Here is a 922,746-nt window from a genome sequence, read left to right on the forward strand (position 1 = left end):
AGTGGGTTGAAGAAAAGCTAAGCTCGAGAAAGGACAAATTTCGTCCTTTCTTTTTTGATATTCAGAGCGATAAAAATCCGTTTTTTGAAGTTTTCAAAGTTCCGAAATCCAAAGGCATTGCGCTTGATAAGTTTGATGAGATTATTGGTGGCTTCCAGTTTGGCGTTGGAATAGGGTAGTTGAAGGGCGTTGGCAATTTTCTCTTTATCCTTGAGGAAGGTTTTAAAGACAGTCTGAAAAAGAGGATGAACCTGCTTTAGATTGTCCTCAATGAGCCCGAAAAATTTATCCGGTTCCTTATTCTGAAAGTGAAAAAGCAAGAGTTGATAGAGATGGTAGTGATGTTTCAAGTCTTCTGAATAGCTCAAAAGCTTGTCTAGAATTTCTTTATTCGTCAAGTGCATGCGAAAAGTAGGGCGATAAAAACGTTTATAGCTGAGTTTCCGACTATCTTGTTGGATGAGTTTCCAGTAGCGTTTGATAGCCTTGTATTCATGGGATTTTCGATGAAACTGATTCATGATTTGGACACGCATACGACTCATAGCACGGCTCATGTGTTGGACAATATGGAAACGATCCAACACGATTTTAGCGTTTGGAAAAAGCTGTTTAGCCAAGTCATAGTAGGGGTTAAACATATCCATAGTAATGATTTTCACCTGACAACGAACGGCTCTATCGTAGCGCAGAAAGTGATTTCGGATGATAGCTTGTGTTCTACCCTCAAGAACAGTGATGATATTGAGCTTGTCAAAATCTTGCGCAATAAAGCTCATCTTTCCCTTTGTAAAGGCGTACTCGTCCCAGGACATAATCTCAGGGAGGTAAGAAAAATCAGACTTAAAACGGAAATCATTGAGCTTACGAATGACAGTTGAAGTTGAAATAGCCAGCTGATGAGCAATATCGGTCATAGAAGACTTTTCAATCAATTTTTGCGCAATTTTTTGGTTGATAATACGAGGGATTTGGTGATTTTTCTTGACGAGAGAGGTTTCGGCGACCATCATTTTTGAACAGTGATAGCACTTGAATCGACGCTTTCTAAGGAGAATTCTAGTAGGCATACCAGTCGTTTCAAGATAAGGAATTTTAGAAGGTTTTTGAAAATCATATTTCTTCATTTGACTTCCGCACTCAGGGCAAGATGGGGCCTCACAATCTAGTTTAGCAATGATTTCTTTGTGGGTATCCATATTAACAACATCCATAATTTGGATATTAGGGTCTTTAATGTCTAGTAATTTTGTGATAAAATGTAATTGTTCCATATGATTCTTTCTAATGATGGTTTTGTCGCTTTTCATTATAGATCTTATGGAACTTTTTTTCTACAACAAAATAGGCTCCATAATATCTATAGGGGATTTACCCACTACAAATATTATAGAGCCAGATTTTTCAATATACTTCGTTATTGGGCGGTTACGATTTACTATAAATGAGTATAAAATTGAGTTTTGTCTAGCTTCTAGCTCATTCATTTGTTGTCTTAGATAACTCGCGTCCCACTTGACCATCTTTTAAACAATTAATCTCGGAAACAGCGCTATTCTTAGCCGTGTCAATACTATTTTGATCTTGGCTTGGTCAATTTGAGGTGTTGAATCGTATTCTTTGGACTCTATGGCTGCTTTCACAGCATTCTCCTCTTTCGTAAGATGTTGGATACCATTAATCGTAGCCTTCTTCTCGTTAGCTTTTGTCTGTAGTTCTTGCTTAGCCCCATCCCTATCAATTGGTGCTGTAGCTCTAACGCTATTTGTCGAGAATCCAGACTTCATTCCTTCAGAATAGACAGTATCTGTCCCTTTATGGACATAAGCAACCACTACTCTGACATCTCCTTCGCCAAGTTTTGAATCTCGGTATTCAGGTGGAACAAAATTAAAAGTTCCAGAAACGGTGACACGTGTCTTTGCTATGGTATGGTAGCCCTGAGCCTCATTGTTATAGCTATAAGGATTAGGTGAACCACCACGTACTAAATAAGCCATCAACTCAGCGCCATCTGGTGTGTTACCAGGTTCCGCTTTTACACCAATAGTTCCCGAAATTATCGGCTTAGTCTCGGCTTTACCTTCTAACTCCTTATTAGTTGTCGTAATCCTCGCATCAGGTAAAGGTCTAGCAATAGTTAGTGTATTCTGATTTGTATTTCCTGAAGAATCTGTCGCAACAACCGTTACTCTGGTGTAACCATGCCTATCAACCGGCATTCTTCCTCGCAAATCTACATATCCCAATCCATTTGTAAGAGTTAATCCTGTCGCTGATAGTCCTGTGCCTTCCAGACCATTAACTGTAATACTCCTAACGGTCTTACCACTGAAAGATTTGACGGTTATTCGGAGGTTATTTCCAAAGGCTTCACCTGTACTTAGCGTTCGTAGAGTTTCTTCGCTATATTGTGGAACACTAGTTGTACCCTTACCGAATCCTATTTTCAAGGAATTATCAACGGATCTCGCTTTCCTAGATTTAGGAATGTCGCTACTACCTTTTTCAACACCATTCTTTAATTGGGCTACCTTTTTATACTCCTCAAGTGCAGCATTAAAGACCTCCTGATTGACAAGCCCATTTTCTGATTGCCCCAATGCTTCGTTGAATTTATCATAGGCTTCCTTGAGTTTTTGGACTTGTTCTGGATTTTCAGTGCTGGTCTTCAGTTCTTGGAGGAGTTTATGAATTTTGTCCGATAGAGGATAGCTTCCTCTACCTAAATAGGAGATTTTAACTTTGATTTAACAGAGATAGAATCATAATAAGAATGATACAGCAAACTGAAGCTAGAATAGTAGACCTTGGTTTTTAAAATATTGTTAAAAATTAGTTTGAATTTCTCAACTAATTTATGCAGTTATTACTTCGTTCTGTTATAAAAAATCAAACGCTCCCTTCTCATGATGGCAAAAACAAGCATGTAATAAAAAATTAATAATTCTGACATTTTAAGATATAGAGCTTGCAATCATTGATAAAATCAGCTACCATGAGTAAGTAAGTAAGTAAGTAAGTAAGTAAGTAAGTAAGTAAGTAAGTAAGTAAGTAAGTAAGTAAGTAAGTAAGTAAGTAAGTAAGTAAGTAAGTAAGTAAGTAAGTAAGTAAGTAAGTAAATTTGTCTCGATTATGATATAATAATTAAACTAGGTGAACTTTGCTAGTAGGAGAAGCAATATTTTGCCACTAGATATAAACATGAGACTTCCTTTCCAAAATAACATGACAACATTATTAATATTTGCTAAACCTACTAGACAGTTATCCTAGTTTTTTGAATAGAATGAATAGATAAAAGGAGTTACGAATATGACGCCAGAAGAAATGTACCTGACAGAGCGATTAGATGTACAGATAGCTCATTTTTTAAAGAAAAGCGTTCAACATCGTAGACGCTATAAGGTATTAAAAATAACAGAAATTGTGGCAGGTTTCCTCATAGCTGTCTTTTGTGCTATTCCTATGCCAGGTGATCGCTACCGTTTGATTTCGGTTGCCTTGTCCAGTTTAGGCTTGCTGTGTGAAGGGATTCTCAATTTGTATAATGCCAAAGAACACTGGATTTCTTACCAAAAAACTGCGCAACTCCTGGAGAGAGAAAAATTCCTCTATCAATGTCAAACAGAGAAATATGCAGGAAAAACCAAGGCTTTTGCCCTATTTGTCAAGACATGCGAAGGTCTTATCTCAGAGGAAATCAACCAGTGGGAAAGTATCCAGTCAAAAGAAGTGGCAACTAGTGCAGAAGCTCCAGGGCAAAAAGAATAGGAGGTGGAGGAAATGTCTCAATCCAGCTACCTGTCGCCCTTGCTCTGGTTGAAAAAAGAAGCCGACAAGGAAAAGATGAGCGCAACTCAGTGCCAGATATTTTTCTTTTATTATCAACTGTTTGAACTCTTATTTGCTAGAGAAAGCGACTTGAGAGACTTATGTCTGGGAAGGCAAGGTTTTTATTTCTCGCAGTTAGAGAAAGATTTGCTTTCTGGAGTTTCCCAATTTCTAAAAAACTTGGAGGGAAAAGGGACTCTCAAGGCTAACCAAGAAGTATCAGCTCGCAAAGCCCTTTTTCTAGCCTTGACAACTAGCCAATCAGATTGGCAGGAGTTAGCTCCTGTTTTTGATTTTTATCAGACTATCGGGAGGCTTGAACATCCTTCTCTATTGAGTTCTCAGGACAGACAAGATCTGATGTGGATTTACCAGTCAGCTTTGGAGAAGGATTATAGTGTCAAGGTAATTGGCGACAAGCATTTTGTATTGAAGAGACAAGATGCTACTAAATTGACAGGGCGCCAAACTCAAACTTTGGAAGCACTGAGTCAATCAGAAGACTTGGTCAATCCTGTCTATGTTACATTAGGAGAAAAGGGGGTGCTCTTGCTTGATTAAGAGAGGAGATGTTGTGGCTCTTTATTTGCCTTTTCCAAGTATTAGTAGCGATTTGGCTGTGAAGAATCATATGTATATTTGTATTGACAACAGCATGACTAAAAACAAAGAGTTGGTTAAAAACCAGACCTTCAAACCAGCTCTCTTGACCAGACGTTTGGTCAAGAACTTTATGATAGAAGAGCCGGATCTAGCTCGTAATCCTTTTACAAGACCAACCTTGATTGACTTAGATAAGGTATTTATGTTGGATAATACGGTCATTCCGACTTCTTATCTAGCCAGACGGCGACGCAATGTCTCAGAAGAATTGTACGAGGAAATTTTGGATCACTTAGTCCAACCACGGCTGATTTCACTAAACAAGTCTGAGTTTATGCAACTCAATCCAGGAACTTATTAGGAGGTAGAAGATGACAAATAAAGCAGTAAATGACTTTATACTAGCTATGGATTATGATAAAAAGAAACTCTTGACCCATCAGGGAGAGAGTATTGAAAATCGTTTCATCAAAGAGGGTAATCAGCTACCCGATGAGTTTGTTGTTATCGAAAGAAAGAAGCGGAGCTTGTCGACAAACACAAGTGATATTTCCGTGACGGCTACCAACGATAGTCGCCTCTATCCTGGAGCGCTTCTCGTAGTGGATGAGACCTTGTTAGAGAACAATCCCACTCTTCTTGCGGTCGATCGTGCTCCGATGACTTATAGTATTGATTTGCCTGGTTTGGCAAGTAGTGATAGCTTTCTCCAAGTAGAAGATCCCAGCAATTCAAGTGTTCGCGGAGCGGTAAACGATTTGTTGGCTAAGTGGCATCAAGATTATGGTCAGGTCAATAATGTCCCAGCTAGAATGCAGTATGAAAAAATCACGGCTCACAGCATGGAACAACTCAAGGTCAAGTTTGGTTCTGACTTTGAAAAGACAGGGAATTCTCTTGATATTGATTTTAATTCTGTCCATTCGGGCGAAAAGCAGATTCAGATTGTTAATTTTAAGCAGATTTATTATACAGTTAGCGTAGATGCTGTTAAAAATCCAGGAGATGTGTTTCAAGATACTGTAACGGTAGAGGATTTGAGGCAGAGAGGAATTTCTGCCGATCGTCCTTTGGTCTATATTTCGAGTGTTGCTTACGGGCGTCAGGTTTATCTCAAGTTGGAAACTACGAGTAAGAGTGATGAAGTAGAGGCTGCTTTTGAAGCTTTGATAAAAGGAGTCAAGGTGGCTCCTCAGACAGAGTGGAAGCAGATTTTGGACAATACAGAAGTGAAGGCAGTTATTTTAGGGGGCGACCCGAGTTCGGGTGCCCGAGTTGTAACAGGCAAGGTGGATATGGTAGAGGACTTGATTCAAGAAGGCAGTCGCTTTACAGCAGATCATCCAGGCTTGCCGATTTCCTATACAACTTCTTTTTTACGGGACAATGTAGTTGCGACCTTTCAAAACAGTACAGACTATGTTGAGACTAAGGTGACAGCTTACAGAAACGGAGATTTACTGCTGGATCATAGTGGTGCCTATGTTGCCCAATATTACATTACTTGGGATGAATTATCCTATGATAATCAAGGTAAGGAAGTCTTGACTCCTAAGGCTTGGGACAGAAATGGGCAGGATTTGACGGCTCACTTTACCACTAGTATTCCTTTAAAAGGGAATGTTCGCAATCTCTCTGTCAAAATTAGAGAGTGTACCGGACTTGCCTGGGAATGGTGGCGTACGGTTTATGAAAAAACCGATTTGCCACTAGTGCGTAAGCGGACGATTTCTATTTGGGGAACGACTCTTTATCCTCAGGTAGAAGATAAGGTAGAGAATGACTAGGAGAGGAGAATGCTTGCGACAAAAAGAGTGAATGGCGATTTGTTTTCAGGACTTATCACAGATGTGGATGAGGAAATCATGAATAGCGATCAAAATCGCCTTGATATTGATACTATTGTCATCCACCATAATGGTGGGCTGAGTGATGAGGGGGCTAGAAGTACTTGGTATGTCTCTACAGGTCATGGCACATCTGCTCACTATCAGGTGACTCCTGATAAGATATGGGGGTGTGTTGGTGAAGAGAGCGTTGCCTATCATGCTGGCAACTATGAAGTCAATCAGCGTTCGATTGGTATTGAACACTTAAATAACCGTGGGGAACCTGACTGGACTATTGCAGAGGAAACCTACTGGAACTCAGCACGTTTGATTGCAGATATTTGTAATCGTTATAATTTACCAATCAATCGTGAGACCATCCATCCTCATCAAGAATTTACAGCTACAGATTGCCCTGGTGGGATTGATCTCAATCGGCTCATCCGGATGGCAGCTGAGATTCTTGCTGGAGATAGTTTCCAAGTTTCAAAAGAGGAACAGCCTCGAGATGGGGATGGACAGCGCCTAGTGCGTGTGGTGGATGATGACCTCTACATCCGAACAGGCCCAGGTCTGGCTTATCCTGACAAAGGTTTTTGTCCTCTTGGGACTTTTACCATCATGCAGGTAGAAGAAGCAGATGGCTATACTTGGGGTTTGTTGAAGTCAGGTAGGGGCTGGATCGCACTAGACTATACAGAAGAAATCAAATAGAAAAAGGAAGGAAGAAAGAATGAAACAAAAATATGAAGGAAACCACAAAGGGGAGAAGGTTTTTCGTTATTCGATAAGGAAGTACCACTTCGGTGCTGCTAGCGTTGCCGTTGCGGCGCTGATGTTTTTTGCCAATGGGACAGTACAGGCACAAACACCTGACATTTCCCCAGCGACAGAGAGCGGAATGACTAGAACCAGCGCCCTTGTAAGCGATTCCTCGGGGGGGTATCTAAAGAACTAAGTGAAGAAAGTCCTGATACAGCCCCTAGTCAGCCTGAACAATCTAAGCAAGGTAATCGAGAAAACCAAGAAGTTTCAAATGAAAACAAGTCTCTAGTAAAAGATAGCGAAGAAGGCAAGAAAGAGAACCAAGCAGAGGCAAGCCGTCCTACTGTAGATAAGTCACTTGCCGAGTCGGCACAAACCAGTCTGCAAGCTCTACTTGCCAATCTGACACTGGACTCAATGAAAGAACTTCACGCTCGTGTAGAAGCAGGTCTAGCACAAGCTAAAGCTGTTCTTGAAAATCCAAACTCCAGTCAAGAAGAGGTCAATGCCCAAGTTCAAGCCATGAAAACCTTGACTGAGGAGGTCAACAAGGCTTTGGCAGGTGGACTCACATCCCCAGCTCAGCTTGGAGAAGGAAGTGGTGCGACTCAGAGTGAACCAAGTCCGACTCCTAAACGAGGGCGAGGTCGTAGGGGGCAACTAACCCCTCCTGCCACGCCGGCACCAGCAGAAAATCAAGAAGCCAAGGAGACGGAGGAGGAAGCTACAGACTACACAAATGGTCAGGGTAGCTATCCTTTATCGGACAAAATCCATAAACTCCTCCAAGAACTGAAGACCAGCACTGAAAATCCAGAACAGATCCAAAAACTGAAAGAGGCTTACGATAAACTCAATGAAGCATTACAGACGAAAGAAGATGGACTTGTCAATCAGGATGTCTTTAATGCTGCACTTGAGGAGTATAAAAAGGCAACCCAATTAAAGAATGGTGTGGAAAAAGGTATCAGCGATAGTCCTAAATCTAGGAAAGCGAGAGCAAGCTCATCTCTGAGAGTTGGAAAAGTTAGACCTGGTAGAGATGAGTATTCCAACTATCCTGAGGATACTATTGGAGACTACAAACTCCAAGGTTATGGTGTAAGCTTTAAGGCGATGTCAGATGGGAAAACGATTCGAGAAATTAGCATTACAGGAATTGAGGGTTTAAATCTAACTGTATCCAAATCTGGCGAAGGAACTTCTGTAGCTCGTCTGAAACTAACAGGAGACATTCCTAGAACCGAGTTCGGTGTCAGAAAATATACAGTTAAGGCTGTGGATAGTTCGGGACATGAACAAATATATCAGGGAGTCTTCCGTTTTCCTGTTCCAAAAGCTAGTTTTATTACAACAAATAAGCAACTTGAGGGCAAGGCAGGAACTATTCCTCAGGACCCAACTTACCAGGATGTAACTAAGTATATTCAAGCTAAGCTTCCTGGTCCAGTAAATCAAAAAAATGTACCAGACGGAGCCGAATTACGTGTCTATCTAGTGAGAGGAGGAAGAAATTACGATGGATACGATGTGCAAATCCCACATGCAAGAGGATTTACGAAGATTGCAGATGGACTCCCAAATAGTCAAGGAGTGGTAACTTTTACTCCTGATAGATTCAAAAAATACGGTGTAGATAAATTAGGAACAGATGAGCTTAAACTAGTGGCTATGATTGTACGCTCAGGTACGGATACACCACTAGATGGAGAGGGAGCTATATCGTTGCTGTCTGATACTGGTATCCGTGCGACAGTTGATAAGAGCAATCTCTCTACCAAGACTCAAGAGCTAGAAACCGAGTTGAATAAACCAGTTTCTCTCGACGGTAAGACTGAAGACAGTAAACGAGCTTATGAGCAAGCCAAAGAGGCTGCAAAACGAGCAGTTGCCAAAGCGAAGGAAGTTCAACAAGACGGCACAGCGACTGAAGACAAGGTAAGGGAAGCAGAAAGCGGCTTAGCTCAAGCTAAGACAGGGCTTGAAACTGCCAAGAATGGCTTGAGAAATGTTGATAAGAGCAATCTCTCTACCAAGACTCAAGAGCTAGAAACCGAGTTGAATAAACCAGTTTCTCTCGACGGTAAGACTGAAGACAGTAAACGAGCTTATGAGCAAGCCAAAGAGGCTGCAAAACGAGCAGTTGCCAAAGCGAAGGAAGTTCAACAAGACGGCACAGCGACTGAAGACAAGGTAAGGGAAGCAGAAAGCGGCTTAGCTCAAGCTAAGACAGGGCTTGAAACTGCCAAGAATGGCTTGAGAAATGTTGATAAGAGCAATCTCTCTACCAAGACTCAAGAGCTAGAAACCGAGTTGAATAAACCAGTTTCTCTCGACGGTAAGACTGAAGACAGTAAACGAGCTTATGAGCAAGCCAAAGAGGCTGCAAAACGAGCAGTTGCCAAAGCGAAGGAAGTTCAACAAGACGGCACAGCGACTGAAGACAAGGTAAGGGAAGCAGAAAGCGGCTTAGCTCAAGCTAAGACAGGGCTTGAAACTGCCAAGAATGGCTTGAGAAATGTTGATAAGAATGGTAGCCAAACACCAGCTTCTCCTTCGGATACAGCTCAGTCTGGGACAAGTCCTGTGGCTCCGCCATCTGCTACAAGAAATCGCAGAACTCCTCCGCGCCGTGCTCGTAGAAGTGTAGGATTTGTAGGGAATTCCCAAACAGGTACAAACCCAACGACTGTGGACAAGTCAGAACTTCGTACTCTGGTAGAGGATCTGGAACGTCGCTTGCAAGACTTAGCAGGTCTATCTCCTGAAGTACTTGAAGAAGCACAGCGTATTTTGGGAGAGGCGCAAGCAGCTCTTGATAATGAAAACTTAACAGCTCAAGAATTGGCAGACCTCCTTGCTAAAGTTAGACAGGTTCTCAATTCTCTACAAACTGGCACATCAGCTGATAAGAGTCAGTCTGCGTCAAACTTAAATAAAGAAGCAGAAAGTACCAAGGGAGCTAAAAATGAGACAGAAGTCCCTCTATATGGTGTCTTAGGAGCTGCAGTTCTTTCTCTTCTAGGAGCTCTCCTCTTTGCAGTAGCTCGTAAAAAATCCTCTCAACTAGATAAGCTTTCAAGAGAATTGCACCAGCTTGTAGTTGAGCTAGAGGCTAGCGACAAGGATAAAAAAGTTCTAAACAAGGCTAAGAAATTAGCTGATGAAGCACGACTCTTTGTAGATAGCCATCAAAAAGATTCTCAAAAAGAAGCAGAACTAATTTCTGAAATCAAGACTGTTCTCAGTCAACTCAAAGAAGAAGTCTAGTTTTGAAGAAAACACTACTTTCAGGAACTGAGTGAGTAGCTTTGTAGCTATGATGAGGAAATAATAAAATCTCCAGATTAGGAACTATCAGTGAGTTCACTAGTCTGGAGATTTTTCAATATACTTCATTATTGGGGGATTACAAATAGTCAGATGTTTTTTTATTTTTTACAAATTTTTTACGAATAAATAGATGAGTAGAAAAAGAAATGGAGCTATTTATGAAAATCACAAACTATGAAATCTATAAGTTAAAAAAATCAGGTTTGAGCAATCAACAGATTTTGAAAGTGCTAGAATACGGTGAAAGTGTTGATCAAGAACTTTTGTTGGGTGACATTGCAGATATATCAGGTTGCCGAAATCCAGCCGTTTTTATGGAACGTTATTTTCAGATAGATGATTCGCATTTGGAGAAAGAATTTCAAAAATTTCCATCTTTCTCTATTTTAGACGACTGTTATCCTTGGGATTTGAGTGAAATATACGACGCGCCTGTGCTTTTATTTTACAAGGGAAATCTGGACCTCTTGAAATTCCCGAAGGTAGCAGTCGTAGGAAGTCGTGCTTGTAGCAAACAGGGCGCTAAGTCAGTTGAAAAAGTCATTCAGGGCTTGGAAAATGAACTGGTTATCGTCAGTGGATTAGCCAAGGGCATTGACACAGCAGCTCATATGGCAGCTCTCCAGAATGGCGGAAAAACCATTGCAGTGATTGGAACAGGACTGGATGTGTTTTATCCTAAAGCCAATAAACGCTTGCAAGACCACATCGGCAATGATCATCTGATTCTCAGTGAGTATGGACCTGGTGAACAACCTCTGAAATTTCATTTTCCTGCCCGTAATCGCATTATTGCTGGACTTTGCCGTGGTGTGATTGTAGCAGAGGCCAAGATGCGCTCAGGTAGTCTCATTACCTGTGAGAGAGCAATGGAGGAAGGGCGCGATGTCTTTGCTATACCTGGTAGCATTTTAGATGGACTATCAGACGGTTGCCATCATTTGATTCAAGAAGGGGCAAAATTGGTCACCAGTGGGCAAGATGTTCTTGCGGAATTTGAATTTTAAAAATGACCTAAGCTAGAATTCTGAGAAAAAATTAATTTCAAGATAAAATGAAGTAAATATCCCCACAATAAAACGCATCCTATCAGGTTTTCATCACTTGATATTATGCATTTTTTCTAAGTGAATCAGTAGAGTGGGGGACTTTTCTCATAGGAAGGAAAGCAATTTAGTGTAATTGAGAAAGGAGAGTTGCTTGTGACTAATCTTGGTCAGCTTATTATCAGGGAGCAGTATCGTCTCAAGTATTGCCAGTAAGGAAAAATAAATTCTTCAAAAGTAGAGATTACAAGGCTTGTTTAAGAAAGAATTTAAAGACCTTGACAGATAAAAATAAAATGGTTATTATAAAAAATGGTCTGAAATTGATGATGATACTCTTCGAAAATCTTTTTACGTCAGCTCAGCTTTGTCTTGTTGTGTTTTGAGCAAGCTACGGTTAGTTTCCGAGTTTGATTTTCATTTACTAGAAATGAAGCTGATGAGAGATAGCAGTAGACATTTGCGTCAGGATATGATGGAAAATGATAAAAAGACCTCATGAGATTGGCATATCAGACTACTAAAGCATTGAGTTTGTTAGGATTTTATACTCAATGAAAATCAAAGAGCAAACTAGGAAGCTAGCCGCAGGTTGCTTAAAGCACTGCTTTGAGGTTGTAGATAAGACTGACGAAGTCAGCTCAAAACACTGTTTTGAGGTTGCAGATAGAACTGACGAAGTCAGTAACATCTATACGGCAAGGTGAAGCTGACGTGGTTTGAAGAGATTTTCGAAGAGTATTAGCGACTAGTTAGCTAGGAAAGGAAGATATTTGTGACAAATAATAAACTGTATTCGTTGGTAGAATTTAGAAATAAAATATATGAAGAATTAGAACTCTCCAGAAGTGATTTAGCGATTTTACTATGTGCCATGCTTATCGCCTCTATCGGATTAAATATGGATTCGACTCCCGTGATTATTGGAGCCATGTTAATCTCTCCTTTGATGACACCTATTCTGGGAGTGGGACTCTCTCTAGCTATATTTGATTTTAAATTGTTAAGAAAATCTTTTAAAATATTAGCTATTCAAATTCTTGCCAGTTTAATAGCTTCAACACTTTATTTTTATCTTTCTCCCATTTCGTATGCTAGTTCGGAGATTGTTGCTAGAACCTCTCCGACTATTTGGGATGTTCTCATTGCTTTTGTAGGAGGGATAGCTGGTATTATTGGTGCTAGGAAAAAAGAGACCAATAATATTGTCCCTGGTGTCGCGATTGCAACTGCCTTGATGCCTCCTCTTTGTACGGTAGGTTACGCTATTGCTTCTGCTAATCTAAAATTTATCATAGGCTCCTCTTACCTATTCCTCATCAATTGTAGCTTTATTGTCATTGCGACTTATATAGGTGTCAGGTTGATGATGGTTAAGAAGCACTATTTTAGAGATAATGAAGAAGACTCTAAAATGCGCAGGATTTTGCTTTTAGTTGCTGTTTTGCTGATGATTCCGAGTTTCATCTCTGCAACGACTTTAGTGAAAGAAACATTGAAAAAAGAGTCCCTTAATAAATTTATATCAGAGCAGTTTCAGGGGCATAATATTTTGAAAAAAACCTATTCTAAAAAGAATCATACCCTAAAGCTAACCATTTCAGGAAATTATTTGACAGAAGAAGAACTCGATATGATTTCCAGTAAGAGGGGGGACTATGGTTTAAGTGATGTTTCTGTTCAAGTTTCACAATTGTCTGATTCAGAACAACTTAGCAAGGAAGAACTGGTAGAGTATTTCTTCCAGTATATCAAGGATAAGGAAGCAAAAGAAAAGGAAAAAGCCAATAAATTTGATACAGAGTCTGAGGAGCAATAATTTCTTGAGAATAGCTGGTTTCTCTCGTGAGTCTTCTATGTATATCAAAGGAAGACTGAGGTCTTAAGCATAAAACTTTTCTTCTATTATAGTAGCTAAGTCTTGACAGAGTTCAAAAAATGGTTTACACTTTATAAAGTTTATTACTTTGAAAAGGTGTGATACTGTGGCTACGGCAACAAAAAAGAAAAAATCAACAGTTAAAAAAAATCTAGTCATCGTGGAGTCGCCTGCTAAGGCGAAAACGATTGAAAAATATCTAGGCAGAAACTACAAGGTTCTAGCCAGTGTCGGGCATATCCGTGATTTGAAGAAATCCAGTATGTCCGTTGATATTGAAAATAATTATGAACCGCAATATATCAATATCCGAGGAAAAGGTCCTCTTATCAATGACTTGAAAAAAGAAGCTAAAAAAGCTAATAAAGTTTTTCTGGCGAGTGACCCGGACCGTGAAGGAGAAGCGATTTCTTGGCATTTGGCCCATATTCTCAACTTGGATGAAAATGATGCCAACCGTGTGGTCTTCAATGAAATCACCAAGGATGCAGTCAAAAATGCTTTTAAAGAACCGCGCAAGATTGATATGGACTTGGTAGATGCCCAACAGGCTCGTCGTGTCTTGGACCGCTTGGTAGGCTATTCGATTTCGCCTATTTTATGGAAAAAGGTCAAGAAAGGCTTGTCAGCTGGTCGTGTTCAATCTATTGCTCTTAAGTTAATCATTGACCGTGAGAATGAAATCAATGCCTTCCAGCCAGAGGAATACTGGACAATTGATGCTGTCTTTAAAAAGGGAACCAAGCAATTTCAGGCTTCCTTCTATGGAGTAGATGGCAAAAAGCTGAAACTGACTAGTAATGACGAGGTCAAGGAAGTTATGTCTCGTCTGACTAGTAAAGACTTTTCAGTGGATCAGGTAGATAAGAAAGAGCGCAAGCGCAATGCTCCATTACCCTATACTACTTCATCTATGCAGATGGATGCTGCCAATAAAATTAACTTCCGTACTCGAAAGACCATGATGGTTGCCCAACAGCTCTATGAAGGGATCAATATCGGTTCTGGTGTGCAAGGTTTGATTACCTATATGCGTACCGATTCGACTCGTATCAGTCCAGTAGCGCAGAACGAAGCAGCAAGTTTCATTACGGACCGTTTTGGTAGCAAGTATTCTAAGCATGGTAGCAAGGTCAAAAATGCTTCTGGAGCTCAGGATGCCCACGAGGCGATTCGTCCGTCTAGTGTCTTTAATACACCTGAAAGCATCGCTAAGTATCTGGACAAGGATCAGCTCAAGCTTTATACCCTTATCTGGAATCGTTTTGTGGCTAGCCAGATGACAGCTGCTGTCTTTGATACCATGGCTGTTAAATTATCTCAAAATGGGGTCCAATTTGCTGCTAATGGTAGTCAGGTTAAGTTTGATGGTTATCTTGCCATTTATAATGATTCTGACAAGAATAAGATGTTACCGGACATGGTTGTTGGAGATGTGGTCAAGCAGGTTAATAGCAAACCAGAGCAACATTTCACTCAACCGCCTGCTCGCTATTCTGAAGCGACACTGATTAAGACTTTGGAGGAAAATGGAGTTGGACGTCCGTCAACCTACGCACCGACCATTGAAACTATTCAGAAACGTTATTATGTTCGCCTTGTAGCCAAACGTTTTGAACCAACAGAGTTGGGAGAAATTGTTAATAAGCTCATCGTTGAATATTTCCCAGATATCGTAAACGTAACCTTCACAGCTGAAATGGAAGGCAAACTAGATGATGTCGAAGTCGGAAAAGAGCAGTGGCAACGTGTTATAGACGCCTTTTACAAACCATTCTCTAAAGAAGTCGCCAAGGCTGAAGAAGAAATGGAAAAAATCCAGATCAAGGATGAACCAGCTGGATTTGACTGTGAAGTGTGTGGCAGTCCAATGGTCATTAAACTTGGTCGTTTTGGTAAGTTCTACGCTTGTAGCAATTTCCCAGATTGCCGTCATACCCAAGCAATCGTGAAAGAAATCGGTGTTGAGTGTCCAAGTTGTCATCAGGGACAAATTATTGAGCGTAAAACCAAGCGTAACCGCCTCTTCTATGGTTGCAATCGCTATCCAGACTGTGAATTTACTTCTTGGGACAAGCCTGTTGGTCGTGACTGTCCAAAATGTGGCAATTTCCTCATGGAGAAAAAAGTCCGTGGTGGCGGCAAGCAGATTGTTTGTAGCAAGGGTGACTACGAAGAAGAAAAGATTAAATAAGAAGAGAGTCCTGAAAGTGAATTTCAGGCTCTTTTGGTTGGAACTTGACAAAATTCATCATTTTATGCGAAACTAGAAGAAGATTATTTTATACTCAATGAAAATCAAAGAGCAAACTAGGAAACTAGCCGCAGGTTGCTCAAAGTACTGCTTTGAGGTTGCAGATAAGACTGACGAAGTCAGGAACCATACCTACGGTAAGGCGACGTTGACGTTTTTCGAAGAGATTTTCGAAGAGTATTAATTAGGAGTAGTTATGCGTCTTATCTATCTGATAATTGGTTTTTTATCACTGGCTTTGGCTATTATTGGGGTTGTCTTGCCCTTGTTGCCGACAACGCCTTTCCTTTTGTTGTCTATTGCTTGTTTCTCCAGAAGTTCCAAACGTTTCGAAGACTGGCTTTATCATACCAAGCTCTATCAAACATATGTAGCTGATTTTCGGGAAACCAAGTCAATTGCGCGTGAACGTAAGAAAAAAATCATCGTATCCATCTACATCTTGATGGGAATTTCCATTTATTTTGCCCCTCTCTTACCAGTCAAAATCAGTCTGGGTGCTTTGACCATCTTTATCACCTATTATCTCTTTAAGGTTATTCCAGACAAAGAATAAGTAAAATTTGTAACTATTTCCCTTGATAAAATTGAAAGCATATTCACAATAATATGATATAATAAATTTAAAGTAATCTTCAAGGAGAATCAAATGGTTTACGAATTTTGTGCTGAAAATGTGACCTTGCTTGAAAAAGCTATGGAGGCTGGAGCTCGTCGAATCGAACTCTGTGATAATCTAGCAGTTGGTGGGACAACACCAAGCTATGGAGTAACTAAGGCAGCAGTTGAACTGGCAGCTAACTATGATACGACCATCATGACCATGATTCGCCCACGTGGTGGCGACTTTGTCTATAATGATATGGAAATTGCTATTATGCTAGAAGACATTCGCTTGACTGCTCAGGCTGGAAGTCAAGGGGTTGTATTTGGTACCTTAACTGCTGATAAGAAGTTGGATAAGCCTAATCTTGAAAAGTTAATTGCTGCATCAAAAGGAATGGAAATTGTCTTCCACATGGCCTTTGATGAATTGAGTGATGAAGAGCAGTTGGAGGCTATTGACTGGCTCAGCCAAGCCGGTGTCACTCGTATCCTAACTCGTGCTGGTGTGTCTGGTGACTCCTTAGAAAAACGCTTTGCTCACTATCACAGAATTTTAGAGCACGCTAAAGGTAAAATTGAAATTCTACCTGGTGGAGGGATTGACCTTGACAACCGTCAAACCTTTATCGATCAGCTAGGCGTGACTCAATTGCATGGAACTAAGGTTGTCTTTTAAAAAATAGAAAGGAACTGCTAGCTTTGGGTAGCAGTTTTCACTTATGTTTGAAATTTTTAAATCCTATCAGTTTAATAAAGAAAAAGCTCATGCCTATGGTCTTGTAGAAAATGGGGAAGTCTGGAATTATAGCTCCAAGATTTTGCAGGGTGACTTTGTCATGACAGTCTCCATCACTACTGATAATGTGAGTTTTCAGGTCTTTGATCAGGAAACGGGCGACCTCTATCCTCAAGTTCATATGGAAAGTATGACAGGAAGTTTTGTTGCAAGTGTCCGTGAGGCTTGTCTGGAGATTCTCTACCAGATTCGGAAGGTTTGTTTTGATGTGCAAGATTTTATCTGTCCTCAGACTAAGCGTATCATGGCTCAGATTCAGGAAAAATATGGTAATCAGTTGGAATATCTGTGGGAGAAATCACCTGATACGGCAGTCTTAAGACATGAAGGCAATAAAAAGTGGTATGCTGTTTTGATGAAAATCTCTTGGGATAAGCTGGAAAAGGGCAGAGAAGGACAAGTGGAAGCAGTCAATCTCAAACACGACCAAGTAGCGGACTTGCTTTCACAAAAGGGCATTTATCCAGCTTTTCATATGAACAAACGCTACTGGATTAGTGTGGCGCTTGATGATACTTTATCAGATGAAGAAGTACTGGAATTGATAGAAAGAAGCTGGAATTTAACTTCTAAAAAATGAAATATTTCAAGGATTTTCAATAACTTTCAATTAGCTAAATATTCTCTACTGAAGAAATTTTCAGAAAATATTGGATTTTTTCTTGACAAGTGCTTTTGCCTATGCTAAAATACTAAACAAGATATCAAACGAAGGAGAAAGTCAAACATGAAAACAGCTAAGTTTAATCAATTTGCTTTGTTGTTGAGGTACTCGGGCTAGTGCAAAAAGCATTAGTCCTGTTTGGCTTACCAAGCGGGAGTAAATCAACATCTCGCTTGGGTTTCTGAGCGAGATGTTTTTTTAAAATCACATTTGGAAAAGGGGAAATCTTATGCGAACAGTTGAATTTCTAGATACCAGCCTTCGGGATGGAGAGCAGACACCCGGTGTTAACTTTTCAATCAAAGAAAAAATTGCCATAGCAAGGCAGCTGGAGAAATGGAGTATTTCAGCAATCGAAGCTGGTTTTCCAGCGGCTAGCCCAGACTCATTTACGGCAGTGCAGGAGATTGCCAAGGTCTTGAAAAAAACAGCGGTGACTGGTTTGGCACGCTCTGTCAAGTCTGATATTGATGCTTGTTATGAGGCCCTCAAGGACGCCAAGTATCCACAGGTTCACGTCTTTATCGCTACCAGTCCGATTCACCGCAAGTATAAGCTCAATAAGAGCAAGGAAGAGATTCTGGAAGCTATTAAGGAGCATGTTTCTTATGCCCGTTCTAAGTTTGAAGTGGTCGAATTCTCTCCTGAGGATGCGACTAGAACAGAGTTGGATTTCCTCTTACAAGTTGTTCAAACAGCGGTTGATGCAGGGGCGTCTTATATCAATATTCCTGATACGGTAGGATTTACCACACCAGAGGAATATGGAGCCATCTTCAAACACTTGATTGAGAATGTCAAGACAGATCGTCAGATTATCTATTCACCACACTGTCATGATGACCTTGGAATGGCAGTAGCTAATAGCCTTGCTGCCGTCAAGAATGGGGCAGGACGTGTTGAAGGAACTATCAACGGTATTGGGGAGAGAGCTGGAAATGCTGCCTTGGAAGAAATTGCAGTAGCCCTCAATATTCGCCAAGATTACTACCAAGCAGAAACCAGTATTGTCCTAAATGAGACAATCAATACGTCAGAAATGGTTTCTCGCTTCTCAGGAATTCCAGTTCCTAAAAACAAGGCTGTGGTTGGTGGTAATGCCTTTTCTCATGAATCTGGTATTCACCAAGATGGAGTTCTTAAAAATCCTCTCACTTATGAAATCATCACTCCTGAATTGGTCGGTGTCAAGAGTAACAGTCTTCCGCTTGGAAAATTGTCAGGTCGCCATGCCTTTATTGAGAAACTAAGAGAATTGGCCCTAGATTTTACAGAAGAGGACATCAAACCACTCTTTGCTAAGTTCAAGGCACTGGCAGACAAGAAGCAAGAAATCACAGATGCAGATATTCGAGCGCTGGTCGCTGGAACTATGATTGAAAACCCAGAAGGCTTCCATTTTGATGATTTACAACTGCAAACCCATGCAGATAATGACATTGAAGCGCTTGTTAGCCTGGCTAATATGGATGGTGAGAAAGTCGAATTTAATGCGACAGGACAAGGTTCTGTTGAGGCTATCTTCAACGCTATTGACAAATTCTTCAATCAATCCGTTCGCTTGGTGTCCTACACTATCGATGCGGTGACGGATGGAATCGATGCTCAAGCTCGGGTCTTGGTCACTGTTGAAAACAGAGATACAGAAACCATCTTTAACGCAGCAGGTCTTGATTTCGATGTGTTGAAGGCTTCGGCTATTGCCTACATCAATGCCAATACCTTTGTTCAAAAAGAGAATGCTGGTGAGATGGGACGTAGCGTTTCCTATCGCGATATGCCTAGTGTGTAAAGGAGAATACTATGACAAAGAAAATAGTAGCTCTAGCAGGGGATGGAATTGGCCCAGAAATCATGGAGGCTGGTTTAGAGGTTCTGGAAGCCCTAGCTGAAAAAACAGATTTTGACTATGATATTGACAGACGCCCCTTCGGAGGTGCAGGTATTGATGCAGCGGGCCATCCCTTACCTGATGAAACTCTCAAGGCATGTAGAGAAGCAGATGCTATCCTACTAGCAGCTATCGGTAGTCCTCAGTATGATAGTGCAACGGTTCGACCTGAACAAGGCTTGCTGGCTCTCCGTAAGGAACTCAATCTTTACGCCAATATTCGCCCTGTAAAAATCTTTGACAGTCTCAAGCATTTGTCACCACTCAAACCGGAACGAATTGCTGGTGTAGACTTTGTCGTGGTACGGGAGTTGACAGGTGGAATTTATTTTGGGGATCATATCCTTGAAGAAAGAAAAGCGCGTGATATCAACGACTATAGTTATGAGGAAGTGGAGCGGATTATTCGTAAGGCCTTTGAAATTGCAAGAAATCGCAGAAAAATCCTTACCAGCATCGATAAGCAAAATGTGTTAGCGACCTCAAAACTCTGGCGGAAAGTAGCTGAGAAGGTCGCACAGGATTTTCCAGATGTGACCTTGGAACACCAATTGGTCGACTCAGCTGCTATGCTTATGATTACCAATCCTGCCAAGTTTGATGTTATCGTGACAGAGAATCTTTTCGGAGATATTCTCTCTGATGAATCAAGCGTTCTATCTGGCACGCTTGGCGTCATGCCATCAGCTAGTCATTCTGAAAAGGGTCCAAGCCTCTATGAGCCCATTCACGGTTCAGCACCTGATATTGCAGGTCAAGGAATTGCTAATCCTATTTCCATGATTTTATCAGTTGCCATGATGTTGAGAGACAGTTTTGGACGTTATGAGGATGCGGAACGTATCGAGCGTGCTGTTGAGGCAAGTTTAGCGGCTGGCATTTTAACGAGAGATATAGGTGGACAGGCTTCGACCAATGAAATGACGGAAGCTATTATTGCAAGGTTATGAAGTTAGACGAAAAAATTACTCTAGTCCTTTTGATTTGGAATGTCATGGTTTTCTTGATTTATGGTATTGACAAATCCAAGGCAAGGAGAAGAGCTTGGCGCATCCCAGAGAAAATCTTACTCATTTTAGCCTTTACTTGTGGTGGTTTTGGAGCTTGGTTAGCAGGAATTACTTTTCATCACAAGACTAGAAAATGGTACTTTAAGACAGTTTGGTTTCTCGGGATGGTGACCACACTAGTAGCCTTATATTTTATTTGGAGGTAATGGATGGCAGGAAAATCGATTTTTGATAAATTATGGGACCGACATGTCATCACGGGAGAAGAGGGGCAGCCTCAACTCATGTATGTGGACCAGCACTATATTCATGAAGTGACCAGTCCTCAGGCTTTTCAAGGACTGCGAGATACAGGGCGCAGATTGAGACGACCAGACTTGACATTTGGAACCTTTGACCACAATGTCCCAACGGTTAATATCTACGATATTCGAGATGTCATTTCGAAAGCGCAAATTGATAAGTTAGCTGAGAATGTTGAGGAATTTGGGATTGAACATGCGGCCCACGGTTCTGAAAAACAGGGAATCGTGCACATGGTAGGTCCAGAAACAGGACGGACGCAACCAGGAAAATTCATTGTTTGTGGGGACAGCCATACGGCAACCCACGGAGCTTTCGGAGCTATCGCCTTTGGAATTGGGACCAGCGAGGTCGAGCATGTCTTTGCTACCCAGACCCTCTGGCAGGTCAAACCTAAGAAAATGCTGGTGGAATTTACAGGTGTTCCTCAAAAAGGAGTTTATTCTAAGGATTATATTCTCGCCTTGATTGCCAAGTACGGTGTTGCCTGTGGTGTTGGCTATGTGGTGGAATATCGTGGGCAAGCGATTGATGCACTGAGCATGGAAGAGCGAATGACCATCTGCAATATGTCCATCGAGTTTGGCTCTAAGATGGGAATCATGAATCCAGATCAAACCACCTATGACTATCTCAAGGGACGCGAGTGTGTTCCCGAAGATTTCGAGGAGGCTGTGGCTGATTGGAAAACAATTGTCAGCGATGATGATGCTGTTTACGATAAGGTTATCCAGATGGATGTCTCAGACTTAGCTCCTATGGTAACCTGGGGAACCAATCCTGCTATGGGAGTTGACTTTGACAGCAGTTTCCCAGAAATTAAGGATATGAATGATGAGCGAGCCTACAATTACATGGACTTGGAGCCTGGTCAAAAGCCAGCTGATATTGAACTAGGCTATATCTTTATCGGTTCTTGTACCAATGCTCGTCTCAGTGACTTGCAACTGGCTGCGCGATTTGTCAAAGGAAAGAAAATAGCCCCCAACTTAACGGCTATCGTAGTCCCAGGTTCTCGTCCTGTCAAACGAGCTGCTGAGAAGTTGGGCTTGGACAAGGTATTTCTAGATGCTGGCTTTGAGTGGAGAGACCCTGGTTGCTCCATGTGTCTGGGGATGAATCCTGACAAGGTTCCAGATGGCGTTCACTGTGCCTCAACCAGCAACCGCAACTTTGAAGACAGACAGGGATTTGGTGCTAAGACTCACCTCTGCAGTCCAGCCATGGCAGCTGCAGCAGCTATCGCAGGGCGCTTTGTAGATGTTCGGAAAATGCCAGAAGCCCAGTAAGGAGAGGATATGGAGAAATTTACAGTTTATACGGGAACGACCGTTCCTCTCATGAATGATAACATCGACACCGACCAAATCCTTCCCAAGCAGTTTCTCAAGTTAATTGATAAAAAAGGCTTTGGTAAGTACCTCATGTATGCTTGGCGTTATTTGGATGACAAGTATACTGAGGACCCAGACTTTGTCTTTAACCGACCTGAATATCGTAAAGCTAGTATTCTCATTTCAGGGGATAACTTTGGGGCAGGGTCTTCGAGGGAACACGCAGCTTGGGCTCTAGCGGACTATGGTTTCAAGGTCGTAATTGCAGGATCTTTTGGTGATATTCATTACAATAATGAACTCAATAATGGCATGTTGCCTATTGTACAGCCCAGAGAGGTTAGAGAGAAACTAGCACAGCTAAAACCAAGTGACCAGATAACTGTGGACTTGGAACAACAAAAAATCATCTCACCAATTGGAGAATTCACTTTTGAAATCGATAGTGAGTGGAAACACAAACTCTTAAATGGTTTGGATGATATCGGTATTACCTTGCAGTATGAAGATTTGATTGCTGCTTATGAAAAACAACGACCAGCCTACTGGCAGGATTAGAAGAAAAATAGAAAAGGAAATAGAACTATGACAAAACACATTCAATGGAACGGAACACTTTCACAAGAAGGCTATGACATTTTAAAAGGTGAGGGCGGATGTATCGTTTGCCCTACAAAAGTTGGTTACATTATTATGACTAGTGACAAGGCAGGTCTTGAACGCAAGTTCGCAGCCAAAGAGCGTAATCGTAACAAACCAGGTGTTGTTCTCTGCGGTAGCATGGATGAGCTTCGTGCTTTAGCACAACTCAATCCAGAAATTGAAGCCTTCTACCAAAAACATTGGGATGAAGATATTCTTCTTGGTTGTATCCTTCCTTGGAAACCAGAAGCCTTTGAGAAATTGAAAGCTTATGGGGATGGCCGTGAAGAACTGATGACTGACGTTCGTGGTACTAGCTGTTTCGTTATCAAGTTTGGGAAAGCTGGTGAACAATTGGCTGCCAAACTTTGGGAAGAAGGCAAGATGGTCTATGCCTCATCTGCAAACCCATCTGGAAAAGGAAACCGTGGTAAGGTAGAAGGTATCGGAGAACGCATCGAAGGAGCAGTGGACCTTGTCATTGAAGCAGATGACTATGTGGCATCTATCCAACCTGACAAAACGATTGAAACACGCTACGAGCAAGGTGTGATGGTCTCTATGGTCGATAAAGACGGCAAACTCATTCCAGAACAAGGAGGAGCTCGCTCAACTTCACCAGCTCCAGTTGTAATCCGCAAAGGGCTTGACATTGATAAAATCATGATGCACCTGTCAGATACCTTTAACTCATGGGACTACCGTCAGGGTGAGTATTATTAGAATGTAGGAAGTGGGGAGAAAATAATCTCTCCTTTCTTTTGTTATTTACACAATAAAACCCGAACGATATGTTTTTATTTATAAAAATATTTGACAAAAACTGTACTTTGGTTTATAATTAATTAAGGAAACGTCGGAAAAGGCGTAGTGATGCGAGAGCATAGGTAGGTCATTACAAAAGAAACGAGACATCGATATGTTAAATGAATTTCCAATTTTTGATTACGAAGATATTCAATTGATCCCAAATAAATGTGTGATTAAAAGCCGAGCAGAAGCGGATACAAGTGTCACTTTAGGAAATCACACCTTTAAACTACCTGTTGTGCCAGCTAATATGCAGACGATTTTGGATGAAAGTGTAGCAGAGCAACTGGCTAAAGGTGGTTACTTCTACATTATGCACCGTTTTGATGAGGCAGGACGCATTCCTTTTATCAAACGTATGCACGATCAAGGGCTCATTGCTTCTATCTCTGTTGGTGTTAAGGATTATGAGTATGATTTTGTTAGCCAGCTCAAGGCTGATGCTCCTGAGTACATCACGATTGATATTGCCCATGGTCATGCGGATAGCGTAATTTCTATGATTCAACACATCAAGAAAGAATTGCCAGATACCTTTGTCATTGCTGGAAATGTGGGAACACCAGAAGCTGTGCGTGAATTGGAAAATGCTGGTGCAGATGCGACTAAGGTCGGAATTGGTCCTGGTAAGGTTTGTATCACCAAGGTCAAGACTGGTTTTGGTACAGGTGGTTGGCAGTTGGCTGCTCTACGCTGGTGTGCCAAGGCTGCACGTAAACCAATCATTGCAGATGGAGGAATTCGTACTCATGGCGATATTGCCAAGTCTATCCGTTTCGGTGCCAGCATGGTTATGATTGGTTCCCTCTTTGCAGGACACATCGAAAGTCCAGGGAAAACGATTGAAGTCGATGGTGAACAGTTCAAAGAATACTACGGTTCAGCTTCTCAATACCAAAAAGGTGCTTACAAAAATGTGGAAGGCAAACGCATTTTGCTTCCTGCCAAAGGTCATCTGCAAGATACTTTAACTGAGATGGAACAAGACCTTCAAAGTGCTATTTCTTATGCAGGTGGACGTCAGGTTGCTGACCTTAAACACGTTGATTATGTTATCGTGAAAAACTCCATCTGGAATGGGGATGCTTCCCACTAAGACGGGCTATCCGTCTAGAAAAAAACTTGTTATTAGAGCAAATTTCTGTTATAATAAAACAAGTTTCCACCCTTAGTGTAATGGATATCACGTAAGATTCCGGTTCTTGAGATGGGGGTTCGATTCCCTCAGGGTGGATGTAAACATCCTAAAAAGCCTTTAATAGGGCTTTTTATTTATTCTGCCTCAAATTTGCCCCTAATACTCTTCGAAAATCTCTTCAAACCACGTCAGCGTCGCCTTACCGTAGGTATGTTACTGACTTCGTCAGTTCTATCTGCAACCTCAAAACAGTGTTTTGAGCTGACTTCGTCAGTCTTATCTACAACCTCAAAGCAGTGCTTTGAACAACCTGCGGCTAGCCTCCTAGTTTGCTCTTTGATTTTCATTGAGTATAAAACTGAAAATCATATTTTATAGAATGCCCAAATCTCCTCGAGTCCCGTTTTAAAGTGACTCAGGGGGCTTTTTTTGATATAATAAAAAGGACTGTTATCAGTTAGAAAGAGGTTGGTATGAAAGAATTACAAACTGTACTTAAAAACCATTTTGCAATCGAATTTGCAGACAAAAACTTACTGGAAACTGCCTTTACTCATACGAGTTATGCCAATGAGCATCGCCTCTTAAAAATTTCACACAATGAGCGCTTGGAATTTTTAGGAGACGCTGTTCTACAGTTATTGATTTCAGAATATCTGTATAAAAAATATCCTAAAAAGTCTGAGGGTGATTTGTCCAAACTCCGTGCTATGATTGTTCGCGAGGAGAGTTTGGCTGGTTTTGCGCGTGATTGCCAGTTTGATCAGTTTATCAAGCTGGGTAAGGGGGAAGAAAAGTCTGGTGGACGCAATCGTGACACCATTCTTGGTGATGCCTTCGAAGCCTTTCTTGGTGCTCTCCTTTTGGACAAGGATGTGGCCAAGGTCAAGGAATTTATCTATCAAGTCATGATTCCTAAGGTTGAAGCAGGCGAATTTGAGATGATTACAGACTACAAAACCCATCTCCAAGAGTTACTTCAGGTCAATGGCGATGTGGCTATTCGTTATCAGGTGATTTCTGAAACGGGTCCTGCACACGATAAGGTCTTTGATGTAGAAGTTCTTGTCGAAGGTAAGAGCATTGGTCAAGGTCAAGGTCGTTCTAAGAAACTAGCAGAGCAGGAAGCTGCCAAAAATGCCGTTGAGAAAGGGCTCGATTCATGTATTTAAAGGAAATCGAAATTCAGGGATTCAAGTCTTTTGCTGACAAGACTAAGGTCGTCTTTGACCAAGGTGTGACGGTAGTTGTTGGACCCAATGGCTCTGGGAAGTCGAATATTACAGAAAGTCTGCGTTGGGCCTTGGGGGAGTCAAGTGTTAAGAGTCTCCGTGGGGGCAAGATGCCGGATGTCATCTTTGCCGGAACAGAAAGTCGCAAACCGCTCAATTATGCTTCTGTAGTTGTGACTCTGGATAATAATGACGGATTTATTGAGGATGCAGGCCAAGAAATCAGGGTGGAACGCCATATCTATCGTAGTGGAGATAGCGAATATAAGATTGACGGCAAGAAAGTTCGTCTGCGTGATATTCATGATCTATTCTTGGATACAGGGTTGGGGCGAGATTCCTTCTCCATCATTTCCCAAGGGAAGGTTGAGGAGATTTTTAATTCCAAGCCTGAGGAACGCAGAGCTATTTTTGAAGAAGCTGCTGGAGTTTTAAAATACAAAACTCGCAGAAAAGAAACTGAGAGTAAACTGCAGCAAACTCAGGATAATCTGGATCGTCTAGAAGATATTATCTACGAGTTGGATAATCAAATCAAGCCTCTTGAGAAGCAAGCTGAAAATACCCGTAAGTTTCTAGATTTGGAAGGTAAACGCAAGGCTATTTACTTGGATGTCCTTGTTGCTCAAATCAAGGAAAATAAGGCTGAACTAGACTCGACAGCAGAAGAGTTGGCACAGGTTCAGGAACTCTTAACTAGCTATTACCAAAAGCGTGAAAAATTAGAAGAAGAAAACCAAACTCTTAAAAAGCAACGCCAAGATTTACAAGCTGAAATGACCAAAGATCAGGGCAGTTTGATGGACTTGGCTAGTCTGATTAGTGATTTAGAGAGAAAATTAGCCCTATCTAAACTGGAATCTGAGCAAGTAGCCCTGAATCAACAGGAAGCACAAGCTCGTTTGGCTGCTTTGGAGGATAAGAGAAATTTACTAAGTCAAGAAAAATCTGATAAAGAAAGCTCTTTAACTCTGTTAGAGGAAAATCTAGTCAAAAATAATCAAAAACTCAATCGTTTAGAAGCTGAATTGCTAGCTTTTTCAGATGATCCTGATCAGATGATTGAGCTTTTGCGTGAACGCTTTGTGGCGCTTTTACAAGAAGAAGCTGATGTCTCAAACCAGCTGACCCGTATCGAAAACGAGTTGGAAAATAGTCGTCAGCTTTCTCAAAAACAAGCAGATCAACTAGAAAAGCTGAAAGAACAGCTGACTACAGCTAAAGAGAAGGCTAGTCAGCAAAAAGAAGAGCTTGAAACTGCCAAGGAGCAGGTTCAAAAATTATTGGCCGATTATCAAGCTATTGCCAAGGAGCAAGAGGAGCAGAAAGCTTCCTATCAAGCTCAACAAAGTCAACTATTTGACCGTCTGGATAATCTCAAAAACAAGCAGGCCAGAGCTCAGAGTTTGGAAAATATTCTGAGAAATCATAGTAACTTTTATGCAGGTGTTAAGAGTGTTCTCCAAGAAAAAGATCGCCTTGGTGGGATTATTGGTGCAGTCAGTGAGCACCTGACTTTTGATGTGCATTATCAAACTGCCCTAGAGATTGCGCTTGGAGCCAGCAGCCAGCATATCATCGTAGAAGATGAAGAGTCGGCAACCAAAGCCATTGATTTCCTTAAACGAAACAGAGCCGGTCGTGCAACCTTCCTTCCATTGACAACGATCAAGGCGCGTACGATTTCTAGCCAGAATCAAGATGCTATCGCTGCAAGCCCAGGTTTTCTTGGGATGGCAGATGAGTTGGTGTCGTTTGATAAGAGACTAGAAGCCATTTTCAAAAACTTGCTAGCCACGACAGCGATTTTTGATACCGTAGAACATGCGCGTGCAGCAGCGCGCCAGGTTCGTTATCAGGTTCGTATGGTGACATTGGATGGTACAGAGTTGCGCACAGGTGGTTCTTATGCAGGTGGTGCCAATCGCCAGAATAATAGTATCTTCATCAAGCCAGAACTGGAGCAATTACAAAAAGAAATTGCTGAAGAAGAAGCAAGCTTGCGTAAAGATGAAGAGAGTTTGAAGACCTTGCAAGAGGAGGTGGCTAGACTGACAGAAAGATTAGAAGCCATCAAATCTCAGGGTGAGCAGGCTCGTATTCAGGAGCAGGGCTTATCCCTCGCTTATCAGCAGACCAGTCAGCTAGTTGAGGAACTAGAAACTCTTTGGAAACTCCAAGAAGAGGAATTAAATCGTCTTTCTGACGGAGATTGGCAAGCAGATAAGGAAAAATGCCAAGAGCGTCTTACTACTATCGCCAGTGACAAGCAAAATCTGGAAGCTGAGATTGAAGAGATCAAGTCTAACAAAAATGCCATCCAAGAACGTTATCAGAACTTGCAGGAAGAGCTAGCGCAAGCTCGCTTGCTTAAGACAGAACTGCAAGGGCAAAAACGTTATGAAGTTGCTGATATTGAACGTTTAGGCAAGGAATTGGACAATTTAGATATCGAGCAAGAGGAAATTCAGCGCCTTCTTCAAGAAAAGGTTGACAATCTTGAGAAAGTTGATACGGATTTACTCAGTCAGCAGGCCGAAGAAGCTAAAACTCAGAAAACAAACCTCCAACAAGGTTTAATTCGCAAGCAGTTTGAGTTGGATGATATTGAAGGTCAACTGGATGATATTGCTAGTCATTTGGATCAGGCTCGCCAGCAGAATGAAGAGTGGATTCGCAAGCAAACACGTGCTGAAGCTAAGAAAGAAAAGGTCAGCGAGCGCTTACGCCATTTACAAAGTCAATTAACAGACCAGTATCAGATTAGCTATACTGAAGCACTAGAAAAGGCACATGAATTGAAAAACCTCAATCTGGCAGAGCAAGAGGTGCAGGAATTAGAGAAGGCTATTCGCTCACTGGGTCCTGTCAATTTGGATGCTATTGACCAGTACGAAGAAGTCCACAACCGTTTGGATTTCCTAAATAGCCAGCGAGATGATATTTTGTCAGCGAAAAATCTGCTTCTTGAAACCATCACAGAGATGAATGATGAGGTAAAGGAACGCTTTAAATCAACGTTTGAAGCTATTCGTGAGTCCTTTAAAGTGACCTTCAAACAGATGTTTGGCGGAGGTCAAGCGGACCTCATTTTGACTGAAGGAGACCTGCTGACAGCTGGGGTTGAGATTTCTGTTCAACCTCCAGGTAAGAAAATCCAGTCTCTTAACCTCATGAGTGGTGGTGAAAAAGCCTTATCAGCTCTTGCTTTGCTTTTCTCCATTATTCGTGTCAAGACCATTCCTTTTGTCATCTTGGATGAGGTAGAAGCTGCGCTGGACGAAGCTAATGTTAAGCGTTTTGGGGATTACCTCAACCGCTTTGACAAGGACAGCCAGTTCATCGTCGTAACCCACCGTAAGGGAACCATGGCAGCGGCTGATTCTATCTATGGAGTGACCATGCAAGAGTCAGGTGTCTCAAAAATTGTTTCGGTTAAGTTAAAAGATTTAGAAAGTATTGAAGGATGACAATTAAACTAGTAGCAACAGAAATCGGGATAAGGAAATTGATACAATATTTAATTTTTATCTAAACCATGAAATAAGAGCTGCAGTTGAAGATATTCTGAAAATAGTTTATTATAAAGATATAAAAAAGCGGGGTATTGTAATGGAAAAGTTTAAAAAATTGAAGAGATCTAACTATATAAGTGGTAAATTTTATTCTGATAGAGATGATTATATAGAGTATATTTCCAAGAAATATAATATTCCTAAAAACGAGGTTTTGGAGAATGACGAGTTAGTTATCGAGTTAACACAAAATTGGTTTAAGCAAGGTCAAGTTGGCTGTGGATTTGCGCAATATATGGCAGGTGATGCTGATAAATTCGGTTGGCGTTTTATTGTTGAGAAAGAATCTGAGTACACTAAATCTTCAATAAGTAAGCTATATGGTAGAATTAATGAACATTTGCAAGCTTCAGGAGATGAGGTACTATCAATATTATTTCCAAATATTGATTCTGATGTTAGATTTGCAGAGTTAATTCAGTCACTAGTAGAGTACACTCCATTTTTTATTGAAAATACTCAAGAATATTCTGAGGAATTAATATTACTTTCACTCAGACTGGATATCTCGGGTAATAAAAATAACTCATGGATAATGGCACTGGGACCGTTTAGTAATTTTCCAGCAACTAGGCAATGTCCAATTACACAAATCGTAATAAGGTTAAAGGTTAAAGATACTGGACGCATGTATCATAAGGCTAAAAATGTTAGTGATGCTCACAATGCTGATATGCCAGTAGATATGATAGAACCAAGGAAGCAAGATGCTTTATGGGAGCTTTCTTTTAAAAATACAGAGCGAGTTTTAGGACATAAGCCAGATAATTTATCTGCGGCAAAATATACATGTCCTATTCCAAAGAAGATTTATAAAAATTTATTTAAAGGGTAATCTATGAAAAAATACTTAATTAATTTAAATGGTGCAAATAATATAACTAAAAAGACGATAGGTAATAAGGCCTATTATGTAAATTTATTAGAAAAAATAAAAGTCAAAACCCCACATTCTTACGCCATTTCTTCAGAGTTTTTAATGGATTTAATAGGGAGTGATTTCTTTGATGTTAATAGTGATTCTACAAATTTGGGAAATTTACTACAGAAGAAATTAATAGATTCAAAGTATAATCCACTTTGGAATGATTTATTCAATGAGATTGAAGATGCTTATGGTGTTAATAAAAGGATTGCAATTCGAAGTACCTCATTAAATGAAGATAATACTGATACAGCAAGTGCGGGTAATTACACTACAGTGTTAAATGTCAAAATGAATCATTTTGACATAGTTAGTGGAGTAATGAGAGTATTCGAGTCTTATATAAAATACAAATATACATGGAAAGAAAAACATGTCATATTTCCGGTATTAATTCAAGAGTATATTGACTTAAAATACAATGGGGTGGCATTCTCTAGAAACCCGTTAACTATGGAAAATGAATTTATACTAGAGATAGGAAAAAGTAATAAATCTGTTGTTAATGGAGAAATTAACTATGTTTCGATATATAGCATAGATAACGAGCAAGTGGAAGAGACGCAAGAAGAAAAGCAATTTAAAGAAGATAATGAATATAAAGATAAGATTCAGGAGTTAATTTATGAAGTTGAAGAATTAGCTGGATTTAGTAAGACAGGAGTAGATTTAGAATGGGGACTTAGTCAAGATGGTCAATTATTTGTATTTCAAATACGAGCAATCACAACGAAACCTTTATTTTTTGAAAGAGCTCAAAAGGAGAAGTGCTTTTTCATCGATTTAGATTCAGACGAAGTGCATAAAATGGGGTTCCCGAAATTTCAAAAGGGGCTGATTTCTAAGCAATGGAAGAAGCGACATTGGATGAAACAAATCCTCCGTAATGCAGGTATCAACAGAGATTATAGACTTGGATTCTTAGTATTTGATAAAGTTAGAGCAAGTGAGGTTACAATTCAGAGTGAGATTGATAGGATATTTTCAAGTCAAGAATTATTACTTATATTTGAGACTCAGGATGGGAAAAAACAAAATAAGATAATAAATAGAAGTGAATTTAGCACTTCAATAGATTCAATTGCTATGTTGGGTGGGATTAGCATAGTTTGGGTAACTGAATTTCATAAACCAATTTTGTCTGGCTATTCTAAAATATTAAACCAGAACATTATAATAGAATACATTGTAGGTGATTTGATTGGCTTGAAGAATGAAGTGATAAATTATATGTCTGAGGTTATTCTTTCTGTTAATGGGATTAAAATACATGAGTGTATTTCTGAACAGAAAATACAGTATTCTTTTGATCAAACAAACAATTCGGTTAGAGTGGATTATTATGAACCGGTACCAAAAATCTCAAATGAACATTTGAATCAAATACGAGATATAACGACAACCTTAGATATAGAATATAGGGGTGTGGTCGTAGAGTGGGTATTAACTGATAGAGGGGTTTTAGTATATGATATGTCCGACGATAAATCAGTTATCAATGATAACTATCAAACTATTGAAGGGTATCGTGTGATTTCCACTGGATCTTTATCTGGAAATATTATAGAGCTGGATGAGATTTTATTTTCTAAGCTAGCGATGCAAAATAAAACCTTAGTTAGCGTTGTACCTAGTGTAAACGAAATGGAAAATGTTGAGAATAACTCTATATTGAAAGAATTAGAAATGAAAATATCAACAGTTTCCAATCCTATATTGCTAGCACCTTATCCAGATATAAGTTTATTTCCTTTATTAAATAAAGTATCGGGATTTATTTTTAAATCAGGCTCCGTGTTAGGTCATTTGAGTATTCATTTGCGTGAAAGAAAAGTACCAGCAATTATCTTAGATGAAAGAAAGATAGCAAAAGATACGATAGATTTAATTATTTAATGTCAGACAATAAGCTCACATTAGTAATACATCTGATTATAAGTGGATTATACGAGTACGAAAGATAATATTAACTCATATTGCTGATATTAATTAACGTAGTAAATTGGAGAACAAAAAGGATGAAAAAGCTGATATATACTTCTTACGATGGTGATAACATCCATTTAATTGAACTTTTTATAAGTTTTGTATTAAATACTGGCAATATTCCTGTCAATCCAACTAACAATTTGGGTTACTATTTGTCAACTACTTATTATGAGAATAATAAGTTTGAATGTGTCAAAGATTGTGTATCTCTTGAGCTAATTTGTGATGAGCTTTGGATTTTTTCTGATAATGAAAATCACCAATTACCTGAAGGTGTGATATTTGAATTTTTAGAATGGAAAGCTAATAAGGGCTCTAATGTGAAGATTATCCCGATTGATATAGTTAAAAAATTTTTTTCAGGGGAATGGGTTTTATCGCTTAATGAATTTGACTACTCATGTGACGAAGTATACAAACTATTAAATAGGGAAAAATGCAAAGAATTGGAACAGACAATTTTTCTTACAAATCAATTGAGGAGTGTCCTACTATTAGACTTGGATGACAAATATTTTAAATATGCTGATTGGGTAAAGCAAAAGGCATTTGAAGAGGGGTATGTACCTTTAATCACATGTGTGACTGTGCCAGTATATAAGTTAATCGAATGTCAGATATTTGAACCCGCAGATAAGTATTATAGCATAATAAGGAATAAAGTTAAGTATTTTAGACAAGTCGTTGAGTATGATGAAAGGGAGTGTACTCATAGATATGAAAGTGTATGGACATTACAATATTGTAGCGTCCCTAAATATGTGAGCAAGAACTGGGCTATGACAGAGATAGAAAATAATGAAAACAATGAAAACAATAAAAAAAGTTAGAGTAACTAATTATTCTTTGAGTAAATCACTGGACTGTCTTGAGAGGATGGGGAAATTATTCCCAATTGTGAGAATTGATGACAGTGCTTGTAGAATTTTTATTAGAAATAATGATACTAATTATTTATTTGAAGTCTCACAATGTGGTAATGATTTTCAAGTCACTATGCTATTAGGTGAACTAAGTGATAGTGAGACTCAGCAGATGTTTAACAAAGTATTTAGTATTTTTGATTTACATAATAATAATTATAATAAAATAGATGCTTATGCTTACGGAACAGTAGACTCCACAATATTGTTTAAATCATTAAAGGGACTCCGAATCATAAAGGATACAAACATCTTGAATTGTATAATACGAACGATTATTAGCCAACAAGTTAGTTTGAAGGCTGCCTCAAATATAGTTAGAAGATTTATTGAGTATTATGGAGATAGCATAGAATTCGAAGGAACTCACTACTTTCAATTTCCTACAGCTGAATTCATTGCTACAAGTTTAACCGTTACTCAACTAAGGGAAATTGGAATTCCCTTAACACGTGCAGACGCTATCATTAGTTTAGCTATTAAAGTACGCAAAATGGAGAAACCTTTAGATGATTATTCATATAGTGAATTGAAAGATATTGTGATCTGTATCAAAGGTATAGGTAAATGGACAGTTGAAATGTTAGGTTTGTTTTATTTTACAGCCCCGGATATTGTACCAGTTGCTGATCTAGGCTTGCATCGGGCTATTGAATATCTATATAATTTACCTGAAAGAAGTATATCCAAAATAAATGTGAATAGTGTAACAAACAATTGGAGTGGTAATAAATCTTTGCAGGTTTATTATATTTGGGAATATTGGATGTTAAACAAAGAGGAAAATTGATTTGATAATTTTGGAAGACGGAAACTTTAAATTGACAGTTTCAATAATTATAAAGAGTGGGGATGAGGTGCTTCTTCAGTTACGTGATCAGACGGGCTATATGGACGGATATTGGGATTTAGGTGTCAGTGGACATGTTAAAAATCAGGAAGAATTAAGGGATGCAGCAGTTCGAGAAGCTCATGAAGAATTAAATTTGGAAGTTGTTCCAGAAAAATTGAAATTCATTACGATGATACAAAATGTTAGAGATAATTATATTTATACTTATTTTCTTTATGATCTCCCAATTGATGGAGAAATTAAATATCGTATAAACGAGCCTAATCAAATAAAAGGTTTATTTTGGTCCAAGCTTTATAGTTTACCTAAAAATATACTTCCACAAAACAAAGTAGCCATAGAAAGCTACTTACACAATATTTATTATGAAAAGATCTATTATGAAGGAGGAGACAGATGATTCTAGCTGTAATTAAACGAAATTGGCAAATGTACAAGAGATACTTTCCAATTACTTTATTTTTGAATAGAATCTTAGATGCATTTTTTCAACTAATAGTATTTTGGTTGATAGCTAATTATATGTTTACTAATCAATCAAAGATTGGCTCTGGTTATTTTATTAAAGACTACTTCACCTACGCTGCTATAGGAATGATATTTTATAATGTGTCTGTAGCGGTTCTAATGAATGTTGGTAGGTCGCTAATTACAGAAGTCAAAGAAGGTACTCTAGAAAGTTTACTAATAACACCTTATAAAGTTAGAAAATATTACTTTGGGGTTTTTATCGAACAATTGGGACGAACTTGTATAGAATGTATGTGTACAATCCTTCTTGCTTTGATGTTAGGGGCGGAAATTTTAAGTATATCTCCTGTTGTATGGATATTAGGAACTGTGTATGTTTCGCTTATTTCGTTTTGTATGGGAGTGTTACTTTCTAATATTATGCTGTGGTTGCGAGACACATTTCTTAGTCAAAATACACTCTTTGTAGTAATATTTTTATTATCAGGTATAACATTTCCAAGACATATATTGCCAATACCATTGAGCTTTATTGGTGAACTTATTCCATTGACTCATGCACTAGAATTTATCCGTATGCTTATGACTTCTAACTATACTTATAACGACATATTTAATGTGGTTTTAAAAGGTTTGATAGGGGCAGTAATATATTATCTTGTTGGTTTATTTTACTACAAGAAAGTGGAGCAGAAAGTTATTGGATACATCTCATATTAAAAAATAAGGGGAGATAAAAGTTGTTAGAAGTAAAAAATGTAAGTAAGCATTATGTTATAAAAAAAAGAAGCAAAATTTTTAGCAGTTCTAAAATTAAAAAGAATGCAGTAAAGAATGTATCAATAAATATACCTAAAGGAAAAATTATAGGAGTTTTGGGTGAAAATGGTGCAGGAAAGACTACTCTAATTAAAATGATGACGACATTGCTTCTACCGGATAGTGGAGAAATTTTACTAGATGGTAATGATATTAATGATGACCTGGCTCTTACAAGAAAAAAAATCAATGTTATTAACGGTGGTGAACGAAATCTTTATTGGCGTCTTACAGCTATTGAAAATCTTGTATATTTTGCCTCGCTATATAATATATCGAGGGATGATGCATTAAGTATCTCAGAACCATTACTAATTGAGTTCGGTCTGTGGGAAAGTCGCGATATTCCAGTTGAACAATATTCGAAGGGAATGAAACAGCGTCTTCAAATCATTAAAGGATTACTTAACAATCCTAGCTACCTCTTTCTAGATGAGCCTACAATTGGATTAGATGTTAGTGTTTCTAGGGATCTAAGAGAAAGAATTAAAGATATTGCTAATAATAAAAATAAGGGAGTTTTGCTCACAACACACTATATGGCAGAAGCTGAAGAATTATGTGATTATATTTATATACTGAACAAGGGTAGAATTATACTAGAAGGAACGAAAGACGAAGTACTGCAGAAGCTTTCTTTAGATAAGGAAGTTATTATTAATCTTATCGAGACTGGTACAGATGATCGGTCTATACTAAATCTGAATAATATATTTCCCGAAAGTGAAATAACTGATGTGGATGGAGAGTGTGTATTTAGGCTGAAGTTAAAAGATCGAGAGGTTACAGAAGTGCTAAGTACTTTAACGTCACATGGGTACAAATTCAATAAACTACAAGTAATTGAACCGTCTCTTGAAGACGCTATAATTAAATTAAAGAAAGAGAATAAAGATGATTAGCATGTTTAGGGCTGAATTGAGGAGAACATTATTAAACGATAGTATAAATCGCTTCTATTTATTTTCACTTATTATTTGGCCACTTTTTTCTTTTATCCAGACGTTTTATAATTTGAGTTTGTTTCCTATTGAAAAATTAAAAATTGACAATATTAATTCAGAACAGCAGCTATATTATTTTATTTTTATAGGCTATTGTGTTTTTATACTATTTTCAAATGCTGTGCAAAGTTCATGGCGTCTTGGTTCGGAAAGAATTCAAGGTACATTAAGCCAAATATTTTTAGCTCCAATTAACAAAATAAGGTGGATATATATTAGAAGTTTTTCACTAGTTTTGAGTAACTCATGGTTTTTCATATTATTGTTTATTTTAGGTATTTTTTTATATAGCGAAAAGGATTTTATTTCCGTTCTTAAAATTACGTTAGCTATTATAATAATGATAGTAGCGGTATGGATTTGGTCCGCCTTCATTGCAAGCTTTTTCATAATAATGCGAGACGGGACATTATTATTTGTATTAATTCAAGGTCCACAAGATACTTTTAGTGGTGTCCAAGTACCTTTGAGCATATCCCCAAAATTTGTAAGAATTATTGGAAGCTTATTCCCTCTATCATATACAATCTCTTTACTAAGGGAAATACTAATTGGTCAATCCTTACTAAAAATATCATCAATTTTCTTTGTGTTTTTAGTAGTTAATATTTTAATAATATTAACTACAATAGTTGTGCTAAAACTTGGAGAGGCTCATTTAAGGAAAAATGGTAGTATCGATTTCTATTAATATTAACGGAAAGACTTGCCTTTTATTGCTATTTATAGTATACTTGTATAGTAATCATATATAATAAGAGTGTAGTTCTTAATTTTTAGAAAGGAGTATAGTGTATGGCAAAGAAAAAATACCAAACACCTAAAGTATCTGAGTTAAAATCAGCAGCTGGAATTAATGTTAAGGCTTAACAGGATTGTGTTATAGAGTTAATTTTAAAAACCATCTTAAGTCTAATACTTAAGATGGTTTTATCTTTTTTTAAAAAACAGGAGAAATCATTGATTAGACTAGTTTTAGCAATAATTGTTGTATTTTGGATTGCTTTGCCTCTATCTTATCAAATTCAAAGCAAAATTAGAGGTGATTTACTTTTACGTATTGTCAGGATATTAAGTATTAATATTCCATATCTAGCTATATTTCTTATTATAAAGTATCCATCATATAGTTTTTTTATAAATTATATGATTTTATTACCAATTATTTTAAGTATCATATATATTCTTATTGATTTTAAAAATTTATCTTATTCAAATAATCCTGCAATATTTTCATATTTTGGGGAGGTCAGGAAAGAACAATTATTATCACGTTTTAGCGAGGTTACCGTGATGCCTCTTATAGAGGAACTGTTTTATAGAGGAACAATCCCAATCACAGGCTCTATAAAGGAAATATTGATTATCTTTTTACTAACAACTTTATTGTTTAATCTAGCTCATTATATTGGACAGAGTAATGATATAACATTTCACTTGAAACTATTCATCCTATCTTTATTCTCATTTCTAATATACTATTTTACACATAATATTATTTATTCAATTATTTTCCATGTATTGTGTAATATACCTTGGTTTGTTACTAATTATAGAATGTACCTTTATAGCAAAAAACAAAAGAATGAGGTGTTTTAATGAATCATTTAAATAATAATGCTAAAAAATTAGCAGAAAATTTATTATCGAGATTTAGTATCTACGAGGAATTCAATATTCTTAATATAAATACAGTATTTGTTGCAGGTTCAATTTTTGAAGGTTTTGGTAATAGTCGCTCTGATATAGATATATTCATAATTTTAAATAGAATTGATGATCAAGTTCTAACAAGTTTTGTCAATCAAAATCAAGATTTTTCATTATTCAAACGTGAACATAAAAGAATGTTAACGATTACATATAGAGAGGTTGATTATGACATTGAGTTACATGAAGTAGATGCTATCCAGAATTATGCAGAGCTTGTTAATAGAGGACAAGGATCGAAATATAGTCCTTATTATGATTTTTTTCATCGATTAAAATTTGCGCAACCACTTGGTGGAGTAGAATTTTTTAGAAAATTAAAAAATTCTATAGACTATAACAAGTATAATTTGATTGTCCCTCTAGGAGTGAGGATGTATTATAGTATTAGAGTTACAGATATTCAAGGAGCTTTTGAAGAAGGAGCATATGACACTTCTCTATATATGGCATTGTCTTTGTTAGAAGACTGCATTAGTTCCTACCTTTCACTTTTTGGTGAGACTAATCCAAATAAAAAATGGTTAATTAAAAAAATACACAGACTTGAGAAATCTAACCAGCTGAATATCAGCTTAAGTGAATCAATGGTGATATCATACAATCAGATTGATTTTTCGGATGAACTAAGTTTAAAGGCTAAGACAGTCATAGTATTAAAAGAATGTCAAAAAATAAACTTAGAGTGCGAAAAATTAATTGCGCAATACACAGAATAAATCTATTTTGTGGCATTAGTGAAATAAAGTTTTTTATTAAAATATTGTAATTTAAATCATCAAAAGGAGAGGAGAACTAAGAATGTTAGAAAAGAATCCTTTTGTCACTGAAAAATATCAGGACAACAATTTATTCCTAATTTATAATAATAAGGTTCACATCCTTACAGGTATTGCTCCATTTATTTGGGAAAGCATCAGAAATGGAATCTCTAGGGAGTATTTGTTAGCAGAAATATTAAATAATTATGATGTAAAGGAGAAGAAAGCCGAAAAAGATTTAGAAAAAATTATCAAAAAATTATTGGTGTTAGGTGTCTTAACTGAAAAATAGGAATATATTCAAAACATCTAGTAATAATCTTTGTAAGCGCCCAATAACGAAGTATATTGAAAAATCTCCAGACTAGAGAACTCATTGACAGTTCCTAATCTGGAGATTTCTTATTTGCACTTTTCTTGTACAACTTTAATCCATGGTAAATAAACCTCTAAAACCTCTTTGTTTACGAGAGTTTCCTCGTTTGGAAGACATTCTAGAAGATAGGATAGATATTTTTCACTATTTAGTTGATGACGTTTAGCTGTTTCCAACAAACTCATAATAATAGCTCTTGCTTTAGCTCCTTCAAAACTTTGAGAAAACAACCAATTTTTACGTCCCATAACCAATGATTTAATGGCACGTTCAGCTAGATTATTGGAAAGGACCAGATGCCCGTCTTTCAAAATGGCCTTAAAGGTTTCTTCATACTTGAGACTGTATTCAATTGCCCTTCCTAGTTTTGAACCAGGTAAAACTGACTGACGCCGACACCAAGCAAAGAAGTCTTCCATTAGGGGGTGGAGCTCTTCTTGACGTTTCTGTAGTCGTTCATCAGCTGGCAAAACCTCCCAGTCTCTTTCCAAGGCAAATAACTGGTCACAATAAGCTAAACCTTTAGCTCCTAAGGATGATTTATCTGCTTGCTTGGGGGTCGCTTCAAAAAACTTCCTTCTCACATGTGCCCAACATCCAACAAGTTCAGCCTCTTCCAGTTGACGATAAGCTTCTAGCGGTTCGCAGTTTACCAAGCTTAGCGTCGCCTTGCTCCTAAACCTTGGACTGCTATCGCATAGGCAGAACTAGAGGACTAAAGTCCTAAGTTACTGCCGCAACATATCACAATGCACATATCCAGAATAATCTCCTAGGAATTCTTGTACTACCGAACCACTCCGACGCTGATCATGATGGTAAAGAGTGATGCCTTGTTCCTCAGTTTTCCCTGACAAAAAGGTCCAATAGTAGGTCAGATGGCTATCACTCTCTAAAACCCGATAAGAGGTTTCATCCGCATGAAGAAGAGATTGTTCTAACAACTTTTCTCGTAAAAGATTATAAAGGGGCTCCAAATAATAGTGACTCGTCTTGATATGCCAATTAGAAATTTCCTTACGTGTGATTGGTAAACCCATCTTAGCCCAATCTTCTTCTTGGCGATAATTGGGTACCTTCAGATTAAACTTCTGATGGATGGTGTGAGCGATAATAGAGGCTGAGCCAAGGCTATGCGCCAAAGGGGCTTTAGGGACAGGAGCTTTTACAATTTTATCACTTGGATTATTCTTACTGCATGCTTGGCACTTGTAAGCGTGTTGAATATGATCAACTCTTTTTAATTGCGCAGGAATAAAGACCAATTCTTGTCCTTGAAGGCTCGCTCCAATTTCTTTTAGCTCTCCCTGACAGTTAGGGCAAATGCAGACCTCTAAGCGATGATGAACTTCTTCTGAATTAAATTGGGCAAGAAGAGATTGACGTTTCCCTTTAACTTTCTTACGTTTGTAGGTGATTTCTTCTCTTTCAACTGGGTAAGTCAGAGTCTTCTTCCAGATTTTGTTCCTCCTCAAAAAGACTGAGTTGTCCAGAGGGGCAAACACTTTTCTCAGAGGATTTTCCATAGAGCTTTTGCGTTAGATAAGCCACTTGTTCACGCAGAAGGGCAAGTTCATTGGTGAGACTATCAATTATAGCACTCTGTTGTTGAATGATTTTCAATCTTCTCCCATAGACTTTCCTCCTTATTTCCTAACTTTATTATATAGTGTATTGAATCTATAACAGTACACCTTGACTGCTAAAATATTTCTATAAATTAATTTGACTTTCCTGATAGAGATGTTCATATCTTATTTCAATTCACTATACTAAAAAGAAAGTCCTCATTTCAATAGAAATCACGACTTTCTGATGAATTTATTTTGGGAGTGATAGAAAAGCCTTTCATAAGCCAGTTTACTTGTTCAGGTGTGAGAGCTTTGACATCCTTTTCTGTACTTGGCCAAGTCAGTTTACCGTTCTCAAAGCGTTTATAAAGTAGCCAAAATCCCTGACCATCCCAGTAAAGGGCTTTAAAGCGGTCTTTACGTCCACCACAAAAGAGAAAGACTTGACCTGAAAAGGGATCTAATTCAAAGTGGGTTTTAACGAGATAAGCTAGTGAATCAATGCCTTGTCTCATATCGGTTTTCCCACAAACGAGATAGACCTGCCCTAGGCTAGATAGATGAATTGCCATAGAGCAACACCTTATCCAAAAGTTTTTCTATCATTTCTTGATTGAGAGCTTGAAAAAACTGAGTTCAAGCTTTCCAATACGAACTGTAAGCAGAAGATCATTTCTCTTTTTAGAATCAAAACGATGAGATTGTGGAACCTCTACAGGAACAATAGGTTGTGGCATTACAATATCCTCCAATAGTTTTACTTTACTAATAGTATACAGGAGGTCTTCCATGAATGATAGATACCTTGTTATGACGCGCTTATGTTTATCAAGCGTCTAATCTCAAATGGATTAGGCGCTATTTGCTTTTTCTATGGTATAATAGAAGATGGATTTATTAATTGGAGTATGAAGAATTTATGATTAAACTAGTAGCAACGGATATGGACGGAACCTTCCTAGATGAGAAAGGACGCTTTGATATGGACCGCCTCAAGTCTCTCTTGGTTTCCTACAAGGAAAAAGGGATTTACTTTGCGGTAGCTTCAGGGCGCGGATTTCTATCCTTAGAAAAATTATTTGCTGATGTACGTGATGATATTATTTTCATCGCGGAAAATGGCAGTTTGGTAGAGTATCAAGGTCAGGATTTGTATGAAGCGACTATGTCTCGTGACTTTTATCTGACGACTTTTGAAAAGCTGAAAACGTCACCTTATGTAGACATCAATAAACTGCTCTTGACGGGGGAAAAAGGCTCTTATGTGCTAGATACGGTTGATGAGACCTATTTAAAAGTGAGTCAGCACTATAATGAAAATATCCAAAAAGTAGCGAGTCTGGAAGATATTACAGATGATATTTTCAAATTTACGACTAACTTCACAGAAGAAACGCTGGAAGCTGGTGAAGCTTGGGTCAATGAACATGTTCCTGGTGTTAAGGCTATGACAACTGGCTTTGAATCCATTGATATTGTTCTGGACTATGTCGATAAGGGAGTGGCCATTGTTGAATTGGCTAAAAAACTTGGCATCACAATGGATCAGGTTATGGCTTTTGGAGACAATCTAAATGACTTGCATATGATGCAGGTTGTGGGACATCCTGTAGCTCCTGAAAATGCACGACCTGAAATTTTAGAATTAGCAAAGACTGTGATTGGTCACCATAAGGACCAGTCGGTTATAGCTTACATGGAGGGCTTATAATGGCAGATATAAAATTGATTGCATTGGACTTGGACGGGACCTTGCTGACTACTGATAAAAGGTTGACGGATCGTACCAAGGCAACCTTGAAAGCAGCGCGTGATCGTGGTATTAAGGTTGTATTGACAACTGGTCGTCCCTTAAAAGCTATGGATTTCTTCCTCCATGAGCTAGGGACTGACGGCCACGAAGATGAGTATACCATTACTTTTAATGGTGGATTAGTTCAGAAAAATACAGGTGAAATCCTTGATAAGACAGTCTTTTCATATGATGATGTGACTCGAATTTACGAGGAAACTGAAAAACTAGGAATCCCCTTATACGCCATTTCAGAAGGAACAGTTTATCAGCTTCAGTCTGACCAAGAAAGTTTATATGCCCAGTTAAACCCAACTCTAACGTTTATTCCAACTGCTTTTGAAGACCTATCTAGTCAAATGACTTACAATAAATGTGTGACTGCCTTTGCTCAAGAACCCTTGGATGCAGCCATTCAGAAGATTTCTCCAGAATTGTTTGACCAATATGAAATCTTTAAATCACGTGAAATGTTGCTAGAGTGGTCACCAAAGAATGTTCATAAAGCAACAGGCTTGGCAAAACTAATCAGCCATCTTGGAATTGACCAAAGCCAAGTTATGGCCTGTGGTGACGAGGCCAATGACCTCTCTATGATTGAGTGGGCAGGGCTCGGTGTTGCCATGCAAAACGCTGTTCCCGAAGTCAAGGCAGTCGCAAATGTAGTGACTCCAATGACCAACGATGAAGAAGCTGTCGCCTGGGCTATCGAAGAATATGTACTAAAGGAGAACTAAGATATGGGATTATTTGACCGTCTATTCGGAAAAAAAGAAGAACCTAAAATCGAAGAAGTTGTAAAAGAAGCTCTAGAAAATCTTGATTTGTCTGAAGATGTTGAGCCTACCTTAACAGAAGCTGAGGAAGTTCCTCAAGAAGAAGCAGTGGTTGAAAGTTCTGAAGAATCTTTGCTCGAAGAAGAGGATAATCAAGAGACAGTTGAAGAAAGTGTGAATTCAGAGCCAGTTGTAGAAGTTTCTCAAGAAGAAGTCGAAGAATTGCCAAACTCACAAGAAGTCACAGAGGAAGAGAATTCTGAGCTACTAGAGACTGTAGAAGAAAATAATTTTGAAGTGCTTGAACCAGAAAGGCCTCAAGCAGAAGAAACTGTTCAGGAAAAATATGACCGTAGTCTCAAGAAAACTCGTACAGGCTTCGGAGTTCGCTTGAATGCCTTCTTTGCTAACTTCCGCTCTGTTGACGAAGAATTTTTCGAGGAACTGGAAGAACTGCTGATTATGAGTGACGTTGGTGTCCAAGTCGCTTCTAACTTAACAGAGGAGTTACGCTACGAAGCCAAGCTTGAAAACGCCAAGAAACCTGATGCACTTCGCCGTGTCATTATTGAGAAATTGGTTGAGCTTTATGAAAAGGATGGCAACTACGATGAAAGTATCCACTTCCAAGATGGCTTGACAGTCATGCTCTTTGTCGGGGTCAATGGTGTTGGGAAAACAACTTCTATCGGGAAACTAGCTCACCGCTACAAACAAGCAGGTAAGAAAGTCATGTTGGTTGCGGCAGATACCTTCCGTGCAGGAGCGGTAGCCCAGCTAGCTGAATGGGGCCGTCGTGTGGACGTTCCAGTTGTGACTGGACCTGAAAAAGCTGACCCAGCCAGTGTAGTCTTTGATGGAATGGAACGTGCCGTATCTGAAGGTATCGATATTCTTATGATTGACACCGCTGGTCGTCTGCAAAACAAGGACAACCTCATGGCTGAGTTGGAGAAGATTGGTCGTATTATCAAACGTGTTGTGCCCGAAGCACCTCATGAAACCTTCTTGGCTCTGGATGCATCAACAGGTCAAAACGCTCTTGTACAGGCCAAAGAATTTTCTAAAATTACCCCTTTGACAGGAATTGTCTTGACTAAGATTGATGGAACTGCTCGAGGTGGTGTTGTTTTAGCTATCCGTGAAGAACTCAATATTCCTGTAAAATTGATTGGTTTTGGTGAAAAAATCGATGATATTGGAGAGTTTAACTCAGAAAACTTTATGAAGGGTCTCTTGGAAGGCTTAATCTAATCAGAAGCAAAAATCCTGCAAGGTACAAACTTGCAGGATTTTTTTTATTCTAAACGACCATCTTGACGATAAGCGATATCTGGTTGCCAAGTCCATTTGGCATCGAATTTTTCAAGTAAGTCAAAGCTGGCTTGAGGTCCCATGCTTCCAGCTTTATAGTCATGAAGTGGGGCACCATTTTCAGCCCAGAGCTCTTCGATACGGTCAATCAATTTCCATGACGCACCAACTTCATCCCAGTGGCTAAAGTTAGTTGAGTTATTATTTAAGACATCATAAATCAATTTCTCGTATGGTTCTGGAGAAGCACCAGTTGCGGTCGCATCTGTACGGTAATCCAGTGAGTTAGGAGCCAAGTTAAATTCTTCTCCTACTTGTTTCCCATTTAGGCTAAGAGAGAAGCCTTCTGTTGGTTGGATATAGATGGTCAAAATATTTGGAGCAAGTGGCTCACCAAAGATAGAGTCCATTTGTTTAAAGACGATGTTGACATGAGTTCCTTTTTCAGTCAGACGTTTACCAGTACGGAAGAAGAAAGGAACACCATGGAATCGATCGCTGTCTACAAAGAAAGCACCAGATGCAAAGGTTTCAGTTGTAGATTCTGGATTTACATTTGGCTCGCTACGATAAGAGATGTATTTCATGCCATCAATCTTACCAGAGCGGTATTGACCACGGATAAAGTGTTCTTTAAGTTCTTCATCAGTTGGATGATAGAGGTTTTTAAAGACCTTAATCTTCTCAGCACGAATCTCGTCTTTTGTGAAGCTTGCTGGTTTGTCCATGGCAAGGAGGGAAAGCAGTTGTAGAGTATGGTTTTGTACCATGTCACGGAGGGCACCAGATTGGTCATAGTAGCCACCACGTTCTTCTACACCCAAGCGCTCTGCAAAGGTAATTTGAACATTGTCGATAAAGTCCTTGTTCCAAACATTTTCAAAAATCAGGTTGGCAAAGCGAACTGCAAAGATGCTTTGGATCATTTCCTTACCAAGATAATGGTCGATACGGAAAATTTGTTCTTCGTCAAATGTTGCTAGGAGTTCGTCATTTAACTTGCTTGCGCTTGCGTAATCTGTACCAAATGGTTTTTCAACGATTAAGCGCTCAAAACCTTTACCGTCAACAATGTTTTCAGACTTGAGGTGTTTGGCAATGGTTCCAAAGAACTGAGGTGCCATCGACAAGAAGAAGAGCTTGTTGTGTTCAGCTTGGTACTTGTCATTGAGTTCGGCCTGCAATTGACGCAAAGCAATATAGTGCTCTGTATCATTGACATCATGACTTTGATAGTAGAAGTGGCTAGCGAATTCTTGAGCCTGTTCGGCACTATCTGCCAAATCAAGGATAGATTCAACTACTACAGATTCAAAATATTCCTTGCTCCAAGGACGACGAGCAGTTCCAATGACGGCAAAATGTTTGGAAAGATTGCCGGATTTATATAGTCTAAATAGGGAAGGGTAGAGCTTGCGTTTAGCCAGGTCTCCACTCGCACCGAAAATTGTAACAATAACCTTAGATGACATCTAGCTACCTAATTTCTATTTTTATTCCTAGTCTTGCTAGGTATGAGGAAACCTCATTTCATAAACTTAATTCTAACATAATTTTCCGAAAAATCAAAAATTCCAATACGAGGTAGAAAAAAACTGCAAGGAAATCCTTACAGTTTGCGTTTAAACGTTTAAGACCTTGTCCAAGAAATCTTTCAGACGTGGGTGTTGTGGGTTATCAAAGATTTGATCAGGTGTTCCGTCTTCAAGGAATTCACCATCTGCAGTAAAGATAACGCGGTTAGCAACCTGACGAGCAAATCCCATCTCATGGGTTACGATAATCATGGTCATACCTTGCTCAGCCAATTCCTTCATAACGTTTAGTACGTCTCCGACCATTTCAGGGTCAAGGGCAGAAGTTGGTTCATCAAAGAGCATGATGTCTGGATTCATTGCAAGTCCACGAGCGATGGCTACACGTTGTTTTTGACCACCTGACAGGCTATCTGGACATGCCTTAGCCTTATCTGCTAGCCCAACCTTGTCAAGCAACTCCATTCCCAATTTTTCAGCTTCTTCCTTAGTCATCAACTTGTGCTCAATAGGAGCAAAGGTGATGTTGTCCAAAACGGACATGTGTGGGAAGAGGTTGAAGTGTTGGAACACCATTCCGATATTTTCACGGACGTGGTCAACGTTGGTTGTTTTTTCAGTTAAGTCATAACCGTTCACAGTGATGTGACCGCTAGTAACTTCTTCCAAAAGATTTAGGCTACGGAGGAAAGTTGACTTACCAGAACCTGAAGGACCAATGATACAAACCACATCTCCTTCATAGAACTTAGTCGTAATTCCTTTTAGGACTTCATTTTTTCCGTAGCTTTTGTGTAAATCATTTACATCAATTTTTAGTTTTGCCATTAACGAATCCTCTTTTCTAAGCGTTTCGCTAGTTTAGTCAAAAGTGTGATAATTACAAGATAGAAGATAGCAAGGATTGCATACATCTTGAAACTTTGGTAGTTACGGGCAATGATAATCTTACCAGTTTGGAAGAGTTCAACCAAACCGATAGCAGAAACGATTGTTGTATCTTTAAGAGCGATAACGAATTGGTTGACAAAGTTTGGCAACATCAATTTAGTTGCTTGTGGCAAGATAATCTTGCGCATGGTTTTTCCATAAGAAATACCCAAGCTTCGGCTGGCTTCCATTTGACCAACTGGAACAGCCTGAATACCACCACGAACGATTTCAGCGATATAAGCAGCCGCATTGAGTGAGAGGGCAATAGTACCAGCTACAAAGTCGTTAATTGGGCTTTGTTGGCCTGTGATAGACTCGATGAAGTTTGGAATTCCCCAGAAGATGAAGGCTGCAAGAATCATCAAAGGAATACCACGGATAACGTCAACGAAAATCTCAGAGATCACACGAAGAGATTTGTATGGGCTAACGCTAAACATACCGAAGATAATCCCGATAACAATAGCAATAGCAAATGAGATAAGAGCTAGAGCAAGAGTGATACCAAGGCCGCTAAGGAGTTGTTTGTAGTTGTTTTGAAGCAAGCCCCAGATAGTTGTCTCATCAACAGTGCTTGTTGAAGCAGTTGAAGATTCGCTAGCTAGGTATTTATCAAGAATCTTTTGGAATTCACCGTTTGCTTTAAGGTTTGCAAGTCCGTTGTTGAACATTTCAATCAATTCTGGATTTGTGCCTTTTTTAACAGCAAAAGCTGTTTCACCGATTGGAGTTCCAGCGATTGGAGTTTTCAATTTTTGTCCTTGGCTGATAGAATATTTGAGGACAGGCTCATCATCCATAACGGCATCGATTGCCCCAGTATTTAAACTGTCATACATTGAAGAACCATCAGCGAAGGTTTTGATTTTGTAGCCGTATTTGCTTTGATTTTCTGTTAGGAAGGTTTGAGAAGCAGTTCCGTTTTTAACACCAACTGTTTTCCCTTTCAAATCTTCATAAGAAGCAATGGTACTTGATTCTTTGACACCAAGGATAGTATTGGCAGTGTAGTATGATTCTGAGAAGTCAAAAGTTGCCTTACGAGCATCTGTGACAGACATACCAGCAATGATACCATCAGCTTGACCAGCTTGAACAGCACTGATAGCAGCATCAAAACCAGGGTTGGTGATTTCAATTTCAAAACCTTGGTCTTTAGCAATTGCCTTAATCAATTCCATATCAATACCAGTGTATTGGTTGCTTGAATTTTGGAAAACAAAAGGTGCAAAAGAAGAATCGCTGGCAATGATGTATTTAGCTTTAACAGGAATAGCTTTTAAGCCTGCTAGAGTAGTTGTGGTTGGCACTGCTGAAGATGATGAAGCAGTCCATTTCTTGATGATTTTATCAAGACTACCATCTTTTTTCATTTCAGCCAAGGCTTGGTTAAATTCAGTAACTAGGTGCTCGTATTTGCTACCTTTTTTAACACCGAAAGCAAAGCTACCTACAGCTTCACCATCCATTTCAATATGGAGGTCTTGACCTTGGTTAATGGCATATTCGATAACAGGTTTGTCATCCATCATGGCATCGATGGCACCAGCACTCAAGCTGTTGTTCATCAAATCACTAGTGTCAAATGTTTTAATAGTAAAGCCGTATTTATCTTTAATCGTTTCTAGGAAACGTTGAGCGGCTGTTCCGTTTTTAACACCAACAGTTTTACCAGACAATTGGTCGTACTTGCTAATCTTGTGTGCCTTTGTAGTTGCAATGACAACTTTTGTATCATAGTAAGTATCAGACATGGTAAAGACTTTTTCACGTTCTTTCGTCTTTGTCATCCCTGCCATGATAGCGTCAGCTTGACCAGCTTGAACAGCATTGACCGCTGCGTCAAATCCAGGATAGGACATCTGAATGTTCCATCCTTTAATCTCAGCGACTTTATTGATAATGTCAACATCAATTCCTTTATAAGTTTGATCTGAATCTTTAAACTCAAAAGGTGCATAGGCGGTATCAGAAACAATCTTAATAGTTTCTGCTTTGGCAATACCTAATGAGAAAATTGGGAATAAAATTAGCAAAAATGCTAGAAATTTTTTCTTCATTTTTAGTCTCCTTTTCCGAATATTCTCTCATTATATCAGAAAAAGTAAAAAAAGGCAAATTTTTATATTTTTTGTGTCAGAAAATATAACATTGATTTTTTCTTTTCTTTCTTGAATTGTTATCACAAAGTGCTATAATAATAGTATATAATAGAAGAAAAGAGGACGAGGATATGAAGAACAAAAGAATATTTAAAGACTTCCAAACTTCAAAAATGAGTTTAAACATTTACACAAGCCCCTTGTTAGCCTTTGTTTTTGTCTTCATAGGAGAGTTTGTGGCTTTTACTTTGTATGGTATTGGCTTGTTAGCTCTCATCGGACTTGCTAGAAATTTTGGAGAGGCTGGTCAAAATCTTGCAACCTACTTGCAGACCTTGCATCAGAGCTTGACGGATAAAACAAGTGACTTTCGTTTAATTTTAGGATTACTGGCCTTTGGTTTTATTCTTAACACTGTGTTCAGATGGACAAGAAAAGTTGAGAAAAGACCTATTCGAACCTTGGGATTTTATAGAGAGAATTTCCTCAGCAATCTTCTGAAAGGATTTAGTCTAGGTCTGGCACTTTTTCTTCTGACCTTGTTAGGTTTGGTGGTCTTAGGTCAATATCGTTTGGAATCCATTCACTTGAATCTTTACTCGCTTGTCTTTGTAGTCTTTACTATCCCTTTTTGGATTTTACAGGGGACAACAGAAGAAGTGGTAGCCCGTGCTTGGCTCCTTCCTCAATTGGCCTCAAGAACCAATCTAAAACTGGCTATTCTTATATCTAGCGTACTTTTTACCCTGCTTCATGTGGGAAATTCTGGTCTAACACCTCTATCTCTAGTGAATCTCTTCTTATTCGGAGTTGCCATGTCCCTATATCTTCTTAAAACAGATACTATATGGGGTATAGGTGGTATTCATGGAGCTTGGAATTTCGCACAGGGAAACCTCTTTGGAGTATTAGTTAGTGGTCAGTCTTCAGGAACATCAATCATGAAATTTACTCCACAAGGCAATCAAGGCTGGTTATCAGGAGGATCTTTTGGGATTGAGGGTTCTATCATGACAAGTCTAGTATTGCTACTGCTGATTGTCTATCTCGCCTATCAATTAAAGAAAGAAAATGAAAGGATGTGACTTTGGTCCGTCCTTTTCTTCGTGAAAATGCTACAAGTATGCTAAAATAGGAATAACACATGGAGAGAGGATTATTATGATCAATCGTATTACAGATAATCAATTTAAACTAGTATCAAAATATCAACCATCAGGAGATCAACCACAAGCTATCGAGCAGTTGGTTGATAATATCGAGGGTGGAGAAAAAGCTCAGATTCTGATGGGGGCGACTGGAACAGGGAAGACCTATACCATGAGTCAGGTCATTTCCAAAGTCAATAAACCAACTCTGGTCATTGCCCACAATAAAACGCTAGCAGGCCAGCTCTATGGAGAGTTCAAGGAATTTTTCCCTGAAAATGCAGTTGAGTACTTCGTATCTTACTATGATTATTACCAACCTGAGGCCTATGTCCCTTCTAGCGATACCTATATTGAAAAGGATAGTTCTGTCAATGACGAGATTGACAAACTTCGTCACTCAGCGACTTCAGCCCTTTTGGAGCGCAATGATGTTATTGTAGTGGCCTCAGTCTCTTGTATCTATGGTCTGGGTTCGCCCAAGGAATACGCTGATAGTGTCGTTAGTCTCCGTCCAGGTCTTGAAATTTCCCGTGATAAACTCTTGAATGACTTGGTGGATATCCAATTTGAGCGAAATGATATTGATTTCCAACGGGGAAGATTTCGCGTTCGTGGGGATGTGGTGGAGATTTTCCCTGCTTCCCGTGATGAACACGCTTTTCGAGTGGAGTTCTTTGGTGATGAGATTGAACGTATTCGTGAAGTTGAGGCTCTGACAGGTCAGGTCTTGGGAGAAGTGGATCATCTGGCGATTTTCCCAGCCACTCACTTTGTGACCAATGACGACCACATGGAAGTTGCCATTGCTAAGATTCAAGCAGAGTTGGAAGAGCAACTAGCTGTCTTTGAAAAGGAAGGCAAATTGCTTGAAGCCCAGCGCTTGAAACAACGGACAGAGTACGATATCGAAATGCTGCGTGAGATGGGCTACACCAACGGGGTTGAAAACTATTCACGCCACATGGATGGACGTAGTGAGGGTGAGCCTCCTTATACGCTCTTAGATTTCTTCCCAGATGATTTCTTAATCATGATTGATGAGAGCCACATGACCATGGGACAAATCAAAGGCATGTACAATGGAGACCGTTCTCGTAAGGAAATGCTGGTGAATTATGGTTTCCGCTTGCCATCAGCTTTGGACAATCGTCCTCTCCGTCGGGAGGAGTTTGAGAGTCACGTTCATCAGATTGTTTACGTTTCAGCGACACCTGGTGACTATGAAAATGAACAGACTGAGACAGTGATTGAGCAAATCATTCGACCAACAGGTCTTTTGGATCCTGAGGTGGAAGTTCGTCCGACTATGGGACAGATTGATGACCTCTTAGGTGAAATCAATGCCCGTGTTGAAAAGAACGAACGAACCTTTATCACAACTTTGACTAAGAAAATGGCAGAGGACTTGACCGACTACTTTAAGGAAATGGGCATCAAGGTCAAGTACATGCACTCAGATATTAAGACCTTGGAACGGACGGAGATTATCCGTGACCTGCGCTTGGGTGTCTTTGACGTCTTGGTCGGAATCAACCTGCTCCGTGAAGGAATTGACGTTCCTGAAGTGAGCCTCGTAGCGATTCTCGATGCTGATAAGGAAGGCTTCCTACGAAATGAGCGTGGCCTCATCCAGACTATTGGACGTGCTGCTCGTAATAGTGAGGGACATGTCATTATGTATGCGGACACGATTACCCAGTCTATGCAACGTGCCATCGATGAAACTTCTCGCCGTCGGAAAATTCAGATGGCTTATAATGAAGAGCATGGTATCGTACCACAGACAATCAAGAAAGAAATCCGTGACCTGATTGCTGTGACCAAGGCAGTTGCTAAGGAAGAAGACAAGGAAGTTGACATCAACAGCCTCAATAAACAAGAGCGCAAAGAACTCGTCAAGAAACTAGAAAAACAAATGCAAGAAGCAGTTGAAGTGCTTGACTTTGAACTAGCAGCTCAGATTCGTGATATGATGCTGGAAGTCAAGACGTTGGGGTAAGGGAATTCGTAAATGTAGTGTGATAATGAATTAGCCAATTTTTACTGATATAAAGCCCCATTTTTAATATACTGGGGGGCGTATCTTGCACTGAGTGAAAATTTGTTGTATAATTAAAATGGCCGTAATTTTTTTACGATTAATAGGAGGTATGGAAATGTTACAAAAATTTAAGGTAAAAGGTTTTAAAAATTTTGCATCACAAATTGAGTTTGATTTAACAGCTGGAAATTATTCATTTAATGATAGTATTGTAAAAAATAATATTCTTACTACTGCAGTTATATATGGTGATAATGCTTCGGGCAAATCAAACCTAGGTTTAGCTATAATGGATATTATAACTCATCTGACAGATAATGAAAAAAATATTAATGATTATAAAAAACATTTTTTAAATCTAGAAACTACGCCTGAGTATGCCAAATTTGATTATACCTTTAATTTCAATGATCACATTGTAAAATATAATTATTGTAAAAAAGAGTATGATGTGATTTTATATGAAGAATTATTCATAGATAATGAATTGATTGTTAAATACGATAGGCAGGAGCAGATAAAAATAATAAATTTGAAAAATGGTGGTGAAATAAATTTTGAAAAATTAAGAGATGATCAATCACTGGTAAAACTTGCCTATGTTTATTCGACAGGTGGTGATCAGGAAGAAGATACAAAAGATGCTATTTTTGATAGATTTATTAAGTTTGTTGATTCAATGTTATCCTTTGATTCAATTTATGGAAATCACTATCAAGGATATACGACAGGACGTGGACAAATTGCTGAAATGATTATTAAAAAAGATAAGGTTAAAGACTATCAACAATTTCTTTCTGAGGTTGGTATTCATTATGAATTGTTTGAAAAAGAGATTGATGATTCGAAACATATTTTTGCAAAATTTCCATCGGGAAAAGAGGCTAATTTCTTTAATATTATGTCTAAAGGAACTCTAGCTTTATCTTTGTTTTTCATGTGGTATATGCAAATAGTAGATGGAATTCAATTTTTGTTTATTGATGAATTTGATTCTTATTTTCACCATAATGTATCTAGAGTGTTAATAAATAAATTAAAATCCTCATCGGTTCAAGTTGTTTTAACTACACATAATACTGCAAATATGTCTAACTCTATTTTAAGACCTGATAGTTATTTTACTATTTCTAATAATAGAATTGCTAATATTGCGAATCGTTCTGGTCGTGAAATACGTCAAGCACAAAATATAGAAAAAATGTATCGCGCAGGTAGTTTTGATAATGAGTAATATATTATTTATTGTTGAGGGAGCCAAAGACGAACCGAAATATATAGACCAATTTATTCAATATCACAAAGAAGTCATGGAGCAAAACGGAAATGATGTATCTCCGATTATTGTCCAGAGCTACGGAACATTGATTTATGATCTATATAAAAGGATTTCTAGTTATCCAGAGGAGGATGAATTTGAAACGATTCCTGTCCTACTAGAAATATTAAAAGATAAGTCCATAGAGTATAGTGATGAGCTAGAAAATCATGAAAAGTTCTCGGATATTTTTCTATTTTTTGACTTAGATGCACATTACCACTACAAGAAAGATAAAAGGAATGATCAGGTTTATAAAGAGATTAATAAACTTTTGTCCTTTTTTAATGAATCAACTGACAAAGGAAAGCTACTAATTAGTTATCCTATGTTTGAAGCTTTAAAATGCTTTAAAGATGATTTTATAAATGGGAGTAATGTATTGTGCCATTTGTTTAATATTTATGAGGTCAAGAAGAAAGGTAGTAGTACAACATTCAAAAGAAAATATAAGTGTATATCTTCAGAGTGTTATAAAAATTCGGATTATTCTAAAGAGAAGATTGAAAAATTAGTCCAATATTTTATATTGTGTTCTTTCTATTTGGTTGAAAATGCAACCGATATTTCCAATTCTGAAACTATATTTATAAAACAATATGAAAAATTAATTAATCAGAGGGAGCAGGTTCTGATTTTATCTGCTTTTCCACATTTTATAATTGATATTTTTGGAATAGAGCGATATTGTGAAATTTGGGATTGGACTTTTACATTTAAAAATATTTCTGAGTATAGTTAAAGTTCCTTATATTATTGATTGTCAGAAGTGATGTTACAGTAAAACTACTGTCAATTAAGAAAAATCTAACTAACTTGGATAGATTTAGCATTTTTATTGACTAGTGCTATATTTATCGTATTACCTTATGTGAAAAGGATTGATATTACACAATTAGGTTCAGTGGAGTCTAGAAGCGGTGAACAAACTTCAAAAGAGAAGTAATAGAATATTATCAGAAACAACTTACTATTTTAGCCTTACTGAATAGATAAAAGGAGGACTATAGGCATCATGAGCTTTTACTCCGTGACATCAATGTCGGTGGAAAAATCAAGGTTGTCATGTCTGATTTGAAGACGGTTTGGCTGAGTTGAATTTTGAAAATCCAGTTTTCTACATCAATAGTGGCAATCTTTTCTTTGATAGCGAGGAGCAAAAGGAGAGGATTCGGGAGATTTTTACGGCTTGTTTCAGCCGGTCTTCTGATTTTCCTCTGCCTTTTGTCCTTGTCAACTCTTCCATACTTGAAAAGGAAACAGCAAATCTACTTACATGGTGGCAGGCTGAAACAGCCTTTCAGCTAGACGTTCTCTTTTATCTGCTCAAGATTGACAGGGAGAGTGTTCAAGAGCTGGCAGGTAGTCGGGCAAATGACAGGGAGCAGATGCACTTTGGGCAGGCTGCTTTCTTTTATAGCAATGTGGACCTATAGGACTATCTCAAGTCCAACTACCATAAGAAACTACGCAAGTCCAGTTTCTACAAGCAACTAATTTTCCGAAATGGTAAGACTTTCCAGAAGATAGTGGAGTTGGTGAATGAGAAGTAAGAGAAACAAGAAAAGTAAAAGTTCAGGAGAACAAGTTTAGTCTTTAGTTGGAAAAACATTGGATAGTAGAAGCTTTTTAAAATTATTTAGTCTTAATAGTTGTTGCGATTAGTGTCGGATATTTAACTTTTGGTAATGAGAGCATTCCTGCTTCACTTCGTTATTTTAATTATATTAGTCCTTTATATGTATACTTGTTCCTCTTGGTGCTTATTCTTTATTATTTTCGATTTGGTAGCCTGATTAAATAAAGATGGAAATGTTTTTTTCCATCTTTAATCAGTTTTGATTCCCGCTATGTTTGCTTTCCAATTGTTACCTATCTAATCTTTTTCTTCACCCTATTATTTACTATGGTGATTTTAAAATATAATAAAAAAGGAGAAAAAAATTACCGACGTAAATTTCTCAAAGGTATTTTCATTTAAAACACTCTATCTGAACTTCCTAACCTTTGAAATTTTTCATTTGATTTTGTTAGTTTTAGGTCTATCCTTTACTTCGGTCTTGTGGAATAGATGGTTTTTTATTCTTTGTTTGACTTTCTTTATCCATTCTTGGATAGTCTTTTTTAGGACAAGAGATTTTCATTGATATCATCTCATTTTTGAATTATTCAATGCACTAGTCGCACTTTATACTCAATGAAAATCAAAGTGCAAACTAGGAAACTAGCCGCAGGTTGCTCAAAACACTGTTTTGAGGTTGTGGATAGAACTGACAGAATCAGTATCATATACCTACGGCAAGGCGAATCTGGCGTGGTTGGCTCTTTGATTTTCGAAGAGTATTACTTTTGGTTTTCGGCATTCTTGCTTTGTCAATCATTCCGAGTTCAGCCATTTCCATTAATATAGACTATCATATACAAAATAAAGAAATTATCATTGTCAGAGGTTTTGTGGCAACATCATGAATTGATCAATTCCTGTATCATGAAGTCAGAAGTAAAATACAACGAAGATATGTTTTAATAACTTAGAAAGCGAGTAAATTTATGTCCCGTTCCCAATTAACGATTTTAACAAATATTTGTCTGATTGAAGACCTAGAAAACCAGCGCGTGGTGATGCAGTACCGCGCTCCTGAAACCAATCGCTGGTCTGGTTATGCCTTTCCAGGAGGTCATGTAGAAAATGGCGAGTCTTTTGCAGAGTCAGTCATTCGTGAAATCTATGAAGAAACAGGATTGACTATCCAAAATCCTCAACTTGTCGGTATTAAAAATTGGCCACTAGATACAGGTGGGCGCTATATTGTCGTTTGTTATAAGGCGACTGAGTTCTTTGGTACCCTTCGCTCTTCAGAAGAGGGAGAAGTTTCTTGGGTGCAAAAAGACCAGATTCCAAACTTAGATCTGGCCTATGATATGTTACCATTGATGGAGATGATGGAAGCTCCGGACAAGTCAGAGTTTTTCTACCGCCACCGTACAGAAGACGATTGGGAAAAGAAAATTTTCTAGTCTTTTACTAAATAACCGAGCTGATCCAAGGCCTCCTCTATATAGTGGAGGTCTTGTTGTGTTTCCTGTATAATAGTAATAATGGATTTGGAAAAAATATATGTACTCTGAAATAAATTTAAAATATTTTTAGAAAAGTATTGACAAATCAAAAGAAAACGTTTACTATAGAATAAGGGAACGGTTCCACAACGTAAGAAGGAGGAATGATGACTACAATAAAACAGGTTGCTGAAGAAGCTGGAGTATCAAAATCAACGGTTTCAAGATATATATCAAAAAAAGGTTATGTTGGAGATGATGCGAGAGAGAAAATAAAAAATGCGATTAAAAAATTAAATTACACACCAAATGTATTAGCACAATCTTTGAAAACCAAAAAAAACCAAATGGTGGGACTCTTATTGCCAGATATTTCAAATCCCTTCTTCCCAAGATTGGTTCGAGGAGCTGAATCATATTTGAAAGATAAAGGTTATAGAATTATGGTTGGTACGATTTCAGACCAAGAATCTTTGAGTGAATATGTTAACTTACTGTTGAAAACAAATGCTGCTGGAATTATTACTACACATGACTTCACAAAAGAATATCCAGATTTATCATTACCTGTTGTTGTGGTTGACCGGATTAGTAAAGATACAGGTTACGGTGTTTTTTCTGATAATCAGTCAGGTGGTCGTTTGGCTGCTGAAGCAATCTGTAATGCAGGTGCTAAACAAGTTCTGATTATTAAAGTTTTAGATGATAAAGCCGAGAATATCGCGGAACGGTTTGAAGCAAGTTTAAACTATTTGAGGAATAAATCTTTAGAAATTTGTATTGAAGAAAGTGAAACGTTTGACTTTGAAAAAATTCAAAAAGAAGCTAAAGAGAATCTAAAAAGAAATCCAAATATCGATAGTATTATAGCACCTTCTGATATTCATGCGATAGCTTATATTCATGAAATTTTAGCAATTGGTAAAAAAATTCCAGATGATATTCAAATCATTGGTTATGATGATATTGTACTTAGTCAATTTATTTACCCTTCTTTATCAACTATTCACCAATCATCATATAAAATGGGAGAACAGGCTGCAAAGCTAATCTATAATATGGCAAATAAGTTCTCTATAGATGAAGCTAAAATTAAACTACCTGTTAGATACGTAGAAAGAAATACATTAAGGAGAAAGTAATGAGTAAAATTGTTGTTGTTGGAAGTATTTCAATGGACTTAGTTATGAGAACAAAAAGGATTCCAGAAGGAGGTGAAACGATTTTTGGGGATTCATTTAATATAGTTCCAGGTGGAAAAGGTGCAAATCAAGCTGTAGCTATTGGTAGATTATCCAGTGTAGAAGATCATATTTACATATTTGGAAACGTCGGAGAAGATATTTTTTCAGCAGATTTACTAAGTAATCTGCAAAATAATAATATTTCTACAGAACATGTGGGAACGGTACCACAATCTACAGGAGTTGCACAAATTACTTTATATGGAGGTGATAATAGGATTATTTATTATCCCGGAGCGAATAATTTAGTTAAAACAAATGATTGGAAAAATGAGTGGGAATTGATTAGTGATGCAAGTATTGTTGTATTACAGAATGAAATACCACATGAAGCCAACCTATCTATAGCTAAATTTTGCCAAGAAAATAAAGTTAAGGTGCTTTACAATCCTGCACCAGCTAGAGAAACAGATATAGAGATGATTCCTTTTTGTGATTTTATTATTCCTAATGAGCATGAATGTTCAGAGCTTTTTCCAGATAAGAAATTAGAAGAAATTATTAAAATTTATCCTAATAAAATGATTGTGACATTAGGAGTTGAAGGTTCCATTTATTATGATGGGGCAGTAGTTCAGAAGATTCCTGCTATAAAAGCAGAAGTAGTTGATACTACAGGAGCAGGAGATACATTTAATGGTGCTTTTGCTTATGCTATCTCAAAAGGAAAAGAGATGAATGTTGCATTGTCCTTTGCAACGATTGCTTCACATCTTTCTGTTCAAAGATTTGGAGCGCAAGGAGGCATGCCGAGTTTGAAAGAAATAAAGGAGCATTCAGGATATGAAGAAATATGGGATTTTAAATAGTAATATAGCAAAACTAGCTGATGATTTAGGTCATATGGATTTGGTTTGTATCGGAGATTTAGGATTGCCAGTTCCAAAAGGTGTTGATAAAATTGATTTAGCATTAAGAAAAGGTAGTCCAAGTTTTTTAGAAGTTTTAAAAGAATATTCAGATCATGTACTTATTGAAAAAATTTTCTTAGCAGAAGAAATTAAGGAAAAAAACAAAGAACAGTGGCAAGCAGTTCTAGATCTTTTAGGATCGAATATAATTATTGAATATATTAGTCATGAAGAATTGAAAGCTATGAATACTAAAGTTAAGGCAGTTATTCGCACTGGGGAAGATACACCATATTCGAATATAATCTTGCAATCAGGAGTTATTATTTAGAAGGGGGTTGCCTATGAAAATTGAAATGAAGAACATTTCAAAATCTTTTGGGAATAATCGTGTTTTAGAAAGTATTGATTTGGTTCTTAATTCAGGAGAAGTTCATGCTTTAATGGGAGAGAATGGTGCAGGCAAATCAACCTTAATGAATATTTTAACTGGACTTTTTCCAGCTACTTCAGGAACTATTTTTATTGATGGAAAAGAAAAAACATTTTCTAATCCTCAAGAGGCAGAACGTTTTGGACTGAGTTTTATTCATCAAGAAATGAATACTTGGCCAGATATGACTGTACTTGATAATCTTTTTTTAGGAAGAGAAATTAAAAATTCGATTGGGTTTCTAGATAAAGCTAGTATGGAAAGGAAAGCTAAAGAAGCATTTAAACGTCTTAATATCTCTATTCCTCTTGATGCAATCATTGGTCAATTATCAGTCGGACAACAACAAATGATAGAAATAGCAAAATGTTTATTATCAGAAGTTTCCTTGTTAATTATGGATGAACCCACAGCAGCTTTAACTGATCGTGAAACTGAAACACTTTTTAAAGTGATAGAAGGATTAAAATCTGATGGTGTAGGTATTGTGTATATTTCACATCGGATGGAAGAAATCTTTAAGATTACAGATCTTATAACTGTTATGAGGGATGGGTTTGTAATTGATACCAAGAAAACGAACTTAACTAATGCGGATGAATTAGTTCAGAAGATGGTAGGTCGTGAATTAGAAGATTATTATCCAGAAAAAAAGGCTGAGATTGGGAATATTGTTTTTCAAGCTAAGAATCTTTCTGGTGATGCTTTTACGGATATTTCTTTCTATGTACGTCAAGGGGAAATTCTTGGTTTTTCTGGTTTGATGGGTGCTGGTCGTACTGAAATAATGCGAGCAATTTTTGGAATTGATTCTTTAAAATCTGGTCAAATTATAATAAACGAAGAACAACTGATAATTAAAAATCCTTTTGAAGCAATTAAGCATGGAATTGGTTTCTTAACAGAAGATCGTAAAGATGAGGGATTGATTTTAGATTTTTCTATTAAAGATAATATGACTTTACCTAGTACTCGTGATTTTGTTAAAAATGGCATTTTTGATAATAAAACAAGTGATATATTTGTACAACGTTTAATTGATAGGCTACGAATTAAATCAGGTTATCCAGATAAGGAAGTTGGAACACTTTCTGGTGGTAATCAACAGAAAGTAGTTTTAGCAAAATGGATAGGTATTGCTCCAAAAGTACTGATTCTAGATGAGCCAACTCGTGGGGTAGATGTTGGTGCTAAGCGTGAAATTTACCAATTAATGAATGAATTGGCTGAACGAGGTGTGCCGATTATTATGGTATCTTCAGATTTACCAGAAGTGATCGGAGTCAGTGATCGCATTATGGTCATGCATGAAGGAAGAATTAGTGGAGAATTAACACGTCAAGAAGCTACACAAGAAAAAGTTATGCAACTAGCTACAGGAGGACAATAGTGTGAAAAATACTATGAAGTATATGTCAGAATTGACAACAGTAATAGCATTGATAATTTTAATGGCTGTCATCACTATTATCAATTCAAATTTTTTAACAGCAAATAATCTGTTAAATTTACTATTGCAAGTAACATCAAATGCACTGATTGCTTTTGGAATGACTTTTGTTATTCTAACAGGTGGAATTGATTTATCAGTAGGATCAATTTTAGCCTTATCCAGTGCGCTAACAGCTGGTTTATTAGGATCTGGAATGCCTGTTGCGTTAGCAATTCTCAGCTCTTTAATTTTGGGTTGCATTCTGGGGATGATGAATGGGTTATTGATTTCCTACGGGAAATTAGCTCCATTTATCGTTACTTTAGCAACTATGACTATTTTTAGAGGCGCAACACTTGTTTATACAAATGGGAATCCTATTACAAAAGGATTAAGTGATACATTCTTATTTCAATTTTTGGGGCAAGGTTACATAGTCGGAATTCCATTTCCTGTAATTATTATGTTTATTGTATTTATTGTTTTATATGTTTTACTTCATAAAACAGCATTTGGTAAATCTGTGTATGCTATAGGGGGGAATGAAAAAGCAGCATATATATCAGGTGTGAAACTAAATAAAGTGAAAATTATCATTTATTCAATTTCAGGTATGATGGCTTCAATTTCTGGATTGATTATAACATCACGCTTAAGTTCTGCTCAACCAACAGCAGGTGCTAGTTATGAAATGGATGCTATTGCAGCTGTTGTTCTTGGGGGAACCTCATTATCAGGAGGTAAAGGTCGTATACTGGGGACTCTAATAGGTGCTTTAATTATTGGAGTTTTGAATAATGGACTTAATATTATTGGTGTTTCAGCATTTTGGCAGCAAGTAGTAAAAGGAGTTGTAATTTTAATTGCTGTTCTGATTGATCGTTTTAAAGTTGTAAAACAGTAGAATCATTTTCAATTTTTTTGGAAATAGTAACAATTTATTAGATGACGAACAATAGTCGGGATGGAAACTATCCCTATAGATATATATTACGAGGAGTAATAACATGAAAATTATTAAAAAAATTAGCATTTTTGCTTTGTTTGTAACATTTATTTTTGCTTTAGTAGCTTGTGGAAAAACTGGTTTAGGAAATTCATCAAATGATAATAAATCTACGACTCAAAAGTCGGCAAAAGAATTAAAATTAGGAGTTTCTATTTCGACTACTAACAATCCCTATTTTGTAGCTATGAAAGATGGTCTTGAAAAAGCCGCAGGAGAAAAAGAAGTAACTTTGAAGATAGCAGATGCACAAGATGATGCTGCTAGACAAGCAGATGATATTCAGAATTTTATTAGTCAAAATGTAGATGCCTTACTAATTAATCCAGTTGATTCTGATGCAATTGTTACATCTATTAAAGCTGCTAATAATGCAAATATTCCAGTAATCTTAATTGACCGCGGTAGTAATGGTGGTGAAGTCTTGACAACTGTTGCTTCTGATAACGTAGAAGCAGGTAAAATGGCTGCCGAATTTATTACCAAGCAATTGGGAGAAAAAGCAAAAACTTTTGAATTATCAGGAGTCCCTGGCGCTTCTGCAACTGTAGATAGAGGTAAAGGATTTGAACAAATTTCAAAGACAAATTTAGATGTTCTTTCTAGTCAATCCGCTAATTTTGATCGCGCAAAAGCTTTGAATACAGCGCAAAATATGATTCAAGGAAACAAAGAAGTACAAGCAATCTTTGCACAGAATGATGAGATGGCGTTAGGAGCTGCACAAGCAGTAAAAGCAGCTGGTCTTATCAATGTATTAATTGTTGGTATTGATGGTCAACCAGATGCACATGATGCTATTGCAAAAGGTGATATTACTGCCACTATTGCTCAGCAACCAGCTAAGATGGGTGAAATTGCTATTCAATCAGCTATCGATCATTATCAAGGGAAAAAACTGGAAAAAGAAACAGTTTCTCCAATTTATCTTGTGACTAAGGATAATGTTGATCAACATAACTGGTGATATATTTTTAGTAAGCAAGTAGTTGTTAATTTTCATTCAATGTAGTTTTTAAATATCATTGTTACTATTTGCGCTATTGGATTCAAAAAGACCAGATTCCAAACTTGGATCTGGCCTATGATATGTTACCTTTGATGGAGATGATGGACGCTCCTGACAAGTCAGAGTTTTTCTACCGCCACCGTACAGAAGACGATTGGGAAAAGAAAATTTTCTAATCCTTTACTAAATAACCGAGCTGATCCAAGGCCTCCTCGATATAGTGGAGGTCTTGTTGCGTTTCGGCTTCGATTAGGTGGTAATGGATGCCATCTGTTAATTCAGACAGAGGTCTAAAATCTGAATGCTCGACTTGTTCTAGAAAATGTTGCACATCTCTGCGACAAGAAAGTTTGAGTAGAGTTTCAATTTCTCCGTAAACAGGATGATCAATCAAGGTATTTTGAACACGCCCTCCATTATCTACGATAGCAAGAAGTTCCTGACCGATTTCTTCAACTTCATGTTTCACCTTGAAAAGTTTATGGACATAAGGATTGGTATCAATTTGCTTATAGATGTAGCCACGATTAGTAGATAGGATAGGAGCGCCATCGGCTCTCAAAATTGCAATGTCCTGCACAATGACCTGACGTGTGACATGAAAATGTTCCGCCAAACTTTGGCCATTGAGGGCTTTAGGAGCTTCTTTCAAGAGTTGGAGCAGAGCTTGTTTGCGATCTTTTGTCATAGCTTTTCCTTTTTAACGGCGTTTTCGAAGCACTTTATAGACAGCTAGTGCTAATGTATAGTCTACCATACTATGGATAATTGTGCCAAATCCAACTAGCACAAATAGAACGTAAAACATATTTTCTACATTGGTACCGGAAGTTGCATAAAAAATGACACAAGCTAATACTTCAGCAAGGGCATGAACGACAGCCAAAACAAAGTTGAAAATCCAGGAAGCTTTTGGTTTATCTAGGGTATCGGGGAATTTTTGTAGGTAAAGAGCTCCCAAAGTCCCAAAAAAGATATGGGAAAAAGCTCGAAATACGATAACCATGGGATAGCCAGCCATCAAAAATCCAAAACTAGAGGCTAGGATGACAAAAACTGCCATCAAGGGCGACAAGAACATGGCAATAAAAATAGCGATGTGGCTCCCCAAAGTGTAAGAAGCAGGTGGAATGACAATCTTGAAAGGCATAACAATTGGAATCAAAATTGCGATAGCCGTTAAGAGGGCAGTCATGGTCATAAATTGTGTTTTTTTCCGTGTATTCATAAGAATCTCCTTTTTAGCTGTATATACACTAGTATAGTACAATAAACCAGACAATAAAGCAAGGATTTACTTGGGTTTATAGATCATTTTTTAGTTAAAAGTTAGTAAAGATTTCACTAAAAAGAAACTGTATAGAGCAAAATCTCCACCTTCAATCTTGAAAGCGGAGATTGTTTTTATTTCTTCAAGGTTTGTAGTCGTGGAACAATGGCTAGGGTTAGAACTGCGGAAATAACTAATTCGGCAATGGAGTTTGTTGAGATAACGGTTGCCAGGAGTTTTTGGATATTACCATCAAAGACATTTCCAAAAAGGTAGAAAATTCCACCAAGGACAAAGACTGTGTTGGTAAGTGAACCAAGGGCACCAGCTAAAATAAGACCAGTTTTATTTTTCATCAGTTTATAGACTAGATACGGAGTTAAACCAATCAAAATACGTGGGACGATGGCAATGATAGCTGAGTAGATGTTTCCGTTTGGTACAAAAGGTGAGAAGAGGTAGCTTGTTGGTAGAATTGTAATCGTATTAACTGTCAAGCTAAGTAGTCCCATTAAAAATCCAAGTGTAACCCCAACTCGTGGACCGTAAATAATGCTGGCAATAATGACAGGAATATGAACGATAGTCGGTTTGATTGGGAATGGAAAAAGGTTAAAGATAAGCGAGCTCAGAAAGTGTATCACGAGCATGGTTGCAAAAAAGATAGCAATGGGTGCAATATTAGAGCGTTTTTTCATCGAGAGTTTCCTTTATTCTTTCTAAAATAATTGTGAGGTCGGCTAAAGCTCCTCGTCCGTGGTCTCCACAAGCTAGTAGGGATTCCTTAGGAGCAATCAGCTGATAGCCGTAGGTTTCTAATGTTTTTAGATTAGCCTGAGTTGCTGGATGGTCATACATTTTTGTATTCATAGCAGGAGCTATTAGTTTAGGAATATGACTGGGCAAGGCTAGAGCTGTACAAGTTACCATGTTGTCCGCAAAACCATGGGCTAGTTTTGCAATAGTGTTAGCTGTTGCAGGGGCCACGATAAATAAATCCGCCTTTTTTCCAAGTTCGATATGATTGACTTGATCAGGATAGGGTTCCTTCATAACATCCAAGTGGACAGGATTCTGCGATAAGACCTGTAGTGTTAAAGGTTGGATAAACTCTGTAGCAGCCTGAGTCATTAAGACAGTGACTTGATGACCTTGTTTTTTTAGAGAACTGACTAAATCTGCCGACTTGTAAGAGGCGATTGAGCCCGTTACAGCCAAGAGAATGTTTGCCATAGCTTTCCTTTCTACGAATGATAGGCTTGAATTTTTTCAAGGAGGAGTTTTGCAATTTCTTCTTTAGTGTTAACCGTTTGAAGATAATCTTTCTCAACAAAGATTGCACGATGCTGGTTTGCTGAAATTTGAGTCAGGTCATTTGCGATAATCAAGTCTGCTTGGTTCTTGATAAGACTTTTTCTAGCAATGTCAACCAGATGATCTTCGGTAACATCAACCAGCAGCTTAAAGCCAATCAGATGAATAGCAGGATTCCATTCCTTGACTAGAGAGATGATTTTGGGAGTCTTTTTTAGGAACAAAACCTGAACCTCATCAGTTGAAGAAATCTTAGCTTGATGATTTTGCTTGCTTAAAAATTCTTCTAGATTGGAGCTAGCCTGAACTTCTTCCAGCCCCGTCATATAAACAGGAGTGTAGTCGGATACGGCCATTGAGTGAATCAAGACTTGATAATCCTGAACATGTTCTTGCATTTCTAGTAGAAGGTCCTTGGTATTGTTAATTTCTCGAATGCTTAGGTTGGGATGGGCTTCTGGCTTCACGGCTCGTTTTGTCGTTATCAAACAAACTTCATGCCCAGCAGCAAGCAAGGTTTCAGTGATGATTTTCCCCAAGCGACCTGTGGAATGGTTAGTGATAGAGCGGACGCTATCGATAGCTTCACTGGTACCGCCCGATGTAACTAAAATTTTCATAGCACTATTGTACACAAAAATAAACGGTAAGTAAAATGAAAGTGATAAAAATTTGGTAAAAGGAAAGAATATAGTTTCAAACTATAAAGCCATATAAAATTTAAGAAAGGGCTCTAAAAACCTTAAAAACAGGGATATTTACGAACGTTTAGAGAGTTTTCGGATGTTAAAAATCTTGTTTTGTGTTATAATGAATTATCATAAAAGAGGTTAGAGGAGTTTTGAATGAAAACAGATATTGAAATCGCACAGAGTATTGAGTTGAAGCCAATCGTTGATGTTGTAGAGAAACTGGGCATTTCTTACGATGATTTGGAGTTGTATGGAAAGTACAAGGCTAAGCTCAGCTTTGATAAAATTCGTGCAGTTGAGAGCAATCCAGTTGGGAAATTAATCTTGGTTACTGCCATCAACCCAACACCTGCAGGTGAAGGAAAATCAACCATTACCATTGGTCTTGCGGATGCCTTGAACAAGATTGGCAAAAAAACCATGATCGCTATCCGCGAACCATCTCTTGGTCCAGTAATGGGTATCAAGGGTGGTGCCGCTGGTGGTGGTTACGCTCAAGTTCTGCCAATGGAAGACATCAACCTCCACTTTACTGGAGACATGCATGCCATTACAACTGCCAACAATGCTCTTTCTGCCTTGATTGACAACCACTTGCACCAAGGAAATGAGCTTGGAATTGATCAACGCCGTATTCTCTGGAAACGTGTAGTGGACTTGAACGACCGTGCTCTTCGCCATGTGACCGTTGGACTTGGTGGCCCTCTAAATGGTATTCCACGTGAGGATGGCTTTGATATTACAGTTGCTTCCGAAATCATGGCAATTCTTTGCTTGGCAACAGACATCGAGGACTTGAAACGCCGTTTGGCTAATATCGTTATCGGTTATCGCTATGACCGTACCCCTGTTTCTGTAGGTGATTTGCAGGTTGAAGGTGCCTTAGCTTTGATCTTGAAGGATGCTATTAAGCCGAACCTGGTTCAGACAATTTATGGAACGCCTGCCTTTGTACATGGTGGTCCATTTGCTAATATTGCTCATGGATGTAATTCAGTCTTGGCAACAAGCACAGCCCTTCACTTGGCTGATTACACAGTTACTGAAGCTGGTTTTGGTGCAGACCTTGGTGCTGAGAAATTCCTTGATATTAAGACACCAAACTTGCCAACATCTCCAGATGCAGTTGTTATCGTCGCAACCCTTCGTGCCCTTAAGATGAATGGTGGTGTAGCTAAAGACGCTTTGACAGAAGAAAATGTGGAGGCGGTTCGTGCAGGTTTTGCTAACTTGAAACGCCACGTTGAAAATATCCGTAAATTTGGAGTACCTGCAGTCGTAGCAATCAATGAATTTGTCTCTGATACTGAAGCAGAAATCGCAGCCTTGAAAGAGCTTTGTGCCTCAATCGATGTACCAGTTGAGTTGGCAAGTGTCTGGGCTGATGGTGCAGAAGGTGGAGTAGCGCTTGCTGAAACGGTTGTCAAGACTATCGCTGAAAACCTAGCTAACTACAAACGTTTGTATGATAATGACCTTTCTGTCCAAGAAAAGATTGAAAAGATTGTTACTGAAATCTACCGTGGTAGCAAAGTAAACTTTGAGAAGAAAGCTCAAACACAAATCGCTCAAATCGTTCAAAACGGTTGGGACAAATTGCCAATCTGTATGGCTAAAACTCAATATAGTTTTTCAGATAATCCAAATGCCCTTGGAGCACCTGAAAACTTTGAAATTACCATTCGTGAATTGGTACCAAAATTAGGTGCAGGCTTTATCGTTGCCTTAACTGGTGATGTCATGACCATGCCAGGACTTCCAAAACGACCAGCAGCCCTCAACATGGATGTTGAAAGCGATGGAACCGTTCTAGGCTTGTTCTAATAGTTTAATTGAATTCAAATGAGTTTGGAAATACTATCCAAGCTCATTTTTTATCAGACTGCAAGCAGTTCATCAATAAGATTTATATAGTGTATTGAATTTAGAATGGTACATCATAGTTTCTAAAGCATTATTAGGAATTACTTTAAAATTTCCTTATCAATTTGTTCACAGTCTATTTCAATCTACTACACTCTTCGAAAATCTCTTCAAACCACGTCAGCTTCCATCTGCAACCTCAAAACAGTGTTTTGAGCAACCTGCGGCTAGCTTCCTAGTTTGCTCTTTGATTTTCATTGAGTGTCAGTCCTCTTTCCCTTGGGAAGAGGTTTTTTAATACTAGGAAAAGGACAGTTAGAATCTTCTGTGTTATACTAGAGATATGTTAGATTTGAAAGAATACGGTATCGTTATGTGGCCAGAGGAGAAGATTATTTCTTTCCGTGAGAAACTTCTCAGTTGGTATGATGAAAACAAAAGAGATTTGCCGTGGCGTAGGAGTAAGAATCCTTATCATATCTGGGTATCTGAAATCATGCTTCAGCAGACCAGGGTGGATACAGTTATCCCTTACTACGAACGATTCTTGGACTGGTTTCCAACAGTAGAAAGTTTGGCAAATGCTCCCGAAGAAGGTTTGTTGAAGGCTTGGGAAGGTTTGGGTTATTATTCTCGAGTTCGTAATATGCAGGCTGCGGCTCAGCAGATTATGGCTGACTTTGGGGGTCAATTTCCAAACACCTATGAAGGAATTTCCAGCTTAAAAGGAATTGGACCTTACACCGCAGGTGCGATTTCCAGTATTGCTTTTAACTTGCCTGAGCCAGCTGTAGATGGTAATGTTATGCGTGTTTTGGCCCGTCTGTTTGAAGTCAACCATGATATTGGGATTCCAAGTAATCGCAAAATTTTTCAGGTAATGATGGAAATCTTGATTGACCCAGAAAGGCCTGGTGACTTTAATCAAGCTTTGATGGACTTAGGATCTGATATTGAGGCGCCTGTAAATCCCAGACCAGAAGAAAGCCCAGTTAAGGACTTTAGTGCGGCATATCAGAATGGCACAATGGACCGTTATCCAATCAAGGCTCCCAAGAAAAAGCCGGTCCCTATTTATCTTAAAGCCTTGGTGGTAAAGAATAGTCAGGGACAATTTTTGCTTGAAAAAAATGAAAGTGAAAAGCTCTTGGCAGGATTTTGGCATTTCCCCTTGATAGAAGTTGATGACTTTTCGCAAGAGGAGCAGTTTGACCTCTTCCATCAGGTTGCAGAAGAAAGTGTGAATTTTGGCCCCAGTCCAGAAGAGAGTTTTCAGCAGGACTATGACCTAGATGTTGATTGGCTTGATGTTTATTTTGAGACTGTCAAACATGTCTTTAGTCATCGTAAATGGCATGTTCAAATTGTAGCAGGACAGGTGAGTGACTTTCATGACTTTTCAGATAGGGAAGTTCGCTGGCTTTCACCAGAAGAGTTCCAGGATGTTCCATTTGCCAAACCCCAACAAAAAATCTGGCAGACTTATGCACAAGCCAACTTAGACAGTAGTAAAGACTAGCTATTGTGTCTTCTTGCTATTTTTTTGGTATAATAGTAGAGAAAAAGGTGAACATATGAAAAAAATACTAATTGTAGATGATGAAAAACCAATCTCGGATATTATCAAGTTTAATATGACCAAGGAAGGTTACGAGGTTGTAACTGCTTTTAATGGTCGTGAAGCGCTAGAGCAATTTGAAGCAGAGCAGCCAGATATTATTATTCTGGATTTGATGCTTCCAGAAATTGATGGTTTAGAAGTTGCTAAGACCATTCGCAAGACCAGCAGTGTGCCTATTATCATGCTGTCGGCTAAAGACAGTGAATTTGATAAGGTTATCGGTTTGGAGCTTGGGGCTGATGACTATGTAACCAAACCCTTCTCAAATCGTGAGTTGCAGGCGCGTGTTAAAGCTTTGCTGCGTCGTTCTCAACCTATGCCAGTAGATGGGCAGGAAGCAGAAAGTAAACCTCAGCCTATCCAAATTGGGGATTTAGAAATTGTTCCAGACGCCTACGTGGCTAAAAAATATGGCGAAGAACTAGACTTAACCCACCGTGAGTTTGAGCTTTTGTATCATTTGGCATCGCATACAGGTCAAGTCATTACGCGCGAACACTTGCTTGAGACTGTCTGGGGCTATGACTATTTTGGTGATGTCCGTACAGTTGATGTGACTGTCCGACGTCTGCGTGAGAAGATTGAAGATACGCCCAGCCGACCAGAGTATATCTTGACGCGCCGTGGTGTAGGGTATTACATGAGAAATAATGCTTGATTTACTGAAACAAACCATTTTTACCAGAGATTTTATCTTTATCCTGATTTTGTTAGGTTTCATCCTTGTTGTGACTCTCCTATTACTAGAGAATAGACGTGATAATATTCGATTGAAGCAAATCAATCAAAAGGTTAAAGACTTGATTGCAGGAGATTATTCCAAGGTTCTTGATATGCAAGGTGGGTCTGAAATCACCAATATTACCAATAATTTGAATGACTTGTCGGAGGTTATTCGTCTCACTCAGGAAAATCTAGAACAAGAGAGTAAGAGACTAAATAGTATTCTGTTTTATATGACAGATGGGGTCCTTGCGACCAATCGTCGGGGGCAGATTATCATGATTAACGATACAGCCAAGAAGCAACTGGGGTTGGTTAAAGAAGATGTCCTGAATAGAAGCATTTTGGAAGTACTCAAGATAGAAGAAGACTATGAATTGCGTGATTTGATTACCCAAAGTCCAGAATTGTTGCTAGATTCCCAAGACATCAATGGCGAATATTTGAACCTTCGAGTTCGCTTTGCCTTGATACGTCGAGAGTCTGGCTTTATTTCAGGTTTGGTGGCTGTTTTGCATGATACGACGGAGCAGGAGAAGGAAGAACGCGAACGAAGACTCTTTGTTTCCAATGTTAGCCATGAGCTACGGACACCCTTAACCAGTGTTAAATCTTATCTTGAAGCCTTGGATGAGGGAGCTTTGTGTGAAACTGTAGCACCAGACTTTATCAAGGTTTCTCTTGATGAAACCAACCGTATGATGCGCATGGTGACGGACCTCCTTCATCTTTCACGGATTGATAACGCGACCAGTCATCTGGATGTGGAACTGATTAACTTTACTGCCTTTATTACCTTTATCCTCAACCGTTTTGATCAGATAAGAGGGCAGGATGAAGAGAAGAAATACGAACTGGTGAGAGATTACCCCATTACCTCAGTCTGGATAGAGATAGATACAGATAAGATGACACAGGTGATTGATAATATTCTCAACAATGCCATCAAGTATTCGCCAGATGGTGGGAAAATCACAGTGACCATGAAGACGACTGATGATCAGATGATTTTATCCATTTCAGACCAGGGATTGGGGATTCCCAAGCAGGATTTACCACGTATTTTTGACCGTTTCTATCGTGTGGATCGTGCTAGAAGTCGTTCCCAAGGTGGTACAGGTCTAGGACTGTCTATTGCCAAAGAAATTATCAAACAACATAAGGGCTTTATTTGGGCCAAGAGTGAATACGGTAAGGGATCAACCTTTACCATTGTGCTCCCTTATGATAAGGATGCAGTGAAAGAAGAAGTGTGGGAGGATGAAGTAGAAGACTAGAATGAGTGAAACAGGCTTTAAATACAGTATTTTAGCGTCGGGTTCCAGTGGAAATTCCTTTTATCTGGAAACCCCAAAAAAGAAGCTTTTAGTGGATGCTGGCTTGTCTGGTAAAAAGATTACTAGCCTACTTGCTGAAATCAACCGCAAACCAGAAGATTTGGATGCCATCTTGATTACGCATGAGCATTCAGACCATATCCATGGAGTGGGCGTTTTGGCTCGCAAGTATGGTATGGATCTTTATGCCAATGAAAAGACCTGGCAAGCTATGGAAAATAGTAAATATCTTGGCAAGGTGGATTCTTCGCAAAAGCATATCTTTGAGATGGGCAAAACCAAAACCTTTGGAGATATTGACATCGAGAGTTTTGGTGTAAGTCATGATGCAGTCGCACCGCAGTTCTATCGCTTTATGAAGGATGACAAGAGTTTTGTCATGTTGACTGATACAGGTTATGTTAGTGATCGTATGGCAGGAATTGTCGAAAATGCAGATGGCTATCTTATCGAGTCCAACCATGATGTAGAGATTTTGCGAGCAGGATCTTATGCTTGGCGACTCAAACAACGAATCCTATCGGATCTAGGTCACCTTTCTAACGAAGATGGTGCCGAAGCCATGATTCGTACCTTAGGAAATCGTACTAAGAAAATCTACCTAGGACATTTGTCTAAAGAGAACAATATCAAGGAGCTGGCTCACATGACCATGGTCAATCAGCTAGCACAAGCTGATCTGGGAGTCGGAGTAGACTTTAAGGTTTATGATACCTCACCAGATACCGCAACACCCTTGACAGACATATAGAAAGAACGCTGAGAAGGTGTTCTTTTTATATTGACTGAACACCTAAAAAGTAATACAATAGTGTTACCATTAAAAAAGGGAGTACAAAAGATGGCTACTATTACATTAAAAGTTTCTGAAGCTGATAAAACATTTATGAAAGCAATGGCTAAGTTTGAAGGAGTTTCCCTGTCGGAACTGATCCGCACCAAAACTCTCGAAGCTCTAGAAGACGAATACGATGCTCGTGTGGCAGATTTAGCCTATCAAGAGTATTTAGAAGACTTGGAAAAAGGAGTTGAACCCATTACTTGGGAAGAAATGATGCATGATTTAGGCTTGGAGGATGAATAATTTGTATAAATTAGTTCCAATAAGACGTTTCATCAAGCAATTGAAAAAATTGGACCGTTATACGCAGAAGCTAATTACAAACTATTTACAAACCAATGTTTTGGAAGACCCAAGACGACACGGAAAGGCTTTGGTTGGTAATCGCGTTGGTCAATGGTGCTATAGAATTGGCAATTATCGAGTTATCGTACAAATTGTAGATGATGAATTAGTCGTTGCTACTCTAGAAGTTGGTCATCGGAGAGATATTTATTGAATTACTTTTTTCCAAGTAAATTTTCATTCTTTAAAATATGATATAATAGGGATTACAATATAAGAGAGGTTGCTTATGACAATAGATATTAGTGAAGAAAGTTTATCTAAAGAATCGGCTGACTTATTAAAAATTCTTTTAAAAGATCGAACGACAAAGAAATCAATTGTTTGGGCTACGCATTCTTATGAATTGTTAGGAAAGGGATTTGCTCCAAGTGATCGCATCAATCCAAGTAAGGTGACGGGAACCTATGCCAACTTGATTCAACCCAGATCTGAAAAATCCAAATATGAACAAAAAGATCGGACAAAAATAAGGGCAGAAGTGTTTACACCAACGTGGTTGGTCGCAAAGCAAAATGGATATGTAGAATCAGAATTAGGCTCGTTAAGTCTTGAGGAGTATGTGGACTTACGGTGGTTAGAGGTAACTTGTGGTGAAGCACCTTATATGGTAACGCGCTATGATACCGTAACTGGTGAGGAAATTCCATTATCTGAACGAGTTGGTTTTGTAGATAGAAAATTGCAGCGCATTAGTCGTGAGGTTTCGAACGAAGCTACCTTCTATGAACTTGTAAAAAAAGCTTATCGAGCTTCTTATGGTTATGAGTATCAAGGAGATTCTCTCCTTTTGGCGCGTGAAAATCTTTTAGCAACATTTGAGGACTACTATCTTGCAAAGATTGGAAATCAACCAACCTTAGAGCAAAAGAAAGAAATTGCGACTATTATATCCTACAATGTCTTTCAGATGGATGGATTGGAAAAAAATAGTCCTTATTCAGCTAGCCAAGGACAATCTCAACAACTAAGCTTGTTTACAGATGAGCTAGAAATTCAAGAAGCAGAAGAATCTAAAACCCAAATCAAAGACTGGAAAAAGAATAAAATGATAGGTTTTGAGCGCCTATCTAGTGAGGAAAGTGAAATGAAATTTGATGTCGTGATAGGAAATCCGCCTTACCAAGAGGAGGCGCAGGGAACAAGTACAAAGGATATGCCTATATATCATAAATTTATTTCAGAATCATACAAAATTTCTAAAAAAGCATCTTTAATAACTCCTGCTAGATTTTTATCAAATGCTGGAGGGACTCCAAAAACTTGGAATCAACAAATGTTGAATAATCAACATGTAAAGGTATCTTTTTTTGAACAAAAAAGTGGCAATGTTTTTCCTGGAACTGATATTAAAGGTGGGGTAGCAGTTACTTATTATGATACTGAACAAGAATTTGAACCAATTGAAGTTTTTGTTCCCTTTATAGAAATGAATTCAATTAGAAAAAAAGTTATTAAGAAAAATTTTGAATCTATTGATCAATTTGTTACTAATAGAGGATCATATCGATATTCTGATTTGATTTATACAGATTTTCCTAATCTTATGAAGAGAGTTTCAGATAGGAGAGTTGCTTCTAATGCTTTTGAAAAATTGCCTGAATTATTTTTTGATGTTAAACCTGAAGATGGAAATGAGTATATTAAAATATATGGGCGTTTTAATAATGAACGTGTATATAAATGGTTTAGAAAAGATTATGTAACATGTCCATCAAATTTTGAAAAGTATAAAATAATTCTTCCAAAAGCAAATGGAAGTGGGGCGATTGGCGAAGTCCTATCGACCCCCGTCATCGGGTACCCCGTCATCGGGTACACAGAAACGTTTATTTCTGTTGGTGAATTTAATTCTTTAGAAGAAGCCGAGGCTTGTTTAAAATACATTAAATCTAAGTTTTTGCGCACAATGCTTGGAGTTTTGAAAATTACTCAAGATAATACGAAAGCAGTATGGCATTATATCCCACTTCAAGACTTTACGGTCAATTCGGACATTGATTGGACACAATCAGTGGCTGATATTGACCGTCAGCTCTATCAAAAATATGGTCTTTCTCCAGAGGAAATTGCCTTTATTGAGACTCATGTAAGGGAGATGGATTAGAGAAGTATTTTTATTTGACAAATAGCGCTCAGTGATCTATAATAGACACATAGGATTAGGTCAGGAAGCATACGATGCCCTGACCCTTTTTATTTTATAGGAGATAAGTTTGAAGGAACATAAAACATTTAATCAACAGTTAACAATCTTAAGAAATAGGGGTGTTGTAGTCCCAACGAATGGAAAGCCAAAGAGATTTTTAGAACAAGAAAACTATTACAATGTTATAAACGGTTATAAAGATTTATTTTTAGTAAAGGACAGCAATAATCGACCTGTTGAACCTGAAATTTATCAAAAAGGAACCCACTTTAACGAACTAAAGGCCTTGTTTTTATTTGATAGAGAGCTAAGGATATTATTATTGAAATATTTATTGATATTCGAAAATTCAATAAAGACCACAGTTGCATATGAATTCTCTAAAAAACACCCTCGTAAGAATGCTTATTTAGATATTGCAAATTTTGTAGACAATGATCCTAAAAAAGTTCTTCAACAAATCTCTATCTTAACCAAGACGATTCATGATAAGGTAGATAGAACTGGCGCTATTAAACATTACATTGAGGAACATGGGGAAGTACCACTTTGGGTTTTAGTTAATTTTCTTACAATGGGAAACATTGCTAATTTTTACAATATTTTAACGGATAGTACAAAGAATATCATTGCAAAATTTTATACAGATAAATATAGAACACAAAATAAAGACAATACATTTAGACTATCTAGTGCAGATTTAAGTGCATGTTTGAAAGTGGCTAATCTAGTTAGAAATATCTGTGCACATGATGAACGACTGTATAATGTTAATTTAAGAAATGTCAGAATATCTCAAATAGCAAATCATTTTGGGATAAGGAGATATGATAATAAACGTTTTATAGTGGTTATTCTATTTTTAAAAATTGTACTTGATAAGAAAGATTTTCAAAGATTATATAAAGCTTTAATGAATCTATTCAATCAGTATGCTGATGAATTTAAAACTGTAGTGTTTGATGACATTTTAAACACGATGGGAATCGATTTAACAGAGTTAGAAAAATTATCTTAGTTTTTTAAAAAAAGGAATACTTATGCCAGTAGAAATTAAAACAACTAAAGAAATTCATCCTAAAATCTATGCCTACACTACACCGACGGTAACCAGCAATGAGGGCTGGATTAAGATTGGTTATACGGAGCGTGATGTCAGACAACGGATTAAAGAACAAACGCATACAGCTCATATTGATACAGATGTCTTATGGACTGGAGATGCGACCTATACAGAAGATCCTGATAAGGGTAAAACTTTCAAGGATCATGATTTCCACCATTTCCTTTCTTTTCATGATGTGGAGCGTCGTCCTAAGACGGAATGGTTCTATTTTAATGGAACTCCTGAAAAATCCAAAAATCTCTTCGATAAGTTTGTTAAGCATGATTTATCAGGTTATCAGCCTGGACAAGGACAGGACTATACCTTGCGACAAGAGCAGGAAGAAGCAGTTGCTAATACATTAGCTTATTTCCAAGAACATGCTGGAGGCAAATTTCTCTGGAATGCCAAGCCACGATTTGGTAAAACCTTGTCTACCTATGACCTAGCTCGTCGAATGGAAGCTGTTAATGTCCTAATTGTAACCAACAGGCCTGCCATTGCTAACTCATGGTATGATGATTTCGAAACATTCATAGCAGGTCAAACGACTTATAAGTTTGTTTCTGAATCAGACAGCCTTAAGAGTCGTCCAACCTTGTCACGTAAAGAATTTGTTGGTATTTTAGATGACGATGTAAGACAACTTGCTTTTATCAGTCTCCAAGACTTGAAAGGCTCTGCTTATCTAGGTGGAGAGCATAACAAACTTAAATGGGTGACAGATCTCTACTGGGATTTATTGGTTATCGATGAGGCTCACGAAGGAGTTGATACCTTTAAGACAGACCAAGCTTTTAATAAGATTCGGCGGAATTTCACTCTGCATTTGTCAGGTACACCATTTAAGGCATTGGCCAAAGGAGATTTTACAGAGGATCAAATCTACAACTGGTCTTATGCGGATGAACAGTCTGCTAAATCGACTTGGTCTTCTGAGCAAGAAGAGGAAAATCCATATGAAACCTTACCTCAGTTAAATCTCTTTACCTATCAAATGTCTCAGATGATTGGTGAGGAGTTAGAAAAAGGTGTTCAACTGGATGGCGAAAATATCGACTATGCTTTTGACTTGAGTGAATTTTTCGCCACAGATGATAAAGGGAAATTTATCCATGAGCAAGATGTCAGAAATTGGTTAGATACTCTATCGAGCAATGAAAAATATCCATTTTCAACTAAAGAACTTCGAAATGAACTCAAGCATACTTTTTGGCTGTTAGAACGTGTAGCCTCAGCTAAAGCTTTAAAAGCTCTACTAGAAGAACATCCCATCTATGAAAATTATGAGATTGTGTTAGCTGCTGGCGACGGGCGTATGTCTGAGGATGACGATAAAGTCAAACTCAAATCCTTAGATTTGGTTAGAAAAGCGATAGCAGAGAATGACAAAACCATCACCCTATCCGTCGGTCAATTGACGACAGGTGTCACTATCCCTGAATGGACGGGCGTATTGATGTTATCAAATTTGAAATCACCTGCACTTTATATGCAGGCCGCCTTCCGTGCTCAAAATCCTTACTCATGGACCGATAACAAAGGAAATCACTTTCGCAAAGAAAGAGCCTATGTATTTGACTTTGCGCCGGAAAGAACCTTGATTCTCTTTGATGAGTTTGCCAACAACTTATCGCTTGCAACTGCAGGAGGCGGCGGGACTTCGACAACTCGTGAAGAAAATATCAGAGAATTACTAAATTTCTTCCCTGTCATAGCTGAAGATAGTGCTGGTAAGATGGTTGAAATTGATGCTAAGGCGGTTCTAACCATTCCTCGCCAGATAAAAGCTAGAGAAGTTCTTAAACGTGGCTTTATGTCCAATCTCTTATTTGATAATATCAGCGGTATTTTCCAAGCTAGTCAAACAGTTCTAGACATTTTAAATGAACTCCCAGTTGAAAAGGAAGGGAAGTTACAAACATCATCTGAACTATTAGACTTTTCAGATGTTACAGTAGATGATGAGGGCAATGCAGTAGTTGACGATGAAATTGTAGTTAATCAGCAAATGCGACTTTTTGGTGAAAAAGTCTATGGACTTAGTCAATCTGTGACAGATTTGTTCACTAAGGATGAGGACAGAACTCAAAAACAGCTGGTTAATGATTTGAGTAAGACGGTTTCTTCAGTGATTGTAGAAGATTTGAAAGGTGAATACAACCTAAAAACTCGGGAAACTGAGCAAATTAAGAAACAAATTACAGTAACATTTGAGAATGAAATTCGAAAAAATGATATCGAAAGAAAAATTTCTGAAGCTCATATCAGGGAAGAATTGCAACAACAAATCAAGGAAGCGGTTGATAAGGAGCAAAAGGATAAGATTCAAGAAAATTTTGAAAAACGTTTAGAAGAAAACAATCTCATTCACAAAGAAAAACTAGAGCAAACACTCAAAAAAGAAGTGGAAAAAATGCCTGAGAAGTTTATCGAACAGGTTGAGATAAAACGTGTTGAGCAGCTGAAACAATCAGCCCAAGATGAAATTCGGGACCATCTTCGAGGATTTGCACGAACAATTCCAAGTTTCATCATGGCCTATGGTAATCAATCTCTAACACTTGATAATTTTGATACCTTTGTTCCTGAGCATGTCTTCTTTGAAGTGACTGGTATTACGATTGACCAATTTCGTTATTTGAGAGATGGTGGACAAGATTTTGCAGGGCATCTCTTTGATCAAGCAACATTTGATGAAGCAATCCAAGAATTTCTTCGCAAGAAAGAGGAGTTGGCGGATTATTTTAAAGATCAAAAAGAAGACATTTTTGACTATATTCCACCGCAGAAGACCAACCAAATTTTCACTCCTAAACGAGTGGTGAAAAGGATGGTGGATGATTTGGAAAAGGAAAATCCAGGGATTTTTGATGATCCATCTAAGACTTTTATTGATTTATATATGAAGTCAGGCCTCTATATTGCAGAATTGGTTAAACGCCTCTATAATAGTGATGGTTTGAAACAATTATTTCCAGATTCTGAAAAACGTTTGAAGCATATTTTAGAGAATCAGGTTTATGGATTTGCTCCGTCTGAGATTATCTATAATATCTCGACTAATTTTATATTTGGCAATTTTTCTAAATATATCAGTAGGAAGAATTTTGTTTTAGAAGACACTATTCCAGCAGCTAAAGCAGGAAGAATTCAGGAGTTGGTTGATTCCTATTTTGAAAATAATTAAAAAGAAGGCCGAGTCAAAATTCTTTGAAATCAGAAAAAACGCATAAGATAAGGTATTGACAATCCTTGGTATTATGCGTTTTATTGTGGGAAGATGTATAATGGATTGAAATAAGATATGAACAAATCGATTAGGAAAGGAAAATTGATTTATAGAAATATTTTAGCAGTCGATACGTACTGTTATAGATTCAATGAACTATAAAATCTGAAGAAAGCAATTTTTAACCAGATCTTAGAAGCAGTTGTGTACTACTCTAACTTCAACCTACTATAATACAGAAAAAACAACTCCCTGATGATTCAAGGAGTTGTCTATAGTTAAATTAGTTTTTTGAAGCTGCTTGGAATTCTGGGTTTTTCCATGCTTCGTCAATGATAGCTTGCAATTCTTTAGCAGATGCTTGCATTTTTTGAGTTTCTGCGTCGTTCAATGGGATATTTACTGGACGAACGATACCATGTGCACCAACAACAGCTGGTTGACCGATAAAGACGTTCTCAACTCCGTATTGACCTTCTTGGAATACTGAAAGTGGAAGTACTGCGTTTTCATCGTCAAGGATTGCTTTAGTGATACGAGCAAGGGCTACTGCGATACCGTAGTATGTTGCACCTTTTTTATTGATGATTGTGTAGGCTGCATCACGAACACCTTCGAACAATTCAATCAATTCAGCTTCTTGAACATTTTGAGTGTCTTTAAGGAATTCTTCAAGGTTTACACCAGCGATGTTTGCGTGTGACCAAACAGCGAACTCAGAGTCACCGTGTTCACCCATGATGTAGGCGTGCACTGAACGAGCATCCACATCCAATTTTTCAGCAAGTGCTTGACGGAAACGAGCTGAGTCAAGTGAAGTACCTGAACCGATAACGCGTTCTTTAGGGAAACCAGAGAATTTCCAAGTTGAGTAAGTCAAAACGTCAACTGGGTTAGCAGCAACAAGGAAGATACCTTTGAAACCTGATTCAACAACTTGAGTTACGATTGATTTGTTGATAGCAAGGTTTTTACCTACAAGGTCAAGACGAGTTTCACCTGGTTTTTGAGGCGCACCTGCAGTGATCACAACAAGGTCAGCGTCTGCACAGTCAGAGTATTGAGCTGCATAGATTTTTTTAGGTGAAGTGAAGGCAAGGGCGTGACTAAGGTCAAGCGCGTCACCAACAGCTTTTTCATGCAATTGTGGAATTTCGATAATTCCAAGCTCTTGTGCAATTCCTTGGTTAACCAGTGCAAAAGCGTAAGATGAACCTACAGCACCATCTCCGACAAGGATAACTTTTTTGTGTTGTTTAGTTGAAGTCATTGTTCTAAACATCTCCTTAATTTTATTAGGGGATTTTCCCCAGATAACTTCATTCTATCACTTTTAAAAAACTTTGTCACGAATATGCCTTATAGTTCTCAATGTAAACGTTTTAGTGGTTTAGAGGCTGAAATAGATGGGAATTTATGGTATAATGTTGTTACTTACTAATTGTGAAATGAGGCATTTATTAATGCAGGATAAAAATTTAGTGAATGTCAATCTGACAAAGGAGATGAAGACGAGCTTTATCGATTACGCCATGAGTGTTATCGTAGCCCGGGCTCTTCCTGATGTTCGAGATGGCTTGAAACCTGTTCACCGTCGCATTCTCTACGGAATGAATGAATTGGGTGTTACTCCAGACAAACCTCATAAAAAATCTGCTCGTATTACAGGGGATGTCATGGGTAAATATCACCCACACGGGGATTACTCTATTTATGAAGCCATGGTCCGTATGGCTCAATGGTGGAGCTACCGTTACATGCTTGTAGATGGTCATGGGAACTTTGGTTCCATGGATGGAGATGGTGCTGCCGCCCAGCGTTATACTGAGGCACGTATGAGCAAGATTGCTCTAGAAATGCTTCGAGATATCAATAAGAATACGGTTGATTTCGTCGATAACTATGATGCCAATGAACGGGAACCCTTGGTCTTGCCTGCACGTTTTCCAAACCTTTTGGTTAATGGAGCAACTGGTATCGCTGTTGGGATGGCAACCAATATTCCACCTCATAATCTGGGTGAAACCATTGATGCAGTGAAGTTGGTCATGGATAATCCTGAAGTGACTACCAAGGACTTGATGGAAGTCTTGCCTGGGCCAGATTTTCCAACAGGTGCCCTTGTCATGGGGAAATCAGGCATTCATAAGGCTTATGAAACAGGTAAAGGTTCGATTGTCCTACGTTCTCGTACAGAGATTGAAACGACTAAGACTGGTCGTGAGCGCATCGTTGTAACAGAATTTCCTTATATGGTCAACAAAACCAAGGTGCATGAGCATATTGTTCGCTTGGTTCAGGAAAAACGGATTGAGGGGATTACAGCAGTACGTGATGAGTCAAACCGTGAAGGGGTTCGATTTGTTATTGAAGTCAAGCGCGATGCCTCAGCCAATGTTATCCTCAATAACCTCTTTAAGATGACCCAGATGCAAACCAACTTTGGTTTCAATATGCTTGCTATCCAAAATGGTGTACCGAAGATTTTATCCCTTCGTCAGATTTTGGATGCTTATATCGAGCACCAAAAAGAAGTGGTTGTTCGTCGGACACGTTTTGATAAGGAAAAAGCGGAAGCACGCGCTCATATATTAGAAGGTCTCTTAATTGCGCTAGACCATATCGATGAAGTGATTCGTATCATCCGTGCTAGTGAGACAGACGCAGAAGCACAAGCCGAGTTGATGAGTAAGTTCAAGCTTTCTGAACGTCAAAGTCAGGCTATCCTAGACATGCGCCTTCGTCGTTTGACAGGTTTGGAACGCGATAAGATTCAGTCTGAGTATGATGACCTCTTGGCTCTGATTGCGGATTTGGCGGATATTCTTGCTAAGCCAGAACGTGTTTCTCAAATTATCAAAGACGAATTAGATGAAGTTAAACGTAAATTTTCCGATAAACGTCGTACAGAGTTGATGGTCGGTGAAGTCTTGAGTCTTGAAGATGAAGATTTGATTGAAGAATCGGATGTCTTGATTACGCTTTCTAACAAAGGATACATTAAACGTCTGGACCAAGCTGAATTTACTGCTCAAAAACGTGGGGGTCGTGGTGTCCAAGGAACAGGTGTTAAGGATGATGATTTTGTTCGTGAGTTAGTGTCAACTAGCACCCATGATCACCTGCTCTTCTTTACAAATAAAGGACGTGTCTATCGTTTGAAAGGTTATGAAATTCCTGAGTATGGTCGGACGGCCAAAGGACTGCCAGTAGTTAATCTCTTGAAATTAGATGAAGGCGAAAGTATTCAGACTATTATCAATGTTGAGTCTGATCGCAGTGATGATGCTTATCTCTTCTTTACAACCCGTCACGGTATTGTGAAGAGAACCAGTGTTAAGGAGTTTGCTAACATTCGTCAGAATGGACTTAAAGCACTGAATCTTAAGGATGAAGATGAGTTAATCAATGTCTTGTTGACGGAAGAAGATACGGATATTATCATTGGTACCAAGTTTGGTTATGCAGTTCGCTTTAATCAATCAGCCGTTCGTGGTATGAGCCGTATCGCCACTGGTGTGAAAGGTGTTAATCTCCGTGATGGAGACACAGTAGTCGGAGCGAGCGTAATTACTGATCAAGATGAGGTTCTTATCATTACTGAAAAAGGATATGGTAAGCGTACAGCTGCTACTGAATATCCAACAAAAGGTCGTGGTGGTAAGGGAATGCAGACAGCTAAAATTACCGAAAAAAATGGCTTGCTGGCCGGTCTTATGACTGTTCAAGGGGATGAGGATTTGATGATTATCACTGATACAGGTGTCATGATTCGAACCAATCTTGCCAATATTTCACAAACAGGACGCGCAACTATGGGAGTTAAAGTAATGCGTCTGGATCAAGATGCTCAGATAGTGACCTTCACAACGGTTGCAGCGGCAGAAAAAGAAGAAGTTGGGACAGAAAATGAAACAGAAGGTGAAGCATAATGTCTCAAAAAAATAATAAGAAGAAAAACAAACGAAAAAATCTGCTGACAAATATCCTAGCAGGATTTCTGATATTACTGTCACTGGCTTTGATTTTTAATGCGCAAATTCGAAATATTTTCATGGTCTGGAATACCAATAAGTATCAAGTTAGTCAAGTATCAAAAGAAAAAATAGAAGAAAATCAGGATACAGAAGGAAATTTTGATTTTGATTCGGTCAAAGCGATTTCTTCGGAAGCTGTTCTAGCTTCTCAATGGGATGCTCAAAAATTACCAGTTATTGGGGGAATTGCAATTCCTGAATTGGAAATGAATTTGCCGATTTTTAAAGGACTTGATAATGTTAATCTCTTCTACGGCGCTGGTACAATGAAACGCGAGCAAGTAATGGGAGAAGGAAATTATAGTCTAGCTAGTCACCATATCTTTGGTGTTGATAATGCTAATAAAATGTTATTTTCTCCTTTAGATAATGCTAAAAATGGTATGAAGATTTATCTAACCGATAAAAATAAAGTTTATACTTATGAAATACGAGAAGTCAAACGTGTGACACCAGATCGCGTTGATGAGGTTGATGATAGAGATGGGGTCAATGAAATCACATTAGTAACCTGTGAAGACCTTGCTGCTACAGAACGTATTATTGTAAAAGGTGATTTGAAAGAAACAAAAGATTATTCACAAACATCTGATGAAATCCTAACAGCTTTCAATCAACCGTATAAACAATTTTATTAATACAAATCAGTGAAATCCAGAATTTCACTGATTTTTTTAAGATTTTCATAAAAATAAACTTTTATGAAATGCGGAAAACGCTTCCTAAAATCTAAAGTTTGTGATATAATTATCAAGAAAAAAGATTTAGGAGTTTATTATGGTTTCTTCAGAATTTATCTCAAAGATTGAATTTGCTTGCAAGAAGAAAGAAAGTCTTTATAGCCAAAGCAAATTTAAGTATGCGATTCGTTCTATGTTTGCAGGTGCATTTTTAACTTTCAGTACAGCTGCTGGTGCAGTTGGGGCTGACTTGATTAATAAAATTGCACCAGGTAGTGGACGTTTCCTCTTCCCATTTGTCTTTGCTTGGGGATTGGCCTACATTGTTTTTTTGAATGCCGAGTTGGTAACATCAAACATGATGTTCTTGACTGCAGGTAGTTTCTTGAAAAAAATCTCTTGGAGAAAAACAGCTGAGATTTTACTTTACTGTACCTTCTTCAACCTTATCGGGGCTTTGATAGCAGGTTGGGGCTTTGCCCACTCGGCAGCCTATGCGAATCTGACACACGATAGTTTCATCTCAGGTGTTGTTGAGATGAAGTTAGGCCGCTCAAATGAATTGGTCTTGCTTGAGGCGATTTTGGCAAATATTTTCGTAAATATTGCGATTCTTTCATTTGTTTTGGTCAAAGATGGTGGTGTCAAACTTTGGCTCGTTTTATCAGCGATTTACATGTTTGTATTCTTAACAAACGAGCACATTGCGGCGAACTTTGCTTCTTTCGCGATTGTAAAATTCAGTGTTGCTGCTGATTCAATTGCTAACTTCGGTGTTGGAAATATGCTTCGCCACTGGGGTGTAACCTTCATCGGAAACTTTATCGGAGGAGGCCTCTTGATGGGGCTGCCATATGCCTTCCTCAATAAAAACGAAGATACTTATGTAGATTAAGAAAATGAGCACGATTGAGTCGTGCTTTTTTCATTTTCAAAATAAGGTAATAGCTATTTCATATACCAAAATATAGAAAACTGATATTTGTAAACTATAACTCAAGGTGCTACAATATCCTTAATCAAACTATATGGAGGTCGCCTTATGACTCGTGATTTTAAATTTGAAACTTTGCAACTACATGCTGGTCAAGTTGCGGATCCAGCTACCAAGTCTCGTGCAGTGCCGATTTATCAAACAACATCTTTTGTTTTTGATGACACGCAGGAAGGTGCCGATCTGTTTGCCTTGAGAAAACCAGGGAACATTTATACTCGTATCACCAATCCTACAACGGCTGCTTTTGAAGAAAGAATTGCAGCTCTCGAAGGTGGTGTCGGAGCTCTTGCAACAGCATCAGGTATGGCTGCAGTGACTTATACGATTTTGGCTCTTGCCCATGCTGGTGACCATGTAGTGGCTGCTTCGACTATTTACGGTGGAACCTTCAATCTCTTGAAGGAAACCCTTCCTCGTTATGGTATCACAACAACCTTTGTTGATGTGGATAATTTGGAAGAAGTGGAAGCAGCGATCAATGACAATACCAAGCTTGTCTTGATTGAAACCTTGGGTAACCCCTTGATTAACATTCCAGACCTGGAAAAATTGGCTGAGATTGCGCATAGACACCAGATTCCACTCGTTTCGGACAACACTTTTGCTACACCATATTTGATTAACGTCTTCTCTCACGGTGTAGATATTGCTATTCACTCTGCGACTAAGTTTATTGGTGGGCATGGTACGACTATTGGAGGAGTGATTGTCGATAGTGGTAGTTTTGACTGGGTTGCTTCAGGAAAATTCCCTCAATTTGTTGAGGAAGACCCAAGCTACCACAATTTGAGCTATACTCGTGATGTGGGTGCAGCAGCCTTTATTATCGCTGTCCGTGTTCAATTGCTTCGTGATACAGGTGCAGCCTTGTCACCATTTAATGCCTTCTTGTTACTCCAAGGACTTGAAACCCTTTCTCTTCGTGTGGAACGCCATGTGCAAAATGCAGAGAAAATTGTTGATTTTCTCGTCAACCATCCTAAGGTAGAAAAGGTAAATTATCCAAAACTAGCAGATAGTCCATATCATGCCTTGGCTGAGAAATACTTGCCTAAAGGTGTGGGTTCAATCTTTACCTTCCATGTCAAAGGTGGGGAGGCAGAAGCACGCAAGGTAATTGATCATTTAGAAATCTTCTCTGATCTTGCAAATGTGGCAGATGCTAAATCGCTTGTTGTCCATCCATCAACAACCACTCACGGTCAATTGTCAGAAAAAGATCTAGAAGCAGCAGGTGTCACACCAAACCAAATTCGTTTGTCAATCGGACTTGAAAATGTAGAGGATTTGGTCGAAGATTTGCGCTTGGCCTTGGAAAAAATTTAAAGTAACAGAAGATAAACAGTGGGTTTTGACTCACTGTTTTTGATTTTCCCTCAGGCATGATATAATGGTTACAGAAGCCTAGAAAGAGGAACGATATGAACGAAATCAAATGTCCCAACTGTGGGGAAGTCTTTACAGTAAATGAAAGTCAGTATGCTGAACTTCTGTCTCAAGTGAGAACGGCAGAGTTTGATAAGGAACTACACGATCGGATGAAGCAGGAACTGGCGTTGGCTGAGCAAAAGGCCATGAATGAGCAACAGTCTAAACTAGCTCAAAAAGACCAAGAAATTACGCAATTACAGAGTCAAATCCAAAACTTTGAAACAGAAAAAGAATTGGCCAAGAAAGAGGTTGAACAGACAAGCCATCAGGCTCTCTTGGCCAAGGACAAGGAAGTACAGGCCTTGGAAAACCAATTGGCTACCTTGCGTTTGGAGCATGAAAATCAACTACAAAAGACCCTTTCTGACCTAGAAAAAGAACGGGCTCAGGTCAAAAACCAACTGCTTTTGCAGGAAAAGGAAAATGAGCTTTCTCTTGCTTCTGTTAAGCAAAACTATGAAGCCCAGCTCAAGGCAGCCAGTGAACAAGTCGAATTTTATAAGAATTTCAAAGCCCAACAATCTACAAAAGCTATCGGGGAAAGTCTGGAACAGTATGCAGAGAGTGAGTTTAACAAGGTCCGTAGTTTTGCCTTTCCAAATGCCTACTTTGAGAAGGATAACAAGGTCTCTGCGCGTGGGTCTAAGGGTGACTTTATCTTCCGTGAGTGTGATGAAAATGGTGTTGAAATCATTTCCATCATGTTTGAGATGAAAAATGAAGCGGACGGAACAGAGAAGAAGCATAAGAATGCAGATTTTTATAAGGAATTGGACAAGGACCGTCGGGAGAAAAATTGTGAATATGCCGTTTTGGTGACCATGCTTGAGGCTGATAACGACTACTTTAACACAGGGATTGTTGATGTCAGCCACGAGTATGAAAAGATGTATGTGGTTCGTCCTCAGTTCTTTATTCAGTTGATTGGGCTCTTGCGTAATGCGGCGCTTAATTCCCTAAAATACAAGCAGGAGTTAGCACTTGTTCGTGAGCAAAATATTGACATAACTCATTTTGAGGAGGACTTGGATGCCTTCAAGCTAGCTTTTGCTAAAAACTATAATTCAGCTTCGACCAACTTTGGAAAAGCTATTGATGAAATCGACAAGGCCATCAAACGTATGGAAGAGGTCAAGAAATTCCTGACAACATCTGAGAATCAACTTCGCCTTGCAAACAATAAATTGGAAGACGTTTCCGTCAAAAAATTGACTCGAAAGAATCCAACAATGAAAGCAAAGTTTGAAGTGCTGAAGGGGGAGTAGAAAGCGACGTATGAACGGTATTATCAACTTAAAAAAAGAAGCAGGGATGACCTCGCATGATGCGGTTTTTAAACTGCGTAAGATTTTGGGAACCAAGAAGATTGGTCATGGTGGGACCTTAGATCCGGATGTGGTGGGTGTTTTGCCCATTGCGGTTGGCAAGGCGACACGCATGGTCGAGTTTATGCAGGACGAGGGTAAGGTCTATGAGGGGGAGATTACTATCGGTTATTCAACGACAACTGAGGATGCTAGTGGGGAAGTGGTCGCAGAGACACCTGTTTTATCGCCCTTGGATGAAAAGCTTGTCGATGAAGCAATCGCCAGTTTGACTGGGCCTATTACTCAGATTCCGCCTATGTATTCGGCTGTCAAGGTCAATGGTCGTAAGCTTTATGAGTATGCGCGTGCTGGTCAGGAAGTGGAGCGTCCAGAACGTCAGGTGACCATTTATCAATTTGATCGAACAAGTTCGATTTCTTATGAGGGCGAACTTGCACGATTTACTTTTCGTGTGAAATGCAGTAAGGGGACTTATATCCGTACCTTATCAGTTGACTTGGGAGAGAAACTTGGATATGCTGCCCATATGTCACATCTGACACGGAACAGTGCGGCAGGTTTACAGCTAGAGGATGCCTTGACCTTGGAAGAAATTGCTGAAAAAGTGGAGGCTGGGCAATTAGACTTTCTCCATCCTCTTGAGATTGGGACGGGTGACCTTGTCAAAGTTTTCCTAAGTCCAGAAGAGGCTACAGAAGTGCGCTTTGGTCGCTTTATCGAGCTCGACCAAACAGAACAAGAATTAGCTGCCTTTGAAGGCGATAAATTGCTAGCCATTCTAGAAAAACGGGATAATCTCTACAAACCAAGGAAGGTTTTTAGCTAGTCTAACTGGGGTGTCGGGATTGGAATTGTTTTCCCTAGACTATCCAAACTAGACTATAAATTTTGCTAAAAATGTGATAGAATAGACGACGGATAAAAAAACGGAGGATAGCATGCAAAATAGACCAATCATTATCGGAGTGACAGGTGGTTCTGGTGGTGGTAAAACCAGTGTTTCAAGAGCCATTTTATCGCATTTTCCTGATGAAAAGATTTCCATGATCGAACATGATTCATACTACAAGGATCAGTCTCACTTGACCTTTGAAGAGCGTGTCAAAACCAACTACGACCATCCTTTTGCCTTTGATACAGACTTGATGATCGAGCAGATTAAGGAATTGTTGGCAGGGCGTCCGGTGGACATTCCGACTTATGACTATACAGAGCATACACGAAGTAGCAAGACTTATCGTCAGGAGCCTCAAGATGTCTTTATCGTTGAGGGGATTTTGGTCTTGGAGGATAAGCGTCTGCGTGATTTGATGGATATCAAAATTTTTGTGGATACGGATGATGATGTGCGCATTATTCGTCGTATCAAGCGTGATATGGAGGAGCGTGGCCGTAGCCTTGATAGCGTCATTGACCAGTACTTAGGTGTGGTTAAACCAATGTACCACCAGTTTATCGAGCCAACTAAGCGTTATGCTGATATCGTCATTCCTGAAGGAGTTAGCAATACAGTGGCTATCGATTTGTTGACAACCAAGATTGCTAAGATTTTGGAAGAAGCTCGAAACAGCAAATAATCAGATGTGGAGGCCTTGCCTCCTTTTTCTATTTTTCCCTCATAATGGTACATAAATGGAGATTTTTAGGCATATTTTTGGTATAATAATACCCATGAAAGAGCAAGTAAATGAATAGTAGGTGGAGATGGAAAAGTATTTATCGGTAACAACTTTGACCAAGTATCTGAAAATGAAATTCGATAAAGACCCTTACTTGGAACGGGTCTATTTAACTGGTCAAGTTTCCAACTTTCGTAAACGACCTACTCACCAATATTTCTCCCTAAAAGATGACCATGCAGTTATTCAAGCGACCATCTGGTCTGGAATTTATCAGAAATTAGGGTTTGACCTGGAAGAAGGGATGAAAATCAATGTGATTGGGCGTGTGCAGGTCTATGAACCAAGTGGTAGCTACTCCATCATCATTGAAAAGGCTGAGCCTGATGGGGTTGGGGCGCTTGCGATTCAGTTTGAACAACTCAAGAAAAAATTGACAGAAGAAGGCCTGTTTCAAGAACGTTTCAAGCAACCTCTGCCCCAATTTTCTAAGAGAATTGGTGTAGTGACCAGTCGCAGTGGAGCCGTGATTCGAGATATTATCACGACCGTCAGCAGGCGATTTTCAGGTGTTGACATTCTTCTCTATCCGACCAAGGTTCAAGGAGATGGAGCAGCAGAGGAAATAGCACGGAATATTGCGCGTGCTAATCAACGGGACGATTTGGACTTGCTCATTATTGGTCGTGGTGGAGGTTCCATAGAGGATCTCTGGGCCTTTAACGAAGAAATTGTGGTACGAGCCATTTTTGAATCTCGTTTACCAGTTATCTCTAGTGTGGGGCATGAGACGGATGTGACCTTGGCAGATTTTGTGGCAGATCGACGAGCTGCGACACCAACGGCTGCTGCTGAACTAGCAACACCTGTGACCAAGTTGGATCTATTAGCTCATTTGCAAAATCAGGAAAAACGGATGGCAACGGCAGTCCGAAATGTCCTATCTAAGAAACAAGAAGCTTTGAAAAAATGCAGTCAGTCTGTTATTTTTAGACAACCAGAGCGCTTGTATGATGGTTATTTGCAACGCTTGGATCAATTGCAACTGCGCTTAAAACAAAGTTTGCGAACACGGATTTCTGATAACAAACAAGTCGTCCAAGCAAGTACGCATCAGCTAGTCCAATTATCGCCTGTTACCAAAATTCAACGCTATCAGGACAGACTAGCTCAGTTGGACAAGCTCCTCCGTAGCCAAATGGCGCTGGTTTATGATGCTAAGGTTGCTGAAGTCAAGCGACTTTCGGAAGCCTTGCTGATGTTGGATACCAGTCGAATCGTGGCGCGTGGCTATGCTATTGTCAAGAAAGAAGAGTCCGTTGTAGATTCGGTTGAGAGTTTGAAGAAAAAAGACCAAGTGACGCTTTTGATGCGAGATGGTCAAGTAGAATTAGAGGTTAAAGATGTCAAAACAAAAGAAATTTGAGGAAAATCTAGCAGAACTGGAAACCATTGTCCAAAGTTTGGAAAATGGTGAAATTGCTCTGGAAGATGCGATTGCTGCCTTTCAAAAGGGTATGGTCTTGTCAAAAGAGCTCCAAGCGACGCTGGACAAGGCTGAAAAGACCTTGGTCAAGGTCATGCAAGAAGATGGAACAGAAAGTGATTTTGAATGAAGAAGCAAGAAAAATTAGCTCTTGTCGAGTCAGCCTTGGAAGACTTTTATGGAGACCAGCAGTTTGCCTCTAATTTGCGAGAGTCTGTTCTCTATTCCATTCATGCTGGTGGCAAGCGTATTCGACCTTTTCTCTTGTTAGAAGTTCTGGAAGCCTTGCAGGTCGCTATTAAACCTGCTCACGCACAGGTGGCTGCGGCTTTGGAAATGATTCATACAGGGAGCTTGATTCACGATGACCTTCCTGCCATGGATGATGATGATTACCGTCGAGGGCGTTTGACCAACCATAAGAAATTCGGTGAAGCTATGGCCATTTTGGCTGGAGATGCTTTGTTCCTAGATTCTTATGCCTTGATAGCGCAGGCAGATTTGCCAAGTCAGATCAAGGTGGACTTGATTGGCAACTTATCTCTTGCTTCAGGAAGTCTAGGCATGGTAGCAGGCCAGGTTTTGGATATGGAAGGCGAACACCAGCACCTGTCTTTGGAAGAACTCCAGACTATTCATGCTAATAAGACTGGAAAACTACTAGCCTATCCCTTCCAAGCAGCTGCTATTATTGCTGAATTGGCTCCTGAAATGCAGGCAAAACTGAAAACTGTTGGCGAATTGATTGGGCTTGCTTTTCAAGTTCGAGATGATGTACTGGATGTGACTGCCAGTTTTGAGGAAATCGGCAAGACGCCTCAAAAGGATCTACAGGCAGAAAAATCAACCTATCCAGCCTTGTTGGGTTTGGAAGAGGCAATTGTCTTTTGTAACCAAACCTTGAATCAAGCTAATGCCAAATTAGAAGAAATTGCCCAGCAAGTTCCTTTTGAGATAGAATCAATTGTAAGTGTAGTAGAAAGTTTGAGAATCAATGGCTAAGGAAAGAGTGGATGTACTAGCTTATAAACAGGGCTTGTTTGAAACGAGAGAACAGGCCAAGCGTGGTGTAATGGCTGGCCTAGTTGTGGCAGTCCTTAATGGAGAGCGGTTTGACAAGCCAGGAGAGAAAATTCCAGATGACACCGAGTTAAAACTCAAGGGGGAGAAACTCAAGTATGTTAGCCGTGGTGGTTTGAAACTGGAGAAGGCCTTGCAGGTCTTTGATTTGTCAGTAGAAGGGGCAACAACGATTGATATTGGGGCTTCTACTGGAGGATTTACCGATGTTATGTTGCAGAATGGTGCTGAGTTAGTTTATGCAGTCGATGTCGGCACTAATCAATTGGCTTGGAAACTACGCCAAGACCCACGAGTTGTCAGTATGGAGCAGTTTAATTTCCGCTATGCTGAAAAGACTGATTTCGATCAGGAGCCGAGCTTTGCCAGTATTGATGTGAGTTTCATTTCCCTCAGTCTGATTTTGCCGACCTTGCACCGTGTCTTGGCTAATCAAGGTCAGGTCGTGGCTCTGGTTAAGCCCCAATTTGAAGCAGGACGTGAGCAAATTGGGAAAAATGGAATCATTCGTGATGCCAAGGTGCATCAACATGTCCTTGAATCTGTCACAACTATGGCAGTAGAGGAAGGCTTTTCAGTCCTTGGCTTGGACTTTTCTCCAATCCAAGGTGGGCATGGAAATATTGAATTTTTAGCGTATTTGAAAAAAGAAGAATCAGCAGGCAATCAGGTTCTTGCTGAGATTGAAGAAGTAGTAGAGAGGGCGCATAGTCAATTTAAAAATGAATAAAAAAGAGAGACTTGAAAAAATTAGACGATTTGTGACAGATTATCAAATCGGTACACAAGAAGAAATCGTAGAACATTTGAAAGAGGCAGGTATCACTGCCACTCAGGCAACGGTATCACGAGATATCAAAGAGCTGGGGATTGTCAAAATTCCTTTGAGAGATAACACCTATGTCTATGAATTACCAAAATCAATCGTGAAAAGTTTGCAACTAGCTGAAGACAATATAGAATCTGCTGAATTGATGGACAAGATGATCAATCTCCAAGTCATTCCAGGAAATACGGCTTTTGTAAAAGCTCAGTTAACCGAGACTTTTGCGGACAAAATTTTCAGCTGTTTGGCTGATGATAGCTCGATTTTGGTCATTGCCAGAAGTGAAAGTCTAGCTGAGGAAATCTTTGAACAAGTAAAAAATTGGTAGGTCTATATGTTACTTGAAATTTCGATAAAAAACTTTGCCATTATTGAGGCTATTTCCCTCAATTTTGAAAAGGGGATGACTGTCCTGACTGGTGAAACGGGTGCAGGGAAGTCGATTATCATTGATGCCATGAATATGATGTTGGGAGCTCGTGCGACGACAGATGTTATTCGTCATGGTGCGCCAAAGGCAGAGATAGAGGGGCTTTTCTCAGTTGAGAATAGTCGCCTTTTACAGGAAATTTTTGATGAGCAAGGTTTGGAATTGGGTGATGAAATCATCATCCGTCGGGAAATCTTGCAAAATGGTAGGAGTATCAGCCGTGTGAATGGCCAGATGGTCAATCTGTCTGTTTTGCGTGCTATTGGGCAACATCTGGTGGATATACATGGTCAGCATGACCAAGAAGAGTTAATGCGCCCTCAACTTCATATTCAAATGTTGGATGAATTTGGCGATGCAGCTTTTTGGGACTTGAAAGAAACCTATCAAACGAGTTTTGATGCCTACCGTAAAATGCGTAAGCAGGTTCTGGAAGTCAAGAAAAACCAACAGGAACATAAGGCACGTATCGAAATGTTGGAATTTCAAATGGCAGAGATTGAGGCAGCAAACTTACAAGCAGGTGAAGACTTGGCTCTCAACCAAGAGCGAGAGAAACTCCTCAACCATAAAAACATTGCTGATACGTTGACCAATGCCTACAGTATGTTGGACAATGAAGACTTTTCAAGTCTGGCCAATGTTCGTTCAGCCATGAATGACATGGAAAGTGTCGAAGAGTATGACCCTGAATACCGTGAAATTTCAAGCTCTCTGTCTGAGACCTACTATGTCTTAGAAGATATTAGCAAGCGTCTGGAAGCTATTATTGAGGACCTTGATTTTGACGGCAATCGTCTCATGCAGGTTGAGAATCGTTTGGATCTCCTTCATACTATTACCCGCAAGTATGGTGGGACTGTAGACGATGTCTTGCTTTATTTTGCCAAGATTACGGAAGAATACAATCTTTTGACAGGCAACAACCTTTCTTCTGAAGACATGGAAGCAGAGCTTAAGAAGTTAGAAGTCAATCTTGTCGACTTAGCAGGTCAGCTTGCCTCTGCTCGTCATGACTTGGCTCAGCAGCTAGAAGCAGAGATTAAACAAGAACTACAGGATCTGTATATGGAAAAAGCCCAGTTTCAAGTTCGTTTTAGCAAGGGTAAATTCAGTCGTGAGGGCAATGAAATGGTCGAATTTTACATTTCAACCAATCCTGGAGAAGACTTTAAACCTTTGGTTAAGGTTGCATCTGGCGGAGAATTGTCTCGTCTCATGCTAGCTATCAAGTCTGCTTTTTCACGTAAAGAAGGCAAGACCAGTATTGTCTTTGATGAGGTGGATACGGGAGTTTCAGGCCGTGTAGCTCAGGCTATTGCACAGAAGATTCACAAGATTGGTCAACATGGTCAGGTTCTAGCAATTTCCCACTTGCCACAAGTGATTGCGATTGCGGATTATCAATTCTTTATTGAGAAGATTAGCAATGACCATTCAACAGTTTCGACTGTTCGTCTTTTGACGGTTGAAGAGCGAGTGGAGGAAGTTGCCAAGATGTTGGCAGGTGATGATGTGACGGAAGCAGCCCTGACGCAAGCCAGAGAATTGTTGAGAAACAGGGAGAAATAAGATGACAGACTATTATGTAATTGGAGATGTTCACGGAAAAGCTGGGATGCTGGAAGACCTTCTCAAAATCTGGGATGGTCAGACCCAGTTGCTCTTTCTAGGGGATTTGATTGACAGAGGTGAGGATAGTCGCCGTGTTCTTGAAATGGTCAAGGACTTGGTGGACAATCAAGGTGCTATCTGTTTGTCAGGAAACCACGAGTATATGTTTTTGACATGGCTAGATGACCCAGAAGAAAGTTATGACCACTATCGTCGTAATGGTGGAGATACAACCATTAACTCTATACTAGGTCGTCCCTTGGATGCACCAGTTGATGGAGTTGAGGATGCCAAGCGTGTTGCTACTGAAGCGGCAGACTTGGTCAAATTTATTCGTCAAATGCCATTTGTAGTAGAGACAGACAAGTATATCTTTGTACATGCTGGTATTGATTTGACCTTGGATGACTGGCATGAAACTACAGATTACAAGAAAGTATGGCTTAGAAAACCATTCCACGAAGCCGAAAATCATACTGGAAAAACCATTGTCTTTGGTCACACACCAGTTTATGGTTTGTTAAAGCAAGAGCGAGGTACAGCTGAGCTTTGGACTACAGAAGATGGTAAGATTGGGATGGACGGAGGAGCTGTCTATGGTGGTGTCCTTCACGGAATTGTCTTTACAGACCAAGGAATGACAGAACACCACTTTATCGAAAATGACGGCTTTGTCGCTGAAGATTAGTACTCCTAGCAGGGTATGGTCTTGTCAAAATGTCAAAAACAATTTATAATAAATAGATACCCTGAAAGGAAGAGAATCATGAACTTAGAAGAATTGAAAAAACGACAGGAGAAGATCCGTAACTTCTCTATTATTGCCCATATTGACCACGGGAAATCAACTCTAGCAGACCGCATTTTGGAAAAGACAGAGACAGTTTCCAGTCGTGAAATGCAGGCCCAGCTTTTGGATAGCATGGATCTAGAACGGGAACGTGGGATTACCATTAAGTTGAATGCCATTGAGCTGAATTACACTGCAAAAGATGGGGAAACTTATATTTTCCACTTGATTGACACACCAGGACACGTAGACTTTACCTATGAAGTTTCACGTTCACTAGCTGCCTGTGAGGGTGCTATTTTGGTGGTCGATGCTGCCCAAGGGATTGAGGCTCAAACCCTTGCCAATGTTTATCTGGCCTTGGATAATGATTTGGAAATCATGCCAGTCATTAACAAAATTGACCTACCAGCTGCATACCCTGAGCGCGTGCGTACAGAGATTGAAGATGTCATTGGTTTGGATGCCAGTGAAGCAGTCTTAGCATCTGCCAAGGCTGGTATTGGTATCGAAGAAATTCTCGAGCAAATCGTAGAAAAAGTGCCAGCTCCAACAGGTGATGTGACGGCGCCACTTAAGGCCTTGATTTTTGACTCAGTTTACGATGCTTACCGTGGGGTTATTCTCCAAGTGCGTGTCATGGACGGAGTGGTCAAACCTGGTGATAAGATTCAGCTTATGAGTAATGGCAAGACCTTTGATGTGACCGAAGTCGGTATTTTTACACCGAAAGCAGTTGGTCGTGATTTCCTTGCGACTGGTGATGTTGGTTATATTGCGGCTTCTATTAAGACGGTTCAGGATACCCGTGTGGGTGATACCGTTACCTTGGCAACCAATCCTGCGGCAGAGCCATTACATGGTTACAAGCAGATGAATCCTATGGTTTTTGCGGGTCTTTACCCAATCGAATCAAACAAGTACAATGACCTGCGTGAAGCCCTTGAAAAATTGCAACTGAATGATGCCAGTCTTCAGTTTGAACCAGAAACATCGCAGGCACTTGGATTTGGTTTCCGTTGTGGATTTCTTGGACTTCTCCATATGGATGTAATCCAAGAACGTTTGGAGCGTGAGTTCAACATCGATCTCATCATGACAGCTCCATCCGTTATCTATAAGGTTAATTTGACCGACGGTGAGTCTATGGATGTGTCTAACCCATCTGAGTTCCCAGACCCAACTAAGATTGCGACCATTGAGGAACCTTATGTTAAGGCGCAAATCATGGTACCACAGGAGTTCGTCGGAGCAGTAATGGAGCTGGCTCAGCGTAAGCGTGGGGACTTTGTGACTATGGACTATATTGATGATAACCGTGTCAATGTTATCTATCAAATTCCACTTGCTGAAATCGTCTTCGACTTCTTTGATAAACTCAAGTCTTCGACACGTGGTTATGCAAGTTTTGACTACGAATTGTCAGAATATCGCCCATCTAAGCTGGTCAAAATGGACATCCTTCTCAATGGAGACAAGGTGGATGCCCTCAGCTTTATCGTTCACAAGGACTTTGCCTACGAGCGTGGGAAACTCATCGTTGATAAGCTCAAGAAAATTATCCCTCGCCAACAATTTGAGGTGCCAATTCAAGCAGCTATTGGACACAAGATTGTGGCTCGTACTGATATCAAGGCCCTTCGTAAGAACGTACTTGCTAAATGTTATGGTGGTGACGTTTCTCGTAAGCGTAAACTCCTTGAAAAACAAAAAGCTGGTAAGAAGCGTATGAAAGCCATCGGATCAGTAGAAGTTCCTCAAGAAGCCTTCCTCAGCGTCTTGAGCATGGATGAAGAATAAGTTATCAGAAATGCCTTTCCTTGTTCACAGGAAATTTATATAAGAATCAATAGTAAAGCAGGCTTTAATGGCCTGCTTTTTTAGTTTTTATACTCTTCGAAAATCTCTTCAAACCACGTCAGCGTCACCTTGCTGTAGATATGATAACTGACTTCGTCAGTCTTATCTACAACCTCAAAAGCATGTTTTGAGCTGACTTCGTCAGTCTTATCTACAACCTCAAAAGCATGTTTTGAGCTGACTTCGTCAGTCTTATCTACAATCTCAAAACCATGTTTTGAGCAACCTGCGGCTAGCTTCCTAGTTTGCTCTTTGATTTTCATTGAGTATTAGAACAGAAAAAATGCTGGTAGTATTTGTTTGTGTGTTTATTTTTATATAACAAACTATAAATACAACAAAAATATAAAAAAAGAGACAAAAATCAACAGAAAACTATTGACAACGATTTCATATAGTGTTATACTTATGGCATAAAGTTAATGGAAAGAAGGGAAAACCTTATGGGATTAGATTATTTCTTTGACAAAAACCTTGTGTTTTGCTTAGAAGCGGATAATCAAGAACATCTCTTTGATCAGGTTGCAACTTTATTGGAAGAACGAGAAATCGTAACTCCGACCTATCGTGAAGCCTTGATTACGCGTGAAAAGTCATTTCCAACTGGCTTAGATATGGAATTTTTAGGTAAGGATTTGCCGAATGTAGCTATTCCTCACACAGATATTGTTCATAATCTGGCTGAAAAAGTTGTGGTCGTTCGATTAGAGAAACCGGTGACTTTCCACAATATGATTGCGCCAGATAAGGAAGTAGAAGTATCCTTGCTCTTCTTTATTATTAACAACTCAAGCTCAAGTCAAACTAACATTCTTGCTCAGTTGATGGACTTCTTCACAGGAAATGGCCATCTTGAAGACCTATCAAAAATTTCTGAACCAGAAGCCCTCTATGCTTATATCGCTGAAGCAATCGCTTAATCTTGTCTATTAAAAATATTAAATCGGAGGAGATCCATATGATTAAAATTCTTGCTGCCTGCGGTGCAGGTGTTAACTCAAGCCACCAAATTAAAAGTGCTCTTGAAGAAGAACTTTCAAACCGTGGTTACGATGTGCACTGTGATGCAGTCATGGTCAAAGACGTTAACGAAGACCTTATCAAAGGTTATGACATCTTCACGCCAATTGCTGCGACAGACCTTGGTTTTGACCCAGGTATTCCAGTTATCGAAGCTGGACCAATCTTATTCCGTATCCCAGCTATGAGTGCTCCAGTATTTGACAATATTGAAGCAGCCATTAAAGAACACGGGTTAAGCTAATTTTAATTTGTTAACATTCATATAACATAAAAAAGGGAGGAACTGTTATGGATGCAATCTTTGACCTAATCAAAGGCTTTTTCACCCCCATCTTAGATATGGGTGGACCTGTCATCATGTTAATCATTTTGACAGTATTGGCTTTACTTTTTGGAGTGAAATTCTCCAAAGCGCTTGAAGGTGGTATCAAACTTGCCATCGCTCTTACAGGTATCGGTGCCATCATCGGTATGCTAAACACTGCTTTCTCAGCATCACTAGCAAAATTCGTTGAAAACACTGGTATCCAATTGAGTATCACTGACGTTGGTTGGGCACCACTTGCAACAATCACTTGGGGATCTGCTTGGACACTTTACTTCTTGCTCATCATGTTGATTGTCAACATAGTGATGCTTGCTATGAAGAAAACAGATACACTTGACGTTGATATCTTCGATATCTGGCACTTGTCTATCACAGGTCTTTTGATTAAATGGTATGCAGATAACAACGGTGTGAGTCAAGGGGTTTCACTCTTTATTGCTACAGCAGCTATCGTCCTTGTTGGTGTGTTGAAAATTATCAACTCTGACTTGATGAAACCTACATTTGATGACCTTCTTAACGCTCCAAGTTCATCACCAATGACATCAACTCACATGAACTACATGATGAACCCAGTTATCATGGTTTTGGATAAGATTTTTGAAAAATTCTTCCCAGGTCTTGATAAATACGACTTTGACGCCGCAAAATTGAACAAGAAAATCGGTTTCTGGGGTTCTAAATTCTTTATCGGTTTCATCCTTGGTATCGTTATCGGTATTATGGGAACTCCACATCCAATTGCAGGGGTTGAAGATGCAGATAAATGGCGTCTTGTTATCAGAGGATGGTTGTCTCTTGGTTTGACTGCCGGTGTATCTTTGGAACTCTTCTCACTTATCGGTTCATGGTTCATCGCAGCCGTAGAACCACTTTCACAAGGTATTACAAACGTTGCTACTAAACGTCTTCAAGGACGTAAATTCAACATCGGTCTTGACTGGCCATTCATCGCTGGTCGTGCTGAAATCTGGGCTTGTGCCAACGTACTTGCACCAATCATGTTGATTGAAGCTGTGCTTCTTTCAAAAGTCGGAAATGGTATCTTGCCACTTGCAGGTATCATCGCAATGGGTGTTACTCCAGCTCTCTTGGTTGTAACACGTGGTAAATTGCTCCGTATGATTATTTTCGGAACACTCTTGTTGCCACTTTTCCTTCTTTCAGGTACACTTATAGCACCATTTGCAACAGAACTTGCTAAAGGTGTAGGTGCCTTTCCAGCAGGTGTGAGTGAAACTCAATTGATTACTCACTCTACTCTTGAAGGACCAATCGAAAAACTTCTCGGTTGGACAATTGGTAACACTACAACTGGTGATATCAAAGCAATCCTTGGTGCTGTAGTCTTCCTTGTATTCTATATCGGTATCTTTGCTTGGTACAGAAAACAAATGATCAAACGTAACGAAGAGTACGCAGCAAAAGCAAAATAATGCGCTCCTATAAAGTGTAAATTGTTGAAACTAGGTTGTCATACCTTTTAGGAGTGACAGCCTAGTTTTTTATAAACTATCAAGAAATCGGAGAAAATAATGGTAATTGAATTAAAATCAGAACAATTAAGAGTTCAATTTAACAGTTTTGGTGGAGCTCTTTCTTCTATAAAAGATGCCGAGGGACTTGAGTATTTGTGGCAAGGGGATCCCACTTATTGGAGTGGACAAGCTCCTGTTCTCTTCCCCATTTGTGGTTCTTTGAGAGAGGATACAGCCCTCTATATAGATGAGAAGGGGCAAGAAAGTAAAGGAAAGATTCCTCGTCATGGTTTGGTTCGTAAGAAAGAATTTGAATTAGTTGAACAGACAGACAAGAGTGTAACTTTTGCAATTGAAGACGATGAAGATAGCTATCAGAACTATCCTTATCATTTCCGCCTAGAAATCACTTATAGCCTTACTGGAAAAACAGTACGGACTCAATACAAAATATTTAATAAAGAAACTAGCAAGGTCATGCCTTACTTTATTGGTGGCCATCCAGGATTTAATTGTCCTCTACTGGATGATGAAGTCTATGAAGATTACTATTTAGAGTTTGAGAAAGAAGAGACTGGCTCTGTTCCACGTCCTTTCCCAGAAACAGGGATGCTGGATTTTCAAGATAGAAGTCCATGGCTAGAGGGTCAAAAAGAAATCGATCTTAGTTATGATCTTTTCAGCACAGATGCAGTGACTTTGGATGAATTGCAATCTCGAACAATTGCCCTTCGTTCCCGTAAACATGATAAGGGATTGAAAGTGCACTTTGCAGAGTTTCCAAACCTCATCATCTGGTCAACTTTGAACAAGGGACCTTTCATTGCCTTTGAACCATGGTCTGGCTTGTCAACATCCCTTGAAGAAGGAGATCATTTAGAAGATAAGAAGAATGTTCGTCTCTTAGAAGCCAATCAGGTTGAAGAATTAGGGTTTGAGATAGAAGTTTTATAAAAAAGTAAAAAATAAATAACAAAAACAAACACAAACTGTTGACTTTTTCAAACAATAGTAGTATATTATGTTTGTGAGGACTAATTGACTGTTTTTTAAAGACAGCCAATACACTGCTGGAATCCAGCATAGAAAAAATAAAAAGGAGTATACAATATGTCTATTGTTATCGGTGCAGATGCTGCAGGTTTGAGATTGAAAGAAGTTGTGAAAGACTTCTTGGAAAAAGAAAATTTCCACGTTGTGGATGTTACAGCTGAAGGTCAAGACTTTGTTGATGTGACTCTCGCTGTTGCTGCAGAAGTAAACAAAGAAGAACAAAACCTTGGTATCGTGATTGATGCTTATGGAGCTGGTCCATTTATGGTCGCAACAAAAATCAAAGGAATGGTTGCTGCAGAAGTTTCTGATGAACGTTCAGCTTATATGACTCGTGGCCACAACAACTCACGTATGATTACTATGGGTGCACAACTTGTCGGTGATGAATTGGCTAAAAACATCGCTAAAGGATTTGTTAACGGTAAATACGACGGTGGTCGTCACCAAATTCGGGTCGATATGTTGAACAAAATGTGCTAATACTCTTCAAAAATCAAGATAATCTGTCGTCAGCTCACTTTAGCTAACCTCAGTTATGCTTGCAGCTCGCTTCCTAAGCTAATCTTGATTTTTCTTGAGCAAGGATAAATGATATGAGATTTATATAATTAATCGGAGGGAATAACTAATGAGAATTGCAATTGGATGTGACCACATCGTAACAGATGAAAAAATGGCGGTTTCAGAATTTTTGAAATCAAAAGGATATGAAGTCATTGACTTTGGTACATATGACCATACACGTACTCACTACCCAATCTTTGGTAAAAAAGTAGGGGAAGCTGTAACTAGTGGTCAAGCTGATCTTGGAGTATGTATCTGTGGTACTGGTGTTGGTATCAACAACGCTGTAAATAAAGTTCCAGGTGTCCGTTCTGCCTTGGTTCGTGATATGACAACAGCCCTTTATGCTAAAGAACAATTGAACGCTAACGTTATCGGTTTTGGTGGTAAGATTACTGGTGAATTGCTCATGTGCGATATCATCGAAGCTTTCATCCATGCTGAATACAAACCATCTGAAGAAAACAAAAAATTGATTGCGAAAATTGAACACCTTGAAAGTCACAATGCTCAACAAACAGACGCAAACTTCTTCACTGAATTCCTTGAAAAATGGGATCGTGGAGAATACCACGACTAAGAGGTGACTTATGATTTTAACAGTCACAATGAACCCATCCATTGATATTTCCTATCCCTTGGATGAGTTGAAGATTGATACTGTCAATCGTGTGGTAGATGTAACCAAAACGGCTGGTGGTAAGGGACTCAATGTTACCCGAGTACTTTCAGAATTTGGGGATTCTGTTCTTGCTACTGGTTTAGTGGGTGGCAAACTCGGTGAGTTTTTAGTTGAAAATATTGATAATCAAGTAAAAAAAGATTTCTTCTCAATTCAGGGGGAAACTCGTAACTGTATCGCTATTCTCCATGGAGACAACCAAACAGAAGTTCTTGAAAAAGGTCCTGAAGTATTGGAACAGGAAGGTCAAGACTTTTTGGAACATTTCAAAAAACTCTTGGAGTCAGTTGAAGTAGTAGCTATCTCAGGTAGTCTGCCAGCTGGCCTTCCAGTTGATTACTATGCGAGCTTGGTAGAACTTGCTAATCAAGCTGGCAAGCCTGTTGTTTTGGACTGCTCTGGTGCAGCACTTCAGGCGGTTCTTGAATCACCACATAAACCAACAGTCATCAAACCAAATAATGAGGAACTGTCTCAGCTTCTAGGAAGAGAAGTTTCTGAGGATTTGGATGAATTAAAAGAAGTACTTCAAGAACCTTTGTTTGCAGGAATTGAATGGATTATCGTTTCACTTGGTGCTAACGGTGCCTTTGCCAAACATGGGGACACTTTCTACAAGGTGGATATTCCTAGAATCCAGGTAGTCAATCCTGTTGGATCTGGAGATTCTACTGTGGCAGGAATTTCTTCAGGACTACTTCATAAAGAATCAGATGCAGCATTACTCATCAAGGCAAATGTCCTTGGTATGCTCAATGCTCAAGAAAAAATGACAGGTCATGTCAACATGGCCAACTATCAAGCTCTATATGATCAAATAATAGTAAAAGAGGTATAAAATGGCTTTAACAGAACAAAAACGTGCACGCTTAGAAAAACTTTCTGATGAAAATGGTATCATCTCAGCTCTTGCATTTGACCAACGTGGTGCGTTGAAACGCCTCATGGCTCAACACCAAACAGAAGAACCAACTGTAGCTCAAATGGAAGAACTTAAAGTTTTGGTAGCAGATGAATTGACTAAATACGCTTCATCTATGCTTCTTGACCCTGAGTATGGACTTCCAGCAACTAAAGCTCTTGATGAAAAAGCTGGTCTCCTTCTTGCTTATGAAAAAACAGGTTATGACACAACAAGCACAAAACGCTTGCCAGACTGCTTGGATGTTTGGTCTGCAAAACGTATCAAAGAAGAAGGTGCAGATGCAGTTAAATTCTTGCTTTACTATGATGTAGATAGCTCAGACGAACTCAACCAAGAAAAACAAGCTTACATCGAACGTATCGGTTCTGAGTGTGTGGCTGAAGATATTCCATTCTTCCTTGAAATTCTTGCTTACGATGAAAAAATTGCTGACGCAGGTTCTGTAGAATACGCGAAAGTAAAACCACACAAAGTTATTGGTGCTATGAAAGTCTTCTCCGACCCACGCTTTAACATTGATGTATTGAAAGTAGAAGTTCCTGTTAACATTAAATATGTTGAAGGCTTCGCTGAAGGTGAAGTGGTTTATACACGTGAAGAAGCAGCAGCCTTCTTCAAAGCACAAGATGAAGCAACGAACTTGCCATACATCTACTTGAGTGCTGGTGTATCAGCTAAACTCTTCCAAGATACTCTTGTATTTGCCCATGAATCAGGTGCAAACTTTAACGGAGTTCTTTGTGGCCGTGCAACATGGGCTGGATCAGTTGAAGCATACATCAAAGATGGTGAAGCAGCAGCTCGCGAATGGCTTCGCACAACTGGATTTGAAAATATTGACGAACTCAACAAAGTTCTTCAAACAACAGCGACTTCATGGAAAGAACGCGTGTAAGAAAGTCCTCCTAGGTTAGGAACATGAAACTAAAAAATTTTTAAAAAAAGTTGTATGTAAAGGTTTACAAAATAACTTACTTGTGCTATACTTAAATCACAAGTTAATACAAGGTGAGTGTTACTAAGTAATATTAGGCATGATCACAGGTGAATTAGGAATCGGATGATTTTCTAGTTCATTTGTGGTCATTTTTTGTACTCATATACCTTTAAGATATAAAAGGAGGTTGACATGTATCGAATTCTAAATCCAATGAATCACAATGTCTCGCTTGTCAGAAATGATAAGGGAGAAGAGGTGATTGTAATTGGTAAGGGGATTGCATTTGGAAAGAAGAAGGGAGATTTGATTGCTGAAAATCAGGTTGAGAAAATCTTTCGGATGAAGACCGAAGAGTCCAGAGAAAACTTTATGGCTCTCCTCAAAGATGTTCCGCTTGATTTTATCACAGTGACTTATGAGATTATTGATAAGCTTTCCAAGAAATATCATTATCCGATTCAAGAGTATCTCTATGTAACCTTGACAGATCATATTTACTGTTCTTACCAAGCTCTAGCACAAGGAAGGTACAAGGATAGTAATCTGCCAGATATTTCTGCTAAGTATCCTGTCGCTTTTCAAATTGCAAATGAAGCTTTTGAAATTTACCGTCAGAAGCTAGCAGATCATTTTCCTAAGGACGAAATTATTCGGATTGCTTATCATTTCATCAATGCCGAAGGTGAAAATGAAGTGGAACTTGTGGAGTCGATTGATAAGAGGAAAGAAATTCTCAGGAATGTTGAGGAAGTTCTAAAGGAATATGCAATTCAACGAACCAAAGAGAATACCCATTTCTATGATCGCTTTATGATTCATCTGAATTATTTCTTGGATTATTTAGACAGATCTAGAGATGATAACCAATCGCTTCTGGATATGGAAGACCATATCAAACAATCCTACCCAAAAGCCTTCGAGATTGGTTCCAAGATCTATGATGTGATTACGCAACATACGGGTCTTGATTTGTATAAAAGTGAACGAGTTTATCTAGTTCTACATATCCAACGTTTATTGTCATAAAAATTTATTTAAAACTATATAAGGAGAATTCTATCATGAATAGAGAAGAAGTAACATTGTTAGGTTTTGAAATCGTAGCCTATGCTGGCGACGCTCGTTCAAAACTATTGGAAGCCTTGAAGGCTGCTGAAGCTGGTGATTTTGCAAAAGCCGATAACCTAGTTGAGGAAGCTGGCAGCTGTATTGCTGAAGCTCACCACGCTCAAACAAGTCTATTGACTAAGGAAGCTTCTGGTGAGGACTTAGCCTATAGTGTGACCATGATGCATGGCCAAGATCACTTGATGACAACTGTCTTGTTAAAAGATTTGATGCACCACTTAATCGAACTTTATAAGAGAGGAGTTAAATAATGAATAAACTAATTGCATTTATCGAGAAAGGAAAACCTTTCTTTGAGAAATTATCTCGTAATATCTATCTTCGTGCTATTCGTGATGGTTTCATTGCAGGTATGCCTGTTATTCTCTTCTCAAGTATCTTTATCTTGATTGCCTTTGTACCAAACTCATGGGGCTTTAAATGGTCTGATGAAGTTGTAGCCTTTCTGATGAAACCTTATAGTTATTCTATGGGTATTCTGGCTCTCTTGGTAGCTGGTACAACAGCTAAGTCATTGACCGACTCAGTAAACCGTAGCATGGAGAAAACCAATCAAATCAACTATATGTCAACATTGTTGGCAGCAATTGTTGGTTTGTTGATGTTGGCAGCTGATCCCATCGAAAATGGCCTAGCTACTGGATTCTTGGGGACAAAAGGTTTGCTTTCAGCCTTCCTTGCTGCCTTTGTTACCGTAGCAATCTATAAGGTTTGTGTTAAGAACAGTGTCACTATTCGAATGCCTGACGAAGTTCCACCAAATATTTCACAAGTCTTTAAAGATGTGATTCCATTCACTCTATCTGTTGTTTCTCTTTATGCTCTTGACTTATTAGCACGTCAGTTTGTTGGTGCAAGTGTGGCAGAATCAATCGGTAAATTCTTTGCACCATTATTCTCTGCAGCTGATGGCTATCTTGGTATTACCATTATCTTTGGTGCCTTTGCCTTCTTCTGGTTTGTTGGTATCCATGGTCCATCTATCGTTGAACCAGCTATCGCAGCTATTACCTATGCCAATGCCGAAGTCAACTTGAACCTTCTCCAACAAGGGATGCATGCAGACAAGATTCTTACTTCTGGTACACAAATGTTTATCGTTACCATGGGTGGTACAGGTGCGACACTAGTTGTTCCTTTCATGTTCATGTGGTTAACAAAATCAAAACGTAATCGTGCAATCGGACGTGCTTCAGTAGTTCCAACATTCTTTGGTGTAAATGAACCAATCTTGTTTGGTGCACCGCTTGTATTGAACCCGATTTTCTTCATTCCATTTATTTTTGCTCCTATCGCAAACGTTTGGATCTTTAAATTCTTTATTGAAACTCTTGGAATGAACTCATTTACTGCTAATCTACCATGGACAACTCCAGCTCCACTAGGTCTAGTTCTTGGTACTAACTTCCAAGTTCTATCATTCATTCTTGCTGCTCTTCTAATCGTGGTTGACGTTGTCATTTACTATCCATTCCTTAAAGTTTATGACGAACAAATTCTTGAAGAAGAACGTTCAGGTAAGTCTAATGATGAATTGAAAGAAAAAGTTGCTGCAAACTTCAACACTGCAAAAGCAGATGCTATTCTTGAAAAAGCGGGTGTAGAAGCAACACAAAATACTATCACTGAAGAAACAAATGTCCTCGTTCTCTGTGCAGGTGGAGGCACAAGTGGACTTCTTGCAAATGCTTTGAACAAGGCAGCAGCAGAATACAATGTTCCTGTGAAAGCAGCAGCAGGTGGATATGGTGCTCACCGTGAAATGTTGCCAGAGTTTGATTTAGTTATCCTTGCTCCTCAAGTTGCTTCAAACTTTGAAGATATGAAAGCAGAAACTGATAAACTCGGTATTAAACTTGCGAAAACAGAGGGCGCTCAATACATCAAATTAACTCGTGATGGAAAAGGTGCTCTTGCATTCGTACAAGCGCAATTCGATTAAGGCTAGGAACTGTGAAACAGTCTCCTCTCGTTACGGAAATCGCTATGGCGAATTTCCTAATCTCCTTGTTAATTTGTCGGTAAAAAGACATCGTTTTTACCTCCTCATGTCACAATTCGATTAATAATAGGGACTCTGAAATAGTTTCCTCTCGTTACGGAAATCGCTATGGCGAATTTCCTAATCGCCTTGTTAATTCGTCGGTAAAAAGATATCGTTTTTACCTCCTCATGTCACAATTCGGTGACTTGGTACAAGAAGTGAGATGGAGAAGGATGGCTCACTGACTCCTCTCCTCTCACTTTTACTTTATTTAAATCAAGAAATAGGTGAAAAAAATGACAAAAACATTACCAAAAGACTTTATTTTTGGTGGCGCAACAGCTGCCTATCAAGCAGAAGGTGCTACACATACTGATGGTAAAGGACCAGTAGCGTGGGATAAATATCTTGAAGATAACTACTGGTACACTGCAGAACCAGCCAGTGATTTTTACAATCGATACCCAGTTGACCTCAAGCTAGCAGAAGAGTATGGTGTCAATGGTATTCGAATTTCTATTGCTTGGTCACGTATTTTCCCAACCGGTTACGGTCAAGTAAATCAGAAAGGTGTCGAGTTTTATCACAATTTATTTGCAGAGTGTCACAAACGTCATGTTGAGCCCTTTGTAACTCTTCATCACTTCGACACGCCAGAAGCTCTCCACTCAAATGGAGACTTCTTAAACCGTGAAAATATCGAACACTTTGTAGATTACGCCGCCTTCTGTTTTGAAGAATTTCCAGAAGTAAACTATTGGACAACATTCAATGAAATTGGACCAATTGGTGATGGTCAATACTTGGTTGGTAAATTCCCTCCAGGTATTCAGTACGACCTTGCCAAAGTTTTCCAATCGCATCACAATATGATAGTGTCTCATGCACGCGCGGTAAAATTGTACAAAGAGAAAGGCTATAAAGGTGAAATTGGAGTTGTTCATGCTCTGCCAACTAAGTATCCTTTGGATCCTGAAAATCCTGCAGATGTTATTGCGGCAGAGTTGGAGGACATTATCCATAACAAATTTATCTTGGATGCAACTTATCTGGGTCACTACTCTGAAAAGACTCTGGCAGGGGTAGAGGCTATCTTGGCTGCCAATGGTGGTAGCTTAGATCTTCGTGAAGAAGATTTCGAAGTATTAGAAGCCGCAAAAGACTTGAATGACTTCCTAGGAATTAACTACTATATGAGCGACTGGATGGAAGCCTTTGATGGAGAAACTGAAATCATCCATAATGGTAAAGGTGAAAAAGGAAGCTCTAAATACCAAATCAAAGGTGTTGGTCGTCGTGTAGCTCCTGATTATGTACCACGTACGGACTGGGATTGGATTATCTACCCTCAAGGTTTGTATGACCAAATCATGCGCGTGAAGAAAGATTATCCGAACTACAAGAAGATTTACATCACTGAAAATGGTCTTGGATATAAAGATGAGTTCGTTGATAACACTGTTTACGATGATGGTCGTATTGATTACGTGAAGCAACACTTGGAAGTATTATCTGATGCGATTGCAGATGGAGCGAATGTAAAAGGTTACTTCATTTGGTCATTAATGGATGTCTTCTCATGGTCTAACGGTTATGAAAAACGTTATGGTCTCTTCTATGTAGACTTTGAAACTCAAGAACGTTATCCTAAGAAATCAGCTCACTGGTACAAGAAAGTAGCGGAAACTCAAGTAATTGAGTAGTAGAATGAGTCATTAGATATAGAATTTTAGTGAGGCAAAAGATGTTCAAAGATTTTATCAAATCTATTTATGAAAAAGTTTATATTATAAATTTCGACAAATGTTCTCAAATACCGTGTTTGACGAATGAAGAATTGAAAAGTTTCGGAAAATGGTATGTCTCGACTGGTAAAGAATGGATTTGTCATTCAGATTATGAGCTGGAAGAATTTAAAAATCTGTTTTTAAATTTTATCAATCCTGAAGAATGGGATAATATCTCCTTTGATTCAGATTTTATGCCGTTTCAACAATCGTAACCAATTTCCAAAAAAGTTAAATCTTATATCTAGTACTCTGCAAAACTCTTATCTAATCACGTTGCTTATACTCAATGAAAATCAAAGAGCAACTTTAAACTAGAAAGCAAGTCGCAGGTTTCTCAATGAATCGCTTTGAGGTGGCAGATAAAGCAATTGGGAAAAAGTCTTTGATACAGAAAAACGCATAATATCAGGTGTTGAAAAAACTTGATACTATGCGTTTTATTATGGGAAGATTTACTTCTGAAATTGAGTTGTTACCCAGAATCTTTCAGTTTATTAAGGCTTGATAACTTTAATATGTTTAGATAGCTCAAAAAGGATTGAATCACTTAGTTTAGAATCTGAAACAATAGTATCAAGATTTGATACATTATAAAAAGTATAAAAATCAAACTTATTGAACTTACTATGATCTGCGAGTAAATATTTTTTATTAGAATTATTTAAAGCGATGCGTTGAGCCTCTCCCTCTTCCTCGCTAAAAGTAGCTAGAGCTCCGTTTTGAATACCATTACAGCTAACGAAAGCTTTAGAAAATTGGAGATTAGAGAGATTTTGTAGGGTCAATGTGCCAACAAAAGCACCTGTAATTTCGCGATAATTTCCACCTATTAAAATCAAATCTGTTAATTTTCGTTCGCTTAAAATCAGAAAAACAGGTAGACTGTTGGTCACGACGCGGATATTGTCAATAGGCAACTCACGCGCAAAAAATTCTAATGTTGTTCCTGGTCCAATAAAAATAGTTTCTCTTTCTTCTACTAGACTGCCTGCAAAACGGGCTATTTCTTGTTTTTCTGCCGTTTGGAGGGCTTGTTTTTCAATATTTGATCGCTCATTAGTCAAAAGGGAGTTGGTTCGAAGTTTTTCAGCTCCACCATGCACACGAATCAGCAAATCTTTATCAGCTAATTCCTGTAAATAGCGCCTTGCAGTCATATCTGAAACGGCTATTTCGTCCATAATCTGTTTAACCGTTATGGTTCCTTTACTATTTACTATCTCTAAAATTTTGGCTAATTTTTCTTGTTTGAGCATATTATCACCTCGTTTCCTACTACTATCTTACCATAAACTAGCTCATCATTCAAATACAAAAACAACAAAATAAAACAAAAACAAAAATATCGAGGTTTGTTTTCAAAACTTCGATATTTTATTAGATTATTATTTTGTTGTTTCAAGTTTACTTTTTGATGGTTAAGAGTATTAGTCCAAACCGTAGTTGTAGTCATCATCTTGCATGGCTTCAACTTCACCAAGAAGGTAACCATTTCCGACTTGAGAGAAGAAGTCGTGGTTGGAAGTTCCTGTTGAAATACCGTTCATAACGATTGGGTTGACATCATCAGCTGAATCTGGGAAGAGTGGATCTTGGCCTAGATTCATGAGAGCCTTGTTAGCATTGTAGCGAAGGAAGGTTTTGACTTCTTCCGTCCAACCAACACCGTCATAGAGGCTTTCTGTGTAGCCTTCTTCATTTTCATAAAGAGTATAGAGTAGGTCGTACATCCATTCTTTGAGTTTTTCTTGCTCTTCTTCAGGCAATTCATTGAAACCAAGTTGGAATTTGTAACCAATGTAAGTTCCGTGAACAGACTCATCACGAATAATCAATTTAATAATTTCTGCAACGTTGGCAAGTTTGTTGTTACCAAGATAGTAGAGGGGAGTGAAGAAACCTGAATAGAAGAGGAAGGTTTCGAGGAAGACACTGGCAACTTTCTTTTCAAGTGGGCTACCGTTGAGGTAGATTTCGTTGACAATCTCAGCCTTCTTTTGTAGGTAAGGATTGGTATTGGTCCATTCGAAAATTTCTTCAATCTCAGCCTTAGTATTCAAGGTAGAAAAGATTGATGAATAAGATTTTGCGTGGACAGATTCCATAAATTGGATGTTATTGAAAACAGCTTCCTCATGTGGTGTACGGATGTCTGCGCGAAGGGCTTCAACCCCAGTTTCAGATTGCATGGTATCAAGAAGGGTTAAACCACCAAAAACTTTTCCGACCAAGTCTTTCTCTTTGTTAGATAGTTTTCTCCAGTCATCCAAGTCATTTGACAAGGGAATACGTGTATCGAGCCAGAATTGCTCCGTCAGTTTTTCCCAAGTTGATTTATCGATGACATCTTCGATGGCATTCCAGTTAATGGCTTTGTAGTAAGTTTCCATTTGAAATCTCTTTCTGTGTTTAGTATTGCGAACTCACAATTATCTCTATTTTATCATAATCCTAGAGTAGTTTCGCACAAAAAGTCGGAAGCCCGACTTTTAAAATGTTACATAAATTATGTTATGACATAGTGGATTTGATTTTATCAGTGCTGCTTAGGGAAAAATAGTGTTTCTATACTAGAAACTAAATTACACAGCTTTCACACTGGTTGGCACCGACTTCTCCACCATCATCAGTAAAGGTACGGACGTAGTAGATAGACTTGATACCTTTGTTAAAGGCATAGTTACGAAGGATAGACAAGTCACGTGTCGTTTGCTTATTTTCCTTCTTCCATTCGTAAAGACCTTTTGGAATGTCACTACGCATGAAGAGTGTGAGTGAAAGTCCTTGGTCCACGTGCTCAGTCGCAGCAGCGTAAACATCAATCACTTTACGCATATCCATGTCGTAAGCAGAAGTGTAGTAAGGAATGGTTTCTGTTGACAATCCAGCAGCAGGGTAGTAGATTTTCCCGATTTTCTTTTCTTGACGTTCTTCGATACGTTGCGTAATCGGGTGGATAGAAGCAGAAACGTCATTGATGTAACTGATCGAACCATTTGGAGCAACAGCTAGACGGTTTTGGTGGTAAAGACCATCTGCTTGAACCTTGTCGCGAAGTTCAGCCCAGTCAGCAGCACTAGGGATAAAGACATCTTTGAAGAGTTCTTTAACACGGTCTGATTTTGGAACAAACTCGCCAGTTATATACTTATCAAAGTAGCTTCCCTTAGCATAGTCTGATTTTTCAAAGTTATGGAAGGTAATACCACGTTCACGCGCGATATTGTTTGACTCAACCAAGGTCCAGTAGTTCATAAGCATAAAGTAGATACTTGTAAACTCAATAGACTCAGGCGATCCATATTCAATCAATTGTTGGGCAAGGTAGCTGTGAAGTCCCATAGCACCAAGACCAAAAGTATGAGCTTGGCTATTTCCATAGTCAATCGTAGGTACAGCCACGATGTGTGAACTATCTGTAACGAAAGTAAGGGCACGAACCATAGCACGGATAGAACGACCAAAGTCAGGTGAGGTCATCATGTTGACCACGTTGGTTGAACCAAGGTTACATGAAACATCTGTTCCCATTTGAAGGAATTCTTGAGCATCGTTGATCAAGCTTGGTTCTTGGACTTGAAGAATCTCAGAACACAAGTTACTCATGATAATCTTTCCATCAACAGGATTTGCACGGTTAGCCGTATCAATGTTGACGACATAAGGATAGCCAGACTCTTGTTGCAATTTGGAGATTTCAGTTTCCAAATCACGCGCCTTGATTTTTGTCTTGCGAATATTTGGATTTGCAACTAGTTCATCGTATTTTTCAGTAATATCGATGTAGTTGAATGGCACACCGTATTCTTTTTCTACAGAGTAAGGGCTGAAGAGGTACATTTCTTCATTTTTACGAGCCAATTCGTAGAATTTATCTGGTACAACGACACCAAGTGAAAGGGTCTTGACACGAACTTTTTCATCGGCGTTTTCTTTCTTAGTTGAAAGGAAGGCGATGATGTCTGGGTGAAAGACATTGAGGTAAACCACCCCAGCACCTTGACGTTGACCCAATTGGTTGGAGTAAGAGAAGCTGTCTTCGAAGAGTTTCATAACTGGAACGACTCCAGAAGCTGCTCCTTCATAGCCTTTGATAGGTGCACCAGCTTCACGAAGGTTGCTGAGGGTAATTCCCACACCACCACCGATACGTGAAAGTTGAAGGGCAGAGTTGATTGAACGTCCGATAGAGTTCATATCATCAGTGACTTGGATCAAGAAACAAGATACCAACTCTCCACGACGAGCACGTCCAGCATTTAAGAAGGAAGGAGTAGCAGGTTGGTAGCGTTGGTGGATGATTTCATTGGCAATATCGATGGCAATAGCTTCATTCCCATCAGCAAAATAAAGAGCGTTAAAGAAGACACGGTCTTCCATACTTTCAAGATAGTATTCACCGTCATTAGTCTTCAAGGCATATTGATTGTAAAATTTATAAGCAGCCATGAAAGACTTGAATTGGAAGTTTTGATCTTTGATAAATTGTGACAATTCTTCCAAAAATTCTGGACGGTATTTCTTGATAAAGGCTGTTTCGATGTAGTTGTGTTCAATGAGGTAGTTGATTTTATCTTTAATTGAATCAAAAACCATAGTGTTTGGAACCACATTTTCTTTAAAGAAGGCATCCAAGGCTTCCTTATCTTTATGAAGCATGATTTGTCCATTAACAGGACGGTTGATTTCGTTATTAAGACGGAAGTAAGTCACGTCTTCAAGATGTTTTAATCCCATAAAATTTCCCTTATCTAATTACAAAAGAAAGGCTTCTAAGTTAGCCCTAGAAGCAGTTTCTTCTGGATGATGTACTAAGCTTATGCTAATTGTTTCAATTTTCCTGGTTGGAAACCTGAAAAGACTTCAGTTGGTGTTTGGATAACAGGAGCTGCGCTGAAACCAAGCTCTTTAACTTGATCGATGTACTCAGGTTGCTCATCAAGATTGATTTCACGATAAGAGACATTATTACTGTCCAAGAAACGCTTGGTCATTTTACATTGGACACAGTTGTTTTTAGAATAAACGGTTACCATTGTGTAACTCCTCTTCAAAATTTAATACTATCTTAGTATATCAGAAAATAAATTTTTGTCAACGATTTGAACTAAATATAGTGGTGTTCTTTTGTTGTTTTTATATACAAACACAATATATAGTGTTTGTTTTATAAAACAGCAATGATTATCCTATAAATCGTTTTTAAAGAAACTATATCCTGTGTTTTGTTATCTAGGATAGAAGATTTTCAGCAAGTTATCTGAAAGGAAATTGAAGGAAAATCCAGAAAATGCTTGAAAAAAATCCTAGAAGATGGTATAATACCAAATTGTAAGGGTTATCACATATAACTCAAAAAAAGAAAGAACAAAAGGAGAGTCAAACTATGGCTTCTAAAGATTTCCACGTAGTGGCAGAAACAGGTATTCACGCACGTCCAGCAACATTGTTGGTGCAAACTGCTAGCAAATTTGCTTCAGATATCACTCTTGAGTACAAAGGTAAATCAGTTAACCTTAAATCAATTATGGGTGTTATGAGTCTTGGTGTTGGCCAAGGTGCTGACGTAACTATCTCAGCTGAAGGTGCAGATGCAGATGACGCTATCGCTGCAATCTCAGAAACAATGGAAAAAGAAGGATTGGCATAAGGGAAATGACAGAAATGCTTAAAGGAATCGCAGCATCTGACGGTGTTGCAGTTGCAAAAGCATATCTACTCGTTCAACCGGATTTGTCATTCGAAACTGTTTCAGTCGAAGATACAAACGCAGAAGAGGCTCGTTTGGATGTTGCTCTTGAAGCTTCTCAAAACGAGCTTTCTCTTATCCGCGAGAAAGCTGTAGGTACGCTTGGTGAAGAAGCGGCTCAAGTTTTTGACGCTCATTTGATGGTTCTTTCTGACCCAGAATTGATTGGTCAGATTAAAGAAACAATCCGTGCTAAGAAAGTCAATGCAGAAGCAGGTCTTAAGGAAGTGACTGACATGTTCATCACTATCTTTGAAGGCATGGAAGACAACCCATACATGCAAGAACGTGCAGCGGATATCCGCGACGTGACAAAACGTGTCTTGGCAAACCTTCTTGGTAAGAAATTGCCAAACCCAGCTTCTATCAATGAAGAAGTAATCGTGATTGCGCATGACTTGACACCATCTGATACAGCTCAATTGGACAAAAACTTTGTAAAAGCTTTTGTAACAAACATCGGTGGACGTACAAGCCACTCAGCTATCATGGCACGTACACTTGAAATTGCAGCTGTATTGGGAACAAATAACATCACTGAAATCGTCAAAGACGGTGATATCCTTGCCGTTAACGGAATTACTGGTGAAGTGATTATCAACCCAACAGATGAACAAGCGGCAGAATTTAAAGCAGCTGGTGAAGCTTATGCTAAACAAAAAGCTGAATGGGCACTTTTGAAAGATGCTCAAACAGTGACTGCTGACGGTAAACATTTCGAGTTGGCTGCTAACATCGGTACTCCAAAAGATGTTGAAGGTGTTAACAACAACGGTGCAGAAGCTGTTGGACTTTACCGTACAGAGTTCTTGTACATGGATTCTCAAGACTTCCCAACTGAAGATGAGCAGTATGAAGCATACAAGGCTGTTCTTGAGGGAATGAATGGTAAACCAGTGGTTGTTCGTACAATGGATATTGGTGGAGATAAGGAACTTCCTTACTTCGATATGCCACACGAAATGAACCCATTCCTTGGATTCCGTGCTCTTCGTATCTCTATTTCTGAAACTGGAGATGCAATGTTCCGTACACAGATCCGTGCCCTTCTTCGTGCTTCTGTTCATGGTCAATTGCGTATCATGTTCCCAATGGTTGCCCTTTTGAAAGAATTCCGTGCAGCTAAAGCAGTTTATGAAGAAGAAAAAGCAAACCTTCTTGCTGAAGGTGTTGCAGTTGCGGATGATATCCAAGTTGGTATCATGATTGAAATTCCTGCAGCAGCTATGCTTGCAGACCAATTTGCTAAAGAAGTAGACTTCTTCTCAATTGGTACAAACGACTTGATCCAATATACAATGGCAGCAGACCGTATGAACGAACAAGTTTCATACCTTTATCAACCATATAACCCATCAATCCTTCGCTTGATCAACAACGTTATCAAGGCAGCTCACGCTGAAGGTAAATGGGCTGGTATGTGTGGTGAGATGGCTGGTGACCAAAAAGCTGTTCCACTTCTTGTCGGAATGGGCTTGGATGAGTTCTCTATGTCAGCAACATCAGTCCTTCGTACACGTAGCTTGATGAAGAAATTGGACACTGCTAAGATGGAAGAGTACGCTAACCGTGCCCTTACAGAGTGTTCAACAATGGAAGAAGTTCTTGAACTTCAAAAAGAATACGTTAATTTCGATTAATGTCATTAACCTTGTAACCTAGTTGCAAGGTTTTTTGACGCATTTTGGGAAAGTATAGTCTAATAAACTCCACTTTTCAATGAGTCAGAGGCATGATATAATAGGGTAAACAAATAGAATAAGAGAGAAACCATGTCTAAAGAAATTGATATTGAGTATTACCATCAGCTAGCCTTGCAAAAGCAGAAGGAGCATCGAAAAGTTTTAGCCAATCTAAAGAAAAAACCTCCTAAAAACCTAGACAAGATTGCCCAGCAGATTCACCAAGAAGTCTTTGCGGAGATTGATTGTACTGCATGTGCTAACTGTTGTAAGACTTTGGGGCCTGACTTTAAAGAAGCGGATATTACACGAATCGCCAAGTATTTTAAAATGAAATTACCTGCTTTTGAAGCAGAGTTTTTGCAAGTAGATGAAGATGGGGACAAGGTTTTTAAATCCATGCCTTCCCCACTTTTAGGAGGAGATAATCTCTGTTCTATCTATGATGTTCGTCCAAAGGCCTGTCGTGAATTTCCCCATACGGACCGTAAAAAGATCCATCAAATCAACCATCTGACGATTAAGAATACCTTGACCTGTCCAGCGGCCTATCTCTTTGTGGAGAAATTAAAGGATAAGTTGTAGAGATTTATTATAAAGATACTGTTCTAACTCTGTAGAAATCATTTCTATGGAGTTTTCTCTTTATGGTCTATTTTTGAGAAATCATCAATTTATTTTTATAAAAAAGCAGTTATAAGGATTTTTTAAGCAAGTGAACGTATACTTATACAAACAAAAAGAAAGAGGTACAGCTATGAATTATCTAGTTATTCCAGCTTATCAACCTGATTTTAATCTGCTAACACTGATTGAAAAAATTCACAAGAAGGGTGATTTTTCTATCATTGTGATTGATGATGGTAGTTCTCCTGAATGTAAAGAAATATTTGCTCAGGCTGAAAACTATGGGACTGTACTTCGTCATCAGGTCAATCAAGGTAAGGGTCAGGCTTTGAAAACGGCTTTTGCTTACATTCAATCCCTCAAGATGCCTGGAACGATCGTTACAGCAGATGCGGATGGTCAACACAAGATTTGGGACATACTCCGCACTAGTAACAAGGCGAGCGAAAACCCTAGCGCTTTGGTTCTTGGTGTTCGTGCTTTTACTGGCAAGGTTCCCTTGCGTAGTCGCTTTGGAAATAGCTTGACACGTATCTTATTTAAAATCCAAACAGGCGTAGCAGTTTCAGATACACAGACAGGACTTCGTGCTTTCACGACAGACTTGATTCCTTTTATGATGGAAGTGGAAGGACAACGCTATGAGTATGAAATGAACATGCTATTGGAAGCCAGCAAGCAATATCCGATTTTGGAAGTTCCTATTGAAACAGTCTATATAAACGACAATCAAGCTTCTCACTTCCGACCTATTCGAGATGGTTTAATGATTTACAAAAACATTTTGAAATTCGCTCTTTCATCATTGAGTAGTTTTATCGTGGATTATCTAGTTTATGCTTTTTCGATTCTTTTCTTGAGCTTTATTCCATCAGGTTTACACCTCCTCCTATCAAATGGGCTGGCTCGTGTGACCAGCTCTATCTTCAACTTTTCGACTAATAAAAACTTGGTATTTAAAAATAAAGCAAGTAATTTAAAAACAGGTGCAGGTTATTTAACCTTGTCTGTTGTTCTCTTTTTCTTAGATACTCTCCTAATTAGCCTTTTTAATACAGATTTCGGAATCAATTTATTCATGGCTAAAATTTTTGTAGGAATGCTTCTCTTTGTGGTATCTTGGACTGTTCAAACACGATTTATTTTCAAAGAAAGGACTTGTTATCCAGTATGAAATTTTTTAAGAAAGCTTATCTATACGCCTCGGTCTTTAGCTTGCTTCTGACAAGTTCCATTACCTATTCGATGTTAAAGACATTTGTACTAGCAGAGACTATCTCCACTGTATCTAATACTAACTCGACATTTAACACAGCAGTAGCAAGCCAAGCAGCAAAAAATGCCCAAGTAACGGATACTAACTATTCAGATGGAAATATCAGTGTCAATCTAACAGAAAAGACGGTGAATGATACGCAAATCTATGTGGCGGATGTGACTCTGAGCTCTGCAGATTATCTGAAAACAGCCCTAGCTCAAAATTCTTATGGAACCAACGTCACAGCTAAAATCTCCGTGACAGCAGCTGAAAATAATGCTATTTTAGCTGTCAATGGCGACTACTATGGAGCTAATAGCTCAGGTTATGTTATCCGTAATGGTGTTGTCTATCGGGATAGCGTCCGTGAAGACGCCAGTAATGGTGACCTTGCCATTTACAAGGATGGCTCTTTTAAAATCATTTACGAGAACCAAATCTCAGCTGACCAGTTAGTTCAAGATGGTGTAGTTAATCTACTGGCATTTGGTCCGTCTCTAGTTGAAAATGGTGAGATTTCTGTCGGTATCAATACAGAAGTTGGTCAGGCTATGGCTTCAAATCCTCGTACAGCTATTGGAATTATCGATGAAAACCACTATATCATTGTTGTTTCAGATGGTCGTACTTCGGAGAGCAAGGGCTTGTCTCTTTACCAGATGGCAGAAGTGATGAAATCTTACGGAGTGAAGACGGCCTACAACTTAGATGGTGGAGGTTCTTCAACTCTCTACTTTAATGGTCAGGTAATCAATAAACCGACTACAGGTGGAAGCAAAATATCAGAAAGGGCGGTGAGTGATATTGTCTACATCGGTTACTAAAAATAAAAACAAACGCCTCCAAAAGACGCTAGTCGGATATAGCATTCTTACTATTTTCTTTTTAGTATTTAGCCGTATCTATGAGTCTTTCAGTTTTGGGGAAACCTCCCTTCATATGCACTATCTTTTTATAGTCCCCCTAGTAGGGGGCGTCATTCTGGCATTACTGTTGAAAATCATTCCAAACTTAGGGCGAATCAGTCTAAACTTATGGAACTCGTCAGTAGCTGTTCTAACAACTGGTATGCTTTTTCGCGGAATCGTCAATCTATCAGGTCGTTCAACGACCCTAGAACAACCCTACTGGTATGTTGGTATAGCTTTTGCTATCTTAGCTATAGTATCACTTTTCTTTCAGAAGAAAAACAGTAAGTAATTAGCTTAAAAATGAAAAAACTGGTTGTTGAGAAAAACAGCCAGTTTTATTGTGGTATAATGAAGTAAGAAAACACCTCAAGCTACTTGAAAATGAAGGGAGTACTCCTGTGCCTAGACCGAAAACAAAAGAGGAGCTAATGCTGACCTCTAAGGAAAATTATGAAAAGCTCAACCTCTTCATCTCCCAACTAAGTGAAGATGAGCTACAGACTCCATTTGATTTTTCAAGAGACCCAAAGAAAAAAGAAGCTCACTGGAAAAGGGATAAAAATCTGCGGGATGTCTTGATTCATCTTTATGAATGGCAGCAATTACTTTTAACTTGGGTACATTCTAATCAAAAAGGTCACGAAAGACCTTTTCTCCCTGAATCTTATAATTGGAAAACTTATGGACAAATGAATGTCGCTTTTTGGAAGAAGCACCAGAAAACCTCCTTAGAAGAAGCGACTAGACTCCTAGAACAATCACATAGAGAGGTTTTAGAGTTGATAGAAGTTTTTAGTAATGACGAACTCTTTGCCAAAGGTATCTATAAGTGGACGGGAGGGACAAGTCTAGGTTCTTACTTTGTTAGTAGCACGTCAAGCCACTATGATTGGGCTCTGAAAAAACTCAAAGCACATCAGAAGAATTGTAAAGGATAGATGGACTATTTGAAATAGAAAGAATGAGTTCTTTTAAACGTAATACTCTTCGAAAATCAAATTCAAACTGCGTCAACGTCGCCTTGCCATACTCAAGTACAGCCTGTGGCTAGTTTCCTAGTTTGCTTTTTGATTTTCATTGAGTATAAGATAAAAACAAAGGGCCATCAAGTGATGTAGCCCTTTTGAGGTATACAAGCAAATTACCATGCAAAAGCTGTCGTTGAAGCATTGAGAGCTTCTAACCATTGTTTATTTTTTACAGGGCAAAGAGTTACGGATATACCTGCCATATCCAGACTGGTCATAAATGTTCCTGATTTTATAAAGGTAATAGTGACTCCTTCAATTTCTAAGAGTTGAAGGAGATCATTGATAAATATGCCCATTTCTAGGTTGGTAGTAGTGCCTAGATTATTTACAAGCAATATAAATTGATCACCACGTTTCCAATGATAGTGCAATCTTAATTTGCTTATAATTTCATTTGCAAGGATTTCCGATGATTGGAATGGGACGATACGATAGCCTTCTTCGCCATGTATCCCAATACCATAGGAAATATTTCCTTCTTCCAAGTTAAATAGTGGAAGGATGGCTTGGGGGAGACTAGCAGCTTTCGTTGCAAAGCCAATTGTTGCGATTTCGGGAGCAAGTTCATGACCTAAATCAGTTAGTTGCTCGATGTCGGCACCATTTTGAGCTGCATATCCTAGAACTTTATGAAGTAAGATTGTCCCTGCAAGCCCTCTTCCTCTAATTTGAAATCTATTGTGAGGTTCAATAGAAATATCGTCGTGTGCTAGACTATAGCCGACCTTGATTCCTTCTTGTCTAGCAGTGTTAATGGCTGAGCTAAATTCTTTGATGTCTGCTTCGAAATTTTTTACAATGATGAAGACACCGTGACCATTGTTTAAAAAACGAATGGACTCTAAGATTTCAGTTCTTGTAGGAGGAGTAAATAATTGGCCGTAGATAGCAGCGGTAAGCATTCCTTCTCCCACATATCCAATATGAGCAGGTTCATGACCTGAACCTCCACCCGACAATATTGGAACCTGATGAGGATTGCGATTTTTTTGATAGACTAGTGGTAAAGTAGGGTGTTTTTCTAATTCAGGATGACTGCTGACAGTTGCCGAAATGTAACTTGAAATAATTTTCTGTTTATGATTTGAAATAAATGTCATTGTGGTCTCTTTCCAATAATTGTCATGATTAGAAAGTCTGGTTGTGGAACTGGACTTTTTTTATTGACGTAAACCTTCACGATTTCTGCTAGAGCATGTGAATGATAGTCTAACAAAAAACAAGTATAAGCAGATGAATCGATATCAATCTGACCGTATTCTCTTAAAATTTTTGATACAAGCAAGCGACAGTAGCTGATAAAGTGGTCATAGAAGTTATTTTGCCCTTGAATATCAAAAAGTTGAATATAAAAGTCACGCTCTTGTTCGAAATAAAAAAATAATTCTTGTAATAGTTTTTGGCCTGAAATGAAGTCCAAGTTATTGGTAATATACTCGGTTAAGTCAGTTTCAAATATCCAGTCTAGCAGTTCATATTTGTCAAGAAAGTGATTATAAAAGGTCTGTCTACGAATGCCAGCTGATTCCATGATATCTACAATAGAGATTTTGTCAAATTCTCTAGTAGCTAATAGGTCTCTAAATGCCTTGGCAATCCGTTTTTTTGTAATGAGTGATGATGCCATAGGAAACCTTTCTTTTACTTACTTCATTTTACCAAAAAAATGTTTTAAACGGGTTTAAAAGGGGACAAATAATAGAATCTGTCCCTTATCAGCCAGCGATAAAAAATATATAATGAAAACGAAAACAAAGGTAGATGCCGAAAGGAGTTTCTCATGAAAAAAATTATAAATGAACCGACACAAGTTGTTGATGAAATGTTGCAGGGATTGTCATTCATGCATGATGACTTGGTAGAACGCTTAGATGGTTTTGATGTCATCGTTAGAAAGGCAGAAAAGACAGGAAAAGTTGGACTTATTTCAGGTGGAGGTTCAGGACATGAACCAAGTCATGCTGGATTTGTAGGAGATGGAATGTTGTCTGCTGCCATTTGTGGAGCAGTCTTCACTTCACCTACTCCAGACCAAATTTTAGAAGCCATTAAGGCGGCTGATGAAGGTGCTGGAGTTTTCATGGTCATCAAGAACTATTCTGGTGACATTATGAACTTTGAAATTGCACAAGAACTTGCTGAAATGGAAGGTATTGATGTAGCAAGCGTTGTGGTTGATGATGATATTGCTGTTGAAAATAGTCTCTATACCCAAGGGCGTCGAGGTGTTGCAGGTACTATTTTAGTCCATAAAATTTTGGGGGCTGCAGCTCGTTCTGGTAAATCATTGGCTGAAATGAAGGACTTGGCCGACAAACTTGTCTTAGAAATTAAAACAATTGGATTAGCTCTATCTGGCGCTACTGTTCCAGAAGTTGGGAAACCAGGTTTTGTTCTAGAAGATGATGAATTTGAATATGGAGTTGGTATTCACGGTGAGCCAGGATATAAAAAAGAGAAAATGCAACCCTCAGCACTATTGGCCTCAGAATTGGTTGAAAAATTATCTGAAGGTTTCCAACTTAAGGCTGGTGAACGCTATGGGCTTCTCATCAATGGTTTAGGAAGCACGCCTCTTATGGAACAATACGTATTTGCAAATGATGTAGCTAAATTACTCCATGAAAAAGGTGTTGAGTTGGCATTTAAGAAAATTGGAAACTATATGACATCAATTGATATGGCTGGATTATCATTAACATTGATTCGATTGGCAGATGATGAATGGTTGGATGCTCTAAATGCACCTGTTACTACACCAGCTTGGTAAGACTCAAGGAGGAAATGTCGCATGAATGTTGAACAAGCTCTTGAATGGATGAAGCTTTTTAATGAAAAGATTCAAGAACAGAAAGATTACCTTAGTGAGTTAGACACTCCTATAGGAGATGGAGACCACGGTGGAAATATGGCGCGTGGCATGGCTGCAGTTATGGAAAACTTAGAAGGAAAGCAATTTGAGACTAACAGTGATGTGTTTAAACTTGTCTCAATGCAATTACTGAGTAAGGTAGGCGGTGCTTCTGGTCCCTTGTATGGCTCTGCTTTTATGGGCATGGCCAAGGCTGATTCAAATTCGAAATTAGAAGAAATCTTACAAAGTGGTTTGGATATGATTATCAAACGTGGGAAAGCAGAAGTTGGAGAAAAGACAATGGTTGATGTTTGGACTCCTGTTATTGCCGCTTTGTCTGCTGGTCAATTGACTCAAGAGGTTATTGATAAGGTAGTGAATGCTACCAAAGATTTACTTGCAACTAAAGGAAGGGCATCTTATGTAGGAGAACGTTCTCTTGGACATATTGATCCTGGATCATTCTCATCAGGATTACTCTTTACTGCTCTTTTAGAAACTGGGGTGGTTTAATGGGAAGTATTGGTCTTGTTATCGTTTCACATTCCAAACACATTGCACAAGGTGTTGTTGAACTGATTAGTGAAGTAGCTAAAGATGTTCCGATTACTTATGTAGGAGGAACCGAAGATGGAGGAATTGGAACAAGTTTTGATCAAGTAGATAGGGTTGTTTCCGAAAATCCAGCAGATACTTTATTAGCCTTTTTTGACCTAGGTTCTGCTAAAATGAACTTAGAAATAGTGGCTGATTTCAGTGATAAAAGTATCATCATCAATAGGGTTCCAATTGTAGAAGGTGCCTATACTGCAGCTGCTCTTCTTCAGGCTGGTGCAGAACTGTCAGTTATTCAAACACAGTTGTCGGAGCTTGAAATCAATAAATAAGAAATTTTACTATAACTCTTTTTATAGGTGGGCTATTGATTATCTCAACTATAAAATTTTAAGTAAATAATTTCAAAATCAGAAAGGGATTGCTTGGGCAGTTCCTTTTTAATGTAAAAGGAGTAGAATCATAGCGTTTCTAAATTGTGAATCAATCAAAACTGATTGTGATGGGACCATTCTAGCTTTAGAATCCTTCAAAAATTAAAATTTAAGGCAATCAATGGCTTAGAATAGTGCAAAAACATTTAGTTTATAGGAATTCTAGGTCTAGAATAACATAGATATTTATGAAGTTAGGGTGTTCGATAGTTAGGATTGTTCGATTCTGAAAGATTTAAGCTGTCAATCTTCTAGAATAGCAGTTTGCCAATGAATTTTGTTGAAAGATTGCTTGTTTTATGGTAGTCTAAAGTAAAAGAAAGCCTTATCATTATATTTTCATTTGTTAACAATGTATTTCGACTTTATCTAATGTAGAAGAAAGAAATATCATGAAACGTTTATGACTTGTTGGAAAGAGAATGTGAGCTAAAAATGGATTCTCTTTGCATATTAGGAGTAGGTAGATGAGTAATCTAGAGTCAATTCGTAAAGCGCATATCATCGTGTGGGGTGTCTATCTATTTTTATCATTAAGGGCTCCGCTAATTAGCAGCACGGAGTATTTCTTGCTTCTTTTTTTAGCGTTTCTCTATTCGATAGTATCGCTCCCTATATATTCAGCGAAAAATAAAATAGTATCTATCTGTCTAGCCATAAATTCGATTCTGTTAATGAGTTTCCCGATTTTAATCAATAAATATTTCCCAGGAAAGGTTTCTACTTATATCGTATTAATAGTTATTTTTATCCTGGAGTTCTTAATCTTTAATATAATTGGTAAAGATTTTGATACTAGATTAGCTAGCGAGTATAGGAAAATCAGTCAGTTTAAAAGTAAGATGTCTCAATCTCCTTGGATAAAATATTTAGAGATTTCTAGTTTTATATTAACTATATTTCCATTTATTCTTCATGGTACAGTTGCTAATCGTGTATTTGCTCTTATCTTTTTGATAAAAATTTGTGTAGATACTACGATAAAGATTCTATTAAACAGAATCTTTAAGAAAAGTAAGGTAATGAAAAGGAGGATATTTTCTCTTTTTGTACTAGATTTGATGGTCTATTTATTTTTAGGCTATGTTTTAGCAATGCAAAAAGACGGATACCTATTTTCAATTCTACTAATTTTTTCTAATTTCTCACTTCCCTTTATCAGAGAAAAAGAGTATGAGTTATTTAAAAATAAGAAATGAGATAGATATGGTTAAATCTTAGTTCTCTTTAAAATCAAATAGTGAAAGGATATCTTATCTAGCTGACGAAGAGAAAAAAACGAAGTTGTCTATCGTTAGGACACTATCCTATCCATGCCACGTTAAAGAGGAGAAATCTTATGAAACTCGTATCACCAAATAATTATACTGCTATTGAGTAAGAAGAGATGAGGTGTCTTGATGGAGGCTTATCTCTACATAAAGACGGGGGAATGTTACAGTAAACGTAGCCACTGCTTATTTTATGGGGAATTAAATATGTTTAAACTAAGTGATAGAGTCAGAGTGGTCTTTGCTCTTTTAGGAGTAAGTTCCATATTGGTTAGTATGTATCTTATACCTTTTATTAAAACTGAGAATAAATTTTGGGAAATACTTTTATTTATATTAGGTGTATTGCTAATTGGAATTGCGTTACTAAATCCCCCAAAAATGAAATTTTGGAAATAGCGTTAGTGAGTAGGTAATCATTTCTTGATTGGATTTTTAATGCTATTGATGAATGGGATAGAAAAAGTGACAATAAATTAAGAACAGGATGATAGTATTATGATGGTTGTTTTAATTTTGATGGTTGTGGTGTTTCTGTATTATGTAATTACAGAGTATTTTCAGAATAGTTATATTGACTGTATACTATTTCTAACATTGCTGATTTCTCATTTGATATGGGATTACTATTTTTTGCCCATTGAAGTCTTAGTAGCATTAAGTGGAGTAAATTTGTTGTCAAGATTTTTCAAAAAAATGAGAAGTCAATAGATTTGTTAGTGGATTATAAAGATGAAAGGTAAAATTGGGATATTTTAAATGAAACATTTTTTTGCTGGTATCGGAGAGATAAGATTTAGTAGTTATCTATTGTCTCTATGTGTAGGATTAGCCCCTCTTTTTTATATATATGTCATAGGTTTGGAAATGAGTTTTGTGAAGATAGTATTATCTATTTTGGGAGTCATATTTGTATGTATTTTAACTATTACTCGAATTTATAGGAGATTTTTCTATAATTCACTAGAATAGTATGGATTAGTTAATCAATTGGAACGATTATTCTTTGTGATACTATACCACTTTTAAGTTTTTACATTAAACAGCTGACTGAAGTGAAAGTTGTTTATCTTAGAAAGGAAAACTCTCAAATTGTCCTACAAATTTCTACTCTTCGACCTCGACCACACCTTGTTTGATTTTGATGCTGCTGAGGATGTGGCTTTAACGCAACTTCTAAAAGAAGAAGGGGTTGCGGATATTCAGGCTTATAAAGACTATTATGTTCCTATGAACAAGGCTCTCTGGAAGGACTTGGAACAAAAGAAAATCAGTAAACAAGAGCTGGTTAACACGCGCTTTTCTCGTTTATTTGCTTATTTTGGACAGGAAAAAGACGGTAGTTTTCTAGCCCAGCGTTACCAATTTTACCTTGCCCAGCAGGGACAAACTTTTTCAGGCGCTCATGAACTCTTGGATAGCCTTATCGAGCGAGATTATGAGCTGTATGCTGCGACAAATGGAATAACTGCCATTCAGACAGGGCGTTTGGCTCAGTCTGGTCTAGCACCTTATTTCAATCAAGTCTTTATCTCTGAACAGTTGCAAACACAAAAGCCTGATGTTCTTTTTTATGAAAAAATCGGTCAACAGATTGCTGGATTTAATAAAGAAAAAGTCCTAATGATTGGAGATTCCCTAACCGCCGACATTCAAGGTGGCAATAATGCTGGAATTGATACGATTTGGTACAATCCTCATCACCTCGAAAATCCCACACAAGCCCAGCCAACCTACGAAGTCCATTCTTACCAAGACTTGCTGGATTGTTTAGATAAACTGTAAAAAGTGGTTTAGATAGCCACTTTTTGCTATAATAGAGGCAGTACAAACGAAGGAGTCGGCTATGGAACACTCGTCTTGGCATGCTTTGATTAAGGCGCAATTACCTGAGGGCTATTTTAGGAAAATCAATCAGTTTATGAATCAGGTCTATGTTCAGGAGACTGTTTATCCACCCAAGGAAAAGGTTTTTCAGGCTCTCTTGACAACACCGCTTGAAGAAGTTAAGGTGGTGATTCTAGGGCAGGATCCTTATCACGGGCCAGGTCAGGCGCAGGGCTTGAGTTTTTCTGTACCTGACTCTATCCCAGCTCCGCCATCCTTGCAAAATATCTTGAAAGAATTGTCAGATGATCTTGGTGTTAAGAAATCCCATGATTTGACAGCTTGGGCTGAGCAAGGAGTCTTGCTTCTTAATGCTTGTTTGACGGTTCCTGCTGGACGGGCCAATGGTCATGCTGGGCAGATATGGGAGCCCTTTACAGATGCTGTGATTCAGGTGGTCAATCAATTAGATAAACCAGTCGTTTTTGTACTCTGGGGAGCTTATGCACGTAAGAAGAAGGCCTTAGTTACCAATCCTCATCACTTGATTATCGAATCAGCCCATCCCAGTCCTTTGTCAGTTTATAGAGGATTTTGGGGTTCCAAGCCTTTTTCCAAGACCAATGCATTCTTAAAAGAAACAGGACAAGAGCCAATCGATTGGCTTAGATAAGGAGAAAATATGCCTCAGTTAGCGACAATTTGCTACATTGATAACGGGAAAGAACTGCTTATGCTCCACCGTAATAAGAAACCCAATGATGTCCATGAAGGGAAATGGATTGGTGTGGGTGGTAAGCTGGAGCGTGGTGAGACACCTCAGGAATGCGCGGCGCGTGAAATCCTCGAAGAGACGGGACTGAAAGCCAAGCCAGTTCTAAAAGGTGTTATCACTTTTCCTGAATTTACGCCAGATTTAGACTGGTACACATATGTTTTTAAGGTGACGGAGTTCGAGGGTGACTTAATTGACTGTAACGAGGGAACGCTAGAATGGGTTCCCTATGATGAAGTTTTGAGCAAGCCAACTTGGGAAGGTGACCACACCTTTGTTGAGTGGCTTTTAGAGGACAAACCCTTCTTTTCAGCCAAGTTTGTTTATGATGGGGATAAATTGTTGGATACCCAAGTTGATTTCTATGAATAAAGGAGAAAGCAGATGCTACTAATCAAAAATGGTCGTGTAATGGATCCCAAGTCTGGTTTGGATCAAGTGTGTGATGTCTTGGTCCGAGATGGGAAAATTGTCAAAATTGCGCCTGAGATTAAAGAAGAAGGAGCAGAGATAATTGATGCTACTGGTCTTGTAGTTGCTCCTGGCTTGGTCGATATTCATGTTCATTTCCGTGAACCTGGACAAACTCATAAAGAAGATATCCATACGGGTGCCCTAGCAGCCGCTGCAGGTGGTTTTACAACGGTTGTCATGATGGCTAATACTAGTCCAACCATTTCAGACGTGGAGACTTTGCAAGAAGTTCTCCAGTCAGCTGCCAAAGAGAAGATTAATGTTAAGACAGTTGCGACCATTACTAAGAATTTTAATGGGCAAGATTTGACTGACTTTAAGGCGCTGTTAGAAGCTGGTGCGGTTGGTTTTTCTGATGACGGTATCCCGCTTGAAAGTAGTAAAGTTGTCAAGGAAGCCATGGAGGAAGCCAAAAAGCTTAATACCTTTATTAGTCTCCATGAGGAAGATCCAGGATTGAACGGTGTTCTTGGCTTTAACGAAAATATTGCTAAAGAACATTTCCATATCTGCGGTGCAACTGGGGTGGCTGAGTATGCTATGATGGCGCGTGATGTCATGATTGCCTATGCAACCAAGGCCCATGTTCATATTCAACATTTGTCTAAGGAAGAAAGTGTTAAAGTAGTGGAGTTTGCTCAAGGATTGGGAGCGCAAGTCACAGCAGAAGTAGCGCCACAGCATTTTTCTAAGACAGAAGCACTTCTTTTGACACAAGGTAGCAATGCTAAGATGAATCCGCCGCTTCGTTTGGAATCAGACCGTCGTGCCGTAATTGAAGGTCTCAAGTCAGGTGTCATCACCGTTATTGCGACAGACCACGCGCCTCACCATGCGGATGAAAAAAATGTTGAGGATATCACCAAAGCACCATCTGGTATGACAGGTTTGGAAACATCTCTTTCTCTCGGATTGACTTATTTGGTCGAAGTTGGTGAGTTAAGTTTGATGGAATTACTCGAAAAGATGACATACAACCCAGCCAAGCTTTACAACTTTGAAGCAGGTTACTTGGCTGAGAATGGTCCAGCAGATATCACTATTTTTGATGCCAAGGCTGACCGCCTTGTGGACTCCCATTTTGCTTCCAAAGCAGCTAATTCACCATTCATAGGTGAAACCTTAAAAGGGCAGGTTAAATATACCATCTGTAAGGGACAAATCGTCTATCAAGCTTGATAGGAGTTGGAATATGAATTATTTTCGAAAACGTAGGGAGAGAAAAGCAAAATCTAATAGCGGAATTTACTGTCCCGCATCTAATCGTTCTAAAATTCAATATGAAACTAAAGAAAAAGCTGACCATGCGGTTCAATATGATAATGGAGGTTTAGTTAGAAGCTATTATTGTCGTATATGTGCGTGTTGGCATACTACTTCAAAATCTAATAACCCTCCGCTAAGTTTGAAAAACTATGGTCTGAAACTCTTTGGTTTAGATAAATCAGAATAGAAAGAGAAGTATGTATAAGACAAAGTGTTTACGAGAGAAGTTAGTATTATTTTTAAAAATTTTCTTCCCTATCCTGATTTATCAATTTGCCAATTATTCTGCATCCTTTGTTGATACGACTATGACTGGCCAATACAATACCATGGACTTGGCTGGTGTGTCTATGGCAACCAGTATCTGGAATCCTTTTTTTACATTCCTGACAGGGATTGTGTCAGCCCTGGTACCCATCATTGGTCACCATCTTGGGCGAGGCAAAAAGGAAGAGGTTGCGTCTGATTTTTACCAGTTCATCTATCTGGCCTTGGGTCTATCTGTGGTCTTGCTGGGGATGGTGCTTTTCTTGGCACCACCAATCTTGAATCATATTGGGTTAGAAGCACCAGTGGCGGCAGTAGCGGTTCGCTATCTTTGGTTTTTATCTATCGGGATTATCCCCTTGTTGCTCTTTAGTGTCATTCGTTCCTTGCTGGATTCGCTGGGCTTGACCAAACTGTCTATGTATCTCATGCTTTTGTTACTTCCTCTCAATAGTGGATTTAACTATCTTTTGATTTACGGGGCCTTTGGTGTTCCAGAACTGGGAGGTGCTGGTGCTGGTTTAGGGACTTCTTTGGCCTACTGGGTCTTGTTGGGAATTTCTGTTCTGGTTTTATTTAAACAGGAGAAGCTCAAAGCCTTACACCTTGAGAAAAGAATTCCACTTAATATGGATAAAATCAAGGAAGGAGTTCGTTTAGGTCTGCCTATTGGGGGGACTGTCTTCGCGGAAGTAGCTATCTTTTCCGTGGTTGGCTTGATTATGGCTAAGTTCTCGTCCTTGATTATCGCTAGCCACCAGTCAGCCATGAACTTTTCAAGTCTCATGTACGCCTTTCCTATGAGTATCTCATCGGCTATGGCGATAGTCGTGTCTTATGAAGTGGGAGCCAAGCGATTTGATGATGCGAAAACCTATATTGGTCTAGGAAGATGGACAGCCCTTATTTTTGCGGCCTTCACCTTATCTTTCCTTTACATTTTTAGGGGAAATGTGGCTAGTCTTTATGGGAACGACCCAGAATTTATCGATTTGACAGCACGTTTTTTGACTTATAGTCTTTTCTTCCAGTTAGCAGATACCTTTGCGGCACCGCTTCAGGGAATTTTACGGGGGTATAAGGATACCGTTATTCCTTTTTACCTTGGTTTGGTTGGTTACTGGGGGGTGACACTCCCAGTAGCTATGGTATTCGACTCTCTAACAGATTTTAGAGCTTATTCTTACTGGATTGGTTTGATTATTAGTCTAATCGTGAGCGGGGCTCTCTACCGTTGGCGTTTAACTGTGATTATGAAGAGATTTGAATCCAGAAAAGCTTGATTTTTAGAATTCCTACAAGCAAAAATATCCTTCCTTATCTGCATTATTTTAATTAGTAGTAGGTAGACGAGAACTTCAAAAAGATAGAAACAATTGATATTCTACGCTACTTTACTGGTATCAGATATAAAGAAAAAGAAGTTGCTTATTTTTAGCAGCTTCTTTTTTTGATAAATATTTTACATAAGTTATATTACGTAAAATCACAAACTATCCAAGGCATTTTTTTGTTCATCATTGACGATATGGGTATAGAGGTCAGTGACTTGTGTACTGGCATGTCCTAGCTGATGGCTAACCAAAACTTGCGATTTAGTCGCATCATAAAGCCTAGTTGCTAGGGTATGTCGTAGTTTGTGGGGGGTTACACGCACTTTGAAGTCCTCAGAGTACTTAGCAACCATCTTTTCCACACTGGAAGCATCGATACGATTGGGAACCCCTCTGTAGAGTGTCAAAAAAAGGGCTGTATCTGTTTTTTCTGTCTTATAGCGTTGATTACGAATGGCTAGATAATTCTCTAGATAAGGTTTTGCAAAGGCAGCGACATTGACTGAGTCACGTTTGCCACCTTTTCGAGTGACATCAATAACCATCATTTTGAGATTGAGATCCCTTAAATCCAGATTAACAGCTTCAGATAAGCGGACACCAGACGCCAAGAGAAGGGCAATAATTGCTAAATCACGTTCCTTGTTCTTATTAAATGATGAGAGAGCTCGATTGGAGAGCTGTTGTGGGTACTCTTGGTCGATATAAGTTAGAAAACCTTCTGTTTCATCACCAAGAAAGAGTTTTTGCTTGATGTTTTCAGCTCTTGCAGCAAGAGTTTCTTTCTTTTTCTTGGTTGAAACTTTCTTCATTACATTACGATAGAAATAAGGTTCGCCCTGGTCGTTTTCAACCTCCTCGGTCAGATACTTGTAAAGACTAGAAAGTGCTGACAAAGTCCGATTGATGGTTGTCTGAGAAACTCCTTGCTTGGTTGTATTAGCATTCAGCAAAGGACGTTCACGTAAGTAAAGGATAAAAGATTCCATGTCTTTCTTAGACATATTTTCCAAGACAGATAAAGGAATATCAGACATTTTATCAGCGTTTGAAATACCAGACTCCAAAACCCAGTTAAAAAATCGATCGTATTCCTTGAGGTATTCGTACAGGGTTGTAAAACTGTAGGGCACAGCCAGCTTAGATTGGTAGTATTCCAGAACATACCAGGGCATGATTTGTTTTAGTTTGTCAATTCGTTCCAATAAAATCTCACGTTTCATGTATTTTCTCCATAAATAAGTCTACTAGTAGTATAGCATAGGCTTATATATTTTTCAAGAAAATTATAGTTTTTCGGAAAGATGTTGTAGAGATTTTTAAAAAAGATTTAGACCTGTGTAATACGGATATAAATCTTTGGAGTTTCTATTGTGAATCATTAGCTAGTGCTTTTTCTAGTTTCCAAATACTAAACCAGAATGAAATAGTCAACAGAATAAGGAAAATAAAAAAGAGATTATCAGTAACGATACTTCTGTTCATTCTACATAATTGAAGATATATATAAGGAGCTATGAGATACAAAATGCATTGTATAATTGCTATCGTTTTCTTTTTCATGATTTTAATCTTACTGTACAGATTTGATACAGTAAACTCCTTTCTAGCTTTATACTTTATCATTTCTAACTTGATTATAGTCTTATTTTTACCAAAGTTCAATTATTTGTATGAGAAATATCTTATCTGTAAAAAATAACCGATCTCATTGCTGAAAATCGGTTTTCTAATGTATTTAATTAAGAAATTCGTTTTTACATAATAAAAATTATGTAAACAGAGTTTATAACAGCAAATCTTTGACTTTCCCAATTTCACTTTTTGGAATAACTAGGTGAATCATATCTCCGAGATACATTCTGGTTGAACCATTAACTGTTTGGCTCTTACCATTATGGACTTGGGTGGTGATGAGTACGTTATGTGGTAGGTTGAGTTCATGTACTTGTTTTCCTGCTATTTTATCTGAAATAGGGATTTCAATAAGTGTGACTTCTCCTTCATCTGTCGCTTCTTCTGGCAGCATTTTTTCCAGCATGGCTTCATAGACTGGTGCACCCTTGAGTAAATCCATGATAATATAAGAAACAAGAGTGACAAGACCAAGTGGCATGAGGTTGCGAATATCTCCTACCATCTCAGTTACGAGGATCATGGCGGTTAAGGGAGCTTTTGATATGGCTCCAAAATAGCCACTCATTCCTAGAATGACAAATATAGGGAATTGCTCTTGACTGACAAGTCCAATATTCACACAAATGACACCAACTAGGGCACCAAGTAAGGAACCGAGAGCCAAAATGGGTAAGAAAATTCCTCCTGGAAGACCACTTCCATAACTAATCATGCTCCAGATAAAGCGAATTAAAAAGTAAGCTAATAGAACTTGAAAACTAAAATCTTGCTCAGTTAGGGAAAGTACCAGCTGATTTCCACCACCAAGGATGTGGGGTAAAAAAATTCCGACTGGTATGATGAGAATGAAGGCCAGAATTGGATAATAAGCTCTATCCAAATGGATTTTTTGACCAAGCCAGTCATAAACTCTTCCGACGTTTAATACAGCTTTCTCATAGAGAAAACCGGAAAGTCCAAGGAAAATTCCCATGACGAGATATATCCAATACTGGTCTAGGGTCATGAGAGGGATATTATCAGGCATATCCAGTACTGGTGTCAAACCGAATATTAGGAGCGAAACAAAGTTTGCTACGAGACTGGCTGCTAGTGTAGAAACCCAGAAAAAGCGTGAAAAGTGATGATAGACCTCTTCTACCACAAAGAGAAGTCCAGCAATCGGTGCATTAAAGGCTGCTGCTAGACCAGCGGCAGCTCCACTTGCAATCAAGGAACGTTCCTCCACTGGGCTGGATTTGAGCCATTTGGCAATACCTTTACCACCGACTGCTCCCAGTTGAATACTTGGCCCTTCACGCCCCAGCATGAGTCCACTGGCAATAGCTAGAATTCCTAGAATATATTTTTTCCAGAGAATGCCCCACCAGTTGAGGGTCATGAGGCCTTTCAGTTCGGCTTCGACTTGCGGAATTCCTGAGCCTTTGATATCTTTTTCAGAGCGTGTCAGTTTAGCACTGAGCCAGCAGATGATTAGATAAAACAGGGCGATAATAAATAAATTAACAAATAGGTGCGCTTGATCTTGATAAAGCCCTTGTATCAGGTGGAAGCCTTTTTCAATTAAGAAACGAAAGGATCCAACAATTATCCCTACGACGAGACCAACAATGATTCCTCGACCAACTTGGGATAGTATAGTGCTGGATGCAAAGGCGAATTCTTTCTTAGAACGGACTATTTCCGACTGTTCCTCCATGGTATCTCCTTTCAATTAACTGTTTTCTTTTTCTGCAACTAGTGATTTAATAGGTTCAAAGCTGGTTCGGTGAATTGGGGTAACTCCTAGTTTTGTGAGGCCTTCCAGATGTTTAGCTGTCCCATATCCTGCATTAGTAGCGAAATCATAGCCAGGGAACTGCTGATCGTATTCTTTCATCAATTCATCACGTGTTACCTTGGCTACTATAGAAGCAGCTGCGATCGAGAGGGAATTGGCATCTCCTTTGATGATAGAGGTTTGCGAAATGGGCAACTCCAGTTTCATGGCATCTATCAAGAGATGCTCAGGTTGAGTACTGAGCTGGGAGATAGCTTCCGTCATGGCTAGTTTGGTTGCTTCATAGATATTGACTTGGTCGATGATCTGATTATTCATGATACCAATTCCGATTGACAGGGCTTGGTTTTGAACGGCTTTGAAAATCTCCAGATGTTTCTTTTTAGGGATTTTTTTGCTATCGTTGAGACCTCTAATTTTACAATTTTTAGGTAAAATAACGGCTGCAGCGACTACAGGACCAGCAAGAGGACCACGACCAACCTCATCAACACCTGTAATTAAGGTCAATCCTTGCTTATAAAGTTCTTTTTCATAGGAAAGCATGGATTCCAAGCGAAGATCCTCATCCAATTCTGCCTGAATAGCTTTTTTACGCTTGCTGATTTCTTTTTGAACTCCAGAGCGATTGTCCTTTTCAAAATCTAAAAAAATAGGGCTTTCTAACTCCTTGACCGTAGCAAGGAGTTCTTTGATTTCTTTAATCGTCGCCATCGAGGTCTTCCAATGTATCTAAGGTATAGTTACCGAGTTTGCCATCACGGACTTCCTTCACGAAGAGACTGTAAAAACGGTCATAGTCGTCACGGAAACCGAGGGCGCGGGTCATGTCCATAATAATCACAGGCGCTTCTTCTTCAATTTTCATTTGTTTGAAGCGTTCAGCCAACTTTTCTGGATAATGTTCTTTGAAATAATTAAGACCAAAAATAGTTACCTCATCCATAGGAAGCAACTGGTCTTTGATAGCTCCAGTCAAGGCTAGTTTCAGTGCAACAGTTTCATCCTCAAACTTAGGCCAGAGAATCCCCGGTGTATCCAATATTTCCAGGTCTTTATTGGTTTTAAGCCATTGTTGTCCCTTGGTAACCCCTGGTTTATTGCCGACAACGGCAATTTTCTTACCAGCCAAACGATTCATAAGAGTTGATTTACCAGCGTTTGGAATTCCAATAATCATGGTACGCAAGGTTTCAATCTGAATCCCACGTTCTTTCTGGCGAGCAATCTTATCAGCCATGAGTTTTTTAGCAGCATCAGTTACAACTTTTACGGTTACTTGCTCTTTAGAGTTGATAGCTAGCGTCTGGATTCCTTGTGATTCAAAATACTGACGCCATTCTTTGGTCATTGCTGGATCGGCCAAGTCTGCCTTGTTTAAAATCAAGAGTTTTAGTTTGTCACCAACAATTTTGGTCAACATAGGATTTTGACTAGATAGAGGTAAGCGTGCATCCACCAAAATCGTTACAAAATCAACAAATTTTAAATTTTCCTGCACCTGTCGACGAGCCTTAGACATGTGACCAGGAAACCATTGAATAGTCGCCATTGAGTTTTTTCCTTTCGTAGCAAGGGTTTAGAGACCCTATTTTATTTTACTATCGTTTGAACATAAAGAGTTCTCAAATGAATGATGTTCAAACAGTTCTTGTTTTATGACATAGAAATCTACTTTATATTATATCATGCCTTCTTTATTTTGTCCGATGATAGCCTTTCAAGTACCCTATATAGAAAAAAAGCCATCAAATGATGACTTTTCAGAGGGAGCAAAAACTGTCCTCTTTATATTTTAAACATTTAAATGTCTTCTTTAAACAGTTTATTAAAGAAACCGTCTGTGTTTTTTAGTAGGGCTTTAAAGACTTTAGATTTCAAGTCCACTGTATTTTTGAAATGATCTTTAATTTTCGGATCTGACAGACCATCAAGATCTTTTTGAACAGCTTCAGCAAATAAAGTTTTCAACTGAGCATAATTTGTAATTTGACGACCATCAATTTCAATAGTTTCAAATCCTTTTTCTGCTTTTGACTTAACATCTTTGAAGTATTGTTTCTTCCACTCTTCAAGAGTATTAAATACACCTTTAGATACCTTCTTAATAATGAAATCATCACCTAAGAGACCTTTATTGTCGTTATTAGCGGCGCCTTGATGTTTGCTTGAAACATAATCAATGAATCCATGTTCGTATCCATAGTAACCCCACATACGGAAGGCATTATGTTTGAATGATAATGAACCTGGGGCACCTTTACTTGTATTACCACCATAAATACCAGCCATCATTTGAACATTAACATATGCTGAATTAGGCGTAAAGTCCTCTGGTCGGAACACACGATTGCCAGGATTATTATGTTTGGTCATAAAGTTATTATCAACCAAATCATCAATACTTGACAATGGCTTAGTTTTCTCTCCATCATTTAGGTCACGAACTTTATCCCATTGGTGTGGAGCGGTTAATTTATTTAAATCATCAACATGTCTATCAACCCTGTCAATTTTCTTGAACCACTTGCTATTATCACCATTCAATTGTGGAAGTACGGCGTCTGCTTCTACATGATCTAGCATCATCAGTGCTTCATTATAGTTTTTCATATATCGATCGATGTCTTCACGAGTTTGTAACTTGTCAGGATTATAATTGTACCATTGGTCACCATCATTTTCACGATGATAAGCCATGTTCAAACCTAAAGCACCATATTCACCATTAGTTGTTGATTTATCAGGTGTTTGCAACATACCTTGCGCATAGGCTTCGACGTCTGTACCTTGACGATGTCTATGACCACCGAAGTAAAGCATTCTATCGTTCACGTGTGTTGTTTCGTGAGTAAAGGCTGAAATGCCAAACTGACTAATCATATCAGTTACCATGAAATAAACTTGGTCATTATTATTAGGATCTGTGAAAATAGATGCCATAGCTCCCATATACCAGTTGGTATCATGGAATTTCCAAGTTGGTCCATATAATTCACGAATAGGTGCAATTGGTTTATTATTCTTATCATAACCCATACGATTCACACCTTCGACGTTATGATAGTTTTGGTTATCCCATACAGGTGTTGGAACCATATTTTGACTCTTAAGCAATCTATCACGAACATTAGATAATGATAAACGTGACCAGAAATCTAAATAAGTTTGTTGAGCATGTGCAACTTCATCAATCTTAGTTTTGAACTCATTACGAGCTTCTTCTGTATGTTTTCCATATTTCTCAAATGAACTGTACGCCATCGTGTTATATGTTGAAATTAAGAACATATGGGCATCTTTAAGCGTTAGAAGTGGTAAAATCATACGACCATGAACACCGTTATCTAAACCATCAAAGACTCTATGACGTTTATTGACAAAGTCAGGATTTGTAGTTTTAGGTTCTGACACATAAACATTCTTAGCTGAGTGGATAAACCAATCATTGATGTCTTTATCCTCTGTAAACAAACGCATGTTGTATTCTAGGAAGTTACGAAGACTACCTTTACCAGTATTACTTGCAATGATTTCACGATAAGCATCCTGAGTTCGGTCACCCTTTAAGTTCTTCTCGCTAGACCCGATGTTAATCAAGCGATCTAACACACTTGGTGTTTTACCGTAGAAGTCAGGTTTAAATATCATAATGTCTTTGATACTCATACTGTTGTCAGTATACTTAATGTTATAGTAACGGTTCAAGTAAGATAGAGCCATCATAATTTTCGCTTTATTATCGTCAATTTTCTTCACAAGTGCTTTCATCGCAGCTTCGTCACTATTCAATTGATGATCTTCATTTTCGACTAAAGCTTTCACAAATTTATCAAGATTGTCTTTGACGTCAGTAAAGCTTTCTTCTAGATACAAATCAGCTGGATTTCCAATAATTTTACGAACATCTTGCGAATCGTATGTGACTGAAGATAACTTCTCTTTCACATCTGCAATCAGTTTGTCTCGATTTTTAACAACCATATTCGATGTATAAACAACATCACCAAGACCAGATACGCTATATTCACGCACTTGTTGGACTTTAGAATCCTTGAGTGTGACCACCATTTCTTCTTTAGTGCCATCTGCATAGTGAATCATTATTTTATCAATATCTGATAAATCGGTCACGAATTGACCATCCTTCATCCCCGTAACAGAAAGGACTTCTTTCTTAGCTAAGTTTGAATCTTCTGCAAGTTTGTTACCTTGGTTGACAATCCATTCTTTATTATAAAATGGTTGAAGTTTCTCAATATTACGATAAGCTAAATCACGTTCGGATTTGTAGTCTTGAGTTGATTTGTATTCCTCTGATTTTGGTGCTGTACGGTTAAGCGTATCTTCAGGAAGAGCACTAATTTCAAATCCACTAGCTGTTATATTGTACCCTTTAATTTTCTTATTAGCTTCTTCTAAACTAATTTCTTTAACACGTTTAGAACGTTGATATGAAGAGGCTCCTGTACTCATATCACGAACAACGAAATCATTTTCAAGTCTATTACCTGAGAAGTAACCACCTTCGTCATCTATATTTCTTGAACCATAGAAGATCTCACCTTTAGAAACTTTCACCATTGATACGTTATCTTCAATTTGCCCTAATACCCAGTTAGAACTGATAAACCCACCAACATCAACTGGATTATCAATGTCAATTGTACCTTTAGCAACTGAATGACGAACAGAGCCCTCTTTTCCTACAGTGAAATTATCCATACCATTATCAGATTTCGCAACAAGTCCAGCAGCTCTAGCTCGTTTACCTGTGATTGTTACATCAGCATATGCTCTATCTAAGTTACCTTTCCAAATTTCACCAGCAATACCAGCTAAATTCCAATCACGATCACCAACAGCCTGCAATTTACCGATAAATGCTACATTTCTTAACAGGCCACCACGATCAATCTTATTAACAATACCAGCAATACTATTGTTTCCAAGAATGCTACCAGTAACCTTGATATTCTCAACTGTCGCATTTTTAACAGTCTTAGCAAGTGCTGAAATATCATTAATCCAAGGCATATTGATATTAACGTTTGCTAAGTTAATATTTTTAACTGAACCACCTTCGATACCACCGAATAATTGACGTTTCATGTTATGAATTGAATACTGATTACCTTCTACACTGGTCAATGTACCTCTAAATGTCCCAGGTACATATTCTTTATTAGGCGTTGGTACATTTTCTGCATTCAAATCTGCACCGATTTTAAATGTACCGTTTTTATCAGCATTCATAGCATCTACCAATTCTTTAAAGTTATAATAAACGTTATCAACTTTTGGAACTGGTTTTTCAATGTAATGAATGTATTCATTTCTAGTCTTAGATGGATCAACATGTTGAATTAAATCTTGAGCGGTTGCTGTAATTTTATAAAGTTCTTTTTCTTTTTCAGTTACTAACTCAATTTTATCAACTGCTAAACGTGTTACTTTATTATCACGACTAGTGATTTTTAAGTACATTTTCTTCACATCTTCATCAGAAGGTTTTTCGCTCATGAAATCACTAGGTGTTTCAGTACCATCATCATTTACCTTCACTAAATTAGTAGATGAAATATTTTTAATTTCAACTTTTTTCAAATCCAAGCGAAGTGGTTTCTCTTCTAATGTTGCAGTTTCTTCTCCCTTGCCACGGTCATAGGTCATAGTGGTCTCTATCTTATAGTCCTTGTAGAATTTTAAATCTTCTACCTGCTTATTTAACTGCTCTGAAGTCAAATCTACTGTTTTGACAATTTCATTTCCATCTTTAATTATCGCAGTAATTTTATTGATTGTGACTCCATCTGTATTAACCAAATGATAAGAAAGAGTTGCGGACCGGTCTAATACATTCGTATCTGTTCGCTCCAAAGTCAAAACAGGAGCCGTTTTTTCTTTAGGTTTTTCTTTTGTACCCTTTACAAGAATTTCAGGCTTCATTTCTTTCAAAATTGTTACTGTTTCAACTGGATCACTGATTTTTTTGCCATGTAACTCTTCATAGCTAGTAACAATTTGACGTTCGCCATCCTCACCAACTTGTCTAACAGAATCATCGCCTATAAATTTGCTAGGATCAGATTCTTCTATAGTGGTTTTAGGAATAGTCTCTGTCCGAATATCGGTATGTAAAGAAGGCAACTCTTCTCTTTCTGATGCAACTTCTGAAACTGTAGATATTGGTTCAGTATACTCTGGAATGTCGTTAACAGGTGGTTCAATCAAGTTTCCGTTTTCGTCCACTCCTGTTGTACCTACAGGTTCAGTGTATTCTGGAATGTCGTTAACAGGTGGTGCAATCAAGTTTCCGTTTTCGTCCACTCCTGTTGTACCTACAGGTTCAGTGTATGCTAGTTTCTCATGAACTTCAGGCTCAACAAGGTTTGCACCTATTGGTTGCGTATAGTCAAGCTTCTCATGAACTTCCGGTTCGCCTTTGTCAGTTACAACTGCTTCGGGTAAGGCTGGTTGTACTTCCGGTTCCCCTTTGTCAGTTACAACAGCTTCGGGTAATTCTGGTTGAACTGCAGGTTCAACCTTTTCTGTGACTACTGCTTCGGGTAAGGCTGGTTGAACTTCAGGTTTGCCTTTTTCGGTTACAACAGCCTCTGGTAAGGCTGGTTGAACCTCAGGTTCCCCTTTCTCTGTTACAACTTTGGGTTGCTCAACTGGCGAAACAGTTGATGCTGGAGAAACTGACGAAATAGCTCTATCATCAAGCTCCAAGTAACCAACATATCTGTAACCAGAAATTTGCAACACACCATCACGTCCAGACTCATGGATGTTAGCATTCAAATTAAGTGCTGAAGCAGTTGATAGTGTAACTAAACCTGTCGCCCCTACAATCAAAAATGTAGCTATTTTTTGTCTATTTTTATCTTTTGTGATAATCACAATAAGACTCCCGATAGCTAACAAACCCAATGCAGTCATAATAGATTGAGAACTTCCTGTGTTTGGTAATACGTCTTTTTCATAAACCAAAGCATATGACTCTTTTGATTCATCAGGTATACCTTGTTTGAGTTGATCACGTTCAGTTTGTGTCAAAGTACTATAATCCAAGTAATGATAAGTCGATGCACCAACAACTGACGGTGCAAATAAAAGACTCCCCAAGAATACCGAACCAACAATACCCTTTATTTTCCGAATGGAAAATTTATCTTTTTTAATAATGACAATTCTAATCCTCCACATTCACTTTTTATTTCCTAATAGTAAACACTATTTTTTATTCTCAAAAATTGATCTTCTAAAATCATTTGTTTGGTCAAGATAGGCTTTAAAGATTGCTTTTTTCAGTTTAAGAACTCTACTATTTGTATCAGGATATAATTGTGCTGTGAAATCTTCTGCATCGCCTCTTACCGCTTCGGCAACCATTCTATCTAGTACACTTATATCCGTAACCGATACATTTCGTTGACGGCTCAATGGATTATTAGGATTAATAAAGTTAACTCTATTTAGTTTACTAAATTTATTTTCTCTTTCCTTATACATATCCTTCTTGAATTCTACCCAAGTTCTATATCTATTATTAAAGACTTTTTCAAGTACTAATTTATCTGTAACTAAACCTACTTCTTTACCATAAGAATTAATCTTACTTCCCGCCACTTTTGCATCTTTTTCATATTGATTTGAGATATAAGGTACCATGCCCTCTTTATATCCTTTTGCAGCTAATAATTCGAATGCTATACGGCGTCCCATTAAATCTCCTGGAGTCCCTTTCTCTCCACTAAGAGCTGAATAGATCGGTGAAAATAAATCAATTGTATAATAACCATTTCTCTTATATTCTTGGTCTTTGTACCCTCTGCTAGTAATAATATCATTTTCAATTAAACTATCAAAAGAATTTAATTTATTAACTTCATCCATCGTTAATCTTCGAACAACATTTGTCGCGTATACATTATTACCGTCTTGATCAAGATCAAATTTATTTTCAATTTTTCTTAGTAACTCATATTTTTGATTTGTTTCTAAATTAGCTACAGCTTTTCCTTCTAAATATTCTAACATATAAATTACATCAAACATATTATGCATATAATTATGTAGGTCTTCTGCACTATTAAATCGTTGAGTTGGATCGGCTACTTGAAGTCTTGTTGAATTTTCTGAATCCTCATATTTCAATATTGAGTTAATCGTAATAGTAGGATCATCAGGATGGTCAGGAGCTTGAAGTAATCCTTTCGCATAAAACTCTGGTCCTAATCCGCTTCTTCTTCCATATCCTCCAAGATAAATCTCTCTATCTGAGTTATGTGTCATTTCATGAGTATAAGTTACCGCTCCAGATTTATCTAACATACGATAAGCCATATAGTAGAATGCATCACCCGTAGCATAAGCACCATGTTGATTATGAACTACATTGTTTCCTGCTGGCCCAAAGAAGTTTTTAATAGCTGGATGATCAGTTTCAAAAGTAGCTTGGTATGTATCTTTATCTACTTTTTCATCTGTACCAAATCTAAATGCATCATAAACTAAAATACTTCTATATAATTTTTCTTTATTTTCTTTATCTAGAATTTTATACCAATAATCATAATGATCTCTAAATCGTTTAGCCGCTTCTTTGGCGTTATCTTCTACAAATTTGTTTAACTTTTCTCCCTTAGGATATTCAAGACTTCTATATCTATCATAAGCACCAAAACCTATAGTTGAAATATTGGCAATCATGAACACCATTTTTTCTTTTGGTAAAGTTAATAACGGTAAGACCATACTTTGATATTTCCAAGATGGACTTGTTAATCTATCATATACCCCAATAGAATACTCAGTTCCTTCTTTCTCTTGTTTTTCTCTTACTTCTTTAATATTAGATTTTTCTTCAACAATATAAGCTTTTGATTGTTTTTTGAACCAGTCGTTATTAGAAACGTTTGGTAAGAACACTTTTCTATAACCTTCTAATGCTTTAAACAAACTTTCAGTTCCATAATTTTTCGATAATAATACATTATATGTAATAACATTATTTTTAGCTAATAAATTGTTAAATCCAGATTTACCTAACTCAATAACATTATCTAGTGCAGAACTATTAGATTTACCAAAGAAGTCTAAATAATATAATACTAAATCTTTTGCACTTACATTATCGTATTTAAAATTATACCAACGTTCTAAATATGTTAAACCTAAAAGTAACGCTTCCTTATTATTCTTAATTTTTTCAATTACATAATTATCTATTATCTTATTGTTATTTTCAGCTACTGCCGCATCTGCAGAAAGAAGTTTTGATAAACTATCTTCAATGTTTGCTTTTGTTTTTTCAAATTGTTCATCTAGATATAATTCTGTTAATTTTATATCATTTGAAATATCTAATACTTTTCTAACCGCACCTGAATCATATTTAACAGATTTCAGATCATTTAAAACAGTTTTTACAATATTATCATAATTATGTAATAGTGTATTAGGAGTATATAATAATCCTTGACCCTCTATATTATACTCAGCAACTTTAGAGAAATCATCTTTATATGTAATATTTAATACTTGTGATTTATTACCTTCAAAATGTAACAATAATTTATTGATTTCGCGTTTATTTTTATTAATATCAGTTATTACTTCATTATTTTTCATAGGAACAACTGATAGTAGCTTTTCAGTAAATAAATCACTGTTATTCTCTACTAAATTACCATACTTAATTATTGTTTCTCTATTATAGAAAGGAAGTAATTTTTCAATATTTTTATACACTTGTTCTCTTGACTGCTGATAGTCTGTTACTTCTTTGTAGCTAGTAGTGTATCTCGAAGTAAAGTCAAAATCTTCTACTTTAGTACTATGTTTAGAAACCAACTCTACTTTTTTAGCATTCACTTTATCCGCTTCTAATACAGTACCTCTTTGTTTTTCTGAATCTTTAGTCACAAGTTCATCATCTACTTGAACTACACTAACCACCTTGTTATTTTTATTACTATAGGTATTAGTTGCTTTTATTCCTGTAAAATCATAACCAGCTATAGCATTACCGTTTGTAACATTAACATCACTTAAGACATTAGATAGTTGCCCAGATTTCTCTTCACCTGATATAGCATCCCAAAGATTACCTACAACTCCTCCTACTTTACCAAAATGCTTCACATTGTTAAGATTTCCTTCAACGTAACTATTACTAATTCTAGCACTTCTATCAACAACCCCAGCTATACCACCAACTGTTTGGTCACCTTGATTAGCATTTGTCGCCATATCAATAGATGAAATTGATTTTTCTATTAAAGCATTATCACCTGAAAGTTTCCCTACTAATCCTCCAATTTGGTAAGTTGATTTTGTATCATACGTATTAGTTATTCTACCAGTATAACTACTATTCAAGATTCTAGAATCTGTAACTTGTGAAACTAAACCACCAATGCTATGTTCACCAGCAATTACACCAGATGAATGAACGTTAGTAATGTTAGTACCATTTTTCGCTTCTTTAGCAATTGTAGCAGCATCATCTTTAGAAGAAATATTTGCTTCTTTTATTGAAATATCTTTTACTGTAGCACGGTTTAAAGTTCTAAATAATGGTTTTTTCAGATTATATATAGCGTAATACTTACCTTTGTTTTCACCGATTAATCTACCACTAAACTCTTTCTCAATATAACTTTCTTTACCATCTTGAAGTTCTACCTCACGAGCATCCATAGTTGCTCCTAAACGAAACTCTCCAGAAGGATTACTATTCATTGCTTCGACTAAATTTTTGAATGATGTATAAACGCCATTTTCACTTTTTATCACCTTAGGTAAGTAGTATGTATAATTTTCTAAAGTACTATTGTTTTCGTGTTGAATTAAATCATTAGCTTGTCCTACAATTTTGTATACATCTTGATTATCTTTTCTAACACTCTCAATACTCTTAACTGGCAACATAACATCTTTAAAATTCTCCGATTTTACTTTCATAAAGTAGTTGCTAGGATCATTCGGAACCGCATCAAATGAGGTTACATGTCGATATTTATTATTTTCTACTGTAAACAATTCCACATTTGAAATATTTCTAAGTTCTAGTTTCTTGTCGACTTGTTTTTCTTCTGCTTTTGGTGCTGAATCTTCTTTTCCTGTAGATGTTCCTTCTGTTGACGCTGTTGGTTCTGATCCTACTTGTACAGTTGGTTCATCACCCTGTGGTTTTTCTGAATCTGAATTAGATGATTCTGAGTTTCCCTTCTCAGTCGAAGCCTCAGTATTTTGTGAATTTGGTTCTTCTTTATTGCCTTCTATTACTGAAGGTGATGACTCTGAATTACCTGAATCATTTGTAGCATCTACAGGAGGAGTAGTTGAAGTTTCTGACGTTGATTCGGATTTATCTTCTTCTCCAGCTGATTGCGTAGCTGGTGACCCACCTTCAGAGACAATTGATGGTTCTGTTGAAGCCCCTGATTGCTCATTAGCTTCTTTCTCTTCTTTTCCCTCATCTCCTGATGTTGTTTCTGAAGCTTCTCCTGTTACTTCAGTTGCTGATTCTGCTCCTGAATGCGATGTCTCAACTGATTGCTTACCAGATTCTTCTGTATTTGTCAAGGTTTCTGGAGCTGGTGTATCTCCTGTAGCTGAACCCTCAGTTGACGGCGCTGACGCTTCTGAACTTGGATTCGAAACTACAGGTTGATCTGTAGTTCCTGTATCTGAAGGGGAATTGTCTGTTACTGGAGTTGGTGTTACAGCTTCTTCAGTTTCTTTTACTTCATTTCCTGCTGTTATTCCTGCTTCTTTTGGAGCTGGTTTCGCTGCCTCGGACTCTGTTACTTTTGGTTCTGGTGCTTCTGGTGCACCTGGTTGTTCTTCTTTATTTTCCGGAGTTGTAGGTGCTTCTGTTTTTGGTTCAGCCAATTCTGCTGACTCTTTTCCTCCAGCTTTATTTGCCGCTGATTCTGTTGAAGCTGGTGCTGATTCTGTTGGTTCAGATGTTGATGGTTTATTTTCTCCTGTAACTTCTGCTTTCGGAGCTGAACTTCCTGATTGTTCTGTAGTTTCATCATTTGAAGGAGTAGCGTCTGTTACCGGAGTTGATTCAACTGAATTACTTGTTGTAGCTGATGAAGCCGTACCGTCTGTGGCAGGTTGTTCTTCTACTTCTGTTTTTTCTGATTCACCCTCGTTAGTATTCTCATTTGTAGAGGTTGCTGCTGGCGCTGATGTTGCTGTTTCCGTAGCTTCAGATGTTCCTTCTGGAGCTGGTGTTACAACTTCCTCAGTTTCTTTTACTTCTTTTCCTGTTGCTTCTGAAGTTCCTTCTTCTGTTGCATTTTCTTTAGGTGTTGCGTTTGCTTCTGATTTTTCAGTCTCTTTCGCTTCTGTTCCTTCAGCACCTGTTTCTTCTGATTTTGCTGATGAATCATCAGAATTAGATGTCCAAGTTACAGGTTGGTCTACTCCTACAGTTCCCCCTTCTGTTCCTTCAGCTCCATTTGCCGCTGATTCTGTTGAAGCTGGTGTCTCTGGTTTTGACGGTGCTGGTGTATTTTCTGATGTTGCTTCTGGCAACTCTGGTTGAACTTCTGGTACGCCTTTATCACTTACTACAGCTTCTGGCAACTCTGGTTGGACTTCTGGTACACCTTTATCGGTTACTACAGCTGCTGGTAATTCAGGTTGAACTTCCGGCTCACCTTTGTCGGTTACGACTGCTTCTGGTAACGCTGGTTGGACTGCGGGTTCAACAATAGCTCCAGACTGTACGTCCTTATGTTCTACACCAGTCTCAGGTTGGTCCTTTATAACTTGAGGTTTTTTTGTACCTTTTTCGACTATTCTTAAAACAGGCGCAGTCGTTGAAGTTGAAATAATTTCTCTAGAAACTTTTTCCTTGTTTACAGAGAATATTCTGATGACTTCAACTTTCTTACCTAATTTACCTTCTTGTTTGACTCTTACAGTTCCTTCAGCTAAATCAGGATTCTCCTGAATTTCTTCTTGAAAATCTATTTTTGTCTCTATAGCTTCCTCACGATATAAGAGTTCAGGTTTGTTCAACTGACCTGATAAAACTTCATCCTGTGGATTTAGTGTATTTACCCCAGTCTTTTCTTTTGGAGAAACCTTCTTGTCTTTATTCGTTTTTAGATTCTTATGTTCGGCTAATTGTTCTTGAGAATTTGAAGATTGTTTCTCTTCTTTTGTTGGATTGGTTAATTCTGTAGAGAGAGGTTTTTCAACTACTTGGACTTCTGTGGACTTAGTTGAAGAAACAGGTTTTTCTTCCTGAATAGTTTGTACCTTTGATGGATTCTCTACAAAATTTGGTGTAACATTGTAATCTACCTTTTGTTGATTTTTAGAAGTAGCTACTGATTTCTCTTGATTACTTACTTCGGAATCAGAAGTAGTTTTCCCCTCTTTGATATATCCAATATAAGTGTAACCTGAAATCTCTTTAGGAAGAGGTAATTTTTCTCCTGAAGTTAATTCATAGTCCGTATTGTAATTCAGTAAGAGATTATTTTCTAAAGCATGAGCTGAAACTAAGACACCATTTCCTATCCCTGCAACCAATACTAAATGTAATACCGTTTTATTCTTAACTTTTTTCTTAGAAACAGCAAAAACTAAAATCCCCAGAGCTGCTAAGCTAGCACCAGCAACTAAGGCTTGCATCTCATTCTTGCTTCCAGTATTTGGCAATTCTCCCAATTGATTTTGGGAATTTAATTTATAAACAAGATAATAAGTCTCATCATTCTCCGTGTATGTCGGAATATCATAGACAAGTTGCTTCTTTTCATCTGATGATAGCTCTGACTCTGTCACATATTTATAGTGAACACCTTTAGTCTCTTGAGCCTCTACAGATGAACTACCTAATACAGACATAAAAAACAAACTTGAAATCGTAGCAGATACAAGTCCTACTGATAATTTTCTAAATGAAAAACGCTGCTGTTTTTCACCAAAATACTTTTCCATGATTCCTCCTTGAAATAAAATTTATATTTATGTTACGAAGGCCTTTAATATATTAGTGTATTATCTATAAAAAAGGCATCACACTTTAATTATACTCTTAATTTACCAAAAAGTCTTAAAATTGAGTTGCGTTTTCATACGTTGTTTTATATGCTTTGTTTTATATTATTTTTGGGATACAATAACACCTACCATGAAACTTCCACGGTAGGTGTTACTCATATCACTAATCGTTCTAAAAATGGTTTGAGGCAGTTGAGGAGAATTCCTTCTATCCAGCTTTCTTGTGCTGAGGAGAGATGATCTGCTGGGAGGCTTTCTTTTAAAAAGTCTCGGACTTGTTCTGGTGCGATTTCAAACTCAAAGGCTTTCATTTTATAGAAAAAGTCGAGCAGATGGTCTGATAAGTATTCAGTTGAAAAGGGGACTTCTCCACTTTTTCGATATTCTAATAAGAGCCGAGCAAATCGGGATTTTTCTTCAGGAAGCTCACGAAAATAGGAATTGAGGAGCCAGGTCTGCTTCTGCTTTCTTTCAATTGGATCCTGACTGGCAATTCGTTGGTCTTTTTCCAGCTCTTTTTGGTATTGTTTGGCCTTGATAGCCCGTTCTGTTCTATTTTTACCAAAAAGAATTTTCTCCCACTTGCGTTCTTCTTGGGTTAGGGTTTCTGTAAAGCCAAAGTAATCTTGGTAGGCACGCTCTGCTGGTCCCATGGCTAGAACCAGATTGTCTGCATACTGCTTGGCGATTTTATCCCTCTTCCTGCGCTCTTTCTCAGCCTGGATACGCAGTTCTTGTTCGTAGTCAATTTTCTCCTTACCTAGCTTGACAAGGTAGAGTTGGTCATCTGGCTTTCCAAGTAAAAAGGGTTTGATACACTTTTCAAGGACTTCTTCCATCCGAGCCTTTTTCTTTGGTTCCGCCTTAGTCCAACTCCCGCCTTGAAAGACTTCTAGGAAAAGCTGGTAGTCTCTCTCAGGTGTGAACTGATTGCCACGATTGGGCTTGAAAACACCTTTTTCCCAGAGCCACTTTAGAAGTCGCTCGTCAAAGTCACTTTTATTGACCTTGATTTTTTCTTTTTTCTGGGCTTTTCTGGTAAGATTTTCAACCTTTCTGAGTAATTTTTCTTCCTCTTCTAGTTGCTGGTCAAGGGACAATCGATGAAAATGACGAACACAGTCGCTGCCGATTGGAAAGAGGCGTTGGCCTGTGACACCATTAAAGAGTTCGTAGGCGTATTTGATGGCATTTCCACAGACACAATTGCTACGGCCGATACCGTTAAAAATCAAGGAAACTTCATTCCATTCCTTGGTAGCTTGTTCCCAAGTATCAGCTTTTGAAGCCTGTAAAACCGCATCGTGCAGGGGTTTTCTAACTGGAAGTGTCATGAGATCTCCTTTCTAATATTCAATGAAAACCAAAAAGCAAACTAGGAAGCTAGCCGCAGATTGCTCAAAGCACTGCTTTGAGGTTGTAGATAGAACTGACGAAGTCAGCTCAAAATACTGTTTTGAGGTTGCAAATGGAAGCTGACGTGGTTTGAAGAGATTTTCGAAGAGTATAAATTATACCTTTACAACTTGAACCTCATCTTTACCGAGTAAAATCAAGTATTTTTCAATATTTTCAATCGAATAGGCTCGAGATAAAGCCTCTCCGTATAGGGCTAACTGACCGCGATAACGGTCTATGAGTTGACTTGGTTCATCATAGCGGTCTGTCTTATAGTCGAACAGAATAATCCTATCCTCATAAAGCAGATAGCCATCAAGGATACCACGCACAACAAAGTCTTCCTGACTCTTTTGGTCTCGTTTGAGCATGGAGAAAGGTTGCTCGCGATAAAGATGGTTGGTATTAGCGAGAATTTCCTGACCGAGTGCTGTGTCAAAGAATGCAAGAATTTTAGCAAGATTGATCTTGTCCCTAACAGCTGGTCTGGTTTGAACTTGTTTGAGAGTTTCCGTCAGGCTAACAAGTGTTGGTCGCTGACTGAGGTCCATTCTCTGCATGAGTTCGTGGGTGGCACTACCAATCTCAGCTCCTGTTACCTTTTCTTTGGTTGAAAAATCTGGCAAATCAAAGCTAATTTTCTTGTCTACTGACTGGCCTTGACCTGCAATCTCAACACCTTCCATATCCATAACTGGTTCGTAGAATTTCTTGATTTGACTTGGGGTTTGAACACTAGGCAGTTCAATGGCTGCCCGGTGAAGAGTATTATAAACCTCCACCTCTTTCAGCATTTCAAGGGCTTCTTTAATGCTTTCAGACTGGCGATTGTCTGCTTGGGAGCTATCTTGGAGAGGACTTTTGTTTTCCAATTCTCCGATAGCTTCTCTAGTCAACTGGTCTTCACCAACAAAGCGATAGCTAAAGTTGAGATTGTCCTTAGTAAACACTTTACTGATAGCCCAAAGCCAATCTTGGAAATTCTTGGCTTGCAGTCTAGTATTGCTATTTAGTTTTCCATTTTTAGCTGCTGGGTATTCCTTGGCTTCCAGTTTTTCACGAGAACCCTTGCCGACAAGATAGAGCTTTTTCTCAGCCCGCGTCATGGCAACATACAGCAGACGCATTTGTTCTGAGTAGCTAGCCAGCTGTAATTCTTCTTCATTCTGTCTATAGGTCAGGCTAGGAATAGAGAGCTTGATGGTTTTAGGATAGTGAGTTTCTACTGCTCCTGTCTCCATTTTGGCAATATATTTGACACCAAGACCATTCTGACGACTGAGAATGACTTCTGACATAGAGTCCTGCTTGTTAAAGTCTTGATCCATATTGAGGATAAAGACGTAAGGAAACTCCAGCCCTTTACTCTTGTGAATAGTCATGAGTTCTACAGCATCCTTGGGCGGTGCGACGGCCACGCTTGCAAGATCGTGCTGGGCTTCTAAAACTTGGTTAATCATACCAATAAAACGAGACAAGCCCTTGAAATTGCTCTTTTCAAATTGGTCTGCTCTTAAAGCTAGGGCATAGAGATTGGCCTGTCTAGCAGGACCATTTGGCAAAGCTCCAACATAATCATAATAAAAACGGTCGTTGTAAATCTTCCAAATCAAGTCATAGAGAGAGTGGGTTTTGGCATACAAGCGCCAAGAAGCCAATATATCCATGAATTGCTTTAGTTTCTCAGCTAGAGCTGTGTGAATCAAGTTTCTATGGCTGCTTGCCAGTTTTTGAGCATTGACCAGTTTCTCATAGAGATTTTCATGGACTTTATCCTCTGCTTTCTGAAGGGACAAACGTGCCAACTCGTCCTCATCAAATCCAAACATTGGAGACCTCATAAGAGCAACTAGGGCATAGTCTTGCAGGGGATTGTGAATGACACGAAGGGTGTCCAGCATGACTTGCACTTCTAGGGACTGGAGATAATTGTTTTGCTCTCCGTCGGTTTTGACAGGAATTCCATACTCAGATAGGGCGAGAAGAATCTGGTCATTACGACTGCGACTGGAGGTCAGAAGGGCAATTTCCTTAAAGGCAACACCTTTTTCCTGATGAAGTTTAAGGACTTCCTTGATGACCAGGCGCATTTCACCAGTAAGTTTAGTGTCAGCTTGGCTCTCTTCTTCTTCACCTGTGTCGTCCTTATCATAGAGGAGAAATTCTGCCTTGTTGTCTGGATTGGGAGTCAGTTTGGTATTGGCAAAAACAAGTTGGTGCATGTTATCATAGTTGATTTCACCGACTTCTTGATCCATAAGGCGCTCAAAGACATCATTGGTTGCTGACAGAACTTCTGAACTACTACGGAAATTTTCTTTGAGGAGAATCAGCTTGCCTTCGTGTGGATTTTGCGCATAGAGTTGGAACTTTTCATTGAAAATCTGCGGGTCTGCCTGACGGAAACGATAGATGGACTGCTTGATATCCCCTACCATAAAGCGATTGTGGCCATTAGAAAGTAATTCCAGCATCCGTTCTTGAATATGGTTGGTATCCTGATACTCATCGACCATGACTTCATGGAAGCGCTCCTGATAAGCCTCACGGACTTGAGGGAATTTCTCTAAAATCTCAATGGTGTAATGGCTGATATCAGCGAATTCAAAGGCATTTTCCTGGCGCTTACGTTCACGATAAGCCTCCACAAAATCGCTCATAAATGTTTGGAAAGTCTTAGCTAGTTCCCAGGTCTCTCCATGATAACGTTCTTGATAGTCGAGAATGGTTATCTGGCCTGACAGTTGTCCTAGTTTAGCAAACTGGGTCTTTCTCTCTTCGTTATAGGCATCGGCCAGTGGCTTCAAATCAGCCTTACGGCTGGCATTAGTCAGAGCTCGACCGTTTTTCTCTTTTGAAATGGCGACAACACGCGCAAGCACTGCTTGATAAGCCTGACTATCGGACTCCTGATTTAAGGAGTCAATTTCATCCAGAACTAACTGAACATTTTCTAAATAAGCAGCCTTGGGAAACTCCTTAGCATCGTTATCCAGATGATAACGGAAAAAGCTTTCCAAATCCCAAAGGGCTTGCTGGATTTGCTCAGTCAGTTTTTCTTTTTCACTGGTAAAATCAGCTTTTTCAAAGCCTTTGAGGAAAGATTCACTCAGCCACTTTTGAGGGTTGCTGGTGGATTGGAGGAAGTCATAAATTTTGTAAACTTGCTGGCGCAGACCCCGTTCGTCCTTGCCACGCCCTGCAAAATTTTTCAGCAAATGACTAAAGGTCTCTTTCTGTTTACCTTGGTAATGGGCTTCAAAGACCTCATGAAAGACTTCGTTTTTTAGAAGAAGTTGCTCGCTCTGGTTTTGTAAAATACGGAAATTAGGCGCAATATCAATCAGATAGCCATGTTTACCAAGGAATTTTTGTGTGAAAGAGTCCATGGTTCCGATGGCAGCGTTGGGTAGGTCTGCCAACTGACGACCCAAGTGTTGTTTGAGCTCGACATCATCCGTTTCTTGGATTTGTTGGCTGATTTTTTTCTCTAAACGTTCTTTAAGTTCAGTCGCAGCCTTGACGGTAAAGGTTGAGATAAAGAGTTGACTGATTTCCACTCCACGCGCCAATTGATCTAGAATGCGCTCGGCCATGACAAAGGTTTTTCCAGAACCAGCAGACGCTGAGACAAGTATATTCTGACCAGAAGTGTAGATAGCTTCAATTTGTTCGGCAGTTTTCTTTTGTTCCTTGCCCGAATTTGCTTCTGCTTCTTGCAATTTTTGAATTTCCTTCTCAGTTAAAAAGGGAATAGGCTTCATCGATTCAACTCCTCTCTTATTTTTTCAAACCAAGCTTGCTTGAGTTTTTCTCCGACCAGACGCTTGCCGTCAGCCAAGTCTAACTTTTCTAGAAAACGGGCTTGGCCTAAGTGGTAATTGGCTTCAAAGCCAGTAATGGCTTGATGCTGCTGAACGTAGGGGGCAATGCTTCTACCATTTTCGGTATAAGGATTGATAGCGAACTGACCTGCTAAAATCTTCTCAGCCGCTTTCTTGTAAAGATGGGCATTGTAGTCCAGTAGGAGCTGGAATTCCTCATCTGTCAGCTGATTAGACTTGTTTTTATTGTAAAATTCGCCCAAATGACTGCTTTCTTTTTCTAAAAAGAGTCCTTGGTATTTCATAGACTTGCTGGCTTCTACTACTGCACCTGCCAGACTTTTAACGGCCACCAAAGATTGGACAGGTTCAGCCATTTCCAAGTACATGGCACCAAAAAAGTTCTGCTCTCCTTCTCTTTTTAAGGCAGCTAAATAGGTTGGCAACTGGGAATTGAGTCCATTAAAGAAATGGGGAAACTGGAACTGAGTTAGACTGGATTTGTAGTCTACTACTCCTATCGCTCCATCGGCTTTCAAACGGTCAATCCGGTCCACCTTACCTCGTACAAAGACACTGCGTCCATTGTCCAATTGAATAAAGGCTTGGTCTTTGCCGCCAAAATTTGCCTCTTCTTTGATGGTTTCAATAGCTGGATTGTGTCGGAGAATGTGGCCAGTCGTCCGTGCAACATCAAGCAGAACTTCCTTGGTAAACTGGGCTTCCAAACTTTCCTGATAAATTGCTTCAAATTCGCGTTCTTTACTGGTTTCTTGAATAGCTTGTTCTAGACGTTTGTCAAAGGAATCTTTGTTAGGCAACTGCAAGGCACGTTCAAAAATACGGTGCAAGAAATTTCCATGACTGCGAGCATCCGGACGCAAACGTAATTCTTCCTGCAAGCCTAACACGTAGCGAAGAAAATAACTGTATTCATTGCGATAAAACTCCGTCAAACCAGAGGTAGACAGGTAAAATTCCTTGTCAGCTGGATAGAGAACCTGTAAGGTATCCTTGGTCAACTGCTTACTGCTTGGACTGGTTGGGAGGGCTGGATTTTCCAAACCTTGCTGTTCTAGTTTTTTACCCATGACACGTGACAGAACCTTGATAAAGGTCAAATCTTGCTCAGTCTCGCTCATCTCGCCCTGCTGGTGATAGGCAACCAGACTGGACAAAAGGCTGTGATATGAACCTATATCTTCCTTAGACAGCCCTTTGTGATTCATCCTCTTCTCTTTCCGACTAAATCCAAAATGGACCAACTCTTGAAGATAGGCAGATTCCTTACTTTCACTTTCATTAAAGAGGCTTGGAGACGACAAGACCAACTCTTTACGAGCAGAATTGACCAAGGAAAGCATAGTGTAGCGATTTTTCTTGAGATTTTCACTGCTGGCAATCAGCAATTGCGTCCCTTCTTCTGTCGCTTGGTTTAGGTTTTGCCTTTCTTCATCTGTCAAAAGGCTGGTGCTTTGCGCAATTTTTGGTAAATTGTCCTGAGTTAGCCCAATGGCGTAGACAAAGTCAGCAGTCAGTGGTGCAATCAAATCGTAACTCTGCACCAGAACGGTGTTCACTGTCGCTGGAATGGTACGGTATTGAGATAGGCTCATTCCAGAATGGAGCAAGGCTAGAAAGTCCTCTAGACTAACCTGCGAACCAGCAAAAACGGTCGCAAATTGTTCTAAAACATGGCAGAAAGCCTTCCAAACTTCAGCTTGTCTTTCCTGTTCTACAGCTTCCATAGTGGCTGTCAAATCTTGTAACTGCTTGGTCACAGCTCCTTCTTTTAGAAAAGAGTTCCACTTTTGCAAGATATTTTCAGCCTTCTGTTTTCGACTGGCAAAGAGAGTTTCAAGAGGTGTTAAAATACGCAGACGAAGGGCATTTAAACGTTCTAAATCAAATTTTCCATGGTGGGATTTGGTAAAGGTTTGCTGAAAGGCTGGCAAGCCATTGATACCAAGATAGCGAAGATATTGCTCAAAAGCATCAATATCAGCCTGACTAAGGTCGGTATATAGACCTGTTCTGAGAAGGTTTATCAAATCCTCCTGACGGAAACGATAGCGTTTTAAAGCTAAAATAGACTCGACAAACTGAGTCAAAGGGTGGTGTGCCATGGACTCGCTTCTACCAAGATAGAAAGGAATCTGGTACTGGTCAAAAATGGTTTTAAGAGATAACTGATAAGAAGCCACATCCCCCAAGAGAATACGAAAATGCTTGTAACTCAGATTTAAGTTCTCGTGTAATTTCTGACGAATGCTACGGGCTACTAGCTCCAACTCCTCCTTTTGCGTCAAGCAAGACCAGATTTGTAAGTTTTCACGATCCTTCTCATCGACATCTAATGTTAATTCTGAAAAGTCATAAGAAGACTCCAGCAAACGAGAGGCCTTGTCAAAGCTATCCATCTGCTCATGAGTTTGAGAACAGTCCAGAGCAGGTGTTTGGTATTTAGAGGCTAGATGATGGAGAAACTCCACGCTGGCTTGGTAGAGATTGCCCTCGCTAAAGGGACTGGTATAAGCTTTCTTACTAGCATAAGCCCCAATGACAATCTCAACACCCTTGCCGTGAAGTAAGTCCACAATTCGCTCTTCTTCGGCAGAAAAACGTGTAAATCCATCAATAACCAAGGCGATTTGAGTAAAATCACTACTTACCTTGTCATTCTCGATAGCCTCAATCAAATGAGACAACTGACTTCCCTGAGCTAACTGCCCTTGGTTAAGATAGACCGTTACCTTCTCAAAAATCAAGACTAAATCGGCCCTCTTGTCCTCATCCGTCAAACTCTCCAAGTCCAAAAAACTCATCTGAGCTTTGGTCATCTCGTGGTAAAGCTCAATCAACTGCTGGATAAATTGAGGGTCCTGCTTGATAGCACCATAAACACGTAAATCCTTAGGATCAAGTTCAGCAAGACATCTGTAAAAGGCCATACCAAGACCGATATCATCAAGACTGATCTTAGCTGGCAAATCATTCAAAATCAGGTAACGAGCCATCTGCGCAAAGCGCGTGACGGTAATCGCAAAAGAAGCCTGCTGGGACAAGCATTCCAGCACGGCGCGTTCCTTTTCAAAAGAAAGAGAGTTGGGGGCGATGTAGAAGACCCGCTTGCCAGCAACAACTAACTCTTCCGCCTCTCTGGTTAGAATTTCTGTCAAAGAAGTCCGAATATCAGTATAAAGTAATTTCATCTCAGCCTCGTTGGAATTTTTCATTACTTTTTATTATACCATGATTAGCCTCGTAAATCCGTTAAAATATTTAGGCCATCTCTTTTCTTCATCATCTGCTAGATCTTAAATACTTAGCTTTACTTGTATTAGATAGAATAAATCTGCCTACTGAAAATCACATAATGAAAAAAGCCTCGGTAACAAGGCTTTGAGTTTTATGATTGTTCCTTAGGTCCAGAGTAGACTTCAATGTGTTGTCCTAGTACCTTGATGTCGACTGGTAGATTATCTGATTTATCACCATCGACATCGGACTCTAATTCGATATCAGAAGAAATTTTAATAGTACGTGCCTTTATATATTCAACATTTTCATTCTCTACAAGATCTCCTTTTAACAAATCTGGAATCAAAGATAATTTAGAGAATATAGAAGCATCTTTCAAAATTAGAATATTTGCATATCCATCCTTGTTTTCTTCAAAGATTTTTTTATCTGCAAAATAATTTGTTAGAAGTACTAAAACATGACTTGCTTCCCCAAGGTAATTTCCATTTTCAGTTTCGACTTTAATGTTAAAGACTTGATCTGTCATGACAGACTTCAGGGTATTAACTGCATAAGCCAAGATACCAAATTTCGTTTTATCTTCAATTTCAACATTATGAATGGCTTCAGGGAGAGACCCGATACTAAAGATATATCCAAAATAGTGATCATTTGCTTTTCCGATATCAATCTTATCAGTTAAATTGAAATCCAGATCTTCAATAGCTCCGTCAATATCTTGATTGATTTCTAAAAGTTTTGTAATCAGGTTACCAGTACCACCTGGTATAATTCCCAGTTTAGGAATATAGTCCCTTTCAGCAATCCCTGAAATAACTTCATTGACTGTACCATCTCCACCAAAAACTAGAATTGATTCATATCTTTCTCTAGCAGCTTCTTCTGCGAAATTTGTAGCATCTTTGGCTTTTTGAGTAATTTTAGTTTCCACATCATCAAAATACTCTCTTGCTTTATTCTCCAGCTTCTCTTTGTAATCTAAAGCTTTTTCTCCTCCAGAAGTTGGATTGATAATTAGCATTATTTTTTTCACTCTGTATTTTCTCCTTAAAATTGAAATAGAAAGGTTATTCTCGATGAAAATCAAGGCGTAAACTAGGGAACTAGCCGTAGACTACTCACGACACTGTTTTGAGTCTGTATATTAGCCTGACGTGGTTTAAAAAGATTTTCTAAGAGTATTAACCTGATGACACATGATATTTGCGTATATTGCTATTATACAATGAAATGTTAAAAAATAGAAATAAATTGCTTTTAATATCGGTTTTTATCTCATATTAAAAAATGATCTATTTCTTACTAGTAGGTTGTTCTTAATCATCCAAACTAGTCTCTCTCCTCCACACGATGGAATATAGTTCGTAGATATTATTGCTATTTTCTAGTTCCGGATAAAGATAAAACTCACTTGAAAGAATATTTTCCCCATATATAAGTCAGTCTTTGTCTGACTAGCTACTAGCAAATAGATGAGTTAATGTTTATTGTCTATTTATGAAGATGAAAATACTTCAGAGGCAGGCACAGCTAAGGATGGAAAAAACTCAATTTTTAAGAGAATATGAAATAATACTCAATCAAAATCAAATAGCAAACTAAAAAGCTAGCCACAGCTTGCTTAAAGCAGGACTTTGAGGTTACAGATCAAACTAACGCGGTCAGCTCAAGACACTGTTTTGAATTTGTAGATTAGACTGACATGGTTTGAAGAAATTTTTGAAGAAGATGAATATCTCTATAATAAAAGGCATCTTATCAAGTGTTTGGAGTACTTGATAAGATGCGCTTTCCTGTTTGTTAAGATTTTTCTCCAACTTTATTATCATTTAAGATAAGACGCTTCCATCATGTTTTGTATCATCATCAACAAACTGTTCTTTTACCAAATCCTTGATATCACTTTTGATACTTTTAGTATCTATAATAGAATCTTCACCGAGTTGGTGAAATGTCGCTTTATCTCTAATAGTATATTCTTGGTCATCGTCATATTTTTTGGTTATCAATCGAATCATCTTTCGTCGTAAAGATTTTTCCCCTTTGATGTTTCCTCTTTCTTTTATCCATGCCACTGCTAAAATGACCAGCATTAGACAACCGACATAACCTAAAAGAGGATACATAATAGATACCAATTCTTTAAACCCCATAAAAGATAAACCATATCCTATAGCGACCGTAGCGATTAGAATAGGGTAAAATCGCTTAGGTTTGTTTGAAGAGAAACGTTTTGCCAAGGCATAAAATAAACTGAAAGCTGTATTAAAAATAAGTCCAAAAATAATTAGAGCATACAGCAAAGAAAATAGAGGATGAATCTGCTCCGCAATTGTTAACATAGGAATATCAACAGTTGAAACAAGTTTTATATTAGCGTATAAAATACCAGTTGCTACAGTAATAATTAAACTAACTACAAGTCCACCTAAGAGACCACTTTTTTCCGCAACACCAATTCTCATGACAGAACCTCCTAAGACAAATGCCATGGATACACCAGTCATAACAGTTAGTGCGAAATAGTTTAGTAAAGAAACCCAGACATTGGGCATTGGAGAAGACAGTGTAGCTGTGATTGCTTCTAACTCTTCAAAATCAAAACTTTTCCCTACGAACGTATGGACTGCCATAATGATAATCATGACAAAGACCAAAGGAGTAAATATCCCAAGAACGCTGGTAATCTTTTCAAAATTAAGAAAACTGACAATAATGACCAAGATAGCACAAATCAATCCTCCCAACCAAAATGGCAAACCAAATTGTTGGTTAAGATTTGAACCAGCTCCTGCAATCATAACAAAACCAATTACAAAGCAGGAAACAATTAAAGCAAAATCAAGAATCTTATTAGTAATAGGCCCGGCAATTTGGGAAAGAACTTCAAAATGATCATTTGAACGGAAATAGCTTCCTAAGGTAATGATAATTTTACCAAAAATAATACTTATGATTCCAAGAACAATCGTTCCAATGATACCCCATTTACCAAAACTAACAAAGTATTGCATTAAATCTTGGCCTGAAGATAGTCCAGCACCAATAACAACGCCTACATAAGCCAATGCTATATTTAAAATACGTTTTAACACTATTTTCTCCTAACCGTTATCACTACAATCAATGATTGTCTATTTAGTATACTATTTTCTTATATTATTGTCAAAAATATAGGTATTAGAACCATGTACATAGAAATATTTCTGTACGATATAGCAAGATAACACAAGGACTAGTCAGCTACTAATCAAACTTCTATCCTCCTAAATTGTTTGGAGATATTAGCTGCTCTTACGTCAGACAAATATCACAAAGATAGCAAGACATTAGACATCCACACAACATTCAACCGATACATTCCAGATGATGACGGTACTAAGACTTTTGCAAGATTTCGAACTACCCACTTAACTAAAAGAGAAATTGAGATACTAGACAAAATGATTGAACTGAACCAGCTCAGTGAAAATACTGACCTAAATTGGTACAAAAGCACTCGTATATTCGTCACAAACACTGATAAGCTAATCCATAGTTCAATTCTAAGCAAATCTCTCCAGCGAGCAAACGAACGCCTTAAACAACCAATCCCCAAACATCTGTCCCCTCACATCTTCAGACATACCACTATTAGCATTTTAGCTGAAAATAAAATTCCGCTAAAAACAATCATGGATAGGGTTGGACATTCTGATTCTGATGTTACTACTTCCATCTATACCCACGTCACGAAGAACATGAAAGATGAAGCAATCAATGTGCTGGACAAAGTGATGAAAAAGATTTTTTAAAAAGTTTTGCCCCTTTTTTGCCCCCTGAACAGAAAAATAGCCCTTCGGATAAAATCCGAGGGGCTAGAAACGTTGTTAAATCAACGGCCGAACTTTTGAGTTTCAAGGTTCGGGATAAAATAGTTCACTGAACTATTTTATTTTTTCAAATTGTAGAATGATTTCAATCCACGGTATTCAGCTACTTCACCAAGTTGGTCTTCGATGCGAAGCAATTGGTTGTATTTAGCGATACGGTCTGTACGTGAAAGTGAACCAGTCTTGATTTGTCCTGCGTTAGTTGCAACTGCAATGTCAGCGATTGTTGAATCTTCAGTTTCACCTGAACGGTGTGATACAACGGCAGTGTAACCAGCTTCTTTTGCCATTTCGATAGCGTCGAATGTTTCAGTAAGAGTACCGATTTGGTTAACTTTGATAAGGATTGAGTTAGCAGCACCTTCTGCAATACCTTTTTCAAGGTAAGAAGTGTTTGTTACGAAGAAGTCGTCACCAACCAATTGAACTTTACCACCAAGACGTTCAGTAAGAGCTTTCCAACCGTCCCAGTCATTTTCATCCATACCATCTTCGATAGTGATGATTGGGTATTTGTTTACCAATTCTTCAAGGTAGTCGATTTGTTCTGCAGCAGTACGTACAGCTGCTCCTTCACCTTCGAATTTAGTGTAGTCGTAAACTTTACGTTCTTTATCGTAAAATTCTGATGAAGCACAGTCAAATCCGATAAATACGTCTTTACCAGGAACATATCCAGCAGCTTCGATAGCAGCAAGGATAGTTTCAACTCCGTCTTCAGTTCCTTCAAAACGAGGAGCAAATCCACCTTCGTCACCTACGGCTGTTTCCAAACCACGAGATTTAAGGATTTTCTTAAGAGCATGGAAGATTTCAGCACCCCAACGAAGAGCTTCTTTGAATGATGGCGCACCAGCAGGTACGATCATGAATTCTTGGAAAGCGATTGGAGCGTCAGAGTGAGAACCACCGTTGATGATGTTCATCATTGGAGTTGGAAGAACTTTAGTGTTGAATCCACCAAGGTAGCTGTAAAGTGGGATTTCAAGGTAGTCAGCAGCAGCACGAGCTACAGCGATAGACACACCAAGGATTGCGTTTGCACCCAATTTACCTTTGTTAGGAGTACCGTCAAGAGCGATCATAGCACGGTCGATAGCTTGTTGATCACGTACATCGTAGCCAATGATAGCTTCAGCAATGATGTTGTTTACGTTGTCAACAGCTTTTTGTGTACCAAGACCACCGTAACGAGATTTGTCACCGTCGCGAAGTTCAACTGCTTCGTGTTCACCAGTAGAAGCTCCTGATGGAACCATACCACGTCCGAAAGCACCTGATTCAGTGTAAACTTCTACTTCAAGTGTTGGGTTACCGCGTGAGTCTAGGACTTCGCGAGCGTAAACATCAGTAATAATTGACATTTTTTACTCTCCTTATGAGTTAAATTTTTTACACCTCTATAATACCTTAAAACCCCTCCTTTTTCAAGAAAAAACGTTATCTTTGTGCAAATTTTCCTTAACTTTATAAAGTAATCGCTTTCTTTTGTCTGTTTTATTCTAACTTTTATGATATACTATTTTCATGACAGATTTATCAAAACAATTACTTGAAAAAGCTCATGGTGGGCCAAAACTAAATCCTGATGAGCAAAGACGCTATCTTGGTACCTTTGAAGAAAGAGTTCTTGGATATGCAGATATTGACACGGCAAATAGCCTTCAGCTAGAAAAAGGCTTTTTATCTATTTTAGAGAACCTTCAGGAAAAGGCTGAGCCACTATTTGTGAAGATTTCACCAACTATCGAATTTGACAAGCAAGTTTTCTACTTGAAGGAAGCCAAAGAAACCAATAGTCAAGCCACCATAGTATCTGAAGAACATACTTCTTCTCCTTTTGGTCTGATTATCCATAGCAATGCACCAGTTCAAGTAGAAGAAAAGAACCTTCGACTTGCTTTTGCAAAACTTTGGGAAGGTAAAAAGGAAGAACCTGCCAAAACATCCATCTGGAAGAAATGGTTTGGCTAAATCTTACTCAGACTTAATAAACGCCCAATATTGGCAGCCGTGTGCTCCAAATAGAGACTGGCATTTTTCAAACTATCTTCCAAAGGTTCGCTTTTCTCTAAAATAGAAAAGGCAGCTTGGATATTTTCAAATGGTAGGGATGGTAAATCTTCAGCAAGACTACCACAAATAGTAATGACAGGAACTCCGACAGGGGTTCTTTTTGCTACGCCTATCGGCGCTTTCCCAGCAAAGCTTTGACTGTCCAGTCTACCTTCGCCAACGATAACTAAATCAGCATCTGCAACTTTCTTATCAAAGTTGATTAAGTTCAAGCAGGTATCAATTCCAGACACGATACTTGCCTGAGCAAAGGCACACAAACCACCAGCAAGGCCTCCACCAGCTCCTGCTCCTTTAATTTCCAATGTTGCAGGGGAGACTTTTTCATAAAAATCTTGGATCGCTTGATCTACGGCCTCAAACATAGTAGAATCTAGACCTTTTTGTTTGCCAAAAGTATAGGTCGCACCTTGATGACCACATAAGGGACTCACGACATCTGCTAAAATACGAATTTGAACATCTTCAGGAATTTCATAGCGATTTTCTGTTGAAACAGAAGCTAAGTTTAATAAGGACTGACCGCAAGCGGGCAAGACATCTCCATCCCTATCATAAAATTGATAACCTAAAGCAGCAGCAATCCCAATTCCTCCGTCATTACTGGCCGTACCACCAACGCCAATATAGATATCTTTAATCCCTTGAGCAATGAGATGGCGAATCAACTCTCCAATACCACAAGTTTGGATTTGAAGTGGATTTCGTTTCTCTATCGGAATTTTTCCAAGGCCAACCAAATCAGCTACTTCAAATAGTGCCAGTTCCCCTTTTTGAAAATAGCGCATGGCTTCTTTTTGTCCAAAAGGGCCTGTCACTTGGATCCATTTTTCTTCAAGGTCAAGAGAATGTCGGATAGCATCTACAGTACCTTCTCCCCCATCACCAACAGGGCAGAGGAGACAGTCTACATCTGCTATCGATTGTTGGAAGCCTCTTTTTATTGATTCAGCCACCTCTTCAGCGCTTAAGCTTTCCTTAAACGAATCCGGTGCAATTACAATCTTCATATTTTCCCTCATTCTAAAAATTCAATCAAAGGCAGAATTTCTAAAAAATCCCTCTTATCAACATGATTCGGTATTTCCTGTTTCAGCACTTCTTTGGCACAAAAAGCAATTCCCAATCCTGCTGATTTCAACATCAATAAATCATTGGCCCCGTCACCGATTGCAATCGTTCTTTCTTGAGAAAGTTTTAGTTCCTTTCTCCATTGTTCCAGAGTCTCTTTTTTAACCTCGGGACAAATAATTTGTCCAACTAATTTTCCTGTTAGATGACCGTCTTTGACTTCAACTTGGTTGGCAGAGAAATGGGTAATACCAAGGGATTTTGCTAATCTATCAACTATTGGTTTAAAGCCACCAGACACCAGACCAACTAGGATGCCGTTCTTTTGGAGAATAGAGATAAATTCCTGGGCATTTGACGTTAGACGTTAGATGAATAGTGTTGAAGACTTTATCAAAGACCGAAATAGGAAGACTTTCCAACAAGGAAACTCTTTTTCGTAAACTGCTTTCAAAGTCTAACTCTCCTCTCATTGCCCGACTTGTAATCAGCGAAATTTCCTCCTCACGACCTGCCTCTTTACCCAAAAGATCAATCACTTCTTCTAGGATTAAGGTTCCATCAACATCCATAACACACAAATCTTTTACTTGAGACATCAGTTCTCCTCTCTAAATAGCCCAAAAATCGTATGAAGTCATCATACGATTTTATCTATCAATTAACTAAACTATGGTACAAGTCAAGGTATGACCTGCAGGCTGTATCCCATGAGAAATCACACTCCATAGCTTGTTTTTGTAGATTTCTCCAAACATCAGGATGGTTTCTATACAAGTCCAAAGCTGTTTGGAAAGTCCAATTTAACCAGTAAGGAGATAGATTGTCAAAGCTAAAGCCAGTACCGCTTCCTTCGATTGGATTGAAAGCGCGAACGGTATCTCGCAAGCCACCAACTTCATGGACCAATGGCAAGGTTCCGTAACGCATGGCCATCATCTGAGACAAGCCACATGGTTCAAAACGACTTGGCATGAGGAAGAGGTCACAAGCAGCGTAGACTTCTTGAGCAAGTTTGACATCAAAAGTAATATTTGCTGATAGCTTGTCTGGGTAGATTTGAGCAAACCATGAGAAAGCTCCTTCAAAGGCTGGATCGCCAGTTCCCAAAAGAACAATCTGAACATCATTTTGCAAGATATGGTGAAGACTTTCAACCACCACATCAAAACCTTTTTGACGTGTCAAACGAGAAACAATTCCCACCAGTGGAACGTCGGCTCTAACTGGCAAGCCAACTCTTTCTTGCAATTTTGCCTTGTTTTGGGCCTTCCCAGACAAATCTTCCTGATTAAAATGATAATCTAATAGGGTATCCGTCTGAGGATTATAAAGATCAGCATCAATCCCGTTCACGATACCAGATACTTTACCAGACTCCATTCGAAGAATTTGATCCAAGTTACATCCGAACTGACTGGTCATAATTTCATGAGCATAGCTAGGCGAAACAGTTGAAACACGATCCGCATAAAGAATACCAGCCTTCATCCAGTTCAGACAATTGTTCCAGCGAAGGGTACCATCAGCATAACGCTCAAAGCCAACTCCAAACAAATCCCATAACATTCCTTCTGAGAATTGTCCTTGGAATTCCAAATTATGAATGGTTAAAACAGTTTTTATTCCTTGATAGGCTTGAATCCAACGGTATTTTTCCTTTAACAAGAAAGGAATCATAGCTGTATGGTAGTCATGAACATGGAGAAGGTCAGGAATAAAGTCAATTCTTTCCATAGCCTCAATGGCAGCCAGTTGGAAAAAGGCAAAGCGTTCTCCGTCATCAAAATCACCGTAAACATGACCACGGAAGAAATAGTATTGGTTGTCAATAAAGTAGAAGGTCACACCATTTAGTACTGTTTTCTTAATCCCACAGTACTGTCTGCGCCAACCAACACTCACCTCAAAATGAAGAACATCTTCAATCTGATTTCCAAATTTAGCCTCTACCATGTCATAGTAGGGTAAAATCACTGCAACTTCATGCCCAGCTTTTACCAGTGATTTAGGAAGAGCGCCAATGACGTCTCCCAAACCACCTGTTTTTGAAAAGGGTGCACCCTCAGCTGCTACAAATAAAATTTTCATGAATGAATATCCTCTGTTACTTTGCTACCTTTCTTAACGACAACTGGATGTTCTGCAGTTCCTCGAATCACAACACCAGGCTCAACTTCAACACCCTTGTCCAAGATAGCATATTCGACCTGAGCTCCTTCTCCAATAACAACACGAGGGAAGAGCAGGCTATCTTTAACCAAGCTATCCTTGTGGACATGAATATTACGTGATAGAACAGAATTAGCCACTTGACCTTCAATGATACTACCAGAAGCAAACTGAGAAGTACTTACCTTAGATGTATTGGCATAGTAAGTTGGCTCTTCGTTTTTAACCTTTGTATAAATCTTTTGATTTGGTGAGAAGAGAGAGTAGAATTTTTGTGATTCAAGCATATCTTTGTTAGATTGATAATAAGACTCTACAGAGTGAATATTTGCCAGATAACCTGTGTACTCGTAGGCAAAAGCCTCTTCTTTTGCAGCCAAATCCCGTAAAACATAGCGCAACTTCTCTGGATGTTCTTTCTTAGCTTCTTCTTCTAAGCGTTCAATCAACCAAGGTGTATCAACGACAAAGATATCTGTAGACATGTTATAGATTTGATCTGGTAACTTGCTATCAAAGAGTTTATGAGAACGAACATGGTCTGTTTCATCCACTTCCAAGATTGCGTTTACTTCTGAAATGTCTTTCTTAGCTAGTTTTTTATAAACTACAGTGATAGGCCCTTTTGTTGTACTATGTAGATGGAAAACTTGGTTCAAATCAATATTAATCAAAACATCACAGTTGAGGGCAACTGTTTGGTTGGAGCCAGAACGTTTCAAATAAGTAAGAAGCTGTTGGTAGTATTCTTTTCCAACTGTGCTACTTTCTACACGGGTATTGTAAATACCTAGATAATAGTGACTGAGAAGAGTTGATAAGCCCCACTCACGTCCTGAACGGATATGGTCAAAGACAGAACTGATATTATCTTGTTGGAAAATACCAAAGATACTACGGACACCTGCATTAGCAAGACTTGAAAGCGGGAAGTCAATCAAGCGATATTTACCACCAAATGGCAAACTAGCTACTGGACGGTGGTCTGTCAGTGTTGACATATCATGAAAACCAACTGTATTTCCTAAAATGGCTGAATATTTATCAATCTTCATCTGTTGCTACCCCCACTACTTCATTATATCCTACAACTTGTACTTCTTCTGTTCCATCAATTTCGACACCGTCAGAAATAACTGCACCTTCACCAATAATGGCACGTTTAATTTTAGCTCCCTGACCAACAATTGCACCACTCATGATAACTGAATCTACTACTTCTGCCCCTTCGCGAACTTGCGCACCTGTTGAAAGGATAGAATGTTTAACAGTTCCATCTACAAAACAGCCATCAACAACCAAGGAATCTTCCACATGAGCATTTGCCCCAAGGAAGTTTGGTGGTGAAATTAAGTTTCTTGAGTAAATCTTCCATTGACGGTTACGGCTGTCCAAGGCATTCTCTGGAGAAATGTACTCCATATTTGCTTCCCAAAGTGACTCAATGGTACCAACATCTTTCCAGTAGCCATTAAACTCATATGCATAGACACTTTCACCTGACTCAAGGTAATTTGGAATGACATTTTTACCAAAATCTGACATATCTACATTGCTCTTTTCAGCAGCAACAAGCATATTGCGCAGACGTTGCCAATCAAAGATGTAAATACCCATAGAAGCCTTTGTAGATTTTGGTTGTGCTGGCTTTTCTTCAAATTCAACAATGCGGTTATTGGCATCTGTGTTCATAATACCAAAACGGCTAGCTTCTTTTAGAGGAACATCAAGAACTGCTACTGTCAAACTAGCATTATTATCCTTGTGTGACTGGAGCATATCATCATAGTCCATTTTATAGATGTGGTCCCCAGACAGAATCAAGACATACTCAGGATTGACACTGTCGATATAGTCAATATTTTGGTAAATAGCGTGACTAGTCCCTTCGAACCAACGATTTCCTTCACTTGCAGAATACGGTTGAAGAATAGAGACACCAGAATTGATACCGTCTAGTCCCCAGCTTGAACCATTCCCAATATGGTTATTGAGAGCAAGAGGTTGGTACTGTGTAATGACTCCAACATTGTGAATCCCTGAGTTGGCACAGTTTGAAAGAGCAAAGTCAATGATACGGTAGCGCCCACCAAATTGCACAGCTGGTTTTGCAAGGTTTTGAGTGAGTTTTCCGAGACGAGTTCCTTGCCCACCAGCAAGAATCAAAGCTAACATTTCATTCTTCATTTTCTACTCCTTTTTGGTTTTTATTTGTGACGGTTTTTGCAGATTTCAAGCGGCGTTTGATTTTCCAAACACTTGCTCCCATAGCCGGTAGGGTAAAGGTCAAGGTCTGCTCATAATCTTTCCATAGTCCTTCTTGCGTTTGAACAGTTTGATTATGTTCTTTCCAAACGCCTCCCCACTCTTCTAACTCAGTATTCCAGACTTCTTCATAAATCCCTGCAATAGGCAGTCCAATTGTAAAATCTTTTCGTTCAACAGGTGCCATATTAAAGACGCAGACTAGCATGTCGCCCTTCTTACCCTTACGGATGAAGGAAAGAACACTCTGGTCTCGATTATCCGCATCAATGATTTCAATACCATCATAGCTGGTATCAATTTCCCACAGACAGCGGTTGTCTTTGTAAAACTGGTTTAGCTGAGAAGTGAAATACTTCATCTTAGCATTCATTGGGTCTTCTAGGTTAGACCATTCTAGTTGTTCTTCAGATTTCCATTCTAGGAATTGACCGTATTCGCTACCCATGAAGAGCAATTTCTTACCAGGGTGACAAATTTGGTAAGTGTAGAGATTGCGTAAGCCTGCGAATTGATTGTAACGATCTCCCCACATCTTATGCATCATACTCTTCTTACCATGAACCACTTCATCGTGCGAGAATGGCAAGAGATAGTTTTCATTGAAAACATACATAAAGCTGAAAGTCACCAAATTAAAGTCATATTTACGATAAATCGGATCTTCTTCGTAGAAACGGAGGATATCATTCATCCAGCCCATGTTCCATTTGTAGTCAAATCCTAGACCACCAAGCTCTTTCATTCCCGTAATCTTGGTTGCAGACGAACTTTCTTCTGCAATCATCATCACATCTGGATATTCTAACTTAATAATCTCATTCAAGCGTTGAAGGAAATAATAACCTTCATAGTTGAGATTTCCCCCATCTTTATTAGGTGTCCATGGAGCATCATCATAGTCCAAATAAAGCATGTTGCTAACAGCATCCACACGAATACCATCCAAATGATAGACATCGATCCAATGCTTAATACAAGAAATTAAGAAGGACTGGACTTCATTTTTTCCAAGGTCAAAATTAAGGGCACCCCAACCATAGTTATGAGCCTTATTATGGTCTTGGTATTCAAAAGTCGGTGTCCCATCATAATAGGCTAAGGCATCATCGTTGATGGTAAAGTGACCTGGTACCCAGTCCACAATAACCCCAATATTATTGATATGACACTCCTCTACAAAATCTTGAAACTCCTCTGGTCGGCCATAAGCATACTCTAAAGCGAAGCAACCCATAAGCTGATAACCCCAACTCAAACCTAGTGGATGGGACATCAAGGGCATAAACTCAATATGAGTATAGTTCATTTCAACGAGATAAGGAATGAGTTCATCCTTGAGCTGGGCAAAACTATAAGGACTGCCATCAGGATTTCTTTTCCATGATCCAGCGTGAACTTCATAGATATTGACAGGACGTTCAGCAAAGCCCCAACGTTTTCTTCGTGCCAGCCAAAGTCCATCCTTCCATTTCTTTTCTGGAAGCTCTGTTACGATTGCCCCTGTTCCTGGACGCGCCTCATATCTGACAGCAAAAGGGTCAATCTTCATCAGTTGATGACCATTTTGACGTGTGACATGATATTTGTAAATATGCCCTTCTTGAGCCATGTTGGTAAAGACTTCCCAGACCCCAAAGTCATTTCTTACCATTGGAATCTGACCCTCAATCCAGTTGGTAAAATCCCCCACCAAGTGGACAGCCTGAGCATTGGGAGCCCATACACGAAATGTATAACCATACTCTCCATTTAGCTCTTCCCTATGTGCTCCTAGATAATGCTGAAGGTGAAAATTTTCTCCTGTCATAAAGGTGCGCAAAGCTTCTCTTTTATCCATAATACCTCCCCTTTTCTGTAAGCGTTTTCTATGTTTTTATTATACTACCTTTTTAGAGAAGATTCAAGTAAATTACTATACTTCTTTAAAATTATTTTGAAAATCTACAAAAAGTTCACTTTCTCGTTCAATTGTAAAGCAATATTTTTTCAAAAAAATGTGAAAACGCCTTTCTTTTCTCTACTATAATACCAAAAAGTTCGTATTTTTGCTACCAATATTATTTTTTTATAGCAAAAAATAAAACCAGGAAAATAATTTCCTGATTTTACACGTTTGATGAAAGTATTTATCAAATTTTCTATACAAGTGAGTTGTTAGCTAAGCTCTTTCTATTCGTTCACTTCCAATGATGTGTTAGAATAGCGAGATAGATGGTCTTTATAAAACACTCAAGACGGCTAGACTAATATCATCTAAAACATTATCTTCTTTTGAACGACTATTAGTTACCAACATAGCTAAATTTCCTGCATTTTCAAATTGATAGGGTTCTGATTTAGCATTCACAACCACCAAGAGGTGTTCTTTCCCATGAACTTCATAGATAAGGCAGCCGCTATGTTCAATCGCGGAATGCACAAAGACATGATGGTAAATTTCATCATAGCTAGAGTAAGAAAAGGCACCAGTTTTTGTCTTCAATCGGATGACTTGACGAATAAATTCAATACTGTCTTGACGCTCATTGATCAAATCCCAGTTGACTTGGTTCACACTGTCAGGAGCATTATAGCTATTCATCGCACGCTCTCTATCATCATGTGTCAACTCACCATTCTCACCAGTCGCAACCAGTTTGGTACGACCAAATTCTTGACCGATTTCCATAAAGGCCATCCCCTGCATGAGTAGATTCATGGCTGTGGCTGTCTCAACCTTGCGCATGATTTGTTCTGAACTTTGGTCTGGATGAAGGGTTGCCAATAAATCGTGAAGATTGTAATTGTCATGGGCTTCCACATAGTTAAGCACCTGATTGGGATGTGTATAGGTTCCTAATTCACGACTTCCTAGGATTGCTTTAGCTAGAATTGGCTCTGTCGCAGCACCACTGACAAAACCTGACTTGATAGCACCGTAAACTTCTCCACCTTTGACAGCATCACGCTGATTGTCATTAAAGAAACCAATATTTGGCATTTCGTAGGCGTTGTCTTTCTTAGCCTTATCATAAGGGGCAAGGCCTGTTCCCATATCCCATCCTTCTCCATAGAGGATAATGTTAGGGTCGATTTCATCCAAGCTCTGACGAATCATCTGCATGGTCTTGACATCATGAATCCCCATCAAGTCAAAACGGAAGCCGTCAATATTGTATTCCTGCACCCAGTATAGAAGAGAATCAATCATATACTTGCGGAACATTTCGTGTTCACTGGCTGTTTCATTTCCAACACCCGTTCCATTCTGGAAGGTACCGTCTGGATTCATACGATAATAGTAATCAGGGACTGTTGTTTGGAAAGGTGCATCAACAACTGAGAAGGTATGGTTATAGACCACATCCATAATAACACCAATACCCGCATCGTGGTAAGCTTGAACCATGGTCTTCAAATCACGAATGACCTGAGCTGGATCCTCTGGATTAGTTGAAAAACTAGTTTCTGGCGCGTTATAGTTTTGTGGGTCATAACCCCAGTTGTAGGTTACATTCCCGTCCTCATCGTATTCTTTGTGACGGTCTGCAATTGGTTGCAACTGAACATAATTGTAGCCCAACTTCTTGATGTGATCAAAAGCAGTTGACTGATCGTACTGGTTAACCGTTCCAGTCTGAGCAGCACCCAAGAACGTTCCTCGAAGATGTTCATCCACACCTGAGGTCGGTGATTGGGTCAAATCACGAATATGCATTTCACAAATAACTGCCTTACATGGATTTTCCAAACGCCAAGCAGCATCAGAACCATGCTTGACCTCGAAATTTTCAACCTGCTTTTCTGCATGGTTCAGAATAGCAGAACGTTTGCCATCAGGACTGGTCGCAATGGTGTAAGGATCGCGTGTCAGTGTTTGGTGATGAGGGAATTGGACCTGATACTGATAAGCCTTACCAGTCAAATCTTCCTCAACATCCAAACTCCAGACACCAATAGTATTGTCCTTATGGTTATAAGAGTAGCGATTGCCTCTCTCCATATCAAAAGTCTTCCAAACAGGTGCATCATTAGTAGCTGATTCATAAACCACAACCTGCACTGCTGTCGCTGTTGGTGACCAAAGGGAAAAATGAGCCTGATTGTCCTCTACACGGCAACCCAATTCCCCTTGGTAGCCCCAATGATGGTCAAAACTAGCACTGTTAATGGCCTTATCAAAGGCAAAAGGATTTTGATTTTTATAGAAAGAACTGGCAATAGCAGGATTTTCAGAGTAATAAATCCGATCATCGCCTTCCAAAATCCAGACCTCTGTTAATAGGGGATAGTGATTAAAACGGATAGCATATTCTTTACTAGTTTGACCTGTATGAACCACAAAATTCAAACTTTCTAAGGGATGAGCGCTTGGGTGTTCAAAGCTAAATAAGGCTCCAAAATAATCTTCTTGGTAAGTTAGTAAATCAATTCGTTGATCCTTACTCTTTACAAAAGAGCAAGTGTCATATTCACCATTCTTGCGATGGTAATGAATGCGCATAGGGTAAGTATACATTTTTATTTTTCCTTTTTATTTTATTTCTGTTTCACTAATAAATTCTTGACCAATCTCGTCTCAATTAACAGACATAGTCAAATGATCCAAACTCTGTTTTTAAACGATCATTACAAACTTTCTAGCCATGCCTCGTCTCTAACCTCAATACCAAGTTCTTGTGCCTTTTGAAGTTTACTTCCAGCATCTGCTCCTGCAACAACAAGATCGGTCTTTTTAGAAACACTGCCTGTTACTTTTGCACCCAGACTTTCGAGTTTACTTTTAGCTTCTGAGCGCTTGAGACGTTCTAATTTTCCAGTCAATACCACGGTCAAGCCTGACAAGGCTGCATCCGCTACTACTGTCTGACCTTTATAATCCAAATTGACCCCAGCTTCTTTCAATTCTCTGAAGAGAATTTCAGAGCCTTCTGTCGCAAAATAAGTCTGGAGACTTTTGGCAATCACGCCACCCAGACTTTCAATACTAGCCACTTCCTCTGGATCTGCCTGAGCCAGATTTTCAATTGAATGGAAATGTTGAAGTAAGAGCTGACTGGCCTTGCTTCCTACATGGCGAATTCCCAAACCAAATAAGAGCTTCTCGGCAGAATTTTCCTTAGATGCTTGAATGGCCTGATACAGTTTAGAAGCAGACTTTTCCTTGACCCCCTCTAAAAGAAGGAAATCTTCTTCTTGTAATCGGTAAATATCCGCCACATCCTTGACTAGATTGGCAGCAAAAAGCTTCTCAACAATAGATGGACCAAGGCCTGTAATATTCATAGCATCTCGAGAGGCAAAGTGAATCAAACCTTCCATGATTTGAGCAGGGCAACGCGGATTGATACAACGCAGGGCCACTTCATCTTCAAAGTGCAACAAGTCAGAGTCACAACTTGGACAGTTTGTAGGAATATCTAGTTTCTCTTCAGAAACCCGTTTGGACTCTACCACGCGTAAAACGGCAGGGATGATGTCCCCGGCCTTATAGACGATGACCGTGTCGTCTTTACGGATATCTTTTTCAGCAATATAATCCACATTGTGCAGGGTCGCACGACTAACTGTTGTACCAGCTAGCTGAACAGGAGTCAGATTTGCAGTTGGGGTTACAACACCCGTACGGCCAACTGTCCAATCAACTGATAAGAGTTGAGCTTCTTTTTCCTCAGCAGGAAACTTGTAGGCTACTGCCCACTTTGGAGCCTTAACGGTAAAACCAAGTTCTTCTTGACTTGCCAGGTCATTGACCTTAATCACCACACCATCGATATCATAAGGCAGATTGTCCCGTTCCTCTCCTACTTCTTGGATAAAATCCCAGATTTCATCTATGTTTTCAGCCAAAATCCGCTTAGGATTGACTACAAAACCGAGCTGTTCTAGGTGCTTCAAAACCTTTTCTTGGCTGTCACGAGTTGAAGGGCTGACTTCCTGATAGAGAAACGTTGCAAGATTACGCTTGGCTACTACTGCTGTATCCAACTGACGCAGGGTGCCTGCTGCCGCATTACGAGGATTGGCAAATTCAGGCTCTCCATTTTCTTGGCGAGCTTGGTTGACCTGGTCAAAAGAAGCGCGTGGCATGTAACATTCCCCACGAACGGTGATATCTAGTTCTTCTGGCAAAGTTAAGGGAATATCCTTGACGCGTTTGAGGTTTTCTGTGATATTTTCACCAATTGAACCATCTCCACGTGTTGCCCCAGCAAGCAAAATCCCCTTTTCATAAGTTAGCGAGATAGATAAGCCATCGATTTTCAGCTCACAAATATAGGTCGGATGAGCCACTTCCTTACGAACACGCGCATCAAAAGCTTCAAGCTCCTCACGTGAAAAAGCATCCTGCAAACTATAAAGAGGATACTGATGACTGTATTTTTCAAAACAATCTAAAACCTTGCCACCAACACGATGGGTCGGACTATCTGCTAACACTTGATCTGGATAGGCAGTTTCTAACTCGACCAACTCACGGTAAAGACGGTCGTACTCACTGTCTGAAACCGATGGATTATCGCTGGTATAGTACTCAGTCGCATAGCGATTGAGTAAGGCGACTAACTCATTCATTCTTTTATTCATAAGACCATTTTACCATAAACTAAGCCCTCCTCACAAACGAGAAGGGCGGAAAAAACACTTAGTTTGAAATTATTTTTGAAACTCAAGCAGCCTTATATCAATTTTTCAAAATGAGTTCGAACATATCCGAGAGCTAAGAAAGATAAGACTACAACTCCAAGTCCAATAATCAAGAAAGAATAAAGATGAACACTTGGAAGAAAGGTCATCAAACCTGTTGCAATTGGCATAAAAAGTATAGCTAAGGTATAAATCGAACTGAGAACTCTACCAAGATATTCACCTTCAACCTTGGTTTGTACCTGAGTAAAAAAGTGAATATTGAAAATCGTCATAAATAATTCACAAATGAAATTCCCTGAAAAAGTCAGATAGGATGGGAGAGTGAAACCCATTATCATCACTCCAAGTCCAGTCAAAGCCAATAAAAACAGAAGCATTTCCATACTGGCTTTAATCTTACTAGCTAGTAGGGCCCCAACAATAGAACCGATAGCACCCATTGTTAAAATAGTGGCATAGGCACCTTGTACTCCATAGAGCTGATTTGAAAAGGGAAGGAGGTAATTAAAAGCTGCAAAGAAAAAATTGACACTTGAAGCCATGACTAGTAAAAAGAAGATTTCCCTTTGCTTCACAATATAGTGAACTCCCTCCTTGATATCAGCACAAATAACTTTGAATGTAAGTTTCTTCTCCCCCAAAGTTTTATCTTCTTTTTTTGGAAGCAAGGCTACCAAACCAAAAGCGAGGAAAAAACTAAAGGCATCTAATACCAAAGTAATGCGAAGACTTGCAAATTGTAAGACCAGAAAAGAAAGCACAGGGGAACTCACACTGACAACCTGCATCACCAATTCCAAACGAGAATTGTAGAGGACCAGTTCATCCTTCTCTACCAATTCTGTGATAATGGCCTTATTTGCTGGTCTAGAAAAGGCAAAGGCAATCGCCTGCACAATATTAGCCCCAATCAAAGCTCCAATCATCCAGCTGTCATTCCTTATAAAAGAAATAGCCAGACAAAGAATCCCACAAACAAGGTCTGCCACCATTAAAATCTTACGACGAGAAAAACGGTCTGAAATGACTCCGCCAAAGGGATTTACGAGAATAGATGTGACGAGTTCAGAAATTTGATACATTCCTAAAACAGTCTGGCCGATGGCCCCCATGGAAGCCAACCAGACACTATTTCCATAATCATAGAGCATATTCCCTATCTTGTTAACAGCTCCACGACTAATCAGCTGTACTGCATAGCGATTCATATAAAAACTCCTCTCAAATTTTGAAACTATTGTATCAAAACCGAAAGGAGCTTTTTATTTTTTCCCTTATTTGGGAAAATTAATCTTTGACAAATTTTTCGTAGTGTTCCTGATAGTAGGCTACTTGCTCTGGAAGACCTAACACGTCAAAAATATGCATGGCCTCTTGCATTTGCTTACAACCTTCTTTACACTGTCCTTTTTGGTACAAGGCAAAACCTTTTAAGTAATGTAAAATATTTCGTTCATAAAGACTAATGTTTTTACCAATAATCTTCTCTGTATAAGTCTCAAAATAGCTTGCATTGTCAAAAGAAAAATGCTCTAAACAATGCTGGTAACAATTGAGGGCCAAAATCAACACTAATCTCTTATGGCGACCAATCTCTAGGTAAAATTCCTCCCTCTCCATAACTTCTCTACCAATCCGAGTGACATAGTCCACATCGTAGAAACTATAGAGGTTACCAAACAGAATCAACTCATACATGGTCCATTCTTCTGTTTTAAAGAGATAATCTGCTACCTTATCCAAATCATCCTGCTTCATCTCATAACTCGAATCTCTTTGACAAATCAAACCTTGTAACAAAATCCAGTTCAGCTCAAAATAGAGGGGAGTCGTCGAACTCTTAGCCTTTTCAAGTTGTTCTCTTTGAAGCTTTTTAAAACCTGCAATATCATTTGAGTAGTAAAGTGGGATAATCTGCGCCATCATAGATACATGTTCATGATTGTGAAAATTCCTAGCCTTGTCCATGAAATTTTCGATTGTTACATGAATGTTATCCAAAATCTCAAAGAAACGCGAGACTGCTAGGTCAGACTCCCCAAGCTCAAAGCGAGATAACTGAGAAGTTGAACAGGACTCCCCTGCCGCCTCCTTTAAAGAATAATTTCCACTTGTCCGAAATTCACGAAATACTTTTCCAAGATGTTCCATTTTACACCTGCTCTGATAATTCTTCCCACTCAAGCATGGCTTCTTCCTGACGATGGCTGATTTTGTCCAGTTCAGCCTGCAATTCCATCAGTTTGCTGGCATCGTTTGTTTCCAACATTTGTTCAGAAATGGCTTGACTTTGACTTTCTAGCTCTTCAATTTCAGCTTCTAGACTTTCGATTTGTCGCATGAGTTTGCGAACTTCTTTTTGACTTTCTTTCTGAGCTTGATAGTCATTAACTGAGCTTGCTTCTTTTGCTTGATTGCTAGTTGAATCTTCCTCAGTCTGACTCATTTCTACTTCTGCTTTCTTCTCGACATAGTAGTCGTAATCTCCAAGATAGAGAGTTGATCCATTCTCGGACAATTCCAGTACATGAGTTGCTACACGATTGATAAAGTAACGGTCATGGCTGACGAATAGAAGAGTTCCATCAAAGTCAATCAAGGCATTTTCTAGCACTTCCTTGCTATCAATATCCAAGTGGTTGGTTGGCTCATCCAGAATCAGGAAGTTGTTGTTTTCCATAGACAATTTAGCCAAAAGCAAACGCGCTTTCTCGCCACCTGACAACATGCCAACTGATTTTTTAACATCCTCTCCTGAGAAAAGGAAGGAACCTAGACGGTTACGAATTTCAACTTCTGGTGTCAGTTTAAAATCATTCCAGAGTTCATCCAGTACAGTATTACTTGGTGTCAGCTTGCTTTGGGTTTGGTCATAGTAACCAATCTCAACATTAGCGCCAAAGCGCTTTTCACCCTTGATAAAAGGAATCTGATCCACGATTGATTTGATAAAGGTTGACTTGCCAATACCATTGGGACCAACGATAGCGACAGCATTCATCTTACGAAGGTCTAGGTTAATCGGTTGTGACAAGACTTCCTCGTCATAACCAATAGCCGCATTTTCAACAGTCAGGACAACATTGCCCGACGTTTTTTCAGACTGGAAAGTCATGTTAGCAGATTTCTTACCAGCTTCAGGCTTGTCCAAACGCTCCATTTTTTCCAGTTGTTTGCGTCGAGATTGGGCACGTTTGGTCGTTGAAGCTCGGACTAGATTACGATTGACAAAGTCTTCCAGAGCTGCGATTTCCTTCTGTTGCTTTTCATAGTTTTTTGCTTCAGTTGCTAGTTTTTGATCCTTTAACTCGACAAAACGAGAGTAATTACCCACATAGCGATCCAAAGAATGCTTGGTCAAATCTAGCGTAATTGTCGCAACCTTATCCAAGAAATAACGGTCGTGGCTGACGATAATAAGGGCACCACTATAGTTTACCAAGTAATTCTCTAGCCAGGCAATGGTTTCAATATCCAAGTGGTTGGTTGGCTCGTCCAAGACCAATAGATTGGGCTTTTCAAGGAGCATTTTGGCAAGCGCCAGACGGGTATTTTGACCACCAGAAAGCTCAGCAATTTTCATCTGCCACATAGACTCGTCAAACTTGAAACCATTCAAAATCGCTCGAATATCAGCTTCATAGGTAAAGCCACCTGCTTGGCGAAAATTCTCAGATAAGCGGTCGTAATCTGACATCAGCTTATTCAAGTCCTCACCAGACTTTTCACCCATCTCCAGTTCCATCTGACGAAGTTGTTTCTCAGTCCGACGCAAGTCATCAAAGACATGAAGCATCTCATCGTAGATGGTATTTTCAGACTCAAAACGGCTATCTTGGGCTAGGTAAGATAGAGAAATATCTTTTTTCTTATTGATTTCTCCGCTAGTTGGCTCCTCTTCTCCAACTAAAATCTTCAAAAGAGTAGACTTACCTGCACCATTTTTCCCAACAAGGGCAATCCTATCACGTTCATCAACCTGCAGGTTGATATTATCAAAAAGAACTTCTCCTGCAAAAGAACGTTCAATTTTATTAGCTTGTAAAATAATCATACAAGTAGTATAGCATGTTTCCCTAAGGCATTCAAGATAATCGTAAGTCTTTTAGTACAATTTTTGTAACATAAAATAAATTATGTATATTTCATGTTATATTCCTTCGCTATCTTGTTGGATTTTCTAACCAGCTAATCTTGCTTCAAATAGTTATCGCACAAGTCTATTATTTAATTCTTTTCATTATATACGTACGTATAGCAAATTGAAATAAGATGAGAACAAATCGATTGGGAAAGTAAAATTAATTTCTATAAATGTTTTAGCAATTGTTTCGTACTATTTTAGATTCAGCTACTATATATACAATATTTTCGGAGCATTCAACTTTTTAACTCTATTTATTACTAGATTTCATAATTAAAAAGCCTACTGACCAAGCTAGAAAACTTGATACAATAGGCTTTTTAAAGGCTGATTATTTAACAGCGTCTTTTTGTAAAGGATATACTTCATAGCTATATATTGGAAGAAAGTTTCGAAAAATAAGTATAAATACGTTTAAAAATAAATTTAGTTCTAGGGGAGAAGATATATAAGTTTTAAACTTATGCCCTAAAAATGCCCCAAATCTAATTTTTAAATTTTTGGGGCATATCAAATCCCCCCTATTCTTCATGTAAACGCTTTTTTGAAGAATAGGATTGTGATTTTGGTTTCTAATCGTTCAAAATGCGTGTTTTTGCAAAATAGAAATACAAACTCTAATTTTGTTAACGTCAACAAAATTGGCAACCAAGCGCTTTATAAAGCTATTTGTTGATGTCAACAAGTCAATTTCAGACAAACAAAAAAACCGCAAGCCTGAGCCTGCGGTGAAAGAACAATTTAGAAAGTTTCCTTTCTATTTATTTAACTGTAATCAAGCCTTCTGGCTCTACTGTGAACTCTGGCTTGTTTGCCATTGTTCCGTCTGGTTTGATGTAGTACCAGCCTTGACCTGCTCTGACGAATTCATTAGATACCATGTTTCCGTCCTTACTATCTAGGTAGTACCATGTGTCCTTATACTTGACCCATCCTGTCTTCATAGCGCCCTCTGTGTCAAAATAATACCACTTATCAGCGATTTTCTTCCAGCCTGTCGCCATTTCACCTGACTGGTCAAAGTAGTACCAGTTGCCGTCCGTGTGCTTCTTCCAGCGTTCTGCGAGCATATAGCCTGAGCCGTCGAAGTAATACCAGGTTCCGTTGATTTTCTCAAACTTGTCTTTTGGATAAGAGCCGTCTGAGTGTACGTACCAGTAGCCTGTATCGTTCTTCTTCCAACCTGCTTCAACGCTCAAGCCGTTTTCAATGTCATACTTGAATTGTTCACGGCTGATACCCCAACTTGCAAGATAAGGATAAGGGTCAACGTGGTCTGAACGGTTATCGGGTTGATTATTGGTACAGTATTCATGCGTTTTGATACCTGCTAGGTCGTCTGTATCAAGAGTTTTTGGCAATCCTGCTTCATCTGCTAGGTTTCGAAGCAATTCGATGTACAGACGGTAATCTGTCATGAACTCTTCTTCAGTTGAATGGCTTTCAATCAGTTCAACTGCTGCATAAGTCTCCGCATTCCAACCTCCACCGACGTCCCACGAGCCGTTATTTACAGGTCCTACTTGCATAACTCGACCATTTCCGACCACATGAGAAAAGAACCCTAGTTCAGGGTCCTTTCTCCAATGATAGTCAGCTTCATTTTGTACGGTTGAATTGCGGTTTCCAGTTGAGTGGGCATGTACTTGACGGTATGGCGCATAGCCAACTTGAGGCAAGTCTGTACGTAGTCTGCTTGTATCGATATCCATATTACTCCTCACTTGGTTTCTTATATTCAAGCGCTCGTGTGCTGTCTGTAATACCGCTTGTTGTCGGGTCATTGACCAGACCGATAGCAGTCAAGAACACGAATACCGCATTAACAAGTAAAATCAGCTTGTTGCCGATATCACCTAAATCAAGATGATATCCAAAGACTGCTGCACCAGCTTGCAAGACAAGCAAGAAGGCTGGAATTGCAGTCAGATAAAAGTATTTATTTTCTAGTCGTAGTTTCCAGTTAATCATATATTTTTCCTTTCCATTATGGCAACGTTGTAGGCCAAGGGTCGTCTGTTAGGTATGAAATAGCACTTACACGGATATCACCAATGTCTCGGTCGGTTGGTACTGGGTTTAAGAACTGAAACCTTAACTGGTTTTGGTCTGCAGCTCCTCCTACATACCATGTACCGTACACGATCCCATTATCGTTGTATATAGAGCCGATTAATGAGTTGGGAGTCCTAAAACCTTGCGGTATGCCATTATAATATATGATGAACACGTTTCGTTCCCTATCGCTTTCTTGAGATTGATAGCTTGCTCCATTACGTCTTTCAATCCCAAACCATCCCCATTGAAGTCCTCCAAATTGATATGTCACTAGATTGTTAACACGTCTTATTTTTACGAACGAATTTCCTAATCTTGAAACTGAGTTAAGTGTCCTCCAACCAGTATCACCTATCAACACCTGCCAACCTGTGTTACCGTTCCCACTCTCTTTAATCCATTTCAGAGCGCCGTTTGTGGCATTGACATCTACATAGGTTATTCCGATTTCAGCAACTATACGGCCTTCTGGTGAGCCTGTACCACGGATTTCTTGCCCTACGTTATCTGGTATCGGCAGAGTGACATGATTACCCCCGACAATGCCGAGGGTATTTCCAGTCAGTGTCAGCATTGGCTCAGGCTTTTGATTTAGCGCCTTGATATCCTTACCGATTTCATAAGCTAATTGGTCAACATTATTAAAAAAATTATGAGCCATACAATCACTCTTTTGCATTGTTATAGGTTTCCACTAGGTCAACAGTGGTAAACTCGTCAATACGACGGCCGAGATCAGCCAATTTCTGCACAACTGCGCCTTCAGTATCGCCGCTCATGCTGGCGATCATCGTAGCAATTTCTTTCAAGGTATCAAGGTTCTCAGGCGTTCCTTCACCCAAGATTTCAGCCTTAACCTCGGATTTAGCTTGAGTAACTGCCTGTGAGATAGCTTGATTCATTGCTGAAGTCTCCACTTTAGTGCTGACGCTTTGCTTCACTTCCTTGATATCTGCTCCTACTGCTTGTGCAAATGCTGTTAATTTTGTAGTATCCATTTTGTGTTACACCTTTCCTAAATTGTAATAAAAGAGTAGGTCTGGCAATTCCTGACCTACTGGGCTCTCGCCTACAGTTCTACCTGCAAGCTGTTTTTCGACTTCTTTTGCGATGTCCAGCTCCTTTAAAGCATGGACTTCTTCTGTGACCAATTCCTTATCTGAGGCAACTATCTGGATATGGACAGATTTATCACTGGGGAAAACATAGCCTCCAGCCGTGATTTCCAAGCGATAGCTCCCAATCGGCAAGATAGCGTCCAGATGAAAACTCACACCTTGACTGGTAACAGCTACCTGCTTCTTCCACTGGTAGCCCTCCTTGGTCAGACTGATCAGCGCCTCCTCCCCTTCCAGAGAGGAAATCACTTGGTAGTCCTCGTCTAAGAGGGCAAAACCAAAGGTAGAAGCCAAGTCCCCTTGTTTAATCAGGTGACCTCCGTCAATCTGTACGAGATTGGTCATATTGAGATTACAGACCATTCTGCACCTCTTTCTATCTAATCATCTACTAAGATGTCTTCCTTAATCTCCAATTTTTCAAAATCGTTGAATAAGCGGTCTATGTAGCCATTACCTCCTAAAGCCTTGTAGCTTTTGTGCAGACTTTCCACTAGGGAAAATTCGTCTTTTGAAGTGAACCCTCTACGAATAGCCCGTCGCATATCACGGTCAAGGCGCAACTTCATGGTATTTAGATGCGCCTCATCGTGAATTTTTAATTTTTCTTGCACTTCGTCGATTTTGGAATTGCTATCTTTAGCGGTAGTCTGGACATCTTTAATCTGTTTCTTAACATCGGTTAGTTCCGAAACGATTTTCTCCGTCTCTTCTTTGGCTTTTTTCGGCAATTTGTAGCTAAGCCAAGCGATAATAATCGGTGAAGCCGATGGTAGCACGTTCATGAAGAAATGTTCTATTTGTTGTAAGACGTCCATAGTTACCCCCTGTTATTAGTTAGGTGCAACTGTTGTAGCAGAAGGTTCTGTTGCTGTAGGCGTCACGGTAGCTGTCGTAGAAACTGTAGCTGCTGGTGCAACATTCGTAGGCTCATTTTGTTCTTGAGGTTCGTACTTCCATGCTGCGCCTGTTCCGCCCATTTCAAGACGACCATTTCGGGCAAAGTCGCTGACTGGTTCGCCATTGTAAGTAAATTCCTTATTCAATTGAACTAAGATACGCTTACCTTCTCCATCTACCTCAACGTGCGCTGGGTCTTCAATGGTAATCAAGTCATGTGCCAAATAACGTTTCCCAACCTCAGCCAATGGAATCAACTCTACCAATTCCTTGTAGATAGTTCCATAAGCGATTGTCTTGCCTGCTACAGCATTTAAAACGACCGCATGGATAATCTTTCCATAACGGTCTGTCTCTGCTTGATTGTGTTTAACAGCTTCATCTGTTGCAGTCTGTTTAGCTTCTGTCTGAGCCAATTTCTGTTCTGCTTGTTCCAATTTAGCTTGGGTTTCTTGCAATTTAGCTTGATTTTCTTGCAGTTTAGCCTGTGCTTGCACGATTGCGCTTGTAGGGTCAAGCTCTGCATGAACTTGCTCTAGGACTGCTTGGATGATTTTCTCATCAGAATCTCCTTGACGATCTCCATCAAGCTCACGAGTGTAATACGTGAAAGGTTGTTCCTTGCGGATAGTTACTACTGTTTTGTCAACTCGAAAAAGTTTGTTTTCTACTAAAAATTCCATGTTATTTACTTCTTTCTATAATTTATTTTTTGAACCATGCGTCGATAAGAATCATGTCGTCCGATACTGGATACGAGCTGGTCGTTGCAACAAGCTCCTCTTCGAAAAATAAAGATGCGTCATCTTGTGATAAAATTCCGTTTTTTCCTTCTCGATATAAGTGACTTAATCCATTACCTATTTTATAGTGTCCTCTAAAAGATGCGATGGAGTAAGATTTTACTTTAAATTGGTATTCTTTTGGAAAATAAAACAATTTTTTTTGCCCTGAACCAATTGTATTTTTTGATTCGTTAATCGAATCTTTGTCAATAAATGCCCTGAGTATGACCATATCGCCGATTATAAATAGTTTATTATCGTCAATTTCAGCCAGTTTCGAAGGAAGGATTCCATCAGCAAATTCCAAAGGAATCACTTTCATATCCAGCCTGGGCAACACCTGCCAACTTCCCCAAATACCATTGACTTTGGTTCTGACAGCAGTAAATGTATTCATGTTATCTACTGCTTGCTGCATGACGTTTTGACCATCGATTTTTGTTACGGTCACATAGAGCGGAGAACGTGAGCCTTTGGGTGAATTTGTCAGACCTGCTCCTGTATACATGCCTGATTCCACATAGCTATCCCAATTTCCTGCAGCAGTTTTAGCACTGCCATTGTCATTTGTCAGCTTGATTAATTGAGCGTTATTCCATCTGTTCTTATCCACGCTTGTTACGTGAATAGTCGAATTTTGCGAATGAGAATTAAATTCGCTCTTACTCGCTTGTTCAACGTTGACTACATTCCCTAGACCAACCTGTGTCTTTGTAACACCGTGAGGATTATTCTTGTTCCCTGTATGATCTGACAACGCACGACCATCTGCCTTACCATTCCAAGAGGTTCTCTCTTGTTGAGTAATGTGTTTAGTCGTATCTCTTGCGTGAGCGTCAAAATCGGTCTTGCTGGCTTGTTCTACGTTCATCACATTTGCTAGACCGACTTGGGATTTCGTCACATTATGCGGATTGTTACGATTAGTAGCATGAGCGTTGAACTCTTGCTTGCTAGCCTGTTCCACGTTTGTCACGTTACCCAATCCTACCTGTGTCTTCGTGACACCGTGAGGGTTGTTATGATTTTCTAAGTGATGTTGAAAATCTTGCTTACTTGCTTGCTCAACATTCGTGACATTCCCTAGCCCCACTTGTTGCTTAGTGACACTGTGTGGATTGTTTTGGTTGTTGATGTGACCAGTTAGGTCAACTTTCTCAGCCTTACTTCTGGTGAACTCGTCAATCTTTTCAGGCAGACCGTCGATATCTGCAACCTTGTGCCTGTGATTTAAGTCGGCTTTGTTTTCCCATCGTTGCGCATCCTCGGCACCGATGATATCTCTTGACCTCCAGATTTTAGCCATCTGTTAGCACCTCCAGTCTATATTTGAATCATGTTGTTGTTTCAATCGGAACGTATACATCAATAACAGACTGAGGTACATGTGAAGCGTCTAACAACTCAATCTTATTGATTTCTCTGATTGAGTCTGGTACCAAGAAATCAATCAAAACAAAACGTTGCTCTCGTTGTTTCTGTATCGTCACAATTTGATTATCGTTCAACCTTGCTTTGTTGATTTTAGCTAGTACGGTTTCTGTAACTGTATTTAGTAACGTTTCTTTAATCATTGAATAAAACCTCCTCTTGTGGCCCTTCATATTCAAAAGGTGTCACTCCTACAACTGCATAACCTGCTCTAGCGAAATCTACCGAAGTCTTGAATAACCGTTCTTTCAGCTTGACTCGTTCTGTTACTGTCGGGATATGTGTATATCCCATATTTGCTGGTTTGATTGCATTGACAAAAATAACTGACTCTCTGAAAAGTCCGCTCGTTTCTGCTCCAGACTCAATCAATAAGACCTGATTAGCGAAATCTACTGAAGCCTTGTACTTTCCTTTTCCGAAAAGGTCGTCTAATTTGCGAATTAAAAACCACCATGAAAATGGTGGCCTCATATTGATCCGCAACAAAACACGCTCTCTTCTCCACTCCAACGTATCGTCGGCATGAGCAACAATACCGTATACTTCTTCAAATTTCGTTAACGTAGGAACATCGCAGAGCATAATGAACTGATTCTTGATGAACTACTCTAACGAGATAGTACCGTCTTTAAACAGAGTATTTTCAACCCGAACCAGTTCTTTCATATCTTTGACGCCCTCGTAGTAATCTGGAACGTATTCAGATAAGTTTACTTCTTTCACCATTAAACCATCCTCACTGTTCCTTTATACGGCAATTGTTGTAATTGTCCTGTAAAAACAAGTGCTAAATCAGCTTCGCGGTTATTCAGTTTCATCTTATCCACGTTAGCAACACCGTTAATGGTCAATAGCCTGGCCATTAACTGCGAGCGATAGATTTTCATACTGTAGGTATTAACATCTGAGTATTGCGCCCAGTTCTTTCTCAAATCCAAGAAATACTGGTCTAAAGCCTTGTCTACCAGTTCTTTTACTTGATTTAGCTGATATCCTGTCATCAACTCAAGTTTAAACTCAATATCAATTGGGAAGCGTGTCGCAGTCGTAACCGTCACACGATGATTGATAGGAGCAAGTCCAACGCCTTTTCCAGTATATTCTAGTGGATCCAGAACGTTTTGTACTTTCTTGATTGTCTCAGTAGATGCCAAGTTTAAGTCGTTGTCTAAAACAACCACTTTAACTGTTCCTGAGCCATTCCAAACTGGATAGACCTGCACTGCGCCAACACCGTCAATTTCACGAACACGCTGAACATACTCAATGAAGTTGCCGCCAAAAGGTTTCTCATTGACGTAAATCAAGAAACGCTTCCGCAATTCATCGTCAGTTTCTTCATCTTGCCCAGATGTAACGATTTCCCCTAAGACTGCAGTAGCGAGGTTTCTGTAGTTCTCCAAGGGCAAGATATTGCCATAGTAGCGATTTCCGACAACGCCAGTTGTCTCACACTCTACTTCATACTTGCCAGCTACATTAGTTGCACGAACTACCTTGTAGATGAGTGCAGCATCGTCAATTGTCGCAAAACGAGAACCCAAAGCGATTTGTACGCCTTCTTTTCTCTCATTTTTAAACTCCGCAAAGCGTACCGCTTTTTTTGACGGATAACGATGTAGACCGAACTCTTCAACCTTGTAGTCTAGGTATTGGCCAATAGCAGTCTGTGGAAATGTATCTAGCAGTAGATTTTTCAACTGCAAATAAAAACCAGCTAACTCGTAACAAGCAGGCGCTAATGCGTCATAGATGATAGAACCTTCCCGTGTATCAATATTTTCATTGACACGAGAAAGAGCGTCATTCATCAGATAATCAAACGTGTATTTTTCTAAGAAATCACCTATCATTAATCAGCGTCACCTCCTTTTCAACTTTAAATAAACCAGATATGGTATGGACTTCAAAGACACAAAGCAAGCTATCCTTGGTTTGTTGCTCGATGAAGAAATTTTGAACACTTTTAATTCTTGTATCAACTAACAAGGCTTGAGAAATTGTTCTCTCAAGGTCAGCTTTTACAAAATCATAAGGTTTTCCAATCAAGCGCTCTAATTCTACTCCGTAGTTTGAAGAGTAGATGACCCACTCAAACCGTTCTGTAAGCAAAATCTTTTCAACTGCTTGCCTCATGGCCTCTAATCCATCTATATATCCGTGTATTCTGCCATTTTTCACTTGATAAGTGTAGGATGGCAAAACAACTTCTTCAATGTTTCGTATATCTACCATCTTCACTCCATCCTTTGTAAAACGTAGTATAATTGCCCGTTCTGGGCTTTAATCATTAAGACTTTGTCTCCTGCTTCAAGATCACGAAAAACAATCCACCTCTTGTTGTCCCCTTCAGTATCTCCAGTACGTAGTTCTTTAACCATCGGACTTAGAACTAAAAAGGACTCAGGGATTTCAAGTTTATTATTAACCTTGATTGTTAAAGGAGAAACAGATGTGACAGAGCCAAAAACAATATCTGTCCTGTCTGTCCCATCATCTACTCCTTGCGCCAAAAGGCGTGCTAATAACTCTCCTGCCATTATTCCAGCGTCCTCAATTCTAAATCCATTGTATGCACCTTATCCCACTTGTGGGTACATTTAGAGATGATGCCAAGACTGTTCTTCTTAATCCCTTCAGACTCTAAATCAGCAAAATCCAGTACAACACTGTTGCCTGCACTGATTCCAAGATGTCCTAAACAAGGAACTTTAAAGGTCTTTTTAGGATGATTCTTAGCTTTCAATAAGAGTTCAGCCTTCTGTTGAATCTGACTCTCATTCATCTTTTCATCCACTTTTTCGTGGTACTGCAACTTGCCCCAAAGAGCAACGTTTTTAGAGTCTTTCACAACGTAAACTTCACGCTTCTTACTCTGCTTGTTGTCTTTAGTCAGCTTCACATAGTTGTAACTGTCATCGATAGAGCCTTCATAGTCAAAGTCTGTCGCTACGCTATCATCACCAATCACTAAGTCAGTAATCAGCGAATTTAAGGCTATATGCTCGACTGTACCAAAGTTATCTCTGATGATGTACCACATGCCACCATGAATCAATGTTAAGTCCAAAGCGTTCTGGATCATCGCAAAATAAGTTTTCTTATCTTCGATTTTCTCAGGACACGTCCAGTTTCCCTCGTCAACAACTTTGTACTCAAGTTCTGAGATTTCGCAAATCTTACTAAAGATTTCATGACTCTTAGAGGCTTCAAACACGATTGTGTCAGTGTTTTTCAGATATCTCATTCTGTCATAAGCAGTAACCGACCATTTCTTAGCTGATTTCCGCTTTTTCTTGAAAACTTTTCCGTAAAAAATGCCCTTATCATCTACTTTGAAGCGGATGACGTCTCCAAAGTTACAAGCTACCTGTGAGTCTATGATCATATCAAACTCAAGTTTTCCCGGCTGAAAATCAATACTGGTTTCCCATTTGACACCTCCGACCAACTCAGTGATATCAAAGACTTTACCGTCATTCACATCTTGAATCAGAAATTCCATCATAGGACTTGTACCGAATCAGCAGTAACCCAACCACGCCAACCACCATCCAACATGGTAACGTGATAAGGATGCGACCCTTTCATATTGATATAATTGACAAGTCTAGTTGCGTTTGACTCAGTTTGACCAGGCCCCTCTCCGTAACTATCTCTATGCAGCTGCCCATTGACGAGCACCTTTGCACCGATAGTCACTTCTTTTTTAGTTGAGGGAGCTTGCTCTTTCTGAGGCTGACTAGCTTTCTTCTCTTCTGATACCTTCTTTTCGATTTTTACAAACCGAGCCTTGGCCATCTTGTACTCTTTGAAAGTGATGTCGTAGTAAACATCCTCATGAATACCAGCTTTTCTTTGTTGCTCAAAACTCTCAACTGTCGCAAGCATATTGATACCCACGCCAGAGATAATCAAGCGACAAGGTTCTTTCCCGTCCATGATTTTCTTTAAGAGTCGGACATAGGTTTCAGGCGTTCCTGATTTATTAAGAACATAAGAGCGGAAAGTGTCTCTAGGGAAGAATGAAGTGAAAGTAACCTCAGATAGTTTGGGAAAACTCATCTGGGTTATTTCTCCTAGCGCAATACTCGTTGCTGACTCGTTATTTGCGCTATTCTTCGTTTTTAGCTCTTCTGGATTGACAGGAAGTTGTGTGACCTGACCTTTGTACTCTACGAAAATACCAATCGCCATTTCCTTCTACCTCCTACGCAATTCCTAGGTCGCTATCGACCAAACCGATAATCTTTTCTTCAATTCTGTCAACCAAATCGTCGATATCCTGTTCAGTAGCACTATTTTTAGACTCATATTTAACACTAACTTGAGGTGTTAGAACTTGGTAATCAATGATGTACTTGCGCTCTGCAACATCACGCATCATCTTAATATCTTCGTCTTTCAGCTTGACTTCATCTTCAATCTTACCGACGTTACCAATGTTCTTGCCTTTGCCTAGCTTGTCGCCAAGACCACCAGCACCACCAGAAGGAGCACCAGCCCCTGCCGGTGTTTGGTTCATTTGGTCAAACTTAGAAGCAAGTTCGTCTTGGCCTTTCATCTTATCAGCGAAGCCTTGCATAGCATCACCAACACCTTGACCAAAAGCCTTAGTACCACTAAAAGCATTGCCAGCAGTTGAGAAAGGATTTTTCATCCCATCCCACAAACCGCCTGGAGTCATCATATTGGCACGCATGCCGTCAAAAGATTCATAATCATCAGGAGCCTCTCCTGGATTAAACATCTCTCCCATAGCACGGATACCATTGGCAAAACTACCGTCATTGGACATGTAGCCCATTTCGCCAACTTTTCCTAGATTCACTCCTGGTATTTTGTTTAAAGCGTCAATAATCCAGTTGATAGCTTTAATAGCCATGTTTGCACCGGCTATAAAAGCATTACCGATAGATTGCGCTACATTGACCACCCCATCAACAAACGAAGCAAAATAATCTAATACAGTTCGAATAAGATTATAAAATAACTTTCTGATGGAATATATCGGGTGCTTAAAGACATTTCTCAAAAATTCTGCAATTGCTAAACCAATATTGTAAATACCTATGAAGAGATTCACAATCGGTGCAATCATATACATTACAAGATTGATAACGAACATAATGACGTCATAAACTACCGTTCCGACAAAGACAAAGGCTGCAACGATAGCAGCTGCAACATCTAAGAATGAAATCCCCATAGCATTTAGAGCCATACCGATTAATAGCGCGATTCCAATTACACCTATCAATATTAGCATCAGCCAAGCCCAAGGAGCTCCTGCCATCAAACCTGCTACAAACATTGCAATACCTGCTATAAGAGCAACTGCTGCAAGAAGTGTTAATGCAGTCATGACTATATTGATGTTCTCAGTAACCCAGTTCCAGCCTGCAACGAAGAGATTAAAGAGCCATAAAGCTATCTGGCCAATCGCAAACATAGCAGTCTCTAAACCTGCCATGAAGTTTTGTCCAGCGGTACTATTAATAAACTCTTGCCATGCTTGAATCAAAGGCTGAAATGCGTATGAAGCTACGTTGCCAATCTGAGTCATCATATCAGCAAAGGTCATCGGCATTTTCGCAAACTCAGCGTTTGTTTCAACTGCTGAACCAAGCAAGGCACTCTTAAGGATATCTCCTGTTAATTGCCCATCTTTAGCCATCCCCCTCAGTTGACCAACGCTGACACCAAGATGTCTAGCTAGTTTTTGGGCAACAAGCGGAGCGTTCTCCATCATAGAGTTGAACTCATCACCACGAAGAACCCCTGAAGCAAGCGCCTGTGTGATTTGAAGCGTCCCTGCTTTTTGTTGCTCTAAACTTGCACCACCGATTTTATACAGCTTGTTCAACTGCTCAGCGAATGCAATAGCTTCATCATTACTTTTAAAGGCTTCTCCAGCTTGTGAGCGTAGTTTAGCCACTGAGTCTGCCATGATACCGAAGCCAGTCCTTGAGCGTTGTGCTGCCGCCATGATACCGTCTTGGAGTTCTTGGCCTGTCTTTGATCCATCTTCTATCGTCTTAAGCCTTGCCATGGTCTGAATATAATCATCGCCTGACTTAATCAGACCACTCATTAAATTAGCCATTTGCCTCAAGGCTTGAATAGCAACCATGAAATTCAAAGCACGAGAAATAGAAGTCATTCGACCAAGCATGGATGTAGCAACGCCAAGGCCGCCAACAAGAGGCCCAGCCGAAGGAAGTTTAGGAGCGATAGGTGTCGCCATTTTAGGCACTACAGGGCTAGTAGCTTTGGGCGCAGTTAAATTCTTAGGCATATCTGCTTTGACTTTAATCGTTGCAGTTTGCGTCATCTTCTTGACACGTCTATCCAACTCGCCGAACTTAGCAATAGTCCTGTTGATTGTGCTATTAATTCGATTTAAAGGGCTTGAGAAATTATCTCTAAGCGCTAGTGTTTGCATTAATGTAGTCATCTTCTACCGTCTCCTCCTTCCTCTGCTTTTCCTTTCCATTTCTTTGTGTTCCTTTTCTTCTGCCTCTACTCGTATATCGATAAAGGCAAAAATCAAGGCTTTTTCACGCTTGGACAAGCTATCCAAAAAGGACGGAGTCCAGTTGAATTGATGCAAACAGTAGTAAGCATAACTCAACTCTGCATCCCCGTCCTCTAGTCGTTTTTTGCTTCTTCAACAAGATCATTGATATCTTCATCAAATCCGTTAAGCGACTGGATTTCTTGCATTAGGGTAGCATATTCCCCAATCTTCAACATAGTTTTCAAGGTTGCTGCTTCATCCCCAACTGTACGATAAGACTCTTGTAGTTGAGCGTCTTTTAGGTCTGGCGTAACAACGCAAGCAGACATTAAGGAGTCAATGTACTTATCGTTGTTGAACTCAGGGATAGCAACACCTTGACGATTTTTCTTCTTGATTGTCGCACGTTTCTTCAATGTATCGTTTAGACTTTCGTCAATACTTCGAATGACAAAAGGAGATTTGAAACGCTTAAGGTGTACTTCCTTTGTTTCTTCCTGCTGAACGTTTTCTAGTAAAAAGTCTGAAATTGCCATTTATCTATCCTCTTTCTAACCTAATTTAGGCGCATTAAATTTTTCCAAGATATCAACATCTTCAAAAGTAAAGTTGACTTCTTCTTCCAAGAAATCTTCTTCAACTTTTAGTTGACCCATCACAACTTCATCAAGGTTACATTCACGCAAGATAGTTGTTTGACGACCGATTGAACTTGTCGCATCGTCATTGGTAACTTGGATATCAAAGAATGTATCACGACCATTCTTCATGTAGTCCAACATCATTTCCTTGAATGTTGAAGTGACACCGTAGATGGTCATCTTACCTTCACCCTTGAAACCAGTCGCCTTCACTTGCGTACCACGTTTGTTAAGGGTGCGGACTTCTTCTTTGTTTTTCTTAACTGTCGCTTCAAGTTCCTTGATATAGAACATGAACTCATTTTTTCCGTCGATGTGAATAAAAGCGGTACCTTCCTGACCGCTGATTACGTCACGACCTTTTAAAAAAGCCATACTATCTCCTTTCTTACTCTACTGTAACTGTCATGTACAGTTTTTCCATGCTGTCTACTGGTTTCACTTTAACGTTAACCACTACAGACTCTTTCAACTCACCACGTAGCACCTCGATGTCTTCAACTTTGAAGTCTTCGATAGCACCGCGAGCTTCAAGGTCTTTGAAGTAGCGAATACGGTTCGCTTTGAACGCTTGACGTCCATCTTCGTTGTTGCTTACTTTACCAAGGAAATACTCAGAGAAAGCATAACGAGTATCGTTCACGATATCGTCCAAAGTGCGCAAGATACGGTTTTTACGGAAGTCCTGGTTCTTCTCAATCGTGAAGCTGACGTGTGAGTTGATATCTTGTTCAACTACTGCACGGCCACGACGAGCAGTAAAGACGAATTGCCCTTTCAAAAGCGCATCTTCTGTTTCTGTATGGCTCAAACGTCCCACAACATCAACAGAGTCTTCGTACTTCTCATAAGTCAACGATTTCTCAACGCCAGCATTTGCGCTTGCTGCTGCAACCCATACAGTCGCTTTAGTCTTATCAATGACTGTCTTATCAGACAAGATAACGCCATTTTTAACATTGATTACCGCTTCACTGTCTGCGTCAGAGTCCGCAACAACCAATTGAGCGCCAAGTCCTTCGTCTTCACGCATACGTTTGATGAAGTTGATAGCTGCTTTCTTGATAGAAGCGTCTTCTACTGGCAAGGCCATATAGTTAAATTCAACTGTTTCAAGCGCTTTGAAGTATTCTGAGTAGTCTTGGGTTGAGACTGCACCGTCAGTACCACCAGTAAGTTTAGCACCAGCCACCGCTTGCAGTTCGCCAGTTCCTGAAAATTCAACTAGATCATTGTTTTTCAAGTCAGCCAAGACTTTTACAGTTTGCGAGTCCATGACCACTGTATCAAGGAATGTGACAACATCAAATGAACTTGGGTCGTCTACGTTTGTTTTGACCGTTACTGTAATGTCATTCCCACGGACACCGCTATATTTAGCTTGAGCCGTTACGTTGTCTGAAAGGCTTACGTTTGCTTTTTCGCCTGTATTTAGACGATAAAGCAAGACTTCGCTAACACGCTTGAATGCCTCGTTCAGCAACAAAAGCTGTGGGCTTTCTTGCTCATAACCTAGCTTCTTAAATAGGTCTTCACCACGTCGGATTTTCATCAATTTCTTTGATTGACCGAAACTGAGTGCCAACGGTACTGTTACGACACCGTCACCGCCAAGGCGAGTCATTGCGATGTCTTTTGATTTGACGTTGATGTAAGCACCTGGTCTTACTTTATTTTGGCGTTTCCAAATTCCACCTGCCATTACTTAATCTTCCTTCCTAGTTCATATTCTAGTTTTGCTCTTGCTTCTTCCAAACTATAAGACTCTTCTGGGTCTAAAATAGCCCCCAAAATGTCTTTTTCTCCGTTGGTAAAAGCGCTACTTTCCAAAATGTCCGCAGTAGGGAACACAATTCCGTCTACATTATCCATCTTTTACCTCTTCTTTCACTTTCAATTCACGTTGTTTGATATCTTCCTCTTCTAACTTCAAGCGTGTGCTTGCGTTAAAAATACAATGCAGAACGTTGTCAACCACTTCATACTGACGGTCAAATAAATGAATCGTCGGTAAGTGTAAGAGTTTATAACTCAATTCTTCCTGCATTGCTAAACACTCGCTACGCTTTTTCTTAGGAGGAAAATAAGACAAATCCACTTTAGAACGTACTTTCACATACTTGTTAGCTTCTGGAGTGTACTTAGTATCAACAACATGGATAAAAAAACAAGGCTCTTTAAAACCTTGCTCTACTTCATCCAGATAAATCCTGATGTCAGGATATAACCCCTTGATGTGACTAACTAACTCCTCGACTAACCGAAAGCCTTTATTTGCCATTTCCTAACACTACCTTTCTCATGAAGCCATCATACTTATCACGGACACGATTTTCCATATCGCTTTTAGTATCTTCAACCGTTTTATGAAGGAAAAACTGCCCTGGAACAAAGCCACCATTGACTGTCTTATGCCCATACTCAACGTGTGGGGCATAGTAGACTTTGTTATAAACTTTCTGCTTATAAGTCCGTCCAGATACTTCAATACGGCTTTTAGACCAGCTTTTTTGCAAGGTTCCGCCTTGTTTTCCATGAGCGCTTGCCCAAAATTTGACGTGTTTGCCATCTTTGGTAGTGAACTCCACCCAATGGTCCGTATAAACACCGACAGGTGTTCTCTCTTTCACTTTGGAATTTAGTTCTGTACCTTCATAATTCAAGGTCTGTCTCATAAATCGGTCTACTTTCGCTTGATTTGCATTCCTGTTGAAGTTGTTAGCAAACTTAGCAAAACTGCGATAATCAAAACTGCCACTCATGACTTGCCCTCTAGCTTTATAGCAATTTCTTGATGTGACCAATACTGATCAATAGGCACATTAGACCGTGTAAACACTTTAACGTGCCCATTTCTATCAGTCACCTCAATCTTGCAACCTGCAGGAATATCGTAGACAACAGAGCAAAAGAGTTTCATATCATAGCCATTAGCTTGATAGTCGCTCCCGTTCGTTGAACTATTGTTCATTTGCGAAATCCTGCAAGGAATGTCCTCTAATAGCACGCTTTCTGACATACTGGTCAAACCGTCTATCTCTTGCTCTGTATAACCTTTAACCGTCATTTTACAGTCATACAAGCAATCAAAGACTGTCTTAGCACATTCGGTCATAGTAGCTTCCTAAAACGATTCAACTGACGCTTGTAGCGCTCAAGTGATGACGGCACTTGTTTCATTCGTTGAATCATTTCGTAAGGACTAACCTTTTCGATTGTCGTATCACCCATTTTGATACTCTTAACCGAAAAGTCGTCTGCGTCTGCTTTTTCAGCAAGCACACTTTGCTCCTTGACCTTGTCTAGTAAGTCGTTGGTCATGTCTATCCATACGTTCTCTAAACGTCCAGGCACACCGTCTTGGTGAATATAATTCAAAATCTCATTTTCTGCTTGAGTCAAAGCGTAGTGGAGAACTTCCATGTCATTGAAATAATTATCCTGACGCATTTTACGAACGCATGAGATCAAGTACATTGTGTTGTCTTGTTTCAATTCTTGAATCATATTCTGTTACCCAATCTATTTGCCAATTTTGTGTTTCAGAGCGATAATACCGATGTTCTTAGGCTCGTAAACACGTTGCCAGTTCTTGAATTTAGCCAAGTCAGCGTTTGATGGAGTGATGTTTCCAGCATCCACTTCTGCGCCAGTCCATTTCACGCCGTAAGGGTGCATAACAAGGGCGCGACGAGTGTAAATCATGTCGTTGCCTTTAGCGGCTTCACGAGAAGTTTCAAATGTAGTCAATCCTGATGGATTTCCTGTATTGAGACCGATTGAACCCGTGCGGAAAAGGTATGATGTATAAACATCTCCTGTCGGTTTAATGCCATCATCGATAATGACACGGTAACCAAGGTAGGTAGGGATGTTGATAGTCGCAGTTGTTGGCTGGATGTATTGAATCAAGTTGTCTTTTTGTAGTTTAGTGTAAACCGCTGAGTTCATAGCAATAGCAGTAACTTGATCAGCAGAATCTCCAAGCAATTGTTTGGCGTCAAGTACCATAGCTGCATCGATACCAGTAGACGCTTTTGATTGGTCTGATACGTGAGTTTCTTCAAGCGCTCCTTTCTCACCACCTGTTCCAGTAGCAAAGATACCATTCAAGGTAGCAATCAAGGCTTTTTGGTCTTCACGTAGCCAATAAGCACCGATACGGTTCAAGATAGCACGGACTGGGTCAGAACCAGCTACAATACCAGTCAATTCGTTGGCAGCCCAACCACGTCCACGATAAAGAACGCAGGCAATGTCTGCTCCAGCAGTAATTTTCCCAGTTTCTAGGGCTTTGTCGCCATTTCCGAGAACCTCAGAATCACCAGTAAGGTCATTCCAGAAAGGCATGTTGACCAAAAGACCACCAGATGTAATGTTTTTAGAGACACGCTCATCTGATACTGCGATACCACTTTGAACGAAAGCAGATTTAGCAGCCGTGTACTGTTGCATGTAGGCATTGTACTGTTGAGGTGTAATCGTGTCTAGAATTTTTGTAATTTCATTAGCCATTAGTTATTTTCTCCTTGTTGTTCTAAAAATTGAGTTAGGTTGACGTCGGGATTGCTCATGGCAATTTCCCAATTCCCTAAATTAGCACCTTGCCCATCGCCTTGATTTGGCGTGTATTGGGCTTGTTTCTCCCCGTTAAATAGATATGGACTCTTAGCACGCTGAGCTTCGATTTGCTCAGTCAAGCCAATCAATTTGCCATCTTTTACAGAGATTTCGTCTTTGTTTAAGATTTTTCCAAAAATTTCTGCGTCTCGAACGCCAGCTTTTGTCAATTCAGCATCGATTAAGCGAGATTTGTTCTCATCTGCTAGTTTCGTCTCAAGCGCTTCTGTATCTTGTTTGTACTTAGCTTGTAAGTCCTCTAGCTTTTGCTGAATATCTTCAACATCTGCGCCTTTTTTCTTCAAATCATTCAAGTCTTTATCACGTTGTGTCAGCTGTCCACGCACGCTCTCTAATTCGCTTTCTTTACTTGCCACATCGTCCTTAAATTTTTGGACAGAAGCACCATACAAAGCGAAGACTTGAGAAATTTGGTCTTCAGTTAAGCCGATGTTTGCCAGTTGTTCTTTTTTCATTTTGAAAATCCTTTCCTCTACGCTAGGCTTTTTAGGTGTTCTCCATCACCAGACGCTCCGCTTTTGTTAGGACTACGGACTTGTCCAATAGTTGAACCTTTTAACGCCATGTTCAGGGCATAATAAAACCGTACGGAATTCCATACGGTTAGAGATAAGAAAACCGCCTCGATTTCGATGCGGTTAGGTTATTTATTTTTCAATTGTTTCAGTTTCTTTCTGAATTCAATTCCGACTTTTAGAGTTGAAATTACTGCTGAGATTACTTCGAATAATTTAATTATTACGAACAAAATTAATGCAAAAAATATAATCCAACCTAGTAAAGTTGATACCCAATTCCATATAAACATGTCTTTACTCCTCTACTTTTTCGTATGTTTCTTTAAAAATGTCAGGTTTGCATGGATAGTACTCGCCCTGAACTCCTTTAATAATGTAATCCCCTTCTGTCGCAATCATCAATCCTTCAAGCGTTTCGATTTTTAAAAGAGGATTTTTTAAGTCAGCGTAGTCAATCCGTACTGGGTCTAGTCCAAAATCGCATAGTTCATCTATAGCTTCTTCTGTATCCAAAAACTGCACGGCCTCAATCACTACTGGTTTTTTACGGTATTTCATTCCTCAATCCTTTCCGAACACGAAAAAAGCACTTAGATTTCTCTAGGTGCTTATTCATCTAATTGGTAAGCCTTTTGCGTAAGCTTCTTTAGCCTCCGCAAGTGTCATTTCATTAGGACCGCCATCTATATTAGTTTCTCCTGTATTTTGCCACTGACAGACGTCACAGATGTCATACACTGCTGTAACAGTTCCACATACTGGACAATGTACATATTCGCGACCATCAATGATCATTAAATTCTCTTTCCCAGTCTTGCTCATAATAATCAACTCCTTTTTTCGGTTTCAATATTGTTGTAATACGTTTACTACGATTATCGCCTAAAACATATATATTATTTTCTAAATCATATCGCACTCTACGCATTTCTGTATCGTAACCGAGTATATTCTCGTTTATCGTCTTAGACAACAAATTCTGTCCGATATGAAGATAATCCTCTTTTGTGATATCTCCGAACTCGACTCTATGTTTTTTATAATGACCATCAAAAGATTTCTCAGTAGGAAACTTGGACTTTGTCCATCTGATGCGGTCTTTTAGTTCCTTGTATCCCTCAACATCATTATACTTCAAATCATAAAAGCCTGCAAATGTTTTGGGCATATTTTGAGAACCTAAAACCTGTCTATAAGCTATGAACTGCTCCTTGGTTCTGCGTACTCTGTCCTTTTCCAATCGTTCAGCTTGTAGCTTGTCTTTGATAGCAGTCTGACCATACTTATCAAGCTGCTGCTTTCGCCAATCCTTGAAGGTCTGACCACTTTCAACCTCATAGCCTTTTCCTGTTTCAATATCTCTTGCATAGCGTTTCCCACCTTTTTCTAAGGCAGGAACCGTCGTACATCGACAATGAGGGTGCATAGTAGGATAATTCACACCCTTTTCTGCATCCTTAACAAGAAATACCTTGCCGTCCAACTCGCCACAAATAGGGCATGTGTGAACCTCTAAGGTCGCCAGATATCTGTACTTCTTGATATTATCGTCCTGATATTCATCCAGCGTTGCCTGAGCCTGAATACCGTTCGTTTCCGTCTGCAAAACAGTCACTGCACGATTACGAGCACGTTCAAACTCAATTGCTAGAAGTTTACTGGACTGGTCTATCGGATAGCCTCGGTTTAAATCGTTGGTTACAAGCGACTCTACTCTACTAACCAGTTCGTCCATATTGCTACCCCAAACACGCTCAGAGAACCGCTTGCCTTTGAAGTTTTCGTTGATTGCCTTTTGAAGATACTCTTCTTCTAGACGCTCAGGCTTGAAATTCGGTTCTCTTTTGGTCTGTTTATGGTAGTTGTAAGCACGATTTAAGTAAGTTTCTTGGTAGGTTTGTTTGAGATGTGTTTCTATTCGCTTGTTGATTTTACCAGTCATTTCAGCGATATCCATCTCAACACCAGCAAACAAGGCGTTTGCATTTGTTTTGACCTTTATTGACCTTGACCACTCTGTTAAATCAGGATGTTTCTTAACAAAACCAGCAATCTCTTGCTTGCTTTTCAATTGGTCAGTCTTAGTCAGGGATAACAGATAAAATGGTAATGAGTCGCTACGATTTTTAGATACCCTCTCGAACGACTCTAAACGACCTGCAATGAGTTTTAGTGTTCTGAGGTATAAATCATCGATGTAGTCTATTATCTCGCTGAGGTTGTCAATCTGATCTAGCTCATATAGCAATCTGTCTTTCTCTTCTCGGTTGAGGTCATCAAGAGATTCGATGAAAGCAATCTTCTCTTCTTTATTCAGTTTCCGACTCATGCTCTACCTCTTCCATGTCGTAGAGTTTTTCAGATTGTTCCTCTTGGTCAGCTTTCTGCAAGCGTAGTTCATCCTGCCAATCTTCTACAATTGGATTCGATTTAGCTACGTTCTCTCTTGAGGTGATAGTTGCAAGAGTAGAAACTACTTGAGCCATTTCTGTGTCGTTATTGATTGAGTTCCGTGTCCATGTTTGCTTGATTTTGAGTTTATCGGATAACCCTAGATGTTTCAAGATCATCTTAACAAGCGTGGCATATCCACTCCTGAACTGAGTTTCCATGTTTCCAGCTTTTAACTCTAAAAGAGAGTAAAGGAACTTCAAAGCAACACCAGAACTGTTCCCCAACTTATCTGTTTCAGGGTTAACCCCTTGGCCACTAATAAAGATTTGTTTCTTAGTTCGCTCTAAAATCAGATTTCTAGCTTCGGTTGGGATGTCAATCGCAATAGTTGTAACTCCTGACTGGTCTCCCATACCGTCGTTGTCCATCTTAATCATCTTGTAGCGTTTCAAATCTTCAAGAAACTCTTGCTTGTCCTGTCCACCGTAGTTTGTAAGAACAAAGATAACCTCTTGAACATCGTCTGTATCATTGACGAATCCACTAAAGACCTTGTCGTAAACATCAACTAGGTCTTTGATTGGTTTCAAGTCGTTGGTCTCGATTTCATTGTTTTTGAATGGAATAAAAGGAACAAGGTCAAAATCATGCTTGAAGCTATTGTCACTAGATCGGTCTCCATTCATGGTATCAATCAAAGAGATTGCTTGGAATGTTTCTAATTCTTCCAGTGGCTTATTTTCTTCGCGCCGATAGAAAGAGCACTCTTTGTCGTTCCAATATTCGTAAACAGTGTAATTTTTACCATCTGTTTCATCAATGCTAGAGTAAACTCGCAGTACCCCAATCAACTTTTTATCCAAAGACTTTGAGTAGATTGGTATCACTTCTTTTGAGTCCACACAAGCATATCTAAACGAGTTGTCACTAGCGTCTTTCCAAACGTGAAGCCAAGCGATACCAGCATTTCCTGCATTCACACAAAGTTGCTTGCTGATACGTTCATAATCGTCTCCTAAGACGTCTACAATCTTATCATTAACGCTTTTATCGTCCACATCAAATGTAGGCGGATAGGTCAACGCATAAGCCTTTTTCTGGTCAAGCAATAACTGGTGCCAGTTGTGACTAATACGGTTGTCAGCGTTACGAAACGCATTATCTTCTGCTTTCGCTTCGTTCTCTGCGCCTTTCTTGTCGGCAGGCTTACGCTTTCGTTTAATATCATTCTCGTTACGATAGTATTTCTCGGCTTCAGCTGCTTGTGAGACAAACTTTCCATGTTTGACCATCTGCGACGAGATTATATTTTTAATTACTTCTATTTCCAAACAGTCATACCTCCTGACTTGAATAATACTGTATAGCAGAAATAACGTAGAGCGTCCATTGCGTGGTCGAACTGTTTGATAGGCTTGTCCTCGCCATTCGCAGAGGCTTTCTCGTCCCAGACATAAGCGTGGAACTCTTTCAACGTATTCACACAGCTCTCATGCACTGCTATTTTCTCTTGGCCTAGCATAGACCCAACAAAACGAATGCCTTCAAGAACATTATTTCTAGCTTTTTTGATTTTATATCCTCGCTTCTTCAATTCAGCAATGAATGAAGCAGCAGACGGGTCAATAATGATTCGTTCGATGTTCGTATCTCCTAGCCAAGCAGTTAGATCATCAGCATACTCAGCATTGGTTTTCTGAACGTTCTCGTCACGACCTGAGTAATAATATTCCCTTGTTAAGTAATACTTGCCGTTGATGTCTTTTTCCCACAAAAGAAAAACGGTCGCATTCTGCGTACCGTAGTCGACCGAAACATATTTGCCCAGCTTGCTCATTTCTGGCAAAGTTGATACAACATGCTTATCCTTACTGAACATATCGTAGACAATACCTTCTGCAACCGTCCAAAGACCTTGGATATAGCGCTGATAGAAAACACCTTGATATTGACTTCTATAACGCTTCTTGATGTTCTCTGAAAGAGAAAGGTTGTCGTCCATATCAAAATGCAGATAAAGCATATTCTTTGTTTCTGCTTTGTCTATCCAGTTGACTTTAAACCAATGATAAGGCCCGTCTGGGTTGCAGTTGAACCACCACTTAGAACCTGTCACAGAGCACCGCCCTGTGCCCTGGTTAACAAAAGACTCAGGCATAAGCGCTACTTCATCGAAAAAGATACCTGCTAGCGTTAAACCTTGAATAAGATCCTGTGAACTCTCGTCCTTACCACCAAAGATATAGAAATCATTCGACACGTCGCCTTTTGTGATTTCTATCAAGTTATCCGTCCGATGATAGACGTAGCTAAAACCTCTTGACTGTATCATAACCAATAACAGTTTCAGGACGTTACGATTGAAAGAGCCAATTGTCTTACCACACATCGCAAAGTTCTGATGGTTGAATGATGTCATCGCCCAGATAACGAAAGCTAGACTCATAGAAACAGTCTTGCCAGAACGGATAGCGCCATCAGCAATAATGCCTTCTGACTCATGAACTGGAGAGTTCCAAAGCCACCAACTTAGCACCTTATTCTGCTTTCTGCTAAAAGGTTGGAATTCGAATGTACTGGTCTTTATTTTTCTTCTCGCCACGTTTCTTCGACTATCCCTTCTAATGCTTTGATAAAACCATCATCATGAACGTTCTCAGGTTCATTGTCAGGCAGTTTAGATTTCAGAATCTCAATTCTCAATCTCTGCTCCTCTGTAGCAAGGCTTGAGCGAGTCAGTTCATCATATGTTTTAATCATATTTCTAAGTTCTGACTGTATTCTTGCAATTGCAGCTAAAGCCTTACCCTGCTTATCCCAAGCAGTGTGAACTTCATAGCTTTCTCCGCCTTTTGCTGTGCTTGCAATAAGCATAGTGGTTGTATCATCAACGTCCTGAACGTACAGAATGCGCTGAGCATGCAAAAGATTAGCATAGGTTAGCTGAATGTTCTCCCAAAGAATATCAATTGGTTGCTTATCTGCCAGTTGCTCGTATATCTCATGCACTCCTTGCGGTAGATACTTAGCAAACAGACCGTGTTTAAGGGCGTTTTGCGAGCCTTTAGGCGCCCCATGACCAACTGCGTTCTTATTCCCTTTTGGTGCACCTCTTGGATTTTTGGGTGCACCCTTTTTTGTACGAGTCCAATTATGCCTACGTTGCCATGATTTGACTGTGTTGATTGAGACATCATGCTTAGTAGCAATGTCTTTGTACTTCATGCCTGCCTCATAGTCTTTGCGTGCTAGCTCGCTTTTTTCCATGCCCTCCTCCCTGATTTGTTTATTTTGTAAATCAAAAAAAGCCACACGATGTGTGACCTTTCTGCAAGGCGACTACAACCTTGCGTGTTAATTAGAAATAAAATTTCTGATTTATTTTTTGTAGTCTTTAACGGCGACGCCCGGAATCGAACCGAAAAGTTTGAAAATACATTGGAGAGAAAATCACTTTACGCCTGTCGTCGCCAAAACGAGGCCGAAACCTCGGAAAAATATAATAAAGTATAAAGGAGACGTCAATGAACGAAATAGAGGGAGGGACTCGAACCCTCAACGCCCTTTACGACACCCTGATTTCAGGTAACCATCTACCAAATTCTGAGACCTCTATCTCTAATTATTGACAATACTATTTTACCATGTAAAATAAGCCATTTCCTAGCAATTTACTTGCAAATATCTCCCAAAAATTTACGAAAGACAATCAGCTTACCTTTTCGATAGGCTTCCGCAAATTCCAAAGCACCTCTGCTAAGCATGCGGTAGAACTCACTTTCAGAATAGCCTAAGTCCATATAGATAGCCTTGTCTGATAATTGGATTTTCATATCCATGTACTTCTTTGCAATTACCTGCCGAACGTATGGATCCATGATACAGTTCACAGCTCTCTCAATCTCCAAAACCTCTGCCTCTGCATCCACATGGTCGATAACCATATTCTCAGTAGCTGTGCTCTTACCAGTAAATGTCTTTGGTTCAAATGAGTAGGTCGTTGTGATTTTAGGCAAATACTCAGCGCCTGCCATTCGGACATACGAGCGATAACTCTCTAGAACGTCATATACATTTTTCTTGGTGAATTGCACATCAACTCTTTTTAATAACCTCACAACATCGCTCCTTTATGATATAATATTTTTAAGGAATAATTCATAAAGAGGGTCAGTTGTGTGCTGGCTCTTTTTTTATATCTAAATCCCAAAGAAAGTACAAATGTCTTCTGCCTCACATTCGGAAATTTCCAAACCTTTCTCCCAACAACTTATGATTGTTGAAGAATGCCCTAAATACTTTGCTAATTCTGTACGAGAAAGTCCTCGTTCCAAACGTTTTTCTTTCAAGAGCGCATTAAGATTTCCAATCTCACACTTCTTGAATAAAACATCTCTGTCCAATCCTAACTCTTTTGACAGACGTTCTTTCTGACGATCACTTGGTATCATACCTCGTTCCCAATTTGAAAATGTCCTTGGACTAATACCAAATCTCTTTGAAGCTTTTGTTAAAGATAGACCTTTACCAATTCTCCATAATCTAATTTGTTCTGAGAAAAATTTCCTATCCTTCATGTTCCATCTCCTCGATAAGCCAGTCAAGATTCTTTCTGGCTTTCTTCAGGTCCTCAAGACCGTTTTTCTTCTGGTGTCGTAGTATATACTTCAAGCTGTTACCCATATAGAACCCTTTCAGCTGTTCTGGTGTCATGAAGTTTCTTAGAGCATCGATAGATTCCATACCATATCGACCTTGGTAGTGGCTTGGTTTGTTTATGTTATCTGTCATGTCAATTCCTCCCATAATGCTTACTTACTCCATGTAAATAATAAGTGCCATCTTTGCGCTTGTTCACGTAATACGTGTACTGCCCATCTGGACTAGCGTAGGAAATCTGCTTCTCTCCTGCCCAGCAACCGTTATCACGCATCATGTGGCAATTCTCCATAATCCATTCTACATCAGGCATCTAGTAACTCCTTGTTCTCGAATACATTCCCCACAACCTCACAATCAGTATGTCGTAACCACAATTCACATCCGTGTTGTTTAGATTCAAGACGATATGCTCCACCACGGTGTCTTACAACTTCGTAATAAGTCGGTTCAGAATAGACATCCTTAGACATTTTGACTATGTCGCCTTCAAAGATAATCCTGCCATCCCTATCAACCATAGCTGTTGATTGCATGAGTTCTAAATCTTCTGCTGAAACCATGTAAGTAATTCCATCTCCAATACAATATAACTCATCTTCAAGCCAACTGATGTGGTCAATTTCATTATCCATTTCTTGCCTTTTCTTTAGCCATGCTCTAAATTTCAGTATCATCCCAAATCCTCCTCTTTGACAAACGTGCCGTCAATCCAACGACCTTTGCGGTCTTTGATTTCTTGGTAAGCCAGTTCAAAACATTCTTCGAAATCATAACCGAGTGCGGTGCTGATTGATTTTAACGAATCAATGGAAAATGATAGATACATCTTACACATAGATTTTTCTTCCCAACTGTAAGACCTTTGAAAGCAGCTGATATTTTTATTTAAATCTTTAAAATAATCAGGCACATCTTCTTTAAAAATCACTATAGAATCATCAAATATTTCTTGGACATCTACCTTTATCAGCAAAGCCAAACCGACAATCACGACTGCACAGTCTCCGATACTGTCCTTGGTCAGTTGCTCATTCTTCTTAAGATAGCCTGCGCATAACTCACCGAACTCCTCGCTAAGTTTTAGTGACTGCTTGTCCAGTCGTCCACCATTTTCAAGATCACGGTCAATAAACCATTGTTTTACTTTGTCTATTGTGTTCATGATAACTCCTATCTATTTGTCAGTTTTGGTACAATTTCATTTACGATAAATAAGTAGTTTGGTGCTACAAGATACCGACCAATATTGGAAGAAAAAGCCAATATCAATGCTAGTGTAATACCAACAATTAGCTTTTTTATAGTTCCTTTAGAGTTTTTAAGGTTCTCCTTTGTAAGTTTCTCTGCATATTCAAGCTTAGTAAAACCTTCTGGAATATACCTATAACTCAAACTATCGGAATCTACCTTGGTTCGAACTACTACATACACAAGAACTCCTGTTAGGATAGCACTGAGCAAAATCATAGCTATAGAGGTATTATCAAGTACATTGTACAAAGTCCATTCTCTCATAAGCTGTTCGTAAATCTGTGGTGCATTCCCTTTAAATGTCGTAAGCAAAGAGCTTACTTCATCAACTGTCATATTCAGCATTTTTGCTAAAGCTTGTAAAATATCGTCCATTATAGTAACACCTCATCCCCAACTTTCACTTTATCGTATTGCTCCTTCGTAACCACGAACACCCCGTAATCACGTATCGTAAGCGTGTATAGCTTCCCATGTCGTTCTTTCTCAAGGACTTTACCAAATATCTCAGCGCCTGCGTTATCTGCCTTGTAGATAACCATCGGCTTCTTCTCTTCCAAATCTCGAATCCTGTCCATCTGCCAGATATTCAATCCAGCAGATAATAATATCCAGATTGCGATAAAACGTCTCATTCTGTGTCCTCTCTTCCGTGTTCTTTCAACCATCTATGGAATCCTTTAATAGCATCTTCATGTTTTTTTAATTTAAAAATTCCGCTATATTTGTCATCGCAATATTTACAATAATCGATATAGGTTCCACCGTAAAACGACATCACTCAACCTCCTCAATCTCAATCCCTGGGCAATCGAATACCCAGCCGAACCCAGCTTCTTCTAATCGCTTTCTAGTAAAGCTTTCAAGATCGCCATACACCATTTCAAAATCAAGATGATCGCCACCCTGTCTGTACACAGTTTTCAACGACTGTCCATTGCGCAATATCACTTCATACCGCTTCTCTTCCTCGACCTCGTAGCCGTCAAGCCATGCACGGGCGAAGAGATCTCTGTTGGATTTCTTTTGATACCATTCTGTAAATTCCTTAGTTCCGTTACCCCAAGTGTATTGAAGCGCATCTTCTAGTTCTGGACTATGTTCTCTTGCTCCTTCAAGCACATCCGCCACACACTGCGGAACTTTGACTTTTTCTGGTTTGTTTAACTTCTCGTATTCTCGGATAAGGTTTTTTGCGCCTTGATAAGAGTAAATATGTCCAAGTTCACGCATTCTTTCGATTAATTCTGTTATTTGTTTTTCATTCATCTTCTAACTCCTCAACTAACCTTGTGGCTTTCCAGATTTCCAAATTCTTGGCCATGGTTTACAAAATATGAACCAATCAGGATAGCGTCAGCTTCATCGTCTTTGACGTTCAGGCCGAATTTAGCCGCAACCTTAGCAACGGCCTGCAGCTTCATTGATTTTTTACTTCGGTCCTTGTAACTAAACTTCCAGTACTTGCGCCAGGTCGACACGTTCACGAAGTACACATTGTCAGCAATCAGTCGGCCAAGAATGATACCTGTCACAATTCCAATACTGATCATAGACTGCTGATTTGGTCCCATGACTGAGTTCTTCTCGACCACAATCGATTCAAAATGGCAGTTGTACTTCTGGAGCGCTCTCGATTGAATTGCTCGCAGTTCGCTAGCCATGAAGCGCCCACGTTCAAAGAAAGATTTGCTTTTATGTTTTAAGACACCACTCTGGACAAGGTCAGAGCCGTAAAATACGGCCCATCCTGTCGCAGTAGTTGAAATGTCTAACGATAATGTCAGAGATTTCATTGCAGTTCTCCCTTGAATCCACAGAGATCAAATAGGTTTCGTTTATTACTCTCAATAAACTCAAAGAACTTCTGAAGTTCGGCCAAGTGGCGCTTTTCTCTCTTGATTCCAAGGCTCGTATGATACTCTGTCGGCATTTTCGGTGTCACCTTAATATCTAACCAGTAGAGAGGCTCAAACACGTCGCCACTTGTATCAAGAGAAGCATCTGCATCTGTATTTCTAAAATGCATCTGCATATCATATTCAATTTTATTGGTGATCGTGATGGTCTTGTCCACGATTTCAAGTGTGATATCTGTTCCTGGAATATCGATTTTGTTTAGCATTTATTTTCTCCTTTTAAAAAAGTGTTGTTTGCAAAGGGTACACATCTTCAAATGGCACTCCGACTCTTAGACAGTCTCGTTTGATGTCCAGTGTAGAGATGACGTATTTGACACCATTATTTTTCTTGTCATAGTGTGGATAAGTGTAGCCATCATTTTCTATTTTTTCGATGATTTCAGACTTTGTTTCAGGACAGATTTCTGTCCAGTTGATCCATTCCATTTTTATCCTCCCACGATACCGTGCCAGAGATTAGACACTCTTTATCCAACCTGCTAGCAAGTGTGGTTCGATTGTAAATGCCGTGGCTGGTTTCGATACAGTCACTGTAAATATTTTTAATTTGTACAATTTTAAAAAATTCTCCATTTTTTAAAACTTTCACGTAATCGCCTTTTTCAAGTTTCATATTTCTGACCAAACCCCCACGCCTGCCAAATTGTGAGCAAGGCAAGCGTGAGTGAAATTCTTTGCGTCATTCGTCCAAGGTCACATGACCTTTACTGACGTTTTCTAGTTCGCAGTTTTACAAGAATGCCCGGCTTGTTGATTTTTGAGTTGTTTCCAAAATGGAAATAGTTGGTTTTTGATTATTTCCCCCTCTTAAAAGGGCAATAATTGAATGACAATAAAATCTTCCGATGTTTTTTTAACATCACAAACATAGGCATTAAGTAAGGATTCCTCAGTTTTGTATGTTGTTTGATTTTTAACACTTTCATTCCAACGAATAAATCGAGGTTTTAGTCCGGGCCAACCAGAACGACCAAACAAAGCAATACACTCATCTTTATCTTGATGTATTGCAAATGTGATACCATGAGGACAACCTGTGTCGTGAGTTTCTAGTATGTCTTTTACTTGTTTACTCATCAGACCACCTCCACACGCTGACTCAACGCTTTCGTTTTGCAGTATTCACAATGACCGCATGGCTTTGCCTCTTCTTTCCCTTTTTTTACATCGTCAAGACGCTTTATAAGCATAGATAACTCAGATAACTCGTAATCAAGTTTTTCCTGAGATTGAAAAACAATCGCTCGGGTATCAGGAGTAGATTCTTTAGTCACGGCATAGATAACAGGGGTAAACTCCTTGCCATACTGCTCTTTCAGCATTTTCTTATAAGCCGCCATCTGAAGGACATATCCCCAAGCTTCGAACCAGCGGACTTGAATATTTCGTCCGCTTGCTTCATCCTGAACCCAGACCATGCTGTCAATGTCTGATTTTGTGGTCTTAATGTCTACGAAATAGCCCTTTTCGACATTGAGGCAATCAATCTTGCCTTTAAATTCCACTCCTTCGATTTCGCCTGTGACAGCAACCTCTTTCTGGCCGACATAGTAATCCATAAATTGCTTGTCAGCTTCCAATCGCTCAATCATGCGCTGACCAACTAAGAAGTCAGATTTTAACTGACCTTTGGTTTTCCCAGATTTCGAAATCATGGCATCTGCATTTTCATCCATAAACTTCTTATGTGCTTCTGGACTTTCAAAATAGCTGTGAACCATGTTACCAACCAAAAGAGCTGTGTTATCTCGTTGGTCTTCCCACTCTCCCTCTAGCTCTGCCAATGCCCGTGCTTCACACTCTCTAAATCGCTTGTATTGCGAGATAGACCAATATTGACGTGCAGAAGCTGCTGAGTAGTAATCTTCTCCAAGTAAATCCATTGTCATTCCATCTCCACCTTTACTGATTTTGTTCGTGGCTCAAATTGAACGCCGTGAGCATTGAGCCATTCTTTGAATTGCTCCTTTATTTCCTTTGCATTTTCTGCTGGGAAAATTAAATCTACAGTAAATTTGTAACCATATTTTTTAACCCCCTCCTCAAAAGCCATATTTTGCGACTTTCGGCCTGTTTCTTGCTCTATGGTTGATTTACCCCCTGAACTGCTTTCTGACCCAAATTCAGGCTGATTTTGGGCGTAGAATCGACTCTGAGCATCTTGTTCCGCTTCTGCTTTAGTCCGTCTAAGCTCATCTGCGTCTGCATGTAAGATATCGATAGTATCCAAAGCAGAGCGACCCTCTCTTAGCAAATCAACGTACTTTTCAGGGTTCAAACCTTTAGCCACCGCGATAGCAGTCATTTCATCAATACGCTTTTTTAGCTCAGTTTCCGCTTTAGCTCGTTCAGCTAATGCCTTATCATCAAGAATTGCTTGCAAAACATCAACAAGTTTCGCTCCCTGGTCATAACTGCGAATGTAGACAGTAGGTCCGAGACCAGCTTTAGCTGCCGCTTCTGTAATCTGGATAAGTCCAGCTTCACGTTGTTGCTTCTTAGTAGCTTCTTCTGCAACCAAACCGACAATCATCTTAGAAGTAGCTTGATTGATTCGCACATTATCGGCCATAAAACACTTCTTCTTGCTGAAATCATCAAAGTAAATAGCAAATAATTTGATGTCAAGTTCTGTACCACTTTCTGCGATTGCAGATTCAAAAGCTTCTCTGACCGTTTCCTTTCGGGCTTCTGTTTCTCTCTCCTCAAACTCCTTGATTTGATTTTTTATGTCTGTCTGCAAAGTTTTGATAGGGTCTAATATGCTTTCAACCCAAGCCTTTGCTTCATCAAGAGGTTTAGAGTATTCTGAAAGCTGATTTTTAAGTTCTTGTTCAATCTGACGCTGTACTCGTCCCAACTCGTCTTTGACTTTAATGTCATCTGATAAAGTTTCTTCTGTAACGATATAGCCAGCGTATTTCTTTTTGTAAGACTCTAAAGCTTGCTCCAAAACTTCTTTGCCTTGGATTTCGATTTCAGCAGCTTTTAGAACAAAACCAATCTCTAAATCTGTTACTGGAACGAGTTCTAGACTATCCGTTACATCTTTTAATTCTTCAACCATTTTAGAAATCCTCCCCTTCTAGCATGTCCATTTGACCATTTTCTGGCTCTTGGTCAATTACTACGCCTGTTTCTTCGTCAAAGTCTGGAGTTTCATTTACTGAGGAGCTTGCATCTGTGGTTGTCAACTCCTGGTTGATAACCTCTTTTTTTGGTTTTTCAGTCACTTCTTCAGAAGCTCCAAGGATGCTATCCAATGTTTCAGCCTCTTCTCTCACTGGTTCAGCTTCTTTCACTTGACGACCATTGTCATACTCATCAGCAATTGTGTTATTGATTGCTCCGGCGAACAAGTCGCTGTCATTGCTTGTGTTGATAAACATTTTAGCCGCACGATTGATAACCGTTCTCATAGCCATCTGATCAGGGAAATCTATTTGAACATTTTTCGTTTTCGCTTTAGACCAAGACTTGTCAATTTGTTTTTTAGTCATGACTTCAAAGAACTCTTCTCCATCCGTTCGAGTGATGATGCAATAAGCAGCAATTATTGGATTATCTGCGTTCCGCCAATCTGTCTCATGCTTGACTAACTTTTTACGCCCGTTTTCAACTGCTACATCTAGCGTATCACCTTCATAAACAACATTGGCAGTAACATCTTTCACCTCTTGCAAATCTTTAGTAACTTTAATGGTCCCAAAATAAGACATTCTCAATTGGACGTCAGAGCCGTATTTGATAAAGTAACATTGCTTTTTAGCCGGGCTTAGTCCTTGGGTTACCATTTCTAACAATGCATTATAAACGCTGTCTTGAGTGCATTGCTGGAGCAAATTCCCACTACTGGAATTTTTTAGAGCATAATATGCCGAACTCAGTGCATTGCTAACGCTATAATTCGGTGCAATTAGTAGTCCTTCGCCCTTCATTGCTTCAATTCGTGTTGCAACATTTGATGTAACCTGCTTCTGTGTTAGTTCGTTTGTCATTTCTTTCTTCCTTTCGTCTTTTTCAAATTCCAATTCTCACGTTTTATACGTCTATTTTCGTTTTGTAGTTTCAAGATTATATTTTGTTGTTCGTTAATGATTTGCCCCAGCTCGAGCCCAAGATGCATATACTCAGCTCGCCAGTTATCGATTTCTGCAAGTAGTTCCTCAATCATATTTCATCACCCACATATCGATACTGCCCACATCCAACATAGATGTACTGGCTAGGGTCAAGTTCTTCTCGTTCTTCAGGCGGTTGCATTATATCTCTGTCGTAATCAAACATGAGCATACACCTTTCCAAGTTCCAGCACTCGTTTCACATATCTGTCCTTGGAGGTTAGCCCAAGATCCAGCAATTCGTTTTTTTCCTCATGGCTGGCCAAAAGCCACACACGGTTTTCAAGTTCAATTCTAGTCATCAGCGTCTCCTTTGCTCTATCCAAAACGCTTTGCATAGCGTGATCTTCGTGGTTCTGGCAAGGCTAATGGCTCAGGTCGCAATCCTTGAGGCGGTTCGTTGTCAAATGTGAAGCCTGGAAAATCTCTGCGAATGTTCTTGCGGATTTGTTCTCTTTCAATCTCACGACCCATTTCAAGCAATTCATTACAAGTTCTAATCACTTGCGTATCATACTCTTCTTGAAGTCGTTTTTCTTCCTCTTTTTGCTTCTCCAACTGATGAACTAGGATTCCTGCGCTGATAAATCCCAAAATCACTGCGCCAGTTCCTAAAAGCTGATTAATTAATGGTGGTTCAAACATTTCTTCTCTCCTATACCCCAAATTGTTTTTCTTTCTTGATATTCTCAAGCATTTCTGATAAAGTTTCTTTCTTCGTACGATAGCGATTACGACTTTTCCATTTGACGAACATGCGAAATCCTTCGTAATCGATAAATACAATCTTATGAGTTGGGTTATCGATGAACTGCTTGAAGTCTGGATGTTCTCGCATTTCACCTGCCCAGACTTTTGCAGTCCCGGGAGTCAACCCTTCCCACCTCTGACAAAGATGTTTGTAATCACCATGCGTAGCTTTTTCGTTCACATCAACTGGCTTATAAGTAATTTCTGTTTTCGGCATGCAATTTCCTCTCTTTCGTGTTATAATTTAGTTAGTTTTTTTAGTATGCGCCTGATTGCCGTCAGGTGCTTTTTTGTTTTATCTTAGTTCATCTGTGCTGATTTCTAATGCGTCAGCGATTTTCTTAACTGTGTCAAAATATAAATCTTTTACCACTCCATCCCTTAAACGATAGATCCCAGCTGTACCAACACCAGCTTTTAAACAAAGTTTATAAACTGTCCAATTTTTCTCTGAAAGTTTTTCAGATATTTTTTCCCAGAGCATGGTTGTTTCCTCCTTATCTGACTTTATTTTTATAGTTTTTATTTCTTTGTATGTCTTTTTACAACATATTGTGCCTTTTGCGACTTTATCTTTCGAAAAAACACCATATATTGACAAACATTGTTTTTTATCATACAACGAAAGTGTGACTAGGACCTCTCACGTTTTAGTCAAAATTCTAATAGAAAGGAGGAAAAACATGCAAAGAGAATATGTTGCATCTACTAATGTTCGTAGTGTTGGTTGGCAGGACGGAATCTTAGAAGTTCAATTTAATAACGGTAGTATTTATCACTACCATAATGTTAGTGAATCAGAGTACAGCTCTGTCTTGATTGGATCTGTAGGCTCTAATATTCATAGACTGTCTAAACGCCATCCTTACACACGAATAAGCTAATCCAGTAGAGTTTCATCAAGTGGGTGAAACTCTTTTGTTTGCTCTAAATAAACTCCATCTGCTGAAATAACAATCTTTGAATGAAAATCATTTTTTTTAAGGTATTTAGCATGATCCAGCAATCTATCTAAGTTTGTCATCTGTCGCTTACACTTATTAGCTTTATAACTTGTTGTTTCTTCAGCTTTTGAACTTCTAACACAATCGGCAGTTATCTTGACTTCAATCTCACTAAGTCGATCGATTGCTTCTTGCAATTCTTCGGCTTTTTTTGATACTTCTTTACAGGCTTCCTTGAATTTTTCAATACCAGAAACTCCAACATTAAGCCGATATCCTATTGGTCTCATTTCCTTCTCCTTTGTATTTATTTTTCTACCCTCTCTTTTATTTATTTAGAGAAGTAGGACTTGTTGTCTTTTAATATTTATTGTTAGTTAATACTTGTTGTTATTTAATATTTATTAGTGCCCAAAATCTGACATCTCACTTTCTGACATCTCACTTTCTGACATCTCACTTTTTGGAATGTCAGAATTATAATTCATAGACGCCTTTTTGATAGACAGGTTTAATCTCTGTTTCATAATATCGAATTGGAAATCAGATATTTTTACATCTGAAAAGAATCTGAATATATGACTCCCTCCATTTCCAGGAGGTTTTTTTCTGATTTTTCGCAAATATCCAGCTTCTTCAAAGATTTTGAAATACTTATCAATTGTCTTCCGGTTAACACCTTTTCGCTTGGCTATCTCCTCTGGATAGACTTGCCAGTTTGGGTGATTAGCCAGCACCACCATCATGATGCCAACCGCTGTAAAATCTAGCGCAGGATCGTTAATAAAGCTATTACTAACAGCAGTATAATTTTCAGTCGCATTCTTGAAAGATAAATTGACAATCTAAATTTTTAAAGTCTGTCATACGCTCTCCTTTCTCTTCGCTTATTTCAATCACTTTCATCCTTTTCTAACCTGTTAGACATTCCTGATTAAGGAACTTGTTGATAAAGTACTGCTGTCCTTTGCCTGTGACCTTAGTTGTTGTGTTGACAGTGGTGTGACCATCAGCATGATTGATGTTTGTCTTTTTCAACTCAAATAGACCTAACTGCATGCTTTTCTGTGTTGGTTGGTTCCAAGACTCTCCACGTCGACTAATGATGTAGCCGTTAGAGCGTAACCACTGGAAGAGCTTGTTTTGACCAATGTCAATTCCATTCTGTTTCAGAATTTTAGCTAGTTCACCGATTAGACAAGATGACTTACTTGCACTTACTGCGTCTGCAAATAACACCTTAGGACGGTCCGCTTCAATCTGCGTCTCCAGTTTATGAATCTTCTTATCCGCCATGAGCAAGGCTCTTGCCATAATCTTCTCAGGACTGTTGAAGTCTTTTTCGACTTGGATGAAGTACTGTCTGACTTCTTTTCCTTTGTCAGTTCGCTGAATCATGGCGATTTCTTTAGCCATGTCTAGTTTGATGATGTGGTCTACTTTGTTGTGTCCACCTCGGCCTGTTTGCTGCTCATTTTTGAGAAGCAAAAAATCTTGATTTTCTGTAAAGCCGTATTCAATCATTCTATTGAACCAGTCGGCATATTTTGTTTTGACTCCCAGAGCTTCATGAAGTTGCCTTCCAGAAACAACAGGCTCATGATTGTCATTCACAGTCACTTTAATAACTTCGTTCATGTCATTCCTCCTATTCCTCAAATCTTTCCGTTGAGTATCTGGCTTTGCTAGGTGCTTTTTGTTTTATAATTCTGGAAATTCCTGTTTTAATTTTGTTAGACGGACGTTGTACCTATCCAAAAAGAAATTTTTAAATTCGTTATATGTTTCCAAAGCATTTTGAAACTCATCATCTGTCAAATCTTTTATTACTGTTGCACCATGTAGAGATAAAACAAGAGATTTCAATTGTTCATGGATAAGGGAGGAATAAAGATTTTGTTTCGAATGATAGTAAATTCCTCTTTTATTCATCAACCTGTTTGTTAAAAATATTTTAGAGTCACTACCAATATTACTATCCCAACGGATCCCTGTTATGATTGGATAGATTGCACTACCTATTTCTCTCTTATAAGGATTTTGAAGTAAATCAAGAACTTTAGGATGATTGTTATTTACGATACGAATATCTTCATCAGTGATAGCGACTTGACCAAAATCTTTTCTAACCTTAACTATTTTATTGGCGACTGCTTCAGCAATCATTTCTTGTAATTCACGTTTACTTATTGTAATTACTTCTTCCATTCTCCTACTCCTCAAATTTCTCCCACGACTCGCTGATTCGCAACTTCTTGTTAATGCGAAGCTTCAAGTCATCACTTCCTTTACCATCTTTGAATAATTGCGTGATGGCTGACGGACTAACACCTACGACGGTAGCCAGGTCCGTCTGCGACCACCCACGTTTTTCAATTCTCTCTTTTACAAGCTCAATCCATTTAAGATGTTGTTGGCTCATGCGACCTCCTCCTTTTTGAAAATAAAAAATGCCCTATCTAACTGATAGAGCATGTGATATAATAGTGACGGCACTAACGATATAGCCTCTGAAAGGAGGTGAGTCCCATTGGAATTACTTTTCACACTTATCCTTGCCCCGCTCTTAGTCAATTTAGCAACTAAATTGATCAGCGACTGGCTGGATAGCAAGCAGGACAAGGACAAACGTTAGTGTCCAGCCCACAAAAAAATCCCCTGGTATTTGCGGTACTAGGGGATTTGTGTTCCATTGGAACTACTTTTCAATTCCCCTATATTATCTCATATCTATTTTCAGTTGTCAAAGAAAACCTCTAACAAGCTGAACTATAAATATGGTATAATAGTGACGGCACATCTGCCTTAGAAGGGAGGTGGAGCCTATGGTAGATTACATCTTCACAAATATTATTCTACCCTTGGTGGTCGGTATCGTCCTGATAGTCATCGAAAAATGGCTAAACAAGAAATAGCGACCAACCCACCTTTCTAGCGTAGACTAGAAAAAGCCCTTGCTTTTGTGGTTATCAGCAGGGGCTTTTTTGTAGTTATAGTAGACTACATCTTCACTTCCCCTATATTATCTCACATGCTCTATTCAATTGTCAAGGAACAAAGTTAAAGAGCTAGTAAATTATTTTATAAAACGCTTGACAGCTTTTAGCGTATCTGCTAAAATGAAAGCATAATTAAAAACCTTGATAAAACCTTATATCTATCAACTTACTCGCTCGCTAAAGCTATTTATTTTTAGATAAGTTTTAACTTCGTTTTTTACTAACTCATTAACTTACAAAAACTATTTTAGCGTAAACGCAAAATAATGTCAACTAATTTTTGCGCATTTTATAAAATATTTTTTGTCATGTCTTAGAAAGGCTGATAAATCAATGTTTTCTACTTTTGAAATCGTAAAAGATTTATGTGAAAAACAAGGGATTTCGCTAAATACTTTAGAAGATAAACTAAAACTAGGCAAAAATTCTTTGTATGGGTTGAAGAGGAATCAACCTTCTGCCGAACGGCTACAACAAATCGCCGACTACTTCAACGTATCCACCGACTACCTGCTCGGACGAACGGATAACCCTGCTATTGCCGGGAGTGATGAATTTGCTCAAGTAAACGGGCAAATCATAGACTTACGTAAAGCAGCAGCCAACACCATGTTATTTGACGGGAAACCACTAAATGAAAATGATATCGACTTCATCACATCCGTCCTATCCGCCCACTTCAAAAGCAAAGGAGAACGCTAATGACTATCACTATCAACTTCACAGAAAAAAATTCCTACATCACGGACTACCTAAACAAACACGGTATCGACACAACGACCATGGATTTTGACGATTTCATGGCACTCATGGAAGATATAGAAGACGCACGAGCAGCTGACCAAGCCTATATGGAGTATTTAGCCGACCCAGTTACTTATACCATGGATGAGGTCTTGGATGAACTAGGACTAACTCGAGAGGATATTGCTTAATGTATCGGCTAGATATTGATAAAAAAGCTCTCAAGCAACTTAAAAAACTAGATACCCCAACCAGAAAACAAATCCTATCCTGGCTTGCTAAAAACATTGAAAACACGACCAATCCACGACAACATGGAAAAGCATTAAAAGCCAACCTTGCAGGTTACTGGCGATACAGAGTAGAGAATTACCGCATCATCTGTGATATCCAAGACGATAAACTAGTCGTCCTAGCCGTGGAAATCGCCCACCGCAGAGATGTTTATAAATAACGAAGGAGAACTATGACACTCGCTAAACTCTGCGAAGAATATCAAGTAGAACTTTGTCTCTTCGACGGTTCAAACTGGCACAGTAGCGGTTTCTACAATCCAGACACAAACGTACTCGCTATTGACCACAACTTGACTCCTGAACAACAAATCCAAGTCGCCCTACACGAACTTGGACACAAAGACCACACACGCTCAGAGTACCAGAACGCCCGTCTACGCTGTGAAAACGAAGCTGATAGGAATATGATCCATCATCTCGTAAAAGACGCACTAGAAAACTTAGACGACCCCACAGAGTTTGATTACCTCAAATTCATGTCTTACTACAATCTAAAAACCATGACAAATGAAATCATGGTTAAAGAAGAGTATTTAGCATTAGTAAATTAAAAAGGAGGAAAATAATGAAAGAAATTATTTATTTAGATACAAAACTAGTCAATTCATTGTTAGCTCAGCAAAACTCAGGTCTCATAACTAAGTTAGTGAACGAGGATGGAGAAAGCGACTCTAGAACTGAAGGAAGCACAGAGCAAACAACCACATCCAGTGACGTTGGTCTCTCTGCTCTATTAAAAGCGGCAGGAAGCTACTCTAATACTAATGTTGATAGTTACAATTTTGTATTTTCTAAGTCAAATAAAAATCTAGTAGAAACTGCTCTTGATGATTATTCATTAGATTTGCTTATCACTGGTCTTGAGGCGAAAAATCTTATAAAACACAGCGATTACCAAGATGGTGACTTAATTTCTGTATCTGGAGAGTTGACGGCGTTTAATTTTGAACAATTAGCCGAAACAAGTGATTTAGAAGAAATAAGTTTCCTGCTCCCTGGTTATGACGAATTCAAATCGCTGAAATCTGAATATGGAAAAATTAAAGGGAGAGACAAATATCTACCTAGAGCTAAAGAAATTCAACAAGCACTATCGACAAACGGTTGGGACGTTTTTGAAATGATCAAACATATGTCGGTATACCTAAAAAAATTATTACCTGAAACAAATCTAATCAAAATCAGCAATACATTCAGTATACTTCCTCTTGAATTTCTTAGAGTTCAAAGTGTTCAACTGAGTTTTATGCAACTCGGAAAGAGAAAAATAAAAATGCTAGGTATCTGCTCATCAACTTTTGACGAACAAGTACCTAGCGACTTCTCACATATGGAAGATAGTAACTTGATGTTAAAATACGCTCCAACAACTATTTTAAATATTATACTCGGTTCTTTTGGGATGATAGATAAGGCTGATCACCTAGTAAGACCTATTGCTATTTATTTCGAGGACTAAATAGATGTCCGTAGCGTTGATTAAAACACTCTCTTTTTAAATCGAGTTCTTCCTCGCCTGTTTTAATATCCATGCGGACTCTATCAGCAAACTCCCTGTGGCGCAATTCCATTTCTTTTTTAGATTGCTCCATCTTTTGACGCTTTTGATTGATGTGAGTAAAAAAAGAAAACATATTATCGCACCACCTTTCATCACTATTTTACAACGAATAATAGTAAAAATCAACTGTTTCCATTTTGGAAACAACTACTTGACAAAAATTAAAAAAAGAAGTACACTAATAATGTCAAAAGCCTTGTTCGTCAAGGATACGATATTTATTTATAAAGCCTTGTTCGTCAAGGACAAAACTGTCTGGTGTACTTCTAAGAGGTACACCTTATTTTATTATCTGGAGCATTATATGAAATTTCAACAAGGCGAAGTTTATCTAATCAACTTCCCACAAAAAGGTGGGAATGAATTTTACGGAAAACACTACGCTATCATCTTAACAACTCCTGACAAAGCCGATGGGACACTCCTAGTAGCACCTTTAACTGGTAAAAAATCAGGAAAGAAATATCGTGGTGGTATCACGATTGAAAATAGTAAATATCAAAACACTCCTTCCAAGCCAAAAGCTTATGCTTATGTCCGAAAAATCCAAGAAATCGACAAACGGAAAATCGTCTATAAAACAAAGAAAAAGACTGATAGCGATGGACAAGTAATGCTAGATGCAGCAGGAAAAGAGTTATATGATAAAGTTTATAGACCAGCTTACAAGCTAGATACAAACGACCATAAAAAACTATTAGACAAGATAAAAGAAGTTCTTGGACTAGATTTATATTAAATAAAAAATTGACTTTTTTTAAAATTAGGGTTAGAATTAAATCATAAAGTCGCTTGACGACAAAATAGATGATACTGTCCCAAGAGGACAATTCTAGCCCTGCTCTTATGAGTTGGGCTTTTAATTTTTTATTTAACATCTATTCCTATTTTGGAAATAGTTACGTAAAACGGAAATAAAAAAATGTGCAATAACTGATCCACATTAAAAGCTGAGAGAGGTTTCATTATGAATGAAGAACGCAAAGTTTTAGGTATTTTGGCTATTATTTTCGGAGCAATCGCTCTATTTGGGTCTTGGATGCCTATTATTAACAATCTATCTTTTGTTATTGCTATCTTAGCGCTTATATTAGGCTTGATAGGTCTAGCTATCAACAGAAAAAGGCCAAAAATGTTGGCTATCATTGGTACAGTCTTAGCAGTCGTATCAATGGTTATTGTTATCGCTACGCAATTGATGTATGCCCGTGCTTTGAATAACGTTGCTAAAAACGTTGAAGAAACTGTCAGCTCAGTAAGTTCTTCTATCGAATCATCACAAAAAGAAGAGGATGCTAAATTTAACTGGACAAAAGAACAGTTTGATGCTCTTCAGATGGGTGACATCACGAATTATGGAGCTGGTGGAACTAACTACGATGATATTGTTAGCGTTCATGGAGAACCAAATAGCATAAACACTACTACTGTTAATGATCATGAAAGCAGAACAATTTCATATTCTTCAGCAGGGACAAAACTCCGAAGTATTACTTTGACATTTAGCAAACAAGAAAATGGTGCTTACTTATTGACTGCTAAAGTCGGCATTGGATTGGAATAAATTTATTTTCATGATATAATTAAGTTACTTAGAGGCAAGCCCTCATAATTTTAGACTTTGAGCCTTTGCGCTCCAGGGGAAGTAACTTAACTGTTACTTCCCTTTTTAAAAACTAAAAATCCCCACGCTCTCCGACGGCCATCTTTGAGTGTGAGGATATCCTGTATAGTAAACGGCATTAAAAAGCCTGCTTTACTATACCTATTTTATCAAGAAATGAGGTGAAAATCAATGTGGGTAGAACAACATAAAAGCGGAAAAGTAAATTTTTTTGAGAGATATAAAAATCCTTACACCGAAAAATGGTCTAGAGTTTCAGTTCTCATGGAAAAAGATACTCCTCGCATCAGAAAAGAAGCTCAGAAACAACTTGAAATAAAGATAGCAAATATTCTGAGTGAACTAGAAAGCTCAGAAATGCTTTTTACGGAACTTTTCGACCAGTGGTGGTCATTCTATAAACAAGAGATTAAACGTTCTTCTATCGCTTCATTAAGCGGAAATATCAAAGAGATAAAAGATGACTTCGGAATTGGTATCAAAGTTTCTAAAATTGATCCAAAATATGTTCAATCATACCTAGATAAACTCGATTGCTCAAGGAATAAAAAAGAGCGAAATAAGTCCATGCTAAATCTTGCTTTTGATTATGCAATAGACCTTGGCATTATTAAGGATAATCCAGCTAGGAGAGCTAAGCTTCCAAGAGTTCAAAAGACATTAGAAGATTGGAAAAAGGTAGGACAGAAATATCTTGAAGAAGATGAAATCAAACTACTGCTTAAAGAGTTGTATCGTAGGCCAAGCACCTATCGAATCGGACTACTCTCTGAATTCATGAGCCTGAATGGTTGTCGTATTGGAGAAGCTGTGGGGATAGAGCCTCATAATGTTGATTATGAATCTAACACCCTGCAGCTTCACGGAACCTACGACCACACGAATGGATATCAAAAAGGTGAAAAAACTTCACCAAAAACACTAGCATCCTATCGTGAAACCGTCATGACCACCCGTGAAAAAGAGATATTAGAAGAGATGGAGTTCATGAATGAACTGGAGAAGAATACCAATCCTCGCTATAAAGATATGGGCTTCATTTTCACCACAAAAAATGGAGTTCCTTTGCAAACAAACTCTTTTAATCTAGCTCTAAAGAAAGCTAATGAAAGACTTGAAACACCAATCCAGAAAAACCTTACTAGCCACATATTCCGTCACACGCTGGTAAGTCGACTTGCTGAAAACAATGTACCTCTTAAAGCTATTATGGATCGTGTGGGGCACTCCGATGCAAAAACAACCACTCAAATATATACTCACATCACAAAACAAATGAAATCAACGGTAGCAGATGTCATGGAAAAGTATTAGTCTATGCCCCAAAAATGCCCCAAAAGCAAAAGAAAAGCCTGTCACACAAGCTCAAGTGCTTGATATGACAGGCTTTTTGAACGCCAATTATTTAACAGCGTCTTTAAGAGCTTTACCAGCTTTGAATGCTGGAACTTTAGAAGCTGCAATTGTCATTTCTTTACCAGTTTGTGGGTTGCGACCTTTACGTTCTGCACGCTCACGAACTTCAAAGTTACCAAAACCGATCAATTGAACTTTTTCACCAGCTGCAAGATAGTCAGCTACCGCTGCAAATACAGCTTCAACTGCTGCTGCTGAGTCTTTCTTAGTCAATTCTGTAGCTTCTGCTACTTTAGCGATCAAATCTTGTTTGTTTGCCATGTTAACGATTCCTCCAAATAATTTCTAATTAACAAATATAATCATATCCTAAAATCCCTTTTAGGTCAAGTTAAAAACGCTATTTCTTCCCATTTTCTTTATTTTTTTAGGAGTGGTAACGTACCAAAATAGCCCAAGCATTCTCACCTGTGTGCGTTTGAATAATGGAACCCGTTTCCAAAACAGAAATTGGCTTTTCAACATAAGCTTGTAAGCTTTCTTTCATCTCTTTTGCCCAATCATCACTACCAGAATATGAAATTCCAATCTCTGCTACAGAACGTTCAGAAAGCGATGTTATCAACTCATCTAACCATTTTTTAAAAGTTTTAGCTCCACGACCTTTAACCATTGGCTGCAATTCATGGTCTTTCATTTGCATGACAACACGGATATTGAGAAGGGAGCTCAACAATCCAGTTACACGGCCAATTCGTCCACCTTTGACAAGATTTTCCAAAGTTGAAACGCCAATATAAAGTTCTGTGTTGTTTTTAACCTCTTCTACATGAGATAAAATTGTCTCCATATCTTTGCCTTCTTGTGCTAATTTAGCAGCTTCGACAACTTGGAATTTCAAGGCTTGGTCAGTGAAGGAACTATCAACAACAGTCACATCTGCAGTAGATAAACTAGCACCCTGGCGTGCTGCTTCTACAGTCCCTGAAAGAGCATGGGACATATGAATAGCAAGAATCTGGCTACCATCCTTGCATAGGTCTTCAAACACTTCAGCAAAGACACCTACAGGCGGTTGACTTGTTTTCGGAAGATTCTTAGCTTCTTGCATCAACTGAAGAAATTTACCTTCTTCTTTCAAATCAGCATCAGAATAAACAACATTATCAATCATTACAGATAATGGAACAATTGTAATATCTAATTGCTTTACTAGTTCTGGTTCAATAGTAACAGATGAATCGGTTACAATCTTAATTTTTGTCATAGTATCAATCTTTCTATTTTAGGATTCAGATTGGTTTTCTTACTTCTAATTATATCAAAAAAAGATTAAAAATCCTAATGGAGTCACTCAAATTTTCCTTAAAAATTTGATATAATCTACTTATAAGAAAAGAGGTGTCCTATGATTAAAAAAATTTACCCCATTTTAACCATTTTATTAGGAGCTGCTATTTATGCTTTTGGTCTAACTTATTTTGTAGTTCCTCATCATCTCTTTGAAGGAGGGGCGACAGGCATTACCCTTATCACCTTTTATCTTTTTAAAATCCCTGTTTCGCTCATGAACTTGCTGATTAACATTCCCCTTTTCATCCTAGCTTGGAAAATATTTGGAGCAAAATCCCTCTACTCTAGTTTACTAGGAACCTTAGCCTTATCCGCCTGGTTGGCCTTTTTTGAACGTATTCCCCTTCATATTGATCTTCAAGGTGATTTACTAATCACTGCCCTTATAGCGGGAATTCTATTGGGAATCGGTCTTGGAATTATCTTTAATGCTGGAGGTACAACTGGTGGTACTGATATTCTAGCTCGTATTCTCAATAAATACACCCATATATCCATGGGGAAACTGCTCTTTATCTTAGATTTTTGTATTCTCATGCTCATTCTCCTTATCTTCAAGGATTTGAGATTGGTTTCCTACACGCTCTTATTTGATTTTATCGTTTCTCGTGTCATTGATTTGATTGGCGAAGGTGGCTACGCAGGTAAAGGCTTTATGATTATCACAAAACGTCCTGACCAACTTGCTAAGGCGATCAATGATGACCTAGGAAGAGGTGTTACTTTCATCTCAGGTCAAGGCTACTATAGTCAAAAAGATTTGAAGATTATCTACTGTATTGTCGGTAGAAATGAGATTGTGAAAATGAAGGAAATGATTCATCGAATCGATCCTCAAGCCTTTATAACCATTACAGAAGCCCATGAAATCCTTGGAGAAGGATTTACCTTTGAAAAAGAATAAAAAGAGGTAATGTCGTGACCTCAAAAGTTAGACTTATTCATCTATCTTTTGGGTTACAAACAACCTCTTTTTTAATTACTCAAACTCTTATGACCAATTCCGAGCTACTTCTTCATCAGCCTTTAACTGATCTACTAATTGGTCAACTGAGTCAAATTTAGTCATATCTCGAATGCAATCAAGCCAATAAACCATGACGGTTTCCCCATAAATATCTTGATTAAAATCAAAAATATTGACTTCAAAACGTGCTTCTTCTCCATCAAAGGTCACATTTTTCCCGACACTAGCCATAGCACGATACTTCTGTCTTTGAATCTCAACATCAACGACATAAACGCCATCTGCTGGCATATAAGTACGGTCTAAAAGCACTAAATTAGCTGTTGGATAACCAATCGTACGACCACGAGCATTACCATGAACCACCATACCTCTGGATGGAAGCGGTGCCCCCAAAAGTTCTCCTGCTTCTTTCACATTTCCATCTAAAATAGCTTGACGGATACGAGTTGAACTAATCTTTCCTTTCTCATCTTCTACAGGTGGAACAATGATAACTTCTCCATCAAAGTAATCCTTTAAATCTTCTGCTGTTTTTTTGTCAGAACCAAATGTATAATCAAAACCTGCAACAATAATTTTGGCATTCATAGCCTTGATATAAGTTGCAAAAAATTCTTCTGCCGTGAGACTAGCGAATTGACTACTAAAATCAAGGAGATATAATTCCTCTACACCTTCACGCTTTAATTTTCTTTCACGTTCAGCAGGATTTAAAATATGTAAAAACAAATCTGGATGATAAGGCTCTAAAGCAATCTTTGGTGATTCATTAAAGGTCATAACCACGATAGGCAATAAATCCTTTCTCGCAGCCTTATTGGCAACACGAAATAATTCTTGATGCCCCTTATGTATGCCATCAAAATAGCCAAGAACAACGACTGAATCAGATGGTGTGCCAATATCTTTTTGGTTTTTTATAGGAATAGTAATAATCATAAACTAATTATATCATAGCGATAGCTATTTCTGGAACAGAAAATCTGAAATGTCGTTTTTTTAACCTGAAGTGTACCTGTTTTCAAAAAGCTCTTCACTCTATCGTTGCTTAACTATGAACTTTGCAATATTCTTCTCAAAAACTTGTAGGCCATCTTCAAAAGTTTGAAAGGAGTGATTAGACTTGTTCAGTAACCATAAAGTGTCATACTATGCTTATGTATGAAAAAGCAATGCAACTAACTCCTGAGAACTTTAAATTACTAATTGGTGCCGAAAAGGTAGAATTTAGAATCGAGGTACACCTATGGCTGTAAAATTTACAAAACAAGACAACTTGGGCAAGATGTTTGAAGAGTTTCCTAAACTCCCTGATTTGAAGCAAGTCACTTTCCCTGATGACAAAGAAAAAAGCCAAAGCAGTAAAGAAAAACTAGATGACTGCTTTCCAACAACTCTCATCTAGTATGCTTCAGACTGGCGCTATTTTTCTCTCCATCTGTTAGCTTGGATTCTCAGACAGTTTCAGCTAAAGAATATCTTTTCCCTCATCAGAAGGAACGAATCAAGCCATTCAGACAAGTGAAGGGACGACAAGCCAATATTTGAAACCAGATACCAGTTCTTATAGTCAATTGAAATAAAATCTGAAGAAATCGAGTAGGAAACTCAAATCAATTTTTAACAGTGTTCTATTCCAGATTCAATCCACTATACATATTAAAAAGTATGGGTATCAAAACAAAAAAATAGGCTCTCCGAAAACTCGGAAAGCCTTATTTAATGCTATTTCTAGCTTCCTCGCCTTTACATTTCAAGGCTCAGGATAAAAAGGTTCACTGAACCTTTTTATTTAGCGATTGGGTAAACAGAAACTTGTTTTTTATCGCGTCCTTTACGTTCAAAGCGTACTACGCCCTCAACTTTAGCGAACAAAGTATCGTCTCCACCACGTCCAACGTTTACACCTGGGTAGATATGTGTACCACGTTGACGGTAAAGGATTGATCCACCTGTTACAGTTTGTCCGTCAGCTGCTTTAGCTCCAAGACGTTTTGCTTGTGAATCACGTCCGTTTGATGTAGAACCTCCACCTTTTTTGTGGGCGAAAAGTTGCAAGTTGTTAAGAGTCATTTTTAACATAATGTTTTCCTCCGTGTTAGTTTTCTGTGATAACTCTGGTTTGGACGAACTCAGAAGAGTTCTCCGATAAGTTTGCCATACCTAAGAAAAATGATTCAAAGAATAACTGGGTCATTTCTCTCTGGTGTGAAGGCAGGTCTTTTGGAATCTCAACCATCAGATAGCCACCTTCATCTTCGTTTAATTCTAGGATTGGTTCATAGCCTGCAAATTTCTCAATGGAATTGATAAAGTTAATGGCAAGCGTAGAAACCGATGCACACACGACATCTAAGCCGTATTCGCCACTCTCGGCGTGTCCAGTAATTTCCGCACTCCTCAGCTCGCCATCTTCGGCTCTCTCAAAGACTGCCTGTATCATGTGTTCTCCTTAAAATTAAGCGTTAATTGCGTTGATGACAACTTTTGTATATGGTTGACGGTGACCTTGTTTACGGTGGCTACCTTTTTTAGGTTTGTACTTGTAAGTAACAACTTTCTTTTGTTTTCCTTGTTTTTCAACAGTTCCAACTACAGTAGCTCCAGCAACAAGTGGAGTTCCGACAACAGTGTTTTCACCACCAACAAGAACAACTTCGTTAAAAGTAACTTCTTGACCAGCTTCAACGTTCAATTTTTCAACGTAAACTGCTTGACCAACTTCAACTTTAACTTGTTTTCCGCCAGTTTTGATAATTGCGTATGTGCTCATTATGCACCTCCTATGATTTTTATGGGTTTCCCCGATTTTTTGTGAAGACTCGCCTAGCATCGTGGGACGAACCACTTAAACTTGAATAATCAAGCAACGATGTTCGTGCGGTTGCACAGGAACGTGCATAGTCAACTCTCTAAGTATAGCATATCTCCTATTTTCTTACAAGTAATAACACCTAAAATGAAGCTTTTTCTTTTACTTTTTTCCGCCACGAGGCAAAAAGCATACTGAGATAAAAAATGCTCATCATAATAGGAACACCAAGAATGGTCTTTTCATGATAGAAAATCGTCAAATAAGCTGAAAAGACAACACCAAGGACAAAACTACTAAGCAGGCTAACAAATATGAACCCTTCACGCAAAAAAGGTGTGTGCTTGGTTCGGAAATAATCCCCAAAAGCTAGCATGGTTCGTTTGATATTCCCTGTCATAAAAGCGTTATTGTAGGCAATACCCGATACTTCTCCAAAAGCAGTTGTCACCAGTCCCATACAGAAGGCCAAGGGCGGCACTAGATAGATATTATCTACAGTCTGCGGAACAAAACCAATAATGATTGATAGGATTGCCAAAGGAATCAGTGACAGAATTGGCTTTTTTACAATTCTCAATTTTTCCTTATAAATGGTTAGTAAAAAAACTCCCAGCATAAACGCTATTAAGGTTAAAAGCTTATCCCTAACATCCGAAACATTATTCTGTATTAGCTCTACCGAAAGAAAGACAACATTTCCAGTTTGTCCAGCTACAAGGGTATTCCCACGAACAATAAAAGTGTAAGCATCCACATATCCAGCACAAAACGTCAAAAAAAGTGCTAACCTTTTAGACTGACGTGATATTTTTCTTATAGGTAATAACCTCATTTTCCCTCCCATTGTATTTTCTCTTAGAATATTGTACCATTTTCTTTCTAAAAAATCGTAGGCTACCATTTAGATTTTACTATTAGCATAAAAATAATAAACAACTATTTTTCCAAAAATAGATAGAGGTAACATATTGGTAAACAAAGCATACGAACCTTTAGTAAAATCATTTCCATGAAACTAGAATAGAGCCCCTCTTAGCAAAAATCATTATTTTAATTTATTTCTAATTACTCCTTGACATAAATAACTCTTACCAATAAAAGACTATGTCTTAAAAAAATGATATAATAAAATCAATACTTGGGCTTGATGGCTATGCTACTAAGAACAATTAGGATAGAAAATCAGGCACTTGTTAACAACAAGGATTATCCCCTTGAGATGAAAGGAACTTTAGAAATCTTATGATGAACATGCAAAACATGATGCGCCAAGCACAAAAACTTCAAAAACAAATGGAACAAAGTCAAGCTGAACTTGCAGCTATGCAATTTGTTGGCAAATCTGCTCAAGACCTTGTCCAAGCGACCTTAACTGGAGATAAGAAAGTTGTCAGCATTGACTTTAATCCAGCTGTCGTTGACCCAGAGGACCTTGAAACTCTTTCTGATATGACCGTTCAAGCCATCAACTCTGCTCTTGAACAAATCGATGAAACTACCAAGAAAAAACTGGGTGCTTTCGCTGGGAAATTGCCATTCTAAAAACAAGGACCTAGAACAATACTTGTCGATAACAAAGGCTAAGAAAGGTGCAAAAATTATAAAAAACGCATAATAGCAGGTGTCAAAAACACTCAATATTATGCGTTTTCTAATGAAAAAATTCTCTTTTCATACTCATTTAATACTCTTCAAAAATCAAATTCAAACCATATCAGCGTCGGCTTGTCGTACTCAAGTACTGCCTGCGCCTATCTTTCTAGTTTGCTCTTTGATTTTTATTGAGTATAAAAAGCCTCTTCCCAAGGGAAAGAGGACTAAATCTTATTGATGAACAGCTTGAGCTGCTGTGATAAGAGTCAAATTGTAAACATCTTCTGCACTACATCCACGTGAAAGGTCATTAACTGGCTTATTCAAACCTTGTAAAACAGGTCCCACAGCTGAGAAACCACCGAGACGTTCTGCAATCTTGTAACCGATATTTCCAGCTTCGATACTTGGGAAAATAAATACAGTTGCTTGTCCAGCAACTTTACTTCCTGGAGCTTTTAAAGCTGCCGTTTCAGGGTGGAAGGCAGCGTCAAATTGCAATTCCCCATCTATTTCAAGATCTGGGCGTAGTTCGTGCGCACGTTGTGTAGCTGCTACTACCTTATCAACGTTATCACCAAAACCAGAACCTTTACTTGAATAGCTCAACATAGCAATTTTTGGTTCTATACCAAACATTTTCGCAGTGATTGCTGAATTAATCGCAATTTCAGCCAAGGCATCTGCATCAGGATTGATATTGATAGCACAGTCACCAAATAGGTAACGTTCTGAACCACGAGTCATTAGGAAGGCACCTGAAGTACGAGTAACATTAGGACGAGTTTTAATGATTTGAAGGGCTGGACGAACTGTTGCAGCAGTTGAGTGAAGTGCACCTGAAACCATACCGTCAACCAAGCCCATATATACTAGCATTACACCAAAGTAGTTAACGTCTTCACGTAAGAGTCTAGTAGCTTCTTCTTCTGATATCTTACCGTTTCGACGTTCAACGAGCGCAGCAACCATTTCGTCAAACTTAGCGTAGTGGTCAGGATCGATGACTTCATAACCCTCGTGAATCCCTTCAATTTCAAGGTAAATTTTAATTTTTTCTGGTTTACCAAGCAAGACTGGAATAACATCTGTTTCTTTTACCAAGCGTTTCGTAGCTTGAAGAATACGAGGTTCTTTTCCTTCAGGTAGAACGATGCGGACATTTTTACCAACTAGGTTGGCTCTTAGACTTTCAAAAACTTCCATGAGTTTTCTCCTTTAAAATAATAAATTATACTCTAATATATTTTATTGAGTATTAGTTGATAACTGTTTAATAAGGTTACTGAAATCATCCGGCAAGAGACTTGATACCTGCAAGTCTTGCTCTAAAAATGGATGATAAAAGGATAGGTAATGGCAATGCAGGGCCTGACGTTGAATGCCGTCGTCCAGACTACCTCCGTACAAATCATCGCCCAACAAAGGGAAACCAATATGAGAAAAATGGACTCGGATTTGGTGGGTACGTCCAGTATGCAGGCGAATGTCGACCAAGTGGATATTTCCATAAGAAGCGACAATCTTGTAGGAAGTATGGGCGTACTTCCCACCTTTAGCTACTCTTCTAGTGATAATAGAGTCTTCATCACGCGCAATCGGAGCAATAATTTCTCCTTCAGGCTCTAAATATCCATCTCCTTTAACCAGAGCAAAGTAGCGTTTTTCAATGGACTTCTTCTGCAACTGCTTGTCTAATCGTGCATGGGCATAGCCGTGCTTGGCAAAGAGCATCAAGCCAGAAGTATCTCTATCAAGCCTGGTTACAATGTGAACCTGCTGATTTTCATAATTTTGCTTGACATAGTAACCCTTGATAAAATTGGCAATGGTATTGGAGTGGTTGACACTAGGAATAGACGCCACTCCATAGGGTTTATTCAAGACTAGAAAGTGGTCATCCTCATAGAGAATATCCAGTGAGCGCTCGATAGCTTCCAGAGTTTCAAAGCCTTCCTCAGCGGGAATATCAATAGTAACGCGGTCCCCAATATCCAATAGATATGTTGCATTTTGCGGTTGGTCATTGACCAGAATAGCCCCACCTCGAAACTTAATCTTGGCCAGCAGCCCCTTAGAAACCTCGTGCTTTTTCAAAAAGGTCTTAACCTTGACATGTTCATCTGCGATAAATTCAAACCTCATTCATCCACCTCGCCGATAAAGGCATCCTTAACGCGGTTCCAGAAGCTGGTATGGCTAGGAGTCGCGACAAAGTGAATCTTATGATGATCAATTTGATACTCGATTCGCTCGATACTACGAAAAGAATAGACACTATTGTCAATCGAAATGGTGTGGTAATCATTTCTTGTTGGAATGAGTTCAATCTTATCCTTCTTAGGCACAATAATGGAAGAGCCCAGCGTTCGATAGACACGATTATTGAGGCTGGCAATTTCTGTCAACTGCAGAGCTTCAATGGTAGGGTGTAAAACAGCACCGCCAAGAGACTTGTTATAGGCAGTACTACCAGTCGGTGTCGAAACTGTTAGCCCGTCTCCACGAAAACGCTCAAAGGGAACACCATTGATGACAATATCTGCCACCATGGTTCGATCGGATCTGCGAATGCTGGCTTCGTTGAGGGCACGAAAAATCTTGACCTCTCCATTTCCAAGAAAAACCTTCACATTCAAAACCGGATAAGAAACCCTTGCTCCGGTATCCAGCTGCAAATTGGTCATTAACTTATCCAACTCAAAATCACGATAATCGGTATAAAAGCCCAGGTGTCCTGTATGAAGACCGATAAAGCGTACCTTATCAAGTTGGTCTTCGTACTTATGAAAAGCCGACAAGAGCATGCCATCTCCACCAATGGAAATGACAATGTCCGGACTGCTGTCATTGAGTATAAACTGATTTCTCTTCAAACGATCTCGCAATTCATACAAAACCCTTTGACTCTGCGGTTTTCTATTGGCTATCAAGTCAATTCGTTTACCTGTATTCTTCATCTGTATCGTCACTGTTTCCTACACCGTCATTTAATTTTCTACTCAAGGGATCAAAAAGTGCCTGGGCTTCTTGGATATCATCTCGAATTTTACCCATTTCTTCATCCAACTGATGGGCGATTCTAGCAGTAATTTCCAGTCGCTTCTTAATCTCCTCTGGGAAATCCCCTTGGTACTTGTAGTTGAGAGAATGTTCTATCGTTGCCCAGAAATTCATGGCCAAAGTACGAATTTGAATTTCTGCCAAAATAGTCTTGGCTCCATTGATGGTGTCAACCATATATTCTACTACCACATGATAGGAACGGTAGCCTGATGCTTTTCGATGAGTAATGTAATCTCGCTCCTGTATGATTCGCATATCCTGACGCTTACGCAAAATCTCCACCACTTCTCGGACGTCATCTACAAACTGAACCATCACACGTAAGCCAGCAATATCCTGCAAATCGTGTTCCAAGGTCGCATAAGTAATGCCACGACGAGCCATTTTTTCCTTGATACTTTCAATTGGCTTGACTCGACCGGTCACAAACTCAATCGGAGAATGCTTATTTTGCTTACGATATTGCTTACGAATACCACGTAGTTTAATCTTTAACTCACCAACAGCTTGAATGTAAGGATCTAGAAATTCTTCCCATTCTAAGGTCATATATTCTCCCTTGTTCTCATATTATCCGTCAAAAATATCTTTGATTTTTTCTCCAGATTCATATACAATAAATACAATGCTTATTATACCATAAGTGAAAAACGTTTACAAATAGTTGTCATGGCTTTTCAATAGTTGAGTTTTTACTTATTTTTCATTAAAATCATTTTCGTTAATTGCTATCATTTTTTTTAATCGTATTCATCTTCGTATTCATTTTTACAATCATCTTTGCCCGTATAGTTGAGAAGGTTTCAATTTACTTCTAATAGTTTACAAAAGGATCAGTGACTCATTTCACTGTTTTTATTTTTAATAAAACACCTCTCTATTCTTCATGTAAACGCTTTTTTGGACAATAGGACTTCTATTTTGGTTTCTAATCGTTCAAAATGCGTCTTTTTGCAAAATAAAAAACCGCAAGCCTGAGCCTGCGGTGAAAGAACAATTTAGAAAGTTTCCTTTCTATTTATTTAACTGTAATCAAGCCTTCTGGCTCTACTGTGAATTCTGGCTTGTCTGCCATTGTTCCGTCTGCGTTGATGTAGTACCAGCCTGTTCCGTCTGCGGACTGGACGAAGGCATTTGATACCATGGCACCTTCTTTACCGTCAAGATAATACCAAGTCTCCTTGTACTTGACCCATCCTGTCTTCATAGCACCCTCTACGTCGAAATAATACCACTTCTCAGCGATTTTCTTCCAGCCTGTAGCCATTTCACCTGACTGGTCAAACCAGTACCAGTTGCTGTCTGTGTGCTTCTTCCAGCGGTCTGCAAGCATGTAGCCTGAGCCGTCAAAGTAGTACCAAGTGCCGTTGATTTTCTCAAACTTATCTTTTGGATAAGAGCCGTCTTCTTTAACGTACCAGTAGCCAGTATCGTTTTTCTTCCAGCCCGCTTCAACGCTCAAGCCGTTTTCAATATCCTGCTTGAACTGTTCGCGGCTAATGCCCCATTTGGCTAGATATGGATAAGGGTCAATGTGGTCTGAATGGTTGTCGGGTTGGTTATTGGTGCAGTATTCATGCGTTTTGATACCTGCCAAGTCGTCTGTATCAAGCGTTTTAGGCAAGCCTGCTTCATCTGCTAGATTGCGTAAGAGTTCGATATACAGACGGTAGTCAGCCATGAACTCTTCTGTAGTTGAATGGCTTTCAATCAATTCAACTGCTGCATAGCTTTCCGCATTCCAACCGCCCCCAACATCCCAAGAGCCGTTGTTTACAGGGCCTACTTGCATGACACGGCCATTCCCAACCACATGAGAGAAGAACCCAAGTTCAGGGTTCTTTCTATAGTGGTAGTCCACCTCATTCTGAGCTGTTGAGTTGCGGTTGCCTGTTGAGTGGGCGTGGACTTGTCTATAAGGTTGCACTCCGACTTGTGGCAAGCCTGTACGTAGTCTGCTTGTATCGATATCCATTACTCTTGTCCTTTCCATGCGTCATTCATCTGCTTGACGGCTGACTCCACAAAGGTGTCCAAGTCTTTGTCCGTCATGCTGATGTTGTATTTGGTTAGCTCTGCACGAATTTTAGCACGAGCCTGTGCCAGTTTTTCATCGCCCTTGTAGCCAGTTTCAGCAGCCACCTGCTCCACGGCATGAACTGCGTTCTTGGCTAGGATTTCAGCGATAATAACCGCTTTTTCTCCGCCTTTTCGCAAAAGATAATCTTTTACTGTTTTTACCATGCTGCCTGCGACTACCGCTAAAAAGCCTGTCGCAAAGGCAATGATGAGTTCGTTAAATTGTGTCATGTGTTTTTTCCTTTCTATTTTGGTTCATACACATCATAGATAGTATTGGGGTCTTTCGTTCTGATAGCTTCATATTGAGCCTTTGTACCAACCCAATATTTCAAGGCTTGCCCACCGTTTTGGTTGATGATGTTTTGGCCAGGCGCACCATCTGCTCCTCTAGGCCCTTGAATGCCCTGCAGTCCTTGTTGCCCTCTTTCGCCTTGGACACCCTGCGGACCACGTTCTCCTGCAGCGCCTCGTTCGCCATCGTTGATATTATCCAAATGAGTGAAAGCAGAGGCTTTTAAACCTCTGTAATTCACTTCAATACGGACTTCAAACCAGCCACCAGAGCGCTGAGTAGCGTTCCACTGACCAAATTTACCATTTGCATCAGGCGTTTGATTTCTCAAAACACCCCAGCTATTATTCCCAAAACCACGGTAGTAATAATCAAGAGTATAGCCACTCGTGACTGCTTCGCCATCGTAGAATACATCCGCAAACAGATTCAATTGGCTAGTAGAGCCATTCTTATAAGACCCCTCAATACGAACGCTGGCATTCAAACTATGCCCATTTTCCCCTTTTAAGCTTTCTCTCTGGCTGAAGGTCAGATTGTCAAATGATGGACGATTTTCCAAGGCGGAAATCCTAGCCTTGATGGGGATATCATTGTATAACTCCCATTTTTGAGCGTAAGTAGACAAGTCTTGGTGGGAGGTCAAGTAGCCTTTCTCTTCCAGCTCCGCTTTTGTAACAAGGGTTTCTGGATTGACTCTCGGTCTACTCTCAAGGGTGTCCAGTCTTTTCTTAACCTCCCTATCCTTTAGCTCTGAGTCTTCTTTGATCGCCTTGACATCCTCGCCGATTGCTCTTGCTAGATTTTCAAGGTTATTCATAGACTTCACGCTTTCGCTGCGTTATAAGTCGCTACCAAATCAAGATCGGCAATCTGGTCTACACGTCCGCTGACTTCAGTTACTTTGCCAAGAAGTGCGCTATTTTCATCTTGTCCCATGCTCGTGATTTTTTCCGCGATTTCTTTCAAGGTATCAAGGTTCTCAGGCGTTCCTTCACCCAAGATTTCAGCCTTAACCTCGGATTTAGCTTGAGTAACTGCCTGTGAGATAGCTTGATTCATTGCTGAAGTCTCCACTTTAGTGCTGACGCTTTGCTTCACTTCCTTGATATCTGCTCCTACTGCTTGTGCAAATGCTGTTAATTTTGTAGTATCCATTTTGTGTTACACCTTTCCTAAATTGTAATAAAAGAGTAGGTCTGGCAATTCCTGACCTACTGGGCTCTCGCCTACAGTTCTACCTGCAAGCTGTTTTTCGACTTCTTTTGCGATGTCCAGCTCCTTTAAAGCATGGACTTCTTCTGTGACCAATTCCTTATCTGAGGCAACTATCTGGATATGGACAGATTTATCACTGGGGAAAACATAGCCTCCAGCCGTGATTTCCAAGCGATAGCTCCCAATCGGCAAGATAGCGTCCAGATGAAAACTCACACCTTGACTGGTAACAGCTACCTGCTTCTTCCACTGGTAGCCCTCCTTGGTCAGACTGATCAGCGCCTCCTCCCCTTCCAGAGAGGAAATCACTTGGTAGTCCTCGTCTAAGAGGGCAAAACCAAAGGTAGAAGCCAAGTCCCCTTGTTTAATCAGGTGACCTCCGTCAATCTGTACGAGATTGGTCATATTGAGATTACAGACCATTCTGCACCTCTTTCTATCTAATCATCTACTAAGATGTCTTCCTTAATCTCCAATTTTTCAAAATCGTTGAATAAGCGGTCTATGTAGCCATTACCTCCTAAAGCCTTGTAGCTTTTGTGCAGACTTTCCACTAGGGAAAATTCGTCTTTTGAAGTGAACCCTCTACGAATAGCCCGTCGCATATCACGGTCAAGGCGCAACTTCATGGTATTTAGATGCGCCTCGTCGTGTACTTTCAACTTCTCTTGTACTTCATCGATTTTGGAATTGCTATCTTTAGCGGTAGTCTGGACATCTTTAATCTGTTTCTTGACATCGGTTAGTTCCGAGACGATTTTATCTGTTTCTTCCTTGGCTTTTTTCGGTAACCGATAGCTTATCCAAGCAATGATTGTTGGAGTTAGCACTGGCATTACGCTAGTGAAAAAGTGTTCTATTTTCTCAAAGACATCCATAAGCACCTCGCTAGCCTGCCAGATGGCTCAGACCACGTCGCTTCAATTCCTTGCGCACACGGTCTTTCCAGCGTTTATGTACCCATGAAAAGTCAACTGCTCCACGTTCCAGTAGGTTGATGTACATATCGATTTTTGCTTGGTCTAGTGTAATCTTACTCATCGTTGCTACCTCCATTGTCTTCACTAGGGCTCTCTTGGTTTGTCGTTTCAGAAATGTCATCTTCTTTCTCGCTTTCTTTGTTATCTTCTACCGCTGGGGTTGGTTGTGCAGGCGCTTCTGCTACTGGTTGTTCAGTAGTTGGCTGCGCTGGGGCTGGTTCTGCCTCTTCAGCTTGGTTTTCTGTCTCCGTAACCTGAGGGGCGTTCTCTTCTGCCTCCTCTTTCTCCCCCTGGTCAGGCTCTCCTTGAGCTTCCAGCTCTTCCAATCGCGCTAAGATATCCTCAATATCCTGAGCATTCTGGAGATTGACCTTCTGCATACCATCCATGAGCTGATTGGCTCTCTCCAGCGCTTCCGTCGTTTTAGCCCATTGTTCTTGGTTCTTGACAATGGCACTAGTCGGGTCAAGTTCGGTGCGAACCAATTCTAAAACCGCTTGGATAAGGGCGTCCTCACTATCCTGTGTATGGTCACCTAGCAATTCGCACTGCTCATAAGAATAGCGCCCCTTGTTTTCCATCTTGATGGCGACAACTGTTACATTTTCCCCACCTTTCAAGTAGGGCTTGATTGCAAGTTCATAGCTCATTTGTTACTTCCTTTCATTTTTGCTTGCATTTCGTCAAATAGTTCTTTGAGGGCTGGTTCATATTCCAGCACGGCTTTAAAGCCCCGTAATTCAGCTAAAGCCAGCGTATAGTGCGCTTCTAAATGCGCACGATTCAATTCGCCTTCAGCCAAGCGGTTAGCGAGCGACTCAGCGACTAGCTTGTCGATTGTGTTATTATCCATGTGTGTTCTCCATTTCTTTGATTTTCTGGTCTAGTTCTTGGACAGCCTTCAGCAAGTAGGGTATGAATTTCGAATAGTTGATAGACAGATAAGATGTTACCTCATCTGTTTCAACTGCATGAGGGACTACCTCTTGTACTTCCTGCGCAATCAAACCAACCTCTTCATGTTTCTGGCTCTCGATAAAATCAAAAGAGACCATGTTCAATGCTTGGATTTTATCCAAGGCATTAACTGGACTCTCTTTAATATTTTCTTTCAAGCGCCTATCTGAACTCGAAGTAATACCTGCATAGCCTCTCCATTTTGCTGTAGTGATTTGATTCCACCAGACGACGGCATTCTCTCCTCCAGCTGGGTTTGATCCAGCACCATAAATATCTGCATTTCCTGTCCAGATACCTTTATTAGCATTAATCTTGCTATAGAAATTAACGTTTGTAGAGCCAGAAAAGTCAACATTCCCATAAAAACTAACTGTATTCTTACAATACATCTGCCCATCTGTGTCCACATGCCAGGAGTTCGGTCCAGCTTGGTTCCAGTTATCGCCCCAATTAGCCCAAAAAGCTGTCTTAGTACCATAACCAGCACCATTACCCATACCGACCGAGAATTGATTCACTCCAGAAATCCAGCGACCGCCTCCATTATCAAACTGACCCAAGGTAAAACCTCCAATTTCACCTTGATAGGCTTGTAAGAAGGTTGAACTAGACACAACAGATTCAATCTTGGTTGTGAAGATTTGCTTGGAGGTCAGCTTGTCAATCAAGGCATCTCTAGCGGTCAGGTTCCGAATCAGGGCATCGTCTACGCTGATTTTATCCCCTGTGATGGCACCTGCTTGTATATGGTCAGCAGTGACAGAACCAGCGGCCATCTTCCTAGCTGTTACAGCACCATCTACCAACATATCTGACTGTACTCGAACGTGTGGAGCGATGATATCCACACCTCTAGGGCTTGCGGAAATGGTAGAGGCTAACTGCTCACCAGTTAGAGTAGTAGCGCCGATAGTAACACCTTCTGGCGTAACTTGTACCCTAGCACTGTTAGCAGCATCTCGCACTTCCTGCCTGATTTCTTTAGCAGTCTGAGCGATGGCGCTCTTAACATTCGTATCAAAGAATTGGGTCAGCGCCCCTTGGTTATTCTGCTGGATTTTGCCCCACAGGGTGCTGTTTGGGTCTCTCAATTCCAGTTCAATAGAACGCATATCCTTGAAGAGACCTGACAGGGTACGTTGCGTTACAGTAGGCTCCACGAAGCTAGTCGGGAAATCCCCCTGCTCCAGCTGAATATCCGTCAGCACCGTGTCACCCACACAGCCCATATGATGGAGTTTCAGCAGTTCATCTCGTGTCCGTGGCTGAAATACCTTATAATACCGTCCGTTATGCTCAAGAGCAGGCGAACGAACGTTTTGAATAGTAATATCCATGTGTTAGTCTCCTATTTTTCTATAGAATGGAATGTCTATATAAGTGTATTCTTGAGGTTCAGTGCCACCTGCTGGAACCCAGTTGTAGTAACCGTAAACATAATCGCTATTTTTTTCAAAAGATAGTTTTGCTAAAAAGCCAACAAAATTTGATAGTGCTGTTTTCACGACTGTTTTTACGAATGGATATTTCAGTCCATGTTCTCTTGATTTTAAATAATAAATACCATTCACCAAAGCATCGGAAGTGTCAAGATCTCTAAAATAAACAGTAATAGTTTTTTCATACTCGTTTTTTACCATGGAACAAGAAAATGTCCCAACTAATTCAAAACGAACTTTCTCCCAAACAAGCCTATCACCTACATACCGCTGGATGATTTCCTTGCCACCCACGTAAATTCCTTCTCTAGCCATACTACCTCCTACGTACTACTGTAGATATCATAGATAGTATTACTATCCTTGTTAGGAATCGCGTCATATTGAGACCTTGTGCCAGCCCAATATTTCAGCGCTTGTCCACCATTCTGATTGATGATGTTCTGACCAGGCGCTCCAGCTGGCCCCACTGGGCCACGTTCTCCTGTGGCACCTCTCGCGCCTGCTGGACCTGTGTTTCCTTGAGGTCCTCGTTGACCTTCTGGGCCTCTCGGCCCTACTGCGCCTGCTGGGCCTGTTAGGCCTGCCGGACCTCTCGCACCCTGTGGGCCTGTTGGGCCTGCCGGACCCTGTGGGCCTTGTGCACCTTTTAAGCCCTCCCTCTGTTGACTCGTCAGGTTCTCGAACCGCATAACACCGTCCGCTCCTCGTGGTCCTGTTTCCCCACGTTCTCCACGATCACCTTTTGGTCCCGTCAGATATTGAAGAGCTGAGAATCGGTCACGGCCATTTCCGACCTTGACCTTACCTGTGTCGCTCTCTATACCTAACTCTCCATCAAGTAAGACCAGAGTGCTACTTGCCCAGTCACTCGCTGACATACGCTTGTGTTGAACCCTTACTGGGATTGTCTCTGTCATGTTCTACCTCCATCAAAAATAAAAGTTGGACTCTCACTCCAACTTCCCTCATATCTAGCATGTTGCCCATCAGCAACCGTCTTATAGACTGGCGCTAGTTCAATCCGTCTTGTCTGATTGTCAATCGTCACAGACTGCTCTACATTCTGATACCAGTCCCCTGAGAAGGTCAGTCGATAGGCACCGTAGTAGACCGCTAAGACCTGCTCCTCTTTCTGGACAAGGTCTTTATCAATCGCTGGCATGACCTCATTGGCAGGTGCTAAATGGACGTGTCCACCATAAAATGGATTCTTATTGACTACCACAGTCACATCTGTCTTACCGTAAGGCGTACAGGTTGCTGACCAGCTGATGACGTACTGTTTGCCGACCTCAAAACCGTCTCCATTATGACCGACCTCTACAAAATCCGTTCCATAGCTGATTTTCTTAGCCGTCCCACCATTCAAACGGTTCTTGTTGTACTGAGTAGTCCCGTCACCACCAATCAAGCTCGCATTGACCCTTGCAGTCTCGCTGACCTGTTCCAGTTTCTTGCTTAATTCAGCGATTGAGTCCGCATCACTCATCAGTTCTTCACGGATACGCTTCACGAACTCAGGACGCTCTTTCTCTATCTCCTCATGGATTTTAGCGCCCATTTCTTCGGCATTTGCTTTGTATTTTTCGATTGCATCATCAATCACTTTTTTACGTTTCTCAAACTCTGCTTCAAAGGCTGCGTCTGCTGCTTCTATCTGTGCTTGGATTTTCGCTTCAATGCCATCTTGTTGCTTAATCTGCTTGGTAATCGTACCCTCGTAAGAATACTGAGTATCGTTTCCAGCCTTACTATCTGCACTGATACGACCTCTCAGACCGCCTTTAAAAGTAAAGCTCTGACTTAACACAGGAACTTTAAAGGTTTCTTTCTTGTTGGTCTGAATGGTTACCCACTGCCCAACCTCAAGTAACAAATGTCCTTGGTAGTTGAGATTATAAGGGTAGTAAGTCAGGTTTTTCAACTTGTAATACAGGTCATTTAAAGCGCTCTGGGTCATGAAGACATTGTCCATTTCCAAAGACCGACCTGTCTTCATACCGACTGTCAGAGACTTCTTATCTGTCTTACAAGTGATACCAGCTATCTGATACTCAATCTCACTCTTGGTCAAGCCATGTAAGAAGTAACTGTCAGCGTTGATCGTGATATTTGACTCAGTTAAATCACGGATTTCCATCTTACCTTCTCGGTTGAAGAAGCAAGACATCCCAATCATCTGAGTCATAGCACTCAGCATATCCCTAAAGGAAAGTTTCTTACCTTCAGGAACTTGCTCGACATGGTAACGCATAGCACTGATTCCGAAATAGTCATTCGCTAACTCAATGCCCGTTTTTAGGCAGATTTCCTGAATAACCTCTCGTACCTCAGCCGGAAAATGCAAGTCCGTCACATACTCACGATTGAGCTTAAACATACCGTCCATGAGCTCCAGCGTGGTAGTGTTTCGGTTTCGGTCAATCTCAATATCGTTGATGAAGTATTCCCCCATCTTGACCCACTGGTAGGTATCCCCAACAAGTAGACCAATCTCAGGGTGTAGAATATCCAGCTTATTGAACGTGGTAATGATACTGGTAAAGGTAATCTTACCGCTACCAGCACACGTTCCACCGGGCTTGTATGTATCACCTTTGATGTAGCCATACTCAAAGCTAGCCTCTTTGATATCTCGTGAAGCATAGTCTCCAACACGGATAGCCAGCGTCCTTTCCTTGGCAAACATGGCTCTGTCAAATTGTCGTCTAGTTAAAGCGTCCATTTTCTTACCTCTCTACCAGATTAAATTTAGCGCCAGACCAAGGTTTGAACTTCTCAGTAAAGGTATAGCTTGGAGCTGTCCTATCACCGACGTAGAAAGTCCCAGTTGTCTGACCTTTAACGGGGTCAGGGTAGGAAACCTCAAAAAAGACTGCTGACACGGCATTTAAAAGCTGACTCATTTCTTCTTGAGTCATCATACCCCATTCACAGTCTAACTTACGCTTAGTCGTAATACGGTCACGCACCATATCGCCATTGGCATTACGCCCTGTTTCTCCATCGATATCTTGAATACCGACCTGAAAAGATTTGGGAGGCTTCACAGCCACCCCATTGATTGTCAATTGTGCCATTTAACCTCCTAAATCTTGAGCAAGGTTTGACCTGCTCGTTCATGTTCCTTGTTGATTTCTTGGATGGCTACCCGTCCGAACTCATGTCCTGCGATTTGGATAACGATGTCGCCGTCACCAGAAAATCCACCTTGTGGACTTACACCAGCCATGGCATTTACTACCGCACTGCTGACAACTCGCCCAAGTGTTTGGATAAATCCTGTATTTTCAAGTGGTACGACCGCCTCTTTACCTGCTTCACCAATCATGGCAATAGTTGGACTATCAACGATACCACCACGGGCAAGACGAGGGAGGCTAACTGAGCTTACACTTCCAATCCATCCCAAACCAGGCAAGTTTCTGACAACATCTAAAACACCATTAATCATTCCGATGAAGCCATTGACTACATTTTCAATCGTTCCAAGAACCGCATTGACAGCACTCTTAAACGCTCCACCTACTGCCTCACCGACCATCTGACCAGCGTTTACGAAGATACTTTTAACAGTATCCCAAACACCTTTAAAGAAGTCACCGATAGAACTGAAAGCATCTTTTACAGCGTTGTAAGCATTAGTGAACATCTCACCAAACCAGTTTGAAACACTGGATAACGCATTAGTCACATCTGCCCATCTCTCGCCAAACCATGAACCTAGTTTGCTAAAGATGTTTGTTAGACCAGTCCATGCTTTTTGGAACATATCCGTAAACCATGCTCCAATATTAGCCAAAGCATTAGTCACATCTGCCCAACGTTGTCCGAACCATGAGCCGATTGGTGTGAAGATATTAACGATAGCATCCCATGCACCTTGGAATACACCAGAAAACCACTCTCCGATACCAGAGAATATGTTTACAATGGCGTCCCATGCTTGCTGGAATTTCTCGCCAAACCATTGACCTATCGGCTCAAAGATTTCTTGTAGTTTCGTCCATAGACCGCTGAAAAATTCGCCAATCGCTTGACAAATACCACTGATAAAATCACACAGTCCTTGCCATGCAGTTTTAGCGAACTCGACAACAGTATCCCAGTTTTGGTAGAGCAAGACACCGATAGCAATCAAAGCTGCAATAGCAGCAATAACTAAGGTTATCGGGCTGGTCAATACCGCAATAGCTCCATTGAGCGCCCATGTTGCGGCTGCTGCAACTCCTGCTGCAACCGATTGAGCGATTTCTGCGGCTGCTGCAAGTCCCATTTGTGCTGCATGAACACCCCACGCTAGTGCTGATTTACCAAGTTCTAAAGCAGTTTTTCCTAGCTGTGCAATTGTTTTACCTGAATTGACCACAAAATCTTTTGCATATAAGGTATTCAAATACACGCTTTCTGCAAAATCTTTTATCTTATCAACTGTTAATCCTTTTACCGCACTAACTAAATCAGTGAAAGCTCCACTTAATTTACCAATTCCTGCTGCAAGACCACCAGCCTGCTCAGCCCAAGACATGAATTTAATACCTTCCCAAGCTGTCGATACCAGACCGATTGCAGTGGCCATGGCTGAAACTATCTCTCGGTTATCCTTGCACCAATCGGAAAAAGCAACGAAAGCATCGCTAACGACTTTTACTGTATCAGCTAGAATTTTTAAAGCCTCTAAAATAGCTCCGCCTAGCACATCGGCAACTTCACCAATGCTGATACCGAATGTATCGGCTAAGAACTCAGCAAAAGGTTGCATATTATCTTCCCAGACTTGTTTGAGAACATCAACCAGTCCTCCAAAAGCTTGACTTAAAGAATCAATAGCTGGACCGATATGATTGTTATAGACATCTTCAAATCCATCAGAGAATCTTTGAAGTGCTGGAGTAACATTGTTGTCAAAACTGTCTAAAAAGACTGATACAATTTGAGAAATACCGCTAGAAAGAGTTGTTATAAATGGGCTAACATGCTCATCATACACACGGCTAAACGCATCTCCAAAACGGTTCACTGCTTTCTCTATTGTTTCGAATACTGGAGCAATCGCATCTAAAGCTCCCTGTAAGGAACTTGATAATTTCGGAGCGTTATCTGTCACAATGCGTTCTAAGCCCTTGAATAAATCACCACCAAGTTTGCTTCCAATCTCAACAGCTTTTGAACTCAAACTCAAAAATGTTGACACAATAGCACTACCTATACGAACCGCACCAGTTGAAGTAATGACGTCGTAGAAAGCACTAGAAAAGGCCTGAGCGATGTTTCCTACTGCCTCTGCAATGTTACCAATATTATCAAACAAAGCGACTAGCGCTCTGGTAATGCGTTCTTTTTGCCTTCCAAGACCATTTGCAATACTTTCGGCAAGGAAAACACCGATACCTAGACCGATAGTAGCTATTGAGCCTGTCACTTGCCCTAAAGCATAAGCGATTTTCTCAGCCATTCGGTTAAAGGCATTCACAACTCTTGGATCAGTGGCGATTTCTCCCATTGTCTTAGCTATTTGGTCTAAGGCGGTCTTAATGCGTTCAATACCTTCTGGTCTAAAGGCTGCATCAAAACCTTTTTTGAAGAGGTCAAACAACCCTTTCAACTTATCCCCAAGACCATCGAAAATGCTCTTGAACTGGTTGTCCATGTCGGTCAACTCGACTTCTGGCAAGATGTCTTTGAAAGGTCCGCCACCGCCTCCCTTTCCTTTACCACCTCCGCCTCCTCCTCCAGAACCGCCTGCGTCATCGTCTTTTGGTTTTTGCAAGATGTTAATCTCATCAAATCCCATTAGACCAAGCAATTCTTTGGCGGCCTTCTTAGCGTTTTTGGCCGAGTCTCCAAGATTATCAGCAAGTCCTCCTGCTGAATCTCCAGCGTCATCTACTGCGTCAGCAAGGTCTCCTGCTCCGCCTGCAGCGTCTTTCATGGCGTTACCCATGTCTCCAACTGCTCCACCGACACCATCTTTCACTGTTGCTTTCTTGTTGAACATCAAAGCGATAAACTCAGCTAGTTTTGCCGTAACGTTCTTCAAAACCATAGCAAAAGAGTTCAAGACAGGCATAATGGCATTGATAATCGGTAACATAGAGTTACCAAGGTTCAATGCTGCGTCCTTCATCAGCGACTTAAACAGGCTGATACTACCGTTGACTGAGTTGGATAAGGTATCTCCATACTTGGCTGTAGCCTGTTCCAGAATAGCCATAAGGCGGATTTGTTGCTGGGTTTGGTAATCCAACTGTTGCCAGCTTTGTCCGTTTGCGAACTTCTTGAAGGCTTCAGTGGACTCAATCATAGCTACATTGACGTTGATTCCTAGGTCTTCTATCGCTTCCGTGTTCCCTAGTAAACCTGAGCGAATCCGCTCCATAACGTCTGTAATCGTGCGCCCTGAACCTTCAGCAACAACTGCCGATGTCTGCAACATCTTAGCAGTATAGGCGCTTAGCTTGTTGGTATCTTTTATAAATCCAGAAAATAAGTTTGAGTAGACTGCACCGTAGTTGGTCGCCTCACCCACACCCATGTTCATAGCGTTGGCGTTATCGTTAACCCATTTTAAGAAAGATTGCGAACTCTCGCCCATCTGTCGCTTGATTTGGTTCATAGACGCTGCTACTTCAAGAGCCGTCTGCGTTGAATACATCCCAACATCAAGCAATTTCTTACCAAGGATTGCAAAACCAGCGAACTTAGCTAGCTTGCCAAACGCACTACCGATTGAGCTCGACTGTTCACGAACTTTAGCAGTGGCATTCTTCACTTGGTCAGATGTCCCCTTGACCTGATTCTCGACTTCTTTCATCTTCTTCCTGAAAGGCGCTATCTCAGCGTCAATCATGACCTTCAATTCATCAAGAGTTGCCATTTACTTCCTCCTTCCTTTTTCGATTGTGTCTCTCTGCAAAATCACGCATCCGTTCCTTATGCAACAAAAACGCTTGTCTCTGCCGTTCCTGTTCTACCGCTTGTTGCTCTTCTACAAACAACTCAGGCGCATATTCCCAGAACTCAAAGACCTTGGCATCTTTGGATAACAATAAGGAAATGTGGTTGGATATCATCTGCGAAAGTATGTACGAGTCAATAATCTTTTCTTTACGCTCTTGGATTTTGACACGGTTGTAGCTTTCAATCATTTCCCTGATTTCAAGCACCGTTAAATCCCAAAAATCAAGAGGCTTACCCCCGATGTCCAAAAACATAGGATAAAGCCTCTCAATAATCTGCGTTACCGTTAAGATTACTCGACTACTGTCATTTTCTTCTTGGAAGTTTTCTTGCCCTTGCTTCCTCGTGGAGTAAAACCCGACACTTCAAAGAGTGGCATTAAAACCTCTGTCATGAAGGTTGTTTGGTCTCCACCATTATCCACGTATTCATCGTATAGATCGTAGACATCCTCAAAGGAATACCCATGTTCATACTGCTGCAAGGCTCCATGAACTAACAACAACATAACTTTCAAAGGCGGTAAAGTGAATTCTTCACCAGCTTCAGGCATAAAAATCTTTAACAAGTTCATGCCGATTTTTTCTTCCACAGTTGCAGCTTGATGAGATGTCAAACGTAGCTTCAACTCTTTTTCATCAGTAACTTTCCAAGTTGTGTATTTTAACGCCATTTAATTAACCTCCAAGACCGTCTACAAATTCCAACTCTGACTGCAAAGCAATTTTAAGGGTGAACTCGATAACGGCATTGACACCGCCACCACCAAGCTTAACAGATACTTGACCTTCAAAATGAACTTTAGTGTTGTCTGGGTAAGTTTGTTCAAAGAAGAGTTTCGTCTTGTTGTCTGCCGCTTTACGCAATACGCGATAAGGTGCGGTTTCTCCGTCGTTCTTATAAGCGAATTTGTACTCCAATTCCCCTGCGTCGCCAATACCGAATTCATACTTTTTAACTTTGTCTTCAAGAGTAGTGTTCTCTACTTTTTCAGGCTCAATACCAAACTCTGGTACTTCTTTCAACCCAGCAAGTTTAGTATAAGTTCCTTTAGCTGTACCATAAGCTAACGTAATTCCATTTGCTAACATGTTTAATTCTCCATTCTAAATTGAAAAACAAGCTCTGAGTGTAAGTCAACAACACCTTCAAAACGCATGACCTTATGTCTCAAATGTGACGGGTCTGGTACGTCTTGGCAGTCGGTTCTTCGCAAACCTAAAGACTCAAAAATCTGATTGATTTTAACAGCTAACTCACTAGTGCTGGTATCATCAAAGATATCCACCTTGTAGCGGATAGATGATTTTTGTTCCTGGTCGTCAAACCACTCTCCGGGCTTGTTTTGTTCTTCCAAAAAAATAACGACTGGAAAAGTCTCCCAATCGCTAGGATAAGTATCAGTCACATTATCTGCGACCTTTTGCAATTCTTTATAAATAACAGGCTTGATATTGATCATTTTATTTGTTCTCTTATCTTTCTACGCACATAATTCGAAATATTCTTAGACACACGCTCTTGATTGTCTCTCAAAGCTGGATAAAGATAAGGCTGTGCAGGTTGACCATACATCTTGTAGAACTCCCCAATCTTTTGAAAGTGGTAAGGCCCTACATTGATTTGGTCTTCATGCACATACCAAGGATTAGACTTGTAAGTCACGCTGACTTCTGGAGAGATACCAGAATGGCTAGCCTGACCCTTAGGTCCCGTTCCAAACTCAACGTAAGGAGCGTATTTAAGGTTGGTGTAAACTTCGCCTATAGCCTTATCTCCGTCCATTTTTGCTCTAGTTTTGATACTAATTATAAGTTCTCCATCTCTCGCTGGTGCGAGTCTTCTTGCATCAGCTTGGACAACCTTTATAGCAGCATTGTGTACCGCACGTAAGACGATATCCTCGCCAGTTTTTTTACTAGCCAATCGTCTACATTTAGCTATAAGTCTATCTGCCCCTAGTAGCTCTGACACGCTCTAACTCCAAAACTTGATGATGTGTGTAGACCTTTTTAGAAATAACCCTGTGAGTCACTTCTGTCTGGCTATCGATACACACACCATCTTTCACTTTGATAGTAGCTGACTTGTTGGCATTTGCGTTCAAAATGTCGTTGACACGCTCGCCATACAATTCAGATTGTAGCTTACTACTAGCTGGCCACAATTCAAGACGGACTGTCTCAGCTTCCTTGGCATATCCTTCTTTTGCGACACCCTCCTCAGTGACAGTCTTTTCAAACCGTCGCATTGGATAAGGTTTCAGTCTACTCTGCTTCAAAAACATGACCTGCCACCCTTGCTAGTCTGTGCATGCGTATACGCTGTAAAAGACCCGTAGACAGGCCGTTTTCTCCGTAGACTACTGCTATGCCACCTTCGGTTCTAGAATGCTCTCCTTCCGCTCCTGAGCGGTTGTGGAGCTCGATAGCAACCTCAGGTATTAAGAGACTTAAAGCAGGTGTCAAAGATGTGCGATTAGTCTCTGACAAGATAAGATTTGTAGCCCTCGTTTGGAGCAACATGAGAAGCTGAGTATCTTCTTCGCCTGTTAATTTCTTCAGCAACTCTATAGACATATCAATCCTCTTCTAAGAACTCAGGTTCAGGGAGGATTTCCTCAAGAACATCTGAGATAGCGACACCGTTACTGGCGAAATTGTCCGCCAGCTCAGCATAGCGCTCCTCAGTAATCTCAAGTTCCTCTCCTGCCAGTCGTTTCACATTTGATTCCCAATCATAGAAATCTTGTTTGATTTTAAATTTCACTTTTTAAATCCTCCAACACCTCTATAATTTCGGCTTTTGATAACTTATAGGCACCAGTTATGCCAGCTTCCTTAGCTAGATTCTTCAACTCTTCTAAAGTCTTATTCTCTAAATCAGAATACTGGCTAGCCTGCTCCTCTTGGATATAATGACGTCGTAGCAATAAGCTCATATCGTCACCTCTTACTCACCGAATTTTACAACTCGTGTAGGGTCGTATAGGTAAACGCCGTAGTGTTCATCACCAGTGATAACCGTTGTCTTTTTAATGATGTCACGGTCTGTTTCGATAGCTACGTCACGTTTCATCATGATAACAAACGCACCGTATTTATTAGCGTCGTCTGTCTGAGTTTGGCTAGGAGAGACTTTGACGATAAATCCTTTGCCTTCATCAACTTTTTTAGAGCGGACGATTTGCACACCGGCAACTTCACCAAAGGTTCCAGAAACGACCATATCTGCACCAATCTCTGACCCCTTAGTCCATTCTTTCGCTACTGCAGTTTTTAGCTTAATAGCATCTTTAGGGTTGATAATAGCAACATATCGAGCATCTTCTTCATCCTCAAAAATATCAAGAGCTTTATCGATTGCCTCAATAGTTGTAGGAGCGTCTGCAACGTGTTGTGTTGCTGTTTTCGCTACTGCCACCAAATCGTTATCAATTTTATTAGCGATAGCCAACCCAAGCTGATAAGTAGCTTGACCTAGTGGGTCACCAAGACCTGACAAAAGAGCTTCATCGGTAATTTCATAACCTTTAGCAGCCTTTTTAATAGTCATTTCTTTTTCTTTTGTTGATAGTTGGTCTAGAGTAATAGCTTGACCTTCTCCAACCTCTGCAGCATCTCCTGCATACTCCCATGCTGGAACTTTTAGAGTATTCCCTGGTCGGCCTTGGAGTGCTGTTTCCACATAAGCCAGTGAAGTGAATTTAATCAATTTAGGTAGTTTAGCGGAAACCATGTCCGCCATCACTTCTGGGTTAACCATAGTGGCTAATTTAGTTTGTCCTGCTGTCATTTATTTTAACCTTTCAATTTCTTATAGAGTTCTGGGTTATTTTGATAGAGTTCATTTCGACTCTGATAACCCATACGAGCGAATTCTTCTTTTGTGATACCGTCACTATCGACTGGTGCTTGCTTCATAGGAGCTCCACCTTTTAGCTTTTCTTGTACGCCTTTTTGCACGGCTTGTTCCCATGATTTCTGCAATACAGCGACAGACTGCGATACCGTCTCTGCACTTGTCAAATCGACTACATTCACTAACTCAACAGGTAAGTCACGTTCACTTAGCATTGCTTTAGCTTCTGCGGTCAATTCCTTGCGAGCAATCGCCTTTTCACGGTCAGCTAGTTCTTGCTCACGCTGATCCAACTGATATTTCTGTTTCTCGTCAGCGTTCATCTTGGCAAGTTTCTTAGCTTCGTTTTCCTTGGCTTCCTGCTCAGCTTCCCATTTAGAGCGTTCGGCAGATAGCATCTTACCGATTTCAGCACGAGTGAAAGTTCGTTCGTGCTTTTCTTCTTGCACCGTATCAACATTTTCTTGAGTGTCGACAGTCTCAGTTGATTCAGTAGATACAGTTGCATTGATTTCTTCTGACATAATTGTCCTCCAGCGATTACGTCGCCACTCGATAATCTCGCTTTACGTCCGGCGACGGAACAGTACAGCTTTTAATGTCATCGGTACAGTTTGGACAATATAAAAACCGTACGGGATTCCATACGGTTAGAGCATAAGAAAACCGCCTTGATTTCGATGCGGTTAGGTTATTTATTTTTCAATTGTTTCAGTTTCTTTCTGTATTCAATTCCGACTTTTAGAGTTGAAATTACTGCTGAGATTACTTCGAATAATTTAATTATTACGAACAAAATTAATGCAAAAAATATAATCCAACCAAATAAAATTGATACCCAATCCCAGATAAACATGTTTTCACTCCTCTACTTTTTCGTATGTTTCTTTAAAAATGTCAGGTTTGCATGGATAGTACTCGCCCTGAACTCCTTTAATAATGTAATCCCCTTCTGTCGCAATCATCAATCCTTCAAGCGTTTCGATTTTTAAAAGAGGATTTTTTAAGTCTGCGTAATCAATCCGTACTGGATCTAATCCAAAATCACATAGCTCATTTATAGCTTCTTCTGTATCTAAAAACTGCACGGCTTCAACCACTACTGGCTTTTTACGGTATTTCATTTCTCGCTCCTTTCTATTCATCATTTTCGAGGCTTAGCATTCTTGTCCACCCATTCTTTGAAAGCATCAAAAGTATCCATGTTTTTAAGAGACAAATACTTTTCAACTTCTTCAACGGCTTCATCAACTTTATCGTCATGAAAACAATAACCATTACCCGATAAATCAAAAATTTTATTTTGTTTCTTCTTATCAACAATCCACAAATTTTTTCCAGTCCAAGCACTCCGTGAGTCGTAACATTCCTTCGATTGTATTTCAAGTCCGTTATCTTCAATCAATTCTATCAATTTTTTATACTTGTTCATTAAAATTTCCTTTCTGGGCACGAAAAAAGCACTTAGATTTCTCTAGGTGCTTTTCTAAATCGTTTCAAGTTTTAGATTCTTGACAAATTCATCCCATTCGTCATCTAACTCCTCAACAGTTTTGTTTTTATTTCGTTCATAGGCTTTTTTTAACAATTCATCCAGATTGTCGTCTTCGGCTTCTGGCCAATCATAATCATACTTCTCAATCATGTCAATCAATCCTTCCAAATTCAAATTCAAACAGATTAGAAAACATTTCAAGCGTTTTCTCTTGTGCTATAACTTCATTATAACCCATTTTTTTGAATTTTTCAATTTGGTGAGAGTATTTTGAGAGTGCTATTTTTGGTATCCTCTTATTGGGTCTGGTATACCAATACACGCTTCCATCGTGGCCTATCGTTAAACCATATTTTACAGTATTATTTTTATTCCGTTGTTGTAAGGAAGCAAAGTCACTGAGCGAAGGAGGATAACCAGATGGATGATTGTGAATCGAAATAAGACTTTGTTCAGATTGTTCTTTAAAAGCCCTTCTGACTTGGTCATTATAAACTACACCTTTTGTCTTTCTGGCTTTATTTGATAATGCAACAACTCTTCCTGTATCTGCATTAAGCAAATAGTAATCTTCAAATGGAGTTCCGTTTCTATGCTGCAACATCTGTCTTGAAACTCTTGCGATAGGTTCGGATAGATGTGAGGTCTTTGGGTGATTTTTTAATTTGTCAACAAATTCATCGCTTCGCACATAATCAAGGTCTGCTCCAAATTGCCTACCACTTAATTCTCGTTCTCGTGGTTCCGCAACATACTTTCTATACCACTCTTTATAAGTCATATCAGCAGGCACATACTCGACTTTACCAGTCTTAGGGTTCCTTGCCCTACGCTTCAGTTTGCTGTAGTCTGCGTCCTCATCGTATCCGACAGTAGTAGACCTACACCACGGGTGCATAGGCGGACAATTGACACCAGGGACAGCCTTATCCCTGTCGTAGACTTGATTGTCATGCTTCTGACAAATACGTGATGTACGCTTGTCTAAGACGGCCACAAAGATATACTTTTCTATATCTGCTTCTTCATAGCTGAGTAGTTCCATCTGGTTATGAAAAAAGGCTGATTCTGTCCGAACCAAACGCCTTGCATCATTCTGACCTACATTGAATCGCTCAGCAATTGCTTGTGCAGTTCCTCGTATATCTCGGCCTGTCATAAGGCTTATGAGTAATTCATCTTTTATGCTAGAAGTGAGCTTTCCTGTATTCTTCCAGATATCTGTAGAGTACGTGCTTCCGTCATCTAGCCAACTAAAAGACTGTAGATGTTTTATCTCGCTCTCAGGAAGCCCAGAAAAGCCGTATGCTAGCCCTGTCTGCTGTTGCAGGTCAAAGGTAGCCTTGTAGTAACTATCCTTCATAAAGTCGCTATAAAAGGCGTCTGAGCCCGTCTTCTCTGAATGATAGATAGATTCACGCATACGATCTAAATCGTCGCTCAAACGCTCTAAGCGCTTCATACGGAAAGAATAAGCCGGACTATCTAAGTCAGCCAGTAGTCTTTGGATATTTGGGTCATTCGGTCTTGCTTTAAGCACCTTGCGAAGTTCCTTCAAGTCTTTCTTGTCTTTCATGTTCTTCAAGACTTGTCTAGCATCTACCTGACTTAAACCATAATCACGTTGGAACTTATCAAAAATCTTATTGATTTCCTTATCTAAGTATGTCTTAGCTTCTTGATAGACCTTATCGAACTTGTCTGCCTGCTTTTCGGCCTTGTCCATCTGTTGGTAAATCAGATTGGCTTTCCTCTTCGCCCAATACTCCTGATTCTTCATCCTCTACCTCATCTTCGGGTTTCGTGTTGTCTTGGTTAAACATCGGCATGTCTTCCATGTTCTTCTTTTTCTCTTCTTCCAAGGCTTCCAGCTCAGCGTCAGGGTCTTCCACAAACGGCAAGAGAGAAATAAGCTGTCTATTGGTCACTTTACCTTCCAAGTTGTTCACAATCTGAGAGATTTCCAACAAGTTCTTAGGCAAACCACGGCTAAACTGTGGAACTATTGAATGAGACTCTAAAGCAATCTGCTTCATACCCAAGTAATGAGCAAAAATCGCAATACGCTGACGCAATCCACGCTTGTAGTTCGCTTCCTTGGTCTTAGTAATCATCTCAAGACCCATTAACTTGAATTCCATGGCTACGCCCGACGTATTCCCTGCGAAATTCTCATCAGTCAGATTAGGCACATGGCTGAATGTGTAGATATCCTCTTTCAATGCTGTGCGCAAAATTTCCGTAGCACTTTCATCCAGCGTGTTCTTCAAGAACTCAGCCCTTGCACTATCGCCTGGCAATTCCAAAAGACCTTCTTCAGAAAGAATCTTCATCGCTACCTTAGCGTCTTCTGGCGTGTCTGCTAACTGCGTACCATACAATACAAGGATAGACTCTACTGCCTGTTCCTTGTCATTGACACGGTTACCCATCAAGGAATTATAAGCATCTATCAAGCTAATCTGTTGCTCGTAGTCTCCAATCGAAAAGTGATTGTTGCGATACTCGATAATTGGGATTTGGCCAAGATTATGAGGTGTTGCCTCTTCAATCTGAGATATTCCCGAATCTGTACTTCTTAGCACCATATGATAGTGCAAATTTTCGGTAAAGACTTCTGCCTGATACTTAGTAGTATCTTTCGTATCGTCCTTGACTTGATAGTAGTAGACCGCAAACAAAGGCTTCCGCTCAATGCTATCATCGTAGACCATGAAGGCATTCTCTGGATCAATACTAGTTGAGTCCAACTCAGTCAATCCCTCTTTGGCATAGATGTACTCGTAAGCACGACCGTAGATAGCCATGTTCAAAGCATTCTGAGCGTCTACTTGGTCAATCTCAGCGCCATCAAAAGCTGTCAGTAGTTCATCGATATCACCTTCAGCAGTGTTATTGTACTTGATAGGATTGCCCATAAAATAGCCCGTAGCCGTGTCTGCGATGTCCTTGGCATGATTGGCTACCGTTTTGTAATTAGGTGCATTCTCGTTGCGTCTCTTGTGATCTAAGATAGCATGCTCACCCAAGTAGTAGCTTTTAAGCTTCTTCAACCGTGAGCCTTCAGTGCTATGCTTCGTTATCAATTTGTAAATCAGGTCTTTCTTCAAAGAACCCTCATCATATCCATCTCGTGGGTAGGTTAAATATTGGTACATGTCTTTCCTCTCTATAAACCATAATCAGAACGTCTGCGAACGGTTGCTTTCCCACCTTCGATACATTGAAGACTGTAGCGCAAAGCATCCATCAAGTGGTTGTTTTTATCTTCTGGTTTATTCAGCCAGTTTCCTTCTTTGTCTTGTTGATAACAATAGCTATAAAATTCATCCATGATGTTTTTACAATCTGGATGCACATAAATAGCGTATCCTTGTAACTTGGACACGCCTGCCATAATACTATCCTTACCTTTACGACTCTCTTTAATTCGAGTTATACCATATTCTGACCTTAGTTCCTCAATCAATCGTAATTCAGCGCTATCAGCGATAATCCGTGAGCGGTGATAACCTTTGTCTTTTATCATCTTAGCAACTTCTTTGGTTATCAATCCGACTTTATACGCTTCGTCAAAAACATAAATCTCTTTCGTTGTATCGTTTATGAGCGAACAACACAAAGCAGTTGGGTCGTGAGTGAAACCAAAGTCAAGACCAATACATAATTTATTAGATGAATCTTGTAGTAATTCATCTTTATTGAACTCTTTGACAGTCACGTTCTCGTAGATTAAACCTTCAGCAACTCCCCATTCGCCATCGCAGACGATTCTAGCACGTCTGGGGTTCGTATGATATAAATCCTCATAACGCTTGATATCGACTTCATCCAGCCACTCGTTGCATTTATAAGTAGTCGTAGTAGCGAACGTGTCAGCTCGTCTCGTTTCTTCATCAAAGAAGACACGCTTGAGCCAGTGCCTTTCATTCCACGGGTTAAATGTGACTGTGATTTGTTTAAAGAAACCAGGTACGTCTAAGCTACCACGGATTGACTCAACAACCGTACTGAATTTATCTTCAGTCTCAATTTGATATGCTTCCTCGAACCATGCCCAACAAAGAATACCAACATCGACCGTGATAGATGTGATTTTTAGTTCATCATCCAAACCACGGAACAGTATTTTTTGACCAGTCGCTTTTACAGTTATTTCTGGTAAGGACTCATTAAATTTAAACAAATGAGTCACACCCAACACATTACACGCCCATTTAAAATCCGTATAGGTAGATTGCTTGTTCGTATTCGAATATCTACGAATGACAAGCAAGTTAGCCCAGGGATATTTCAAAAGACGTACGACGTAATTTAATGCAGTTGTCTTGGACTTCTTCGAACCACGGGACCCTTTGACTACACGATAAAGACTTCTTGAGCGCCAGAACTGTCCGTATCCCCCGCCTACTGTCTTAGGTAGGTCAACAACAATATCATTCTGTTTAATCTGGTATTTCTGACTCATTTGCAAACACCACCGTTCCAGAAACATCAGCCTCTACCTTGTCTGTCCAAAGCCTATGCCGTTTACCAAGGAGTTCGGCTGCCTTGATTCTATCTTTTGCTCCGACATCAATATCCGTAATCGTTTGACCTAATTCTCCTATGCTTATCAAGGTCTGTTCTTGCGTCTCTCCTCGCATTACTGATGTTAGATAACTAAGGACCTCTTGCTGATCTGCGATTTTTTCAGAATCAAGTTGTTTCAGTCGTTCATCTATATAGCTTTTAATCTTAGGATTCTTTAGTAACTTATGCCCTTCAACGCCTGCCACTCTATCACTAGAAACACTATAACCTGCTTTCTTATAAGCTTCCGTCGCATTACCTGAGATGATGTACTCATCTGCAAATCTCTTTTGTTTTATTCTCAATCCACTCAATTTTCCATCACCACCTTTCAAAAAATCAAAAAAAGCCACACAATGTGTGACCTTTTCAAGACCTCTCACTGCGAATTAAAATCGCAATTGGAACGACAGGACTCGAACCTGTGACGTCTCAATTCCCTAAATAGAACTTAATCCGTCTACCATATATCCATTAACCAGCATGAGACTACTGCTTTAAGTGAGTGACTTTTGATAACTTATTGTTTATTATCTTGTCCACAAATATTCCTACTTGTATCACTCATGCACGATTGGTTAGACCAATCACTCCTTACATCACAAACTACTAAGCCATTTTTCAATTAACGAAGACCCCGCTAAAAGTCTAAGCTGCTTTACTCTTTGACTTTACTCTTATCCTTGCGAGACTTGAGCAGGCAATCTAATTGCCGAAGTACACTTTCGTTTACGACGGGCGATGACTTTTGCTTTTTTTGAGTTTTTTCTATCTTGAATAGCTTTTAAAATATAAAAATCATCTTTCATCTATCACAGACACGCATCGCCATGTGTTTCATTCTCTTTTGAAGAACAAAATGCACAGCGCCTGCTTGTTATCGATTGTTTTGCGGACAATCAACTCACCTTACATACTTTTGGGAGGCGCCCAATTTTTGTAAGATATGGTATTAAGCTCTTGTTGCACCTCGAACCAAACACCTCTTTCCTCTTATAGACTCGTTTCACAGCCAAACTGCCACGTTTGCATTTCCTCAGCACCTTGCCGTTGGAATCTCCCTGCTTTAACTTCGCCCACCTATTCCAAAATTGAAATAGTTAAGATTAAATTGCTTAGATTGACCATTTCTGGCAGGATGTTTGATAGATTTAAAAACATCCTTTTCCTGAGTTACCACAGATTATCTAGGCTAAGCCCTAAAAATGCAAAGCGACTACTACCTTGCGTGTTAATTAGAAATAAATTTTCTGATTTATTTTTTTGTAGTCATTTAAAACCTCTGAGGGAATCAAACCCTCTAGCTTATAACTTACCTAGGATATAAGTAGCTACGCAACCATGCGAGGTTCGGTCACTTCTGCAACCATTTTTAAGTTAATGAGTGATATATGAATGCTAAGCCTACTGCCTACCCCATTCTGGGACACAAACACTCAAATGACAGTAGCTGGAATTGAACCAGCTGGTCAGCAGTAAAACGTACGCTTGGTAAAAGTTTCAAGGAGACCCAAACAACCTGCTAACCTGTCCTTACTGTCTAAGAGGCCGAAGCCTCTGTATTTTTAGGAGTCCTCATGACTGTTCGTTGCCAATCATTGGATAATACTATTTTAGCACCTTTTTCCGTTCCAATTCTCCCAAGATTTTCCCAGATTTTTCCCAAGATTTTCCCAGAAATCACTTATAGACTAAAAGGTTGCTGGCTTGATAGGACTCTGCAAACTCTAATAGAGCTTTGTTCAATATCCGATAATACTCACTGGATGAGTAGCCTAGTTCTGAATAAATACTGTAGTCTTCCCTCCTTTTCTTCCTGCAATATCGTTCGATTAGGATACGTGTGTATTCCATATCGGAAAGATTGTTGATTGCTTTAGCGATTAGTTCTAAGTCCTGCTGTGCTGATACTCTACGCAAGACCATGCTTTCTACCTGCTTACTTGTCTGACCACTTGATGATCTTGGCTCCAGCGAGTAGGATATTGTGATTTTCGGAGCGTATTCTTCTCCAGCTATCCGTCTCAGACGACTGTATTTTTTTAGTACTTTGATAGCTTCCTTTCTGGTTTTCTTTTCATCGATGATATCCAATAACTCTATTTGCACACGAACTCCTCCTCATGATATAATAGTTATGCGAAACTATAACACGAGAAGTCAGCTGTGCTGGCTTTTTTCTTGCCTTACTCCCTTTTTAGGTGTATACTGGATGTATACAAAATAAAGGAGAAACAAATGAATACTGTTAAAACTCGTAAGGTTGGGAACTCTGTCACTGTGACCATTCCGAAAACACTCAATGTTCCAGAAGGTCAGGAAATGTTTGTCTACAAGGGTGTAGATAATGTCATTGTCCTAGCTCCAAAAATTCCAGACCCATTTAATGGAGATGCAGACCTACGCATGGAAGATGACTTTGAGGGGGTAAGATTCCTTGACAGCGAAATATGATTACATTCCAGAAAAACAGGACATCATCTGGATTGACTTTGACCCGTCTGTTGGACGTGAGATTCAGAAGCGCCGTCCTGCTATTGTCGTCTCTCGTAGAGAGTATTCGGAGCGGACAGGATTTGTTGCTGTATGCCCTATTACACACGGTCAAAACAGACTAGAAGAACAAGGTCTGCTCGTTCCAGTGCGTTCCAATAAGGTAGATGGCTCTGTCAATCCACTCCAACTCTATACTTTTGACTTTAGAGAGCGAAAGGCTCAAAAAATCACAACCATGGATACAACCAGTTTTCAGAAGGTTGTCCAACTCTACAACTTCATCTTTGAAGCCTAGTCCTTATGGATTGGGCTTTTTTATTCCTCCAAAAATTCAGGGTTTTCGTAGATGTTGCCGATGACTTCTTCATGCTCAGTCCACGCATATCCTTCTCCCAAGTCTTTTAGGTATACAGCTGGCATTCCACCTATGAATGTACCACCATATTCTTTTTCTAAATACACTTCATGTGGACATCCTCTTGTGCATTTGATAATATCTCCGACAAAGACCTCTTTGCCGTTCTTATCCTTGAGTCCTGTTGATTGCATGATAGAGTCATAATCATCAAAATGTAACCACTTTTTTCTATCTTCAATCCAAATGACAGGACAAGTCCAGTTTTCATCATCTGTGTCACAATTGCCTACCATGACTTTGTAATTCATTTCTTTTCGCAGTCTATCCCACGCTCTAAATTTTGGTATCATAACATCACCTCATCCCCAACTTTCACTTTCTCATACACGTCCTTCGTAACTACAAACACCCCGTAGTCACGAATGGTAAGCGTGTATAGCTTCCCCTGTCGTCCTTTCTCAAGGACTTTACCGAATATCTCAGCGCCTGCGTTATCGGCTTTATAGATAACCAGCGGTTTCTTCTCTTCCAAATCTCGAATCCTGTCCATCTGCCAGATGTTCAATCCAGCAGAGACAAGAATCCAGATAGCTATGAATCGTTTCAATCTGTGACCTCCTCATTCATAATTTTGTTGAACTGCTCTTTGTCAATAAGGCCACGATTAATCATGGTTTTGACTGTCAACACAATCTTGTTCAATTTGTTAAATTCTTTGTCGGGCAATGTAATCATAGTAATCCTTTCCATCACTCCACCTCCTCAATCTCAATCCCTGGGCAATCGAATACCCAGCCGAAGTTGGCTTCTTCTAGTTGTTTGCGGGTGTGAGTTGTACGAAATTTTTTATCTAGTGTTATATTTTTTAACGTCCAAGCGTGAAGGTGCTTAATCAAGGTTAAGTAACTATATGAGTCTTCAATCCATTTAAACCTTACATAATACTTTTTCTCTTCCTCGACCTCGTAGCCGAATTGGTGCATGTTGACAAGGGTTTGAATAGGTTTATTATCTACGTCGTTTAACCAAAAAGCGAACTTACTATCAATCTTTCCCGACTCGCTTTTTGAAGATAACCAATCCCACACATTGTACTCAAATTCGTCTTTGTGTTCCTCATACCAATCCGCCACAAACTTCTTAACTTTGACTTTTTCACGTTCAACCATACCTTCAAGTTTGCCTTGCTCATAACCTTCACGCCATTTTGCATGACTAAAATCCTGTTTAAATTCACTCATGATAGCCTTTAGCCAAACTTCACGATCATGGTCTGGCAGTTCTCGTAATCGTGCTAATATGTTCTTGAGATAGCGTGGAGCTTCGTCTGCATGACCTGTTTCTGGTTCGTCTAAACGCTTCAAATCGCTTATTATACCGTCTGTTGCTACAACTTTAAAATTATAGCTATTTTTAAGCAACTCATATTTCGAAATTAATTCTTGTTTATTCGTTCTTAATTCCTGCTTATTCATCTTCCAACTCCTTCACTTTCTGTTTCAATTCTTCATTTCTCTTTCGTGCATCACACGGCTTCGAATACTCGACTATCTTTTCTTCGTTTTGCTTAATTGTGCGTTTCAGTCCGTCTATGACTGTTTGTTTATCATACTTCAACTAAATACCTCATCAAATTTCATGACATCCTCATTCCACTTGAACGGTTCGTGTGCCAGTCTTGCGAAACTATTCTTATCAACTCCATTCGGTCTATCTGTGGCATATTTCAAAAACAATGGTTGTTTACACACATAACATCGAACCGATTTCCAATCTGATCCAACATATCTCACGAAGCAACTTCCGCAAAACGGACACTGTACGTCTGTTCTTAGTTTATTCATTTTTTTCCATTTTTTACAAATAAAATTTAATGCAACCGTGCAACCGATAGAAATCAAAAAGTAAAAAGTAAATTTTAAGAATCCTTATTTAATAGGCTTTCTCTTTATATACTATTATTAAATATACTTTTTATAAAATATCGGTTGTATCGGTTGCATTATATAAAAATAGTCTAAAAAAACCAGTAATATCAAGGGGTTAGGGGTGCAACCGTTCTTTCATTTTATCGGATGCATATCGGATACATGCAACCGTTCTTTTTTTAAAGTGCATCCGATGCAACCGATAGAAATCAGAAACGTATCCGATCTACTTTTGTATAATTCTCTTAAAACCTTTTGTATTTTTTCCACCGATTCGAAACTGCCCCTTTTGCCAATCGGGATGATTGTCCATAATCATATTGATTTTAGTCGAGAGTTTCTTATCATTTGAATTTCTCATAAATAGGTTATACATGATTTCCCGAGTTGAAACTTTCGATAGTTTTTCAGCGCCAGGTTCGAACTCGCCATTGTTATCAAAATACTTAAAGGTATATTGATGTTGCTGCTGCATGGACCAATTATGCCAATTTTTAGGCACAGGCATATCTAAATATTCAAGTACCTGCAATTCAACTTCATCACGATACATGAACCGTTCTCGATAGATGTTCAGTTCTTCTTCTGTCTTTTTATCAAACATCAAATCAACACCAGTTTTATAGATTGTGACAGCTTCGCCCCAAATCTGCTCAATTGTCTCAGGTTCGATTTCCATCGGGTGTTTCTTCTGCTTGCTAGCATCTGCCATCACAGATAAGAACCGTCGCTCCCCAGTCTTATCCTTGAGGTATTCTTTCTGGTTCGTCGTCCTTGCTAAGATGAAGTTCTTAGCGAATTCTTCTGTACGCTTCATGTAAGGTTTACGATAACGTAAGCTTGTTTTTGAGATAAAGGCTTTCGTTTCAGCAAAACTCATTCGATTACTAGCAACCATTTCATCATCATTGACAATCAAGGATTTTAGCATGATGTCGTAGTTGTCTTTGTTTGTAAAATCAGTAACGGCATCGGTATACCAGTCACCACCTAACTTTTGGAGAAGAGAGGTTTTCCCGACACCTTGACCACCTACCAAGTCCAGAACATAGTCAAATTTAACGTAAGGATCATAGACTTTAGCAACTGCACCAACTAACCATATTTGAGCGATTTTAGAAATCAAGGGGTTATCATCAGCACCGAGATAGACCTGAAGCATTTGGTTAATACGCTCACGACCATCCCACCTTCCTTCTGCTCGTTCCATGTATTCTAGAACCGGGTTGTAGCTTCTTTCTGAGAAGAAAGTCTCCATACCGTCTAGCATGGCTTGATTGGTAAAAGCTACGCCCAAAACACTTTCAAAATAAACTTTTACAACTGAGTCAAAATTTGAAGGCAATTCCCCTTTTTTGAAAAGGGTGTTGCCTATTTTGATATCTTTTAGGAGTTCATGTTCTTGTGAAAATTCATTGTGTTTCAAATAAATACTAAGCTGATCATCTGCCTTAAAGGAAAGTAACACATTGCTGGGACTGTTCGATTTAATCGCACCTTTATCTGTTAGTATCATCGTATCTTGTGAATTAATACTTACAACATTACCAATTGCTCTCACCTCCTATCTTTCTTAATCATACTTTCAATTGTTCGCATCATTTCTTTGTCAGGTAAAGGATTTGGACTATTGACATTCGCTAATCTAGCCAACTGAACAACAACTTCATCATCAACCGCTCTAAACAAGAGACCACCGACGAATTTTGCTAATTTGTCATTTCGTCCACCCTCATCACCAAAACCAAGGGCTATGGTTTCAAAGAGTTCGGTCGTTTGTGTCTTCTCCCTGGTTTGTGACCGCCTAGCTAAATCCCTCAGACCATCTTTACCATCGTATCTATAGCCGTGAGTTTCACCGTACTGCTTCTTAATCGCTTGGATCAAATCTCTGGAAGGAGTGACGATTGTCCCACCTTCCTTTGATTTTTCTAAATCCCACTCATACTGACCTTTCTCGGTCGCTGAAGGAGCGACTAAGACAAAGTTATTCTCATGAGCCTTGATATCGACACCAGGCAGAAATTTGATCATCTGAGTAATCGGCTCATCTTCTCGCTTAAAGTAGAAGAGATGCTTACCACCACTAGCGGTTTTGGCTTGTAGCGTCGGTTCGATTAAATCCAGATGTTTCCATTTTTTCAACGACTCAAAGCCGTTCTCTTTGCCATGCTTGTCGATATCGACTACAAAGAAATTGGTTGTCCTTAATGCGATATTGGCATTAGGAAAGCCGTCCCAAAAGGTTTCAATTTCACTTGCAGTCATGGTAGGCTTATCAGCAAATTCAATCAATGGCATCTTATTTTTAGGATTGATTGGAATAACTGAGAAGCCTAATTTTTGATACTGCAAAGCGTATTCTTTCATTGACGGCATATCTTAACTCCTTATTTCTTAGAATGGCAAACCATCATCCTCAATTTCTTCTACATTTACAGGCTGCATGGTATCTTCTTCAAGGTCATAGCTACGGAACTCACGACCATCTTTACCTTTAGTTACAGTGATAATCAGATTGAAATAAGAGCCAACTGCTTTACGTTGAAGCGCCTCTTCCATGCTCTTCCCGTCTACGAAATCATCGGTCATAACCTGGTCACCACTTAATACAATTGTTTTTTGGAAGAATTTAATAGTACGTTGTACTGCCCATTCAAGACTCTTACCTTTCCACTCTGTCAAAGTCCCGAATGTGGCAAATTCAGAACGCCCGATATGGTCTCCGCCTCGAATTTCGAACTGATAACCCAAACTCTCCCAACCGCTATCTGCGACGTTAAATGTTGCTTTTTTCAATACTACTGGGTAAGTTCCAGCTGGAATCGGACCGGGTCCGTTTGCGCTGTCTTTACGTGGGTCAAAGCCTTCTTTTTTGATTGATTTTGCGATATCTAATAAACTCATTTGTTTTCTCCTTTAATTCTTAAAATAATTCTTTAACTGCTGCATCTTCGTTTTTTTCTACTTTGGCAGTCGGTTCAATTTTTGGTACTTCTGTTTTTTTGACTCGTGCAGGTTCAACTGCACCACGGATGGTTGTCAAGATTTTCAAAATCTCTTTATCATCAACTTGGTCTGCATAGTAAGTCTTACGTTTGCGGTCAACCTCACGGTTATAATTGCGACCAATTTTTTCAGTATGGATCATCAAGTCCGAATTACCGTTGATAAGGTTAACGTACTTATCTTTTAAACTTGGTTTATCTTTGGTTGCATTACCATTGTCGTCATATTCAGAAATCTGACGACTGATATAAATCACGTTCATCGGTAGAGCCTTCAAGTCAATAACCAACTCGGTTACTGCTTGATTAAAGAAATCGTACCCTTTGCCATATGGAACTTCTGATAATGATTTCAGCCTTGGTTTACCAGCTGGTGTCAATTCATCACAAGCTGCGATTTTAATCATCTCAATCACATCATCGATAACATCAACAACGACTGTTTCGTACGAATGTTTTTGAGTTTGAAGGGCCAAAAGGATTTCTCCCAATTGCTTAATGACTGAGTTCGTAATTTTACCAGTCTGGTCTTTTTCATTCACCAACTGAATACTTGGTACGCTGTTTGCCTCAGCATTTCCGTCCGTATTCAAAATGATTGGGTTCGGAAACTCATTTGCTAAATAGGATTTTCCACTCATGGTTTCGCCATAAATGAAATAGTTTCGAGGTGTGTCCCGTGGGACTCGAGGTTTGTTTTCTGGTAACTTAAACAAATTCATACTCCTTTAAAATAAAATTCAATTACATTTACATCGTGCTGCTGCCGGCTTCCTGTTATGCGCCACAGCAACTGTCGATAATCATCATATTCTCCAGAACCTTCTTCTACAGGATCCAGAACAACGATGGTTTGGTATTTGTGTTGTAGGCCATCCACTCCAACACCTAAAACTTGACTGGTAGCAACGACCACTTTATTATCAAGACCGTCTTGAATATCCCCTGTCCAGATGCCAATATCTGGATGGCGTTCTCGGATAACATTCACAATCTGCTTGGACTTACTAACAATCAACATGTCGTGTGGCGCTCGTTCGATTAGTCCATCTAATTTTAATAGCAGGGGCGTATCAGCATTGACTGGCTTTAGTTTTGGAAAATCGATTTCTACGCCTGTTTGATTCAGATAGCGCTCAAAGGTCTTTCTTCCAAATGATTGCTTGGCCATAGCGGTCTTGCCGTCAACTGTTACAAGATTTAGCTTTCTAAATTCTGTAAGCTTGTCGGTGTTTCCTGATTCTACCTTAACTGGATAAAACTTAATCTCAAAACCGTTGTTTTCAACTGCATTTTCGATTTCTTCGATTTCTTCCCATCTGAAGAAATTTGGTAAATCTGAGATATATTTCTCATAATCTCTAAAATCTTCCCACTTCTCCTTTGAATAACTAAATGGATCATAGACCATTTTTCCATGAGTCTTTTGCCAGTCAAATTTATTGTTGGGTGTTGCCCATCCGAAAACTGTTTTTTCGAGTGGGTAGAAATTCTGACCTTTTTTTCGGATTGGAGTCGCTGAAAGACCTATCGTATATTTCCGCTTTATTTTGCGATACAAGGCCACTTGCTTATCAGACGACATATTCTGCCACTCATCTATTATCAGCACATCACAGGTTAATTTATGACCCTTTTTGACCTGATTTTGAAGATACCTGTCTGTTTGGATGATAACCTCAACATCATCATCAAATTTCATAAATTTAACGGCATCTATCCAACCATTTAAAATGGCTAATCGGTTATTTGTGATGATGATTTTCTTTGCTTTCTTATGCTTTGCAATCGATAAGGCGCATATAGTTTTACCTCTGCCCCCAAGAGCCTCTAAAAAGATTCCATTTGATAAGTGGTCGCTTCTTTTAACTGCTTCAGCTTGCCACTTTCTTAGCCTTATCGTGATACTCGCTCACCACCTTTCCTATATCCTGAATTACTTCTTCAACATCATTCCTCATAGCCCAAAATAGACCTAGTCTTGCAGCTGCTCGAATGTCTTGATGATGGCTTTTCTCAAACTTCCAAAGACCTAAGATTTTTAAAAGATCGTCTGGAATATCTGATTTATAGCCTGCATTGAATTGAAGAATAGCCTCTGGATAACAAAGCTGGATATAAGCGATAGTTTCTGCTACGCTATTATCTTTTGATTTATCATTGTCTCTTGGTTTATATTCCTCGACTATGACTACATCAAATTCAAGACTCTCTCCGATTTCATGGAACCAATCAGCGAAACCTCGCATACCATAAGATACTGCCCAGCTATCGACTAATCTCGCATTGTCTAATAAGACAATTCCTGTTGTTGAAGTTTCAATTTTATTACTACTCGGGTCAATCGCTAAGATTTTGGTCATTTATTACCTCGATAAGATTTTCCAGTAAGTGTCCGAACCCTTCCATTTGCTCATCTCTAACATCGTAATCATCGATTTTAAAATCTAGTTCGATGCATTGTAGAGCTTGTTCGAAAGTTAAAAAACTATACACTTCACATAGATTACGAGCATGCAATACAATTCGTTCCCCTGGGAAATCTATATTTTCCACCCGTGGTTTTTGGTCGAATAAAGTTCCCATTATTTAATCCTCAAACTTCTACTTTCTTGCAAGGTAGCCCCCTTGACTTTCTTACCTGCATTCAGCAATTCCTTGATAGCATTTTTGTCAGGTTTTTTTGCAATCACAAAATATTTCTTAGGTAGCAGATCCTCATCCACAATGACTGAAGGTTGATTTTTAGCCATGTAAACAGTGAAAAGTAAACCTTTAACTTTTTCATGCCCTGTAATTTCAAATGCTTCTTGCATACTTCTTTTAAGCCATACGACATCATTATCTAATGATTTATAACGAGCAGTTAGACGATCAATTTCTTCTTTGATCAGCTTTTTGCTAGCTTCTTTATTTTTGATAACTTTAGCAGTATTTTCGACTTTTTCTTCGAATTCGTTTGACCAATCTATCGACTCTAAAGTGTCAGCTTTTGTCTCTTCGTCTAATCCTTCCGTGTCATTGATTCGTTTAAAAGTCCCAGTTAATTCATAAAGTGTTGTCATTACTTGGTCACCTCTTTCATCAATTTATTTGCTTCTTTAATTAGCAAACGCATAACGTTGCTGTCTGTTTCTTTCTCTGCTGCTCGTGTCAACATATCTACCCACTCGCGTCTAGTGTCATTCTTCCAATCAACTAGTTCAATGAGTTCTTCTGTTTTACTAAAGTAAGGTAAGTAGTCAAGAGACTTATCTTCTAATCGGACACATCTACCTGCCTTCATATCTTTAGATACATTCGCCCTCACAATGCTATTTGTTGTGTTGATAGCCTCAGCAACTTCATCATACGAGGCAGTAGGGTGGTCTTTGTAATATTCCCTAATTCGTTCCGCTTGAGTCATTTGTCCTCTCCTTATACTTTCATATTCATGTTTGAACTTGCATCTTCAACCAATGCCTTCAAATCGTTTTGGTATTTATCAATCAGTTATCTGTTGTTGTTTACGAAATTAGCAACAACCTGTCCAAGAAATTCTTGCGTTGGAATTCCTTTAATATCAGCCAGTAACTTTACAAGCTCTTTCTGTTCCTCGGTCACTTCTGCTCTGAGAAATGACTTTCCTCTATGATGTAAATCTATTAATCATACGCCCTTCCCTTAAATTCATACTTGATTTCCACACTCCCACATTTCACACATTCGAGAGGTGGATAACTATCGAACCAATCAAACTCATGTCCACACTCTGAACATCCACACTTCCACAAATACATCATTTCCTCCGTAATTTCAGTTGGAAATTTTCTGCTTCTAATCTCTTTCTTAAAGATTGTTCTTGTTGCAATTGTTTCTTGAGATCATCGATTTCATGTTGCATATGCGCCATCATCTCAAGATCACGCATCTTCTCTCTACGCTTGCAAGTGGACAAATCCCACGCTTGTCTATCCCATACGATTTGCATATCGTACACTCCGTGGCTCTGGCAAGGCTAGATGCTCAGGACGCAAGCCTTGAGGCGGTTCGTTGTCGTAGGTAAAGCCCTTGAACGGACGACGAATATTATCACGAATTTCTTGACGCTGTGCCTCTCTACCACGTTCGTATGCATGGTTGTAGCCTTGGATAATCATAGACGCAAATTCTTGCTCTTCTCGCCTCTCTTCTTCATTCTGGCGGATTTTCTCCTCTTCCTGCTTATCCATCTGACGAGCTAGAAGCCCTGCACCGATAAATCCTAAAATCACTGTGCCAGTTCCTAATAATTGGCTAACTAATGGTGGTTCAAACATTTTTATCTCCTTACGCTCTTAATTTTCGTACTTCTTTCTCTAATTCCAAAATTTCATAAACATCATTGACATCGTACATAATATCTTTCCCTTGCTTACGAAATCTTAATCCTTTACGTTCTAACTTTTTGATATAGCCATGAGTGAAGCCAAACTTCTTCATCAAAGCCTGTTGATTGATTGGCATGCGATCATTCTCTAACTGCTCCTTGACTTGCTTTTCAGCAAAGGCCAATAATTGATTCGTGAACAATTCAGCACTTTCGCCGTCCAATCGTAATTGTAACGTGATACCTTCCATTTTCTACATCCTCTCAACTATGCGGGCAAGCATTTTTGTGATATAATGGTTTAAATTGTTTTAGTATGCGCCTGATTGCCGTCAGGTGCTTTTTTGTTTTGCCTTAGACAGAAAGTCTAATCATTGACAAGCTTGGCTTTTAATTCAACTTCAATAATACTAAGTCGATCGATTGCTTCTTGCAATTCTTCGGCTTTTTTAAATACTTCTTTACAAGCTTCCTTGAATTCTTCAACACCAGAAACTTCAACATTAAGCCGATATCCTATTGGTCTCATTTCATACCCTCGTCTTACTTTCCATCGCCCTGAGTTCAATCTCATGACTGACTTGTTTCAATAGCTTCTCACACGCTATTTTAGCTTCTCTGTACGTTGTGTTTTCGCTGATGAAGTAATCAGCAAGTTCAATGATTTTATCTTCCATTCAACCTCCTATATCAGTCTCAAGACTGATGTAATATCCTCCTAAATTGCTATAATACTCTTGACTAGGACCTCTCACCGTTTTAGTCAAAATAATCAATAGAAAGGAGGAGATCTAATGACACTATCTGACAAAGAAATCGCTTTAGAACTTACAAAAATTACCGTCGAACACTTTAATACTCGAGTTGCACATAGTGTTCCAAAGTCTGGATTAACAGAAGAAGCCATTGAACAATTCTACAAGCGATTCTATAAAACTGTTACGAATTTAAAAGGTGATCATCCAGAATCGTAACATCTATTTGAAGCACATCTTCTGGATGTGCTTCTTTAATGCGAGCTATTTTTTCAATAGCGTCATCTACAGACGTACTTCTTAAAGAGATATTCAGTTTTGCCATCCCTCTGTCTTCCTTTCTATTTTTAATTTCCATTTCTGCTATAATATAGTCAGAAAGGAGGTGATATTATGACTGAAATTCACGCATGTCTTTGCGGAAATTGGGTGAATCTATCAGCCGAAGACGATTGTGTAATGGGACCAAATATGGCTAGTCCTTACATTTGGTGGGAAGAAAATGCAGAACTCTACTCACCAATTTCTAAACCTGAAGCAAACTCGATGTACCATCAGGATTATATCTACATTCACTATCGTGGTGCTGACTATCGTATCCATCCAATCTTTATTCAAATCGTTTCTAGATAACTTTTTCTAGTCTTTTAGAAATGATTTCTAAATCTAAGTCGTCCAGTTTCAACTGGTCGGCTTTTTCATTTAAACGTGCTTCGACAACTTGGTTAATTTCAAACCATTCTCGTTTTGTAAATTGACTTCTGAATTTTAGAAATTCGTTTATTGTTTCTTTCATTTCCTACTCCTCAAATCTTTCTGTTGATTATCTGATTCTGTCAGGTACTTTTTTGTTTTAATTACACAATTACGGTTAAACCGCAACGTCGGGCAAAAAAATAATATCATCCACTGATACTTCGAAAACACTAGCGATTTGATATGCTTTTGAAACACTTGGTTCTGTTATTCCTCGTTCCCAATGTCCCCAAGTATCAACTGATACATTCACAGCTTCTGCTGCATCACTTTGTCTCCAATTCTTGAGTGTTCTTAGTGTTTTTAAAGTCATTTTTGGCACATTCCCACCTCCTTATCTAAGTTCATCTAATCTGACTTTCCATCGCCCTGAGTTCAATCTCATGACTGACTTGTTTCAATAGCTTCTCACACGCTATTTTAGCTTCTCTGTACGTTGTGTTTTCGCTGATGAAGTAATCAGCAAGTTCGATGATTTTATCTTCCATGATTGTCTCCGAAAATCAGTCTTAAGACCGATGTATTGTTTTATATAAACTGCTACATTAGCAGTAATTTTAAGAAACGAGGAATTCCTAATGGATGATTTATTACCAACAATATTAACTTCTTTTGCAACTACTATGGCTACAAAAGGGGCGGAAGCTCCCGCTCACACTTTTAATGAAGCGTGGAAGTATTTTTTTGGTGGAGTAAATAGCTTCTTGATGAGAGCTAATTTAAAACGTGAAGTCAATGACGTGAAATACGCACAATCCTTTATAAACAAAGCTTTCAAAATCCCTGATGAACAACTACAAGAACCAAAGCTTAGTATAATCGGTCCTGCTCTAGAAGCTTCAAAGTTTTATATTGATGAAGAAGAAATCAGAGAAATGTTCGCGTCTTTATTAGCTGCATCATTTGATAGCTCAAAAAATGATATTGTACACCATTCGTATATTGAGATTATTAAACAATTATCCCCACTAGATGCTAAAAACCTCAGGTTTATTTTTGATAATAAAAAGTATCCTATAGCTAAGTATTCAAGCAACACTCCTGGAACATATGCTTACAAAGATTTAAAGACAAATGTATTTTTACCAGAACACGATGTTTTATCAAATGAGTTAATCAAAATTATAGATAATAACTCATCTTCAATTTCAAATTTAGAACGCCTAGGTTTAATATTTGTTAATCGCATCAATCCATTAGCAGATGATTCTTTATATCACAATTTAGAACACAATCAATTGGTAGATTTTTATAAAGAATTACTCCACGAAGAAAACTTGGAATTAGATATTACAAAACAAAGCGTTTCGTTGACACCTTTTGGTAAAAACTTTTGCTCTATTTGTATTTATTAGCAATTCTATCCATTGTATCTAAAACAAGTTTTCGTAGCTCTTTTCTTGCTTGCCATTCCTCGTTGAAGAAAGTTTCAAGCATTTCGGTCAATCTATTCGAATATCCTCGCAATAGCATTGCCGTCGCCAAAAATGAAGTAATTACTGAGACGAGAATCGCTGAAAGAACACTATCCATTTTCCTACTCCTTATCTTTTTTATCACATCGGTATTCCACTATCTTACGAATAGTGAAAGATACAATCACAAATCCTGCTAAGATTATCAAACCAACATTTTCATCCATTGCTTTTCACGGCAAATGATGGTACACTATCAAGTAGAGGTTGGGGCATTGCCCCTTTCTCTACTTTTTATTTTGAAGCTTACGTTTGTGTTCTAAGATTTGTTTGTGCCACAAACGTGCTTCTCTGGTTAAGCCTAGTACCAAGATGACGGTTGCAGTGTCCTTGGTTGCTAGGCTTTTTATGATGTGTTCCATCATTCGCCTTACCTCCTTTCCCTTAAGCTTGATTATATTATACTGCGGTTAAACCGCAATGTCAAGTGTTTTTTGCGTTTTTTTCGTAATTTTTTATTTTATTCTTTACTTTTTTGCGTTTTTGCCGTAAAATATACTATGTAAGGAGGGGCGGAAATGAAAGTCGAAAACAAAGAAATTTTTGCCAATAATCTAAGTTTTTACATGGAGCAAAAAGGAGTAGATAGAAATACATTATGTGCAGACTTGGATTTGAAATACACTACAGTTCGCGACTGGCTAAAAGGAATAACTTATCCTCGGATTGGTAAAATTGAACTTTTGGCAAACTATTTTAATATAAATAAATCTGACCTTATCGAAAACAAAATTTCTACTGCTCAACCGTCAGACTCCCTTTTAGAAGAAATCACAAACACCGCTCGAAAATTATCCCCTGAAAATAAAAAAATCGTTCTACGAACGTCTGAGGATCTTCTGAAAGAGCAGAACGAAGATAAAACGAAGGTAAACGAAGTATCGGAAAATATCATCAGACTGGACGACTACAGACAGACTACTTACCGACGTGTTACTGGGGTTGTCTCTGCTGGGAGTGGTTCGATACAGGATGACGATTTAGATATGGAGGTTTCATTCTATGAGGATGAAATCCCAGACAACTACGACGCTATCGCTTATGTCGTCGGCAACTCTATGGAGCCAAAGATAAAAAATGGCGACTACCTCTTTATCAAGAATACCCCACAGGTTGACTATAACACTATCGGTATCTTCCAAGTAGACGGCGCCAACTATGTCAAGAAACTACGTCAAGGGTATTTAGAAAGTCTTAACCCTGATTATGAGGATATACACCTAGACGAAAGCAACGACGTCCGAACTATCGGCGAAGTCGTGAGTATATACAGAGAAAATTAAAATAAATATGTGCAACAACTGATCCACACTAAAAGCTGATAGAGAGGTTTCATTATGAAACAAGAACGCAAAGTTTTAGGTATTTTAGCTATTATTTTTGGAGCGCTGGCTCTACTTGGCTCATGGATGCCTATCATCAATAATTTTTCATTCATTCTAGCTATTTTAGCTCTCATCTTCGGTTTAATTGGTTTTGCAGTAAACAGAAAACGACCAAAAACGCTAGCTATTATTGGGACAGTTCTAGCAGTCGTGTCTATTGCTATTGTATTAGTAACTCAAGCAATGTACGCTAAATCATTGAAAGAACTAGGTAAAAACGTTGAAGAGACTGTTAGCTCTGTAAGTTCTTCTATCGAATCATCTCAAAAAGAGGAAGATGCTAAATTTAACTGGACAAAAGAACAGTTTGATGCGCTTCAAGTTGGTGATATTATCAACTATGGAGCTGGTGGAACTAACTACGATGACGTTGCTAGCGTTCACGGAGAACCTAACAATGTAACAACTAGTTCAGTAAATGACCACGACAGCAAGACAGTATCATACACTTCTACTGGTAGCAAATACAAGAGCGTTATTCTTTCGTTTTCAAAACAAGACGACGGTTCTTTCTTGTTGACTTCTAAAGTTAGTTCAGGTCTAGAATAAAAACCAACTGTTTCCATTTTGGAAACAACTCAAAAAAATCCCCACACTCGCCATCGCCAAACTTTGAGTGTGAGGATTTAACTTTCCATCAAGCAAGCAATGGAAAGGATGATAAAAAAATACACCTATAGTTTATCATAAGTTCTACACCTTTTCAACTATGCGGGCAAGCAATCGAAAAGAAAGGACTTTTTATGATAAAAAAATATATTACAAAAAAAGGAGAGACTAGATATCTCTTTCAAACATATCTGGGTATAGACCCTGCAACTGGAAAAGAAAAACGCACAACACGACGTGGTTTTAAAACCATAAAAGAGGCCAAGGCAGCCGAACGTGACCTACTCTTAGATGTTGAAGAAAATGGTTTTTCAAACAATGAAGATTTCCAGAATCCTACTTTCGCTGAAGTCGCTGAGTTATGGCTTGATAGCTATAAAAACACTGTAAAACCAACAACCTATCAGAACGTTAAGAAAAAACTTAATATTATGATTGACTCATATTTTACAGATATGAAAATCCAGCAGATCAGTGTAGCTTATTGTCAAAAGGTTGCTATCAAGTTAAGTAATCGCTATATCCTCTATGCCAATTACTACTCTGTAATCAGCCGTATTTTCAAGTATGCCACTTCTATTGACATTATTAAGTCAAATCCCTTAGACAAGATTATCAAGCCTAAAAATAGGCCCTTAAAGGCCAAAGAGAACCACTATACAAAACAGGAGCTAACAGAGTTTCTTAAAGTTTGCAGAGTAGATTGCAAGCCTGTAGAGTATACCTTTTATCACTTGCTAGCTTTTACTGGTTTGAGATGTGGTGAGGCGCTTGGACTCATGTGGTCAGATATTGATTTTGAAAATAAACGATTAAGCATTTCTCGGACAGCTATCGTTGTTAATAAAAAACAAACTGTTCAGGACCCTAAAACCAAAATGAGTAAGAGAGTGATCACCTTGGATGACACTACTCTGAACGTTTTGAAAATCTGGAAGCGTCAGCAGATAAAAGAGTATTTTCGGGCTAGTGTGCCTTACAAACATGATTCGAATTATATCTTTACGAATAGTTTCGGAGGATGGATTTCGCCTTCAGCTGTTAAAGAGAGACTTAGAAGATTCTTTTGTGAACATAAGGATGTCAAAAAAATCACTCCTCACGGTTTCAGGCACACACACGCTTCTCTCCTCTTTGAAGCAGGCGTTACAGCCAAAATCATTTCAGACAGATTAGGTCATAACAATGTTCAAACGACCCTTGATATGTATACCCACATCAATGATAATCAACGTTTTGAAGTCGTTGATCAGCTTATGGATTTCATCCGTTCCAGCTAAAAGTCATGCCGTATTCAATCTCGTATTCACTTTTGGTAGACATGCTAGAAATCCACTGATTTCAAGGGACTAGGAAGAGGTGAGCAGTTTATACCATAATCCGCTTTCAACGATAAAGAAAAGGTAAGAAAAATGAAACATTTAGAAATTGAATTGAAAACACTCTTGAAAAAAGATGAGTATGATCGTCTAAAAGACCAGTTCACAGGTGTCACTCCTGTTCTTCAAAAAAATTACTACATGGACACACCTGATTTTGAACTGCGAGAAAAGAAAGTTGCTATGCGCATTCGAACCTTTGAAGACTGGGCAGAATTGACACTCAAAGTCCCACAAAGTGTTGGGAACATGGAATACAACCAAAAATTGCAACTAAAAGATGCTGAGAACTATCTGAGTAAGGAAGAACTTCCTCAAGGGCTGGTTCTTGATGAATTGGCTAAACATGGTATCCAAACTAGTGAATGGCAGGTTCTTGGTTGTCTAACAACGCTTCGCTATGAAATGCAAACAGCTATCGGTCTCATGGCTCTGGATGAAAGTCAATACTTTGATATGACGGATTACGAATTGGAGCTTGAAGTGGAAAATCATGAGCAAGGCAAACAGAATTTCCAGCAATTTTTAGAGAAAAATCAGATTTCTTATCAAAAAGCTCCCTCAAAATTGGTTCGATTTGTCAAAAGTATGAAAAATAGCTGAAATAATCTCCATTTTTTGGTAAAATAGAAAAGATAAAAATACACAAATCCCAGTTCATATAGGTAAGGCAAATATCACTAGGATTTAAAAAGTTTACAGAGGACGGTCTATAATGTCAGATAGAAAAAACATGAAACTTTTCGCACTCAACTCTAACCAAGAGATTGCACAGAAAATTGCTGAAGCTGTTGGTGTCCCACTTGGAAAACTATCATCACGTCAATTTTCAGACGGAGAAATCCAAGTAAATATCGAAGAAAGTGTCCGTGGTTATGATGTTTACATCATCCAATCAACAAGTTTCCCTGTTAACAACCACCTAATGGAATTGTTGATCATGGTCGACGCTTGTGTGCGCGCAAGTGCCCACAGTATCAACGTTGTCCTTCCATATTTTGGCTATGCACGTCAAGACCGCATTGCTTGTCCTCGTGAGCCACTTACAGCAAAACTAGTTGCCAATATGCTGGTTAAGGCTGGGGTTGATCGTATCCTGACTCTTGATTTGCATGCCGTTCAGGTTCAAGGTTTCTTTGATATTCCAGTGGATAATCTTTTCACTGTTCCCCTATTTGCAAAACATTACTGCGATAAGGGACTACTCGGTTCAGATGTTGTTGTCGTTAGCCCTAAAAATTCAGGTGTCAAACGTGCGCGTAGCTTGGCTGAGTATCTTGATGCTCCTATCGCCATTATCGACTACCCTCAGGATGATGCAACTCGCAACGAAGGTTATATTATCGGTGATGTTGAAGGTAAAAAAGCCATCTTGATTGATGATATTCTGAATACAGGACGTACCTTCTCTGAAGCTGCTAAAATCGTTGAACGTGAAGGAGCTACAGAAATTTATGCTGTTTCTAGCCACGGCCTCTTCGTCGAAGGAGCTGCTGAACTTCTTGACAATACTAATATTAAAGAAATTCTTGTGACTGATTCAGTAGCAACAAAAGAAAAAACTCCTAAAAACGTATGCTACATCACTGCTAGTGAGTTAATTGGTGATGCTATCGTCCGTATCCACGAAAGAAAACCAGTCAGCCCACTCTTTGCCTACAACAAAAAGAAATAAGGTGATTCTTTGATTTATTTGGACAATGCTGCAACGACTCCTATGTCAGCAGTTGCTATTTCAGCTATGACCGAGGTTATGCAAGAAACCTATGGAAATCCTTCTAGTATTCATGCTCATGGTCGTCGAGCTGGCAAACTATTGCGAGAAGCCCGTCAGGAGCTAGCTCAGTTACTGGGGACAAAACCTCAACATATCTTTTTCACTTCTGGTGGGACAGAAGGCAACAATACTGCTATCATTGGTTACTGCCTTCGTCACCAAGAACAAGGAAAACATATTATCACAACTGCTATTGAGCACCATGCTGTCCTTGAAACAATTGATTACTTGGTTCAACACTTTGGGTTTGAAGCAACCATTATCCAGCCAGAAAATCAAGAAATCACCGCCCAGCAAATTCAAGAGGCCTTACGTGACGATACGATTTTGGTTTCTACCATGTTTGCCAATAATGAGACTGGAAACCTACTGCCCATTGCTGAAATTGGCCAAATACTCAAGCAACACCCAGCCGCCTATCATGTCGATGCAGTTCAGGCTATTGGTAAAATCCCTATACACCCAGAAGAATTGGGCATTGATTTTCTCACTGCTTCTGCCCACAAGTTCCATGGTCCTAAGGGAATCGGTTTTCTCTACGCATCTAGCATGGATTTTGATTCCTATCTTCATGGCGGAGACCAAGAACAGAAAAAACGAGCCGGAACTGAAAATCTAGCTGCCATCGTGGGTATGGTTGCAGCCCTAAAAGAAGACCTAGAAAAACAGGAAGAACATTTTCGACATGTACAAAATTTAGAAACTGCCTTTCTGGCAGAACTAGAGGGCATTCAATATTACTTGAATAGAGGAGAACATCATCTCCCTTATGTCCTCAATATTGGATTTCCTGATCAAAAAAATGACCTCTTACTCCTTCGGCTAGATTTAGCTGGAATTTCAATCTCTACTGGCTCAGCCTGTACAGCAGGCATTGTCCAATCCAGCCATGTTCTTGAAGCCATGTACAGAGCAAATTCAGACCGCTTGAAGGAATCCGTTCGTATCAGTTTGTCTCCACAAAATACTGTTGAAGACCTACAAACCCTCGCAAAAACCTTAAAAGAAATTATCGGAGGTTAGCCATATGGCATTTGAAAAAACCATTCAGTTAAAAAATTGTCGTTACGACTACACTCTTAGCCCTTCTGTTAAAAAATTCACCCTCAAAGACAATACTTTTTTTGAGACAAAGGTTGGTAACTATGAACTAACTCGCCTACTTGAAAAAGTGCCAAACAGCGGTGAAGGCTTCCAACTTAAAATCATCATTAACAAGGAACTTACAGGGGCTAAAATCAATATCACTGACAAGTTTGGGCTACGTCTAGTTGATATTTTCAAATCAGAAGACCACCACATTCATCAGGAAAAATTCTACTTCCTCATGGATAGCTTGGTAGAACGTGGTGTCTTTACAAAATCAGAAAGATAGAGCTAAAATGTTTGAACTGACCTATAAGGACAGCTATCATGTTGAGCGTACTCTCAAGTATGAGGATTATGAAGCTCTCATGCTAGCTCTGTCAGGATGTGTAACCCTACCAGATACACTGTATGTGACTTCTTTGACTTTTGAGGGACAGGAAGTTTACCAAGGACTGGTCGGAGACCTCTACCGTTTTCTATCACATGCAGATTTTTTACAACAAAACTAAGATTTTTCTTAGTTTTTTCTTGTTTTTGTTGATTTTTTCACAATGTTTCTATAAAATAGAAGAATAGAAAGGTTGTGATTTTGTGAAAGATAAACAGTCTGCTATTCCAAAAGCTACAGCGAAAAGACTCTCTCTCTACTATCGAATTTTTAAGAGATTTCATGCAGAAAAGATTGAACGTGCCAACTCTAAGCAAATTGCAGAGGCCATTGGGATTGATTCAGCGACCGTACGTCGGGATTTTTCCTATTTTGGTGAACTAGGTCGGCGTGGATTTGGATATGATGTCAAAAAACTGATGACATTTTTTGCCGATTTGCTCAATGATAACTCCATCACCAATGTTATGCTGGTAGGTATTGGAAATATGGGCCATGCCCTTCTCCACTATCGCTTCCACGAACGTAACAAGATGAAGATTATCATGGCCTTTGATCTAGATGACCACCCTGAGGTCGGGACCCAAACTCCTGATGGGATTCCCATTTACGGAATTTCTCAAATCAAGGATAAAATCAAGAATGCTGATGTGAAGACTGCTATCCTGACCGTTCCCAGCGTCAAGTCACAAGAGGTTGCCAATCTCTTGGTAGATGCTGGCGTGAAAGGAATTCTCAGTTTTTCACCAGTACATCTGCATTTACCAAAAGACGTGGTCGTTCAGTATGTCGATTTGACAAGTGAACTCCAAACCCTCCTCTACTTCATGCGAAAAGAGGATTAGAAAGCGAAAATCATTTTATGAAAAAACCAGTTATTGGGATTACAGGAAACGAAAAAACTCATCCAGATGATGACATCATGATGAGCTACGCAGCAAAAGGCTTTGTTGAAGGCGTTAAAGACGCTGGAGGGATTCCCATCATCCTACCGATTGGTGATCAAGAAATGGCTAGCCACTATATCAGTTTGATTGACAAGCTCATCTTGACAGGTGGACAAAATGTTGATCCAAAATTCTATGGCGAACTGAAAACCATTGATAGCGATGACTACCACCTTCAAAGAGATATCTTCGAACTGGCCCTCATCAAGGAAGCCATTAAACAGAAAAAGCCTATTTTCTCCGTCTGTCGTGGGACTCAGCTTTTTAACGTTGCCATGGGCGGAACTCTGTACCAAGATATCGAAGATCATTGGCAGGATTGTTCTGCCGAGTACACAACTCAACGCTTGGTGACAGAACCTGATACTGTTCTCCGAGAAATCTATGGAGAAATTTCCCATATCAACTCCTTCCACCATCAGAGCATTAAGGATTTAGCACCAAATTTAAAGATTGCGGCTCATGATCCTAAAGATGGTATCATTGAGGCTGTCATGAGTACGGATGATGTTGCCTTTCTCGGTGTCCAATGGCATCCAGAGTTTCTATTTGAAAATCGTCCCAAAGATAAAAACCTCTTTGACTATGTCGTTAATGAACTTTAGATTAAATCTGTCTTTTCACGGTAACTAAAGTAACTAGATTGTGAGACAATCAAATGGTCCAAGAGGACAATCCCCATCAGTTCGCAGGCTTCTTTGACAAGTTTTGTAACCTGATCATCATTTCGGCTAGGGGCTACCGCTCCCGAAGGATGATTGTGGACCAAGATGAGAGAAGTCGCCATATGCTTGATAGCATAGTGAAGAATCTCTCGCGGCTCAGCGATACTACGAGTTGCAGAACCGATAAAAATGGTCTGTTGATGGATGATTTGATTTTGAGTATTGAGATAGAGCGCCACCAGGTGCTCTTGTTTTTTATCCCCCAATTCCTGTTGCATCTTCTTAGCCAACTTTTGACTGCTGAGAATACTTTCCATCTCAATAGTCTCATGTTTATGAATACGATGTCCCAGTTCAATCATAGCTTGCAACTCTATAGCCTTAACACGACCGATACCAGACAGACTCTGCAATTCCTGCAGGGTCATTCTTTTCAAATCTGTTAGGCTTGAAAGGTTGTTCAAGACTTTCTGGGCAATTTCAAAAACGCTGGCTTGACGTGTTCCTGTCCTAAGTAAAATAGCTAGCAACTCTTGATTACTGAGCGCTTCTACTCCTTCTTGGGTCAGTCTCTCTCTTGGTAATAATGAATCTTCTTGGAATGAAATACTGTACATAAAAATCCTCCTCACTTTATTATTCGTGAGAAGGATGAAAAATTAGATTTTTTTCTCAATTGGAGCCACACTGGCTAAAAGTTTTTTCAAACCTACTTCTGGGAAATTGATTTTTAATTCCTGAGTAGCACCGCTACCTGAAACTTCCAGAACAGTTCCCTCTCCCCATTTCTTGTGGAGGGCAATATCACCAATGGACCAATTTGACTCACTAGACGCTGATTTTGCCCCAGCTGTAAATTGACCAAATGGAAGACCGCTTGACTGGATAGATTTTGGGGCTGCACTGCGTTTACGGTCTTGAAGAGCCTGAGCCAAACTCATTCCTTGACCGAAGGAAAGGCCACCACTACTATATGATGCTTTAAAGCTTGTATTTGCTGGACGAGCCAGACCTTGATACTCAAGCAAGTCTGAACTGATTTCGTTAATAAAACGAGTCGGACGGTTGTAGTTGGTACGACCAAAAAGCAGGCGTGAGTTGGCATTTGTCAGATAGAGGATTTTCTCTGCACGCGTGATACCTACATAGGCTAGACGGCGCTCTTCTTCTAATTCATCTGGATCTTCAGCCGCACGACTAAGTGGAAAGACATTTTCTTCCATCCCAATCAAAAAGACAACTGGAAACTCGAGACCTTTGGCAGCATGCAGGGTCATCAGGGTCACTTCTGATGTCTCCTGACTACCTGAATCTGTATCCGCAATCAAGGCCAAGTCATTTAAGAAACGACTCAGTTTATCCAGACCAGTTTCCTCTTCTGGACCATCAGAGGTATCATCAAAGTTTTTCGTCACAGAAAGGAACTCTTCAATATTTTCAACCCTAGCCTTGCTTTCTAAAGTCGCTTGAGCATTTAAAATATCGACGTAACCTGTTTTTTCAAGGACAGCCTCAACCAACTCTGTAATATTTAATTGGTCTAGCTGCTCTCGTAAATCTAACATCATATTTGCAAAATCCCAGATAGACTGAGCTGCCTTACCCTTGATACCAGACAACATGATGTTTGCAGAAGCATCTAGCATGGACATGTTTTGCATATTCGCAAAATCACGGATTTTCTCAACTGTACCTGGCCCAATTCCACGCTTCGGTTCGTTGATAATACGTTCAAAACTGATATTGTCACTCAAATTGGCAATAAGATTAAGATAAGCGATAATATCGCGGATTTCCTTACGGCTGTAAAACTTTGTCCCACCGACCATGGTATAAGGGATATTTGACTTGAGCAGGGCTTCCTCAATAGTACGAGACTGCGCATTAGTCCGATAGAGAACTGCAAAATCCTTATGAAGGAAGTTTTGACTGCGACTAAGTTCATCGATGGTTCTGGCTACAAATACAGCCTCATCCAGCTCATCATCGGCACGATAGTAAACGATTTTCTCCCCATCCGCATTTTGAGTCCAAAGATTCTTAGGACGGCGGTTTTTATTGTTTTTAATTACCTCGTTGGCCGCTTGAAGAATGGTTTTAGTTGAGCGGTAATTCTCCTCCAACAAAACAACCTTGGCTTGGGGATAATCTTTCTCGAAATCCAAAATGTTCTGCATATCAGCACCACGCCAACCGTAGATAGACTGATCCGCATCTCCAACCACACAGATATTTTTAAAACGGGAAGCCAATAGTTTGACCAATTGGTACTGAGCGTGGTTGGTATCTTGGTACTCATCAACATGGATGTACTGAAATTTCTGTTGATAGTAAGTCAAAACATCAGGATTTTGATCAAAGAGACGCAGGGTCAGCATAATCAAATCATCAAAGTCAACCGACTCCGACTGACGCAGTTCTTTCTGATAGGCTGTATAACACTGGGCCACGATTTGCGTATACATATCGCCAGCTTGGGAAGCATAAGCTACATCATCAATCAAATCATTCTTAGCATTGGAAATGGTCCCCAAAATAGTTCGTTCATTCCATTTTTTAGGATCCAAGTTCAATTGTTTGAGAATGCGTTTCATGAGCGTTCTCTGCTCCCCTGGATCCACAATAGTAAAATTACGGTTGTAGCCAATATGATCCGCATCACGACGCAAAATACGCACACACATGGAGTGGAAAGTCGCAATCAGACAGTCCTGAGTGGCTGGATTAAGGTTATAAGCACGCTCTTTCATCTCACGCGCAGCCTTGTTGGTAAAGGTAATGGCCAAGATATTCCAAGGATTGACCAGCTTTTCATCAATCAAATAAGCGATACGGTGGGTCAAAACTCGAGTCTTTCCAGAACCAGCCCCCGCCATGATTAACAAGGGCCCTTCTGTCGTTTGCACCGCCTCAGCCTGACGATCATTCATTCCATTTAATAATGCGTTCATCTTCTCTTCCTTACTCTTGAAGTCAATATTTCTATTATATCAGAATTCAGGGAAAATAGAAACTTTACGGGGAGTAGCAAAATATAGTGGATTGAAACTAAAATACTACACTGTGGGTTTCTAAAACACTCGACTTTTTCACTCAATTTTTTCATAAACTAGCTCAATACCTCAATATAAAAAAGTAAATTTAAGATTGGCAATACGAACGTTAAACAGGATTCCATTTCTCTTTTTAGAATCAAAACGACAATATTGTGGAACCTCTACAGAAACAATAGATTGCGACACTAAAATATTCTCCCCTAGTTTTGCTTTACTAATAGTATATAGGAGGAGAGCTCTGAATCCTAGGCCCTTTGTTATGATGTGGTTACAAACAGAGTTGGAAAAAATCTTAAAATCAGAAAAACGCATGATATCAGCCCCTAATACTGATACAATGCGTTTTATTATGAAAAGATCTACTGGATTTTTTATCAAAATAAACTTCCAGTAGTCTTTTCACTTTTTATTAATAGGTTCCTTCTTCACCTTGGCTAGTCAAGATTACCGGACCATCCTTAGTAATGACAAATTGGTGTTCATATTGACAAGATAGTCCACCGTCAATAGTCTTATGGGCCCAACCAGTCTTCATATCTGTATCAATTTCCCAGTCACCTGTATTGATCATCGGTTCAATAGTCAAGACCATTCCTTCACGGAGACGGAGTCCACGACCAGCAATACCATAGTTAGGAACCATTGGTTCTTCGTGCATGGTTGGGCCAACACCATGACCAACCAAATCACGCACTACACCGTAACCACGACTTTCAGCGTATTCTTGAATGGCTGCACCGATATCACCAATACGGTTCCCAACAACAGCTTGCTCAATCCCCTTATACATGGCTTCTTTAGTTACATCCATCAGATTTTTCACTTCTTCGGACGGTGTACCAACAGCATAAGCCCAACAAGAGTCTGCTAGACCACCAGAATAGCTCTGAGTGTATTTCTTCATTTGGTCAACATTGTTGAAGTTTAATTTTGAGACATTCAGGTCAGATTTAGCAATAGGACCTCCCAAAACCATATCAACTTTGAGCAAATCACCATCTTTCAAGATATAGTGACGAGGGAAAGCATGAGCCACTTCATCATTAAGAGAGCAGCAGGTAGCATAAGGATAGTCCATCATAGCACCGTCAACACCAATCTGAAGCGGAAGGAAATTTTCTTCCTTACAACGACGGCGAACATATTCTTCAACTTCCCACATATCTACGCCAGGCTTAATCAAATCACGTAAGCCGATATGAATACTTGCTAGAAAATCACCGGCCTTATCCATAGCTTCGATTTCACGAGCTGATTTTAATGTTATCATTTTTTCTCCTAGTTTCTAATTAATTTTAACGGTTACATTTGCTTTTGAAACAATCTGGTGACCATGATAAATATCGTAGTCAATAATAGCTGATCGTCTCGTATGATGAATAATCCGTGCTTGAATGCGCAGTATATCATCTATCTGAACAGCCTGCAAAAAGTAGATCAGCATTTGCTCGATAATGAGATTGCGGCCACTATTCACAACCAAATCTTGGGTCATGTGAGTCAGTATCTCCGCCAATACACCGTTAGCTAAAACACCGTTTTTCTCAAGCATAAAGGGTTCCACTGTAATCACTACTTCATCATGGTGATAAGAAAGTTTTTGTCCAATCTGCTCAGAAAAAGTCGGTAGAGCCGAAACTTGGGAACGGCTCATCTTCTCCATGACATCTCGTCGTGTCACAACTCCAAGCAAGGTTTGATTATTCCGAACAACTGGTACCATTTCAAAGTCTTCAGCAATCATCCGTTGACTAACATTGGCAATATTTGTCGATAATCCAACTAAAAATAGACTACGCGACATAACCTTGTCAATTGTGGTACTTGGTGACTTATCGCCCGCATCTCTCATAGTTACAACTCCAACGACAACCTGATGTTGGTTAATAACTGGAAAACGACTGCTTCGATTCTTACGAACTAAGTCCAAATAATCTTTAACAGTGTCTGTCTCTCTCAGAAAACCATACTCATGACTTGGATGATAAAGCTTCTCAACTGTCAAAATATCAGTCTTGATTTGGACATTTGACAAGGCTTTATTGATCATGGTCGCGACAGTGAAAGTATCATGCTTGCTTCTCAGAACAGGAATCCCTTTTTGATTGGCCAGTTTAAGTACATCATCATGAACCTGAAATCCCCCTGTAACCAGAACTGCATTTTCATTTTCCAAGGCTAGCAACTGAATACGGGTTCGGTCTCCGACAATCAAGAGCCCCCCATCGTGAAGGTAGGACAGGATATTTTGTTCAGTCATGGCACCAATTGAAAACTTACTAAATTCTCTATCTAAACCTTCTTGCCCAGCCAGAACCTCAGAAGAAGTCACTTCTGCAATTTCAGCAAAAGTTAATCTTTCAATCGCAACTTTCTGGGATTTGACGCGGATTGTTCCACTTCTAGGACGGGTCTCCACAATTCCACGGTTTTCAGCTTCTTTAATGGCCCGATAGGCAGTTCCATCACTGACTCCCAGATGATTTGAAATACTACGAACACTGACCCTTTTACCAACGGGTAATTCTTCCAAATAGCTTAGAATTTCTTGGTGTTTACTCATTAACTTCTCCCTTTACAAAGCGAAACTCAAGATAATCTCGCATTTTCCTTGTGTAGCGATCACTTCCCTTAAACTGACGAATCAATCGAAATCCAGACTTAAGGGCAACCCGTTGACTAGCTTCATTTTCAAGGTGGGTAATGATGGATAATTGTTTTAAGCCAAATTCTTCAAAAGAAAGTTGACAAATTTTTCTAACAACCTCTGTCATAAATCCTTGCGACCAAGCATCTTTTCTCAAAAAATAGCCAAGTTCTGCTTCTTTTTTAATTTCATCTAACTTTTCAAACTTAACAGAACCAATCATTTTTTCAGTTTTCTTGTCACAAATAGCCCATACTCCCAAAGGGGACTTCATAAAGTAATTGGTCAGTGCATATTGACTTTCTTCCAGACTTGCCTGAGTCGGGAAAATAAATTGAAGATTTTCTGGATTTGAGGCTATCTCATGGAAGTCTTGACTATCACTAAAAAAGAAAGGACGCAAATACAAGCGATCCGTTTCAAAAAAAGAAAACATTGCTAATTTGGTCCAAATATTCATAAACACCTCTACGGTTTAATCCTCAACAAGTGTAATATCCGCTCCTAGATTACGTAATTTTTCAATAATATCAGAATAACCACGTAAGATAAACTCGATATTTGTAATTTCAGTTTGTCCCTCGGCCATCAAACCAGCAATAACCAAAGCTGCACCAGCTCTTAAGTCGGTCGCTTTAACACTGGCTCCACGCAAATTACGTCCACCCGTGTACAAAATATGACCATTTGTTGTCGAAATATCCGCATCCATCTTTGCTAGTTCAAAAACATGATTTACACGTTTTTCGTAAATTGTATCAACAATTGTACCACGACCATTCGCTCTTAGTAAAAGTGGGGTAATCGGTTGTTGCAAATCAGTTGCAAAGCCTGGGTAAGGAGCTGTCTTAATATTGATTGCTTTCAAATTAGACTGCTCTTCGACAAAAATGCTGTCTTCAGATACAGTCATTCTCACTCCCATTTCTTCCAACTTAGCAATAAATCCTTCTAGGTGTTCGTAAAGAACATTATTTATACGAATCCCCTTGCCGACTGCAGCAGCTAAAGAAATATATGTTCCAGCTTCAATACGATCTGGAATCACCTGATGACGGGTTCCATGTAATCTTTCAACACCATCAATAATGATGATATTAGTTCCTGCCCCACGGATATGGGCACCCATATTATTCAAGAGAGTAGCTACATCAATAATCTCAGGTTCACGGGCTGCATTTTCAATAATAGTACGACCATTCGCTTTAACCGCAGCAATCATCGTATTGATCGTTGCCCCTACACTAACCGTATCCATGTAAATACTTGCGCCATGGAGTCCTGTATCTTTAGCAGATAACTTCATGTTATCTCCCTCGTAGCTAACAGTGGCACCCATAGCTTCAAACGCCTTAAGGTGTAAGTCAATCGGACGAGGACCAAGATCACATCCTCCCGGTAAACCAACTGTCGCTTCACCAAAACGGCCTAAGAGGCTCCCATAAAAATAGTAAGATGCACGAAGACTGTTAATTTTACCATAAGGCATTGGAATATTTTGAACACCTCTTGGATCAATCTCCAAGACATCGTCATAACGTTTAACAGTAGCTCCCATCAATTCCATGATTTCGACAAGACTTGCTACATCCGAAATATCTGGAACACAATCCAAAGTCACCACATCATCAGCCAAGATAATAGCCGGAATTAAGGCCACAACACTATTTTTAGCACCACTAATAGTGATTTCACCTTGTAGTGGTAATCCACCATTGATAACAATTTTTCTCATTCTAAGTTTTCAATACTCTTTCAAGATTTCTAATAAGGTCTTTAAAATAAATTATATCATAAATGCAACCTTTTTTCCATCCTTTTCAATTTTATTGGATAAATCAGAGTTGACGAGTTAGTAACTGAATTACTTAATACTCAATGAAAATCAAAGAGCAAACTAGGAAACTAGCCGCAGGCTGCTCAAAACACTGTTTTGAGGTTGTAGATAGAACTGACGAAGTCAGTTACCTATACCTACGGCAAGGCGATATTGACGTGATTTGAAAAGATTTTCGAAGAGTATGAATTACTAATCTTTCTCGAATCGCTATTGCCCTTTTTTGTCCCCTGAAACCAAGTAGGAGCTAAGACTAGCTCCCTTATCTAAGTATCGGAATACGGCTGTTCAACTAAATTTTAACAAGAACTTCTCCCCCTTCTCTCAGTTCACAGAAGCGTTTGATACATACCGTCCTATATTTCATGAACAAGACGTTTTCAGGCTAGCATCCTATCAGACAATCTATTTTAAAAATAACCGTGACTCAGGATTACTTCTATCTGTCGTTTTCCCTGATTCAATAAATGTTGCGACTTTCATTTTTTATCCTTCTCTATTTATCATAAACAGGACGTGTCAATCCTTGAGTATCGGGGTCTGCAAGACCTATACTTTCTCTATTGAGGTAAGTTGGATCAGCAATCATTTTGACAACAACGTCTGCCATACTTTGACGTGAGCCGGAGACACCGACATATGATTCTCCTTTGTGCGTAATACTGTATTTCAGCTCATCACGGTCATTTAACCAAGGCAAACGTAAAGTGGTGTAATCTAAACCTGATTTTTCTAACAATTCGTCAGAACGTCGAGCTCGATTGAGTCCTGCTTACGTAAGCATTTCTGTATTCCAACGACCATATTCTCCAGGAACTTCTCCATAAATTCCTAAAACATTTGAAGCTATAAGACGTTTAACATCATTTTTAATCATTGCTGCAATAACACCTTGAGTCAGTTTGTTATCAGGGTCATGGTCAACATTTGAAATAAAAACAATATCTTGTCCTTGAACAGGCTTGTCCAACATTTCTTGGTCGTGAATGTCAGCATCTACTATCCTTACACGCGCAGGATTCATAGCCACTAAGTCATCAACACGATGACTTTTTCGTAAATAAAGTGTCAATTGAACATCATCTTGTTCGCCCAAAAGACGCTTCGCTACAATCCGTGCAATTTGTCCATTGGCACCCAAAATTAAAACATTTTTCATTTATTATTCCTCAAATAATCTTAAAAATTAATCATTAGCATGAATGTCATAAACTGACAAGAGATAATCTCCAACACCTGGTGCGTCTGGGTCATGAACACCTTTTTCTTTATCAAGGGCACGAATCTCTGCCATTTCTTCAGCGGTCAATTCAAAATCAAAAATATTTTTGCTTGATGCCATGCGAACTTTCTTGGTTGATTTTGGCAAAACAATGATACCTTCTTGCACTTCAAATCGCAAAATAATTTGCCCAGCATCTTTGCCATATTTGTTAGCCAAAGCTGTGATGATTGGTTCAGCAAATAAATCTTTATTTTCTTGTCCGAGTGGCGCCCAAGCTTCGATTTTAACATCATCCTTTGCAAGCAAATCACGTAGAGCTTTTTGTTGGAAATATGGGTTGAACTCTACCTGGTTAACAGCTGGAATCGTATTGAAATGTGGAACAAATTGATTACAAAAGTTTGACGTGAAGTTTGATACACCGATTGATTTGATTTTACCAGCTGATTTGGCTTCTTCTAGAGCTTTCCAAGCTTCTTCGACTTTGCCATAAGGTTGGTGAAGCAGGTGGAGGTCAAGGTAATCAAGCCCCATTTTTTCCAAGGTTGCATCAATGATTGCTTTAGCAGTTTCGTAAGCATAATCTTGAATCCAAAGTTTACTAGTGACAAAGATTTCATCACGTGGAATGCCTGAATCTTTGATAGCTTGTCCGACTTCTTTTTCGTTAAAATAAGCTTGTGCTGTATCAATATGACGGTAACCAACTTCTAAGGCTTCCTTAACAGCTGTATAGGTCGAGCCGTCTGCAGGAATTTGGAAAACACCAAATCCAACTGCTGGAATACGATTGCCATCATTTAAAGTAATTGTTTTCATCTTTAGTTTCCTCCATTTTTTCTCTGTTCAATCAAACGCAAGAACATGTCAACTGTTGAAGCATCTTGGTGATTGAAAAACAGACTTTCTTTTGTATCAAGTTCTGCAATGGCTGTCATATCTTCATCCGTTAAGTTAAAATCAAAAACATCAATATTCTCAGCCATACGCTCTGGTTTTACTGATTTTGTCAAGTAGACGATACCACGCTCCACCTGCCAACGAATCATAATTTGAGCTGTGGACTTACCATATTTTTCCGCAATCACCACTAGTGTCGGATGAGAAAAGATGCCATTTCTACCTTCTGCAAAAGTAGCCCATGACTCCATCTGAACATTGTTTTTGATCATATTCTCTTGTGCGAAAATCTGTTGATTAAACGGATGAGTTTCAACTTGATTGACCTGTGGTGTGATTTCATTAAAAGCCACCAGATCACTCAGACGATCGGGATAGAAATTGCTGACACCAATGGCACGCAGTTTACCTTCTTTATACAAGTCCTCCAAGGCACGATAAGAACCATAGTAATCTGAAAAGGGCTGATGACGGAGCATCAAGTCTAGATAATCTAAGCCATGACTTCCAATGAATGTAGAACAGCTTTTCTCGTTTTCTCATAACCGTAATGCTCTAGCCAGACTTTGCTAGTAATGAAAAATTCTTCCCTTGGCAAACCTGATTCTGCGATAGCTTCACCAACTTCTTTTTCATTGGCATAAGACTGAGCCGTATCAAAATGACGATAGCCAACCTTAATAGCATCAAGTACGGCCTGCTTGGTTTCACTGGCAGGAATTTTGAAAACACCAAATCCAAGAATTGGCATCTTCACTCCATTGTTCAAACTAATGTGTTTCATAGGATTCATCTCACTTTCTAACCTTATTATAGTCCTATTTTGTTTAGCTGTACAATAGCAAAGAAAAATAGCAGTATTCATTTTTTTTTAATACTACTATCTATACTAAACCTAATCCTCCTTCAATTGCCTTAGAATCACAAGAACTACCAGAGTCAAAAGAACGGAAAGAAGCATGGCTGGCGGAAAAATAGTAGCTGCAAGACAAGACCGACGACTTTCCCAATCGTATCAAAGAATATCCATTTCTTCATGTCTTCTATTCGTTGTTTTAAGAGAAGATTATTTGGATCATCTTGATAAAGCGAACGATAAAGCTCTCTGTTTGAAACCGTAATGAATAAGACAATCAAGCCATAGACAACTTGTGCTAACGAATCGGTAAAATTAGTTGAAACAATAGCCGTCACATAGAGGAATAACGAGGAGGCAAAGAGAAGAATCATCACCCACCAGACAGTTTTACTGGATATTTTTTGAACATAGAGCCATTCATTATGAATGATGATCAGCATACTGCCTAACCATAAAAATGAAATAATGTAGGCAAAGAAATTATTTCGCAATGCCCAAAGCCGTGTAGGAAAATCATTGGTACCTCTGTTTCATCCTCTGGAACTTGATAGAGAACGTTGGCATGGTCAACGTGAGAAGTCTGACCGGCACTGGTTTTCTCCCATTGATTAGCTGGATCAAAAGTTCCTTCAGAAGTTGTCACAATCCCACCAGCTGAGAAAATTCCTTGATCCGCGATTCGAAGTACAGTACTATCAATATTCGCTGAGCTTGCAGTCGAATTGCTGGTCGAATTTGCTTAGCAAGCAGCTAGCAAAATAGTTGCAATCGCTGTTGTTGTAAATAATTTTATTTTTCTTGAGTTCATTTCTATACCTCTAAATCTTTTTTCTTGTCCTTTGGACATGATTTTGTATAAACGATAAAAACTCGTGGGTAAAATAGTGATTTTTGATAATAGTATTTAGAATGTGAATACTAAAATAGATTTAACTCTTCTCCGTCAACTATATTTATTCTGTTCCTGAGAATGTTAAAAATATTTTCAAGCTTCCTCACCGCATTTTCATATTCATTGATTTTACTATTTAACTGATTTTGAATACCTTCAATCTCAGATTCTACCCGCTCAATCGTTAGCTACTGCGATAAGTTTAGCTTTGAACGCTCATACTTAGCTAGTCGCTTAGTGTCTTGATTCTCACTTTGTAAGTTAACAACGACTTCCGCCATCTTGTTTAGGATAGCATTTTTTCTTGTAAGTTTGTTAAATCAATGTCTAGCTGTGCAATTTCTTCAACCAGTTCATCTTTTAATTCAAAAAAGGATTTATTTTGAGTGTGCAAGGTCATCAATAAATTGATTTCTTCTATTTTTTGTTGAAGGCTAGACAGACTTATTCGTCTCATATAAGGCAGAGACTTATTGTCAAATGTCAGTTGGCGAATCAAGTCCATTCCTTTCATATGTCGATTCTTTTTTGAGTTCTCTTTATGATAAATGAAATAAGAAGATGTTTCTCGAATAAAAACCTGATACTGTTTCTTATTTTCTTGTTCTAAAATATTTAGTTGATGATTTGGAATGAAGATTAGTCCTTCTTGTCCAATCCCCATCAAAACCTTAATGAAAAGTCCATCTGAAACCACCTTTTCAACCTGCTCTTCAGCAATCTCAACTTCAAACTCATGTACAGCATCTCTCTTAGTTTTATACGTTTTCATAAGCTTCGGTTATTTCTTCTACAGTCAATACGTCTGAATACTGTTGCATTTCAAATTTTTCAAATTCCGTTTTTACGTCACTATTTTGAAGCACTTCAACCACATCAAGTTCCTTGAAGTAGGTTTCAAAATACGCAGTATCATAAAGATTTTTCTTTCTTAATAACTTATTTGGTATGGAAATGCAGCTTTTTCCATCAGTAAGAACAAAATCTATCATTTTTATCTTGCTCTTCAATTCCATTCCCAGTAACTGAGCTTTCTCAACTAAATCATCAAATGAGTTGGATCTTGGCAACAAAAATTCTAAAATCTGTTCAATCTTTCTCTTAGCAAAGTAATGTTGAAAATATTCTTTTGAATAGGGTTCTCTCTTATTCAGCTTATCTCCTCGGATGACTTGTTTCATATTCCTATCTGTCATAAAAAATCGGCTATGTTTCCTTGAGAAATCTACTTTAACATCTAGTTGCTCAGCTTTTTTCATAAAATCATTGAAGTCAATTGAATGTTCCATGAGAAAAGATAACCTCTGCTTCAATTCGTATTTGTGATTAGAACAGCGATAGACCTCGTAATCCCTATGAGAATAGCATTTAATGGGAATAATTTTTGCACCAGCTACTTTAGAAATTCTATCCGAAATCATTTGTAAATTTCTTTCAAGAGCGTAGTCTCACTTCAACTTTTTTTGAGATTAGCAGGCGATTGAGTTGATAATAATGTAATTATGACAATGATCCTGATCAACATGAGTGGCAACAATGAATTTATAGTGAGCACCTGTCAACTCTTTTATCGTTTCATAGTCAATACGATTGATTTCCTTTGGGCTTAATGTATCTTCAGTTGAGAAAGATTTAATAATATGATGAGCATGTGTTTTCTGTTGCTTTTTCTCTTGTCTATCAAACCGTGAATCGTAGAGTTGGTCATTTGAAAGGAAATTATTTTGATACATCTTTACCAGTTCCACATAGTCAGGAAAATCAAGATAATTATTCATCCCAAAATCTGAAATCAACGATAAATTCCTTATTTTCTTAGGATTAAGAATATATTTAATTAATTGACGGTGGTATTTTTTCCCATGAACAGCATAGTGCTTAGTGATGACCATAAAATTCTCTCAATCGTTGACACTTTATGTCAAAATCTTGTTGTCACTGTTTTTCTAACTCAGCTATACCGAGCTACAATTCTTTTACTTGTTGTAGACTTAATAGGTGGCTTTGATTTACCGCACGTGCAATCTGGTTTATATTATTTCCAATCCTACGAATTTCAAAAATCAGGTCTTGAAATCCTCTTGTATCGATTGTGATAAAATTCATACCAGAATCGAGTAAGGTTTTTCTGGCATAATGAGAAAAGTTTGGACATGGGCTATAAGCAATATTTTTGTTGAGGATAATTAATTCTTGGTCACTCAAATACACTTTTTTCAAATTGGTTCGATAACGATTTTCCATAATAACTTACCTCATGTACTTGTCTTTGAATGAATGGCTTAATAGAATACTTATCTCAATTTCCTTCATCAAGTTTTTAACACAGGTCAAAATGATTTCAAGATGTTCTATTATAACGGTTTGTGACGACTTTGCTAGAACAAGTAGCTCATGTAGATCTCGATAAATCTGTTCTACTTTTTGGTGCTGTAAATATTTTATCCAATCTTCAAGTTGCGGGGATGATTGACAGTTTGGTTCTAATAATTTACCCCTAGCAAAAGGGGAGAATTGCTCATATCCATCCTGTATCATCAAATTTTGTATTTCTTGATACTCTTTTACTGAAAAATTGATTTCCTTGCGTATCTCTCTAACTAAGTTTCCCATCCTGAATTCTCCTAGTTCTTTATTATCGGTACATCCCCGCACTCGTATTAGACACGGCGCTGCATAATATCTTCCTTTCAGGTCTTCGCGAGCTCAGATATTGTGTCCACAATATCCCTAAAATCATATCGCCAGCTAATCAAAACCTACCAGTTTTGATCAGCTAACGATAAGATAACTTGGTGGCTCAGCCCCCAAACACCTAGTAGAAAATCAAAAATTGATTTTCTTGGAATGATATAAGGATATCAGGGATGATTTGGAAAAGATATCACATTATCAAAGTAATGGTGAGAAAAAAGAGAGCCTAACAGCTCTCGAAGTAAATTATTATTGTCCTTGTAATTCACGCACATTTTTATACTGGATATCAGGTTGAGGATTTGAATTAGCAAATTTATATCCCATAAATAGCGCATTCTGATCACAATAGGTTGATAAAATAATTTGATATTTTTCAATAATACCATGACGTAAAATCTCGATAAATGATAGTACATTCATCGCATCCATATCCTGAATAGGGTCATCTATCATTAAGAAATTCAAATTATCAGATAGCTTGAACATCGTATTCAAAGAAAGAGTAAATGCAAGCGAGACAACTGCCAGTTGACCTGTACTTAATTGATTCATTGCATCATGGTCATTACTAGAATCCGATTTAAACCTAATAATCATCTTCTTAGTAGCGTCGTCCTCACTCGTTTTTCTATAAGTTAAAAAAATTCCCATTCCCTGTTGATAGTTTTGCAACATTTTTGCAGAATAGATAAAAAATGGAATACGCAGCTGTTTTACAATACTTATTTTAAACTGCCTCACCTCTTCTTTATATACCATGTTTAATTCTTTCAATCTTACTTCAGTTTTTTCTAATATATCTATCTGATGAGATAAATCTTGGAACCGCTGATTTTGAACTAAATTATGTTGCTTATTGAGGTAAAGTTTTTTCTGCTCCAGAGCTTCAATACTAGTACTCTCTAACAGTTTAACGTCATTTTGAAAATACATAGGAAAGATATTCTCAGTATCCATTATCAGATTCTCATTGATTGCATACCTATCATCAATTTGAGAGTTAATATATTGTTTCAATTCAGATAACCTTGTATCAAGCATAGATTTACTTATTTTTTGATTCGGTATTTGATTCAACTGGTATGTCTCTAATTGTAATTCAGGAAATTCTCTTTTCAATTCTTCAAATCTGTTTGTAATTTCTTGATTATTAACATCTACTACTAAACGGTAAATGTCATCATCAACTACTAAATTAGATCGGAATTCTTGTAAGTTAAACTGATACTGCCTATTATAAACTTCAAATTCCAAACTCCCCAACGGATAAGGTAATATGGCTGTATACAGCTGAATAAAAGTTTTAAATCCATTAATATTTTGAGAATAACGTTCATATTTATCATGTAATTCTTGTAATTTAGCTAATAGCCTCTCATCTATGTCGGTAGTAAGGTTGTTTATTTCAGCGGTGATTTTTTGTTTAACTTGCTGAATTGAGGAGTCTATTGATAATTGAATTGCTTGCAATTGTTGACTACTCTGAGATGAAATACTAGTTAGGTACGCATTATAATTATCGTAAGATTTCTTTAAATCTTCAAATGATTGAAACTGGGAATCACAAAACGGACACTTATTCTCAACAACATGGTGATGTTGACGTAATTCATTAAATCGATTACCTAAATTCTTCCTAAGTTGCGTTAAATCATTTAAATTTTTATCAACTTGATTTGCTTGACTTCTTAAATCCTGATATCTTTCAAACTGTTGTTTTAGTGATTCAAAATCACTTGCTAAACTATCCCCCTGAACATAGCCAAAAGACTGTGCTGTCATCTGATTGGTGTCACTTGACAGATTCCTCAAATATTGATTCAATTGTTCTCTTCTCTCATTTTCACGAGTAATAGACTCAAATGATTGAACATAATTTTCTAGAAGCGTATATTCAAATAATATCGGATTATTTAATATATACTTCTCCCACAGCCATTTATTCTCAAATCCATTAATAATTGGAAACAAAATTGAGTAATATAAAACATCCTGACTATTAGTTATTTCTTGTTTTTTATGGTCACGTTCATTACGCTTTTTATATTCTGAAACTGAAAAATTCCGCTTAAAATTAATAATGCTCTGAACAGTAGCTTGAAAAGTTGTCAATTGTTCAAGATTCTCACTTGAAAATGGAGCTTGTTTGTCAAAGTCAAATTCATGATGAGTAAATAGCCTCTCATACAGAACATCCGCTAGCTTACGCTGAATTAATGTTCTCTGTGTTACTTGCAGATTATCTAATTTACTATTAATTGCTCGAATTATTTTATCAATTTTCTCTATTTTTTCTTCAATTTCATCAGTTTTTACCAAAAATGATAGACTATCACTCCTCTCTTGTTCAGTTTGTTTTAGAAAAAATGTCGTCTCCTCTTGTTGAATATAATTAAATAAATTAAAAATCTTTTCTATCTCATATTTTCCTTTAACACCCAAAAATTCATCAATCGAACTTTGGGTAAGATCAGATAGTCTAATATTATCTATTTCAGTAAAATTAGTATCATCCACCTCGTCTTGTCTTGATAGTTTAAACTGACTTGTTGACTTAAGAGGGGCAAAAACTTTTTTACTGTTAGGAGAATCATTCACTAAGCTTCTTACAATTACAAGTTGATTACCTTGCTCTTTCTCTAACCATAACTTTATAACTACTGGATAACCTAGTTCATTTTGAAAGAAAGGTTTATTATATGCAATATTTTCACCAGTTACTTTATTAATACGGGAAAGGTTACCTGTCAGTCCCAGCTCAATTGCATCAAAAATTGTTGTTTTTCCAAATCCATTTGGTCCTACTAAAAACGTGATATCTTCACTAAAGTCAATAACTGTTTTATGCCTAAAATTCTTGAAATTATAAATTAAAATCTTTTTAATCTTCACAAACTCAGTCTCCTAAAATTTGATATAAACTAGCCAATATACTATTCGTTTCATCTCCAAGTTGTTCACTAATTTTATTTTCATCAAATAAATCTAAGATTTGATCTACCTGATTTTCCTTATCTATTAAACCTTCGCGTTCAATGCGAGTTTTAATTCTATCTTCAATCACTTCGAAGCGATTATCTGAATGAGGAAGAGAAATAAATGGTAACTTGACAATTAATTGCATAGCGATAAAATAAGCATCATCAAAAAACATATTATTTTCAAATTTGTCAAATAAACTTTCATTTTCAGAACTCTCAGATTGAATATAATTCAGCAAAGATTGAGTACTAGGCTCTATTTTACTGAGCCCATCTTCAGTATAGAAAATAACATATTTTCTGAAATAATATTCGTCCTCTTCTATTTTCATTGTTATATTTTTAAATCTATTATAATCTTCTTCAAGATTATCAACTCTCACGGTTATAAATAAAGAAGTATTTTTTTGATTTTTTGGTTTTGAATTTTTTCAAATTCATAAACTAAGTTATTCGTTTGCTCACAGGTAAAAAAATTTACATCCTTTTCGATATTTGATCGAAGCATTTCTTTATCATATTCTTGAATCAAAAAAAATTCATTGCTATTTTCCCAAAATTCAATTACCTTACCGTATGATCTATAACCATGGTTTTCTATAACTTGCTTTATGAAATTATTCATCACTGTCTTGATCCTCCTTCAATTTTCGAACAGTATTTTCATAATCGATATATTCCAAATTGGATGAAAATATATTGTCCTTCACCTCTCCTACAAAACCAGACTCCAATTTTTCCTTCCCTTCTTCATGAATAGGGTGCTCTTCAAAAAATTTTCTACCATCAATATTCATATTGATTAAATAATCTGTATCAAAAATAGTTCTTATAAGTCTAAGTCCTATATTTTGCATAATACTATCTTTTACTTCCCCAGCAGCCGCTTTTGGTGCATTGATCAAACTTAATCTAAATGACTCCTGATTAGTTTGATAATGCAAATTATCTAATATGAATTTTTCTTCTTTACACCATTTTAAAAAATTATAAAAAATATATTTAATGCTATATCTATCAACTAAATTATCCAGATTGTTAATTTTTTTTAGATCTAAAATTTTCCCATCTGGATGTAAGTCAATTAATAGATTTTCAAAATCGTCTTCGGCTAAGTTTAGAATTTCATTTATAACTGTATTATCAGCATCATTATCCAAATTTTCATTCCAATAAAGTGCAAAGAGATTTTTCGCTCTTCTAATAGACCGCCTTTGACGCTTTTCTGTTGAAGTTATTATTTTATTTAGCTCTTGAAAATATATAACAGGATAAACGCCTTTTCCTGCATTATGTGCCTTACTAATTCGTCTGGAAACCAATTCATTAATTTCTAATAATGTCTCCTCTATGTGATCCTCATCATTACTTAAAGTAATATTTGAATGTTTCAATATTTCTTTAATATCTGCAATACAAAAATCATCAATTGGAGAGATTCTACCACCAACTAAATTGCAATATTTTTCACCATCCGGATAAGTATATAATTGAACTTTACTCTTATTAGGGACATACTTAGCACCACTGTAACTCTTTTTAAAAGTGCTCTTATCCATGTCCCAACCATTAACTTCACAGATCACGTGTAAATATCTATCTTGATTTGTTGTCCCCAAAATTTGGTATCCTGTGCGGCAATTTTCAGAATTTATAGTTCTAACATTTGCATAATCGTTTGGATATTTTCCGTCTTTCTTTGCTTTTACCTGATGCCTTGATACGACAGCTGTCGAGTAACAAATATCAACATCTTCTCCACCATTTTTTTCGAATATTAATTTATATTTTGAATAATCCTCTCTAGCATCAGTTAACTTTTTAAGTTCTCGAATAGCTAAAAAAATCCCTACTTTTCCTTGATGATTATAACCACTCCAACTAGATACTGCATTTCTTCTATCTACTTTCATTATTCACCCCATTTTCAATCAACTCCCTCAGTTGTTCTTTCCCCACCTTCAGCATCTCCTTCTCAACCTTACTCCATTTCCCAAAGAGGCAGTTTTGAAGAGCTTCTGCTGCGGTACCTTTGTCCGATTCAGAATCGTAGATACAAGTCCTATCTCTTTGGTAAATTTGGATACGGTCAAAGAGTTGTTCACCTTCTAACTCTCGTAGGTTATCAACCAAATGCCCTACAATACCATCATGATATTCTTTAGGGGTTGCTCTAGCCTGATTGGGATCTATGGCATAAAGTTCTTCATAACGAATCAAGGTGCTGAGATAAGAAAGATCTGGTTTGATGCCAATTACAGCTAAAGAAACTTGGTAACTTTTAGAAGTTAATAATTGAGCAGTCTGACGAGGAACTTGAGTGGTACGCAAAGTCCCTTCAATTAACAAATGGTAGCCTTGAGTGCTGAGTTCGTCAACCAGATGCTCTACCATTTTTCCTGCAAATCCCTTGGTATAGTCCACGCTGTCTTTACCATACTTTTCTTGCAAGGCTAAGTAATTGGGATGCTGAGAACGATAGCTGTAACCATCGATGATAATGATATTGCCTTGAAATTTCTTTTGCTTAATACGATGAGTAGTCGTCTTACCTGCTCCGCTTTGCCCACCAAGTAAAATGGCTTTCGGTTGATACGGAATCGTCTTGCCACGAGTTAGGGCCCGAATAGTTCGCTGCAAAGCCTTCTGAAATTCAACCTCACTAAATTCTTCCAATCTCATTAAGTCACCATCCAATAATGTACCATGTCTAGCATCCGCTCGATACCGTCTAAATAGCCATTATAACGCTCGATCTCATTGAAAGTATCGACAAGGTAAATTTTCGTATTGATCAATTCAGCCAAATCATCACTCATCAAAATCCAAGGATTGGTTTCATCATCAAAAGCAATATCTTGACTATCCTGGTATCTATAAAGCTTTGATAAAATGGCTGCTCCACGTTCTTTTATCACTTCTACTTTTAAAGTCAGATGATAATCTTCAACAGGTGTTAACATCTTGTCCTCCCCTACAATATCGACATAAGAAACATTAAATTTTTGACAAATACGGTCGATGAGTTCTGTTGAAACTGTACTAGATCCATTTTCATAACGACTTAGGCTATTGCGTGAAATCCCAACCATTTTCGCAAATTCTGGCTGTGTTAAATCGTGTATTTGGCGTAGTGATTTGATATTGTCTCCAATCATAGATAAAGACCTCCTCATATTTGCTTTCATTATACCATAAAAAACGAATAATGCACCAAATATGGTGCGTTATCCGTTTTTAGGCTTCTTCGATTGCTTAAACTGCTCTATTCGCTTCTCCAACTGCTCAGTATTCAGTTTATTTTTAGCTTCCTGGGTTGACCTATCAAGACTTTGTTCCTTAGTGGTTAAAATGTTCCGAGATATTTCTACTCTCTCACTAGACTTGAAACTTGGATCAAAGACCACATCTAAGAGTTGTTCTACTTTGGTTAGCTCAGTATCTGACATCTCTGATAGTCGATGAATCAGTCGTTTAAATTGATCCTGATTCTGTGTTTTCTTTTGAAAAAAATTCATTATCTTCTCCTTAAATTGTAAAAAGGTAGCCTGCATAGGACTACCTGACTTATAAATCATCAATGGCTACTGAAATAGCCTGCAACTTTTTATTTTGGATTTTCTTTTCATCAATCAATTGATGAAGTTCTTCAATTTGCTTCTGACAGGCGGAAATATCCTTGTTGTTTTGTTCAATGGTATCTGCCAAGTGTTGTTTATAGTCACTTGTGATATTTACTTTCTTCGGCTGAGTTTGTTTAACTTTTGATTCAGGCGTTTGGGCATCTTTAGATTCTGACTCTTTTTGTTTATGTTCAAAAGCAGCTACATAATCTACTTCTTCAATTGGTTTATCATCCTGTTTATGGAAAAGTGCTGCAATTTTTGCTCGTTCTTCATGGGACGATGTTGATTTCACATCATCTAGTGGCTGATCAAAATTCCATGTTTTACTCATTCTGTATCCTCATTTCTATAATTGGGTTGTAGTGGGGTTTCTTTACCAAAGGTTTGCTCTAGTGCTTCATAAAATGACAACTGACTAGATTGTTGCCGTTTGATAAAGGTACTATACATAGCTGTTTGTAGTTGGTCACGATAGTTTTCCAATTTCTCAGTCTCACGTGAGACCTTTTCTTCTTGTCTAGCTACTTTTTCAGCCAGACGTTCAATCACACTCATAGGGTGTCCTACTTGTCTCTTTCTAGATTATGATAGCGGACTTGATTTTGTTATCACAATTCCAAAGTGTGCTCTCGTTTAGGTGGAGGATGATTCTTAATGACTTGTGCTTGAGCTGTTTGGATAAAATCACTTAAAGATTTTTCCTTCTGTTGTTTCACAATATCATTCCAATCTGACTTTGTTTTAAGTCCCTGTAATGGTGGTAAATCCTGAGAAATAGGAAATCCTTTATCTGACAGTTTCTGACAAAATTCTCTTCCTGCTTCATCGTTATCAACAGCCAATGTTAACACGTTTGAATGGGTTTGGAAAAAGGTTGTCGTCTCTTGGATTGCTTGAAGATAATGGCTAAGTCTGCTAGGTTTTACTGTATCTAGAAATGCCAATTTCCCTTGTTCCTCTGCCGCTAGCCGCAAGATCTGATAAGCAATTACGGAAAGTTTTAACCCCTCCATTGAAACAAGGCGAACATCCGGTAATTGCTTTTGATGAAGCTGATAATAATTCATCATATCAATAACCGATTCGCAAAAAATGAGTCGCTTGGGATTGCCAATATCAAGACTAATACCTACGTGGCCATGAGAGCTTTTCATGATTTTCTTCAAATAACCCCGTTTGTGTCTTTCTTCATCTTTGACAATGCCTTGAAGTCTTGCTGCCTGTAAGCTTCCATTATGGTCATAACTTTTAAAAACCAATACAGGCTCCGATTGATGAGTAGCTTGTGCAAGTAATCCCTTTATACCAAAGGCATTAATCTTCTTATCAATTAGACCACGGACATCATTCAAGTAGGTCCGTGCTTGTCGAAAGGGTTCTTCAAGCAAATAATACTGAAACGGTTTAGAGAACTCTTCTATCACTTTAGCTTGTTCAAAATTTCCAGTTTCAAGATAAGACACAGCCTCTTTGAAAGTAACATCTGCCACTAACTGAACAAAGTCAATCACATCTCCTTGTATATCTCTTGAAAACCACTTGAAAGTATTGGTATCGGCAAAAATCCGAAAGGAATCATGTTCTGGGTGTTCATAAATTTGTCCTGATAAACGTCTGAAGGAATAACCCAGACTTACCGCCACATCTAAAATAGACTTTTGTTTAACTGCTTTAATTCGTGTCATCTAATCTTCCTATCAAAAAAAGCAGAAGAATGTCTCCTGCTAGTTGTTCCTTGGATCGTTGGTATGCTGGAATTAGCAACATTTGCGCCTTCTTTCATGTCCTCTAGTTTCCCATTCCAAATGCTCAACTGATTAAGAAGAAGCTTGTCAGAAACTTTGGAGTAGGATAACATAACCGTCTTGGTTTCTGTCTGAGTGGTTCACTGTTGTTGCTTACTCAAGTCAGACACATAGGTCTCTTGATAGGTAACTTCCGCAAGTGCAACATTACGTTCTTTATTGACATAAATACTAGCTGATTCAAATCGGTAGTCAAGCATATAATCTTTATAAACTCGATTGATCGCTTTATTCTGATTTGCTTCCTCTTCTGAAAATGCCGAATCCTTCATGTAGGGCTTGATACGAGCGTTATTTTCACCCAACTGAACTTTGTATAATATTGAGTGAGAAATTCTTTGACAAGTTCATCTAATAATAATATCGCTCTTTCTTCCTGCTTTTCTTTTGACACAAGTTTATTTGCTTCTGCTCGGATTTGGTTCTCAGTTTGCTTTGAAACAGATTGTGAGCCAATCGTATAGCCAATCATAACCATAAAACTTACTGCGATTAAACCTCCTACTCCAATTAGAAATCGAGCCTTTACTTTATTCAACATGACTTACTCCTTTATTAGTGATAACCACATCATATCAAGATTAGCTTGGAAATTTTATCACAAGAAAAAGGACTACCAATTGGTAATCCAATAACTGTTATTAAGAAGCTTCTATTTTATAATGTCAACTATTCAAGATATAAATAATTTTCAAAAATTATTTTTTCTACCTCTCTTTTAATTAATTCTTTTTCACAAATACCAATCATTACGCTATCGTAATTTTTAAGTTCTTCATCAATACCATCTAAATACATATCTAGTGTCAATTGATTTCTCTTAAGATGATTAAGTAACGAAAACTTAAATTCTTTTTTAAAATCTTTATCATTAACAAGTTTTAAATATTTATTCCCTTGGCCTTCTGTCAATTTTAAGGTAAAAAATTTCAAGAGAGAACCATAGAAGCTATATGTATAACCCTTTGATTTATACTCAGCTTCTTCTTTGATAAGATTAACCATAAATTCTTGTTCATCATGCTTTTCCTCACTTCCCCATTTCCAACGTAAAAGTTGTTCAAGTAACAAAAGTGAACTTAAAGGTAACTGACTAAATTCATAGGAGGGCAGTAATTCTATATTTTTCATCAATAATTCACTCATGGTAGAATTCAAAGTCTTATAATCATCGGTGTAGCTAGGAAATATATTAGGAGTTATGGAAAGACCTCTTATATATTGTTCAACTAAATCTCGTTTTTCCCACCTGTCTTGCAGCTTTATACTTCTAAAACCATATATATGAGTAGACAATATACTTTGAACTACAATGAGTTTTAATTTAGGGATACCTTTAAATTCTTTCAAAAACTCATCATCAATAAGTTTAACATCCCTAGTATCAAACACCTTTTTAAGAATCTCTACACCAACATGCTCACCATATTCGACGGTATCAATTATTGAAATCATGTCGTTATAAAGTTTTTCCTTTTTTTCTTTACTAGACTTAAAAATTTCCACTAAAATTTCAATATATTCTCCATCACTTGAATCCCAGTCTCTAGTTTCTGGATAAAGCAGTTGGTATAATGCAAATGCCCCACGATAGTTAACAGACATCGTTTTTACGATTTCTAATAAATTGGAAAAATTTGAAATCTTACTATCAATACAACTATAATTATCAGTGAGATACTTGAAGCATATTCTAGAATAAGTGATTTTATTATCATAATCTCGAACAATTATTTCATTGCTGCCTCTAAAAAAATCTACTACAACTTCAGGTTCTCTTAAATTGGGGAGAAATACATTTGAAATATCATTAGAATTTTTGTATTTATCAAAAAGAATATTCCAGACCTCCCCTTCATATTCATCATAATAGTCTTTTATCTGATTACGTTTAACATAATGCTGTCCGCCATCGTTGAAATAGAAATCAATTTTTATTATGTTTGAATGCAATGAGATATATACACTATCAGTATCAGAATGAGAGTCAATTTCAGGATAGGTTGAAGAGTAAAATACATCTATCTTCTCGATTCTTCTAAAGTCATCTTTAGAAATCCGAAGATTGGAATCAGAAATTGACTTTTCAAAAATAAATAATTTATCTGTCCTATCCGTTTCCCAGTAAGTGCCTCTGGTAATATTTTGGGTAAATCTATCCTGAATTAGATTTACCAATTGAAAAATGGTTTGTTTGTTTTTAGCCATATCCGCCAAAACTTTAAATATACAGATATGTATGTTGTTTATTTTACTATATTCAAACCAATTAATTCCTCGTCTTCTAACTTTCTTATTGTGCTCTATACCTAAAATAGTTTTTTTCTAAAAATCCCTGGAGATTCGAAACTATAATCACTCTCTATCCAACGTATATTCTTTTTAATCAATTTATCAAATATCTGGGAATCTAGTTTGAATAAAGAAATAGCAAAAGAAATCAATACTTCGCTTTCAAAATTAATATGAGATATTAAATCATATTTCTCTTTTATAAAACACTTATAATTGACAATATCTCCCACCTCAAATTCCTTTGAAATTCCAATAATTTCTTCACTAGAAATATTAAAATAAATAAATTTTAAAAATTTAATTTTATCTTTAGCATTGTCAATCTTAGATAGATCCACTCTAACTTGCTTAAAATAACTCTTTCTAGCTCCATCGGAAAACTTTTGATTGAGTAATTTATTAAAATATTTGTTATACCTATTTTTTATATCTGATTGAATAACTTTTTTCAATCTTCCATCAGTATTTTTGTTGATAAATATAGTTGTTTTAGCCACTTCTAAGCTAAATTTCAAAAGAAAGATAAACAAAATCAATAGGAACCCAATTATAGCCTGCCAAATATATTGATAATGAATACCTGTAGATGCATTAAATTCAACTATAAGAGGAATAATAATTGATAGCAGCAAAGAACCAACGAACTCCCAACTATTTGTTAAATGATACCAAACATTGCTGTCTGTTAAAAAATCCATTTTTTGATAGCCTAAGTAAGTCCCTTTTTCTTTATTGTCATAACCAACCATAAATTGTAAAAATCCAACATAAACTCCGTAACACGCCCATATAGCTAAGACTACAGAAAATAAGGATGCTAGATCTAAATCATCACTTTCAAGTTTAAATAATGAAATTTGATATTGATAACATAACCAATAAATATAACTCACGATTGAGAAAAATAATATATGGGAAAAATATTTGATTTTATCACCTGAAATTAATTCATCTATAAAGATTGTAACCCTAAGTCTCCCAAAAAACCTCAGAATATAGGACAATACAAAAATAATTATTGGGGAATATAGAATTAATTTTTCAAACAAGCAAAACACCTCTTCTTTTTTTCTAATTAATAATGATTATACCTGATATATAGAAAGCACACAAATACTAATATGAGTTTGTTTCAAAAATTACCTATAGAAATAGGACTACCTAAAATCAGGTAGCCCTATTTTCATGCCATTCTACTTCTCACAACTTTTGTCACAATACCAAGTGCCAGCAGAATATTAAAAACAATAAAAAATCCTGTAAAACTCCAAATACCATTAGTGGCTAAATCTTCAATATAGAGGTATCTCTCTGTGAAAAAGAGGTAAATTCCATAGATTTCAATAAAGACTAATCCACTGATGATTCCGATAAGAAACAAAGCATCTGAAACTTTCACAAGCTCATAAAGGACAAGCAGTATCAGTCCAATTACTGCGATAATCAGAAGGCTTTGTAGAATTTGTTCCAACATCTTATACCTCTTTCTAAGACAAGTACTTACGGTAATAGTTAGCTTGTTCCTGGTCAAGTTCATCTAGTTGGGCAACCAAATCAAGGTATTCTGCCTTCGTCACCTCATCTAAGCTTGGAAAATCATTCTCACGACTTGTGATGATGAGTTCCAGCTGTTCAGTGATTTCACGCTTTGAAAAGCTATCATCAAGAGTTTCATCTTCATACTGTTCCTTTAAAGCTTGGTAGTTGGCTCTATCTTCTGGGCTTGTAAATCCTTGTGCCAACCATTCTTCAAGTTGATAACGTATTTCTTCTACTGTTTTGGTCATGGTCTGTTCTCCTTTTGTGATTTCTTGACTTCATTTTACCGCGTTCAAAAATATTTGTCAGCCTTTTTTCTTATATCTCAAGTGCTATTTGTTGATTCATTTTGGGTGATGTATCTTCACTAAACTTGGCCAAAGCTGCATCTATCTCCTCAATCTCTGCTTCTTTTTCAACCAAGGGAGCCAAAACATCATATTTAGCCTTTACAAGCTGATAGTCTTCTTCCTTGGGAAAGACTTTCTCAACTTCTACTTTGGCTACTTGAAGCTTATCTTTTAAATCCTTTACCAGCTCTTCCGTCTTTTCTTGCTCATCCATAATATGGTCGATGGCATTACTAATCCGTTGAATGGTTCCCACGTCTGATTTCAAATCAAGAGCGACAGTATATTGGTTATCACCTACAATCATTAAAGAGACAGTCTCTGGCAAGGGCTCACTAGGATCTCGTGTAGTCATTTTTAAATCAAATCCTCTAAAGCTGGCAAGTGTCCTGACTTCCTTGGTCTCTGAGCGATTATAGGTAATGAGTTTACGCAGATAGTCCCCTGCTTCTGTGCGATTATCCATTTTCTGATTGTCAAATCGCATGACAAAATCTTGCGACTTTGTTGCCAAAGATTGGGCAATATCTTTATCATATTGACTCAACCGTTTTTCCATGATAGGGAGGTGCTTCTCGCTATAGGAAATGGTATGGCGATACTCGTCTTTGGAGCGATTAAAGGCTCGCTTTTGATTTTCTAATACCGTTAGTTCATTTTCCAACTCCATTTTGAGTTTGAGGTAAGGGTTTCCAGTTGCCAAGGCCTTAAAGTCTGAGGCAGTCATGGTTTGTTCATCAATGTCTTCTGCTGATCTCACAGGATCTTTTGATGTCATAATCTGGGTGATATACTTGAGCTTATTCTCCTGCGTCTGCCAAAGATAATTGTCGAAACTCCCTTTTGTAATATAGTGATAAATATCTACCTCCTGGTGCATGTTTCCCTGACGAATCAATCTACCATTTCGCTGGACAATATCAGAGGGACGCCATGGAACATCTAAGTGGTGAACAGCTTTCATGCGTGATTGCACGTTTAGGCCCGTTCCACCTTTTTCAGTCGAAGCCATGAGAATCCGCACTTCACCACTATTGACCTTTCGTGAGAGAGAATTTTTCTTCTCATCAGTATTAGCATCATGCACAAAGGCAATTTCTTCTTTTGGAATCCCTCGATCAACCAGCAAAGCTTTCAACTCATTGTAAACATCAAAGCCTTCTTCCTTACTTTTAGGAGTTCCAATATCAGAGAAAATCATCTGAGTGGCTTTGTCTTCAGCTCCTTCACTGTAAATCCGCTCGACATTATCGACTACTTGAAGGATTTTCTGATTATCCGATAATGAATAAGCAGGGTCAATCAATCGCATATCAATAGCTAGTTTTCTGGCTTCACCTGTGATTTTAAGCATGTTATCTCTACTTGGATCAACACTGCCTGACTTGATAGCGTCTGAACGCTCTACCAGTTCTTATAAATAGTATTTCTGAGCTTGCATTAACTCGCTTTCCACCGCAATAATTTTAGCTTCAGGTACAGGTAAATCAAGCATATCTGAAGTCTGAATATCGGCAGTTTCCTTGTAGATTCGCATGAGTTCAGGCAAGTTCACAAACTTCTTAAACCGTTTCTTAGGTTGGTATTTATCACCTGTCGGGGCTAGTTCCATAGAGTTTTCGATATTCCCAAAAGCACCAACCCAGGAATCAAAATTGGATACCTGGTATCGTTCCAAGACATCAGGTTGAATGTAATTCATCATAGTGTAAAGTTCACTAATGGAGTTAGAAACTGGTGTTCCTGTCGCAAAAACAACATTTCTATCGCTATGCTCTGCCTGAACCTGTCTCACCTTCATCTCCATGTCTACGTTCTTTTTTGAAGTGGTATTGGTGATTCCCGCGACATTCCCAAGTCCAGTGATTGGACGGATATTCTTGAAGTGATGAACCTCATCCACAAAGAGAAAATCAATTCCAAGGTTTTCAAATTCGATAAAGGTATCTCTCTAGTTTTTGGAGTTCTTCTAGTTTGTGTTCCAATTCCTTAATCGAACGTTCCGCTTCTTTCACCGTATAATCGCTATCACTTCCTAGTTTAATTTCTCTGAGTTGCTCAAGTTTGTCATTGATATAGGTGACCTGTTTTTCACAACTCATCGGTATTTTTTCAAACTGGGAATCCCCAATGACAATGGCATCATAGTCCCCTGTAATAATCCGAGACACAAACTGCTTGCGTTTGGCTTTGGCAAAGTCCTTCTTGGTGGTCACATAGACTTTCTTGGCTGGAAAGAACTTCATAATTTCTTAACTAAACTGAGCAGTCAAACTAGAAGGAACTACATAAAGAGGTTTATGCACCATTCCGAGTTCTTTCAGTTTGAATCCTGCCCCAAGCATGGTCAAGGTCTTTCCAGACCCTACCTCATGGGCTATTAGAGCACGTTTCTCTTCCACAATTCGTTTAATGGCATTCTTTTGGTGAGGACGTAAGGAAATATTCTGGGCAAGTCCATCAATGGTTAAATGACTACCATCATAGGTCTTTGATACTGTACGATTATAGAGACTGTTATAGGTGTCTTCAATCATCTGTTGGACTTCTGGATACTTTGCTACAAAACCTTTAAAGAGTTCTTGTAGGTGTGTTTCCTTAGCTCGCAGGACTGTTGTTTTCTTCACATCCGTCACATTCTTTTTCTTATCCCCTTCGACAACTTGTTTTGTGATGGTTGATTGATTGGAATTCAAGAGATTTTCAAAGATTTTTCGACCACTATCATAGCGTGAAGCAGGGACACCTAAACTCCTATCCGTTACGTTGGAATAGGTGTAGGCAAATTTAGATTGGTAAGTGATGATCCCGTCGATGGGACTAACTTCAAGGACTGTCGCTACTTCTTGGTCTGACAGTTCATAGGCTTTCCCCATAAAGGTTTCTTGGGCAAATTTTCCGTAAACAGACAAGGGAATCCAGCGTGAACCGATTCGATAATCAATGTCTGCCAAAATAATACGTGATGGTTTGACCGTCTCTAGTAGCCCTGCATAATGTGACCAGTTAAAGTCCTGATTGCCTTGTTTTACAAATAGATCCTCCACTTCTAACTTGGTAACCACATCACCTGACAGAAAGTCTTGGCGAGAAACATAGGTCAATTCCCCATCCAAATACTTCTCAAGATCAAGCATAATGAGGTCACCTAATTCCTCAATCAAGGTCATCTTTGATTCAACCTGATAGATAGAATCGAAATCAACACCACGTCCGTCAGCCAAGCTGGAATTTAAGGCATCAAGGGCAGTATGTACCTTTTTAACCTCTTTTTCGGAACACACCAGAGCCTTCTCAAAGGCAAGGGATTTAGTATAGATAACAGACTTTCCACTTGGATACAGACTTTCATCTTCTAAACTAGCAAGAAGCGAATACTTATCATCACTATCAAAAAGATTACTGACCCAGATTCTCCCTCATTTCAGCTGGAATGGAGGTATCAATGACTTGTTTGATCAACACATTTGGATTAATGATGACCTCATTTCTATCAATCTCTCTTGGGGCCTTAACGTGATTTAGAGCAGTTTGGACACTTGCAATCAAGTCATGACTAGTCCCCTTAACAGAAAGTGTTCCGCCGTTAAAATTTCTGACCTCGTAGGTTCCTAGCACTTGGCTATTGTATTCTCCATCAAAGTAAGGATTGAGCCAGATACGACTATCCTTTTCATAACGAACGGAATCTGAAAAGGCTAAGTCGTCTGTCACATATGCCTTGTCTAAGTGTTTCTGGAAAAATAACATATCCGTTGTGACAGTGGTTCCTGCAATGGCCTTAAAGGCAGAATCAGGCAGGCGAACCCCTCCAAGAAATTCAGTTGTCTCACGAATATCTTGGAAGATGTTTTCTGTTCGCTTATCCATGGTTCCTGTGGAAGAGATAATCGCCACTTGCCCACCATCATGGACCAAATCAAGAGATTTTTTGACAAAGTAATCATGAATCATATAAGGCTTATCGTACCTATTATCCGCAATTCGTATATTGGCAAACGGCACGTTTGAAATCACCCAATCAAAACTATTGTTGTTAAAAGCCACTGTTTCAAAACCCTTAATTTCAATACGACTATTCGGATGTAGGTGTTTGGCAATAGCTCCTGTAATGGTATCTAATTCCACACCATACAACTCACACTTTTCTCTTAAGTATTTGGGCATTGCTGCAAAAAAATTCCCTGTTCCCATGGAAGGATCTAGGATTTTGCCACCTGTAAAACCATCTCTTTCCAATTTATCCCACATTTAACGGATAAGGGCTGGGTCTGTATAGTAAGCTGTCAGGGAGGACTGTTTCATATCTGAATATTCTTTATCTGTGACTAGGCTTTTCAGTTCTTCTCGTTCCTTAGAAAATTTTGGATTATAGCCATTAAAGAAATCATTAGCAAGCCCACCCCAGCCTACATATTTTGCAAGGAGTTCTTGTTCACTTGGTAAAGCATTGCGGTGCTCTACTTCCAAATTTTTTACCAACCGAATTGCCACGATGTTTGTCTCAACCTTATCTCTAGCAGTCTTAGGATAAAAGTCCGTCATATCTTCTGGAAAATAAAAATCCGTTACAGGACTATCTGGAATTGATTCCTCTCTCTTCTCAACAAGACCTTGGTTGTTTGGTTGGTCAACAACATCATTGTTAGACTCATCTACACCACTTGGTTCCAAGAGACCGACAGTCTGAATAGGATGTTCAGTAGCTGATTCCTCTTCCAGAAATGAAAAAAGATTTAATTCTTGCTCTGCTTCGTCTAACTCTATTTGTGGTTCTGCCTTTGTCTGATGAAATGCTTGGCTGACTTCTTCCCAGATCCTCACATAAAGAACTGGATTTTGTTCAATGATATCCGAAAAATCATTGACTAACTCAATCCGAATCAAACCGTTCAATTGAGCATCGCTGACTGATATGACTTCAAAGTCCGGCCCCTTATAGGAAACCAATGACCCAAGAGGATAAGTGTCCAATACTCTCTGAACCAGTGGATTTTCCGCAAATTCTTCATCAATCACTACTTTCGTCTCAGCTTTCTCTAGCTTGCTTTTCCAATCTCTAAGAGTTAAATCTGGTTGATTGCCTTTATCTTTTTCAAATTGCTCCGCGTATTCTCTGCTGAGTTCTTGGTGTAAAAAGGCGTAGGCAACTTGTCGCAACTCTTCAATGGAAAGCTGGCTACCAAAGAATAATTCAGCCATTTCATGACTTAGCCCCATTTGGAGTAGTTCTGTCGCAAGGGCTAGTTGAGTTACCGAGGCTTTGGGATAGCCACCTAGTAAAGCAAGATCCGCATTTTTCAAACGAAAACGACCTACCGCATCCAATAAAATACCGACTTGGTCTGGGTCAAACCGAGATAGCTCAATCCCCACTTGAGTCAATTTTTCTTGATTTTCTGCCCTAATGGCTTGTCCAATTTTTTCTAATTCCTTTTCTTCTACTCTAGTCAACATTCGTTTCAACTCATAGGGACTACCATCATCCTCTAGATAGGCGAGAAACTCCTCGCCATCAAAGATTGGTGTCATTTCTATCTCAGTATCAAAATTACCTCGTCTAAAACTTGAGTACTTGGAACGTTCATTTCGAATTTTGTCAAAATATGTTAGTATCTCAAATTTACGTCGTAAAGATAACTCTTCATAAGCTAGCAGATGACTTGTTTTTCTAGTTCGGATATCCAGTTGAGACAAATCCACATCCAAACTAGCAATAACCAGAGAGCCCTCTTCTCGAAAAGATATTGCTTGATGAACACTTGTTTTGTGATCATCAACAGTTTCTTCATTTTCTTGAACAGTTTCATCAACTCTTGTTTCAAGCTCAGGCTCGTAAGTCAAGAGAAACTGTTCAATATCTCGGCTGATCCGATCCGCTAAATTATTAGCCACACGATAAACATTGACCAAATTAGCTCCCCTACTCTTTTGTAAGAGTGAATCCGGCGATATAGTTTGGTAGTGACCATTTGAGTCTAATAGTTGAAAACGAGTGGCCAGATTGAACAAGGCCACTTCAATCACCAAGTATTTTTCAGACGGCGATAGTTTGTCGAGTTTTTGGAGACCAGTTTGGTCGAATACTTGTATATAGGTCAATAGATCATGAGCAGTATCATAAGGACTAGCCTGGACAAAAGCTGAAACATCTGTTCCAAAGTGAAGTATCTGAACAGATTTATTAATTTCTTGCCTATTGGTTAAAAACTGACGAATAAAACTATCCCAATCCTCATCAAAATGCTCTGCTTGGTAATATAAAAATACCTCAAGCAAGACTCTATCACAAGGAATGGTTGCTCTCATCATTTGTAGTAAGACTTCTTGATTCATTTTTCCCTCCCATTTTAAAAGAGTCTGTGACAAAATAGTTCTCAACCACAAAAAGCTAGAGATTTTCAATTGTGGAACTCTAGCTTTTTAATTTTGAGTCGTTCTCTTATTGTATTTTAAGAGGTTATTAGCCATAAGTACCAATCCCATGTCAATTCTCACTTGACGCTTGCCCCTCAGATTACATCTCTTGTAACCCAAACAAGCCTTTATCTGCCCAAAGACAGGTTCCACATCAATCTTACGTTGAGCGAAAATCTGTCTACCTTCAGGAGATAAAAGCGCCTGACATTCTTTAGCTTTCAAGTTTTGATAGCGTTCGTTCATATACAGTCCCTTTTGAGGGGCTGATTTAGGTTCATCAGCATAGTAAACCTTGATTTCCTGTTGAAAGTCCGTCTGTGTTTTCTGATGTTTGATATGGTGAAAACGATAGCACCAGCCATCAGGATGTGTGTAGCTATCCTCCTTGTCATTATAGTGCCAATTCGATAAGTTTTTAGCTGACTGTTTATACCTTCTCTTTTGTTCCTTATCAAACACGGCATATTTAATCAGATGGTTTACCTGCTTTTCATCTAAACGAAGGAGGTTCTCTTCACTTCCATATCCAGCATCTGCGACAACTGTCTTCAAGTCATGCGGATAGGTTTCAAGGAAGGGGAGAAGAGTCTTGGTATCTGTCGGATTTGAAAAGACATCATAGTGAAGAACAAATTGGTTTTCAGTAGCGATTTGAAGATTATAAGCAGCCTTGAGTTGGCCATTTTTCATATGGTCTTCTTTCATTCTCATAAAAGTGGCATCTGGATCGGTTTTGGAAAAACTGTTACGCCCTTCAAATGTCTCCTGATAGTTCTCATATTTTTCAGCACGTACTGAAAAATCCTCCTTGACTTTACGCAAGACTTTCTTGAGTTTACGACGCTGGGTTTTACGTTCATCCTTTCCTTTAACGGGTGTCTCCTCAATGTCCTGGTTCAGTTTTTCCAATTCTTCTTCAAGAACTTGAGCGAATGCAAGCAACTGCTCTGAAGAAATTGGTTCTTCTTCATCCAGCTTAATAGCCTGATGGATAAGGGGTGTGATTTCTTCTTGAAAATAGATCTGTATCTGTTCTTGAAGTTTGGCGGAGAATTTCTCTGTCGCTTTCTTCCACACAAAACTATACTTGTTGGCATTAGCTTCAATCTTAGTCCCGTCAATAAACAGACAATCTAAAGTCACTAATTCTTCCATTTTTAAACGAAGATTGAGGTCGATGAAAAGATTACGAATGAGTTCTTCCATCCCTTCAGCGACTCGAAAACGATTGATGGTGCGGTAGCTGACAACTAACTGTCCTGTTAGGTACTGCATAGCCAGATTTTCAACCATCATTTTTTCAATTTTTCGTCCAGAGAAAATCCCTTGTGAATAGGCAAATAGAAGAGCAGATACAAGCATTTTAGGGTGATAAGACGGGCGACCAAAGGCATGATAGAAGGCGTGGAAATGACAATCCTCCAAGGTATTTACCACTCTTTCAATAGTAAAGACGAGATGGTCTTGTGGCAAGAAAGAACTGATTTCTAGTGGTAAAGTTGTTTGATTTGTGTTATAGTGAATATGCATGGGATAGCCTTTCTAAATGGTTTATTAAGCAATTCTATTTTACCAAGACTATCGCAACCATGCAAAAAAGCAACGGCAAATCCGTTGCTTTTTTGGGACATAAGAGACTATTGTCCCAGACTCTTTGCGTTAATCTAGGACCAATGCTCGTTGGTCTCTTTTTTGTGAAATTCCTCCCATTACAGTTACCACATAATGTTGTAAGAAATGACTTTTCTGGTCTAGTAAGTCTCTTTGCAAGGCAAGTTGAACCAAATCTCCAAAATAATCCCGACTGGAAATGGCCAAGTCCTGTTGAATCATGGCCTGTAAGGTTTCAAGGCTAAGTAGTGAGTAATCGTCACTATCCAAAACCTCATATTGTTACAAGGTGTTTGAAAGACTATTTGAGGACATTAAATCCATAATAAAACTAGAGCCTTCACCTGTTCGGTACAGCTTTTCCAGAATATCAGTCATATCAGCTCTTACTTCATCCTGATAACCATCCACTTTAACTCATAGCTCATCACTTATCAAGGACAGGTCATCCTCATCCATATAATCTTGATAAACTTGATTAAGGATTGTTCTATCAGAAATACTTAATTCCAAAGAGAGAAAGGCTTTGATAAACTCTTGGTAATCGACCCTCTCCATTTCGGATAAAGACTCTTTCATAGTGTCAAAGTTCCAAGCTATCACACAACTCCTTTTGTGGAACTAGTGGTGAATGTCCAGATTGCAGCTCCTCTAAATCAGCTTGACCAGCTCCATCTGAGTCAATCGCATGCGGATTAGTTCCCAGAGCTAATTCCTGAGCATCTGTCAAACCATCATGGTCTGAATCCTTTTCATAAATGATTTTTGGATTCATCTACTTCTCCTCCTTTTTCTTCAGTCCATAATCCGTACCAAGTAGAATACCAGCTCCAATCAAGCCCAAAAGGGATTCCTGTTCCCCTGTATTTGGTAAAACGCTTGCTGGAACAGGTGGTTCAATAGTCTCAATTGGTGGTTGAGGTGGTGTGGGTTGATTTGGGCTTGGTTCTTCAGATTGAGGTGTATGTGTTACAACTGTATTTGAGCTAATGACATAGCCATTCACTGTATGGAGATAGGAATTTTACACCTGACCAGCCGCAATCCGTTTCATCTGAAGGTAAACATCTACCTGAAATAGTGATTCATCAGAGATAGTCTCTAAGAAGGATTGATCAAAAGAAATTGATACTGAGCCCTTTACTGTATCCACTTGTTGCAAGGTATATTTTGTAACTTCTGTCCCCTCTTTTAAGATAGAACCATCTTTGAAGGTGACATCCGTCATCAGATAGCTGCGATAAACACCATTATACTCATCATGCTTTTCATCATAGTTATCTTCAAAATCATATTCAAATAAATCTGTCGCACGATTGATTGGAATCATCGCTCCAACTAAGCGATAGTTAAAGGTTTGATGCAAGGCCACTTCTTTCCCATCAAGGCTGTCATCTTTATGAGACAAGTCAATCACCACATCTTTTTGTGGATCTAATTTTGGAACATTATTGACCACTGTTTCCGTGACATAGGCCAAGCCAAAATCAATCTGATAGGCTGTATTTTCATACTGACCACCCGTTTTGTTCAGCTCATTTTTAACCGTCATTAGAAGGGTTACAACTAAGGTTTGACCAGTCTTCACATAGGTCTCATAAAAGGCTTTTGGATTATCGCTACTAAGAACTTGAATGGCTCCTTTAGGTGTAAACTGACGTTTAACCATGGCATCTTGAACGACTTTTGGAGCTTCTGACAAACTAGCGTAGGTGCTGACAGAGATACCAGATACACGATTGCCATCCTTATCCAAAACTTGAATACTATCAGGATTTAGGGGTAGGGCTTCTTCTGGGTAATCGTCCACAAAGAAGAAGACTCGTGCAATTGTCTATTTAGCAGAACGATCTCCCTCATACTGGTCCAAATCCCACGTCAATCGGTAGTGGTTGGTCATACCAAGGGCTACTACTGTATCATTTATGAGAACACCATCCGCATTTTTATTGTTCTTGTCAGGTGTAATATGAGTAGTTGTGTCTCCATCAACTGGTGTACGAACCGTCACAACATTTGAAGTGACTGTATAAGCATTGGTCGTACCCTTGTTCTAACTATTGGAATAGATTACCCCATCATTTTGAACAGAACCATAGAGTTTTGGAGCGGTCAATTGATAAACTTATTTACCTCCTGCAACAAGTTTTCCTTTGCGGTCAAGGTCACAAAATTCTTAGTCTCATCAAAGCTAAGGACATAGTTTCCTTTCTCTTTTTGTGTTGTTTCCTTATCAAACAAATAACCGGCAGGCAAATAGTCTTCAAAAATGAGATTAGTCGTTTGAGCACAATTGGGCGATAAGACATCAACTGTTAAGGGATACATCACCGTTGAATCTTTTGCGACAGTTTTCTCATGAAGATTAGCTTGGTCACTATTGACCACTTCTTTCATAATCTCTGGAGTTGTCGTCAAACGGTATGCATGATAATGGACTGTCGGTACTTCTAGTGGCGTTGGAAGTTCTTTTGGAATAGGTTTAACAGGTAAGGTTACCTTGGTCAAAGTTAGACTAGGCTGCACTACCTCTTCCAAAGGCTTTGGCGTGAAGGTCACAGGCTTTTCTGGTGTAAAGGTTTTTGGTATATAGACATCAGGTGTTACCGTAATAGGCTCTGGAACAGGTTCAAGTTCCACCGTTACATGAGGTTTGAGACTATAAGGTGTTACTGTACATGCAACTGGTAGGGTATTTAAGACAAACCAGTACGATAATCCAACATTCTGTGGCATATCCGCCTTGGCCAAAGGTTACTGTATAGGTATTACCTGATTTGACCGTTGAGACAATAGCCCCTTTATAAGCATAACGACTTGATGTAGTATCCCATTCCTCAGGTAAATTCAAATCACTTGCACGGTTGTAACCCAAAGAACGAGCCAGACCTTCATTAGTCACTTGAACGGTTGAGGCATTAATCGGCATAAATTTCCCAGATGAATCTTTGACATATTCTAGACCAATGTCATTATGATTGAGGGAAGAATGTGTGAAGACACCTGGTTTTTCTTTGGAGAAGGTAACTTGCGAACCGTCTTCCAAGAAATACTTGGCAACTACACGAAACCCCATCTTGTCTGTTCGCAAGTCAGCATTTCCGTCATTTCGATAGGCAATGAAGCCCTCGGTTGGATCAGTTGGAACAACCAGCTTCACGACATCGGTTCCAGCTTGTGATACAAGGTTGGTAATATCGTAAGTCACACGACTAATCTTTTTCCCATCAAATCGTGCATTTTGAAGATTTTGATAGTTAAAACTAAGGGTCTCACCTGTTTTGAAGTTACCATAGACAAAAAATCCTGTTGAATCCAAAATTCTTGAGTAACCACCCAGCATAGCATCACCAGTTGAAATGATTTGATTAGGATTTCGGGTAATGGCTCCATGTTGTGCTTGGGGCTCACCGTTATTGATATTGAGGGCTTGAGCAAGGGCTTCAGAAATATAACCTTCTTCACCTTTTGAAATTTCGGCCAAGTCACGTTGATAGCGTTCCAATTCTTTGGCATTATAGGTTTCAATCGCTTCATTCTCTTTTCTGGCTGCGACTTCTTTTTCTAGATTTGTCTTCAATCTCAGCTGCACGATCTGAAACGAATTGTTGTTTCTCCTGATTAGCTTGATCTACTGCGGCTTGACTTGCACGGTTTTCAGCATCAACTGCCGCTTGACCTTTCTGATTACTCCTTTCAATGGCTTCGTTATCTGCTTTTGCCTTAGCAAATCCAGCTTCATTTTCTTTTTGAATTTCCTTATTTTTCGCAACAATATCATCTGCATTGGTTTTCTTTGTTAAATAATCCGCTACAGCTTGTTCGTTAGTTGATTGAATGGTTTCAACAGCCTTGCCATAGTTTGTATAGTCTAGTACAGATGTCCCATTTCTTGATAAAACTACTTGTTCTTTTACTGTCACATCAGCATCTGCATACTGAGATTTTAGCTCATTAACTTTGGTATCAACCCAAGCATTTGTATCTTTACCAGTTTGGTCGGCTCCTTCGTAGGCCTGTGACAGCTCCTTATTTTCCTGTTCAATGCGAGCTTTTCCATCCTCATAAGCTACTTTATCAGCTTTGTAGATATCAGTGACTTCATAGATAACCTCAACCTGTTTTTGGGTATCTGCTTATGCTTTTGAAATTTGTTGGTTGGTTTCTACCGCAGAAGTTGTATTTCCCAAGTCCATTAGACTATCTTCAATAGTAGAAATACCTTCAGCCTTTGCCTCTTCAACTGCTTGTGTTAGCGTATCATGTGATACAGTGACAGCAATCGCACCGTTAGATTGTCCAGTTGAAGCTATACTTTCAGTTTGTTCAGAAACAGGGGTTGGCTGTACTTTTGGTAAATTCGTGGCTGGATTCTTCGTTCGTTGAATGGTTGTATCAACTGATATTGCAACTTCATCAGCATGTGCAACCGTTCCTCTCCAAGCAACAACAGCCGTCACCATGGTTCCAAGGGAAACGGAACATAGAGTACGATATTTTTTACTCTTGCGAAAGACGTGTTTCTCGCCTTTTTCCTGATTGACAAGAAGGTGATGATTACATGTTTTTGTCATAAATAGTCCTTCTTTTCTTTTATTCTCTAGCAACAAACTGTTACTCTTTCCTCATCATAAAAAAGAAGGCTTGATTTTGTTATCACAATAAATTTAGGGAAAAGAAAAAAAGCTATCGGTAGCATAACCGATAACCTCCAAGGAATACTTAAAAATAAAAAAGGAGGACTGACGCATCAGACCCTCCCAGACGTGACTAGCACGCCCCAATTCGATACAACAATAATACCACTAATTTCGTTTTTCGTAAATAAACTTACTCATTTATTGAATTGACAACTTCTATCGTTATACTCTATTACAAAACTAAAATGAAGCCATGACGTGAACACAAATCTACAAAATTAGTATTTCTAGACTTTCGGAATATACTTTTTTAACAACTCTATATGATTAAATTATGGCGAAATACTTCATTTATGATTTTTTTAGTTTCTACTTCATCTATTCCAAAATATTGGAGTTGCATAGCTAGAACAATTTGTTCAAGGAACACCACATCTAGCAAAGACTCATTTATAAATTCCTTATCTAAATTTCCATGAGCAAAATTATTTCTTTGTTTGCCTATTCGCTCTGCAATTTCAGAGTGATTATAAGAAATATTGTTTAATTTATATATGGATTGTCCAAATAAATCCAATACAGATGCACCGTATTCTTCATATATTTGACCAATCTTTTGAGAAAGAGATAAATAGGATACAACTGATTTTTTCAAATCTTTGTAAATTTTTTTCAGCTTACCTGTTGAATTTTCAATCAAACGCTCTAATTCTTTACTAGCTTCTTCTTCTAGTTTTTTTCGTTGCTCGCTTTTCCATTCATCTTCTGAAAATAGTCTACTAAACTCCCATTCAAATGCAGCGGTTCTTAATACAAAACTAGCAGCATCAATTATCCGACTATCCCTAAAACTCTTACCCAGATGTCTGAGATATAGATTATTTTCAGCTATGTCATCTAATATCTTTCCCTCATAACCAGCAATATATTTTTGTTGAATATATCTTCCGTCTTTCAATGGCTTCATCTCAATCTCAATACTATCTTCAATCACATTGAATTCCCCAACCTTTCCTTGATTATTTGACAATCGAATGTCAGTAAAACTAACATTTCTTCGATTACAAAGAAATTGGATAAACTCCTTTGCGATACGATATAACTCTCGTACAAAAGAATAATCTTGAGTTTCTTCAAATTGAAAAACCATTGACGATGATAACGCTAGAGGTGGCTTTTCGATCGATAAACTTGTTGTTCTAGTGACACCGAAATAAACTTGAACCTCTTTTCCAAAAACATTAAACTTCTGTTCATCTGTCGTTGTTGAGTCAAAACCATAGGTACTAATATTTATTTTTCCATCGTGTTCTTCAGGTTTATACGAAATTTCAAAAGTACGATTAATTGGATGAATATAGTTTAGCTCTAGTCCGCTAAATGATATTCGACTAATCCTAGGTCTGTCAGAATAACTAAAAAAATAGGCCAAAATCGGCACTGTAATGATACCGTTATTTTCCTGAAGTTGCGTGTGTCTATTTGTTAGAAATGTAATAACTCGATTTGTTTCATTTGTCCGTCCATAAAGAAAGTCTTCTTCTACGAATTTAGGCTTCCCTAGCCAAGAAAAGGTTCCTGTTCCTAATTTAGTATAGAACCAAGAATACCTAATCTCATCTTTTTCCCCTTCTTTGGGAATCAAGGATAATATTTCTTCATCGAACGTAAAGAAAAATTCATACCCCATCATCTGTAAAGTTCCTGTCAGCATACAAAACTAAACCTCCAAATGATTTAAAATAATTGCTACTACGTCCACAGATTCCTCGAAACTAGTTTCACTAGCATATCTGAATGATTTTTGATAACGAGACCAAAGCTGTTTCTGATAGTCAGAGCGACGGAGTACCTCTAATTGCTCTTCCCAATGTATCAAAATATCTAAACTTTCTCTTTTTTTAGCAGTATTGTGCAAAGCAGTATTCAATATGTGTACATCAATCTCATCTTTTCGAAGATGGTACAATGTATAGAGATCATAGCGATCACGAGGTCTAGTTGAAGCAGCTCCTCGACTTATAATGGTTTCTAATTTTTCAGCAAGAACTGTTTCTAAATTATAAGTCCAAACTTCTAGCTTATCCTCTGAGAAAATGGATTGTAATTGGTATGTAATTTCTCGTGGCGTAATATGGTCACCTGTCGTTATATCAATAAAGACAACTTCACGTAAGGTGTCAAATGTCGCATTTAGTTTAAGGGAAAAACCACCATATTCGTCATCTTGTCGAATTGGCTCTAACTTATCAATTTCAAATTGGAAACCTTCAGAAGGTCGATTAATTATTTCTTTGAAGATTGATTGAATATTTTCTTCGTTAAGAGGTTGACCTTTCAGGGTAACATCTAAATCCATTGTTGTCCGTTTATCTAAGCCAATCATCTGTCCGATAAGAAATCCACCTTTCACAATGAAAGAATCTTTATACTTGCTCTCTGAGATGAGTTTTAAGACTTGTTCAATCAGAAAATTTTGCTGAACTTGTTGAGCAGGTATCCCTTTTTCTCTTGCAATATTCTTGACTTTGGCTTTGAAACTATTAGCATTTGAGAATTTCAAGACAAGACCTCCACATATGATTGTAGTTTTTCAGTAACTTTAAATAGTTGTGCATAGTGATACAACTTACTGTAATCTACAGCTTCTTTTTTGAAGTAAGCTTGAAAAGCTGGAGCAATAACTTGAATATCGACATGGTAAGCTGTTCTCAAACACTCCACTAATGTTCGTTCCATATCATATACTGAGATAAACTGTCCAGCCTGTCGCTCCAGTTTAATCATACCGATTTCATGATACTTTCTAGCGACAATTGGCTTGACACCAGCTTCTTTCATTGGCCTCGTATTTGTCCCGAAAGGAAAAGTCATCACAGGCTCAAATGGAATGGTAAGGGACAGACCATATAACCAAAGTGCTGTTTCTAAGGAATAAATTCCTTTTGGAAAACGGTACTGTAAACTAAAATAGTCATCGATATAGGTATCTGGCAGATGATAGATACCTCTTTCAATTGATTCCACTTTCCCTTTTGAGACTAATTTATTCAGTTGCTGATAAGAAAAGTTAAGCTCTTCCATATCACGAAAAGTTATTACTCCATGATTATTTTTAATATAATTATAAACGGGTTTCTCTAACAAATCCATATCACCACCTCCAAAACAATATGCTAACACTTTATAACAATGTTAGCACATTGTTATAAAATAATCAACGATAAACGAAAATAATATGCTAACAAATCCGATTATTGTTAGCATATCCTTTTTTATTTCGTCGTATAAGCAAAACCCAAACTACTATCCACTCCAGATAATTTACGTAAGGTATAGTTTGGATTATCATTGTAGTTGGTTTCTGAGATAAGAAATGAACCGTCTGGGTAGACTTTCTCCACAAAAGCCACATGTCCATATTCTGTTGGTGTACCATGTCCTCCTCCCGCAAAGGAAAGAATAGCTCCTGCTTGTGGACTTGTCCCTGTCTCTCCACCGAGACTTGTGGCTGTACGCACCCAATCTTGGCCATTGCCCATGGTACTGATAATTGGAATCTTCTCTCCATTCTTACCTTTGAGTTTTAGACCCAGTTGGTTGATACGGGCTGCAACTCCCCAAGTACATTGGCCGTAAGCATATCCCATACCGTCACCACCTCCTGTAATAGAGTTCTCAAATAGTTCTCCTCGAACAGCTTCAAGTGCTTTTGGATCACTTTGTGCTGTCCCACCGTTGGGTTGACTAAAGCCTTTTTCAATTTGGTAATACCACTCACTGGCCCGTGTCTGACGTTCAAGTAGTTTATCACCACTATTTCCTCTCCAGTAAATGAGAAAGAGTTGGGCAAGACTAGCTGGACTTCCTGGATTTTTGAAGAAGTCCTTTAACCAGTTGGTGTAATAAGGACTATCCCCATTCAACATGAAATTCAGTTGTAATCCCTAAGTCATACTATTTTTGATGTTTTCCTTTGGCATATTCCAACAATAAAGTATGTCTGCGTGACCCATCCGCGGTATCTGTCCATTGGCCTAAGCCTAAACCACGTTTGAGAATATTTGGGTAAAGTCCATTGTATATAGTTGGACCATTAAGCGAGAGCCAGCCCTCATCATCCCACGAACTGTCTGTCGTACCAATAGTGGGAGATAGATAGGCGCCCTCCGCACGCTTGGGATTAATAGAGGATTCTACCGACCAATTTCCTAAAATGGCTACGATAGCTTGATTTGTCGCACCTTTGCTTTTGAGATAGTCATAAATCGCCTTGGCTCTCTCGAACTCATCGCCACCAAACTGACCGATAGTTAGAAGAATGGTTGTCTGAACCTGGATTACTTTTGGAAAGTAGAAAGCTGTATTGACATAGACCAACTTATCCATGTCATCATTAACCTTTTGATAAGTGACTTTTAGACCCGTTCCGTCTTTGGTCTGACCAATAATATCTCCTGCCAAGACTTGTTGATTTTCACTCACTCTGCCTGAATGAATGCCAAACAAGGTTAGTTTAGTCTTATTCACTCCCTTATCAGAGGTCAAAATAACGTTCTCTCCATTAAGAGATACATTGCCATCTATCGTAGCCACAATGACTTGCCCTTCTTTTGCTTCTAAGATGATATGATAATGAAGCGTTGGTTTCTCATCAATGATCTCATAACCATATCGGTAGGTCATGTTTAAGCTATTCTCATCAGTCTGTCCCTGAAAGGGATTGTCCAATTCTTGAAGGGCTAGATAATTGCCTTCTTCGGTCAACTTCTTTAGTTCTTCCTGGTCCTCCTCAGACAACTTGTAAGCATGTTCTTTATACAAGTCAGACATGGATTTAATAGAATCACCACCATTTAACTTCGTCCACACTTGACTGAGAAATTATTTGTAGGTCGCACCACCTGTTTCCATGAAATCGTCAAGCTTGTAGTATTGGTATTGATGATTCATGTAAACCATGACCTCATCAATCTTGGTGTAATAGGTAATCCCCTTTTCGTTGGTTCTCGTATATTCCGTATCTTCCCACGTCATGTGGGTATAGTTCTTACTCAATTCTACCTCATCTTGTTGAATGACACTGCTTCCTGAAATACTCATGAAAAAGCTCATCATCAAAAGGAGTATCAAAAGAATGCCTGAGCCAATCCAAGTCAAAGGATTTCCCACAATTGCAGAAAAGAAGGTCAGACTTCCTTTAATGGATTGGACAATCCCCTTAATTCCTGCTAGATTGTGCTTTCTAGCATGCTTTAAAAAGTCTGGTAACGTCTTCTTGATTTAAGAGGTTTCTGGCGTATGAATCCTCTTCCCTTTTTGAAATTCTGGAATCGTTCCTTTCCATAAGAAAATTTTGTTTTGGTAAACCGCACACCAGTCTGTCCACTTTTCACCGCCACTTTACCTGCTTGATAGGTGAACCTGCCATAGCATCTGGCTTTCAAGCTAGTATACTTTAAGGTTCTTAGACCATCTAAATCATCATCCTGTGCTACCAGGTCAAGCGATTCAGATGCAGCTAAGCCTAATCCAACTTTGACTTTGGTAGAGTTTTTCTTAGACTTTCGGACTTTCTTGAGTTGTTTGACCTCACGTTTGACAGAACTTACTTCTTTTTCTGTACTTAGTCGATCAAATGATTTTTCTTAGTGAAACTGAAAACGAGGCTTCAAGGAAGACTTTTCTTTTTGGAAAGTAAACTTGGGATTAACTGCCTTGTGCTTTTCACTTAGTTTCACGTCTGACAAATGTTTTCTTATCGTCCGCAAACGCTCTTGAGCTTGAGGAAGTCGATAGTTCTTGATTTCCTTTACCTTCAACAGTCTAGGAGAAACATAGGTAATTTCCTTTAGAAACTTCTCTTCTGCTTCCTTTTGGCTACTGAGTAGATTTACTTTTAACTCTGTTTTCTTTCCCTGAAACAGAGAATTTTTGGCTGATTTTCGAAATCTTCCATTATTAGGAACAGTCTGTCTTAAGGCTCTAACTTCTTTCCGATAATACATTCGGGCTGATTTTAAGTTGCTTCGAAAGTTTTTCCTATCCTGTTTGACTAGCTTTTTACCCTTTTTCATCTCATGTCCTCATTTTTTCAGGATCCGTACTCATGATGTCAAAAGGCTTTGTATGTTGTGGAATTTTATTCTTGAAAGGAACAACGGTGGAACCGGCCTTGATAAGTCCTGCCCCTTTTTCAGGATTGATTAAGTACTTCTCCAGCTCTTTAGAAAGCCCAAGCATATGCACCAATTCTTCTCGATCCCTCTTAGCCTGTTTTAATAGAATCATGAACTCGCTATTGGCAATAATGCGTCTGCCGTTGGCATCCAATGGAAGTGTCTCCACATTTTGAGTAATGCCTGTCGGTATCGCACCATACTTACGGACACGACTCCAAAGTTTGAAGAAGAAATCAGAGGCATGCTTGTCCAATAAGAGTAGCTGCATTTCATCAAAGTAAATCCAGGTCTTCTTCCCTAGTTTTTGATTTTTCACCACACGATTCCAAATCTGGTCAAAGATAACCATAAGGGCAATTTGTTTTAATTCATCGCCTAGCTTTTTGACATTGTAAATCAGGAAATGACTGTCTGTTTTAATATTGGTCCGATGTGAAAATATGTCCAGCGACCCTTCCACATAGAGTTCCATATCCAGTGCCAAGTCCTTAGCTTCCTGTTCAGGTTGTTGAGCTAAGACAAAGACCCATTCGACCAAGGACGGTCTGTCAAAATACTTATAAGTGAGTATTGTCACACGGTCAATCAAGGACTTTTCACGACCATCCATTTTACGGTTCAAGAGCTTTCCAATCCAAGACAAGAGAAATTCAGACTTGACCTTAACCGGATCCTCATCCATATTCTCATCAAATAGATCTAAGACATTTAAGAAGGTGGTAGAATCTGGGGCAATATCAATACTCTCCCCACCAAAGGCTTGACCGATAATACTGTACTCATTTTCTGGGTCAACAATAATAATTTCAGTATCACTATCTGATTCCTTTAGCTTAGTAAAGATGATTTCATGTTTTGTCGCCATCCCTTTTCCAGCTCCAGAAGTCCCTAAAATCAAACCTGACGGGGTACTTAACTTGCCACGGTCAATACTGATAATATTACTTGAAATCTGATTAATGCCATAAAATTTCCCACCCTTGTCCTGAATATCTACGGAAGTCCAAGGTGCATTCACGGCAATATTTGAAGTCGATAGAGACTGAGAGACACCTTCAAGATAGTTCTTACCAAATGGCAAGAGACTATTAAAAGCAGCTTCTTGCATGTAGGTCAAGTTATCGATAATCATATCATTAGACCCAGCCACTTGCTTGATAATATCAAGGGACTGCTTGAGTCGGTCTTCAGTATCCGCCAGCACGCCAATTAGAAATACGGTGTCAAACAGTTTATCTCCTGTTTGGGTCATGGTTTGAAGAAGAGCCTAAGCTTCATCGATGTTGTTCTCAAGAACATGGCCGACCTTCTCCAAATAGATGCCTGTCCGTGCCATCTTTTGTTGTTCCCCAATCTTTTGCGATTCCATCAAGGTCTTCTTAGTTCGTAGCTTGGTCATTGTTTCAGACTTAGTAGAGCCTTTAGCATGTAGGCTAATCATCACTTCTAAATCTGACTGCATTAAGTCTCGAATAAATTTATCCCCTAGCTCCATACCATAGTCACGAACATAGACAATCTGTAATAATCGATCGTCCAATTCAATATGATGCTTGTGGTTAAAGAAAAGGTAGGTTGGGGCAATAAAGTGTTTGGTGGATTGACCTGAGAGGGACAAATCCTTGTAAGAGAACGATAAATAATTTTCACCTCGTAACATCTCCGCAAGGACATTCACTCGCTCCTCTCCACCGAGCAGACCAAGAGATACATCAATCTCTAAAAAGCCACTCTTGAAATATTCCCCAATTTGTGGCAGAGAACGAAAAGCTAGTTTTGGTGTTTGGTCGCTCTTGCCAAATGAAAGAAACTTGACGGCTGAAAAGTTGTTCTCACCAGCCTCTAAGTTGGCATTCATCATGTGATTTAATTCATCACGATAAGCATCAAACCCATCTTCCTGTAAGGGCTAGAGAATACTCTTACGGAATTTTTCTCAACAATTGCTCCCTTATCGTCTAAGCCAACTGTTTGATAATTGACATCTCCTAAGAGATAGGTTTGTGAGAAAAAACTTGGACTGACCTGCATGAGTCCATTTTGAAAAAGTCCCTGACAGGATAACGTATTTACGGTAGAAGGTCTAATCTCCTGCTTCTGTGTTTTAGTCTTTTACTTTTTGTCATTAGAAGAGGTCTTTGGTTTCATTGAGTGTTTTAATTTTTTCACGTTGATCTCCTTTTCTTCCAGTAAATGTACGATCTGGTACTGTTAGTTCATAATGAAATCGGTACTTGAGGTAGATTTCAAATAGTAAATCATTAGGGCGATAGACACCAAATAACATGAGTGGAATGGTAAAGCTAAAAACAAAACCATAGACAAACCAATCCCCAAATTGCCAGTAAAATAGGTTCAAGCCCAATACCAAAATGGTTAGGGCGATGGCTGGAAATACAAAAACAATCTGTTTAGTTGTAAATCCCAGCCATACCCTATGTTGTACCTTTGAGATGTCCTTAAAGACACGTGTATTCATAAATAATTGCTCCTTCTTTGATAAAAGGACTAAGATGAAAATCTCAGTCCAGTTTGAAGTACGACGCGCATGTCGTATATCTGAGGTGTAAGTCCTCGGTGGGTATCCGCTACCGGTGAACCCAAAAGCGATTCCCAAGCCTGACTATCGTGAGGTAGCGGATTAAAACGGTCTGGGGATAGAGCGTTTTAAGTCTGACGCTGGAAATAAGAATCAAACAATTTAATTTTGAAATTCAAATCAATTTATAACGATATTTTAGAAGATATGCTGTGCTATTCCAGATTCAGTTTGCTATACATGCCCGTCGTACCACAAAATCCCGTGTCTGATGAGGCACGGGATTTTTTAGCTTCTTTACTGAGATGGATTTTCCTTTTTAGTTCGTGCCAACCTGAAGGCACGATTTGGATTGAGACGATTAAATAGTTCTTCCAATTTCTTTTCATTCCAAACGTCTGCGGCGGAAACAAAATTACCATCTGCATCTCGGAAAGATATCGGTTTATCTCCCATACCAGTCTCCTAGTCTACAAATTCAAACTCAAATTTACCAATGCGGACCAAGTCTCCATCCTTAGCACCACGCGCACGAAGAGCTTCATCAACCCCCATACCACGAAGTTGGCGGGCAAATTTCATGACTGATTCGTCACGATCAAAGTTTGTCATATTAAAGAGTTTCATGAGTTTTTCACCAGAAAGTACCCATGTCGCATCGTCATCACGGCTAATTTCAAAGGCTTTTTCTTCTTCGTCAAATCCATAGTAGGCTTCTTCTTCCATATCAGACTCGTCATAGAGCAAGAATTCTGGTGTCTTGTCTAACAATTCAGCTGTAGCATCCAAAAGCGTTGCCAAACCTTGCTTGGTCAATCCAGAAATTGGGAAGATAGCTGGTAACTCTTCAAATTCATCGTAGTTTTCAGCCAATTTCTTCTTGAATTCTTCAAGATTTTCTTGACTCTCAGGCATGTCCATTTTATTGGCTACGATAATCTGTGGACGCTCCATGAGGCGGAGGTTATAAGACTCTAACTCCTTATTGATCGCTAGGTAGTCCTCATAAGGATCACGGCCTTCGCTAGCTGACATATCAATGATATGGAGGATGACACGTGTACGCTCAATGTGGCGGAGGAACTGGGTTCCCAAACCAACACCTTGACTAGCCCCTTCAATCAAACCTGGCAGATCGGCTACTGCAAAGGATTCACCTGATTGGGTACGAACCATACCAAGATTTGGTACAATGGTCGTAAAGTGGTAGGCGCCGGTTTTAGGTTTAGCTGAGGTAATAACACTGAGCAGTGTTGATTTCCCTACAGATGGAAATCCTACTAAACCGACATCTGCCAAAATTTTTAGTTCCAATTGTAACTCACGTTCCTGACCTGGTTCTCCATTTTCAGAGATTTCCGGTGCAGGATTTTTTGGTGTCGCAAAGCGGATATTTCCACGTCCACCACGACCACCGTGGGCAACGATAAATTCTTGACCATGTTCAATCAAATCTGTCAAGACCTTGCCAGTCTCTGCATCACGCACAGTCGTACCTTGTGGCACTCGAACTCTAAGGTCCTCAGCGCCACGACCATGCATCCCTTTGGTCATTCCTTTCTCACCAGAATCAGCCTTGAAATGACGATTGTAGCGGAAATCCATGAGGGTACGTAGTCCTTCGTCTACAACGAAAACCACATTACCTCCACGTCCACCATCACCACCCCAAGGACCGCCATTAGGGACATATTTTTCACGGCGAAAGGCAACCATGCCATCACCACCATTTCCAGCCTTGACCTTGATCTTAGCTGTATCTAAAAACATACTCATTTTTTCTTCTCACTTTAAAAAAGGGCTGGGAAACCCCAGTCACTAAATTTTCTTGAATCTATTTTATAGATTACTGAGGGCACCAATTGCAGTTGCAAAAATTCCCAATAAACTTGCTACTAGCATGATAATCACGATAAACAAGGTTATTTTCTCAAACATAGTTTTTTTACGATTTCCATTATCTCCAAATGCCATTTTTTTCTCCTTCGTTACATTCTATTTTCTATTATCTTAGCATGAATTGAGCTAGTTTTCAATAGTCACTTGCTACAGGTGCGATAATCCATAAAATGATATAAGCTACAATTCCCGCTCCGTAACAGCAAGCAAGGACACCCCAAATGACTCGAACGATAGTTGGATCCATATCTAGATAATGAGCCACTCCGGCACAAACACCCGCAATCTTTTGATCACTACCACTTCTCATCAATTGTTTTTTCATAGCTATTCCTCTTTCTATTCTTCATGGTCTTTCCAATAATCTCTGATGCTGATTAACTGTGTTTTTGAAGCCTTCAGCATGCGTCTAGAGCCTTTTACCGGTACAGCGACTACCTTTTGCGGAAGATACAAAACTGTTTTAAAAATACGCTGACTGACCGTATCATCTTTTGCTAAATCTTTCTGGAAATTATTTGAAATAATAGCATCAAGATAAAACTCATGCACCCGTTTCCCAAAGTTCTCAGCCGAAATCTCGTACAATTTTTCTGATAAGGTATGCTCATTCATGTCTGGTGTTGCAATCAAGGCCTCTAAAATAGCACCAGCCAAATCATGTTCTCCATAGTACAAGGTTCCAAACATCTTGTCATTGATGAGATTGTCCAGATAAGGATTTCCATGAGCAATGACAGGCGTCCCACTAGCTAAGCTTTCCAAGTAGGTCAAGCCTTGGGTTTCACTTGTCGATGCCGAGATGAAGAAATCTGCCGCCTTATAATAAAGAGCCGTCTCACTAGGAGCAATCATACCTGTAAAGATAACGAAGTCTTGAATCTCTAGTTTCTGGGCTTGCTCTTTGAGGTCATCCAGATAAGGCCCATCCCCAGCAACTACCAGTTTCACCTTGTCTTCCTCTCTCAGAACTTCTGCAAAGGCTGCTAATACTGCTTGAATATTTTTTTCATAGGAAATTCTGGAAAGACTAAGCAACATCTTTTCATCATCTTGAATCCCTAATTTACTACGCAGTTCTTTCAGATTTTCTTGCTTGATTTCTGGACGTTCAAACTTGGCTAATTCAATCCCAGTTGGAATAACTCTCTTTTCCACCTTGACCTTATAGTCCGATAGCAAGTCTCGGACAATCTCACTCGGGCAAATGACTCCATCCACATCATGCAAAAAACCTCTAACCAGATACTTGACCATACTAGGACGAATCAACATCCCCTTGGCAATATAATGGACATAGTCTTCATACTGGGTGTGATAGGTATGGATGACTGGAATCTTCAATTCACGCGCAATCCAAATCCCCAACAAGCCTAAAGAAAATTCTGTCTGGGTATGAATAATATCCAGCTGATATTGTTTAGCAATTTCAAGCGCCTTACTGAATCCTCGATAGGCAAAGCGGCGATCTTTAAAAGCAAAGAAGGGAACACTTGGAATGCGGATAATTTGCCAATCTTCGTAGCGATTGACATCCTTATCTGTCGTCGTAAAGATAAAAACAGCATGCCCCTGCTTTTCAAGTTCTGTTTTCAAGGTTCGAATACTGGTCGCAACACCTGAAACCTGAGGAAAATAGGTATCTGTAAATAAACCAATTCGCATAGATTACCTCACTTTTTATTTTCTCCCTAAAGCGGCTTGTTTCTCATAAAAGTCCAACCAGATTTGCAACAGATGCTCTTCAGAATACTCTCTAGAAATATTCTTAGCCTTTTCTTTCAAATCTTTTAAGGTAGCAGGATTTGCTTGATATTCCAGAATAGCCTCTTTCATCTCTTCTCTATCTGCTGTCGCCCGATAATTTCCCTCCAAAATTACCTTATAAAGATCTAAATCACGCAACATTATAGGAGCTTCACAACTGGCAGCCTCTAAAATCGTCATCGGAAAGAGCTCATTATAACTAGGTAACAAGAAAAGATTTGCTAGGGCATACAACTCGCGCATTCGCTCTGGTGAGACAATTCCTGGAAAAATCAAATTTTTAGGGGGATTCTCCATCATTTTCTTGTAACGTTCATAACCATCTGTCATACCACCAAAAGAGAAACCACCAGCCCAGATAAAGGTAATTTGCGGCAATTCCTCAGCCAGACGGATAAAATCATCAATCCCTTTACGTTTCTGAACTTGACCAGCACCTACTACGATAAACTGATTATCACTAAGACCTAGCTCTGTTCGCAGTCTCACTATCTCTTCTTGTGGAAGTGGATGCCATTTTTCCTTGTTGACAAAGTTAGGGATATAAGTCACTTTTTCACGTGGAATACCAGCCGCCACCAAATCCTCAATGAACATAGGATTGACCACCACCAAGTGCTCCATTCGGTTGTAAAAAGAAAATACATAGCGTTTCACAATTCCCTTTAAGAAAAATGGAATTTTCAAACTCCCCTCAAGTGTGTCAGGTAAGAAATGCACATAGCCAATTTTCCTTCCCGAGCGTTTCTTTTGGAATGTTGATAAATAATAGGGGAAATCAATGGTATGAAAGTGAGTCACATCTGCCTCTACTGGAAGATTTTCTGTAACAATCAATTGGTCCTTGGCATCACGATGAAGAAGACGAACTAATTCACGGTAGGCACCTGAAACTCCTTGTCCTGCTACTTTCTCACTTGAACTCAACATATTGATGCGTAATTTCTTTTTTTCCATAGCTACTATTATATCATTTTCTTTGAATAAAATCAGCAAAAGAAAGGAGAGAGTAAAGGAAAAGAAGAGGAAATTTCCTCGCTTTTCCAATAATCTCTCACATGTTTTATATGTTTACTTAATGCCTAGGGCAATGCGTGCATAGCGACTCATTTTTTCAACGGTCCAGGCTGGATACCAAACCAATTTGACCTCAGTATCCGTTACTTCTGGAACCTCGGTCATGGCATCATAAATCTGGTCCGTCAAAAGGTCTGCTAGGGGACAACCCATAGTTGTCAACGTCATATCAATCTCTGTTTGCCCTGTGTCGCCGTCAAAACGAATCTCATAAATCAAACCAAGATTGACAATATCGATTCCCAACTCAGGGTCAATAACTTCTTCCAAGGCTGTTAAAATCCGTGTTTTGATGTTTTCAATTTGCTCTTCTGTATAAGCCATATTTATCCTCACTCTTAGTCTTCAATAAAATCACGAAGCGGTTTGCTGCGACTTGGTTGGCGTAGTTTTCTCAAAGCTTTAGCTTCAATCTGACGGATACGCTCGCGAGTCACGTTAAAGACTTTACCCACATCTTCAAGGGTGCGCATTTTCCCATCATCAAGCCCAAAACGTAGACGCAGAACATTTTCTTCACGGTCTGTAAGAGTATCCAAGACCTCATCCAATTGCTCACGCAAGACGATACGAGTTGTATAATCCACTGGATTTTCAATCACTTCATCTTCGATAAAGTCCCCAAGATGGCTATCATCCTCTTCACCGATTGGTGTTTCAAGAGATACTGGTTCTTGGGCAATCTTCAAGATTTCACGAACCTTGTCAGGAGTCATATCCATACGTTCAGCGATTTGCTCAGGTGTTGGATCTTGTCCCAATTCTTGAAGGAGATTCCGCTGTTCACGAACCAATTTATTGATCGTTTCAACCATGTGGACTGGGATACGGATGGTACGAGCTTGATCCGCAATAGCACGAGTGATTGCCTGACGAATCCACCAAGTTGCGTAAGTTGAGAACTTGAATCCTTTAGAATAGTCAAACTTGTCAACTGCCTTCATCAAGCCCATATTTCCTTCTTGAATCAAGTCAAGGAACTGCATACCACGACCGACATAGCGTTTGGCTATAGAAACAACCAAACGAAGGTTGGCTTCCGCAAGACGTTGTTTGGCTTCGATATCGCCAGCTTCAACTGCTAGTGCTAATTCTTTTTCCTCTTCATTGGTCAAGAGAGGAACGACCCCGATTTCTTTCAAGTACATACGGACAGGGTCGTTGACCTTAGCCGAAGTTGACCCAATCAAGTCCTCATCGCTGAGTTCTGGTTCTTCTTCATTGCTAAGAACACGCGCACTTGGATTTCCTTCGTTATCTGTGATAGAAATTCCTGCATCCTGGATTCGTTGCAAGAGATCTTCAATCCCATCAGCGTCCAAGGTAAAAGGAACGACAAGACTAGCATTGATTTCATCATCTGTTGCTGTCCCTTTTTGCTTATGATTACGGATAAATTCTGCTACTTGTACGTCAAATGTTGTTACTTCTTTTTGTTTTGTTGCCATTATTACTCCATTCTTCTCTTTTGGGAAATTAAACGTTCCAATTCTTCTAAGGCTGTGTCTGTATCTCCTACATGGCTAGCTTCCTGCACCTTCTTTTTGATTCTCATATTGTCCTGATTCAAGAGAGCCTTGTTTCGAGTCATTTCTACTTCACTAAGTTCCTGCGGTGACATCTCAGCAGGTAAATCCTGAGCTAAAACTTGGTACCAAGCTCTTTCAACTCCCTCTGTCTGTTCTGCTAAAACTTCTGGAGGAAGATTTCCATACTGGCCAAGCAAGTCATATAAGACCTGAAATTCAGGTGTATCAAATGAAAAGTCTTCCTGCAATCGGTAATCATTCAAAACAAGAGGGGATTCCATCATTCTATAAAGTAGATGGGCTTCTGCCCTCATAATAGCCGATAACTGCTTGGTGACAGGCATTGTAATTTGCGTCGGTCTGGAAATTTCTTCCATGCGATTCTGCCTTTGTGCCTGACGGCTCTCATTAACAATCTGCTCAATCTGGGCATAATCAAAGGACGCCAGACTGTCAGCTAAAATATGAATATAGCTATTTTGAGCAGTGATAGACTTTTCTTGAACAATCAAGGGAGCTATTTTTTCAATAAACTCAATCTGGGCCTGCAGATTTTCACTATTTTCAGGCTTGTACTGGTGAATGTAGAACTCAATCGGACTAATACGAGTTTTCGTTAATAGATAGGCCAAGTCTTCTGAGCCATTTTTTTGTAGATACTCATCTGGATCCAAGTTATCAGGCATGCTGACAATTTGCACAGGCATATCACCAATTTCATCCAGTGCTTTCAATGTCGCAGCTTGCCCAGCCTTATCGCCATCGTAAACAAGAACCAACTTCTTGGTTAACCTTTTCAGATGCTCAACATGCTCACGACTCAAGGCCGTTCCCATAGATGCCACAGCGTTTTCGATTCCAGCCCGATAGGCTGCGATGACATCCATGAATCCTTCCATGAGGTAAATCTCACTGGCTTTTCCAGAAGATTTTTTTGCCCTATCCATATGATATAATTCGTAACTTTTGTTAAAAATTGCAGTCGATCGGCTATTTTTATACTTAGAAGTTTGTGAATCCGTTTTCTGCCAGATACGACCTGAGAAGGCAATAACCTTTCCCTGGTCATTTGTCAGGGGAAACATAATCCGATTGTGAAAGGTGTCTACAAATTGATTGGCATCCGAGAGATAAAACAGTCCTGAATCTAGGAAATCCTCATCACGATACTGACCAGACAAACGTTGATAGAGATAGTTTCGTTCTGGAGGTGCTAAACCAATCCGAAAATGCTTGAGCACTTCATCTGTCAAACCACGCTGATAGAGGTAATTTCTGGCCTCTTCCCCCATGGTCGTTGTCATGAGAATAGCATGGTAAAATTTGGCTGCATCTTCGTGCATATCATAAAGAGCTTGGTGGGGTGAGGCTGGCTTTTGTTCACTATAAAGCGGTTTTTCAACCTCAATCCCAACACGCTGACCTAAGATTTGGACAGCTTCCATAAAAGGAACCCCTTGGTACTCCTCGATGAACTTAAAGACATCACCAGAGCGACCACAACCAAAACAGTGGTAAAACTGCTTGTCCTCCACAACGTTGAAAGAAGGTGTTTTTTCACCATGAAAAGGACAGAGCCCTAGATAGTTCCGTCCTGCCTTTTGTAAAGAAATCACATCTCCTATGACTTCCACAATGTTGGCATTGTTTTTGATTTCTTCAATGACTTGTTTGTCAACCATACACAATACCTCCATGTTATCATAGTTTACTTTATATAGTATACTTTATTTCAGAAAAAAAGTAAACCATTTCACTCATTTTCCCTACTTTATTCAAAGAGTTGATAATAATCAGAGATTTTCATTTTTGATTTATCTTCTTGGTTCAAATCTTGGATAATTCGTCCTTCTTTCATGACAATTAAACGATTGCCATATTTGAGAGCATCTTCCATATGGTGGGTAATCATAAGCGCTGTCAGCTGGTCTTTCTTGACAAATTCATCCGTCAATTCCATCAAGGCCACACTGGTCTTTGGATCAAGGGCTGCAGTATGCTCGTCTAACAAGAGTAATTCAGGACGCTTCAAGGTTGCCATCAAGAGACTCAAAGCCTGTCTTTGCCCACCTGATAAGAACTCAATCGGTGTATTCAAGTGTTTCTCAAGACCGTTTCCCACTTTTTCAATAGTTGCCTGAAACTCATCCTTATAGCTAGCCAGACGCCTTGGTAACAATCCACGCTTTTCACCACGAAATTTGGCAATCAAGAGATTCTCTGCCACTGTCATACGAGGAGCTGTCCCCATCTTTGGATCTTGGAAAACACGAGACAGATACTTAGCCCGCTTCTCTGGTGAAAACTTGGTAACATCCTCACCTAAAATACGGATAGTTCCACTGGTTAGTGATAAAGTTCCTGCAATAGTGTTAAAGAGGGTTGATTTCCCAGCACCATTTCCACCTAAAATCGTGATAAAGTCCTGTTCAAAAATTTCTAAGGAAACATCATTTAAAATAATCTTTTCTTCATCAAAGCCATTTTTAACGACTTTGGTTGCATTTTTTAATTCTACAATTGCTGTCATTTGCTTAACTTGGCTCCTTTCAAGATTGTTTGCTTAAATGTTGGAATCATGAGGCAGACTGCTAAAATCACGGCGCTGTACAAACGAAGGTAACTTGTATTAAAGCCAAGCGCAATAACTGCCCACACTAAGAATTGATAAGCGATAGAACCTACAACGATGGTAACCAGACGTTCTGCCAAGCTCAAACTCTTGAAGATAACTTCTCCAATAATCAAACTTGCAAGCCCCACAACGATAACCCCGATTCCTCTAGATACATCGGCATACCCTTCTTGCTGGGCAATGAGAGCTCCTGCAAGGGCAATCACACCATTTGATAAGACCAAGCCCATAAGCTCCATGCGTCCAGTATGAATCCCGAAACTTCTAGCCATATCAGGATTGTCACCTGTAGCAATATAGGCTTGTCCGAGTTTGGTATCCAAGAAAAAGAGCATGAGAGCAATAACAAGACTGACAAAGATAAGACCTGTCAAGAGTTGGTTCAAATCTGAATCAAAAGGCAAGGCATCCTGGATTTGCTTGGTTCCAAGCAGGCCTAAATTCGCACGTCCCATAATCAAGAGCATGATTGAGTGACAAGAAGTCATCACCAAAATCCCTGAGAGCAAGGTTGGAATCTTCCCTTTTGTATAAAGAAGTCCTGCTACCATTCCAGCCAAACAACCTGCTCCTACAGCAAGTAGTGTCGCTAAAAAAGGGTTCACGCCTTTGGTTATCAGAGTGACAGCAACAGCTCCGCCAAGAGGGAAAGAACCTTCTGTCGTCATATCTGGAAAGTTTAAAATCCTAAATGTCATAAAGATTCCCAGACCTAGAATAGCCCAGACAAATCCTTGAGAAATAATGGAAACAATCATATTTTATTTAATCCTTTCTATATTCATCTTTTTAAAAAATGGGAAGAGTCTCCTCCTCCCTACCTTATTTATTCGATGACTTGTCCTGCTTCTTTGAGAACAGACTCAGGAATCGTAATACCTAGTTCTTGTGCCAATTTTTTGTTAATTACTGACTTACCAGTTGAAAATACATTGACTGGAGTATCCGCTGGTTTTGCACCTTTCAAGACTTGTGCAATCATTTTACCAGTTGCCACACCGAGATCATGTTGGTCAACTACAACGGATGCCAAGCCACCTACTTCTACCATAGCTGTCGCGCTTGGATAAATTGGTTTCTTAGAACTTTGATTGCTAGAGACAACCGTTGGAAATCCTGATGCAATGGTGTTATCAATTGGAACCCAAATAGCATCTACCTTGCTAGTCATAACAGTGACAGTTGAGGCAATTTCATTTGTTGAAGGAACTGCAAATGTTTCCACTGTCAGACCTGCTTTTTCAGCATAAGCCTTAAATTCTTCGACCTGTGTTTTTGAATTGTCTTCACTACTTGAGTAAAGAGCTCCGATTGTTTTCACATTCGGTGTCAAAGCTTTGATGAGTTCAACTTGTTGTTGAGCTGGATTGTGGTCAGAGACCCCTGTAACGTTGCCACCTGGTTTTTTCAAATCTTTGACCAAGTTAGCACCAATTGGGTCTGTAATAGCAGCCATGATGACCGGTAGGTCTTTTGTGGCACTAGCCAAGCCTTGAGCAGCTGGTGTTGCGATACCAACAACCAAGTCATTGCCGTTTGCAACCAATTGTTTACTCATTGTCGCAACCTTACTTTGGTCTCCTTCTGAGTTCATAAAGTCGATTTTAACTTGGTCATCTTTATAACCTTCTTCTGCCAGTCCATCTTGGATCCCTTTATAAATCAAATCAAGAGATGGATGGCTCACAAACTGAAGAACACCAACTTTGGCAACTTTCTTTTCATTCTTAGCTTCTGGTTTATTCATTGAAGAGTAAATCAAGCTTCCTGCTACTAAGACTGCTAATGCAGCAATAATTCCAATTAAACGTTTATTTTTCATTCTATTTCTCCTTTTTTATTCCTTTAAAATACTTCACTTATCTAATACTCTTCGAAAATCTCTTCAAACCACGTCAGCGTCGCCTTACCGTAGGTATATGATACTGACTCTGTCAGTTCTATCCACAACCTCAAAACAGTGTTTTGAGCAGCTTGCGGCTAGCTTCCTAGTTTGCTTTTTGATTTTCATTGAGTATAAACAAGCGACGCCATCGTTTTCTTTCCATACTAACCTCCATCAAAAAGTCCTCACACAAAAAACTTGTGTGAGGACGTCGATGCGCGGTACCACCTCAATTATAGGGAATCTCCCTATCGCTCTGTCTCGCAATAACGAGATGCACTGTAAGGTGTGCTCACCGAATTTTTATGATTTCAAATTCTAAATAACATTCAGCCCAATTTTCATCATCACCACTTATCTGTTTTCAGCTACCACAGACTCTCTTGAAAGTTTGTACGATTACTTTTCTGAATGGTTAAATTATATCATTTTTAAACTACTTGTCAATAGTCTATGAGAATTTTTTTCATCTTCACTTTTGAAAATGATTAGCCTGAATTACGCAATCCTGTCGCAATTCCGTTGATGGTGATATGAATCAATCGTTCTTGATCACTGGACAATTCTCCACGACGTTGGCGTTTAATCAACTCTAACTGAATATAGTTGAGAATATTAAAGTAAGGCATACGGTAATCCAGACTAGCTTTTAGATATGGATTGTCAGCTAAGAGTTCGTCATGTCCTTCAATAGCCAAGATAACGTTCTTAGTAACTTGCCATTCATTTAAAATAGTCTCATAGATGGCCTTAACTTGCTCATCTTCACAAAGTTTAGCATATTCAAAAGCAATATTCATATTTGATTTTGACAAAACCATATCAACATTTGAAAGAAGCGATTGGAAGAAAGGCCAATTTTGGTACATGTCTCGTAAGATAGCAATATTCTCTGGATTTTTATCGATAAATTCCTTGAAGCTTGAACCAACCCCATACCATCCAGGGAACATAACACGACTCTGTGACCATGAGAATACCCAAGGGATGGCACGCAAACCACCGATTTCAGTAATCGTCTTACGAGCGGCTGGACGAGAACCAATATTAAAACTTGAAATAGCCTTGATTGGACTTGACTCGAAGAAATAGTCATAGAAATGCTCATTACCAAAGACCAAATCACGGTAGATATCGTAACTACGGTCCACTACTTGATCCATAATGGCTTCATAACGATTTGAGGTGTTGGTATCGCTCTTCTTCTGAGTAATCATACGGTTAATAGCTGCCGATACTAGCATTTCAAGATTATAGTAAGCAGCGTCTTTGTTACCGTATTTATTCCCAATTACTTCTCCTTGCTCCGTCAAACGAATGCGATCCTTGATAGACTTGAGCGGTTGAGATGTGATGGCTTCATAGGTTGGCCCACCACCACGACCGACAGTACCACCACGGCCATGAAAGAAAGTGACCTTAACGCCAAATTCATCTCCAATAGCAGTCAATTGTTGTTGAGCCTTGTAGAGAGTCCAACATGATGATAAGTAACCACCATCTTTATTACTATCAGAGTAACCAAGCATGATTTCTTGGTAGTTATTACGTGAAGCAATCCATTTTTTGGCAAGGCTAAGAGAAAGATATTTTCTCATTGTTTCCTCTGAATGATCCAAGTCTTCAATTGTTTCAAAAAGGGGAACAATCTGAACACGCGCCCTTTCCGTATCCACCAGTCCTACTTCTTTTAATAAAATAGCTAATTCTAGCATATCAGAAAGGCTGGTTGCATGTGAAATGATGGTCTGACGGATGACATCATCTCCCAACTTATCTTTCAAAACACGAGCCGTCTTAAAAATAGCTAGTTCTTTTGCTAATAGTTCTGATTTCTCTGCGTGAGTCGCAGAAAGAATTCGGGGATCTTCTTCTAACTCTTTCAAGAGAAGGTCACACTTTTCTTCTTCGCTCAACTCGCTATAGCGAGAATGAATTCCTGCGGATTTCAAGAGTTCTGCCACACAGGCTTCATAGACGCTAGAGTCTTGTCGCATATCAATTGATGCTAGGTAAAAACCAAATATCTCTACTGCCTGCAGTAATTCCACAAAATCACCTGAAATCAAGGACTCTCCCTTATTTTCTAGTAGAGAATCTCGAATGGCAATCAAATCCTTGTAGAAATCATTGGCGGTTTCATAACGAGTCCCAACTTCCTTATCCTCAATCAAATAAGTTTTTGTTGCTTGGATTTTTGATTGAATATCAAACAAGGCACGACGGTAAAGCTCTTTTTCACGGTAAATCGAGTTATCCTTAGACTGACGAGCCATTTCTCTGACTTGCTTGCTGACGTTGACAATACTAGTTGAAAGAGAAAATTCACGATAAAGTTGGTAAATCTTTTCATCATAATAGTTCATGATGACTTCACACTGAGTGAGTGCAGACTGTTTCAAGGTATCTGCTGTAACAAAGGGATTACCATCACGGTCTCCACCAATCCACATACCCATGGTAATTGGCTTAGCCTGTTTTAAATTCAACCCATGCGCTTGCGCTAAGCGCTTATACTCCGTCGTCAAGTGAGGTACAGCTTTCAAAAAGGAGCTGTTGTAGTATTCCATAGCATTCGTGATTTCGTTAGTCACTTTTAATTTTTTCTCACGAATCATGTCTGTCTGCATGATAATTTCGATATAACGGCGCAAATCATTGTGCCATTTTTCTTTATTGATCAACCCCAACTTAACATCACGGTATTTACGCAAAAGACTATGAATGTGATTTGTTAAATCCAACATACTTTTTCGTTGCACTTGTGTTGGATGGGCTGTCAAAACAGGGACAACATTCAAGTGTTCAAGAATTTCAACGGCTTTTTCTTTTTCAGCAACCATTTTGATCGTTGTAGATAATTTACCTAAATAGTCCTGATCAATATTATTTTGATGATTGATTTCATAAGCTAAATCCACATCCTCTGAAATATTAATCAAAAGAGGCAAGATAGAGAAATAGCGTGAAATATAGACCATTTCATCATTTGATAAGCTAGTCACTAGACGGTTTAGACCTTGATAATCTTCCTGCGTTGATAATTCTTTCAACTGCATGATTTTTTCAAAGGTCTCTGGGGCAAGCATATTTTTAGTAATATCTTCCAGCAATTCTGTTAGAATCAATACTTCTTCTTGCACAACACTTTTATTACTATAATTTTCTAATTTTTGAAGAGACATAGACTATCCTTTCTTTATTCTACTTCACAGAAGGTTCATTGGTTGATTTTCCAATTCTCGGTACAACTTAGCGCGTTTTTCACTGGCATCAATATTTAAGACAAAGGCCACTGCCACTGACAAGACTAGAAGACTATTTCCACCCTGGGATAAGAAGGGAAAGGTTACTCCTGTAGATGGAATCAAGCCCGAAATCCCTCCGATATTGACAAATACCTGAACCAACATCATCCCTCCGACACCGAGTGCAACCATGGCATTGAAAGGATTCTCCGCTCGGATACCGACCAAGATAATCCGCAGAATCATGAAAAACAAGAGAGCTAAAATAAGACTGGCACCAACAAAGCCAAATTCTTCAATCACGATAGAAAAGACAAAGTCTGTATGAGCTTCTGGTAAATAACCTCGTTTTTCAATCGAGTTTCCAAGACCTAGACCAAACCAACCGCCATTGACCATGGCAAAATAAGAATTAGATAACTGGTGACCCGCATCCGCACGATCGGCAAAAGGATTAAAAAAGGCACTAAAGCGCTTGGCTACATAGCCAAATACTGGGATTTTTGAAAAAGTCTCAACACCGATTAGGCTGATAGTGGTCAAGATAAAGACAGAAGCGGCAGATACGAGCGCCAGAATGGTTGAAAACCAGCGATAAGCGATTCCACTAACTGTATACATAATCAAGGAAACCAAGACTAAAATAGTCGCATTTCCTAAATCAGGGAAAATTCCCAAACTTCCAATCAGAACTAGGAGAACGAATCGCCAATCATTAAAAGCACGGGGAAGCCATTGATTTTGAGTCAAAACTTGAAAATCATAAATAGCTATTTCTTCTTGCTGTTTGGAGAATCGGTGAGCCAAATACCAAATAATAATGATTTTCAAGTACTCAGCTGGCTGAATAGTTACTCCTGCAACCGAAATCCAACCGTATGCCCCGTTTACGGAAATACCAATAAAACGAGCTAAGAACAATAAAACCATTTCTATCAATATAACTAAAATAATTAGTCGCTCATTTCTCAAAAAATCTAGTCTCAATTTATAAATTAAGGCAATCAGTATCAAACTAACAATCCAAAAGATTCCTTGGTTTCGAACCAATTGCAAGGCGCTCTTGCCTTCTTCAATTAAAATAGCACTGGTGGTCGAATAGACCACAATCAAGCCCAAAATAGATAAAAGCAAGTAGGGAATCAAGATGGAATAATTTAATAAGTGCCTCTTACTAATCTTCATAGTATCACCACTCTACTAGGATACAGACAAATCTGTTCCAAATTCCGTTTTATTTTCTAGTTTTGATTGCTATTATACCATTTTTTCAGAAAGAAAAAAACTCTTACCTTACAATCCTTCGAATTTTACTGTTTTTACAGAATTAAGGCAGAATTTGAAATCCTAAAACCATTTTGAATAAGAGTTGCTTCAACCCATTGACTCCGACGAATTAAGTTGCTTTCGTGAATGCCAAAATCAGCCGCAATTTGTTCATAAGTACGCTATTCTCGCATGTATTGAATAGTTACCATGAGGAGATCGTCTAGGCTTAATTTGGGTTTTCGTCCACTTTTGCGCGTTTACGTTGATAAGCTGTTTTTAACACAGCTAACATCTCTTCAAAAGTCGTGCGCTGAACACCTACAAGGCTCTTGAAACGGCTATCGCTTAATTGCTGACTTGCTTCATCATTCATAGTTTTATTGTATTGTATTTTTGTTTCGCAGAAAGTCTATTATCCCTTTCGTTCAAAGGTTTTTACGCTTTTACAAGCAAAGCTACACACTCCACGTGATGTGTCTGCGGAACTCAAAAGGTTTGGGGAACCTTTTGAGGATTAACTACGTTTCTCCAACAAGCTTACACATTCGACATGATGCGTCTGGGGAAATAGGTCAACCGGCTGTACTTTCTTCAACTCATATCCCAATTCTTGGTAGAGTTTGATATCACGCGCCATGGTTGCGACATTGCAGGAGATATAGGCGATGCGATCAGCTCCTGTTTGGGTACTAGCTTTGATAAAACTCTCGGTGAGTCCTTTTCTTGGTGGATCCACTAGGATAAGGCTTGGTTGAATTCCTTCCTTGAGCCAATTTTTCATAGCATTTTCAGCTGTGTCGCAGACATAGTAGGCGTTAGTAATGCCGTTCAAGCTAGCATTTTTCTTGCTATTTTCAACCGCTTCTGGAATGACTTCAACACCATAAACTTCTTTGACATGTTTCGCAACGGAGAGGCCAATCGTCCCGATACCAGAATAGGCATCAATGACCACATCATCTTCTTTTAATTCAGCAAAGTCAATGGCTGTTTGATAGAGTTTTTCAGCCATTTCAGTATTGACTTGGTAAAATGCTGGTCCAGCGATCTGGTAGTCATTTCCCAACATCTGATCCGTAATATAGTCTTGTCCATAAAGTGTGCGCCATTCCTTACCAAAAATCGCATTGGTATTCTGGTCGTTGATATTTTGCATAACAGACACAATCTCTGGGAACTGCTTAATCAGTTGTTCAATCAATTGGTCAACACGAAAAACTTTGGGACGAGTTGTTACCAAAATAACCATAATTTGACCTGAATAGTGTCCGCGACGCACCACAAGATTACGAATCAAGCCAGACTGCTCCTTTTCATCATAAGGTTTCAAATCATAACGGCGGAGCAAGTCGCGTAGGGCTACTACTAGCTCGTCAATTACAGGATCCTGGATAAAGAAATCTTCCAGTGGCATGAGATCGTGGGAATTCTTACGGAAAAACCCAGTTTCCAAGACACCATTTACTCGACGAACAGGGACCTGTGCCTTGTTGCGGTACTTGATTGGATTTTCCATACCAAGCGTCTCAGCAACCTCTACATCAGCAATCCCAGCAATCTTGTATAGACTATCCTTGACTTGCTTGGTTTTAAACTTGAGCTGTTCTGGATAGGCAAGATGTCCTAAATCCGCGATTCCTGAACGCAGGTAAGCCAAATCTACGTCTTGGTTACGGTGTGGTGACTGGATAAGGTATTCTTCAACCTTCCCAAAACCAATCTTTTTATTAACCTTAAGGACACGCATGAGGATTTTTTCACTCGGTAAAGCATTCTCTACAAAAAAGACCAAACCATCCACCTTGGCAACTCCTGCACCTTCGTGGGTCAAGTCAACAATTTTAACTTCTACAATATCATTTTTCTTTAACATTCTCTTCTCTTTCTATTGGCCGACAAAAAAGACGGCAACGTTACGGTTACCATCTATTATACCATGAAATTTCTTAAGAACCAAAACTCTTGAAGAAGTTGACAATGGCTTGCCAGAGGGCGCTTAGGAAATTACCGCCGTCCTCTAGCGCCTTATCAGCATCAAAGTTAAGGTTGATATTTTTAAAACTGTCGCCAGCTTGTGAAACAATACTTTGTTTAAGGTCATTTAGGGTTTTAGTGAAATCTGCATTGCTGAGGATATCACTCTTTGAGAGATTTAAAGCAAAATTGATGATGATATTGATCTGGTTTCCTGTTATCACCTGATCAAGTTTGTAATTTTTCAAGGTATCTTCAACGATTTTACGGACATCTTCCTCTGTCAGATTTCCTTTGTTTTCTTTAGCTTTGGCGAGTCCTGACTTGATATCAGCTAGGGCAACGTTTAATTTATTAGCATCATAGCCTGTTTTGTCCTTGTTTTCAGCATTAATATCTGACAAAGCCTTCAACTCTTCTTGAGCCAAATCTTTGTTGGCTTGTGGCACCTTGGCTCCATTAGCCTCTAGCGAATAGTAAATCCCTGCTAGGGCGCTCTCACCTGTAACTGGAATAGGTGCTGCTACAGTAATTTTGGCATGTTCCACACCCAAGGTTACGGCTGCGTTTCGGTACATATCCTGGGTCACCTTAGTGATGTTTTCTGGTGTTTCAATCTTGACCTCAAGTGGCGACTTGTCACCTAGTTTTTGAATCTTGGCTGATGAATACAACTGTAAACTAGAGTCATTGGCCACATTCATGATTTTAGAATAGACATCAGGTGTCATGGTCTTGAGTTCTTTGGTGTCTGTGGAGGCATTGTAGCCTAGTTTTTTTAGGGTTTGATTTTTTTGGTCTTCAGATAGAGAAGAACCTAGGACATATTCAGGTTGAACATAGGTTTCGTCAATGACTTTTTGAACATCTGTTGCTGCATGGGCGCTATTCATAGCTGTTACTGCCCACAAGACCGCAGCACTAGTCAGAAAGAGTTTGTTTCTCATAGGGAATTTCCTCCTTTACCTTTCTAGAGTAATATATCTATCTTAAAGAAAACTTATATCAAAAACACCTGGACTAGCCAGATGTCGAAAAGAGAGTGAAACATTTGATGATGTAAAGGTTGAGATGAACCTGTCTAGAATAATAATAGTTTCCTCCATTTACATAAAGTTCAGCACCGTGAAAAATAGAAATGGGATGAATATAACTATAAGTCTTCCCAGTGGTATTGCCAAGCAAGGGAGCAACAGTCTCACGAGAGTACTGTTCGGCCAGAGCCAAGGTGTTTTCCTTGCCATTTTGGGCGATAAAATCGATATAGGCAGGTCCAAAATTATAGGCTTGAACAGCTGTCCAGACATCAACACCCTTCTTCTGGGCTAGATAGAGATTATCTGTCAGAGTTTGAACGCCTTGCCGAATGCTAGAGGCGTTATCATTGATGGTGTTGGTGGAACCACTGGCAGACTCACTAGACTGCATGACGTCGCCTTCTTTTCCTTTTGTTTCGGTATAAATCATAGCGAGCACGAGCTCTTCGTTTGCTGGGGTGTCTTTTTCACTCAAGATTTCGCGCACCATGGGTTGATAGGTCATGACTTGCTTGACATCTTGATGAACGCGGTAAGCTTTATAGCCAGCAAAAAGGAAGACTGCTAGTACAAGCACTCTTCGAATTCGTTTAAACATTATTTACTTTGGATATCCTCGATATTTTTGATTAAGATAGAGTAGGTTCCATTATCATTTTGGATAAACTCAACAGACTCGGCGTCTTGATAGACGTTATTGGGAACGATGAGCTCAATTCCATTTGACAAGGAAAGTTTTTGGTTTTCAAACTTTTTAAGCTGGCGACTGGCATCAATTTCATCAAACTGAACTGGCTCTGGTACCGCTTCTTTGACTTGGTCAATAAAGCTTAGACGAGCTGTCAGATTGTTGTCAAACAGGTCATTGGCCAATTTTTCAGGTGATAATTCATTGCTTTCTTCCAGATTGTTGAAAATCGCTGATTTGACCTTGGATTGAAATTGAAAATCATCTGTGTTAAAAGTCTCAGCAATTCTCTGGGCCGTTTTTTCCAGCTCCTTGATGGATCTCTTAGGAGAAATCTTAGGAGCGACAGCAAGAAGATTATCTGAAAAATAGTTCAAAAAAGTCCCGTTGTACTTAATTCGTTTTTCAATCAAGTGATACTTACGACTCTGAAGATTGACCACCAAGGCCTCGTCAGCACCCGTTCCAAATCCAGGCAGGTTATTCTGAGTCAGCTTGATTGGATTGTCAACTTCTCCACCGAGGTGGGTCAGGGTCTCACGCAGGGCAATTCTCAAGAAAGCGAAATGTTCCACGCCTTCTTTAGAAAATTGCACAAAAATCAAGTCATTGGTCTTGAGATTTTCTGAAATGCTGAACTCCTCTTTCCAGAGATTAGCCAGCGTCACTGATGTCTCCAACAAATCGTCTGTGATATGATTGAAGAAGGGATTTTCTTCCTCGAAAATCCCAGTCTTGGCTTCATCTGAATACACACGTTCAATTTTTCTACGCAGGTATTCTTCGATTTTTGGAGTAATATTGAGAAGCTTATCCGCTAGGAACAGCTCGGTATCATCCGGACTGAACTGGTGAATAATGGCTTTCTTAATATAAATGTCCATAAAAGTTTTAGTCCTCGTATAATGGGAAGGCATCTGTCAATTCTTTGACTGCACTTCTCACTTCTTCTAAGACAGCCTCATTTTCTGCATTTTTAAGGGTTTTAATGATCAATTCAGCCACTTTGCGACTTTCTTCTTCACCAAATCCACGCGCAGTAATGGCTGCAGATCCGATACGAATCCCACTTGTCTTGAATGGTGACAAGGTTTCGTAAGGAATTGAATTTTTATTTAGGGTAATATTGACTTCATCCAGCAAGTTTTGAGCAACTTTTCCGTTTTCTACAACCTTAGTCACATCCACTAGGAAGAGATGGTTTTCAGTCCCACCAGAAATGATACGGAAATCAGGATCTTGCAAGAAGACTTCTACCATAGCCTTGCTGTTTTTGATGACATTGGCAGCGTATTCCTTGAAAGCCGGATCTAATATCTCTTTAAAGGAAACAGCCTTAGCGGCCACAACATGCTCCAAAGGACCGCCCTGAATACCAGGGAAAATAGCTGAATTGATCTTCTTAGCTAGGTCTTCATCATTAGTCAAAATCAAACCACCACGTGGTCCACGAAGGGTTTTGTGGGTCGTTGTTGTGGTGATATGAGCGTATGGTACTGGGCTTGGGTGAAGACCAGCAGCAACCAAACCAGCGATATGAGCCATATCTACCATGAGCTTAGCTCCAACAGCATCTGCGATTTCACGGAATTTTGAAAAGTCGATAATTTGAGAATAGGCTGAAGCACCTGCTACGATCAATTTTGGTTTTACTTCTTGGGCTTGTTTCAAGATAGCATCAAAATCCAAGAGTTCCGTTTCAGGGTCAACACTGTAAGAAACAAAGTTGTAGGTTTGACCTGAGAAACTAACTGGAGCTCCGTGGGTCAAGTGTCCACCTGCTGCCAAATCCATTCCCATAACGGTATCACCTGGCTCAATCAAGGCCATGTAAGCCGCACAGTTGGCTTGGCTTCCTGAGTGAGGTTGGACATTAGCGAATTTAGCGCCGAAAATTTCTTTTGCACGTTCAATAGCTAGACTTTCTACCACATCTACCACATCAGTTCCACCATAGTAACGGCGTCCTGGGTAACCTTCGGCGTATTTATTCGTCAAGATAGACCCTTGAGCTGCCATAATAGCCTTGGAAACTACGTTTTCCGAAGCAATCAACTCAATGTTGTTTTGTTGTCGTTCTTCTTCTTTGGCAATGGCATTCCAGAGATCAGCATCATATGCTTTAAAATCATCTTTGTCAAAAATCATAGGTCTTCTCCTTTTATTGTGTGACTAGTCCATTAGTTTAATTTTCTTATTAGAAAATCAAACTAAAAGATGCGAATAAACCGTTTCTGCATTTTATCACAAGTATAACCAACTTTTTCATAAAATGCATGAGCACCCAGACGATGATCGGCAGAGTTTAAGCGGATAAACCCATAACCACGTCTTTTTGCTTCTTGATCCAACCCTTGTAATAAGCTTTTACCAATACCTTGACCTTGCGCTTGAGGTGAAACTGCCAAAGCTAGAATATTAAATCCTGCTTTAGAATAAAGTGATTCATAGACCTCAGCGTGGACATATCCAAGTAAGACCTGACTAACTGCATCCTCATAGCCAAGTAGGAAATGATGGGAATCCTGAGACAGTCTAGCTAGTTGACTAGCTGTGTCCTCTGGACTAAAAGAATAGCCCAAAGCCTCTTGGTTGATGTCACAAATAGCTTTCACATCTGTTTCTCTTAAATTTCTTAGCATTTCATGCCTCCTCAAAAGAAATCTCTGGCAACCGAGCAAGAATATCTTCTCGCTTAATGGCCCCTTGGCGTAAGATTTTCACCTTGTCTCCAGACAAATCCAAAATAGTTGAATCCTGTCCAGTTAGAAAAGCATCGTCTTCCAGCCCCAGAACCTCTTGGTCAAAATCCTTCAAAATTTGATCAAAGGTCACTCCACTTTCCTGACCTGAAATATTGGCAGACGGTCCAATCAGGGGTCCTGTCATTCGAATTAAATCCAGTGTGATAGGGTGACTGGGCATCCGAAATCCAACAGTCGCGAGGCCAGAATTGACCCAATAGGGAACTCGGTCATTAGCTTCGAGAATAATGGTCAAAGGACCTGGCAAAAAGGTCTCTACAAGTTTTTGTAGATAAGTTGGCTGATTCTTTGAAAAGTGCAAGATGTCCTCGAGAGAATCGATATTGAGATTGAGTGCCTTGTCTCTAGGACGACGTTTGAGTTGGTAAACATGGTTAACTGCCTTTTCATCTAAGGCCTTAGCAAAAAGACCATAAACAGTCTCTGTAGGCAGAACAACAGCTCCACCCTTTTCCAACTCTTGCCTAATCCTGTCCATCATCAACCACAACCATCCTATCTTGACCAAATTGATCCTTAAGCGTTCTTACACGTTTTTCAGGAAGATGCTTCCTAAAAAGTTCAGGAACACTTTGACCTTGCTTGTATCCAATTTCAAGGTAAATCTTACCACCATCTTTGAGATAGTCTTTTGCATCTTCCGCAATTCTACGGTAAATAGCTAGGCCATCCTCGTCTGCAAAGAGAGCTAGATGAGGCTCCGAATGCAAAACATTCAAGCCTACCTCTGACTCATCTTCACGAGAGATATAGGGTGGATTGGAAACAATTATATCATATTTTTCAGAAATTTCTGTAAAACAGTCAGATTTTTTTAAAAATATTTGAAGATTTTGCTTTTTAGCATTTTCGTTAGCTACATCTAAAGCATCTTGGGAAATATCTGCTGCTATCACTGACCAAGCTGGTCTGTTTTTTGCTAGAGCGAGAGCAATAGCTCCACTACCTGTTCCAATATCCAGAACTGAAAGATTTGTCTCAGGATTTTCAGCTAAGATAAGCTCCACCAACTCCTCTGTCTCTGGACGAGGAATCAAAACCCGCTCATCCACTTTTAACTGCATTCCATAAAAATCTGCCTGTCCGATGATATACTGTGCTGGTTTATGAGCTGCTAACTGTTGGAAAATTTCTTTTACAAATAATTCTTCCTCTTCCGTCACTTCCTGCTGGAGGGCAAAAACAAAGTCTGTAAACGTGAGGTCTTTCAGACTACGATAGACAAAAGAGAGGCTTTCTGCTTCCTCTCCTTTTCTTATCAACTCTTCTTCAAAATCTGAAAATAATTGAGCTAATTTCATTATTTGTTTAATTCTTCTAATTTTTGCGTTTGGTCATAGAGCACCAAGGCATCCACAACTTCATCCAACTTACCAGACAAAATGGTATCTAGTTTTTGGAGGGTCAAGCCGATACGGTGGTCCGTGACACGGTTTTGTGGGAAGTTATAAGTACGAATCCGTTCTGAACGGTCACCAGTACCGATTGTCGACTTACGCTCAGCGTCTTGTTCATCTTGTGCAATCTGAGCAAAGTGGTCAGCAACACGCGCACGAATGATTTTCATGGCCTTCTCACGGTTCTTCTGCTGGGTACGTTCTTCCTGCATCTCAACCTTGATATTGGTTGGCAAGTGAACGATACGAACGGCAGTCGCAACCTTATTGACGTTCTGTCCACCAGCACCAGAGGCGTGATAGATGTCGACACGAAGGTCTTTGGGATCAATGTCGTATTCAACTTCTTCAACTTCTGGCATAACAAGAACTGTCGCTGTCGAAGTATGAACACGGCCTTGGCTTTCTGTCACAGGAACACGTTGCACACGATGGGCACCTGATTCGTACTTAAGCTTAGAGTATACAGACTGACCTGAAACCATGGCAACCACTTCTTTGAAACCGCCAACACCGTTCATAGAAGCCTCCATGACTTCAAAGCGCCAGCCTTGGGCTTCCGCATACTTTTGATACATGGTCAGAAGGTCACCAGCGAAAAGAGCTGCTTCATCTCCACCAGCGGCACCACGGATTTCAAGAATGATATTCTTATCATCGTTTGGATCTTTAGGAAGGAGCAAGATTTTCAGTTTTTCTTCGTATTCTTCTTTTTCAGCCTTGGCATCTTTGAGTTCTTGCTTGGCCATTTCTTCCAAGTCAGCATCTCCACCTGATTCCTTAATCATTTCTTCAGCGTCAACGATGTTTTGAAGGACTTGTTTGTACTCACGGTAGGCTGTTACGGTATCACGAGTTGAAGCTTCTTCTTTTGAAAGCTCCATAAAACGTTTGGTGTCAGAGACCACATCCGGGTCACTCAGCAATTCTCCTAATTCTTCATAACGGTCTTCTACAGCTTGTAGTTGATCATAGATGTTCATTTTTCTTCATTCTCCTTATTGATTTCAGGCGCAAAATAATGTTTACGGCAAACCGAGATATAGGTTTCATTACCACCGATCTGGATCTGTTCTCCATCATAAACGGGCAGTCCATCCTGTGTTCGCAAAACCATAGTCGCCTTTTTCTTACAATACTGACAGATGGTCTTGATTTCGTCAATCTTATCTGCTAAGAGCAAGAGATATTTGGAACCTTCGAATAGTTCATTGCGAAAGTCATTTTTCAAACCAAAGGCCATGACGGGTATGTCTAACTCGTCTACAACACGAGCTAGGTCATAAACATGATGACGTTTGAGAAACTGGGCTTCATCGACCAAAACACAGTATGGTTTCTCAGGTAAATCTCGGATAAATCCAAAAATATCTGTTGACTCCTCAATTGCAATGGCAGGGCGTTTCATGCCAATACGACTCGACACATAGCCAACACCGTCACGAGTATCCAGAGCCGAGGTCATAATCACAACACTTTTCCCCTGCTCCTCATAGTTATAGGCCACCTTGAGAATCTCGATTGTCTTTCCAGAGTTCATGGTCCCATAACGATAATACAACTGTGCCATGTTTCTTGCTTCACGTCCATTTCTAAATTTTTGCTACATTCTAGTATATCATAATTTTCTTAAGCTTTAAACGGCAAAATGTGGTAAAATAGAAGAAATCAAAAACTAGTGGAGGAAGCTATTATGCCATTTGTACGCATCGATTTATTTGAAGGACGCACGCTCGAGCAAAAGAAAGCTCTTGCTAAGGAAGTAACAGAAGCTATTGTCCGTAACACTGGAGCCCCTCAATCTGCTGTCCATGTCATCATCAACGACATGCCAGAAGGAACTTACTTCCCACAAGGGGAAATGCGCACCAAATAAGCTAGCTTAAGCAGAATTGCTTAGGCTTTTTCAATCCCCAAGTAGCATCCATTGAAGAAATAGTTCAAATTTGTTACAATTTGAAAAGAGACTTGGAAAAATTTCCAAGAAAAGAGCTATTTATTAAAGGAAACATTATGATTACACGTGAATTTGATACCATCGCTGCTATCTCTACTCCATTAGGTGAAGGAGCTATTGGTATTGTCCGCCTGAGCGGAACAGAAAGTTTTGCTATTGCGCAAAAAATATTCAAAGGAAAAGACTTGACCAAGGTTACCAGCCACACTCTCAACTATGGACATATCGTCGATCCTCTGACTGGTAAAATCATGGATGAAGTTATGGTCGGGGCCATGAAGTCTCCAAAGACCTTCACTCGTGAGGATATTATCGAGATTAACACCCACGGTGGGATTGCGGTGACCAATGAAATTCTCCAACTAGCTATCCGTGAAGGAGCTCGATTGGCAGAACCTGGTGAATTTACCAAACGTGCCTTTTTAAACGGTCGCGTGGATTTGACACAGGCCGAGGCAGTGATGGATATCATCCGTGCCAAGACTGACAAGGCCATGAACATTGCAGTTAAGCAATTAGACGGCTCCCTTTCTAACCTCATTAACAATACCCGTCAAGAAATCCTTAACACACTTGCCCAAGTTGAGGTTAATATCGACTATCCTGAGTATGACGATGTTGAAGAAGCGACTACTGCTGTGGTCCGAGAAAAGACAATGGAGTTTGAGCAATTGCTAACCAATCTCCTTAGAACAGCCCGTCGAGGTAAAATTCTTCGAGAAGGAATTTCAACGGCTATCATCGGACGCCCCAACGTTGGAAAATCCAGCCTCCTCAACAATCTCTTGCGTGAGGACAAGGCTATCGTTACAGACATTGCTGGTACTACACGTGATGTCATCGAAGAATACGTCAACATTAACGGTGTTCCTCTAAAATTGATTGACACAGCTGGTATTCGTGAAACGGATGACATCGTGGAACAAATCGGAGTTGAGCGTTCAAAAAAAGCCCTTAAGGAAGCTGACTTGGTTCTACTGGTGCTAAATGCCAGTGAACCACTAACCTCCCAAGACCGCCAACTCCTAGAAATCAGTCAGGATACTAATCGCATTATTCTACTTAATAAAACAGACCTGCCTGAAGCGATTGAAACTTCAGAACTACCTGAAGACGTTATTCGTATTTCAGTCCTTAAAAACCAAAATATCGATAAGATTGAAGAGAGAATCAACAACCTCTTCTTTGAAAATGCTGGTTTGGTTGAGCAAGACGCAACTTACTTGTCTAACGCCCGTCACATTTCCCTGATTGAAAAAGCAGTTGAAAGCCTACAAGCTGTTAACCAAGGTCTTGAACTGGGGATGCCTGTTGATTTACTTCAAGTTGACTTAACTCGTACTTGGGAAATCCTCGGAGAAATCACTGGGGATGCTGCTCCTGATGAACTCATCACCCAACTCTTTAGCCAATTCTGCTTAGGAAAATAAGAAAAATCCATGATCGTTCTTGCGGTCATGGATTTTATTGTCTTATTAGTAATCTGGTCTTAAGACACCTGTTACAGTTGCCTTAGTCGCTTCGTAGTCGCCATCTACGACAACCTTGATAATGCGTTTAGCATCTTCTTCTGGTGCTGGAACAAGAGGTAGACGAGTTGGTCCAGCTTCAAATCCCATATAGTTAAGAACTGCCTTAACTGGAGCAGGACTTGGATACGAGAAGAGGGCATTGACCTTAGGAATGAACTTGCGCTGAATAGCTGCAGCTTTCTTCATATCACTTTCTGCAATGGCAGTAAACATCTCGTGCATTTCATCCCCATTTGTATGAGAGGCAACAGAAATAACCCCGTCAGCACCAAGGTTCATAGCATGGAAAGCATCTCCATCCTCACCAGTATAGACCAAGAACTCTTCTGGTTTGTGCTCAATCAAGTAAGCCATATTTGCTAAACTAGTACATTCTTTGACACCGATGATATTTGGATGGTCAGCCAAACGAAGCATGGTTTCTGGAGTCAATTCGACAACCACACGACCTGGAATATTATAGATAATAATTGGTAGGTCAGAAGCATCTGCAATGGCTTTAAAATGCTGATACATTCCTTCTTGAGAAGGTTTGTTGTAGTAAGGAACAATAGCAAGACCAGCAGCAAAACCGCCGAATTCCGCTACTTCTTTGACAAATTCGATAGAGTCACGCGTATCATTGGTACCTACACCCGCAATCAAAGGAACGCGTCCATTGACAATCTTTTGTACAGCTGCAAAGAGTTGCAACTCCTCATCATGGGTCAAGGTTGGACTCTCAGCAGTCGTTCCAGCTAGAAGAATGCCGTCTGTATGATGGGCCAATAAATGCTCAATCAAGGCTGGAATGGCATCAAAGTTAATGGAACCATCCTCGTGAAAGGGGGTAATAAAGGCTGTGATGATTTTACACTCTTTTAAATCTTGATAAGACATGAAAACACCTCTCTATTTCAAAGAAGGAGTTCATCTGAACTCCTAAACGATATGACTATTTTAATTCAAATTTCAATTCGGCAGTTGGACGAACCAAGCCACGTTCGTGCAAAGTTTCAGCAATCTGAACTGAGTTCCAAGCAGCACCTTTGAGAAGGTTATCTGAAACAACCCACATGTGAATTCCTTTTTCTGCATCCAAGTCTTTACGGATACGACCAACAAAGGTATCGCGTGAACCAACTGCATTGATGGCTTGCGGATAGATTTGATGAGCTACATCATCTTCGAGAACAGCACCCGGGAAGGCTGCGATAGCTGCTTTGACTTCTTCAATTGGAGCCACTTCTTTTGTTTCGATATAAACTGACTCAGAGTGAGCTGACAAGACTGGAATACGCACACATGTTGCAGATACTGCAATGCTATCATCTTCCATAATTTTCTTAGTTTCCTTGGTCATCTTCATCTCTTCGTAAGTGTAATCATTGTCAGTGAAGACATCGATTTGTGGAAGAGCATTAAAAGCGATAGGATAATGTTTCTTGTCACCACCTGAAGGCAAGATTTCGGCATGCAAATCACGTGGGTTTACACCATCATTCAAGACTTCACGAAGTTCACGTTGTGTTTCAAGAATCGCTCCCATACCAGCACCTGAGACGGCTTGGTAAGTTGAAACGATGATACGATCCAAGCCCCATTTTTGGCGAACTGGCTCAAGAGCTACCATCATTTGGATTGTTGAACAGTTAGGGCAAGCAATAATCCCGTTGTGGGCATCAAGTGCGTGAGCATTGACCTCTGGAACAACCAAAGGAACGTCTGGATTTTGACGGAAGTAAGATGTATTATCTACTACTACCGCTCCAGCTTTAACTGCGTATGGTGCATACTTAGCTGATGTAGAACCACCTGCTGAAAAGAGAGCAATGTCAACTCCTTCAAAAGCTGTTTCAGTCGTTTCTTCAATCGTAATATCTTGGTCTTTAAATTTTAAAGTCTTGCCTGCTGAACGTGCAGAAGCAAGTAAATGAATTTTATCGATTGGAAGTGTTGATTCTTCCAACATTTTTATCATCTGAGCACCGACAGCACCTGTCGCGCCGACTACAGCAACTGTATATCCCATAAATAACCTCTTTCGGAATTTTCTAAAAATTTCTATAATAGAAGTATTATACTACTTTTTCCATGAATTGCAAAGCTTTTTCATCATTTTTTGAAAAATAAAAGTCCCCAGTCGCTAGACTAGGGACTAAGAGGCATCTTCATGTGATGAGCAGGTTCACACAACTCATCAAGGTCCGCTCCTGCGTTATGACCTCCTTATGCTCAATAGTAGTCCGAAGACTACCTATCGACTCATCGCATCTACTATTCTACTAAAGAGAATGACTTTTGTCAACAGCCAAAACGCTTTAACTTCATTTATACAGGTCAATAAGAAAAACCTTAGTCTCCCAAGGTCATTTTGTTTCTATCATGCTAATTGCCGGGATTGAACCGGCGACCTCATCCTTACCATGGATGCGCTCTGCCAACTGAGCTAAATCAGCTTACTCAAGAAGTATACTATAATCAGAAAAACTTGTCAAGTTTCCTTAGAAATTTTCTATAAGAAAAAGCCAGATAAAGGCTACCTAGCTTGTCCTGTTCTATTTGCTCAAATCGATTCGACGACCAATTTTACCAATAATAATCGCTCCAATAATCAATGAAGCAAATTCACCGATCCCTGTTGTAAACCAAGTAAGGAAGAATGGTAATTCTGCTACAATATTTAACTCTGCAGCGATAGTAAACATGGAAATTGAAAAGAGGATTGAAAAGAAGAAATGATCTTTTCGAATCAATCCGTTAAAGAGGTAATCCTTGCTGTATTTTGCAAAAAGCCAAACACCTAAACTGAGGAATACCAAGGTTGATCCACCACCAACAAAGACATCTAGTAGTCCGAAGCTAAAGAAATTAGCAATCATACAACCGATAGTAACTCCGATGATGTACTTAGGATTGTAAAAAGCCATAAAGTTCATCATTTCTGAAATACGGAACTGATAAGCACCATAGCTAATGGCATTTAGAGGTGGTGTGACAGTTAAAACGACATAGATAGCAGCAACGATTGCAATGTCTGCAACATCACGAATAGTTAATTTTTTCATCTTTTCTCCTTTAGCGGGTTATCCGCGTGTAATATGCTTGGTGAAAGAAGCTAAGCACCAAGGGTTGCTTTATTCAACCTTACTAGTATAGCACAATAGCCTGCTTTATGCTATACTTAAAGCATGAAAATTCGTATTCAAAAATTTTTTAACAATGAAATCTTAGCCTATCTCTTTTTTGGCCTTACAACAACTCTAGTTTCGATTCTCTCACGACTAGTCATTTATCAACTAAGTCATCAGGAACTCCTTGCTACTGCCCTAGCAAATATTATTGGTATTCTATTTGCCTTTATCACAAATGATAGGCTTGTATTTAAGCAAGCAAGGAAGAAGCGACTTATCCGTTTAGTGAAATTTTTTCTTGCCCGCCTTTCTACTTTTCTGTTAGACTTGCTCTTTACTTTTCTGTTTGTGACTCAATTCCCTCATATCATAGGGCAATTCGTAAATGAAAATCTTGATAAAGTAAATGCAATCGAAACGATAATTGCACAATTATTGATAATTATTCTTAATTACATTTTAAGCAAGGTCTATGTTTTTAACAAATAGAACTTCTGAGCATCTATCTTGCAAGCTTTTCTTAATTAATATATAATAAATAGTAAAAATTTTTGAAAGGATATTATGAAAATGTTAAAAGATCTTAAAGCATTTTTGCTTCGTGGTAATGTTGTTGACCTTGCTGTCGGTGTGATCATTGCCTCTGCTTTTGGTGCTATCGTAACTTCACTTGTAAACGACATTATCACTCCTCTTATTTTAAATCCCGCTTTGAAAGCTGCTAAAGTCGAACGTATCGCTCAACTTTCTTGGCATGGAGTCGGCTATGGTAACTTTTTAAGTGCTATTATCAATTTTATCTTTGTCGGTACCGCCCTCTTCTTTATTATCAAGGGTATTGAAAAAGCACAGAAACTGACTGGTATAAAGGAAGAAAAAACTGACGAAAAAAAACCAACCGAATTGGAAGTCCTTCAAGAAATCAAAGCTCTTCTTGAGAAAAAATAATCGTTTAAAAGGATCTAGCACAAAGCTAAATCCTTTTTTCTTTACTCTTTGGGTAACTTGCCTGCTTTTTCTAACATCTTCTTAATAAGATAAGGCATCTTGACATTCTCCCGACCTTTTTTCTCAATCAATTTTTTCACAAATTCTGGCATTTGTAAATCTTCAGATTCAGCCAAAATGTTTTTCGTCTCGTCTGAAGGAACTAACTCATCAAAGGTTTCTTCTTCTGGGAGAAATTCCTTAAACTCTTGATCTTCATTGGCTCTGACTGTACTAATCAAGGCATCAATCAAACGAGAATCCGTATTTGGCATTGGTGGTCGATGGTAGTTCACACCCAATTCTTGACACAAGTCATAACATTCCACATCGTTGTCAAACAAGACTTCAATATGCTCACTAATGAAGCTGATAGGAACAAAAATATAATGGTCTGGATGTTCTGTCTGTTCTCTGAGATACTCCAAAACATCTGGTTTAATCCATGGAATCCCGATATCACTCTCACTTTGCCAAGTGTTAGTATATTGCTCTGAACTCAAGCCTAGTTTTTCAGCAACTAACTTGCTATTTTCGAAAATTTGGTCAATATATGGGTCACCAAAATCCAAGGCAAAAATGGGCACACTGTGAGCTGAAAAGATGACTTTAAAGCTATCCTGCTTTACTTCTTCTTTTAAAATTTTACCAATTTCATCTGCCCAATAGTTTAAGAGCGCTTCTTCTTGATACCAGTCCTTAATAACTAAAAATTGAATTTGCTTGCTTTCTAAAAATTTTTCATAGCCCATGACAGAGTAAAAAGAATAATGAGGCTCCAAAATCAAACAAATACATTGCTCGATTCCGTCTGCTTCCATCTGACCAATCACATCTGGGATAAAAGGTCTAGAAAACTTATTAGCAAAATAGACACTATATTCATTTCCTAGCCTAGCTTCTACCAAGGCAACTTCTTCACGAGTAATTCTTTGCAGAGGCGTGCCTCCAATTCGTACATAATTATCATAGAGAGTTTGAATCTCGTGGTCTTGAGGTCTCACTCCACGACGAATATTTGTGAAAAAATCAGCTACACCTTCAAAGGTAATCTCTTCTGGCGAACCGAATGTCATCATTAAAATTGCTTTTTTCATAACTGCTTCCTTGTGATGTTTTTATCAAGTTTATTTTATCATTTATCCATTAATAAGTAAACGCCAACATAGCGAATTTCCCGAACTTCTGTCTTTTGTTTTTCTCTTCTTTCTATGATACAATGGAAAAAATGAATTCAAAAGGAGTTTTTTATGACTTATCCAAATCTCTTGGACCGCTTCTTGACTTACGTTAAGGTCAACACGCGCTCTGATGAACACTCTACTACTACTCCAAGTACGCAGAGTCAGGTTGACTTCGCAACCAATGTTCTTATTCCTGAAATGAAACGTGTTGGATTACAAAATGTTTATTATCTACCAAATGGTTTTGCAATTGGGACCTTACCAGCCAATGATCCATCTTTAACACGTAAAATTGGCTTTATATCTCACATGGATACTGCTGACTTTAATGCCGAAGGAGTCAATCCACAGGTAATTGAAAACTACGATGGTGGTGTGATTGAACTTGGAAATTCTGGTTTCAAACTCGATCCATCTGACTTTAAGAGTCTTGAGAAATATCCAGGACAAACGCTTATCACAACCGATGGAACAACCTTGCTGGGGGCTGATGACAAGTCAGGAATTGCTGAGATTATGACTGCCATTGAATATCTAACTGCTCATCCTGAAATCAAACACTGTGAAATTCGTGTTGGTTTTGGTCCAGATGAAGAAATCGGTGTTGGTGCCAATAAATTTGATGCAGAAGATTTTGATGTGGATTTTGCCTACACTGTTGATGGTGGCCCATTAGGTGAGCTTCAGTACGAGACCTTCTCAGCAGCTGGTGCTGAATTGCATTTCCAAGGCCGTAATGTCCACCCTGGTACTGCCAAAGGGCAAATGGTCAACGCCCTTCAGCTAGCAATTGATTTTCACAATCAACTTCCAGAGAATGACCGACCTGAGTTAACGGATGGTTACCAAGGGTTCTACCATCTTATGGATGTAACAGGTAGTGTTGAGGAGGCAAGTGCTAGCTACATCATTCGCGATTTTGAAAAAGATGCCTTTGAATCGCGTAAAGCAGCTATGCAGTCTATCGCTGATAAGATGAATCAAGAATTTGGTAGCGACCGTGTTACCCTAAACTTGACAGATCAGTACTACAATATGAAAGAAGTCATTGAAAAAGATATGACTCCAATTACCATTGCTAAAGCCGTTATGGAAGATCTGGGTATCACTCCTATTATCGAACCAATCCGTGGAGGGACAGACGGCTCTAAGATTTCCTTTATGGGAATCCCAACTCCCAATATCTTTGCTGGTGGCGAGAACATGCACGGTCGTTTTGAATACGTCAGCCTTCAGACTATGGAACGTGCAGTTGATACAATTATTGGCATCGTAGCTTATAAAGACTAAAAAGACGAGGTAGCTCAGCTACTTCGCCTTTCTTTTTATTCTGCTGGTTTTTCTTGATTTCCAGTAGCTGTAGAAGATTCTGTTGTTTCATTTTTTGAAGTTGATTCAACAGGTTTAGAATCTCTTGTATTGGTTGGTTTGTTTTCGTCGCTAGCAGTTTCACTGTTAGATTCTGCAGTTGCGTTTGGTTGGTTCTCAGCACTGGTATTATCACCATTTGCCTCGGCATTTCTTGCTGGACTTGTTTCTTCACTTGCGCTAGCTTTTGACTGGATTTGGTGATTCAAAACTAGAATAGCTTTTGTCAATTCAAGTAAAGCTGCTTTGTCTTTACTCTTAGCAGAAAGTTGATCTAGTAATGCATCCACTTTATCAAAGTCATCATCAGAACCATTATTACTTTCTAAATAAGAGTGAAGCGATATGAGAATATCGTAGAGTTTTTGATAGAGTACAAGTGTCTGAGGATCTTGTTCAGCATTTTCCTTCTCTTGTTGAAGGGCGCTAGCGATACGAGTCAAGACATCTTTTACCTGGCTATTTACTTCATCCAAGTCTGCATCAGCCTTGTTTGTGGCAGCTTTGAGATTTTCTACTTCTTCTGCCAAGAATTGTCTGATTCCTTCTTCTTGGATTTGCTCCAAGAGTTGATTTGCCTTGCTCAAGAGGCTTTCTACTTCTTCCTTGCTAACATGATTGACATGCTCTTCTTTTTTAAGATCAGGATAAAGATCTTTCAAAAATTCATAAATCGCTTGCTTAGCAGATTGGTTATCAACTGTTTCTTTATCTAGAACTGTTTCATTTACTTTTGTAGAAGCTGGCTGATTTTTCAAAGCCTCTTCTACTTCTTGTTTTGTTTGATAAATGCTTGGGAACAGTTTATTCAAGTCCACAGCCTTACGGAAGGATTGGGATTGATATAAAGTAAAAGTCAAATTAGCTACTTTATTACGAAGCTCATCACTTAAACGACCATCATTTACATTCTCATAGAAGTACTTGATATATTCCACTGTTGTATCGCCAGTACGATCATTAAAGTCTTGAAGAGCTTGAAGTTGTGATTCAACCGCTGCTAAACCAGCCTCATCTTTAGCCAACTTAGCTTCCTGGAGTCGAACGAGAAGGTCTTTCTTAGGAAGTCCATAAGTGTCTGTATCTAGCGTATTGATTTTATCAATCAAGGATTGATATTTCTTATCTAAAGCACTTGTTTCAACAGGTTTGACACTTTCATCAATATGGATATATTGCTTATCAAAGAGATCAAGTGTCGCAAGATAACCTGCTGTAGAGTTAGTTGCTAGTTTCTTCATATTTTCAGTAAACTGTCCTAAGGCTAACTCAATCTGTCTTTGTTTGATTGGATCGTCTTTATAGACGTTTCGACTTTCAGCAAGAAGTTGATCTACTTTTGCTAAAACTGTTTTCTCATCAAAGGCCCCAGGCTGATAGTTGGATTTCAGGGCTGGAATCTTGTTTTTCAAGGCTACTTCATAGCCCTTAGTTTGAACCTTGATGTAGTGATTGTGGTCTCCATGAGGGATCACAAAACTGCCGTTTTCAACCTGCAAACGATAAGGTGATACGCGATCACGTAAGGCAGTCGTATAAAGTTCATTTAGGAAATCAAGTTCAGGATTTCCAGTTTGGAGTGGAAGTCGAACGTGTTCCTTACGAACAGCATAGGGATGGATATGAGTTGGATCGTAGGCTTGGTCAGGATTATTAAATACAAAGAAACCTTTTGAAATTCTAATAGCTTCAAGTGGAACCCCATAGGTCTTAGAAATATAAGCTATTTTTTCTTCATCACTAGCATCTTTAGAGAATGATTCAACAGATTTTGCAAGTGGTTGAACAGGCTCTGCATCATGATGTGTTTTCAAATGATCCTGAGCTTCCTTAATTTGTTCTGGTGTCAAGTCCTTCTTGAAGAAGTAATGATTGTGGTCTCCGTGACTCATGACAAATCCTTGATCATCCTCACTAATGACACGATCGGCATCAAAACCGTGATCGTGATCTTCACCATGATGGTGGTCATGCTCATCGCCATCGTGATCGTCATCATGAGCTGGATTTGGTGTAGCTGTATTTGCCCCTTTCAAGTGGTCTTGCGCTGCCTTAATTTGCTCTGCTGACAAGTCCTTCTTGAAGAAATAATGATTGTGGTTACCATGACTCATAATAAAGCCTTGCTCATCTTCAGCAATAATACGATTGGCATCAAAGCCGTGTCCACCTTCTTCATGTTCCTCATGTGAAACACTAGGATTGGCTGCAAGAGACGGCGAAGGTGCTACTAGACCATTGTTTGGAAGAGTCGGTTGCCCAATTACGGTCGATTTTGGAATGTAATGGAAATGATCACCATGTCTTACAATATAAGCTGTTGCTGTTTCCTCGACAATATCTTTAGGATTAAAGATATAACCATCAGATGTTGAAGAGATAGGCTTATTTGTAAGTAATGAGGCATGATTCAAAGTAGATGGACTACTTGAAAGACTTCCTAGACTAGACGCTGCTTCATGAGGTTTTTCATTTGTAGAGACCGTAGAACCAGTTCCACCGATAGGCACCATTCTAGCAATCTTTTCTTCTAAAGGAGAGAGTTTGCTGTAAGGAATAAAGTGATAATGGTCGCCATGTGGAATCGCAACTCCATTTGGTGTACGACTGATAATCTTAGCAGGGTCAAAGACCAAGCCATCTGATTCACTGTAACGTTGGTCGCTAGGTAAATCATAGAGTTCTTTCAATAGACTCTGGAGATTTTCAGCTTTATTTGCTGGCTTGCTAGTTGAGCCTTGTGCTACAGATTGCGTGTTATTGTCACTAGCTGTTGAAGAATAGCTTAACTGGCTCGGTTGCGTATTTTTCCCAGCTAAATAAGCTTTTGCTGCTGCTAATTCACTAGCAGACAAATCACTTTTTGGAATGTAGTGATAGTGACCTCCGTGAGGAACGATATAAGCATCACCCGTATCTTCGATAATATCAGCTGGATTAAAGACATAACCATCATCTGTCGTATAACGTCCCTGAGACCTTGCTACAGCGACATCTGAGCTGACCTTCTCATTATCTTTGACATGTTCTTGTTTTTGACGATTGATTTCATCTTTGGTTCGAATATTATCAGCATGAGCTGCATCTTTCAGGTAGACATAATATTTTCCATCGATCTTGATGATATAACCACCCTTGACCTCATTGACAATATCAGCGTCTTTAAGTTGATAGTTTGGGTCCTTCATCAAAAGTTCTTCACTAAAGAGGGCATCATAAGGAACTTTCCCATTATAGTAATGATAGTGATCACCGTGTGACGTTACATAGCCCTGATCTGTAATCTTAATGACAATTTGCTCAGCCTGAATTCCTTCTTTTTGGCTAACCTGGTCTGGTGTCAAGTTTTCAGTTTTCTGACTTGACTGACTGCCATCCACATAAGAGACACGATTATTGTCCTTATTTTCCTGCGAACGATGCTGGTTTAGTGCATATGCACATAGACTCAAGGATACGATAACAGCTGATCCAGCTGCTATATACTTTTTACTGAATTTCATAAATCCCTCATTTCAATAAATGATGAAGCTTTTTCTTAACTTCTTTTTCTCGGTTAAACATTTTTTCTAAACTGGTTATTTAACCATTTAATTAACCAGTAAATAGTTTACCTTTTTTAAGTTTATCTGTCAAGATTTTTATATCATTTAAAAAAATAAAAGCCAGTATTACTACTGACTCTTACATTATATCGATTTAATAGGATAAACTTATGCTTCTGGCTTCGTCTCAATTGACTCACTACCTTTTAACAAAGCAAGTAATTTTTCTGCCTCTGTCATGATGTCATTATTATCCATGGTTTGCAGGCTCAAGTTACCTCGTAAACTAGCCAGGGTTTCAGTCGCAGTAGCTTTCAGACTAGCATCCGTTACTTTATCAAGTAAAGCTTCTACTTCTTTGAGTTTAGCTTCTACTTTTGCAGTCTCTACTTGATGGACTTCTGGCTCTTCTGTAGTATCTTCAGCTTCTTCCTCTGTCTCGTCTTCATCAGTGCTCGGTTTATAAAGATTATCTGCTGAAGGATTTAAACCAGCGTGATTCTCTTTTTCATCAGATTCAGAGCGAGTTGGCTCACTTACTTCATCATGTTCCTTATTTTCATCAGGTTTACCGTCTTGGTCTGCCTTATTTTTACGAACATGGTCGCTAGCATTACCCCAACCATTATCTGAATGAGGACGTTGGTCCGGATGTTCAACGTAGTATTTTACAGTCGCAAATAAATCTTCTAAGGTATAACCCTCAGGTGCCTTATAGAGTCCTTCGTCAAACCATGCAAGCTTAAGATTATGATAGTGATCAAAGTGAGGAATTATAAAGTAACCATTCTGTACAGCTACAGTATACTGTAAATGATTTGGTATTTTTTCTAATGGTACCTTGTTCTCAGCTGTTACGCGGTTATAGATAGCTTCTGTCCCTGTTGCCTCTGGTTTTGCTTCAGTAGAATTTGGAGCTTGTAAGCCTTTTTCTTTAGCATAAGCCTGAGCTGCTGCCCTTTCAGCTTCAGATAAGCTGTCTTTTTTAATCCAGTGGCTATGGTTCAAGTGTGGAGTGACGTAGGCATTTCCTGCATCACTTTCAATATCATGTTCGTCAAAAATGTAGCCATCTGAGGTTGTATATTTACCTGCTAATTTCGCTAATTTAATTTCATCGTTTGTATAGGCAATTTGAGCATTTGGTTTGCCAAGGCGTTCTGGGTGGGTAATCGGTGCTAGAAATGCCAATAAATCATCTACCAATTTTACTTTATTATTAGAAGATTCATTATTCAAGCGTTCTGCTAATTTGTCTAAGGCTTGAAAATCAACAGCACGCCCCTTATTTTCAGACAAGGCTTTATGAGCCTGGGTTAACAGATTATAAGCTTTATCATAAAATTCTTTGTCACGAGAAGAGACGTTTTCTTTCTTCGCAACTAGAGCATGTGTCTCTTGAGTTTTCTTAGACAAGAGATTTTCAATAGCATCAATCTTATCCTTAGCCAAGTCTTTAGCAAAAACATAGTGACTGACACCAGCAATTTCCACAACATATCCTTTTCCAACTTTTCTAACAACCTGTTCTACTGCAAAATTAGTTTGTTTTTTCTCAGTTGATGGTTGAACTTGCGGTTTTGGTGCTGGTTTCAAATAATGCATTCCTGGCACGACTGCACCATTTTGCCCTTTTAACAGAATCATTCTTGCAATCTTCTGCTCTAAATCAGACATTTGTGAATAAGGGATAAAGTGATAATGATTTCCGTGAGGCACAGCAACACCATTTGCTGTACGATCTGTTATTTGTGCTGGGTCGAATACCAAGCCATCCGATTCCACATGTCGTTCTGACAAAGGTTTGGCATACAATTCACGTAAAAGGCTTGAAATATCTTCCCCTTGATTCTGATGATAAGTTGGAGTGACAGTTAGATTGTGGTTCTCTGACAAGCTTGGTTGAGCTGGATTTGCATTATGACTAAAACTTGAAGAAGGACGAGACCCCTGCTTCCCATTCCAATAGGCTTGGGCTGCAGCCAATTCCCCTGCAGACAAAGCGCCTTTTGGTATATAGTGGAAATGATTGCCATGCGGTACAATAAAAGCGTCTCCTGTATCTTCAATCACATCTGTCGGACTAAAGACATACCCATCATCCGTTGTATAGGCGCCTCCAGTTCCTCGATTCGATGCTTGCGTATTGAGATTAAAGTTTGGTTTAATGGTTGAACTTAGTTTATCTGTACTGCTTGGTTTCGTATTATCAGAATGCTTTTGAACTGGCTGACCTCCAATTGGTAGATTTCGAGCCAATTTTTCTTCCAAAGCAGACATTTGTGAATACGGAATGAAATGGAAATGATCCCCATGAGGAACTGCGACCCCATTTGCAGTACGTTTTATAATTTGTGCTGGGTCAAATACCAATCCATCAGACTCCACATGACGTTGGCTAAGTGGCAAAGCGTACAATTCTTGAAGGAGACTAGCTAAATCCTCACTTTGACTTTCAGAATCTGTTGCAGGATTTTGAGGTGTCTCAGATTGACTCGTTCTCACACTAGATCTTGTTTCTCTCCTGCTAGAACGATATTCAACCGTACTTAATTGACCGCCTTTTCCAGATAAGAAGGCTTGGGCAGCAGCTAATTCACTGGCAGACAAATCACTCTTCGGAATATAGTGGAAGTGATTGCCATGAGGAACGATATAGGCATCACCCGTATCTTCTATAATATCAGAGGCATTAAAGATATAACCATCATCCGTTGTATAGCGTCCTTGGGCTCTGGCTGCAGCAACAGCATTATCTGTACTTGAATTATGATTATGACTATGTTCCTGCTTCTGACGCTTAATCTCTTCTTTTGTCCGAATATTGTCCGCATGGGCGGCATCCTTGAGGTAAACATAGTATTTCCCGTCTACCTTAATGACATAGCCACCCTTGATTTCATTGACAATATCTGAATCCTTCAACTGATAATTAGGATCTTTCATCAGCAGTTCTTCACTGATAATAGCATCATAAGGAACCTTGCCATTATAGTAATGATAATGGTCTCCATGAGAGGTCACATAACCTTGATCCGTAATCTTGATGACAATTTGTTCGGCGTTGATTCCCTCTCTCTTACTGACTTCATCTGGTGTCAAATTTTCTGCCTTTTGACCAGCCTGATCACCGTCTATATAAGCAACTCGATTAGACTCTTTCTTAGCCTGACCAGCTTGGTAACGACCAAGTTCATAGGAACAAACACTTAGGGCAAGGACTGCCACCGAACCTGCTACATATTTTTTATTGATTTTCATTCTTTCCTCACTTTAATTCTTCTGCTAAAACACTTATATTTTCTTCAAGATTTTCTAGGTAAGTCTTGTCATTTTGTGGGTCTGCCTCTAAAGGATTCAGAGTTTTAAGACCCACACCTGTTGATTTGACAAGAGTTTCAGCTACTTTTGAAGAAGCATTACTTTCCATAAAAATTGTTTTAACCTTATAGGTTTTAACAAATTCCTGAATTTCAGTTAGTTGTCTTGGACTTGGTTCTTGTTCAGGAGAGATGCCTGCAATACCAAGTTGATTGAGTCCAAATCGCTTAGCAAGATAAGAAAAGGCTGTATGTTGTGTTACAAATGTTTTCTGAGTCGCTTTTTCAAATTTAGGCTGGAATTTCTTAGTCAATTCCTGAGCTTTTTTGATAAAGGCTTGCGCATTTTTTTGATAAGTTTCTTTATGTTCACTATCCACCTCTGAAAGTTTATCAGCGATAATTTGCGCTTCTTCACCAGCTTTTTCAGGATCTAGCCAAGTGTGAGGGTCATAGAGCGTTTTTTCATCAACTCCATCCCCTGCTTCCACATCCTCTAGTCCAGGGACACGTTCCAAGGTCATTCCCTCAGAAGCCTCTAAAACCTTCACTTTGGATTTTTTTAGATTAGGATCTAAACTTCCTGCCCAAGATTCGAGCGTATGAGAATGGTAAACAAATACATCTGCATCATAGATGGCTGCAATATCATTTGCTGAAGGTTCAAAGGAGTGAATCCCACTACTTGACTGAATCATCCGAACATCATTCAAGTCACCAGATACTTCCTTAACCATAGCGTAGATAGGATAAAAACTGGTCACAATTTTCATCCCCTTTCCTGTCTGGCTTTCCTTTTGACTACAGGCTCCTAGCAATAAAAGAAAGACACTTAACAAGACTAAAAATAAATTTTGTTTCTTCATGAACAACTCCTTAACTGTTTAATTAACTAGTAAACATTCTACTCCTAAAAACTTAATCTGTCAAGATATTTTTAGAAAAAATTTGAAATTTCTTTCACATATAAAAATCTGCTGAGTTTCAACAACTCAACAGATTCTCACTTTATATACTCAATGAAAATCAAAGAGCAAATTAGGAAGCTAGCCGCAGACTGCTCAAAGCACGACTTTGAGGTTGCAGATAGAACTGACGAAGTCAGCTCAAAACATGTTTTTGAGGTTGTAGATGAAACTGACGAAGTCAGTAACCATACATACGGCAAGGCGAAGCTGACGTGGTTTGAAGAGATTTTCGAAGAGTATTATTCTTCTATGGTAGAATGCTTATAACCATAAGTGAAGTAAATAATACTTCCTATCAACAATGCAACTAGGAAAGCAAGCCAGGTTTCCATATTATACTGTAACATGAAGGATAGACAAATGATGATTGATAAAATCGGTAATAAGGGTACCAATGGTGTTTTAAATTCGCCTGCTTTGGGCATGCCTTTTTCTTTCCGTAAGCGAATCAGGCCGTAAGCTAGCATAATCAAGTAGGCTAAGGTACAAATATTTAAGAAGGCTGCGATACTAGCAAGAGGGAACATTCCTGCTGCTACTGCTGAAGCTAGACCTGTTAAAATAGTAGCATTCTTTGGTACCTTGCTAGTCTTCGTTAGTTCTTTAAAGGCGGCAGGCATTAAGCCATCGCGCGCTAAACTGTAAATCATACGCGATAGGGCATAGGTCATCGAGATACAAACTGTAATCAAGGTCAAGATAGCCACTAATGACACATAGTTGGCTGCCCAACTGATCCCAACGCTACGAAGGGCAAAGGCAACGGCATCATTGACATTTAAATGACTATAGTGAACCACACCAGTCAAAACAAGCGTCACCAAGGCATAGAGAATGGTTACGATAGAAAGCGATAAGACAATCCCTCTAGGAATATTTTTTTGAGGAGTCTTGACCTCATCTACAGCCATAGAGATGGATTCAAATCCCAAAAAACCGAAGAACATTAAGGAGGCACCAGCCATAATACCAGTACTAGCACCATAGATTTGTCCAAAACCATAAGGAGCAAAATTACTCCAATTATCAAGTTTGATATGCCAAATTCCTACTAAAACAAAGAGAGCTAAAGCCGAGAATTTCAAAATAACTAGAATAGAATTAAAGCGTAAGGCTGCTTTAGCATTGAGTAAAACAAGCGAGGTCACCAAGACCAAGACAAGAATAGGCAATAAATCAACAAATGTCCCTGCTTGAGGATTAAAGGTACCATTTAAAGGCTGAGGAAGGGCTATCCCGTATTGAGAGAGCAAGCCTTTAAAATAAGCTGCCCAACCCGAAGCTACGCCTGATATGGCTGTCATGAACTCCATCATGGTTAACCAACCAGCCAACCAGGCTGGGAATTCTCCTAAAATAGCATAGAGATAACTGTAGGCACCACCTGTAGCAGGTACTCGTGAAGCAAATTCTGCAAAAAAGAGGGCTGATAATCCCACACACAAGGCAGAAATGACGATTGAAATCACTAGGGCTGGACCAGCAAGTGTGGCAGCTGCAGTACCTGTAATTGTAAAGATGCCTGTCCCTACCATGGCTCCGATACCCAGCAAAATCAAATCCCATAACTTCAAATGCCTGTGCATCTCCGTTTTATCCAAACTTACATTCTTTGTTCTAAATATATTCATATTTCTTCTCCAAATAAAATGATGATTCTATTTTACCATAAATATAGGGGATTTGTGACTATTTATAAAATAATTTTCTAAAAAAATCTGACTACATCTTGTAATCAGATTTTTATCGATTCTAGTTCATTTCTTTAAATGCTGCTTCTGCATCCGCATTACTGATAGCACCAAATTGAATCTTTCCAATCTTTCCTTGACTATCAATTAGGTATTCTGTAGGAATGCTTCGAATTTGATAAGCTTGGAAGGTTGTTGCTTTAGTATCATAAAGAACTGGGATATCTTTATATCCTTGTTCTTGGAACCATTGTGGGAATTGATTAACAGTTTTTTCACCTTGAATTCCTGGTGCAATGACAGTAAGAATTTCAAAATCGCGATCTGGTTTTGCAGCTAATTCCATCAACTCAGGCATACTTTTCTTACATGGACCACACCAGGAAGCCCAAAACTTCAAGTAAACCTTTTTACCCTTAAAATCAGATAACTTGACTTCTTTACCATCCATGGATTGCAAGGTGAAGTCTGGAGCATCTTTCCCAACAGCAATTTGCTGTACAGGCGTTTCTTGTTTTGGCTGTTGTGGGGCTTGAGTTTTTTTAGTTTCTTCCTCACCACAGGCTATCAATACAACTAATGACAAGAGACTTAAGCCAGCAAACATTACTTTTTTCATCATTTTCTCCTTTATTCAAAAATTCCAGCTAGAACATTTACTTGTCCTAATAGTAACAAAATTCCCATTAAAATAATGAGGAAACCACCAATTTTCTTCATTAGCATCATATGACGTTTGATTTTACTAAAATAAGGCATGACTAGACCTGAAGCTAGAGCCAAGACCAAGAAAGGAAGAGCCATCCCCAGAGTGTAAATAAGAGTATAGATAGCACCTTGCCAAGCTCCATTGCCTCCAGAAGCCGCAAGCGCTAAAACAGAACTTAAAACTGGACCAATACAAGGCGTCCAACCAAAGCTAAAGGTAATACCGAGTAAAAAGGCTGACCAATAACGATTGGCTTCTGATTTCTTAAAAGTAAAGCTTTTTTGAACCTCTAATTTCTTAAAATGAAAAATTTCCATCTGGTGAAGACCCAAAATGATAATAATAGCTCCCATGACATATCGAAACCAATTTGCATAGAGAATATGACCAAAGTAACCAGCACCAAATCCTAGAATAAAGAAAATGAGAGAAATACCTGCGATAAAGCAAAGCGTTCGAATCAAACCGGACCAAAGAACCTTTCTCCCAAACAAGGAAAAACTTTTTGCACTTTCCTGATCATCCAATAAAATCCCAGCATAAACTGGCAGAAGTGGAAAAATGCAAGGAGAAAAGAAGGACAAGACCCCTGCTAAAAAAACGGAGATTGAAAATACTAGCGTTTCCAATAAAGAACCAACTTTCTTAAGATTTCTAATCCTATTTTACTATATTCAATTTAATTTGTATGCTTTCTGCTACGCAAAATCGTATCGGCTACTATTGACCAATCTTTTCTTTTGCTAGTCAAGGCGGATCTTGTCCCCAAAATAGCCAAAAAGCAACGACAAGGGTTACTCGTCGCTGCTTTTGTGAACGAAAATGTCTTTTAGGTCTGACATTTCATAAATTATGTTTTACTTGAGTTTGGCAAGGATTGCTTTAAGCTCCTCTACTAGTTTAGCTTCTGTCTCTGCTGAGCCATTTTCTTCTTTCACGAAATCAAGGGTTTCTTGGAGAAGGTTTTGGGCTTTGGCAAGGACTTTTTTATCTACTTTTTCTGCATCTAGCTGTCCGAGAACCTTGGTCAATTCCGTGCTTAATTGCTGGATTTCTGACTCTTTCTTACGGCGAACCAACCAGAAGGCAATCACGCCTAGAAGGGCGAGTAGACCGACTACAGTCACTCCTGCTGGAACTGAGTTTGTTTCAGTCATCTTATCTGAATCCTTACTATCTTCCGTTCCTTGCTTAGTATCCTTCTTGTCCTGTGCAGGCTTGCTGTCGCTAGCATTTGCTTTCACATCTTTGAGAGAGTCCAAGGCAGCCTTCACAGACTCTACTGCAGTACGCAGACCTTGCTCTGTCAAGGCACTATCTTCCAGAGCTTTTTGAGCATCTAGGAGGACAGCCTTGGCTGCATCGATTTTCGAATCAGATACTGTTGCCAAAGCTTTCAAGCGTTGATCTAACTCTTGAGTCAAGGCACGAAGTTCAGACTTATCAACTTGCTCTTGAGCTGGAGCTTGCGTGCTCGTTGAGCTAGCTGAAGAACTTGCTGCCGCTCTAGGAGCTTGAGTCGGAGCTGAACTTGGAGCTGGAGCAGGACTTGCAGGTTGACTCGGAGCAGTTGGTTGAGATGGTTGAGGAGCTGGCTCAGATGGAGCTGTTGGAGTCTCTGTGCCTCCTTGGTCTGGCTGAGTAGGAGTAGAAGGTTGAGGTTGAGGCGTAGGAAGCGGACGTGGAGATGGTTGTGGATTGATGTTCTTGATAGCATCGATTCCTGCCACTTTTGCCTGTTCTACATCCTTATTTGTTACGCCCTTGTCCACCGCAATCTTAGCATCCTTAGCTTCTTGATCCACCTGTTGCAATGCTCTTGACTTGTCCTCAGTTGTCAAATCAAAACGATTCGAAATTTCTGTTTTCTTAGCCTCTGCTGCCGCATTGATCGCTTGTGTCGCTTCTGCTTTCTTCGTACCTGTGACTGGAACTGATGAAATTGCGCCTAAGCCTGCAGTTTTAGCACTTTCTACGCCAGTATTTGTTGTAGCTTTGCTAATATCTGAAATTGCTGCATTCGCTTTTTCCGTTACTGCTGTGGTAGCTGTAGATTTTTCTTCGTCTGTTAACTCTGTTTTCTTCGAAATTTCTGTTTTCTTAGCCTCTGCTGCCGCATTGATCGCTTGTGTCGCTTCTGCTTTCTTCGTACCTGTGACTGGAACTGATGAAATTGCGCCTAAGCCTGCAGTTTTAGCACTTTCTACGCCAGTATTTGTTGTAGCTTTGCTAATATCTGAAATTGCTGCATTCGCTTTTTCCGTTACTGCTGTGGTAGCTGTAGATTTTTCTTCGTCTGTTAACTCTGTTTTCTTCGAAATTTCTGTTTTCTTAGCCTCTGCTGCCGCATTGATCGCTTGTGTCGCTTCTGCTTTCTTCGTACCTGTGACTGGAACTGATGAAATTGCGCCTAAGCCTGCAGTTTTAGCACTTTCTACGCCAGTATTTGTTGTAGCTTTGCTAATATCTGAAATTGCTGCATTCGCTTTTTCCGTTACTGCTGTGGTAGCTGTAGATTTTTCTTCGTCTGTTAACTCTGTTTTCTTCGAAATTTCTGTTTTCTTAGCCTCTGCTGCCGCATTGATCGCTTGTGTCGCTTCTGCTTTCTTCGTACCTGTGACTGGAACTGATGAAATTGCGCCTAAGCCTGCAGTTTTAGCACTTTCTACGCCAGTATTTGTTGTAGCTTTGCTAATATCTGAAATTGCTGCATTCGCTTTTTCCGTTACTGCTGTGGTAGCTGTAGATTTTTCTTCGTCTGTTAACTCTGTTTTCTTCGAAATTTCTGTTTTCTTAGCCTCTGCTGCCGCATTGATCGCTTGTGTCGCTTCTGCTTTCTTCGTACCTGTGACTGGAACTGATGAAATTGCGCCTAAGCCTGCAGTTTTAGCACTTTCTACGCCAGTATTTGTTGTAGCTTTGCTAATATCTGAAATTGCTGCATTCGCTTTTTCCGTTACTGCTGTGGTAGCTGTAGATTTTTCTTCGTCTGTTAACTCTGTTTTCTTCGAAATTTCTGTTTTCTTAGCCTCTGCTGCCGCATTGATCGCTTGTGTCGCTTCTGCTTTCTTCGTACCTGTGACTGGAACTGATGAAATTGCGCCTAAGCCTGCAGTTTTAGCACTTTCTACGCCAGTATTTGTTGTAGCTTTGCTAATATCTGAAATTGCTGCATTCGCTTTTTCCGTTACTGCTGTGGTAGCTGTAGATTTTTCTTCGTCTGTTAACTCTGTTTTCTTCGAAATTTCTGTTTTCTTAGCCTCTGCTGCCGCATTGATCGCTTGTGTCGCTTCTGCTTTCTTCGTACCTGTGACTGGAACTGATGAAATTGCGCCTAAGCCTGCAGTTTTAGCACTTTCTACGCCAGTATTTGTTGTAGCTTTGCTAATATCTGAAATTGCTGCATTCGCTTTTTCCGTTACTGCTGTGGTAGCTGTAGATTTTTCTTCGTCTGTTAACTCTGTTTTCTTCGAAATTTCTGTTTTCTTAGCCTCTGCTGCCGCATTGATCGCTTGTGTCGCTTCTGCTTTCTTCGTACCTGTGACTGGAACTGATGAAATTGCGCCTAAGCCTGCAGTTTTAGCACTTTCTACGCCAGTATTTGTTGTAGCTTTGCTAATATCTGAAATTGCTGCATTCGCTTTTTCCGTTACTGCTGTGGTAGCTGTAGATTTTTCTTCGTCTGTTAACTCTGTTTTCTTCGAAATTTCTGTTTTCTTAGCCTCTGCTGCCGCATTGATCGCTTGTGTCGCTTCTGCTTTCTTCGTACCTGTGACTGGAACTGATGAAATTGCGCCTAAGCCTGCAGTTTTAGCACTTTCTACGCCAGTATTTGTTGTAGCTTTGCTAATATCTGAAATTGCTGCATTCGCTTTTTCCGTTACTGCTGTGGTAGCTGTAGATTTTTCTTCGTCTGTTAACTCTGTTTTCTTCGAAATTTCTGTTTTCTTAGCCTCTGCTGCCGCATTGATCGCTTGTGTCGCTTCTGCTTTCTTCGTACCTGTGACTGGAACTGATGAAATTGCGCCTAAGCCTGCAGTTTTAGCACTTTCTACGCCAGTATTTGTTGTAGCTTTGCTAATATCTGAAATTGCTGCATTCGCTTTTTCCGTTACTGCTGTGGTAGCTGTAGATTTTTCTTCGTCTGTTAACTCTGTTTTCTTCGAAATTTCTGTTTTCTTAGCCTCTGCTGCCGCATTGATCGCTTGTGTCGCTTCTGCTTTCTTCGTACCTGTGACTGGAACTGATGAAATTGCGCCTAAGCCTGCAGTTTTAGCACTTTCTACGCCAGTATTTGTTGTAGCTTTGCTAATATCTGAAATTGCTGCATTCGCTTTTTCCGTTACTGCTGTGGTAGCTGTAGATTTTTCTTCGTCTGTTAACTCTGTTTTCTTCGAAATTTCTGTTTTCTTAGCCTCTGCTGCCGCATTGATCGCTTGTGTCGCTTCTGCTTTCTTCGTACCTGTGACTGGAACTGATGAAATTGCGCCTAAGCCTGCAGTTTTAGCACTTTCTACGCCAGTATTTGTTGTAGCTTTGCTAATATCTGAAATTGCTGCATTCGCTTTTTCCGTTACTGCTGTGGTAGCTGTAGATTTTTCTTCGTCTGTTAACTCTGTTTTCTTCGAAATTTCTGTTTTCTTAGCCTCTGCTGCCGCATTGATCGCTTGTGTCGCTTCTGCTTTCTTCGTACCTGTGACTGGAACTGATGAAATTGCGCCTAAGCCTGCAGTTTTAGCACTTTCTACGCCAGTATTTGTTGTAGCTTTGCTAATATCTGAAATTGCTGCATTCGCTTTTTCCGTTACTGCTGTGGTAGCTGTAGATTTTTCTTCGTCTGTTAACTCTGTTTTCTTCGAAATTTCTGTTTTCTTAGCCTCTGCTGCCGCATTGATCGCTTGTGTCGCTTCTGCTTTCTTCGTACCTGTGACTGGAACTGATGAAATTGCGCCTAAGCCTGCAGTTTTAGCACTTTCTACGCCAGTATTTGTTGTAGCTTTGCTAATATCTGAAATTGCTGCATTCGCTTTTTCCGTTACTGCTGTGGTAGCTGTAGATTTTTCTTCGTCTGTTAACTCTGTTTTCTTCGAAATTTCTGTTTTCTTAGCCTCTGCTGCCGCATTGATCGCTTGTGTCGCTTCTGCTTTCTTCGTACCTGTGACTGGAACTGATGAAATTGCGCCTAAGCCTGCAGTTTTAGCACTTTCTACGCCAGTATTTGTTGTAGCTTTGCTAATATCTGAAATTGCTGCATTCGCTTTTTCCGTTACTGCTGTGGTAGCTGTAGATTTTTCTTCGTCTGTTAACTCTGTTTTCTTCGAAATTTCTGTTTTCTTAGCCTCTGCTGCCGCATTGATCGCTTGTGTCGCTTCTGCTTTCTTCGTTGTTCCTGTTAGAGCTACATTTTGAATATTGCTGATTCCTTCTGTTTTAGCCTTATTCAAATCCGTTTCAGTTTGAGCATCATTTATTTTGGTGATGGCACTATTTTTAGCTGTCTCTGCTAAACCTTTTACTTCAGATTTTTCTTCATTAGTTAAACCATTATCGCTATCTATTTGACCTGATTTAGTAGTGAAGGCGTCGTTAACTTCTTTCGTAGCACCAGTCTTATCCACTGTAGGGATTGGTAAGTCAGGAACAGTCTTTACTGTACTCCAATCACTTTCGCTAAATTCTGGATTAACTGAATTCCCATATGCATCTGTCGTTAGACTATCTGAATACGCTCGTGCCTTAGCTTCAATTCTATCTCCCGGATTAAAACCATTAGAGTTTTCATATCGTGCTTCTCCGTTCGTCGCCACTATCCAGTCAGTTTCTACTCCGTTAACTCTTAATTTAACTTGCGAATGATTCCCCTCAAGAGTTTTTGCAACAATTTTTGTATACCTACCGCTCTCTTCTGGTATATCTAAAGTAGGCGGTGTTGGTTTAACTTCGATTGGTAATTCTACAGTCGTTCTAGCACCTACTTGATATTCATTAATATTAATCAAGAGATTGTATTTACCAATCATTTCTTTTGGAATGCTACCCTGCAAATAATAACTGTAATATCCGTCATTAGCAAATTTTTTTCTATCACCTCTATAAGGATTAGAAGATTCTAATCTCACTCCCCCTGCTGGTGTCGTCACAATTTGTATACGTGGTTTATCTCCAGTCTGTGATTTCTCAAAATACAATTTAATATTCACATAAGTATCATAAGGACTAAGTTGCTCTCCTTGATTATATACTCTTTTTCCATCCGCTTCTGCTCTCCACCTAGTAGACGCTGCTCTAAACCCACTACCTTCTGTAAAAGTAGTTCCATTTAAGCTATGATTATGCCCTGCGATATTGGTACCGTTTGGTTCTGTATTTTCTGCCTTTAGACCGACTGTTGCTTTGCCGTTTGTTGTATCAAGTTTAGGAGCCTTAGGTTCTATATCCTTCTTAACACGTTTTAAGCCAGTATTTTTATAACTTACTAATGTTCTAAAGGCTGCATCTACTTCTGTTTGATTTTGCGCCGTTGCAAGGACTTGTCTCGCTTCTTCGGCTTTTGCTTTTAAGGCTGCTACTGATTCTTTTGTGTAGTTTTCTGTTTTTACGGCAGCAATTTCACTTAATAGCGATTCTAAGTTCTGAGTATTTAGTTGTCTACTAAGTTCAATATTTGTTTTCGGTTGATCTTGTTTTTCTGCTATCTCTTTATTTGATTCTAATTTAGAGTTGCCTTCAGTACTCGTTTCCTCAACCTTAGCTTTTGCTTCACCATCTTTAGATGAAGTTCCTGGCTCTTTTTTCTCTCTTCCTTGAGTCTCTGCTTCAGTTCCTGCTTGTCCTACGCTTGGATTTTGACTGCTTGTCTCTGATGGGCTTAGGGCAGATGAATTGTCAGGCTTGACATCCCTATCCTGAGCGACCACTTCTGTACTTGATTCTGCCGCCTGCACTTCTGTCGCTGGATTAGCCACAAAAAAGACTGACCCTAGCAAGACTGAGGCTGCTCCGATTGAAAACTTGCGTATAGAAAAGCGTTGGCGCTCATTCATTTTAAACTGTTTCATAGTTTTTCCTTTCTTTCTACCCTGTCTTTGCTCCTCTAGCCATGTTCATACAGGCATCAACTCGCAATAAAAACAGGAAAACATGACCTTTTCTCATCTTGAACAAATGACAAAAAGCCCATTGTTTACTGACACTTAATTATATCAACTTAGTTCCCTTCCTTCAACCTCACTTTGTTTTAGAAAATCGATAATTATATATATATATATATGCACGTTGCTTATTTTAAAGGATTTAGAGGCGCCTTATTTGTAAATTTAGTATATTTTCCATTATTTTCAGAAATTTTAAATTTATATGACATTCAAACGAAACTGTTCGTCTTGCTATCCATCGCCAGAAAGACCTATCCTAGACTCAGCAAATAAAAAAACAGGCTCTCCGAAAAATCAGAAATCCTGAGATATTATTTGATATAACTCCTATCCCAAATCACTTGATGTAGGCTCTCCCAGCTTTGTCAAGTAGCAGAGGTAGACTAACCATGACAAAAATCAGCCATAGCCTGACTCGTAAAAGCACAGATAAATATAGGAAAGAAGCAAAGAGAAAGGCCGATAGCAAAATCATACCCAAAGTCTCTCCAAAATTCCTGCAAATAAATAGAAGCCAAAGGAGAGATAAATGATAAAGAGACTAAAGCAAAAACGCTTGCCTGTCTTTTTAGTTCCAAGAACCCTATCTTGACCAGATGATTTTCCTGAATGTTAGTGCTGATTTTACAACAATGTCTCAAACTCAGTGACAGTCATTTCCAATTGCTGACTGGCAACCTCAGAAGTCAGAAGACCTTGACGAACTAGATTTAGTAGCATGGACAAACTTCCTTCGACTTTCCCACGTTCAAGTCCAAGTTCTAAGCCCTTTTCCTCTGCTTGTTCCAAAGCATAGTCCTGTGCTAACAAGGCCTGTTCTTCTCGCATACGTAGTTGGCTAAACATCTTCCTGTCCTCCTCGGACCAGCTCTGATAGTCCAGCAGTTGGTCTGCTTGGCTGATGGCTCGCTCGGGGTGCTGGGTAAAGGGTTTATTCCCGAAAAACTCCAACCATGGCTTGCGAACCTCGTCTTTGCTGGTTTCTCTGTATTTTTTTAGGTCTTATTTATGATGGTTCTTCAATAGCGCTTCAAACTCAGCCACGGTCATGCCTAACTGCCGGCTGGCAACCTCAGGTGTTAGAAGACCTTGACGTACTAGATTTACTAAACCTACTTTTAATCCCTGTTCGATGCCTTCAGCTCGTCCACGTTCAAGTCCTTGTGCTAAACCTTTTTCGATGCCTTGTTCAATCCCCTCTGCACGGCCACGTTCAAGTCCACGCTCTAAACCTTGTTCAATACCCTCTGCACGACCACGTTCCAACCCTTTTTCCTCAGCTTGTTCCAAGGCATAGTCCTGCGCTAACAATGCTTGTTCTTCACGCATACGTAGTTGACTAAACATCTTCCTGTCCTCCTCGAACCAGCTCTTGTAGTCTAGCAGTTGGTCTGCTTGGCTGATGGCACGCTCAGGTTGCTGGGTAAAGGGTTTGTTGCCGAAAAACTCCAACCACGGCTTGCGAACCTCGTCTTTGCTGGTTTCTCTGTATTTTTTTAATTCCAAGAATGCCATCTTAACCAGATGGTTTTCTTGTCCATTATTTGTGATGGTTAAGACTTCACCTGTCGTATCTTCTCGCATACTAAAGCTGTGAAAAGCCAAATCGTCCGAGAAGTAGTTGCTATCTACAATTGCGATTGCGTAAACTGGTGCGATGTGTTTGTAGCTTTGGTGGGTATCACCTTCACGCTGGCGAATTTTTTCAAGATTTTGATTGACCTGACTGCACAGGTAAGCCCACAGGCGATTGATGAAAAAATTCTGATGATGTACCTGAATCTCAATGATAACTTGGGTTCCATTGTCCAACTCTGCCAAGACATCTATACTGGTATAGAAATCCTGCGCTGAGTAAGGCAAGGAGGGCAAGACATGAATATTGCTTCCCTCCAAAATGGTCACACTTTTGGCTGGTAAATCCAGCATATCGCGAATAAATTGACAAGTGATTTCTGGATTACTAAAGATTTTCTTAGCAACCAAATCGTTAGTTGGGCTGATGCCCGGATGACGTACAGTCATATTTTTTCTCCTTTCATTATAGCACATTTTTTAATCTAATTTACTAGATTTGATGCTTCTATCTATTTATTCGGAAAAGAAAGTGAAAAGTTCAAACTTTCCTAACAAAAAAGATAGCTAATCTCTTTTCCATCAAGAAATTTAGCTATTCTTTTTAATTGTTTTCATATCGTATAATATTTACAGATTTCTCACTCATGTCTTGCCAACAATGCTTCAAACTCAGCGACGGTCATGCCTAATTGCTCACTTGCAACCTCAGGTGTTAGAAGACCTTGGCGAACGAGATTTAATAGCATAGACAAACTACCTTCAGCTTTCCCACGTTCAAGTCCACGCTCTAAACCTTTTTCAATACCTTCTGCCCTAGCAGTTTCCAAAGCATAGTCCTGCGCTAACAAGGCTTGTTCTTCTCGCATACGTAGTTGACTAAACATTTTCCTGTCCTCCTCGGACCAGCTCTTGTAGTCCAGCAGTTGATCTGCTTGACTGATGGCTCGCTCAGGTTGCTGAGTAAAGGGTTTGTTGCCAAAAAACTCCAACCACGGCTTGCGAACCTCGTCTTTGCTGGTTTCTCTGTATTTTTTTAATTCCAAGAATGCCATCTTGACTAGGTGGTTTTCTTGTCCATTATTTGTGATGGTTAAGGCTTCACCTGTCGTATCCTCTCGCATACTAAAACTGTGAAAGGCTAAATCGTCCGAGAAGTAGTTGCTATCCACAATTGCAATGGCGTAGACAGGAGCGATATGTTTGTAACTCTGGTGAGTATCTCCTTCACGTTGACGGATTTTTTCAAGATTTTGATTGACCTGACTGCATAGGTAAGCCCACAGGCGATTGATGAAAAAATTCTGATGATGTACCTGAATTTCGATGATAACTTGGGTTCCATTGTCCAACTCCGCCAAGACATCTATGCTAGTATAGAAATCTTGGGCTGAATAAGGCAAAGAAGGTAGTACATGAATATTGCTTCCCTCTAAAATAGTTACATTTTTTGCTGGCAAGTCCAGCATATCGCGAATAAATTGACAAGTGATTTCTGGGTTGCTGAAAATTTTCTTAGCAACCAAATCGTTGGTCGGGCTGATGCCCGGATGACGTACAGTCATATTTCCTCTCCTTTCATTATAGCACATTTTTTAATCTAATTTGCTAGATTTGATGCTTCTATCTATTTATTCGGAAAAGAAATTAAAAGTCTCCTAATTTTTAATCAATTCTTTCTAATGGATATATAGAATAAAGGAAACTTTCCAATTTCTAGTACTATTTTAGAAGTTATAGTGTAGCATTCCAACTTCAAAGCACCATAAAATCAATTGAAACAAGAACAATACAAACAATTCTCGTAAACGAATTGCAACCACAAAAAAGCAAGCATTCACAAGAATACTTACCTATCATGGGAGGAACAACCGTTCCTCTTTTTTATTACTAAAATTCAAAGAATTCCAAAGCTTTTTTCAAGAGCAAATCCGTATATTCTGGATCTTCTTGGGCTACTTCTATTTCCCACTGAACCTTTTCCAAATCATCTGTAATCACTCCATCTACTCCTAAGTGAAGAGATTTGCTGATAGCTTCTGAATCATTGACAGTCCAGATATAAAGTTTCTGGTCCGTTGTCCATAGTTTGCTTACAAAATATTCATCCAAGGTCGAGTACTCCATAGTATATCCTGTCGCCTTTGTTTTAGGAAAGACAGAATTGTAGGGCATGATGAAATAAACTGGCAGTTCGGCATCATACTGTCTTACTTTTTCGACAACATGGTAGTCTAAAGATTGGATTTGATGTCCATAAATCTTGAGCTTTGCAGCATAACGGGCTAAAAAGCGGTCCATCATGTCTGGACTATCTTTTTTACTGGTTTTGATTTCAATTAGTAATTTTTGACCAAGTTCGTTGGCTCGACTGAGATAATCTTCAAAGCTTGAAATTTTAGTCTGGTAGCCATTTTCAAAAATATCAATCCCTTTAAGCTCCTCCAAGTTTAAGTCTTGAGGACTTTTATTGATACCTGCTAGATTTTTCAAGTTAGCATCATGCATCATGACAAACTGCCCATCTTTTGTCTCCTGCACGTCCGTCTCTACCAAGTCTGGTTTGAGTTGTGCTGTAGTTTCCAAGGACTCTACTGTATTTTGAATCCCATTTGCATTGGAAACCCCTCGGTGAGAAATAAGCTGAGGTAAATGAACCATGGGAGTCTCCAGATAAATATAACCTTCTAAGGCAAAGAAAAGACTGGCACAAATCATGACTCCCCATCGCATGATGTGATCTTTTTCTCTCCTAGGAAGCATATCCAGCTCCTTTCCTGTCAAAAATGAAACAAATTTAACCAAAAAGTAAGTCAGAGCCATATAATAAAGATTTTTAATCACAACAAAATTCAAAATACCAAGAATCAGAGACTCTCTCTGAGTGATGTCATCTACCAAAGTTTGAGCCAATAACAAAGGAATCAAAGGAAGATAAAATAATAAATTTGCCTTGAGCAAGATATAAAATAAATTCCAAGCATAAAAAGCAACTCTCTTCTTGGTTTTCTCCAAACTAAACATCACTGCTTCTCGAACAGTCAGCTGATCATATACAATCTTCGGAAGGGCAAACATCAATCTGACAGAGACATAGAGAAAGATAAGAGATAGAAGTAGGATGCTCAGCCACCACATCCAATATTTATCTTCTAAATAATCTTGGATAAACTCTGGAATGACGATTTTATTGAGATAATAAATCTTCAGCATTTTCCGTATAAAAGGAAAAAGCATAGCTATATAGAAAAAGATAAACAAGGCTTTGGCGCAAGTTAGCTTTTTCATAAATCCAAAACTTTCATGGAAAACCTTGCGGATATACTCAATTAGCCTTCGCTTTTCATGATAGAGGAGATGACGAGCACCAATAAAGAGGAGTCCTATTTGAAAATAAGCGACCAGCAGGTTAATGATGATCAAGGCCAAAAAAGCTAGACTAATCAATGGAGAATGAGTGAGGATGGCTAAGACATTGTTATAGGAAATAAAAAGATAACCTGTCTGATCTAATAAGAAGCTAGCCAACCATGAATTGAATGGGACCCACAAATACTCCACTATCATAAAAATTAAGAAAAAGAGAAAGAGGATTTTATCAAGATTGAGGTAAATCTGTTTAAAACCCAATTTTTTAGGTTTTTCAGGTTTCATAGGCACTCCTAGTCAAATAATTGAGATAAGTCCAAGCCTCCAAAAGGATTGTTTGATAAGCTACTTTCTGTCTCTAACAATTCTCTAGCTTGATCTGACTCTAAGAAGGACTCGTAAACACGCGCCGTCATCCGAGCATCCTCTAAACTATTATGGGACTGTCCTTGAAATCCAAGAAATGAGGCAACAGTTTGCAACTTGAGATTGGCAATACCATGTAAATCTGAACTACGACGTTCAAAAGCTTCATCATACAAATCCACCTTGTACTGCTGGCTGTAGTCTAAACCATGCTCTGCTAGAATAGGCAAATCACTTTTAACAGCATTGTAGCCTATCATCGGCAAAGAACCCACAAACTCTTGGAATTCTTTTATGACTTCCTCCACTGGGGGAGCATCTTTTAGAGTCTCGGCTGTAATCCCAGTCAAACCATTGATAAAACTTTTTAAGGGAACACTGGTATTGACATAGGAATCATAGGCATCGATTTCCTGACTATCTCTAAAACGCACTGCCGATACTTGAATCAAGTGTGTTTGTCCTTCGTGCTGATTAAATTCTAAGTCAAAAGCAATGTAATCTTCTAATCGTTCCATTTTCTACCTCTCCTATACTATCTCTGTTCTAATCAACTATACTATTCACAAACAAAAGAAGCCATCAGGTTAGCACATAACCTAAACAGCTCCTTGATTATCCTCCAAATAAACGAGCAAAAAAGCCTTTCTTAGTGGATTGGACTTCTTCTTTTGCTTGGTCCAGCTCTAGCTTAAGATTTTCTTGATCCTTCATTGCTTGAAGGGTCAATTGTTGCTGCTGATCCAGTTGTTTATCTTTCTCAGCAATCTGACGGTCTTTGATGCGCATCTGCTCATCTTTTTCTGCTAACTGACGATCCTTGGCTTTTAATTGTTCATAGAGACGAAGAATTTCTGCATTCTTCTCATCAACCAGAATCTCCATCAGTTCACGTTGCTTGACATCTTCACTGACAGGCTCATCTTCAAAAATCGTTTTTTTATAGATTTCTTCTAGCTTAATCAAGCCACTTCTGGTAACGACTGTTACCCCTTTGTCATTTTTATCTGTGTCTTCTTCTGGTAATTCTTTGACACGGTTATTGATTGCTTGGCGAGATAATCCTAAGACCTCTGCAATCTCACTGACGGTCATTTCAATACTCATAATATCCTCTGAAACGTTTTCTAGCTTTTCTTTACTTAAATCTTATCATAAGCTAGAAAAACTGTCAAATTTTCGCTTAATTTAAGGCCTTCAAAAAGGCTAATAAGACTTGGGCAGAGCGACGTCCAGCTTCGATAATAAACTCATCAAAAGAGATGTTTGCTTCATGGTTGGCATTGTCACTCATAGCTCGAATGACTAAAACTGGAAGATTAAGAGCATGCGCTGCCTGAGCAATAGCTGCCCCCTCCATCTCAACAGCCAAAACATCTGGAAAATGAGACTTAATCGCTTCTATCTTATCATTTCCTGCGACAAAACTATCTCCTGTAGCAATCAAACCAAGATGCCAGTTTTGATCCAATTGAGATAAACTCTCTTGGATTTTGGCAACAAAAGTTTTATCTGATTCAAAATAAAGCGGTTGTTGCGCCATTTGCCCATAAGCATAGCCAAAAGCTGTAACATCCACGTCATGATAGGCTAACTTGTCAGCAATTACAACATCCCCAACAGCGATACCCTCTGCTACTGCTCCAGCAGATCCCGTGTTAATCAAAGCATCCACTTGGAAATGATCAGCCAAAATCGCCACACTCATAGCAGACATGACCTTACCAATTCCACTTTCTACAAGAACGACTTCATGCGAGGCAATGGTGCCTGTATGATAGGTATTTCCTAAGACAACTTGCTCTTGGGCATTTTCTAAATGCTGGACCAAATAAGCCAGTTCTTCTGGCATTGCCGCAATAATTCCTATTTTCATTTCAATTCCTTTTCTATTACAAAAGTTTCATTGCTAAGACAAGCAAAATCAAGAGAAAGATGACTGCGAATAAAATCTTATTCAACTTAGAATTGAAGACATTTCTCTTGGTATTTTCAATGCGACGGCTTTTATGAATAGACGGTTCGACCTGAATCTTCAAGGTTTCCTGGCTAAAACCATGATCCTTAGGATTGGCATAACCAAAACGGGAAGAAGAGGTTGGTAAAATCTTAGTCTCCTCATTATCATCTAGCAAAGGAGGACCTGAAATTTTTTCGCCTCTATTAGCTCTTTCAATCATTTCATCCGTTAATAAAGGTTTACCCATGCTGACCTCCTCTATTTTTTGTGCAATTCCCAATACTGAACAGCCATAATTGTCTTGGCATCACAAATATGACCTGATTGGATCAATTCCTTGGCTTCTTCTAAGCTCACTTCAAGGACTTCCAAGGTCTCATCTTCATCCTGTGGACGCGGATTTTTCACCTTTGTCAAGTCGCTCGCTAGGTATAGTTTTAACTTTTCATTACAAAAGCCAATGGCTGAGTAAAAGTCGTACAAGAGTTCTAATTTTCCTGTATAAGCTGTTTCTTCCTCTAATTCACGCAGAGCTGCTGCAATAGGGTCTGTATTTTCTCCTACTTCCAATTTTCCAGCTGGAATTTCGTAAGAGACAGCCTCAATAGCTTTGCGGTACTGCTTGACCAAGATAAGTTTTTGCTCATCCGTTACTGCTAAAACACAAACAGCTCCATTGTGGAAAATCAAATCCCGTTGGGCAGTTCCCTTGCCTTCTGGTAATTCAACCTGCTCTTGGACCAGTTTAAATATTGGTCCTTGATAGATTTCTTTTCTGCTAAGCGTTTTTTCTTCAAATTCCATGATAGGCTCCTACTGATTATTAGGATGATGAGGAAGACGTGTTGCATATTCGTCTTTATTGACCTGACGACCGCGACCAATAGCAATAGCATCCGCCGGCACGTCTTTAGTAATAGTTGAACCAGCACCAACAAGAGAATTGTCACCTAACTCAACTGGCGCAATAATGGTTGAATTCGAACCAACAAAGACATTGTTGCCAATGATTGTCTTGTATTTGTTTTTGCCATCATAGTTGACTGTAATGGTTCCTGCACCGAAATTAACCTTGCTACCCACTTCACAGTTTCCGATATAAGTCAAATGACCAGCCTTGGTATTCTCACCGATAGAAGAACCTTTCACCTCAACAAAGTTTCCAATATGTGCTTGGTTAGCGATACTTGAACCTGGACGAATGTGGGCATAAGGACCGACTGTCACGTCGTCTGCAACACTACTTTCCTCAATCATAGAATTGGTAATGATCGCTCCTGCTCCGATAGTGCTGTCCACTACATAAGTACCGTTTGTCAAAACAGTCTCAGCACCAATTTTCGTTTGCCCCTTCAAGGTAACATTGGCTTCGATTTGAACTTCGGGAGCAATCTCAACATCAATATCGATATAAGTTGCTTCTGGATTGACAAAGCTAACACCATTGATCATGTGTTGATGATTGATGCGACGACGCATAACCGACTCAGCAGTCGCAAGAGCCACACGATCATTTACCCCAAGACTTTCATCAAAATCTTTCAAAGTATAGGCTCCAACTTTTTCACCAGCTTCACGGAAAATGCCGATGACATCAGTTATATAGTATTCACCTTGAGCATTGTTGGTATTGATATTTTTCAAAGCCTCAAACAAACGTTCGTTGTCAAAAACGTAAGTTCCAGTGTTAATTTCCTTGATTTGCTTTTCAAAATCTGTAGCATCCTTCTGCTCAACAATGCGAAGAACCTCAGCATTGTCATTACGTACAATTCGCCCATAGCCAAAAGGATTATCTGTTTCAGCAGTCAAGATAGTGGCCACATTTTTATGATTGATGTGGAAATCAATCAAGTTTTTCAAGCTTTCACCAGTGATTAAAGGAGTATCTCCTGCAATGACCAAGGTGTGACCGGACAAACCTTCCAAGATAGGCTCTGTCATCATAACCGCATGACCAGTCCCCAACTGTTCAGATTGAGTCACAAATTCTGTCTGTCCAGCCAAGACCTCCTCAACCAATTCTGCCTTGTGTCCGACAACTGTTACTGTCTTTTCAGGTTGGATAGCTCCCACACTACGGAAAACATGTTCCAACATAGAAATACCCGCAACCTTGTGCAAAACTTTTGGCAAATCAGATTTCATGCGAGTCCCTTTACCCGCTGCTAAAATAATGGCAAAATTTGACATAATCTTCTCTTTTCTGTAGAAATTCCCTTTTATTATACCATATTTCAAATCATTCCGCGCCCTTGAATGAAAAAATGCTCCAAAGTCTCTTCTTTAACCCATTTTTTTGATTTTTTTTGATTTTTAGGGTAGAATTATAAGATATGAGAAAACAAATTCATCCACTTATTTTATTTAGTTTTTTTGGGATCATAATTTTCATTTTAATCATCAATCGCCCACTTAATGACAACCAATCGTTTAAAACAAAATCCAACATAGCGCAGATTGAAGCACAGGCTTTGAAACACTTAGACAAACCGATTATTGACCTCTCTGGCTGGCAGCGTCCTGAGGAAATCAACTATGACGCCCTCTCACAAAATATTTCAGGCGCTATTGTTCGCGTCCATAGTGGCGCTCAAACGACAAAAGAAAATGATGCTTCCTTTATCAATGGAATAGACAAGGCCTATAAAAGTCATATCACTGAACTTCAAAAGCGGAATGTCCCAGTTGCTGTCTACGCTTATGTAGCTGGAAAAAGTGTCCAAGAAATGGAAAAAGCCGCTGAGGTTTTCTACAATGCAGCCTCTCCTTACAGCCCTAGTTACTACTGGCTAGACGTAGAAGACAAAACCATGTCCAATATGAACGAGGGTGTTGAAGCCTTTCGAGCAAAACTAGCATCACTAGGTGCTAAAAACATCGGAATCTACGTTGGGGTCTATTTCATGGAAGAACATAGTATTGATACAGGCAAGTTTACCTCTGTTTGGATTCCGTCCTACGGCTCTAACTCAGGATTTTTGGAGAGCAGTCCTAAAACTGACTTAGATTATGACATTCACCAATACACATCTAAAGGAAAAATTGCCGGCTTTGACCACGATTTGGATATCAACGTCATCTCTCCCTTAAAAAACAAAGAAGAAACCTTTAGAAAAATCTTTTTAAAACCTTAAAAGCATTTGTTTATCATTTGCTTTTTCTTTTTGTGTTTGATTGTGATACAATATAGTAAGGATTTTTTGAAATAGAAATAGTTGGAGGAACTATATGCTCTCATGGTTAGCGCGCATTATTAAAGGGATTGTGATTGCTCTTGGATTTATCTTACCGGGAATTTCCGGAGGGGTTCTAGCAGCAATCTTAGGAATTTATGAACGGATGATTGGCTTTCTTGCCCACCCTTTTAAAGACTTTAAAGAAAATGTTTTGTACTTTATTCCAGTTGCCATCGGTATGCTTCTGGGAATTGGCCTATTTTCTTACCCGATTGAATACCTGCTTGAAAATTATCAGGTCTTTGTCTTATGGAGCTTTGCGGGTGCCATCATTGGTACGGTTCCTAGCCTCCTCAAAGAATCAACTCGAGAATCTGACAGAGACAAGATTGATTTGGCTTGGTTCTGGACAACCTTTATCATTTCTGGACTAGGACTCTATGCCTTAAATTTTGTCGTTGGAACCTTAAGTGCTAGCTTTCTTAATTTGGTCCTAGCAGGTGCACTGCTGGCTCTTGGCGTATTGGTGCCTGGCCTCAGTCCATCAAATCTACTTTTGATTTTGGGTCTCTATGCTCCCATGTTGACTGGTTTTAAAACCTTTGACCTCTTGGGAACCTTCTTCCCGATTGGAATTGGTGCAGGTGCAACTCTCATCGCTTTTTCAAAATTGATGGATTATGCCTTAAACAACTACCACTCACGCGTCTATCATTTCATCATCGGTATCGTCCTATCAAGTACCCTTTTAATATTGATTCCAAATGCAGGAAACGCTGAAAGTATCCAATACACAGGACTTTCACTTGTCGGTTATGTCATCATCGCCTTCTTCTTTGCACTGGGAATCTGGCTTGGTATTTGGATGAGTCAATTGGAGGATAAATATAAATAATGGCAAAAAAAGTTAAAATCAAAAAAACATTGGTGGAACAAATCCTGTCTAAAGCAGGTATCCCACATCAGGGAATTCAAATCAATGCCCTGGAAGGAGAGCTGCCTCAAGGTTATGGACGAGATCAGATTTTCAAAACCTTGGCGCTTCTGGGAGACAAGACAGGACCGATTATCGGAATTGTCCCTATCACCCAACACTTGTCTGAAAAGAAACTAGCTAAAATTTCTGGCAATAAAAAAGTGAGCATGATTCCACAAAAAGACTTGGAAAAAACAACTGGTTATATTCATGGAGCCAATAATCCTGTTGGTATTCGTCAAAAACATAATTACCCCATTTTTATCGATAAAATCGCTCTCGACTTGAATCAAATGATTGTTTCTGCAGGAGAGGTCGGTCACAGCATTATCGTCTCGCCACAAGACTTGGCTAGCTTTGTAAAGGCAGACTTTGCCGATATTTTGGAGGACAGCAAGTAATGAAACTCTACTTTGTCCGCCACGGTCGTACTGTCTGGAACCAAGAAGGTCGTTTTCAAGGTGCTAGTGGAGATTCTCCCCTTCTTCCTGAATCCATTGAAACCCTAAAACGACTTGGCCAATATCTCAAGGAAATTCCTTTTAATCAGATTTATGCAAGTGATTTACCTCGAGCGGTCAAATCTGCTGAGATTATCCAAAGTCAACTCAAGACACCCTGTCCTTTAGAAAGTGTTCCGAATCTCCGTGAATGGCAACTGGGGAAGTTAGAAGGTTTAAAGATTGCAACCTTGGAAGCTATTTACCCGCAACAAATCCAGGCTTTTCGTTCAAATCTTGCTCAATTTGACACTCAAATGTTCGGAGCCGAATCCCTCTATAGCACAACACAACGAACTATCCAATTTATCAAATCATTAAAAGATAGTCCAGCTGAGCGTATTCTAATTGTCGGTCACGGTGCTAATCTTACTGCTAGTCTTCGTACTCTTCTAGGTTATAAAGAACCACTTCTTCGTAAAGAGGGCGGTCTAGCAAATGCCAGCCTAACCATTCTAGAAACCCATGATTTTGAAACATTCACTCTCGATACGTGGAATGATACTTCCTATCAATCATAATTATAGCCTAGTCTTCTGAACTAGAACAATAGGAGATATAGTCAGTTGAAACAAAAATAAGACAAAAGAGCCTCGTAAAAAGGTATTGCAACTTGCCAATACCTTTTTGATATGAACACGTGTCTTCTCAACAGGATTGTAGAGCAAAATGAAATAAGAACTGAATAATGTGATTTGAGAATTTAAATCAATTTATAAGAATTTTTTAGAAGCAGTGATGTACTAGTTCAGATTCACTTTTCTATACTAATACTCTTCGAAAATCTCTTCAAACCGCGTCAACGTCGCCTTGCCGTACTCAAGTACAACCTGCGGCTAGTTTCCTAGTTTGCTCTTTGATTTTCATTGAGTATAAGATGAGTAGGGAGGAAGAGGTAAAATTTTATGTCCAAACTCTTCACATAAGAACTCTAGCTTACCCATTCTATGGAATCTTGCATTATCCATTAAAACTTCCAACTAATACTCTTCTAAAATCTATTCAAACCACGTCAGCTTTACATTATATATGTTGGTGACCTCATAAGTTTTGTCTGCAACCTCAAAGCTGTTCTTTGAGAAGCCTACAGCTAGCTTCCTAGTTTAATCTTTGCTTTTCACTGAGTATTAAGTTAAAAAATGAGGCTAGTCAAAAAGTCTTTAAAATCAAAAAACGCATAATATCAGGTATTGAAAACCTTGTACTATGCGTTTTATTGTGGGAAGATTTACTTCATTTTTTCCTGAAGTCGAGTTTTTTCCCTGACTTATTGATTTGGACTATTCTTTTGATGCACTACTGCTTGAGCTTGAATCTCCGCCACCGATATATTGGGTAAAAATATTTTGGAAGGCTTGGTCCTTAACCTTGATATTGGCTGCTTGCAATTCTTTTCCGATAATGCTTTGAACAAATGTTGAATCATTTTGTTTTTGAGTCAAGATAACAGTTTTTAATTTTTCTTTGTAGTCATCAATATTAGATGATTTTTCTGTTTTCTTAATGAGTTTTACAATGTAATATTGGCTACTGTAGGCTTGTGTGCCAGTTGCTGTAATCACATCAGAAATGCCATTTACATCTAAAGCGAAAGCGGCTTTCTTGACTTGCTCAGGTACTTCCGTTGAAGCAGAATCAAAGGTAATTTCTCCACCATTTGCTTTAGTTTTCTCATCAGTTGAGTTATCTTTGGCTAATTGAGCAAAATCAGCACCTTCTGCCTTGGCTTTTTCGAGAACTTCTTTGGCCTTATCTTCATTATCAAGACGGATGATTTGCGCCGTTACATCTGGAGTGTATTCGTCAAAGGCCTTCTTGTAAGCATCATCTGTCAATTCAGCTTCTGCTGCCTTCTTAACTGCCAACTCAACCAATTTACTTGTACGAATTTGAGCTTTACGTGTTTCAAGAGTCATGCCTGCTTGTGACAAGACACGTTGGTAGTTTTCTCCATATTGTTTTTCTTCTTCGGCAATAGTATCATCAACCTCTTTATCATCAAGCTCTGAGCCATATTGTTTTTCAAAAACTTTTTGGATGGTCATATTTAACAAGACTTGTTGGGCTGAAGGGTTGCTTTTCACTTGCTCATAAAATTGATGTTCTGTGATGACATCCCCTTTCATGCTGATAAGGTCTGCCCCTTCTGAACCTTTCGAACAAGCTGCTAAAGTTGCTACTGATAATAGTGTAATGGCACCTGCCAATAGTTTTTTCTTCATGTCTACTCCTTTGAGATAAGTGTTACTCTATCTATTTTACTATATTTTCTTAAATTTTTCTGAAAATTATTCGCTGTCAGGCAATTGAACATCTGCTACATTTTTACGAAGCATGAGAATGCCGTCACCCAGAGGTACTAGTGTTGCGGTGAGTCCTGGATTGTCTAAGGTTGCATCAAATAGTCTTTGAAGTCCTCGATAAATGGTTCGCTGGCCACGACGAACTTCCATAATGTCCTTGGCAACATCACCACCTTGGAAAATATCATCCAAGACAACCACACCTCCAACTTCCAAATGTTTGAGGATTTCTGGCAGAAAGACGATGTATTTAGACTTGGCAGAATCCATAAAGACGAAATCATAGGATTCTGTCAGTGTAGATAAGACGTCTACCGCATCTCCTTCTAAAAGCGTGATTTGCTTGCGACTATCAAACTGGGCAAAATTTTCCTTGGCAAAACCAATCATTTCTGGATTGCGATCAATAGTTGTAATCTTGGCCTTTGGCGCATGTTCTGCCATCAAGAGGGCAGAAAAACCGATAGCCGTCCCAATTTCCAGAATGTTTTTAGGTTGCATGGTTTCCATAAGAAAACGGAAATAAGCAACCGTTTCATGGGGGATAATGGGAATATTTTCCTTACGGGCAAAATCTTCCAATCCTTTCAAAGATCCTGTGACTTGCTTTTGACGCTGACGCATCAAGTCCACAATTTCTTCCTTGACGACAGGGCGACGCATGTTATGGTTGGCATTTTTACTATACGATTCAACCATCTTATGCCAATCCCAATTTTTCAACAAGGGCTTCAAACTCATTTAAACGGCGTTCAAAGACTGCAAAGGCATCGTTGAGGTAGTCTTCCTTCTCCATATCAACACCAGCTTTTCTCATGACATTGAGTGGGTAGTCAGATTTACCTGCCTTGAGATAATCGATATAGCGGTCACGGTCTTCTTGACTACCATGGACAATCTTTTCAGCCAGGGCTGAGGCTGCTGCAAATCCAGTTGAATATTGATACACATAGTAGTTATAGTAGAAGTGTGGAATGCGTGCCCACTCGTATTGGATTTCAGGATTGTCTTCCTTACTCAAACCATAATACTCTTGGTTCAAGTCTGCGTAGAGTTTATTTAGGAAATCGCTTGTCAAAACTTCCCCATTTTGGTCTGCTTGGTGAATGGCGTGTTCAAACTCGGCAAATTGAGTTTGGCGGAAAACTGTTCCACGGAAACCATCTAGGAAGTTATTGAGAATAGCAAAGCGCGTTGCGTCGTCTTCCACTTCTTCCAATAATTTCTCCGTCAAGATATTTTCATTGGTAGTTGATGCAATCTCAGCCAAGAAGATAGAGTAATCTCCATAAACATAAGGCTGAGTCTCGCGAGTATAGCTAGAATGCATGCTGTGGCCTGTCTCATGAACAAGAGTAAAGAGACTGTCAAGATTGTCCTGCCAGTTAAGGAGCATAAAGGCATTGGTATCGTAAGAACCACCAGAGTAAGCCCCTGAACGCTTGCCTTGATTTTCGTAAACATCAATCCAACGCTCGCTGAAGGCACGTTTAACACGGCTCAAGTAATCCTCACCCAAGACTGACAAAGCATCTTCTGCCTTTTTCAAGGCTTCTTGGTAGGTAAAACTGTATTCAACAGATGAAAGTGGTGTATAGACATCGTACATCTTGAGGTCTGAAATCCCCAAAATCTTTGAACGAAGCTCAAGGTAACGATGCAAGAGTGGCAAATGCTTGCGAACTGCTGCTACCAAATTGTCATAAACACTCTCTGCAACAAAATTCGCCGCTAGAGCTGCATGACGAGCACTCTTGTAGTTGCGAACTTTGGCACGATAGTTTTGAACCTTAACATTGGTTTGCAAGGTTTTGGCATAAGTGTGTTGGAATTGCTCATAAGTCGCATAAAGGGCTTGATAGGCACCACGGCGAACCTCACGATTTTTAGACTCCATCAAACGTGTGTAAATACCATGAGAGAGCTGAACTTCCTTACCATCATCGTCAAGAACATAAGGAAAAACAATATCCGCATTATCCAAGATAGCGAAGGTTTCACTTGCCGAACCAAAGATTTCTCCAGCTCCAGCCAATAATTCTTCTTCGCGTTGTGATAGAACGTGATCCTTGCTTTGCAAGAGCTTGTCAAAATAGTGTTGATAAACCTGCAGCTTTGGTTGAGCCTCTAAAAAGTCAGCATACTGCTTTTCGCTAATATCCATAAATTCAGGCTCATAGAATGAAAAGGCTTGGTCTAGCTGACTGTAGAGAGTCATGGCCTTGGCATAGTACTCTTGGTACTTGGCTTCACGTGTGTCTTGGTCATTCTTCATATGAGCATAAACGTAAAGCTTCTCCATTTGGCGTTCCATTTCAAGAGAAAATTCAGTAATTTCGAGTAGGCTATCCGCACTATTCAAGAGATGGCCTTCATACTGGGCTACTGTCTCCAATTGTTCTGTTAAATCTTTTAAGGCTTCTTCCCAAGCCTGGTCAGTTGGGTAGATCGTTGATAGATCCCATGTATCTTTTTCATTTATTTCATGTCTTTGTAATACCATTAGATTCCTCCATCCTTTCTATTCTACCATATTTTTTAAGAAATATTGCTGATAAAAGGCTGGTGGATAGAGCTTTTGCCAATCATTTTGAGGATTTTCTTGATAATAGGTTTGAAAATACTGATAATAGCGAGTCAAATCTTTCTCAATTTGGCAAAAATTACCTACTAATGGTCGAATTTGTGGATACCATTCTTTTAGCCCGTAAGTCAGGAGATTTTCCCCCTTCTGGTAGGCTTCTGCTTGTTCTTTCATCCAAATAGGATTTTGATAATAGAGTTGTTGCCGGATATAGCGACAGATGTCCTTATCCTGAGAAACTGTAAAATAAGATATTTTTTGTTTCTTATAGGGAAAACGTAATATCTCCAGTAGACTAGCTTGACCATAGGGAAATTCCTTAATCTGATAATAGAGTTTACCACGGAGGTCTTGGTGAATCAGGTATTTGAGTCTTAAAACTTGTTTTTCCTTGTCTACTTCCCAAACATAAAAGCCCATATTTTGACTGAAATAAAGAAAACCTTCTTGCAGACGGGTCAAACGCTCCTTGAGCCAAAGTTTTTGACCCAGCAACCACAGTACTTGGTAACCCTCACTACGATAACCCTCACTACGCTCTTTAAGAACTTTTTGAGGCAAGGGACTACACTGAACCTCTAAAGCTAGATTGCCATTTACAAATACATCCGCAATCTGTTTAAGCTCTGGAAGAGGGTATTCTAATTGTACCTCAGCCTCTGTTTTCAACCAGTGATAAAGGGATTCTTTATTTGCCAGATGTTCTGGACTTTCATTTTCAGAGGAAAAATCACAGTCTTTTAAGGTTTTGTGGGCAAAATGGGTCCGGACACTTGGTCCTTGACGCAAACGGAGCTGACCTCCACAAGCTGGGCAAGTGTAGGCTTGCTTCTCAAGCTTATCCTCTAACACATTTACCAATTCTCCCCTAGTATCTCTCGCAACAAACATGATTTCCCTCCTTTTCTATATTATTCGAAAAAAAGAAAAAAGATCAGGAAAATTCCTAATCTTCATTCATGTTTATTTAATTTTTTTAGCTAGCATGGTCGCAAAGCGTAGTTGAATACGATTGCCATTTTCGTCACGACGGTGCAAATGGCCTGGATTTTCATTGTACTTAACCAATTCCCAGTCCTTGTAATAGTCTGCCAATTCCCCTTCTTTAAAGGTAAATGGGAAGTTCACAGAGCAAGGGTAATCTTCCGTATCCATAGCACAAACGATAAGATTATAACCACCGACCGTGGTATGCTCCTGCATATTTTTGATAATTGCAGGAATGCAGTCTGCTTGTAAAAACATCAAAACAACAGTTGATACGATAAAATCATACGCTTGCCCAATGCTAGCTGAATTGATATCGTAAAGACCAACAGGCATATCTAGGTCTTCCTGTTCCACAATGCTTTGCAAGATTTCAAGAGCCAGTTCATTTTGATCCACAGCTGTCACATCAAAACCTTGCTGGGCTAGAAAGAGTGCATTGCGGCCTTGACCACAGCCCAAATCTAAGGCTTTCCCTGGTTTTACTGTCTGCATAGCCTCTAGGACCTCTGAATGAACAGGATTGGTATTGTATTTCTTAGGGAAATAATCCGCAGGTTTACAATAAAATTCCAAATACCATTCTACATCGTCTGTTACAGCCTCCACTCGGTGCCAAGCTTGTGGTTGTGCCATTGGATTGTCAGCCCCTGCTTCAAAGAGATGTTCAGCTAGAACCTCACCATCCTCTGTCAATTCAATAAACTTGAGAGTTCCTTTTAAAACAGTAATCTTGCCCCAAGTCCCAACCTTGGTATTGTGTTTCTGCTGAACAGCCTCTGGCATGGTTTCTTTAGTCCACAAAGGCATACGTTTATAAGCAACTAGTTTTTCCATCTTCATTTCCTCTTTTTATCGCTGATTAACAGCTTTCATCACGCGCGCAATGTCGCGGTTTTGCTCACGACGTTTAATAGACTCCCGTTTATCATAGTCATGCTTCCCTTTAGCTAAACCTAAAAGGAGCTTGGCATAACCATCTTTAATATAGACTTTAAGAGGAACCAGCGTCATTCCTGTTCCTTTAGTCTCTTGTTCTAATTTTTGGATTTGCTTCTTATGGAGTAAGAGTTTGCGACGGCGTTCTGGTTCTTGATTCCAGATATTACCCTCTTCGTAAGGAGCGATATGAACATTGCTCAACCAAACTTCTCCATTTTTCACTTGGGCAAAGCCATCCTTGAGATTGATTCGAGCAGCTCGCACACTCTTGATTTCAGTTCCAGTCAGGACCATTCCTGCCTCTAGCGTATCTACGATTGTATAGTCGTGGCGCGCCTTTTTATTTTGCGCGACGACCTTTCCCTCGCCCTTTGCCATGCTTGGCTCCTTTCTTAGCTACTTCCTTGTAAAAAGGTTTCTTTCCTTTTTTCTTCTTGTCTTTTTGTGAATGCTTGCGCTTATCATTTGAGCGTCCTGATTTTCTCTTATCTTCCTTCTTATCTGAACGACGACTTGAACCACGCCCTCTGTCACTATGACTAGACTGTTTCAAGCCCTTCTCAATCACATCAAACTCACTTGGAATATAAGAGAAGTCGATTTCACCGGTCATCTTATCCGCTCTTTCAACCCGAATACGAATCTGCTGACCAACTCGGAAAGTGATACCTGATTTTTCTCCACGAAGAGTCAAATCCCGCTCATTGAAATGATAAAATTCAGGTAGATTTGTGATGTAAATCAATCCTTCAACTGTATTCGGCAATTCAACAAAGAGACCAAATTTGACAATACTTGATACAACAGCATCATACTCTTCGCCCACGTATTCTTCCATGTATTCAGCCTTTTTCATGGCTTCTACTTCACGCTCGGCCTCGATAGCACGACGCTCCCGGTTGGAAGACTGGGTCGCAATCTCTGGAATCACTTGCTCAAAATGCTCTGCTATTTCCTTAGAACGGTCGTAATCCCGAATCATACGGTGAACAAGAAGGTCTGGATAACGACGAATCGGACTAGTAAAGTGAGTGTAATAGTCAGCCGCTAATCCATAGTGGCCGTGATTGTGCTCAGAATAGCGAGCCTGCTGCATAGAGCGAAGAAGCATCATGGACAATACATCTGCATAAGGTTCTCCCTCAACAGCACGCATGATGTCTTGGAGAGCCTCCTGGCTAATCTCACTGGCAGTTCCATAAATGCGCAAGCCAAAACTCGAAGCATAATCAATAAACTTTTGAACCTTTTCAGCCTTAGGCTCCTCGTGAATCCGATAGATAAAAGGCAAATCCAGCTTGCTAAAATGCTCAGCAACTGTTTCATTTGCCATCAGCATAAATGATTCAATCATGCGCTCGGCAACACCACGCTGACGAAGAACGATATCAACAGGCTTTCCTTGTTTATCTACTAAAATCTTCGCCTCATTGGTATCAAAATTGAGGGCACCACGTTTCACACGCATGTTTTCTAGAGTTTCATGGAGCTTAGCCATAAGTTCGATACTAGGAACAATTTTCTGATATTCTTGTCTCTTCTCCTCGTCACCTGCTAGGATATCATTGACATCACTATAGGTCATACGGAAACTTGTCTTGATAACAGTTTGGGTAATAGTGTAATTAACCACACGACCATGTTTATCAATCTCCATAATGGCAGACTGGGTCAGACGGTCAACTTGAGGATTGAGGGAGCAGATGCCATTTGACAGTCGTTCTGGAAGCATTGGAACCACACGGTCTGTCACATAAACAGAAGTCGCACGATTAAGGGCTTCCTTATCAAGGGCAGACCCCTCGGTCACATAGTAGGAAACATCTGCGATGTGAACTCCAAGTTCCAGATTGCCATTTTTCAATGCTTTGATATGCACCGCATCGTCCAAGTCCTTGGCATCCGCACCGTCAATGGTAAAGGTAATCTCATCTCTTAGATCCAGACGGCCTTCCATATCCTTTTGAGACGGAGCATCCGGCACACTTTCTGCTTCCTTGACAACGGCTTCTGGAAATTCTGAGACAATGTCCATTGATTCCAAAACCTCAAGGACATCAATTCCGACATCCGTCGAATGCCCCACCACATCGAGGACACTCGCGACAAAGAAATCATGTTTCTTGCTTGGGTATTTATCGATAAAGACCTTGAGAACTTCTGTTCCTTCTAGTTTTAGAGCTGGTTTCTTAACATAAATCGGTTGACTGATTTTCTGATTTTTCGAACGGATGTAGCCAGCATACTTGGGCTTTTCCTGATCTAGAACGATTTGGCCGACAACTGTTGTCAGGCTGTGTTCTAAGATATCGATAATTTTGGCTTCTGCTGCTGTTCCCTTATTGCGGTCAGCGACTTTCTTGATGACGACCTCAACGGTATCACCATCAATAGCATAGTTGACATCGTTTTTTCCTACAAAAAGGTCGTCCTCCTCACCTTCCAGACTAACAAAGCCAAAGCCATTTTTATGGGCATGAAAAATCCCCTTGAGGGTAATCTCATGTTTTTTCTTGGCTTCCAAGGTCAGACTGCCATCTTCTTCAAAGCGAATCTGGTGCTTTCTTTCCATTAAGGACAAGGTTTTAATCAACTCACGAAAATCCTTGGAACCGTCTTTTCCCAAAGCCTGAGCCAAGTCATTGACAGTTACCTTTCCCTTATCTTGCAAATATTCTTTTATTCTATCTTTCATATTTTCTTTCTAGATTTTTAATTTTCTTTTACTGTAAAACCTTCTCAAACATCCTTTAAAAATAAAAAGAGGCAAAGACCTAGTCCTGCCCATTATTTTCTTATCTACTTGATAATACCGTCAATGCTAAGGCAATGGCTAGCCAGAAAAAGACTAAAATCCCTGTCAAACGCTGCATTACAGCTTCGAAACCGCGTGCTTTACTGCGTTCAAACAAATCACCTGAGCTGGCATCAAACACATTGCTGGATTGGTTTTTAGTTGGTTGCATGAAAATCGCAATCACAATCACAACAGATAATACTAATAAAATGGTTAATAATAGGTTATACATATCAAACTCCTTAAAATCCCTATTATTTTACCATAAAATCTACTTAGATTCAAGATGTAGGGTTACTTTTCTTTCCTTGGGACAATACTTTAAAACCTCAATCTTGTCTGGATGGGTTTTTGAATTTTTACTGGTTAGGTAATTGATACTGCCACAAGAGGAGCATTTGAGATTAATTTTTACTCGCACTAGATTTCCTTTACTTTTAATAATGTTCGAAATTGAATCAGGTTAAAGAGACAACTAAAGGCAACACAAAGGCTTGTCGCATAAAAGACAGCATGGTAGCCAAATTGACCTGCTACTGCAGAACCTGCCATAGGCCCAACGACACCTCCCAGATAAAAGAATACCTGATTAAAGGCAAAGACCCTCGAAATACCGGCTTTGGGTGTCATCTTACTGAGAAGGGCATTAACTCCAGGAATCAAGGCACCGGTTCCCAAGCCAAAGAGGAAACGATAGAGTCCTAGTTGAAGGGGGCTAGAGGCATTAGCACAGAGGAGATAGATGATGACTGAATAAAACTGGGCTACAACTAAGAGGCGATGATTACCCACTTTATCACCTAGCTTGCCCATGACTCCTGCACTCATCATACTGGAAAAGCCCATACTGGATACAATCAAACCAGAGACAAAAAGAAGATTCTCTGTCTGCCCTAAGTCGCGTACATAAAGAGCCAAAATAGGGCCAATCGATTGAGCTGAAAATTGGATGACAAAACTGGTCAGAAAGAGGTTGACCAAAAGATAGGGATATTTAACTGATGTAAATAATTCCTTGGTTGGGATGACCTTTTCCTTGGCTACTGGTTGAAAATCTTCCTTGATAAAGCAAATAGTCAAAACAGCAGCTAAAAATAGAAAGCTACCAACCAGTAAAAAGACAGTACGAATGCCAAATAATTCTGCAATAAAGCCACCGATAAAGGGACCCGTTAGAGTACCTGCAACTACGCCTGTAGACAAAGTACCTAAGGCAGAGCCTGATTTCTCCTTGGGAACCTGACTGGCTATCAGGGCTGTTGCATTGGGAACAAAACCCGCAAATACACCATTCAGTAAACGAAGAAAGATTAACCAATAGATATTTGGTACAAAGGCTAAGCCTCCCATAGTAATGGTCATGGCAAGCCCAGCTCGAATCATCATGGGCTTTCGACCGTATTTGTCAGCAAGGATGCCCCAGATAGGAGAAAAGAGCGCTGCGGAAATAGCAGAGACAGAAATAGCTAAGCCTGCATAAAAAGCGACTTGCTCACTCCCTACACCTAGATTTTCCACAAAGATGGGCATAAAAGGTACAACCAAAGAAATACTGGCTCCTGTCAGAAAATTACCAAACCAGGCAATGCGCAGATTATCCTTCCAGTTAATCTCTGTCATCTTGCCTACCTCCCTCAAGAAGGATATGCACTTGATTAAGAAGCAGGTTCTGATTGCCATTATTATCAAGAATATGGCTGGCCAAATCTTTCTTTTTTTCTAAAGGCCACTGGGCTGCCAGACGAGACTCAGCTTCATCTTTGGACAAGTGGTCCCTTTTCATTAGACGTTCTACTTGGACATCTCGGTCCACATAGACCAACCAAGTCTCATCAAACCAAGAGACGTAGTCCTGCTCAAAAAGTAGGGGAATATCCATGAAGAAAATCTCTTCTGTCTGAGCCAACTGGTCTCTCAAAGTAGCCAGTTCCTCACGGATAATCTCCCCTTGAATTTGCTTAGACCATTCTCGTTCTTCAGGATTTGAAAAGATGAGACTAGCTAGGAGAGGGCGATTGAGTTCTCCATTTTCTAAGATAATTTTTTGACCAAAGTGCTGGACTAGAGCTTCAAACAGACGACCACCAGGTTTCTGTAGTTGGTGGACGACTGCGTCGGCATCCACTACTTGAAATCCTTGCTTTCTTATAAAATTTGTCACAGTTGACTTACCAGAGGCAATTCCCCCAGTGATTCCGATGATTTTTCCCATCAGTCCCTCCTTTGACAGTTTGGACAAAAGTGGGTGCCTCGTCCGCCTAGTTGGATTTTCTCAATGATGGTGGCACAACGTGAACATTCTTGACCAGCCTTATCATAGACCTGATGAAAATCCTGCATGGTTCCATCTTCCCCAAAGGCATTGGTATAGGTCCGAATGGTGGAACCACCTTTTTCAACAGCCTGGCCCAAAACAGCAATGGTCTGGTCATGAATGGCAGTCGCTTCTTCTGCTGTCAAAGTCTGGGAAGGTCTAGCTGGATGAATCTGAGCTCGCCAGAGAACCTCATCCACATAGATATTGCCAAGTCCAGCTACCAAAGTCTGGTCTAAAAGATGGGGTTTGATAGGCTTTTTAGAGTTAGCTAGAGCTACTTGAAAGACCTGCAAATCAAAGTCTTGTTCGCTTGGTTCTGGTCCTAGTTTTTTAGAAAAAAAGTAGGCTTCCAAAAGGTCAGGAGCCAAGAGTTCCATAGTACCAAACTTGCGTACATCCTCATAAACAAGCGTGCCACCGTCCTCAAACTGAAAGAAAATATGGGCATGCTTGCGTTCAGGAACCTGATCTGGATAGTAAAAATACTTGCCCTCCATCCGCAAATGGGAAATCAAGACCTTGTCTGTCAGGTAAAACAGCAAATATTTGCCACGACGTCCCATTGACTCAACAATCTGACCAGGCACTTCCTTTCGAAACTCGTCCAAATCCGTCTTAATCATCTTGGTATAGCGAATTTCTACACTCGAAATCTTCTTACCCAAAATCAATTTTTCTAAGCCACGACGAACGGTTTCAACCTCAGGTAATTCAGGCATACGTCCTCCTTCTGTAAAAACAAGAAGCAGGCATGAGCCCACCTCTACTTAGTATTCTTTTTCATTATAGCCAAAGTCAGCCAAATCTAGCTTTTTATCACGCCAATTTTTCTTGACCTTGACCCATGTTTCTAGGAAGACCTTATCTCCTAGCATAAGTTCGATATCACGACGGGCCATGCTACCAATTTTCTTAAGCATAGCACCACCTTTACCGATGATAATCCCTTTTTGACTATCACGCTCGACCATAATTGTTGCACGGATGTGAACCTTGTCTGTCTCTTCGTCTCGTTTCATAGAATCCACAACTACTGCGACAGAATGAGGAATCTCTTCACGAGTTAGGTGCAAGACTTTCTCGCGAACCATTTCTGAAACTAAGAAACGCTCTGGATGGTCTGTGATTTGATCAGACGGGAAATACTGGAATCCTTCGTCCAGATTTTCACTCAAAATATCCACTAGACGAGAGACGTTATTCCCTTGAAGAGCTGAGATTGGAACGATTTCCTTAAAGTCCATCTGATTACGAAAATCATCAATCTGAGACAAAAGCTGGTCTGGATGGACCTTATCAATCTTGTTCACAACCAAAATCACAGGAACCTTGGCAGCCTTGAGACGCTCAATAATCATGTCATCTCCCTTACCACGCGCTTCATCAGCAGGCACCATGAAAAGAACGGTGTCCACTTCGCGAAGGGTACTGTAGGCAGACTCAACCATGAAATCTCCGAGAGCTGTTTTAGGTTTGTGAATCCCTGGTGTGTCGATAAAGACAATTTGCTCCTTATCAGTCGTGTAAATTCCCATGATTTTATTGCGCGTTGTCTGCGCCTTGTCACTCATGATGGCAATCTTTTGCCCCATAACGTGATTTAAAAAGGTTGACTTCCCAACATTGGGACGTCCTAAAATGGCTACAAAGCCTGATTTAAAAGTCATAATTTCCTCTTACTGTTTAAAATATTAAGTCCCAGATTCGTGGGAGAAAAATCAATGCGCCTGTTAAGGCTGCGAAAAGAGAGACCACTAATACCGCGCCAGCCGCCATATCCTTGGCATTTTTAGCCAGCATGGAAAAGTGATAGTGGCTGGCCAAATCCACCACATTTTCAATAGCAGAATTGATAATTTCAAAAGCTACTACCAAGAAAATGCTCAATAGGAGAAAGAGCCATTCGATTCGTGACACCTGAAAAACAAAACCTGCAAGGATGACTACTAAAGCCGTCACGGCATGTTTTCGCATATTTCGTTCTTCCTTGATGGCAGTAAAAATTCCTGTGAGAGCAAATTCTAAACTGGATATCAGGTCACGATTTTTCCATTTTCTTTTATTGTCTTGTGAGTCCATAGGCTGTCAAAATTTCTTCTTGTAAACCGAACATCTCCGCTTCTTCTTCCGGAGTGTAGTGATCATAGCCGTTGATATGTAAAAAGCCGTGTACTGCCAAGAAGCCCATCTCACGCTCAAAGCTATGGCCATATTCCTCGGCCTGCTCATGAGCCTTATCGATAGAGATGAATAGTTCCCCAATATAGGCATCAAACTCAGACATCATCTCTGCCAATTCTGGATTTTCAAGTAAATCCTCTTCGTCAAAGGCAATTTCCAACTCTGGCTTATATTCAAGGCTGATAACATCTGTCGGACGGTCTGTGTCACGGTACTCCAGATTGAGTTCATGGCTACGCTCGTTGGTCACAAAAGTGACTGCCATTTCCTTGTCTTCTTTTCCTAATTTTTGGGCTGCAAATTCCAAAATTTCTTGGGTTTGTTGCAACATTTCTTTTGAAACTTGACCAGTTTCATCTACCATTTCAATATACATGTGCTTCTCGTTTCTCTTTACTTGGCTTTATTATACCACATTTCCATGATTTTATTCTACCTTTTTGATATAATACTATGGAATACTATCACAAGGAGAGAACGATGTCATTTGACGGATTTTTTTTACACCACATGGTTGAGGAATTGCGAAGAGAGTTAGTGAATGGTCGCATTCAGAAAATCAATCAGCCTTTTGAACAAGAATTAGTCTTGCAAATCCGTAGCAATCGCCAAAGTCATCGCCTGCTCCTTTCTGCCCATCCAGTTTTTGGACGCATTCAGCTGACCCAAACAACTTTTGAAAACCCAGCCCAGCCTTCTACCTTTATCATGGTTTTGAGAAAATATTTGCAGGGTGCCCTGATTGAGTCGATCGAGCAAGTGGAAAATGACCGTATTGTGGAAATGACAGTTTCCAATAAAAACGAGATTGGAGACCATATACAGGCTACCTTGATTATCGAAATTATGGGGAAACACAGTAATATTCTACTGGTTGATAAAAGCAGCCACAAAATCCTCGAAGTCATTAAACACGTCGGTTTTTCACAAAATAGCTACCGCACCTTGCTGCCTGGGTCTACCTATATCGCTCCGCCAAGCACGGAATCTCTCAATCCTTTTACGATCAAGGATGAAAAGCTCTTTGAAATCCTACAAACACAGGAAACGACAGCTAAAAACCTTCAAATCCTCTTTCAAGGTCTGGGACGCGATACGGCAAATGAATTGGAAAGGATACTGGTTAGTGAAAAACTTTCCGCTTTCCGAAACTTTTTCAATCAGGAAACCAAACCATGCTTGACTGAGACTTCCTTCAGCCCAGTTCCTTTTGCAAATCAGATGGGAGAACCATTTACCAGTCTTTCTGATTTGTTGGACACCTACTACAAGGATAAGGCTGAGCGCGACCGTGTCAAACAGCAAGCCAGTGAACTCATTCGCCGTGTTGAAAATGAACTTCAAAAAAATCGTCATAAGCTTAAAAAACAAGAAAAAGAGTTACTAGCGACAGACAACGCTGAAGAATTTCGCCAAAAAGGGGAATTGCTGACAACCTTCCTCCATCAAGTGCCTAACGACCAAGACCAGGTTATCCTGGACAACTACTACACCAACCAACCTATCACGATTGTGCTGGATAAGGCTCTGACTCCCAACCAGAATGCCCAACGCTATTTCAAACGCTACCAGAAACTCAAAGAAGCTGTCAAATACTTGACTGACCTGATTGAGGAAACCAAGGCAACCATTCTCTATCTGGAAAGTGTAGAAACCGTCCTCAACCAAGCTGGGCTGGAAGAAATCGCTGAAATCCGTGAAGAATTGATTCAAACTGGTTTTATCCGCAGAAGACAACGGGAGAAAATCCAGAAACGCAAAAAACCAGAACAGTATCTGGCCAGCGATGGCAAGACCATCATCTATGTCGGACGCAACAACCTACAAAATGAGGAGCTTACCTTTAAAATGGCCCGCAAGGAGGAACTTTGGTTCCATGCCAAGGACATCCCTGGAAGCCATGTTGTCATCTCAGGAAATCTTGACCCATCCGATGAAGTCAAGACAGACGCGGCAGAACTAGCCGCCTACTTCTCTCAAGGGCGCCTGTCAAATCTGGTTCAGGTGGATATGATTGAAGTCAAGAAACTCAACAAACCAACTGGTGGAAAACCCGGCTTTGTCACTTACACAGGACAAAAGACCCTCCGTGTCACACCAGACCCCGAAAAAATCGCATCTATGAAAAAATCCTGATTCGACTTGAAATCAGGATTTTTAGCTTATACTCTTCGAAAATCTCTTCAAACCACGTCAACGTCGCCTTGCCGTATATATGTGACTGACTTCGTCAGTCTTATCTACAACCTCAAAACACTGTTTTGAGCAACCTGCGGCTAATTTCCTAGTTTGCTCTTTGATTTTCATTGAGTATTATACTCAAATCATATCCAATTATAGGACTAATCTTTGCCACCTAGTTTCTCATTGATTTTCATCATCACACTAGCAATTTTCTCGCCCCAATAAGGGTCTGAGGCATATTCCACATTCATACCCGATGCCTTGTTTCCAAGGAAAGTTCTGCCCCTATCGATATAATTTTCCTTAATCCACTTGGTTGCACCTAAAATTCCCTTATCCACATCATCAAATGTCTTGGCAGAAAGGTAAGGGGTCGTATCATAGGCTGTAATTCCAAAGAAATTATTCTTATCTTTGGCAATCTTACTTCGTCCCCAATCACTTTCTAAAGCACTATGAGCAAGAAGATAGAGGGCATTGATATGGTAATGTTCTTCGGCTTCCTTAAAGGTAGCTCCCTTATTTTCCAAGAGACTATTGTCAATATTTAACAGACTAAATACCTTATCCAAATCTTCAGCACTGTAGTTTGTAGCCTCTGTCAAATCTTTGAAAAGGAAGGGATTTTCAAGCTTAAAACCATCAAAATGCAACCCATCTGCCGAATAATATTTCTTGCCTACTTCCATATCAGAAAGATGAGAAGCTACTGGGATACTAGCATTCTGAGCCACATAGTGATAAAAACGATGTCCATCACTCTCATAATAAGGGATAAAATCCTTACTAGCATCTAGTGCTTGTAAATCTTCTGTTTTCATATAGCCTGACAAACCAGAGACAGTAATAGCCAGGCGCTTATCATCACTCTTTCTGTCCTTGTCTAGCCAGACGACACTGCCTTGTGATATATAGGATAGCTTTTCACCATCTGCATTATAAATATTGGCTGTGACAGGCACTACTTGATAATAAGCAGCATTTTCATTTGTAGCTTTTTCTCCAAGCCATTTACCATCGCTTCCAAGCTGATGACCATCAATAGTCTCGTTTTTTGCCATATAGCCGCCGGATTTGAAGTAGTACCAGGCTTGACTTTTAGCATCGTATAACCATTCTTTATCAGCCATTTTGCCATCAGATTTGAGGTAAAACCATGACTCTTTATCCCAAATCCATTCATTGACTGCCATATAGCCACCGGATTTTAGATAATAATAGTGACCATTTTCGAAAATCCATTCTTTCTCAGCATGATTTCCAGTTTCTTTGATGTAAAACCAAGATTGGTATTGTTTGTCAAAAAGCCAACCTTGCTGTACTTTGGCGCCACTGGCATTCACATAAGCCTGGCCAATCCACTGACTTGTCAGTAAATAACCACCAGATTTAAAATAATAGTCCTTCCCTTTAATTTTAAGCCATTCTTTCTCTGCGTGTTGTCCATCTGCTTTGATATAAAACCAAGAGTCATATTGAGAATCAAATACCCAGTCTTCTATTACCTTGGCACCTGTTGCACCGACATAGGAAGCTCCTAGCCAAGCATTTCTTTTCATCTTTCCATTTTGGTCAAGATAATAGAAGGCTCCCTTGTCTTCTACCCATTCTGACTTGGCCATATAGCCACCAGATTTTAGGTAAAAATAATCATCACCTTGTTTCAGCCATTCATTTTCAGCATAGTTGGCATCTGATTTTAAATAAAACCAAGATTGATAATGAGCATCAAAAACCCACTCATTAGTTGCTTGACTACCATCCGCTTTCAGGTATTGTTTTCCTTGCCAAGTACCATCACTGGCCATTACACCCTCTGGACTAGCTAAGAAAAATAGCAGAGCTAAAAAAATAAATCTTACTTTCTTCATTAACCTTCTTCCTCTGTTCTTATTTATTTTATTGTACCAAAATTCTCTGAAATTCATATTACAAACTAATAAAAAATCAAGAACAGATTGATTGCAGTTTACTTCAGAGATTCTTTTACTTCCTTGCGTAGATCTTCTAGACTGCTAATAGCGTATTTGTCCATGACTTTTGGCAGATTTTCAATAATATCAGGACAGGCATATGGATTGGTAAAGTTAGCTGTTCCAACTCCGATGGCAGAGGCTCCAGCTAGATACATTTCTAGGGCAGCTTCAGCCGAATCTACTCCCCCCATTCCAATGATGGGTAGGTCTGTTGTTTGAGCTACCTGACGGATGAGTTTGAGGGCTACTGGAAAGACTGCTGGACCAGACATGCCACCTGTTCCATTGGCCAAGATTGGTTTTCTTGTTTTGAGGTCAAAGCGCATACCAACAAGAGTATTAATCATGGTTAAGCCACTTGCCCCTGCATCTTCTGCTGCCTTTGCGACGGTGACAATATCCGTCACACTAGGGGTTAGTTTGACATAAACTGGCACATCTGACGCCTCCACAGCTGCTTTCACCACATCATATGCCAGATCTGGATCTTGACCAATCAAAAGTCCGTGATTACAGTGATCTACGTTAGGGCAAGAAATATTGAGCTCAATAGCTTTCACATTAGCTGCCTTGGAAATACCATGAGAAACAGCCGCATACTCTTGTTTTGAAAAACCAGCTACATTGGCGATAATAGGAAGATTTGGATACTCTCTTTCTAGCCAAGGTAACTTTTCAGCCAAAACAACTTCCAAACCAGGATTTTGCAAACCGATTGCATTGAGCATACCAGCAGGCGTTTCTGCCACCCTTGGAGTAGGATTGCCAAAACGAGGTTCAAGGGTCGTTGCCTTAATCATAATGGAGCCCAAAAGGTCTAAATCATAGTACTTGGCATACTCTTGGCCAAAACCAAAACAGCCTGATGCTGGTATAATAGGATTTTTCAAATCCAAGCCTGGTAGAGAAACTTGTAAACGATTTCTAGTCATGATTTTCTCCTTACAATACAACTGTTCCAGTACGGAAAACAGGGCCATCTTCACAGACACGTTGGCTGACGGTTTCACTATCTGGGACTTTTAGGACGCAGGCATAGCAAGCCCCCATCCCACAAGCCATACGAGATTCCAGAGATAGATAGGCTCTTGGATGGTCATAAAAGGTTTGATTGATAAACTTCATCATTCCAGGCGCCCCACACGAATAGACGGCGTCAAAATGAGTATCTAAATCATTAATGACAACTGAAACATTTCCTTTAGTGCCATAAGAACCATCATCTGTCGTTACAAAAACCTGACCATATTGGGCTAATTCCTTTTCGAGAATAACAGCATCCTTGTTGGCAAAACCGAGAACTGTCACTACTTTCACTCCACGTCCATACAATTCCTTGGCCACTTCAAGCAAGGGAGGAACACCAATCCCCCCTCCAACAAGGAGAACCTGGCTCTGCTCATCTAGGTCAGACAAATCAAAACCATTCCCCTGAGGACCCATCACATCAAGAGTATCTCCCTGACTTAATGCTGAGAAAATAGCGGTCCCAGCTCCTTCAATCCGATAAATGAGATGACACTGCTTGTTTACCTTGTCAATAGATGAAATTGAAATAGGGCGGCGCAAGAGATGAGCATCATCGGGAACACGCAGATGAAGAAATTGGCCTGCTCGCATGGCTTCAACCATTTCTCCTTCTAGGACTAATTCAAAGATTGCTGGCGCAATTTCCTCCTGTGCAACCACCTTCATGGTTTCCAAGCGAATAGCACCCAAACGTTTCTTACATGTGGGATTCATGACTTTTCCTCCTTAAATTTTAAGGGGACCAGACAAAGAAAAGACCTTGCTAGTGCAAGGCCTCAGTTAAAATCGTACAACAGAAGAGAGCACACTCAAAAAGTCTCCTCTAGAAAATTGTACTATTCTTTTATCTGACACCTTGTGAGTCTCTCTGGACTCCCCTTAAAGGTTAAATTTTTATTAGTATACTCTTTCAGCTAAAAAAAGTCAAGTAGAAAATGAAGATTCTACTTGACTTGACGAGATTATTTTTCACGAATAACTTCGACCTTATAACCATCAGGGTCTTTGACAAAGTAATAGTTAGGTGCAGTTCCTGGTAGACCATTTGGTGCAGTCACTTCATAGCCTTTTGCACTGTGCTCTTGATGAAGAGCTTCAAGATCAGGTGTACTGAGGGCGATATGAGCAAACCCATCTCCTACCACATAAGGGCCGTGATCGTAGTTATAAGTCAACTCCAACTCATAGTCGTCACCTTCAAGTCCTAGATAGACAATCGTGAAGGCATGATCTGGAAAATCTCTGCGGCGCAATTCTTTAAAACCAAAAGCATCTTGATAGAATGCGATTGATTTTTCAAGATTTTCTACTCGCAAGCAAGTGTGTAGCATTTTTGAAGCCATATTTTTCTCCTTTATTTTCAAAAAGACTGGGACAATCCTGTTCCAGTCTCATCAATTATTATTTAGCAAGTTTTGCTTTAGCTGCATCTGCAAGAGCTGTGAAAGCTGCTGCATCGTTAACAGCCAAGTCAGCAAGCATTTTACGGTTAACTTCGATCTCAGCCAATTTCAAACCATGCATCAATTGTGAGTATGAAAGTCCGTTCATACGAGCTGCCGCATTGATACGAGTGATCCACAATTTGCGGAAGTCACGTTTTTTCTGACGACGGTCACGGTATGCATAGTAGTAAGAGTTCATTACTTGTTCTTTTGCAGTACGGAACAAGATGTGTTTAGCTCCATAGTAACCTTTTGCTAATTTAAGAATACGTTTACGACGTTTGCGTGATACAACGCCACCTTTAACACGTGCCATGTTTTATTTCCTCCAAATATTTCCTAGAATTGTTTACTTACAGTCAAGCTATTATTTCAAGCGAGTAAGCATTGCTTTGATACGTTTGTAATCTCCTGAATGCACCATAGATGCTTTACGAAGATGACGACGTTGTTTCTTAGTTTTTCCGTGGAAACGGTGAGAAGTGTAAGCACGGAAACGTTTAAGTCCACCAGAACCTGTACGTTTGAAACGTTTAGCTGATGCGCGGTGTGTTTTTTGTTTTGGCATGATTTTTTCTCCTTTATTTAACTTTCTGACAATTATTTTTTGTCAGTCGCTGGCGCCAATTGCATGAACATTTGACGTCCATCCATTTTAGCACGTTGTTCGATGATTGCAATATCTTGAGTTGCTTCAGCAAACTCGGCTAAAACTTTTGCACCAATCTCTTTATGGGTAATCATACGACCCTTAAAGCGAATAGATACCTTAACTTTATTTCCTTTTTCAAGGAATTTGCGTGCATTGCGAAGTTTTGTATCAAAGTCACCCTTGTCAATCGTTGGACTTAGACGAACTTCTTTGACAGTAACAACACTTTGTTTTTTACGTTGTTCTTTTTGCTTCTTCTGGTACTCAAATTTGAACTTACCGTAGTCCATAATTTTTGCAACAGGCGGTTTGGCTTGGGGTTGAATCAATACTAGATCAACATTAGCGTTATCAGCCAAAGCTTGTGCTTCACTGAGTGGCTTGATGCCTAGCTGTTCACCTTCAAGACCAATCAAGCGAACTTCACGTACACGAATCTCATCATTGATGAATAAGTCTTGCTTTGCTATGGTTTTCACCTCTTTTGTTTTATTAGAGAAAAACAATAGCGGACTCGTAAATATACAAGCCCGCACGTTATGATAGCGTTTCTTAGAAACTTTTCATCCGTAGGGCCAGGCAACTTGATGTCACAAGGCGAGAAGCTCTCACTTCTGCTTTTCTCAACTTTTATATGATACCAAGTTTTCTATCCCTTGTCAAGATAAAAAGTTATTTTTTTGAAAAGTTTGTGTTTATATTTTAGATTGGTTTCCACATCAAAGAGAGAGAACCAAATTGATTCCCTCCCTATATTAGTTTTTCCTTATCTTCATCTTCCGTATAGGAAAGCTAAAGTCTATTAAAAAATTCTTTTTTATGTGAACTTCCCCATCTTTCGATAAATAGAATCCCCACTAACAAAAGGATAATCAGGCAAGGAAGTAAAACTAGCCCCATGTCCCAATTTAGATTGACATTATCAATTTGCTTAGGTAATCTTCCAGATAAAATCTCCACTGAACGCAAGTAAGTAAAGGGAATCAGATGTGCAATCCTTTGAAGAGGCTGAATTGTTTGGATGCCAAACAATAAGCCAACAATCCCAATGAGTGAAAGAAAGAGTACAGGCATTTTTTGCTTGAAAAAGTAAGCAATCAAATACACAACTTCCACAATGACGATAAAGGCTAAGAAAGCTAAGAACAAGCCAGGAAATAACACATCCTGTATCTTTCCAATAGTTACCTCTTGATTCGTTAAGTTATAAATCGGGTAGGGATAATCTAACTGTCCAAAACCACTTATCAGACTTCCCACTAGAAAAGAAAATCCACTGATTCCGATAAACAGCACAGTTACATAACCCACTCCAACTCCAAGAGAGGACATGGCAAATGCCACTTTTGAAAAAGGATATAACTGAGCTATGTCCAGATGATTTTGATATCTTTCTGCAAATAGTTGCGTTAGCATAAAAATAATAGCAATCACAAACAAGGTTGGGATAATAGCCTCTAAAATCCAGACAATCTGATCAATCCCGTGGGTCGGATAATCTAAATTGTGCGCTTTTATGTTCAAGGGATATAGGGCTTGGTAAGTCTTTCGTTCGCGGTCAACCGCCATTTTTAAGTCAGAACTAGCAGTCGGTTCCTTTGATAAAATTTCATAACTCTTCTCTACATCTTGCCACTGCAAATAGTAGGCTTCTTTCCAGCGTCCTTCTTTTAACAAAGCCAGAATTTCTTTCTTTTGCGTCAAAAGATTTTTTTGCGATTCTAAATTAATTTTAGCAATCTGGTATTCCTCCGAGTTGGTATCAGAAATTTGGGAGAGTTCCTCTTCATATTCATTGATGACTCTCTCATCTTTTACAAGACGGGTTTCCAACTCGCTCTCCAAGCTGACGGAGTTTGCAGTCTGACTATTAAAATAAAAGGTAACACCGAGTCCAGATACAAATAAAGCTAAGATAATCCAGTTTAAGCGACTTTTGAAAACTTTTTTTAATAAAAATAGACTAACATCTTTCATAAACTAAACCTCTTCTATTTGCCCCTGATGAATGGTTACTACTCTATCGCAGACATCAAGCAACTCTTCCTTATAGTGGGAACTTAAAAGAACCAGCTGTTCTTGTCTATCGATTTGTGCTAGCCTATCAAAAAACTTCTGACGATAATACTCATCTAAGCCATTTGTAATCTCATCCATGAGCCAGCATTTGGCCTGACTGAGGAAATACATGGCAATCACCAAGCGTTGCTTCATGCCTAAGGAATACTTGCGAATGGGAAGTCTGACATAGTCCGACATTTCCCAGTAATCAATTTCATCCCTCAAGTTTAGGTCTGACTTCCAGATGTTTTTGATAAGGCGAAGATAGTCCATCCCACTTAAATTTTCATCCAGCCATTCAATGCTTTCATAATAAAATAAAGAAGGAGGGGCTACAATATTTCCACTACTTATAGGAATTAAATTGCTAATGGCGCGGAACAGTGTCGTCTTTCCAGAGCCATTGATAGCAAGAATACCATAAATCCTACCCTTTTCAAATGTAAAATCAACATCTTGTAAGATGACTTGTCGCGTTTTTAAGGTCACATGAGTAAGCTGCAACATATCTAGCCCTCCTTTTTATCACTCTTTAAGAATTAATAGCCTCCGCTGTAGTAGTTTAGTACCTCATAACGATCGTAATTCCAACCACTACCAACTGGATACTCAGAATAGCTATAATAACGAAACCATGATGGATCGTTAGTATAGCTATATCTGTGGTAATTCATACTAGACTTATAGTAGGTATTCCAATCATACCGATAAGTTTTAAGAACGCTCACAGCATATATACTGGACTGAAAAAGACCAATGGATTATAAACTAACTAATTAAACGATTTTTGCTAATTTTTAATGGTTTTATATCATTAAAAATGAAGACGTTTTCATTATATCGTTTTTATCATTATTATGCAACAGATTTTTAGTTTATTTTACTAATATATAATATTTGTCCTTCCTATCGAACGCTTTCGATTTTCCAACTTTTCCAACCTTTAAAGCGTATAGCTCCTTGTTGGTCAGTTCGATATACTTTGCTATTGATACCTTCCAGTCGTGTCAAGGTTTCCTGATGGGGTAGTTTCGTTCGATTGTTCTTTCCAACTGAGATGAGAGTGATCTCTGGTTTGAGCTGTTCTAGAAAGACTGAACTTGATGAATTTTTAGAACCATGTTGACCAGCTTTCAAAACATCCACTTCTAGGTCAAGATACTTCTTCAACAATTCCTTCTCTCCTTTCTCCTCCAAATTTCCAGTGAAGAGAAAGTGCTTATCCAAGAGTTTTCCATACAGAACTAGGGAGTCTTCATGACCTCCATCTCCCATTTTTCTTGGAGATAGGACTTCTAACTGGCTTCCGAAAATTGGCAAGTTCTCTCCTACTGTCACACTACGCACCTTGGTTTGAGTAGTCTGTAGTTCTGCCACAAATTCCTTCTGCTTCAGACTGCCTTTTGATACTAAAATTTCACCTATATGGAAAGCCTTGGTCACCTCCAACAAATCACTAACATGTTCCTTGTCCGTATTGGTCAAAATCAGCTGGTCAATCTTGGCTACTCCTCGACTTTTGAGATAGGGTATCAAGGTTCTCTGGGCATTGCTGGTCGTCACCTTTTCTTGCCAATCCTCAATTTTCTTGCTAGACTCTGCCTTACCACCCACATCTATGAGAATGGTTTTCCCAGTTATATCCCGTAGGAAAATACTTTCGCCTTGCCCCACATCCAGCATGGTAATTTCATTTTCCAGTGGATGCTTGGTAAGGAAAAAGAGACCTGTAATCAATAAACTCAATACTGCTAGCCTTTTAATGTTTTTCCTCAAATCATAGACTAAAGCCAAGGAAATTAACAATAAAATTAAAAGCCATACATTGGGTTGTCCAAAGACCATAGGCCTACTTGCCAGCTGCGATACCAAGCGAATCATCCCCTCCAACCATTCAAAAATAAAATTCAGCTGAATGACTGAATAGAGGAAGGAAAGGGCAAATAAGATAGACAAGAGCGGTAAGAAAACCAAGTCAAATAGAAAGGAAAAGACAAAGGTCAAAAGAATAGACCAAGGCTGAAATTCTGCAAAATAAAAGGATAGAATGGGTAATATTCCCAAGGAAATGACTAGACTTTCTCTAGCAACAGCCTTGAGCCCCTCTCCTTCTTTGCTGGTCATGGTCAAGATAAAAGCATAGGCGCAGGACAAGACACCTCCTGCTGTCAAGAAAAAGTTGGGCATGACGATAAAGAGGACAAGCACCGTCAAGGCAAAATTATCCAAGCCTTTAACCCCATGTTGAGCCAGTAGCTTCTGCAAGAGACTTCGAATGACCGATGCTGAAAATCCTGTCAGCCCTGCATAAATAAGGGAAAAGGGATAAGTCAGCCATTTCAACTTTTCTTGGGTCAAGCCCAATCGCAAAAGAAGCTTCTTAAATCCATCCATGAAAAATCCTACCTGCATACCGGACAAGGCAAAGAGGTGGATAATTCCTAGACTGGAATAAAGCTCATTCATCTCCTCAAAATCTGTGTCCAGATGTCCCAGCAAGAGCCCCGTCATGTAGTTGCGCATAGGGTCTGGAAAGTGCGTCTTAATCCAAACTACAGCCTTTCGACGTAAACTAGACAGGTTTTCACCTATATCCCAACTGCCAACCTTTTGAAGTGACTGGATTTTTTTGATATTGAGAGTCTGGTAAATTCCCTGAGTCTTCAGATAGGCTTGATAGTCAAAACCACCAAAATTTCTCTGCCCTTCTGGTTCTGAAAGTTTTCCTTCAAGTTCTATCTCATGAAGATCTGTTAAGACTTGAAATTGTTCTTTTTCATTCTCGGACTGAAGCTTATAGTAAACTTGGAAGGTACGGCTGTCAGCCTTGCCACGAAAGGATAGACTGTCACCATTGACCTTAATAGTGTCAGGCAAAATCCGCACCCTCTCAACAGAATCCGCTAAGTTTTGACTCGCTTGACTCTGTTGCCAATTTTGAAACAGAAACCAGAATCCAAAGATTCCGCAAAGCAGTAGAACTTTACTAGCTGATTTCCACGAAAATTGGAAAAAAAGACAGACTAGCAGAAAAACGAACCCCAACAAAGCAAGATAGGATGCTGAGAAAATAGCGTAGTAAAGCCAGAGCAATAGAAAACTCAGATAGATTAGGGGAAGGGGGAAATTTTTAATCCACTGCAACATAGTCTTTTAACTTTTCTATAGTCTTGGCACCAATGCCAGAGACCTTTTTGAGCTCGTCTACTGACTTGAATTTCCCATTTGACTCACGATGGTCGATAATGTCCTGAGCTCGTTTTCCTCCCAGTCCCTTGACCTGTTTAAGCTCTTCCAGACTGGCCTTGTTGAGATTGACCTTCTTTTCCTTGCTTGTTGAAGAAGCCGTCCCAGAACCTGCCTGCTGACTAGCTGATTCTTCTCCCTTAGTGGGAACGTAAACCAGAGCCTCGTCACTAACTTTCTGAGCTAGATTAAGCGACTTGCTGTCTGCTTGCTCTGTCAAGCCACCCGCCTTTTGAACGGCATCATTGACCCGACTACCTACGGGCAAGTCATAAATTCCTGGCGATTTGACAGCACCTTTGACATCTACTGTGATTAGATCTTGTTCAACCGGTTCTTCCTTCACTTCCTTTTCGGTCGATGAATCCTTGGAAACAGCTGCAACTTCTGCCTGCAAATTCGTTTCTTTGACAGGTGTGTGTGGAGCTGGCTTTAGTAGGAAAAATCCGCCAACAAGCAGGCCCAGACCAGTACAGATGACAATGATTTTATACTCTTTTATTTTCTCGATAATTGCTTCCATATTTTCTCCTCTCTTAGATTATTCGTAGGAGGAAGAAAAAACAGTTGAAAATTTCTTCTCAACTGCTTATTTATTTGCAAAATAGTCTTCCTTGGTCAAAACATAATGAACTCTTGTCACGATTCTGCCTTCTTCATGCTGGTCCATACAAGCATATGGTTCTGCATATAAAAAACGCATGCCTGATTTCTCCATGATCTTTCCAGATGCAGGATTGTCCTTATCGTGAAGGGCGGTCAACTTGTTCATTCCGATTTTCTCAAAAGCTAGCTCAATTACGGCACGATTGGCTTCTGTCGTCAATCCTTGATTCCAATATTTTTTATTGATAATGTAACCAATAGCTGCCTTCTTAAGAACAGAATCAATCTTGTGCAAGTCAATGGTTCCAATAAATTTGCCATTGCATTTCAGTTCTATTCCCCAACTCCCTAATGGATTGGCTAAATAAAACTGAGCAATATTATTTTTAGTTTCTTCTAAATTTTGATTGGTTAGAAAAGTGTAACCTGTATTATCCTTATCCGAGGCATACTCAAACATAGCTTCCGCATCATCCAAAGTTACAGGTCTAAGCAATAAACGCTCTGTCTCCACTATCGGATACTGGGCTAGTTTTAAAAAGATTGATTCCATAGGATTCCACCACTTGAAAAGTTTCTAACTAATATAAGGATATTTAATGAAACATTTAAAAAGCAAATTTATACTTAGCATTGAGATAACTTTAAGTACAAAAGAACTATCCTTCAGACAGAGGTTGAGACTCTAATCCTTCACTCTCTTCTTTTTTAACCGGTACTGGTTCATAAGCTCGGATAATCTGAGCGACAACTGGGTGGCGAACCACATCCTTAGCTGAAAAATGAACAAAGTCAATCTGATGGATGTTCTTTAGTTTCTCTTGGGCATCAATCAAACCTGACTTGACATTGCGTGGCAGGTCAATCTGACTGATATCTCCATTGACAATCATCTTAGAATGAAAGCCTAAACGCGTCAAAAACATCTTCATCTGCATGATAGTCGTATTTTGCGCCTCATCGAGAATGACAAAGGCATCATCCAAGGTTCGTCCACGCATGTAGGCAAGAGGTGCAATCTCGATAATTTCACGTTCCATGAGACGAGTCGTTTGATCTTTTCCCAGAATCTGATACAAAGCATCATAAACAGGTCTAAGGTAAGGATCTACCTTCTCCTTAAGGTCTCCCGGAAGAAATCCAAGACTCTCTCCAGCTTCTACTGCTGGACGAGTTAGGATAATTCGCTTGACCTGCCCACGTTTAAGAGCTGTCACTGCCAAGGTCACTGCAAGAAAGGTCTTCCCTGTCCCTGCTGGCCCAATTCCAAAGGTCACATCGTGCTGTTTAACACTATCCACATAAAGTTTTTGACCCAAGGTTTTGACACGGATAGGCTTCCCAGTATTGTCTTTGATGATTTCTTCTTCGTAAAGGGCGACAAATTTATCAATTTCATCGTTTTTGACCATGCTAATCGCAGTCACCACATCTGGCGTACCAACGGTCATCCCACGATTTACCAAGACCATGAGAGCTTGAATAACCTGACGGGCTTCCTCACAGGCAGTCTCTTCTCCCAAAACCTGCACAATCTCCGTACGAGCATGAATCACCACATCCAGCTCTTCTTCCATCAAACGAAGATGGCGTTCATTGGAACCAAAAAGATGAAACAGGTCATCTGGATGACTCAGTTGAATGTCTATTGAATGTTCCTTCAAATAAAGAACCTCTCTAATCCTTTTATTTCTTTTTATTATAGCAAAGGGGTGGAGAAATTACTAGCCCAAACCCAATGAATCATGCTAGTGTTCTAAGTATTCTTGCCAGATAGCGTCAAAGTCTCCTAGATTGAAAGAGAAACTGGCATGTTCTTCCAGAAAGCGACTCACCTCATCAAAATCATCTGTGTGTTTTGGAAAGGCTGATTCTTCAAAAGCGAGGTCTGCCAAGATAGCCTTGGGACTGTTACTTTTAGGATTGCGCTCGGTCATGAGCCAAGTGTAAAATGATTTTCTCATAAGTCACCCAAGATCAACTCTGTCCCAAACTGGTCTTGCTTGATTTTACCAGCCTTCATCAAGCCACCAAGTGCTTTCTTGAACTGACCTTTAGAAATACCAAAGGTTGCCTTGATATCCTCAGGGGATGACTTATCATTCAAGGTCATAAAACCGCCATTGCTTTCCAAATAAGTCAAAATCATCTGGGCATCATTTTCCAACATTTCAAAAGAACGTGGTTTGAGGGAGAGGTTCAACGTGCGGTCCACTTCACGGAAACCAATAACGCGCGCATCTAATACTTGCCCCAAACGTGGCTCTGCGTAGCGCTCGCTAGGATGGATAAAGCCAAGCATGTTATTTTCTGGTAGGTAGACAAAGGTTCCTGACAGCTTGAGTCGGTAAACAATGGCTGGCCAGTTTTGGTTCTGCATGTTGTTGTAGGCAGGACGAGCCAGACGTTGAAAGTCTTCTTGATAGGCCAAGAGACCCCAGATACGGTCTTTCTTGTCCACTTCAAGACGGATGTAGAGTTGGTCTCCCTTCTTAGGCCAGAGTTCCTTAAGCTCAGGGAGAATATCGAGTGACACAACGATTTCCTTGTCAGGAAGGCCTGTATCTACAAAGACACCCAAGTCCTTACGAACTTCTGTGACACGACCCCAACCAAATTGATCCTGAGTAGCAGTCACTTCTAGAGTGGTCAAGCGTAGTTTTTGCTTCATATCCGTATAAGCAAAACCTTTGACCGTATCCCCTACTGTATGTTGACCTTCTTCCTTGGAAAGTGCATAGGTCTGACCATCCTTTTGCACAAAGTAGAAACGGTCATTTTCATCGATGATGAGTCCAACGATAAAACTTGCAAGATTTGTATTCATATTTCCTTCTTTCGAATAAAACTCAGCCAGCAATGCCAACTGAGTTTTTCTGTTTATTTTTAGACTTCCAAAAGTTCTTTCTCTTTGTTGGCAGTCATGTCGTCGATGTGTTTGACAGCATCGTCTGTTACTTTTTGAATATCTTTTTCAAGAGTCTTCAATTCGTCTTCAGTGATTTCTTTTGCTTTTTCTTGTTTCTTGGCTTCATCCATAGCATCACGACGGATATTGCGGACAGCCACTTTAGCATTTTCGCCGACCTTCTTCACTTCTTTAGCAAGGTCACGACGAGTTTCTTCTGTGAGAGCAGGGATAACCAAACGAATGACTGAACCGTCGTTAGCTGGTGTGATACCAAGATCAGAAGCGTTCAAGGCACGTTCGATGTCTTTCAATGAAGACTTGTCAAATGGTGTTACCAACAAAACACGCGCTTCTGGAATGGTAATTGAAGCGATTTGGTTAAGAGGAGTTTCTACTCCATAGTATTCTACATGTACACGGTCGAGCAAACTTGCGTTGGCACGACCTGCACGGATACCACCAAATTCACGAGCAAGTGATTGGTGAGACTGGGTCATTCTCTCTTTAGCTTTTTCAATAATTGCGTTAGCCATAATCTTTCTTATTCCTTTTCTTCGATATTATTTGAAACTGTTGTTCCGATATTTTCACCAAATACGACACGTTTGATGTTGCCTGGTTGGTTCATGTTGAAGACAACCAAGTCAATGTCGTTATCCATTGAGAGGGTTGAAGCTGTTGAGTCCATGATACGAAGACCTTTATTGATAACGTCACGATGGGTCAATTCTTCAAACTTAACGGCCGTCTTGTCCTTCTTAGGATCGGCATTGTAAACACCGTCGACACCATTTTTAGCCATAAGGATAGCATCCGCTTCGATTTCAGCTGCACGAAGGGCCGCTGTTGTATCGGTTGAGAAGTAAGGTGAACCAATTCCGGCACCAAAGATAACGATACGGCCTTTTTCAAGGTGACGAAGGGCACGTCCACGGACATAAGGCTCTGCCACTTGTTGCATAGCAATAGCTGTTTGCACACGTGTATCAACCCCAACTTGTTGCAATGAATCTGCCATCACAAGAGCATTCATAACAGTCCCAAGCATTCCTGTGTAATCTGCCTGAACGCGGTCCATTCCTGCTTCTGCAGCAGGTTCACCACGCCAGAGATTTCCTCCACCGATAACAAGGGCAATTTCGATACCTAAGCTATGAACTTCTTGAATCTCTTTTGCGATTGTTTGAACTGTTTGGATATCAATCCCTACGCCACGTTCACCGGCAAGGGCTTCACCTGATAACTTGATTAAAATACGTTTATACTTGGGATTCGCCATTTTCACTCTCCTTTTTTTATCCTACCTATTTTATCACAATTTCTAAGATTTTTATAGTATCATGAGCAATTCTTTCAAAAAAATTAGACTGTTAAAAATTCCTCTAAATCACTGAGGGCACGCTCAGCAATTTTTTCATAACGAGCCTTCTTATCACGGATACGCTCGCCTTCTAACTCCTTGATAATACCGAAATTGACATTCATGGGTTGGAAATGTTTGCTATCTGCATGAGTGATGTAATGAGCTAGGCTTCCAATCGCTGTTGTCTCTGGGAAAATAGCCTCACTTTCACCTTTGAAGAGTCGAGCCGCGTTAATACCTGCAACTAAGCCTGATGCTGCGGACTCTACATAGCCTTCCACACCCGTCATCTGACCAGCAAAGAAGAGATTTGGTTGTTTCTTAGAACGGTAGGTCTGTTCAAGGAGATTTGGTGAATCCATGTAAGAATTGCGGTGCATGACACCATAACGAACAAACTCCGCATTTTCAAGGCCTGGAATCATTTGGAAGACACGCTTTTGTTCTCCCCATTTGAGGTGGGTCTGGAAACCGACGATATTGTAGAGACTACCAGCCGCATTGTCCTGACGAAGTTGGACAACCGCATAAGGTGTTTTAAATTCGCCATCACGAGGTCCTGTGTAGTCGTCCGGATACTCAAGACCGACTGGTTTCATAGGTCCATAAAGCATGGTTTTAATACCACGTTTAGCCATGACTTCGATAGGCATACAGCCTTCAAAGTACTTTTCTTTTTCAAAAGAATTAAGCGGTGCTTCTTCCGCATTGACCAAGGCTTCATGGAAATCCATAAACTCTTGCTTGGTCATTGGAGCGTTGAGATAAGCGGCTTCTCCCTTATCATAACGAGACTTGAGATAGACCTTGCTCATATCGATAGTGTTGACATCGATAATAGGCGCTGCCGCATCGTAGAAATAGAAACCATCGCCGTCATTAAGAGAATGAATCTTTTCAGCCAGGGCATCACTAGTCAAGGGACCAGTAGCGACAACCGTAATAACATCTGTCGACAATTCTGTAATTTCATCACGAACCACTTCAATCAAAGGATGGTTGGCCACTTTTTCGGTCACCATTTGGGAGAAACCATCGCGGTCCACCGCAAGCGCACCTCCTGCAGGAACACGTGTAGCTTCAGCAGATTCCAAAATGACTGAACCCAAGCGACGCATTTCTTCCTTGAGAAGCCCGACAGCATTTGTCAAGGCATCCCCACGAAGGGAATTAGAACAAACTAACTCAGCAAAATTGTCTGTTTTGTGTTGAGGTGTTGACTTGACACCACGCATTTCATAAAGTTTAACTGGAATACCACGTTCTGCAATTTGGTAGGCTGCTTCAGAACCTGCCAAACCAGCACCGATAACATTGATATAAGATTGAGACACGACACTAATACCTCTTTGGGAGTGTAAAGACAAGGTTCACATTGAAAAAGCCAACCGAACTTACTCGCTTTCGAATTTCTAGGCTCAGGCTGAAAAAGTCCCCCGGACTTTTTCACTCCCACAAATCTTTCTATTTTTTTCTTCTACTAGTATAACAAAAAAAGGGAAGAAGGCAAACTTCCCTGTTTAGTCATTTTCTTGATTTTCTTCCCAGTCGTGGTAGGCAGCGTAGAGCTGGCTTTTATTCCACTGGTAAATCTTAGCAACTTCCTTAATAGCTTGGTTTTTCTTCATGCCTTGCTGGATGCGAGATTGGATTTCTGAAAACAAGTCCTCCTCGTCCTTCTCCTCCACATCTTGGCTGGCACCCTCAACAATGAGAAGGCATTCGCCCTTGAGTGGTGTTTCAGCTATGTTTTCCAACAATTCAGAGATCTTTCCTCGTTGGTATTCTTCATAGATTTTGGTCAATTCTCTGACCAAGACTACCGAACGATCACCGTAGACTTCTAGCATATTTTCCAATGTATCTGCCACACGATGGGGCGATTCATAGAAAATTTGTGTTTCAGGATAGTCTTTTTTTGAGTCGAAAAATTGTTTTTGCTGGCCTGATTTTCTCGGTAAAAAGCCGTAAAAGATATGGGGCTGCGGCGCTAGACCACTGGCAATCAAGGCAGAAATTCCTGCAGAGGCACCTGGAACAGTCACAACCGCAATTTCTTCCTCAATGGCTGCCTTAACTAAATCATGACCAGGGTCTGAGATGCTAGGCAGACCCGCATCAGAAACCTGAGCAATACTTTGCCCTGCTTTCAGGAAACCAATCAAATCAGGAATTTTTTCCTTAGCATTATGCTCATGAAAACTGATCTGCTTTGTCTGAATGTCGAAATGCTTGAGCAAAAGACCTGTATTGCGCGTATCCTCAGCTGCAATCCAGTCCACTTCTTTCAAGGTCTGAATAGCTCGAAATGTCATATCATCTAGATTGCCAATCGGCGTTGCTACTAGGTACAGCTTGCCATAGGGAGACTGCCCCTTAAAACTTTTTTGAATCTGCATGCTTACTCCCTGTATAACAACTCATCACAGAACATACATTCTTCGTCCTGCTCTCGACGTTGTCCATAAAAATCATTACACACGTGAAAACCATCTTTATAAATCCGACGGACACTTTCACGAACATGCTTGGCCTTGACGGGAGCGTCTGCTTCCACCTCACCCAAGCGTTCCCGCAACTTACTATTTTCCAAACGAAGAGCTGTATTTTCCTCTACCAGGCTCTTGAGATTTTTCTTGATGGCTTCCACATCGGCCAAGGTTACCAATAACTGTTGGGAAAAATCATCCAGCGCGTCAAATAATTCTTTTTTGTCCATAAACCAGCCCTTTCCTTTCTTTATCGTTCATTTTTGAGTTCATATTTCTTTCAAAACCAGATATTCCATGGCATTTTGAAAGCTGACATTAGCTTGCCACATTTTTCTAGCTTCTAGCAAATCTTGTAGAATCACTCTTACTCTTGCTTGTAGGATATCTTGCCCACAGAGGACTTCAAGAATCCGTAAAACCTGATCTTGTTTTTCCTTGTCATCTACCAAACTAGCCAATTTAGCAACTTGCAGATAACTTTCTTTTTTCTTAGCTACTAACCAAGTCAGCAGGCGTTCACTTTCATCGACCAAGGTCCAAAAACTTGCCTGATTGGCCAACTTTTCTGCTTCAGCTCGCGATTGACTAAACTGGGCTAAAAGAGTCGCTTTTTTCTTAACCAGTCCCATTTGTTCTAAGAGCAAGATGAGTTTTTCTTCCTGCTTTTTAAAGTGGAAAATCTGGGTCCGACTTCGGATGGTCGGTAAGATCTTTTCTTCATCACTGGTCAAGAAGAAAATGTAAACCTCACTCTGGGGTTCTTCGATGACCTTAAGCAGAGAATTAGCTGCGTTAGGATGCATTTTCTCAGCTTGCTCGATAATAAAGACCTGTTGTTGGCTTTCAATCCCTGCTTGAGAAAACTGTCCCACCAATTCCCGGATGCGTTCTGTCTTAATGACCTGATTGACTGGTTTAATCAAGGTGACATCGGGAAATTCTCCCTGTTCAATCAGCTTACAATTTCGGCATTTCTCACATGGTAGAACGCCTACCTTATCCGTGCAAAAGAGACTTTTAGCCAAAAATTGCGCCATTTCCAAGCTTCCAAAGAAACCTGAAAAGAGGTAGGCATGATTGAGCTGGTCTTGCTCCAAGATACGGACAAAGCGGTCAAACTGTTCTGGCTGCCAGACCTTTAGTTGATCTTGTTTCATTTAGCTAATCCCATTCTGTCAAACAAGACAGCCTTGGTGGTTTCCACAACCTCCTCCAATGGAAGACTGGCATCAATCTTGACAATGCGATTTCCCTCTTTATTCAGAAGAGAAAGATAGCCTTTACGAACTTTTTTATGCAAGTCCAACCCTTCCAAGTCCAAACGATTGACCTCACGATTACTATTCGCAGCAATTCGAGCCAGTCCTTCTTCCACCTCGATGTCAAAATAGAGTGTCAAATCAGGTTTAAGGCCATCTGTCGCAAACTGATTGAGCCAATCAATGGCTTCAATGTCCAAACCACGACCAAATCCCTGATAGGCAACGGAACTATCGATGAAGCGGTCCATAATGACCAACTTACCATCTTCAAGTGCTGGAAGAACTTTTTCCACCAAGTGCTGTCTGCGACTGGCGATATAGAGCAAAAGCTCTGTTTTAGAATCCATCTGAGTATGACTTGGGTCCAAAATCACTTGACGAATCTTCTCCCCAATCAAGACTCCGCCAGGTTCGCGGGTCGTCAGCACCTCTACTCCTTTTTCCTCTAAAATTGGGAGCAAAGCCTCTAAAACACTGGTCTTTCCTGCTCCCTCTGGTCCCTCAAGAGAGACTAAAAATCCTTTTGACATGTCTAACTCATTTCTTTTTTACTACTTCTATTCTATCAAAAAAATAGGGGTTTGTGACAATCTTTTTTGTCTTCCTATTTAATACTCAATGAAAATCAAAGAGCAAACTAGGAAGCTAACCGCAGGTTGCTCAAAACACTGTTTTGAGGTTGCAGATGGAAGCTGACGCAGTTTGAAGAGATTTTCGAAGAGTATCAACCACCATAAAAGAGGCAGACAAAGCCACCTCTTATTTACCAAGTTTTTTAGTTCGTTTGTAGGCTTTAGTGACTGCCTCCATGACCGTTCCTCGAAAAGCATGCGCTTCTAAGCTTGCTACACCAGCGATAGTCGAACCGCCTGGGCTACAAACTTGGTCTTTCAAGACTCCAGGATGCTCTTGGCTTTCTAGGACCAATTGCCCAGCTCCTACCACGGTTTGAGCTGCCATTTTCAGTGCTATTTCTCGTGTTAATCCTGTCTGAACGCCCGCATCTGCCAAGGCCTCAATAAAGAGATAGACAAAGGCTGGTCCACAACCTGCAAGACCTGTCGCTGCATCGATTAAGCCTTCCCCAAGTTCAACCAAAAGACCAGCTTTGGCTAAAAGCTGACAAAAGAGCTCACTGTCCTCAGCCCTGCAATTAGGAGACAAGGCATAGCTAATCACTCCTTGACCAATAGAAGCAGGGGTATTTGGCATCATGCGAATAATTCGGTGTTGACTTGGGATAAGACTTGCTATTTTTTCTAAAGTCAATCCAGCTGCCATGGAAATCAAAAGAAGACTTTCTCTTTTTTCAAGGATGGTCTGGTATTGAGATAGCAAGTCTGAGAACTGAGCTGGCTTAACACCTAGAAAAATCACATCTGCTTCTGCAAAAATTTCTTCGTTGCTGGAAGCCTGACCACCAAAGTCTGCAATGAAAACATCTACCTTGGCTTGACTACGATTGGCAAGGAGAATCTGATCACCCGTCTTGGCCTGCAAGACAGCCTTGGCCAAACTAGCACCCATATTCCCCAAGCCGATAAATCCAATCTTCATCTCTTACTCCCTTATCTGCCCATCACCAGCAACCACATACTTGTAGCTGGTCAACTCTTTTAATCCCATTGGACCACGCGCGTGCAGTTTCTGAGTAGAAATTCCCATTTCACAACCAAGTCCAAATTGGCCACCATCGGTGAAACGAGTTGAGGCATTGACATAAACCGCTGCAGAGTCCACTTGATCTGTAAAGTAAGCCGCAGCTTCAGCATTTTCCGTCACAATGGCATCCGAATGATGGGTACTGTGGGCTTCAATATGCGCGACCGCTTCTTCTAAACTGCTCACAACCTTAACAGCTAGGACATAGTCTAAAAACTCGGTGTCAAAGTCTTGAGCCTCAGCTGCTTGACCTGAAACAAACTGACTTGCTTTCTCATCCAAGCGGAATTGAATTGGTTCCAGACCAGCTTCTTTTCGATCTGCAACCAGCACTTGCTCCAAGCGAGGAAGGAAGCTTGCTGCCTTGGCTTCATGAACTAGCAAAACCTCCATGGCATTGCAGACAGAAGGACGACTGGTTTTGGCATTGTTGATGATAGACAGAGCCTTGTCTTCATCTGCATCCTTATCCACATAGACATGGACAATCCCAGTCCCCGTCTCAATAACAGGTACGATAGCATTCTCAACCACGGCATTGATCAAGCCAGCCCCTCCACGAGGAATGAGAAGGTCTAGATAGCCCTTGGCCTTCATCATGGCATAGCTGCTTTCTCGGCTGGTATCTTCCACCAGTTGAATCACATCCGGGTGAATAGTAGTCGTTTCCAAGCCCTTCTTCAAGGCTATGACAATGGCATGGGCAGATTGATAGGCATCCTTCCCACTACGAAGAACAACCGCATTTCCACTTTTAAGAGCCAAAGCAGCCGCATCAGACGTCACATTTGGACGGCTTTCATAGATAATACCGATAACGCCCATAGCCACACGTTTCTTTGTGATAACCAAACCATTTTCAAGCTGATTGGTTTCTAAAACTTCACCGATTGGATCTGGTAAGGCAACCACTTCACGAATCCCTCTTGCCATCGCTTCTATACGACTTGCATCCAAATAAAGACGATCCAGCATCACATCTGAGATTTTACCTTTGGCCGCTGCCATATCGAGGGCATTAGCCGCTAAAATTTCCTCTGTAGTAGCCACTAAGTAATCAGCCATAGCTAGCAAGGCTTGGTTTTTCACCTCTTCACTAGCTGTGTTGATCGATTTTTTAACAGCCTGTACCTGTTCAAATTGTTCTTGTGTACTTACCATAGTTTACCTCTAAAATTCTGTAAAGAGTAGTTGGATTTCAGGCGTAATGGAAATCCAGTCATCACGGTGAATCAAGACACCCTTGGCTTTTTGAGAACGCAACATATCCTCCAAAGCAGATGCTCCGAATTGCACGCGTCCTTTTCCAAGTGATTTTCCACTTTCCTTGTCAAATACTGTCACAATATCACCGTAAGAAAAGGCGCCTTCTGCTTCAACAATACCAGATAAGAGAAGACTCTTGCCATGTTGAGAGAGAGCTTCTGCAGCTCCTTTATCAACCCAAATAGAACCTTGACTCTGAGCATAGAAGGCCAGCCATTGTTTCTGGGTACGCAGCCCCTTCTCTTGAGCAACAAAGTAGGAACCATCCTTGGTATCCTCAGCTGCCTCAATCATGGCATCCACCTTCAAAGATGAGCAGATATAAACAGGAACCCCTGATTCTGTCGCAATAGTTGCAGCTTTGATTTTGGTTAACATACCACCTGTACCATTAGACGAACCGGCTCCACCGGCCATATCAATAATCTCACGATTGATGGTCTCGATTCGCTCCAAGCGTTTGGCTCTTGGATCTGAATTAGGATTTCCAGTATAGAGACCGTCCACATCTGTCAAGAGAACCAAAAGGTCTGCTTGGACCATGGCCGCTACCTGGGCACTCAGAGTGTCATTATCCCCAACCTTGAGTTCATCAATGACGACACTATCATTCTCGTTGATGATAGGAATCGCACCACGGCTAAGTAGAATTGACAAAGCCTGATGGGCATTTTTATAACGGCGCTTATCCACAAAGTCATCCTGGGTCAGCAAGATTTGTGCAGAAACGATTTGGCGCAAGAGAAGATTGGTCGTGTATTCTTCCAACAAAAGCCCCTGTCCTACCGCTGCTGAAGCCTGTTTATCAGCAATCTTAGTCGGACGTTTTTTAAATCCTAAGGCTCCAAAACCAGCAGCAATGGCACCCGACGACACCAAAATCAATTCATGACCAGCCTCGTGCAGCATAGCCAACTGTTGGGTAATAGCTTTTACTTTACTACGTGATAAGCTTCCATCCTCATTCGTCAGAGAAGAAGTCCCCACCTTAAAGACAATCCGTTTGTATTTCATAGTCTCACTCCGATTCTTCATATTTATCCATTATAACATGAATGACAGGAAATAGAAAAGAGTTGATAGGAAAAAGAAGGCCCTAAAACCTTCTTTTTTACTACTGTTCTGATTCCGATTTGTTTGCACTCGTTTCAGAGGTTTTGGAAGTTGATGATGTCAAATCTTGACTAGTTGAAGAACTTGCAACACTTTCATGTTGACTCGTTTCTTTATTTTCAAGATCCTTTTTCACTACTTCATTAGATTCTTTTATTTCTGAATGACTTGTAGTTTTAATTGTAGCAGATTTTTCGACTGGAACATCCACTAACCAGGCACCACTTGAATCAACAGTATAGCCTTCTGGTGTCTTACCGTTCACAAGCAATTGACCATTTTCTTTCAAGAAGTACCATTTATCCTTGTCCTTGATCCAACCCACAGCTCGTGAACCATCTTCCTTGTAGAAATACCAAGCATTTGCCTTTTTAAGCCAACCTTGCTTCATAGCTCCTGAATCTTCTAGATAGTAATGATGACCAGCAACTTCTATCTCGCCTGTCTTCATGATACCAGTAGAATCCATATAGTACCAGGTTTCTTTATCTTTTACCCAACCCGTTTTCATTTCTCCTGATGGGGCAAAGTAATACCATTGGCCCTTATATTGAAGCCAACCTGTTTGCAGCGAACCATCCTTGGATAAATAATAATTCTGACCTCCAGTATTTACCCAACCAATTTCCATCTGATTTTCTTTGTTAAAATAATACCAGATTCCATCAATTTTCTTCCAATTTTTAGCAGAAGCACCAGAGTCTGTCAAATAGAACCAATGATTGTTCCATTTTTTCCATTGATTCTGTAACAAGATACCCGTTTGGTTAAAGTAATACCATTCACCTTCGATTTCATTCCAACCGACAGTATACTCTCCTGTAGAATCAGGCGCTTGATACCACCAGTTCCCATATGCACTCTTATGCCAACCAGCTTGAAAACTTGGAATCGGATTGTAGGAAGTTGAAATGTTTACTAAACCGTCTTGTCGAATATCAAAAACTGTTGCATCATAGTCTTTGCTGGCTGCGTTGATTCTCTCAATTCCTCGTTCTTTAAGCCAATTGACATACTCACTATCAACACCATTTTTCCAAGGTAAACTATCCGAGGTTTGAACAATCAAACTCGGACTCAAATGTTTAATGAAATCCTTGGTGTTTGATTTATTGGTATCACGGTGATGGTTAAACTTCATCAAATCAACTTTTCCAATGAGAGAACCGTACTTGTCTTCCGCTCCATGCACATTATCTAAGTCGCCCCCAAGGTAAATTTTCTTGCCATTGACTTTCACTACACTAATCAGGGAATTGGAATTGTCATCCCAAATTTTCTTTAATTCACCTGATGAATCAGTTTCATTTTCATAGTTATAGAGTTGAATATCCATGTCCCCAAACTGAAAATGAGCATCTCCTTGTGTGATGTTTTGAATAACTGAAACACCTTTTTCGGCGGCAGTCTGTAAAACCTGATCATAACCGTACAGATTATCCCATAAACGTTCAGAATTAGTAATACGATTATCACTATATTTTTTAAGATAGACTCGGTCAACTGGATAGGTAGACAGTAATTCATCAACATTTCCAATATGGTCACTGTGAGTATGGGTCACCAAAATAAAATCAAGTTTTTGGACACCCAATTCCTTCAAACGACGAAAAACACGGTCTGTTAGAACATGCTTATAAGACGTTTCAATTCCTTCTCTCCATGGATAGCGAGAATCACTACCGTCTGGGAAGTCATAATCTTCTCCTGTATCCACCATGGCAAAATGCCCATTGCTTTCAAGAATAATCGCATCACTGCCACCTTCTTGAACATTGATAAAGTGAATTTTATTTCCTGAACTTTCTTGAGCTTGAACATTCCCATACCATGACAAACCTAAAAAAGCGCCTGCAAGTGCTAAACTAATCAATTTCTTTTTCATTATTGCTCTATTAGAATTCCTTTTTGATTAAAATAATATCTTTTTCCATCAATTTCGTTCCAACCGATAGAATAATTTCCTGTAGAATCTGGTGCTTGGTACCACCACTCGCCATTAGATTTCTGATGCCATCCCGAAACAAACGATGGTATTTTTTATATTGTTTACTTATATCAGCTATGCCATTTTGTCTAATATCAAAAACAGTTGCATCATATTCTGTACTAGCTGCATTTATTCGCTTTATCCCTAAACTATCTAACCATGCTATATATTCAGGGTTGTCTACAATAGGACTATCATAAAAACCTGGAACAGCATCACTTGTCTGCACTATGATTTCTGGAGATAGATTTAATATAAAGTTTTTTGTATTTGATTTTTCGGTATCCTTATGATGATTAAACTTCATCAAATCAACTTTTCCAATAAGAGGACCATACTTGTCTTCTGCTCCATGAACATTATCTAAGTCGCCCCCAAGGTAAATTTTCTTGCCATTGACTTTGACTACACTAATCAAGGAATTGGAATTATCGTCCCAAACAGGTTTAAGATTTCCATTCTCATCATATTCATTTTCATAATTATAGAGCTGAATATCCATGTCTCCCATTGTAAAACGGGATTCTTCATTTGAAATATCTTGAATCAATTTCACCCCATTACGATTTGCAGCTTTAATCGCATTATCATATCCGTAGAGATTATCCCACAAACGATTTTTATCAGTTATACGACTATCATCATATCTTTTCATATAAATACGATCAACAGGGTATTTATCTAATATTTCATCCATATTTCCAATATGGTCACTGTGGGTATGGGTTACCAAAATAAAATCAAGTTTTCGGGCACCCAATTCCTTCAAATGACGGAATACTCTATCGGTCATTACATGCTTATAAGAAGTACCGATTCCTGGTCTCAAAGGATATTGAGGATTACTACCATCAGGAAAATCATAATCTTCTCCTACATCAATCATGGCAAAATGACCATTACTTTCCAAAATAATAGCATCACTTCCTGCAGTCAGTACATTAACAAAATGTATTTTATTACTGGAAAAGCCAAAATATTTTTCTAGCGTTAACCCATTATATATATATATATATATATATATTATGATTAAGATTGCAGTTACCATAATTATACTGGACTTCTTTTTACACTTCATTCTTACTTTCTCAATCTCTCCAATGTTTCCTTAAAAATCTCTGGGATATCTGCTGTAAATTCCATGGTCTCACCTGTTCTCGGATGGGTAAAGCCTAGAGTCTTGGCATGGAGAAATTGTCCATGTCCTTTCAAAGTCTTGCGAGGACCATAGACCTCATCACCAGCGACTGGATGGCCAATATAAGCCATGTGAACACGGATTTGATGAGTGCGTCCTGTCTCTAGCTGCAACTCTACCAAGCTGTAATCACCAAAACGTTCCAAGACGTGGAAACGGGTCACTGCAGGCTTCCCTCTAGCAGTCACAGCCTGTTTCTTACGGTCTTTTTCACTACGGCCAATCGGAGCTTCAATCACACCACGATCATTAGGCAGATTTCCATGAACAATAGCCCAATATTTGCGGAGAGACTTTTTATCCTTGAGTTCTTGGGCAAGTGCTAGATGCGCCTCATCGTTTTTAGCAATCATGAGAAGGCCAGACGTATCCTTATCAATACGATGAACAATTCCTGGGCGTAGAACCCCATTGATACCCGACAAGTCCTTAATATGATACATAAGGGCATTTACTAGAGTTCCACTAGTATGACCAGCACTCGGATGCACCACCATCCCCTGAGGTTTGTTAACGACGGCCACATCCTCATCTTGGTAGATGATATCTAGCGGAAGATTCTCAGCTACATACTCTAAGACCTCTGGTTCTGGCACATGGTAAGTGACGACATCGCCCTCTTGGACAGTGTATTTAGCTTTCTTGACTTGGCCATTGACCAAGACCTGGCCTGATTTGATTTGTTCATTCGCGAGACTGCGTGATAATTCTGTCAAATCGGACAAAGCCTTATCTAAACGCAGGCCACCAGTTTCAATTTTAATTTCCATTTATTTCCTCTTTTAGCATTGCAATCAATAAAATAATCACTCCAACCGTCAGATAGCTATCTGCTACATTGAAAATTGCAAAATTGATAAAGTCAAGGTGGAACATATCCACAACAAAACCCTGACTCACCCTGTCAATAAAGTTCCCAAGACCACCTGCGATAATCAAGGTCAAACCCAAGACCATCCAAAGTGAGTTCTCCATGTGTTTATGTAGATACCAAATGGCACCTACCACGACAACCAGAGTAATGACAGCGAATAAGAACTGCTGATCTTGTAAGATAGAAAAGGCTGCCCCTCGATTTTGCAGGTAGGTCAAGCTAACGAAATTGGGAATCCAAGAACGAACTTCACCCAGTGGAATCTGTTGGACGATATAGGATTTAACCAACTGATCCAGACCAATCAAAAGCAGTACAACGACTACCACTATTCCTCTTTTTTTCATGATTTCCTCTTTTGATCAAAATATTCTTGCATGACTTCTACGAAGAGAGTCCCAGCTTGACTGAGCTCCACTTCTTCACGTTTAACATAGACCATGCGATTATCTAGGTTATCCTTGAGACGAATAACTGTAATCCCATTGACACTGTCACTATCTAAAAATCCAGAACCTGTCGCATAGGCGTCCGTCCGCTCCAAAATACCATTCAAGGTAGCACGGTCTGTCACATTAAACATCTGTGAGCTCGCACTAGTATCAACAAAGTTCTCTGAATAATAAAGGTACTCATCTTTCTCTTGAGTGAAACGAACCGTTGGTAGATCCGCTAAATCCTCCATAACCAATTCCTCTTTCTGAGCCAAAGAATGCCCCTCACGGAGATAAATGTGGGTATAGAAGGGAATCAATTCAATGACCTCCAGGCCTAGCTTTTCAACCCGTTGCATAATCCCCTTTTTATTTTGATTGTTGAGGTAGATAATCCCAATCTCACTGTGCCCCTGAGCTACTTCATCAAGTATTTGAACTGTAGTAGACTCAAAAATACGGAAATTTTTGTAATCAGGATAGCGCTCTGAAAAGGCCGTAATAGTTGGTGGCAAGAAGTCATAGTGCTGGCTAGCAATGGAAAATTCATCTTTTTCTTCTTCAGGATTAGCATACTGATTTTGAAAAATATCAAATCCTTTAACCAATTCTTGCGCTTTTTCATAGAATTCCATACCACGACGAGTCAAGAAAGTCCCTGAGCTGGTCCGACGGAAAATCTTAAAACCCAACTCTTTTTCCAAATCACGAACAGAAATAGATAGACTCGGCTGGCTTACATACATCTTTTCAGCAGCTTCACGGAAAGTACCACTATTGGCAATGGCAACAACATAGCGTAATTGTTGAATGTTCATCTTCTACCCCCAACTTCTTTATCTTTTCATTATACCATATTTTAGAAGTTTTCCAAAAAGGAAAAAAGAACATCCTATTCTTCTTCACTATCTTCACTATCTGCCTTTCTCAAGCCAATCTTATTTTCAAAATCAATTCAAAAAAATAACTGGCTACACACCACTCCAGTATCGGAAAGAAAAACGATGACTATTTGTGAAAAAAAGAAAATGCCGGAAAATTCCGACATTGTTTTAGTAAGCTAACTTCCTGAAAATAGGAGTAACCACACATTCCAGAAGGCAGCGATATTGATGAAAATATGAACTAGTATTGGATAGTAGAGACTTTTTGTCATGCGATACAATAGAGCTAAAATAAGCCCTCCGCTAGCATAAATGAAAAAAGCAAGAGGAGTTAAAGCAAAATTGATATGAATATAACCGAAAATAATAGCAGAAAGCAAGACATCTCCGTACCAAGGCGAGTTTTTGAAAAAGGTTGTCATAAGCACACCGCGATAAATCAATTCCTCAGCAATAGGGCCGATGAAGCAAGCTATGAGCAAGAAATAGGGTAATTCCTGTCTTCCTATCATTTCTATCGTTTCATTCAAAGAAATTTGATTTGAAGACGAGGGTATGAAATAAGACAAGAGGAAGTCCGACATATACGAAATGATGTAGCCCAGTAAAAGATAGATAAAATACCTCAGCTGCCACTTGAAATGAAAAATTTTCTTTCCTGCAAAAACTAGTAGATAGATAACTGCTGACAAAAGAACTCCACTCTCCATCAAAAGCAGAATCTGAAAAAATTCACGACTTGCTGGTAGATAGGGCTTTGCGAGATAATTGAAAAGCCCCCAAAACCAAGTTGATTTGTAAAAAATTAGGGACAATGCTAGTAAAATCTGAATAATCCGTTTTTTCATATTAAATCCTCTGTTTTCCTTGACTAGCTTATTGAATAGAATGGTTTACTTAACTGTATAACAAATTTAGTATAGCATATCTTTTCCAAATATCCTCTTCAAATCTTGAATTGTCATCAAAACATCCTAAACTGTAAAATCAATTAGCCCCAAGCTTTCTATCAATTTCTTCTCCAAAATATGCTATAATAATACCAAAAGATAAAGAAGGAAGTCTTATGATTAAACTACTAGCCTTGGATATGGACGGAACCCTCCTCAATGAAGCCAAGGAAATCCCACAAGCTCATATTACTGCTATTCACCAAGCTATTGAAAAAGGTGTCAAACTGGTTCTCTGTACAGGTCGCCCGCTTTTCGGTGTCCTCCCCTACTATAAAAAATTGGGACTTAACCTCCAGAATGAATATGTTATTGTTAACAACGGTTGTTCAACTCACCAGACCAGTGATTGGAGTCTGGTTGATTGGCAAGAACTTAGTCCAGCAGACATCAAATATCTCTATGACCTAGCTGAAAAAAGTGATGTTCAGTTGACTCTTTTTGACGAGACACATTATTTTGTCCTCGGTGGCAAGCCCAATCAAGTCATTCAAAATGATGCCAAACTAGTCTTTTCAGACCTGACTGAAATTTCTCTTGAGGAAGCGACTAGTGGCAAGTTTCGTATGTTCCAAGGTATGTTTTTAGGAACAGAGAGCCAAACAGACGATTTTGAGCAACGTTTTGCTGAGGAACTCTGTCAACGATTTAGTGGAGTTCGTTCGCAGCCTGTCATTTATGAAGCTATGCCACTTGGTACGACAAAGGCTACTGCTCTTTCTCGACTAGCAGATATTTTGAAGATTGATTCCTCAGAGATTATGGCCATGGGCGATGCCAATAACGACATTGAAATGCTCCAGTTTGCCGGCCTCGGTATTGCTATGGGAAATGCTAGTGACCATGTCAAATCTCTTGCGGATGCTGTTACAGTAAGCAACGAAGAAGACGGTGTTGCGCGTGCCATTGAGAAATATATTTTATAGTAAAGAAGCCCAGTTCATATCAACTGGGTTTTGATATTTAAGAATTCCTAAAACTTTAGAAACTCTTTAGAAATGCTTGAGCTTTCTTTGATTTCTATGCTTTATACTAAAGTTATCAAAATAAATCAAAAGGAGAGAATCATGAAAACAGTACTCGACATTCATGGATTGTCCAAAAACTTTGACAAACAAGCTATCCTTCAGGATCTTCATCTAACGATAAGAGAGGGAGATATTTATGGACTTATTGGGAAGAATGGAGCTGGGAAAACCACCTTAATCAAAATCATTACGCAACTACTCTTTGCGGATAAAGGAACTGTTTCCCTCTTTTCTAGTCAATCGGAAAATGAGTGGACCAAGGCCCTATCTCGAGTAGGTTCAGTGATAGAATCACCTGTAGCTCATAATCATTTAACAGCCTACCAAAATCTGAAATATTACTGTATGATTCGTCATATTCCAAATGCTGATCAAGTCATTCGTGAAACCCTGGACTATGTAGGTTTGGCAGATACAGGTAAAAAAGTCTTTCGTGATTTCTCGCTAGGAATGAAACAAAGACTTGGTATCGCCATTGCCCTTCTATCCAAACCAGACTTCCTAATCTTAGATGAACCTATCAACGGTCTCGACCCAATCGGTATCAAAGAGTTTCGTCTGATGATTCAACGGCTCAATCAAGAGAAAGGGATCACCATTCTCATCTCTAGCCATATCTTGTCAGAACTCTATCTCCTAGCTAATCGCTTTGGTATTTTAGATCAAGGCAAGGTTATCCGTGAAATCAGCAAGGCTGAATTTGAAACACTAAGTGAGGATTACATTGTTCTTAAGACAGCTGATCAAGAGAAAGCTTGTCAAGTATTGAAAGAACAAATCCAGCTCCAGTTCAAGGTTGTTAATCCTGAAAATGAAATCCATATCTTTGGTCAGGAACAAGATGTCAAACAGATTCTCAAGGAATTAACCTTGGCAGATGTTGCCATTGACGAGATTTACTATGCTCGTCAAAACCTAGAAGAATACTTCACTCAATTGGTCGAATAGGAGAAAAATCATGATACATACCATTCAAGCAGACTTTTACCGTCTTTTCCGTTCCAAAGGATTCTGGATTACAGAGTTCATTCTCTTTTTACTCATGTTAATGGGGGCTATTTTTGGGGCTACGGGTCAACTAATGGCAATCCAGACAGAAGAACCAGATATACCAATCCAAGGTTGGAATGGTATACAAGCACTTATTAACGCGTCTAGTCAAGGTTCAAACCTCGTTTTTCTCTGCATCGTCCTAGCCTGCCTCGTGCTTGGAGTTGATTTAATCGGCAAACTCTATAAAAATAATTTAACAGTGGGTGTTTCTCGTACCGAGTTTTTCCTTGCCAAAGCCTTTGTATTGGCTTGCATTGGACTTTCTCAACTCATCATCGGTCTCGTGATTGCCTTTATTCCAGCAACTATCTTAAATGGATTGGGAACTATGCCTGATGGCTTTATTGGCAATCTACTGATAACCATTTCCCTTCAATTCCTTTGCCTCCTTGCTTGGCTTTCCATTGTTTCCTTTATTCTCTATGTGAGTCATTCTTATCTTGCAGTATTTATTGGTTATTTTGTCAGCTCTATCTTACTTTCTATGCCAATGCTCTTTTTTCCAAATATCAAAATTTTACCATATTTGTCCTTGCAATTTTCCTATGCTATGACTGCTAATAGTGAATCCATTTTCTATACACTTATAGTTACCTTAGCTGTTATTGTAATCTTTAATATAGGTGGACTGACAGTTTTCAAAAAGAAAAGTCTATAAAAAATGACCTCCTCTAGCCTACAGAGGAGGTTTCTTTTCTTTAAAAGTAAATGAAAACCGACAACCATTGCCCATCTGTTCCTAGTTTCATCTCTGCACCGAGAAGATGACATAATTCCTCAGTGATATAAAGACCTAAACCAGAGGATTCTTCCGTATCAGATAGATTTTCAGAATAAAAACGGTTGCTGAGATTTTCTATTCTTCTGATGGGCTGTTTGACAAGGTTTGCAATCTCTAAGACAAGCTGTTCCTTTTCCTTTCTCAAAGATAGCCGCGCTTCTTCCTTGCCATGTTTGAGGACATTTCCAAGCAGATTTTGTAAAATTCTATCCAGCAAGTCTTCATCAGTCCTCATTTTTAAATCATCTTCAACCTTAAAATCAAGCGTGATATTTGCCGCCTGAAAAACATCATAATAAGCCAGAGTCTTTTTGGTGATAAAAGCTGAAAAATCCACTTCTTCCAGTTTCGGTTTGACAGCTCCTTCCATCAAACGACGGTATTCTAGGAGAGCCTCCAAACGTTTGGAAACTAAATCAAGATGCTGGGCTATTTTTTGTAAGGTTTCTGCTTTGTCTTCAGGAGACTTTATCAATTGTTGGGTGTAGCCTGAAGCGATAGTCAGAGGGGTCCGAATATCATGGGCAATATTGCTGATGGCCATATCCAGAGTCTGTTTTTCCCTTTTCATAACCAATCGAGATTGTTCCACTTCCTGAAATAGATTCTCAATCTGCTGATAGAGGTGTAAAAAATGTTTGGAAAAAATGCTGACTCCGACTCTTTTCATACTACCTGTGAGAATCTTGTCTTCAATCTGTTGACTCAAGTTTTTAAGTGCTAGATGGTAGCGAATCAATGTAATCGATAAAATAATTAGGAGTACTAGTAGGACAAAAATTATCATGTAGGTCATTGCTTGTCTCCTTTTAATCTTACACCAACTCCCCAAATGGTTTCAATATATTCTTGAGTTGGATCCAGATGGTTAAATTTTTTACGCAGATTACTCAAATGCGTATTGAGGGTATTATCTCCAGGTAGATAGCTATCCTCCCAGACCAATTCATAAAGTTCTTCTTTTGTAAAAATTTTCTTAGGGTGTTTAAGGAGAGTTTGGAGAATCAAGCATTCTTTCTTGGCAAGGCGAATGGTTTCCTGACTATTTTTGATTTCAAAACTTTCTGCATCAAACTGGATATTTTTCAAATTTTGTGGCAGATGTTCAGTTTTTCCTATTTCCATAGGATGTTTTTCTACACTTTGGCGTAATTGAACAGTAACTCTGGCAAAGACTTCGTCCAAATCAAAAGGTTTGACTATGTAATCATTGGCACCGTCTAAGAGGTATTGACTGATTAGCCTCTTATCGCTCAAAGCCGTTAGCATAATGACTGGAGTTTGACTTTGTTCCCTGATGGCTTTTAAAACCTGATCTCCATTTTTCCCAGGAAGCATGATATCTAGCAAAACGAGGTCAATCCCACCTTGGTCAAAACGCATGATTCCTTCAGTTCCTGAAAAGGCTTGAATCACCTCATGCTCCTCAGTAAGAAGTGTCCGCAAAATCTCTTGAATGTCACTATTGTCTTCAATAACCAATATCCTAGCCATAAATACCAACCTTTCTGCAACTATTATAGCATGTTTTATTGATAAAGCTTAAACAGAAAAGCTCCTCGCATAAAAACGCGAGAAAGCCTTAGAGGGTTAAAATATAAAATCCACTTACTAGACAACATAGTATCCTTATAGTTAAAAATAAGAAGTTAATCTAGCAGAATGAATCTCTCATTTCTCTCCTACTAGTCCGTAATTCGTTGATACATTTCGGGTCTTCTATCTCGAAACAAGCCCCAGTTTAGGCGTTCGCTTGCTCCCTTGTCTAGGTCATAAGTGGCTAATAGAACAGCTTCGCCTTGTCTTTCAGCTTTCTCTAGAATAGCTCCTGTTTCATCCGTTATAAAGGAGGAACCGTAGAAGTCAAGACTGGAACTCTGTCCACCATTTTCCTCACTTGGAGTGACTTCCTCTAATCCATAACGATTGGCTGCGATGACTGGAACAATATTTGCTGCTGCGTGTCCTTGCATGGTACGTTGCCAATGACCACAACTATCTGTATCCAAAATCGGCTCTGAACCGATGGCTGTAGGATAAAAAAGCAATTCAGCACCATTCAATGCAAGACAGCGGGCCGTTTCGGGGAACCATTGATCCCAACAGATACCGATACCAATCTTGGCATAGCGAGTATCCCAGACCTTGAAACCAGTGTTGCCAGGTGTGAAATAAAATTTTTCTTGATAATAATGGTCATCTGGTATGTGGGTTTTCCGATAAACGCCCAGCACTTCCCCATCTGCATCAATAACGGCAATAGAGTTATACAAGACATTGCCATCTTTTTCATAGAAACTGATCGGTAAAACGACCTTTAGCTCCTTGGCAATGGTTTTAAAATGCTGAATAGCTGTATTGTCTGTCACCGACTGGGCATACTGGTAGTAGTCATACTGACGTTCCTGACAGAAATAGGGACGTTCAAACAACTCGGGCAAGAGAATAATTTGTGCACCTTGTTCTGTAGCCTGACGTACTAAACGCTCTGCGGTTTGGATATTTGTTGCCACATCCTTAGCGCATTGCATCTGAATGGCTGCAACTCTTACATTTCTCATCTTTTTCTCCTATTCTGGGATTTGTTGGGTGATACAGTGGATATTGCCACCACCTAAGAGAATATCTCTGGCTGGAATTCCGACAACTTTACGGTCTGGGAAACACTTACTGAGGATATCTAAGGCCACTTGATCGTTTTGATCTTGAAACTGGGGAACCAAGACTGCCTTGTTGGCGATATAAAAGTTTACGTAGGAAGCTGCTAGTCGTTCACCTGCGTATCGCTCTTCTTCTCCTTCTTCATAGATGTAGCCTGGCAAATCCTCTTCTGTCACAACTTGTCGAACTGCAGGGATAGGCAATTTATGAATGGTGAAGTGACGACCTTTTGCATCTGTCTCTTGTTCTAAGAGCTCGAAATCTGCTTTTGACATGGCATATTGAGGATCACTTTCGTCGTCTGTCCAAGCCAAGACAAGTTCTGCAGGACCAACAAAGGCTGCAACGTTGTCAACGTGTTCATTAGTTTCGTCCTGATAAATACCATAAGGAAGCCAGATAACTTTGTCAGCGCCAAGGCACTCTAATAAGGTATTTTCGATTTCTTCCTTACTAAGATGAGGATTGCGACCAAGACTGAGAAGGCAACTTTCAGTCACAAGAATGGTTCCTTGACCATCGCTATGAATGGCTCCGCCTTCAAGGACGAAAGGCTTAGTATCGTAAACAGGCATTTCCAAGGTCTCAGCAAAACGACTGGCTACTTGGTCATCATCTTCATAATCTTTATAAAGACCATCAACAGCTCCACCCCAAGCATTGAAAGACCAATCCACGGCTAATTTCTGGCCTTTATCATTGACAAGAATAGTCGGACCTGTATCACGCGCCCAGGCATCATTGGTGGGAATGTCTAAATAAACAACGCTATCTCCAAGGTAGGATTGGGCTTCAGCTAAGTAGTCTTGATCCACCAAAAGATAAACTGTTTCCCCTTCTGCTATGGTCTTGATAATCTGGCTGAAAGCTCTTTTGGCAGCCTTTCCTTGAAAGGGCCATGAACCTGGTCGAGTCGGCCATATCATGAGGGTACCATGGTGTGGTTCGTACTCTGCTGGCATGCGATAGACTAATTTTTTTGGACTGTCCATCATGATAATCTCCCTTTAAAGTCTTGATAACCAAAAGATTTGACTAAGCTGCAGTCACCCTGCTCGTCCATGAGATAGAGACTTGGCAATCCAATACCATTAAAGGTATTATTTTTGACAAAAGAATAAATGGCCATGTCTTCGAAATAAAGTCTGTCTCCGATTTGGACTGGATTTTCAAAGCTATAATCACCAATCACATCGCCCGTCAGACAAGTATTGGAAGAAAGTCTGTAGGTATGGGCTTTTTCCTGTGCCTCAAAGCCATTTCTCAAAGGTGGACGATAGGGCATCTCAAGTACGTCAGGCATATGGCAGGTCGCAGAGGCATCTAAAACCAAGATTTCCATACCGTTTTCGACAATATCTAATACCTCAGTTGCTAGATAACCTGCATTGAGCGCAATAGCTTCCCCGGGCTCGATATAGACTTCAAGATTGTAAGTTTCTCGGATACGCTTGATTTCTGAAATCAGCAAATCCACATCGTAACCTTCTCTTGTGATGTGGTGACCACCACCCATATTGAGCCATTTGACCTCATGTAAGTACGAACCAAACTGCGCTTCTACTGCTTTCAAAGTTGTCTCTAAATCATCCGAGCCTTGCTCGCAAAGGGTGTGAAAATGAAGGCCGTCAACCAAATCCAGCAAATCACTAGGAATTTTATCTAGTGTAACACCAAAACGAGAACCAGGTGCACAAGGGTCATAGAGCGCGTGGTCACCCTGTGTTGAACATTGAGGATTGAGACGTAAACCCACGCTTACACCAGCCTCCCGACAACGGGCCCCATGTTTACGCAATTGTCTCTCAGAGTTAAAAACGATATGGTCCGTTATCTCCAGCAATTCCTCCAAGTCTGTATCCTTGAAAGCTGGCGCAAAGACATGGACTTCACCAGGAAATTCTTCCCTTGCCAATTTGGCTTCATGAAGACCACTGGCAGTTGTACCAGATAGATACTGGCTAATCAAGTGATAGGTTTTGTAGAGAGAATAAGCCTTCTGGGCAAGCAAGACCTTGCAGCCGGTCTCTTCTTGTATATATTGTAGAATGCGGCAGTTTGCTTCTAACTTGGCCAAGTCAATGACGTAAGCTGGTGTTGGTACTTGTTCTAACTTCATTAGTCCACCATTTGTGGATTTTCAACCACAACCCATGGCAAACCATACTCATTCAAAGCTTCCATGAATGGATCTGGATCCAACTCTTCAAGATTATACACTCCAGCTTGTTTCCAAGTACCGTTCATAACCAATTTTGTCCCAATCATGGCTGGAACGCCTGTCGTGTAAGAAATAGCTTGTGAACCAACTTCTGCGTAACATTCCTGATGGTCGCAGACATTGTAGATGTAGATGGTCTTTTCAACGCCATCTTTTACACCTGTAAAGATACATCCAATATTGGTTTTTCCGACTGTACGTGGACCAAGGCTTGCAGGATCTGGAAGTAGCGCTTTTAAAAATTGAATCGGAACGATGTCTTGACCATTGAAATTAATAGTATCCGTACGAAGGAGCCCTACATTTTCCAAACATTTCATATGCGTTAGATAAGATTGACCAAAAGTCATAAAGAAACGAATACGTTTGACACCTGGAATGTTCTTAGCCAATGATTCGATTTCTTCGTGGTGAAGGAGATACATATCTTTTTGTCCAACTTGAGGGAAATCATACTCGCGCTTGATAGACATGGCTTCCACTTCGACCCATTTTCCATCTTCCCAGTAAGAACCTGGCGCAGAAACCTCGCGTAGATTGATTTCTGGGTTGAAGTTTGTCGCAAATGGATAACCGTGGTCACCACCATTACAGTCTAAAATGTCTATATAGTGGATTTCATCAAAATAGTGTTTAAGTGCGTAAGCAGAAAAGACACTAGTCACACCTGGGTCAAAACCAGAACCAAGAAGAGCAGTCAAGCCTGCTTCTTTGAATTTCTCCTGATAAGCCCACTGCCATGAGTAGTCAAAGTAGGCTGTAAAACCAAGTTCCTTACAACGTTTCTCATAGATGGCACGCCACTCAGGGTCTTCTGTGTCTTCTGCTTCGTAGTTGGCCGTATCGATATAGTGAACTCCAGTCGCCAAACAAGCATCCATGATGGTTAAATCTTGATATGGTAAAGCTACGTTCAAAACAGCTTCTGGTTTATAGCTTTCGATCAAGGCAATGACTTCTTCGACCTTGTCAGCATCAAGTGCAGCAGTCTCAATCTTTGTACTTGTTTTACCTTCTAGCTTCGATTTCAAGTCATCGCATTTTGACTTAGTACGGCTAGCAATCATAATTTCTTTAAACGTTTCGCTATCTTGGCAAATCTTTGAAATAGCAACTTGGGCAACGCCCCCACATCCAATAACTAGTAAACGACTCATTTTTTTCCTTCCTCTTCTTCTAAAATGTCCTCAACATACTTGGGTAACATAAAGGCTCCCACGTGTAAGTTTGCAGTGTAGTATTCTGTGAAAAGCTGGCGTTTTTTCCAGCCTTCCTTGTCAAAATCTTTGACAGGGTGATATTTTTTCGAAGCAAATCCAAACAACCAATAGCCAGCTGGACTGGTTGGAATGTGGGCTTGGTAGACACGACTAATTGGAAAGGCTTGATTGACCTTGCGGTGCATGCTTCGGCAAGCCGACTCATCCTCGTCAAAGAAGGGACTCCCATGCTGGTAAATCATGATACCGTCTTCTTTCAAGGCTCTGTAACTGTTACCGTAAAATTCCTTGGTAAAGAGCCCTTCCGTATGTCCAAATGGATCTGTCGCATCGTTGATGATAATATCATAGTCATCTTCACAGTTTCGCAAAAAGCGTAGCCCATTTTGGTAGTAAATGGTGACACGAGGGTCATCTAGCCCTGCAGCAAAATCTGGGAAATACTCACGACAGACTTCAACCAACATCTCATCAGGTTCCACGATATCGATTTGTTCCAGTTCAGGATAGAGTGTCAAAACTTGGGCAACACCACCGTCGCCACCTCCAATAACCAAGACTTTCTTGGGATTTGGGTGGACAGCCATGGGAACGTGGACAGTCATTTCATTGTAGACAAAATCATCAGCATCTGAAAATAAGACGTGCCCATTTAAAATCAAAATCTTTCCAAAAGCTGGCGTATCTAAGACTTCGATATCCTGCCATTCACTTTTTCCAGCGTAGAGTTGTTTGGCAGTTCTCAGGGACAATTTCACATCTGGAGTATGAACTTCAGAAAACCATAAATCCATCTAGTTCTCCTTTCTCTTAATGACGTTGATGTGATTGACCTCAGGATCTTCCGTCCCTTGGAGGGAGCAACCACGTTCCTTGGCAAATTGGATATAATCGACAATTTCTCGTGTAATGCGTTCTCCAGGAGCCAAGATAGGAATCCCTGGAGGATAGCACATGACAAATTCCCCACAGACCTGTCCAACAGATTCGTCTAAAGACAAACTTTTTCTCTCTGAATAGAAGGCTTCTTGTGGAGATAACACCAACTCAGGCTGGATATATTCTCCAGCTATCAAGTCCTTCCCATCTCGTGAGTATAGTCTCTTGATGTCTGCTAAAGCACCTACCAAGCGCTCGATGTCTTGGATGCGGTCACCAATTGAAATATAGGCCAAGATATTGCCAATATCACCAAATTCAATTTGAATATCGTATTCGTCTCGTAGGAGGTCATAAACCTCGATACCTGTTAAGCCAATACCCTGAGTGTAAACTGACAACTTGGTCACGTCAAAATCGCAAACCGACACTCCGTCTATTAACTCTTTTGAGTAAGCATAGTAACCGCCAATGGCATTGATTTCACGACGAGCATACTCGGATAGCTCAATGACTTTCTCAAAAGACTCTTTACCACGAAGGGCTAGATTACGACGTGAAATATCCAGACTAGCCATCAACAAATAAGAGGCGGATGTTGACTGGGTAAGATTGATTATCTGACGAACGTACTCAGGATTCATCTGCTCCCCGATTAAAAGAAGCGAACTTTGGGTCAAACTCCCACCAGATTTATGCATGGAGACTGCTGCCATATCAGCACCTGCATCCATGGCAGAAATTGGAAGTTTATCTGTAAAATGCAAATGCGCTCCGTGGGCTTCATCTACTAAAACCAGCATGCCAGCTTCATGAGCCATTTCTGTCAAACCCTTTAGATCTGAACAGATTCCGTAGTAAGTAGGATTGTTAATCAAAATGGCCTTGGCATCTGGATGGTCCTTTATGGCCTGGGCTACTCGGTCATTTTCAAGACCTAAAGTGATACCAATCTTAGGATCTACACTCATCTCGATATAGATGGGAATAGCGCCACATAGAACCAGCGCATTGATGGCAGATTTATGGACATTTCTCGGAAGAATAATCTTATCTCCCGCCTTGCAGGTTGACAAAATCATAGTCTGCACCGATGAGGTTGTTCCCCCTATCATTAGAAAAGCATGGCTAGCTCCAAAAGCATCTGCAGCCAATTCCTCTGCATCCCGAATAATCGAAATGGGGTGACCAAGATTATCCAAGGGTTTCATAGAATTGACATCAATGCCAACACATTTTTCACCTAAGAGTTCGACAAGTTCTGGATTTCCTCGTCCACGCTTGTGACCTGGAACATCAAAGGGAACAATCCTTTTCTTGCGCAACTTCACCAAGGCCTCATAAATTGGGGCTTGGTTTTGATCTAACTTCTTCAAGACTTACTCCTTTACCGTATTTTTAGTGCCTCAAGAAGATAAAGGCAACTAAAGGTTAACTCATGAAAAAAGAGCAGGTTTTCACCTGCTCTGCAATCTTCTGACGTTTTTATGTTTGTTTCTGTTGAGTATGTCTGTTCCCGATGTTTCCTAACTCTCTAGTAGCAAATATTACGTACTTTATTGATCGTTTCACAAGATGACGTGTGCTTTCACCACACTAAAAATTTATGAATTAGGACAAGTGTCCTAACATCAACTTATAAAAGTAGGCTTTTAACCCTATCAATAATGTGGTTTTTCAACCACGCTTCGGCATTCAACCCTGCCTGTCCGTAGGCATTTTTTACTCGGGTTTATATTTGCTAGAAAACATCATCTCATTTTCTAAGCTTTATTACTATATCATGTTTCCAAGAACTTGTAAAGTGTTTTACGAAAAAAATATAAAAAAGTTCGTAAAATAGTTGGATTTTATTTGATTTCACACTAATTATTTTCTTGTAATCGATTATAAAGTGAACAAAATGATTATCGTATTTAATTTTAAATTTTTTATGCAATTCTATACTCATTACCCTCGGTGTTTGATTTATCAGAAAAAATGCTGAAATTTCTACATCATTAGAATCGTGCAACTTTTTTCAGACAGTTTTAAAAGATTGATTTCCTTATATTTTTCCTTTATACTGGATAAAAAGGAGAATAATATGTCAGAAACAAATCACGAAATTGATTCAAATTTTGCAGGTCGTTTAAATATCCTGCGTGCGGGTGTTCTTGGTGCTAACGATGGAATTATTTCCATTGCTGGTGTGGTTATCGGGGTTGCCAGTGCCACGACCAATATCTGGATTATCTTTTTATCAGGCTTTGCGGCTATCTTGGCTGGTGCTTTTTCAATGGCTGGTGGAGAATATGTATCCGTTTCAACTCAGAAAGATACAGAGGAAGCAGCCGTTGCGCGTGAGCAAGTCTTGCTAGACCAAGATATGGAACTAGCCAAAAAATCCCTCTATGCTGCCTATATCCAAAATGGAGAATGTGAAACCTCTGCCCAGCTCTTGACCAACAAAGCATTTTTAAATAATCTGCTCAAGGCTTTGGTAGAGGAAAAATATGGGATTGAGTATGAAGAGTTTACAAATCCTTGGCATGCTGCTATCTCTAGCTTTATTTCTTTTTTCCTTGGTAGCTTACCACCAATGCTGTCAGTAACTATTTTCCCAAGTGAATACCGCATTCCTGCTACTGTCCTTATCGTCGGTGTGGCCCTTCTTCTCACTGGTTACACTAGTGCCAAACTTGGAAAAGCCCCAACCAAAACAGCTATGATTCGGAACCTAGCTATTGGTCTTTTAACCATGGGAGTTACCTTTCTGCTAGGACAACTTTTCAGCATTTAATACTCTTCGAAAATCTCTTCAAACCACGTCAGCTTCACCTTGCCGTATATATGTTACTGACTTCGTCAGTTCTATCTGCAACCTCAAAACGGTGTTTTGAGCTGACTTCGTCAGTTCTATCTACAACCTCAAAGCAGTGCTTTGAGCAACCTGCGGCTAGCTTCCTAGTTTGCTTTTTGATTTTCATTGAGTATAAAATACAAGAAATACCTCGATTTTGAAGTCGAGGTATCTTTTTTTACATTTGCACAATCTTACGATAACTTCTTGAAGTAATCATAAAAATCAGCACATAGGCGATGAGGAAGATAGCGCAGATAGACAAGGTCACAATCAACATCATATTCGTATCTATTACACCAATCACTTTTAAAATCAAGCTAAGCATATGGTAGGCAAAGGCTAGATGTATGAAGGCAAAAAGCAAAGGAAGGAAGAAAACAGTTAAAACCTGTTTGTTGATGGTTTGCTTGATTTGCTTTTGATCTAAACCGACTTTCTGCAAGATAATAAAACGCTCACGGTCTTCATAGCCTTCAGAAATTTGTTTGTAGTAGATGACCAGAACGGTTCCGACCATAAAGATAATGGATAGGAAAATACCGATAAAGAATACTCCGCCAAAGAGGACACTCATTTGAGCACTAGCATCTGCTAGATTGCTACCATACACATAGCTATCTTCTGTGTTTAATTGAGCATTAAACTGATTGAGGTAGTTTTCATATTCTTCAGCTACCTTGAGTTGTTCTTCTTCACTGATATTTACATTCATACCACCGTAAAGCTGATTATAGATAGCCGAATCTGGGAATTGGTCTAAAAATGCTTGCAAATTAGGAACAACAAGGTAATTGTAATCAGTAGTAAAAATATTAAACTGATTTGGGACATGGTTGACAATAAAATCTTTATTAAATTCTTCTTTGACAGAAAATTGATGATCATTTAGAGTTAGTACTTTCTGTCCTTTCAGTCCGTCATTTTTGGCAAAGAGACCGACCTCATTTCCTGATAGAGACAGTTTTTGACCAGTCATATTTTCATAATCTTTTTGGTCAAATACCATGAAAACTGTTTTTGGTTGGACACGGTTTTGTCCTTTTTCAAAAATAGTTAACTTGGTTCCTTCTTGATTTGCAATACCAAAGTTACTGTAACGAAGAACTTCTTTCTCTTTGACACTATAACCTTTGTCACTTGCAAACTGGCTCAAGAGTTTGTCCAAATCTTCTTTTTCAACATTTTTTCCAGTAATTCCAAAATCATGCGGATTCATCACTTTTTTAAAGGATTCTGAGGCATTGAAAATGCTTGTCGCTGCTGACATGGTTACCAAAACCATTGTTGACAAGATAGCGATAGTGGCTAGTCCAACCGCATTTTTCTTCATACGAAAAATCAAATTGGAAACAGAGATAAGATTATTTGGTTGGTAATAGTATTTCTTATTTTTCTTTAAGATTTGGAGGAAAACGGTAATCCCTGCATTGAACAAGAGATAGGTCCCAAAGATAACCAGTAAAACAGCTAAGAAGAAGGTTGTTAAGGCTGTCAGAGGATCTTTTACAGTAAGGGAAAGATAATAGCCAATCCCTAAACTAATCGAACCAAGAATCGTTTGGAGAGGTAGGAAACGACCTTTTTTCTCACCACTAGCTTTTTCACGAGAAAGCTGGAGGGCATTCATACGGGCGATTCGAAGAGCATTCAGAAACATGAGGCCTAGGAAAATCAAACCAAAGACAACAAGTACTGTAATGACAACTTTCATCTGGAAGGTAGCGACTAGTTCTACCTTTAATTTCATCAGTTTGAGCAAGAAAGCGAAAATTAACTTGTCAAACAAGGCTCCAATACCGATACCCGCTCCAACAGTTAGAATCCCAAATACCACTAACTCCTTAAAGGTCATACTGATTAGATGGCGCTTCTCCAATCCCAACATGCCATAAATTCCCAGTTCCTTGGAGCGATTCTTCATGACAAAACTATTGGCATAGAGGACGATAATGGCTGACGCAAGGGTAACGACAAACATACCAAATCCAAGTGTAGCCTGAATGGTTGTTCCTCCACGGATTTCAGCAATCTTGGGATTGAAAGTTAGAGAGTAAAAGAGATAGGTGACAGTGACTGCCAAAAGAACAGCCAGTGCAAAAGGATAGTAGAGTTTGCGGTTTTTAATCAAGTTCGATACCGCTAACTTATTGGTTAATCGAAACATACTAATTCACCTCGCTTGCCATGACAGTCAAGGTATCAGAGATTTCTTGGAACATCTGACGCTCTGTCTTCTCTCCACGGTAGATTTGGTTGTAAAGAATGCCGTCTTTGATAAAGAGTACACGTTTAGCTCTGCTAGCTGCTGCCGTTGAGTGGGTTACCATGAGAATGGTTTGGCCGCGCTCATTGATTTCATCAAAGACATCAAGTAAGGCTGCAGAGGACTTGGAGTCAAGGGCTCCTGTTGGCTCATCCGCAAGGAGAATTTCAGGTTCTGTGATGATGGCGCGGGCTACTGCTACACGCTGTTTCTGACCACCAGAAATCTCGTAAGGGTACTTCTCTTGCAATTGGTTGATGCCTAGATTCTCAGCTGTCACCACCAATTTCTTCATCATCTCCGTAATAGGTCTTCTTGACAAGACAAGCGGAAGCAAGATATTATCTTTTACAGATAGAGTATCTAGCAAGTTAAAGTCTTGGAAGACAAATCCCAACTTCTCACGACGGAAACTAGAAGCTTGTGAATTTTTAATGGTTGCGGTGTCAGTTCCATTCAAGTAAACCTGACCACGAGTTGGTTTATCCAGCATAGCTAGAATATTGAGAAGAGTTGATTTACCAGAACCAGACTCACCCATGATGGCAACGTAGTCACCTTTTTCCACGGTAAAGTGAATATCCTTGAGGGCCTCTACTTGGTTGCCCTGAAAACGAGTTTTATAAATTTTTTGAACGTGTTTTACATCTAAAAGTGTCATGAGAATCTCCTTTCTTAATATCCCATCAAATGAAATGTTGCTTGCATCATAGCGCATCCCAGCTGAACACGCTCGATATCTTTGTGACTTGGTTTTCTTGTTTTCTTCTGTAAGATTTGTTTCATGATGTTACTCCTTTGTTCTTTATGAGTCTAGTTTACATCAAAAAAAGACCGCTTGCCATAACCTAACCTTACAAAAAAGACTTTAATCTTACATTTTTGTAAGATTGGGGGAATGTAGGCAAAATTACTTATAAAATGATTTGATTTTCTATTTTTAAAATTGTAAAATATAAGTGTGAAAAGGCTTACTTTTGAAAGGAGGAAGCGGGAACTAACATTTGAGTAAGCTTACCTAGATAACATACCATTAAATTTAACACTTGCAAGTCGTTCAACCTATAAGGAAAGAAGGTGCTCCTTAATGAAACACAAAGAACATATACTCATCGGAATTCTCTATCTCCTCTCTCCATTCATCGGTCAGCTCTTAGTTGAAAAAACATACTTTATCGGTACAGAATTTACAGCTACTGCTTATGCTATTTGCTGGCTATCAGTTGTTATCAGCATCCACCATTTTTCAAAAAACGTATTGTCTCAGCAGCAAAACAAAGATTAAAAAACTGAGTTTAAATTACTGCTTTTAGTTTGTGGATGAAGCTGGCGAAATATTATTAAAAGTAAAAAAGCTTTAAATCAAACAGTTTAGACTATTGATTTAAAGCTTTTTGCTTATTCCAAATCTTTTGTTAAACCTCACCAAAACCAGCCTTCATTATCGTCAATAGCTTGGGCTTCTTTGCGTTTACGTGGGCCTGTTCCGTACATTTCTGCTTCGATTTCTTCCTTGGTTGGCATGACAGAAGCTAGGATGATATAGATAATCACGCCAAGTCCAAAGTTTGCGACTGTAAAAATAGCAAATAGAAAACGAACAAGGGTAACATCAAAGTGCCACTTGTCTGACAAACCTGCCAAAACTCCTGAAATCATGCGATTTCGTCTCATTTTATAAAATTTACTGTTCATGATATTTCCTCTTTCTGCTAGGTTAGACATAGTATATCACAGGTAGACTCCGCTTTCATCAGTCCTCAGGCTGATTTATCAGTAGCAATTTACCTCGACAAAGTCCACAGCGATAGCGTTTGGTATCAATCTTTCGCTTGCGATGATAACTTTGCTGGCAGGATTGGCAACGATAGAGCTTGATTGGGTTAGAGTTGCTATTGGGTAAGGCTGGCACAAAGCGTAATCCATCCACTGCTTTCAACAGTTCCTTAAAATCCCGATCCTTGTGTTGATAGCCCTTTCCTTGAAAATAGAGGTGATAATGACAGAGTTCATGTCGGACAACTTTCCTAAAAACATCCAGACCCAGTTCCTGATAAACCTTGGGATTAAAATCCAAATGCCCATCTTTGGGGAAAAATCGCCCACCTGTCGAACGTAGACGAGAATTCCACTGAGCTTGATGGATAAAAGGTCTGCCGAAGTCTTCTAGCGAAACTTGCTTGACGTAATCAGTCAGTTTCATTTGGAGCTAGAAGCGACAGATTGACTTTTTCACGTTCAGTATCGATTTTCTTAACCCAAACCGTTACCAAATCACCAACGGATACCACTTGGCTAGGATGTTTGATAAATTTGCGGCTCATGTGGGAAATATGAATCAAGCCGTCCTCGTGAATCCCAATATCAACGAAGGCACCAAAGTCAACGACGTTACGCACAACACCCTCTAGCTTCTGACCAACCACTAAGTCTTTGATATCTAGGACATCTTGGCGAAGCACAGGTGCATCAAAGGAATCACGGAAATCTCGACCTGGTTTGAGAAGGTCAGCAATGATATCTTTAAGGGTTTCTGGACCAAGGTCTAGCTCTTGCGCCATTTCCTTGATTGAAAGCGACTTGAGTTTACTTTGGGCTTCTTCATTTAGGTCCTTGATGTCCAAGCGTTTGAAGAGTTCTTTAACGGCAGCGTAATTTTCTGGGTGAACTCCAGTATTATCAAGAATATTGCTACTTTCAGGGATACGGAGGAAACCAGCAGCCTGTTCAAAGGCCTTGGCTCCCAGACGAGGAACTTTCTTGATTTGGGCGCGTGAAGTGATTTTTCCTTCTTCTTCACGGTATTTGACGATATTTTCAGAGATGGTTTTATTGAGTCCAGCTACATGGGAAAGAAGAGCCGGGCTGGCCGTATTGATATTGACACCGACTTGGTTTACCACTGTATCCACGACAAAGTCCAGACTCTCAGATAGTTTCTTCTGGCTGACATCATGCTGGTATTGACCGACACCGATTGACTTAGGATCGATTTTGACCAATTCGGCAAGAGGATCTTGCAAACGACGGGCGATAGAAATAGCCGAACGTTTTTCAACGGTCAAGTCTGGAAACTCCTGACGAGCAAGCTTGCTGGCAGAATAGACAGAAGCACCACTTTCATTTACGATGACATAACTAACCTCAGGAAAATCCTTAAGGACTTCTGCCACAAAGGCTTCACTTTCACGACTAGCAGTACCATTTCCGATGGCAATAATCTCTACACCGTATTGACCAATCAAGTCTGACAGATCTTTCTTGGATTCTTCGATTTGACGAGCTGATGCTGGTTTGACAGGATAAATGACCTGAGTTGTCAGCATTTTACCCGTTGCATCTACGACAGCTAGCTTGGCACCTGTACGAAATGCTGGGTCAAACCCAAGAACCACGCGCCCTTTCAGCGGAGCAACCAAGAGGAGATTGCGTAGATTGTCAGAAAAGAGTTGGATAGCTCCTTCTTCTGCTTTTTCAGTCAATTCTGTCCGAATACGACGCTCGATAGCAGGCAAGACTTTTTTCTTAACAGATTGCTGAACGACTTCATCAATATAGGAATTTTTCACCTTGAAACGAGCAGCAAAGAAAGCTAGAATACGATCCGTCGCATGTTCAAAACCGACCTTCAAGACACCTAGCTTCTCCCCACGATTAAGGGCCAAGGTACGATAACCCTGCATATTTCCAACTGTCTCAGAAAAATCATAATAAATCTGAAAAACCTGCTTTTCATCAAGACTTTCATCCTTGACTTGGGAAGTGAGTTTGGAGTGTCTCAGCACCTCCTGATAAGTCATGGAACGCAAGGTCACATCTTCCGATAAAGCTTCGACCAAAATATCAACTGCACCAGCCAAGGCCTCCTTACCAGTCGCAAATCCTTCACAGACAAACTTTTCAGCCTCTTTCTCTAAGTCCGCTACATTCTGCAAAATCAAGCGAGCAAGTGGGAAGAGTCCAGCTTCACGGGCAATGGTTGCCTTGGTTCGACGTTTTTCCTTGTATGGAAGATAGAGTTCTTCTACATCTGCTAATTTTTCGGCTGCTAAGATAGCTTCTTCCAACTCCTTGGTCAGCTTGCCTTGTTCTTGAATTTTAGCCAAGACAGCTTCCTTGCGGTCATTTAGATTTGTCAGACTTTTATCCAAGTCAATAATGGCCTTAATCGCCACCTCATCCAGACTACCAGTCATGTCCTTGCGATAACGCGCGATAAAGGGAATAGTCCCCCCTTCGACTGTCAAACTTAGAACAGTATCAATTTGCTTTAACGTCACTCCCAAATCCTGGGAGATTTTTTCATATTTTTTATCCATAAACCTATTATACCACAAGCTAGAAGGCTTGCTCCAATCCTTTTCATACTCAACCAAAATAAAAAAGCAAACTAGGAAGCTAGCCGCAGGCTGCTCAAAATACTGTTTTGAGGTTGTAGATAAGACTGACGAAGTCAGCTCAAAACACGGTTTTGAGGTTGTGGATAAGACTGACGAAGTCAGTTACCTATAACTATAATATATACGACAAGGCGAAGCTGACGTGGTTTGAAGAGATTTTCGAAGAGTATCAACTATCGAAAACAAATTAAAAAACTCCCTTTTCCTAAAAATAATAGTATAATAGAGGTAGAATTTAGAATCGAGGTACACCTATGGCTGTAAAATTTACAAAACGAGACGACTTGGATAAGATGTTTGAGGAGTTTGCGAAACTCCCTGATTTGAAACAAGTTACTTTCCCTGATGACAAAGAGAAAAAAGCCAAAGCAGAAAAGAAAAACTAGATGACTGCTTTTCAACAACTCCCATCTAGTGTACTTCAAACTGGAGCCATTTTTCTCTCCATTATCATTGAAGCCCTTCCCTTCGTTCTGATAGGAAGCATTGTCTCAGGGCTGATTGAGGTTTATATCACACCTGATAAGGTTTATCATTTTCTCCCTCGAAATCGTTGGGGGAGAATCTTTTTTGGCACCTTCGTTGGGATACTTTTCCCTTCTTGTGAATGTGGAATCGTCCCCATTATCAATCGTTTTCTGGAAAAGAAGGTTCCCAGTTACACGGCTGTTCCCTTTCTTGTGACTGCACCAGTTATCAATCCCATTGTTCTATTTGCGACCTATTCTGCCTTTGGCAATTCCTTCCACATCGCCCTGTTACGAGCTTTGGGTTCCATTGTTGTGGCTGTGATACTTGGGATTTTTCTAGGATTTTTCTGGCAAGAACCGATTCAAAAAGAAAATCGGTTGGCTTGTCATGAGCATGATTTTTCTCACTTAAGCCCTGCAAAAAAGGTTTTTCAGGTCTTTGTGCAAGCAATTGATGAATTTTTTGATACGGGACGTTATTTGGTATTCGGCTGTCTCTTTGCCTCTGCTATACAGGTCTATGTTCCGACACGGATTCTGACCTCTATCAGTGCAACCCCTATTTTTGCCATCCTCCTCTTGATGCTTTTGGCCTTTCTTCTTTCTCTCTGTAGTGAGGCGGATGCCTTTATCGGGGCTTCTCTTCTCTCAAGTTTCGGCTTGGCACCAGTTCTGGCCTTTCTCGTTATTGGCCCAATGCTGGATATCAAAAATATTCTCATGATGAAAAATTACTTGAAAGCACGATTTATCAGTCACTTCATAACGATTGTAACTCTTGTCGTCTTAGTCTATTCTCTCTTGATTGGAGTCATCCTATGATTCGATTTTTAGTTTTAGCTGGCTATTTTGAACTGACTATTTACCTCCATCTGTCGGGCAAATTAAACCAGTACATCAACATGCACTATTCCTATCTGGCCTATATCTCCATGGTGCTTTCCTTTATTTTGGCAATTGTTCAATTGTATATCTGGATGAAGCAAGTCAAAATCCACAGTCATCTGAACAGCCGATTGGCCAAGATGACAAGTATTTCTCTTCTGGCTATTCCACTTGTCATCGGCTTAACTTTCCCAACTGTTAGCTTGGATTCTCAGACTGTTTCAGCTAAAGGCTATCATTTCCCCTTATCAGAAGGAACGAATCTGGCCATTCAGACAAGTGAAGGTACGACGAGCCAATATTTGAAACCAGATACCAGTTCTTATTTTTCAAAAACAGCCTATGAAAAGGAAATGCGAACTGCGGCGGATAAATACTTGTCCCAAGATAGTATTCAGATCACTAATGAAAACTATATGGAAGTTATGGAGGCTATCTACGACTATCCAGATGAGTTTGAGGGTAAGACAATCCAGTTCACAGGCTTTGTCTATAATGACCCCAGTCATGCCAATAGCCAATTTATGTTCCGCTTCGGCATTATCCACTGTATCGCGGATTCAGGTGTCTATGGCTTACTGACCAAGGGAAATACCCGTCAATATGAAAATAATACTTGGATAACAGCCAAGGGAAAACTGGTCAATCACTACCATAAAGAACTCAAACAAAACCTTCCAACCTTGGAAATCGAAAGCTTTACCAAAGTCGATAAACCAGAAAACCCCTATGTGTATCGAGCTTTTTAAGGAAAATAAGATAAAAACGAACAAGTTCTCTTCTGAATAACAGAAAAGAGCCTGTTCGTTTTTTGTTGAGTATTGTATAGTAGAATATAAATTGCGATTTTTAAAATGATATATAACTAGTGAACAATTCACAAATCAAATACATTTTCATTCTCTACTTAATACTATGCTTATTCATCTTTTGTTCAAAAATAGTTGTGATAATCTGACGTAGTTCTTCTCGTTCTTTTTCTGGGATTTCACCACTTGTTTGAGCTGCAGCGTAGAGTTCAGGGTGTTCAATTGAAATGCGTTTAATCGTACGTGTCGTAGCATGTTTTCTGACGAAAAATGGGATTCGCTTAATCAAGTCTTGTGGGACGAGTGCAAGAATTTTCTCAGCAGTTTCCTTGTCACTAATCTTAGACGTAGTCAGCCCCTTCTTAATCATTTTCTGTTCTTTTTCTGTAAAATCTTTTAATTCCATCTGATTAGTCCTCCTATTTTCTCTAAGTTAAATTATATACCAATCTGGATAAAACTACAAATGGACTGTCTGGAAATAGGTGCAATACTGTAAAGAAGATTCTGTTCTTTAATTATAAATCTTCCTCCTCAGTCACTTCCCATACTTCTGATTGATAGCCTTCCCCATCAATATCGTATCTTTGAATATAACCTATAAATCTTTCATTTTTTCCTGGTTTTCGACTGTTAATTATCGTACTCACCCATATACCTATCAAGAATAAACATAAAATGCCTAATACTATATCCATGTTAGATTACCTCTAGATATTAACCCACTTATCATTATCCATGATAAAAGGCTGAGCCAGTCCCTCGCCTGTATAATCTGCATACTTGGTGCCCAAATACTTATAGCAATCTTCCTTGCTGGCAAATTTAATCGCTTGGTAGGGCTCTTCGAAAGTCAATTTCTCTACAAATAAGAAGCCATCATCAGCAGGCACTAAGACGCCAACATGTCCAACAAACAGATGCTCACCATCCAGATTATCATGCAAGACTACAGATAACATTCGAGCTTTTTCATTGAATTGAAATTGTGAGAAGAATGTTTCCATCTTTTCAGCGTGAACCTTGACATCTGTAGTTGCCTCAGTTGGAACTCTCGAAAATAGAATATCAAACTCTTCCTTATCTTGTGAATCAAAGACCTTTCCCTTATCAATCGCATCATTATCTAGGAAAAGCAATTGGTCATTCTTTTCAAGCTTGGGAATGGTAACTGAATTTTTCAAAAGACAATAACTATTGATACGGCAGTTGGTCCCAACAAAATCGCCCTTCTCTTGATTCCAAAGGTTGCTAATTTTCTCAACATCGTATTCGGTGTGAGTAAAGGAAGTGAAATATCCTGATAAGCCAGTTGACCCGACAATGGTATTGTAATCATTAACGAGATTAAAAAAAGCATCAACACTTTTTGGATCCAAATGGGCTGATAAGAGAGATTTGACCTCTTCTGTACTTACCTGATTGTTTAGGTTGGTGTATGAAGCTTTCCATGGCACTTTCGTTGAACTACTTTGCCTTTGACTCGTCTCATTCGAAATTGTAGCATCTTGTTGACAAGCAGCCAAGCCTAAAAACAAGGCAGAACAGATTCCTAATGTGGCTAATTTTCTTGATTTCTTCATCTTTTTCTCCTAAATGTCTTGGATTAAAGTTTCTTTAACTACTGCTTTACAGATATTGATTACTTTCTCATTTAATGTGTTCATCGTCTTTCCCTCTGATTTGTTTTTTTTTGTTATTTCCTTAAGCTTGATTTAATTATAGTAGGCGTTTCGTGCTCTGTCAACAAATTTTTTATGAAAACACAACAAAGTTTTCATTTTCTTGGATTTCGTGTTATGCTTTACTTACAAAAATAGAAAACGATTTCATCCGTGGATAAAGAAGAGATTGCGATTGTTACAGGCTAAAAATAAAACAATATAGACTAGTAAATAGTTGGATTCAATAAAAATTGGGTACTAAGATAGGTATAAATAAAAACGCCATTGGAAATTATGAAAAAAGGGTTAGGTCTACTAAGAAAAATACTATATTTGACTTAGCTAAAGTATTCAGTAGCTTGATTGATGCCCTCTTTCCTCCAGTTCAAAAGGATTCTCCTAGCGATATCCAATCCATCTACGACCAACGGGCATCACCCAGACAAGGTAAAATCCTGACCTATGCCGAGAGGCAACTGTATAAGCAGAAAAACGAAGATAAACGAAGTATCGTAAAAATCATCAGACTGGACGACTACAGACAGACTACTTACTCTCGTGTTAGGTGTGGTTTATATATGCAGGTAGCCGCTCGATATAGGACGACGATTTAGATATGGAGTTTCCATTCTATGAGAATGAAATCCCAGACGACTACGACGCAATCGCTTATGTCGTCAGCAGGTCCATGGAGCCAAAGATAAGAAATGGCGACTACCTATTTGTCAAGAATCCCCCACAGATTGACTATAATGCCATCGGCATCTTCCAAGTAGACGGCGCTAACTATGTCAAGAAACTCCGCCAAGGCTACCTCAAAAAACTCAATCCCGAATACCCCGACGTCCACCTAGACGAAAGCAACCATATTCGCACCATCGAGAAAGTTATCAGGCTGTATAGGGAGAATTAAAAAAGGGGGAGAATGGCGATATAAAACAAACAGATTTTAAAAGATTCGAAAAACTTTGAAAAAGTTCATTCTACATTTCAAAAAAAGAATAAGTACCCTAAAGCAGATTAGATTTTGTTAAACAATAGTGATATGTCAATTTAGAGAAAGGCATTTAAGATCACTTTTCAAAAGGCAAATACTAAACTAGCAAAACCGATAAACCAGCCCTTAGTTCCCATATTTTCAGGCACACACTCCTTAGTACACTAGCTATAGTGGTTAGAGTGGAACACAAAGACGCTAAAACAATAAATAATATCTGCACTCACGTAAGTAAAAGAATGGAGCAAGCTGCTTTGGAGGTTTTAAATACCATATCATTAAATCGAAAATATATCAGATCGAATCTAAACAATTACATTACGATTGCTAAAACATTTGTAGAAATTCATTTGAATTTCCTAATCAATTTGTGCATATCTTATTTCATACTCAATGAAAATCAAAGAGCAAACTAGGAAGCTAGCCGCAGGTTGCTCAAAGCACTGCTTTGAGGTTGTAGATAGAACTGACGAAGTCAGTAACATATATACGGTAAGGCGACGCTGACGTGGTTTGAAGAGATTTTCGAAGAGTATCAATCCATTATGAAAGTTTTGCCTCTTTGCTACCCTCTATACAAAAAAAGCCTATCACACAAGCTCTAAAGCTGGATATGATAGGTTTTTATATTTTTCTTAACGTACTGTGCGGATACGCATTGTGTTTGTGCGAACAGCTTCTCCTACTGGCACACCAGCAACGATAACGATATCATCGCCTGACTCAACAAGACCTGCTTCTACCGCTTTACGTTCAGCGATTTCAAACATATCGTCAGTTGAAGATGGAGCATCTGTCAACATTGGGATAACACCCCAGTTCAACATCAAGCCACGTTCTGTCAATTCATCAAATGTCAATGCCAAGATGTCAGCATTTGGACGGTATTTAGAAATCAAACGAGCAGTATGACCTGTCTTAGTAAGAGTTACAACCAATTTGATATCCATTGAGTTAGTCGCATCTTTAACAGCAGAAGCCATTACTTCTGTCTTAGAGTTACGCTCAAATGAATCTGAATCCAAACGTCCGTATTCATTAAGAAGAGTTTGAGCGTTCTTGTCGATTGTAGCCATTGTAGTTACTGACTCGAGTGGGTATTTACCGTTTGCAGACTCGCCTGACAGCATTGTAGCGTCAGTTCCGTCGATAACAGCGTTAAATACGTCTGATACTTCTGAACGAGTTGCACGTGGTTTTTCAGTCATTGTTTCAAGCATGTTTGTTGCAGTGATAACAACTTTACCTGCAGCATTGACTTTCTTGATAATCATTTTTTGGTAAACTGGAACCATTTCGAATGGTACTTCGATACCCATGTCACCACGAGCGATCATGATACCATCAGCTGCTTCAATGATTTCATCCAAGTTATCGATACCTTGTTGGTTTTCGATTTTAGCGAACAATTGAACATGTCCGTTTCCAGTTTCTTCACAGATTGCACGAACTTCGTTCACGTCTTTTGCAGTACGTACGAATGAAATCGCGATGAAGTTGATACCTTGTTCAAGACCAAAACGGATATCGTCGTTATCACGTTCAGCAAGAGCTGGGAAAGGAATTTTAGTGTTAGGAATGTTAACACCTTTTTGTTTAGCAATTACGCCATCATTTTCAACTTCAACTTCAAACTCACGAGTTGCATCATCTTTAGCAACCACACGAAGACCAAGTTTACCATCGTCAACCAAAACTTGACGACCAACTTCAACATCATCATAGATATCAAGAGCGCCAGCAACGTTCAATGCAATCACATCACGAGTTGATTTGATTCCTTGTTTAGTCGCAACACGGATTTTTTCACCAGTTGTGTAAGAGTACTCTTTTGCATCTCCTTCAAACAATTCAGTACGGATTTCTGGTCCTTTTGTATCAAGAAGGAAACCAACTTTTTTACCTGCAAGTTTTTCAGCAAGTTTAACAGTTGCCATACGGTCACCTTGTTCTTGGTGGTCACCGTGTGAGAAGTTGAAACGGAATGTGTTAGCACCAGCTTCAATCAATTTAGCAATGTTTTTAGCTGAAGCTTCAACATCAAGTTTTTCACCCCAGTATCCGTCATCACCGAATTTTTTACCACCACGGATTTCTACCGCAGGACCCAAAGTTGCAACGATTTTTACACGTTTGTTCATGATTTTTTGTGACTCCTTTATATATATGACCTTTTGGTCTTATTAACTAAATTATGAATTATGACAAGCAATTGTTCAATTGTGACAGGTCAAGATCAGCTTTGTGTGGATTATTTACAATAATCTTACCGTCTGCTGCCAAACTAAACAATGCTCCTTCTTCTGCAGTACCAAGAATTGGATTTTCAACCATTTTTTCGTTACGAATACCTACCGCAACACCACCGATACCTTTTTTAAGAAGTTTAACGGCATGGGCACCCATACGTGACGCCAATACACGGTCACGCGCAGTTGGAGAACCACCACGTTGAATATGTCCAAGTTCTGTCACACGAAGATCGGTCGTATCTCCAGCTTCTTTTAGTTTTTGAGCAAATTCATCTGCTGACATAACCCCCTCTGCCAAAACGATGATATTGTGTCTTTTACCACATTCATAGCCAGCTTTGATACTTGCTACGATATCTTCAATTTTGAAGTCTTCTTCAGGGATGATAATTTCATCAGCACCAGTTGCGATACCAGCCCAAAGAGCGATATCACCAGCGTTACGCCCCATAACTTCGATGACAAAAGTACGACGGTGACTTAATGATGTATCACGAATCTTATCGATAGCGTCCATAGCAGTCGTAACCGCTGTGTCAAAACCGATTGTGAAGTCAGTACCAACGATATCGTTATCAATTGTACCTGGAAGACCGATAGCTGGGAAACCATGCTCAGTCAAACGCATAGCACCGTGGTAAGATCCGTCACCACCGATAACAACTACACCTTCAATGCCGTGTTTTTTCAATTGCTCAATCCCTTTAAGTTGCCCTTCAAGTTGAGCGAACTCTGGGTAACGAGCTGAGTGAAGGAAAGTACCACCACGAGAAATGATGTTTCCTACTGAAGCCGCATTTAAGGGATGAATTTCACCGGCAACCATACCAGCATATCCGTCATAGATACCAAACACTTCCATTCCTTCTGAAATTGCTTGACGAACAACTGCACGGATAGCAGCGTTCATACCAGGGGCGTCTCCACCACTAGTCAAAACAGCAATACGTTTCATATTGGTTTATGCTCCTTTTTCTTTTAACATTCTTCTTGATTATACCACATTTGATTTTAAAATTCTTCTATTTTCCGTATTTTTAGCGATAAATCGTTTTCATAACGATTTCATTCAATTTCGCTTCTAATTCATTGGATTTAGCTACAAAATGATGAGGGGAAACGATTGTTTTCTGTTCTTCTTCATACCTGATGATGACTGGGATTGGGCCTTTATATTGGTCTAAAATACGTGAAATTTCTTGATCCGATTCATGATTTTTTACCTGTATCCAAAAGCGTTCAGCAACTGCTTCTCTTATTTCTTGTGCAATCATTTGCAGACGGCCATCACGTGACTGGATTTTTCCTTTTATATAGTAGAAGGCTCCCTCTTTTATTTCCTGCCCAATCTGACGATATAAGTCTGAAAAGAGAGTAACATCCAATTTTTTTTTACTATCATCTACCTGTAAGAAAGCCATGTTTTCGCCCTTTTTGGTACGAATTACTTTTATTTTCTGAACTTCAACCAAAATAATAGCGTAGCTATTTTCTGACAAATTCCCAATTGGAGTAATCGGGTAAATAGCCTTATTTGCAATAGCTTGTAGGGGATGTTTGCTGACACCTATCCCTAAAAGCTCTTGTTCCATATAGAATTTTTCTTGTTCCGTCCAATCTTCCGATTCCTGCCAACTATAAATAGTATCTCCAAACAAACTTCCTAACTCTTTTACAAATTCAAATAGATTAACTAAATTATTGAATACTTTTTGACGATTTCTTTCAAATGAATCAAAAAGACCAACTTTTACCAAAGGTTCTAGCAGAGGAAGTTTCAGATAATTCTCAGGTAATTTAGCTACAAAATCTTCAATGCTAGAATAAGGTCTATTTTCAATAATCCAAAGCGCCAAATCCTTGCTGACTCCTTTAATCGATTTCAAACCTAGATAGATAGACTTGTTCGCAATTTTATCGTGATAGGGAATGGTGTTGATGGACAGAGGCGCTACTTCAAAGCCTGCTTCAAGTGCATCTATTAAGTAATCACTGTTGGCAGAATTCAACATGACCTGATAAAAAATGGCTGGATAATGCGTTTTGAAATAAGCCAACTGGAAGGCCAAGGCTGAGTAGGCATAGGCATGTGACCTGTTAAAACCATAACCTGCAAACTTCTCCATGACATCAAAGACCTGCTCTGCTTTTTCCACAGTATGACCAGCTTCTAATGAACCTTGAATAAAGGAAGCCCTCATCTCATGCATGGCAGAGGCATCCTTTTTCCCCATAGCCCGGCGCAAAATATCAGCTTTCCCAAGACTAAATCCAGCAAAACGCTGGGCAACCTGCATAACCTGCTCCTGATAGAGCATGATACCATAGGTTGGAGCCAAAATATCCTCCAGTACTGGATCCAGAACAGTCACTTCTTCCTGCCCATGCTTTCTTGCCACAAAATTATTGATATAGTCACTAGCACCTGGTCGATTTAGAGAAGTAGTTGCTACGACATCTTCAAAACAGACTGGTTGCACACGTTTGAGCAAGCGAATGGCGCCAGGTTGTTCAAATTGAAAGATACCTTTTGTATTTCCAGAGGCAAATAAAGCTAACGTTTCTTTGTCTTCCAGATCGATTTCTTCTATTTTCAGATGAATCCCTTCTGTTTCAGCAAGCAACTCTTGCATCTTCTGGACAAAGGTCAAATTTCGTAGTCCCAGAAAGTCCATTTTCAAAAGCCCACTAGCTTCAACTCCATGAGCATCATATTGAGTCAGTGGAATTTCATCACCGTGCTTCAGAGGGATGTAGTTGGTCAAGTCTTGGTCACTGATCACAACACCAGCCGCATGGACAGAGGTTTGTCTTGGATAGCCCTCTATCTTGCAAGCAATCTCAAAGGCTTTTTGGTATTCTAACTTACTATTTATTTGCTGACGAAACTGGAGATTGCCCTCATAGGCTGATTTGAGATTATCACGAAAACTGATTTTCTTGGTAATTGCAGATAATTCATACTCTGGCACACCAAAACGTTTCAAGACATCTCGAAGAGCTTGCTTAGCTCCAAAGGTAGAAAAAGTAACGATTTGTGCAGCATGTTTACTGCCATATTTATTGCCAACATATCTGATAAAATCTGGACGATAAATATCTGGGATATCAATATCAATATCAGGCATGGTATAGCGTTCACGATTAAGAAAGCGTTCAAAAATCAGATTTTTCTCTACTGGGTCAATCCCTGTAATATCCAAGGCATAGGAAACCAAGCTACCTACTGCAGAACCCCGTCCCATTCCCATATAATAGCCATTCGAACGTCCAAAACGCAGCAAATCCCAGACAACCAAGAAATAATCGTCAAAGCCCATATCATGAATAACAGCCAATTCTTGGTCTAGTCGATCTTGATATTCTTTACTAGTCAATCCCTTCTGAGCAAGCCCAAGCTCAGCGCGTTCTCTCAACTCTTCTACTGCTGGTCTAGCTGGGTTAAAACGAGGCAGTTTCAGACTCGTATCCAAGTCGTAAGAAATGCCTGAAATCAGCTTTTCTAAATTGTCTAAGGCTTGCGGAAATCGTTCTAGGAATAATTTCTCTAAAGAACTTGCTGATATAAGGACATCTTGTCGTGAGCGCAAAGGGACTTCTCTGAGCGGTAGGTTTTCTTTAATCGCTGTTAGCACTTGCAGAACTTCTCTATCCCTACTTTCAAAGGCATTGACTCGATAAAGTGGTAAGATAGGATGATGAAATTCGCTTGTCAGTGTTTCTGGATAAACCCCAATATAATAATCATATCCTAGATTTAGCGACTCAATCTCTTCAAAATAAGGCACAATGACCGCAATATCCTCCAAATACTGGGACAGGACTGACCAAGTTTTCTCCCCCTGCATCTTGGCTGTTGAAAGCTTCATCAACTGCTGATAGCCCACACTAGATAGAGCTAAAAAGCGCAAATTCACTTCCTGCTCATCCACAAATACAATCATTTCAAGCCCTAGTAAAGGATGAATACCGTATTTTTTTGTAATCTCTAGAAAGTCGAAAGCACCGTAAAGATTATCAATATCCATCATAGCCAGATGAGTGTAGCCGTATTCTTTAGCTGCTCTCACATACTTGTCAATCGAAATGACGCTCTCCATAAAACTATAGACTGTTTTTGTATCTAGTTGTGCGATCAATTTACACTTCTCCTCTATCCTTCTCACTATATTATACCATTTTCACCTATAAAAGGCTTCTCTTGAGAAACATTTCATCAGCGTACTAATTTACTTTTTATTCATTTGTGTTTTTGTCATTATTTTTTATATTTATACTATATTATATATAAAATAGAAAACATACAATATAAATCTCCTAGAATTTTTATATTATACCCATTACGTCTATTATTACACTGTTCTCTATATTGAATTTAGCACTTTATTCATTTTTATTGGATTATTTCCTTTTGCAGTTAACAATTCCCTTTCTGCTTTTTTTTTGATATAATAACCTTAACTATCATTCTATATGGAGGTTCTATGCGTTTTAATCAATATAGTTATATCACTTTTCCAAAAGAAAATATCTTATCTGAACTAAAAAAATGTGGCTTTGATTTACAAAACACAGCCAATCCCAAGGAATTACTGGAAACTTTTTTACGTCGCTTCTTTTTCACTTATGAGAACACCGACTATCCACTCTCCTGCTTGGCTATAGACAAAGAAACTAACATATTAACTTTTTTCAAATCTGATAAAGACTTGACAGCAGATATTTTTTATACTGTTACTTTTCAACTTTTAGGCTTTTCTTATTTGGTTGACTTCGAAGACAGTGAAGCTTTTCGTAAAGAGACTGGATTTCCTATTGTATACGATGACTTGATTGAAAATCTCTATCAGTTACTCAATACTCGCACCAAAAAAGGGAATACCCTGATTGATCAACTGGTAAGCGACGGTCTTATCTCTGAGGATAATGACTATCACTACTTTAACGGCAAAAGTTTAGCAACTTTTTCCAGCCATGATGTCATTCGTGAAGTCGTTTACGTTGAGTCTCGTGTCGATACTGACCAAAAAGGTCTTCCAGACTTAGTCAAGGTCAGCATTATTCGTCCTCGTTTTGATGGAAAAATCCCTGCCATCATGACAGCCAGCCCTTATCATCAGGGAACAAATGACAAGGCAAGCGATAAGGCTCTCTACAAGATGGAGGGCGAGCTTGAGGTAAAGCCTGCTCATAAGATTGAACTAGAGGAACCTCAACTCAATCTCGTCCAACCCCAAGGCCAAGCTGAGCTTGTGTCGGAAGCTGAGGAAAAGCTAAGCCACATCAACTCTAGCTATACTCTTAATGACTATTTCCTTCCACGAGGTTTTGCCAATCTCTATGTGTCAGGTATTGGTACCAAAGACTCTACTGGTTTCATGACTAATGGAGACTACCAGCAAATCGAGGCTTATAAAAATGTCATCGATTGGCTTAATAGCCGTTGCCGTGCCTTTACTGACCACACGCGCCAACGTCAAGTCAAAGCTGACTGGTCAAACGGAAAAGTTGCCACAACTGGACTTTCCTATCTTGGAACTATGTCCAATGGGCTTGCGACTACAGGCGTCGATGGTTTAGAAGTAATCATTGCTGAGGCTGGCATTTCTTCATGGTACAACTACTACCGTGAAAACGGTCTGGTAACTAGTCCAGGCGGTTATCCCGGTGAGGACTTTGACTCCCTTGCTGAGTTAACCTATTCTCGTAATCTCTTGGCTGGCGACTATATCCGTGGCAATGAAGCTCACCAAGCTGACTTAGAAAAAGTAAAGGAACAACTAGATCGCAAGACCGGCGACTATAACCAGTTTTGGCATGATCGCAACTATCTGCTCAATGCCCATAATGTAAAAGCAGAGGTTGTCTTTACCCACGGTTCACAGGATTGGAATGTCAAACCACTTCATGTTTACCAGATGTTCCATGCCCTTCCTAATCATATAAACAAGCACCTCTTTTTCCATAATGGTGCCCATGTTTATATGAATAACTGGCAGTCCATTGATTTCCGTGAAGCCATGAATGCCTTATTGACTAAAAAATTACTGGGACAAGATACAGATTTCCAACTTCCTACTCTTATCTGGCAGGACAATACAGCTCCACAGACTTGGCTATCACTTGATAACTTCGGTGGGCAAGAAAACTTTGAAACCTTCTCACTTGGGCAAGAAGAGCAAGCTATTCAAAACCAGTACCCAGATAAGGATTTTGAGCGTTATGGTAAGACCTACCAGACCTTCAATACGGAACTCTATCAAGGGAAAGCCAATCAGATTACTATTGACCTGCCTGTGACTAAAGATCTCCACCTGAACGGTCGCGCTCAGCTTAATCTTCGTATCAAATCCAGCACAAACAAGGGGTTCTTATCTGCTCAACTACTGGAACTTGGTCAAAAGAAATACCTACAACCTTATCCAGCTATTTTAAGTGCTAAAACCATTGATAATGGACGCTACCACATGTTGGAAAATCTCTGTGAATTACCATTTAGGCCAGATGCACAACGAGTCGTGACAAAAGGCTACCTTAATTTACAAAATAGAACTGATCTACTGTTAGTAGAGGATATTACTGCAGATGAATGGATGGATGTGCAATTTGAACTGCAACCAACTATTTATAAGCTAAAAGAAGGAGATACTCTTCGTTTAGTCCTCTATACTACTGACTTTGAAATCACAATCCGTGACAATACCGACTACCACTTGACTGTCGACCTCACTCAGTCCACACTTACAATACCTTACTAAAAAAGGAGTTAAATTATTATGAATAAATCAGAACACCGACACCAACTTATACGCGCTCTTGTCGCAAAAAACAAGATTCATACACAGGCTGAATTGCAGTCCCTTCTTGCTGAGAACGACATTCAAGTGACCCAGGCAACCCTCTCACGCGACATCAAAAATATGAACCTATCAAAAGTCCGCGAAGAAGATAACGCTTATTATGTTCTTAATAATGGTTCCATCTCAAAATGGGAAAAACGTTTGGAAAACTATATGGAAGATGCCCTCATCATGTTGCGACCTATTCAGCACCAAGTCCTACTCAAAACTCTTCCTGGTCTAGCACAATCGTTCGCTACAATTATTGATGCTCTTGATTTCCAATATATTATCGCAACCCTTTGTGGTGATGATGTTTGCCTTATCATCTGTGAAGATACAGATGCTGCTCAAAAGTGCTTTGAAGAACTGAAAAAATTCGCCCCACCATTTTTCTTTGAAGAATAATAAATGACTACAACTAACAATTATGCTTTAAAAAACCTGGTAGAAAGTCTTTAACATCAGAAAACGCATAGTATCAAGTGTTGAAAACCCTTGATACTATGCGTTTTGCTTTATCCTAGGAAGATTTATACTCTTCGAAAATCTCTTCAATCCCCGTCAACATCGCCTTGCCGTAGGTATGGTTACTGACTTCGTCAGTCTTATCTACAACCTCAAAACAGTGTTTTAAGCAGCCTGCAGCTAGTTTCCTAGTTTGCTCTTTGATTTTCACTGAGTATTACTTCATTTTCTCCTGCAATTGAATTCTTGCTCGGCTTTTTGTTTTCTATTTCTTTAAAATCAAAGTAGCTCTTTTGTTAATAACTCGATCAACAAACATCGTGGTACAAGTATCTACTTTGAAATTTATCAGCCACTTAACAACTGATACTGTATTCTAGGAAAACGATGACATTCTTCCTAATAAAACTTCTCATATATAACATAAATTTCTACTCTTTTTAATTTTAAATGAGTCTCAGCATGGCAATCACTTTAGAATTTAAGCCACTTCTCCAGCTCGATTATTGATAAGTTCAATGGTTTGAACAATATTACGAAGTACTGGTAGTTGGTGTTGAAAGAGTAGTTGAACAGATCCATGAGATTTAAACGGCTCTTGCGTTAACACTTTCATCTCTAAGCAACCATTTTCTACAATGTAGTCTACAATCAATTTTACAAATGAAATCTGCCTGGCATTAAGGTTCTCATCCGACAAAAATTTAGAAAAAATACGATTGGCAGACTCTCTATCTAAGCCAATAATCTCACGCACCAATCTCGGAATTGCCTTATTTTCATAATGATGTTGGTAGTCTGATTTGCTACCTAATTTTTCCCAGAGCAATTTTTCAAGTGCAAGCATATCATCAGATGTCAACTTTTCATTATGGTATAGCTTAGAAATGGACTCTTCATCCAGATGAGTTTTCAAGTAATGCTCAACTTTTTCATTATAAGATCGAAGATCGTTGACCTGTAAAAATGCTGTGGTCTCGTGAACAGTGGAGAGTATACGATCTTCAAAGTTAACATAGTAGGGTTTACGGTCTGTTTTATCCAAAAACTGTAATAAATCTCGAATAGCAAGACGAATTTTTTCCAAATCAGACAAGTTAACTTCTTTCCAAAATTCAGGCTCCTGTACTTTCCTGATAATTTCAGCCTGCTCAAAAACCTGCGGGATATTGCCAATAGCAGAAAGAGCTCTAGCCGTCTTCATCACTTGGGAAATATGAACAGTGGAAGATTTAGCTGTCAGTTGCCCCAACTGAATATGAAGTAAGCACAAATCAAATCTCCTCGCCATCTCATCTTCTTTATCTTCATCAAATAAAAGCGGAGAGAGATTTTTTTGAATGGTTTCACTTGTAACAGCAGTTAGATTCTGCCAACTTTCCAATTTCCTATAGCTATAAACTGTGTCTAAAACCATACGAACCCTGAAGTCCAACTCATTTAAGCTCTCTATACGACCTTGAAGTTCTGAGACAAGCTCCTGACGGTATGCTCTCGCAAACTGATCTTCTTGGTATTGGAGTCCCTGAAGTTCTCGAATCAAGTCCACTTTGATATTAAATAAACGCTGAGTCAACGAAACAATGTGACGACCCTCTCCATCTCTTGGATCTGCACGAAAATAATCAAAATTGTCCCCATAATCAAATACCAAGAAGTTTTCCTTATCCTGTTCAGGTCCAAATAAATCTTTACACAGACGGGTTCCTCGACCAATCATCTGCCAAAACTTAGTTTTAGAGCGTACTTTCTTGAAGAAGACTAAATTCACAACCTCTGGTACATCAATACCTGTATCTAACATATCGACAGAAATCGCAATTTGAGGATACTTCTCCTTAATTTTAAAATCATCAATCAAGGTCTGATAATGCTTAATACTATAATCAATCACCTGAGCATAGTCGCTCCCTTTTTCAGGATAGCGGTTGTTAAAAATACCTCTGATATATTCCGCATGGTCATGATTTTTAGCAAAAATAATAGTTTTACCAATTTCATCACCCGAGGCTGTCTGAATTCCTCTTGTCATGAGTTCATTTAAAACAATTTCTACTGTACTTTTATTGAAAATAAAGGAATTAAACACACTCCCATCAATATCTTTTTCACAGCTATCGTCTTCAAATTTGCTATCAAAATGTTCCTTTTCTTCTTCGGATAAATCATCATAATGTAGACCATCCGTAGGTAGTTTCAGTTTGGTTTCGATAGAATGATAGGCTACTAAATATCCGTCTTTAACAGCCTCTTCCAAATCATATGCATATGTTGGAACACCATTCTCCAAATTAAAGAATCCATAGGTGTTTTTATCTAAATCTTGACGCGGAGTAGCTGTTAAGCCTACAATCCTTGCATCAAAATAATCAAAAATGGACTTGTATTTCTGATAAATAGAACGGTGAGACTCGTCAATTATGATAAGGTCAAAATGCCCAACAGTGAAAGGGCGTTGATTTACTTCTTCTTGACCACTAATCGCTCCAATCATAGTCGGATAAGTTGAAAAGACCATGCGACTTGATTGAGCTCCTTCTTTATCTTCTAAGAAGTTACAAACGGAAAGATCTGGGAGTAATTTTCTAAACGAATCATATGCTTGCTTAACCAAGGAAGTTCTATCGGCTAAGAAGAGAACGTTTTTTACCCAGTTATGACGTGATAAGATATCAACTAGAGAAACTGCTGTACGAGTTTTCCCAGCCCCAGTTGCCATAACCAAAAGTGCCTGTCTACGATGATTAGAGAAAGCTTCACAAACGCTTGCAATCGCATGTTTTTGGTAGTGACGCCCGGAAATATCGTCTCTAATTTTACTAGAAATATCCTCAAGTGGTTTTTGAAGATGACGTCTATCCATCACTAATTGCAATTCTTCTTGAGAGTAAAAGCCTGCAATCTGGCGGCGGTTCGGACCATCAAGTATATAGTGCTTCAACCCATTTGTAATAAAGCAAATTGGCTGATAGCCGATATGTTTCTCCAAAGCTTCAGCATATTCTTTGACCTGTACTTCCCCTACTTCTGGATTGACAGAGGCTTTTTTAGCCTCTACAATCGCTAAAATTTTCCCATTTTTACCATAAAGTACATAGTCACAGTAACCAATTCCTGAACCGTGCTTGAGACCATCAACAGCTATCTCAACACGACAGTTTTCTTCAAATATCCATCCTGCTAGACGGAGATCGATATCAATAAAGAGCTTTCTTGTCTCTGCCTCAGATAATTGATCAATATGGAAAGGCACATCTTGCCGTTGCGCTGCAGTCTCACGTTTTTCAGTATAAGTCTCTTGAACTTCTACGGACTGAGCAGCCATCTGTTCATGAAAATCAGGCAGTTCTGGTAAACTGTCTTGTAACTTTATCATAGATTGTGGAGTTTCTCGGTATTTAATGTTTGCTGAAAGTGGTAAGCACTTCTCATCAAAATAACGCTCCACAAACTCATTGCTGTAACAATAATCGATAAAATTAACAAACTGATACAAATGATGCAAAGCTAAAATCGCTTCTCGTTCCTTAATTTCACCACCATGAGCAGCATGGTTTCCCCATCGAATCAACAGAACTATCTGCTTGTGGAGTTCAGAATCTACGATATCCCTAAAATCATCATCCCATACTAAAGAAGATAGAGTAGCACGATAGGGAGCTTCTAAATATGAATCGTGACTATATATCCAATGGACAGCCTGCTCTAAAGCACGACGCGCCATAAAGGCGGTAGCCACAGTTGATGTAGCAATCATATTCTCAGCTTCAATGCAAGGTTTTGAAAAAGATTCATATTCGTCATTTTTTAAAAGAAAGCTAAAATTTCCCATTTTTTTCTCACTTTAAACAAATAGTTTAGCTATATTATACTAAATTTCAAGCTATTTCTCCACACTTTTATAGCTATCTCACAAGCAAATTGTGATTTGTCGACCTGGGCTACAAAGTCTGCGAACTCATTTTGGAGGGCTAGAGGGGGGAGGGGGATGGAAATATTTTTGATCATCGATAAGTTAAAATTTTTTTGACGTACGCCTCTTTGTTGATTCAATAGCATTGATCTTAAATTTTGAATTACATAATAAACATATATAGTATTCGTTATTTTATCATCTAATTTTGCAAAAGCAATAGCTTGATTGCAAGATATTACTTTAGTATTGATCGATGATTTTAATCCCGCAGTATCATACATACCCAGTAATAAACTACCTTTTTCAATTATTTTTGCAGAACTACATTCAATTGCCTTTTCTGTAATTTTTTCAAAAGAATCTTCAATGTATTTATGTTCTAGTTCTCCTGATGTAATCCAAGGAATATTTCCTCTAAAAAATTCTTCTTCATTTCTTTTAGGAGTTCCACCGCTTTTCCATATTCCAAATTCCTTCAAAGCATGTTTATCCCAACCCATTTCATTCAAAACCGGATCCCCAAACATCTCGTTAAATCGGGATTTTACAAGGTTTGAGAGTTCACTAAGCTGCTTATTTCTATTTATTATTTGATACTCTAACCTATCCAATATATCTACTATTGTATTTTGATTTTCTATAGTTTCAATATTAACTTTGGTTTTATTTAAATAGTCAGCTAACTTTAAATTAATAATTCCAGTTGTTTGATTTTGAAATTTTAACACCTTCTTTGTGTCATAAAGATACTTCATTAAATAAAATATATATTTAGAATTATATCCTGGTTTAACTCTTAAAATACTAGTAAAGTTATTTGTGAAATAATCTTGATCTGTAACATCGAAATATACAACACGTCCAACCGGTTGATTTGGACTACCTCCTGATTTTTCAATTATAATATCACCAGTTCGTAGAATTTTGTCGCTGTTTTTATCTTTATCAATTTCACGACATACAATATTATCTAGATTTAGTCTTCCAGAATTTAGAAAATTTGAGGTTCTAATTACTGCTGTCGCCTCTCCTTTGCCACTATCTTCATTACCCCATTCACCATTTATAGATTTTTCAAATATATTCTGTAAAAAAATGATTGTCATGCAACCACCTCCTCGGAATATCGGGATTTGCTTTTAAGAGATGAATTTTTGGTGTGAATGCTTGACATTATTTTGATTGACCATGGCATAGGCCAGGGTTGTGTCAATCTTGCTATGACCTAGCAGTTTTTGGACTTGTTCGATAGGCATACCTTTATCAATTGCCTTAGTCGCTAAAGTTCTTCTGAACTTATGTGGGTGAACCTTTTGTATACCGAGTTTGTCTCCTAACTTTCTTAAGCGAATCTCTACACCAGCAATTCCAAGCCTCTGGACTTTTCCAACTAACGTTACAAAAAGAGCAGGGTGACTATCTTTTCTGTCGTTAAGATAGTTTCTTAAATGAATTTTCGTCCGAGCGTCAAAATATACTGGTCTCTCCTTCTTTCCTTTACCAAAGACAACACACTCTCTGTTTTCAAAATCAATATCTGAACGATTCAACTGTACAAGCTCCCCTACACGCATACCTGTCGATGCTAGTAGGTCTATTATTGCCAAATCTCTCAAATTTTCACAGTTATCGCGCATAATTTCCAAATGTTCATCAGTATAAGTTTCCTTCACATTTTGCTCAGTCTTAATTTTCTTTATCCGTCGAATGGGATTTTTAATGATATATTCCTCTTGCTCAAGCCAAGCAAAAAAAGAAGACAATATACGCCTAATATTGTCTAAATTCGCCTTACTACAATCCTTTTCAGACTGGTAATTTGCTAAATAACTCCTTAAATCATCTGTTGTGAGTTGTGTCACAGACTCCTTAATAGCATTAAACAAGTTTTCAATCGTCCTCTGGTAATAACGAATTGTTTTTGAGCTACAGCCCTCTACCTGTTTGGCGGTGATAAAGAGTTGCAACAGGTTATTATTCGAATACTTCTGCTGCTTTTTTCCGTCTACTAGATGATGTTCTAAACTCTCTCTCAATGCTAGTAATTGTTCATTATTTAAAAGAGGTAACATTTCTTGCATGATAATTGTAACTTTTGATTCCATAATTTTTCACTTTCTTATTCATCAATAAAAAGAGACAATATCAGTTTCTGCATTACAGAATTCTAATATTGTCTGTTCATTTATTTTCTTGTGCCCATTCAAATCCAGCATACTAGGTTACTTTCTGACCTTTTCTCTAACAGAATGTTCAGAAACCCATTTGGAGTAGCTTATCATTTTTTCATCAGTTAAAGCTTCTACTGCGATGGTTACACACATTTTTACTGCTTCTTCTACCGTTACAGAAAAACGATAGCCATTTAATTGTAAAAATTTGACCAAAACGAAGAAAGAAGTTCTTTTATTAGCATTAGCAAAAACATGCTTCTTTATCAATTGGACAAATAGTATCGTTGCTTTATCAAAAATTGTTGGATAAAGAGGCTTCCCAAAGACAAATTGTTCTGGTAAGTTCACAATCATATTTAAGGCAGAAGGACTAACTGTTTGAATTTTCTCATTTGGAGAATACCGTTGAATTGCTAAAGCATTTATTTTTTCAATTTGCTTTTCTGTCAGATAGATTGTCATTTTTCCACCAAAGCTTTGAAAACATCGTCGTATTCGTCAAATATTTTATCTAAATTTAAGTCAAAGGCATCATCAGATACATAAGAAACCTGCTGCCCCAATTCTTCAGGAGTAAAGATAATCTCACCACTTGGTAACAATTTCGCTTCGTATTTAACACCACTTGGAATATTAAATTCACTTGGAATCGTAATGGTGATTGAATTTCCTTGTTTTCTTGTTTTTACTACCATCTGATTTCCTCCTTTGAAGTATTATAACAAATCATTACCGTAATTACAATGGCAGAATATCAGCCAAAATACTCCTGCATCAGAGATTTCTTCAAAGTTTCAAGTTCTTCCAGAAATTTTTGGATTGCCAATTGTGATTTGTCGACTTGGGCTACAAAGTCTGCAAACTCATTTTGGAGGGCTAGTGGGGGGAGGGGGATGGAAATATCTAATAAATCTGATTTGGTTAAACTAGGTATTGTTACAGCCTTATTTAACTTCTCAAAATTGTATAATTGACAAAAATAGAATAAATATTCTGAGTTTATTTTTTCTAAAACAGGCTCTAATCCAAATGCTGTATCTACATTCCAAAAATTTTCTCTAACTAAAATAGGTTTATTTATATTTCCTTTACGTCCAATAATAACTGAATTTTTCTTCACTATCCAATCTTTAGCATATCCCATAATTCCCCCACTTCCATAAATAGGAAATTTCCCATCAGCATCTTCAACCTGTTTTTGATTTTTACCATTTCTTATTGTTAGAATCTCGTTCCATTTGCTAACTTTCCATTCTTTTTCATTTAGAATAACATCCCCAAACATCTCGTTAAATCGGGATTTTACGAGATATTCAAACTCAATCAATTGTTCTTTTCTAGTATAAATAAGTTTATCAATTTTTTTTAGAACTTTAACTTGTTTCCTCTGTATATCATACGTTGGCAAAAAAATCTCAATATCAGATACTATACTTTTAGATATTTCCTTGAATGTTGCTCCTCGCCCCAAAATATTCAAATAATTTTTTCTTGCTTTAAAAAAATAATATAAATACTCATTATTGATTTTATTTGAGCAGATAAAATTTTTAAAACCTTGATTACAATACATCTCACATCCTGAAATTGCAACTTTACCAATCGGAGCACGAGATGATAACAAAACTGTTCCCGTAGGAAATGATTTCAAGCCCGTTTCTTCAATTCCTAACTTAGTAATTTTCCGTTGTGTGTCAAAAACGATAAAATCATCATCACTAATTTCTGCAGGAGTAATCCATTTGTATTCTCCATTCCAATAATTTGGATTACTACTCTTTGGAGTTGAACCTGTAACTATTTCACAAATTTCCCCTAATTTCACTTTCTTCATGCAACCACCTCCTCGGAATATCGGGATTTGACGAACAAGTTTAGTTCATCTAACTGCAATTTTCTTTTAGTAGTAAGCCTTTTAATCGTATTAAGAATACAAATAATGTTCTCTTGTTCTTCGATACCTAGCAATTCTAATTGTAAATCAAGTAATATATTCTTGTTTAAATGAGGAATTGTTGCACCTGTTGAATGATCTCGTAAATACTGCGATTTACTTTCCAAAAAGACTCCCAAGTAATCTGATATAATTTTTTCTTTGTATCGCTCATTCTTTTTTAAGACCGTAATTGTACTACCAACAGCTCCCGATAACCCATAGCCAACTGTTCCTGCATTAGCACCATCCCATGCTATCAGAATATCATCTGGAAGTGCTTCAGTCATATTTAAACTTTCAGTGAATTTTAAATTATTATTATTTCTTAAATCATCTATTTGAATATAACGTTGGCTTAGGGTTGTTTGTTCAGCAAGTACAGTGGCTTTCTTGCCTTTTTTTAGAGATAAGACTTCCCCCAACTTCACTTTTTGCATACAGCCACCTCCCTACTTGAGTAATTTTTCTAATTCAGCCAAGCCAGCTTGAATTTCTTTTTCTAAATCATTGATTTTCTTCAAGATGACCTCTGTTGGTTCATACTCAACTTTTTCATACTCAATCTCTTTATATTTATTGATAGACAAATCATAATCATTTTCCTTTATCTCATCAACTGGAACAAAGAAAGATTGATCCGTTCTCTGACGTTCTGCTTCTTTTTCAAGATGATGAAAGCGTTCGATAATATCTGGAATATCATTGTCGCTAATCGGTTGTCGCTTATCATCCAAACTTAAACCATCCGCTTTCATATCGTAAAACCAGACCTTGTCAGTACCACCATTGCCAGTTTTTGTAAAGATGAGAATGGCAGTTGAAACTCCAGCATAAGGCTTGAAAACACCACTAGGCATTGAGATTACAGCATCAAGCTTATGGTTCTCTACAATTTCCTGACGAATTCCTTTATGAGCTTTCGACGAACCAAAAAGGACACCATCAGGTACGATAACTGCTGCTCGTCCACCTGGTTTTAAAGTTCGCAAGAAAAGAGAAAGAAAGAGTAATTCTGTTTTTTTGGTTTTTACGGTTGCAAGAAGGTCATTAGAGGTTGAATTGTAGTCAAGTGAGCCTTTAAAAGGAGGATTTGCTAAAACCAAAGTATATTTATCGGCTTCTTCATTATCTTGAGACAGCGAGTCAAGGTAACTGATTTGTGGATTTTCTACTCCATGTAGCATCATGTTCATCGCCCCAAGTCTCAACATAGTCGTATCCGTATCATTTCCATGAAACATCTGATTATGAAAATGATTGATATTATCTGTATTGGTTTCCCATTCATCTTTCTTACGCTTTAAGTAACGGCTAGCAGATACTAAGAAGCCAGCAGAACCCATAGCGGGATCTGAGATGATATCTTTGATGGTCGGTTGCATCAACTCAACCATCATATCGATGATGTGACGAGGTGTACGGAACTGTCCATTTTTACCTGCGGTCGACAATTTTGATAACAGATATTCATAGATATCTCCGATATCAGTAATACTTTGTTTGTCATTATCAAAATCTACATCTAATCCCCTAGTTGGAAAAACATCTAAGATAGAAATTGCCTTTTGAAGCGTAGCAGGTTTATTTATTTGAAAAATAGCTTCTCGCATATATCGTGAAAAGGCTGTATCATCTGTATCCCCCTTGAGATTTTTAATAAACGGAAAAATCTCCTGAGTCATTAAACGATAAACTTCCTGAGCATCTCCTATATTTTTAAAAGTTGACCAACGGTATTCAGGTTTATCTTTTGGAAAAACTCCCTCATAAGGAATCCCTAAAAATTCAGCATCACTTTCACGTCCAAGCTCGACACTATCCAAATCTTTCATAAATAAGAGATAAGTCAACTGTTCAATATTTGTTAAAGGATTTGCATTTCCTTCTGTCCAAAGAATTTCCCACAGCTGATCGATTTTATTTTTTAATTCGCCTGTAATCATATCTTCCCTTTTCTTTAGTTTTTAAAACTTAGTAATATCATTATTTTATCAGATTTCAAACAAAGCTTCAATTAACTATATCTATGCGTCACCTGAATATTTTAATAGACTTGTTTAGTATCTTGAAAACTATATCGTATAGGTGTCGTCATGGATCCTTTTAGCTGATTTAAGGATACGAAAACACAATACTATGACTCAATTGAAATGTTAAAATTCAATTTCTGACCACCTAATCCTGCTTCAAATAGTTATCAAACAAGTTTTATGATAGCTATCTTGTTAGGATGCTCTTATTTTTTATCAGACAAAACAAAAGGATTAAGGGAGTGAATTTCCTTAATCCGATAGTCTCTTAAGCCTGACGTTGTCCGAAATCAGCAATCATCTGCTCCATTTTTTGTCGACTCGGAGTTGTCAGCATATAAAGGTAATCTCCTTGAAGTTCCGCAAAGGCTGCAGGCATGATTTTTTTAACCTTGAACTGCTGGCTATATTTGGCAAGCAAGTCCTCCTCAGAATAGACATAATGAGCATTTGCACGGCGAGAAGTAGCCAAACAATACTGAGGTTCAAAGTCTGACACTGGGAACTCTTCTCCTGCGACAATGGCTGCATATCCACGATAGAGGTCCAAGGAATGAGCAAAGTTATAAACATCAATGGTGAAACCACCTGCAGGGCGGTTATTGTACTCAATGGCGATGTAATCATCCCCTTCGCGGAAAAACTCAATATGGAAGAACCGTTCTTTCATACCAAATTCTTTGACAATGGCCTCACCATATTTACGTAATTTGGGATCCATATCCTTGAGCACATAGTAGGAATTGTCCATCTTGTAAATCATGAGATCCAGCGGTGTATAGGCGTAGTCGAAGGTCGTTGAAAAGACAATCTTACCATCCTTGTCTACGAGCCCGTCAAAGGTACAGATTTCGCTGGAAGTGACAAATTTTTCAAAGAAATAAAGGGTTGAATGGTCCCACTCTTGCTTGAAGTGATTGATATCGTCTTCTGTCTCAAATTTAAAGGTGGCGGCCGCTCCCACTCCATTGTCAGGTTTGGCAATCATAGGAAGACCGATTTCTTTCACAGCTTGATCCACATCTGCTTCAGTCTTGATAACAGCTCCAGGTACCACAGGGACACCTGCTTTTTTGAAAAGCTTCTTCATTTCAGACTTATATTTCGTCTTTTTGAGATCCTCTGGTTTGGCACCAAAAACATTGAATTGCTCACGAAGACTTGCATCTAACTCAAGCCAGTATTCATTATGGGATTCGATGCGGTCAATCGGGCCATGTTTATAGAAAAGGAAAGCAACTGCACGTTTGACTTCATCTATATTTTCAAGATTATCAACACGGAAATATTCGGTCAAGCTATTGCGCAAGAGCTCATCCAATTGCTCGTAAGGCTCTTGACCAATTCCCAAGACAGTTATGCCTTTATTGGCTAGTTCTATGGTAAACTGTTGAAAGTTTTGTGGATAGTAGGGAGAAATAACAAGGTAATTCATAGGTAACTCCTTTTATAAATAGAAATTGCCGAGGAAATAAGGCATTTGTTTGCGCCACCATTCCCAGTCGTGGGCGACATCGTGTCCCCATTCAGCAAACCAGGCTGGAATTTGTTTCTGGTCAAAGGCTTCTTTAAGCTTGTAGAAGGATGGCAAGCCATCTTGTTCCCAGGCACCGAGACCCGTACACAGCACAATCTCTGCCTGACGGTAACGATCAATAAACCAGCCGTCGTTCTGGTTCCAGATATAATCTACTGGCGAGTTTTGGTAAATAGCATCGTCATTGTAGTAATCGCCGACAAAGAAACGTGCATCGTAAACACCACTAAGAGCTATCACCTTGGTAAAGACATCTGGATGCTGAAGGAAGAAATTGACAGCATGGTAGGCGCCCATTGAGCAACCTGTCGTCATCATTCCATCAAACCAACCTGTCTTGTGCTTGATAAAAGGAATGGCCTCCTCAATCACATAACGTTCGTAGGCACGGTGCATCTCTGCTTGGTCGTGACCGTTTTTCCAAGTGGCCAACCAGCTCTCACTGTCTACACTGGATAGGGTAAAGAACTGAACACGGCCTTCCTCGATAAAAGAGGCACAGGCATCAATCATGCCAAAATCATAGTATTCGTTGTGACTCCCACCTGATGAAGCAAAGACCACAACTGGAATCCCAGCATGTCCATAACGGTTAAGGTACATTTCACGATTAAGATTGCCACTCCAGTGGCTAAGATGTTCAATATGCATATTTTCTCCTTTCTTACTTTACCAGTTTTCTGCAAAAAATCTCAGACAGTCTGGTAAATTCTCCGACCAAGGGATTTCACTATGGATGGCACCAGACTGAACTTTCAAAACAAGATTGCCCAAGTGTACTCCCCCTGCTATCAAATCATGGTAATAGCGAAGCGATGAGTCGATATAGGCTTGTTTGATATTGCCAGCCATCAAGGTCTTGTCTGTATCATCCGCTTCTTCCGTTCCCACATAGATGAAGATGCGCTGGTCAGGCGATAGTTGCTGACGCTCGATATAGCGGTTAAAGGCTTCTTGGTGGAGCCAGTTGGCAGATGAAAAGACGCCCAAGCAACCAATTTGGTCTTGGTATTCCAAACCGATAAACTGGGTAATATTCCCTCCTAATGAGGAACCAATCATGGCTGTATGCTGGCGGTCTGCTTTTGTACGATAAGTTTCATCGATAAAAGGCTTGACCACCTCCATGACAAACTCGGCATACTCCACACCCTTACCGCCAAACTGCTGCCCTGGGATAGGAGATTCTTGGAACTTCCATGCCGCATACTCATTCATCCGCCCCATACCATCATTGTCAATAGCAACGACAATCATGCGACTGATATCCGGATTTCGTTTGATGGCTGGGATAATCTTCCATGAGTGTCCAATGAAAGACTCTTTGCTATAAAAAACATTTTGCCCGTCATGAAAGTATACAACAGGATAGGAGCGGTCCGTGTCTTTCTCATAATCTTTAGGTAGAAGAACACGCACACGGCGCTCCTTACCTGTATAAGGAACCTTGAGTTTGTGTTCTTTCATTTTTAGATAAAAGTAGGATTGATTCATTGTCAGAAAACTCTCTATATTCAAAATTTTATCTCATTATATCATAAAAATAGAAAGAAAGTCAGTTTTTTACCTATTTTTTAGATAAAAAACTAACTTTCTTTCCTGAATTTCGCTATTCTTTTGGATTTTCTAAATTAGAGCAGATTATCAATCAAGTCATCGACTTCATCTTTTTCAGCTTGAGGTGTAATCTCAGTAATCATAATTCCAGCCACTGCTCGCTCAACTAAGCCTTCAACATCCATACGTGCTTCATACTGCTCTGCATTCTTAATCTTAGGATTAGTCTTTGGACGATCTGGCGCAAAAATCGTACAACAGTCTTCAAACGGTTGGATTGAAATGTCAAAGGTATCGATTTCCTGGGCGATGTCAATGATTTCCAACTTGTCCATGGTAACCACAGGACGAATGATGGGAGTGTTGGTCACAGCGTTAATAGCCTGCATGCTTTCCAAGGTCTGGCTAGCTACTTGACCAAGACTTTCCCCATTGATGATAACCAAACCATTTCGTACCTCACGAATACGATCGGTAATCCGCATCATAAAACGACGGGTCAAGGTCATGAGATAGGCTTCTGGCGCCTTGGCCTTGATTTCCTCTTGAATCTCTGTAAAAGGAACTTCGATAAATTGGATATTTCCACCAAACTTGGTTAATTTACGGGTCAAATCTTGGGCTTTTTTAAGAGCACCAGGACTGGTGTAAGGTGGACTAGCAAAGTGAACTGCCTCGATATCCACCCCACGTTTCAAAGCAAGATAACCTGCTACAGGTGAGTCAATTCCCCCTGATAACATGAGCATGCCCTTACCAGAAGTTCCCACTGGCAAGCCACCTGCCCCACGAATGGTTTCATAGGAAAGATAAGCCGCTTCCTCACGAATCTCCACCTGAAGATTGATGTCAGGATTTTTCATCTGAGCTTGTACGTTTGGAATGGCTTCGAATACAGCCCCTCCAAGCGTTTGGTTGAGTTCACGACTGTCAAGTTCAAAGTTGTGGTCGCTACGCTTGCTAGAGATTTTAAAGGTCATGCCTTCCTTGTAGATGTCCTGCATAATCTCTTGGACAGCGGACTTCAGAACTTCTACAGATTTTTCAATCTTATAAACAGGGGAAAAGTTTTGAATCCCAAAGACTTGCTTGAGTGATTCTGCTACTGCTGTATAATCTGCTCCATTGAGGTAAGCGTGGGCACGGTCGCGATCTGCCCTTACCTTAACTTGGGGATAGATAGACAAAACGTCTGAAATATTATTGCGAAGTTTATTGATGAAACGCATACGGTTTTTGCCCTTGGTTGACAGCTCACCGTAGCGAATCATAATTTCTGAATACTGCATGAATGCTCCTATCTTACTTTTCTAGTTTGATTGTAAATTAATTTTAGCTTGGTCAAAAACTGCTCGACCTGACTCATATCATTTTCAAGGTCTAGGCTAAGACGCACAGCTGACTGGGCCTTATCTTTATCCACTCCCATGGCAATCAGGGTTCCAGCTGGTTTTCCTGCCTTGGACGAACAAGCAGATGTCGTTGAGATGAAAATATCATAGTCTTCAAAGGCGTGAACAATGACCTCACCACGAACACCCTTAATTCCAAAAGTTAGGATATGAGGGGCAAAGTCTTCCTCATCTGAAAAGACAAAAATATCTGGATAGTCCAGAAGTGCTTGACGAATCACTGCCTTCATCTGCCCAGTCTTGCTAATAAAGATATCTAGCTTTTCCATAGACAAGCGGAGAGCCTTGGCTGTAGCTGCAATTCCTGCCACATTTTCAGTTGTCGAACGATAATCTCGCTCCTGACCACCACCTGTTAAAAGAGGCGTAATCTTCTTGCCATACTTGATATAGACAAAACCAACACCACGAACTCCGTGGAACTTGTGACCAGAGAAAGTCGCGAAATCCACTCGTTCTGTCAGATACTTTTCAGTTGGAATCTTAGCAAGTGCTTGAACCGCATCAACATGGAAGGAAATAGTCGGCTTATCTGCCAACAGTTCTGAAATAGCTTGAATAGGTTGAATCGAGCCAATTTCATTGTTCACAGCCATGACGGAAACGAGGGTCGTATCAGGTCTTATCAAATCTGCTAACGCTTCAACATCCACAAATCCTTTGTTATCAACTGGAGCAAAATCCACTTCAAATCCTTGACTTTTTAACCAGAGGGCTGACTCTTTGACTGCCGGATGTTCAATGGCTGATACGATGATGTGCTTGCCAAACTGGGATTTTTCAAAGGCCACACCCTTGATAACCCAGTTATCACCTTCTGTTCCACCAGATGTAAATAAGATTTCATCACTTTTCTTACCGATTAAATCTGCAATCTGTTGACGGGAAGCATCTAAAATTCGTGTTGCCTGGTCTCCCAAACGATGGAGACTAGATGGATTTCCTAAAATTTTTGAAGCCACCTGCATATAGGTTTCAAGGGCTTCAGGATAGGGCTTGGTCGTCGCCGAATTATCAAAGTAAATCATGTTTTCTCACGCTTTCTAAAATCACTCCTTCTATTGTATCATGAAACGGAGCTTGCGACAAGAAAGGGCAATTCCTCTTTTTTTAAGATTTTTTTAAAGAAATGCGGTATAATAAGTTTTAATCAAAGGAGAGAATGCATGTCTAATTATCGTAGAACTTCAAAACCAAAAACAGAACACATCAAAAAAGGCTTTACGGTCTTTCAAAAAACTGTTGCCACTATCGGTAGTATCCTTGGCTTAATTACCGCAAGTATCACGATTATGAACGCCTTGGATAATAACAAAAATACTAAAAAAGAACCTACGACAAGCCAGACGACAACCATTGTCAAAGAAATTCAAAAGGAATCCCCTCAGGAAAACACTAGTCCCAATAAGGAAACTAACACTACCCAAGAAAAAACACAACAAGAAGAAACACCAAAATCTAGCGTCAAGGAAGAGAAAAAAGAAGAGCAGAAAACAGCAACTCAGGACTCTACTACTCCTGCTCCAAGTAAAACTACCACTGAAAATGAAAAACAGTCCAATACTCCAACTTCAGAAAATAAAACTAATCAATAGTCAGTAAAATAGCTTCCCTCCAAACTTGGAAAGAAGCTATTTTTTATTGTTGCAATACTTTTCTTGGTTTGGTACCTTCAGCTGGACCAATGACACCTGCCATCTCAAGCTCTTCCATGAGACGGGTCGCACGGTTAAAACCAACTGACAAACGACGCTGAATCATGGATGCACTGGCTTTCTGGGTTTCGATTACCAAAGCCTTGGCTTCTTCAAAAAGCGGATCTCCACCAGATTCACCATCTGAAAATTCTCCATCATTTTCAGAAACCTCACCTGGATCAAAACTCTCATCGTAGTCCGCATCAGCCTGAGCCTTGATGAAGTTTACGATGCGTTCGACATCATCATCCGAGATAAAGGAGCCTTGGAGACGAACTGGATGATTTTCATCAATCGGTTTAAAGAGCATGTCTCCTCGACCAAGCAGTTTTTCTGCTCCATTTTCATCCAAAATCGTACGGGAGTCTGTCCCTGATGAAACCGCAAATGCGACACGAGATGGGACATTGGCTTTGATTAGACCAGAGATGACATCAACCGATGGACGCTGGGTTGCAAGAATCATGTGGATACCTGCAGCACGTGCCTTCTGTCCGAGACGAATGATAGCGTCTTCCACTTCCTTGCTGGCAACCATCATGAGGTCAGCCAACTCATCCACAATCACGACAATGAGCGGTAGCGGAACCTGCTTGTACTCAGACTGGGCATTGAACTCTTCTACCTTAGCATTAAAGCCTGCAATGTTCCGAACTCCCACCTTGGCAAAGAGTTCATAACGATTTTCCATCTCATCCACGACCTTTTGCAAAGCCTTGCTGGCCTTACGTGGATTGGTCACGACTGGAATCAAGAGGTGGGGAATATCATTGTAAACAGACAACTCAACCATCTTGGGATCGACCATCATAAATTTAACTTGATTGGGTCTCGCCTTCATGAGGATGCTAGCGATAATGCCGTTAACAGCTACTGACTTCCCTGAACCCGTTGAACCTGCAACTAGCAAGTGGGGCATTTTAGAAAGGTCAAAAGCTCTTGCAGTTCCATTAACAGCCTTCCCTAAAGGAATTTCCAAGAGATTTTCTGCTTTCGTTTGAGATTGTTCCCAAAGTTCTCGGAAAGATACAGTGGCAATCTCGGAGTTGGGTACTTCGATTCCAACTAAGGATTTCCCTGGGATAGGTGCTTCGATTCGGACATCCTTGGCCGCCAAGGCTAGAGCGAGGTCATCTGCTAGATTGGAAATGCGGTTGACCCGTACACCCACTGCTGGCTTGACTTCATACTTGGTCACTGATGGTCCAATTTCAGCCCGTTCAACCGTTACCTTGATACCAAAGCTGGCAAAGGTTTCTTCTAAGATTTTGATATTTTCTCTGACAATTTTCTTCTCTTTAGACTGGTCTTTTGGTTTATCTAGGGCAAAGAGTTGTAAACTTGGAAGTTTGTATTCAAGGGCTTCCTTGGCTGAAAAATCGACCTGAACATCTTCGTCATCTGAGCCATCTTCCTGCTCAGGGAATTCAAGTTCAGCTTGAGGCAGGATGATTTCTGGTTCTACCCACTCTTCTTCTGGAACAGGTGGAACATCAAGCACAACATCTTCTGTCAGAATTTCACCCGTTTCCATATCAACAGGAGGCATATCGAGTAAGGCTTTTTCAGCCTCTTCTTTTTCTAATCTAGCCTCTTCCTCAGCCTTTTGACGAGCTTTTTCTTCTTGTTTGACAAAGCGTTCCTCTTTTCGACGCTCATACCCTTCCCGCCATTTGGCAAAGCCTCTACTGAAAAATTCAGCAATATCGTAAACAGACCAAGGACTGACTAGGAGAGCACCCACTAAAATCAAGATAGAACCAATAAAGTAAGTGCCGATATTTGAAAAGAGAAAGGCGGTTGGAATATAAAGAGCGACCCCAATCAAGCCCCCTCCAGCAAAACTGGTCGTTCGAAAACCAGTCAAATCCGTCACAACCTGAGCCATGGTTCCTTTTAGAACGGACTTGTCCAAGCCATATTTCCAAACCAAGTAGGCTTCAAAAATCAAGAGCAAGCCAGCAAATATGGTGAAAAATCCTGATAAGAGCCCTTCCTGTTTTCGTATCCACTTGAAAAAGAAGAGGTAGAGCAGGATACCAAATATTGCTAGATAAGCTAGGCTACCCACCAGCAAGCGAATTAGATTGTAAAAGGTTATACCTGCAGCCCCTAATTTAAAGGCTGCGAAAATCAATAAAAGCGCGATTCCCAACGAAATCAACATTCGTTGAATCGCTTCTTTTCTTTCGAGTTCTGCTTTAGACGGTCTCCGTCTTGTTTTACTTGTATTCTTGTTTGCCATTCTTCTATTATACCATATTTCACAGGCATTTCGGGAAGAGAAAAAGACTGCACCAAACGGTACAATCTTCTTTATCATGATTATATTCAAAGTAATTGTTATTATATTTAAATAATCAAAGTCTCAAAGTTTAGATTTTTAAGATTTCACTTCGAAATTTGTATTTTTTATTTCTTGTTTTCTATCTATTTCCCTATCCGCAACTTCCCAAACACAATCGAAATGTTTTTCCATCATAGATATGAAATCTATTTCATCATTATTAGTTTTAAAAAAATCATCCTTTTTAGTAGTTTTACGTTCACCTATAAACACGAAATTGGTCTCCCAATTATATGGAGGCAGAGTAACTCTTAAAAAAGCCTTTGTCGTCTTCATATTTTTCTTTCTTTTATAAGCCAATATAAATGGCAAACGATATTGTGTTGAATAATAGCGAATTTCCATTTGTCCACTTTCTATATATTTACTATATTTTTTAGTCACATCTTCAATTTCGATACTAATATTTGTGTCAGACTTTCGCAACCCTTCTTTATCCTCAAGTTCCTCTAAATCTGATAAAAAATTGGTATATATCTGAGAACACAAAAAACGAATTTTCATTCCATTATTCATAGCATTCTCTAATACAGTTCTATTTTCCGAAAAAAATCAATACCTGATATAAAAAGTAAATCCAATCTTTTAGTATTTTTACATAACTTTTTAATCTCTCTAGTCGAATGCTTTTTCTTTGCCACTACACCTTTAAATCCATACGATTTCATTTCTTCTGCAATACGAAAATCTCTTGTAATTTTTTTCGTCACTAAGTAACCAAAACCACCGATTATTCCAGAAGCTAATAGAGCTGATAAAATTGATTCTACTATCTTCTTCCAATCCAAATCCAGAATAAATTCAATTATATTCATTTAAAACACTCTCATTATGTTTTTTCATTTCTATGAGTTTTATTTTAGAATATCATTCAAAAACTTGTTTGTCTAATTCTTTAAAAAAGACTGCACCAAACGGTCCAATCTTTTCATTTTTCTATTTTTTATGCTTGGGGTTTGCGTAGGTAACCATAGACAACACCACTTACGATTGCTCCTACCAAGACAGAAACGAGGTAAAGGAGAGCATTTGAAGTAAGGGCAATCACGAAGATTCCTCCATGTGGCGCCATGAGTTTGATACCAGTAAGACCAACGAGTCCGCCTGCTACTGCAGAACCAAGGATGAAGCTTGGAATCGCACGAGCTGGGTCAGCGGCACCAAATGGAATAGCTCCCTCAGTGATGAATGACAAGCCCATGATAATATTTGTCAAGCCAGAGTTGCGTTCTTCCTTAGTAAATTTGTCTTTAAAGAGAAGTGTTGCGACAAAGATGGCAAGTGGTGGCACCATTCCTCCAGCCATAACTGCTGCCATGGCTACAGAACCACCTGAAGAAACAGTTGCTGCAAGTGTACCTGTACCAAAGACATAGGCAGCTTTGTTGACAGGTCCACCCATGTCAACAGCCATCATTCCACCAAGGACGATACCGAGAAGGACAGCTGAACCGCCTCCAAGACCGCCTAGGAAATCATTCATAGCAGTGTTGATCGCTGCCATTGGGATGTTAACAGCTAGCATGACAAATCCCGTCAAGATTGTTCCAAGAAGTGGCAAGAGAAGGATCGATTTAGCACCTTCGAGTGAACGAGGAACTTTAACGTATTTCTTAATAGCAAGAACTAAAGCACCTGCGATAAATCCACCAACAAGGGCACCTAGGAAACCAGATGAGACACCTGCAAGAGTTGAAGTTGCTTCACCACCTGCGGCATAAGGAATTTTACCAAAGGCAAAACCTTCTTTGGCAATAGCACCAGCTACGAAACCTGCTACCAAACCTGGTTTTTCAGCAATAGAGTAGGCAACATAACCTGCAAAGACTGGGAGCATCAAGCCAAAGGCTGCACCACCAATTTTCATGAACATAGAAGCTAGCTCATTGTAAGAACCAAGATTACCAAGGTTTTCATTTGGAACACCCAAAGCACCATCAATCAAGAAGGCAAGGGCAATCATGATACCACCACCGATAACAAATGGCAACATTTGGGATACGCCACTCATCAAGTGTTTGTAGAAGGCACCACCAAGGCTTTGTTTTTCGTTAGAGGCTGTTGCAGCTTTTGTTCCATTAGCAGCACGGTAGACTTCAGCATCTCCTGAAAGAGCCAAGTTAATTAACTCTTCTGTCTTACGGATACCGTCAGCAACTGGACGATTGATCAATGGTTTGCCATCGAAACGATCCATTTCAACTGCCTTGTCTGCCGCGATGATAACAGCTTTAGCCTTACGAATGTCTTCCGCAGTTAGTTGGTTACCAACACCGCTAGCACCGTTGGTTTCGACCTTAATGCCAACCCCCATTTCAGCAGCCACTTTTTGAAGGGCTTCTTGGGCCATGTAAGTGTGGGCAATACCTGTTGTACAAGCTGTAACAGCCACGATGAAGTCATCAGAATCATTTGCAGGAGCTTGAGCTGGTTCCTCAGATTTTTCTGAAGCTTGGTCAAAAAGTTCGATAACTTGGTCAGCTGATGTTACTTGACGAAGTTTGTCAGCAAAACCGTCTTTCATCAAGTATTGAGACAATTCTGCCAAGGCAGCCAAGTGAGTATCATTGGCACCTTCTGGAGCTGCAATCATGAAGAAGAGGTCAGTTGCTTGCCCATCTAAACTTTCATAGTCAACACCCTTGTTTGACTTAGCAAAGAGAACAGTCGCTTCTTTTACAGCAGCATTTTTGCTGTGAGGCATTGCGATTCCGTCACCCAAACCAGTGGAAGTCAAAGCTTCACGCGCCAAAATTCCTTCTTTAAAGGTTTCAAAATCTGTCACATAACCGTGGTCTGTCAAACTTTTAATCATCTCGTCGATGACAGCTGTTTTTTCAGTTGCCTGCAAATCCAGCAACATGATATCTTTTCTCAATAGGTCTTGAATTTTCATCGTTTTTCTACCTCAACTTTTTCATATGTTTCTTTAATAAATTCTGCTGTTGCCAAGTCATCTGAGAAGGTCGTTGCTGTTCCACAAGCAACTCCCCATTTGAAGGCTTCTACTGCGTCTTTTGATTTGACAAATTCACCTGTGAATCCGGCAACCATAGAATCACCAGCTCCGACTGAATTTTTCACTGTTCCTTTGATTGGTTTAGCGAAATAAGCTCCCTCAGATGTGACAAGAAGAGCACCGTCACCAGCCATAGAGATAATGACGTTTTGAGCACCCTTAACCAGTAACTCTCGAGCATATTTCTCAATTTGGTCCAAACTGTCAAGTTCAACCCCAAAGATAGCTCCAAGTTCATGATTGTTTGGTTTGACCAAAAGTGGCTGGTGGTCCAAACTATCAATCAAGGTCTGCCCTTCAAAGTCACAAATCACTTGCGCACCCGTCTGACGCGTCAAGGCAATCAAATCCTTGTAAATGACATTGCCCAGATTTTTAGCACTTGAACCCGCAAACACCACCGTATCTTCTGCTGTCAGACTAGATAAAATAGCTTTCAATTCTTCTAGCTGAGCTGGTTCCACATTTGGACCCGTTCCGTTGATTTCTGTTTCTTGGTCTGCTTTGATTTTAACATTGATACGAGTATCTTCTGCCACTTGGACAAAACGCGTCTCGATTTCTTCCTCTGCCAGAGTATCTGTGATAAATTTACCAGTAAAACCTCCGATAAATCCCGTCGCTGTATTTGGAATATCCAAACGTTTCAAGACACGACTGACATTGATTCCTTTCCCACCAGCAAACTTATCATCACTGTCCATACGATTGACACTACCGACTTGGACTTGGTCCAAGCGAACGATATAGTCAATGGATGGATTGAGTGTGACTGTATAAATCATACTTCTATTACCTCCGTTTTCTCCTTAATAACCTGCAAGAGCTCATGCCCTTTACTTGTGATAACAATAGCTCGTTTGAGTGGTGCTACCTTGGCAAAGCAAGTTTGTCCAATTTTTGACGAATCCACCAAGACATAGATCTGTTTGGCATTCTCCAAAATAGCTCTCTTCACAGCTCCCTCCTCCATATCTGGAGTCGTATAATAGCCATCGTCCACACCATTCATCCCTATAAAGGCACGGTCAAAGTGCAATTGGTTAATCTGGTTAAGAGCAACGCCCCCGATGCTAGCATCTGTCGCCATCTTGACACTTCCTCCAACCATGACCGTTGGAATCTGCTTTTCAACCAACTGTGCTGCATGGTGAATCGAGTTGGTTACTACAGTAATATTCTTATTAACCAATTCATGAATCAAAAAAGCAGTTGTTGTTCCAGCATCGATAAAGATGACATCTTGTTCCTTGATGAGAGAGGCTGCTTTCTGAGCTAACAACTTCTTCTCTTGAAGGTTTTTGACAGATTTTTCTTGAATGGTTTCTTCTTCCTGCAAGGAATGGGGCAATTCTGCTCCACCATGCACGCGACGAAGCTTGTTTTCCGCTTCCAACTCATCCAAGTCTCTTCGAACCGTTGATTCTGACGTTTCTAGCAAACTAACTAATTTCTCTAGAGAGACTACATGATGTTGATTCAACTCCTCTAAAATCAGTTGCTTCCGCTCTGTTTTTAACACTGAATCACCTCCTGTTATCGTTTACACTATTCATTCTATCACACTTTTTTTCAAAGTCAAGCATTTTTTATCATTTTCTTTCAAATTCTATCATTTTTCTTATTTCCAGAATTTTTATTGCAAGATAAGAGCCTTTATGGTAGACTATTTGAGTAAGTATTGGAAGATTACTCAAGAGGCTTAAGAGGCCGTGTTGGAAACGCGGTAGGCGTGTAACAGCGTGCGTGGGTTCGAATCCCATGTCTTCCGTTTATTTTAAAAAAGATACCCAAGAAATCTTGGGTATCTTTTTTCTTATATGCTTGTTTTATAACTCGGGTGAATTTCTTAGAAAATATCAAATAACAATTTCACATTGAGAATTGTTAAGATAATGGAAACGATATAGCCAAGGATGGTATTCCATTTGGCATTGGTAAATTCTCCCATCAGTGATTTCTTAGAAGTTAGATAAATCAGTGGGAAGATTGAAAATGGAAGAGCAATCGAAAGAAAGACTTGTGAATAAACCAATAACTGATCTAATGTTTTTTCCTGATGACCAAACAGAACCGCTACAATCATGACAGGCAACAAGGCAAAGAGACGAGTTGCCAAACGAATGAACCATTGAGGTAATCTCATATGCAAGAAACCTTCCATAACGATTTGTCCAGTCAAGGTACCCGTAATTGTCGAATTTTGACCACTGGCTAATAAAGCCAAGGCAAACAAGGTTGATAAGGTCGAGCTAGCTATAGCTCCTGCAATAGTAGAATCCTGCAAGGCATTATACATTTGAGAGAAGGCAGAAATCTCAGATGCATGGCCGAAAAAGAGAGCCGCCCCGAGAATTAATAGAAGGGAGTTAACCACAAAGGCCAAGGATAATTGGAGATTTGAATCCCAGGTCATAAAGCGCACGGCTTTTCGAACATCATTCTTGTCCTTGTGATTGATTTTCCGAGTTTGTGACAAGGAAGAATGCAAATAGAGGTTATGGGGCATAACCGTTGCTCCCACGATCCCTAGTGCCAAGGTTAATTGACTTTCATGCCCTGGCAAGGGACTTTCAAATAAGGTTGCATTCGGTAGATAACCCTCAACGATTCCTTGGAAGCTTGGATGTGACAAAGCTACCAGATAGGTAAAAATTGCTAGAATGGTTAAAATCAGTGTTGTCACAATAGCTTCAATCTTCTTAAAGCCAAATTTCATCAGAAGCAATAAGAGAAAAACATCCAACACGGTCAAGAGAATTGCTATCATAATCGGAATCTTAAAGAGAAGATTGAGAGCAATCGCTGAACCTAGAACTTCTGCCAGATCTGTCGCCATCAAGGCTAATTCTAAAATCACCCATAGACTATAACGAAGCCATTTAGGTGAATGATGAGCCGTTGCTTGAGCCAGGTCCATCTGGGTTACAATACCAAGCTTTCCTGCCACCTGCTGAAGTTGCATGGCAATGAGAGATGAAATCAAGATAACAAACAAGAGACTATACTTATAGGAAGCACCACCGACTACACTGGTAATCCAGTTTCCTGGATCCATATAACCAACTGCGACAAGAGCACCCGGACCTAAAAAGGCATTTAAATTTTGCCAGAAATGATTGTTATTTGGAGTATCGATAGATTGATTAATCTCAGAGAGTGACACTTTTTTATGAGAAGACATAGATACTTACCTCTTTCTAAACCTACTTTTTCATTATTTTCTATTAGAGAAAAATAAGATTGACTTTAAACTATTAAAACAATGAAAACTATATGAAAAACATTTAGTTTTTTCATTATTTTTCTTAAGGCACCTTAATATTTTTCTTAAGGCACCTTAATTATAACACAAAAATGAAAACTATATGAAAAACATTTAGTTTTTTCATTATTTTTCTTAAGGCACCTTAATATTTTTCTTAAGGCACCTTAATTATAACACAAAAATGAAAACTATATGAAAAACATTTAGTTTTTTCATTATTTTTCTTAAGGCACCTTAATATTTTTCTTAAGGCACCTTAATTATAACACAAAAATGAAAACTATATGAAAAACATTTAGTTTTTTCATTATTTTTCTTAAGGCACCTTAATATTTTTCTTAAGGCACCTTAATTATAACACAAAAATGAAAACTATATGAAAAACATTTAGTTTTTTCATTATTTTTCTTAAGGCACCTTAATTATAACAGAAAATATGATAAAAACTTAAGAAAATTCAGGACTTGATTTAATATTTAGGATACAACAAAATGTTGTATTCTTTTTTTGCAAAAGAATACCAAAGAATAAAATAAAAAACGTTGTAAAAACAACGTTTTAGAAAGATTTACAAAACAATGTAAATTATCAATGGAGCCGGTGGGAGTCGAACCCACGTCCAAACATCTGCTAACATATTTGTCTACAACCATAGGTTATGTATTCGTTTAACAGTCCCTCGACACATAACTCAAGCCTAGAAACCGCGAGTCTATCAATCTCTTATCAAGCCGCTAGACAAGACTTGATCGTATCTCGCTAATAATAAGACCTGTCATTGAACACGAGCAATCCAAATCGGGTCACGCCTGCTGGTTTTTAGGCAGCTAGAGCGTAAGAAGTGTTATTTTTTGCAGTTATATTTAACTGAGCGTTTACGTCGCCACACGAGTCGCAAAATATGCCTCATAATGCCTGTCGAATCCGTAACGACCCCAAAAGACAATAGAACCATTATACCTCATCTAACTCAAAAATGCAAAAAAGAAATCACTTACCTAAAAAAGATACTATTCGAGAAATTTAGCAAACTGGGAGACTAACTACAACTTTCTCAGTGCATAACTTTACGATTGTGAATAGAGCTTACGAAATCCAATTAACACATACCTAAGATGAAGCTATCTGTTTTGAAGAAATTCACGAAGAGAATTTTCTTACTCTCTTTGTTTCAATTCGTTTGCGTTTAAAAACTATAAAATCAATCCTTATATTATTCGGACTACTTTTTACTTGTTGTGCTAAAATAAATAGGTTTCATTCGAACTTTAATAGACTATGAAAACCAGTGGAACTTACCCTGACACGGAATTCCACTGGTTTTTTCGATTTTTATCAGATTAACTTCTACTATTTTTAGCTGTGAAAATTAGTTTAGGACTTTAACTTATTTTCAATCTTCTAATCTAAAGGCCACTTCCAGTAAAGAAAAATCAGGGTTCTCCTGACTTTTACTTAGCTAATTCTCTTTCTCGTTCTTTCATTATTTTATGATTTTCATACAAACGGGATAAGAACTTAGAAATTTCTTTTAAGATAGAATAGGTTGGCACTGCGACAATCATTCCAACTACACCATAGATATTGCTTGACAACAAAAGTAAAACCAAAATCGTGATTGGATGAACCTTCATAACACTTCCTACGATTCGAGGATATAAGATATTACCATCTACCTGCTGAACAACAAGCATATAAATCACTGCAATCAGCATTCTATGGGGATCAGTGAATATATTTGCGATGATCATAGGAATCAAGCCAATACTTGGTCCCACATAAGGAATTAAATTGGCTACACCAGAAAAAATAGCAAAAACTAAAGCATATTTTAAACCAATAATACTATAGCCAATATAAGCCAAACAACCTATAATGATTGCGTCAATCGAAACTCCACTAATATAGCGAGCAATCGTCGCATTTAAACTCTTTAATAAGCCTGCAATATGCAAGCGATCCCTCTTTAGAATCGTTCTTTCAAGCATGGGCAAGAATTTATGTCCATCTAGTAAGAAATAAACCAAAAAAACTGGAGTCATAATCAAAATCAAAACAGTACTGATAAGAGCTGACAAGACGCTCCCCACACTATTTGATACGCTATTTAGGATATTTTGAAGAATATCAACATAGGATAAGTTTAGTTGCTGAATTGTAGCTTCTACATCCAAATTCTGGAGTGCAGGATAATTAGATAAGTCTATGATTAAGTCTTGTACTCGACTATAAATAGTTTGACTAGATATAATCAAACTAGATAACTGATTAATCAAAATAGGTAAGAGATAGACAACACCTATGACCATTCCCCAGACCAAAGCACACAAGGTAATTAAAATACCAAGCAAACGATTGAGTTTACAGACTTTATTTAAGAAAGTAACAATAGGGTTTGTCAAATAATAAAGAAAGCCCCCTAATAAAAATGGAATCATAATTGTATTAAGCACGCTAACAAAAGGGTTAATCAAAGACCCCATCTGTCTCCATAGGTAAAAGATGATGGTTAAGAGTAAAATTTCTGTGGTCCAAAAAAATAATTTATTTCTACGAAACATGAGTTACCTCCCTCACTCTATTTTACCATATTTTCAAAAAGCTTAACGGATGAATTATTAAAGCAAGAATATTTTTTTTCTTTATGATAGAATAAAACTACTATGAAAAAAATATGTTTAACTTTATTAACTGTCTCCCTTTTAGGAGGCGCTTCTACTGTTGCTGCTCAAGATTTTAATATTGCTGCAAAACATGCCATTGCTGTTGAAGCAAATACTGGTAAAATACTTTATGAAAAAGATGCAACTCAGCCAGTCGAAATCGCTTCTATTACAAAATTGATTACGGTTTATCTTGTCTATGAAGCTTTGGAAAACGGAAGTATTACACTATCTACCCCAGTAGATATTTCAGATTATCCTTATCGATTGACAACAAACTCTGAAGCAAGTAATGTTCCTATGGAGGCTCGTAATTATACCGTCGAACAACTACTGGAAGCAACCCTCGTATCTAGCGCTAACAGCGCAGCCATTGCTCTAGCTGAGAAAATTGCTGGCTCAGAAAAAGATTTCGTCGACATGATGCGGGCAAAACTCTTGGAATGGGGAATCAAAGATGCCACGGTTGTCAATACAACTGGTCTGAACAACGAGACTCTAGGAGATAATATTTACCCAGGGTCTAATAAAGATGATGAAAATAAGCTCAGCGCTTATGATGTTGCTATCGTTGCTCGTAACCTCATCAAAAAGTACCCACAAGTCTTGGAAATCACCAAAAAACCTTCCTCTACTTTTGCTGGGATGACAATCACTTCAACCAACTACATGTTAGAAGGTATGCCTGCTTACCGTGGTGGTTTTGATGGGCTAAAAACAGGAACAACAGATAAGGCTGGAGAGTCTTTTGTTGGTACTACTGTCGAAAAAGGCATGAGAATCATCACAGTTGTTTTAAATGCAGACCATCAAGACAATAATCCCTACGCTCGGTTTACAGCTACATCTTCCCTAATGGATTATATTTCTTCTACATTTACACTTCGCAAAATCGTTCAACAAGGCGATGCCTATCAAGATAGCAAAGCCCCTGTACAAGATGGAAAAGAAGATACGGTAACTGCAGTGGCTCCAGAGGATATCTATCTAATCGAACGTGTTGGGAGTCAATCTTCCCAATCTGTTCAATTCACACCTAATTCCAAAGCAATCCCAGCACCACTTGAAGCTGGAACAGTGGTTGGACATCTGACTTACGAAGACAAGGACTTGATTGGTCAAGGTTACATCACCACAGAGCGCCCTAGTTTTGAAATGGTAGCAGAAAAGAAAATTGAAAAAGCCTTCTTCTTAAAAGTTTGGTGGAATCAGTTTATCCGATTTGTTAATGAGAAATTATAAAAAAATCGCGGTTTAAAATCGCGATTTTTTATTACAAATTCATCTTCAAAGTCCTTGATTTTGAGTATATCTAAAATCAAATTTTACCCAACTGATCCTTCCATCTCATAGCTAATCAAACGGTTAAGTTCAACTGCATATTCCATTGGAAGTTCTTTTGTAAAAGGCTCTACAAATCCCATAACAATCATTTCAGTTGCTTCTGATTCTGACAATCCACGGCTCATGAGGTAATAGAGTTGCTCTTCTGAAATCTTAGATACCTTAGCTTCGTGTTCCAAAGCGACTTGTGAGTTGTGGATTTCATTAAATGGAATGGTATCTGACGCTGATAAGTCATCCATGATAATAGTGTCACACTCGATGTGAGAAACAGATTTCTTAGAGTTCTTGTTAAAGGTGACTTGTCCACGGTAGTCAACCTTTCCTCCACCTTTAGCGATGGATTTAGACACGATAGACGAGCTTGTATGTGGAGCGTTGTGGATCATCTTAGCTCCAGTATCCTGGTGTTGCCCAGCATTAGCAAAGGCGATCGAAAGCATGGTTCCACGCGCCCCTTCTCCATCAAGGTAAACAGATGGGTATTTCATGGTTGTTTTGGCACCCAAGTTTCCATCAATCCACTCAACTGTCGCATCTTTCAAGGCTTTGGCACGTTTTGTTACCAAGTTATAAACGTTGTCAGACCAGTTTTGGATGGTTGTATAACGCATATAAGCTCCGTCCAAGGCAAAGATTTCTACGATGGCCGCATGCAAGCTGTTGCTTGAATAAGTTGGCGCTGTACAGCCCTCTACGTAGTGGACACTTGCTCCCTCATCAACGATAATCAAGGTACGTTCAAACTGACCTGTATTTTCGTTGTTGATACGGAAGTAAGTTTGAAGAGGAATATCTACCTTGACCCCTTTTGGTACGTAGATAAAGGTTCCACCTGACCATACTGCTGAGTTGAGGGCAGCCAACTTGTTATCTGTCGGCGGTACCAACTTAGCGAAGTATTGTTTAAACAAGTCTGGGTATTCTTTGAGAGCAGAATCCGTATCTGTAAAGATGATACCTAACTTCTCAAATTCTTCCTTCATGTTGTGGTAAACTACTTCTGACTCGTACTGGGCAGAGGCACCGGCTAGATAGGCACGCTCAGCTTCTGGAATTCCGATACGTTCAAAGGTTTCTTTAATTTTTTCAGGCACATCATCCCAAGAACGAGCTGGCTTATCAGATGGTTTTTGGTAGTAGATCAAGTCATCAAAATCAATCTCTGACAAGTCTGCTCCCCAAGTTTGCATGGGCATTTTTTTAAAGGTTTCATAAGACTTCAAACGGAACTCTAACATCCACTCAGGTTCTCCCTTGGCAGCTGATAGTTCACGAATGACATCTTCATTCAATCCTTTTCCTGTCGATAGGACAGGCTCTACATCATCATGGAAACCAAATTTATATTCACCAAGATCAATTGGTTTTGGTTCTACTCTTTCTTCAGCCATAATATCCTTTCTTTCATTCTTCATTTCTACTAATTCATAAGACAAAAGAAACTTGTCTTAGTTATTTTCTTGATTTTCAATTGTTTTCTTAAGGGCATTCCAAGCTAGAGTTGCACACTTGATTCGTTGAGGGAATTTGGCAACGCCTGACAAGAAGGATGCATCACCAAGTTGGTCTTGACGATCATCTTTTTGCCCTTGAACCATTTCAGAAAAAATGGTCGCCAGTTCTAAGATTTCTTGCTTGGTTTTTCCTAAAACTGCATCTGTCATCATACTAGCAGAGGCAGTTGAAATCGTACATCCTGAGTTTAGAAAAGCAATATCCTCCAAACGATCCTCTGCATCAAACTTGACAGAGAGATTGATGACATCTCCACAAGTCGGATTGTTGAGACTGATTTGCTCAGCATCTTCCAACTTCCCTTGGTGGTGTGGATTTTTCGAATGGTCTGCTACCACTGCCATATAAAGGCTATCTAGTTTAGAAAGTGCCATTGAAAAACTCCTTTGTCTTTTGTAAGGCATCAACTAGCTTGTCGCAATCTGCCTTGGTATTGTAGATATAAAAACTTGCACGAGCTGTTGCTGGAACATCCAAATACTGGAGCAAGGGTTGCGCACAGTGGTGACCCGCACGAACTGCCACACCTTCATAATCCAAAGCCGTTGCAAGGTCGTGAGGATGAAGGTCGCCTAGGTTAAAAGCAATGACACCTGAACGTTGAGCCAAGTCCTGTGAACCATAAATGGTCAGTCCTTCAATCGCCTGTAATTTCGGAAAGACATAGGCAATCAATTCCTGTTCATGAGCTTCAATGGCATCCATACCAATCGTTTCCAGATAATCAACTGCCGCAGCAAGTCCGATTGCACCTGCCATATTGGGAGTTCCTGCCTCGAATTTCCAAGGTAATTCCTTCCAACTAGCAGATTGCTCATAGACAAAATCAATCATCTCACCGCCAAATTCAAGGGGTGACATTTGTTCTAAATACTTCTCTTTTCCGTACAGAACACCGATACCTGTCGGGCCAGCCATCTTGTGACCTGAAAAGGCAAAAAAGTCCACATCCAAGTCCTGAACATCAATCTTCATATGAGGGGTAGATTGAGCACCGTCCACCACCATGATGGCACCAACTTGGTGGGCCAATTGAGTGATTTCTTTGATTGGATTGACCACACCAAGAACATTTGAGGCGTGAGCAAGGGAGACAAACTTGACTCTATCAGTCAATTTAGCTCGCAAATCATCCATATCCAGAGCTCCATCCTTGAGATAGACATAAACAAGCTCTGCTCCAGTCTTGCGACAGGCTTCTTGCCATGGAATGATATTGGAATGGTGTTCCATGACAGAAATCAAGACTTGGTCACCCTCAGTTAAGATTTCCTCTGCAAAGCGTGCCACCCAGTTAAGGCTGGTTGTCGTTCCTCTAGTAAAGAGAACTTCTTTTGTCGAACCTGCATTGATGAACTTACGAATGCTTTCACGAGCGGCTTCATAAGATGCTGTCGCTCGTTCTGCCAAAGTATGAACACCACGGTGAACATTGGCATTGTCCTGCTCATAGTAGCGGTTGATTGTTTCCAGAACTGCTAGTGGTTTTTGTGTCGTCGCAGCATTGTCCAGATAGACCAGAGGTTCATCGTTGACAATCTGGTCTAAAATTGGAAAATCCTTGCGAATCACTTCTACATCTAACATAGGCTACCCCTTAGCGTTTTGACAATTTTTCTTCGATAGTTGCAATCATTTCATCACGAACTTCCTTGACTGGAATCTCAACGATAACGGAGCCAAGGAAACCACGGACAACCAAACGTTCTGCAGTTGCCTTATCTAAACCACGGCTCATGAGGTAGTACATGTCTTCTGGATCCACCTGACCGATAGAAGCTGCGTGACCTGCAGTAACATCATTTTCATCAATCAATAGAATTGGGTTAGCATCTGAACGAGCCTGGTCAGAAAGCATGAGAACACGGCTCTCTTGTTGCGCATCTGCTCCCTTGGCACCCTTGATGATGTGGCCGATACCATTGAAAGTCAAAGTTGCTTTTTCAAGAATAACCCCATGTTGAAGGATATTTCCGATTGAGTTACAACCATAGTTAGTCACTCGAGTATCAATCCCTTGTACCTGACGACCACTTGAAAGAGCTACAACTTTCAGGTCAGCATGGCTACCGTTACCAATCAAATCGCTATCAAAGTCCGCAACGACGTTCCCTTCGTTCATAACACCAATCGCCCAGTCAATGCTTGCATCGTTGCCTAATTTACCACGACGGCTAATGTAAGCAGTAACATTTTCACCTAGACGATCAATGGCGGCAAACTTCACCTGAGCACCAGAACGTGCAATTACTTCTACTGTGATATTAGCAGTTGCTTTGGCACTTCCTTCACCGCGTGACTCTAAACGCTCCAGATAACTAATCTTAGAATTTTTACCAGCGATAATCATAATATGCTTGTTAAACGGCACATCGCTATCGCTGTCTTGATAGAAAATTCCTTCGATTGGTTCAACAATTTCCACGTTATCAGGAATATAGAGAACAGCACCACTGTTAAAGTAAGCTGTGTGGTAGGCCGCCAACTTGTCATCGTCATACTTAACAGATGACATGAAGAATTCTTCGATCAGCTCGGGAATTTCTTCTAAAGCTGAGTGGAAGTCTGTAAAGATAACACCCTGTTCAGCCAATTCAACTGGAATTTGCTCAAAAACAGTTTGGGTTCCTACTTGCACCAACTTCAAGTGGTTATCTAGTGCAGTGAAATCTGGAACATTTGCTGATGGCTCACTTTCTGTAATCGTTCCATCACCCAGATTCCAACGGTGAAATTTCACACGCTCAATAACTGGTAATTCCAAAGTCTCAATCTTGTCAAAAGCTTTTTGACGGAGATCAGCCAACCAGCTTGGTTCAGCGTGCATTTCTGAAAAAAGTTTAATATTTTCTTTAGTCATTTACTTCTCCTAAAAGATACGAGGGAATTACAATTCTTCCTTGTAGTCGTAGCCAAGTTCTTCAGCTAGTTTTGCGTATCCTTCACGTTCCAAACGCGCAGCCAATTCTGGACCACCTGAAAGGACAACACGACCTTCCATCATCACATGTACCACGTCTGGTGTGATGTAGTTCAAAAGACGTTGGTAGTGAGTGATAATCATAGCACCAAAGCCTTCACCACGCATAGCATTCACACCTTTAGAAACAACTTTAAGAGCGTCAATATCAAGACCAGAGTCAATCTCATCCAAAAGGGCGAAAGTTGGTTCCAACATCAAAAGTTGAAGAATTTCATTACGTTTTTTCTCACCACCAGAGAAACCTTCGTTGAGGTAACGCTCTGCCATTTCTTCTTTCATGTTGAGCAATTCCATTTTTTCATCTAGCTTAGTAATAAACTCGCGAACTGAAATCTTCTCATCGTCTTCTTTACCAGCATTCATGGCTGCACGAAGAAACTCAGCGTTGGTAATTCCAGGAATTTCTGATGGGTATTGCATAGCAAGGAAAAGTCCCATACGCGCACGCTCATCCACTTCCAACTCAAGGATGTTTACGCCATCAAACAAAACTTCACCTTTGGTCACTTCATAGTTAGGATTTCCCATGATAGCGGCAGAAAGAGTCGATTTACCAGTACCATTTGGCCCCATGATAGCGGCGATTTCACCTGTTTTCAGGGTCAGGTTAACCCCTTTTAAAATTTCTTTTCCTTCAATCTCAACGTGAAGATCTTTGATCTCTAATACTGACATGATAGTTCCTTTCTTTTTCAAGGCCTTTACAGTGCTTACTAGAAACATACTTGATTTCCCTAGAAAATACGGTAAAAGGTCAATAAATATACTTTTATAGTATAACAAAAAAAAGCCTAAAAGGCTTTGATTTTGTCTGGAAGCTGAGGGCTAGTCTTTCCTATTAAAATGCTGATCGATGACATCAACGATTTTGCCCATCACATAACTGACTCGGAAATTTCTGAAGAGTAAAATTGCCCAAAAGGCTGCCATAATATAGCGACCAGTCATCCAGGCTTCATTGAAAAAATAGGTTTCAGCAGCTGTAAACAGCGCCATAATAATAAATTGTTGTTTATTCATAAACTTATTGTATCATGAAATCTTTCTTTAGTCTTCCTCTACCTTCACTTTATCAGCCAAAAATTCAAATCCTTCTGGAATCAGGCTTTCTTCTGCTTCTTTTTCAGTTTGAGAAGATTTGGCTTTGGCTGAAAAGGCTGCGCGAACTTCTTTCCATTCCTCCATGGAAATGGCTAAAATCTCAGGTGAAAAACCTGCTGCCTGACTGAGGATGTTGCCAAACATGGTGTTGAGATTATCCCGTTTCATGGTTTGACCAGCATTGAAGTTAGACTCAAAAGCAAGAATAGCATGGTGTTCATTGGCCGCAACCGGTTGAGAACCAACTAGCAAAGCTTTGTCCGGCCCACCAAGACTTTCAATCACCTCTCCCCAGGCATTCTGCAAACGAATCAGATTTTGACGTGCTAAATCAGGATTTTCGACAGCCTCTTGTAAGATAGATTGAACTTTATTGCGATCCACACGATAGACGGTCTTGCCTGTTGCTGGGCGACTAGGAGTTGGACTAGTTGGCTTGGGCGCAGTTCCCACATTGGCGAGTTCTTGTTTGAGACGTGTCACTTCCTGTCTCAGCGAAGCAATTTCATTTTCAACCGCTCCTGAAAGAGATGGCTCAGGCTTAATCTCCGCCAAACGGATGGTCATCATCTCAGCATAAATCTTGGGCTGCAAACTAGACTTAATATCTGCTAAACTGATTGTCGCTAAGCGAATCATTTCAAACAGATTTTCTTGAGGAAGATCCAAATTCTCCACAAAGACTGGACTATGATGAATGTTTTCTCCACCTGTTTGAACAATTAACAAATCTCTTAAATAGTGCAAAAGGTCGGTCACAAAACGAGTCATGCTCTTACCATTATCAAAAAGAAGATTTAAGCAAGACAAGGCCTTGGTAACATCCTGTTGAGACAAGGCAGCCACATAATCATCCAAGGCTGATAGGCTAATGGTGCCAGTAATTTCTTCAGAGATGGCAGTCGTCAATTCATTTCCCTGTGTCAAACTCAGAGCTTGATCCAAAATAGACAAGGCATCCCGCATTCCACCTTCCGCCTGTCTGGCAATGATTTCCACAGCCTCTGGTTCAGAACTAATATTTTCTTTTTCTAAGATATAGTGGATATGTTCCTTAATATCCTGTGTCTTAATTGATTTAAATTCAAAACGTTGCACACGGGATAGAATAGTCGCAGGAATCTTGTGCAATTCAGTAGTGGCCAAAATAAAGACTACATTCTGTGTTGGCTCTTCCAGCGTCTTTAGGAGGGCATTAAAAGCCCCTGTAGACAGCATGTGAACCTCGTCTATGATATAAACCTTATAACGAGCAAGACTAGGGGCATAGGTAGATTTATCACGAATTTCACGGATTTCATCCACCCCATTATTAGAGGCCGCATCCATTTCAATGACATCTTCTAAACTACCATCCGTCACTGCCTGACAAATATAGCAGTTATTGCAAGGTTCGCCACCCACTTGATTGGGACAGTTCATAGCCTTAGCAAAAATCTTAGCTACACTGGTTTTTCCTGTTCCCCGTGGACCAGAAAAAAGATAGGCATGACTTATTTTCTCTTGCTCTACTGCTTGTTTAAGAGTCTTAGCCACAACTTCTTGACCAACCAACTGGGAGAAGTTTTGACTTCTATATTTTCGATAAAGTGCTTGATACATTAAGATTTTTCCTCAAACATTGTAAAGTCCCATTCCGTCTTTTCAAGCAAAATCGCGACAAATTGTTCCAAATAATCTCGATCCATAGCATCGTAATCCTCAATCTCTGAAGAATCCAGATCCAGAACTCCAAGTAACTGACCATTCTTCATCATCGGCACCACAATTTCACTTTTAGCTAGACTGTCACAAGAAATATAGTTGGGATAGGTCGTCACATCTCCAACAATAACAGTTTCCTGAAAGTGAGCTGCCTCACCACAAACACCCTTGCCTAGTGCAATACGGATGCAGGAAACACCTCCTTGGAAGGGACCTAAAACCAATTCCTTTCCATCGAACAAATAAAAACCTGCAAATACGGTATTAGGAAAACGTGATTTTATGAGAGCACTGGCGTTGGAAAGATTAGCCAAAACATTGGTTTCGCCTTCCAATAGGAAGGACAATTCTTCATTTAACATTTGATAACGTGATTGTTTTTCTGATTTTAACATAGAACTATTATATCAAAAAAGGAGCCGAGACAAAAGAAAAATCCCTTGTTTAGTAAACAAAGGATTTTGTGAATTTTCAATTTGATTAAAGTTCGATATCACCAAATAAATCAGCCATTGAGAATCCTGTTTGTGTTTCTGGAAGTTCAAAATCACGTTTTTCTTGACGTTTTGGACGACGTGGACGAGCAGCACGTTTTTCTTCTTTTTGTCCTTCTTCTTGAGCTGGACGCTCTTCAAGAGCTTTAATAGAAAGTGATACGCGCTCTGCATCTGAGTTAACTTCAAGAACTTTAACTTGAACTTCTTGACCTACTTTAATAGCTTCTTTTGGATTTTCAATACGTTTGTGTGAAATTTGTGATACGTGAACAAGTCCATCAATACCTGGCAATACTTCAACAAATGCACCGAAGTCAGTCAAACGTTTAACTGTTCCTTCTACTACATCACCTTTAGCCAATTTTTGCTCAACGCCATCCCATGGTCCAGGTGTTGTTGCTTTAAGTGAAAGTGATACACGTCCTTCTTCTTCGTTAAGATCAAGGATTTTCACTTCAATTTCTTCACCAACAGTTACAACTGATTTTGGTGATACGTTACGTTCATGTGACAATTCAGTCAAGTGAACCAATCCATCAACACCACCAAGGTCGATGAAAGCACCAAAGCTTGTGATACGGGCAACTTTACCAGTTACAACATCACCAACAGCCAATTTACCGAATACTTCAGCGCGAGCTGCTGCTGTAGCTGCTTCAACAACTTCACGACGTGAAAGGATGAAGCGGTTTTCTTTAGCGTCAACTTCTTTGATTTTAGCATCAAATTCTTGACCTACAAAACGCTCAGTGTTACGTACGAAACGAGTATCCAACATTGAAGCTGGGATAAATCCACGAACACCTTCAAATTCTACTGAAAGTCCACCTTTAACGGCACGAGTTCCTTTAACAGTAACAACTTCTTCTTCGCGACCAACAAGTTTGTCCCATGCTTTGCGAGCTTCAAGGCGTTTTTTAGATACAAGGTATGTAACTGTATCAGTATCTTTACCAACTACTTGACGAAGTACAAGAACATCCAATACTTCTCCTACTTTAACAAAGTCATTGATATCTGCATCGCGATCGTTTGTCAATTCGCGAAGAGTCAAGACACCTTCAACACCAGTTCCAGAGATTGCAACGTTAGCTTGAGTCGCATCAACTGTCAATACTTCAGCACTAACAACATCACCAGTCTCAACTTGGCTAACGCTATTTAGCAAATCTTCAAATTCGTTCATCTAAAAAATCCTCCAACAATCAAGTTTTTCTTAAACTTGACATACTTATAATTTTTTTCCTAAGCACCCGCAAGGACATGTTCATATCATTCACGTCTTTCAATTATAAAAATAAAATACCCTAAGATATTTTGCTTTTTATCTTGATTATTACCTAAGAACTGGGGTAGCTGGATTCGAACCAACGCATGAGGGAGTCAAAGTCCCTTGCCTTACCGCTTGGCTATACCCCATTGATAAAATGGAGAGAGAGGGATTCGAACCCCCGAACCCGAAGGAGCGGATTTACAGTCCGCCGCGTTTAGCCTCTTCGCTATCTCTCCTACAATCAACATGGACTATTATATCATGAAAATTTCAAAAAAACAAGACTTATTTTGCTAAATTATAATTTTCAATCAAAATTTCCACAGCTTTTTCCAATTTTTTATAAAAACTATCGACATTCCCATTCTTTATGATGGCAAATTGTCCATCTAATTCGGCAATTTCTCCGATAACTTTTTTACCAATGGTCAAGGTATAACCTTCAAAACTGTCTTTTCCTACATTAACCTTGGCATCTGCTACTTGAATTTCGATTTTTTTATCTTTCTTACTCATTTCATACCTCTCTTCACTTTTTCTATTTTACAAGAAAATCCTAAAACTAGCAAGAAAAAACTCTATATCAGGCTTGTCTGACATAGAGTTTTATGTAAACAACCTCAATCAATTTAGCATAGCTAATAGTTAGTAAACAAGCATAATTGACTATCCTTTTTAGGTTATCAGTGAGTCTCACCACCTACTAACTGCAAATCCTTATCTTTGTAGTCTACAATAGCTTCAATAGCTACCTCTATGCCTCTTACAATATCACATAGACTCATTCCTGCAGTATTCGGCTTATTTACTACTTGTTCCATCATATATGGAATATGCATGAAACCTGCTCTCATATTAGGGAATTTTTTATCCACTAAATAAAGAGCTTGGTACATCAAATGATTGCAAACAAAGGTTCCTGCACTATTGGATACAACTGCCGGAAGTCCCTGTTTTTTAATAGCTTGTACCATCGCTTTGATAGGTAAACTACTAAAATAGGCCGATGCTCCATCAATACGAATCGGTGTATCAATTGGTTGATTGCCTTCGTTATCAGGTATGCGAGCATCATCTTGATTAATAGCCACTCGTTCAGGTGTTAAACCTGTCCTGCCGCCTGCTTGTCCAATACAAAGTACAGCATCTGGTTGATATCGTAATATTTCTGCCTCTAAAACTTCTGACGACTTATAAAAAACCGTTGGAATTTCTACCCAGCGAACTTCGGCCCCATTAATCTCAGATGGTAATAATTTTACAGCCTCCAAAGCTGGATTAATCTTTTCACCTCCAAAAGGATTAAAACCTGTAACCAATATTTTCATTTTATTTTCCTTTACTAAAATGCGAGAAAGTACATTAAGAATATGTGAATAACAATCATTACTAGCGCAACACCTGCTTGAGCCTTTATAACGCCATTCTGATCTTTCATATCCATCAATGCTGCTGGTAGAGCGTTAAAATTAGCAGCCATTGGGGTCAATAAGGTCCCACAATAACCTGCTGTCATGGCAAGAGCACCAGCCACAATTGGATTAGCTCCCAGAGCAAATACAAAGGGAACTCCAACACCTGCTGTAATAACGGTGAATGCTGCAAAAGCATTTCCCATAATCATTGTGAATAGAACCATTCCAAGAACATAGGCCAAAACTCCTATAAAGCGACTATCTGAAGGAACAATACCGCTAATCAGATGAGAGATAACATCACCAACACCTGCTACAGTAAAAATAGCCCCCAAAGCCCCTAATAATTGGGGAACAATCCCACTTGTTGAAACTTGCTGAGTCATTCGATTATTTTCTGATAACAAACTCTTAGGGTGACTATTGGTAATCACAAGAACAGAAATTGTAGCAAATAAGGCGGCAAGGCTAATCGAAATCTTGCTAAATTCTGGAATCATTTGCGCTAAGACCAACGCAAGTATTGCCATCAGCATAACTGGAATAAAAATTTTATTTTTCAATCTGTTAGATTCAATATTGGCTTTCATTTCATCTAAGGATGGCAAGGTTCCGATACGGACTTGCTTAAACAATGTTAACAGCGATAATATGATTACAATAATACCAATACTCATATTTGGCATATAGGAACCACCTATAAACGTAATAGCCAATAGAGTCCAAAATGCAGATGTTCCAAATCGGACTGGGTTTGTTTTATCTTTATAACTACAATAGGCTGTATGGAGAAATTGACAACCAATCACAATATAGGTCAACTCTAATAGTTGCTTTGCCAACTCTGTCATTTTTGTTCTCCTCCCCTAGTCTTTTCTGATGTCAATTTTTTATCAAATAAATAATTATAAATCCCCACTACAATAAGTGTTATAACAGCAACAATAATAGATGCAGAAGCAATCCCTGCATAATTACTTTCATAGCCTAACTGATCTAATGTTCCCCCTATCAAGAGGACTCCCCCAGCACCTACAAACGTATTTTGAGCAAAGAAATTTCCAAAATTTTCATTTGCAGCCGCACGCGCTTTTATTGCCTCATCTTCAACCTCTGTTAACTTTCTACCTAATTGAGACTCTGCTGCTGCTTCTCCCATAGGTTGAACCAAAGGTCTGACAAACTGAGGGTGTCCTCCTAGACGAATTGAAAAGAAACCAGCTAACTCTCGAATAAAGAAATAAACTGTATAGAAGTTTCCAACTGTCAGACCTTTAATCTTTCGAATCAAATCAATTGATCGTTGCTTGAGTCCAAAGGTTTCTGACAGCCCCACAAGAGGCAAGGTAACCATAAAAATCGTGAGCACTCGCTGATTGCTAAATTCTTTTCCCAAAATCTCCAAAAATTCAACAAGAGAAACACCTGAAACTAAAGCTGTAACCAAACCAGCTAAGACTACTGTTGCAATTGTATCAAACTTTAAAATAAAACCCACAACAATGATTGCTATTCCTATTAGTTTAATCCACTCCATATCAAACTCCTTTATATTCAAAATGACAGTATTTTTTAAATTTTATCAAAAGCAATACCATTCCTTATTTAATGTGTTTTTCTAGTTCTTTTTGATATTTGCTATTGGATTCCAATTTTTCTTTTTGCCATTTTTTAAGAGCTTCGTCATATTCTTTTGTTGTAACAATATCTTTTTGCAATTTCATTCCTTTAAAGATATATGGATCCCCCTTAATACCAACTTGTGAGTATGGTTTTGAGAATGGTACTACGTTACTTACAACTGGAGAACCACCAGATGAGGCTGTTGGCATCAATAATGAACTATCTGTCAACCAAGCTTGAGCTTTGGCATATTTTTCATATCTCTTCTCTAAGTCAGTGGTCTCAGAAACAGCATCTTCTAACAATTTCTTATATTGATCCAAACCAAGTTTAGCGACAACATCCTTATCTTTTCCTTTCGTAATACCAAGGTGTTTCATGGCAGAACCAGATTTTGGATCCATAATATTCAAGTAAGATGCTGGATCTTGATAGCTTGGAGCCCATCCTGTACTGTTCAAATCATAGTCTTTTTGAGAAGGAACACGCGCTTGTGATGTAATCGTTTCTTTTTCATTATCTGTCATTTGAAGTACATCGATGACAACATTTTCAGCACCAAGAGTTGATTCAATAGACTGTTTGAAAGAGTTGCTTTGTTGAACGGCGATAGTATCTGTTTGTTCAACCGGGACATCCAAGTGAATTGGGAAGGTTACCCCTTTAGATTCCAAGTCTTTCTTAGCTTTTTCGAAAGCAGCTTTAGCCTTGTCAGGGTTGTAGATAGAATCCTTACCGTCAACTAGCTCAACACCTTTCCATTGGTCACCATAGTTCACCAACTCTGCTTGGGCGATTTGACCAAAGTTCTTACCACCTGCTTGTACGAAGTTATCTGGAACAAGGCTGTTACGAATAATCTTGTCCGCACCATCTTCACCGTTTAGCTGGGCAGCATACGAATGACGGTTGAAGGCAAAGTTGATAGCCTGACGGAAGTCCTTATTGAGCATCGCTTCTTTTGTAGAAGTCTTTTGCTCTTCGCTTGTTTTCGCAGTTTTATTGTATGACTGACGATTTACGTTAAAGGTGAAGTAATAACTGCTTGAGTCCTGTGGGCTATAAGTGATTTTATCTCCGTATTCTTCCAAAGTTGAAGCAAAGTTTGAGCTGCTTGGGAAGAGACGGGCTGTCGTATAAGCACCAGAGGAGAAGCTACGGATCAAAGACTCCTGATCTGAACCATCGTAGTAGGTCAATTTAATCTTCTCAATTTTAACATTTTCTTTATCCCAGTAATTTGGATTTTTTTCATATTCAATCAAAGATTTAGAAGTCAATGTTTTTAAGAAATAAGGACCATTGTAGAGAATACCTGCTGGGCTAACCTCTCCGTAATTCTTTCCTGATGCCTTTAAAAACTCTTCATTTACAGGCAACATCGTCGCTGTAGTCACTTTTGAATTCCAGAAACTTTCTGGCGCATTCAATGTATACTCAACTGTGTAGTCATCCAAAGCTTTAACACCAACTGTAGAGAAATCATTGGTTTCACCAGTCATATAGGCGTCCAAGCCTTTGATTGAATTTTGGATGAGAGAGACACCGTCTGACTTACCGTCAGCAACGTGTTTCAATCCTGTTACAAAGTCATGGGCTGTTACTTCTGCGTATTCTTCACCTTCAGAAGTGTACCATTTCACTCCTTTACGAAGTTTATAGGTATAAGTCAGACCATCTTTTGACACGGACCAATCTTCAGCCAAAGAAGGAATAACATTACCATATTTATCATTTTCCATCAAACCATCAACGACATTCCCGATAATATCTGTTGTGGATGTACGCGTTGCTATGCTGTAGTCCAAGGATGCTGGATCCACTGCATAGACATAAGAAAATGTTGTCGGAGCATCTGCTTCTTTATCAGCTTTTCCACAGGCTGCTAAAAGAGCTGTTGTGCTCAGGACCACTCCTGCTGTTAAGAGCCACTTTTTCGATTTCATAAAAATCTCCTTTAATATATTTTTAATCTACTTTTACAATCCAACCTTCTGGCGCTGGAATATCACCAAACTGAATTCCTGTCAGTTCATCATAGAGTTTACGAGTCACAGGTCCTACTTCTGTTTCACTATAGAAAACATGGAAATCATCACCGTGTTGAATACCTCCAATTGGAGAAATAACCGCTGCTGTACCACAGGCACCTGCCTCTACAAAACGGTCAAGGTTATCAATTGGAACATCTCCTTCAATAGGAGTTAAGCCCAAGCGATGTTCTGCCAAATAAAGTAAGGAATACTTGGTAATAGATGGCAAGATAGATGGACTCAATGGCGTTACAAATTCATTATCAGCTGTAATTCCAAAGAAGTTAGCTGATCCAACTTCTTCAATCTTTGTATGTGTTGATGGATCTAGGTAAATAACATCTGAGAAATGACGTGACTTGGCCAATTTCCCTGGCAAGAGGCTGGCAGCATAGTTCCCACCAACCTTAGCCGCACCTGTACCATTTGGAGCCGCACGATCGTATTCATCCTGAATCAAGAAGTTGGTTGGAACCAAGCCACCCTTAAAGTAATTTCCAACTGGCATAGCAAAGATAGTAAAAATATACTCCTCTGCTGGTTTTACCCCGATAATATCTCCGACACCAATCAAAAGAGGGCGAAGATAGAGGGTTCCACCTGTTCCGTATGGTGGTACGTATTCTTCATTCGCACGGACAACTGCTTTACAAGCTTCTACAAACATGTCTGTCGGAACTTGTGGCATCAAGAGACGGTCACATGTACGTTGCAGACGTTTGGCATTTTCATCAGGACGGAACAGTTGAACACTGCCATCCTTAGTACGATAAGCTTTCAAACCTTCAAATGCTTGTTGTCCATAGTGGAGACTTGGAGAAGACTCTGAAATATGCAAAGTTGCATCCTCTGTAAGCTCTCCTTGATTCCATTGTCCATTTTTAAAATGAGCAATATAGCGATAAGGTAATTTCATATAGGAGAAACCAAGGTTTTCCCAATCAATCGTTACTGTCATATTCCACTCCTTATTCTAAAAACCTATTTCTTATATTCTACACTATTTTTCTAAAATAGCAAGTATATTTTGTAATTTTCAGAAAATTTCTTCAATAAAAAGAACCAGCTCTTAGAACTGATTCTTCATTTCACTTATTTAGCTTCAGTAAATACTTCTTTAAGATAAGCGTCAAAAACTTCTTCATCAGAAATCGTGTCAGAGATGAAGCTACCGTTACTTGTGCGTTCTGACAGACTCAAGTCTTGCAATCGGCTTTCATAGATTGTTCCTTTATTGGATTGAACAAGTAGAATTTGGTCGTTCACGTCCACTTCTGTACTAAATAGGTCACCAACGAAGCCTTGTTCTGCAACTGCTCCTGCCAAGAAGACACGGTGCGGTTTGTTTTTCAACTCACGCAAGACTTGTAAACCACGTTTGGCACGGCTGGTTGCTGGAATTTCGTCAATAGAAACACGTTTCAAACTTCCACGCTGAGTCAAGAGGTAGAAGGACGAGGTATTACAGATAAAGGCCGATTGGAGGACATCATCTTCTTTCAGGTTCATAGCCTTGACACCTGCAGCCTTGGCACCGACAACAGGAACCTCTTCGATATTGAAACGCAGAGCATAACCGTTTTGGCTAATCAAGAAAACATCATCCAGTTTAATCGGAGCCACTGCTACAATCTGGTCTGTCTCATCTTTTAGTTTAGCATACTTGACAGACTTAGACTTGTAGGTTCGCCATGGAGTGAATTCTTTGCGTTCTACACGCTTGATTTGACCGAGACGAGTAGCTGCAAAATAAGTTGTCGCATCATCAAACTGATCCACGACTTCCACATAAAGAATCTCTTCGTTAGTTTCAAAGTTTGTAATGGTCTGGCTCAGATGCTCTCCGATGTCCTTCCAGCGAATGTCTGCCAATTCATGGATTGGTCGATAAATGACATTTCCAAGCGTCGTGAACATCAAAAGGTGCTGTGTTGTCTTGACAGCTTGTACAAAAATCAAACGGTCATCATCACGTTTGCCAATTTCTTCCAGGGTTGAAGCGGCAAAGGAACGTGGGCTAGTACGCTTGATGTAACCTGCCTTGGTCACGCTGACATAGGTATCCTCCTCGGCGATAAGACTAGCTGTATCAATCTCGATTGCTTTTGCTGTGTCTTCTAAGCTACTCAAACGAGGAGTCGCAAACTTCTTCTTAACCTCACGAAGTTCTTTCTTCATGAGATTATACATAGTCCGCTCATCACCGATAATAGCCGCCAGCATGGCAATCTTTTCACGAAGTTCTGCTTCTTCTTCCTGCAAGACAACTACGTCTGTATTGGTCAAACGGTACAGTTGCAAGGTAACAACGGCCTCAGCCTGCTCTTCTGTAAAATCATAGCTGACTTTGAGGTTTTCCTTGGCGTCAGCCTTATTCTCAGAAGCACGGATAAGAGCAATGACTTCGTCCAAAATCGAAATCACGCGAATCAAACCTTCGACGATATGGAGACGCTTCTCAGCCTTTTCCTTGTCAAAGCGTGAACGCGCCAAAATCACTTCACGACGGTGGGCGATATAGCTAGACAAGATTGGAACGATCCCAACCTGACGAGGCGTGAAATTGTCAATCGCCACCATGTTAAAGTTGTAGTTGATTTGCAGGTCTGTGTATTTGAAGAGATAGTTGAGAACCAGCTCCGTATTGGCGTCTTTCTTCAGTTCGATAGCGATACGTAGACCATCACGGTCAGACTCATCACGAACCTCAGCAATACCTGCAACTTTGTTATTGACACGAACATCATCGATTTTTTTGACCAGATTAGCCTTATTGATTTCATAAGGAATCTCAGTAATAACAATTTGTTCCTTACCACCTTTTAGCTTTTCAATCTCAGTCTTGGAACGAACAACTACGCGTCCTTTTCCAGTTTCATAGGCCTTCTTGATTTCATCACGACCTTGGATGATAGCTCCTGTCGGGAAATCTGGTCCAGGCAAGAATTCCATGAGTTTGTCAACTTTGGCAGTTGGATGGTCAATCATGTAAACCGCCGCATCAATTACTTCAGCCAAATTATGTGGTGGAATATCTGTGGCATATCCAGCCGAAATACCAGTAGATCCATTGACCAAGAGGTTTGGAAAGGCTGCTGGCAAGACTGTCGGCTCTTTCTCTGTATCGTCAAAGTTCCAAGCAAAAGGAACTGTCTTCTTCTCGATATCCTGAAGAAGATAGCCAGCAATTTCAGACAGACGTGCCTCAGTATAACGCATAGCCGCAGGCGGATCTCCATCCATAGAACCGTTGTTACCGTGCATTTCGACCAAAATCTCACGGTTTTTCCAGTCCTGTGACATACGAACCATGGCATCATAGATAGAAATATCACCGTGTGGGTGAAAATTCCCCATGATATTCCCGACAGACTTGGCCGACTTGCGGTAGCTCTTTTCAAAAGTATTGCCATCCTTATTCATAGAATAAAGAATGCGACGCTGAACCGGCTTCAATCCATCACGAATATCTGGCAAGGCCCGGTCTTGAATAATGTACTTGGAGTAGCGACCAAAGCGCTCTCCCATGATGTCCTCTAGGGACATATTTTGAATGTTACTCATATAGGATACAAAGCCCGTAAAATACCAAGTGAAAATAGAAAATTCTTGAAGTAAGAAAGCTAACAAGAGAATTTATCTTTTTCACACAGCATCTAGGGCGTGTTCAACTCCTTTCAAAGAATGTAGAGTAGTTTTATCTAGAAAAAGGATTTCAGTTACGATAAGCAACCAAACTATCCTTTCTGTAGTTTAATGTATTTAAAATGCGTTGCTTTAGTTAATAAGAAATTTCACACAGCATTAAGGCGTGTTTAATTTCTTTCAAATTTTATATAAGTGGACTAGGTTGTAACTAAAAAACGATTTATCTTTTTTACACACCGTTTAGTCCGTGTTCAGTTTTTACATGCAAGTTGAAAAGAATGATCTCACAGAAATAGACGTGTTTGGATAATAAAAAATAGATTATTCATATTCTTGTTTTAATGCATCCTTAACTTCTTCTTTTAACGAATCCAAAAAATACTTTTTAATTTTAATTACTTCATCTACAACAGAATTGTCTAAATAGAAAACTCTACCAGTCTGTTGTTCATGAAGTTTTTTTAATAAATCCTTTTTATTTGGCCAAATAAGTTTTCTTGCTGCTGGAATGAATGCTTTATGCCCAGTGAACGGTAAAGTGAAACTTTGACCTTTTTTAAATGACTTATTAATTATCGTTAAGGTAGCAAAGCCCATAACCTCTTCACCGAGCACAACAACAATGAATGGTCTAATATCATATTCATTTCCTTGATTGGAATAATAACAATACTCTTTAGAAATATTATATTTATATTTCTTACCTTCAATTTCTGTCGATTTAAATTTTAGAACTCGTAAATTATCAGGTTGCAAACCATGACTAAAAGTATTTAACTCAATCTTATTATCATCCTCTGAATAAATCAAATAGACTGTTGGATCATCTCCAAAATCACCTTCAAATTCAAAAGACTGAAACACATAATAATTATATTTATAGTCATTTCTTGAAGTAATGGTCATTTTAGAAATCACAGGGGGAGTAATTACCAAATTGTCTATTTTCGATTTTTGAATATATGCTAGTTGAGTATCATGTTTAATATTATTTTTAAAACCAAATTCTTGCAATTGTTTTAAGAGTTCCTCTATTGAGGATACTATTTCAGAATTCGATTCTTTAATAACATTTGCTATAACAGCAATATCTGACTGAGAAAACTGAGACATTTTTCTAACTAAGTCAATAAATTTTTTATCTAGCTCATCCATCAAACTAATTGAAAAACTTTTATTGAAAGTCTGAGGATACTGATCCTCCAAAGCGTTTTTAAAATCATCATAAGTAGCAAACGTGCTTTTCAAGTGATATTCAATCATCAAAATTTCTTCAACAATATGATTTGTCTCCCAAAATCTTAAAACCTCTTCAAAATACGGATTATCTTTATGACGGTCTATCATATAATTTCGATAATCTTCGATAAGTTTTTTTAAACTCTTTTTATCAGTCTTCTCTTGCAAACCTAATGAATCATAAAATCTATTCCAAGAAAAATCCGCTATTTTACCAAACAAATATGAAGTAATTCCTAAATCTAAAAACATTATAATCCTCCTAAATGTTACTAAATGGCTTCATCCTTATCAATGAAATTCTAATCTACTACATTTAAGCATATTCTTTCCTCAGCATACTGAATCATCTTCTCCGCCACTTCCATATCATAGTCAAATCCCATCTTGTGAGCAAGGGACTGAGCCTCTTGGTAGAAAAGTTGCATCGTAGCAAACAAAGACTGAGTGATTTTATCTATACTTGAAAAATCAAGCAAATCTGAGAACTCCTTTTCTTTCTCAGTGGGTAAATAGTTAAAAAGATACTTATAATTCTTGCCGACGTCTACTGTTCCCTTATCACTTGCTATCTGCCAAGCTAAGACTTTTAATAACTCTTTCTGACAAATACCATAGAGATGGTCCAGTGCATAGACGACTTGCTTGCGACAAATTCCTTTGACAACGTAGGCTGATACCCACCAAAATTCATTTCAGGAATTTTCAAAATCCATTTCAATAGCTGGGGTTATCCAGTAACGCTCTGGATTTGGGAAATAAGGTTCAAATAAATTTTCTGGATCTTCTAAAACAGTGAATCCTGCTTCACTGTCCACCCACTCTTGAATGTATTCTTTAGGGCAAAGAGTCAAATCAATGCGGTTACCATCTTCAAAGAGCATGAGATAGAGACGACGATTACCAAGACTAACTTCTTGCTCGATAATGCGTTTCCCGAAATAGGCCAACCAAGAAAGGTCACTCGTCAGATTATCCAAATCATCCACAATATAGACCACATCGTAGTCTTGAAATTCATCTTTTGGAGCTTTTGGACAAGCTCGCGAACCAGATAGAGCCACGGCTTCGACTTTTAAAGTTTCAGCAGTCTGTAAAATCAGATTCAGCATTTCTGTTTCAGTTCTCATGTTAATACCCATTCGTTAAAAACCGACTTAAAACACTGTCGCTTCTTCCAGCGTAAACTTGACATTATCTTCAATCCACTTACGGCGTGGTTCGACCTTGTCTCCCATGAGGACATTGACGCGGCGTTCAGCACGTGCTAGGTCTTCGATTGTAACACGGATGAGGGTACGGGTTTCTGGGTTCATAGTTGTTTCCCAAAGCTGATCCGCATTCATCTCACCAAGACCTTTATATCGTTGGAGTGTTGCGCCTTTACCGAACTGCTTGCGGAGTTCTTCTAGCTCTCCATCTGTCCATGCATAGGCCACTTCTTCTTTCTTGCCTTTACCTTTGGACATCTTGTAAAGAGGCGGAAGAGCGATATAAACATGTCCCGCCTCAACTAGTGGACGCATGTAGCGGTAGAAAAATGTCAAGAGTAAAGTCTGAATGTGGGCACCGTCTGTATCCGCATCGGTCATGATAATGATCTTGTCATAGTTGGCATCTTCAAGGGAGAAGTCTGCTCCGACACCCGCACCGATGGTATAAATCATGGTATTGATTTCTTCATTTTTGAGAATATCCGCCATCTTAGCCTTGGCTGTATTGATAACCTTACCTCGAAGAGGCAAGATAGCTTGGAACTTGCGGTCACGACCTTGCTTGGCAGAACCGCCGGCAGAGTCCCCCTCGACTAGATAGAGTTCATTCTTAGCAGGATTTTTAGACTGGGCTGGGGTTAACTTACCAGAAAGCAAGCCCTTGTCTTTCTTATTTTTCTTGCCATTTCTGCTCTCATCACGCGCTTTGCGGGCCGCCTCACGGGCATCACGCGCCTTGATAGCCTTGCGAATGAGATTCGAAGCCAATTCTCCATTTTCCATGAGGAAGAAGGTCAACTTATCAGCCACTATGACATCCACAACTGGACGAGCTAGTGGGCTTCCCAGTTTATCCTTGGTCTGGCCTTCAAACTGCAAATGTTCTTCAGGAACCAAGATAGAAAGAACGGCCGCTAGTCCCTCACGATAGTCGGAACCTTCAAGATTTTTATCTTTTTCCTTGAGAAGCCCCGTCTTACGCGCATAGTCATTCATGACCTTGGTAATAGCAGACTTGAGTCCTGTTTCATGCGTTCCACCATCTTTAGTACGAACGTTATTGACAAAGGATAGAATGTTATCTGAGAATCCATCATTATACTGAAGCGCAACTTCCACTTGGAAACCATTATCTTCCCCTTCAAAGTACAGAACTGGTGTCAAGGTTTCCTTGTCTTCGTTCAGATAAGAAACAAAGTCCTGCACCCCGTTCTCATAATGAAACTCAATCGCTTCATCTGTACGCTTGTCCGTCAAAGACAAGGTCACATTTTTCAAGAGAAATGCTGACTCATTAAGGCGCTCTGAAATGGTATTGTACTTGAAGTCTGTCGTAGAAAAGATGGTCGCATCGGGCATAAACGTAACTTTGGTACCTGTTTTAGACTTGGGCGCTGTACCAATTTTCTTCAAAGTCGTAACAGGTTTGCCACCATTTTCAAAACGTTGCTTGTAAACTGCGCCATCACGGGTGATTTCAACCTCCAGCCAACTAGATAGAGCATTAACAACGGAAGAACCCACCCCGTGAAGTCCACCTGATGTCTTATAGCCTCCTTGACCGAATTTCCCTCCGGCATGAAGAATGGTAAAGATAACCTCAACTGTTGGGATTCCCATAGCGTGCATACCAGTTGGCATCCCGCGACCATGGTCTTGAACCGTTAAACTGCCATCTTTATTGATGGTCACATCAATACGGTCACCAAATCCAGACAAAGCTTCATCGACCGCATTATCGACGATTTCCCAGACTAGGTGATGGAGGCCAGCACCATCAGTAGATCCGATATACATCCCTGGACGTTTTCGGACCGCATCCAACCCTTCTAGCACCTGAATGGCATCATCATTATAATTGTTAATATTGATTTCCTTTTTTGACACAAGGAACCTCCTATTCGTTCATCTTTACTATTCTACAGGTTTTCCAAGGATTTTGCAAAATTTTTCTTTCTCCGGTGTGACAATTTCAGAAGAGATTCTCTGCCTTTCTTCTCCATTTCATGATATAATAGGAGTATGATTACAATAGTTTTATTAATCCTAGCTTATCTGCTGGGTTCGATTCCGTCTGGTCTCTGGATTGGACAAGTATTCTTTCAAATCAATCTGCGCGAGCATGGTTCTGGTAACACTGGAACGACCAATACCTTCCGCATTTTAGGTAAGAAAGCTGGTATGGCAACCTTTGTCATTGACTTTTTTAAAGGAACCCTAGCAACGCTTCTTCCGATTATTTTTCATCTGCAAGGCGTTTCGCCTCTCATCTTTGGAGTTTTGGCTGTTATTGGTCATACCTTCCCTATCTTTGCAGGATTCAAGGGTGGTAAGGCTGTCGCAACCAGTGCTGGTGTGATTTTCGGATTTGCGCCTGTCTTCTGCCTCTACCTTGCGGTTGTTTTCTTTGGGACCCTCTATCTAGGCAGTATGATTTCACTTTCCAGTGTCACAGCATCTATAGCAGCCGTCAGCGGAGTTCTACTCTTTCCACTTTTTGGTTTTATCCTGACTAACTATGACCCTCTCTTCATCGCTATTATCCTAGCACTGGCTAGTTTGATTATCATTCGTCATAAGGATAATATCACACGCATCCAAAATAAAACTGAAAATCTTGTCCCTTGGGGATTAAACTTAACTCATCAAGATCCTAAAAAATAAAACGCCAGTTTGAACAGAACTGACGTTTTTTTGTATACTTATTTTGATTTGATATAGTTGATACCATCTGCTTTTGGTGCGACTGCTTTTCCAAAGAAGGCTGCCAAGACCAGAATAGTCAAAACATAAGGTGCGATTTGAAGGTAAACCGCTGGCACTCCTTGTAGGAATGGCAATTGAGAACCGATAACGGCCAAACTTTGTGACAGCCCGAAGAAGAGACTAGAAAGCATGGCGCCGATTGGATTCCATTTCCCAAAAATCATCGCAGCAAGGGCGATAAATCCAGGTCCAACAATAGTTGTCACTGAGAAGTTAACTGAAATCGATTGAGCATAAATCGCTCCACCAATTCCACCTAGGAAACCTGAAATGATTACTCCTAGATATCTCATCTTGTAGACATTGATTCCCAATGTATCCGCTGCTTGAGGATGCTCACCTACAGAGCGGAGACGAAGACCAAAACGAGTCTTGAAGAGGATAAACCAAGCAAGGAATGAGAAGGCAATCGCGATATAACCAAGCAGACTAGTTGACTTGAAGAAGATATCACCAATCACTGGGATATTTGCCAAGACTGGGAAGTCAAAGCGTCCAAAAGTCTGACTTAGGTTGTCGGTTTGTCCTTTGTTATAAAGAACTTTCACCAAGAAAACAGCCAAGGCTGGCGCCATCAAGTTCAAGACAGTACCGCTGACAACATGGTCTGCACGGAAATGAACCGTCGCTGCTGCGTGGATGATAGAAAAGATTCCCCCTACCAATCCTGCTACAAGCAAGGATAGCCATGGAGTTGCTGCTCCAAATTGTTCCGCAAATTCAAGGTTAAAGACAACTCCAGAAAAGGCACCCATAACCATAATTCCTTCAAGGCCGACGTTTACGACACCACCACGTTCAGAGAAAACACCACCAATACTTGTAAAGATGAGGGGTGCTGAGTAAATCAGCATAGAAGACACCAAGAGGGTGAGCAAGGTTGTAATAGACATCTTTACTTACCTCCTTTAACTTGTTTTTTCGGTTTGACAAAGCGTTCGATAAGGTAATGAACACTGACAAAGAAGATAATAGACGCTGTCACAATGCTGACAAGCTCAGACGGTACCTGCGCCGCATTCATACCAGGAGCTCCAACTTGGAGAACACCAAATAGGAAGGCTGCAAAGAGAATACCAATTGGTGAGTTGGCTGCAAGCAGACTAACCGCCATCCCGTTAAATCCAACAGCCAATGACGCCCCTTGAACATAGACGTTCTGGAAGGTTCCAAGTCCTTCAACGGCTCCACCAAGACCAGCCAAGGCACCTGAAATAATCATTGATAGAATAATAGTCCGTTTTGCAGAAATACCAGCATATTCTGATGCATGTAGATTAAGACCAACTGCACGAATTTCAAAACCAAGAGTTGTTTTCTTGAGCATGAACCAAATAACTGCAACTGCAATGATGGCAAAGAAAATACCAATATTCATCCGCGAGTTACCAGTCAACTCAGCTAACCAAGGTGTCTGATAGGTTGCATTAGCCCCAACACGAATGGTCGAATCTGTACTTTGCATAAAGTCTTTAGGGAAAGCATGGATAAAGGCATTTCCTACATACAAGACAATGTAGTTCATCATAATGGTTACAATAACCTCTGACGTCCCTAGATAGGCTCTCAGAATACCTGGAATGGCACCGACAATTCCACCAGCAATCAAGGCAATCACGATAGTCGCTAAAATCATCAAAGGACGTGGCATATCTGGATGCGATAAGGCAAACCAACCACTGAGAATCCAACCTGCCAAAGCCTGACCAGGAAGTCCAACGTTAAAGAAACCAGCACGACTGGCAACAGCAAAACCAAGACCAATCAAGACCAAAGGCCCCATTGCACGGAAGATTTCCCCAATCCCGCGTAGACTACCAAAGGCTGTATAGAACAATTCTTCATAGCCCCAAATAGCATCATAACCGAAGATCCACATGACAATGGCTCCAAGTAAAATTCCTAGGAAGACAGAAATCAAGGGAACCGAAATTTGTTGTAATTTTTTAGACATCACTCTTCTCCTTTCCCAAGTTTCCACCAGCCATCAAGACACCAAGTTCTTGTTTATTGGTTGTTTCTGGTGATACAATACCTTGAATCTTACCATCGTGAATAACGGCAATACGGTCTGAGACGTTTAAAATCTCATCTAGTTCAAAGCTGACAACAAGGACAGCCTTTCCATTATCACGCTCTTCAATCAAGCGTTTGTGGATATATTCAATGGCACCGACATCCAACCCACGAGTTGGCTGGCTGACGATAAGGAGATCAGGATCTCGATCAATTTCACGAGCAATAATTGCTTTTTGTTGATTTCCTCCTGAGAGTGCAGCTGCAGGAACAAATTCGCTGGCAGCACGAACATCAAACTCTTCCATTAGCTTTTTAGCATAAGAAGTAATATTTGAATAGTTCAAAATTCCATTTTTACTATGTGGTTCTTTGTAGTAGGTTTGAAGGGCAATATTTTCAGAAATCATCATTTCCAAAATCAAACCATCACGGTGACGGTCTTCTGGAACGTGCCCAACACTCAACTCTGTAATCTGACGTGGGTGCAAGCCTACAATTGAATCTCCTTTTAGCTCAATGCTACCAGATTCAACCTTGCGAAGACCTGTGATTGCTTGAATGAGTTCAGACTGACCATTTCCATCAATACCCGCGATACCAACAATCTCTCCCGCACGAACATCCAAGGATAGATTTTTCACAGCTGGGACACCGCGGTTTTCATTGACCACCAAATCTTTGATTGACAAGACCACTTCTTTTGGTTGAGAAGCTTGTTTCTCTGTTTTAAAGGAAACGGAACGTCCTACCATCATTTCAGCCAAATCAGCATTGGTAGCCCCTGCAATTTCGACGGTTTCAATTGATTTCCCACGACGGATAACTGTAACGCGGTCAGAAACTGCACGAATCTCATCCAACTTGTGGGTAATCAAGATAATTGATTTTCCTTCTTTGACAAGATTTTTCATAATAGCCATTAACTCCTCAATTTCTGATGGAGTCAAAACAGCCGTTGGTTCGTCAAAGATAAGAATATCAGCCCCCCGATAAAGGGTTTTTAAAATTTCTACACGTTGTTGGGCCCCAACTGAGATGTCTGCCACCTTGGCAGAAGGGTCCACAGCTAAGCCATAACGTTCAGAAAGAGCCTTGATTTCTTTACTAGCTCCAGCGATATCTAGCACACCATTTTTAGTCAATTCACTTCCTAAAATAATGTTTTCAGCCACCGTGAAAGCCTCTACCAACATAAAGTGCTGGTGAACCATTCCGATTCCCAAGCCAGCTGCTTTAGATGGCGAGTCGAGGTTAACAACTTGACCGTTGACCGCGATTTCACCACTAGTTGGTTCAAGAAGGCCTGCTAACATGTTCATGAGCGTGGACTTACCAGCCCCATTTTCTCCTAAAAGTGCATGAATTTCACCTTTTCGTAGGTGCAGGTTGATTTTGTCGTTGGCAACAAATTCACCAAACACCTTGGTAATATCACGCATCTCAATGACATTTTCGTGTGCCATGTGCTCTTCCTTTCAGAGTCTTATTTTATTTCAATAAAACTTGCTAGTTTGTCTAGTAGCAAGCTTTACTGAGACAAAATGACTTTGTCTCAACTCTTAAAAAGCGGCCGAGGGCCGCTTCCTAAGAAATGACTTTCATCCATTATTTTTCAGGAACTTTTACGCTTCCATCAAGGATTTTAGCTTTAGCGTCTTCAACAGCTTTTTTACCTTCTTCAGAAAGGTTAGTTGTTACCAAGTCAACCCCTTTATCTTTCAATGAGTAGACAATGATTTGACCACCAGGGAATTCACCTTTTTCTGCCTTGTTAGCAATATCTTTTACAGTTGTACCAACTTGTTTCAATGTAGATACAAGAACAAAGTTTGATTCTTTGCCATCTTTAGAAGTGTATTTACCTTCTGCTTCTTGGTCACGGTCAACACCGATAACCCAAACTTTTTCATTTTCAGGACGGCTTTCGTTGAGTGATTTTGCTTCTGCAAAGACACCAGCACCTGTACCACCAGCTGCTTGGTAAACAACGTCTGCACCAGCTGCGTATTGTGCTGCTGCAATTGTTTTACCTTTAGCAGCATCACCAAATGAACCAGCATAGTCAACTTGTACTTTGATAGATGGGTCTACTGACTCAACACCAGCTTTAAATCCAGCTGCAAAACGTGAGATAACTTCAGATTCGATACCACCTACAAAACCAACTTGTTTTGTTTTAGTTGTTTTAGCTGCTGCAACACCTGCAAGGTAAGCAGCTTCGTTATCAGCAAATGTTACGCTAGCAACATTCTTTTTATCTTTAATCACATCATCAATCAAGACATAGTTCAAATCAGTGTGCTCTTCTGCTGCATCTTTAACTGCATTGTGAAGGGCAAAACCAACTCCGAAGATTAGGTTGTAACTTCCAGCCGCTTGTTGCAAGTTGTTAGCGTAGTCAGCTTCACTTGTTGATTGGAAGTAAGTGAAACCTTTATCTTTTGCAAGATTGTGTTCTTTACCCCAAGCCTGCAAACCTTCCCAAGCTGATTGGTTGAATGATTTGTCATCAACACCACCAGTATCAGTGACGATTGCTGCTTTTGTCTTCATATCAGAAGATGAATCTGCCTTACGAGAAGAGCGGTTACCACATGCAGCAAGTCCAACTGCTGCCACTGCAACTAGACCAAGGCCTAGCCATTGTTTCTTGTTCATTACTGAACCTCCTAAATAAGATGTGCAACGATGTTGCAAGTATGGATTGATCGGTCACAAGGACCGTGCCACTCAAAGAGCGACTCAGACTAGTTTAAGTCTGTAAAAGAGTATGGAAGTAACTCCCCGACCGTCATCTCGACCGTCGATTTATCTTTTGCGACTAAGGTCACTTTTAGATCTTGTTCAAAAAATTCAGCCATCACTTGGCGACAAGCACCACATGGCGAAATTGGTTTTTCAGTCTGTCCATAGACAATCAATTCTGAAAACTCTCTTTGGCCTTCAGATACAGCCTTAAAAATGGCTGTTCTCTCACCGCAATTGGTCAAAGGATAGCTAGCATTTTCGATATTCACTCCCGTGTAAACACTTCCGTCTTTGGCTACTAACACTGCTCCAATAGGAAAGTGAGAATAAGGGACATAGGCATTCTTGCTGGTTTCAATTGCCAGTTCAATCAACTTAGTAGTCGCCATCTGCCAATTCTCCTTTTAAAATAGCTACACCAGCTGACGTTCCGATACGTGTCGCCCCTGCTTCCACAAAGGCAAGAGCATCTGCATAAGAACGAGCTCCACCGGCGGCCTTGACACCCATATCAGGTCCAACAGTTTCACGCATCAATTTGACATCCGCTATCGTAGCGCCACCAGTTGAAAAGCCAGTAGATGTTTTAACAAAGTCAGCTCCCGCTTTTTGGGCTAATTGACAAGCTTCAACTTTTTCTTGGTCGGTCAGAAGACAAGCTTCAATAATGACTTTCACTAACTTGTCACCACTTGCTTCTACAACAGCACGGATGTCTGATTCAACCAAATCAAGATTCCCTGATTTGAGGGCTCCAACATTGATCACCATATCAATCTCATCTGCGCCATTTTGGATAGCTTCTTTGGTTTCAAATGCTTTCACGGCTGAAGTTGTTGCTCCCAAGGGGAAACCTACTACCGTGCAGACCTTGACATCTGTACCTTCAAGCCTTTTTTTAGCATGTTCAACCCAGGTCGGATTAACACAAACACTGGCAAAATCATACTCTCTAGCCTCAGACAACAAACAATCAATTTGTTCTTCTGTCGCATCTTGCTTCAAAAGCGTATGATCGATATATTTATTTAATTTCATATCCGGATTCTCCTGTCGTTTATGAGATGATTTCTATAATTTCTCGTAAACTTTGCACCCTATCATTTATTTTAACATATTTTTGAAAATCTGTAACTAGCTGAGGAGAAATTTTTCCATTTGTGTATACTTTTGCCACAATTTCTCCCTTTTGAACGGAATCTCCAACTTTCTTTTCAAAAACAATTCCAGTTTCATAGTCCAAGTCATCAGTCTTGACTGCACGACCAGCACCCAGTCTCATAGCATAAAGACCAAAGTCCATAGCTGGAAGAGCTGAAATAACACCCGTTTCCTGAGCAGGGATTTCCACCACATGGGCCACATTGACAGGACGATAGAGATCTTCTAAGTCCCCACCTTGGGCTTGGATCATCTCCTCAAACTTAGCCAGCGCTTGTCCATTTTCAAGATGTTGGCGAACTTCTTCAACTGTCTTATTTACATTTGCCAGACCAAGCATAATTTGAGCCAATTCACAGATAAAGTGGGTAATATCCTGACGACCTTGTCCTTGTAAAATCTCAAGTGCTTCAAGGATCTCCAGACGATTTCCAATCGCTCGTCCCAAGGGCTGGCTCATATCCGTAATCACTGCGACTGTCTTCCGACCAACAGCCTTACCAAGTTCCACCATGGTTTGAGCCAATTCGCGCGCCTCATCAACCGTCTTCATGAAGGCTCCCTCACCGACAGTCACATCTAGCAAAATAGCATCCGCCCCTGCCGCAATTTTCTTGCTCATCACCGAACTCGCAATCAAAGGAATCGTGTCGACAGTTGCGGTCACATCACGGAGGGCGTAGAGAAGCTTGTCAGCCTTAACCAGCTGGTCTGATTGCCCAATGACGGACACTCCAATGTCCTGCACCTGACGAATGAAATCTTCTTGACTGCGCTCCACTTGATAGCCTTTAATGGACTCCAATTTATCAATGGTTCCCCCAGTATGACCAAGACCACGACCACTCATTTTAGCCACAGGCACACCAAAGCTAGCAACAAGAGGAGCCAAAATCAAGGTTACCTTATCACCAACACCACCGGTAGAATGCTTGTCAACCTTAACCCCATCAATAGCTGATAGATCAAACTCTTGCCCAGTCTTAACCATATTCATAGTCAAATCTGAGATTTCTCGTGTCGTCATTCCTTTGAAATAAACAGCCATAGAAAAGGCAGACATCTGATAATCAGGAACAGTTCCTGACACATAGCCTTCAACTAACCATTCAATTTCACTTGAAGTCAATTCTTGACCGTCTCGTTTTTTTTGGATTAAATCAACTGCTCTCATTCTTTCACACTTCTAAGGATATAGTATCCCTTATCTTTTTTGATGACTTCACAATTGCCAAACACATCTTCCATCTTAGACTTGGCACTTGGAGCCCCTTGTTTTTTCTGGATAACGATAGTCAAATCTCCACCAATTTCCAAGAAATCTTTACTTTTCTCAATGATTTCATGAACCACTTGCTTACCTGCACGGATAGGGGGGTTGGAAATGACATGGTCAAATTTCCCTTCAACTTGTTCATAGATATTGGACTGGAAAATCGTCGCTTCTACTTTATTTCGTTCAGCATTTTGTCGTGCCAAATCCAAGGCACGATTGTTGATGTCGACCATGGTCGCCTGAACTCCGTAAGCCTTGACCACGGACAAGCCCAAAGGCCCATAACCACAGCCTACATCAAGAACAGTTTCTCCCTGATTGACCTCAAGACACTTGAGCAAAAGCTGACTTCCAAAATCAATCATTTTCTTACTAAACACACCTGCATCCGTCAGAAAGGTCATTTTTTCTCCCAACAATTCTACTCGCAACTCATGTATGTCGTGAGCAGCGTCAGGATTTTCTGCATAGTACATTTTATTCATAACCCTATTCTATCATATTTTGGATTGAATTGTAAATCGTTTACATATCCAGAATAAAACAAAAAGATTGAAGGAAGTTGCGTTACAATAGCTCCCCTTCAATCTCTTTCAACCTTTATAAGCAACTTGTATTTCATCTAGGACTACAAGTATCATTACCATGATAAATCACATAACACAAAGTTTATGGTCTATCATAAGGCGCATTTTGATTCCTATTGCTTAACCTTCAAATGCTTAATCATCAACAGGATTCCCAACAAAATGTTTAGATAAAAGCCCAACTGATAAGTTTGTGTCAGAATTTCCAAACTTGTCCAAAGGCGTACCAAATCTTCTAGTGACATGCGGAAGAAATAACCCTCTGTCGCAATCCACAAAATCAAGAATAGATAACTTCCAGCAGCAAGCCATTTCGTCCACCGTTTTTTTAGTAAGAAAGCAATTAAGAGCGAACAAAGAAAGACAACTGTTATAATGGCATGTTCCATCAAAAAAGTAAAACCGTAATAGATTTCCACAAAACGTCTACCATTATCCGCATTGGCTCCTTTTATAAAAGGTAGTGCAAAACTTAAAATAAAACAAAGTTCCAATAAGTAACGTTTCAAGATTTTCATAGTACACCTCCTATAAGTTATAAACCCAAAAGCCCCCTTTATAGCTGATAAGTCAGGAGAAAGTAGCTCCTACTTCATCAATAAATTGTTCATCCTCTATCTACTTATATTGTATACTATTGACTTACCACATTCAAGAAACCGCTTTATTTTTTTAACTTTTTATGGTATGATAGACAAAATATCTAGGGGAAAACAAATGACCAACGAATTTTTACATTTTGAAAAAATCAGCCGCCAGACTTGGCAATCGTTACATCGAAAGACCACACCTCCTTTGACAGAAGAAGAATTGGAATCTATCAAGAGTTTTAATGACCAAATCAGTCTTCAAGACGTTACAGATATCTATCTCCCCTTGGCTCATCTGATTCAGATTTACAAGCGAACTAAGGAAGATTTAGCCTTTTCCAAAGGAATTTTCCTCCAACGTGAAAGTAAATCTCAACCTTTTATCATTGGAGTTTCTGGGAGTGTTGCCGTTGGAAAATCAACAACCAGCCGACTATTGCAAACCCTGCTTTCTAGAACTGTAACTGATGCTAGTGTTGAGTTGGTTACAACTGATGGTTTTCTCTATCCCAATCAAACCTTGATTAAGCAGGGGATTTTAAATCGTAAAGGATTTCCTGAAAGCTATGATATGGAAGCTCTTCTCAACTTCTTGGACCGCATCAAAAATGGACAAGATGTAGATATTCCTGTCTATTCTCATGAAGTCTACGACATCGTTCCTGAAGCAAAACAACGAGTAAAAGCTGCTGACTTTGTGATTGTCGAGGGGATTAACGTCTTTCAAAATCCACAAAACGAGCGTCTCTATATCACTGACTTCTTTGACTTTTCCATCTATGTAGATGCTGGAGTGGATGATATTGAGAGTTGGTATCTGGACCGTTTCTTGAAAATGCTGAGCCTAGCCCAAAATGACCCTAATAGCTACTATTATCGTTTTACACAAATGCCGATTGGGGAAGTGGAGTCCTTTGCCCATCAGGTCTGGACCAGTATCAATCTCACAAATCTACAAAATTATATTGAACCAACTAGAAATCGTGCGGAAGTGATTCTTCATAAAAGCAAGAACCATGAAATCGATGAAATTTACTTAAAAAAGTAATTTTCCCTTGTCAAAACGTAAGTTTTCAGATATAATGGTATAGTTAGTAAATATGGAGGTAAGAACATTGGCAAACATTAAATCAGCTATCAAACGCGCTGAATTGAACGTTAAACAAAACGAAAAGAACTCAGCTCAAAAATCAGCTATGCGTACTGCTATCAAAGCTTTCGAAGCAAACCCATCTGAAGAACTTTTCCGTGCTGCTAGCTCAGCTATCGATAAAGCAGAAACTAAAGGTTTGATTCACAAAAACAAAGCAAGCCGCGACAAAGCTCGTCTTTCAGCTAAACTTGTTAAATAAGAAACAGTCCATAGAGGCTGTTTTTTTGTCTCTAAATAGGAAAAGGTAGAAAATGAAAATCGCAATTATCGGATATTCTGGTGCTGGTAAGTCAACTCTAGCAGAAAAGTTATCTCACTACTACTCCATTCCAAAACTGCACATGGACACACTCCAATTTCAACCTGGTTGGCAAGACAGTGACCGCGAATGGATGTTGACCGAGATGAAAAACTTTCTCACAAAGAATGAATCTTGGGTCATCGATGGAAATTATTCTTGGTGCTATTACGAAGAAAGAATGCAGGAAGCTGATCAAATCATCTTTCTCAATTTTTCACCATGGACTTGTCTCTTTCGGGCTTTTAAACGTTATCTCAAATACCGGGGAAAAGTAAGAGAAAGTATGGCAGATGGTTGTCAAGAACAATTTAATTGGGAGTTTATCAGATGGATTCTTTGGGATGGGCGAACAAAAAATGCTAAGGATAGATACCAATACTTAAACAATACTTACCCAGAAAAGATGCATATTCTCCATTCTCAAGCAGAGATTGATTGTTTTTTGCGATCTTTAAAAAAGTAAACAATATAGTAGCATTTCATTAAAATCAGCATGTACTGATTGACTAAAAAAGGAAGTTTTTCATCCAGAAAGTCTTCCTTTTTTCCTTTTATTCAACAATTAAAAATAACTCGAGCAATTTATAAATCAACAATAAAATTCCCCTAGAAATGAAGAGAATCTTGTTCATAGTTTCTGAGTTCGTGATACAAAAAAACTGAAGGAAGTATAATCCTACTTCTTTCAGTTTTTTATTGTCTCAATTTAGAAAAAACTTCTCCAATCTTACCTTCGATAACTAAATCAGCTTGGCTGTCTTGAGGAGTGCTGGACTTGTTGATAACAACAAGATTTGACCCTGAAAAATAATTGACTAGACTAGCTGCAGGGTAAACAACTAAGGAAGTTCCACCAATGATCAACAAATCTGCTTGCTGAATGGCTCGAGCTGCGCGACTAAATACATCCATATCTAGCGCTTCCTCATAAAGGGTCACGTCAGGTTTGACCACCTTGCCACAATCTAAACAGTAGGGAACTGGATCTTCAAATTCCAAAAAGGCAGTCAAATCATAAAAGCGATGACAGCCCAAACAATAATTACGATCTGCACTACCATGCAGTTTCAAAACTTTCTGAGATCCTGCCATTTCATGGAGACTATCGATATTTTGCGTCACAATCGCCTTTAATTTACCTGTTTTTTCCAACGACGCTAGATAATCATGTGCTAAATTCGGCTTGGCATCAGGATAGACCAGATACTTTTTGTAGAAATCAAAAAAATCCTCTGGATAGCGCTCAAACATAGTGCGTGAAACCAGTTGCTCGGCAGTAAAATGGCGACCTAGTTTCAGACTATATATACCATCTGAACTACGAAAATCTGGAATATTAGACTCTGTAGAAACCCCTGCACCACCGAAAAAGACAATTCTCTGACTTTGATCAATAATACCTTGTAATTGTTCAATCTTATCCATTTTGTACTCCTAGGAATTTTCAAGTTAAAAAGTTTAAAGTCTTGACTTCTTGTCAACTTGGCTTCCAACTTTATTTGATTATGATTTAGATATTAAACTGACTAGTCTCGGTCCTTTGACACAATTAAGCTTCCTTCAATTTCCTTATTCTTACCTATTTCAGGATTGATTCATTGTTGATAGTTATCATTTTGAGAACAAGAGAAACCATTCTGAATATAGCCTACCTTTAGTCTGCAATCAAGGTTTCCAAACCAACCTTCATCATATCGGTGAAGGTATTTTGGCGTTCTTCTGCAGTAGTATCTTCATCTGGATTGACCAAGCTATCTGAGATTGTCATGATAGCTAGCGCATCAACATGATGTTGGGCAGCAAGATAGTAAAGCGCTGCTGCTTCCATTTCCACAGCTTTAACTCCCCATTTACCAAGCTCGATGTTCTTTTCAAAGTAGTTTGAATAAAAGACATCAGATGACAAGACATTTCCCACATGAGTAGTCATGCCAAGTTCTTTAGCGATATGATAAGCCTTATCTAGCAAGTCAAAGCTAGCGATTTGTGGAAAATCGTACTGTGGCCAGTCATTGCGGATGATGTTAGAATTTGTTGCAGCTGCCTGCGCCAAAACCAATTCACGAACGTGGACATCTTCATTCAAAGAGCCTGCAGTTCCCACACGAATCAATTTCTTCACACCGTAGTCAACAATCAACTCACGCGCATAAATCGAAATGGATGGCATTCCCATCCCAGTTCCCATAACAGATACACGGTGACCCTTGTAAGTACCAGTGTAACCAAACATGTTACGCACTTCGTTAAAACAAACAGCATCTTCAAGGAAATTCTCCGCAATAAACTTAGCACGAAGAGGATCCCCAGGAAGAAGAATTTTATCAGCAATTTCACCCTGCTGAGCAGCAATATGGATAGACATAATTTATGATACAAAGAGCGACAAGAAAACGACTGAAAATTAGGAATCTGACGAGAAATCCTAATTTCTCAGTCAGATTATCTATTTTCCGAGTTTTCCGCTCGTGTTCAAATCAAAACACGCGCTCTACCTTTCTTTTTAATTTTATTCTCTCACAGAGATCTACCTGAGTCCTATTCGAGCTCAGGTAGTTATCTTATAAACTAAATTATCTAACTATCATTGTACCATCAACTTACAAGACATCGTTATCAGAAATCTTAGAATTTAATGTTGTTCCCCAATGGGTAATTTTACGGTGGGGTTGAGTTAAAATTGGTCTGTTTTCATAGATTGTTTGCCATCTATTCCATAGTAGACCTGTCTTTTTCTCAATCTTAATTCGCAGATTTCTCATGTTTCCTTTGATTGGGAGGTTGAGGACAAATCCTGCAGTCTGGTTACGACCGTTTCCTTCCCAAGAACGACTACGAACAACTTGGTTTCCATCTTTATCTACTGTAACTTCTTCCCAAGTTATAGAGTAGCGAGCAATGTAAGCTCCGCTATGTTGAATTGTCAATGTTTTATCTTTGGCAGGAGTCTGACTGATTGGTTGAACTGGCTTAGAAATTTGTGTCGCCGTCTCACCATTCGTAGCGATAAAGCGGAAAACTTCTACTTCTGCAAGACTGAGGGCTTGATTGTTCTTACGTAGTTGCACACGAACACGGCGTCCCAATTTCCCATTTAATTGAACATCCAAGCTCGTTCCGTCAAGTTTAGAAACATACTGTCTAGCAACTTCTGTTCCTTTTTCATCATATAAAATCACATCAAAGTCTGACAGACGTTTAGAAAGCTCTCCATCCCCACGGTTATGAAGGCGAACAAGTCCTACCTGTTCTGTACGACCTAAATCAACTTCCCACCAAGGTTGATTTTCAAACTTAGTATGAGTGATAGATTGTTGACTATAACTACTATTGGTATTGCCATCCAAGGCACGACTAGCATCTCCACCAAAATCAGTAGAACTTTGCTTAGCTTGTTTTTTCCAAGCGATATTCTCAGCACGATATACTTGGACTTCTGCAAGACTGAGGGCATTATAGCCTTCTAGCTCAATCCGAACATAGCGCGCTTTTTTATGGTTAATCGCAATTTGTGCTGACACATCTTTAAGAGATGTTATGCGTTTTCTCTCAATTTCTTTACCAGAACTGTCTAAAAGAATGACATCAAAGTTTGCCAATCTATCCTGGGCAGTGTCTGTTCGGTTGTAAATATTGATTTGGCGAATGGTTTCTTCTTTAGCCAAATCTACTTGCCACCAAGGTTTAGATTGGAAGTTTGTATGAGTGACAGAATTGTGACCATAGTTACCATCGACTTTGCCATCCACAGCTCTTCTAGCATCTCCTCCGAAAGCTGTCGAACTTTGAGTAACCTGTTTTCCTAAGGCAATATTTTCCATTGGTTCAGCGCTTGGTTGACTAGAAGATTGAGGCAGAGCCTGTTTCTTAAAGAATCGCACTTTATCCAATTTCGGATCACGATAACCATGTTTGTCTAAGGTAGCTCGTTTACCAATATTAAAGTTAGGAATATCATTCATTCGACTTTCAAAATAGCCACGAGAACGGTGTTTAAAGCGTGAATTACCTGTAAATGTAACAATATCACGATCATTATGAATCAAGGGAGTCACAACATTATCATTATCAACCACATAATGCTTAATTTTTCCGCTAACAGCTAATTTACGGCTTTCCAAACCAACATCCCAGAAACCATTCTTAGCATTCCAAACAGTTCTGGAAGTAATCACTTTAGGAGCACTGAAAGTCGTCACTTTCCGTAATACATGGTTATAAAAATCAGGATATTTTTGGTAAGCTTCAACCGCTGCAATCTGAGCTAGGTAGCCTCCAAGAGAATGGCCTGTCATATACAACTTGGTAATACTTGTATCCTTGGCTAATTCCCCAACAACCTTGCGGATATCATCCGCTTGAGCTGGTTTATTTCCACCTAATAAAACCAAATCTGCACTTAAGTCCTTGGCGTCATTAACTCGCGTTCCACGAATAGCCAACATGTGCACCGTTCCATCTTTGAGATAAGGAAGGTCGCTCTTGGTCTCAAATAAGAAAGCATCCAAGCCACTATCTGTATGGTAGGCTTTTTTCATCTTCCAGAAAGGAGCCAATTCATTGTGCATGAGTTTGTATTCTTGACGGTCAAGATAGAGACTAGGGAAAGGATTCTTATGATCTAAAATTTTCTCAATATAATCATCGTCTCGATAGGCTAACTCCATAAAGAGAAGAGAATCACGATCTGTGACATACCATTCTTTCTTATTGTCGTCTTCCCCATCTGCCAAACCATCCCCATCACTGTCTGCTAGCAAGGGATGACTGTTATATCCTAGATAATCCTTACCATCTTTGTTGTAAACATAAAGTTCATCTTTGTTTTTGATGCCATCTTGGTCATCATCCCCTTCCAAATCAAGAACTTTTTCACCGTAGAGAGATTCATCAATCAAATCATTTTCTAAATGCAATTCCCCTTTAGAAATCTTCACCAAATCTTCTGCTGTTAAAGAACGAGTATTTGTTGGTTTTTCTGTCACAACTTCTTCTTTACTTTCTTCTACAGGAGCATGAATAGGCGAGTCTTGAGCTGGCTCTGTCATCTCTACTTTTGACTCTTCCCTTTTGTTTTCAAGAACTTCACTTGCTTCTGGAAGCGTTTGAGGAGCTAGTCTTGGCTCCTCTCTAAGAGGAGTTTCTAGTTTTGGAGCATCATTTTCTGGCTCTCTCAATTCCTCCTTAGAATCTAGCACTCTTGTTGCAACTTCAGATGTTACATCTTGCTTTAGTTCATTGGCTGAAATTCCAGCTGGAGCTAGAAATGCGAAGCCGACTGCAACAGATACAACTCCGATACTTAATTTTTTTATGCCAAAGCGCATAATTCGTTGACCAATTTTCATTATTTCTTATCTTTCTTTTCGTTTATTTGTAAGCAGACTCAAGCGAAATCTCCTTGTCCTCTATATAGGACAAGGCTAAGAAATTCAGAAAGTAATACTCTTCGAAAATCTCTTCAAACCACGTCAGCGTCGCCTTACCGTAGATATGGTCACTGACTTCGTCAGTCTTATCTACAACCTCAAAACTGTGTTTTGAGCAACCTGCGGCTAACTTCCTAGTTTGCTCTTTGATTTTCATTGAGTATAAATTCATTCTTATCTTTCCTTATCATCCTAGTCTGCTTGGTAGGAAGCTAATGCTAGTATCCTAGAATCTTGTCTTTCACAATGCTGGCTATCAGACTCTTTCAGGTACAAGAGTGGGAAGAAACCCATAGTCTACCTATGTTTCTTCTTTGTTCCGAATAGCCAGTCAATCATGAAAAGGTAGAGGCATTCCCCCTTTTAAATCTTTTTTCTTACAATTCTGCAAGAATCGCTTTCAGCAAGCCTTTAAAGTCACCTTTAACACGTTCGGTTACTTCCACAACTTCTTCGTGGTTGAGTTCTTCTTGGAAACCAGCCGCAAAGTTAGTAATACATGAAATTCCTAGAACTTTCAAACCTGAGTGGGCTGCTACAATAACTTCAGGAACCGTAGACATACCGACTGCATCAGCTCCCAGTGTCTTATAGGCACGAATTTCTGCTGGTGTTTCATAAGTTGGACCAGTAACACCGATATAGACACCTTCATCAAGCTTGATACTAAGTTTTTTAGCAACTTCATGGGCAGTAGCACGATATTCTGGAGTGTAGGCCTTAGACATATCTGGGAAACGAGGACCAAAATCATCCAAGTTTTCACCCATCAATGGGTTTTGCCCCGTCATATTGATATGGTCTGAGATAGCCATCAAAGTACCAGGGCCATATCCAATACCACCAGCAGCATTGGTTACAATAACACCTTCACATCCAAGAACTTTCATGACACGTACTGGGAAAGTCACGACTTCCAGAGGATTTCCTTCGTAGAAATGGAAACGCCCTTGAAGAGCCAAAACCTTGCGACCTGCAAGTTCACCATATACTAATTTACCAGCGTGACCTACTACTGTAGAGCGGCCCCAGTTTGGAATCTCAGCATAGTCTACTACAACAGGATTTTCGATTTCTTCTGCCAATTCTCCAAGACCTGACCCAAGGATTAGACCGAACTCAGGCGTTTGGATTCCCTTTTCTTTCAGGAAAGCAGCTGTTTCATTGATTTTGTTTAAAAATGTCATTGTGTATTTCCTTTATTATTTTTAAGCATTTGACCGATTTTGTCAAAGGTTTTTGCATTGCGAATGGTAATGCAGTGATAGAAAGGCATCTTGAGCAAGTACTTGTGATAGGCAGTCTTAGAGTAGGATTCTCCAGAAAATTTCCCCCAGAAAATACCAAGTTTCCCAAAATGAAGAACTTCATCTTCCAGTTTCAAACTATCTACTTTCTCAATGACCTGGTTCACATTCAAGCCCTCAGTGTAAAAGAGGACATCTTTTCGTGCCAAGTCTTCGTTCCACCAAGCTGGGAGATTTTCCACTTCTGCTTCATAGTCTTCTTGACTCAGTAGGGAAAAACTCTGAATAAATGGATAACGAGTCCCAAAGAAAGTCTCTAATTTTTCAACCAATCGAGCTTTTGGTTCTGTCGAAGTAAAGAAAATGTTACCACTGTTGATGTAGGTCTCAACCTTTTCAATTCCCAACTCTGTCAATTCTTGCCGAAGCTCAGCCATGACGACCTTATTCTTACCACCAACATTGATGCCTCTCACCAGCAAAGCATAGCGTATCATCTTATACCAATTTATCTAAGAAACTTTCCCCAATCATGGCAGTTTCCACACCAAAGTTATCGGCAACAGTCGCTGAAATATCTGCAAAATGTCCTACTGGAATGACACCATTTCCTTTAAAAGCAGGACTGTAAGCCAACAATGGGATATATTCGCGAGTGTGGTCTGTTCCTGCGTAAGTTGGGTCGTTCCCGTGGTCCGCAGTAATCAAGAGAAGGTCGTTCTCTCGCATGGCTGCGATAATTTCAGGTAAGCGTTCATCAAACTCATGCAAGCAATCACGGTAACCGTGAGCATTACGACGGTGGCCGTAAAGGGCATCAAAGTCAACCAAGTTTGTGAATGAGAATCCTTTTTCAAACTCAGCAAGGCCCATGGTCTTCAATAGTGTATCAATTCCATGGCTGTTTGACTTGTTGTGGCCCATGTCATGGTTGATACCAGCACCGTTAAAGATATCGTTGATTTTACCAACAGCATAAGTATCGATACCAGCTTCATTCAATTTATCCAAAACAGTCGGTGCAAATGGAGATACCGCCAAGTCACGACGGTTGGCTGTACGAGTGAAGTTACCTGGTTCACCAACATATGGACGAGCAATGATACGACCTAGAAGGGCAGGGCGCTCAAGTGTAATTGAACGAGCGTATTCACAGATACGGTACAATTCATCCAGAGGAATGATGTCTTCGTGAGCAGCAATTTGCAAAACAGGGTCAGCTGAAGTATAGATAATCAACTCTCCAGTTTCCATCTGACGTGGTCCAAAATCATCGATAACGGCTGTTCCTGAGTAAGGTTTGTTAGCTTCACGAATGACCTTACGTCCTGAAAATTCTTCGATTTTTGTCAAGATTTCTTCTGGGAATCCGTTCCAGAAAGTATCGAAGGGCTCCGTAATGTTGAGTCCCATGATTTCCCAGTGTCCAGTCATGGTATCCTTACCAAGGGATACTTCTTCCAATTTTGTTGCATATCCTGTTGGATTGCTTTCAGCTGGAACAGTCTTAAGAGGAGTTTCACGAGGAATATTTCCAAGACCGATTTTAGCCATGTTTGGGACATTCAAACCAACTGTTTTTGAAATGTGTCCCAGTGTGTCAGAAGCTCCATCTGGAACCCCTGCATTGACAAAGTTATTAGCATCTGGTGCAGCACCGATTCCCACAGAATCCAGTACCACCAAATGAATACGATTAAATTTAGACATCTTATGCCCCCTTCTATTTTCCTTTTTTTGAAGTTAAAATCTGAACCCCATCTCGTCCAGCAACGATGACCTTATCCACCATTTGGTTGAATAAACCGTGCTCTACGACACCAACGACATGATCCAATTCTTGCCCAAAAGCAATTGGATTTTCAATGACATCCAAGGCGAGGTCAATGATAAAATTCTGCATATCCGTCACAAAACGTTGACCATCTTTTTCACGGAAACTTGGTTTGTAGCCAGCTCGTTCAAAATGACGAAAGACCTGCTCTGCACCATACTGAACCACTTCTACTGGCAATTTAAAAGCACCTAGTTTTTCGACCAGCTTGCTTTCATCCACCACCCAAATGTATTCTTTTGATGGTGTTGCGACCACCTTTTCCATGAGAAGGGCACCACCACCGCCTTTGATTCCGTTAAACTGACTATCCACTTCATCCGCGCCATCAACCGTCACATCGACAAAGTCTACTTGGTCAATAGACTTGAGCGGGATGTTAAGGCCTTCAGCCTGTTTACTAGTCACACTAGAAGTCGTTACAGCTGTAATCTGCAATCCTTCTTCCTTGATACGACGACCGATTTCTTCGACAAAATAATAGGCAGTCGAGCCTGTTCCAAGTCCAACGACCATTCCATCGCTCACGAACTCAGCAGCCTTGATACCTGCCATTTTCTTCAGATTTTCCACCGATTTACCTCCATCATTCTCAGTTCTTATTTTACTATGAAACCGCTTTTTATTCAAGCAAAAAGATCAAATTTACATTTTTCATCAATCTTTCTTTGAAAATATGCATTTTCTTTTTATCAAACGAATAAAAATGAGTTTATCTTTTATGTATTTGCTTTGTTCATCTCTTTCCAGTTCCAAAAACAAGACCTTAACTTTGATACGTCTAGTTTAGCATTAAAGCAGGCGCATTTCAAGAATCATAAATTAAGAGAAGGAAGTAGATTTATCTGTCTATTTTAAACGAGTTTATCTTTGCTTACCCTCTCTTTTTGACAAATAATTTTCATTACTTTAGGAAGACAATTACTAATCTCCGTCGGCAAAACCACATACTGTTCTTGAGCTAATTCTTGGGCTATGGCTGAATGAAGATGAGTCGCTACGCTTACACGCTCGTATAGACTAGCTTGTTTAAACTGGCCTGCAAATCCTGCAATCATCCCAGCAAGCGTATCTCCCATTCCCCCAGTCGCCTGATAGGGACCGCCAACCTGTAACTGGTAATAATCAGATTGGCCAGCTTGCCAAATACGAGTAGCTGGACCTTTCTCAACCAAAATTGTTCCTTGAGGAAAGGAACTCAAAGCACTAGCCGTTGCATCTTCCTTTTGCTTTTCAATAGCAATACCAGACAGCTTTTCCCATTCTTTTTGGTGGGGAGTTAGGATAAGCTGGTTAGACGGAAACGACAAACTTGTCCTAGAAAGAATGGTCAGGGCACCACCATCTACAATCAAAATCTGATTTTGGCTTAAATTAACAAAGACTTGTTTTACTAGATTTTCTCCAAAAGCATCGTCTCGTAAACCAGGCCCCAGCAAGATAACTTCTGCCTTCTCCAATTGCTCTTTTAACAATTGCTGGTCTTGAAGAGAAAAGGCCATAGCCTCAGGTAAATGGCTGTGCAGAGCTGGAATATTTTCCCTGTCCGTTCCAACGGTCACCAATCCTGCACCGCTTTTTACAGCTGCTAAAGTAGCCATGATAATGGCACCACCATAAGGATAAGTCCCACCCAGCAACAGCAGACGGCCATAGTCTCCTTTATGACTGGTACGAGAACGTTCAATAATGACTTTTTCTAGTAAGGTTTGATCAATCACTTTCATCCTTTTTTCCTCTCACTTTTATTATACAACAAAAAGGAGGCGCAGACCTCCTTATTAAAAATTAAAAAATTTAAAATTTATATTTAGTTACTAATCCAACAAACTGGGATTTGTTCTTAAGCACATAATGTATTCTTCGATTTTTCTCTCCAGCTCATCTTTATTTTCTTCCAAGGCAGGATAAAACCCTGTAACTCCGTATCCAATCATTTTGTACAGAGCGATAAGGCGGTAACTATTTTCCGATTTTTTATTTACTATATCAGATTCATTTGCAATCTCTTCCATATTGCATAGTTTCTCAAAAGTTTGTCAGTTTGCAATTTTTTGATAAGACTTCCACATTTCCTCTTCTGTTTTATCGCTTCGGTTAGGCGTTGACCAAGCCTTTTTCATTTGTGATATCCGAATATTTTTATCATCCTTGCTGCTAAAACTTATCAGTGATAACAACACATTCTTCCCGAAAGCTATACAAAAAAATCATATTTAAAAACTAATTCATAGCCTAACCGCACCTCATATTTATAGTCGAATATTTTAATATAAAGAGGAGTATAACAACAAACTATTCTATTTAATGGAACAATTACCCCTTTAACTTCTAATTTTCAATTTTCATTATCTATACCCAAAAATAATAAAACATTTTTCAATATCATCATATTCATAAGGAATACTAAATTTATTAAGCATACACTCTATTTCTGTTTTTTTATCAGTAACACATATCTTTGGCTCAATTAAACGTCCTTGACCAAGAACTTTCTCAAATTTACTTCTAATTTTAAACCATTCAACAATTCTCATATTCATATAAAAAAATGTTCATCAGCATCAATCGTCCAATATATGCTAGGCTCTTCTTCATCAAAAAACGTCTTATATTGTATCGGGATGTCTCTCATGTTCTCCATGATGGAATCTATCAGTTCTTTCCATTTTGTATTGTTCATAAAAGAGGTTAGATTTCTTTCTTCAAGAACCTGTTTAATTTTTTCTTTTTCAGTTTTTTTGTTGTTATATTTCCCATTTTCAATTTCGTCTATAATGTGTTGCATTACAGATAACGCTCTATCATCTATTCTTTGATAAACATAAGATGGCGATATACATTGTTTATCTCTTTGTACATAATACCACCCGTAATGCACCCAACCAGTAACTATAAAATGGAAATCTCCCTCCCAACTTATATCGAAATAAATTCTATCTTCATCATTAGAACTACTTATTTTGATAACTCCACTTCTCGGATTTAGTTTTTCACATAAAATATTATGTATTGATTGCATCTATCACTATTTCTCCTTACACCTTCAAATTTACCAGTCTGTTTCTAATACAAACATTTTATTCTTCAAACTTTTCCTCAACATTAAAAATCACTTCACAATCGCAACCAGCACCATTTTCTCGCAAAAATTCTATAACCTTTTCAATATCCGCATTTTTATCTTTCAAAAACTCATTTGTTAAAGAAAAATCGTGATTACACTCTACCGTTTCTGATTTATCATTTAGATAATCAAATAATTCATAAAATAATTTCTTTTCCATCGGTAAGTTCTCTTCAAATTCTTCCATTTGTTTGACTTGATATTCTTGTAACAATTTTCTCTTCTCTAACTTGTTCATGAGCTTTTCTCCTTTATTAAATTGTTTTTTCAAATCGTTTATTTTTTTACCTTATACACCATATCTCCGCTATTCCAAATATACATAATTGCCGTCACTGGTCGTTTCCCATCTTCCCGAAGCCATCCTGTATATGTAGTTGTATTGCCATAATATCCTTCAATAATGATTTCAAATTCTGAATCTGTATATTCATCCATAAATTGTTGTAAACCAATAGACTTTCCATTGAAATGTCCTTCACTCAAGATTTTGTTAAATATCAATACATCACACAGGTCGATATCACATTTTTTAAAACATATTTCACCTGGGTATGATTTTCTTTCACCTTCCACAAATTCATATATTTTATTAACTTTTAACGTCAAAGTTTCGTTGTGATATTTGATTTCTTTCACCCTGCTATCATGAAGGCTGAAAAGAATGTTGCTACTTCTATCGTGTATAAACTTCATACTGTTCCTCATAATTTCACCTTAAAATCTAGTTATTTAGCTACTTTTTTACATAAAAGGTCGCTCTTCCTTTGCCATGTCTTTCAATGTACGATTCCTCAGTTAATTGCTTAAGCATATTTTCAATTGTAGCCTTTCCTACACTTGGAACTAATTCCATCATATCGCTTTTAGTAAATTTACCTAATTTCCTATCAATTGCATTTCTAACAAGTTCAATTGTAGGCACTTTTTCGTCTACATAATCAACCCTTTCTTCAAAATCAATATAAGCAGCTAATATCGTTCTAAGAATATATTTTATAAACGGCACAGAATCTTCTTTGTTTTCATGCCAACCTATCCCACTTTTTTCTAAAGCTATATAATAACTGTCTTTATTTTTTTCTATTTTACTTTCTAAACTGATATATTTCCCAATTACATATCCTTGTCTGTATAGCAAGAGGGTTGTTAATAAACGACTCATCCTTCCATTCCCATCATTGAAAGGATGAATACAAAGAAAATCATGAATAAAAATTGGAATTAAAAGTAACGAATCCACATCTTTTTTGTCAAAAGCTATATTCAATTCATTACAAATTTGCTCAATTGCGCCTGGTGTTTCATATGGAGATAGTGGCTTAAACCTTTCGACAGCATTACCCTCTTTATCTTTTTCCACAATAGAATTCTGCGTATTTTTATATCGACCACCAATTCCTTTTTCACTATACTTAAATAGTTCTCTATGAAGTTGCAAAATATAGTTACTGCTGATTGGAATATATTCATAATTTTCATGAATTGTATTTAGTACATCTCTATATCCAAGAATTTCTTCTTCATCCCTATTTCTAGGAGTTGTTTTTTGATTCATTAACTCTTTTATTCTGACTGCTGTAGTAACAATTCCCTCTATTTTATTAGAATCCGCTACACTTTGAATTTTAGCAATCTCTACTAATTTATCTAAAACAGCAGGCTTGCGTGTCAAAAAAACTTCTTGTTTTCCTTTGTGCTCATGAATTTGTGAAAGAAGATTTATAATTTCACTATCCCACTTACTACTTGCTAGATTTTCATAACTAAAAAATCTCATTCGCCTACCCCCTTTTCGTTTCGCCTAATTATATCCTATTTTTAGGCGATTATTTATACTTACCCAAGTTGTAAAAAAATGAGACAAAAAACATCGTTATTTTCTGTTAAGATTGTTTCATCACCCCTATTTGACAAAGAGCCATTTTACCATAGAAGGCTTGATTTAAATTTACAGACTTTTTATCATACGCTCTATTTTATTTTCTTATAAATCTAAAAAATATACAGTCTCTGGTTTTATTACACCTTTTTCAGTATAAATCATCCAATCACTTACATAATTTATAGAATATGTCCCCACATCACCTTCATGTAAATCTGGAATATGATATGGTTCTTGAGTCAATACTGCCTTGAAACTATCTCCTTCCATAGAAATAGCTTCAAACCAAATATGTTCAAGATTTGTACTATCCAAATTACCTTCTTCATCTATTGTTTCAAGTCCTAATTTAATAATAATAGTAATATCTTCATTACCTTCTTGTTTTTTCTTAAGCATTCTTTCAACATAAGAAAATCTTTCTCTAGCTAAATCACTCATTCTAGCAGTTTCTTCAGTACTTAAGAACATTAATGGGTTATTATCAAACTTTTCTGTAAATTTTGAAGGTAAACTTACAATGTTGTTATTATAATCTTCTTCACTTTCATATAGGAAAATTATATTTGTTTTAGAATTATGGGATTTTTTTCTGTCTTCAACCCCTCCAATATTAACATTAGGATAATATTTCAAAGCATCAATCCATTTTTTAGATGTAGCGACTATTGGCTCTCCATCATCAAACATTCCTAAATGTATCTCTTCTTCATCTTCATTAGAATAATTTCCATCTATCATTATAGAAGCGTAATTAGAAAGTAAGCTATGATATGATTGGTAATCTTTCTTATTTGAATCCAATATCTCTATTTCGTGAAGATTACATCTACATAATCCATGAGTATGTAACCAAACTTCATTCTCATCACAAACAGCTTGAACAGTATATAGGCTTGATGGAGAAGGAAGTACATTTGATTTCGCTGCTAATTCAACCCATTTTTTATTTAACATTCTTTCAGCACTTTCATCACAAAGAGCAACCATTTCAGGAACCATAGCATATACAAGCTTAAGCTGTAAATGGTAACATTTTTTAGCATCTCCTTCAAATTTCATATAAACAATTAAGGCATTCTTTGAATTTAAAATATGTTCTTTTTCTTCTTCTGTAAAATATTGTAATTCCCATTGATACATTTCTTCTGCATAAAAATCTCCAAGATAGAATCTTACATCAAAATCAGTTCCTTTATATGATAGAACAATCTGTCCAGGGAAATCTTCACTTGGAAGACTTTTTTCTTTAATTTCAATACCATCTATAGCTTTAATATTTTCAAAAATATCTTCTGTAAGTGAGTAATTATTAGGTACTAAAGCTAACATATGTGAAAATTCTTCCCAATAAGCAAGAGGTGCTTCTTTAATCTTAGAATACTCTTCATTTTTTTCCTTTGAACTATTAAATAATCCGTTAATAACTTTTTTATAAAAACTCATATTTTTCTCCTTTTAAAACATAAAATATCACTGGCATCATATCACAATAATTAGGTAGTTTTAATTGTTTTTTACACTGAATCATTTACGCCTGATTTGTAAAATAAAGTGAGACAACATAACATCGTTATTTTCTATTAAAATTTTTTCATCAACCTTATTTAACAAAGAGCTTGTTGAAATCTATATTTTTAAGGACGTTTTCATCTCGCTTCTTCTCTTTAAAGTGCTATTTCACGCTACTTCACAATATGGCATGCCCAGCCATCATATTCCCCGTCAAACTCTTCTGCTAGATCCATAAGATACCAGACAGTTTCATCAATATCTTCAAAAGCATCTTCCCTGCCTATGACAAGTTCATATGGATGTTCCTTATCTATAGCTTCATTGTTGCTCAGATTTTCTGATGAAAGTTTTGTAAAACCGTCTTCCATTACTTTGGTTAAAAATGCTTCCCCATTTTCTTCTGTTGTAAAGAACAGGCAATGTTCGAGTACTCTCGGCACCATACTATCACCATTACTTTTAATATTCTCGATGAGCCTCATATTCATAATGCTTTGGCATTCATATCTGTCAGGATACAGTCCATTAAAATACATTTCCCAGTCCTGATCTTCAAACGCTGCAAATGTATAGGCATAATCAGGGAATTTTTCAGCCATCATCTCAGAAATTTCATCGTAGTACCCCAACTCATTCTTAGCATAGGCAAAAATATGTACCCGTTCATCACATTTCGCAACGCCTGCTAACATGTCTCCATGTTGTTCAATAATCTCTACTACAGCGTCTTCTATAGAATATACATACTCCCCTTCTTCTCTTGTAGGAAAACCGTTGTCATCAGCATTCTTATATAATATTTGTAATTGAAGCCTTTTAGGGTAGTTTGCAGTAAATTCAAAATTCATAAGAGCTAAATTGGTTCGAACCACAGCCGGTAAGTCGTAAGCAAATGCATTGCATAAATAGATACACCAGTCTTCGTCAATTTCGGCAGTTTCTTGATAGATTACTTTCTCAGTAGCCACATTGGCTCTTAAAGCTCTTTTTTCTATTTCTTCTTTACACTCTTTTACTACTTCCAACGCATTCTCTTCCTCAGGATCTAACTCCGCCCAACGCAAGGCATAAGGAATCGCTTTTTCTTCCTCATGAGTCAAATATTGATAAGCATACGCCATACGCATGTTCCATTCAGCCTTATCTTTCCCCTCTTCTCTAACCGAATTCAAAATATCTATAGATTTTAATAAAAATTTATCGCCAATAAAACTAGGTGTTCCTTTATCATCATTGCCGACAATCGCGAAGTTTTGATAGGTACGAGCAATCTGATACCATACTTTGTAATCCCGTTCTTCCATAGGGATGTTTTCCAACGCTGTGATACATTCTGTATATTTATCTTCATCTATAAGCTTTTCTATATACGCAAAAAATTCTTCGCGATTTTCTGAATTCCATTTCATGTTAAGTTACCTCCACTTTTATCGTTTATCTAACATTAAAAAAACAACACCACAAATCGTAAGCAACAATCCACATATTCCTATAAAGACTCTATATCCTTTATCACCCCACACTTCAAAAATAAATGCGTGTCTTGCTTTATCTCCGACTGTAGCTTGATATACCCATTTCCAATCTCTTATAGCACCGATTAAAAATATTAATCCGCCTGCTATCAGCACATACTGATAATATGCTTTTAACCATTCAAATACTTCATCCATATCGTTTGCCTATTTCCTCCATCAAGCATTTCTCTAATGATTTCTCTTTTTCACATGCTAAAGATTCTTCACTTAAGCACCTCTCAATTTTTTAGAATATTTTTTTCTTTTTTAGCGCCGATTGTAAAAGCTCTCGTATTCTCCTTCAAATACAAACTTTTCAGGATGAGATTTGATGTAGTTTAGTTCGTTTTCTTCACCTTCATAATCGTAAATGAAATCATCGGCTTCACCTAAAATCTTAAAAAATTCCTCTCCGTATTTTTCTTCCAATATTTCTAGCATATGGTATCTTTCTTCTTTACCAAAAGATATTGTCCCACCACAATAGTCTACAACTTTTTGAAAATTACCTGCATATTCGTTCATTCCAAAATGTTTGAAACCTTTTATCGCATCTTCCCAAACTATCCCTGTAGGATTATATAAAAACTGGTAATGACCTCCATTACTTACTTCTGCAAAATACCAAGTAATGGCTAATAAATATCTTTGCTCTAAAGTGAAAGTCTGCGCTGATTGAATATACTCATCATATCCATCATAAATACTAATTGCTTCCCACATTGGATCAACAATATCAAAATAAGAGTTTTCATCTAAACTTTTAATATTTTCTATGGTAATCTTTGCGTATGTTAATTTCTTTTGTGTTTCACCCATTTCATTTGTCTCCTCTATATTTGAATACATTTCAACTTGTCTTCATTACTTAATTTTCTAAATTCTTCTTTCGTTGGTTTCATATTTTATCTCTCGTAATTAATAAACTTATGCAAGTTCTAACTCACAGATAACTCTTTTGTTATCCAGTTCGTCTATAGCAGTAATTTTTATATAATCAAATCCATTTCTCTTCACTTCTTCAAAAGAAATTTTTTCTCCATTAATAGTTTCTGTAAAGTCATCTTCATCAAATTCAAAATATTCTTTCTCTTCATCAAAATCAATGCTATAGGTAAAATCTATTTCAATTTTAGAGTTTGGAATTTCTAATTTAGAAAGTGGACGTTTTTTGATATCTTCTAAATTTATCTCATCACAGAACATAGGGTTGTATCCATATCTAGCTTCATCATAGAGTAGAATTTCTTTTCCTGTATGTATATATTTTGCTACTATCATGCAAGGATCGCTAATCTCATTTTTTTCATCATACATACCACAAATCATATATTCTTCAAAAAGTGAACCATAAAAATAAATTTCATACAGTTCGTTGGTATCTCCACTTTCTAATTTGTTGCAAATACTAATACTTGTAAATGTATCATCTATATTTATTATATTGTAATTTTCTTCTTTAATATAAGTTGGTACTCTCATTTTGTTTTCTCCCTTAATTATTATATCGTTATTAAATACGTCATCATTTCTACAAAATGTTTCAGATACCCAAAGCCTCATATGTTTCCTGAACTAACCTAATGACTAAATCGTATATCTATTATAACTAATTGTCAAGCGATATTCGCTATTGTATTCTTACTATAAATTATGCATTCGTTATAATTATAGCATGCTTTTTTGTTATTCTACTTCATTATAGGTACGCTACTACTAGCTTTTTCTTAACTGTATTTAAGTATCATAGTAACCACTATCCCATAACGGTTAATTCACTCATTGTACATTATTGCAATACATTGAAAATTATAACATTTTAGAGTTTGTTAGTGTAAAATGTTTGTGGGAAAATAAATAAGAAAAAACAGCAAACCTTTGTGATTTACTGTTTCTAAAATTGTTCTATTCAATTGGACAAACTGGAATTGTTGAACTTCATCTTATACGCATTAGCTTTCCCACGCAATGTTGCTATATTCAAAATCAGAGTGAAACTCAACACATAATATCTGGTCGTAGCCTAATGTAAAATCCACCACAAATGTTTGTTCATCTTCAAAGCCATGGCTTGCCATGCCTTCGAATTGCAAAAGATTTACCTTGTCTGCAAGAATAAGAGTTTTCGTCTTGTATGCTTCAAATACCTCTGGCACTTCTTCTTCAAAAAACGCAAAATATTCTTCTACATCACTGTCTGCGCTATTTTCGATGAAAAGTTTTCGGCAATATGTATTCCAGTAAACAGCCTTGTCAAAAAATTCCCCTGCTTTTTTCAGAGCAGTATCATTCGTGATTGTGTCTTTGCTAATAAACAAAGACACTTCATTATCAAAGCCCTTTGGCACAGTTTCATAAAGTCCAAAATCTTCATCTTCTGGGATTGTTAAATTTGAAAACAATTCACTTTGCAGTTCTTTCATGACAATCACCTTTCTACTTGCAATTTAAGTAAATTTACCTGTCTATTTCTAATACAAACATTTTATTCTTCAAACTTTTCCTCAACATTAAAAATCACTTCACAATCACAACCAGCACCATTTTCTCGCAAAAATTCTATAACCTTTTCAATATCCGCATTTTTATCTTTCAAAAACTCATTTGTTAAAGAAAAATCGTGATTACACTCTACCGTTTCTGATTTATCATTTAGATAATCAAATAATTCATAAAATAATTTCTTTTCCATCGGTAAGTTCTCTTCAAATTCTTCCATTTATTTGACTTGATATTCTTGTAACAATTTTCTCTTCTCAAATTTGTTCATGAGCTTTTCTCCTTTATTAAATTGTTTTTTTAATCGTTTATTTTTTTACCTTATACACCATATCTCCGCTGTTCCAAATATACATAATTGCCGTCACTGGTCGTTTCCCATCTTCCCGCAGCCATCCTGTATATGTAGTTGTGTTACCATAATAGCCTTCAATAATGATTTCAAATTCTGAGTTTGTATATTCATCTATAAATTGTTGTAAACCAATAGACTTTCCATTAAACCGTCCTTCACCCACGATTTTGTTAAATATCAATACATCGCACAGGTCGATATCACATTTTTTAAAACATATTTCACCAGGGTATGATCTTTTTTCACCTTCCACAAATTCATATATTTTATTAGACTTCCTACAAAACTAAAATCCTAGTTCACGGTTGATAATAGCAGCAACTAAATTCATTCGTAATTCGAAGCGTTTACGATAATTTCGATAGGTTGTTGAGAACATTTTAAACGTTTTTACTTTGGCAAAAATATTCTCAACCTTGATTCTTTCTTTAGATAGCGCATGGTTATAGGCTTTATCTTCAAGAGTTAGGGGCTTAAGTTTGCTTGATTTCCTCGGAGTTTGCGCTTGTGAATACCTCTTCATGAGTCCTTGATAATCACTGTCAGCCAAGATTTTACCAGCTTGTCCGATATTTCTACGACTCATTTTGAACAACTTCATATCGTGGCAATAGTTCACCGCAATATCCAAAGAAACAATTCTCCCTTGGCTTGTGACAATCGCCTGAACCTTCATAGCATGGCATTTCTTTTTACCAGAATAATTCTCTAATTGTTTTTTTAGGACAATTGATTTTTACCTCTGTTGCATCCACAATCACCGTATCCTCAGCACTAAGGTGAGTTTTTGAAATCGTAAAACCACTTTAAAGAAGAGTCACTTCAATCCATTGACTCCGACAGATTAAGTTGCTTTCGTGAATGCAAAAATCAGCCGCAATTTGTTCATAAGTGCGGTATTCTCGCGTGTATTGAAGAGTGGCCATAAGAAGGTCTTCTAGGCTTAATTTAGGTTTTCGTCCACCTTTTTCGTGTTTAAGTTGATAAGCTGTTTTTAACACAGCTAACATCTATTCAAAAGTAGTACGCTGAACACCAACAAGGCGCTTAAACCGAACATCAGTTAATTGTTTACTTGCTTCATAATTCTATTGTATCATATTTTTGTTTCGCAGGAAGTCTAGTGGATGAACGCCTTTTTAGAAGAACTTTCACAAGTTTATCCAGATGATTATCTTTTACTTGTCATGGACAATGCTATATGGCATAAATCAAGTACCTTAAAGATTCCGAGTAATATTGGCTTTGCATTTATTCCTCCACACACCAGAGATGAACCCCATTGAACAAGTGTGGAAAGAGATTCGTAAACGTGGATTTAAGAATAAAGCCTTTCGAACTTTGGAAGATGTCATGAATCAACTTCAAGATGTCATACAAGGAATGGAGAAGGAAATGATAAAGTCCATCGTTAATCGGCGATGGACTAGAATGCTGTTTGAAAACAGATGAGTATAAGTTAGAACAAGGAAAACATTACAATGTAGCCATCATTCACCTTGCAAAAAAACTTATCAGAATGCTGTTTTATCTTCTCAAAAACGAGCTACCCTTTGACGAACAAAAAGTGATGTAACTTCTGAATTTGACACAGGAACACCTTTGAAAAAATGGATTTTTTCAAGGGATTTTTGACGTGCTCTAAAATCAGCAAATTTGAAACAAGAAATATTTTAGATAAAACTATTGACTTTTCTTATAGTTTGTCTTTTTTAATCTTATATCTAAAATTTAATATTCATTTCTGCCATTTCAGATATAGCTATAGAAAATACACTCTCTTCAGCGATTTTTCTCTTATTTTCTATCCAATGTTCGAAGTGCTGCTTGATAGGTTTGCTCCATCAGCATAGTAATGGTCATAGGACCGACACCTCCAGGAACTGGCGTAATATGGCTAGCAAGTGGGGCAACTGCCTCATAATCAACATCCCCACAGAGCTTACCATTTTCATCTCGGTTCATCCCAACGTCAATGACAACCGCACCTGATTTGACAAAGTCAGCAGTCACAAACTTAGCACGACCGATTGCGACCACAAGAATATCTGCTTTAGCAGCCACCTTGGCAAGATTGTGAGTCCGTGAGTGAGTCAAGGTAACTGTAGCATTCTTTGCCAAAAGAAGCTGGGCCATGGGTTTTCCAACAATGTTTGAACGACCGATGACCACCGCATTTTTACCTTCTAAATCAATTCCATATTCATGAAACATTTCCATAATTCCTGCAGGTGTTGATGGAATCATGACTGGATGACCAGACCAAAGGCGTCCCATATTTAGAGGATGGAAACCATCCACATCCTTTTCTGGGTCAATAGCCAATAAAACCGCCTCTTCATCGATATGTTTTGGTAATGGTAACTGAACCAAAATCCCATGCCAAGCTGGATCTTGATTGTATTTGGCAATCAAGTCTAATAATTCCGCTTGGGTAATGGTATCTGGAACTCGCACTACTTCGCTACGGAATCCAGCCGCAAGGGCTGACCTCTCCTTGTTACGAACGTAGACTTGGCTGGCAGGGTTGTCCCCAACCAAAATCACTACCAAACCAGGCACTATACCTGTTTCTTCCTTTAATTTTGCAGTCTTTTCAGCCAACTGCCCCTGCAATTTGGCCGCTAAAGCTTTCCCATCAATAATCTGTGTCATATCATTTCTCTTTTCTTTCAAATATCTTCCATTATACCAAAAACTGCTAGCACCCTCTAACACTTCTTTCCTAGGCAATCCTATAGTTTCAAACTATAAGAAAAAGCTCGGGTCGAGCTTTTCACTAATCTTGTCTTGAAATTTTAAAATAGATTATAAAACCTTACTCAAGAAGTCTTTAGTCCGTTGTTCTTGGGTTTGTTCAAAAATCTGTTCAGGTGTTCCATCTTCAACAACTACACCGTCTGCCATAAAGATAACACGATCTGCCACCTCACGGGCAAATCCCATCTCATGTGTTACGATAACCATGGTCATTCCTGATTTGGCTAGATCTTGCATAACAGCCAATACCTCACCTACCATTTCAGGATCCAAGGCTGAAGTCGGCTCGTCAAAGAGCAAAACATCTGGTTCCATAGCCAACCCACGCGCGATGGCAATCCGTTGTTGCTGCCCACCTGACAAACTCTGTGGATAATCATCTGCCTTATCTGGCAAACCAACTTTTTCCAAAAGCTCTTGGGCTCTCTTCTCAGCCACTGCCTTGCTCTCACCTTTGGTCTTGATAGGTGACAAGGTGATATTTTCCATCACAGTCATATTAGGAAAGAGATTGAATTGTTGGAAAACCATCCCCATCTTCTCACGCATGGCAAACAGGTCATTCTTCCTGTCCGTAATATCGACTCCCTCAAAGATAACCTTCCCATTTGTTGCCTCTTCCAACAAATTCATAGAGCGAAGCAAGGTAGATTTCCCGCTCCCTGAAGGACCGATGATAACGACAACTTCTCCTCTTTTAATCTCGAGGTTGATGCCCTTCAATACTTCATTCTTTCCAAATGATTTATGTAAATTTTCAATTTTTATCAAGGTTTCTGTCATTATTTCTTATCTCCTTGTCCCATACGTTTTTCAAAAGCTTTCAAGGCTACGGTCAAAATAGAGGTCATAATCAAGTAATAAAAGGCTGCAAATAAAAGTGGTGTTAAAGGTAGATAGGTTGTTGTAGAAACTGTTGTAGCTCCGTTCCACAACTCCATGACACCGATAGCTGATAAGAGGGAACTATCCTTGATAATAGTGATAAATTCGTTCCCCAATGCTGGCAAAATATTTTTGATAGCTTGTGGCAAAATCACATAGCGCATCGCATTTTTAGGACGAATCCCTAGCGAATAAGCCGCCTCTAGCTGACCTTTTGGAACTGCATTGATTCCGGCACGGACAGTCTCAGAAACATAAGCACCACTGTTCATAGAAATAATCAAAATCCCTGGAATCAGACGAGACAAATCAACACCCAAAATCCCAACCTGAATAGTCGGGGCATTGATATGCATAAGAGCAAAGGCAATCATAATCTGAACCATCATAGGTGTCCCACGGAAAATCCAAACGTACAAGTTGGCCAGCCAAACAAGCGGTTTAAACTTTGAACGTTGCCCAAAAGCCAAGACAACACCCAAAATAGTTCCCAAAAAGACAACACAGATAGAAATAAGAACCGTCACAACAGCCCCATAGTTAAAATAAGGTAAATACTTAGGTAAAAAAGAAAAATTCATAGTCACACTGCTTTCTAAAATAGAGTACTGTATGATTATAACATGTATTGAATTAAAATTCAAATCTTTTATCCAATTTATTTAAAAATCTTTAAACTAGCAGAATTAGCGAGAAATCTTAGTTTTTTCTAGTCAAGTTGGCCTCCTTTATGGTAAAATAGTAACGATAAGAAATGAAGGAGAATCAAAATGGAATCACATTTGGTTAGAATCATCAACCGCCTTGAAGCAATGGCAAACGATGGCGGAAATTTAAAACGTAATTTTGAACGCGAAGGAGTTGTTGTTGCAGAAGTTGCGTACAGCCACGACGAAGAAAACGGCTCAATCTTTACCCTTCGTGACGTAGAAGCTCGCGAAACGTATACGTTTGATAGCATTGACTTGATTGCAATGGAGATTTACGAACTCCTTTACTAATACAAAACAAGCTGGGATTGTCCCTGCATGTCTAACCAAAATCCTTTTTGTCTCACAAATAGGATTTTTTTATAGTCCAAATTCACAAAGATCTTCATTGTAATAACTTCTCAAAGCTACAATCTTTTTACTTGCTTTACACCCCAATCCTGTTATAATGAAAGTATAGAAATTTGACTATTTTTGACCTTTAAACAGGTCAAGCTAAAGAAATGAGGTAGATGTATGCTTTGTCAAAACTGTAAAATCAACGACTCAACAATTCATCTTTACACCAATCTCAATGGAAAACAAAAACAAATTGACCTCTGTCAAAACTGCTACAAGATTATCAAGACTGATCCTAATAACAGTCTCTTTAAAGGCATGACGGATCTGAACAATCGTGACTTCGATCCCTTTGGTGATTTTTTCAATGACCTAAACAATTTCAGACCTTCTAGCAATACTCCTCCTATTCCCCCAACCCAATCAGGTGGAGGTTACGGTGGAAACGGCGGTTATGGTTCCCAAAATCATGGATCCGCTCAAACTCCACCACCAAGCCAAGAAAAAGGGCTGCTGGAAGAATTTGGTATCAACGTAACTGAGATTGCCCGTCGTGGAGACATTGACCCCGTTATCGGGCGCGACGATGAGATTATCCGTGTCATCGAGATTCTCAATCGTAGAACCAAGAATAATCCTGTCCTTATCGGTGAACCTGGTGTCGGAAAAACTGCTGTTGTCGAAGGCCTAGCTCAGAAAATCGTTGATGGCGATGTTCCACATAAACTCCAAGGTAAACAAGTCATCCGTCTGGATGTGGTTAGCTTAGTTCAAGGAACGGGTATTCGTGGACAATTTGAAGAACGCATGCAAAAACTCATGGAAGAAATTCGCAAACGTGAGGATATTATCCTCTTTATCGATGAAATCCATGAAATTGTTGGTGCAGGTTCTGCGAGTGATGGTAATATGGACGCAGGAAATATCCTCAAGCCAGCCCTTGCTCGTGGAGAACTGCAACTGGTCGGTGCTACTACCCTCAATGAATACCGTATCATTGAAAAGGATGCTGCCTTAGAGCGTCGTATGCAGCCTGTTAAAGTCGATGAACCAACAGTGGACGAAACAATCACTATTCTCAAAGGGATTCAAAAGAAATACGAAGACTACCACCACGTTCAATATACCGATGCTGCAATTGAAGCAGCTGCAACTCTTTCCAATCGCTACATTCAAGATCGCTTCTTACCTGACAAGGCCATTGACCTCCTAGATGAAGCTGGTTCTAAGATGAACTTGACCTTGAATTTTGTCGATCCTAAAGTGATTGATCAACGCTTGATTGAGGCTGAAAATCTCAAGTCTCAAGCTACACGAGAGGAAGATTTTGAGAAAGCGGCTTATTTCCGCGACCAGATTGCCAAGTATAAAGAAATGCAAAAGAAAAAGGTCACAGACCAAGATACTCCTATCATCAGCGAGAAAACTATTGAGCACATTATTGAGCAGAAAACCAATATCCCTGTTGGTGATTTGAAAGAGAAAGAACAATCTCAACTCATCCATCTAGCCGAAGATCTCAAGTCTCATGTTATTGGACAAGATGATGCTGTCGATAAGATTGCCAAGGCTATTCGCCGTAATCGTGTCGGTCTCGGTACACCTAACCGCCCAATCGGAAGCTTCCTCTTCGTCGGACCAACTGGTGTCGGTAAGACAGAACTTTCCAAACAACTAGCTATCGAACTCTTTGGTTCTGCTGACAGTATGATTCGCTTTGATATGAGTGAATACATGGAAAAACATAGTGTGGCTAAGTTGGTCGGCGCTCCTCCAGGTTATGTTGGCTATGATGAGGCTGGACAATTAACTGAAAAAGTTCGCCGCAATCCATATTCTCTTATTCTCTTGGATGAAGTAGAAAAAGCCCATCCAGATGTCATGCACATGTTCCTCCAGGTCTTGGACGATGGTCGTTTGACAGATGGGCAAGGACGTACCGTCAGCTTCAAGGATGCCATTATTATCATGACTTCAAATGCAGGGACAGGTAAGGCTGAAGCCAGCGTTGGTTTTGGGGCTGCTCGCGAAGGACGTACCAACTCTGTTCTCGGTGAACTCGGTAACTTCTTTAGCCCAGAGTTTATGAACCGTTTTGATGGTATTATCGAATTTAAGTCTCTCAGCAAAGATAACCTCCTTCAGATTGTCGAGCTTATGCTAGCAGACGTTAACAAGCGCCTTTCTAGCAACAACATTCATTTGGATGTAACTGACAAGGTCAAGGAAAAATTGGTTGACCTCGGTTATGATCCAAAAATGGGGGCGCGCCCACTTCGTCGTACTATTCAAGACTATATTGAGGACGCAATCACTGACTACTACCTTGAAAATCCAAGCGAAAAAGACCTCAAGGCAGTTATGACCAGCAAGGGTAAGATTCAAATTAAGTCTGCCAAAAAAGCTGAAGTTAAAACTTCTGAAAAAGAAGTATAAATCCTATAGAAAAGGAGTAGAAAATGAAAATTTTCTGCTTCTTTTTACTAAAATAACTGTAATTTCTTGACAGCTTGGCCTTTGTCCATTATGATAATAATAACGATACTAGATAATGAGGAAAATGCAATGGCAAACCCAACTTTCGGAGAAAAAAAAGCGAATACAGACTATGTTTCACGTTACGGTGTATATGCAGTTATTCCTGACGCTGAACAAAAACAAATAGTTTTAGTTCAAGCTCCTAATGGTGCTTGGTTCTTACCAGGTGGCGAAATTGAAGCAGGGGAAAATCATCAGGAAGCCCTAAAACGTGAATTGATTGAAGAACTTGGATTCACTGCTGAAATTGGTACCTATTATGGACAAGCTGACGAATATTTCTACTCTCGTCACCGTGATACCTACTACTACAATCCTGCCTACCTCTATGAAGCGACTTCTTTCAAGGAAGTTCAAAAGCCACTAGAAGACTTTAATCATATTGCCTGGTTCCCTATTGACGAGGCTATTGAGAACCTCAAACGTGGTAGCCATAAATGGGCCATCCAATCTTGGAAAAAACAGCATAAGATTGACTAATACTCTTCGAAAATCTCTTCAAACCACGTCAGCGTCGCCTTACCGTAGGTATATGATACTGACTCTGTCAGTTCTATCCACAACCTCAAAACACTGTTTTGAGCAACCTGCGGCTAGCTTCCTAGTTTGCTCTTTGATTTTCATTGAGTATAAATCAAGCGACTTTATTCAAAAAGTGCTATAATAGAATTAGAAAATCGGAGGAAATATTATGAAGCTTATCAATACAACAAACTCACACTCGCAACTTGTAAAAAGCCAGCTAGAAAGTACCGATGCAACCCTTGTTGAGGTTTACTCAGCAGGGAATACAGATGTTATTTTTACCCAAGCTCCGCTTCACTATGAAATCCTCATCTCAAACAAACACCGTGCTATTCGTGAGCCTGAAATCGAAACCATTCAAGAATTTTTCTTGAAACGTAAAATTGATAAGGACTCTATTGATGAAGCCAATATCAAGACACTCTACTCAGAAAAATTAATTGGAATTTCAATCCCAATCAAGTAAGGAAATTGAGTAAAAACTCGACTTGAGCGAAAGTCCAATAAGTCTTTCCATAATAAAACGCATAGTAGCAAGAGTTTCTACACCTGCTATTATGCGTTTTTATCATTTTGAAATCTTTTGCTCACGATACTACTATAGAAAAAGATTTGATTCTGCTCCTCACACAATCAAATCTTTTTTTATTAAAAACGAATCGTTTCACGTGTTTTCTCATATGAGGTAACAAAGCGATTGGTTACACCAGGCTCTGCCACTTCCAATGCTTGAGAAATCTTGTCAAATGAAGCGTGATAATCAAATTCTTTTTCAAAAATATCTAAAGCTTCGTTAAATGCTTCTTGAATGCGTTCATCAAATGAGCGATAGCGGTTAGAATATTGCAAGAGTTGCTCTGTTAAGGTTGCATATTGTACAATATTATAAGTTTCCGTTTCTAAAGCTTCCATATCATTCGTTGCAATTTCAAGAACTCGGGTAACAGATTCAATGTTAATCATTTTCTGTTCTAACTCAACCATTAAATCCTCGGTATTATTGCTTGCCGTAAAGAATAACTTCAAGAAAGTTTGTGGAATACCTGGCAGATTGCGTTTTTCCATGTATCGCTTGATAGTATGGAGACGATTGACATAAACATTGGCCTTTTGACGTGCATTGATATCATCTTTCTCAATTTGTGTCAGGCGCTCACTAACTGAAATTTGCTCATCTTCAATATCTTTAAGATTTTCCTGTAAAGATTCAAGATTTTCTTCAAGAATTGAATAAGCTTGGGTTGGTTCTTCTTGATTTGAAGTTACCTCAACAATAGCTGCCTCAAAACTCTCTAATTCTGTCTGAATACGACGAACATGGCTTGCAGCTGTCTCAGGAAGTAAATAGGTCTTGCTCAAACGTGCAATATCTTCTCCCAATAAAGTATTATTCTCTTTCATATGTTGAAGGTAAGTTGGAAGAGTTGCAAGTAGATTTTCCACTACTTTCTGAGCAGCAATTTCTCGAGTAAAAATATCATACAAGGCATTGATTTCCTCTTGTGCCTGTCCATTCTCATATTCGGCATTATCTAATTCCAACTGACGAATATTCTCTTGGTTTTTCTTGAATGCTTCATAAAGCAAGTGGAAACGCGCTTCAATATCCGTTTCAACAAAATGATAATTAGTATCTAATAGCTTACGATAACCATCTTCTAAATCTTCTAGTTGATCTGGTAGCTCTTTAGATAATGTTGTTACAATTGCTGGTATACGATCAACAATATGTGTCAAAGCCAAGATATGATTTTCAGCATTATCCAAAATCACTGCGGCTTCCACAGGGTCACCCGATGAATTCAAGGTTACAAATTGTGAAAATTCAGATTGGATATTTTCTAATTGTTTTTCAATTTCATCCAAGGCTTGACCATACTGTTCTGAATTTTCAGCAACTCTATGCTGAAGTTCCTCAAATAAATCCAAAGCATGAAGAACACGACCACTATTTTTAGATTCTTGCTTCTCTAAGTCTGCCAAAGCATTGCGAATTTCAGCAATATCTTCTTCAATCAAAGTAATTTGACTCTCAATTTGGTCAATTTGATGACTGGCCTTGAGAAAACGAAATGAATGGTTATAGCCTTCTGCTTCAAAGAGATTATTTTCAATATCGGCAAAAGAGTTGAGAGATAAATCGACCCATTTTTGATTCCATTCACGGAAAGCCACTTGACTTTGTCCAATCAAGTGCATATTTTTTACAGCTTCTACTTCATCATTTACTGGAAGATTGTATAGTTCTTCTTTTCTTTCTTCTAGCGCTTCTAATCTTCCCTCGTTTCGCTTACGTAGAAAGATTGCCACTACATAAGCCAGAACTAAAATGACTGCAATTGCAACCATTAAATAAATTAGTTGTCCATTAGACATATCAAACTCCTTTTTTTACTTGAAACAATCGTAATGATTATATCATATTTTTTAGACCAAGGGAACTACTTCTCCCGATTTTTTAGACATCAAGTGTACTATAAACGGCATTTTCCTCGATAAACTCACGACGAGGTTCTACTCGATCCCCCATCAACATATCAAAGATTTTATCTGCTTCTGCAGCATCATCCACAGAAACTCTAGCCATCAAGCGATGTTCGGGATCCATGGTTGTTTCCCACAACTGATGATCGTCCATTTCACCTAGCCCCTTATAACGCTGAATAGTTGGTTTGGCACGTCCTTCACTATGGTGAGCCAAGGCTTCTTGGAGTTTGATTTCTTGATCTGCACCTGGCTGGATGTATTCTTTAATCTCGCTTCCAACCTTGACACCATAGATTGGTGGTTGGGCGATATAAACATAACCAGCTTCTAGGATTGGTTTCATATAACGATAAATCAAGGTCAAAAGAAGGGTACGAATGTGGGCTCCATCGACATCGGCATCGGTCATCAAAACGAGTTTTTGGTAACGGGCTTTCGAAACATCAAATTCTGCGCCAAATCCTGTCCCCATTGCTGTGAAAAGACTACGAATTTCTTCGTTAGCTAGAATCTTATCCATACTTGCCTTTTCAACGTTCAAAATCTTACCGCGGATTGGAAGAATTGCCTGAAATTCACGGTTACGACCAGATTTTGCTGATCCACCAGCTGAATCTCCTTCGACGATGAAGAGTTCTGTTTCAGCAGGATTGTTAGAAGAACAGTCTGCTAGTTTTCCTGGAAGGTTGGAAATTTCCAAACCAGATTTTTTACGAGTGACTTCACGCGCACGCTTGGCAGCCACACGAGCCTTAGCAGCTAAAATCCCTTTTTCCACGATACGTTTGGCAATCTGTGGATTTTCCATGAGGAAATCAGAGAAAGCATCACTGAAGAGGCGATTGGTAATCTTGACCACTTCGCTATTCCCCAGTTTGGTCTTAGTTTGTCCTTCAAACTGTGGATTTGGGTGTTTAACTGAGATAACTGCAGTTAATCCTTCGCGAACATCTTCCCCTGTCAGGTTGTCTTCATTGTCTTTTAGTAACTTATTCTTACGTGCATAATCGTTGATGACACGTGTCAAGGCTGTACGGAAACCTTGTTCATGCGTTCCACCTTCATGGGTATGAATATTATTGGCGAAACTCATAACATTTTCATGATAACCCGTTGTGTACTGCATGGCTACTTCAACTGTGATATCATCCATCTCACCGTCTGTATAGATTGGTGTATCAAAGATTACATCCTTATTCTCATTGATATATTCAACATAACTAGCAATCCCACCTTCATAGTGGTAATGCTTAGTTTGTTCCAAACCTTGGCGCTTATCTGTGATGGAGATTTGAAGACCGCGATTTAGAAAGGCCAACTCTTGAATCCGTTTATTTAATTTATCAAAATCAAAGGTTGTTGTTTCCGTGAAGATTTCTGGATCCGGAGTAAAATGAACCGTTGTTCCTGTTTTATCCGTATCTCCAACCACCTCAAGGTCTGCGACAACATGACCACGACGGTATTCTTGGTAATGAATTTTTCCGTTTTTGTGGACATGAACGTCTAATTGAGTAGAAAGAGCATTAACTACTGAGGACCCCACACCGTGAAGACCACCTGAAACCTTGTATCCGCCACCGCCGAACTTTCCTCCAGCGTGAAGGACAGTAAAGACAGTCTCAACGGCAGGTCGACCTGTTTTTTCCTGAATATCGACTGGGATCCCACGTCCATCATCGACAACAGTGATCGAATTATCTGGCTCAATAAAGACTTGAATATGGCTGGCAAATCCTGCCAAGGCCTCGTCAATTGAGTTATCAACAATTTCCCAGACTAGATGGTGAAGACCTTCTTTTGAGGTTGATCCAATGTACATCCCTGGACGCATACGAACAGCCTCTAAGCCCTCTAAAACTTGAATTTGACTGGCATCATAATCCTGTGCCTGCAGATTTTTGATTTCTTCTGTCATCTTATTCCTTTTTCTTATATGTCTAATACTTGTCTTAAATTCACGATACTGGTAAATAAGTGGGTATCGAGTCCAGCAGCTTGCCCTGCTTCGATATCAATCGGTCGATCACCAATGACAAGACCAGAGCTAATCTGATACTTTTCTCTTAAATAAAGCATGGACTCAGGATTTGGCTTTCTCTTAAAGCCTGAGCTAGAAGTCACTACTTCCGTAAAATAGGTTGCTATAGAAGTTTTTTCTAAAATTTCTAAGACCTGATTATTTCGATGAGAGACCAAAAAATGACGTCCACCTTGTTTTGAAATGTCTTCCAATAGGTCAGAAACTCCTTCAAACAAAATCGGGTGTTCAAGCTCTCTGGCTTCATTTTCCTTGTATTTTTCTAAAAAATTCTCTAAATTGGGAGCGAATGTCTCAATCGCAAAAGGAGTAGAAACCTTTAAAGCTTGATAGACACTGTCATGGTCTTGTGTGACGCCATACAGTGCCAATGTTTCAACAAATGCGGCTGTTGAAGTTTCATAATTATCCAGTAAAGTTCCACCTAAATCCCAGATATAATCGTGATATTTCATACCCTTCATTATAGCATTTTTTTATGAAAAAAGCGATGATTTCCCTGATTTTTCCACATAAAAAACGAGAGAATAACTCCCGTTTTACTGATTTTTACCAAAGACATCTCGATAGAGCATTCCTGTTCGTAAACTCTCTTCGTCCCCTCCTAGTTGCTCCACCAACTCGTAGGCAAAGGCAAGAGCTGTCGAAGGGCCTCGACTGGTTGTCAACTGACCATCTACCACTACTGTTTCCTTGACATATTGACCATCAAGGATTTGCTCTTGAACGCCGTCATAACAAGTAAACTTCTTGTTTTTCAACACTCCTGCTTGATTGAGGGCAATTGGTGCCGCACAAATGGCCGCCAGTTTCTTCCCTTCTTGTTCGAAATTTTGCAACTCTTGCATCAAGGCCTGATTATCACGTAAATGTGCAGAGCCAGGCATCCCTCCAGGAAGAACAATCATGTTATAGTCTGATAAATCACCATCAAAGACACGATCTGCACTTACTTGGATTGCATGCGAACCCGTCACTTGCTCTTCAAACCCAACCATATCACAAGTGATATTTGCACGACGCAAGACATCTACAACTGTCAAGGCTTCAATTTCTTCAAAGCCCTGAGCTAACATAACTGCTACTTTTACCATGATTTTCTCCTTATTTGATTTGTTTTAATACAACCTTTTTCCGTTTGAATGGGACTTTTCCGCTCTTTTCTTCAGCTAGATTAGTCTGGTAACTCATCGATAAAAGCAAGCCAACACCAATCAGATTACTGATAATAGCTGATCCCCCTTGCGAAATGAAAGGCAAGGGAATCCCAGTCAAAGGAAGTAGGCCAGTCACAGCACCGATATTCTCAAAGATGTGGAAGAGTAACATCATAATCAAACCTGTGGAAATATAGGTGTAGAACTGGTTATTTGATTTGAGAGTAATCTTCAACATACGATAAATCAACATGAGATAGAGGGCGATAACAAGGACAGAGCCAATAAAGCCAAAATCTTCTGCAATGACCGTGAAAATCATATCCGACTCTCGAACTGGGATAAGCAGATTAGAAGCATTAAAACCTTGACCAAATAAGCCACCGCTCCCAATGGCAATCTGCCCTTGAGCCTGCTGATAAGTCGTTGTTTGGGCAAACTCAAAGGGATTGAGCCAAGCCAAAATCCGATTGATTTGGTAGGTCGGCATTCCAATCTGGTGAAGAAAAGCTCGTCCGTCCTTGCTAATAAAGATAGCTAAGAAACCAGCAACTCCTGTTACCGCAGTCACAAATACTGGGATAATGATTTTCCAAGAAACCCCTGATAATAAAACGATTCCTGAGAAAATAGCCACAAAAACCAAAGCCGTCCCTAAGTCACTTTGAAGTGCTAAAAGAACTAGTACTGGAATAGTAAAGAGAATCATCCAAAAAATTAACAAAAAGTCCAGCGGAACCGTGCGTCTCCATTCCTTATGTTTTTTAGTAAATTGGACAATGACACGAGCCAACATGAGGATATAGGATATCTTCATAAATTCTGACGGCTGGAACAAGGTAACACCATTTACCGATACCCAGTTTTTGGCACCCGTTGATGCAACTAAGCTTGGATTATAAAAGACAATCGGCAAGACCATAAGTCCCAAGCCTAAAATATACAGAAAGGGGGTCACTTTCCAAAGAAATTCTGTATTAAAGAGCATGACCACAAAACCAATCACAAGCCCCAAGGCAATCCAGGCGACCTGCTGCCCTAAAATGGGCAGAATATTGTTTGGATAATCATGACTAACAGCTATATAGATAGCCACCACGCCGATAACCAGTAGAAAAAATACTGGTAATAGCAAACTATAATCGACTCTAGAGTCGAGAGAACGTTTCATATACACTAACCTTATACTTTCATACAATACTATTTATCAAAGCTCATTTAAAAATCTATCAATAGCCTCATTAACTTCGGATCGAGAGACGGTTTTAACGGTCGCTTCTTTTGCTAGAGAAGTCACAATTTGTTTGCCATATCGCTTTCCGACAATTCTCCTATCCAAAATAAGAGTTAAGGAACGTTGGTGTTCACGTCTCATACTTCTTCCCAAAGCCTGTTTTAAACGAATAATGGCCATTGGCAACTGATAATCATAAAAGGCATTTTTCCCTTCTTGATTCAGTTCCTGATTAATCTTTTTCGTCAAGGGCTCTTGAGGATTTTGGAAAGGAAGTCTTGGTACAACTTGAATCACAAAAGGATGACTTGAAAAATCAACTCCCTCCCAGAAACTTGCTGCACCAAGCAGGATTTGTTGTTCACCTTTTTCAAAGCGTTTCTTAAGCTGATGAACATCCCCATTTTTATACTGAGCCAAGTGGCTAACTGGAAGTAAATCCGATACTGCTAGAAGCATGTCTTTAGCAGTAAAGAGAACTAAAATCGGTTGCTGGAAAGCTTGAATTTCCACTAGTAAAGCAGCTACCTCTTTGGCATAAACTTCTAAGGAGGTTTCTGTTACCAAGGGGAAATCTTTGACCAAGACCACTTCTTGATCCTGTTTTTTACCAGCTTCAACCTTGACAAATTTAGCTTCAGGATAACCCAAAAGGTCTGCCAAAGAAACTCTCTGACTAATCTCAAGAGTAGCCGACACTCCCAAGACTTGACATGAATTAGGTATTAAAGAAGATAGAAGAATACGTCCTGATTTTGTAGAAGAAATCTGAATTTTCTTTCGACTCGTTTCAGTTGCTTCAAGCCAGTAATCTCGGTCAGCTGTAAAATAGCGGACCAGTTCCCCAAAGCCTTCTACTTCTAATTCTGAAAAATACTGGTGGAGATTGGCAAGAGAATCTAAGATATTTTTCTTAGATTTTCCAGACTGAAATTGTTCTATCAAGTAGATAAACTCAAAGCGAATACTTTCTAGTATTCGTTGTTGAATCCTGTTTTGTTCTTCTACTAAAGCCTTATCAACTAAAGCAATAATAGACTGGATATCGTAGGTCTCTTGAAGCAGATTTTCTAGAGCCAACAAAACTTTTTGGACTTCATCAATAATCAATAAACGGTCGCTGACAAATTCAGGATTATCTTCAAGTCTGGTTACAAGATAGGCATGATTGGTCACTAAAAGCTTACAGGACTTTGCCCTTTCTTGACTACGTTTCCAGAAATCTTCCGTCACAAATAAGCTTTTAGAAGACAAATTTCCATCATGACGAAGATCTGTCAGAAAATGTTGGTAACGGTAGAGTTGACCAATCTCATCCAAATCTCCTGTCTCTGTCTCTGTCAACCAAACCAAGAGTTGCATTTTAAAGCGTCTAAATAAGCGATTTTCATCATTTTCCTGCAAGGAATGATAAAAAGCATCCAACTTCAGATAATTGTGTGGTCCCTTTAAACTATGAATATCTATATGGAACACTTCCTTGAGACGTTTACCCTCTTCTTCCATGATTTGATTTTGAAGAATCTTTGTCGGAACGCTAAGGACAATCTGACGATTTTCCACTTGGGACAAAGCGGGTAAGAGATAGCCATAGGTTTTCCCAATCCCTGTCGGTGCTTGAATCAGAGATACAGGCTCCTCCTTCAATAGCAAGCCGACCTCTTTAGCAAAACGTTCCTGCTCCTCCCTCACTTCAAGGTTCAACAGAGAAATATTCTTAGAAAAATCTTGGGATAGTTTTCGTGGCTCCAGGGGGGCTCCAGTTTTCTTGAAATACAGTTCTTGAACTTCGATCAAGTCCGGAGAACTCAGGATAGATTGGCTGCGATAAATTTCTTCAATAACCAGGTAGGACTCATATAAGAGGGCGTCAGCCATTTCCAGCAAGCGTTCCAAGAGTCCTTTAGGAAGTTGGGCCATCTTTTCCCGTAAAAACAAGAGTAATTCTGCTGTAGCTTGAGCATCTGAAAGGGCTGTGTGAGCATGTTTTAGAGGAATTCCTAATTCTCGACACAAAATCGGCAAACTATATTTTTCCAGTTCTGGGAAAAAGACTTGGGCCAATTCGACCGTATCAACACGAGGATTTCTTAGTTCATAGCCTTCAAAAAATAAATTTTCCGCCAAAAGATTGGCATCAAACTGAACATTGTGGGCTACAAAAATCCCATCCTCCACCAAGTCAAAGATTTTTCTGGCAACTTGCGAAAAATCAGGCGCTTGCGCCAGACGTTGATCAGTCAGTCCTGTCAGTTCTTTGATATGAGCATCCAAGGGTTCATGTGGATTGACATCCGTCGTATAGTGATCAACGATTTTTCCGTCCTCAATCACGACAATTCCCACTTGGATAATTTTAGCCTTACTACCTGTGCTAGTTGCCTCTAAATCCACCACAACATAGCGATTACCAATCGTTTTCATTATAAAAAATTATACCAAAAAAAGGGCCATTTGGCACCTGCAAACATGGGATAATTTTCAAACTCAAGAAGGTTACTTGTATTAAAAATCCCAGCAAACAGAGCATCCTAGCCTACTTATTTTTTTGAAATTATTGGAGAATAAGAAAAATTGAGAGAAGAAATGTTTGCATCTTCCTTCTCTCAACGAATCATTTACTTTATTTAACCATGTCAGGATCGTAGTCATAAAATCCTGTATCAAGAAAACGGTTTTTAGGGTGTAACTTGCGTACTTCCTCATCCAGCAAGAAGGCTTGGTCATGGCTAAAGTTGCCCTCTTGGATCAAGCTACGGGCTTGGATAAAGAGTTTTGCAATCTCAACAAAGTTCTGACCTGGAGTGTAGAGCCCTTCTAGTTTCCAGTGAGTGAAACCATGCTCCACCAATTCTGTCAATTTGGTCATCAAATCAAGGTCATTGTTGGCAAAGATGTGGGTACCATGATTATCTTCAAAAATGGAATAGTGGCTCTCTGGGTCACTTGGCTCAGCCAAGAAAAGGTCACGCTTGCGGGTCTTTTCATCATCGATATGCGTAAAGTTATAGTAGTTTTGCAAGAGCGGACGTTTAGAATGATGGATGACACTGGCACCGTAAACCAAAACTTCAGCAGGAATTTCCAAAATCTCTGGCATTTTGAAAAGTTCAGCTGATGGAATTTCACGCGCCAAAACAGCCTCAGAGGCGCCAGCCTTTTGTCCCCAGAAGTTAATCTGGCGACTGCTTGTTACCATAGTTGAGGCATCGTAGATGGTTTTAAAGGAATAACCATCGCGGTTGACTACGTAAAAAACACCTGCATCCCCAATCGTAATGTAATCGGTCTTGATTTCTTCCAAGAAATCGAGGAAAGGCTTGATACGGTCCATCATATCTTGGTGCATGAGGGCATTGACCGCAACAATCAATTCCTTACCAGCATCATGAACCAGCTTAGCGATTTCACGCAATTGGTCATGACTAAAGGTTGTTGGTAGACGAAGGCCAAAATCTTTCTCACCGACATATATACGGTCTACGCCAGCTTCGAGCAGTTGTTTAACTTGTTCAATACTTTCAGCAGTTGCTGTAATAATAATCTTTTCCATAAGGAAAATTATACCACAATTCTCAAAAATCAGCCATTCTTTGAAAATGAAAAGGGACTTTATTCTTTTTGTAACCTTTCTGTAATAATTCTCTGCTGAAAAAATGATAAAATAGGTATGTACTGTTAAGGAGAGAATCATGCCCGTAAGAAAATTACAATCCTATGAGGTAGACTATCAAGAAGAATTAAACCAGCAACTTCCTCATTATCAAGCTTATACACCTGAAGCACAAGCTGATAGCAATCTCAAAGAAATTTTATTTTTTATCAATATCGCTGTTTTTTGTATCTGCATTGCCATCTTTAGTTTTATCTTTTTATCACTAAAATTAACAACTGTGCTCGCCTTACCTGCAGCAATAGTATCCAGCTTACTTGTTTTAAAAGTCCAACGCTCTCTTATCAAACGAAAACTTAAAAAATAAACATATCGCCCCATCCGGAGCGATATGTTTATTTTTTCTTTTTAGATGGTGTGTGGATGGCAATCTTCACTTCAAAGATTGTTCCCTTGGGTTTATTATCTTTAACAGTAATGGTTCCTTTTAAGGCATCTACAATTTGCTTGGCTAGGGATAATCCTAAACCAAAACCACCTTTTTGACGAGTTCTAGCCTTGTCCACTCGATAAAAACGATCAAAAATTTTCTTCTTATCTTTTGTGGAAATACCGACTCCATTATCAGAAACAAGTAAATACAGATTGCGATCAGTCGCCGAGATAAGAAAATCGATTTCCCCATCCTCTTCAGTATACTTAACTGCATTATCAAATAGAATGGTCATCAGTTGTTTCAGAAGAAGCTGATCTGTGACAATCGGACGATGGATACGATTTTCAAAACGGAAGACACGATCATTTTCCGAAGCAATCATCTCATAGTTTGTAAAAGTCGTATTGAAAAAGCTAGTTGGAACTTCTGCAAGTTCCGGCTTAATCCCATCATCTCTACGAGCTAAGTTCAGCAAGTTTGTCGTCAAAAAACGCATATTTCGGACCTCTTCCAAACTCGATGCAATGCTTTCACTCACATCCATAATGGTAGCTTCTGGCTTACGAAAAAGGGTCTCTAAGCGATTTTGCAAAACTGCGAGTGGAGTTCGTAACTCATGACTGGCATTTTCCACAAAGGACTGTTGCTTCTGCATGCTCTCAAGCAGGGGCCTAACACTGACCCTAGCTAGATAGAGACTTGCAAGTAAAGATACAATCCAGAAACTTGCCATCACAATCACAATCAATTTCTCGTGCTTTTGACTGGCCTGCTCCAACTGACTGGTATTAATCAAGATAGCTGCATACTTGATATTGGTTGAAACCGAACTGATATTCGTTTCCATCAAGATCATGCGATAGGTTTCTTCTTGTCCATAGCTATTAAAAACCTGAATCTGATAGATATGGCCTAGTTCTTTTTTCTCTAACTTAATCTTATCCAATCCCAAAAATCGATTTCCAGAAAGGAGCTGTGTAAAATTCTTATCAAAAAGAATAACCTCCGTATTGGAACTGACATTGGGTTTTATCTCAGTCTTACTAGTATCTGTAGCGGCATTCTCTAAATCTTTAATCTCTTCTGTTGCCCTATTTACAGCAAGCTGAATAACTGCCTGAGGATTTTCACTTAGTCCGTGGAGCTTATCATCCACCGAAGTATAGAGACTCGAATGCATGACTTGCAAAATAATCAGAGTCATGGTAGAGAAAATCAGAGTGAATACACCAAAGTTACGGATAAAATAACTAAAGTCATCTGCATACCATGTTTTTTTTAGTTTACTGAACATCTTTTAAAATATACCCAACACTGCGCAAGGTTTGCAAATTCTCTGCAAAAGTGGTTCCTTTTAATTTCTTACGGACTTTTGAAACATAGACTTCGACAACCGAAATCGTTGTATCACTATCAAATCCCCATAGACGATCAAAAATCTGAGTCTTAGGCAAAATAACATTTTGATTTTGAAGGAAATAGACTAATAAATCAAACTCTTTCCCCAGCAATTCGACAGGAGTATCTTCGACTTTAACGGTATTGGTTGACAAATTAACCACAATATTTCCATAAGTCAAGGTGTTTTCATTAAACTTGCCTGAACGTTTGAGAAGGGCTTGAATCCTCATTTTGAGTTCTTCTAGGTAGAAAGGTTTAGTCAGATAATCATCCGCTCCCAGTTCAAATCCATGTCCCTTGTCATCCAAACTTTCCTTGGCAGTCATGATCAGAACTGGAGTCGTAATTCCCTTTTCACGCAATTCTTTCAAGACTTGGAAACCATTTTTTTCTGGCAACATCAAATCTAGCAAAATCAAATCATAGACGCCACTTTCAGCTTCGTAAAGACCTTCTTCCCCATCAAATACCTGCATGACATCCGCAAAATCGTCTAAAAAGTCAAATACTGAATTTGACAGGCCTAGGTCATCCTCAACTAATAAGATTTTTATCATGAGAAACTCCTCCTTATTAAAACCATTATACCAAATTTGCCTTAAAAAAAACTCAACTCTCTACATTTTACATGAGAAAGCTGAGTTTTCTTTTTATTTTAGGCTTATTTATGCGTTTCCGTATTGAAGAACGACTACTTCCACTGCAGTTTTTTCACGGTTAATCAAGTCAACACGCGCTGCAATTTCCTTGATTCCCATACCGATGTTACGGCTAAGAGCAAGGTCAGAAAGTTGCGGTTCAAAGAATTCCTTGTACTCTGCCAAGCGTTGCTGAGTCTTAAATACGTGAGCAGGAAGGATAACAAAGCTATCAAAGCTCATATCTCCACCAAGAGCTGCCTTAATCCAAGCCCAGTTTTCACGAGCCCAAGACCAAGCTGTTTCCTGAGTTGCTTGATGAGCTAGGAATTGGTAATACCAAGCAGACAAGTCTTGTGGTTTAACCACAAATTTGTCCTTCCATGAGCTAATCAAGGTTTGGATATTATTCGCATCTGTACTGTAGGCGAGAGCTGCTGCCAACTGGCGTTTAAAGACAGCATCTGTTGCGTGAGTATAAGTATCAAGATAAAGTGCTAACAAGTCTTTAGTCTCATGATGTTTCATCTCATTAATCAGAACTTGTGAGCGAATAGCTGCTGGAAGTCCGGCAAGATTCTCCTTGTGAGCCTCGAAGATTTGGCTAGCGGCTTGGCTAGCTTCTGCATCATTTGAGCGAATCATCATAGAAACAGCCAATTGACGAACCAATTCATCCTCATCTGATTCGCCATCTTTAGCTTCAAAACCAAGACGGTCATAGTTGTGACGAGCCAATTTAGCAACCAAGGCTTTGAAGGCTCTTTCAGCTTCAGTTCCTTCATCGATAAAGCGCTCAAGGGCAGAAATGACTTCAGAAACAGCTGAAACGACAAGGTAAGATTCTTCCTTAGCAAGTTTATCAAGAACTGGGAGCAAGTCAGCATAAGAAATGTGCCCTGACTCAGCAAGCAAACGACGTTCTTGGACTATTTGCAATTTGCTTGTGTTATCAAGATCAACTAGGTCAGCAAGAACAGCATCTAACAAGTCTCCTTGATAGTCTGTAATGTAGTGGGCTGTATTTTCAGTGTTGAGACGAAGTGCTGTTTTGTTTTCAGCAAGAAGAGCTGCGTAGCCTGGAATTTCGATGCTTTCAGTTTCAAGTGTATCAGGCAAACCTTTCCAGTTGCTATTGAGTGGCACTACCCAGAGACGGTTCTTATCTTCGTGTTCACCGATAAAGAATTGTTTTTGTGAAATCTTCAAGACATCATTTTCAACTTTGACAGTGAGAACTGGATAACCAGGTTGTTCCAACCAAGAATCCATGAAGGCTGCGACATCACGTCCAGACGCTTGACCAAGAGCATCCCAAAGGTCACGACCAATTGTATTTCTGTACTGATGTTTTTCAAAGTAGGCATGCAAACCTTTGGCAAAATCGGCATCACCTAGCCAACGACGAAGCATGTGCATGAGGCGACTTCCTTTGGCATAGACGATAGCTCCGTCAAAGAGCGTATTGATTTCATCTGGATGTTTAACTTCGACGTGGACAGACTGAACACCATCAGTCGCATCGCGTTCAAGAGCGTGAGGCACTCCACCTGTTTGGAAATCTTCAAAGATATTCCAGCTTGGTTCAATAGCATCCACACAGACGTACTCCATCATGTTAGCAAAGCTTTCATTGAGCCAAAGGTCATCCCACCATTTCATAGTAACAAGGTTACCAAACCACTGGTGAGCCAATTCATGGGCCACAACAAGGGCAACTTGTTGACGGCTAGCAAATGTTGAGTTCTCATCCACAACCAAGTAAACTTCACGGTAGGTCACAAGACCCCAGTTTTCCATAGCACCAGCTGAGAAGTCAGGGAGGGCGATATGTAGAGATTGAGGAATTGGGTACTTAACTCCATAGTAATCTTCGTAAAACTCGATAGAGCGAACAGCGATATCCAGTGAGAAATCAAGGTTTGATAGTGGATGAGCTTTGGTTGAATAAACACCGACGAGAGTACCGTTTTTAGTTTTAGCCGTCACACCTTGCAAATCACCCGCAACAAAGGCTAACAAGTAAGAAGACATACGAGGTGTTGTCTCAAACTTCCAGATACCTGTTTCCTTACGGTTTTCAACTTCGATTTCTGGCATATTAGACAAGGCCAATTCACCTTCCGCTTGGTCAAAACGTAGAGAGAGATCAAAAGTTGCTTTGGCTTCTGGCTCATCCACACATGGGAAGGCTTCGCGCGCAAAATGGCTCTCAAATTGAGTAGACAAGACTTCCTTCTTGACTCCATCAACTGTGTAGTAAGATGGGTAAATACCTGTCATGTTGTCTGTAATTTTTCCTGAGAAAGCGATAACCACTTCAACTTGACCTGGTTCCGCAAGTTCAATATGAAGGGCTTCATTGTCATGGTCAACTGTAAATGGACGAGCTTGACCTGCAACTTCTACAGAAGCGATTTCCAAGTCTTTTTGGTGGAGGGAGATGCGTTCACTCTGTGCTTGACCAGTGATGGTCACCTTCCCAGAAAACGTCTTGGTCTCACGACTCAAGTCTAAAAATAAATCATAGTGTTCAGGAACAAATTGCTTAATAAAATGTTCAACAGCTTGCATAGTTTTCTCCTATTCTAAGTTTAAGAGCTGCTGCTCTTCTTCAAACAAACTTATTATAACATGTTTTGCTCAAGAAAAAAGGATTGGACGGCGATTTCTAAAACTTTCTTCCGTCTAGCAGTCTACAGAGGGTAGACCTTGCGAAATTCTTCTAAAACAACCTTGCTTTCAGGTGTAAAAGTCATTCCTGCTTCCCTCATACACTCCGTAAAAAAGTCTTCATGAACCTGACGCCAATAGGCTAAAGATTTGTCTCCCTCACCTTCCTTGTAGGCATGGTCAGCTGACACTCGATTGAAGGGCTGGACAGAAACCTTTGTAATTTCGACAATGCAGACAGCCTGATTTTGACTATCTAAAATGACATCGAAGGTCCCTTCTTGCGGAAGGGGGTCATCTTCTAGTGCATAGAGGTCGTAGGCTGAAGCTGTTGCCGTCTTTTCTCCTTTTAAAACCAAATCTGCCAAGAGATCGGCTTCCACTCCAAAAGCCCAAGCATCGATTTCATATCCAATCGAAGGATTGATTTTCTTGTAGGCATTCCACATTTCTTGCGGTGTCATAGGTATCTCCTTTGTAATTTTTTACTTTCTTCTTTTATGTGTTTAAGATGATCTGGATGGTCAATTTCTAAATCAAAAATATCTGGAATAGAGCTGTAATGGAGAATGCATTCGATATCCATCTGATTCATTTTTTGTATAAAAGAAGTATTCAGATAGCCTGCTACAGCAAAATCAATCTTGTTCTTCCTTGCTTTATCCTGCATATCTCTTAGCATATCTAACATTATTGGACTTTCCATATCATGCCATTGACTGTTTCTCACAGTCGCAAAAATAAAAGAAGTCAAATCATTCATTCCAACTACAATCTTTGAAATGCCCGTTTCCAGTATCCTATTCAAGTCAAAATATGCTGACGGTAATTCAATCATCGTGCCAACTTTCCCAGTAAAACCCTGCTGACGCAATACTGTAATAGCTTGCTTTAACTGCTCAGCATCATTGACAAAAGGAAAGATAACAGACAGATTGGGATTGATTTGATAAACTTCTGTAACGACATGTGCTTCAGCCTGAAATTCATCCAGACACGCCAGTAAACGCCTAGTCCCTCTATAACCAAACAAAGGATGGCGTTCATCAAAATACTCTTTAGTCCCCTTTAGACAATTAGCTTCTGTATTCGTTAATTCAGAAAAACGATACCAAACTTCTTCATCTGAGTACAGGGAGCAGATAGTCTCTAGATAATCATTTACAAATTGCTGACAACTTGATAATAGGATGTTTTGATTAAGCTCTCTCAACAAGTATTCCCCACGAATCATTCCAATGTGGTGAAATAGTTGTGGGTAAACTTTTTCATCAAGTTTTTCGCCACTAAGGGCAAGTTGGTTTCTCATCATTCACCTTCCAATTCATGTAAGAAGTCTTATCCAGTTCTGGAAATCCTAATAATTCAGACTTAACCTTCAAGACTAATGGCGATGCATTTTCTTCTGTAATCTCTTGAATATCTATCCAAATATATCCAAGTGAATCATTCGCACCATCAGACACAGCTTCCGAAATCGTAACTTGAGGTGCACTCTCATTCATTTCAACATCATACAAGGCCATGACATGGTGAATCATAAAGTTTTTTAACTCTTCCCTGACGAAAACATCGTAGATTCGAGGATTAGAGTAGTTTCTAACAGTAAATCCCGTCTCTTCCATAACTTCTCTAGTCAGCGTTTCCGTCAGTCCTTCACCAAGTTGCTGACTGCCTCCAGGTAGATCATACCGATGTTGATAAGGGCCTCTCGTTTTTTCAATGCAGAGTAACTTCCCATTTTCTAAGCAAACAGCGTAGACTCCAAAGTGATTTTTGATTTCCATCCAAATCCTCCTATTTCAAAGACCAGCCGCCATCTATTGTCAAGATTTGTCCCTGCATGGCAGATGCCTTTCCACTGGCCAAAAAGAGACTGACTTCTGCCACTTCCTCTGGTTTAATCCAGCGCTTGATTGGTGTTTCACTAGCAACCCAGTCAGCTAAGCCGCCTGGCTCAAAATCCGCAGCGGTCATAGCCGTCTTGACTGCTCCCGGAGCGATACCAAAGACCTGAATCCCAGCCTCAGCATAGTCTAAAGCCAACTGCTTAGTAAAGCCAGCCAAAGCATGCTTAGAGGAAGTATAGGCGTGACCACCTCCACCTGCTAGGCTAGAAGCAATAGAACACATATTGATGATGATTCCCTTTTTATTTTCCAGCATTTGTGTCAAATAATAGCGAGTCAACTCAACAGGAGTCACATAGTTAATTTCAAAAATCTCTTGAATTTCCTGGGCTGATTGTTCCAATAGGGGTTTATAAGCATCCAACACTCCAGCAGTATTGCACAAAATATCTACCTGAGGACACCAGTCAAAAATTGGCTCCAAGTCCAAGGTTAAATCTCTCTGTAAAAAGTGAAAATCACCCTCTAAGAGTGGATTTTTATCTTGGTCAACTCCATAAACTTGATAACCATTTTCTAAAAAGAGTCGAGCCTGAGCCAGACCAATGCCTGAACTCACTCCTGTAATGAGTACACGCTTAGTCATGCACTTCTACCCAATCCGTCGCCAAAACATCACAAGGTGTCGGGCTCCACATGGAAAATCCTTCTCCTTCGCCAGAAACGTTAATCAAAAAATAAGGAGTTACCTCTAAAGCCACACCATTTTGCTCGATGGTATCAAAGAGTTGGACATAGTTTTCAGCACCTCCCCAACCAGTACGTACATATTTTTTCTTAGCCTTTAACCCAGGTAGAATTTCTTCAAATGTCATGTTTATCTCCTTTAATATCAATAATTCTTCCCTTCATTATAACAAAAAAACCGCTTTAAAACGGCTTTTTGACTGTGATTTATTTACATCTGCTTCTACTTACGGCAAATTATTCCCTGCAGCAAGATAAATTTCATACCATTCTTTTCTTGTTAAATTAAAGTTTGTCGCTTGGCTAGCTTCTATCAAATGCTTAGGATTGGTTGTACCTACGACTGACTGCATTTTTGCTGGATAACGCAATATCCAAGAAATGGCAATAGTTGAAGGAGTTACTCCATATTTAATAGCTAAACGATCAAGTACTTGATTTAAAGCTTGAAATTTCTCATTTCCAACAAAATTCCCTTTAAAATATCCGAACTGCAAGACTGACCAGGCCTGAATAACCATATCGTTTAATTTGCAGTATTCAAAGACGCTTCCATCACGCAAAGCTGCCTTGTTGCCTTCCATATTAACATGAAATCCTGCTTCAAAACCAGGTGTGAAAGCTGCACTTAATTGTAATTGATTGATAGATAGAGGTTGTTTGACTTCTTTCTTCAGCAATTCCATCATCATGGGATTTTGGTTGGACACACCAAAGTCTCGAACTTTACCTGATTTTTGTAGAATTTCAAATGCTTGAGCCACTTGATCAGATTCCATCAAAGCATCTGGTCGATGAAGAAGCAAGCTATCTAAATAATCAACCTGCAATCTTTCTAAAATCCCATCAACTGATTGTAATATATACTCTTTTGAAAAATCAAAATAGGTAAATTCTTCTATGCGAATACCACATTTTGACTGAATCCACATCTTTTCTCTTAAATCTGGACGATTTTTTAGGACAAGACCTAACAGTTCTTCACAACGACCACGACCATATATATCAGCCGAGTCGAAAGCATTGATTCCAACAGAAAGTGCTGTTTCTACAAGCTCTTCAACTTCTTTTACAGACTTATCTTTGATTCTCATCATTCCGAGAACAATTTCTGATAATTCTTTGTCATCTTGACCAAGAGTTATGTATCTCATCAAATTTTTCTCCTTAAATTTCTAACATTCTTCCCTTCATTATAACAAAAAACCGCTTTGCAACGGCTTTTTGACTATATTTCACTCCATTTTATCTTCTTAAACCCACGGAACAAGAGAAAAATGCCAATAAAAAGAACAGCTAAAGGAATGAATTTTGTAAGGAAAACATTTGAAATGCCCATCCACGCATAATAACGGAGCAGAGACCCTACCACAAGATGGGCAACAATCATACTGACAAAGGGACGAAAGACCGCTTCTTTCCAATTCCAAATACTGATGACTAGAGAAAGCGTAAAGACAAGGAAACTATCCCAGGGAGCAGGAAGATAAAAGGCTCCTTCTTGTATGAAGCTTGCCATTCCTACATACCCCAGAACAACTAGAAGGACAAGAATCCCAACGACAATATAAGTGCCAATTTTCATCTTAGGAGAATCTTGAACTAAACCCCAACGTAAGATTGTAGCCACAAGTCCAAATCCAATCAGAAAAAGAAGAAGTTGCCCTAAAAATGTGAGCAAATTGACTGTTAAGAGAGGACCTTTAGAAAAATCACCCAGTAGATGATAGTAACGTAATATCGCTAGGACAAAAATTGGTGTCAAAAGGGACTCCTTGATAGAACTGCGTGGTGCTTCCTTGAGAATCTCTTTCATTATTTTTTTAGGATTCTTACCTAGATAATCCTCTGCACTCATGCCATCTCGTTCTGCTTCTGAGAAATCTAACATCATCAAATAAATTTGCTCTCTGAGATAGTCCTCATCATAGAGAAATCCAGCAAGATTAAAACTTTCCCACAGCTCCTCAAAATACTGCTGATTGTCCTCAGAAAACTCATGCAACAAATTGTTTGTTTCTTCATAATACTTCATTTTCTTCATGGTTTAACCCCCATTCTTAATCCCTTCTACTTTTTGACTCAAATCGTCCCATTGTTGCCAAAAGACCGAGACACGCTCTTCTCCTTCTTTGGTTAACGAAAAATACTTCCGATCTGGGCCATCTGGCGACGGACGCATGTCGCCTCTTATCCATTGATTTTTTTCTAACTTTTGCAACAAAGGATAAATAGTTCCTGGAACGATAGTATCAAATCCAGCATCTCGCAAAGTCTGAACCAACTCATAACCATATCGCTCTTTTTGAGCAATCATATCCAAGACACAACCTTCAAGAACACCTTTTAATAGTTGAGTTTCTTTCATCACTTCTCCCTTCTAATCTATTTTGTAATACCTACTAGTGGCTTCACCTATAGTATACTACTTTCATACTAGTTTGTAAAGCATATTAGTTACTACTCTTCTAAAATCTCTTCAAATCACGTCAGCGTCGCCTTAGGGTATATATGTGACTGATTTCGTCAGTCTTATCTACAACCTCAAAACAGTGTTTTGAGCAACCTGCGGCTAGTTTCCTAGTTTGCTCTTTGATTTTCATTGAGTATAAATAAAAAAACAGAACTAGCCTGAACTAGTCCTGTCTATTTTTACCCAATCACACTTCCATTTGGTACAGCTGGATCAACTGTGAGAAGGGTTAATTGTCCATCATGTTCAGCTGAGAGGATCATTCCTTGGCTGACATATTTTTTCATCATTTTACGCGGTTTGAGATTGGCAACGATTTGGACTTTCTTGCCGACCAATTCTTGTTCATTTGGATAGTACTTAGCAATCCCTGAGAGAATTTGACGGTCTTGACCATCACCTGCATCTAGGCGGAATTGAAGTAACTTATCAGAACCCTCTACTTTAGAAACTTCTTTGACTTCTGCGACACGAATTTCAACCTTGTCAAAGTCCTCAAACTTGATTTCTTCCTTGTTTAGTTTGAGTTCAACTTCGTCTGGATTCCATTCTTTTTCGACTGCTGGTTTGTTGCCTTCCATTTGTTCTTTGATATAGGCGATTTCTTCTTCCATATCCAAACGTGGGAAGATTGGTGTTCCTTTGGCAACTACTGTTACACCCTCAGGGAAATTAGCCAAACTCAAGTTCTCAAGACTCGCTACTTCTTCCAATCCAAGTTGACTCAAGACTGCACGACTGGTTTCCATCATAAATGGCTCAATCAAGTGAGCTACGACACGAAGGCTGGCTGCCAAGTGGCTCATAACACTTGCCAATTGGTCACGATGCGCTTCATCCTTAGCCAAGACCCATGGAGCAGTCTCGTCAATGTATTTATTAGTACGAGAGATAAGAGTCCATACTGCTTCTAGGGCACGTGGGTAGTCAACTGCTTCCATGTGTGTATGGTATTCAGCGATTGATTCAGCAGCTACTTGAGCAAGAGCATTGTCAAATTCTGTCACACCTTCCACATAGGCTGGAATTTGTCCATCAAAATACTTGTTAATCATGGAAACCGTACGATTGAGGAGGTTGCCAAGGTCATTAGCCAATTCGTAGTTGATACGGCCTACATAGTCTTCAGGAGTGAAGGTTCCGTCTGAACCGACTGGAAGGCTACGCATGAGGTAGTAACGAAGTGGATCTAGTCCATAACGCTCTACCAACATCTCAGGATAAACGACATTCCCTTTTGACTTAGACATTTTGCCGTCTTTCATGACGAACCAACCGTGAGCAATCAAACGATCTGGCAATTTGATATCTAACATCATAAGAAGGATTGGCCAGTAGATTGAGTGGAAACGAAGGATGTCTTTTCCTACCATGTGGAAGACTGTTCCATTCCAGAACTTGTCAAAGTTACCATGTTCGTCTTGACCGTAGCCAAGAGCTGTCGCATAGTTAAGAAGAGCATCAATCCAAACATAGACAACATGCTTAGGATTAGATGGCACTGGCACACCCCATGTAAAGGTTGTACGAGAAACAGCCAAGTCTTCCAAACCTGGCTCGATGAAGTTGCGCAGCATTTCATTCAGACGACCATCTGGAGTGATAAATTCAGGATGGGACTTGAAAAATTCGACCAAACGATCTTGGTATTTGCTGAGGCGAAGAAAGTATGATTCTTCAGATACCCATTCAACCTCGTGACCTGATGGAGCAATACCACCAGTTACCTTTCCAGCTTCATCACGGAAAACTTCCGCAAGCTGGCTTTCTGTAAAGAATTCCTCATCTGAAACTGAATACCAACCAGAGTATTCACCTAGGTAAATATCATCTTGGGCAAGCAAGCGTTCAAAGACCTGTGCGACTACTTTTTCGTGGTAGTCATCCGTTGTACGGATAAATTTATCGTATGAAATATTTAGTAATTGCCAGAGTTCTTTAACTCCAACTGCCATTCCATCAACATAGGCTTGTGGTGTAATGCCAGCTTCTTCCGATTTTTGTTGAATCTTTTGACCATGCTCATCAAGACCTGTCAGATAAAAGACATCGTAGCCCATTAGGCGTTTGTAACGGGCTAGGACATCACAGGCGATGGTTGTGTAGGCAGAACCGATATGAAGTTTCCCAGATGGATAGTAAATCGGCGTTGTAATATAAAAATTCTTTTCAGACATAATTTTTCCTTTCCAGGCAAATGAAACCTGTTTTTCTAACACTTCATTATATCACATTTTTAAGGATTTTCGATAGGGAAATCTATACAAAAACAAGATAGACAAGCGTCCATCTTGTTGATCTTATTCATATCGAAGGGCTTCGATTGGATCCAGTTTCGATGCCTTGTTGGCTGGCAAGACTCCAAAAACGATACCCACACTAGCCGAAACTGCAAGACTAAATAGGGCAACTGGAATTGATACTCCAACTTCTATACCCGCAATCAAACCTTGCAGTAACAAACCTGCTAAGGCAGTTAAACCACTTGCAATTGTCAAGCCAATCAAGCCACCTAACAAGGTCAAAATCATGGATTCAATCAAAAACTGAATTAAAATATTGGCACGAGTTGCACCCAAAGCCTTACGGAGACCAATCTCACGGGTACGCTCTGTAACAGAAACCAGCATAATGTTCATAACACCAGTCCCTCCAACAAAAAGTGAAATTCCTGCAATGGCACTGATAATCGTCGTCATAAAACTAAACGATTGTTGAACTTCTGCAAATGCGGCGGACTCATCTGCTACTTGATATTCTCCCTGTTGCAAGCCAGCAAGCTCTGTCATTTTTCGTGCTAATTCTGGACCCAGAGTTTGAGTCAAGCTTGTGTCATTCACTCGAAAGACAATATTAGCTATTTCATCTACATTAAAATTCGCAGCAAGGGAGATATTTGTGGTAATAGGTAAGCCACCAAAACCATATATTTTTGAATTTTTAGATTCTGGGCTAGTATAAACACCAATGACTCGATAACTAAAATCATTAACTTCTACAACCTTGTTAATAGCCTCTTGAGGAGATCCAAATAGACTAATGGATAATTCTTCATCAAGCAAAATGACACTTGCAAATTCTTTGAAATCTTGTTCTCTCAGACTACGTCCTGCAAGAATTTCATTATTAACAGCCTCCATATAAGTTCTGTTTCCACCTGTCAAATTGGCATTTTCAACCTTTTTATCTTTATAAGTCAAGATGGCGTTCGTTGAGTTGGTTACATAGTAATTATCCACTCCCTTGAGTTTGGCTGCCTCCTTGACCCAAGATTCTTGCGGTTTTGGTGGTTCAACATGAACTTCCTCTTCTTTTCCAGAAACCGTAAAAGCTGATTGTTTCTGAGTAAAAGACCCATCTTTACTTTTTTTAGAAGAGAAAAAGACACTGATATTTTTCTGAGATCTGGTCATGTTTTTATTGAGATAGCGAGACATGGAATCACCCAGAGCCATAATCACAACAACCGATGAAACACCGATAATAATCCCAATCATGGTAAGCAAAGAACGCATCTTGTGAGCCATAATAGATGAAAAGGCAAATTTCAGATTCTGCATCTTAGTTTTCCTCCTTTTCTAACTGAGCACTATCAGATGAAATAACTCCATCGCGAATGACAATCTGACGTTTGGCATAAGCAGCTATTTCAGGCTCATGCGTTACCATGATAATGGTTTTTCCTTCTTTATTCAAGTCAAGCAATAGTTGCATAATTTGATTCCCTGTTTTGGTATCCAAGGCTCCTGTCGGTTCGTCTGCTAGGATAATAGAAGGATTGTTTACCAAGGCACGCGCAATAGCCACACGTTGCTTTTGACCACCAGATAATTCCGAAGGCAAATGGTGACTACGTTCTGTCAATTCAACCTTATCTAAATACTCCTCAGCCAACTTGCGCCGTTTTGAAGCCGAAACTCCCGCGTAAATCAAGGGCAATTCTACATTTTGCAGAGCATTAAGTTTGGATAGAAGAAAGAACTGCTGAAAAACAAATCCGATTTGTTGGTTGCGGACCTTGGCTAGTTGTTTTTCACCAAGTCCAGCTACTTCTTGGCCTTCAAGATAATATTCTCCACTGGTTGGTGTATCCAACATGCCAATCGTATTCATCAGCGTAGACTTACCAGAACCAGACGGTCCCATGATGGCAACAAACTCACCCTCATTCACTTCTAGGTTGATGTTTTTGAGAACCTGCAGTTCTTGGTCACCATTACGGTAACTTCTGCAGATATTTTTTAGACTAATTAGTTGCTTCATCAGCCTTCACCTCTTTTCCTTCCTCTAGAGAAGACGTTGGGTTACTGATGACCTTGACTCCATTTGTCAGACCTGAAGTGATTTCTTGGTTGTCTGCATCAGCATTGCCCAAACCAACTTCCACTTTCTTGGCCTTTTTCTGCTCGTCAAGCACCCAGACATAGTTCTTATCATTTTCAGTCACAATACTTGTTAGAGGAACCAAAATAGCTTTACTCTTATTCTTGACCTCAACACTTACTGAGAATCCTTGTTTCAAATCACCGATTTCACTTGTAACATCAATAGTATATGGATATTTAGAACCAGAATTACCACCTGCTGCGGCAGTAGCTGCACTTGCTGCTTCACCATTGTTTTTAGGGTAGTCAGAAATGTAGCTAATCTTACCAGTCCAGCTCTTATCTTGGTAAACTTTAGAAGTAAAGGTTACTTCTTGTCCTACAGAGAGGTTGGCAAGGTTATATTCAGATAGTTCCCCCTTAACTTGCAAGTTTTCATTGCTAACGACATGAACTACCACCTGGCTAGCTCCAGTTGGAGATTTAGAAACATTACGGTTGACTTCGACCACAGTTCCCTCTAAGGTACTGAGAACCGTCATTGCATCCAACTGACTTTGAGCCTTGCTTAATTGCGCTGCTGCATCTGCACGAGCATCACGAGCATCACCTAGTTGTGCATCAATAGAGGATACCGAATTTCCTGAGACTGGAGCTGCAGTTTGGGCTGCAGCTCCTTCTCCTCCTGCTGGTACTGGTAACTGGGGAGCTGAAGCAGCTTCATTTCGTGCTTGATTGAGTTCGTTGATATGACGATCTGCCTTAGCAACTGCTCGACTCGCTGAATCATAGGCCGCCTGGGCTTCTGAACTACTGTACTTGACTAAAGCCTGTCCTTCACTGACTTTATCACCCACAGAAACAAGGATTTCATCTAAATCACCCTTACTAGCATCAAAATAAACATATTGTTCATTTTTTGCTGTTACTGTCCCTGACAATAAAACAGAGGATGCCACGCTTCCTTCCTTGGCAACAACAAGATGAGTAGCCTCATCTTTTACAGCAGTCTGAGAAGGTTGTCTAAAGAGTAAAATCCCCCCAGCACCCAATACAACTACACTTGCAGCACCGATTGCTGCATACAATTGCCACTTTTTAGATTTACCATTCTTTTTCATAATGAAACTCCTTTTTGATTTAAAGTTCTTAACAATATTATACAAAAATTATCAATTTGAAACAATAACATTTCAGAACGAAATAATGACATTTCAGGATTTAATTATTGTTCGGAATTTATTTCGCAATCATTGTACTAGTTATATAATACACTTTATTTTTCTTTTTTGCAAGCCTTTTCTTTAATTTTTTTGAACGTAGCAGATTTTTGCAATCAAATCAAAAAAAAGATAGAATATGACTATCAAAAAATGATACTCTTCTATTTAAAAGAGTACAAAGGAGTTTTCAATGAGAGAATACGATATCATCGCTATCGGTGGAGGTAGCGGAGGAATTGCTTCCATGAACCGTGCTGGTGAACACGGAGCTAAAGCAGCCGTTATTGAGGAAAAGAAACTAGGTGGAACCTGTGTCAATGTCGGTTGTGTTCCTAAAAAAATCATGTGGTACGGGGCGCAAATCGCTGAGACTTTCCATCAATTTAGAGAAGACTACGGCTTTAAGACTACTAATCTTAACTTTGACTTTGCAACCCTACGTCGCAATCGTGAAGCCTACATTGATCGCGCTCGTTCTTCTTATGATGGCAGTTTTAAACGTAACGGTGTAGACTTGATTGAAGGCCATGCTGAATTTGTAGATTCTCATACTGTCAGCGTAAATGGTGAACTGATTCGTGCTAAACATATCGTGATTGCTACTGGTGCCCATCCAAGTATTCCAAATATTCCTGGTGCTGAGCTAGGTGGCTCTTCTGATGATGTATTTGCCTGGGAAGAACTTCCAGAGTCAGTCGCTATTCTAGGCGCTGGTTATATCGCCGTTGAATTGGCTGGCGTACTTCACACCTTTGGTGTCAAGACAGACCTCTTTGTTCGCCGCGATCGTCCTTTACGTGGTTTTGATTCTTATATCGTTGAAGGTTTGGTCAAGGAAATGGAAAGAACAAACTTACCACTTCATACTCACAAAGTCCCTGTCAAGTTAGAAAAAACTGCTGAAGGCATTACCATTCATTTTGAAGATGGTACTAGTCACACAGCTAGCCAAGTTATCTGGGCTACGGGTCGCCGTCCAAACGTTAAGGGCTTGCAACTTGAAAAAGCTGGAGTCACTCTGAACGAACGTGGCTTTATCCAAGTGGATGAATACCAAAATACTGTTGTTGAAGGAATCTACGCTCTAGGTGATGTAACAGGTGAAAAGGAACTGACTCCAGTTGCTATCAAGGCTGGGCGTACTTTATCTGAACGTCTCTTTAACGGAAAAACAACTGCTAAAATGGACTACTCAACTATTCCAACCGTTGTCTTTTCACACCCTGCTATCGGAACGGTTGGATTGACCGAAGAGCAAGCTATTAAAGAATACGGTCAAGACCAAATCAAGGTTTACAAATCAAGCTTTGCATCTATGTACTCTGCCGTTACTAGCAATAGACAAGAATCCCGTTTCAAACTCATAACAGCTGGTCCAGAAGAAAAAGTTGTCGGACTTCATGGAATTGGCTACGGCGTTGATGAAATGATTCAGGGATTTGCTGTTGCTATCAAAATGGGAGCAACCAAGGCTGACTTTGATGCAACTGTGGCGATTCACCCAACTGCATCCGAAGAATTTGTAACCATGCGTTAATCAAAACAAAAGAAGCAGAGCAAAAAACACTTCTAAATATCAAAAAGCGAGTATTTCCGTAGTTGGAGATACTCGTTTTCTTATGTCTTATTTTATAGTATGTTGAAATAAGATATGCAAAAATCAATTAACAAACCATAGCAAAATACAAGGATTATAATACAATCATTTGTTCTTTTCTTTAAAAGATTCATATATTTTTTTATATAACTCTTTTATATCTTTTTTCTGAGAATTCAACTCTTCTTTACCGTAGTCAAAGTTTGCTACCACAAATCCCTCGTCAGCATCAGAAAAAGTAAAAAACTCTATTTCAATTAGTTTATTATGCTTAGAGTCCTCTATAGTGTCTCCTAAATCATTATTGAATTTCTTCACTTCTTCTTCACGAACTCCGAATCCCGTAGCAGCTCCATTTGCAATGATGTTTGAAAATACTTCTTCAGAAGACTCTGATTCTTTCACAGTTATGAAGTATATAGCCTCTTCCGTTTCTACTTGTCTCACTTTATTCCATTTTTCTGTATCACTAGAAGAAAGCGTATAGACTGTTAACTCTACCGTTGGCTTATTGATATTTTCTTTTGTAATCATTTGTTTTCCAAAAAAGAAGAAGGCAAGTAACCCAGCTACAAAGATCAAAGCAATATAAATTATCTTTTTCATACATTATACCCTATATCTTTCATGTCAATTATCACATCAACTTCGTTATAGACAGCTGGATCATGCGTCGCTATTATAACATATTTATCTTCATCTTTTTCATTTAATAACAAACGAATGATTTCTTTTCCAATCTCACCATCTAAAGCTCCTGTGGGCTCATCTGCTAAAATAATTTTACGTGGTTTCATTAACATTCTGGCAATAGCTACACGTTGAGCCTGCCCACCAGACAATTCGTATATTTTTTGATGTAAATAGTCACTTGACAGTCCTACTTTTTCAAGTACGTCAGTTATTGTTTTTTTGTCTTTAGTGATAAGGCTCAGATTATCATATACTGTTTTGTTATCTATTAAAGAATAATTCTGAAATACATATCCAACAGTATTTTTAAAAAAAGTTCTTTCTTTTATCTTCCAAATATCTTGTTTATCAACTAAAACATTCCCACTGTCAATTTTTTCTAATCTTCCTATAATATTAAGAAGGGTACTTTTACCGGAGCCAGAACCTCCAATCAATGCATAGCTTTTTCCAGATTCAAATATTAAATTTAAGTCTGTAAAGATCTTCTTTGAGCCGAAACTCTTTGAAACGTTCAAAAGGTCAATTGTCATGATTCATCTCCTTTTAAAATTTTAGTGTAGCTTTCAGATAATTTCCTAAAACTCATTATGATTGACAACATCAAAACTAGCAGAGAAGCCACTCCAATATATAGCAACTCTATTTGCCCTGTCATAAGAAATGTAAATAGAATAACCATTGTAATAGTCATCATAAAATATTTGAGACTTGAAATTGCTATATATGTTTTTGACAGACCCAAAATGATTTTTTTCACATATTCATTCTGTTTTAGAGTAATAAAAAGTTGGACATATTGATAAATGAGTATAAAGACAATACTGTAAATTATCTTCTGCAAGATTTGTGATAGTAGAATTTGGTGCTCTAAGGATTGAATCTTTAATTTCACAATTTGGTAAACATCTACTGGATTCATTGAGAAATTCAACGGGACAGTCATCTCATTTATTTTTTTTACCGCTTCAGGACTAAAAAGAGATTTATATAGTATGTTACTAGCCAAAGAAAACTTATTATTTTCCATCATTTTGTCCGTATCTAACACAACAACTATATTATCTTTGCTATCTGCTACATTTGCCAGCGGTAAAATATCTTTCATTTTAAGATTATTATCAGCATCTTCATTAAAATAAAAAATTTTTTCCCCATCAGGAATTATTTGTACTGCAAGCTGTTCTTTTGTATAATTTGTTCCAATAAATTGTTCTGCTACAACTGTATTCTCAATAGATTTCTGGTTTTCTTTCCACTTCTCAGGAATATAGATAGTTGCTATCTTATTATCTAAAAGATGATAGTTTGTTCCATTCACTTTATTTTGTAGGTTAGCACCTGTTTGGTTGATATAAATTAACTCTTTATTTATTTCTGGATTCGTTATCCCATCATTTTCTAATTGTTTAGAAAAATTTTCTATAACATGCGAAGTTTTCATGAAATCTGGAACATATGCCGAAGATCGTTCTATATATAAGAAATCTAAGTTTTTTAAGGCAGCAACTATCTGTAGATACTGACCATCTGAATCATTAACTTCTCCATTTTTAGTAGAGTTACTTTCAATTCCAAGGAACTCAATCCTTCTCCAGTCTTTTACTGTATCCCATGGTACTAAATTCTGTATCTGTATGTTAATACTAGATTGACTACTCTTTGTTTCTTGTAAAAAAATTCCTGAGACAAGGATGATAATCGAAATAATAGCAAGCCATACGACAAAAATAAGCTTGTTTTTTGCCTTGTTTTTGATAATTTCAATGGGCTTTTCAATCTGAATCGTCAACCAAAATAAAACAAAAGTAATAAGATCAATGATTTGAAATAGTATAAAATTCGTTAAAAGCAGAGAGAAAAATAACTTAGAACTATAGGTGAAGAAACCATTACCCAAAAAAGAACTGTAAGAAATCATCAATAAAGCCATCATAATCAGTTCAAAAATAAGAGAAATGACATACTCTCTTCTAAGGTCGTATACAGGCAAGCCCAAAGAACGTCGTATCACTCCTTCTTTGATCTGCCTCGTCCTAACAACAAATAAAACAACTAATAAAGTTAAGTAAATTGAACCCATTAACAGTATTCTTAAAGTTCCAGTAAATTGTAATATTCCTCCTATATACCAAGGATAAGCCATATATACTGTTTGTAGTCCAGTCATCGTAAGTGGTTTCAAACTGTCTACATCTATTTTCCCAAGTGTGTAATACATCCCTACTATTGGTGCTGACTTTAATTGTTCATTATTTACATCATCAAAGTTTACATACTTCAACTGACCCGAACTCTGAACGATTGGCTTGTAAATGGTAACCTTTTCCGTTTTTGATAAGTCACGAACCATTTCGTATATTTCGTTATTAGAAAGATTACTTTTTCCTTGGATAGAAAAAGCACCATCAATTGGTAAAGGTATGGGGATTTCGGTATCACTAATAGTGACCAGACCAATTGTAGCAATCAAACAAAAGAAGAATCCAATGATACATAATTTTAATTTCATAAGCAATTACCATATGACAAAAGACTCTATTTTATAATTGGGTCTCTTGTTTTCATAAATTATTTTTTAAAATCTATAATAATCCCAATATGCATTTAAGCGAACATCGTTCCAAGATTTTGTTGCACTTGAATATGTCCATCTATAATCTTTTTTATCGTGAACTTTAACTGTTCCCCAAAAATTCGTTACTGAAGATTTTGATCCAATATTATTTGAAGAACTAACAAAGTAATTCGAATAACCATAGTTATCATTTACACCATATTCCCATACATCAATAATGGGACTTGGAGCAGGGTGTGCTGTAGTTTCACTACCAACACTAGCTGTAGTAGCAAATCCAAAACTGAAAAAACTTGTAGCCAGCAAAATGAACTTCTTCTTAGTAAATTTTTTGTATTTTACTTCTCCTTGAATTATAATATTTGACAAAAACTCAGTAATAATTCTCTATTTTAAAATTGAACACATTTATTTGTAAGCGTTTATAATATTAATTTAATACTAATATTTTAGTTTGTCAAGTATTTATAGTATATTTTTTATTGATAAAATGAGATTATCTATAAAGGCGATTTACAAATCGATAAAAAACAATTATCCAACTTCTCTTGTGAATCAAATCGTCTGTTACAATTTTTGTTACCTTGTTTTTAAAAATAGGTTGACAATGATTCCTCTACGAGTATAATAGTTACTATATATCAGAAAAGAGGTTAACTATTTTGAAAAAAGCTCACGTTTATGCCATCCCTGCTATTGGGGCTGCTCTCATTGCTGTTTTGGCACAAATCAGTCTTCCAATTGGACCCGTCCCCTTCACTCTGCAAAACTTTGCTATCGGCTTGATTGCTACTGTCTTTAGACCAAGAGAGGCTGTACTTTCTGTTGGACTCTATCTTCTTCTAGGTGCTATCGGTCTTCCTGTCTTTGCAGGAGGTGGGGCAGGATTGCAGGCGTTGGTTGGTCCTACTGCGGGTTATCTTTGGTTTTATCTTGTATACTCTGGACTTACTTCCTCCCTAACTAACAGCAAGAGTGGTGTTGTCAAGATTTTTCTTGCCAACCTCTTGGGTGATGCCCTTGTCTTTATCGGAGGGATTCTTAGCTTGCATTTCCTAGCTGGAATGGCATTTGAAAAAGCTCTTGTTGTGGGGGTATTTCCCTTTATCATTCCAGACCTTGGTAAACTTCTGGCTATTAGTTTTATTAGCCGTCCACTACTTCAACGCCTTAAAAATCAGGCTTACTCTGCTAACTAAAAAAGGATATCGAGTTATCATGACTCAGTATCCTTTTCTTTCATTTTGAAAACTTAGTTGCCTTTAAAGGCATCCACCATCGTTTGAAATTCTTCATTAGAGAGAGTAATTCCTTTGCCCATTTTAGTATGATCTGGACTCCAAGCACGAATATCAAACTTTGCAGGGGCTCCATTAAAGCTCACACGGTTGATTTCCTTGGTCCAACCTTTTTCGTTTTCAGAAAGAGTCAACAAGTGCTCTTCGATTTCAAATGTAAATTCTGCCATTTTCTTCTCCTTTTTTAGCTTTCATTAGTTTATTCGTAAAATCTTGTAGATTTTAGGAAAATTTTATATAATATTGATATAAAAGAAGGGAGGCCAATATGAGACATAAATTCCAGCAAGTTCTAGGTAAAATACATGACTTTTTAAATGGACATGAAGAACCAGATCAGACTGAAAGCAACTCCCTTACAACCACTATTGAAGAGGCTATCCAGAAACAAACCGCTGTTCACCTTATCTTGTCTGAGACAAGCTTTACAGGTGACATCATCAAATACGATCAGCAAGGACAGCAAATTATCGTGAAAAATTTTGCCAAAAATGTGACCCGTATTATCCGCATAAGCGATATTCAACGCCTGCGATTTGTCCCTTCAACTGTCCAAACAGCCCAAAAAAATAGATTTAAGAAAGAGTGAGATGTAGTTGCTTCATCCCACTCTTTTTTCTTAGCGAATTTGTTCAAAATGTAAATGAACTGCGATATGATCTCCATAACCACTTCTTTCCAAGTCACGTTGTAGACGATAGGAAATGTAGTGTTCTGCAATGGTAATGTAACCTGCACCCAATAAACGATGTTCAACCATAGATTGAATCATACTGATAGTCGCACGTTCCACCTTGGCCTCTTCCAAATCCAAAACCACTTTCTTAGTGACTTGTGCAAGGTTTTGACGCAAATCATCTGTCAATACATAGACAGTCTGGGCTGCCTTTAAGATGGCTTGGTAAATCTTATCTGGATTAAATTCAGCAATTTCTCCATCACGTTTGATTACTTGCATAGGTTTCTCCTTTATTCTTTGTTTTCTTTGATTTCTGCCAGCATTTTTTCTTCTTCTGCTGTCAGTTGATAATGTTCAAGCAAATCCGGTCTGCGTTCGTAGGTTTTCTTCAAACTCTCATACAATCGCCACTGACGAATCTTTTCATGGTGCCCGCTCATCAGAACATCTGGGACAACCATGCCTCGATAATCATAAGGGCGTGTGTACTGAGGGTATTCGAGAAGGCCTGAAGAAAAACTATCATCTTGGTGGCTAGACTCCTTGCCAATCACTTCTGGAATCAGGCGTACCGTAGCATCAATCATGGTCATAGCCGCCAATTCCCCACCAGTCAAGACATAGTCGCCCAGGGAGATCTCATCTGTCACCAAGGTCTTAATGCGCTCATCATAACCCTCGTAGTGCCCACAGATAAAGATTAGCTCTTCCTCTTGAGCTAAATCCTCAGCATAGGCCTGATCGAACTGTTTCCCTGCAGGATCGAGAAGGATGACGCGAGGATTTTTCTTTTCAATAGCATCAAAGGCATCGAAAATAGGTTGGACTCGGAGCAGCATCCCCTGACCGCCTCCGTAGGGCTCATCGTCGACATGGCGGGCCTTTTCAGCATTTTCTCGAAAATTATGATACTGGATATCCAAGAGCCCTTTTTCACGAGCCTTTCCAACAATTGAGTGCTCTAGCGGAGAAAACATCTCTGGAAAAAGGGTTAAAATATCAATCTTCATCGTCTAACCCTTCTAAGATTTCCACATCGACGCGGTTATTTGGAATATCAACATTGAGAACCACTGGTGGGATATAAGGCAATAATAAATCACGCTTGCCTTTTCGCTTGACCACCCAGACATCGTTGGCACCTGGTTGCAGGATTTCCTTGATGGTTCCAATCAAGTTATCACCCTCATAGACTTCCAAACCGATAATCTCGTGATAATAAAATTCACCATCGTCTAGGTCATTCAAATCTTCCTCAGCAACCTTGAGACTGTATCCCTTGTACTTTTCGATAGCGTTGATATGGTACATATCTTTGAATTTAATAATGTCAAAGTTCTTCTGTTTACGGTGACTAGCGATGGTCACTGTTTGAACAAACTGATCTTTTTCATCAAACAAAGCCAGCTCAGTACCTTTTTTAAACCGTTCTTCTGCAAAATCTGTCACAGACAAGACTCGCATCTCACCCTGTAACCCTTGCGTATTGACGATTTTCCCAACATTAAAGTAGTTCATCTTGTCTCCTGTGCTCTCCTTTTTTCCATCTTATTCTGACAATTCTCGAATAATAGCCGCAATTTTTTCCGATTCTGACCATTGTAAATAATGGTGATTCCCTCCTAAAATGAGTTTAGTATTGGAAGTACAATATTCTGATTCTCTGTACTCTTTTTCTCTATAAGGCTGACAAAAAATAAATACAGGGATATAAGATTCTATAGATACATTCTCAAAATCTTCCTCAGTAATCTCTCCAGATATCTGAAATTCTGGATTTTGCTTTTCCAACTCTAAGCCTTTTTCTTGCATTATTTCCCAGATTTCTTTATTCGTTTCAGGACTAAATGTTGCTTGAGTTAAGTTCTTAAAATAAAGTTCAGGACCACACTCCTCAATCAGCCTCATCTGCTCTTCCATTTCTGGATAAGGATTTTCTGAAAAATCAGCAAACATGACGTTTTTAGTTGTCGGTTCAATTGCTACTAAAGCCTGACACTTAATTGGTTTGTTGAGCAATTTACAAGCTAAAATTCCACTCAAACTATGTACACAAAGTATATATTCAGAAATCCCTAATTCTTCAAGTACTTCATAAACTGCATCTACAAGATTATCCAGATTTTTGTCAGATTGGTCATGAATCGGACTCCTACCTGTGTTCGGAAAATCAATTGTCAAATAACCAATTGTAGGAGGAAGTTTTTCAAGTATAAGTGAAAAATTTTCATAACTTGGTAGCAAACCTGCGCCACTTAAACAAACTAGCATTTTCTTTTGCTTTTGATAAGTAACAGAGAGACTACCAATTTCTGTAGATACTTCAATCCTCTTCATAAAGAAATCCACTCATTCTATATAATGAATTATTAAAAATCCTTATCCTTTATTTTATCACGTTCCAAAGATTTTCTCAAGTTGGAGGAAGGGGACAACATCTCTACTTTCCATTCAAAAATCCTTCCAAATCACGTTCATGTTGGTACTTAATGGATGCAATTTTACACTTCTCGCAAAAAAGCGAGACATTCGTCCCGCTCTTCTTATTTTTCATCAATAACGATTCTTACTTTTTTGTCTTCAGTTGGGACAGAGTAGACAATCGTTCTTATCGCAGAAATAGTGCGACCCTTACGACCGATTACACGACCCACATCGCTTTGATCAAGATTCAAATGATATTCCAAAAATTCTGGTGTATCTTCAATCTTGATAGTTAAGGCATCTGGTTGTGAAATCAAGGGTTTCACAATCGCAATAATGAGATTTTCAATCGTATCCATCTGTCAACCTACTTTAAACTTATTTTGCGAATTTAGAATCGTGGAATTTTTTCAATACGCCTTCTTTTGAAAGGATGTTGCGAACTGTATCTGAAGGTTGAGCTCCATCAGCCAACCATGCAAGAACGCGGTCTTCTTTCAAAGTTACTTGGTTTTCAGCAACAAGTGGGTTGTAAGTTCCAACTGTTTCGATGAAACGTCCGTCACGTGGTGAACGTGAATCTGCTACGTTGATACGGTAGAAAGGTTTTTTCTTAGAACCCATACGAGTCAAACGGATTTTAACTGCCATTTTTAAAGTCTCTTTTCTTATTTTTTATTTCGGTGAAATAGCTGAGCTATTTAGCACATGTTCTATTATAGCAGATTTCTGACAGGTGTCAAGAAAAAAACTTGACAGACTATAAAATTCTTAAACCATTTAGAAATTTGTTAGAAGTAGGAAATAAATGTTTGAAAGAAGCTATCCGTGAATACTATTTTATACTCAATGAAAATCAAAGAACAAACTAGGAAGCTAGCCGCAGGCTGTACTTGAGTACGGCAAGGTAAAGCTGACGTAGTTTGAAGAGATTTTCGAAGAGTATTAGAAACATTTTATAAAGACCACCAAGTTAAGCCCTTCATCTCTCCTGAACGTGATTTGGATGCTTGACTTCTAAATCCCAAGCCCGTTCCCAAACGAAATATCAAGGATTTTAAGAACGATATCTACTAATTAATTTATAAAATATGAATTAATAGATTCTAAATAGGAGAATAATTTAGTTCTGTAAAAATTAACTTCTACACCTACAAAGCTTATTCTGAAAGACTTTATAACAGTCTAAGAAAAAGTAGAGATTCATACAGTATCTAGATTTTCCAAAAATTCTTTATCATCAAATATTATTAACGAAACTATCCAAACCAAATCCGATGCATTGCTTCAAAGAATTCTTTAGTTGTTTGACTAGCGAGGATTTTTATTAAAAAATTTTTTCAAATAATTGCCACCTTGGCACATAAATTCTTGCTTTCTAAATTTAAATGTGATATATTTATAACATAAAATTTAAGTGTTATATATTTATAACATAAAAAAGGAGTCTATCATGAAAAAAAGTCAAAAAATGCGTGGCCTCATTGCAATGATTGCCGTAGCTCTCGTTATTGATTTTATTGTTTTATTTGGTTCTAATCTTAGTTGGGAACCCAAGTTAGTTATTACTGGTATTTCAGTGTCAGGTCAAATTATAGCTATTTGGAGCTGGCTACATATGAAACTATGGTCTCATAAGAGTCAGAAAGGTAAGGGAAAGATTATTTTTAACTTGTCTGCTAAGCTTTACACGATACTTTTGTTTGCAGCAAGTATTTTTTATACAGTAGGAATTTGGGTTGCGACCCCAAGCGAAAGTTCTGGTATTAAAGAATGGATTTTAGGAATTGGCCTCGTTATTGAAGTGATTGTATTTGGTTTTTTCTGTTTGAAAAATGTCAAGGAAACTCCGGACGAACGCTTTTATGCTAATTTAGCCAAGGCAGCTAGCTTGATGTTTGCTTTTATACTAGGCGCACTGATGATCCTAGCAGTTATCATTGGGTATATGGGGTCTCTCACTCTTTACATGGGACAGATCTTTATTAGCATAGCTGCCTTGATTTGCATCTTTGCGGTTGTCTATTTTATCTTGGAACGTAGAGGATAAGCATGGCCAAAGAAAGCAAGATTATTACTAATCTCAAATCTGTTCGTGAGTCCACAGGTATGACCCAGCAGGAGTTAGCCGACCTCATCGGCATGCGACGCGAGACAATTCTGCACTTGGAAAATAACCGTTACAATCCTTCGCTGGAAATGGCTCTTAAAATTGCTCAAGTTTTTAATCTAAAAGTAGAAGACCTCTTTGAACTCAGACAGAAAGAGGAAACATAATTCTTTTCGAGACCTAGTATTCAGTTCATTGATTCATTAGGAATTGAAGCCAAAAGAAAAAATCCTTTGAAAATGTGCTCTTTTAAAATATAGTAATTCTTTCGAATTACGTTTGCTAATTGTGATGCTTTACGAGCTTTCTTAAGATCTGGTTCCCTAAATACTTTGAGTACTCTTATGGCATTGATGCCTCAAAAAATTTAAAAACGCTTGTTGAAAAAGGTTATGCAATCATTGAAACGGCTTTTGATTCACTTGATCATCTAAATGCTACCATGAAAATTAATATTAAAAGCAAGGGAATTACAGGACTTTCTAAAATGAAGGCTACAAATTTGGACCAAGCCCTTCATGAGCATTTTTCAGAAGAAGAATTAGCAATCGTGGCTACAAATTGACTCCAAAGGGGGAGCAGATACTGGAACAATACAAGGGAATTATCCGACCGTCATCCAAAGAAAAATCTCTAAGCAAGCGATTTTTGGATTGACTTTCTCTAAAACTACCTTGTCACTAATATTTGAAATCCACTTCCTTTTAGGGTACAATGGTAGAAATGAATTTTTGAGAGGAACAGAATGAAAAAACTAGCAACCCTTCTTTTACTATCAACTGTAGCCCTAGCTGGGTGTAGCAACATCCAACGCAGTCTACGTGGTGATGACTATGTTGATTCCAGTCTTGCTGCTGAGGAAAGCTCCAAAGCAGCTGCCCAATCTTCCAAGGAATTAAACGATGCTTTAACAAACGAGAATGCCAACTTCCCGCAACTTTCTAAGGAAGTTGCTGAAGATGAAGCCGAAGTGATTCTACACACAAGTCAGGGTGATATTCGCATTAAACTCTTCCCAAAACTCGCTCCTCTAGCGGTTGAAAACTTCCTCACTCATGCCAAAGAAGGCTACTATAACGGCATTACCTTCCACCGTGTCATCGATGGCTTTATGGTTCAAACTGGAGATCCAAAAGGAGACGGTACAGGTGGTCAGTCCATCTGGCATGACAAGGATAAGACAAAAGACAAGGGAACTGGTTTTAAAAACGAGATTACTCCTTATCTCTATAACATCCGTGGTGCTCTTTCTATGGCTAATACTGGTCAACCAAACACCAATGGCAGCCAGTTCTTCATCAACCAAAACTCTACAGATACCTCTGCTAAACTCCCTACAAGCAAGTATCCAAAGAAAATCATTGAAGCCTACAAAGAAGGTGGAAACCCTAGTCTAGATGGCAAACACCCCGTCTTTGGTCAAGTGATTGACGGTATGGATGTTGTAGATAAAATTGCTAAAGCCGAAAAAGATGAAAAAGACAAACCAACGACTGCTATTACTATTGACAGCATCGAAGTGGTGAAAGACTACGATTTTAAATCTTAAAAACCAAAAATACAGTATCCACATTCGGTACTGTATTTCTTTTATCCGTATTTTTAAGTTAGCTTGTTAAAATCCCAGATTTGGTCCATCCAGCCTTCATAAAAGTCTGGTTCGTGACAAACCATAAGAATAGATCCCTTGTATTCTTTAAGAGCACGTTTGAGTTCATCCTTGGCATCCACATCCAAATGGTTGGTCGGCTCGTCCAGCACTAAAACGTTGTTTTCACGATTCATCAAAAGACAGAAACGAACCTTGGCTTGTTCCCCACCTGACAAGACCTGAATTTGGCTTTCAATATGCTTGGTTGTCAGACCACAACGGGCAAGGGCTGCACGGACTTCTGCTTGGTTGAGGGCTGGAAAGGCATTCCAGACAGCTTCAAGAGGAGTTTGGCGATTACCACCTTCTACTTCCTGTTCAAAATAACCGAGTTCTAGGTAGTCACCGCGTTCCACTTCCCCAGCGATTGGCGGGATAATTCCCAAGAGAGACTTCAAGAGAGTTGTTTTCCCGATACCATTAGCACCGATAATGGCAACCTTTTGATTGCGTTCAAAGGTAAGATTTAAAGGCTTGGTCAGAGGACGGTCATAACCAATTTGCAAATCCTTGGCTTGGAAGATAAAGCGTCCTGGTGTACGAGCTGGTTTGAAATCAAAGGATGGTTTTGGTTTCTCACTTTGCAGTTCGATAATATCCATCTTATCCAATTTCTTCTGACGGGACATGGCCATGTTTCGTGTTGCAACACGGGCTTTATTACGAGCGACAAAGTCCTTGAGGTCCGCAATCTCTTTCTGCTGACGTTCGTAGGCTGCCTCTAGCTGAGATTTCTTCATAGCATAGACTTCTTGGAACTGGTAGTAGTCACCAGAGTATCGTGTCAACTGTTGATTTTCCACATGGTAGACAATATTGATAACGTCATTTAGGAATGGAATATCGTGCGAAATAAGGACAAAAGCATTCTCATAGTTTTGGAGATAGCGCTTGAGCCAATCAATATGCTCAGCATCCAAGTAGTTGGTCGGCTCGTCCAACAGCAAGATATCAGGCTTTTCAAGGAGGAGTTTAGCCAAAAGTACCTTGGTTCTTTGCCCACCTGACAAAGAGGTTACATCTGTATCCATGCCAAAGTCCATGACACCAAGGGCGCGAGCTACTTCATCAATCTTAGCATCCAAGGTGTAGAAATCACGACTCTCCAAGCGGTCTTGGAGTTCTCCCACTTCTTCCATGAGGACATCAACATCCGCACCGTCTTCAGCCATTTCCATATAGAGGTCATTGATACGAGCTTCAGCTTTGAAAAGTTCATCAAAGGCCGTACGGAGAACATCGCGCACCGACTGCCCTTCAGCAAGGACGGAGTGCTGATCCAAGTAACCAGCAGTCACATATTTAGACCACTCAACCTTTCCTTCATCTGGCAACATCTTACCAGTCACGATGCTCATAAAAGTTGATTTGCCTTCACCATTGGCACCGACCAGACCAATATGTTCACCCTTGAGGAGACGGAAGGACACATCTTCAAAAATTGCACGGTCACCAAAACCGTGACTCAAATTTTTAACTTCTAAAATACTCATTTTAATTCCTTATCTTGTTTTTATACTCTTCGAAAATCTCTTCAAACCACGTCAGCTTCACCTTGCCGTATATATGTGACTGACTTCGTCAGTCTTATCTACAACCTCAAAACAGTATTTTGAGCAGCCTGCGGCTAGCTTCCTAGTTTGCTCTTTGATTTTCATTGAGTATTATGTAATCGTTTATAAAGTAGCCAAGCCAGATAGCCACCCAAGGTATTGGTCCACAAATCATCAATCTCAAAGACGCGATTGAAATCAAAGAAAAAATCCAAGACTAACTGCGTACACTCGATTCCAAGACTCACTAGAAAACTGATAAGAAGGACCTTTGTTGTTTTCCGCAAGTTTGGAAAGAGATAAAGGAGTTGGAAAATCAGAGGAAAAAGCAAGAAGACATTTAAAATGTTCTGCAAAAAAATCCAAATGACTTGCCCCAAACTAGTCACTTCACCCAGTTTCCAGAAAGAATTAAAAGGAGTCAAAAGAAAAACCAGGCGTCCAAGATGCTGAATACCTGGAGTTTCCACCCCCACGGGAGATTGTTCTTGAGGAGTAAAGCAAAAATAGACAATGCAAATGCTATAGAAAATGACTCCCCAGACCAAAACATGATTATAACTCTTCTTCATCATTAAGGATTGACTGCTGCAACTGCTTTCTGGCGGTCACGTTTCATTGTGTTAGAGCGCAATTGTCCACAAGCTGCATCAATATCTGTACCATGCTCTTGACGAACAACACAGTTAACCCCTTTTTTCTTAAGCGTATCATAGAAAGCCATAACGCGCTCTTTAGGACTACGGCTATATTGGTCATGCTCACTAACTGGGTTATAAGGAATCAAGTTTACATAAGACAATTTCTTGATATTCTTGAGCAATTCAGCCAATTCCAAGGCTTGTTCTACACCGTCGTTGACTTCATTGAGCATGATGTATTCAAAGGTCACACGACGATTGGTTGTTTCGATATAGTACTCAATAGCAGCAAAGAGTTTTTCAATCGGAAAGGCACGGTTAATCTTCATGATGCTTGAGCGCAGTTCATTATTAGGTGCATGAAGGGAAACGGCAAGATTGACCTGAACTCCTTCATTAGCAAAATCACGAATTTTATGGGCCAAACCTGAGGTTGAAACCGTAATGTGACGAGCACCGATGGCCATTCCCTTATCATCATTAATGGTACGAACGAAATTCAAGACATTGTTGTAGTTATCAAAGGGCTCACCGATTCCCATGACAACAATATGACTGACGCGTTCATCCTGACCACGCTCATCAAAGTATTTCTGAACCAGCATGATTTGCGCTACGATTTCACCGTTATTGAGGTCACGTTGTTTCTTAATTAAACCAGAGGCACAGAAGGTACAACCGATATTACAGCCGACCTGAGTGGTCACACAGACAGATAAACCGTAGTGTTGACGCATGAGTACTGTCTCAATCAGCATTCCATCTGGCAATTCAAAGAGATATTTAACGGTCCCATCAGCAGACTCTTGCACGATACGCTGTTTCAAGGGATTGACCACAAACTGATCATTAAGCTTAGCAATCAAATCCTTGGAAAGGTTGGTCATCTCTTCAAATGACTGGACACGTTTACGGTAGAGCCATTCCCAGATTTGATCTGCACGGAATTTCTTTTCTCCTTGCTCCAAAACCCATTCCTGCATGGTTTGACGTGTTAAACTATAAATTGACGGTTTCATTTCTACTCCTTATTCTCTACTCACTTCTGACGAATGACAAAATGACGTTGCCCCTTGTCCTCTTTCTGAGAGTGCTGGTCTTTCTGACGACGTCTATTTTTCTTATCTGCATTCGGTTTTCGTTTTGTTTGAGCCGGTTTCTTTCCTTTTCTAGAAGGTGTTTCTTCTTCCTTCTTACGCATTTTCTTGTCAAATGATGCTCGCTTAGGGGCTTCATTTTCTAAGACAAAATAGGCACAACCATAACTACAATACTCTAAAAGATAGTCTTGTAAACGACTGATTTTTTCAAGTTTTTCATCTGTTCGGTCATCCTTGTAAAAACCTCGTAGGCGAAGCTGTTCGTTGCTCCAGTCTCCCACGATATAATCAAACTTGGTTAAGACTTCTGAAAAACGCTGATTAAAAGCCGTCACATCAAAGGCATCCTTGATATTTTCCACCAAGGAAAAAGCTATCCCTTCCGTTTCAATCTTGTCCCCATGTAAATGGAACTCAGGACCAGGAAACTTGTTATAGTTGTATAATTCAGGTGCAATTTCTTTTCGCATAGATATCCTTTTTTCACGATTACTTAATACTTTATTCTACCATAATTTCTAGCAGTTAGCACGTTTCTCATAAAAATGAAAAAAGTCTGACGATTTTGTCAGACCAAAATAATATAACCTTAAAAAGAGAAGAACAATTCTTCCCTCCAACTATCATTATTTAGCAGCTGCGTACAATTCATCTACTTTGTTCCAGTTGATCACTGAGAAGAAAGCTTTGATGTAGTCAGGACGCACGTTGCGGTATTTCACGTAGTAAGCATGTTCCCAAACGTCCAAGCCCAAGATTGGTTTTTTACCTTCTGAGATTGGTGTGTCTTGGTTTGCTGTTGAAGTCACTTCAAGTTTACCTTCTTTGTTGACAACCAACCATGCCCATCCTGAACCGAAACGAGTTGTTGCGGCTGCAGTAAAGGCTGCTTGGAATTCTTCAAATGAACCAAATGTTGCATCGATTGCTGCTGCAAGTTCTGCTGATGGAGCTGTTTTTTCAGGAGTCATCAATTCCCAGAAAAGAGCGTGGTTCAAGTGTCCACCACCATTGTTAATAAGCGCTTGACGGATATCGGCTGGAATAGATTCTACATCAGCAAGCAAGGCTTCAAGATCTTCACCGATTTCAGGGTGTTTTTCAAGAGCTGCATTAGCATTGTTGACATAAGTTTGATGGTGTTTGTCATGATGCAAGTGCATTGTTTCCGCATCGATGTATGGTTCCAAAGCATCGTATGCATATGGAAGATCTGGTAAGATAATAGCCATCTGTAATACCTCTTTTTCTTTCTATATGAAAATGATAACGCAAACATTCACTTTTTTCAAGTTTTTTGCTTATAGATGAAAAAATCACTGAAATACTTTCTAATAATACTCTTCGAAAATCTCTTCAAACTGCGTCAACGTCGCCTTGCCGTAGGTATGGTTACTGACTTCGTCAGTTTCATCCGCAACCTCAAAACAGTGTTTTGAGCTAACTTAGTCAGTTCTATCTACAACCTCAAAACAGTGTTTTGAGCTGACTTCGTCAGTTCTATCTACAACCTCAAAGCAGTGCTTTGAGCTGACTTCGTCAGTTCTATCCACAACCTCAAAACAGTGTTTTGAGCTAACTTAGTCAGTTCTATCTACAACCTCAAAACAGTGTTTTGAGCTGACTTCGTCAGTTTCATCCGCAACCTCAAAAACATGTTTTGAGCTGACTTCGTCAGTCTTATCTACAACCTCAAAGCAGTGCTTTGAGCAACCTGCGGCTAGTTTCCTAGTTTGCTCTTTGATTTTCATTGAGTATAAAATAAGCAAATCAGCAAGAAACCCACGACAAGATAATGTTGACGCGGGTTGTAGTTTCAAAAAAATGTCAATTGACCTGACTAGCAATCTGTAGGAGTGCCTTTTCAAAAAGGAAACTCTTTTCATAAAGACCTGTCTTAATCTGATAGTCTGTCTCAATCAAATAAGAAATAGCTTGCTTCAAAAAGCTAAAGGAAAGTCCTCTTGAATCTCTCAGCGCAAACTTGATTTGATAGGGATTAGGATTGCGTCCGAGAAAACTTCCTAGACTACTTGCAATCTGAGACTCTGTTTGCCCAGACTCTGCCAAAATCTTCACCTGAGTAAAAGTCCGAAATTGTCCTAGCATGACAGCTATGAGCTTAATTTCGTCTTCCCCTTGCAAGGTCAAGTCTCTAACCAAATCTCGCGCCCGGTCCATCTTTTTAGTCAGAATAAACTGAGTTAAATCAAAAATATTGTCCTGCAAGGTCTTGGGAATAGCATTAACAATATCCTCTTCCTCGATAACAGAGTCTTCCTTATAGGACTGTAAAAAGAGCAGATTTTTCTGGATTTCGCTAAATTGAAAACCCGACTTGATGAGGAGATTTTCAAAAGAATGATTGGTAAACTGCAGACCTTGTTTCTGGCTCCACTTTTGGAAATACTGGCGCAATTCTTGTTCTTTGGCTTCTACTGCATCAAAGACCTTGGCATCACGCTTAAGTAATTTAACCAACCGCCTTTTGCTATCCAGCTTTCCTTCAGCAAAGATTATCAACTTGGTTGTTGGTGAAGGATTGTCAAGGTATTCCTCAAATGACTTAAGCTCATCATCTGTCAAAAAGCGCTTTTTAGCAGTCGTGACATCGACAAAATGATCCAATATCACGATTTTCTCATCCGCAAAGAAAGGAAGGCTGACCAACTCCAGTTCTACATCTTTGTAAACTACTTCTTTCATATCACAGTAGGCAAAGTTGAGGTCAGCAGAATCATACCCAATCTGTTTCAACACTTGGCTCTTCATCACTTCAAACTGACCCTGATCTGTCCCTGTAAAAAGGCTCAAACTCGGTAAATTTGATAAAGTCAACTTCTGGCTTTCTTCAATGGCTAGCATCTTATCTCCTTTCTTCTGATTTTTCGATTTAATTTAGTCAATATAGCGCAATTTCCCACGGAAATCTTCTAGGCTCTTGTACCCTTTTTCCGCCATGATTGCTTTCAGTTCATTGGTAATACGATCAAAAGCACCAACTCCTTCTTTGTGAAGGGTGGTTCCCACCTGCACCATACTGGCTCCACAGAGGATATGTTCAAAGGCATCACGACCAGTCAAAACGCCACCTGTTCCGATGATTTGGATTTGAGGATTGAGACGTTGGTAGAAAGCATGAACATTGGCTAGAGCAGTTGGTTTGATATACTCTCCACCAATGCCACCGAAACCATTTTTGGGACGAATAACGACGGACTCATCTTCTATATATAGGCCATTTCCGATAGAGTTAACGCAGTTGACAAACTTGAGCGGATACTTGTTGAAAATAGCTGCCGCTTGGTCAAAGTGAACAATATCAAAATATGGTGGCAATTTAATTCCAAGAGGTTTGGTGAAGTAGGCAAATACTTCTGTCAAAATCCGGTCTGTTGTCTCAAAATCATAGGCAATCTGAGGTTTTCCTGGAACATTTGGACAGGAGAGGTTTAGCTCAGTCAGACCATGAAAATCACTCTCTTGGACTTTTTTCAAGATAGTATGGGTTTCCTCTGGAGACATGCCAACTAGAGATAAGAAGAAAGTCCGGTTCGGCTCTTTTTCCTGCAGATCCAAAAGGTAGTCCAGATAGTAGTCTAAGCCCTTATTTGGCAAACCCATAGAGTTGATAGAACCAAGTGGAACATCCTGATAACGTGGCTCAGGATTTCCCTGACGAAAGTCCAAGGTCGCAGTCTTCGTAACAAAAGTACCTGCCGCTGAGTTTTTGACTCCTTCAAGCTCCTCTATCGTCATACAAGCCACACCTGCTGCATTCATCAAGCAATTGTCAAACTCAAAACCAGCAATTTGTGTTTTCGTTGATACCATGATTCTAATCCTCCGGATTCCTTTTATTGCTAATATTATACCACAGTTTTAATTCTAGGTTTACTAGATTCTATGGTTCTATCTATTTATTCGGAAAAGAAAGTCTAGTGCAGAAGTCATGCTATGGAAACAGCTAGTATATTGGAAGTTTGAATAAGACTTGGGTCACAGACTTTTGAATGAAATCCAAGCAACAAGGAGAAATCTCAACCATGAGTCCATTCCATGACTCTATTGCTCTAGAAAACCTTGCAATAGTCAAGTGATAACGAATAAAACTTTGGATTGAAATATCCCCATGATTATCTATTACGAGGAGAAATCTCAACCTTTATCATTTTTAAAGAAATACATGTAAATCTCTACTTTCGCAAAATGGATTTTCAGAACCGTATCCCAGTATAGTTAAAAACTAAAAAAAAGAGAGGAAGTTCCCCTCTTAAGATTTTATTTGACTGCTTCTTTTAAAGCATCTACCTTGTCCAAACGTTCCCATGGAAGGTCAATATCTGTACGTCCCATGTGTCCATAAGCTGCTGTTTGACGGTAGATTGGACGTTTAAGATCCAGCATTTGGATAATCCCTGCAGGGCGAAGGTCAAAGATTTGACGAGCTGCTTTTTCAAGCTTACTTTCAGCTACTGTTCCTGTACCAAAGGTATCGATACGGACAGAAACAGGCTGGGCAACACCGATAGCGTAAGCCAATTGTACTTCCGCCTTCTTAGCAAGACCCGCTGCAACAATATTCTTGGCAATATAACGAGCTGCATATGAGGCAGAACGGTCCACCTTAGTCGCATCCTTACCAGAGAAGGCACCACCACCGTGACGAGAGTAGCCACCATAAGTATCTACGATAATCTTACGACCAGTCAAACCTGAGTCCCCTTGAGGTCCACCGATTACAAAACGACCAGTAGGATTGATGAAGAATTTTGTTTGCTCATCCAAGTAAGAGGCTGGAATAACCTCTTTGATAACCTTGTTAATGACATCATTGTGAATTTGTTCGTTGCTGATTTCTGGATCGTGCTGAGTTGAAATAACGACTGTGTCCACACGTACTGGACGGTCATTTTCATCGTACTCAACCGTAACCTGTGATTTGGCATCTGGGCGAAGATAGCTAATTTCCCCAGACTTACGAAGTTCTGCCAGACGACGAACCAACTTGTGACTGAGTGAGATTGGCAATGGCATGAGCTCTTCTGTTTCATCAACTGCAAATCCAAACATGAGACCTTGGTCTCCAGCACCAATCAAGTCCAGCGGATCTTGGTCTGCATTTCCACGAACTTCCAAGGCTTCGTTAACACCTTGGGCAATATCTGGTGACTGCTCAACAAGTGACGGATGGACTCCTACAGTTTCAGCAGAAAATCCATATTCTGTATTGGTATAACCAATCTCTGCAATGGTATCACGAACCACACGGTTAATATCCACATAGGCATTTGTAGAAATTTCACCAAAAACGTGGACAGAACCAGTATAGACAGCTGTCTCAGCAGCAACGTGAGCTTCTGGATCCTGTTCTAAAATAGCATCCAAGATAGCATCTGAAATTTGGTCTGCAATCTTATCTGGATGCCCCTCAGATACAGACTCAGACGTGAATAATTTACGTTCTGACATAAAAATGTCCCCCCTTAAAAATAGTGTTATAGAGTTACAAAGTACTGATAGGTATTTTCATTTTCTAAGAGTTACAACGCGTAAGAAATAAAAACGATACTTTTTTATTTCTGAAGCTAGTAAGGCGCATAGGGTGACCGCCTTATAGCGGCAACCGTAGAATGACGAGCGACTACTTTGGAGCCGTCATTCTTTGCGAGTTGCGACTCGCAAGAAAAAATAGAAATTTCTACCATCTTATCGGGACTATATAACTTTATCATTATACCATTTTTAAGCGCAATTTGCAGTCTTTAATGTAGTGTTTCTGTTTAGATAGTTCGTTCTCGTAAATAAAAAAAAGTTGGAGCTTAGTACTCCAACAATTTCTATTAAAATGTTTGACGTTTTGCTTTACGCTCTGCACGACCGCGAGCACGATTTTCAGCACGCTTGGTTTTACGACGTTTTTCATCAACCGCCCATTGAATCTTCTTCTTATAGCCTGGTTTGACTTTTTTCTTTTTCTTTTTGACCAAACCAATCATCTCAATATCAAGCTTGTCCTGCTTCTTCTCACGGTTGGCACGACGATCACGGTCATAAGTATCTTGAAATTCCCCGTCTTTGACCATCTTCGGAGTAAACTTGATTCCCAATTTCTCCAACTCACGGATATCCGAGTCATCACTTGGCTGGTAAAGGGTAATAGCTGTACCTGGTAGGCCATTGCGTCCGGTACGACCAACACGGTGCACAAAGAAAGATAAGTCTTGCGGAATGACATCATTGATGACATGACTGACACCTTCAATGTCAATCCCACGCGCTGCCAAGTCTGTTGCGACAATGTACTCAAAATCCAGATTTTTCACCTGATTCATGATTCGCTTACGTTCACGAGGGGCAATATCTCCATGAATCTTCGCTACCTTCAATCCTTGAGCAGTCAGATATGAATGCAATTCATCAGCACGCGTTTTAGTGTTGACAAAAATCATTGCCAAATAAGGCTGCATCAACTGAGTCAACTGATAAATTTGAGCATTCTTGTCACGTCCCTTAGTAGAAATCAACCAATTATCAATGGTATCAGAAATGACCGTTTTGGTCTTGATTTTCTCCATGACAGGATTTGACAAGTATTTTTTCAAGAATGGTTGCAGTTTTTGTGGAATAGTCGCTGAGAAGACCATGAATTGCAGGTCTTTTGGAAGGCTGCCAGCAATCTTATCAACAGTTTCTAAGAATCCCATATCCAAGGTCATGTCTGCCTCATCGACCACAAAGGTCTTGGCCTTGTGAATAGCCAGATCACCGGATTTAACCAAGTCGTAGATACGGCCTGGTGTTCCAATAACAATATGAGGCTGGTTACTTGCCAATTTCTCAATCTGGCGAGCCTTATCCGTACCACCCACATAATTAACCACACGAACTTCCACTTCTGAGTGGGCAGCAATCTGACGGGCTGCTTGGTAAATTTGAGTAGCCAACTCACGGCTCGGTGCAGTAATCACTGCTTGCACACTATCGCTAGCTTCATCTAATTGCTGAAAAATCGATAACAAGAAAGTATGAGTCTTACCTGAACCTGTTTTTGATTCACCGACTAGGTCACGACCTGCCAAGACAATAGGAATCAACTTATCCTGTACCTCTGTTGGAGTTGTAAATTTTAACTCCTCCAAGGCTTCTCTAATATAGTTTTTAAATTGAAATTTCGTAAATGACATAATACCCTCGATTCTATCTATCTTATCAATTATACCATATTTTATTTCATTTCAGTAGTCTCACTTATTTAGCCTATTTCCTGGAGCTTTTCTAGTCAGAAAAAGGCTGGAATTTGAGAATCCCAACCTCTTTTCAATCTTTATTTCCAGTTTAAAATAGCACTCAAGCCATAGTGATCACTGACTTGCGGACTCTTGTTACCATCAAATACGACATGTAAATTTTCCACCGCTAACTCTTTGGTAGTAAAGACATAATCGATTCGAAGGGGTTCAGTGTTCCCTTTCCAGCCATCAATTTCTGGTGGAACGGTATAGCTACCACTTTTCTCTTGAGCAACTTCAAAAGCGTCTTGTAAGCCCAATGGACTAGCTAAAATAGCTTGGTAGCCTTCCTTACCGGCTGGGTTGTTGAAATCTCCAGCTAGCAAAAGTGGCTTATTCAATTCTTTCAAGACAGCTCCAAATCGTGCCCATTCTTCTTGGAAACCTTTATCCCACCAAGAAAGGTGGACACTTGCAACTGCAAGCTCCTTACCATCAACTACAGTTTCAGCCAAGGCAACACGGCGAGTATGATAGTCTGTTGGATCATCCACATCTGAAACCAAAATTTCTCTGGCTTCAATAGGTGTTTTAGACAAGATAGCTACACCTTCATGGTAGCGATCATAGCCGATATGGTTATAGGCCCAAGTCCAGTAGTAATCTTTCCCTTGCTCTGACAACTTTTCAACCAAAAGTCTAACATAATGGTCTTGGTGAATAGGCTCAGCTGCTGGCAAAGCTTTATAGAGATCATTAACTTCTACATTAGGCGAGGTAATCTCCTGATTGATTTCTTGGAAACAAATCAAATCATAGTCCTTTTCAAGAATATCCTCAAGCAAAATCTGGAATTTTTCCTCAGCTTCTTTTTCCATCCAACTGTGAGTATTGAGTGTTAAAAATTTCATTCTTTTCTCCCAAAATAAGAGGTTGGAATACAGCTTCCAACCTCAAGTATATTACAATTCTACTTTAGCAACTGCTGTTTTAGCTGCAAGAGAACCTGTTTTTTCTAATTTAACTGATTTAATTGCATCACCATTTGTGAAGACAACTACTGTTGAAGTTTCACGTCCTGCTGCACGGATAGCATCCAAGTCAGCTGTGACAAGGAGATCTCCTGCTGCAACTTTTTGTCCTTCAGCAACATGAACTGTAAATGGTTTACCTTCAAGACTTACTGTGTCCAAACCAATGTGAACCAATACTTCAAGACCTGCTTCAGTCACAATACCAAGAGCATGTTTTGTTGGGAAGATGCTTGATACAGTACCTGAAACTGGAGATACAATGTTTCCATTTGCAGGTTCTACTGCAAATCCATCACCCATCATTTTTTGAGCAAATACTGGATCTTTTACTTGTTCCAAAGCAATAACTTGACCGTCTGCTACTGAGTAAACTTCCTCAGTAAGACCTTTGAAGTGAACAGTGTTTTGTTGTGCTTCAGTCATTTGGCTTGGAAGAGTTTCAGGAATGATTTCACCTGAATCAAGGATATCTTGGATATCAGATTTCAATACGTCAGCTTTTGGACCGTAGATAGCTTGAACCCCTTGTCCTTTCATGACAAGACCCATAGCTCCTTCTGCTTTCCATTGCTCTGCATTTCCTACTTTATCTGCATCTTTAACAGTTACACGAAGACGAGTCATACATGCGTCAACATCAACGATGTTTGCACGTCCACCAAGAAGGTTAATAATGTTTACAGCTTGAGAACCTGCTGCAACTTTCACTTCGCTGCTAGCTTCTTCTGAACCTTCAGCAGTTTCGTAGTTTCCGTTACGCCCTGGAGTTGCGTAGTTGAATTTTTGAATCATGAAGTTTGCGATAAAGTACATGATTACGGCAAAGAGAACAGTTACCCAAACGAAGTTAATGATATCCATACCGATACCAGCACTGATTGCAATAGGTGTACGAGTCAAGAACTCGATTGAACCGAATGAGTGCATACGTAGGTTTACGACGTCAGCCATAGCAAAGGCAGCACCTTGAACAAGTGAGTAAACAAGATACATAGGTGTTGCGACGAACATGAACATGTATTCGATTGGTTCAGTAACCCCTGTCAAGAATGTTGCAAGAGCTGTCGCAATCATCATACCTTTGTATTTATGTTTCTTGTCAGCATCAACATTACGGTAGATAGCCACAACCACACCCATCAAGATACCGAATGAACCAATCATTTGTCCAACTTTGAAACGAGCTGGGTGAACAGTATCTAACAAGTGTTGGTATTGACTAGCATCAGTACCTTTAAGGTTTACAAGGTCTGTTACCCATGCAAGCCAAAGTGGATCTTGACCAAATACTTGGCTACCTTTTGCTGCACCAGTTAAGACCTCATAAGTACCACCAAGAGCTGTGTAGTTCATTGGGATAGTCAACATGTGGTGAAGACCAAATGGCAAGAGCAAACGTTCCAATGTACCATACAAGAATGGTGCAAGGATTGGAGCAGTTTCTTGTGAGTTAGCAATCCAGATACCAAAGCTATTGATACCAGTTTGCACAAGTGGCCAGAAAGCTGAAAGTACAATTGCAGCAATTATTGAACGAAGAATAACTACAAATGGTACAAAACGTTTTCCGTTAAAGAATGAAAGTGCATCAGGAAGCTTACGGAAGTTATAGTATTTATTGTAAGCAGTTGCTCCAATAAAACCAGAAATAATCCCTACGAATACACCCATGTTAAGTGCTGGGGCTTCCATTACACTAATGAAGTAATCAGCAACTTTGATTTGCCCACCCAATAGTGTTGAAACCATAGCATCTGGATTTTTCAACATATCGCCTGATACACCAAAGATTGTACCAGTGATACGGTTAATCAAGATGAAGGCAAGACCAGCGGCGAAAGCACCACCAGCGCGTTCCTTAGCCCAGCTTCCTCCAATAGCGAGGGCGAACAAGATATGAAGGTTAACGATAACTCCCCAACCGATTTGCTCTAGGACACCACCAGTAATAACGAGTGGTGCAAAGGTTGGGTTAATCATCACGATAGACTTACCGATTGAAATCATCAAACCGGCAGCCGGCATAACCGCGATAACCACCATCAAAGCCTTACCGAATTTTTGCCAAAATTCGAAAGACAAGACATTTTTGAATGTATCTTTCATCATTCAAATCTCCTTTATTTTTATTTAGGCAAACGTTTTACGAAAACGTTTGCACCTTTTATGATTTAATTATACCACTTTAATTTTTTTTGTAAAGGCTTTTACAAAAAATTTTACACTTTTTTCAAAAAAATTTCTAGTGCCAAATTTCAAGTTCAAATTAGCCATCAAGAAGTCTTCTCTGGGGGACTTCTTGATACTCTTCGAAAATCTCTTCAAACCACGTCAGCGTCTCCTTACCGTATATATGTGACTGACTTCGTCAGTCTTATCTACAACCTCAAAACAGTATTTTGAGCATCCTGTGGCGAGCTACCTAGTTTGCTCTTTGATTTTCATTGAGTATTAGAAGTCCCTTTTCAAAAATTCCTGTAGCAAAAAAGGAGATTTTGCAATCTCCTCATAAAAGTATCTATTTTACCTAAATCTTCAAGAATCGGCGCATGGAAATTCCTGACCCCAGTGAACCAATAAAAATTCCAATCACAAATAGTAGGGCAATCATCAAAGGACTAAATAAATCTGGACTAATCATGGATAGATTTTGCCCTACCAACGATTTGTTGACAGATTGGTAAACCATTTGATAAACAATAAAGACTAAAACAGATGGTGCGATAGCTCCCAATAAACCGATAAAGGCTCCTTCTAACAAGAACGGTCCACGAATATAACTGTTTTTAGCTCCAACCAAGCGCATGATTTGAATTTCGCGACTGCGGGAAATAATGGTAATACGAATGGTATTTGAAATCAAGAAAACTGCGACAAAAATTAACAAAGCAGCAATCCCTAGTCCCCAAACACGGATAAATGAAGCTAACTTGAAGAGTCTTTCTGTATTGGCACCGCCATCTTGAACTTCAGAGACACCTTCAATTTTTTTAGCATCTTCGGCTATAGTTTTTACATCATTTGGAGTATTTGCCTCTACAATATAGGCATCATAGAGAGGATTGGCATCTCCTTCAAAGATTTTCCAGTTATCTCCCATTGTCTCGGTTAATTTTTCATATTGTTCTTCTTTACTTGAAAAGGTAACACTCTTAACCGTAGACATGTTCTTCAAAGAATCATATACCTTGTGGTAGTCATTATTTGTAACAGTTTGACCTTCTTTTTCAATTGTCTGACTGTTATCTTCCACATCCTTTCGGATATAAACTACTACACGGACATTATTTTCAATATCTGTAGCTAGTTTCGCTGTATTGAAAATAACAGAAGCAAATATTGCCACCAAGGTCAAAGTAATCATGACTGAACTGACAGCAGCTACTGTCATCCAACCATTTCGTTTCAAACTTTTTAAGGCTTCAAATAAATGGCGAAAAAATCTACTAATCATCGTATCCATACTCTCCTTTTGATTCGTCACGAACGACACGGCCATTTTCAATGGCAATGACACGGTGGCGCAAGGTATTTACAATCTGGCTATTATGAGTCGCCATCAAAATAGTTGTCCCTTGTAGGTTAATCCGTTCCAAGAGATTCATAATTTCCCATGAATTGTCAGGATCCAGGTTTCCTGTTGGTTCATCGGCTATCAGTACTTTGGGATTATTTACAATGGCACGCGCAATCGCAATCCGCTGTTGCTCTCCACCTGAGAGCTCATTTGGGAAAGAACGAACCTTGTGCTTCAATCCAACCAAGTCTAAAACTTCCATCACACGTTTTTTGATATTACGGCGATTTTCACCGATTACTTCCATAGCGTAAGCAATATTTTCATAGACAGTTTTCTTTGGCAAGAGTTTATAATCCTGGAAGACAACCCCAACACTACGACGTAGAAGCGGGACGTCTTTCTTTTTGATCTTAACCAGATTAAAACCAGCAACTGATAGGCTTCCTTTATCGATTTTTACTTCACGATATAGAGAACGAATGAAGGTTGACTTCCCTGCTCCTGAAGGTCCTACGATGTAAGCAAATTCCCCCGGTTGAACGCTGACCGAAACACCGCGTAGGGCAGTCGTTCCGTTGTCGTATTTTTTGACGACATCTCTCATTTCAATGATTGACATGTGACTTCCTTTCTATATTAGCTAATTCGCCACTTGAGATAGGCATCGATAAAACCATCTAGGTCCCCATCCATAACCTTATCTACCTGAGCAACTTCAAAGCTAGTTCGGTGGTCTTTTACCATAGTATAAGGTGTGAAGACATAAGAACGGATTTGGCTTCCCCATGTGATTTCCTTTTTCTCACCCTTGAGAGAATCTACCTCCGCAGCCTTCTTCTCTTGCTCCATTTGATAAAGCTTAGCCTGCAACATCTTCATGGCACGATCTCTATTTCCATACTGGGTCCGATCCACTGTTGATTGGACAACAATTCCAGTTGGAATGTGGGTTAAACGTACACCTGTTGAAACCTTGTTGACGTTTTGTCCACCGGCACCACCTGAACGGAAGGTATCCATCTTGATGTCATCTTCCCGGATTTCCACTTCAATAGTATCATCCAACTCAGGCATCACTTCTACAGATGTGAAAGAGGTATGGCGACGTTTGGCAGAGTCGAATGGTGAAATTCGCACCAAACGGTGCACACCCATTTCTGACTTGAGAAGACCATAGGCATTAGGTCCTTCAAATGATAAGGTTACTGACTTGATACCAGCTTCATCTCCTGCTTGGTAATCCAATACTTCCACTTTAAAGCCTTTAGCATTACCATAACGAGTATACATACGAAGCAACATATCACCCCAGTCCTGAGCCTCAGTACCACCAGAACCTGGATGGATTTCCAAGATGGCATTATTATGGTCATAAGGTTCTGACAAGAGCAAGGTCATCTCGTAACTGGTCATCATCTTATCAAGTTCGGCTAACTGCGCTACCAGTTCTTCTTGAACTGACGCGTCTTCTGCTAAGAAGTCCAATAAAATTTCGACTTCATCCTGTAACTCTTCCATTTTGTGGAAAGTGTTATAGGTGTTTTTTAATTCATTTAATTCTTGCGACGTTTTTTGGGCCGCGATATTATCGTTCCAAAAATCAGGTTCTGTCATCTTGTTTTCCAAGATGGCAATCTCTTCCTCTAGCCCTTCGAGGTCAAAGAGACCCCCTGAAAGAAGCTAATTTTTCACGATTTGCGTCAATTTTCTGACGAATTACTGAAATGTCCATAAATACTCCTTTTTGCATCATTTCATTATAGCATATTTTATCATTTCTTTCCATCTTTTGCTATAATCCCTTTTTTATGAAAAAAGAAGCCTTTCGGCTTCCCTTCTTACAAGACTTTTGCTGAAGTGCGAGTGATTTCTTCCACTTGAATACCATTTGCTTCAAATTTTTCTTTCAAAGCTGGTAAATCAATTGATCCATCGATTTGCACTTCGATAATGACCTTACCATCCTTACGCGGAATATTGACTGTATGGGAGATATTCAAATTTTCTTCAACGATTAGAGAAACAATCTTACCAAGAACGCCAACTTCATCTTCTGTAACAAAGCGCACACGAATTCCTTCCTCACCATAACCAGCAATTTCGAGAAAGGCTTGGAAAACGTCACGATCCGTAATAACACCATAGACTTGATGATTATCTACTACAGGAAGAATACCAATCTTGTTTTTCAACATCAGATAAGTTGCATCTTCTAAACTAGCATAGCCTGAGACAGTGACAACATCGCGAATCATGACATCTTTTACTTTTGTCTTATTCAGAAGATAATTCATCTCATAGATAGAAAGACTTGTTGCTTTCGATGGACTTGCTTGTGCAATGGTTCCCTCAGTCACCAAACCAACTAATTGATCATTTTCGATAACAGGCAAGCGATGCAACCCTTGCTCTCTCATCAAATCTGCTGCATAAGATACTGTTGTATCTGGACTAATATAAACTACCTTGCGGGTCATAAAATCTTTAACTGCCATGAGACTTCTCCTTTTCTATTCTTATCCCTATTATACAATCTTTTTGCAAATCTATCAAACGCTTACATTTCTTTTTCAAAATTCAGAAAAGTATGAATAAGCTAGCAAAAAGAGCTCTGAAATCGAGCTCTGTGAATGAAGGTAAGATACGTTTCATTCGATTTTATTTCAATTATTAGAAATTCATCTTTCAGTGTAGATCTAGATTTGTTTGCAATCTAAATATGCCAACTAAAATAATCCACTGGATAAGATAATTGCTTCGCAATCTTTATCTACAACCTAAACTAGTCTCCCAGACTATGCTATGATTGCTTCGCAATCTCTATCCACCGATTAAAAAGGTCCCCCGGACCTTTTTAACCACCCAGATATGCTTTTCTGACTTCTTCTGATGAGGCGAGTTCTTTTCCTGTTCCGGATAGGACGATTTTCCCTGTTTCCAATACATATCCTCGGTCAGAGATTGCGAGTGCTTTATTGGCATTTTGTTCAATCAAGAGGACAGTTGTCCCTTGCTTCTGAATATCTTGAATGATATCAAAAATCTCTTGGATAAAGATTGGGGCAAGTCCCATTGATGGTTCATCTAAAAGAAGAAGTTTTGGTGTTGACATAAGAGCGCGTCCCATGGCAAGCATTTGTTGCTCACCACCTGAAAGAGTGGCTGCGTCTTGGTTCTTCCGTTCTTCAAGACGAGGAAAACGTGAGAAAACTTTTTTCAAGTTAGCTTGATTTTCTTCACGATTTTTCTTTAAGAAAGCTCCCATCTCAAGATTTTCCATAACAGTCAAACCAGGGAAAACATGGCGTCCTTCTGGTACTTGTGAAAGACCACCTGCCACGATTTTCTGAGCTGGCATTTTTTGGATTTCTTGACCTAAAAATTCAATCTTTCCTGAACTTGGTCTAACCAAACCAGACAAGGTACGGAGAATAGTTGTCTTACCTGCACCATTGGCACCGATAAGGGAAACAACTTCTCCTTCATTCACTTCAAAGCTTACATCACGGACTGCTTGGATCATACCGTAATGTACAGAAAGATTTTCAACTTTTAACATAGACATTAGGATTCACCTCCTAGATAAGCTTCGATAACACGTTTATTGGTCTTAATTTCGTCTGGAGTTCCTTGAGCAATCAAACGACCATATTCAAGTACGTAGATACGTTCTGTTACTTCCATGACCAGATTCATATCGTGTTCAATCAGCATGATCGTAATCTTAAATTCATCTTTGATACGACGAATTAACTCAGTCAATTCGGCTGTTTCCTGCGGGTTCATACCTGCTGCTGGTTCATCTAAAAAGAGAATTTTAGGTTCCGTAGCGAGGGCACGAACAATTTCCAAACGACGTTGTTGGCCGTAGGCAAGATTTTTAGCAAGAGTTTCTGCATCACCATCTAAATCAAAGATTTTCAACAATTCCAAAGCCTTAGCTTTTAATTCTTTTTCACTCTTGTAAAAAGCTGGTAAGCGTAAGAAACTAGCAAAAACATGTTGTTTGTGATGGTTACCAAAAGCAATCAAAACATTGTCCAAAACTGTTAAATCTTTAAAGAGACGGATATTTTGGAAAGTACGTCCAAGTCCTAAAGAAGCAATCTTATAAGGTGACTTCCCATTCAAAAGGTGACCATCTAAGGTTACTGTGCCCTCACTTGGTTCATAAACACCTGTCAAAAGGTTGAAAAGGGTGGTTTTCCCAGCTCCATTTGGACCGATTAGTCCAACCAATTCCCCTTCGTTCAATTCAAGAGTCACATCTCCAACAGCTGTTAGACCGCCAAAATGTTTGGTTAACTGTTTTACTTCAAGTAATGCCATTAGTTTTGTTCCTCCTTCTTAGATTTTTTAAAGAAACGTGATAGGCTCAATTCCCATGTTCCAAGAAGTCCACCTGGTCTGAAAATCATTACCAAGACCAAGGCCAAAGCGTAAATAATCATACGCACGCTGGCAACATCTTGGAGAAGCATATTCAAAATTCCAAGAACAATAGCTGAAACAATGGCACCTGTAATGGAACCAAGTCCACCAAATACAACAATGATCAAAACGTTGATTGAGTTGATAAAAGTGTAATCTTTCGGTACAACTGAACCGATAAATCCTGCCTGAAGTGACCCTGCAATACTTGCAGTAATGGCACCAAAGACAAAAGCGATGATTTTAATTTTAGTTGTATTAACACCAACTGACTCTGCAGCGATTTCATCCTCACGAACGGAGAGGGTTGAACGTCCAATTGGACTACGCAAGAAGTTCAATGTTGCAATGGTTGTGATCACGACAAAGAAGTAAACCATTTGCCAAGTTGTAAAGTTAGGAATTCCCAAGATACCTGCCGCACCATTTGTAAGGCTTCCGCCATTGATGATAAAGATACGGATAATTTCAGAAACACCAAGAGTCGCTACCGCAAGATAGTCCCCCTTCAAGCGCAAGGTTGGAATTCCGACAAGTAAGGCAACTACTCCTGAAAGCAAAGCCCCTATCAGCATAGCTCCAAAGAAGGCACCGTAGGTCGGTGATTTAGAACCAATAATAGCTGCTGCATAGGCACCAATCGCCATGAAACCAGCATGACCAAGTGAAAATTGTCCTGAAAAACCAACGATTAAGTTGAGACCAACAGCCAGAATAATATTGATTCCAATTTGTTGTAAAATCTGTACATAGAATAGATTGAGTACTCCAACTGAAACCAATACACTAATCAAGCCATAGCCAGCTAGCAAAAGGAGTAACCATAGAATATTAACTTTTAAATTTTCTTTCATCGTTTACACCTTCTCTTTCACATTTTTACCAAGGATACCAGCTGGGCGGACAATCAAGATCAACAACAAGATCCCATAAACAATGGCATCACGGAAGTCTGACATCCCAAAGGCTGTCGCAAAGGTTTCCAATAGACCAATCACAAAACCACCAAGAGCCGCACCAGGAATAATTCCGATACCACCAAGTACTGCGGCAACGAAAGATTTAAGACCTGGAGTAACCCCCATCAAAGGCTCAAAAGAGTTATAATAAAGGGCAATCAGAACACCAGCCGCACCCGCAAGAGCTGAACCCAAAGCAAAGGTAAAGCTGATCGTACGGTTTACATTGATCCCCATCAATTGCGCTGCATCACTATCTACGGATACTGCACGCATGGCTTTCCCCATCTTGGTCTTTTGGACAATGACTTGTAACAAAATCATCAAAATCAAGGAAATGGCCAAGATCATTAACTGCACGTTTGTTAGGCTAACTGGTCCCAAATCATAGCGAACTGTTTGAATCGCTTGAGGGAAGGCACGGGTATTGGCACCAACCAGATAGACCATGCCATACTCCAATAGGAAAGAAACCCCAATAGCTGTAATCAAAACAGCAATACGAGTAGAGTGACGCAAAGGTCGGTAAGCAAGGAACTCAATCACGACACCAAGAATAGCTGTCGCTAGCATAGCTACAATAAGAGCTACAAAGAAATTCATTTGGAAAGAATTGATCAAGAAATAACCGATAAAGGCTCCCATCATATAAATATCACCGTGGGCGAAGTTGATGAGCTTGATAATTCCGTAAACCATGGTATATCCTAGGGCTAACAGCGCGTATACACTACCTAGAATCAAACCATTTACTAGTTGTTGGAGCATAAGATTCACTCTTTCTATTTATAATTCCGAGGGTTTTCCCTCACTTTTTGATAGGTTCTTAAACATCGAAACAGGGAGTGAGTCCAAGGCTCATTCCCTATTTCAACATTTTTCTATTATGGTTTTACAACTTCTGCTGCTTCAACCTTACCATTGTTCATGGTCATCATGTAAGCAGTTTTGACTGTGTTGTGGTCTGCATCGAAGCTTGTTTGACCAGTTACACCCTCAAAATCTTTTGTTTTAGCAAGGTTATCCTTGATTTCACCTGAGTTTTTAGCACCTTTTGCTGCATTTGCTACAAGATGAACTGAGTCATAAGCCAAGGCTGCAAATGTTGAAGGCTCTTCATTGTACTTAGCACGGTATGCATCAAGAAAGGCTTTTGCCTTAGCTGAAACTTCTACAGTAGTTGAGAAGCCTGAGATAAAGTAGATGTTTGATGCTTTTTCAGGAGTTGCTTGTTGTACAAACTCTTCACCGTTGAATCCATCACCACCAACGATTGGCTTGTCAATTCCCATACCACGCGCTTGGTTTACAATTTTACCAGCTTCAGTGTAGTAACCAGGAACAATGATAGCATCAAAGTCTTTCCCTTTCATTTTTGTAAGGGCTGCTTGGAAGTCTGTGTCACCTGCTACAAAAGTTTCATCTGCAACGATTTCACCCTTGTAAGCTTCACGGAAAGCTTTAGCAATCCCTTTAGCATAGTCGCTGGCATTGTCAGTGTAAAGAACGACTTTCTTAGCTTGCAATTTATCAGTAACATAGTTTGCAATAATTTTTCCTTGGAAGCTATCTTGGAATGTTCCGATAAAGAGGTAATCTTGACCTTTAGTCAGTCCATCTTGAGTCGCACTTGGTGAGATCAATGGAACACCTGCTTTTGTAGCGTTCGCTACCGCAGCTGCAGTTGCACCAGATGTCGCAGGTCCTACGATTGCTGATACTTTAGATTGGGTTACAAGGTTAGTTGTTACTGAAGCCGCTTCAGCTGTTTCAGACTTGTTATCTTTATCGACTACTTCGATTTGTTTTCCGTCGACACCACCTGCTGCATTGATTTCATCAACAGCCAATTGGGCACCTTTTTGTTCAGATGTTCCGTAGGCAGCTACGGCACCAGTTTCTTCGAAGTTAAATCCGATTTTAATTGTCTTTTCCTCTACTGAGTTACCAGCAGTGTTGACTGCTCCAGACTTCACTTCTCCACAGGCTGCAAGAAGTGCTACACTTGCAAGCGCCACAAACGATAGGGCAAATTTTTTCTTCATCTTTTTTGTCTCCTTATTTCTTAAATAGTCTGTTAAGAATATACCGAATTATCAGAAAATTGTCAACACTTTTCTTTAAATTTTTATCTGATAACGTTTTCTTCTCGGTAAAGGTTGCCCACAAAGGGTGTTTCCAGTTCTTGGATATGACAAACTCTGACTTTTTTGATAAACTTTTCCTTGCTCAAGCGCCCGACCAATTGCTCCACTTCTTGAGTTGGAACATAAAGTTGTAAGTAACGATGTTTCTTGGAATGATAGGTAATATCTCCATAATCCTGCAGTTTTTTGGCATCACGATTATAGTAAAGATAGATAATCAAGCCAGATCGATTGACTTTTTCAAACATGATAAATCCTCTTTCTAAGAAATCTCTCCCTATTATACCAAAAAAAGCAAACCCAGTCGAGTTTGCCTTCTATCATCATTAGTTCAATGAATTGTTGGCCATGATTTCATCAATAAAGCCATATTCGAGTGTTTCTTGGGCACTCATCCAGTTATCGCGTTCTGCATCTGCATGGACTTTTTCGATTGACTGACCTGAATTTTCAGCCAAGATTTTTTCCAAGGTATGACGAGTTTTAAGCAAGTGTTCTGCAGCGATCGCCATATCAGTTTGTTGAGTACCTCCACCTGTACCGCCCATTGGTTGGTGAATCATATACTCTGCATTTGGAAGCATGAAACGTTTGCCTTTTGCTCCACTTGATGCAATGACCGTCCCCATAGATGCAGCCATTCCCATAACGATGGTTTGGACATCTGCCTTGATAAAGTTCATAGTATCAACGATTGCCAAACCAGCTGAAACAGAACCACCAGGTGTATTGACATAAAGGTAAATATCTTTTGTACTATCTTGGGCATCCAAGAAAAGCAATTGGGCAATAACAGAGTTGGCCATATTGTCTTCAACGGGACCTGTCAGCATAATGATGCGGTCTTTAAGAAGACGTGAGTAAATATCGTAAGAACGTTCTCCACGGCTTGTTTGTTCAATAACTACAGGAATCATTCATTTCTCCTTTTGAGTTTTATTTTTGTTGGTCAAATGACAGAAGATAAGACTATTATAATATCTTGGTCAAAAAAGGTCAAATTTTTGCTCTGTTTTCATTAGACAGAAACAAAAACTCAACCTCCTTTCGTGACTGGAACTTCTTTTCCAAGTCATTCTTCTTTTCGATCTTATTTCGTACCGAACAAGCGGTCCCCAGCATCTCCAAGACCTGGAACGATGTAACCGTGTTCGTTCAAGCGTTCATCCAAGGCTGCTGTAAAGATTTCTACATCCGGATGAGCTTCTTGAAGGGCTTTTACACCTTCTGGAGCAGATACAAGGCAGACAAATTTAATATTTGATGCACCACGTTTTTTAAGTGAGTCAACGGCCAAGATTGCTGATCCACCTGTTGCCAACATTGGGTCTACTACAAAAATTTGACGTTGGTTAATGTCCTCAGGCAATTTCACCAAGTATTCAACTGGTTGAAGCGTTTCTTCATCACGGTACATACCAATGTGACCAACTTTAGCAGCTGGAACCAAGCTCAAGAGACCATCAACCATCCCGATACCTGCACGCAAGATTGGAACGATGGCCAATTTCTTACCTGCCAATTGTTTTTGAACTGTTTTTGTGATTGGTGTTTCGATCTCCACATCTTCTAGTGGAAGATCACGAAGTACTTCATACCCCATCAACATTGCAATCTCATCTACTAGCTCACGAAAAGCTTTTGTAGAAGTATCTGTACGACGCAAGATTGACAATTTGTGTTGAATCAGCGGGTGATTAATAACTTCAATTTTTCCCATTTTTGGAATTCCTTCTTTCAATTTATTCTTCTTATTATACCAAAAAACGGTTTAAAAATCTTTCTAAACCATTTATTTTTGATAATTTTTACATTAGATCTGCCTCTTTAAGAGCTGCCTGTACTGTCTCAAGTGGTAAATGGGTTAATTCTGTTCCCTTTTCTTGATAAAGGTATTGGGCATAGTCGTCCATTCGATACTGGTTAATATAAACCACGCGCTTGCAACCAACCTGCAGCAATTGTTTTGTACAGTTCAGACAAGGAAAATGGGTTACATAGGCTGTAAAGCCTTTAGGAACACCACGTTCTGCACCTTGAAGGATAGCATTGACCTCAGCATGAAGGGTGCGAACACAGTGTCCTTCAATGACTAGACATTCGTGGTCAATACAATGCTCGGTTCCTGATACCGAACCATTGTAACCAGTGGAAATAACCTTATTATCTTTTACCAGAATCGCACCCACTTTGGCACGTTTACAAGTGGATCGATTGGCAATTAGTAGGGCTTGGGCTGCAAAATACTCATCCCATGCTAGTCTTTTTTCAGTCATATCTCTTCTCCTTTTTCTCTATTTTTTAAAAAATGGTAACCGTAAATCCGCTATCTTTTCAGCAGGTACCTTCATGCCATCCTTGATCCATTTTAAAAGAACAGAGACGATGGCCGAGCTCCAAAAGGAATGAAGATAAGAGCTGACACCTTTTGATTTTCCATGGTATTTTTCTAAAAATTCCTGCATGGCTTGGACAAAGATTTTTTCTAAATGGTAATCCAAGGCCAGTTGAATCACTCTGGCTTCCTTTCTTGCTTCTCGGAAAAGGTGAACCCAGACCAGATAAAGGTCTGTCTTTAAATCGTAATGATGCAGCTGTTTCATAATATTGTGGACAGTTCGTTTAAAGACGCTTTCTAAAATCTCCTCTTTGGAATCATAATTGCGATAAAAGGCTGCACGCGAAACGCCTGCACGTTTGACCAATTCAGAAATACTAATCTTGGTCAAGTCCTTTTTTTCCAAGAGTTGTAAGAGGGCTGTTTCAATGGCTTCTCTGGTTAATAAATTGGATTCTTGGTTTGATTTTCTGAGATTTTCAAGAGACTTTTCAGAGATTCTACGTTCAGACATAACATTTTCTTTCTACTTGTCACAACAGACGGATGAGGCTTTTGTTTCAAGGGTTTTCATGATATAATTGTAAAAAAAGACAGAACCTTTGTCAATGTATAACTGACAAAGATGGAGAATTTCTATGACTTGGAAGATTATTGCTGACTCTGGTTGTGATTATCGTCAGCTGGCAACACCAGCTATTGACACAACCTTTGTAAGCGTCCCCTTAACCATTCAAGTAGCTGATCAGGTCTTTGTTGATGATGCCTGTCTTGATATTGACCAAATGATGGAAACCATGTATGCAACCGCAGAAGCTTCAAAATCAGCTTGTCCAAGCCCAGATGATTATTTGCGAGCATTTGAAGGTGCCAAAAATATTTTCCTAGTAACCATCACTGGTACTCTCTCTGGCAGCCACAATAGTGCTCAACTAGCAAAAAATATTTATCTGGAAGAACATCCTGATACTAAAATTCATGTAATTGATAGTTTGTCTGCTGGTGGGGAAGTTGACTTGCTCGTAGAAAAATTGAATGACTTGATCGACCAGGGCTTATCTTTTGAAGAAGTGGTTGAAGCTATCACTGCCTATCAAGAAAAAACCAAGTTACTTTTTGTCCTAGCCAAAGTCGATAACTTGGTGAAGAACGGCCGTTTGAGCAAGCTTATCGGTACGGTCGTTGGCCTTCTAAATATCCGTATGGTCGGAGAAGCTAGTGAAACTGGAACCCTTGAATTGCTACAAAAAGCAAGAGGACCAAAGAAATCAGTTCAAGCAGCCTATGAAGAGCTAGTGAAAGCAGGATATACTGGTGGCCGTATCGTCATGGCCCAACGTAATAACGAGAAATGTTGTCAACAGCTCTCAGAGCGAATTCGCGAAACCTTCCCACAGGCGGATATTAAAATTCTCCCGACATCTGGTCTCTGCAGTTTCTATGCAGAAGATGGCGGTTTGTTGATGGGATATGAAATCAACTAAGATCATTAGCAACAAGAGATGTCGAGCATCTCTTGTTTTTTGTGGTACAATAGATCTATGAAACATTTTGATACTATTGTCATCGGTGGAGGGCCTGCGGGCATGATGGCTACCATTTCCAGTAGCTTTTATGGTCAGAAAACTCTTCTCATCGAAAAAAATCGGAAACTCGGAAAAAAATTAGCTGGTACTGGTGGTGGTCGTTGCAATGTAACCAACAATGGTAGTTTGGATGACCTGCTAGCTGGAATTCCTGGAAATGGACGCTTTTTATACAGTGTCTTCTCCCAGTTTGATAACCATGATATCATTAACTTTTTTACGGAAAATGGGGTTAAACTTAAAGTCGAGGACCACGGACGCGTCTTTCCTGCTAGTGACAAATCTCGAACCATTATCGAGGCCTTAGAAAAGAAAATCACTGAGCTAGGCGGCCAAGTTGCTACTCAAATAGAAATCGTTTCTGTTAAAAAAGTAGATGATCAGTTTATCCTTAAGTCCGCAGACCAAAGCTTCACTTGTAATAAACTCATTGTCACAACTGGTGGGAAATCCTATCCTTCTACTGGTTCGACTGGTTTTGGTCACGAGATTGCCCGCCATTTCAAACATACCATCACCGAGCTTGAAGCTGCTGAAAGTCCTTTGTTGACAGATTTTCCACACAAGGCCTTGCAAGGAATTTCATTGGACGATGTGACCTTAAGTTATGGCAAGCATGTCATCACTCACGATCTGCTCTTTACCCACTTTGGTTTGTCTGGCCCTGCTGCCCTGCGTATGTCTAGTTTTGTCAAGGGTGGGGAAATTCTCTCACTGGATGTTTTGCCTCAACTTTCTGAAAATGACTTGGTTGCATTTCTAGAAGAAAATAGGGAAAAATCTCTAAAAAATGCCTTAAAAACTTTGCTTCCAGAACGCTTGGCAGAATTTTTTGTGCAGGACTATCCTGACAAAGTCAAACAATTGACTGAAAAGGAACGAGAACAACTTGTCCAGTCCATTAAAGGACTTAAAATTCCTGTAACTGGTAAAATGTCCCTCGCCAAGTCATTTGTTACCAAGGGGGGTGTCAGTCTCAAGGAAATCAACCCTAAAACCCTTGAAAGTAAGCTGGTACCTGGACTCCACTTTGCTGGCGAGGTACTGGATATCAACGCCCACACAGGTGGCTTTAACATCACTTCTGCCCTCTGCACTGGCTGGGTGGCGGGATCAAATTCATTCTAAATCTAAATTATTCAATGGCTAAATCAGCCCCAAAAGAAAGGAAGTCCTTTGGAACATATTATCTTGTTAAGGGGAGTGACTCCTAATGGAAAAAATGCTATCCCTAAAATGTCTTATCTAGTAGATATCTTGACAGAAGCTGGTTTTCAACAAGTTCGAACCTATATTCAAAGTGGGAATATCATTCTTGAAAGTGACTTAGATTTAGAAAAAATACGAGAACGTGTTCATACTCTGATAAAGGAAAATATTGGGGCCGACTTAAAAATGGTAATCAAGAACAAAAGTGAGTTTACAAAAATTGTCCAAGAAAATCCGTTTGGAGAACACTATCTTTATGACCGTATACACGTGATTTTTTATCAAGAAGCTATTCAAAGTCTCCCTTTAGAAAAATTGAAAATTGATTACGGCGAAGAAGAAATTTATGTCGGTAACCATTGTCTTTACCTCTATCTCCCTAGAACTGCAAAACAAAAAAAGCTCAATACCAACTATCTTGAAAAGCTTTTCAATGTAGATTTGACCATGAGAAAACTAAATGTAGTAGAAAAATTATTAAGCAAGTAGTGCTTGAATTTAGTAAAAATCGGAAGATCACTCCTCCGATTTTATTTTGTCTGAGTTTGGACATAGTGGGCAATCACATCTGATGTGTACTGGGCAGTGCCAGGTCCAAATTTGTCAATGTTTTCCTTAAATTCTGGGTTATAGACGTAGCCTTTACCGATATGACCGAATACTTCAATAGTACAATCAAATCCATAAGTCCGGATGGCTTGCAAGAGTTTAGCGGTTTCTTCTTGATTTTCGGTTGCTGTTACAGGCAGTCCAGCTTGAAGATTTTGTGCCAAGGTTTGAAAAACTTGGTTGAAGGCAGCCGTAGCTTCGTCTTCGTGACCTTTTTGGCGCTCGAGCGCTTGATCCATCACTTCTTGTCCATATTTCTCTACCGCCTCTTGGTGGTATTTTTGATGGTCTTGGTAGTTAAATCCAGCAAATTTCTCTTGAATGCTCATTTCTCTTTCTCCTTTTTGTTCTTGAATGGTTTTTTGCAAGGTTGAAATCAAAGTATCCAGATGTTGCCTTTCTCGAGTTAGATAGTCCAACTGCCTGGTCAAATGAGGCAATAAATCTGTCCTTTCTTCCTTTAATAGCTCTGCTATTTTTTCTAAAGAAAAACCTAGATATTTGTAGTAAAGAATGACCTGAAGGCATTCCAAATCCTCCTGATTATAGGTTCGATAGCCGTTTTCCGACTTTAAAGGAACCAAAAGCCCTATCTTGTCGTAGTGGTGCAGAGTCTTGACAGAGACACCCGAAAGCTGGGCAGCTTCTTTTATATGGTACATGATTTCCTCCTTATACTCAATGAAAATCAAAGAGCAAACTAGGAAGCTAGCCGCAGGTTGCTCAAAGCACAGCTTTGAGGTTGCAGATAAAGCTGACGTGGTTTGAAGAGATTTTCGAAGAGTATTACAATGATAGTATAACCCCTCCCCTTAGGTTAGAGTCAAGCGTTTTTGCGAAATTTTTTTACTTTATCATAACATGAAAATGGTTTTCTTGACAGACCTTAGAAAACATGATAGGATAGTCAAGTCTATCAATCAAAAGAAACGCTCACTTTGAGTACTGATGAGGCTATTTGTCAAGGGCAGTAGCTTTTTCTTTTGTAACACTAATTTTAGGAGTTTAACTATGTCTGAAAAATCGCAATGGGGTTCTAAACTGGGCTTTATCCTAGCATCTGCTGGTTCAGCCATCGGACTTGGAGCCGTTTGGAAATTCCCCTACATGACTGCTGCTAACGGTGGAGGAGGCTTTTTACTAGTCTTTCTCATTTCCACTATTTTAATCGGTTTCCCCCTATTGCTGGCTGAATTTGCTCTCGGCCGAAGTGCTGGTGTCTCAGCTATCAAAACCTTTGGAAAACTAGGCAAGAATAGTAAGTACAACTTTATCGGTTGGATTGGTGCCTTTGCCCTCTTTATCCTCTTATCTTTCTACAGTGTTATTGGAGGCTGGATTTTAGTCTATCTAGGCATTGAGTTTGGAAAATTGTTCCAACTTAGCGGAACTGGTGATTATGCTCAGTTATTTACTTCAATCATTTCAAATCCAGTCATTGCCCTAGGAGCTCAAGCGGCCTTTATCCTATTGAATATCTTCATTGTATCACGTGGGGTTCAAAAAGGGATTGAAAGAGCTTCGAAAGTCATGATGCCTCTGCTCTTTATCATCTTTGTCGTCATCATCGGTCGTTCTCTCAGTTTGCCAAATGCCATGGAAGGGGTTCTTTACTTCCTCAAACCAGACTTCTCTAAGCTGACAAGTGCTGGTCTCCTCTATGCTCTGGGACAATCTTTCTTTGCCCTCTCATTAGGGGTTACAGCCATGCTGACCTATGCTTCTTATTTGGATAAGAAAACCAATCTAGTCCAGTCAGGGATTTCCATTGTAGCCATGAACATCTCGGTATCCATCATGGCAGGGCTAGCTATTTTCCCAGCCATGTCAGCCTTCAATATCCAATCTGAAGGGGGACCGAGGCTGCTCTTTATCGTCTTGCCTCAACTCTTTGACAAGATGCCTTTTGGAACCATTTTCTACATCCTCTTCCTCTTGCTCTTCCTCTTTGCGACGGTCACTTCTTCCGTCGTTATGCTGGAAATCAATGTGGGCAATATCACCAACCAGGACAACAGCAAACGTGCCAAATGGAGCACCATTTTAGGAATCTTGACCTTTGTCTTTGGAATTCCTTCAGCCCTATCTTACGGTGTCATGGCGGATGTTCACATCTTTGGGAAGACCTTCTTTGACGCTATGGACTTCTTGGTTTCCAATCTCCTCATGCCATTTGGAGCTCTCTGCCTTTCACTTTTTACAGGCTATATCTTTAAAAAGGCTCTTGCAATGGAGGAACTCCATCTCGATGAAAGAGCATGGAAACAGGGACTGTTCCAAGTCTGGCTCTTCCTTCTTCGTTTCGTCATTCCAATCATCATCATCGTGGTCTTTATCGCCCAATTTATGTAATCAAAAAGGACTTGAGTATGAACTCAGGCCCTTTCTTTTTTATGGATGACTAACAATCAATTCCAAACCTTGCCCTTCCAGAGTCCAAGCTTCAACATCACTTGGTAGGATAAAGTGGCTGCCTTTTTGGATTGGATAGTTTTTTCCGTCAACAGTCAGTTGACCTTGACCAGCTAAGACACTGAATAAGCTGTAGTCAGCTGTCTTTTTGAAGTCAACTTTTCCAGTAATTTCCCACTTGTAAACTGCAAAGAAATCATTGGATACAAGGAGAGTGGAACGCAAATCATCTGCTTTAACAGTTACAGGACGGCTATTTGCAGGCTCACCAATGTTCAATACATCAATGGATTTTTCAAGGTGAAGTTCACGCAAGTTGCCCTTATCATCCTTACGGTCAAAGTCATAGACGCGATAGGTGGTGTCACTAGATTGTTGGGTTTCAAGGATCAAAATTCCTGATCCGATAGCGTGCATGGTGCCGCTTGGTACATAGAAGAAATCTCCAGCTTTAACTGGTACTTTTGTCAACAAAGCATCCCAATTCTTGTCCTTGATTTGCTGGCGGAGTTCTTCTTTTGATTTGGCATTATGCCCGTAGATAATCTCTGAACCTTCATCCGCTGCAATAATGTACCAGCACTCTGTTTTACCTAGTTCACCTTCATGTTCTAACCCATATGCATCGTCTGGATGAACTTGAACACTGAGCCAGTCGTTGGCATCGAGGATTTTGGTCAAAAGCGGAAATACAGGCTCTGGACGGTTGCCAAACAATTCGCGGTGTTCCGCATACAAACTAGCTAGATCTGTTCCCTCGTAGCGACCATTGGCAACTTTAGAGACTCCATTTGGATGGGCTGAGATGGCCCAATATTCTCCGATTTTTTCACTTGGGATGTCGTAGACAAACTCATCACGTAGCTTGGTTCCCCCCCAGATTTTTTCTTGCATAACTGATTGTAAAAATAATGGTTCTGACATCTTGATCTCCTGTCTGATTTTTCTTCCTTCATTATAGCAAAAAAAGAGTTCGAATTGAACTCTTTTTAACATCTTATAAAGTAGGGAGAATATTTTATAAAAATAGTAACGATATACTTTTTTCTTTGATAGAGACGAACATAAAAGACTCTCGTAAAGCTAGCTGTCACTGGACTTTTTCCCTCAACTCTCATTCAAAAATTACTTTAATGAAGCATCTATTTTCATAAACGAACAAAACTGAAACCAGTCTTCTTTTTAAATCAATGCCGTAATAGCTGTTACTAAACCAAAAACGATACCTGGTGCATTAGCAGCTGCAAGTGGAATATCTCTTTCCTTCTTGAAAAGACCATAGTAAACCCAGAGACTACAGTTGATAGCTGCGACTAGGGGTTGAATGAAGTTGCCTTTTTGACCGGCAAGATTATTCATGATTTGTGGGAAATATGACACATACATCATAACAGACATAAATGTCGCTGCCCAGCCCAACACTTTCATTTGTTTTTCAGACATTTTCAAAACCTCTTTTATTCTTTTATACTTTCTATTTTATAATTTAATACAAAAATAAGCAAGACTTTAAGACTTTTATTATAAAAATGTAAACTATCACAGTCTTGTAATAAGAAACAGACCGGATTGCTCCGATCTGTTTGATCCATAAAATGTAAAAATGAATAGCTCTTGTCAATCAATGGATAGATTGATTGATTATCAGCAAGCCGTGGTTAATGATGTCAGCAATATCTTCAAGACCATGCAAAATAAAACTTCCTATAATCAACCCTATAATAATTGAACAGATAATCATGGTCACACAGATTAGATAAACATCCTTTTTTTGCATCTCTTTCCTCCTAACGAATTAAGAAAATTCACTTACTACTGCTGTTTAAAAAATATTTCTCCTTTCCATATCAGTTTTATTTTCTACTGTTATATTTTTATTATAAGACTTTAAGAAAACGCTGTCAACTATTTATATGCAATTTCTTTATATATGCAATTTCTTTATATAAAAAGACCGGATTGCTCCGATCTTTCAATAGTTCCTATCCTCAATTTCTGTTTTAAGAATGGTTAAGGTTATCTTCAAATGACTAAGTATCCTATTTCATACGATAAAAATCAATCACTAGACCAGCAGGACCTTTAACTAATAAGGACTCTGTTCCCCAATCGGTTACAGCTGGACCGTTTAAAACCTGGATACCAAGCTCTTTCAACCGTTGGTAGTTCTGTTCGACATCCTCAACCTCGATATGAAGAATGATCCCTGACTGAAACTCTTCCAAAGGAATCAAATGATTTTGGGATAACATCAGACAGTGACTGCCAATCGTAAACTGAGCAAAACTGTCATCAACATAATCGGACTTTTTATCCAAAATACGCTCCAAGTCAGCACAGACTTGGGGAACATCTGCAACGATAATATCTAATTGATTTAAATTCATTTACTCTCCTCCATAAAAAGACCGGATTGCTCCGATCTTTTCAAGTTCCGCTCTAAGAAAATCAAAGAATAAAGTCTACAAGTTTCATATTTGATTTTCGACGAGAGAAATTATTTAATTGCGCGTGATTGCAATCCTTCTTCTTCCAAGAAGAGACGGAATGGTACGAGTTCTTCTGCTTCGTATTTTTCTTTGAAGGCTTTGATTGCTTCTTCTGAGTAAAGTTTTGGATCCAATTCAAGTACTTCTACTGGAAGTGGACGGTGTTGACTGATGCGAGCATCGATAACAACAGTTTTACCTTCTTTGTTCAATTTAACAGCTTCTGCAACAACTGCATCGATGTCTTCGATACGGTCAACTGTAAATCCAACAGCTCCTTGCGCTTCAGCGATTTTCGCATAGTCAGCATTAGGGAAGTCACAACCAAACAAGTGTTTGTTTGTGTCTTCGTATTTGTCCTTGATGAAGGCATATTTACCATTTGAGAAGACAACGTTGATAACTGGAAGGTCGTATTGAACGTTTGTGATAACGTCTGGGTAGCACATGTTGAATGCACCGTCACCCATGATGTTCCATACTTGGCGATCTGGATTGTCTTTCTTAGCAGCGATACCACCAGGAAGTGCAATACCCATTGTCGCAAAGAGTGGAGATGTACGCCACATGTTCTTAGGTGTCATGTGAAGGTGACGAGTAGATGTTTGAGTAGTGTCACCTACGTCGATTGAGTAGATAGCGTCTTGATCAGCATGTTTGTTGATTGCATTGTAAACTTGGTACAATTGCAATTCACCCTCAGTTTTACCTTCGAGTTTGTTCATGTAATCACGCCAGTTTTGGTTGTTCTTAACGTTTGCACGCCACCATGGAGTAGATTCAACTGGGTTCACTTTGTCAAGGATAGCTTTAGCTGCTTGACCTGCGTCACCAAGGATTGAAGCGTCAAGGGCGTGACGTTTACCAAGTTTGTAAGGGTCAATATCAACTTGGATGAATTTTTCAGTGTTCTTGAATGCTTCGTAAACTTCAGCAAATGGGAAGTTTGAACCAAGGAAAAGAACTGTGTCTGCTTCAAAGACCACTTCGTTGGCTGGTTTCCAACCAACACGGTAAGCAGAACCTGTCAAACCTTCATAGTTCCATTCGAAAGCTTCAAAGTTTTTACCAGTTGTGATGATTGGTGCTTTGATTTTACGTGACAATTCAGTAATCACTTCACCAGCTTTAACACCACCGTAACCAGCATAGATAACTGGACGTTCAGCATTGTTCAAGATTTCAACAGCTTTGTCGATTTCAACTTCGTTCAAAGCAGGAGCGATGAATGAACGTTCGTATGAACCTGAACCGTAGTATGAGTTTTCATCGATTTCTTGGAAACCGAAGTTTACTGGGATTTCAACAACAGCTGGACCTTTTTTAGAAACTGCAGCACGGCAAGCTTCGTCGATTACTTTTGGCAATTGCTCAGCGTAAGCTACACGTTTGTTGTATACAGCGATACCGTTGTACATTGGGTTTTGGTTCAATTCTTGGAAAGCATCCATGTTCAATTCGTTAACTGGACGTGATCCAAGGATCGCTAGGAATGGAGTGTTATCCATAGCTGCATCGTAAACACCGTTAATCAAGTGAGTCGCACCTGGACCACCTGAACCAACTGCAACCCCGATTGAGCCGCCGAATTTAGCTTGCATAACCGCTGCAAGAGCACCTGTTTCTTCGTGGCGAACTTGCAAGAAGCGGATATCTTTGTCTTCAGCCAAAGCGTCCATCAATGAGCTGAGTGTTCCTGATGGGATACCGTAGATTGTATCTACGCCCCATGTTTTCAATACGTTAAGCATTGCTGCAGATGCAGTAATTTTCCCTTGAGTCATAGTGATAACTCTCCTTCAATTTTTTTAGACTTGGAGAATACGATTACATAGAATTGGAAACGTTCTCCAAATTTTTACTATTCCACTGTATCATATTTATGCTGACTTTTCTAAAAATCTGCTCAAAACTCTCTATTCTCTATTCTAATACAGTTTTGAAAGTGCTGTCATTCCTGTTTTATAACAAAGAAATCTAGTCATTACTTTTAGTCTATTTTAGTAAAGTTTAAGAGAAGAGAACTGGTCAGAACAGATACAGAACTAAAGGCCATAGCTAGACCTGCTAATTCTGGATTGAGAGCCAGTCCAACACCTGAAAAGACTCCTGCTGCAATCGGAATTCCGACGACATTGTAGATAAAGGCCCAGAAAAGATTGAGCAGAATACGATGAAAAGTTTTCTTACTCATATCAAAGGCACGAACCACTCCTAAAAGATTATTGGTTGTCAACACTAAATCTGCTGACTCGATGGCAATATCTGTTCCAGCTCCCATAGCAATCCCCACATCTGCTACACTGAGAGCAGGAGCGTCATTGATACCATCCCCAACAAAGGCTACTTTTCCAGTCGCTTGTAGTTTATGGATTTCATGGGCTTTTTCTTCTGGTAAGACACCTGCAATGACCTCTTCGATTCCGATCTGATCGGCAATAGCACGCGCCACACCTGCATTGTCTCCTGTCAGCATGACTGTTTTAAGACCTCGTTTTTTCAACTGACTGATGGCAAGCTTAGCATTTTCCTTAGGGATATCTTGCAAAGCAAGCAAGCCTTTGATTTCATTGTCCACAGCCAAAAACACAACTGTCTTAGCTTCTTTTTCCAGTTCTTCTAGTTTATCTTGATAAGTGCTAGAAATATCCATGCCATCCAGCATTTTAGCATTTCCAAGTAAAACTTGTTTTCCATTGATTTTCCCTGAAACACCTTTTCCGTGCAAGGCTTGGAAATTTTCCACAGTGTGAAGCACAAGTCCAGTTTCAGTCGCTCGCTTAACAATAGCCTCAGCCAGTGGGTGTTGAGAAGCTTCTTCCAAGGAAGCTGCCAATCCAAGCACTTCTACTTCGTCGCCGATGATATCTGTGACCACAGGTTTCCCTTCTGTTAAAGTCCCTGTTTTATCAAAGACAAGAGTTTGAACTTTCTGGATTTCCTGTAGAACCATTCCATTTTTTAGGAGAACTCCCATCTTGGCACTGCGTCCTGTCCCCACCATAAGGGCTGTCGGTGTTGCAAGTCCCAATGCACAAGGACAGGCGATAATCAAAACCGCCACTCCGTAGAGAAGCGAAGACACAAAGCTCGCTCCAAGCACGACTACACTATCCCTGAGCAAGACGAACCAAATCCAAAAGGTCACAATCCCTAAAATGACAACTGCTGGGACAAAAATGCCTGAAATTTTATCCGTCAAGTCCTGAATCGGCGCACGACTGGTCTGAGCTTTCTTCACAAAATCGACAATCTGAGCCAAAACAGTCTCTGAACCAACTTTTTCTGCTCTAAAAACAAGTGTTCCACTGTTATTAATGGTTGAACCAATGACGGTATCTCCAACTGTCTTGTCCACTGGTAGGCTCTCACCTGTCACCATGGATTCATCAATACTGGACACACCTTCGACTACAACACCATCAACAGCAATCTTTTCACCGGGACGCACTCGAATCAGGTCACCTACCTTGACTTGCTCCAAAGGGACTTGAACATAGTTATCCTCACGCAAGACTTCTGCAGTTTTAGCCTGCAAGTCAAGTAATTTCTCCACAGCTTGGGAAGTATTTTTCCGCATTTTCTCCTCAAAAACGGCTCCCATAAGAACGAAGAAGAAGATAAATGCAGCACTTTCAAAGTAAACGGGGAGGCCAGCGAAGAGGGCAACTAAGCTATAGAAATAGGCCACTAGGGTTCCCAGAGCAACCAAGGTATCCATGTTGGCATTGTGCTTTTTAAAACTAGCCCAAGCACTTTGGATATAAGGACCACCTGCTACTAGCATAATCGGTGTTGTGGCTAAAAAGGTGCCCCAACGCATGACTTGGTGACTAATTCCTCCTGTCGACATCCCAATCATGAGAATCACAAGAGGCACAGTAAAGATACTAGTAATCCAAAAACGCTGTAAAAGTGATAGAGATTTTCGAGTCTTCTCAACTACGGTATAACTCCCCTTTTGCATCTTCATGCCACAAGAAAATTCATGTTGGCCTAATTCTTGAGGTGTAAAACGAATGACTTTCTCCTCATCCACGCCGATTGGTTCCAAGATGCCTTCTTCTTCAAAAAGAATTTCCTTATAACAGTTTGAAGGAGTAGCACGATGAAAGATAATCTCAGCAGGAACTCCTTTTTGCAGTTGAATGTGGGCTGGATGGTAGCCTTTGTCTGCCGTGATACGGATTTTTTGAACACCATTTTCAAGACTTGCTTTTACAATTTCAGTCATATCATTCTCCTATTCTACAATCATCTTGCCGTGCATCATATTCATGCCACAAGAGAAACCATACTCTCCAGCCTGCTCAGGCGTGATTTCCACTACATACTCTTCACCCATTGGCAGGTCCGCATGTACACCAAAATCTGGAAAAACAATTTGGTCCAGACAGGGTGAAGGATCCTTACGGTCAAAGACAATGCGGGCTGGTACTGATTTCTTGAGGATAATCAACTCAGGCGTATAGCCTCCCATGACTTCCACTCGAATCTCTTGGTAGCCGTTTTTTTGCTGGGCCTTTTGTCCAGATTTTTCAGGCTTTTTGAAAAACCAAAACAAGATAAACGCGATAAGGGCAATACAAATAATGGTTACAATACTATTTAACATGACGTCTCCTTTACATACAATTACATTTTACTTCTGTTACAGCGCTTGATTTCTTCTCAGAAATCACAGCTTCCAAGTCTTCCAAATCAGCCAGAGTAAAATCACATTCAGCAATCAAATCAGCCAACAAGTTCTTAATCCTACGGGAACAAACCTTGTCTTTAATATCTTGGACAAGTAAATCTCGACTTTGATCCAAAGTTAAAAGGGCTGAATAGACAAAGGACTTGCCTTCTTTTTTCCTTGTCAGACACTCTTTCTCAACCAAACGAGCCAAGAGAGTTTGAATGGTTGACTTGGACCAGTCGAACCGCTCCGCCAGAACCCTGATCAAATCTGAACTGGTCTGCTCCCCCTGCATCCAAATAATCTTCATGACCTGCCATTCTGCATCTGAAATCTGCATCATCACACCTCCAAAATCTACATTTGTCAATTACAGTTATTAGTATACTTCAAAAATCTACATTCGTCAATCATAAAATCAATCTTTTTGTCGAAAAATAGGATTTTAATCATTTGAAAAGCGATTTGCAGTCAAATATTACTATATAAACAATAAAAATATGCTATACTAAAGAAAAAAGAAAACAACCACTAGGGGTGCGTAAAGCTGAGATTAACGACTGTTAGACCCTTTGACTCAATCTAGGTAATGCTAGCTGATGGAAGTGGAAATGATAATGGGGACTAGCAGTCTTCTATTGCCTTCCTGAAACAGATTAGCTTGTTCTTAAGAATACAAACTTCAGTTGGTTGGGAGGTTTTAGATGACTTATTTACCCGTTGCTTTGACCATTGCAGGAACTGACCCAAGTGGCGGTGCTGGCGTTATGGCTGATTTAAAGTCATTCCAAGCGAGAGATGTCTATGGAATGGCCGTTGTGACTAGCCTTGTTGCTCAAAATACCAGAGGTGTTCAGCTAATCGAGCACGTTTCTCCTCAAATGTTGGAAGCCCAATTGGACAGTGTCTTTTCTGATATTCCACCTCAGGCTGTAAAAACTGGGATGTTGGCAACTACCGAAATCATGGAAATCATCCAACCCTATCTTAAAAAACTGGATTGTCCCTATGTCCTTGATCCTGTTATGGTTGCTACAAGTGGAGATGCCTTGATCGACTCAGTTGCTAGAGACTATCTCAAAACAAACTTACTACCTCTAGCAACGATTATTACGCCAAATCTTCCTGAGGCAGAAGAGATTGTTGGTTTTTCAATCCATGATCCTGAAGACATGCAGCGTGCTGGTCGCCTAATTTTAAAAGAATTTGGTCCTCAGTCTGTCGTCATCAAAGGTGGGCATCTCGAAGGCGGTGCCAAGGATTTCCTCTTTACCAAGGATGACCAATTTTTCTGGGAAAGCCCAAGAATTCAAACCTGTCACACCCATGGTACTGGATGTACCTTTGCTGCAGTAATTACGGCTGAACTAGCCAAGGGCAAGACTCTCTATCAGGCAGTTGATAAGGCCAAGGCCTTTATTACGAAAGCCATCCAAGATGCTCCGCAACTCGGTCATGGTTCTGGCCCAGTCAACCATACAACTTTTAAAGATTAAGAAAAAACTCTCTAGTTCCCACTTTAAGGGAATTAGAGAGTTTTTATACTCTTCGAAAATCTCTTCAAACTACGTCAGCTTCCATCTGCAACCTCAAAACACTATTTTGAGCTGACTTCATCAATCTTATCTAAAACCTCAAGGCAGGGCTTTGAGCAACCTGCGGCTAGCTTCCTAGTTTGCTCTTTAATTTTCATTGAGTATTAGTTAGGAAATAATGTCATCCAGCTTTGATAAAAAGGCTTGGGTTTTTGCCTCAATATCTTCTGCCTGCATCAGATCGCGTACGACTGCTACTCCAGCTATACCCGTGCCGATAAGTTGGTCAATATTCTCTGAAGTCAAGCCTCCAATAGCAACTACTGGAATGGCAACCGTTTGGCAAATTGTTTTCAAGGTCGATATCAGAGTGATGGGCGCATTTTCCTTGGTGGTAGTTGGGAAAATGGCTCCTGTACCCAAGTAATCTGCACCTGATTTCTCCGCTTCCAGAGCTCTTTTAACCGTTTTAGCGGTGACACCGAGGATTTTGTCAGGGCCCAAGACTTGTCGGGCAACCGAAACTGGTAATTCATCATCTCCGATATGCAGACCTGCTGCATCGACTGCAAGACAGATATCCAACCGATCATCGATTATCAAGGGTACCTGATAGGCATCTGTTATTTCCTTGACTTGTTTTGCCAGTTGATAATATTGATTGGTTGTGAGATTTTTTTCTCGTAATTGGACTATGGTAACCCCTGAACGGCAGGCTGTCTCAACCTTTTCAAGAAAGCTTTCCACGGAATCTTGATAGCGATTGGTTACCAGATATAGTCTAAGTGCTTCTCTATTCATAAACATCTCCTTTGATGGCATCTAACCAGTTTTTATCTCTTCTTAGAAGCGAAAGCTGATTGAGTACTCGGTAACGAAATTCTTCCAATCCCATTCCTTGAACAACTATTCTCTCAGCAGCAATGTTAAGATAAGAGACTGCTAAGCAAGAAGCTTCAAAACCAGTCTTTCCTTGGCTGAGAAAAACGGCTGTTAAGGCTCCAACCAAATCTCCTGTCCCTGTTATCCAGTCTAATTCTGCACAGCCATTTCCCAGTACAGCAACTTGATTCTCCGAAACGATGAGATCTCTGGAGCCTGTGACTAAGAATGATATACCAGGATAGGTCTGACACCAGTCTTTCAAGACTTGAAGTAAATCCTCAGTTTCTTGGTCTTTAGCACTCGCATCGACCCCAACGCCGTGATGTTTTAATCCAACAAGACTTCGAATTTCTGACATGTTTCCTTTAAGGACCGTAGGTCTATAGTCTAAAAGGTCTTTAACTAAGCTCTTACGAATGGGCGACGCTGATACACCAACCGCATCTACTACCATTGGGAGAGAAACTTGAGTTGCATAAGAAGCTGCCATGCGGATTGCTTTTTCCTTCTCAGCTGACAAATGCCCTAAATTGATGAAGAGAGCCTGGCTTTGCTTAGTAAAATCAAGAACCTCACGGGGATCATCTGCCATGACAGGTTTGCATCCCAGAGCCAAAATCCCATTTGCCAGCATCTCACAAGAAATCTCATTGGTAATACAGTGAATGAGGGAACTAGAGCCTATAGGAAAAGGGTTTGTAAATGCCTGCATCAGTCTATCCTTTCAGCAAAGAAATATCCCTGCACTTTTTTAAAGAATTCCTGCTTGATTAAAAATCGAAAGGCAATAAAGGAAATCGCTGTACCAATCAAGGTCGCTCCGAAAAATCGAGGCGTGTAGATAAACCAGCTAAGCTTAGCAGCCGATCCTGTAAAGAGTACCATAACAGGATAGGAAACAATAGAACCAATAATACCTGTTCCCAAAATTTCTCCTAGAGCGGAATAATGAAATTTTCGACCATACTTATAAAAGAAACCTGCAAGGAGGGCTCCAAAAGTCGCTCCTGTGAGAGCTAAAGGTGGAATCCCTTGAGTAGTCATACGGATAAAGGCTGTCACTGTAGCCATAACCAAAGCATAAACAGGTCCCATCATGATTCCAGCTAGAATATTGACTACACTGGACATCGGTGCCATTCCCTCAATTCGAAAGATAGGCGTAAGGACTACATCAAGGGCAATCATCATAGATAAAATGGTTAATTTGTGAACTTGTAGTTGGTGTTTTCTCATATTCCTATTCTTCTCCTTTTTCTAAAGACTGTAAATCGCTCTTCCATGTCTGGTGTTGGTAAGCCATCTCCCAAAACTTGGCTTCCATGTGAACACTGATGTGGAAGGCATCTAGCATTTTTTTCTTGTCTGTCTCGTCACTTTCTCGATAGAGCTGATTGACCAGCGCTCCCTCCTCTCTGATCTGTTGCTCTAACTCATCCGTAATATAAGTTTCAATCCATTGTTGGTAGAGAGGATTTGGTGATGGTTTAAGATTAAGTGATTTCCCTATATCATGGTATAACCAAGGACAAGGAAGCAAACTTGCAAAAGCGATGGCTAAGTTTGGCTCTGCAAATTGACGATAAATGTGCGAAATGTAATGATAACAAGTTGGAGCGATTGGATGTTGCTCCATTTCCTGGTCGCTGATTTCCAATTCCTTGAAAAATTGTTGGCGGATAAATAACTCACCCTCCACTAAACTCTGAGCATTTTGTTTCAAGAGTCTTTTCATCTCTTGGTTTGAAGTCTTATCAGCCAAAAGGTGATAGATTTCTGAGAAGGCCTTCAGATAGTAGGCATCCTGAATCAGGTAATAGCGGAAAATGGCAGGTTCTAAATTTCCCTCTTGCAACTGTAAAACAAAGGGATGATGAAAGGAAGCCTGCCAAGCTTCCTTGGATAATTCCATCGCAATATCTGTAAATTCCATAATAACTCCTTTATAAAAATAGACTGGTTTGAAGCAATAAAAAGAACAGCAGGTAGATGAATAGTGTCCTTTGAGGAATATAAAAAGTCCGATAGCTATTCTCCACCTGTGCATGTTCGTCATATCCATGCGCCGATAAGGCTCTCAGGTAAAGATGGCGCCACCTAAAGACTGTCATCAGAACCTTGCTGTAAATCAAGGGCGACCAAAAATGCAGTTCTTGACCACGTAATAGGCAAGCTTCTTTTAGGGACTTGATTTCTTGCTGAATGAGGGGGAAGGAATTGAATACCACAATCAAGGCATAGGACCAAGAGCGTGATAGCCCCTTTTGAGCCAAGTACAAGAGAAGCTCTTTTAGTGAAATAGAGGAAATAAAGACAAGTCCGATACAAACGGTCACAAAGGCCCTCGTTCCAAGTATGACTGCCTGCGAAGCATCCCCATGTAACTGAACTGCCCAGTAGTTGGCAAAGGATGGCAAAATGGCAATCAGAATCATCCAAACCAATACTTTAAATCGACGGCAATAGACCATAAAGAGAATACAGAATGCGACTACCGAAAGATTCAGAGCAATCGAAGGAATGAAAGATGTTTCCAAGGATAAAATCAGCAAGAAGAGACTGATAATCGGTGTCTGGGTTGCTACTTTGACCATACTATCTCACCTCCCCTTGGATATTGCTACTCTGAGATGTAAGTGGTTTGGTAATTGTCACTTCTTTCACATGACTGAGCCCCTGACTAGTCATCTCAATCCAATAATCAACCACAGAGATCAAAGGATCTAAACGATGGCTAATGATCAGAAAACTTCTTCCTTGATTGCTCTCCTCCACAATCCACTGACAAAAATAATGGCAAGATCTATCATCCAAACCTGCAAAAGGTTCATCTAGCAAGATCACAGAAGCCTTGCTGGTCAAGATGGTCAAGAGCTGAAAAATCTTTTGCTGGCCACCACTTAATTGATAGGGACTCTTATCAAGAGCCTGCTCCAGATCAAAATATTGTAAAGCTTGGAAAATTCGCTGATTTCTTTCAGAATCAGGTCCATCTAATTGAAGTTCCTCTCGCAGACTGACTCGGATAAACTGTTTCTCAGCTTCCTGAACAACACCCGTCAGGTCACGGTACAAACTCTTTTTCTTTTTCAGGACTGTCCCCTTCCAGGTAATGCGCCCCTTATACTTTTGAAATTGAAGAATAGACCGAAAGAGGGTTGATTTCCCGACACCATTATCACCCAAGATACAAGAAATTCCTTGGTAGAATGTAAAATCCGCAATCGAAAAGAGGGAGCGCTTATCCAGCTCACAAGTCATTCGATCCATATGGAATAGTTCTGGACTAGAAGCAACATTCTTTGAAGAAATCTGTGTCATCTCAGAGGAAGGGATTTGAAACACTTCCCTTAGTTGTCCGTCTCTTAGCTCCACCATATGGTCGATATAGGCTTCATAATCAGATAAATCATGGTCGCACAAAATAACTGTCTTCCCATTAGAGACCAACTCTTTTAGAATCTCCAATATCTCTATCCTACTCTTGCGATCAATGGAAGCAAAGGGCTCATCTAATAGATAGACCCTAGGATTCATAGCAAAGAGAACAGCCAAAGCAGCCTTTTGCTTTTCTCCACCTGATAAGTGATGGATGGGACGGTGCAAGATGTCCTTGCAACGACATTGCTGGACAACCTCTGCTATTTTAGAATCAATTTCCTGAACGGGATAGCCGATATTCTCCAAGGTAAAAATCAGCTCCTCAAACAAGCTCTCCATGGTAAATTGATGATTGGGATTTTGAAAGAGAATGCCAACCGTCTGGACACGTTTGACGATAGAAAGCTGACTGACCTCGCTCTCATCTATCAGAACTTGACCGCTATAGGGAAGAGAACTGACTTGGGCAATCATTTGAAAGAGACTCGATTTTCCAGAACCACTGCTCCCAACTAACAAGGTAAAGGCTTGCGCATGAAAAGTAAAATCAATCGGCTCAAAGAAGATTGGGGACTGAATCTCCCGTAATTCCAGCCCCATCTATGCCTTTCCTCCAGTTGCAAACTGATGATAGAGTTTGACAATGGCACGAACCAAAATGGTACAGAAGAAATAAACAGAAATAAAACGTACCACAAGCAAGGAAAGGACAAACGGAAGTGAAAAGGCGTAGTAACCTAACTTAATGTATTCATAGATAAAGCTAACAAGCGTAATCCCAATACTATTAGCAGTTAGAGAGAGCCAACTTTCATAGCGATTTCTAGTTACGATAAAACCAAGTTCACTTCCCAAACCTTGAACCAAGCCGGACAAAAGGGCACCTAGACCGAATTGGCTACCATAAAGGACTTCAGCAAGCGCAGCTAGCACTTCTCCAATCGTTGCACTTCCGACTCTCGGAACAAAGATGGCAGCAATGGGCGCAGCCATACACCAGAGTCCAAAAAGGATTTCATTGGCAAAAGCCTGTAAACCAAGAGGTGTTAAGAGTAGGCTGAGAATATTATACACATATCCTGAACCAACGAAAACCCCACCAAAAAAGATAGACAAGAAAGCAAGCAAGATAACATCTTTTAACTGCCATTTTTTCAACATAAAAAAACTCCTTTTTTAAAGAAAAGTGGGGTGCTCAAGGTGAGCTACCAAAAGGCTTTATAGCACCTTCATCCAGTTTCGTAAAAGAAAAAACTCTAATTACAGATAGGAATTAGAGTTTAGCTTACAAGATTAGACCGTTCTTTTCGACATACGAAAAAAACTTTTCACATTTCCCTTCGCCAGTCTTAACTGTATCAGGTTCAATGGGTATCATCTCAGCCTAAAGCACCCCAAATGTCTTTATTATTTAATTGTATGATTATTATAACACACATTTTATACTAGTTCAAGAAATTGAACTGGAAATACAGCCTTGCACTCACAAAGACAGCAGATCTTTCTTTTGCAAAAACCAAATGTCTTGTTTGATAGATTAGCTATTTAAACTGAATCTGGACATATCTTTTTAGAAAAGGAAAACTTCCACTTACTTAGAATCCAAGGATAGATACCTATTGTTCACTCATTTCTCGAACAGTTTTTTCTATATTTTTTGCATACGATATTGCTGAAATGATTGAAACACCGTCAACATTGGTCTTCATAATGTCTTTAATATGTTGCGTCTGTATCCCACCAATTGCAACTAAGGGCATTTGTGGCAATAGTTTTCTCATCAATTTAAGACCTTCATAACCTATAGCGCCACCAGCATCATCTTTTGACTGGGTATCAAATACAGGACCAACACCAACATAATCTACATATTCAACTTTTGACTGTTGAAATTCTTTCTCGTTTTTTATAGAAAGACCAATTATTTTATCTGGCATCAATTTTCTAATTTCATCAACTCCAAGGTCATCTTGTCCTACATGTACGCCATCAGCGTCAATTTCCATCGCCAAATCAATATCATCATTAACAATAAACGGAACATTGTATTTTTTACAAAGATCCTGTAGTTTAATTGCTAATTTAACTTTTTCTTTACCTTCCAGGGCTCCCTCACCTTTTTCACGGAATTGAAATAAGGTTATACCACCTTTTAAGGCTTCCTCAACGACTGTATATAGATCTTTTCCTTGGCAAGTAGTCGTTCCACAAATAAAATATAGTTTTAGTAATTCTTTATGAAACATCTTACTTCACTCTTTTGAATTTCTTTACATCTTCATCTGAAATCTCGTATAAGGCATTCATAAATTCAACTTTAAATGTTCCAGGAAGATGTCCATTTGGACGTTTTTCTGCCATTTCTCCAGCGATATTGTAAACCAACATTGCTGTTTCTAATGATTTCAATTCTTGACCTTTTTCTAGTCCGATAAAGCTTGCTACCACTGCCCCTAATAAACATCCTGTCCCAATGACTTTTGGCATCATGGCACTACCATTATGAATCGTTACCACTTCTCCATTAACAGCAATCGCATCAACTTCTCCAGTCACTACTATTGGAATATGAAACTTAGCGTTGGCTGCTAGAGCAATCTCATCAATATTATCCACACCAGCACTATCTACTCCTTTAGATGCCACATTTATACCTACTAAAGAAGCAATCTCTCCAGCATTCCCCCTAATCGCAGCTAGTCTGTAATTGTTGATTAAATCATCTGCTACTTTTTTTCTATATTCTCCTGCTCCACAGGCTACAGGATCTAAAACTGCTGGGACATTATATTTCTCTGCAATTTTCAGAGCAACTTGGTATAATTTCCAATTATCATCCGTTAAAGTCCCAATGTTAATCAATAATCCTCCAGCATATTTTAATAAATCTTCTAAGTCTGCTGGGTACTCGCTCATAGCTGGTGAGGCACCCAGTGCTACTAATCCATTTGCTGTGAAATTTTTTACTACATCATTGGTTATGCAAATGACCAAAGGTGCTTTTTCTTTTAATAATTTTAAACTTGTCATATTGAATTCCTTTCTTTTCACTTTATACGATCTATTGATTTCGATTTATCTCTATCTTTTGTTAAGAAATTTTTTTCATTTACATTGAATGATTTACCTCATCAAATTTGTAACTATCCTAAACCTTCTCTAGGCGTCATAACCAATATCAAAAAAGGCTAATTCTAAAGCGACCGCTTGATTCCAGCGTTGCTGAAGTTCTGTCAAATCTTCTCGACCTTTCCCGACACGATTGAGTTCGTCAACCAGAAATTGAACCCACTCTGCAAAGAAAGGACCTCTGTGGAGATTGATCCATTCCGAATGAATATAGGCTTCAGGTAGAGCCAAATCTTTAGAACCCCAATCTAAATAGAGACCTTCTGCAATGACCAGCATGACCAAAAGATGAGCATAGTCTGATGATGACACAGCAGAATACATAAGCTCCTGAAAGGCTTTTGTTACAGGGTGCAAGCTCACTTCCAGATAGTCATTCTCAGATACTTTTAGCTCTTTGAAAGCCTTTTGGAAATAACCATCTTCATCTGCTTCAAGAAAGCCTAGTTGCTTGGCAAAACGAAGCTTGGATTCAAGCTGGTCTGCGTGAGCTACGCAGGCACCCAGCATGGATAAGAAGGCATCAAAGAAGTGATAATCTTGAATTAGGTAGTCTTTTAAGACCTTATTCTCAATTGTCCCTTCAAAAAGTTCCTTGACAAAACGATGATTGATTGCAGCCTGCCAATCCTTCTGACTATTTTTTAATAATTCTCCAACAGTCAAACCTGGCTGAAATGCATAAACCTGTGTTTCCATATTTATTTTTCCTCTCTTTACTCCTTAGTAATCAATAAAATACCAAGAGATACCAAGCAAAATCCTAGTTTCACTTGATCCTTTTAAAGAACATCGAGGGCATTTACAGAGAGCTACCTAAACAAGCCTATCCAGTTTTATATAAACAAAAAAACTCCAATTACAATCAAGAATTAGAGTTGACTTATGAGATTAAACCGTTCATTTCGCCATACGAAAAAAACCGTTCACATTTCCCTTCGCCAGTCTTAACTGTATCAGGTTCAATGGGTATCATCTCAGCCTAAAGCACCCCAAATGTCTTTATTATTTAGTTACTGCACCAGTATAGCAAAAAATGAAAGCCCTAGCAAGATATTTGATTAGAAAATATATTTGTATTGTTTTTAATGGTGATTTATTCTTCCTATAGACGAAGAAAAACCTCCACATTATGTGGAGGCAAGCTGTTTTATCAATACAATTTTAAGTCACGTGGGTCAACTGGGAAGGTTGGGTTGTATGGGTTGTGACGGAGTTTGAAATGTTTGACATCTTCAATGGTCTGAGTTCCAGACAATTGCATGACTGTCTTCAATTCCGCATTCAAGTGTTCAAAGACTTGGCGCACACCGATACTACCACCGAGAGCCAAGCCATAGATGACAGGGCGGCCAATAGCTACCAAGTCTGCACCTGAAGCCAAGGCTTTAAAGACGTGTTGACCACGACGAACACCTGAGTCAAAGACAATTGGTACGCGTTTGTCGACTGCTTCTGCTACTTCTTGAAGTGAGTCAAAGGCAGCTGGTCCACCGTCGATTTGGCGACCACCATGGTTGGTTACCCAGATACCAGAAGCACCTGCAGCAAGCGAACGTTCAACGTCCTCACGGCATTGTGGGCCCTTGACATAAACAGGAAGTCCAGAGTATTCAGCGATAAATTCTACATCTCGTGGAGATAGGCGTTGTTTAGCTGATTTGTAAACAAAGTCCATTGATTTTCCAGCACCTTCTGGTAGGTATTCCTCAACAATCGGCATGCCAACTGGGAAGACAAAACCATTACGCTTGTCCACCTCACGATTGCCCCCCACAGTAGCGTCTGCCGTCAAGACAATCGCTTTATAATCTTCAGCCTTCACACGGTCCATGATGTGGCGGTTGATACCGTCATCTTTGCTAAAATAAAATTGGAACCAGTGAGGTGTCCCTTGAAGGGCTTCTGTAATTTCTGGAAGATCTACAGTAGAGTAAGAGCTAGTTGTGTAAAGAGATCCAAACTCATGCACACCACGCGCAGTCGCCACTTCACCCTGTTCGTTTGCTAATTTATGAGCTGCAACAGGCGCCATAATGATTGGTGAAGACAATTTTTCACCTGCAAATTCAATCTCTGTACTTGGATTTTCAACATCACAAAGAGTATGAGGAACGATGAGTTTGTGGTTAAAGGCACGAATATTCTCACGTAAAGTGAAGGTATCTTCCGCCCCACTAGCGATATAGCCAAATGCTGCTTTAGGAATCACTTTTTGCGCCATTGGCTCCAAATCATAGGTATTGATGAAATCTACATGACCTTCTGCATTGCTTGTTTTGTATGACATAAAATGCCCTCCTTGATTAAGTAAGCGTTTGCTTTTTACTATACAACTATAATAACTCTTTTTTCAATCATTTTCAAGAGTTTTGCTTAAAAACCATCTTATTTTTTCATACAATATACTATCCTTACTTTCCTTAAACTCTAAACTTTAGTCTATATTAAGTGAATCGTTGAGATCTTTTGCTGCCAGGCATTTGAACTACTTTTTTATTTGCTGATTCTATCTACTAATGCTATAAAAAACAAGTGAATAAGACACCAGAACATCCTCTAATAGGGCCTATGGACTTATAGCAGTCCCATATATACTGTTTAAGCAAGATACTATCCTAGTTGACGCTAACTTCCTATCCCACTTATTAATTTTTATTTATAGTGAATCTGAACAAATCAATTGGGGGATCCAAGTCAATTTCTAGTACTTTTTGAAAAGTTTCAGCGTACTATCGTAAAATGAAATAAAACATGCGCAAATTGATTAGGGAATTTAAACCAATTTCTAACAATGTCTTAGAAATCAAAGTGTACTATTTCAACTTCAATACACTATACTTCATTTTCTCCTTAAATTCAGTCTCTTTTTTCATCAAAAAATCCCCTGGCAAGTACCAGAGGATAAGAGCTTATTTCATTGTTGGGAAGAGCAATACGTCACGGATAGTAGTTGTATCAGTGAGGAGCATGCAGAGACGGTCGATACCGATTCCCAAACCACCTGTTGGTGGCATACCGTATTCAAGGGCCTCAATGTAGTCATAGTCGATGCCGGTCGCTTCATCGTCACCAAGTTCTTTGGCTTTAGCTTGGGCTTCAAAACGGCTAAGCTGGTCGATTGGATCGTTGAGTTCAGTAAAGGCATTACCGTATTCCTTAGTCATGATGAAGAGCTCGAAACGGTCAGTAAAGCGTTGGTCTTCAGGATTTTTCTTAGCCAGTGGAGATACAGCTACTGGATGTCCATAGACAAAGGTTGGTTGGATCAAGGTTTCTTCAACAAACTCTTCAAAGAAGGCATTGATAATGTGACCAACCTCAGTGTAGTGTTTCTCAACTGGAACTTTCTTCTCAGCAGCGATAGCTTTAGCTTCTTCCAAAGTCATATCTTGCCAGAAATCGACACTAGTAATTTCTTTGATAGCATCCACCATATGAACACGTTTAAATGGTTCGTTGATTTTGATTTCAGTTCCTTGGTAGTTGACTGGGCCGTCGCCTTTGACTGATTTAGCAGCATGTTGGATAATGCCTTCCGTCAAGTCCATGATGTCTTGGAAGTCTGCATAAGCTTGGTAGACTTCGATAGAAGTAAATTCAGGGTTATGAGTGGCATCCATTCCCTCGTTACGGAAGATACGGCCGATTTCATAGACACGTTCCATACCACCGACGATAAGGCGTTTCAAGTGAAGCTCAGTCGCGATACGAAGCACCATATCAATGTTTTGGGCATTGTGGTGGGTGATAAATGGACGGGCAGAAGCACCACCAGCTTCGTTGTGAAGAACAGGTGTTTCCACTTCAAGGAAACCTTTTTGGTCAAGGTAACGACGAATTTCAGAGATGATTTTTGAACGAGTGACAAAGCGTTCAAAGCTTTCACGATTCGAAATCAAGTCAAGGTAACGTTTACGGTAAATGGTTTCAACGTCTGTCAAACCGTGGAATTTCTCAGGAAGTGGGCGAAGTGCTTTAGACAAGTGAGTGATGTGAGTAGCCTTGATAGAGAGTTCTCCCATATCCGTACGCATCACTTCACCTTCGACACCAAGGAAGTCACCAAGGTCTGCTTTTTTGAAGATTTCATAGTTTTCTTCACCGACAGCATCCTTACGAACGTAGATCTGGATTTGACCTTCGCGGTCTTGAAGGTGGGCAAAACCTACTTTACCTTTACCACGTTTGGTTACCAAGCGTCCTGCGATAGTAGCTGTTTCGTTTTTATCGTGTAATTGTTCTTTATCGAGGTCGGCATATTTATCTTTTAATTCTTGTGAATTTGCAGTACGTTCAAAGCGTTTTCCGAAAGGATCGATTCCTTGTTCACGGAGCGCAGCCATTTTTTCACGGCGAACGATCTGCTGGTCATTTAGTTCTTCCATATGTTCTGTTGACATGGGATCCTCCTAGTTTTACTCAAAATTGAATACGATGAGTCATTTTTTGCGATACTCCCATTTTATCATAAATAAGCAAGAAATTCACGGATAATCTTTCAAAACTAAAAAGAACTTGACGCTAAAATCACTGAAAAGACTGGGATAAGCAAGAAATTCCAACATCTCAGAAAAGGAAATCTGACCATGTTTATGGATTATACTTTAACCCTTGTAACTTTCATGACGTGTGCTACTTTTTATATAAGAGCAAGCCAAGCAAATCTAAAACTTAAACAATTGACGTAAAAAACATTAACAACTTGAATCTTGTCATTCATACACCTGATATGACAGAATAGTATAATTTTTAACCTTTTAGTCTTTTGATTTTTTACACCTCTTGCCAATTCTCTTGGTCTTCTTTAAAGCGTTTTAGGAGATCCAAGCCTTCTGGTGTGATATAGCCTTCTTCTTGGGCTAGATGGATAAGCTCGCTATAGTTTGAAAGTGTTACCAATTTCACACCAGCATCCGCAAAGTTCTTATCTGCTTTTGGCAATTGATAACTGAAAATCGCCACAACACCAAGAACTTCAGCTCCTTCTCGCTTAGCTGCGGCTACGGCTTCAAGAACAGAACCACCAGTTGAAATGAGGTCTTCAACCACTACCATTTTTTGACCTTGAGCTACACGGCCTTCAATTTGATTACCAGCTCCGTGGTCTTTTGGTTTGCTACGGATGTAGGCAAAAGGCAAGTCCATCTTATCAGCAATGATAGCTCCGTGTGGAATCCCTGCTGTCGCAGTTCCTGCAATCACTTCTACATCTGGAAAGGCTTCTTTGATAGCATCCACAAAGCCATTTTCAATTAGGGTACGAGTTTCTGGATAGGCAAGAGTTACACGGTTATCTGTGTAAAACGGCGACTTGATACCAGATGCCCAAGTAAAAGGCTCCTCTGGTTTGAGGTAAACGGCTTGGATTTTCAAGAGGTGGCTAGCGATATCTTTAGCAAGTGTCATGGTCTTCTCCTTTTATTTTTCTAATCTAGTTCTTTAATTCCAGTTCTGTGTCCATTCATCCTTGATGGCATAATAAGCTGCAACAGGATCCTCAGCTTGGGTAACGGGACGTCCCACTACGATATAGTCACTACCGATTTGATAGGCATCTGCTGGCGTCATCACGCGTTTTTGGTCTCCAACAGCAGCTCCCTGAGGACGAATGCCCGGTGTCAGACAGATAAAATCTGGATTGGTGGCCTGCTTGATGACTTGCACTTCCTGAGCCGAGCAAACAACACCATCCAAACCCGCTTCAGCTGTCTTCTTGGCATAGTGAATCACTGACTCTTGCAGACTGGTTTGGATGTTTTGAAACTCCTGCATCTGAGCTTCTGATGTTGATGTGAGCTGAGTGACAGCGATCAATTTGGCTTGACTTCCAAGACCTTCACGCGCAGCCTTCATCATCTCTACACCCCCAGCAGCATGAACATTGGTCATGTCCACACCAAGCTGAGACAAGACCTTCATAGCTGACTTGACTGTATTAGGAATGTCATGAAGTTTAAGATCCAAAAAGACACTATGCCCCAAGCCTTTCAAGTAAGATACAATCTCAGGCCCTGTTGCGTAATAGAGCTCCATCCCTACCTTGAGATAAAGGCTTTCTTCTGCTGGGAAAAGAGCTAAAAATTCCTTGACTGCCTCAAAACTAGGAAAATCAAGAGCAATAACTGGACGATGTTCTCGCATAGGTTTCTCCTTTTACCTTTGCTAGTGAGAGAGTCTGACCACAAGAAGTCACGAAAAAAGGAACCTGCCAACAGCAAGGTTCCACGAAAAATGGGTAGTCTCCACCCTTTCACCGTCTAACCTTAGCTGCCTCTCTGGACTGCTTTAAAGGTTTTCTATTATTCTATTATTTCTACTAGCACTTGTCAAGTAAAAACATGGAAACTAAAGGGCTATAGGAGAAAAGCTAAACCTAACGACGCGATGAACGCTGATTTGTTTGATTTCGATTGCTCTCTTCCTCTTGTTTTTTCTGTTCTTCTTCTAAACGTTTACGTTCTTCTTCCTGCTTTTTCTCGGCTTCCTTAGCCTCTTGTTTGGCTTTTTCCTCAGCCTCCATAATTAATTTATCCGCCACAGTGTAACTGTAAATTCCAGCTTCCATGTCGACCACACTTGGTTCTGACAATTGTGGCTTAATCTTGCTGTAATAAGGCAATTTCTTACTCATTTCAGAAAGGGGAACCAAGATTTCGTCCGAATCATTCATGGTCAATCGAATTAAATCGGAAGTCACCTTGCTTGGGGCTAGTTCCACCTTTTGGATCTCTGCCTTGAGTTCTGGGCTAATTTGAGCAAGTTCTGAGACAAAAGCCTTGATTTGTTCGCTGTCATTAAAGAAAACTGATATATAAGTTTCTGGCAGACTGACCAGGCTCACAGAACTAGTCTCAAGCTGACCGCTGGAAAGAATAGGATAATGATTTTCACCAGAAACATAGTAGGCCACAATATCGTATTCCTTGACCTTGATAGTGAACTTGGTTGGAAATTGATAAACAAGCTGAGCTGATTCAACCCAATAGTTAGACTTAATCTGCTCTTCATATTTTGCCTTATCTAGCAGAAGGTTAATCGTATAATCCGAATCCTGAATGCCTGAAGCCTGTCGAATATCATCAGCCGTAGTTTGCACTGTTCCCTCAACACGGATATCCTTCATAGTCGCATAAGGGCTGAGCAAGTAGGCAGAGACAATCAATAAAAGCAGACTTGGAAATAAAATCGTTAAGGCTCGTAAGATATGGATGCCAGGAATCTTTGCTTTGGCTGTTTTTTCCTTAGTAGCCTTTTTAACAAGCTTTTTATCCTGTTCCTCCTTCTCTTTAGACCCTGATTCTTCTATCTCTTCTTCCTCTTTGTCAGCCTCTGAGGATGCTACTTTTTCGTCAGACTCTCCCTTAGCTGATTCTGGGTCTTTTGGATCAAATTCACTCTTCTGGTTCTCAGTTTCATCTGACTCTTCGGATTTTGAAGCCATTCGAGCTTGTCTTTCCTTTTCCTTCTCCTCAGCTAAGGCTGCCTCTTCTTCAGCCTTCTTTTTTAGGTATTCTTGGTTTCGTTTCTGCCATTCTGATAACTCTTTCAATTCTTCGAGGATTTCTTTGCCCTCATTTTTCTTATCTTTTGACATTTACTTTCCTTATGATAAATCTTTTTTCAACAATTGATAAAAATCTGCTAGAGATTTCAATTCCTTTGAAGCCTTCATCTTGGCTTGGTAATCTTCCTTGTGACTTAGTAAGTGAGAAAGCTTCTCTTCCAAACTATCCAAGGTCAAATCGCTTTCTTGAAGCTCTTCTGCATAGCCTTTTTTTACAAAGTAAGCTGCATTTTCAATCTGGTCACCACGACTAGCTTCACGACCAAGTGGCACAATAACATGCAATTTTGCCATGGCCAAGAGCTCAAAAATCGTATTGGCACCACCACGTGTCACAACAATATCAGCCAATTCCATCAAGGGTTGATAGAGATTGGTCACGTAGTCGACACGAAAGAGATTTTGGCTCAACTCGTTCAGACTAGAATCTCCAGTTAGATTGATAATATTGTAGCGTTCTGTCAGTTCTTTCTTATGGTCTGTCACCAATTGGTTAAAGACACGAGCGCCCGCAGAACCACCGACAAACAATACAGTTGGCAATTTAGGATTAAAGTGGGTTTGAATATCCACCAATTCATCTGGTTCTGGATTTTTTTGGTCTGAAACCTTGGTAACTGCTCCCACATGCTCGACCTTAGACAAACTTGAAGCTTGTTCGAAGGTTGAATACATCTTCGTCGCAAATTTATAGGCGATTTTATTGGCCAATCCCATAGACAGGTCCGATTCGTGAATAAAGACTGGCACTCCTGACACACGCGCTGCGATAACAGGCGGCACTGAGACAAATCCTCCCTTTGAAAAAAGAGCTTGTGGACGAAGTCGCAACATGATAAAGAGCGATTGGACAATTCCCCAGCCAACTTTGAAGACGTCCAGCATATTTTGCCAAGAGAAATAGCGACGCAATTTTCCAGTTGCAATGGAATGGAAGGTGACATCCAAGCCCGACTTGAGGATTTCTTGGTGTTCAATACCACGCTTGTCCCCGATATAGTGGACTTCCCAACCATCTTCGATGAACTTGGGCATTAACAAAAGATTGAGGGTGACGTGTCCAACCGTCCCCCCACCTGTAAAGACAATTTTTTTCATATTATTCCTTTAACTCCGCTACTGTGTCGATAAAGAGGTCGCCACGTACTTCAAAGTTAGCATACATATCCCAGCTGGCATTGGCAGGACTGAGAAGAACCACGTCTCCTTGAGTCGCAAGTTCATAGGCCTTGCGGGTCGCATCAGCAATATCAGTCGCATCCACATAAGACACACCAGCCTTGTCTGCTGCCCGTTTGACACGTTCTGCAGACTGACCAAGGATGACCATCTTCTTGAGTCCAGTAATATCTGGAACCAGTTCGTCAAACTCATTGCCACGGTCCAAACCACCTGCAATCAAGACAACCTTGCTGTTGTCAAATCCTGACAATGCTTTTTGAGTAGCCAAGATATTGGTTGACTTACTGTCGTTATAAAATTTAACACCCTTGATTTCATCCACAAATTGGAGACGGTGTTTGACACCACCAAAGGCTGAAAGAGTTTCCTTGATGGTTTGATTGTCTACACCACGAAGCTTGGCTACAGCAATCGTCGCAAGAGCATTTTCCACATTGTGGCTACCTGGAACACCGATTTCATTCGCTGCCATGACCACTTCACCACGGAAGAAGAGCTGACCATCTTCCAGATAAGCTCCATCAACCTTTTCCTGTGTTGAGAATGGTACAACGGTAGCTTGTGTTTTTCTTGCCAATTCTTTTGCCAAGTCTTGGTTAAAGTTCAAGACAAGGAAATCAGCTGCTGTCATCTTGTTCTGGATATTCCACTTGGCTGCTACATATTCCTCAAAAGAACCGTGGTAGTCGATATGAGTTGGCATGAGGTTGGTAATAACCGCAATCTCAGGATGGAATTCTTGAACGCCCATGAGTTGGAAAGAAGAAAGTTCCATAACAAGAGTGTCCTTGTCTGTCGCTGTTTGAGCAACCTGACTGGCAGGATAGCCGATATTTCCTGATAAAAGACCATGTTGCCCAGCAGCAGTCAAAACGTCCCCAATCATAGTCGTTGTGGTCGTTTTTCCATTTGAACCTGTGATACCGATAATGGGCGCTTCTGAAATCAAGTAAGCCAATTCCACCTCAGTCAAGACTGGAATACCCTTTGACAATGCCTTTTCAATCATGGGATTGCTGTAAGGGATACCTGGATTTTTTACCATCAGAGCAAACTCTTCATCCAAGAGTTCCAAAGGATGGCCACCTGTGATAACCTTGATCCCTTCTTCCAGCAAACTTTGGGCAGCTGGATTGTCCTCAAAAGGTTTCCCGTCATTTACTGTCACAATAGCGCCTAGCTTGTCCAACAAACGAGCTGCAGATTCACCAGACTTGGCCAAACCTAAAACAAGTACTTTCTTATTTTTAAATTGATCTATTACTTTCATGTCTCAAACTCCATTTCTACTCTTACTATTTTACCATTTTTATGGAAATAAAAAAGCCACAAAGTGTGTTTGTGACTCTTTCTTCTAACTGATACTCTTCGAAAATCTCTTCAAACCACGTCAGCTTCGCCTTGCCGTACTCAAGTACAGCCTGCGGCTAGCTTCCTAGTTTGCTTTTTGATTTTCATTGAGTATGAATCTTGCCATATCACCTATGTGATAAATCGGTAACTCGAATGACTTGGTCCACTTGCTCCCAAATCAGAGGATTGTGGGTCGCAATAATAATGGTTCGATTCGGATTTTTTAGAGATTCTAGGATGGAAAGTAATTCCTCAGAGTTTTTGGGGTCTAGTGAAGCGGTTGGTTCATCTGCGAGAATCAAAGGTGGATCCTTTAAAATTATCTTCGCTAGTGCAACACGTTGTGCTTCTCCTCCTGATAATTCAAATATAGGTTGCTTTAAATCTAAATAAGAGAGGTTAACACGGTTTAGAGCTTGTTTCATCAAAGAAATTTTCTCTTTTTCTTTCAACTTTTTACCAACTAAACCCAGATTGAGGTTCTCTTTGACGGTTTGGCTTTCAATTAAGCCAAAATCTTGAAATAGGTATCCTAAGTAATCTCTAAAGAAAACAGAAGGCTTGATGTCCTTAAGAGAAGTACCATCATAGATGATTTGTCCTTTGTCATATGGCTCTAATCGTCCAATCATATTCAAGAGTGTTGTCTTACCGCAGCCACTTGTACCGATTAAGGCATAAATTTTCCCACCTTCAAAATGAAGATTGGTATCTGAAAATAGCTGACGGCTTCCAAATTTTTTAGATATATTCTTTAGTTCAATCATCCTATTTTCCTTTCATAATTGTCATAGAAACACGAGATTCTTTATGGGCTTGACGGTAAAGCGTCAAAACTGCACTAGCTAGAAAGACTAATAAAGTGAGCAAGCCAATCACCAAGTCTCGACTGCTTAAAATAAAGAGACTAGCACCAAATACAAAACTGGCAAATTGGCTAACCATATACTGAGCATGTGTTTCAAAAAATCGTAAACCTGAAATTCGTTTAATCAAGATATCTCGGCGGAATTGCTCGAAATATAGAAGATTGACAGAATAAAAGAGTAACAAGGAACTAGCTATTCCAACAATAGCTCCTAGGATTAAAGTTGCTGTTTCAGTTTGAACTTCATTATAACGAGTTAGATAAACACTTCTTCCTTCTTTAAGATAGGATACTTGCTCATAAATCCCAGCTTTCTTTAAGAGTTCTAGCCCACTCTCATATCCTTTGATAAAGAGTTGTTTTCCAGCATTGATAGACCAACTAGATTTGGAAATGATACTATCACCTGTAGATGTTGGAGTAAATACAACTAAAATTGGATCGGTTAAGTACTGGATGGATACTGGGCTTTCACCGTTATTATAAATAAATCGCTTCTCTCCAGTTGGAAGATAGCTAACAATCGCTCTCATTTCATACTCTAAAGGAGCACTTGCCTCCTCACCAGATTTTCCATAATAACTCAATCTTTCTTCAAAAACTTTCTTAAGTTCTGCTTCTCGAGAGCGCAAATGTTCTGGGAGCAAGAGGATAAACTCACCTTTTTGGAGATGGGCTAACTTCTGTTTGGTCTCAGCATCTACCACGACCTTTTCCTTATCCAAATAACTTGGACTGACATAGAGAACATTAGCATCTGGACTATAGGTATCCAGTGTCTCTCCCTGTTCATTTTTTCCTTGAGGATTTGCAAAATGAATGAGATTATCTTTTACAAATAGAGCCTGTTCTTTTTCAACTGCTTCTTTGGAAAATTCATACCACTTATTCAGATTTTCTGTATCTTTTCCTCTATCACCTAAGCCAAAAGAAATTTGATAATAATCTGCTCTATCCTTCCATGCTTGTTTTGAAATTTCAAGTTCTTTCAATCGTTGGTAAGACGTCAAGCCTGTCTTAACAGCGTAGCCTACTGTAAAAACAGCTACTAACTGACACAATAGGGTTAAAGCCATCAAGCGTTTAAGGGGTAATCTCCCCTTAATAACAGGAACTAATGCTTTATAACTCAAACTCATTAGATAAAGGAGCATTAGTAAAATTGAAATACCCAATAAAAACAACAGATAGAAACTAATCCCAAAACCATAGGTGGCTAACAAGATAGGATAAAACAAACCTTGACTAAAAAGAACGACTCCCCCACCTAGGAAGGAAAGGAGGGCTGATAGAAGGAGCCATTTGATATCAGTAGATAATGAATGCCCCATAATGGATAAGAGAGTCTGACCAGAAAAGAGTTTTATACCTGCTGCTCTCATTTCCTTAATCCGAGTGATAATCACTAAAGCAAAGAAAGATAAGCCAAATATTGCTAAACTAATTAAAATAAGGGGATTTAGTAACATTCGAAAAGCAAGAGAATAGGGAGGTGTCTTTCGGTCAGCAATTGCTTTATAACCCAAATCTCCTAATTTATCGGCAAGCTTTTCTTTTGTCAAGGAGCCTGATAAAAGGAGATAACTATTTAGTGGATCACTACGTTCACGACTTTCTTGACTAGCTTCTTGGAATTCTTTTGGTAAAGTTCCCTGACCATAAGTTGCATAAGTAAAGTGAGTTGTCCCATCCTTACTCGGCTCTACAATTCTCCTAGCTATTAAACTCTGTTCTGAGTTTGCAAAATTCTCCAATTCCTGTTCAAATACCTCACGCGTCGGCTCCTGAGTATCCTTTTTGACACGAAGTAAGGTGACGGAATCATAGCTTGCATACAAATATTGTGGAGCACGTAAGACAATAATCCAAACAAGGAAGAAGCTGAGAAAAAAAGTTGATAATAATATGAATAGTTTCTTCATAGTAGACTCCTTGTAAACAAAATTCCCCCTGTAATTTCTTACAAGGGGAATTATCTAAGAAAACTAAATATTAGTCATAGTCATAGTAAAATGATACTTGTTCCCCAAATTTAGTCCAAATCCAAGCCTCTGAAGTTTTCCCTGCAGGTGCTTCTCCTTTATCTGAATGACTATCCCATTTACTTACAAGAGAAGAATAATGATATTTTTTACCATGATAGTAATTTGAAAAAGCCCAACCACCTCCTGAACCTTCTCCATATGTCCATACTCCTCCATCTGGATATTGTACAGCAGCTGATGCAGCTCCCAATAATGTAAAGCTTGAAATAAGAGCTAGAGCAAGTAATCTATGTTTTTTTGTTTTCATTTTATTTTTCCTTTCAAAAAAAGCACACCCTGAGCAACAATGCAACAAAATAAATCCTCCTCTCTCTTTTTTGAAACCGATTTCTTATATAATAAGAATAGCATTTTTATTATTTGTTGTCAAGGAAAAAATTGAATTTTTTAGATATTTTACTATATCACCTATATGAATAATATTTTTATGTTACCTATATGAATAATATTATATAGTAGTTTTATTTCAAAATAATATGCAACCAGTACTAACCAAATATAAAATAGATGTCATTAACGAATTTTATTCCAGTTTTTCCCATTCATATTATCCAAGCAAAAGAGATGATGTTATAGTAAAAAACAATTCAAACTATTGTAAAATTCCTACCAAAAAAAGAGAGCCGAAACTCTCTTTTTATCTTCTTTTACTTTTTTTGACTGGCATGAGTGTGATGTCTCTCACACTAAAGTAAGCTAGGATTAACATGGCTATTGCTAGGAACATTTCTGTTGGTAATTGAAAAATTTTCAGAAAAGATAGAGCCAACAAAATTAAGAGTGCCACTAAAATACATACCATAGCGACGATATTGACTGTCCCTTTAATGCTTTCTGGTGTCGCAAATACATAGAGTAGGAGCAGTAAAATCCCTAGGACTAAATAGACCATCTTTCTCTCTTTCTAGCTCTTATTCAGCTGATTTTTTCTTCTTGTTAGCTTTCTCACGCTCTGCTTTGTTAAGGATTTGTTTACGCAAACGGATAGACTCAGGCGTTACTTCCATGTACTCATCGTCGTTCAAGAACTCAAGAGACTCTTCAAGTGTCAAGATACGAGGTGTCTTGATAACAGCTGTTTGGTCCTTAGTAGCTGAACGAACGTTAGTCATTTGTTTTGCCTTAGTGATGTTAACTGTCAAGTCATTTTCACGAGAGTTTTCACCGATGATCATTCCTTCATAAACCTCAGTACCTGGGTTGACAAAGATCGTACCACGTTCTTCGATAGACATGATGGAGTATGTTGTAGCCTTACCAGCATCGATAGAAACAAGGGCACCACGGTGACGACCACCAATTTCACCTGGAATCAATGGCAAGTATTGGTCAAAGGTATGGTTCATGATACCGTAACCACGAGTCATTGACAAGAACTCAGTTGAGTATCCAATCAAACCACGCGCTGGAACAAGGAAGACCAAACGAGTTTGACCATTACCAGTTGAAATCATATCCAACATTTCACCCTTACGTTCAGAAAGGCTTTGGATAACAGACCCTTGGTATTCTTCTGGAGTGTCGATTTGAACACGTTCAAATGGTTCGCATTTAACACCATCGATTTCTTTTACGATAACTTCTGGACGAGATACTTGAAGTTCATATCCCTCACGACGCATTGTTTCGATAAGGATTGACAAGTGCAATTCTCCACGTCCTGAAACAGTCCATTTATCTGGTGAATCAGTTGGGTCAACACGAAGGGAAACGTCTGTTTGCAATTCTGCCTGCAAGCGTTCTTCCACCTTACGAGAAGTCACCCATTTACCTTCTTTACCAGCAAATGGTGAGTTGTTGACCAAGAAAGTCATTTGAAGAGTTGGCTCATCGATGTGTAGGATTGGAAGAGCTTCGACTGCATCTGTCGGAGTAATGGTTTCACCGACAAAGATATCTTCCATACCTGAAACGGCAATCAAGTCACCTGCTTTTGCTTCTTGGATTTCACGACGTTCCAAACCAAAGAAACCGAAAAGTTTTGTAACACGGAAGTTTTTAGTTGTGCCGTCAAGTTTAGAAAGGGTAACTTGGTCCCCAACCTTAACAGTACCACGGAAGACACGACCGATACCGATACGCCCAACAAAGTCGTTGTAGTCCAAAAGTGACACTTGGAACTGCAAAGGCTCATCTGAGTTATCTACTGGAGCTGGGATGTGGTCGATAATTGTGTCAAAGATTGGCGCCATAGTCGCTTCTTGGTCAGCTGGATCATCTGACAATGAAGAAGTTCCGTTGATCGCTGAAGCATAGACCACTGGGAAGTCAAGCTGGTCGTCATCAGCCCCAAGCTCGATGAATAGTTCCAAGACTTCGTCCACTACTTCAGCTGGACGAGCTGATGGTTTATCTATTTTATTGACAACCACGATTGGGACAAGGTCTTGTTCCAAAGCTTTTTTCAATACGAAACGAGTTTGTGGCATTGTTCCTTCGTAGGCATCTACGACCAAGACAACACCGTCAACCATTTTCATGATACGCTCAACTTCTCCACCGAAGTCCGCGTGTCCTGGTGTGTCCATGATGTTGATACGAGTTCCGTTGTAGGCAACGGCTGTATTTTTAGCAAGGATGGTAATTCCACGCTCTTTTTCGATATCGTTTGAGTCCATAGCACGCTCAGCCAATTCAGTACGTGCATCAAGCGTTTCTGATTGTTTCAATAATTCATCAACGAGGGTTGTTTTACCGTGGTCAACGTGGGCGATAATCGCAATGTTACGGATATCTTCTCTTAATTTTGTCATGATTTCCTCTATAGTATTCAAAATTTATTTTCTAACTGAACGATTATACCATATTTTCAAGTAAATAACATAATTCAAGCAAGTGTAAATGTTTTCACTCCGCTTTTCTTTTCACGTCAAGCCTTTTCAAAGCAAGCGACTTATGATAAGATAGGCACAGTATGCGTTTAGATAATTTATTAGCTCAAGAAAAAGTTAGCCGAAAGGCCATGAAACAAGCCTTACTCAAAGAGGAAATTCTAGTCGATGGTCGCCCAGCCCGCTCCCTAGCTCAAAATATTGATACAGGACTACAAGAACTCCTTTTTCAGGACCAAATCATTCGAGGTTATGAGCACACCTATCTTATGCTTCATAAGCCTGCTGGTGTCGTTACAGCCAACAAAGACAGGGAACTTCCGACCGTCATGGACCTCCTTCCGCCTGACATCCAATCTGACAAGCTCTATGCCGTCGGCCGACTGGACCGAGATACGACAGGACTCCTCCTCTTGACTGACAACGGTCCCTTGGGCTTTCAGCTCCTCCATCCCCAGTATCATGTCGATAAGACTTATCGAGTTGAGGTTAATGGACTTCTGACGCCTGACCATATCCAAGCCTTTCAAAAGGGAATTGTCTTTTTAGATGGCACTATCTGTAAACCTGCAAGATTAGAGATTCTATCAGCAAGTCCTTCCCACAGCCAAGCCTCCATCACCATTTCAGAGGGGAAATTTCATCAGGTCAAGAAAATGTTCCTCTCGGGTGGTGTTAAGGTGACCTCCCTCAAACGAGTTCAATTCGGTGATTTTACATTAGACACAGAACTAACAGAAGGCCATTACCGTCCTTTGAATCCAGAGGAATTGGAAATCATTAAAAATCACTTAGAGAAAAGTGGATAAAAGAAAAAAGCTTTATGTTTAAAGCTTTTTGTTTATTGCTTATCTAAAAAATACTGCGACGGCTACAATCCAGTTAAGTACAGAAACCACAAGTCCTACGATGTTGAGAATTTTTTCTATTTTATAGTCTAGTCCAGATTCTTTTTGGTATGAAAAAGCCAAGACCAATCCTATGATCCCCAAAATCAGACCTACAATTGGAAATAGCAAACCGAGCACAATAGATAGGATACCTAAAACAAGAGAGTGTTTTTTCTTTTCTTGCATTTTTTAAAAACTCCTTAAAATGATTATTAATTTAGTATATTAGACCGACTATATCAACTTTTTACAGAATATTAACTAGTCTTCACTTTCCCTTTCCAAGAATCCAAGCCATAAGAAAGGATATAAATCTCAGAAAAACCTTGTTTTTTCAAGTAAAGGGTCGCATTTGTGACACGTTGCGCACGTTGGTTTTCGTAGAGAAGGACAGGTTTATCCTTACGAAGGGCTGCAAGACTAGTCTTCAACTGACTTGAAGGAATATTGCGGGCCCCAAGGATATGTTTTCTGTGGAATTCTGCTGGGTCGCGCAAATCAATCAATTGACCCGTACGAATCAAGGCTTCAAACTCCTCATTGTCTACAATTTTAGCCGCACGGCGAATACGAAGATAGTTAAAGCCCATCCACGCCAACATTGCTAGTATAAGTGCCCACAAAATCCAAGTAACCATTAGTTCTTTTCTCCATTTTTCTCAATATAATCCAATTCTACCTTGTGCTCTCTGCGTAGAACCGCTTCCGCTTCCAGATAATCCAGTTTGTCCATCAGCCCTGCATCGTAAATCCGAGAGAGTTCCAACTTCATCAGCTCAATATCATATAAGCGTTTTCCCATGTAAACAATAATACCAAATCGTTTGAGGAATTGCTGCACATCATAGAATGTTTTCATAAGACTCATTCTAGCAAAATTTTGTGTTTTTTTCAAGAAGAGACTTACACAAAGCTCCTGATTTTCCTATCTTCTTTGGCGATTCTGACGCAAGTGTGGTACAATAAAAACATGAGAATTCAACAATTACACTATATTATCAAAATCGTCGAAACCGGCTCCATGAATGAGGCAGCCAAACAGCTCTTTATCACCCAACCGAGTCTTTCCAATGCCGTGAGAGATTTGGAAAATGAAATGGGCATTGAAATCTTTATCCGCAATCCCAAGGGTATCACCTTGACCCGTGATGGGATGGAGTTTCTCTCTTATGCCCGTCAGGTTGTCGAGCAAACTCAGCTTCTGGAAGAACGCTATAAAAATCCTGTCGCCCACCGCGAACTCTTTAGCGTTTCCTCCCAGCACTATGCCTTTGTAGTCAACGCTTTTGTCTCTCTGCTCAAGAAAAGTGATATGGAGAAATACGAGCTCTTCCTTCGTGAAACTCGGACTTGGGAGATTATCGACGACGTCAAGAACTTCCGTAGTGAGGTCGGTGTCCTCTTCTTAAACAGCTACAACCGTGATGTTTTAACCAAAATGCTGGATGACAACCACCTGCTGGCTCACCATCTCTTCACAGCCCAGCCCCATATCTTTGTCAGCAAGACCAATCCTCTGGCAAAGAAAGACAAGGTCAAACTGTCTGATTTGGAGAATTTCCCTTACCTCAGCTATGACCAAGGAACTCACAACTCCTTCTACTTTTCAGAAGAAATTCTTTCTCAAGAGCATCACAAGAAATCCATCGTAGTCAGTGACCGTGCCACCCTTTTTAATCTCTTGATTGGTTTGGATGGTTATACTATTGCGACAGGGATTTTGAACAGCAACCTCAACGGAGACAATATCGTTTCTATCCCACTTGATATTGATGATCCAATTGAGCTGGTCTATATCCAGCATGAAAAAACCAGCCTATCTAAGATGGGCGAACGCTTTATCGACTATCTACTAGAAGAAGTCCAGTTTGATCGTTGATAAATGATAAGAACCAATATGTAGGCTAGCAACAACCTGCATATTGGTTCTTTTTACTTATAATTAAAAGTTTCCCCTGCCAACTTATCAGCTAGCTTGGGAAAGAGAGTATAAAACTTATGGGCTAGGTTCAACAAAATCGGGAGATTAAGTTCTCGTTTCTTTTTTCCTATAATCTTGACAATCTTTTTAGCCACTGCATCTGGCTCTAGCAGGAAACGGTCAACAGATTTGAGATAGCTTCCATCTGGGTCGGCTTGGTCAAAAAATCCTGTACGGATTGGTCCTGGATTGACTGTTGTCACATAGACTCCATATGACATAAGTTCGAGGCGTAACGCATTTGAAAAACCAATGGTCGCAAACTTGGTCGCTGAGTAGAGACTGGACTTGCCAGTAGCGATTAAACCTGCCATGCTGACGATATTGATGATATGGCCTTTTCGACTCTCTTTCATACGAGCCGCAAGGCGTCGAGACAGATTCATTAGGGCAAAGGTATTGACATCGAACATCTGATGAATATCTTGGTCGGAAATCTGGTCAAATTCCTCAAAGATCCCGTAACCAGCGTTGTTTATCAAGACATCAATCTTGCCATAACGGAGATAGAGGTCTGCTATCAGAGTTTCTAAAGCTGAGTCATCGGTAATGTCTATTTCAATCAATTCTGCATGAGGATGATTTCCATAGAGTTGGGCTAATTTTTCCTTATTTCTACCTAACAAAATCAGTTGGTCATTCGGCAAAAGTTTGACCATTTCTTGGGCTAGGCCACCGCTAGCTCCGGTAATGAGAATAGTAGGCATACTTATCCTTTCTGTGACTGCTAGATTTCCACTTCTTCCAAATCCTTGACCACATGGACGTTTTCAAAAATCGTTGCCGCATCTTTCTTGAGCTGACTAATATCTTTTGAAAGGAATCGGGCACTGATATGGTTGAGCAATAGTCGTTTGGCACCTGCTTCTACCGCTACTTGTGCAGCTTGCATGTTAGTAGAGTGACCATGATTACGAGCAATTATTTCATCGCCCTTGCCATAAGTCGATTCATGAACCAGGACATCAGCATTGACAGCCAGACGCACACTGGCACTAGTTTTACGAGTATCACCAAGAATAGTGATAATTTTACCTGGACGTGGCGCTGAGATATAGTCTACTGCCTTTATTTCAGTACCATCTTCGAGAACAACGTCCTGACCGTTTTTAATTTTTCCAAAAAGTGGGCCAAATGGGACACCTGCCGCCTTGAGTTTTTCAGCATCCAGCGTTCCTTCCAAATCCTTTTGCATGACACGGTAACCAACACAGAAAATAGTGTGATCCAATTCTTCCGCGTACACAGTGAATTTATCGGTCTCAAGGATTTTTCCTAAAGAATCTTGGTCAAACTCATGAAAATGAATGCGGTAAGGCAGGCGCGAACCTGACACACGAAGGCTGGTTAAGACAAAGGACTTGATCCCTTGAGGTCCATAGATTTCCAAATCTGTCTGCTCTTCATTGGCCTGAAAGGCACGGCTAGAAAGGAAACCTGGCAAGCCAAAGATGTGGTCTCCATGTAGGTGGGTGATAAAAATTTTGCTGATCTTACGTGGTCGAATTGTGGTCTCAAGAATGCGATTTTGCGTACCTTCTCCACAGTCAAAGAGCCAGACTTCGTTAATCTCGTCCAAGAGTTTCAGGGCGAGACTGGAAACATTGCGGGCTTTAGAGGGCTGACCTGCCCCCGTTCCTAAAAATTGAATATCCATTCGATACTTTCTAATTAATCAATATATAACATGGCTGTGCGGTTTTCCGATCGGAAATAGCGCTTGCCAGAAAAAGCAGTGGCTTCTTGTAATAAATCCTCTTGGCTGTAACCTTTGAGACGTTTACGACCATCCGCTAAGCTTTCCAAATCAGTCAAAGCTGTGAGATTTTCCACACTAACAACTTCCTCATCTCCAACAGCCTTCATGTAAATCTTACCAGACTCCTCAAAGACTAGTTGATGGGGAAAAATTTGTGCAATTTCAAAGAGCAAGTCTTCTGAAATAACCTCTTTCTTTTCAGGGAAAATTCGACCCAGACCCTCACTCTCATAGCAAAAACCAAAGGATTTGCCAGACAGATTAAGTCGAATAAAAGGCTTGTTTTCGAGGGTGAAACTTGGTTCAGCATTGTAGAGATTCAGTTCCTGACTGAGTTCCGCAAAATAATCCGTCGCAGCCTCAGGACTTTTTTTCTGGTATAGCTCTGCAAAGTAGGCATTGACCACACTCGGCGGAGGTGTGATGAGAGCCAACTGCTCTTGCTCTGTTCTACCAGCTAGAAGCTGATCCAGATAGACCTTGTCCAGACTTGTATAACCTCCATACTTTAGAGCCAAAGTTTTAATATCAGTCATAAAATTCTTCTAACCTCCATTTATTTTTCTCAGAAATGTAGCCTGTAATCACTTCGCCGTCCTCTTGATAATCGCGTTCTTCCAGAATCGCAACACTTTCTAAATCATGAATCTTGTAGGACTTTGAAAAAGGCACGCGCAGAGTAAAAGATTCAAAAATATCCTTGATTTTCTCTAAAAATAGTGCCTGCAAATTCTCACGACTATCCTCAGACTTGGCAGAAATGAGGGCATAAGGTGTTTGGGTAGGTGTAAAGTCCTCCACCAAATCCGCTTTATTATAAAGGGTCAGGCGAGGAATATCTTCCATGTCCAAGTCTTTCATGATAGACAGGACCGTTTTTTCATGCTCCTCGTGGTAAGGATTGCTAGCATCGATAACATGAACCAGAAGATCCACATGCTTGCTTTCTTCCAAGGTTGACTTAAAACTGGATACCAGCTCTGTCGGCAAATCTTGGATAAATCCCACGGTATCTGTCAAAGTTACTTGGAGATTGCCTCCCAGATGGATACTCTTAGTCGTCGCATCCAGAGTCGCAAATAGCTCGTCCGCTTCATACTGAGTCTTACTTGTCAAGGTGTTCATGATGGTTGATTTCCCAGCATTGGTGTAACCAATCAAACCAATCTTAAAGATGCTGGACTCCAAACGTTTTTCTCTGACAGTCGCCCGATTTTTCTCAACCACCTTGAGTTGGCGCTCGATATCCGTGATTTGGTTGCGAACACTACGACGGTTCAGCTCCAGCTGGCTTTCACCAGGTCCACGGGAACCAATTCCCCCTGCCTGACGGCTGAGCATAATTCCCTGACCAACCAAACGAGGCAAGAGATATTTGAGCTGGGCTAGGTGAACTTGGAGCTTCCCCTCATGGCTTCGAGCTCGCATGGCAAAGATATCCAAAATCAACTGCATACGATCAATAACCTTAACACCCAGAACTTCTTCTAAATTGACATTTTGCCTTGGCGTCAGACGGTTGTTGACAATGACAGTGGTGATTTCTTCTGCATCCACCATAAGCGCAATCTCTTCCAACTTACCAGAGCCGACGAAGGTCTTAGAATCATATTTTTCACGTTTTTGTCTGTAGCTATCTACAACGATTGCCCCAGCTGTCTTAGCTAGACTGGCCAATTCTTCCATAGAAAGGTCAAAATTGTCCATGCCCTGCAATTCCACACCAATCAGCAGGACCCGCTCCTCTTTTTTCTCCGTTTCAATCATCTAAAAACTCCTCTATCTGGCTTAAAATGCGGTCTTGCACACCAGACTCTCCAATCTGATAAAAGGTGACCTGCATGCGATTACGGAACCAGGTCAGCTGACGCTTGGCAAAACGACGGGTCGCCTGTTTGAGACTCTCACTAGCTTCCTCCAAGTTCTGCTCTCCACGGAAATATGGAAAGAGTTCCTTATAGCCAATTCCCTTAGCAGCCTGCACATCTGGATAATTATCAAACAACCACTTGGCCTCATCCAAAAGCCCAGCCTCAAACATCAAATCCACTCGGCGATTGATACGCTCATAAAGTTGACTACGTTCATCATCCAAGCAGATAATCAATGGTTCATACAAGGTCTCTTGATTTTCCAAATCCTGACCAAAATGGGCAATTTCCAAGGCACGCATAGCACGACGACGATTAAACTGGGGAATTTCAAGGCCTGCTTGCTCTACCAAATGGGCTAATCCCTCATCCGTATAAGGCTCCAAGCTAGCCCGATAGGCCAAAATCTCCTCATGGGGAGTCTCCCCACCCAGGTGATAACCTTCTAACAAGCTCTGGATATAAAGTCCAGTCCCACCGGCGATAATTGCTAGCTTGCCACGGCTGTGAATATCCTCAATAGCCATCTTAGCTTCTGAAACAAAATCAAAAGCCGAGTAAGACTCGGTTACCTCTCTAACATCAATCAAATGATGAGGAACAGCTGCCTGCTCTTCTGGACTAGCCTTAGCCGTCCCAATATCAAGTCCTCGATAGACTTGCTGGCTATCTCCACTAACCACTTCGCCATTAAAACGCTTGGCCACTTCAATGGCTAGAGCCGTCTTTCCAACTGCAGTCGGTCCAACAATCACAATTATTTTTGTTTTCATCTTTTTTCCTTGAAAAATTCCTATTTTTTCGTTACTATTATTATAACACAAAAAGGTCAGTCAGAAAAATGTGACCTCTTGAGGAGGCTGGCTGATTGAGAATATAAAGGAGGAAGACTCATGGCTAAAGGATTCGCTAAAGGTCTTGTAACAGGTGTCGCAGGAACTGTCGCTGCCGTTGCAGGTGCAGTATACGCATTTAAAAAGAAAGTAATCGAACCAGAAGAGCAAAAAGCAGCTTTCATCGAAGAAAACCGTAAAAAAGCAGCTCGTCGCCGCGTATCACGTTAGGAAATAAAAGAAGTTGGGATTATTCTCAACTTCTTTTTTCTATTCTTTTATACTAACTAAGAAGCTAGCCACAGGTTGCTCAAAGTACTGCTTTGAGGTTGTAGATGAAGCGACGCTGACGTGGTTTGAAGAGATTTTCGAAGAGTCTTAAATAGCTAGGTCAAACTTCAACTGTGGCTTAACAGGGTCATAATCCACCAACTCAAAATCTTCTGCTTTAATATCAAAGAAATTAGTCCCATCTGGTACATTCAAGACCAAACGTGGTTGGCAGTTTGACGGCTCTCGACGAAGCAATTCCTGAGCTTGTTCAAATTGATTATCATAGATATGGAGGTTGTTGATAAAGTAGAAGAACTTCCCGACCTTCCAGCCAAAATGCTTGGCAATCATCATTTGAAGAGCCACGTACTGCATAGCGTTGATATGGTGGGCCACTAGCATATCGTTAGAACGCTGGGTCAAGGTCGCATCCAGATAGATTTCCCCATCTACACGGCGGACATCAAACATGGTCTGAAAGGCGCACGGAAGAAGGCCGTCTGTCTCCTCAAAAGCTTGGTAATCCCAGAGAGAGATAATATTGCGGCGGTTCCAAGGGTTGGCTTCCAACTGCTTGAGAAGCTTATTGATGATGTCGTGTTTCTTAACGACCGCCCCGTAACGCTCACCAATGGTTCCTGTATCACCCACTTCCCAGTCATTCCAGTAGTGAACATTGTATTTGCTATTCAGCACTTCTAGGCTATTAGACTGGTCTTGGTAGATCCAGAGAACTTCTTTGATGGCGGATTTGATGGCAATGGGACGCAAGGTTGTGATAGGAAATTCTCCTTTTGCCAAGTCATACTCTGCAAAGGCACCAGTTACATACTTAGAGTTAGCAACAGTCCCATCCTTGTACTTAGGACGAGCCTGCTCAGAAAAGACACCGTCTTTGAGGATTCGTTCAATATTCTCTTTAAAAATCGTATCTGCTTTTGTCATTTACTCTCACCTCATTTATTTCCTAACTAGTATAGCATAAAAAAAGAAAGGAGGAAAATCACTCGCTTCTGGAAAGCAATTTTCTCCTTTTTTATCTTATTGCAATACAAGTGATGCTGCTCCGATAACTCCAGCGTCATTTCCTAGAGTTGCAAGAGCTAATTTAGTAGATGTGCGTACTTGTGGGAAACTATTTTCATCGTAGACTTTTTGAACACCTTGTAGAAGGAATTCTCCCGCAGCTGACACACCACCACCGATGACGATGGTTGATGGGTTTAGGATTGATCCGATGTTAGCACAAGCAATTCCCAAGTAACGTGAGAAGTTACGGTAAACGATCAAGGCAAGGTCGTCTCCTTCTTTTGCAAGATCAAAGACAGTCTTAGCTGTCACTTCTTCTCCGTTATCAATCAAGCGTTTCAAGGCTGCATCGCCTTCGTATTCATCAGCATAGCGACGAGTCAAATTGACAATACCTGTTGCTGAAGCAACTGTCTCAAGGCAACCTTTCTTACCGCAGGTACATGCGATTGGTTGGTCAAAGTCAACAGTGATGTGACCAAGCTCACCTGCTGCACCAGCCACACCGTGAAGCAATTTGCCTTCTGCGACGATACCGCCACCAACACCTGTACCAAGTGTCATAAAGACAACATCTGGTTGGTTATCACCAGCACCCATCCAGCGCTCACCAAGAGCAGCAACGTTGGCATCATTATCGATGAAAAATGGAATGCCCGAGGCTTTTTCAATCTTTTCTTTAATTGGTTGAAGGGTTTTCCAGTTGAGGTTGTAGGCACCGATAACAGTTCCTTTTTCACGGTCAACCACACCTGGTGACCCCATTCCAATACCTTGGAAGTCTGCTGCTGCCAATCCAAGCAAATCCAAACGATGTTGAATAGACTCAATCATATCATCAACGATATGACTTCCCTCATCCAAAATGTTAGTCTTGATAGACCATTTTTCTTGGATTTCTCCTGCTGTTGTTAAGATTGCAAATTTGATAGAAGTTCCACCAAGGTCAATCCCAATAATCTTTTGACTCATCATATTCTCCTTTTTCATTGTATAATAATTGAAAATGCTTACAGTACTAGTATAACAAAATTCATTTACTTATGCAAAGGTTTGCATTAACTTTCTGGATTTTATCTGATTTATGGTTTCCAGAGACCTGAAGCATCTACGTAGTAACGTCCACCATCAACTCGCTCATTCTTAGCCATTTTACCATCTGATTTCAAATAGTAATTTCCTTGCCATGCACTATAAACATAAGATCCATCGGATTGCAAGTAATACCATGCTTGATAAGAATCATCATAAATCCATTCGCTCTGGGCCATTTTCCCGTCTGCTTTCAGGTAATAACTTCCCTGCCAAGCATTTTTCACTGGATTTCCATTTTCATCAAAGTAGTACCAAGCACCGTCCTGCTTAACCCAACCACTTGTTGTTGCTGAACTTGTATCAGTTTGAGTTGTAGTCTCTTGTTTTGCTTTAAAGGCGCCCTTAGGGGCATTTTTCAATTCGCAAGCCACACCATCATGATCGCGGTCTAACTTGGCAGAATAACCAGGGTCTCCCTCATGAAGATCTGAATAGCCATTAGCCCAAGCTTCCTTACAGCTAGAAAAATGGATGTTTTCTTCTGCTAAAACTGGTTGTGAAAACAAGGCTAAAACTGGCAAGGTAGCCAGACTCATTTTAAAAAATAGACGTTTGTTCATTACTTTCTCCTATAGGAATGTTATCGATTTCAATATTATTTTATCAAACTTATTTCAGCAATTCAAGGAAACTTCTGGTATTTTCTACAAACTCCTTTGGTTTTTCCTTATTCAAGACATGAGGGCCGTCTGGGATAATCTGAAATTGGGATTCTGATATTAGTTTATGAAGACTTCTCATAGAACTAAGATTCGGTTTATCTTTGCTACCACAAATTAGCAAGGTTGGATAGGGGCAAGTCTTTGCAATCTCCCTTAAATCAAGTGTTTTTAATTCTTCGGAAATACCAACCATAAGAGCCTTATCTGCCCCCTGTTTTTCAAATACCCTTTTGGGAAGCAATTTAAATATCAGCAACTGAAGATAAAATAGGATATTACCGGACAGTTTAAATGGACATCCTGATAGAACCAAAGCTCGGAGATTTGGTAAAGCATAACTGGAAAGTTCTAGTGCCAGAGCAGCACCTAAGGACAATCCAACCAAAATAAAAGGTTCTGTCTCTTGAGCTAGATGCTGATAAACTCGCTCCTTAGCTTTTTGATAGCTACTAACTCCAGAAGGAAATAAGTCAATAGCCTCAGAAGGATAATCTGTCAGTAGATTCCGAACCTCTTTCCAAGACTCTGCTGACTGCCCCAACCCATGCAAAAATATCAGTTTCATCTAGTTCTCCTCAAGGCTTAGTTCATACAAGCCTCTCACTGCATTACAGGCATAAATAGCTTCTGCTTGGGCTAAGTCTGCCAAGGTCAAGACTTTCTCTTCTACCTGTACTGTTTCCAGCAAGTGCTGACGGTAAATTCCTGGCAAGATTCCAAGTCGGACTGGCGGTGTATAAAGTTTTCCAGTGATTTTCAAAACCAAATTTCCTATAGAGGTTTCAAGTAGTTCTCCTGACTTATTGTGATAAATTTTCTCTTGTTTCCCTAGGCTCAAGTGAGGTCTGTGGCTTGTTTTGAAGTAGGTAAAGGCATGTTGCAAATTAGCTTCCTGAAGGCAAAGTTTGGCTTTGCAGAAGGTCGGACTGAGAGGTTCCAATACTTGACGATCGACTTCTATCTCTCCAGACTTGCTAAGGCTAATTCGCAAGCAGTAATCTTGATTAGCATCACAAGTCTGACACTCTGCTTCAATCCTTTGTCTCAAAATTTCTGGGTCAAAAGGATAAGCAAAATATCGACTAGCTTTTCTCAGTCTTTCCAAATGTTGTTCTTCAAACAGCAAGCACTTCTGGCTGATTTTCCCTGTAGTAATCAGTTTGAAACGAGCTTGTTTACGATAGAGAACAGCTGCCTTTTGATGAACCTCTCGATATTCATATTCCCAAGTGCTATCCCAAGTAATGCCTCCGCCAACTCCATAAATGGCTTGACCTTTGTGAAGTTGAATGGTACGAATGGCCACATTAAAAATCCGTCGTCCATTTGGAAGCAAGAGACCAATCGTTCCACAGTAGACTCCACGCGGTTGTGGCTCCAAGTCCTTGATAATCTCCATAGTCGCAATTTTGGGAGCTCCCGTTATGGATCCACAAGGAAAGAGAGAGCGAAAAATTGTAACTAAATCAACATCTGCTCGCAACCGACTCTTGATGGTCGAAGTCATCTGCCAAACAGTTGAATACTGCTCTACCTGACACAGACGCTTCACGTGCTCACTCCCCACCTCAGAAATACGGTTCATATCATTGCGCAAGAGGTCCACGATCATCATATTTTCAGAGCGATTTTTGGGGTCCTGTTCCAACCAAGCTGCCTCCTCCAAGTCTTCTTGGTCAGTCATGCCACGCTGAGTCGTTCCCTTCATTGGTCGCGTTGTCAACTCGCGGTCATTTTGCTCAAAAAAGAGCTCTGGGCTCATGGAAATCACTGCCATCTCGTCATGTTCCACATAGGCATTATAGCCTGCTTCCTGCTCTACTACCATACGATTATAGATAGCAAAAGGATTGGCGCTTAAATCTTGTTTGAGTTGGACGGTGTAGTTGACCTGATAGGTGTCCCCCTGCCGCAAATGATGGTGAATTTGAGCAATCGCCTTTTCATAGTCCTCTGCAGGCGTTACTTCCTGCCAATTTGAAGGCAAATCAACCTCATCATAAGTCAGAGGAATAGGGGAGGTCTCCACCCTATCGTGAACAGTAAAGTAAAGTAAATACTCGTCCAATAAAGGTGCCTTGTGAACTGCTAATTTTTCCTCAAAAGCAGGTGCAGCCTCGTAGCTGACATACCCCACCACATAATAGCCTTGCTCTTGGTAGCTTTCCACTTGTGCCAGCAAGGCTGTTACTTCCGCTAAATCTCTGGTTTTTAACTCTTTGATAGGCTGGGTAAAGATGTATCTCTCCCCTAAAGCCCTAAAATCAATCACTGTTTTTCTATGCATACCTTAAGTATAGCATAAAATAAGAAAACCCTCATCCGTAAAGCAGATGAGAGATTTCAATTATTTAAAGATTGAAGTTTTAAAGCTATTTGTTTGTTGAAGAAGTTTTTTATAAACTTTTTCTTTTACTTGCACAAGTTTACCATTAACTTTATTAGTAACCATATCTTCTTCAAGAGCTTTGGCAAATAATGATTTTAATTCATCATAGTTATGAATAGTCTCACCATCAATAGTAAAAGGATTAAAACCAGCGTTGGCTTTTTCTAACAATTCTTTATAATATTCTTTCTTAAAATCAGCAAATGATTGGAATCTGCCGTCAGATATTTTTTGTATAATATATTGATCTCCAAATTGTTTCCCTTCTTTATTAGCTTGAGATTTTAATTTATCTGAAGCATATCCTAAGAATCCTTTATCATAGCCATAATATCCCCAGAGTCTAAATGCATTATTCTTAAATGTAACAGCACCAGGTGCACCCTCACTTGTGTTACCTGCATAGATACTATTCATCATTTTAATTCCTACATAGGCAATACCTGGATCAAATACTTCTGGCTTATAGATATTATTATTCATCATACGATTAGTCATCAGATTATTATCAACTAAGTCATTAACACTGTTTAATGTTATTCCTTTCCAATCATCAGAACTCATATTTCGAACCTTGTCATATTGATCTTTTGACCCTACAGTGCGTTCAATAGGATCAACTTTCTTAAACCACAGTTGATTTAATTTATCATCATGTTTACTAATGACTGCATCACCTTCAACATAATCAAGAAGAGACAAGGTATCTATATAACCTTTCATATAATTATCAATGTCTTCTCTTGTTTTAAGAGTCTTCGGATCGGTAATATACCACTGATTTCCATCATTTGGACGATAGAAAGTCATATTAATTCCCAAAGCACCGTATTCATCAAACCATGTACTTGGTACTGGTGTTTGTAACATTCCTTGTGCATAGGCTTCTGCATGAGTCCCTGAGCGACGTCCATATCCTCCTAAATAGATTGCACGATCATTAACATGAGTAGTTTCATGTGTATACACAGAGATTCCAAACTCATCAATCATACTTAATGCAATATAATTTACTTCTGTTCGCGTATCCAAAGGATTATCCCAAATAACTGCATAAGCACCTGTTCCATTGTTACCATAATACTTACCAATAGGTCCAAACAATTCTCTCAATGGGGCATAGTCTTCTTTATTATTCCTCTTACCATACTTATCAGGCCATCCACCAGGTGCTTGATAACCTTCCCAAAGAGGAGTTACTGTATTTTTGACTAGCATATTCTTAACCTTATCTAAAGATAATCTATACCAAAAATCAAAGTAATTTCGATAACTGTCCGCTGCTTTTTCGATCTGATTTTTTATTCCATCGAAGGAGCTATGCCCTAACTTTTCTGCTGTTCCAACAGCCATTGCACTATAATTCGAGATTAAATACACATGTGATTTATTTAGATTTAATAATGGGAGTATCATCTTCCGATGAGTAGCAGACTGTAAATTATCCCAAACTTTGTATTTCGCTGCTTTAATTTCATCGACTTCCGAAGCACGCTCCGCTATATAGACATTCCCTTCTGTAGCTTTCTTAAACCAATCATAAATATTTACATCTGCAGTAAATAGTCGACGATTATAATTTAAAAAGTTTACCAAATTTTCTGATAAGGTTGTCTTAGAAATAATCTCGCTGAAAGCATCATATGTCCGATGACCTTTTATATTATCTTCTCTTGAACCGATTTCAATAAGCCTGTCTAAAACATCAACCTCTTTCCCATAAAAGTCTGGTTTGAACAGCATTAATTCTTTAATATTAACGTCACCGAATTTAACACCGTAGTAACGGTTTAAGTATGTTAAACCTAATAATATGGCAGCTTTGTTTTTCTCGACTTTATCACGAAGCATTTGACGAGCAGCTGGAGAATCATTTAACTGGTGTTCTTCATTTTGAACTAATTTTGTGATTAGGTTTGTTAAGTTTTCTTTAACAGCTGTGAAGCTTTCTTCTAAATATAAATCTTTGATTGCATTAACTCTATAGTCACCTAATCGATTTAGATGTTGATACATCGGTTGAGACTGAAGCTCTACTGATTCTAAAATAGATTTTATATCATTAACAAGAGTAGTGTTATCTTTTTGAACGATATTAGGTGTATATTTAATTCCTAAGTCAGTTATAGTATATTCTTTTACATTACTTAAACCTTCGCTACTAGAAGATAAGTTAAAGTAATCTTTTGTACCGTCCGCATAGTGAACAATAATTTTATTAGCTTCATCTAGGTTAGTGATAAACTCATTGTTGTTCATCGCTGTAACAGAAAGAACTTCTTTAGTATTTAGAGGGTGTTCTTTATTTAATTTATTACCTTGGTATACAATATAATCTTTATTGTAGAATGGTATTAATTTTTCAAGGTTTTTATAGGCTTGGTTATATTCAGCCTTGTAATCTTGAATACTAGAATAAGCTTTTTCTTCATTAAGTTTTGCAAGGGGAGATAGCTCACTTTCTAATTTATCAGCAGTAATATTGAAAGTAGCAACTTTAGCATCAGCCTGTTCTCTAGTTAATTGTTTTATTTTTTGCGGATTAGTGAAGTTATTAGATCCGCTGCTAGCGCCGTTGACTCTATAAATATCAAATAAGAATTGGCGTGCATCTCCATCATTAATTTCGTTTGAACCATATACTTCTTCACCTTTAATTACTCTAGCATAGGTAACAATATCTTTTATAACTCCCCAAGGCCAAGTTTTAGCAACAACACCACCAACAAAACGAGTATTTTTAACATCTAAAGTTCCTTTAGCAACAGAATTGGTAACTTTTGACTTAGTTCCAGACTGATAGCTATTTAACATATATGTAACAAAAGGAACTAGCATACTTGCGCTTGCGTTAGTGGCAGTAATGTTAGCCTCAACATAAGCTTTATTAACAAATCCCATGTAGTTCGAACCAGCAATTCCTCCGACTGTAGAATTGTTACCAACAGAGTTGATATTACCTATAAATGCTACGTTTTCTAGAGCAGCATTTTCTTTGATATTGTTTACAAATCCAGCAACGTTATTTCTAGCTGTTATCGTTCCAGTTGCTTTGATGTTTTCTATACGTGTAGCTCCGTTGATCTCATTCGCAATTGTCGCGATATTATCTTGATTAGATACATTAATATCAATATTTTCAAAATTTATATTTTTAACAGTTCCAGCTTTAATCTTGTCGAACAATGGATGTTCCAACTCAGTAATAGCAAATTGTTTTCCTTCAGAACTTAAAAGTTTTCCTGTAAATTCTTTAGTGATATATGATTTTCCATTAGGAACAACATTTCTAGCACTCATTGATTGTCCCAGACGATATTCTTTTGAAGGATCGTTTTCAATAGCTTCTATTAATTCTTTGAAGTTATAATATACATTATCTTCGTGGGCTTTAGGTTTTTCAATATAGTGAACGTATTCTTCTTCAAATTTATTATCAGCAGTTCTAGAGACTAAATTGTCTGCGATTGCCGTAACTTTATATACAGATGTTCCGTTAACTGTAGTCTCTTCTATATTTTGAACCGCTAGTAATGTAGTTTTTTGATTATTTGAAGTTATTTTTAAATAATAATTACTCTTATCATCAGGAATAGTTGTTATTAATGATTCATTAGTTTCTTTTCCATTTTCGTATTTGATTAAATCTGTACGTTTAATATCTTTAATCTCAACTTTTTTAAGGTCTAGTTGTATTGGTTGATTATCTAAGATTTCTGTTACATCACCGTCACCTCTATCGTAAACCATCGTTGTAGATAGGGTATATTCTTTGTAGTACTCTAGGTTCTTAAATGCAGCGCTTATAGTTTCATTAGTTACATCATCGCCTGTAAGCTCTACAGTGCTAACAACTGTTTCTCCTTTTTTCAGAGTAGCTGTGATTGATTTAATTTTTGTTTTATTTTGGTTTTCTAGAGAATACTTAGCAACTGCTTCACGTTCTAATACTTTCTTATCAGTCTCAATAAATGTTAATACCGGTTTTTCAGTTAATAGAACTAGGTTATTGATAGCTTCTTCTACACTTCTAGTAGCTTCGTCTACTTTGCTTTGAGTAGCAGTTTCATCTGCGTTTACAGGAGTTACTTCTGTAAGAGTATCTTCTAAAGCTTTCCATGTTTGAGTAGTGTATTCTTCTTTACGTTTGCTGTTAGCTGTGTTAATAGCGTTTTGTAATACAGTTTTATCTACAGCAAGAGCTTGAAGAGCATCTTGAAGAGCTTTAGTAGCTGCATCTATTTCACTTTGTTTAGGAAGTGAAGTAGTTTGGTTGTTGATTTCTTTAGCTTTAAGTTCAGCATTTTTGAATTCGTTCCAAGTTTTAGTGCTATAGTCAGCTTGTTGTTTTTGTTCAGCAACTGTTAATTGTTCCTGTAATTTCGTTTTATCAACATTAAGAGAATCGATAGTAACTTTAAGTTTATCAGTTGCATCCTTGATTTGAGCTTGAGTAGCTTTGTCGTTGTCTTTTACAGCTTGAGCGTCAGTTTTAGCTTCTTCTAAAGCGTTCCAAGATGTAGCACTGTAGTCAGTTTGAGTTTTTTCGTTTGCAAGGTGAAGTTGTTTTTCAAGTTCAGTCTTATCAGTATTCAAACCAACGATAGCGGATTTAAGTTTTTCATTAATGTGATTAATTTCACTTTGTTTTGCTGCTGTATTGTTTGTAACATTTTCAGCATCGGCTAAAACAGTTTGAAGATTTGCCCAAGTTGCATCACTGTAGTGATCTTTAGTTTTTGATTTCGCGTCAGCAATAGTTTTGTTTAATTCAATTTTATCAACGCTTAGAGCAGCGATAGCGGATTTAAGTTTTTTAGTAGCATCGTTGATTTGGTCTTGGGTCGCTGTGCCGTTATCTTTTACTTCCTGAGCTTTATTTTGAGCTGTACTCAAAACCGTCCAAGATCCCATGCTGAAATCAGTTTCAGTTTTCCCCTGTGCAATCTTAAGTTGATTTTCGAGTTCAGCTTTATCTGTATTTAATCCAGAAATTGCTGTTTTAAGACTTGCAGTCTCAGAATCTACTTCACTTTGTTTAGCATCCGTATTAGCTGCAACTTTTTCAGCTTCTGTGACTTCAGTTTGAAGGTTTTGCCAACTTGTATCACTATAATGTTCTTTTGTCTTTGTTTTTGCATCTGTAATCGTGCTATTTAATTCTGTCTTATCAACAGTAAGAGCTTCAATAGCTGTTTTTAACTTATCAGTTTCAGAATCTACTTGTTCTTGTTTAACTGATTCTGAAGAGTAGGTTGTTTTTGCAGCTTCTAAAACAGATCCAAGAGCATTGTAACTTGCTGTAGAATAATCAGTAGGAGAAACTGAACTAGCTTTATCAATTTGATTCTTTAACTCACTTTTATCAACTGGTTCTTTAGTACCAATACCTTTTATTTCATCTACTGGCTTGGTTGTTATTGTATCCTCTAATACTTTACTAGACTGTTTTCCATCAATAGTAGTGACTTCAGTTAAAATAGTACGTTCGCCAGCAACACCTTCTCGAATAACCCTTGTTTCTCCCTTAGCGAGGTTCTCATCATCTTGCTCAACTGTCTTAAAAGGCACAGGCTCTTTAGTTACTATAACTTCAGGCTTAACCTCTATTACATTTAACACACCTTCTTCAGGAGTTGTTTTATGTTCTACTGCTGGCTGTTCTACTTTTGTTTCTTCGTCCTGATGTTCTGCTGGTTGAGCAGCTGGTGAAGTTTCTGTTGGTTGACTTTCTGGTTCAACTTGAGCTTCTACTGGTTGTTCTTCTTGTTTCGGTGTTTCTTCCGCAGTCTTCTCTTCTTTAGAAGCTTCTGGTTGCTTTTCTGGAGAGACTGGTGCCTTTTCGTCTTCACTTGGCGCGACTGGTTCACCTGCTTGTTCAACTTTTGGTTGTTCAACAGGTTGATTAGCAGCCCCATCTTTTGTTTCTACTACTTCTGGCTGTGCATCTTCTTGTTTCGGTGTCTCTTCCGCTACCTTATCCTCTTTAGGATCTTCTTGTTGTGATGATTCTTTTGGTATACTTGGTTGCTCCGGTTGTGTAGGTTGCACGGGTTGTTCTGGGACTTTTGGTTGTTCTACTGGAGTTTCAACTTTTGGATCCTCAGCTTGTTTGTCTGATGGTTGACTTTCTGGCTTGACTGGTGCTTTTTCCTCTGTTGTTGACTCAACTACTCCACCTACTTCTTCAACTGGAGCTAGTTCTGCTGAAGATTCTTTTTCATCTTTTCCTTTAGGGAGGGGTTCGTCAGTAGGTTTCACCTCTGTTTTTAGTTCTTCCTTTGGATTTTCTTCTGCTCTAGGTGCTTCTTCTTTTGGAGTTTCCTCTTCTACTGCTTGGTTTTCTGGCTTAGCTTGCTCCTGATTTGTTGTTACTTGGGGATTCTCAACTTCGACTACAGTCACCTCTCCAGGTTTAGCTGAGGCTTCTTCTAAAACAGTATCCAAGCCAAGCGTTTTGAGGATGTCACCTGATAGATAACCAACATAGCGATAACCCTCCATTTCAACAACACCCTCTCGACTAGCCGGTGCTAGGGTCGCAACTGGGTCTACAGCTCCTGCACTAGGAAGAACTACCAATCCCATAGCTCCAACTAGAAAGACGCTGGCAATTTTCTTTCTCTTGTAGATTAAAAGCAAGCTCCCAACAGTCAGCAAACCAAAAGCTGTCAAAACAGATGCTTCTGTCCCTGTTTGTGGCAGCTGGTCTTTTTGATATACCAAACCATAGACAACTTCATTTCCATCAGGCTTTCCTGTCTGGATTAAATCTTTAGCTTCTTGTGAAATAACCTCTTTATCTACATAGTGATAGGTGGCTGCGTCCACTACAGAAGGAGCCATCAAAAGGCTTCCAAGAAATACAGAACCTACAACTCCCTTAATCTTACGAATTGAAAAACGGTCTTTTTTAAACACTTTCATCTCCTTTATTCATTCTCACGACTTTCTAATAGAATCTCGCGGATAGTGCGCACGCGCACCTCCGACTAATTTTGGACGACTAGCCAGCGCCGTTACGTGGGCATGACCAATCTCTCTCAAAAGAGGACGAATCGGAACCTGAACATGCTTAACATGCATGCCAATTGCAGTGTCTCCGATATCCAATCCAGCATGAGCCTTGATAAATTCAACCTCAACTGGATCTTGCATAAACTTGAAGGCTGCCAACTGACCTGAACCTCCTGCATGAAGGGTAGGAAGGACATTGACAATTTCCAGACCAAACTGCTCTGCCACCTGACGTTCAACAACGAGGGCACGATTGACATGCTCACAGCCTTGAACTGCTAAATGGATACCTCTACTACCTAGAATACCCAAGATAGTCTCCACTATCAGCTCACCAATCTCTTGACTGGATTGTTTCCCAATCTGACCACCTATCACCTCACTAGAAGATAGACCTAAAACAAAAAGGGCACCCTGCTTCAAATTGGCCTTTTCTAAAACATCTTCTAATACCTGACGTGTTTCTCTTTGAATCTGTGTCTCGTTCATCTCTGCCACCTCTTTTGTCACTATCTATCATACCGTTTTTTCTTGTTTTTAGCAAGATAGACAACCTAGAAAGCTTGCCCAATTACGCATAAAACTCCCAGAATTGACTGGGAGTTAGCTAGTTTCTATTCTATTTATGTATATTTCCACTTTCGTCCCTTTTTGGGGCCTAGAATCAATCTTCATCTGGTAATATTCTCCAAAATGAAGTTTGAGCCGTTGGTCGACATTTTGCAGACCAACTCCTCCACGTTTGAGGTTACTTTGACTACTATCGCCAGCAGCTTGGAAGCCAACGCCATCATCCTCAATGCGGATGACCAAGCCCGAATCCTGTTTCTGGACAGAAAGTTTAATATGTCCCTGACCTTCCTTCTCCTTAATGCCATGGTAAAGAGCATTTTCCACCAGAGGTTGTAACACCAACTTGGGCAAGACTAGATGATCAAAGGTAGGATTTTCCTCAATCTCGTATTCCAGCTTATCTCCATACCGTTGTTTCTGGATAAAGAGATACTGGCGAACATGATTGATTTCATCAGACAGGCAAATCAAATCCTTGCCTTGATTGAGTGCCAAGCGGAAATAGGTTGCCAAGGACTTGGTCACCTGAACCACACGCTGACTATCCTGAAATTCAGCCATCCAGATGATGGTGTCCAAGGTGTTATAGAGGAAATGAGGGTTAATCTGACTTGATAGGGCTTGAAGTTGGTACTGACGGGTCGTTTCTTCCTGGCTACGAATATCTGCCATCAGCTGATCAATCCGATCCAACATGGCATTAAATTGGCGAGTCACTTCTCTCAGTTCATAGGCACCAGTTTCCTTGGCACGAAGATTCTGACCACCAGAAGCAATTTCCAGCATGGTTTCTCTTAAGTCACTTAAAGGAGCAATCCAGCGTTTGAGACTGAACCACACCAAGCAGAGACAGACAAGAAGAGATGTGATACTAGCCCCAAGCAAGGTCCACAAGAGTTGATTCCTAACCTGATCTAACTTCTCCAGCGAAGATACGCCAAGTACCGTCCAATCAGTTCCTGCAATCTTTTCTTGACTGACGTAGGATTTGTGACCAGAAGTATAGCCCTGACCCGTCTCAATGTAGGATTTCATGGCCTCCATTTCGCTAGACGAACTATAAACTGTGTGTTGAGGATGATAAACAAATTCATGTTTTTCATTGATAATGAAAGCAAATCCCTGCTGACCCAACTGAAGCTGGTTGAGATAGGCTTCCAGAGTTTCGTAGGAAATATCCAAACGAAGCACGCCCAGATTGGCTCCCTTTGCATCAACAAGTTCTTGAGTGACAGAAATGACCCACTGACTGTCCGATTTACGAGCTGGGTTCAAAACTGGCATGGCTCCCCGATGAATAGCCTTTTGATACCAATCTTCAGCCATCATATCAGAGGATGTTTTCATCTGCACACTGTCATCTGTAGAAATGACCTGACCTGATTTGGTGACCAGTACAACAGCTTTCAAATCTTGGTCTGCCTTCAAGATAGTCAAAAATAGATTTCGGATTCCCTTGACCTTGTCTTGACTGGGATTCTCAGCATAGGTCAGGACATCTGCCTGCTGGGTCAAACTAGTCGAGGTGGTTTCTAATTTTTTGATATAAGACTGGATAAAGTGGCTAGTCTGGCTGATAGTCGTCTGGCTATTGCCCTCAATGCTAGCCTCAATGGCTGAAGAACTAGATTGATAGTAGAAAGTCCCAACCAGAGCTAGGAGAATGAGAAAGACCAGAAAGATGGAAATAACCATTCTGACTAGGAGAGAAGAACGCTTCATCGGCCTTCTCCCTTCTTAAACTGACGAGGTGTCACACCCGCAATCTGCTTAAAGCGTTGGGTAAAATAGTTCATATCTTCAAAACCAACCTTCTCTGCGATCTCATAAATCTTTAAATCCGTGGTCAAAAGCAAAAGCTTGGCTTGTTTGACACGTTCTCTCACCAGATAATCCTGAAAAGGCAGACCCAACTCTTTCTTAATCAAAGAACTCAGATAAGTCGGACTAAATCCCAAGTCACTGGCCAAAGACTTTAAACTAAACTGGCTATCAGCCAGATGGGACTGGATTTTCTGGGCCATGTTTCCTTCAAACTTATCGGTCAGTAAATCTTGTAACTGCTCTTCTTTCTCTTCCTTGTCCAACTTTTGCTTGATTTTCCTCAACATTTCCTCAATATCCTGACGAGAAAAGGGCTTAAGCAGGTAGTCATCCACACCGAGTTTGACAGCAGACAAGGCATAATCAAAATCATCGTAGCCTGTCAAAAAAACTAGATGAACCTGAGGATAGGTTTCTCGTACCAGACTGGCCAACTGGATGCCATTTAGCTGAGGCATATTGATATCGGTTAAAATAATATCTGGTATCTGCTTTTGAATTAGCTCCCAAGCCTGCCTTCCATTTTCAGCCTGACCGATGATTTCCATATCGTAGGCTGCTACATTGACCAACTTGGTCAAGCCTTGTCTTACCAGATATTCATCTTCTACGATTAAGATTGTGTAGGTCATGCTTCTCTCCTTTGTCACTTACTAGTATTAGTATAGCAAAATTCTCCTCTAACTGCTTAGGAAAGACTTCTTAATCGACATAATCTAGTAAATAAGCATAGCCTTTTTCTTCCATTTGGTCTTTGGGAATAAAGCGGATAGAGAGGCTATTGATACAGTAGCGCAAGCCACCTTTGTCCTGTGGACCGTCCGTAAAGACATGCCCAAGGTGAGAATCTCCTACTCGACTCCGCACCTCCATACGCGTCATATTGTAGGACTTATCTTCCTTGTAGGTGGCAACATCTGGACTGATTGGTTGGGTAAAACTAGGCCAGCCACAACCAGACTCAAACTTATCCTTTGATGAAAAGAGGGGTTCACCAGTTGCTACATCCACATAGATACCAGATTCAAATTTATCCCAGTAGCGGTTTGAGAAAGCTCGTTCTGTTTGATTTTTCTGGGTAACTGCATACTCCTCAGGTGACAGGGTCTTTTTCAATTCATCATCACTTGGTTTTGGGTATTTGCTGGCATCGATGACGGGGTAGGCTGCCTGATTAACATTGATATGGCAGTAGCCATTTGGATTTTTCTTGAGGTAGTCTTGGTGATAATCCTCAGCCACTACGAAATTCTGCAAACTCTCCTTTTCAACTGCTAGAGGTTGGTCGTATTTCTTAGCAACTTCATCAAAGACCTGGTTGATTACCTCCAAATCCTTGTCATCTGTGTAATATACACCGGTACGGTACTGGGTTCCCACATCATTTCCTTGTTTATTTTTGCTGGTTGGACTGATAATGCGGAAATAGTGAAGCAGGATTTCCTTGAGAGAAATTTGATTAGCATCATAGGTAACATGAACAGTCTCCGCATGACCTGTTTGGTTGATCAATTCGTACTTGGTTGTTTCCCCTCTACCGTTTGCATAGCCTGATACGGCATCTGTCACTCCGGGAACGCGGGAGAAGTATTCCTCCACTCCCCAGAAACAACCTCCAGCTAGATAAATTTCGTGCAAGTCTGCGTCTTTACTAATTTCTGTTTTTTTCACTGTTTTTCCTCCTTGGCTGACTGCCGCTTTCTCAATTTGCGAGGCATCTGTCTGCCCTGCATTTCGCATCAATAGAAAATAGAAACCGGTTATGGCTAGGAAAAATACTCCTAGCAACAAGATGATTTTTAGCTTATCATTCATAGAACACCTCCTAGGCTAATTCCTTTAAAGTTTGCAAAATCGCATCTTTTTCCATGAATCCTGGTTGGGTTTTGACCAATTTTCCTTCACCATCTATAAAGGCTTGAGTTGGGTAAGAACGAACACCATAACTTTCCAAGAGCTTACCTGACGGGTCAACTAGGACTGGGAAATTTTTATAATCCAAGCCCTTGTACCAATTCTTAAAGTCCGCTTCAGATTGCTCTCCCTTATGTCCTGGTGACACTACCGTCAAAACTACATAGTCATCGCCAGCTTCTTTAGCAATTTCATCCGTGTCTGGAAGACTAGCCAGACAGATGGAACACCAAGAAGCCCAGAATTTGAGATAGACTTTCTTGCCCTTGTAATCAGATAAGCGGTAGGTCTTGCCATCTACTCCCGTCAGTTCAAAATCTGCAACTTCTTTCCCTTTAGCTGCGCTTGTTTTACTAGCTGTCTGCTCCATCTTCATTTCATCTTTCATTTGGTGTTCACTAGTCATGGACTTGCCTGAACAAGCCGTCAAACAAAGGAGCGAACCTGCTCCAAGAACACATGTTTGCCATTTTTTCATACTGATATTCCTTTCCATTTTATTCAAATAGTTGACTTAAAATTGAAGCATTTCCAAACAGAACCAAGATTCCCATCAGGATAATGAGGAAACCACCCACTTTTTTGAGGGTTCCGAGATAGGGATGGAGTTTTCGAAAATGTTTCAAAATATAACTAGAGGCCAGAGCTAGAAGTAAGAATGGTAGCGCCAAGCCCAGCGTATACACCAACATGAGACCAGCTCCCTGCCAAGCACCTGAACCACCTGAAGCCGCCAAGGCCAAAACAGATCCCAGAACCGGCCCCACACAAGGCGTCCAAGCAAAACTAAAAGTCAACCCCAGTAAAAATGCCTGACTATAGCCGTTGGCGTTTTTTCCCTGTCCTTGCAGTTGTAACCTCTTTTCCTTATAAAGCCCCTTAAAGCGTAGAATCTCCATCTGGTGCAAGCCTAAGAGAATGATAACCGCACCCGTCACATATTGAAACCAAGATGCATAAAGCAAATCGCCTAAAAAACCAGCTCCATAGCCCAACAAAATAAAGATAAAGGAAATTCCTGCTATAAATGCCAGCGTTCGCAATAAACTAGTAACTGAGATTGAAAATTTGCCACTAGAAGCCTGAGCACCATCTTTATCATCTAGTAACACCCCTGCATAGACTGGTAACAAGGGTAAGATACAAGGAGAAAAGAAGGATAGAATCCCTGCCAAAAAGACACTTAGAAAAAAGAAAATATGACCCATAAAGTTCCTCCTATCATTTTATTGATAGGTTTATTATACTCCTTCCATTTTCGAAAAAACAGGGACGATGATAGGGAAAAATAGGAATTTAATCAGATGATTTAGAAATCTTGGACAAAAATTATACAAAAACTGTCAAAGCACAAAAGCGCATAGTATCAAGGCTTTATAGAACCTTGATACTATGCGCTTTTGTAATAGATAAATAGTTAATCTTTTCTAAAGCTCGGATCTTTCAAACTCTGCACACTGGCATTGATAACTGCGCCTAGGATAACAATTTTAGCAATCAAGATAAACCAAAACATCATAACAACAAGAAGAACAGAACCTAAAATTCGGACGTCCACTAAATGATGGACATAGTAATTGAGATAACTAGAGAACAGAGTTAGTAAACCTAAAATCACTAAGAGAACAAAGGCACTGCCTGGTAGGGTATAACTAAGTTTCCTGTTAGATAGATTGGGAAGAAAATAATAAAGCATGACCAAGATAGCAAAGAGGAGGGCGTAAGTCAGAGGACCTGCCAACCCTTGTAAAGCCTGATAGATAATGCCATCTTTTGTCCAATAATGAGCAAGTAAATCCAAAATCATCTGCCCAAATAAGCTCAAAAACAAGGCAAACGCAAAGAGGAGCTGCAAGCCAAAACTGACTAGGAGACTCACCATCTGATGGGAAATAAGTCCACGACTCTTTTCGACGCCATAAGCCTTGTTAAAAGCTTTTTGCAAGAAATTCATAGATTTTGAAAAACTCCATAGCGCCGACAAGACAGAAAAACTCAATAAACCTGTTGAAGGTTGCGTCAAGACTTCTCTGGCTATTTTTTCCACACCTTCATAGAGGCTTGGGGGCAGGACGTCTTTCACAAAGCCCAGAAATTCTCCCACAGGAATCTGAAAATAGGGGAGAATATTGACCACCACCAAAAGAAGTGGAAAAATCGAAATCAACCAATAGTAGGCTACTGCGACACTGGTCAACTCACTATCTGATGCTTGATAATAATGCAAAAAAGCTTTTACTAAAGGCTTGTCTATCAGCTCGTTCCACCCTTTTTTCATGTCACACTCCTTCACTTACAATCTTATACTCAATGAAAATCAAAGAGCAAACTAGGAAGCTAGCCGCAGGTTGCTCAAAGCCCTGCTTTGAGGTTGTAGATGAAACTGACGAAGTCAGCTCAAAACACTGTTTTGAGGTTGTGGATAGAACTGACGAAGTCAGTAACCATACCTACGGTAAGGCGACGCTGACGTGGTTTGAAGAGATTTTCGAAGAGTATTAACTAATTTCTTCTTACCAATTCCACCATATCATAAGGCAGGGTATTGGCAGCTTCCTTCAGAGAATAGTTCTCTAAGTTATTGACATTTTGTCGTAACTTCTTGGCATACTTGGTCGTAATCAATCGTTTTTCTTCGTATTCAAAAATCAACTTGCGCTCCAGATAATAGCCCCTCAGCATTTCATCGATATTGTTGGGCTTAACGCGATTGATAACCCGTTCGACAAAGGCACCACTGCTGATAATAGCTGTTTCACGAAGACGAGACTCCTGCATAAAACTAATCAAAGATCGTCTATAGACTCCCTTCAGGTTTTCCAAACTTTCAATAATCATCTCTGTATTGGCAAGATAGAGCTCTGCAATTTGGTCATAATCAAGAGCACGGAGACGGCTTTGCTCCTTGTCCTTCCAGCTACGGAAAGTCTTTCCGAGAGTAAAAACTTCATGAAGGAGAAAACGTAAAATCCGCAAAGAAACAAGGAAATAATAGGTCAATCGTGACGCAAATTTACGATTGATGCCTCGTTCTATATTTTTCAGATAACGTTGGTAAACTCGGTAAGCACGATTGCTAATGTTTCCCTCTTCATAGGCCTGTTCCAATCCATCACTTTCAATACTAAGAATCAAGAGTTTCAAAGCAGCCCAGTCTTCTTGAGCCCCCTTATTTTCTTGACTCAGGATGAGATTTTCAATACGTCCATGGTAATTGTCAATGGCTGCATAGAGAGGAAGCTTATTTCTGGTATCTTCCAACTCTTTTTCCAACTCTAGCGTTACTTCATTCAAAATGGCGATATGCATGAGATAATCCTTGCTTTCTTCCTCTTCATCAGAAAGATGAGGCAGAACCAAGAGACCTGTTAAAAAGCTGACAAGCGTGACACCTGCGACAAGGAAAAGTAAGATTGGATATTCCTGCTCTAAATTACTCGGTATCAAAAGGATCGTAGCAATCGACACGGTTCCCTTAACACCTGAGAAGGTCAAGAGAAGCATATCCTTCATATACTTATTTAGCTTTTTCTTGAGGCGTCGTGTTCTGTAGGCATAATAGCCATAAATCATGACAAAACGAATGGCAAAGAGGACAAAGGTAAGGGCTATAAGAGATGCCAATAACAGTAAGGGATTATAGATTGGATTGGTTAAGATAGGCTCTGCTATCATTTCCAACTCCATCCCTAAAATCACAAAGACAGAACCGTTGAGCATAAAGTTCACTGTGTGCCAGACCGTCTCGGTCACCGTATCCACTTGGGCTTCGAGGAGCGTGATTTTCTTGAAGCGACTTGCCTTTAAAATCCCCGCAACTACGACGGCAATAATCCCTGAAACATGGACTTCTTCTGCCAGAAAGAAGGTCACCAGAGGCAAACTCAATTCTAATAAAAGTTCGCTGGCAATATCCGTTGCTCTCACACTTAGCAAGAAGCTATGGAGGAAACGGTTGGTCATGGCTGTTAAAAAGCCAATCAAAAAACCGCCTAGAATTGAAAAGATGAGCGAACTACTCGCTTGCCCAAGGGAAAAGGCTCCTGTTGTCCAAGCTGTCAAAGCTACCTGAAAAGCCACCAAACCAGAAGCATCATTCAAGAGTCCTTCACCCTTAAGAATATTGGACACGCGCTTAGGAAAGCTAAAGCGCTCCGAAAGAGAGGCAAAGGCTACCAAATCCGTAGGTCCAAGGGCTGCCCCAACAGCTAAGCAAGCTGCCAAGGGAAGGCTGAACCAAAGAAGGTGGGCCAAGCTACCCAAACTCAGGGTCGAGATAAAAATCACTGGAAATATGAGATAAACAATGATTCGCCAGTGTTTTAAAATAGCCGTAATATCTGCTTCTTCGGACTCTCGGAAAAGCAAGGGCCCGATAACCAGGGCCAAAAACAACTCTGTATTGAGATGAAAATCGGTATTGGGTAAAAAGAGACCAATCACAATTCCCAAAAGAATTTGCACCAAAGGGAGAGGCAAAAAGGGCAGGAGCTTATTGGTTGTACTTGAGACAATCAAGACCAGTAAAAATAGGATGAGGTAAATCAGTAATTCCACGCACGACCTCCTTAATCTTTTTTACAACAGGATTCAAATATCTCCTTCTGCTCTTTAATTTTTTGGTCAATCTTGGAACAGTCTTTGTGCTCAATTTTTCTCTGGCACCGTTCCATTTCAAGAGCAACTAATTTTTTCTTGATTTTAAGCATTTTTTTGCTCATGTGTGCTTGGTCTAACACACCCACTGCTCGTTCGTGGTGGGTTGATTCAACAAAATTCTGGCGCATGGCATCCAGCTTTTCACGTAGGTATTGTTTATCCATGTCTATATCTCTCTAATTTTTCAATCATCACTAAAAATGGCGGGTTGTTGACTTGGTTTAAAGTTCTGTAGATGGCAGCTGTGTACTCTTGTTGGTTCAACTGGCTAACAAAATCCAAGACAGCATCCCTCTCGAGGTCGCCTCCTTCATGACCATAGTAGATCATGATAGCAATCCGTCCACCTTTGACAAGCAAATGGCATAACTTTTCTAATGCTTCAATAGTCGTCTGAGGTTGGGTAATGACTGACTTATCAGCTGATGGTAGATAGCCCAGATTAAAAATCCCTGCCTTGGCTTCTGTTACAAACTGGTCCAGTGTCTCATGGCCTTGCAAGATTAACTGGGCATTTGTCAGGCCAGTCTGATGTAAACGTTCTTGGGTCTTTTCCAAGGCTTGCTCCTGAATATCAAAAGCATAGACTTGCTTGGCTAGCTTGGCCAGAAAAAGCGTGTCATGGCCATTTCCCATAGTCGCATCCACTACGATATCCTCTTTTGTCACTACCTCAGACAAAAAATCATGTGCCATCTCAAGTGGTCTTTTCATTTTCAAACTCCTGTTTTACAGCCTTGCATCCTTGAACGCTTCCACGACGTCGCATCTCCGTCTCAATACTATTAAGGACTTCCCATTTATTGAGGCTCCACATAGGCCCAATCAGCATATCCCTAGGTGCATCTCCCGTGATTCGATGGATGACGATATGCTTGGGAATGATTTCCAGTTGGTCACAGATGACCTTAACATATTCGTCCTGGCTCATCAACTGCAAACGTCCCTCGTGGTAATCTCGTTGCATACGCGTATTGGTCATCAGGTGAAGCAAGTGCAATTTAATCCCTTGAATATCGTTATCCGTGACACAGCGGCGGACATTTTCAATCATCATCTCATGGGTTTCACCAGGCAAGCCGTTGATCAGATGGGAAACAATCTCAATCTTGGGATACTTTCTCAAACGCTTGACCGTTTCCACGTACAACTCATAGGAATGGGCGCGGTTAATCAGGTCAGAGGTTGTTTCATAAGTGGTTTGCAAGCCCAATTCAACCGTCACATGCATGCGTTCCGATAACTCAGCCAAATATTCAATGGTTGCGTCTGGTAAACAGTCTGGGCGCGTTCCGATATTGATTCCTACCACACCTGGCTCGTTGATAGCCTGTTCATAGCGCTCTCGAATAACTTCCACCTTTTCATGGGTGTTGGTAAAATTTTGAAAATAAACCAGATACTTCTGAACATCCGGCCACTTACGATGCATAAAGTCAATTTCCTTATAAAATTGCTCACGGATAGGCGCATCTGGTGCTACAATAGCATCTCCAGAACCAGAAACCGTACAAAAAGTACAGCCTCCATGAGCCACAGTTCCATCACGATTGGGACAATCAAATCCCGCATCAATAGGGACTTTAAAGGTCTTTTCTCCAAATAGTTTTCGATAATAATCATTCAAGGTGTTATAAGATTTCATAACTTTCATTATAACAAAAAACACCCACAATCTCAAAAGCCTGACTTTCCTATAAATTCCTCTGTTTCTCGTTTCCATTAGCCATTTTTTATGATACAATATGGGTATGATTTTAATGAAATTAGCCTCTATTTTATTATTGATACTGACCTTAGTCGTCTGCATTATCATAAGCAAACTTTTTAGATTAAAAAAACTAGGACGAAATTTTGCGGATTTGGCCTTTCCAGTTTTAATATTTGAGTATTACTTGATTACAGCTAAAACCTTTACCCATAATTTTCTCCCTAGACTGGGACTAGCCCTCTCACTTCTAGCCATTATTCTCGTTTTTTTCTTCCTTTTGAAAAAACGTAGCTTTTACTATCCTAAATTCATCAAATTCTTCTGGCGTGCAGGATTCTTATTAACCCTTGTCATGTATATCGAGATGATTGTTGAATTGATGGCTCAGAAATAAAAAACTAAATCGAAAACACCTCAATCAAACTAAAATACAATGATTGAAGTGTTTTTTCTTTATATCTTTTTTAATAATTCTTATACTCAATGAAAATCAAAGAGCAAACTAGGAAGCTAGCCGCAGGCTGCTCAAAGCACTGCTTTGAGGTTGTAGATAGAACTGACGAAGTCAGCTCAAAACACTGTTTTGAGGTTGTGGATAGAACTGACGAAGTCAGTAACCATATATACGGCAAGGCGAAGCTGACGTGGTTTGAAGAGATTTTCGAAGAGTATTATTTTCCTTCTTTATCAGGAAGGAGGTAACCAATACCTACACAGGCCAGCACACCTGCTCCAATCACCAAGCCACTTGAAATTGGCAACAGGTCCAAAATTGCATTTGCGATGATAAAGGCAATAATCAAACACATCAGACTAGCCTTGTAGTCTTTTTTCAAAAGATTCTCTAGAGTGAAAAATAGGAACAAGCCTACCGGAATCAATGACCAAAGGTTAATGTCCAAACTTGGCCAGCCAACAGAACCAAAATACACTACTGTCGCTGCTGCTACTAAAAATACAATCCCCAATAATTTTTTCATTTCTTTATCTCCGATTTCTTTTTTAGGAACTTGAGTTATCTGATAGTGACGCCTCCTGTTCCTTACAAAAATCATTATAACAGAGGTCAGTTTCAAGAACAAGGTCTTTTGCCTATCTGGTCTCTATACCGGTATAAGTGGTTAAATAATGGCGATAAAATAAGGAAGCAGGTGAAAAACTTCCTTCCAAATAAAAAGGAATTAAGCAACCAAACGCTACTTAATTCCTTGAAATTATCTCATCACCTCTATTAGCCTTTAAATTTTGATAGACTCTATTTTCTAATCAATGTGACCAATATTGTCAATACTAACCCTTTCAATCAATTCATTAGTTGTCGAAACTAAGTCTATTAATAAATCCAAAAAGAGTATCAATAGTAAAGTAAACTAAATAATTGAGTTATAAATGGCTATTTTCACAAAACTGTTTCATCATCACACTATCTCAGTACATAAACCATTTTTTCATCTATAGCTTTTGTCTTCATCTTAATCTTTTTTCTTTAATCCAAGAAATGTGCCTACGGTAAACAGTATTCCAGCAACGAATAATGTAAAGACTCCGCTAACTGTTCCGGTTTTTGGTGACTTATTAAGATTGTTAGTAGTTAATTTGCTATCGATATTGGTGTCTTTATTGGCTATGTTCTCTGGTTCATTAGGATAAACTTCAGTCTTATTTTCAAAGTTTTTATCATTTCTACCAGGAACTGTAGCTTTGACATCCTTAGTTAAATCAGATCTTTGACTTTCATCTAATTGACTATAATTTACTTGTACAGGAACTGTAGCTGTGACACCCTCAGTTGAATCAGATTTGTGTGAATGATTTTCTCTTTGGAAATCCTCTTTTCTGTGACTTTCATCTAATTGATTATGATTTACTTGTACAGGAACTGTAGCTTTGACACCTTCAGTTGAATCAGATTTATGGGAATGATTTTCCCTTTGTAAATCCTCTTTTCTGTGACTTTCATCTAATTGATTATGATTTACTTGCACCTTATTTTTCTTTTTGGATACATCAAAAGTAGGTTTATTTTCTTCCTCCTTTTTCTCCTCTATTTTCTTGAATACAGGTTTTATAAAGGTATCTTTTGATAAATTAAGAACATAGCCAGCATCTTTTTTCCCTTCGAAACCAGCAATTTCCCAACCATCAAATTGATAGCCTTTTTCTAATTCACCCTCATAGACAGGTAAAATGAAATCTTCTTCCGACACTATCGTTGAACTCATTTCTTTTCCATTTTGAATGGTCACAGTTACCCTATGAGGTTTTAGTTCTCTTACCTCTCCCGTATCTTTGTTTAAAATGAATTCTTTTACGGTTGTATTTCTTGCGAAATCTTTTACAAGAATCTTAATATTTAGTGTCTTATCTGTTAGTTGTTTAATATCATCAAATGATTTATATTCTTTTCCATTTACATAAATATGTTTGTCTTGAATCTCACCATTGAATCCATTATCTCTTTTATCATTGATGTTAAAGACTACAGATTTTCCATCAGCATATTCGATACTTGTATTTCCCTTGGGATCAATGTTTACTTCTGGTTTAACATTATCATATAAAAATTGATAGTGTACTCCAACCGCTTTCGCATTCAAATTGCTATAGCCAGTTTGAAGATAAACATTTCCATCCATATCTGTTACCTTATCTGGAAATCCGTTTGCTTTATAATCTTTCATCCCCCAGTCCATGATGTCACCGTCTTTAACATTAAGCTTAACGTTAAAATCTCTAGTGTTATCAATGTGTAAATCTCCGTAGATTAAATAATTATCTACAACCGATTCATTAACTCTCAATTCCCAGTTAAAACCACCCTTATCAGAAATCTTACCTCTTAAATAAAATTCTGGATTTCGTACATAAATTTTATTAGATTTAGATGGATTAAAGTAGTTCTTATCCATTGAAAGGTTTACTGGTTTGGTATCAATAAATAACATGGAGCCATCTTCTTTTATAGCTTCTACATTAGAATATTCCTCCCCATGATACTCTTTATTATCTTTACCAAATAATACAAGTTTAGAGGAATCTGTCACAAGATTTCCATCTTTATCGATTGCCTCCCCTTTATCATTCATGTTAAAGGTAAACACTTGATATCTTACAATGTTAAAGCCATCCAAAGCCGACATTAATACTGATTGAGTGCTTCTTCCATCTTTAACATTTCTACTATCAGCATAAATTATTTTTTCTGAAAGGACTCTTAGATTAGGATTGGCCTTTTGTATTTTTGCTATATCTTCATTGCTATAGACTCCATTTCCTTCTAACATATCCGTTTTTCCAGGATTATAGGTAGTCACTTTTAGTGCATAGCCTTTTCTCAGAATGATATTATCCTTTAATAGATATTGTTGTTTTTCTGAATCAGAATAGATTTTACCAGATTCCATTTCAGTTAAATTGTTTGGTTTGTTTTTTGAAAGATCACCTTCTCCTAATTCTATTACATTCCCATAACTTGATGCATAGGGATATTCTGTTTTAGTTTCCCTATTTTTTTCAGGCATTCTAATTTTAGTTTTAGCTTTTGTTTTACCCTTATCTTTTACAAGGATATTCATATCACCCGTAAAGGATAGACCATCGACTACATCATTTGTATTTGCAAATAAGTCAAAGGTTAGAGTTTTAGTTTGTGGGTCGTATTTACTTGCCTTAATTTCTATTAATTTGAAGCCATTGCCATAGTAAGCCTTAGCATTTTTGGATACATTACTTACTTTTCCAAGAATTTCAAAATGTCCATCCTTTGATGGGCTTAATACACCACCAAGCTTTGATTTAACATCATCAAGTTTCTCAGTCTCATATTCTAGAGCACTTCCATCCACATAGGCAGTTATATTTCCCTTAGTATCATATTGATAATCAAGCTCTACTTTTCTTTTTCCGCCATTTACAAAGTCTTCTTCTTCCTTATATTTCTTTTTAATTAGTTTCTTTAGGTCTTTATTTTCAAAGTTTCTTACAGTAGAGATTTCTTTGTCTAACTCTAGAGTTGAAGGTCCCTCTATAGGTTTTTCTTCAACAGTCTCTTTCTTTTCTTCTACGTTATTTGAGGCTTCTGGACTTTGGGCATTTTTAAGTTTATCTTCAGAAATTTCCCCTAGTTTTTTGTAAGAAGAAGCATCTTTGTCAGGATCTACTAGGTAATAAGAAATCATTCCATTTTTGTCAGCCTTATCAGCAAATTTAATTCTATGGATTTTGGTAAAGTTGCTTGCGCCATCTAGGGCGATTACTTCGATGATTTTTCCTCTTAAATTTCCTGCTCCGCTAATTTCGTAGATGGTATTTCCGTCTTTGTCAAGTTTTCTATTTCTTCCTTCACCCTCTCCGGCGTAAGTTACATCAAGATTTTTCTCAACATCTCCATACTTATCGACAAGAGCTGCACCTGCATACCATACTTCGTTGGCTACTTCTTCAAATTTCTCAGGATGTTCTTTTTGGTCTCTAGCAAACAAGGTTTCGTGTTTGTACTCATCCTTTACCTTGTGGTAGGTATCTTTTGCAATCAATTTAATTTTATCTGGATTAGAAAAATCAATTGAAATAATTCTTGGAGCTGTATTATCAATTTTTACTGGTATATAAGAAACCTGCCATGGATAATCCTTGGTTAATCTATATTTGAATTTATAGAAATATTGACCTTCCGCAATCGGTTCAAATTGACCTCTTATCCTAGTAGCAGGATCTTGATTATCCTTACTTTCTGGTGCATTTTCTTCTCTACCTCTAGGATTATAGATGAGCCCATCCCACTTCAAGTCACCCCAAACTTTTAGTTTAGATGATTTGATTCCCTTTGCATCATTGCTTTTAGAATTTAAAATTCCTCTAATAAAGTGTTCTCTCGAAATGACTTTTAAGTCTCTTTGATTTTCTCCCTCTTTATTTATATTTACTATTGAAATCAATCCTTCTTCTGCACTTCTTAATACAAGTGGAGAAGGTGTTAATCCTCTTTCTAGTGAAACACTTTGTGGTTCTCCCTTTGAGTCAAGTGGATATACCCTAGCAACATTAGATCCACTAGTGGATTCTGCATGAATACCTTGGTTGTTAAAGGCAAATAAGTCTGGGTCTTGGTCTAGTGATGTAATATTTTTATCTTTTCTGTTTTGAATAATAGCTGCTGGATTAAATTTATCTATACCATGTTCTCCACCAATACCCTTGTTCAAGGTTCCAGGAATTTTCGGTTTACCATCATCATCATAACCTTCCATTGTTTTTGATTTTGATCCTTCTTCCCAAGCCCATTTATCAAGGATTGGTTCGTGGTTCCAATTCCCAGCAAATCCCATTAGAGGCATCGACAAAGAAGGTTGGAAGTTTATTTTCTTCCCGTTAGAGTTTAGAGCTTCCATTTCTTCCACTGACTCAAAATGAATAAATGATTCTACAAATTTATTTTTGTCTTTAGCCTCTCCAACATTTATAACCGCATTCAAATCAAAGCTAGAATTTGCGCCTATAGTGAAAGTATCATGCTCAAATGTGATATTTGCTCCTTTGATTTTTTCTGGATGGATTTCTGGAACAATTTGCTTCCCATCTGGAGATTTTTCATCTTTATATGTTTCATCCAGTTTTAATCTGTCAGTTAGAGAATCTGTAGTTATCGCTGATGCTGAAACTTTAAAGGTTAAAGGTCTGTCTGATGTATTGTGAAGCTTAACTGTAAAATATTTTTCTTCTCCTTTTATTTCTTTAAGAGAAATAGAACCATAAGAGTTTACCAAACCTTTAGAATCCTTGTTTTTGAAAGTCGCTACAACTTCATTTCTCAAAGCATTGGCAACATTAATTAGCCCCGCTCCCTGTTGTCTAGGTGATGCAAAGTATTGGCTTTTTTCTTTCCAAGACGTTGCGTCCATCATAGGTCGCGCAGTATTTTGTAAAGCAATTTTTGTAAGACTTGTAAGGTCTATTTTGTCATCTCCCTCAAGATTTTTCAATACAGGTCTTTCAAGCATTTCCTTTAACTTCGGTCTAATCAAAACAGTAGAAGCTGCTACGATTGGAGTTGCCATACTAGTTCCTGACATATAGCCATAAGTTGATTTCCCATTAATGACATTGAGAGTAGATTTAATGTTTTTACCAGGTGCTGAAACATCGGGTTTTAAAAGTAAATCTACTCTTGGCCCCCAAGATGTGGATCCTGCTGGAACGATGATATCTTCTTTATAGAGTTCTTTGTCTGTGTCAGGTGCAAACTTAAAGTCAATCTCTTTTTCGTCACCTACATTCGGTTTGTTGGAATTAAAACTTTCCATATCAATTGGATAGTATTGCTCCAACTTATCTTTAAAATCTTCTTTATTATTTCTTTTGACTTCAGTTTTTTTATCAGGATTAATCATGTTCCATAGCTTTACACCATCATCTCCTGAAATTGAAAACACTTGACTTTTAGTAGCTTCATCCGCTTCATATCCCATAGCTGGAAGCTCTGTCCAATTATCTCTATTGTAGTAATTGACAGTATTTACAACCATAATGGCGCGTGCACCCTTATTCGTTGCTCTTTTAAAAGCATCTTTTAAATCCTTTGTATAAATTCTATCCATTACTGCAATTTTGCCCTTAAGATTCAAACCTATCAACTCTTGGTCTTGGCCCTTGCCTATATATACAAATTTCAATTTATCAGGAGCTTTTGAACCATCTTCATTTGTTGTGATTTTATTCTTATCGAAAAAGGCTCCTATATTTCTGTATTTAAAACTTTTTCCTCCAATCTTAACTTTATCAAATTCAACTGTTTGATTTTTAGCAGATGCAACCGCTATCGCATCTTCATGTGCTGCTGTTCGCGTTACATTTCCAGTGTCGGTCATTTTCAGATGATTATTTGCCACTAAATCCCAAGAAGAACTTGAAGCAGAAGTCGCATAGTTACCCGTAGCGACAACCATTGGAATGCCTGCTTTTCTTAATGCTCTAATAGCTTGCCAATATTTCTCACCTACAAGACCTGTTCCTGTAAAACCAGATGATACAGAAACAACATCAACGTTGTGTTTGATGGAATCTTCAATAGCATGAAACATTGTTTCATCCCCTGCGAACCCAGATCCTGCGTCAGAGTACATTTTATAAGAGAAGATCTGTGCATTAGGAGCAATTCCATCTATTCCATTAAAGTTCTTGATGTCTTTTTCAGTATCATTTCCCGCAAGAATCCCTGCAATATGCATTCCATGTGGATCAAAATAATCACTTCCATCATCAGCTTTTTCTACAGTTATTTTACCACCATTATAATAATTGAAAGCATGAGGAATCTTATCACTCAACCAGAAATTTTTATCAGTACCTTTTAAGTCTTCTTTTTTAAATCTCATTGAGTCTTTGGCATCATCATCAATCCTCATGGCCTTATGCCTATAATCTGTCCCGGTATCGATATTTGAAATGACCATACCTCTACCATCAAAGTTTTTCCCAAATTGAGCATTAATGGCCTTTAGGTAATCGATAGCCTCCTCAACTCCAATTTCCTTTCGGGCATGATTCATCATGGGTTGGAGTTTTTGTGACCGTTCAACCGATGAAATACCTTCTATTAGTTTAATTTTATCCAGATTATCTGGAGTTGTTTCTATTGAAACACCATTAAAAATCGTATTATAGGTATATAAAACGTTTGTATCCTTAAGATTGGATAATTCCTTGATTGCTTTTTCTCCAGATTCTTTATCTTTAAATTCAGCAATATAGACAAGTTTATCCTCTTTTTTGGGACTTTCTGGGTCTTTACTTGCAGACGAGTCCGCTTTATCTTCTTTGGATTGATTGGAATCTTCTTTGATTTTTTCTTCTTCATTGCTAGTTTTGTTATCTATCACAGATTCTTTACTAACAACTTCTTTTTCCTCAATAATTGTTGTTTTCTTTTCTTCAGTATCCTTTGAAGTTTCTATAGCATTATGAATATCTTCATGTTTCTCTTTATTTTCTGTTTCCTTATCTACTACTACTTCTTCTTTATCAGATATATTTAAAGCATCTTCAGAGTTAGATGTGTCTGCTAAGACTACCTCATTAGGGGCATAGGCTGCTAAAATAACTGCAGCTGTGGTTAATGACAATACTGTACTTTTTTTCATTTTAATCCCTTACATATTTATTTAACTTCCAATAGATAGAAAACTTTAACTTTGCTAGCCTTTGTTATAAAAAGTTTTACTAAGTATTATCTAGGAAATAGAGTAGTACATTTATATATAATTGTTAGCTCTCCATAAAAATAGTATATCATTTAAAAAATTTAAGTCAAGAAAAATTAACATGCGTTAATTTATTTTTTAACACGCATTAAAAATATAGAGTCCAAAACTTTCGTAGTTATCTGGGGTATATTATCAGAACATTCACACCATCAAAAATAGTAGCAATCAACTTAAAGCACTAGCAGCATCACAAAGTCAAACATCATTGATGAAATATCAGCGCTATTAAACAATATAAATAACCGCTAAGAACGAGGCTTAACGGTTATTCCTACATATCTATTTTTTCAAATCCTCAGTCCTATCTTCACCTGTGACCTAGGCTTTACGAGTGTCTTGCTCTAGCAACTAATACTCAATGAAAATTAAAAAGCAAACTAGGAAACTAGCCACAGGCTGCTCAAAACACTGTTTTGAGGTTGTAGATAAGACTGACGAAGTCAGCTCAAAGCACTGCTTTGAGGTTGTGGATAGAACTGACGAAGTCAGCTCAAAGCACTGCTTTGAGGTTGTGGATAGAACTGACGAAGTCAGTAACATATATACGGCAAGGTGAAGCTGACGTTGTTTGAAGAGATTTTCGAAGAGTATGAATACTCACGTCCCTTACAAAAATCATTATAGCAGAGGTTAGTTTCAAGAACAAGCTCTTTTGTCTATCTGGTCTTTATCTCGGTCTAAATGGTTCAAATAATTAAGAAAAAAGAAACCCAGTAGAATGAGCTTCTTCACTTTGCCGATTGCAGGGATCGAACCTGTGACCTAGGCTTTACGAGTGCCTTGCTCTACCAACTGAGCTAAATCGGCTATTACACTTACAGTATAGCACTCTGAGAATAGATGTCAAGGAATTTTCATCTCTATTAGAAAAAGCCTGTCCTAAGACAAGGCTTTGAGTTTCTTCATCTTAGGACCCAGCACTTTCATAAGAATCCAAGCCCCTGTCCCAGAGTTTAAGGGAAATGACAAAGAAAGCGAGGGAAATCAACATCAAACCTCCGATGTTAAAGATTACATCCTTGTCCTGCAAGAAATAGCTGGCAGGATAGTAGGCCGTAAAGGCAAAAGGTACAATAAAACTGATTAACCACCGAAGAAGAGAATTGTAAATAGAAATGGGATACTTGGCAAAATCATTGAACATATAGAAGATGTAAATCATGGCGCCTGACTGTTTGGTCCAAAAAGCGATACTAGCTGTCGCGATTTTAAGAGAAGTATAAATCAAAGTCGCAAAAGGAATGCAGACTAGGAAAATCAGGAATTTTGGAAGAGTCCAATCAATGCTAGTCACTGTTGTTCCCAGTAGGATACCACCGACCAAAAGTTCGCCCAAGGCATCAATCTGAAAGGTCTCAACTAAAATATGGAAGAGAGGATTGATAGGACGAGTCAGATACTTGTCAAACTCTCCTTTTCGCACCAAGCGCTGTCCCAGTGCCCATAGATTGTCAAAAAAGAGATGGTCCAGTCCCTTTGGAATCAAGGAAAAACCATAGATAAAGGCAATTTCTTGAAAGGTCCAACCTTCTAGGGATGGGATGTGTTGAAAGATGACATTGAGAAACAAGAGATTCAAGCCTTGAGTCAAGAAAACTCCCAGCACACCAACCACAAAATCCACCTTGTATTCCATAATTTGTTTGATGTATTGTCTGATAAAAATCAGATGCATGCGTTGATATTTTTTCATACTAACCTCCCTGAATGGTAATGAATGACTGGACTCGTTTCCAAATCAACTGAGACAAGCCCACCATCACTAAGAGCCAGAAGAACTGCAAAAGGAGTGCCTGAAGCATCTGATTAGCATCGTATTTCCCAACAATGATCATGACCGGAGTGTAGATCAAAGATGAGAAAGGCAAGAAGGACAGAATATCTGCAACAACCTTTGGAAAGAAAGCCAAGGGAATCAAACTTCCAGACATAAAAGCCACTATGGAAGTCTTAAGTAGATTGGAACCCCATAGATTTTTAAACACAAAGGCAGAAAATCCAAAGCAGATATTAAAGAAAAAGTTGATTAGGTAAGCTAGCGTTAAGCTAAAGAGATAAAGGACAGTTAAACCCAACACCTCTACAATGCCTTGACCAGATATGATTTTCATTAAAACAATGACACTTAAAAATGGAAGGCCAACGCTGATAAAAATCAACCACTTGGATCCAAGCTCGGTGAAAAGGTAAGAGGCCGCAAAATGCACTGGTCTCAACAATCGCATGATAATGGAACCATCCTTGACCTCCTCCCCGATCATAAAGGACGAATCTGACCTAGTCAGAAGATTTGTCACAAAACTCATGATGATGTAGAGGGTGATATCTGCCATACTAAAGCCCTGAATCAAAGACTCCTGGGAGGAATCAAAGACTGCCTTCCAGAGATAAAAGGCCACAAAAGCCCCCATGACATCCCCAATCCGATAAAGAATAAAGTTGACTCGATAGGTGATCAATTCCTGAACACCTGCATTGATAAAGGGTTTATAACGTCTCCACAATTTGACCATCTTAGAGCTCCTTTCGGTAGAAGCGACGGATAATGTCCTCGATATCCGTATCCACCATCTTCAAATCGCGGATTTCAAAATCAGACAGGGTTTGCTTAATAATATCAGCTGATTGGTAGCGAGAACTATCGAATTCAATGTTGAGGCTATTCCCCTGTCTATCAATAATCATATCAGGCAGGCCTTCATAGTGAGAGACGAGATGACTTTGACCTGGTAGCAGTTCAAAGGAGAGCGTCTTCATCTTGCCAAAGGTTTCCTTGAGCTGGCTAACCGTCCCATCAAAAATCTCTTGGCCCTTATCAATCATGAAAATCCGATCACAGAGTTGCTCAATGTCGCTCAGGTCGTGAGTGGTCAAGAGAATGGTGGTTTCTTCCTCCTGATTGATCTGAGTAATAGCCCGACGAATGTTATCCTTGACCGAAACGTCCAAACCAATGGTCGGCTCATCTAAAAAGAGTACCTTGGGATTGTGAAGCAAGGAAGCTGCGATGTCTGCACGCATCCGTTGACCCAGTGAAAGAGTCCGCACGGGATCCTTGATAAAGTCCTTCAAATCCAAGACTTCATTCAAAAAGTCCATGCGCTTATGAAAGAGCGAGTCTGGCACATCATAAATCTCTTTTAAGACCGTGTAGGTCTCTTGCAGAGCCAAATCCCACCATAGCTGGGTGCGTTGTCCAAAGACTACACCAATATCCTTGACATAATCTTGGCGATTATCCTGGGGAATCTTGCCGTTAATCCGACAAAAACCAGATGTCGGTTTCAAAATCCCAGTCAGCATTTTAATGGTTGTCGACTTCCCAGCACCATTTGCCCCGATGAATCCTAAAATCTGCCCCTTGGGAACCTCAAAGGTCAAATCCTTGACCGCTTCAAAGGTCTGCTTTTCAGGATGAATAAAGGAGCGCAAAGCCCCCTTCAAGCCCGGTTCCTTAACAGTCTTCACAAAATTTTTCTGAAGATGTTCCACTTCTATCATTGCCATATCTATCTCCCTATGGTAAGGAATTGCAACATTGTCTTTTGACTACAAATATTCTAAATCCTTACTTTCTACACCTTCTACATTTTATTACTACAGAAGGCTTTATACCAACCTATTATAATCTAATAAAAAATAGAATGCAAGCGTTTGCCTAAAATTTGTGAAATTGAAAATTTTTCTCTTAAAATAATACTTTTAATCAAAAATTCTGTTTGATAGTTTAAATTACCAACCTACCACCCTTCCTACTAAAACAGCCCTTGACTTTCTCGATCTTTTTTTGTAATGTATATGTAATACAATATCATTACAAGGAGAAATGCCATGTCAAGACTTACACGAGACCGAGTTTATAACTTCCGCGTCAATACTCAACTATTTGAAGAAGCAAAAACCATCCTAGAAAGCCAAAACATCAGCCTTTCAGATGCCCTCAACCTCTTTGTAGAACAAATCGTCCTTGAAAAAGGTCTCCCAATTAAAACAGCCGACCAACTCAAAGCAGAAATCTTCCTAGGCGAACTCAAGGCAGAACTAGATAAAGGCTACCAAGACATCATCAAGGGGCGTCTCTACGACGCAGACGAGGTCTTTTCAAAGTATGGACTATAAAGTACGCTTCACAGAACAAGCTAGACAAGACTTGGACGATATTTTCATCTACTACTCCACAGAGTTCAGTGAAAACATAGCCAAGAAAGTCATCACTCGTCTCCAACAAATTACCAATCTACTCACCTTCTCACCAGAGGGCGGTATTAACTTTGACCATAAAATCGGATACTCCCTCTATCCAGAAAATATGCTCAGAATGATTGTCTCTAAACAATACCTACTCTTTTACCTCATTCATGAAAAAGAAGTCCATATCCTGAAAATTATCAATTCACGCACCGACTACCTAAACCAACTCGACCACCTCTTTCAACATATCCAAGACTGAGAAGTAAGCTCTCAGTCTTTTTATCTACTACAAATCGATTGCATATGAAAAAGCATAAACAAGGATTTTTTAAAACTCCCAATCCTCTAACATATCGAGGAGCTCCCCAACGTTCTACTCATGCACAAGCTCACGTTTGTAGAGAACAGTAATCAAAGCATGGAAACCATTCTCTTTTTAGACTCAAAATGACGAAATTGTGGACCTCTACAGATCCAATAACTTTTAACATTATAGTTGATTGAATCTGGAATAGTCCGCCGAGTTTTCTAAAACATTGTTAGAAATTGGTTTAAATCCCCCAATCAATTTGTCCATTTTTTATCTCATTTCACTATACAATAAGTGAGGCCGAAAAAGTCTGTAAAATTAAAAAACGCATAATATCAGGTCTTGAAAACTTGATACTATGCGTTTTATTGTGGCTTCATTTTATCCTGAAATGAAGTTTTTGCCCATCCTCATTAAGAACAATCTGTTCATTGCAAACAAATTATACCCATTAGAAAGATTAGTCCTCTTTTTTCTTACGAGCAAGAAGTCCAAATCCACTCAAAGCTCCAAGAAGTCCAAGCGCTGCTAGACTAGCGTTAGCTTCTGTACCTGTGTTAGGCAATTCTTTTTGACCATCAACATATTTAGGTGTTGCTGGCATTTGAGGTTTAGATGGCTGTTCAGGTATTGCTGGAGTTGCTGGCTCTACCGGTTGTGCTGGTTGAGTCGGTTCAACCGGTGTTGGAGTTGGCATCTCAACTTTACGGAAGATATGTCTGATATTTCCATTTGAATCTGTCACAGTCTTCACATATTCGTAACCTGGAATTGTTCCCGGTTCTTTAGAACCTGGCTCACTTGGTTTCAATGGATTTCCATTCTCATCAGTCCAAGTAGTTGTATTTTGCTTACCTGGATTTGGTTGAGGAACAGGTGAAGGTGTTGGAGCTGGTGGTGTTACTTTTTCATAAACATGAACAGTATCTCCATTTGACAGTTTCTTCGTTTCTACGAATCTGTATTCTGGAATGTCTTTCTTATCGACTGTTCCCGGTTCACTTGGATAGTTAGGAATTTCGTTTCCTTCTTTATCTTTGAAGAAGGTACTTACTTTTTCGTAGATATATTCAGTATCACCATTTGGTAATTTCTTAGTCTCTACGAATCTGTATTCTGGAATATCTTTCTTATCGACTGTACCTGGCTCACTTGGATAGTTTGGAATCTCTTTGCCTTCTTTATCTTTGAAGAAGGTACTTACTTTTTCGTAGATGTGTTCGATATCTCCATTTGACAGTTTCTTAGTCTCTACGAAGCGGTAGCCTGGAATATCTTTCTTATCTACTGTACCTGGCTCACTTGGATAGTTTGGAATCTCTTTGCCTTCTTTATCTTTGAAGAAGGTACTTACTTTTTCGTAGATGTGTTCGATATCTCCATTTGACAGTTTCTTAGTCTCTACGAATTTATAACCTGGAATCGTTTTAGCCGGGGTTTCTCCTTCTTCTGTTGATTTCACAGGGTTGTTATCTTTATCAACAGTAATAAGATTGCCTTCCTTATCCTTGAATGTTGTTGTTACTTTTTCATAGATATGCTCAATATCGCCATTTGGTAATTTCTTCGTTTCTACGAATTTATAACCTGGGATCGTTTTAGCTGGGATTTCTCCTTTTTCCGTTGATTTCACAGGGTTGTTGTCTTTATCAACAGTAATAAGATTGCCTTCCTTATCCTTGAATGTTGTTGTTACTTTTTCATAGATATGAGTAGTATTACCCTTGCCATCAACTTTAGTTTCAACAAATCTATAACCTGGGAAGTCCTTCTTATCAACTTTGCCATCTTCTGTAGTACTTCCTGAAACAACATTCCCATCTGTATCTTTAAACTCCGTTACAGGACGCACAGTTGGAGTATAAGTTTCAGAAACTACTTTACCATTGACGTCTTTCACTTGAACTGTTACTGGAGTTGCCTTGCCTACAAAATCTTTTTCTGGTGTAAATTCAACGACTCCATCCTTAAGTACATATGTTCCTTCTCCTGGAACTACAACTTCTTTCACTTCTTTACCAGTTTTATCAACTAATGTTAGAGTAGACTTATCAAGTTCAACCTTTTCATGACCTTTATTAAAGTTCACTGTTGTATTATCTTGATCTGGCGTATCAAATACTACAGGAGATGTTTGAATAGTTCCACGAGCTCCTTCAGTAACCGATGAAGCACCTGTTGGAGTCACAGCTGTTACCGTTGGGGTGTAAGTCGTTGTTGTCGCTATTCCGTTGGCATCCTTCACTTGAACTGTTACTGGAGTTGCCTTGCCTACAAAGCTTGAAAGAGGTTGGAAGGTGATGGTGTTGGTGTCTTTGTTTAGACTATAGGTACCTTGATCTGCCACTGTGACAGTTGTAGTTTCTGCTCCATTGGCATCAAGAAGCGTTACCGTTCCTTTATCTAGCTCAACAGACTTCTCAACAGTTTCAACCATAGCACTACCTTTAGTAAAGTTCACAGTGCTAGCGTCTGTATCTGCAGTATCATACTTAATAACTGAAGTCTGGGCTTGTCCTTGCGGTCCAGTTGTCTCTGAAGCTTCAGAGCTTGGTGTTACTGGAATAACTGTTGGGGTGTAGATAGCTTCTTTCGTAATGCTTGCAGTTTCATTCTTGGCATTTTTAACAGTCGCAGTTGCTTCAACTTTGATGGCATCTGGTGTTCCCTTATACGCACCATCTGGTTGGAAGGTTACTTTACCTGTCGTTGAATCAATTGTATACTTACCAACTGATTGAACAACTACAGATGTTTCATCTGTCGCTTGGCCTGTAGTTGGATCCACAAGTTTATAGCCTGTGATAGTCGTTGTTGCTTCTGCTCCATTTGACAAGGCAAAGGTTGGAGTTCCTTCTTGTTCTGCCCCTTGAATATCTTTCGATGTCACATCAGTCGACGTTAGAGAAACTGGAGTAATTGTCGGAGTGTAGGTAGCGGTTGAGGTTTCACCATTTGAGTCCGTTGCTTGAACAGTAACACCTGTCCCCTTCTTTTTATATGATGGATCTGGTACGAAGGTCACAAGACCTGTTGTTGGTTCAATTGTGTATGTTCCTTCATTTGCAATTGTAACACTAGTAGTTGGTTGCATCGTTGATGGATCAAGCAACTGACGTGTTGCAATCGTTACTGATGGATCTGATGTTTCAAATTCTGGAGTTCCACTTTGAGTAGCCCCTTGAATACCAGTCGATGTAGCATCTTCAGATGTCATAGTCACAGCTGTTACCGTTGGAGTGTAAGTCGTTGTTGTCGCTGTTCCGTTGTCATCCTTCACTTGAACTGTTACTGGAGTCGCCTTGCCTACAAATCTTGAAAGAGGTTGGAAGGTGATGGTGTTGGTGTCTTTGTTTAGACTGTAGGTACCTTGATTTGCCACTGTGACAGTTGTAGTTTCTGTTCCATTGGCATCAAGAAGCGTTACCGTTCCTTTATCTAGATCGACAGACTTCTCAACAGTTTCAACCAGAGCACTACCTTTAGTAAAGTTCACAGTGCTAGCGTCTGTATCTGCAGTGTCATACTTAATAACTGAAGTCTGGGCTTGTCCTTGCGGCCCAGTTGTCTTAGAAGCTTCAGAGCTTGGAGTTACTGGAATAACTGTTGGGGTGTAGGTAGCTGTCGCAGTTGCAGTGAGTGGGTTGCCAGTAGTATCATTAGCAAATGTTACTGTCAAACGTACTGTAACTGCTGGTGCTTCCCCTGTAAAGTCTTTTTCAGGAATGAAAGTGACCAATCCTGTATCTTTATCAATCTTGTAAGTACCTATTGTCTTACCATCTTTTGTAGCCGTTACAGAGCCATCTATCGCTCCTTCAAGGCTATAGAGTTTTGTTCCCTGATCAATCTCTTTCTCAGTCTCAGTTTCGGTATCTGTTTTAAACTCAAATGTTGGGTTACCTGATTGTGGACGTCCTTGAATAGCCAATGATTTCGTAGGTTGACCCTCTATATCCAGAGGAGTAACAGTAATAGTGTAGACTGTTCTTGCTGTGGATGTGTTTGCACCATGATCTGTCCCCGCTGTTGTCTCACCAACGTTTGTCTCATCAACTAGGTTCGTATTACTATCCATAACATCTACTGTAACCGTATAAACACCAACTTCTGTCAATTTTAAGCTTGTTGCATCTGGGTAATTATGAACATCACCAGTCTTTGTGTAAGATGCAACCACCCCACCATTTGGATCAGTTACTGTAATAGTTGTTATCTTGGTATTGTGACTAGTCTTGAAAGTTTTCTCAGCATCACTTGTAGATGGAAGTGAGTCATCTTCTGCATCAGCTACTGTCACATGAGCATCAGTTGTTACCGTACTTACTCCGTCCAAACTGCGATCTACTAAGTCTACAGTTGTATTCATCTTAGTTGTATAAGAAGTCGAAGTAACGGTTGGTTTTCTATTGATAATCGTAGCTTCATCCGTTGATTCTGCTGTAGTAGCCTTAACCACACCAGAAAATCCTGATGAAGTAGATACTTCCCAATGATCAGCATCTGTCTTTGTAGCTGTCACTACTGACTGATCCGATGACGACCATGTGTTCGTAGCTTTATCATAAGAAACTGTTACATAGGTTCCATTCCCAACTGTTGTAGCTAAGGTATTTTCTCTCGCATAAACTGTTTCTTTACGTGTCACATCATTAACTGCTGTAACCTTTCCTGTAGCATCATAACTACGGTTATAGGCATAAATATAGAACTTGATAGAGCCATCCGCTTGCACAGAGGTGTAAACTTCTCTATTCGTTACATCATAAGTACCATCTCCGTGATCGGTTCTAACAGTCGCATATTCAGCTGGTAGTTCCCAACGTCCACTTGTTTTATTCAAGGTTGCAACATGTGACGAGTTATCATTATCTTGGAGTGTGACAGATGAACGCATCAAGGATGCTGTAGCAGCTTCTGTTTTAGCATAAACTGATATCTTATTTACACCAGCTGTTGCTGTCATTTCACTTGTAACTTTTAATTTAAATTGTTCACCAACTGTTCCGACTAATTCACCAGCTGTCACTGCTGTATTTGTAGTTCCCTCCGCGGCAACATACCACTTGCCTTCTCTATTTTCAAGTGCTGTGACACTTCCATCAGGCATGGTTACCTTGGCATAGGTAGCTCCTTTAGAGATAGTCACTGGGACTTCTGTTCCATATGCAGCAATGTTGAGGACATCAATTTTCGGTGCTACCTTAACTGTGATACCTGCATGGGTTTCTTGCCCCTGGGTTGTCCAACCATTCGCACCCGTTGGCTGGTTCCAGTCCTTAGCATAGGCTGTAACATAATAAATACCAGCTTCCGTTGGAGTCCCACTAATCAAGGCCTTCCCTGTATAACCCGTAGTCACACCGTCAGGACTAGTTAAGGGTTTACTACCATCTAGTGCATAGGTCAATCCCGGAATCTCTGTATCCACGGCACGAGCTGTTCCAGTAGCTGTCACAATATTACCCGAGATTCCTGTAGTACTTGGTCCGTATTGATTACGGACTGTAACATTCGTCCCATCTGCTAGCGTATAGCTAACATTAGCACCGCCAGACATAGCACGAGAACCTGAAGTATCTGAGTAGTGGATATCAATACTATTTGTAGAGTGACCTTGTTCATTGGTAAAGCTACTTTTACCAACCTTTCCTTCAAAGACCTCTCCATTGGTTCCAATGTTTGGTGGAGTTGTATCTTGCCAACCAATCCAACCCCCACGAAGATTTCGGTACACTGCACGTACAGTAGCATTGGTCTGTTTATTGGTATAGGTCACATACATCCGCGTATCATATACCCCATTTGCCAGACCATCTGTCACAATCTTCCCCTGAATAGTATCTGTAGCTTCATTATAGGTTAAACCTGTTGGTAAGTTTGTCGGCTCTACCTTTGAAACCTCCCAGCCAGCTGTGGCTGCTTTCTCTGTCACACTAAATCGTCCCTTTATCTTTTCGATATAGACACGGTCAGTACCTTGCTCATAAACATAATGATAGATGTGGGTTGCAAGGTATTCATATCCTCCTCCTGCACCAAAAACTACATTATTACCTGTTGAAATTGTTGACCCATCTGCACGGAGTTTTCCTTTCCAGAGGGGAGCTTCTGCAGCCAAGGCTTCTGCTTGTTCCTTGGTTAGAGGAAAATCCACTCGACCTTTATTATTATTTCCTTGACCTGAGTTACCAGGATTCGTATCGGTACCTGTCCGTTGGTGAGAGTACACGACTGCTTCCAGAGTCCTAATATCTCCACTGATTCTATCCGTTGAGACATCTCCTCTTGTAGCGGCAGTTGCACCAAAGGTATAGATATCCTTACCTGTTGCAGAGGCTTCTGCTGTAGCTGTTGAAACTATCTTATAAGTGCCATCACCCTGCGGAATGGATATATAATCTTTGGCATTTGGTTGTACAATGACACCACCAGCAGGAGCTGCATCGTCCAGGGAAACTGAAAACTCTTCTTTGCCTGCTTTACGGAGAGTAACATAGACAGCTTCAATAGAGGACTGTAATTCTGCCATCGATTGGTTAAGGGCTTGGGCACTCGCATCACCATTTGCTAAAGCAGCCTTTGCTTCTGTAATTTTAGCAGCATTGCTGGCTATGGCAGCTCTAATAGCACTCTTGACATCTTCAGAAAGGCTTGAATCATTTGCTTCTTTTTCCAAAAAACTATTTGCTAAACGATTGGTTACATCCGCCTCTGACACTCGCTTTTCTAACTCTACTTTTTCAGATGATTGATTTGTTTCTGCTGTATCGACTTGATTAGCTTGTGCTTGACTAGACGCTTCTGCAATTACAGTAATAGCATTTGTTAGGGCTTGGACTTGCTGAGCGACCTCTTCTTGACTTGGTTTAGCTTCTAAAACCGCTTGCGCACTTGTCAATGTTTGATTAGCAAAGTCAAGAGCTAGACTGTCTGTCCCCTTAGTAGCCGACTGGATTGCAGTACGTAAGGTCAAAATTTTCGATTGTAGTTCCGTCTTATCTGCAACTGTTTCTTTAGAGGAGCTAGTTGCCGCTGCTTCGGTATTCTCATCGCTAGCTTGGGATGAGGCAGTATCTTCACTAGCGTCCCTAGTTAGGACTGGCTCTGCGTCATAAGTAGTGGGTTTAGATGAGTTAGCACCTTGATTAGCACCCTCATCGCCTATGATCGGTGTTGGAGTCGTTGTTGAAGATGTTTCATTAACTCCTTCTACTTCTGTTGCTGATACCGCACCAGCTCCAAGAAACATCAAACCAGCCGCAATTGCCACTGATGCTGCCCCAAAACTATACTTACGAATACCATACCGAAGGTATCTTTCAGTTCTAAAATCTTGTTGACCTCTCTTCATGAGATTCAACCTCCTTGATTTATTTTATTCGTGTTGATTTAAAGCATTAGGGCAAATAAAAAGCCCCCCTTAAATTTTTTAGTAATATTAAGAGGAGAATATCTTAAAAAGATTGCTATATGATTGTAAACACTTTAATTTATTATAACATTTAGATTTATAGCATTCAAGTATTATAACTGATAATTATTGAGTTTGAATGAGTGTTTTTTTAATTTTATTAGAGATCTTTCTATTTTTCATTAACGATGATCAATACTTTAGTATAAAACCAATTTAAATATTCTTAAAGAGTATTGTATTGAAACACGTGACCCTAAGAATAACAGCAGTAACTTAAATTTATACTCTTCGAAAATCTCTTCAAACCACGTCAGCTTCACCTTGCCGTACTCAAGTACAGCCTGCGGCTAGCTTCCTAGTTTGCTCTTTGATTTTCATTGAGTATTACCTTACAAGAAGATATTTTGAAATCAAAAAAAGTTGAGACATAGCGTCTTCAACTTTTTTACATTACTTTAACTACTGATTAAAGTGAGTTTACGTCAACTTTGATACCAACACCTTGAGTAGTTGTGATAGTCAAGTTTGTTACGTAAGTTCCTTTAGCTGTAGCTGGTTTTGCTTTTTGGATTGTTTCGTTGAAAGCTTTGAAGTTTTCAACCAATTTTTCAGCTTCAAATGATACTTTACCGATGATTGCTTGAACGTTACCTGCACGGTCAGCACGGTAAGTGATTTTACCACCTTTAGACTCTTCAACTGCTTTAGCAACATCCATCGTTACAGTACCAGTTTTAGGGTTTGGCATCAAGTTACGTGGTCCAAGGACACGTCCAAGACGTCCAACAAGAGCCATCATATCAGGTGTAGCGATAACTACGTCGAAGTCCAACCAACCGTCGTTGATTTTAGCAACAAGGTCATCTTCACCAACAAAGTCTGCACCAGCAGCTTTTGCTTCTTCAGCTTTTGCACCACGTGCGAAAACAAGAACGCGTGAAGTTTTACCAGTACCGTTTGGCAATACCATTGCTCCACGGATTTGTTGGTCAGCTTTTTTAACGTCGATGTTCAAGTTGTAAGCAACTTCTACAGTTGCGTCAAATTTTGCAAAGTTAGTTTCTTTTGCAAGTGCTACAGCTTCTTCTACGCTGTATGCTTTTGTGCTGTCGATTTTCTCAAGAGCAGCACGAAGTTGTTTGCTTTTTTTAGCCATTTTCTATTCTCCTTGTAAGTGGTTCAATCGATTTTCATCTCCCACGTCACTCCTCGAAATGATGAAGTCTTGCGGGTTTTCAGTCTATTACTTTCCTTTTCCTACGGCCTTAACTTCCCTTGCTGTACCCAAGTACAAGTATCAGTCACTTGCCTAGTATGAAAAGCAACTAATAGACTGCTGTGAGATTTTCTACTGTGTTATTGATTAGTCAACAACAGTGAATCCCATAGAACGAGCAGTACCTTCGATCATACGCATTGCAGACTCTACGTTTGCTGCGTTCAAATCTGGCATCTTAGTTTCTGCAATTTCTTGTACTTGCGCACGAGTAACTGTAGCAACTTTAGTTTTGTTAGGTGTACCTGATCCTTTTTCAACACCTGCAGCTTTTTTCAAAAGAACAGCAGCTGGTGGTGTTTTAGTGATGAAAGTAAATGATTTATCTTCGTAAACTGAGATAACAACTGGAATAATCATACCAGCTTGGTCAGCTGTACGAGCGTTGAACTCTTTTGTGAATCCCATGATGTTGATACCAGCCTGACCAAGAGCAGGTCCAACTGGTGGAGCTGGTGTAGCTTTACCAGCAGGGATTTGCAATTTTACAAGTTTTTCGACTTTTTTAGCCATTTTTAAATCCTCCTTTGTGGTTTTGGCGGTAATTAGAGATTTTTACCTCCCACAAGTATGCTTTTCACATACCCATCTATTATACACTATTTATCTGGAATTGCAAGAGAAAAGTTTATTTTTTAATCGACGTAATCTCCGCCTTCAAAGCCATAGTATTCTTCCAAACTGAGACCACTCTCAGCAATTTCTTTAGCTTCTTTTCCGACATAACGAAGGTGCCATTCCTCAGCCATATAGCCTGTTTCCTTTTCCTTACCTTTGAGATAACGGACAACAAAGCCATAATCAGCCGCATGGTCCAAGAGCCATTGGGCCGCTTTTTCTTCTGTCACCAAATCACCATCAGTCCCAATCACATCAAAGGCTAAACCTGTCTGGTGCTCGCTATAGCCAGGACGGGCAGAATAACGGTCGGCAGCTTCTTTCCCATCTTGATTGACATAATCTTGATAGAGCTTAGTCTGAGTTTCATAACTTCTAAAGCCACTGTAATGATCACTGATTGGGAAACCTGCCTCTTGCATCGCTTTGATGAGTTTGACCAACTCTGCCTTGGCTGTTGGATTTTCCCCTGGGTTATAGTCCTTAGACAATGGATAGTGTTTATTGGCTACGATGATTTCATCGTATTTTCCTTGGATGCTGTAGTAGTCTCCTTTATTGACCACTTCTGCTTTCTTCTGGGCAGCTCCTTGAGACTTACTTCCTACTGTTCCATCAGCTTTGGCTGTCTGTTCTGTCTTAGCTTCTCCATCTTCATTTTTTGCTTTTTCTTGTGAACAAGCTGCTAGACTCAAGGCTAGCAAGGCTGTCAAAACAAGGTATCTTTTTTTCATTTCTACTCCTTTATTTCTAATAGTTTATCTACTTCTAACGATAAACGTTTGACTAATCTTTTAATCTCATCCGGTTTTGCTTGGCAGGTTTCTGCTGTCATTTCTTCAAAGGGGACCCACCAGACTGGCCCACGTCCATTGAGACCGTGACCATTCATGTCACCTCTTCGTCTAGGAAAAAGATGCCAATGAAGATGGGCATCGCCATTTCCTAAAAGTTCAATATTCATTTTCTCAGCAGCAAAGGCCTTGGCAACCGCCTCTTGGACTAGACTCATTTCTTCGAGAAAACGTAGTCTTGTCTCCTTTTTCAAATGGTGCAATTCGGTGACATGTTCCTTGGCTAGAAAGAGACTATAGCCTGCAAAATACTGGTGGTCTCCAATGACCACATAGCCTGTTTCCAACTCTTTGACAAAATAGGGATTTTCTCCAGCTTTGATGAGGTCAATTCTCTGGCAAATCAGGCACATATTAGTCTACCAACCCACTCTTAAGATAAGCATCAACCATACGCTCTGTTGCGGCCACCGAGTCAATATGAGTACGCTCATAAGAATGACTAGACTCGATACCAGCACCGAGAAGGGCGTGTTTAACCTCTGCCCCTGCGGACATGGCTGCTGAAGCGTCCGATCCATAAAATGGATAGATGTCCAACTTAAATGGAATATCTTGCTCTTTCGCCAAGGCAACCAAATGTTGGCGGAAGTCATAGTGATAAGGCCCTGAGGCATCCTTGACACAAATAGACACTGTGTACTCATCTGTTTGCTGGTCATCTCCCATAGCTCCCATATCCACAGCCAGATATTCTACTACCTGATCAGGAATGTTAGAATTAGCACCGTGTCCCACTTCTTCAAAAACTGAAAAAGCAAAATGGGTTGTTACGGGCAATTCAATCTTCTCTTCCTTATAAATACGAAGCAGATCAAGCAAAATCGCTGCGCTGACCTTGTCATCCAAATGACGAGACTTGATAAAACCTGTCTCTGTTACGACAGTTCGTGGGTCGAAGCTGATAAAATCACCGACCTCAATCCCCAAGGCACGAGTTTCTTTTTCATTTGTTACTTTGGCGTCCAAACGCACTTCCATATTGTCCTGCGTGCGTTCTGCAGTTCCTGCATCCTTATAGACATGGCAAGAAGTTTGGTGGATGAGGATGGTACCTGATAGCTTTTGACCTGTGCTAGCCACATGAACGGTACAGTTTTCTCCTTCAATCATGTTCCAAGGAAAACCACCGATACGGTCCATTTTGAGACGACCGTCTGGTTTGACAGCACGGACAATGGCACCCAGCGTATCTACATGGGCAGTCACATAGCGGTGTTGTTCATCTTTTTGACCTTTAATGGTCACATTGACACCGCCCTTGGCCGTGCGAACCGGTTGGTAACCAAAACCTTCTAGAGTCTTGACTAAATAGTCCGAAATCTCCCGAGTGAAGCCCGTTGGCGACGCAATGGCTGTCAGTTCTTTGATATATTCTACTGTTTGATTCATTTCTTCACCTCTTTTGCTACCTATTATAACACATTTATCATCGGATAAAAAAAGAAAATCACTCCTGTAGACTTGGCTACAAAAGTGATTTTATACTCAATGAAAATCAAAGAGCAAACTAGGAAACTAGCCGCGGGCTGTACTTGAGTACGACAAGGCGACGTTGACGCAGTTTGAATTTGATTTTCGAAGAGTATTAGTGATTATTCCATTTCAAAAACATCACTTTCTTGCTTGTTTGGTAGAACCAATGAGAGCAAGATTCCTACGATGGCTGGCACCAACCATGGGAGAGATGCTTTAGCAAAAGGAAGAGCGTTGACAAGGTTTGCAAGAAACTCAACCTTAAACGAACTTCCTAGTACGCTTGCAATAGCAATAGCTGTAACAACAGCAATTGTCAACTGCATACCTGGTTTTGAAAGGGCAACAAATTTGTTGACAATGACAATCATAACGATAGCAATCGTGATTGGGTACAAAATAACCAGTACTGGAATTGAGTACTTGATAATCGCATCAAGGCCCAAATTAGCAATGGCAAATCCAATCAAGGTAAAGGCTGTCGCATAAACCTTGTAGCTGATTTGTGGGAAGCGTTCATTAAAGAACTCAGCTGTTGACACAATCAAACCAACTGTTGTTGTGAAGCAGGTTACGGTAACCATAGCTGCAAGGAAGAGTTGGGCTGTTGAGCCAAAGATTTCTTGAGTCGCTTGTGACAAGATGTAAACACCTGGTGTTCCACCCTTCATCGCTTCAGCTGGTACTGGGAAATGATTTCCAAGGAAACCTAAACCGATGTAAAGAGCGCTGAAGGCAAGGGCAACAACGATACCAACAACCCAAATAGTTGAAATGTATTCTTTCTTACTTGAAAATCCAAGTTGTTTCAAGGTTTGAACTGCGATTACGCTAAAGGCAACTGAAGCAAGGGCGTCCAAGGTATTATAACCTTCTAGGAAACCTGTACCAAAGGCAGAAGCTTGATAAGCTGCTGAAGCAGCTTGAGGACTTGTTCCACCGTATTTGAAAGCTCCCAGAACAACCAAGATAACAATCAAAATCGCAAAGACTGGTGTTAAAATACGGCCGATACGGTCCAAGATTTTTGATGGATTAAGCGAAATCAAATAGGCTGCCACAAAATACAGAACCGTAAATACAATCAAGCCAAGTCCTTTATTTGCATCCGACAAAAGGGGGCTAATCCCTACTTCGTAAGCTGTTGTAGCTGTACGTGGGATAGCAAAGAATGGACCGATTGACAAGTAAAGAACTGAGAGGTAAAGAGTCGCAAACCAAGGCGCTATCTTCGTTGAAATCTCATAGATATATCCTTTAGGATTTAGCGTTCCAATAATAAGAGTCAAGACGGCGATACCGACACCTGAAAAGACAAAACCTGCGATGGCAGGAAGAAAATGTTCTCCAGATAGAGCACCCAGAGAAGGCGGAAAAATCAAGTTCCCCGCACCAAAAAATATTCCAAACAGGAGCAAACCTGTTAGGGCACCTTTTTTAGCCATGAAAATCTCCTTCATATTTATAAAATACTGACCTAGTATATCATGAATAGGAGTATGAAAAAAGCTTCACGAAGTAAATATTGAATGTTTTCAAGATTCTCAAAAATGAGAATTGTCTAAAAATAAAATTCTCCTACCCAGTCCACACCAAGCAGGAGAAAATTCTAATGTTTAAAGTTCTTCAAAAGCCATCATGCCACCTTGGACATTGATAACCTCATAACCTTGTTCTGATAAGAATTGGCAAGCACGCGCCGATCTCATTCCAGATTTGCAAATGACATAATGTAACTGGTCCTTGTCCAACTGATCAAAGGTATCAGCTAATTGACTCAGAGGAAGATTCTGGGCGCCTTCTAAATGAAGAGTTTCAAACTCATCCACTTCTCTCACGTCCACTAGAGAAAGTTGGTCGTTTTGGTAAAGCTGGTAAAATGCGTCAAAGGAAATTTCTTTCATTCTTTTTCTCCTAATACTCTTCGAAAATCTCTTCAAACCACGTCAGCGTCGCCTTACCGTAGGTATGGTTACTGACTTAGTCAGTTCTATCCACAACCTCAAAACAGTGTTTTGAGCTGACTTCGTCAGTTTTATCTGCAACCTCAAAGCTGTACTTTGAGCAGCCTGCGGCTAGCTTCCTAGTTTGCTCTTTGATTTTCATTGACTATAAAATAGTTTTAATTCTTTTTTTCAAATCCGGCACCACTTCTGCCTCAAACCAAGGATTTTTGGCCATCCAGATTTGATTGCGCGGCGAGGGGTGAACTAGTGGAAAATAGGTTGGCAAGTAGTTCTGGTAGTGTTTTACCCGTTCTGTCACCTTGCCACTGATTTTCTCCTGTAAATAGTAGGCTTGGGCATATTGCCCAATCAAGAGGGTCAATTGAATATCTGGTAATTCTTTCAAGAGCTGCGGATGCCATTTTTCTGCAAAACCTGCTCGTGGCGGTAAATCACCTGACTTGCCATGCCCTGGAAAGTAGAAATCCATAGGCAGAACAGCAAAATAACCTGAATTGTAAAAGGTATCTTCATCCACACCTAGCCAGTCTCTCAGGCGGTCACCACTCTTATCTTTCCAGTAAAGGCCTGCTTCTTGAGTTTTAAGTCCAGGTGCCTGACCGATGATATTGATGCGAGCAGTCTTTGGCGCTGCAAAGAGAGGCTCAATGCCACGCTCTGTATAGCTGGCATTCTGCGGATCTGCCATGATAGCCTGCTTAATTCTTTCGATTTGAGACATCTGTTTTCCCTCCAAAAAGAAGTCCAAGCATAAAATCTCAGACTTCTATCGTTTTATTTGATCAATTCGTAAATAGCTTCGGCATAGATTGCTGCTGCGCGGAAGAGATCGTCCAAGGCGATAAATTCATTGGCTTGGTGCATGGTATCAATAGAATCTGGGAACATGGCACCGTAGGCAACCCCACGCTCAAGCAAACGACCAAAAGTTCCACCACCGATAACTTGCTCATGACCTTGTAGTCCTGTTTGTTTTTCATAGACATTCAACAAGGTTTGCACAAGTGGATCTTCCATTGGCACATAGTGAGGGGTGTGACCGTGCTCAGAAAGGTTAACAGAAGCAACTGGCAAGTTTTCAAGGATTGACTTGATTTGTTCTGGACTTGTTCCTTTTGGATAGCGGATGTTAAGGGCAATCGTATTGTCAGCACTTGTTTCATCGAAGCGGAAGACGCCGGCATTCATAGAAAGAGCACCCATCTTTTCATCCACATGAGCAATCTTGAGATTTTCACCCTCATGGTCGTTCAAAAGAATCTTACCAGCGATATCGAGGTAGTCTTTTGCAGGACCTGCAAAGTCAAACTGGCTGAGGAAGAGGGCGAGATAAGTCGCACCATTGACACCTGAAGCAGGCATAGCACCGTGGGCTGATTTACCAATGATGGTCACCTTGTATTGACCAACTTCTTCTTGAATTTCTCCTCTAAGTTTGTGTTCTGCAACAAAGGCATCTAGTTTAGCTTGCAAGTCAGCCAAGTCACCTGAAACGACTGCTGTTGCTGATTCAGGTACCATATTTTCACGCAATCCACCTGTGAAGCTGTGAAGACGGGCTGCACCTGTATTCTCACCTGCAAAATGGAGGTATTCAGTGATATTTCCTTTTTCACCGTTGATGATAGGAAACTCAGCATCTGGAGAGAAACCAAAGTCTGGTTTCGCAAGTCCTACGTGCTCGAAGTAGTAGTCCATGTCTGCCCAGCCTGATTCTTCGTCTGTTCCGACAATAAAGCGAACTTTCTTAGAAGTTGGAAGACCCAATTCTTTGATGATTTTCAAACCATAGTAACAAGCTGTTGTAGGACCCTTATCGTCCGAAGCCCCACGCGCATAAAGGCGACCGTCTTTGATAGTCGGTGTGTAAGGATCTGTATCCCAACCGCTACCAGCTGGCACCACATCCATATGGGCAAAGATGCCGAGAACTTCTTCTCCATCACCAAACTCAAAATGTCCTGCGTAGTTATCAACATTTTTAGTTGGGTAGCCATCGCGGTCTGCGATTTCAAGGAATTTCTCCAAGGCTTTTACTGGACCAGGTCCAAATGGATGCTCAGCATCTGCCTTACTGTCATCACGTTCTGAGTTGATTTCCAAAAGGCTAAACAAGTCAGCCAAGAGGTCTTCTTTGCGTTTTTCTACTTCTGCTGTAAAATCAATTGCTGTCATATTATCTTCCTTCTATCTTTTCTCGATGATTTCATCTACTGGCAAGCGGTAGCTTGGTTCCAATTTCTCGTCTGTGTAACCCACTGTAATTAAGAGTTCTGGGCGGAAGCGGTCTTCGATATCCAAAACTTCATTGACTTTTGATTTGTCAAAACCAAGAATTAGATTTGATCCGATTCCTTGGTCTGTAAGAGCCAGAACCAAATTCATAGCAACCAAACCTGCATTAAGGGCTAGGTAGTCGCTGACTTGTTGTTCATTGTAACGGGCAAATTCAGCTGGCAAATTTTTCATGAAGTATTGAAGTTGTTCTTCTGAGAAATTGTTAGCACCACCGACACGGGCGATCTTACGAGCGCGTTTGGCCAAATCTGTATCTGTAAACAAGGCAATAGTTACAGGCGCTGATGATACCTGTTCAAAGTTTGAACCGTAAGCCAATTTTGCTAGTTCGGCATTTTTCTCACGCACCACTACAAATTTCCAAGGCTGGCTGTTGTGGGCACTTGGTGCCAAGGTTGCAATTTCGATATCCGTACGCACATCTTTGGGATCAACTGGCTTATCAGTGAAATGCTTAGTCGCATGACGTTTTTTATTTAATTCAAGAAATTTCATAATCGATTTCCTTTTCTAATTCTACTGCTTCCATTCTACCATAATTTGAAAGAGCTTGCAGGGATTTTTCATGATTAAGTTTTTTTATCACAACCATAAAAAATATATATTGGTTCATCAAGACAGTTTCTGATAAACTAGCAAGTACTTTACATTTGAATGGAGACATTATGAAAAAATTTAGCCTTTTACTACTCATCTTCCCATTTTTAGTTGCCTGTGGAAATCAAGCCACACCTAAAGAGACCAGCTCTCAAAAGACAATCGTCGTTGCTACAGCTGGCGACGTGCCACCATTTGACTACGAAGACAAGGGCAATTTGACAGGTTTCGATATTGAAGTTCTAAAGGCAGTGGATCAAAAACTCAGCGACTACGAGATTCAATTCCAAAGAACTGCTTGGGAGAGCATCTTCCCAGGACTTGATTCTGGTCACTATCAGGCTGCGGCCAATAACTTGAGTTACACAAAAGAGCGCGCTGAAAAATACCTCTACTCACTTCCGATTTCCAATAATCCTCTCGTCCTCGTCAGCAACAAGAAAAATCCTTTGACTTCTCTTGACCAAATCGCTGGTAAAACAACTCAAGAGGATACCGGAACATCAAACGCTCAATTCATCAATAACTGGAATCAAAAACACACTGACAATCCCGCTACGATTGATTTTTCTGGCGAGGATATCGGTAAACGAATCCTAGACCTCTCTAACGGTGAATTTGATTTCCTCGTTTTTGACAAGGTATCCGTTCAAAAGATTATCAAGGACCGTGGTTTGGATCTTTCTGTGGTTGACTTGCCTTCTGCTGATAGCCCCAGCAACTATATTGTTTTCTCAAGCGACCAGAAAGAGTTTAAAGAGCAATTCGATAAAGCTCTCAAAGAACTCTATCAAGACGGAACACTCGAAAAACTCAGCAATACCTATCTAGGTGGCTCTTATCTCCCAGATCAATCTCAGTTACAATAATACTCTTCGAAAATCTCTTCAAATCACGTCAGCTTCGCCTTGCCGTAGATATATGTAACTGACTTTGTCAGTCTTATCTACAACCTCAAAGCAGTGCTTTGACCAACCTGCGGCTAGCTTACTAGTTTGCTCTTTGATTTTCATTGAGTATAAGATATATTAAAAGCGATTGGACCAGCCAATCGCTTTTTAGTTTGCATTAGTTATTTTAGGAAACTTTTACAAAAAATCAAAAAAATCCTTCACATCCTCTACATACCCATGCTTTTCTATTAAGCTGGCTAAGAGTTCCAGATTGTGCCCCTGATAGTTATCTTCACGACGTAGCTCTTCATACATTTCGATAAAGGGAAGCCCCTTGGATTTGGCCAATTCCAACTCCGCTTCATAGTCATAAGCGACTTTACGAAATAGGATATTTACCAATTCCCCATCTTCAACTTCTATCACGACATACTGGGCACGGTGATTTTTTAACGCCTCCCAATTAAAATAGGGCATGCCAATCGAACCTGGATTGATGATTTGTTGCCCTTGACTGCCATAACGAAGCAACTGCTTGTGAACATGACCATAGACTGCCACGTCAACTTCATCATCTAGGAGTTGGTCAAATTTCTCTGTATCATTCTCAACCAGTAGATCCCCACCATAATTTTTGTCAGGTAAATTATGAGAGATAGAAAAGCGCAGCCCCTCAACTTCTTTCTTTTCCAGCATAGGCAAGCTTCGTAGCCAGACAATCGTTGCAGGATCCATTCGCTCCATCAAGAACTGAGTCATTCGCATGAGCTGGATTTCTTGCGGATTTTCCAAACCGTATTGCCCATCCAAGACCTCCAGGACACAATCATCCCAATTGCCTCGAACACTGGCTGTGATAGGAAGGTCCTTTAGCAGGGCGACTAAGTCATTTGCGCCTGGACCAGGGAGAAAAATGTCTCCCATAAGCCAGTATTCACTGACTCCTTGATTTTTAGCATCTGCAATCACTGCTTCTAGCGCCGTCGCATTTCCATGAATATCTGATAAAATTGCGATTTTATGGTTCATTGTAGTTTCCTTCCGTTTGGTAATCTACTCTTTCTTCTGCCACTTGAGGCAAGGCTTCTGACTCCTGCGGGTTCAACTTCCTCTGCACAGCCTCTGCGACTGCTCTAGGCACACCGACTTCGACAATCTCATCCACACTTGCTTCCTTAATTTTGGTCAGAGACTTGAAATGCTTCATGAGATTTTGCTTGCGTTTAGGTCCCAGACCGTCAATTCCATCCAGTTGTGAAGAAAAGGAATTTTTGGAGCGCAGTTGGCGATGGAAAGTAATGGCAAAGCGGTGCACCTCATCTTGAATGCGTTGGAGGAGGAAAAATTCCTGAGAATTGCGAGACAACTCCACCACCTCAAGCGGATCTCCAAAGAGCAATTCATGGGTTTGGTGCTTATCATTCTTTTGCAGACCTGCAATGGGGATATCCAAGCCCAACTCCTCTTGGATTACTTGCTTGGCGATATTGACCTGACCTTGCCCCCCATCAATGACAATCAAATCTGGCGGAGTCAAGCCGTCACGTTGAACTCGACCATAACGCCTGCGAATGACCTCTCTCATGCTGGCATAATCGTCTGGACCGACAACCGTTTTTATCTTGTACTTACGATAATCCTTCTTACTTGGTTTACCGTTGACAAAGACCACCATGGCTGAAACAGGACTGGTTCCCATGATATTGGAGTTATCAAAGGATTCGATGCGGACTGGTGTCGGGATTTGAAGCAAACGTCCCAGATTTTCAATAGCCCCTTGGGTCTTTTCAACAGATTTCTCTAGCAGGTTAAATTTCTGTTCTAGGCTGACTCGGGCATTCTTTATAGCTAGATTGACCAGTTGTTTTTTCTCACCACGCTGGGGTTTGATAATCTTGGTATCCACCAAGGCCTTGACGGCTTCTTCATCGATATCCTGCGGAATCAGTACCTCATTGGGAACCAGGTGAGATTTTTCTTGATAGAATTGTCCTACATAGGTTAGAAAATCCTCATCTGGATCATTGTAATAAGGGAAAAGATTGACATCTCGCTCAATGAGTTTTCCCTGACGAACAAAGAAAACCTGAACACACATCCATCCCTTGTCCACATAGTAGCCAAAGACATCCCGATTTTGGAGATCCTTAGCCATGACCCGTTGCTTGGTCCGAAGCGTTCCAATGGACTGAATCAGGTCACGGTATTCCGCCGCACGTTCAAATTCCATAGTCTGGGCTGCCGTTGCCATCTTGCCCTTGAGGTCATCGATAATTTGATCATCCTGCCCTTTCAGAAAATCAGAAACCTCCTGAGCCATAGACTTGAAATAGTCCTCATCCTTCTTACAGATGGTATGGGCCATACATTGGCCGATATGATAGTAAAAACAGACCTTAGACGGTGGATTGGTACACTTACGAAAAGGGAAAATCCGATCCAGTAGCCGCTTGATTTCATTGGCTGCCCCCACATCGGGATAAGGTCCAAAGTAGAGACCTCCGTCCTTTTTGACCTGTCGGGTGATAATTAAACGAGGATAGCGCTCATTAGTAATTTTGATGAAAGGATAGGACTTGTCATCCTTGAGCATGATATTGTACTTAGGCTTATTTTCCTTGATCAAGTTGATTTCTAGGAGAAGTGCCTCAATATTGGACTCCGTAACGATAAATTCAAAATCTACAATTTCAGACACCAAGGCCTCTGTTTTGGTATCATGACTTCCACGGAAATAAGATCTTACGCGGTTACGCAGATTTTTAGCCTTTCCTACATAGATAATGGTGCCGTTTTTATCCTTGTGAATGTAGCAACCAGGGCTGGTTGGCAAGAGCTCTAGTTTTGATTTAATCAAGTTATTCATAGTTCCATTATAGCAAAAAAGTAGGGAAAGATAGTCCCCTACTCATTGGTCTCATATAATTTTCGAAGTCTTTCAACATCCTCTTCCTGGATACCATAAAAGGAACCTGCTGGTTGCATGACAGACTTCTCATCTGTATGGTCCAAGCCAATCGCATGACCCAACTCATGTTCTGCCGTATGGACAAGGCGCTCATAGGAATAGCCATAGTTAGGATTGGACAGATAATAGTGATTCAACCGCACCGTGACAGACAAGAATTGTCCTGTTAAGAGATTGGTCTGACTTTCCGCCTCTCCTGCCACAGGAGTACCTCCGTCATTCATCTCCGTAGCCATAATATCTGCCTTGCCGGCCTCAGTCACGAGCTCAAAATTAAAAGCACCTGTTTGATTCCAATTCTGAATCGCTTCTACATAAGCTTCTTGAAAGTGTGAATCCATCTGGGGATCCAAGTAAATACGAGCAGAAGCCTGTGGCCATCTTCCTTCAGAATGCTGGTGGCTATCTGTCTGATTCAACTTAGGCAGTTGCCCTGTTTTTTCCCATTGGTCAATACTTTGTTGACCAATCTTGACTGACCGCTCTGCTTGCTTTAGCGCTCCTTGAAAATCTCCGTTAAGATACCAGAGAAGTCCGAAAGCAAGAATACATAAGAGCACAACTAACCAAACCAGGCGCCAAAACAAACGCCAAACAAAAGAAAAGAAAGCTCCTATCAAACGAAAAAGCCAGCGCATTTCCCTCCACCTTTCTAGAAAATAAAGACTATTTTACTAAAACAAGCTGAAAGAAAACTAAATACTGGCTTTTTCATCTTATACTCAATGAAAATCAAAGAGCCAAACTAGGAAGCTAGCCGCAGGCTGCTCAAAACACTGTTTTGAGGTTGCAGATAGAGCTGACGTGGTTTGAAGAGATTTTCGAAGAGTATTAACGTCCTACTATTTTTTTGAATAACTGAATAGCTTTGTATTTTAAAGGTGATGGATGGTAACGGAAAGTTCCTGCTTTGCGTACAATATAGCCATTAAAATTTTGTTTAAAACGCAAAACACCATCACTTCCATCAAAAATCCCTTGAATCCCTAGGAAGTTGTATTTAGGTATTCCACGTTTTATACTTTCCAACATAATATATTTTTGAAGCAGTGCAGGGGCATAGAATTTATTAAACTCAGTGTAGGAACCACTAAAGAGATAAGTCGTTTCCTGAGGCATATAAACAAATAAACTCCCGGCTAAAACAATATCTTCTTCTCCATATTTTTCAATCAAGTCTCGCGCTTCTGCTTTTCGAACTTCAAACGTTTCAAATTGACTAGAATATTCTCTCAGTTGATTTTGTTTTTTTTCAGAATGAGGATTTTTACTCAAATCAAGTCGTAACTTGTCCAAGATTTCTTCTAGTTTACTTTGCTCACCTTGCAATTTGCTCATATAGTCCGAAAAATTCAAGCTTGCTATGAGAAACTCCGCTTGTTCTCCAAAAGCATCATAAAAATGCTCATAATATTCTAAACTTTTATCACTATATTCTCTACGTTCAGAGGTTTCTTTTGTGATATTCTTAAAAATCGATAGTTCTTCACGTTTTAACTTTTTCAACCGAATGCCAAAGGTTTCAGCCTTTTTCACCAAGGGTTTACCCTTTTTGCTAAAACTTTTAAGCAAATTCTTTTCAGTTAATTCAGTCAAATCTTTATAATATAACCAATCCGGTTCTCCACCTGGATACCCTGTCGTCAACCCATCAAATTGATACCCTAAATCAGTCAAACCTTGAATAATACTTTTTTTCTCAGCATCTATTGGATTACCTTGGCTATCAAAAGTTTGGTAAGTTTCATAAGGTTTTACAAGCAACTCTAATACACCATTTTGCTTGGCATATTCTTTTAACTCCGCATAAAAAGCCGGAAGAGCATCTTGTTGGGTATAAATCGGACCCGAATTGATCTCCATATGCAGACCACCCAGCATGGGCAAGCTATAAACCAGAGCTGCAACTTGAATCTCTCCTTCTTGTTTCAAAGCAAGATAAACAATTCGAGCCCCTCTTTTTTCTAGCAAATCCCCCATCTGGACAGATTGCATAAAGGAACGAGAAGAAACCTGATCAGAATAAGCCTGAAACTCTTCTTTCGTGAGTGTAGTTAGTGCCATATACTTACTTTCTATGTTTTTTTCTTAATGTTTTACGGAAATCAAGAGCAAGTCTTAACAGAGGATAGAGAGGATGGGTAGGTATTGTAAATTCACCCAAGTATTCTTCAATCGTTGGATTAAATTTTTCCTTAAAATGATAAAGTCCACCATTGAGAGAGTTTTCAACACCACCTAAATTTTGCCAGACCATACCTCGCTCAAAGGCATAGCGAGCCGTTTCATACCAAGTTAAAATTGGTGCATTGTAACGTTTAAAATCATCATCCATACCAGCATATAGATTGACAGAGGTAGTACCAAATTCCAAACTCAAAGTAGCCGCTAACGGAATGTTTGATTTTCCCATATTCATATATCCCTGCAAGAAATCTATTTCCTCTTCTAAACGTTCTTTTTCTTTTATATTTTCCTGAACTTTTGAAGGTTTGGTTGCATCATTAAATTTTTCTGCAACTACTCTATTTTTTTCTAACTGTTCTTCTAATTCTCTTAAACGCTTAGAAACATCCAAACTCGTTAGCGTGATATAGGAATCTTCTTTGAAGTTATCTAATAACTTTTTATAATAGGCTTCATTCCTCAAATGAATCTCTTTTCGCTTCTCGGTTTTTTTCATCAAAAAGGAAAAAGACTCCAATAATTCAGTTCCACCAAATTGAATCTCTACCCCCTTATTCCGTGCTGTTCGAATAGCCTGTTTTGTTGACTTGGAAAGTTTATCTTCTTCAAAATTTTCCTTATATATTTTCGCCTGAATACGAGGTTGAATGGTGTCTCCCATTTCCTCTGTTTTTCCTGACCACCTTACTCCCATTTGTTGCAAACTATCAATAATAGCCAGATTTTCAGGAAATTCTGTTTTTTCCTGATTGATTAAACTTTGAGATAGGCAAATACTTGGGTCAAAAGTCACAAAAATCGCTCTCTTACTGCGAGCATAAGACTTAATGGACTGAATGACAAAACTCAAAAGTTCTGTATCCCCATAATCCAATATGGGTCCTCTTGGGATGTAAAACATTTTATAGCCTAGCGGAAGAGCTCTAATCAAAATACTAGCTGTCGCCAGTAATTTTTCTTCCCTGTAAACACCAAACTTCTCATGTTCCCAGTCAGACTTAACTTCCTCCCAAGCACTACTTTGTAATACATTGCCTAATTCATGGTCTTTGACAAACTGATCATATTCTAATGTGGGAATGCCAATTTGATAACGGTACATTTCCTACTCTCTTTCCTCCAGTATCTTATTACTATTCTACTACTTTCGTTTGAAAAGTCTAGTGAAAACATATTTTATTTTAGTTCTACTCCCCCTATGCTGAAGTTCAAACTAAGTCAATCTCTCTTCTAATTTGAAATCAATCGGTAGGGTTGCTAAAAAAACTTCCAATTGTTTTTCCCAGTAATACCATTCGTGAGTTCCAACGCTATGGCTATAGGTCACATCAAAACCTAATTTTTTGAGATTTTTCACTGCTAGATTATTGGCTTCATACAAGAAATCCTGCTCGCCACACCAAGCCCACAGCTTGGTCTTTTTGTCCGATTTTTTAGCCAAACTTTCAAGAGAATAGGAACTAGCTGTCCAATCTTTAATCTCCCCAAACACACCTCTCCAGTAAGCTGGTGTCCCCAGATTTTGGCTTTCAGGAGAAAACTCTTGAAAGCTAAGGGCGCCTGAAAAGCTAGCTGCACGAGAGAAACGATTTGTAGCAAGAGCCAGTTTAAAGCAGCCGTAGCCTCCCATAGATAGACCAGCGATAAAGGTCTTTTCACGCTTGCTAGTCATATTAGGGAAGAAGCGTTTCAGAACCTCTGGCAATTCCTCTGCTAGAGCTGTATAATAGTCAAAACCATATTGGGTATCGGTGTACCAACCGTTGCTGGTATTGGGCATGACGACGATGAGGTTGGTTCCTCGAAGCAAGCGTTCTACATTGGTACGCTTGAGCCAGCTATTATGGTTGCCAGACATCCCGTGCAAGAGGTACAAGACTGGAATGTCTTTACAATCTGGTTCTTCCACTCGATTAGCATCAGGATAGAGGACATTCACTCCCCACTCCATATCCAAAACTTGTGAGTAATACTCGATTTTCATTACTGCCATAATTTTTTCCTCTATTTTTCTATAAGAAAAAGCCGAAACTCGACTTTCTCTCTGTTTATTTCAAAGATTATTTTGCTTCCATGACTACTGGTAAAATAGCTGGACGACGCTTAGTCTGGTCAAAGAGATACTTAGTTAAATTATCACGAACCTTCCCTTTAAGGTCTGCCCAGTCAAAGTCATCTCCTTGCAGATAGTCTTCTACCGTCTGGTTAATCAATTCTGAACTTTCACGGAGAATATCGCGGCTCTTCTTGAGATAAACAAATCCACGCGTGTGAACACGAGCCTTGGCCACAATTTTCTTCTCACGACGGTTAACGGTGATTGCGACGATGAAAATACCATCCTCTGACAAGACCTTGCGGTCACGAAGAACCACATTTCCAACATCACCAATGGCATTCCCGTCAATCAAGACATCCCCTGCCGAAACCGCTCCAGCTGGGACAAAGTCCCCATTCTCATAAGCCATGCTGGTTCCCTTTTTAGGAATGAAAATGCGTTCTGGCAACATACCTACTGCCATAGCAGCCTTAGCATGGGCATCCAACTCGCGGTATTCCCCTTGAATTGGGAAGAGATACTTAGGTTGCAAGAGATTGATCATCAACTGCAAATCACGCGCATTTCCGTGCCCTGATACATGTAAACTTTGGGTAATCAATTTGACAACCCCTCCTGCCTGATAAATCATATTTTCCACACGCGCAACGAAGGCTTCTTTAGCAATAGACGGAGCCGTAGCAATATAGACCAGGTCCCCATCCTTGATTTCTACATAACGATGGCGACCAATCGACATCTTACGAAGTCCATTGATAGGTTCACCCATACGACCTGTCTCAAGAATAATCAACTCATGGTCTTCAAAGCGAGACATATCTTTCGGCTTAATCAAGAGAATTTCGTTGGCTAAAGACAACTTCTTGAGACGAATCGCTGTGCGGACGATATTTTCAATATCAAATCCTGTCAAGACGATACGTCGACCTGTTTTATCCGCAGCGTCAAAAATCTGCTGGATACGAGAAAGGTTACTGGAAACAGCTGCAACGATGATACGACCTTCCCAGTCAGCAATGGTTTGGGTAATTTCATCTCTAACTTCACTTTCACTAGCCACCTGAATATTGCTGTCCGCATTGGCCGAATCACTGAGGAGAGCCAGGACGCCGTCACGACCGATTTCTGCCAAACGAGCGAAGTCTGTCGCATAGGATTCACTAGCTGTCTGGTCAAATTTGAAGTCACCTGTATAAACGATGCTCCCTTCAGCTGTCTTCAAGACAATTCCCAGGCTCTCTGGAACGGAGTAAGTCGTAGGGAAGAAGGAAACCACTGTCCCACCAAAATCAATCTCCGTATCTTCATCAATAACATGAAAATCATTAAATTTCTTGACTGCGTCATTTCCTTTGACAAAGAGTTTTGCCAACTCAATGGTCAACTCAGAGCCAAATACAGGTACCTTGGCTTCAGCCAAGAGATAAGGCAGAGCACCAATAGCATCTGCATGTCCGTGAGTTAAAAATACCCCAGCAATTCGATCTTTATTTTCAAAAAGGTAGTCCATCTTTGGAATCACCACATCGACCCCTAATTGTTCATTTTCGGGATATTTTAACCCTGCATTCAAAACAAAAATGGACTCTCCAATTTCAGCAATGTACATATTTTTCCCATTTTCACGTACACCACCAAGTGTTGTTAAACTAATATTACTCATTTTTCCTCCAAAATCTTAGTTCATCTTGATTATAGGGTTGCTTGCCCTTTTATTCTAAAAGCACTATTACTTTTAGCCGAATCTTTTCTTACCATTATACCATTTTTTTGATGATTTTCAAAATGAAGATTTGTTTTCAAAAAAGAGCTGGTTTCCCAACTCTTTCCTATGATCTACTCTTTTTCCATTAAAAAGTCATAAATTTCTTGCACGGTACCCAGCGCCATCATTTCTTGGTCTTTGACGGTTTGTTTGAGATTCTGGTAAATTTGACTTTCTCCGATTTCCCGCTTTGGTGCCTCTTTATTCACTGTCATGACACCATCTTTGATCGTCACAAAGCCTAGCTCTTCAAATACTTGAATCATCTTGACCAGCAAGATTTGTTGGATATTAAGATAAGCTGCCAAATCTTTCAGCTTGTAGCGAATATCAAACTCTGGAAACTGGTAAATGGTCTTGTACAATTTGGCAAACTGCTCTCTAGTCCCATACCCTGTCAGATAGTAGGCCTTGTCAATATCATTTTTGAAATAGACAGCGGAAAAATTCTGTTTCTGAAAAATGGTCTTCAGCAGGGTAATATCCTCAGGAATGGTTTTCACGACAATAGCTTCACTATCCGCAAGATTTGGCAGTTCTCCAGAAAAATCCAAGACTGGAACTCCTTCTGGCAAGACTGCATTTTTCCCACGAATGTTAAAGAGTTGAACACCCTCCACACGCGCATCTACCATCATCAACTGGAGAGCAGTTTGACCATTCCATTGATTGACAGACAATTTAACCGCCAACTCTAGATTCTTGGTTTGGGCAAATTCTGTTGCCCATCTACCTTGTCCAAAGGCTACCACTTCAAAACTAGCTTCCCCCTTAGAGATTTTCAGTTTGAGATGGGCATTGCCTGCCCCCATAGTACGGGCACTTTCGACCTGAAAATCCTTGATATAAAAGACAGGTTTCTGATTATCCATTCCAAAAGGTGCCAAGCGCTCAAAGTTCTTGACTGTTTCAAGACTCAAAGTCTCCAAATCCAACTCTTCATCTAGGTTTAACTTATTCTTGCCAGCAGCATCTGCACCTTTTTCACGAACATAATCTTCCAAGACCTGAGATAAATCTGAGAGTTTCTCCACTTCCAGCGTCATCCCTGCTGCACCAGCATGTCCACCAAAGGCGATAAAAAGATCTCGATGAGGATCCAGAGCCTCAAAAATATCTACTACTTCCACACTACGAGCACTGCCTTTGGCACGACCGTCTTCTATATTAAGAACAATGACTGTCTGTCCCAATTCTTCCAACAAACGACCAGCCACGATTCCTAGAACCCCAGGATTCCAGCCTTCCTTGGCCAAGACTTGGACCTTCTTTTCAGGATCCACCATGGTCTTAGCTTCTTCATAAATTGACTGGACGATTTCCTTGCGCTCTTCGTTTTTCTGATGAATCATAAGGGCAATCTCGTGAGCTTCCTCGTCGTCAAATCCAGTCAGCAAATCAATGGCTGGATTGGGATCGTCCAAGCGACCTAAGGCATTTAAACGAGGAGCAATCTGGAAACCAACTGTCTCTTCTGTCACTTCATTGGCAGCAATCCCAGCCATATCCAGCATTTCTTGTAGACCAATACGCTGAGTATGTCCCAACATTTCCAGACCATACTGAACCAAGATACGGTTCTCATCTGTCAAACTAACCATATCTGCAACGGTACCAATAGCGACCAAATCAAGCAATTCCACTTGCACTTCTTCTAACAGGGCACAAGCCAGCTTGAAGGCCACTCCACAACCCGCCAAATATTTGAAAGGATAGTCCGCATCTGGATGTTCAGGATGAACGATGGCATAGGCATCAGGTAAGGTTTCAGGCATGGAATGATGGTCAGTCACAATGACATCTACTCCCATAGACTGGGCCAATTCAATAGCCTCGTGACCAGCAACCCCATTATCCACCGTCACAATCAAGGAAATTCCTTCTTGCTCGATAAAATATTTGTAAACACTGGCATTAGGTCCATAACCGTCGGTAAAACGATTGGGAAGATAAACCCGGCACTCGGCACCAAGCTGTTCCAAACTTTCCTTAACAATCGAAGCCGAAGTCATACCATCCGCATCATAATCACCATAAACGAGAATATTTTCCCCTTCTTCAATGGCATGACGAATCCGTTCCACCGCCTTGTCCATATCATGGAGCAGATAAGGGTCGTGCAAGTCCTCCAAGGAAGGTTCTAAAAACTTCTTCAGACTTTCTTGGTCCTGAATCCCTCTCTCAAATAATAACCGAGCCACCTCAGGACCCAATCCAGCCTTCTTGGCTATCTTTGTAAAATCCGCATCTTCTACTTGCGGGGCAAACTGCCATTCATAAGTAGGTGTTATCAAAAAGACATCCACTCTTTCTAAGAATTCTATCGCTTCATTATAACATGATTTAGGCTTTTTCTCTATCCAGATTGCTTTTTTATAACATTTTAGTGAATTTTTTCAGATATGATTTGACAAGGCAATTCTTTTGGTGTAGAATCGTGTTATAAAATCTAACACAAAGGAGATTCCTTATGGCTTTAGTAGAATTTGAACACGTCGAAAAATATTACGGAGACTACCACGCACTCCGCGACATCAATCTCCGTTTTGAAAAAGGACAAGTCGTTGTCCTACTCGGACCATCTGGTTCTGGAAAATCCACTCTTATCCGCACCATCAATGGTTTGGAGGCTGTTGACAAGGGAAGCCTTCTAGTCAATGGTCACCAAGTTGCTGGTGCCAGCCAGAAAGATTTGGTGCCTCTTCGCAAGGAAGTAGGCATGGTTTTCCAACATTTCAACCTCTATCCGCATAAAACAGTGTTAGAAAATGTAACACTAGCACCTATAAAAGTTTTAGGAATTGATAAAAAAGAAGCTGAAAAAACAGCTCAAAAATATCTGGAATTTGTAAATATGTGGGACAAGAAAGATTCATATCCAGCCATGCTTTCTGGTGGACAAAAACAACGGATTGCCATCGCACGTGGCCTCGCTATGCATCCTGAACTCCTCCTCTTTGATGAACCAACATCTGCTCTTGACCCTGAAACCATCGGCGATGTTCTAGCGGTTATGCAAAAATTGGCCCACGATGGTATGAATATGATTGTCGTTACCCATGAAATGGGCTTTGCCCGTGAAGTTGCTGACCGCATCATCTTTATGGCTGACGGAGAGGTTTTAGTAGATACCACAGATGTTGATGACTTTTTCGACAATCCAAGCGAACCTCGTGCCCAACAATTTCTCAGCAAGATCATCAACCACGAAAGTGACAAAGTCAAATAAGGAGGCACCTATGAAAAAGAAATTCTTTTTATCCGCATTATTGATTAGCCTTTTGGGCCTTGCTGCTACAAAACCAGTTCAGGCTGATACTAGTATCGCAGACATTCAAAAGAGAGGCGAGCTGGTTGTCGGTGTCAAACAAGACGTTCCCAATTTCGGTTACAAGGATCCCAAGACAGGGACCTTTTCTGGTATCGAAACGGACTTGGCCAGGATGGTAGCCGATGAGCTCAAGGTCAAAGTTCGCTATGTGCCTGTTACCGCACAAACCCGTGGACCACTCCTAGACAATGAACAGGTCGATATGGATATCGCAACCTTTACCATCACAGACGAACGCAAAAAACTCTACAACTTTACCAGCCCTTACTACACAGATGCTTCTGGCTTTTTGGTCAATAAATCTGCCAAAATCAAAAAGATTGAGGACCTAAACGGCAAAACCATCGGAGTTGCCCAAGGTTCCATCACCCAACGCCTGATTACTGAACTGGGTAAAAAGAAAGGTCTGAAGTTTAAATTCGTCGAACTTGGTTCCTACCCAGAATTGATTACTTCCCTTCATGCTCACCGTATTGATGCCTTTTCCGTTGACCGCTCTATTCTATCTGGCTACATCAGCAAACGGACAGCACTACTAGATGATAGTTTCAAGCCCTCTGACTACGGTATCGTCACCAAGAAATCAAATACAGAGCTCAACGACTATCTCGATAACTTGGTTACTAAATGGAGCAAGGATGGCCGTTTACAAAAACTCTATGACCGTTACAAGCTCAAACCATCTAGCCATACTGCAGATTAAGGAGGATACCCCATGACAGATTTATCATCTTGGACAGCCTATTTTCAGGATTTTGGACAATTTTTCAATGGATTCCTCTTCACTCTTGCCCTAGCTATCGGCTCCTTTATCCTAGCCATGGTTTTAGGCATCTTCTTCGGAGCCATGTCAACCAGCAAACGTCCAATTTTGCGCATTTTATCTCGCATCTTTGTGGAGTTTTACCAAAACACTCCCCTCTTGGTGCAGTTTGTTATCGTCTTTTATGGTCTACCTCTTATCAGTGACCACACCATCATGATTCCGATTTATTGGACAGCTGTTCTCTGCGTAGGGCTCTATCACGGCGCCTATATCGCTGAGGTTATTCGCTCAGGGATTCAGTCCATCCCTAGCGGTCAGATGGAGGCCGCCTTGTCGCAAGGTTTTACCTATATCAGCGCCATGCGCTTGATTATCTTACCTCAAGCCTTCCGTATCATTCTCCCTCCTTTGACCAATCAAATCGTCAACCTCATCAAGAACACCTCGACAGTCGCTATCATTTCTGGAGTGGACTTGATGTTTGTGACCAAGTCCTGGTCAGCACTTAACGGAAACTATATCCCAGCCTTTCTAGGCGCTGCCCTTCTCTACTTTTCTCTCTGCTTCCCTGTTGCCCAGTTTGGTCGCAAGATGGAGCAAGCCAACAAAAAAGCCTATTCACTTTAGGAGGTTACTATGGAATCCATTTTAGAAGTTTTGACCCCAGATAACCTAATCTTTATCTTTAAAGGATTTGGCTTGACTCTCTACATTTCTCTGATTGCCATCATCCTCTCTACCTTTATCGGTACGGTGCTAGCCGTCATGAGAAATGGCAAAAATCCTGTCTTGCGAATCATCTCCAGCATTTATATCGAGTTTGTGCGTAACGTTCCTAACCTCCTCTGGATTTTCACTATCTTTTTGGTTTTCAAGATGAAGTCCACTCCAGCAGGTATTACAGCCTTCACTCTCTTTACATCAGCGGCCCTAGCTGAGATTATTCGAGGCGGTCTCAATGCCGTAGACAAGGGACAGTACGAAGCAGGAATGTCGCAAGGATTTACTTCTGCACAAATCCTCTACCACATCATTCTCCCACAAGCCATTCGCAAAATGTTGCCAGCCATCATTTCTCAGTTTGTAACCGTGATTAAGGATACCAGTCTTCTCTACTCTGTTATCGCCCTACAAGAACTCTTTGGAGCCAGCCAAATTCTCATGGGCCGTTATTTCGAACCAGAGCAAGTCTTCAGCCTGTATATCCTGATTGCCCTCATCTACTTCAGCTTTAACCTAGCCATTTCTAGCCTGTCTCATATGCTAGCCAAACGTTGGCAACAAGCTGCAGAATAATACTCTTCGAAAATCTCTTCAAACCACGTCAGCTTCCATCTGCAACCTCAAAACAGTGTTTTGAGCAACCTGCGGCTAGCTTCCTAGTTTGCTCTTTGATTTTCATTGAGTATAAACAGTAACTCTCCAGTTAAATTGGAGAGTTTTTTGATGAGAGTAGATATTTATAGACCTCAATTTGACACCATACTTTTTCTATGATAAAATGTAACAAATTTGTTTACAACAAATCAAAATCTTAATGAAATGGAATTTTTTATGAAATCAATCAAAGGACTACTCTTTATCATAGCTAGTTTTGCCTTGACTATGTTGACTTGGATGAGCACTTCTCCCCAATTCATGATTCCAGGACTAGCTTTAACAAGCCTATCTCTGACTTTTATCCTAGCCACTCGTCTCCCACTACTAGAAAGCTGGTTTCACGGTTTGGAGAAGGTCTACACCGTCCACAAATTCACAGCCTTTCTCTCCATCATCCTACTCATCTTTCATAACTTTAGTATGGGCGGTCTGTGGGGCTCTCGCTTAGCTGCTCAGTTTGGCAACCTTGCCATCTATATCTTTGCCAGTATCATCCTTGTCGCCTATTTAGGCAAATACATTCAATACGAAGCTTGGCGATGGATTCACCGTCTGGTTTATCTAGCTTATATTTTCGGACTCTTTCACGTCTACATGATGATGGGCAATCGTCTCCTTACATTTAATCTTCTAAGTTTTCTTGTTGGTAGCTATGCCCTTTTAGGCTTGCTAGCTGGTTTTTATATCATTTTTCTATATCAAAAGATTGGCTTCCCCTATCTAGGGAAAATTACCAATCTCAAACGATTAAATCACGATACTAGAGAAATTCAAATTCATCTTAGCAGACCTTTCAACTATCAATCCGGACAATTTGCCTTCCTAAAGATTTTCCAAGAAGACTTTGAAAGTGCTCCGCATCCCTTTTCTATCTCAGGCGGTCGCGGCCAAACGCTTTACTTTACTGTCAAAAATTCAGGTGACCATACCAAGAATATCTATGATAATCTTCAAGTCGGCAGCAAAGTAAGCGTAGACAGAGCTTACGGGCACATGATCATAGAAGGAGGACGAGAAAATCAGGTTTGGATTGCTGGAGGCATTGGGATTACCCCCTTCATCTCTTACATCCGTGAACATCCTATTTTGGATAAACAGGTTCACTTCTACTATAGCTTCCGTGGAGAGGAAAATGCAGTTTATATAGATTTGCTCCATGACTATGCTCAGAAAAATCCTAATTTTGAACTCCATCTAGTAGACAGTAGGAAAGACGGCTATCTTAATTTTGAACAAGAAGAAGTGCCCAAACATGCAAGCGTCTATATGTGTGGTCCTCTTTCTATGATGAAGTCACTTGCCAAACAGATTAAGAAACAAAATCCAAAAACAGAGATTATTTACGAAGGATTCAAGTTTAAATAACCACTCATACTCTCCTGGAATTTCCCAGGAGTTTTTTATAGTCAAATGAAACAAGACCGGAGCGATGGAATTTTGGTATTCAAATCAATTGATAAGAATGTTTTATAGTGAAATGGAATAGGATACGAACAAATTGATTAGGAAAATCAAATGAATTTATAGAAATCTTTTAGCAGTCATGGCGTCCTATTCCAGTTTCAAAACGCCATAGAAGAAGCATTGTGCTAGTCTAGTTTCAGTTTACTATACTAAAACGAGTAGCTTGAAATCAAAAAACCCACCCAATGGGCAGGTTCTGTATGTATTATTCAGCTAGATTAAGCTTTACCTTCTGAACCGAATACGTCGATACGTTCTTCAACTGATGCTTGGATAGCTTTTACACCGTCAGCCAAGAATTTACGTGGGTCGAAGAGTTTTTTCTTGTCGTATTCTGCTTCGTTTGCTTCGTAGTCACGAGCAAATTTACGAGTTGCGTTAGCAAATGCGATTTGGCATTCTGTGTTAACGTTAACTTTGGCAACACCAAGTTTGATAGCTGCTTGGATTTGCTCATCAGGAATACCTGATCCACCGTGCAATACGATTGGGAATCCTGGAAGAGCTTCTGTCAATTTTTGCAAGTGGTCAAGGTCAAGACCTTCCCAGTTTGCTGGGTAAGGACCGTGGATGTTACCGATACCAGCTGCCAAGAAGTCGATACCAGTTGCAACCATTGCTTTAGCGTCTTCGATTGGAGCCAATTCACCTTTACCGATGATTCCGTCTTCTTCACCACCGATAGTACCAACTTCAGCTTCTACTGAGATACCTTTAGCGTGTGCTTTTTCAACAACTTCTTTAGCCAATTTAAGGTTTTCTTCAACTGGAAGGTGTGAACCATCAAACATGATTGAAGTGTAACCAACTTCGATACACTCAAGTGCATCTTCGTAGTGACCGTGGTCAAGGTGGATAGCTACTGGTACAGTGATACCCATTGATTCAACAAGGTTAGCGATCAAGTTGCGAGCAACTTTGTAACCACCCATGTATTTAGCAGCACCCATTGAAGTTTGGATTAAAACTGGAGCTTTTTTAGCTTCTGCTGCGCGCAAGATAGCTTGAGTCCACTCAAGGTTGTTTGTGTTAAATCCACCAACTGCATAACCGTTGTCACGAGCTGCTTGGACAAATTTTTCTGCTGAAACGATTGCCATTTTATCAGGCCTCCTGTATATTTTTATGGGTCATCCCATTTACATTGTTCATTTTATCACTTTTTGACAAAAAAATCTAGTTTTTCCCGCAGTTTCGATTGAATTTCTTCTAGCTTCATCTATGTAAACCCTTTCTATATCTAGTCTTGGGCGACTTTTGGAAAAGCTATAAAGAAGGTTAAACGATTCTCCTTCATCTCAAAACGATAAGCTAATTTTTCATGTTCTAATAGACTCTTGACCACAAAGAGCCCCATCCCAGACCCCTTGGCCTTGCGACTAGCATTGTCAGAAAAAGACTGGGCTAGTTTTTCTTGTTCCTCTGAGCTACAGCTATTTTCGATAAAAAGTTCCCCTTCTCTTTCTCCAATGCCAACCAAGCCGCCTGGAACAGAGTGCTTGATGGCGTTGCTGATGAGATTAGACAGGATCAACTTCATGACTGATGGATTTAGATAGGCCTGCTGATGGGACAAGCTATTGTCTATCTGAAGCTCTCTTTCCTTGGCTAGCAAGGCATAATCCTTAACCAGACTTTGCGTCATCTGGTGTAGGTCAATTTCTTCCCTATCATCTCGTAATTCCTGTACAGAAGAGAGAGAAAGTATCTGGAGAACGTGATGATTGAGCTCATCCACAATCCCCAAGGCAACTCCCAGATAGTGATCTCTATCCTTATAACGACCGATGTTTTCTTTCATGTTTTCAATCAGGATTTTCAAACTAGCCAGAGGTGTTTTCAATTCATGAGAAGCCCCTCGTAGGAATTCGACCTTCATCTTTTCCAGCTGGAGAATGGCTTCATTCTTGTCATGCAAGTCCGCAATGACAGTCAAAAGATGCTGGTAAAGGCTATTGATTTGTTCCTTTAGATCACCAATCTCATCCTTGGAATCCACGCGCAATCGCACTTGGGCATCCAAATCCATCATTCTACGAGTCACCCGCTTGATTTCCAAAATCGGGGCCACAATGGTCCGAGCATAGATGTAGGCCACCAAGAGGGAAATTAGAAAGGATGCCAGCAAGGTATAGGGGAGAAATTGGAGACTGATCTGCTCTGCTTCCTTTTGCAAGTCCATGGAAGCTAAAAATTGCAGGGTCATGGTGCCACCGTCTTGCGTTTTCACCTCACGCTCCTCGATAAAAAGAGATGTTGTCTGACGTTCCGTATCCAGAGGAAGACTGCCCTTGACTTCTAACTTGTCCTCGGTCATCTCTCCCTTGACTGTCCCCTTGATCTCACTGGTCTGAGAATACAAGTCTAATACTTGCTCAATGCTTTGTCTATCCTTTCCCTCTAGGGATTTAGCAATGGCTGTTGCCTTCTGGCCAATGGTTTCCTGACGATGGCTCAGATAAGTCGAGGGAAAAAGAAAATAAATGGCTAAATGGAGACAGACGACTAGAACACTAAAAATCGAGAAGGTATAGATAAATATCTTTGTAAATAAACCTGTTCGTTTCATTTTCGCTCCAATTTATAACCAACATTGCGCACAGTGAGGATGCAGTCCAGGTCTAGCTTTTTCCGCAGTTCCTTGATATAAACATCAATGACTCGGTCAAAGGGAACCTCATCTGTCGCCTTCCAGACTGCATCGATAATCTGAGAACGAGTCAAGGCTCTTCCTTCATTTTTCACCAAATAATCAAGAATTTCTAACTCTTTGGCATTGATAGCTACTTCCTCACCTGCGAGGCTTGCACTGTAGCTTTCAAAGTCCACCTTGGCATCCTTGTAAGAAAAGATTCTTCCCGTATCATAATAGCGCTTGAAAATCGCATCCACCCTCACTTTTAAGAGGGAGAGGGAGAAGGGCTTTTCCAGATAGCCATCTGCTAGCGAAGCAAAGGCAGTCATCTTGTATTCTTCATCCTGAAAGGCAGTCAACATCAAAACAGGAACCTGACTGGTTTTACGAATTTCCGCTAGGACTTCTAAGCCATTGAGCTTTGGCATCTGGATATCCAGTAAAACTAAGGCTACTTCATAGCTGGAAAATTTTTCTAAGGCTTCCTGACCATCCGCCGCCTCAATGGTTTCATAACCACAATCCGTCAAATAATCACTGATCCCCTCACGGATCATCTCTTCATCTTCTACAATTAAAATTTTCATACTTTAACTGCTCTCTATTTTTTATTTTTCTTAGAATAACTACCTACTCTACTTTTATTATAGCCTCTTACTGACCTTTTGTCTGTAAGCAACTGACCACTAGATAAAACAAAGAGAGCCTATCGCTCTCTCTGCTTGCATTTCACTCTCTGTGGAATGAAGGTTATTTAGCTGCTTTTGAAAATGTTACAACGTAATTATAATCTTTCCCATTAGCTTGATAGACATAGTCCTCTTTGAAAGTATAGCCGCGTTTGCTCAACTCTTCTTTCTTAGCATCAACTTGGCTCTTGACAGCTGCTTTAACCTCTTCATTTGTTGAACCAGCTGCGACTTCAAGAGAAGTTCCATCGATATATCCTAGGAAACCTGCAATATCTTTCATTTTATCAAAGTTATAAAATACATTTACTTTGACCTTTTGAGGAGCTGGCTGTTCTAGACTTCTACGATTTCTGCTAGCGCGTGGTTGAACTGCTGGAGCCATCCTGAAACCTGTGGTTCCTGTAGTTTCCTTAGTGAAAGTTACTACGTAATTAAAGTTTTTCACATCAGTATCTTGCTCAAATACTATTTCTTTTTTTACTGTATATCCACGTTTATTTAATTCTTGAACTTTAGCTTGAATTTTTGCTTCAACTAATTCTTTTGCCCGCTCTTTACTTGTTCCAGCAGGAATCGTAACAGTATTGTCTTCACCAGGATCACCAAAGAAACCTGGAATATCTTTCATACCATCAAAATTATAATAAAGTGAAACTGTGTTTTGAGGTTCCTCAATACTTCTCCGACGACGAGTTACTCGAGGTTGGTAAGTTCCTGCACTTCGGAATCCTGAGTTACCAGTTGTAGAACTGTCTGACGTTGCCGCAGGTTGTGTTTGTGATGAGTCTTCAGATGAGGACGGCTGAGAAGATGGATTGCTAGAAGTTAGTGCGCTGTTTGCTACTGTACTATTTTCATCAATAGTTGTTCCGCCAGCATGGCTTTCGATTGGTTTAGTATAATCTGCTGCCCCTTCTATAGTCGCTCCTGGAGTTTGAATACTTTGACTCAAAGTCTCATATTCATCAACTAACTGAGTTTGTTTTTCAAAATCTGTCTCCTCAGCTAGTTTTTTATAATAGAGATTTGTCAGTTCATTTAATCTATCTCGAGCCTCTTGTTTTTGAGTATCATCTAAATCACTAGTAGAAATAGCTTCCTCAGCTAGTTTTTTATGATCATCAATCGCAGCTTTATTACTATCTTCAGTTTCTTTCTCTAGAGACTTCTCTGAACCATCATGTTCTTCAGCTGGTGCATCGCTTTGTAATTTTTCTGAGTCTGAATTAAGTGACTCTGAGTTTCCGTCTCCAGTCGAAGCTTCAGTATTTTGTGAATTTGTTTCTGCGTTATTATCTTCTGTTACTGAAGTTGATGAATCCGCTCCTGAATGCGATGAATCAACTGATTGATTTACAGTTTCTTCTGTATTTGTAGAGGTTTCTGGAGCTATTGTATCTCCTGTAGCTGAATCCTCAGCTGACGGTGTTGTCGCTTCAGAACTTGTATTTGAAGCTTCTTCTGTTGTTTCAGATTTACCTTCTTCTCCAACTGGCTGTGTAGCGGTACTGGTCTCACCTGAAGTACCTGTTTCTTCGCTTTCTGTACCTGAAACAGTTGATTCTACTTCTTTTGATTCTGAAGATTCTTCTACTTGTTGACCCTGATTTCCTGAAGTTGTACCCTCTGACGCTGGTTCTAACTCTTCAACTTTCGTAGTTTCTGATTTCTGTTCAGATTCTACATTAGCTCCGTCTGTTCCTTCAGCTCCTGTAGTTGTTGCTCCTGATGTCTCTGAAACCTCTGCTGTCGGCTCTGTTGTTTCTGCTCCCTCATTCGATACTTCTGTACCTGATGATTGTTCTTCTGCTTTTGACTCTTTTCCTTGATCACCTGTAGTCCCTGCTCCTGGTGTTTCTGAAACCTCCGCTGTTGGTTCTGCCCCTGCTTCTTCAGCTGGTTCATCGCTTTGTAATTTTTCTTCATTAGAGGTTGAATCGCTTGAGCTAGAAGTCGCTTCATCAGAAGCTCCTTCTACTGGTTGACCTGATTCTCCTGAAGCTTCTCCTTCTGAGACGGTTGTTTCTGCAGTTGGTGTTTCTTCTGTAGATTTCGTTGTTGATTCTGAAGGGACTTCACCTGAACCGTGACCTATTGCTGTACTATCACCATCAATTGTAGTTCCATCATTTCTACCATTCGACAAACCTTCTTTACTATAATCTGGCCCATTGAATTCCTCTCCCGGAACTTCAAAACCATCAATTTCATTTTGATAATATTCTGTAACGCTAATTACTTTCTCTTCATCATTCGCCTCTGTTATAGCTGCTACTGCTTCATTTTTTAAAGCTTCTAATCCCCTTTTTAAGTCATTTTTTTTGTTTTCATCAGAAAGTTTATTAATTATTTCTAATTTCCGATTATAAACAGTCATTATATTTTCGTTAATACTATCGTCTTTAGCTTTTTTAACAGGATCTTCTTTATCTACTGAATTTTCTCCATTTTTTTCTGGGTTCCCCGTATTTGTTCTGTCTGTTTCTTCTTTTTCTGCTACAACTGTCTCGTTTTCTTTAGCTGGTTGATTCAAATCCGGAGTTCCTGTTGTGTCTTCCGTTGGTTGCGCTGGAGTTGGTTGTTCTGTTGCTCCCGGCGCTGCTGGGGATTCTTCCGCTGGTGCCGCTGGAGTTGGTGTCTCTGTTGTTCCCGGCGCTGCTGTGGTTTCTTCTGTTGGTTTCTTTGGCGCTGGAGTTTCTGTTACTCCTGGCGCTGCTGGGCTTCCTTCTGCTGGTGCCGCTGGAGCTGGTTGTTCTGTCGTTCCTGGCGCTGCTGGGGTTTCTTCCGCTGGTGTCGCTGGCGCTAGCGTTTCTGTTGTGCCTGACGTTGCTGGGTGGTCTTCCGCTGGTGTCGCTGGAGTTGGTGTCTCTGTTGTTCCTGGAACTGCTGGGGTTTCTTCCGCTGGTGCCGCTGGAGTTGGTGTCTCTGTTGCTCCCGGCGCTGCTGGGGATTCTTCCGCCGGTTGTGCTGGCGCTGGCGTTTCTGTTGTTCCTGGCGCTGCTGGGGTTTCTTCCGCTGGTGCCGCTGGAGTTGGTGTCTCTGTTGCTCCTGGCGCTGCTGGGGATTCTTCCGTTGGTTTCGTTGGCGCTGGAGTTTCTGTTGTACCTGGCGCTGCTGGGGATTCTTCCGTTGGCTGTGCTGGCGCTGGGGATTCTTCCGCCGGTTGTGCTGGCGCTGAGGTTGATGGTTCTTCCACTTTCGGCGATGATACTGCTGGTGTTTCCACAACTACTGGTGTCGTTTGTTTAACAGTAGTAGTTTGCTCTCCAGTTACAGTATCTGTCTTTGTTTCAACTTCATAACTTTGACGGCTACCAGAATTATCAATCGACACTTGCTGTCTTTTTACTTCTGTATTTCCATCTTTTAGAAAAGCTTCTTCGCTAAAATACAATTTATTATTAGCAAAAATCAAATCTCTATTTGCAATACGATTTATCTCAACCAAACTATCAACAGATAGCCCCGTTGCCCCACTAATAGCACTCAGTGTATCTCCCCACTTAATTGTGTAGTGTGATAAATTGTTTATATTTTGAATATCAGCTTTTACTTCTGCAACTGTTCTGGCTACCCAGACACCATCTTGTTCATTAGCTGATACAGTTGGAGCTAAAAAGCCCAGACCTAGTAGAATCACACCTGTCGCAACAATTGCACCAGTTCTCAATTTTCTAAAACCACGGAGGGACAAGCTTCCTCTAACATTTGTTTGTCTCATAATGTTTATTTTTCCTCACTATTCTATATTTTCCAAAGTAAACCCTGCCTAGGTCTACTAGCCTATGTTTGCGATATGGATAGGCTTCTACAGATTTATCTATCTATTTTCAAGATAAGATTTCTATAGATTTTTATGCACAATTCCATATATAAGTTGTGAAATTCCTTTCTAATAAATTCCATAGCTTTAGTATATCATATTTAAACACTAAAGTACAAAGAAAGCAACTGAAAGCAATGATTTTCACCACTGCTTTCGGCTCTATTTTGTATTGTTAAATATCCATTCTCTATCCACCATTCTGGAATAGAAAAACAAGATGCAATCTTTATTCCAGACTAATTTTTTCAAACTTATTCACTATCCAGCAAGAGCTCTTTTGGTTGTTTTCTGAGGAGATTGCTTGATGCAAGCGCCATAACGAGAACGACTAGAACTAAAGCAAGAACAAAAACGAGGATAAAGTCTGATGTCTGAATGGAAATATCTAGGCTCGACAAGGTCTTGCTAAAGCCATCTACTTCTGCACCACCACCAAGGTTAGAGGCCTGAGCCGCCTTACTAGCCTGTTTGGCAACACCTGAAGTCACATTGGCAAGGACAGTATTTCCGATTGCACGCGCTGTGTAAGTAGCTAAGAAGTAAGCAGAAACAAGAGCAGGGATGGCAATCAAGATGGATTCAGTGATGAATTGACCCAAGATACTTGCCTGCTTGAGACCGATAGAGAGGAGAATTCCCACTTCCTTGCGACGGGCATTGATCCAAAGGCTGAGCAAGAGGGCAAGGAGAAGGACTGAGAAGCTCAAGCTACCCCAGAAGAGGAGATTGGCCATCTTGTACATACCAGATATGGATTGCTCAAGAGCTGGGTAGTTAGAGGAGCTCTTCACCAGTGTATAGCTCTTCCAGTTGATACCACTGATGCCATTCAACTCTTTCATAACATCATCCAAGTTCTTGTCCGCTGTTACAAAGAAGGTAGCGTCCCCGTAAATAGCTGTGTCTTCTGTGTATCCATAAAGTTTTGCAGCAGTGTGAATGTCTGTGATAGCTGTATTTTCATAGAGTTCTTGGGAGTAGGTTACTGCTGACTTATTGTGGCCATCAAAGAGTCCCTTGATTGTCACTTCGACTGTTTCCTTGGCTCCTTTTTCATTGTCTGCATCGTAGATATTAGAGTCTAGTTTGACCTTGTCCCCTACTTTCCAGCCGTGTTTGGCTGCCAAGTCCTTGTGCAGGAGAATCTTGTCCTTGTCATCGTTGGTTAGGTGCTCACCTTCGACCAGCTTATAAGAACCAGAGACAAACTTGTCTTCTTTAGAGGAGTCATTGACACCTGTAATCATCAAGCTACTTCCAAAATGTTTGGCACGGTCAGGTGTCAGATTTTTCTTGGTTTCTGGAGTTTCGATAAGTTCATATCCAGTCAAATCTCCGATAGCGTTGATGCGTTTCACATAAGACTCAATGGCCTTGTTTTCGGTGATTTTTTTGATATCTTCACCCTTGATATTCCCAGCACCACGTGGCGTTCCTTGATTGACGCGACGATTGATTTGCATGGAGAAGCTATTGGTGATATTTTTAAAGGTCTCCTGAGAAGCCTTGGCAGTAGCTCCCTTGATCGACAAGCCGACCAAACTCAAGCTCGCCATGAGGAGAATAATCAGGAAGATGACAATCGATTTGAAAAACTTCCTTGTAACATAGGCAAATGCATTGTGTAACATAGGTTCCCTTTCTAGATGTTGTTCTATTTTATAGTTCTAACAGAAAAAGCTCGTATTATTTCGTAGTATTGCGAGTTTCAGTCAGTTTCTTATCCTTCAACTCAAGTGTAATGTCTGACGCTTGTGCCACTTCTTTGCTGTGGGTGACGACGATAACACATTTACCTGTTTTCTGGGCAAGTGATTTGAGCAGTTCGACAATATCTCCAGCAGTTTTAGGGTCCAGATTTCCCGTTGGCTCATCAGCTAAGATAACTGGAGCTTCTGATACCAAACTACGTGCAATGGCAACACGTTGCTGTTGACCACCTGATAACTGAAGAACATTCCGCTTAATCTGACTTTCATCCAAACCAAGCTCAAGCAGTGTATCCTTGCTTGCCTTTTTATTGACCAAGCGGATATTTTCCAGTGGAGAAAGATAATCTATCAAGTTATAATTTTGAAAGACCAGGGAAATATGGTGCATGCGATGGTAAGAATAGCCCTTCTTACGAATATCCTCTCCTTGAAAAAGGATAGAACCTTCAACAGGACTATCTAGACCAGCCAGTAGAGACAAGAGAGTGGATTTTCCTGCTCCTGACTCACCAATAATACTGTAAAATTTCCCGGGTTCAAAATGATAATTAATCTGATATAGGACTGCTTCAGCAGTGTTTTTATAACGATAGGTAAGGTCTTGTAATTGTAATAAAGTCATGATTTCTCCTTCTTATACTCAATGAAAATCAAAGATTAAACTAGGAAGCTAGCCGTAGGCTGTACTTGAGTACGGCAAGGCGAAGCTGACACGGTTTAAATTTGATTTTCGAAGAGTATTAACTAATAGATGATAAAATTTCTTTCGGCGATTTTCTAAATAAAAATAGGAAACAAAGGGCTACAGATAAGCAACTAATCAATAACAGAAAGACATAGGATTCTGCAAAAGATAGGAGGCTGGTTGATAGACTGCTTGCTTTGGCTAGTGTATCTTGTAAGCTTGCCTGTTCTCCACTTGCTAGTAGTGTTTGGAGTAGGTAAGATGTGATGACGTTTCCTGCAACAAATGCTGGAAGCAAAGCTCCAAGAGATACCAAAACTACCTCTAAACAAAACTGTAGGAAAATCGAGCTCTTGCCTTTTCCAAGTGCCAGTAAAATTCCCACTTCGTAGACCCTTTCTCTCAACCAGAGAGACAAAACCAGAATTAAGGCTCCTGCTCCTGCTATCAACATCCCATAAAGGAAGATGGTCAGGAAGATTTGGAAGGTTGCAACTGAGTCTTTGATTTGTTCAAAAGCCTTGTTTTCCTTTTCGACTTGGTAGCCTTGATTTTCCAAGGCCAAGTTTTCTACCTGCTTCATGAGTCCGTCCATTTCCTTAGGATTTTCTACATAGAAGCGAGCTGCATTAACTTGAGGTTCACTATTGCCCAAAAGGGTTTGGCTACTTTCATAGTCTGTAAAGACCTGGTTTTCACTGAAGTCGGAAGACAAGCCTGTAAATTTCTCTTGTTTTTTACCAGAGAAGATTCCGACGATTTCAAACTCTACTGTTTGCCCTTTATCAGATTCGGACTGTCCGGCATCCAAGCCAATCTTGTCATGAAGGGAAAGACCGTTCTTCTTAGCCAACTCTTCGTGGATGATGATTTTCTTGGAATCCCCTTTTTGAAGGTGTCGCCCTTCTTTTAGGTTGAAAGCTGAGCTAGTAAAGGTGACATCTTTGGATGAATCCTCAAGAGCCGTTAAACTAACCAAGTTCTTGTCCGCAGCTGACAAATCATCACGCTCTACGCTCTGCTCACCACTCACTGCTTCCTTGTCTTTTAGTTTTGCAATCGTTTCGAGTTCAGGAGAGACATTTTCCAGTCCCTTAATCTTGCTAACGGATGCTAGATCTGACAACTTGAAAGTCTGACCGTTTTCTATCTTTTTAATAGAAAAAGATGTATTGAGTGATTTGTAAAGATTGCTTTCTACTGTTTTGTTGGACTTCATCAGCGTCAAACAGGCTGAAATTCCTGCCAATAGGACCAATAAAATCAGAAATAAAATAAAACTTCTCAGTCGTTTTCTGCTGACATAAGCCCAAGCTCTTTGGATTGGATTCATTTGTCACCTCCATATTTGTAAGACTATTATAAAACCTAAATATGAAATGTTTATGAAATACGAAAAAATTTCAAAAAGAGCAACGGCTTTCACCGTTGCTCTTTCGAGTACTATTCTAGCTAGTTTCCGACTAGTCTAAGCTTAACTTATCTTAACTGAGTAAGAATAGCTTTGAGTTTCTCAATCAACTCATCTTCTGTGTGGTCAGACTCTTTCTCATTGGCTAGGAAGGCAACTGCTTGAGCGAGAGTTTCTCGTGCTTTGTCGAGAACTTTCGCATCTACACTTGTAAGATCGCTTTCTTGCAGAACATTAGTCAATTCCTTGGTCAATTTCTTGAGTTCTGACTCTTTCTTGCGACGAGCGATGAGGAAGAGAAGGAGACCAAGAAGGGCGAGCAGGCTGCCAATCATCGTACCGTATGGAAGATGACCTTGTTCTTTGCTTGTTTCTTTCGTTTCTTCTTCATCCTTAGTCGCTTGCTTACCTTTCAAGGATTCGAGTGCTTCTTTGACCTTGGCAGTCATCTCTTTCAAGCCTGCCTCTGTCAAGTCAGTATTTCTAAGGGCTTCTTGACCCTCTCCGAGAATGATCTTAGCAGCGTCGATGACAGATTGATCAATACCATCCAAGTCTTTCAAACGAGTTTCTAGTTCTTCAACCAATCGTGCAAGCTCAGACTTGTCAACAGGACGAGTCTCACTAGGAGTCACTGTAGTGCCTGAATTGTTTGAAGTGGATGTAGAAACTGGTGTTTCTTGAGCTGGAGTACTTGCTTGAGCCTGTCCAACAGTAGATGATGGAGTAGCAGGATTGCTATTGCTACTATCGTCGGTCGTCACATCAGGGGCTGGAGTGTTGCCACTGTTACCTGGTGTCACACTGTTGCTATTGCTGTCAGCAGGGGTAGTAGCACCGTCGTTGTTAGTGTTAGCACTATTATTAGTGTTGCCACCATTGTTAGTGTTACCATCATTACTTGGTACAGAAGTTGGTTTATCTACCAAGCCGGCTTTGGCTTCCGCAAGTTTTTCCTTAGCTTCGTCTACTTTCGCTTTCGCATCCGCTACGTCTTTGTCTGTAGCGCTCGCGTTGCCAATCACTTCCTCAGCTTTTGTTACGGCTTCGGTAGCTTTTGTCTTCGCGTCTTCGTAGGCTGCTTTACTTGCTTCTGTCTTACCGTCTGTATTGGCACCTTCGTTGATGGCTGTATTCAAGGCATCTTTCGCTTGTTTAAGAGGTTCCTTGTCTACGTCTACCAAGCCGGCTTTGGCTTCCGCAAGTTTTTCCTTAGCTTCGTCTACTTTCGCTTTCGCATCCGCTACGTCTTTGTCTGTAGCGCTCGCGTTGCCAATCACTTCCTCAGCTTTTGTTACGGCTTCGGTAGCTTTTGTCTTCGCGTCTTCGTAGGCTGCTTTACTTGCTTCTGTCTTACCGTCTGTATTGGCACCTTCGTTGATGGCTGTATTCAAGGCATCTTTCGCTTGTTTAAGAGGTTCCTTATCTACGTCTACCAAGCCGGCTTTGGCTTCCGCAAGTTTTTCCTTAGCTTCGTCTACTTTCGCTTTCGCATCCGCTACGTCTTTGTCTGTAGCGCTCGCGTTGCCAATCACTTCCTCAGCTTTTGTTACGGCTTCGGTAGCTTTTGTCTTCGCGTCTTCGTAGGCTGCTTTACTTGCTTCTGTCTTACCGTCTGTATTGGCACCTTCGTTGATGGCTGTATTCAAGGCATCTTTCGCTTGTTTAAGAGGTTCCTTATCTACGTCTACCAAGCCGGCTTTGGCTTCCGCAAGTTTTTCCTTAGCTTCGTCTACTTTCGCTTTCGCATCCGCTACGTCTTTGTCTGTAGCGCTCGCGTTGCCAATCACTTCCTCAGCTTTTGTTACGGCTTCGGTAGCTTTTGTCTTCGCGTCTTCGTAGGCTGCTTTACTTGCTTCTGTCTTACCGTCTGTATTGGCACCTTCGTTGATGGCTGTATTCAAGGCATCTTTCGCTTGTTTAAGAGGTTCCTTGTCTACGTCTACCAAGCCGGCTTTGGCTTCCGCAAGTTTTTCCTTAGCTTCGTCTACTTTCGCTTTCGCATCCGCTACGTCTTTGTCTGTAGCGCTCGCGTTGCCAATCACTTCCTCAGCTTTTGTTACGGCTTCGGTAGCTTTTGTCTTCGCGTCTTCGTAGGCTGCTTTACTTGCTTCTGTCTTACCGTCTGTATTGGCACCTTCGTTGATGGCTGTATTCAAGGCATCTTTCGCTTGTTTAAGAGGTTCCTTGTCTACGTCTACCAAGCCGGCTTTGGCTTCCGCAAGTTTTTCCTTAGCTTCGTCTACTTTCGCTTTCGCATCCGCTACGTCTTTGTCTGTAGCGCTCGCGTTGCCAATCACTTCCTCAGCTTTTGTTACGGCTTCGGTAGCTTTTGTCTTCGCGTCTTCGTAGGCTGCTTTACTTGCTTCTGTCTTACCGTCTGTATTGGCACCTTCGTTGATGGCTGTATTCAAGGCATCTTTCGCTTGTTTAAGAGGTTCCTTGTCTACGTCTACCAAGCCGGCTTTGGCTTCCGCAAGTTTTTCCTTAGCTTCGTCTACTTTCGCTTTCGCATCCGCTACGTCTTTGTCTGTAGCGCTCGCGTTGCCAATCACTTCCTCAGCTTTTGTTACGGCTTCGGTAGCTTTTGTCTTCGCGTCTTCGTAGGCTGCTTTACTTGCTTCTGTCTTACCGTCTGTATTGGCACCTTCGTTGATGGCTGTATTCAAGGCATCTTTCGCTTGTTTAAGAGGTTCCTTATCTACGTCTACCAAGCCGGCTTTGGCTTCCGCAAGTTTTTCCTTAGCTTCGTCTACTTTCGCTTTCGCATCCGCTACGTCTTTGTCTGTAGCGCTCGCGTTGCCAATCACTTCCTCAGCTTTTGTTACGGCTTCGGTAGCTTTTGTCTTCGCGTCTTCGTAGGCTGCTTTACTTGCTTCTGTCTTACCGTCTGTATTGGCACCTTCGTTGATGGCTGTATTCAAGGCATCTTTCGCTTGTTTAAGAGGTTCCTTGTCTACGTCTACCAAGCCGGCTTTGGCTTCCGCAAGTTTTTCCTTAGCTTCGTCTACTTTCGCTTTCGCATCCGCTACGTCTTTGTCTGTAGCGCTCGCGTTGCCAATCACTTCCTCAGCTTTTGTTACGGCTTCGGTAGCTTTTGTCTTCGCGTCTTCGTAGGCTGCTTTACTTGCTTCTGTCTTACCGTCTGTATTGGCACCTTCGTTGATGGCTGTATTCAAGGCATCTTTCGCTTGTTTAAGAGGTTCCTTGTCTACGTCTACCAAGCCGGCTTTGGCTTCCGCAAGTTTTTCCTTAGCTTCGTCTACTTTCGCTTTCGCATCCGCTACGTCTTTGTCTGTAGCGCTCGCGTTGCCAATCACTTCCTCAGCTTTTGTTACGGCTTCGGTAGCTTTTGTCTTCGCGTCTTCGTAGGCTGCTTTACTTGCTTCTGTCTTACCGTCTGTATTGGCACCTTCGTTGATGGCTGTATTCAAGGCATCTTTCGCTTGTTTAAGAGGTTCCTTGTCTACGTCTACCAAGCCGGCTTTGGCTTCCGCAAGTTTTTCCTTAGCTTCGTCTACTTTCGCTTTCGCATCCGCTACGTCTTTGTCTGTAGCGCTCGCGTTGCCAATCACTTCCTCAGCTTTTGTTACGGCTTCGGTAGCTTTTGTCTTCGCGTCTTCGTAGGCTGCTTTACTTGCTTCTGTCTTACCGTCTGTATTGGCACCTTCGTTGATGGCTGTATTCAAGGCATCTTTCGCTTGTTTAAGAGGTTCCTTGTCTACGTCTACCAAGCCGGCTTTGGCTTCCGCAAGTTTTTCCTTAGCTTCGTCTACTTTCGCTTTCGCATCCGCTACGTCTTTGTCTGTAGCGCTCGCGTTGCCAATCACTTCCTCAGCTTTTGTTACGGCTTCGGTAGCTTTTGTCTTCGCGTCTTCGTAGGCTGCTTTACTTGCTTCTGTCTTACCGTCTGTATTGGCACCTTCGTTGATGGCTGTATTCAAGGCATCTTTCGCTTGTTTAAGAGGTTCCTTATCTACGTCTACCAAGCCGGCTTTGGCTTCCGCAAGTTTTTCCTTAGCTTCGTCTACTTTCGCTTTCGCATCCGCTACGTCTTTGTCTGTAGCGCTCGCGTTGCCAATCACTTCCTCAGCTTTTGTTACGGCTTCGGTAGCTTTTGTCTTCGCGTCTTCGTAGGCTGCTTTACTTGCTTCTGTCTTACCGTCTGTATTGGCACCTTCGTTGATGGCTGTATTCAAGGCATCTTTCGCTTGTTTAAGAGGTTCCTTGTCTACGTCTACCAAGCCGGCTTTGGCTTCCGCAAGTTTTTCCTTAGCTTCGTCTACTTTCGCTTTCGCATCCGCTACGTCTTTGTCTGTAGCGCTCGCGTTGCCAATCACTTCCTCAGCTTTTGTTACGGCTTCGGTAGCTTTTGTCTTCGCGTCTTCGTAGGCTGCTTTACTTGCTTCTGTCTTACCGTCTGTATTGGCACCTTCGTTGATGGCTGTATTCAAGGCATCTTTCGCTTGTTTAAGAGGTTCCTTATCTACGTCTACCAAGCCGGCTTTGGCTTCCGCAAGTTTTTCCTTAGCTTCGTCTACTTTCGCTTTCGCATCCGCTACGTCTTTGTCTGTAGCGCTCGCGTTGCCAATCACTTCCTCAGCTTTTGTTACGGCTTCGGTAGCTTTTGTCTTCGCGTCTTCGTAGGCTGCTTTACTTGCTTCTGTCTTACCGTCTGTATTGGCACCTTCGTTGATGGCTGTATTCAAGGCATCTTTCGCTTGTTTAAGAGGTTCCTTATCTACGTCTACCAAGCCGGCTTTGGCTTCCGCAAGTTTTTCCTTAGCTTCGTCTACTTTCGCTTTCGCATCCGCTACGTCTTTGTCTGTAGCGCTCGCGTTGCCAATCACTTCCTCAGCTTTTGTTACGGCTTCGGTAGCTTTTGTCTTCGCGTCTTCGTAGGCTGCTTTACTTGCTTCTGTCTTACCGTCTGTATTGGCACCTTCGTTGATGGCTGTATTCAAGGCATCTTTCGCTTGTTTAAGAGGTTCCTTGTCTACGTCTACCAAGCCGGCTTTGGCTTCCGCAAGTTTTTCCTTAGCTTCGTCTACTTTCGCTTTCGCATCCGCTACGTCTTTGTCTGTAGCGCTCGCGTTGCCAATCACTTCCTCAGCTTTTGTTACGGCTTCGGTAGCTTTTGTCTTCGCGTCTTCGTAGGCTGCTTTACTTGCTTCTGTCTTACCGTCTGTATTGGCACCTTCGTTGATGGCTGTATTCAAGGCATCTTTCGCTTGTTTAAGAGGTTCCTTATCTACGTCTACCAAGCCGGCTTTGGCTTCCGCAAGTTTTTCCTTAGCTTCGTCTACTTTCGCTTTCGCATCCGCTACGTCTTTGTCTGTAGCGCTCGCGTTGCCAATCACTTCCTCAGCTTTTGTTACGGCTTCGGTAGCTTTTGTCTTCGCGTCTTCGTAGGCTGCTTTACTTGCTTCTGTCTTACCGTCTGTATTGGCACCTTCGTTGATGGCTGTATTCAAGGCATCTTTCGCTTGTTTAAGAGGTTCCTTGTCTACGTCTACCAAGCCGGCTTTGGCTTCCGCAAGTTTTTCCTTAGCTTCGTCTACTTTCGCTTTCGCATCCGCTACGTCTTTGTCTGTAGCGCTCGCGTTGCCAATCACTTCCTCAGCTTTTGTTACGGCTTCGGTAGCTTTTGTCTTCGCGTCTTCGTAGGCTGCTTTACTTGCTTCTGTCTTACCGTCTGTATTGGCACCTTCGTTGATGGCTGTATTCAAGGCATCTTTCGCTTGTTTAAGAGGTTCCTTATCTACGTCTACCAAGCCGGCTTTGGCTTCCGCAAGTTTTTCCTTAGCTTCGTCTACTTTCGCTTTCGCATCCGCTACGTCTTTGTCTGTAGCGCTCGCGTTGCCAATCACTTCCTCAGCTTTTGTTACGGCTTCGGTAGCTTTTGTCTTCGCGTCTTCGTAGGCTGCTTTACTTGCTTCTGTCTTACCGTCTGTATTGGCACCTTCGTTGATGGCTGTATTCAAGGCATCTTTCGCTTGTTTAAGAGGTTCCTTATCTACGTCTACCAAGCCGGCTTTGGCTTCCGCAAGTTTTTCCTTAGCTTCGTCTACTTTCGCTTTCGCATCCGCTACGTCTTTGTCTGTAGCGCTCGCGTTGCCAATCACTTCCTCAGCTTTTGTTACGGCTTCGGTAGCTTTTGTCTTCGCGTCTTCGTAGGCTGCTTTACTTGCTTCTGTCTTACCGTCTGTATTGGCACCTTCGTTGATGGCTGTATTCAAGGCATCTTTCGCTTGTTTAAGAGGTTCCTTGTCTACGTCTACCAAGCCGGCTTTGGCTTCCGCAAGTTTTTCCTTAGCTTCGTCTACTTTCGCTTTCGCATCCGCTACGTCTTTGTCTGTAGCGCTCGCGTTGCCAATCACTTCCTCAGCTTTTGTTACGGCTTCGGTAGCTTTTGTCTTCGCGTCTTCGTAGGCTGCTTTACTTGCTTCTGTCTTACCGTCTGTATTGGCACCTTCGTTGATGGCTGTATTCAAGGCATCTTTCGCTTGTTTAAGAGGTTCCTTGTCTACGTCTACCAAGCCGGCTTTGGCTTCCGCAAGTTTTTCCTTAGCTTCGTCTACTTTCGCTTTCGCATCCGCTACGTCTTTGTCTGTAGCGCTCGCGTTGCCAATCACTTCCTCAGCTTTTGTTACGGCTTCGGTAGCTTTTGTCTTCGCGTCTTCGTAGGCTGCTTTACTTGCTTCTGTCTTACCGTCTGTATTGGCACCTTCGTTGATGGCTGTATTCAAGGCATCTTTCGCTTGTTTAAGAGGTTCCTTATCTACGTCTACCAAGCCGGCTTTGGCTTCCGCAAGTTTTTCCTTAGCTTCGTCTACTTTCGCTTTCGCATCCGCTACGTCTTTGTCTGTAGCGCTCGCGTTGCCAATCACTTCCTCAGCTTTTGTTACGGCTTCGGTAGCTTTTGTCTTCGCGTCTTCGTAGGCTGCTTTACTTGCTTCTGTCTTACCGTCTGTATTGGCACCTTCGTTGATGGCTGTATTCAAGGCATCTTTCGCTTGTTTAAGAGGTTCCTTGTCTACGTCTACCAAGCCGGCTTTGGCTTCCGCAAGTTTTTCCTTAGCTTCGTCTACTTTCGCTTTCGCATCCGCTACGTCTTTGTCTGTAGCGCTCGCGTTGCCAATCACTTCCTCAGCTTTTGTTACGGCTTCGGTAGCTTTTGTCTTCGCGTCTTCGTAGGCTGCTTTACTTGCTTCTGTCTTACCGTCTGTATTGGCACCTTCGTTGATGGCTGTATTCAAGGCATCTTTCGCTTGTTTGAGAGCTGACTTATCTGCAGATCTCACTTCATACGGAACGTTGATAATTTCCGTACTATTATCTGCATAAGTCACTACCACTTCGATAGTATGAGTTCCAAGAGCAATTGGATACGTCGTACCATCTTTTAAGGCTGCTGACACTTTATCAGCAACGGTTACAGCATCCAGCAATTCTTCATTTGTAGGGGTGCTTCCGCCAACTACTTTGCTAATTTTAGTCGTTGCAACCTCATGTTTTGGAACAGTAACAGTATAGTCACGTGCGGAACTTTCTGCTTCTCCTGTTCCCTTTGTTGCTGTAATTTGAACCGTACGATTCGTAGTTCCTAATGTTCCATTCGGAACTACAAGTTTATCTCCGACTTTCTTAACAGCAGTATCTGTAGACGCCCAGCTGTTTTCACTTGTAAGAGTGACAGTCTTCGTTCCATCATTTTCTGTAGGAATATTAAATGTAATCTTATCTGCATCTGTTGGAACAGTAAACTCATAATCACCATTCATTTTTGCAGTTGAAGTCAAGTTTGCTGGTTTTGGATGTTTAACAACTACTTCTGAACTACTATCAGATTCCGTTCTATCCGTTCCAGATGTGTACACCACTTTGGCTACAATTTTCGCACCTGCAGTCAATGATTTACCTGCTAGTAAAGGAACTGTTACATTATCTTTTTTGTTAAACTCTCCCTCTTTAGCAACGGTTGTTTCACCAATCTTATTAGGTTGTGCTGGATTTGACATGTCATACAGCTCTACAGTTGTTCCACTGTTCACGTTATTGACTGTCAGACTTGTTGCAGTAGATGTTGCCCCTTCTACTGTCGGTGTTAACGGTTTGACTTCAAATGTTACATCAAATTTTTCAAAACGTTTCCAATTTATTTGATCGTTATCTCCTGCCATAAAGACTTGAATGCTATCTTTATACTTACCAAGATAATTTGCTTTTTGTTTTTCAGAAGTTCTACTATAGCTTGCATATTCTGAATAACCGTTACCTGATGTTGACTTCCAAGCAGAAGATGTCCTTGGTGAATTAGACGTAAAGTAAGTCTGAGCATTATTAGTCGTTCCACTAAAATCTGTTCCAAAAGTAGTCGTCACATGTATTGTAGTAGGAGTAGCATGATAAACTTTCAGATTGATATCAATAGTTTTCTCAACACTTCCTTCTGTTCCATCAGCATTTGTAACACTATAAGTAACTGTTACGCTACCTTTTGTATTATTTCCTGTAGCATCCGTCTGCTCTGTTGTACTTGGTTCAGTACCCCATGCTACTGTCACACCGTCTGCCGGTTTGTTTACATTAGTACTATTCTGACCTTTAAACTGCACATAATTTTCAGGCTGTGTTCCTTCAGGCAATTCTCCATTTAACAGTGTAGTAAATTTATCTTTTTTAGCCTCTGCTGTTGGATATACTGCTACTGGGACTGTCACTTCTGTTACACGTCTTGTTTGATTATTGGTTCCTGTTTTTTCAGAAATAACAAGCGTTGCAGTACGTGTACCTACCGTCGTAAAGTCAGACTCCTCTTTCCAAGTAGCAGTCAAGTAGTTTGGAAGAGTTGTTGTTTGACCATTTTCTTGATAATTCAAGAGACGTTCTGGATGATTTTTCAACTCAGTTAATGCAGCATTTCCTGCGATTTGCTTAACTGGTTTACCTGCAAAAATCTGAGTCTTAGCTACTGATCGTTCTGCAGCATCACTTGTCGTATCAAAGGCTGTCTGTGTAACCTTAACAGGCACATTTGAGTAAGATGGCTGATTAGCTTGTTCTGTTTGTCGGAGATACTTACCTTCAGGAAGAGTATAAGACCAACGTCCGTCACTAGGTATAACCTCGTCCGATGTTCCATCTTGGAAATGAAGTGTCACCTTAGAAGCGCTTCTAATAGCCGTACCTGAAATCGTACGATCTGTGTCTCTCAGTTTATCACCAGAAGTTGCAGTGATCGTCGGAACTTCTGGTTTGGCTACTTGACTATGTGCGATAGGAAGTGTTGAACCATCCACAAAACCGACAGTAACTGTATTCGCTTTATCCGTTCCAGTTTCTTTACTATAAGTAACCCCTGTCGCTGGGATATTCTGATTATCTCTGTTTAATTCTTGAAGTTTATCTTTGAAACGATCTTTTGCACTATCAAGGAAATTACTGTTTGAAATATCATTATTGCCAAAGGTTACTTTTTCTGCATCCGTTGGATAGTTCAAACGTGTGCGATAATACTCTGCAAATGTCTGAATCGTAACCTTCCTTTCAAGAAGAGCTGATTCTGTACCTGTAGCATCACGAGTAGATAAAACAAGAGTATAATCACCTGGATCAATTCTACCTCGACTATTCGTTCTGATAGATGTCCCTTCGACACCATGAGTTATATCACGTCCTCTAAAGAGACGAACACGCAATTTATCGCTGTCAGACGCTGGTTTTCCTACTGTCTTACCTGTAGGTTTTGCATTATCTTCTGCATCACTACCTTCAAAATACCCTTTAAGATCATCAACTGTTGGAGATGGAATTGTTTGTCCATCTTGAATTTCTTTTCCATTTTTCCATTTAACAGTCGGAGCTGTATTGATTGATTCAGCTGATAAAATCCAGTCATTATTTTGAGATTCTCCAATTCCTATTGGACCATTTATATTAGCACCGTTATAGAAATGTCCTCTGAATTTAACAGCACCCTCTCCTGTAGGAATTGTAAATGGTGGATTTTCAAGAGCGGAGTCTCTAACTCTCAAAGTGATGTCTGTAATTGATTTATTAGCAGTATTTTGACTAGCAATCAACTCAATCTTGTCATTTGGACTATATAACATCCAATTTCCATCTACCTTCTTGAGGCCGATGTCTACTCCACCATTAGTAATATTTCCGCCAATACGGACGTAGCCTCCTGCTTGGTCGTGCGGTACATGAACCGTCAACTCTCTACCTGCTGCATAAGGGGTATCTACTGTTGCTTTTCCAAGGACAACTCCTACAATCTTTTCGTCGGAGGCGACACCATTTTTAACCTGTACAGCTTTTATACGGTTTGTGCTATAACTTGCATTTGTATTATTAGCCGTCTGTGTTAGGTATTCGCCATCTGCAAGTGTATACGTCCACCTACCATCTGCTCCAACATTAACGTCTTTCTCACTACCATCTTGTAAAGTCAATTTAACTTTTTCTGCACCTGCTATAGCTTGACCAGAAATAGTTCGAGAAGTCGAACGTAAGCCTTCAGTCCCCATAGCACTTTCTACATTATCAATTGTTGGTGCTTCTGGTTTAATCTCATAGTTAAAATAGTAATGTTGGCTATGTCCATAAGCATCTGTCACATCAATCTTCGCTACATGTCTACCTGGATTTTGAGTTGCAGCGACACTGCCACCTAGGCTTGAACTCATGTATTTATTGTTTTCGGTTGCTCCAGTCTGTGCTGTGAATTGATCTCCAAATTTAGTTGTTGTAACCCCTGATGGTAAATGTTGAATAGACAGACTGCGGATAGAACCCGTATCATCCCAAACTTTTAAAGTTGGAGGATTGAAAGTTTGTCCTCTGGTCACACTATAAAGTGGCTTTGTGGCAGCTGCTTCTGTAGTCGGAAGAAGGGTATCTCCAAGACTGACTTTTGGCGCACTGCTGTCTGCAGGAACCTGATAAGTACTTTCAGTACTGAAGTTCGTGTCTGCCGCTTTTTGCTTGGCTTTAAGATCAGTTCCTAGTTTGGCTGTTCCAAATGGGATGTGAATCGTAGCTGTACCGGTATTTCCTGTATCTGCTGTTACGGATATCGTAGTATTTTGGTTTACATTGTCTTTTTCCCAATTGTTTCCGTTTTTGCTAAAGGCAACTGTATGCTCTGTTCCTGTTCCATCTGTATAGCGCAATTCTGCCTTGTTCGCATTTAGATGACCAATCTTAGCTGTAAATCCAGTCTCATCACGCCCAAATTCTGGTTTTTTAGCAAAGTTAGGCAAGCTTGCTTGGATGCTTCCATCACTAAGGGGACTCTTCATATCTCCGTAGAATGGATCTTCTGTTCCTTTTCTCACAAAAGCAGAAACTAATCGAAGCTGATCTGTTCCTATTTTATCTTTTTTATAGCTTGTACTTGTAAATTCAATCGAACCATTTGCATTTATAGGCGCAGTAGCAATAACTTCGTAGTTAACAGCTTCTCCTATAAAGCTCTGTTGGTTGTTATTTCCGCCTTTTACTAGAAAGGCCTTCCACTCATAGTCTACATTGTCAATTTTTTTTGATGCCAATCCAGACACAGTAGTTGCTCTAATAGGTGGTTTTTCATTTGCTTTTCCGTTTAAGTTGTTAGTAGTTGTGCTAAAGCTTGCTTTTGCTGGCGGAATCACAAGACTAGATGTATAGGTTTGTGTTTGATTATCATCTGTTGTTGCGGTTATGGTTAATGGATATACTCCTGCTTTGTTTGCTGCAAAACCAGAAGCCCCAGACTCAGCTCGAATGGTTGCAGTTGTTGAATCGATACCTCTCGTTGCCCATGTAACTCCTAGATTGTCTCCACCGCTAATTGTTAAGCTTTTAATTGGGCGTGACCCTCTCACCATGAACTTAATGGAGTTATTCGTTACCCGTTGGTTAGTTGGGTATTTTATCACACGCTCATCTTTGATGTCACGTTCATTCGTCGTAACTCCCATTTTAAAAGGTTTTGTTTTTCCGAGATTTGATGCGTCTGATTCTACAGTTTTATGAAATGAATCATTCCCTTGAGCATCTTGGTTTTTATAATCTATCCATTCGCCATCTACTACTGTTTTTACAAGGTATTCTCCAAGTTTCACATCAACATTTTCAAAGGTTGCACGTCCACCTACTCCAGCAACTTTTTCAGCCAGTTTGGTCAAACTTCCATTCGGCTCTTTTTTAAACAGAACCATTTTATAACCTTCTGTCCCATTGCTAGCCGTGATGTCATGGCGTCCCTCATCTAGTCTGCTAAAGTCTGTCTCTAACACAGGTGTTTTCGGTTTCGTGACAAAGTGAATAACTCCTTTATCTTGCGAACCATCTCTGAAATAACGTCTATAGTTATAAGTGTGAACACCTGGCTTAGTCGAAACTTCAGTTGTTATTTCCTTAGTAGTAGTAGTAGTAGTAGTACCTTTGTAAAAGTCAAATCTTTGACCTTTAGCTTCAGCGTCGGTATAGCCGTTTCTAATATTAGTTCCAGACTTGTCTTGGTACGTACCGTAGTTTCTAATGTCAAAACTATTATAACTTTCAATACGGTTAGGAGCACCCTCATCTATATAACTAATAATTCCTTTCACACGTGAATCTGTAGCGTCAAAATCCCCAATCGGTACAGATTGGTAGGTTCTACCGTCTTTATTGATATTATAACTCCATGCTTGTGTTCCAAACTCTGCAGCAATGTTATCTTGATCTACTTGGAAATATCCATTTTGTCTAAGTTCAAAACGAAAGTTCCCTGCACTTCCGACTTCTTTATCTGTACGCGCATGAATTTGCAAAGCTAATATACGATGAGGGTTATCTTCACGGTCTACACCTTTTATACTAGACATATAAACCAGCTTAGCCCCGTCATTCCCCCCTGTTGTTTCAAATTCAATCCGGTAAGCTGTATTACCTTCTAAACGTCCGTAATAAGTGTTCCCAGAGGAGTTTACAACTAACTGTGCTTTTTCATTACTTCTATCTTGCTCTGCTTGGTTTTCAAAACCATTCGTTGCATTCGCTTCCCTAGGATTTCCTCGATTGTAAAAACCGCCTCCTACTTCATCACGAATCCACTCTAATACGCTACCAACTTTATAGTCATATTTCGAACGAAAAGCCTGTGTTGTTCTAGGCGCATTTGTCTGATTAGGCGTTCCTTTACTTACTTCTCCAAATCCAGCAGCTTCCATTGTAGAAACTAACTCATCTTTATTACCGCTCGCTGCTCTATTAAAAGAAGTAGATCCTTGATCCGTTTGTTTGGTTATGGTAACACTATTTGATTTTAGTATTTGCCCCGATGGTATGGTAAACAGAAAGCTTAGTTTGTCGAGATTTTTACGCGAAGGGTTAACGGTTATTCTCCATCTAAAACCAGTTGTTGTTTTTTCAACATCTTCTTTTAGATAATTTATAATATCCGCAACATCATCAGGTTTATCGGGACCGTTCTCACGCTTTTTATTCCAATAAACGTAGGTGTAATTTGAATATGGTGACGTGATATCAAAGCCATTGTCAAAGTAGTGCCTTTTGACATCGGTAAAACTACCATTAGCAGCTCTATCAGCCGAACGTGCATTACGTGTTCGTACTCCTGCTGGCACATTGCGGAAACCTGACCATCCTCTAGTGTTGGTGCGCGGTTGGATAGTTACATTGTTTTCGCTTGGAGTTGCAGACTCGGCTGGATTTACAGGTCCTGTTACTTCTCCTCCATTAGCCTCATTTTCAGAGAGAACTCCTTCGATTAAATCCCGAGATTTTTTCAGATCTGCTAAGGCAGCATTAAAGTCTTCTTGGCTAATGGTGTCGCCTTTAGAAAAGGCTTCATTGAACTTATCAGCAGCTGCTTTGGCTGCTTGGATTTTATCTGCTGATGCTCCGTTAGCTCGGAGTTGGTCTGTGATAAATTCTAATTCAGCTTTTAGTCCATCAACACCATTTTTACCTCCTGTATTTGTGTAAGTTGGGAGTGCCTGTGGAGTCGTTTGAGAGCCAGCTCCAGAACCTGTTGAGTCTCCTCCAGCAGATGGCCTAACTTGATTTTCATCTGATGTAGGCTCGCTCAAAGTTCTTCTACGACTCTTCCCTCCACTTGCTTGATTAGTCACAGCTCCTTCTGGACTAGCTAGTCCAGTAGATGTCAGACCTGTAGATGTTAGACCAGCCCTTTCCAAGATTGTTGGAGTGTCTAAACTAGGTGTCAAGGCTTGATTGACACGGCTTGTAAGTTCAGCCATCAGTCTTGCTTGCTCATCAACCTGCTCTTGCGTCGCTTTTGGATCTTCCAAAATTGCCTTAGCTGCTGCTAGGCGCGCTTCCACTTCAGCATGGAGTTCCTGCATTGAGCTAAGCGTTAGGTTTGCCAACAAAGCTTGCAGATTGCCTTGAGTCGATTTGGCTGCCTCTGTATTAGCAACAGCAGCTGGCTGTTCTTGCTCTTTTTCTCCCTCTTCTTGAGGTTTCTCTTGAGCAAACTCTGGCTGAGCAGAGTCCGCCCCTACTTCAGCAGGTTCAGCTGCTGCTTGCCCTTGTTCAGCTTCTTCAGCTGGCGCTTCTTTTGCTTTTAGCTCATCGGCTGGTTTGAGTTCAGCTGGCTGGTCAGTCAGAGCTTTCTTGGAGTCTCCTTCATCCGAGGGCTCTGGTTCTCTATCCGCCTTGCCATCAGGAGTCGCTACAACAGCATCACTTGCCGTAGTTGGAGTAATCGTTTCACTCGCTGCCACAGCTCCGTTGGTAAAAAACATCAGAGCCGCTACCGCAACACTGGCAGCACCAAAGTGATACTTACGAATGGAATAACGGAAGACCTTTTCCCCGTTATCATCACGATATGATTTTTTCATGATTGAATTACCTCTCGTTTTTTCCTTTCTGGAGGTACTAAAAAATACCCCCCCTTAAATATTTTAGTATTTAAGGAAAGGATATGTTTTTTTCTTTTTGTTCCCTAGCTTGTCAAAAGACAAGTTTTGAGACAATAATATTATACACTATTTTCGCAAATTTGAACAGCAAAACGCGAAGTTTTTAGCAGTCTCGTGGAGACGTTAAAAAAGTAGCAAAAAAGCTGATATAACAGTATTTTCTTACGATTATATATATATATATGCGCACCTTTATATATCAGCATTATTATGGATAATATTTTAAATTTAATATAAATAAAAAACAGACCCTATCTATAGAAAGATACAATCCGCCATTTTTTCTATATAAAATCAGCAGAACCATTCTGCTGAAAATAGTGAAATACGATGTAAGTTTCCTAGCACTCTGATAATATTTTAAGAGAAAAGCTAGATACATCCCTTAACTTACAAAAGCGCCTCAAACTCAGCCACGGTCATTCCCAACTGCTTACTGGCAACTTCAGATGTTAGAAGACCTTGACGAACGAGATTTAGTAGCATAGACAAACTTCCTTCAGCTTTCCCGCGTTCAAGTCCTTGTTCGATACCTTCCGCCCTAGCTGTTTCCAAGGCATAGTCCTGTGCCAACAAGGCTTGTTCTTCTCGCATACGTAGTTGACTAAACATCTTCCTGTCCTCCTCGGACCAGCTCTTGTAGTCCAGCAGTTGATCTGCTTGGCTGATGGCTCGCTCAGGTTGTTGGGTAAAAGGTTTGTTACCGAAAAACTCCAACCATGGTTTGCGAATGCTATCTTTGCTGGTTTCTCTGTATTTGTTAGATCTTATTTATGATGCTCTTTCAATAGTTCTTCAAACTCAGCCACGGTCATGCCTGATTGCTCACTCGCAACCTCAGGTGTTAGAAGACCTTGACGAACCATATCCAGAAAGGCAAAAAGTTTTCCTTCTTCCCTTCCTTCAACTTTCCCGCGCTCCAATCCCTGTTCAACTCCCTCAGCTCGTCCACGTTCTAAACCCTCTGCACGACCACGTTCCAACCCTTTTTCCTCAGCTTGTTCCAAGGCATAGTCATGTGCTAACAAGGCTTGTTCTTCGCGTCTGCGTTGTTCACTAAACATTCTCCTGTCCTCCTCGGACCAGCTCTTGTAGTCCAGCAGTTGGTCTGCCTGGCTGATGGCTCGCTCGGGGTGCTGGGTAAAGGGTTTATTCCCGAAAAACTCCAACCACGGCTTGCGAACCTCGTCTTTGCTGGTTTCTCTATATTTTTTTAATTCCAAGAACGCCATCTTAACCAGATGGTTTTCTTGACCGTTATTGGTGATGGTTAAAACCTCACCTGTAGTGTCCTCTCGCATGCTAAAGCTATGAAAAGCCAGGTCATCTGAGAAATAATTGCTATCTACAATTGCGATAGCGTATACTGGTGCGATGTGTTTATAGCTCTGGTGAGTATCACCTTCACGTTGACGAATTTTTTCTAGGTTTTGATTGACCTGACTGCAAAGGTAAGCCCACAGGCGATTGATGAAAAAATTCTGATGATGTACCTGAATTTCAATGATTACTTGGGTTCCATTATCCAACTCCGCCAAGACGTCTATACTGGTATAAAAATCCTGCGCTGAGTAAGGCAGGGAGGGCAAGACATGAATATTACTTCCCTCCAAAATCGTCACATTTTTTGCTGGCAAGTCCAGCATATCGCGAATAAATTGACAAGTGATTTCTGGATTACTAAAGATTTTCTTAGCAACCAAATCGTTAGTTGGGCTGATGCCCGGATGTCTTAGAATCATCCTTTTCCTCCTTTTATTATACCACAGTTTTATACTCAATGAAAATCAAAGAGCAAACTAGGAAACTAGCCGCAGGTTGCTCAAAACACTGTTTTGAGGTTGCAGATAAGACTGACGAAGTCAGTCACATATATACGGCAAGGCGACGTTGACGTAGTTTGAAGAGATTTTCGAAGAGTATTAAATCTAGGTTTGCTAGATTCACTGCTACTATCTATTTATTCGGAAAAGAAAGGAGAAAGTTAAAAATTTTTAGACTTCACAGGTTGAAATTTACATAAAAAAGCAGCTGATTCTTTTTTTGATTCTACCATATTTCTAGCGATTACTACTATAAATAGGATACATTCCAGTTTCTAGTAGAAAAGGACTCTGAAAAGCAAATAAAACCCAGTATTAGGAAGAGTTAAATCTTATCTGAAAATGACTAGCTCTCAAGCTATAGTTTTGTGTCTAGATATAAGTATCACTAAGAAAAACTCCATAAGTAAACATACCGAAATTGGATGTTCCTACTATTCGAAAACCTCTTCAAACTACGTCAACTTTGCCTTACCTACAGCTTCAAAAGGACGTTTTGAGTCATCTGCTGGTAGATTTATTCATTGATTTTCAATCTTCTAATACTAAACAAAAATCAAACAACTATAGTAAAATAACATAAAATTTGCATAAATAGATTAGGAAAATCAAAGCAACTTCTAAGAATGTTTTAGCAATCGCAGTGTACTTTCCCAGTCTCAATCCACTATAACTCTGCACATAAAAATGGAGAAGATGGAAATCCTCTTCTCCAAATATTAACTTCTTTACAAACCAACTATAGTTGACAAAGAACCTAAAATCAATTGATAACACAGAGTCAGGTCGGTCAACTCCTTCAACTGTAGCCCTGTCAATTCTTCCCACTTATCAATCTTGTATTGGAGAGAATTGCGGTGCAGATAGAGTTTCTGGGCTGTTTTAGTGAGAACAGCACTATTTTCCCAAAGAGAGAGGATGATTTCCTGAATCTGATCTTGATCCAAAATCATCTGGTGTAGACATTCCTTGATTGGCTTCAAGTCTACAATTCTTTCCCCCATACTCCAAAGATAGAGTTGTGAAAAGGTATGAACACCTTGGTGACCCTGACGCCACCAAGTCTTAAACAAATCCCGCTCCGCTTTAATCAAGTCTGATAGGGCTTGATAGCCTGTCTGAGACCAAACCTGACCCAACATGATTGACAGACGAAGTCCAAAGTCATACTCAACCGCTTCAATCGTATCACTTAAAATAGCTCGTACAGAGGTGTATTTGTCTTGTTGAAGCACGAAAACATAATCCTGAGCTCCGACCTGAAGCACCGTCTGACAGTTGGGAAAAAGAGTCCGCATCATATCTAGCCAAGAAGCCAGATTTTCCTGCTGAAAATAGGAAAGATGACAATAAACCAGCTGAATTTTTTTAAAAGATTGCGGTGCCTGACCCTTGCCCTCAATCAGATAGGAATACCAAGGATTGAGCGAACGAGCCTGCTCCTGTTGGGTCAAGAGGGCAACCAACTGCTTTTCACGCTCACTGAGACCAGATTTCTCCAGCAAAATCCACTGCTGAGAAGCTAAAGGGAGCGTGAGATAACCCTCTTTCTCTACTGGCTGGTCTGAAATCTGAGCCTCAGGAAACCAGTCTTGTAGTTCTTTTGCCATCATGTCCTATCCCTCCACTTTTTGGATGCACCACGAAATCAAGCTCTCAAGACGTTCCAGATTTTCAGTCATATGGAGATAGCCCATCACTGCTTCAAAACCTGTGGACATACGGTAGGTCACCACATCAGCATTTTTAGCTTTGGTATGGCTATTGGTATTGCGACCACGTTTGTAGATTTCCTCTTCTTTTTCCGTCAGGATTTGCTCCTCCAACATGAGAGTAATCAGGCGAGCTTGAGCCTTAGCTGAAACATACTTGGTCGCTTCTTGGTGGAGTTTATTGGGCTTGGTCATGCCTTTGAGGATGAGGTGACGACGAATATACATAGAATACACCGCATCTCCCTCAAAAGCTAGCGCAATCCCGTTAATGAGATTGACATCAATCACGTGTCCACCTCACTCCATCCTTGGTGTCAAGGAGCTTAATTCCTTGAGCAGCCAATTGGTCACGGATCTGGTCTGCTGTGGCAAAGTCACGATTAGCACGCGCTTCTTGGCGTTTTTGGATCAAGTCTTCAATCTCTGCATCCAAAACTTCCTCAACAAAGACAATTCCAAAGACCTCTAACATAGCCGCAAGAGCTTCCTTAACACTTGCATCATAATTACCTGAGTTAATCCATTTGGCCATTTCAAAAACAACTGTGATACCGTTGGCAGAGTTGAAATCCTCATCCATAGCTGCTACAAACTTATCTTTAAAAGCTTGCAACTCTTGAGCATCTACAATTCCAGTAAATGGTTGTTCGTAAGTATTCTTCAGATACTTGAGATTAGTCTCTGCATCACACACTGCTTTTTCTGTGAAGTTGATTGGCTTACGGTAGTGTTGAGTCGCAAAGAAGAAACGAAGCACTTGGCCATCAATGGTTTTAAGAGCATCATGCACGGTGATAAAGTTACCCAAGGACTTAGACATCTTGACATTGTCGATGTTGACAAAACCATTGTGCATCCAGTAGTTGGCAAAGGTCTTGCCTGTTTTTGCTTCTGACTGGGCAATTTCATTGGTATGGTGTGGAAACTCTAGATCAGCTCCACCACCGTGGATATCAATGGTATCACCCAAAATCTCTGTCGACATGACCGAACACTCGATATGCCAGCCCGGACGACCAGGTCCCCAAGGGCTATCCCAAGAAATCTCGCCTGGTTTGGCAGATTTCCAGAGGGCAAAGTCCACAGGATTTTCCTTACGAACCGTTTCTTCATCGGTACGACCTGAAGCACCCAGCTCCAAGTCTTCCAAGGTTTTATTAGCCAATTTGGCATAGTTATGAGATTTTTCCACACGGAAATAGACATCTCCTTGGCTCTCATAAGCAAAACCTTTTTCAATCAAATCTTCCACAAAGCGGATAATGTCAGCCATAAACTCCACCACACGCGGATGGCGAGTTGCAGGCTTCACGCCTAAGGCCGTCACATCTTCACGAAAGGTAGCTATGTATTTGTCCGCAACCTCCTGAGGCGTAATACCTTCTTCCTTTGCACGGTTGATAATCTTATCATCCACATCCGTAAAATTGGAAATATAGGCAACCTCATAACCACGATACTCAAAATAGCGACGAATGGTATCAAAAGCCACCGTTGAACGGGCATTCCCCACGTGAATATAGTTATACACGGTTGGCCCACAAACATACATCTTTACCTTGCCGTCCTCAATTGGGACAAATTCTCGCAAATCACGAGACATGGTGTCATAGATTTTAATCATAAAATAATAGTCAGGAAAACTAAAATCCAAGAACAGTTAGTCTCATCACTGAGAGTTCAATTGAATTTCAGTCCGAATGTCTCTACATTTCGGAATCCCTTGCTCCTTTCTCATTCAGATAAACCACCTGAGTCTGTTTGACAAAGCCAATCTTTTCATACAAACGTTTGGCACCTACATTGCTATCTTCCACGGCAATCTGAAACTCCTTGTCATTTTGCTCAATTAGTTGGTTGACAAGGGATTTTGCTAAGTAGCTCCCATAGCCTTTCCCACGTTCAGGTTCTGATATTGCTAAACCGTAGAAGTAATTCGTATCGCTCGATAAATCAATCGTGCAAGTTCCAATAACCTGACCGTCTTTTAATAAAATATATAAGCGACTTTCTGGATCCTTCAGAGCTTCAGCGACATATCTATCCACAATCTCTCTAGACTCATGTTCCTCTGAGAATGCCTGAAATTTTAACTGACTAATTTGCTCCTGATACGAACTATCTGCTAACAAAACTTCCAGATTGGAAACATTTGCTAACGGATAAGGTCTTCTATCCTTACCTAACCAAGTTTCTGTCTCTTCATCCTCGATTAGTCCCCAGTTACTGGCAAAGTCAGGATGGCGGTCTAGAAAAACACGCTCTGTCTGAAAAGTGACTGAATGAATCGGAAAAGAAGCTGTTTCTCTCTCAAAACTAGTAAACAATGCACGCGCGATTCCCTGACGGCGATGATCTGGTTGAACCAGTATCGTCACTTCTACATCTTGGTCATCTGCATAGACGGTTAATAGACCAACAAGTTCGCCTTTTTCATAATAAAGGAAAAAGGCGGGCATGTTTGGGTCAAAATTCAGTATGTTAGAGAGATAGGGATCACGATAGGTACCGTCATAGTTTTGACAACAGTTAATTAGTTTTTTCGCCTCAGATAGCTCCTCTTGGCTTAACTTGTTTCTTGCTTGAATCATATAGGTATCCTCTACAAACCAGACGATCTGTGACTGGCATCTTTAGCCTGCTCGAGTTTATTGACATAATACTCTCGCTTTTCTTCAACCTCATGAATAACCGGCTCATCCTTCTTACCATGAAGGCGGACAATCTTGGCCGGAATACCGACAACCGTCACATCACTAGGTACGTCTGCCACGACAACTGCTGCTGCACCGACTTTGGCATTTTCACCGATTTCAACGGGTCCAATGACTTGAGCATGAGCGGATATTAAAGCTCCCTTTCGAACGGTCGGATGGCGTTTGCCACAGTCTTTCCCTGTTCCCCCAAGAGTCACCCCGTGATAAAGAAGAACACCTTTTTCAACAATCGCTGTTTCCCCAATCACCAGACCAGAACCGTGGTCGATAAAGACACCTGAATCAATCTGGGCACCTGGATGGATTTCAATCTGAGTCCAGAAGCGCCAAAACTGACTGTGCATACGAGCCAGGAGTTTGAAGCCATGCTTCCAGAGAAAATGCGAGAGACGGTGGGCCGCCAAGGCCTTGACACCTGGATAAGTCAGCAAAACCTCCAAAGTGGTGCGGGCCGCTGGATCATTTTCTTTTACGATATCAATGGTTTCGCGCCACCATCCCATACATTTCTCCTTTTCTTATTCTGAATCTTTTGGTGTTTCTGTAAATTCTTTCTTAGGTTTGTGATCCTTGTGATGACGTGGGCGTTGAGGACGTTCTGATTTTTCACCTTTTTCATCACGTTCAGGTTTTGGAGGACGAGGAAGAAGAGCTTTCATAGAGGCATCGATACGACCTTTTTCATCAATCTTAATAACCTTAACATCGACTTCATCTCCGATTTCTACCAAGTCTTCTACACGGTTAGTACGTGTCCAAGCCATCTCAGAGATATGAACAAGGGCATCTGTCTTATCAAAGAGGTTAACAAAGGCACCAAATTTCTCGATACGAACGACTTTAGCACGGTAAACTTCGTCCACCTTAGCTTCACGGACCAAACCAGCAATAATTTCTTTAGCACGGTTAATAGCATCTTGGTCGCTAGAGTAGATAGACACATTTCCTTCTTCGTCGATATCAATCTTAACGCCTGTTTCGGCGATAATCTTGTCGATGGTTTCTCCACCCTTACCGATGACAATCTTAATCTTGTCCACATCAATCTTGATGGTATCAATTTTCGGAGCAGTTGGAGCCAATTCTGGACGAACTTCTGGAATGGTTGCTTCAATCACATCAAGGATTTCAAAACGCGCTTTCTTGGCTTGGGCAAGAGCCTCAGTCAAGATTTCTGCAGTAATCCCTTGAATTTTGATATCCATTTGTAGGGCTGTAATCCCGTCACGAGTTCCTGCAACCTTGAAGTCCATATCTCCAAAGTGGTCTTCCAAACCTTGGATATCTGTCAAAACTGTATAGTTGTTTCCATCTGAGATAAGTCCCATGGCAATACCAGCTACTGGCGCCTTGATTGGCACACCACCAGCCATAAGGGCAAGAGTTCCTGCACAGATAGAAGCCTGAGATGAAGAACCGTTTGATTCCAAAACTTCTGCTACTAGACGGATAGCGTATGGGAATTCTTCCAAACTTGGCAAGACTTGAGCAAGGGCACGCTCACCGAGAGCACCGTGACCGATTTCACGACGACCTGGCGCACCGTAACGACCAGTTTCCCCTACAGAGTATTGTGGGAAGTTATAGTGGTGCATAAAGCGTTTCTTGTACTCTGGATCCAAACCATCAATGATTTGAGTTTCACCCATCGGAGCCAAGGTCAAGACTGAAAGGGCTTGAGTTTGTCCACGAGTGAAGAGACCTGAACCGTGCACACGAGGAAGGAAGTCAACAACCGCATCCAAAGGACGGATTTCATCGACCTTACGACCATCAGGACGTACCTTATCTTCTGTGATCAAACGGCGCACTTCAGCGTGTTCCATTTGTTCCAAGATTTCAGCCACATCTCGCATGATACGGTCAAATTCCTCATGGTCTGCATATTTTTCTTCGTAAACGGCAGTAACTTGGTCCTTAACTGCTTGAGTTGCAGCTTCACGAGCCAATTTTTCCTCTACTTGGACCGCTTTTTGGAGGTCACTGTTGTAGGCTGCGATGATTTCAGCTTGCAAGTCAGCGTCCACATGAAGCAATTCTACTTCTGCTTTTTCTTTACCAACTTCTGCAACGATTTCTTCTTGGAAGGCAATCAATTCTTTGACTGCTTCATGCCCTTTAAGAAGAGCTTCCAACATGATTTCTTCTGACAATTCTTTGGCACCAGACTCTACCATGTTGATGGCGTGTTTGGTACCAGCTACTGTCAATTCAAGGAGAGATTGCTCTGCCTGTTCTTGCGTAGGGTTGATGATGATTTGGCCATCTACATAGCCCACTTGTACCCCAGCGATCGGTCCATCAAACGGAATATCTGAAATAGAAAGCGCCAAGGATGAACCAAACATAGCTGCCATCGGTGCAGAAGCATTTTCATCATAAGAAAGCACGGTGTTAATCACTTGCACTTCATTACGGAAACCTTCCGCAAACATCGGACGGATTGGACGGTCAATCAAACGCGCTGTCAAAGTCGCATCTGTTGAAGGACGTCCTTCACGTTTCATAAAGCCACCAGGAAACTTCCCAGCCGCATACATTTTTTCTTCGTAGTTGACTTGAAGAGGGAAGAAATCCCCAGTTGCCATTTTCTTAGACATAACGGCAGCAGTCAAGACAGTTGACTCACCGTAACGCACGACAACAGAGCCATTTGCTTGCTTAGCAACCTGACCAGTCTCTACAATTAACTCACGACCCGCAAAAGTCGTTTGAAACACTTGTTTTGTCATTTTAATCCCCTTTGGATTGATGAAATTATACGCCTTGCCTACAAAGATCAAGATACTAAGGGCGTGAAGAATCCCGTATGAAAATAGGAGATTGACGCAGTGTGCGATGCGCACCAAGAAATCTATCTTTTTCACTAGGGATTTAGCCCGTGTTCAATTACTCAAGATATTTTGGACGTCAAAAGCAAAGTAAAAATAGGAAACTGACGAAGTCTTCGATGAAGACAAGACAGTTTATCTTTTTTACACAGCTTTTCGGCCGTGTTCAATTACTCAAGATACTAAGCCGTTAAGCAACTCAAAGGAAAATAGGAAATCGAACGACGGAGCGAATGCTCCTAGGTAGATTTATCTTTTTCCACAGAGTTGTAGGTGTGTTCAGTTACTCAATATATTTTGGACGGTTCGGCTTGCCGAATATTTCTGTAGAAAAATAGGAAGGTGACGCCGCACTCGATGAGTGCTAGTAAGCTTATCTTTTTTCCTAAGAAATGAGGCCAAAATTCAATTAAGTATCTTTTTGATATTTCCCTGAAATAGTGCGGACGGGAGGTAAAATTATCCAGTGGATGATTTTAGAAATCCAATGGAATTTCAATGGTAATTTTTAATTACTTCGCCTTCTCATTTCTATGCTCAGGCTAAAATAGTTTCCCGAACTATTTTACTCTCAAAAATCCCGTCTTAGATAATAATATTGTTATCATCTAAGATACCACGATAGCGTGAAATATCTTTTAAATACTCACTCTGTTCGTGTTTTTTGAGACACACATTATTAGATTTTGTTTAAAAAATAATCAACTTTAAACAAACTTCTACAACCTAAATACCCTCATCTTTGTATCAAGTACGTACAGAGTCTATTTTATCATATTTTTCTTAAAAAGTGCGGTCTTTACCATTAAAAAGGAACCATTCCCCTCACCTGAGAAGAATGGTTTGCTTTTTATTATCCTAGAGACTGATGATTAAACAAGGCATGTGTTGCTTGATGGATGTATTTTGCTGTTTCAGCATTGTTCATAGTGTAGAGATGCACACCGGCAACATCCTGAGTTACCAAGTCCACAATTTGGTCCACTGCATAGGCAAGTCCTGCTGCTCTGAGCGACTCAGGGTCATGCTCATACTTGTCTAAGATGGCTTTAAATTTGCGTGGAAGATGGATATTCTCACAAGTCTTCAAGAGGCGGAGAGCCTGATTTCGATTCAGAATTGGCATAATCCCTGCATGAATGGGTACATCAATCCCAGCCAAGATGCACTTGTCTTGGAAATCATAGAAGCGCTCATTGTCAAAGAAAAGCTGAGTTACGAGGCTCGAACAACCTGCATCTACTTTCTTCTTAAGATTTTGAATATCTAAAATCTGATTTGGTGAATCTGGATGACCTTCTGGATAACAAGCACCAACAATATCAAAGTGAGGGGCTTGTTCCTTGATGAACTCGATCAAGTCAGTTGCGTAGCGAAAATCCTTTTGTGGTTCCACATCAGGAATAATATCTCCACGAAGAGCCAAGATTTTCTGCACTCCAACCTTGTCCAAATCAGCAATGGTTTCAGCAACCTTGTCCTTGGTCAAATAGATGGCTGGCAAGTGAGCAATAGTCGGAATCGCCAAGTCATTTTGGATAAAGTCGGCCAAACGGACCGTTGTTTCCTTGATATTAAATTTATTATTGCTGGCAGTCACACTGATAAAGTGGGGAGCCAACTCCTGCATATCTTGAAGAGCAGAAATAATGTTATCATTACCCACGGCTGGGTTGGGAGGGAACACTTCAAATGAGAGTGACGGTGTTTGGCGTGACATAGTCATTATCCTTTTCTAGTTGATTTTTTCGTTAGCTGGATTCCTAGAATCCAAGTGAAACAGGCAGAATGACCAAACAGCGCTTCTTGAGAAATCCTTATCTTACAATTTCTCACGCGCAGCTTTCGCTGCTTCAACAAGGCGGATCAAGCTTTCTTTTGTTTCTGGAATACCACGTGTTTTCAAACCACAGTCAGGGTTGATCCAAACTTTCTTGCTTGGCACTTTAGCAAGGATGGCTTCGATTGTATTGTCGATTTCGCCTTCATTTGGTACACGAGGTGAGTGGATATCGTAAACCCCAGGGCCCACTTCTGTTTGGAAGTTTTTCGCTTTGAGTTCGTCCAAGATTTCAAGGTTTGAACGGCTAGCTTCAAAGGAAATAACATCTGCATCCATGTTGTCGATAGCTGGGATGATATCAGTAAATTCTGAATAACACATGTGAGTGTGGATTTGAGTATCTGGCGCTACTGTTGAGTGTACCAAGCGGAAGGCAGGAATTGCCCAGTCAAGGTAGTCTTCGTACCAGTCGCTACGACGGAGTGGCAATTTTTCACGAAGAGCAGCCTCGTCGATTTGAATGATTTTCACACCAGCAGCTTCAAGGTCAAGTACTTCATCCTTGATAGCAAGGGCGATTTGAAGAGTAGAATCCTTGATAGAGATGTCTTCACGTGGGAATGACCAGTTGAGGATGGTAACAGGTCCAGTCAACATACCTTTAACAGGTTTATTTGTACGGCTTTGTGCATAGCTAGACCATTTAACAGTGATAGGGTTAAGACGAGTTACATCACCCCAGATGATTGGTGGTTTCACCCCACGCATACCGTATGATTGTACCCAACCATTTTTAGAGAAGAGGTAACCTGACAAGTTTTGACCGAAGTACTCAACCATGTCGTTACGCTCAAATTCACCGTGAACAAGGACATCAAAGTCGATATCTTCTTGCCATTTGATCCATTCATCGATCGTTTCAGCAAGGAAAGCATCGTACTCTTCTTGAGACAACTCACCTTTACGATAAGCCAAACGTTTAGCACGAACTTCTTTTGTTTGAGGGAATGAACCGATAGTTGTTGTTGGAAGAGCTGGAAGTTTGAAAGCTTCTTCTTGGATAGCTTCACGTTCTGCAAAGGCTGGTAAACGAGTGTAGTCTGCATCTGTCAAGCCAGCGATACGCGCACGAAGTTCCGCATTTTCACCAACACGCTCAGTCGCAAAGAGTTCTTTGTTAGCTGCAAGTGCTTCTTCACCTTGACCATTGCGGATAGCATCCAAATCACGAATCTCATCCAATTTTTCAACTGCAAAGGCAAAGTGGTTCAAGATTGCTGGTTCAAATTCTTCATTAGCAGTTGTAAATGGCACATGAAGAAGTGAGCATGAGCTTGTCAACACAATGTTTTCAGCTGGGATTTGCTCAAGAACAGCCAAGCTCTTTTCGTAGTTGTTACGCCAGATGTTTTTACCATTGACAATACCTGCATAAAGAGTCTTGTCAGCTGGGAAGCCACCTTTAACCAATTCAAGAGTTTTCTTACCTTCAACGAAATCAAGACCGATAGCATCTACTGGCAATTTCACAAGGTCAGCGTAAACGTCACGAACGTCACCGAAGTAAGTTTGAAGCAAGACTTCAAGACCTTTTTTGTCAGCCAAGAGTTTGTTGTAGAGGTTCAAGAAGAGAGCTTTTTCTTCGGCTGTCAAGTCTTTTACAAGAGCCGCTTCATCCAATTGGATGCGAGTCGCACCAAGTTCAGCCAATTTTGCAAAAACTTCTTGGTAAGCAGCAACTAAGCTGTCTACGAAGTCTTCTGCTTTCACGCCTTCTTCAAAGTCTGACAATTGAAGGAAAGTGAATGGACCTACAAGGACAGGACGAGTGTTGAGACCAAGTTCTTTAGCTTCTTGGAACTCATCAAAGATCTTGTGACCTGCAAGTTTGACTTGAGTGTCTTTTTCAAATTTAGGAACGATGTAGTGGTAGTTGGTATTGAACCATTTTTTCATTGGAAGGGCGCGAACGTCTCCTTTTTCTCCTTGGTAACCACGACCCAAAGCGAAATAGCGCTCAAGGTCAGACAAGTCCAAATTTTGAACTGAAGCAGGTACCACGTTGAAAAGGAAAGCTGCATCTAGGAAGTTGTCATAGTGAGAAAAGTCATTTGATGGAATTTCAGTGATGCCTTTTTCTTTGACAATGTTCCAGTGTTTAGCACGCAAGTCTTTTGCGGCTGCCAAGAGTTCTTCTTCTGAGATTTCTTTTCTAAAGTATTTTTCAGTTGTAAATTTTAATTCGCGGAATTCGCCCAAACGAGGGAAACCGATGATTGTAGTTGACATGATGTGTCCTCCAAAATTTGTTGTTGAAACTATCTTAACAGAAAAGAATGCGTCTGTATAATTGTAAAAAATTAGGCTTTGATATAGTTTGAAACTATATCTCTGTTTTATACAAAAGAAAAAGACTTGAAACAAATGCCTCAAATCCTTTGTGTAGCTTGTTTTTTAACTATATTTCCGTTAGACTGGCCAAACGCGTTATTAGTAATTCTTATAAGTGACTATGACTTGTTATTAGAAAAGACTATAATACTCTTCGAAAATCAAATTCAAACCGCGTCAACGTCGCCTTGCCGTACTCAAGTACAGCCTGCGGCTAGTTTCCTAGTTTGCTCTTTGATTTTCATTGAGTATGAGTCTACTCTAATCAACTCTTTTCCTGTTCAAGGGGGACGACTGCTAGTGTCTTTCCTAAACTGGCTAAAACTTTCAAGACTGTATCCAACTGAGGACTTGTCTTGCCTGTTTCCATCCTAGCTATGACAGGCTGGCTTACTCCACTGAATTCTTCCAGCTTTTTCTGGCTGATTCCTTGGTCATGCCTAGCCTCAATCAGCTCACTCATGATAGCCACTCGCATATCACTTTCAAGAATTTCCTCCTTTGTAAAGAGTTGAGATCGGACATCCTTCCAGTTACTCCCAATAGCACTATTCTCCATCACTTAGCCCTCTTTCTTTTACGTCTATGTATAATGAGCGAATTATGATTCGATAGATTGACCAGCGGGTTTAAAGTTGGAACTAGCTTGTTTCTTAAGCGCTTTTCCTTTTCTAGGATAGAGCAGATCCTGTTTTGATAATCCTAATTTTCCATGATGAATCCAATAGTAAATGGTTGAAATTCCCACGTTAACGCCCTTAGCCATCACCATCATTTCAGGCGAAAATTTTTGGTTATGATAGTGGAGAATCTTTTCCTTTAGTTCCTTGGTCAAGCTTGATTTCTTGACCGAGCGCTTGCGATTATTTTCATAAAATTGTTGAGCGTAGTCGGCAGAGTAAAGCTCTTTACCCCCCTTTCCCAAGACATTTTCGGACTGTCCCACGCTTGATTTCAGTATGGATGTTTGAGGAGCTTTTCCAAATAGAGAGGCAATTTCTCTATTTGATTTTCCTTCTTTTTTCCATCGTTCGATTAAGCAACGACTATCGATTGTCAAATGTTTGCCTTTTGTAGTATAATTGTCTTGCATTTCTGTGCCTTTTAATCATTTCAATCTTAAATTGGACTTTTTTTACTTGGGTTGTACTTAATCTATGAGGAAGACAAGAAAAAGAATATCAATCAAGTAAAGTCACAAAATCACATTAGCTCCGAGCAACCATTGCAAATTGAGGTACTCATACAATGATTAAAACATTTCTTTCTGCCCTTTCTGTCATTCTCTTCGCTATCCCTATCATAGCTTATTCTTTTTTCCCATCTTCTAATCTTAATATTTGGCTATCTACCAGACCTATCTTGGCACAGATTTATGCCTTCCCCTTAGCTACTGCAACTATGGCTTCTATTTTAAGTTTCGTATTTTTTTCCCTATCTTTTTACAAGAAAAATAAACAAATACGGTTTTACTCTGGCATTTTGCTCTTATTATCGCTCATATTACTATTATTCGGAACAGATAAAACCCTTTCTTCCACATCAAATAAGACTAAAACCTTAAAATTAGTAACTTGGAACGTCGCTAATCAAATAGAAGCACAACATATTGAGCGAATTTTTAGCCATTTTGATGCTGATATGGCTATATTCCCTGAACTAGCTACCAATATCAGAGGTGAGCAAGAAAACCAGAGAATCAAACTATTGTTTCATCAAGTTGGACTTTCTATAGCCAACTATGATATTTTTACTTCTCCACCTACTGACAGTGGAATAGCTCCTGTGACTGTGATTGTCAAGAAAAGTTATGGTTTCTATACAGAAGCTAAAACTTTCCATACAACACGGTTCGGGACAATTGTATTACATTCGAGAAAACAAAATATACCAGATATCATTGCTTTGCATACTGCTCCTCCTCTGCCAGGTTTAATGGAAATCTGGAAGCAAGACTTAAACATCATTCATAATCAATTGGCTTCAAAATATCCAAAGGCTATTATTGCAGGTGATTTTAATGCAACTATGCGTCATGGAGCACTTGCAAAAATAAGCTCTCATAGGGACGCATTAAATGTACTACCACCTTTTGAAAGAGGAACTTGGAATAGCCAAAGTCCAAAACTTTTTAATGCAACGATAGATCATATCTTATTGCCTAAAAACCACTACTATGTTAGAGATTTAGACATTGTAAGTTTTCAAAACTCTGATCATAGATGTATTTTTACAGAAATCACATTTTAATTATTTTATATAAAATCACCCCTCTAGTGTTCATAAACTAGAGGGGGAATTTGTATCATACTATCGTTTAACGCACTTCTGCATTCACTTTTTCTTCGAGCGATGCTTGGATTTTTTCCATATAGCGTGCGACTTCTTCGTCCGTTAAGCTATCTTCTGGATTTTGGAAGGTCAAGCTATAAGCCATTGACTTCATACCAAGTCCCAATTTCTCACCTGAGAAGACGTCAAAGAGTTTGATATCTGTCAAACGTTTCACGCCGGCAGCTTGGATAGCATCTACAACTTCTTGATGAGTCACTTCTGCCTTGAGGAGAAGGGCAACGTCACGGCTGACTGCCGGGAATTTGGTGATTTCTACAAATGGAGTCGCTGGCTGAAGCGCAGCTTCGATGGCTGAAAGGTTGAGCTCAGCTACATACGTTTCTGGAATATCGTAGGCCTTGGCAGTGACTGGATGCACTTGGCCAAGGAAACCAAGAACTTGGTCACCGAGTGAAATCATAGCTGTACGACCTGGGTGGAGGCTAGCAATTTCAGATGTTGCTGTATAAGTTACTTGGAGTCCCAAACGAGCAAAGAGGGCTTCAAGGATTCCCTTAGCATAGAAGAAATCAACTGGAACTGCTGCTGTTTGGAAATCTTTTTCAGCAACCAATCCTGTCAAGGCAAAGGCAAAACTGTTGATTTCATTTGGAAGTTCTTCTTTTGGATTACCTGTTTGTTCAAAGACTTTTCCAATCTCGTAAAGGGCCAAGTTTTTGTTCTTACGAGCCACGTTGTAAGCAACTGTATCTAGGATACCTGAAATCATATTTTGACGGAGAACAGAACGGTCCACTGTCATTGGCCACATGAGTTCAGTAAGGTTGCTTGGTTGAGCCGTAAACTCAACTGCTTTTTCAGGAGTTGTTAGAGCATAGGTGATGATTTCTGTCAAACCTGCTCCTTCAGCAATGGTACGAACTTGACGGCGAAGTTTTTGTGTCGCAGTCAATTCACCAGCTGTACCGTCATCTTTTGGAAGACTGGTTGGCAAGCGGTCATAACCATAGATACGAGCGATTTCTTCAAAAAGGTCTGCTTCGATGGTGATATCCCAACGACGACGTGGTACGCTGACTGTAAAGCTGTCTGCATGTCCAGAAAGACCAAAGCCAAGACGACGGAAGACGTCTTCTACATCCGCGTAAGAAAGTTCTGTACCAAGGACACGGTTAACATCAGCAAGAGTTGAAGAAACTTCCACATCAGAGGTATCAAGCTCACCCGCTGAAACGATACCTTTACGCACCGTCGCACCTGCAAGTTCTGCAATCATGCTAGCCGCCGCATCAAGGGCTTCGTTAACAGTTGCCACATTAATCCCTTTTTCAAAACGAGAAGATGACTCAGAACGAAGGTTAAGACGACCACTTGTCTTACGGATAGATTTGCCATTGAAAACAGCAGCTTCAAGGACAACACGACTAGATTTTTCAGAGATTTCTGTTGCTTGACCACCCATGACACCTGCAAGGGCTACTGGCTTGTCTGCGACAGTGATGACTAGGTCATTCACGTCCAAGTCACGTTCTTCACCGTCCAAGGTCACCAATTTTTCACCAGCACGCGCTTCACGCACACGGATGTCAATCCCTTCAAAGGTATCCAAGTCAAAGGCGTGCATTGGTTGACCAAAGTAGAGAAGGATGTAGTTGGTCACGTCCACTACGTTATTGATTGGACGGATTCCTTCATTCATGAGAAGGTTTTGCAACCACTGTGGACTTGGTGCGATAGTCACATTGTCCAAGATACGAGCTGCATAGTAAGGCGCCTTGTCTGTCTCAATGCTCACAGAAAGAGCATCTGCTGCAGCTTGGTCAGTTTCTGAAAGAGTAAATTCTTTAAAGTTGACTGCCTTGTTATAGATGGCTGCCACTTCGTGAGCCACCCCACGCATAGAAAGGGCATCTGCACGGTTAGGTGTAATTGAAAGTTCGATGATTTCATCATCCAAGTCTAGATATGAGAAGACTTCCTCACCTGGAACGGCATTTTCTGGCAAGATTTGGATACCATCTGCAAATTCCTTAGGTACAACGGAGTCAGAAATGCCCAATTCACCAAGTGAACAGATCATCCCGAGTGACTCTAAGCCACGGATTTTTCCTTTTTTGATTTTGTAGTTGTCAGCGATACGAGCTCCCGGAAGTGCCACCATAACCTTGATACCAGCACGCACATTTGGGGCACCACAGACGATTTGACGGGCTTCTTCTTCGCCAACGTTAACCTGACAAACATGGAGGTGAGTTTCTGGCACATCTTCGCAAGACAATACCTCACCGACGACAATTTTTGAGAGACCAGCAGCTGGTGATTCGACACCTTCTACCTCGATCCCTGTAGTTGACATTTTTTCAGCCAACTCTTGTGATGGAACATCAATATCCACCAATTCTTTTAACCATTTATAAGATACAAGCATAATTTAGTTCTCCAGAATGACAGTTGCCACTCTAGTTCTTTTCCTTTCCTATCATTTCAATAGAAGAATCATCTTCTTACCTTAATTTCTTTCTCAGTAACCAATCCGTATCTACTTTTTGACCAACCATAAAATGATGTTGGCTAAATTTTTCAAAACCATATCGATTATAAAACGCTTGAGCTTTTGTATTATGTTCCCAAACACCTAGCCAAGCCCAGGAAAAACTATTTTTGGTAGCAAGTTCAAGAGCAAATTCAAACAGTTGCTTACCGAATCCAAATCCTTGGAATTTTTGTAGCACATAGAGGCGTTGAATTTCAAAAGCATCCTCTAATTCTCTCTCACTCTGAGCACTTCCCCAGTTGACTTTGAGAAAACCAGCTATCTCCTCTTCATGCATAATGAAATAGGTTTCAGATTCTGGATTTTCCAACTCAGTTGACAAAACTCTCAAACTATAAGCATCTTCAAAGTATTCCTGTAACTGCTCTTCCGTATTATCATGAGCAAATGTTTCACGAAAGGTTTGTTTGGCAATTTTAGCCAACACCTCAACATCTGCCATTTCTACTTTTCTAATCATTATTTAAACTGCTCTGAGAAGCGAACATCTCCTTGGTAGAAGCCACGAATATCGTTGATTCCGTAACGGAGCATAGCTACACGCTCTTGTCCAAGACCAAAGGCAAATCCAGAGTAAACAGTCGCATCGATGCCACTCATCTCAAGGACACGTGGGTGAACCATACCGGCACCCATAATTTCGATCCAACCTGTTTTCTTACATACGTTACAGCCTTCTCCACCACACTTGAAGCAAGAAACATCCACCTCAACAGATGGCTCTGTGAATGGGAAGTAAGATGGACGCAGACGGATCTGACGCTCTTCACCGAACATTTTTTGCACAATCAATTGAAGGGTTCCTTGAAGATCAGCCATAGAGATATTTTTCCCAACAACCAAGCCTTCGATTTGGTGGAACTGGTGACTGTGGGTTGCATCGTCCGTATCACGACGGAAGACACGCCCTGGTGAGATCATTTTCAAAGGACCTTTAGAGAAATCATGGGCATCCATAGCACGCGCTTGAACTGGAGACGTATGGGTACGGAGTAAGATCTCTTCTGTGATATAGAATGTGTCCTGCATATCACGAGCTGGGTGGTCTTTTGGAAGGTTCATACGTTCAAAGTTATAGTAGTCTTGCTCCACTTCAAAACCATCCACGACTTGGTAACCCATCCCAATGAAAATATCTTCGATTTCTTCACTAGTTTGTGTCAAAACATGACGGTGACCAGTAGCAACTGGACGACCTGGAAGCGTCACATCGATACTCTCGCTAGCTAACTGTGCAGCGACTTTCTTTTCTTCCAAGAGCTTAGCTGTTTCTTCAAAGGCTGCTGTCAAGACATCACGAGCCTCATTGACGTGTTTCCCAATGATTGGACGCATCTCAGCAGAAACATCTTTCATCCCTTTGAGGATTTCAGTGAGCGAACCCTTTTTACCAAGGACAGAGACACGCAAATCTTGCATCTCTTTTTCATTTTCAGCAGTAATCTGCTTCAAGCTAGCCAGCGTTTCTTCACGAAGCGCTTTTAATTGTTCTTCAATAGTTGACATAATTCCTCCATCAGTCGCTCGTAGATAAAAAGAAAACCACATGCCAAAAACTCCACTCGGAGCGTTGACACGCGGTACCATCCGTTTTCATCTGACAAGTCAGACCTTCATTTCTAAATCCATGCGCAAGTGAATTCACCCAGCTTTCATATAGAGAGCTTACAGTCACGGCTCTCCTCCCTGATATACTTCCCTTGAGTTACTAGTCTTGCAGATTTCTATTCAATTACTACTTAGTTTATCAGATTTTTACCATTCTTGCAAGACCTATCTCACTTCTGCTTGTTAGCTTATTCTTATCTAAATCAACTATTTATAATTTCTGTAACAAAATTAAATTAATTAATCCCCCTATAAAATAAAGAGGTTTAGAATTTGATGTCTTCCAAACCTCTTTATTTCATATTTAATGAGATGTTGCCTTAACCGTGATAATATCTAATCATCAATAAACAAACTATTTGAATAAGGATTCTCCATTTGATTCAATCACTTCTTTATACCAAGTAAAGGACATTTTCTTATATCGATTGAATGTACCACTTCCATCATCGTTTCGATCAACATAAATGAGACCGTACCTTTTAGAAAGTTGTGCAGTGGACATAGAAACACAGTCAATACATCCCCAAGACGTATAGCCCATAATTTCAACACCATCCTGTAGAGCTTCAGCAACTTGCAATAAATGTTCTTTCATATACTGAATTCTATAATCATCTTGGACGGTTAAGTTATTAAGTTCATCTTTTATTAGTTGATCTTTAGCACCTAATCCGTTTTCCACTATAAATAATGGGATTTGATAACGGTCATAATATCTATTTAAAATTATACGTAGTCCAATTGGATCAATTTGCCATCCCCACTCAGAAGACTCTAAATAAGGATTTACTAAACCACCAATAATATTCCCTTGTCCTGAATTATACTGTGTTGGAAGAGCAGATTGAGTCACACTCATGTAATAGCTAAACGATAAAAAATCTACAGTATAATTTTTTAATAACTCTGCATCTTCAGCTGCAAACTCTATGTTAATGTCATGTTCCTTGAAATATCTTTTTGCATAATTCGGATAATAACCTCTAACATGCACATCTGAAAATAGATAATTTAGATTCTCATACTCATGAGTCGCCCATACATCTTTTGGATTTGGAGTCATTGGATAAGCTGGCATAGCTAATACCATACACCCCACCTTAAACTCTGAATTAATCTCACGAGCAATTTTTGTAACCAAACTCGAGGCGACTAATTCATGATGTATAGCTTGATATAATTCTTGTTTCGAAAGATTCTCCTTAGGTATATCTATTCCTCCACTAGTAAACGGTAATTCCAAAACAGAGTTTACTTCGTTAAATGTAAGCCAATATTTAACTTTATCTTTATACCTTTTTAAAACTGTTCGAGCAAATTTTTCATAAAAATGAATCATTCTCCTATCAATCCATCCATGATATTTTCTTGATAAATATAATGGAGTCTCATAGTGTGAAAGAGTTACAAGTGGTTCTATCCCATGAGCATGTAGTTCATCAAATAATTCATCATAATATTTCAAACCAGCTTCGTTAGGTTCTTCCTCATCTCCTTTTGGAAAAATTCTACTCCATGCAATAGAAGTACGAAAAACATTAAAGCCCATTTCAGAAAACAAGGATATATCTTCCTTATATTTATGATAAAAATCAATACCTATCAATTTTAAGTTATCTTCTGTAGGATTTTCTGTTGCTTCTCCTAATCCACCTTTGGGTAACACATCCTGAACTGATAAGCCCTTACCATCTTCATTATATGCTCCCTCTACTTGATTAGCTGCAACAGCTCCACCCCAAAGAAAATCATCTGGAAAAATGGTCATAACTTTCCTCCATTATAATATTACCAGTAATTCCTTAGAATGCTCGATTGTCTGATTATTAGGTAATACTAATACATCTAGAAAATCATTGGTATTCGTTACAATTACTGGTGTAACGGTTTCGTAGCCTTTACTCTTGATTAAATTCAAGTCCATTTCAAAAATCAACTGATTTTTGAAAACTCTGTCTCCTTCTTCTACATGACTAATAAAACCTTGACCTTTTAGCTCAACAGTATCTAATCCAATATGAATTAGTAACTCAATACCCTCATCACTCTTCAATCCAATTGCGTGCTTAGTCGGAAAAATATTTGTAATTTTCCCATCGAATGGTGCATAAACCTTACCTTCACTTGGGATAATCGCTACTCCGTCTCCAATTAGTTTATCTGAAAAGGTTTTATCCTGGACATCGCTTAACGGAATGATTTCTCCTGATATAGGAGAAAATATCATTTTTTTATTTGAAACTCCAGCTTCAACTTCTAAATTACTAGAACTCTCTTCTTCATCGATTCCAAATATATAAGCTAATACAAAGGTAATAACAACCGAAATGACCGCCACAATTAAAGCATTTACAATATTTGATGGTGCATCAGAATAAATAAATTGAGGCAACGCTATCAAAGATGGGACAGCAAATAGATAGGCTTTAACACTAGTAAGACCTGCAAATAATCCCGCTAATCCACCACCAATCATAGCTGCATAAAGCGGTTTTTTATATTTTAAAGTCACACCATATAATGCAGGTTCGGTAATTCCTGCAAGTAAGGCTGAGAAACCTGCTGCAAAAGCAATTTGTTTTGTATTATTATTTTTACTCTTTAATGCAACAGCCATCGAAGCAGCCCCTTGAGCTAAGTTTGACCCTAACATTGCTGGAAGAATTAATACGTCTGGAGTAGCAATAGATGCCGCCAAAAAAATAGGTGCAAAAGCCCAATGCATTCCAGTCATAACAATAAATGGCATAATAGCACCAAGAATAGCTAATGTAAGCCATCCAGCTACACCATACATTTGCCCAACTAGATTTGATAATCCTTCACCAACAATTACTCCAATAGGTCCGACTACAACTAAGGCAATAAAGCTTGATACTAATAATACTAGCGTAGGTTGCAAAAAACTCTTAGTAACAGCTGGTGTTAATTTAGCAATCATTTTTTCAATATATTTCATCAACCAAACCATAATAAGAATTGGAATGACTGATGAACCATAACTAGCTGGTGTCACAGGTGCACCAAATAAACTAAGAGGATTCCCTGATTGCACCATTTGAACAAAATTTGGATGGAGAAGTACACCTGCTACAGACATAGCTAATGTAGATGTTACTTTTAATTTTTGTGATGCAGAATAAGCTAATAACAGCGGTAAGAAATAATATGGAGCATCACCAAAGAATGTCAAAAAAGAAATAGTCTGAGAATCTGATTGCAATATACCAAGCATTGGTAAAATGATTACCAAGACTTTCAACATACCTCCCCCTAACATTGCTGGAATGATTGGAGTCATGGAACCAGCGATATACTCAATGATTCGTTCTAAAATATTCCCTTTGTGCCCTTGATCAACTGAATCTGTTTCAAAATTGCCAAGTTTAATGAATTCTTTATAATAATTGGCTACATCATTACCAAGTATAATTTGATATTGCCCATTCTTTTTCATAATACCTATTACACCTGGTATCTTCTTCACATCATCATCATTGACTAAATTTTCATCTTTTAATTCTAATCTTAAACGTGTTACACAATGGGTAACTCTATTGACATTTTTTTCGCCTCCAATTACATCGAGGATTTTTTGTACCGTATCTTTATAACTCATGGTATTCTCCTATTCTATTAATCTAAATTTTTTGTTAAGCGACGAATATGAGCCATCAAATAAACTAATTCACTAGAAGTCAGCAAATAATTGTACTCAGTTTGTATAAACATTGCCACCTGTTTACCACATTCATATTCCCTAGGATATTTATTTTTCATTAATGCTAACAAGTCTTCATCATCATCGTCACAATAAGTTGTATTTTCAACCAAACGATGGGCAAATAATTTTATATGAGTTATGAATCTATAATAATCAATAGAATCTTGGTTAAACTCAGTACAATAGAAATCTTGAATGATTTTCTCAATTCCCATAATTATTTCAGTGATTTTATACGACTCTTGAAAATTATTTTCTAAATTAGCATTAACAAAATGTAGCGCTATGAATGCAGCTTCGTCAATTGGAAGTTCAATACCTAACTCTTTTTTTATTATTTGTAAAGCCCTTTTCCCAAGCTCAAATTCTTCTTTATAATATTTCGAGATTTCCCAACGTAGGGGATTCGAAATAATAACTCCTTCTTTATAACGTTCTATACTCGAAGAAATATGATCCGTTAGATTTATATAGATAATCTCATCAAAATTATTACCCAATGTTATTTTACCGAGATTAATTATTTTTTCGGTGATGTACACCAACTCCAAAGGAACGTTAATAAACATCTCTGTAAAACGGGTCATATTATCTCTATTTTTGAGAAAAAAACTTTTCTCAATATCAATTGGATTTACTTTATCTCCAATTTTTCTTCCAAAAGCTATTCCCCTTCCAAAAAGAAGAATATCGATATCTTTTTTACTTTGCGCAATTACAGCATTGTGGTTTAGTATTCGTTTTATGATCATAAAATTTCCCTTTTAAAATAAAAGGAACCTACTTAAAAACATCAAGAAACTTCTTCCGATGTGATTAAATAGGTTCCTGCTCACTTGTATTAGTGATAACATCCTTTTATTTCAATTTTTAATGGTGACATGAAGCTTAAATAATTAATAACTCTGCAACCATTTTCATTTTAAGATATTTCAATCTATTTGTCAAGTACTTGTAGAAATTTGTATGTGTCGTAATTTTTGAGAAATCCTAAATTTCCATATAAATATATGCAGATACACGAAAGGGCTAAACATTTTTGTATGCTCAGCCCTTGACAATGATTTTTTCTTATGCTATCATTTTAGTTGACTGAGTAATACAAGTTGGGTTTGTGTTACTCTGCGGAGTTGGAGGCTCATTTCCAACTCCTTTTTTCGTTGTTTTTATATCTCTATTATACCAAAATCAGGATAAATGTCAATTATTCCACGCCAAAAAAGCCCAAATCTCACTAGAAATTTTTGCTTATTTATATTTGTGTTTTCGTTAAAATTAGCACTTAAATTATTTCATCTTAAATATCTTTTCTATATTTTTATGTAAACGGGGAAGTTTGTAGTCTTTAGAGTCATTTTTAGGTCGAACACTATCCGCACTGATATGATCCAATGACGTATACTTATCATAGTCCTCCTTCCATTCTCCAAAAAATAAATCTCTTAATTTTCCTTCACGCTCTAACAATATCATATTCGCTACGGCTATCCCACCTTCACTTGTCCAATACATTCCTCTATGCTTCATCCTATAAGTTATTTTTCGATGCTGGCTCTCCATAATCCCAATACCTGACTTTGGAAGTCCTCTCATCTCCGCTGGTTTCGTATACTGAAAATTTCTAATTAATCTACTCGAATAATATTCAAATTTTTCTTGTCCTTCTTCACTACTAACCAAAGATTCTATAGTATCTAGTGAACGCCTTAATAATTTCTTATTATGCTCTCTAATAGCTTGAAATAAGTCTTCTCTCAACTCTCTCGGATAAGACTTTGTAAATTCTTTGATTTCTTTATTCAAGTGATATTCGTCCCAAAAATGCTCATGCCTCTTAACATTAAATGATTTAGCAATTTCAGTAAATACATGTGGAGTATAGCCCTTGCCACAGTCAGAATTAGTAACTAGTACAGTCTCATTTGTAATTTCATATTCATTTTCCAATAAATCTAACAATTCTCTACGAGCTGAGCGATTATCCAATCGGATAAGCTCTTTTTTATTTTCTAGCTCAAAACGATTTGGGCCAATCTGTTTTGAGCCTGTATGAACTACAAAATGTGATAAATCCATATTCTTTTTTTCAGAACCATCTTCAGATGTTTTCACATATACACCATCTCCCTCTATGTAGATGATATCTGCTTTAATTTTTTCAATCTTCTTCTCTTCTTTAAAAAATCGATAATCATCCTTTTCTTCTAGTAATTGATTGGCTAATTTGACGACCTTATTGACGGTATCTTTAGTGACAGTTACATTATAAACCATCTCAATTGTCTCTCCTACCTGACGATAGGGTAGTTTTGTAGCTAGAACCGCAGCTTGATACAATAGTTCCTGTGAATGACGTACATTTTTTTCTAAGCCTAACATTTCATCAACTGGTACTCTACATTCACCATTCTTATACCAACGTTTTCTAGAAAAGGTCACTTCTCCAAATGTAAAAGCTACGGTACGTTCAGCTTGATTTTTACAACGATATCCTTTTGATCTCATACTGGAGCTTATCGACTCATCATACTGTGCAATATGCTGTAAAAAATTTTGTTTTGTCTTTTCTTGTTCCTGACTACTAAATCTCAATTCATCAAATTGTTTCATACAATTTTTCATTTCCCTTTCAATTCTTATGAAAATTGTATGATTTTTAAAACAAGTCATCAAATTTATTTTTGTTCCAAGAATAAAATAGGCTGTTTCTTTAAATTAAAATCAACGCCCTATTTATTATTGAAAAATACTAAAGTGATTTAGTTGAGTATCAGAAGTTCAACTGTTTCTATTTCAAGGTAAAATAAAAGCCTGATATAAGAACCAGGCTCAGGACAGTTGTCAGAATCATCATCTCACAACTAATAGAAGTATTTTACAACAAAAAATAACAGACTTTATAATTATATTTATAGTTGCAATTATGTTTATGTTTGTAAATATAATTATAATTACTTTTTTAAGGGATGACTTTCTTCTCTTAGCTTAAACTGTTGCACCTTTTCTTAGAATTTATCTGACTTTTTTATGAAGTCCCCCTCTTTCTCATCATTGATAGCTCCTTCAAATCCTTTATTTTTAAGATAATTCGTATAAAAAAGTTGCTCCGATTGGAAATAATCAAATAATAGCTGTCTGTTATCATGAACCTGAAAGGCTTCAAGTGCTGAATAATAAGTTGCCTTATTCGTATCGTCCACAATAAAGGGGGTAAGCCCTTCTTTTAAGCATTGTTTATACAAGAGCAATCGACCTATTCGACCATTGCCATCTGCAAAAGGATGAATCCTTTCAAATTGTGCATGAAAGCTTGTTAAGTAATTCAAATCTTTTTGTTTTTTCAAATCATAGCCAATCAGTAAAGAAAGCATCTCATCTTCAGTCTGTTCAACAGAAGCTGTCGCAATTTTTCCTACCTCATTTTGCAATACTTTATAACGACCAACTGGAGCTATCGGGTTATGCTCAGAACTTGTTCCACTTTTTAGAATACGATGCAGTGTTTTAATATAGTCCTCTGTCAGTGGCTCGTTAACGGTATCTAAGATATAATCAAAACATTTAAAATGATTATTCATTTCCACCAAATCATCAATTTTGATTCCTTTTGCATCAATATTTGCGATTGTCTTTGTCTCATAAATTAAGCTAGTCTGCTCTTCTGTCAGACGACTTCCTTCAATTCGGTTAGAGTTATAAGCAAAGCGTTTCTGTGTGATATCATAAATACCACCGTGTACTTTCCCTTCTCTCTCTGCTAAGAGCCTTGTAATTAAATCCATTATTTCTCCTTGTAGTAAGCAGTTGTAGTTATAGATATATTTATAGTTATAAATATATCTATAACTATAGTTTCTCGATTAATTTATCAAGATAATCTGATGCAGACTTTGCACCAGCTGCTTTTGCAACTTGATCTAACTTTTTCCGATTACTTGGCTTCAATGTAAACTGGAATTGCTTTTTGCGTTCAAAACTTTCAAAATTGGCTACCTCTGAAATCTGCTCAGGTTGATGGGTTGCTTCAATAATCTGCGAAATCTCTTTTTCTCTTGGTGTGAATGCCATAACAATCTCCTTCTAATTATATTTATAATTGTATTTGTATTTATAAACATAATTATATTGTATCATAAATTTTTGAAAAAGTCTGTTCCAGCTCAGTGAAAAACTTTTTGTGTTTTTGATAAAGCTCTGGATTTTCCTCCATATCTGCAATAGAGATTTTATCAATCGTGGAATGATTGAACAACTCTTTTGCTGGTACAATCCCTAGAAGGTTATCTGTTCCCTTTTCTTTTGCTTCAAGTCCCAATGCTTCCAGTAATTCTCTTGATGATCCATAGTTTGGTCGGATCATATTTGCTAAGAAATATAATTCAGCAGTAATGTATGATTCTCTGGTACGATAGTCGATCACATCCTTTCTGAATGCTTCTAACCGAGTTGATAAATTGAATTTAGCATTATAACCAAACTCCGAAGGAGTCAAGGGACTAATAATAGCGTGACTGACCGCTACAGCATTTTTTGTAGCTGTCGCAAAGTCTGGTCTACAATCAATCAAGATACAGTCAAACTGACCCAACTTCTTCTTTTCGTAGTTATCCTCTAGCCAAAGATAAAGTAACATATTTTTCTTATCGCTATTCTCCAGATCTCGTTCCACCGAGTCCAGCTGAACTGAACCTGGAATTAGACTGATATTTTCCTTGACTTGCTTAATATCCACGTCGCCTCCTTTGAAAGCATTCGCAATCGTATTCTGACTTTCGTAAATATTGTAGCACTGAGTCAAATTACACTGATGGTCTAAATCTATAAAGAGAACCTTATGACCTTTGCGAGCCAACCATTCTCCATAATTAAATGTCAAAGTTGTTTTTCCAACACCGCCTTTGATAGCGGCAAATGTGATAATCTTCATTCTATTTCTCCATCCTTTTTCTATATTTCTATTATACCATTATAATTATATTTGTCAACATGTTTATAAATATAATTATAATTATTTTTTTACAATGAAGTTTCTATTTCCTTTCGCTGTTCCACATTTTTCTCAATATCTTGATGTAACTTATAATCTTTTGTAATTGCTTCTACTCTCTGATACAAAGCCTGACGCTCAAAGGTCGCTTCTTTAATAAGTTTATCAATCTCAGTTTTTCGAGTACTAGGATCTACTCTCAAATCTTTCAAAATGGAAATAGCTAGTTTCACTTCTTGAGGATTATTGGATTCCAGTGCAAGAAATGCAGACTGAATTTTATTAAGATCACCCAAGCGTTGATCTAATTTATCAAGCAAGTTATCTACTTCTTCTAGTTCCTCTTCAAAACGATTTAACAATTCATCAAATTGCTGTCCTTCTGTCACTCCATGAGCGGATAGATAGTTATATTCACGAACAAGCTGATCCATAGTTGAGATTTTAGGATTTTTTCGGATAATCATTTCTCCATTATCATACGACAACTGGGAAGCGACTGTTTCTCCCTTCATATAACGATTCTTATCAGCGTGTTCAGGATTAACAAAATAATAGAAATCGTTTTTCCTAATAAAAATTTCATAAGAGCCACCTTCTGCTTTTTCAATCTGATGAGCAGGAATCAGAATAGTTCCCTTATTTCTAATCCCAAATTCCATTTCAAGATAGATTCCATTTTTTGTTTCTTCCATCACCTGCCATTCTTCAACTGTGATTCTCATTTCAAAATCATCTTCTCGTTCTGCTACCATTTTTTCATATTCGGATTTTATTTCATCAACAGATAAGGTTACCTCGTTAGCAACCACTCTCTCAGAAATTTTCTCTAAAGAATAATTTCCTTTTTTTGATAAAGTGCGATCCCTAACATTTCTGGTTTGATCTTGGTCAGTCAGACGATACTTTATTTCCTTTCCTGAAGTATCAACTATCAGATTTAAAGCTCGTGCCTTAGACTTGAAATCTTCTAAGGAGCTTGAATGTTTTAAAAGGAAATCTAAACGAGATTTAATCTCATAACGAAATGAATTTTTCTTTCGGTAAGCATGATACGTTTTTCGATTAGTCCATAATCTCTCTTTGAGAATTTTAGCTCCAGCTAGGTCAGCGTACTTATTGGAAATATTAAATAGACTTCTAGCAGTATTTTTCTGCCAACGAAATTTGTTTAAGGTAACAGAGTTAGTTGAATTGAAAATAATGTGATTATGAATGTGTCCCTTATCCATGTGAGTCGCTATGACAAATTCATGTTGCCCACCAGTTAATTCTAAAATCGTTTTTCGACCAATCTCATGAATTTCTTGTGGAGTCAAATCATCTTCAGGAGAAAATGATTGAATGATGTGATGAGCCAAAACCCGATTCGGATTTTGAATATCAGATAGTTCTTTTGTCCCTGCTCGTTGAGCCGCATTCTTTTTGGTCAAAAGAAATTCTTCTGTCGCTGTGCTAGCGTCTGTAATTCCATAAGTAGATACCAGTTGCTTGACTACTCGGCCATCTTTAACCACTGCTGGAAATTCAAACTGTTCATCTTGTTCTAAAAAACTCGTTTTAGATGGATTCTCAATATAGCGTAAAGCATTATTTAAACTTTTTGTATCAGTCAGCTCGACCGTCTTTGCTTCATCCTCAATATATTTTGTAGACCGTCCTAAAGAAGCTACACCCTTAATCTGAAGAACCTTTGTTACAACCATCGCTCTTGATCCTTTGTTTGATTTTCCTGTTTTTGGATAAATTGGCTGACTGTATCTTTCAAATGTTTCTGCAATTCAAGAATCTGACTCAATTCATTTAGACTAGCCTGCTCATCTTCGTTTACCTTTTTTGCGACCTGATTTATATTGACCCCTATCCGATTTATTTCCTTACGTAGTTCTCTCAATTCTTCAAAATTTAAGATTTTGACCTCACCCATAATCAACATAATTCGGGCAAAGGCATTAAAATTTGTCATTCCAGATTCTGCAATCTTTGTTGAAATGAACCGTGCCTCTTCTTCCGTTAAACGAATTTTTTTCTGAATCATTCGTTTTCGCTTTTCTCTATTTTTCAAAAAATCTTCACCTCTATTCTGGCAATTTTGCTTAAGGGGCTTAGAGCCCTTTTCTTCTGGCAAGATTAGCACTTGGGTACCCAAATGCTGTTTTTAAAAAGGTCAAAGATGGTCAGCGTGTGCACCTGACCATTCTTGACTTTTTAAATCTTTGGGGAAATCCCCAATCCCCTAATCCCTGCAAGCAGGAATCTTGTTCTATCACGAGGGAAAAGTTTGACTAAACTTTTAAGTCTTCCTGTAGAAGTTCCATTGTATCAACCATCTCCGTTTTAAGGATTTCGTCTTTTAGTTGCTCAAATCGTTCATCACTCATTCCCTCAATTTCTTTAAGTGCAACGGGATACATTTCTACTTCTTCTAACTCATAGTTTGTTTTTACTCGCATATCTCTACGAAGAATATAGAGGCATTCTTTACGTGAAATGTGCTGGTTGACTTCATTCACTTTTGGCGAATCTGTAGTTTCATCTATAAAAAATATCTCCATTAAAAGATTAAAAGTTTCTTGTTTTAGATGTTCAATCATCTTCTGTTTCTCCTTTTTTGTTTTTCTTCCTACGAACTAATGCTTCCATTATTGAGGGCTGCTCAGGGACTTTTTTTCTTCCACCTGCTTTACAGCCTCCGCCTTTTGATTCCCCAACTGCTCAGATTTTTCTTTTGCCTGTTTGAGTTTATCAGCAAACTTATCTTTCGTCACAGTTTTATTTTTCACTAATTCTAACTTAGCATCCATCCGATCAATCAAACTTTTTGCTTCCCTCTGAACAACCTGCAGTTGTTCTACCATATCTTCAAAACCATTTTTATCTTTTGCCCAAATAGCCAAATATCCAAAACTGTAGCTACTCGTATCAAAACCAAAATGATTAGCCACGACATAGGCGACACTTTCAGCTTGTAATTCTTGCTTACGATATCGGTCGTCCCCATATTGGGCATTGCTTTCTCTATGTAAATCTGCATGAGCCATTTCATGAAAAATGGTTTTTAAAATCTGTTCTTGACCCTTTAATCCTTTTGAAATAACAATTCGATTTTCATCTGGAGAGTAATAACCATTTGTGCTCTCTCTTTTAATTTCTTCAAAACTGATAGGAACCTGATTATCCATTGAAACAGCTTTGGCTGCTCGGTACAAATCTTCATAATCTTTAACATCTCCAGTCAATTCATTAATTGCTTTTGGCAATTCTTTTCCTTCTGTTTGAGATACATCAAAGACATTCCCTAACTTGAATCGAGTAACAGTGACTTCCTTCTCTCCCATTTCATTTTCAGCTGGAGTAAAATCTAACTCCTTTTGATGAACAGGAATACTGGTTTTCACTTGATACGGAACCCAAATCTTCAGAGCTTTTGAACCCTTTTTAACTGTTCTGTCAAAATCTGTTTTCCATTTATTGAAACTAGCAACTTGGGAAACATTAGGATTTTGCATCTTCAGCAAATGAATATTGTTGAGTGAGTAGTTGTGAAACTTACTCATCGTATCCAAGAACGATTTAAACTGTTCTGAATCCAAATAGTTCTTCATTCCTTCTTTCAAATGTTCAGCTAAAGCTTTTGTATCTTTATTTGCGACTAACTGGGAAATGGTTTGTTCTGAACTTTTAGCAGCAATTGCTTCGGTTATAACAGCTCCTGCAGCCACCTCAGCATCTGTCCTTCTTTCTCTATCTTCCTGCCTTTTATGAAGGTTAGAAGCACTGTTGTATGGATCTGTTCCTTGCAACATCTCATCGGAGTTGGAAATACCATCACCATCCAAATCACGATCCCTCTCATCTTTTTGGTTATACTGATAAATTTTTTCGTATGGATTATCTGGTGTATTTTGTAAATTTTTGACTTGCGATTTCTCAAATTCTTCTCGAACTGTGGCGATCGTTTGTTCAACTTTTTCTGATAAACTTTTGATTTCTTTTTGCCATTTTTCTACAAGAGCTACTTGTTCCAACGGAGAATCCTTGACTCCTAACTTCTCAAACCAAGCAGATAAATTTTCGACCTCAACACTATCCATTCCATCAAAAGAGATAAATCCAAGACGAGCATCATGACTACTATCTGTAAATCCAATTGGACTATTTTCCAAATCTCCAAATGGGAGTTGGGATAGCAGTTGATCTGCATACGGAATATCTTCTAAAGCGTAGCTGAACTGAGAAATATCTAGTTCACTCGCCAATCTCTCCAGATGATACTGAGTGAATATCGCCCCATCTATCTTCATCAACTCTGAATGCTCTCGCATTTCTCGTGTACCAAGTCTTTCTTTGTTAGCGATTGGGTTAATCTCATCCCCAATATCGTAACGAATGCCATCCTGAATCAGTTCACCATCAGGGCTGTACAAGGCAAATTGAACCTTTGTAAAAGGGATATAGGAAGCACCTTCTACCTGGTTCATTCGATCACTTACACTCGCATGATATTTGTCGTAATAGATATTATTCTGCTTATATAGTTCTTTTGCAAAAGACTGATAATCCACCAACTCTGTTTCGCTAAAAGGTAAAATTGGCCCACCATCATGCTTTTCTGCCCATTGAAGGCGGACATTGTAGTTGTTTTTGTCAATCTCATTTGGTTGAATTGCCTCAAACAAGCCATTTGCCATAATCGATTGCAATTCTTTGCCCCCATCCTTAATATAATCCTCGTTAATCGATAACTGTTCAATATGGCCATCACGTTCACGGAAAACACCAAGAATAACTTTTTCCTTAGTTTTCTCTACATCAACTCTTAGATCTCTCTTAATTTTCATGAGAGATGCAGGGACACGTTCATCTCCTATATCTTTGAAAAGAAGTAAGAAATCCTCGTCTTTACTCTTAATAGCTTCTGAAAAGTTAAGTCGTTGTGCAATTCTTACTTCATCTAAATTATCCAAAACAAACGATTTAGGATCAAGAATATCCTCTAACATAGGAATAACTTGTAATTTTTCTTTTAGACTATTACTAACCAGTATTTGATTATAGTCTCCCCTTCCCTCAGCAAAATCGACTACAAAATCTCCAGCATTTCTACCTGGAACAACTGGCCTGATTCCTGTTAAGTGTAAAAAGTTTTCTTGTTTAAAACTAACATCTAACAAATTTACTTCTCCATTATTTGAGTAGAAATAATAGACTTTACTATTTGCCAACTCTTCTAAATACCATTGAGAAGACCTCTGAATAGAGCCTGCATACTGATTCATTTTTTTTAAATCAGCTTGTGTAATTGGATGATATTTTGAATATCTTCGTTGCACTTCTTCAAAATTTGTGCTAAACTGTAAGTAACGATAGGGTGATGTCGGGTGACTGGTAACAGTTTGCTCAAAGGTTGCTGATGATTCAGCTTCAGGTTCGGCACTGCCCACAGCATCAGGCTGTGAATAGCCCTCTCCACCACTGGCCCTATCATTCATTTGCTCCTGAGTACTCTCAGGAGTTTTTTCTGTGCTCTGAATTTGTTCCTGCGCTTCATACTTAGTTCCATTCTCGTACGATTCCGACATACTATTTTTTCTCCCTCTTTCTTGATTAATGATTGTTTGATATTTTTGACGGACTTCTTCCCTTGTCAATTGTCTATCTGACACAAAGACTTTTACATCATCTGCAGTTAGCTCTTGCGCTTTTGCAAGAGCTAGTTCCTTCTCAAAAAAGCCCTGGTAATGCCAGGACTTTTCATCTACTGTATAAACATGTGCTAACTCTTTAGGAGTGTTATTCCCTCCCTTCAGAAAGTCATTCCAATCTTCCTTCTCCTGGTCTCTATGAAGGATAGGTGGTATCTCAATTTGTACTGGAATTCCCTTTTCCTGCAGACTAGTTATAAATTTATGGCCAGCCATATCATTATCTACAGCCAAGGTAATCATATCCTGATGCTGACCGTCTTTAAAATAGTTTGTTGTTCTGGCTACTAATTCTAGAGCTTTCCCAGTATTCTGATTGATTTGATAGGATTTATCATTTATCTCTGCGTACAATTCCATAAACCGTCTACTAATGATTCCTTCTTTTACTCCATCCATAGCTACTAAGCGAACATCCTGAAGCCTATCCTTATGAAGCTCATAGTAGCTCATTAAATCGATTGGAGCTTCCGCAAAGACCAAACGTTTTGGTGTTCCGATATCAATTGAAAAGCCTAGTTGTCCGTCTGAATTTCTCATAATTTGTTTTAGGCGTCCACGTTCAGGATAGTGCTCCCGATTCTCTACTATTCCCTGAAGACTCGCTCCAGCTAAAAAGCCTGTGTTGTCCTTATACTTAAAGACAATCACAGGCTCAAAATAGTCTCCTTTTTTTCGGATTGCTTCCGCTATACTCCCTTGGCTAATAAAGAAGTTAATCGTATCATCTGAAAGGCCTCTCTGTGCCTTCAAATAGCTTCTAGAAGCGCTGAAATCCTGACGCTCATATCTTTCCAAGTAATAGCTAAAAGGCTCTTTTGAAGCTGTCTGAGCTTCTACATCGACTTCCTTAAATTCTCCAGTTTCTAAAAAATGCATCGCCTCCTTGTAAGAAACACCTCGTATGGTTTGAACTAACTGAATAACATCTCCAAATTCAGTTCTTGAATTCCAGTGAAATTCATTTTTCCTTGTATCGATTACAAATGAATCGTGCTCTGTCCAGGTATAACTATAGCTACCCGTACGCTTTAACTCCATACCTAGCTGCTCTGCAACAGAAATAATAGATAATCTTTTGGCTTCCTCTTTGCTTAATGTCATCTGTTACCTCCCTACAATGAAAATTCTGGCTCTTCTTTTTCTGCTACTATATCTTGTGTCTGTTCTCTCTCAAGTTCTTCTGCTTCTACAAAACGTTTTAAATCAGGAATATGAAGTTGGACTTGTTTCAGCTTATCCTGAACTAACAAGTTCTCATCGATATGATAGACCGCTTCCTGATGGCCATTAAATCCTTTCTCTAGATCAATATCCTCAAAGCGGATAATAGCCAACTCTGTTAAACTTCCCTTATACCAAGCTCCAATCTCACTTTCAAGATAGAAGCGAACAGATTCTCTATCTTCCGTCTTTGTATCCCGTAAATAAGCTAGTTCCCAGCTTTCACCTTGAGAATAACCAACGACCTCTTGAACGATTAACTCCTGATTGTTCGTACTTAAAATCTGATTAATATCACCTAAACGTGGTACTAGAATTTCCTGTGCTAGTGAGATGGCTTCTGTACGATAGTTGAAAAACTCATATTGTTCTCTATCTTCTACATAGTTCCTAACGAAATCTGAATAATGAGGGAAACGCTCCTGAAAACTAGCTGAAATCATTCCATAGATATAGGCTTGTTTTACTGTTTCAAACTGGGCTATTTGATAATATGAGGGGTCAAGCTTGCCCTCTTGATTCAATAGTTCCTTGATATTTTCTGGAAGTTGAATCGGTTCTGAATCTGGCCAAGTTTTCTTAGAATAGTTGATTACTTCTTCGTAAAGAATCGTATCGATCTCTGGATTCTCCATTTCAAGCAAAGTATCTACAATTTGAGCATATTCTGAAAGATTGGAACGATAATCAGTAATCAAGCCATCTTTACGAACCTCCCACTCCTCAACCTGAGCATTTTCTGGAGTTCGTAGTAACAATACCTCCTCAGCTTCCGGATCAACTCCAATGACCTGATCGCCATTGGGTAGCTGATCCATCTCCAATTCCCGAATCCTAGCATCTAATTGATGATTGACCTGAAGCAAGTCTTGCTTCAAGTGAAATAATTCTTCTGCATTGGCTTGTAATTCTTCAAAATACTCTCTGGAGATTTTCACTGGTTGAACCAATAAATCTTTCTCTCGTTGCTCTCGAGGGTAAGAAAACAAGTAGGGAGCAACTTCTTTGAAGTCCTGGTAATTCATCCATTTTATAGATTCTGTAACAATCATATTCTGGACATCAATGACATCTGTATGAGGAGTGATCCAGCCAGATAAAGCCAACTCTTTTACTGCTTCAGACAGGGGGTAAGAAGGGATATGTTCTAAAATCCCCTCAAAATAACCAATCCCTCGAGCAGTTTCTTCCTCAACTTCACGCTTCATTCGTTTAAAGTGTTTTTGTGGTAGTGTATTCATTCTATTTCATTTCCTTTCTTTCCATTATCTGGTCCGTAAAAGGTATCTACGATACCTGCAGAACGTAAAGCAGATTCCAATGCCGATCTCGCTAGCTCAGAAGCTGCAATACCTCTTACCTTCAATTCCCATAACTCTTCCTCTTTTTCCTTAATTAAATTATCCATCCAAGCATTGTCTTGCACAAGCTCATCTCGCCGTTGCTTGAGTTCTTCTAAATTCATACTTTATCCTTTCCATCAAAAAAACAGCTCTGTTTTTAGAACTGTTTCATTACCTGCTATTTTTATTTATTGAAAAGTCTTTGCCAGATCAAAAATAACATTGAGAAAATGACCAGTTTTCTCTTAATAATATTCTCTTGAAACCAAACTTTAGTCTTAATAAATGGCTTCAGAATTGGGCTAGATTTTATCTTTTCAATCCAGCGCTTGATTGCATCTATCATGATAGATTTATCCTTTCTATTCTATGTGAAATAATGATAAAATAAAATAAAAATTATTAGTGAGGTAATTATTTATGTCTTTTCAATCTGCTTATAGTTTAGAATTAAAACAACACGTAACCCCAAAAGAAGCCTTTGATTTTTCCTGTTCTCTAATCGGAACTCCTAATCATTTAACTGATGCCAAAAAATTTCAATGTGGAGAAAAATGCTCCTTCAAATTAACCTTAGCTAACTTCAACAATCCGGGCTTTAATAAAACTCCTTATTTTACTCCTGGAGCAAGAAATCAAAAACATGACCCTAATAATTGTCAACGTATGATTGAACATTATCAACAAAGGGAACAAGAAGTAACGTCTGAAAATCATATCTCTTTTTACCGTGAGAAAAATAAACTGATTGTTGACTTAGACCTTGTTAAAGGGATATTGGCTACTGTAACTAATCCTAGACAGAAAGACGAATCCAATTTTTCTTCTGAGTCAAATAAAGATGAAATGCATCGTCAGAGCTCTCATTCCTCTTGTACTGATGAGGACAAGAGGACTTTCCGTAGCCATGTGAAACAACTCAGAGACTTAGTCAATTATTTTTTAGAATACCAGTCTGGAGAGAAGTATACATTCTATGATAAATATAAAAGAGAAATCCAACTCGAAAGATACTTTGTCAATCTAAAAGAAGCAAACCAAAGAGGAATAAACCTGGAAGATGTTCATATCTATTATGATACTGCAACAGTAAAGTCTATTGATAACAAAGAGAACCCTGAAAAAAGTTATTTTTTAGTTAGATTCCATAGTTTATGCACAATTGATCAAGACTCTAATTATCCAACTATAACGATTAACAAAAGTCTCGCTAGCCATCATGGAGTTAAAGGAAAGCTTAAAATATTAGAAAAAGCATCAAAAGATGAACAACCTCTTAAACTATTTTACTTTGGAAAGTTTGTTAAGCATAGTTCTAAGAAATACATTAATCCCGACGTAAGCTATGAAGATATTTTGGACTATTTAGTCATCAGTTAATATTTCAAAATCTAACAATTCTTGATAAGTGAACTCTATAATTTTGTATGAACCAATAAATCTAAAATTCTCTAGAAAATGATTTTCAACAGCTTCCCTAGCTTCCTCATAACTATTAAAAACCCTTGTCCCACTAATTTCATCTGACCAAGCTAGTTTCCCACTTTTTTGTGGGACTAACCAGACACTTTTCCCAATATTTATTTGCATAAGGACAGCGTAATATTTTTGTTCCATATTCTTATTTTCACCTTTCTAATTATTCATAGTACCTACTTATATTTTTATACCAATGGCTTATCTCTGATCCTCATGCTTCTTATATCCTTTCCAAATAAATGAAACCTTACTTTTCGGCCAAACACTTTTTAGTAACATTAAGAAGGCTAATGGTAGCCTTTTCGTTTTGATTTCATTTCCAAAGTTATCACATATAGTTATCTTGAAGAGCGGTACAAACCAGATTGCAATCAAGATAGTTCCAACCACGCCATGCACAATAGAATTTAAAAATTGATGCATACTACCTCCTTAAACATATTTCAATCTTTGAAAAGCTGTCTCGGCCCACTTACTTAGCCTTACCCTTTTAGTCATTTATGGCCTCCTGGATACCTTTCTCATCTGCTACAATCTTTTCCTCTGAATCCCTCGAAGCATATAGATATTTCTTTATTTTTCCCTTACGAATCTTGATGATAGTTGCAGCTTTTTCAATCTGGTTCCTAGTTTCTATATAGCCAAGTTCATCTGTAGAAAAACCAACAATCTTATAGAAACCTATGGCTCCAAAAGTTTCTAATAAATGAGTTTCCGCTACCCTTTTAGCTGTATTAAAATCACGGAAAAAACCTGCATGAGCAAAATTTTCATGCCAGGTTATTTTTTCGCCTTCCTGATGTAGCCACACATACTGATCCCAATTTATAGCAATTAAAACGCAATAAGAGTCATAAAATTCCATTAGATTTCCTTTCTTTTCTCACTCACTTTGAGAGGAACTTCCTCAACTTCCTTAATCCCAATATGAATAACATTTTCTTCCCCAACCTGGGCTTTCCACTCATCAATATCGCTCAAATAGCGCTTGTATCGATACCAGTTGTCATCATTCGGGCCATTACTTAAGAGGTAAGCTCTCGGATGCGTGTCCAGGTTAAATTTTTGATCTCGAAAGACATTTTGTTTGGATAGAAAGAGTAAGGCTTCTGTTGTTCCAATCGTGGCAACCTCATGCGGTGTCAACAATTCCCGACCAATTTTAGAGTTCTGCTTAGAACTACTGGCATTTCTTCCTCTGCTCTCACTATAATTCTGATCATTCAAAGTTTGCTTCCCTGATCGCTCAGATAGGTACTTAAGCGTGTCCAAGTCATTGGAACCTAAATAAAGAATAGCACCACAGTTATTGATAATCGTCTTCGTATTTTCTTTACCATATAACACTTCAATCTGACTTTGAGATTGTACCATCATCTTGATAGAAATCTCTCGAGAACGAATAACAGAGATAATTGGCGGTAAATTAGGAATCTTCCCAATCTGACCAAACTCATCTGCCCACACCTGTAGATGTAATAGGTCTTCCTTAGTCTTTGTTGGATACTCACCTAATATAACTGCATCTGCAGTCTTTATCAAAACATCAAAAATGGTACTAAAAAGAAGGGCAGATAAGAACTGATAAGCTGGATCCACTTCTGGAATATGAATAAAAACTGCTGTTTTCTCAATATTCCATTTTTCAATCTCCAGTGTATCCTTTTCAATAATCTTTCTTAGTTGCTCATGGTCAAACACTGAGAAGGTAGTCGCAAAGATAGCATAAACAGAAGCCCGTGTTTGGCCATCAAAGTTTTTATTGAATAGATCCCACTGCCTACTAGCATAATTCCCTGGGCTCCTTCTTTCCAGATCTTCAAACATCAATTCAACAGGACTCTCCGCTTCTGGATGATTCCGTCTCAGTTCTCGAATCATATCTGTAACCTGCCCTAAATTAGGCAGATAGTGATCGAGCTTACCATCAAAATAAAGATAGCCAATTAGAGAACGCATCAGGAGTTTATTGGCTGCTGGCCAAAAAGGATCTCCCTCATGACCATTTCTGTTGAGAGACTCTGTAATAGCCTCTGCCACTCGGTCTATATCCATTTCATTATGAATATATCTAAAAACATTGAAGCCATCTGAATTCAGGAAAGTAATCAAATCAAAAATCTTCATCTTATAACCCTTTTCTACAAGTGATTTCCCTGTTTCATGAATCAAAATCCCTTTGGTATCTGTAGTTACAAAACTAGAGTTAGCTTGTAATATATTCGGTTTTACAGCACTACGTGTCTTTGAATCCCCTGTACCTCCATACACCAGAATATTTTTATTAATCTGATTTTCAAAGCTCAAGCGGTTATTAAATAGTCCCATCTGACTGTTCTGGGTAAAAATCATATTCTTTTCAGGTTCTTCGTCTCGGAATCTCATCAACTCTTCTCTTGTCGCAAAACGAGCTGATCCATGTTCTTCTCCATAGCGGTAAGTCCCCGTATCAGATACTCTCAAATACAGTAGAAAAGCAATCAAAAATCCGCCCAGACCAATTAATAAAGAAGCTGGAGTAAATTGAAAATCAAACCAAGATTTATCGTTTAGATGGTCATTCATCCAGTTAAGCTTTCCAAATCCAAATACATCCGTTACTGAATCAGTATCTGGTGCTAACAGCCATAGTTTAAAGAACCAATGAAAGAGGTAGAATAGACCAATTCCTAACAACAAATACGGTCTAAGTCTCCGTTTCTTCTTTTCTGTAATCACTTCATTTTTCCTCCAATCTGTGGTTCGATATTTTCTGGAAGAACAAACTCCTTCGTATGAATGTTTACCTGGAGGGAAGAAATTTTCTCTTGTTCAACTGCTTTGAAATGTTGCAATTTCTCCGCAAAAGAAGTTGTTTTCCTATTTTTAAGGTTCCGCTCATTGAATCCTCTCGGATCTCTTGTGATTCCTTCTAAGACATCCTTAAAGGCTTGTTCGACAACTCCTTTATCTTTTGCATTGAAAGCAAGAGTTGTCTTACCGTCAGGATGTGTATAAAAAGAAAAGCCAATCCCGTATTGACCAAGTTCTTTTCGAACTGCCTCGAGATTGACTTCATTGTGTAGTAATTGCTGGACTTCTTTCGTATCTGCCGTTGCCATGAATTTATTCCAGTCTGTCTCACCAGTAAAGAGGACATTGTCCCCTCTGGCTTGATACATTTCAACCGCCTTAGAGCTAGCCAGGAAGAGTCCTTTTAAGATGATTTCTCCTGTCACAAGAGTTGCCCGTCCTAATTGAGCTACCACTTGTTCTTGTTCCATTTTAGCTCACCTCTTCAATTTTGAAATAAAGATCCTTCAATTGAGTAGCTTGAGAGTCTTTCACAAGAATCTGTTGTTTCAACTCATCGATCCTATTTTGGCACTGAGCAATTTCCTCATTTGCTTCCTTGATAAAATCTTCGTTAGATTTGATTTTATTTTTAATAGATTGCTTATAAGTAACCGTCTGAGCCTCAAAGCTATCAATAACCTCTGAAGGTAACTCTACTGTCGTCGCATGAGAAAGAGAGAAGGAAGGCTCAACGTTCCCCTTATCTTCTTGTTTAACAGGAAGAGATTGATTCTCTTCCTGAATTGATTTTTCAACAATAGAAACTACTTCTTGTGTAGGCATAGCTTTTGCAGGTTTTCCTCGTTCTACCTCTTTTGCATCCAATCTACTGAAATGATCTGTAGTCCATTCACTAGAAGAATAGGTAATTTTATCTTCCAAAGGCACTTCCTCTCCAATATCATTCTGAGGCTTTTTAGCCACCAGCTCCGCAATCCTTTGTCGATTCCTATCTGCTTCTTTCTTTAACGTTAGGTCTTCTCGTTCAGGCTCTGGTTGAGATTGGAATTCTCGTTCGACTGGTAAGGAAGTCTTTTCTTTATGTTTTTCTAAAAAATGAAGCAAACCTTTCTTTTTCTTTCCAGCACTCATACCAAAATTTTCCAACAACTGATCAATGATGCCAACAAAAGGTATTTCAAGACTTTCTTCTTGTAGGATTTCACCTTCAGAATTGAGAGAATAAAGTCGATAGATTCCGTTTATTTTATTACTCTTCATTCGCTCATTGATGATTTCTAGCCTTGATAACAAGTCATCTCGGTGCTCAAATATTTCCTCTTGATTAGTCAGTTGATTGATAATTTTATACATGGTTCACTCCTTGGTTACTTGATTGTGATGGAAGAATGAGTTCCTTCATTTCCTGATAGGATAAGCCACTTTCTTCTGATAGAGCAACAAAAAGCTGTGCTTCCAAATCTTTTTCTTGATTTATGTAATTCTTGATTTTTTTATCTGCTTCTTCTTTTTGTCGTTGCACTTTTTCCTTATCTTTCCTCACTTTCTCAAGTTTACCTTCAAGTTGTTCTATTTTTTTATTCATTCAATTCTCCTTATTGGTTACTACTAGTTGCGGTTGTTGGTTCAGAAGATGTCGGTGTTGCCGTTGATGTAGAGGAAACTGTAGTCGAGCTTGAACTGCTAGTATCTGAATAGGTTCCTATACTTTGCCCCTTTGCCTCAGTCAAGACAATAGGTTCAATTTTATTGACCAATAGTTTCCCTGCTTTTTCTACATAGGTCAACCGAATTGTAGTCTTAGTGCTACCAGTAAGCCCCTTAGAAGCCCTATTATCTTTCTCTGTTAGGGTGGTACTAGTATATTGAACCTGAGCTAAAGCAATTTTATGTTGTTTATCAATGTATATAGATCCCGATTCAAAAGCTTGGTCAACCACATACCCCTTATAGGTCTGATTAACTGGTTTCTGTTCTTCTTGAATAGTTTCCTGATACATGGAATCCGTCATAAAAGGCTTATAGCGTGGTCGATTCTCTTCTAAATCCTTTTTGGTATAGTAAGCAATTAGGAAGTCCTCGACCTGCTGTTCAGTAAGAGAAAGTTGTTCCTGCTGTTTCTCTTCTTTATCTTGCTTCACCTCTTCCTGTCTTTGACTAGTCTGTCTCAAATTCTGTTGTACTTGAGAAATAGAATAACCCAATACAATACATAAAACGGCAATGAATCCCATAAAGAGTCCCTTTACCATTTTGATTAACTTTTGATTATACATTCTTTTCCTTTCTTATTTAGGGGTAACAAAATAGATACCTGATTGTGGTTTCAAGGTACGCCAACTTGATACATATAAACCACCAAAATTCATTTCTGACATTAAGAAGCTACCATCGCTATTAACGTACTCACAAAAAGCAACATGACCATAGATTGGCGATGCCCCAGCTACACCATTCATGAATACAGCTGCAGAACCTGGTTTAGGAGTCGTTGAAATGTCATATCCTTGCGCTTGGCCACTATCAACCCACTGATTGGCATTTCCTAGATAGGGATGAATGCCAACTCCAATTTGAGCAAAGCGATTATAGACATACCAAGTACAATTCCCTAGTTCATAAGCGTTACCTGAATATCCTTGTCCTTCTAAAAGTGCTTGATCGGTAGGTAGTCCATAAGGTAGCTTATCTTTATATTCTGCTGGAACTTGCTTGCTAGAAACACCTGTCGAACCTCCTCCTTTATTTTTTAAGAAATTCAACCATTGACGAGCTGCATTTTGTCGTTCTAAGAGCTTATTACCTGGTACTCCCAACCAAGCGTTCAAGAAGTCCTCCGTAAGAGCTTCTACGGATCCAGTAGATGTTACAATTCTTCTGAATGCTGCACGTCTAGTTGGATCATCTTCCTCCAGAAGAAATTTTGTTTGGACTTCTGCAGACCAAATATCTCCATTCACAGCTTTTGCAAAATTCCACAATGCAAGAGCACGAGGACCAGTAAATTGGCCAATCCCAATCCCTATATAGTGTAAACCGTTGACTAGATAACCTCTTTCATTTAGAGGCAAGGTAGGGTACATAGCTTGAAAGGCTCCCCAGTTGCCAACTAGATTTTCTGCAGTTGGCTCTTTAGCAACTTTATCAAACTGATTATTGGTTAGAAAGTCTGTTTCATAGCGTTTAAAGGTGATGGAACTCTCAATATCAAATCCTCCCAAAACGGCTGCGATTCCTTCATCTGTTGCTTCTGGTATATTTTTTTTGATTGCATCCGCAAAAGCTCTTGCACGTCTTCCTTTATCTCCAGATGTTTCAATATTACTGACAACAGACGTTGCTTGGGTATATTCTACACGCTGGAAGTAAAAACCGACATTAACATAAGTCCAGCTCTTCTTGATGTTCCCATCTTTATCTTTCTTATTTGATCGATCAGGTTCTAGCTTTTGATAATAAACGGTTTGATTTCCTTCAGGTGCTACCTTTCCAATAATATCTCCAGCTTTGACGTGATCGCCTGTTTTATAGCGAATCGTATCTACGTTCTTATACAGAAACTTAGAATCCTGATCACTAATTTCTATGTCACTCCCCTTAACTTCAACTTTCCCATCTAAAACAGCTAACAGAGACTGACCTCCTGAGGCCTGCAAAACAGAGCCATTAAAAACTTCCGTTTTCGTTTTATATCCAAAACGTTCAATAATCTGAAGGGGAGCTTCTGATTCAGGCTGATCTTCTGTATAAAATGGATTATCTAGTTCTTGAAGCAACATATATTTTCCGCTATCTCTAGCAATTTCTAAGAGTTCTTTATACTCCTCTAACTCGTCCTTATCAAGCTTATAGAGATTATTTTTAGTATAAAGCTCTTCCATCGTTTTAAGATTGTCTTTATCCCCATTCAAATTCTTCCATAAGGTATCTAAGTAAAGTTTTCCACGATTCTGTTGTGAAAAATATTTATTCCCGTCTATACGAAGCTTATCTGAAATATCATCATACTTATAATTCAAGTACAGAAGTGGATCGTCAATATTTGTCCAATAATCTACCTTGTCATCCGATTTTTCACGATCCAATTTTGAAAGATACAACCAAGTATCATTCAAATCAAATTCATCTTGACGGGTAATTCCTGAACTACCAATACCAAGTATAGCTAGAAACAAAAGCAGACCAAAAGCAATCAGATAAGCCTTTAAGCTAAATGGATTTTTGATAATAGCTTGAAGCGGTTTAGAACCTACACGATAGAACTTCCTCGCTTTCTTAGCCACTTTCCCTGTTTTAGAAGCAGCCAAGCGTTTCTTATAATCCTGAATACGACGAGAGAGTTTTCCTTCCCAAGAAAATTCTCTTGGAGTTCGAGTGAAACCTCTTCCTTTAGCCTTATTGTAGGCTCTATTTCCAAGGCTATAGCTCGATTTAACCATTCCTTGGCCAATTTTACCGCTATACTTCCCAATCGTTTTGATCCGTTTCCCTTGAATCTGAATATCCTGATACCGATATTTAGTTCGTGCTATATCTGACAGTGTATCATCCTGATGCGCTGCAGAACTAGCTTGTTGACTCGCAGAACGTTCTAAAGCCTGTTTAGTAGCACGATAAAACTTCTTCTTACGTGAATCACCGTTAGCCTCTTGAGCAACTTTAAAAGTTCTTTTAGAAGTTTTTTTCTCCAGTTTCGCCTTATCTAATTCCTTCTTAAGGAAGGCCTGCTTTTTAATTTCCTCTGGACGAAGTGCCTTTCCTTCTTTTTCAAGGTTTTTTCCTTGTTTCTGGATATTCTTGTACTCTTTTTGTATCTTCTTGACCTTGTTCTTAGAAGCTCGAAATTGGCTCCGACTCTTCTTTACCAACTGACGTTTAGAGTGAGTCTGAGATTGTAGCTTCGTAAGTTGTTTTGCGCTATCTTGTTGAACCGTTCGGTAATTCTTACGAACCGTCTCCAGTTTTTGATCTAACTTATGACCGATTGTTTTTGGTCTGCCTTTCTCCTGATCCATAGTGAGACTCCTAAGCGTCTGTTGCGACTAAGTTATACAACTTAGTATTCTTTGGTATTGGATTTTCAAATGGCACCACAACTGGCCCAGCTACGATTAAGCCAGTACCTTTAGCTTTTGGTTTGGCTAAGTAGCGAATCTGTTTATCGGTCAGATTGACAATCTCTTTTAGGATAGCCAAATCTTGGGGTTTTTGTTTGAGTAAAATCATAAACTCACTATTTGAGAGCAACTTCCGACCTTCTTCAACAGCAGCTAGTGTTTCTACGTTCTGTGTAATTCCTGTTGGAATCGCACCGTATTTCCGAATCCGTGAATACAGGGTAGTAAAGAAATCAGCTTGTGCCTTATTTTTAAATAAAATCTGCATCTCATCAAAGTAAACCCATGTAGTACATTTCCCTTGATTCTCTACAATTTGATTCCAGATATAATCCTGAATCACCATCAAAGCGAACGGCTTCAATTTGTGCGACAACTTCTTCAGATTAAAGATAACAAAGCGATGATTGAGATCCACGTTGGTATTGTGAGCAAAAATGTCCTGAGAACCAGTTGTATAGGTCTCTACTGCTAAAGCTAAGTCTTGTGCTTCGGGTTCGGGTTGTTCTTTCAAGACCTGGTGCCACTCTTTTAATGTTGGGGTAAAATTCTCCGTCAAATAGCGTTCATAAGTCATACCTGTCACTCGGTCAATAATTCCAATCTGTGCATCTGTCACCTCTGACAGAATCGATTCAAACAATCCCATCAACAAGTTTGCCTTATCTCCAATCGGATCGTCATCCTCATCGTCCAAACGATCCAGATCTGGTAGATCCAAAAGATTGATATGTGTTTTAGAACCGATTGAAATATCCACCATCTGAGCACCGAAAGCACGGCCAATATCAGAATATTCATCTTCGGGATCCACGATGATAACTCGGTCTTCTGGGTATTTCAGCAAAGTCGGAATAACCTCTCCACCCTTGATCGTAGTAGACTTACCAGATCCAGAGGAACCCAGCACAACACCTGAACCAGTATTCAAATCACGTTTTCGATCTAGTGTAATAATATTGTTTGATAATTGATTCTGACCATAATAGCGAGCAAGCGAGCTGTCAGACTTCAAGTCCACGTTGGTAAAAGGGACTTGCGTAGCAATATTAGCTGTCGTCATCTTTCTCATAAAATTCTTCTTCACATTCAAGAAGCACTCACCGATAGGTAAAATCGTATTCAAAGCCTCTTCTTGATAATAATAAAGATCCTCAAACTCTACCCCTAATTTACGGCCAGCACGCTTAATCTTCTGTTTGTTACGTTGTAGTTCTTCTTGGCTCTCTGCCTTAAAATACACTGCAATCAAACCAGAAAAGATTTTCTGATCATACTCAGTAATCTCGTCTCGCCACTTCTTAGTAGCCTCTGAAATTTCTTGGTCACGACCAGCCACAACCGCATCATCAAAAATACCAGATTTAGCGGCCTTACGTTTAGAACGAAGTTTCCCAATTTCAGCATCTGTTTCAGCATCGTCAATTTTCTCTAAGATTTCAACATTCTCATAAGGTTCTGCATGGATAGTAATAGCTAGTTCAAATCCTAGTGTTGTTAAATCCCGAATAAGTCGATCAGACATCCAGTTTGGATAGCGGTGCGCATAAAGTACCTTGACCCAACTATCATCTATAATCATGCGTTTTTCTTGAAATTCAATCCTGTTTGGCGCAATAAATGATTTAGTAGATAAACCTGTCAAAGCAATTTCTTTGTAATCGAAATTGACATACGGGTTACCTCGTAGTAACTCAGAAAAGACTTTTAGACGATCCAAACCATTCATATCCCTGAAAATAATATCAGATTCCTGAAATTGAGTTCCTAGGGAAACTCCAATATCTTGTAGGATCAACTGAGCCTGTTTTCGGTCATCCGCTTTGGTTGAAATGGTCACATACTTATGTACCTCGAAGTTGTTAGCGTGTGTCGTAAATCGCTCCTTGATCATCTTATTTAGCTCTTCACGATAGTCGTCAAAACCATCATTTGTTTCTTCAAACAAGATATTCTGCAAGGAGTTATCCGATACTCGACGGTTAATCACTAAGAGTTGATAGTTACTACCCTCATCCAGTGAATTAAGAGCATCCATCGTTGTATCGATGATACTCTCTTTTTCATCTTGTTGAGCTGTCGAGTAAGAAGCATCTCCCAACATAAAGCTACGAGAATATTTCTCACGTGCAACGTGCATCAATCCATCTTCATGTAGAAGTGTGTAATTGATCGTATTTTGCGTCGTAGGTTTCATCTGACGACGCAAGCGCTCAATTCTTTTCTTTTCTGCGTTTTCTAGTTTTTCTCTTTTGCTTTTGAATAAACTCATCTTTCGTATACATTCCTACCTTTCCAAATTCTGTCTCATAGGTTCTTTGTTGGATTCGGAAAAAGAAATTGATTTTTTCTTTAATCCGCATTCTTTTTGTCATGCCTGTACCGTACATTGCACCAGGAACGACAAATAGAGCATCCCACAGATAAATGTACCAATCAGGCAAACCAAAGAAGTATATAGCAATTGTCCCTGAGACAGCTATTATCAAACACACGTATAGAACAATCATTCTACCTGTTAATCCAAATAGAATGGGCTTGTCCTCATTTTCAAATTCTCTTAAAAATTCTGATCCAATTTTTTTCAATTAGTTTCCTCTCATACAAACTCACATCGATTAATTCTAATTTTTCTACACATGGATTACACTCCTAAAAGTTGCTTAGCTTTTCGACTAGTTCCAACAAGTGTAAAGATGTATATAACACCTTTAGCGATTGAAGCAAATGCTGTTCCCCAACTTCCACTAGATCCTGCCGCAACTTTTAACATATCTGTAGTGACTAAACCACTATATACAACAGATACCACAATTAGAATAACTCCTATAAAGGCTGACGCTGCAAAATATTTCAGGAAGTTAATCGTAACAGATCGTAAAGAATCCATCATAAAGAACGCCACCAATAATGGAGCTAAAGCCTTAAGCATATACAAGTCTAAATACCTTAGAAATATGATGATTCCAAGTATTATATTAGCTATGAATTCAGTTAGTCCACCGACGAGACCAAAAATCATTTTTTCAAACCAACCTTTGACAGCACCTTGCGCATATTGATATTTATCAAGTTGTGAAGGTACTACATGAGCAATTACCTTTACAATAATATTAAGTAATTCCAGAATGGCATCGCAAATTTGAGATGAGGCAGAAATCATGATGAAAGCAAATAAATACTTCATCAAGGCCTCTAACCATATCTTTTGGGTTAGCGAACCTCCTCTGGACTTGACCATTTGTGACCATGATGCCATCTCAAACCAGAAAAAAAGACCTAAAAGGATATACCCAATAGGTCTGACTGCATCAGCCATTATGTTTACAGCTTGGTTTGTCGCAGAGCTGTAACTAGAAAGAGAGCTTGTCAGCTCTCTAATATCTAAATTCATAGGCTACTCCTAAAATTTTAGCTGAGACAGTGATGCAACGACTGCAGCCGCAATCCCAGCAGAAGCAACAGCTAAAAATGCACCATTAATCATAGAATCAGACCCATCATCTTGTCTTTGCTTATCTTTATTCTTTCTTCCTTGAATATAATCAACAGCACCATTCCAGATCCAGATAAGACCTGTGATTGTTCCAACTACACCTAGACCAGTAATAATTTTTGTAATAATTTCCATTTTGTTTTACCTCTTTTAATTTCATTTTTTATAACAAAAGGCACTGCAGAGATTTCTACAGTGCCAAACACAATATTATTTTTATAATTCATCAAATTCTTCACGATAAATCGTCCGAACAGTAGCTAATAGAAGAGTAAGTACTATCATAATCGGAATCTCAATATGTGGATAGGGGAGGAAATTAGTTCCACCTGCAGGTATTGGAAATTCATGAACTGCGCCATCAATCCAAGCACGTTGAACAAAACCCATAACATGAATTCCGTACCATCGGAAAAAAGCATCTCCTACCGAAGGAGTAATCCAGTGTAAGATATCAATCAAAAGCCAAAAAGGCAAAAACAGAACTAATCCAACACAACATTTAGATACAATCCAAAGTATGACAACTCCAAACGCTGATTTCACAACATTAATACACCAAAGAACGATATAAAAGGGAGCTGTAAAAATCCTAATGATAGCTACCCATAACCAGGAAAAATCACTCCCTAATTTCATAACTCTACTCCTCCACGATTTACCGTTATTATAGCATAAATCGACAACCTTAACAATATTTTTATATTGTTTTTACATTATATTTTACTACTTTTTATTTAATTTCCTATAGATTATTACAGAGATTCCTAATGCTATTCCAATGATTCCTGTCAAAGTCAAGAAATTGGATAAACTAGTTCCCGTATTAGGTAATACTTTTTCAGCTTGGGTGCCTACTTCGATAATTTCATTTACAGGATCTACTTTTTCAAGACTCGGTTTGTTTTCTTTTACCTCTCCTGTATCTGGGTCAAGATAATAAGTTGTCGTAATTGTTTCTCTACCTTTAACACCAGCTTGAATAATTTTTTCTTCACCTTTCTTTAAATCTTTATTTTCTCGTTTTTCAGTTTTAAATTCTGTTTCCCTAATTTCAACTTTGGGCTTAGTCCCTACTGAAATCACTTCGTCTACAGATTCAGTTTTTTCAACCTTTGGTTCATTTGCGGTTACTTCTCCTGTTTCAGAATTAAAACTATAGGTAATCGTGGTTGTTTCATGACCTTTGCTACCTTTTGTAACAACTGTCTTTTTACCTGCTTCTGACTCTTTGTCTTCAACATATTTTGTTTTATAATCTAGTTCCTTAGTCGCAACAGCTGATTTGCTGCCTCTAGCTACTACTTTATCAACAGCTTCTTTGAGGACTTCCTCTTTTATAGATGGTTCATCTTTCGTTCGAACTCCTTTTTGAGTTACATAGGTTTTAGTAGTTCTTTTAACCCCTACAACACCTTCAGTTACAATTTTTTCCTGTCCAAACTCTAACTCAGGATCCTCTGTATAAACAGTCTTAAAAGCTATATCAGACTCTGCAACATCTACATCTTGCCCCTTTGTACCTTTTGCAATTACTTTATCAACGGCTTTTTTAAGGATTTTCTCTGTGACAGCTGGATCCCCTACACGTTTGCCTGATTGAGTAACATAAGTCTTTGTTATTTCTTTTTGACCTACAGCACCTTCAGTTACAACTTTGGTCTGTCCAATTTCTAACTCAGGATCCTCTGTATAAGTTGTGTTAAAAGAGATGTCTTCTGTTTTCACCTCAACGTCTGATCCTTTAGTTCCTCTAAGAACAATGCGATCAACTTTAGGTTTTGTAATAGTAGTTGAAATAACTTTACCACCTTTTAAAGAAACCAATTGTGAACCTTCACTACCAGCTTGCTTTTCTTTCTCTTGACCAGCAGCCAGCGATGGATCCTCTTCATATTTGGTTTCAAAAGCAATTTTTTCAGGTCTGAGAATATTGATTTTTTCATCTACTTTTTTACCATCTACTGTTACAGAACTGCGAATACTACGTTCTACAGACGGTGTACCAGTAAAGGTATAATTAACAGTATAAGAACCATTATCTAAATCACCTGACCAAGAAACGGTATTATTGGTGATAGTTAGAGGAGTTTTTTGACCATTAGGAGAAACTAATTCTGCTGATGTTAATGTCAAGTCTGCTTCAGGACTAATAGAGACTGTTCCTTTTTGTTTCACAGAAACTTTCTCTTCTTTGATTTCCTCAACAGCTGTTTTAGCAAACTGAGCATTAATTGCTTTTTGTCTTTCTGATTCATTCGTAGAGTCATTAGATATAAAAATATTATTATGACCTGCCGCCTTCATAACTTCAACAGAGTGGCTACCCTCATTTGCATCATAGGTAACTGTATAAAATGTTTTAGCATGATTTTTTGCCCATGTCGCATAATGAATATCTATTGTTTCTGTACTCATCCAGTCATCAGTAAACTGAATTGTTGAAACATAAGAATTCTTTTTTCCGCTATAATTATCATATATTTCTGAAAAATCTTTCCCGATACTATCTTCTGATATATTCCAGCCTTCTTTTCTGAATAAATCTATAAAATCATACCTTTTGATTTGCTTATTTTCTAATAATTTAATAAGATTTTTCTTATTCATCGGCTTTCCAGATGCAATTCCAGTATCTTGAGCTTTATAAGAATCTGAATAGTTTCCACCATAACTAAACAACCAAATTTGATCTTCGTCAGACATTGTTGAAATCAATGACTTCAAATCTGAAAGCATTTTAGTAAAATTATATTCATTCGAAGGTGAAAAATCTAACAAAACCAATAAATCCATCGGCTTTATCTTCTTCTCTGTAGTTCGATTGATTTCTTCTCTAGACTTAGCCGTAAAAGTTAGAGTATTACCATTTACGTTACTATTCTCTTGTGCATAAACCTTTGTGGTCTCTACAAACGGTGTAACAACTTCAACTAAATTCGCAAATCCTAGAACTGTTAGTCCTAGGATTACACTACAACGCTGTTTCCATTTTCTCATAATTTTTTAACCTATTCTTCCTTCTTTTTTCGCATAGATAAAGCTAAAGCGATTGTTCCCATAGTCATTCCAAGAAGAGCTAAATTGTTAGAACGACTCATACCAGTATTAGGCAATTCCACTTTTGAAACTTCTTCTTTTGGTTTCTCGTGTTTCGGTTCTTCTTTCTTTGGTTGTTCTGGTTTGACTTCTTCTGGAGTATGAGTCACAACCATGTTAGATACAACTTCCACACCATTAACCGTATGACGATATGTATTTTCTACTGTTCCTGACTGAATACGTGTCATTTGTAGGTATACTTCTGCTTGAAATACTGAAGTTTCTAAAATTGACTTCAAGAAAGTATTATCAAAGCTAATATCTACTTTACCTTTATCCTTGTCTACTACCTGACTAGTATATTTAGTTAATTCATCACCAGCTTTAAATTTTTGGCCATCACTTGTTTCAAAATCTACAGTCGCAAACACTTGATAAATACCTTGATACTCATCATGTGTTTCATCATAATCATCGCTAAACTTATACTCAAACAACTGCTCCGAACGATCCTTTGGTATCAGGGAACCAACTAATTTATAATTAAATGTTTGATTCATCTTGACCTCTTTTCCATCTAAACTTTCTTTACTTAGATGGTCAATCACCACATCTTTCTTTGGTTCAATCTTCGGAACATTATTGACTACAGTTTCAGTAACATAAGCCATACCAAAATCAATTTGATAGGCTGTATTCTCATACTTACCACCTGTTTGACCCAATTCCTTCTTAACAGTCATTGGATTGGTAATAGTCAGAACTTCTCCAGCTTGCACATAAGTCTTGTAGAACTCCTCTGGATTCTCTGCCTCAAACACTTGGATAGCTCCTTTTGGTTTGAAGTTGCTTGATTTAAGAGCTTCTTGAACTCCAGCAGGTGCTTGATCTAAACTGTCATATTGACTTACTCTCAAACCTTTAACAAGCTGACCTTTAGAATCAGTCACTTGAACACCGTCTTGATTGATGGTAACAGCTTCTTCTGGGTAATCATCAACGATATAGAACCCTTTGCCAATACGATCTTTATCCGCTTCAATTCCCTTGTATTGACTATAATCTGCCGTTACCTTATAGTAGTTGACAGAACCTGCCAAGACCTGTTTCCCATCGATGTTCACACCTGCCTTATTCAAATTCTTCTTGGTTGGTTTCACAGTAGGAACATTATTTACAACTGTATCAGTTTGATAACCGTTACCAAAATCAACTTGATAAGCTGTATTTTCAAATGATTTCCCTGTATTTCGCAGTTCTTCCTTAGTTACCATTGGATTAATAATTGTAACCGATTTCCCTGATTTAATATACTGGTTAAAATAGGATTCTGGATCATCCACTAAAAATACTTGGAAAGCACCTTTGGGCTTAATTTCAGAACTAGCAAGAAAAGCTTTAACCTTATCATTATCAACGGCATCTATAGAATCATACTGATACACCGAGATACCAGAAACTTCTTTTCCTTCATTATCAATATAACGAATATCCGATTGATTAATCGTAACAGCCTCTTCTGGGTAATCATCAATTGCTCCAAATCCTTTTAGAATAGCGGATGGATCTGCCTTTATTCCCTTATACTGATCATAATCCAAGGTAATATGGTAATAATTTGTCGAACCTGCTAGAACTGGTTTACCATCAATGACAACTTTATCCTTATTGTAATTATGTTTAAGAGGTTGAATTAAGTTATTATTCGGATTGTCAGGATCATTCGGTTTACCAGGTGTTGAAACCTGAACAATATTTGAATAGCTTTCGTACTTATTATTAATTTTTAATTGGAAGTTATTCTTATAGGTCGCACCATCATTTATAACTTTTCCTACTAAAATTGGAGCTGGAACCAGCACTTCTTTACTCAAATCCTGATTTAGTTTAGATTTCAAGTTTTCTAAACCTTTAATTCGAACAACATGGCTCGATTCGTCATAAGTTAATTCAAAATCTGAGCTAGCCTTCTTTGAAGCTTCTACATCTAGTACAAAACCTGAAGGCAAGGCATCCACAATCTCAAAGTCTGTAGTAGCTTCACGATTAGCTGGAAGAGGCTTAGTTGTTAATTCCCACTGTACCGTTGAAAGCTTAGGCACATAGCTTTTATCAATAGATTCACCAGAAGGATTTTTTACAAACTTTTCTAGGCCAGGTATTGTCTGTAAGCGTGCATATCTGACCCTTACTGTTGGAGGAGACACTAAAGAGGGGAGTTCTTTTTCCTTTGGCTCCTCAGGTTTAGGTGGGAGTACCTCTTCAGTTTTTCCAGTTGGAGAACTTGGTGGAGTAGTTTCCTTCTCATAGATTGGTTCAGTGATACGCTTGATAGGTGTAATACTTTTCAACTCTGTCCCCTCCCCAAGAATTGTAAAAACAACGTTTTGAGCATTTCCACTCGCATTCTCTGCATCCCATTCAGCAGGAGTTCTTCCCTCTGTCGAAGCAGGAGATGATGTGTGGAGATACGTTAAACTAGAACCATACCCTACTGAAGCAAAGGAACCCTTAGGAATATCTGAGGTATCATTAACACCATTTTCTACTCCCTTCATAACGCGACCATCAAAATCCAAACCTGAACCACTTGGATTAAGAACCATTCCACGACCAGACGAGCCATAACTCAAATTTGAACCTTGACCCCAATCTACATCGGTAATAACTGTTCCAATTAAGAGGGAAACAGGAGTTGTCGTACCTTCAATATAAAAATCAAAAATCAACTCTAAACGTGTATGATTATTATAAACAAAATAAAGACTACCACCATCTCCACTCTTGAGGTAGATATCTGAATCTGTCACAGGAACACCATTTCGAACTTCTCCCTGATAGTCTCCTAAATCCGAAACCATGACTTTTGCCATGATCTTTCTACCATCTGTCAACGTTCCAATGTTATGAATATAAAATGTATCTCCAAATGTTGGAGATTTAATTACATCGTAAGTTCCCGTACTATCCTTACTAACTCGAGTTCCTGTGCCTCCTGTTACATAGGTATCTGCATGATAACCTAAAAAACCACTCAAACTCTCTACTGGTAGATTATCATCTGGTACTATTGTAAAATCATTATAATAGTCTAAGCTCCCGCGACCAGCTGAATTATAACCTCCATAAACTTTGAAACCTGTTTCAGATCCAAATAAAGGCTTACTTGTTTGAATTGCCTCTCGTTCAGCTTTAATAGTTGCTAGCTTCTTTGTATAGTCTGTCAAAGAGCTCTCATAAGCTACTCTCTTGGCTTCATTTCGTTTTCGGATTTCTGCATTTTCTTGATTGATACGATCAATTTCTGCCTGATTAGCCTTCTGATTTTTCCCATTCTCTTCACGGATTTTTGAATTTTCCTGATTGATACGCTCAACTTCAGCTTGATAAAAAACTAAATCCTTTTGATATTGTTCCTTCTTCGCAGCATTTTCATCTTGGATTTTCTTTCGTTCCGCTTGATTCTGTTTCTTATCTTCTATATATTTTTCAGTAGCTTTCTCAATACTATCTGCTTGTGTGCGATAATCGCTTTCGACTTCCTTTTGCTTTTTGTCCAACTCAGAGGCTGTACTTGCGGTTCCTTTATCTACTACAGAATCAAATTCCACCTTCAATCCAGCTTCTTGTGCCTTTTTAACAGTTTCAGCTAAACTGGAATGAGAAAAAGAAATTTCTATCCTTCCTATTTTTTCTTCACTCTTTCCTTGATTTTCAGTAGAAACACTGCTTGGACTCGTCTGGGCATAAGGCGCATTTGTAGCTGGATTTTCAGTTCGTTCATCTGCCATAACTGGGCTTATCATACTTAAAGCTGCTAAACCTAGTATCACTCCACAAGTTCCATAAATTTTTGATTTCCGAATAGATCCATATGTTTTTGTTTCTCTTACTTTGTGCATTCTATCTCCTTATCTAAAATATCTAGCAATATAAAACCTCAAATGTTGGCGCCCGAGGTCTCTTATAATATAAAATCATCTCTTTCCTTTCCAAAAGAAAAAAGCCAGCTTTCACTGACTTTTCTATACAATATTGTAATGAATTTTTTAAGAAATCCACTTACCAGAATAATCTAAACGATAACCACCAATCGTCTCATTTTGTGCCATCTTACCATCTGCTTTCAAATAATACCAAGCACTTCCGTCCTTGAACCATTGATCTCTCAGATAACTTCCATCTGATTTGAGATAGTACCAAGCTTTATAACTGGAATCATATAGCCACTCACTTTGTGCCATTTTTCCATCTGACTTAAGGTAGTAACTTCCTTGCCAGCTATTTTGTGCATAGCTTCCATCTGACTTGAGATAGTACCAAGCTTTATAGCTGGAATCGTATTGCCACTCACTTTGTGCCATTTTTCCATCTGACTTAAGGTAGTAGCTTCCTTGCCAGCTATTTAGTGCATAACTCCCATCTGACTTGAGATAATACCAAGCTTTATAGTTTGTATCATAAATCCATTCATTACGTGCCATCACACCATTTGATTTGAGATAATAGTTTCCCTTCCAACCACTGACAAGAGCTTTCCCTGCATGATCAAAATAATACCAGTAACTTCCATCTTGTTTCCATTGGTCACGCCAATCAGATGTGTTTTCAATCGGTTTAATAGGTTCTGCTTTCTTAGAATTATTTTCTTCTACAGTACTTTTACCTGTCTGGTTCTCCAGCTTACTTTTTAAATCTTGATAAATTTTCTCTTTATTTTTGTAATCAATTTCTAATTTTTTTACAGCCTGATAACGATTTGAAGATCTTGGATCCGTTACTGAAGCTGTACTGAAATTAGATTTCGTTGCTCGATTAATATTTTCCTGAGAAATAGTGATGAAATGAGCAGAGCTTACTGAGGAAAGACTAGAAAATGATAATCCAAAATAATCTTTACTTGATGGATTCCCCCAGTTCAATCCTGCAATTGCTTGAGCATGTGCCCATTCTGTCCCACCGACCATAAATTCAACCATACCATCATAAATAGCCTCTTTCAATTGAGACTTAGTAGCTGTTTTAAAACCAGGTAGACGAGAAGCTAAATTTTCATAATTTTGCCCACCTTTTAGCTCTGATTCTGCATTAGATGTAGGTAATCCATACTCTCTCGCCACACGATTGATTCCAGTTGCATCATGTCCTGAACTTCCTGAGATATTCATTTTATCCCATCCCCAGTTATCTTGAACATATGCTTTCGCCACCTTATCCGCAAAATCAATCGCCGAGCTAGAAACACTGACACTAGGAGTCCCAACCTGAGAACGAACTTGGTTAATTAAATCTTGGGCAAAAAATGACAACTCCTGACGAACAACTAGCGGTAGAGTGTTGACATCAAAATACTCACCTTGATCAACTGAATCTTTTTGGAACTTGTGCTGATTTTTCAATTGAGCACTCTCTGACTCAAGAATATACTGTGCCTTATCACGTTCAGTCTGGCTAATATTAAAATCAGAAAAAGCCGTCTTCAAAGCCTTTATATACTTATCGCTCAGTGTAATCGTATTGCTAGGTGCAGATGATAAAGCATTGTCATAGATACTTTTGGCTTGTTCATATTCTCTCTTAGCTTTAATCAATTCACTTTTTAAATTCTCTACCTGACTACTCGTTGTACTATTCGCATACACAGGTTGACTATTTCCTAACCCAAGCAAAGTTACGCTGGCAGTTGTTGCCAAGATAGTTGTTCTCAATTTCATAATCTTATCTCCTTTTTGTTTAAAAACGTTCTTAAAACATTCATTTTATACTTTTATTTTACCATTTTTAGAGGGTTTTCTCAATTTTTTCTTGATTTTCATTCATCTATCCGCTTAATCAAAGATAGGACATTTAGAACAGTTCAGATTTCCTCTCCTTGATGAAACAGATAGATGAGGCTCTATCTGTTTAATGCTTGGTTGGACGATGATATCCTTTACCAGTCAGCAGTAAACGATTGGTATTTCCTTGTTTAATGCGTCTAGCCACTAGAACATCACCACGTTTGATGGTGCGAATCTCTTTGTAAATTTTTGAATATTCTACAATCATCCAGACCGTTTCTAGTTTACCTGCTAGATATCCGTTTTTAGATACCAAACCATATCTGCTGGTTAATTTGATTTCATCGCCATTATCAAGTCTTGCGGTTGCATTTCCTTGATTTCCTAAGCGTCTAAGGTCAGCTAAAGTGACCTCTGTAACTAATTTTGATTGATTCATCTTGTCTCCTCCTTACTGAATCAAGGCTGATTTACAGCCATGCCGAGGTATAACGTACATACCTGCTGTATTTTTTACACACGGTTTTAAGTCTAGAAACCGCAAACTCCTTCAGCTTAGGCTTTGCCTGCTTTTACGTGGTGGAACAGCACTAGATATCCTTTTCTAGCCTACACACCGCCCTTGTTCTTCTTTTTATGCTTAGTTCCGCTAATCAGGACAGTGGGGGTATTCAGTTGTCAATGTACATCAGCAGTTTACCGACTTGCTGAGGTCAAGGGATTAGCTATAAGACGATTTTTTATAAATCGTCACATTGCTGAGAGGAATGACATAAATGTCCCCATTTTCAAAAGTCTCCTCCGTGTTTTTCTTTGTCTAGCTATTAGTCACCTCTACTGGATGATAAAACTCAACCCATTCTTTCACTGTTTCACGAGAGATACCTTCATCATCAGACACATCTAAAACAGCCTGAATCAAACACTCCAACATTTCTTCCGTCCAATTTCCTCTTGAACAAGCATGCTCACCAAGCCCATTTGGCAACATTCTAAATGTGAAATCAAATCCGCTGAACTCATCCCACAAAGAGTCTCCTCCTTCTTTCTGCATACTTTCACCCCCCATACTGCTCCTGCGCCCTCTTATGAGCATTCAACTTGACTTCTAACTTTCTCTCAGCCATCAAATTCTCAATGGACGTAACCAGATAAGCATACGGACTCTGACAATCTTGAGGAATCCGTTCAATACAATGTAAGACTTCTGAACTAGTTACCCAGCCAGTCTCCAAAAAGCTACCAATTTTCATTTTCTGACGATGGGTCAGATGGTAAGCATTATCCCACGGTAAATGATCAAAGTAGCTATCCGCAATTTCCTGCAAGAGAGAATAGACTTGAGGTTGGATAAATTTCTTCCCACTTGTTTTTTGAGAAGGAGTGTCACAAGTTCTAGCAGTCTGATCCAATTCGTTAGAATTGGAAGCAGGCTTTCTAGAACTATGTCTAGTACTATTATTCTCAGTATGACTCTTCTCAGTCTTAATAGGGTTAAATTTTTTTACTTCCGGAGGTAAAAAAATTTGACTTCCAGAATTCCTTGATTTAACAACCTTTTTTGGAGGTAAAGATTTTTGACTTCCAGAATTGGTTGATTTGACAGGCTTTTCTAAAACAGATTCTTCTTCACTATTTGGACGTTCAATTTCAAACAAGACACAACCTTTGTAATCTAAAGTTTTTACATGATGGTAGATTACAGTTCCTTTGTCACGTCCTTTTTCTACGACTTCAGCATCATAGTGTTCATATTCTTGTAATTCAGCATTCACATTTTGAAGATACAAACGATTCGGACGATTCTTTCCTTGTTTCACTTCACGAAGCAAGCCAAGCTCTTTCAATTCTTTCTTGATTTTCAATACAGTTGGCTTACTGCGATCTAAAATTTCCATTAAGTCCTCAACCGTATAGACAAGAAATACTGAACCATTCTCATCAACATAAGTCAGTTCACCGTTTCTGTAAGAATGAATACTTAACATACATCGATCATAGAGTACTCCATAAGCAATCTTGCCATCATTTGATAATTTCTTGGCATAGACACTCGTCATCTTGATTTTCCCAGTAGGTTTCCCTTCAGCAGAAAACTTTTTCTTAACATTTACCATGAAAATTTGTGGGATTTGATAGAATGTCTGTGTCGCCACTTGATTTACTGTAATATCAGCCATGTTATCACACCCCCATCATCACAGTACCATTTCCCACATAGAACAGAACTCCTTCTCTCTCTAATTCTTCAATCGCCTTAACAGCACGTTTTTTACTCATTCCTGTCTTTTTCATCACTTCGTTAACAGCTGCTTTTTTTGAAAATTGCACAAACATTTCTTTAGTCATTCTACTATCTCCTTTTTCTGTTTCACTAATTTAAGTTCCTTTGAAAAGCAACTTGGACATTCAGATAGACCAAGCTGAAAATCCAAATGGTCAAATAAAAAGTTACATCGCTCACACTCCACTGTGCTTCTAAGTATTGTTTCACCTAACCATTCTCTTTCTACAACATCTAATACATCTCCACATTCAGGACAATGAATAGGTTTGAAAATATCATCTTCTTCCCATTTTTCCTCATAATCACAATCAAAACAAACGATTGTTTCCAACCACATGGATTAACTCCCTTCCAATGTTCCTTCTAATTCGCCAAGTTTTAACTTAAATTCCTTGATTTTCTTTCTCACAAGATCACATTCTGCACTCATCAGTTGTACCTCACTTATCTGTTTGATAATCTCTCTTTCCTTTTTATCAAGTTCTATGTATTCCTGTAGGAGTTTTGACTTTTTTTCACTGATAAAAGAAAGTTTTTTAACAAACTCTGTCAATATTGTTGCGTTTGGTTTATCGACCGTAGAGTTCTCTTCATAACCGAGTAGATATGGGATAGATACTCCTAAATATTCTGATAGTAATTGCGCATTTTTAGCATTCGGACTTCTACTTCCTTGGTTGTAATTTCCAAGTGTAGAGTATCCTATACCAGTTGCCTCACTTATCTCCTTCAGGGATATCTCTTTATCTCTAACCAGTGACTGAAATGGGGTCATCTTTTTGCTTCTATCAATACAAGAATCATCATCAAGTCCTAGTAAATATGAAAGTGTTACACCAAAATATTCTGATAAAATCTGAGCATTTTCTAGACTAAGATTTGTTTTTCCATTTTCGTATTTTCCGTATTGAGACTGGTTAGTATTCAAAACTTTTGCTAAGTCAGCTTGAGTTAGCAATTTTTCTTTTCTTAGATTTTTAAGCCTATTAGACATAACTACTCCTCATATATATTGTGTTATAATAATTTTCGGTAGGTGGTCATGGAGGTGACATGCTAAACAAAAATAATAACCAAACTCATTACGGACATGGAAATCAATACATCGATCAAAGTGTTACAACAAATATATTTTTAACATACGGTGATCCTCAACCTAGTAGCTCATCAGATAATTCAGGTATGTGGATTATCATTTTTCTAGTAATTGCACTATCTCTAGGAAACTTACTTCTAGGTTTTATTCAAGAACATAAACAAGTAATTACTATGACTCAAATCATTCTACTTATCGTTGTCAATTGCTATGTTTATTTCAAATCAAAAGACATGAAACTACTAATCACTGAAATGGTTCCTTCTGTCCTAAGTACTCTAACGACAATATTCTCAGTTAGTAATCAAATCCCAGCTAATTTTCAATCAATATTGGATAAGATGAGTACAAATCCCGATTTATCCTCTTGGAAAACTGCTGTAAATAGTTTTTTCAGTAGCTTAATACCAAAAGCTTTCGAACTTTTATCGGATTATCCTAGCTATAATATAGTTCTTACCGCTTTCTATATCATTTTAGTCCTATCAACCATTCTTAGCCCTTTGTTGATTGGATTTAATGCATTCTTTAGGAAATCTATTAAGAACTCTCTCACTTATGTATTCACTATCGCCTATTGGATTTTTTTCTTTGTTTTAAAAATGATTCAATAACCGTACAGCAATAAATTAAGGCGGTTACAGTTAAACTAATTAGTATTAAGGACAATAAAGTTTGACCTCCACCTACCAACCTAATCATAAATAAAGCGTAACCTAAAAAAGTATACATGGTCACTTTAGTAAATATTTTTACTAATGGTTTCATTTGTTTCCTCCTTAACCTGGTTAGATGCCAGGTTTTTTGATATTAACAAAGTGTAGAATTAAGATATATCATTTATTTTCCTACACATACCCCATCAATTCTGGATTAAACTCTAGAGTCAACCACAGGGATTCATCATAAGTCAGTTGGCTAGTTTGTCCCCATGTTCCATCTCTCGCTCTCCTGGAGTACGGATAAGTGCCAAACTTAATTCTAGGCTTTAGTTCATGAATAACATCATCTTTAATAACTTCCCAAAGTAGACTAGAGGGCTTATAATAATACCCTTTCACAAGCCAAACTCTATTGAGGTCATCGTATGAAGATACCTTTTCTTCAGAATTTCCTTCAGAGACAAGATCAACTATATTTTCATTCTCATTAAGATCTATTACATCGAAAATTTCTAACGAATCAATATCCATAATAATTTCAATATTATCTGACATTTTTCCCCTTTATTTAATTTTGACAACGAAAAAAGAGAACGGATTTTCTCGTTCTCTACATTTATTTATATGCTATCTACATTTCTCAAAACTCTAGACACTTACTAGAAATTTTTTTATTTTGTGTGATTCGAATGTGAAAATGTCATCACTCTCACTAAAGAAATGAAAATCATACATAGAAATTTTTAAAAATTTTCTCTATCGTAAACCTGCCACTAGTTCAGAAGCTATACTAGCTGATTCCAAACGTAATATGGTCTTTTCATCTACCTTCCCTAATAATGGCATTGCACCATACCAAACAATGGTCTTGTTTACCAAAAGAATAGGCGTTACTATTTTCGATTGAGTAAAAGATACTTTAATTTTCTGGCTCTTCAACTGGTCTAGCCATGCTTTATTTGCAACCGTCTCTGGTATACATATCTCAATTTGACTAATCCTAAATTCTTTTAGAAAATTCATCAGTTTTGTCTGGTGCACATAAGGTAAAATAAGCAGACATTCCTGTCTTTCCCCTGCTAAGTCCTCTCTCAGCACATTCTCATATCTACTATCAACATAAACGAATGGTTTCTCCTCACCCTCAATGGCACGATAATCCATCTTTCGATAAGCTACTTGTCGTTTCTGAAACATCTTTTCTAAATAAGGAACATGAATATCCACATAATCGAAAATCCGTACCAAAGACTTATCCTTGTAGTTTCTATGAATCCGACCTGCATACTGAATCAAATTATTTTTCCAAGAAAAGGGTGCTGCCAAGATAAGCGTGTCTAGCTGAGGTAAGTCAAAACCTTCGCCAATGTATTTTCCAGTAGACAACAAAACAAACCCTTTATCTAACTGTTCTAACGTCTCCAGTAAACTCGTTCTCTCTCGGACTTTGGTTTTTCCGCTAATAATGTAACAGTCATCAACCTCTTTCTCTTTCAATAACTTTTCAAAGACATCTATCTGTTGAATTCGATTAACTAGAACCAAGATATTTCGTCCTTCTGCCACTTGGGCTAGAATATCCTTGAGAATCAACTGATTCCTCACTGAGTCAGTAGCAATCCAATCACTGAGCTGTATAAAATTACTTGCTTTGGTCTTTTCAATTTCCAGATGACCAAAAGAAGTGAATCTTAATTGCAATTGCCGTTTAAAATCCGTTTCCCTCTTATCAGCAGTATGGAGTATCTCACCAATTCTCTGAAAAACAATAGGCTCATGACCATTCTTACGCTCAGGCGTAGCCGTCAAACCGTAAAGATACTTCCCTCTAAACTGAGCAACAACTTTTTCAAACATCAAGGCAGAGACATGATGACACTCATCCACAATCATCATCTCATACTCATCCAAAAGACTTTGACTATTTTCCAACTTAAATAGAGATTGAATCATAACAACATCAACCAGTTTACTCAGCCATTTCTTAGTCCCACCGTACTGCCCAACATAGCCTATTACCTTTTCACGACCTGATGCCGTATAACGGGTAGCTTCTTCCTCTTCGAAAGTCAAAAAATGGTTTAAACGATCCAGCCATTGGTCTAAGAGTTGCCTATTATGGACTAGAATAATTGTTTTTGTTTTCCGTTCAGAGATAAGAGCAGCACCTAAAACGGTCTTCCCAAAACCAGTCTCCGCATGAAGTAAACCATTTTCTTTGGAAATCATATCTGACAGGGCTAACTCTTGCTCAAAAGTGAGTTCTCCCTTAAATGCTACTCTAATAGATCTTTCTACCTTTCTCCTATCCTCCACAACTACCTGCTTAAATTTATCTTGCAATGGATACAGCAAACCTCTTGGCAACCATAAATAATGATCGGATTCTCCAAATAAATACATTCGCTCAGGAATTTGATAGGTTAGTTGTCGCATAGCCTGCTTTAAATAAAATTCGGGATTAGAAAAGGAAGCCATATTTTTCAAGAAAAACAGTGTCTTGGGTGTCACAGACGATTTTTCAAGTTGGATCATATTGGATAAGACGACCTTCAACTCCTTATCCAATTCTTGCTTGCCTAACTCCTCTTGGATTAACAGTGCCACTTTAGCAGTTGAAACCCTCTGAATCTCTTGTAGATACCTCCATTGGTCTTCATAAGGCTGAAATTGTTCATCCACAAAGACCGTTCGCCCTTGATGATAAGCGTCTCCTTGAAAAGGAAGGGCAATCAAATTACCAAATCCCCCCTTAGGAAGGACATCCTGATTTGGAAACATGCGATCAAAAGAATCAAAGGACAGTTGCATACTTTCCTGCATAGCCAATTCTAATAGTTTCTTTCCAAATAAGCGAGCCTCTCGACTCGGAATCGCTTCCTCAAAGAAGAACCAAATATGGAGTCCGTGACCCGAACGAGAAATCTCTAAATGGGCTTCCATCTGGCGTTCCCTGGCTATTCTTCGAATGGTTAAACCTGCTTCTTTCCAATCTCCTTCATCAAAATCCAGTACCAAAAAATAACAGCTATCATCTAAGTGCATAGGAAAGATACCGATAGCTGTCTCCCCACGAAAATGAGATTTCAAAACGGAGTCCGTCAATGTCTGGAAACTCCGTTTTTCAGGTGGCAACTGCTTCCAACCATAATCATAGGAAGGAAAATACTGAATTTTCCCTTGATCATTGATAAAACTCTTAGCATAAACATCATAACGGCCAGCAAACACGGAGGTAAACAATTGTAATTTTTCTTGCGTCGTCAAGTGACTACTTTGAAGTTGGAACATCTCCTCGAACCGAGAGCGTTCCATAACAAACTGACTCTTGTCTTTAAGACGTTTACACAAGAAAAACTCACTTTCCCCATTAAAAGAAGAAAAGACATCAAGTACTTCTACCACAATTCCATCCAAAGACACAAAAACAGCCATAAGAGTCACCTCCTTGATTCCTATAGGCTGATTATAACAAGAATGGCTGAAATTGTACACGAAAATAAAATCCGAATAGCACTCATTTTGTATGTGACTAATATTCCGTCTCGCTCCAGAATGTACGAGGTAAATAGAGTTTAAACGAGCAGTCTATAAAATTCAAAAAACGCATATTATCAAGCGACCTAAAACTTTGATGATATACGTTTTCTTGTGAGAATATTTACTTCATTTTTGCCTAAAATTCAATGTTTACTCAGTATTTGGATTATGAAAAATCGAGGTCTAAATCTAGATACATTTTTTCTGAAGACAAATCATTTTGACCACCGAGCAAGAGATTTTCAAAAAAAGCTGTTAAAAACTCAGGACGTCGCTGTAAAATCTTTGCATTATCTAATACCAAGGCATCACGAAAATATTTGGAATGTTGCTGAAATGGTGTATTATCAATATCAAAACCAAACTCACGAAGATACTGAATCAAAAAGACCGTTACTGTCCGAGTGTTTCCTTCGCGAAATGGATGAATCTGCCAGATTCCTGAAATAAAATGCTGGATTTGTTTAACCACATCCGCCTGAGTTAGTGTCGCATATGCAACTTGTTTTTCCTGATTAAAATCATAATCTAAGGTCATTTGAATCATGGAGTAATCAGAGTACACAACACTTTCACCATTCAAAACAGGTTCATTCTTTGTGATATTGGTCTGACGAAATTGCCCCACCGGAATAGAGGGTTCAAATATATCTTGAAACAACTCCTTATGAATAGCAAGTAAGGTCGCAGGACTAAAGCTAAAGCCTCTTCGAGACAATAGTTCTACAATACGTAGAGAAACCAAGTCTGCCTCTTCCGTACTTGCATCAATAGTATGGTGATAAGCCGTTGCATCCTCATAAACCTGCTCATAAGTCAGTTCTCCCCGGGACTGTTTCTCAGCCAAAGATTCCATATACGCTGATGGCACTAGATTGTCAACTTTCTGCAGACCAAAACCTATCCGCCATAAATCACGCTTAGCTTCATAAGACAAGTTTGGATTGTCAATGTTGTAAGTTGGTTGCATAGAAATATCCTTTCAATTGTTTTTCTGCGTCATCGGTAAATGGTGAAATGGGTATGGAATTGGAGCAAATTATAAAAAGTCCTCATAATAGGTTCTATGAAATATATACTTCATCTTAATAGTGAACAAGTTATACTCAATATGTCATACAGTCATATGGAATGTTCTTTGACTGATAATACGATTATTGAGATATATCTGGATAAATGGGCTAGTAAGTCTGACACGCATACTTATCAAATTTATTGGCATACACCACTCTGAACTCGTTGGTCTGTTCAAATCCCAACTCAATTCCCCCAACACCTGAGGAGAATGCTGCAAACTTGTACTTCTAAGAGCGGTTGTTATGTAGTAATCCGCTTTCTAGAATATAAAATAATACTTACTAAAATACGATGTATACTTTTATGTTATAAGCTTTGAACTATAATTTAATTCTTTTGCCAAATTATATCGTCTATTATACTGGGTATGGATTTTTAACAAAATAATATAGTCTATGAATTACTTGAAATCAGTATTAATTCTAACTTTTTTAAGTATATACATTTGTTAAAAACTTTATTTTTTTAATTTAAAAACATTAGTTGGAAATTTTCCCCTCAAAATAAGATATCAAACTAGGAAAAATACTTGCATGCTTTGCAAGATGGGATAATAATATTTCATCAGAGGAATTTAGATTTAAATTTGTCTTACAATTATAAACATACTCAACCTGTTTAAGAAAATAAATTAAAAATTTAAAATCTTCTTTTCCTCTAAAAAAATAATTAATATCTATACACTCTATTCTTTTATAGTACTGTATAATTCTAATAATTCCTTTTTTTCTAGAACTAAAACGACTTAATATTTTCCTGTGATAATCAGTATCTTCGTTTTTCTCTTCTAATTTACATATTTTTCTTTCTAATTGTATTTCAAATCGAGAAATCAAATATTCAATATCTACGTTATCTAATTGTTTACCATTAATACCTGCATTCATAAATTCAATAGTTAAATTATTCATTTTTAGACAACTGAAAATATTAAACTCATCAAATTTTAACTGAAAATCATATTTTAGACATAGCATATTAAACAGATTGTAATCTGTTAATTTATCAATAAATATCTGATGTAAAATATTATATTTAGATATTATTTCATCAAACTCAGTACTTCCCTGATTATATCCAATTTCATCCATCAAAATTTTCTCAATGACTTGAGTAAAAGTATAAAAATTCTCTACTGAATAACAATCGGTTTGATATACTCCTTCATAATGATGTTGCAATGAACCGATATTTTCGTAATCTTTATCTATCAAAAATAACAATTGCTTTTTTGGAAAAATTGATTTCTCTTCACAAATTTTTTTATGTACTTTTAAAACTTCTTTTTTTCCACCACATTCATACTGATTATATGAAGGATAATCATTCATTAATCTATAATAGATTTCTTTAAATTTATTAAGATAATAGAATCTGTCATAACCTTCAAAAAAGAAGTGGTATTGATCCAAGTTATTTTTTTTCTGAGAAAACTCCAACCATGCAGATGATGCATTTTTAGATTTTTCTCTCATCTTCTCTGCTCGACTATTCTTCGTCATAATTCTTATCCCCACTAAAAACTTCAAAATCAGAAACATTATCAAATAGGTTTTCAAATATGAAAGGAGAATGTGTAACTGCAACTAGAAAGAATAAGGAATTAGAATTGGAGATGTCCACTAGGAATTCCTTTTGCCATTCAATTGACAATGACAACTCTGGTTCATCAAATAATACAATAGTTTCTTTATCTTCCAATAGTATTTTTGAAAAAATAGATACCAATTGTTTTTCACCAGAAGATAATTGATTTAATTCAATTTTTTTCTTCTCTCTGGAATAAATAGCTATGTCTAAAGAGGACTGATCGTAAACAAACTCTTTGTTAATGAAGTATTTGTTCACAACATCAACAAATCGTTTAATTCTATTATCTATATCACTTAATTTTGAATAATTTTCCAAAATTTTGTTTAATAGATTCATAAGATACTTATCTTTATCCTCTGAAAAACTATCTTTTTCAAATTTATCTATAATAATATCAATTGTTCTCTCTTCAACTTTACTCCCTAAACGACTCAATGCAATTCTAATTGTTTCGGAATCAGATTTTTTAAGTTCTGAAAATTCAAAAGCATTGTCAGTAGTATATTCATTTAACAAACCTGTTGTCATTTGTTCATAGTTTTGGCTTGTAACTGTTTTTATACCGTATAAAATATTATCAATCTGTTTTTTTACATCTTCCATTCCAAAATTTATCAAATTTTCTTTTATTTCTTCACGGAATGGCAGGTCGGTAATATCATTGCTTGCAAAAATCTCTTCTTCAATTCGCCTATAAGTTGGGAAGTACAATATTTTTTTATCTTTTTTAAAAGCCTCTATTCTACTAACAAAAGTTTTAAAAGGATTCTCATACTCACTAATACTTGAATGACTTATATGTGAACTATCATATATAGTGGCTATACAATATACAAAATAATTATAAGGCATATTAGATGTAACTCTATTTTTAAAGTGCAATTCTCTGAGATTTAAATCTTTAAAATTAGTAGCATTTCTTACTTCGTCAATAATTAATTCATCTATATCACTTACCCATCTCTCAAATACAATATCATTACCACGGGTACTTTTTGCTTTTAGTACTCTACTGAAATCTAGATTTCTAAATTGCCATAATGAATACTTCAAATAAATCTCATCTTCATAAGGAGAATCAATATAATCCAATACTTCATCTTTAGAGAATTCAATTATCTCATTATCATTAAATTCAATAGAGATTGTTGTAAAATCAAATTTTTTAAGTTCAATATAGTTACCACTTAGTAAATAATATAAAATATTTAAAACAGTAGTCTTACCAACACCATTCTCTCCTACAAAAATATTAACAGCATTATTAAAATGTATACTTACCGTCTTAGAATCATGTAATCCTTGTATTTTAAAGCTTCTCATATAAACCTCCATTCGTCCTATTATACCAAAAAACACGGCATTACACCGTGTTTCTGTGTTTATTTCACCAACTTCTTCATCTCATCAATACGTGCTACGGTCGCATCGTATTTAGCTTGGTAGTCGGCTTGTTTGTCGCGTTCTTTTTGGACGACTTCTGGTTTGGCGTTGGCTACGAAGCGTTCGTTAGAGAGTTTCTTACCAACCATATCCAGTTCTTTTTGCCATTTGGCGAGTTCCTTGTCGAGACGAGCCCGTTCTTCTTCGACATTGAGGAGGTCTGCGAGAGGCAAGTAGATTTCTGCTCCGGTGATGACGCTTGACATAGCGAGTTCAGGTGCAGGGATGGTTGATGCGATTTCCAAGTGTTCTGGATTTGTGAAACGTTTGATGTAGTTGACATTGCTGTTAAAGAAGGCTTCCAAGTCGCTATCGCTAGTCTTAACAAGGATAGTGATAGGTTTGCTTGGTGCTACGTTTACTTCCGCACGCGCATTACGAACGGCACGGATCAAGTCTTTGAGGCTTTCCACACCAGTGTGAGCAACAAGATCTTCAAAGGCTGGATTGACAGTTGGGTATTCTGCTGTCACGATAGAGCCTTCTGAGATTTGTCCAAAGATTTCCTCTGTCACGAATGGCATGATTGGGTGGAGAAGGCGAAGGATCTTGTCCAAAGTATAAAGAAGGACAGAACGTGTGATGACTTTCTCTTCTTCATTATCGCTGTAAAGGACTTCCTTGGTCAACTCAACGTACCAGTCCGCGAACTCATCCCAGATGAAGTTGTAGAGGATGTGCCCAGCCACACCAAATTCAAACTTGTCAAAGTTGGCAGTAGCTTTGCCGATGGTTTCATTGAGGTTGTGGAGAATCCAGCGGTCTGTGACATTTCCAGCTTCCTTATTGGCAACTTTTTCCACATTGGCAGTTGCTTGCTCAAGGGTCAATCCTTCATTGTTCATGAGGATGTAGCGCGAGATGTTCCAGATCTTGTTAATGAAGTTCCATGAAGCATCCATTTTCTCGTAAGAGAAGCGCACGTCTTGGCCTGGTGCAGAACCGTTTGAAAGGAACCAACGAAGGGCATCGGCACCGTATTTCTCGATGACATCCATTGGGTCAATCCCGTTACCGAGGGACTTAGACATCTTGCGTCCTTGCTCGTCACGAATGAGACCGTGAATCAGCACGTTTTGGAATGGCTGACGACCTGTGAATTCCAAGGATTGGAAAATCATACGAGACACCCAGAAGAAGATGATATCGTAACCTGTTACCAAGGTTGAAGTTGGGAAGTAACGTTTGAAGTCTTCTGAGTCGACATCAGGCCATCCCATGGTTGAAAATGGCCAAAGGGCTGAACTGAACCAAGTATCCAAGACGTCTTCGTCCTGAGTCCATCCGTCACCTTCTGGAGCTTCTTCACCGACGTACATTTCACCCTCAGCATTGTACCAAGCAGGGATTTGGTGACCCCACCAAAGCTGACGAGAGATTACCCAGTCGTGGACATTTTCCATCCATTGGAGGAAGGTATCGTTGAAACGAGGCGGGTAGAATTCTACCTTGTCTTCTGTATCTTGGTTAGTAATAGCATTCTTGGCCAATTGGTCCATCTTGACGAACCATTGCGTAGACAAGCGTGGCTCAACCACAACACCAGTACGCTCTGAGTGACCAACACTGTGGACACGTTTTTCGATTTTAACGAGGGTACCGATTTCTTCCAACTTGGCAACGACTGCCTTACGAGCTTCAAAACGGTCCATACCTGCAAATTCGAAGGCAAGCTCATTCATAGTTCCGTCGTCGTTCATGACGTTGACTTGTGGCAAGTTGTGGCGTTGACCAACCAAGAAGTCGTTTGGATCGTGAGCAGGTGTTATTTTAACAACACCAGTACCAAACTCAGGATCTGCGTGTTCGTCGGCCACGATTGGAATTAGTTTATTAGCGATTGGAAGGATGACGCTTTTTCCGATCAAGTCCTTGTAGCGTGGGTCTTCTGGATTTACCGCAACCGCAACGTCCCCAAACATGGTCTCAGGACGAGTTGTCGCAACTTCAAGGGCGCGTGAACCGTCTTCCAGCATATAGTTCATGTGGTAGAAGGCACCTTCTACGTCCTTGTGGATAACTTCGATATCAGAAAGGGCTGTGCGAGCTGCTGGGTCCCAGTTGATAATAAATTCACCACGGTAGATCCAGCCTTTCTTGTAAAGGTCCACAAAGACCTTACGAACAGCTTTTGACAAACCTTCATCAAGAGTGAAACGCTCACGAGAGTAGTCTACAGAAAGCCCCATCTTGCCCCATTGTTCCTTGATAGTAGTGGCATATTCGTCTTTCCATTCCCAGACCTTGTCGAGGAATTTTTCACGACCTAGGTCATAACGCGTAATGCCCTCTCCACGCAAGCGCTCCTCAACCTTAGCCTGAGTGGCAATACCAGCGTGGTCCATACCAGGAAGCCAAAGCGTATCAAAACCTTGCATCCGTTTTTGACGGATGATGATATCTTGAAGAGTCGTATCCCAAGCGTGACCAAGGTGAAGCTTACCAGTTACATTTGGTGGTGGAATCACGATTGAATAAGGCTTGGCTTTTTGATCGCCTGAAGGCTTGAAAACATCAGCATCAAGCCATTTTTGGTAACGACCAGCCTCAACCTCGGCTGGATTGTATTTAGGTGAAAGTTCTTTAGACATGTGATTGTCCTTTCTAGTTAATATCTTTAAATAAAATTAGTATGTAGAAGATAGGCCTTGATTCAGCACATCTGATTTTTTCAGTATCTTCTATTAGCAAAAAAGAAACTATATAAAAATTTTACATTAACTTTCTCTCATTATCTTCAGAATATGTTTATCAAAGTCCGATAGAATTTTTTGAGTTCGGTTAAATTTTTCATACTCTTGGATGGCTTTTGAGTCTGCTTGTTTCTTGGAAATACTTCCTTTTCCTTCTAAAATTTCGTACTCATTAAAAGATAGAAAACGATCAATACTATCTGCCAATCCTCGCATTGTAAAAGTATTACGGCGCTCAACCAAACCCTCAATATAATCAAAATAGGCTGTAACAGTTCGCTCTAGTTGTCGAATTTCTTTTTCTTGCAAATAATTTTTGGCTACCGTTACATCTGATTTGAGAACTCGTCCATCAGGTGCATTCTTCCAAGTAGTTAATCCCATTTTTTCTTTACTAGCATCGGCTTGCTGATAGATAATTTCTGCAGCAGTACTTCCAGTAATTGCATAATGAAATTTATTTTGCACCATAGCATAGAAATTTTTAGTAATATCTGAGTTTTGATCATAATCTATGGCACATTCAGCAAAGATATCCGTGATTTGTTGATAGATTCGGCGCTCGCTAGAACGAATAGAGCGAATTCGTTCTAAAAGTTCACGGAAATAATCTTGTCCGAAAACTGTCTGTCCTTGTTTCAAGCGTTCATCATCTAAAACAAAACCTTTGATGATAAATTCTTTCAAGGTCTTGGTTGCCCAAATTCTAAATTGAGTAGCCTTGCTGGAATTTACGCGATAGCCAACTGAAATGATAGCATCCAGATTGTAATATTCAAGTTCACGCCGAACAGCTCTATTCCCCTCTTGTTGAACCTGTGCAAATTTTGCACAAGTTGACACCTTATCCAACTCACCACTATCATAAATGTTTTTTAAGTGCTTTGTAATGACACTTCGTTCAACTCCAAAGAGCTCTGCAAGACCTTTTTGAGTCAACCAAAGATTTTCATCTTGTAAAAGGATATCTAGCTGAACGTCGCCATTTGGTGTAGTATACAGGATGAAATTAGAAATTTCATTCAAGACAATTTCACCTCCCCCCTTCCATAAACAATTACTTCTCTTTCTTAAACTTTATGCCGTTTTCTTTCAGCTTTTTAACGGTTACGGGACCAATCCCCTTCAAAGCAAGAACTTCTTTTTCAGTCCATTTTTTGAAATCTGAAGACCTACGAATCCCATTTTCAACAAAGATGTGAACAAAATCCATCCGAATTCCCTTCATTTTTTCCTCGCTCATAAAGGCGTACCAGTCGTTTACCTTGGATAAATTTCTTATCATACTGGAATGATTCGAAAATACTGGTTTACGACAGAACTTCTTGGCCTCGTTTGTTAGAAATTTTGTTAAAATAATATTTTCTAGTAAATAATCAAACAGAGGATACAAACTAGCTTGTAGCGATTCAACTGAATTTGGACAATAGCATTCTTGATCTTCTATATCTATAACTTTGAATTGCCAATCTTCCTCTATAAAGAATTCAACAGCTTCATCATTGATTTCCACTAATTTTGCAAATAGCTGACTTGCTTCCTCAATTTTTCCTTGAGAAAAAGCAGAGATGATGGCATGAATAAGAATCGTATCATCCCGTTTCCCTTTATTCAATTCTTCACGATAGAAACGCTCAACCTTTAGTTCCTGACCAGTAATATGATACAAGGAAAGCATACAGAAGACAAAATTAGGAGGAAAACGGTCTGGTCGCTTACTCAAATATAGGTTAATCAATTCTATAGCCTTAGAATTGAAGTTCTCCTTCATATGATACTCAATCAGAAACATCAGAGCAGACAGGATAGGGCGGGCTTCAAAATAATTCCAACTATTGTATCCATTCATTTTCCATTTTTCTAAAACTAGAACTTCAAAATCCAATACTTTTTTAAAAGTTGACAAATCAAAATCTTCAACTTCTGATAAGAATAAATGAAAATCAGCAGCAAAATAATCTGGATTTATTTTTAAAACTTGCTTTAACAGTTTATTTCGCTTCTGTGTATTCGGAGTATGCATAGCTTCTCTAAATATGGCATGATCCTGATTCCAATCAAAAGTCCTATTTTTCAGTTGGTAATTGATTAGCTGAACATCTGGATACTCTCCGTGTTCATCAGCATATTGCATCACTGCTGTATGTAGTTCATCGAAATTTTGAATGGTACGACGTTCTACAAAAGTTGGATTTTTGGCCATGATTTCTGTCCAAGCAGCCTCTTCTTCAGAAATAACTTTGATATCCAACTTTTGCTGGCGTTTTAATTCTTTTTTTCTATTTTTCTTTTTAGCCATCTATTTTCTCCTCTAACTCATTCTTCAATAGGTCCTATCTCAACTGTATTGAATATTCTTACAGCCTCGAATACAGGTTTTAATGGTAAATCTCAGCTTCTTTGTGATTCATTTGCTTTGAAGGTTGTACCCTAGGTGTGATTAAGGTAGAGTTTTCTAGTTACGTTTGGTGGTAGAATCACGAACGAAAAAGGTTGAGACTTTTGAACTTCTTGAGTCTTGAGAACGTCTTCATGAAGTTGTTTAGATATGTGTGTGTCCTTTCTCTATTGTATTCATTTTATCTTGAATCTGCTTAGCAGCTTCTTTTGCAGTCAAACTCGTATTATTTATTTTAAAGTAGTGGTGCAACTCATTCGGTTGATGTTGGGAATTTAATTGAAGGGTTTCAGCTGTCTCTAAAATTTCTCTTTCAGATACCTCAATATGTCGTTTTAAAGGTTTGTGCTTTAATCGATTCTCCGTTCGATTTCGATGTAAGCGCTCCTCAAGACTTGTTTCCAACTCCACAAAAAGAATCTCTTGATGATAGTCATCCAACAAATCCTGAATTTGCTTCAAATACAACAGCTGGTACTGATTTGAAAAATCAATTACGTCTGTTAAAATTACTGATCGCTGATTTCTTACACTTGCTCCAAGGAAAGAAAAGGTCATTCCACGAACAAATTCCCACATTTCCTCTGTAAAGTCCTGATAGATTTCTAGTGCAAAATCGATGGCTTGATGGTTATAAAATAGGGTAGCATCCGTCAGTCGAGATAACTCTTGACCAATCGTCATTTTCCCAGAAGCCGGAGCACCAATGATGAAAAGATGCATTAAATCACCTCCCACTCACTTCTCAGCAAACCATATATCAGACTGTCACAGCGGTTTCCTTGAACATCCTTTCTGTCTCTTATTCGAGCTTCGAGGGTAAATCCAAGTTTTTCTGCGACTCGTTTACTTTGGAGATTGTAACCAAAGCAAGTCAGCTCAATCTTATGAAGACCTAGTTCTCGAAAAGCTAGATCAATCAATACACGAGCTGCTTCTGGCACATAACCACGACCCCAATAGTCTGGATGCAAGGTATAACCAAGCTCTAGCACATCATCCGCATGGCGATGGTTGAAGTCAACAGAACCAATGACTTTATCAGTCCCTTTGACGACAAGCCCATAGCCAGCTGGGAGATTTTCCTTTTGATTGCGTTCTGGAAGAATATGCTCCAGATAATAAATCTCATCTTCCAAGGTCTTGACGGGCGGAAATCCTGCTGGATAGGCGACCTCTGGGAGACTAGCGTAGGCATGAATATCTTCGGCGTCAGTCACTGTACGAACTCGTAGGACGAGTCGTTCGGTTTCTAATTGTTCTGGAAGTTCAGTTATTGTCATCCTTATACCTCGCTTTCTACAAAAAATCGCCCCTGCCATCTACATGACAGGGACGAATGTGTTTATCCGCGGTACCACCCAATTTCGGGCAAGGCCCGCAACTCTTGTCTTTAAAATAAAAAGACATAATTTTATTTCATTTTCATCCATCAGCAACCAGTTTTGACACATTTGTGGACTTCTCAGCACCGCCACTTTCTGTAAAATGTGGGATTCAAAACACCTCTGATGGCTTTATTGTAGCAAGATTTTTTCGGAAATGCAAGGCACAAGAAAAATTACTTGAACCTGATGCCATTTTCTTTCAATTTCTTGATGGTAGCTGGGCCGATTCCTTTCAAGGAAAGGAGTTCTTTTTCAGTCCAGTTTTTAAAATCTGACGCAGACTTGATTCCTTCATCATAGAAAGTTTTGGCACGATCAAGTGGAAGTCCGCCCAAGTTTGCTGCAAAATCTTCTACAGAATTGGCTACTTTTTGAGCTTGCTCTTTGGTAGCTTCTACTGCTTGTTCAACTTTTTTAGAAACAGCCTTACCAGCTTGGCTTGCTGACTGTTCTGCACGTTTTACGACTTTTTTTGTCTCTTCTACAACCTTCGTCACAGTACTTGAAAAAGCACCTGCACGACGGAGGCTATTTCGTAATTGTTTTTTACGATTGAGTTTCTTTGACATGATAAAATCCTTTCAATAAAAAACCCCTGTTCTGACAAGGATTTAATATAAATATTCTATCAAGATTTTAGTAAAAAATCAAGAATCTATCTCGTTTAATAATTTCGCTCACCAAACAAGCCATCTGGTAAATCATGGAATCCCTTACCTGCCTTGAAATTTTCAAACTTACCAAGCAAGAACTGATAAGCATCCAAGCGGCTTTCGTAGCGAATCATGGCATCTTTGGCACGCTCGTCTTGGTCCTCTTCGTAGACTTTTTGGCTTTCCTTATGCGCCATGTCGTTGATCATGATTTGGGTATTGACCCAAGCTTCAAATTCCTTCATAAACTCTTGTTCGTAACTCATTTTTTCTCCTTATTCTAATCCACGGAAATAATCCGTATCAATCTCACGGTAGGGCTGAATATCCTGAACATACTCCAGCACGCCTTGGAATTCCCCGTTCTCATCGTGTACTGCTGCGTAGGTGATGTGGACAAACTTGCCTCGCGACTCAGACTTGAACCACATTTCATACTTGTCTTTGCTTCCCTCACGAAGTCCCTTCATGATGGTTTTGACCTTGTCCAAGTACTTAGGTGGATGACAAAGTTCAACATTGCGTCCGACTTGGGACGGCGTCCGTTTGAAAATCATCTCATCAGCTGGCGTATTGTCATTGTAATACTGGAAAATATCATCTTTATTGACAAAGGTAATCTCCATAGGGAGGTGATTGAGGATGAGATTGGCCTGCTCGACCGAGAGATAGCCATTCCCAAAAATCTGTTGACTATAGCGGTCCAACACTGCTTCCTTTTCCTTAGGGGTAAAGGTAATGGTAAACTGGCCTTCTGGCGTATCGATAACTTGCTGAACTTGCCCCTCTGCCGTATCTAGCTGTACAGACTCCTCTGTACTCTTTTCCTCAACAAAACTCTGGCGTTCTGGCACCCATTTCTCAGACGGACGGATGATGGCATAGCCGTAGGTATCGCTCTCCTCCGCAATCTGAAGCCAGTCATCCTGAGTAAAGGACTCAAGGAGAATCATGAGAAGGATGGACTCTTCCTTGAAAATCATACTTTCAAACTCTGTCGCAAAGGCTTCAAAATCTTCTTTTACAGTGGAAATCGGCACTTCAGGTAGTGACTTAGCCGTCATTAGAGCTGTTTGAAAGAGTTCCCTGATCTGATCATCCACTCCCCACATAACTTTCGGAGGTGAATCGTGTCCATAGCGCTCCATGATAGGGAAGAAGAGTTCTTCTTTACGTTGGTAATGGATGTCAAATTGCCCCACAAGTCCCATCTGACGCACCAAACCCTTACGCATCTCCGCCAGCATTTCTTCATCTTCCATGGACTCATAGGTATCTAACAATCTCCGAATGCGAATCAAGGCCGCACGGAGGGCCAGATTTTCTTCCTTAAAGACCCGAACTGGGTGACCTGGATGCTCGGTATCCTCTACTTCGACATCCTTAACAGCATTTTTAAAAAGATTGGCATGGACATCACAGAGTTCCATGACATCTTCAAAGGGTGACACCTGAGTCTGAGTTCATCAGTTCGTGCTCCATAAGGGAAATCTCGATGGCTGACACACCCGTAAAGGTCGCATCAAAACGCTCCTGAACCGACTCAGGAGAGGCGCCATTGTGCAATTCTAACAAAATATCCCGTAGGATATGAATCCGTTCATCTGCCATTAGTCTAACCCAATCACTTCGTAGCCGTTTGCTTCCAGCGTGCGGACAATCTTGTCCATAGGGGTTCCTTCAAGCTTAGAACCCTGTTTGAGCGATACTTTACGACCAACTGTATTGCGCATTAAGGGATTAGCAAGGGGTTTAAAACCCAACTCCACTAGAATCTCTAAGACCTCTGGATGCTTGTCCACCACTTCTGCAACGGGAATTGACACATCGATGATATTGTCCATGACGACCTCCATTGTATGTTCTAAAATGATTTTACTGCTTATATTATACCATATGGAGAGAGATTAAAAAACTAGCAGTACATACCTTGCTAGTTCTCTGAAATATGAATTAAGACCTAAAAAAGTTTAAAGAGCCAATCCAATATCTTAAATAATAGATTGTAAAACAGCAATTGGACTGCAAAAGAGATAATCATCCAAAAGAATTTCACAATCCCAATAATCGGTTTAATAAAAATAATAGCAAGAAGACCCCAAAAAAATTTCATTCTCTCTCCTCTGGCTTGATGAGCCACCGAGCCGTATCCATTAGCTTATCTGCAATAAAAAGTTTTCCCAGACCGACAACGGCGTGGTCATCTTTCTTTATCGTTTTCATTACTTTTACACCTTGCATGGTCAAAAAGTAATTCCCATAAGTTTTAGCTAGAATTTTTATGAGTCCCATATTACTCTCCTTCGATGATTTCAGCCTCTTTTCGGATTGTTTCAACATCTTCTTGATATTGAACTTCACTATAGTTGACTAGCTTGGATAATTCTTTCTGCAAGCTTTCACCCATCGGTTTCATAGTTGCAAAGGTTAAACCACCTGAAATGATACCTCCCAAAATAGGAATAAATTTCCCCATTCCTTTGGCCAGCCCTCCCTTGGTCAGATTCACACCAAATATTTTTAAGACTTTTTTCAAAATAGGGTACCAAAGCGTCTTTGTTACAGCTTTATTAGGTACTGTTTTCATTACCTGTTTGGCAATTGTTATACCACCTGCACGTAGCAAAGCAGCGGTTCCATTCACCCCCAACATGACACCTAGATAAAGCAAGAGGGTATTTTGAGCATCTTCACTCAACTCATAGCGTGAAGTCCAAAGATCCTCATAACCATAAATATAACCTAATTCTTGGGCTAATTTTAGAGAAAAAGCATAAAATTGAGCCACATCCGCTGGAATGGTAATTGCCATAGCAATCCCTCCTGGTAATCCTGCAACAACAGACGTTCCACTCGCCAATAAAACATTATCCCGAATACAAGCATTAGCTACACGATCTAAGATTTCTTGAGATAGAAGAGTCGTTGGACCTTGTTCCAATAAGGTAGGAATGTCCTGTGGATCCAATTCTTTGGAAAACTTATCCACTAAAAATTTCGAACGATCAACCTTAACAACTGGTAGTTTTACCACTTGTTGCAATACTTGCATAGCTAAGTCTTGTTCAGCCATATACAAACTCCTTTTACTTCTGTAAGTTATATTCCATGATAGCATACTCTTTTAAAGTATGTTTCAAATTCTCCTCAAAAATTTTCAAAAACTCCTTAGCAACTTATTTGTTAAAGATTTTTAATAGTCTTTGTAGAGACAGCTAGAATATTCAACTCCTACCTTTACAACATGATATTCTATCTGTGAACGATAGTCTATTATTGTTTCACCTAAAATGTTCCTTGAATACACACTAATACTCTTCGAAAATCTCTTTAAACCACGTCAGCGTCGCCTTACCGTACCCAAGTACAGCTTGCGGCTAGCTTCCTAGTTTGCTTTTTGATTTTCATTGAGTATAACTATGAACTTTCGAGATTCATCTTATAAATCCATAATTTCTTTTTTCTTTCGATCAAATTCTTCCTGAGATAATATACCTGCATCTAAAAGAGATTTTAGTTTTGTAAGTGCTTCGATTTGCTCATCTAATGATAGACTTGGTTTCATGGCTTTTTCATCTAAACTTTGAGCCATATTCATTCCAAATATCATTCCAGCACTATCACCTAGACCATGTTGCTCCACTCCTGATGCAATTTTTTGTTGTGCTGCAATATTAGAAGCTTTCTGCGATACATCATCATAAGCTTTTAAATTCATCTTATTTGATGAAAATTGTTTAACCAATTCCTTAGATTCTGGTGAGAACTCAATATTAGCAATGGCAACTTTTACAATCTCAAATCCAAAACGTTCTTTCCAAGTCCCTGCATACTGTCCATCATTTGATACTTGTTCTGCAAGAACTGCAGCTTGTGAGGGTAATTGTGAAATACGATAAGTTGTTGACAAAGAATTAAGTGCAACAATAAAAGATTGAAGAAATTCTGTTACTATTTGTGATCTAGCTTGAGCGCTATCAAAGGTATAATAAGTCACATTGGCAGGAAGAAAGTTTCTGATAAATTGCTTAGCATCTGTAATTTGGATAGAAAATGTTCCAAAAGCACGTACTTCTAAATCTGTCCCATAAAACAAATCATTATACATGACTGGACCGCGAGTCCCAAATTTAATATCACGAATTTCTCTCAAATTAACAAAACAAATCTGTTTTTGCTGATCACTTTGACCACCGAATCCAACACGATTAACAACATTGTCAAACAGTGACTTTTTCAATCCATCACCATTAAAAACACTGCTCTCACCATTTTGGTATTCATATCCACCTGGTTCTGTAACAATTTCCTCGATACCAGACTGACTAAAGATAAAGGCTGCAGTATTTTCTGGAATAAAAATCTTGGATCCGTTCGAAATAACACCTACAGATCCCTTCGTATTGACACCCCTACCATTATTACTTTCTTGAACAATACCTGGACTTACAGCTGTATGTTCATCAAAAGCTTGAACTGTGATAATTTCTTTCCACTGATCTGCAAATGTCCCACCAATAGAATCTGTGATTGCTTTTATCAACCCCATCTAATTGCCCCCTTATAAACTCTGCTCCATATCACAATAGGCACATCTTACTGTTTGCTTCACTTGACCTGACAAAGGTGCTCCACAAAAGCTACACTTGGTTGAAATCTTTTCTGGCTCTGCATCCTTAATCCCAAGCCCTGCTTTAAAAGTGTCAAATGTATCCTTAAATGTTTCTGCCAAAACATCTGCTCCAAACAAGCTACTATCTCCCAAGGTTTCAAAATTACTTGTATCACCTGAAATCAATTTAATAATGTTCCTAGCCCATTTGTCAGTATCCTTAGTATTATTAAATGCAAAGATAGCTTGTCCGCCATTATAATAAATTTCCAGCCGTTTCACACCATTGGTTTTGGTTACTGAAACTTGAGGTTTCCCTTCAAAAATTTTAATCTGGTTAATGGGTATGGTAACTTGATCTTTTTTTCCTCCCCACAAACCTTTTTTGATATATATTAAGTGTAGATTCGTTAAAATTAATTCATCTGTAGACAAACCATTTTTCCCAAAACTCACATGGTCACTATTCATAACCATGTATTCATGTGGCAATAATTGATAATCCATCTTGAACCCCACTCTTCCTATTAAAGACTAGCTTTCCACTGCTCCACTTGCTCATGTAGATTATCACGATAATCTTTTAGAGTCTTAATCACTTCTTCCTTCCCTTGAATCGGTGCTTTCTTTAGTGGACCATATTGTTTTTTCAGATCTTCCATTTCTTTTTTAGTGCTATCTTTTAGTTCTTGGATAGCAGCGCTATCTTCTAAAACAGTTCCTTTAAAGGCTTCGTCTGCTTCTGTATAGTAATTATCGATTATTTTCTCATTCATAATCAAGTAATCTTCATAGGTTTTTATAGACTCAATTGTCGTATCACTAACATCTTGTGGGTTAAAATCGCTTGAACTGAGTTTTTCTTTTGCTTTGGCAAACAATCCTTTCTTCTCAGAACCACTAGATGAAGCTTCTGTTTGATTCTCACTAGAAGAGCTGCTTGTTTTGTCAGAAAGAGAACTACAAGCAACTAGAGTAGAGACGGAAAGACATAGCAAAGCTAAACGACAAACTTTTTTTATATTATTCATTGATAGAATCTCCTTTTATTTATGAAATCATCATATCATATTTCCTAAAAAAAAAAAGCATTTTCTGATTAGCTAACATTTAAAAATACAGAATCCCTTTTTTAAAAGAATATTTTCCCATTTCAAATTCCACCTATTTTCACCCACCAAAAAAGAGGGTTGCCCCTCTTCTTAGTTCTTATCCAGATTGCGTAGCATCTCGTCAATCTTGTTTCCATACTCGATGGACTCGTCTTTGACGAAGGTCAAATCTGGGATTTTGTACAATTTCAAATTGCGACCAAGTTCACGTTTGATGGTACCAGTTGCTTTTTCAAGCCCAATTTGGGCTTTTTGATTATCTGAAGCAAGGTTACTCAAAATGGTGTAGTAAACCTTGGCAACAGACAAGTCACCCAGCATCTGAACATCTGTGATGGTCACGCCTTGGACACGCGGATCACGGACTTTCTTTTGCAAAATCTCATTGACTTCACGCTTGATTTCCATGCCCACACGATCCGTACGGAAATGATTTGCCATGATATTCCTTTCTCTACTTTGAACCAAAAGCTAGGCCAGCAGACCTAGCTATTTTTATTAGATAGAGGAACTAGAGCCATTTGAATCTAGGAAACAAGCCTTAGATAGAACTGAGGGTTCATCAAGGCGCTGTTGACGACGAGTCAAATGAGCTATCGTTTCTCTATTATCTCTTGATTTCTTCCATGACATAACCCTCAATCACATCATCCATCTTGATATCATTGTAGCCATCGATCATCAATCCACCTTCACGACCGTTTGTAACTTCTTTGACGTCGTCTTTGTAGTGTTTCAAGCTTGCGAGTTCGCCATCATAGATAACGACACCGTCACGGATAACACGGACTTTAGAGTCACGGGTAACCTTACCGTTGATAACCATGAATCCACCGATAGTTCCCACTTTCGACACCTTGAAGGTTTCACGAATAACTGCTTCACCGATAACTTTTTCTTCGAATTCTGGATCAAGCATCCCTTTCATGGCTTCTTCCATCTCTTCGATAACCTTGTAGATAATGCTGTGGAGACGGATTTCTACATCATCAGCTTCTGCTTGTTGACGAGCTTGTGGTGTAGGGCGTACGTTGAAACCAACGATAAAGGCATTTGAAGCTTCGGCAAGAGTCACGTCTGATTCGTTGATGGCACCGACCGCTGAGTGGACGATGGTAACTTTAACACCTTCCACATCGATTTTCTGAAGTGAGGCAGAAAGGGCTTCAACAGAACCTTGTACATCGGCCTTGATGATAACGTTAACTGACTTAAGCTCACCAGCTTTAAGGGTATCAAAGAGGTTTTCAAGGCTGACACGTTGGGTAGCTTGACGTTGTTTCATGAGGGCACGTTTGGCACGCTCTTCACCGGCTGCACGCGCAGATTTTTCATCTTCGTAAACGGCAAAGTGGTCACCCGCCATCGGCGCTTCATTCAAACCTGTGATTGAAACTGGTGTTGATGGCCCTGCAACCTTAACACGACGACCAAGGTCGTTGGTCATGGCACGGACACGACCGAAGGTATTTCCGACAACGATAGGGTCTTGGACATTCAAGGTACCTTGTTGAACAAGGAGGGTTGCGACCGCACCTTTTCCTTTATCCAAGCGTGCTTCGATAACTGTACCGATCGCACGCACTGTTGGGTCTGCCTTGAGTTCTTGGATTTCAGCTACAAGAAGGACTGTTTCCAACAATTCTTCGATGTTTTGGTTGAATTTAGCTGAGATTTCAACAAATTCAGAATCTCCACCCCAAGCAGTTGACATAACACCATGCTCTGCCAATTCACCGATAACGCGTTCTGGGTTAGCACCTGGTTTATCAATCTTGTTAATGGCTACGATGATTGGAACGTTGGCCGCTTTTGAGTGGTTGATGGCTTCGATAGTCTGAGGCATAACCCCGTCATCTGCCGCTACGACCAAGATAGTAATATCGGTAACAGAAGCACCACGCGCACGCATAGATGTAAAGGCCGCGTGTCCTGGTGTGTCAAGGAAGGTAATCTTCTTACCATTTTCCACGATTTGGTAGGCACCGATATGCTGAGTGATCCCACCCGCTTCACCTGTCGCAACACGAGAGTTACGAAGGGTATCTAGGAGTGTTGTTTTACCGTGGTCGACGTGTCCCATGATAGTTACAACTGGTGGACGCTCTACTAATTCATCTTCATTGAGATAACCATCTTCGACAAAGAAACGTTCGATATCGGCATTATCCACTTCAACTTTTTGTTTAGCTTCGATACCATAATCCACCATGAGGAGTTCAATTGTTTCCCCATCCAAGGATTGGTTTTGTGTGGCCATGACACCCATCATGAAAAGTTTCTTAACGATTTCAGCTGGTTCACGTTTGATGCGTTTTGCGATTTCCGCAACGGTCATACCATCTGTATATTCAAATTCTGTTGGCAATTCATGGAATTTACGCTCCGTAACAGGTTTTGGAGTCTGATTGCGGTTGTTCTTGTTATTGCCTTTTTTGTTCTTTTTGTTGTTATTCCAGTTACTATTCTTTTGATTTCTCACTTGATTTTGACTACTTCGATTCTTTTGTTGTTTTCTAGGACCATCTTCTTCATGATCATAATCGTCACGATTTTTGTCTGGTCGAGCTTGTTTTTTACGACGTGTATCCACTGCAGGTTCTTTTTTCTCAGGGACGACTTCAACCACTGCTTGAACTTGCTGTGCTTGTTGCGCTTGTTCAGCTAACTTAGCCGCTTCTTCAAAGATTTCCTCTGGTTCCTTGCGTTTGTTAGCTTGAGCCAAGGCTTCTTTAGCAGCCTGATACTGCTTGAAGCGTTCCTCACTTGAACGTGCGTACTCTGCATTTTGTTCTGCTTTTAGGGCTGCTGCACGGGCTTTAAAGTCAATACGTGGAGCCGCTTGATTTGAACGTTTGTCCTCTTGCTGACGGCGCTCATTTCTACGATTTTGCTGACCTTGCTGCTTCTTAGCTTGGTCATTAAAGCGACGATTGTCGCGGTTGCCTTGACCTTGTTTCCCACCATTACGACCGTCGTTTTTCTGACGGTTTCCGTTTTGTTGTTGGTCACGGTTATTGCCCTTATTTTGCTTGCGTCGTTCTGCCTGCTCTTTGGCACGTGCTTCACGCTCAGCCTTGAAATTACGACTTTGCGGTTTAGCCGCTACTTTTTCTGTTTTCGGAGCGACTGGCTCAGCTGGTTTTGCCTCTTCCTTAGCTACAGCTGGTTTAGCTGGCTCAGATTTTTCGGTTTTCTTTTCTGCACTTACTTTTGGTGCTGCAGGTTTTGCTTCTACTTTCGGAGCAGCTGCAGGCTTAAAGCTAGCAGCAATTTTTGCAGCGACAGATTCTTCCACACTTGATGAGTGGCTTTTCACATCCAAGCCCAACTCTTTTGCACGCGCTACAACTTCTTTACTTTCTTTTCCAAGCTCTTTTGCGATTTCGTACAATCTTTTCTTAGACAAATCATGTCCTCCTCTTCTATTCCATAAGAGACCTCATTTTCTTTGTAAATCCAGCATCTGTTACAGCCAAAACCTTTCTCGATTTTCCGACTGCTATGCTTAATTCCAGTGTTGAAAACACGGTTACAATTTCTACTTGATAATAATGACTTTTATCTTGAATCTTCTTGGTCAGATTGGGTCCAGCATCATGGGCTAGAAAGACCAACTGGGCCTTGCCGTCTTGAATGGCCTTAACCACCAATTCCTCACCCGATATGATCCGCCCTGCTCGCTGAGCAAGCCCCAAGAGATTGCTTATCTTTTGCTTATTCAAGTCCTAACTCTCTTCTTTTCACTTTGTGATCCACATAAGCGATCAACTCGTCATAAAAGCTTTCTTCCACTTCCATGCTAAAGCTGCGGTTAAAGACCTTCTTCTTTTTCGCCTCTAGGGCTTCTGCGTTGTCTAGCTTGATATAAGCGCCACGGCCATTGGCCTTGCCTGTCGGATCGATAAATACTTGTCCTTCTTTGTTTTTGACAATGCGGAGCAAATCCCGCTTATCAATCACTTCATTGGACACAACAGACTTGCGCAAAGGGATTTTTCTCGTTTTCATCTTTCCCTCCTCTAGCAGCTTTTATTCTTCTACAGTATCGTTTTCTGCTTCCAAATCTACCGAACCAGCTTCTTCCATGGCTTCAAATTCGCTAGCAGACTTGATATCGATACGGTAACCAGTCAAGTGAGCCGCCAAGCGAACATTTTGCCCACGACGACCGATAGCAAGAGAAAGCTTGTTATCAGGAACAACCACCAAGGCACGTTTGCTGTCGTTTTCGTCAAAGATAACTTGGTCAACCTCTGCAGGAGCGATGGCATTGTAAATAAATTCAGCTGGATCTGCTACCCACTCGATAACGTCGATGTTTTCTTCGATTGGTACCATACGGTCATTTTTGGCATCGTAACGAGCTGGGTGGAATTTGCTAGTGATTTTCTTGATATTGGCTCCACCGCGTCCAACGATTGTACCGATAGCATCCACGTTTGGATTATGACTGCGAACGGCAACCTTGGTACGGTCACCAGCTTCACGAGCCACGCTCATGATTTCAACAGTTCCGTCATAAACTTCTGGAATTTCTTGCTCCATCAAGCGTTTGATCATTTCTGGATGGCTACGGCTAACAAAGACGTTGACACCACGAGGGTTGTCTTCAACCTTGTAAACATAGACTTCGATACGATCATGAGAAGCAAAAACTTCACCAGGGATTTGGTCTTGTTTTGACAATTGGGCTTCGATGCTGCCAAGGTTGACATAGATAAAGCGGTTGTCAAAGCGTTCTACAGTACCAGACATGATTTCTTGTTCATGCTCTTTGTAAGTATTGTAAGTGATGGCACGTGTTTGCTTGCGCATTTTTTCCATGATGGTTTGTTTGGCAGATTGGGCTGCTACACGACCAAACTCAGCAGGCGCTTCTTCAAACTTGATTTTGTCACCAAGTTCATAGGCTGAATTGATGGCAAGAGCATCTTTCAAGCTGATTTCCAAACGGCTATCAAATACTTCATCAACCACTTCACGGACAGTATAAACTGTAAAGTCACCTGTTTTTTCGTTGAAATCAATAGCTACGCTGTCTGATTGACCATAGCGTCTGCGATAAGCGGAACGAAGCGACTCTACTACTGCGTCGATGATATCTTCTTTTTTGATTCCCTTGTCTTCTTCCAAAATGCGGAAGGCCTCTAGCATTTCTTTACTCATGTTTTCTTCACTTTTGAATCCTCAAAAGCTATCCTTTCTTTTTCTATAATTTAACTGCTAAACGTGCTTTTGATACTAAACTGTATGGAATTTGGACAGTTTTCTTACGCGTCTTGTCCATATATTCCATAGTCAACTCGTCCTCTTCGAAGGCCAACAAGGTTCCTTCAAGGACCTTTTGCTTATCGATGGCTTGGTAGAGCCCGACATGGATGTATTTCCCAACCGCTCCAGCAACGGCATCCTTGGTTTTCAAAGGACGTTCCAAGCCTGGACTGGTAATTTCTAGGAAATATTGTTCTGGGAAGGGATCTGGCTTGATGGTGTCTAGGACAGGACTGATCATTTCTGTCAAGTCTGCCGTGTCGTTCAAGGTAATTCCTTCAGGTTTATCTACAAAAATACTGAGAATCATGTCACTGCCAATCTTTCCATACTCGATATCCACGAGTTCGAAAGGTGATTGAATGACAGGTTCTACAACTTCTCTGACTAATTCTACGATTGTTGCGATTGCGTCCACCTCCTCATAAGCAAGAGGCGAAGATATTTCCCCGCCTCTCTTTCTCATATTCTTACCCTTAGTATAGCACATTTGCTAACTTATGTAAAGCAAAAGCACTTATACAGCCTGATTTCAGGCTATTTCTTAAAATTCTGCCTCAACTCGGTAGATAACTTGCCCCTTATTGGAGAATTTTTGCTCGTATTCTGTCATGACATTGCCTTCAAAATCACTGGCATGTAAATCAAGCCAGACACCATTGAGCTTCATGCCATACTGAGAAAAGCTCACTAAACTGTACTCAAACAAGCCACGGTTATCCGTCTTGAAATGAATTTCTCCATTTTCAGGTAAGATACGTTTGAAGGTATCCAAGAAGGTTTTGTAGGTCAAACGACGCTTTTCATGGCGTTTTTTAGGCCAAGGATCTGAAAAGTTCAGATACAAACGATCAATCTCACCGTCTTCAAAGTAGTCAGTCAAGTCAGAACCATCTACCCACAAGAGCTTGATGTTAGGCACTCCAACTTCAAGCACCTTGTCCAAAGCGTAGCTCAAAACAGACTTTTGAATATCAATCCCGATATAGTTGATGTCAGGATTTTGCTTAGCCATACCTGAAACAAAGGCACCCTTTCCACTTCCAACTTCCACATGAATGGGATTGTCATTGCCAAACAAATCCTGCCATTTCCCCTTGGCTTCTAAGGGATTGAGGACCACATACTGGGGATTTGCCTCTAGTAATTCTGTCGCCCCTTTACGATTTCTAACTCTCATCTTCTCTTTCCATACTTGTCTCGGAAGTGACGCAAGCCATGGATCTCCCGATTGACATTTTCTAAATCTTGGTTCATATAATACTTGGAAATCTGGCTCAAATAAGACAATTGACCGTACCAATACAATTTATTTAATACCGTTTGATTGTACTTATAGCCGTAGTAGGTCAACCATTCCTTCCACTGATGTTCTGGAATATAATGGCAGAGCATATGGGCCACATCAAACATGCGATCGGTCAAGCGAACCGAATCCCAATCTACCAAATAAATCAAGCCACTGTCTGTCTCAATCCAATTACTATGTCGTACATCTCCATGGACAATGGTCGCATGGTCCTCCCTAAATCCTGGAATAGTTTGACGTAAATCAGCCATCACCTCACTGATAAAATGATTTTTACGCAAGGCATCTGGAGCCGTTTCTTGCCAAGACTGCAGTAAATCTACAGGTGTTTCCATGGCATATCCCAAACGACTCAACTGTGTCATCAAAGGACGTGAGCGATGAAGGCGGGTTAAAATATTGACAATTTGCTTACGATTCATATCATAGGGGGTCAATATCTTGCCTGTCAACCATTCTTGAGCACACATATCACGCCCATCTGCCAAACGGCGACTCCATAATAATTGTGGAGCAATTTGTTCTCTAGCTAGACCAGGTAGGATTGGAGAGGTGTTCATTTTTACAAAGATGCGCTTCCCATCAGGATAGCTACCCATATAAGCCTTGCCACTTTTCCCAGGTATGGGAGTCAGTGTTAGCTCATTATCACCCAAATCCATTTCTTTCCTCCGTATAAAGTTTCCTTACTATTCTACTAGTTTTTGGCCTATTCGTCAACCGCTCCACACCCGATTCTCAAAGAAAAGCCTCTGGATTGGCTTGGGTATCATTATAGAAAGAAAAAGGCAAGCACCGTCTTCTGCTTACCTTTCATGATTTTTATAAATAATATAAGAGTGGCCAAGCATTGTAAAACATGTGAACTAGAGTAGAAACCCATAGGTTTTGGCTCTTTTTATAAGCAAATCCCAGTAACAAGCCCCCAAGTAGATAAAAAATAAACGAAGGGACATTAGAAGGACCATGCATAAAAGAAAAGAGAGAGGAAGTTAGCACAAGCCCTAACCAAGAATTGTCAAAAACCGCACCTTGAAGAAGTCCTCTGAAAATGAGTTCCTCCTGGATGGGGCCAAAAACTGAGGAAGTCAAAATCAAAGACAGAGAAATTCCTCTGCTGACTTCCGCCAAGTGTTGAACTCCTGCGCCAGAAGAAATAGCGAAGAAATGAATATAAACCAGCGTCTCAAGTACACTTAGAAGAAAGATTGCAATGAAAAGCAAAAGGTCTTTCTTGCTTAACATCCCAAAAGAAATCATATCAAACTTTCTAGCATAAGCAACGCTCAGCGAGGTTACTAGAAGACTTACAAGAATCAATGCAAATTCATTTTGAAAAAAGTCCCCATGGTTAATCGTATAAGGAACTGTAATGACGATTATTAGTACTAAAAATCCAAAGCACAAGGCATGAAATTTATCAAAAAACTCCATAAAATTATCCTCCTCACCAAACAGACTTCCTACGCGTCATTCTTTAGTTCTAGCCTTTCCAAAACAAACCATTTTAGTAACCAAAATCCAACCACATAGCCAGCTCCTAAGAATATAGCCATTAAAGATAGCATGGGATTCAGAAAATAAAACATCACAACAGATACAAAGGTTAGCACAAAAACATTAAAGGCAATGGTGTCAGAAGCCAAGACCAGAATATAAGGTGTCAACCAGTCTAAGGTTTTTGAATCTAGGAAAAATAAGTGTTTATACATGATAACCTCCTCTATGGCTGAAAAGCAAGCCTTTTGTTTTTTTACCCCAAGACCCTATGTAGAAAAGTGAGCAAAAATGGTAAGTTTGCAATGATATTATTAACAATATGAATCGAATAAGAAGGATAGATACTCTTCGTATAACGTGTTAGCCAGGCAAATAGACAGCCCACTGCCGTATAGACAAAAATATCTGCGAGACTTGGTAAGCTAGAAAAGTGGGGCAAGGCAAATAAGAATGACGGAAAGAGAAGATCCAGCCCCCACCTCGAATTCTTAAAGAAGGCATGTTGAAGCAGTCCTCTACACACCAATTCTTCCATCAGAGGTCCTAGCACGATTAAGGTTAGGTAAACACCAAACTCCGCAAAATTGGTCTCACTATAGGCAATAAACAAATTCCAACCTTCATTGGTTCCCTGAACGTGTTTAGCTGTCAGATAGTTAAAGCATATCAGCACAACAGCGGCTAACACCGTCAGAACAGAATAGCTCAACCACTTTTTCCTAGGGATGCGAAAGAGATAAGCATGGCCCGACCTGACCAAAATCCAAACCATCAAGCCGATAAAGAGAAGGCTGATGATGTTTCGAATCCAGATAATATTTCCTACCCAAGACGAGAACTCCCAATAATTGCTCCAAAATTGGGTTGTCCAAAACAAGCCAAAAAACAAAAACAAATAAGAAAGAATGGCACTCGTTTTGAAAAGAATAGGATATTTTTTCATAGAAATCCTCCTACTATCTACAAGACAACGACTAGCCTAGTACCTCCCCTTGCCAGACCATAGGTTAGTCCCATATAAAACAAGCTACTTTTTATAATACTTCAAGCCCCAAATGAGTAGAAGCATGATAAGCAAGCAGAGAATAGCGCCAATATAGGCAATTAATTGTTGATAAAATTCTCCTGCTGTGATACCCCTATACAAACAAATAATAGACATAAAGCCTGTCAAACCAATGAACATAAGTTGATTGGTTCTAGGACTAACCAAATCATCATCTTCAAACTCTCTTATTCTCATTTCTCTAGTGAGGTAAACAGTGACCAAAATAGAAGCCAAGTTAATAACCACTAAAAGAAATTGGAAAACCAAGGAAAAATTTAAAAACTGACGAGATAGAAATAGATAAGTGGAGACAAGCAAGGGCAACTGACCTAGGAACAGTCTCGTAAGGAAGATGTTCCGTTTTTTAGCAAGAAAAGTTTTCATTTCTTTGCTCCTTTCTTTTTAGTTAAAGCAAAATAGATCACAACCGCAATCATATAGGCTATGGTATAAAATAGCTGATACCAAGTACTCTCCCTAAGCGGATAAAGAAAGATGGACATGATTAGATATAGAACGAAAATAATCAGTATTTTTTTCTTCATAAAATTTCCTCCTAAATGTTTGTTGAGCTACAACCTTTACACTATTAGTATAGCACTTATTTTGACCTTGGATCACTCAAATCACAAATGGTCATCAAAACATCTTGAATTGTTAAAAAATTTAAAAAGCAAGCATGAAAAACATACTTGCCCTAAGGAAACTTAACAATGTGAAAATACAAAATCGAAAGCTATTCAGCCTTACTTCCGTCTGTTCTGATAGATTCTCATGATTGCAACCAGTATACAGGCTGTCCCACCTGCCAAAACCAGGAGGGTAATGATAATGTTGAGAATTTCAGGCGTCCTCTCTATTCTGTTGATAAGACGGACTAAGGACAATACTGTTAATAAGAGTAAAGCTACTGACCCTGTCCGAATTAAAGAAGCCATTCGGTTCTCAACCGCATATAAAAAGGATGGTAACATAACACAGGCTATAGCAATCACAAACAGATTACTCCCCGTTTCTTCTCCCTTATTCACCACGGAAATCATGAGAAGATTCGATGCTATGATCAACGTAGAACAGATGATAAAAAAGGATTTCTTATTCATATAGGATACCTTAAATACTATGGCATTTTAATTGATAACTGCATACAGTACTTCTTTACGCAAGTCTTCTAATCATCAACCGGCAACAAGTGAACCGTTAAAACCTGACGAAAGATTTGATTTTTGCAGGTGGTATTGAGACTGGTATTGGGATGGCTTTCCACAATTTTCATGACGGTATAGAGACCAACTCCTCTCTCCTCCCCTTTAGAACTGGCTCCAAAGGAGAAGATTTCAGAAATATCGATGCCCTCTTCTTTGATGGAGTTTTCAATGATAAAGGTCTCCTGTTCTCCATTTTTTAAAAAGGCGATTGAAACATGAGGTTGACTAGCTTCTACACTAGCTTCAATAGCATTATCACAAAGGATAGACACAATGGTTAGAAAATCAAGCAGGCTCATCCCTTCGACCTGAATCTCCTCAGGAACTTCGACATTAAATACAATCTTCTTATCCCTAGCTTTTAGAAATTTCCCTGCTAGAAGACTTTTGAGGGCTTTATCACGAATATTCACCAATCTGCCCAGGTCATATTTATTGTCCTGCAATTTTTCACTAGAATCCTTTAAGACCGAGTCGTAGACCTCTTTTATCTGCTCCATATCCTCCTCTTCAATGCCCAGACGTAAGCTGGTCAAAAGGTTGGTGTAGTCATGGCGAAAACTCCGCACTTCCTTGTAAAGCTCCTCTATATGCCGACTATAGCGTTCCATATCTCTGTAGCGCAAGGCCAGCTCTTGGTCCAGTCTCTCATGGAGTTTGTCCTTCAAATAGGTATCCAATTTCTTGATAATCCCCATAAAAAAGAGCAAGTAAAACACTAGAATCAGATGGCGAACAGTCTTTGATTGGATATCGTATACATATTCAAAGTAAGACAGATTTTCCATGACTAGAAAGTAAGCTCCCATTATCCAGTTAATCTTAGTCAGGGACTTTTGAAAACCTTTATCGAGAATCTCCTTTCTCAAACTAGTAAAATCATAGTTCAACCATTTCAAAAAGGCTAGAGAAATGAAGAAATTGAAAATTATTATACACAACCAAATCAAAGAGTAATCATCATGTACTTGCCCTTGTCCCAAAAATGGAAGCACAAAATAAGAAATACCTCTATAAAAGAGATTCACCAATATCATTGGAAAGAGACCATAAAAGAAAAGGAGTTTTTTAGGAAGCCCTCTTAACAATAAGAAAGACAAGCCTATGCCGTACAAGGGGTCCATAAAATAAGATAGGTAATTATTTCCTACTATATAGCTAATCGTTACAAAAGCAACTGCCAAAAGTATCTTAAAAAGAAAGGACTTAAAAACTCTCTCCAAAGTGAGACCAATTCCATCTACCTTAAAAAATATAAACAACTCCAATCCAACTATCAAAAATGTATAAACTATTTTCCAAGCTATTCCCATTACATCACCTCACTTAGTGCAAGTTATTGATAGCTTCAGACACTTCCCTGACCTTATAACGCGCGATCATACAGCTTCCACCATTGGGAAAGTAAAGAAGTTTTTCTTTCTTATCCAAACGAACCACATTGGCAGGATTGATGAGAAAAGAGCGATGGCACTGCAAGAGACGAGGTTCCTGCTTGAAAACCTCCTCTAAACTCGCTGTAAATTCCAACCTGTCCGTCTTGGTATAGAGAATAACACGATGGGCTCTGGGCGACGTTTCGAGATAATAAACCTCTTTAAAAGGATGCTGGAATTGGGCAAATTTTGATTTAAAGTAAAAACAATCTTCCGCCAGACTTTTACTATCTTGACTATTGGCATAGAGGAGGGCTGTCTCGATACGAGATTCAAATTTCTCTGCCGAAAGGGCCTTATCAATGTAGTCCAAAGCTGACACTTGGTAGCGAAAGGACAGGGGCATAAACTCCGAGTGAGTCGTCACAAAGACAATCAGGGCATAGGGGTCTCGATCCCGAATCTTTCTAGCCACTTCCAGACCCTTCATCTCCTCATTTCGAATCTCAATATCCAAAAAGAATAGCTGATGCGCCCCCTTCTCATGCACCTCTGCCAGCAGCTGGTCTGGCTTACCAAAAACTTCAAAAGAACTGGGAGTGATATGATGTTCCTTCAAAAGTTTCTCAATCGTCGTTTCAATCCTAGTCTGTTGGGAAAAATCATCTTCTAAAACAAATATTCTCATCTTCTTACTCTCCTTGTTTCGATTTCTTCCTAAAAAGAGGATAGCAAAAATACTATGATACAAGTCCACCAAATCCTAAACAGGCCTTCAACGCTCCTGAAAGGTAGCTTCTTCCTCAAATAAGCATGATAATCTTACCACTATTTTATCATAAAATCTTAACAGTACCATTCAAGACATTTCAAGGACAATTAAAGATTTGAAGGTGAAAAAGGAGATAAAAGTGATAGACTAACAGTATCAAAACACAGTTGCTAGAAACAAGACTGGCACCCAGATTAAAGGAGGCATTCTCATGACAGATACAGACCCTATCAAAAGAGCTCAGACTTTGATTACTGACTTAAACAAAGCCTACCAAGCATGCAGACAGGCAACCGCTGACGACGTCCGCTTTCAGGAGCAATTAAACTCTATTCTTGGCTTTCTAGCAAAGGCTGAGACAGTGGATAATCGAGTCTTGATTGAACTGGAAAAATTTTACCAGACTTCCAGTCTTCTCATGGGACTCAGCGCTCTTGATCCAGATGCTCCCACTCGCGCCGCTTGGCGGGCCTATGATCGCTTTCACTTTGACCAAGTCAAGACCAAGTTGAGTCTCTACGGGCCAACCATTATCCTGTAGAAAATAAAAGAAGTTGAGACAAACTGAACTCAACTTCTTTTTTAATATCATATAAGCAAGTTTTAGTCCTGCATCTGACGTTTTACCTGATAAGGTAAGTACAAGACTAGTAAAACCAAACCAGCTCCCAGTAAGGCTAGAAGGGCCAGTTTTTCTTGGAAGGTAATCAACCCAACAACTAATTCCACAAGTAAAACAAAACTGGTCAATCCTCGGACTACAACCTGTAAGCCTTTTTCCTTTTGCCCCTTGTTCAGTGGAAAAAGTTGGGTCAAATACTGGTAGTCAAAGGCATGATAGAGGGCCAGTAACTGGAAGAGCAAGAGGTAGTTAAAGAGAACCACCACTGCTGTCGCAATCCAAGCTTGCTCGATAAAAACCTGCGCCAGTATGGAAAGCAAGAGCAGACGGAGACTGAGCGCAAAGAGGTCTCCATTTCGCAGATAAGAACGCAGATAGAGATTTTGCCAAATCTTCCCAGGCACCTTCTGAACAACCTTTAGGATAAAGTCCAGATAGGCACGACGCTTGACGCTGTTTGAAATTCCCTTGACCTGCGTAAAGAGGGCAAAGAAACGAAGCAAGACTTGCTTACGCTTGCTTTCTTGAGAAATAACATAGTCCCAGTCCAGCCCAGTTTCAGTGAAAAATTTGCTGGCCTTTTGACGAAAGAGGAAATATTTTCCTACCCCCAATAAAAGCACATAGACCAGAAAAACAGGCAAGCCATAACCCATTGCCAAAAATAAGGGCGCAAATAACAGCAAGAAAAGGGTCTGGACAAAGAGCCAAAAGACTAGGGAAATGCCAGTTTGACGCTTGAGATGGAGTTTGATTTCCTCTTCTCCGACTAAGAGAAAGAGCTTGTCTGGAGCCTCCATATAGGTGGCAATTCCTCCCCAAAGCAACAGTAAAACAGACGTAATTCCTACAAACAAAAGGATAGGCCAATAATTTTCAGGAAAATGCTGCAAGAGTTGACTGTACTGGTAGGCCAGAAAGCCCAGCAGGACAAGCAGGAACAAGACAAAGTGGTCATTGAGAACATAGCGCAGATAACCAAGACACTCCTTACGAAAAGCCTGCTTTCTCTTTAAAAACAAGTCTTTCATAGCTCCTCCTCTTTGGTCAGAGCCAAGTAAATATCATTCAAACTAGCCTCAGGCATGTTAAAGGCTTCGCGCAGTTGTAGGAGATTTCCCTTAGCACGCACCTCTCCCTTGTGAAGAATGACAAAGGCATCACACATCTTCTCCGCCGAATCCAACACGTGGGTACTCATGAGAATGGACTTACCCTTTTGCTTTTCCACTTCCAAAAGTTGGATCAAGTCCGCAATAGCCAGCGGATCAAGACCAAGGAAAGGCTCATCCACGATAAAGAGACTTGGATCCACCACAAAAGCACAGATAATCATAACCTTCTGCTTCATCCCTTTGGAAAAATGAACAGGAAACCAATCTAACTTCTGCTCCAGACGGAACATTTTTAACAAAGGTTCTACTCGATCAAAAGCTACATTTTGCTCAATACCATAGGCCATGGCAACCGTTTCGATATGCTCTCTGAGAGTCAATTCCTCATACAAGCTAGGTGTCTCAGGAATGTAGCCAATTTGCTTGCGGTAGCTAGTCGCATCTTCTTGCAGGGTCAAGCCATTGATATTGATGGAGCCACTATAAGGTGTCAACAGGCCGATAATCTCATTGATCGTCGTTGATTTCCCAGCACCATTGAGACCAATCAAACCGACCAACTGTCCACTTTCAACGGTAAAGGACACATCTTTCAAGACAGGGACATGGACATAGCCACCTGTCAGGTTTTTAATTTCTAACATATTTTCTCCAAATCTGGTATAATGTAGCTATATTATATCAAAATTCAATACAGTAGAGGTAGATTTTATGTCAGATTGCATTTTTTGTAAAATCATCGCAGGGGAAATTCCTGCTTCAAAAGTATATGAAGATGAGCAGGTTCTTGCCTTTCTTGATATCTCTCAAGTGACACCAGGACACACCTTGGTCGTACCCAAAGAACACTATCGCAATCTTTTGGAAATGGACGCTACTAGCGCCAGCCAACTCTTTGCCCAAGTACCAAAAGTAGCTCAAAAAGTCATGAAAGCTACCAAGGCTGCTGGTATGAATATCATTGCCAACTGTGAAGAAATCGCTGGTCAAACAGTCTTTCATACCCACGTTCACCTCGTGCCTCGCTACAGTGCGGACGATGACCTCAAGATTGATTTTATCGCCCACGAACCAGACTTTGACAAACTCACTCAAGTCGCCGAAACTATCAAAAACGCCTAAGGAGTTGCCATGAAATTATCCAATCTACTGCTATTTGCAGGAGCTGCAGCCGGAAGTTATCTGGTTACAAAAAATCGCCAAACCATCACAGATGAAGTCTTGAATACCACTGACCGCGTTCAAGCTATCAAGGATGATGTGGATATTATCCAAAACAGCCTGCAAATCATTGACCAACAAAAAGAACTCATCAAGGAATACCAAGAAGACCTAACTTACAAGTTTAAAGTCTTGGAAAAAGATATCCAGACTAGACTAGCTGTGATCAAAGAAACACAGGAAATCGAAGATAAGTAAAAGAGCCCGACGGCTCTTTTTTAAAAGGTAAACAAGTTATATCCCATCAACTATACATCACAATTTAGACAACTCATTCACCATTTCATAACTAAATCGAAGTCTTTCCGCCGTAATGAAAATACCTGAAACAGCTTAGTTTCAGGTGTCCGGAAACTTTGAGACCTATGCTCAAAGTTTAGGTATGGAACTTCGAAGAAGATCGCTACCGTCCGTCATTACTTAAGGAAAGTCTTAAAAAATCTATAAACAAAAAGAGCCCAACGGCTCTTTTTGCTTTATTCTCCTTCAAAGGCATCTTTAATATGGTCAAAGAATCCCTTTTTCTTTGGATTGACTTTTAAATCACCTGCAGCTGCGAATTCTTTAAGCGCTGCTTTTTGGCGGTCGTTCAAGCCTGTCGGCGTTACGACATTAACGGTAACATATTGGTCACCAACTGCACCACCACGAAGACTCGGAGCTCCTTTGCCACGTAGGCGGAATTTCTTACCAGTCTGAGTTCCCTCTGGGATAACCAATTCAACATCACCGTGAACAGTTGGAATATCTACTGTATCACCAAGAGCTGCTTGGACAAAGTTGAGGTTGAGATTGTAGAAGATAGTAGTTCCTTCACGTTCAAACTTATCGCTGGCTTCCACAGAAACAACCACGTACAAGTCACCATAAGGTCCACCGTTAAATCCAGCTTCACCTTGACCAGCTAGGCGAATTTGTTGACCAGTTTCCACACCAGCAGGAATTTTGACATGTACGCTATGGGCTTGTTTTTCATGCCCTGTTCCGTGACATGTTGTACATGGATCTTTGATTTCTTTTCCGCGACCATGACAGACATCACAGGTTACTTGACGACGCATCATACCAAGCGGAGTCTGCGTATCGACGTTAATGACACCAGCACCATGACAGCGTCCACAAGTGACTGGACTTGTTCCTGGTTTAGCACCTGAGCCATTACATGTACGACAGCTTGCTTCACGATTGTACTTAACCTCTTTTTCAGCTCCAAAAATAGCTTCTTCAAAAGTCAAATTCACACGGTATTGGAGGTCATCCCCCTGACGAGGAGCATTTGGATTGCGTGAAGCACCGCCTCCACCGAAGAAGCTTGAGAAAATGTCCTCAAAGCCACCGAAACCACCTGCCCCATTGAAACCGCCAGCTCCACCACCGAAGCCTCCAAAGCCACCATTGGCACCAGCCGCACCATATTGGTCATAGGCAGCCCGTTTTTGGTCGTCACTCAAAGTCTCATAGGCTTCTTGAACTTCCTTGTACTTTTCCTCAGCACCAGGCTCCTTGTTGATATCTGGGTGGTATTTTTTCGAAAGCTTACGATAAGCCTTTTTGATCTCGTCTGCCGAAGCGTTTTTGGACACCCCCAGACGATCATAAAATTCAGTATTGTTCATACAAGATACCAAGACCGTAAAATTCGACTGAAAAATAGGAAATCTGACGCTGGAGCGATGCTCCTAGACAGATTTATCTTTTTTCCGAGAATTTAGGTCGGGTTCAATTCCTTTCTTTTATATTTAGTAAGAAATTCTGGAACCCGTGTTCAATTCCCTGAACACCTTTGTTCCTTTCTGTTATTGTTGCGGAACGAAACCACGATTTAGGTCGGGTTCAATTCCTATATTTCATATTGATGAGACAAACCCCAAATAAATCAGGTTTAGGCCCTTTTTATCGAAAAACAGAGGCTGGGTTGCAACCTCTGCAAATAAGTAAATTAACTTTATTTTGATTTTAAATATCCTATAAGTACAGAAATATTTATATATTTTTGTCTCTTCTTAGTATTGGCTATAAAATTCCAATAGATTAGAAGGAATACACCGACAACCCAAATCATGCCCATTATAAACGATATTATAAATTCTGGTTTTTGTATTGTTACTGATACTAGTGATGATACTAACGCTGACAACAATACTGAAGTAACAAAATTCCTTACCGCTTCATCATTTTTGACACAACTATCATGTTCAGCTAATACAGTTTCTCTATATCTAGCCAAATATACTGCTGGAATATTATCTATAAAATCTTTTGCAGACTCATAACTATCAGCTTTATTACAGAAATCATTATAAACTTTTCTTGTACTTTTTAGATACTCTTCTGTTAATACTTTCATCTTACTTTTCAGTAAACTCTCCGTCTACGACGTCATCGCCTGCGTTTCCTGTTGCTTGTGCGCCTTCTGCTCCTGCTTGAGCTTGTTGGGCTGCTGCGGCTTGTTCGTAGAGTTTAACAGCAAGGCCTTGAGCTTTTTCGTTCAACGCTTCAAGTTTTGCTTTCATTTCGTCCAAGTTGTTGTCTTCTTGAGCTTTCTTAAGGTCATCAAGGGCAGCTTGGGCAGCATCACGTTCTGCATCGAAGCCTTTACCTTCAGTTTCCTTGATTGTCTTTTCAGTCGCAAAGATAGCTTGGTCTACTTCGTTACGAAGGTCAACTTCTTCTTTACGTTTCTTATCTGCTTCAGCGTTAGCTTCTGCATCTTTCATCATGCGGTCAATTTCTTCATCAGTCAAACCTGAGTTAGATTGGATTACAATTGTTTGTTCTTTTTGAGTTCCAAGGTCTTTGGCCTTAACAGACACAATACCGTTCTTATCGATGTCAAATGTCACTTCGATTTGAGGAATTCCACGAGGTGCAGCTGGGATATCTGTCAATTGGAAACGTCCAAGAGTCTTGTTATCTGCTGCCATTGGGCGTTCACCTTGAAGAACGTGGATATCAACGGCTGGTTGGTTGTCTGCTGCTGTTGAGAAGACTTGTGATTTAGAAGTTGGGATTGTTGTGTTGCGGTCGATGAGTTTTGTAAATACCCCACCCATTGTTTCGATACCAAGTGACAATGGCGTTACGTCAAGAAGGACAACGTCTTTGACATCACCAGTGATGACACCACCTTGGATCGCAGCACCCATAGCAACTACTTCATCAGGGTTTACTGATTTGTTTGGTTCTTTACCAGTTTCAGCTTTCACAGCTTCTACAACGGCTGGGATACGAGTTGAACCACCAACAAGGATAACTTCGTCGATTTCTGACAAGCTCAAACCTGCATCTGAAAGGGCTTGACGAACTGGAACTTTTGTACGTTCTACAAGGTCACGAGTCAAATCGTCAAATTTCGCACGAGTCAAGATCATTTCCAAGTGAAGAGGTCCAGCCTCACCTGCAGTGATAAATGGCAAGCTGATTTGAGTTGAAGTTACACCAGAAAGGTCTTTCTTCGCTTTTTCAGCTGCATCTTTCAAACGTTGCATTGCCATCTTGTCAGTAGACAAGTCAATACCGTTTTCTTTCTTGAATTCTGCTACCAAGTGGTCAATGATTTTTTGGTCAAAGTCGTCACCACCAAGTTTGTTGTCCCCTGCAGTTGACAATACGTCGAAGACACCGTCACCCAATTCAAGAATAGAGACGTCGAATGTACCACCACCAAGGTCAAATACCAAGATTTTTTCTTCTTTATCAGTCTTGTCCAAACCGTAAGCAAGGGCTGCTGCAGTTGGTTCGTTGACAATACGTTCTACTTCAAGACCAGCGATTTTACCAGCGTCTTTTGTTGCTTGACGTTGAGCATCGTTGAAGTAAGCTGGAACTGTGATAACTGCTTTCGTTACTTTTTCACCAAGGTAGTCTTCAGCGTAGCCTTTCAAGTATTGAAGAATCATAGCTGAGATTTCTTGTGGAGTGTATTCTTTTCCGTTTGCAGAAACTTTTTCAGAAGTTCCCATCTTAGATTTGATAGAGATAACTGTATCTGGGTTTGTGACTGCTTGACGTTTCGCAGCGTCACCAACGATGATTTCGCCGTTTTTGAATGATACTACAGATGGAGTTGTACGGTTTCCTTCTGGGTTTGCGATGATTTTGCTTTCAGTTCCTTCAAGAACTGCAACTGCTGAGTTTGTTGTACCTAAGTCAATACCGATAATTTTAGACATGTGTTTTTCTCCTTAAATTTTATATTCTATTTTTCTTTTAGATACTCTTCTTAAGTGGCGACGCCGTCAGAGCTTGACTTCGTCAATCTCTTTGACTAAACTTTGAGCCTAAGGTCTCAAAGTTTGCGCAGATAGCGCCACGGCGAAGAGTATCGTCTTTGGTTCGCTTCGCTCACTATTGCAAAGCTGAACTACTTTTTTATCTTTCTTCATAGTTTATTGTCGTTTCGGACAAGTTTTCTATTATGTAAATTGCGACACGAGAAATCGAAATCGATTTTATTTCGACGACGAGTTAGTAAGGAGGCTAGGTAAACGCCATAGCGATTGCCGTTTTCTGACGAGTTGCTTTAGCTACCGTCAGAATTGCCTAGTTGTACACCACTACCATGGCTGGGCGTAGGATGCGGTCATGGAGTTTGTAGCCTTTTTGGAAAACTTGGGCGATGGTATCTGCTGGATGTTCATCGTCTGCTGGGAGAGTTTGGATGGCCATATGGTAGTTATGGTCAAATTCACCGTCAGCTGCGATTTCTTCGATTCCTTCTTCTTTCAAAGCGTGAATCAAGCTTTCTTGCACCATCTCCAATCCTTTTTTGACATCGTCTGTCAATCCTTCAACCGCGAGTGCACGCTCAAGGTTATCCAAAGAAGGGAGAATCGCTTTTGCCAAGTCCTGGCTACGATAATGTTGCAAGTTTTGACGCTCTTCATTGGCACGGCGTTGGATATTTTGCATTTCTGCATGAGCGCGAAGGTATTTATTTTCGAACTCATCTGCACGTTCATTTGCCAAGTCCAACTCAGACTTCTCAGGAGTCGTTTCTTCAGTTGTTTCCACAACTTCCTCTTCTTGAACTTCTTGAACTTCTTCTACTTCTTCATTTTTTATATCTTGGACCATTTTCGCCTCCTTTAATGATTTCAATCTTAATGTACTTCGTAATGATTACTACTAAGGTAGCGGTAAAAATCTGTCAACTTCATGGTCAAAACACGGTTGACCACATTGACTTGGTTGATTAGCTGTTGGTAATCCAGATTGACTGGACCGATAATGGCTAGAATTCCAACTCCCCGATAAGGAATGAGGAACTTGCTACTAATCACCGCTAGGTCAGCTAGACAGGACTCTTGACTGTCCGCAACACGAACATTTTGCATCTGATCTTCATGCAAACCCTCACGAATCTCCAGAGCCACCTTTTGCGGTTGATCAAAGAACTGATAGGCTGCTAGATTGGCAAAATTCAAGAGATTAACCTTGCCCGCCACCACAATGTTTTCGTTGAACATTTCCTTAAAGATATGTTCAAAGAGATCGATAACATTGTCCGTTGTTGTAAAGTAACGCTGGATAATCTGCGGAATCTCCGTCCGAATCTTGTAGTGAATATCTAGCACGGTGTGGCCGAGAAAACGTTCCTGAATAATGTTCTTCAGTTTCAGCAAATCCTCCTGCAAGAAGTTCCTTGGAATCAGAAATTGACTGGTAACCGTTCGAGACTCGTCTAGGGTGAATACCGCCAAGGCTGTATGTTGCCCCAAAACAACGATATCAAAGGCTGTCAATCGTTGTCTGCTCGGCTCAACGTCCAGTGCTACTACCGTACAGCCACTCAGGTCTGTCAGTAGATTAGCAGCTTCTTGCAGAATATCTTCTAGCTTGAAGAATTCCTGATCAAAGGCTTTGACAATCTCGTAAACCTCATTTTCAGCCAGTCGGTCAAAATCCAGTGAGTGTTTTACATAGTACTGAAAACCAGCAACACTTGGCATCCGACCACTTGAAGTATGAGCCTTCTCAAGCAAACCTTGCTTTTCTAGAGCCGCCATGTCATTACGAATGGTTGCACTGCTAGAGTTAATAGACTCTTGCAAGGCTTTGGATCCGACAGGTTCGTGCGTTTTGGTAAAGATGTCAATAATCAGATTTAGAATATCCTGCTGACGCTCTGTAACCACCTCATCACTCCTCTCTGTCTGATCGATTAGCACTCGACACACTCAAGTGCTAACTTATGATTCTATTATACACCCTTAAAAGAGAATGTCAAGACAAAAACTCAAAAAATTAGCACTCTTTTATCAAGAGTGCTAAAAATCAGTCTAAAGACCTAGAACCCTACCTCCCATCTACTTGGTATTTCCTTTTAAGTCTGAAAAAACTATGGATTAGATAAGAAATCATAAAGGAATATAGAGCAAAAATGACAAAGAAAGATTGCGACAGTTCTTCTCGAAACAAACTCATACAAACAACAAGACCGCCTGAGAAAGCAACTGTACATGAACGAAATCTATATCGCATAACTTCCCATCTGAGCCCCTTACTCATATAGACTTGATCCTCTGGAAGTAAATTAGAAGACGATTTACGAAGAATCGAACAAAAACCTCTTTCTATCAATTCCCAACCTCTATTTCTAAAATCTTGCAGTTCATGCTTATATTTTTTAAGAAATCTAGAATCATAGATACAGTAGATGACATCGTCTGGTTGACATTGGTCAAAATAGAACAAACCAAAACGACTCGTTCTATATCTCCAACCCTTCAAATGCATCTCATGTAAATATTCTTCTTCCTTGTCCAAATCAACAATGGTGAAAATCCGAAATTGTACTTTGCTATTCATTACCTTACCTCCAAATCAGAAAACATACATAGTTTTATTTGTCAGATAATTCTTTCCACTTTTGAAACAATCTCCCAAAAATATAAGAAATCTGAATCGAATGAACTATCAATAAAACACCATCTATTATAACAATCAAAAACATTTCCCAACTGAAAGAACTACCTCCAGCGACAAACTTTGAGAAAACCGGTAGTAGAGCTAAAAAGAGAAGCAAAATAGGAAGCATCCGCATTGTTAAAATCCGTTTGACCATAGCTAGCTTCCCGGCCGCGTCATTATAAATTTCAAACTCGGCATCCGACTCAATTCCAGAATGAAGTTTTCTAAAGTAGGAAAAACCATTAAAGTCTGTAATATGCTCCCAGCCACAGTCTTTAAATAATTGTAAATAGGAGGCTCTATCGGATTTTTTCATGGGATAAAAGTCCAACTGATAAGACACCTGCTCCGGTTGGCACTTTTCAAAGGTATACTTAACTGCAACTACTAAGTTAGAGTAGGTTACCTTCTTGAGTTTCCAGCCCTCAGCATGCATTTTTCTAAGATATAAAGCCTCTCTATCATAATCCGCAATGGTAGCAATTCGATAAACAATTTTCTTTTCCATCATCCTTCCTCCCGACTATTTCTGTAGAGGCGTTCAATACGTTTCAATTCAATATCTAAGACTTTGCGTCCCAAGTCTGTAATCTGATAGATTTTCCGTTTTTCCTCTTCGCGGACAAAGGAAATCAAACCATCCTTTTCCATTTTTGACAAGGTCCCATACATAGTTCCAGGACTAATCGAAACTTGCGAATCTGTCATCTCCTTGACCTTTCGCGTAATACTATAACCATGACTTTCCTTTTGCAGACAGAGCAAGATATAAAAGCCCGTTTCCGTCATCGGAAGATAAACTCGACGAATCTTATCCGTCAATTCCATTTATAGCTACCTCCTATCCAGTTCGATATATCGCACTTCGTTATATAAAATATATCACACCTCGATATAAAATACAAGAAAAAAAGATCATCCTCACGGACAATCTTCCTTCTATATTAGTATTAGTAAAGGTCTAAATAATTATCAATTTCCCATTGTGAAACGAAGGTTGCATAACTTGCCCATTCGATTCGTTTGGCCTCAAGGAAACTAGTATAGATATGTTCTCCAAGAGCTGCTCTGACAACCTCATCTTCTGTCAAAGCTTTCAAAGCGTTGTGAAGGGTTGATGGAAGGTCTGTAATACCAGCTTCCTTACGCTCTTCTGCTGTCATGATGTAGATATTTTCTTCGATAGGAGCTGGTGCTTCGATTTTGTTTTCAATACCATGCAAACCAACTTCCAACAGAACTGCCATAGCGATGTACGGATTAGCCATTGGATCCACTGAACGCAACTCAAGACGAGTTCCCATACCACGTGAAGCAGGCACGCGCACAAGTGGCGAACGGTTACGACCAGCCCAAGCAATGTAAACAGGCGCTTCATAACCCGGAACCAAACGTTTGTATGAGTTAACCGTTGGGTTCATGATAGCAGTATAGTTATAGGCATGCTTGATCAAACCACCAAGGAAATGGTAGGCCGTTTCTGACAACTGCATTCCTTTTGGATCATTTGGATCAAAGAAGGCATTGTTTCCTTCTGCATCAAACAAGGACATATTACAGTGCATACCTGATCCAGCAATACCAAATTTTGGTTTGGCCATAAAGGTTGCGTAAAGTCCGTGTTTGCGGGCAATAGTTTTAACAACGAGCTTAAAGATTTGAATCTTATCACAAGCACGGAGAACTTCATCGTACTTGAAGTCAATCTCGTGTTGTCCAACCGCAACCTCGTGGTGACTGGCTTCTACTTCAAATCCCATTTTGGTCAAGACATTGACAATCTCACGACGTGTGTTGTCCGCAAGGTCCGTAGGTGCCAAATCAAAGTAGCCACCCTTGTCATTCACTTCAAGTGTTGGGTCCCCATTTTCATCGAGCTTGAATAGGAAGAATTCTGGTTCTGGACCAAGGTTGAAGGATTTGAATCCTACTTCTTCCATGTGACGAAGAGCACGCTTCAAATTACCACGAGGGTCCCCTGCAAATGGTTCACCTTCTGTTGTATAGACATCACAGATCAAACCTGCAACACTTCCATTTTCATCTCCCCAAGGGAAGACTGTCCATGTATCCAAGTCTGGGTACAAGTACATATCTGACTCATTGATACGTACAAAACCTTCAATAGAAGATCCATCAAACATAGCCTTATTTGACAAGACCTTATCTAATTGTTCATCTGTAGCAGGAATTTCGACGTTTTTCATGGTTCCCAAAATATCTGAAAACATGAGACGAATAAAGGTAACATTTTTTTCCTTGACTTCACGACGAATATCTGCAGCTGTGATTGGCATGAGTTTTCTCCTTAATGTATGACTACTTGCGGTTGCCTAACCGCGACCAAAAGGTGACTGTACTGAAGCAAAGCGCCCCTGTTGGAGGAGTTCATTATGAAGTGCACGACGTACTTCGGTCTGACTCACCGCTTTTTTGGATTTCGCTTCACGTTCAGCATATTTTTTCTTAATGGCAGCGATATTATAACCTTCAGAGATATAATCTTTGATTTCAAGCAGACGATCCATGTCATTCAAGGAATACATGCGACGGTTCCCTTCGTTTCGATCAGGCTTAATCAACTCTTGATCTTCATAATAACGAATCTGGCGCGCCGATAGATCGGTCAACTTCATAACACTGCCGATAGGAAAAACAGCCATATTTCGGCGAAATTCTTTTTCCTTCATTTACAATTTCCTTCTTTCTGTCTATTATAGTCTAAAAAAAGACAAACGTCAATTGATAATGTTATAAAATGTAACATTATTTTTCTTTCTTCTCTAAAAAGAGTCGAATGCGGTCGATATCGTAATTTACGAGAATTGCGACAAAAACTCCCATAAAAGTTTCCGATACACGCGCAAATACGTACAAAATTGTTTCTCCACTCGGAATTGATAGGGTAATGATTAACATGGCTGCTACACCGCCAATAACACCTGCTTTGTTATTCATGGCTACATTTGTCATAATGGTTAACATGGTGCAGATTGGAACAACTACCAAGGTCACCCAAAAGGCTTCGTGGAAAAAGGTATTTAATAGGAAGAAGAGGAGGGCATAGAGGCCACCGATACTATTTCCTAGAATACGCGAAGTCCCAAAATGGACACTCTTATCAAAACTCTCCCTCAGACTAAAAACAGCTGTCAAAGCACCGATTTGAAGACCTTTCCAACCAAAAAAACCAAAAATCAAGAGAACTAGAAAAACAGCAATACCTGTTTTAAAGGTTCGCATACCAAGTTTGAACTGGGATTTATCGAATTTATATTTTTTAAAATAACTCATAATCTCAACTTTCTATTTCCATTTTATCATAAATTGGCTGATTTTATGAGCAATAGTTGAGAGGAAGCGTTTTTATTTTAAGCAAAAGAAAAGAGGAACCTTCATCCCTCTCTTCTTTGATTCATTTATGAAATCTTATTTTTCTGTCAAGGCTGCAAGTCCTGGAAGAACTTTACCTTCAAGAAGTTCCATTGATGCTCCACCACCAGTAGAGATCCATGAGAATTTGTCTGCACGACCAAGGTTAATCGCTGCGGCAGCTGAGTCACCACCACCGATGATTGATTTAACGCCTGGTTGTTTCACGATAGCGTCCATCACACCGATTGTACCAGCTTGGAAGTCTGGGTTTTCAAATACACCCATAGGTCCGTTCCATACAACTGTTTTGGCACCAGTCAAAGCTTCGTCAAATTTAGCGATAGATTTTGGACCGATGTCAAGACCAAGGAAGCCTTCAGAAACTGCTTCACCTTCAGTGTCACGCACTTCAGTGTAACCAGCAAATGCGTTAGCTTCTTTAGAGTCAACTGGTAAGATCAATTTTCCGTTTGCTTTTTCAAGAAGAGCTTTCGCAACATCCAATTTGTCTTCTTCTACAAGTGAGTTACCGATTTCGATACCTTGTGCTTTGTAGAATGTGTAAGTCATACCACCACCGATAAGGACTTTATCAGCTTTTTCAAGCAAGTTTTCGATAACACCGATCTTGTCTGAAACTTTTGAACCACCAAGGATAGCTACGAATGGACGTTCTGGAGTTTCAACTGCTTCTTGGATGTAGGCAATTTCGTTTTCAAGAAGGAAACCAGCAACTGCTTTTTCAACGTTTGCTGAGATACCAACGTTAGATGCGTGTGCACGGTGAGCTGTACCGAATGCATCGTTTACGAAGATACCATCTCCAAGTGATGCCCAGTATTTACCAAGTTCAGGATCGTTTTTAGATTCTTTTTTGCCGTCAACATCTTCGTAACGAGTGTTTTCAACCAAGAGAACTTGTCCATCTTCAAGAGCGTTGATTGCTGCTTCCAATTCAGCACCACGAGTGACACCTGGGAAAACAACATCTTGACCCAATTTAGCAGCCAAGTCAGCAGCTACAGGAGCAAGTGATTTACCAGCTTTATCAGCTTCTTCTTTCACACGTCCAAGGTGAGAGAAAAGAATTGCACGTCCACCTTGTTTGATGATGTACTTAATAGTTGGAAGAGCTGCTGTGATACGGTTGTCGTTAGTGATTACGCCATCTTTCAATGGTACGTTGAAGTCAACACGAACGAGGACTTTTTTACCTTTCAAGTCAACGTCTTTAACAGTAAGTTTTGCCATGTTACAAAAACCCCTTTATTTATTTTATTCGAAACTATTATATCACACTTTGGAAATATAAGGAAAGATTTCACAAGATTTTTCGATATTTAATCTTTGTGGCATGCTAGAGTATATTATTTTTGCTTTTTCTAACGAATTTTCTTTCTAAAATCTTAGCTTAACACTTGTTAGATTTACTTTTATCCTTTAAAATAGAATAGGAGAAATTCCGTTATTATTTTTCGGAGGAAAAAGAAATGTCCATTAATTGGCAGGAAATTTTATTTCACTTTTTAGGTGGTCTGGGGCTATTCTTATATAGTATCAAGACCATGGGAGACGGTTTACAACAAGCTGCTGGAGATCGCCTTCGTTTTTACATTGACAAATATACTAGTAATCCTTTCTTTGGAGTTCTGGTTGGTATTGGGATGACTGCTCTAATTCAGTCTAGTTCTGGTGTAACAGTTATCACAGTCGGCCTGGTCAGTGCCGGTCTCCTAACCTTACGTCAGGCTATCGGGATTGTCATGGGAGCTAATATTGGGACAACAGTCACATCCTTTCTTATTGGATTTAAACTAGGTGACTATGCCCTGCCTATGCTCTTTATCGGTGCTGTCTGCCTCTTCTTTACAAAAAATCGGACAGTCAATAATATCGGACGCATCCTCTTTGGTGTCGGTGGTATCTTTTTTGCCCTCAATCTTATGAGCGGTGCAATGGCTCCACTCAAAGATTTACAGGTCTTTAAAGACTATATGATTGAGCTAAGTAAGAATCCTGTTTTGGGTGTCTTTGTCGGTACCGGCTTGACCTTACTGATTCAAGCTTCCTCGGCTACCATCGGGATTTTACAAAACCTCTATGCCAGCAATCTCATTGACCTGCAAGGAGCTTTGCCAGTTCTATTTGGTGACAATATCGGGACAACCATTACAGCCATCATTGCCTCTTTAGGTGCTAATATTGCAGCTAAACGGGTAGCAGGAGCTCATGTTGCCTTCAACGTTATCGGAACAGTCGTCTGCGTTATTTTTCTAGTTCCTTTTACAGCCCTGATTCATTGGTTTGAATCTACGCTAAATCTAGCACCGGAAATGACCATCGCCTTTGCTCACGGAACCTTTAATATTACCAATACCATTGTCCAATTTCCATTTATCGGAGCTCTGGCTTACTTTGTAACCAAGATTATTCCTGGAGAGGACGAGGTTGTCAAATACGAACCCTTATATCTTGATGAACATTTCATCAAACAAGCCCCATCTATCGCTCTCGGAAATGCTAAGAAAGAGCTCTTGCACTTAGGAAACTACGCTGCTAAAGCCTTTGACCTTTCCTATAAGTACATCATTGACTTGGATGAAAAAGTTGCTGAAAAAGGGCATAAAACCGAAGAAGCCATTAACACCATCGATGAGCAATTAACACGTTATCTCATCGCCCTTTCAAGCGAAGCTCTCAGTCAAAAAGAAAGCGAAGTGCTCACCAATATCCTTGATTCCTCCCGTGATTTGGAACGGATTGGAGACCACGCGGAGGCTCTACTCAATCTGACTGACTATCTTCAACGTAAAAATGTTGAATTTTCTGATGCCGCCTTGAAAGAATTAGAGGAAGTTTATCGTCAAACTAGTGACTTTATCAAAGATGCTCTGGATAGTGTGGAAAACAATGATATTGAAAAAGCACGCAGTCTTGTAGAACGTCATGAAGCAATCAATAACATAGAGCGTGTTCTCAGAAAAACTCACATCAAACGCCTCAACAAAGGCGAATGTTCAACACAAGCCGGGGTAAACTTTATCGATATCATCTCACACTACACTCGTGTATCAGACCACGCTATGAACCTTGCTGAAAAGGTTTTTGCAGAACAAATCTAAGAACCAAAAAGCTATCCTGAATGGGATGGCTTTTTGCTTTTCCTAAGCAAGACTAGGCTGAATGAAACTGAAAGAGTATTCTGCAGATATAGTGGATTAAATTAAAAAAGTATAGTGTATTGAATCTATAACAGTACACCTTGACTGCTAAAATATTTCTATAAATTGATTTGGCTTTCCGAATTTAATTTGTTCAGATTTTATTTCATTTCAATATACTGATAAATCCATTCACTAGCACAGGGCAAGAGGGAGTCGCTATTGATTTCAACGGTAGCAGGTACACACAGAGGACGCCTAACTCAGATATACTGCAATATCCATCGTATGCAAAAAAACCTCTGAGATTGTTCTCAAAGGTTCTGATTTTGCTAATTGCTGTTCTCAACCGCTGCAGTAATAAAGGCAGTGTAGAGCTCTTCTGGGCGGTTTGGACGGCTTGACAGTTCAGGGTGATACTGACACGCTACAAAGAATTTATTTTCTGGAATTTCCACGATTTCTACCAGACGATTGTCTGGAGACACTCCTGAGAAGACAAAGCCTGCTGCCTCAAACTGCTCACGGAAGGCATTGTTAAACTCATAACGGTGACGGTGACGGCGTTGCACCACTTCTTGATTGTGATAAGCAGTTGCTGCCTTAGAGCCACGTTTCAACTTAGACGGATAAAGTCCCAAGCGAAGGGTTCCCCCCATATCCTCAACATCAATCTGATCACGCATGATATCAATGATAGGGTATTTTGTTTCTGGTGCAAGCTCTGCAGAATTGGCACCTTCAAGACCCAAAACGTGACGAGCAAACTCGATACAAGTCAACTGCATTCCCAAGCAGACTCCCAACATTGGAACATCATTCTCACGCGCATAGCGGATAGCTTGGATTTTCCCTTCAGTACCACGTTGACCAAAACCTCCTGGTACAATGATTCCGTCCGCATCAGACAAGAGCTCTGCCACATTCTCTGCTGTCACATCATTGGCATTGATCCAATTGATTTTAACTTCTGCGTCGTTGGCATAACCAGAGTGTTTCAAGGCTTCAACCACAGAAATGTAGGCATCTTGCAATTCAACATACTTACCGACAAGGGAAATTTTAACTTGTTTCTTGAGGTTCATGACCTTGTCCACCATAGCTGACCACTCTGTCATATCTGCTACTGGTGCGTCTAATTTCAAATGGTCACAGACAATCTGGTCCATACCTTGTGCCTGCAAATTCAACGGAATTTGGTAAAGATGTTCAACGTCTAAAGACTCGATAACGGCTTCTGGTGCCACATCACAGAACTGGGCCAGTTTGTTTTTAATTCCTTGACCAGCTGGCTCTTCTGTACGAATAACCAACATATTTGGTTGGATTCCCAATCCACGCAATTCTTTTACAGAGTGTTGAGTTGGTTTGGTTTTCATTTCACCAGCTGCCTTGAGATATGGAAGCAAAGTTGTATGAATGTACATGACATTATCTGCACCCACATCTGCCTTCATCTGACGAAGGGCCTCTAGGAATGGCAAGGACTCGATATCCCCAACAGTTCCACCGACCTCTGTGATAATGACATCAGAGTCAGTCGTTAGAGCGGCACGCTTGATTTTTTCTTTCAAAGCATCTGTGATATGAGGAATGACTTGAACAGTTGCCCCAAGGTATTCTCCACGGCGTTCTTTACGAAGAACTTCACTGTAAATTTTACCAGTTGTCACGTTGGAATATTTGTTGAGATTGATATCGATGAAGCGTTCATAGTGACCCAAGTCCAAATCTGTCTCAGCTCCGTCATCTGTCACAAAAACTTCCCCGTGCTGGTAAGGGCTCATAGTTCCCGGATCGATATTGATATAAGGATCAAACTTTTGAATGGTTACTTTGAGACCACGATTTTTCAAGAGACGACCCAGACTCGCTGCCACAATCCCTTTCCCAATAGACGATACCACACCACCAGTTACAAAAATATATTTCGTAGACATAGATTCCTCTTTCTAAAATCCTCAAGGTCTTGTTAACTACGAGGGGACATAGAAAACAAGACCCTACTAATAAGAATAATCTGGGACGACTGCACCAGATTCACAACTAAAATACAAGAAGATAACTTCTTGAAAAAACAAAAATAGCTCCCTAAGAACTAGGGAGCCCCGACCTCTAAAAGAGGTGCCCGAACAATATGATACCTAAAAATAGGATAATTGTCAATAGCTAACTTTTATTCCTCGCTGGTTTCAGCATCATCATCTGAAAACTCGTCGTCGTCTTCGTTGAGATCCACGTCTTCACCCAAGTCATCTGGGGCGATTTCGTTGATTTCTGCATCATAAGCTTCCACTTCATTTTTCTCATCATCTGGATTTTCATCATCATATGAAAGAGCTGGATCTGCTTCGTATGCATCTTCGTCTTCTGGATCATCTGCATTGTAGTCAATAGCATCTGAATCGCCATCCATGAAGGCATTGACACGTTTTTTCTTAGCTTTTGGTGCTACTTCATCGTCGTCATTTTCTTCAAGAGCGATGATTTCTTCGTCGATTTCGTCCACACCATACCATGAACGAAGCCCCCATTTGTTGTCTCCAAGTGAGATGAAGCTACCGTCAAAGTTCAACTCTGTGTAGAACAAAGGCAAGGCTTCGCGGATATCGCTGTTTGATGTTCCAAGGTAGTTTTGAATTTCGTTTACAAGATCGCTAAAATGCATCTCATGGTCGCGACCACGAAGTTCCAAGATAGCACGCGCTACCTCAATCATAGATAGTTCACTTTTTTCTTGCCCAGCAAATACTTCTAATTCCAAAGCGTTTCTCCTCATTTATACTACTATCGCCAGAGCGAACAGACTCTGACCTCATTTTATCATTTACTCTTTATTTTACGATAATTTTACGGAATAGTCAAAGGTTAAGGGGGAGAAAGTGGCAGGATTAGACTAATTTCAATACAAAACTCCTTCCTTTTTCTGTTGTTCCATCTTCCACAAATCCAAGCGACTTGAAACACCTCCTAGAAGCATGATTGTAGGTGTAGATTTCCTTGACTTTCAATTCTTTCCATCCTTTTACTCGAGCCAATTCAATCAAAGTACTTAGAACCTTTTTCCCAATCCCTCGATGTTGGTAAGCGGGATTCCCAATCACAATGGGGAGATTATCCTGAGATAGTGTAACATCCCCAATTGGAAACCATTCTCCCTTCTCCTTGACTTCAATCCAAAAAAGCTCACCATGCTGATCCAAATAGGAATACATGGCTTCCAAAGTTTCTTGACTATAAGGTCTCTTCACACCATCTACGAGGTGAACCAAGTTCACATCCTGATACCAAGCAAAAGCTTCTTCACAATGATTGACCTTATCATAAGGAACAAGACGCAGTGAATTATCTATTTGTAGGGTCTGTTTCATCTGCTTTCCTTTTCAACAAAAGAGTTGCTGCTTGATTAAAACCATCACACCAGTTATACCATTTTGCTTCATACTCATCTTGAGGTATGATATGATTTTTTAAATCCAGAACAGAGTAGATTTTTCTTTCTTCGCAGGCTTTCGCATAGAGATGATATAGTTCATCACCACCATCTCTATCCCACTCAGCAGAAATCGTATCCCGACCTGCCAATAAAGCCTGATAAGCCCTGTGATGTCCATCTGTAATCAACAAGCAATTTCCAAAGGCAAGAATACTGATCGGATCGACTTGGATTGTTTCTGCCGACTGGTAAAGCATCTGGATGCCTGCTAGTTTCTTTTCTGATAAGTATAGTTGAGTCGGATGGAGAGCTTTTATGTTGACTTTCATTTCTTTCTCCTCAAGAGAATTTGATATTCACTTCTGCTTACCTTTAAATCGCCATTGGAAGCGGAGCTTGTCATAAAAGGGAAATTCAATAAACAGGACTCCCAAACCCACACAGAGACTGGCAAGGACATCTGATGGATAATGAACTCCCACCCAAAAAGAGACAATAGTTCATACTACTATTACTCTATTTTCATTGCTCTCACAATCGCTAAGGCAGTCAATACAAAAATAAAAAGTGGAAGCACTGTGATTTTTAGGTTTGTAGCACTCGCTAAGGCAACGATGATCATGCTAAGAATTCCTGGTACAACAACATTGAATACTCCAAGCACTGACTGGATGGTTCCCATGACTTCTTCTGGAACCATCGAGAATACAAGGTTGAAAATCCGAGGCCCCATCATTCCTACTGCAACTGCGCATAAGAAGACAACTACCAATAAAAGGAGGAAATGATTGGTCAACCAAGAAAAGAGAATACAGAGATGCATAATTTCTTCAAAGTAGACAATCATTTTTATGGGAATATTTTTTAGGATACCTCCACTCAAAAAACTTCCCACAATCGTTCCTGAAAAAATAACCACTGACAATGCTGCAATGGATTTCCCAGTGTCAAAGAAGATAAATGGATGATGGATTAACATCAAGGTCGTTAAAGGGGTAATAATGCTTAAAATCACTTGGTTCATAGCTGCAATGAATATTAATTTGATAATTGCTGGAAAACTTGACAATATCTTCATTGAATGGAGGAAATGCTCTCCAAAAGATTTTGCGGTTAATCTTTTACTAACCTCCATCTGTCCCTCAATATCTCTCAAAGAAGTACGAATAAACACCACACCCAACAGTGCAAAAAGAAAGGTCAAAGCATTCAAACCTACAAACATCTTAAGACTGATAACCCCAATCAAAACTCCACCTATAAGGTTGCTGAGAATATTAACTACGCCAGCAGTTGCCTGTCTAAACCCCATAGCATCTGTCATATCATCTCCGATAATCCTCACATACAAAGGAGAAATCATAGCACCTGCAAAATAACTCATGGTATCTGATAAAAGATTGATTCCGCAAATAAGGAGAACCATCCCCATAGAGAAGTTCTTATCCGCTACAAACAGTGTCAATAGAGTATAAAGCAGAAACTTACTTGCCAATATAGCAATATATTTTGCAACACGATTTTTTTGAAAATCGGCAATAACACCTGTGAACAACTGAGAAATCTGTGGCAAAGTCTCCGAAACTGTTATACAAAGAACAGCTAATGAAGCAAATTTATATTCCGATACATACGAAATAAAGGAAATATAAAACAGCGTATCACCAAATGACGAAACCCATTGATTAATCAGCAACATTCGATAACTTTTATTAGTCAAAAAAGTATTCATTGGTTTGCCTCCTTCTTCAGTTCAAAAGGAAATTGAAATCCTAACAGTGCCCAATATATTCCCAAAGTTCCAATACCAAAATCAAAATAATCGTAATTTCGATTCTCACTTTGAAAAACAAGAAGTTCATCATACTTTCTAAAAGACTTAGTAAGAAGCAACTGAACTATATCATTCTTATCTTTATATCCAAATACATACGCATAAGTTTGTAACAGACTAGCAATGCCATGGCAATAACATGTTTCCATACTCAGGTGGTGGTTAAGAATCACCACTCTAGCCTCCGAAATTAACTTGGAGTATTTTAGAGGTTCGACCAAACAAAGATATAGAATCAATCCTGATAGTCCATCACACCAAGATAGCTCTAAATTATTATAGCTATTTTTATTTTTCAAAATTTCTTGTGACAATATTTTTGCAATTTCTTCTGTAAAAATACTTATTATGGAATCATATTTCTTACTATCAAATAAAATTTTATATTCATTCAAAACATATGCTATTCCTGCTTTTCCATGAGCAAAACTATAATCAAACAAGGAATTATATTGTGAAAAATCCTTACCGATTTCCTCTTCAAGTTCAGAAATTGCAGTATGGATAAATTCTTCGAGATAGGCGGTTTCTTCCAACTCATAATACCTCATAAGAGATAGCAAAACACCTGCCTTTCCTAAAACAAAATCCTGCTTACCAATGTTGTCATAATCTAACAATATCTCATTTACTAGACTAGTAGCTTTATTTTTATAAAAAATATCACCTGTTCTTTCAAACAATAATATTAAAGCCCATAAAAATCCTGACACACCAAAATACAATGAATTTTGATACAGATAACTCTTGCTACCTCTTGTTATTTCTATCTTTTGAACCCATTGCTTAACTAACTTCAGTTCAGAAGACGATAAACATTGAGTAACAAATATTATATAACCAGACAGTCCGTGCTGAAAAGATATCGGGTTAACAAATTCTCCAAATTCATTTGAAGGTAAAAGACGACCTGTGCTATCAATATTTTGTGATAAAATAAAATGTGCTACTTTCTCAGATTCCTTTTTAAAATCATAACAACTAACATTAAAATCCACCTCTGACATATCAATATTCAAAATTTCAATTTCATTAATTTTCTTTATTATATTAGTAGATTCTTTCGCTTCACTTAAATTCAACAGATAAATCAACCAGTAATACACACTCTCTGATATATATTCCATATTTTTAGCGATTCGTAACGCTTGTTTTATTTTATCAATACAACTAATATCGTATAGATTGTCTCCCGACGAAAAAACTAATGTTCTACCAACCAAAATAGCAAAACTAGTCATGGCTACAGCAAAATAATCTTGATTAATCGAACTCTCAGATAGGTCATTATCTGGATTTACCATAAAAGGGGTTTTTACATATCGTCGTACATCTTTTATCAGAGATACATTCTCTAAATCTATTAAAAATATAGAACCATCTTCTCTATAAATAAAATTTGTAGGCGATAAGTCTACAATCTTATATCCTAAACTATGAATAGAATTAACAATTGATATTAAATTATCTATTAATTTTAATTTTGTTCTATAAGAAAACCTTTCTTCCCCAATTAAATCAAAATAACTATATCCTTCAATAAAACTTTGAACAACAAAATAGTCTCCATCAACTTCAAACTCATCTATAAAGTTTGCCGTATAAAGCTGAGAATCTAATGTCTTCAACATATTAACTTCATTTTTTATCTCATCGATAGCAAAATGCTTCCCCTCAACATCGTTGCTGACAAAAGGGCGCACTTGTTTCATAATAACTTTTTCCCCAGTATCTTTCTTTTTAGCTCTATATACATTCCCTCTGTTAGATTTTTTTAATATTATTTCAAATTTATAGTTATTTATTAAATGATTCTCAGGTATTTTCCCTATCTCTCCAAATAACTCCTGCTTCTCTTCTGGAGTAAAAAGATCCTCCTTCCAATCAGGTATCACAGGAAAATTTTTACGAACATCTTCTACCCAATTCCCCTCCTCGTTTTTCAACAAATAAATAATTTTGTGATTTTTTTCATCATATTCTTGTATTTTTTTAAATGAACCAAATCTATAGTGCAGTGGTGAATATTTTCCACATTGAAAATCAGACAATATTCTTGGAGAAAAATATATAGCAAGTTTCTCACGTAACGCTAATATTATTTCACGAGCTTGCTTGTCATTTGCAGGATAAATTGCCATAAATTTATTGGCTATAGGTGACGTTTCTCGTGGAGAGTTAATCTTTTTTAAACTTTCAATATCCTTAACAACTTTAAATGAACATTCAATTTCGCGTAAAAAAGATGCTACTAGTGTAAAGATACTAACCGCATCTTTCATTTGTGAACTTATGTGAATTTTCCATCCCGAATCTGATAAATTCTTATTATAGCTAAAATAAACCCAGTCAGAAGAAACATACTTAACTTTAGAATCAAATTGTTGTATTGAATTCTCAAGAACATCCATTAATTACTCCTCGTATATAAAGAAGGAGAAGTAGACTAACCCACCTCTCCTATATAATTAAACTATCTTAAACTATCTTAAACTATCTTAAACTATCTTAAACTTTCGTAAATAATCTACAATTGATTAAATACATGAAAGCACCTGTTAAACGTGAACTTCTTAAAAATGAACTGTCAAACTATAAAGAATTATGAAATATTTTATATGCAGACATCAACATTTCAATAAGAAGAGGTTCTAAAAGCATTTAAGACTAACCGACTGTAACCGAGCATGTAAAGTCACATAATCTTTCTACTTGCGTAGGAAGAGGTGCAACTGGTAACATCTCAAGATTTGACAATGTTTCCATGGTAATTCTCCTAATTTTATTTAGAATTCTTTTTCCGGAAAGGAAAATTCTATAAAGCCTTTATAAATATAGTTAAAAAGTTTTTTAGATAAATCTCACAAGCAAAACTTCAACATCCAGATAAATGAAGTCTCAATACACTAATACAACACTTAAGGGCTAAATCCTCCATCAGAATCTGATTTATTTTTGAAAGTAAAACTCAATCCTGTTTATGAAGCGATATATTGGATATCTTTAAAGTGAAATTCCATATGCTGGTCCTGGATCAACTCCTCTAGTTGTTACAGATAAAGAACCACTTAACACATTAAATAGAAATAGAAGCAATAAAGCAATTAATATACATCGCTTGACAACTTGGGATCTTTTCATCTTCTAAACCTCCTTAACTATTGATGGTATTCTAACACATCAATTTTAGTTTGTCAATAGTTTTATATCATTTTCTTATTTTTTTAGAAATATGGATTAAAGTTATCGAAAAATACAAATCTTTTTCTTAATCTTCACTTTCCAATAATTTCATTTCCTTCTCAATTTCCAGCATCATTCTCTGGTTGTCTTCATGCTTGTAAAGCTGGTAAGATACTTGATAAAAACCTAGTATCCTATCCTTTTCAGCAAAGCCCACGCTTATATTTCCCAATAAACAATACAAATCTGCTAATCGATAACTGCTATTATATCTTTTACAAATAGCTATTGTTGCTGTAATCTCTTCTATAGCTTCAGATGTTCGTTCATTCAACCACAAATATCTACAATAGTTATATCGGAATTTAATCATCAGTTCTAATTGTTCCAAATGATGGACAGATAATGACTGGATGTTCTCTTTTAAAAGTTGATAGAGCTCCTGATATGTGTCTTCCTGCCCCATATCAAAATAAAAATTAGCCAAGGTATTTCCCAGTTGTAGATAGTAAAAATCAGATTTTTTCAGAGATAACAGTATTTTTTCCAATTTCGCAACTGCCTCTGTTTGATGATTTAGATAACGGAATTGAACTAACGTATCAATCCAGTCTAAATAAATCTGGTCTTTAGCAGATAAACGAGCACGTTTAGATTTTTCAAGTTCATAAATGTATTTGAGAGATTCATATTCCCTCTCATCCAAAAACTTCTTAGATAGTTCTTTAAACTTGTCAATATTTTCTAAACTAGAAACCTCAGTCTCTTCAAAGAAATAATTCATACTCACCTTCAATCGCTTAGATAGCTGAAAGAGTAATTCTGACCCGGGTGAGTATTTACCTTGCTCCATACGGCTAATCTGTCCTTGCTCACAAATCCCCTCAGCCAATTCCTTTTGAGATAATTTTAATTCCTTTCTCTTATTTTTTAAGCGTGTCGCTAACAACATATCCACACTTTCTTCCTCCTTGCTTTATGTATTAAAGTATATCAAGTTCCAAAACATGTTTCAAGTATATATTTTATGTTCTTCTGTTTGTATTTATATAATCTTTTATCTTTTTCATCACTTCTGCTTGCCTTTAAATCGCCATTGGAAGCGGAGCTTGTCATAGAAGGGAAATTCGATAAACAGGACTCCCAAACCCAGACAGAGACTGGCAAGAACGTCTGATGGATAATGAACTCCCAGATAGACCCTTGATACCAGCACACTGACTAGGTAGAGGCCTAGCACGATTTGTACAATTTTTCTCCAGACCGGATTTTTCATCCGTTGACTGAGAATGACAATCAGAGAACCGACCATCAAAGTTACAGCCAGAGAATGCCCACTTGGAAAGGAAAATCCCTTCTCCTCAACCAAGTGTAAAATAGCTGGTCGTGGGCGCTGGTAGATGTTTTTAAAAGTCACGATTAAAAGACCCGCTAAAGCCAAATTCCCCAGCATAAAGAAACTTTCTATCTTCCATTTCTTACGATAAAAGATAAAAGCTACCAGCATAACCCAAGTGATAATTACTGGGATATCAATCAAGCGTGTGATGGCTCGGAAAAGAATAGTCAAGTAATCTGGCAAGTCTCCTCGAACAACAGTCTGTATCGGTTGGTCAAAACCGACCAGCGTGTCAGGGTAAAATTTGACCATGTAGCCAAGAATAACGAAAAGTAAAAGGGCAAAACTGCCCTTCATTAAAAATGTTTGTTTATCTCTCATAATGTTTTAAGGTTGGTTTCAAGAGAACATACAACAACCAGAATGAAACGGCAAAGATTACACCCTCAATCAAGTTAAAAGGTAATACCATGGTCATTAGGTAGTTGGAAAGTCCCAAAATTTTTCCAATATCAAAGTTAGCAAACTTAGCGTACAAAGGAACAGCATAAACATAGTTGAGAACCAACATTGCCACGGTTAAACCAATAGTCCCAGCTAGAGAGCCTAGCAGGAAACGAAGAGTTGTCCGTTCCTTTTTCCAAATCAAAGCAAATACGATGACAAAAACTCCCAAAGCTACGATATTCATTGGCAAACCAATGTAAGTATTCACTCCCTGGCTGTTAAGAAGCAGTTTCAAGAGTGAGCGAAGCAAGAGAACTCCTAGAGCAGCAGGCAAATCCATGACCACCAGACCCACAAGGACTGGCAAGATACTAAATTCGATCTTGAGGAAGGATGCCGCTGGCAAGAGCGGAAAGTCAAAGTACATCAGCACAAATGAGATGGCTGATAGAATTGCAATGGTCGAAAGTCGACGTGTGTTTGTCATAACAGGTTCCTCCAATTTTCTATAAAATCAGAAGAAGTTAGAAAGGATTCCTCTATCTATTCTCACTTTTTATATCCCAAATCTTCCCTCTCACTCTATTAAGAAAATTCAAGCAAGCGGTTACAGTTTAGCTATAAATCTATCAGAACAGACAAAGCCATTCTTTCGTCTTCTCCCATCCAGACTATACTGTCGGTTGTGGAATCTCACCACATCAGCTTGCGCTCGCGGACTTATTTGGCTAAGATATTTTAGATTTATCTAGGCGTCGCAGTCGAAGATAATACTTAAAGTATATCGAGACAAGACAACGACGAGAAAGCTAAAATAGATAGTCAAATTTACCGCCGGTCGGGAATTTCACCCTGCCCTGAAGACTCTTTTATCATAACAAAAAACGCTTGCAAGCGCAAGCATTTTGTTCATTTTCATTTTCATTTTTTATTTCAATTTATCCACTTCATAGGTATGAACGAGCTCAAGACCTGCAAAGTTCTGCTGGCGGAGGGCTTCGTAGACAATCATGCAGACGGTATTAGACACATTGAGACTACGGACATGTTCATCATTCATGGGAATACGGAGAGCCTTTTCAGGATGTTCTCGCATAAAGTCCTCCGGCAAGCCCTTGTCTTCACGTCCAAATAGAAAATAATGGTCCTCGTCAGTCGATAAATCCACATCAGAATACACTTTCTCAGCAAATTTTGAGATCAGATAGAGTTTGCCCTTCATCTGAGACATGAAATCCTCCAAACTCTCGTAAAAATAAATCTCTAGTTTATCCCAGTAATCCAATCCAGCTCGCTTCATCTTGCGGTCATCAATAGGAAAGCCCATAGGCTTGATGATGTGGAGGGGAGAATTGGTCGCAGCGCAAGTACGCGCGATATTGCCTGTATTTTGTGGAATTTGAGGTTCAAATAATACAATGTGATTTGTCATGACTTGCTTCCTTTCACCATTGCAAAAAAATAGCCACACTGCCCGGAGTCAAGCTCAGCAAACAGCGTGGTTAAGGCATCGTTAACTTACCTCACAACAGGTTTGAAGTAAATCAGCGAAACTACTTTCTTAGTATAACACTTTCAGAATCATTGTCAATAGAAACGACTTGATTTTTTCAATTTTTTCAAGCTATTTCCAAGGGTTGTAAAATCGTCCCTGATTCTGCAAGATAAGTAGTAAACTAGCTACTAAAAACAAGGCTGCCAAGAGCAAGGTAAGATAGTCTCCTTTTTTCAAGGCCTGATAACTATACCAAGTGCGTTTTTTCTCTTTCCCAAAGCGACGAAGCTCCATGGCGGTCGCGATAGTATCAATGCGTTCTAGCGAGCTAAAAATCAAGGGCGTAATAATGCGCAGATTGCCTTTGATTCGTTTCATAAGAGAAGCTTTCTTGGATAATTCCATCCCACGCGCTTCCTGAGACATCTTGATAGTAAAGAATTCTTCCTGCAAATCTGGAATATAGCGCAAGGTCAGGCTGACAGAATAGGCAATCTTATAGGACACACCGATTTAATTTAAACTGGAAGCAAACTGACTAGGGTGGGTTGTCATCAAAAAAATAATAGCCAGAGGAATGGTACAAAGGTACTTAATAGCCAAATTTAGCAGATAAAAGAGCTCTTGGCTGGTCAGAGTGTAGGCACCGATTCCCTGCCAAATCACACTTCTCTCTCCGTAAAGTCCAACCCCATACTCGGGAGAAAAGAGATAGACCATCAAGACGTTTAAAACGGCAAATACCGTCGCAAAAACTGCCACAAAAGAAACATCTTTGAAGCGGATCTCTGACAAATAGAGGAGAAAGACCGAAAAGATGGCAATCAGAACAAGCAGTCTGGTATCATAGCTAATCATGGCCGCCAATGACACGAGGATGAAAAAAAGGAGTTTAGCAGCTCCTGACAAGCGATGAATCACAGTATCTCTATGCTGGTAACCAATTAATTTAGCTTGCATCCTTCTCTCCTTTCTTTGTAAAATGCCGTTAAAGCAAGTGGATCCACGTCTAGTTTCTTGGCCAAGTTAAAGATAGAGGTTTCTTTTAGATTGGCTTTTACTAACAGCTCAGGATTGCTCAAGAGACTAGCTGGATCGGTATCGGCAATCAATTCCCCATCCACCATGACAAGGGCCCGATCTGAATAATCCAGCATCAATTGCATATCATGCGTAATCATGACAATGGTATGACCTTTTTGATGCAGTTCTTCAAGAAATTCCATAATCTCAGTATAGTTCTTCTGGTCTTGACCAGCAGTCGGTTCATCTAAGAGGATAATTTCAGCTCCTAAGACCAAAATTGAAGCAATGGTGACACGTTTTTTCTGACCAAATGACAGAGCAGAAATGGGCCAATTACGGAATTCATATAGACCACATATTTTCAAGGTTTCATAGACTTTCGTTTCAATTTCCTGCTCGTCCACACCTCGCAAACGAAGTCCCAGAGCCACCTCGTCAAAAATCATATTGGTTGAAATCATTTGATTAGGATTTTGCAGCACATAGCCTACTCGTTCCGCCCGCTCTGTAACAGAATCTCCTTTTATATCCTGCTCTTCCCAAAGATAGCGGCCTTCCGTCTGGATAAAGCTACTTAAGGCCTTGGCAAGGGTTGATTTCCCAGCCCCATTTTTCCCGACAATGGCAATCTTTTCGCCTTTTTTGATGTTCAGATGAAGAGATTTTAAAATCGGTCTATCATCATAAGAAAAAGACACGTCCTCTAATCTAAAGAGCGACTGTAAATCTGGGGTTTCTTTTGCCAATTCCGTCTGTAACTGAACCTGACCTTTTGAGATGGACAAGTTATCCAGATCTGCTAATTGTTCTTCCTTCTTTAAATCCACACCCAATTGACGGAGAGTCGTTAGATAAAGAGGTTCTCGAATTCCATTTTGTGTCAATAAATCAGTCGCCAGTAGCTGGTCAGGGCTCCCATTAAAGAGGATACGACCATCGTTTATCAAGACAATCCGATCGACAGGGCGATGCAGAACATCCTCCAAACGGTGCTCAATAATAAGGGTCGTCGTCCCCTCCTCCTTATGAATCTGGTCAATCAATTCGATAATATCCTGACCTGACTTGGGATCCAGATTGGCGAGCGGCTCATCAAACAAAAGAATCGGACTTTCATCAATCAAGACACCAGCCAGACTGACCCGCTGCTTTTGTCCACCTGACAAATCCTGGGGACGCTGATTCAGTAAAGGAAGAAGGTCCAGCTTTTCAGCCCATTTATGAACACGGCTTTTCATCTCTTCTAGTCCTGTTACATCATTTTCCAGAGCAAAAGCCAAGTCCTCTGCCACAGACAGGCCGATAAACTGCCCATCTGTATCCTGCAAAACTGTACTGACTAAATGAGATTTATCGTAGATGCTCATATCAAAGGCCGCTTGCCCCTTAATCAAAAATTCTCCAGACATCTGACCCTTGTAAATATTTGGAATGATTCCATTTAAACACTGACCCAAGGTAGATTTACCTGATCCAGATGGGCCAACAATTAAGACTTTCTCTCCCTTGTAAATGGTCAAATTCATCCCTTGCAAGGTCGGTTCTTGTTGTGTTTCATACCGGAAAGAGAAATCCTTCCACTCAATTATAGCTTCTTTCATCTTACTCTCTTCATTCGCTTCTTAGACTTCTATTTTATCATAAATCGAACCCTTCTTGCAGTCTCTTCTCTTAAAATCTTAGCACCAAAAAGAGTCCTATCCTAGCTTACTTGCCTAACTAATCTATAAACATCGAAAAAGACTGGTTGCCCAGCCTTCTCCATCATTTTAGTCCTTTTTCAAACTTCCTGCACGAGTTTGAGTTCCTGCATAGGCAAGTAAGAGAAGAGTTCCTGCAATAGCTACAGATACACCATTAGCAATTCCCGCAACAATCCCTTGGGCAAATACTTTTTCTGCGGCTTCTTGATAAATCACAACATCTCCAAGTGGTGCCAAGACACCCCAAACAAGAGCATTTGCAAGTAGTTGAATGAGGTTAAAAATAAGAATATCTTTCCAGTCAAAGACACCATTGATCACGCGAACATACTTTCTAAATAGCCCCACAGCTAGACCAAAGAGACCACTAGCAATAATCCAAGTCCACCAAAGGCCGTAGCCAGCGAGAGAGTCCTTCACTGCATGACCAATTAAACCAACAAGTAATCCCACTAGAGGGCCAAAAATGATAGACAAGAGGCTCTGTACCGCATACTGAAGCTGGATGCTTGTATTTGGAACAGGTGTCGGAATGCTGATCATTCCGATGACAACAAAGAGCGCAGCTCCAACACCGATAGCAACAACTTGTTTAATTGATTGATTTTTCATCTATATTCTCCTATTTTATGATTCTATTTTCTTTATTTCAATGGTCCAAGATGAACCGACACCCACATTATAGGCCTTGGCAAAGGAACCTTGGTTGATAGCCAGACCTAAACGATAGAGAGAATTGATGTAAAGGATGGGTTGCCCAATTCTCACATCTGCAAATGATTTGCCATAAACAACCTGATTTTGATAGACCAGCATATCAGCATGATAGATGGTCACTTCAAAACGGTCACCAAATTCTGGTTCCAACTTGTAAAATTCTTCTCGTGTGATAGAGGTCCAAAGCGAGCCGAAACGCACATCCAGAATATCAATAGCTCCCCTTACCAGATGATCTTCAATGATTGTCTCTACGACTGGAAGCTCCACAATCTGATCCACACTGAGCTCTGGCCCCACTTCCTCAAAAGTAATGTGACCGCTGGCTAGTTTAGCACCAGTATAAGCATAAACATCACGACCGTGGAAGGTATAAGAATGCTCTGTATTTTGACGTCTATTGGCCACCTCAGAAATCTCACGAATGGCTACAATGCCAACGTGTTTCTTGATAAAAGAAAGCGTTCCATTGTCTGGCGTGACAATGTATTGATTTTTTGCAGTCTTGGCAACTACACTCTTACGTTTCGAGCCGACACCTGGATCGACCACCGATACAAATGTCGTTCCCTCAGGCCAGTAATCCACCGTCTGAAAGAGACGGTAACTCCCCTCAAAAATATTATAAGGCGTGATATCGTGCGTCAAGTGATGAATTTTTAAGGTTGGAGATTCTTCTAAAGCCACTCCAATCATAGCCGATACCGCACCATCAACCAGACCAAAGTCTGATTGTAATACCAGTAAATTATTATTCATTTTATCTCCTTGTATATCCTTTATCATACCATATTTCAGAGAAAGGTGCTAATAGCTATTTCAATTGATTAGGGTATAGTTTTACCTTATAGCAAATTTCCTACTAAAAGCTCTTGTTATTAGCTAGTAGGTGCATTTTTTCTTGAAAAAAGGTATGATAGTTACATCATGAAAAAGTAGGTTTTATTATGAAAATTATCCTTGTCGGAGGGGGAAAAGTTGGTTTTGCCCTCTGTCGCTCCTTGGTTGCAGAAAAGCATGATGTTTTGCTGATTGAGCAAGACGAAGCTGTTCTCAATCATATTGTTAATCGCTTTGATATCATGGGTATCCTTGGTAACGGGGCTGATTTTACCATCCTTGAGCAAGCCAGTGTCCAGGATTGTGATATCTTTATCGCCCTGACTGAATATGATGAAGTGAACATGATTGCAGCCGTTCTAGCCAAAAAAATGGGAGCTAAAGAGACCATCGTTCGGGTGCGGAACCCTGAATATTCTAACTCTTATTTCAAGGAAAAGAATATTCTCGGTTTTTCTCTTATCGTTAACCCTGAGCTCTTGGCTGCCCGCGCTATCGCGAATATCATTGACTTCCCCAATGCCCTCTCTGTCGAACGTTTCTTTGGTGGACGGGTCAGCTTGATGGAATTCACTGTTAAATCCTCCAGTGGTCTTTGCCAAATGCCCATTTCTGATTTTCGGAAAAAATTTGGCAATGTCATTGTCTGTGCGATAGAGAGGGATCATCAAATTATCATTCCAAGCGGTGACATGACTGTACAGGATAAGGATAGAATCTTTGTCACTGGTAACCGTGTTGACATGATGCTCTTCCATAATTATTTCAAGTCTCGTGCCGTGAAGAGCCTTCTCATCATCGGTGCAGGTAGAATTGCCTATTATCTACTTGGTATTCTCAAAGACAGTCGTATCGATACCAAGGTCATTGAAATCAATCCCGAAATCGCTAGCTTCTTTAGCGAGAAATTTCCAAATCTTCATATCGTCCAAGGAGATGGTACTGCAAAAGATATCCTGCTAGAAGAAAGTGCTCAACACTATGATGCCGTTGCGACTCTAACAGGAGTCGATGAGGAAAATCTGATTACTTCGATGTTCCTTGACAGGGTAGGTGTACAGAAAAATATTACCAAGGTCAATCGTACCAGTCTCCTCGAAATTATCAATGCGCCTGATTTTTCAAGTATCATCACACCTAAAAGTATCGCTGTAGATACGATTATGCACTTTATTCGTGGTCGTGTTAATGCCCAGTATTCAGACCTTCAAGCCATGCACCATCTAGCCAATGGCCAAATCGAAACCCTGCAATTCCATATCAAGGAAGCCAATAAAATGACTGCCAAACCTCTTTCTCAACTCAAACTGAAAAAAGGGGTTCTCATAGCAGCCATCATTCGAAAGGGCAAGACTATTTTCCCAACTGGGGAGGATATGCTGGAAGTTGGAGACAAGCTCCTAGTAACAACCTTGTTACCAAACATCACCAAGATTTATGACTTGATCGCGAGGTAAGAAATGAATAAAAGTATGATTCGCTACCTCCTTTCAAAGTTACTTTTGATTGAAGCCGTTCTTCTTTTGGTTCCTGTGTCTGTCGCTGTCTATTACCGTGAATCGAGCCAAGTCTTTACAGCCCTCTTTACAACGATTGGGATTCTCGTATTACTAGGCGGTTCAGGAATTTTACAAAAACCAAAAAATCAACGGATTTATGCCAAGGAGGGAATCTTGATTGTGGCCCTCTGTTGGATCCTTTGGTCTTTCTTTGGTGGTCTCCCCTTTGTCTTTTCTGGACAAATCCCTAGCGTTATAGATGCCTTTTTTGAAATCAGTTCTGGCTTTACAACTACTGGAGCAAGTATCTTGAACGACATTTCGGTTCTCAGCCGTTCCCTCCTCTTCTGGCGAAGTTTTACCCACTTGATTGGAGGGATGGGAGTGCTTGTTTTTGCACTTGCTATTATGGACAATGCCAAAAATAGCCACCTAGAAGTGATGAAGGCTGAGGTTCCTGGCCCTGTTTTTGGCAAGGTTGTATCCAAACTCAAAAATACTGCCCAGATTCTCTATCTTCTTTATCTAGCTCTCTTTTCCCTCTTTGTCATCATCTATTATCTAGCTGGTATGCCCCTATTTGATAGTTTTGTCATTGCCATGGGAACAGCAGGTACAGGAGGCTTTACCGTCTATAACGACGGAATTGCCCACTATGGTAGCTCACTGATTACCTATCTGGTTAGTATCGGAGTTTTGGTTTTTGGGGTAAATTTCAATCTCTACTACTACCTTATGCTCCGTCGTGTCAAGGCCTTCTTTGGAGATGAAGAACTTCGAGCTTACTTGGTCATTGTACTGCTTTCTACAGGCTTGATTAGCCTCAACACCCTCTACCTCTACCCAGAGTTTTCAAAGAGCTTTGAAATGGCCTTCTTCCAGGTTTCCAACATCATTACAACAACTGGTTTTGGTTACGGAGATATTACCAACTGGCCCCTCTTCTCCCAGTTTATCCTCCTCTTCCTCATGGCAATCGGTGGCTCTGCTGGATCAACTGCAGGTGGACTCAAGATTATTCGAGGCCTCATCCTTTCAAAAATTGCTAAAAATCAGATTTTGTCAATCCTATCACCCCACCGTGTTTTGACCCTCCATGTTAATAAAACGGTAATTGACAAAGATACCCAGCATAAGATTCTCAAGTACTTTGTCATCTATTCTATGATTTTGCTAGCACTTATCTTTATTGTCAGCCTAGATAGCAATGATTTTCTAGTTGTGACCAGCGCTGTCTTTAGCTGTTTCAATAATATCGGGCCTATTCTAGGAACCACTTCTAGCTTCTCAATCTTTAGTCCTATCTCAAAAATTCTCCTCTCCTTTGCAATGATTGCAGGTCGATTGGAGATTTACCCAATCCTACTTCTCTTTATGAAGAGAACTTGGTCCAAGAGATAAAATACAACCACACCTTGTTCCTTACAAAGTGTGGTATTTTTATTTTCAAGTACCTCCCGCAACTCAACAAGTATCTTTGAATCTCGGTCAGACATTTCAGTACCTGACTCAAGGAATTGAAGAGCCCAAAAAACAACCCTCAGTCGATTGACCGAGGGTTCCTTATTTCATTATTCAAGAACTTGATTAGCTCAATGCGTCCAAGGCATCATCCATTGAAAGCACTTCATGGAAGACACGTTGTGTCAATTCAGTTTTTTGTTCTGGAGTGAGGTATTTAGTGTTTACACAGTATCCAGAGATACGTACGATAACGTCTTCACCTGACATGATTTTTTCGTAAACATCGTTCAAGTCCATAACGTTCAAGTTAACGTGTTGTCCACCGTTTTCGAAGTAACCATCAAGGATTGTTACCAAGTTATCAACTTGTTCGTCACGAGTCTTACCAAGAGCGCGAGGTGAAACTTGAGTAGTCAATGAGATACCATCAGCTGCATAACTAAAGTCAAGGCTAGAAAGTGAGTTCAAGTTTTGCAACCATCCACCTTTAGCTTTGTTAGATGGGTTAGCACCTGGTGAGAAGAATTCAAGTTTAGACAAGTTCACAGAACCATCTTCGTTGAGGTATACACCTTTGTGGACTGGTGAGTTACCAGTTTGTTTAGAGTAAGCAACGTTAGATGTGATAGTCAAAAGTGAAACTGTAGCTTCTGCGTCTTTGTAAAGTTTGTGGCTACGTAGACGAGTTGTGTAAGCTTCGATCAACCATTCTGCCAATTCGTTTGAACGTGGGTCATCTTCACCCCAACGTGGGTATTCACCGATTGTTTCGTAATCGTAGATGTAGCCATTTTCATCACGGATTGGTTTAACTGTAGCATATTTGATAGCTGACAATGTATCAACAGTGTTAGCAAATCCACAGATACCGAATCCCATGTTTGCACGTTGTTTAGTTGGCAAGAAGGCCATTTGAACAGCTTCGTAGTTGTACTTATCAGTCATGTAGTGGATGATGTTCAAAGCGTCTACGTAAGTGTCAGTCAACCAGTCAAGAGATTTTTCAAAGTTAGCTTTAACTGATTCAAATTCAAGAACTTCGTCACGGATTGGTTCGATGTCAAATACTTTGTAGTCTTTGTGAACATCGTCGTAACCACCGTTCAAACCAGTAAGAAGGGCTTTCAATACGTTTACACGAGCACCGAAGTACTGGATGTTGTGGCGTTGTTCTTCATTTTCTGGGTCAAGTGGAGACACACAGCATGAGATACAGCTCATTTCACCATATCCGTCTTTAGCCATTGTTGTTACACCTTCGTATTGGATAGAAGAGTGTTTGTGGCTCATGTGCATACAGTAGCGACGGAAGTTGTATGGCAATTTGTCAGTCCAAAGAACTGTCAAGTTTGGTTCTGGTGAGTTACCGATGTTGTCAAGAGTGTTCAAGAAACGGTAGTCCATCTTAGTAACACGGTGACGACCGTCGTTACCCATACCAGCCATAGAAGTTGTGATGAAAGTTGGGTCACCTGAGTACAATTGGTCGTAAGCTTTTGTACGAGCAAATTTAACTGTACGAAGTTTCATAACGAAATCATCAACGAATTCTTGGATTTCTGATTCAGTAAATGTACCACGAGCAAGGTCACGTTCTGCAAAGATGTCCAATACGATTGGTACACGTCCTAGAGATGTAGCAGCACCGTTGATAACACGGCAGACAGACATGAAGGCGATGTTAACCCATTGGATAGCTTCTTTAACGTTCATCGCTGGTTTGCGAACGTCAACTCCGTAAAGGTCACCCAAGCGAACAACTTGTTGCAATGCTTGGTATTGAAGGTTGATTTCTTCACGAAGACGGATTGTTTCTTCATCGATTTCTTCGATTGCATTCCAATCGTTTACTTTTTCTTGCATCAAGTAGTCTGCACCGTAAAGAGCAAGACGTGCGTAAACACCGATGATACGTCCGCGTGAGTATGCATCTGGAAGACCAGTTACAGTGTGAGCGTGACGAGCGCGACGAATGTTTGAAGTGTAAGCACGGAAGATACCGTCGTTAACTGTTGTTACGTATTTAGTGAAGATTTCGTGAACAGCTGGGTCTGGTTCGTATCCATTTTCTTTCAAAGTAGTTTCAGCCATACGGATACCACCTTTTGGCATGAAGTTCAATTTGAAGAGTTCATCGTTTTGGATACCGAAGATAACTTCATTTTCTTTATCGATAAATCCTGCTGGGATATCAGCGATAGATGTTGGACGAGTGTCCATTGGGAAACGAGTTTCTTCGTAGTGAGCCTTAGTTTCTTCTACAATTTTTTTGATGTGAAGTGAACGTTCTGTTGGTCCTGCGAGGAAGCTTTCGTCTCCATCATAAGGTGTGTAGTTAGCTTGTACAAAGCGTGATACACTTGCTTTTTCTTTCCAATCTACGCCTTTGAAGCCTTCCCAAGCTTTGTCAAAAATATCTTGTGCTTCAACAACTGTCTTAACAACCATGTTAATGTCCTCTTTTTTCTTTCTAGTAACAACCATCTGTTACATTCATGAGTCAAGTATACCATACAGTAACCGATTTCAACAAGTGAAAATTCCCTATTTTTACACTTTCTTTTCTAAAACAGTCTATATTTTACTCCAAACTGTATTATATTTTTGAAAAAATTATACCCTTTTTTCCTTTTTTCAGAAAAAAGGGTATAATAAAAGAAAATAAGCTGTAAAAAGGTGCTAGGCATGTTGATTTTCCCCTTATTAAATGATTTGTCAAGAAAAATCATCCATATTGACATGGATGCCTTTTTTGCTGCGGTAGAAATCAGGGATAATCCTAAACTCAGAGGAAAACCTGTCATTATCGGAAGCGACCCTCGGCAAACAGGTGGACGTGGTGTCGTTTCCACTTGTAGCTATGAGGCTCGAGTTTTTGGTGTCCATTCAGCCATGAGTTCTAAAGCAGCCTATGAACGTTGTCCCCAGGCCGTCTTCATCTCAGGGAATTATGAAAAATACAAGACTGTGGGACTCCAGATTCGAGCTATCTTTAAGCGTTATACAGATTTGATTGAACCCATGAGCATTGACGAAGCCTATTTGGATGTAACAGAAAATAAACTCGGTATCAAGTCAGCGGTCAAAATCGCTCGCCTCATTCAAGAGGATATCTGGAAAGAACTTCATCTAACTGCTTCTGCTGGCGTTTCTTACAATAAATTCTTAGCTAAAATGGCCAGTGATTATCAAAAGCCACATGGTCTGACAGTGATTCTACCTGACCAGGCTGAGGATTTTCTCAAACAAATGGATATTTCCAAGTTTCATGGAGTAGGAAAAAAGACAGTCGAACGTCTTCATCAAATGGGAGTTTTTACTGGCGCTGACCTACTTGAAGTCCCTGAGGTAACACTAATAGACCGCTTTGGCAGACTGGGCTATGACCTTTATCGAAAGGCTCGTGGCATTCACAATTCCCCAGTCAAGTCCAATCGTATCCGTAAATCAATCGGCAAGGAAAAAACTTACGGGAAGATTCTCCGTGCCGAGGAAGACATTAAAAAAGAGCTGACTCTTCTATCAGAAAGAGTCGCTCTCAATCTACATCAACAAGAAAAAGCTGGAAAAATTGTCATTTTGAAAATCCGCTACGAGGACTTTTCAACTCTTACTAAACGAAAAAGTCTAGCTCAAAAAATACAGGATGCTAGTCATATAAGCCAAATCGCCCTGCAACTCTATGAAGAGTTAAGTGAGAAAGAAAGAGGTGTCCGCCTGCTGGGGATTACCGTGACTGGATTTTAAAACCTTGAAGAGTTGCCCCTTCAAGGTTTTTCTTATACAAATAAACGGACAAAACTGTAAAGTAGCAAAACACTACCAAGCACGATGCGGTATTTACCGAAAAGGGTAAAGTCGTGTTTTTTCACATAGCTGGTCAAGAAGCGAATAGCGACCATGCTGACTGCAAAGGCGACTCCCATCGCAACCAAGAGCAAGAACAATTGCCCAAAGCTCAAGAGTTGTCCTGCTTTTACAAATTTGAAAATCTTTAAGGCGCTAGCGCCAAACATAACAGGAATCCCTAGATAGAAGGTAAATTCTGTCACAACAGAACGACTAGTTCCATTCAACAAACCACCGACAATCGTTGCTCCAGAACGGCTTGTCCCTGGCAAAAGGGCAAGAACTTGGAAGAGCCCGATATAGAAAGCTGTCGTATAAGGAAGTTTGTCCAACTCTGTTACACTTGGTTCAATAGCACGAGCTTTATTGCGCTTTTCCAAATAGATAAAGGCAATCCCGTAGATAATCAACATGAGGGCAACAGAAACCATGTTATGGAAGTGGGTATCAAACCAATCATCAAATTTAAAGACACCAAGTAAAGGTAAAGTAGCAACCAAGACCTTCAACCACAATCTCCAAGTCTTACGAACTTCCTGCTTATCCTTAGTCGGTTTGAAAGGATTGAGTTTGTTAAAGTAAATCACCATAACCGCTAAAATCGCTCCAAGCTGAATCACGACATTAAACATGGACATAAAGGCTTCATTCTGATTTTGGTATTGGATAAATTCCTCTGCTAAAATCAAGTGACCTGTACTGGAAATCGGTAACCATTCCGTAATTCCTTCAACAATCCCGAAGAAGATAGATTTTAAAATTTCAATAAGATACATAGATTACTCCTTTTTTCTATCTTCCATTATAGCATATTTTTTCAGCCAGTGATAGCTCTCTTTAAAAGGCGCCGATACTGCCGCCACCTCCGCCTCCAGAGAAGCCACCGTCAGAACTTCCACTTCCAGAAGATACGGAGTAGGTACTTGCTGTATTTGCGACACTAGCATAATGGCTCATTTGCGCGCTTGAATGATAAAACATACTATGCCAACCATAAGCTACATAGAGGTTGATATCTGGATTTTCCACTTGAATATGGTGAACCTTCATCAAATGGCTGACCTTGTCCGCATAGCCAAATAAGGTTGCATAGACCAAGAGGCGATTCCAGACCACAATACTTTCCAACTCTGCCTGATCCAATCGTGCAATCTCACGCAACATATTTTCAAAACTGGTCCAGAGATAGTAGACTTCTGCTCCTGCTTCATTTAGGACACCATCACGATTATCTAGTCGAAGTTTCCAATAATAGAAAACAGCCAAAACCAAACCTAGAAAACCAAGTATTGGCAAGAGGAAGTAAAGATAGCCATAAACATCCAAACTGTACAAGAACAAACCAAATCCGATAAATAGGGGCAGGATAGTCAAGACCCCCATACCCACTTGCAAAGCCTTTTCCCCACCAGTTAAAGGACGATAGTAATCTGGAAGCCCCCAGAAGGTAACTCGATTTCTCACTCCTTCTTGCATCTGGTTCAATACTTCCTCAAAAGAAGATTTGAGCTGACGCCCCTTTGCTTGAATCCGTTTTTCATCAGAGACTTTTGCTCTACGATAAAGACTATCAGATACCTTGTAATCCGCAAACAAATTGGAAAGAGTTTCTTCTTTTTTGCCTGAAAAAGCCAGATTTAGACAGTCTTTCTCAAAGCTTGACAAACCATCTTCTTTTACTAGCCTCAAACCAACTGCATCTCCTTCTGAAATGATAGAGACATTTCCACGGTCTATCACATCTAGCAAGGTAGCTTGAATAAGTTGATCAAAGGTAAATTTACCTGCTCCTTTTGTTAGAGGACTCACTTCCTCCAAGGAGGTCGAGTAGACTGCTTCTGATAAAACCATAGGCTCTAATTCCATTGGTGGTTCATAGAGACGATGATTTTTGGCATATTTGACCGAAGGAGTGGTCTTTCTTCTATAAATAAAATAAAAGCAGACACTCAATAACAAGGAGATGGAAAGTATGGCAGGGAAGACCCAAGTAAGGAGTTGTTTACTTTGCTCTTTTTCTTTAACAATCGAGTCTTCTATCTTATTAAACTCATCTAAACGATTCCCTTTCAATCCCTGATCCCTAGCGCTAGCAAAATCGGTCCGAGGCCAATAGGCATGCAACTCAACTCCACGCTTAGCCGAAAGATTGTCTAAACGGATAGTATAATCAAGGTTACTCTTTTCAATCGTTCCCTCTCTAAAAAGTTTCCCTGTATGGAAAAAGAGTTTTTCAGCCCCCTTGTCTCCCCTTACATGAAATTCAAACTTGCCAATAGCCCCTGAACTATCTGTCAGAGGTTGCCAATTTAATTCAGCGATATCATCATAAAGGAAAAGCAAATTCTTTAAGTTCCAGATAAGGTCAACTTCAACTGTGTCGCCTTCCTGGCCTGGATTATAGACTTTAACAGTATAACCATCTGCTCCTTCTATCACTTCGCTAGTAACGTCTGCTAGTTCAGCACCATTTTTCGCAGCCTGAACCTTTGGATGAGGATCAATGTCAAATCCGCTAGGCATCTTGCCAGCACGTCCAAGTCCCACGATTTGCCCCTTAAAGTCCTCCTCAAACTGGTAAACTATCTTCTGTCTAAATTCTGCCGTATTGTCTGCATGAATATACAAATCACCTTGATAAGAGTTTATCTTGAAATCAATGGCGAAAACAGAAAGTGGCAGAAGGCAAAACAAGCCAAACATCAGTAAGAAAAAAGTTTTTTTCATCAACTAAGCCCCCTTTTTATCTTTGCTATCATTATATCATTTTTTCTCAAGTAAAGGCTTACCTATATTGAAAAATAGAGTTTTTTTCGATAAAATAGGAGACAGTTATTTTTTAATAGATTAGAAATAGGAGAAATCATGAGAAAAATATACTTATCTATTTTCACAAGTCTCTTGCTGATGCTAGGACTTGTCAATGTTGCTCAAGCCGATGAATATTTACGCATCGGGATGGAAGCAGCATATGCTCCCTTTAACTGGACTCAGGACGATGATAGCAATGGAGCTGTCAAAATCGATGGAACCAACCAGTACGCCAATGGATACGATGTTCAAATCGCCAAGAAAATCGCTAAGGACTTAGGGAAAGAACCTTTGGTTGTTAAAACCAAGTGGGAAGGTCTAGTCCCTGCCCTTACTTCTGGTAAGATTGACATGATTATCGCAGGTATGAGTCCTACTGCTGAGCGCAAACAAGAAATTGCCTTTTCAAGCAGTTACTACACTAGCGAACCAGTTCTACTAGTCAAAAAAGATTCTGCCTACGCAAATGCAAAATCTTTGGATGACTTTAATGGTGCAAAAATCACTTCTCAACAAGGTGTCTACCTTTACGATTTGATTGCACAAATCCCAGGCGCTAAAAAAGAAACAGCCATGGGAGACTTCGCTCAAATGCGCCAAGCTCTTGAGGCTGGTGTCATCGATGCCTATGTTTCTGAACGCCCTGAAGCACTGACTGCCGAAGCCGCTAACTCTAAGTTTAAGATGGTTCAAGTAGAGCCAGGTTTTAAAACTGGGGAAGAAGATACAGCTATCGCTATTGGACTTCGTAAAGATGACAATCGTATTAGCCAAATCAATGCCAGCATTGAAACCATTTCAAAAGACGACCAAGTTGCCTTGATGGATCGTATGATCAAGGAACAACCTGCCGAAGCTACAACAACTGAAGAGACTAGCAGTAGTTTCTTTAGCCAAGTCACTAAAATTCTTTCTGAAAACTGGCAACAACTCTTGCGTGGTGCTGGTATCACTCTTTTAATCTCTATCGTCGGAACCATCATAGGTCTCATTATCGGTCTTGCCATTGGTGTTTTCCGTACTGCTCCTCTCTCTGAAAACAAAGTCATTTACGGCCTACAAAAACTAGTCGGCTGGATTCTCAATGTCTACATTGAAATTTTCCGTGGTACCCCAATGATCGTTCAATCGATGGTTATCTACTATGGAACTGCCCAAGCTTTCGGGATCAACCTTGACCGTACACTAGCTGCTATCTTCATCGTTTCAATCAATACCGGTGCCTACATGACTGAAATCGTCCGTGGTGGTATCCTAGCGGTTGACAAGGGACAATTTGAAGCTGCGACTACTCTTGGTATGACCCATAACCAGACCATGCGTAAGATTGTCCTACCTCAGGTTGTCCGCAACATCCTACCAGCAACTGGTAATGAATTTGTCATCAATATCAAAGATACATCTGTATTGAACGTTATCTCTGTTGTCGAACTTTATTTCTCAGGAAATACCGTGGCAACACAAACCTATCAATACTTCCAAACATTTACAATCATCGCCGTGATTTACTTTGTCCTCACCTTCACCGTAACACGTATCCTACGCTTCATCGAACGCCGCATGGACATGGATACCTATACTACAGGTGCTAACCAAATGCAAACGGAGGATTTGAAATAATGACACAAGCAATCCTTGAAATTAAACACCTCAAAAAATCCTATGGACAAAACGAAGTGCTAAAAGACATTTCTCTGACTGTCCACAAGGGTGAAGTCATCTCTATCATCGGAAGCTCTGGAAGCGGAAAATCAACCTTCCTACGCTCCATTAACCTACTTGAAACGCCAACTGATGGACAAATCCTTTATCATGGACAAAACGTCCTCGAAAAAGGCTATGACCTCACGCAATACCGTGAAAAACTAGGGATGGTGTTCCAATCCTTTAACCTCTTTGAAAATCTTAACGTTCTCGAAAACACAATCGTCGCTCAGACAACAGTCCTTAAACGCGAACGCACAGAAGCTGAAAAAATTGCCAAAGAAAACCTAGAAAAAGTCGGCATGGGAGAACGCTACTGGCAAGCGAAACCAAAACAACTCTCAGGTGGTCAAAAACAACGTGTGGCCATCGCTCGCGCCCTTTCAATGAATCCTGACGCTATTCTCTTTGATGAACCAACATCAGCTCTCGATCCAGAAATGGTTGGAAAAGTCCTCAAAATCATGCAGGACCTAGCTCAGGAAGGCTTGACCATGATTGTCGTAACCCACGAAATGGAATTCGCCCGTGATGTCTCTCACCGTGTTATCTTTATGGATAAGGGTGTGATTGCTGAAGAAGGCAAACCAGAAGATCTCTTCACCAATCCTAAAGAAGACCGTACAAAAGAATTCCTTCAACGCTATCTCAAATAAAAAGAAAAGGCTGCCTCAACCGTGCAGTCTTTTTGCTGTCCTCAAAATGAAAAGGCAGATTCTCTATCTCTACTACTTGAGGGTCAAGAATCCGCCGTTATCCAAAGATTAATCTTCAAATTTTTCATGATTTTTTTCATAGAAATCAATTAGGCCTAGGGCTGTTTCAAATGAAATATTTTTTACTTTTGCACGACCCTGCGCCAGAGCAATGATAGACATTTCACGCGCATTCGTTTCCTTAGAGATACGGTAGCCTGTGATTTTCTTATCACGAACCCAGCCAACAACTGATTCTACTTTTTCAAAGTTTGACTTAGCCATGTTTTTCTCCTATTTTCTTCTTTACAATACTTAATTGTATACGTTTTTACTACTTTTGTCAATAAAAAAACATATATTCAATAAAATAAATGACCCAGAATCTTCTTACTTCCTTTTTAAAGCCGATAATATATAGTTTTCCGCTTACTATAACCCATCAGTATGCTCCTAAAAAACAATTGCATTATTAAACTTTAAATTTGTAAAAATATTCACGTATGCTGAATACCAGTTTCTTAATAGGATAGACAGGATTTACTATTTCATTCTATCTATTCCTTTTAAATCAACAAGCCCACTAAAGATAGTCTTTCACTCCTCACTATCTCTAAATCATTCCGTTTTCTTTCTCCTTCTTTGGTTCCTTTCCTGTCCTTATCTATATCTTATCCATTTCACAACCGGTACTACTTACTTTGTACAATCTTGCATCTTCTGATTACATACCCACTTTCCAGCTAGTCATTTAAAATCAGTATCACTAGCTATTGCATGTCTAGCACTATTGTCTATCTCACGAGTTTTTCGACCAACTCACCTAGCAGTCATCTCACAAACATTGATTATTTTTTTTGATTCCTATTATATTTAGAGAAATCTCAAATTAGGGATATATACAATTGGGGATTTCAAAAAATTTCCTTATATATAGTAAGTAATTCTGCCGCCTTAATATAAACAGAATCGAAAATAATAGGTGTTATAGTGAGTTGTAGTAGAAATAGCACGATAAGCTTCCTAAAACCATAGGAATCGCCCCCTTTCTTCACTATCATTATAACACCTATACATTAGTTGTGCAAATAATATGATATTTTTTTATTAGTCCTCAGACAAGCATATTATAGAGCGTTTCATTCCCATTTAAGTTAATATAAGCTGGATCAAAACCTTCCATTCGACGAATTAAGCCTGCATAATCATGCTTATCTGCCAAAGCGATCCCAATCAATACTGGACCTGTTCCCTTACTAGCTCGCTTGATATACTCAAAACGGGTGATATCATCATTTGGCCCCAAGATATCATTTACAAACTCACGCAAAGCTCCTGGACGCTGTGGGAAATTGACCACAAAGTAATGTTTGATCCCATCATAAATCAAGGCACGCTCTTCCATTTCTGGCATACGGTTGATATCATTATTCCCTCCAGAAATGATACAACAAATGGTTTTCCCCTTGATATATTCAGCTAAAACCTCTAAAGAGGCGATACTAGCTGCTCCAGCAGGTTCTGCAACAATCCCTTGCTTAGAGTAGAGGTCAATCAAAGTTTCAGAAATCAATCCCTCATCGACACCTACCAAAGTTTGAACATGTTGACGCGTTGCTTCATAGGTCAACTGTCCTACCTTTTGCACAGCAATCCCATCCGCAAATTTGTCAATTTCTTTGAGTTTAACAGGTCCACCAGCTTCAAAAGCAGCTTTCATGGAACGCGCTCCATTAGCCTCTACCCCAATGACTTCAATTTCTGGACTTGTTTCCTTGATATAGGTAGAAACCCCGGCAATGAGACCGCCACCACCAACAGGGACCAAGACAGCATCAAAGTCAATCGATTCTTTTCGAGCTTCTTCTAAAATCTCATAAGCAACTGTTCCTTGACCCGCTTGGACATGAGTATCATCAAAGGGAGCAATAAAGGTACGATTTTCAGAGACTGTAAATTCTTGAGCTGCTTTGGCTGAGGCATCAAAGGTATCTCCAACTAGTTTAATGGTTACAAAATCCCCACCAAAAAAGCGAACCTGACCAATCTTTTGTTGCGGAGTGGTAATGGGCATAAAAATAGTAGCAGGAATTTTCATCTCATTACAAGTATAGGCAACTCCCTGCGCATGATTTCCCGCAGAAGCACAGACTACCCCACGCTCACGTTCTTCCTTGCTGAGCTGAGAAATAGCATAATAGGCACCACGAATTTTAAAGGAACGAACACGCTGGGCATTTTCTTTTTTCAAATAAATCTTAGCACCATACTTCTCCGATAAATAATGGTCGTAATCCAGTGGGGTATTCACAACCACACCATTCAAGACCTTATGAGCCTTGATAATATCTTTTGAACTTAACATATAAAACCTCTTTTTCTATAAAAAACAGTCACTAATGACTGTTTTTTTAGTTATTCATCTCCAAAAACTTCAGCAACACTTTCATGATATTTATGAGCCATACGAATTGAAAACTCTTTAGGAAGTTCATAACGATTTGTAGAAATCCAATCATATAACCATTCTGCCAAACTTTCTTCACTATCATTACGATGGAAGATAAAATAGTTTAAAATTTCTTTATATTCTACATCATTCAAATCCAGCGTGTCTACAAATTGACTACGAGGAACAAAATTAGAATCTAATTTTCTTAGTTGATCTGTCAATTCTCCCAATTGTAAATCCAACTGAAAAAATAATTTTTGCAGTTGCCTATCAGTCTCATCACATCCTGTCTTGATAGAAAACAAATTGGTAATGTTCATATGATTTCAACTCCTAAATAAGTACATCTAATATCCCACGAATAGCTGAAGCTACTATTTTAGCAAAATTCTTTGCTTTCTAATTAGTTATAGATTTTGAATGCATCATCGTCGTTTTTACCAACGAAAGGCATTGCTTTACGCAATTCTGCACCAACTTTTTCAATTTCAAGGTTAGCTGCTTGTTCACGGTAAGCAGTCAATTTTGGACGTCCAGCTTTGTAGTCATTGACAAAGTCATTTGCAAATTTACCATTTTGGATGTCTGCCAAGACAGCTTTCATATTTTCTTTAACTTGTTCAGTGATTACACGTGGACCTGATACATAGTCACCGTATTCTGCAGTGTTTGAAATAGATTGACGCATTTTCTTGAATCCACCTTCGTAGATCAAGTCAACGATCAATTTCATTTCGTGAAGAACTTCAAAGTAAGCCAATTCTGGAGCGTAACCTGCTTCTGTCAAGACTTCAAAACCTGCTTCGATAAGGGCAGTCAAACCACCACAAAGTACAGCTTGTTCACCAAACAAATCTTCTTCAGTTTCTTCTTTATAAGTTGTTTCAAGAAGACCTACACGAGCTGCCCCAACACCTTTACACCAGTCCATAGCAATGTTTTTCGCATTTCCTGTTGCATCTTGGTATACTGCGTAAAGAGCTGGAACACCAAATCCTTCTTCATAAGTACGACGTACCAAGTGTCCTGGTCCTTTAGGAGCACACATAAAGACATCCACATCCGCAGGAACTTTGATAAATTCGAAGTGAATGTTGAAACCATGAGCAAATCCAACTGCATTTCCAGCTTCCAAGTTTGGAGCGATTTCTGCTTCGTAAAGTTCTTGTTGGATTTCGTCTGGTGCCAAAATCATGATAACGTCAGCCAATTTAGTAGCTTCTGCTACTGTGTAAGTGTCAAATCCATCTTCTTTTGCTTTATCAAAAGATTTACCTGGACGTACACCGATAATAACGTCACGACCTGAATCACGCAAGTTTTGAGCATGCGCATGTCCTTGTGAACCATAACCGATAACGGCGATTTTTTTACCGTCAAGTGCTGCTACTTTAACATCTTTTTCGTATTCCATTTGAACTGCCATAGTTTTTTCTCTCTTTTCTATTATTTATTGCCTTTTAGGCTGGTTTAACAAAATTAAGTTTTTTTATACTCAATGAAAATCAAAGAGCAAACTAGGAAGCTAGCCGCAGGCTGTACTTGAGTACGGCAAGGCGAAGCTGACGTGGTTTGAATTTGATTTTCGAAGAGTATTAATCGCGGGTAAATCCAGTTGCTCCGGTTCGAGCAATATTGCGAATACCGTATGGTCGAATGACTCGCAATAGAGCTTCACTCTTTTCAGCATTTCCTGTCATCTGAATGGTAATCGAGCTTGGCGCTACGTCTACCACCGTTGCACGGAAAGGTTGAATAATCGCTAAAATCTCAGCTCGCTTCTCAGCTGGCGCTGACATCTTAACCAAAATCACCTCGCGCTCCAAGTGAGGCTTGTCTGTAATATCTCGAATGCGAATCACATCAATCTGACGATTGAGTTGCTTAATGATTTGCTCCACCTCATCATGTGAAGCTACATCAATAATAATGGTGATGCGCGATACATTCGGATCTTCTGTTGCTCCAACAGAGATACTTTCGATATTAACCTGACGACGAGACAGGACACCGGTAAAGCGATTGAGGACTCCTGATCGATTTTGTAGTTTTGCTGTTAACATTCTACGCATGGAACTTCACCCCCAACATCTCATGATTACTCTTACCAGCTGGTACCATTGGTAACACCTGTTCCTTACGAGAAATATCTACCTCGATTAGCATAGGAATATCCTCAGTGATCACTTCAAGATCTTGAGCTAAGGTCTCAGGATTGTCAAATTTATAGTTTTTAATACCGTAAGCTTGTGCCATCAATTGGAAATCGGGAAGAGTATCAAAGACTGACTCAGATGTTCTACCTTCATAGAAGGATTCCTGCCATTGGCGAACCATTCCAAGTGAGTGGTTGTTCAGCATAACCACCTTGATTGGCACCTTATAAATGTTCAAAATAGCCAATTCCTGGTTGGTCATTTGGAAACCACCATCCCCAACAAACAAGACTACTTCCTTATCTGGGTTAGCAATTTTAGCACCGATTGCTGCTGGAATTCCAAATCCCATCGTTCCCAAACCACCTGAAGTCACTAACTGACGTTCGTTTTGGTAGGGATAATACTGGGCTGTCCACATTTGGTGTTGACCAACGTCTGTTACCACAATGGCATCTCCATTTGTCAATTCACCAATTCGTTCAATAACAGCTTGCGGTTGAACCACACGCTCTTTCTTATCATAAGAACGAACACGGTTCTTGTCTTTAGTAACTTTCTCAATCCATTTTTCAGTATTGTTATGAACTGTCGGTTCAGCCAACAACATTTGCAAGGCCTTCTTAGCATCTCCAACTACAGGAATATCTGCACTGATAATCTTGCCGATCTCAGCTGGGTCAATATCAATGTGGGCAACCTTAGCATTCTTAGCAAAAGTCTTTGGATTTCCTGTTAAACGGTCATCAAAACGAGAGCCAATACTAATCATAAAGTCCGTCTCTGTCATGGCAATATTCGCTGCGAAAGAACCGTGCATCCCCCCCATTCCAAGGAAGAGTGGATGACTCGTTGCAATTGTTCCTTGACCCAAAAGGCTGGTTACCACTGGAATTTGATAGCGTTCTGCAAATTCATTTAATTCTGCAGCCGCTTCAGCATAACTAATTCCACCACCAGCTAGCAAGACTGGCTTTTTAGCCTTGGACAATTGCTTCAAGATTTTCTTGATTTGCATATCATTTGGCTCAAGAGTCGGCTGATAGCTTGGTAGGTTCACTTCTGGTGAATAGATGAAGTCTGTTTCTAAAGCAGATACGTCTTTAGGTAGGTCAATGACCACTGGGCCTGGTCGACCTGTAGTTGCGATATGGACAGCTTCCGTAATGATACGCGGAATATCAGCTGTCTCACGAACTTGGTAATTGTACTTAGTGATTGGCATGGTAATTCCCACGATGTCTGCCTCCTGAAAGGCATCCTTCCCAATACCTGCTCGCGCCACCTGACCTGTAAAGACCAAAAGGGGAACGCTATCGCTCATGGCATCTGCAATCCCTGTAATGGCATTTGTTGCTCCCGGTCCGCTAGTGACGACGGCAACACCCAACTTTCCAGTTGATTTGGCATAACCTTCAGCTTCATGCAGACAACCTTGCTCATGGCGTCCTAGAATGTGGCGAATGCCTTTAAAATTATATATCGCATCATAAAAAGGCAAGACTGCACCACCAGGATAGCCAAAGATGGTATCAATTCCTAAATCACGAAGTGTTTCCAAAACTAGGTCCGACCCCGTCTTAGGAGATTCTAAACTGATTTTCTCCATTGTTCCCCTTTCTTTCCTCTTAAAAATAACTTGTTACTATCATACCACTTTTTCAAAATTTTTCAAGACAAAAGAAGAAATTTTCTGAATTTTCTATTTTAACGTTTATTTATGAATGTTATTTTTGTTTTTATTAAAAAGATACCGATTTCATTTACTAAAAAAGAAAAAAGAACTGATTTCTCAGTCCTTTATTAATCTTATTCTACACTAAATAGGTATGGGTAAACAGGTTGTTGGCCTTGGTGAATCTCAACTTCAACGTCTTCGAATTCTTCTGCGATTTCTTGAGCAATTTCATTGGCAAGTTCTTCGCTTCCGTCTTCACCGACATAGAAGGTTACGATTTCACTATCTTCATCCAACATATGTTTCAAGGTTTCAGTCAAGGTTTGGTGCATATCAGGGTTTGACACGAGGATTTTCCCATCAACCATACCAAGATTATCGTTTTCATGGATTTCTAAACCATCAATGGTTGTATCACGAACAGCTGTTGTGACGCTTCCGCTAACGACATCGCTAAGAGCAGCAGTCATACGCTCTTGGTTTTCTTCGATAGACTTGCTTGGATCAAAGGCAAGAAGACTTGTCAAACCTTGTGGCAAAGTACGAGCTTCCACCACTACTGCTGGTTGTTCCAAAACTTCTGCTGCAGATTGAGCTGCCATGAAGATATTTTTGTTGTTTGGCAGGAAGATAATATTACGAGCGTTGACCTGTTCAACAGCCTTGATAAAGTCTTCTGTTGAAGGGTTCATGGTTTGACCACCTTCGATAACATAATCCACACCTTGAGAACGGAAGATATCTGCTAGACCTTTACCAGCTACTACAGCAATCAAAGCATACTCTTTTTCTTCAGCAGGCTTGCTAACTTTAGTAGCTTCTTTCTCAACCTGTGCTTCGTGTTGGTTACGCATATTGTCAACTTTTACCTTGACCAAGCTACCATATTTGAGACCTTCTTGCATAACAAGTCCTGGATCTTCTGTATGGACGTGGACTTTGACAATTTCATCATCGTTGACAACGAGGAGAGAGTCTCCAAGCTCGTTCAAGTAGTTACGGAATTCTTCGTAGTCAAAATCTTTAGCATAGGTTGGACCTTGCTTAAGAGCTACCATGATTTCAGTACAATAACCAAAGGTAATGTCCTCAGTCGCTACATGACCAGCTACAGACTTGTGGTGCTCCGCATTGATCATTTCACTCATATTAGCAGGAGTGGCTACAAAGTCCTCAGATGCAATATATTCGCCAGTAAGGGCTGAAAGGAAACCTTCGTAGATAAAGACCAATCCTTGACCACCTGAGTCCACAACACCAACTTCCTTCAAGACTGGAAGCATGTCCGGTGTTTTAGCTAGAGCTGTTTTAGCACCTTCCAAGGCTGCGCGCATGACTTCAACAGCGTCATCTGTTTGCTCAGCCTTTTTCTTAGCACCGATAGCAGCCCCACGAGAAACTGTCAAAATCGTTCCTTCAACTGGCTTCATCACTGCCTTGTAGGCAACTTCCACACCTGATTGGAAGGCAAGAGCCAAGTCTTGACCTGTTAACTCATCCTTATCCTTGATGGCTTGTGAAAATCCACGGAAAAGCTGAGACGTAATAACTCCTGAGTTCCCACGCGCGCCCATCAAAAGACCTTTAGCAAGAATACTCGCTACCTCTCCAACAGTAGAAGCTGGCTTGTCTGCAACTTCTTTAGCTCCATTTTCAATGGTCATTCCCATATTTGTACCAGTATCTCCATCTGGAACTGGGAAGACGTTTAATGAATTGACATATTCAGCTTGCTTATTCAAGCGAGTTGATGCAGCCTGCACCATTTCTTGAAATAAGCTAGTAGTAATTTTTGACACGGTTATTCTCCTACAACTTTGATATTTTGAATGTAGACATTTACAGTCTGAGCAGTAATTCCAAGTTGGTTTTCCAAACTAAAACGAACACGCTCTTGAATGTTTTTTGACACTTCGCTAATCTTTGTTCCGTAGCTCAACACGGTATATACATCAACTGCAATACTGCCATCTTCGGCCGCCTTTACGACGACACCTTTGGAATAATTTTCCTTACCTAGAAGGGCTTGGAAATTATCTTTGAGGGCATTTTTACTAGCCATACCGACCACACCAAAAATCTCAGTTGCTGCTCCACCTACGACGGTTGCAATCACTTCATCTGTTAGTTCGATTTGACCATCTTTTGTATTAATTTTTACAGTCATCCTTTTTACCTCAACTAGTTGATACTCTATTTTATCATATTTCAGCCCAAGTGTAAAAGCAGAATACTGTATCAGCGGATATTTACTCTATTTTTCAAATGATTTTATATCTACAGTAAAAGAAAAAAGACCCTAAGGTCTCCTTACTTCTATTATTAAACGCGTTCAACTTTACCTGATTTCAAAGCACGAGCTGAAGCCCAAACTTTTTTAGGTTTACCATCGATAAGAACAGTAACTTTTTGAAGGTTTGGTTTTACGGCACGTTTTGTTTGGTTCATCGCGTGTGAACGGTTGTTTCCTGATACAGTCTTACGACCTGTAAAGTAACATACTTTAGCCATTTGTGTTTTCCTCCTATTAGATCTAATATAGCGGATGTGCTAGCACCACATACCGTACTATGTTATCACACTTTCTTCATTTTTGCAAGGGAATTGGAAGATTTTTTTATTTATTTGTGATTCGAATGTGATCATGTCTTTAGTAAATCGAACGTGAAAATGTCCCATTTGGTAGAATAGTCATATGAAAAGGATCCAGCTAAATATGAATGAAATGAAAAAATATCTTGTGATAAAAGCTATAGCCCAAAGAAAAAACAAAGAAACTAGCCTGTGTCGAACTTAATCTTTCTGAAAGACAACTCAATCGTCTGCTACTAGCCTATCAACAGAAAGGAAAAGAAGCCTTCAGACACGGAAACAGAGAATTGGAAGATTTTTTATTTGTGTCTTAAATCAGATTTTACGTGACATTTTCTGCTCCTCACATGTCATTGTTGATTAACAAAAAACAACATTGAAAATAGGTGTATAAAAATCATCTCTAACTACTACTCAAGAGATACCTGTTAAGTCTAAGTACCACAGCTCATCTATCGGTTTTCTTACGATAATATCCAAGTCTAAATACAGTACACAAACCTCACTTACATACTTAGGGATAAAATACCTAAATAAGGTAGCGTAAGAAAGTCCCTCAAAGGGTAAACGATAATCTTTCAGAATACTACTGTCAATCGGAAGATCATCATTAAAAATATAAAACTTCCGATTATCATAATGAACACACAGGGATTTTATTGTTGTTTCAACTTTATTCATACTGAGCATTACCTGCGCCTAAGACAATCGCTTTTTTCTCTTCTTTCACTCTTTATCTCATTTCTTTTTATTCCCATCATATGTTTCTACGTAAGCATTATTTTCGCCCATTCGTTCGTAAAACTATACCAGTGGAGATTTTAGATGAAGTCCCATTACGGTTTACGATTTTCACATTACGACACGGAGTTTTGCAAATCAATTCTATTTGCCAAACGTAGTTAGTGAGGCAGGTAGCTAGACCGCTCACTACCAGTTACGACGTAAAGTTTTACGAATCGATATTATTCGAAAAACTTTACTAGTGGAGCGCCTAGCCAAGTTCCATAGAAACTTGGCGTTAGTTACTTAGATTGTTACACAATCAAATAAATTTACTGAACTACGACACGGAGTTTTACAAATCGATTCCATTTGTAAAACTCAGTTAGTGAGGCAGGTAGCTAGTTCGCCAAATAGCGACTAGCGTCCAACAATTAGGAACTTTAGTTCCAATTGTTGGTACTGAGTCACATTTTTTCTTCCAACTCTACATCTGGATACTTGTCCGCAAACCAACGGAGAGCAAAGTCATTTTCAAAGAGGAAGACTGGTTGATCAAAGCGGTCTTTGGCCAAGATATTGCGACTTGATGACATCCGTTCATCCAAGTCCTCAGGCTTAATCCAACGAACGGTCTTTTTACCCATTGGGCTCATGACCACTTCTGCATTGTACTCTCCTTCCATACGGTGCTTAAAGACTTCAAACTGGAGCTGACCGACAGCCCCTAGCATGTACTCGCCTGTTTGGTAATTCTTATAGAGCTGAATCGCCCCCTCTTGCACCAATTGCTCAATACCCTTGTGGAAGGATTTTTGCTTCATGACATTCTTCGCAGAAACTTTCATGAAAATTTCAGGGGTAAAGGTTGGCAGTGGTTCAAATTCAAATTTGTTTTTCCCAACTGTCAAGGTATCCCCAACCTGATAAGTGCCTGTATCGTAAACCCCGATAATATCACCTGCCACGGCATTGGTCACATTCTCACGACTTTCAGCCATAAACTGAGTAACATTAGACAGCTTGGCGCCCTTACCAGTACGAGGAAGATTGACACTCATGCCACGCTCAAATTCACCTGATACGATACGGACAAAGGCAATACGGTCACGGTGACGAGGGTCCATGTTGGCTTGGATTTTAAAGACAAATCCTGAGAAATCCTTGTCGTAAGGATCCACAATTTCGCCGTCTGTTTTCTTATGACCATGTGGTTCTGGAGCAAACTTGAGGAAGGTTTCAAGGAAGGTCTGCACACCAAAGTTAGTAAGGGCTGAACCGAAGAAGACAGGTGTCAATTCTCCAGCCAGAATAGCTTCCTCTGAAAACTCATTCCCAGCTTCATTTAAAAGCTCAATATCATCCTTGACTTGCTCGTAGAAAGGATTGCTACCAAAAAGTTTGTCCCCATCGTCTAGGCTAGCAAAACGCTCATCCCCTTTATAAAGTTCTAAACGTTGGTTATAGAGGTCATACAAGCCCTCAAAGGCTTTCCCCATCCCGATAGGCCAGTTCATAGGGTAGCTAGCAATGCCCAAGATTTCTTCCAATTCTTGCAAGAGATCCAAAGGCTCACGACCGTCACGGTCCAGCTTGTTCATAAAGGTAAAGACTGGAATGCCACGATGTTTCACAACCTCAAACAATTTCTTGGTTTGCGCCTCGATACCCTTGGCAGAATCCACCACCATGACCGCAGCATCCACCGCCATCAAGGTACGATAGGTATCTTCTGAGAAGTCCTCATGCCCTGGGGTGTCGAGGATATTCACGCGCTTACCATCGTAGTCAAACTGCATCACAGATGAGGTCACCGAAATCCCACGTTGCTTCTCGATATCCATCCAGTCAGACTTGGCAAAAGTCCCTGTTTTCTTCCCTTTTACCGTACCAGCCTCACGAATCTCGCCCCCAAAGTAGAGCAGTTGCTCAGTGATGGTTGTTTTCCCCGCGTCCGGGTGAGAGATGATGGCAAAGGTACGACGTTTCTTAATTTCTTCTTGAATATTCATAAGTTCTCTTTCTTTGATTCTCTATTTTTCTTGTTTCATATAGCTAAGAATGATTTCTACATTGGATTGTACCATTCCTTTCAACACTCCATTATATCGGATTTTAGCATTTTTTTCAATTTCTATTTCTTTTCAGTTCCCCCTCCCTTATTTATAGGAAAATATGGTAAAATAGAACAGACTAAAAATCATCATTTCACGAAAGGATGCAAGATGAAAATTACGCAAGAAGAGGTAACACACGTTGCCAATCTTTCAAAATTAAGATTCTCTGAAGAAGAAACCGCTGCCTTTGCGACTACCTTGTCTAAGATTGTTGACATGGTTGAGTTGCTAGGCGAAGTCGACACAACCGGTGTCGCACCTACTACAACCATGGCTGACCGTAAAACCGTTCTCCGACCTGATGTGGCCGAAGAAGGGACAGATCGTGATCGCTTGTTTAAAAACGTACCTGAAAAAGACAACTACTATATCAAGGTACCAGCTATCCTAGACGATGGAGGAGATGCCTAATGACTTTTAACAATAAAACCATTGAAGACTTGCACAATCTCCTTGTTTCTAAGGAAATTTCAGCAACAGAATTGACACAAGCTACGCTTGAAGATATCCAATCTCGCGAGACAGCTATTAACGCTTTTGTTACCATCGCTGAGGAGCAAGCCCTTGCTCAAGCTAAAGCTATTGATGAAGCTGGAATTGACACTGACAATGTCCTTTCAGGAATTCCACTTGCAGTTAAAGATAATATCTCTACAGACGGCATTCTCACAACTGCTGCCTCAAAAATGCTCTACAACTATGAGCCAATCTTTGATGCGACTGCGGTTGCTAATGCAAAAGCTAAAGGCATGATTGTCGTAGGGAAAACTAACATGGACGAATTTGCCATGGGTGGATCAGGTGAAACTTCTCACTATGGCGCTACTAAAAATGCATGGGACCACAGCAAAGTTCCTGGTGGCTCATCAAGTGGTTCAGCCGCAGCTGTAGCCTCAGGACAAGTCCGCTTGTCACTTGGTTCTGATACTGGTGGTTCCATCCGCCAACCTGCTGCCTTCAACGGGATTGTTGGTCTCAAACCAACCTACGGAACAGTTTCTCGTTTCGGTCTCATTGCCTTCGGTAGCTCATTAGATCAAATCGGACCTTTCGCACCAACTGTTAAGGAAAACGCCCTCTTGCTCAACGCTATTGCCAGCGAAGATGCTAAAGACTCTACCTCTGCCCCTGTCCGCATTGCCGACTTTACTTCAAAAATCGGCCAAGACATCAAGGGCATGAGAATCGCTTTGCCTAAGGAATATCTTGGCGAAGGGATTGACCCAGAAGTTAAGGAAGCCATTCTAAATGCAGCTAAACACTTTGAAAAACTTGGCGCTATCGTCGAAGAAGTCAGCCTGCCTCACTCTAAATACGGTGTTGCCGTTTACTACATCATCGCTTCATCAGAAGCTTCATCAAACTTGCAACGTTTTGACGGTATCCGTTATGGCTACCGCGCAGAAGATGCAACCAACCTTGATGAAATCTATGTAAACAGCCGTAGCCAAGGTTTTGGTGAAGAAGTGAAGCGCCGTATCATGCTAGGTACTTTCAGCCTTTCATCAGGTTACTACGATGCTTACTACAAGAAGGCTGGTCAAGTTCGCACCCTCATCATTCAAGATTTCGAAAAAGTCTTCGCGGATTACGACTTGATTTTGGGTCCAACTGCTCCAAGTGTTGCTTATGACTTGGATTCTCTCAACCACGATCCAGTTGCTATGTACTTGGCTGATCTCTTGACCATCCCAGTCAACTTAGCTGGTCTCCCAGGAATTTCGATTCCAGCTGGATTCTCTCAAGGTCTACCAGTCGGTCTGCAATTGATTGGTCCTAAGTACTCTGAGGAAACCATTTACCAAGCTGCTGCTGCTTTTGAGGCGACAACAGACTACCACAAACAACAACCCGTGATTTTTGGAGGTGACAACTAATGAACTTTGAAACAGTCATTGGACTTGAAGTCCACGTAGAGCTAAACACCAATTCAAAAATCTTCTCACCGACTTCTGCCCACTTTGGAAATGACCAAAATGCCAACACTAACGTGATTGACTGGTCTTTCCCAGGAGTTCTGCCAGTCCTCAATAAAGGTGTTGTTGATGCCGGTATCAAGGCTGCTCTTGCCCTCAATATGGACATCCACAAAAAGATGCACTTTGACCGCAAGAACTACTTCTACCCTGATAATCCAAAAGCCTACCAAATTTCTCAGTTTGATGAGCCAATCGGTTATAATGGTTGGATTGAAGTCGAGCTAGAAGACGGTACGACTAAGAAAATCGGTATCGAACGTGCCCACCTAGAAGAAGACGCTGGTAAAAACACCCACGGTACAGACGGCTACTCTTACGTTGACCTTAACCGCCAAGGGGTACCTTTGATTGAGATTGTATCTGAAGCCGATATGCGTTCGCCAGAAGAAGCCTATGCTTACCTAACCGCCCTCAAGGAAGTTATCCAGTACGCTGGCATTTCTGACGTTAAGATGGAAGAAGGTTCTATGCGTGTGGATGCCAATATTTCTCTTCGTCCTTATGGTCAAGAAAAATTCGGTACCAAGACTGAGTTGAAGAACCTCAACTCCTTCTCAAACGTTCGCAAAGGTCTTGAATACGAGGTTCAACGTCAAGCTGAAATCCTTCGCTCAGGTGGTCAAATCCGCCAAGAAACACGCCGTTACGATGAAGCTAACAAGGCAACCATCCTCATGCGTGTCAAGGAAGGCGCTGCTGACTACCGCTACTTCCCAGAACCAGACCTACCTCTCTTTGAAATCTCAGACGAGTGGATTGAGGAAATGCGTACTGAATTACCAGAGTTTCCAAAGGAACGCCGTGCACACTACGTATCTGACCTTGGTTTGTCAGACTACGATGCTAGCCAGTTGACTGCAAACAAAGTTACATCTGACTTCTTTGAGAAAGCTGTTGCTCTTGGTGGTGATGCCAAGCAAGTCTCTAACTGGCTCCAAGGGGAAGTCGCTCAGTTCTTGAACGCAGAAGGCAAGACACTGGAACAAATCGAATTGACACCAGAAAACTTGGTTGAAATGATTGCCATCATCGAAGACGGTACTATCTCTTCTAAGATTGCCAAGCAAGTCTTTGTCCACCTGGCTAAAAATGGCGGTGGCGCGCGTGAATACGTGGAAAAAGCTGGCATGGTTCAAATCTCAGATCCAGCTGTCTTGATTCCAATTATCCACCAAGTCTTTGCGGATAATGAAGCCGCAGTTGCCGACTTCAAGTCAGGCAAACGTAACGCAGATAAGGCCTTTACAGGATTCCTTATGAAAGCAACCAAAGGCCAAGCTAACCCACAAGTCGCCCTTAAACTTCTTGCACAAGAATTAGCGAAGTTGAAAGAAGATTAATATGTAAAAGAAACCAGCCCTGAGGTTGGTTTTTTCTTGACAAATATATAGAAAGCGTTTACAATGTTACGTGTAAAGTTTCCTAAAAGGAAAACTAAAAATCTCAACAATAAGGAGTTATTCATATGGCTACTATGAAAGCAGCTCGCTGGCATGCAGCAAAAGATGTTCGTATTCAAGAAGTAGAAATTCCTGAAGTACTTCCGCACCAAGTAAAAGTTGCAGTTAAATTCACAGGGATTTGTGGTACTGACCTCCACGAATTTTTAGATGGCCCTATCTTCATCCCAACAGAAGAACATGTCTATTCTGGTCAAAAAGCCCCGGTAACACTTGGACATGAATTTTCTGGTGAAATTGTAGAAGTCGGAAGCGATGTTACTCGTGTTAAAGTTGGTGATCGTGTTGCTGTAGAACCAATTCTAGCTAAGAATAACTTAGTTGGTAATTATAATTTGGATCCAAACCTTAATTTTGTCGGTTTGGCTGCAGACGGTGGATTTGCCAAATATTGTGTTTTAGACGGTGACTTAGTACATGTCATTCCAGATAGCTTAAGCTATGAGCAAGCTGCTCTCACTGAGCCAGCTGCTGTTGCAGTTTATGCAGTTCGTCAATCAGCACTAAAAGCTGGTGATACTGCTGCTGTCTTTGGCTTAGGTCCGATTGGTCTCTTAATTGTAGAAGCCCTTCGTGCAGCGGGTGCTTCTAAGATTTATGCTGTTGAACTATCACCTGAACGTCAAGCAAAAGCTGAAGAGTTAGGAGCTATCGTTGTCCGTCCGGAAGAAGGTGAAACAGCTGTTGAAGCTATTCATCGTTTAACAAACGGTGGTGTAGATGTTTCCTATGAAGTAACGGGTGTGCCAGTAGTTTTAGGACAAGCCTTAGCTGCCGTGCATAAAGCAGGTGAGTGCATGGTGGTCTCTATCTGGGAACGAGAAGCAAATATTAATCCGAATGAATTTGCAATCCAAGAAAAGACACTAAAAGGAATCATTGCTTATCGACATATCTTCCCTAAAGTATTAGAATTGATGGAACAAGGCTACTTCTCTGCTGAAAAATTAGTTACTAAGAAAATTAAATTGGAAAATATCGTCGAAGAAGGCTTTATCGAATTAACTCAAGATAAGTCACAAATTAAAATTTTGGTAGAACCAGAATAAAAATCAATCTTTTTAAGACAATACTAACAGGTCGGAGTAAGCTTACTTCGGCCTTTTGAAATATAATACTCTTCGAAAATCTCTTCAAACCACATCAGCGTCACATTACCGTATATATGGTTACTGACTTCGTCAGTTCTATCCACAACCTCAAAACAGTGTTTTGAGCAGCCTGCGGCTTTCTTCCTAGTTTGCTCTTTGATTTCCATTGAGCATGAGAAGAAATATAGTGGATACTCTTTAACATTAACCACTCCACCTGACTAGGCAATATTCTTTTTCGCTCCTACCATCTCCCAATAACTATTTTGGCTTTATTTCCAGAAGATTTTATGGTAGAATGAAGAGTAATAATATTTATTAAAGAGGTAAAAACATGATTGAAGCAAGCAAATTGAAAGCTGGTATGACATTTGAAACTGCAGACGGAAAATTGATCCGCGTTTTGGAAGCTAGCCACCACAAACCAGGTAAAGGGAACACGATCATGCGTATGAAATTGCGTGATGTCCGTACTGGTTCTACATTTGACACAAGCTACCGTCCAGAAGAAAAATTCGAACAAGCTATTATCGAGACTGTTCCAGCTCAATACTTGTACAAAATGGATGAAACTGCCTACTTCATGAATACTGAAACTTACGACCAATACGAAATCCCAGTCGTAAACGTTGAAAATGAATTGCTTTACATCCTTGAAAACTCTGATGTGAAAATCCAATTCTACGGAACTGAAGTAATCGGTGTCACTGTACCAACTACTGTTGAATTAACAGTCGCTGAAACACAACCATCTATCAAAGGTGCTACTGTTACAGGTTCTGGTAAACCAGCAACTATGGAAACTGGACTTGTTGTCAACGTTCCTGACTTCATCGAAGCTGGACAAAAATTGATCATCAACACTGCAGAAGGAACTTACGTTTCTCGTGCCTAATCTCTAGAAAGAGGTCATTCTATGGGAATTGAAGAACAATTTGGCGAAATCGTTATCGCTCCACGTGTACTTGAAAAAATCATTGCCATCGCAACTGCTAAAGTTGATGGTGTCCACTCATTTTCAAATAAATCCGTATCTGATACCCTATCAAAACTCTCTCTTGGTCGTGGCGTCTACTTAAAAGAAAGCAACGAAGAGCTAACTGCTGACATCTATCTCTATCTTGAGTACGGTGTGAAAGTACCTAAAGTCGCTATGGCTATCCAAAAAGCTGTTAAGGACGCTGTTCGTAATATGGCTGATGTGGAACTTTCTGTTGTCAATATTCACGTTGCGGGAATCGTTCCGGATAAAACTCCGAAACCAGAGTTGAAAGATCTATTTAACGAGGACTTCCTCAATGACTAGTCCATTATTAGAATCTAGACGTGAACTTCGTAAATGCGCTTTTCAAGCTCTTATGAGCCTTGAATTCGGCACAGATATGGAAACAGCTTGTCACTTTGCCTACACACATGACCGTGAAGATGCTGATGTGCAGATCCCTGCCTTTCTTCTGAACTTGGTTTCTGGTGTTCAAGCACAAAAAGACGAGTTGGATAAACAAATCAACCAGCACCTCAAGTCAGGCTGGACAGTTGAACGATTGACCTTGGTCGAAAAAAACTTACTACGCTTGGGTATCTTTGAAATCACATCATTTGATACACCTCAGCTGGTAGCAGTCAATGAAGCTATTGAACTTGCCAAGAATTTTTCAGATCAAAAATCAGCCCGCTTTATCAACGGACTGCTTAGTCAATTTGTAACTGAAGAAAATGAATAATCGAAAAGGTGTTTGGTCTTCCAAGCACCTTTTGGCTTTCCCCTCTGCACAGAGTAATACTCTTCAAAAATCTCTTCAAACCACGTCAGCGTCGGCTTGTCGTATAGATGTTACTGACTTCGTCAGTTCTATCTGCAACCTCAAAACAGTGTTTTGAGCTGACTTCGTCAGTCTTATCTACAACCTCAAAACGGTGTTTTGAGCAGCCTGCGGCTAGCTTTCTAGTTTGCTCTTTGATTTTCATTGAGTATAAGAAGCACATAAAAACTAGAACTGACTGCCAGTTCTAGTTTTTATGTATTCTGAGGTATTAGTATTTTCTAAATCTTTGATAGCGTTCTTCCAACAACTCTTCTAGCGGTTTTTGTGAAAGTAGAGCTAGCTCAGCTTGGAGTTCTTTTTTGACACTCTTAATCAGTTCTTTGCTAGAAAGTCCTGCTTCAGAAATCACCTTATCCACCACGTCCATTTCTAACAGTTCATGCGAAGTGATTTTCATCAGTTCTGCCGCTTCCATGGCACGACTGCCGTCCTTCCATAGAATGGAAGCAAAACCTTCTGGACTGAGAATAGCATAAATAGAATTTTCCAGCATCCAAACACGGTCTGCAACGGCTAGAGCCAGAGCTCCACCTGAACCACCTTCACCGATAATAATGGCGATAATAGGAACTTTCAGGTCACTCATTTCCATGAGATTGCGAGCGATAGCTTCCCCTTGACCGCGTTCTTCCGCTCCGACACCAGGATAGGCACCTGCTGTATTGATAAAGGTCACAACTGGACGGCCAAATTTTTCAGCCTGTTTCATCAACCGTAGAGCCTTGCGGTAGCCTTCTGGATGCGGTTGTCCAAAATTCCGTTTGAGGTTGTCTTGCAAACTCTTGCCTTTTTGGATACCAACCACTGTTACAGCTTGGTCTCCAAGCCATCCGATACCACCAACAACTGCACCATCATCTCGAAAAGAACGATCACCGTGTAATTGGATAAATTCATCAAAAATGCCTGTCG

At 39.5% G+C, this 922,746-nt stretch carries 867 protein-coding genes, 6 tRNA genes, 1 other RNA gene, 39 pseudogenes, 5 riboswitches and 3 other annotated features (1 of these 921 only partly in view); of the genes and pseudogenes, 222 read left to right on the forward strand and 691 right to left on the reverse strand.

Going from position 1 to position 922,746, the window contains the following annotated elements; genetic code table 11:
- Window positions 1-17 precede the first annotated feature (17 nt).
- Together SP4011_RS04910 and SP4011_RS04915 are read right to left on the reverse strand one after the other, a co-directional pair.
- Window positions 18-1,274 (reverse strand): ISL3 family transposase, encoded by a 1,257-nt coding sequence (locus SP4011_RS04910; RefSeq protein ID WP_173217988.1) that lies wholly within the window; start codon window positions 1,272-1,274, stop codon window positions 18-20.
- 252 nt (window positions 1,275-1,526) lie between these two features.
- Complete coding sequence (locus SP4011_RS04915; protein ID WP_173219031.1) at window positions 1,527-2,603, reverse strand: DUF1542 domain-containing protein; 1,077 nt, start codon at window positions 2,601-2,603, stop codon at window positions 1,527-1,529.
- Between the two features lie 712 nt (window positions 2,604-3,315).
- Between SP4011_RS04915 and SP4011_RS04920 the strand changes: the two genes are divergently transcribed.
- The 35 genes from SP4011_RS04920 to SP4011_RS05090 all read left to right on the forward strand — a co-directional run bounded on the left by SP4011_RS04920 (window position 3,316) and on the right by SP4011_RS05090 (window position 39,291).
- A complete protein-coding gene (locus SP4011_RS04920; RefSeq protein WP_173214605.1) occupies window positions 3,316-3,774 on the forward strand; it encodes a DUF4231 domain-containing protein in 459 nt (152 codons plus the stop codon).
- Window positions 3,775-3,786: 12 nt separating this feature from the next.
- Window positions 3,787-4,395, forward strand: coding sequence for a hypothetical protein (locus SP4011_RS04925; RefSeq protein ID WP_338620146.1), 609 nt, complete (start codon window positions 3,787-3,789; stop codon window positions 4,393-4,395).
- Window positions 4,388-4,798 (forward strand): hypothetical protein, encoded by a 411-nt coding sequence (locus SP4011_RS04930; RefSeq protein ID WP_000595751.1) that lies wholly within the window; start codon window positions 4,388-4,390, stop codon window positions 4,796-4,798. Before SP4011_RS04925 ends, SP4011_RS04930 begins: the two co-directional genes overlap by 8 nt.
- A gap of 10 nt (window positions 4,799-4,808) precedes the next feature.
- Window positions 4,809-6,224 carry a cholesterol-dependent cytolysin pneumolysin gene (ply, locus tag SP4011_RS04935; RefSeq protein ID WP_173214609.1) on the forward strand — a complete coding sequence of 472 codons (1,416 nt, stop codon included), beginning with the start codon at window positions 4,809-4,811 and terminating at the stop codon, window positions 6,222-6,224.
- Between the two features lie 9 nt (window positions 6,225-6,233).
- Window positions 6,234-6,980 (forward strand): N-acetylmuramoyl-L-alanine amidase, encoded by a 747-nt coding sequence (locus SP4011_RS04940; RefSeq protein ID WP_173250101.1) that lies wholly within the window; start codon window positions 6,234-6,236, stop codon window positions 6,978-6,980.
- A gap of 19 nt (window positions 6,981-6,999) precedes the next feature.
- The gene (locus tag SP4011_RS04945) at window positions 7,000-7,224 is read left to right on the forward strand and encodes a YSIRK-type signal peptide-containing protein (protein ID WP_338620149.1); all 225 of its coding nucleotides are present in this window, start codon (window positions 7,000-7,002) and stop codon (window positions 7,222-7,224) included.
- Window positions 7,225-7,448: 224 nt separating this feature from the next.
- The gene (locus SP4011_RS04950) at window positions 7,449-10,301 is read left to right on the forward strand and encodes a hypothetical protein (RefSeq protein ID WP_338620150.1); all 2,853 of its coding nucleotides are present in this window, start codon (window positions 7,449-7,451) and stop codon (window positions 10,299-10,301) included.
- A 221-nt stretch (window positions 10,302-10,522) separates the two neighbouring features.
- Complete coding sequence (gene dprA / locus SP4011_RS04955) at window positions 10,523-11,371, forward strand: DNA-processing protein DprA (protein WP_173212512.1); 849 nt, start codon at window positions 10,523-10,525, stop codon at window positions 11,369-11,371.
- Window positions 11,372-11,964: 593 nt separating this feature from the next.
- The gene (locus SP4011_RS04960; protein WP_240149563.1) at window positions 11,965-12,117 is read left to right on the forward strand and encodes a hypothetical protein; all 153 of its coding nucleotides are present in this window, start codon (window positions 11,965-11,967) and stop codon (window positions 12,115-12,117) included.
- 68 nt (window positions 12,118-12,185) lie between these two features.
- Window positions 12,186-13,229, forward strand: coding sequence for a TIGR00341 family protein (locus SP4011_RS04965; protein ID WP_173212514.1), 1,044 nt, complete (start codon window positions 12,186-12,188; stop codon window positions 13,227-13,229).
- A gap of 166 nt (window positions 13,230-13,395) precedes the next feature.
- Window positions 13,396-15,483, forward strand: a complete 2,088-nt coding sequence (topA, locus tag SP4011_RS04970) for a type I DNA topoisomerase (protein WP_173212517.1) — start codon at window positions 13,396-13,398, stop codon at window positions 15,481-15,483.
- Window positions 15,484-15,739: 256 nt separating this feature from the next.
- Window positions 15,740-16,099 (forward strand): YbaN family protein, encoded by a 360-nt coding sequence (locus SP4011_RS04975; protein WP_001237210.1) that lies wholly within the window; start codon window positions 15,740-15,742, stop codon window positions 16,097-16,099.
- Window positions 16,100-16,192: 93 nt separating this feature from the next.
- The gene (locus SP4011_RS04980) at window positions 16,193-16,825 is read left to right on the forward strand and encodes a copper homeostasis protein CutC (RefSeq protein WP_173212518.1); all 633 of its coding nucleotides are present in this window, start codon (window positions 16,193-16,195) and stop codon (window positions 16,823-16,825) included.
- Between the two features lie 43 nt (window positions 16,826-16,868).
- A complete protein-coding gene (locus SP4011_RS04985; protein ID WP_338620154.1) occupies window positions 16,869-17,525 on the forward strand; it encodes an MmcQ/YjbR family DNA-binding protein in 657 nt (218 codons plus the stop codon).
- A gap of 313 nt (window positions 17,526-17,838) precedes the next feature.
- The gene (locus SP4011_RS04990; protein ID WP_338620156.1) at window positions 17,839-19,401 is read left to right on the forward strand and encodes a 2-isopropylmalate synthase; all 1,563 of its coding nucleotides are present in this window, start codon (window positions 17,839-17,841) and stop codon (window positions 19,399-19,401) included.
- An 11-nt stretch (window positions 19,402-19,412) separates the two neighbouring features.
- Window positions 19,413-20,450: a 3-isopropylmalate dehydrogenase gene (gene leuB / locus SP4011_RS04995; RefSeq protein WP_338620158.1), complete on the forward strand. Its 1,038-nt coding sequence runs from the start codon at window positions 19,413-19,415 to the stop codon at window positions 20,448-20,450.
- Window positions 20,447-20,716, forward strand: a complete 270-nt coding sequence (locus tag SP4011_RS05000; RefSeq protein WP_049539794.1) for a DUF1294 domain-containing protein — start codon at window positions 20,447-20,449, stop codon at window positions 20,714-20,716. Before leuB ends, SP4011_RS05000 begins: the two co-directional genes overlap by 4 nt.
- Window positions 20,717-20,719: 3 nt before the next feature.
- Window positions 20,720-22,102, forward strand: coding sequence for a 3-isopropylmalate dehydratase large subunit (gene leuC, locus SP4011_RS05005; RefSeq protein ID WP_338620159.1), 1,383 nt, complete (start codon window positions 20,720-20,722; stop codon window positions 22,100-22,102).
- Window positions 22,103-22,111: 9 nt separating this feature from the next.
- Complete coding sequence (gene leuD, locus SP4011_RS05010) at window positions 22,112-22,705, forward strand: 3-isopropylmalate dehydratase small subunit (protein ID WP_000410620.1); 594 nt, start codon at window positions 22,112-22,114, stop codon at window positions 22,703-22,705.
- A 27-nt stretch (window positions 22,706-22,732) separates the two neighbouring features.
- Window positions 22,733-23,512 carry an L-threonylcarbamoyladenylate synthase gene (locus SP4011_RS05015; protein WP_000160498.1) on the forward strand — a complete coding sequence of 260 codons (780 nt, stop codon included), beginning with the start codon at window positions 22,733-22,735 and terminating at the stop codon, window positions 23,510-23,512.
- Between the two features lie 196 nt (window positions 23,513-23,708).
- A complete protein-coding gene (locus tag SP4011_RS05020; RefSeq protein WP_173278661.1) occupies window positions 23,709-24,695 on the forward strand; it encodes a GMP reductase in 987 nt (328 codons plus the stop codon).
- Between the two features lie 66 nt (window positions 24,696-24,761).
- Window positions 24,762-24,833, forward strand: a tRNA-Arg gene (locus SP4011_RS05025).
- A 377-nt stretch (window positions 24,834-25,210) separates the two neighbouring features.
- Window positions 25,211-25,909, forward strand: coding sequence for a ribonuclease III (rnc, locus tag SP4011_RS05030; protein WP_338620161.1), 699 nt, complete (start codon window positions 25,211-25,213; stop codon window positions 25,907-25,909).
- Entirely contained in the window at window positions 25,900-29,439 is a 3,540-nt protein-coding gene (gene smc / locus SP4011_RS05035; RefSeq protein ID WP_338620163.1) for a chromosome segregation protein SMC, read from the forward strand. Before rnc ends, smc begins: the two co-directional genes overlap by 10 nt.
- Before the next feature lie 142 nt (window positions 29,440-29,581).
- A complete protein-coding gene (locus SP4011_RS05040; protein ID WP_000410458.1) occupies window positions 29,582-30,379 on the forward strand; it encodes a hypothetical protein in 798 nt (265 codons plus the stop codon).
- 3 nt (window positions 30,380-30,382) lie between these two features.
- Complete coding sequence (locus tag SP4011_RS05045) at window positions 30,383-32,365, forward strand: PEP/pyruvate-binding domain-containing protein (RefSeq protein WP_000760348.1); 1,983 nt, start codon at window positions 30,383-30,385, stop codon at window positions 32,363-32,365.
- A gap of 122 nt (window positions 32,366-32,487) precedes the next feature.
- Window positions 32,488-33,288, forward strand: coding sequence for a hypothetical protein (locus SP4011_RS05050; RefSeq protein ID WP_000734059.1), 801 nt, complete (start codon window positions 32,488-32,490; stop codon window positions 33,286-33,288).
- Window positions 33,257-34,171 (forward strand): DNA-3-methyladenine glycosylase family protein, encoded by a 915-nt coding sequence (locus SP4011_RS05055; protein ID WP_000855624.1) that lies wholly within the window; start codon window positions 33,257-33,259, stop codon window positions 34,169-34,171. Before SP4011_RS05050 ends, SP4011_RS05055 begins: the two co-directional genes overlap by 32 nt.
- Window position 34,172: 1 nt before the next feature.
- Window positions 34,173-34,634, forward strand: a complete 462-nt coding sequence (locus SP4011_RS05060; RefSeq protein ID WP_000584689.1) for an NUDIX hydrolase — start codon at window positions 34,173-34,175, stop codon at window positions 34,632-34,634.
- Window positions 34,631-35,425, forward strand: a complete 795-nt coding sequence (locus SP4011_RS05065) for an ABC transporter permease (protein WP_000599441.1) — start codon at window positions 34,631-34,633, stop codon at window positions 35,423-35,425. Before SP4011_RS05060 ends, SP4011_RS05065 begins: the two co-directional genes overlap by 4 nt.
- Window positions 35,426-35,445: 20 nt before the next feature.
- On the forward strand, window positions 35,446-36,426 hold the full coding sequence (locus SP4011_RS05070) for an ABC transporter ATP-binding protein (RefSeq protein WP_000895179.1): 981 nt from the start codon (window positions 35,446-35,448) through the stop codon (window positions 36,424-36,426).
- Window positions 36,419-37,219 (forward strand): ABC transporter permease, encoded by an 801-nt coding sequence (locus SP4011_RS05075; RefSeq protein WP_338620169.1) that lies wholly within the window; start codon window positions 36,419-36,421, stop codon window positions 37,217-37,219. Before SP4011_RS05070 ends, SP4011_RS05075 begins: the two co-directional genes overlap by 8 nt.
- A gap of 269 nt (window positions 37,220-37,488) precedes the next feature.
- Window positions 37,489-38,127 (forward strand): type II CAAX prenyl endopeptidase Rce1 family protein, encoded by a 639-nt coding sequence (locus SP4011_RS05080; protein WP_000620476.1) that lies wholly within the window; start codon window positions 37,489-37,491, stop codon window positions 38,125-38,127.
- A complete protein-coding gene (locus SP4011_RS05085) occupies window positions 38,127-38,957 on the forward strand; it encodes a hypothetical protein (protein WP_001016194.1) in 831 nt (276 codons plus the stop codon). Before SP4011_RS05080 ends, SP4011_RS05085 begins: the two co-directional genes overlap by 1 nt.
- An 82-nt stretch (window positions 38,958-39,039) precedes the next feature.
- A complete protein-coding gene (locus SP4011_RS05090; RefSeq protein ID WP_000890592.1) occupies window positions 39,040-39,291 on the forward strand; it encodes a PqqD family protein in 252 nt (83 codons plus the stop codon).
- Between the two features lie 110 nt (window positions 39,292-39,401).
- Here the strand turns inward: SP4011_RS05090 and SP4011_RS05095 are convergent.
- From SP4011_RS05095 to SP4011_RS05110, 4 genes and pseudogenes are all read right to left on the reverse strand, one after another.
- Window positions 39,402-40,820 (reverse strand): annotated as a pseudogene (locus SP4011_RS05095) (IS66 family transposase).
- Window positions 40,804-40,998: a transposase gene (locus SP4011_RS05100; RefSeq protein WP_014017266.1), complete on the reverse strand. Its 195-nt coding sequence runs from the start codon at window positions 40,996-40,998 to the stop codon at window positions 40,804-40,806. Before SP4011_RS05100 ends, SP4011_RS05095 begins: the two are co-directional and overlap by 17 nt.
- Before the next feature lie 169 nt (window positions 40,999-41,167).
- A complete protein-coding gene (gene tnpB, locus SP4011_RS05105) occupies window positions 41,168-41,518 on the reverse strand; it encodes an IS66 family insertion sequence element accessory protein TnpB (protein ID WP_000974360.1) in 351 nt (116 codons plus the stop codon).
- Window positions 41,499-41,683, reverse strand: a pseudogene (locus SP4011_RS05110) (hypothetical protein). Before SP4011_RS05110 ends, tnpB begins: the two are co-directional and overlap by 20 nt.
- Before the next feature lie 182 nt (window positions 41,684-41,865).
- On the opposite strand from SP4011_RS05110, the gene SP4011_RS05115 reads away from it, so the two are divergent.
- Genes SP4011_RS05115 through ftsY form a run of 3 tightly spaced genes read left to right on the forward strand, consistent with a single transcriptional unit; the run spans window position 41,866 to window position 44,768 of the window.
- Window positions 41,866-42,657: a Cof-type HAD-IIB family hydrolase gene (locus SP4011_RS05115; protein ID WP_000594095.1), complete on the forward strand. Its 792-nt coding sequence runs from the start codon at window positions 41,866-41,868 to the stop codon at window positions 42,655-42,657.
- Window positions 42,657-43,475 (forward strand): Cof-type HAD-IIB family hydrolase, encoded by an 819-nt coding sequence (locus tag SP4011_RS05120; protein ID WP_338620173.1) that lies wholly within the window; start codon window positions 42,657-42,659, stop codon window positions 43,473-43,475. Before SP4011_RS05115 ends, SP4011_RS05120 begins: the two co-directional genes overlap by 1 nt.
- A gap of 3 nt (window positions 43,476-43,478) precedes the next feature.
- The gene (gene ftsY, locus SP4011_RS05125) at window positions 43,479-44,768 is read left to right on the forward strand and encodes a signal recognition particle-docking protein FtsY (RefSeq protein ID WP_338620175.1); all 1,290 of its coding nucleotides are present in this window, start codon (window positions 43,479-43,481) and stop codon (window positions 44,766-44,768) included.
- A 44-nt stretch (window positions 44,769-44,812) separates the two neighbouring features.
- Here the strand turns inward: ftsY and zwf are convergent, their stop codons facing one another.
- From zwf to SP4011_RS05140, 3 genes are all read right to left on the reverse strand, one after another.
- Complete coding sequence (gene zwf / locus SP4011_RS05130; RefSeq protein WP_338620177.1) at window positions 44,813-46,300, reverse strand: glucose-6-phosphate dehydrogenase; 1,488 nt, start codon at window positions 46,298-46,300, stop codon at window positions 44,813-44,815.
- A 150-nt stretch (window positions 46,301-46,450) separates the two neighbouring features.
- Entirely contained in the window at window positions 46,451-47,191 is a 741-nt protein-coding gene (locus SP4011_RS05135; RefSeq protein ID WP_023936216.1) for an amino acid ABC transporter ATP-binding protein, read from the reverse strand.
- Entirely contained in the window at window positions 47,191-49,356 is a 2,166-nt protein-coding gene (locus SP4011_RS05140; RefSeq protein ID WP_338620180.1) for an ABC transporter substrate-binding protein/permease, read from the reverse strand. The genes SP4011_RS05135 and SP4011_RS05140 overlap by 1 nt, the downstream gene beginning before the upstream one ends.
- Window positions 49,357-49,529: 173 nt before the next feature.
- Between SP4011_RS05140 and SP4011_RS05145 the strand changes: the two genes are divergently transcribed.
- The 8 genes and pseudogenes from SP4011_RS05145 to SP4011_RS05185 all read left to right on the forward strand — a co-directional run bounded on the left by SP4011_RS05145 (window position 49,530) and on the right by SP4011_RS05185 (window position 56,926).
- Window positions 49,530-50,483 (forward strand): CPBP family intramembrane glutamic endopeptidase, encoded by a 954-nt coding sequence (locus tag SP4011_RS05145; protein ID WP_338620182.1) that lies wholly within the window; start codon window positions 49,530-49,532, stop codon window positions 50,481-50,483.
- Window positions 50,484-50,559: 76 nt separating this feature from the next.
- Entirely contained in the window at window positions 50,560-52,548 is a 1,989-nt protein-coding gene (uvrB, locus tag SP4011_RS05150; RefSeq protein ID WP_338620184.1) for an excinuclease ABC subunit UvrB, read from the forward strand.
- Between the two features lie 157 nt (window positions 52,549-52,705).
- Window positions 52,706-53,824: an AAA family ATPase gene (locus tag SP4011_RS05155; protein ID WP_112443750.1), complete on the forward strand. Its 1,119-nt coding sequence runs from the start codon at window positions 52,706-52,708 to the stop codon at window positions 53,822-53,824.
- A complete protein-coding gene (locus SP4011_RS05160; RefSeq protein WP_112443749.1) occupies window positions 53,817-54,650 on the forward strand; it encodes a hypothetical protein in 834 nt (277 codons plus the stop codon). The genes SP4011_RS05155 and SP4011_RS05160 overlap by 8 nt, the downstream gene beginning before the upstream one ends.
- A gap of 323 nt (window positions 54,651-54,973) precedes the next feature.
- Window positions 54,974-55,461: pseudogene (locus SP4011_RS05165) on the forward strand (DUF1697 domain-containing protein).
- A 390-nt stretch (window positions 55,462-55,851) separates the two neighbouring features.
- Window positions 55,852-56,052, forward strand: a pseudogene (locus SP4011_RS05175) (hypothetical protein); the annotation flags it as partial.
- 200 nt (window positions 56,053-56,252) lie between these two features.
- Window positions 56,253-56,435, forward strand: a pseudogene (locus SP4011_RS05180) (hypothetical protein); the annotation flags it as partial.
- 23 nt (window positions 56,436-56,458) lie between these two features.
- Complete coding sequence (locus SP4011_RS05185) at window positions 56,459-56,926, forward strand: NUDIX domain-containing protein (protein ID WP_112443748.1); 468 nt, start codon at window positions 56,459-56,461, stop codon at window positions 56,924-56,926.
- Here the strand turns inward: SP4011_RS05185 and SP4011_RS05190 are convergent.
- Window positions 56,923-56,991, reverse strand: a pseudogene (locus SP4011_RS05190) (DNA-binding transcriptional regulator); the annotation flags it as partial. The gene SP4011_RS05185 and the pseudogene SP4011_RS05190 overlap by 4 nt on opposite strands.
- Before the next feature lie 144 nt (window positions 56,992-57,135).
- On the opposite strand from SP4011_RS05190, the gene SP4011_RS05195 reads away from it, so the two are divergent.
- The 7 genes and pseudogenes from SP4011_RS05195 to SP4011_RS05225 all read left to right on the forward strand — a co-directional run.
- Window positions 57,136-58,110, forward strand: a complete 975-nt coding sequence (locus SP4011_RS05195) for a LacI family DNA-binding transcriptional regulator (protein WP_000207600.1) — start codon at window positions 57,136-57,138, stop codon at window positions 58,108-58,110.
- On the forward strand, window positions 58,110-59,021 hold the full coding sequence (gene rbsK, locus SP4011_RS05200; RefSeq protein WP_112443747.1) for a ribokinase: 912 nt from the start codon (window positions 58,110-58,112) through the stop codon (window positions 59,019-59,021). The genes SP4011_RS05195 and rbsK overlap by 1 nt, the downstream gene beginning before the upstream one ends.
- Window positions 58,996-59,394 carry a D-ribose pyranase gene (gene rbsD / locus SP4011_RS05205; protein WP_000759835.1) on the forward strand — a complete coding sequence of 133 codons (399 nt, stop codon included), beginning with the start codon at window positions 58,996-58,998 and terminating at the stop codon, window positions 59,392-59,394. The genes rbsK and rbsD overlap by 26 nt, the downstream gene beginning before the upstream one ends.
- A gap of 13 nt (window positions 59,395-59,407) precedes the next feature.
- Window positions 59,408-60,886, forward strand: a complete 1,479-nt coding sequence (locus SP4011_RS05210; protein ID WP_112443746.1) for a sugar ABC transporter ATP-binding protein — start codon at window positions 59,408-59,410, stop codon at window positions 60,884-60,886.
- Window position 60,887: 1 nt separating this feature from the next.
- Window positions 60,888-61,832 carry an ABC transporter permease subunit gene (locus tag SP4011_RS05215; RefSeq protein ID WP_000799270.1) on the forward strand — a complete coding sequence of 315 codons (945 nt, stop codon included), beginning with the start codon at window positions 60,888-60,890 and terminating at the stop codon, window positions 61,830-61,832.
- Window positions 61,833-61,935: 103 nt separating this feature from the next.
- Window positions 61,936-62,901 carry a substrate-binding domain-containing protein gene (locus tag SP4011_RS05220; RefSeq protein WP_000691494.1) on the forward strand — a complete coding sequence of 322 codons (966 nt, stop codon included), beginning with the start codon at window positions 61,936-61,938 and terminating at the stop codon, window positions 62,899-62,901.
- A gap of 77 nt (window positions 62,902-62,978) precedes the next feature.
- Window positions 62,979-63,119 (forward strand): annotated as a pseudogene (locus SP4011_RS05225) (DNA mismatch repair protein MutT); the annotation flags it as partial.
- Here SP4011_RS05225 and SP4011_RS05230 read toward each other — a convergent pair.
- From SP4011_RS05230 to coaB, 5 genes are all read right to left on the reverse strand, one after another.
- Entirely contained in the window at window positions 63,116-63,631 is a 516-nt protein-coding gene (locus SP4011_RS05230; RefSeq protein ID WP_100104466.1) for a transcription repressor NadR, read from the reverse strand. The pseudogene SP4011_RS05225 and the gene SP4011_RS05230 overlap by 4 nt on opposite strands.
- 12 nt (window positions 63,632-63,643) lie before the next feature.
- Entirely contained in the window at window positions 63,644-64,171 is a 528-nt protein-coding gene (locus SP4011_RS05235) for an ECF transporter S component (RefSeq protein ID WP_049515422.1), read from the reverse strand.
- Between the two features lie 176 nt (window positions 64,172-64,347).
- Window positions 64,348-64,911, reverse strand: a complete 564-nt coding sequence (locus SP4011_RS05240; RefSeq protein ID WP_000747412.1) for an ECF transporter S component — start codon at window positions 64,909-64,911, stop codon at window positions 64,348-64,350.
- The gene (gene coaC, locus SP4011_RS05245; protein WP_112443744.1) at window positions 64,895-65,446 is read right to left on the reverse strand and encodes a phosphopantothenoylcysteine decarboxylase; all 552 of its coding nucleotides are present in this window, start codon (window positions 65,444-65,446) and stop codon (window positions 64,895-64,897) included. Before coaC ends, SP4011_RS05240 begins: the two co-directional genes overlap by 17 nt.
- Window positions 65,447-65,457: 11 nt before the next feature.
- On the reverse strand, window positions 65,458-66,147 hold the full coding sequence (coaB, locus tag SP4011_RS05250; RefSeq protein WP_112443743.1) for a phosphopantothenate--cysteine ligase: 690 nt from the start codon (window positions 66,145-66,147) through the stop codon (window positions 65,458-65,460).
- A 225-nt stretch (window positions 66,148-66,372) separates the two neighbouring features.
- On the opposite strand from coaB, the gene SP4011_RS05255 reads away from it, so the two are divergent.
- The 10 genes from SP4011_RS05255 (at window position 66,373) to SP4011_RS05300 (ending at window position 79,393) form a co-directional block, all read left to right on the forward strand.
- Window positions 66,373-68,043 carry a formate--tetrahydrofolate ligase gene (locus SP4011_RS05255; RefSeq protein WP_338620198.1) on the forward strand — a complete coding sequence of 557 codons (1,671 nt, stop codon included), beginning with the start codon at window positions 66,373-66,375 and terminating at the stop codon, window positions 68,041-68,043.
- Between the two features lie 382 nt (window positions 68,044-68,425).
- Complete coding sequence (mutY, locus tag SP4011_RS05260; protein WP_338620200.1) at window positions 68,426-69,601, forward strand: A/G-specific adenine glycosylase; 1,176 nt, start codon at window positions 68,426-68,428, stop codon at window positions 69,599-69,601.
- Window positions 69,602-69,656: 55 nt separating this feature from the next.
- Entirely contained in the window at window positions 69,657-70,361 is a 705-nt protein-coding gene (gene yycF / locus SP4011_RS05265; RefSeq protein WP_050223087.1) for a response regulator YycF, read from the forward strand.
- Window positions 70,354-71,703: a cell wall metabolism sensor histidine kinase VicK gene (vicK, locus tag SP4011_RS05270; RefSeq protein ID WP_000886220.1), complete on the forward strand. Its 1,350-nt coding sequence runs from the start codon at window positions 70,354-70,356 to the stop codon at window positions 71,701-71,703. Before yycF ends, vicK begins: the two co-directional genes overlap by 8 nt.
- Window position 71,704: 1 nt before the next feature.
- Window positions 71,705-72,514 (forward strand): MBL fold metallo-hydrolase, encoded by an 810-nt coding sequence (locus SP4011_RS05275; protein WP_000004964.1) that lies wholly within the window; start codon window positions 71,705-71,707, stop codon window positions 72,512-72,514.
- A 90-nt stretch (window positions 72,515-72,604) separates the two neighbouring features.
- Window positions 72,605-72,847, forward strand: coding sequence for a type II toxin-antitoxin system RelB family antitoxin (gene relB / locus SP4011_RS05280; protein WP_050223090.1), 243 nt, complete (start codon window positions 72,605-72,607; stop codon window positions 72,845-72,847).
- A 1-nt stretch (window position 72,848) separates the two neighbouring features.
- Window positions 72,849-73,103, forward strand: a complete 255-nt coding sequence (locus tag SP4011_RS05285) for a type II toxin-antitoxin system RelE/ParE family toxin (RefSeq protein ID WP_338620205.1) — start codon at window positions 72,849-72,851, stop codon at window positions 73,101-73,103.
- 75 nt (window positions 73,104-73,178) lie between these two features.
- On the forward strand, window positions 73,179-75,056 hold the full coding sequence (locus SP4011_RS05290) for an Eco57I restriction-modification methylase domain-containing protein (RefSeq protein WP_338620207.1): 1,878 nt from the start codon (window positions 73,179-73,181) through the stop codon (window positions 75,054-75,056).
- 109 nt (window positions 75,057-75,165) lie between these two features.
- Window positions 75,166-76,116, forward strand: a complete 951-nt coding sequence (locus SP4011_RS05295) for an Abi family protein (protein WP_000658133.1) — start codon at window positions 75,166-75,168, stop codon at window positions 76,114-76,116.
- A gap of 22 nt (window positions 76,117-76,138) precedes the next feature.
- Window positions 76,139-79,393 (forward strand): DEAD/DEAH box helicase family protein, encoded by a 3,255-nt coding sequence (locus SP4011_RS05300; RefSeq protein ID WP_338620209.1) that lies wholly within the window; start codon window positions 76,139-76,141, stop codon window positions 79,391-79,393.
- 325 nt (window positions 79,394-79,718) lie between these two features.
- Here the strand turns inward: SP4011_RS05300 and SP4011_RS05305 are convergent, their stop codons facing one another.
- The gene (locus SP4011_RS05305) at window positions 79,719-80,705 is read right to left on the reverse strand and encodes an L-lactate dehydrogenase (RefSeq protein ID WP_000204726.1); all 987 of its coding nucleotides are present in this window, start codon (window positions 80,703-80,705) and stop codon (window positions 79,719-79,721) included.
- 193 nt (window positions 80,706-80,898) lie between these two features.
- On the opposite strand from SP4011_RS05305, the gene gyrA reads away from it, so the two are divergent.
- The 15 genes from gyrA to lepA all read left to right on the forward strand — a co-directional run bounded on the left by gyrA (window position 80,899) and on the right by lepA (window position 97,553).
- Entirely contained in the window at window positions 80,899-83,367 is a 2,469-nt protein-coding gene (gene gyrA / locus SP4011_RS05310; RefSeq protein WP_338620211.1) for a DNA gyrase subunit A, read from the forward strand.
- A complete protein-coding gene (gene srtA / locus SP4011_RS05315) occupies window positions 83,367-84,110 on the forward strand; it encodes a sortase SrtA (RefSeq protein WP_050261547.1) in 744 nt (247 codons plus the stop codon). Before gyrA ends, srtA begins: the two co-directional genes overlap by 1 nt.
- 139 nt (window positions 84,111-84,249) lie before the next feature.
- The gene (locus SP4011_RS05320) at window positions 84,250-85,047 is read left to right on the forward strand and encodes a formate/nitrite transporter family protein (protein WP_338620214.1); all 798 of its coding nucleotides are present in this window, start codon (window positions 84,250-84,252) and stop codon (window positions 85,045-85,047) included.
- Between the two features lie 147 nt (window positions 85,048-85,194).
- Window positions 85,195-86,475, forward strand: coding sequence for an O-acetylhomoserine aminocarboxypropyltransferase/cysteine synthase family protein (locus tag SP4011_RS05325; RefSeq protein WP_338620216.1), 1,281 nt, complete (start codon window positions 85,195-85,197; stop codon window positions 86,473-86,475).
- A gap of 95 nt (window positions 86,476-86,570) precedes the next feature.
- Complete coding sequence (locus SP4011_RS05330; protein WP_338620218.1) at window positions 86,571-87,845, forward strand: DUF2130 domain-containing protein; 1,275 nt, start codon at window positions 86,571-86,573, stop codon at window positions 87,843-87,845.
- 10 nt (window positions 87,846-87,855) lie between these two features.
- Window positions 87,856-88,734, forward strand: coding sequence for a tRNA pseudouridine(55) synthase TruB (gene truB / locus SP4011_RS05335; RefSeq protein WP_338620220.1), 879 nt, complete (start codon window positions 87,856-87,858; stop codon window positions 88,732-88,734).
- Window positions 88,735-88,846: 112 nt separating this feature from the next.
- Window positions 88,847-89,485, forward strand: a complete 639-nt coding sequence (gene udk / locus SP4011_RS05340) for a uridine kinase (protein WP_001181376.1) — start codon at window positions 88,847-88,849, stop codon at window positions 89,483-89,485.
- A gap of 127 nt (window positions 89,486-89,612) precedes the next feature.
- A complete protein-coding gene (xseA, locus tag SP4011_RS05345; RefSeq protein ID WP_262082229.1) occupies window positions 89,613-90,953 on the forward strand; it encodes an exodeoxyribonuclease VII large subunit in 1,341 nt (446 codons plus the stop codon).
- Complete coding sequence (locus SP4011_RS05350; protein ID WP_000043226.1) at window positions 90,931-91,143, forward strand: exodeoxyribonuclease VII small subunit; 213 nt, start codon at window positions 90,931-90,933, stop codon at window positions 91,141-91,143. The genes xseA and SP4011_RS05350 overlap by 23 nt, the downstream gene beginning before the upstream one ends.
- On the forward strand, window positions 91,140-92,015 hold the full coding sequence (locus tag SP4011_RS05355; protein WP_338620225.1) for a polyprenyl synthetase family protein: 876 nt from the start codon (window positions 91,140-91,142) through the stop codon (window positions 92,013-92,015). Before SP4011_RS05350 ends, SP4011_RS05355 begins: the two co-directional genes overlap by 4 nt.
- Window positions 92,008-92,823, forward strand: a complete 816-nt coding sequence (locus SP4011_RS05360; RefSeq protein WP_338620227.1) for a TlyA family RNA methyltransferase — start codon at window positions 92,008-92,010, stop codon at window positions 92,821-92,823. Before SP4011_RS05355 ends, SP4011_RS05360 begins: the two co-directional genes overlap by 8 nt.
- Complete coding sequence (locus tag SP4011_RS05365; protein ID WP_001034401.1) at window positions 92,816-93,247, forward strand: arginine repressor; 432 nt, start codon at window positions 92,816-92,818, stop codon at window positions 93,245-93,247. Before SP4011_RS05360 ends, SP4011_RS05365 begins: the two co-directional genes overlap by 8 nt.
- A gap of 6 nt (window positions 93,248-93,253) precedes the next feature.
- Window positions 93,254-94,921: a DNA repair protein RecN gene (gene recN / locus SP4011_RS05370; protein WP_338620229.1), complete on the forward strand. Its 1,668-nt coding sequence runs from the start codon at window positions 93,254-93,256 to the stop codon at window positions 94,919-94,921.
- 1 nt (window position 94,922) lies between these two features.
- Window positions 94,923-95,651, forward strand: coding sequence for a metallophosphoesterase family protein (locus tag SP4011_RS05375; RefSeq protein WP_338620231.1), 729 nt, complete (start codon window positions 94,923-94,925; stop codon window positions 95,649-95,651).
- A gap of 78 nt (window positions 95,652-95,729) precedes the next feature.
- Window positions 95,730-97,553 (forward strand): translation elongation factor 4, encoded by a 1,824-nt coding sequence (gene lepA / locus SP4011_RS05380; RefSeq protein WP_338620233.1) that lies wholly within the window; start codon window positions 95,730-95,732, stop codon window positions 97,551-97,553.
- 80 nt (window positions 97,554-97,633) lie between these two features.
- Here lepA and SP4011_RS05385 read toward each other — a convergent pair whose 3' ends face one another.
- Window positions 97,634-97,876: a hypothetical protein gene (locus SP4011_RS05385; protein WP_338620235.1), complete on the reverse strand. Its 243-nt coding sequence runs from the start codon at window positions 97,874-97,876 to the stop codon at window positions 97,634-97,636.
- Between the two features lie 180 nt (window positions 97,877-98,056).
- Between SP4011_RS05385 and SP4011_RS05390 the strand changes: the two genes are divergently transcribed.
- The 13 genes from SP4011_RS05390 (at window position 98,057) to SP4011_RS05450 (ending at window position 109,723) form a co-directional block, all read left to right on the forward strand.
- The gene (locus tag SP4011_RS05390) at window positions 98,057-98,533 is read left to right on the forward strand and encodes a PTS sugar transporter subunit IIA (protein WP_000522067.1); all 477 of its coding nucleotides are present in this window, start codon (window positions 98,057-98,059) and stop codon (window positions 98,531-98,533) included.
- Between the two features lie 38 nt (window positions 98,534-98,571).
- A complete protein-coding gene (locus SP4011_RS05395) occupies window positions 98,572-98,877 on the forward strand; it encodes a PTS sugar transporter subunit IIB (RefSeq protein WP_000590549.1) in 306 nt (101 codons plus the stop codon).
- 47 nt (window positions 98,878-98,924) lie between these two features.
- Window positions 98,925-100,400, forward strand: coding sequence for a PTS transporter subunit IIC (locus tag SP4011_RS05400; RefSeq protein ID WP_164226240.1), 1,476 nt, complete (start codon window positions 98,925-98,927; stop codon window positions 100,398-100,400).
- A 99-nt stretch (window positions 100,401-100,499) separates the two neighbouring features.
- Complete coding sequence (locus tag SP4011_RS05405; RefSeq protein ID WP_338620238.1) at window positions 100,500-101,396, forward strand: aldose 1-epimerase family protein; 897 nt, start codon at window positions 100,500-100,502, stop codon at window positions 101,394-101,396.
- A gap of 156 nt (window positions 101,397-101,552) precedes the next feature.
- The gene (lacA, locus tag SP4011_RS05410; RefSeq protein ID WP_000029277.1) at window positions 101,553-101,978 is read left to right on the forward strand and encodes a galactose-6-phosphate isomerase subunit LacA; all 426 of its coding nucleotides are present in this window, start codon (window positions 101,553-101,555) and stop codon (window positions 101,976-101,978) included.
- 148 nt (window positions 101,979-102,126) lie between these two features.
- Window positions 102,127-102,642 carry a galactose-6-phosphate isomerase subunit LacB gene (gene lacB / locus SP4011_RS05415; protein ID WP_001216910.1) on the forward strand — a complete coding sequence of 172 codons (516 nt, stop codon included), beginning with the start codon at window positions 102,127-102,129 and terminating at the stop codon, window positions 102,640-102,642.
- A 10-nt stretch (window positions 102,643-102,652) separates the two neighbouring features.
- Window positions 102,653-103,582: a tagatose-6-phosphate kinase gene (locus tag SP4011_RS05420; RefSeq protein WP_338620243.1), complete on the forward strand. Its 930-nt coding sequence runs from the start codon at window positions 102,653-102,655 to the stop codon at window positions 103,580-103,582.
- A 1-nt stretch (window position 103,583) separates the two neighbouring features.
- Window positions 103,584-104,564, forward strand: a complete 981-nt coding sequence (gene lacD, locus SP4011_RS05425) for a tagatose-bisphosphate aldolase (protein WP_001229114.1) — start codon at window positions 103,584-103,586, stop codon at window positions 104,562-104,564.
- A gap of 234 nt (window positions 104,565-104,798) precedes the next feature.
- Window positions 104,799-105,635 (forward strand): transcription antiterminator, encoded by an 837-nt coding sequence (locus tag SP4011_RS05430; RefSeq protein WP_338620245.1) that lies wholly within the window; start codon window positions 104,799-104,801, stop codon window positions 105,633-105,635.
- A 35-nt stretch (window positions 105,636-105,670) separates the two neighbouring features.
- Entirely contained in the window at window positions 105,671-105,988 is a 318-nt protein-coding gene (locus tag SP4011_RS05435; protein WP_338620247.1) for a PTS lactose/cellobiose transporter subunit IIA, read from the forward strand.
- On the forward strand, window positions 105,988-107,679 hold the full coding sequence (locus tag SP4011_RS05440; RefSeq protein WP_338620249.1) for a lactose-specific PTS transporter subunit EIIC: 1,692 nt from the start codon (window positions 105,988-105,990) through the stop codon (window positions 107,677-107,679). The genes SP4011_RS05435 and SP4011_RS05440 overlap by 1 nt, the downstream gene beginning before the upstream one ends.
- A gap of 338 nt (window positions 107,680-108,017) precedes the next feature.
- On the forward strand, window positions 108,018-109,424 hold the full coding sequence (gene lacG, locus SP4011_RS05445; protein WP_338620251.1) for a 6-phospho-beta-galactosidase: 1,407 nt from the start codon (window positions 108,018-108,020) through the stop codon (window positions 109,422-109,424).
- Window positions 109,425-109,465: 41 nt separating this feature from the next.
- The gene (locus tag SP4011_RS05450; protein ID WP_338620252.1) at window positions 109,466-109,723 is read left to right on the forward strand and encodes a DUF3884 family protein; all 258 of its coding nucleotides are present in this window, start codon (window positions 109,466-109,468) and stop codon (window positions 109,721-109,723) included.
- Between the two features lie 282 nt (window positions 109,724-110,005).
- On the opposite strand, the gene SP4011_RS05455 is transcribed toward SP4011_RS05450, so the two are convergent.
- The 4 genes from SP4011_RS05455 to nrdH all read right to left on the reverse strand — a co-directional run bounded on the left by SP4011_RS05455 (window position 110,006) and on the right by nrdH (window position 114,547).
- Window positions 110,006-110,767, reverse strand: coding sequence for a DeoR/GlpR family DNA-binding transcription regulator (locus tag SP4011_RS05455; RefSeq protein ID WP_338620254.1), 762 nt, complete (start codon window positions 110,765-110,767; stop codon window positions 110,006-110,008).
- 171 nt (window positions 110,768-110,938) lie between these two features.
- Window positions 110,939-111,901 (reverse strand): class 1b ribonucleoside-diphosphate reductase subunit beta, encoded by a 963-nt coding sequence (gene nrdF / locus SP4011_RS05460; protein WP_100104525.1) that lies wholly within the window; start codon window positions 111,899-111,901, stop codon window positions 110,939-110,941.
- A gap of 187 nt (window positions 111,902-112,088) precedes the next feature.
- Window positions 112,089-114,248 carry a class 1b ribonucleoside-diphosphate reductase subunit alpha gene (nrdE, locus tag SP4011_RS05465; RefSeq protein WP_338620256.1) on the reverse strand — a complete coding sequence of 720 codons (2,160 nt, stop codon included), beginning with the start codon at window positions 114,246-114,248 and terminating at the stop codon, window positions 112,089-112,091.
- Between the two features lie 80 nt (window positions 114,249-114,328).
- Window positions 114,329-114,547 (reverse strand): glutaredoxin-like protein NrdH, encoded by a 219-nt coding sequence (nrdH, locus tag SP4011_RS05470; RefSeq protein WP_000259247.1) that lies wholly within the window; start codon window positions 114,545-114,547, stop codon window positions 114,329-114,331.
- Between the two features lie 350 nt (window positions 114,548-114,897).
- Here nrdH and SP4011_RS05475 point away from each other — a divergent pair, with 350 nt between their 5' ends.
- The 7 genes from SP4011_RS05475 (at window position 114,898) to SP4011_RS05505 (ending at window position 120,676) form a co-directional block, all read left to right on the forward strand.
- Window positions 114,898-115,161, forward strand: coding sequence for a phosphocarrier protein HPr (locus SP4011_RS05475; protein ID WP_000146947.1), 264 nt, complete (start codon window positions 114,898-114,900; stop codon window positions 115,159-115,161).
- A gap of 5 nt (window positions 115,162-115,166) precedes the next feature.
- On the forward strand, window positions 115,167-116,900 hold the full coding sequence (ptsP, locus tag SP4011_RS05480; protein ID WP_338620261.1) for a phosphoenolpyruvate--protein phosphotransferase: 1,734 nt from the start codon (window positions 115,167-115,169) through the stop codon (window positions 116,898-116,900).
- 132 nt (window positions 116,901-117,032) lie between these two features.
- Window positions 117,033-117,527 carry a YkgJ family cysteine cluster protein gene (locus SP4011_RS05485; RefSeq protein ID WP_338620262.1) on the forward strand — a complete coding sequence of 165 codons (495 nt, stop codon included), beginning with the start codon at window positions 117,033-117,035 and terminating at the stop codon, window positions 117,525-117,527.
- A gap of 172 nt (window positions 117,528-117,699) precedes the next feature.
- Complete coding sequence (locus tag SP4011_RS05490; RefSeq protein WP_338620263.1) at window positions 117,700-118,743, forward strand: bifunctional glycosyltransferase family 2/GtrA family protein; 1,044 nt, start codon at window positions 117,700-117,702, stop codon at window positions 118,741-118,743.
- Window positions 118,740-119,651, forward strand: coding sequence for a phosphodiester glycosidase family protein (locus SP4011_RS05495; protein WP_338620264.1), 912 nt, complete (start codon window positions 118,740-118,742; stop codon window positions 119,649-119,651). The genes SP4011_RS05490 and SP4011_RS05495 overlap by 4 nt, the downstream gene beginning before the upstream one ends.
- Window positions 119,632-120,027, forward strand: a complete 396-nt coding sequence (locus SP4011_RS05500) for a hypothetical protein (RefSeq protein WP_225203980.1) — start codon at window positions 119,632-119,634, stop codon at window positions 120,025-120,027. The genes SP4011_RS05495 and SP4011_RS05500 overlap by 20 nt, the downstream gene beginning before the upstream one ends.
- 109 nt (window positions 120,028-120,136) lie before the next feature.
- Window positions 120,137-120,676 carry a ClbS/DfsB family four-helix bundle protein gene (locus SP4011_RS05505; RefSeq protein WP_338620266.1) on the forward strand — a complete coding sequence of 180 codons (540 nt, stop codon included), beginning with the start codon at window positions 120,137-120,139 and terminating at the stop codon, window positions 120,674-120,676.
- Window positions 120,677-120,879: 203 nt separating this feature from the next.
- Here SP4011_RS05505 and dhaQ read toward each other — a convergent pair whose 3' ends face one another.
- Window positions 120,880-121,869, reverse strand: coding sequence for a DhaKLM operon coactivator DhaQ (dhaQ, locus tag SP4011_RS05510; protein WP_338620267.1), 990 nt, complete (start codon window positions 121,867-121,869; stop codon window positions 120,880-120,882).
- Entirely contained in the window at window positions 121,866-122,396 is a 531-nt protein-coding gene (gene dhaS, locus SP4011_RS05515; protein ID WP_338620269.1) for a dihydroxyacetone kinase transcriptional activator DhaS, read from the reverse strand. The genes dhaQ and dhaS overlap by 4 nt, the downstream gene beginning before the upstream one ends.
- 153 nt (window positions 122,397-122,549) lie before the next feature.
- On the opposite strand from dhaS, the gene dhaK reads away from it, so the two are divergent.
- From dhaK to pdrM, 12 genes are all read left to right on the forward strand, one after another.
- Window positions 122,550-123,539 (forward strand): dihydroxyacetone kinase subunit DhaK, encoded by a 990-nt coding sequence (dhaK, locus tag SP4011_RS05520; protein ID WP_247928887.1) that lies wholly within the window; start codon window positions 122,550-122,552, stop codon window positions 123,537-123,539.
- A 21-nt stretch (window positions 123,540-123,560) separates the two neighbouring features.
- Complete coding sequence (gene dhaL, locus SP4011_RS05525; protein ID WP_338620271.1) at window positions 123,561-124,136, forward strand: dihydroxyacetone kinase subunit DhaL; 576 nt, start codon at window positions 123,561-123,563, stop codon at window positions 124,134-124,136.
- The gene (dhaM, locus tag SP4011_RS05530; protein ID WP_055356826.1) at window positions 124,136-124,510 is read left to right on the forward strand and encodes a dihydroxyacetone kinase phosphoryl donor subunit DhaM; all 375 of its coding nucleotides are present in this window, start codon (window positions 124,136-124,138) and stop codon (window positions 124,508-124,510) included. Before dhaL ends, dhaM begins: the two co-directional genes overlap by 1 nt.
- A gap of 569 nt (window positions 124,511-125,079) precedes the next feature.
- Window positions 125,080-125,811, forward strand: a complete 732-nt coding sequence (locus SP4011_RS05535; RefSeq protein WP_175880749.1) for a hypothetical protein — start codon at window positions 125,080-125,082, stop codon at window positions 125,809-125,811.
- A 570-nt stretch (window positions 125,812-126,381) separates the two neighbouring features.
- Complete coding sequence (locus tag SP4011_RS05540; RefSeq protein WP_338620274.1) at window positions 126,382-126,594, forward strand: hypothetical protein; 213 nt, start codon at window positions 126,382-126,384, stop codon at window positions 126,592-126,594.
- A gap of 48 nt (window positions 126,595-126,642) precedes the next feature.
- Window positions 126,643-126,855, forward strand: coding sequence for a hypothetical protein (locus tag SP4011_RS05545; RefSeq protein WP_338620275.1), 213 nt, complete (start codon window positions 126,643-126,645; stop codon window positions 126,853-126,855).
- Between the two features lie 120 nt (window positions 126,856-126,975).
- Window positions 126,976-127,668, forward strand: a complete 693-nt coding sequence (locus tag SP4011_RS05550; protein ID WP_338620276.1) for a YjjG family noncanonical pyrimidine nucleotidase — start codon at window positions 126,976-126,978, stop codon at window positions 127,666-127,668.
- Between the two features lie 61 nt (window positions 127,669-127,729).
- Window positions 127,730-128,383 (forward strand): uracil-DNA glycosylase, encoded by a 654-nt coding sequence (locus SP4011_RS05555; protein ID WP_338620277.1) that lies wholly within the window; start codon window positions 127,730-127,732, stop codon window positions 128,381-128,383.
- Window positions 128,384-128,392: 9 nt separating this feature from the next.
- On the forward strand, window positions 128,393-128,857 hold the full coding sequence (locus SP4011_RS05560) for an NUDIX hydrolase (protein WP_001135768.1): 465 nt from the start codon (window positions 128,393-128,395) through the stop codon (window positions 128,855-128,857).
- A 12-nt stretch (window positions 128,858-128,869) separates the two neighbouring features.
- Window positions 128,870-130,138 (forward strand): dihydroorotase, encoded by a 1,269-nt coding sequence (locus SP4011_RS05565; RefSeq protein WP_338620279.1) that lies wholly within the window; start codon window positions 128,870-128,872, stop codon window positions 130,136-130,138.
- A gap of 13 nt (window positions 130,139-130,151) precedes the next feature.
- On the forward strand, window positions 130,152-130,412 hold the full coding sequence (locus SP4011_RS05570) for a hypothetical protein (protein WP_338620281.1): 261 nt from the start codon (window positions 130,152-130,154) through the stop codon (window positions 130,410-130,412).
- A 10-nt stretch (window positions 130,413-130,422) separates the two neighbouring features.
- Entirely contained in the window at window positions 130,423-131,775 is a 1,353-nt protein-coding gene (gene pdrM / locus SP4011_RS05575) for a sodium-coupled multidrug efflux MATE transporter PdrM (RefSeq protein WP_338620283.1), read from the forward strand.
- Window positions 131,776-131,978: 203 nt separating this feature from the next.
- Here pdrM and xerS read toward each other — a convergent pair whose 3' ends face one another.
- From xerS to SP4011_RS05630, 11 genes are all read right to left on the reverse strand, one after another.
- Window positions 131,979-133,049, reverse strand: a complete 1,071-nt coding sequence (gene xerS, locus SP4011_RS05580; protein ID WP_338620285.1) for a tyrosine recombinase XerS — start codon at window positions 133,047-133,049, stop codon at window positions 131,979-131,981.
- A gap of 563 nt (window positions 133,050-133,612) precedes the next feature.
- On the reverse strand, window positions 133,613-135,163 hold the full coding sequence (locus SP4011_RS05585) for a ClC family H(+)/Cl(-) exchange transporter (protein WP_338620287.1): 1,551 nt from the start codon (window positions 135,161-135,163) through the stop codon (window positions 133,613-133,615).
- A gap of 15 nt (window positions 135,164-135,178) precedes the next feature.
- A complete protein-coding gene (locus SP4011_RS05590; RefSeq protein ID WP_338620289.1) occupies window positions 135,179-135,958 on the reverse strand; it encodes a ribonuclease HII in 780 nt (259 codons plus the stop codon).
- The gene (ylqF, locus tag SP4011_RS05595) at window positions 135,945-136,796 is read right to left on the reverse strand and encodes a ribosome biogenesis GTPase YlqF (RefSeq protein ID WP_338620291.1); all 852 of its coding nucleotides are present in this window, start codon (window positions 136,794-136,796) and stop codon (window positions 135,945-135,947) included. Before ylqF ends, SP4011_RS05590 begins: the two co-directional genes overlap by 14 nt.
- Before the next feature lie 251 nt (window positions 136,797-137,047).
- Complete coding sequence (locus SP4011_RS05600) at window positions 137,048-142,441, reverse strand: SIALI-17 repeat-containing surface protein (RefSeq protein ID WP_338620406.1); 5,394 nt, start codon at window positions 142,439-142,441, stop codon at window positions 137,048-137,050.
- A 42-nt stretch (window positions 142,442-142,483) separates the two neighbouring features.
- Window positions 142,484-149,224: a ZmpA/ZmpB/ZmpC family metallo-endopeptidase gene (locus SP4011_RS05605; RefSeq protein ID WP_338620292.1), complete on the reverse strand. Its 6,741-nt coding sequence runs from the start codon at window positions 149,222-149,224 to the stop codon at window positions 142,484-142,486.
- 218 nt (window positions 149,225-149,442) lie between these two features.
- Entirely contained in the window at window positions 149,443-150,621 is a 1,179-nt protein-coding gene (locus SP4011_RS05610) for a hypothetical protein (RefSeq protein WP_338620293.1), read from the reverse strand.
- 177 nt (window positions 150,622-150,798) lie between these two features.
- On the reverse strand, window positions 150,799-154,449 hold the full coding sequence (gene addA, locus SP4011_RS05615) for a helicase-exonuclease AddAB subunit AddA (protein WP_338620294.1): 3,651 nt from the start codon (window positions 154,447-154,449) through the stop codon (window positions 150,799-150,801).
- Window positions 154,446-157,721: an ATP-dependent nuclease subunit B gene (gene rexB / locus SP4011_RS05620; RefSeq protein WP_000772391.1), complete on the reverse strand. Its 3,276-nt coding sequence runs from the start codon at window positions 157,719-157,721 to the stop codon at window positions 154,446-154,448. The genes addA and rexB overlap by 4 nt, the downstream gene beginning before the upstream one ends.
- A 197-nt stretch (window positions 157,722-157,918) precedes the next feature.
- Entirely contained in the window at window positions 157,919-158,806 is an 888-nt protein-coding gene (locus tag SP4011_RS05625; protein WP_338620296.1) for a diacylglycerol kinase family protein, read from the reverse strand.
- A 796-nt stretch (window positions 158,807-159,602) separates the two neighbouring features.
- Window positions 159,603-160,868 carry a hypothetical protein gene (locus tag SP4011_RS05630; RefSeq protein ID WP_262078603.1) on the reverse strand — a complete coding sequence of 422 codons (1,266 nt, stop codon included), beginning with the start codon at window positions 160,866-160,868 and terminating at the stop codon, window positions 159,603-159,605.
- A gap of 348 nt (window positions 160,869-161,216) precedes the next feature.
- Between SP4011_RS05630 and SP4011_RS05635 the strand changes: the two genes are divergently transcribed.
- Window positions 161,217-161,567, forward strand: coding sequence for a tyrosine-type recombinase/integrase (locus tag SP4011_RS05635; RefSeq protein ID WP_338620298.1), 351 nt, complete (start codon window positions 161,217-161,219; stop codon window positions 161,565-161,567).
- 137 nt (window positions 161,568-161,704) lie between these two features.
- Here SP4011_RS05635 and eno read toward each other — a convergent pair whose 3' ends face one another.
- Window positions 161,705-163,009, reverse strand: a complete 1,305-nt coding sequence (gene eno, locus SP4011_RS05640) for a surface-displayed alpha-enolase (RefSeq protein ID WP_000022821.1) — start codon at window positions 163,007-163,009, stop codon at window positions 161,705-161,707.
- Between the two features lie 163 nt (window positions 163,010-163,172).
- Here eno and SP4011_RS05645 point away from each other — a divergent pair, with 163 nt between their 5' ends.
- Entirely contained in the window at window positions 163,173-163,619 is a 447-nt protein-coding gene (locus tag SP4011_RS05645; protein ID WP_176139198.1) for a DUF1694 domain-containing protein, read from the forward strand.
- On the opposite strand, the gene SP4011_RS05650 is transcribed toward SP4011_RS05645, so the two are convergent.
- From SP4011_RS05650 to SP4011_RS05965, 64 genes and pseudogenes are all read right to left on the reverse strand, one after another.
- Window positions 163,616-164,731 (reverse strand): glycerate kinase, encoded by a 1,116-nt coding sequence (locus tag SP4011_RS05650; protein ID WP_338620301.1) that lies wholly within the window; start codon window positions 164,729-164,731, stop codon window positions 163,616-163,618. The genes SP4011_RS05645 and SP4011_RS05650 overlap by 4 nt on opposite strands.
- Before the next feature lie 8 nt (window positions 164,732-164,739).
- Window positions 164,740-165,391: pseudogene (serB, locus tag SP4011_RS05655) on the reverse strand (phosphoserine phosphatase SerB).
- A 58-nt stretch (window positions 165,392-165,449) separates the two neighbouring features.
- A complete protein-coding gene (gene glgA, locus SP4011_RS05660) occupies window positions 165,450-166,883 on the reverse strand; it encodes a glycogen synthase GlgA (protein ID WP_101781913.1) in 1,434 nt (477 codons plus the stop codon).
- The gene (glgD, locus tag SP4011_RS05665; RefSeq protein WP_338620303.1) at window positions 166,880-168,019 is read right to left on the reverse strand and encodes a glucose-1-phosphate adenylyltransferase subunit GlgD; all 1,140 of its coding nucleotides are present in this window, start codon (window positions 168,017-168,019) and stop codon (window positions 166,880-166,882) included. Before glgD ends, glgA begins: the two co-directional genes overlap by 4 nt.
- Window positions 168,009-169,151: a glucose-1-phosphate adenylyltransferase gene (locus SP4011_RS05670; RefSeq protein ID WP_000787247.1), complete on the reverse strand. Its 1,143-nt coding sequence runs from the start codon at window positions 169,149-169,151 to the stop codon at window positions 168,009-168,011. The genes glgD and SP4011_RS05670 overlap by 11 nt, the downstream gene beginning before the upstream one ends.
- Complete coding sequence (glgB, locus tag SP4011_RS05675; protein WP_338620304.1) at window positions 169,141-171,069, reverse strand: 1,4-alpha-glucan branching protein GlgB; 1,929 nt, start codon at window positions 171,067-171,069, stop codon at window positions 169,141-169,143. Before glgB ends, SP4011_RS05670 begins: the two co-directional genes overlap by 11 nt.
- Before the next feature lie 381 nt (window positions 171,070-171,450).
- Window positions 171,451-173,730, reverse strand: coding sequence for a type I pullulanase (gene pulA / locus SP4011_RS05680; RefSeq protein ID WP_338620306.1), 2,280 nt, complete (start codon window positions 173,728-173,730; stop codon window positions 171,451-171,453).
- A gap of 110 nt (window positions 173,731-173,840) precedes the next feature.
- Entirely contained in the window at window positions 173,841-175,799 is a 1,959-nt protein-coding gene (ligA, locus tag SP4011_RS05685; RefSeq protein WP_338620308.1) for an NAD-dependent DNA ligase LigA, read from the reverse strand.
- A 92-nt stretch (window positions 175,800-175,891) separates the two neighbouring features.
- A complete protein-coding gene (locus tag SP4011_RS05690) occupies window positions 175,892-177,070 on the reverse strand; it encodes an MFS transporter (RefSeq protein WP_119919504.1) in 1,179 nt (392 codons plus the stop codon).
- Between the two features lie 79 nt (window positions 177,071-177,149).
- On the reverse strand, window positions 177,150-178,013 hold the full coding sequence (locus SP4011_RS05695) for an XRE/MutR family transcriptional regulator (protein WP_119919503.1): 864 nt from the start codon (window positions 178,011-178,013) through the stop codon (window positions 177,150-177,152).
- Between the two features lies 1 nt (window position 178,014).
- Entirely contained in the window at window positions 178,015-179,916 is a 1,902-nt protein-coding gene (locus SP4011_RS05700) for an ABC-F family ATP-binding cassette domain-containing protein (RefSeq protein WP_338620312.1), read from the reverse strand.
- A gap of 851 nt (window positions 179,917-180,767) precedes the next feature.
- Complete coding sequence (locus tag SP4011_RS05705) at window positions 180,768-181,718, reverse strand: N-acetylmuramoyl-L-alanine amidase family protein (RefSeq protein WP_338620314.1); 951 nt, start codon at window positions 181,716-181,718, stop codon at window positions 180,768-180,770.
- A gap of 1 nt (window position 181,719) precedes the next feature.
- Window positions 181,720-181,977, reverse strand: a complete 258-nt coding sequence (locus SP4011_RS05710) for a phage holin (RefSeq protein ID WP_338620315.1) — start codon at window positions 181,975-181,977, stop codon at window positions 181,720-181,722.
- Between the two features lie 16 nt (window positions 181,978-181,993).
- A complete protein-coding gene (locus tag SP4011_RS05715) occupies window positions 181,994-182,725 on the reverse strand; it encodes a hypothetical protein (protein ID WP_338620316.1) in 732 nt (243 codons plus the stop codon).
- 4 nt (window positions 182,726-182,729) lie between these two features.
- Window positions 182,730-183,062 carry a hypothetical protein gene (locus SP4011_RS05720; protein WP_338620318.1) on the reverse strand — a complete coding sequence of 111 codons (333 nt, stop codon included), beginning with the start codon at window positions 183,060-183,062 and terminating at the stop codon, window positions 182,730-182,732.
- A 6-nt stretch (window positions 183,063-183,068) separates the two neighbouring features.
- Window positions 183,069-183,545: a hypothetical protein gene (locus SP4011_RS05725; protein WP_338618263.1), complete on the reverse strand. Its 477-nt coding sequence runs from the start codon at window positions 183,543-183,545 to the stop codon at window positions 183,069-183,071.
- 17 nt (window positions 183,546-183,562) lie between these two features.
- On the reverse strand, window positions 183,563-184,000 hold the full coding sequence (locus SP4011_RS05730) for a hypothetical protein (protein WP_338620319.1): 438 nt from the start codon (window positions 183,998-184,000) through the stop codon (window positions 183,563-183,565).
- Between the two features lie 15 nt (window positions 184,001-184,015).
- Window positions 184,016-184,765, reverse strand: coding sequence for a hypothetical protein (locus SP4011_RS05735; RefSeq protein ID WP_338620320.1), 750 nt, complete (start codon window positions 184,763-184,765; stop codon window positions 184,016-184,018).
- Between the two features lie 22 nt (window positions 184,766-184,787).
- On the reverse strand, window positions 184,788-186,173 hold the full coding sequence (locus tag SP4011_RS05740) for a pyocin knob domain-containing protein (protein WP_338620321.1): 1,386 nt from the start codon (window positions 186,171-186,173) through the stop codon (window positions 184,788-184,790).
- Between the two features lie 28 nt (window positions 186,174-186,201).
- A complete protein-coding gene (locus SP4011_RS05745; protein ID WP_338620323.1) occupies window positions 186,202-186,441 on the reverse strand; it encodes a hypothetical protein in 240 nt (79 codons plus the stop codon).
- Window positions 186,434-186,772, reverse strand: a complete 339-nt coding sequence (locus tag SP4011_RS05750) for a hypothetical protein (RefSeq protein WP_419992026.1) — start codon at window positions 186,770-186,772, stop codon at window positions 186,434-186,436. Before SP4011_RS05750 ends, SP4011_RS05745 begins: the two co-directional genes overlap by 8 nt.
- A gap of 254 nt (window positions 186,773-187,026) precedes the next feature.
- The gene (locus tag SP4011_RS05755) at window positions 187,027-188,154 is read right to left on the reverse strand and encodes a baseplate J/gp47 family protein (RefSeq protein ID WP_338620325.1); all 1,128 of its coding nucleotides are present in this window, start codon (window positions 188,152-188,154) and stop codon (window positions 187,027-187,029) included.
- On the reverse strand, window positions 188,144-188,536 hold the full coding sequence (locus SP4011_RS05760; protein WP_023948079.1) for a DUF2634 domain-containing protein: 393 nt from the start codon (window positions 188,534-188,536) through the stop codon (window positions 188,144-188,146). The genes SP4011_RS05755 and SP4011_RS05760 overlap by 11 nt, the downstream gene beginning before the upstream one ends.
- A 2-nt stretch (window positions 188,537-188,538) precedes the next feature.
- Window positions 188,539-188,841: a DUF2577 domain-containing protein gene (locus SP4011_RS05765; RefSeq protein ID WP_015973671.1), complete on the reverse strand. Its 303-nt coding sequence runs from the start codon at window positions 188,839-188,841 to the stop codon at window positions 188,539-188,541.
- Window positions 188,841-189,806 carry an XkdQ/YqbQ family protein gene (locus SP4011_RS05770; RefSeq protein ID WP_230529166.1) on the reverse strand — a complete coding sequence of 322 codons (966 nt, stop codon included), beginning with the start codon at window positions 189,804-189,806 and terminating at the stop codon, window positions 188,841-188,843. Before SP4011_RS05770 ends, SP4011_RS05765 begins: the two co-directional genes overlap by 1 nt.
- Window positions 189,806-190,498 (reverse strand): phage baseplate protein, encoded by a 693-nt coding sequence (locus SP4011_RS05775; protein WP_338620334.1) that lies wholly within the window; start codon window positions 190,496-190,498, stop codon window positions 189,806-189,808. Before SP4011_RS05775 ends, SP4011_RS05770 begins: the two co-directional genes overlap by 1 nt.
- Before the next feature lie 13 nt (window positions 190,499-190,511).
- Window positions 190,512-192,758 (reverse strand): tape measure protein, encoded by a 2,247-nt coding sequence (locus tag SP4011_RS05780; RefSeq protein ID WP_338620336.1) that lies wholly within the window; start codon window positions 192,756-192,758, stop codon window positions 190,512-190,514.
- 194 nt (window positions 192,759-192,952) lie between these two features.
- A complete protein-coding gene (locus tag SP4011_RS05785; protein ID WP_338620337.1) occupies window positions 192,953-193,357 on the reverse strand; it encodes a phage tail assembly chaperone in 405 nt (134 codons plus the stop codon).
- A 15-nt stretch (window positions 193,358-193,372) separates the two neighbouring features.
- Window positions 193,373-193,837 (reverse strand): phage tail tube protein, encoded by a 465-nt coding sequence (locus SP4011_RS05790; protein ID WP_015973666.1) that lies wholly within the window; start codon window positions 193,835-193,837, stop codon window positions 193,373-193,375.
- A 13-nt stretch (window positions 193,838-193,850) separates the two neighbouring features.
- Window positions 193,851-195,164: a phage tail sheath family protein gene (locus SP4011_RS05795; RefSeq protein WP_261057272.1), complete on the reverse strand. Its 1,314-nt coding sequence runs from the start codon at window positions 195,162-195,164 to the stop codon at window positions 193,851-193,853.
- Entirely contained in the window at window positions 195,164-195,334 is a 171-nt protein-coding gene (locus SP4011_RS05800; RefSeq protein WP_015973664.1) for a hypothetical protein, read from the reverse strand. The genes SP4011_RS05795 and SP4011_RS05800 overlap by 1 nt, the downstream gene beginning before the upstream one ends.
- Complete coding sequence (locus tag SP4011_RS05805; protein ID WP_015973663.1) at window positions 195,327-195,743, reverse strand: phage tail terminator family protein; 417 nt, start codon at window positions 195,741-195,743, stop codon at window positions 195,327-195,329. Before SP4011_RS05805 ends, SP4011_RS05800 begins: the two co-directional genes overlap by 8 nt.
- Window positions 195,733-196,224 carry an HK97 gp10 family phage protein gene (locus SP4011_RS05810; protein WP_338620340.1) on the reverse strand — a complete coding sequence of 164 codons (492 nt, stop codon included), beginning with the start codon at window positions 196,222-196,224 and terminating at the stop codon, window positions 195,733-195,735. Before SP4011_RS05810 ends, SP4011_RS05805 begins: the two co-directional genes overlap by 11 nt.
- Entirely contained in the window at window positions 196,221-196,577 is a 357-nt protein-coding gene (locus SP4011_RS05815; protein ID WP_338620341.1) for a hypothetical protein, read from the reverse strand. Before SP4011_RS05815 ends, SP4011_RS05810 begins: the two co-directional genes overlap by 4 nt.
- Window positions 196,574-196,969 (reverse strand): hypothetical protein, encoded by a 396-nt coding sequence (locus tag SP4011_RS05820; RefSeq protein ID WP_338620342.1) that lies wholly within the window; start codon window positions 196,967-196,969, stop codon window positions 196,574-196,576. The genes SP4011_RS05815 and SP4011_RS05820 overlap by 4 nt, the downstream gene beginning before the upstream one ends.
- A gap of 15 nt (window positions 196,970-196,984) precedes the next feature.
- A complete protein-coding gene (locus tag SP4011_RS05825) occupies window positions 196,985-197,977 on the reverse strand; it encodes a major capsid protein (RefSeq protein WP_265476337.1) in 993 nt (330 codons plus the stop codon).
- On the reverse strand, window positions 197,977-198,558 hold the full coding sequence (locus SP4011_RS05830; protein ID WP_338620343.1) for a phage scaffolding protein: 582 nt from the start codon (window positions 198,556-198,558) through the stop codon (window positions 197,977-197,979). The genes SP4011_RS05825 and SP4011_RS05830 overlap by 1 nt, the downstream gene beginning before the upstream one ends.
- Window positions 198,559-198,915: 357 nt before the next feature.
- Entirely contained in the window at window positions 198,916-199,179 is a 264-nt protein-coding gene (locus SP4011_RS05835) for a hypothetical protein (protein ID WP_338620344.1), read from the reverse strand.
- Between the two features lie 54 nt (window positions 199,180-199,233).
- Window positions 199,234-199,443 carry a CPCC family cysteine-rich protein gene (locus SP4011_RS05840; RefSeq protein WP_015973654.1) on the reverse strand — a complete coding sequence of 70 codons (210 nt, stop codon included), beginning with the start codon at window positions 199,441-199,443 and terminating at the stop codon, window positions 199,234-199,236.
- The gene (locus SP4011_RS05845; RefSeq protein ID WP_338620345.1) at window positions 199,406-200,950 is read right to left on the reverse strand and encodes a minor capsid protein; all 1,545 of its coding nucleotides are present in this window, start codon (window positions 200,948-200,950) and stop codon (window positions 199,406-199,408) included. Before SP4011_RS05845 ends, SP4011_RS05840 begins: the two co-directional genes overlap by 38 nt.
- Window positions 200,931-202,346 carry a phage portal protein gene (locus SP4011_RS05850; protein ID WP_338620347.1) on the reverse strand — a complete coding sequence of 472 codons (1,416 nt, stop codon included), beginning with the start codon at window positions 202,344-202,346 and terminating at the stop codon, window positions 200,931-200,933. Before SP4011_RS05850 ends, SP4011_RS05845 begins: the two co-directional genes overlap by 20 nt.
- Window positions 202,337-203,551, reverse strand: coding sequence for a PBSX family phage terminase large subunit (locus SP4011_RS05855; protein ID WP_338620349.1), 1,215 nt, complete (start codon window positions 203,549-203,551; stop codon window positions 202,337-202,339). The genes SP4011_RS05850 and SP4011_RS05855 overlap by 10 nt, the downstream gene beginning before the upstream one ends.
- Window positions 203,552-203,598: 47 nt before the next feature.
- Window positions 203,599-204,282: a phage terminase small subunit gene (terS, locus tag SP4011_RS05860; protein ID WP_338620350.1), complete on the reverse strand. Its 684-nt coding sequence runs from the start codon at window positions 204,280-204,282 to the stop codon at window positions 203,599-203,601.
- Between the two features lie 404 nt (window positions 204,283-204,686).
- Window positions 204,687-205,133 carry an ArpU family phage packaging/lysis transcriptional regulator gene (locus SP4011_RS05865; RefSeq protein WP_338620352.1) on the reverse strand — a complete coding sequence of 149 codons (447 nt, stop codon included), beginning with the start codon at window positions 205,131-205,133 and terminating at the stop codon, window positions 204,687-204,689.
- Window positions 205,134-205,214: 81 nt separating this feature from the next.
- Window positions 205,215-205,592: a helix-turn-helix domain-containing protein gene (locus tag SP4011_RS05870; RefSeq protein WP_338620353.1), complete on the reverse strand. Its 378-nt coding sequence runs from the start codon at window positions 205,590-205,592 to the stop codon at window positions 205,215-205,217.
- Entirely contained in the window at window positions 205,582-205,806 is a 225-nt protein-coding gene (locus SP4011_RS05875) for a DUF3310 domain-containing protein (protein WP_338620354.1), read from the reverse strand. The genes SP4011_RS05870 and SP4011_RS05875 overlap by 11 nt, the downstream gene beginning before the upstream one ends.
- 173 nt (window positions 205,807-205,979) lie before the next feature.
- Window positions 205,980-206,351: a YopX family protein gene (locus SP4011_RS05880; RefSeq protein ID WP_338620356.1), complete on the reverse strand. Its 372-nt coding sequence runs from the start codon at window positions 206,349-206,351 to the stop codon at window positions 205,980-205,982.
- The gene (locus SP4011_RS05885; protein ID WP_338620358.1) at window positions 206,348-206,839 is read right to left on the reverse strand and encodes a MazG-like family protein; all 492 of its coding nucleotides are present in this window, start codon (window positions 206,837-206,839) and stop codon (window positions 206,348-206,350) included. Before SP4011_RS05885 ends, SP4011_RS05880 begins: the two co-directional genes overlap by 4 nt.
- 8 nt (window positions 206,840-206,847) lie before the next feature.
- A complete protein-coding gene (locus SP4011_RS05890; RefSeq protein ID WP_338620360.1) occupies window positions 206,848-207,303 on the reverse strand; it encodes a hypothetical protein in 456 nt (151 codons plus the stop codon).
- Complete coding sequence (locus SP4011_RS05895) at window positions 207,303-207,563, reverse strand: DUF1372 family protein (protein WP_338620362.1); 261 nt, start codon at window positions 207,561-207,563, stop codon at window positions 207,303-207,305. Before SP4011_RS05895 ends, SP4011_RS05890 begins: the two co-directional genes overlap by 1 nt.
- Complete coding sequence (locus tag SP4011_RS05900) at window positions 207,560-207,706, reverse strand: hypothetical protein (protein ID WP_338620363.1); 147 nt, start codon at window positions 207,704-207,706, stop codon at window positions 207,560-207,562. Before SP4011_RS05900 ends, SP4011_RS05895 begins: the two co-directional genes overlap by 4 nt.
- Window positions 207,706-208,197, reverse strand: coding sequence for a DUF1642 domain-containing protein (locus tag SP4011_RS05905; RefSeq protein ID WP_338620365.1), 492 nt, complete (start codon window positions 208,195-208,197; stop codon window positions 207,706-207,708). Before SP4011_RS05905 ends, SP4011_RS05900 begins: the two co-directional genes overlap by 1 nt.
- Before the next feature lie 11 nt (window positions 208,198-208,208).
- Window positions 208,209-208,724 (reverse strand): hypothetical protein, encoded by a 516-nt coding sequence (locus SP4011_RS05910; RefSeq protein ID WP_338620367.1) that lies wholly within the window; start codon window positions 208,722-208,724, stop codon window positions 208,209-208,211.
- The gene (locus SP4011_RS05915; RefSeq protein ID WP_164226333.1) at window positions 208,721-209,053 is read right to left on the reverse strand and encodes a hypothetical protein; all 333 of its coding nucleotides are present in this window, start codon (window positions 209,051-209,053) and stop codon (window positions 208,721-208,723) included. Before SP4011_RS05915 ends, SP4011_RS05910 begins: the two co-directional genes overlap by 4 nt.
- 13 nt (window positions 209,054-209,066) lie before the next feature.
- Window positions 209,067-209,276 carry a hypothetical protein gene (locus SP4011_RS05920; RefSeq protein ID WP_000454802.1) on the reverse strand — a complete coding sequence of 70 codons (210 nt, stop codon included), beginning with the start codon at window positions 209,274-209,276 and terminating at the stop codon, window positions 209,067-209,069.
- Window positions 209,277-209,657: 381 nt separating this feature from the next.
- The gene (locus SP4011_RS05925; RefSeq protein WP_153192940.1) at window positions 209,658-209,927 is read right to left on the reverse strand and encodes a hypothetical protein; all 270 of its coding nucleotides are present in this window, start codon (window positions 209,925-209,927) and stop codon (window positions 209,658-209,660) included.
- Complete coding sequence (locus SP4011_RS05930; protein ID WP_338620370.1) at window positions 209,927-210,739, reverse strand: PD-(D/E)XK nuclease-like domain-containing protein; 813 nt, start codon at window positions 210,737-210,739, stop codon at window positions 209,927-209,929. The genes SP4011_RS05925 and SP4011_RS05930 overlap by 1 nt, the downstream gene beginning before the upstream one ends.
- Window positions 210,736-211,917: a DUF1351 domain-containing protein gene (locus SP4011_RS05935; RefSeq protein WP_338620372.1), complete on the reverse strand. Its 1,182-nt coding sequence runs from the start codon at window positions 211,915-211,917 to the stop codon at window positions 210,736-210,738. Before SP4011_RS05935 ends, SP4011_RS05930 begins: the two co-directional genes overlap by 4 nt.
- A 1-nt stretch (window position 211,918) precedes the next feature.
- Window positions 211,919-212,848, reverse strand: coding sequence for a RecT family recombinase (locus SP4011_RS05940; RefSeq protein WP_338620374.1), 930 nt, complete (start codon window positions 212,846-212,848; stop codon window positions 211,919-211,921).
- Complete coding sequence (locus SP4011_RS05945; protein ID WP_338618204.1) at window positions 212,845-213,024, reverse strand: hypothetical protein; 180 nt, start codon at window positions 213,022-213,024, stop codon at window positions 212,845-212,847. The genes SP4011_RS05940 and SP4011_RS05945 overlap by 4 nt, the downstream gene beginning before the upstream one ends.
- 105 nt (window positions 213,025-213,129) lie before the next feature.
- Window positions 213,130-213,273, reverse strand: a complete 144-nt coding sequence (locus SP4011_RS05950) for a hypothetical protein (RefSeq protein WP_338618205.1) — start codon at window positions 213,271-213,273, stop codon at window positions 213,130-213,132.
- Window positions 213,274-213,289: 16 nt separating this feature from the next.
- Window positions 213,290-213,616 (reverse strand): hypothetical protein, encoded by a 327-nt coding sequence (locus tag SP4011_RS05955; RefSeq protein WP_173283118.1) that lies wholly within the window; start codon window positions 213,614-213,616, stop codon window positions 213,290-213,292.
- Between the two features lie 10 nt (window positions 213,617-213,626).
- Complete coding sequence (locus SP4011_RS05960) at window positions 213,627-213,938, reverse strand: excisionase (RefSeq protein ID WP_112444035.1); 312 nt, start codon at window positions 213,936-213,938, stop codon at window positions 213,627-213,629.
- Between the two features lie 78 nt (window positions 213,939-214,016).
- A complete protein-coding gene (locus SP4011_RS05965; protein ID WP_156013059.1) occupies window positions 214,017-214,205 on the reverse strand; it encodes a helix-turn-helix domain-containing protein in 189 nt (62 codons plus the stop codon).
- Between the two features lie 199 nt (window positions 214,206-214,404).
- Between SP4011_RS05965 and SP4011_RS05970 the strand changes: the two genes are divergently transcribed.
- Window positions 214,405-214,605 (forward strand): KTSC domain-containing protein, encoded by a 201-nt coding sequence (locus SP4011_RS05970; protein WP_173283116.1) that lies wholly within the window; start codon window positions 214,405-214,407, stop codon window positions 214,603-214,605.
- Here the strand turns inward: SP4011_RS05970 and SP4011_RS05975 are convergent.
- The 5 genes from SP4011_RS05975 to SP4011_RS05995 all read right to left on the reverse strand — a co-directional run bounded on the left by SP4011_RS05975 (window position 214,602) and on the right by SP4011_RS05995 (window position 217,087).
- Window positions 214,602-214,955: a hypothetical protein gene (locus SP4011_RS05975; protein WP_173283079.1), complete on the reverse strand. Its 354-nt coding sequence runs from the start codon at window positions 214,953-214,955 to the stop codon at window positions 214,602-214,604. The two genes, SP4011_RS05970 and SP4011_RS05975, sit on opposite strands and share 4 nt — an antisense overlap.
- A 114-nt stretch (window positions 214,956-215,069) precedes the next feature.
- On the reverse strand, window positions 215,070-215,411 hold the full coding sequence (locus SP4011_RS05980) for a helix-turn-helix domain-containing protein (protein WP_261070086.1): 342 nt from the start codon (window positions 215,409-215,411) through the stop codon (window positions 215,070-215,072).
- A gap of 166 nt (window positions 215,412-215,577) precedes the next feature.
- Window positions 215,578-216,303 (reverse strand): phage antirepressor KilAC domain-containing protein, encoded by a 726-nt coding sequence (locus tag SP4011_RS05985; RefSeq protein ID WP_338618210.1) that lies wholly within the window; start codon window positions 216,301-216,303, stop codon window positions 215,578-215,580.
- A gap of 63 nt (window positions 216,304-216,366) precedes the next feature.
- Window positions 216,367-216,873, reverse strand: a complete 507-nt coding sequence (locus SP4011_RS05990; protein WP_173279020.1) for a hypothetical protein — start codon at window positions 216,871-216,873, stop codon at window positions 216,367-216,369.
- Between the two features lie 4 nt (window positions 216,874-216,877).
- Window positions 216,878-217,087, reverse strand: coding sequence for a helix-turn-helix domain-containing protein (locus SP4011_RS05995; RefSeq protein WP_112444043.1), 210 nt, complete (start codon window positions 217,085-217,087; stop codon window positions 216,878-216,880).
- Window positions 217,088-217,490: 403 nt separating this feature from the next.
- Between SP4011_RS05995 and SP4011_RS06000 the strand changes: the two genes are divergently transcribed.
- The 6 genes from SP4011_RS06000 (at window position 217,491) to SP4011_RS06025 (ending at window position 220,163) form a co-directional block, all read left to right on the forward strand.
- Complete coding sequence (locus SP4011_RS06000; protein WP_001810072.1) at window positions 217,491-217,580, forward strand: hypothetical protein; 90 nt, start codon at window positions 217,491-217,493, stop codon at window positions 217,578-217,580.
- Between the two features lie 417 nt (window positions 217,581-217,997).
- A complete protein-coding gene (locus SP4011_RS06005) occupies window positions 217,998-218,366 on the forward strand; it encodes a helix-turn-helix transcriptional regulator (protein ID WP_338618213.1) in 369 nt (122 codons plus the stop codon).
- Window positions 218,366-218,599: a hypothetical protein gene (locus SP4011_RS06010; RefSeq protein ID WP_049512785.1), complete on the forward strand. Its 234-nt coding sequence runs from the start codon at window positions 218,366-218,368 to the stop codon at window positions 218,597-218,599. Before SP4011_RS06005 ends, SP4011_RS06010 begins: the two co-directional genes overlap by 1 nt.
- Window positions 218,599-218,862, forward strand: coding sequence for a type II toxin-antitoxin system RelE family toxin (locus SP4011_RS06015; RefSeq protein ID WP_000285962.1), 264 nt, complete (start codon window positions 218,599-218,601; stop codon window positions 218,860-218,862). Before SP4011_RS06010 ends, SP4011_RS06015 begins: the two co-directional genes overlap by 1 nt.
- 12 nt (window positions 218,863-218,874) lie before the next feature.
- Entirely contained in the window at window positions 218,875-219,255 is a 381-nt protein-coding gene (locus tag SP4011_RS06020; protein ID WP_061468462.1) for an ImmA/IrrE family metallo-endopeptidase, read from the forward strand.
- Window positions 219,256-219,269: 14 nt separating this feature from the next.
- A complete protein-coding gene (locus SP4011_RS06025; protein ID WP_338618217.1) occupies window positions 219,270-220,163 on the forward strand; it encodes a DUF6414 family protein in 894 nt (297 codons plus the stop codon).
- Here SP4011_RS06025 and SP4011_RS06030 read toward each other — a convergent pair.
- Complete coding sequence (locus SP4011_RS06030) at window positions 220,144-220,338, reverse strand: hypothetical protein (RefSeq protein WP_338618219.1); 195 nt, start codon at window positions 220,336-220,338, stop codon at window positions 220,144-220,146. The genes SP4011_RS06025 and SP4011_RS06030 overlap by 20 nt on opposite strands.
- A gap of 231 nt (window positions 220,339-220,569) precedes the next feature.
- On the opposite strand from SP4011_RS06030, the gene SP4011_RS06035 reads away from it, so the two are divergent.
- The 3 genes from SP4011_RS06035 (at window position 220,570) to SP4011_RS06045 (ending at window position 223,203) form a co-directional block, all read left to right on the forward strand.
- Window positions 220,570-221,004, forward strand: coding sequence for a type II toxin-antitoxin system PemK/MazF family toxin (locus SP4011_RS06035; RefSeq protein WP_033676018.1), 435 nt, complete (start codon window positions 220,570-220,572; stop codon window positions 221,002-221,004).
- Window positions 221,005-221,232: 228 nt separating this feature from the next.
- Entirely contained in the window at window positions 221,233-221,829 is a 597-nt protein-coding gene (locus SP4011_RS06040) for a CD20-like domain-containing protein (protein WP_338618220.1), read from the forward strand.
- A 231-nt stretch (window positions 221,830-222,060) separates the two neighbouring features.
- Window positions 222,061-223,203 carry a tyrosine-type recombinase/integrase gene (locus tag SP4011_RS06045; protein WP_261804702.1) on the forward strand — a complete coding sequence of 381 codons (1,143 nt, stop codon included), beginning with the start codon at window positions 222,061-222,063 and terminating at the stop codon, window positions 223,201-223,203.
- Window positions 223,204-223,290: 87 nt separating this feature from the next.
- Here the strand turns inward: SP4011_RS06045 and SP4011_RS06050 are convergent, their stop codons facing one another.
- Window positions 223,291-223,566: an HU family DNA-binding protein gene (locus SP4011_RS06050; protein ID WP_001284639.1), complete on the reverse strand. Its 276-nt coding sequence runs from the start codon at window positions 223,564-223,566 to the stop codon at window positions 223,291-223,293.
- 106 nt (window positions 223,567-223,672) lie between these two features.
- Window positions 223,673-224,512: a DegV family protein gene (locus SP4011_RS06055; protein ID WP_173282887.1), complete on the reverse strand. Its 840-nt coding sequence runs from the start codon at window positions 224,510-224,512 to the stop codon at window positions 223,673-223,675.
- Window positions 224,513-224,653: 141 nt separating this feature from the next.
- Between SP4011_RS06055 and SP4011_RS06060 the strand changes: the two genes are divergently transcribed.
- The gene (locus tag SP4011_RS06060) at window positions 224,654-225,502 is read left to right on the forward strand and encodes a YitT family protein (protein ID WP_050243034.1); all 849 of its coding nucleotides are present in this window, start codon (window positions 224,654-224,656) and stop codon (window positions 225,500-225,502) included.
- A gap of 87 nt (window positions 225,503-225,589) precedes the next feature.
- On the opposite strand, the gene SP4011_RS06065 is transcribed toward SP4011_RS06060, so the two are convergent.
- The gene (locus SP4011_RS06065) at window positions 225,590-226,507 is read right to left on the reverse strand and encodes a bifunctional riboflavin kinase/FAD synthetase (RefSeq protein WP_338618229.1); all 918 of its coding nucleotides are present in this window, start codon (window positions 226,505-226,507) and stop codon (window positions 225,590-225,592) included.
- A 307-nt stretch (window positions 226,508-226,814) separates the two neighbouring features.
- Between SP4011_RS06065 and SP4011_RS06070 the strand changes: the two genes are divergently transcribed.
- Window positions 226,815-226,973, forward strand: coding sequence for an SPJ_0845 family protein (locus SP4011_RS06070; RefSeq protein ID WP_173282886.1), 159 nt, complete (start codon window positions 226,815-226,817; stop codon window positions 226,971-226,973).
- Window positions 226,974-227,002: 29 nt separating this feature from the next.
- Window positions 227,003-227,136: pseudogene (locus SP4011_RS06075) on the forward strand (TIGR03943 family protein); the annotation flags it as partial.
- Between the two features lie 220 nt (window positions 227,137-227,356).
- On the opposite strand, the gene rpmA reads toward SP4011_RS06075, so the two are convergent.
- The 4 genes from rpmA to SP4011_RS06095 form a co-directional block, all read right to left on the reverse strand.
- Window positions 227,357-227,650 carry a 50S ribosomal protein L27 gene (rpmA, locus tag SP4011_RS06080; RefSeq protein ID WP_000916509.1) on the reverse strand — a complete coding sequence of 98 codons (294 nt, stop codon included), beginning with the start codon at window positions 227,648-227,650 and terminating at the stop codon, window positions 227,357-227,359.
- Window positions 227,651-227,666: 16 nt separating this feature from the next.
- Window positions 227,667-228,011 (reverse strand): ribosomal-processing cysteine protease Prp, encoded by a 345-nt coding sequence (locus tag SP4011_RS06085; RefSeq protein ID WP_000613699.1) that lies wholly within the window; start codon window positions 228,009-228,011, stop codon window positions 227,667-227,669.
- Between the two features lie 15 nt (window positions 228,012-228,026).
- On the reverse strand, window positions 228,027-228,341 hold the full coding sequence (gene rplU / locus SP4011_RS06090) for a 50S ribosomal protein L21 (RefSeq protein ID WP_000109141.1): 315 nt from the start codon (window positions 228,339-228,341) through the stop codon (window positions 228,027-228,029).
- Window positions 228,342-228,376: 35 nt separating this feature from the next.
- Window positions 228,377-228,464, reverse strand: a sequence feature (ribosomal protein L21 leader region).
- 58 nt (window positions 228,465-228,522) lie between these two features.
- Window positions 228,523-229,215 carry a YoaK family protein gene (locus SP4011_RS06095; RefSeq protein ID WP_044012402.1) on the reverse strand — a complete coding sequence of 231 codons (693 nt, stop codon included), beginning with the start codon at window positions 229,213-229,215 and terminating at the stop codon, window positions 228,523-228,525.
- Between the two features lie 410 nt (window positions 229,216-229,625).
- Here SP4011_RS06095 and SP4011_RS06100 point away from each other — a divergent pair, with 410 nt between their 5' ends.
- Window positions 229,626-229,925 (forward strand): YbaB/EbfC family nucleoid-associated protein, encoded by a 300-nt coding sequence (locus tag SP4011_RS06100; protein WP_000981526.1) that lies wholly within the window; start codon window positions 229,626-229,628, stop codon window positions 229,923-229,925.
- A 282-nt stretch (window positions 229,926-230,207) separates the two neighbouring features.
- Here SP4011_RS06100 and pta read toward each other — a convergent pair whose 3' ends face one another.
- From pta to SP4011_RS06295, 39 genes and pseudogenes are all read right to left on the reverse strand, one after another.
- A complete protein-coding gene (gene pta / locus SP4011_RS06105) occupies window positions 230,208-231,182 on the reverse strand; it encodes a phosphate acetyltransferase (RefSeq protein WP_173217834.1) in 975 nt (324 codons plus the stop codon).
- A 42-nt stretch (window positions 231,183-231,224) separates the two neighbouring features.
- Window positions 231,225-232,121, reverse strand: a complete 897-nt coding sequence (locus tag SP4011_RS06110; RefSeq protein WP_338618253.1) for an RluA family pseudouridine synthase — start codon at window positions 232,119-232,121, stop codon at window positions 231,225-231,227.
- Window positions 232,118-232,936 (reverse strand): NAD kinase, encoded by an 819-nt coding sequence (locus tag SP4011_RS06115; RefSeq protein WP_338618255.1) that lies wholly within the window; start codon window positions 232,934-232,936, stop codon window positions 232,118-232,120. The genes SP4011_RS06110 and SP4011_RS06115 overlap by 4 nt, the downstream gene beginning before the upstream one ends.
- On the reverse strand, window positions 232,920-233,591 hold the full coding sequence (locus SP4011_RS06120; RefSeq protein ID WP_173212668.1) for a GTP pyrophosphokinase: 672 nt from the start codon (window positions 233,589-233,591) through the stop codon (window positions 232,920-232,922). Before SP4011_RS06120 ends, SP4011_RS06115 begins: the two co-directional genes overlap by 17 nt.
- A gap of 469 nt (window positions 233,592-234,060) precedes the next feature.
- The gene (locus SP4011_RS06125; RefSeq protein WP_338618258.1) at window positions 234,061-235,017 is read right to left on the reverse strand and encodes an N-acetylmuramoyl-L-alanine amidase family protein; all 957 of its coding nucleotides are present in this window, start codon (window positions 235,015-235,017) and stop codon (window positions 234,061-234,063) included.
- Complete coding sequence (locus SP4011_RS06130; protein ID WP_338618260.1) at window positions 235,017-235,352, reverse strand: phage holin; 336 nt, start codon at window positions 235,350-235,352, stop codon at window positions 235,017-235,019. Before SP4011_RS06130 ends, SP4011_RS06125 begins: the two co-directional genes overlap by 1 nt.
- A 14-nt stretch (window positions 235,353-235,366) precedes the next feature.
- Window positions 235,367-236,236 carry a collagen-like protein gene (locus SP4011_RS06135; protein ID WP_338618261.1) on the reverse strand — a complete coding sequence of 290 codons (870 nt, stop codon included), beginning with the start codon at window positions 236,234-236,236 and terminating at the stop codon, window positions 235,367-235,369.
- 5 nt (window positions 236,237-236,241) lie between these two features.
- On the reverse strand, window positions 236,242-236,574 hold the full coding sequence (locus SP4011_RS06140; protein ID WP_338618262.1) for a hypothetical protein: 333 nt from the start codon (window positions 236,572-236,574) through the stop codon (window positions 236,242-236,244).
- A 6-nt stretch (window positions 236,575-236,580) separates the two neighbouring features.
- Window positions 236,581-237,057: a hypothetical protein gene (locus tag SP4011_RS06145; RefSeq protein WP_338618263.1), complete on the reverse strand. Its 477-nt coding sequence runs from the start codon at window positions 237,055-237,057 to the stop codon at window positions 236,581-236,583.
- A 17-nt stretch (window positions 237,058-237,074) separates the two neighbouring features.
- Window positions 237,075-237,512: a hypothetical protein gene (locus tag SP4011_RS06150; protein WP_338618265.1), complete on the reverse strand. Its 438-nt coding sequence runs from the start codon at window positions 237,510-237,512 to the stop codon at window positions 237,075-237,077.
- A gap of 10 nt (window positions 237,513-237,522) precedes the next feature.
- Window positions 237,523-237,675 carry a hypothetical protein gene (locus SP4011_RS06155; protein WP_218757054.1) on the reverse strand — a complete coding sequence of 51 codons (153 nt, stop codon included), beginning with the start codon at window positions 237,673-237,675 and terminating at the stop codon, window positions 237,523-237,525.
- Window positions 237,668-238,264, reverse strand: coding sequence for a hypothetical protein (locus SP4011_RS06160; RefSeq protein WP_338618267.1), 597 nt, complete (start codon window positions 238,262-238,264; stop codon window positions 237,668-237,670). Before SP4011_RS06160 ends, SP4011_RS06155 begins: the two co-directional genes overlap by 8 nt.
- Window positions 238,261-238,467, reverse strand: coding sequence for a hypothetical protein (locus SP4011_RS06165; protein ID WP_338618269.1), 207 nt, complete (start codon window positions 238,465-238,467; stop codon window positions 238,261-238,263). The genes SP4011_RS06160 and SP4011_RS06165 overlap by 4 nt, the downstream gene beginning before the upstream one ends.
- A pseudogene (locus SP4011_RS06170) lies at window positions 238,460-239,395 on the reverse strand (tail fiber domain-containing protein); the annotation flags it as partial. The gene SP4011_RS06165 and the pseudogene SP4011_RS06170, both read right to left, overlap by 8 nt.
- A gap of 138 nt (window positions 239,396-239,533) precedes the next feature.
- Window positions 239,534-239,911: pseudogene (locus SP4011_RS06175) on the reverse strand (gp58-like family protein); the annotation flags it as partial.
- Window positions 239,912-239,914: 3 nt separating this feature from the next.
- Window positions 239,915-240,328 carry a hypothetical protein gene (locus SP4011_RS06180; protein WP_338618270.1) on the reverse strand — a complete coding sequence of 138 codons (414 nt, stop codon included), beginning with the start codon at window positions 240,326-240,328 and terminating at the stop codon, window positions 239,915-239,917.
- Window positions 240,329-240,336: 8 nt separating this feature from the next.
- On the reverse strand, window positions 240,337-240,933 hold the full coding sequence (locus tag SP4011_RS06185; RefSeq protein WP_338618273.1) for a phage upper tail fiber protein: 597 nt from the start codon (window positions 240,931-240,933) through the stop codon (window positions 240,337-240,339).
- Window positions 240,930-242,741: a pblB gene (locus tag SP4011_RS06190; protein WP_338618275.1), complete on the reverse strand. Its 1,812-nt coding sequence runs from the start codon at window positions 242,739-242,741 to the stop codon at window positions 240,930-240,932. The genes SP4011_RS06185 and SP4011_RS06190 overlap by 4 nt, the downstream gene beginning before the upstream one ends.
- A 4-nt stretch (window positions 242,742-242,745) precedes the next feature.
- Window positions 242,746-243,096, reverse strand: coding sequence for a DUF6711 family protein (locus SP4011_RS06195; RefSeq protein ID WP_164226351.1), 351 nt, complete (start codon window positions 243,094-243,096; stop codon window positions 242,746-242,748).
- Window positions 243,097-243,104: 8 nt separating this feature from the next.
- Complete coding sequence (locus SP4011_RS06200; protein ID WP_338618276.1) at window positions 243,105-246,893, reverse strand: hypothetical protein; 3,789 nt, start codon at window positions 246,891-246,893, stop codon at window positions 243,105-243,107.
- Window positions 246,880-247,230 (reverse strand): hypothetical protein, encoded by a 351-nt coding sequence (locus SP4011_RS06205; RefSeq protein WP_164226349.1) that lies wholly within the window; start codon window positions 247,228-247,230, stop codon window positions 246,880-246,882. Before SP4011_RS06205 ends, SP4011_RS06200 begins: the two co-directional genes overlap by 14 nt.
- 38 nt (window positions 247,231-247,268) lie before the next feature.
- Window positions 247,269-247,649, reverse strand: coding sequence for a DUF6096 family protein (locus SP4011_RS06210; protein ID WP_071208933.1), 381 nt, complete (start codon window positions 247,647-247,649; stop codon window positions 247,269-247,271).
- A 4-nt stretch (window positions 247,650-247,653) separates the two neighbouring features.
- On the reverse strand, window positions 247,654-248,067 hold the full coding sequence (locus SP4011_RS06215; protein ID WP_049515339.1) for a phage tail tube protein: 414 nt from the start codon (window positions 248,065-248,067) through the stop codon (window positions 247,654-247,656).
- 2 nt (window positions 248,068-248,069) lie between these two features.
- Window positions 248,070-248,438 (reverse strand): hypothetical protein, encoded by a 369-nt coding sequence (locus tag SP4011_RS06220; protein WP_050242960.1) that lies wholly within the window; start codon window positions 248,436-248,438, stop codon window positions 248,070-248,072.
- The gene (locus tag SP4011_RS06225) at window positions 248,435-248,950 is read right to left on the reverse strand and encodes an HK97-gp10 family putative phage morphogenesis protein (RefSeq protein WP_262081561.1); all 516 of its coding nucleotides are present in this window, start codon (window positions 248,948-248,950) and stop codon (window positions 248,435-248,437) included. The genes SP4011_RS06220 and SP4011_RS06225 overlap by 4 nt, the downstream gene beginning before the upstream one ends.
- Window positions 248,925-249,263 carry a hypothetical protein gene (locus SP4011_RS06230; protein ID WP_000478943.1) on the reverse strand — a complete coding sequence of 113 codons (339 nt, stop codon included), beginning with the start codon at window positions 249,261-249,263 and terminating at the stop codon, window positions 248,925-248,927. Before SP4011_RS06230 ends, SP4011_RS06225 begins: the two co-directional genes overlap by 26 nt.
- Window positions 249,244-249,555, reverse strand: a complete 312-nt coding sequence (locus SP4011_RS06235; protein WP_000021220.1) for a phage head-tail connector protein — start codon at window positions 249,553-249,555, stop codon at window positions 249,244-249,246. The genes SP4011_RS06230 and SP4011_RS06235 overlap by 20 nt, the downstream gene beginning before the upstream one ends.
- 1 nt (window position 249,556) lies before the next feature.
- Window positions 249,557-249,745: a hypothetical protein gene (locus SP4011_RS06240; RefSeq protein WP_000669345.1), complete on the reverse strand. Its 189-nt coding sequence runs from the start codon at window positions 249,743-249,745 to the stop codon at window positions 249,557-249,559.
- Window positions 249,735-249,917: a Rho termination factor N-terminal domain-containing protein gene (locus SP4011_RS06245; RefSeq protein ID WP_338618287.1), complete on the reverse strand. Its 183-nt coding sequence runs from the start codon at window positions 249,915-249,917 to the stop codon at window positions 249,735-249,737. Before SP4011_RS06245 ends, SP4011_RS06240 begins: the two co-directional genes overlap by 11 nt.
- Before the next feature lie 11 nt (window positions 249,918-249,928).
- Window positions 249,929-250,771, reverse strand: a complete 843-nt coding sequence (locus SP4011_RS06250) for a N4-gp56 family major capsid protein (protein WP_173278533.1) — start codon at window positions 250,769-250,771, stop codon at window positions 249,929-249,931.
- 5 nt (window positions 250,772-250,776) lie between these two features.
- Complete coding sequence (locus SP4011_RS06255; RefSeq protein ID WP_338618292.1) at window positions 250,777-251,361, reverse strand: DUF4355 domain-containing protein; 585 nt, start codon at window positions 251,359-251,361, stop codon at window positions 250,777-250,779.
- A gap of 336 nt (window positions 251,362-251,697) precedes the next feature.
- Window positions 251,698-251,961 carry a hypothetical protein gene (locus SP4011_RS06260; RefSeq protein ID WP_262081566.1) on the reverse strand — a complete coding sequence of 88 codons (264 nt, stop codon included), beginning with the start codon at window positions 251,959-251,961 and terminating at the stop codon, window positions 251,698-251,700.
- A 20-nt stretch (window positions 251,962-251,981) separates the two neighbouring features.
- Complete coding sequence (locus tag SP4011_RS06265) at window positions 251,982-252,269, reverse strand: hypothetical protein (RefSeq protein ID WP_338618295.1); 288 nt, start codon at window positions 252,267-252,269, stop codon at window positions 251,982-251,984.
- Window positions 252,270-252,323: 54 nt separating this feature from the next.
- Window positions 252,324-252,482 carry a hypothetical protein gene (locus SP4011_RS06270; protein WP_296171966.1) on the reverse strand — a complete coding sequence of 53 codons (159 nt, stop codon included), beginning with the start codon at window positions 252,480-252,482 and terminating at the stop codon, window positions 252,324-252,326.
- 1 nt (window position 252,483) lies between these two features.
- Window positions 252,484-254,112, reverse strand: a complete 1,629-nt coding sequence (locus SP4011_RS06275) for a minor capsid protein (RefSeq protein ID WP_338618302.1) — start codon at window positions 254,110-254,112, stop codon at window positions 252,484-252,486.
- Window positions 254,021-255,490, reverse strand: coding sequence for a phage portal protein (locus tag SP4011_RS06280; protein WP_338618304.1), 1,470 nt, complete (start codon window positions 255,488-255,490; stop codon window positions 254,021-254,023). Before SP4011_RS06280 ends, SP4011_RS06275 begins: the two co-directional genes overlap by 92 nt.
- 11 nt (window positions 255,491-255,501) lie before the next feature.
- Window positions 255,502-256,800: a PBSX family phage terminase large subunit gene (locus tag SP4011_RS06285; RefSeq protein WP_338618307.1), complete on the reverse strand. Its 1,299-nt coding sequence runs from the start codon at window positions 256,798-256,800 to the stop codon at window positions 255,502-255,504.
- On the reverse strand, window positions 256,778-257,218 hold the full coding sequence (locus SP4011_RS06290) for a terminase small subunit (protein WP_419992028.1): 441 nt from the start codon (window positions 257,216-257,218) through the stop codon (window positions 256,778-256,780). Before SP4011_RS06290 ends, SP4011_RS06285 begins: the two co-directional genes overlap by 23 nt.
- A 1,366-nt stretch (window positions 257,219-258,584) precedes the next feature.
- On the reverse strand, window positions 258,585-259,013 hold the full coding sequence (locus SP4011_RS06295) for an ArpU family phage packaging/lysis transcriptional regulator (protein ID WP_001165368.1): 429 nt from the start codon (window positions 259,011-259,013) through the stop codon (window positions 258,585-258,587).
- Between the two features lie 129 nt (window positions 259,014-259,142).
- Here SP4011_RS06295 and mazE point away from each other — a divergent pair, with 129 nt between their 5' ends.
- On the forward strand, window positions 259,143-259,358 hold the full coding sequence (gene mazE / locus SP4011_RS06300; protein ID WP_001098943.1) for a type II toxin-antitoxin system PemI/MazE family antitoxin: 216 nt from the start codon (window positions 259,143-259,145) through the stop codon (window positions 259,356-259,358).
- A complete protein-coding gene (locus tag SP4011_RS06305; protein ID WP_338618312.1) occupies window positions 259,342-259,695 on the forward strand; it encodes a type II toxin-antitoxin system PemK/MazF family toxin in 354 nt (117 codons plus the stop codon). Before mazE ends, SP4011_RS06305 begins: the two co-directional genes overlap by 17 nt.
- Window positions 259,696-259,715: 20 nt before the next feature.
- Here SP4011_RS06305 and SP4011_RS06310 read toward each other — a convergent pair whose 3' ends face one another.
- The 17 genes from SP4011_RS06310 to SP4011_RS06390 form a co-directional block, all read right to left on the reverse strand.
- Window positions 259,716-260,108, reverse strand: a complete 393-nt coding sequence (locus SP4011_RS06310; protein WP_172922637.1) for a YopX family protein — start codon at window positions 260,106-260,108, stop codon at window positions 259,716-259,718.
- Window positions 260,105-260,365, reverse strand: a complete 261-nt coding sequence (locus SP4011_RS06315; protein WP_338618317.1) for a DUF1372 family protein — start codon at window positions 260,363-260,365, stop codon at window positions 260,105-260,107. Before SP4011_RS06315 ends, SP4011_RS06310 begins: the two co-directional genes overlap by 4 nt.
- Entirely contained in the window at window positions 260,362-260,508 is a 147-nt protein-coding gene (locus SP4011_RS06320) for a hypothetical protein (protein WP_338618319.1), read from the reverse strand. Before SP4011_RS06320 ends, SP4011_RS06315 begins: the two co-directional genes overlap by 4 nt.
- Window positions 260,508-261,233, reverse strand: a complete 726-nt coding sequence (locus SP4011_RS06325) for a DUF1642 domain-containing protein (protein ID WP_338618321.1) — start codon at window positions 261,231-261,233, stop codon at window positions 260,508-260,510. The genes SP4011_RS06320 and SP4011_RS06325 overlap by 1 nt, the downstream gene beginning before the upstream one ends.
- Before the next feature lie 679 nt (window positions 261,234-261,912).
- On the reverse strand, window positions 261,913-263,202 hold the full coding sequence (locus SP4011_RS06330) for a virulence-associated E family protein (protein ID WP_338618323.1): 1,290 nt from the start codon (window positions 263,200-263,202) through the stop codon (window positions 261,913-261,915).
- Window positions 263,203-263,243: 41 nt separating this feature from the next.
- Window positions 263,244-264,065 (reverse strand): bifunctional DNA primase/polymerase, encoded by an 822-nt coding sequence (locus tag SP4011_RS06335; protein WP_338618325.1) that lies wholly within the window; start codon window positions 264,063-264,065, stop codon window positions 263,244-263,246.
- Between the two features lie 18 nt (window positions 264,066-264,083).
- Window positions 264,084-264,593 carry a hypothetical protein gene (locus tag SP4011_RS06340; protein ID WP_338618327.1) on the reverse strand — a complete coding sequence of 170 codons (510 nt, stop codon included), beginning with the start codon at window positions 264,591-264,593 and terminating at the stop codon, window positions 264,084-264,086.
- A 19-nt stretch (window positions 264,594-264,612) separates the two neighbouring features.
- Window positions 264,613-265,410 carry an AAA family ATPase gene (locus tag SP4011_RS06345; RefSeq protein ID WP_338618329.1) on the reverse strand — a complete coding sequence of 266 codons (798 nt, stop codon included), beginning with the start codon at window positions 265,408-265,410 and terminating at the stop codon, window positions 264,613-264,615.
- A 2-nt stretch (window positions 265,411-265,412) separates the two neighbouring features.
- On the reverse strand, window positions 265,413-266,600 hold the full coding sequence (locus tag SP4011_RS06350) for a DEAD/DEAH box helicase family protein (protein WP_338620408.1): 1,188 nt from the start codon (window positions 266,598-266,600) through the stop codon (window positions 265,413-265,415).
- The gene (locus SP4011_RS06355) at window positions 266,569-267,057 is read right to left on the reverse strand and encodes a hypothetical protein (RefSeq protein WP_338618331.1); all 489 of its coding nucleotides are present in this window, start codon (window positions 267,055-267,057) and stop codon (window positions 266,569-266,571) included. Before SP4011_RS06355 ends, SP4011_RS06350 begins: the two co-directional genes overlap by 32 nt.
- Window positions 267,058-267,279: 222 nt before the next feature.
- On the reverse strand, window positions 267,280-267,759 hold the full coding sequence (locus tag SP4011_RS06360; protein WP_338618333.1) for a siphovirus Gp157 family protein: 480 nt from the start codon (window positions 267,757-267,759) through the stop codon (window positions 267,280-267,282).
- On the reverse strand, window positions 267,759-268,100 hold the full coding sequence (locus SP4011_RS06365; RefSeq protein WP_338618335.1) for a hypothetical protein: 342 nt from the start codon (window positions 268,098-268,100) through the stop codon (window positions 267,759-267,761). The genes SP4011_RS06360 and SP4011_RS06365 overlap by 1 nt, the downstream gene beginning before the upstream one ends.
- Before the next feature lie 372 nt (window positions 268,101-268,472).
- Window positions 268,473-268,664: a hypothetical protein gene (locus SP4011_RS06370; RefSeq protein ID WP_050253754.1), complete on the reverse strand. Its 192-nt coding sequence runs from the start codon at window positions 268,662-268,664 to the stop codon at window positions 268,473-268,475.
- Window positions 268,645-268,992, reverse strand: a complete 348-nt coding sequence (locus SP4011_RS06375) for a hypothetical protein (protein WP_338618338.1) — start codon at window positions 268,990-268,992, stop codon at window positions 268,645-268,647. Before SP4011_RS06375 ends, SP4011_RS06370 begins: the two co-directional genes overlap by 20 nt.
- 10 nt (window positions 268,993-269,002) lie before the next feature.
- The gene (locus SP4011_RS06380; RefSeq protein ID WP_020903598.1) at window positions 269,003-269,293 is read right to left on the reverse strand and encodes a hypothetical protein; all 291 of its coding nucleotides are present in this window, start codon (window positions 269,291-269,293) and stop codon (window positions 269,003-269,005) included.
- Between the two features lie 116 nt (window positions 269,294-269,409).
- Complete coding sequence (locus SP4011_RS06385) at window positions 269,410-269,571, reverse strand: hypothetical protein (protein ID WP_338618341.1); 162 nt, start codon at window positions 269,569-269,571, stop codon at window positions 269,410-269,412.
- 1 nt (window position 269,572) lies between these two features.
- Complete coding sequence (locus tag SP4011_RS06390) at window positions 269,573-269,719, reverse strand: hypothetical protein (RefSeq protein ID WP_218757089.1); 147 nt, start codon at window positions 269,717-269,719, stop codon at window positions 269,573-269,575.
- A 117-nt stretch (window positions 269,720-269,836) separates the two neighbouring features.
- Here SP4011_RS06390 and SP4011_RS06395 point away from each other — a divergent pair, with 117 nt between their 5' ends.
- The gene (locus SP4011_RS06395; RefSeq protein ID WP_338618344.1) at window positions 269,837-270,016 is read left to right on the forward strand and encodes a hypothetical protein; all 180 of its coding nucleotides are present in this window, start codon (window positions 269,837-269,839) and stop codon (window positions 270,014-270,016) included.
- On the opposite strand, the gene SP4011_RS06400 is transcribed toward SP4011_RS06395, so the two are convergent.
- On the reverse strand, window positions 269,982-270,122 hold the full coding sequence (locus SP4011_RS06400) for a hypothetical protein (RefSeq protein WP_338618346.1): 141 nt from the start codon (window positions 270,120-270,122) through the stop codon (window positions 269,982-269,984). The genes SP4011_RS06395 and SP4011_RS06400 overlap by 35 nt on opposite strands.
- Window positions 270,123-270,190: 68 nt before the next feature.
- Between SP4011_RS06400 and SP4011_RS06405 the strand changes: the two genes are divergently transcribed.
- Window positions 270,191-270,430, forward strand: coding sequence for a hypothetical protein (locus tag SP4011_RS06405; protein ID WP_261083671.1), 240 nt, complete (start codon window positions 270,191-270,193; stop codon window positions 270,428-270,430).
- Here SP4011_RS06405 and SP4011_RS06410 read toward each other — a convergent pair.
- From SP4011_RS06410 to SP4011_RS06420, 3 genes are all read right to left on the reverse strand, one after another.
- Complete coding sequence (locus tag SP4011_RS06410; RefSeq protein ID WP_261080331.1) at window positions 270,423-270,593, reverse strand: hypothetical protein; 171 nt, start codon at window positions 270,591-270,593, stop codon at window positions 270,423-270,425. The genes SP4011_RS06405 and SP4011_RS06410 overlap by 8 nt on opposite strands.
- Before the next feature lie 75 nt (window positions 270,594-270,668).
- Window positions 270,669-270,875, reverse strand: a complete 207-nt coding sequence (locus SP4011_RS06415) for a helix-turn-helix transcriptional regulator (RefSeq protein WP_338618352.1) — start codon at window positions 270,873-270,875, stop codon at window positions 270,669-270,671.
- Window positions 270,876-270,897: 22 nt separating this feature from the next.
- Window positions 270,898-271,041, reverse strand: a complete 144-nt coding sequence (locus SP4011_RS06420; protein WP_194282332.1) for a hypothetical protein — start codon at window positions 271,039-271,041, stop codon at window positions 270,898-270,900.
- A gap of 90 nt (window positions 271,042-271,131) precedes the next feature.
- Between SP4011_RS06420 and SP4011_RS06425 the strand changes: the two genes are divergently transcribed.
- On the forward strand, window positions 271,132-271,908 hold the full coding sequence (locus tag SP4011_RS06425; protein WP_338618358.1) for a DUF4393 domain-containing protein: 777 nt from the start codon (window positions 271,132-271,134) through the stop codon (window positions 271,906-271,908).
- On the opposite strand, the gene SP4011_RS06430 is transcribed toward SP4011_RS06425, so the two are convergent.
- Together SP4011_RS06430 and SP4011_RS06435 are read right to left on the reverse strand one after the other, a co-directional pair.
- A complete protein-coding gene (locus SP4011_RS06430) occupies window positions 271,892-272,086 on the reverse strand; it encodes a hypothetical protein (RefSeq protein WP_338618360.1) in 195 nt (64 codons plus the stop codon). The two genes, SP4011_RS06425 and SP4011_RS06430, sit on opposite strands and share 17 nt — an antisense overlap.
- A gap of 169 nt (window positions 272,087-272,255) precedes the next feature.
- Window positions 272,256-272,393, reverse strand: coding sequence for a hypothetical protein (locus tag SP4011_RS06435; RefSeq protein ID WP_000969962.1), 138 nt, complete (start codon window positions 272,391-272,393; stop codon window positions 272,256-272,258).
- 153 nt (window positions 272,394-272,546) lie between these two features.
- On the opposite strand from SP4011_RS06435, the gene SP4011_RS06440 reads away from it, so the two are divergent.
- From SP4011_RS06440 to SP4011_RS06485, 10 genes are all read left to right on the forward strand, one after another.
- Window positions 272,547-273,311, forward strand: a complete 765-nt coding sequence (locus SP4011_RS06440) for a S24 family peptidase (RefSeq protein WP_338618363.1) — start codon at window positions 272,547-272,549, stop codon at window positions 273,309-273,311.
- Window positions 273,312-273,365: 54 nt separating this feature from the next.
- Window positions 273,366-273,962 (forward strand): CD20-like domain-containing protein, encoded by a 597-nt coding sequence (locus SP4011_RS06445; protein ID WP_016397645.1) that lies wholly within the window; start codon window positions 273,366-273,368, stop codon window positions 273,960-273,962.
- A gap of 194 nt (window positions 273,963-274,156) precedes the next feature.
- Complete coding sequence (locus SP4011_RS06450) at window positions 274,157-275,302, forward strand: site-specific integrase (RefSeq protein ID WP_338618366.1); 1,146 nt, start codon at window positions 274,157-274,159, stop codon at window positions 275,300-275,302.
- Between the two features lie 132 nt (window positions 275,303-275,434).
- Window positions 275,435-276,004: a CYTH domain-containing protein gene (locus SP4011_RS06455; RefSeq protein ID WP_338618368.1), complete on the forward strand. Its 570-nt coding sequence runs from the start codon at window positions 275,435-275,437 to the stop codon at window positions 276,002-276,004.
- 112 nt (window positions 276,005-276,116) lie between these two features.
- Entirely contained in the window at window positions 276,117-277,076 is a 960-nt protein-coding gene (locus SP4011_RS06460) for a ribose-phosphate diphosphokinase (protein WP_001283810.1), read from the forward strand.
- A gap of 9 nt (window positions 277,077-277,085) precedes the next feature.
- The gene (locus SP4011_RS06465) at window positions 277,086-278,201 is read left to right on the forward strand and encodes a cysteine desulfurase family protein (RefSeq protein WP_338618370.1); all 1,116 of its coding nucleotides are present in this window, start codon (window positions 277,086-277,088) and stop codon (window positions 278,199-278,201) included.
- Window positions 278,202-278,205: 4 nt separating this feature from the next.
- On the forward strand, window positions 278,206-278,553 hold the full coding sequence (locus SP4011_RS06470) for a DUF1831 domain-containing protein (protein WP_000863540.1): 348 nt from the start codon (window positions 278,206-278,208) through the stop codon (window positions 278,551-278,553).
- A gap of 7 nt (window positions 278,554-278,560) precedes the next feature.
- The gene (locus SP4011_RS06475; RefSeq protein WP_176139217.1) at window positions 278,561-278,776 is read left to right on the forward strand and encodes a DUF4649 family protein; all 216 of its coding nucleotides are present in this window, start codon (window positions 278,561-278,563) and stop codon (window positions 278,774-278,776) included.
- Between the two features lie 82 nt (window positions 278,777-278,858).
- Window positions 278,859-279,500, forward strand: coding sequence for a redox-sensing transcriptional repressor Rex (locus SP4011_RS06480; protein ID WP_042900738.1), 642 nt, complete (start codon window positions 278,859-278,861; stop codon window positions 279,498-279,500).
- Window positions 279,501-279,517: 17 nt separating this feature from the next.
- A complete protein-coding gene (locus tag SP4011_RS06485; protein ID WP_164226319.1) occupies window positions 279,518-280,207 on the forward strand; it encodes a gamma-glutamyl-gamma-aminobutyrate hydrolase family protein in 690 nt (229 codons plus the stop codon).
- On the opposite strand, the gene radC is transcribed toward SP4011_RS06485, so the two are convergent.
- From radC to SP4011_RS06815, 67 genes and pseudogenes are all read right to left on the reverse strand, one after another.
- Window positions 280,204-280,884 (reverse strand): RadC family protein, encoded by a 681-nt coding sequence (gene radC / locus SP4011_RS06490; RefSeq protein ID WP_164226318.1) that lies wholly within the window; start codon window positions 280,882-280,884, stop codon window positions 280,204-280,206. The two genes, SP4011_RS06485 and radC, sit on opposite strands and share 4 nt — an antisense overlap.
- A 42-nt stretch (window positions 280,885-280,926) precedes the next feature.
- Entirely contained in the window at window positions 280,927-283,218 is a 2,292-nt protein-coding gene (pcrA, locus tag SP4011_RS06495; RefSeq protein ID WP_338618377.1) for a DNA helicase PcrA, read from the reverse strand.
- 514 nt (window positions 283,219-283,732) lie between these two features.
- Entirely contained in the window at window positions 283,733-284,593 is an 861-nt protein-coding gene (locus SP4011_RS06500) for a methionyl aminopeptidase (protein WP_000631537.1), read from the reverse strand.
- 15 nt (window positions 284,594-284,608) lie between these two features.
- Window positions 284,609-285,886: a CBS-HotDog domain-containing transcription factor SpxR gene (gene spxR, locus SP4011_RS06505; protein ID WP_173234034.1), complete on the reverse strand. Its 1,278-nt coding sequence runs from the start codon at window positions 285,884-285,886 to the stop codon at window positions 284,609-284,611.
- The gene (locus SP4011_RS06510; protein WP_164226316.1) at window positions 285,879-286,430 is read right to left on the reverse strand and encodes a GNAT family N-acetyltransferase; all 552 of its coding nucleotides are present in this window, start codon (window positions 286,428-286,430) and stop codon (window positions 285,879-285,881) included. Before SP4011_RS06510 ends, spxR begins: the two co-directional genes overlap by 8 nt.
- A gap of 15 nt (window positions 286,431-286,445) precedes the next feature.
- Window positions 286,446-287,705 (reverse strand): UDP-N-acetylglucosamine 1-carboxyvinyltransferase, encoded by a 1,260-nt coding sequence (locus SP4011_RS06515; protein WP_050087645.1) that lies wholly within the window; start codon window positions 287,703-287,705, stop codon window positions 286,446-286,448.
- A gap of 598 nt (window positions 287,706-288,303) precedes the next feature.
- A pseudogene (locus SP4011_RS06520) lies at window positions 288,304-288,966 on the reverse strand (NAD(P)H-binding protein).
- 27 nt (window positions 288,967-288,993) lie between these two features.
- A complete protein-coding gene (locus SP4011_RS06525; protein ID WP_338618382.1) occupies window positions 288,994-289,851 on the reverse strand; it encodes an aldo/keto reductase in 858 nt (285 codons plus the stop codon).
- 2 nt (window positions 289,852-289,853) lie between these two features.
- Window positions 289,854-290,716: pseudogene (locus tag SP4011_RS06530) on the reverse strand (aldo/keto reductase).
- 155 nt (window positions 290,717-290,871) lie between these two features.
- Window positions 290,872-291,282, reverse strand: coding sequence for a hypothetical protein (locus SP4011_RS06535; protein WP_225354853.1), 411 nt, complete (start codon window positions 291,280-291,282; stop codon window positions 290,872-290,874).
- On the reverse strand, window positions 291,237-291,434 hold the full coding sequence (locus tag SP4011_RS06540; protein WP_057488251.1) for a hypothetical protein: 198 nt from the start codon (window positions 291,432-291,434) through the stop codon (window positions 291,237-291,239). Before SP4011_RS06540 ends, SP4011_RS06535 begins: the two co-directional genes overlap by 46 nt.
- Before the next feature lie 275 nt (window positions 291,435-291,709).
- Window positions 291,710-293,575 (reverse strand): annotated as a pseudogene (locus SP4011_RS06545) (SAG1250 family conjugative relaxase).
- A 43-nt stretch (window positions 293,576-293,618) separates the two neighbouring features.
- Window positions 293,619-293,927 (reverse strand): annotated as a pseudogene (locus SP4011_RS06550) (MobC family plasmid mobilization relaxosome protein).
- 6 nt (window positions 293,928-293,933) lie between these two features.
- Window positions 293,934-294,296, reverse strand: a complete 363-nt coding sequence (locus tag SP4011_RS06555; protein WP_057488249.1) for an SAG1252 family conjugative relaxosome accessory protein — start codon at window positions 294,294-294,296, stop codon at window positions 293,934-293,936.
- A 330-nt stretch (window positions 294,297-294,626) separates the two neighbouring features.
- Window positions 294,627-297,272, reverse strand: a complete 2,646-nt coding sequence (locus tag SP4011_RS06560; protein ID WP_057487465.1) for an AAA family ATPase — start codon at window positions 297,270-297,272, stop codon at window positions 294,627-294,629.
- A gap of 4 nt (window positions 297,273-297,276) precedes the next feature.
- On the reverse strand, window positions 297,277-297,744 hold the full coding sequence (locus tag SP4011_RS06565) for an ABC-three component system middle component 1 (protein WP_338618388.1): 468 nt from the start codon (window positions 297,742-297,744) through the stop codon (window positions 297,277-297,279).
- A gap of 2 nt (window positions 297,745-297,746) precedes the next feature.
- Window positions 297,747-297,986, reverse strand: coding sequence for a hypothetical protein (locus tag SP4011_RS06570; protein WP_338618390.1), 240 nt, complete (start codon window positions 297,984-297,986; stop codon window positions 297,747-297,749).
- A complete protein-coding gene (locus SP4011_RS06575; RefSeq protein ID WP_338618392.1) occupies window positions 297,979-299,274 on the reverse strand; it encodes an ABC-three component system protein in 1,296 nt (431 codons plus the stop codon). The genes SP4011_RS06570 and SP4011_RS06575 overlap by 8 nt, the downstream gene beginning before the upstream one ends.
- Window positions 299,261-300,043: a type II toxin-antitoxin system toxin PezT gene (pezT, locus tag SP4011_RS06580; protein ID WP_338618393.1), complete on the reverse strand. Its 783-nt coding sequence runs from the start codon at window positions 300,041-300,043 to the stop codon at window positions 299,261-299,263. The genes SP4011_RS06575 and pezT overlap by 14 nt, the downstream gene beginning before the upstream one ends.
- On the reverse strand, window positions 300,043-300,519 hold the full coding sequence (pezA, locus tag SP4011_RS06585) for a type II toxin-antitoxin system antitoxin PezA (RefSeq protein ID WP_338618396.1): 477 nt from the start codon (window positions 300,517-300,519) through the stop codon (window positions 300,043-300,045). Before pezA ends, pezT begins: the two co-directional genes overlap by 1 nt.
- 69 nt (window positions 300,520-300,588) lie before the next feature.
- On the reverse strand, window positions 300,589-300,879 hold the full coding sequence (locus tag SP4011_RS06590; RefSeq protein ID WP_057487460.1) for a hypothetical protein: 291 nt from the start codon (window positions 300,877-300,879) through the stop codon (window positions 300,589-300,591).
- 49 nt (window positions 300,880-300,928) lie between these two features.
- The gene (locus SP4011_RS06595) at window positions 300,929-301,318 is read right to left on the reverse strand and encodes a DUF5945 family protein (protein ID WP_057487459.1); all 390 of its coding nucleotides are present in this window, start codon (window positions 301,316-301,318) and stop codon (window positions 300,929-300,931) included.
- Window positions 301,315-301,542: a DUF5965 family protein gene (locus SP4011_RS06600; RefSeq protein WP_057487458.1), complete on the reverse strand. Its 228-nt coding sequence runs from the start codon at window positions 301,540-301,542 to the stop codon at window positions 301,315-301,317. Before SP4011_RS06600 ends, SP4011_RS06595 begins: the two co-directional genes overlap by 4 nt.
- Window positions 301,543-301,595: 53 nt before the next feature.
- The gene (locus SP4011_RS06605; RefSeq protein WP_338618401.1) at window positions 301,596-302,672 is read right to left on the reverse strand and encodes a DNA primase; all 1,077 of its coding nucleotides are present in this window, start codon (window positions 302,670-302,672) and stop codon (window positions 301,596-301,598) included.
- Window positions 302,669-303,333: pseudogene (locus SP4011_RS06610) on the reverse strand (peptidylprolyl isomerase). The gene SP4011_RS06605 and the pseudogene SP4011_RS06610 overlap by 4 nt, the downstream one beginning before the upstream one ends.
- Before the next feature lie 128 nt (window positions 303,334-303,461).
- Window positions 303,462-305,000, reverse strand: coding sequence for a hypothetical protein (locus SP4011_RS06615; protein WP_338618403.1), 1,539 nt, complete (start codon window positions 304,998-305,000; stop codon window positions 303,462-303,464).
- A 101-nt stretch (window positions 305,001-305,101) separates the two neighbouring features.
- Window positions 305,102-306,136 carry a hypothetical protein gene (locus SP4011_RS06620; protein WP_338618404.1) on the reverse strand — a complete coding sequence of 345 codons (1,035 nt, stop codon included), beginning with the start codon at window positions 306,134-306,136 and terminating at the stop codon, window positions 305,102-305,104.
- A 134-nt stretch (window positions 306,137-306,270) separates the two neighbouring features.
- Entirely contained in the window at window positions 306,271-306,561 is a 291-nt protein-coding gene (locus tag SP4011_RS06625; protein WP_057487455.1) for a DUF5966 family protein, read from the reverse strand.
- 13 nt (window positions 306,562-306,574) lie between these two features.
- Window positions 306,575-306,874: a DUF5962 family protein gene (locus tag SP4011_RS06630; RefSeq protein WP_057487454.1), complete on the reverse strand. Its 300-nt coding sequence runs from the start codon at window positions 306,872-306,874 to the stop codon at window positions 306,575-306,577.
- A gap of 70 nt (window positions 306,875-306,944) precedes the next feature.
- Window positions 306,945-311,572: pseudogene (locus tag SP4011_RS06635) on the reverse strand (SNF2-related protein); the annotation flags it as partial.
- Window positions 311,573-311,637: 65 nt separating this feature from the next.
- A pseudogene (locus SP4011_RS06640) lies at window positions 311,638-313,312 on the reverse strand (hypothetical protein); the annotation flags it as partial.
- A gap of 87 nt (window positions 313,313-313,399) precedes the next feature.
- Window positions 313,400-314,926 carry an IS1182 family transposase gene (locus SP4011_RS06645; RefSeq protein WP_338618407.1) on the reverse strand — a complete coding sequence of 509 codons (1,527 nt, stop codon included), beginning with the start codon at window positions 314,924-314,926 and terminating at the stop codon, window positions 313,400-313,402.
- A gap of 129 nt (window positions 314,927-315,055) precedes the next feature.
- A pseudogene (locus tag SP4011_RS06650) lies at window positions 315,056-315,607 on the reverse strand (hypothetical protein).
- Window positions 315,591-315,782: a thrombospondin type 3 repeat-containing protein gene (locus SP4011_RS06655; protein WP_057487451.1), complete on the reverse strand. Its 192-nt coding sequence runs from the start codon at window positions 315,780-315,782 to the stop codon at window positions 315,591-315,593. The pseudogene SP4011_RS06650 and the gene SP4011_RS06655 overlap by 17 nt, the downstream one beginning before the upstream one ends.
- Window positions 315,783-316,013 carry an LPXTG cell wall anchor domain-containing protein gene (locus SP4011_RS11445; protein ID WP_419992020.1) on the reverse strand — a complete coding sequence of 77 codons (231 nt, stop codon included), beginning with the start codon at window positions 316,011-316,013 and terminating at the stop codon, window positions 315,783-315,785.
- Between the two features lie 21 nt (window positions 316,014-316,034).
- A pseudogene (locus SP4011_RS06660) lies at window positions 316,035-319,581 on the reverse strand (SspB-related isopeptide-forming adhesin); the annotation flags it as partial.
- A gap of 385 nt (window positions 319,582-319,966) precedes the next feature.
- The gene (locus SP4011_RS06665) at window positions 319,967-321,361 is read right to left on the reverse strand and encodes a HEPN domain-containing protein (RefSeq protein WP_338618409.1); all 1,395 of its coding nucleotides are present in this window, start codon (window positions 321,359-321,361) and stop codon (window positions 319,967-319,969) included.
- Between the two features lie 6 nt (window positions 321,362-321,367).
- Window positions 321,368-322,210, reverse strand: a complete 843-nt coding sequence (locus tag SP4011_RS06670; RefSeq protein ID WP_057487449.1) for a nucleotidyl transferase AbiEii/AbiGii toxin family protein — start codon at window positions 322,208-322,210, stop codon at window positions 321,368-321,370.
- Complete coding sequence (locus tag SP4011_RS06675; protein ID WP_057487448.1) at window positions 322,207-322,800, reverse strand: type IV toxin-antitoxin system AbiEi family antitoxin domain-containing protein; 594 nt, start codon at window positions 322,798-322,800, stop codon at window positions 322,207-322,209. The genes SP4011_RS06670 and SP4011_RS06675 overlap by 4 nt, the downstream gene beginning before the upstream one ends.
- Before the next feature lie 122 nt (window positions 322,801-322,922).
- A pseudogene (locus tag SP4011_RS06680) lies at window positions 322,923-325,724 on the reverse strand (phage tail tip lysozyme).
- A gap of 1 nt (window position 325,725) precedes the next feature.
- Window positions 325,726-327,998: pseudogene (locus SP4011_RS06685) on the reverse strand (VirB4-like conjugal transfer ATPase, CD1110 family).
- Window positions 327,955-328,308 (reverse strand): PrgI family protein, encoded by a 354-nt coding sequence (locus SP4011_RS06690; protein ID WP_057487447.1) that lies wholly within the window; start codon window positions 328,306-328,308, stop codon window positions 327,955-327,957. Before SP4011_RS06690 ends, SP4011_RS06685 begins: the two are co-directional and overlap by 44 nt.
- A gap of 357 nt (window positions 328,309-328,665) precedes the next feature.
- Complete coding sequence (locus SP4011_RS06695; protein ID WP_338618411.1) at window positions 328,666-328,824, reverse strand: hypothetical protein; 159 nt, start codon at window positions 328,822-328,824, stop codon at window positions 328,666-328,668.
- Window positions 328,825-328,833: 9 nt separating this feature from the next.
- Window positions 328,834-330,144, reverse strand: a complete 1,311-nt coding sequence (obgE, locus tag SP4011_RS06700; RefSeq protein WP_338618412.1) for a GTPase ObgE — start codon at window positions 330,142-330,144, stop codon at window positions 328,834-328,836.
- Between the two features lie 63 nt (window positions 330,145-330,207).
- Window positions 330,208-330,342, reverse strand: coding sequence for a DUF4044 domain-containing protein (locus tag SP4011_RS06705; RefSeq protein ID WP_000863859.1), 135 nt, complete (start codon window positions 330,340-330,342; stop codon window positions 330,208-330,210).
- A 58-nt stretch (window positions 330,343-330,400) separates the two neighbouring features.
- A complete protein-coding gene (locus SP4011_RS06710) occupies window positions 330,401-330,577 on the reverse strand; it encodes a PspC domain-containing protein (RefSeq protein ID WP_261014542.1) in 177 nt (58 codons plus the stop codon).
- Window positions 330,578-330,606: 29 nt separating this feature from the next.
- Window positions 330,607-331,932: a glycosyltransferase family 4 protein gene (locus SP4011_RS06715; protein WP_262081595.1), complete on the reverse strand. Its 1,326-nt coding sequence runs from the start codon at window positions 331,930-331,932 to the stop codon at window positions 330,607-330,609.
- A gap of 15 nt (window positions 331,933-331,947) precedes the next feature.
- Window positions 331,948-332,991 (reverse strand): alpha-galactosylglucosyldiacylglycerol synthase, encoded by a 1,044-nt coding sequence (gene cpoA, locus SP4011_RS06720; protein WP_338618419.1) that lies wholly within the window; start codon window positions 332,989-332,991, stop codon window positions 331,948-331,950.
- Window positions 332,992-333,105: 114 nt separating this feature from the next.
- Entirely contained in the window at window positions 333,106-333,435 is a 330-nt protein-coding gene (locus SP4011_RS06725; RefSeq protein WP_000331929.1) for a metal-sulfur cluster assembly factor, read from the reverse strand.
- Window positions 333,436-333,449: 14 nt separating this feature from the next.
- Window positions 333,450-334,559 carry an RNA polymerase sigma factor RpoD gene (gene rpoD, locus SP4011_RS06730; protein WP_000201906.1) on the reverse strand — a complete coding sequence of 370 codons (1,110 nt, stop codon included), beginning with the start codon at window positions 334,557-334,559 and terminating at the stop codon, window positions 333,450-333,452.
- Between the two features lie 2 nt (window positions 334,560-334,561).
- The gene (dnaG, locus tag SP4011_RS06735) at window positions 334,562-336,322 is read right to left on the reverse strand and encodes a DNA primase (RefSeq protein WP_338618422.1); all 1,761 of its coding nucleotides are present in this window, start codon (window positions 336,320-336,322) and stop codon (window positions 334,562-334,564) included.
- Window positions 336,323-336,411: 89 nt separating this feature from the next.
- Window positions 336,412-337,170 carry an ATP-binding cassette domain-containing protein gene (locus SP4011_RS06740; protein ID WP_049511785.1) on the reverse strand — a complete coding sequence of 253 codons (759 nt, stop codon included), beginning with the start codon at window positions 337,168-337,170 and terminating at the stop codon, window positions 336,412-336,414.
- Complete coding sequence (locus tag SP4011_RS06745) at window positions 337,167-338,033, reverse strand: ABC transporter permease (RefSeq protein ID WP_050207529.1); 867 nt, start codon at window positions 338,031-338,033, stop codon at window positions 337,167-337,169. Before SP4011_RS06745 ends, SP4011_RS06740 begins: the two co-directional genes overlap by 4 nt.
- 68 nt (window positions 338,034-338,101) lie before the next feature.
- A complete protein-coding gene (trpX, locus tag SP4011_RS06750; RefSeq protein ID WP_301351666.1) occupies window positions 338,102-339,097 on the reverse strand; it encodes a tryptophan ABC transporter substrate-binding protein in 996 nt (331 codons plus the stop codon).
- Between the two features lie 264 nt (window positions 339,098-339,361).
- Window positions 339,362-339,579, reverse strand: a binding site (T-box leader).
- A 69-nt stretch (window positions 339,580-339,648) separates the two neighbouring features.
- The gene (ppc, locus tag SP4011_RS06755; protein ID WP_338618425.1) at window positions 339,649-342,345 is read right to left on the reverse strand and encodes a phosphoenolpyruvate carboxylase; all 2,697 of its coding nucleotides are present in this window, start codon (window positions 342,343-342,345) and stop codon (window positions 339,649-339,651) included.
- 24 nt (window positions 342,346-342,369) lie between these two features.
- On the reverse strand, window positions 342,370-343,593 hold the full coding sequence (ftsW, locus tag SP4011_RS06760) for a cell division peptidoglycan polymerase FtsW (protein ID WP_338618427.1): 1,224 nt from the start codon (window positions 343,591-343,593) through the stop codon (window positions 342,370-342,372).
- A 143-nt stretch (window positions 343,594-343,736) separates the two neighbouring features.
- Window positions 343,737-344,050: pseudogene (locus SP4011_RS06765) on the reverse strand (helix-turn-helix domain-containing protein); the annotation flags it as partial.
- A 141-nt stretch (window positions 344,051-344,191) separates the two neighbouring features.
- A complete protein-coding gene (gene rlmD, locus SP4011_RS06770) occupies window positions 344,192-345,550 on the reverse strand; it encodes a 23S rRNA (uracil(1939)-C(5))-methyltransferase RlmD (RefSeq protein WP_173274494.1) in 1,359 nt (452 codons plus the stop codon).
- Between the two features lie 73 nt (window positions 345,551-345,623).
- A complete protein-coding gene (locus SP4011_RS06775; RefSeq protein WP_338618429.1) occupies window positions 345,624-346,598 on the reverse strand; it encodes a DUF1002 domain-containing protein in 975 nt (324 codons plus the stop codon).
- 73 nt (window positions 346,599-346,671) lie between these two features.
- Window positions 346,672-347,286, reverse strand: a complete 615-nt coding sequence (gene pmp23 / locus SP4011_RS06780; RefSeq protein ID WP_338618431.1) for a cell wall hydrolase Pmp23 — start codon at window positions 347,284-347,286, stop codon at window positions 346,672-346,674.
- Entirely contained in the window at window positions 347,286-348,260 is a 975-nt protein-coding gene (locus tag SP4011_RS06785) for a nucleoid-associated protein (protein ID WP_338618432.1), read from the reverse strand. The genes pmp23 and SP4011_RS06785 overlap by 1 nt, the downstream gene beginning before the upstream one ends.
- A gap of 7 nt (window positions 348,261-348,267) precedes the next feature.
- Window positions 348,268-349,524 carry a serine hydroxymethyltransferase gene (glyA, locus tag SP4011_RS06790; protein ID WP_338618433.1) on the reverse strand — a complete coding sequence of 419 codons (1,257 nt, stop codon included), beginning with the start codon at window positions 349,522-349,524 and terminating at the stop codon, window positions 348,268-348,270.
- A 62-nt stretch (window positions 349,525-349,586) separates the two neighbouring features.
- Window positions 349,587-350,018, reverse strand: coding sequence for a GNAT family N-acetyltransferase (locus SP4011_RS06795; protein ID WP_338618434.1), 432 nt, complete (start codon window positions 350,016-350,018; stop codon window positions 349,587-349,589).
- Window position 350,019: 1 nt separating this feature from the next.
- Window positions 350,020-350,622: an L-threonylcarbamoyladenylate synthase gene (locus SP4011_RS06800; RefSeq protein WP_338618436.1), complete on the reverse strand. Its 603-nt coding sequence runs from the start codon at window positions 350,620-350,622 to the stop codon at window positions 350,020-350,022.
- Window positions 350,606-351,442, reverse strand: coding sequence for a peptide chain release factor N(5)-glutamine methyltransferase (gene prmC, locus SP4011_RS06805; protein WP_338618438.1), 837 nt, complete (start codon window positions 351,440-351,442; stop codon window positions 350,606-350,608). The genes SP4011_RS06800 and prmC overlap by 17 nt, the downstream gene beginning before the upstream one ends.
- The gene (gene prfA / locus SP4011_RS06810) at window positions 351,442-352,521 is read right to left on the reverse strand and encodes a peptide chain release factor 1 (protein WP_001028815.1); all 1,080 of its coding nucleotides are present in this window, start codon (window positions 352,519-352,521) and stop codon (window positions 351,442-351,444) included. Before prfA ends, prmC begins: the two co-directional genes overlap by 1 nt.
- The gene (locus SP4011_RS06815) at window positions 352,518-353,108 is read right to left on the reverse strand and encodes a thymidine kinase (RefSeq protein WP_338618440.1); all 591 of its coding nucleotides are present in this window, start codon (window positions 353,106-353,108) and stop codon (window positions 352,518-352,520) included. The genes prfA and SP4011_RS06815 overlap by 4 nt, the downstream gene beginning before the upstream one ends.
- Window positions 353,109-353,231: 123 nt before the next feature.
- On the opposite strand from SP4011_RS06815, the gene SP4011_RS06820 reads away from it, so the two are divergent.
- Both SP4011_RS06820 and mnmE read left to right on the forward strand, forming a co-directional pair.
- A complete protein-coding gene (locus tag SP4011_RS06820; protein WP_001117397.1) occupies window positions 353,232-353,414 on the forward strand; it encodes a 4-oxalocrotonate tautomerase in 183 nt (60 codons plus the stop codon).
- A gap of 137 nt (window positions 353,415-353,551) precedes the next feature.
- Entirely contained in the window at window positions 353,552-354,925 is a 1,374-nt protein-coding gene (mnmE, locus tag SP4011_RS06825) for a tRNA uridine-5-carboxymethylaminomethyl(34) synthesis GTPase MnmE (protein ID WP_338618443.1), read from the forward strand.
- A 45-nt stretch (window positions 354,926-354,970) separates the two neighbouring features.
- Here the strand turns inward: mnmE and dapA are convergent, their stop codons facing one another.
- From dapA to SP4011_RS06845, 4 genes are all read right to left on the reverse strand, one after another.
- Window positions 354,971-355,906 carry a 4-hydroxy-tetrahydrodipicolinate synthase gene (gene dapA, locus SP4011_RS06830; RefSeq protein WP_338618444.1) on the reverse strand — a complete coding sequence of 312 codons (936 nt, stop codon included), beginning with the start codon at window positions 355,904-355,906 and terminating at the stop codon, window positions 354,971-354,973.
- Window positions 355,907-355,961: 55 nt separating this feature from the next.
- Window positions 355,962-357,038, reverse strand: a complete 1,077-nt coding sequence (locus tag SP4011_RS06835) for an aspartate-semialdehyde dehydrogenase (protein WP_338618445.1) — start codon at window positions 357,036-357,038, stop codon at window positions 355,962-355,964.
- Between the two features lie 354 nt (window positions 357,039-357,392).
- Window positions 357,393-357,465 (reverse strand) — tRNA-Thr (locus SP4011_RS06840).
- Window positions 357,466-357,564: 99 nt separating this feature from the next.
- A complete protein-coding gene (locus SP4011_RS06845; RefSeq protein ID WP_000737071.1) occupies window positions 357,565-358,074 on the reverse strand; it encodes a QueT transporter family protein in 510 nt (169 codons plus the stop codon).
- A riboswitch (PreQ1 riboswitch) is annotated at window positions 358,072-358,169 on the reverse strand. (Overlaps the previous gene by 3 nt.)
- 28 nt (window positions 358,170-358,197) lie before the next feature.
- Between SP4011_RS06845 and SP4011_RS06850 the strand changes: the two genes are divergently transcribed.
- Together SP4011_RS06850 and mscL are read left to right on the forward strand one after the other, a co-directional pair.
- Complete coding sequence (locus tag SP4011_RS06850; RefSeq protein WP_338618447.1) at window positions 358,198-358,629, forward strand: GtrA family protein; 432 nt, start codon at window positions 358,198-358,200, stop codon at window positions 358,627-358,629.
- A gap of 81 nt (window positions 358,630-358,710) precedes the next feature.
- Complete coding sequence (gene mscL / locus SP4011_RS06855) at window positions 358,711-359,088, forward strand: large conductance mechanosensitive channel protein MscL (protein WP_000910204.1); 378 nt, start codon at window positions 358,711-358,713, stop codon at window positions 359,086-359,088.
- A 41-nt stretch (window positions 359,089-359,129) separates the two neighbouring features.
- On the opposite strand, the gene hemH is transcribed toward mscL, so the two are convergent.
- Window positions 359,130-360,224 (reverse strand): ferrochelatase, encoded by a 1,095-nt coding sequence (gene hemH, locus SP4011_RS06860; RefSeq protein WP_338618448.1) that lies wholly within the window; start codon window positions 360,222-360,224, stop codon window positions 359,130-359,132.
- A gap of 153 nt (window positions 360,225-360,377) precedes the next feature.
- On the opposite strand from hemH, the gene pepT reads away from it, so the two are divergent.
- A complete protein-coding gene (pepT, locus tag SP4011_RS06865; RefSeq protein WP_338618449.1) occupies window positions 360,378-361,601 on the forward strand; it encodes a peptidase T in 1,224 nt (407 codons plus the stop codon).
- 35 nt (window positions 361,602-361,636) lie between these two features.
- On the opposite strand, the gene SP4011_RS06870 is transcribed toward pepT, so the two are convergent.
- From SP4011_RS06870 to adcAII, 3 genes are all read right to left on the reverse strand, one after another.
- Window positions 361,637-365,182, reverse strand: a complete 3,546-nt coding sequence (locus tag SP4011_RS06870) for a pneumococcal-type histidine triad protein (RefSeq protein WP_338618451.1) — start codon at window positions 365,180-365,182, stop codon at window positions 361,637-361,639.
- A gap of 210 nt (window positions 365,183-365,392) precedes the next feature.
- On the reverse strand, window positions 365,393-368,485 hold the full coding sequence (locus SP4011_RS06875) for a pneumococcal-type histidine triad protein (protein WP_338618454.1): 3,093 nt from the start codon (window positions 368,483-368,485) through the stop codon (window positions 365,393-365,395).
- 7 nt (window positions 368,486-368,492) lie between these two features.
- Window positions 368,493-369,410 (reverse strand): zinc-binding lipoprotein AdcAII, encoded by a 918-nt coding sequence (adcAII, locus tag SP4011_RS06880; protein ID WP_338618455.1) that lies wholly within the window; start codon window positions 369,408-369,410, stop codon window positions 368,493-368,495.
- A 153-nt stretch (window positions 369,411-369,563) separates the two neighbouring features.
- Between adcAII and SP4011_RS06885 the strand changes: the two genes are divergently transcribed.
- Entirely contained in the window at window positions 369,564-369,779 is a 216-nt protein-coding gene (locus tag SP4011_RS06885; protein ID WP_338618456.1) for a hypothetical protein, read from the forward strand.
- Here the strand turns inward: SP4011_RS06885 and SP4011_RS06890 are convergent.
- The 15 genes and pseudogenes from SP4011_RS06890 to glmU form a co-directional block, all read right to left on the reverse strand.
- Entirely contained in the window at window positions 369,752-371,143 is a 1,392-nt protein-coding gene (locus SP4011_RS06890) for an amino acid permease (protein ID WP_173270495.1), read from the reverse strand. The genes SP4011_RS06885 and SP4011_RS06890 overlap by 28 nt on opposite strands.
- Before the next feature lie 121 nt (window positions 371,144-371,264).
- A complete protein-coding gene (gene sdbB / locus SP4011_RS06895; RefSeq protein WP_000757366.1) occupies window positions 371,265-371,822 on the reverse strand; it encodes a thiol-disulfide oxidoreductase-associated lipoprotein SdbB in 558 nt (185 codons plus the stop codon).
- An 11-nt stretch (window positions 371,823-371,833) separates the two neighbouring features.
- Window positions 371,834-372,541: a thiol-disulfide oxidoreductase-associated membrane protein CcdA2 gene (ccdA2, locus tag SP4011_RS06900; RefSeq protein ID WP_338618457.1), complete on the reverse strand. Its 708-nt coding sequence runs from the start codon at window positions 372,539-372,541 to the stop codon at window positions 371,834-371,836.
- A gap of 228 nt (window positions 372,542-372,769) precedes the next feature.
- Window positions 372,770-373,186 carry an LPXTG cell wall anchor domain-containing protein gene (locus tag SP4011_RS11450; RefSeq protein ID WP_419992029.1) on the reverse strand — a complete coding sequence of 139 codons (417 nt, stop codon included), beginning with the start codon at window positions 373,184-373,186 and terminating at the stop codon, window positions 372,770-372,772.
- Window positions 373,187-373,612: 426 nt separating this feature from the next.
- A pseudogene (locus SP4011_RS06905) lies at window positions 373,613-378,970 on the reverse strand (DUF1542 domain-containing protein); the annotation flags it as partial.
- Between the two features lie 720 nt (window positions 378,971-379,690).
- A pseudogene (locus tag SP4011_RS06910) lies at window positions 379,691-380,068 on the reverse strand (hypothetical protein); the annotation flags it as partial.
- Window positions 380,069-381,091, reverse strand: a complete 1,023-nt coding sequence (locus SP4011_RS06915; RefSeq protein WP_338618459.1) for an Rpn family recombination-promoting nuclease/putative transposase — start codon at window positions 381,089-381,091, stop codon at window positions 380,069-380,071. It abuts the pseudogene before it with no gap.
- A 191-nt stretch (window positions 381,092-381,282) separates the two neighbouring features.
- Entirely contained in the window at window positions 381,283-382,206 is a 924-nt protein-coding gene (locus tag SP4011_RS06920; protein ID WP_338618460.1) for an Rpn family recombination-promoting nuclease/putative transposase, read from the reverse strand.
- Between the two features lie 325 nt (window positions 382,207-382,531).
- The gene (locus tag SP4011_RS06925; protein ID WP_338618461.1) at window positions 382,532-384,295 is read right to left on the reverse strand and encodes a glycerophosphodiester phosphodiesterase; all 1,764 of its coding nucleotides are present in this window, start codon (window positions 384,293-384,295) and stop codon (window positions 382,532-382,534) included.
- An 8-nt stretch (window positions 384,296-384,303) separates the two neighbouring features.
- Window positions 384,304-384,894: a 3'-5' exonuclease gene (locus SP4011_RS06930; RefSeq protein WP_176139732.1), complete on the reverse strand. Its 591-nt coding sequence runs from the start codon at window positions 384,892-384,894 to the stop codon at window positions 384,304-384,306.
- 97 nt (window positions 384,895-384,991) lie between these two features.
- The gene (rocS, locus tag SP4011_RS06935; RefSeq protein WP_023932717.1) at window positions 384,992-385,483 is read right to left on the reverse strand and encodes a chromosome segregation protein RocS; all 492 of its coding nucleotides are present in this window, start codon (window positions 385,481-385,483) and stop codon (window positions 384,992-384,994) included.
- A gap of 76 nt (window positions 385,484-385,559) precedes the next feature.
- Window positions 385,560-386,252, reverse strand: a complete 693-nt coding sequence (locus tag SP4011_RS06940; protein WP_338618465.1) for a 5'-methylthioadenosine/adenosylhomocysteine nucleosidase — start codon at window positions 386,250-386,252, stop codon at window positions 385,560-385,562.
- Window positions 386,253-386,268: 16 nt separating this feature from the next.
- Window positions 386,269-386,583: a cell wall synthase accessory phosphoprotein MacP gene (gene macP, locus SP4011_RS06945; protein WP_000517865.1), complete on the reverse strand. Its 315-nt coding sequence runs from the start codon at window positions 386,581-386,583 to the stop codon at window positions 386,269-386,271.
- Between the two features lie 11 nt (window positions 386,584-386,594).
- Window positions 386,595-387,140, reverse strand: a complete 546-nt coding sequence (locus SP4011_RS06950) for an NUDIX hydrolase (protein ID WP_338618466.1) — start codon at window positions 387,138-387,140, stop codon at window positions 386,595-386,597.
- Between the two features lie 9 nt (window positions 387,141-387,149).
- Window positions 387,150-388,529 carry a bifunctional UDP-N-acetylglucosamine diphosphorylase/glucosamine-1-phosphate N-acetyltransferase GlmU gene (gene glmU, locus SP4011_RS06955; RefSeq protein WP_338618468.1) on the reverse strand — a complete coding sequence of 460 codons (1,380 nt, stop codon included), beginning with the start codon at window positions 388,527-388,529 and terminating at the stop codon, window positions 387,150-387,152.
- A gap of 143 nt (window positions 388,530-388,672) precedes the next feature.
- Between glmU and SP4011_RS06960 the strand changes: the two genes are divergently transcribed.
- The 4 genes from SP4011_RS06960 (at window position 388,673) to SP4011_RS06975 (ending at window position 391,512) form a co-directional block, all read left to right on the forward strand.
- Window positions 388,673-389,473 (forward strand): GH25 family lysozyme, encoded by an 801-nt coding sequence (locus SP4011_RS06960; protein WP_001231220.1) that lies wholly within the window; start codon window positions 388,673-388,675, stop codon window positions 389,471-389,473.
- Between the two features lie 94 nt (window positions 389,474-389,567).
- Window positions 389,568-390,410, forward strand: a complete 843-nt coding sequence (locus SP4011_RS06965; RefSeq protein WP_338618469.1) for a DUF368 domain-containing protein — start codon at window positions 389,568-389,570, stop codon at window positions 390,408-390,410.
- Window positions 390,410-390,892: an aminoacyl-tRNA deacylase gene (locus SP4011_RS06970; protein WP_338618471.1), complete on the forward strand. Its 483-nt coding sequence runs from the start codon at window positions 390,410-390,412 to the stop codon at window positions 390,890-390,892. The genes SP4011_RS06965 and SP4011_RS06970 overlap by 1 nt, the downstream gene beginning before the upstream one ends.
- On the forward strand, window positions 390,892-391,512 hold the full coding sequence (locus SP4011_RS06975; protein ID WP_338618472.1) for a histidine phosphatase family protein: 621 nt from the start codon (window positions 390,892-390,894) through the stop codon (window positions 391,510-391,512). Before SP4011_RS06970 ends, SP4011_RS06975 begins: the two co-directional genes overlap by 1 nt.
- A gap of 357 nt (window positions 391,513-391,869) precedes the next feature.
- On the opposite strand, the pseudogene SP4011_RS06980 reads toward SP4011_RS06975, so the two are convergent.
- The 16 genes and pseudogenes from SP4011_RS06980 to ybeY all read right to left on the reverse strand — a co-directional run.
- A pseudogene (locus tag SP4011_RS06980) lies at window positions 391,870-391,965 on the reverse strand (IS630 family transposase); the annotation flags it as partial.
- 306 nt (window positions 391,966-392,271) lie between these two features.
- The gene (prsA, locus tag SP4011_RS06985) at window positions 392,272-393,213 is read right to left on the reverse strand and encodes a peptidylprolyl isomerase PrsA (protein WP_338618474.1); all 942 of its coding nucleotides are present in this window, start codon (window positions 393,211-393,213) and stop codon (window positions 392,272-392,274) included.
- 66 nt (window positions 393,214-393,279) lie between these two features.
- A complete protein-coding gene (locus tag SP4011_RS06990) occupies window positions 393,280-393,993 on the reverse strand; it encodes an O-methyltransferase (protein WP_338618476.1) in 714 nt (237 codons plus the stop codon).
- A gap of 1 nt (window position 393,994) precedes the next feature.
- Window positions 393,995-395,797 carry an oligoendopeptidase F gene (pepF, locus tag SP4011_RS06995; protein ID WP_338618478.1) on the reverse strand — a complete coding sequence of 601 codons (1,803 nt, stop codon included), beginning with the start codon at window positions 395,795-395,797 and terminating at the stop codon, window positions 393,995-393,997.
- Window positions 395,798-395,815: 18 nt separating this feature from the next.
- Window positions 395,816-396,769: a competence protein CoiA gene (locus tag SP4011_RS07000; protein ID WP_338618480.1), complete on the reverse strand. Its 954-nt coding sequence runs from the start codon at window positions 396,767-396,769 to the stop codon at window positions 395,816-395,818.
- A gap of 72 nt (window positions 396,770-396,841) precedes the next feature.
- Window positions 396,842-397,702, reverse strand: a complete 861-nt coding sequence (tehB, locus tag SP4011_RS07005; protein WP_338618481.1) for an SAM-dependent methyltransferase TehB — start codon at window positions 397,700-397,702, stop codon at window positions 396,842-396,844.
- A gap of 15 nt (window positions 397,703-397,717) precedes the next feature.
- Window positions 397,718-398,185, reverse strand: a complete 468-nt coding sequence (gene smpB / locus SP4011_RS07010; RefSeq protein ID WP_001051750.1) for an SsrA-binding protein SmpB — start codon at window positions 398,183-398,185, stop codon at window positions 397,718-397,720.
- The gene (gene rnr / locus SP4011_RS07015) at window positions 398,148-400,502 is read right to left on the reverse strand and encodes a ribonuclease R (RefSeq protein WP_338618486.1); all 2,355 of its coding nucleotides are present in this window, start codon (window positions 400,500-400,502) and stop codon (window positions 398,148-398,150) included. The genes smpB and rnr overlap by 38 nt, the downstream gene beginning before the upstream one ends.
- A gap of 100 nt (window positions 400,503-400,602) precedes the next feature.
- Window positions 400,603-400,836 carry a preprotein translocase subunit SecG gene (gene secG / locus SP4011_RS07020; protein WP_000282517.1) on the reverse strand — a complete coding sequence of 78 codons (234 nt, stop codon included), beginning with the start codon at window positions 400,834-400,836 and terminating at the stop codon, window positions 400,603-400,605.
- Window positions 400,837-400,875: 39 nt separating this feature from the next.
- Window positions 400,876-401,025, reverse strand: coding sequence for a 50S ribosomal protein L33 (gene rpmG / locus SP4011_RS07025; protein ID WP_001809104.1), 150 nt, complete (start codon window positions 401,023-401,025; stop codon window positions 400,876-400,878).
- Window positions 401,025-402,224 (reverse strand): multidrug efflux MFS transporter, encoded by a 1,200-nt coding sequence (locus tag SP4011_RS07030; protein WP_338618491.1) that lies wholly within the window; start codon window positions 402,222-402,224, stop codon window positions 401,025-401,027. The genes rpmG and SP4011_RS07030 overlap by 1 nt, the downstream gene beginning before the upstream one ends.
- Entirely contained in the window at window positions 402,211-402,816 is a 606-nt protein-coding gene (gene coaE, locus SP4011_RS07035; RefSeq protein WP_338618492.1) for a dephospho-CoA kinase, read from the reverse strand. The genes SP4011_RS07030 and coaE overlap by 14 nt, the downstream gene beginning before the upstream one ends.
- A complete protein-coding gene (gene mutM, locus SP4011_RS07040) occupies window positions 402,816-403,640 on the reverse strand; it encodes a DNA-formamidopyrimidine glycosylase (protein ID WP_338618494.1) in 825 nt (274 codons plus the stop codon). The genes coaE and mutM overlap by 1 nt, the downstream gene beginning before the upstream one ends.
- 48 nt (window positions 403,641-403,688) lie before the next feature.
- Window positions 403,689-404,588 carry a GTPase Era gene (era, locus tag SP4011_RS07045; RefSeq protein ID WP_000143264.1) on the reverse strand — a complete coding sequence of 300 codons (900 nt, stop codon included), beginning with the start codon at window positions 404,586-404,588 and terminating at the stop codon, window positions 403,689-403,691.
- Between the two features lie 16 nt (window positions 404,589-404,604).
- Complete coding sequence (locus SP4011_RS07050; protein ID WP_000378165.1) at window positions 404,605-405,000, reverse strand: diacylglycerol kinase family protein; 396 nt, start codon at window positions 404,998-405,000, stop codon at window positions 404,605-404,607.
- Window positions 404,981-405,478: an rRNA maturation RNase YbeY gene (gene ybeY / locus SP4011_RS07055; protein WP_000275156.1), complete on the reverse strand. Its 498-nt coding sequence runs from the start codon at window positions 405,476-405,478 to the stop codon at window positions 404,981-404,983. The genes SP4011_RS07050 and ybeY overlap by 20 nt, the downstream gene beginning before the upstream one ends.
- Before the next feature lie 104 nt (window positions 405,479-405,582).
- On the opposite strand from ybeY, the gene pavA reads away from it, so the two are divergent.
- Window positions 405,583-407,238, forward strand: a complete 1,656-nt coding sequence (gene pavA / locus SP4011_RS07060; RefSeq protein ID WP_338618497.1) for an Rqc2 family fibronectin-binding protein PavA — start codon at window positions 405,583-405,585, stop codon at window positions 407,236-407,238.
- Between the two features lie 206 nt (window positions 407,239-407,444).
- On the opposite strand, the gene SP4011_RS07065 is transcribed toward pavA, so the two are convergent.
- The 31 genes and pseudogenes from SP4011_RS07065 to SP4011_RS07215 all read right to left on the reverse strand — a co-directional run bounded on the left by SP4011_RS07065 (window position 407,445) and on the right by SP4011_RS07215 (window position 435,684).
- Complete coding sequence (locus SP4011_RS07065) at window positions 407,445-409,214, reverse strand: glucosaminidase domain-containing protein (RefSeq protein WP_338618499.1); 1,770 nt, start codon at window positions 409,212-409,214, stop codon at window positions 407,445-407,447.
- A 41-nt stretch (window positions 409,215-409,255) separates the two neighbouring features.
- A complete protein-coding gene (locus SP4011_RS07070) occupies window positions 409,256-410,242 on the reverse strand; it encodes a dihydroorotate dehydrogenase (protein ID WP_338618500.1) in 987 nt (328 codons plus the stop codon).
- The gene (locus SP4011_RS07075) at window positions 410,205-411,005 is read right to left on the reverse strand and encodes a dihydroorotate dehydrogenase electron transfer subunit (RefSeq protein WP_338618503.1); all 801 of its coding nucleotides are present in this window, start codon (window positions 411,003-411,005) and stop codon (window positions 410,205-410,207) included. The genes SP4011_RS07070 and SP4011_RS07075 overlap by 38 nt, the downstream gene beginning before the upstream one ends.
- A 248-nt stretch (window positions 411,006-411,253) precedes the next feature.
- Window positions 411,254-411,634: a VOC family protein gene (locus SP4011_RS07080; RefSeq protein WP_061759792.1), complete on the reverse strand. Its 381-nt coding sequence runs from the start codon at window positions 411,632-411,634 to the stop codon at window positions 411,254-411,256.
- Window positions 411,635-411,692: 58 nt separating this feature from the next.
- Entirely contained in the window at window positions 411,693-412,052 is a 360-nt protein-coding gene (gene rplT / locus SP4011_RS07085) for a 50S ribosomal protein L20 (protein ID WP_003003310.1), read from the reverse strand.
- 51 nt (window positions 412,053-412,103) lie between these two features.
- On the reverse strand, window positions 412,104-412,304 hold the full coding sequence (gene rpmI / locus SP4011_RS07090) for a 50S ribosomal protein L35 (protein ID WP_001125943.1): 201 nt from the start codon (window positions 412,302-412,304) through the stop codon (window positions 412,104-412,106).
- Between the two features lie 32 nt (window positions 412,305-412,336).
- The gene (infC, locus tag SP4011_RS07095; RefSeq protein WP_000848180.1) at window positions 412,337-412,867 is read right to left on the reverse strand and encodes a translation initiation factor IF-3; all 531 of its coding nucleotides are present in this window, start codon (window positions 412,865-412,867) and stop codon (window positions 412,337-412,339) included.
- A gap of 15 nt (window positions 412,868-412,882) precedes the next feature.
- Window positions 412,883-413,014 (reverse strand) — a sequence feature (ribosomal protein L20 leader region).
- Between the two features lie 166 nt (window positions 413,015-413,180).
- Window positions 413,181-414,365: a hypothetical protein gene (locus tag SP4011_RS07100; RefSeq protein ID WP_338618507.1), complete on the reverse strand. Its 1,185-nt coding sequence runs from the start codon at window positions 414,363-414,365 to the stop codon at window positions 413,181-413,183.
- Window positions 414,366-414,368: 3 nt separating this feature from the next.
- The gene (locus SP4011_RS07105; protein ID WP_084588538.1) at window positions 414,369-414,956 is read right to left on the reverse strand and encodes an ATP-binding cassette domain-containing protein; all 588 of its coding nucleotides are present in this window, start codon (window positions 414,954-414,956) and stop codon (window positions 414,369-414,371) included.
- A gap of 32 nt (window positions 414,957-414,988) precedes the next feature.
- Complete coding sequence (locus SP4011_RS07110; RefSeq protein WP_338618510.1) at window positions 414,989-415,177, reverse strand: hypothetical protein; 189 nt, start codon at window positions 415,175-415,177, stop codon at window positions 414,989-414,991.
- A 178-nt stretch (window positions 415,178-415,355) separates the two neighbouring features.
- Entirely contained in the window at window positions 415,356-417,596 is a 2,241-nt protein-coding gene (locus tag SP4011_RS07115; protein WP_338618512.1) for a DNA internalization-related competence protein ComEC/Rec2, read from the reverse strand.
- Entirely contained in the window at window positions 417,580-418,218 is a 639-nt protein-coding gene (locus tag SP4011_RS07120; RefSeq protein WP_000387326.1) for a helix-hairpin-helix domain-containing protein, read from the reverse strand. The genes SP4011_RS07115 and SP4011_RS07120 overlap by 17 nt, the downstream gene beginning before the upstream one ends.
- Before the next feature lie 66 nt (window positions 418,219-418,284).
- The gene (locus SP4011_RS07125) at window positions 418,285-418,854 is read right to left on the reverse strand and encodes a GNAT family N-acetyltransferase (RefSeq protein ID WP_338618513.1); all 570 of its coding nucleotides are present in this window, start codon (window positions 418,852-418,854) and stop codon (window positions 418,285-418,287) included.
- A 106-nt stretch (window positions 418,855-418,960) separates the two neighbouring features.
- On the reverse strand, window positions 418,961-419,965 hold the full coding sequence (locus tag SP4011_RS07130) for a PhoH family protein (protein WP_000658197.1): 1,005 nt from the start codon (window positions 419,963-419,965) through the stop codon (window positions 418,961-418,963).
- An 84-nt stretch (window positions 419,966-420,049) separates the two neighbouring features.
- The gene (locus SP4011_RS07135; protein WP_001232084.1) at window positions 420,050-420,265 is read right to left on the reverse strand and encodes a YozE family protein; all 216 of its coding nucleotides are present in this window, start codon (window positions 420,263-420,265) and stop codon (window positions 420,050-420,052) included.
- Window positions 420,262-421,128: an RNA-binding virulence regulatory protein CvfB gene (cvfB, locus tag SP4011_RS07140; protein WP_173229089.1), complete on the reverse strand. Its 867-nt coding sequence runs from the start codon at window positions 421,126-421,128 to the stop codon at window positions 420,262-420,264. The genes SP4011_RS07135 and cvfB overlap by 4 nt, the downstream gene beginning before the upstream one ends.
- A 59-nt stretch (window positions 421,129-421,187) precedes the next feature.
- Entirely contained in the window at window positions 421,188-421,745 is a 558-nt protein-coding gene (gene frr / locus SP4011_RS07145) for a ribosome recycling factor (RefSeq protein WP_001262225.1), read from the reverse strand.
- A gap of 8 nt (window positions 421,746-421,753) precedes the next feature.
- The gene (pyrH, locus tag SP4011_RS07150) at window positions 421,754-422,491 is read right to left on the reverse strand and encodes a UMP kinase (protein WP_000002996.1); all 738 of its coding nucleotides are present in this window, start codon (window positions 422,489-422,491) and stop codon (window positions 421,754-421,756) included.
- Window positions 422,492-422,574: 83 nt separating this feature from the next.
- On the reverse strand, window positions 422,575-423,909 hold the full coding sequence (gene trmFO / locus SP4011_RS07155) for a methylenetetrahydrofolate--tRNA-(uracil(54)-C(5))-methyltransferase (FADH(2)-oxidizing) TrmFO (protein ID WP_281058207.1): 1,335 nt from the start codon (window positions 423,907-423,909) through the stop codon (window positions 422,575-422,577).
- Window positions 423,910-424,095: 186 nt separating this feature from the next.
- Window positions 424,096-424,974, reverse strand: a complete 879-nt coding sequence (rsmI, locus tag SP4011_RS07160; protein WP_176139753.1) for a 16S rRNA (cytidine(1402)-2'-O)-methyltransferase — start codon at window positions 424,972-424,974, stop codon at window positions 424,096-424,098.
- Window positions 424,975-424,976: 2 nt separating this feature from the next.
- Entirely contained in the window at window positions 424,977-425,294 is a 318-nt protein-coding gene (gene yabA / locus SP4011_RS07165; protein ID WP_000358227.1) for a DNA replication initiation control protein YabA, read from the reverse strand.
- A gap of 39 nt (window positions 425,295-425,333) precedes the next feature.
- Window positions 425,334-426,224 (reverse strand): DNA polymerase III subunit delta', encoded by an 891-nt coding sequence (locus SP4011_RS07170; RefSeq protein WP_281058209.1) that lies wholly within the window; start codon window positions 426,222-426,224, stop codon window positions 425,334-425,336.
- Window positions 426,221-426,859, reverse strand: coding sequence for a dTMP kinase (gene tmk / locus SP4011_RS07175; protein WP_338618518.1), 639 nt, complete (start codon window positions 426,857-426,859; stop codon window positions 426,221-426,223). Before tmk ends, SP4011_RS07170 begins: the two co-directional genes overlap by 4 nt.
- A 229-nt stretch (window positions 426,860-427,088) precedes the next feature.
- Window positions 427,089-427,886: a pyrroline-5-carboxylate reductase gene (gene proC, locus SP4011_RS07180; protein ID WP_338618519.1), complete on the reverse strand. Its 798-nt coding sequence runs from the start codon at window positions 427,884-427,886 to the stop codon at window positions 427,089-427,091.
- Window positions 427,887-427,889: 3 nt separating this feature from the next.
- Window positions 427,890-429,152 carry a glutamate-5-semialdehyde dehydrogenase gene (locus SP4011_RS07185; RefSeq protein ID WP_338618520.1) on the reverse strand — a complete coding sequence of 421 codons (1,263 nt, stop codon included), beginning with the start codon at window positions 429,150-429,152 and terminating at the stop codon, window positions 427,890-427,892.
- A gap of 9 nt (window positions 429,153-429,161) precedes the next feature.
- Window positions 429,162-430,271 carry a glutamate 5-kinase gene (gene proB, locus SP4011_RS07190; protein ID WP_338618521.1) on the reverse strand — a complete coding sequence of 370 codons (1,110 nt, stop codon included), beginning with the start codon at window positions 430,269-430,271 and terminating at the stop codon, window positions 429,162-429,164.
- Window positions 430,272-430,371: 100 nt separating this feature from the next.
- Complete coding sequence (gene cbpE, locus SP4011_RS07195; protein ID WP_338618523.1) at window positions 430,372-432,255, reverse strand: phosphorylcholine esterase CbpE; 1,884 nt, start codon at window positions 432,253-432,255, stop codon at window positions 430,372-430,374.
- 5 nt (window positions 432,256-432,260) lie between these two features.
- Window positions 432,261-433,438 (reverse strand): annotated as a pseudogene (locus SP4011_RS07200) (MBL fold metallo-hydrolase); the annotation flags it as partial.
- A gap of 2 nt (window positions 433,439-433,440) precedes the next feature.
- Window positions 433,441-434,328 carry an RluA family pseudouridine synthase gene (locus tag SP4011_RS07205; protein ID WP_338618524.1) on the reverse strand — a complete coding sequence of 296 codons (888 nt, stop codon included), beginning with the start codon at window positions 434,326-434,328 and terminating at the stop codon, window positions 433,441-433,443.
- Window positions 434,318-434,779, reverse strand: coding sequence for a signal peptidase II (gene lspA / locus SP4011_RS07210; protein WP_338618525.1), 462 nt, complete (start codon window positions 434,777-434,779; stop codon window positions 434,318-434,320). Before lspA ends, SP4011_RS07205 begins: the two co-directional genes overlap by 11 nt.
- Complete coding sequence (locus SP4011_RS07215; RefSeq protein ID WP_338618527.1) at window positions 434,776-435,684, reverse strand: LysR family transcriptional regulator; 909 nt, start codon at window positions 435,682-435,684, stop codon at window positions 434,776-434,778. The genes lspA and SP4011_RS07215 overlap by 4 nt, the downstream gene beginning before the upstream one ends.
- Here SP4011_RS07215 and SP4011_RS07220 point away from each other — a divergent pair.
- On the forward strand, window positions 435,677-435,874 hold the full coding sequence (locus tag SP4011_RS07220; protein WP_338618528.1) for an AraC family transcriptional regulator: 198 nt from the start codon (window positions 435,677-435,679) through the stop codon (window positions 435,872-435,874). The two genes, SP4011_RS07215 and SP4011_RS07220, sit on opposite strands and share 8 nt — an antisense overlap.
- Window positions 435,875-435,926: 52 nt before the next feature.
- Here SP4011_RS07220 and SP4011_RS07225 read toward each other — a convergent pair whose 3' ends face one another.
- Window positions 435,927-436,598 carry a CPBP family intramembrane glutamic endopeptidase gene (locus SP4011_RS07225; RefSeq protein ID WP_338618530.1) on the reverse strand — a complete coding sequence of 224 codons (672 nt, stop codon included), beginning with the start codon at window positions 436,596-436,598 and terminating at the stop codon, window positions 435,927-435,929.
- A 218-nt stretch (window positions 436,599-436,816) separates the two neighbouring features.
- Here SP4011_RS07225 and SP4011_RS07230 point away from each other — a divergent pair, with 218 nt between their 5' ends.
- From SP4011_RS07230 to SP4011_RS07240, 3 genes are all read left to right on the forward strand, one after another.
- Window positions 436,817-437,626, forward strand: coding sequence for a Cof-type HAD-IIB family hydrolase (locus tag SP4011_RS07230; protein WP_338618531.1), 810 nt, complete (start codon window positions 436,817-436,819; stop codon window positions 437,624-437,626).
- 141 nt (window positions 437,627-437,767) lie between these two features.
- Window positions 437,768-438,676: an ABC transporter ATP-binding protein gene (locus SP4011_RS07235; RefSeq protein WP_338618532.1), complete on the forward strand. Its 909-nt coding sequence runs from the start codon at window positions 437,768-437,770 to the stop codon at window positions 438,674-438,676.
- A 10-nt stretch (window positions 438,677-438,686) separates the two neighbouring features.
- On the forward strand, window positions 438,687-439,439 hold the full coding sequence (locus tag SP4011_RS07240) for an ABC transporter permease (RefSeq protein ID WP_338618534.1): 753 nt from the start codon (window positions 438,687-438,689) through the stop codon (window positions 439,437-439,439).
- A gap of 40 nt (window positions 439,440-439,479) precedes the next feature.
- Here the strand turns inward: SP4011_RS07240 and SP4011_RS07245 are convergent, their stop codons facing one another.
- The 8 genes from SP4011_RS07245 to SP4011_RS07280 all read right to left on the reverse strand — a co-directional run bounded on the left by SP4011_RS07245 (window position 439,480) and on the right by SP4011_RS07280 (window position 447,919).
- Window positions 439,480-440,358, reverse strand: a complete 879-nt coding sequence (locus SP4011_RS07245) for a HAMP domain-containing sensor histidine kinase (protein WP_338618536.1) — start codon at window positions 440,356-440,358, stop codon at window positions 439,480-439,482.
- Complete coding sequence (locus tag SP4011_RS07250; RefSeq protein ID WP_338618538.1) at window positions 440,355-441,056, reverse strand: response regulator transcription factor; 702 nt, start codon at window positions 441,054-441,056, stop codon at window positions 440,355-440,357. Before SP4011_RS07250 ends, SP4011_RS07245 begins: the two co-directional genes overlap by 4 nt.
- A gap of 191 nt (window positions 441,057-441,247) precedes the next feature.
- Window positions 441,248-442,123, reverse strand: a complete 876-nt coding sequence (aguB, locus tag SP4011_RS07255) for an N-carbamoylputrescine amidase (RefSeq protein ID WP_338618540.1) — start codon at window positions 442,121-442,123, stop codon at window positions 441,248-441,250.
- A 9-nt stretch (window positions 442,124-442,132) separates the two neighbouring features.
- Window positions 442,133-443,218, reverse strand: a complete 1,086-nt coding sequence (gene aguA / locus SP4011_RS07260) for an agmatine deiminase (RefSeq protein WP_119919455.1) — start codon at window positions 443,216-443,218, stop codon at window positions 442,133-442,135.
- The gene (nspC, locus tag SP4011_RS07265; RefSeq protein WP_338618542.1) at window positions 443,215-444,342 is read right to left on the reverse strand and encodes a carboxynorspermidine decarboxylase; all 1,128 of its coding nucleotides are present in this window, start codon (window positions 444,340-444,342) and stop codon (window positions 443,215-443,217) included. The genes aguA and nspC overlap by 4 nt, the downstream gene beginning before the upstream one ends.
- Window positions 444,342-445,601, reverse strand: a complete 1,260-nt coding sequence (locus tag SP4011_RS07270; RefSeq protein ID WP_338618543.1) for a saccharopine dehydrogenase family protein — start codon at window positions 445,599-445,601, stop codon at window positions 444,342-444,344. Before SP4011_RS07270 ends, nspC begins: the two co-directional genes overlap by 1 nt.
- A complete protein-coding gene (gene speE / locus SP4011_RS07275; protein ID WP_000366713.1) occupies window positions 445,598-446,458 on the reverse strand; it encodes a polyamine aminopropyltransferase in 861 nt (286 codons plus the stop codon). Before speE ends, SP4011_RS07270 begins: the two co-directional genes overlap by 4 nt.
- On the reverse strand, window positions 446,459-447,919 hold the full coding sequence (locus SP4011_RS07280; protein ID WP_338618548.1) for an aminotransferase class I/II-fold pyridoxal phosphate-dependent enzyme: 1,461 nt from the start codon (window positions 447,917-447,919) through the stop codon (window positions 446,459-446,461).
- 710 nt (window positions 447,920-448,629) lie between these two features.
- On the opposite strand from SP4011_RS07280, the gene SP4011_RS07285 reads away from it, so the two are divergent.
- Window positions 448,630-449,325 (forward strand): VIT family protein, encoded by a 696-nt coding sequence (locus tag SP4011_RS07285; protein WP_338618549.1) that lies wholly within the window; start codon window positions 448,630-448,632, stop codon window positions 449,323-449,325.
- A gap of 238 nt (window positions 449,326-449,563) precedes the next feature.
- Here SP4011_RS07285 and SP4011_RS07290 read toward each other — a convergent pair whose 3' ends face one another.
- Together SP4011_RS07290 and SP4011_RS07295 are read right to left on the reverse strand one after the other, a co-directional pair.
- Entirely contained in the window at window positions 449,564-451,552 is a 1,989-nt protein-coding gene (locus SP4011_RS07290) for an ABC transporter permease (protein WP_338618551.1), read from the reverse strand.
- Between the two features lies 1 nt (window position 451,553).
- Window positions 451,554-452,312, reverse strand: coding sequence for an ABC transporter ATP-binding protein (locus SP4011_RS07295; RefSeq protein ID WP_000173372.1), 759 nt, complete (start codon window positions 452,310-452,312; stop codon window positions 451,554-451,556).
- A 426-nt stretch (window positions 452,313-452,738) separates the two neighbouring features.
- On the opposite strand from SP4011_RS07295, the gene SP4011_RS07300 reads away from it, so the two are divergent.
- A complete protein-coding gene (locus SP4011_RS07300) occupies window positions 452,739-452,936 on the forward strand; it encodes a hypothetical protein (protein ID WP_338618554.1) in 198 nt (65 codons plus the stop codon).
- A gap of 137 nt (window positions 452,937-453,073) precedes the next feature.
- On the opposite strand, the gene SP4011_RS07305 is transcribed toward SP4011_RS07300, so the two are convergent.
- From SP4011_RS07305 to SP4011_RS07315, 3 genes are read right to left on the reverse strand one after another with little or no spacing between them, the layout of a single operon-like run.
- The gene (locus SP4011_RS07305) at window positions 453,074-453,346 is read right to left on the reverse strand and encodes a PspC domain-containing protein (RefSeq protein WP_338618556.1); all 273 of its coding nucleotides are present in this window, start codon (window positions 453,344-453,346) and stop codon (window positions 453,074-453,076) included.
- 58 nt (window positions 453,347-453,404) lie between these two features.
- Window positions 453,405-453,854 carry a SprT family protein gene (locus SP4011_RS07310; RefSeq protein WP_338618557.1) on the reverse strand — a complete coding sequence of 150 codons (450 nt, stop codon included), beginning with the start codon at window positions 453,852-453,854 and terminating at the stop codon, window positions 453,405-453,407.
- On the reverse strand, window positions 453,841-455,970 hold the full coding sequence (locus SP4011_RS07315; RefSeq protein WP_338618558.1) for a Tex family protein: 2,130 nt from the start codon (window positions 455,968-455,970) through the stop codon (window positions 453,841-453,843). Before SP4011_RS07315 ends, SP4011_RS07310 begins: the two co-directional genes overlap by 14 nt.
- Before the next feature lie 335 nt (window positions 455,971-456,305).
- Between SP4011_RS07315 and SP4011_RS07320 the strand changes: the two genes are divergently transcribed.
- From SP4011_RS07320 to SP4011_RS07330, 3 genes are read left to right on the forward strand one after another with little or no spacing between them, the layout of a single operon-like run.
- On the forward strand, window positions 456,306-456,437 hold the full coding sequence (locus SP4011_RS07320) for an SPJ_0845 family protein (RefSeq protein ID WP_000268685.1): 132 nt from the start codon (window positions 456,306-456,308) through the stop codon (window positions 456,435-456,437).
- The gene (locus SP4011_RS07325) at window positions 456,438-457,343 is read left to right on the forward strand and encodes a permease (RefSeq protein WP_173274430.1); all 906 of its coding nucleotides are present in this window, start codon (window positions 456,438-456,440) and stop codon (window positions 457,341-457,343) included.
- Window positions 457,340-458,155: a TIGR03943 family putative permease subunit gene (locus SP4011_RS07330; RefSeq protein WP_173274429.1), complete on the forward strand. Its 816-nt coding sequence runs from the start codon at window positions 457,340-457,342 to the stop codon at window positions 458,153-458,155. The genes SP4011_RS07325 and SP4011_RS07330 overlap by 4 nt, the downstream gene beginning before the upstream one ends.
- Window positions 458,156-458,309: 154 nt before the next feature.
- Here the strand turns inward: SP4011_RS07330 and SP4011_RS07335 are convergent, their stop codons facing one another.
- The 3 genes from SP4011_RS07335 to SP4011_RS07345 form a co-directional block, all read right to left on the reverse strand.
- Complete coding sequence (locus SP4011_RS07335; RefSeq protein WP_153198912.1) at window positions 458,310-458,621, reverse strand: hypothetical protein; 312 nt, start codon at window positions 458,619-458,621, stop codon at window positions 458,310-458,312.
- 112 nt (window positions 458,622-458,733) lie between these two features.
- Window positions 458,734-458,913 (reverse strand): hypothetical protein, encoded by a 180-nt coding sequence (locus SP4011_RS07340; RefSeq protein ID WP_173274428.1) that lies wholly within the window; start codon window positions 458,911-458,913, stop codon window positions 458,734-458,736.
- A 12-nt stretch (window positions 458,914-458,925) separates the two neighbouring features.
- Window positions 458,926-459,798 (reverse strand): DUF4300 family protein, encoded by an 873-nt coding sequence (locus SP4011_RS07345; protein ID WP_173274427.1) that lies wholly within the window; start codon window positions 459,796-459,798, stop codon window positions 458,926-458,928.
- Window positions 459,799-460,495: 697 nt separating this feature from the next.
- On the opposite strand from SP4011_RS07345, the gene SP4011_RS11455 reads away from it, so the two are divergent.
- Entirely contained in the window at window positions 460,496-460,792 is a 297-nt protein-coding gene (locus SP4011_RS11455) for a S24 family peptidase (protein WP_419992021.1), read from the forward strand.
- A gap of 719 nt (window positions 460,793-461,511) precedes the next feature.
- Here the strand turns inward: SP4011_RS11455 and pyk are convergent.
- The 3 genes from pyk to SP4011_RS07365 form a co-directional block, all read right to left on the reverse strand.
- On the reverse strand, window positions 461,512-463,017 hold the full coding sequence (gene pyk / locus SP4011_RS07355; protein WP_173274426.1) for a pyruvate kinase: 1,506 nt from the start codon (window positions 463,015-463,017) through the stop codon (window positions 461,512-461,514).
- 58 nt (window positions 463,018-463,075) lie between these two features.
- Window positions 463,076-464,083, reverse strand: a complete 1,008-nt coding sequence (gene pfkA / locus SP4011_RS07360; protein WP_000820871.1) for a 6-phosphofructokinase — start codon at window positions 464,081-464,083, stop codon at window positions 463,076-463,078.
- 82 nt (window positions 464,084-464,165) lie between these two features.
- Window positions 464,166-467,267 (reverse strand): DNA polymerase III subunit alpha, encoded by a 3,102-nt coding sequence (locus tag SP4011_RS07365; RefSeq protein ID WP_338618563.1) that lies wholly within the window; start codon window positions 467,265-467,267, stop codon window positions 464,166-464,168.
- A gap of 345 nt (window positions 467,268-467,612) precedes the next feature.
- Between SP4011_RS07365 and SP4011_RS07370 the strand changes: the two genes are divergently transcribed.
- Both SP4011_RS07370 and SP4011_RS07375 read left to right on the forward strand, forming a co-directional pair.
- Window positions 467,613-469,886, forward strand: a complete 2,274-nt coding sequence (locus tag SP4011_RS07370) for a Xaa-Pro dipeptidyl-peptidase (protein ID WP_338618564.1) — start codon at window positions 467,613-467,615, stop codon at window positions 469,884-469,886.
- A gap of 18 nt (window positions 469,887-469,904) precedes the next feature.
- Window positions 469,905-470,375 (forward strand): arginine repressor, encoded by a 471-nt coding sequence (locus SP4011_RS07375; protein WP_001043011.1) that lies wholly within the window; start codon window positions 469,905-469,907, stop codon window positions 470,373-470,375.
- A 115-nt stretch (window positions 470,376-470,490) separates the two neighbouring features.
- On the opposite strand, the gene SP4011_RS07380 is transcribed toward SP4011_RS07375, so the two are convergent.
- The 14 genes and pseudogenes from SP4011_RS07380 to SP4011_RS07445 all read right to left on the reverse strand — a co-directional run bounded on the left by SP4011_RS07380 (window position 470,491) and on the right by SP4011_RS07445 (window position 486,025).
- Window positions 470,491-470,646, reverse strand: coding sequence for a hypothetical protein (locus SP4011_RS07380; protein WP_173212262.1), 156 nt, complete (start codon window positions 470,644-470,646; stop codon window positions 470,491-470,493).
- Window positions 470,647-470,916: 270 nt separating this feature from the next.
- The gene (locus SP4011_RS07385; protein WP_173212260.1) at window positions 470,917-474,267 is read right to left on the reverse strand and encodes a DEAD/DEAH box helicase family protein; all 3,351 of its coding nucleotides are present in this window, start codon (window positions 474,265-474,267) and stop codon (window positions 470,917-470,919) included.
- A 29-nt stretch (window positions 474,268-474,296) separates the two neighbouring features.
- Window positions 474,297-475,457: a restriction endonuclease subunit S gene (locus SP4011_RS07390; protein WP_338618568.1), complete on the reverse strand. Its 1,161-nt coding sequence runs from the start codon at window positions 475,455-475,457 to the stop codon at window positions 474,297-474,299.
- 33 nt (window positions 475,458-475,490) lie between these two features.
- Entirely contained in the window at window positions 475,491-476,456 is a 966-nt protein-coding gene (gene xerA, locus SP4011_RS07395) for a site-specific tyrosine recombinase/integron integrase (protein ID WP_000444456.1), read from the reverse strand.
- A gap of 117 nt (window positions 476,457-476,573) precedes the next feature.
- Window positions 476,574-476,987 (reverse strand): type II toxin-antitoxin system death-on-curing family toxin, encoded by a 414-nt coding sequence (locus SP4011_RS07400; RefSeq protein ID WP_164225979.1) that lies wholly within the window; start codon window positions 476,985-476,987, stop codon window positions 476,574-476,576.
- The gene (locus tag SP4011_RS07405; protein ID WP_000260605.1) at window positions 476,984-477,220 is read right to left on the reverse strand and encodes an AbrB family transcriptional regulator; all 237 of its coding nucleotides are present in this window, start codon (window positions 477,218-477,220) and stop codon (window positions 476,984-476,986) included. Before SP4011_RS07405 ends, SP4011_RS07400 begins: the two co-directional genes overlap by 4 nt.
- A gap of 59 nt (window positions 477,221-477,279) precedes the next feature.
- Window positions 477,280-478,359 (reverse strand): restriction endonuclease subunit S, encoded by a 1,080-nt coding sequence (locus SP4011_RS07410; RefSeq protein ID WP_338618576.1) that lies wholly within the window; start codon window positions 478,357-478,359, stop codon window positions 477,280-477,282.
- An 11-nt stretch (window positions 478,360-478,370) separates the two neighbouring features.
- Window positions 478,371-478,898 (reverse strand): annotated as a pseudogene (locus tag SP4011_RS07415) (restriction endonuclease subunit S); the annotation flags it as partial.
- Between the two features lie 12 nt (window positions 478,899-478,910).
- Window positions 478,911-480,404 carry a type I restriction-modification system subunit M gene (locus SP4011_RS07420; protein WP_050079220.1) on the reverse strand — a complete coding sequence of 498 codons (1,494 nt, stop codon included), beginning with the start codon at window positions 480,402-480,404 and terminating at the stop codon, window positions 478,911-478,913.
- A gap of 355 nt (window positions 480,405-480,759) precedes the next feature.
- Window positions 480,760-481,926: an ATP-grasp domain-containing protein gene (locus SP4011_RS07425; RefSeq protein WP_338618577.1), complete on the reverse strand. Its 1,167-nt coding sequence runs from the start codon at window positions 481,924-481,926 to the stop codon at window positions 480,760-480,762.
- Window positions 481,927-481,938: 12 nt separating this feature from the next.
- Window positions 481,939-482,679 (reverse strand): esterase family protein, encoded by a 741-nt coding sequence (locus SP4011_RS07430; protein WP_338618578.1) that lies wholly within the window; start codon window positions 482,677-482,679, stop codon window positions 481,939-481,941.
- Between the two features lie 18 nt (window positions 482,680-482,697).
- Window positions 482,698-483,522, reverse strand: coding sequence for an alpha/beta hydrolase (locus SP4011_RS07435; protein ID WP_261074003.1), 825 nt, complete (start codon window positions 483,520-483,522; stop codon window positions 482,698-482,700).
- Window positions 483,523-483,659: 137 nt separating this feature from the next.
- Complete coding sequence (gene thiI / locus SP4011_RS07440; protein ID WP_338618580.1) at window positions 483,660-484,874, reverse strand: tRNA uracil 4-sulfurtransferase ThiI; 1,215 nt, start codon at window positions 484,872-484,874, stop codon at window positions 483,660-483,662.
- Window positions 484,875-484,882: 8 nt separating this feature from the next.
- Complete coding sequence (locus SP4011_RS07445) at window positions 484,883-486,025, reverse strand: cysteine desulfurase family protein (protein ID WP_338618581.1); 1,143 nt, start codon at window positions 486,023-486,025, stop codon at window positions 484,883-484,885.
- A 138-nt stretch (window positions 486,026-486,163) separates the two neighbouring features.
- On the opposite strand from SP4011_RS07445, the gene SP4011_RS07450 reads away from it, so the two are divergent.
- Complete coding sequence (locus SP4011_RS07450; protein ID WP_338618582.1) at window positions 486,164-486,592, forward strand: DUF6556 family protein; 429 nt, start codon at window positions 486,164-486,166, stop codon at window positions 486,590-486,592.
- A 43-nt stretch (window positions 486,593-486,635) separates the two neighbouring features.
- Here SP4011_RS07450 and SP4011_RS07455 read toward each other — a convergent pair whose 3' ends face one another.
- The 6 genes from SP4011_RS07455 to SP4011_RS07480 all read right to left on the reverse strand — a co-directional run bounded on the left by SP4011_RS07455 (window position 486,636) and on the right by SP4011_RS07480 (window position 493,582).
- Window positions 486,636-488,939: a DNA translocase FtsK gene (locus SP4011_RS07455; protein ID WP_338618583.1), complete on the reverse strand. Its 2,304-nt coding sequence runs from the start codon at window positions 488,937-488,939 to the stop codon at window positions 486,636-486,638.
- Window positions 488,940-489,077: 138 nt separating this feature from the next.
- On the reverse strand, window positions 489,078-489,557 hold the full coding sequence (locus SP4011_RS07460) for a hypothetical protein (RefSeq protein WP_338618584.1): 480 nt from the start codon (window positions 489,555-489,557) through the stop codon (window positions 489,078-489,080).
- An 8-nt stretch (window positions 489,558-489,565) separates the two neighbouring features.
- Complete coding sequence (locus SP4011_RS07465) at window positions 489,566-489,856, reverse strand: hypothetical protein (RefSeq protein WP_338618585.1); 291 nt, start codon at window positions 489,854-489,856, stop codon at window positions 489,566-489,568.
- Between the two features lie 128 nt (window positions 489,857-489,984).
- Window positions 489,985-491,937 (reverse strand): fructose-specific PTS transporter subunit EIIC, encoded by a 1,953-nt coding sequence (locus SP4011_RS07470; protein ID WP_338618586.1) that lies wholly within the window; start codon window positions 491,935-491,937, stop codon window positions 489,985-489,987.
- Window positions 491,934-492,845, reverse strand: a complete 912-nt coding sequence (pfkB, locus tag SP4011_RS07475) for a 1-phosphofructokinase (protein WP_338618587.1) — start codon at window positions 492,843-492,845, stop codon at window positions 491,934-491,936. Before pfkB ends, SP4011_RS07470 begins: the two co-directional genes overlap by 4 nt.
- Window positions 492,842-493,582 (reverse strand): DeoR/GlpR family DNA-binding transcription regulator, encoded by a 741-nt coding sequence (locus SP4011_RS07480; RefSeq protein ID WP_338618588.1) that lies wholly within the window; start codon window positions 493,580-493,582, stop codon window positions 492,842-492,844. The genes pfkB and SP4011_RS07480 overlap by 4 nt, the downstream gene beginning before the upstream one ends.
- A 161-nt stretch (window positions 493,583-493,743) precedes the next feature.
- Between SP4011_RS07480 and SP4011_RS07485 the strand changes: the two genes are divergently transcribed.
- Window positions 493,744-493,831, forward strand: a tRNA-Ser gene (locus SP4011_RS07485).
- Between the two features lie 78 nt (window positions 493,832-493,909).
- On the opposite strand, the gene SP4011_RS07490 is transcribed toward SP4011_RS07485, so the two are convergent.
- The 3 genes from SP4011_RS07490 to cozE form a co-directional block, all read right to left on the reverse strand.
- On the reverse strand, window positions 493,910-495,244 hold the full coding sequence (locus SP4011_RS07490) for an Nramp family divalent metal transporter (protein ID WP_338618589.1): 1,335 nt from the start codon (window positions 495,242-495,244) through the stop codon (window positions 493,910-493,912).
- Between the two features lie 673 nt (window positions 495,245-495,917).
- Window positions 495,918-496,265: a transfer-messenger RNA gene (gene ssrA / locus SP4011_RS07495) on the reverse strand.
- A 514-nt stretch (window positions 496,266-496,779) separates the two neighbouring features.
- Window positions 496,780-497,889, reverse strand: coding sequence for a cell elongation protein CozE (cozE, locus tag SP4011_RS07500; protein ID WP_218764179.1), 1,110 nt, complete (start codon window positions 497,887-497,889; stop codon window positions 496,780-496,782).
- A gap of 102 nt (window positions 497,890-497,991) precedes the next feature.
- Here cozE and pbp3 point away from each other — a divergent pair, with 102 nt between their 5' ends.
- A complete protein-coding gene (gene pbp3 / locus SP4011_RS07505) occupies window positions 497,992-499,233 on the forward strand; it encodes a D-alanyl-D-alanine carboxypeptidase PBP3 (RefSeq protein ID WP_338618590.1) in 1,242 nt (413 codons plus the stop codon).
- A gap of 83 nt (window positions 499,234-499,316) precedes the next feature.
- On the opposite strand, the gene sufB is transcribed toward pbp3, so the two are convergent.
- From sufB to parE, 21 genes and pseudogenes are all read right to left on the reverse strand, one after another.
- Window positions 499,317-500,729 carry a Fe-S cluster assembly protein SufB gene (sufB, locus tag SP4011_RS07510; RefSeq protein WP_000797046.1) on the reverse strand — a complete coding sequence of 471 codons (1,413 nt, stop codon included), beginning with the start codon at window positions 500,727-500,729 and terminating at the stop codon, window positions 499,317-499,319.
- Window positions 500,730-500,786: 57 nt separating this feature from the next.
- Complete coding sequence (sufU, locus tag SP4011_RS07515) at window positions 500,787-501,227, reverse strand: Fe-S cluster assembly sulfur transfer protein SufU (RefSeq protein ID WP_338618592.1); 441 nt, start codon at window positions 501,225-501,227, stop codon at window positions 500,787-500,789.
- Window positions 501,214-502,440, reverse strand: coding sequence for a cysteine desulfurase (locus tag SP4011_RS07520; protein WP_338618593.1), 1,227 nt, complete (start codon window positions 502,438-502,440; stop codon window positions 501,214-501,216). The genes sufU and SP4011_RS07520 overlap by 14 nt, the downstream gene beginning before the upstream one ends.
- A gap of 10 nt (window positions 502,441-502,450) precedes the next feature.
- Window positions 502,451-503,713: a Fe-S cluster assembly protein SufD gene (sufD, locus tag SP4011_RS07525; protein ID WP_173217563.1), complete on the reverse strand. Its 1,263-nt coding sequence runs from the start codon at window positions 503,711-503,713 to the stop codon at window positions 502,451-502,453.
- 27 nt (window positions 503,714-503,740) lie between these two features.
- Window positions 503,741-504,511: a Fe-S cluster assembly ATPase SufC gene (gene sufC, locus SP4011_RS07530; RefSeq protein ID WP_000114489.1), complete on the reverse strand. Its 771-nt coding sequence runs from the start codon at window positions 504,509-504,511 to the stop codon at window positions 503,741-503,743.
- Between the two features lie 150 nt (window positions 504,512-504,661).
- Window positions 504,662-504,856 carry a DUF3272 domain-containing protein gene (locus SP4011_RS07535; RefSeq protein ID WP_001041547.1) on the reverse strand — a complete coding sequence of 65 codons (195 nt, stop codon included), beginning with the start codon at window positions 504,854-504,856 and terminating at the stop codon, window positions 504,662-504,664.
- Between the two features lie 27 nt (window positions 504,857-504,883).
- The gene (gene dnaX, locus SP4011_RS07540; RefSeq protein WP_173217565.1) at window positions 504,884-506,539 is read right to left on the reverse strand and encodes a DNA polymerase III subunit gamma/tau; all 1,656 of its coding nucleotides are present in this window, start codon (window positions 506,537-506,539) and stop codon (window positions 504,884-504,886) included.
- The gene (locus tag SP4011_RS07545) at window positions 506,539-507,036 is read right to left on the reverse strand and encodes a GAF domain-containing protein (RefSeq protein ID WP_120007857.1); all 498 of its coding nucleotides are present in this window, start codon (window positions 507,034-507,036) and stop codon (window positions 506,539-506,541) included. The genes dnaX and SP4011_RS07545 overlap by 1 nt, the downstream gene beginning before the upstream one ends.
- 85 nt (window positions 507,037-507,121) lie before the next feature.
- On the reverse strand, window positions 507,122-508,324 hold the full coding sequence (rpsA, locus tag SP4011_RS07550; RefSeq protein ID WP_338618602.1) for a 30S ribosomal protein S1: 1,203 nt from the start codon (window positions 508,322-508,324) through the stop codon (window positions 507,122-507,124).
- A gap of 161 nt (window positions 508,325-508,485) precedes the next feature.
- Window positions 508,486-508,557 (reverse strand) — tRNA-Gln (locus SP4011_RS07555).
- Between the two features lie 9 nt (window positions 508,558-508,566).
- Window positions 508,567-508,647: transfer RNA gene (locus tag SP4011_RS07560), tRNA-Tyr, on the reverse strand.
- Between the two features lie 49 nt (window positions 508,648-508,696).
- Window positions 508,697-508,927 (reverse strand): DUF2969 domain-containing protein, encoded by a 231-nt coding sequence (locus tag SP4011_RS07565; protein ID WP_000037113.1) that lies wholly within the window; start codon window positions 508,925-508,927, stop codon window positions 508,697-508,699.
- Between the two features lie 167 nt (window positions 508,928-509,094).
- Window positions 509,095-509,739: a pyroglutamyl-peptidase I gene (gene pcp / locus SP4011_RS07570; RefSeq protein WP_000699369.1), complete on the reverse strand. Its 645-nt coding sequence runs from the start codon at window positions 509,737-509,739 to the stop codon at window positions 509,095-509,097.
- A 14-nt stretch (window positions 509,740-509,753) separates the two neighbouring features.
- Window positions 509,754-510,677 (reverse strand): DUF979 domain-containing protein, encoded by a 924-nt coding sequence (locus SP4011_RS07575; RefSeq protein ID WP_120007861.1) that lies wholly within the window; start codon window positions 510,675-510,677, stop codon window positions 509,754-509,756.
- On the reverse strand, window positions 510,674-511,363 hold the full coding sequence (locus tag SP4011_RS07580; protein ID WP_057487179.1) for a DUF969 domain-containing protein: 690 nt from the start codon (window positions 511,361-511,363) through the stop codon (window positions 510,674-510,676). Before SP4011_RS07580 ends, SP4011_RS07575 begins: the two co-directional genes overlap by 4 nt.
- Window positions 511,364-511,427: 64 nt before the next feature.
- Window positions 511,428-513,395: a peptide ABC transporter substrate-binding protein gene (locus SP4011_RS07585; RefSeq protein WP_120007864.1), complete on the reverse strand. Its 1,968-nt coding sequence runs from the start codon at window positions 513,393-513,395 to the stop codon at window positions 511,428-511,430.
- A gap of 22 nt (window positions 513,396-513,417) precedes the next feature.
- The gene (locus SP4011_RS07590) at window positions 513,418-514,440 is read right to left on the reverse strand and encodes a branched-chain amino acid aminotransferase (RefSeq protein WP_218757600.1); all 1,023 of its coding nucleotides are present in this window, start codon (window positions 514,438-514,440) and stop codon (window positions 513,418-513,420) included.
- A 134-nt stretch (window positions 514,441-514,574) separates the two neighbouring features.
- Window positions 514,575-517,046 carry a DNA topoisomerase IV subunit A gene (gene parC, locus SP4011_RS07595; protein ID WP_338618613.1) on the reverse strand — a complete coding sequence of 824 codons (2,472 nt, stop codon included), beginning with the start codon at window positions 517,044-517,046 and terminating at the stop codon, window positions 514,575-514,577.
- Window positions 517,047-517,451: 405 nt separating this feature from the next.
- A complete protein-coding gene (locus SP4011_RS07600) occupies window positions 517,452-518,621 on the reverse strand; it encodes a hypothetical protein (RefSeq protein ID WP_338618615.1) in 1,170 nt (389 codons plus the stop codon).
- 50 nt (window positions 518,622-518,671) lie between these two features.
- Window positions 518,672-519,499 (reverse strand): annotated as a pseudogene (locus SP4011_RS07605) (aminoglycoside 6-adenylyltransferase).
- Window positions 519,500-519,526: 27 nt separating this feature from the next.
- Complete coding sequence (parE, locus tag SP4011_RS07610) at window positions 519,527-521,470, reverse strand: DNA topoisomerase IV subunit B (protein WP_338618616.1); 1,944 nt, start codon at window positions 521,468-521,470, stop codon at window positions 519,527-519,529.
- 135 nt (window positions 521,471-521,605) lie between these two features.
- On the opposite strand from parE, the gene plsY reads away from it, so the two are divergent.
- Window positions 521,606-522,247 (forward strand): glycerol-3-phosphate 1-O-acyltransferase PlsY, encoded by a 642-nt coding sequence (gene plsY, locus SP4011_RS07615; protein ID WP_338618617.1) that lies wholly within the window; start codon window positions 521,606-521,608, stop codon window positions 522,245-522,247.
- 38 nt (window positions 522,248-522,285) lie between these two features.
- Here plsY and SP4011_RS07620 read toward each other — a convergent pair whose 3' ends face one another.
- The 9 genes from SP4011_RS07620 to SP4011_RS07660 all read right to left on the reverse strand — a co-directional run bounded on the left by SP4011_RS07620 (window position 522,286) and on the right by SP4011_RS07660 (window position 530,658).
- Window positions 522,286-523,242, reverse strand: a complete 957-nt coding sequence (locus SP4011_RS07620) for an ABC transporter permease (protein WP_000029119.1) — start codon at window positions 523,240-523,242, stop codon at window positions 522,286-522,288.
- 2 nt (window positions 523,243-523,244) lie between these two features.
- Window positions 523,245-524,303 carry an ABC transporter permease gene (locus tag SP4011_RS07625; RefSeq protein ID WP_338618619.1) on the reverse strand — a complete coding sequence of 353 codons (1,059 nt, stop codon included), beginning with the start codon at window positions 524,301-524,303 and terminating at the stop codon, window positions 523,245-523,247.
- On the reverse strand, window positions 524,296-525,831 hold the full coding sequence (locus tag SP4011_RS07630) for an ABC transporter ATP-binding protein (RefSeq protein ID WP_000929812.1): 1,536 nt from the start codon (window positions 525,829-525,831) through the stop codon (window positions 524,296-524,298). The genes SP4011_RS07625 and SP4011_RS07630 overlap by 8 nt, the downstream gene beginning before the upstream one ends.
- Before the next feature lie 142 nt (window positions 525,832-525,973).
- Window positions 525,974-527,026, reverse strand: a complete 1,053-nt coding sequence (locus tag SP4011_RS07635) for a BMP family protein (RefSeq protein WP_338618621.1) — start codon at window positions 527,024-527,026, stop codon at window positions 525,974-525,976.
- Window positions 527,027-527,115: 89 nt separating this feature from the next.
- Entirely contained in the window at window positions 527,116-527,505 is a 390-nt protein-coding gene (locus SP4011_RS07640; protein ID WP_338618623.1) for a cytidine deaminase, read from the reverse strand.
- Window positions 527,492-528,154 carry a deoxyribose-phosphate aldolase gene (gene deoC / locus SP4011_RS07645; RefSeq protein WP_338618624.1) on the reverse strand — a complete coding sequence of 221 codons (663 nt, stop codon included), beginning with the start codon at window positions 528,152-528,154 and terminating at the stop codon, window positions 527,492-527,494. Before deoC ends, SP4011_RS07640 begins: the two co-directional genes overlap by 14 nt.
- Before the next feature lie 19 nt (window positions 528,155-528,173).
- Window positions 528,174-529,451 (reverse strand): pyrimidine-nucleoside phosphorylase, encoded by a 1,278-nt coding sequence (locus SP4011_RS07650; protein ID WP_338618625.1) that lies wholly within the window; start codon window positions 529,449-529,451, stop codon window positions 528,174-528,176.
- Complete coding sequence (locus SP4011_RS07655; protein ID WP_078801418.1) at window positions 529,448-530,038, reverse strand: class I SAM-dependent methyltransferase; 591 nt, start codon at window positions 530,036-530,038, stop codon at window positions 529,448-529,450. The genes SP4011_RS07650 and SP4011_RS07655 overlap by 4 nt, the downstream gene beginning before the upstream one ends.
- A gap of 215 nt (window positions 530,039-530,253) precedes the next feature.
- The gene (locus SP4011_RS07660; RefSeq protein ID WP_050220440.1) at window positions 530,254-530,658 is read right to left on the reverse strand and encodes a hypothetical protein; all 405 of its coding nucleotides are present in this window, start codon (window positions 530,656-530,658) and stop codon (window positions 530,254-530,256) included.
- 199 nt (window positions 530,659-530,857) lie between these two features.
- On the opposite strand from SP4011_RS07660, the gene coaA reads away from it, so the two are divergent.
- The 3 genes from coaA to SP4011_RS07675 all read left to right on the forward strand — a co-directional run bounded on the left by coaA (window position 530,858) and on the right by SP4011_RS07675 (window position 532,647).
- Window positions 530,858-531,778: a type I pantothenate kinase gene (coaA, locus tag SP4011_RS07665; RefSeq protein WP_050220439.1), complete on the forward strand. Its 921-nt coding sequence runs from the start codon at window positions 530,858-530,860 to the stop codon at window positions 531,776-531,778.
- Between the two features lie 67 nt (window positions 531,779-531,845).
- The gene (gene rpsT, locus SP4011_RS07670) at window positions 531,846-532,082 is read left to right on the forward strand and encodes a 30S ribosomal protein S20 (protein ID WP_001274002.1); all 237 of its coding nucleotides are present in this window, start codon (window positions 531,846-531,848) and stop codon (window positions 532,080-532,082) included.
- 52 nt (window positions 532,083-532,134) lie between these two features.
- The gene (locus tag SP4011_RS07675) at window positions 532,135-532,647 is read left to right on the forward strand and encodes a DNA topology modulation protein (RefSeq protein ID WP_338618632.1); all 513 of its coding nucleotides are present in this window, start codon (window positions 532,135-532,137) and stop codon (window positions 532,645-532,647) included.
- A 230-nt stretch (window positions 532,648-532,877) separates the two neighbouring features.
- Here SP4011_RS07675 and SP4011_RS07680 read toward each other — a convergent pair whose 3' ends face one another.
- From SP4011_RS07680 to SP4011_RS07795, 24 genes and pseudogenes are all read right to left on the reverse strand, one after another.
- The gene (locus SP4011_RS07680; protein WP_338618634.1) at window positions 532,878-533,609 is read right to left on the reverse strand and encodes an NAD-dependent protein deacylase; all 732 of its coding nucleotides are present in this window, start codon (window positions 533,607-533,609) and stop codon (window positions 532,878-532,880) included.
- A gap of 229 nt (window positions 533,610-533,838) precedes the next feature.
- Window positions 533,839-534,549, reverse strand: a complete 711-nt coding sequence (deoD, locus tag SP4011_RS07685; protein ID WP_012972499.1) for a purine-nucleoside phosphorylase — start codon at window positions 534,547-534,549, stop codon at window positions 533,839-533,841.
- A gap of 235 nt (window positions 534,550-534,784) precedes the next feature.
- A complete protein-coding gene (locus SP4011_RS07690; RefSeq protein WP_338618639.1) occupies window positions 534,785-537,532 on the reverse strand; it encodes a thiol-activated cytolysin C-terminal domain-containing protein in 2,748 nt (915 codons plus the stop codon).
- Between the two features lie 22 nt (window positions 537,533-537,554).
- Complete coding sequence (locus SP4011_RS07695) at window positions 537,555-537,785, reverse strand: hypothetical protein (RefSeq protein WP_338618640.1); 231 nt, start codon at window positions 537,783-537,785, stop codon at window positions 537,555-537,557.
- A 205-nt stretch (window positions 537,786-537,990) separates the two neighbouring features.
- Window positions 537,991-538,800: a purine-nucleoside phosphorylase gene (locus SP4011_RS07700; RefSeq protein WP_338618642.1), complete on the reverse strand. Its 810-nt coding sequence runs from the start codon at window positions 538,798-538,800 to the stop codon at window positions 537,991-537,993.
- A complete protein-coding gene (locus tag SP4011_RS07705; RefSeq protein ID WP_338618643.1) occupies window positions 538,797-539,357 on the reverse strand; it encodes a DUF1697 domain-containing protein in 561 nt (186 codons plus the stop codon). Before SP4011_RS07705 ends, SP4011_RS07700 begins: the two co-directional genes overlap by 4 nt.
- Before the next feature lies 1 nt (window position 539,358).
- Window positions 539,359-540,570, reverse strand: a complete 1,212-nt coding sequence (locus tag SP4011_RS07710) for a phosphopentomutase (protein WP_000033118.1) — start codon at window positions 540,568-540,570, stop codon at window positions 539,359-539,361.
- A 13-nt stretch (window positions 540,571-540,583) separates the two neighbouring features.
- Window positions 540,584-541,267, reverse strand: a complete 684-nt coding sequence (gene rpiA, locus SP4011_RS07715) for a ribose-5-phosphate isomerase RpiA (RefSeq protein WP_338618644.1) — start codon at window positions 541,265-541,267, stop codon at window positions 540,584-540,586.
- Window positions 541,268-541,548: 281 nt separating this feature from the next.
- Window positions 541,549-542,421 (reverse strand): NAD(P)H-hydrate dehydratase, encoded by an 873-nt coding sequence (locus SP4011_RS07720; protein WP_338618645.1) that lies wholly within the window; start codon window positions 542,419-542,421, stop codon window positions 541,549-541,551.
- Window positions 542,422-542,511: 90 nt separating this feature from the next.
- Entirely contained in the window at window positions 542,512-542,709 is a 198-nt protein-coding gene (locus SP4011_RS07725; RefSeq protein WP_057487199.1) for a hypothetical protein, read from the reverse strand.
- Between the two features lie 333 nt (window positions 542,710-543,042).
- Window positions 543,043-543,231, reverse strand: coding sequence for a DUF6678 family protein (locus tag SP4011_RS07730; protein ID WP_225354823.1), 189 nt, complete (start codon window positions 543,229-543,231; stop codon window positions 543,043-543,045).
- Window positions 543,232-543,233: 2 nt separating this feature from the next.
- Entirely contained in the window at window positions 543,234-543,716 is a 483-nt protein-coding gene (locus SP4011_RS07735; RefSeq protein ID WP_338618646.1) for a DUF6678 family protein, read from the reverse strand.
- 58 nt (window positions 543,717-543,774) lie between these two features.
- Window positions 543,775-544,059, reverse strand: a complete 285-nt coding sequence (locus SP4011_RS07740) for a DUF2695 domain-containing protein (protein WP_057487200.1) — start codon at window positions 544,057-544,059, stop codon at window positions 543,775-543,777.
- Between the two features lie 38 nt (window positions 544,060-544,097).
- Window positions 544,098-544,517, reverse strand: coding sequence for a hypothetical protein (locus SP4011_RS07745; RefSeq protein WP_057487201.1), 420 nt, complete (start codon window positions 544,515-544,517; stop codon window positions 544,098-544,100).
- A gap of 40 nt (window positions 544,518-544,557) precedes the next feature.
- A complete protein-coding gene (locus SP4011_RS07750) occupies window positions 544,558-545,601 on the reverse strand; it encodes a Fic family protein (protein ID WP_057487202.1) in 1,044 nt (347 codons plus the stop codon).
- Window positions 545,602-545,808: 207 nt separating this feature from the next.
- Window positions 545,809-547,152: a DUF4026 domain-containing protein gene (locus SP4011_RS07755; RefSeq protein WP_057487203.1), complete on the reverse strand. Its 1,344-nt coding sequence runs from the start codon at window positions 547,150-547,152 to the stop codon at window positions 545,809-545,811.
- A gap of 239 nt (window positions 547,153-547,391) precedes the next feature.
- Window positions 547,392-548,630, reverse strand: a complete 1,239-nt coding sequence (locus tag SP4011_RS07760; protein WP_057487204.1) for a DUF695 domain-containing protein — start codon at window positions 548,628-548,630, stop codon at window positions 547,392-547,394.
- Between the two features lie 18 nt (window positions 548,631-548,648).
- Complete coding sequence (locus tag SP4011_RS07765; RefSeq protein ID WP_057487205.1) at window positions 548,649-548,894, reverse strand: immunity 17 family protein; 246 nt, start codon at window positions 548,892-548,894, stop codon at window positions 548,649-548,651.
- 111 nt (window positions 548,895-549,005) lie between these two features.
- Window positions 549,006-549,557 carry a DMP19 family protein gene (locus tag SP4011_RS07770; RefSeq protein WP_057487206.1) on the reverse strand — a complete coding sequence of 184 codons (552 nt, stop codon included), beginning with the start codon at window positions 549,555-549,557 and terminating at the stop codon, window positions 549,006-549,008.
- A gap of 108 nt (window positions 549,558-549,665) precedes the next feature.
- On the reverse strand, window positions 549,666-550,220 hold the full coding sequence (locus SP4011_RS07775) for a hypothetical protein (RefSeq protein WP_057487329.1): 555 nt from the start codon (window positions 550,218-550,220) through the stop codon (window positions 549,666-549,668).
- A gap of 470 nt (window positions 550,221-550,690) precedes the next feature.
- Entirely contained in the window at window positions 550,691-551,161 is a 471-nt protein-coding gene (locus SP4011_RS07780) for a hypothetical protein (RefSeq protein WP_338618648.1), read from the reverse strand.
- 62 nt (window positions 551,162-551,223) lie between these two features.
- A complete protein-coding gene (locus SP4011_RS07785; RefSeq protein ID WP_338618649.1) occupies window positions 551,224-551,430 on the reverse strand; it encodes a DUF2695 domain-containing protein in 207 nt (68 codons plus the stop codon).
- A 115-nt stretch (window positions 551,431-551,545) separates the two neighbouring features.
- Window positions 551,546-551,845 carry a hypothetical protein gene (locus SP4011_RS07790; RefSeq protein ID WP_338618651.1) on the reverse strand — a complete coding sequence of 100 codons (300 nt, stop codon included), beginning with the start codon at window positions 551,843-551,845 and terminating at the stop codon, window positions 551,546-551,548.
- A gap of 33 nt (window positions 551,846-551,878) precedes the next feature.
- Window positions 551,879-552,680, reverse strand: a pseudogene (locus tag SP4011_RS07795) (IS5 family transposase); the annotation flags it as partial.
- 36 nt (window positions 552,681-552,716) lie between these two features.
- Between SP4011_RS07795 and SP4011_RS07800 the strand changes: the two are divergent.
- A pseudogene (locus SP4011_RS07800) lies at window positions 552,717-553,044 on the forward strand (transposase); the annotation flags it as partial.
- Between the two features lie 345 nt (window positions 553,045-553,389).
- Here the strand turns inward: SP4011_RS07800 and SP4011_RS07805 are convergent.
- From SP4011_RS07805 to SP4011_RS07815, 3 genes are all read right to left on the reverse strand, one after another.
- Window positions 553,390-554,247, reverse strand: a complete 858-nt coding sequence (locus SP4011_RS07805; RefSeq protein WP_338618652.1) for a bifunctional methylenetetrahydrofolate dehydrogenase/methenyltetrahydrofolate cyclohydrolase — start codon at window positions 554,245-554,247, stop codon at window positions 553,390-553,392.
- A gap of 153 nt (window positions 554,248-554,400) precedes the next feature.
- Window positions 554,401-555,135: an amino acid ABC transporter ATP-binding protein gene (locus tag SP4011_RS07810; protein WP_057518619.1), complete on the reverse strand. Its 735-nt coding sequence runs from the start codon at window positions 555,133-555,135 to the stop codon at window positions 554,401-554,403.
- Window positions 555,135-555,818, reverse strand: a complete 684-nt coding sequence (locus SP4011_RS07815) for an amino acid ABC transporter permease (protein ID WP_001011642.1) — start codon at window positions 555,816-555,818, stop codon at window positions 555,135-555,137. Before SP4011_RS07815 ends, SP4011_RS07810 begins: the two co-directional genes overlap by 1 nt.
- Before the next feature lie 189 nt (window positions 555,819-556,007).
- On the opposite strand from SP4011_RS07815, the gene SP4011_RS07820 reads away from it, so the two are divergent.
- From SP4011_RS07820 to SP4011_RS07835, 4 genes are all read left to right on the forward strand, one after another.
- On the forward strand, window positions 556,008-556,238 hold the full coding sequence (locus SP4011_RS07820; protein WP_000443574.1) for a DUF1797 family protein: 231 nt from the start codon (window positions 556,008-556,010) through the stop codon (window positions 556,236-556,238).
- Between the two features lie 225 nt (window positions 556,239-556,463).
- A complete protein-coding gene (locus SP4011_RS07825) occupies window positions 556,464-558,722 on the forward strand; it encodes an ATP-dependent Clp protease ATP-binding subunit (RefSeq protein WP_057518618.1) in 2,259 nt (752 codons plus the stop codon).
- Window positions 558,723-558,851: 129 nt separating this feature from the next.
- Window positions 558,852-559,304: an NUDIX hydrolase gene (locus SP4011_RS07830; RefSeq protein WP_000013084.1), complete on the forward strand. Its 453-nt coding sequence runs from the start codon at window positions 558,852-558,854 to the stop codon at window positions 559,302-559,304.
- A 211-nt stretch (window positions 559,305-559,515) separates the two neighbouring features.
- Window positions 559,516-559,815: a DUF1827 family protein gene (locus SP4011_RS07835; RefSeq protein ID WP_000767194.1), complete on the forward strand. Its 300-nt coding sequence runs from the start codon at window positions 559,516-559,518 to the stop codon at window positions 559,813-559,815.
- Between the two features lie 182 nt (window positions 559,816-559,997).
- Here the strand turns inward: SP4011_RS07835 and ezrA are convergent, their stop codons facing one another.
- From ezrA to SP4011_RS07870, 7 genes are all read right to left on the reverse strand, one after another.
- On the reverse strand, window positions 559,998-561,725 hold the full coding sequence (gene ezrA, locus SP4011_RS07840; RefSeq protein WP_338618653.1) for a septation ring formation regulator EzrA: 1,728 nt from the start codon (window positions 561,723-561,725) through the stop codon (window positions 559,998-560,000).
- Between the two features lie 82 nt (window positions 561,726-561,807).
- Window positions 561,808-563,754 (reverse strand): DNA topoisomerase (ATP-hydrolyzing) subunit B, encoded by a 1,947-nt coding sequence (gene gyrB / locus SP4011_RS07845; protein ID WP_338618654.1) that lies wholly within the window; start codon window positions 563,752-563,754, stop codon window positions 561,808-561,810.
- A 14-nt stretch (window positions 563,755-563,768) separates the two neighbouring features.
- Window positions 563,769-564,332, reverse strand: coding sequence for an HAD-IA family hydrolase (locus tag SP4011_RS07850; protein WP_176139090.1), 564 nt, complete (start codon window positions 564,330-564,332; stop codon window positions 563,769-563,771).
- An 84-nt stretch (window positions 564,333-564,416) separates the two neighbouring features.
- On the reverse strand, window positions 564,417-564,971 hold the full coding sequence (locus tag SP4011_RS07855) for a DJ-1 family glyoxalase III (protein ID WP_176139089.1): 555 nt from the start codon (window positions 564,969-564,971) through the stop codon (window positions 564,417-564,419).
- Between the two features lie 10 nt (window positions 564,972-564,981).
- Entirely contained in the window at window positions 564,982-566,205 is a 1,224-nt protein-coding gene (locus SP4011_RS07860; RefSeq protein ID WP_050242421.1) for an FtsW/RodA/SpoVE family cell cycle protein, read from the reverse strand.
- A gap of 36 nt (window positions 566,206-566,241) precedes the next feature.
- Entirely contained in the window at window positions 566,242-568,692 is a 2,451-nt protein-coding gene (locus SP4011_RS07865) for a bifunctional DnaQ family exonuclease/ATP-dependent helicase (RefSeq protein ID WP_338618657.1), read from the reverse strand.
- A 199-nt stretch (window positions 568,693-568,891) separates the two neighbouring features.
- Window positions 568,892-569,821, reverse strand: a complete 930-nt coding sequence (locus SP4011_RS07870) for a peptidase U32 family protein (RefSeq protein ID WP_000411189.1) — start codon at window positions 569,819-569,821, stop codon at window positions 568,892-568,894.
- A 139-nt stretch (window positions 569,822-569,960) separates the two neighbouring features.
- On the opposite strand from SP4011_RS07870, the gene SP4011_RS07875 reads away from it, so the two are divergent.
- Window positions 569,961-570,248: a DUF3270 domain-containing protein gene (locus SP4011_RS07875; RefSeq protein ID WP_338618659.1), complete on the forward strand. Its 288-nt coding sequence runs from the start codon at window positions 569,961-569,963 to the stop codon at window positions 570,246-570,248.
- A 28-nt stretch (window positions 570,249-570,276) separates the two neighbouring features.
- Here the strand turns inward: SP4011_RS07875 and ciaH are convergent, their stop codons facing one another.
- The 15 genes and pseudogenes from ciaH to SP4011_RS07950 form a co-directional block, all read right to left on the reverse strand.
- Window positions 570,277-571,611, reverse strand: coding sequence for a two-component system sensor histidine kinase CiaH (ciaH, locus tag SP4011_RS07880; protein ID WP_338618660.1), 1,335 nt, complete (start codon window positions 571,609-571,611; stop codon window positions 570,277-570,279).
- Window positions 571,601-572,275 (reverse strand): two-component system response regulator CiaR, encoded by a 675-nt coding sequence (gene ciaR, locus SP4011_RS07885; protein ID WP_000590639.1) that lies wholly within the window; start codon window positions 572,273-572,275, stop codon window positions 571,601-571,603. Before ciaR ends, ciaH begins: the two co-directional genes overlap by 11 nt.
- A 108-nt stretch (window positions 572,276-572,383) precedes the next feature.
- A complete protein-coding gene (locus SP4011_RS07890; protein ID WP_338618662.1) occupies window positions 572,384-574,930 on the reverse strand; it encodes a M1 family metallopeptidase in 2,547 nt (848 codons plus the stop codon).
- A 122-nt stretch (window positions 574,931-575,052) separates the two neighbouring features.
- Entirely contained in the window at window positions 575,053-575,493 is a 441-nt protein-coding gene (locus SP4011_RS07895; RefSeq protein WP_338618663.1) for an ASCH domain-containing protein, read from the reverse strand.
- A pseudogene (locus SP4011_RS07900) lies at window positions 575,435-576,338 on the reverse strand (putative PEP-binding protein). The gene SP4011_RS07895 and the pseudogene SP4011_RS07900 overlap by 59 nt, the downstream one beginning before the upstream one ends.
- Window positions 576,316-576,816, reverse strand: coding sequence for an NUDIX hydrolase (locus SP4011_RS07905; RefSeq protein WP_338618664.1), 501 nt, complete (start codon window positions 576,814-576,816; stop codon window positions 576,316-576,318). The pseudogene SP4011_RS07900 and the gene SP4011_RS07905 overlap by 23 nt, the downstream one beginning before the upstream one ends.
- Before the next feature lie 10 nt (window positions 576,817-576,826).
- Window positions 576,827-577,525, reverse strand: a complete 699-nt coding sequence (locus SP4011_RS07910; protein ID WP_049511749.1) for a 3-oxoacyl-ACP reductase — start codon at window positions 577,523-577,525, stop codon at window positions 576,827-576,829.
- Complete coding sequence (locus tag SP4011_RS07915; protein WP_000141913.1) at window positions 577,518-577,754, reverse strand: DUF2829 domain-containing protein; 237 nt, start codon at window positions 577,752-577,754, stop codon at window positions 577,518-577,520. The genes SP4011_RS07910 and SP4011_RS07915 overlap by 8 nt, the downstream gene beginning before the upstream one ends.
- A gap of 99 nt (window positions 577,755-577,853) precedes the next feature.
- A complete protein-coding gene (locus SP4011_RS07920; protein WP_338618668.1) occupies window positions 577,854-578,780 on the reverse strand; it encodes an aldo/keto reductase in 927 nt (308 codons plus the stop codon).
- A 74-nt stretch (window positions 578,781-578,854) separates the two neighbouring features.
- Window positions 578,855-579,670 carry a hypothetical protein gene (locus tag SP4011_RS07925; protein WP_338618669.1) on the reverse strand — a complete coding sequence of 272 codons (816 nt, stop codon included), beginning with the start codon at window positions 579,668-579,670 and terminating at the stop codon, window positions 578,855-578,857.
- A 3-nt stretch (window positions 579,671-579,673) separates the two neighbouring features.
- Window positions 579,674-579,994 (reverse strand): PadR family transcriptional regulator, encoded by a 321-nt coding sequence (locus SP4011_RS07930; protein WP_338618670.1) that lies wholly within the window; start codon window positions 579,992-579,994, stop codon window positions 579,674-579,676.
- Between the two features lie 284 nt (window positions 579,995-580,278).
- Window positions 580,279-582,276: a methionine--tRNA ligase gene (metG, locus tag SP4011_RS07935; protein ID WP_338618671.1), complete on the reverse strand. Its 1,998-nt coding sequence runs from the start codon at window positions 582,274-582,276 to the stop codon at window positions 580,279-580,281.
- Window positions 582,277-582,399: 123 nt separating this feature from the next.
- Window positions 582,400-583,659 carry an ABC transporter permease gene (locus SP4011_RS07940; RefSeq protein ID WP_338618672.1) on the reverse strand — a complete coding sequence of 420 codons (1,260 nt, stop codon included), beginning with the start codon at window positions 583,657-583,659 and terminating at the stop codon, window positions 582,400-582,402.
- A 1-nt stretch (window position 583,660) separates the two neighbouring features.
- Window positions 583,661-584,362, reverse strand: coding sequence for an ABC transporter ATP-binding protein (locus SP4011_RS07945; RefSeq protein ID WP_338618673.1), 702 nt, complete (start codon window positions 584,360-584,362; stop codon window positions 583,661-583,663).
- Window positions 584,346-585,548, reverse strand: coding sequence for an efflux RND transporter periplasmic adaptor subunit (locus SP4011_RS07950; protein ID WP_338620411.1), 1,203 nt, complete (start codon window positions 585,546-585,548; stop codon window positions 584,346-584,348). The genes SP4011_RS07945 and SP4011_RS07950 overlap by 17 nt, the downstream gene beginning before the upstream one ends.
- 289 nt (window positions 585,549-585,837) lie before the next feature.
- Between SP4011_RS07950 and gor the strand changes: the two genes are divergently transcribed.
- Window positions 585,838-587,184 carry a glutathione-disulfide reductase gene (gene gor, locus SP4011_RS07955; protein WP_338618674.1) on the forward strand — a complete coding sequence of 449 codons (1,347 nt, stop codon included), beginning with the start codon at window positions 585,838-585,840 and terminating at the stop codon, window positions 587,182-587,184.
- A 165-nt stretch (window positions 587,185-587,349) separates the two neighbouring features.
- On the opposite strand, the gene SP4011_RS07960 is transcribed toward gor, so the two are convergent.
- The 4 genes from SP4011_RS07960 to SP4011_RS07975 all read right to left on the reverse strand — a co-directional run bounded on the left by SP4011_RS07960 (window position 587,350) and on the right by SP4011_RS07975 (window position 590,821).
- Complete coding sequence (locus SP4011_RS07960; protein ID WP_338618675.1) at window positions 587,350-587,850, reverse strand: hypothetical protein; 501 nt, start codon at window positions 587,848-587,850, stop codon at window positions 587,350-587,352.
- Entirely contained in the window at window positions 587,847-588,470 is a 624-nt protein-coding gene (locus SP4011_RS07965) for an ATP-binding cassette domain-containing protein (RefSeq protein ID WP_000151028.1), read from the reverse strand. The genes SP4011_RS07960 and SP4011_RS07965 overlap by 4 nt, the downstream gene beginning before the upstream one ends.
- Window positions 588,467-590,449 carry an ABC transporter permease gene (locus tag SP4011_RS07970; protein ID WP_338618676.1) on the reverse strand — a complete coding sequence of 661 codons (1,983 nt, stop codon included), beginning with the start codon at window positions 590,447-590,449 and terminating at the stop codon, window positions 588,467-588,469. Before SP4011_RS07970 ends, SP4011_RS07965 begins: the two co-directional genes overlap by 4 nt.
- Before the next feature lie 66 nt (window positions 590,450-590,515).
- Entirely contained in the window at window positions 590,516-590,821 is a 306-nt protein-coding gene (locus SP4011_RS07975) for a hypothetical protein (protein WP_338618677.1), read from the reverse strand.
- A 356-nt stretch (window positions 590,822-591,177) separates the two neighbouring features.
- Between SP4011_RS07975 and SP4011_RS07980 the strand changes: the two genes are divergently transcribed.
- A complete protein-coding gene (locus tag SP4011_RS07980) occupies window positions 591,178-591,714 on the forward strand; it encodes a biotin transporter BioY (protein ID WP_338618679.1) in 537 nt (178 codons plus the stop codon).
- 53 nt (window positions 591,715-591,767) lie between these two features.
- Here the strand turns inward: SP4011_RS07980 and SP4011_RS07985 are convergent, their stop codons facing one another.
- Entirely contained in the window at window positions 591,768-591,983 is a 216-nt protein-coding gene (locus tag SP4011_RS07985; RefSeq protein WP_000807422.1) for a YdbC family protein, read from the reverse strand.
- A gap of 98 nt (window positions 591,984-592,081) precedes the next feature.
- Here SP4011_RS07985 and SP4011_RS07990 point away from each other — a divergent pair, with 98 nt between their 5' ends.
- Window positions 592,082-592,402 (forward strand): hypothetical protein, encoded by a 321-nt coding sequence (locus tag SP4011_RS07990; RefSeq protein ID WP_173253916.1) that lies wholly within the window; start codon window positions 592,082-592,084, stop codon window positions 592,400-592,402.
- 30 nt (window positions 592,403-592,432) lie between these two features.
- On the opposite strand, the gene SP4011_RS07995 is transcribed toward SP4011_RS07990, so the two are convergent.
- The 6 genes from SP4011_RS07995 to rpsP form a co-directional block, all read right to left on the reverse strand.
- Complete coding sequence (locus SP4011_RS07995; protein ID WP_001196040.1) at window positions 592,433-592,771, reverse strand: ATP cone domain-containing protein; 339 nt, start codon at window positions 592,769-592,771, stop codon at window positions 592,433-592,435.
- A gap of 11 nt (window positions 592,772-592,782) precedes the next feature.
- A complete protein-coding gene (gene trmD / locus SP4011_RS08000) occupies window positions 592,783-593,502 on the reverse strand; it encodes a tRNA (guanosine(37)-N1)-methyltransferase TrmD (protein WP_261232400.1) in 720 nt (239 codons plus the stop codon).
- On the reverse strand, window positions 593,492-594,010 hold the full coding sequence (rimM, locus tag SP4011_RS08005; protein ID WP_057487241.1) for a ribosome maturation factor RimM: 519 nt from the start codon (window positions 594,008-594,010) through the stop codon (window positions 593,492-593,494). Before rimM ends, trmD begins: the two co-directional genes overlap by 11 nt.
- Before the next feature lie 30 nt (window positions 594,011-594,040).
- Window positions 594,041-594,829: an alpha/beta hydrolase gene (locus SP4011_RS08010; protein WP_338618689.1), complete on the reverse strand. Its 789-nt coding sequence runs from the start codon at window positions 594,827-594,829 to the stop codon at window positions 594,041-594,043.
- Window positions 594,830-595,035: 206 nt separating this feature from the next.
- Window positions 595,036-595,275: an RNA-binding protein KphA gene (kphA, locus tag SP4011_RS08015; RefSeq protein ID WP_000379620.1), complete on the reverse strand. Its 240-nt coding sequence runs from the start codon at window positions 595,273-595,275 to the stop codon at window positions 595,036-595,038.
- 19 nt (window positions 595,276-595,294) lie between these two features.
- Window positions 595,295-595,567: a 30S ribosomal protein S16 gene (rpsP, locus tag SP4011_RS08020; RefSeq protein WP_049511451.1), complete on the reverse strand. Its 273-nt coding sequence runs from the start codon at window positions 595,565-595,567 to the stop codon at window positions 595,295-595,297.
- Between the two features lie 802 nt (window positions 595,568-596,369).
- Here rpsP and SP4011_RS08025 point away from each other — a divergent pair.
- From SP4011_RS08025 to SP4011_RS08040, 4 genes are all read left to right on the forward strand, one after another.
- Window positions 596,370-596,966: a DUF3796 domain-containing protein gene (locus tag SP4011_RS08025; protein WP_338618692.1), complete on the forward strand. Its 597-nt coding sequence runs from the start codon at window positions 596,370-596,372 to the stop codon at window positions 596,964-596,966.
- Between the two features lie 2 nt (window positions 596,967-596,968).
- Window positions 596,969-597,193, forward strand: a complete 225-nt coding sequence (locus SP4011_RS08030) for a helix-turn-helix transcriptional regulator (protein ID WP_117304888.1) — start codon at window positions 596,969-596,971, stop codon at window positions 597,191-597,193.
- A 275-nt stretch (window positions 597,194-597,468) separates the two neighbouring features.
- On the forward strand, window positions 597,469-597,591 hold the full coding sequence (locus SP4011_RS08035) for a hypothetical protein (RefSeq protein WP_338618694.1): 123 nt from the start codon (window positions 597,469-597,471) through the stop codon (window positions 597,589-597,591).
- Window positions 597,592-597,771: 180 nt separating this feature from the next.
- Window positions 597,772-598,575: a peptidylprolyl isomerase gene (locus tag SP4011_RS08040; RefSeq protein ID WP_338618696.1), complete on the forward strand. Its 804-nt coding sequence runs from the start codon at window positions 597,772-597,774 to the stop codon at window positions 598,573-598,575.
- 53 nt (window positions 598,576-598,628) lie between these two features.
- Here the strand turns inward: SP4011_RS08040 and SP4011_RS08045 are convergent, their stop codons facing one another.
- The 26 genes from SP4011_RS08045 to SP4011_RS08170 form a co-directional block, all read right to left on the reverse strand.
- Window positions 598,629-600,170: an ABC-F family ATP-binding cassette domain-containing protein gene (locus tag SP4011_RS08045; protein WP_338618697.1), complete on the reverse strand. Its 1,542-nt coding sequence runs from the start codon at window positions 600,168-600,170 to the stop codon at window positions 598,629-598,631.
- Between the two features lie 161 nt (window positions 600,171-600,331).
- The gene (locus SP4011_RS08050) at window positions 600,332-600,805 is read right to left on the reverse strand and encodes a VanZ family protein (RefSeq protein WP_338618698.1); all 474 of its coding nucleotides are present in this window, start codon (window positions 600,803-600,805) and stop codon (window positions 600,332-600,334) included.
- Window positions 600,805-601,890 carry a 23S rRNA (adenine(2503)-C(2))-methyltransferase RlmN gene (gene rlmN / locus SP4011_RS08055; RefSeq protein WP_000804762.1) on the reverse strand — a complete coding sequence of 362 codons (1,086 nt, stop codon included), beginning with the start codon at window positions 601,888-601,890 and terminating at the stop codon, window positions 600,805-600,807. The genes SP4011_RS08050 and rlmN overlap by 1 nt, the downstream gene beginning before the upstream one ends.
- Before the next feature lie 20 nt (window positions 601,891-601,910).
- Window positions 601,911-602,441, reverse strand: a complete 531-nt coding sequence (locus tag SP4011_RS08060; protein ID WP_173253319.1) for a YutD family protein — start codon at window positions 602,439-602,441, stop codon at window positions 601,911-601,913.
- A gap of 156 nt (window positions 602,442-602,597) precedes the next feature.
- Window positions 602,598-603,203: a superoxide dismutase SodA gene (gene sodA, locus SP4011_RS08065; protein ID WP_000974733.1), complete on the reverse strand. Its 606-nt coding sequence runs from the start codon at window positions 603,201-603,203 to the stop codon at window positions 602,598-602,600.
- Between the two features lie 348 nt (window positions 603,204-603,551).
- Window positions 603,552-603,722: a hypothetical protein gene (locus tag SP4011_RS08070; RefSeq protein WP_338618702.1), complete on the reverse strand. Its 171-nt coding sequence runs from the start codon at window positions 603,720-603,722 to the stop codon at window positions 603,552-603,554.
- 76 nt (window positions 603,723-603,798) lie between these two features.
- Window positions 603,799-604,836: a DNA polymerase III subunit delta gene (gene holA / locus SP4011_RS08075; RefSeq protein WP_338618703.1), complete on the reverse strand. Its 1,038-nt coding sequence runs from the start codon at window positions 604,834-604,836 to the stop codon at window positions 603,799-603,801.
- A gap of 33 nt (window positions 604,837-604,869) precedes the next feature.
- Window positions 604,870-605,805: a dihydroorotate oxidase gene (locus SP4011_RS08080; protein WP_338618704.1), complete on the reverse strand. Its 936-nt coding sequence runs from the start codon at window positions 605,803-605,805 to the stop codon at window positions 604,870-604,872.
- A gap of 447 nt (window positions 605,806-606,252) precedes the next feature.
- Complete coding sequence (gene metK / locus SP4011_RS08085) at window positions 606,253-607,443, reverse strand: methionine adenosyltransferase (protein ID WP_338618706.1); 1,191 nt, start codon at window positions 607,441-607,443, stop codon at window positions 606,253-606,255.
- Between the two features lie 371 nt (window positions 607,444-607,814).
- A complete protein-coding gene (locus tag SP4011_RS08090) occupies window positions 607,815-609,158 on the reverse strand; it encodes a DEAD/DEAH box helicase (protein WP_338618708.1) in 1,344 nt (447 codons plus the stop codon).
- Between the two features lie 140 nt (window positions 609,159-609,298).
- Complete coding sequence (locus SP4011_RS08095) at window positions 609,299-610,114, reverse strand: endonuclease/exonuclease/phosphatase family protein (protein ID WP_338618710.1); 816 nt, start codon at window positions 610,112-610,114, stop codon at window positions 609,299-609,301.
- A 51-nt stretch (window positions 610,115-610,165) separates the two neighbouring features.
- The gene (locus SP4011_RS08100) at window positions 610,166-612,346 is read right to left on the reverse strand and encodes a PTS transporter subunit IIBC (RefSeq protein ID WP_338618711.1); all 2,181 of its coding nucleotides are present in this window, start codon (window positions 612,344-612,346) and stop codon (window positions 610,166-610,168) included.
- 418 nt (window positions 612,347-612,764) lie between these two features.
- Window positions 612,765-613,691: a permease-like cell division protein FtsX gene (gene ftsX / locus SP4011_RS08105; protein WP_000625541.1), complete on the reverse strand. Its 927-nt coding sequence runs from the start codon at window positions 613,689-613,691 to the stop codon at window positions 612,765-612,767.
- Complete coding sequence (gene ftsE / locus SP4011_RS08110; RefSeq protein ID WP_000022265.1) at window positions 613,684-614,376, reverse strand: cell division ATP-binding protein FtsE; 693 nt, start codon at window positions 614,374-614,376, stop codon at window positions 613,684-613,686. The genes ftsX and ftsE overlap by 8 nt, the downstream gene beginning before the upstream one ends.
- Window positions 614,377-614,393: 17 nt before the next feature.
- A protein-coding gene (gene prfB / locus SP4011_RS08115; protein WP_150857564.1) for a peptide chain release factor 2 occupies window positions 614,394-615,489 on the reverse strand; the annotation gives its coding sequence in 2 pieces (ribosomal slippage) (window positions 614,394-615,416 and window positions 615,418-615,489; 1,095 coding nt in all).
- Window positions 615,490-615,595: 106 nt separating this feature from the next.
- Window positions 615,596-616,252: a CBS domain-containing protein gene (locus tag SP4011_RS08120; protein ID WP_338618713.1), complete on the reverse strand. Its 657-nt coding sequence runs from the start codon at window positions 616,250-616,252 to the stop codon at window positions 615,596-615,598.
- A gap of 359 nt (window positions 616,253-616,611) precedes the next feature.
- A complete protein-coding gene (locus SP4011_RS08125; protein ID WP_000062219.1) occupies window positions 616,612-617,322 on the reverse strand; it encodes an ABC transporter ATP-binding protein in 711 nt (236 codons plus the stop codon).
- Window positions 617,322-618,086 (reverse strand): ABC transporter ATP-binding protein, encoded by a 765-nt coding sequence (locus tag SP4011_RS08130; protein ID WP_050242381.1) that lies wholly within the window; start codon window positions 618,084-618,086, stop codon window positions 617,322-617,324. Before SP4011_RS08130 ends, SP4011_RS08125 begins: the two co-directional genes overlap by 1 nt.
- On the reverse strand, window positions 618,086-619,042 hold the full coding sequence (locus SP4011_RS08135) for a branched-chain amino acid ABC transporter permease (protein ID WP_050276357.1): 957 nt from the start codon (window positions 619,040-619,042) through the stop codon (window positions 618,086-618,088). Before SP4011_RS08135 ends, SP4011_RS08130 begins: the two co-directional genes overlap by 1 nt.
- A gap of 3 nt (window positions 619,043-619,045) precedes the next feature.
- Window positions 619,046-619,915: a branched-chain amino acid ABC transporter permease gene (locus tag SP4011_RS08140; RefSeq protein WP_050266011.1), complete on the reverse strand. Its 870-nt coding sequence runs from the start codon at window positions 619,913-619,915 to the stop codon at window positions 619,046-619,048.
- Window positions 619,916-620,031: 116 nt separating this feature from the next.
- Window positions 620,032-621,192: an ABC transporter substrate-binding protein gene (locus SP4011_RS08145; RefSeq protein WP_338618722.1), complete on the reverse strand. Its 1,161-nt coding sequence runs from the start codon at window positions 621,190-621,192 to the stop codon at window positions 620,032-620,034.
- Between the two features lie 83 nt (window positions 621,193-621,275).
- Window positions 621,276-621,542 carry a YlbG family protein gene (locus tag SP4011_RS08150; protein WP_050223575.1) on the reverse strand — a complete coding sequence of 89 codons (267 nt, stop codon included), beginning with the start codon at window positions 621,540-621,542 and terminating at the stop codon, window positions 621,276-621,278.
- Window positions 621,543-621,620: 78 nt separating this feature from the next.
- Window positions 621,621-622,211 (reverse strand): ATP-dependent Clp protease proteolytic subunit ClpP, encoded by a 591-nt coding sequence (clpP, locus tag SP4011_RS08155; RefSeq protein WP_050242379.1) that lies wholly within the window; start codon window positions 622,209-622,211, stop codon window positions 621,621-621,623.
- A 173-nt stretch (window positions 622,212-622,384) separates the two neighbouring features.
- Window positions 622,385-623,014 (reverse strand): uracil phosphoribosyltransferase, encoded by a 630-nt coding sequence (gene upp, locus SP4011_RS08160; protein WP_000515975.1) that lies wholly within the window; start codon window positions 623,012-623,014, stop codon window positions 622,385-622,387.
- An 88-nt stretch (window positions 623,015-623,102) separates the two neighbouring features.
- Window positions 623,103-623,570 (reverse strand): deoxycytidylate deaminase, encoded by a 468-nt coding sequence (locus SP4011_RS08165; RefSeq protein WP_000136973.1) that lies wholly within the window; start codon window positions 623,568-623,570, stop codon window positions 623,103-623,105.
- Window positions 623,571-623,588: 18 nt separating this feature from the next.
- Window positions 623,589-624,146: a TetR/AcrR family transcriptional regulator gene (locus SP4011_RS08170; protein ID WP_173213760.1), complete on the reverse strand. Its 558-nt coding sequence runs from the start codon at window positions 624,144-624,146 to the stop codon at window positions 623,589-623,591.
- Window positions 624,147-624,270: 124 nt separating this feature from the next.
- Between SP4011_RS08170 and SP4011_RS08175 the strand changes: the two genes are divergently transcribed.
- From SP4011_RS08175 to SP4011_RS08185, 3 genes are read left to right on the forward strand one after another with little or no spacing between them, the layout of a single operon-like run.
- Window positions 624,271-625,116, forward strand: a complete 846-nt coding sequence (locus tag SP4011_RS08175) for a DegV family protein (protein WP_338618726.1) — start codon at window positions 624,271-624,273, stop codon at window positions 625,114-625,116.
- Between the two features lie 57 nt (window positions 625,117-625,173).
- On the forward strand, window positions 625,174-626,346 hold the full coding sequence (locus SP4011_RS08180) for an NAD(P)/FAD-dependent oxidoreductase (RefSeq protein ID WP_338618728.1): 1,173 nt from the start codon (window positions 625,174-625,176) through the stop codon (window positions 626,344-626,346).
- Window positions 626,347-626,394: 48 nt separating this feature from the next.
- Window positions 626,395-626,916, forward strand: a complete 522-nt coding sequence (locus tag SP4011_RS08185) for a DUF1697 domain-containing protein (RefSeq protein ID WP_338618730.1) — start codon at window positions 626,395-626,397, stop codon at window positions 626,914-626,916.
- A gap of 41 nt (window positions 626,917-626,957) precedes the next feature.
- On the opposite strand, the gene SP4011_RS08190 is transcribed toward SP4011_RS08185, so the two are convergent.
- Window positions 626,958-627,698, reverse strand: a complete 741-nt coding sequence (locus SP4011_RS08190; RefSeq protein ID WP_049511389.1) for a TipAS antibiotic-recognition domain-containing protein — start codon at window positions 627,696-627,698, stop codon at window positions 626,958-626,960.
- Between the two features lie 349 nt (window positions 627,699-628,047).
- Here SP4011_RS08190 and SP4011_RS08195 point away from each other — a divergent pair, with 349 nt between their 5' ends.
- Window positions 628,048-629,388 (forward strand): sodium-dependent transporter, encoded by a 1,341-nt coding sequence (locus SP4011_RS08195; protein WP_338618733.1) that lies wholly within the window; start codon window positions 628,048-628,050, stop codon window positions 629,386-629,388.
- A gap of 39 nt (window positions 629,389-629,427) precedes the next feature.
- Here the strand turns inward: SP4011_RS08195 and manA are convergent, their stop codons facing one another.
- From manA to SP4011_RS08235, 8 genes are all read right to left on the reverse strand, one after another.
- Window positions 629,428-630,372: a mannose-6-phosphate isomerase, class I gene (manA, locus tag SP4011_RS08200; RefSeq protein WP_050242371.1), complete on the reverse strand. Its 945-nt coding sequence runs from the start codon at window positions 630,370-630,372 to the stop codon at window positions 629,428-629,430.
- A 258-nt stretch (window positions 630,373-630,630) separates the two neighbouring features.
- On the reverse strand, window positions 630,631-630,891 hold the full coding sequence (locus SP4011_RS08205) for a SemiSWEET family transporter (protein WP_004261618.1): 261 nt from the start codon (window positions 630,889-630,891) through the stop codon (window positions 630,631-630,633).
- 178 nt (window positions 630,892-631,069) lie between these two features.
- Entirely contained in the window at window positions 631,070-631,225 is a 156-nt protein-coding gene (locus SP4011_RS08210) for a hypothetical protein (RefSeq protein WP_193218265.1), read from the reverse strand.
- A gap of 262 nt (window positions 631,226-631,487) precedes the next feature.
- Complete coding sequence (locus tag SP4011_RS08215) at window positions 631,488-631,835, reverse strand: VOC family protein (RefSeq protein WP_338618735.1); 348 nt, start codon at window positions 631,833-631,835, stop codon at window positions 631,488-631,490.
- 110 nt (window positions 631,836-631,945) lie between these two features.
- Complete coding sequence (gene spxB, locus SP4011_RS08220) at window positions 631,946-633,721, reverse strand: pyruvate oxidase (protein ID WP_338618736.1); 1,776 nt, start codon at window positions 633,719-633,721, stop codon at window positions 631,946-631,948.
- A 206-nt stretch (window positions 633,722-633,927) separates the two neighbouring features.
- Complete coding sequence (locus SP4011_RS08225; protein WP_338618737.1) at window positions 633,928-636,171, reverse strand: heavy metal translocating P-type ATPase; 2,244 nt, start codon at window positions 636,169-636,171, stop codon at window positions 633,928-633,930.
- A 9-nt stretch (window positions 636,172-636,180) separates the two neighbouring features.
- Complete coding sequence (locus SP4011_RS08230; protein WP_000935061.1) at window positions 636,181-636,552, reverse strand: cupredoxin domain-containing protein; 372 nt, start codon at window positions 636,550-636,552, stop codon at window positions 636,181-636,183.
- Window positions 636,553-636,562: 10 nt separating this feature from the next.
- Window positions 636,563-636,958 (reverse strand): CopY/TcrY family copper transport repressor, encoded by a 396-nt coding sequence (locus tag SP4011_RS08235; RefSeq protein ID WP_338620413.1) that lies wholly within the window; start codon window positions 636,956-636,958, stop codon window positions 636,563-636,565.
- Window positions 636,959-637,141: 183 nt separating this feature from the next.
- A riboswitch (TPP riboswitch) is annotated at window positions 637,142-637,239 on the forward strand.
- Between the two features lie 83 nt (window positions 637,240-637,322).
- Here SP4011_RS08235 and thiD point away from each other — a divergent pair.
- On the forward strand, window positions 637,323-638,114 hold the full coding sequence (thiD, locus tag SP4011_RS08240; protein ID WP_050242366.1) for a bifunctional hydroxymethylpyrimidine kinase/phosphomethylpyrimidine kinase: 792 nt from the start codon (window positions 637,323-637,325) through the stop codon (window positions 638,112-638,114).
- Window positions 638,115-638,321: 207 nt separating this feature from the next.
- On the opposite strand, the gene thiE (SP4011_RS08245) is transcribed toward thiD, so the two are convergent.
- The 22 genes from thiE (SP4011_RS08245) to typA all read right to left on the reverse strand — a co-directional run bounded on the left by thiE (SP4011_RS08245) (window position 638,322) and on the right by typA (window position 661,316).
- Window positions 638,322-638,954, reverse strand: coding sequence for a thiamine phosphate synthase (gene thiE / locus SP4011_RS08245; protein WP_050242365.1), 633 nt, complete (start codon window positions 638,952-638,954; stop codon window positions 638,322-638,324).
- A complete protein-coding gene (locus SP4011_RS08250) occupies window positions 638,947-639,750 on the reverse strand; it encodes a hydroxyethylthiazole kinase (protein WP_338618739.1) in 804 nt (267 codons plus the stop codon). The genes thiE (SP4011_RS08245) and SP4011_RS08250 overlap by 8 nt, the downstream gene beginning before the upstream one ends.
- Window positions 639,750-640,274, reverse strand: a complete 525-nt coding sequence (gene thiW, locus SP4011_RS08255; RefSeq protein WP_333503311.1) for an energy coupling factor transporter S component ThiW — start codon at window positions 640,272-640,274, stop codon at window positions 639,750-639,752. Before thiW ends, SP4011_RS08250 begins: the two co-directional genes overlap by 1 nt.
- 4 nt (window positions 640,275-640,278) lie before the next feature.
- A complete protein-coding gene (gene tenA / locus SP4011_RS08260) occupies window positions 640,279-640,971 on the reverse strand; it encodes a thiaminase II (RefSeq protein ID WP_333503310.1) in 693 nt (230 codons plus the stop codon).
- 10 nt (window positions 640,972-640,981) lie between these two features.
- A complete protein-coding gene (locus SP4011_RS08265; protein ID WP_333503309.1) occupies window positions 640,982-641,632 on the reverse strand; it encodes an energy-coupling factor transporter transmembrane component T in 651 nt (216 codons plus the stop codon).
- A 1-nt stretch (window position 641,633) separates the two neighbouring features.
- Complete coding sequence (locus tag SP4011_RS08270; protein ID WP_333503308.1) at window positions 641,634-643,019, reverse strand: ABC transporter ATP-binding protein; 1,386 nt, start codon at window positions 643,017-643,019, stop codon at window positions 641,634-641,636.
- A complete protein-coding gene (locus SP4011_RS08275) occupies window positions 643,020-643,580 on the reverse strand; it encodes an ECF transporter S component (protein WP_050108240.1) in 561 nt (186 codons plus the stop codon).
- Window positions 643,581-643,737: 157 nt separating this feature from the next.
- Window positions 643,738-643,826: riboswitch (TPP riboswitch) on the reverse strand.
- A gap of 209 nt (window positions 643,827-644,035) precedes the next feature.
- The gene (thiE, locus tag SP4011_RS08280) at window positions 644,036-644,665 is read right to left on the reverse strand and encodes a thiamine phosphate synthase (protein WP_218764486.1); all 630 of its coding nucleotides are present in this window, start codon (window positions 644,663-644,665) and stop codon (window positions 644,036-644,038) included.
- Between the two features lies 1 nt (window position 644,666).
- Window positions 644,667-645,449: a hydroxyethylthiazole kinase gene (gene thiM, locus SP4011_RS08285; protein ID WP_338618741.1), complete on the reverse strand. Its 783-nt coding sequence runs from the start codon at window positions 645,447-645,449 to the stop codon at window positions 644,667-644,669.
- Window positions 645,450-645,578: 129 nt separating this feature from the next.
- A complete protein-coding gene (locus SP4011_RS08290) occupies window positions 645,579-646,247 on the reverse strand; it encodes a TenA family protein (protein ID WP_338618742.1) in 669 nt (222 codons plus the stop codon).
- 217 nt (window positions 646,248-646,464) lie between these two features.
- A riboswitch (TPP riboswitch) is annotated at window positions 646,465-646,553 on the reverse strand.
- 148 nt (window positions 646,554-646,701) lie between these two features.
- A complete protein-coding gene (lctO, locus tag SP4011_RS08295) occupies window positions 646,702-647,838 on the reverse strand; it encodes an L-lactate oxidase (protein ID WP_338618744.1) in 1,137 nt (378 codons plus the stop codon).
- Between the two features lie 622 nt (window positions 647,839-648,460).
- Entirely contained in the window at window positions 648,461-649,951 is a 1,491-nt protein-coding gene (gene lysS, locus SP4011_RS08300; RefSeq protein WP_338618745.1) for a lysine--tRNA ligase, read from the reverse strand.
- A 373-nt stretch (window positions 649,952-650,324) separates the two neighbouring features.
- Window positions 650,325-650,957 (reverse strand): orotate phosphoribosyltransferase, encoded by a 633-nt coding sequence (gene pyrE, locus SP4011_RS08305; RefSeq protein WP_338618747.1) that lies wholly within the window; start codon window positions 650,955-650,957, stop codon window positions 650,325-650,327.
- A 33-nt stretch (window positions 650,958-650,990) separates the two neighbouring features.
- Complete coding sequence (pyrF, locus tag SP4011_RS08310; protein WP_218764483.1) at window positions 650,991-651,692, reverse strand: orotidine-5'-phosphate decarboxylase; 702 nt, start codon at window positions 651,690-651,692, stop codon at window positions 650,991-650,993.
- A 232-nt stretch (window positions 651,693-651,924) separates the two neighbouring features.
- Window positions 651,925-653,145 (reverse strand): FtsQ-type POTRA domain-containing protein, encoded by a 1,221-nt coding sequence (locus SP4011_RS08315; RefSeq protein ID WP_112443451.1) that lies wholly within the window; start codon window positions 653,143-653,145, stop codon window positions 651,925-651,927.
- Between the two features lie 9 nt (window positions 653,146-653,154).
- Entirely contained in the window at window positions 653,155-654,213 is a 1,059-nt protein-coding gene (locus tag SP4011_RS08320; RefSeq protein WP_060627867.1) for a UDP-N-acetylglucosamine--N-acetylmuramyl-(pentapeptide) pyrophosphoryl-undecaprenol N-acetylglucosamine transferase, read from the reverse strand.
- Between the two features lies 1 nt (window position 654,214).
- The gene (murD, locus tag SP4011_RS08325) at window positions 654,215-655,567 is read right to left on the reverse strand and encodes a UDP-N-acetylmuramoyl-L-alanine--D-glutamate ligase (protein WP_338618749.1); all 1,353 of its coding nucleotides are present in this window, start codon (window positions 655,565-655,567) and stop codon (window positions 654,215-654,217) included.
- 208 nt (window positions 655,568-655,775) lie between these two features.
- The gene (locus SP4011_RS08330; protein ID WP_000571283.1) at window positions 655,776-656,417 is read right to left on the reverse strand and encodes an ABC transporter ATP-binding protein; all 642 of its coding nucleotides are present in this window, start codon (window positions 656,415-656,417) and stop codon (window positions 655,776-655,778) included.
- Between the two features lies 1 nt (window position 656,418).
- Complete coding sequence (locus SP4011_RS08335; protein WP_338618752.1) at window positions 656,419-658,440, reverse strand: bacteriocin-associated integral membrane family protein; 2,022 nt, start codon at window positions 658,438-658,440, stop codon at window positions 656,419-656,421.
- Window positions 658,441-658,510: 70 nt separating this feature from the next.
- Window positions 658,511-658,810 carry a lactococcin 972 family bacteriocin gene (locus SP4011_RS08340; RefSeq protein WP_262081734.1) on the reverse strand — a complete coding sequence of 100 codons (300 nt, stop codon included), beginning with the start codon at window positions 658,808-658,810 and terminating at the stop codon, window positions 658,511-658,513.
- Between the two features lie 390 nt (window positions 658,811-659,200).
- Window positions 659,201-659,455, reverse strand: a complete 255-nt coding sequence (locus SP4011_RS08345) for a DUF3165 family protein (RefSeq protein ID WP_050253188.1) — start codon at window positions 659,453-659,455, stop codon at window positions 659,201-659,203.
- 19 nt (window positions 659,456-659,474) lie between these two features.
- Window positions 659,475-661,316, reverse strand: a complete 1,842-nt coding sequence (gene typA / locus SP4011_RS08350) for a translational GTPase TypA (protein ID WP_000164111.1) — start codon at window positions 661,314-661,316, stop codon at window positions 659,475-659,477.
- A 161-nt stretch (window positions 661,317-661,477) separates the two neighbouring features.
- Between typA and SP4011_RS08355 the strand changes: the two genes are divergently transcribed.
- Window positions 661,478-662,203 (forward strand): pseudouridine synthase, encoded by a 726-nt coding sequence (locus SP4011_RS08355; RefSeq protein ID WP_173217703.1) that lies wholly within the window; start codon window positions 661,478-661,480, stop codon window positions 662,201-662,203.
- A gap of 39 nt (window positions 662,204-662,242) precedes the next feature.
- Here SP4011_RS08355 and SP4011_RS08360 read toward each other — a convergent pair whose 3' ends face one another.
- From SP4011_RS08360 to SP4011_RS08370, 3 genes are all read right to left on the reverse strand, one after another.
- A complete protein-coding gene (locus SP4011_RS08360; protein WP_262081735.1) occupies window positions 662,243-662,470 on the reverse strand; it encodes a hypothetical protein in 228 nt (75 codons plus the stop codon).
- Window positions 662,471-662,541: 71 nt separating this feature from the next.
- Window positions 662,542-662,922 (reverse strand): rhodanese-like domain-containing protein, encoded by a 381-nt coding sequence (locus tag SP4011_RS08365; RefSeq protein ID WP_173217705.1) that lies wholly within the window; start codon window positions 662,920-662,922, stop codon window positions 662,542-662,544.
- Window positions 662,922-663,152, reverse strand: a complete 231-nt coding sequence (locus SP4011_RS08370) for a YqgQ family protein (protein WP_001808324.1) — start codon at window positions 663,150-663,152, stop codon at window positions 662,922-662,924. Before SP4011_RS08370 ends, SP4011_RS08365 begins: the two co-directional genes overlap by 1 nt.
- 102 nt (window positions 663,153-663,254) lie before the next feature.
- Between SP4011_RS08370 and SP4011_RS08375 the strand changes: the two genes are divergently transcribed.
- Window positions 663,255-664,163 carry a LysR family transcriptional regulator gene (locus SP4011_RS08375; protein WP_173217707.1) on the forward strand — a complete coding sequence of 303 codons (909 nt, stop codon included), beginning with the start codon at window positions 663,255-663,257 and terminating at the stop codon, window positions 664,161-664,163.
- A gap of 53 nt (window positions 664,164-664,216) precedes the next feature.
- On the opposite strand, the gene SP4011_RS08380 is transcribed toward SP4011_RS08375, so the two are convergent.
- The 5 genes from SP4011_RS08380 to miaA are packed head-to-tail and all read right to left on the reverse strand — an operon-like array spanning window position 664,217 to window position 668,668.
- Complete coding sequence (locus SP4011_RS08380; RefSeq protein WP_338618756.1) at window positions 664,217-664,972, reverse strand: SDR family oxidoreductase; 756 nt, start codon at window positions 664,970-664,972, stop codon at window positions 664,217-664,219.
- Between the two features lie 20 nt (window positions 664,973-664,992).
- Window positions 664,993-665,922: a ribonuclease Z gene (rnz, locus tag SP4011_RS08385; RefSeq protein WP_338618758.1), complete on the reverse strand. Its 930-nt coding sequence runs from the start codon at window positions 665,920-665,922 to the stop codon at window positions 664,993-664,995.
- A gap of 14 nt (window positions 665,923-665,936) precedes the next feature.
- Window positions 665,937-666,560, reverse strand: coding sequence for a cystathionine beta-lyase (locus SP4011_RS08390; RefSeq protein WP_173303049.1), 624 nt, complete (start codon window positions 666,558-666,560; stop codon window positions 665,937-665,939).
- On the reverse strand, window positions 666,553-667,791 hold the full coding sequence (hflX, locus tag SP4011_RS08395) for a GTPase HflX (protein ID WP_173217713.1): 1,239 nt from the start codon (window positions 667,789-667,791) through the stop codon (window positions 666,553-666,555). Before hflX ends, SP4011_RS08390 begins: the two co-directional genes overlap by 8 nt.
- Window positions 667,784-668,668: a tRNA (adenosine(37)-N6)-dimethylallyltransferase MiaA gene (gene miaA, locus SP4011_RS08400; RefSeq protein ID WP_338618760.1), complete on the reverse strand. Its 885-nt coding sequence runs from the start codon at window positions 668,666-668,668 to the stop codon at window positions 667,784-667,786. Before miaA ends, hflX begins: the two co-directional genes overlap by 8 nt.
- Window positions 668,669-668,788: 120 nt before the next feature.
- Between miaA and SP4011_RS08405 the strand changes: the two genes are divergently transcribed.
- Window positions 668,789-668,959 (forward strand): DUF3042 family protein, encoded by a 171-nt coding sequence (locus SP4011_RS08405; protein ID WP_001051780.1) that lies wholly within the window; start codon window positions 668,789-668,791, stop codon window positions 668,957-668,959.
- Between the two features lie 147 nt (window positions 668,960-669,106).
- On the opposite strand, the gene SP4011_RS08410 is transcribed toward SP4011_RS08405, so the two are convergent.
- The 13 genes from SP4011_RS08410 to SP4011_RS08470 all read right to left on the reverse strand — a co-directional run bounded on the left by SP4011_RS08410 (window position 669,107) and on the right by SP4011_RS08470 (window position 687,782).
- Entirely contained in the window at window positions 669,107-669,946 is an 840-nt protein-coding gene (locus tag SP4011_RS08410; RefSeq protein WP_247939076.1) for a thymidylate synthase, read from the reverse strand.
- Between the two features lie 96 nt (window positions 669,947-670,042).
- The gene (locus SP4011_RS08415; protein ID WP_338618767.1) at window positions 670,043-671,002 is read right to left on the reverse strand and encodes an ROK family glucokinase; all 960 of its coding nucleotides are present in this window, start codon (window positions 671,000-671,002) and stop codon (window positions 670,043-670,045) included.
- 110 nt (window positions 671,003-671,112) lie between these two features.
- A complete protein-coding gene (locus SP4011_RS08420) occupies window positions 671,113-671,685 on the reverse strand; it encodes an excalibur calcium-binding domain-containing protein (RefSeq protein ID WP_338618768.1) in 573 nt (190 codons plus the stop codon).
- Window positions 671,686-671,734: 49 nt separating this feature from the next.
- Window positions 671,735-672,352 (reverse strand): alpha/beta hydrolase, encoded by a 618-nt coding sequence (locus SP4011_RS08425; protein ID WP_338618769.1) that lies wholly within the window; start codon window positions 672,350-672,352, stop codon window positions 671,735-671,737.
- Window positions 672,353-674,074, reverse strand: coding sequence for an aminodeoxychorismate synthase component I (gene pabB / locus SP4011_RS08430; protein ID WP_338618770.1), 1,722 nt, complete (start codon window positions 674,072-674,074; stop codon window positions 672,353-672,355). It abuts the gene before it with no gap.
- A gap of 60 nt (window positions 674,075-674,134) precedes the next feature.
- On the reverse strand, window positions 674,135-681,097 hold the full coding sequence (locus SP4011_RS08435; RefSeq protein ID WP_338618771.1) for a ZmpA/ZmpB/ZmpC family metallo-endopeptidase: 6,963 nt from the start codon (window positions 681,095-681,097) through the stop codon (window positions 674,135-674,137).
- A gap of 21 nt (window positions 681,098-681,118) precedes the next feature.
- Window positions 681,119-681,682: a TIGR01440 family protein gene (locus SP4011_RS08440; RefSeq protein ID WP_173253336.1), complete on the reverse strand. Its 564-nt coding sequence runs from the start codon at window positions 681,680-681,682 to the stop codon at window positions 681,119-681,121.
- A gap of 114 nt (window positions 681,683-681,796) precedes the next feature.
- Entirely contained in the window at window positions 681,797-683,488 is a 1,692-nt protein-coding gene (locus SP4011_RS08445; protein WP_173262276.1) for a cache domain-containing sensor histidine kinase, read from the reverse strand.
- Complete coding sequence (locus SP4011_RS08450) at window positions 683,485-684,222, reverse strand: response regulator transcription factor (protein ID WP_173262273.1); 738 nt, start codon at window positions 684,220-684,222, stop codon at window positions 683,485-683,487. The genes SP4011_RS08445 and SP4011_RS08450 overlap by 4 nt, the downstream gene beginning before the upstream one ends.
- 70 nt (window positions 684,223-684,292) lie before the next feature.
- On the reverse strand, window positions 684,293-685,405 hold the full coding sequence (gene msrB, locus SP4011_RS08455; RefSeq protein WP_173282917.1) for a peptide-methionine (R)-S-oxide reductase MsrB: 1,113 nt from the start codon (window positions 685,403-685,405) through the stop codon (window positions 684,293-684,295).
- Window positions 685,406-685,415: 10 nt separating this feature from the next.
- Complete coding sequence (locus tag SP4011_RS08460) at window positions 685,416-685,982, reverse strand: TlpA family protein disulfide reductase (RefSeq protein ID WP_173282916.1); 567 nt, start codon at window positions 685,980-685,982, stop codon at window positions 685,416-685,418.
- 19 nt (window positions 685,983-686,001) lie between these two features.
- The gene (ccdA2, locus tag SP4011_RS08465) at window positions 686,002-686,712 is read right to left on the reverse strand and encodes a thiol-disulfide oxidoreductase-associated membrane protein CcdA2 (protein WP_173282915.1); all 711 of its coding nucleotides are present in this window, start codon (window positions 686,710-686,712) and stop codon (window positions 686,002-686,004) included.
- Between the two features lie 209 nt (window positions 686,713-686,921).
- Window positions 686,922-687,782: a YhjD/YihY/BrkB family envelope integrity protein gene (locus tag SP4011_RS08470; protein ID WP_173283314.1), complete on the reverse strand. Its 861-nt coding sequence runs from the start codon at window positions 687,780-687,782 to the stop codon at window positions 686,922-686,924.
- A gap of 32 nt (window positions 687,783-687,814) precedes the next feature.
- On the opposite strand from SP4011_RS08470, the gene SP4011_RS08475 reads away from it, so the two are divergent.
- The gene (locus SP4011_RS08475) at window positions 687,815-688,006 is read left to right on the forward strand and encodes a hypothetical protein (RefSeq protein ID WP_338618781.1); all 192 of its coding nucleotides are present in this window, start codon (window positions 687,815-687,817) and stop codon (window positions 688,004-688,006) included.
- Here the strand turns inward: SP4011_RS08475 and SP4011_RS08480 are convergent, their stop codons facing one another.
- The 4 genes from SP4011_RS08480 to SP4011_RS08495 are packed head-to-tail and all read right to left on the reverse strand — an operon-like array spanning window position 688,007 to window position 691,817.
- A complete protein-coding gene (locus SP4011_RS08480) occupies window positions 688,007-690,061 on the reverse strand; it encodes a sodium:proton antiporter (protein ID WP_338618782.1) in 2,055 nt (684 codons plus the stop codon).
- Between the two features lie 11 nt (window positions 690,062-690,072).
- On the reverse strand, window positions 690,073-690,327 hold the full coding sequence (locus tag SP4011_RS08485) for a hypothetical protein (RefSeq protein ID WP_000361085.1): 255 nt from the start codon (window positions 690,325-690,327) through the stop codon (window positions 690,073-690,075).
- Complete coding sequence (locus SP4011_RS08490) at window positions 690,320-690,877, reverse strand: class I SAM-dependent methyltransferase (RefSeq protein ID WP_173283307.1); 558 nt, start codon at window positions 690,875-690,877, stop codon at window positions 690,320-690,322. Before SP4011_RS08490 ends, SP4011_RS08485 begins: the two co-directional genes overlap by 8 nt.
- Window positions 690,861-691,817: a TIGR01212 family radical SAM protein gene (locus SP4011_RS08495; protein ID WP_175880163.1), complete on the reverse strand. Its 957-nt coding sequence runs from the start codon at window positions 691,815-691,817 to the stop codon at window positions 690,861-690,863. The genes SP4011_RS08490 and SP4011_RS08495 overlap by 17 nt, the downstream gene beginning before the upstream one ends.
- A gap of 91 nt (window positions 691,818-691,908) precedes the next feature.
- Here SP4011_RS08495 and SP4011_RS08500 point away from each other — a divergent pair, with 91 nt between their 5' ends.
- Window positions 691,909-692,268, forward strand: coding sequence for a DUF3397 family protein (locus SP4011_RS08500; RefSeq protein WP_173283308.1), 360 nt, complete (start codon window positions 691,909-691,911; stop codon window positions 692,266-692,268).
- Between the two features lie 277 nt (window positions 692,269-692,545).
- Here SP4011_RS08500 and SP4011_RS08505 read toward each other — a convergent pair whose 3' ends face one another.
- The 6 genes from SP4011_RS08505 to SP4011_RS08530 all read right to left on the reverse strand — a co-directional run bounded on the left by SP4011_RS08505 (window position 692,546) and on the right by SP4011_RS08530 (window position 703,642).
- Window positions 692,546-692,854, reverse strand: coding sequence for a hypothetical protein (locus tag SP4011_RS08505; RefSeq protein WP_173283043.1), 309 nt, complete (start codon window positions 692,852-692,854; stop codon window positions 692,546-692,548).
- Between the two features lie 492 nt (window positions 692,855-693,346).
- Complete coding sequence (locus tag SP4011_RS08510) at window positions 693,347-700,012, reverse strand: S8 family serine peptidase (RefSeq protein ID WP_173283041.1); 6,666 nt, start codon at window positions 700,010-700,012, stop codon at window positions 693,347-693,349.
- Window positions 700,013-700,869: 857 nt separating this feature from the next.
- A tRNA-Thr gene (locus tag SP4011_RS08515) sits at window positions 700,870-700,942 on the reverse strand.
- Between the two features lie 100 nt (window positions 700,943-701,042).
- On the reverse strand, window positions 701,043-701,828 hold the full coding sequence (locus tag SP4011_RS08520; RefSeq protein WP_173283347.1) for an ABC-2 family transporter protein: 786 nt from the start codon (window positions 701,826-701,828) through the stop codon (window positions 701,043-701,045).
- 1 nt (window position 701,829) lies between these two features.
- The gene (locus SP4011_RS08525; RefSeq protein WP_173283037.1) at window positions 701,830-702,648 is read right to left on the reverse strand and encodes an ABC transporter permease; all 819 of its coding nucleotides are present in this window, start codon (window positions 702,646-702,648) and stop codon (window positions 701,830-701,832) included.
- Between the two features lies 1 nt (window position 702,649).
- Window positions 702,650-703,642, reverse strand: coding sequence for an ABC transporter ATP-binding protein (locus tag SP4011_RS08530; protein ID WP_001240794.1), 993 nt, complete (start codon window positions 703,640-703,642; stop codon window positions 702,650-702,652).
- 324 nt (window positions 703,643-703,966) lie between these two features.
- Between SP4011_RS08530 and SP4011_RS08535 the strand changes: the two genes are divergently transcribed.
- Window positions 703,967-704,254: a type II toxin-antitoxin system RelB/DinJ family antitoxin gene (locus tag SP4011_RS08535; RefSeq protein WP_173275736.1), complete on the forward strand. Its 288-nt coding sequence runs from the start codon at window positions 703,967-703,969 to the stop codon at window positions 704,252-704,254.
- Entirely contained in the window at window positions 704,244-704,585 is a 342-nt protein-coding gene (locus SP4011_RS08540) for a type II toxin-antitoxin system RelE/ParE family toxin (protein ID WP_173275741.1), read from the forward strand. The genes SP4011_RS08535 and SP4011_RS08540 overlap by 11 nt, the downstream gene beginning before the upstream one ends.
- Before the next feature lie 511 nt (window positions 704,586-705,096).
- Here the strand turns inward: SP4011_RS08540 and SP4011_RS08545 are convergent.
- From SP4011_RS08545 to SP4011_RS08595, 11 genes are all read right to left on the reverse strand, one after another.
- Window positions 705,097-711,990, reverse strand: a complete 6,894-nt coding sequence (locus SP4011_RS08545; protein ID WP_338618792.1) for a YSIRK-type signal peptide-containing protein — start codon at window positions 711,988-711,990, stop codon at window positions 705,097-705,099.
- Between the two features lie 529 nt (window positions 711,991-712,519).
- Window positions 712,520-713,209 (reverse strand): 50S ribosomal protein L1, encoded by a 690-nt coding sequence (rplA, locus tag SP4011_RS08550; protein ID WP_001085675.1) that lies wholly within the window; start codon window positions 713,207-713,209, stop codon window positions 712,520-712,522.
- 207 nt (window positions 713,210-713,416) lie between these two features.
- Window positions 713,417-713,842, reverse strand: a complete 426-nt coding sequence (gene rplK, locus SP4011_RS08555) for a 50S ribosomal protein L11 (RefSeq protein ID WP_001085807.1) — start codon at window positions 713,840-713,842, stop codon at window positions 713,417-713,419.
- Between the two features lie 122 nt (window positions 713,843-713,964).
- Window positions 713,965-714,681, reverse strand: a complete 717-nt coding sequence (gene ldcB / locus SP4011_RS08560) for an LD-carboxypeptidase LdcB/DacB (protein WP_055387825.1) — start codon at window positions 714,679-714,681, stop codon at window positions 713,965-713,967.
- A 2-nt stretch (window positions 714,682-714,683) separates the two neighbouring features.
- On the reverse strand, window positions 714,684-715,154 hold the full coding sequence (locus SP4011_RS08565; protein ID WP_055387826.1) for an HIT family protein: 471 nt from the start codon (window positions 715,152-715,154) through the stop codon (window positions 714,684-714,686).
- Between the two features lies 1 nt (window position 715,155).
- Window positions 715,156-716,193, reverse strand: a complete 1,038-nt coding sequence (locus SP4011_RS08570) for a M42 family metallopeptidase (RefSeq protein ID WP_338618798.1) — start codon at window positions 716,191-716,193, stop codon at window positions 715,156-715,158.
- A gap of 203 nt (window positions 716,194-716,396) precedes the next feature.
- Entirely contained in the window at window positions 716,397-717,722 is a 1,326-nt protein-coding gene (gene brnQ / locus SP4011_RS08575) for a branched-chain amino acid transport system II carrier protein (protein ID WP_338618800.1), read from the reverse strand.
- 171 nt (window positions 717,723-717,893) lie between these two features.
- On the reverse strand, window positions 717,894-718,181 hold the full coding sequence (locus tag SP4011_RS08580) for a rhodanese-like domain-containing protein (RefSeq protein ID WP_338618802.1): 288 nt from the start codon (window positions 718,179-718,181) through the stop codon (window positions 717,894-717,896).
- A gap of 205 nt (window positions 718,182-718,386) precedes the next feature.
- Window positions 718,387-718,965 carry a uracil-DNA glycosylase family protein gene (locus SP4011_RS08585; RefSeq protein ID WP_338618803.1) on the reverse strand — a complete coding sequence of 193 codons (579 nt, stop codon included), beginning with the start codon at window positions 718,963-718,965 and terminating at the stop codon, window positions 718,387-718,389.
- Between the two features lie 53 nt (window positions 718,966-719,018).
- Window positions 719,019-720,419, reverse strand: coding sequence for a dipeptidase PepV (gene pepV, locus SP4011_RS08590; RefSeq protein WP_338618805.1), 1,401 nt, complete (start codon window positions 720,417-720,419; stop codon window positions 719,019-719,021).
- Between the two features lie 12 nt (window positions 720,420-720,431).
- The gene (locus SP4011_RS08595; RefSeq protein ID WP_338618807.1) at window positions 720,432-721,037 is read right to left on the reverse strand and encodes a nitroreductase family protein; all 606 of its coding nucleotides are present in this window, start codon (window positions 721,035-721,037) and stop codon (window positions 720,432-720,434) included.
- Between the two features lie 170 nt (window positions 721,038-721,207).
- Between SP4011_RS08595 and SP4011_RS08600 the strand changes: the two genes are divergently transcribed.
- On the forward strand, window positions 721,208-722,008 hold the full coding sequence (locus SP4011_RS08600) for an amino acid ABC transporter substrate-binding protein (RefSeq protein WP_338618808.1): 801 nt from the start codon (window positions 721,208-721,210) through the stop codon (window positions 722,006-722,008).
- Window positions 722,009-722,227: 219 nt separating this feature from the next.
- Here the strand turns inward: SP4011_RS08600 and SP4011_RS08605 are convergent, their stop codons facing one another.
- The 8 genes from SP4011_RS08605 to recJ all read right to left on the reverse strand — a co-directional run bounded on the left by SP4011_RS08605 (window position 722,228) and on the right by recJ (window position 733,305).
- Entirely contained in the window at window positions 722,228-723,061 is an 834-nt protein-coding gene (locus SP4011_RS08605) for a metallophosphoesterase family protein (protein WP_338618809.1), read from the reverse strand.
- Window positions 723,051-724,898: an excinuclease ABC subunit UvrC gene (gene uvrC / locus SP4011_RS08610; protein WP_338618810.1), complete on the reverse strand. Its 1,848-nt coding sequence runs from the start codon at window positions 724,896-724,898 to the stop codon at window positions 723,051-723,053. Before uvrC ends, SP4011_RS08605 begins: the two co-directional genes overlap by 11 nt.
- 38 nt (window positions 724,899-724,936) lie before the next feature.
- Window positions 724,937-725,638: a M57 family metalloprotease gene (locus SP4011_RS08615; RefSeq protein WP_338618811.1), complete on the reverse strand. Its 702-nt coding sequence runs from the start codon at window positions 725,636-725,638 to the stop codon at window positions 724,937-724,939.
- A gap of 193 nt (window positions 725,639-725,831) precedes the next feature.
- Window positions 725,832-727,064: a peptidoglycan bridge formation alanyltransferase MurN gene (gene murN / locus SP4011_RS08620; protein WP_338618813.1), complete on the reverse strand. Its 1,233-nt coding sequence runs from the start codon at window positions 727,062-727,064 to the stop codon at window positions 725,832-725,834.
- A 4-nt stretch (window positions 727,065-727,068) separates the two neighbouring features.
- On the reverse strand, window positions 727,069-728,289 hold the full coding sequence (locus tag SP4011_RS08625) for an aminoacyltransferase (RefSeq protein WP_338618815.1): 1,221 nt from the start codon (window positions 728,287-728,289) through the stop codon (window positions 727,069-727,071).
- Between the two features lie 111 nt (window positions 728,290-728,400).
- Complete coding sequence (locus SP4011_RS08630) at window positions 728,401-729,180, reverse strand: alpha/beta hydrolase family protein (protein WP_338618817.1); 780 nt, start codon at window positions 729,178-729,180, stop codon at window positions 728,401-728,403.
- 67 nt (window positions 729,181-729,247) lie between these two features.
- Window positions 729,248-730,909 carry a ribonuclease J gene (locus SP4011_RS08635; protein WP_000065626.1) on the reverse strand — a complete coding sequence of 554 codons (1,662 nt, stop codon included), beginning with the start codon at window positions 730,907-730,909 and terminating at the stop codon, window positions 729,248-729,250.
- Window positions 730,910-731,082: 173 nt separating this feature from the next.
- On the reverse strand, window positions 731,083-733,305 hold the full coding sequence (gene recJ, locus SP4011_RS08640) for a single-stranded-DNA-specific exonuclease RecJ (protein ID WP_338618820.1): 2,223 nt from the start codon (window positions 733,303-733,305) through the stop codon (window positions 731,083-731,085).
- Window positions 733,306-733,481: 176 nt separating this feature from the next.
- On the opposite strand from recJ, the gene SP4011_RS08645 reads away from it, so the two are divergent.
- The 5 genes from SP4011_RS08645 (at window position 733,482) to SP4011_RS08665 (ending at window position 737,853) form a co-directional block, all read left to right on the forward strand.
- On the forward strand, window positions 733,482-734,240 hold the full coding sequence (locus tag SP4011_RS08645; RefSeq protein ID WP_001229569.1) for an amino acid ABC transporter ATP-binding protein: 759 nt from the start codon (window positions 733,482-733,484) through the stop codon (window positions 734,238-734,240).
- Window positions 734,241-734,250: 10 nt separating this feature from the next.
- Window positions 734,251-735,045 carry a transporter substrate-binding domain-containing protein gene (locus SP4011_RS08650; RefSeq protein ID WP_338618824.1) on the forward strand — a complete coding sequence of 265 codons (795 nt, stop codon included), beginning with the start codon at window positions 734,251-734,253 and terminating at the stop codon, window positions 735,043-735,045.
- Between the two features lie 12 nt (window positions 735,046-735,057).
- The gene (locus tag SP4011_RS08655; RefSeq protein WP_050079315.1) at window positions 735,058-735,735 is read left to right on the forward strand and encodes an amino acid ABC transporter permease; all 678 of its coding nucleotides are present in this window, start codon (window positions 735,058-735,060) and stop codon (window positions 735,733-735,735) included.
- Between the two features lie 9 nt (window positions 735,736-735,744).
- Window positions 735,745-736,404 (forward strand): amino acid ABC transporter permease, encoded by a 660-nt coding sequence (locus SP4011_RS08660; protein WP_338618826.1) that lies wholly within the window; start codon window positions 735,745-735,747, stop codon window positions 736,402-736,404.
- A 258-nt stretch (window positions 736,405-736,662) separates the two neighbouring features.
- Window positions 736,663-737,853, forward strand: a complete 1,191-nt coding sequence (locus SP4011_RS08665; protein ID WP_338618828.1) for an oxidoreductase — start codon at window positions 736,663-736,665, stop codon at window positions 737,851-737,853.
- A gap of 317 nt (window positions 737,854-738,170) precedes the next feature.
- Here the strand turns inward: SP4011_RS08665 and SP4011_RS08670 are convergent, their stop codons facing one another.
- From SP4011_RS08670 to SP4011_RS08765, 20 genes and pseudogenes are all read right to left on the reverse strand, one after another.
- Window positions 738,171-739,052 carry a class II fructose-bisphosphate aldolase gene (locus SP4011_RS08670; protein WP_001018999.1) on the reverse strand — a complete coding sequence of 294 codons (882 nt, stop codon included), beginning with the start codon at window positions 739,050-739,052 and terminating at the stop codon, window positions 738,171-738,173.
- A 140-nt stretch (window positions 739,053-739,192) separates the two neighbouring features.
- A complete protein-coding gene (gene vncS / locus SP4011_RS08675; protein WP_338618830.1) occupies window positions 739,193-740,521 on the reverse strand; it encodes a sensor histidine kinase VncS in 1,329 nt (442 codons plus the stop codon).
- Complete coding sequence (gene vncR / locus SP4011_RS08680) at window positions 740,518-741,174, reverse strand: response regulator transcription factor VncR (protein ID WP_023934212.1); 657 nt, start codon at window positions 741,172-741,174, stop codon at window positions 740,518-740,520. Before vncR ends, vncS begins: the two co-directional genes overlap by 4 nt.
- A gap of 163 nt (window positions 741,175-741,337) precedes the next feature.
- Window positions 741,338-745,000 carry a LysM peptidoglycan-binding domain-containing protein gene (locus SP4011_RS08685; RefSeq protein ID WP_338618832.1) on the reverse strand — a complete coding sequence of 1,221 codons (3,663 nt, stop codon included), beginning with the start codon at window positions 744,998-745,000 and terminating at the stop codon, window positions 741,338-741,340.
- A 356-nt stretch (window positions 745,001-745,356) separates the two neighbouring features.
- Window positions 745,357-746,736 carry an ABC transporter permease subunit Vex3 gene (gene vex3 / locus SP4011_RS08690; protein WP_338618833.1) on the reverse strand — a complete coding sequence of 460 codons (1,380 nt, stop codon included), beginning with the start codon at window positions 746,734-746,736 and terminating at the stop codon, window positions 745,357-745,359.
- Window positions 746,737-746,791: 55 nt separating this feature from the next.
- Complete coding sequence (gene vex2 / locus SP4011_RS08695) at window positions 746,792-747,439, reverse strand: ABC transporter ATP-binding subunit Vex2 (RefSeq protein WP_049512209.1); 648 nt, start codon at window positions 747,437-747,439, stop codon at window positions 746,792-746,794.
- Between the two features lie 118 nt (window positions 747,440-747,557).
- Window positions 747,558-748,835: an ABC transporter permease gene (locus SP4011_RS08700; protein ID WP_338618836.1), complete on the reverse strand. Its 1,278-nt coding sequence runs from the start codon at window positions 748,833-748,835 to the stop codon at window positions 747,558-747,560.
- A gap of 146 nt (window positions 748,836-748,981) precedes the next feature.
- The gene (locus SP4011_RS08705) at window positions 748,982-763,777 is read right to left on the reverse strand and encodes a YSIRK-type signal peptide-containing protein (protein WP_338618837.1); all 14,796 of its coding nucleotides are present in this window, start codon (window positions 763,775-763,777) and stop codon (window positions 748,982-748,984) included.
- A gap of 471 nt (window positions 763,778-764,248) precedes the next feature.
- A pseudogene (locus SP4011_RS08710) lies at window positions 764,249-764,617 on the reverse strand (hypothetical protein); the annotation flags it as partial.
- 8 nt (window positions 764,618-764,625) lie between these two features.
- Entirely contained in the window at window positions 764,626-765,600 is a 975-nt protein-coding gene (locus tag SP4011_RS08715) for an Rpn family recombination-promoting nuclease/putative transposase (RefSeq protein ID WP_050260956.1), read from the reverse strand.
- An 809-nt stretch (window positions 765,601-766,409) separates the two neighbouring features.
- A complete protein-coding gene (locus tag SP4011_RS08720; protein ID WP_050260955.1) occupies window positions 766,410-767,294 on the reverse strand; it encodes a helix-turn-helix domain-containing protein in 885 nt (294 codons plus the stop codon).
- Between the two features lie 3 nt (window positions 767,295-767,297).
- Complete coding sequence (locus SP4011_RS08725; RefSeq protein ID WP_338618840.1) at window positions 767,298-767,684, reverse strand: Mini-ribonuclease 3; 387 nt, start codon at window positions 767,682-767,684, stop codon at window positions 767,298-767,300.
- Complete coding sequence (gene cysS / locus SP4011_RS08730) at window positions 767,677-769,020, reverse strand: cysteine--tRNA ligase (RefSeq protein ID WP_338620415.1); 1,344 nt, start codon at window positions 769,018-769,020, stop codon at window positions 767,677-767,679. The genes SP4011_RS08725 and cysS overlap by 8 nt, the downstream gene beginning before the upstream one ends.
- A gap of 82 nt (window positions 769,021-769,102) precedes the next feature.
- Window positions 769,103-769,987: a GNAT family N-acetyltransferase gene (locus tag SP4011_RS08735; protein WP_338618842.1), complete on the reverse strand. Its 885-nt coding sequence runs from the start codon at window positions 769,985-769,987 to the stop codon at window positions 769,103-769,105.
- Window positions 769,988-769,998: 11 nt separating this feature from the next.
- Window positions 769,999-770,616 carry a serine O-acetyltransferase gene (cysE, locus tag SP4011_RS08740; RefSeq protein ID WP_000539974.1) on the reverse strand — a complete coding sequence of 206 codons (618 nt, stop codon included), beginning with the start codon at window positions 770,614-770,616 and terminating at the stop codon, window positions 769,999-770,001.
- A gap of 15 nt (window positions 770,617-770,631) precedes the next feature.
- Window positions 770,632-772,845, reverse strand: a complete 2,214-nt coding sequence (gene pnp, locus SP4011_RS08745; protein WP_338618844.1) for a polyribonucleotide nucleotidyltransferase — start codon at window positions 772,843-772,845, stop codon at window positions 770,632-770,634.
- Between the two features lie 952 nt (window positions 772,846-773,797).
- Complete coding sequence (gene metF, locus SP4011_RS08750; protein WP_338618846.1) at window positions 773,798-774,664, reverse strand: methylenetetrahydrofolate reductase [NAD(P)H]; 867 nt, start codon at window positions 774,662-774,664, stop codon at window positions 773,798-773,800.
- A gap of 102 nt (window positions 774,665-774,766) precedes the next feature.
- Window positions 774,767-777,016 (reverse strand): 5-methyltetrahydropteroyltriglutamate--homocysteine S-methyltransferase, encoded by a 2,250-nt coding sequence (gene metE / locus SP4011_RS08755; protein ID WP_049511043.1) that lies wholly within the window; start codon window positions 777,014-777,016, stop codon window positions 774,767-774,769.
- 367 nt (window positions 777,017-777,383) lie between these two features.
- Window positions 777,384-777,677, reverse strand: a complete 294-nt coding sequence (locus tag SP4011_RS08760) for a helix-turn-helix domain-containing protein (protein WP_112445038.1) — start codon at window positions 777,675-777,677, stop codon at window positions 777,384-777,386.
- A 48-nt stretch (window positions 777,678-777,725) separates the two neighbouring features.
- A pseudogene (locus SP4011_RS08765) lies at window positions 777,726-778,211 on the reverse strand (transposase); the annotation flags it as partial.
- Between the two features lie 155 nt (window positions 778,212-778,366).
- Between SP4011_RS08765 and SP4011_RS08770 the strand changes: the two are divergent.
- Window positions 778,367-779,368 (forward strand): endonuclease/exonuclease/phosphatase family protein, encoded by a 1,002-nt coding sequence (locus SP4011_RS08770; protein WP_173212697.1) that lies wholly within the window; start codon window positions 778,367-778,369, stop codon window positions 779,366-779,368.
- Between the two features lie 67 nt (window positions 779,369-779,435).
- Here the strand turns inward: SP4011_RS08770 and pheT are convergent, their stop codons facing one another.
- The 16 genes from pheT to SP4011_RS08850 form a co-directional block, all read right to left on the reverse strand.
- Window positions 779,436-781,841 (reverse strand): phenylalanine--tRNA ligase subunit beta, encoded by a 2,406-nt coding sequence (gene pheT, locus SP4011_RS08775; RefSeq protein WP_338618849.1) that lies wholly within the window; start codon window positions 781,839-781,841, stop codon window positions 779,436-779,438.
- Window positions 781,842-781,917: 76 nt separating this feature from the next.
- On the reverse strand, window positions 781,918-782,427 hold the full coding sequence (locus SP4011_RS08780; RefSeq protein ID WP_338618850.1) for an N-acetyltransferase: 510 nt from the start codon (window positions 782,425-782,427) through the stop codon (window positions 781,918-781,920).
- Window positions 782,427-783,473, reverse strand: a complete 1,047-nt coding sequence (pheS, locus tag SP4011_RS08785) for a phenylalanine--tRNA ligase subunit alpha (protein ID WP_000103743.1) — start codon at window positions 783,471-783,473, stop codon at window positions 782,427-782,429. The genes SP4011_RS08780 and pheS overlap by 1 nt, the downstream gene beginning before the upstream one ends.
- A 457-nt stretch (window positions 783,474-783,930) precedes the next feature.
- Complete coding sequence (locus SP4011_RS08790) at window positions 783,931-785,346, reverse strand: glycoside hydrolase family 1 protein (RefSeq protein WP_338618851.1); 1,416 nt, start codon at window positions 785,344-785,346, stop codon at window positions 783,931-783,933.
- Between the two features lie 12 nt (window positions 785,347-785,358).
- On the reverse strand, window positions 785,359-787,197 hold the full coding sequence (locus SP4011_RS08795; RefSeq protein ID WP_164226404.1) for a beta-glucoside-specific PTS transporter subunit IIABC: 1,839 nt from the start codon (window positions 787,195-787,197) through the stop codon (window positions 785,359-785,361).
- 17 nt (window positions 787,198-787,214) lie between these two features.
- On the reverse strand, window positions 787,215-788,054 hold the full coding sequence (gene licT, locus SP4011_RS08800; protein WP_050242269.1) for a BglG family transcription antiterminator LicT: 840 nt from the start codon (window positions 788,052-788,054) through the stop codon (window positions 787,215-787,217).
- A gap of 535 nt (window positions 788,055-788,589) precedes the next feature.
- Window positions 788,590-789,912 carry an ISLre2 family transposase gene (locus SP4011_RS08805; protein WP_338618852.1) on the reverse strand — a complete coding sequence of 441 codons (1,323 nt, stop codon included), beginning with the start codon at window positions 789,910-789,912 and terminating at the stop codon, window positions 788,590-788,592.
- Between the two features lie 395 nt (window positions 789,913-790,307).
- Entirely contained in the window at window positions 790,308-791,084 is a 777-nt protein-coding gene (locus SP4011_RS08810; RefSeq protein WP_338618853.1) for a Fic family protein, read from the reverse strand.
- A gap of 64 nt (window positions 791,085-791,148) precedes the next feature.
- Complete coding sequence (locus tag SP4011_RS08815; protein ID WP_338618856.1) at window positions 791,149-791,370, reverse strand: hypothetical protein; 222 nt, start codon at window positions 791,368-791,370, stop codon at window positions 791,149-791,151.
- 52 nt (window positions 791,371-791,422) lie between these two features.
- The gene (locus SP4011_RS08820; protein WP_338618858.1) at window positions 791,423-792,229 is read right to left on the reverse strand and encodes a ParA family protein; all 807 of its coding nucleotides are present in this window, start codon (window positions 792,227-792,229) and stop codon (window positions 791,423-791,425) included.
- A gap of 89 nt (window positions 792,230-792,318) precedes the next feature.
- On the reverse strand, window positions 792,319-793,995 hold the full coding sequence (locus SP4011_RS08825) for a helical hairpin domain-containing protein (protein WP_338618860.1): 1,677 nt from the start codon (window positions 793,993-793,995) through the stop codon (window positions 792,319-792,321).
- Complete coding sequence (locus SP4011_RS08830; protein WP_419965944.1) at window positions 793,986-794,327, reverse strand: plasmid mobilization protein; 342 nt, start codon at window positions 794,325-794,327, stop codon at window positions 793,986-793,988. Before SP4011_RS08830 ends, SP4011_RS08825 begins: the two co-directional genes overlap by 10 nt.
- 247 nt (window positions 794,328-794,574) lie before the next feature.
- Window positions 794,575-794,883: a hypothetical protein gene (locus SP4011_RS08835; RefSeq protein WP_338618863.1), complete on the reverse strand. Its 309-nt coding sequence runs from the start codon at window positions 794,881-794,883 to the stop codon at window positions 794,575-794,577.
- 48 nt (window positions 794,884-794,931) lie between these two features.
- On the reverse strand, window positions 794,932-799,098 hold the full coding sequence (locus SP4011_RS08840) for a PBECR4 domain-containing protein (protein WP_338618865.1): 4,167 nt from the start codon (window positions 799,096-799,098) through the stop codon (window positions 794,932-794,934).
- Between the two features lie 11 nt (window positions 799,099-799,109).
- Complete coding sequence (locus SP4011_RS08845; protein WP_338618867.1) at window positions 799,110-800,459, reverse strand: hypothetical protein; 1,350 nt, start codon at window positions 800,457-800,459, stop codon at window positions 799,110-799,112.
- Window positions 800,456-800,683, reverse strand: a complete 228-nt coding sequence (locus SP4011_RS08850) for a hypothetical protein (RefSeq protein ID WP_101785761.1) — start codon at window positions 800,681-800,683, stop codon at window positions 800,456-800,458. The genes SP4011_RS08845 and SP4011_RS08850 overlap by 4 nt, the downstream gene beginning before the upstream one ends.
- 298 nt (window positions 800,684-800,981) lie before the next feature.
- Here SP4011_RS08850 and SP4011_RS08855 point away from each other — a divergent pair, with 298 nt between their 5' ends.
- Window positions 800,982-801,941, forward strand: coding sequence for a hypothetical protein (locus tag SP4011_RS08855; RefSeq protein ID WP_338618868.1), 960 nt, complete (start codon window positions 800,982-800,984; stop codon window positions 801,939-801,941).
- Here the strand turns inward: SP4011_RS08855 and SP4011_RS08860 are convergent.
- The 23 genes from SP4011_RS08860 to SP4011_RS08975 all read right to left on the reverse strand — a co-directional run bounded on the left by SP4011_RS08860 (window position 801,927) and on the right by SP4011_RS08975 (window position 825,552).
- Window positions 801,927-802,178 (reverse strand): hypothetical protein, encoded by a 252-nt coding sequence (locus SP4011_RS08860; RefSeq protein WP_338618870.1) that lies wholly within the window; start codon window positions 802,176-802,178, stop codon window positions 801,927-801,929. The two genes, SP4011_RS08855 and SP4011_RS08860, sit on opposite strands and share 15 nt — an antisense overlap.
- A gap of 60 nt (window positions 802,179-802,238) precedes the next feature.
- Entirely contained in the window at window positions 802,239-802,463 is a 225-nt protein-coding gene (locus SP4011_RS08865) for a multidrug transporter MATE (RefSeq protein WP_338618873.1), read from the reverse strand.
- A 67-nt stretch (window positions 802,464-802,530) separates the two neighbouring features.
- Window positions 802,531-802,905 (reverse strand): hypothetical protein, encoded by a 375-nt coding sequence (locus SP4011_RS08870; RefSeq protein WP_338618875.1) that lies wholly within the window; start codon window positions 802,903-802,905, stop codon window positions 802,531-802,533.
- Window positions 802,905-804,758: a VirD4-like conjugal transfer protein, CD1115 family gene (locus SP4011_RS08875; protein WP_338618877.1), complete on the reverse strand. Its 1,854-nt coding sequence runs from the start codon at window positions 804,756-804,758 to the stop codon at window positions 802,905-802,907. Before SP4011_RS08875 ends, SP4011_RS08870 begins: the two co-directional genes overlap by 1 nt.
- On the reverse strand, window positions 804,755-805,303 hold the full coding sequence (locus SP4011_RS08880; RefSeq protein ID WP_338618878.1) for a DUF3801 domain-containing protein: 549 nt from the start codon (window positions 805,301-805,303) through the stop codon (window positions 804,755-804,757). Before SP4011_RS08880 ends, SP4011_RS08875 begins: the two co-directional genes overlap by 4 nt.
- 1 nt (window position 805,304) lies before the next feature.
- Entirely contained in the window at window positions 805,305-806,189 is an 885-nt protein-coding gene (locus SP4011_RS08885; protein ID WP_338618880.1) for a hypothetical protein, read from the reverse strand.
- On the reverse strand, window positions 806,182-806,421 hold the full coding sequence (locus tag SP4011_RS08890; protein ID WP_338618881.1) for a hypothetical protein: 240 nt from the start codon (window positions 806,419-806,421) through the stop codon (window positions 806,182-806,184). Before SP4011_RS08890 ends, SP4011_RS08885 begins: the two co-directional genes overlap by 8 nt.
- Before the next feature lie 10 nt (window positions 806,422-806,431).
- A complete protein-coding gene (locus tag SP4011_RS08895) occupies window positions 806,432-807,112 on the reverse strand; it encodes a hypothetical protein (protein WP_338618883.1) in 681 nt (226 codons plus the stop codon).
- 12 nt (window positions 807,113-807,124) lie between these two features.
- Complete coding sequence (locus tag SP4011_RS08900) at window positions 807,125-809,851, reverse strand: phage tail tip lysozyme (RefSeq protein WP_338618885.1); 2,727 nt, start codon at window positions 809,849-809,851, stop codon at window positions 807,125-807,127.
- 10 nt (window positions 809,852-809,861) lie between these two features.
- A complete protein-coding gene (locus tag SP4011_RS08905) occupies window positions 809,862-812,225 on the reverse strand; it encodes a VirB4-like conjugal transfer ATPase, CD1110 family (RefSeq protein WP_338618886.1) in 2,364 nt (787 codons plus the stop codon).
- Window positions 812,167-812,541: a hypothetical protein gene (locus tag SP4011_RS08910; protein ID WP_338618887.1), complete on the reverse strand. Its 375-nt coding sequence runs from the start codon at window positions 812,539-812,541 to the stop codon at window positions 812,167-812,169. Before SP4011_RS08910 ends, SP4011_RS08905 begins: the two co-directional genes overlap by 59 nt.
- Before the next feature lie 56 nt (window positions 812,542-812,597).
- Window positions 812,598-813,347: a conjugal transfer protein TrbL gene (locus tag SP4011_RS08915; protein WP_261085392.1), complete on the reverse strand. Its 750-nt coding sequence runs from the start codon at window positions 813,345-813,347 to the stop codon at window positions 812,598-812,600.
- A 9-nt stretch (window positions 813,348-813,356) separates the two neighbouring features.
- Window positions 813,357-813,584 (reverse strand): hypothetical protein, encoded by a 228-nt coding sequence (locus tag SP4011_RS08920; RefSeq protein WP_000402890.1) that lies wholly within the window; start codon window positions 813,582-813,584, stop codon window positions 813,357-813,359.
- Window positions 813,585-813,665: 81 nt separating this feature from the next.
- The gene (locus tag SP4011_RS08925; RefSeq protein ID WP_338618889.1) at window positions 813,666-814,088 is read right to left on the reverse strand and encodes a hypothetical protein; all 423 of its coding nucleotides are present in this window, start codon (window positions 814,086-814,088) and stop codon (window positions 813,666-813,668) included.
- 87 nt (window positions 814,089-814,175) lie between these two features.
- Window positions 814,176-816,449 (reverse strand): G5 domain-containing protein, encoded by a 2,274-nt coding sequence (locus tag SP4011_RS08930; protein ID WP_338618890.1) that lies wholly within the window; start codon window positions 816,447-816,449, stop codon window positions 814,176-814,178.
- An 11-nt stretch (window positions 816,450-816,460) separates the two neighbouring features.
- Window positions 816,461-820,393: an SspB-related isopeptide-forming adhesin gene (locus SP4011_RS08935; RefSeq protein WP_338618891.1), complete on the reverse strand. Its 3,933-nt coding sequence runs from the start codon at window positions 820,391-820,393 to the stop codon at window positions 816,461-816,463.
- Window positions 820,394-820,540: 147 nt separating this feature from the next.
- The gene (locus SP4011_RS11460) at window positions 820,541-822,205 is read right to left on the reverse strand and encodes an SEC10/PgrA surface exclusion domain-containing protein (RefSeq protein WP_419992022.1); all 1,665 of its coding nucleotides are present in this window, start codon (window positions 822,203-822,205) and stop codon (window positions 820,541-820,543) included.
- Window positions 822,206-822,395: 190 nt separating this feature from the next.
- Window positions 822,396-822,710, reverse strand: a complete 315-nt coding sequence (locus SP4011_RS08950) for a hypothetical protein (protein WP_050254393.1) — start codon at window positions 822,708-822,710, stop codon at window positions 822,396-822,398.
- Between the two features lie 378 nt (window positions 822,711-823,088).
- Window positions 823,089-823,325 (reverse strand): hypothetical protein, encoded by a 237-nt coding sequence (locus tag SP4011_RS08955; protein WP_338618892.1) that lies wholly within the window; start codon window positions 823,323-823,325, stop codon window positions 823,089-823,091.
- 4 nt (window positions 823,326-823,329) lie between these two features.
- On the reverse strand, window positions 823,330-824,451 hold the full coding sequence (locus tag SP4011_RS08960; protein WP_338618893.1) for a replication initiator protein A: 1,122 nt from the start codon (window positions 824,449-824,451) through the stop codon (window positions 823,330-823,332).
- Window positions 824,452-824,455: 4 nt separating this feature from the next.
- Window positions 824,456-824,620, reverse strand: a complete 165-nt coding sequence (locus tag SP4011_RS08965) for a hypothetical protein (RefSeq protein ID WP_338618895.1) — start codon at window positions 824,618-824,620, stop codon at window positions 824,456-824,458.
- Window positions 824,617-824,895 carry a hypothetical protein gene (locus tag SP4011_RS08970; RefSeq protein WP_338618897.1) on the reverse strand — a complete coding sequence of 93 codons (279 nt, stop codon included), beginning with the start codon at window positions 824,893-824,895 and terminating at the stop codon, window positions 824,617-824,619. The genes SP4011_RS08965 and SP4011_RS08970 overlap by 4 nt, the downstream gene beginning before the upstream one ends.
- A 3-nt stretch (window positions 824,896-824,898) precedes the next feature.
- Window positions 824,899-825,552 (reverse strand): helix-turn-helix transcriptional regulator, encoded by a 654-nt coding sequence (locus SP4011_RS08975; RefSeq protein ID WP_338618898.1) that lies wholly within the window; start codon window positions 825,550-825,552, stop codon window positions 824,899-824,901.
- A 59-nt stretch (window positions 825,553-825,611) separates the two neighbouring features.
- On the opposite strand from SP4011_RS08975, the gene SP4011_RS08980 reads away from it, so the two are divergent.
- Window positions 825,612-826,268, forward strand: coding sequence for a hypothetical protein (locus tag SP4011_RS08980; protein ID WP_338618900.1), 657 nt, complete (start codon window positions 825,612-825,614; stop codon window positions 826,266-826,268).
- A 234-nt stretch (window positions 826,269-826,502) separates the two neighbouring features.
- Here SP4011_RS08980 and SP4011_RS08985 read toward each other — a convergent pair whose 3' ends face one another.
- The 35 genes and pseudogenes from SP4011_RS08985 to SP4011_RS09160 form a co-directional block, all read right to left on the reverse strand.
- Window positions 826,503-826,871 (reverse strand): hypothetical protein, encoded by a 369-nt coding sequence (locus tag SP4011_RS08985; RefSeq protein ID WP_338618901.1) that lies wholly within the window; start codon window positions 826,869-826,871, stop codon window positions 826,503-826,505.
- A gap of 201 nt (window positions 826,872-827,072) precedes the next feature.
- Window positions 827,073-829,751, reverse strand: a complete 2,679-nt coding sequence (locus SP4011_RS08990; protein ID WP_338618903.1) for a TOTE conflict system archaeo-eukaryotic primase domain-containing protein — start codon at window positions 829,749-829,751, stop codon at window positions 827,073-827,075.
- Between the two features lie 271 nt (window positions 829,752-830,022).
- The gene (locus tag SP4011_RS08995) at window positions 830,023-830,826 is read right to left on the reverse strand and encodes a Fic/DOC family protein (protein WP_001183269.1); all 804 of its coding nucleotides are present in this window, start codon (window positions 830,824-830,826) and stop codon (window positions 830,023-830,025) included.
- Window positions 830,827-831,040: 214 nt separating this feature from the next.
- Window positions 831,041-831,160 (reverse strand): annotated as a pseudogene (locus SP4011_RS09000) (DNA cytosine methyltransferase); the annotation flags it as partial.
- Between the two features lie 252 nt (window positions 831,161-831,412).
- A complete protein-coding gene (locus tag SP4011_RS09005; protein ID WP_176139335.1) occupies window positions 831,413-832,435 on the reverse strand; it encodes a DUF4435 domain-containing protein in 1,023 nt (340 codons plus the stop codon).
- A complete protein-coding gene (locus SP4011_RS09010; RefSeq protein ID WP_338618905.1) occupies window positions 832,422-833,849 on the reverse strand; it encodes an AAA family ATPase in 1,428 nt (475 codons plus the stop codon). Before SP4011_RS09010 ends, SP4011_RS09005 begins: the two co-directional genes overlap by 14 nt.
- A 59-nt stretch (window positions 833,850-833,908) precedes the next feature.
- The gene (locus SP4011_RS09015; protein WP_338618906.1) at window positions 833,909-836,560 is read right to left on the reverse strand and encodes a valine--tRNA ligase; all 2,652 of its coding nucleotides are present in this window, start codon (window positions 836,558-836,560) and stop codon (window positions 833,909-833,911) included.
- A gap of 126 nt (window positions 836,561-836,686) precedes the next feature.
- A complete protein-coding gene (locus SP4011_RS09020; RefSeq protein WP_338618907.1) occupies window positions 836,687-837,688 on the reverse strand; it encodes a virulence RhuM family protein in 1,002 nt (333 codons plus the stop codon).
- A gap of 31 nt (window positions 837,689-837,719) precedes the next feature.
- Window positions 837,720-838,961, reverse strand: coding sequence for a hypothetical protein (locus SP4011_RS09025; RefSeq protein ID WP_033676281.1), 1,242 nt, complete (start codon window positions 838,959-838,961; stop codon window positions 837,720-837,722).
- Window positions 838,962-839,204: 243 nt separating this feature from the next.
- Window positions 839,205-839,783 carry an AAA family ATPase gene (locus SP4011_RS09030; RefSeq protein WP_338618908.1) on the reverse strand — a complete coding sequence of 193 codons (579 nt, stop codon included), beginning with the start codon at window positions 839,781-839,783 and terminating at the stop codon, window positions 839,205-839,207.
- Entirely contained in the window at window positions 839,783-840,343 is a 561-nt protein-coding gene (locus tag SP4011_RS09035) for a GNAT family protein (protein WP_338618910.1), read from the reverse strand. The genes SP4011_RS09030 and SP4011_RS09035 overlap by 1 nt, the downstream gene beginning before the upstream one ends.
- A gap of 278 nt (window positions 840,344-840,621) precedes the next feature.
- On the reverse strand, window positions 840,622-841,017 hold the full coding sequence (locus tag SP4011_RS09040) for a helix-hairpin-helix domain-containing protein (RefSeq protein ID WP_218774485.1): 396 nt from the start codon (window positions 841,015-841,017) through the stop codon (window positions 840,622-840,624).
- Between the two features lie 95 nt (window positions 841,018-841,112).
- A complete protein-coding gene (locus SP4011_RS09045; protein WP_000119706.1) occupies window positions 841,113-841,367 on the reverse strand; it encodes a DUF1912 family protein in 255 nt (84 codons plus the stop codon).
- A gap of 9 nt (window positions 841,368-841,376) precedes the next feature.
- A pseudogene (locus tag SP4011_RS09050) lies at window positions 841,377-842,712 on the reverse strand (DUF438 domain-containing protein).
- Entirely contained in the window at window positions 842,712-842,945 is a 234-nt protein-coding gene (locus tag SP4011_RS09055; protein WP_000368739.1) for a DUF1858 domain-containing protein, read from the reverse strand. The pseudogene SP4011_RS09050 and the gene SP4011_RS09055 overlap by 1 nt, the downstream one beginning before the upstream one ends.
- A 116-nt stretch (window positions 842,946-843,061) precedes the next feature.
- The gene (locus tag SP4011_RS09060; RefSeq protein WP_176139339.1) at window positions 843,062-843,214 is read right to left on the reverse strand and encodes a hypothetical protein; all 153 of its coding nucleotides are present in this window, start codon (window positions 843,212-843,214) and stop codon (window positions 843,062-843,064) included.
- Window positions 843,211-843,393, reverse strand: a complete 183-nt coding sequence (locus tag SP4011_RS09065; RefSeq protein WP_000522922.1) for a hypothetical protein — start codon at window positions 843,391-843,393, stop codon at window positions 843,211-843,213. The genes SP4011_RS09060 and SP4011_RS09065 overlap by 4 nt, the downstream gene beginning before the upstream one ends.
- Window position 843,394: 1 nt before the next feature.
- Window positions 843,395-844,174, reverse strand: a complete 780-nt coding sequence (locus SP4011_RS09070; RefSeq protein WP_176139340.1) for a hypothetical protein — start codon at window positions 844,172-844,174, stop codon at window positions 843,395-843,397.
- A gap of 366 nt (window positions 844,175-844,540) precedes the next feature.
- Window positions 844,541-845,650 carry an SPFH domain-containing protein gene (locus SP4011_RS09075; RefSeq protein WP_338618912.1) on the reverse strand — a complete coding sequence of 370 codons (1,110 nt, stop codon included), beginning with the start codon at window positions 845,648-845,650 and terminating at the stop codon, window positions 844,541-844,543.
- Window positions 845,651-845,662: 12 nt separating this feature from the next.
- Complete coding sequence (locus SP4011_RS09080; RefSeq protein WP_000386258.1) at window positions 845,663-846,220, reverse strand: hypothetical protein; 558 nt, start codon at window positions 846,218-846,220, stop codon at window positions 845,663-845,665.
- 20 nt (window positions 846,221-846,240) lie between these two features.
- Window positions 846,241-846,744 carry a hypothetical protein gene (locus SP4011_RS09085; protein ID WP_338618915.1) on the reverse strand — a complete coding sequence of 168 codons (504 nt, stop codon included), beginning with the start codon at window positions 846,742-846,744 and terminating at the stop codon, window positions 846,241-846,243.
- A gap of 171 nt (window positions 846,745-846,915) precedes the next feature.
- The gene (gene rbfA / locus SP4011_RS09090) at window positions 846,916-847,266 is read right to left on the reverse strand and encodes a 30S ribosome-binding factor RbfA (RefSeq protein ID WP_001273601.1); all 351 of its coding nucleotides are present in this window, start codon (window positions 847,264-847,266) and stop codon (window positions 846,916-846,918) included.
- Window positions 847,267-847,432: 166 nt separating this feature from the next.
- Complete coding sequence (infB, locus tag SP4011_RS09095) at window positions 847,433-850,234, reverse strand: translation initiation factor IF-2 (protein ID WP_338618922.1); 2,802 nt, start codon at window positions 850,232-850,234, stop codon at window positions 847,433-847,435.
- Between the two features lie 16 nt (window positions 850,235-850,250).
- The gene (locus SP4011_RS09100) at window positions 850,251-850,550 is read right to left on the reverse strand and encodes a YlxQ-related RNA-binding protein (RefSeq protein WP_016399195.1); all 300 of its coding nucleotides are present in this window, start codon (window positions 850,548-850,550) and stop codon (window positions 850,251-850,253) included.
- Window positions 850,543-850,836 carry an RNase P modulator RnpM gene (gene rnpM / locus SP4011_RS09105; RefSeq protein ID WP_000857562.1) on the reverse strand — a complete coding sequence of 98 codons (294 nt, stop codon included), beginning with the start codon at window positions 850,834-850,836 and terminating at the stop codon, window positions 850,543-850,545. Before rnpM ends, SP4011_RS09100 begins: the two co-directional genes overlap by 8 nt.
- Window positions 850,837-850,857: 21 nt before the next feature.
- A complete protein-coding gene (gene nusA, locus SP4011_RS09110) occupies window positions 850,858-851,994 on the reverse strand; it encodes a transcription termination factor NusA (RefSeq protein ID WP_000032274.1) in 1,137 nt (378 codons plus the stop codon).
- A 43-nt stretch (window positions 851,995-852,037) separates the two neighbouring features.
- The gene (rimP, locus tag SP4011_RS09115; protein ID WP_338620418.1) at window positions 852,038-852,517 is read right to left on the reverse strand and encodes a ribosome maturation factor RimP; all 480 of its coding nucleotides are present in this window, start codon (window positions 852,515-852,517) and stop codon (window positions 852,038-852,040) included.
- A gap of 126 nt (window positions 852,518-852,643) precedes the next feature.
- Window positions 852,644-853,279: a tRNA (guanosine(46)-N7)-methyltransferase TrmB gene (trmB, locus tag SP4011_RS09120; RefSeq protein WP_338618929.1), complete on the reverse strand. Its 636-nt coding sequence runs from the start codon at window positions 853,277-853,279 to the stop codon at window positions 852,644-852,646.
- On the reverse strand, window positions 853,276-854,070 hold the full coding sequence (ccrZ, locus tag SP4011_RS09125) for a cell cycle regulator CcrZ (protein ID WP_000362999.1): 795 nt from the start codon (window positions 854,068-854,070) through the stop codon (window positions 853,276-853,278). The genes trmB and ccrZ overlap by 4 nt, the downstream gene beginning before the upstream one ends.
- 160 nt (window positions 854,071-854,230) lie before the next feature.
- On the reverse strand, window positions 854,231-854,842 hold the full coding sequence (locus SP4011_RS09130; RefSeq protein ID WP_000394033.1) for a CPBP family intramembrane glutamic endopeptidase: 612 nt from the start codon (window positions 854,840-854,842) through the stop codon (window positions 854,231-854,233).
- Between the two features lie 29 nt (window positions 854,843-854,871).
- Window positions 854,872-855,120, reverse strand: a complete 249-nt coding sequence (gene blpZ / locus SP4011_RS09135) for an immunity protein BlpZ (protein ID WP_119942870.1) — start codon at window positions 855,118-855,120, stop codon at window positions 854,872-854,874.
- Window positions 855,121-855,161: 41 nt separating this feature from the next.
- Window positions 855,162-855,851, reverse strand: a complete 690-nt coding sequence (locus SP4011_RS09140) for a lysostaphin resistance A-like protein (RefSeq protein ID WP_338618932.1) — start codon at window positions 855,849-855,851, stop codon at window positions 855,162-855,164.
- 84 nt (window positions 855,852-855,935) lie between these two features.
- Window positions 855,936-856,340, reverse strand: a complete 405-nt coding sequence (locus SP4011_RS09145; RefSeq protein ID WP_338618933.1) for an immunity protein — start codon at window positions 856,338-856,340, stop codon at window positions 855,936-855,938.
- A 787-nt stretch (window positions 856,341-857,127) separates the two neighbouring features.
- Window positions 857,128-858,477 carry a sensor histidine kinase gene (locus SP4011_RS09155; RefSeq protein WP_338618936.1) on the reverse strand — a complete coding sequence of 450 codons (1,350 nt, stop codon included), beginning with the start codon at window positions 858,475-858,477 and terminating at the stop codon, window positions 857,128-857,130.
- 13 nt (window positions 858,478-858,490) lie between these two features.
- Window positions 858,491-859,228, reverse strand: coding sequence for a response regulator transcription factor (locus SP4011_RS09160; RefSeq protein ID WP_338618937.1), 738 nt, complete (start codon window positions 859,226-859,228; stop codon window positions 858,491-858,493).
- Between the two features lie 295 nt (window positions 859,229-859,523).
- On the opposite strand from SP4011_RS09160, the gene SP4011_RS09165 reads away from it, so the two are divergent.
- A complete protein-coding gene (locus tag SP4011_RS09165; protein WP_000132586.1) occupies window positions 859,524-859,853 on the forward strand; it encodes a hypothetical protein in 330 nt (109 codons plus the stop codon).
- A 62-nt stretch (window positions 859,854-859,915) separates the two neighbouring features.
- Here SP4011_RS09165 and SP4011_RS09170 read toward each other — a convergent pair whose 3' ends face one another.
- A complete protein-coding gene (locus SP4011_RS09170) occupies window positions 859,916-860,965 on the reverse strand; it encodes an ABC transporter permease (protein ID WP_016399209.1) in 1,050 nt (349 codons plus the stop codon).
- A complete protein-coding gene (locus SP4011_RS09175; protein ID WP_016399210.1) occupies window positions 860,962-861,693 on the reverse strand; it encodes an ABC transporter ATP-binding protein in 732 nt (243 codons plus the stop codon). Before SP4011_RS09175 ends, SP4011_RS09170 begins: the two co-directional genes overlap by 4 nt.
- A 67-nt stretch (window positions 861,694-861,760) precedes the next feature.
- Between SP4011_RS09175 and SP4011_RS09180 the strand changes: the two genes are divergently transcribed.
- Both SP4011_RS09180 and SP4011_RS09185 read left to right on the forward strand, forming a co-directional pair.
- Window positions 861,761-862,171 carry an HIT family protein gene (locus tag SP4011_RS09180; protein WP_057487502.1) on the forward strand — a complete coding sequence of 137 codons (411 nt, stop codon included), beginning with the start codon at window positions 861,761-861,763 and terminating at the stop codon, window positions 862,169-862,171.
- A gap of 9 nt (window positions 862,172-862,180) precedes the next feature.
- Window positions 862,181-862,468 (forward strand): hypothetical protein, encoded by a 288-nt coding sequence (locus SP4011_RS09185; protein WP_000777754.1) that lies wholly within the window; start codon window positions 862,181-862,183, stop codon window positions 862,466-862,468.
- A gap of 278 nt (window positions 862,469-862,746) precedes the next feature.
- On the opposite strand, the gene dnaJ is transcribed toward SP4011_RS09185, so the two are convergent.
- The 12 genes from dnaJ to SP4011_RS09245 all read right to left on the reverse strand — a co-directional run bounded on the left by dnaJ (window position 862,747) and on the right by SP4011_RS09245 (window position 873,808).
- Window positions 862,747-863,886: a molecular chaperone DnaJ gene (dnaJ, locus tag SP4011_RS09190; RefSeq protein WP_050275809.1), complete on the reverse strand. Its 1,140-nt coding sequence runs from the start codon at window positions 863,884-863,886 to the stop codon at window positions 862,747-862,749.
- Window positions 863,887-864,215: 329 nt separating this feature from the next.
- The gene (locus tag SP4011_RS09195; RefSeq protein ID WP_338618940.1) at window positions 864,216-864,617 is read right to left on the reverse strand and encodes a tRNA (guanine-N7)-methyltransferase; all 402 of its coding nucleotides are present in this window, start codon (window positions 864,615-864,617) and stop codon (window positions 864,216-864,218) included.
- Window position 864,618: 1 nt separating this feature from the next.
- Window positions 864,619-866,442: a molecular chaperone DnaK gene (dnaK, locus tag SP4011_RS09200; protein ID WP_338618941.1), complete on the reverse strand. Its 1,824-nt coding sequence runs from the start codon at window positions 866,440-866,442 to the stop codon at window positions 864,619-864,621.
- Window positions 866,443-866,812: 370 nt separating this feature from the next.
- Window positions 866,813-867,346 (reverse strand): nucleotide exchange factor GrpE, encoded by a 534-nt coding sequence (grpE, locus tag SP4011_RS09205; protein WP_338618943.1) that lies wholly within the window; start codon window positions 867,344-867,346, stop codon window positions 866,813-866,815.
- A gap of 26 nt (window positions 867,347-867,372) precedes the next feature.
- On the reverse strand, window positions 867,373-868,407 hold the full coding sequence (gene hrcA, locus SP4011_RS09210; RefSeq protein ID WP_000255756.1) for a heat-inducible transcriptional repressor HrcA: 1,035 nt from the start codon (window positions 868,405-868,407) through the stop codon (window positions 867,373-867,375).
- A gap of 160 nt (window positions 868,408-868,567) precedes the next feature.
- Window positions 868,568-869,080 (reverse strand): DUF2812 domain-containing protein, encoded by a 513-nt coding sequence (locus SP4011_RS09215; protein ID WP_218757142.1) that lies wholly within the window; start codon window positions 869,078-869,080, stop codon window positions 868,568-868,570.
- A gap of 34 nt (window positions 869,081-869,114) precedes the next feature.
- Entirely contained in the window at window positions 869,115-869,690 is a 576-nt protein-coding gene (locus tag SP4011_RS09220) for a DUF2812 domain-containing protein (RefSeq protein ID WP_218757143.1), read from the reverse strand.
- Window positions 869,690-870,010 (reverse strand): PadR family transcriptional regulator, encoded by a 321-nt coding sequence (locus SP4011_RS09225; protein ID WP_061438719.1) that lies wholly within the window; start codon window positions 870,008-870,010, stop codon window positions 869,690-869,692. Before SP4011_RS09225 ends, SP4011_RS09220 begins: the two co-directional genes overlap by 1 nt.
- Before the next feature lie 122 nt (window positions 870,011-870,132).
- Window positions 870,133-871,479 carry a type I glutamate--ammonia ligase gene (glnA, locus tag SP4011_RS09230; RefSeq protein ID WP_001122886.1) on the reverse strand — a complete coding sequence of 449 codons (1,347 nt, stop codon included), beginning with the start codon at window positions 871,477-871,479 and terminating at the stop codon, window positions 870,133-870,135.
- A 36-nt stretch (window positions 871,480-871,515) separates the two neighbouring features.
- Window positions 871,516-871,872, reverse strand: a complete 357-nt coding sequence (glnR, locus tag SP4011_RS09235; RefSeq protein ID WP_000659547.1) for a transcriptional repressor GlnR — start codon at window positions 871,870-871,872, stop codon at window positions 871,516-871,518.
- 76 nt (window positions 871,873-871,948) lie between these two features.
- Window positions 871,949-872,476, reverse strand: coding sequence for an FUSC family protein (locus tag SP4011_RS09240; RefSeq protein ID WP_084947380.1), 528 nt, complete (start codon window positions 872,474-872,476; stop codon window positions 871,949-871,951).
- 135 nt (window positions 872,477-872,611) lie between these two features.
- Window positions 872,612-873,808, reverse strand: a complete 1,197-nt coding sequence (locus SP4011_RS09245; protein ID WP_173253094.1) for a phosphoglycerate kinase — start codon at window positions 873,806-873,808, stop codon at window positions 872,612-872,614.
- 239 nt (window positions 873,809-874,047) lie between these two features.
- On the opposite strand from SP4011_RS09245, the gene SP4011_RS09250 reads away from it, so the two are divergent.
- Window positions 874,048-875,679 (forward strand): Na/Pi cotransporter family protein, encoded by a 1,632-nt coding sequence (locus tag SP4011_RS09250; RefSeq protein WP_138703645.1) that lies wholly within the window; start codon window positions 874,048-874,050, stop codon window positions 875,677-875,679.
- 371 nt (window positions 875,680-876,050) lie between these two features.
- Here SP4011_RS09250 and SP4011_RS09255 read toward each other — a convergent pair whose 3' ends face one another.
- The 16 genes and pseudogenes from SP4011_RS09255 to SP4011_RS09330 all read right to left on the reverse strand — a co-directional run bounded on the left by SP4011_RS09255 (window position 876,051) and on the right by SP4011_RS09330 (window position 891,657).
- Entirely contained in the window at window positions 876,051-877,658 is a 1,608-nt protein-coding gene (locus tag SP4011_RS09255; RefSeq protein ID WP_338618950.1) for a CTP synthase, read from the reverse strand.
- 236 nt (window positions 877,659-877,894) lie between these two features.
- Window positions 877,895-878,482, reverse strand: coding sequence for a DNA-directed RNA polymerase subunit delta (rpoE, locus tag SP4011_RS09260; RefSeq protein ID WP_000418402.1), 588 nt, complete (start codon window positions 878,480-878,482; stop codon window positions 877,895-877,897).
- 127 nt (window positions 878,483-878,609) lie between these two features.
- Window positions 878,610-879,059, reverse strand: a complete 450-nt coding sequence (locus tag SP4011_RS09265) for a GNAT family N-acetyltransferase (RefSeq protein WP_338620421.1) — start codon at window positions 879,057-879,059, stop codon at window positions 878,610-878,612.
- A 4-nt stretch (window positions 879,060-879,063) separates the two neighbouring features.
- Complete coding sequence (locus SP4011_RS09270) at window positions 879,064-879,483, reverse strand: chromosome partitioning protein ParB (protein ID WP_338618953.1); 420 nt, start codon at window positions 879,481-879,483, stop codon at window positions 879,064-879,066.
- Window positions 879,484-879,510: 27 nt separating this feature from the next.
- Window positions 879,511-879,639: pseudogene (locus SP4011_RS09275) on the reverse strand (phosphatase PAP2 family protein); the annotation flags it as partial.
- Window positions 879,640-879,665: 26 nt separating this feature from the next.
- The gene (locus SP4011_RS09280; protein WP_338618955.1) at window positions 879,666-880,886 is read right to left on the reverse strand and encodes an MFS transporter; all 1,221 of its coding nucleotides are present in this window, start codon (window positions 880,884-880,886) and stop codon (window positions 879,666-879,668) included.
- Window positions 880,883-883,399 carry a lanthionine synthetase LanC family protein gene (locus tag SP4011_RS09285; protein WP_338618957.1) on the reverse strand — a complete coding sequence of 839 codons (2,517 nt, stop codon included), beginning with the start codon at window positions 883,397-883,399 and terminating at the stop codon, window positions 880,883-880,885. Before SP4011_RS09285 ends, SP4011_RS09280 begins: the two co-directional genes overlap by 4 nt.
- A 592-nt stretch (window positions 883,400-883,991) precedes the next feature.
- Window positions 883,992-884,129 (reverse strand): hypothetical protein, encoded by a 138-nt coding sequence (locus SP4011_RS09290; protein WP_173307092.1) that lies wholly within the window; start codon window positions 884,127-884,129, stop codon window positions 883,992-883,994.
- Window positions 884,130-884,256: 127 nt separating this feature from the next.
- A complete protein-coding gene (locus SP4011_RS09295; protein WP_078748231.1) occupies window positions 884,257-885,129 on the reverse strand; it encodes a helix-turn-helix domain-containing protein in 873 nt (290 codons plus the stop codon).
- A gap of 111 nt (window positions 885,130-885,240) precedes the next feature.
- Window positions 885,241-885,891, reverse strand: coding sequence for a phosphatase PAP2 family protein (locus SP4011_RS09300; RefSeq protein WP_338618962.1), 651 nt, complete (start codon window positions 885,889-885,891; stop codon window positions 885,241-885,243).
- Window positions 885,881-886,444, reverse strand: coding sequence for an ECF transporter S component (locus SP4011_RS09305; protein ID WP_084861966.1), 564 nt, complete (start codon window positions 886,442-886,444; stop codon window positions 885,881-885,883). The genes SP4011_RS09300 and SP4011_RS09305 overlap by 11 nt, the downstream gene beginning before the upstream one ends.
- 163 nt (window positions 886,445-886,607) lie before the next feature.
- A riboswitch (FMN riboswitch) is annotated at window positions 886,608-886,826 on the reverse strand.
- A gap of 59 nt (window positions 886,827-886,885) precedes the next feature.
- A complete protein-coding gene (locus tag SP4011_RS09310; RefSeq protein ID WP_000181382.1) occupies window positions 886,886-887,389 on the reverse strand; it encodes a tRNA (cytidine(34)-2'-O)-methyltransferase in 504 nt (167 codons plus the stop codon).
- A 192-nt stretch (window positions 887,390-887,581) separates the two neighbouring features.
- Window positions 887,582-888,412 (reverse strand): annotated as a pseudogene (locus SP4011_RS09315) (energy-coupling factor transporter transmembrane component T family protein).
- Window positions 888,397-890,079, reverse strand: a complete 1,683-nt coding sequence (locus SP4011_RS09320; protein WP_173276307.1) for an ABC transporter ATP-binding protein — start codon at window positions 890,077-890,079, stop codon at window positions 888,397-888,399. The pseudogene SP4011_RS09315 and the gene SP4011_RS09320 overlap by 16 nt, the downstream one beginning before the upstream one ends.
- 168 nt (window positions 890,080-890,247) lie before the next feature.
- Complete coding sequence (locus SP4011_RS09325) at window positions 890,248-890,793, reverse strand: ECF-type riboflavin transporter substrate-binding protein (RefSeq protein ID WP_000795928.1); 546 nt, start codon at window positions 890,791-890,793, stop codon at window positions 890,248-890,250.
- A gap of 15 nt (window positions 890,794-890,808) precedes the next feature.
- Window positions 890,809-891,657, reverse strand: coding sequence for an SAM hydrolase/SAM-dependent halogenase family protein (locus SP4011_RS09330; RefSeq protein ID WP_173276306.1), 849 nt, complete (start codon window positions 891,655-891,657; stop codon window positions 890,809-890,811).
- Between the two features lie 188 nt (window positions 891,658-891,845).
- Here SP4011_RS09330 and trkA point away from each other — a divergent pair, with 188 nt between their 5' ends.
- Entirely contained in the window at window positions 891,846-893,195 is a 1,350-nt protein-coding gene (trkA, locus tag SP4011_RS09335; RefSeq protein WP_338618968.1) for a Trk system potassium transporter TrkA, read from the forward strand.
- Window positions 893,196-893,198: 3 nt separating this feature from the next.
- On the forward strand, window positions 893,199-894,638 hold the full coding sequence (locus tag SP4011_RS09340; protein ID WP_338618971.1) for a TrkH family potassium uptake protein: 1,440 nt from the start codon (window positions 893,199-893,201) through the stop codon (window positions 894,636-894,638).
- Window positions 894,639-894,824: 186 nt separating this feature from the next.
- On the opposite strand, the gene pflB is transcribed toward SP4011_RS09340, so the two are convergent.
- Window positions 894,825-897,149 carry a formate C-acetyltransferase gene (gene pflB, locus SP4011_RS09345; RefSeq protein WP_000260631.1) on the reverse strand — a complete coding sequence of 775 codons (2,325 nt, stop codon included), beginning with the start codon at window positions 897,147-897,149 and terminating at the stop codon, window positions 894,825-894,827.
- A gap of 237 nt (window positions 897,150-897,386) precedes the next feature.
- Here pflB and dinB point away from each other — a divergent pair, with 237 nt between their 5' ends.
- On the forward strand, window positions 897,387-898,448 hold the full coding sequence (gene dinB / locus SP4011_RS09350; protein ID WP_338618973.1) for a DNA polymerase IV: 1,062 nt from the start codon (window positions 897,387-897,389) through the stop codon (window positions 898,446-898,448).
- A 32-nt stretch (window positions 898,449-898,480) separates the two neighbouring features.
- Here the strand turns inward: dinB and SP4011_RS09355 are convergent, their stop codons facing one another.
- A complete protein-coding gene (locus SP4011_RS09355) occupies window positions 898,481-899,326 on the reverse strand; it encodes an undecaprenyl-diphosphate phosphatase (protein ID WP_020900044.1) in 846 nt (281 codons plus the stop codon).
- 61 nt (window positions 899,327-899,387) lie between these two features.
- Window positions 899,388-901,277 (reverse strand): DUF2207 domain-containing protein, encoded by a 1,890-nt coding sequence (locus SP4011_RS09360; RefSeq protein WP_338618976.1) that lies wholly within the window; start codon window positions 901,275-901,277, stop codon window positions 899,388-899,390.
- A 138-nt stretch (window positions 901,278-901,415) separates the two neighbouring features.
- Here SP4011_RS09360 and SP4011_RS09365 point away from each other — a divergent pair, with 138 nt between their 5' ends.
- The gene (locus SP4011_RS09365; protein WP_338618978.1) at window positions 901,416-902,981 is read left to right on the forward strand and encodes an ABC transporter substrate-binding protein/permease; all 1,566 of its coding nucleotides are present in this window, start codon (window positions 901,416-901,418) and stop codon (window positions 902,979-902,981) included.
- Window positions 902,981-903,721, forward strand: coding sequence for an amino acid ABC transporter ATP-binding protein (locus SP4011_RS09370; protein WP_338618981.1), 741 nt, complete (start codon window positions 902,981-902,983; stop codon window positions 903,719-903,721). Before SP4011_RS09365 ends, SP4011_RS09370 begins: the two co-directional genes overlap by 1 nt.
- Before the next feature lie 108 nt (window positions 903,722-903,829).
- Here SP4011_RS09370 and SP4011_RS09375 read toward each other — a convergent pair whose 3' ends face one another.
- The 9 genes from SP4011_RS09375 to rpmB all read right to left on the reverse strand — a co-directional run bounded on the left by SP4011_RS09375 (window position 903,830) and on the right by rpmB (window position 912,557).
- Window positions 903,830-904,045, reverse strand: a complete 216-nt coding sequence (locus SP4011_RS09375; RefSeq protein WP_001130036.1) for a hypothetical protein — start codon at window positions 904,043-904,045, stop codon at window positions 903,830-903,832.
- 829 nt (window positions 904,046-904,874) lie between these two features.
- Window positions 904,875-906,125, reverse strand: a complete 1,251-nt coding sequence (gene ilvA, locus SP4011_RS09380; RefSeq protein WP_000952969.1) for a threonine ammonia-lyase IlvA — start codon at window positions 906,123-906,125, stop codon at window positions 904,875-904,877.
- 50 nt (window positions 906,126-906,175) lie between these two features.
- On the reverse strand, window positions 906,176-906,532 hold the full coding sequence (locus SP4011_RS09385) for a hypothetical protein (RefSeq protein WP_001027897.1): 357 nt from the start codon (window positions 906,530-906,532) through the stop codon (window positions 906,176-906,178).
- An 83-nt stretch (window positions 906,533-906,615) separates the two neighbouring features.
- The gene (gene ilvC / locus SP4011_RS09390) at window positions 906,616-907,638 is read right to left on the reverse strand and encodes a ketol-acid reductoisomerase (RefSeq protein WP_000290683.1); all 1,023 of its coding nucleotides are present in this window, start codon (window positions 907,636-907,638) and stop codon (window positions 906,616-906,618) included.
- Window positions 907,639-907,807: 169 nt separating this feature from the next.
- Window positions 907,808-908,284, reverse strand: coding sequence for an acetolactate synthase small subunit (gene ilvN / locus SP4011_RS09395; protein WP_001253803.1), 477 nt, complete (start codon window positions 908,282-908,284; stop codon window positions 907,808-907,810).
- Entirely contained in the window at window positions 908,277-909,977 is a 1,701-nt protein-coding gene (locus SP4011_RS09400) for an acetolactate synthase large subunit (protein WP_338618996.1), read from the reverse strand. Before SP4011_RS09400 ends, ilvN begins: the two co-directional genes overlap by 8 nt.
- Window positions 909,978-910,177: 200 nt before the next feature.
- On the reverse strand, window positions 910,178-911,845 hold the full coding sequence (locus tag SP4011_RS09405; protein ID WP_338618999.1) for a DAK2 domain-containing protein: 1,668 nt from the start codon (window positions 911,843-911,845) through the stop codon (window positions 910,178-910,180).
- 2 nt (window positions 911,846-911,847) lie between these two features.
- Window positions 911,848-912,213 carry an Asp23/Gls24 family envelope stress response protein gene (locus tag SP4011_RS09410; RefSeq protein ID WP_000216437.1) on the reverse strand — a complete coding sequence of 122 codons (366 nt, stop codon included), beginning with the start codon at window positions 912,211-912,213 and terminating at the stop codon, window positions 911,848-911,850.
- Between the two features lie 155 nt (window positions 912,214-912,368).
- Window positions 912,369-912,557: a 50S ribosomal protein L28 gene (gene rpmB, locus SP4011_RS09415; RefSeq protein WP_001140948.1), complete on the reverse strand. Its 189-nt coding sequence runs from the start codon at window positions 912,555-912,557 to the stop codon at window positions 912,369-912,371.
- 205 nt (window positions 912,558-912,762) lie between these two features.
- Here rpmB and SP4011_RS09420 point away from each other — a divergent pair.
- Window positions 912,763-912,922: pseudogene (locus SP4011_RS09420) on the forward strand (ISNCY family transposase); the annotation flags it as partial.
- Between the two features lie 130 nt (window positions 912,923-913,052).
- Here the strand turns inward: SP4011_RS09420 and SP4011_RS09425 are convergent.
- Together SP4011_RS09425 and SP4011_RS09430 are read right to left on the reverse strand one after the other, a co-directional pair.
- Complete coding sequence (locus tag SP4011_RS09425; RefSeq protein ID WP_338619010.1) at window positions 913,053-913,328, reverse strand: glycosyltransferase; 276 nt, start codon at window positions 913,326-913,328, stop codon at window positions 913,053-913,055.
- A 500-nt stretch (window positions 913,329-913,828) separates the two neighbouring features.
- Window positions 913,829-915,373, reverse strand: a complete 1,545-nt coding sequence (locus SP4011_RS09430) for a peptide chain release factor 3 (RefSeq protein ID WP_338619013.1) — start codon at window positions 915,371-915,373, stop codon at window positions 913,829-913,831.
- A 213-nt stretch (window positions 915,374-915,586) separates the two neighbouring features.
- Here SP4011_RS09430 and gatC point away from each other — a divergent pair, with 213 nt between their 5' ends.
- From gatC to nusB, 7 genes are all read left to right on the forward strand, one after another.
- Window positions 915,587-915,889 carry an Asp-tRNA(Asn)/Glu-tRNA(Gln) amidotransferase subunit GatC gene (gene gatC / locus SP4011_RS09435; RefSeq protein WP_000705419.1) on the forward strand — a complete coding sequence of 101 codons (303 nt, stop codon included), beginning with the start codon at window positions 915,587-915,589 and terminating at the stop codon, window positions 915,887-915,889.
- Window positions 915,889-917,355, forward strand: coding sequence for an Asp-tRNA(Asn)/Glu-tRNA(Gln) amidotransferase subunit GatA (gene gatA / locus SP4011_RS09440; protein WP_338619016.1), 1,467 nt, complete (start codon window positions 915,889-915,891; stop codon window positions 917,353-917,355). The genes gatC and gatA overlap by 1 nt, the downstream gene beginning before the upstream one ends.
- Window positions 917,355-918,797, forward strand: coding sequence for an Asp-tRNA(Asn)/Glu-tRNA(Gln) amidotransferase subunit GatB (gene gatB, locus SP4011_RS09445; protein ID WP_338619017.1), 1,443 nt, complete (start codon window positions 917,355-917,357; stop codon window positions 918,795-918,797). Before gatA ends, gatB begins: the two co-directional genes overlap by 1 nt.
- Before the next feature lie 125 nt (window positions 918,798-918,922).
- The gene (locus SP4011_RS09450; protein ID WP_033682252.1) at window positions 918,923-919,966 is read left to right on the forward strand and encodes a 2,3-butanediol dehydrogenase; all 1,044 of its coding nucleotides are present in this window, start codon (window positions 918,923-918,925) and stop codon (window positions 919,964-919,966) included.
- 376 nt (window positions 919,967-920,342) lie between these two features.
- Window positions 920,343-920,903, forward strand: a complete 561-nt coding sequence (gene efp, locus SP4011_RS09455) for an elongation factor P (protein ID WP_000568643.1) — start codon at window positions 920,343-920,345, stop codon at window positions 920,901-920,903.
- A 21-nt stretch (window positions 920,904-920,924) separates the two neighbouring features.
- Window positions 920,925-921,314, forward strand: a complete 390-nt coding sequence (locus tag SP4011_RS09460; protein WP_173269431.1) for an Asp23/Gls24 family envelope stress response protein — start codon at window positions 920,925-920,927, stop codon at window positions 921,312-921,314.
- Window positions 921,307-921,732 carry a transcription antitermination factor NusB gene (gene nusB, locus SP4011_RS09465; RefSeq protein WP_000203638.1) on the forward strand — a complete coding sequence of 142 codons (426 nt, stop codon included), beginning with the start codon at window positions 921,307-921,309 and terminating at the stop codon, window positions 921,730-921,732. The genes SP4011_RS09460 and nusB overlap by 8 nt, the downstream gene beginning before the upstream one ends.
- 85 nt (window positions 921,733-921,817) lie before the next feature.
- Here nusB and SP4011_RS09470 read toward each other — a convergent pair whose 3' ends face one another.
- Complete coding sequence (locus SP4011_RS09470; protein WP_338619024.1) at window positions 921,818-921,976, reverse strand: hypothetical protein; 159 nt, start codon at window positions 921,974-921,976, stop codon at window positions 921,818-921,820.
- Between the two features lie 66 nt (window positions 921,977-922,042).
- Window positions 922,043-922,746, reverse strand: the 3' portion of a protein-coding gene (locus SP4011_RS09475) for an acetyl-CoA carboxylase carboxyl transferase subunit alpha (protein WP_338619026.1). It continues 64 nt past the right edge of the window; only the last 704 of its 768 coding nucleotides appear in the window; its start codon lies beyond the right edge, outside the window; its stop codon occupies window positions 922,043-922,045.

Source organism: Streptococcus parapneumoniae (assembly GCF_037076355.1).
GTDB classification, from domain to species: Bacteria; Bacillota; Bacilli; order Lactobacillales; family Streptococcaceae; genus Streptococcus; species Streptococcus parapneumoniae.

What these genes read in the sequence shown, in the direction of transcription:
- SP4011_RS04910 (WP_173217988.1), bottom strand. Translation starts at nt 1,274, where the DNA reads ATGGAACAATTACATTTTATCACAAAATTACTAGACATTAAAGACCCT.
- SP4011_RS04920 (WP_173214605.1), top strand. Translation starts at nt 3,316, where the DNA reads ATGACGCCAGAAGAAATGTACCTGACAGAGCGATTAGATGTACAGATA.
- SP4011_RS04925 (WP_338620146.1), top strand. Translation starts at nt 3,787, where the DNA reads ATGTCTCAATCCAGCTACCTGTCGCCCTTGCTCTGGTTGAAAAAAGAA.
- ply (WP_173214609.1), top strand. Translation starts at nt 4,809, where the DNA reads ATGACAAATAAAGCAGTAAATGACTTTATACTAGCTATGGATTATGAT.
- SP4011_RS04940 (WP_173250101.1), top strand. Translation starts at nt 6,234, where the DNA reads ATGCTTGCGACAAAAAGAGTGAATGGCGATTTGTTTTCAGGACTTATC.
- SP4011_RS04945 (WP_338620149.1), top strand. Translation starts at nt 7,000, where the DNA reads ATGAAACAAAAATATGAAGGAAACCACAAAGGGGAGAAGGTTTTTCGT.
- SP4011_RS04950 (WP_338620150.1), top strand. Translation starts at nt 7,449, where the DNA reads ATGAAAGAACTTCACGCTCGTGTAGAAGCAGGTCTAGCACAAGCTAAA.
- dprA (WP_173212512.1), top strand. Translation starts at nt 10,523, where the DNA reads ATGAAAATCACAAACTATGAAATCTATAAGTTAAAAAAATCAGGTTTG.
- SP4011_RS04960 (WP_240149563.1), top strand. Translation starts at nt 11,965, where the DNA reads ATGAAAATCAAAGAGCAAACTAGGAAGCTAGCCGCAGGTTGCTTAAAG.
- SP4011_RS04975 (WP_001237210.1), top strand. Translation starts at nt 15,740, where the DNA reads ATGCGTCTTATCTATCTGATAATTGGTTTTTTATCACTGGCTTTGGCT.
- SP4011_RS04980 (WP_173212518.1), top strand. Translation starts at nt 16,193, where the DNA reads ATGGTTTACGAATTTTGTGCTGAAAATGTGACCTTGCTTGAAAAAGCT.
- SP4011_RS04985 (WP_338620154.1), top strand. Translation starts at nt 16,869, where the DNA reads ATGTTTGAAATTTTTAAATCCTATCAGTTTAATAAAGAAAAAGCTCAT.
- SP4011_RS04990 (WP_338620156.1), top strand. Translation starts at nt 17,839, where the DNA reads ATGCGAACAGTTGAATTTCTAGATACCAGCCTTCGGGATGGAGAGCAG.
- leuB (WP_338620158.1), top strand. Translation starts at nt 19,413, where the DNA reads ATGACAAAGAAAATAGTAGCTCTAGCAGGGGATGGAATTGGCCCAGAA.
- SP4011_RS05000 (WP_049539794.1), top strand. Translation starts at nt 20,447, where the DNA reads ATGAAGTTAGACGAAAAAATTACTCTAGTCCTTTTGATTTGGAATGTC.
- leuC (WP_338620159.1), top strand. Translation starts at nt 20,720, where the DNA reads ATGGCAGGAAAATCGATTTTTGATAAATTATGGGACCGACATGTCATC.
- leuD (WP_000410620.1), top strand. Translation starts at nt 22,112, where the DNA reads ATGGAGAAATTTACAGTTTATACGGGAACGACCGTTCCTCTCATGAAT.
- SP4011_RS05015 (WP_000160498.1), top strand. Translation starts at nt 22,733, where the DNA reads ATGACAAAACACATTCAATGGAACGGAACACTTTCACAAGAAGGCTAT.
- SP4011_RS05020 (WP_173278661.1), top strand. Translation starts at nt 23,709, where the DNA reads ATGTTAAATGAATTTCCAATTTTTGATTACGAAGATATTCAATTGATC.
- rnc (WP_338620161.1), top strand. Translation starts at nt 25,211, where the DNA reads ATGAAAGAATTACAAACTGTACTTAAAAACCATTTTGCAATCGAATTT.
- smc (WP_338620163.1), top strand. Translation starts at nt 25,900, where the DNA reads ATGTATTTAAAGGAAATCGAAATTCAGGGATTCAAGTCTTTTGCTGAC.
- SP4011_RS05040 (WP_000410458.1), top strand. Translation starts at nt 29,582, where the DNA reads ATGGAAAAGTTTAAAAAATTGAAGAGATCTAACTATATAAGTGGTAAA.
- SP4011_RS05045 (WP_000760348.1), top strand. Translation starts at nt 30,383, where the DNA reads ATGAAAAAATACTTAATTAATTTAAATGGTGCAAATAATATAACTAAA.
- SP4011_RS05050 (WP_000734059.1), top strand. Translation starts at nt 32,488, where the DNA reads ATGAAAAAGCTGATATATACTTCTTACGATGGTGATAACATCCATTTA.
- SP4011_RS05055 (WP_000855624.1), top strand. Translation starts at nt 33,257, where the DNA reads ATGAAAACAATGAAAACAATAAAAAAAGTTAGAGTAACTAATTATTCT.
- SP4011_RS05065 (WP_000599441.1), top strand. Translation starts at nt 34,631, where the DNA reads ATGATTCTAGCTGTAATTAAACGAAATTGGCAAATGTACAAGAGATAC.
- SP4011_RS05075 (WP_338620169.1), top strand. Translation starts at nt 36,419, where the DNA reads ATGATTAGCATGTTTAGGGCTGAATTGAGGAGAACATTATTAAACGAT.
- SP4011_RS05085 (WP_001016194.1), top strand. Translation starts at nt 38,127, where the DNA reads ATGAATCATTTAAATAATAATGCTAAAAAATTAGCAGAAAATTTATTA.
- SP4011_RS05090 (WP_000890592.1), top strand. Translation starts at nt 39,040, where the DNA reads ATGTTAGAAAAGAATCCTTTTGTCACTGAAAAATATCAGGACAACAAT.
- tnpB (WP_000974360.1), bottom strand. Translation starts at nt 41,518, where the DNA reads ATGGCAATTCATCTATCTAGCCTAGGGCAGGTCTATCTCGTTTGTGGG.
- SP4011_RS05115 (WP_000594095.1), top strand. Translation starts at nt 41,866, where the DNA reads ATGATTAAACTAGTAGCAACGGATATGGACGGAACCTTCCTAGATGAG.
- SP4011_RS05120 (WP_338620173.1), top strand. Translation starts at nt 42,657, where the DNA reads ATGGCAGATATAAAATTGATTGCATTGGACTTGGACGGGACCTTGCTG.
- ftsY (WP_338620175.1), top strand. Translation starts at nt 43,479, where the DNA reads ATGGGATTATTTGACCGTCTATTCGGAAAAAAAGAAGAACCTAAAATC.
- zwf (WP_338620177.1), bottom strand. Translation starts at nt 46,300, where the DNA reads ATGTCATCTAAGGTTATTGTTACAATTTTCGGTGCGAGTGGAGACCTG.
- SP4011_RS05135 (WP_023936216.1), bottom strand. Translation starts at nt 47,191, where the DNA reads ATGGCAAAACTAAAAATTGATGTAAATGATTTACACAAAAGCTACGGA.
- SP4011_RS05140 (WP_338620180.1), bottom strand. Translation starts at nt 49,356, where the DNA reads ATGAAGAAAAAATTTCTAGCATTTTTGCTAATTTTATTCCCAATTTTC.
- SP4011_RS05145 (WP_338620182.1), top strand. Translation starts at nt 49,530, where the DNA reads ATGAAGAACAAAAGAATATTTAAAGACTTCCAAACTTCAAAAATGAGT.
- uvrB (WP_338620184.1), top strand. Translation starts at nt 50,560, where the DNA reads ATGATCAATCGTATTACAGATAATCAATTTAAACTAGTATCAAAATAT.
- SP4011_RS05155 (WP_112443750.1), top strand. Translation starts at nt 52,706, where the DNA reads ATGTTACAAAAATTTAAGGTAAAAGGTTTTAAAAATTTTGCATCACAA.
- SP4011_RS05160 (WP_112443749.1), top strand. Translation starts at nt 53,817, where the DNA reads ATGAGTAATATATTATTTATTGTTGAGGGAGCCAAAGACGAACCGAAA.
- SP4011_RS05185 (WP_112443748.1), top strand. Translation starts at nt 56,459, where the DNA reads ATGTCCCGTTCCCAATTAACGATTTTAACAAATATTTGTCTGATTGAA.
- SP4011_RS05195 (WP_000207600.1), top strand. Translation starts at nt 57,136, where the DNA reads ATGACTACAATAAAACAGGTTGCTGAAGAAGCTGGAGTATCAAAATCA.
- rbsK (WP_112443747.1), top strand. Translation starts at nt 58,110, where the DNA reads ATGAGTAAAATTGTTGTTGTTGGAAGTATTTCAATGGACTTAGTTATG.
- rbsD (WP_000759835.1), top strand. Translation starts at nt 58,996, where the DNA reads ATGAAGAAATATGGGATTTTAAATAGTAATATAGCAAAACTAGCTGAT.
- SP4011_RS05210 (WP_112443746.1), top strand. Translation starts at nt 59,408, where the DNA reads ATGAAAATTGAAATGAAGAACATTTCAAAATCTTTTGGGAATAATCGT.
- SP4011_RS05220 (WP_000691494.1), top strand. Translation starts at nt 61,936, where the DNA reads ATGAAAATTATTAAAAAAATTAGCATTTTTGCTTTGTTTGTAACATTT.
- SP4011_RS05230 (WP_100104466.1), bottom strand. Translation starts at nt 63,631, where the DNA reads ATGACAAAAGATCGCAAACAAGCTCTGCTCCAACTCTTGAAAGAAGCT.
- SP4011_RS05235 (WP_049515422.1), bottom strand. Translation starts at nt 64,171, where the DNA reads ATGAATACACGGAAAAAAACACAATTTATGACCATGACTGCCCTCTTA.
- SP4011_RS05240 (WP_000747412.1), bottom strand. Translation starts at nt 64,911, where the DNA reads ATGAAAAAACGCTCTAATATTGCACCCATTGCTATCTTTTTTGCAACC.
- coaC (WP_112443744.1), bottom strand. Translation starts at nt 65,446, where the DNA reads ATGGCAAACATTCTCTTGGCTGTAACGGGCTCAATCGCCTCTTACAAG.
- coaB (WP_112443743.1), bottom strand. Translation starts at nt 66,147, where the DNA reads ATGAAAATTTTAGTTACATCGGGCGGTACCAGTGAAGCTATCGATAGC.
- SP4011_RS05255 (WP_338620198.1), top strand. Translation starts at nt 66,373, where the DNA reads ATGAAAACAGATATTGAAATCGCACAGAGTATTGAGTTGAAGCCAATC.
- mutY (WP_338620200.1), top strand. Translation starts at nt 68,426, where the DNA reads ATGTTAGATTTGAAAGAATACGGTATCGTTATGTGGCCAGAGGAGAAG.
- yycF (WP_050223087.1), top strand. Translation starts at nt 69,657, where the DNA reads ATGAAAAAAATACTAATTGTAGATGATGAAAAACCAATCTCGGATATT.
- vicK (WP_000886220.1), top strand. Translation starts at nt 70,354, where the DNA reads ATGCTTGATTTACTGAAACAAACCATTTTTACCAGAGATTTTATCTTT.
- SP4011_RS05275 (WP_000004964.1), top strand. Translation starts at nt 71,705, where the DNA reads ATGAGTGAAACAGGCTTTAAATACAGTATTTTAGCGTCGGGTTCCAGT.
- relB (WP_050223090.1), top strand. Translation starts at nt 72,605, where the DNA reads ATGGCTACTATTACATTAAAAGTTTCTGAAGCTGATAAAACATTTATG.
- SP4011_RS05290 (WP_338620207.1), top strand. Translation starts at nt 73,179, where the DNA reads ATGACAATAGATATTAGTGAAGAAAGTTTATCTAAAGAATCGGCTGAC.
- SP4011_RS05300 (WP_338620209.1), top strand. Translation starts at nt 76,139, where the DNA reads ATGCCAGTAGAAATTAAAACAACTAAAGAAATTCATCCTAAAATCTAT.
- SP4011_RS05305 (WP_000204726.1), bottom strand. Translation starts at nt 80,705, where the DNA reads ATGACTTCAACTAAACAACACAAAAAAGTTATCCTTGTCGGAGATGGT.
- gyrA (WP_338620211.1), top strand. Translation starts at nt 80,899, where the DNA reads ATGCAGGATAAAAATTTAGTGAATGTCAATCTGACAAAGGAGATGAAG.
- srtA (WP_050261547.1), top strand. Translation starts at nt 83,367, where the DNA reads ATGTCTCAAAAAAATAATAAGAAGAAAAACAAACGAAAAAATCTGCTG.
- SP4011_RS05320 (WP_338620214.1), top strand. Translation starts at nt 84,250, where the DNA reads ATGGTTTCTTCAGAATTTATCTCAAAGATTGAATTTGCTTGCAAGAAG.
- SP4011_RS05325 (WP_338620216.1), top strand. Translation starts at nt 85,195, where the DNA reads ATGACTCGTGATTTTAAATTTGAAACTTTGCAACTACATGCTGGTCAA.
- SP4011_RS05330 (WP_338620218.1), top strand. Translation starts at nt 86,571, where the DNA reads ATGAACGAAATCAAATGTCCCAACTGTGGGGAAGTCTTTACAGTAAAT.
- truB (WP_338620220.1), top strand. Translation starts at nt 87,856, where the DNA reads ATGAACGGTATTATCAACTTAAAAAAAGAAGCAGGGATGACCTCGCAT.
- udk (WP_001181376.1), top strand. Translation starts at nt 88,847, where the DNA reads ATGCAAAATAGACCAATCATTATCGGAGTGACAGGTGGTTCTGGTGGT.
- xseA (WP_262082229.1), top strand. Translation starts at nt 89,613, where the DNA reads ATGGAAAAGTATTTATCGGTAACAACTTTGACCAAGTATCTGAAAATG.
- SP4011_RS05350 (WP_000043226.1), top strand. Translation starts at nt 90,931, where the DNA reads ATGTCAAAACAAAAGAAATTTGAGGAAAATCTAGCAGAACTGGAAACC.
- SP4011_RS05355 (WP_338620225.1), top strand. Translation starts at nt 91,140, where the DNA reads ATGAAGAAGCAAGAAAAATTAGCTCTTGTCGAGTCAGCCTTGGAAGAC.
- SP4011_RS05360 (WP_338620227.1), top strand. Translation starts at nt 92,008, where the DNA reads ATGGCTAAGGAAAGAGTGGATGTACTAGCTTATAAACAGGGCTTGTTT.
- SP4011_RS05365 (WP_001034401.1), top strand. Translation starts at nt 92,816, where the DNA reads ATGAATAAAAAAGAGAGACTTGAAAAAATTAGACGATTTGTGACAGAT.
- recN (WP_338620229.1), top strand. Translation starts at nt 93,254, where the DNA reads ATGTTACTTGAAATTTCGATAAAAAACTTTGCCATTATTGAGGCTATT.
- SP4011_RS05375 (WP_338620231.1), top strand. Translation starts at nt 94,923, where the DNA reads ATGACAGACTATTATGTAATTGGAGATGTTCACGGAAAAGCTGGGATG.
- lepA (WP_338620233.1), top strand. Translation starts at nt 95,730, where the DNA reads ATGAACTTAGAAGAATTGAAAAAACGACAGGAGAAGATCCGTAACTTC.
- SP4011_RS05385 (WP_338620235.1), bottom strand. Translation starts at nt 97,876, where the DNA reads ATGAAAATCAAAGAGCAAACTAGGAAGCTAGCCGCAGGTTGCTCAAAA.
- SP4011_RS05390 (WP_000522067.1), top strand. Translation starts at nt 98,057, where the DNA reads ATGGGATTAGATTATTTCTTTGACAAAAACCTTGTGTTTTGCTTAGAA.
- SP4011_RS05395 (WP_000590549.1), top strand. Translation starts at nt 98,572, where the DNA reads ATGATTAAAATTCTTGCTGCCTGCGGTGCAGGTGTTAACTCAAGCCAC.
- SP4011_RS05400 (WP_164226240.1), top strand. Translation starts at nt 98,925, where the DNA reads ATGGATGCAATCTTTGACCTAATCAAAGGCTTTTTCACCCCCATCTTA.
- SP4011_RS05405 (WP_338620238.1), top strand. Translation starts at nt 100,500, where the DNA reads ATGGTAATTGAATTAAAATCAGAACAATTAAGAGTTCAATTTAACAGT.
- lacA (WP_000029277.1), top strand. Translation starts at nt 101,553, where the DNA reads ATGTCTATTGTTATCGGTGCAGATGCTGCAGGTTTGAGATTGAAAGAA.
- lacB (WP_001216910.1), top strand. Translation starts at nt 102,127, where the DNA reads ATGAGAATTGCAATTGGATGTGACCACATCGTAACAGATGAAAAAATG.
- SP4011_RS05420 (WP_338620243.1), top strand. Translation starts at nt 102,653, where the DNA reads ATGATTTTAACAGTCACAATGAACCCATCCATTGATATTTCCTATCCC.
- lacD (WP_001229114.1), top strand. Translation starts at nt 103,584, where the DNA reads ATGGCTTTAACAGAACAAAAACGTGCACGCTTAGAAAAACTTTCTGAT.
- SP4011_RS05430 (WP_338620245.1), top strand. Translation starts at nt 104,799, where the DNA reads ATGTATCGAATTCTAAATCCAATGAATCACAATGTCTCGCTTGTCAGA.
- SP4011_RS05435 (WP_338620247.1), top strand. Translation starts at nt 105,671, where the DNA reads ATGAATAGAGAAGAAGTAACATTGTTAGGTTTTGAAATCGTAGCCTAT.
- SP4011_RS05440 (WP_338620249.1), top strand. Translation starts at nt 105,988, where the DNA reads ATGAATAAACTAATTGCATTTATCGAGAAAGGAAAACCTTTCTTTGAG.
- lacG (WP_338620251.1), top strand. Translation starts at nt 108,018, where the DNA reads ATGACAAAAACATTACCAAAAGACTTTATTTTTGGTGGCGCAACAGCT.
- SP4011_RS05450 (WP_338620252.1), top strand. Translation starts at nt 109,466, where the DNA reads ATGTTCAAAGATTTTATCAAATCTATTTATGAAAAAGTTTATATTATA.
- SP4011_RS05455 (WP_338620254.1), bottom strand. Translation starts at nt 110,767, where the DNA reads ATGCTCAAACAAGAAAAATTAGCCAAAATTTTAGAGATAGTAAATAGT.
- nrdF (WP_100104525.1), bottom strand. Translation starts at nt 111,901, where the DNA reads ATGGAAACTTACTACAAAGCCATTAACTGGAATGCCATCGAAGATGTC.
- nrdE (WP_338620256.1), bottom strand. Translation starts at nt 114,248, where the DNA reads ATGGGATTAAAACATCTTGAAGACGTGACTTACTTCCGTCTTAATAAC.
- nrdH (WP_000259247.1), bottom strand. Translation starts at nt 114,547, where the DNA reads ATGGTAACCGTTTATTCTAAAAACAACTGTGTCCAATGTAAAATGACC.
- SP4011_RS05475 (WP_000146947.1), top strand. Translation starts at nt 114,898, where the DNA reads ATGGCTTCTAAAGATTTCCACGTAGTGGCAGAAACAGGTATTCACGCA.
- ptsP (WP_338620261.1), top strand. Translation starts at nt 115,167, where the DNA reads ATGACAGAAATGCTTAAAGGAATCGCAGCATCTGACGGTGTTGCAGTT.
- SP4011_RS05485 (WP_338620262.1), top strand. Translation starts at nt 117,033, where the DNA reads ATGTCTAAAGAAATTGATATTGAGTATTACCATCAGCTAGCCTTGCAA.
- SP4011_RS05490 (WP_338620263.1), top strand. Translation starts at nt 117,700, where the DNA reads ATGAATTATCTAGTTATTCCAGCTTATCAACCTGATTTTAATCTGCTA.
- SP4011_RS05495 (WP_338620264.1), top strand. Translation starts at nt 118,740, where the DNA reads ATGAAATTTTTTAAGAAAGCTTATCTATACGCCTCGGTCTTTAGCTTG.
- dhaQ (WP_338620267.1), bottom strand. Translation starts at nt 121,869, where the DNA reads ATGACATTTATTTCAAATCATAAACAGAAAATTATTTCAAGTTACATT.
- dhaS (WP_338620269.1), bottom strand. Translation starts at nt 122,396, where the DNA reads ATGGCATCATCACTCATTACAAAAAAACGGATTGCCAAGGCATTTAGA.
- dhaK (WP_247928887.1), top strand. Translation starts at nt 122,550, where the DNA reads ATGAAAAAAATTATAAATGAACCGACACAAGTTGTTGATGAAATGTTG.
- dhaL (WP_338620271.1), top strand. Translation starts at nt 123,561, where the DNA reads ATGAATGTTGAACAAGCTCTTGAATGGATGAAGCTTTTTAATGAAAAG.
- dhaM (WP_055356826.1), top strand. Translation starts at nt 124,136, where the DNA reads ATGGGAAGTATTGGTCTTGTTATCGTTTCACATTCCAAACACATTGCA.
- SP4011_RS05535 (WP_175880749.1), top strand. Translation starts at nt 125,080, where the DNA reads ATGAGTAATCTAGAGTCAATTCGTAAAGCGCATATCATCGTGTGGGGT.
- SP4011_RS05540 (WP_338620274.1), top strand. Translation starts at nt 126,382, where the DNA reads ATGATGGTTGTTTTAATTTTGATGGTTGTGGTGTTTCTGTATTATGTA.
- SP4011_RS05545 (WP_338620275.1), top strand. Translation starts at nt 126,643, where the DNA reads ATGAAACATTTTTTTGCTGGTATCGGAGAGATAAGATTTAGTAGTTAT.
- SP4011_RS05555 (WP_338620277.1), top strand. Translation starts at nt 127,730, where the DNA reads ATGGAACACTCGTCTTGGCATGCTTTGATTAAGGCGCAATTACCTGAG.
- SP4011_RS05560 (WP_001135768.1), top strand. Translation starts at nt 128,393, where the DNA reads ATGCCTCAGTTAGCGACAATTTGCTACATTGATAACGGGAAAGAACTG.
- SP4011_RS05565 (WP_338620279.1), top strand. Translation starts at nt 128,870, where the DNA reads ATGCTACTAATCAAAAATGGTCGTGTAATGGATCCCAAGTCTGGTTTG.
- SP4011_RS05570 (WP_338620281.1), top strand. Translation starts at nt 130,152, where the DNA reads ATGAATTATTTTCGAAAACGTAGGGAGAGAAAAGCAAAATCTAATAGC.
- pdrM (WP_338620283.1), top strand. Translation starts at nt 130,423, where the DNA reads ATGTATAAGACAAAGTGTTTACGAGAGAAGTTAGTATTATTTTTAAAA.
- xerS (WP_338620285.1), bottom strand. Translation starts at nt 133,049, where the DNA reads ATGAAACGTGAGATTTTATTGGAACGAATTGACAAACTAAAACAAATC.
- SP4011_RS05585 (WP_338620287.1), bottom strand. Translation starts at nt 135,163, where the DNA reads ATGGAGGAACAGTCGGAAATAGTCCGTTCTAAGAAAGAATTCGCCTTT.
- SP4011_RS05590 (WP_338620289.1), bottom strand. Translation starts at nt 135,958, where the DNA reads ATGGCGACGATTAAAGAAATCAAAGAACTCCTTGCTACGGTCAAGGAG.
- ylqF (WP_338620291.1), bottom strand. Translation starts at nt 136,796, where the DNA reads ATGGCGACTATTCAATGGTTTCCTGGTCACATGTCTAAGGCTCGTCGA.
- SP4011_RS05605 (WP_338620292.1), bottom strand. Translation starts at nt 149,224, where the DNA reads ATGGAAAAGTATTTTGGTGAAAAACAGCAGCGTTTTTCATTTAGAAAA.
- SP4011_RS05610 (WP_338620293.1), bottom strand. Translation starts at nt 150,621, where the DNA reads ATGACACTTCCAGTTAGAAAACCCCTGCACGATGCGGTTTTACAGGCT.
- addA (WP_338620294.1), bottom strand. Translation starts at nt 154,449, where the DNA reads ATGAAGCCTATTCCCTTTTTAACTGAGAAGGAAATTCAAAAATTGCAA.
- rexB (WP_000772391.1), bottom strand. Translation starts at nt 157,721, where the DNA reads ATGAAATTACTTTATACTGATATTCGGACTTCTTTGACAGAAATTCTA.
- SP4011_RS05635 (WP_338620298.1), top strand. Translation starts at nt 161,217, where the DNA reads ATGATTGAACTGAACCAGCTCAGTGAAAATACTGACCTAAATTGGTAC.
- eno (WP_000022821.1), bottom strand. Translation starts at nt 163,009, where the DNA reads ATGTCAATTATTACTGATGTTTACGCTCGCGAAGTCCTAGACTCACGC.
- SP4011_RS05645 (WP_176139198.1), top strand. Translation starts at nt 163,173, where the DNA reads ATGACAGATTTATCAAAACAATTACTTGAAAAAGCTCATGGTGGGCCA.
- SP4011_RS05650 (WP_338620301.1), bottom strand. Translation starts at nt 164,731, where the DNA reads ATGAAGATTGTAATTGCACCGGATTCGTTTAAGGAAAGCTTAAGCGCT.
- glgA (WP_101781913.1), bottom strand. Translation starts at nt 166,883, where the DNA reads ATGAAAATTTTATTTGTAGCAGCTGAGGGTGCACCCTTTTCAAAAACA.
- glgD (WP_338620303.1), bottom strand. Translation starts at nt 168,019, where the DNA reads ATGAAGATTGATAAATATTCAGCCATTTTAGGAAATACAGTTGGTTTT.
- SP4011_RS05670 (WP_000787247.1), bottom strand. Translation starts at nt 169,151, where the DNA reads ATGAAGAATGAAATGTTAGCTTTGATTCTTGCTGGTGGGCAAGGAACT.
- glgB (WP_338620304.1), bottom strand. Translation starts at nt 171,069, where the DNA reads ATGGATAAAAGAGAAGCTTTGCGCACCTTTATGACAGGAGAAAATTTT.
- pulA (WP_338620306.1), bottom strand. Translation starts at nt 173,730, where the DNA reads ATGTATACTTACCCTATGCGCATTCATTACCATCGCAAGAATGGTGAA.
- ligA (WP_338620308.1), bottom strand. Translation starts at nt 175,799, where the DNA reads ATGAATAAAAGAATGAATGAGTTAGTCGCCTTACTCAATCGCTATGCG.
- SP4011_RS05690 (WP_119919504.1), bottom strand. Translation starts at nt 177,070, where the DNA reads ATGAATCGCTATGCAGTACAGCTGATTAGTCGTGGAGCTGTTAACAAG.
- SP4011_RS05695 (WP_119919503.1), bottom strand. Translation starts at nt 178,013, where the DNA reads ATGGAACATCTTGGAAAAGTATTTCGTGAATTTCGGACAAGTGGAAAT.
- SP4011_RS05700 (WP_338620312.1), bottom strand. Translation starts at nt 179,916, where the DNA reads ATGATTATTTTACAAGCTAATAAAATTGAACGTTCTTTTGCAGGAGAA.
- SP4011_RS05705 (WP_338620314.1), bottom strand. Translation starts at nt 181,718, where the DNA reads ATGGATATCGATACAAGCAGACTACGTACAGACTTGCCTCAAGTTGGC.
- SP4011_RS05710 (WP_338620315.1), bottom strand. Translation starts at nt 181,977, where the DNA reads ATGATTAACTGGAAACTACGACTAGAAAATAAATACTTTTATCTGACT.
- SP4011_RS05715 (WP_338620316.1), bottom strand. Translation starts at nt 182,725, where the DNA reads ATGGCTCATAATTTTTTTAATAATGTTGACCAATTAGCTTATGAAATC.
- SP4011_RS05720 (WP_338620318.1), bottom strand. Translation starts at nt 183,062, where the DNA reads ATGGATACTACAAAATTAACAGCATTTGCACAAGCAGTAGGAGCAGAT.
- SP4011_RS05725 (WP_338618263.1), bottom strand. Translation starts at nt 183,545, where the DNA reads ATGGTCTGTAATCTCAATATGACCAATCTCGTACAGATTGACGGAGGT.
- SP4011_RS05730 (WP_338620319.1), bottom strand. Translation starts at nt 184,000, where the DNA reads ATGGACGTCTTACAACAAATAGAACATTTCTTCATGAACGTGCTACCA.
- SP4011_RS05735 (WP_338620320.1), bottom strand. Translation starts at nt 184,765, where the DNA reads ATGGAATTTTTAGTAGAAAACAAACTTTTTCGAGTTGACAAAACAGTA.
- SP4011_RS05740 (WP_338620321.1), bottom strand. Translation starts at nt 186,173, where the DNA reads ATGGCTAAAATCTGGAGGTCAAGAGATATCATCGGTGCCGAGGATGCG.
- SP4011_RS05745 (WP_338620323.1), bottom strand. Translation starts at nt 186,441, where the DNA reads ATGATTAAAGAAACGTTACTAAATACAGTTACAGAAACCGTACTAGCT.
- SP4011_RS05750 (WP_419992026.1), bottom strand. Translation starts at nt 186,772, where the DNA reads ATGAGGCCACCATTTTCATGGTGGTTTTTAATTCGCAAATTAGACGAC.
- SP4011_RS05755 (WP_338620325.1), bottom strand. Translation starts at nt 188,154, where the DNA reads ATGATAGGTGATTTCTTAGAAAAATACACGTTTGATTATCTGATGAAT.
- SP4011_RS05760 (WP_023948079.1), bottom strand. Translation starts at nt 188,536, where the DNA reads ATGGTAGATATACGAAACATTGAAGAAGTTGTTTTGCCATCCTACACT.
- SP4011_RS05765 (WP_015973671.1), bottom strand. Translation starts at nt 188,841, where the DNA reads ATGGCAGGAGAGTTATTAGCACGCCTTTTGGCGCAAGGAGTAGATGAT.
- SP4011_RS05770 (WP_230529166.1), bottom strand. Translation starts at nt 189,806, where the DNA reads ATGGAATTTCTGATTCAAGATGTGAATGACGGTAAAGTCTTTGATATC.
- SP4011_RS05775 (WP_338620334.1), bottom strand. Translation starts at nt 190,498, where the DNA reads ATGGCGATTGGTATTTTCGTAGAGTACAAAGGTCAGGTCACACAACTT.
- SP4011_RS05780 (WP_338620336.1), bottom strand. Translation starts at nt 192,758, where the DNA reads ATGACTACATTAATGCAAACACTAGCGCTTAGAGATAATTTCTCAAGC.
- SP4011_RS05785 (WP_338620337.1), bottom strand. Translation starts at nt 193,357, where the DNA reads ATGGCAATTTCAGACTTTTTACTAGAAAACGTTCAGCAGGAAGAAACA.
- SP4011_RS05790 (WP_015973666.1), bottom strand. Translation starts at nt 193,837, where the DNA reads ATGGCTTTTTTAAAAGGTCGTGACGTAATCAGCGGTCAGGAAGGTACC.
- SP4011_RS05795 (WP_261057272.1), bottom strand. Translation starts at nt 195,164, where the DNA reads ATGGCAGGTGGAATTTGGAAACGCCAAAATAAAGTAAGACCAGGTGCT.
- SP4011_RS05800 (WP_015973664.1), bottom strand. Translation starts at nt 195,334, where the DNA reads ATGGATAATGTAGACGGAATTGTGTTCCCTACTGCGGACATTTTGGAA.
- SP4011_RS05805 (WP_015973663.1), bottom strand. Translation starts at nt 195,743, where the DNA reads ATGGCAAATAAAGGCTTTCGGTTAGTCGAGGAGTTAGTTAGTCACATC.
- SP4011_RS05810 (WP_338620340.1), bottom strand. Translation starts at nt 196,224, where the DNA reads ATGAGTGGCAGTTTTGATTATCGCAGTTTTGCTAAGTTTGCTAACAAC.
- SP4011_RS05815 (WP_338620341.1), bottom strand. Translation starts at nt 196,577, where the DNA reads ATGACCGAATGTGCTAAGACAGTCTTTGATTGCTTGTATGACTGTAAA.
- SP4011_RS05820 (WP_338620342.1), bottom strand. Translation starts at nt 196,969, where the DNA reads ATGATTCAAGAATTGAAACAAGACAACACAATGTACTTGATCTCATGC.
- SP4011_RS05825 (WP_265476337.1), bottom strand. Translation starts at nt 197,977, where the DNA reads ATGGCTAATGAAATTACAAAAATTCTAGACACGATTACACCTCAACAG.
- SP4011_RS05830 (WP_338620343.1), bottom strand. Translation starts at nt 198,558, where the DNA reads ATGAAAAAAGAACAACTGGCAAACATCGGCTTAACTGAAGACCAAATT.
- SP4011_RS05835 (WP_338620344.1), bottom strand. Translation starts at nt 199,179, where the DNA reads ATGAAATACCGTAAAAAACCAGTAGTGATTGAGGCCGTGCAGTTTTTG.
- SP4011_RS05840 (WP_015973654.1), bottom strand. Translation starts at nt 199,443, where the DNA reads ATGAGCAAGACTGGGAAAGAGAATTTAATGATCATTGATGGTCGCGAA.
- SP4011_RS05845 (WP_338620345.1), bottom strand. Translation starts at nt 200,950, where the DNA reads ATGAGTCGGAAACTGAATAAAGAAGAGAAGATTGCTTTCATCGAATCT.
- terS (WP_338620350.1), bottom strand. Translation starts at nt 204,282, where the DNA reads ATGGAAAAAAGCGAGCTAGCACGCAAAGACTATGAGGCAGGCATGAAG.
- SP4011_RS05870 (WP_338620353.1), bottom strand. Translation starts at nt 205,592, where the DNA reads ATGAAGGATAGGAAATTTTTCTCAGAACAAATTAGATTATGGAGAATT.
- SP4011_RS05875 (WP_338620354.1), bottom strand. Translation starts at nt 205,806, where the DNA reads ATGACAGATAACATAAACAAACCAAGCCACTACCAAGGTCGATATGGT.
- SP4011_RS05880 (WP_338620356.1), bottom strand. Translation starts at nt 206,351, where the DNA reads ATGATACTGAAATTTAGAGCATGGCTAAAGAAAAGGCAAGAAATGGAT.
- SP4011_RS05885 (WP_338620358.1), bottom strand. Translation starts at nt 206,839, where the DNA reads ATGAACACAATAGACAAAGTAAAACAATGGTTTATTGACCGTGATCTT.
- SP4011_RS05890 (WP_338620360.1), bottom strand. Translation starts at nt 207,303, where the DNA reads ATGGACGATATTTTACAAGCTTTAGCAAAAATGCTGAATATGACAGTT.
- SP4011_RS05895 (WP_338620362.1), bottom strand. Translation starts at nt 207,563, where the DNA reads ATGAGACGTTTTATCGCAATCTGGATATTATTATCTGCTGGATTGAAT.
- SP4011_RS05900 (WP_338620363.1), bottom strand. Translation starts at nt 207,706, where the DNA reads ATGTCGTTTTACGGTGGAACCTATATCGATTATTGTAAATATTGCGAT.
- SP4011_RS05905 (WP_338620365.1), bottom strand. Translation starts at nt 208,197, where the DNA reads ATGAATGAAAAACAAATAACAGAATTAATCGAAAGAATGCGTGAACTT.
- SP4011_RS05910 (WP_338620367.1), bottom strand. Translation starts at nt 208,724, where the DNA reads ATGAAATCTCTGACATTATCGTTAGACATTTCAACTACTGCGACAGGA.
- SP4011_RS05915 (WP_164226333.1), bottom strand. Translation starts at nt 209,053, where the DNA reads ATGCTAAACAAAATCGATATTCCAGGAACAGATATCACACTTGAAATC.
- SP4011_RS05920 (WP_000454802.1), bottom strand. Translation starts at nt 209,276, where the DNA reads ATGGAATGGATCAACTGGACAGAAATCTGTCCTGAAACAAAGTCTGAA.
- SP4011_RS05925 (WP_153192940.1), bottom strand. Translation starts at nt 209,927, where the DNA reads ATGAGTAAACAAGTAAAAGACATACTAGAAACTCACGACACAGGTTGT.
- SP4011_RS05930 (WP_338620370.1), bottom strand. Translation starts at nt 210,739, where the DNA reads ATGACAATGGATTTACTTGGAGAAGATTACTACTCAGCAGCTTCTGCA.
- SP4011_RS05935 (WP_338620372.1), bottom strand. Translation starts at nt 211,917, where the DNA reads ATGGTTGAAGAATTAAAAGATGTAACGGATAGTCTAGAACTCGTTCCA.
- SP4011_RS05940 (WP_338620374.1), bottom strand. Translation starts at nt 212,848, where the DNA reads ATGACAAACGAACTAACACAGAAGCAGGTTACATCAAATGTTGCAACA.
- SP4011_RS05945 (WP_338618204.1), bottom strand. Translation starts at nt 213,024, where the DNA reads ATGATTGAGGAACTACTTGCAGAAATCGATAACTGGCGAGCTGAGTAT.
- SP4011_RS05950 (WP_338618205.1), bottom strand. Translation starts at nt 213,273, where the DNA reads ATGACTAGAATTGAACTTGAAAACCGTGTGTGGCTTTTGGCCAGCCAT.
- SP4011_RS05955 (WP_173283118.1), bottom strand. Translation starts at nt 213,616, where the DNA reads ATGTTTGAACCACCATTAATTAATCAGCTTTTAGGAACTGGCGCAGTG.
- SP4011_RS05960 (WP_112444035.1), bottom strand. Translation starts at nt 213,938, where the DNA reads ATGCCGAAAACAGAAATTACTTATAAGCCAGTTGATGTGAACGAAAAA.
- SP4011_RS05965 (WP_156013059.1), bottom strand. Translation starts at nt 214,205, where the DNA reads ATGCTCTGGGAAAAAATATCTGAAAAACTTTCAGAGAAAAATTGGACA.
- SP4011_RS05970 (WP_173283116.1), top strand. Translation starts at nt 214,405, where the DNA reads ATGCAAAGAGAATATGTTGCATCTACTAATGTTCGTAGTGTTGGTTGG.
- SP4011_RS05975 (WP_173283079.1), bottom strand. Translation starts at nt 214,955, where the DNA reads ATGAGACCAATAGGATATCGGCTTAATGTTGGAGTTTCTGGTATTGAA.
- SP4011_RS05980 (WP_261070086.1), bottom strand. Translation starts at nt 215,411, where the DNA reads ATGATGGTGGTGCTGGCTAATCACCCAAACTGGCAAGTCTATCCAGAG.
- SP4011_RS05985 (WP_338618210.1), bottom strand. Translation starts at nt 216,303, where the DNA reads ATGAACGAAGTTATTAAAGTGACTGTGAATGACAATCATGAGCCTGTT.
- SP4011_RS05990 (WP_173279020.1), bottom strand. Translation starts at nt 216,873, where the DNA reads ATGGAAGAAGTAATTACAATAAGTAAACGTGAATTACAAGAAATGATT.
- SP4011_RS05995 (WP_112444043.1), bottom strand. Translation starts at nt 217,087, where the DNA reads ATGAGCCAACAACATCTTAAATGGATTGAGCTTGTAAAAGAGAGAATT.
- SP4011_RS06000 (WP_001810072.1), top strand. Translation starts at nt 217,491, where the DNA reads ATGGTAGATTACATCTTCACAAATATTATTCTACCCTTGGTGGTCGGT.
- SP4011_RS06005 (WP_338618213.1), top strand. Translation starts at nt 217,998, where the DNA reads ATGTTTTCTACTTTTGAAATCGTAAAAGATTTATGTGAAAAACAAGGG.
- SP4011_RS06010 (WP_049512785.1), top strand. Translation starts at nt 218,366, where the DNA reads ATGACTATCACTATCAACTTCACAGAAAAAAATTCCTACATCACGGAC.
- SP4011_RS06015 (WP_000285962.1), top strand. Translation starts at nt 218,599, where the DNA reads ATGTATCGGCTAGATATTGATAAAAAAGCTCTCAAGCAACTTAAAAAA.
- SP4011_RS06020 (WP_061468462.1), top strand. Translation starts at nt 218,875, where the DNA reads ATGACACTCGCTAAACTCTGCGAAGAATATCAAGTAGAACTTTGTCTC.
- SP4011_RS06025 (WP_338618217.1), top strand. Translation starts at nt 219,270, where the DNA reads ATGAAAGAAATTATTTATTTAGATACAAAACTAGTCAATTCATTGTTA.
- SP4011_RS06030 (WP_338618219.1), bottom strand. Translation starts at nt 220,338, where the DNA reads ATGTTTTCTTTTTTTACTCACATCAATCAAAAGCGTCAAAAGATGGAG.
- SP4011_RS06035 (WP_033676018.1), top strand. Translation starts at nt 220,570, where the DNA reads ATGAAATTTCAACAAGGCGAAGTTTATCTAATCAACTTCCCACAAAAA.
- SP4011_RS06040 (WP_338618220.1), top strand. Translation starts at nt 221,233, where the DNA reads ATGAATGAAGAACGCAAAGTTTTAGGTATTTTGGCTATTATTTTCGGA.
- SP4011_RS06045 (WP_261804702.1), top strand. Translation starts at nt 222,061, where the DNA reads ATGTGGGTAGAACAACATAAAAGCGGAAAAGTAAATTTTTTTGAGAGA.
- SP4011_RS06050 (WP_001284639.1), bottom strand. Translation starts at nt 223,566, where the DNA reads ATGGCAAACAAACAAGATTTGATCGCTAAAGTAGCAGAAGCTACAGAA.
- SP4011_RS06055 (WP_173282887.1), bottom strand. Translation starts at nt 224,512, where the DNA reads ATGACAAAAATTAAGATTGTAACCGATTCATCTGTTACTATTGAACCA.
- SP4011_RS06060 (WP_050243034.1), top strand. Translation starts at nt 224,654, where the DNA reads ATGATTAAAAAAATTTACCCCATTTTAACCATTTTATTAGGAGCTGCT.
- SP4011_RS06065 (WP_338618229.1), bottom strand. Translation starts at nt 226,507, where the DNA reads ATGATTATTACTATTCCTATAAAAAACCAAAAAGATATTGGCACACCA.
- SP4011_RS06070 (WP_173282886.1), top strand. Translation starts at nt 226,815, where the DNA reads ATGGCTGTAAAATTTACAAAACAAGACAACTTGGGCAAGATGTTTGAA.
- rpmA (WP_000916509.1), bottom strand. Translation starts at nt 227,650, where the DNA reads ATGTTAAAAATGACTCTTAACAACTTGCAACTTTTCGCCCACAAAAAA.
- SP4011_RS06085 (WP_000613699.1), bottom strand. Translation starts at nt 228,011, where the DNA reads ATGATACAGGCAGTCTTTGAGAGAGCCGAAGATGGCGAGCTGAGGAGT.
- rplU (WP_000109141.1), bottom strand. Translation starts at nt 228,341, where the DNA reads ATGAGCACATACGCAATTATCAAAACTGGCGGAAAACAAGTTAAAGTT.
- SP4011_RS06095 (WP_044012402.1), bottom strand. Translation starts at nt 229,215, where the DNA reads ATGAGGTTATTACCTATAAGAAAAATATCACGTCAGTCTAAAAGGTTA.
- SP4011_RS06100 (WP_000981526.1), top strand. Translation starts at nt 229,626, where the DNA reads ATGATGAACATGCAAAACATGATGCGCCAAGCACAAAAACTTCAAAAA.
- pta (WP_173217834.1), bottom strand. Translation starts at nt 231,182, where the DNA reads ATGGAAGTTTTTGAAAGTCTAAGAGCCAACCTAGTTGGTAAAAATGTC.
- SP4011_RS06110 (WP_338618253.1), bottom strand. Translation starts at nt 232,121, where the DNA reads ATGAGGTTTGAATTTATCGCAGATGAACATGTCAAGGTTAAGACCTTT.
- SP4011_RS06115 (WP_338618255.1), bottom strand. Translation starts at nt 232,936, where the DNA reads ATGAAGAATACAGGTAAACGAATTGACTTGATAGCCAATAGAAAACCG.
- SP4011_RS06120 (WP_173212668.1), bottom strand. Translation starts at nt 233,591, where the DNA reads ATGACCTTAGAATGGGAAGAATTTCTAGATCCTTACATTCAAGCTGTT.
- SP4011_RS06125 (WP_338618258.1), bottom strand. Translation starts at nt 235,017, where the DNA reads ATGGATATCGATACAAGCAGACTACGTACAGGCTTGCCACAAGTCGGA.
- SP4011_RS06130 (WP_338618260.1), bottom strand. Translation starts at nt 235,352, where the DNA reads ATGACACAATTTAACGAACTCATCATTGCCTTTGCGACAGGCTTTTTA.
- SP4011_RS06135 (WP_338618261.1), bottom strand. Translation starts at nt 236,236, where the DNA reads ATGAATAACCTTGAAAATCTAGCAAGAGCAATCGGCGAGGATGTCAAG.
- SP4011_RS06140 (WP_338618262.1), bottom strand. Translation starts at nt 236,574, where the DNA reads ATGGATACTACAAAATTAACAGCATTTGCACAAGCAGTAGGAGCAGAT.
- SP4011_RS06145 (WP_338618263.1), bottom strand. Translation starts at nt 237,057, where the DNA reads ATGGTCTGTAATCTCAATATGACCAATCTCGTACAGATTGACGGAGGT.
- SP4011_RS06150 (WP_338618265.1), bottom strand. Translation starts at nt 237,512, where the DNA reads ATGGATGTCTTTGAGAAAATAGAACACTTTTTCACTAGCGTAATGCCA.
- SP4011_RS06155 (WP_218757054.1), bottom strand. Translation starts at nt 237,675, where the DNA reads ATGAGTAAGATTACACTAGACCAAGCAAAAATCGATATGTACATCAAC.
- SP4011_RS06160 (WP_338618267.1), bottom strand. Translation starts at nt 238,264, where the DNA reads ATGAGCTATGAACTTGCAATCAAGCCCTACTTGAAAGGTGGGGAAAAT.
- SP4011_RS06165 (WP_338618269.1), bottom strand. Translation starts at nt 238,467, where the DNA reads ATGGATAATAACACAATCGACAAGCTAGTCGCTGAGTCGCTCGCTAAC.
- SP4011_RS06180 (WP_338618270.1), bottom strand. Translation starts at nt 240,328, where the DNA reads ATGGCTAGAGAAGGAATTTACGTGGGTGGCAAGGAAATCATCCAGCGG.
- SP4011_RS06185 (WP_338618273.1), bottom strand. Translation starts at nt 240,933, where the DNA reads ATGACAGAGACAATCCCAGTAAGGGTTCAACACAAGCGTATGTCAGCG.
- SP4011_RS06190 (WP_338618275.1), bottom strand. Translation starts at nt 242,741, where the DNA reads ATGGACGCTTTAACTAGACGACAATTTGACAGAGCCATGTTTGCCAAG.
- SP4011_RS06195 (WP_164226351.1), bottom strand. Translation starts at nt 243,096, where the DNA reads ATGGCACAATTGACAATCAATGGGGTGGCTGTGAAGCCTCCCAAATCT.
- SP4011_RS06200 (WP_338618276.1), bottom strand. Translation starts at nt 246,893, where the DNA reads ATGGCAACTCTTGATGAATTGAAGGTCATGATTGACGCTGAGATAGCG.
- SP4011_RS06205 (WP_164226349.1), bottom strand. Translation starts at nt 247,230, where the DNA reads ATGTTTTTGGACATCGGGGGTAAGCCTCTTGATTTTTGGGATTTAACG.
- SP4011_RS06210 (WP_071208933.1), bottom strand. Translation starts at nt 247,649, where the DNA reads ATGGCGTTAAAATACACAACTTGGAAAGTTACTGATGAAAAAGAGTTG.
- SP4011_RS06215 (WP_049515339.1), bottom strand. Translation starts at nt 248,067, where the DNA reads ATGTTAGCAAATGGAATTACGTTAGCTTATGGTACAGCTAAAGGAACT.
- SP4011_RS06220 (WP_050242960.1), bottom strand. Translation starts at nt 248,438, where the DNA reads ATGATCAATATCAAGCCTGTTATTTATAAAGAATTGCAAAAGGTCGCA.
- SP4011_RS06230 (WP_000478943.1), bottom strand. Translation starts at nt 249,263, where the DNA reads ATGTTTTTGAAGCAGAGTAGACTGAAACCTTATCCAATGCGACGGTTT.
- SP4011_RS06235 (WP_000021220.1), bottom strand. Translation starts at nt 249,555, where the DNA reads ATGTCTATAGAGTTGCTGAAGAAATTAACAGGCGAAGAAGATACTCAG.
- SP4011_RS06245 (WP_338618287.1), bottom strand. Translation starts at nt 249,917, where the DNA reads ATGAGCTTATTGCTACGACGTCATTATATCCAAGAGGAGCAGGCTAGC.
- SP4011_RS06250 (WP_173278533.1), bottom strand. Translation starts at nt 250,771, where the DNA reads ATGACAGCAGGACAAACTAAATTAGCCACTATGGTTAACCCAGAAGTG.
- SP4011_RS06255 (WP_338618292.1), bottom strand. Translation starts at nt 251,361, where the DNA reads ATGTCAGAAGAAATCAATGCAACTGTATCTACTGAATCAACTGAGACT.
- SP4011_RS06260 (WP_262081566.1), bottom strand. Translation starts at nt 251,961, where the DNA reads ATGAAATACCGTAAAAAGCCAGTAGTGGTTGAAGCCGTGCAGTTTTTA.
- SP4011_RS06265 (WP_338618295.1), bottom strand. Translation starts at nt 252,269, where the DNA reads ATGAACAAGTATAAAAAATTGATAGAATTGATTGAAGATAACGGACTT.
- SP4011_RS06270 (WP_296171966.1), bottom strand. Translation starts at nt 252,482, where the DNA reads ATGATTGAGAAGTATGATTATGATTGGCCAGAAGCCGAAGACGACAAT.
- SP4011_RS06275 (WP_338618302.1), bottom strand. Translation starts at nt 254,112, where the DNA reads ATGAAGAATCAGGAGTATTGGGCGAAGAGGAAAGCCAATCTGATTTAC.
- SP4011_RS06280 (WP_338618304.1), bottom strand. Translation starts at nt 255,490, where the DNA reads ATGTACCAATATTTAACCTACCCACGAGATGGATATGATGAGGGTTCT.
- SP4011_RS06285 (WP_338618307.1), bottom strand. Translation starts at nt 256,800, where the DNA reads ATGAGTCAGAAATACCAGATTAAACAGAATGATATTGTTGTTGACCTA.
- mazE (WP_001098943.1), top strand. Translation starts at nt 259,143, where the DNA reads ATGAATACTGTTAAAACTCGTAAGGTTGGGAACTCTGTCACTGTGACC.
- SP4011_RS06310 (WP_172922637.1), bottom strand. Translation starts at nt 260,108, where the DNA reads ATGATACCAAAATTTAGAGCGTGGGATAGACTGCGAAAAGAAATGAAT.
- SP4011_RS06320 (WP_338618319.1), bottom strand. Translation starts at nt 260,508, where the DNA reads ATGGAAAGGATTACTATGATTACATTGCCCGACAAAGAATTTAACAAA.
- SP4011_RS06325 (WP_338618321.1), bottom strand. Translation starts at nt 261,233, where the DNA reads ATGAATAAGCAGGAATTAAGAACGAATAAACAAGAATTAATTTCGAAA.
- SP4011_RS06330 (WP_338618323.1), bottom strand. Translation starts at nt 263,202, where the DNA reads ATGATACTAACAGATAAAGGTGCGATTAAATCGAACAGTCCCAGCAAT.
- SP4011_RS06335 (WP_338618325.1), bottom strand. Translation starts at nt 264,065, where the DNA reads ATGCCGTCAATGAAAGAATACGCTTTGCAGTATCAAAAATTAGGCTTC.
- SP4011_RS06340 (WP_338618327.1), bottom strand. Translation starts at nt 264,593, where the DNA reads ATGAGTTTATTAGATATCGCAAAATCAATCAAAAAAGAAGGCTTTGAC.
- SP4011_RS06355 (WP_338618331.1), bottom strand. Translation starts at nt 267,057, where the DNA reads ATGACCAAAATCTTAGCGATTGACCCGAGTAGTAATAAAATTGAAACT.
- SP4011_RS06360 (WP_338618333.1), bottom strand. Translation starts at nt 267,759, where the DNA reads ATGACAACACTTTATGAATTAACTGGGACTTTTAAACGAATCAATGAC.
- SP4011_RS06365 (WP_338618335.1), bottom strand. Translation starts at nt 268,100, where the DNA reads ATGACTCAAGCGGAACGAATTAGGGAATATTACAAAGACCACCCTACT.
- SP4011_RS06370 (WP_050253754.1), bottom strand. Translation starts at nt 268,664, where the DNA reads ATGCAAATCGTATGGGATAGACAAGCGTGGGATTTGTCCACTTGCAAG.
- SP4011_RS06375 (WP_338618338.1), bottom strand. Translation starts at nt 268,992, where the DNA reads ATGTTTGAACCACCATTAGTTAGCCAATTATTAGGAACTGGCACAGTG.
- SP4011_RS06380 (WP_020903598.1), bottom strand. Translation starts at nt 269,293, where the DNA reads ATGGAAGGTATCACGTTACAATTACGATTGGACGGCGAAAGTGCTGAA.
- SP4011_RS06385 (WP_338618341.1), bottom strand. Translation starts at nt 269,571, where the DNA reads ATGAGACCAATAGGATATCGGCTTAATGTTGAAGTTTCTGGTGTTGAA.
- SP4011_RS06390 (WP_218757089.1), bottom strand. Translation starts at nt 269,719, where the DNA reads ATGGAAGATAAAATCATTGAACTTGCTGATTACTTCATCAGCGAAAAC.
- SP4011_RS06395 (WP_338618344.1), top strand. Translation starts at nt 269,837, where the DNA reads ATGACACTATCTGACAAAGAAATCGCTTTAGAACTTACAAAAATTACC.
- SP4011_RS06400 (WP_338618346.1), bottom strand. Translation starts at nt 270,122, where the DNA reads ATGGCAAAACTGAATATCTCTTTAAGAAGTACGTCTGTAGATGACGCT.
- SP4011_RS06405 (WP_261083671.1), top strand. Translation starts at nt 270,191, where the DNA reads ATGACTGAAATTCACGCATGTCTTTGCGGAAATTGGGTGAATCTATCA.
- SP4011_RS06410 (WP_261080331.1), bottom strand. Translation starts at nt 270,593, where the DNA reads ATGAAAGAAACAATAAACGAATTTCTAAAATTCAGAAGTCAATTTACA.
- SP4011_RS06420 (WP_194282332.1), bottom strand. Translation starts at nt 271,041, where the DNA reads ATGGAAGATAAAATCATCGAACTTGCTGATTACTTCATCAGCGAAAAC.
- SP4011_RS06425 (WP_338618358.1), top strand. Translation starts at nt 271,132, where the DNA reads ATGGATGATTTATTACCAACAATATTAACTTCTTTTGCAACTACTATG.
- SP4011_RS06430 (WP_338618360.1), bottom strand. Translation starts at nt 272,086, where the DNA reads ATGGATAGTGTTCTTTCAGCGATTCTCGTCTCAGTAATTACTTCATTT.
- SP4011_RS06435 (WP_000969962.1), bottom strand. Translation starts at nt 272,393, where the DNA reads ATGATGGAACACATCATAAAAAGCCTAGCAACCAAGGACACTGCAACC.
- SP4011_RS06440 (WP_338618363.1), top strand. Translation starts at nt 272,547, where the DNA reads ATGAAAGTCGAAAACAAAGAAATTTTTGCCAATAATCTAAGTTTTTAC.
- SP4011_RS06445 (WP_016397645.1), top strand. Translation starts at nt 273,366, where the DNA reads ATGAAACAAGAACGCAAAGTTTTAGGTATTTTAGCTATTATTTTTGGA.
- SP4011_RS06450 (WP_338618366.1), top strand. Translation starts at nt 274,157, where the DNA reads ATGATAAAAAAATATATTACAAAAAAAGGAGAGACTAGATATCTCTTT.
- SP4011_RS06455 (WP_338618368.1), top strand. Translation starts at nt 275,435, where the DNA reads ATGAAACATTTAGAAATTGAATTGAAAACACTCTTGAAAAAAGATGAG.
- SP4011_RS06460 (WP_001283810.1), top strand. Translation starts at nt 276,117, where the DNA reads ATGTCAGATAGAAAAAACATGAAACTTTTCGCACTCAACTCTAACCAA.
- SP4011_RS06470 (WP_000863540.1), top strand. Translation starts at nt 278,206, where the DNA reads ATGGCATTTGAAAAAACCATTCAGTTAAAAAATTGTCGTTACGACTAC.
- SP4011_RS06475 (WP_176139217.1), top strand. Translation starts at nt 278,561, where the DNA reads ATGTTTGAACTGACCTATAAGGACAGCTATCATGTTGAGCGTACTCTC.
- SP4011_RS06485 (WP_164226319.1), top strand. Translation starts at nt 279,518, where the DNA reads ATGAAAAAACCAGTTATTGGGATTACAGGAAACGAAAAAACTCATCCA.
- radC (WP_164226318.1), bottom strand. Translation starts at nt 280,884, where the DNA reads ATGTACAGTATTTCATTCCAAGAAGATTCATTATTACCAAGAGAGAGA.
- pcrA (WP_338618377.1), bottom strand. Translation starts at nt 283,218, where the DNA reads ATGAACGCATTATTAAATGGAATGAATGATCGTCAGGCTGAGGCGGTG.
- SP4011_RS06500 (WP_000631537.1), bottom strand. Translation starts at nt 284,593, where the DNA reads ATGATAACATTAAAATCAGCTCGTGAAATCGAAGCTATGGATAAGGCC.
- spxR (WP_173234034.1), bottom strand. Translation starts at nt 285,886, where the DNA reads ATGAGTAAACACCAAGAAATTCTAAGCTATTTGGAAGAATTACCCGTT.
- SP4011_RS06510 (WP_164226316.1), bottom strand. Translation starts at nt 286,430, where the DNA reads ATGAATATTTGGACCAAATTAGCAATGTTTTCTTTTTTTGAAACGGAT.
- SP4011_RS06515 (WP_050087645.1), bottom strand. Translation starts at nt 287,705, where the DNA reads ATGAGAAAAATTGTTATCAATGGTGGATTACCACTACAAGGTGAAATC.
- SP4011_RS06525 (WP_338618382.1), bottom strand. Translation starts at nt 289,851, where the DNA reads ATGAAAACAATTACTTTAAATGATGGCAATCGTATTCCAGCAGTTGGA.
- SP4011_RS06555 (WP_057488249.1), bottom strand. Translation starts at nt 294,296, where the DNA reads ATGGGAAACTTAGTTAGAGAGATACGCAAGGAAATCAATTTTTCAGTA.
- SP4011_RS06570 (WP_338618390.1), bottom strand. Translation starts at nt 297,986, where the DNA reads ATGAATAATTTCATAAAGCAAGTTATAGAAAACCATGGTTATAGATCA.
- SP4011_RS06575 (WP_338618392.1), bottom strand. Translation starts at nt 299,274, where the DNA reads ATGAAAGTAGATAGAAGAAATGCAGTATCTAGTTGGAGTGGTTATAAT.
- pezT (WP_338618393.1), bottom strand. Translation starts at nt 300,043, where the DNA reads ATGAGATTGGAAGAATTTAGTGAGGTTGAATTTCAGAAGGCTTTGCAG.
- pezA (WP_338618396.1), bottom strand. Translation starts at nt 300,519, where the DNA reads ATGATTGGAGACAATATCAAATCACTACGCCAAATACACGATTTAACA.
- SP4011_RS06590 (WP_057487460.1), bottom strand. Translation starts at nt 300,879, where the DNA reads ATGAATTTTTTTCAAAAGAAAACACAGAATCAGGATCAATTTAAACGA.
- SP4011_RS06595 (WP_057487459.1), bottom strand. Translation starts at nt 301,318, where the DNA reads ATGAGTAAAACATGGAATTTTGATCAGCCACTAGATGATGTGAAATCA.
- SP4011_RS06600 (WP_057487458.1), bottom strand. Translation starts at nt 301,542, where the DNA reads ATGAGTGTGATTGAACGTCTGGCTGAAAAAGTAGCTAGACAAGAAGAA.
- SP4011_RS06605 (WP_338618401.1), bottom strand. Translation starts at nt 302,672, where the DNA reads ATGACACGAATTAAAGCAGTTAAACAAAAGTCTATTTTAGATGTGGCG.
- SP4011_RS06615 (WP_338618403.1), bottom strand. Translation starts at nt 305,000, where the DNA reads ATGGCTAAAAACAAACAAACCATTTTTCAATTGGTAAATCTAATTCAG.
- SP4011_RS06625 (WP_057487455.1), bottom strand. Translation starts at nt 306,561, where the DNA reads ATGTTGGAACAAATTCTACAAAGCCTTCTGATTATCGCAGTAATTGGA.
- SP4011_RS06630 (WP_057487454.1), bottom strand. Translation starts at nt 306,874, where the DNA reads ATGACCAAAACAGTAGAAGAAATACGTTATCAACTTGAAGAATGGTTG.
- SP4011_RS06645 (WP_338618407.1), bottom strand. Translation starts at nt 314,926, where the DNA reads ATGCATATTCACTATAACACAAATCAAACAACTTTACCACTAGAAATC.
- SP4011_RS06655 (WP_057487451.1), bottom strand. Translation starts at nt 315,782, where the DNA reads ATGAATCCAAAAATCATTTATGAAAAGGATTCAGACCATGATGGTTTG.
- SP4011_RS06665 (WP_338618409.1), bottom strand. Translation starts at nt 321,361, where the DNA reads ATGCTGACAGGAACTTTACAGATGATGGGGTATGAATTTTTCTTTACG.
- SP4011_RS06675 (WP_057487448.1), bottom strand. Translation starts at nt 322,800, where the DNA reads ATGGATTTGTTAGAGAAACCCGTTTATAATTATATTAAAAATAATCAT.
- SP4011_RS06690 (WP_057487447.1), bottom strand. Translation starts at nt 328,308, where the DNA reads ATGAATACACGTGTCTTTAAGGACATCTCAAAGGTACAACATAGGGTA.
- SP4011_RS06695 (WP_338618411.1), bottom strand. Translation starts at nt 328,824, where the DNA reads ATGGGAGATAAACCGATATCTTTCCGAGATGCAGATGGTAATTTTGTT.
- obgE (WP_338618412.1), bottom strand. Translation starts at nt 330,144, where the DNA reads ATGAGTATGTTTTTAGATACAGCTAAGATCAAGGTCAAGGCTGGAAAT.
- SP4011_RS06705 (WP_000863859.1), bottom strand. Translation starts at nt 330,342, where the DNA reads ATGGCATTTGGAGATAATGGAAATCGTAAAAAAACTATGTTTGAGAAA.
- SP4011_RS06710 (WP_261014542.1), bottom strand. Translation starts at nt 330,577, where the DNA reads ATGAGAAGTGGTAGTGATCAAAAGATTGCGGGTGTTTGTGCCGGAGTG.
- SP4011_RS06715 (WP_262081595.1), bottom strand. Translation starts at nt 331,932, where the DNA reads ATGCGAATTGGTTTATTTACAGATACCTATTTTCCTCAGGTTTCAGGT.
- cpoA (WP_338618419.1), bottom strand. Translation starts at nt 332,991, where the DNA reads ATGGAAAAAAAGAAATTACGCATCAATATGTTGAGTTCAAGTGAGAAA.
- SP4011_RS06725 (WP_000331929.1), bottom strand. Translation starts at nt 333,435, where the DNA reads ATGGCTTATACAGAAGAGCAAATTGAAAACATCAAAACACGGATTTTA.
- rpoD (WP_000201906.1), bottom strand. Translation starts at nt 334,559, where the DNA reads ATGGCAACAAAACAAAAAGAAGTAACAACATTTGACGTACAAGTAGCA.
- dnaG (WP_338618422.1), bottom strand. Translation starts at nt 336,322, where the DNA reads ATGGTTGACAAACAAGTCATTGAAGAAATCAAAAACAATGCCAACATT.
- SP4011_RS06740 (WP_049511785.1), bottom strand. Translation starts at nt 337,170, where the DNA reads ATGACAGCAATTGTAGAATTAAAAAATGCAACCAAAGTCGTTAAAAAT.
- SP4011_RS06745 (WP_050207529.1), bottom strand. Translation starts at nt 338,033, where the DNA reads ATGATTGTTTCCATTATTTCTCAAGGATTTGTCTGGGCTATTCTAGGT.
- trpX (WP_301351666.1), bottom strand. Translation starts at nt 339,097, where the DNA reads ATGAAAAATAAACGTTTAATTGGAATTATTGCTGCATTAGCAGTCTTA.
- ppc (WP_338618425.1), bottom strand. Translation starts at nt 342,345, where the DNA reads ATGTCTCTTCAAAAATTAGAAAATTATAGTAATAAAAGTGTTGTGCAA.
- ftsW (WP_338618427.1), bottom strand. Translation starts at nt 343,593, where the DNA reads ATGAAGATTAGTAAGAGGCACTTATTAAATTATTCCATCTTGATTCCC.
- rlmD (WP_173274494.1), bottom strand. Translation starts at nt 345,550, where the DNA reads ATGTTAAAGAAAAATGATATTGTAGAAGTTAAAATTGTTGACTTGACC.
- SP4011_RS06775 (WP_338618429.1), bottom strand. Translation starts at nt 346,598, where the DNA reads ATGAGAAACAAACTCTTTCTGACTAGTGCTGCGGTCTTGTGGGCAGTA.
- pmp23 (WP_338618431.1), bottom strand. Translation starts at nt 347,286, where the DNA reads ATGTTTAAACGAATTCGAAGAGTGCTTGTACTAGCAGTCTTCCTTTTT.
- SP4011_RS06785 (WP_338618432.1), bottom strand. Translation starts at nt 348,260, where the DNA reads ATGGACATTTATATTAAGAAAGCCATTATTCACCAGTTCAGTCCGGAT.
- glyA (WP_338618433.1), bottom strand. Translation starts at nt 349,524, where the DNA reads ATGATTTTTGACAAAGATGATTTTAAAGCATATGATGCTGATCTCTGG.
- SP4011_RS06795 (WP_338618434.1), bottom strand. Translation starts at nt 350,018, where the DNA reads ATGCTAAGAAATTTAAGAGAAACAGATGTGAAAGCTATTTGTGACATC.
- SP4011_RS06800 (WP_338618436.1), bottom strand. Translation starts at nt 350,622, where the DNA reads ATGATGGACAGGATTAGGCAAGAGTTGGAAAAGGGTGGAGCTGTTGTT.
- prmC (WP_338618438.1), bottom strand. Translation starts at nt 351,442, where the DNA reads ATGAAATTAGCTCAATTATTTTCAGATTTTGAAGAAGAGTTGATAAGA.
- prfA (WP_001028815.1), bottom strand. Translation starts at nt 352,521, where the DNA reads ATGAACATCTATGATCAACTACAAGCTGTAGAAGACCGTTATGAAGAA.
- SP4011_RS06815 (WP_338618440.1), bottom strand. Translation starts at nt 353,108, where the DNA reads ATGGCACAGTTGTATTATCGTTATGGGACCATGAACTCTGGAAAGACA.
- SP4011_RS06820 (WP_001117397.1), top strand. Translation starts at nt 353,232, where the DNA reads ATGCCATTTGTACGCATCGATTTATTTGAAGGACGCACGCTCGAGCAA.
- mnmE (WP_338618443.1), top strand. Translation starts at nt 353,552, where the DNA reads ATGATTACACGTGAATTTGATACCATCGCTGCTATCTCTACTCCATTA.
- dapA (WP_338618444.1), bottom strand. Translation starts at nt 355,906, where the DNA reads ATGTCTTATCAAGATTTAAAAGAGTGTAAAATCATCACAGCCTTTATT.
- SP4011_RS06835 (WP_338618445.1), bottom strand. Translation starts at nt 357,038, where the DNA reads ATGGGATATACAGTTGCTGTAGTCGGCGCGACAGGTGCTGTCGGTGCT.
- SP4011_RS06845 (WP_000737071.1), bottom strand. Translation starts at nt 358,074, where the DNA reads ATGAAAAAATTAACTATTCGTGATGTTGCAGACATTGCAATCGTTGCT.
- SP4011_RS06850 (WP_338618447.1), top strand. Translation starts at nt 358,198, where the DNA reads ATGAAAATTCGTATTCAAAAATTTTTTAACAATGAAATCTTAGCCTAT.
- mscL (WP_000910204.1), top strand. Translation starts at nt 358,711, where the DNA reads ATGTTAAAAGATCTTAAAGCATTTTTGCTTCGTGGTAATGTTGTTGAC.
- hemH (WP_338618448.1), bottom strand. Translation starts at nt 360,224, where the DNA reads ATGAAAAAAGCAATTTTAATGATGACATTCGGTTCGCCAGAAGAGATT.
- pepT (WP_338618449.1), top strand. Translation starts at nt 360,378, where the DNA reads ATGACTTATCCAAATCTCTTGGACCGCTTCTTGACTTACGTTAAGGTC.
- SP4011_RS06870 (WP_338618451.1), bottom strand. Translation starts at nt 365,182, where the DNA reads ATGAAATTCAGTAAAAAGTATATAGCAGCTGGATCAGCTGTTATCGTA.
- SP4011_RS06875 (WP_338618454.1), bottom strand. Translation starts at nt 368,485, where the DNA reads ATGAAAATCAATAAAAAATATGTAGCAGGTTCGGTGGCAGTCCTTGCC.
- adcAII (WP_338618455.1), bottom strand. Translation starts at nt 369,410, where the DNA reads ATGAAGAAACAAAATTTATTTTTAGTCTTGTTAAGTGTCTTTCTTTTA.
- SP4011_RS06885 (WP_338618456.1), top strand. Translation starts at nt 369,564, where the DNA reads ATGAAAATCAAAGAGCAAATTAGGAAGCTAGCCGCAGACTGCTCAAAG.
- SP4011_RS06890 (WP_173270495.1), bottom strand. Translation starts at nt 371,143, where the DNA reads ATGAATATATTTAGAACAAAGAATGTAAGTTTGGATAAAACGGAGATG.
- sdbB (WP_000757366.1), bottom strand. Translation starts at nt 371,822, where the DNA reads ATGAAAAAAGTAATGTTTGCTGGCTTAAGTCTCTTGTCATTAGTTGTA.
- SP4011_RS06915 (WP_338618459.1), bottom strand. Translation starts at nt 381,091, where the DNA reads ATGACTGTACGTCATCCGGGCATCAGCCCAACTAACGATTTGGTTGCT.
- SP4011_RS06920 (WP_338618460.1), bottom strand. Translation starts at nt 382,206, where the DNA reads ATGACTGTACGTCATCCGGGCATCAGCCCGACCAACGATTTGGTTGCT.
- SP4011_RS06925 (WP_338618461.1), bottom strand. Translation starts at nt 384,295, where the DNA reads ATGAAACCTGAAAAACCTAAAAAATTGGGTTTTAAACAGATTTACCTC.
- SP4011_RS06930 (WP_176139732.1), bottom strand. Translation starts at nt 384,894, where the DNA reads ATGGAACGATTAGAAGATTACATTGCTTTTGACTTAGAATTTAATCAG.
- rocS (WP_023932717.1), bottom strand. Translation starts at nt 385,483, where the DNA reads ATGAGTATTGAAATGACCGTCAGTGAGATTGCAGAGGTCTTAGGATTA.
- SP4011_RS06940 (WP_338618465.1), bottom strand. Translation starts at nt 386,252, where the DNA reads ATGAAAATAGGAATTATTGCGGCAATGCCAGAAGAACTGGCTTATTTG.
- macP (WP_000517865.1), bottom strand. Translation starts at nt 386,583, where the DNA reads ATGGGTAAACCTTTATTAACGGATGAAATGATTGAAAGAGCTAATAGA.
- SP4011_RS06950 (WP_338618466.1), bottom strand. Translation starts at nt 387,140, where the DNA reads ATGGAATTTGAAGAAAAAACGCTTAGCAGAAAAGAAATCTATCAAGGA.
- glmU (WP_338618468.1), bottom strand. Translation starts at nt 388,529, where the DNA reads ATGTCAAATTTTGCCATTATTTTAGCAGCGGGTAAAGGGACTCGCATG.
- SP4011_RS06960 (WP_001231220.1), top strand. Translation starts at nt 388,673, where the DNA reads ATGAGAAAACAAATTCATCCACTTATTTTATTTAGTTTTTTTGGGATC.
- SP4011_RS06965 (WP_338618469.1), top strand. Translation starts at nt 389,568, where the DNA reads ATGCTCTCATGGTTAGCGCGCATTATTAAAGGGATTGTGATTGCTCTT.
- SP4011_RS06970 (WP_338618471.1), top strand. Translation starts at nt 390,410, where the DNA reads ATGGCAAAAAAAGTTAAAATCAAAAAAACATTGGTGGAACAAATCCTG.
- SP4011_RS06975 (WP_338618472.1), top strand. Translation starts at nt 390,892, where the DNA reads ATGAAACTCTACTTTGTCCGCCACGGTCGTACTGTCTGGAACCAAGAA.
- prsA (WP_338618474.1), bottom strand. Translation starts at nt 393,213, where the DNA reads ATGAAGAAAAAACTATTGGCAGGTGCCATTACACTATTATCAGTAGCA.
- SP4011_RS06990 (WP_338618476.1), bottom strand. Translation starts at nt 393,993, where the DNA reads ATGGTTGAATCGTATAGTAAAAATGCCAACCATAACATGCGTCGCCCT.
- pepF (WP_338618478.1), bottom strand. Translation starts at nt 395,797, where the DNA reads ATGGTATTACAAAGACATGAAATAAATGAAAAAGATACATGGGATCTA.
- SP4011_RS07000 (WP_338618480.1), bottom strand. Translation starts at nt 396,769, where the DNA reads ATGTTTGTTGCGAGAGATACTAGGGGAGAATTGGTAAATGTGTTAGAG.
- tehB (WP_338618481.1), bottom strand. Translation starts at nt 397,702, where the DNA reads ATGGAAAAACTAGTTGCTTATAAACGTATGCCTTTGTGGACTAAAGAA.
- smpB (WP_001051750.1), bottom strand. Translation starts at nt 398,185, where the DNA reads ATGGCAAAGGGCGAGGGAAAGGTCGTCGCGCAAAATAAAAAGGCGCGC.
- rnr (WP_338618486.1), bottom strand. Translation starts at nt 400,502, where the DNA reads ATGAAAGATAGAATAAAAGAATATTTGCAAGATAAGGGAAAGGTAACT.
- secG (WP_000282517.1), bottom strand. Translation starts at nt 400,836, where the DNA reads ATGTATAACCTATTATTAACCATTTTATTAGTATTATCTGTTGTGATT.
- SP4011_RS07030 (WP_338618491.1), bottom strand. Translation starts at nt 402,224, where the DNA reads ATGACAGAGATTAACTGGAAGGATAATCTGCGCATTGCCTGGTTTGGT.
- coaE (WP_338618492.1), bottom strand. Translation starts at nt 402,816, where the DNA reads ATGGGAAAAATCATCGGAATCACTGGGGGAATTGCCTCTGGTAAGTCA.
- mutM (WP_338618494.1), bottom strand. Translation starts at nt 403,640, where the DNA reads ATGCCTGAATTACCTGAGGTTGAAACCGTTCGTCGTGGCTTAGAAAAA.
- era (WP_000143264.1), bottom strand. Translation starts at nt 404,588, where the DNA reads ATGACTTTTAAATCAGGCTTTGTAGCCATTTTAGGACGTCCCAATGTT.
- SP4011_RS07050 (WP_000378165.1), bottom strand. Translation starts at nt 405,000, where the DNA reads ATGGACTCACAAGACAATAAAAGAAAATGGAAAAATCGTGACCTGATA.
- ybeY (WP_000275156.1), bottom strand. Translation starts at nt 405,478, where the DNA reads ATGTATATTGAAATGGTAGATGAAACTGGTCAAGTTTCAAAAGAAATG.
- pavA (WP_338618497.1), top strand. Translation starts at nt 405,583, where the DNA reads ATGTCATTTGACGGATTTTTTTTACACCACATGGTTGAGGAATTGCGA.
- SP4011_RS07065 (WP_338618499.1), bottom strand. Translation starts at nt 409,214, where the DNA reads ATGAATTTCAGAGAATTTTGGTACAATAAAATAAATAAGAACAGAGGA.
- SP4011_RS07070 (WP_338618500.1), bottom strand. Translation starts at nt 410,242, where the DNA reads ATGGCCCTGTTTTCCGTACTGGAACAGTTGTATTGTAAGGAGAAAATC.
- SP4011_RS07075 (WP_338618503.1), bottom strand. Translation starts at nt 411,005, where the DNA reads ATGAATCCCACATGTAAGAAACGTTTGGGTGCTATTCGCTTGGAAACC.
- SP4011_RS07080 (WP_061759792.1), bottom strand. Translation starts at nt 411,634, where the DNA reads ATGGCTTCAAAAATGCTACACACTTGCTTGCGAGTAGAAAATCTTGAA.
- rplT (WP_003003310.1), bottom strand. Translation starts at nt 412,052, where the DNA reads ATGGCACGTGTTAAAGGTGGCGTTGTATCACGCAAACGTCGTAAACGT.
- rpmI (WP_001125943.1), bottom strand. Translation starts at nt 412,304, where the DNA reads ATGCCAAAACAAAAAACACACCGCGCATCAGCTAAACGTTTCAAACGT.
- SP4011_RS07100 (WP_338618507.1), bottom strand. Translation starts at nt 414,365, where the DNA reads ATGAAAGATGTTAGTCTATTTTTATTAAAAAAAGTTTTCAAAAGTCGC.
- SP4011_RS07105 (WP_084588538.1), bottom strand. Translation starts at nt 414,956, where the DNA reads ATGTTGCAGCTTACTCATGTGACCTTAAAAACGCGACAAGTCATCTTA.
- SP4011_RS07115 (WP_338618512.1), bottom strand. Translation starts at nt 417,596, where the DNA reads ATGTTGCAGTGGATTAAAAATTTCCCCCTTCCCCTAATCTATCTGAGT.
- SP4011_RS07120 (WP_000387326.1), bottom strand. Translation starts at nt 418,218, where the DNA reads ATGGAAGCAATTATCGAGAAAATAAAAGAGTATAAAATCATTGTCATC.
- SP4011_RS07125 (WP_338618513.1), bottom strand. Translation starts at nt 418,854, where the DNA reads ATGGAATCAATCTTTTTAAAACTAGCCCAGTATCCGATAGTGGAGACA.
- SP4011_RS07135 (WP_001232084.1), bottom strand. Translation starts at nt 420,265, where the DNA reads ATGAGAAAATCATTTTACACTTGGCTCATGACCGAGCGCAATCCTAAA.
- cvfB (WP_173229089.1), bottom strand. Translation starts at nt 421,128, where the DNA reads ATGAATACAAATCTTGCAAGTTTTATCGTTGGACTCATCATCGATGAA.
- frr (WP_001262225.1), bottom strand. Translation starts at nt 421,745, where the DNA reads ATGGCTAACGCAATTATTGAAAAAGCTAAAGAGAGAATGACCCAGTCT.
- pyrH (WP_000002996.1), bottom strand. Translation starts at nt 422,491, where the DNA reads ATGGCGAATCCCAAGTATAAACGTATTTTAATCAAGTTATCAGGTGAA.
- rsmI (WP_176139753.1), bottom strand. Translation starts at nt 424,974, where the DNA reads ATGCAGATTCAAAAAAGTTTTAAGGGGCAGTCTCCCTATGGCAAGCTG.
- yabA (WP_000358227.1), bottom strand. Translation starts at nt 425,294, where the DNA reads ATGGACAAAAAAGAATTATTTGACGCGCTGGATGATTTTTCCCAACAG.
- SP4011_RS07170 (WP_281058209.1), bottom strand. Translation starts at nt 426,224, where the DNA reads ATGAAACAAGATCAACTAAAGGTCTGGCAGCCAGAACAGTTTGACCGC.
- tmk (WP_338618518.1), bottom strand. Translation starts at nt 426,859, where the DNA reads ATGTCAAAAGGATTTTTAGTCTCTCTTGAGGGACCAGAGGGAGCAGGA.
- proC (WP_338618519.1), bottom strand. Translation starts at nt 427,886, where the DNA reads ATGAAGATTGGATTTATCGGCTTGGGGAATATGGGTGCTAGTTTGGCC.
- SP4011_RS07185 (WP_338618520.1), bottom strand. Translation starts at nt 429,152, where the DNA reads ATGGTAAGTACACAAGAACAATTTGAACAGGTACAGGCTGTTAAAAAA.
- proB (WP_338618521.1), bottom strand. Translation starts at nt 430,271, where the DNA reads ATGAAATACAAACGGATTGTCTTTAAGGTGGGGACTTCTTCTCTGACG.
- cbpE (WP_338618523.1), bottom strand. Translation starts at nt 432,255, where the DNA reads ATGAAAAAGAAATTGATTAGTTTAGCACTTGCAGGCGCTTTTTTAGGT.
- SP4011_RS07205 (WP_338618524.1), bottom strand. Translation starts at nt 434,328, where the DNA reads ATGGAAATTAAAATTGAAACTGGTGGCCTGCGTTTAGATAAGGCTTTG.
- lspA (WP_338618525.1), bottom strand. Translation starts at nt 434,779, where the DNA reads ATGAAAAAAAGAGGAATAGTGGTAGTCGTTGTACTGCTTTTGATTGGT.
- SP4011_RS07220 (WP_338618528.1), top strand. Translation starts at nt 435,677, where the DNA reads ATGTTCATCTTCTACCCCCAACTTCTTTATCTTTTCATTATACCATAT.
- SP4011_RS07215 (WP_338618527.1), bottom strand. Translation starts at nt 435,684, where the DNA reads ATGAACATTCAACAATTACGCTATGTTGTTGCCATTGCCAATAGTGGT.
- SP4011_RS07225 (WP_338618530.1), bottom strand. Translation starts at nt 436,598, where the DNA reads ATGAAAAAACGGATTATTCAGATTTTACTAGCATTGTCCCTAATTTTT.
- SP4011_RS07230 (WP_338618531.1), top strand. Translation starts at nt 436,817, where the DNA reads ATGATTAAACTACTAGCCTTGGATATGGACGGAACCCTCCTCAATGAA.
- SP4011_RS07235 (WP_338618532.1), top strand. Translation starts at nt 437,768, where the DNA reads ATGAAAACAGTACTCGACATTCATGGATTGTCCAAAAACTTTGACAAA.
- SP4011_RS07240 (WP_338618534.1), top strand. Translation starts at nt 438,687, where the DNA reads ATGATACATACCATTCAAGCAGACTTTTACCGTCTTTTCCGTTCCAAA.
- SP4011_RS07245 (WP_338618536.1), bottom strand. Translation starts at nt 440,358, where the DNA reads ATGACCTACATGATAATTTTTGTCCTACTAGTACTCCTAATTATTTTA.
- SP4011_RS07250 (WP_338618538.1), bottom strand. Translation starts at nt 441,056, where the DNA reads ATGGCTAGGATATTGGTTATTGAAGACAATAGTGACATTCAAGAGATT.
- aguB (WP_338618540.1), bottom strand. Translation starts at nt 442,123, where the DNA reads ATGAGAAATGTAAGAGTTGCAGCCATTCAGATGCAATGCGCTAAGGAT.
- aguA (WP_119919455.1), bottom strand. Translation starts at nt 443,218, where the DNA reads ATGATGGACAGTCCAAAAAAATTAGTCTATCGCATGCCAGCAGAGTAC.
- nspC (WP_338618542.1), bottom strand. Translation starts at nt 444,342, where the DNA reads ATGAAGTTAGAACAAGTACCAACACCAGCTTACGTCATTGACTTGGCC.
- SP4011_RS07270 (WP_338618543.1), bottom strand. Translation starts at nt 445,601, where the DNA reads ATGAGTCGTTTACTAGTTATTGGATGTGGGGGCGTTGCCCAAGTTGCT.
- speE (WP_000366713.1), bottom strand. Translation starts at nt 446,458, where the DNA reads ATGGATTTATGGTTTTCTGAAGTTCATACTCCAGATGTGAAATTGTCC.
- SP4011_RS07285 (WP_338618549.1), top strand. Translation starts at nt 448,630, where the DNA reads ATGTCAGAAACAAATCACGAAATTGATTCAAATTTTGCAGGTCGTTTA.
- SP4011_RS07290 (WP_338618551.1), bottom strand. Translation starts at nt 451,552, where the DNA reads ATGTTTCGATTAACCAATAAGTTAGCGGTATCGAACTTGATTAAAAAC.
- SP4011_RS07295 (WP_000173372.1), bottom strand. Translation starts at nt 452,312, where the DNA reads ATGACACTTTTAGATGTAAAACACGTTCAAAAAATTTATAAAACTCGT.
- SP4011_RS07300 (WP_338618554.1), top strand. Translation starts at nt 452,739, where the DNA reads ATGAAACACAAAGAACATATACTCATCGGAATTCTCTATCTCCTCTCT.
- SP4011_RS07305 (WP_338618556.1), bottom strand. Translation starts at nt 453,346, where the DNA reads ATGAACAGTAAATTTTATAAAATGAGACGAAATCGCATGATTTCAGGA.
- SP4011_RS07310 (WP_338618557.1), bottom strand. Translation starts at nt 453,854, where the DNA reads ATGAAACTGACTGATTACGTCAAGCAAGTTTCGCTAGAAGACTTCGGC.
- SP4011_RS07315 (WP_338618558.1), bottom strand. Translation starts at nt 455,970, where the DNA reads ATGGATAAAAAATATGAAAAAATCTCCCAGGATTTGGGAGTGACGTTA.
- SP4011_RS07320 (WP_000268685.1), top strand. Translation starts at nt 456,306, where the DNA reads ATGGCTGTAAAATTTACAAAACGAGACGACTTGGATAAGATGTTTGAG.
- SP4011_RS07325 (WP_173274430.1), top strand. Translation starts at nt 456,438, where the DNA reads ATGACTGCTTTTCAACAACTCCCATCTAGTGTACTTCAAACTGGAGCC.
- SP4011_RS07330 (WP_173274429.1), top strand. Translation starts at nt 457,340, where the DNA reads ATGATTCGATTTTTAGTTTTAGCTGGCTATTTTGAACTGACTATTTAC.
- SP4011_RS07335 (WP_153198912.1), bottom strand. Translation starts at nt 458,621, where the DNA reads ATGGAATTAAAAGATTTTACAGAAAAAGAACAGAAAATGATTAAGAAG.
- SP4011_RS07340 (WP_173274428.1), bottom strand. Translation starts at nt 458,913, where the DNA reads ATGGATATAGTATTAGGCATTTTATGTTTATTCTTGATAGGTATATGG.
- SP4011_RS07345 (WP_173274427.1), bottom strand. Translation starts at nt 459,798, where the DNA reads ATGAAGAAATCAAGAAAATTAGCCACATTAGGAATCTGTTCTGCCTTG.
- SP4011_RS11455 (WP_419992021.1), top strand. Translation starts at nt 460,496, where the DNA reads ATGGAGTTTCCATTCTATGAGAATGAAATCCCAGACGACTACGACGCA.
- pyk (WP_173274426.1), bottom strand. Translation starts at nt 463,017, where the DNA reads ATGAACAAACGTGTAAAAATCGTTGCAACTTTGGGTCCTGCGGTAGAA.
- pfkA (WP_000820871.1), bottom strand. Translation starts at nt 464,083, where the DNA reads ATGAAACGTATTGCTGTTTTGACTAGTGGTGGAGACGCCCCTGGTATG.
- SP4011_RS07370 (WP_338618564.1), top strand. Translation starts at nt 467,613, where the DNA reads ATGCGTTTTAATCAATATAGTTATATCACTTTTCCAAAAGAAAATATC.
- SP4011_RS07375 (WP_001043011.1), top strand. Translation starts at nt 469,905, where the DNA reads ATGAATAAATCAGAACACCGACACCAACTTATACGCGCTCTTGTCGCA.
- SP4011_RS07385 (WP_173212260.1), bottom strand. Translation starts at nt 474,267, where the DNA reads ATGGGAAATTTTAGCTTTCTTTTAAAAAATGACGAATATGAATCTTTT.
- SP4011_RS07390 (WP_338618568.1), bottom strand. Translation starts at nt 475,457, where the DNA reads ATGACAATCATTTTTTTACAGAATATATTTGAAAAATCTATAAATGGT.
- xerA (WP_000444456.1), bottom strand. Translation starts at nt 476,456, where the DNA reads ATGGAATCAAAAGTTACAATTATCATGCAAGAAATGTTACCTCTTTTA.
- SP4011_RS07400 (WP_164225979.1), bottom strand. Translation starts at nt 476,987, where the DNA reads ATGACAATCTATCTGACAGAAAAGCAAATTGAAAAAATAAATGCTTTA.
- SP4011_RS07405 (WP_000260605.1), bottom strand. Translation starts at nt 477,220, where the DNA reads ATGGTAGTAAAAACAAGAAAACAAGGAAATTCAATCACCATTACGATT.
- SP4011_RS07410 (WP_338618576.1), bottom strand. Translation starts at nt 478,359, where the DNA reads ATGAAGAAAGTGAAATTAGGGGAAATTTGTGAAATAGTTACAGGTTCA.
- SP4011_RS07420 (WP_050079220.1), bottom strand. Translation starts at nt 480,404, where the DNA reads ATGATTACAGGCGAATTAAAAAATAAAATCGATCAGCTGTGGGAAATT.
- SP4011_RS07425 (WP_338618577.1), bottom strand. Translation starts at nt 481,926, where the DNA reads ATGAATTACCTTGTTATTTCTCCCTACTATCCACAAAACTTTCAACAG.
- SP4011_RS07430 (WP_338618578.1), bottom strand. Translation starts at nt 482,679, where the DNA reads ATGCATATTGAACATCTTAGCCACTGGAGTGGCAATCTTAATCGTGAA.
- SP4011_RS07435 (WP_261074003.1), bottom strand. Translation starts at nt 483,522, where the DNA reads ATGAATCAATCCTACTTTTATCTAAAAATGAAAGAACACAAACTCAAG.
- thiI (WP_338618580.1), bottom strand. Translation starts at nt 484,874, where the DNA reads ATGCAGTATTCAGAAATTATGATTCGCTACGGTGAGCTGTCAACCAAG.
- SP4011_RS07445 (WP_338618581.1), bottom strand. Translation starts at nt 486,025, where the DNA reads ATGATTTACTTTGATAATTCGGCGACGACCAAGCCCTATCCTGAAGCC.
- SP4011_RS07450 (WP_338618582.1), top strand. Translation starts at nt 486,164, where the DNA reads ATGTCTAATTATCGTAGAACTTCAAAACCAAAAACAGAACACATCAAA.
- SP4011_RS07455 (WP_338618583.1), bottom strand. Translation starts at nt 488,939, where the DNA reads ATGGCAAACAAGAATACAAGTAAAACAAGACGGAGACCGTCTAAAGCA.
- SP4011_RS07460 (WP_338618584.1), bottom strand. Translation starts at nt 489,557, where the DNA reads ATGAATAATGGAATGAAAATTCGTTTTTTGTGTTCTCAGATATATACC.
- SP4011_RS07465 (WP_338618585.1), bottom strand. Translation starts at nt 489,856, where the DNA reads ATGAATATAATTGAATTTATTCTGGATTTGGATTGGAAGAAGATAGTA.
- SP4011_RS07470 (WP_338618586.1), bottom strand. Translation starts at nt 491,937, where the DNA reads ATGAAAATTCAAGACCTATTGAGAAAAGATATCATGTTGCTGGATTTG.
- pfkB (WP_338618587.1), bottom strand. Translation starts at nt 492,845, where the DNA reads ATGATTTATACAGTCACACTCAATCCATCCATTGACTATATCGTTCGC.
- SP4011_RS07490 (WP_338618589.1), bottom strand. Translation starts at nt 495,244, where the DNA reads ATGTCTTCTCATAAAAAAGTGTCACTCTCTGAGATTAATCAATCTATC.
- cozE (WP_218764179.1), bottom strand. Translation starts at nt 497,889, where the DNA reads ATGTTTCGTAGAAATAAATTATTTTTTTGGACCACAGAAATTTTACTC.
- pbp3 (WP_338618590.1), top strand. Translation starts at nt 497,992, where the DNA reads ATGAAAAAAATATGTTTAACTTTATTAACTGTCTCCCTTTTAGGAGGC.
- sufB (WP_000797046.1), bottom strand. Translation starts at nt 500,729, where the DNA reads ATGGCTGAAGAAAGAGTAGAACCAAAACCAATTGATCTTGGTGAATAT.
- sufU (WP_338618592.1), bottom strand. Translation starts at nt 501,227, where the DNA reads ATGGCACTTTCTAAACTAGATAGCCTTTATATGGCAGTGGTAGCAGAC.
- SP4011_RS07520 (WP_338618593.1), bottom strand. Translation starts at nt 502,440, where the DNA reads ATGTTAGATGTAGAAGTGATTCGCAAGGATTTTCCAATTTTAGACCAG.
- sufD (WP_173217563.1), bottom strand. Translation starts at nt 503,713, where the DNA reads ATGACTAAAGAAAATATTAAACTTTTTTCAGAAATGCACGCTGAACCA.
- sufC (WP_000114489.1), bottom strand. Translation starts at nt 504,511, where the DNA reads ATGTCAGTATTAGAGATCAAAGATCTTCACGTTGAGATTGAAGGAAAA.
- SP4011_RS07535 (WP_001041547.1), bottom strand. Translation starts at nt 504,856, where the DNA reads ATGAATAAACAACAATTTATTATTATGGCGCTGTTTACAGCTGCTGAA.
- dnaX (WP_173217565.1), bottom strand. Translation starts at nt 506,539, where the DNA reads ATGTATCAAGCACTTTATCGAAAATATAGAAGTCAAAACTTCTCCCAG.
- SP4011_RS07545 (WP_120007857.1), bottom strand. Translation starts at nt 507,036, where the DNA reads ATGTTAAAATCAGAAAAACAATCACGTTATCAAATGTTAAATGAAGAA.
- rpsA (WP_338618602.1), bottom strand. Translation starts at nt 508,324, where the DNA reads ATGAACGAATTTGAAGATTTGCTAAATAGCGTTAGCCAAGTTGAGACT.
- SP4011_RS07565 (WP_000037113.1), bottom strand. Translation starts at nt 508,927, where the DNA reads ATGAGTAAGAAAGATAAAAAAATCGAAATTCAAGTAGCAGATGCCAAG.
- pcp (WP_000699369.1), bottom strand. Translation starts at nt 509,739, where the DNA reads ATGAAAATATTGGTTACAGGTTTTAATCCTTTTGGAGGTGAAAAGATT.
- SP4011_RS07575 (WP_120007861.1), bottom strand. Translation starts at nt 510,677, where the DNA reads ATGACAGAGTTGGCAAAGCAACTATTAGAGTTGACCTATATTGTGATT.
- SP4011_RS07580 (WP_057487179.1), bottom strand. Translation starts at nt 511,363, where the DNA reads ATGGAGTGGATTAAACTAATAGGAATAGCAATCATTGTTGTGGGTTTT.
- SP4011_RS07585 (WP_120007864.1), bottom strand. Translation starts at nt 513,395, where the DNA reads ATGAAATCGAAAAAGTGGCTCTTAACAGCAGGAGTGGTCCTGAGCACA.
- SP4011_RS07590 (WP_218757600.1), bottom strand. Translation starts at nt 514,440, where the DNA reads ATGACAGTAACGATTGATTGGGAAAACCTTGGTTTCTCCTATATGAAA.
- parC (WP_338618613.1), bottom strand. Translation starts at nt 517,046, where the DNA reads ATGAGTAACATTCAAAATATGTCCCTAGAGGACATCATGGGAGAGCGC.
- SP4011_RS07600 (WP_338618615.1), bottom strand. Translation starts at nt 518,621, where the DNA reads ATGTTTTTAGATTTAGGAATTACTTCATATTTGTTTGGTAAAATAGCG.
- plsY (WP_338618617.1), top strand. Translation starts at nt 521,606, where the DNA reads ATGATTACAATAGTTTTATTAATCCTAGCTTATCTGCTGGGTTCGATT.
- SP4011_RS07620 (WP_000029119.1), bottom strand. Translation starts at nt 523,242, where the DNA reads ATGTCTATTACAACCTTGCTCACCCTCTTGGTGTCTTCTATGCTGATT.
- SP4011_RS07625 (WP_338618619.1), bottom strand. Translation starts at nt 524,303, where the DNA reads ATGTCTAAAAAATTACAACAAATTTCGGTTCCCTTGATTTCTGTCTTC.
- SP4011_RS07630 (WP_000929812.1), bottom strand. Translation starts at nt 525,831, where the DNA reads ATGGCACACGAAAATGTCATTGAGATGCGTGATATTACCAAGGTGTTT.
- SP4011_RS07635 (WP_338618621.1), bottom strand. Translation starts at nt 527,026, where the DNA reads ATGAACAAGAAACAATGGCTAGGCCTTGGTCTAGTTGCAGTGGCAGCA.
- SP4011_RS07640 (WP_338618623.1), bottom strand. Translation starts at nt 527,505, where the DNA reads ATGGCGACTACTAAGTTGATTGAACTGGCAATTGAAACCAGCAAGAAT.
- deoC (WP_338618624.1), bottom strand. Translation starts at nt 528,154, where the DNA reads ATGAAATTAAATAAATATATCGATCATACGCTTTTGAAGCAAGATGCG.
- SP4011_RS07650 (WP_338618625.1), bottom strand. Translation starts at nt 529,451, where the DNA reads ATGAGAGCAGTTGATTTAATCCAAAAAAAACGAGACGGTCAAGAATTG.
- SP4011_RS07655 (WP_078801418.1), bottom strand. Translation starts at nt 530,038, where the DNA reads ATGAATAAAATGTACTATGCAGAAAATCCTGACGCTGCTCACGACATA.
- SP4011_RS07660 (WP_050220440.1), bottom strand. Translation starts at nt 530,658, where the DNA reads ATGAAAATCTTGAAACGTTACTTATTGGAACTTTGTTTTATTTTAAGT.
- coaA (WP_050220439.1), top strand. Translation starts at nt 530,858, where the DNA reads ATGACCAACGAATTTTTACATTTTGAAAAAATCAGCCGCCAGACTTGG.
- SP4011_RS07675 (WP_338618632.1), top strand. Translation starts at nt 532,135, where the DNA reads ATGAAAATCGCAATTATCGGATATTCTGGTGCTGGTAAGTCAACTCTA.
- SP4011_RS07680 (WP_338618634.1), bottom strand. Translation starts at nt 533,609, where the DNA reads ATGGATAAGATTGAACAATTACAAGGTATTATTGATCAAAGTCAGAGA.
- deoD (WP_012972499.1), bottom strand. Translation starts at nt 534,549, where the DNA reads ATGTCTATCCATATTGCTGCTCAGCAGGGTGAAATTGCTGATAAAATT.
- SP4011_RS07690 (WP_338618639.1), bottom strand. Translation starts at nt 537,532, where the DNA reads ATGAAAATTGGTCAACGAATTATGCGCTTTGGCATAAAAAAATTAAGT.
- SP4011_RS07695 (WP_338618640.1), bottom strand. Translation starts at nt 537,785, where the DNA reads ATGAATTTATACTCAATGAAAATCAAAGAGCAAACTAGGAAGTTAGCC.
- SP4011_RS07700 (WP_338618642.1), bottom strand. Translation starts at nt 538,800, where the DNA reads ATGACATTTTTAAACAAAATCAATGAAACAGCTGCTTTCCTGAAAGAA.
- SP4011_RS07705 (WP_338618643.1), bottom strand. Translation starts at nt 539,357, where the DNA reads ATGATACGCTATGCTTTGCTGGTGAGAGGCATCAATGTTGGTGGTAAG.
- SP4011_RS07710 (WP_000033118.1), bottom strand. Translation starts at nt 540,570, where the DNA reads ATGTCTAAATTTAATCGTATTCATTTGGTGGTACTGGATTCTGTGGGA.
- SP4011_RS07720 (WP_338618645.1), bottom strand. Translation starts at nt 542,421, where the DNA reads ATGAAAGTGATTGATCAAACCTTACTAGAAAAAGTCATTATTGAACGT.
- SP4011_RS07725 (WP_057487199.1), bottom strand. Translation starts at nt 542,709, where the DNA reads ATGGAAGAGATTGCAAATGAATCTGATATAGTAAATAAAAAATCGGAA.
- SP4011_RS07730 (WP_225354823.1), bottom strand. Translation starts at nt 543,231, where the DNA reads ATGAGAATTGTTGAATGGTTTAAAATTAGAAGTAAATTTGAGAAAGTT.
- SP4011_RS07735 (WP_338618646.1), bottom strand. Translation starts at nt 543,716, where the DNA reads ATGCAATCAATACATAATATTTTATGTGAAAAACTAAATCCGAGAAGT.
- SP4011_RS07740 (WP_057487200.1), bottom strand. Translation starts at nt 544,059, where the DNA reads ATGAACAAGTTAGAGAAGAGAAAATTGTTACAAGAATATCAAGTCAAA.
- SP4011_RS07745 (WP_057487201.1), bottom strand. Translation starts at nt 544,517, where the DNA reads ATGAAGTTTATACACGATAGAAGTAGCAACATTCTTTTCAGCCTTCAT.
- SP4011_RS07750 (WP_057487202.1), bottom strand. Translation starts at nt 545,601, where the DNA reads ATGAGATTTTTTAGTTATGAAAATCTAGCAAGTAGTAAGTGGGATAGT.
- SP4011_RS07755 (WP_057487203.1), bottom strand. Translation starts at nt 547,152, where the DNA reads ATGAGTTTTTATAAAAAAGTTATTAACGGATTATTTAATAGTTCAAAG.
- SP4011_RS07760 (WP_057487204.1), bottom strand. Translation starts at nt 548,630, where the DNA reads ATGAAATGGAATTCAGAAAATCGCGAAGAATTTTTTGCGTATATAGAA.
- SP4011_RS07765 (WP_057487205.1), bottom strand. Translation starts at nt 548,894, where the DNA reads ATGGATGAAGTATTTGAATGGTTAAAAGCATATTATCAGTATGTGCTG.
- SP4011_RS07770 (WP_057487206.1), bottom strand. Translation starts at nt 549,557, where the DNA reads ATGGGTGAAACACAAAAGAAATTAACATACGCAAAGATTACCATAGAA.
- SP4011_RS07775 (WP_057487329.1), bottom strand. Translation starts at nt 550,220, where the DNA reads ATGAGAGTACCAACTTATATTAAAGAAGAAAATTACAATATAATAAAT.
- SP4011_RS07780 (WP_338618648.1), bottom strand. Translation starts at nt 551,161, where the DNA reads ATGAAAGAACTGCAAAGTGAATTGTTTTCAAATTTAACAATCCCAGAA.
- SP4011_RS07785 (WP_338618649.1), bottom strand. Translation starts at nt 551,430, where the DNA reads ATGGAAAAGAAATTATTTTATGAATTATTTGATTATCTAAATGATAAA.
- SP4011_RS07805 (WP_338618652.1), bottom strand. Translation starts at nt 554,247, where the DNA reads ATGACACAGATTATTGATGGGAAAGCTTTAGCGGCCAAATTGCAGGGG.
- SP4011_RS07810 (WP_057518619.1), bottom strand. Translation starts at nt 555,135, where the DNA reads ATGACAGAAACCTTGATAAAAATTGAAAATTTACATAAATCATTTGGA.
- SP4011_RS07815 (WP_001011642.1), bottom strand. Translation starts at nt 555,818, where the DNA reads ATGAATTTTTCTTTTTTACCTAAGTATTTACCTTATTTTAACTATGGG.
- SP4011_RS07820 (WP_000443574.1), top strand. Translation starts at nt 556,008, where the DNA reads ATGGAATCACATTTGGTTAGAATCATCAACCGCCTTGAAGCAATGGCA.
- SP4011_RS07825 (WP_057518618.1), top strand. Translation starts at nt 556,464, where the DNA reads ATGCTTTGTCAAAACTGTAAAATCAACGACTCAACAATTCATCTTTAC.
- SP4011_RS07830 (WP_000013084.1), top strand. Translation starts at nt 558,852, where the DNA reads ATGGCAAACCCAACTTTCGGAGAAAAAAAAGCGAATACAGACTATGTT.
- SP4011_RS07835 (WP_000767194.1), top strand. Translation starts at nt 559,516, where the DNA reads ATGAAGCTTATCAATACAACAAACTCACACTCGCAACTTGTAAAAAGC.
- ezrA (WP_338618653.1), bottom strand. Translation starts at nt 561,725, where the DNA reads ATGTCTAATGGACAACTAATTTATTTAATGGTTGCAATTGCAGTCATT.
- gyrB (WP_338618654.1), bottom strand. Translation starts at nt 563,754, where the DNA reads ATGACAGAAGAAATCAAAAATCTGCAGGCACAGGATTATGATGCCAGT.
- SP4011_RS07850 (WP_176139090.1), bottom strand. Translation starts at nt 564,332, where the DNA reads ATGAAATATCACGATTATATCTGGGATTTAGGTGGAACTTTACTGGAT.
- SP4011_RS07855 (WP_176139089.1), bottom strand. Translation starts at nt 564,971, where the DNA reads ATGGTAAAAGTAGCAGTTATGTTAGCTCAGGGCTTTGAAGAAATTGAA.
- SP4011_RS07860 (WP_050242421.1), bottom strand. Translation starts at nt 566,205, where the DNA reads ATGAAACGTTCTCTCGACTCTAGAGTCGATTATAGTTTGCTATTACCA.
- SP4011_RS07865 (WP_338618657.1), bottom strand. Translation starts at nt 568,692, where the DNA reads ATGAAAACGATTGGTAATCGCTATGTTGTGGTGGATTTAGAGGCAACT.
- SP4011_RS07870 (WP_000411189.1), bottom strand. Translation starts at nt 569,821, where the DNA reads ATGGAAAAGATTATTATTACAGCAACTGCTGAAAGTATTGAACAAGTT.
- SP4011_RS07875 (WP_338618659.1), top strand. Translation starts at nt 569,961, where the DNA reads ATGCCCGTAAGAAAATTACAATCCTATGAGGTAGACTATCAAGAAGAA.
- ciaH (WP_338618660.1), bottom strand. Translation starts at nt 571,611, where the DNA reads ATGTTCAGTAAACTAAAAAAAACATGGTATGCAGATGACTTTAGTTAT.
- ciaR (WP_000590639.1), bottom strand. Translation starts at nt 572,275, where the DNA reads ATGATAAAAATCTTATTAGTTGAGGATGACCTAGGCCTGTCAAATTCA.
- SP4011_RS07890 (WP_338618662.1), bottom strand. Translation starts at nt 574,930, where the DNA reads ATGCAAGCTGTTGAACATTTTATTAAGCAATTTGTTCCTGAACACTAT.
- SP4011_RS07895 (WP_338618663.1), bottom strand. Translation starts at nt 575,493, where the DNA reads ATGACACCGCAAGAAATGTGGAATGCCTACAAGAAAATCAATCCTTCG.
- SP4011_RS07905 (WP_338618664.1), bottom strand. Translation starts at nt 576,816, where the DNA reads ATGGAAATCAAAAATCACTTTGGAGTCTACGCTGTTTGCTTAGAAAAT.
- SP4011_RS07910 (WP_049511749.1), bottom strand. Translation starts at nt 577,525, where the DNA reads ATGACTAAGCGTGTACTCATTACAGGAGTGAGTTCAGGCATTGGTCTG.
- SP4011_RS07915 (WP_000141913.1), bottom strand. Translation starts at nt 577,754, where the DNA reads ATGACATTTGAAGAAATTCTACCTGGGTTAAAGGCTAAGAAAAAATAT.
- SP4011_RS07920 (WP_338618668.1), bottom strand. Translation starts at nt 578,780, where the DNA reads ATGAGATACATAACTCTTGGTCAAGATGACAAAGAATTATCAGAAATT.
- SP4011_RS07925 (WP_338618669.1), bottom strand. Translation starts at nt 579,670, where the DNA reads ATGAAGAAAATGAAGTATTATGAAGAAACAAACAATTTGTTGCATGAG.
- SP4011_RS07930 (WP_338618670.1), bottom strand. Translation starts at nt 579,994, where the DNA reads ATGAAAGAAACTCAACTATTAAAAGGTGTTCTTGAAGGTTGTGTCTTG.
- metG (WP_338618671.1), bottom strand. Translation starts at nt 582,276, where the DNA reads ATGTCTGAAAAGAATTTTTATATTACAACGCCGATTTACTATCCATCT.
- SP4011_RS07940 (WP_338618672.1), bottom strand. Translation starts at nt 583,659, where the DNA reads ATGCAGAATCTGAAATTTGCCTTTTCATCTATTATGGCTCACAAGATG.
- SP4011_RS07945 (WP_338618673.1), bottom strand. Translation starts at nt 584,362, where the DNA reads ATGAAGCAACTAATTAGTCTAAAAAATATCTGCAGAAGTTACCGTAAT.
- gor (WP_338618674.1), top strand. Translation starts at nt 585,838, where the DNA reads ATGAGAGAATACGATATCATCGCTATCGGTGGAGGTAGCGGAGGAATT.
- SP4011_RS07960 (WP_338618675.1), bottom strand. Translation starts at nt 587,850, where the DNA reads ATGAAAAAGATAATTTATATTGCTTTGATCTTTGTAGCTGGGTTACTT.
- SP4011_RS07965 (WP_000151028.1), bottom strand. Translation starts at nt 588,470, where the DNA reads ATGACAATTGACCTTTTGAACGTTTCAAAGAGTTTCGGCTCAAAGAAG.
- SP4011_RS07970 (WP_338618676.1), bottom strand. Translation starts at nt 590,449, where the DNA reads ATGAAATTAAAATTATGTATCATTGGATTCTTCTTTTGTTTGATTGCT.
- SP4011_RS07985 (WP_000807422.1), bottom strand. Translation starts at nt 591,983, where the DNA reads ATGGCAGAATTTACATTTGAAATCGAAGAGCACTTGTTGACTCTTTCT.
- SP4011_RS07990 (WP_173253916.1), top strand. Translation starts at nt 592,082, where the DNA reads ATGAGACATAAATTCCAGCAAGTTCTAGGTAAAATACATGACTTTTTA.
- SP4011_RS07995 (WP_001196040.1), bottom strand. Translation starts at nt 592,771, where the DNA reads ATGCAAGTAATCAAACGTGATGGAGAAATTGCTGAATTTAATCCAGAT.
- trmD (WP_261232400.1), bottom strand. Translation starts at nt 593,502, where the DNA reads ATGAAGATTGATATTTTAACCCTTTTTCCAGAGATGTTTTCTCCGCTA.
- rimM (WP_057487241.1), bottom strand. Translation starts at nt 594,010, where the DNA reads ATGAACTACTTTAATGTTGGGAAAATCGTCAATACGCAAGGGTTACAG.
- SP4011_RS08010 (WP_338618689.1), bottom strand. Translation starts at nt 594,829, where the DNA reads ATGAAGAGGATTGAAGTATCTACAGAAATTGGTAGTCTCTCTGTTACT.
- kphA (WP_000379620.1), bottom strand. Translation starts at nt 595,275, where the DNA reads ATGGATACGATTGAAAATCTCATTATTGCGATTGTGAAACCCTTGATT.
- rpsP (WP_049511451.1), bottom strand. Translation starts at nt 595,567, where the DNA reads ATGGCAGTTAAAATCCGTTTGACTCGTATGGGTTCTAAGAAAAAACCT.
- SP4011_RS08025 (WP_338618692.1), top strand. Translation starts at nt 596,370, where the DNA reads ATGAAAAAAAGTCAAAAAATGCGTGGCCTCATTGCAATGATTGCCGTA.
- SP4011_RS08030 (WP_117304888.1), top strand. Translation starts at nt 596,969, where the DNA reads ATGGCCAAAGAAAGCAAGATTATTACTAATCTCAAATCTGTTCGTGAG.
- SP4011_RS08035 (WP_338618694.1), top strand. Translation starts at nt 597,469, where the DNA reads ATGAAAATTAATATTAAAAGCAAGGGAATTACAGGACTTTCTAAAATG.
- SP4011_RS08040 (WP_338618696.1), top strand. Translation starts at nt 597,772, where the DNA reads ATGAAAAAACTAGCAACCCTTCTTTTACTATCAACTGTAGCCCTAGCT.
- SP4011_RS08045 (WP_338618697.1), bottom strand. Translation starts at nt 600,170, where the DNA reads ATGAGTATTTTAGAAGTTAAAAATTTGAGTCACGGTTTTGGTGACCGT.
- SP4011_RS08050 (WP_338618698.1), bottom strand. Translation starts at nt 600,805, where the DNA reads ATGATGAAGAAGAGTTATAATCATGTTTTGGTCTGGGGAGTCATTTTC.
- rlmN (WP_000804762.1), bottom strand. Translation starts at nt 601,890, where the DNA reads ATGAAACCGTCAATTTATAGTTTAACACGTCAAACCATGCAGGAATGG.
- SP4011_RS08060 (WP_173253319.1), bottom strand. Translation starts at nt 602,441, where the DNA reads ATGCGAAAAGAAATTGCACCTGAATTATACAACTATAACAAGTTTCCT.
- sodA (WP_000974733.1), bottom strand. Translation starts at nt 603,203, where the DNA reads ATGGCTATTATCTTACCAGATCTTCCATATGCATACGATGCTTTGGAA.
- SP4011_RS08070 (WP_338618702.1), bottom strand. Translation starts at nt 603,722, where the DNA reads ATGAAAATCAAAGAGCAAACTAGGAAACTAGCCGCAGGTTGCTCAAAG.
- holA (WP_338618703.1), bottom strand. Translation starts at nt 604,836, where the DNA reads ATGCTAGCCATTGAAGAAAGCCAGAAGTTGACTTTATCAAATTTACCG.
- SP4011_RS08080 (WP_338618704.1), bottom strand. Translation starts at nt 605,805, where the DNA reads ATGGTATCAACGAAAACACAAATTGCTGGTTTTGAGTTTGACAATTGC.
- metK (WP_338618706.1), bottom strand. Translation starts at nt 607,443, where the DNA reads ATGTCAGAACGTAAATTATTCACGTCTGAGTCTGTATCTGAGGGGCAT.
- SP4011_RS08090 (WP_338618708.1), bottom strand. Translation starts at nt 609,158, where the DNA reads ATGTCATTTACGAAATTTCAATTTAAAAACTATATTAGAGAAGCCTTG.
- SP4011_RS08095 (WP_338618710.1), bottom strand. Translation starts at nt 610,114, where the DNA reads ATGAAATTTTTAACACTCAATACTCACAGTTGGATGGAAAAAGAAGCT.
- SP4011_RS08100 (WP_338618711.1), bottom strand. Translation starts at nt 612,346, where the DNA reads ATGATGAAAGATACATTCAAAAATGTCTTGTCTTTCGAATTTTGGCAA.
- ftsX (WP_000625541.1), bottom strand. Translation starts at nt 613,691, where the DNA reads ATGATTAGTAGATTTTTTCGCCATTTATTTGAAGCCTTAAAAAGTTTG.
- ftsE (WP_000022265.1), bottom strand. Translation starts at nt 614,376, where the DNA reads ATGTCAATCATTGAAATGAGAGATGTCGTCAAAAAATACGACAACGGA.
- SP4011_RS08120 (WP_338618713.1), bottom strand. Translation starts at nt 616,252, where the DNA reads ATGGCAGTTAAAGATTTTATGACCCGCAAGGTAGTTTATATTAGTCCA.
- SP4011_RS08125 (WP_000062219.1), bottom strand. Translation starts at nt 617,322, where the DNA reads ATGTCTATGTTAAAAGTTGAAAATCTTTCTGTACATTACGGTATGATC.
- SP4011_RS08130 (WP_050242381.1), bottom strand. Translation starts at nt 618,086, where the DNA reads ATGGCATTACTTGAAGTAAAACAGTTAACCAAACATTTTGGCGGTCTA.
- SP4011_RS08135 (WP_050276357.1), bottom strand. Translation starts at nt 619,042, where the DNA reads ATGAAAGAAAATTTAAAAGTTAATATTCTATGGTTACTCCTTTTGCTA.
- SP4011_RS08140 (WP_050266011.1), bottom strand. Translation starts at nt 619,915, where the DNA reads ATGCTCCAACAACTAGTAAATGGTTTGATTCTAGGTAGTGTATACGCG.
- SP4011_RS08145 (WP_338618722.1), bottom strand. Translation starts at nt 621,192, where the DNA reads ATGAAGAAAAAATTTGCCCTATCGTTTGTGGCGCTTGCAAGTGTAGCA.
- SP4011_RS08150 (WP_050223575.1), bottom strand. Translation starts at nt 621,542, where the DNA reads ATGTTTGAAAAAGTCAATCGATCTGGCTTGATTATCTATCTTTACTAT.
- clpP (WP_050242379.1), bottom strand. Translation starts at nt 622,211, where the DNA reads ATGATTCCTGTAGTTATTGAACAAACAAGCCGTGGAGAACGTTCTTAC.
- upp (WP_000515975.1), bottom strand. Translation starts at nt 623,014, where the DNA reads ATGGGAAAAATTGAAGTTATTAATCACCCGCTGATTCAACACAAATTG.
- SP4011_RS08165 (WP_000136973.1), bottom strand. Translation starts at nt 623,570, where the DNA reads ATGACTGAAAAAAGACTAGCATGGGATGAGTATTTTGCAGCCCAAGCC.
- SP4011_RS08170 (WP_173213760.1), bottom strand. Translation starts at nt 624,146, where the DNA reads ATGTCTGAACGTAGAATCTCTGAAAAGTCTCTTGAAAATCTCAGAAAA.
- SP4011_RS08175 (WP_338618726.1), top strand. Translation starts at nt 624,271, where the DNA reads ATGACTTGGAAGATTATTGCTGACTCTGGTTGTGATTATCGTCAGCTG.
- SP4011_RS08180 (WP_338618728.1), top strand. Translation starts at nt 625,174, where the DNA reads ATGAAACATTTTGATACTATTGTCATCGGTGGAGGGCCTGCGGGCATG.
- SP4011_RS08190 (WP_049511389.1), bottom strand. Translation starts at nt 627,698, where the DNA reads ATGTACCATATAAAAGAAGCTGCCCAGCTTTCGGGTGTCTCTGTCAAG.
- SP4011_RS08195 (WP_338618733.1), top strand. Translation starts at nt 628,048, where the DNA reads ATGTCTGAAAAATCGCAATGGGGTTCTAAACTGGGCTTTATCCTAGCA.
- manA (WP_050242371.1), bottom strand. Translation starts at nt 630,372, where the DNA reads ATGTCAGAACCATTATTTTTACAATCAGTTATGCAAGAAAAAATCTGG.
- SP4011_RS08205 (WP_004261618.1), bottom strand. Translation starts at nt 630,891, where the DNA reads ATGTCTGAAAAACAAATGAAAGTGTTGGGCTGGGCAGCGACATTTATG.
- SP4011_RS08210 (WP_193218265.1), bottom strand. Translation starts at nt 631,225, where the DNA reads ATGCAAAAAAAGGATGTTTATCTAATCTGTGTGACCATGATTATCTGT.
- SP4011_RS08215 (WP_338618735.1), bottom strand. Translation starts at nt 631,835, where the DNA reads ATGAATTTAAATCAATTAGATATTATCGTTGCAGATGTTCCCCAAGTC.
- spxB (WP_338618736.1), bottom strand. Translation starts at nt 633,721, where the DNA reads ATGACTCAAGGGAAAATTACTGCATCTGCAGCAATGCTTAACGTATTG.
- SP4011_RS08225 (WP_338618737.1), bottom strand. Translation starts at nt 636,171, where the DNA reads ATGACTGAAATTGTAAAAGCAAGTCTTGAAAATGGTGTTCAAAAAATC.
- SP4011_RS08230 (WP_000935061.1), bottom strand. Translation starts at nt 636,552, where the DNA reads ATGTTAAATAGTATTGTAACCATTATTTGTATTGCCCTTATCGCGTTT.
- SP4011_RS08235 (WP_338620413.1), bottom strand. Translation starts at nt 636,958, where the DNA reads ATGCAGATTTCAGATGCAGAATGGCAGGTCATGAAGATTATTTGGATG.
- thiD (WP_050242366.1), top strand. Translation starts at nt 637,323, where the DNA reads ATGACTTATTTACCCGTTGCTTTGACCATTGCAGGAACTGACCCAAGT.
- thiE (WP_050242365.1), bottom strand. Translation starts at nt 638,954, where the DNA reads ATGAATAGAGAAGCACTTAGACTATATCTGGTAACCAATCGCTATCAA.
- SP4011_RS08250 (WP_338618739.1), bottom strand. Translation starts at nt 639,750, where the DNA reads ATGCAGGCATTTACAAACCCTTTTCCTATAGGCTCTAGTTCCCTCATT.
- thiW (WP_333503311.1), bottom strand. Translation starts at nt 640,274, where the DNA reads ATGAGAAAACACCAACTACAAGTTCACAAATTAACCATTTTATCTATG.
- tenA (WP_333503310.1), bottom strand. Translation starts at nt 640,971, where the DNA reads ATGGAATTTACAGATATTGCGATGGAATTATCCAAGGAAGCTTGGCAG.
- SP4011_RS08265 (WP_333503309.1), bottom strand. Translation starts at nt 641,632, where the DNA reads ATGGTCAAAGTAGCAACCCAGACACCGATTATCAGTCTCTTCTTGCTG.
- SP4011_RS08270 (WP_333503308.1), bottom strand. Translation starts at nt 643,019, where the DNA reads ATGGGGCTGGAATTACGGGAGATTCAGTCCCCAATCTTCTTTGAGCCG.
- SP4011_RS08275 (WP_050108240.1), bottom strand. Translation starts at nt 643,580, where the DNA reads ATGTTGAAAAAATGGCAGTTAAAAGATGTTATCTTGCTTGCTTTCTTG.
- thiE (WP_218764486.1), bottom strand. Translation starts at nt 644,665, where the DNA reads ATGTTTCATAAAGAATTACTAAAACTATATTTTATTTGTGGAACGACT.
- thiM (WP_338618741.1), bottom strand. Translation starts at nt 645,449, where the DNA reads ATGACAAGTTTAAAATTATTAAAAGAAAAAGCACCTTTGGTCATTTGC.
- SP4011_RS08290 (WP_338618742.1), bottom strand. Translation starts at nt 646,247, where the DNA reads ATGGAAACACAGGTTTATGCATTTCAGCCAGGTTTGACTGTTGGAGAA.
- lctO (WP_338618744.1), bottom strand. Translation starts at nt 647,838, where the DNA reads ATGTCATACAAAACAAGCAATGCAGAAGGTCATGTAGATTTCATCAAT.
- lysS (WP_338618745.1), bottom strand. Translation starts at nt 649,951, where the DNA reads ATGTCAACAGAACATATGGAAGAACTAAATGACCAGCAGATCGTTCGC.
- pyrE (WP_338618747.1), bottom strand. Translation starts at nt 650,957, where the DNA reads ATGACACTTGCTAAAGATATCGCTAGCCACCTCTTGAAAATCCAAGCC.
- pyrF (WP_218764483.1), bottom strand. Translation starts at nt 651,692, where the DNA reads ATGCGAGAACATCGTCCAGTTATTGCTCTTGATTTTCCTAGTTTTGAG.
- SP4011_RS08315 (WP_112443451.1), bottom strand. Translation starts at nt 653,145, where the DNA reads ATGTCAAAAGATAAGAAAAATGAGGGCAAAGAAATCCTCGAAGAATTG.
- SP4011_RS08320 (WP_060627867.1), bottom strand. Translation starts at nt 654,213, where the DNA reads ATGAAAAAAATTGTCTTTACAGGTGGGGGGACGGTTGGACACGTCACC.
- murD (WP_338618749.1), bottom strand. Translation starts at nt 655,567, where the DNA reads ATGAAAGTAATAGATCAATTTAAAAATAAGAAAGTACTTGTTTTAGGT.
- SP4011_RS08330 (WP_000571283.1), bottom strand. Translation starts at nt 656,417, where the DNA reads ATGATTGAACTAAAGAATATATCTAAAAAATTTGGAAGCCGTCAGCTA.
- SP4011_RS08335 (WP_338618752.1), bottom strand. Translation starts at nt 658,440, where the DNA reads ATGAAGAAACTATTCATATTATTATCAACTTTTTTTCTCAGCTTCTTC.
- SP4011_RS08340 (WP_262081734.1), bottom strand. Translation starts at nt 658,810, where the DNA reads ATGAAAACAAAAAAACATAGATTACTTGCTCTAGCTCTTATTTCAAGC.
- SP4011_RS08345 (WP_050253188.1), bottom strand. Translation starts at nt 659,455, where the DNA reads ATGGTCTATTTAGTCCTAGGGATTTTACTGCTCCTACTCTATGTATTT.
- typA (WP_000164111.1), bottom strand. Translation starts at nt 661,316, where the DNA reads ATGACAAAATTAAGAGAAGATATCCGTAACATTGCGATTATCGCCCAC.
- SP4011_RS08355 (WP_173217703.1), top strand. Translation starts at nt 661,478, where the DNA reads ATGCGTTTAGATAATTTATTAGCTCAAGAAAAAGTTAGCCGAAAGGCC.
- SP4011_RS08360 (WP_262081735.1), bottom strand. Translation starts at nt 662,470, where the DNA reads ATGCAAGAAAAGAAAAAACACTCTCTTGTTTTAGGTATCCTATCTATT.
- SP4011_RS08365 (WP_173217705.1), bottom strand. Translation starts at nt 662,922, where the DNA reads ATGGTTACTTGGATTTTGTGGGCACTTATACTAGCAATGTTGGCGTGG.
- SP4011_RS08370 (WP_001808324.1), bottom strand. Translation starts at nt 663,152, where the DNA reads ATGAGTCTTATGAAAACATTCTATGATGTGCAGCAATTCCTCAAACGA.
- SP4011_RS08375 (WP_173217707.1), top strand. Translation starts at nt 663,255, where the DNA reads ATGAGAATTCAACAATTACACTATATTATCAAAATCGTCGAAACCGGC.
- SP4011_RS08380 (WP_338618756.1), bottom strand. Translation starts at nt 664,972, where the DNA reads ATGCCTACTATTCTCATTACCGGAGCTAGCGGTGGCCTAGCCCAAGAA.
- rnz (WP_338618758.1), bottom strand. Translation starts at nt 665,922, where the DNA reads ATGGATATTCAATTTTTAGGAACGGGGGCAGGTCAGCCCTCTAAAGCC.
- SP4011_RS08390 (WP_173303049.1), bottom strand. Translation starts at nt 666,560, where the DNA reads ATGACTGATATTAAAACTTTGGCTCTAAAGTATGGAGGTTATACAAGT.
- hflX (WP_173217713.1), bottom strand. Translation starts at nt 667,791, where the DNA reads ATGATTGAAACGGAGAAAAAAGAGGAGCGGGTCCTGCTGATTGGTGTG.
- miaA (WP_338618760.1), bottom strand. Translation starts at nt 668,668, where the DNA reads ATGAAAACAAAAATAATTGTGATTGTTGGACCGACTGCAGTTGGAAAG.
- SP4011_RS08405 (WP_001051780.1), top strand. Translation starts at nt 668,789, where the DNA reads ATGGCTAAAGGATTCGCTAAAGGTCTTGTAACAGGTGTCGCAGGAACT.
- SP4011_RS08410 (WP_247939076.1), bottom strand. Translation starts at nt 669,946, where the DNA reads ATGACAAAAGCAGATACGATTTTTAAAGAGAATATTGAACGAATCCTC.
- SP4011_RS08415 (WP_338618767.1), bottom strand. Translation starts at nt 671,002, where the DNA reads ATGAGTCAAAAGATTATTGGGATTGACCTTGGTGGAACTTCTATCAAA.
- SP4011_RS08420 (WP_338618768.1), bottom strand. Translation starts at nt 671,685, where the DNA reads ATGAACAAACGTCTATTTTTTAAAATGAGTCTGGCTACCTTGCCAGTT.
- SP4011_RS08425 (WP_338618769.1), bottom strand. Translation starts at nt 672,352, where the DNA reads ATGAAACTGATATTTTTGCATGGGTTGGGGCAGTCAGCAGAGTCTTGG.
- pabB (WP_338618770.1), bottom strand. Translation starts at nt 674,074, where the DNA reads ATGCATAGAAAAACAGTGATTGATTTTAGGGCTTTAGGGGAGAGATAC.
- SP4011_RS08440 (WP_173253336.1), bottom strand. Translation starts at nt 681,682, where the DNA reads ATGAACGAGACACAGATTCAAAGAGAAACACGTCAGGTATTAGAAGAT.
- SP4011_RS08445 (WP_173262276.1), bottom strand. Translation starts at nt 683,488, where the DNA reads ATGAAGCGTTCTTCTCTCCTAGTCAGAATGGTTATTTCCATCTTTCTG.
- SP4011_RS08450 (WP_173262273.1), bottom strand. Translation starts at nt 684,222, where the DNA reads ATGACCTACACAATCTTAATCGTAGAAGATGAATATCTGGTAAGACAA.
- msrB (WP_173282917.1), bottom strand. Translation starts at nt 685,405, where the DNA reads ATGAATGATAAGCTAAAAATCATCTTGTTGCTAGGAGTATTTTTCCTA.
- SP4011_RS08460 (WP_173282916.1), bottom strand. Translation starts at nt 685,982, where the DNA reads ATGAAAAAATGGCAAACATGTGTTCTTGGAGCAGGTTCGCTCCTTTGT.
- ccdA2 (WP_173282915.1), bottom strand. Translation starts at nt 686,712, where the DNA reads ATGGGTCATATTTTCTTTTTTCTAAGTGTCTTTTTGGCAGGGATTCTA.
- SP4011_RS08470 (WP_173283314.1), bottom strand. Translation starts at nt 687,782, where the DNA reads ATGAAAAAAGGGTGGAACGAGCTGATAGACAAGCCTTTAGTAAAAGCT.
- SP4011_RS08475 (WP_338618781.1), top strand. Translation starts at nt 687,815, where the DNA reads ATGAAAATCAAAGAGCAAACTAGGAAGCTAGCCGCAGGTTGCTCAAAG.
- SP4011_RS08485 (WP_000361085.1), bottom strand. Translation starts at nt 690,327, where the DNA reads ATGGATAAACAATACCTACGTGAAAAGCTGGATGCCATGCGCCAGAAT.
- SP4011_RS08490 (WP_173283307.1), bottom strand. Translation starts at nt 690,877, where the DNA reads ATGAAAAGACCACTTGAGATGGCACATGATTTTTTGTCTGAGGTAGTG.
- SP4011_RS08495 (WP_175880163.1), bottom strand. Translation starts at nt 691,817, where the DNA reads ATGAAAGTTATGAAATCTTATAACACCTTGAATGATTATTATCGAAAA.
- SP4011_RS08500 (WP_173283308.1), top strand. Translation starts at nt 691,909, where the DNA reads ATGGGTATGATTTTAATGAAATTAGCCTCTATTTTATTATTGATACTG.
- SP4011_RS08505 (WP_173283043.1), bottom strand. Translation starts at nt 692,854, where the DNA reads ATGAAAAAATTATTGGGGATTGTATTTTTAGTAGCAGCAGCGACAGTA.
- SP4011_RS08510 (WP_173283041.1), bottom strand. Translation starts at nt 700,012, where the DNA reads ATGAAAAAAAGTACAGTATTGTCATTAACCACAGCTGCAGTTATTTTA.
- SP4011_RS08520 (WP_173283347.1), bottom strand. Translation starts at nt 701,828, where the DNA reads ATGAAAAAATATCAACGCATGCATCTGATTTTTATCAGACAATACATC.
- SP4011_RS08525 (WP_173283037.1), bottom strand. Translation starts at nt 702,648, where the DNA reads ATGGTCAAATTGTGGAGACGTTATAAACCCTTTATCAATGCAGGTGTT.
- SP4011_RS08530 (WP_001240794.1), bottom strand. Translation starts at nt 703,642, where the DNA reads ATGGCAATGATAGAAGTGGAACATCTTCAGAAAAATTTTGTGAAGACT.
- SP4011_RS08535 (WP_173275736.1), top strand. Translation starts at nt 703,967, where the DNA reads ATGTCAAGACTTACACGAGACCGAGTTTATAACTTCCGCGTCAATACT.
- SP4011_RS08540 (WP_173275741.1), top strand. Translation starts at nt 704,244, where the DNA reads ATGGACTATAAAGTACGCTTCACAGAACAAGCTAGACAAGACTTGGAC.
- SP4011_RS08545 (WP_338618792.1), bottom strand. Translation starts at nt 711,990, where the DNA reads ATGAAGAGAGGTCAACAAGATTTTAGAACTGAAAGATACCTTCGGTAT.
- rplA (WP_001085675.1), bottom strand. Translation starts at nt 713,209, where the DNA reads ATGGCTAAAAAAAGCAAACAACTTCGTGCTGCTCTTGAGAAAATCGAC.
- rplK (WP_001085807.1), bottom strand. Translation starts at nt 713,842, where the DNA reads ATGGCTAAAAAAGTCGAAAAACTTGTAAAATTGCAAATCCCTGCTGGT.
- ldcB (WP_055387825.1), bottom strand. Translation starts at nt 714,681, where the DNA reads ATGAAAAAAAGATACCTTGTTTTGACAGCCTTGCTAGCCTTGAGTCTA.
- SP4011_RS08565 (WP_055387826.1), bottom strand. Translation starts at nt 715,154, where the DNA reads ATGTGCCTGATTTGCCAGAGAATTGACCTCATCAAAGCTGGAGAAAAT.
- SP4011_RS08570 (WP_338618798.1), bottom strand. Translation starts at nt 716,193, where the DNA reads ATGAATCAAACAGTAGAATATATCAAAGAACTGACAGCCATTGCGTCG.
- brnQ (WP_338618800.1), bottom strand. Translation starts at nt 717,722, where the DNA reads ATGGCTAAAAAAGGTGCCCTAACAGGTTTGCTCCTGTTTGGAATATTT.
- SP4011_RS08580 (WP_338618802.1), bottom strand. Translation starts at nt 718,181, where the DNA reads ATGAAAGAAATTTCCTTTGACGCATTTTACCAGCTTTACCAAAACGAC.
- SP4011_RS08585 (WP_338618803.1), bottom strand. Translation starts at nt 718,965, where the DNA reads ATGTCTCAAATCGAAAGAATTAAGCAGGCTATCATGGCAGATCCGCAG.
- pepV (WP_338618805.1), bottom strand. Translation starts at nt 720,419, where the DNA reads ATGACAGCAATTGATTTTACAGCAGAAGTAGAAAAACGCAAAGAAGAC.
- SP4011_RS08595 (WP_338618807.1), bottom strand. Translation starts at nt 721,037, where the DNA reads ATGAAATTTCTTGAATTAAATAAAAAACGTCATGCGACTAAGCATTTC.
- SP4011_RS08600 (WP_338618808.1), top strand. Translation starts at nt 721,208, where the DNA reads ATGAAAAAATTTAGCCTTTTACTACTCATCTTCCCATTTTTAGTTGCC.
- SP4011_RS08605 (WP_338618809.1), bottom strand. Translation starts at nt 723,061, where the DNA reads ATGAACCATAAAATCGCAATTTTATCAGATATTCATGGAAATGCGACG.
- uvrC (WP_338618810.1), bottom strand. Translation starts at nt 724,898, where the DNA reads ATGAATAACTTGATTAAATCAAAACTAGAGCTCTTGCCAACCAGCCCT.
- SP4011_RS08615 (WP_338618811.1), bottom strand. Translation starts at nt 725,638, where the DNA reads ATGCGCTGGCTTTTTCGTTTGATAGGAGCTTTCTTTTCTTTTGTTTGG.
- murN (WP_338618813.1), bottom strand. Translation starts at nt 727,064, where the DNA reads ATGGCACTAACTACACTCACGAAAGAAGAGTTTCAGGCTTATTCTGAT.
- SP4011_RS08625 (WP_338618815.1), bottom strand. Translation starts at nt 728,289, where the DNA reads ATGTACCGTTATCAAATTGGCATTCCCACATTAGAATATGATCAGTTT.
- SP4011_RS08630 (WP_338618817.1), bottom strand. Translation starts at nt 729,180, where the DNA reads ATGGCAGTAATGAAAATCGAGTATTACTCACAAGTTTTGGATATGGAG.
- SP4011_RS08635 (WP_000065626.1), bottom strand. Translation starts at nt 730,909, where the DNA reads ATGAGTAATATTAGTTTAACAACACTTGGTGGTGTACGTGAAAATGGG.
- SP4011_RS08645 (WP_001229569.1), top strand. Translation starts at nt 733,482, where the DNA reads ATGGCTTTAGTAGAATTTGAACACGTCGAAAAATATTACGGAGACTAC.
- SP4011_RS08650 (WP_338618824.1), top strand. Translation starts at nt 734,251, where the DNA reads ATGAAAAAGAAATTCTTTTTATCCGCATTATTGATTAGCCTTTTGGGC.
- SP4011_RS08655 (WP_050079315.1), top strand. Translation starts at nt 735,058, where the DNA reads ATGACAGATTTATCATCTTGGACAGCCTATTTTCAGGATTTTGGACAA.
- SP4011_RS08660 (WP_338618826.1), top strand. Translation starts at nt 735,745, where the DNA reads ATGGAATCCATTTTAGAAGTTTTGACCCCAGATAACCTAATCTTTATC.
- SP4011_RS08665 (WP_338618828.1), top strand. Translation starts at nt 736,663, where the DNA reads ATGAAATCAATCAAAGGACTACTCTTTATCATAGCTAGTTTTGCCTTG.
- SP4011_RS08670 (WP_001018999.1), bottom strand. Translation starts at nt 739,052, where the DNA reads ATGGCAATCGTTTCAGCAGAAAAATTTGTCCAAGCAGCTCGTGACAAC.
- vncS (WP_338618830.1), bottom strand. Translation starts at nt 740,521, where the DNA reads ATGAAACGAACAGGTTTATTTACAAAGATATTTATCTATACCTTCTCG.
- vncR (WP_023934212.1), bottom strand. Translation starts at nt 741,174, where the DNA reads ATGAAAATTTTAATTGTAGAAGATGAAGAGATGATCCGTGAGGGGATC.
- SP4011_RS08685 (WP_338618832.1), bottom strand. Translation starts at nt 745,000, where the DNA reads ATGAGACAAACAAATGTTAGAGGAAGCTTGTCCCTCCGTGGTTTTAGA.
- vex3 (WP_338618833.1), bottom strand. Translation starts at nt 746,736, where the DNA reads ATGTTACACAATGCATTTGCCTATGTTACAAGGAAGTTTTTCAAATCG.
- vex2 (WP_049512209.1), bottom strand. Translation starts at nt 747,439, where the DNA reads ATGACTTTATTACAATTACAAGACCTTACCTATCGTTATAAAAACACT.
- SP4011_RS08700 (WP_338618836.1), bottom strand. Translation starts at nt 748,835, where the DNA reads ATGAATCCAATCCAAAGAGCTTGGGCTTATGTCAGCAGAAAACGACTG.
- SP4011_RS08705 (WP_338618837.1), bottom strand. Translation starts at nt 763,777, where the DNA reads ATGAAAAAATCATATCGTGATGATAACGGGGAAAAGGTCTTCCGTTAT.
- SP4011_RS08715 (WP_050260956.1), bottom strand. Translation starts at nt 765,600, where the DNA reads ATGATTCTAAGACATCCGGGCATCAGCCCAACTAACGATTTGGTTGCT.
- SP4011_RS08720 (WP_050260955.1), bottom strand. Translation starts at nt 767,294, where the DNA reads ATGATGGCAAAAGAACTACAAGACTGGTTTCCTGAGGCTCAGATTTCA.
- cysS (WP_338620415.1), bottom strand. Translation starts at nt 769,020, where the DNA reads ATGATTAAAATCTATGACACCATGTCTCGTGATTTGCGAGAATTTGTC.
- SP4011_RS08735 (WP_338618842.1), bottom strand. Translation starts at nt 769,987, where the DNA reads ATGATTCAAGCAAGAAACAAGTTAAGCCAAGAGGAGCTATCTGAGGCG.
- cysE (WP_000539974.1), bottom strand. Translation starts at nt 770,616, where the DNA reads ATGGGATGGTGGCGCGAAACCATTGATATCGTAAAAGAAAATGATCCA.
- pnp (WP_338618844.1), bottom strand. Translation starts at nt 772,845, where the DNA reads ATGACAAAACAAGTGTTTCAAACGACTTTTGCGGGTCGTGAGTTAATT.
- metF (WP_338618846.1), bottom strand. Translation starts at nt 774,664, where the DNA reads ATGTCACGCCAAACACCGTCACTCTCATTTGAAGTGTTCCCTCCCAAC.
- metE (WP_049511043.1), bottom strand. Translation starts at nt 777,016, where the DNA reads ATGTCAACTACAATCATCGGTTTCCCTCGTTTGGGCGAATTCCGCGAA.
- SP4011_RS08760 (WP_112445038.1), bottom strand. Translation starts at nt 777,677, where the DNA reads ATGGAGAATAGTGCTATTGGGAGTAACTGGAAGGATGTCCGATCTCAA.
- SP4011_RS08770 (WP_173212697.1), top strand. Translation starts at nt 778,367, where the DNA reads ATGATTAAAACATTTCTTTCTGCCCTTTCTGTCATTCTCTTCGCTATC.
- pheT (WP_338618849.1), bottom strand. Translation starts at nt 781,841, where the DNA reads ATGCTTGTATCTTATAAATGGTTAAAAGAATTGGTGGATATTGATGTT.
- SP4011_RS08780 (WP_338618850.1), bottom strand. Translation starts at nt 782,427, where the DNA reads ATGATTAGAAAAGTAGAAATGGCAGATGTTGAGGTGTTGGCTAAAATT.
- pheS (WP_000103743.1), bottom strand. Translation starts at nt 783,473, where the DNA reads ATGTCAACTATTGAAGAACAATTAAAAGCGCTTCGTGAAGAAACGCTG.
- SP4011_RS08790 (WP_338618851.1), bottom strand. Translation starts at nt 785,346, where the DNA reads ATGACCATTTTTCCAGATGATTTTCTTTGGGGTGGAGCTGTTGCAGCT.
- SP4011_RS08795 (WP_164226404.1), bottom strand. Translation starts at nt 787,197, where the DNA reads ATGAGTTATAAAGATACGGTACAAAAAATCCTCGATGTAATTGGAGGC.
- licT (WP_050242269.1), bottom strand. Translation starts at nt 788,054, where the DNA reads ATGATCATAAAACGAATACTAAACCACAATGCTGTAATTGCGCAAAGT.
- SP4011_RS08805 (WP_338618852.1), bottom strand. Translation starts at nt 789,912, where the DNA reads ATGAAACAATTTGATGAATTGAGATTTAGTAGTCAGGAACAAGAAAAG.
- SP4011_RS08810 (WP_338618853.1), bottom strand. Translation starts at nt 791,084, where the DNA reads ATGGATTTAATTACAAGGCTCTTAGCAGAGAGAGAAGGGAAAGTACAC.
- SP4011_RS08815 (WP_338618856.1), bottom strand. Translation starts at nt 791,370, where the DNA reads ATGGCATTCACACCAAGAGAAAAAGAGATTTCGCAGATTATTGAAGCA.
- SP4011_RS08820 (WP_338618858.1), bottom strand. Translation starts at nt 792,229, where the DNA reads ATGAAGATTATCACATTTGCCGCTATCAAAGGCGGTGTTGGAAAAACA.
- SP4011_RS08825 (WP_338618860.1), bottom strand. Translation starts at nt 793,995, where the DNA reads ATGGTTGTAACAAAGGTTCTTCAGATTAAGGGTGTAGCTTCTTTAGGA.
- SP4011_RS08830 (WP_419965944.1), bottom strand. Translation starts at nt 794,327, where the DNA reads ATGATTCAGAAAAAAATTCGTTTAACGGAAGAAGAGGCACGGTTCATT.
- SP4011_RS08835 (WP_338618863.1), bottom strand. Translation starts at nt 794,883, where the DNA reads ATGATTGAACATCTAAAACAAGAAACTTTTAATCTTTTAATGGAGATA.
- SP4011_RS08840 (WP_338618865.1), bottom strand. Translation starts at nt 799,098, where the DNA reads ATGACATTAAGCAAAGAGGAAGCCAAAAGATTATCTATTATTTCTGTT.
- SP4011_RS08845 (WP_338618867.1), bottom strand. Translation starts at nt 800,459, where the DNA reads ATGAATACACTACCACAAAAACACTTTAAACGAATGAAGCGTGAAGTT.
- SP4011_RS08850 (WP_101785761.1), bottom strand. Translation starts at nt 800,683, where the DNA reads ATGAATTTAGAAGAACTCAAGCAACGGCGAGATGAGCTTGTGCAAGAC.
- SP4011_RS08855 (WP_338618868.1), top strand. Translation starts at nt 800,982, where the DNA reads ATGTCTTTTCAATCTGCTTATAGTTTAGAATTAAAACAACACGTAACC.
- SP4011_RS08860 (WP_338618870.1), bottom strand. Translation starts at nt 802,178, where the DNA reads ATGGAACAAAAATATTACGCTGTCCTTATGCAAATAAATATTGGGAAA.
- SP4011_RS08865 (WP_338618873.1), bottom strand. Translation starts at nt 802,463, where the DNA reads ATGCATCAATTTTTAAATTCTATTGTGCATGGCGTGGTTGGAACTATC.
- SP4011_RS08870 (WP_338618875.1), bottom strand. Translation starts at nt 802,905, where the DNA reads ATGGAATTTTATGACTCTTATTGCGTTTTAATTGCTATAAATTGGGAT.
- SP4011_RS08880 (WP_338618878.1), bottom strand. Translation starts at nt 805,303, where the DNA reads ATGGAACAAGAACAAGTGGTAGCTCAATTAGGACGGGCAACTCTTGTG.
- SP4011_RS08885 (WP_338618880.1), bottom strand. Translation starts at nt 806,189, where the DNA reads ATGTATAAAATTATCAATCAACTGACTAATCAAGAGGAAATATTTGAG.
- SP4011_RS08890 (WP_338618881.1), bottom strand. Translation starts at nt 806,421, where the DNA reads ATGAATAAAAAAATAGAACAACTTGAAGGTAAACTTGAGAAAGTGAGG.
- SP4011_RS08895 (WP_338618883.1), bottom strand. Translation starts at nt 807,112, where the DNA reads ATGTATAATCAAAAGTTAATCAAAATGGTAAAGGGACTCTTTATGGGA.
- SP4011_RS08900 (WP_338618885.1), bottom strand. Translation starts at nt 809,851, where the DNA reads ATGGATCAGGAGAAAGGCAGACCAAAAACAATCGGTCATAAGTTAGAT.
- SP4011_RS08905 (WP_338618886.1), bottom strand. Translation starts at nt 812,225, where the DNA reads ATGAGTTTATTCAAAAGCAAAAGAGAAAAACTAGAAAACGCAGAAAAG.
- SP4011_RS08915 (WP_261085392.1), bottom strand. Translation starts at nt 813,347, where the DNA reads ATGAATTTAGATATTAGAGAGCTGACAAGCTCTCTTTCTAGTTACAGC.
- SP4011_RS08920 (WP_000402890.1), bottom strand. Translation starts at nt 813,584, where the DNA reads ATGGAAATTATTACAAAAATTATTACTGGTCTAGGTGTAGTTGGAACA.
- SP4011_RS08925 (WP_338618889.1), bottom strand. Translation starts at nt 814,088, where the DNA reads ATGAAATTAGGGAGTGATTTTTCCTGGTTATGGGTAGCTATCATTAGG.
- SP4011_RS08930 (WP_338618890.1), bottom strand. Translation starts at nt 816,449, where the DNA reads ATGAGAAAATGGAAACAGCGTTGTAGTGTAATCCTAGGACTAACAGTT.
- SP4011_RS08935 (WP_338618891.1), bottom strand. Translation starts at nt 820,393, where the DNA reads ATGCACAAAGTAAGAGAAACAAAAACATATGGATCTATTCGGAAATCA.
- SP4011_RS11460 (WP_419992022.1), bottom strand. Translation starts at nt 822,205, where the DNA reads ATGAAATTGAGAACAACTATCTTGGCAACAACTGCCAGCGTAACTTTG.
- SP4011_RS08950 (WP_050254393.1), bottom strand. Translation starts at nt 822,710, where the DNA reads ATGAATCAATCAAAATTAGTTACAGAGGTCACTTTAGCTGACCTTAGA.
- SP4011_RS08955 (WP_338618892.1), bottom strand. Translation starts at nt 823,325, where the DNA reads ATGCAGAAAGAAGGAGGAGACTCTTTGTGGGATGAGTTCAGCGGATTT.
- SP4011_RS08960 (WP_338618893.1), bottom strand. Translation starts at nt 824,451, where the DNA reads ATGGCTGATATTACAGTAAATCAAGTGGCGACACAGACATTCTATCAA.
- SP4011_RS08965 (WP_338618895.1), bottom strand. Translation starts at nt 824,620, where the DNA reads ATGACTAAAGAAATGTTTGTGCAATTTTCAAAAAAAGCAGCTGTTAAC.
- SP4011_RS08970 (WP_338618897.1), bottom strand. Translation starts at nt 824,895, where the DNA reads ATGTGGTTGGAAACAATCGTTTGTTTTGATTGTGATTATGAGGAAAAA.
- SP4011_RS08975 (WP_338618898.1), bottom strand. Translation starts at nt 825,552, where the DNA reads ATGTCTAATAGGCTTAAAAATCTAAGAAAAGAAAAATTGCTAACTCAA.
- SP4011_RS08980 (WP_338618900.1), top strand. Translation starts at nt 825,612, where the DNA reads ATGCTAAACAAAAATAATAACCAAACTCATTACGGACATGGAAATCAA.
- SP4011_RS08985 (WP_338618901.1), bottom strand. Translation starts at nt 826,871, where the DNA reads ATGTCAGATAATATTGAAATTATTATGGATATTGATTCGTTAGAAATT.
- SP4011_RS08990 (WP_338618903.1), bottom strand. Translation starts at nt 829,751, where the DNA reads ATGGCTGTTTTTGTGTCTTTGGATGGAATTGTGGTAGAAGTACTTGAT.
- SP4011_RS08995 (WP_001183269.1), bottom strand. Translation starts at nt 830,826, where the DNA reads ATGCAACCAACTTACAACATTGACAATCCAAACTTGTCTTATGAAGCT.
- SP4011_RS09005 (WP_176139335.1), bottom strand. Translation starts at nt 832,435, where the DNA reads ATGACGAAGAATAGTCGAGCAGAGAAGATGAGAGAAAAATCTAAAAAT.
- SP4011_RS09010 (WP_338618905.1), bottom strand. Translation starts at nt 833,849, where the DNA reads ATGAGAAGCTTTAAAATACAAGGATTACATGATTCTAAGACGGTAAGT.
- SP4011_RS09015 (WP_338618906.1), bottom strand. Translation starts at nt 836,560, where the DNA reads ATGTCTAAAGAACTTTCACCTAAATACAATCCAGCCGAGGTTGAGGCT.
- SP4011_RS09025 (WP_033676281.1), bottom strand. Translation starts at nt 838,961, where the DNA reads ATGGCTAAAAAGAAAAATAGAAAAAAAGAATTAAAACGCCAGCAAAAG.
- SP4011_RS09030 (WP_338618908.1), bottom strand. Translation starts at nt 839,783, where the DNA reads ATGCATCTTTTCATCATTGGTGCTCCGGCTTCTGGGAAAATGACGATT.
- SP4011_RS09035 (WP_338618910.1), bottom strand. Translation starts at nt 840,343, where the DNA reads ATGACAATAACTGAACTTCCAGAACAATTAGAAACCGAACGACTCGTC.
- SP4011_RS09040 (WP_218774485.1), bottom strand. Translation starts at nt 841,017, where the DNA reads ATGTCAAAGAAACTCAATCGTAAAAAACAATTACGAAATAGCCTCCGT.
- SP4011_RS09045 (WP_000119706.1), bottom strand. Translation starts at nt 841,367, where the DNA reads ATGAGTTACGAACAAGAGTTTATGAAGGAATTTGAAGCTTGGGTCAAT.
- SP4011_RS09055 (WP_000368739.1), bottom strand. Translation starts at nt 842,945, where the DNA reads ATGGACAATATCATCGATGTGTCAATTCCCGTTGCAGAAGTGGTGGAC.
- SP4011_RS09060 (WP_176139339.1), bottom strand. Translation starts at nt 843,214, where the DNA reads ATGAAATTTTTTTGGGGTCTTCTTGCTATTATTTTTATTAAACCGATT.
- SP4011_RS09065 (WP_000522922.1), bottom strand. Translation starts at nt 843,393, where the DNA reads ATGGGACTCATAAAAATTCTAGCTAAAACTTATGGGAATTACTTTTTG.
- SP4011_RS09070 (WP_176139340.1), bottom strand. Translation starts at nt 844,174, where the DNA reads ATGGCTGAACAAGACTTAGCTATGCAAGTATTGCAACAAGTGGTAAAA.
- SP4011_RS09075 (WP_338618912.1), bottom strand. Translation starts at nt 845,650, where the DNA reads ATGGGGTTGATAAAAGCAATCACAGATTCTATTGGTGGGACATTTGCA.
- SP4011_RS09080 (WP_000386258.1), bottom strand. Translation starts at nt 846,220, where the DNA reads ATGGATTATCAATTATTGCCACATGAATACATGGTTATGAATAGTGAC.
- SP4011_RS09085 (WP_338618915.1), bottom strand. Translation starts at nt 846,744, where the DNA reads ATGAATAATATAAAAAAAGTTTGTCGTTTAGCTTTGCTATGTCTTTCC.
- rbfA (WP_001273601.1), bottom strand. Translation starts at nt 847,266, where the DNA reads ATGGCAAATCATTTCCGTACGGATCGTGTGGGCATGGAAATCAAGCGT.
- rnpM (WP_000857562.1), bottom strand. Translation starts at nt 850,836, where the DNA reads ATGAAAACGAGAAAAATCCCTTTGCGCAAGTCTGTTGTGTCCAATGAA.
- nusA (WP_000032274.1), bottom strand. Translation starts at nt 851,994, where the DNA reads ATGAGTAAAGAAATGCTAGAGGCCTTCCGCATTTTGGAAGAAGACAAG.
- trmB (WP_338618929.1), bottom strand. Translation starts at nt 853,279, where the DNA reads ATGAGAGTTAGAAATCGTAAAGGGGCGACAGAATTACTAGAGGCAAAT.
- ccrZ (WP_000362999.1), bottom strand. Translation starts at nt 854,070, where the DNA reads ATGGATTTGGGTGATAATGAGCTAACACTGACTCCCATACCTGGGAAA.
- SP4011_RS09130 (WP_000394033.1), bottom strand. Translation starts at nt 854,842, where the DNA reads ATGGAGTTTTTTGATAAATTTCATGCCTTGTGCTTTGGATTTTTAGTA.
- blpZ (WP_119942870.1), bottom strand. Translation starts at nt 855,120, where the DNA reads ATGTATAAACACTTATTTTTCCTAGATTCAAAAACCTTAGACTGGTTG.
- SP4011_RS09140 (WP_338618932.1), bottom strand. Translation starts at nt 855,851, where the DNA reads ATGAAAAAATATCCTATTCTTTTCAAAACGAGTGCCATTCTTTCTTAT.
- SP4011_RS09145 (WP_338618933.1), bottom strand. Translation starts at nt 856,340, where the DNA reads ATGAAAACTTTTCTTGCTAAAAAACGGAACATCTTCCTTACGAGACTG.
- SP4011_RS09155 (WP_338618936.1), bottom strand. Translation starts at nt 858,477, where the DNA reads ATGGGAATAGCTTGGAAAATAGTTTATACATTTTTGATAGTTGGATTG.
- SP4011_RS09160 (WP_338618937.1), bottom strand. Translation starts at nt 859,228, where the DNA reads ATGAGAATATTTGTTTTAGAAGATGATTTTTCCCAACAGACTAGGATT.
- SP4011_RS09165 (WP_000132586.1), top strand. Translation starts at nt 859,524, where the DNA reads ATGACAGATACAGACCCTATCAAAAGAGCTCAGACTTTGATTACTGAC.
- SP4011_RS09170 (WP_016399209.1), bottom strand. Translation starts at nt 860,965, where the DNA reads ATGAAAGACTTGTTTTTAAAGAGAAAGCAGGCTTTTCGTAAGGAGTGT.
- SP4011_RS09175 (WP_016399210.1), bottom strand. Translation starts at nt 861,693, where the DNA reads ATGTTAGAAATTAAAAACCTGACAGGTGGCTATGTCCATGTCCCTGTC.
- SP4011_RS09180 (WP_057487502.1), top strand. Translation starts at nt 861,761, where the DNA reads ATGTCAGATTGCATTTTTTGTAAAATCATCGCAGGGGAAATTCCTGCT.
- SP4011_RS09185 (WP_000777754.1), top strand. Translation starts at nt 862,181, where the DNA reads ATGAAATTATCCAATCTACTGCTATTTGCAGGAGCTGCAGCCGGAAGT.
- dnaJ (WP_050275809.1), bottom strand. Translation starts at nt 863,886, where the DNA reads ATGAACAATACTGAATTTTATGATCGTCTGGGGGTGTCCAAAAACGCT.
- SP4011_RS09195 (WP_338618940.1), bottom strand. Translation starts at nt 864,617, where the DNA reads ATGAAAGTATTAACAGAAGAGTATCTAAAAAGTACAAGAAAAGTTTAT.
- dnaK (WP_338618941.1), bottom strand. Translation starts at nt 866,442, where the DNA reads ATGTCTAAAATTATCGGTATTGACTTAGGTACAACAAACTCAGCAGTT.
- grpE (WP_338618943.1), bottom strand. Translation starts at nt 867,346, where the DNA reads ATGGTCCAAGATATAAAAAATGAAGAAGTAGAAGAAGTTCAAGAAGTT.
- SP4011_RS09215 (WP_218757142.1), bottom strand. Translation starts at nt 869,080, where the DNA reads ATGAATAGCAAAGTACAATTTCGGATTTTCACCATTGTTGATTTGGAC.
- SP4011_RS09220 (WP_218757143.1), bottom strand. Translation starts at nt 869,690, where the DNA reads ATGGAAAAGAAAATTGTTTATCGAATTGCTACCATTGCGGATTATGAT.
- SP4011_RS09225 (WP_061438719.1), bottom strand. Translation starts at nt 870,010, where the DNA reads ATGGAATTGACGGATAAGATTCGTCGAGTTTATCTTCCGATGACGGAA.
- glnA (WP_001122886.1), bottom strand. Translation starts at nt 871,479, where the DNA reads ATGCCAATCACAGCTGCAGATATTCGTCGTGAAGTCAAGGAAAAAAAT.
- glnR (WP_000659547.1), bottom strand. Translation starts at nt 871,872, where the DNA reads ATGAAGGAAAAAGAATTTCGCCGAAATATGGCTGTTTTTCCTATCGGC.
- SP4011_RS09240 (WP_084947380.1), bottom strand. Translation starts at nt 872,476, where the DNA reads ATGAGTTATTTTAAAAAATATAAATTCGATAAATCCCAGTTCAAACTT.
- SP4011_RS09245 (WP_173253094.1), bottom strand. Translation starts at nt 873,808, where the DNA reads ATGGCAAAACTTACTGTTAAAGACGTTGACTTGAAAGGTAAAAAAGTC.
- SP4011_RS09250 (WP_138703645.1), top strand. Translation starts at nt 874,048, where the DNA reads ATGTCCATTAATTGGCAGGAAATTTTATTTCACTTTTTAGGTGGTCTG.
- SP4011_RS09255 (WP_338618950.1), bottom strand. Translation starts at nt 877,658, where the DNA reads ATGTCTACGAAATATATTTTTGTAACTGGTGGTGTGGTATCGTCTATT.
- SP4011_RS09270 (WP_338618953.1), bottom strand. Translation starts at nt 879,483, where the DNA reads ATGAAAGTCAACATAAAAGCTCTCCATCCGACTCAACTATACTTATCA.
- SP4011_RS09280 (WP_338618955.1), bottom strand. Translation starts at nt 880,886, where the DNA reads ATGAATACTTTTTTGACTAATAAAAGTTATCGAATGTTGCTGATTAAT.
- SP4011_RS09285 (WP_338618957.1), bottom strand. Translation starts at nt 883,399, where the DNA reads ATGGATGTTCTTGAGAATTCAATACAACAATTTGATTCTAAAGTTAAG.
- SP4011_RS09290 (WP_173307092.1), bottom strand. Translation starts at nt 884,129, where the DNA reads ATGAAAAGATCCCAAGTTGTCAAGCGATGTATATTAATTGCTTTATTG.
- SP4011_RS09300 (WP_338618962.1), bottom strand. Translation starts at nt 885,891, where the DNA reads ATGAGAGATAAACAAACATTTTTAATGAAGGGCAGTTTTGCCCTTTTA.
- SP4011_RS09305 (WP_084861966.1), bottom strand. Translation starts at nt 886,444, where the DNA reads ATGACAAACACACGTCGACTTTCGACCATTGCAATTCTATCAGCCATC.
- SP4011_RS09310 (WP_000181382.1), bottom strand. Translation starts at nt 887,389, where the DNA reads ATGACAAATCACATTGTATTATTTGAACCTCAAATTCCACAAAATACA.
- SP4011_RS09320 (WP_173276307.1), bottom strand. Translation starts at nt 890,079, where the DNA reads ATGAAAGAAGCTATAATTGAGTGGAAGGATTTCTCTTTCCGGTATGAA.
- SP4011_RS09325 (WP_000795928.1), bottom strand. Translation starts at nt 890,793, where the DNA reads ATGAAAAATCAATCAATTAAACAAGTTGTTGCTATCGGTGTTGGAGCT.
- SP4011_RS09330 (WP_173276306.1), bottom strand. Translation starts at nt 891,657, where the DNA reads ATGAATAATAATTTACTGGTATTACAATCAGACTTTGGTCTGGTTGAT.
- trkA (WP_338618968.1), top strand. Translation starts at nt 891,846, where the DNA reads ATGAAAATTATCCTTGTCGGAGGGGGAAAAGTTGGTTTTGCCCTCTGT.
- SP4011_RS09340 (WP_338618971.1), top strand. Translation starts at nt 893,199, where the DNA reads ATGAATAAAAGTATGATTCGCTACCTCCTTTCAAAGTTACTTTTGATT.
- pflB (WP_000260631.1), bottom strand. Translation starts at nt 897,149, where the DNA reads ATGGTTGTTAAGACAGTTGTTGAAGCACAAGATATTTTTGACAAAGCT.
- dinB (WP_338618973.1), top strand. Translation starts at nt 897,387, where the DNA reads ATGTTGATTTTCCCCTTATTAAATGATTTGTCAAGAAAAATCATCCAT.
- SP4011_RS09355 (WP_020900044.1), bottom strand. Translation starts at nt 899,326, where the DNA reads ATGTATCTTATTGAAATTTTAAAATCTATCTTCTTCGGGATTGTTGAA.
- SP4011_RS09360 (WP_338618976.1), bottom strand. Translation starts at nt 901,277, where the DNA reads ATGAAAAAAACTTTTTTCTTACTGATGTTTGGCTTGTTTTGCCTTCTG.
- SP4011_RS09365 (WP_338618978.1), top strand. Translation starts at nt 901,416, where the DNA reads ATGAGAAAAATATACTTATCTATTTTCACAAGTCTCTTGCTGATGCTA.
- SP4011_RS09370 (WP_338618981.1), top strand. Translation starts at nt 902,981, where the DNA reads ATGACACAAGCAATCCTTGAAATTAAACACCTCAAAAAATCCTATGGA.
- SP4011_RS09375 (WP_001130036.1), bottom strand. Translation starts at nt 904,045, where the DNA reads ATGGCTAAGTCAAACTTTGAAAAAGTAGAATCAGTTGTTGGCTGGGTT.
- ilvA (WP_000952969.1), bottom strand. Translation starts at nt 906,125, where the DNA reads ATGTTAAGTTCAAAAGATATTATCAAGGCTCATAAGGTCTTGAATGGT.
- SP4011_RS09385 (WP_001027897.1), bottom strand. Translation starts at nt 906,532, where the DNA reads ATGAACATTACCAATTTGTTTTCTATCAAGACAGGATGTGATGAGACT.
- ilvC (WP_000290683.1), bottom strand. Translation starts at nt 907,638, where the DNA reads ATGGCAGTTCAAATGGAATACGAAAAAGATGTTAAAGTAGCAGCACTT.
- ilvN (WP_001253803.1), bottom strand. Translation starts at nt 908,284, where the DNA reads ATGCGTAGAATGTTAACAGCAAAACTACAAAATCGATCAGGAGTCCTC.
- SP4011_RS09400 (WP_338618996.1), bottom strand. Translation starts at nt 909,977, where the DNA reads ATGGAGAAAATCAGTTTAGAATCTCCTAAGACGGGGTCGGACCTAGTT.
- SP4011_RS09410 (WP_000216437.1), bottom strand. Translation starts at nt 912,213, where the DNA reads ATGACTGTAAAAATTAATACAAAAGATGGTCAAATCGAACTAACAGAT.
- rpmB (WP_001140948.1), bottom strand. Translation starts at nt 912,557, where the DNA reads ATGGCTAAAGTATGTTACTTTACAGGTCGTAAGACTGTATCAGGAAAC.
- SP4011_RS09425 (WP_338619010.1), bottom strand. Translation starts at nt 913,328, where the DNA reads ATGCTCAGTATGAATAAAGTTGAAACAACAATAAAATCCCTGTGTGTT.
- SP4011_RS09430 (WP_338619013.1), bottom strand. Translation starts at nt 915,373, where the DNA reads ATGAATATTCAAGAAGAAATTAAGAAACGTCGTACCTTTGCCATCATC.
- gatC (WP_000705419.1), top strand. Translation starts at nt 915,587, where the DNA reads ATGAAAATTACGCAAGAAGAGGTAACACACGTTGCCAATCTTTCAAAA.
- gatA (WP_338619016.1), top strand. Translation starts at nt 915,889, where the DNA reads ATGACTTTTAACAATAAAACCATTGAAGACTTGCACAATCTCCTTGTT.
- gatB (WP_338619017.1), top strand. Translation starts at nt 917,355, where the DNA reads ATGAACTTTGAAACAGTCATTGGACTTGAAGTCCACGTAGAGCTAAAC.
- SP4011_RS09450 (WP_033682252.1), top strand. Translation starts at nt 918,923, where the DNA reads ATGGCTACTATGAAAGCAGCTCGCTGGCATGCAGCAAAAGATGTTCGT.
- efp (WP_000568643.1), top strand. Translation starts at nt 920,343, where the DNA reads ATGATTGAAGCAAGCAAATTGAAAGCTGGTATGACATTTGAAACTGCA.
- SP4011_RS09460 (WP_173269431.1), top strand. Translation starts at nt 920,925, where the DNA reads ATGGGAATTGAAGAACAATTTGGCGAAATCGTTATCGCTCCACGTGTA.
- nusB (WP_000203638.1), top strand. Translation starts at nt 921,307, where the DNA reads ATGACTAGTCCATTATTAGAATCTAGACGTGAACTTCGTAAATGCGCT.
- SP4011_RS09470 (WP_338619024.1), bottom strand. Translation starts at nt 921,976, where the DNA reads ATGAAAATCAAAGAGCAAACTAGAAAGCTAGCCGCAGGCTGCTCAAAA.